This is a genomic window from Priestia abyssalis (assembly GCF_002019595.1).
In the GTDB taxonomy this organism is placed as follows: domain Bacteria; phylum Bacillota; class Bacilli; order Bacillales; family Bacillaceae_H; genus Bacillus_BA; species Bacillus_BA abyssalis.
Genome location: NZ_KV917369.1, coordinates 4,880,326 through 5,649,380, shown reverse-complemented (window position 1 = coordinate 5,649,380; position 769,055 = coordinate 4,880,326). Strand labels below are relative to the sequence as shown.

The window sequence follows — 769,055 nt, the reverse complement described above, 5'->3', positions numbered from 1 at the left end:
AGGCACGCCGCCAGCGTTCGTCCTGAGCCAGGATCAAACTCTCCGAAGAAATGTTTGACTTGCTCATAATAAAATAGAATTAACGTTGACGTTTTTTTGTTTTGTTCAGTTTTCAAAGTTCACCGTTGCTGCGAAGCAACTTTTATATAATATCATGTTTTCTCTTTCGAAGTCAATTACTTTTTCGAAAGTAATTTCAACTTCGTTTGTTTCTTAAACAATAAAGATTAATATACCAGAATAAAAAATATTAATCAATTATATTAAAGGAAATTTAAATATTAAATTTTTTGCTTCATAATCTTATTCACTTTAACAATTTTCCCATAAAGAGAGGCGGCCTATTCTTAAGAATAGGCCGCCTCTCTTTATTATTTTATAACAACTTTTAGCGATGACGCATTTGCGGAAACAACAGCACATCACGAATAGAAGGAGCGTTAGTCAATAACATGACTAGACGATCAATTCCAATTCCTAATCCACCGGTTGGAGGCATTCCATATTCCAGCGCTTCGATAAAGTCATTATCCATTTCATGCGCCTCATCGTTTCCTTGCTCTTTTTCTTTCAATTGAGCCTCAAAACGCTCCCTTTGGTCGATTGGATCGTTTAATTCGGTAAACGCATTTGCATGCTCACGACCTACAATAAATAATTCGAAGCGATCAGTAAATCTTGAATCTTCATCGTTTTTCTTTGCCAATGGAGAAATTTCAACCGGGTGACCGTAAATAAATGTTGGCTGAATAAGTTTATCTTCTACTTTTTGTTCGAAAAATTCGTTTAAGATATGACCGAATTGCATATGTTCAGCTACTTCTACACCATGCTCTTTTGCCAATGCACGCGCCTCTTCATCAGTCATTTCTTTCCAAAAATCTACCCCTGTATATTGCTTAACAGCCTCAACCATATGAAGTCTTGTCCATTGTGGCGTTAAATCTACTTCATGTTCACCATATTGTACCTTTGTTGTACCTAGTACTTCTTGAGCAATATGGGCGATTAAATTTTCCGTCAAGCTCATAATATCGTTATAATCAGCGTAAGCTTCATATAGTTCAATCATCGTGAATTCGGGATTATGTCTTGTAGAAACCCCCTCATTACGGAATACACGGCCAATTTCATATACTTTTTCAAGACCTCCAACGATTAAACGCTTTAAGTGCAATTCAATTGCAATACGCATATATAAAGTCATATCTAAGGCATTATGATGCGTAATGAATGGTCTTGCTGATGCTCCCCCAGCAATAGAATGCATCATTGGAGTTTCCACTTCCAAATAACCGTGGCTATCTAGATAACGGCGCATTGATTGAATAATTAGACTCCGTGTAATAAATGTACTTTTGCTCTCTGGATTTGTAATTAAATCTAAGTAACGTTGGCGATAGCGCTGTTCAACATCTTTTAATCCATGGAATTTATCAGGCAGCGGACGTAACGCTTTCGTCAACAATGTGAATTCACTCACTTTAATCGAGAGCTCACCCACTTTTGTTTTGAAAAGAGTTCCTTTTACACCTACAATATCTCCAATATCAGCAGTGTTAAATATGTCATACGCTTCTTCACCCACTGAATCTTGGCGCACATAAAGCTGGATTTGGCCCGTCAAATCTTGGATATGAGCAAATCCCGCTTTCCCTTTACCACGCTTTGTCATAATGCGACCCGCTAATGTTACCTCGATTTTCTTCTCTTCTAACTCTTCTTTAGAAAGGCCATCATATGATGCAAAAAGTTCTTGAGATGTGTGAGTGCGTTCGAAACGCTTACCGAATGGGTCCATTCCTTGCTCTCTGAGTTTTTGCATCTTTTCTCTGCGGACAAGCAGTTGGTCATTTAATTCTTCGTGACTCATGTGATCATCTCCATGCCTTATTTTTATCCCGCTCTAATAGGTAACTTTTACTCTTTATGAGCAAGAGGACGTCACCTATCAGAACTCTATTGGTCAACTAACCTCAAACAAAAGAGAAATTCGAATAAGGAAAGTTTCACTTTATACAAACAGAAAAAAAGCCAGTATTTAACTGGCAGCGAGTAATATTCATTATGGGTATTATAGGTTAGCAAATTCTAGATGTCAAATGACTTGAGCATCACTTTGCTGCTTTAACTCTACTTCTTCAACGTAATTCCTCAACAAAGTTGTTAATTCATCTCTTGTTGAACATTCATTTACACCATTACGGACTTTCGCATTTCCACGAACCCCTTTTAAATACCATGCAGCATGCTTTCTCATTTCCCGTACTGCTACATTTTCACCCTTTAAATCAATCAAACGATCAAGGTGTAATAAGCACACATCAATTTTTTCTCTCACTGACGGTTCACCCATTAATTCACCCGTCTCCAAATATTTAACTGTACGGTAAATCATCCATGGATTGCCAAGTGCTGCACGACCGATCATAACACCATCTACACCCGTTTCCTCTAACATGCGTTTTGCATCTTGGGGTGTTTGAACATCTCCATTCCCGATAACCGGAATCGAAACGGCTTCTTTCACCTGCTTAATAATATTCCAATCTGCATGTCCTTCATACATTTGTACACGCGTTCTTCCGTGAACAGCTACAGCTTTTCCACCCGCACGTTCAACCGCTCGTGCATTCTCGATCGCATAAATGTGTTCTTCATCCCAACCAATTCGCATTTTGACAGTGACCGGTTTATCTACTGCATCTACAACAGCTGCTACCATTTCATAAATTTTATTAGGATCCAACAACCATTTAGCACCTGCATCGCATTTGGTTATTTTCGGTACTGGACACCCCATATTAATGTCAATGATATCGGCAGTGGTGTTTTTATCCACAAACTTAGCTGCTTCTACAAGTGTTTCTTTTTCCCCACCAAAGATTTGCAAACTTAATGGCTTTTCACGCTCATCGATATATAACATGCCCATCGTTTTAGCGTTATTATATAAAATCGCTTTGTCACTAACCATTTCTGCACAAACTAGACCCGCTCCAAATTCCTTAACCGTTAAACGAAAGGCTGCATTACAAACTCCAGCCATCGGGGCAAGGACAACGGGGTTCTTCATCGTAATATCTCCAATTTTAAGCAAAACCTTTTAACCTCCTTTTATTACTCTTCTATATCTTGCGGTGTTAATTCTTGAACACTAATATCTAACGCATTAGCAATATTCTCAACAAATTCTTCAGAAGGGAACCGGTTGCCGCGTTCGACCTCTCCCAATACAGAAACAGAAACTCCTAAATCTTTTGCAAATCCCTCCTGGGTATACCCCTTTAATTTGCGAAAAGCGCGTATACGTCTTCCCCATTTTTCTGCTTCCATACCCTTACCCCTTCTTTATCTTGTAATGAATCTATAATAGACGAAATAGAATGAGCTTGATTAGGAATTTGGACATCATGGTCCACTTCAAACAATGGAATCATAACAAAAGCTCTCTCAGTCATTCTAGGGTGCGGAATCTCAAGTTGCTCTGTTTCAATATTTTCTTGGTTAAACAATAAAATGTCAAGGTCTAAAGTTCGAGGCCCCCAACGAATATCCCTTTTTCTCCCATGCTCTCTCTCGATTTCTTGCAAACGTGTTAATAAAGATACAGGTGACAAAGATGTGCAGATTTTTACTACCATATTCAAAAACGCACTCTGCTCTTCATATCCAATAGGATCTGTTTCATAAATAGATGACATATTGATTAGTTCTACAGATTCATGATTATTTAGCTGCATAACAGCTTCTTTCAAATATTGGAAACGATCTCCTAAGTTTGAACCTAAAGAGATAAAAGCTATATTTTCCATTTAACGACTCCTTGTAATTTCCACAGCAACTGATTCATAATAGCCAGGGATAGGGGGGTCAGGTTTGTATAACTTTACAGTACAAGACTCTACAACTGAAAAGGCATCTAAAATTTTCGAAGCGATGTTTTCCGCCACAGCTTCAATCAATTTGAACGGTTCTCCTTCTGCAATTTCCCTGCAAATTTTATAAATTTCCGCGTAATTGACTGTGTAGTTCAAATCATCTGTAACTCCAGCCTTGTGCAAATCCAGCTCTACTGTGACATCAGCATTAAAGCGTTGTCCAAGTTTATTTTCCTCTGCATATACACCGTGATAGCCATAAAATCTCATACCGTTCACATAGATTTTATCGATGAGGGCCCTCCCCCTTCCCGACCAAGACATCCATCATTTTAGCCGTTCTTGAAATGTGCAGCACGTCATGCACTCTTGTTATATGAATCCCTTTAGTAATACCTAAACAAACAGTCGCGGCTGTTCCTTCTGCTCTTTCATGCGGTGGTAAATCCAGCACATGTCCAATCATTCCCTTTCGAGAAGTACCTAAGAGAACCGGATATCCTAATATGGTAAACTTATCTAAGTTTTTCATGACTTCTATATTTTGATCAAAATCTTTGGCAAACCCTATTCCTGGATCTAAAATAATTTGTTCATCTTTAACTCCTGCACTCTTCACTATCTTAATGCTTTCATATAAGTCAGAAAGCATATCTGGAATCAGACTTTGGTAATTTCGATTCTCTCGATTATGCATAATAATAATCGGAACTTGATAGAAGGCCGCTACTTCTGCCATTTTAGGGTCTGCCTTTGCCCCCCATATGTCATTAATAATATGGGCCCCTGCTTCAATTGCCTGTTTCGCCACTTCTGCTTTATACGTATCAATGGAGATGGGGACCTTCACGTATTTTGCCACTTCTCTCACAACAGGAATGGCACGGTGTAACTCTTCTTCTACTGATACCGGTACAAATCCAGGACGTGTTGATTCTCCTCCGATATCAATAATATGCGCTCCTTCTTCAACCATTTGTCGGGCATGCTTTACCGCAGTATCCAAATGATTATATTTACCGCCATCAGAAAAAGAGTCTGGTGTTGCATTTAAGATACCCATAATCAAGGTCTTGGAGGAATAATCCAGTTTATAATCGCCGCAACGAATAACTGAAGATTTCATTAATGTATTAACTGTCATATCCATTGTTCCCTTCTTTTATAAGTCACGTTTGCTCCATAAGGACTGGCAAACCTGATTATAAATAGTTTGAAGCCGGTGTACCAAAGTATGTTTCCCCTTCGGATAAAAATGATTTCCAATCCTTACAATCGGGGTGATTTCCTGAACAGAATTTGTTACAAAGATTTCATCACTTTTAAGCAACTCTTGAATCGTAAAAAAACCTTCTTTTACGGTTATATTGAGCTTCTCCAAAAGCGAGAATACAAACTGGCGGGTTATCCCATCTAAAATACCTGTTTCTAAGGAAGGCGTATAGACTATTCCATCTTTTACAAAAAATAAATTAGAAACAATTCCCTCCGCTATATAACCTTCTTTCGTTAAAAAAATGCCTTCTTTAGCAGGAGCACTTCCCATTTCCTTTTTTGCCAAGATATTATTCAAATAGTGATGGGACTTGAGGCGTCGATTACCCTCTGGTGAATTTCTCGTTGTCTTCAGGACAACCCCTTCTTTTTCTTGCGTTCCATTCAAAGGAAGCGGCTTTATATACATAATGACCGTCGGTTCCGTATACGGTGCTATTTGAAGACCCACATCTCCCGCTCCAGCCGAAACATTGAGCCGAACATACGCGTCTTGCAGTCCATTGACTTTCAAAAGCTGTTCCAGGATAGAAAGAGTATCTTCCCTTTTGCATTGATAATCTATATCCAGCTCCTCTAATCCGTTATTTAAACGAGCCAAATGGTCATCCAATAAAAATGGATGACCATTATACGTACGGAATGTTTCAAATAAACCCAATCCATACATATACCCGTGATCAAAGGGAGAGATAGCAGCCTCCTCACGCCTTATAATATTCCCGTTCAAATATATATACATGATTCATCCCTTCTTGTAAGCAGAGATAAAGTTTTGAAGCATTTCTTTCCCGAAAGAGGTCATGATCGATTCGGGATGGAACTGAACCCCTTCAATCGGTAACGTTTTATGGCGAATAGCCATAATTTCACCCTCTTCCGTCCACGCTGACACTTCAAAACAATCCGGAAGTGTTTTTTTTTCAACAATTAGAGAATGATAGCGCGTAGCAGTAAAAGGATTCTCCAATTGCTTAAAAATAGTTTTTCCATCATGATGAATCTCCGATGTTTTTCCGTGCATTAAACGTTCGGCACGTATAACCTTTCCACCGAATGCCTGGCCGATTGATTGATGCCCTAGACACACACCGAAAATTGGCATTTGTCCCGCAAAATGTGTAATGGCTTCTAAACTAATTCCCGCTTCATTCGGACTGCAAGGCCCCGGTGAAATCATTAAAAATTCAGGGTTTAATTCTTCAATCTCCTTCAAAGTAATTTGGTCGTTCCGTTTAACAACTAACTCTTCTCCCAATTCCCCTAAGTATTGCACTAAATTAAATGTAAATGAATCATAATTATCAATCATTAAAATCATCTCTTCTCACCCTCACTCAGCTCTTTTTCACTCTTCTCTTTTGCCTTCCATAAGGCGGTTGCTTTCTTTAAAGACTCTTTATATTCTTGGATAGGATTGGAATCAATAACAATACCCGCTCCTGCTTGTACATGAGCTTTTCCTTCCTTTGCTACCAATGTTCGGATGACAATGTTCAATTCCATATCTTCATTAAATCCAATCCATCCAATCGAACCCGTATACAAACCTCGTCTGACAGGTTCTAACTCTTCAATGATTTCCATCGTTCGAACCTTTGGAGCACCCGTAATGGTTCCACCAGGGAAGACTGCATCAATGATATCTACGTAATCCTTGGATGATTGCAGCTTGCCCTTTACATTAGAAACAATATGCATAACGTGCGAGTATTTTTCGATCACCATAAACTCGTCTACATATACTGTCCCGTATTCACACACTCGTCCTAAATCATTTCTTTCCAAATCGACAAGCATTACGTGCTCTGCACGCTCTTTTTCGTTATGAATTAACTCATCAGCTAACTGTTGATCCTCTTCATCTGTTCTTCCGCGCGAGCGCGTCCCTGCAATCGGCCTCGTACTTACCTCATCTCCCCTTTTTTTGATCAACAGTTCAGGTGAACTGCTGACAATTTGAAATTCTGGGGTTTGCATATATCCCATATAAGGAGAAGGATTAATTTCACGCAATTTTTCATAAATATGAATAGGAGGTGTACCTAGAGACTGAGACTGGCGAACAGATAAATTCACCTGAAAAACATCTCCTTGCCCGATATAAGCCTGAATTTTCTCTACTGCCTCTATAAACGCTCCTTCAGACATAGAAAATTCTAGCGAAGGTTCATAAGGCACTGATAATACCGTTTGTTCTTGTTTAGCACATGCGATCCACTGAGATTTGTATAAATCTAGTCGCTCTAGAGCAACTTTTTCACGGCTCAGCTCATCATTCACAATCACCCATAACTCTTCTTTATGATGATCATAAACGAACACATCATCAAACACTAAAAAATAAAGATTCGGCATGTCCAAATCATCTTTACCAATGGATGGAAGGTGTTCAACATGGCGGATATAATCATAACTGATAAAACCGATGGCCCCTCCTTGAAAATCCGGTAAGTGGGGATTAGAATGTGCTTTGTACTGACTCATCCATGTTCTCATAAGATGAAGAGGATTTCCCTCAAGCTCATATGCCTCAAACTCATTCGTTACCTTCAAACGATTGTAGCGGCCTTCTAAAACAGCAAAAGGTTTTAACCCTATTATGCTGTATCTTCCGCCTCTCCCACTTTCAAGCAATATATGGCGCGGCTGCTCCTTTGACAAATGTTTATAGATGAAAAACCATTCTTCTTTAGGAATGACTATTTTCTCTCCCCAAGATCTACGCTGTTGCATGTATTCACTCTCCTAAAAGCCAATCATCTATTCTCCATTTTACATGATTCACACGATAAGTTCATATATCGTTTACTAAAAATATATAAATTGAAACTCCAATCATTGAGGGACTTTTTTCTCCGCTAAATCAGGAGAGATGCAAACCTTACAGAAATTAACTCAAGGTGCAGCTGACTTAGTTCATGTTGAGTTTTTCATTTTTAGTATGGTTAACAGCTTGACTAGTTATATTATGTTCTTTCAAAAGGATCTCTACTGCAAATCAGAGAAGATAAGCTACTCTTTAATTAAATAAAGCGCCAGGAAGGTCCTTGTTAATCGGACTATCCGTGACGCTTCATTGTAATAGAAATCCTAAAATAATGTACTTTCCATTATTCCAGGAAGCCTGTTCTATTCTTCAAATTGATACAAAGGTGTGCTCAAATAACGTTCCCCATTGCTCGGAAGAACAGCCAACACTTTTTTCCCTTTACCCAGTTCTTTTGCTACCTTAAGAGCTGCAGCAATGGCAGCCCCTGAAGAAATACCACCAAGCACTCCTTCTTCTCTTGCTGCTTTGCGGGCATATTCAAACGCTTCTTCATTTTTGATTTTAACGATTCCTTCATACACTTCTGTATTTAAAATAGACGGGACAAACCCTGCACCAATTCCTTGAATTTTATGAGGACCAGGCTTCCCTCCGCTCAGTACCGGTGAATCCGTTGGCTCTACAGCATAAATTTTAATGGACGGATACGCTTTGCGCAGTACTTCTCCAGCACCTGTAATCGTCCCTCCAGTCCCGACACCTGCAATAAAGGCATCTAACTGCTCACCCATTTGTTCCACAATTTCTTTTCCGGTAGTACGGCGATGAACCTCTGGATTTGCTTCATTTTTAAATTGTTGCGGCATGAAATATCCATGCTCTTTCGCTAGTTCTTCCGCTTTACGGATTGCTCCGCCCATTCCTTCACTGCCTGGAGTCAATATAAGCTCTGCTCCATATGCGCGAAGTAAGTTACGACGCTCCATACTCATCGTATCCGGCATTACTAGAATGGCTTTATAGCCTTTTGCTGCCGCTACCATCGCTAAGCCAATTCCAGTATTTCCACTTGTAGGTTCCACAAGCGTATCTCCTGATTTTAAAGAACCATTTTCTTCTGCAGCTTCAATCATCGCTAAAGCAATACGGTCTTTCACACTGCTTCCAGGATTCATAAATTCAAGCTTCAAATATACATCTGCCATATCTTCTTCCACTAGCTTATTTAACTTTACAACAGGCGTTTGACCAATTAGGTCCGCCACCGAGTTTGCTACACGTGTCATATAATCACTCCTAATCCCGACTAAGTTTATTGGATTTAATAACAATTTAACAGGCATTTTCCAAATTGTCAATCTTTTTACCTATAAAAAAATAATAAGGGTTTTATTTTGCACCCTTATTATTTTTCCATCTTATTTCGCATTTTCCTGCATTTGTTCTAGTTCTTCTTTAGAAAATACATATTTTTCATTACAGAAATGGCATTGAGCCTCTGCTTTTCCATCTTCCTCGATCATCGCCTGGATTTCTTCTTTTCCTAAGCTGACAATAGCATTTCCAATACGCTCTTTTGAACATTGACAACGGAATTCTACCGGCATTTTTTCAAGGATTTTTAGATTCTCCTCGCCAAGTAATTGCGTTAAAATTTCTTCCGGCGAAAGACCTTGTTGAATTAGTCGGGAAATAGGAGGAATCTTTCCTAAACGCTCTTCAATCATCGTAATCTTATCTTCTTCGATTCCTGGCATTAACTGAATAATAAAACCGCCCGCTGCCAAAATAGAGTTATCTGGATTTACAAGTACTCCAACTCCTACGGACGAAGGAGTCTGTTCAGAAGAAACAAAATAATAAGTCAAGTCTTCGCCAAGCTCACCCGAAACAATCGGCACTTGTCCTGTAAAGTTTTCTCTCAGTCCCAAATCCTTTACAACACTCAAACTTCCTGTCGTTCCTACCGCTTTTCTTACATCTAGTTTCCCTTGTTCATTTAAATCAAAGTGAGTCTGAGGGTTTGTAACATAACCCCTTACTTGTCCTTTGGCATTGCTATCTACAAGAATGAGTCCGATAGGTCCGCCTCCCTCTACTTTGATTGTCAATTTACTGTCTCCTTTTAGCATCGCCCCCATCATTACACCCGCTGTCATTGTTCTTCCAAGAGCAGCTGAAGCTGTCGGCCATGTATAATGACGTTTTTGTGCCTCACTTACCGTTTCAGTTGTTGTTGATGCGTACGCACGCACTTGACCGTCAAAAGCCAGTGCTTTTACAAGATAGTCACTCATTGAATGCACACCTTTCTCAGGTTCTTTAAGAATAATAAAGGAGTAATTCAATTGTCCTTTAGCTACCCTTTTACACCTGTTCTACGTTCTTTGTATAAATTAGCTGCAGGCCTTTTAATGTTAAAAACGGATCTACCACATCAATAATGTCCGATTCTTTTGCGACCAATGTAGCCAAACCTCCTGTGGCAATCACTTTCGGTTCAACTTTAGATTGAGCTTTCATCCGTGAAACAATTCCTTCGACTTGTCCTACATAACCATAAACAATCCCCGCTTGCATAGCAGCAACCGTATTTTTCCCTACAATATCATTCGGCCTTGCAATCTCAATCCTTGGTAATTTTGCCGCGCGTGAATATAAGGCTTCTGTGGAAATAGTGATACCCGGCGCAATGGCCCCACCCATATACTGTTTATCTTCATCAACATAACAATAAGTAGTTGCTGTACCGAAATCGACAATGATCAAAGGACTCCCATATAAATGGATACCTGCAACAGCGTTTACAATACGGTCGGCTCCTACTTCGCGCGGATTTTCATATTTAATATTTAGACCTGTTTTTATTCCAGGTCCTACAATCAAAGGTTTTAAATGAAAATATTTTTGGCACATCCGTTCTAACGAAAACATAATTGGCGGCACAACAGAGGAAATAATAATACCACTTATGTCTTGAAAAGATAAACCAACATGCTCAAACAAAGCTTTGACAACCATACCATATTCATCTTCTGTTTTATTACGACTCGTTTCCATACGCCAGTGATACTTTAATTCTTCCCCTTCGTATACACCTAAAACTGTATTTGTATTCCCCACATCTAATACAAAAATCAATCTAATCACCACTTTATCTATATTCAGTATTTATACTGCCACCATCATATCATAACTACTAAAAGCGCGCCCATACCTTACAATAATTTCCCAACATTTAATCCATTGTACAAAAAATCGCCCTCTATCTCACAAAATAAGAGAGATAAAGAGCGATTTTTAATTATTTAAATAGGAAAGCTAACAGCTTGAATAAAAACCATATCAATTCTTTAATTCATCGCTATTATCAGACTCATCCTTTTTCGACTGAATGTTAACTTTAACATCTTCTGGTGAGTCTCCCGCTTCTAGTTCTGTAGTTCTTTCAGGAAGTTTCCCCTGCTCCACTAAATGCTTAATCTGCGCTGCATCTAAAGTTTCTACTTTTAAAAGCGTTTGAGCAATCAATTCAAGCTTATCACGATTTTCAGTCAGAATTTGTCTAGCGCGCTCATAACAATCTTTAATGAAACGCTGCATTTCCATATCAATTTCATGAGCGATAGCATCACTATAGTTTTGCTCGTTGTGAAGGTCTCGTCCTAAGAACACTTGGCCTTGTGATTGACCAAACTGCATTGGCCCCAACTTATCACTCATTCCATATTCTGTTATCATACGACGAGCAATGCTTGTCGCACGTTGGAAATCGTTGTGAGCTCCAGTACTTACTTCTCCAAAGACAATCTCTTCAGCAACACGGCCTCCGAGCAAGCCCGTAATTTTGTCCAGAAGCTCAGGTTTTGTCATGAAATAACGATCTTCTTTCGGTAACATGACAGCATATCCACCCGCTTGGCCGCGCGGGACAATGGTTACTTTATGTACCATATCCGCTTCATCCAAAACGACACCGATGATTGTATGCCCTGCTTCATGATAAGCAACAATATTTCGTTCTTTTTGGGAGATTACACGACTTTTCTTTGCAGGCCCTGCAATGACACGATCAGTTGCTTCATCGATATCTGTCATATCAATTTTCTTTTTATCCTGTCTCGCAGCTACTAATGCAGCTTCGTTTAACAGGTTTTCCAAATCGGCTCCCGAAAAGCCCGGAGTACGCATGGCAATAGCTTTTAAATCAACAGAGTTATCTAAAGGCTTATTACGAGCATGTACTTTCAATACCGCTTCACGTCCGTTTACATCTGGACGATCCACTGTGATTTGACGGTCAAATCGACCTGGACGCAATAACGCTGGATCCAGAATATCCGGACGGTTCGTAGCGGCTACGATAATAATCCCTTCGTTTGCACCAAATCCATCCATTTCAACAAGCAATTGGTTAAGCGTTTGTTCACGTTCATCGTGACCGCCGCCTAATCCTGCACCACGTTGACGTCCAACAGCATCAATCTCATCAATGAAAATGATACAAGGTGCATTTTTCTTCGCATTTTCAAACAAATCACGAACACGTGAAGCACCGACACCGACAAACATTTCTACGAAGTCAGAACCACTGATAGAGAAAAACGGTACACCAGCTTCACCTGCTACAGCTCTTGCCAATAGGGTTTTACCAGTTCCAGGAGGTCCTACAAGCAAAACCCCTTTTGGAATACGGGCACCTAATTCAGCAAACTTACGAGGGTCTTTTAAAAACTCTACCACTTCGACTAATTCTTGCTTTTCTTCATCAGCACCAGCCACGTCTTTAAATTTCACTTTCTTTTTCTCTTCGGTATAGAGCTTCGCTTTGCTTTTTCCGAAGTTCATCACTCGACTGCCGCCGCCTTGCGCTTGATTCAGCAAGAAGAAGAATAAAATAAAGATAATGACAAACGGAATGATGGATGTAAAGAATGTCACCCACCCGCTTGTTTCTTCAGCAGGCATGATGTTAATTTCAGAACTTTGTGCTGCAGCATCAATACGATCTAACGCTTGATCACCATTTGTGATATACGTTAAAAATTGCTTATCTTTATCATAGGTTTTAAGCTTACCACGTACTTCAAAGACTCCCCGCTCCGGCTTCATGGAGAGGGACTCTACATCACCTTTTTCAAGATGACTAATGAATGTATCGTAACTCATCGGCTCAGTTTGTTGGTTTGAACCACTGAAAAAGCTAACTACACCAATGATTACTAAGAAAATAAGCAAGTAAAATATGGTATTACGGAAGATGCGATTCATCCCTTACCTCCTCCCATAGTAAACAAACTATCTTAAATAGTATCATAGAGAATTTATCCTATACAACAAATTTGGCTGAGGCTATAACAATAACCCGCTTTTAGTTGCTGTACACTTCCGGTTTTAACACGCCAATATAAGGCAAATTACGGTATTTCTCTTGGTAATCTAATCCATATCCCACTACAAATGCATCTGGGACATTAAAGCCGACATAATCTGCTTCAATTTTCGCTTTTCGACCAGTTGGTTTGTCTAAAAGAGTGACGATTTTGATTGAATTTGCTTTACGGTGTTTGAATAATTCGACTAAGTAGCTAAGTGTTAACCCGCTGTCAATGATATCCTCCATAATCAGCAAATCTCTTCCCTCTACAGAAGTATTTAAATCCTTGATGATTTTTACTTCTCCAGAAGATACAGTCGAATGACCATAACTTGATACATCCATAAAATCCATTTCCAAATATGTATCAATGCGCTTTACTAAATCTGACATAAAAGGCATCGCACCTTTTAAAACACCGATAACTAAAGGGAATTTATCATTGTATTCCTCTGTTAACAGTTTGCCCAGATCCTTCACTTTCTCTTGTATTTCTTCTTCAGTAATCAAAATTTCTTGAATATCTTGATTCATTTGCCTACTTGCCTCCTAGAAGTTCTTCACTACTTATAGTATAAAATAACATACTTTCCACCATGTATGGGTTCCGATTCATAAGCTGATTTTTTTAATCCGGGTAACCACAAAATACGACCGGAACCATCTTCGATGATAGGCCAAGTATCTCGTTTGGCTAAAGGTATTTTTTCATCAATAAAAATATCCTTTACCTTTTTCGTTCCCTTCATCCCCTTAACTGTTATTTTATCGCCGTTTTTTCTTGTACGAACGAATAAAGGCAGGGTCAGCTTACAGGCATCTAACACCAAACTATCATTTCCTCCTGTTTCTACAGAAAGTTGGTTATGTATTTCACATACGATTTTACGCCCATCCGGCAGACTCACACATCCAGGGATCTTCAGTGGATATGTATAAGGTGAAGATTCCTGCCATCGGAATGTAAACAAGCAATCATTATATGAACGAACAACTTTTAAGCCACCAGGGAAGTGAAGTGCACCGGATGGTTGTTCCCTTTCAAGAAAGGTCAAAAGATTGTCAACATGAACCGAGGAAAGAGATGGAGGAATTTCCTTATAAAGATAGTTTAATATTAGTTGAATCCCTCTTCTTTGTAAAGGTTTACGCACTTGAAGAAATTCTTCTCTTCTAAGGATGATTTCTTCTTTTTTCCTTTCCATTACTTTATTCATTGCTTGGACCGTTAATTCCTCCAAGTATTGTGCATCTTCTAACAATTTTTCACTATAAGATTGAAATTGTTTATGGGTTTGTGCATTCTCTTCCTTTAAAAAAGATAAAACATGACGTCGAAATCTGTTTCTGGTATAGACTTCTTTCTCATTACTTTGATCCAATCTTGGCTTCAAGTCATGGTATTGGCAGTAAGCAAGAATTTGTTCTTTATCTACAGATAAGAACGGGCGAATGATAAACCCTCCGCCAAAGGGACGTTTTGCTCGAATACCTGCATACCCCATCATCGTACTGCCCCGTACAAGCCTCATTAAAATCGTTTCAATTTGATCGTCTCCATGGTGGGCAAGGGCCAGATAGGACGCCCCGACCTTTTCCATCACGTCTGCAAAAAATTGATAGCGGCACTCTCGGGCAGCAACCTGAGCTCCTATTCCCTTTTCCTTTTGATACAAGGAAACATTTATTTGAGCAGCCTCACATGCAATCCCCCGTTTCTGGCAGAAGTCTACTACATACTTCATATCTTCCTCCGATTCGCCTCCCCTAAACATATGATCGAGGTGAGCTGCAACAATGGAGATACCTTTTTCCTCTTTCATAGTCCATAAAAGATGCAAAAGGGCTAAAGAATCAGGACCGCCCGAAACTCCTACCAACACCCTTTTTCCAGGTTCCAGCAATGAATGCCTTTTAATAAATTCTTCAACTTGTTGTTCCATAAAACAAAATCAGCCCTTACCAAAAATAAATGATAGGTTAAATGTATCATTAATTTTGTATATACGAAAAAAACAGGAAAAAGTTTCACATTTTCTCCATAAGTTTTCACCATGTTTGAATGAGAACATACATGGCATATGCTACCATCAAGGATAGGAATAATAAAACGGTCTCTAGTAAGTGGTATTTCTTTTTCTTTCGTTTTGCTGTTCGGCTCTGGACTTTCTTTTTACTTTTTGACGTTTTCAATGTTACGTCATTTTCTTGCACAGGTTCTCCGCTCAGCTGTTTCAACAAATCCGTTCTCATTTGGGCAGCGTGTTCATATTTACCCGTAAGAGCTTTAATTAAGCAATGACGATACGGACGCAGCATAGAACTTTCCTCAATTAATTGTTTTAATTGGAGAAGGCTATTCTCTTGTCTTGCAAACCGTTTTGGGTAAGCGGCATTTATCATAATCATGGCGGCAGCAAATAGGTCATAGGAAGGTTCCGCCTTTCTCGTCCCAAGACTCCAATGCCCCCGATCATAAAAGTCGGTAAATTCTTTAACAGATCTTCCAACTAAAGTCGTTCCTCCTACATCTAACCACCTTACCTTAACAGGAGCCATCGTTACAATGATGTTTTCCGGCTTTAAATCACCAAACACCCATCCAGCTTCATGAAGATGTTGAAGATCATTTAATAACTGTACAATCAAAATACCCGTCCATTCAGACCCTCGCTTTTGGATAAAATCTAAAAAAGGCTCACCCTTTAAATATTCCATCACGTAAAAAGAAAGGGGGCCGCTGTTTAATTTACTGTCCCAATCATCCACATCTAGCAAAGAAGGCCCAAGGACTTTTCCATGGACCTTAGAAAAATGTCTAAGTACATTCACTTCTGACGTAACGGACATATTATTAAAACTAATTTTCAGAGCAACTAATTCTCTTGAAGATTCAGCCAAATATACGACACCTGTAGCACCCGTGCCTAATTTTTTTACAAGACGGTAAACTGATTGATGCCATTTCCCTTTAATCAACGTACCGGAAGGCAGATTACATACCTGATTCTTCAATCGATCGTTCATCACGGCTCAACAAACTCCTTAACGAGCGTTTTTGCTTAAAGTAATGCAAAGCTTCCCGTATAGCCGGGCCAGTAGGGGTAATGCCGCCTGCCGTTAATTTTGGAAAGATAGTTGACATAGATTCCAGTTTCGGGGTCCAATCCAGAAGTTTTTCTACCTCTTTCTTTTTCCCTGGAAATAAAAAAATAGAGAACATGTTATCTCCCATTCTTGCATTTAAACTTAGTGATAAATCCAATAAAGCCTCCTTAACTGTAGGAAGTTTATTTTTCATACTGGCACTCATATCTACTAAAACCAATACTTCTAAGTCTACTGTTTCACTTAATTCATCCACAACTTCCATGACTTCTCCTCTTTTTTCAGGAGGCAAATCTTCCATTTGTACACGCGACCCCAGTATTTGTTGAAGCTCTTTATTGACTACCCCTTGTAAAGTTTGAGTCATCGCCTGTCTTGTCACCATTTGGACGGTCTGTGAAAGTTCTTGCGCATAAACAATTTGGTTAACGCCTCCACCTGACATGGCAATTCCTTCAATCTCTTTCATACTCTGCTCGTCAATAACATTTTCCTCGATGACACCAATGACGTTGACCGTTATCCCTTGTTCTCTCGCCAAAGCAGCCATAGCAATGGGATCTTCTCCAGTGTTCGAGCCACCATCCGTAATGACTAGCATTTGCTTGATGGTTCCTTTTTTCACTCTAGTCCCCTCCTAGTGTAGCATTATTACCATCTTTGACGCTCCATCTAGAAAATATACCTTTTAGAAGGGGACATTTCTTCTCTATAAGTGTGTGTTCAAAAAGGAGGACAAAAAGGACCGAGAAGTTCAAGGAAGCGCCGCTTTGAGCAACGGAGCGTATGCTCTTAATACGTGAGTAGCGAAAAAGCAAGCTGACGCGGAAATTCGACGGTCATTTTTCCCGGACTTTTTGAACAACCTCTATAAAGCTTTCTTCTTGTAGCTGAAAGCAGGGATAGATGACCATTTCGGGATATTATGCTCTACCTTCGCCACGACTACCGTCATATCGTCTTCAATCATGCCAGAGCGCGTTCGAATTACTTCTTCCATCACTAAATCTGCAATTTCCTGGGGATCGGATGTCTGAAGTTCTGATATTTTTCTTTTCATCCACATATCATAATTCTCCACATGCTTCGGACCTTCAAATACCCCATCCGTCATCATAATAAGCAGGTCCCCTGCCTTTAGTTGTTCACTGACTACATCCACTTCAAAATCTTCAATAATTCCCATCGGCAAATTATTCGCCTGTATTCTAATCACTTGGTTCCCTCTTTTTACAAAGCTTGGGGTTGATCCAATTTTCAAAAATTTAGAATGAGCGTCTTGCAAGTCGATAATCGCCAAATCTAAGGTAGAAAATACTTCATCGTTTGTCCGCAGAGATAAGATGGAGTTGACCGATTTAATGGCAATGGTTTCTTCGATTCCTGTTTGTAAAATCTGCTTAAGCAGCTGCAGCGTTTCATGACTTTCATAATGTGCTCTTTCTCCATTCCCCATGCCATCACTAATGGCTACAGCGTACTTCCCGGAGTTCAATTCAAGAGTAGCGTAACTGTCGCCTGATACGAATCCCCCGCCTTTGGCTGCATGGGCAACTCCCGTTTCAATGACGTACGCTTTGGTAGAACCAAATGAAACATGACAATAACCTTGAGGATAAGATGCACATTCTTCATGCTTGACCATAATCGTTTCGCCCAGGATATCGGAAAGCATCGGAGCAATTAGTTTTTCACATTCCCCTCTTCCATTGCAAAATGGCGTCCACATATCTATATCAACGTTTCCTTGTTCTAAACTATATATTTCGATTTGATTGATTTCGATACCAAAGTTCTTTAAAACTTCTAGAATCTGCTCTTCTTGAATATAGAGGTTCTCACGTTCGCGTTTGATTTCTTGAGCAAAATTTTGCATGACTTGCGAAACTCCAGACAGCTGTTCCGCTACAATTCTCCTACTTTCTCTAATCTGCTGTTTTAGCTTTTGGTTAGCTTGGAAAAACGTGTATTCTTGTTCGATTACTTCAATAACCTTTTTCGCTTTTACACAATGCTTGTCCATATCACGCAGCAGTTTCGTATTCTGCTGTATTGTACCTTGTTCCATTTCATGCATAATTCCCGTCATATACTCATATGTTTTATCAAATTGATAGGCCCAGCACTGTTCTTTTTTAAAACAGAGCTGACAAGTTCTTTCTGTCACGTTGCTCAGGAAAAAGTCTACATCCCGTGCCTCATTTTTTGTTTCTTCATACAATCCATTTTGGGAAAAACTTTTAGACAACGCATCAAATACATCAGAGAATTGTTCAACTCTATTGGCGGTCACATCTCGGATCTTACGTAAGTACTGTTGCTGTTCTATTGTGTTTTCATTTGTCCCCGGTATCAGTTTTCCTATCTTTTGAATCCAGCTTCCAGGAGTTAAAAGGAATAAAAGAACAGCCGCGACTGATTCATATAAGTTCGCCGATAAAATCTGGTTATTTTCTCCGTATAATCCAATAAGTGATGTTCCGATAAGAAGGCCTACAGAAGTACCCAGTCGTCTGCCATCTTTCAATAAACCTCCTAACAAACCGGAAAAAGCCAGCAAGCTCATCTCATATAAGCTTGCTACATTAGCAAGACTTAAGATTAATCCCGTTACAACCCCCACTGTCGAACCAACGGTAGCTCCTGCCACAAAAGCAAATAACAAAACTAAATAACGCGATAAAACATGTTCAAAAGACAATCCGTAAAATTGCCATCCGATTGTCCCTGTTAAGACAGAAGACAAAAGAATGATTAAACAAATAACTTCTTCTGTTTTTAAAGATTGGCGGCTTTTTTTAGTAGATAAAAGGGGAACGCTCTGGAGAAAAATCATGGTGAGGATGAAGCTCAGTCCTGCTTCTACAGAGACGAACAAGGCATCATAGCCAGTTAATTGTTTCATCCATAAGTAGAAGATACTAAGCTTAGTAAACAACATCGTGAAGAAAATAGTAAAAGGAAGTTTTTTATACACATCCATTTCAATCATACCACTCAACCGATTGAATATCAGAAATACGACGATAGAAGCTAGTACAAATCCCCCGTTTTGAAGGGAAATCGAAAAGGCGCCCGCCAAAACCGATAATACTACCGCTCCCGTTTTTTCTTTTTTCATCAAATAGACGGTTGCGATGAAAGGAAGAGCAAAAGGCATGATTTTTGCTAAGATGAGGGCTCGTCCTAACAAAAAACCTACGGCAAGTAATAATAATCCCCATTCAAACAGGACTTTTTCCATTTTAATATTCAATTGATTCCAAAACTTTGAAAACTCCATTTTCGTTCTATTAAACACTACTTCCGTTACTGGTTCTGCATAGTTTCTCTCTGTCTTTTGCATGTCCTCACCACCCGAATAAAGATACTTATTTGTAATTATATAGAAAATAATTTTCATTTTTTGTCAAAAGACGAATGATTATTAAAGAATTGTTCGACTATTTTCTGTTCTTCCTGCAAAAACCATACAAAATGTGAGGTTATCAGTGTATAATGACGTTTGAACAATGAAATATGTCGTAAAAATTGAGGATCTTTTTTCTTTTATTCACATAGGCAAGTTCATTTTGATCATTTTCAACAAAAAACGTATTGACTTTTCAAACAAAAAAAGATATGATATTAATTGTCTCTTAGAGATAAAAACATGGCGGTGTAGCTCAGCTGGCTAGAGCGTACGGTTCATACCCGTGAGGTCGGGGGTTCGATCCCCTCCGCCGCTACTTTTATATACGGCCCGTTGGTCAAGCGGTTAAGACACCGCCCTTTCACGGCGGTAACACGGGTTCGAATCCCGTACGGGTCATAAAAAGAAGGCACTGCTTTTAGCAGTGCCTTCTTTTTATGGTGATATGAACCTTAAAGAGTTTACCATCCGAATAAATGTCTTATTTGTATGAATCTTTCAGTTTATGTTTTCCTTCAACAAGAGGATTTTCAGCTCGCCCAACATACGCTTTTTCCCCCATAATAAAAACACCCTTAAGTTAATTAAGGGTGTTTTCATCGGACTCGTCATTATTTATCTAAAATAAGCAACAAGTTAGCCTCGTTTTGCTCCGCGTCCACCTCGTTTAGACTCAGTGTGACGCTTCAGGGAAGATAAGCGATCTTCGCTGTCTTTTAAGAAGCGTGCCATTTTTTGTTCGAAATTTTCTTTTCCGCCACGATCACGATCATGGTTTCGGTTACGATCATTTCGACTGCGGTTTGGATTCGGACGGTATCCTTCACGTCCTTGATATGCCGGACGACCTTCACGATTTTGGTATCCTTCACGGCTTTGTTGAGGTTGTTGTTCTTTTGCCTTTTTAATCGAAAGGCCAATCTTGCCATCTTTCTCTACGTTAATGACCTTAACCTCTACTTGGTCACCTACTTTTAGATGATCATTAATGTCTTTTACATAGTTATCCGCAACTTCACTAATGTGAACTAAACCTGTTGATCCTTCCGACAGTTCTACAAACGCTCCGAAATTAGTAATGCCTGTTACCTTTCCCTGTAACTTGCTGCCTACTTCAATTGACATAAAAAAAATGCTCCTCCTTAAAAAATATAAAAAAAACAATTTATTGTAATTATACCTAAAGCAAATTTACACTGTCAATTAGATGAAGACCCCTCTTGCACATTGAAGATAATTTCACCTTCTTCTGATAGGAAATAATCTCTTCTGGCAATTTTTTTAATGTATTCCTCATCATTCAGTTTCACAACTTCTTCCTCTAAATCTTTTTCTTTTTGCTTAAGCTGCGACAATTGCTCGGTTAATTGCGCTTTTTCCTTTTTCTTATCCGATATAGCTGAAGCTTGAGAGATCAGAGTAGAAACCATCATGATCGAAACCAACGCAACCAAAATGCCAAACACCGTCAATCGTCTAATGAGTCCTATACGTTTCCGGTTTGAATTTTCCTGCATGTTTTGCTGCTGGGAAACATATTCTGTATTCAGCTGTGTTACGTTCTTTTTCCGTATGGCACTCATGACTACTCATCCTCCTTCTTCTTAAAATAATCAATCCACGATTTTATCCTCTGTTTCGTATTCTTGATTTTTTTATAAAATCCTTCTATATGCTTGAAAGAAGCATGCAAAAAAGACTTTACATTTTTAGGCACCATTCGCCATAGAAGTTGTCCAATCCACCGAGTGGGGATCCATATGATTTTCCAGCTGATTTTTAGCACAGCTAAACAGCTTTTCCAAAAGAATAACAGCGTCATGATTAACAAGTGAAAAAGAAACAGAGCTGGTTTCACAACCAACACTTGAATCAGCCTAACCACAAGGCGATATGTCTGAATAACCATATGAACCGTCATCTTCAATAATCGCATATAAAGGTGTTTAAATAAACTTTGATAAGCAGCAAAACCACATAAAATAGCTAAAAAAGCATATAAGCGTAATTCTCCCTCATTCACATAGAATAAGACGTAAAAAAACAATAAGGCCTGAACAACCCAAAATAGCAGATCATTTATAAAAACAATCCAAACAGCCCGTTTTGACCGGTTTAAAAAAAATTGATACGTATCAAGGGCAGCACCTAAATAACTGCCCATCGCAATCATAGAAAGAATGGTATAAAATTGAGTCGTTAACGTCATCGGAATAACTTGCTAAAAAATCCTTTAGCTTTCTCCGATTGATTTTCATCTAAATAAAGGATATCAAAAACTTTTCCCTTTATCGACACAATCCCTTTATCAACATCCAAATTTTTCATTTGGAGATTTTGTCCTCTAATCGATAAAAAACCCATGACGGTCTCTAGCAAGAACTCTTCGTTGTCAAAACTTTCTACTTGTTTAACCCCTGTAATATCGAGAAGCCTTCTGCCCTTCATGATAACATCATGATTTGGAGTCTGATCTTTGCCGGTATTGTTCACATCATAATATTGATTCATCTTCATCCCCCATCTCCGTAAATGAGAACTCCGACACTCCCCATTCTTCAGCGTCTCTCGTTCTCACATTCTTTTGTTTAAACATATGAGGATGAAAAATATTTTAGAACAAGCCCTGTCACCTGATCATACTCTTATTCGCTTGGTATCTTTTCTTCTTTTAATATGGTATATAAGTTGCCTGCTTCCTCTTTTTTAGCCGTTTGCTGCAATGCTTCCACACGAATCGTTACGACCTTCGTACCAAATCGGACGGTCAATTCGTCTCCTTCTTTTACATTTGTACTCGCCTTGGCTACCGTTCCATTAATGCTGATACGCCCTTGATCGGCTACTTCTTTCGCTAAAGTGCGTCTTTTGATTAAGCGCGAAACCTTCAAAAATTTATCTAATCTCATCATATTCCAGCACTCTCCCTCTGCTATCATTCGCTTTTTTTTGCTTCATTCCAAAATTGATCCAATTCTTCAAGGGTAAATGATGAAAAAGGACGGTTCAATTCCTTTACCCGTTTTTCAATATACTGAAAACGTCTCGAAAATTTATGATTCGTCCCTGCCAAAGCTACTTCCGGATCAATTTTATAAAACCTTGCTATGTTCACTAATGCAAATAAAATATCTCCAAATTCCTTGCGCATCGCCTCTGTTTTATCATGAGCACTTTTTACTTCCGCTTGAAATTCTTTAATTTCTTCATCAACCTTTTCCCACATTGGTTCTACCGCATCCCAGTCGAATCCCACTTTGGCAGCAGCTTTTTGATACTGATAGGCTTTCATCAGACTAGTAGCCTGTTTATTCACGCTTTCCATCAAGGAATTCTCTTGTTTTCCCTTTTCTGCTTTTTTGATTTCATTCCAATTGGCTACAACTTGTTCAGCATCCTCCGCTTTCACGTCTCCAAATACATGGGGATGGCGACGAACCATTTTTTCAGAAAGGGTACGAATCACGTCAGAAATGGTAAACATGCCTTCATCTTCACCGATTTGAGCATGAAGCATAATTTGAAGCAAAACATCTCCAAGTTCTTCCATCATATGATCATCATCTTGTTCATCAATCGCTTCAATCAGTTCGTAGGCTTCCTCAATTAAATAAGGTTTTAACGATTCATGGGTTTGTTTCCGATCCCACGGACATCCATTCGGTCCTCTTAAAGTCGCGATGATTTCACGGAGCATCTCAAACTGGTGATAAAGCGTTTCAGGTTGTTTCACCGGCGGTACATAAACAGTCGTTAAATTACTGAGGGTCACTTGATGATCCAACTCATACAATTTCACTTTTTTAATTTCCTCTCCGCTGTTTCCTGCCGCCGTCACAATGTAAACCTCATAATCATCAGGCAGTTCTTCCATCAAAGTCAGTTTTACGTCTGACGCCGTGAATTGATCATATACTTGAGCAATCAGCACGTGGTTGGTTAACTGTAATTCTTCTCTCTTCAACACTGTCCCGTCTAATAGCTGGAATCCTTCGATTGGATCAATATGTAGAGCGGCAAAAATAGGATCTAAAAAGCTTTGTCCACCTTTTACTGTTACATCAATTCCTCTCGCATTGCCTTTTTCCAATAACAGTTGAACAGCACGTTCTGCAACGAGAGGATGACCTGGAACGGCGTAAACGATGGAACCTTTTATATCCGCAGCCTTAAGCAGTTCTTCCACAATTTCCTCATATACTTTTTCAAATGTATCCCATTTTTCATACACCGAGTCGAAAGAAAGAAATGAAATGTTCTCTTTCATTAAATCTTCGATAACCGGATGCTCTTTTGTTCTTAAAAATAGATGCTGGGCGTTTTTCAGTTCTTTCCACATCCCAATGGTTAGTTGTTCTATATCACCGGCACCCAGTCCGATAATTTTGATTTCTTTTTTCATACTTCTATCCTCCATTCAAGGCTCAATCCATTTAGACAGTTTATCCCCATAAGGAATATTTAACACCTCTTGACGCGTAAACAAGCCATTACGTAAAACAAGCCGTATATATATAATTCCTCCAACCACTACACCGCTTAAAGCCTCCCACACTGTTTGAAGGCTCCGCTCAGAAGAAGGAGGGCTCATCCAATGCAGCGCTTGTGTATATACGAACAACAATAACACCATAGCTATTCCTGCTTTAAGAGTCACTTGAAGCGTTTTTCTTTGAATAACAGGCAAACGCCCCTCTCTGTAAAGGTAGAGGCTGTTTATTCCTGAAACAAAAGCAAAACTGGTGACAGAGGAAACCGCTGCCCCAGTCGTCCCCCAAAAAGGAATCAACCATATATTTAATCCCCATTTAACCATCATTCCTATTACCATAGTTAGAGCAGAGATTTTTGCATGCCCCATACCTTGTAAAATGGCAGCTGTAGTGGCAGCAATCGTTGTAAAGAGAATCGTCATGCAAAAAATCTTAAGCATATCTGTTCCAGCTGCATCTCCATACAGCAAGATATTAACAGAGTGCATAAGCCCGTTTAACCCTAACACAGCTCCCGTTCCTATAACGAAAGATAAGCGAATAGATAATTCCGTTTTCTCTCTTAAGACACATTCATCTTTTTTTAAAACAGCGGAAGAAATGACAGGAACGAGTGAAAGGGAAAATGCTGTACCTACCACCGTACCTAATTGAATAAGAGGCAATCCACGGTCATAAACGCCTTTAACGATTTTGGCAGTCTCTTTATCTAATCCTCCCTCTACAAGCTGGCTATATAATGTAAAGGAGTCAATAAACTGAATGAATAAAATTCCCATCCCACTGACGCAAGCCAGCGTTCCTTGAATGAAAAGAGTCGATATAATTTTTTTGTATCATCTCTTTCTCTTTTTACCGGCTTTTGACACCAAAACTTTCCTCCACTCTTGAAGAAAAATAAAAGCAAGATAGCAAGAGCTGCAAAGCCACCTGTAATAGAACCAAAAACAGCCCCCGTTCCTGCCTCATATATTCCATAACCGCTTTTTAATAACAGGTAAGAAAAAATAAGGATGGTCGCTACTCTAACTATCTGCTCCGTCACTTGTGAAACAGCAGTAGGAACCATATTATTTAAACCTTGGTAATATCCCCTGAAGGCAGCAATAAAAGGAGTAAGCAAAAAGGCAAACGATACCACTCTAATAAGATCCGCAAGCTTCGGGTCTCCCATCAAGGCAGCCATTCGTTCGGCGCCTATGTACTGAAGCAAAAATAGCAGCAAATTAAACAGGGACAATGTCAAAAAAGATACTTTTACAATATGATCCACAGCATCCTTTTTTCCACGACTCACCTCTTCTGCTACTAATTTAGAAATAATGACTGGAAATCCGTAAGTGCTGAATAACACGGCTAATCCGTAGAAAGGGTAGATTTGTTGATAAATATAAAATCCTATATCTCCAGCAATGTAATGATAAGGGATACGGTACCCAGCGCTTAATATTTTAGATATTAAAGCTGCCAAAGTTAAAACCACAGCCCCGTTCCATACATGTTGAAGCGGTCGCTTCACTAGATGTCCATCTATTTTCTTCACCTTTTCTTACTCGTCCCTCCTATTTTTGAAAAAGAACAACAGTAATTATATCATGAGTTTCTAGCGGGAAATGGAAAGTAAACAAAAAATAATAAGGGTGTCTAAGAGCAATCATGCTTTTTAGACACCCCTACAGTCGTATTCAATTATTATCTGTGTGATGATTTAGGCTTTATACATACGCACAGAAATCAAGCCGTGCAAGAAAGAAATAGTATGAGATAAATACCCGAAGCTCGTCCCGCTGACTGTCGTTTCTATTGCTCCATTTGACGCGATAGAAACCCTGCCGCCGTTTCGACTGCCTTATGTTCAATTTCACTAAGTGCTTTATCTTTTGAGAAAATGACAACTGCACCGATAGGGTCACCACTTGCTATAATTGGACCTATTGTATACGACGTGACGTCTTCTTCATGCCCTTCTACAAGCTCAATCTGCTTTTGGTCAGACACTAATACAGAGTTTCGACTTTCCATCACTTCTTCTACTAATTCACTAACATTTTTATTTAAATATTCTTTTTTGGATCCTCCCGCTACAGCAATGAAGGCATCCCGATCACAAATGAGTACCGGATGGCCAAGACTGTCATACAAAGCCTCTCCATATTCTTTTGCAAAATCGCTTAATTCACTGATGGGGGAATATTTCTTTAAAATAACTTCTCCATCGCGATCTACAAATATTTCTAATGGATCTCCCTCTCGAATACGTAATGTTCTTCTAATTTCTTTCGGTATGACTACCCGACCTAAATCATCAATACGACGAACTATACCTGTTGCTTTCATCCATGGAAGCCTCACTTTCATATGATGATTAAAAATGAATTGGTGATAATGTTCATCATGTCCTTTGTTTGAAGATATCACCAGTGTTGAAATTAGTATCCTTCACAAATGAACTTCTATACACCAACCGTATCTTTTTTTTGTTAAAAAGTCCCCACTATAACCATTAACGACTTCTTTCAAAACCAAACCTTAAATTTCTACAAAGGGAGATAAAAGGAATATCGTTGTGTTGTATAATTTGTACCCTTGTCCTCTTTTATTCAAACTCTTTTATGAAAAAAATGGAAATTGAATAAAAATAAATTTTCATCCGAGGTTTTAAACAGAAATTGGGCTACCCTTGAATGCAAGATAAATAAAAGGAGGATAGCTTAAAGGGAATTAAACATACCCTTATAGGCTATCCTTCCGAAGGAAAACGTCACGAAAATCCAGCTACCTAAAGATTCAGTCGCGGGTCTTTTCAGAAAAATCATATTGTATTCTATACGAGGTTTATGAAACTGTCTCTTTTGATGCCCTTAACTCTTAACACTTTCACGTTGAACATTAGGCAAATCTTTAATCATTTGATAAGCAATGTCCAGCCACTTTTCTTGGGCAAGACCCTTTGTATTGATGACCATTTTGACTTTTTTACCTTCCATACCCAAACTGATCATCCGTCCAAATTCATTACCCGCCTTAAAAAGCTTCGCTCCATCAATCGTGTCACTTGCTTCTTCCGATAATAAAATGGTGACATTTTGTTTTGCTTGCATAATGGATTCCACTAGATACAACTTCGCGTATACTTTCATTTCAGCAATTTTAAACAAATAAGCCACTTCTTCCGGATAGTCTCCAAATCGATCAATCATTTCTTCCTGAAGCTCTTGTACATCTTCTAATGTTTCAATCGCTCGGAAACGTTTATACATCTCAATTTTCAAACGTCCATCTGCGATATATTGATCTGGAATATACGCGTCAATGTCAACATTGACTTCTACCTCAAATACCTCTTTTTTCTCTTCTCCATCTACTTTTCTTGCTTCGATGGCTTCTTTAAGCATTTGTGAGTATAAATCAAACCCTACAGAATCAATAAACCCATGCTGTTGAGCCCCAAGAAGGTTTCCTGCCCCTCGGATCGATAAATCCCTCATGGCAATTTTAAAACCAGACCCCAACTCCGTGAACTCTTTAATTGCTTGAAGTCTTTTTTCTGCCACTTCCGTTAATACCTTATCTTTTCGATACGTAAAATAAGCATAAGCAACACGACTGGAACGGCCTACGCGCCCCCGTAATTGATAAAGTTGAGATAACCCCATCTTATCTGCATCATGCACAATCAGTGTATTAACATTCGGAATATCAACGCCTGTTTCAATGATGGTTGTACTAACCAATACATCATATTCCCCTTCTAAAAAGCTTAAAATAACCGCTTCTAGTTCATTTTCATTCATTTTTCCGTGTGCAAATGCCACCCGGGCATCTGGAACAAGCATCGAAATTTCCTCTGCTTTTCTTTCAATATCCTCTACGCGGTTATATAAGAAGTATACTTGCCCATCACGCGCTAATTCCCGTTCAATTGCTTCTCTCACCAATCCAGGGTTATATTCGGCCACATACGTTTGAACAGGAAAACGGTTTTCAGGCGGAGTTTCGATAACAGATAAGTCTCTTACTCCCAGCATAGACATATGCAAGGTACGCGGAATAGGAGTGGCCGTTAACGTCAGCACATCTACATTCGTTTTCATCTGTTTGATTTTTTCTTTATGCGTTACACCAAAACGCTGTTCTTCATCAATAATCAATAGACCTAAGTCTTTATAAGTAACATCCTTTGAAAGAAGACGATGGGTTCCCACTACAATATCCACCGTTCCATTTTTCAGGCCTTTTGTTGTCTCCTGCAACTGCTTTCTCGTACGAAAACGACTGAGCAATCCAATATTAACCGGATAATCTTGAAAGCGCTCCCTAATCGTTTCGTAATGCTGTTGGGCTAAAATAGTTGTAGGTACTAAAAAGGCTACTTGCTTTCCATCGCTAATTGCCTTAAAAGCAGCACGTATTGCCACTTCCGTTTTTCCATATCCTACATCCCCGCAAAGCAATCGATCCATCGGTCGTTCCTGTTCCATATCACGTTTAATTTCTTGAATAGAACGCAACTGATCATCCGTTTCCTGATAAGGGAAAGATGTTTCAAACGATCGCTGCATATCTCCATCCGGCGAGAAGGCATAACCTTTACTTGCCTCACGCTCTGCATATAGTTTGATGAGATCATCCGCAATGTCTTGTACCGAAGATTCTACTTTCTTTTTAACCTTTTTCCATTCATTTCCTCCAAGCTTATAAAGCTTTGGCTCTTTCCCCTCGGACCCGACATATTTTTGTACTTGATCAATTTGTTCCACCGGGACATACAGTTTGTCGCTGCCCTCATATTTAATATGGATATAATCTTTGTGTATACCATTAATTTCAAGTGTTTCAATTCCTAAATATCTTCCGATTCCATGATTAATGTGAACTACATGATCTCCGATGTTTAACTCGGAGTAACTTTTAATTCGTTCAGCATTTGATAATTTTTGTCGTCTCTGCGTTTTTTTCGCACGCTTTTTAAATAACTCTTCTTCCGTTAATACAGCTAATTTTTGCATCGGGAGCTCAAAGCCAGCTTGCAAGTCCCCTTGCATGATTTGAACCTTCCCTTGAACGATGTTGCTATCGTTCGAGAGTATGGACGCGCTAATCTCATAATCCGCCAGCACGCGTTCGAGTTTTTCTACACGTTCTTGATTTGCTCCCAGTAAAACAACTGCCATATTGCTTTTTAGCCAACGATCAACTTCACTTTTTAGCAAATTCATTTGTCCATAAAACTGCTGCATCGATTTACAGGATATATTGATAATATTCTGCGGATTCGCAAACGGAATATGCTTTAAAAATAAGGATAAATATATTCTTCTTTTCGTCATTTTTCCAATTAAATGGCTTAACCTTTGAGATAACGCCACACCGTGAATAATTTCTCCCGCAGCAAGTAAATCTGTAATCCAATCTGCTTCTTCTTTATCTAATTGGTCTGACATCTCATGAATACGTGTCGTTTCATCAAACATAACCACCGTATGATCTGGAACATAATCTAGTAAACTTGTAGGTTTTTCGTAGAATAAAGATACGTATTTAAACACATGTTCCGGAACCGACCCTTGCTTTAATTGCTCTAGTTCTTGTCCGACCTGCTCCAAGATTTTTTCCTTTACGGTTGAATCTTTCACTTTCTTGATCGTAGCAGCCAACCCTTTTTCTAGTGAAGAAATTCCTCTTTGTAAATCACCATCCGTAAAAACCATTTCCACTGCAGGGCCAATCGTTATTTCATTCATTTTTTTCTGCGAACGTTGATCTTCTATTGTAAATGTCCGAATAGAATCAATCTCTGTATCAAATAGTTCGATACGTACCGGCAGTTCCTCTGTCAACGGATAAATATCGATAATCCCCCCCCTGATACTGAATTCACCAGGAGATGACACCATTCCTACACGCTCGTATCCTAGGGTAACTAGTTTAACCAACTGTTCCTCAAGCTCAATTTCTTCCCCCGTTTTGAAGACAAGCTGACTCTTTTGCCATAAAGCTTTCGGTGGAAGCAATTTTCTCAAACCTGAAATCGGAGTAACGATTATCCCTTTTGATTGACCGCTCCAATAATTTAAGACTTCCATACGCTGAGCTCGAAGCTCCGGACTTGCCGTTGCGATCTCTGAAGCGATCAAATCGTTGGAAGAATACAAGAAAATAGGCTCTTCCGGCAATAAATTAATTAAATCCTCATAGAATTTTTGTGCTTGATATAAATTATGTGTCACAATCAATAAAGGATGCTGCTTTTTTTCATACAAAGATGCTGCCAAAATGGAACGGGAAGATCCTGATAAGCCGGCAATCATTTGCTCGCTTAACCCTTCTTCTAAACTTCCGACAACAGCTTGAATATCTTCTGTTTCATAAAAATATTTTTTAATCCCTAACAAAGGATTCCCTCCTCCCGTGAAACAATTTATATAAATAGAAAAATGCTTTGGAGATGACTCCCAAAGCTTTAATTACTGTATAAATGTTTCAAACTGATGATAATCTGGATTTCGATCCAGCGCCTCTTGACAATCCTCACAAATGGTTTTGACTGACATATCGCCATTTGAATGATATTGAATAAACTCTTTTCTTTCTTGTGTAGTTAAATGGTCGAAACCAAGTTCTTTACTGTTAAATGATGTATAGTCGATATCTCCCACTTTACAGCCGCAATGTCTGCAAAAATAACGAATAGACATAAACATCCTCCCAAGGGTTTTAATGCTATTATGAACACTCAGGAGGCTTTTTATTCAATACTTACCCGTTATAAACATTCATCACTTCTAAAAAAGGGCGTTTTATCCATTCATTGCTGGCGGCCACTGATTTATGTATAGCCTCTTTTAATAATACCATTTCTTCGTTTGAAAATCTTCCAAGGACATAATCCACTACCTTCATGCCATTTTGAGGGCGACTGATTCCTACTCTAATTCGATTGAATTCTTGCGTCCCAAGATGCTGATTCAATGATTTTATCCCGTTATGTCCACCTGCACTTCCTTTTGTCCGAAGTCGAATTTTACCTTGGGGCAAATCTAAATCGTCATAAATGACCAATAAATTCTCTACATCAATATTATAATAATCCATTAGCGGCCGAACAGACTCACCCGATAAATTCATATATGTTAATGGCTTTAATAAGATGACCTTTTCTCCGTTTACGATTCCTTGACCGTATAAACCATTAAATTTCGTTTTATCTAACCGAATATTCAAATGTTCAGCTAATTCATCAATAATCATAAACCCAATATTATGTCGTGTTTGCTCGTAGGCTTTCCCTGGGTTTCCTAATCCAACTATAAGTTTCAACTAAATAGGCTCCTTTCAAAAATAGTCGTCATATCTCTATTATAATCAATTCAAATGAAAAGACGTAACCTTTTATGGTCACGTCTTTTCATTTACTCTTCACTCTTCTTGATTTTCTGCTATTTCTGCTTCCTCTGATTCATTTACTTCATCCTGCTGCTCACCGCTGCCAATCTCTTCTTCTTGCTTAGGAGGAAGAATGGAAGCAACGGTTTCAGTCGGCTCATGGTTCACTTCGTATTTGCCGTTATGGCTGATATCTCCCACTGTGATCGTATCTCCTATTTGCAAGTTAGAGACATCCGCTTCAATTGTGGATGGGATATCCTGCGGCAGCGCTCGAATCGATAATTGATGAATAGCTTGCTGCATGACGCCGCCTTCTTTAACCCCAGGGGCTTCACCCGTCAAGACAACCGTCACATCTGCATCCAATTCTTTGGACATATCGACCACTTGGAAGTCTGCATGTCTCACTTCATTTTTAAGCGGATCTGTTTGAATGTCATGAAGCATGACCGAAAATGTTTCGTTCTGAACAGTTAAAGTCAAAACCCCATTACGGCCTGCTTCTCTCATCGCCTTAGTAAAATCTGCACTATTAATATAGATTGGTTTGGCTTGTACTGTTTTTCCATATACAATAGCTGGGAAGTTCCCTTCATTTCTTAACTTGGTGGTAGTTGAATGTTTTAAATCTTTACGTTCGTTTGCTGCTAATACTGTACTCAATGTACTTCACCTTCCATGTCTAGTCTAATTAATGGTCTAATATAAACGTTCCCCAATTCCATTAGCCTTAAACATGAATTTAAGAAACCGAGAAGGCATCGTCTAATTGACGATGCCTTCTCAGTTTCAATAATCAATCGAATAACGTACTTACAGATAAATCTTCGTGGACACGAATAATAGCTTCTCCAATTAACGGAGCTACCGATAATTGAATCAACTTCTCAATTTTCTTTTCTTCCGGTAAACTGATTGAATTGGTCACCACAAGCTCTTTAATTTTAGAGTTTTGAATACGTTCGATAGCCGGTCCAGATAAAACCGGATGTGTACAACAAGCATATACATCTGTTGCACCATTTTCCACAAGTGCATTGGCTGCAAGGGTAATTGTCCCGGCTGTATCAATCATATCATCAATCAAGATGGCTGTTTTACCCTCGATATTACCAACAATGTTCATTACTTCAGCTACGTTCGGACGCGGACGACGCTTATCAATGATTGCAATCGGAGCTTTTAGACGCTCTGCTAACTTTCTTGCTCGTGTTACTCCGCCATGGTCTGGTGATACTACAACGATATCTTCAAGATTTTTGCTCTTGAAGTACTCTCCTAAAATTGGAACACCTACTAAATGATCAATTGGAATATCAAAGAAACCTTGAATTTGAGGTGCATGCAAATCCAGTGTAATTACACGATTCGCTCCGGCTGTTTCAAGTAAGTTGGCTACTAATTTAGCTGTAATCGGCTCACGGGCACGAGCTTTACGGTCTTGACGCGCGTAGCCATAATAAGGCATAACAATACTGATCGTTTTAGCGGAAGCGCGTTTTAACGCATCAATCATAATCAAGAGTTCCATGATGTGCTCATTTACTGGTGCACTAGTGGACTGAATAACGAATACATCACAGCCGCGAATACTTTCTTCAATATTGATTTGGATCTCGCCATCGCTGAAGCGTGTAACAGAACATTGTCCCAATTGAACACCAATAACTTTTGCAATCTCTTCAGCTAATCCTGCATTTGAATTCAAAGAAAATACTTTTAAATTTTCGTCGCCATATTGTTTTGACATTGTAGTATAAGACCCTCCATTAGGATTTTTTATGAACATCCATTTTTTCCGCGTAATCTTCTTTATTCACCTGACGCGCACGTGCAATCGATAATGCTTTTCCAGGTACATCTTGTGTAATAGTTGAACCAGCCGCTACATAAGCTTCTTGTCCTACCGTTACTGGCGCAATTAGATTAGAATTACAACCGATAAAAGCTCCATCTTCAATTTTTGTTAGAAACTTATTTTTCCCATCATAGTTAACAGTTATGGATCCACAGCCCAAATTGACATTTTCACCAACTTCAGCATCTCCAATATAACTTAAATGGGAAGCTTTACTCCCTTTACCAAATACCGTCTTTTTAATTTCAACGAAATTACCGATACGCACTTCATCCGCAATAGAAGATTGTGGACGTATATGAGCAAAAGGACCAATTGTCACTTCGTTGCCAATTTCACTATTATGAATAACAGAATGGCGAAGAATACTCTCGTTTCCAATACAGGAATCTTTAATTTCTGTATTCGGTCCAATCTCACAGCTTTCTCCAATCACACTGGCTCCTTGAATGATAGTTCCAGGATGTAGAATCGTATCTCGACCAATTTGGGCATCCGCAGAAATGTACGTGTTAGATGGATCAATAATTGTGACGCCATTTAGCATATGCTTTTTGTTAATGCGCTTTTTCATAATTTCTTCAGCCTGAGATAGCGCATAACGGTCATTAACACCTAATGTTTCTTCAAAGTGGGGAGTTTGATAGGCTGTGACTACCTCTCCTGCCTGCTGTAAAATTTCGATAACATCAGGCAAATAGTATTCCCCTTGAACATTTTCATTAGATACCTTAGATAGAGAGTCGAACAATGCTTTATTGTCAAAACAATAAGTTCCCGTATTAATTTCTTTAACGGCTCTCTCTGTTTCTGATGCATCTTTATGTTCTACGATCTTCTCCACTAATCCGCTTTCGTTTCGGATAATTCGACCATAACCTGTTGGATCCTCTGCATAGGCTGTCAAAATGGTTGCTTTGGAATTTGTATTTTCATGATATTGAAGTAAAGCATCAATTGTTTCAGTGGTAATTAAAGGTGTATCTCCACATACAACAATTGTTGTTCCTTCTTCATCAACCAATAAATCCTTTGCTTGCATCACAGCATGAGCTGTTCCAAGTTGTTCGGCTTGCAGCGCAAACAAACTTTTTTCACCGATATGTGATTGAACTTTTTCAGCACCATGACCAACAACTGTAATCATTTTCGTTAAATCCAGTACAGACAATTGATCAATTACATGCTGAACCATTGGCTTACCGCAGACAGGGTGTAACACTTTATATAAAGCGGACTTCATACGAGTTCCTTGTCCAGCTGCCAATATGACTGCATATCTATTTGTCATAGCCGGCCTCCAATTTTACCTTTTTATCCATTAAGAATATATCCTAAATAGGCCGTCATTTCAAGGAATGATAGAAAAGTACATATTTTTGTCAGGAGTTTCATTAAAAAGTGAGGAAGATTTAAGGATAGTGAGGGCAAAATGAAGATAAAATAAGAGCCTATTGCTGACAATAGGCTCTAAAATATTTTATGAAGCACCCGCTTCTTCAAATTCCACTTCTAATTCACCTAAACGGTGATATTCAGCTAAGACAGCATCTTGAATTTTTCCGCGAGTGTTAGAGTTAATCGGATGAGCAATATCGCGGAATTCACCGTCTGGCGTACGTTTGCTAGGCATCGCAACAAATAAACCGTTATTGCCATCAATTACACGAATATCATGAACAACAAATTCATTATCTAGCGTAATAGATGCAATTGCTCTCATACGTCCATCGGTGTTTACGCGGCGTAATCTTACGTCAGTTACTTCCATTTATGTTCACCACCTTTTCCTATATCAAAGCTTTAATAACTAATTCCACAATTTTTGTTATTTTCCTTCAATTCCAAAAAATTTTTTTGTTTTATTTTTAAAATTTTAATCAAAAAAGAGGTGGATTGACATACTCAACATGCCATTCCACCTCTTTAACGATTATTTTACTAAAGCAACTACTTCAATTTCTACAAGGACATCTTTCGGAAGTCTTGCCACTTCTACACATGAACGTGCCGGCTTGTGCTCTCCAAAATAAATGCCATACACTTCATTCAATTGAGCAAAATCATTCATATCCTTAATAAACACCGTTGCTTTTACCACAGTAGATAAAGATGCACCGGCTGCTTCCAGCACTGCCTTCAAGTTTTCAAATACTTGTTCTGTTTGTTCTTGAATACCACCTTCTACCAATGTTCCATCCGCTCTTAATGGAATTTGACCAGAGCTGTAAAACATATTGTTTACAACGATTCCTTGAGAGTATGGACCAATAGCTTGTGGTGCTGCCTTTGTTTGAACTTGTTTCATTTTTATACCCCCTGCTTAGACAATTTTATTTATTTTTTACCACACCATTATAGATGTGTAAAATAATTTCCTTCTTTAATACCAATTTGTTTTTCCCTTACATTAACATCTGTTAATTTTACAAGAGAAATGTATTCATCTACAAGACGCTCTTCAATATCTTCTGATTCTACCAATACACCGATTCCCGCTACAGTGGCTTGAAACTCCTCCAACAGACTAATCATTCCATTGACCGTTCCGCCCGCTTTCATGAAATCATCAATAATCAAGACATTAGAACCTGTTTCAAGGCTCCTTTTAGCCAATAGCATCGTTTGGATTCGTTTAGAAGACCCCGAGACATAGTTAATACTAACCGTAGAACCTTCTGTCACTTTACTGTCTTTACGAACAATTACAACTGGTACATCTAGAAACTGGGCCACCGCATAGGCCAACGGGATCCCCTTTGTGGCTACCGTCATGACCACATCGATCTTACGGTTAGCATACACAGAAGCAAACAAACGACCGATTTTATTTACAACCCTCGGATTACCTAGAATATCTGTTAAATATAAATAACCGCCTGGTAACAGACGCTCAGGACTTTCCATCATCTCGCACAGTTCATTCACAAACTCTTTTGCTTCTTCCTTTGAAGCCTTCGGAATAAATTTCACGCCTCCTGCGGCCCCTGGCAAAGTTAAAAGAGTTCCTACACCTTGCTGCTCAAATGTTTGTTTAATAATCCCCATATCCTCACTAATGGAGGATTTAGCGGATTTATATTTATCAGCAAAATAGGTTAAGGGAATGAGACGTTGGGGGTTTTGAAGAAAATAGTGAGTCATATCAATTAATCGTCCACTTCGCCGAAACTTCATAATTACCTCCTAAAACCGAATGTTATATTGTAAATATAACACTAATATACGGTTTTAATCAACATTTACTCGTTCCCCTAATAATCTTACTGCATATACTTTGTCACAAAATCCCCGTAAACCATTGTAAATTCTTTGCATACGTGAATCATATTGAACTAATCCAAATACAGTTGGCCCACTTCCACTCATCAAAACAGCATCCGCTCCAAATCGTTTCATTTGCTCTTTTATGAGAGCTACTTCTGGATGCGTATTTAATGTGACAGTTTCTAACACGTTACCGACAGCGCTGCACATTTTTCCATAATTTTGCTCGCTAATAGCTTGAACCATAGATTCTACATCAGGATGTTTAACGTTTGATAAATTCAAATTTTTGTATACCTCTGCAGTTGACACACCTATCTCCGGCTTCGCTAAAATGACCCAGCAGTTAGGAGGCGTATCAATATGCTCGATAATTTCTCCTCTTCCTGTGGCTATTGCCGTTCCCCCATAAACACAAAAAGAAACATCTGATCCGATTTCCGCTCCTAATAACGCCAACTCATCCAGTGAAAGATTTAGATCCCATAATTTATTCAATCCTCTTAATGTTGCCGCTGCATCACTGCTACCTCCTGCAAGCCCTGCTGCAACCGGAATATTCTTGACAATAGAAATCGTTACTCCCTTATTGATCTGAAAACGTTCTTTCAGCAACTGCGCTGCTTGATACGCCAAGTTGCGGTGATCATCTGGCACATAACGATCATGAGAATGAATCATGATTTTTTGATCGTACCTTTCTGTTAATTCAACCCGATCGGCCAAATCTATCGTCGTCATCACCATTTTCACTTCATGGTAACCATCTGAACGTTTATGTAATACATCTAACGAGAGATTTATCTTAGCCGGAGCTTTCACCATTAATTTCATCAACTTGTCACCTACTCTACCTACTAAAGTTTAATGCTATTCTATAATAAAATATACAATATGATTTATGTTATTTCGACATTTGTCTGTATATAAAGTAAAACTTTTGTCGTAACGGAAACTTCCATCGGTGGGAGTTTTCCTTCATCCCCCACCGATGGTTAGTTGACTTATCAGGCTTTTACGGGCAGTTATCTCCCACTTAAACTTCCGTGATTAACCTAAGTTTTGAATTTGGGATCTTATTGCCCGTTAATGAGGGATAAAACTCAAGAGGCCGAAGCGCTTGCGCTTCGGCTGTCGCAGTTTCATTTTATCTTTCTTGTTCAGATAAAGCATGAATTCTAAAGCTGTTTGGAGGAATTGACTAGGTTTTTCTGAGCTATTTCAATGGCTCGCTTTACCATATTCCCTGCATCTTTGGAATGGATGGCGCCCCATCCCTCCTTCTGTACTATATCATAAAAGCCTAATTCTTTCGCCAGTTCTTCCTTTAAGCGGTATGACATAACACCTTTACGTCTTCCCACTTGCATGCAGCTCCTTTCACGAAACTGCGACAGGTATAGTATGTATAAATAAAAAATAATCTATGTTTCAATCGCAACAAAAAAGCAGCAAACAAATGTCTACTGCCCGCCCATCGCTAAATTCCCTGAAGTCTCATCAAAAAATGTTAACTGTACTGTTTCTGTTAAAACATCTGCATAACTATAAGAAACACGCTCTAATGCGTTCTCTTCATCTAGTTCTACGACAAATACAGAAGGATATGTCTCTGTTAATACCCCGAAACGCTCAATCGTCTTTCTGCGACCTCCGTTTGCCTTTAATTTAAGCCTTCTGCCTAAATTAGAGTCAAGCGACTGCTTAATATCCGATAATGTTTTAGCCATATTCGCCACCTCACTGATTAAAGTATAGCACGTATTTTAATATAAGTCAAAAATTTAAATTATATCAACGTACAACGATTAGTGTCAATATAAAGTTATCAACAAAAATCTACATTTGTTATTATCTTCTTTTTTTTCAAAAAATATGTGCACTTTTACAAATTCTTCTTATCTCTTCCTCTACAGTTAAAATATAAATTCCACACACAAAAAAAGAGTTTCGTTTCCTGCCGGAAGCAAAACTCTCTGTTTTGATTTTCTATGTGAATACTTTTTTATTCATCTTCGTGTGGATGATAAGGCATCCCTGTGCGAAGCAGTCCCCTTGTTTGAATTCCTCCAAGCCCTTTATCCCCTGTTAAAGTATTCTTTAGAACATCCCACACATTAACATCCTCTGTAAAAGGAGTAAAACTGATTCTTGCTACAATATAAACGGGATCAAGCGCATGTATATTAACCCGGGAAGGAGAACTTGCAAAATTGGCTCCTGCGTATATGAGGGATTCAAAGTGAGATTGACATGCTCCTGCAAAAATGACAAGTTGGTCTCGATGAGGAACTTTTTTTCTCGCTTCATGAACCGTTTGAACAAAGTGACGGGAATGCCGATAAGCCGTTAAGTCATTTTTTTTTCCCTTCGACTTAGAATAAGCATCATGACCCGTAATGACCAATAAATCCGGTCTTACTTCATCCATGAGTTCACCTATGCGATGAGGCATGTCTTTTTCTAAGCAATGTGCTCCATGAACGGGTATTCCAATCTTTTCATATAACATCAAACATTTTTTCAAATAATTTGGATCTCCATCAAGGTGGAGAACCTTCCCTGGTATTTGAAAAAAACGATGAGAGTGACTATATCCATTAGTAGCGGTATATTCATTTTTCTGTCTGACTAGTCGATAATCTTGTTGAATTAAAGATAAAGATTGTTCTAACAGTCTTTGCTCTCTTTTTAAACGTTCCTCACATTCAAGTCTGCTTACTATTTCTAAATCAGAAAAGGGGGCATCTGCGACTAATCGGACATCCTCGCCGTACAGTGTAGCATAGAATTCCCCCTTTTCATCTTTTGCCACTGAAATAACCCGAAACAATAAATCCCGTTTATAAGATGGTCGAGTGACAATATCACCAATCTGAATACTCATTCTTTTTCACTCCGCCCTGCCTACTTAAGTCTCTTCTAATAACCTATGTAGAAGCGGGAAAAAGGTGATTATCCCTCTTTAAGCACCTTTTTCATCTAATTTCGTATAAAGCATCGCTTAATACCGCGAATTCCTCAATGGATAATGTCTCCCCTCTCCGTTTCGGGTCCACTCCCACTTCGTAAAGTGTTTGTTCAATAGCCTGTTTTTTCTCTTTACCGAACGATAAATTGCTCGTTAAATTATTTAAAATCGTTTTTCTGCGCTGAGCAAAGCTCGCTCTTACAATAGAAAAGAAAAAGCTTTCGTCTTTGACTTTTACTACAGGCTCTGGCCGTTTGATGAGACGAAGAACGGCAGAATCAACATTTGGCTGGGGATTAAAAACAGTTTTAGGTACCACCATAACGGTCTCTGCTTCTGTATAATATTGAATAGCAATGGATAGCGAGCCATAATCCTTCGTACCCGGTTTAGCAGCGATGCGGTCTGCCACTTCCTTTTGCAGCATAACAACAATGCCTCGCACCGGAATTTTTTCTTCCAATAGTTTCATCAGAATTGGCGTCGTCACATAATAAGGCAAGTTGGCTACAACCATTAAATCCTCGACGTCCTCAAATTCAGAGGCCATCATATTATGTACATCTGCTTTCAAAATGTCTTGATGAATTACTTTTACATTCGGGTAAGGAGAAAGCGTATCTTTTAAAATCGGCAGCAGGCGTTGGTCAATTTCAAATGCTACAACCTTCTTAGCTCTTTTAGCTAATTGTTCAGTTAAAGCCCCTATCCCAGGGCCAATCTCGATAGCACCGGTTTGTTCTGTCACTTCAGCATAATCTACAATACGATGCAAAATATTTGTATCAATCAAGAAATTTTGTCCTAAACTTTTTTTAAAGGTAAATCCGTACTTATCCAATATTTCCTTCGTTCTCTTCGGCGTTGCAATATCTTTTAACAAGTTTACATGCCCTCCTCTTGAATGTTTTGTAGCGCCTCTATAAATGTTTCCTTCGAAATCTGAAACATTTGCAAGCGCTTATGAAGCTGTTTGCCATTTGTATAACCAATTTTTAATATTCTACCCAACTTTTCCCTACGTTCACTGGCCCCTGATCCACCGATGAGCCCAGCATCAATGAGATCTTGCTTAGTAATTTCGCCTTCTCCTTCTATCCACTCCTGTTTCACATGCTCCAGGGCAGCTCTAATGGATTCAGAAGAAGCATGCTCAACCCCAATTTTCTTTCCATTTTTCGCCCTGGCTTCTTCCTTAGGTAAAAAAGCGTGTTTACAACCAGGAACTCTTTCGGCAATCGTTTTACGGATTTTCTCTCCAGGATAATCCGGATCGGTGAAAATGATGACTCCCCTTATTTCTTGAGCTAACTTAACTTTTTCAATCGTTTCCTCGTTGACCGCTGAACCATTTGTTTCAATTGTATCAGCATTAACTGCCCTCTGAATGGCCGTTGTATCATCGCGTCCCTCAACTACAATAATCTCTTTAATTTTCATTTTTTCCTCCAAAAGATGAAACTTTCTTGTCTTTGTTACGTCTAATTAATAACAAGACAGAAATCCTTTATATTTTAACCTAAAAAAGGCAGAGGATAAAATCTCCTCTGCACATCATTAATTTAATACTTTTATTTTAACGGTGCGGCGTCCCCATCTATACGCTTGGGATTTATCAGCAAAGAATACATCAATCTTGTTTCCCTTGATTGCTCCCCCTGTATCACCAGCAATCGCATAGCCGTATCCTTCAACATAAACCTTACTTCCTAGAGGAATGACATTTGGATCTACTGCGATAACTTTCGCATTTGGGTTTGCACGTAAGTTAATGCCTGTTTTCGTTTTACCAGAACAACCATTACAAAAAGCGGTATAAGCGGTAGATCGGACATAAAACTCTTTCGCCCCCTGATGGTCATCACGAGATACCTGGACCGCTGCTGTTTGGGCAACAGGCTTTACTAATTTGGAACCTACAGCCACTACACGATCTTTACTCTGTTTTAATTGTTCTGTTTTCACTAATTTTCGAGAAATTTCTTTACCGTTCTCCACGGTAACTTCGTAATGTTTGGCGATACGCCCTTCAATTCCTTCAGATACCACTTTTTCATTACCCTTTTCTAAAGAAGGGTCATTCTTTGTAACCACTGCATAGCCAACTGGTTCTTCCACTACATCGGTGACTTTTTCCACTCTTACAACACTTACGACGGCATTAGGTGTGACTAGGCTAGATAAACTAGGGTCTACACGGTCTAAATCATCTAGTTTTATTTCTTGTTGCTTTAAAAAGTCAGCGACCGTAGTCGAAGTGGACCACACTTTCTGTTCATTTCCACCTTGATTCAGCTTTACCGGAAAAGCCTTACTTACTTGAACCGTTAAATTCTCTTTAATCGATGTATCTAAATCAGGTTGTACTTGGTCATGCTTTGATATGTTAATCTTTTCGTTTGCAAGGACTTCTTTGATAGTATCTGCTGTTGTCCAAATGTTTTTCTTTTGGTTATCGACTACCAATTCAATGGGTTTCGCCGGCTCCCAAATAACATTCATATTACTGTTTACACTCGCTGATAGCGTATGGGATAAATAGTCCTCATCTCGGACTTTTATGTCTTGCTCTTTCAGCAATTCCCCTACCGTATCTGCGTGCGTCCTCAGCTTTTCTTTTTTTCCATCAATCGTGAGAGAAACTGATGCTTGTGTCGCTGTATACACAGTAAACGATAAAACTGCCGATACGACGACGAAACTTGTAAGCATAATACTCAGTTTTTTCTTACTCCTGATAGAATTGGAAAACAGCTTTTTCACGTTTTGTAACACGATGAAAAACTCCTCCTTCTCTCGCAGAGATTATATAGAGTACTTATCAACTTGTCAACCCTCCCACTTGGGTAATGGATATAGTCTATTATGTCTAAACTTTCACAAAAAGGGAAGGGAGACTTGTCGACAAGTTTATACTATGAGCAAAAGGAGTCTTGTAGAACTTTTTTATTCTACTGGGTTTATGGACAAAATTACCTGAAAAATCATTCGATTTTTATCGATTAATGCCGAATAATTTCTTAGCATTTTCTGTTGTTTTTTTGGCTAACTCTTCATAATCCACTTGTTTTAGTTCAGCAATTTGTTCTGCTACATATGAAACATAACTAGGCTCATTTCGTTTTCCTCGGTAAGGATGAGGGGTCAAGTATGGACAATCTGTCTCAATCAGTAATTTATCGATTGGAATTGCCGCTGCCACTTCCTTTGGCTTTTTCGCGTTTTTAAAGGTGACAGGTCCTCCAAATGAGATATACATATTCATATCCATGCATTGTTTCGCTACTTCCAAACTACCAGTGAAACAATGCATGACTCCGCCTACTTCTTCTACTTTTTCTTCCTTAAGAATACGAACTACATCCTCGGTAGCATCGCGATTGTGGATGATAATTGGCAGATTCACTTTTCGGGCTAAGCGAATTTGTTGGCGAAATACCTCCTGTTGAATCTCTTTTGGTGATTTATCCCAGTAATAATCAAGTCCCATTTCTCCAAGCGCAACAACTTTAGAATGGGAAGAAAGTTCTTCAAGCCACTCTAAATCTTCTGCCGTCATGTCAATTGCATCTACTGGATGCCAGCCGACACTGGCATAAATGAAATCATACTTTTCTGTAATCTCCATTGCTTTTTGAATTGTTCCCCGATCAAATCCGACCACTACCATATACTCTATTCCCGCTTCTCGAGCGCGCCCAATTACTTCTTCTAAATCATCCTTATACTGGTCCGCATTCAGATGAACATGAGTATCAAATAACATATTTGCCTCCTTATTTTATCCATATACAAATATAGTTTCTTAAAATAACAAGAAGAAGATGATTTCCTGTTTTAATCCATACAAGAAATCAATCTTCTTTCTCCTTAACAATCAATAATACTATTTTAAAATATATTTATTTGATTTTTGTTCCATTAGACAATGATTGATCGACACTTGCCACAAATAAACCATTTTCATCTTCCCCTGCCAAAATCATCCCTTGAGACAACTCGCCTCGAAGTTTAACAGGCTTTAAATTGGTCACACAAATGACCTTGCGTCCCACTAACTCTTCCGGCTTATAGAATTTGGCGATACCAGAGATGACCTGGCGCTTTTCATAACCTAAATCCAGTTGAAGCTTCAATAATTTATCCGCCTTTTTGACAGACTCTGCTTCTGTTACTTGTGCTACTCGCAATTCTACTTTCATGAAGTCATCAATTGTAATTTCTTCTACTTCCGGCACTTCTAATACTTCCTTCTTTTCCTCAGTTGCTGGAGCCGCAGGTCCTTGCATTTGCTGTTTAATGTATTCAATTTCTTCAGCTAAGTCTAGACGCGGAAATAATGGCTGGCCTTTGCACACTTTCGTTCCTTCAGGAATTGCTCCGAACTCAGACATGCTTTCCCATGTTTGAAATTCCTCATTTTTAATTCCGAGTTGTTCAAAAATTCCTTCTGGCGTACGAGTTAAAAACGGCTTCAATAAAATAGCTGTATGACGGAGAGACTCCGCAAGATGAGTCATCACAGAGGCAAGCTCACCTCTTTTATCTTCCTCTTTCGCCAAAGCCCAAGGTTGTGTTTCATCGATATATTTATTAGTACGACTCACCAATTGCCATAAAGCCGTTAATGCTACTGAAAACTCCATCCGCTCCATTGCTTCTTCGAACTTTTTCACAGTCTCGTGCTGCATTTGAACAAGCTGATCATCAAAAGGTGTCACAGATCCTTTATAGACAGGAATCATACCATCAAAGTATTTATCAATCATTGCCACTGTACGATTTAATAAATTTCCTAAGTCATTGGCCAAGTCAAAGTTAATACGCTCCACAAATCCTTCTGGTGTAAATACTCCATCCGCTCCAAAAGGTACCTCGCGTAATAAGTAATAACGAAGGGCATCAAGACCATAACGATCAATTAATACAACGGGATCCACAACGTTACCTTTTGATTTCGACATTTTGCCGTCCTTCATCAGCAACCATCCGTGGGCAAACACTTTTTTCGGTAATGGAAGATCAAGAGCCATTAACATGATTGGCCAATAAATGGTATGAAAACGAACAATTTCTTTCCCTACCAAATGAACATCGGCCGGCCAATATTTTTGATAGTTTGAATCATTGTCTGTCCCATAACCTAGTGCTGTAATATAGTTAGATAAAGCATCAATCCATACATAAACAACATGTTTAGGATTACCAGGCACCTTAATTCCCCAATCAAATGTTGTACGGGATACGGCCAGGTCTTCCAAACCTGGTTTAATGAAATTATTAATCATTTCGTTTTTACGAGACTCAGGTTGAATAAACTCTACATTTTCTTCATAAAATTGTAAAAGTCGATCTGCATATTTACTCATTTTAAAGAAATAGGACTCTTCTCTTACTTTTTCAACGGGACGTCCACAATCTGGACAATTGCCTTCTATTAATTGACGGTCTGTATAAAAGGATTCACACGGTGTACAATACCAGCCTTCATACTCATCTAAATAAATATCTCCTTGCTCTAATAGACGAGCAAAGATTTTTTCGACCACTTCTTTATGGCGTCCCTCTGTCGTGCGAATAAAGTCATTATATGAAATATCAAGCTTCTTCCATAAATCTTTAATCCCAGCTACAATATCATCTACATATTGCTGCGGAGTTACACCTTTTTCTTCTGCTTTTCTCTGGATTTTTTGTCCATGCTCATCAGTACCCGTTAAGTAGTAAACATCATATCCTCTTAAGCGTTTATATCTGGCCATTGAATCGCCAGCTACAGTTGTATACGCATGACCGATATGTAATTTATCACTAGGATAATAAATAGGTGTGGTAATATAATACGTTTTCTTTTCTCCTGCCATTTCAGCTACCTCCAACATAATTGCATGACCGATAAAAACAGTCTGAATATAAAGATGACACTATGTGTTCTTTCCTATCATATATTACTATTTTACATGATAAATTCAAAAAATTCCTTTCTTATTCCCTATAAACCATTATTATCATCTTCAGCCAAATTCATAAAAAAATATACAACCTTCTTTTCAATCTTTTTCTTTGTGTCGAATTGTCTTTCGTTCATGTCGAAAATTCGACATTACTCTCAATTCTTTCTTTAACTAAATATTATTCTACCAATACTTTTTATGCGTTTTTTGGAAAGATAATACCTGTAAAAAAATGACTAACGGTCAATAAATGTTGATTTATAAGGCTTTTTATTTATTTTTTATTATCTACAGATTTTTACATATAAACTTATTGACTGCTTTTGGAAACACTGGTATGATGAAATCACAGATGAATTTGTCGAATAATGACGAAAAAATGATATAGAGAACGAAAAGAATGAGAGGAGATTACGACATTATGAAATCTACAGGTATCGTTCGTAAAGTTGATGAATTAGGACGCGTGGTAATTCCAATTGAATTACGCCGTACATTGGGGATCGCAGAGAAAGATGCATTAGAAATTTATGTTGATGAAGAGCGTATTATTTTAAAGAAATATAAACCAAACATGACTTGCCAAATTACAGGTGAAGTATCAGATGATAACCTTCAACTTGCTGATGGTAAATTAATCGTTAGCCGTGAGGGAGCAGAAAAAATCTTAGAAGAACTTCAAAAGAGCTTACAACTTTCCAAATAAATTTCACTTTAATTGAATTCTTATGATTAAAGGAAAAGACCCTTTACTTAATGTAGAGGGTCTTTTTTATTGGTGGCTATATTCCACAGTAATGTTCGCTTTCTACTTTTCATCTTTTTAATTCATTCAGGATAAAGAGTCATTCATACATTTTTATGATATTCATTATAAATGTCCCGCTTAGATACATTTCGATCCTTTGCCGCTTGCTTGATTGAGTCTTTATTATTCATTCCTTTTTCTTCTATATAAAAGTTAACATGCTCAATAACGTTAAGCTGCTCCCACCAGATATATTCCTGCTCTTCCTCATCTTCACCTTCATTCCCTTGGACGATGAGACAAAATTCTCCACGGATTTCCTCCTTATTTGCCCATTCCAGCATTTCCTCTAAATTACCTCTTATAAATTCCTCGTACCTTTTTGTTAGCTCCCTTGTTACAGCAATAGGACGGTTTCCAAGCGCTTCAAGCATTAATTGCAGGGTTTCCTTTAAACGATGGGGCGCTTCATAAAAAATAAGAGTTGCTTTTATTTTCTTTAGTTGTGCCAACTGCTCTTTTTTCTGTTTTTTATGTCTTGGCAAAAAACCATAGAACATGAAATTGGAAGTCGGCAATCCAGAAGCGATCAAGGAAGTTAAAGCAGCATTTGCTCCTGGCAGCGGAACAACATGATGCTGATTTTGAGATGCTAAAACAACCAATTCGTATCCTGGATCAGAGATGGTCGGCATTCCTGCATCACTGACGAGAGCAATAATTTTTCCTGCTTCTAAATCACTTAAAATCTGCTTCCCTTTACTCTCTTTATTATGTTCATGGTAACTCACAATAGAAGTGTCAATTTCAAAATGGTTACATAGTTTTTTTGTCTGCCTTGTATCTTCAGCTGCTATATAATCTGCTTCTTTCAATAAACGAATAGCACGGAATGTCATATCTTCCAGGTTCCCAATAGGAGTCGGAACCAAATATAACATACCGCCTTTTCGCTGCTCATTGTAGCTTTTCTGTTGCCACATGATCTCAGATTCTCTCCTTTTTCAAAAATGCCTCTTTTTCAGGCCTTTTCAGTTTTTTGAATTGCGCCTCCGCTTTCATCGCTTCACTTTTAGAAGAAAACTCCTCATAAAAGATTAATGTCACCGGTTTTCTAGAATTAGTATATTTGGCGCCCTTTCCACTATTATGCTTATCCACACGATGTTGAAGGTCAGTGGTGTAACCAGCGTAAAAACTCCCATCATTACATTGCAAAACATAGAAATAATGGGTCTTACTGTTCACCATATAGAATCGTCCTTAACTCTTTTGTATACTCATTATTTTCATTATATACAATGAGCGGCGGCAAAATCTTTAAGTTCGGCTGGCCATTTTTTATCCCTTCCACTAAAATCGTATTGGATTCCTTGCCAGGCTTCGGATAGACAAACTGTAATCGCTTTGGCTCGATTTTATATTGACGCATCAAAGAAAGGATATCCATTAACCGTCCTGGACGATGGACAAGGGCTATCTTTCCTCCTGCTCTTGTCAATTGACTGCTAACGCGAATGACATCCTCCAGCGTACAATGAATTTCATGGCGCGCGATAGCTAAATGCTCATTCAAGTTAATTTCATCTTTATTAGGAGTTTTAAAATAAGGGGGGTTACAAGTTACAACATCAAATTTTCCATATCCCAGTTTTGTCGGCATATCTTTCAGGTCGCCATGTATCAGATTAATACGATTCTCTAATTGATTGTACTCTACGCTTCTGACAGCCATATCATATAATCTTTCTTGTATTTCCACACCTGTAATCTTTCCCTTTGTACGTCTTGATAAAAATAAAGGAATCACTCCATTACCTGTACAGAGATCAATCACATTTCCTTTTTGAATAGGCATATAAGCAAATCGGGCAAGTAATACCGCATCTAAAGAAAAAGCAAACACAGAAGGACTTTGAATAATACGTAATTGTTCTTCAGCCAATAAATAATCTAACCGCTCATCTTCACGTAAATGTACCATTTCTCTTTTCCTCTCTTAGTTGAAATATAAATCCCATAAAAATAGCCTCTCCAAAAGGAAAGGCTATCTTTATATCCACTACTTTTTATTTAAAAATGATAAACAAAATAAGCAATCTCCATCTTTTCGGACACTTCCATAATGAATATTACAAATATGGAACCCTTCTTGATAAAGACGGGCAAGGTTATCATATCCCTCACCGATATCGACCTTTTGCTCTTTTTCCTGTTTGCTCACTTTATGTTTGTGGTCTTTTCGTTTCATTTCCAAAGTCGTCTGGTCAAGGCGGCGACGCAGATGGTCATTTTCAAGCTTTAAATGATGATTTTCTTCAATTAATTGGGCTAAATGTTCCTTTAGGTTCCCAAGTTGATGATATAAATGGCTTATTTGTTCTTCCATATTTGTGACCGAATCAAAAATTTCTTTCTTATCCACCTTTACCCACCTCGTTACTCTGTAGCTTGAAATGAAACAGCCCCTTCTTTTACAATTTCATCTAATGTAAATTCTAGAATTTGCTGACGGTCTAACAATTCTACCTGCAAAATTCGCTCAAGAATATTTAAGCCGACTACTTTTCCCTTACCATTCGGTGTTTGAATTGTTTCTCCTAAATCAGGCAGTTGTTCTTTCGCCGTTTCATATTCATCATTTTCATATTTTAAGCAGCACATCAGCCTTCCACATAGTCCTGAAATTTTTGTTGGGTTTAAAGATAGATTTTGATCCTTTGCCATTTTAATGGACACAGGCTCAAAATCCCCTAAAAATGTCGAACAGCAAAGCATACGACCACAAGGACCAATACCGCCTAATAATTTTGCCTCATCACGAACTCCAATTTGGCGCAGTTCGATTCTCGTGCGAAAAATAGATGCCAAATCTTTCACGAGTTCTCTGAAATCAATTCGGCCGTCAGCCGTAAAGTAAAAAATTACTTTATTGCGATCAAATGTATATTCGACATCTACTAATTTCATATCAAGATTATGCTCATGAACTTTCTGAACACAAACATCATAAGCTTCCTTTGCTGCCTGTCTATTTTCTTCTACTATCAGCCTATCTTTTGCATCTGCAGTGCGAATGACTTTCTTCAAAGGAAGTACAACATCATGCTCACTTACTTGTTTTTTATTAATCACGACCTTGCCGAACTCGACTCCCCGAATGGTTTCTACAATAACAAATTCCCCATCTGGAATAATAAGCTCACCAGGGTCAAAATAATATATTTTCCCCGCCTTTTTAAAGCGGACTCCTACTACATCATACAAGCGTTTATCCCTCCTGCAAATCCAACACCAGCTGCTCCATCAACAATTGTAAATTCATATTGGAGTTTAGCTTATTTTTCGCCTTCAGAATGGCTTCTAAATCATGAATCGTCCTCTTTTGAGTAATTTGAAGGGCTTGCTGTTTTAACTGTTCGAATCTATCGGTAAACACAACCGTATTTTCTTGATCCAACTGAATTGATAATAAATCTCTGTAAATCATAAGCAACATGTTCAACCCCAGCTCGGCTTGTTCCTTTTCAGAAAAATGCTCCATCCATTTCTCATGAATAAATAGCAAACCTTGCTGCGGTCTTGTCGCCAGCATTTCATTTAATTGTATCACTAACTTACGTGCAAGTCCAAACCATTCATCCTCATATAGCTGAAGAGCTTCTTCAAAGTTATTGGTTAGCTTCGCTAACAGAACAGCAAAAGCTTGAGGAACTTGCTGTTCCATTAATTTATCCCGAAGATCTTCCGGTGTTAGAGCACGAAATGCAATAACTTGGCACCTTGATGTAATAGTATTTAACAGTTTATGAACCTGTTCTGTTAGTAAAAAGGCATATGTGTCGCTGCTTGGTTCTTCTAGGAATTTCAATAAGCTATTTGCCGCATTTACTGTCATTTTATCGACATGTTCAATAATATAAAGCTTTCGGTTAGATTCTACTCCCGTTTTCATGAACTCCGATTGCAGGTGTTGAATTTGCTCTTTTTTAATGGATAATCCATCAGGTGTAATTTGATGAACATCGGGATGATTAGCAGAGTCAATACGCCGGCAATTACTACATTGGTTGCAAGGTTTATATTGTTGTAACTGCAAACAAAAAAGGCTTTTAGCAAATAAAAGAGCAGCATCTTTTTTTCCCGTTCCTTTTCCACCTTCAAATATATAAGCGTGGGCTACTCGTTCTTTTACTAAACCGTTCTTTAACATTTTCATGACATTGGGTTGTATTTGTTCAAGCTGTTCCCACGTTTTATTCATATTCTAATCACCTTTTAGTCCTCTATTAAAATTGGTAAAAGTCATCTACCGGCAAAACAAATACCGTAGCTCCTCCCACCTCTACCTCGACTGGATAGGGAATATACGAGTCTGCATTCCCTCCGAGCGGTGAAACAGGCGATATGAGCTGCTTACGATGGTGACAGTGAATTTTAATGATTCCAAGAGCATCATCTACACGCCCATCGTCTGTCCCAATCATAATCGTTGTATTACCTGATTTCAAGAAACCTCCACTGCTCGCTAATTTAGTAGCACGGAAATTCTTTTCGACTAAAGCATTCAGTAACTTGGTGCTATCTGAGTCTTGAATCACCGCTATGATTAATTTCATCAGTAGCTCACCTCATCGTCTTAAGTATGATTTCCTCGTTTTAATGATCCGTATCTCCATCAATTGAGGGTTCATTTTATTCTTTATTATAACAACTTACATAGGAGCTTTAATAGTGTGCAGCCTATGAATGTTCTGTAGATAGATAGCTTTTCATTTTTTGATAAATTTCTTGGTGTACTTCATCTACTGGTTTGTTTGCATCAATTAAACAGATACGTTCCGGAAACCTCTCTAATAGGGTCAAATATCCTTCTCTTACTTGATAATGGAACTCAAGCTTTTCCAAATCAAGTCGATTGATTTCCCGTTCTTGGTTTTGATTGATTCTCCTCAGTCCAATTTCCGGATCAATATCTAGGTAAAAGGTTAAATGAGGCATCAATCCATTGATTGCAAACTCATTAATTTGATAAACTTCATTCATACCTAACCCTCTGGCAAAGCCTTGATATGCCATTGAACTGTCAACAAAACGATCACACACTACAACTTTTCCTTCTTTTAGAGCAGGAATCACTTTTTCTGCTAAATGCTGCCTTCTCGCTGCAGCATAAAGCAATGCTTCCGTTCTAGGATCCATCTCCGTATTCTCAGGGTTCAAAATAATCTTTCGAATGTCCTCCGCGATTTTAATTCCACCTGGTTCTCTTGTTAATAAAGTAGAATATCCTATATCCTTTAATGACTGGTTTAACATTTGAATAACGGTTGTTTTTCCAGCACCCTCGGGTCCCTCAAATGTAATAAATTTACCTGGCACGTCTTATTTCTCCTTTTATGTCAAAATACTTCCAATTGTTGATTAGATAATGCTTGTCCTCCTTGAATTTTGGCACCTAATTCTTGTAAGTGTGAAATATAATCAAGATGACGTTTCGTAATTAATTCCCCCTCCAGTAAAATAGGGATTCCTGGAGGATAAGGGATAACAGGTGAAGCTGCTACCTTCCCAATTGCTTCTTCAAAAGGAACTGTTCTTTTCTTTAATAAATGCATCTCCTCATAACTTATAGCTAATGTGGTGTTTTGAAAAGGAAAAGGACAAATTTGATTTATATCAAAACTAGTTTCCGTATTAATGATTTCCACTAAGGCCTTTTTTATTTTTTGAAGGGATTGTTCAAAGGGAAACTGTTCGCTAAGAGGCAAAACCAGCAGCACATGAAACGGATCGGCTAGCTCACTATAAATCTGTTGAGATTCTAATTGTTTTTGTAAGTTATATCCAGTTTTGATACAGGAATGAACGGGTTCAATCATTACCTTCAGGGGATCTTCTTTTACATAAGACTCCATAGGAGATACAACCTTTATACCTTCTATTCCATTTAACCGCTTTTTAAATTGTGTTAAGCTCTGAACTAAAGAGCGAACTTGTATTTTTTCTGACTTTAATTGAGCTAAATAAAATCGAGCTAAATCAAGCGAGGCCATAAGAGGGTAAGAGGGACTACTTGATTGCAAAGCTCGCAAATAAAACTCTAACCTGTCCACATTAATAAAGGTCCCTTGAACATGTAAGTATGACCCCATGGTCATAGCCGGTAAAGTTTTATGAGCTGATTGAATAACTAAATCGGCTCCAGTCTGAACCGCGGATTTAGGGAAAGGATCTCCTAAGATAAAATGTGCACCATGGGCTTCATCTACAATAACAGGTATTTGATGATCATGGGCAACATCAATAATTCCTTTTAATTCCCTTGTGATTCCATAATAGTTAGGGTTTGTTAAAATGACAGCTTTTGCATATGGATACTGCTTAATAGCTTTTATAACATCCTCCTGATTAACTCCTGTACAAACATTTACATTTCCATCATACTCCGGAGCTATAAATATAGGACGAGCATTGGCCATCTTTAAAGCATTTAAAACGGATTTATGACAATCTCTCTGAACAATTACTATATCATCCTGTGAAACAACAGATAAAATGGAAGCTAAATTTCCTACTGTAGATCCATTCACTAAAAAGTATGTCTTATTCACACCGTAAAGATTAGCGGCTAAATATTGAGATTCAGCAATAACACCTTCAGGATCATGCAAATCGTCTAATCCTCTCAACTCTGTGACATCGATGTTTAAGATAGCGGAAAATAAGGAACCCAATTTTTCAGGAAATACTCTGCCATTTTTATGGCCAGGTACATGAAAAGAAATTGGCTTTCTTAAATAATGTGCCTGCAATTTAGTAAATAAAGGGGTTTGGGATTGATCCATTATAATCGCTCCTTCCCTATAAAAATTCAATAATATTTATTATAGCAATAAAAAGGGTGCCGTCTTAAAAATTTTCATAAAAATAAAAAGCCTCTTTATGAGGCCTTTTATTTTATGAATTAGCTTTGTTAAAGCCTAATGTCGGTATATGACTCATTTGAATGGAATGAAAAGAAAAATGAATTTCCTTCATCCTTTCTTTTCATTCCATTCACTTTCAGCTTTTGCTGAACGCATGCAAAATGATTATTTTGTACGCATGAGTCAAAAATAACGAAAATAAATATCATTGTTTTAATAAAGCCTGTGAATCAAAAGGATAATTTTTTTAGCTTTTGAATGAAATACAAATATAAATCAGTATGAACTTGCAAATTGACCATTTCCTTTTCACAATGTGCACAAATAAAATGATGGTGAATTTGTACCCCGTTTTCTTTTAATTCATCGCATATCATACATGCATCATTTGAATAATTTGAATAAGTAAATGGATATTGGTTCATATGTCCACCTCCATTACTCATTTATTCTCTATAAGGCCATCATTCATACTAAAAAAGATTAATAATATATCATACGCGGTAACATGATGTCTTGTTAATAAAAATAAAAAAAAGACTAGCCAAATGACTAATCTTTTTTAAGTGCCTGGCAACGTCCTACTCTCACAGGGGGAAACCCCCAACTACCATCGGCGCTGAAGAGCTTAACTTCCGTGTTCGGCATGGGAACGGGTGTGACCTCTTCGCCATCATCACCAGACAATATGAAGGTTATTCCTTCAAAACTAGATAACAAGCTGCTGAGGAAAGCACGTTGTGCTTTCTAAATGTGGTTAAGTCCTCGATCGATTAGTATCAGTCAACTCCACATGTCGCCATGCTTCCATCTCTGACCTATCAACCTGATCATCTTTCAGGGATCTTACTAGCTTGACGCTATGGGAAATCTCATCTTGAGGGGGGCTTCATGCTTAGATGCTTTCAGCACTTATCCCGTCCGCACATAGCTACCCAGCGATGCCTTTGGCAAGACAACTGGTACACCAGCGGTGCGTCCATCCCGGTCCTCTCGTACTAAGGACAGCTCCTCTCAAATTTCCTGCGCCCGCGACGGATAGGGACCGAACTGTCTCACGACGTTCTGAACCCAGCTCGCGTACCGCTTTAATGGGCGAACAGCCCAACCCTTGGGACCGACTACAGCCCCAGGATGCGATGAGCCGACATCGAGGTGCCAAACCTCCCCGTCGATGTGGACTCTTGGGGGAGATAAGCCTGTTATCCCCGGGGTAGCTTTTATCCGTTGAGCGATGGCCCTTCCATGCGGAACCACCGGATCACTAAGCCCGACTTTCGTCCCTGCTCGACTTGTAGGTCTCGCAGTCAAGCTCCCTTGTGCCTTTACACTCTACGAATGATTTCCAACCATTCTGAGGGAACCTTTGGGCGCCTCCGTTACATTTTAGGAGGCGACCGCCCCAGTCAAACTGCCCACCTGACACTGTCTCCCACCCCGATGAGGGGTGCGGGTTAGAATTTCAATACAGCCAGGGTAGTATCCCACCGACGCCTCCACCGAAGCTAGCGCTCCGGCTTCCAAGGCTCCTACCTATCCTGTACAAGCTGTACCAAAATTCAATATCAGGCTACAGTAAAGCTCCACGGGGTCTTTCCGTCCTGTCGCGGGTAACCTGCATCTTCACAGGTACTATAATTTCACCGAGTCTCTCGTTGAGACAGTGCCCAGATCGTTACACCTTTCGTGCGGGTCGGAACTTACCCGACAAGGAATTTCGCTACCTTAGGACCGTTATAGTTACGGCCGCCGTTTACTGGGGCTTCGGTTCAAAGCTTCGCTTGCGCTAACCTCTCCCCTTAACCTTCCAGCACCGGGCAGGTGTCAGCCCCTATACTTCGCCTTACGGCTTCGCAGAGACCTGTGTTTTTGCTAAACAGTCGCCTGGGCCTATTCACTGCGGCTCTCTCGGGCTTGCACCCTATCAGAGCACCCCTTCTCCCGAAGTTACGGGGTCATTTTGCCGAGTTCCTTAACGAGAGTTCTCTCGAACACCTTAGGATTCTCTCCTCGCCTACCTGTGTCGGTTTGCGGTACGGGTACCTCCCACCTCGCTAGAGGCTTTTCTTGGCAGCGTGAAATCAGGAACTTCGGTACTCTATTTCCCTCGCCATCACAGCTCAGCCTTACGGTGAACGGATTTGCCTATTCACCAGCCTTACTGCTTGGACGCGCATATCCAACAGCGCGCTTACCCTATCCTTCTGCGTCCCCCCATTGCTCAAACGGTGGGGAGGTAGTACAGGAATATCAACCTGTTATCCATCGCCTACGCCTTTCGGCCTCGGCTTAGGTCCCGACTAACCCTGAGCGGACGAGCCTTCCTCAGGAAACCTTAGGCATACGGTGGACAAGATTCTCACTTGTCTTTCGCTACTCATACCGGCATTCTCACTTCTAAGCGCTCCACCAGTCCTTACGGTCTAGCTTCACCGCCCTTAGAACGCTCTCCTACCACTGACATCGCAGATGTCAATCCACAGCTTCGGTGATACGTTTAGCCCCGGTACATTTTCGGCGCAGAGTCACTCGACCAGTGAGCTATTACGCACTCTTTAAATGGTGGCTGCTTCTAAGCCAACATCCTGGTTGTCTAAGCAACTCCACATCCTTTTCCACTTAACGTATACTTTGGGACCTTAGCTGGTGGTCTGGGCTGTTTCCCTCTTGACTACGGATCTTATCACTCGCAGTCTGACTCCCAAGAATAAGTCATCGGCATTCGGAGTTTGACTGAATTCGGTAACCCGTTGGGGGCCCCTAGTCCAATCAGTGCTCTACCTCCGAGACTCTTATCTTGAGGCTAGCCCTAAAGCTATTTCGGAGAGAACCAGCTATCTCCAAGTTCGATTGGAATTTCTCCGCTACCCACACCTCATCCCCGCACTTTTCAACGTGCGTGGGTTCGGGCCTCCATCCAGTGTTACCTGGACTTCACCCTGGACATGGGTAGATCACCTGGTTTCGGGTCTACGACCACATACTCATTCGCCCTATTCAGACTCGCTTTCGCTGCGGCTCCGTCTCTTCAACTTAACCTTGCATGGGATCGTAACTCGCCGGTTCATTCTACAAAAGGCACGCCATCACCCGTTAACGGGCTCTGACTACTTGTAGGCACACGGTTTCAGGTTCTCTTTCACTCCCCTTCCGGGGTGCTTTTCACCTTTCCCTCACGGTACTGGTTCACTATCGGTCACTAGGGAGTATTTAGCCTTGGGAGATGGTCCTCCCAGCTTCCGACGGGATTTCACGTGTCCCGCCGTACTCAGGATCCACTCAAGAGGGAACGAAGTTTCAACTACAGGGTTGTTACCTTCTTTGACGGGCCTTTCCAGACCTCTTCGTCTACTCCGTTCCTTTGTAACTCCGTATAGAGTGTCCTACAACCCCAAGAGGCAAGCCTCTTGGTTTGGGCTAATTCCGTTTCGCTCGCCGCTACTCAGGAAATCGCAATTGCTTTCTCTTCCTCCGGGTACTTAGATGTTTCAGTTCCCCGGGTCTGCCATCAATATCCTATGTATTCAGATAAAGATACTGTTCCATTACGAACAGTGGGTTTCCCCATTCGGAAATCTCCGGATCAAAGCTCACTTACAGCTCCCCGAAGCATATCGGTGTTAGTCCCGTCCTTCATCGGCTCCTAGTGCCAAGGCATCCACCGTGCGCCCTTTCTAACTTAACCTTGCGGTAAAAGATTAGCGTCGAATTTCTTCGTTGGCTTCGTTTCTGCGCTGCTCACGTATATAAATACGCTGTGCTGCTCGAAACTTCGCCGCCTCGAACTTCTCGCTTCTCTTTTCCCTTTGTTCATTGACAAAGGATTTATGTTTAGAAAAGTTTTCACTTTCCTCAGCTATTACTGTTATCTAGTTTTCAAAGAACAACCATGTACCTTCAGGTACACTTATCAACTTGAAGGATGAACCTTCAAAACTGAACAAAACGTTTCGTCAACGACTCTTGTAAAAATCCTTAGAAAGGAGGTGATCCAGCCGCACCTTCCGATACGGCTACCTTGTTACGACTTCACCCCAATCATCTACCCCACCTTAGGCGGCTGGCTCCTTACGGTTACCTCACCGACTTCGGGTGTTGCAAACTCTCGTGGTGTGACGGGCGGTGTGTACAAGGCCCGGGAACGTATTCACCGCGGCATGCTGATCCGCGATTACTAGCGATTCCGGCTTCATGCAGGCGAGTTGCAGCCTGCAATCCGAACTGAGAACGGTTTTATGAGATTAGCTCCACCTCGCGGTCTTGCGACTCTTTGTACCGTCCATTGTAGCACGTGTGTAGCCCAGGTCATAAGGGGCATGATGATTTGACGTCATCCCCACCTTCCTCCGGTTTGTCACCGGCAGTCACCTTAGAGTGCCCAACTAAATGCTGGCAACTAAGATCAAGGGTTGCGCTCGTTGCGGGACTTAACCCAACATCTCACGACACGAGCTGACGACAACCATGCACCACCTGTCACTCTGTCCCCCGAAGGGGAACGCTCTATCTCTAGAGTTGTCAGAGGATGTCAAGACCTGGTAAGGTTCTTCGCGTTGCTTCGAATTAAACCACATGCTCCACCGCTTGTGCGGGCCCCCGTCAATTCCTTTGAGTTTCAGCCTTGCGGCCGTACTCCCCAGGCGGAGTGCTTAATGCGTTAGCTGCAGCACTAAGGGGCGGAAACCCCCTAACACTTAGCACTCATCGTTTACGGCGTGGACTACCAGGGTATCTAATCCTGTTTGCTCCCCACGCTTTCGCGCCTCAGCGTCAGTTACAGACCAGAAAGCCGCCTTCGCCACTGGTGTTCCTCCACATCTCTACGCATTTCACCGCTACACGTGGAATTCCGCTTTCCTCTTCTGCACTCAAGTTCCCCAGTTTCCAATGACCCTCCACGGTTGAGCCGTGGGCTTTCACATCAGACTTAAGGAACCGCCTGCGCGCGCTTTACGCCCAATAATTCCGGACAACGCTTGCCACCTACGTATTACCGCGGCTGCTGGCACGTAGTTAGCCGTGGCTTTCTGGTTAGGTACCGTCAAGGTACCAGCAGTTACTCTGGTACTTGTTCTTCCCTAACAACAGAGCTTTACGACCCGAAGGCCTTCATCGCTCACGCGGCGTTGCTCCGTCAGACTTTCGTCCATTGCGGAAGATTCCCTACTGCTGCCTCCCGTAGGAGTCTGGGCCGTGTCTCAGTCCCAGTGTGGCCGATCACCCTCTCAGGTCGGCTACGCATCGTTGCCTTGGTGAGCCGTTACCTCACCAACTAGCTAATGCGCCGCGGGCCCATCTGTAAGTGATAGCCGAAGCCATCTTTCAACCAAGGACCATGTGGTCCTCGGTGTTATCCGGTATTAGCTCCGGTTTCCCGAAGTTATCCCAGTCTTACAGGCAGGTTGCCCACGTGTTACTCACCCGTCCGCCGCTGACTTCAGGGAGCAAGCTCCCATCTGTCCGCTCGACTTGCATGTATTAGGCACGCCGCCAGCGTTCGTCCTGAGCCAGGATCAAACTCTCCGAAGAAATGTTTGACTTGCTCATAATAAAATAGAATTAACGTTGACGTTTTTTTGTTTTGTTCAGTTTTCAAAGAACCTTTTCATCTTAAAGCGACTTTTAAAGTTTACCAACAAACAATCAGCTTGTCAATGTTTTTTTGTTTTTGTCACTGTCATCTCAGCGACGAATATAAATATATCACGAAAGAAAAATAAGGTCAACATGTTTTTTGATCTTTTTCACAAAAGAGTTTATAAATTACCTCCTCCATCATTATTGCTATATTCCCTTTATAAATAAACCCTCCTTTTGTTTACAAAGCAACAAAAATAAACCGCCTTAAAAACTCAGCGGTTTATTTACCAAAGATCTTCTATGAACATCCTTTTATAAAATCATAAAATCAATAATAACTAACGCCGCTATACCAAACACTCCTAGAAATCCCGAAATTCCAGCTGTCAAGATATTAATAGGTACATGAATATCCATTTGTCCGCCAAATGCATTAACGAAAAATAAAAGAAGGGCTCCTATTGCTAATTTAATCATTCCTTGTCCTATAAAACGTAGTACATTTCCTCCCCCTGCCAAAAGCAAGAAGACTATTAAGCCACTTATTAACAAAATTATAAAAATAGGCTCCACTTTTTCTCTCCCACCCTTTTTATTTAGCTAATACAAGTTTATGCTTCCCTTTTTTGAAAAGAACTAAAAAAGGAGGACGAACCACGCCCTCCTTGTCAAAAAAGTCGTTAATCAACGACCTTTTGACCCAGCTTCCTCTCTTTACATTTTACCAATTGAAATATTTCTTTTTTTAGCTTCCCTTAATAAATATAGATACTTCACTCGAGCCACTTTTACACTTAATAACACCTCATCAGAAGGATCTACACTCTTTTCAATAAGATCTGTTTGTTTTAACCAGTCACTTTTAACATTAACAAAGGTAGTTAGTAATTTTTCATCAAACTCTTTCTTTAATTGCCCTTTTCTTCTGAAAAACATCATTCTTTACCTCATCTTTTTACAACTTTCTCCGTCCCTCTATCGCTTTAGAAAGAGTGACTTCATCTGCATACTCCAGATCTCCTCCTACCGGGAGACCATGGGCAATCCTTGTAATATTGATTCCAGTAGGTTTCAGCAATCGAGAAATATACATAGCAGTAGCCTCTCCCTCTATATTCGGGTTGGTGGCTAATATGACTTCTTGAACCGTATCATCCTGCAGTCTTTTTAATAGATCTGGTATTTTGATATCTTCAGGTCCAACCCCATCCATTGGAGAAATAGCTCCATGCAATACATGGTACAATCCATTATATTCTTTCATTTTTTCCATAGCGATGACATCTTTCGGATCTTGCAGTACACAAATTACACTTCGGTCTCTACGTGGATCTTCACAGATATAACACGGATCTTGATCTGTAATGTGTCCACAAACTGAACAATACATCAGATTCCGCTTAGCATTGACAAGAGCCTTCGCAAAATCAAGTACTGTATCTTCTTTCATAGTTAATACAAAAAAAGCCAGACGAACGGCCGTTTTCGGGCCGATTCCTGGCAACTTCATAAAACTCTCAATCAATTTCGAAATCGGTTCTGGATAACGCATTTTTGCTTCCTCCTATTAGAGGCCTGGAATATTTAGTCCTTGAGTAAACTTGCCCATTGTAGAATTCGTGATTTCATCCATTTTCTTCAAAGCGTCGTTCGTTGCTGCCAATACAAGATCTTGAAGCATTTCAATATCTTCCGGATCAACTACTTCTTCTTTGATTTTCACTTCTAATACTTCTTTATTTCCATTGACAAGAACGGTAACCATACCACCGCCAGCTGTACCTTCAGCTGTTTTTTGCACCAATTCTTCTTGAGCCTTTTGCATATCCTTTTGCATTTTCTGCATTTGTTTCATCATCTTTTGCATATTTCCCATTCCACGCATCATTGTTTTTTCCTCCTTGACATTTTACTCTTTTATCTCGATGAGCTCTGCACCAAATAGTTTTTTTGCCTCCGCGATAAGAGGCTCTTCCTCTTGCTGCTCATTTTCATCGCCGCGTTGTCCTCGAAGAAACTCTTCTCTTACCTGTTCCCATTCACTATCGGGGATAGCTGTCATTTCGAGTTTCTTACCAATTAAAGTATATAAAATATTTTCTAAGTTATCACGTACATTATTATTATTTTCTGCTGCCATCTTACAATGAATTTCGTATTTGAATTTCAACACAAAATCATTTTCTGAAGAAGCGACAGGTTCACTATTTAATAAAAGAGCTGCATGAGAAGCTTTATTTTGTTGTTTTAATGTCTCCAAAAGCTCGGGCCAAGCCTTTTTTAGTACCTCTAAATTTTTTCGAGTAGCACTTTTTAATACTTCATGTATTTTACCAGTTGGCACTTTATAAGAACTTCTTGTTTGCCTTGAGGCTTTTCGATCTGTTGGAGCCGCCTCTCCTCCGCCATTGCGCTCAACTGCCAACCCGCTCTCCTTTATCCTTTGGAGCTGCATTTCCAAATCAGCAATTTTTTGTATAAGAGGGGCAAGATCACCTGTCTGTTGAGTTTTTTGATTCTCACAAAGCTTAACTAAAGCTACCTCCAGCAAAACCCTTGGGTGGTTTGTCCACTTCATTTCTTGTTGAGCATGATTTAGTTTTCGAATCACTTCATGAATAAATTCACTCGAAACACTTTCACTCAACTGTTGAAAGTTCTCATTAATAACAGCCCTTTCTAATAACTCAGGGCTTTTACCCCCGGATTGATAAAGAAGTAAATCGCGGTAATAAAAAATTAAATCCTCTACAAATTTTAACGGCTCCTTACCATTTCGGATGAGCTGGTCCACAGCATTCAGAGCTTTTACAACCTCTTGATCATAAATAGCCTTTGCTGCTTGAAACAAAAACTCTTGAGATACCGCTCCTGTAATGGATAAAACATCCTCTAGTGTAACTATTTCTTCACTATAGGAAATAGCCTGGTCCAATAAACTTAAAGCATCCCTCATTCCGCCCTCTGCAGCCTTAGCGACAGCATACAAGGCATCTTCTTCCGTTTCTACTTCTTGAGAGGAAAGAATATTTTTCATTCGAATGACCATATCATCCGGAGAAATTCGTTTAAAGTCAAAACGCTGACATCTAGAGATAATGGTCAAAGGAATTTTGTGAGGCTCAGTTGTCGCCAAAATAAAAATAACATGCGCAGGCGGTTCTTCTAATGTTTTTAGCAATGCATTAAAAGCTCCAATTGAGAGCATATGAACTTCATCAATGATATACACTTTATACTTTACCGCACTCGGCGCGTACTTCACTTTATCTCTTATATCCCTAATCTCATCTACACCATTGTTAGAAGCTGCGTCAATTTCAATCACATCAGATATCGATCCATCTGTAATCCCGCGGCAGGCGGGACACTCGTTACACGGCTCGGCTGTAGGGGCCTTTTCACAATTTACCGCTTTAGACAAAATTTTAGCAGCTGTTGTTTTCCCTGTACCCCTCGGACCCGAGAAAAGATAAGCATGAGAAAATTTTTCTTGAAGTAAAGCATTTTGCAGTGTTTTAATAATATGAATTTGACCTACTACATCCTCAAACTTTTGAGGCCGATAAACACGGTACAAGGCCTGATAAGCCATCCTACTCCCTCCTCACTCTTCCATCGGCTAACAACATTCCTATTATAGCTTAAACAACGAGGGTTTTCCAAAAAAGGAAGATAAGAACACCAAATGATATTTAAACAAAAAAACCTGCTCCTTCAAGCAGGTTTAATGTAAATATATGTATAAATAACTGCCGTGCACCTTCCTTCGATTAGCAACCCTAGGCGTTACTCAAGCAGTTAGCTCGGTCCAGGCTGCCCTGCGGCACATGAGAGCTTCTGCTTACTGCTGCTTCCTTCCGGACCTGACAGGGTTCACAGATTCCCATTGCGCAGGACCCAGACGTCAACACCACTTACTTGAGTCAGACCCTAAAGTATACTAACCTCTGGAAGGGATTCGGCCTCGCTAGAGCGGATTGCGAGTACAGGGCACCGCTACCTCCCCGCTTAGCACGGCAAAATTGAAACCAAATTTATTAAGCATCTTATTCGATGCATTTTCAAGTATACGTGTTTTTATCTTAAAATGCAACGTCTATTAATTGTTAATTATTTCAGAGGATCTTGAATTACTTTTCTCTTCTTTTTTTCTAACCTTATTTTCCTGAAGAAGTTTGTTAAAAGCTGTCCGCATTCCTCTTCCAGCACTCCTCCTACCACTTCGGCCTGATGATTAAATTTTTCTTCCTCTAATAGATTCATGAGAGTGCCAGCACATCCGCCTTTAGGATCATACGCCCCAAAGACTACCCGTTTAACTCTTGATAATACAATAGCTCCTGCACACATAGGACAGGGCTCTAAGGTAACATATAAAGTCGCATTTTCCAAACGCCACGTTCCCACCTTACGGCAAGCCTCATCAATGGCAAGAAGTTCAGCATGAGCAATAGACCTTTGTTCTGTTTCTCTTAAATTGTGCCCTTTTGCTATAATTTCCCCGTCCTGTACGATAACTGCTCCGATTGGTACTTCCATTATTGTCTCTGCTTTTTTTGCTTCTTCTATTGCTTTCTTCATGTAGTAACGATCTTCTTCATTCATTTTTTTCAGTCCTATCTATTTAAGTATTCCCTGGAAATATTCTTATCTTATCTTACACAACATATAAAAAAGGAGAGAATGTATATGAAAGGAAATAAACCCGCTTTAATCATAATTGATATCATCAATGATTTTCAATTTCAACATGGAGAAGAATTGAGCAAACAAACCGCCAATATTGCCAAGAAGATCCATCGACTTAAACGTTACATGCATCAAAATAACCACCCAGTCATTTATGTAAATGATCATTACCAATTATGGCAGGCTGACCTGAAGAAAATCTTAGAGAAATGTATCAACCCTTTAAGTCAGCCCATTCTGTCCCTATTGCAACCTGAAGATGATGATTACTTTTTAATTAAACCTAAACACTCTATTTTTTACGGAACAGCTTTGAATATGCTGCTGGACGAATTACAAGTAGATACCCTTATCTTAACAGGAATTGCAGGAAACATTTGTGTACTCTTCTCTGCTAACGATGCTTACATGCGAGAGTACAACCTCATTGTTCCTTCAGATTGTATTGCCTCTAATATTCCAGAAGATAATGATTTTGCTTTAAAGATGATGAAAAATGTCCTACAAGCTAACACAGTTGAACATACACATCATATAAGGAAAGTTACCGTAAATGAAAATTCTCTTTTCTCTCCTACTGACAGTTGATTGAGTTACCAGACTTTTTCAGATAGTGATTATCCACCCGAAACTCTGGAATTACATTACGTTTTTAAAATAGGAGCTTGATTGCCTTAATATTAGGATAAATTCATTCATGACACTTCCCTTCTCTTCATAAACATGATAAAGATGATTGAGTTTTATGAGGAGGGAATTAAACTTCATGCAAATACATGTGGTAAGGGCTGGACAAAGTATATATGGAATCGCTCAGACATATGGGACTACGCCGCAAGCCATTTCACAGGCAAATGAATTGCCAAACCCTAACCGACTCGTAATCGGTCAGGCACTCGTCATTCCTATTCAAGGCTCCTACTATTGGGTGGAACCCGGAGATACCTTATGGGAAATCGGCCGAAAGTTTAATGTCAGTTATCAAAAGCTGGCAACCGTCAACAATATTTCCGTAACCCAAAGGTTAACGACAGGAATGAGAATTTATATCCCGCCAAGACCTAAAAGAAACGCGGAATTTTACGGATATGTAGAAGCAAGCGGAAGAATTATTACTCCTTCCGTTGAAAACTTAATTCGAGCAAACGCTAAATATTTAACTTATCTCGGTGCTGCTAACTTTGAAGTAAGGCGAGATGGCTCATTGAAAGAACCTAACCTTAATAATCTGGGGCAAATAGCTGCTCAGAATAATGTCAGTTATTCTATGGTCGTAACCAATATTGAAAATGGAGCATTCAGTGATGAGTTAGGAAGAATTATTCTTAATGAGTCAGCCATTGAAACGAAATTGTTAAATAATATCATTGCTACTGCCAAAAAACATAACTTCACCGAAATTGCCTTTGATTTTGAATATTTGCGTCCTGCAGACCGCGAAGCCTACCTTAATTTTCTTAGAAGAGCAAAAGCCAAGCTCAAACAGGAAGGATATATTATGTCTGTTGCTTTGGCTCCTAAGAAGAGCAGGGATCAAAAAGGAAAATGGTATGAAGCTCATGATTACAAAAGTATTGGGGAAATTGCTGATTTTGTTGTGATCATGACCTATGAATGGGGATACAGCGGTGGTCCCCCTATGGCCGTTTCTCCCATTGGTCCTGTTCGCGAGGTATTGCAATACGCTATCACAGAAATTCCTTCTAATAAGATTATGATGGGGCAGAATCTATACGGTTATGATTGGACTCTACCGTTTGTGCCAGGAGGGCAGTACGCTAAAGCATTAAGCCCTCAACGTGCAATTGAAATTGCCTATCAATATAATGTACCAATTGAATACGATTTGAAGGCTCAAGCTCCTCATTTCAATTATCGTGATGAAAATGGTAAACAACATGAAGTATGGTTTGAAGATGCCCGTTCTATTCAAGCTAAATTTAATTTATTGAAAGAATTAAATCTAAGAGGGATGGCTTACTGGAAGCTTGGACTCCCTTTCCCACAAAATTGGCTTTTAATTGTAGATAACTTCAACGTCATCAAAAAGAGATAACCCCTTAGGAAAGGGTTATCTCTTTTCTATTTTTAACCATATATACATATTTCTTTTTTCTAGAATCTTTCCCTCTTCTTCTCTTTAATATGTTAAAATAACTTCTGTCTGTTTTGGGACGTGAAATGTGTTAACAAAGGAGGAACAAGAAGTGAGAGAAACACCCTTTATTGCAGTAGAAGGGCCGATCGGTGTTGGAAAAACCTCTCTATCTAAAGCGATTTCTTCACATTTTCAATTTAATTTATTAAAAGAGATTGTTGACGAAAATCCGTTCTTAGGTAAATTTTATAAAGATATTGCTGAATGGAGCTTCCAGACTGAAATGTTTTTCTTATGTAATCGTTTCAAACAACTGGAAGATATTCAACGTTTGCATTTAAGCCAAAAACAGCCCGTAATTGCTGATTATCATATTATGAAAAATATGATTTTTGCCGAACGTACATTAAAAAGCGATCAATACGAAAAATATGTGAAAATCTATCATATTTTAACAGAAAATATGCCCGCTCCCAATGTCGTGATTTATTTGAACGCAAGCCTAGAGACCCTTTTAAAACGAATTCAGCTGCGCGGTAGAGAAATTGAAAAAAATATGGATCCGTCTTATCTACTTCAATTAAAAGATGATTATGAGATAGCCATGGATCGTTTTGAAAAACTGCATCCACATGTAAACGTATTACGTTTTAATGGTGATGAACTTGACTTCGTCCAAAATCCTAGTCACATGGATTTTATCTTAAATAAAGTGTATGATACCCTCGAAAAAAGGAGTTAATAGTAATGGACTTACGCAAAAAATATAACATTCCAAGCGATGCCGTTCTGACAATCGCAGGAACAGTCGGTGTTGGAAAATCAACTATGACCACTGCATTGGCACAAGCTCTTGGATTTAGAACTTCCTTTGAAAAGGTAGATACGAATCCATATTTGGATCAATTTTATGCAGACTTTAAACGCTGGAGTTTCCACTTGCAAGTTTATTTTTTAGCGGAACGCTTTAAAGAACAGAAAAAAATATTTGAATACGGAGGCGGCTTTGTACAAGACCGCTCTATTTATGAGGATACCGGCATTTTTGCAAAAATGCATTTTGAAAAAGGAACAATGTCTAAAGTTGATTACGAGACCTATACAGGCCTATTTCAGGCTATGGTAATGACTCCTTATTTTCCTCACCCTGACTTGTTAATTTACTTAGAAGGAAGTTTCGAAGATATCATAGACCGAGTTCGAGAGCGTGGAAGACCAATGGAACAACAAACTCCTATTGAATACTGGCAAGAAATGCATGAACGATATGAAAGCTGGATTAACAACTTCAACGCCTGCCCGGTATTACGCTTAAACATCAATGAGTATGATATTGTTCAAAATCAATCTTCTATTGAACCTATTGTAGAAAAAGTCTCTCGTTTTTTACATCACAGTGAAAAATTAAAAAGAAGAATGTAAACAAAAAAACCTTCTCGAAAGAAGGTTTTTTTGTTTACATATTACATAAATGAAAAATCGCTGCTTTTCAGCAGCGACTTCCCAATCTCCAATTTTATCTGCGCTAGGTTAATTAATGTCATTATTATGGCGGAGGAAGAGGGATTCGAACCCCCGCGGGCTGTTACACCCCTGTCGGTTTTCAAGACCGATCCCTTCAGCCGGACTTGGGTATTCCTCCGTATCGACGAGTATAAATATATCAAAGAAAAAAAGATATGTCAATTCTTCTTTTAAAAATTTCAGGCTATGTTAAAGTCAGCATCATCTTTTAAATTTAAAATGATGATGCTGACCCATCAGTCTATTTTAGGACGCCAAAATTAACTTTTAATTCATTTGATTACTTCTTTATTCCCCATATATGGACGAAGAACTTCCGGAATCAATATAGATCCATCTTCCTGCTGATAATTCTCTAAAATAGCAGCTACTGTTCTTCCAATAGCTAAACCTGACCCATTTAATGTGTGAACATGCTCTGGTTTTGCGTTCGCCTCTCTTCTAAAGCGAATATTAGCACGACGAGCTTGGAAGCCTTCAAAATTTGAACAAGAAGAAATCTCACGATATGTCTCATAACTTGGAATCCAAACTTCAATATCATACTTTTTAGCTGCTGTAAATCCTAAATCACCTGTGCACATGCTCATAACTCGATAAGGCAACCCTAAAAGCTGCAACACTTTTTCAGCATGACTCGTTAACTTTTCCAACTCATCGTAAGAATCTTCTGGTTTAACAAAACGAACTAACTCTACTTTGTTAAACTGATGTTGGCGGATAAGCCCCCTTGTATCACGTCCTGCTGATCCGGCCTCTGAGCGGAAACAAGCGCTATAAGCCGCATAAGCAATCGGAAGTTGATTTCCATTTAGAATTTCATCGCGGTATAGGTTAGTAACAGGCACTTCTGCTGTCGGAATTAAAAAATAATCCTCTGATTCGATTCGAAATGCATCTTCTTCAAACTTTGGAAGCTGTCCAGTACCTGTCATACTTGTACGATTTACCATGTAAGGAGGTAATACTTCCTCATATCCATGTTCATCAATATGAAGGTCCAACATAAAGTTAATTAGCGCACGCTCTAGTCTAGCACCTGCTCCTTTATAAAATACAAAGCGGCTCCCTGTTACTTTTCCGGCACGCTCAAAGTCTAAAATATCAAGTTCAGTTGCAATATCCCAATGTGGCTTTGGTTCAAACTCAAACTTACGGGCTTCTCCCCATTGACGAACTTCTACATTGTCATCTTCTGTCTCCCCAACAGGGACACTCTCATGAGGAATGTTGGGAATAGAAAGAAGCAAGCGTTCCAAATTCTCTTCTACGGTGCGAAGCTCTTCATCCAATGATTTAATGCGATCTCCTACCTCTCTCATCTCAGTGATAAGATGATCTGCGTCCTTTTTTTCTCTTTTCAGCATAGCCACTTGTTGGGACACTTCATTGCGTTTACTTTTTAACTCTTCTGTTTGTACGAGTAGTTCTCTTCTCTTTTGATCGAGATCTTCAAACTGATCTAAATCACTTAAATCTTCCCCTCGGAATTTCATTTTCTCTTTCACTTCATTAAAATTGGCTCTCAAAAATTTTAAATCAAGCATAATAAGCCTCCTTAAAATATGTTATGTATTGGGACAAATAAAAAAACCCTCATCCCTATAAAGATAGGGACGAGAGTTTACCCGCGTTGCCACCCTAATTGAAAACAATCTACGATTATTTTCCAACTCAAATAGATAACGGTTTTATACCGAAATTGCTTACTAAACTGCTATAGCTGTTATTCAGCAATTCACTCAAGGATGGATTCACAAGCTCTTACCATCGATTTTCACCGGCCATCGACTCTCTAAAGGAAAGAAATCTTGTTACTGCTTCCTCTCATCATTTTTACTTATATTTTAATAATACATAATTTACTATAAGTCTTTACAACATGCAATGGCTTTATTCTTTGGATTCTTTCACCATGTTCACAAAGTATTGAGCTAGGCGATGATCCTCTGTTAATTCCGGATGGAATGAGCAGCCCAAAAATTGACCTTGTCTTGCTGCCACAATACGTCCATTATGCTCTGATAGAACCTCTACTTCATCTCCTACACTCACGATGTGAGGTGCACGGATAAATACGCCGATAAAGTCTTCTGCTACTCCTTGAATGCTAAGTTTCGCTTCAAAACTTTCCCGTTGGCGCCCGAATGAATTACGCTCCACCTTGATATCCATAACTCCAATATGAGGCTCTTCATATCCCGCAATTTCCTTCGACAATAGGATTAATCCTGCGCAAGTTCCAAATAGAGGCTTTCCGCTCTGTGCAAATTCACGCAAAGGCTCCATAAACCCATATTTATCAATAAGGCGACGCATAGTAGTGCTCTCTCCACCTGGAAGAACCAGCCCGTCCACTTCTTCAAGCTGTTCCACCTTTTTAATAACAAGAGCCTCTGCTCCAGAAGCCTCTACAGCTCTAATATGTTCACGAACAGCACCTTGAAGACCAAGTACTCCAACCTTTACCATAAGTAAATTCCTTTCAATTACCAACCGCGCTCTTGCATGCGGTTTTCTGGAAGTAATGTTGAAATTTCGATTCCTTTCATTGCTGCTCCAAGATCTTTAGAAAGGCTTGCAATTAACTGATAGTCTTCATAGTGAGTAGTTGCTTCTACAATAGCACGGGCAAATTTAGCCGGGTTGTCTGATTTGAAGATACCAGAACCTACAAATACACCATCAGCACCTAATTGCATCATTAAAGCTGCATCTGCAGGTGTCGCTACTCCGCCTGCAGCGAAATTCACAACCGGCAAACGTCCTTCACGTTTAATTTGAAGTAAAATTTCATATGGAGCACCTAACAATTTTGCTTCTGTCATAATTTCATCTTCGCTCATATGTACTAATTTACGCACCTGAGCATTGACTTTGCGCATATGACGTACTGCTTCTACGATGTTACCTGTTCCAGGCTCACCTTTTGTACGAAGCATTGATGCTCCTTCTCCAATCCGGCGAGCAGCTTCTCCTAAGTCACGGCATCCGCAAACAAACGGAACAGTAAATGCACTTTTATTAAGATGGTACTCTTCATCTGCAGGTGTTAATACTTCACTTTCATCGATATAATCAACGCCAAGCGCCTCTAATACACGCGCTTCTACGATATGACCAATACGTGCTTTTGCCATTACTGGAATGGAGACTGCACCCATTACTTCTTCTACAATTGTAGGATCCGCCATTCGTGCAACTCCGCCAGCTGCACGGATATCTGCCGGAACACGCTCTAGGGCCATAACGGCTACTGCTCCTGCTTCCTCTGCAATTTTTGCTTGTTCAGCATTGACAACGTCCATAATAACGCCGCCTTTTTGCATTTCTGCCATTCCACGTTTAACACGATCAGTACCTGTATTCATCTTGTACTCCCCCCATTGATGTGTATTACACAAAATGAAACCCTTACTCTATTGGGTTTTCATTTTCTTATTTTACCCTATTTTCTGAATAAATCCTATAAAAAATAATACCTCTTTATTGAACTCTCTTTTAATATTATCCATATTGTATAGTTTTACACTGACATTGATTTTTTTATCATTTATCAAGCTTTCTAATCTCTAGTTCCATCAGCTTATTTCACTTCAAAAAAAGCTCTCTATTGAATAGAGAGCTTAAAACCAGCCTTTTACAGTTTTAGCGGCACTTGTCCAAATATCACCGAAAAAACCACCTACACTACGTATCGATAAAATAAACCAGTTTGCCTTTTCAATCTCTTCTTTTGTTACAAGATTGACTGTAGCGGCTTTTGCCCCTTCTTTCGTCAAAAAGCCCAGCTGATCGTCCCCTTTATATTTAACGCCAACGGTACCGACTTGCTGACCTTCCTTAACGGGAGCTGTAAGCTTGCCATCTTCATTTAATGATTTTTTAGTTAGCTCTACATAAGGGCTGTATTTCTTTTGTTCTCCACGTTTCATTAGTACTTCTAAAGGTTTTTCTGTATAAACCTTTACTTCCTTTTCTTTCCCTTTCACAACTGGGACTGTAGATTGATCTTTAAATGTGTGATGAGCTGGGAGAACCTCTTCCATTCTATAATTACTAAAAGCATAGTCTAGTAACTTTCTTGTTTCTTCGAAGCGTGCTTTAAATGATTTAACACCATTTGATTTTGCATTCATAACCACAGTGATGTAACGAACACCATCTCTCTCAGCCGTTCCCGTAAAGCAATACCCTGCAAAATCTGTATGGCCTGTTTTTAAACCATCTACTCCTTCATAGCCGAATACGAGGCCTGGCAGCATCCAGTTCCAATTGTCCATTTGAATTTCATGCTCTGTTCCTTCTCTAAATACCTTTTTAGGTATTTTGGCTTCTTCCAGTACTTCAGGATAGTCATTAATTAAATGGTAGGCTAATCGAGCGGTTGCTCGTGCTGACAATACGTTCTCATCATTAGCACCTGTTCCGCTAGGATGCATTCCTTTCAACAACGTATTCGTCAAACCAGTAGAGTTAACAAACTTATAGTCCTCCAGCCCTAACTCTTCTGCTTTTTTATTCATCATTTTGACAAAATTACTTTCAGAACCCGCTAAAATTTCAGAAATAGCAATAGTCGCTCCATTTGCTGAATAAATAGCCATTGCTTCATAAAGTTCTTTTACATTGTATGTTCCATCCTTTAATAGCGGAACGTTTGATAAGCTTCGATCTTGGGAAATTTTATATACATAATCACTAACTGTATATTCCTGATCCCAGCTAACTCTTTTCTCATCGATTGCTTCTAGCAACAAATACTCTGTCATCATTTTTGTCATACTAGCAATACCTAAAACCGTATCAGCATTTTTCTCAAAAATGATTTTCCCTGTTTTTGCCTCTACCAACATAGCTGCATCCGATTCAATGTTTAAAAAGTTTTCTTCAGCCTCTACCTGTGGTATATGCGTGAACAAACTCACAAATAAAACAGCCGACAGGACACTGAAGATCAAAAGTTTACGTAACTGATTCTTCACTACTAAACCCTCCATATTTAGACTCACATAGATGCTATTTTACCATATCGACATCTAAAAAAATAGATGAAGAAGTACCGTTACTTTATGTGGCGATATAGATACAATAAATAAAAAAACATCCCTTAAACCTATTTTAAACAGCTTAAGGGATGTTTTTAATGTAAATAATTAGCTCATTGAATAGTTAGGAGCTTCTTTTGTAATTTGGATATCGTGAGGATGGCTTTCCCGTAAACCTGCACCAGTCATTCGAATAAATTGAGCTTTCTCACGAAGTTCTTCAAGATTGCCTGTACCGCAATAACCCATTCCTGACTTAAGTCCGCCAATCAATTGATAGAGGGTGTCTGCTAATGGACCTTTATAAGGTACGCGCCCTTCAATTCCTTCCGGAACGAATTTCTTGCTATCCTCTTGGAAGTAACGGTCTTTACTTCCTTGCTCCATCGCACTGACAGATCCCATTCCACGGTATACTTTAAATCGTCTACCTTGGAAGATTTCCGTCTCTCCCGGGCTTTCCGTGGTTCCTGCAAGCAAGCTCCCTAACATAACAACATGGCCTCCTGCAGCTAATGCTTTTACGATGTCGCCTGAATATTTAATACCGCCATCTGCAATAATTGGCACACCATGTTTTCTTGCTTCCGTTGCACAATCATAAATGGCAGTAATTTGAGGAACACCGACTCCAGCTACAACCCGAGTTGTACAAATAGAACCAGGCCCGATACCTACTTTAACAATATTAGCACCGGCTTCAATTAAAGCCTTTGTACCTTCCGCTGTTGCGACATTTCCCGCAATAATGTTTAACTCAGGATATTGTTCACGTATACTGCGAACTGCATCTAATACACCTTGAGAATGGCCATGGGCTGTATCGATGACAATCACATCTACCCCGGCGTTTACCAGCTTTTCCGTTCTAATCATTGTATCTTTTGTTACACCTACAGCAGCTCCTACCAAAAGGCGTCCTTGCTTATCTTTTGCTGAATTAGGAAACTCAATAACCTTTTCAATGTCTTTAATCGTAATGAGACCTTTTAACACGCCTTGGTTGTCGACTAAAGGCAGTTTTTCAATTTTGTGTTTCTGAAGGATTTTTTCAGCTTCATCTAATGTCGTTCCAACAGGTGCTGTAACGAGATTTTCTTTTGTCATCACATCTGAGATAAGGATTGAATAATCTTGAACGAAACGCAAATCGCGATTGGTTAAAATACCAACTAACTTTTGTTCTGTCTCATTGTTTACAATTGGTACACCTGAAATACGGTATTTTCCCATTAAATGTTCTGCATCAAAAACCTGATGTTCGGGGGTCAAAAAGAAAGGATCTGTAATAACACCGCTTTCTGAACGTTTTACTTTATCTACTTGTTCTGCCTGCTGCTCGATAGACATATTTTTGTGAATGATACCTAGCCCACCTTGTCTAGCCATCGAAATAGCCATATCTGCTTCGGTTACAGTATCCATACCTGCACTAATTAACGGTACATTTAATTTTAAAGTCTCAGTTAAAGTAACACTTAAATTAACATCCTTTGGTAATACTTCTGATTTAGCAGGGATTAATAATACATCATCAAACGTTAAACCTTCTTTTGTAAATTTAGTTTCCCACATCATATAATCCTCCTCTAGGCGACAAAATATTATTAGTAGATTAACAATTGAGGTATCCATATGTCAATAACCATAAATAATTTCGATAATTCTAAAAATTAAAGAGGTGTTTACAATTGTTTAATATCCCTAATATAAAGGATTCTTTTTCTATTTTTTATTCCGCTCCTTATTCACAAAAATATCTATATTCCTGTTATGAATCCCATGGTTTAAAAGAGGCAGAGAAAAAAAGTTATGAAAACTGCTACCCATTTATATATTATTTGGAACATAGCCAAAATTATTATAATGTTGCACATCATGCTCCTTTAGCCATTAAGCCCATGCTTTTATTTTACGGAATGACCCAGTTGTTAAAAGCGTGCTTATTAACGGTTGATTTTGATTATCCTCACAGTACCTCTGTCCTGGCTCACGGAGTATCAACACGTAAAAGAAAAAAACAAAGCTATGATTTTTTAGATGATGAAGTTAAAATCCAAAAGTATGGTCTATTCTCGCATATTAGCCGTGTTATGTTTCATGTGGAACAAATTGAGGGGAGCAAATACTCTATGTTCCACTTGTTAAGTCTTATTCCAGAACTATCCTCTTTATTTGAAGAATGTAAAAAGCATCATACATGTGTACAAATAAGCACAAAAAAAGAGAATATATTTCAATTTCCGATTTCCATTTTAGAACACTATCATGTAAATACAGAACGATTTTGTACATACTTACTGGAAAAAACAAAACTGCCTTTTCAATATAAGCAGACAGAAAACAAGCACTTAATTTTTCAACTGGATGAAAGAATTAATCTTAATTACTGTTCCCCTTTAATGTTCAACTTTTACGATAAAGAGTTTTTTTTTCCACTACAAAGAGAAAAAAGCGACTACTTTCCCGAAATACTCAGTCATTATCTTCTTTTATATAATTTAAGCATGATTTCCCGCTATGAAACAGAATGGTGGTATGAGTTACTTCACACTTATTCTTCTAACGATTTCTCATTCATCTCTAAATTTTTATCTGTTTCCTCAGAAAAAATCCCCTTTCTTCTTTACGATTTTCTACAATACAAAAAAAGCTAGTCAAATGACTAGCTTTTTTTATATTAAATGCCTGGCAACGTCCTACTCTCACAGGGGGAAACCCCCAACTACCATCGGCGCTGAAGAGCTTAACTTCCGTGTTCGGCATGGGAACGGGTGTGACCTCTTCGCCATCATCACCAGACTATATGAAGGTTATTCCTTCAAAACTAGATAACGAGCTGCTGAGTATTGCTTTACTTTTCTTCATTGTCCAGCTACGGTTCCTAATCTTTCGGCCGTTTCACTTCTGCCCATGAAACCAAAAAGCGGTTTCCCGTTCAGAAGCTCCAACGTCTCTCAAGATTGAACAGTCGCCTTCGCTTTTCTTTAGGTTAAGTCCTCGATCGATTAGTATCAGTCAACTCCACATGTCGCCACGCTTCCATCTCTGACCTATCAACCTGATCATCTTTCAGGGATCTTACTAGCTTGACGCTATGGGAAATCTCATCTTGAGGGGGGCTTCATGCTTAGATGCTTTCAGCACTTATCCCGTCCGCACATAGCTACCCAGCGATGCCTTTGGCAAGACAACTGGTACACCAGCGGTGCGTCCATCCCGGTCCTCTCGTACTAAGGACAGCTCCTCTCAAATTTCCTGCGCCCGCGACGGATAGGGACCGAACTGTCTCACGACGTTCTGAACCCAGCTCGCGTACCGCTTTAATGGGCGAACAGCCCAACCCTTGGGACCGACTACAGCCCCAGGATGCGATGAGCCGACATCGAGGTGCCAAACCTCCCCGTCGATGTGGACTCTTGGGGGAGATAAGCCTGTTATCCCCGGGGTAGCTTTTATCCGTTGAGCGATGGCCCTTCCATGCGGAACCACCGGATCACTAAGCCCGACTTTCGTCCCTGCTCGACTTGTAGGTCTCGCAGTCAAGCTCCCTTGTGCCTTTACACTCTACGAATGATTTCCAACCATTCTGAGGGAACCTTTGGGCGCCTCCGTTACATTTTAGGAGGCGACCGCCCCAGTCAAACTGCCCACCTGACACTGTCTCCCACCCCGATGAGGGGTGCGGGTTAGAATTTCAATACAGCCAGGGTAGTATCCCACCGACGCCTCCACCGAAGCTAGCGCTCCGGCTTCCAAGGCTCCTACCTATCCTGTACAAGCTGTACCAAAATTCAATATCAGGCTACAGTAAAGCTCCACGGGGTCTTTCCGTCCTGTCGCGGGTAACCTGCATCTTCACAGGTACTATAATTTCACCGAGTCTCTCGTTGAGACAGTGCCCAGATCGTTACACCTTTCGTGCGGGTCGGAACTTACCCGACAAGGAATTTCGCTACCTTAGGACCGTTATAGTTACGGCCGCCGTTTACTGGGGCTTCGGTTCAAAGCTTCGCTTGCGCTAACCTCTCCCCTTAACCTTCCAGCACCGGGCAGGTGTCAGCCCCTATACTTCGCCTTACGGCTTCGCAGAGACCTGTGTTTTTGCTAAACAGTCGCCTGGGCCTATTCACTGCGGCTCTCTCGGGCTTGCACCCTATCAGAGCACCCCTTCTCCCGAAGTTACGGGGTCATTTTGCCGAGTTCCTTAACGAGAGTTCTCTCGAACACCTTAGGATTCTCTCCTCGCCTACCTGTGTCGGTTTGCGGTACGGGTACCTCCCACCTCGCTAGAGGCTTTTCTTGGCAGCGTGAAATCAGGAACTTCGGTACTCTATTTCCCTCGCCATCACAGCTCAGCCTTACGGTGAACGGATTTGCCTATTCACCAGCCTTACTGCTTGGACGCGCATATCCAACAGCGCGCTTACCCTATCCTTCTGCGTCCCCCCATTGCTCAAACGGTGGGGAGGTAGTACAGGAATATCAACCTGTTATCCATCGCCTACGCCTTTCGGCCTCGGCTTAGGTCCCGACTAACCCTGAGCGGACGAGCCTTCCTCAGGAAACCTTAGGCATACGGTGGACAAGATTCTCACTTGTCTTTCGCTACTCATACCGGCATTCTCACTTCTAAGCGCTCCACCAGTCCTTACGGTCTAGCTTCACCGCCCTTAGAACGCTCTCCTACCACTGACATCGCAGATGTCAATCCACAGCTTCGGTGATACGTTTAGCCCCGGTACATTTTCGGCGCAGAGTCACTCGACCAGTGAGCTATTACGCACTCTTTAAATGGTGGCTGCTTCTAAGCCAACATCCTGGTTGTCTAAGCAACTCCACATCCTTTTCCACTTAACGTATACTTTGGGACCTTAGCTGGTGGTCTGGGCTGTTTCCCTCTTGACTACGGATCTTATCACTCGCAGTCTGACTCCCAAGAATAAGTCATCGGCATTCGGAGTTTGACTGAATTCGGTAACCCGTTGGGGGCCCCTAGTCCAATCAGTGCTCTACCTCCGAGACTCTTATCTTGAGGCTAGCCCTAAAGCTATTTCGGAGAGAACCAGCTATCTCCAAGTTCGATTGGAATTTCTCCGCTACCCACACCTCATCCCCGCACTTTTCAACGTGCGTGGGTTCGGGCCTCCATCCAGTGTTACCTGGACTTCACCCTGGACATGGGTAGATCACCTGGTTTCGGGTCTACGACCACATACTCATTCGCCCTATTCAGACTCGCTTTCGCTGCGGCTCCGTCTCTTCAACTTAACCTTGCATGGGATCGTAACTCGCCGGTTCATTCTACAAAAGGCACGCCATCACCCGTTAACGGGCTCTGACTACTTGTAGGCACACGGTTTCAGGTTCTCTTTCACTCCCCTTCCGGGGTGCTTTTCACCTTTCCCTCACGGTACTGGTTCACTATCGGTCACTAGGGAGTATTTAGCCTTGGGAGATGGTCCTCCCAGCTTCCGACGGGATTTCACGTGTCCCGCCGTACTCAGGATCCACTCAAGAGGGAACGAAGTTTCAACTACAGGGTTGTTACCTTCTTTGACGGGCCTTTCCAGACCTCTTCGTCTACTCCGTTCCTTTGTAACTCCGTATAGAGTGTCCTACAACCCCAAGAGGCAAGCCTCTTGGTTTGGGCTAATTCCGTTTCGCTCGCCGCTACTCAGGAAATCGCAATTGCTTTCTCTTCCTCCGGGTACTTAGATGTTTCAGTTCCCCGGGTCTGCCATCAATATCCTATGTATTCAGATAAAGATACTGTTCCATTACGAACAGTGGGTTTCCCCATTCGGAAATCTCCGGATCAAAGCTCACTTACAGCTCCCCGAAGCATATCGGTGTTAGTCCCGTCCTTCATCGGCTCCTAGTGCCAAGGCATCCACCGTGCGCCCTTTCTAACTTAACCTTGCGGTAAAAGATTAGCGTCGAATTTCTTCGTTGGCTTCGTTTCTGCGCTGCTCACGTATATAAATACGCTGTGCTGCTCGAAACTTCGCCGCCTCGAACTTCTCGCTTCTCTTTTCCCTTTGTTCATTGACAAAGGATTTATGTTTAGAAAAGTTTTCACTTTCCTCAGCTATTACTGTTATCTAGTTTTCAAGGAACAAACATAGCAAGAGATAAAAAATATCTTATGCAAGATAAGATAAGTTATTCATCTCTATTTTGAGAGAATGAACTCTCAAAACTGAACAAAACGTTTCGTCAACGACTCTTGTAAAAATCCTTAGAAAGGAGGTGATCCAGCCGCACCTTCCGATACGGCTACCTTGTTACGACTTCACCCCAATCATCTACCCCACCTTAGGCGGCTGGCTCCTTACGGTTACCTCACCGACTTCGGGTGTTGCAAACTCTCGTGGTGTGACGGGCGGTGTGTACAAGGCCCGGGAACGTATTCACCGCGGCATGCTGATCCGCGATTACTAGCGATTCCGGCTTCATGCAGGCGAGTTGCAGCCTGCAATCCGAACTGAGAACGGTTTTATGAGATTAGCTCCACCTCGCGGTCTTGCGACTCTTTGTACCGTCCATTGTAGCACGTGTGTAGCCCAGGTCATAAGGGGCATGATGATTTGACGTCATCCCCACCTTCCTCCGGTTTGTCACCGGCAGTCACCTTAGAGTGCCCAACTAAATGCTGGCAACTAAGATCAAGGGTTGCGCTCGTTGCGGGACTTAACCCAACATCTCACGACACGAGCTGACGACAACCATGCACCACCTGTCACTCTGTCCCCCGAAGGGGAACGCTCTATCTCTAGAGTTGTCAGAGGATGTCAAGACCTGGTAAGGTTCTTCGCGTTGCTTCGAATTAAACCACATGCTCCACCGCTTGTGCGGGCCCCCGTCAATTCCTTTGAGTTTCAGCCTTGCGGCCGTACTCCCCAGGCGGAGTGCTTAATGCGTTAGCTGCAGCACTAAGGGGCGGAAACCCCCTAACACTTAGCACTCATCGTTTACGGCGTGGACTACCAGGGTATCTAATCCTGTTTGCTCCCCACGCTTTCGCGCCTCAGCGTCAGTTACAGACCAGAAAGCCGCCTTCGCCACTGGTGTTCCTCCACATCTCTACGCATTTCACCGCTACACGTGGAATTCCGCTTTCCTCTTCTGCACTCAAGTTCCCCAGTTTCCAATGACCCTCCACGGTTGAGCCGTGGGCTTTCACATCAGACTTAAGGAACCGCCTGCGCGCGCTTTACGCCCAATAATTCCGGACAACGCTTGCCACCTACGTATTACCGCGGCTGCTGGCACGTAGTTAGCCGTGGCTTTCTGGTTAGGTACCGTCAAGGTACCAGCAGTTACTCTGGTACTTGTTCTTCCCTAACAACAGAGCTTTACGACCCGAAGGCCTTCATCGCTCACGCGGCGTTGCTCCGTCAGACTTTCGTCCATTGCGGAAGATTCCCTACTGCTGCCTCCCGTAGGAGTCTGGGCCGTGTCTCAGTCCCAGTGTGGCCGATCACCCTCTCAGGTCGGCTACGCATCGTTGCCTTGGTGAGCCGTTACCTCACCAACTAGCTAATGCGCCGCGGGCCCATCTGTAAGTGATAGCCGAAGCCATCTTTCAACCAAGGACCATGTGGTCCTCGGTGTTATCCGGTATTAGCTCCGGTTTCCCGAAGTTATCCCAGTCTTACAGGCAGGTTGCCCACGTGTTACTCACCCGTCCGCCGCTGACTTCAGGGAGCAAGCTCCCATCTGTCCGCTCGACTTGCATGTATTAGGCACGCCGCCAGCGTTCGTCCTGAGCCAGGATCAAACTCTCCGAAGAAATGTTTGACTTGCTCATAATAAAATAGAATTAACGTTGACGTTTTTTGTTTTGTTCAGTTTTCAAAGAACTTTTTATCTCAAAGCGACCCTTTAATATTAACACCATTCATCTTGTATGTCAACATTTTTTATCCCCCGTTATAGGAGATTAAAAGTTTCGCTGCTGACTTTTAATATAATATCAGTGCTATTAAGAAAATGCAACATCTTTTTTAAGAATATATAAAAACCATGCCTCTGCATGGTTTTTATATCACCTCATCAATATGCAAATCTACGTGTTGCAATAAATTAATAAATTCGTGATCCTCATCCATTCTAATTAACGGTCTTATTGGGTTTTGCGGATTAATAAAAACAATTTCACCTTTCTTGTTATTAGTCAACCTTACCTTCGTTCCAATTGAAAAGTTACTAATAGATCGAACCAAGGTATCTATGTATTGTATATCAAACTTCCCAAAGCTGTCCTGCATCATTTCTTCTAATACCTTAAAAGGGGATTGTTTTTTTCTATATATCCGCTCTGAAGTCATAGCATGATAAACATCCGCCACAGCGAGAATTTGACTAAAAGGGTGAATTTTAGTTTGATCGATCTTAAATGGGTATCCGCTTCCATCTAAACGTTCATGGTGTTGTAAAATGGCTAACTTACTTTCGTGGTTTAATGTGGAAATGTTTTTAGTCATCTCATAACTATAGACGGGATGTTTTTTTATCACTTCATATTCATCAGGAAGCAGCGCTCCCTTCTTTAAAATAATGCTCGGATTAATTTTACACATGCCGCAATCAATTAAAAAACCGGCTATAGATAGCTGGATACACTCTCCTTTTGACAGCCCAATTTGTCTGCCTATCAAATTAGCAATTAAACTCACTGCCACCGGGTGCTGATACATATATTCTTCCTTTGTGCTAAAGTGATGAAGCAAAAAAATTTGATGTTCATTTCCATCAATATGCTCTAATAAAGGAGGCAGCAATTCTCTAATTTTACTAATTTGAATAGCAGATCCTCTTTTCCAACTGAGATACATTTCCTTATATTCTTTAATTATTTCTAAGTAACGGGAAATAAAAGACAATTTTCCACTCTCATCTAGATAATGTTTTCCAGATGTACCCAGGCTTTGCTCGACATGCACATCATGTTTTTCTACCTTAACATCCTTTATCAAATAGGCTTGTAAAACCCGAATTAGTTCGTTAGTTAACAAGTTATTTTTACGGATAATTACTTGATCTTGGTTTACAATGACATCCTCTAACAGTCTATATCCCTCTTGCAGCTTATTCACTGGCACGTTCAATGCTAGTCCCCCAAAAGTGAAATTTATCGAATTGATTCTCTTCTTTATTTTACCAAATCACTTTAGGGAACGCTAATTCATTTTTATTTTCATAGCAATCAAAATCATAAAAAAAGAAGAGGGCTTAGCCCTCTTCTTTTTTTATGATTTTTTATTCTTCTGTTACACTCTCTGTTTCTTCTAATTCTTCTTGGTCCCCATCTTCTATTTCTTCTGGCTGCACCTTTGCTACAGTAGAGACATACTCACTCTCGTCCAATCTAATCACTTTAACACCTTGTGTATTGCGTCCCATCTGTGAAATATCTTGTGAAGATATTCTAATTAGTACTCCATTAACGGTAATGACCATAATATCATCATCAGAGGTAACAGATTTCAAAGCAACGACTGTGCCATTTTTCTCTGTGATGTTGCATGTCTTTAACCCTTTTCCTCCACGAGATTGAAGACGATATTCAGAAGTTGGGGTTCGTTTTCCATATCCATTTTTCGTCACAATTAAAATATCTTCTTGTTCTTCTGAAATTTCCATTCCAACGACTTCGTCGTCTTCATCCAATGTAATACCTTTAACTCCCGTTGCTGTTCGTCCCATCGCACGAACGTCCTCTTCAGCAAATCTTATCAGCATACCTTGCTTCGTTCCGATAATAACATCCTTCGTTCCGTCAGTCATTCGGACGGATATCAGCTCATCATCCTCTTTTAAACCAACGGCAATTAACCCGCTCGTACGGATATTTTCAAAGGAAGACAACGTTGTTCTCTTGGAAATCCCTTTTTTGGTAGTAAAGAAAAGGTAGGAATCTTCATTGAACACTTCTACAGGAATGATTGCATTTACCCATTCTCCCTTTTCAACTTCCAGTAAATTAACAATTGGCAATCCTTTAGCTGTTCGATTGTATTCTGGAATTTCATACCCTTTTGTACGGTACACCTTCCCTTTATTTGTAAAGAATAAAATAGTATCATGAGTCGAGGTTGTTAATAGCTGTTCAACAAAATCATCTTCATTCGTATTCATTCCCTGTATACCTCTGCCACCGCGTTTTTGGCTGCGATAAGTTGATACAGGAAGACGCTTAATATAGCCATTATGGGTTAAGGTAATGACAATATTTTGGCGAGGAATTAAATCTTCATCCTCTATGGTTTCTATTCCGCCCATGACAATTTCAGTTTTTCTCTCATCATTAAACTTATCTTTAATCTCTCGGAGCTCTTCCCGAATGATTTCAAGAACTTTTTCCTCATCAGCTAAAATCGCTTTTAACTCTGCGATTAATTTTACTAGTGATTGATATTCATCTTCTATCTTTTCGCGCTCTAAACCTGTCAAACGTTGCAATCGCATATCAAGGATAGCCTGCGCTTGTTTCTCAGATAAAGAAAATTGGGTCATTAATCCTTCTTTCGCTATCTCTGTGGTTTGGGATTTCCGAATGAGCGCAATGACTTCATCCAAGTGATCTAAAGCAATACGCAACCCTTCTAAGATATGGGCTCTCGCTTCTGCCTTTCTAAGTTCAAATTCTGTCCGTCGGCGAATGACTACAATTTGGTGGTCTAAATAGTGCTTTAAACATTGTTTTAGGTTTAATACTTTTGGTTGTCCCTCTACAAGAGCGAGCATGTTAATGCCAAAGCTTGTTTGAAGAGCTGTTTGTTTATACAAGTTATTTAATAAGACATTAGCATTGGCATCACGTCGAACCTCAATTACAATTCGCATTCCATTACGATCCGATTCATCCCGCAAATCGGTAATACCTTCAATCTTCTTATCACGCGCGAGCTCTGCGATTTTTTCAATCAATCTCGCCTTATTCACTTGATATGGAAGCTCATTTACAATGATAACTTGTTTTCCATTGCTTTTCTCTTCAATTTCTACCTTCGCTCGTAAAGTAATCGAGCCTCTTCCTGTTTCATAAGCCCTACGAATTCCGCTTCTTCCAAGAATCTGCCCTGCTGTTGGAAAGTCTGGACCTGGGATATACTCCATTAATTCACCAATAGTGATGTCTGGATTCTCGCTGATTGCCAGCACCCCATCAATCACTTCTCCTAACTGGTGAGGAGGTATATTGGTTGCCATTCCTACGGCAATCCCGGAAGAACCGTTTACAAGTAAATTAGGGAATCTGGCTGGCAGTACAACAGGCTCTTTTTCTGATCCATCATAGTTATCTTGATAATCAATGGTGTCCTTATTGATATCCCGTAAGATTTCCATCGATATTTTTGACATTCTTGCTTCTGTATAACGCATAGCCGCCGCCGCATCTCCATCGACAGAACCAAAATTTCCATGGCCGTCCACCAACATGTAGCGATAGCTAAAATCTTGAGCCATCCTCACCATCGTATCGTATACAGCCGAGTCACCGTGTGGGTGATACTTACCGATTACTTCTCCAACGATACGGGCTGATTTTTTATATGCTTTATCTGCTGTCATGCCAAGATCATTCATGGCATATAAAATACGTCTGTGTACCGGTTTTAGTCCATCCCTTACATCTGGCAGGGCACGGGATACAATAACACTCATAGCGTAATCCAAAAATGATGATTTCATTTCCTGACTAATATTAATCTCTTTAACTTGGGAATTCTTCTTTTCTTCCATATGGGAGAACCTCCTTTACGAAGTTCATTTTAGAATAGGTTTAATAAACTTATATACGTAAAGACAGGATAGAAGCTTCTATCCTGCATTTATTTTTAAATATCTAGGTTTTTTACATACTTAGCATTCTCTTCGATGAAATTTCTTCTTGGTTCTACTTTATCACCCATCAGAATTTCGAATGTTTCATCTGCTTCAATGGCATCTTGTAAATTTACTTGAAGTAAAGTTCGTGTTTCGGGATCCATCGTTGTTTCCCATAACTGTTCTGGATTCATTTCCCCTAAACCTTTATACCTTTGAATACCTGGCTTTTGATTCTCGGAGAAAGTACTCAAAATACTCTCTAACTGCCGGTCATTATAAGCATACTCTACTTTTTTGCCTTGAGAAATTTTATACAGAGGGGGCTGGGCGATATAAATATAGCCGTGCTCAATAATTTCTCTCATATAACGGTAGAAGAACGTCAATAATAAGGTGCGAATATGGGCTCCATCTACATCCGCATCTGTCATAATGACTACTTTATGATAACGGGCTTTTCCGATGTCAAAGTCTTCGCCAATCCCTGTACCAAGTGCTGTAATAATAGTTCGAATCTCATTATTAGATAAAATTTTATCTAAACGAGCTTTTTCTACGTTGATAATTTTCCCGCGAAGAGGGAGAATGGCTTGGAAATGACGGTCACGTCCTTGTTTAGCTGACCCTCCGGCAGAGTCACCCTCTACTACGTACAATTCACTGATAGATGGATCTTTTGAAGAGCAGTCAGCTAATTTTCCAGGTAAATTCGAAATTTCCAATGCACTTTTGCGACGAGTCAGTTCTCTTGCTTTTTTGGCGGCAAGTCGCGCTCGCGCTGCCATAGTTCCTTTATCAATGATTTTTTTAGCGACAGCAGGATTTTCTAACAAGAATTTTTCAAATTGTTCAGCAAAGACAGAATCCGTAATCGTGCGGGCCTCGCTATTACCGAGTTTCGTTTTCGTCTGCCCTTCAAACTGAGGATCTGGATGTTTGATAGAAATGATAGCTGTTAATCCTTCACGTACATCTTCACCCGTCAAGTTAGCATCACTCTCTTTAAACACATTGTGCTTGCGCGCATAATCATTGATCACACGCGTTAAAGCTGTCTTGAAGCCTGCTTCGTGGGTTCCGCCTTCATACGTATGGATATTATTAGCAAAAGAGTAAATATTACTTGTATAGCTGTCGTTATATTGGAGAGCAATTTCCACTGAGATATGGTCCTTTTCTCCCTCCATGTAAATCGGCTCTTCGTGAACGACCTCTTTAGAGCGATTTAAATGCTCGACATAAGACTTAATTCCGCCCTCATAATAGTATTCATTTCGCTTATCCTCTACTCGCTTATCTTCAATGGTAATTTTAATCCCCTTATTCAAGAAAGCAAGCTCACGCAAACGATTTGCAAGAGTATCATACTCATACTCTAATGTTTCCGTAAAAATTTCACCATCAGGCTTAAAATGGGTTTTTGTCCCCGTTTGATCCGTTTCACCGATTACTTTTAAATCTCCAGCCGGCACACCGCGTTCGAATTTCTGGTAATGAACATGCCCCTCACGCTTAACATATACTTCTAAATAAGTAGACAACGCATTAACAACTGAAGCGCCGACACCATGCAATCCTCCAGATACCTTATAACCGCCGCCGCCAAATTTCCCACCTGCGTGAAGGACTGTCATGATAACTTCCACCGCTGGTCTGCCCATTTTTTCATGGATGCCAACGGGAATTCCACGCCCATTATCCATTACGGTAATACTATTATCTTCTTCAACTATTACATTGATTTCATCGCAATAGCCTGCCAATGCTTCGTCGATACTATTATCAACGATTTCCCAAACAAGATGATGCAATCCTTTTGCGCTAGTAGATCCAATATACATACCAGGACGCTTACGAACTGCCTCTAAGCCCTCCAGCACCTGAATTTGATCAGCTTCATATGATGGGTTTTGGATTTCCTTTTGATCCATTGCCAACTGTATCACCTACACTTTTTATTAAAAACCACTTACAGTAGTTATTATTTCATAAATGTATATAATCTCTTCTTGAGCGTTTGCGACGCAAAAGGAGAATAGTAAATAGTATGGGGTGTGACCACAACTGATTTTATATTTTCCATATCTACACCCTTCGATAAGGAGAGTGAGGTCTGATTATCCGTAGAAGATAAAAAAACATGTTTATCTAGAATGGCTACAATATCTTTCCCTTGAATAACGAGGTCTTCACCGATATATATAAGCAACATCCCACCTCATTTAAGCTTTTTAATCTCTCCTGAAACCACCTTATACGTGGCCGCTTGCTTTAATGTATCATGATTGATTCCATCAATACTAGTTGTTGTGACAAATGTTTGGACTTTCCCTTGAATGGTATTTAACAAATGGGATTGACGGTAATCATCCAACTCGGATAATACATCGTCTAGCAATAAGATGGGATATTCTCCGATCTCTGAATGAATAAGTTCAATTTCAGCTAGCTTTAACGACAACGCTGTTGTACGTTGCTGCCCTTGCGACCCAAATGTCTGTACATCTTTATCATTCACATAAAATACTAGATCATCTCGATGGGGACCTGCAAGGGTTACTCCTCTATCGATTTCTCTACTCTTAATCTTATCAAACTTTTCTTGATATGCTTCTATCATTTTCGACAACTCTTCATTTTCTGATACATCAATTGAGTTTTTATACTCAATTTTGAGGGTTTCAATTCCTCGGCTGATTCCTTGATGGATTGGTTCCGCCCATTTTTGAAGAAGTTGGAGAAATTCAAATCTCTTTTTCAAAATTTTAGCTGCAGCTTCACTTAATTGCATAGTCAGTACATCAAGCAAGGCTTGATCTGATTGCTTTCTTAGCTGCAGCTGTTTTAAATATTGGTTGCGTTGATGCAAAATCTTTTGGTAGCGTGTTAAGTCATGCATATAGACAGGGGAAACTTGACCAATCTCCATATCGATGAAACGTCTTCTTACCTGCGGACTCCCCTTCACTAGATTCAAATCTTCGGGAGCAAACATAACGGTATTCATAGCTCCTACATACTGACTCAACTTTTGTTGCTCTATATAGTTGTGCTTAGCCTTCTTCCCTTTTTTTGAAATGACTAACTCTAATGTAAATGGACCGCTTTTCCGCTCCAGACCCCCTGTAATCTTTGCATATTCTTCATCCCACTTAATCAGCTCTTTGTCATTGGATGTGCGGTGGGACTTTGCCATAGAAAGCACAAAAATGGATTCCATAACATTTGTTTTTCCTTGAGCATTTTCTCCTAAGATTACGTTCACCTTATTTTCAAAAGTAAGTTCTGTTTTTTCGTAATTACGATAGTTAACTAATGCAAGATTTTTTATATACAAACCATCACCAACTTTAGCCTACCACAATAAATGAACCTATGTTCGGAATAGATATCTCATCGTTCGGCTTCAACTTTCGGCCGCGGCGGTTATCCTGCTCCCCGTTCACGTAAACTTCATATTCGCTTAAGAACCATTTGGCCATCCCGCCTGTTTGAATGACATCAGCCAGTTTTAGAAATTGACCTAACGTAATCGTTTCGGTAGAAATCTGGATTTGTTTTGTCATGTTCTTCTCTCACTTTCAAATCGTGTATCTTATTACATTTTACTAAATAAAACGATGAAAGAAAAGAAAGCTACTAGAACCTTTGCTAGCAGCTTTCTTTAAATCCTTTAATAAGTACGTACAGGCAGGATGAGCTGAAGCATAGAATCATCTTCTGCCGCTCGGATTACAAATGGTCTCATAGCCCCTGTAAAATTGATATGGATTTCCGAACCTTCTAACGCCTTTAATGCATCTAACATGTATTTCGCACTAAAAGAAATTTTCAATTCCTCTCCCTCGATTGATGTACTTTGAACTTCTTCAATAACTTTCCCAATTTCAGGAGAATTAGAAGAGATTTCAATAACACCTTCCGGTAAGGTAGTAAGTTTCACTACGTTATTTCGACCTTCTCTCGCTAATAAGGACGCTCGGTCAATAGACTGTAAAAACTCCTTAACATTCAAGGCGACGATTGTTTTGCTCTCAGTTGGAATCAAACGAGATGTATCAGGGTAATTCCCGTCAAGTAAGCGTGAAAAGAATAAGAGATGCTTTGTTTTAAAGAGAACTTGATTCTCTGTAATAACAATATCGACCAAATCATTGGAATCATCCAAAATTTTGCTGAACTCGCCTAGACTCTTCCCTGGAATGACCACATTATATTGAGCATCATTTTCCGAATTGATAGTAGCCTTCCTTAAGGCAAGACGATGACTATCCGTGGCAATACACGTCAGCTGCTTTCCATCTACCCTCCAGTTTACACCTGTCAATATAGGACGTGTTTCTGAGGTGGACACTGCAAATACAGTTTGTCGAATCATGTTTTTTAATAAATCCGCAGGAATCTTAAAAATATTTTCTTCTTCAATTTGAGGCAAGTGTGGATATTCTTCTGCATCCAGACCGTTTAAATTAAACTCGGCTTTGCCTGAACGAATAACTGTGGAAAAGTGACTTTCAACCTCTATTTGCACAGTATCTTTTGGCAATTTTTTAACGATTTCACTGAAAAAACGGGCTGGAAGCACTATGCTTCCGCTTTTTTCTAATTCAACAATCTCTTTTCCATCATCTTCTCGAGGAATGAAAGATTCAATTGAAATATCAGAATCACTTCCTGTTAATGTGACTCCTTCTTCTGAAGCAACTATTTTTATTCCCGTTAAAATTGGAATAGTTGTTCTTGACGATACAGCTTTCATTACATCTTGAACACTTTGAACTAAATAATCTTTTTGGATAATAAACTTCATAAAAGTTCCTCCCTAACTTAAGAGTTGAAATGAGAGATACTATTTTTTTATAGTAAAAGGTAGTATTAGTAGTAATAATGCTTGTGGAAATGTGGATAACTTGTTTTATCGCTTGAAAACACAGTCTATCCGCCTGTGGACAGACTGTGTATAAAATATTTTTCTTATTCACATTATCCCGAAAGAGTTGTAATTACTGAAGAGAGTCTGTAATCTCCTTAATTTGTCTTTGCAATTGACTATCTGTTTGAATGAGCTTTGATATTTTTTCATGCGCATGAATAACGGTCGTATGATCTCTTCCTCCAAATTCTTCTCCAATCTTAGGAAGAGAGCAATCAGTGAGTTCACGAGATAAGTACATAGCAATTTGACGCGGGAAAGCCACTGATTTTGTTCTTTTTTTTGCTTTAAAATCTTCCAATTTTACACTATAGTGTTGCCCTACAATTCGTTGAATCTCTTGAATCGTAATGACTTTTGGCTTGGAGCTTGGAATGATATCTTTTAATGCCTCAGCAGCAAGATCTGCATTGATATCTTTATTAATAAGTGAAGAATACGCTACTACACGAATAAGGGCGCCCTCTAATTCTCGAATATTGGAATCAATTTGGTTTGCGATATAAAGCATGACTTCATTCGGAATGACTAATCCATCAGCCTTAGCCTTTTTCCTCAAAATAGCGATACGAGTTTCTAAATCGGGAGGAGTAATATCGGTAATTAAGCCCCATTCAAATCGAGAACGGAGACGATCTTCCAAAGTAGGAATCTCTTTTGGCGGCCGGTCACTGGAAATCACAATCTGTTTGCTCTCTTCATGAAGCGTATTAAATGTATGGAAAAATTCTTCTTGTGTCTGTTCTTTTCCCGCCAAAAACTGAATATCATCAATTAGGAGAACATCAACGTTTCGATATTTATTCCTAAATTCGACAGCTTTATTGTCACGAATGGAATTGATAAATTCATTTGTGAATTTTTCTGAAGATAAATAAACAACTTTTGCTGAAGGATTATGATCAAGTACATAATGACCGATAGCATGCATTAAATGTGTTTTCCCTAATCCCACTCCCCCATATATAAATAAAGGGTTATATGCTTTTGCAGGAGCTTCGGCAACAGCTAAAGAAGCGGCATGGGCAAAACGGTTTCCAGACCCGATGACAAACGTATCAAATGTATATTTTGGATTGAGCATACTTTGAGGGAGTTCGTTTGCCTCTTCTTTTTTAATCTTTTTTCTAGGAGTTTGGATTTCGAACTCTTCTTCTGCTTGATTTTGGGGAATAATGAACTTCACAGCTAACTCTTCACCGGTCAGATCATACAGGGTTTCCGATATTAAGTTGGAATATCTAGACTCCAGCCAGTCCCGCGCAAAGTCATTTGGAGCCGTAATAATGAGCATGTCGCCCTGGAGAGAGTGGGCTTTTGTAGATTTAAGCCATGTTTCAAAGCTAGGTTTGCTCAGCTTTTTTTCAATTTCCCCTAAGGCTTTATTCCATAAATCTGAAATGTTCTCCAATGCATTCCCTCCTTACATCTCTATATTTATTACAATTTGTACAACTTTTGTACAACGCTGAATTATCGATGAATAATATTCTGAAAATCTGATATTGTTTAGATGTGAATAAATATATATTATAGAAGAAAGATGACTATTCGACAGTATCCACAATTTAAAGAATCTTATTTATAAACAGCATGAATATAATGTCCACATTTTATCCACAGTTTGTGGATAAAATTGTGATGTGGAAAAGTTGTTAAGAGTGAAAACAAAAATATAATATCAAAGAAAACCAATAGTTGCAATGAATTTTAAAAACTTATCCACAAGCACTACAAGTTGTGGAGAAAAGTTTTCCACAACACCATATAATGTGTACCACTTGTCGATAAAGGTTGTGGATTGTAAAAAATGTCGAAAAAACTTATCCACAAATGCGGTTTTTAAAGCATATATTGCAAAAAAACTACTGGGATAAATCCTTGTAGAAGATATGCTGAAGGAAAAAGAAAACAAAAACTTTAGAAAAATGATTTGAAAAAAGATAGAAATTCTGATATTCTGTAACATGGGTTGAATAGTTTTTTGACCTTTTTTTGTTGTTGGAGATTGACATATAGAGGCATTTTTCATTATAATTTTCAAGACTGTCTTTTTCAGATATTCCTCGGGGAGGTGTTTATAGATGAAACGCACTTATCAACCAAATAAACGTAAGCGCAGCAAAGTACACGGTTTCCGTAGCCGTATGAGCACTGCAAATGGACGTAAAGTTTTAGCACGTCGTCGTCGTAAAGGAAGAAAAGTATTATCAGCGTAGGCCACTGAAACGTCAGTGGTCTTTTTTTTCAACTTTATAGGTAATTCTAAAAGGAGAGTATCACCTTTTTGGATGAGTGCTGATGTCTCGGATCTAGTGCCTGGCCTATTGTAGAACAGATGAGTCCTCATAAGTTAGAAATGGGGGCCTCTGTTTTCTTCCGAAGTTGACTAGGGCGCTTTTACTTTCCTATTCACCTCCTAATTACATAGCTTAGATACTTAAAAGCTGAAAAAGAACAGGAGATGTTAAAAATGAAGAAAGAATATCGTATTAAGAAAAATAAAGAATTTCAAGCAGTATTCAAAAATGGACAATCCTTTGCGAATCGTCAATTTGTTGTTTATGTGATGGACCAGCCAGAACAAGTACATTTTCGGGTAGGGTTGTCTGTGGGTAAAAAAATTGGGAATGCGGTCACTAGAAATCGAATAAAACGCCTTATTCGTCAGGTGATTTTTGAATTTTCTCCAGAATTAATTCAGAATAAAGACTACGTTATCATTGCAAGAATGCCGGTAGCCGATATGGCATACGAAGAAGTGAAAAAGAGCCTGGCACACGTTTTACGAAAGGCCAAGGTTCTAAAAAAACAACATGTTCAATTAAAAGGAGAAACTAAACATAATTAGCTTTTTATTGTTTTTAGATTGAATCCTTATATAATGTATTTAAAAATGAAGTTATCTTAAATCTTAGAGGGAAAGAGGAGAGTTCATATGAAAAAGAGGCTGTTATTTGGCTTGTTACTTGTACTTTTAGTCTCATTCATGGCTGGTTGTACACAGGTTAATGAACCCATTACTCCTGAGAGTAAAGGATTTTGGAATGAATACGTAGTATATCCGCTTTCTATGGTGATTATTTATTTTGCGGAGTTGTTTGGCAATAGTTATGGTTTATCCATTGTGATTGTTACTATTATTGTTCGTTTAATTTTATTGCCATTGATGATTAAGCAGACAAAAAGCTCAAAAGCAATGCAAGCGCTTCAACCTGAAATGCAAAAGCTAAAAGAAAAGTACAGTTCAAAGGATGCAAAAACTCAACAGAAATTACAGCAAGAAACCATGCAACTCTTTCAACAACATGGGGTCAATCCACTTGCTGGATGTTTACCGTTAATTGTTCAAATGCCTATTTTAATTGGGTTTTTCCATGCTATTACCCGTACGGAAGAAATTGCAAGCCATAACTTCCTTTGGTTTGACCTGGGGGAAGCGGATCCATTTTTCATTCTTCCGCTTGTTGCAGGTGCCACTACATTCATTCAACAAAAAATGATGATGGCTGGAACCGAAAATCAAAATCCGCAAATGGCAATGATGCTATGGTTAATGCCAATTATGATTATTATTTTTGCCATCAATTTCCCTGCTGCGCTGTCATTGTATTGGGTAGTAGGAAATATTTTTATGATTGTTCAAACTTATTTTATCAAGGGACCTGAATTAAAAGCAGTGGTCCGCGAATCGGGTGGAACGAAAAAGTGAATAAAGTAACCGCTGAAGGTCAAAATGTAGAGGAAGCTGTCAAAAATGGATTAAGTATATTGGATATTTCCCGAGATGAAGCGATGATTCGTGTGGTAGATGAAGGGAAAAGAGGATTTCTTGGATTATGGAAGTCACGTCCTGCTGTCGTGGAAATCCAAAAAGTAATCAATCCGATTGAAGAGGCTGCTCATTTTCTTAAGGCAGTTGCAAGTGAAATGGGTATACATGTTCACATTGAGATTTCACAAAAAGGAAAGCAATATGAATTCCATTTAAGCGGAGAAAACATAGGTGTTCTTATTGGAAAAAGAGGACAAACACTTAATGCTCTAGAATTATTAACCCAACTAGCAGCTAATCGTTATGCTAACGAATATTTAACTATTACTTTAGATCCTGAGGGATATAAAGAACGCAGAAGAGAAACATTAGAGAATTTAGCGAAAAAATTAGCTGCACAAGTATCTAAAACATCCGAAAAAGTGGTTCTTGAACCCATGCCGGCCCATGAACGAAAAATTATTCACCAAACGTTAAAAAATCATCCTTTAATTAGAACTTCCTCTATTGGGGAAGGCGCAAAACGAAAAGTAGTCCTTGAACCTATTATACGTTAAAAAGCTTCGGGCATGCCTGAAGCTTTTTTTATTTGTTTTTTTATAAGGCTTTTTTCTATAAGATTGTTGCTTTTGCTTTTGGGGTGTAGAAGAGAAGAATATAATTGTTATTCACATGTTGATAAGTTACAATAATGATTGCTGTTTTAAGATAAGGGTGTGAATAAGTGTCGTTTATTACATCAAGGGCCTGTTTCTTCTGTTTAAATATGAAGTGTGATATGCTAAGAAGTTAGGAATAGCATATATTTTTTGTTTTCATTTCCGTAAAAATGTAAACGATAATAAATAAGGAAAAATAGAGGAACTGTTATCGTTTGAATAAATATTGTCACGTTACTGAAAAGGGGTGAAGAAGAGATGTTAGATTTTGATACAATTGCGGCCATTTCGACTCCAATGGGTGAGGGAGCTATCGCCATAGTGCGTTTAAGTGGTGAAGAAGCTATATCTATTGCTAACCGTATTTTTAAAAGTCCCTCCGGAAAGAGTCTGTTAGAGGTTCCATCCCATACGATTCATTATGGCCATATTGTAGATCCACAATCGAATCAAAAAATTGAAGAAGTGATGCTTGCGCTTATGAAGGGGCCTAAAACTTTCACGCGTGAAGATGTGGTCGAAATCAACTGCCATGGCGGATTGGTATCCGTCAATCGTGTTTTACAATTAGTATTAACAAATGGGGCGCGTTTAGCTGATCCTGGAGAGTTTACAAAGCGGGCTTTTTTAAATGGAAGAATCGATTTGTCTCAAGCGGAAGCTGTAATGGACTTAATTCGCGCCAAAACAGATAAGGCGATGAATGTTGCCCTTAATCAGATGGAAGGGCGTCTATCGAATTTAATCCGCAAGCTTAGACAAGAGATTTTGGAAACATTGGCGCACGTGGAAGTGAATATTGACTATCCTGAATATGATGACGTTGAAGAAATGACTCATACTATGCTGGTGGAAAAGGCAACAAAAGTAAAGAGTGAAATCGAAAAGCTGTTACGAACATCTCAACAGGGGAAAATTTTACGCGAAGGCCTAGCGACAGTGATTGTAGGTCGTCCTAATGTCGGTAAATCTTCTCTTTTGAATAGTCTCGTTCATGATACAAAAGCCATTGTCACAGATATACCAGGGACAACGCGCGATGTGATTGAGGAGTACGTAAACGTAAGAGGGGTACCATTGAGACTAGTCGATACAGCAGGTATTAGGGAGACGGAAGACATTGTCGAGCGTATCGGGGTCGAACGTTCTCGTCAATATTTAAAGCAAGCCGATTTAATTTTACTTGTTTTAAATTATCACGATATCTTAACAAAAGAAGACGAACAACTTTTTGAAGCAGTACAAGGGATGGATTTTATTGTCATTGTCAATAAAACAGATCTTTCCCCTAAAATTGATATGGATAGAGTGAAGGAATTAGCAGGAAATCATCCAATCGTGACCACCTCGTTATTAGAAGAAAGAGGTATTGATGAACTTGAAGAGGCCATTGCTTCTTTATTTTTTGAGGGATCTGTTGAAGCGCATGATTTAACGTATGTTTCTAATACTCGTCATATTGCGCTGCTTACTCAGGCTAAAAAGACCATTGAAGAAGCGTTGGCGGGAGTGGAGAACGGTGTGCCAATCGATATTGTACAAATTGATTTAACAAGAACGTGGGAGCTGTTAGGTGAAGTGATTGGAGAAGCGGTTCATGAGAGCTTAATTGACCAGCTATTTTCACAGTTCTGTTTAGGTAAATAAAAAGGAGGTATATACATGAATTATCAATATGATGGAGGTAATTACGATGTCATTATCATCGGTGCCGGCCATGCGGGCTGTGAGGCTGCACTTGCTTCTGCCAGAATGGGAGCGAAGACATTAGTATTGACCATTAATTTGGATATGGTAGCATTCATGCCCTGCAATCCTTCCGTGGGTGGGCCTGCTAAAGGGATTGTAGTACGGGAAATCGATGCCCTTGGCGGAGAAATGGGAAAAAATATTGATAAAACCCATATTCAAATGAGAATGTTAAATACGGGAAAAGGTCCGGCAGTTCGTGCGTTACGTGCTCAAGCGGATAAATTTTTATATCAGCACGAGATGAAAAAAACATTAGAGCATGAACCAAATTTAACATTAATGCAAGGAATGGTAGAACATCTTGTAGTAGAAGATGGTGTGTGTAAAGGCGTAATCACACAAACAGGTGCGAAATATACAGCTAAAGCGGTTGTTATTACGACAGGAACATTTCTTAGAGGAGAAATCATTTTAGGACAACTAAAGTACTCCAGCGGGCCAAACAATCAGCAGCCATCTATTAAGCTGTCCGAACACTTGCAAGAACTTGGATTTGAACTAGCGCGGTTCAAGACAGGTACACCTCCTCGTGTCAACAGCCATACCATTGATTATAGCAAGGCAGAAATTCAACCAGGGGACGAAATACCTCGTGCGTTTTCATATGAAACCACAAAATATATTACTGATCAGCTTCCTTGCTGGTTAACTTATACAAGTGAAAAAACCCATCAAATCATTGATGAGAATTTGCATCTTTCACCTATGTATTCAGGGATGATTAAAGGGACGGGGCCGCGTTATTGCCCATCTATTGAAGATAAAGTGGTGCGTTTTAATGATAAACCGCGTCATCAGATTTTTCTTGAGCCAGAAGGGCGAAATACGGAGGAAGTTTATGTACAAGGTCTTTCTACCAGCTTACCGGAACATGTACAGCGCCAAATTCTTTCCACTATTCCTGGACTTGAAAATGTGCAAATGATGCGTGCGGGATACGCAATTGAGTATGATGCTATTGTTCCGACTCAACTATGGCCAACATTAGAAACAAAAGTAGTGAAAAATCTTTATACAGCTGGCCAGATTAATGGGACATCCGGGTATGAAGAGGCAGCTGGCCAAGGATTAATGGCTGGAATTAATGCTGCTTGTAATGCATTAGGGAAAGAAGAAGTCATTTTGGGACGTTCGGATGCCTATATTGGAGTTCTGATTGATGACCTAGTGACGAAAGGGACAAATGAGCCATATCGTCTATTAACTTCTAGAGCGGAATACCGATTATTATTACGTCATGATAATGCTGATTTACGCTTGACAGATATTGGCCATCATCTTGGGTTGATTTCTGAAGAACGTTACGGTCGATTTTTAGCTAAGAAAGAACAAATTGAGCAAGAGAAAGAGCGGTTGCAATCCACTATCATTAAACCAACTGCTGAAGTGCAGCAATTGATTCGGGAGGCAGGCGGAAGCGAGCTAAAAGATGGTATTCGCGGTATTGATTTATTGAAACGCCCTGAAATGACATATGAACATATACGCCAAATGATTCCGGCCGACGAAGATATCTCTGAAGATGTAGCAGAGCAAGTAGAAATTCAAGTAAAATATGAAGGATACATCCAAAAATCACTTCAGCAAGTAGAACGTTTAAAGAAGCTTGAAGATAAAAAGATCCCAGAAGATATTGATTATGAAGCTATAAACGGTTTGGCAACAGAAGCGAAACAAAAGCTAAAGCAAGTAAGACCGTTGACTGTAGCTCAAGCATCACGTATTTCAGGTGTAAATCCGGCCGATGTTTCTATCCTGTTGGTATATATTGAACAAGGACGTATTGCTAAAATTTCTGGATAACCTAATGGGAAGTAATGAAATAATGAAAGGAATTTCTAATGAATAAAGAACAATTTAAGCAACTCCTTCAAGCGAAAGGAATTGAACTTTCGAATGAACAGCTGGAACAATTTGATTTGTACTATGAGACGTTAGTAGAATGGAACGAGAAGATGAATCTGACAGCTATTACGGATTATGAAGAAGTATTAGAAAAACACTTTTTTGATTCAGTGTCTCTTGCTTTTTCGTTTGACCTTGCGGAAGTCGGGCATATATGTGATGTAGGAGCGGGAGCAGGATTTCCAAGTATTCCTTTAAAGATTTGTTTTCCTCACTTGCAAATAAGTATTGTAGATTCATTACAAAAACGGATTACTTTCTTATCTCATTTGGTAGAAAAACTGCAGTTGCAGAATGTTCATTTATACCATGACCGTGCAGAAACATTCGGGAAAAACCCGGCTCATCGTGAAAGCTTTGATTTAGTTACAGCAAGAGCTGTCGCAAGAATTTCCGTATTAAATGAGTTTTGTTTACCTCTTGTAAAGGAAAAAGGAATGTTCATTGCCATGAAAGGTGCTACTGCTTTAGAAGAGCTGGAAAAAGGAAAAAAATCGATGAAGTTATTAGGCGGAGAACTTCAATGGGTCGAGCAATTTTATTTGCCGTTCGAAAAAAGTGAACGACATATCGTCGGGATAAAAAAAGTGCAAAAAACGCCTAAAAAATACCCGAGAAAACCAGGAACTCCTCTTAAAATGCCAATTGAATAAGATAAGGGAAACCAGGGGAGCATTTAAGCTCAAAAGACGATATCAGAGCCTGAGGGAGCCGGAACATTATAATCTTAATCTAAAAGGCTGACTCGTGCGTCCTATGGTCCAAAACTTCTGCATAGACCACTATACTATTTTAAAATGCAGAAGCAACAGAATAAAGGCAAGGATTCATAAACGAAGAAATCCCCGGTTTATCTTTTTTACCTAACAAAAGGAGCATACATCAATGTTTCATATGAAACATTGGTGTACTCTTTCCATTTTCTTTGGACAAAAAGCAGGAAATGGAGTGTAAATATCGAAATATTAAGTGGGATTTTCCTGAAGGTGGTGTAGGACTATGAAATCTGCTTTCTCACGCTTTTTTAATTTGAAGGAAAAAAATGAAGTAGAACAAGAATTAGAGTTATTGGAAGAAGAAACAGCCATTAATAAAGAAGAAATCAAACAAATACCCGTTTTAACTATTATACCTAATCGATACCAGCCGCGTACTGTATTCAATGAGCATAAAATTGAGGAATTAGCACTTACCATTCGGACACATGGAATTATCCAACCGATTGTAGTAAGAGAGATAGAAGACGGCTTATATGAATTAATTGCCGGGGAAAGAAGATGGCGGGCCGTTCAAACCTTAGGATGGGAGACTATTCCTGCAATAGTTAAACAGCTTGATGACACTGAAACTGCGTCTGTTGCACTGATTGAAAATCTTCAGCGTGAAGAGTTGACAGCCATTGAAGAAGCACTGGCCTATGCTAAACTCATTGAACTACATAATTTGACCCAAGAGGCATTAGCCCAGCGGCTCGGAAAAGGACAATCAACGGTGGCAAATAAGCTCCGTTTATTAAAGTTGCCAAATCTAATTCAAGAAGCGATCAAACAAAAGACAATCACCGAACGGCATGCCCGTGCTTTAATTCCTTTAAAGAGTGAAGAAAAGCAGCTGGCCGTTTTGAAGGAGATTCTTGAAAAACAATTTAATGTAAAACAAACAGAAGAAAGAGTAGTAAAATTGCTCGAAGAACAAGTGGTGAAACCGAAGGCAAAAAGAAAATCACTTAGTAAAGATATGAGAATAGCCCTTAATACAATTCGTCAATCTTTATCTATGGTAACAGATAGCGGCATTTCCATCGATTCAACGGAAGAAGAGTTTGAAGAATATTATCAAATTACGATTAAAGTTCCTAAAAAACCATAGAGTAAGGCTTCATCCTCATCTGAACATAGGATGAGGTTTTTTATCATATAATAAGAATTCTGAAAATTAATGGTAGAATAGAGATAAATAGATTTTCATGTAAAATGAGGGTAGGTGGCACCGTGGGTCAAATCATTGCGATCGCCAACCAAAAGGGTGGAGTTGGGAAAACTACCACGGCGGTTAATTTAGGGGCATGTTTAGCGTATCATGGGAAAAAAGTGTTATTAGTAGATGCAGATCCACAAGGGAATGCAACAAGTGGTGTAGGAATCTCCAAATCTGATGTAGATTTTTGTATTTACAACGTTATTGTAGAAGACACTAATACCAAAGAAGTCATTTATCCTACCTCTGTGGAGGGGTTGGGGATTATTCCTGCCACCATTCAATTGGCAGGAGCAGAAATCGAACTTGTGTCCACAATGTCTAGAGAAGTGCGTTTAAAAAGGGCTTTAGAGGCAGTTAGAGAACAGTTTGATTATATCGTCATTGATTGTCCTCCTTCTTTAGGACTTTTAACCATTAATGCTTTAACCGCCTCGGATTCTGTTTTGATCCCTGTGCAATGTGAGTACTACGCTTTAGAAGGGCTTAGCCAGCTTTTAAATACAATCCGTCTTGTACAAAAGCATTTAAATTCTAACTTGCGTATTGAAGGGGTACTATTGACCATGTTAGATGCAAGAACAAATTTAGGCATTCAAGTGACGCAGGAAGTTAAAAAGTATTTTCAGGACCGGGTATATCAAACAATTATCCCGAGAAACGTTCGCTTAAGTGAAGCGCCTAGCCATGGAGAACCTGTTATTTTATATGATCCAAAATCTCGCGGAGCTGAAGTATATACGGAACTTGCAAAGGAAGTGATGTATAGTGGCGAAAGGGTTAGGGAAGGGAATTAATGCTCTATTTGCAGGATTAGAACTCCAAACAGAAGAATCTGTCCAAGAAATCAATATTCATGAATTGAGGCCTAATCCATATCAACCTCGTAAAGTTTTTAAGAAAGAAGCCATTGAAGAATTAAAGGATTCCATCCTCCAGCATGGGATTTTGCAGCCAATTGTCGTCAGGAAAAGCATTAAGGGGTATGAAATTGTCGTAGGAGAAAGGAGATTTCGAGCTGCGAAAGAAGCAGAATTGAATGCAGTTCCTGTTATCGTAAGAGATTTATCAGAAAAGCAGATGATGGAACTGGCTCTCCTTGAAAATCTTCAGCGTGAAGATTTAACTCCCATTGAGGAGGCGCTGGCTTATCAAATGCTTATGAAGCAGTTAAATGTCACCCAGGATCAGTTAGCCTCCCGTCTAGGGAAAAGTCGACCTCACATTGCTAATCACTTACGGCTGCTTAATCTGCCGGAAAACGTCCAAGATTTGATTTCGCACGGTGAATTATCGATGGGACATGGAAGAGCCTTATTGAGTTTGAAAAATAAGGAAAATATTATACATCTTGCAAACAAAGCTTTAAAAGAAGGATGGAATGTTCGACAATTGGAGCAACAGATTGCCCAGTTAAATGAAAATGTTTCACGTGAAACAAAGAGTAAACCTCAAAAAGATGTATTCATTAAAGAAACGGAAGCAGTTTTACGTGAAAGTTTAGGTACTTCCGTTACTATTAAACAAAATAAATCAAAAGGAAAAATTGAAATTGAGTTCTTTTCGAAAGATGATTTAGAGCGTTTGATTGAAATTTTCCAAGGAATACAGGCTAAAGACCAATAAGAAAGAAAATCTCTTTACGATATGTGAAGAGATTTTTTTATGCTTTATATTTTCCTAAGCGCTGAAGAAAAGAGGTGTTTTTTTCTTGTGATGGAAACTGATAACTGGCTTTTACAATACTGTCGGCAATAAGGTCAGCTAGTTTCATGACTAAATATAGACGAGTATTTTGAAGGACGAAAAATTCCATAAATCCGCTGACATTTACAATTCCAGTCATATGAATATCTCCAACAGGGGGTAAGTCCTTGTTGACCCCGGCTCCAGGTTTCACTGGACCTATACCGATTGAAACGGTTCCGATATTTTTCATTTTTCCCAAGCAAGCATCAATCCCAATGATAAAAGGATTTTTATGAAATCGTTGAATTTGTTTAAGGGTGTCGTTTAAGTTCATCGCGTGAATAGGTTCCTCTAATGTCCCATATACATGAAAGGAAGAAAGATTTTGGGCGGTCAGCTTTGTCCCTACTAAAGGACCTAAGGAATCACCAGTCGAACGGTCTGTACCGATACAAACAACTACTACTGGCCTATGGGAAGTAGACGGTAAAAGGGATGATAAATGACGGCTTAACTGATAAGAAGCTTGTTCATCTTCATGAGAGACCCTCATGCCTTGCTTTTGATTGTCTAAAAGAGAAGGTTTTAGATTCATAGAGTTCACCTCTTTTACATAGTAGTAACAGTATACGAAGATGCGTTGTTTTCTATACGTAGTTGCTAAAAAAAGATTGGGGGTACGAAGATGTGGGGTTCTGGATTAAAATGGATGTTTTTGATTATGGGGACGATGATTGGAGCAGGTTATGCTTCAGGAAGAGAGTTATGGCAATTTTTTGGGGAAGAAAGTGGACTGGCCATTCTACTATTCACTATCATTTTTTCCATCTCTTGTTATGTTGTCATGCTTATTAGTTATGAACAGAAAAGTGAACATTTCCAACCTGTGTTAAAGGTACTTGTAGGGAAAAGGTGGTCTATTGTCTATGATCTTTTAATTTTATTTTATTTATTTACGACAACGGTTGTGATGATTGCAGGCGGGGGAGCTACATTGCAGACATTTCAAATTCCTTTTAGTATGGGAATTAGCTTGTTTTCCGCTTTAGTCGCTTTAATTTTTATAAAAGGGATAAAAGGGATGATTCAAGTTAATTCCATCGTCATTCCTGTGTTAATTATAGGCCTCATTGCTGTTTTACTTATGTTTATGCTGAAAAATGGGAATCCATGGGCTTTAACTTGGACATCTCAGGCGAACTGGCCGGCGGGTTTTACCTTTACGGCGTTAAATATTTTACCTCTCGTGGCAGTCATGGCAGCGATTGGACGTGATATTAAAAGTAAAAAGGAAATTGTGGTTGCCAGTGTAGGAAGCGGTTTATTGCTAGGAGCCATTTCTTTTATTTATAATGAATCATTGATGCAGGTAGCCAATGAGCTCCCTTTATATGAAATTCCTCTCTTTGCCATCTTGAAATATTTCCCTTATATAATGCTTGTTATTATGACAATTTTGCTGTTGATTGCTATTTACACAACAGCAGTTTCCGGAGTTTTGGGAATTGTTACAAGAATTAGCAATCAAAATCGCATTCCAATTTGGTTAACTTCTTGTTTTATTTTAATACTTATGATTCCTTTTACATATATTGGTTTTGCTAACTTGATTTCTATTTTATACCCCATTTATGGGTTGCTGAATCTTTATTTATTGACGGCCATTCTTCTTTATCCTTTTATGAACCGCTACAAATGAAACGAAAAACTTGTTAAAATGGAAAAACAAGTTTTCATTAATCACGGTAAAGGAAGGTATGTGTGGTGTGGTCTTTATCAAAAGTATGGGAATCGATGGTAAGGTACTTGTCTAATGAAGAGCTATGGACTCAAATTGGAGAGGGAATTGTCAAAAGTATATTGATTTTAATATTGGCTGCTTTTTTTATCAAAATTGGTAAAGTCGCTTTGAACAAAGTATTTGAAGTAAGACAAAAAAGTCCGCTCAGAATTTCTGAAAGACGTGAAGCGACACTAATGAAATTATTGCAAAACATTTTGACATATGTCGTGTATTTTGTTGCCTTTATGATGATTTTAGAAGCCATGACTATTGATGTGAAAGCTTTGCTTGCAGGAGCGGGAATTGTAGGCCTTGCGGTAGGGTTTGGCGCCCAAAATTTAGTTCGGGATATTATTACTGGATTTTTCATCATTTTTGAAGATCAATTCTCGGTAGGTGATTATGTCCGGGTTGGCACATTTGAAGGAACGGTCGAAGAAATTGGACTTCGTACGACTAAAATAAAAAGCTGGACAGGCGAATTGAACATCTTGCCAAATGGCAGTATTGTAGAAGTAACGAATTTTTCCATTTACAATAGCATGGCTTTTGTGGATGTAAGTATTGCTTATGAAGAGAATATTGCAGAAGCAGAGAAAATTATTGCAGAACTATTGCAGGAATTGCCGGACAGATATGAGGATATGGTAAAGGCCCCTGAATTGCTGGGGGTACAAAATGTGGTAGGAACTGAAGTGGTTATGCGTATTGTTTGTGAAGTAAAGCCAATGAGGCATTGGCATATTGCAAGAATGATTCGAAAAGAGGTCAAGGAAAAGTTGGATCAACATGGAATTGAGATTCCATTTCCTCGTATGGTAATGTATAACCGAAACGAAGGGCCGCCTAAAAAAGAAAATCAATCATCACTTTAAATATATAAAGAAGTAGAGGGAGGAGAAGAACAATGATAGAAAAAGAATTTGGTTTATTGGACGTTGTAGAAATGAAAAAAGCACATCCGTGTGGAGTGAATCGTTGGAAAATTATTCGTATGGGAATGGATGTACGGATTAAATGTGAAGGGTGTGACCATAGTGTAATGCTGCCAAGGAGAGAATTTGCTAGAAAAATGAAAAAAGTGTTAGTGAAGCATGAGGAATAAACTCATGCTTTTTTTTACGCCTTGTTTTATACTGAAAATCAATTAGATTAAAAGTGGAGAGAAGGAGAGAGGGAGAAGATTGACACAACAATTTACATCCGCATGCTCATTAAATTGTTGGGACAGCTGCGGGTTTAAAGTCACTGTAGAAAATGGCAAAGTAACAAAGGTAGAAGGGGACTCCCTTCACCCTATTACACAAGGGAAAATATGCGGCAGAGGGCGTATGCTTGAGAACAAAACAAATTCAAAAGATCGTCTTCTTTATCCTTTGAAGAAAATAAACGGCAAATTTGTTCAAATTACATGGGGACAAGCATTAGAAGAAATTTCTCAAAAATTAAGAGAAATAAAGGCTCAATACGGGACTACAGCTGTTTTGCACAGTCATGATTATGCAAATAACGGTCTCCTGAAAAACCTCGATCAACGTTTTTTTAACTGTTTTGGGGGAGTAACAGAATTGATAGGGAGTATTTGTTGGGGAGCGGGAATTGAGGCGCAAACATGGGATTTTGGGCAGTCTTACAGCCACTCGCCGGAAGATATTTATAACAGCAAACACATTGTTGTATGGGGAAGAAATGTCACTAGAACGAATATGCATTTGTTCCAGCATTTACAGGAAGCTAAAAGAAGGGGAGCGACTCTTACGGTCATCGATCCCATCTTTAACGCTACAGCTAAAATTGCCGACCATTATGTATCGGTTAAACCTGGAATGGATGGTTTATTAGCTTTAGGAGTAATGAAGGAACTCATCGAACTTGGATTAGAGGATCGGCACTTTATTGAACATTATACGCATGGATACGAAACGCTGCGCCAGTTGATTGAGCAGACAGGATGGGAAGAGATCATAGAAGCCGCTGAAGTTGAAAGGGCAGTCTTTAGTACATTAGCCAGTATGTATGCGGACGGTCCAACGACTACCTATCTTGGATTGGGCATGCAGCGCTATCAAAATGGAGGGAATACGATTCGTTTGATTGATGCGTTAGTTGCTGTTAGCGGAAATGTTGGTATTCCGGGCGGAGGGGTGAACTTTGGAAACCTTCAGGTAGGACGAAGTTTTAATACGGCGGCTTTGACATTGCCGGAACAAAAAAAACAACATCGTACCTTTTCCATGATGAAGCAAGCGGAAGAAATCTTACAGGCGGTAAATCCGGAAATAAAAATGATTATGGTGACATGCGGAAACCCGCTCACTCAAGTTCCAGATACGAATGTAGTGAAAAAAGCGTTTGAATCAGTTGAGACAGTGGTGGTCATTGATCATTTTATGACAGATACGGCGGAAGCTGCTGATTATGTATTACCTACGACAACAGTCTTTGAAGAAACCGATATTTATTATTCCTCCATGTATCATGGCTATATGAATTATGGTAAAGCACTTGTGACACCTCCTGGAGAAGCGAAATCGGATTTGTGGATTTGGACAGAACTGGCTAAACGCTTAGGTTTCGGTCATTATTTTGACTACTCTGTTGACCAATTCCTTCGCATGGGGCTGGGGGAGTTGGAGCGAAATGGATATACGCTGGAACGATTGAAGAAAGAAGGACATCTGTTGTTGCCGATTGAAGAGGTTCCGTGGAAAAATAAAGTGTTTTTGACACCGACAGGGAAGTATGAGTTTACTTCTTTAACTGCCGCAGACAAGGGGCTGGACGGGAAACTGAAGAAATTATTTCCCAAGGAATCACCTGTTAGTAACCCAAATTTGGCTAAGGATCATCCGTATACATTATTATCGATTCATCCGATGAGGTCAAACCACTCTCAGCATTATCCTTTAATTAATAATATGCAAACTATAAAAGTGGAAATATCTCAGGACATAGCTCATGAACAAGAATTAAACGAAGATGATCAGGTTCGCGTTTTTAATAAGCGGGGGGAAATAAAGGGAATAGTGAAGATCATGAAGCAAGCACACCCGAAAACGATCAACATTGATGAAGGGCAGTGGGGGAAATTTGGCGGAAGCATCAATATGTTGACACCAAGCGGGGAATCCGATAATCAATTAGGCAGTATTTTATATGATTGTTTAGTAAGTATCGAAAAAATCAGCCATTGATAAATCAATGCTTGTCTTGGATTACAACTTGTTTTTTTAGGTATGACTCACTATAATTGTGAAAGACTAATTTGTTTTCGGTTCAAGAAAACTTGACTACCATCAAGCTTTTAAGAGTATGGGATTGTCTAGTTGTATATACGTTAATCAAGAGCATACTTTTCTTGGTTAACTCAAAAAGAGGAGTGGGATAAAGATGGCATTAACAGCAGGTATTGTTGGTCTTCCGAATGTTGGGAAATCAACTTTATTTAATGCAATTACACAAGCGGGGGCAGAATCAGCGAACTATCCTTTCTGTACCATTGATCCAAACGTCGGGATTGTTGAAGTGCCGGATCATCGTTTACAAAAGTTAACGGAATTAGTAAAACCTAAAAAAACGGTTCCTACTGCATTTGAGTTTACTGACATTGCCGGTATCGTAAAAGGGGCGAGTAAAGGAGAAGGATTGGGAAATAAATTTTTATCCCATATTCGCCAAGTAGATGCCATTTGCCATGTTGTACGTTGCTTTGCAGATGACAACATTACCCATGTAGCAGGGAAAGTAGATCCGATTTCTGATATTGAAACAATCAATTTAGAGCTGATTTTAGCCGACATGGAAAGTGTGGACAAACGTTTAGACCGTGTGGCGAAGCTAGCAAAACAAAAAGATAAAGATGCTGTGTATGAACATGAGATATTAACAAAATTAAAAGAGGCATTTGAGCAGGAGAAACCTGCGCGCGCCGTTGAATTTACAGAAGAGCAAATGCGTATTGTAAAAGGCCTCCACTTATTGACGATCAAACCTGTTCTATATGTAGCGAACGTAGGAGAAGACGAAGTAGCTGACTCTTCCGAAAATCCATACGTCAAACAAGTAAGAGAGTTTGCAGCCGGAGAAAATGCAGAGGTTATCGTGATTTGTGCCAAAATCGAGTCAGAGATTGCAGAACTTGAAGGAGAAGAAAAGGACATGTTCCTTCAAGAGTTAGGCATCGAAGAATCAGGATTAGATCAATTAATTCGTGCAGCTTACCATTTATTAGGATTGGCTACGTATTTCACGGCAGGTGAGCAAGAGGTACGCGCTTGGACATTCCGTAAAGGAATGAAAGCTCCTCAGTGTGCGGGAGTCATTCATACCGATTTTGAACGCGGATTTATTAGAGCCGAAACGGTTGCCTACGAAGATTTATTGGCAGCAGGGACAATGGGAGCAGCGCGTGAAGCTGGAAAAGTGCGTCTAGAAGGAAAAGAGTACGTGGTGCAGGATGGAGATGTTATGCACTTTAGATTTAATGTATAAGATTGTGCCGGCTCTACTAACGATACAATATTAAAAGAAGCATCGTTTTTGCATTATTTGGTCGTGACCAGGTAAAGGCATGAGCGATGCTTCCTTCTTGATTGCATACTACGTATCGAATGGACTCTCTATAGTGAGACCTATTTAAAGAGTAAATGCATGATTCGTGTTGATTATCTGAAATTCATATGCTATAATCTACTATTGTGAGTAATAAATTTATTGCTCCTTGCCCTTTTAAGGGCCGTTTAGACCAAAAGGAGGTGACAGTGATGAGAAAGTACGAAATTATGTATATCATCCGTCCAAACATTGAAGATGAGGCTAAAAAAGCTTTAGTTGAGCGTTTCAGCGGTATTTTAACTGAAAATGGTGCAGAAATCGAAAACGTAAAAGAGTGGGGCAAACGCCGCTTAGCTTACGAAATCAACGACTTCCGTGACGGTTACTACATGATCGTTAATGCAAAGGCTGAAACGGCGGCGGTTCAAGAATTTGATCGTCTTGCAAAAATCAGCGAAGACATTATCCGTCATATCGTTGTAAAAGAAGAAGTAAAATAATTGTTCATTTAGATAAATTTTTTAAATCCTTAAGGAGTGGTTCTGATGATGAATCGCGTAATTCTCGTGGGACGTCTAACGAAAGATCCAGAATTGCGTTACACCCCAAATGGAGTAGCGGTAGCAACTTTCACGTTAGCAGTTAATCGTGCATTTACAAATCAGCAAGGTGAACGTGAAGCAGATTTTATTAACTGCGTCGTATGGCGTCGTCCTGCTGAAAATGTCGCTAACTTTTTGAAAAAAGGAAGTTTGGCTGGAGTGGACGGTCGTATTCAGACAAGAAATTATGAAGGTCAAGACGGCAGACGTGTATATGTAACGGAAGTGTTAGCAGAAAGTGTGCAATTCCTAGAGCCAAAAGGAAGCGGCGGCGGAGACTTCGGAGGTCAAGGCGGCTTTGCTGGTGGTTCTGGACAAGGGTTCCCATTTGGTCAAGGTCAAGATCAGAACCGTAATCCGAAAAGTTCGGGGTACACAAGAGTTGATGATGATCCATTTGCCAATAGCGGTGAAACAATCGATATCTCAGATGATGATTTACCATTCTAATTTATAGAAGAAATCGAATCTAGCTTTTGTGTTACCATTCATAAAAGAACGGAAGGAGGTCATTTGAATGGCTGGAGGACGTAAAGGCGGACGTAACAGACGTCGCAAAGTTTGCTTTTTTACAGCAAACGGCATCACTAACATCGATTACAAAGAAGTGGATATGCTTAAAAAGTTCATTTCAGAGCGTGGTAAAATCTTACCTCGTCGTGTAACTGGTACAAGCGCTAAATACCAACGTAAATTAACGATTGCTATTAAGCGCGCACGCCAAATGGCATTATTACCATACGTTTCAGGTGAATAATAAATAAGATGAAAAGAGACAGTAAGAACACATTCTTACTGTCTCTTTTTCTTAACACAAAGCTTTGACCATGCATTGCATGGTTATTAAGGAGAAAAATTGACGGATAGGCTCTTTTGATTTATAACGTTTGCGTACGCTGTATCAAATAGATAAAATAAGTAATAGTTCAATTGAAGCATGAGGTGAAATTGTGAAAAACACTCGTTACTTAACGGAGGGAGCCGTATTACTGGCGTTGTTTGCTGTTATGCTGCTAGTTTCTCTATACATACCATTGATAGGGGGCCTGTTTTCTTTATTATTGGGTGTTCCTTTTTTAATTTTTACAGCAAGGCATGGCTGGAAAAATTCCATACTCTTTTTTGCAGGATCACTTGTTTTAACAGGCTTATTTGGGGCTATTTTGCTGCTTCCGGTTACATTTGCATTCGGTTTAGGGGGAGCAGTAATTGGGGAGCTGTATAAAAGGGAAAAAAGCCGCTACTCCATTTTATTAGGGGGAACGGTCATTTTTAGTGTGAATTTAGTTTTAATGTTTGTCATTACCAATGTTTTTGCTAATATAAATATGCTAAATGAACTTCAAGTGGCTTTTGAGGAATCTATGAGTAGTACTGAAGAAATGCTTAGGTCATTAGGGCAAGCTCCAAGTGAACAACAGATGCAATTATTAAAGGAATCTTTTCAGACCTTACAGTATTTACTGCCGTCTTTTCTTGTTATTTTAGGCTTTATTTTGGCATTTGTTACACAATGGTCAGCGGCGCCGATATTAAGGAAGCTTGGGTATGCAATTGAAAAGTTCCCTCCTTTGAGAAGTTTTAAGTTGCCTAAAAGCGTCCTTTGGTATTATTTATTAGTTTTGGTATTGTCATTTTTAGAAATAGAAAAGGGTTCTTTTTTCTATATTAGTGTGTTGAATATAGCAACCATCTTACAATTGCTGATGGTAGTTCAAGGTTATGCCTTTCTCTTTTATTATTTCCATAAAAAATCAGTTGGAAAATTGGTTCCCATTATAATTGTCATCATAACCTTAGCGCTTCCATTTTTCCTTCAATTTATTCGGATCTTAGGTATAATTGACTTAGGATTTGATTTGAGAAATCAAAGAAACAAGAAATAATGAAATTTGGAAATTAAAGATTGGGAGCTGAAATGGATGCCTATCTTTGATAAAAAGAACATCATTCGCTTTCCCTTTTACTTGCTATATAGCCTTGCCTTAATTTTGTTGGGCATTATTACTTATCATCAATGGCTGATAGGGGCAATCGGGTTTGTATGTTTATTGGTAGCACTAGTGATTTTTATTAGAATGGAACGGATATTGTTTAATGAATTTGAATCTTATGTATCCATGCTTTCTCACCGATTAAAAAAAGTTGGTGAAGAGGCATTGATGGAAATGCCGATTGGAATTATGTTGTTTAACGACGATTATCAAATCGAATGGACTAATCCTTTTCTCGCTTCATGTTTCAATGAAGATACATTAGTTGGAAGATCTTTGTATGATGTGGCAGAAAGTATGATTCCGTTGATTAAACAAGAAGTTGAAACGGAGATTGTGACGTTAAACGAGCGAAAATACAAAGTGGTGATCAAGCGTGATGAACGTTTGTTGTACTTCTTTGATGTAACGGAACAAACAGAAATTGAAAAGCTGTATGAAGAAGAAAGAACGGTATTAGGCATTATCTTTTTAGATAACTATGATGAAGTAACGCAAGCAATGGATGATCAGATAAAAAGCAACTTGAATAGTCAGGTGACGTCACTTATTAACCAGTGGGCTCATGAAACAGGGATTTTTATTAAAAGGACTTCCTCTGATCGATTTTTAGTCGTTTTAAATGAACAAATTCTTATGGGTCTTGAAAAAAATAAATTTTCGATTTTAGATGATGTCAGGGAAAAAACGACGAAACAAAATGCCCCGCTCACATTAAGTATTGGAATTGGAGTGGGAGCCCCTGCATTACCGGAATTAGGAGCACTGGCCCAATCCAGTTTGGATCTGGCTTTAGGCCGCGGAGGAGATCAAGTGGCCATTAAACAACCAAACGGGAAAGTAAAGTTTTACGGAGGTAAAACCAATCCAATGGAGAAAAGAACACGTGTACGTGCGCGTGTTATCTCCCATGCTTTAAAAGAATTGGTGACGGAAAGCGAAAAAGTGATTATAATGGGTCACAAATACCCTGATATGGATGCGGTAGGTTCGGCTATTGGAATTTTAAAGGTAGCACAGGTGAACCAAAAAGAAGGCTTCATCGTCCTTGATCCCAATCAGATTGACTCAGGTGTTCAAAGACTTTTAGAGGAAACAAAAAAACAGCCGGAACTTTGGTCGCGTTTTATTACGCCGGAAGAAGCATTAAATATTGCAACAGAGGATACATTGCTGGTTATTGTCGATACACATAAGCCTTCTCTCGTAATTGAAGAGAAGCTTTTGAATAAAATGGAGCATGTAGTTGTTATCGACCATCATCGACGGGGGGAAGAGTTCATTAACGATCCGCTTCTTGTCTATATGGAACCATATGCTTCTTCTACGGCAGAGCTGGTGACGGAGCTGTTGGAATATCAGCCAAAACGATTTAAAATCAATATGCTGGAGTCTACAGCTCTGCTGGCAGGTATTATTGTTGATACAAAAAGCTTTACTTTGCGGACAGGCTCACGAACATTTGACGCCGCCTCTTTTTTAAGATCTCATGGAGCCGATACTGTACTTGTGCAGAAGTTTTTAAAGGAAGATATGGACCAATATATAAAACGAGCACATTTAATAAAGAATGCCGAAATCTATAAAGCGGGGATTGCCATTTCAAAAGGGGCAGAGGAAGAAACTTTTGATCAAGTATTAATTGCCCAGGCGGCAGATACGCTCCTTTCTATTAATGGAGTAGTCGCTTCCTTTGTTATCTCTAGGAGAAAAGACCAACTAGTAGGCATCAGTGCCAGGTCCCTAGGCGGTATTAACGTTCAAGTAATTATGGAAGGTCTGCAAGGAGGCGGGCATTTAACGAATGCAGCAACACAGTTGCAAAACATTACGCTCCAAGAAGCAGAAGAAAAATTAAAACAAGTAATTGATGAGTATTTAGAGGGAGGAAAAAAAGAATGAAGGTTATTTTCTTACAAGATGTAAAAGGAAGAGGAAAAAAAGGCGAAGTCAAAAATGTAGCAGATGGCTACGCACAGAATTTTCTAATCAAGCAAGGGCTGGCAATTGAAGCGACAAATGGGAATATGAAAGCATTAGAAGGACAAAAGAATAAAGAAAAGAAAGAAGCAGCAGAAGAACTGGCCAAATCCAAAGAATTAAAAGAAGTATTAGAAAAACTAACCGTTGAATTGAAGGCAAAGTCAGGAGAAGGCGGACGCTTATTCGGCTCAATTACAAGTAAACAAATTGCTGAAGCATTGCAGAAAGCCCATAATATCAAGGTGGATAAACGAAAAATTGAAATGGACGATGCGATCCGTGCCCTTGGGTATACGAATGTACCGGTGAAACTGCATCCGGAAGTAACGGCTACTTTAAAAGTACATGTTTCAGAGCAATAAAGGAAATTACCATCAAGGTGGGGCTTATTGCCCGTTCATGAGGGATAAACTCAATGGAAAGAAAAGGGGCGATTGAATATGAGTGATCTTTTTGCAGACCGTCTTCCGCCCCAAAACATTGAGGCGGAACAAGCGGTTTTAGGAGCCATTTTTTTAGAGCCATCCTCTTTGACTTTGGCCTCAGAATTATTGATCCCAGAAGATTTTTACCGCGCTGCCCATCAGAAAATTTTTAACTGTATGCTAAACCTTTCTGACCGGGGGGAACCAATCGATTTGGTGACGGTAACAGCAGACTTAGCCGATCAGAAGATATTAGAGGAAGTCGGCGGTGTTTCGTATTTAAGTGATTTAGCTAACTCAGTGCCAACGGCTGCTAACGTAGAGTATTATGCTAAAATCGTCGAGGAAAAATCGATTTTACGCCGTTTAATTCGTACGGCTACTCATATAGCTTCTGAAGGGTATGCAAGAGAAGAAGATGTAGAAGGGCTGTTAAATGAAGCGGAAAAGAATATTTTAGAAGTTGCCCAGCGTAAAAATACAGGGGCCTTCCAAAATATTAAGGACGTGTTGGTTCAAACGTATGACAATATTGAACTTCTCCATAACCGTAAAGGGGACATTACGGGAATTCCCACGGGATTTGCTGAGCTTGATCGTATGACAGCTGGGTTCCAACGAAATGATCTAATTATCGTAGCTGCCCGTCCATCTGTTGGTAAAACGGCCTTTGCGTTGAATATTGCGCAGAACGTGGCAACAAAAACAGATGAGAATGTCGCTATTTTTAGTTTGGAGATGGGAGCGGATCAACTTGTTATGAGGATGTTATGTGCAGAGGGAAATATTAATGCACAAAACTTGAGAACAGGCTCTTTAACTCCTGAGGATTGGGGGAAACTCACGATGGCAATGGGATCCCTTTCTAATTCTGGCATTTTTATTGATGATACTCCGGGAATAAGGGTCAGTGAGATAAGGGCTAAATGTCGTCGTCTAAAGCAAGAAAGTGGATTAGGGATGATTTTAATTGACTATCTCCAGCTGATTCAGGGAAGCGGCCGAAACGGCGGTGAAAACCGCCAACAGGAAGTTTCAGAAATCTCCCGTTCCTTAAAGGCGTTAGCTCGTGAGCTGAAAGTCCCTGTTATTGCACTTTCCCAGCTTTCCCGCGGTGTAGAGCAGAGACAAGATAAGCGGCCGATGATGTCAGATATCCGTGAGTCTGGTAGTATTGAACAGGATGCGGATATCGTAGCGTTCTTATATCGGGACGATTATTATGATCGCGAAACGGAAAATAAAAATATTATCGAAATCATTATTGCCAAACAGCGTAATGGTCCTGTAGGTACCGTTCAATTAGCCTTTGTAAAAGAATATAACAAGTTTGTTAATCTTGAACGACGTTTTGATGACTCCGGTATTCCTCCAGGTGCTTAACAAAAAACATCTCTTTTTTAGGAGGTGTTTTTTTATTGCTGAGCGCTGATTAAAAATGTATTTTTAACGAACATATAAATAGATAAATAGATTAATTGTTCGGATTTTGATTGACTTTATCATGTTGAATTGATACACTTATTTACGGTAAATAGTTATAGAAAAGTTGTGTTTATTAAGCGGAGGTGCTCAAATATGTCATCTGTTGTTGTTGTGGGAACACAATGGGGAGATGAAGGAAAAGGTAAAATCACCGATTTCCTTTCAGAAAATGCAGAAGTAATTGCACGCTATCAAGGCGGTAATAATGCAGGTCATACAATTAAATTCAATGGTGAAACATATAAATTACACTTAATTCCGTCTGGTATTTTTTATAAAGATAAAATTTGCGTAATCGGAAACGGGATGGTTGTAGATCCGAAAGCGCTTGTAAAAGAATTAAAAGGATTGCATGAACGCGGAGTCACAACAGATAACTTACGTATCAGCAATCGTGCACATGTCATTTTGCCATATCATTTAAAATTAGATGAAGTTGAAGAAGCGCGAAAAGGCGATAACAAAATTGGTACAACAAAAAAGGGAATTGGCCCTGCTTATATGGATAAGGCGGCACGTGTTGGAATTCGTATGGCCGATTTATTAGACCGTGAAGTATTTGAAGAGAAATTAGCACGTAATTTAGAAGAAAAAAATCGTCTATTTGAGAAAATGTACGAAGTAGAAGGATTTAAAGTAGAAGACATTTTAGATGAATACTATGAGTACGGTCAACAAATTGCCCAATATGTTTGCGATACATCTGTTGTACTAAATGATGCGTTAGATGCAAATCAGCGTGTTCTATTTGAAGGTGCACAAGGTGTTATGCTGGATATTGACCAAGGAACATATCCGTTTGTTACATCATCTAATCCAGTAGCCGGCGGTGTTACTATCGGAACGGGCGTGGGACCTAATAAAATTAAGCATGTAGTAGGTGTTTCCAAAGCTTATACATCTCGTGTTGGAGATGGACCATTCCCAACAGAATTACATGATGAAATCGGTCATCAAATTCGTGAAGTTGGACGTGAATACGGTACAACAACTGGACGTCCTCGCCGTGTAGGCTGGTTTGACAGCGTAGTAGTCCGTCACGCGCGTCGTGTAAGTGGATTAACTGACTTATGCTTGAATTCCATTGATGTTTTAACAGGAATTGAAACATTGAAAATTTGTGTAGGTTACCGTTACAATGGTGAATTCATTGATGAGTACCCGGCAAGCCTAAAAATCTTATCGCAGTGTGAGCCTGTATACGAAGAGCTTCCTGGTTGGACAGAGGATATCACGGGTGTTAAAACATTGGATGAGCTTCCTGAGAACGCACGTCGTTATGTAGAGCGTGTATCTGAATTGACAGGTATTCCTCTCTGCACATTCTCTGTAGGTCCAGATCGTAATCAAACAAATGTAATTCGCAGCTTATATAATTAATAAGCAAAGGAAAATAAGCAGAAAGCATCATTTAATACATTTCTGTGTCATTTTCCTGGAGAAGGGCCGTTATAGAAATTCTGGCAATATGAAGCATTTCTTTAGCGGTTCTTTTTCCATTCTTTTATGATAAAATGAATGTTGTTTTTATAAGGATTTAAATAAAAGGGAGAGAGTTGGAATTTATAATTGGCCCTCTTTCACTTTTTTATTTTTCTCTAAAAAAAGTATTGCAAATAAATAATAACGGTGGTATTATTAAAAACGTCGCTAAGACAACATGAGCCATTAGCTCAGTCGGTAGAGCATCTGACTTTTAATCAGAGGGTCGAAGGTTCGAGTCCTTCATGGCTCACTTTTATTCACTATAATGATTATGGCCCGTTGGTCAAGCGGTTAAGACACCGCCCTTTCACGGCGGTAACACGGGTTCGAATCCCGTACGGGTCATCTTTGTTTAAGTTGAATAAAAGTATTGAATAGTTTTGGTCCCGTGGTGTAGCGGTTAACATGCCTGCCTGTCACGCAGGAGATCGCGGGTTCGATTCCCGTCGGGACCGCCATTTAAAGGAAAAGCGAAGGCTACTGTTCAATCTTGAGAGGCGTTGGAGCTTCTGGCCGGGAAACCGTTCTTTGGTTTCATACACAGAAGTGAAACGACCGAAAGATTAGGAGCCGTAGCTAGACAAGAAATACTAAACTTATTATGGCTCGGTAGCTCAGTTGGTAGAGCAAAGGACTGAAAATCCTTGTGTCGGCGGTTCGATTCCGTCCCGAGCCATCCCAAAAAGCATGATATGATTATCATGCTTTTTTCTTTTTTGTTAGACTTTTTGCAGAAGTCTTATTATAGTTAAGGAAAACCTCTAGCTGCAGCTAGAGGTTTTCATATAGGTCTTTTTCTCTTAATTTAACAGGAATGAGAGGATTGTATGACGTTTAATAGAGGATTAAGTATAATAAGAAAGTGCATTTGAAAAAATGATAGATAATTACAAAATAAAATGAATGAAATGTTTTTAACTGAAAAAGAAGGAGAACGATGGTTATGGATAAACGTATTTTAGTTGTGGACGATGAAAAGCCTATTGCAGATATTTTAAAATTCAATTTGCAAAAAGAAGGGTATGACGTGTATTGTGCTTATGACGGAATGGAGGCTTTAGAAAAGGTAGAAGAGGTTCAGCCGGAACTCATTTTACTTGATATTATGCTTCCTCAAAAAGATGGAATGGAAGTATGTCGAGAAGTACGCAAAAAATATGATATGCCTATTATTATGCTGACTGCCAAGGATTCAGAAATTGATAAGGTGCTCGGGTTGGAACTTGGGGCTGATGACTATGTGACGAAGCCTTTTAGTACACGTGAGTTATTAGCACGTGTAAAAGCCAATTTAAGACGACATCAGCAAGCTCCAGCGGCGGCAGAGGAAAGCGAGACGAATGAGATTCAAATTAGTTCCCTTGTTATTCATCCGGATGCTTACATCGTTTCTAAACGCGGAGAAACCATTGAGCTGACCCATCGGGAGTTTGAATTACTTCATTATTTAGCCAAACATATCGGTCAAGTGATGACACGTGAACACTTGCTTCAAACGGTTTGGGGTTATGATTATTTTGGGGATGTGCGTACAGTCGATGTGACGGTGCGACGACTTCGTGAAAAAATTGAAGATAATCCGAGCCATCCTACTTGGATTGTTACAAGAAGAGGAGTAGGCTATTACTTGCGTAATCCTGAGCAGGAGTAAGATATATGAAAAAGGTACGGTTTTATCAATCTATTCAACTGAAATTCGTTCTTATTTATGTTTTACTGATTGCCATTGCTATTCAAATTATTGGGGCTTATTTTGTGAATCAATTAGAAAGGCAGCTTGTTACTAACTTTTCCGATTCTATTGAAGAAAGGGTAAATTTACTTGCTTATAATTTGGAGCAAGAAACAAAGAAAAAGAGAGATGAAACATCTCCCAGTCTAGAGGAAGATGTTCAAGTGGTCTTACAGGATTTCGTATCAAAAGATATTAATGAGGTACGCTTTATTGACCAAAACAGGAGAATTGTCGGTACATCGGATCCTTATCCTCAAAGAGTAGTAGGAAAGAAAACGTCTGACTTTGCTGTAAAGCGAGCCTTATTGGTTGGAACAACATCGGAGAAAATCGTGATTGACCCCAAAAATGGTCATCGTATTCGCGTCTTGACTGTACCCGTCCGTTCGTCCCAGAATGAGATTATCGGGGCTGTCTACATCATGGCGACAATGGAACATGTCTATAATCAAATGAAAGGAATCAATAATATTTTCGCTAGAGGTACGATGATTGCGTTAGCGATTACAGCGATTCTGGGAGTACTTCTTGCTCAAACTATTACAAGACCAATGTCGGATATGAGAAGACAGGCGCTCGAGATGACAAAAGGAAATTTCTCCCGAAAAGCCAAAATATATGGTTATGATGAAATTGGTCAACTGGCTTTAACCTTTAATAATTTAACAAGAAAATTGCAGGAGGCGCAAGCAACAACAGAAGGAGAAAGACGGAAGTTAAGCTCTGTTCTTGCCCATATGACAGATGGAGTAATTGCGACAGACCGTAAAGGACGAATTATCCTCATCAACGATCCGGCGGCCAATATGTTGAATGTTTCACGTGAAACGGTTTTATCAGAACCTATCATTGAATTATTAGGTTTGGAAGAGGAGTATACCTTTGAAGATTTGCTGGAAAAAGATTCACTGATTCTTGATTTTAGTATCAATCAAAAGCCGTTCATCTTAAGAGCGACTATTTCTACGATTCAAAAAGAAACAGGGCTCATAAATGGAATTATCACCGTTTTGCATGATATTACAGAGCAGGAAAAAATTGATCAAGAGAGAAGAGAATTCGTCGCCAATGTTTCCCATGAGCTTAGAACTCCTCTGACAACGATGAGAAGCTATCTGGAGGCTTTAGCTGATGGGGCTTGGCAAGATGAAGAGATTGCTCCCAGGTTTTTAAATGTTACCCAAACAGAAACGGAACGGATGATCCGCCTTGTAAACGATTTACTGCAGCTATCTAAATTAGACAGTCACGACTACCGTTTTTCAAAAGATGTAGTGAATTTTACAGAGTTTTACCAACATATCATAGATAGATTTGAGATGGCTAAAGAGCAAAAAATCACATTTGTAAGAAAGCTGCCGAAACAGCCTATTTATGTATATATTGATCCAGATAAAATTACTCAAGTGCTGGATAATATCATCTCGAATGCCATTAAATATTCTCCTGAGGGAGGTACGATCACCTTCTCTCTTGAACAGCATGAAGAAGAGATTGTGGTGAGCGTAAAGGATGAGGGAGTCGGTATTCCTAAAGACAATGTGAAGAAAATTTTTGACCGTTTTTACAGAGTGGATAAGGCTCGTTCACGTAATTTAGGAGGAACAGGGCTGGGTCTTGCTATTGCAAAGGAAATGGTGGGAGCTCACGAAGGAAGGATATGGGCTAAAAGTAAAGAAGGGGTTGGAACAACCATCTATTTTACTCTTCCGATTGAAAGAGAAAATGAGGATGAATGGGCATGAAAAAGTATGAATTATTTAAAACCATTTTGTTGTTTTTACTTGTAATTATCAGTGCTGTGCTGACGTGGAACTTATGGACTTATCAACCTGCTTACGATGAAATTGAAAATACCGAATACATTCAGCAAGATATTATGATAAGCTCCAACAAAAGGGAATTAAAAGATCATCTGCGTCCCACTACATTTTTGTATCATAAAGAAGATGGACATTATGGTTCTACAAAAGAAGAGCATATTACAAAATGGATGACAGAAATGAAGAAATGGGGTTTTCATGATTTCCGCAATATCTCAGACTCTGTTTCAAGAAATGAATTTTTATCGTTCGTCCATGAAAAAGACTCGCTCGAAATCATTTATCCAGATATAATTCCTATTCAAACATTTCAGCTCATGTTTCAAGTAAATGAAAAATCATTGCCGTCTATTTATTTTGACCATATTGTGTTGAAATTGAAAGAAGGGCATGAGGAAGGCATTCATGCTTATTTTGTTGATTACGATCGCCGAAAAATATATGAAGCATCTGTAGAAAATGGAATGGAAGAAGATTTAGAGCGCGTCAATAAACGGTTTGAAGGTGAATACAGTCCATATATTTCCTATAATATCAATGATGTCAGAGCTATTTTCTTGCCAAAAGGGCCTATGGAAGTCAATCGTATTCAATACTATACGAATAAGATTGAAACGGAGAAATTTCGAGACGCTTTATTTAGTGACCCGAGTTATGTCAAAAAAGAGTCATTAGCTTATAGTGATTCATATACAGATGGTTCTCGTTTTTTGGAGGTTGATTCAATCATTAACGTAATGGTATATGTGAATCCAGTTAACATTCAAAATGATAATATGGAAAGCGATCAACTGCTCAAGCGGAGTTTCAGTTTTGTCAATGATCACGGGGGATGGACGGATACGTATCGCTTTGCAAGTTGGGATCGGACCAAACAAGAAGTAGTATACCGATTATATGAAGATAATTATCCTGTCTTTAACTCTCAAGGTATGACAGAGGTATATCAACTTTGGGGAAGCACAGAAATTCTTCGATACTCTCGACCAATTTACCGATTTATTAAGCTTCCGCTTGATAGTTATCCAGTGAAGTTAACGTCAGGGGAGGAAATCATCGAAAAAATCAAGAGCCAGCCAAAGTTCGATCCTCTATTATTAAAAGACATCGTAGTAGGATATAAATTAATCCGGGAAGATCCTACATCAAAAGTAGTGTCTCTTGAGCCATCCTGGTTTTATCTTTATAATCAGACATGGCAAGAGGTGGAAGAGCGAGGGAATATAGATGGATTGGAGTAAAACCAAAACGATATTCATTATTACCTTCTTGATTCTTGATTTATTTTTAGCTTATCAGTTCCTTGAAAAGCGTGATGAAGGCCAATTGGATATGATTGCAGAGATTAGTATTGAAGAACAATTGGCAGAGGAGAAAATCACTTACATCAGTCTTCCGAAAACACCTTTGAAAGAGTCTTACTTTAATGCTAAAAGCAAAGTGTTTTCAGATGAAGAAATGAAAAAAGTAAAAAAGCAAAATGTCACGAGGTTAAATGAGTATGTGTTGCAAGGAACATTTAATGAACCGGTATCGTTACCGGATTCAAATGTTTCCTTTCGTTTAAATCAGTTTATAAAGGAAAATATCCTTTATGGCGATTCGTATGAATTATGGGATATAGATAAAGAAAATAAAACGATTACTTTTTATCAACACTATAAAGGAAAAATCATCTACGACAATGCCAGCGGCAGTGCCATGTTGGTCATCCATTTGAATGACCAAGATGAAATGGTTTCATATGAACAGTCTCTGCTTTCAAATGTTGAAAAAATGGATGATAGTCAGGAAATTCTGCCGCCCATTAAAGCCATCGAAAACTTGTTTCAAAAAAATGAGCTGACCTCGGGAAGCAAAGTCACAAAAGTGGAGTTAGGTTATTATACATTTGCCCCTTTATCGAGTTCACAAGTATTGACTCCTACATGGCATATCGTAGTGGATGAAAAAATAGATTACTTCGTGAATGCCTTTGAAGGGCAGATCATTAAAAAAGGGAATTCATGAACATTGGAGTGAAAGAGTATGGACATGCATTTTAGCGTACTTGCAAGCGGAAGTACAGGAAATGCGATTTTTGTGAGTAACGGAGAGCAATCCCTTTTGGTTGATGCCGGATTGAGCGGGAAACAAATGGAAGCTCTTTTTCAGCAGGTAGATCGTGAGATAAAACAGCTTTCAGGAATCTTGGTAACGCATGAACACAGCGATCATATTAAAGGATTAGGAGTTTTGGCAAGGAAGTACAAACTTCCCATTTATGCAAATGAAAAAACGTGGAAAGCCATGGAAGGATTAGTGGGTAATATCGCTTCAGATCAACGTTTCATTTTTAATGTAGGAGAAGTAAAATCCTTTGGAAGCCTGCAGGTGGAGTCTTTTGGGGTTTCACATGACGCGGCAGAGCCCATGTTTTTTGTGTTCCATCAAGGACACAAAAAATTCACGGTCATTACAGACACAGGGTATGTGAGTGACCGAATGAAGGGTATCATTAAGAATAGTGATGCTTTTGTTTTTGAAAGTAATCATGACGTGGATATGTTGAGAATGGGACGCTATCCATGGAGTGTTAAACGTCGAATTTTAAGTGACGTCGGCCATGTTTCGAACGAGGATGCAGCATTGGCGATGGCAGAGGTAATTGGCGATCAAACAAAGCGCATTTATTTAGCCCATTTAAGTCAAGATAATAATATGAAAGAAATTGCGAGAATGTCGGTTACTCAAGTTCTACAATCAAAAGGGTATGAAGTAGGAAATCAAGTTCATCTATATGATACAGACCCTAAAAAGCCGACGGAATTGGTCTCTCTCTAGGTGAGCGTTAAGAAGTTTGGAGATGGGCTGAAAAAGGGCATTCTATATCATAAAGGATTGATAGAAAATCAACCCTCGATATATCGCTGATCGCGAAAGGGAAGGTGAACAGAGTGGGATATTACGATGAAGAGTATGAAAGACGTGAAAGAAAACCAAAGAAAAGCCGTGGGAGTTGGTTTTTTTCTGCATTAGCTGGAGCAGTTATAGGGGCTCTCATTATTTTATTCTCTATTCCAACTTTATCTAGAATGAACATTCTCCCATACCAGACAACCATCACCGAGCAAGAAAGCCAACCAGATTTAGGGGGGAACATTCAACAAACGGTCGCAGTGGATGTGACCACGGATGTGACAAAGGCAGTCGATAAAGTTTCAGAAGCAGTCGTAGGAGTAGTCAATATCCAACAGTCCGACTTTTGGAATGAGGAAAAAGCAGACGCCGGTACAGGTTCAGGAGTCATCTATAAGAAGACCGGTAATCGTGCGTTTGTTGTGACGAACCACCATGTAATTAATGGGGCTAATCAAATTGAAGTAAGTATGACCGATGGCTCTCGTGTACCTGCTCGTGTTCTCGGAAGCGACGCATTAACGGATTTGGCAGTTCTGGAGATTGCAAGCGAACATGTATCAAAAGTGGCGGAGTTCGGTGATTCTGATGCTGTCAAACCGGGGGAGCCTGTTATTGCCATTGGAAATCCTCTAGGGCTGCAGTTTTCTGGATCAGTAACACAGGGGATTATTTCAGGAACGAACCGTGTCGTTCCTCAGGACTTAAATGGAGATGGAACGGCTGATTGGCAGTCGGAAGTTATTCAAACTGATGCTGCAATTAACCCGGGAAATAGTGGCGGAGCCCTTGTGAATATTGCGGGCAAGCTAATTGGGATCAATTCCATGAAAATTGCTCAGGAAGCAGTCGAAGGAATTGGGTTAGCGATACCTATTAATATTGCAAGACCTATCATTGATGATTTAGAGAAGTTTGGAGAAGTACAGCGTCCTTATATGGGAGTGAGCTTACAATCCATTAGCGAAATTTCAGGTTACCATCTTCGTGAAACACTGAAATTACCTAAAGATATTGTAGAAGGTGTTGCAGTGCTGGGAGTAGAACCATTATCTCCTGCAGCTCAAGCTGGTCTGAAAGAATTTGATGTAATTGTAGCATTGGATGGACAAAAAGTTCGAGATGTCATTGATTTGCGTAAGCATTTATATACAGAGAAAAATGTAGGGGAGACAATGGAAGTTACATTCTATCGTCAAGGAACGAAAAAAACGGTGAACCTCAAATTAACAGAAGAGACATTTTAGTAAAGGAACAAGGGGGGAGAAATGGCTCCCCTTTTTTCTTGTGTGTATAATATGTGGATAACTATTGGAGGAAAAGATGAAAATTTTTTGTTGTAAAGAACACGTAGAATTAGCCTTAGATATTATTGTCGATGAAACAGAAATGGTACCGTTGCTGAATGAAATTACAGAAACGGAAGAGTCGATTAATTGTGGATATTGTCAAAAAGAGGCGATATATGTAGTAGGGAACTAATATTCTCATACAATATGTGGATTAATGTTGTGGATATGTGGATAAAATCTGTGGAAAACATGTTTGTAAGGCGGGGGTGGATTGTGAATATCTCAATTGTCACAATTGGAAAACTAAAAGAAAAGTATTTAAAGCAAGGAATTGATGAATATTTAAAAAGGTTATCCACATATACAAAAGTGGATATCATTGAGTTGCCAGATGAAAAAGCACCTGAGAATTTGAGTGAATTGGAAATGGAACAAGTGAAGTTAAAAGAAGGTGAACGTATTTTAGCAAAGATATCAGAAGACACTCATGTCATTGCCCTTGCCATTGAAGGGAAAATGAAATCTTCAGAGGAATTGGCTAAAGACATTGATCAATTGGCTACTTACGGAAAAAGCAAGATAGCATTTGTCATTGGAGGATCGCTTGGATTAAGCAAAGAGGTTATGAAACGGGCTAATGGCACGTTATCCTTTTCGAAAATGACCTTTCCCCATCAACTGATGCGCCTCATTTTGCTGGAGCAAGTGTATCGGGCTTTTCGGATTAATCGAAATGAACCGTATCATAAGTAACGGGATTTCTTAAAATGGTGAAAAACCTTGAATAATATAAAAAGAAGTTGTAGCAAAGAATAACATAAAGACATGGAAAACATCGTCTTCTTTAAAAAAAAAGTGATAAACCCCTTGAGATTATATCCTTCTCAAGGGGTTTTCTCGTCTTTAAAGGGGTATTTAAACTACTTGCCTAAAAAGAATTCTTCAAGAGCTTTCAATTGATCTTCTAATGTAAATAAGTCGCTAAAGGAAGCTGATTTTGCATGCGTTTTAAAGTCTTCCACCCATTCTTTTGCTTCTTTTTCTTTGTTTAAGAGCTTTCTTAGTTCTACATGCTATGTTAAATAATCCAGTTTATCCTATATATATGTTACAGTAGGAGCAATTTGTTTTAATTTATCAATATTTTTAATATTTGATAAGCCAATGATTAAATCTGGCTCTAATTCAATAATTTTTTCTAAATTTTCATCTGATACGTCTTCAACATCTTTTAATTCCTTTTCAAAACGAGGGTTCATTTTAGACCACACATCTATCTCCACAATATTTACATCTAGAGCCTCCATTTATCATAGCCGAATAAAAAAAGTAATGATGCACATGGATACATAAAGAAATGGAATAGTGCCCCTAGTCTTTGAATACATGGTTTTGTCCAGTCGTGTATAAAGTGAGTATACAAAAAGAGGGATTGTTGTTAGAATTTATATATTTCTAATTAAGTCTAAAGAGGGATAAAGGAAAGGATATAAATCATTTGTATACTTAGATGTATACATGTAAACATAATGAGTACAATCGTGTGCAGAAAAGTAAACATGTATACAATTGCGTATACAAGCCGTATTTAGAGGGTGTGTACAATTTTGTATACAAGATTACAAATAAATCTAAAAGTTTACATTTTGGTAAAAGATAGAAAAGTAGGATTGACCAATCCTTAAAACTTCGTTAATCTATTATCTGAATTATATAAATTATCAGCGAAAATTACTTATTAACAAAGGGGATGGTTTTTTTGACAAACGCTCGTATTGCAGCAATTGATGTAGGAAATGATTCATTAAAGGGTATTTTCGGGAAAATGGAAGCGGAAATTAATATTCCGAATGTGATTGCTAGAGATGTTGAAGATCGCCCGATTATTGGAATAGAAGAATTAGACAATCAAAATCCTGTTGATGGTATCCATATTCGTGTTCACTCCCCTACTTTAAAAGACAATAATTCTATTTATCGTGTCGGTCATTTAGCAACAAAAAGCAGTCATTCAACAGAATTAGACCCTGGGAGCAGTAAATCTGAAGAAGATCAAACTCTTATTATGCTGTTTGCAGCTCTAGCGTTAGATGCAGCTCGAGAAGAAAACAAACAGATTTTTAAACGTTCCAATAATGTAATTGAGGCTACTTATACATTAGGAACGGGGCTTCCTCTTAGGGAAGTAAAGGAAGGAAAAGATGTTGGCTATCGTTCTCGGTTATTGAGTTCTGTTCACCAAGTGGAGTTTTTAGTTACACCTAAATACCAAGGCTTGAAAGTAAATATTAAATTTGAAGAAGTTAAGGTTTATCCGGAAGGATTTGCTGCGTTTATCAACCTTGTGATGGATAATCATTTGAACATTATTAACAAAGACCTTATTGATAAGAGAATTCTTATTCAAGATATTGGAGGGTTATCAACGGATATAGCCGTCATTAAAAATCGTAAGGTGGATGATGACAAGGCACAGGGCTTTAATTTAGGGGTATCGGAGTCTCTTGAAGCCATTCGAGAAGAAATTCGTTCAAAACATGGGGTAGAGCTGGATAGTCGACGTGATGTTGTGGAAATTATTACAAAAAAGAATGATCGAAATCATATCATGGTAAAAGGGAGCCGTACAAGCGTCCATGATATTGTAGATCGGATTCTCCTCGAGTTAGCGAAAAAACAATATCGCCATTTGCGGAATATTTGGCAAAAAAATTCCCAAACGGAGATTTGTTATTTCATCGGCGGCGGATCTATCATTTTAAAAGACTATCTTAAAACATTAAATAATAACTTGGATGGATATAACATCGATTTCTTTGAAGACGAAAAAGAAAGCATTTGGATGATGGCGAATGCTTATTATAAATTGATTGCTGATTTTTCGAGAAGAAATCAAAAAGAGAAGCAAAGTGAAGAACAAAAAATGGCTAAAACCAAATAGGGTGATTTCATGAAGGAAACGGAAATGAAGAGAGGGCAGCCCATTACGTTTCGTATCCCCTCAGATACACCTGATCATATTTTAAAGCATCTGCAACGACTAAAAGAAGTCGAAAGAAGAAATTTTTCGAGTAAAATTGCCGAGTTCGTGCTGAGCGGGGTAAATAGTTCTCTATCAAAGCAAAGAGAAACAATCACCATTCCTCTTCCAAAGGGGTTAAACAAAGCACAACGGGATTGGTTGAAGCATGAACACTCTGAGGCGCTATTGGGCAGTATTATGTATCAACTATTAGCGGATCCGATCCGTACAGCCTCCATCTTTGCATCATTAAATAGTAATGCATTAGAAATTGAGGATGCTTTATATCTTCAAGAAGAGACAGCTGCTGGAGAGGATTTGGAGATCGAATGGGATTCAGTCAATGCCCAGCTGCAAACAAGCAATAGGCAGGCAAATACGGAAGCATATTCAACAAGTGTCGACGAGGATGATGATTTGGATAACTTTGATTGGGAAATGGCAAAAGAAAGCCGACTCTTCGATACTGAAGAAGGGAAAATAGAGGAGGAAGAAGAGGATATGGACGATCTCCTTGGAGACTTTCTTGCTCAAATGAATAAATAAATTAATTCTATCATTCCTGAAAAGATATCATACGTTGTTAAAGGTTTAAGAAAAGTAAAGCAAACCGAGTAGTTAATAAGGTTTCATATGGGCTCAACACTACAAAAAAGCTAACTCTATTGCTTAGGGTTAGCTTTTTTGTAAGATTTAAACGGCTGCAGGATGATGTATTTTTACATATCTTCTTTTTGTTCAATCAGCTTAATGATTTCCACAATTACATTAGTTGCTTTTATCATATTTTGGACCGAGATGTATTCAAACTTACCATGGAAGTTTTCACCGCCTGTAAATATATTGGGTGTAGGAAGACCCATGTAAGATAACTGCGAACCGTCAGTGCCGCCGCGAATCGGTTTGACAAGCGGTTCAATGCCTAAATTTTTCATTGCCTCGTAAGCAATATCAACAATCTCCTTTTTAGGTTCAATTTTTTCTCTCATGTTGTAATATTGGTCGTTTATTTCTAGTGTAATGTTTTCTTTGCCATATTGTTTTTTCATTTCCTCGACCAGTTCCTCTATTGTTGCTTTTCTTACATGAAACTTTTCTTTGTCAAAGTCCCGGATAATGTATTGCAGAATAGTTTTCTCCACATCACCATTAATAGAAATGAGGTGATAGAAGCCTTCATATCCTTCTGTATATTCAGGTGCTTCTTCTGAAGGCAGTCTTCTGTTGAATTCCATTGCAATCTTTGCGGAATTGATCATTTTTCCTTTAGCGGTTCCCGGGTGAACGTTAGTTCCTTTAATTGTAATTTTTGCAGCGGCGGCATTAAAACTTTCATACTGCAGTTCCCCGAGTGGTCCTCCATCTATTGTATAAGCAAAATCTGCATTAAATGCAGCTACATCAAATTTATGAGGACCTCTCCCAATTTCTTCATCCGGAGTAAAGGCTACTCTTATTTTCCCGTGTTTGATTTCCGGATGCTGAATTAAATAAGCCATCGCCGTCATGATTTCAGTAATGCCCGCCTTATTATCAGCACCAAGGAGTGTCGTACCGTCTGTGGTGATTAACGTGTGCCCCCTGTAATTAGCCAGTTCCGGGAAATCTTCTGGAGACAAAATGACATGTAATGCATCGTTTAAAGTAATATCCTGTCCATCATAGTTTTCGATGATTTTTGGGTTGACATTAGCACCTGTAAAATCAGTAGCTGTATCAATATGTGCTAAAAAGCCCACTGTAGGAACTTGTTTTTCTGTATTGGCTGGAAGTGTAGCCATTACGTAACCATTTTGATTCATTGTCACTTCTTTCATGCCGATAGACTTTAATTCATCCACTAACATTTTACCGAGTGTCAGCTGCCCTTGAGTAGATGGACACGTCTCACTGCTTTCATCAGACTGTGTATCCACTTTTACATAGGATGTAAACCTTTCCATGATTTCTTTCTTCAATGTATGCCATCTCCTATCAATCATTATTTATATTCTTAGTATAATGTTTACCATTTGTAGTTGCCAGATGGAAGGATGATTCCTTAAGAGGTAGTTTAGATAGTCATGGTTTTCTTAATAAACTTGAGAAATTATAAGGGGATAATTAATTAACTAATATAAAAAAGACCTAAATCAAGATTTAGGTCTTTTTTATATTGGTAACATGACTGTTACATTTTAAAAGAGCTTTTTAATGACACAATCAAGTTAAAGACGATTTGGTTTTCAGTTGTGTGTTTTGGGTCAACATTAAAGTAGCCATGTCTGAAAAATTGGAACTTATCGTGCGCTTTCACTTCTTTCATATTTGGTTCAATGTAGCCGTTTAACACTTCTAAGGAATTAGGGTTTACACGGTCAAGGAACGTTTTTCCTTTTTCAGCTGCTTCGTCCGATTCAGCCTCTTCGTCTAAGATAAGCGGTTCATATAAACGAAATTCTGCCGGAATGGCTTGAGTAGCCTCCACCCAGTGAAGCGTTCCTTTTACTTTACGGCCTGTGAAACCTGTACCGCTTTTTGTTTCAGGGTCATAAGTGCAATGAACTTCCACAACATTTCCGTTTTCATCTTTGATGACCTCTTCGCATTTAATGAAGTAGGCATGTTTAAGACGAACTTCATTTCCAGGGAATAAACGGAAATATTTTTTAGGCGGGTTTTCCATGAAATCTTCCTGCTCTATATAAATCTCTCTTGAGAACGGAATTTGTCTTGTTCCCATTTCTGGATTTTCCGGATTGATTTCAGCTTCCAGCATTTCGATCTGGCCTTCCGGGTAGTTTGTGATGACCACTTTTAGCGGGCGTATGATCCCCATTGTACGAGGGGCTTTCATTTTTAAATCTTCTCGTACAAAGTGATCAAGCATTTGGGAATCAACGGTGCTGTAAACCTTCGATACTCCTAACTCGCGGCAGAATGCGCGAATGGCCTCAGGTGTATACCCTTTTCTTCTTAATCCGGAAATAGTCGGCATGCGAGGGTCATCCCAGCCATCCACATAGCCTTCATCGACTAATTGTTTGAGTTTTCGTTTACTCATAACGGTGTTTGTTAAGTTTAAACGGTTAAATTCAATTTGCTGAGGCTTGGTTTCCATTTCACATTCTTCCACGACCCAGTTGTATAAAGGACGTTGATCCTCAAACTCAAGCGTACAAATAGAATGCGTCACACCTTCAAGTGCATCCTCGATAGGGTGTGCGAAGCTGTACATCGGATAAATGCACCACTTATCCCCTGTATTATGATGAATTGCATGGGCAATACGATAAATGACCGGATCACGCAAATTGATATTCGGAGAGCTCATATCAATTTTGGCCCTTAACACCTTTTCCCCATTGCCGAATTCGCCTTTGCGCATACGTTCAAACAAATCAAGATTTTCCTCAACTGAACGGTTGCGGTAAGGACTTTCTTTTCCCGGTTCTGTTAACGTCCCACGATATTCACGAATCTCGTCCGCTGAAAGATTATCCACGTAGGCTTTTCCTTTTTTAATAAGTAATATGGCTTTTTTATACATTTCTTCAAAATAATTAGAAGCAAAAAATAGGCCTTCCCATTCATAACCAAGCCATTTTACATCTTCTTTAATAGCTTCAACGAATTCAGTATCTTCCTTCAATGGATTCGTATCGTCAAAGCGTAAATTCGTTTTTCCGTTAAATTCATCTGCTAAGTCGAAGTTCAGGACAATCGATTTGGCGTGTCCAATATGTAAATAGCCATTTGGCTCCGGTGGAAAGCGGGTAATGACATGGTCGCGTTTACCGGTTTCCAGATCTTCTTTTATAATATTTCTAATAAAATTTGACGAGTTATGTTCCACAGTTTTCAACCTTCCTCATATACTGGAGTTCTTGTTTGGTTAGCTTAATTTACCTTTATATATAACATATATAGAAGGATTTTTCCATTAAGCATTATGTCCGTTAGCGAATATTGTAACACAAGAAACAGCAGAATTTTAGTTGGAGAGGATGACTCAAAAGATATAAAAAGCACACTTTTTGAGTCATCCTCTTGAAAGAGCCCGTCATGGAAATCCAGTAAAATGAAGGATTCAGTGACGGGTCTTTTTAGCAAAAAAATAATTTTTATGGACCGTTTAGGACTTATTAGGCAGTTTCATTTTTGTGAAGGGATTGAAAGATTTCTGCCCAGCGGAGTGTTGGTTAAATACGTTTCGATATTTTGCTTATTCAGCAGCTTGCCAAAATCCTCTGGGATATCAGGATCAGGGTATTCAATGACCCGATGTGCGACAAGGCGCCCTATATGAGGATAGAAATGGTTTGTATCAAAATAATTACTTAAGTCGGTTGTAATACTATTAATATCATTGAAGTGATAGACATTGTCAAATACATCTACGCTTTCTCGAAGCCATCGCTCATATCCCGCTCGAACGACGGGACTGTCTAGCTCTGTTTTAAACCTTACAGCCGTAATAGGTGTCGTTAAAGCGATAATCGTAGAATTCGGATTTTGTGCCACTACCTTTTCAAGCGCTTGTTTATAAGTTTCGTCATATTCATAATTTATATTTTCATATCTTGATAAAACATCATATATTCTTGTTTTGGTTTTTTCCAATTCACGTTTTTCCGCATCTACTACGTTGTCGCGGTTATAGCTGCGATCTGGATATTGTTCCCCGGAGGAGGAATGACGGATGTTTTCAATGGAAACCTTTAATGTATCTAATGACAACAGGTTTTTAGACCGGTAAAAAGGTTCATTGACCTGTTCGATGTAACGATCGATAGGAGCGGGCCGCCCTTCCAAATGTAAGTTCGTATCAAAAAAATCAAGGCCAATGACAATGGTTTTGAAAGGTTTGCCGTTTGTCTGTTCCGCATATTCAATCATGTTCGGAAACTCTTTAATGGAGCCTAAGGCTACTGCATAGTTAAAGGCATCATGGCCAATAAAGTCATATTGGTTTACATACGTCATTCGGCTGCTTCCAAGAATTAATGTATCATATGTTTCATCTTGAAAGGTCAGCCGGTTTGTCTTTTGCTGACGCTCATTAAACGGTTTTTGAATTTGATTGATATTTAGCTTATGATCGTAAAACCATAAAGGGTCGACGAGATAGTTAATCAGCCACACACTGCCTAACAGGGCAAAGAGGCTTAGTCCAAAAGTTGTTATCCATTTTTTGTATTTTTGATCATCCATAAAATCCACCTAAAAATTAAAATAAATAAACTCGCTTACTCTGGATAAGTTTATTATGGCGTAACTAAACAAAAAAGCTGCAAACAAAGCCGTTCTCACATCATAATTTATACGCTCTTTTAACTGTATGGAATTTTTAAAGAAGAGGACTACGATGAATCCCAATACAATGCCTATGACTGCTGTTCGATCAATCATCAATCCATACTGTTGAACCATAGGAATGTTGAAACGTTCCATGACGTTTGAAAACGATACAGGAAAGAGGTTAATGGAAAGAGAGATTCCATTTAAGCCTGCCATGCCTTTTAGAACCTTAACCGCATCATCAATGGATTCTGCCCGAAAGAATACCCAAGCAGCATTGACAAAGTTAAACGTAATGAGCCATGCTATGCATTTATTTAATGTAACCCCTGTTTTCTTCCAAAGGCGATAAACGATTGAAGCCACTCCGTGCATCATGCCCCATACAATAAATGTCCAACCCGCTCCGTGCCAAAAGCCGCTAATGAAAAAGACAAGGAAGATGTGAATGAGCGTCCGAATTTCCCCTTTTCGATTTCCTCCAAGAGGAATGTAAATATATTTCGTTAAAAATTCACTCAATGTAATATGCCATCTTCTCCAAAAATCTTGAATGTTAAGAGCCTTATAGGGAGAGTCAAAATTCTTTGGAAGTCGAATATTAAATAAAAGGGCAAGACCAATGGCCATATCACTATAACCACTAAAATCAAAATATAGCTGAAATGTATAGCTGAGGGATACTGCCCAGGCCTCAATGAAGGTAAGAGAGGCCGCTTGGTCAAATCCTTGACTCGCAAGTAAAGAAAAATGGTCTGCAATGCCTACCTTCTTAAATAACCCGACGGAAAAAACAAAAAAACCGGCGGCTAAATTTGAATAGCGTATTTTCTGATTCTCCCTTTGAGAAAATTGAGGAATCAGCGATTTATGATGTACAATCGGCCCGGCAATCAGCTGCGGGAAAAAAGTGACGAATAATATATAATCAAAAAAACTGGTCTCTTTTGTTTCCCCTCGATACGTGTCCACTAAATAAGCAATTTGTTGAAAGGTAAAGAAGCTGATTCCCAGCGGTAAAGCGAGCTGCCATAATGCATATTGAGTGTGGAACAGTGTATTTACATTTTCAATAAAGAAATTCGCATATTTGAAATAAAACAGCAAGCTTACATTAAAGATAATACCCGTTAGGAGAACGAAACGACGGGATATTTTTTGCTTGGTTAGCAATTGGCCTGCCATATAATTAACGAAGACAGAAACTAAAATCAAAGGCAAATATCGAATATTCCACCAGGCATAAAAGAATAAAGAGCCGGTAATGAGGAATAACTTTGCTATAGTGTTTAACCCACATTTTAACAATAGAAAATATAAAATGAAAACCAGCGGTAAAAAAAAGAATATAAATTCGAATGAATTAAATAACAAGCGAGCAACTCCTCTTTTGAGATCTTTCCCTCTGTTAAGTGGGATTAGAAGTTTAAAGATATGAGCATGATGCTCTGAAATACTTTCGAAAATGAAAGACAATAAAAATATTATAGGAAAAGGTATGCTCAAAAGTAAATGAAATCCTTTAAGCTTTCATCGATGAGTGATGGGTAACAGAGTCATCACCTTCCTCATTTCCTCTCATATTCGTCCGATAAAATTTTATTAAAATAATAAAAGTCCACTTCTTAATTTATAGATAAAATCATAATATTATTTTTATATATAATTTAAAAAGGTGATGATTCGATTAAAAGAACATTGATAAGGACTAGTAAATATAACTAGCAATTAGTACCAAGTAATAAAAAATTGATTGACAAGTATGAAAATAAATTGGTAGGATGGAGTCTGTAGGTATTATTCAAAAATCAACGGAAAAGAATCCGTTTCCAATTTAGATGAAGAGGGCGAAGGAAAGAATTATCAACCCTGAATTTTGTATCCTACGTATGCATAAAAATTGACATTCAATCCCTTGTCTTAAGTAGCGGATAATGATTCCCTTTATGTGATAGAAATTGGCACGTCATCTTCTTCTGGTTTGACGGACATAAATTGAAGTATCACACCATGCTATGTCAGACGAAGGGCCTAAAATGAAAGGGGTCTAAAGATGAAGGAGCTTCATACGTTTGGTTGGTATGCAGCACGCATATCTCCACATTTACCAAAAGAGGCATTCCAGCCTGTTCCCTCCCGTCTTTTTGGCGGGCTTGCTTATTTAATTGTCATTATTTCAGGCTTTCTCACCATTGGTTTATTAGATTTAAACCCATGGATTTGTTTGCTAATTTCTTTCGTGTTAGGAGCAAGCTTTGCCGGAATGGGGTTATTAGGACATGAAATTTTGCACGGCACAGTCGTTAGAAAATCATGGCTGAGAGATCTTTGCGGAGCAATCGCTTTCTTCCCATTAACTACAGGCCCTAAGCTTTGGAGAAAATGGCACAATATGACGCACCATATTCATACGCAAAACGACGAAAAAGATCCTGATTCGTGGCCTACTTTGGAGAGGATGCTTCAAAGCCGCTTTCTTCGTTGGGTATACCGACTGCCTCTTTTCCTTCGTTCTTTTGCGGAATTTAGCTTTTTAACGATTGAATTTACGTTGCATTCTACAAGAATGTTTGTACACTTTATTAAACAATTTAAGCCGGAAGCAAAGCCTTCTGTTTGGCTGCAGTTGCTTTTACCTTGGGCTACATGGATTAGCTTATTATTTGTGATGGGGCCTGGAAAATGGTTTTTCGCTTTCCTATTGCCGCTGCTAATTGGAAACTTTATCGTTATGGCCTATATCTCAACGAACCATCGTTTAAATCCGCTTGTACCAGTCAATGATCCGTTGGCAAACAGCTTGTCTGTCACGGTACCGAAGTGGGTAGATGTGCTTCACTTTAATTTTTCTTACCATACGGAACATCACTTATTTCCTGGTATAAGCTCTAAGTATTATCCCTTAGTGAAGGAGCAAATTAAAAGGATGTGGCCTGAGCGTTACCATGAGATGCCGATGGGACAAGCTTTAAAAGCACTTTGGAAAACACCGAGAATTTACTATAAGGAAAAAGATTTGATCGATCCTCATGCAGGACATGTTTATGGCACATTAGGCCATGGTTTTAATCCAAGCGATATTCGCTATCGTAAAATTAAACTACAAAAAGACGCACCGATTTCCCCTAGATTTGTTTCAAAACAAACATCACGCTAGAAGATAATCTGTGATCGGCTTTGAAAGAGCAATCAAATGGAAAACCACTTTCACCAATGGAAGTGGTTTTTGTTTGTCTTTATACTAAGAAAACATTCTGCCAACGTATCCGCATTATCTCGAAGGGTAAATAGCGCATTTTCATGAGAAGATAAGGAGACCATAGATAAAAGGTGTTAGAATAAGGGTAGTGACTAATTAAATGGGATATTCAAAATAAGAATTAAGATTATATAAGAAGGAGATCAGAAGTGAATAAACATGCTAATAATCCGAGTGACCATTCATCAGTCTCCCAAGATAATATCATTTTGGAGCATTATGGACTGAATGAATTGAACTTTGAATCCATTAAAAGCTATCGTCAGCGATTTTTATCCATCAAGCCGTCCCACCCTTGGAATGGACTTGAGACAAAAGACTTTCTTTATAAAATCGGTGCTTGGGGAAAACAGCGAAATGCCAGCACAGAAGGATTGACTCTTGCTGGTTTGTTAATGTTTAGCGAAGAGAGAATCATTACAGAAGTTTTATCACAATACTTTTTAGAATATCGAGAGAATTTAACTGATATAATAATCGGGGATTGGTCAAAACGTTTTACATCACAGGATGGAACATGGTCCGGGAACCTTTATGATTTTTATTTTAAAGTAATGGAGGAATTGACTGCTGGTCTTACAGAAGATGAGCAATCTGGACATTTTGAGGGAAATGACAAAGATCTTATTCATTCTGCTTTACATGAAGTACTGATCAATGCAATCGTTCACGCTGATTATTATGGTGAGGGCGGTATTGTCATTGAAAAGGAAAAAAATTTTTTTCAATTTTCTAATCCAGGTTTATTGCGGATAACACGCGAGCAGGCTTTACAAGGCGGCGTCACTCAGCTGCTCAATCCTACTCTCTTTAAAATGTTTATCCTCATTGGGCTATGTAAGCGAGCAGGAACGGGTTTAAAAAGCGCTGATTTAGCTTGGCACCATTTTGATGGAGAAGGATTGGATCTCATACAAAATACCCAGTCGAAACGGACCGTTATTACATTTAATATATTCACTAAATCGATGGGGAATAAATTGCAATTCTCGGTAAATCAAAGAGAAGAAAAAATAGAAAAAGTTACGGGAAATAATTCGACAAAGCCTAAAGAAAAGGAAAATGAAAGCTTCTACAATAAAAACAACAACTCCTTGAATAATTTTTTCTACTCCTATAATAAAGAAAAAAACTACGGTAATAACGTTGAAAACTCATTGAATAACGAATTTAACTCCTTAAATAAAATACCTTACTCCTCTAATAGTTACGCTAGCTCCTCTAATAAGGAATTTAACTCCGTTAATAACAGTGGTGACTTCCTTACTAACGAAAAAGGTTTATCTATTGAGGATGAGTTAATAAGTGAGCAAAAGAAGGTAGAAATCGACACGGAAGAGTATGATGGAGAAATAGATTTTAATGAGACAATGGCAGAAGAGAAGCCGAATGAGGCAATTGAAAGTCAACTATGGAAAATTTCGGAGATTGCTAGAAAGAAAAAACGTCTAAGTCCGGTTAAGATGGAGGAAATCATTATCAATCTCGTCGAAAAAAGGCCATTAATGTTAAAAGAGCTAGCTTCTTTATTAGAAAGAACACCCGATGGATTGCGGAACAACTACCTGGCGAAATTATTAAGCAAGGGACGCATACAATTAAAATATCCTAAACAACCTAATCATCCTCGACAGGCGTATATGGGACTGAATAAGAAACATTGAGTGTCGAATAAGGGAAAAAACAATAGACCAACTGCAAAACAAACAATGGATCATTCGTCAAAAGTCATTGATATATGTCGATGGCTTTTTGATAAATCACGCAAGGAAGTAAACAAAGTCTTTATGTATTTGTCATCCCGGTGGAGGCTGAGTTAGATTTAAAAAAAGCTGCCAGGGCAGCAGGCGAAAAGAAAATAGAGATGATACCCGTGAAAGATATTCAGAAGTGGACAGGATACATTAGGGGAGGGTGTTCTCCTGTTGGAATGAAAAAGCTGTATCCGACTTTTATCGACCACAGCGCTTCCTCGCTGGAGACGATGGTTGTGAGCGGAGGGAAAATTGGTATTCAAGTGGAATTAAGTGTTGAGGATTTAAAAGAAGTCACATCAGCCGCTATGTGCGAGGTCATAAAGTAAACCTTCCGTTATTGGAAGGTATAATCCGTTAGAGCGGGGCAAAAATGAAATCTTTGGCTAAAAGACTGCTGAGGGCTTCTATGGATAGGGCCTCAGCTGTAACGAACTAATGAAATGAGAAAATACATGTTACAATAGAAGTAGAGAAAACATTGGAGGTATCTCCTCCAATCATTAGGAATTTAGTCATTTTGAAAGGATTGTTTGGATGAGTAAAACATTAGTGTTAGCGGAAAAACCCTCTGTAGGCCGTGATTTAGCGCGTGTGTTAAATTGTTCGAAAAAAGGAAACGGTTATTTAGAAGGCAGTCAATACATCGTGACATGGGCGCTGGGGCATCTTGTGACACTGGCAGATCCGGAGGCTTACGATGATAAATATAAATCATGGAATTTGGAAGACTTGCCGATGCTTCCTTCCCACTTAAAATTAGTCGTCATTAAAAAAACCGGCAAGCAGTTTCAAGCGGTAAAAGCTCAAATGAATAGAAAAGATGTAAAAGAAATTGTCATTGCAACGGATGCGGGACGTGAAGGAGAGCTTGTTGCACGGTGGATCATCGAAAAATCCCATATCCAAAAACCGATTAAGCGTCTATGGATTTCATCCGTGACGGACAAAGCGATTAAAGAAGGATTTCGCCGCTTAAAGGACGGAAAAGAATACGAAAATCTATATGCTTCAGCGGTAGCTCGTGCCGAAGCGGATTGGGTAGTAGGGATTAACGCTACCCGTGCTTTGACCGCTAAATATAATGCGCAGCTTTCGTGCGGACGAGTGCAAACGCCGACACTGGCAATGATTGCAAAAAGGGAAGAAGAAATTAAGCAATTTGAGCCAAAAACTTTTTATGGGATTCAAGCCGTAACAGATCAGTTGAAACTGACATGGCAAGATGAAAAGACAAAAGACATCAAAACATTCTCTAAAGAAAAAAGCAATGAGATTCTCGCTTCTCTTCGAGGAAAAAAAGCAGAAATCATAGAAATAGAAAAGTCCTATAAAAAGAGCTATGCTCCGCAGCTCTATGATTTAACAGAACTTCAGCGAGAAGCGCATAAGAAGTTTAGTTATTCTGCAAAGGAAACTCTCTCCATTTTGCAAAAGCTTTATGAGCACCATAAAGTAGTGACGTATCCAAGAACCGACTCACGCTATTTATCGACAGATATGGTAGAGACGTTAAAGGAAAGAATAGAAGCTTGCAGCATGAAACCTTACAATCAGTTTGCATTTAAATTGCTGAAACAGCCCATTAAAGCCAGCAAATCTTTTGTTGATGACAATAAGGTATCCGATCACCATGCCATTATTCCGACAGAGCAATCCGTTCTGCTTAGCTCTTTAAGTGATAAAGAACGAAAAATCTATGATTTAGTCGTCAAACGTTTTTTAGCTGTACTATATCCGCCGTTTGAATATGAGCAAACAACCATTAAAGCTAAAATTGGTACTCAATCTTTTACGGCAAAAGGAAAAGTGGTGCTTTCCCAAGGTTGGAAAGAAGTATACGAAAATCGTTATGAAGATGAACAGGCGAAGGATGACATAGGAGACCAAACATTACCAGCAGTAAAAAAAGGGGATGTATTGGCTGTTGTTTCTCTTCATCAAACAAAGGGAGAGACCAAGCCGCCTGAACGTTTTAACGAAGGAACATTGCTTTCGGCCATGGAAAATCCGGTGAAATATATGGAAAATGAAAGCAAGGAGTTACGAAAAACAATTGGAGAAACAGGCGGCCTTGGAACGGTTGCGACAAGAGCCGACATTATCGAAAAATTATTCAATAGCTTTTTAATTGAAAAAAAAGGGAAGGATTTAGTCATTACGTCTAAAGGAAAGCAACTTTTGGATTTAGTGCCTGAAGAGCTGAAATCTCCCGATCTTACCGCACAATGGGAACAAAAGCTTGGAGCTATTGCAAAAGGCAAAATGAAAAAACAGATGTTCATTAAAGAAATGAAAGACTATGCGAACACGGCTGTGCATCAAATTAAAAACAGTGAAAAGAAATTTAAGCATGATAATTTAACAGGAAGCAGATGTCCGGATTGCGGCAAACTTATGCTTGAAGTGAATGGGAAAAAGGGCAAAATGCTCGTTTGTCAGGACCGTGATTGCGGCCACCGTAAAAATATTGCAAAACAAACGAATGCAAGATGCCCGAATTGCCATAAACGACTCGAACTCCGCGGTGAGGGAGAAGGGCAAATATTCGCGTGCGGCTGCGGCCATCGTGAAAAGCTCTCGACATTCAATGAAAGAAAGAAAAAAGAGCAAAAAGGTAAAGTGTCCCGAAAAGATATTAATAAATATTTAAAGACTCAGGACAAAGAAGAACCGTTAAACAATCCGTTTGCAGAAGCATTAGCAAAGCTTAAATTAAAATAAAGTGTCATGAAAGGGAAGGCCTTAAAGGGTCTTCCTTTTTAATTTGGGCTTTCACCCATCGGCCGTCCCCATCATATGTTAGTCTATGTGACTATGCATTTTGACTTTCATGGAAAAGGGGCGGTTGAGATGAATGGAAAGATCCTCAATTATTATGCTGGAGGCAACACGGCGCGGGGGTTTTACAGCTTATACGAATCAAATCTTGCGGGGATGGATCGGCTATTTATTTTAAAAGGCGGACCGGGTACAGGTAAGTCTTCTTTAATGAAGCACATTGGAGCCGAATGGAACCGTAAAGGATATGATGTTCAGTATTTACACTGCTCGTCTGACAATAATTCAATTGACGGAGTCATTATTGAACAGTTGAAAGTAGCCATTGTAGATGGTACAGCTCCTCATGTAATTGAGCCAAAGTGTCCCGGAGCGGTAGAGGACTATGTGAATTTAGGTACTGCTTGGGACTCTGCACAGCTTGCTGCACAAAAAGACACAATCATGCAATATACAGAACGGATCAGTGCGGCTTTCCAGAAGGCTTATGACTGTTTTGCTCAAGCCTTGCACATCCATGATGATTGGGAAAAAATTTACATTAAAAATATGGATTTTTCAAAAGCGAATGCTTTAACGGAACAACTTCTTCATCAACTTTTCCAAGGTCAAACATTAGATAAAAAAGCGGATGTTCGTCACCGTTTCCTCGGGGCCGCTACACCGAAAGGGGCAGTGGATTTTGTTCCTAATTTAACGGAAGATGTTACAAAACGCTATTTCATTAAAGGACGTCCGGGCTCAGGGAAATCCACCATGTTGAAAAAGATTGCAGCCCGCGCAGAACAAAATGGTTTTGATGTAGAAATCTATCATTGCGGATTTGATCCAAACAGTTTGGATATGGTAATCGTAAGAGAATTGGGCTTCGCTATTTTCGATAGCACGGCACCGCATGAGTACTTTCCAGAAAGGGAATCTGATGAAATCATCGATATGTATGAGGCCATCGTGACTCCAGGGACAGATGAAAAGTATGCTGAACAGCTAGCGGATGTCTCCGGTAAATACTCCTCTAAAATGAAGGAAGCAATTTCTTATTTAGCTGGGGTAAAGTCGCTGCGTGATGAATTGGAAGCCATCTATATTGAGGCAATGAATTTCGAGATGGTGAATAAAATTCGAGAAGATATTCAACATCAAATTGAGCAAATAGCTGAAGGTCAAAAGTAAATGGAGAAAGGCTGGATCAGAAGGATAAATTTTATCTTTCTGGTCCAGCCTCTTTATCATTGCTTTACATGAATTTCTACTCCAAAGTGATCAGAAATAACCAATTTGTTTGCCCCATTAAAAATCACATTTGAAGATAAAATAGAAATAGGTTGATTCGTTAAGATCAAATCAATTCGTAAATCTTGCTTATTTTGATCCCATCCGGCAATCTTTCCTCTTACGGTTATACCACTGTCAGCTTTTTCTGCCAGGTGATACGTATCATATAAACCTTGCTTTAAGATATAATCATATCCCTCTCCTCGAATCAGCGCGTTATTATTGAAATCCCCCATCCAAAAAGTGAGTGTTTCTTGTTTCGTTTGCTGAAGAAGAGAATCCAGCTGCTGCTGAAACGGTTCTTCTTCATCTTCCCACCATCCGAGATGGCAAGAATAAAAGGAAACGAGCTTACCGTTATATTCTATTTGAGCACCCACTATTTTTCGAGTTTTCCAATAGTTTGTATCTTCATTTTTAGAAATGAAGAAGGATTTATCTCTGGTAATGGGATGCTTCGTTAAAATGGCTAGTCCTTCTTCGTAGATATCATAACCGATATGAGCAAAATCCCAGATGATCTCATAATCCGTCACTCCGAGCTTTTGTAGTTCTCCCAGTAAAACAAGAGCAAAGTTGTCTTCTTTTAATTGCCCGGATACGACAGGAGAAGCAATAGATTGACTCACTTCTTGCAGAGCGATGACATCATAAGATTTTTCTTGAATGGTTTCAGCTAAATGTTTGATTTTGTTCAGTTGATTCTCTTCTTGCCAAGAATGGCAATTCAACGTTAAAAGCTTCATAGCTTATGCTCCCAGGCGGTCTTGAATATTAGATTTTAATACATCTGCTTTTGGCCCATAAATCGCTTGTACCCCTTTATCTTTTACGATTAATCCAAGCGCACCGTGTTGCTTCCATTGCTGTTCTGCAGCAACGGCATTGGCATCTTTTACTGTAACACGAAGGCGAGTCATACAAGCATCCACGTCTTCGATGTTCTCTTGTCCGCCTAATAAGCCAATAATTGTTGTAGCAAGAGAATGGTCGTTTGTTGCTGTACTGCCCTGTACCGCTGAAACTGCTTCTTCTTCGATATAATTACCTGCACGGCCTGGTGTAGGGAAGTTGAATTTCTTGATCATGAAATTTGCTACGGCAAAGTTCAATCCAAAGAATACAAGACAAGCTACTACAAAGTTTACGAGATCTAACCAAAGACCGGCTTTTACAATCATTGGAGTACGAGTTAATAACTCAATGATTCCAAATGAGTGAACGCGAATATCGATAATATCAACGATAGCGAAGGCCAAACCCGTCATGATTGCATAAGCGACATAAAGGATTGGAGCAGCAAACATGAACATAAATTCGATTGGCTCTGTAACTCCTGTTAAGAATACGGCTAACGCTGCAGAGAAGAACATAGATTTATATTTTGAACGCTTATCTTTGTCAACGTTACGGTACATGGCAAATGCAATACCAAGTAGAGATGCACAAGAAAGGATCATTTGTCCTACTTTAAAGCGTGCAGGAGTCACATCATTCAATAATTGGTTATAGCTTGCAGTATCGCCAGCCGCAAGGAAATTATTTAAGTCTGCAATCCAAGCAAGCCATAATGGATCTTGTCCTGCTACTGCTTGTCCAGCACTTGAACCTGTTAAAATGGTATATGTTCCGCCAAGTTCTGTATAGTTCATTGGAACAGTAAGCATATGGTGTAATCCAAAAGGCAATAGTAAACGTTCTAATGCACCAAAGATAAATGGAGCAATGATTGGAGCTGTATCACGAGATGATGCAATCCAACGTCCAAAGTCGTTTAACATTCCTTGAACAAAAGGCCAAACGAATGATAATACGATAGCGGTTACAACAGAACCTGCGATAACCACAAATGGTACGAATCGTTTACCGTTAAAAAATGAAAGAGACTGTGGCAATTTATCATAATTATAATATTTATTGAATAGATTCGCTCCTAAGAAACCGGAGATAATCCCTACGAATACCCCCATGTTCAAGGCAGGGGCACCAAGAATTGATGTAAAGTAATCTTTTACTACTAGTTCACTGCCGATTAAAGATGTTACAGTAGCTTCAGGATCTGCCAACATGGCACCGTTTACACCGAAAATAGATCCTGTAATGCGGTTAATCAATACAAATGCGATTAAAGCTGCGAAGGCACCTCCAGCCCGTTCTTTTGCCCAAGATCCTCCAATAGCAACAGCAAATAACACATGTAAATTCGTAATAATTCCCCAACCGATGTCTTCCATGACTCGTGCAATCGTTTGCAAAAATGATATATCTCCTGTAGACATACCTATTAATTTACCTAGGGAAATCATAATCCCAGCTGCAGGCATTACTGCCACGACAACCAATAAAGCCTTACCAAACTTTTGCCAGAAGTCAAATGAAGCAAACTTCATCTTTTTCATCCGTAATTCCTCCTCCTTGTGTATCCGTTTTCTTTATAGTGAAAAATAAAAGGTGTAAAATTATGATGATTACTATTCTATGTACTCATCTTTTTAGTGAAAGTTTAGCGCAATCGCTTGCACGTACTTTATTTTAATCAAAACCTTTTCATATTGCAATAAAAAAGCAAGAAAGAATCACTTTTTCTAGAGTAAAGTTTAAGGAACACAAAAAGCCCCTAAAAATGAACGTATCATAACCGCCTGATTGGTATATAGCGGTATCGTTCATATTTAGGGGGGGCAATCACTTCAGTAAATTTTTGATTACGTTATGAGTTAAATTCGGTACGATCTCTAATGAATAAGTCATTTCCATGCGCTCAAATTTTTTATGGGCATCTAAGCCGTAAGGGCCGATATTAATGACGGGTACATTGATATCGCGAATATCTTGATAATCTACATAATGCTTCGTTCCCCATCCCGGATTATTATCGGAAACCGCTTGGATGGATTCCTCATCATCGCTTAAGGCAACAAAACTCATATCTGAAATATAAGGGAAGAAATTCCTTGATATAATGGGTTGCTGGTAAGTTGGTTGGATATCAGCTATCGCTTGATCTAATGCTTCCATTAAGTTTCTTTCTTTTTCCGTCTCTCCCGTCATCTCGATTCTTGGGGAATAAAGAGACGAGTAAAAAAGGATGATGGCCGGACTCTTATCTTTCACCCATCTCCAGGCTTCTTCTACTACTCTTGCAGCAAACATACGAGTGTCCAGTAATACATCTAAAAGCAGTTTTTCTTTAAAATTGTCCATATGTTCTTCATACACATATCCATGTTCACTGAGAAGCTGCTGATGCATTTCCTCATAAGTCATGACACGAGAACGCCATGGAATAGGCTGGTAAGGCTCGCTACTTAATTCACTGTACGTTTTATATCGTTCCGTAAATAAAGAAAGAGTTTTATCAAAAGCGATTTCAGCCTGTTTTTTTAACTTTTCTAATACTTCTTTAGGCGTCCATGAGTAAATGAAAAAGTTATAGTAAACATAGGCAGATAACGCGGTCTGTACAGTGTAAGAAGGTTTTAAATCGGTTTGCTTTAAGGAAACTGGCGGAACTGTCACTTCTCCATAGGCCTCGTTGCATAATTCAGGATTATAGCTGATTTGGTTGGTAAGTTCAGCTGCAATCAGATTTGGGTCTAATCCTTCAAAACAAGAGCCAACATGGGTTTCTGCCCCTGTAATAAAGAAAGAAGGCAGCAGCTTTCCGACGGTTCCCTTATAGATATAGCGGTTTTGATCACCCTCAAAACGAGGAGAAACAAAGTCGGCATTAATGGCTGCGATATAATCAAAGCCATGTTCTTCTTTCCAGTTCTTTAATACTTTAAGGGCCGAGAGAATACCGTGTGAACCATCTTCTTCATCACATTCAGCAACAAGTACAAGGTTCCCTTCTAACTCTTCCGGATGTTCCGAATAATATTTTAAAAGATAAAGATGGCTGGCAACGCCGCTCTTCATATCAAGTACCCCGCGGCCAAACAACCAATCCCCTGATTGTAAATGTTCTTGAATATTCGGCGGAAGGACCTCGTGTTTCAAAGCTTCCATTAGGTCATCGGGGTTGCATGCCTGTGTCTGTAACTGATTGAAATCATCGATTCCTACCGTATCCATATGACCCATTAAAATGATGGTTTTGTGGCTTTCTTTTTTGGTTCCCTTTACAAAGGCCAGTACATTATAACGCTCGCGTTCATCATTAACCGTCTGAACTTTCGTTACATGTGAAGGATTTTCGGCAAAATAGGGAAAGGAAGAAATAAGGGTAAGCAACGCTTGGGCGATGACTTTTTCCCCATCCGTATTGACAATACTCTCTATGTTTACAAGCTGTTTTGTAAAGGATAAAACATCTTCTCGACAATTTAACATCATAAATCTCCTTTACTATATTAAGAAATTATAATCTGTCATTCATTAAATCTTACAATTACATACAATATTTTTAGGTTTACTAAACATTCTATTTAAAACAACAATTTCCTTTAAATAATCAGTTTTATAAAAAAATAAAGGAAACTTCCATCAGTGGAGGTCTTACTGTCTGTTAATGCGAGGAAAAGTTCCTTTTACTGATTTGGAATCATGAACATACAAGGAAAAGGTTATAAACTTAGTGACAAATTTAACGATTTGTTGAATGAACAGATCCAAACCCTAAAACTTTCTTCTGTTCTGTCTGCTCGCTATAATGAGAGAGTGTGAAAAAATGTATCTTGATATCACCAAAACTGTGTTTGTAAAGGGTGGAAATCATTGAATCAAACGAGCGTATCTTTTATTACAGGAAGCGGGACAGGACTGGGTAAGCGGACAGCTATAGAGCTGGCAGACAAAGGATCCAATCTTATTTTGAACTATGTAAACAGCGAGGAAAAAACGAGGGAATTAGCCCTTTCATTAGAAAAAACATATGGCATTAAAACATTGGTTCTCAAAGGGGATATTTCCCGATTTGAAGACTGTCAATCAATGGTTTCACAAGCCATAGAGTATTTTGGACAAATCGATATTTTAGTGAACAATGCAGGCCCGTATGTATTTGAACGAAAAAGAATGATTGATTACGAAATTGAAGAATGGAATTATATGATTAATGGCAATTTAAACAGCGTATTTTACCTATGTAAATTGATTATTCCCTTCATGAGGAAACAAGGGTGGGGCAGAATTGTAAATATTGGTTTTGATCGAGCGGAAACAGCCCCTGGCTGGAAATATCGTTCAGCATTTGCAGCTGCTAAAGCAGGCCTGGTATCCTTGACGAAAACATTGGCACTGGAGGAGGCTAAAAATAAAATTACGGTCAACATGGTATGTCCAGGAGATATCATCGGTGAGTGGAAGGAAGCAGGTATTGAACAGGCAAAAGCGCAAATGGATGAAGCAACACCTGTTCAACGTGCCGGTACCGGTCAAGATATTGCCAGAACCATCTGCTTTTTATGTGAGGAACAATCAGATTTCATTACAGGGGCAGTTATTTCTGTAACAGGCGGAAAAGATGTACTCGCTAAAGTAAAGGAATGAAATAACTGAAAAGCTAAGCTGCACGAATGAACAAAAAACTTTTAAAATCAGCATCTTACTTGAAGAGAATCTAGAAAAAGATAAATGCAGTAGGATAATGGCGGGGAAAGTCATTGAATGCCTTTATCCGCATCCGATACTGTTTTTGCTGGAATTAATGGAGAGCCTTATGAATTATATTAGAAATAGAAAGTTAAAAGCTATTATTAGCCTATCTGTCATGATGCTGCTAATCTTAATAGCTATAAATGTCATTGCAGAAGAAGAAAAAGACCGGATTTTCCAAAAGGGGTATTTAACGAAGAATAGGAAGCAGGGAAAAGCGAGAGGGCAAAGTTTATCTATTGTACAAGAAATGGTTAGAAAATATAGAGGAGAAATTAATCTGGATTCTTCAGAAGAAAAAACGTCATTTAAAATAAGGATTCCGATTTATGAGCAAACCTAAACGTCACAACGAATCAAAAAAGGCACTTTGAACAGTGTCTTTTTTGATGTTTGAATTTTACAGAATCATGCTGTGAGTTAGAATATTTTGTTCCCAAAGATGAAAGCCCTATTTCTTTTGCCTACATTCAATTTATGTTTAATCGATAGAAAAAGCGGTTATTTCATTAGTAGTAAAGAAAAAAAGAAAGAAAATTCCAAGGAGTGAGGAGAGGTTATGATGGAAAAACAACACGTAGTAGAGAAAGACGGACAAGTAAAAACAAATCAAGTAGAAGGCGCCATTCACCGTATGGGTGACGAAAAAATTGAAGAAATTACAGCCAACTTTGATTCGTTTAAAAGCTATTTGAGCGAAAAAGTAGAACTGGGTAAAAAATTGGGGTTAGGCGAAGAGCAGCTCGCTAAAACAGCAGAAAAGGTAGCTGGTTATTTGGCTGCCAATGTAGAACCGAAAAATAGAGAAGAGAAGCTGCTTCAAGAGTTATGGAAATCAGGGAATAAGGAGCAGCAGCATATGCTTGCTCATATGCTTGTAAGGCTAGTAGAGGAAAAATAAGTTTTAATGTAAACACAATGATGAAAATAAAAAAGAAAGCGCCGTTTCTCTTATTGGGTAAATGAAAATCCAAAAGAGAAGCGGTGTTTTTTATTGTATGAGTTCTAATACGCCAAAAGCGCCAACCATGAGAATAAATAGTAAAGGTGTTATAATGGAAAAATAAGATAAAATGATGTTTAATTTTTTGGAAATAAGAACACATAGAGAGTAAAAATTTAAGAGAAGTTATCGAGATATAGCGACAGAAAGTAGAAAGAGGGTGTACTGGATGATTAAATGTATTGCAAGTGATATGGATGGAACGTTAGTAAATACCCGCCATACGATAAGTGAAGAGAATGCAGATGCTATTCGTGCAGCACAGTCAAAGGGTGTAGAGGTGGTCGTTGCAACAGGGCGTTCCTATGAAGAGGCACATTTTGTATTAGAGGAGGCCGGCATTAGTTGTCCGATTATTTGCGTGAATGGAGCGGAAGTTCGCTCTGCTGAAGGAGAAAAGCTTTATTCTATCCCTCTGGACAGTCATGAAGCAAAAAACATTGCTTCATTGCTGAAGAGCTTGGATGTTTATTTCGAAGTGTATACCAACCGGGGTACATATTCAGAGGACTATGAAAAAGCGTTGTCTGTCATTTTAGACATTTTTATGAGCGCCAATGAAAAGCAGGATTACGAAAAAGCGTTAGAGGGAGCAAAAGAGCGCTTTGAAAAGGGCAGAGTCCATTTGATTGAAAGTTATGCCTCTTTATTTGAGGATGAAGAGATTGAAATATATAAGCTGTTGGCTTTTTCTTTTGATGGCACAAGGCTTGCTGAAGCAGAAGAGAAATTACAAGAGAACGGGCAAATAGCAGTGAGTTCTTCAGGTTTTGAAAACTTGGAAATAACCCATATCGACGCTCAAAAAGGCATTGCTTTATCTAATTTTGTTGAAAAAAAGGAAATTCCTCTCTCGGAAACCATGGCTGTCGGTGATAGCTATAATGATATTTCCATGTTTAAAGTAGTAGGAAGAGCAGTTGCGATGGGAAATGCACCAGAGGACATTCAACAAATGTGCCATATGGTTACCGCTACAAATCATGAAAATCAAAATGGTGTAGCAAAGGCTATTATGAAAGCGCTAAGTGAAAATGGTTGACCCCCTTCGATGGAAGAGGGGGTTTTTCTCTTTGTAGAATGAAGTGAAAATCGTTCATAAACTGTCAAAAGATTTACACTTCATAATCTTCTCATGGTAACATTGGGGAATATTGTAGAAAGAGGATTAGCAAGCCTTAAGGCAAATCAACTGAATTAAGGAGCTCCATCTCAAAAGAGCATCAGGACAATCCAGCGAAAACAAGGATTTTCCTGATGCCTTTTTATTGGCTTATTTGATCTAAGTTTTTAGTTGTTGACAGCTTCTTCAGTTTTGCCTTCTGCATAGTTGCGATAAGCTCCGTGATTTGTAGGACCCACATATTGATTTAATGGAAAAGAATGACGTATAGCTTCTGTAATGAAGGCTTTTGCTGTTAAAATGGCTTCTTTGACAGGCTGGCCTTTTGCTAATTCAGCAGCAATAGCTGCAGAATAAGTGCATCCTGCTCCGTGAGTATAGGTTGTTTCGATACGATCAGACTCTAAAATATCAAACGTTTTTCCATCATAAAGGACGTCTACGGCTTTTTCGTGCTGTAATTTGCCGCCGCCTTTAATAAGGACATACTTGGCGCCTAGTTCGTGAATTTTCACTGCCGCTTCCTGCATTTGTTCAATGGTACGAATAGTTCCAATCCCACTTAATTGCCCGGCTTCAAACAAGTTCGGTGTTACCACTATCGCTCTTGGAACAAGGACATCCCTCAGGCTTTCTGCTGTTTCCGGGTGCAGTACCTCATCTTCACCTTTGCAAACCATAACCGGATCGACTACGACGTTTTGAATTTTATGTTTGTCAATGGTTTCAGCGGCCAATTCAATGATTTCAACAGAACCGAGCATCCCTGTTTTAAGGGCCTGTACTCCTATACCTTCAATAATGGTTTTTAATTGAGCACGCAATGTTTCGACATCGATAGGAAAAACACTGTGCGACCATCCGTTAGATGGATCCATTGCCACAATGGTCGTAAGAGCAGTCATCCCGTAAACTCCACGCTCTTGGAATGTCTTTAAATCAGCTTGAATACCAGCACCCCCGCTGCTATCAGAACCAGCGATTGTAAGAGCTTTATACATTGTCATAAAAAAGATCCTCCTTAGTTGATATTTGATTTTTAGTCATAATGCTTCGAGTGTATTTTATCCCGCTCTACAGGGGCATAAAACCTCAATTTTTATAAATAGACATCGACTTTGATTATAATGGTAGCTTCTTCTTCTTGGGTTGTAAATGAATTTCATCGGTTTTCTGCTCGTGGATGAATACATTTTGTCGAGACTAAAAAAATCACACGATTATTTTAATTTTATATTCCTAGATAATGATAACCCTCTTAAAAAATATATGAAAAAAATAAACTTTATTATAAATCAAGATAATCCATTCAAATTATTTTATATTTATTCTTTAATATGTTTTGTTATTCAAATACTATATTGACATATCATATAGAGATATTTATATTTATAAATAAACATTCAATTTTCGTTTAATTCAGAAAAGGTGTGGGGAGATGAAAGTAACAGTCAGACCCGCTCAATATGTTTGAGAGTCTAATGTGTTAAAAGAAGCGGGAGATTAGATCGGGAAGTTTGGAAAAAATCCATTTTAATCAGATGGAAGAAGAGCTTAGAAATTATTGAAGAAATATTCCATCAAAGTTTAGATAAATGCGGTCTATCATTGGAATGTTCACTTTGGTACGGAGGGGAAGCGTCCCAAACGAACATTATTATCAAGAAATCGGATTGTCGAAATGGGAATAAAAGAATTAACGTCAAGCCAATGGGAGGATTTCAGAAAAGTGGCTGTGACGATTGAAGATGTGGCGAATATGCCATTTGAGGTTACCTCAAATGGTGATAGAAGCTGTGCAGCGGGCAGATGAAATTGGGAAGCCCTATTAAAAATATCCATGAAATGAGGAATAAACGATGAATATTGAAACGGTAGTTCGGAAGGTCTATCCTAATTTAACTCCTTATGTATGTCAGATGGCTGACTATCCTGTTGAAGAATTAAAAAAAATACTGCAAAAAGAGAACGTATATAAGCTTTCCTTTAATGAAAATCCATTTGGTCCTTCTTCCAAGGCCATTCAAGCAATGGAACAAGCGATAAGAGCATCCAATTTATATCCGAGTTCCAGGGGAGAAGAGCTTCAAGAAGTGATCGCAAGCAAGGAAGGTGTACAACGCGAGCAAGTCTTGTTGTCAAACGGAGCGGATGACATGATTAATTTGGCTGCTCAAACATTTTTGGAACCTGAAGATGAGGTCATCATGCCGACTGTTACATTTGTTCAATATGAAGCAGCCGCTCATTTAATGGGGGCTGTTCCTGTCAAAGTCCCTATGTCAGGACAGCTGGACACAGATTTAGAGGGAATCCTTCAATCTGTTACCGAAAAAACAAAAATGATATGCCTTTGTAATCCCAATAATCCAACAGGAGCCATTATTTCGGACGAACAAATGGGAGCCTTCTTAAAACGTGTACCAAAAAATATCATCGTCATTATTGACGAGGCGTATTATGAATACGCCAATGACCCAGAGTTTTCGACAGCCGTCAAATATATTTCCGATTACGAAAATATTCTCATCGTGCGTACATTCTCTAAGATTTATTCCCTTGCGTCCGCCCGTATTGGATATGGAATAGGCAGTGTGGTATTAACAGAAGCCATTCACCATGTGCGTCCGCCATTTAATGTTAATGGAATTGCACAAGCAGGAGCGCTCGCAAGTTTGAATGATTTGGAGCATGTCCAGGCATCAAAACAGCTGAATGAAGAAGGGAAACAGCTTCTTTATGGAGCATTCGAGCAATTAGGCTTTGAGTACATTCGATCAAATGGTAACTTCGTTTATGTAGATACTAACATGAATGGAGAGCATCTCTTCCAAGAATTGGCTCAAAAAGGAATTATTGTCCGGGTTCTGAAAGGGTATGGGCTGCCGACATCTTTACGCGTATCAATTGGGAAAGAAGAAGAAACGAAAGCGTTTATTGATGCGTTACATGAAGTTCTATGAAGAGGATGAAAGCTTTTCTTTTGAATGGCGGTTGAGGAAATCCGCTCTTTTTAGGGATTGTGTGTAGTTAGCATTGTCTAAAGCGGAAGTGGGAAAATAAAGAACCTTCAGGAGAATTCGATGAAATGAATCGATTCTTTGAAGGTTCTTTTTTAGTTGAAGAATTTTACCCTTTAGCGACGTACCGTAAGATTTTGACGGAGAAGGTTTTCCTGTAGTATGTGTTCAAAAAGGAGGACAAAAAGGACCGAGAAGTTCAAGGAAGCGCCGTCTCGAGCAACGGAGCGTATGCTGTTAATACGTGAGTAGCGGAGAGACAAGCTGACGTCGAAATTCGACGGTCATTTTTCCCGGACTTTTTGAACATCCTCTTTTAGAGAGTAATGTACTCTTTATCATATACAGCTAGTAGGTGTGGATTTTCTTTAATATAAATACGAGGCACACGTTTTCCGATTAAACAAACTACCTCGTAATTGATGGTTCCCATGAGCGAGGCGATGTCATCGACTGATTGGAAAGACTGTTGACTTTGGCCAAACAGTGTTACTTCGTCTCCGATGCTGCTACCCTTAATATGAGACACATCAATCATCATTTGATCCATGCAAACTCGTCCTGCCACAGGAGCTGTTTGACCCCGGGTTAATACCTTTCCGCGATTGGAGAGAAGGCGGGAAACCCCGTCTGCATAACCGATAGGCAAGGTCGCAATGAGGCTGTCAGAAGGAGGGGTAAAGGTGCATCCATAGCTGATCGGCTGACCGGCAGGAACCGTTTTTAAAGCCGCAATTTTCGTTTTTAGGCTCATTGCCTGTCGAAGCTTTATGGAATGCCCTTTTAAGGAAGCGGCAGGATACAAACCATATAAGGCGATTCCGACGCGGACCATGTCTAGATGCATATCGGGAAAATTCATCGTTGCTGCGCTGTTGCAGCAATGTTTGATTGGAATATGAATGTTTTCCTCTTCGATCGATTGAACCATTTCCATGAAGCGTGTAAATTGTTCACGGGTATAAGATGGATCTTCACTGTCTGCGTTCGCAAAATGGGTAAAAATTCCTTCCAAATATACGAAAGGGGAGTTAACGGTTTTTTGGGACAATCTCAATGCCTCTTCTTTTGAGGTGACCCCAATTCGTGACATCCCGCTGTCAATTTTTAGATGAATGGGGACTGTTTGTTTAAGTTGTCCTGCTTGATAGATGACTTCATTGAGTACATCGTCACAAAAAACCGTTAGTGCGACATTTTCTGTAATCGCTTTCTTTACGGAGTGAACAGGAGTATAGCCTAAAACGAGGATAGGTTGGGAAATTCCTGCGTTTCTTAACTCTAAGGCTTCATCTAAAAGGGCAACTGCCAAATAATCTGCTCCTGACTGAACGGCTGTTTGGGCGATTTCGATGGCCCCATGTCCGTATCCATCAGCTTTAACGACAGCCATTAATTTTGTCGGCTGCTCGATATAATATCTAAATTGTTGAACGTTGTGTTGAACAGCCTCTAATGAAATTTCGGCCCATGTATCCCGATAACTATAGTGCTTCATGATTCCATCCCTCCGAATATCTGTATAAAAAACCCCTCAAGAGCAACTTCTTGAGGGGAGGCATATTGTGGTCGAATAAGTTAATGATTAGTTAGCTGCTAATTCTTTTTCAAGAGCTTTTTCAACAGTTACATAATTGTAACCAAGGTCTTTTGCTACTGCTTCGTACGTAATTTCGCCGTTTGCTACGTTTACGCCAAGCTTTAATGCATCGTTTTCAGCGATTGCTTTGAATGCGCCTTTGTTTGCAATTTGCAATGCGTAAGGAACCGTTACATTCGTTAAAGCAAGTGTAGACGTTCTTGGAACCGCACCAGGCATGTTTGCAACTGAGTAGTGAACAACACCGTGTTTTTCGAATGTTGGGTTGTCGTGAGTTGTTACATGGTCGCATGTTTCAACTACGCCGCCTTGGTCGATGGCAACGTCTACGATAACTGAACCAGGTTTCATCGTTTTAACCATTTCTTCCGTTACAAGCTTAGGAGCTTTTGCACCCGGAATTAATACTGCACCGATTAAAAGATCTGCTTCTTTTACAGCTTCTGCGATATTGAATGGGTTAGACATTAACGTTTTGATTTGGTTGCCGAAAATATCATCTAATTGACGTAAACGATCAGCGCTTAAGTCGATGATTGTTACATCCGCACCTAGACCAATTGCCATTTTCGCAGCGTTTGTTCCTACGATACCGCCACCAATAATGGTTACTTTACCACGGTTTACGCCAGGAACGCCTGCAAGAAGGATACCTTGGCCGCCGTTTGTTTTTTGTAAGAATTGTGCACCAATTTGTGCAGCCATACGACCAGCTACTTCACTCATTGGTGTAAGAAGTGGAAGAGTGCGATTTACTGCTACCGTTTCATATGCGATAGCGATAACGCCTGAATCTTTAAGAGCTTGAGCTAAAGAAGGCTCAGCAGCTAAGTGTAAATATGTGAATAGAATTAAACCAGGACGGAAGTACTTATACTCGCTTTCAAGAGGCTCTTTAACTTTCATGATCATGTCAGCTTGAGCCCATACATCTGCAGCGCTTTCAATAACTTCTGCACCAGCAGCAATGTAATCTTCATTAGTGAAACCGCTTCCAATACCAGCGTCTTTTTCTACTAAAACTTTATGTCCAGCGTTTAAGAATGATACTACCCCAGCAGGAGTAAGAGCAACGCGATTTTCATTATTTTTAATTTCTCCAGGTACACCGATAATCATCATATCGTGATTTCCTCCCTTAGCAACTTGCGTTTTGTTTCTTTGTGACTTCAGTATAAAATGTTTTTTGTATTTTTTCTTTGTTGATAAAGGAGAAAGATTTCACGGTTTTTTGTTGTTTTTCACAAAAAGTTCACAATCACTTGAACTTCTCAATTTTAAGATCGAGATAAAGAGTCATCTTTTGGTTTGGGTCTTTCAAATTAATCTCGCCGATCTCGCTAATACGTTTCAACCTATAATTTAGCGTATTGGTATGAACGTTTAACGCTCTGGCTGCTTCATTAACATTATTATCCTTGTTCAAAAATACTTCTAATGTTTCAATCAGATCGCTATTATGCTTCTGGTCATACTCCTGGAGTTTCATCAAGGCATGGTTTTCATATCCTTCCTTTGTTCGTTTCTCTAAAAGAACATCAATGAATTGATACACGCCTAAATTTTGATAACTATGAATTTCATTTACCTCGGAAGGAAATTTTTCTTTCATCGATAAGACGGTCAACGCTTCACGGTATGCTTTTTCGATTTTTTGGTAATCGCTGTAGACGCCGCTGAAAGAAGGTTTAATCGCCTCTACTCCAAATCTCTCTTCCATTTTATGAACGAATGCTTCCACAAATTGCGTCAACTCTCTTAGCGGCTGCTCGACCTTATCGAGTGAAATCAATAAGATAAGTTGATGATGGTCGACTGTATGAAGCATGATTTTTAATCGTTGGTTGGTTGTTAAAAGATAAGAAATTTGTTTTTCTTCTTCTGTTGTTATATCCTCTTGGAACTGAAAAGCTGCAACTGCAAATAAAGACGGCGGTTGTATTTGCAGTAAATGGAAGTTATCCTTAATTTCTTCATTGGAATGAATATGCCCTGTTAGCAGCTTCCAAAAGAACTCTTGAAACCGTTCTTCCTTTTTATGTTTACGATTTTGCAACTGTAATAGTTTGTTCTTAGCTGTTTCAGCTGCTTTCATTAAGAGAGACAAGTCTTGTTCATTTAGTGATTTATCAATTTCCAGAGCCCAAATGAAACCTAATATTTCTTCCTTTTTCCATATAGAAACTGCTACACGATCCCCTAGTCCTATATCATCCATACTTTTCACACGGATGGGTTCACGACTACTTAAAAGAGAGGGGATGACCCCTTCTTTCCAAAGATTATTAATAACTTTTTCAGGCACTCGGCGTCCAATAATCGTCGCAATCCTTGCAGAATCCGTTCTTTCATCATGCGTGCTATATGCCAGCAACCGGTGGTTTGCATCTTCAATGGTAATAGGGCAATGTAATACTTCGCTCACGACATCCGCAAACTCTTCGAGACTGTCAAAATTAGCTTTAAAAGGATCATTTTTCATACTAAATATCCTTCGCTCCTTCTTATTCTAATATATTTGATTTGTTTTAATTTTTCTGTTATTCTTATACACGTTGCGAATTGATCATTTGTATAAATCAACAAAATTATACCTTAATTTTTTATGATTTACACAATAAAAATTTGTTCACAAAAATGTTAGAATTATGTCACAGAAGGTTTTAAATTCTTAACTTCAGCTTACTAAATGTAAGCGTTATCAGGAGTTAAAGGGGAGAAAAAATATGGGAATCTTAGATATCATGGGTAAGATTAATGGAGTTTTATGGGGAACTCCTAGTTTGATTCTTTTATTTGGGACAGGCTTATTTTTAACAATCATGTTAAGAGGTTTACAGTTCCGTCGATTAGGTTATGCGTTCAAGCTAGGCTTTTCTAGAGAGAAAGAAGACGATGCAAAAGCAGAAGGCGATGTAAGTAATTTTAAGGCATTAATGACAGCGCTTGCTGCAACTATTGGTAATGGTAATATTGCAGGGGTAGCGACAGCCATTACAATTGGTGGACCAGGTGCAATCTTCTGGATGTGGGTTGTAGGACTACTGGGAATGGCCACTAAGTATGCAGAAGCATTATTGGCCATGAAATATCGAGTGAAAAATGCAAATGGTGAATATTCAGGCGGTCCGATGTATTATGTAGAACGAGGGTTAGGTAAGAAATGGAAATGGTTAGCGGTTGCATTCGCTTTATTCGGTGCATTCGCAGCTTTAGGTATTGGTAACAGTGTTCAGTCCAATACGATTGCAAGTGTTATGGATCAAAGTTTTGGTATCAGCGGTTTAACAACAGGAATTGTATTAGCTGTTTTAACATTTTTAATTATCTTTGGCGGTATTCAACGTATTAGTACAGTAGCCGGATTTTTCGTTCCGATGATGGCATTCTTATATATTGGTGGAGCAATCTTAATTATTATTTTAAATGCTGACCAAATTATTCCTTCTTTTAAACTAATTTTCCAATATGCTTTTTCGCCTATCGCAGCAACAGGCGGATTTGCAGGGATTGTGGTAACAGAAGCCATTCGCAGCGGGGTTTCTCGTGGAATCTTCTCAAACGAAGCTGGTTTAGGTACAGCGGCATTAATCGCGGGTAACGCACGTGCAGACCATCCTGTTAAACAAGCATTAGTGGCAATGACAGGGACGTTTATCGTAACGATTATCGTTTGTACAATGACAGGCCTTGTATTGATGATGACAGGGTTCTGGGATCCGACAGGCGGCGTTCTTTCTGGTGTGCCGCATGATGCTGGACTAGAAGGCGGTGCTTTAACATCTGCAGCTTTCGCATCTGTATTAGGTAAAGCTGGTGAGTACATTGTAGCATTTTCTGTTATCTTCTTCGGATTCTCTACCATTGTAGGCTGGTACGTATATGGCGAGAAATGCTTTGAGTATCTTGTAGGTACAAAAGGAATTATGGCATACCGTGCAGTCTACGTATTCGCTACAGGATTGGGAGCAGTAGCAAACTTAGCGGTTGTATGGGCGTTTGCAGATATGGCCAATGCATTAATGATGATTCCAAACTTAGTGGCTCTTATTCTTCTTTATAAAGTAATTGTAAGCGAAACGAACGATTACTTTGAGAACCATTATAAAGCAGCAGAAAAAAGCATGAAAAAAGCAAGCTAATAAAAAGGAGGCTCGAATTCGAGCCTCCTTTTTATTATGCACAGTTCCTTCGATTATGCTGCCTTTGTTGCAACAACGACTACGCGGCCGCGGTCTAGTTCCATCTCATATTGTTCAGCTTCAGCTTCAGATAAGCCTACTGACTGCATTTTAGAGCGAAGTTCGTCTCCTCGTGAACGGAAGACATTGGATAGTTTATCAAAGAAGCCCTGCTCGCTTATTCCAACATCGTTCGTATCCGTTGCTTCCGTTAGGTGTTCAGAACGATCTTTGCCGTGTGCAAATAAGTAAATATCATCCTTTGTAAACCCTTGACGCATAAATTGTTCAATTGTCTCTTTTGCTTGTACACCATTTTCCACTACTTTTACATTTAACATTTTACATAACCTCCTGAATATTTATTGTCTTGTTCGTTTGTGTTATAACACGAGAATCAAGTAGAATTGCAGCTGCAAATGATTATCTTGGTTAATATATAGCCTGTCTTGCAGAAGACGAAACCTTTTTTTGAAAAATTAATTGAGTTAAACCTATCCATTTAACTTTAGATAGTAAGCGCTATCTATATAATTATGTGCTTTAAGGCAGATAACATCTAACTTGAAAAGGTCTCAGTCAATATGGTATTTTCAAACAAGGTGGATTTGTATTATGATAAAGCTTCCGTCAGGGTATCTTGATAATAAGATAAATGGTGAAGCTAATTAGGTTCTTAAAGGCGTTTATTCTTCTATGGTAAAGCAGCATTTGTACGGCCTTGATAGAGCGGAATTAAAACGAAGAAGGGAAGAGGTTAGCATGTCAAAACAGCAAATTGGTGTTATCGGTTTAGCCGTTATGGGTAAAAACCTTGCATTGAATATTGAAAGCAGAGGATACTCCGTTTCGGTATATAACCGTTCTGCTGATAAAACGGAAGAGTTTTTGAAAAATGAAGCAGAAGGAAAAAACTTTAAAGGTACATACAGTATTGAAGAGTTTGTAAATTCACTTGAAGTACCGCGCAAAATTTTATTAATGGTAAAAGCAGGCGGTCCGACAGATGCTACAATCGAGGCATTAAAGCCGCATCTCGAAAAAGGTGATATCATCATTGACGGCGGTAATACATTCTTCCAAGATACAATCAGACGCAACAAAGAGCTGGAAGAAGCAGGGCTTCATTTTATCGGTACAGGTGTTTCAGGTGGAGAAGAGGGTGCACTAAAGGGTCCTTCCATCATGCCTGGGGGACAAAAAGAGGCCTATGAACTCGTAGAGCCAATTTTAAAGGCTATTTCCGCTAAAGTGAACGAAGAGCCTTGCTGCACATACATTGGCCCTAACGGTGCCGGCCATTACGTTAAAATGGTACATAACGGTATTGAGTATGGTGACATGCAATTAATTTCCGAAGCTTATTTCATTATGAAACATGTAATTGGCTTAAGTGCCGAAGAACTTCATGAAGTGTTTGCAGAGTGGAACAAAGGTGAATTGGACAGTTATTTAATTGAGATTACAGCTGATATTTTCACAAAAGTGGATGAAGAAACAGGAAAACCGCTTGTAGATGTCATTTTAGATACAGCGGGACAGAAGGGGACAGGTAAATGGACAAGCCAAAGTGCTCTGGATTTAGGTGTTCCTCTTCCAATCATCACAGAATCTGTATTCGCCCGTTTTATTTCAGCGATGAAAGAAGAACGTGTTAAAGCAAGTAAAATGCTGGCAGGCCCTGAAGTAAAGGCCTTTGAAGGAAATAAAGAAGAATTGATTGAAGCTGTAAGAAAAGCTTTATATATGAGTAAAATTTGTTCATATGCTCAAGGATTTGCTCAAATGCGCGCTGCATCAGAAGAATATGATTGGAACCTTAACTACGGTGAGATCGCTATGATTTTCCGTGGGGGCTGCATCATTCGTGCACAATTCCTTCAAAAAATTAAAGAGGCATATGATCGCGAAGCAGGCTTAGCAAACTTATTATTAGATCCATATTTTAAAGATATTGTAGAAAACTATCAATCAGCACTTCGCCAAGTATTGTCCATAGCTATTGAACGAGGTATTCCAGTACCGTCTTTCTCCAGCGCTTTAGCGTATTATGACAGCTATCGTACAGAGACACTGCCGGCTAATCTTCTACAGGCTCAGCGTGACTACTTTGGAGCTCATACGTATCAACGTGTAGATAAAGAAGGTACCTTCCATACGGAATGGTTTACAAAATAAATGAAAAAGAAGGATTCCTTGAATAGGGATCCTTCTTTTCTTGCGTTTTAAGCAAAATATTCGTTTAAACAGTCATGTGGCAGTCCTCTGCAGCGTTAAACGCAGAGATGAGGAGAATTGGCTTTACCTTATTGATTAGAGCCCATGTTAGAGTTTGTTCCAATAGCCCACCAATGCAGACCGTCTTTTGCCAATAAAGCATCAGACTCTTTTGGTCCCATTGATCCGGATTCATAGTTAGGGAAATTTTCTGATTTTTTGTTTGTCCATGCTTTTGAAATCGTATCGACAAACTTCCATGATAAGGCTACTTCATCCCAATGGGTAAAGTTTGTTGCATCACCGCGCATGCAGTCATATAAAAGACGTTCATATGCTTCTGGCGTATTCATTTTATCGCCGCAGTTATTGCAGTAATCTAATTTAATTGGAGTGGATGTTGTACCCCCGTCTCCTTTTTGGGCATTCAGATGAAGAGTAATGCCTTCTTCCGGTTGAATATGAATCACCAGCAAATTCGGATGGATGGTTTTATCTTTCTCGACATATAGATTCATTGGTAAATCTTTAAACTGAATGACAATTTCGGTTGATTTTTCAGTCATGCGTTTACCGGTACGAATATAAAATGGAACGCCTGCCCATCTAAAGTTATCAATCATTAATTTACCTGATACAAATGTTTCAGTATTAGACTGAGGATCTACGGAACTTTCCTCTCGATAACCGGCCACTTCCTGCTCATCTACGACTCCACGACCGTATTGTCCGCGTACAAAATAGTCCTCTACTTGATCCTCACTCATCGTGCGTAAAGCGCGGAGAACCTTTACTTTTTCGCTTCTAATCTCTTCTGTTGTTAATTTAATTGGCGGCTCCATTGCAAGAAGGGCGACCATTTGAAGCATATGGTTTTGAACCATGTCACGCAGGGCACCTGATGATTCGTAATAGCGGCCGCGATCTTCTACACCAAGTGTTTCGCTTGATGTAATTTGAATATTAGAGATGTATTGATTGTTCCAGAGAGATTCAAATATCGGATTGGCAAAACGAATCACTTCGATGTTTTGAACCATCTCTTTTCCGAGATAATGGTCAATACGATAAATTTGGTCTTCAGTAAATACGTGGCGAATTTGATCATTTAAAGCTTTAGCAGATTCAAAATCATGCCCAAATGGCTTTTCAATCACTAGTCTGCTCCATCCTTCTGTGGACGTTAAGCCTTCTGATTTCAAATTGGCGCCGATTGTACCAAAAAATTCTGGAGCCATCGCTAAGTAGAAAATGCGATTACCCTCTGTATGATATTTTTCATCAAGATTGCCGAGCAAGCTTTTAAGCTCCTGGTAAGAAGCGATATTGGTGACATCAAATGGATGATAATAAAAATGGGAGGCAAAAGTCTCCGCACTGACAGCGCCCTCTTTTAAGTTACTGATGGAGTTTTTTACATTTTCACGAAAATCTTCATTGGATAAGGGTCTTCTGGCAACCCCTACTACTGCAAAGTCTTCGGATAGTTTACCGCTTCGATATAACCTAAAGATAGAAGGGAACAGCTTACGTTTTGCCAGGTCGCCTGTTGCACCGAAAATAACGATAATGGATTTTGGATTGTTCGTTGTCATCACTTCAAAGAACCTCACTTTATTCTAAATGCGTTCAATCTTATTATGTATCCTATTCAGTTATAAAATTGTATCTGTTTTGGCGAGTTAAAGCAAATATTTAGTCATTTTTTTATCTTTATCCATTCAAATAGAAGGACGTATTGAGCATTTGTGTGATACCGTTTTCATTTCTTAGAAAAATATGCTGGAATAATAAAATGATCATTTCTATCATTGGGGGATTTTAACTTATATCTACAAGGGTCTGATAAAGTTAAGCTTTAAAGCAGACATTTTTGCCCGTTAATTCAAGTTGAAAAGAGATTATAGGAGAAAATCATCAAGAAAAACTTCTATAAAGGAAATTGCCATCATTGGAGGTCTTACTCCTATGAAAATAAACGGTTCTATTCATTTTCATTATGATAGGAAGTTTTACATTATGATTGGCAACCCGTTCATGCGGGATAAAATAGGTGCTTTGAATGTTTCACATGAAACATTCAAAGCACCTATTTCCATTAATTCAATCGATAATGTAAAAGTGTCCCAAATGGTTCAACCGTATTTAAGTCCGGATAATAAGAATCAAAATAAACAAAAATCGGACAATAATCTAAAGAGGGGTGACATGCAAAAAATGCCGCATCCCCGTCACGAATAGCTTGTAAGGCAAAGGGAAGCTCTTTTTTAAAGATATGGTAGCGCAATTTGGCCATTTGGTAATCATCGGATCCACCAACATAACAGTACACATGAAAAACATCGCGGCATTGATGAAACTTAAACTCGGCTAGTACTTCATCCCGCATAGGTCCTATTTTGTCATAAGCATATTCTAAAGCAATTGTTAAAAATAAATCGGCAGTCATATCTAAATGAGTAAGGGTGTATTTTCTTCCTATTACAGGTTGGGTTGGGGTTACGCCAATACGATATTCTATTTGCAGCTTGTCGGGATTTAACGTTTTCATCTCCATCCCTCCTTATGCAATATCCACTCTCTACATCTTATACGGAAAGGAAAGAGAACATGAGTTGAAATTTACTGCAGTATGCTTGAATGCGGAAAAATTCCTCCCTTGGGGGTGGTCCTGCTTATCCATAGAGGATAAAGGAAATCAGTTGATTCAAGATAATAAAATAAGGTAGGCTAATGGTAAAGAAAATGTCTTTGGGAAGGTGGTATATAGGTGGCTATTTTAAAAAATGATTGGGCTTCTTTATTAGAAGACCAATTTCAGCAACCTTACTATATAGAACTAAAGAAATTTTTGGTGGAGGAATATAATACGAAGACTATTTTTCCTGACAAACACGATATATTTAATGCTTTACATTTAACCAGTTATCATGACACAAAAGTAGTGATATTAGGACAAGATCCTTATCATGGACCCCGGCAAGCGCACGGTTTAAGTTTTTCGGTAAAGCCGGGCATTAAAGTGCCTCCATCCCTTGCTAATATCTATAAAGAACTCTCAACAGATATAGGATGCTTCATACCTAATAATGGTTATTTAGTGAAATGGGCAGAGCAGGGGGTTCTTTTGTTGAATACGGTTTTAACCGTCAGGAAAGGCGAGGCTAATTCCCATAAAGGAAAAGGGTGGGAAATATTAACAGATCGAGTGATTGAACTGCTTGCTGACCGTGAGGAACCGATGGTGTTTTTGCTATGGGGAAAGCATGCTCAAGAAAAGAAGAAGCTGATTCGCGCTCATCACCATTACATCCTGGAAAGTCCGCATCCCAGTCCTTTTTCAGCTAATCGGGGATTCTTTGGCAGTCGTCCTTTTTCAAAGACGAATCAATTTTTAACAGACCATGGCCAAGTCCCTATCGATTGGCAAATTGAAAACTTATAACTCTATTCAGCTTCTGTTAAAATAAGAAGGGCTGAATATACATGGGCAAAGGGCAGGGGGAAACGGAGAAACAGCACTCATTTGAGTATCGCATTTGTCGTATGCATTAGGGATTGTCACGGCTATTATTATAGAAGGAAAGGTTTCAGAAATAGAAAAAGGAGGGGGATTATGAATATCTCCATGATGCAGCTTTTAAGTAAGATGAACGAGGAAGTACATGAAGCCATACAGGAAGCTTCAACTCAAAAGGAGCGCTGTGTGCGTGATCGGCTTGCAGCCATTAAAGCACTTTGTGAATTAGCGATGGATCAGCAGGAAAACTCTCGGGTCGTTTCTCCGGCGCCTGCCGCTTTTGTTGAAAGTAAACCGATAACAGTATCTGCTCAAGTTTCCGGTAACATGACAAAAGCGACATTGATATCCGATGGAGCGAATGGCGACAGCCTGTTTGACTTTTAAATTTATAAAAATGATGGTTCATGCACCATTTTAGAAAAGAGGAGAAAATCATGAAAATCTTTTTGATATTAGGAGCTGTTAACGCGATGTTGGCGGTGGCTTTGGGGGCATTTGGGGCACATGGATTGGAAGGAAGAATTTCAGATAAATATTTAGAGGTATGGAAAACTGGAGTGACATATCAAATGTTCCATGCAACAGGCTTGTTTGTTGTTGCTTTTTTAGCCAGCCGTTTTCCTCAGTCTTCTCTTATTAACGCTTCGGGATGGGCTATGTTTATAGGAATTATTTTATTTTCTGGAAGTTTATATGTTTTAAGTACATCCGGCATTAAAGTGTTAGGTGCTATTACACCGTTTGGGGGAGTTGCCTTTATCATTGGATGGATTTTATTGGTGATTGCCGCAGCTAAATTACTGTAAATAAAAAAGGAGTGCAAATCGCACTCCTTTTATCGTGGAGAATAACTGCTTAACGGCTGCTGACCCATGCCGTTGAATGGGTATGTGTATTCAATCTCTTCATCGAATGTGACGTAATCAAGGTAAACCATAAGTAAAATATAACGTTTTCCGGTTTGAGGGTCGCTTAAAACGATATGATCCCGGCCTGCAGCTTCTATAACTCCTTTAAAGACTTTTTGATTATTCCCTTCGAACGTCATGTAGACGGTAGCGACTTTTCCCTTATTTAAGCGTAAAATATTTTCAATATAAGATTCTTCAAGCGGCAGCATACCTCCGGGAGCTTGAGGTGCCCCTGTTCCAATTGGCGGAAATTGTTGAGGTGCTTGAAAAGCCCCTTGTACTTGGGAGGGTTGTTGATAAGCTGGATAACCGTATCCTCCGTAGGGCATTTGCATATACGGATTTTGACTTGGTGTTTTTGGTTTTTTCATACGTATATCCTCCTTTAAACGGTAACTGCTTTCAGCACGTTATTTGTAAACATCAGGATAATTTAATTGAGTAGAGGTATAAAAACCGGATAAGGAATTGTAACTATGCTTTCACCTCTCCTACTCACTAGTGATACATATGACGAATAAAATTAAAGTATGCTTTCTTTTTCAATTCGGTGACAGAGCAATAAATTATTTTTAGAGAAGAGGTTCGTTGAAAAGGAAAGATGAGGGATGTATAGAGGGACTGGTTCAGCAATGTGCCCGATTTTATAACGGGACAAAAAAAGAACATTCCAGAGCAAAAGCTCATTGGAATGTTCCAGTAAGGGTATTATACATGTAAAAATTGGGTGATACGATCTTCGCTTAAAATATTTCCAACGAAGAATGTGCCGAACTCGCCGTAACGGGCACTTACTTCATCAAAGCGCATTTCGTACACGAGCTTTTTGAACTGCAGTACATCTTCTGCGAAAAGGGTAACACCCCATTCATAGTCATCAAAACCTACCGAACCAGTAATGATTTGCTTTACTTTACCGGCATATTGGCGTCCGATCATCCCGTGGCTGCGCATTAAGCTGCGGCGTTCTTCCATTGGCAGCATGTACCAGTTGTCATTGCCTTGGCGGCGTTTATCCATTGGATAAAAGCAAATGTGCTTTGCTTTTGGGAGAATAGGATAAAGACGAGCTCGAATTTCTGGGTTTTCGTAAGGGTCTTCTCCAGCGGGCAAGTAGTTGCTCAGCTCCACAACGGAAACGTAAGAGTATGTAGGAACAGTATATTCGGCAAGCTTTGTTTTATTGAACTCTGTTTCAAGTTCATTCAACTCTTCCATCGTTGGACGAACGAACATCATCATAAAGTCTGCTTTCTGTCCGACAATCGTATAAAGAGCCTGGCTGCCTTGTTTTTCATTTTCTGTCTTCTTCCATTTTTCCATTAAACCTAAAAATTCATGAATAGCGGCTTGACGCTCGTCACTTGATAAGCGCTTCCATGAAACCCAGTCCATGGCGCGAAAATCGTGAAGGCTGTACCAACCGTCTAATGTTTGAGCTGCTTGTGACATATGTTTCAACTCCTATTATGACTTGATTGTAAAAAACCTAATTTTACTATAACATAGTTTATCCGTTTGGCATGAACGAAAAACACCTGAAATTTGACTAAATAAAAAACAATGAATCATATTAAGATTAAGAGGAAAGCAAAATGGAAATAAAATATCGAAACTTTCCCAATAAAAGAACTTTTTAGCGGAGACAAATTCTTTATGTGCTTTTCTTTGATTTTAAGAAGAAGTGGAGTATGCTAATAAAAGAAAATTTTTATACATAATTGAGGAGGATCTACAGTGAGCGATTTATTTGCGGCATTAAAAAATAAAGTAGCTGGTAAAGATATTAAGATTGTCTTTCCAGAAGGATTAGATGAACGTATTTTAGGAGCGGTCGGCCGCTTGGCTAAGGAGAACTTGCTTACTCCTATCGTAGTTGGGAACAAAGAGGCGGTAGCCCAAAAAGCAGAACAATTGAATGTTTCACTTGAAAACGTGATTGTTCATGATCCGTCCCAATACGAAGAATTTGATGCAATGGTGGCATCATTCGTTGAGCGACGTAAAGGGAAAGTATCAGAAGAAGATGCACGCAAAGTGCTTTTAGATGAAAACTATTTCGGTACGATGCTGGTACATATGGGGAAAGCAGAAGGATTAGTGAGCGGTGCAGCCCATTCAACAGCAGATACGGTTCGCCCGGCTTTACAAATCATCAAAACAAAAGAAGGCGTTAAAAAGACATCAGGTGTCTTCATCATGGTGCGCGGCGATGAAAAGTATGTGTTTGCAGATTGCGCGATTAACATCGCTCCAGACAGCCAGGATTTAGCGGAAATTGCGATTGAAAGTGCACGTACAGCGGATATGTTCGATATTCAACCTCGTGTTGCGATGCTTAGCTTCTCTACAAAAGGGTCAGCGAAGTCTCCAGAAACAGAAAAGGTTTCAAATGCTGTAGCAATTGCTAAAGAAATGGCACCAAATTTAACGTTAGACGGTGAATTCCAGTTCGACGCGGCATTTGTACCATCTGTAGCAGAGAAAAAAGCTCCGGGCTCTGTTATTAAAGGGGACGCTAACGTATTTGTCTTCCCAAGTTTAGAAGCAGGTAATATCGGTTACAAAATTGCACAGCGTTTAGGCAATTTTGAAGCGGTTGGTCCAATCCTTCAAGGATTAAATAAACCGGTTAATGATCTATCCCGCGGTTGTAACGAGGAAGATGTATATAAACTCGCGTTAATTACAGCAGCTCAAACTCTGTAAGCAAGAAAAGCGGAGGCGACTGTTCAGCTCGCAATGGAAATAGGGGTGGACCGATAAGGCGCTTTTAGCCTTATGAGGACCATCATCTTTTCCAAAGCAAGCTAGGAGCCGCAGCTGGACAAGAAAAGCGGAACAAAAAAGCTCTTCTCCCTTTAAAAAGGAGGAAGAGCTTTTTTATTTCGGCTATGCATACGTTCCAGATGATAGTCAAACAGCTGCATTTCATGACTGGACAAAGGTATGGCAGAAAGCTGAGCTCCTGTTTCCTTTAATGTTTTAAGTAAAGGAATCATGAGTGAAGAAACAGTAATATCCGTTTGTAACAGTTCGGATAAAGAAGCCATCGTATCCGGTACTATCACTGGATAGACAAATTTTGTTTCTTCATTTTTCAAACCTGCGCTATAAAATTGGCGAATCACATTCGCTCGTTGAGAGCCGCTCCCTGAAGCACATAAATAAATTTGAACGGCAATTCCACCTCGGATTCTTCTTTGCGAAATACCGGCAAATTTTCGATTATTAATGCTTAAATCATAACTTCCCGGACAATAAGAACCCACAATTTCTTTAGCCTCAATCGTCTTATTGTAAGGCGCCAGTATTCGCTGAATGAGTTTATACATGGCGTCATATCCACGATTAATATCGATGCCTTTTTCTGCATCAGGGAGAATGAGAGAGACGTTTAGGACTCCTTCATCCAAGACAACGGCAAGGCCTCCCGAATTTCGAACAATCACCCGGTATCCTTGCTCTTTTAAATAATCGATGCCATCTTGTAAATAAGGCAGCCGCGTATCTTGGATGCCAAGAACCACTGTATTATGATGAACCCATGCACGCATGGTGGAGTCTGATTCACCCGAACCGACCGATGTACAAAGCGTATCGTCAATCGCAAAAGACTGCATGGCATCAAAAGCAGGTCCCAAGCTTGTCTGATCGATAATTCTCCATTTTGCTTGTGCTAATAAAGATGAACCGTTTTCTTTCATATAAAATCTCCTTCAATTGAATGCTTAAACTTGTATGGACATGCTCTTTAAAGGACACACATGCTTGACGGGAAAGGGGGGCATCTGTTTATCCTGTATTAACGGGCCGTAAGACCCCCATTGATGGAAGTTTCCTTTATATACTTTCCGTATGAAACGGTATAATTATAGCACAATAGATCAAACGGGACATGGCTATTCAGCCATGTCCCGTTTGATCTATTCAGCCAATTTTTCCAAATTTCCGTTACGATCCATTTTAAATTTGGTGGATGGACGTTCCTCATCTTCGAGGAGCACGAATTTTCTTGCTCTATTCATGATTTTCATAAGTGTTTCGTAATCTTCTTGAATAGTAGTAGAATTTTGCTCCAATTGGGCAACGCGTTTTTCCAATTCAGCATTTTTAACCTTTAACTCATGATTTTCTTTTAATAAATTACTATTTTCATCTTGTAAAAGACTGATGTCATGTGTTTGGGAACCCATTGATTGTAAAAACACAATCACCTGGTCAAGAGATAAAGGGGCATGGACATTCGCAGTTGTTGCCTGGGCAGGGAAATTAGAGACAGTTGGTTCTGTCATTTCATTGCTGAATTCTTCTAAAACTGGAACAGGAGGAGTATAAAGCAACCGCTTCTTTGCATTCTGACTTTGACCAAGTGCACGCATTCTTTGTTTGCGTTGCTTTTTGGCTAATTGAAGGGCTTTCTCATAGGTGTGTCTGACAACGGCATTCCAGCGGAAGCCGCAGGCAGCGGAAGTGCGATTGAGCTTATCTCCAACTTCTTCAAATGCATTTAATTGGGTACTTCCTTCACGCACATGGCGCAAAACCGTTTCGGCTAACAATAAATCATTTTCTTCTGTCCAAGCGTCTTGTCTTTCTTTCATATTCATAGTTCACTCCTGAAATATATAGTTTTAAAAATCGAATTACTATCATGATGGACAAAAGAGACGAAGTTTATACCAAAATCTTAAAAGTATGATAGAGTTCGATATATAGATCGATCTAGAAAATTGGGTATGACCAAAGGGCGGTCATACCCAATTTTCTAGACCTAAGCGGCTGACAAGCTCCCTTGCGGGTTCTTGTCAGCCGCTTATACGAGGATCTTTGTGAGTGGATTCAGGATGGAAGAACAGAAAGGCCTAAATAGAAGAAAGTGCAATAGAAAAGGTTAAAAACGTAAGTTGGACTTATATATAATCTAACTTGCATTAGAGAATAATAAGAGGTAAAATACCCCTTAGGCCAAAGTGATAGTGTAATGAACTTTGAAAGGATTGTATCAACATGGCAAATGAATTTAGAATATGTGATGATTGTCAGGCGACAAATGTTAAAACCTTAGTCCCTCGACTTCAAAAAATAGATGAGTGTGCAGATATCAAAATTGGTTGTCAGTCTTACTGTGGACCTGGTCGCAAAAAATCTTTTGCCTTTGTCAATAACCGTCCGGTTTCCGCCCCAACAGAAGACGAACTGATTGGAAAAATTGAAAAGAAGCTTAACAAATAAAAAAATCGCCTTTGTTTCCACGAAAAGGTGATTTTTTCGTTCTTGGCTCGGAAAGCTAGGAAATCCAAGCGCCTATGTCGAATATAGGGAGATAGAACAAAATGAGACAGTGAGGTATGTACATGACCGATCCTACCAGTAAATTAAGCGAAGAAAAAGTATTTAAAGATCCTGTTCATCGTTATGTTCATGTTCGTGATAGGCTCATTTGGGATTTAATTGGAACGGCAGAATTTCAACGATTGAGGCGTATTCGTCAGCTGGGTACGACTTACTTAACGTTTCATGGTGCTGAACATAGCCGGTTCAATCATTCATTAGGGGTTTATGAGATTATTCGCCGCATTATTGACGATGTGTTTTATGATCGAGAGCACTGGAATAATGATGAGCGTCTTTTATGTCTATGTGCTGCACTGTTGCACGACTTAGGGCATGGGCCATTTTCCCATTCATTCGAAAAAGTTTTTCATCTCGATCATGAAAACTTCACTCAGGAAATCATTCTCGGTCCTACGGAAGTTAATGCTGTTTTGCGGCAGATGGGAGACGATTTCCCGAAGAAAGTGGCGGAAGTGATTGGAAAGACGTATGAAAATAAACTTGTTGTTAGTCTTATTTCTAGTCAGATCGATGCTGACCGGATGGATTATTTGCAGCGGGATGCCTATTATACGGGTGTGAGTTATGGTCACTTTGATATGGAACGGATTTTACGGGTTATGAGACCAAAAGAAGATCAGGTTGTCATTAAACATAGCGGTATGCATGCAGTAGAGGATTACATCATGAGCCGATATCAAATGTACTGGCAAGTGTACTTCCATCCGGTGACAAGAAGTGCGGAAGTCATCTTAACGAAAATCTTGCATCGGGCAAAACGGCTTCACCAGGAATATTACACCTTTAAACAACAGCCTGTACATTTCTACTCTCTGTTTGAAGACGAACTGACATTGCAAGACTATTTACGGTTGGATGAGTCGGTTATTCTGTATTATTTTCAGGCTTGGCAAGATGAAGAGGATTCTATTCTAGCAGATTTATGCCGTCGTTTTCTTAACCGCCGTTTATTTCAATATATTGAATTCAACCCGAATTCCCAAATGAAGATGTGGATGGAATTAAACCATTTGTTCAAAAAAGCGGGCATCGACCCGGATTACTACTTGGTGGTGGACTCTTCCAGTGACTTGCCTTATGATTTCTATCGTCCGGGCGAGGAAGAGGAAAGACTTCCGATTCATCTTCTCATGCCTAATGGTGAAATTAGAGAACTCTCAAGGGAATCGGAAATCGTCGAAGCCATTTCCGGAAAAAAGAGAACCGACCATAAGCTGTATTTTCCTCAGGATTTAATTGAAAGGCTCTCTCCCAAACGGAAGGTAAGGGAGCAAATTATGGAATTGTTGAATATCGGGGAAAAGTAAATGGTTTAATGAGCGGCGTTTACTTTATTAGTATTAGGAGTTGAAGGGGCCTTGTTAAAGGATCATGCTAAAATTGTTCATGTGTTTGCGACGGCGGGGGAAGTTATAGGAAGAAAAAAACTGCAAAAAATGATTTTTATCGCTAAGAAGCTGAATTTTCCTTTTTATGAACGGTATAATTTCCATTTTTATGGTCCGTATTCTGAAGAATTAACTCTAAGGGTTGAAGAGTTGTGCAATTTGGGATTTTTGAATGAAGTAAAAGAGAAAAAGGGCGGTTATAGCCAGTATCGCTACATGCTGACAACGGAAGGAAAAGAATTTCTCAGCCATTACGAATTAGATTTTCCTGCCCTCCAAGACTGCATGGAGGATATGAATGAGAAAAGTTCGAGATTTTTGGAACTGGTGTCAACCGTTCTTTATTTTGAAAATCTTGAAAAACGGGAAGTAAAGGAGAAAATATTTACGCTAAAAAGTAAGCAACGTTACATGGAAGAAGAAGTGGAAGAAGCTTATAAATACATTGAACAACTAAGAAGCAAGCTGCAATAAAGGCCCTTCCCGTTAATAAGGGAAGAGCTTTTGTTTTATCCTGATTTGAACAGGCATTATATCTTTCCTTAAGGTAAAATGAGGATGGTTTTATGCTTCGTCGCTTAAGCGTTTTCTACCAATTGCATAATGATTTTTAGACATCTCTTCAATGAATACGACAATTTTTTCTTTTGGCGCGCCTAGACGGCATGCTTACTTGCACTTTTCTTATTGTCCAGCTCCAGTGCCTAGCTTAGCACGGGAAAAGATGATTGTCCTCATAAGGCAAAAAGCGCCTTATGGGAAGATCCCTTATTTCCTTGGGTCCATAGGATGTGGGTCATGCCTTAGTTGGCCTTCCTTGACCAAGGCGCTTGCGCTTTTCTTGGTAGCCTTAGTATACTTGTGGTAAATTTGAAACCAAAATAGAGGAGATAGAGTGTGGAAAATTTTCTGGCATTTCCAATTGAACAAATTCCTTTTGTCGTCATTAGCTTAGTGATTGCTTTTACGATTCATGAATTTGCTCATGCCTATGTGGCGTATAAGTTTGGGGATCCAACAGCCAAAAATCAGGGCCGGCTTACACTTTCGCCGCTTGCCCATTTAGATCCCTTCGGTACATTATTGCTCATTATTGCTGGATTTGGGTGGGCGAGGCCCGTTCCGGTCAATCGGTACTTTTTTAAAAACCCGCGTTTGGCGGGCATCCTTGTTTCCGTTGCAGGTCCTTTAAGCAACTTTGCTCTCAGCTTTATCGGCGCAGTGATTTGGTATCTCTTAATGCGTTTTAATATGCAGGGGATTGGCGGGGGCTTTTTGTTCGAATTTTTTAATATGTTCATCACGCTGAACCTTTTATTATTTTTATTTAATCTCCTGCCATTTCCACCGTTGGATGGCTATCGAATTATCGAAGATTTAGCACCGCCGAACATTCGAGCCAAAATGACGGAGTATGAATCTTGGGGCATCTTCATCTTTTTGGTGATGGTCATCACTCCTTTAGACCGCTACATTATTCATCCCATTTTTAATACAGGTATCCCTTTCTTTATGGGGATTATTGACGCCGTTTTATCGGTACTTATTTTGTAATTGGACAAATAGGAGGCAAAATCAATGGAGGAACAAAAAAAGAAAAAAATTGGATTTAATATTATTAAAAATGATTCTACGGATGGACACGGTGGATTCGGTGTAGGAGCACTTAGCTTAAATAACATTTCTCCTGTTTTCGTGGATCCTGAAGAAGGCGAGGCTTTCGTTGACATTGGAGCCATGCATGCCCGTAGTGTGGTGGAGAAGGGAATCAAATTTCTGCCTAATAAAGAAGAGGTACCAAACGGAAAGCTCTATTGGCTGGTATGGGTGACGATTGACCGTAAAGAAGCGGGTTCCTATTATGCTGGAGTGACGGCTTGTGAGATGACGGTGGACCGCGAGATTAGACGCGGCTACAAATCATTGCCTGAACATGTAAATAAAATGGATAAATCGTTGAAGCGCCACATCATGGTAGATTTTATGGACGATAAATCGAAACAAGTGTTGCGTGATTTCTTAAAAAATCACAATGAAGAAATGTGGAATCTTTCAGAAGAGAAGCTGAAGCAGGGTTTATCCAGTTCTAATGGATAGTAAAGCATCCATGAATGGGAGCTTCCTTTGTTAAAATGATAAATGTGACGATATTTTGTCTAAAATGTGACATTTTTGAGACAGACTTGAGGTTTTGTAAGAAAATTATTAAACTTAAAGATAATATGGATGCTTTATAAAACTAGGACATAGAAAAGTCCGGGAAATTTCCCGGACTTTTCTATTGGAGCCATTTAAATAATTTATCATACCAGGACGGCTCTTTCTGTTCTTCAACAACTTCTTTCTTCTTCTGTTCTTCGTGAAATAGATGGTCTACACAATATTCGGTGGGTTCTGTTCCCTTTTTATAATAGGTAAGTTTCGAAACAGGGCAATTGGGTGTGGCTAATTTCCCGTTTTGAGGGTCGACATATACACCGGTTACGCCTTTTGGAGGCTTAAAAGTAGACGGAGGTTCTCCCTTTAATGCTTCTTTCATAAAAAGTGCCCATATTTTTTTGGCATAGCCTCTTTCCTCGACGATATCCATTGTTTTGTCCCTGTCATAACCTGTCCAGACACCTGCTGTAAGCTCAGGTGAATAGCCGATCATCCAGCTGTCGGTACTCGTTGTTCCAGATTTTCCAGCATACGTTCTGGAAAGGTATTTGGCAATAGGCGTACCTGTGACGGTCGTATAGCCATTGAGTCTGGAATCGAACATGCCTGTCATAAGGTGAGTGGTCAAAAAAGAAGTTTCTTTATCCAAAACTCTTGTTCGTTCCGAAGAAGCCTCATAAATGATTTTTCCATCGTATGTTTCCACTTTTTTAATAAAAGAAGGCTTCACTTCCCATCCTCCGTTGGCTAATATACCGTAACCATTCGTCATCTCGATTAACTTAACAGGAGATGTCCCTAAAGCGAGGGATGGCACTTTCTTCAATGGATTGCTAATGCCCACCTTTTGAGAGGTCTCAATTAGTTTACCCTGCCCGAGAAACAAGTGGGTTTTAACGGCGTAGACATTATCCGAAAGAGCAATGGCTTGCTGCAAGGTAATAGAATCATTGGCATAGTAATGATTAAAATTGCTTGGCGTATAAGTCGAGACGCCGTCGCCTAAAGTGAAGGTTGTATGCTCGCTGCGCATCGGTGTAGATGCCGTAAAGCCATTTTCAAGAGCCGCGTAATATAAAAATGGTTTTATCGTTGAACCCGGCTGGCGAAAGGCTTGTGTAGCCCGGTTAAATGGACTTTTTTCATAGTCACGCCCGCCAATTAGTGCTTGGACGAACCCGTTCTTTTGATTAATCGCGACAAAGGCTGCTTGCAGCTCCGTTTTAGGGTTAATTACATCTTGAATCGTTTGTTCTGCAATTTTTTGAAGCTTAGGATTGAGAGATGTATAAACCCGCAAACCCGATGTTTTGATTTGCTCTTCCGTCAAATTCAGCTCTTTTTTTAACTCTGCTTTCGCTGCATCAAAAAAGTAAGAAACTTCTTTATCTTTTTCTTTTGTGACGCGCTTTTGGAAAGACAGCGGTGCGGCATAAGCCTTTTCTGCTTCTTTTTGTGTGATCATTCCATCTGTTTTCATAGAGGTTAAAAGGACACTTTGCCGTTCTTTTGCCGCTTCTATATTGGAGTGAGGAGAATAACGATTCGGCCACTTGGGGATTCCAGCTAACAAGGAAGCTTCGCTTAAGGTTAGCTCGCTTGCATGTTTACCGAAGTAGTACCTGGACGCCGCTTCTATTCCATAAGTGCCGTGTCCGTAGTAAATCGTATTCAAATAGCCTTCCAGTATTTTTTCTTTATCATAATTCATTTCGAGCCGAATGGTGTACCAGGCTTCATGCAGTTTCCGTGTCCACGTCTTTTCATGCTCTAAAAATAAATTTCGGGCATACTGCTGCGTAATGGTACTTGCTCCTTGCACTTTAGCCATAGCTTTTAAATCTGCAATGGCTGCCCCTATGATTCGTTTTCCATCAAATCCATGATGTTCATAAAAACGCTTATCTTCAATGGACAATGTTGCTTGAATTAAAACAGGGGATATATTCTCAAGCGAAACCCAGTATCGTTTTTCACCATGGTGCATTTCGTCGATGACGGTTCCATCGTTCGCATAAAAAACAGCAGATTGAGGTACAGCTAAAGGAGGAGGACCTTGCAGTTTTGCATACGTTAAAATACCGATGGTTACTAAAAGAAGAAAGATTGATAGAAATAGACCGATGATTAAAGCTGCGCGAATATACTTTCTTGCTTTCCGTAACTTCTCTGTTAATATAACTTCCAAATAAATCATCTCCTTCCCTCTAATTACCAGTATTAAAGGGAAAGGAAGATTTTAAACGTACTTTAATATAAATCTAACTTGAATTTTTAACATTACAATCGTTTTTTGTCTTATTTACGCCTCCCTGTTCTTCCATCTTGAATAAGCTAATAAAGATCCTCGTATAAGGTCCGGCGAGAACCCGCAAGGGAACTTGCCGGACCTTATACGTAAATCATTTGACAAGGTGTTTTTTACCCTTGTCAAATGATTTATGTTTACATTTTTGCTAGATTACTCTATACTTTTCGTGTTTGTATTAATTGTGTTAGGGTAATCTATGCATGAGTCTCATAAATAATTAAGATAAAGAAAGGAAGAAACGCACATGGAACTATGGTTCACAGAAAAACAAACTGAAAATTTTGGTATTACAGCAAAAATCAAGCGTACTTTACATACAGAGCAAACAGAATTTCAAAAATTGGATATGGTAGAAACAGAAGAGTTTGGCAACATGCTGATTTTGGACGGTATGGTTATGACCACTCAAAAAGATGAGTGGGTATATCATGAAATGGTTGCTCATGTTCCGCTCTTTACGCATCCGAACCCTGAAAATGTATTGGTCGTAGGCGGCGGCGACGGCGGCGTTATCCGTGAAGTATTAAAGCATCCAAGCGTTAAAAAGGCGACACTTGTTGAAATTGATGGAAAAGTAATCGAGTATTCTAAAAAATACTTGCCTGAAATCGCCGGCAAATTAGAAGATGCACGTGTAGAAGTGAAAGTGGGCGACGGCTTCATGCATATCGCCGAAAGCGAAAATGAGTATGATGTCATCATGGTTGACTCTACTGAGCCTGTAGGGCCGGCTGTCAACTTATTTACGAAAGGATTCTATGCGGGTATTTCTAAAGCATTAAAAGAAGACGGAATTTTCGTTGCACAAACGGACAACCCTTGGTTCACTCCAGAATTAATTACAAATGTGCAAAGAGATGTAAAGGAAATTTTCCCGATTACGCGTCTTTACATTGCGAACATCCCAACATATCCAAGCGGCATGTGGACGTTTACAATCGGTTCGAAAAAATATGATCCGCTTGAAGTAAGCGAAGAACGTTTCCATGATATCGATACAAAATACTATACAAAAGAGCTTCACAAAGCGGCATTTGCTTTGCCGAAATTCGTAGCTGATTTAGTGAAATAAGGAGGAAACGAGCATGCGTTTTGACGAGGCTTATTCAGGTAACGTCTTTATTAAAAGCCATTCTAATTTTGAGGAAAGCAAAGCGGTCCTTTATGGAATGCCAATGGACTGGACGGTCAGCTATCGACCAGGCTCTCGTTTCGGCCCGACTCGTATTCGCGAAGTATCAATCGGCTTAGAGGAATACAGCCCTTATTTAGACCGTGAGCTGGAAGATGTGAAGTATTTTGATGCTGGTGATATTCCGCTTCCGTTTGGAAATCCGCAAAAAAGTTTAGATATGATTGAAGATTTTGTTGGTCAGTTATTAGAGGCTGGCAAGTTTCCTTTAGGAATGGGCGGCGAACATTTAGTATCATGGCCTGTTTTTAAAGCGATGTACAAAAAATATCCGGATTTGGCCATCATTCATATGGATGCCCATACCGATTTGCGTGAACATTACGAAGGCGAGCCATTATCCCATTCAACACCAATCCGTAAGGCGGCTGATTTAATCGGTCCGCAAAATGTATTTTCATTCGGTATTCGTTCTGGTATGAAGGAAGAATTCCAATGGGCAAAAGAAGTGGGGATGCACATCTCCAAATTTGAAGTGTTAGAACCATTGAAAGAAGTGCTGCCGAAATTAGCAGGACGCCCTGTGTATGTGACGATTGACATTGATGTATTGGATCCTGCCCATGCACCGGGTACAGGCACAGTCGATGCAGGCGGGATCACATCGAAGGAGCTTCTTGCATCCATTCATGCCATTGCCAACTCTGATGTCAATGTGGTGGGCGGAGATTTAGTAGAAGTGGCTCCTATTTATGATAATTCTGAACAAACAGCCAACACGGCAAGTAAACTAATCCGCGAAATGATTTTAGGCTGGGTTAAATAAAGAAAACCTTCACTTATGGGTATTCATTCCATTTTGTGTTGATGGTTTATTAATCTTATCAGGCTTTTACAAGCAGTTATTCATTACTTAAACTTTCTCGGTCTCTCTATGTTTTAAAGTAAGGTTTTACTGCTTGTTAAGGTAAGAAAATCGCTTTCTTCCTTCATCAGGACTGATGAAGGAAGTCCGATAAAACAAGGGGGGCTCCTAAAAGCCCCCCTTGTTTTATCGGATAAGAATCATTATACTATTGAAGTTAAAGAGATGATAAAATGGTGAGGAAGTGTCAATTTCGTGAGTATAACTTCATCAACGGGGAAACCCATTCATGTCAAGGTTGTAACAGATATCCGCGACGGACATCGGAAAGAAACGAACTCTTTTGAAGCAAAGGGCATGTACTATGAAAAAGAGAATGCGGTGTATGTTACGTATAAGGAACAGCAAGAGATGGGGGATATTCAGACCATTGTGAAGATTGGGACAGAGGAAGTTATGGTGACAAGATCGGGAGCTGTCAAAATGAAGCAGCAGTTCCGCAAAAAAGAACGAACTTTCACTAACTACACAAGCCCGTACGGACCTTTACATATGGAGACGTTTACCCATAACTTTGAATATAAACAATCACGAACAAAAGGAACTCTCTTCGTTACATATGATTTACACTTACAAGGTGAACAAGCAGGCAAATATGCCTTAACGATTAGTTTTAAGGAGGAACTCATATCATGAACATCGTCGAACAAGTGAAGGAGCGTTTAAAAGAAGAAGTCAAACAAGCCGTGCTAAAAGCGGGTTTAGCAGGAGAAGAACAAATTCCTGCTGTGCTATTGGAATTGCCAAAGGATAAAGCACACGGTGATTATTCTACAAACATGGCCATGCAGCTGGCACGTGTGGCAAAAAAAGCCCCGCGTATGATTGCGGAAGAACTGGTAGCCAATTTCGATAAAACGAAAGCCTCTATTGAGAAAGTAGAAATTGCAGGGCCAGGCTTCATTAACTTTTATATGAATAATTCTTATTTAACAGATTTAATTCCAACTGTTTTAAAAGCCGGAGAGGCTTACGGTGAGACGAACGTTGGCCAAGGTCAAAAGGTTCAAGTAGAGTTTGTATCAGCGAATCCGACAGGAGATTTGCACTTGGGGCATGCCCGTGGTGCAGCGGTAGGGGACTCCTTATGTAATGTTTTAGCCAAAGCAGGGTATGATGTATCACGTGAATATTATATTAATGATGCAGGAAATCAGATTAATAACTTGGCTTTATCTGTTGAAGCCCGCTATATGCAGGCACTTGGAAAAGATACAGAAATGCCGGCAGACGGATATCATGGAGAAGACATCATCCAAATTGGGAAAAAGCTGGCTGAAGAGCATGGCGATAAATATGTTCAAATGGATGAGAACGAACGCCTGGCTCTTTTCCGTGATTACGGCTTGAAATACGAGTTGGCAAAGCTTCAACGCGATTTAGAAGAGTTTCGCGTTAAATTCGACGTATGGTATTCAGAAACGTCTCTTTACCAAAATGGAAAAATTGAAGAAGCGTTGGCTGCTTTAAAAGAAAATGGGCACATTTACGAAGAAGAAGGCGCGACATGGTTCCGCTCAACGACATTCGGCGATGATAAAGACCGGGTGCTCATTAAGCAAGATGGTTCTTTCACTTATTTGACACCGGATATTGCTTATCACCAAGATAAAATTAAACGCGGTTTTGATAAACTGATCAATATTTGGGGTGCAGACCATCACGGCTATATTCCGCGTATGAAAGCGGCCATTCAGGCTCTTGGCTATGAGCGTGATACATTAGAGGTAGAAATCATCCAGATGGTTCAACTTTACCAAAACGGTGAAAAAATGAAAATGAGCAAGCGTACAGGTAAAGCTGTTACGATGCGTGATCTTATTGAAGAAGTAGGGTTGGATGCAACTCGTTATTTCTTTGCAATGCGAAGCGGCGACACGCATTTGGATTTTGATTTGGATTTAGCTGTATCTCAATCAAATGAAAACCCAGTTTATTATGCACAATACGCGCATGCACGTATTTGCAGCATTTTACGTCAAGGAGACGAAATGGGTATCGCGATCGATGGAAATTTTGCATTAGAGCATATTCAAGCTGAAAAAGAGTTTGACTTACTGAAAAAAGTGGGAGAATTCTCTGAAGCAGTAGCGGAAGCAGCTCAAAAACGGATTCCACACCGCATTACAAACTATGTGTATGATTTAGCTTCTACATTCCATAGTTTCTATAATGCTGAAAAGGTATTGGACAGCGACAACATGGAAAAAACAAAGGCACGGATTGCATTGGTGAAGACCGTGCAAGTAACACTGCAAAATGCTTTACGTTTAATCGGCGTTTCAGCACCAGAAAAGATGTAATAATGAAAAGGACATGGGCCAACGCCCATGTCCTTTTCATTACGCCTAAGCGAAGGGAAGCTCCCCTGCGGGTTTCTTCCCTATCGCTTATAAGAGAACCTTTGTGAGGTTATTCAGGGGAAGAGAACAGAAAAGCCATAAATAGTATAAAGAAAGGTGATATTAAAGGGAGAATGAGGATTGATAACAAAATTTTCAAAAACGATAGGCCAATATATCTTTAATAGATAGAGCCCGGCATTAAAATCCTTCTTTTTAGAAGAACTTTTATGCCGGATTCTTTATTTCCAGACAATCGTTGCACCGCCGGTCCTTTTGACTCCCCGGATTTTGGAGATATCTTCTACCAGCTGCAGCGCGGCTTTGTCTTTTTGTTTAGCTTCAATCATGACATCAAAATCCTCGTTCAATTCCCGCGCCATCTTTAAAAACGGAAGAACGAAATCTAAGCTGACATAATCGGCATGGCTCCTGAACTCTTTTTCAGATTTAGGGGAGGAGAGATGGATTTTTGGCTTTAACTGGATGGAATCCCATGTACGGAAAATTTGAGGGAGCAGTTCCTCCAATCTTGTATCGCTCACATTGGCCTCGTGATGATGATAATCGAAAACGAGGGGAATGGACTCTTTTTTACAAATGGCAAGTGTCTCTGCCGTTGTATATGTTTTATCATCATTTTCTAACGTCATACGCTGTTTAATGAGGGGAGGGAGACTCAATAAATTGTGATGAAAGCGTTCGACGGCTTTCTCCTTGTTTCCATAAGCTCCCCCAACGTGGATATTGATGAGGGAGCTATCGGCTATTCCCATAACTTCAAGCACCCTGTAATGGTACTCCATATCGGTTACCGCATTTTCTGTAATATGGCCTTTGTCGCTTGTGAATAAAGTAAATTGATTTGGATGAAAGCTCACTCGCATACCGGATTGTTTCACCAGATCCCCGATCTGCCGGAGTTCCTCTTGGAAAAAAGAGACAAAGTCCCATTTTGCTTCCGGATGGGTTGCAAGAGGAACAATGGAAGAAGAAAATCGATAAAGCGGGATTTGTTGGGCAATGTTATAATGCACAGCTCTAAGTGTATTGATCAGGTTTTGTTTTGTGACGTCCACTAGCTTTTCCATCCGTTCAGCTTCATCCATCGCTTTCCAGCGTGTGTAAGTCAATGTTTTGGCAGGCGAACATTCCCAAAGAGAAAGAGCGTGTGAGACGTAACCGAATCGAATCTTCATACGAATGCCTCCTTATAAAAATTGATCGATAAGTTTTGCCACTCCCTGTTTACTGTAATCAAGCAATGTTCTGCCTAAAAGATCCTCTAACAAAAGTTCTTCTGCTTGTTCAATGTCCCTCCAGAAGTTTTTCCGTAGTTCTTGAATAAAGGCCGGATCATAAATATAACAATTGATTTCTTCATTCAAAAATAAGCTTCTTTTATCAAAGTTAGCCGTTCCGACATCACCAATCTTCTCGTCGATAATAATCGTTTTAGGATGATAAAAGCCATAATAGTAACGGAAAATGCGCGCCCCTGCTTGAAGGAGGGGAGGGAAGTAGGAAAAGGCGGCCTCTTTCACAAGAAGATGGTCTGCTTTCATGGGCACTAAAATAATGACATTGACTCCTTTAGAGAGTGCCTGTAAAAGTGCGTTCATAATCGTCTTGCTCGGAATAAAATAAGGCGTCCCAATCCAAATCTCTTTTTCGGCTTGCCGGATCAGTAATAAAAACTGTTTTTCCAATTGACGTCCTTCTGTTGCTATGAAGCGAAAAGATGCCGTTTTTTCACCAGTAGGAAAAGGGCCCTTAATCTTATTTTCTACATGATCTTTTGTCGCTTCTCTCCAATCCACTAGAAACTGCTGCTGCAAGTCAATGAGACCTTCTCCTTTTATTTTGAGATGGTAATCCTTCCAATTGCCAAGGTTAGGATCTAGCCCCAGATATTCTTGTCCGATATTAAAGCCGCCAAGATAACCCGTTTTCCCATCGATAATCGCAATTTTCCGATGGTTTCTTCGGTTTAACGTAAAAAATAAAAAAGGCAGTTTTGGTTTATTGCAATAGGCGAATTGAACTCCGCTCTGCTTTAACTGCTTAATCATTTTGCGGGGTAATTGAAAGCTTCCGATCAAGTCCAATAATAAACGAACAGTGACACCTTCCTTTGCTTTTTGGCTTAATATCTCTAAAAACTCTTCACTTATTTGATCATGTTTCACGATGTAAAATAAAATGTGAATTTCCTTTGTCGCCTGTTTTATTTCATTAAAGAGATCCTTATATAAAGTGTTTCCATTCGAAAATAAAGTCAGTTGCCCTTGGCGTAAAGGGTAAATGCGCTCTTTCAAATGCTTTTGATGCAGATGTTTGCCCACCGTATAATCAGTGAAAAACCAAAGGATGAGAGCGAAAAGAAACAAAAGAAAAACGGCAACGGACACAAAAACCCCTCCTGTTCGTTATTCATTTTAGTTTCACCTAGTTGTGAAGATATTATTTTGGGATTTTACTCCGTATGATAGGTGTCACAATTAACATCAATGGAGGCAGAAAAATCCCTCTTATGAGAGGTTCCTTATTATAGCAGAAAAACATTGACTGAACGCTCATTCATAATTTAAAATATAAATAAATCATAAAATTTTTAAAATTTAAATTATTAGTTAATAAGGGATTTTTTATTGGCGGAAAGAGATGAAGGGAGAGAAAAGGATTGATGGAGAATTTGCTCTGGATAAACGCTGTTTTGTTTATTATTGTAACCGCTTACGCTATTTCGTTGTTTGTCTATCTGATTCGGACGCGTATGGCTTACATCAAACTCGGGAAAAAAGTCGAGTTTGATCGTAAATTTAAAGAGAGGTTCGATAAGGTATGGGTGAATGTATTCGGACAGAAGAAATTGTTGAAGGACAAAAAGAGCGGAATTATCCATGTCATGTTTTTTTACGGTTTTATTCTTGTTCAACTGGGTGCCATTGATTTTATTATAAAGGGACTTGCACCAGGCTACCACTTACCATTAGGGCCGCTTTACCCCGCTTTTACCTTTTTCCAGGAAATCGTCACACTTCTTATTTTAGTTGCCGTTGTTTGGGCTTTTCATCGCCGCTATATCGAAAAGCTTGTCCGCTTAAAAAGGGGCTTTAAATCAGGTCTTGTTTTACTTTTTATCGGCGGATTGATGCTATCCGTTTTATTCGGAAACGGAATGTCCATGATTTGGCACCACCACGATCTTTCATCTTCCGAGCCGGTTGCTTCTTCAATTGCTTTTCTTTTCGGCAGTTTGAACGAAGCTGTTGCCATTGCCTTTTTCTATATCGCATGGTGGATTCATTTGTTGTTCCTGCTAGCTTTCCTTGTCTATGTACCGCAATCGAAACATGCCCATTTAATCGCAGGACCGGCTAACGTCTTTTTCAATCGTCTCTCGAATCCGGGGAAACTGGAAAAAATCGATTTTGAAGATGAGACGCAAGAGACGTTTGGTGTCGGGAAGATTGAGGACTTTACCCAACACCAGCTCATCGATCTATATGCCTGTGTGGAATGCGGACGATGTACGAATATGTGTCCGGCCACAGGTACGGGTAAAATTCTTTCTCCAATGGACCTCATCTTGAAGCTCCGCGATCATTTAACAGATAAGGGAGCGGCCATTACTTCAAGAGCTCCGTGGGTGCCGGCTCCGGCTTTTGCCAATACGAGAGGAAATCAGCTGGCCATGATGGCGGCAGGAAAAGGTGCAACAGAGTCAGCTGCAGCGGCAGCCTACAACCCATCGTTAATCGGAGAGGTTATTACCGAGGAAGAGATTTGGGCATGTACGACATGCCGCAACTGTGAAGACCAATGTCCGGTCATGAACGAGCATGTAGATAAAATTATTGATTTGCGTCGTTATCTTGTCTTGACGGAAGGGAAAATGGATGCGGAAGCCCAACGCGCCATGACGAACATTGAGCGTCAAGGAAACCCGTGGGGATTAAATCGGAAGGAACGCGAAAGCTGGCGGGAAGCACGTGAAGACGTATCCGTTCCAACAGTCAAAGAACTCAGTAAACAGGGAAAAGAATTTGAATACTTATTCTGGGTCGGCTCTATGGGTTCCTATGATAACCGCAGCCAAAAAATTGCCCTGTCATTCGCCAAGTTATTAAATGAAGCGGGAGTGGAATTTGCGATTTTAGGAAACAAGGAGAAAAACTCCGGGGATACGCCGCGCCGTTTAGGGAATGAGTTCCTGTTCCAGGAGCTGGCGGCCAAAAACATTGAAGAGTTTGAGAAAAACGGGGTAACGAAAATTGTCACGATCGATCCCCATGCTTATAACATTTTCAAAAATGAATATCCTGATTTTGGCCTAACAGCGGAAGTGTACCACCATACCGAGCTGTTGGCGAAGCTTGTGAAAGAAGGGAAACTCAAGCCGGCCTATGAAGTAGACGAGACGATCACCTTCCATGATTCCTGCTATCTGGGCCGCTATAACGAAGTATATGACCCGCCGCGCGACATTTTAACCTCCATTTCAGGAGTCAAGCTTGTCGAGATGGAACGAAACCGTGAAACGGGGATGTGCTGCGGGGCAGGGGGCGGCTTGATGTGGATGGAAGAAACAACAGGAAACCGCATTAACGTAGCGAGGACAGAGCAGGCATTAACCGTCAATCCAACTGTCATTAGTTCGGGATGTCCATATTGCTTAACGATGTTAAGTGACGGCACGAAGGCGAAAGAAGTGGACGAAACAGTTCACACGTATGATGTAGCGGAACTATTGGAAAAAGCGGTTTTTGGTCCGCAGAAAAAGGAACAAGTGGTGGATTTAAGTTAACGGTATTTCACTGAATGAAGGATGGCTCAAAAAGCATACTTTTTGGGTCATCCCCCCTGGAAGGTCCTGTCATGAAAACCCAGTAACACCAAGGGATTATGTGACGGGGCCTTTCAATAAAAAATCAGTTTTGGTAATTGATTAGAGAATTATGGAACAACCACATATTAAATGACCGAGCGACTGCTCGTTCGACAGGGGAGGAAACTATTAATGGGAAAAACAGTCATTTTAAGCGGAGTTCGAACACCATTTGGAAAACTGGGAGGAGCTCTCAGCTCTTTATCAGCCAGCCAGCTTGGAGGTATAGCCATCAAGGAAGCGATTCAAAGGGCGAATGTTCAGCCTGATGATATCAATCAAGTCATTTTAGGCAATGTTCTGCAAGGCGGCCAGGGACAAATTCCATCACGTCAGGCTGCCCATTATGCCGGTTTACCATGGAGCATCAAAACAGAAACGATTAACAAAGTATGTGCGTCAGGTTTGCGAAGCGTGACAATGGCAGACCAAATCATTCGTGCGGGTGATGAAGAGGTCATTGCAGCTGGAGGAATGGAGTCGATGAGTAATGCACCGTATCTTCTTCCGAAAGCGCGTTGGGGACTGAAAATGGGAGACGGGCTTGCGAAGGATTCAATGATTCATGATGGCCTCACCTGCAGCTTTACCGGCGTGCAAATGGGATTATATGGAAGTAAGGCTGCAAGCGAAATGAATATTTCCAGGGAAGAGCAGGATACCTGGGCTTATAGGAGCCACCTGCGTGCCATTGACGCTTTCGAAAAACAAAAATGGCTGGAGGAAATGGTACCGGTAGAAGTACCTCAGCGTAAAGGAGAGCCGCTAATTATTTCCCAGGATGAAGCACCAAGAAAAGATACATCGATCGAGAAACTGGCGTCTTTAAAGCCGGTCTTTGATCAAACCGGAACGATTACGGCGGGCAATGCTCCGGGAGTGAACGATGGAGCAGCGGCACTTGTGTTAATGAGTGAGGAACGGGCAAAGAAAGAGGGACGCAAGCCGTTAGCCACTATTTTAGGGCATGCTTCCATTGCCCTTGAACCAAAAGACTTCCCCAAAACACCGGGCCTCGTCATTAATGAACTGCTGGAAAAAACAGGGAAAACAGTAGAAGAAATTGATTTATTCGAGATCAATGAAGCTTTTGCGGCAGTTGCGCTGATTAGCAGCAAGGTTGCATATATTGATAAAGAAAAAATAAATGTCAACGGGGGAGCGGTAGCTCTTGGCCATCCAATTGGAGCGAGCGGTGCGCGCATCATTGTGACACTGATTCACGAGCTCAAACGTCGTGGGGGAGGAATCGGGATAGCCTCTATTTGCAGCGGCGGCGGCCAAGGGGATGCCATTATGGTGGAAGTACATTAAAACAAAGGGGGGTAAAGGATGGAAGTTCAACGTATTATGGTCATCGGTGCAGGTCAAATGGGTTCTGGTATCGCACAAGTGTGTGCGATGGCCGGATATGATGTAGCATTGCATGATTTAAAAGAAGAATTCGTGAGCCGGGGAATAGGCGTCATTCAGAAAAATTTACATCGCCAAGTGACAAAGGGAAAAATGACGGAAGAAGAAGTACGGAAAACATTAAATCGAATTAAACCATCTGTTGATTTGCAGCATGCAAGGGCGGCTGACCTCGTGATTGAAGCTGCAATGGAAAATATGGATGTAAAGAAGAAAATTTTTGTTCAACTGGATGAAATTACTCCCGCGCAGACGATTCTTGCTACGAATACTTCATCTTTGCCAATTACAGAAATCGCAGCAGAAACTAACCGTCCGGAAAAAGTCATTGGGATGCATTTCATGAATCCGGTTCCAGTCATGAGGCTTGTTGAAATCATCCGGGGGTTAGCTACAGCCGATGAAGTGTATCAAACGATTCATCATATCACAGAAAAGTTAAATAAAGTGCCCGTTGAAGTGAATGATTTTCCGGGGTTTGTATCCAACCGAATTTTAATGCCGATGATTAATGAAGCCGTTTACACTCTTTATGAAGGAGTGGCAACAAAGGAAGCAATCGATGAAGTGATGAAGCTTGGAATGAATCACCCGATGGGCCCCCTTACGCTTGCGGATTTCATCGGACTGGATACGTGCCTTTATATTATGGAGACGCTCCATGAAGGGCTGGGAGATGACAAGTATCGTCCGTGTCCGCTTCTGCGCAAGTATGTTAAAGCAGGCTGGCTTGGAAAGAAAACGGGCCGCGGCTTTTACGAATACCAATAAGGGGGCTTCACCATGACCATTTCCTTTACACAAGAACAGCAAATGCTTCAAAAGATGGTGCGGGAATTTGCCAAAAAGGAAATTTCTCCTTTTGTGGAACGGATGGAAAAAGGAGAGTTTCCACGTGATATTTTAAGAAAAATGGGAGAGCTGGGCTTGATGGGAATCCCTATTTCTGAAGAATACGGCGGATCGGGTTTAGACTTTATTTCTTATATTATAGCCATTCATGAAATTTCAAAGGTAAGCGCCACCGTAGGGGTCATTTTATCTGTTCATACGTCGGTCGGGACTAATCCGATTTTATATTTCGGGACGGAGGAACAAAAACGCGAATACATTCCAAAGCTTGCATCAGGGCGTTATTTAGGTGCTTTTTGTTTAACGGAGCCGAATGCCGGGTCGGATGCAGCGAGCTTAAAAACAAGAGCGGAACGTAAAGGAAATCATTATATGCTGAACGGTTCAAAGGTATTCATTACAAACGGAGGGGAAGCTGATACGTACATTGTCTTTGCCTCAACGAATCTGATGGAAGGACGAAAAGGGATTTCGGCTTTCATTGTGGAAAAAGGAACCCCCGGTTTCATAATTGGTAAAGATGAACATAAAATGGGGCTTTATGGATCACGGACAACTCAAATAAGTTTAGAAGACTGCCTGGTTCCGGCCGAAAACCTTCTTGGATCTGAAGGGGAAGGATTCAATATTGCGATGGCTAATTTGTCTGCCGGTCGCATCGGCATTGCAGCCCAGTCGCTTGGCATTGCGGAAGCAGCCTTAGAAGAGGCGGTTTCTTATGCCAAAACGAGAATTCAATTCGGTAAACCCATTGCGGCCCAGCAAGGTATCGCCTTCAAACTGGCTGATATGGCTACTAATGTGGAGGCAGCTAAGCTATTAACCTATCAAGCAGCCTATTTGCGTTCCCGAAACAGTTCTTGCAGCAAAGAAGCATCCATGGCAAAGCTGTTTGCTTCGAGCACAGCCATGAATGTGGCGACCGAGGCGATTCAAGTGCTGGGTGGTTACGGTTATACAAAAGATTACGCCGCAGAGCGTTATTTCCGGGATGCAAAAGTATGTGAGATATACGAAGGAACAAGTGAGATTCAACGAATTGTCATTAGTAAGCACCTGTGAACTACACACCACTTAACACTCTGGCAGGTTGTTTGAAGTGGGAGAATTCTTTTTGAAAACCTAGTTAAAAAGGGGATGGAGAACATGTATTTCAAATTATCCGAAGAGCATGAAATGATCCGAACAATGGTGCGGGACTTTGCCGAAAATGAAGTGGCTCCCACAGCCGCTGAACGTGATGAAGAAGAACGATTCGACCGTGTGATTTTTGATAAAATGGCAACTCTCGGTTTGACAGGAATCCCCTGGCCTGAAGAATGCGGCGGAACAGGCAGCGATTACTTGGCTTACTGTATCGCGGTAGAAGAGTTATCAAGAGTGTGTGCTTCAACGGGTGTGACCTTATCTGCCCATACATCGTTAGCCGGCTGGCCAATTTATAAATTTGGCACAGAAGAACAAAAACAAAAATATTTAAAACCAATGGCAGAAGGAAAAAGCATTGGAGCTTACGGTTTAACAGAACCGGGTTCCGGGTCAGATGCAGGGGGAATGCGGACAACAGCCAAAAAAGACGGCGGTGATTATATTTTAAACGGTTCGAAAATCTTTATCACCAATGGAGGAATTGCCGATTATTATATTGTTTTTGCTTTAACGGATCCTGATCAAAAACAAAGAGGAACAAGTGCCTTTATTATCGAAAAAGATATGAAAGGCTTTTCGGTGGGGAAAAAAGAGAGCAAGTTAGGTATTCGGTCATCTCCTACCACAGAAATCATCTTTGAAGATTGTCGTGTACCGAAGGAAAATTTACTGGGGAATGAAGGAGAAGGCTTTAAGATTGCCATGATGACATTGGATGGAGGACGCAATGGCATCGCGGCTCAAGCGGTTGGCATCGCTCAAGGCGCGCTGGATGCGGCAGCTGCCTATGCAAAGGAACGCCATCAATTCGGCAAACCGTTAACAGCCCAGCAAGGAATTGCATTTAAGCTGGCCGATATGGCCACAAGCATTGAAGCGGCACGCCTTTTAACTTATCAAGCAGCATGGCTGGAATCACAAGGATTACCGTATGGAAAAGAATCCGCTATGTCCAAGTTGTTTGCAGGGGATACTGCCATGAAGGTTACAACGGAGGCTGTCCAAATTTTTGGGGGATACGGATATACGAAGGACTATCCTGTTGAGCGTTTCATGCGTGATGCGAAAATTACCCAAATATATGAAGGAACTCAAGAAATTCAACGTTTAGTTATTTCGAGATATGTAACGAAATAAGTGATAGGGTGAGGGAAATGACAAGAAAGCACCAAGTACCTGCTTCTGTCAAGGATGAAAGGCTGATTGAAAAGCGCCGGGATCAGATGGTAAAGGGTGCCGTCAGTCTTTTTAAGAAGAAGGGGTTTCATAGGACAACAACACGGGAAATAGCCAAAGCATCCGGCTTTAGCATTGGAACATTATATGAATATATTCAAACAAAAGAAGATGTACTCTATCTCGTTTGCGATAGCATTTATGATCAAGTAAGCAATCGATTGGATGAAATTATTCAACAAGAACCCCCGACCATTGAAAGTCTCAAATGGACCATTCGGAATTTTTTCAAAGTAGTCGATGAACTGCAAGATGAGATTTTAGTTATGTATCAAGAGGTTAAATCATTGCCGAAAGATGCGCTGTCTTACGTATTGAACAAAGAGCTGGAGCTTGTGTCCATCTTTGAAAGAGTCATTGAAGGGTGTGTGAAGAACGGACAATTTCACTTAACTCCTGAAGAAGTACATTTACTGTCCCATCATATTTTTGTGCAAGGACAAATGTGGGCATTCCGTCGCTGGGCATTGCATCGTTGTTATTCATTGGAAGCATATACTGACATGCAAATAAAATTTCTGCTATATAATTTAGCGAGCGAAAATAAGTAAACCAGGGAGGATACAAATGGAACGTTATTCGTTAAAAAACCATGTTCGATTTGTCACGGCCTCAAGTTTATTTGATGGACATGATGCCTCTATTAATATTATGCGTCGTATTTTACAGGCAAGCGGAGCGGAAGTGATCCATTTGGGTCACAATCGTTCTGTTGAAGAGATTGTAAGCGCTGCCATGCAGGAGGATGTACAAGGGATTGCCATCTCTTCTTATCAAGGCGGACATATTGATTATTTTAAGTATATGTATGATTTGTTGAATGAAAGAGGGGCTTCCCATATTCGCATATACGGTGGAGGCGGGGGCGTCATTATTCCTAAAGAAATTGAAGAACTTCATGAATATGGAATTGCCCGTATTTTCTCTCCTGAAGATGGGCGGAAGCTTGGACTCCAAGGAATGATCAACGTCATGTTGCAAGAGTGCGATTTTGTAACAACCGGGGAAATGGAGGATAAAGGGAACTTATTCAATTCCTCCAATCATCAATTGATCGCCAAACTAATCAGTCTTGTTGAAAATGGCACCTGCGGAAGTCGGGAGCATGCGGTAACATTGGAAGAAATAAAAGGAAAGGCAGCATCATCGACATTGATAACGCCAATTCTGGGAATCACAGGAACGGGTGGAGCCGGAAAAAGTTCGTTGACGGATGAATTGCTGCGCCGATTCTTGAATGAAATTCCTCAGCTTTCTATCGCGGTTTTATCGATTGATCCGACGAAGCAAAAGACCGGAGGGGCGTTGTTAGGGGACCGAATCCGGATGAATGCTGTGTCCTCGCCGAGAGTGTATATGCGCAGTTTGGCGACCCGGAAATCGGGATCCGAGTTATCATCAGCTATTAAAGATGCCATTGCCATTGTTAAAGCAGCCGGGTTTGATCTAATCATTGTAGAAACAAGTGGAATTGGCCAGGCGGATGCTCAAATTAAGGATATTTGTGATGTGGCTATTTATGTCATGACGAGCGAGTTTGGTGCACCGTCTCAGCTCGAGAAAATTGAGATGATGGATTATGCGGATTTCGTCGTCATAAATAAATTTGAGAAAAAAGGGTCAGAAGATGCCAAACGTCAAGTTGAACGACAGTATCAACGAAACCATATGCTGTTTGATCAAGACTTGGAAACAATGCCGGTTTACGGAACAATCGCAAGCCAGTTTAATGATCCGGGAACCAATACCTTTTTTGTGAAGTTAATAGAATTCATAAGGCAGAAGCTGAAGATCAATTGGGAGACCCATTTACAAGTGATAGAAAAAGTCGTTCCACAGCATGTGATTATTCCTCCTGAGCGGGAAACGTATTTAAAGGAAATTGCCGATACTGTGCGTGCGTATCATCGCCAAGCGGAAGAACAGGTGGAAATTGCCCGCCGCTTTTATCAAGTGGAAGGAGCGCTTCATGCCCTTCAGCAGATTCAGAGTGAGGAAACAACTCTTTTAGCGTTGGAACAAGCTGCGGAAAATTTTCAGAAGCAATTGAGCAGTCAGTCGGCCCGGCATTTACACACATGGCCTCAAATGAAGAAAATGTATAAAGATGATCAGCTTGTTACCAATATCAGAGGAAAAGAAATCACGACGAAGTTAAAAACGGTAACTTTATCGGGACTTTCTATTCCTAAAATCACGCTGCCGTCTTTTCGGGATTATGGTGAAATTCTTCGTTGGATTTATAAGGAAAATGTGCCTGGATCTTTTCCTTATACAGCTGGAGTATTTCCATTTAAACGCGAAGGGGAAGATCCGAAGCGGCAGTTTGCAGGAGAGGGGACACCCGAGAGAACGAATCGAAGGTTTCACTACTTATGTAAAGAAGATGAAGCAAAGCGTCTCAGCACAGCGTTTGATTCCGTCACCTTATATGGAGAGGATCCCGATTATCGACCTGATATTTTCGGGAAAATTGGAGAGAGCGGTGTCAGTGTATGTACTCTCGATGATATGAAAAAACTTTACGCAGGTTTTGATTTATGTCACCCTTCCACATCGGTTTCCATGACCATAAACGGGCCCGCTCCTATTATTTTAGCGATGTTCATGAACACGGCCATCGGCCAGCAGGTTGAAAAAGAAATGCAGCGGCTGGGACGAGGACTGACAGGGGAGGAATATGAAAAAGTCAAAGCAGCGACGTTAAGAACCGTAAGAGGAACGGTGCAAGCGGATATTTTAAAAGAAGACCAAGGACAAAACACTTGCATCTTTTCGACGGAGTTTGCGTTAAAAATGATGGGAGATATTCAACAGTATTTCATCGAAAATGATATACGAAATTACTATTCCGTCTCTATCTCGGGTTATCATATTGCTGAAGCGGGGGCGAATCCCATTTCACAGCTTGCCTTTACGCTGGCAAATGGGTTTACGTATGTGGAGTACTATTTAAGCAGAGGAATGAAAATTGATGATTTTGCCCCTAACTTATCATTCTTTTTCAGCAATGGCTTAGACGCTGAATATACCGTGATTGGGCGTGTGGCAAGGCGGATATGGGCGATTGTTATGAAAGAAAAGTATGGAGCAAATGAACGGAGCCAAAAATTGAAGTATCATGTGCAAACATCCGGAAGATCCCTTCATGCCCAGGAAGTGGATTTCAATGACATTCGTACGACATTACAAGCATTGATGGCACTACATGACAATTGTAATTCTCTTCACACAAATGCTTATGACGAGGCCATCACCACACCAACGGAAGAATCGGTTCGCCGTGCGATGGCCATTCAAATGATTATCACAAAGGAACATGGTTTAACGAAAAACGAAAATCCGCTTCAAGGCTCTTTTATTGTTGAGGAACTAACGGATTTGGTAGAAGAGGCGGTGTTACAGGAATTTGAACGTCTCAGCCAGCGAGGCGGTGTGCTTGGGGCGATGGAGATGCAGTATCAGCGGGGGAAAATCCAGGATGAGTCCATGTTATATGAGATGAAAAAGCATATGGGTGAGCTACCGATTATTGGGGTCAACACATACTTGAATCCTAATTCTCCATCTGAAGAGACGGTTAATGAAATGCAGCTGGCACGAGCTTCAAGGGAAGAAAAGGAATATCAAATTCAGCAGCTTCAGCTTTTTCAGAAGAATCATGAGAAGGAAGCAGAGGTTGCTCTAAAAAGGTTGAAGGAGACGGCCCGGAACAATGGCAACATTTTTGCTGAATTAATGGAGACTGTCAAATCGGCGAGTCTGGGGCAAATCACAAAGGCTTTATATGAAGTTGGGGGACAGTATCGGAGAAATATGTAAAAAAGCAGGAGATCAAACGGTATAAAGAACATGCCGTTTAATCTCCTGGTTGAAAAGAGGCGTCGTGAAATCTACTTACATCAAGGCGAAGCGAATGGGCCTTTTTTATTTTTTTCTTAGAGTTTGAAAGAGTTTTTTTAGAAAGATTTTTTTTAGAAAGATTTCATCCACTACTAGCATAAATGCATTGAATTTGTTTATAATGAATGGTATGTATTTAAGGGCTTGTCAAATAGTGGATTTGTATGGGAGAACCAAGATGCCCATACAAGGATTTTAATCCTATATTCCACAGGAGATGTCAAGCTTGCTTGGTGTGTTTCTTTTTTGCATCAGGCTTATTTTGTTCTTATTTATTGATTGTATTTATAGATAACATGTATACATAGAAAGGGTGTGCTGAATTTGAGTCTTGCACAATACTCAAAAGAGCAATTACAAGAGATGTCTATGCTTGAGCTGGCTTATCTGGTTCTGTCTGGTAAATCAGAGCGCTCTGCAGTTCCATTTAAAGCAATATTAGATGAAATTATCGCTATTCTAGACTTATCTGAAGAAGAAGTGCGAGTGAAAGTAGCACAGTTTTATACAGATTTAAATATCGATGGCCGTTTTATTTCTGTTGGAGAGAATCAATGGGGATTGAGAAGCTGGTATCCGTACGATCAAATCGATGAAGAAGTGGTTCCAGTAGCAAAACCGAAGAAGAAGAAGAAGGCGAAGAAAGTCGTAGACGAAGACTTAGAAGACTTCGACGATCTGGAAGATGAAGATTTAGAATATGAAGATCTAGATAGTTTAGAAGAAGATGATAACGACGATGTTGATGAAGAGTTAGAAGACGAAGACTTCGACAATTTAGACGAAGATGAGTTTGACGATGACGTCATTGATGATGATGATTACGATTTAGATGACGAAGAAATTGAAGATGATGATGATTATGATGATAAGGATGAGGAAGACGACCTATAAAGATGTTGTTCAAATTTGAACTCATATTGCAATGAAGCTTGACTTTTTTTGTTGAAATATGTAGAATCTTTTTTGGGCTCTTTAAATAAGAACGTGATTTGTATTTAATAGAAATTATAATATTTGCTCCCATACCTGTTTTTTGGTTTGGGGGCAATTTTTATTTTAGTCCTCTTAAATAGGTTCGTTCATTTTGTGGAAGATTAACGTTATATCCATACCATTTTGCAAGATATCGTTTGAATGAAAAGAATGCATGTATTCTTACATAGATGATTATGTGCTCTGGGATGTTCAATAATAGCAGAAAAGTTTACGAAGCAAGATGTATGAATGACAAGAGTGTAAGTAAAAATTTTAAATAGTACAGTTATCACTTGGAGGGGAAAAAATGACAAAGTATATTTTCGTTACCGGGGGCGTTGTATCGTCTTTAGGAAAAGGAATTACAGCTGCTTCACTTGGAAGATTATTAAAAAACCGTGGGTTAAATGTAACTATTCAAAAATTTGACCCATATATTAATGTTGACCCAGGGACAATGAGCCCATATCAGCATGGTGAAGTATTCGTAACAGATGATGGTGCGGAAACAGACTTAGACTTAGGTCACTATGAGCGCTTTATCGATATTAATTTAAATAAATATAGTAACGTAACAACAGGTAAAGTTTATTCAACTGTTTTAAGAAAAGAACGCCGCGGTGATTATTTAGGTGGTACAGTGCAGGTTATCCCGCACATCACAAATGAAATCAAAGAACGCGTTTTCCGTGCAGGGAAAGAAACAAACGCGGATGTAGTGATCACAGAAATTGGTGGAACAGTAGGGGACATCGAATCTTTACCGTTCTTGGAAGCTATCCGTCAAATCAAAAGCGACATCGGCCGTGACAATGTGATGTATATTCATTGTACGCTTGTTCCTTATATTAAGGCAGCGGGCGAAATGAAAACAAAGCCAACTCAGCACAGTGTAAAAGAATTACGCAGCTTAGGTATCCAGCCAAATGTCATCGTCGTGCGTACAGAGATGCCGATTTCAGATGATATGAAAGAGAAGCTTGCATTATTCTGCGATATTGATTCAAAAGCAGTTATTGAATGTCGTGATGCAGAAACATTATATGAAATTCCGCTTGCTCTGCAAGAGCAAAAGCTGGATCAAATTACGTGCGATCATTTAAAATTAAGCACAAAAGAGCCGGACATGACAGAGTGGAAGGCGCTTGTAGAGAAGGTAAAAGGTCTTTCTCATACAGTGAAGATTGCCCTTGTCGGTAAATATGTTGAACTGCAAGATGCTTATATTTCTGTTGTGGAGTCTCTTCGTCATGCAGGTTATGCTTTTGATGCAGATGTAAATGTAAAATGGATTAATTCCGAACATGTAACAGCAGAAAACGTAAAAGAGCTGTTATCTGATGCAGATGGTATTCTTGTTCCAGGCGGATTTGGCGATCGCGGGGTGGAAGGTAAAATTGTTGCGACACAATTTGCCCGTGAAAATAAGGTTCCATTCTTCGGTATTTGTTTAGGGATGCAGTTAGCGTCTGTAGAGTTTGCACGCAATGTACTAGGCTTAACAGATGCTCATTCTGCTGAGCTCAACCCTGCAACGACAAACCCGATCATCGATCTATTGCCTGAACAAAAAGATGTGGAAGACTTAGGCGGTACGCTTCGTTTAGGCTTATATCCTTGTAAGCTTTCTGAAGATACATTAGCATACGAAGCTTATCAAGATGAGGTCGTATATGAGCGTCATCGCCATCGTTATGAGTTCAATAACGAGTATCGCCAAGCGATGGAAAAAGAAGGCTTCGTGTTCTCAGGTACAAGTCCTGATGGCAGACTTGTGGAAATCATTGAGTTGAAAGATCATCCGTGGTTCCTGGCATCTCAATTCCATCCGGAATTCAGATCTCGTCCGACAAGACCACAGCCGTTGTTCAGAGAGTTCGTCGGAGCTTCTTTTGAACTTGCCCAACAGAAATAAGGGATATAAAGGAAACTTCCATCAGTGGGGAGTCTTACTGCCTGTTAATGGAGGATAAATAGGGGCTATGCTATAAGTTAAGTTCTAAAAGAATACAAAAATGATTGTTTACTGAAGGACCCGTCACGAAATCTTTGGTTTTAATGGATTTCGATGACGGGTCCTTTCAGGAGGATGAATCAAAAGGAATACTTTTTATTCCTTTTGATTCATCCGCTTTATTCATATTCTGTTATAATTTCTTTAATCGTTAAATGAAGACCATAATAAGCATAAAGAGCGGTCATGATACCCGGGAATCCATAACGATTTCCTTCATCATCGGGGATAAGCGGTTTGAGAAGCTTTGTATCGATATGGGCATCAACGAAATCCTCCAATGATGGCAGGGTAGTTTCTTTTTCAATTGGAGAAATACCTACTGTCAAAACTCCCTGTTCTTGCAAACGCTGCGCCAGATCCAAGATATGCGGGTCCGTTGAGGTACGGGAAACAAGTAAGACACGATCGGCAGAAGTCAAATGTCCAATATCTTCAAATGCCATTAATTTAGTGCTCGGTAAAGGTTCCTGGCTTTTAGTAGCTTCCAGTCCAACAGCCTGCATTTCATCTTTTCCGTAAATATAAATATTCCCATCTCCGATAATGGCCTGGGCTAATACTCTAGCCCCGTCTTCTATATGAAACTCTTCTTTTTCCTGAATTTGTTTAAAATAGCCGGTTAGCTGTGTTGTAAAAATTTTTAACATGTCGTTCACCTTTCTCTTATCATCATATCGATATTCCTGGTAGTCATTATAGCGAAAAGAAATCGAAGAGTAAAAAAGAAGGGAATTGTATGGAGAAAGTCGAAATTTATGAGTAACATAGGGAGTATAAGAATAATGAAGGTGGGATTATATTGAAAGAGAAAATTTTAATTGTAGACGATCAATTTGGCATTCGCATTTTGTTAACGGAAGTGCTGCAAAAAGAAGGATACCAAACCTTTCAAGCTGCAAATGGATATCAGGCGATCGAAATTGCACAAAAAAATGCACCTGACCTTGTGTTGCTTGATATGAAAATTCCCGGAATGGATGGCATTGAAATTTTGAAAAGATTGAAGCAGCACGATCAAAGCATTAAGGTCATTATCATGACAGCATATGGTGAGTTGGATATGATTCAAGAAGCGAAGGATTTAGGGGCGCTTACGCATTTTGCTAAACCATTTGATATTGATGAGATTCGCCAGGCTGTTCGACAATATTTACCAGTAGGGTTAAATTGATTTTTCTTTACATAAATAGTATAAAGATTATTAACCATGCCAATCCCTTGGTTTTACTGGATTTTTAAGGCATGGTTTTTCCTTTGGGGGTTCATTTATGCTTACAAAATCCCCTCTTTTTTTTGATTAAATGACTAAATATGTTGCTGATTGTCGTTTAAGTTGGTATCCTAAGTACTGTATTAAACTATTCGATAAGCGAATATTTCAAATGAACGTATGAAACATTTGAAATTGTACATAATATCCCAATGAAACTTCTCGGATAGTACTGACAATGGTTTATGTTAAGGAGGATTTTGGTATGCCTTTAGTTTCAATGACAGAAATGTTGAACAAAGCGTTGGAAGGTAAGTATGCGGTTGGTCAATTTAACATGAACAACCTGGAGTGGACGCAAGCGATTTTAGCGGCTGCTGAAGAGGAAAAATCCCCAGTTATCCTCGGTGTATCAGAAGGTGCTGCTCGCCATATGAGCGGTTTCAACACAGTTGTAAGCATCGTTAAAGGTTTAATGCAAGACATGAACATTACGGTTCCTGTAGCAATCCATTTAGACCACGGTTCAAGCTTTGAAAAATGTAAAGAGGCAATCGACGCTGGATTTACATCTGTAATGATCGATGCTTCTCACCACCCATTTGAAGAAAATATCGAGACTACAAAAAAAGTAGTAGAATATGCTCATTCAAAAGGTGTATCAGTAGAAGCGGAGCTAGGTGTAGTAGGCGGACAAGAAGATGATGTAGTAGCAGACGGCGTTATCTATGCTGATCCAGCAGAGTGTGAAGAACTTGTAAAAGCTACAGGCATCGACTGCTTGGCGCCAGCTTTAGGTTCAGTACACGGCCCTTACAAAGGCGAGCCAAACCTAGGTTTCAAAGAAATGGGAGAAGTTCGTGACCGTACGGGTGTACCATTAGTATTGCACGGTGGTACTGGTATCCCGACAAAAGATATTGAAAAAGCCATCTCTTTAGGTACTTCTAAAATTAACGTTAACACAGAAAACCAAATCGCATTTACAAAAGCAGTACGTGAAATTTTAAACAGCGATCAAGAAGTTTATGATCCACGTAAATTTATCGGCCCTGGCCGCGAAGCAATCAAGCAAACGGTTGCCGGTAAAATGCGCGAGTTCGGTTCTTCAAACAAAGCTTAATCATTATTGCTTCAAGCATGGAACCGCCTTTTTTAGGGCGGTTTCCTTTTAGAAATAACTTTCTTTATCAATTTGATACTTTACTGAGCGGGAGGGGAAGGTCATGAAATTTTTCATTGACACTGCTAACATTGACGAAATTAAGGAAGCGCATTCACTAGGTTTATTGGCAGGTGTAACAACAAATCCAAGCCTGGTGGCTAAGGAAAACATTTCATTTGAAGATCGTCTTAAAGAAATTACGGCTATTGTTCCGGGATCTGTAAGTGCAGAGGTAATCGCACTGGATGCGGAAGGTATGATCCAAGAAGGAAAAGAACTAGCTAAAATCGCCCCAAATATTACCATCAAAGTACCGATGACTCCGGATGGCTTAAAGGCTGTTAAAGAGTTTTCAGAGTCGGGAATTAAAACAAACGTAACCTTAGTATTCTCTGCTAACCAAGCCCTTTTGGCTGCAAGAGCAGGAGCTACGTACGTTTCCCCATTCTTAGGACGCTTAGATGATCTAGGGCATAACGGATTAGATCTTATCGCTCAAATTGCTGATATCTTTGCGATCCATGATATTGATACAGAAATTATTGCAGCTTCTATCCGTCATCCTATGCATGTTACAGAAGCAGCCCTAAAAGGCGCACATATCGCAACCATTCCATATAAGGTATTAATGCAATTATTCAAACATCCTTTAACAGACAGCGGAATCGAACAATTCCTGAAGGATTGGAACAACCGACTTTCTTAAAGTAAAGAGCGTGTTCAAAAAGGAGGACAAAAAGAGCCGAGAAGTTCAAGGAACGATAGACTCGAGGACCGGAGCGTATAGCGTGAATACGTAAGGACTGGAGAGGCAGAGTGACGAAGAAATTCGACGGGGATTTTTCCCGGACTTTTTGAACATCCTCTTAAAAAATATTCATATTTCCCTTTGGCATTCACAACATAACTAATCGTGAATGCCCCTTTTTCTGTAAAAATGATAATTTTATACATGAAAAAATCTTTTTCGTGTAAACTATTAGGTAATATGATAATAACCTTGATTTCGGCAAATAACTTGGTAAATATTACCTAAAGGTAGGAGTGAAGTGGCATTATCTTCACTGGAAGGGAGCCTAAAGTGGAAAAGTTAAAGATACAAGGTGGATCTACATTAAATGGTACGGTAAGAATTAGCGGAGCTAAAAACAGTGCAGTTGCACTTATTCCTGCGACCATTTTAGCGGAGTCTCCAGTCACGATTGAGGGATTGCCTGATATTTCTGACGTACAGATTTTAAGTGATTTGCTCGAAGAAATCGGCGGAAAAGTAACTTATGAAAATAATGAGCTAACGGTTAATCCGGCAGATATGGTTTCGATGCCTCTTCCTAATGGAAAAGTAAAAAAATTACGTGCTTCCTATTATTTGATGGGAGCCATGCTCGGACGCTTCAAAAAGGCTGTCATCGGCCTTCCAGGAGGATGCCACTTAGGTCCTCGCCCAATTGACCAGCATATTAAGGGATTTGAGGCTCTCGGAGTTCAAGTGACGAATGAACAAGGAGCCATCTATCTGCGTGCAGATGAACTGAAAGGTGCCCGTATTTATCTGGACGTCGTAAGCGTAGGAGCGACGATTAATATTATGCTGGCTGCGGTAAGAGCCAAAGGGCGAACCATTATTGAAAATGCTGCGAAGGAACCGGAAATTATTGACGTGGCTACATTGCTCACCAATATGGGAGCACGTATTAAAGGAGCAGGAACAGACGTTATTCGTATTGATGGAGTGGACGAACTTAAAGGGTGCCGCCATTCTATCATTCCGGATCGAATTGAAGCCGGCACTTACATGATTATGGCCGCTGCGATGGGCAAGGAAGTCATGATTGATAACGTGATTCCCCTTCATTTAGAATCATTGATTGCCAAAATGAGAGAAATGGGGGTTCGAGTAGAGGCCAACCCAGAACAAATCTTGGTGGTAGGCGGACAAAGCTTAAAGGCTGTTGATATTAAGACACTTGTTTATCCAGGATTTCCAACCGACCTGCAACAGCCTTTTACCTCTTTATTGACGAAAGTGACTGGTACAAGTGTGGTAACGGATACGATTTATAGTGCCCGTTTTAAGCATATTGATGAGTTAAGGAGAATGAATGCCGTCATTAAAGTGGAAGGGCGTTCTGCTATTATTAACGGTCCTTCCCAACTACAAGGAGCGAAGGTCAAGGCATCCGATTTGCGAGCGGGGGCAGCTTTGGTTACAGCTGGGCTCATGGCAAGAGGAATCACCGAAGTGACGGGATTAGAGCATATTGACAGAGGTTATAGTCATTTGGTAGACAAGCTCTCAGGCTTAGGAGCCGTCATCTGGCGGGAAAGAATGACAGAGCAAGAAATTGAGCAATTTCAAAATTCCTAAAGGAAACTTGCCTGCACAGAGTTCCTAATGCGCGGTAATGCAGGACCAATAAATTAAATTGGCAACGGGGGAGACGAATATGGAAAGAAGTTTATCGATGGAACTTGTACGTGTAACAGAAGCAGCGGCTTTAGCGTCTGCTAGATGGATGGGACGCGGAAAGAAAGACGAAGCTGATGAAGCAGCTACTTCTGCTATGCGTGATGTGTTTGATACCATTCCGATGAAGGGCACGGTTGTCATTGGAGAAGGAGAAATGGACGAGGCTCCAATGCTTTATATCGGAGAGAAACTTGGAACGGGATATGGTCCGCGAGTTGATGTGGCTGTTGATCCTTTGGAGGGGACGAACATTGTTGCTTCAGGCGGCTGGAACGGTTTAGCGGTACTGGCAGTAGCTGACCATGGAAACTTACTTCATGCACCTGATATGTATATGGACAAAATCGCAGTCGGTCCGGAAGCTGTGGGCCAAATTGACATTAACGCACCGATTATTGAAAACTTAAGAGCAGTCGCAAAAGCAAAAAATAAAGATATTGAAGATGTTGTTGCAACGGTATTAAATCGTTCACGACACGAACATATCATTAAAGAGCTGAGAGAAGCCGGTGCTCGCATTAAGCTGATCAATGACGGGGATGTAGCAGGAGCTATTAATACGGCTTTCGACCATACTGGTGTGGATATTTTATTCGGTTCTGGCGGAGCGCCTGAAGGAGTTATTGCAGCTGTTGCTCTTAAATGTCTCGGTGGAGAGCTGCAAGGTAAATTATTACCTCAAAGCGAGGAAGAATTAGCGCGATGCCAAGCGATGGGCATTCAGGATATTAACCGTGTACTTCGGATGGAAGACTTGGTAAAAGGGGATGACGCTATTTTTGCAGCGACAGGGGTAACAGATGGAGAGTTGCTTAAAGGCGTTCAATTTAAAGGACTTATCGGTACGACCCAATCTTTAGTTATGCGTGCCAAATCTGGGACGGTGCGTTTCATTGACGGCAGACATAGTCTGAAAAAGAAACCAAATCTCGTTATCAAAAACTAAAACAATGAGCACCCATCGGGTGCTCATTGTTTTCGAAATTTCGAGGAGCGTGTCGTCTCTGAAAAAGAAATGGTGAAAGGTATGCTTGTACGAACGATGTCCTTTTTTGAAGGAGGAGGGGTCGTAAAAATAGGTTGATTAAAAAGAGATAAAAAGGGTAGAATAGAAAGGAAACTTCCATCCGTGAGGAGACCTCTATCTCGACGGATGGTTAGTTGATTTATCGAGCTTTCACGGGCAGTAATCCTCTTCTTGAACCAGGGAAGGGGGTTCTTACTGCCCGTTCATGCGGGATGTATTACTGCATCTATTTAGTATTAAGGATCCTTTACTCGCTGAAGGTTTCACTGCCTGTTAGAGCGGGATAAATTAAATCTACTGAAATCTACTTCAAGATTGCCTTCCTTATCTTCACCATTTATTCCATCCGTATCTTTTCTCATATTTACAAAACATTTTAATATGGGGGAAAACAGGAAATTATTTGATTAAAGTGTGGTGTTTGAATGAATTTAACATTGTCTAATTTAGAGAATATGAAATTAAAAGAGCTCTATGAACATGCTCGTGAGTATAAAATTTCCTACTACAGCAAGTTAACGAAAAAAGAACTTATTTTTGCTATTTTGAAGGCCCAAGCTGAACAAGATGGTCTCTTGTTTATGGAAGGCGTACTAGAAATCATTCAGTCAGAAGGTTTTGGTTTTCTGCGCCCTATCAACTATTCGCCTAGTTCAGAAGACATCTATATATCAGCCTCTCAAATTCGACGATTCGATTTAAGAAACGGAGATAAAGTCTCGGGTAAAGTTCGTCCTCCGAAAGAAAACGAGCGCTACTATGGTTTGCTGCATGTAGAAGCAGTAAATGGGGATAATCCAGAGTCGGCGAAGGAACGTGTACATTTCCCGGCTTTAACGCCTATTTATCCAAATCGTCAAATGGTACTGGAGACAGAGCCGCGAAACTTCTCGACGCGAATCATAGATTTGATTGCACCAATTGGTTTTGGTCAAAGGGGATTAATTGTGGCGCCTCCGAAAGCCGGAAAAACAATGCTTTTAAAGGAAATTGCCAACAGCGTTACAACGAATCATCCGGAAGCAGAACTGATCGTCTTGTTAATTGATGAACGACCAGAGGAGGTAACGGACATTGAGCGCTCCGTTGCCGGAGACGTAGTCAGCTCGACGTTCGATGAAGTGCCAGAGAATCATATCAAAGTAGCCGAACTTGTGTTAGAGCGCGCGATGCGTCTTGTAGAGCATAAAAAAGACGTAATCATTCTAATGGATAGTATTACACGCCTTGCCCGTGCTTATAACTTAGTCATTCCTCCAAGTGGACGTACGCTATCAGGCGGGATTGACCCGGCTGCCTTCCATCGTCCAAAACGTTTCTTTGGAGCGGCTCGTAACATTGAAGAAGGCGGCAGCTTGACTATTTTGGCCACAGCTTTAATCGACACTGGATCCAGAATGGATGATGTTATTTACGAAGAGTTCAAGGGAACTGGTAATATGGAGCTCCATTTAGATCGTTCATTGGCTGAAAAACGTATTTTCCCTGCTATCGATATTCGTCGCTCCGGTACAAGAAAAGAAGAGTTGCTCATTCCAAAAGAGCACCTTGATCATCTATGGGCGATTCGTAAAACGTTGTCGGATTCCCCTGATTTTGCAGAGAGATTTTTAAGACGTTTAAGAAACTCTAAAAGTAATATGGAATTCTTCAAAATATTGGAAGATGAGAGAAAAACCGTAACGAGCACAAAAAGGTAAATCATGTTACAATGATAAAGGACACTTTCATCCATAAGGGTGTTTATTTATTCGTACTTTTACGGTTAGTTTTTTTGCGCAGGTTTCCTTTGTTAAGTTAGATCTTGACGCGGAAATCTCATTAGCCGTTAATACGAAACAAATTTGAAATTGTAAAAACAGGTAGTTGCAAAACTGCTTGACCCTTGTTATAATTTCTTCATGTGTGTTTAGTATGCGATGTCGAAATAAGCATATTAAATGTCGATGTTTCGTCTATCGTATTGGTTTATATAACTCTGTTTCAGAATGATTCAGGGCGGAAGGAGATGAAAAGCATGAAAACAGGAATTCATCCAAACTACAAAAAAGTTATGGTGAAATGCGCTTGTGGAAATGAATTTGAAACTGGCTCTGTTAAAGAAGAGATTCGCATTGAGGTTTGCTCTGAATGCCATCCATTCTACACTGGCCGTCAAAAATTCGCTTCTGCGGATGGTCGCGTTGATCGCTTCAATAAAAAATACGGTCTTAAGTAATCAATATGATGTTATCAAACAGGCAAGTGACTCTCAGTTCTTGCCTGTTTTTTACGTGAATAGCACTTCCCGTACGGGTTAACATATAGTGAATAATTAAAATACATAGATGATAATTGGATGGATAATATATCATCTAGGTACACAGAAGTAGAAGAGCGGTTCACTTCATTGTAATGACACGGAAGGGAGAGATCCGCGCCATGTATGTAATGAAGCAAAGCGGTTGGATTGAAGTGATTTGCGGCAGTATGTTTTCCGGGAAATCAGAAGAACTGATTCGCCGGGTTCGTCGTACACAATTTGCCAAACAGCAGGTTCAAGTATTTAAGCCTGCTATTGATAATCGTTATAGTGAAGAAGCGGTCGTATCACATAATGGTTCGTCAGTAATTGCGATGCCTACCCGTAATTCTGCACAGATTTTAAAAGAGGTAATGGAAGAAACGGACGTTGTAGCAATCGATGAAGTTCAGTTCTTTGATGAAGGGATTTTAGAAGTTGTTCAAACACTTGCCGATAGAGGGTATCGCGTAATTGTTGCCGGACTTGACCAAGATTTCAGAGGAGAGCCATTTGGACAGGTACCTGCGTTAATGGCGATTGCAGAATCGGTAACAAAACTGCAAGCGGTTTGTGCAGCTTGTGGTTCACCTGCAAGCCGTACCCAGCGTTTAATTGATGGACAGCCTGCTTCTTATGATGATCCCATCATTCTAGTAGGGGCTTCTGAATCGTATGAGCCAAGGTGCCGACATTGTCATGCAGTTCCCCGTAAAGTCTATCAATAAGAAAAGCATAAGCGCCTTGGTTAAAGAAGGCCGACTAAGACCGCCACGTCCTGTGGGCCCAAGGAAATAGGGATTGACCCATAAGGCGCTTTTTGCCTTATGAGGGCAATCATCTTTTCCCGTGCTAAGCTAGGCGCTGGAGCTAGACACAATATCATCCAAAAAAGATGCCTGCATGGTGAATGACCATGCAGGCATCTTTTTTTCCTTAAGTTTACTTTATTTGATTTTGTATAACCGGGAAATCTAAGTCATAGGAGGTGTCATTGTGAAAAAAAACGTTTTATTGCTATGTATGATTTTTATGAGTGCTTGTGCTGGTTATAACAGTACCCAGGATGCTCGGGTAGAAGATGAGAATGGCAAAAAATTATTAACATCTTATCGAGATGATAATAAATTGGAAAAAGAGTTAATCCGCTATGAAGAGTTTACCGACCAAAATCCTAATTTTCCTAATACGACTCCAGTAAGATCGAAGGTATCAAATGATTATGAAAAGATGAAAGAAGTAGTTGAAGTTGAAACCCCTTATCGGATAGGGGATTTGAAGGTAAATGGACGTGACGCCTGGGTGACTGTTCACACAGGAGAGGAAATGAGTGCGTCTGAAAAGGAAAAGGTGCAAAACATTGTCGCTCGAGAGCTGTTTGAAGGCCTTCCTCGTTTTCATTTCCATGTAAAAGCTGTCAAATGACAAGGTTTTTCGTATAAGCGGTCGGCAAAAGCCTGAAAGGGAGGTTGTCGGCCGCTTCTGTTTAAAGAATATGGTAAAAATTTTTTAGCTCTATTCTATTCTTTATACCGATTTGATTTTGACGGGGGGTGTCACCTATACTATAATTAGAATGTTATGGATAAAAAATGAGGTGAATGATGTGTTTGATCGTTTACAAGCGGTAGAAGATCGCTACGAAAAGTTAAATGAATTTCTTAGCGACCCTGAAATTGTAAATAACCCCTCTAAGTTAAGAGAGTATTCGAAAGAACAAGCGGATATCCAGGAAACGGTAGAAGCTTATAGAGAATATAAAGACATAAAAGAGCAGCTAACCGATGCGAAAGCCATGCTGGACGATAAGTTAGATGCTGATATGCGGGAGATGGTAAAAGAGGAAATCTCCGAGTTAGAAGATCAAGTGGAGGAATTGGAAGCCCGTCTAAAAGTGCTGTTATTACCAAAAGACCCGAATGATGATAAAAATGTTATCATGGAAATTCGCGGCGCAGCAGGCGGGGACGAAGCAGCCCTTTTTGCTGGAGATTTATATCGCATGTATTCCCGTTATGCGGAAGCGCAAGGATGGAAAACGGAAGTCATGGAAGCGACTACCACAGGGGTTGGCGGTTATAAAGAGATTATATTTATGATTAACGGGAAGGGTGCTTATTCAAAACTGAAGTTCGAAAACGGTGCTCATCGTGTACAGCGTGTACCTGAGACTGAATCAGGGGGACGCATCCACACTTCAACGGCTACGGTAGCTTGTTTACCGGAAGCGGAAGAGGTTGAGGTGGAAATTCATGAAAAAGATATCCGTGTTGATACGTTTGCATCTAGTGGCCCTGGCGGACAAAGTGTTAACACGACGATGTCGGCTGTTCGTTTAACCCACCTTCCTACTGGAACCGTCGTATCATGTCAAGATGAGAAGTCGCAGATTAAAAATAAGGAAAAAGCGATGAAAGTATTGCGTGCTCGCGTGTATGATAAATTCCAGCGGGAAGCACAAGCGGAGTATGATCAAAACCGTAAGCAGGCGGTAGGTACAGGAGATCGATCTGAGCGTATCCGTACTTACAATTTCCCACAAAACCGCGTCACAGACCACCGCATTGGTCTAACGATTCAAAAGCTCGATCAAATTCTGGAAGGTAAGCTTAATGAAGTGATTGAAGCGCTGATCATGGAAGACCAAGCGCTGAAAATGGAGCAAGCAGACTAATGGCTGTCGTGTTTGACAAAGTGTATGAAGCCCTAAAATGGGCTTCTTCTTTTTTAAAAGAAGCGAATCGGGATGAAAATGCGGGTGAACTGTTGTTGCGTCATCATTTAAAGATGAGCCGTTCTATGTTGTTTAGCTCTATGCAGGAACAGCTGAATGAAGAAGTGAAACGAAAGTTTATAGAAGATATACATGCTCATGTCTCTGGTATTCCTGTCCAATATATTATGGGGTACGAGGAATTTTACGGGCGTGCATTTCGGGTAAATGAAGAGGTATTGATTCCTCGCCCTGAAACGGAAGAATTGGTAGAAGGGGTCATTCAAAGGGCCCAAAGTCACTTTGGCGAAGAGACGTTTGAGTTAGTGGATGTTGGGACAGGGAGTGGAGCGATAGCGGTAACCCTTGCTCTTGAATTGTCCAATGCAATCGTCACGGCTATTGATATTGCCCAACCTTCTTTAGATATAGCATCAACCAATGCCCAAGCCCTTCATGCAGATGTAACGTTTGTTCATGGAGATTTACTTCAGCCCCTTATTCAACAAGGGAAAAAAGCTGCCGTTGTAGTATCCAATCCGCCTTATATTCCAGACGGGGATATTGACATTCTTTCTCCAGTTGTAAAAGAACATGAGCCGATGAGGGCTTTGTTTGGAGGCGAGGACGGATTGGATTTTTATCGTCGTTTTATGGAGGAGCTTCCGCTTGTTATGGAAGAGAAGGGGTTCATTGCCTTTGAAGTGGGAATGGGGCAAGCGCATATCGTCGCTTCCATGCTGGAGGAGGCATTTCCTCAAGCGGAAGTAGAAGTCGTTTATGACATCAATGGCAAAGATCGAATGGTCTTTGCTCAACTTGCATAAATGATGGGGCATGAATAAAAAGCATCATGCCCCATCATTTATGTAGTAGATAGTTGGTGAAATACGTAAAAGTCGGTTGCTAACTATCTATAAATCTAATTTTTTCATCTGTGAAATAAACCTTATCTCCCAGTAATTGGTTTTAAAGGATTAAATGCTAAGGTTCATGCCTGTAAATTTATTCAACCATTTTTTGTGGTTGAATAAATTTAATAGTTTAAGATAATTGCCATCTGTCCATACTGTTTTACTGAGGGGACGGTGGAAAATATGATGAAAAAATACGTAATCATTTATTTTATTCTTTTGTTAATAGGGGCTCATGGCCATCTTTTATATAATCAATCGTTTGCAAAGGCGAACGAACCGGTTGTGATTCCAGATGAAGCGATTCGCCTGCGTATTTTGGCAAATAGCGATTCGGATGAAGATCAAGCGTTAAAAAGAGAAATTCGTGATCGCGTAAATGAAGAAATTAACCAATGGGTAGCTGATTTGACATCTGTTGAGGCCGCTCGCGAATTAATCAAAAGCCGCTTGCCGATCATTCAGGGAATAGCGGAAGAGGTAGTCAAAGAAAAGCAAGCAGGGCAAGAAGTCCAAGTGGATTTTGGTACGGTTCGTTTTCCTACTAAACTTTATGGTCAGTTTTTATATCCTGCAGGAGAGTATGAAGCCATTCTTATTACGCTCGGGAAAGGTGAAGGAGCGAACTGGTGGTGTGTATTATTCCCTCCGCTCTGTTTCTTGGATTTTTCAAACGGAGAAGCGGTAAAAGAAGAGGGGCCGAAGAAAGAGGAGCCAAAAGAAGAAACGTCAAATGAAGAAAAACAACAAGTAGAAGTAAAGTTTTTCCTCGTAGAATTCCTTTCAAAATTATTTTAAGCTTTACATTCCGCTTAATAAATGGATATATTTCCATCCCGTTGAAAGGTATTCACAATCGGTCAGTCAGCCAACTTGAATCCGCTCTCGAAGGTTTGTCTAAGCGGCTGGCGCCAACCCCGTAAAGGGGGAGCAGCCGCTTAGGTCTAGGAAGTTCGATATGGCCGTTCTTTGGTCATGTCGAACTTCCTAAATCGATCTATATAGTTCTATTTTTTGTCACTGTTCATAGAGTAGATACTAGAAAAGGTATATGGGGTGATAAAAAGTGGAGAAAATAGTTCGGCTGGCTTCTAAGTGTGATTTAGATTCAGTTCTTTCTTTTTGGGCAAAGGTAGATATTTATGTAGACGACATTGAGAGCTGCATTGATAATTTTGTTCTCATGGAAGATGATAAACAACAATTATTAGCGACGGTTGGGTTTCAGTCTATTCAAGAAAATGGCTTATTAAGATCTTTAGTCATTGCGCCCTCTTTAACAGAGCGGGATATCTTCGTGCTTTTTCAGGCAGTTATGGCCTTGGCTAAAGAAAAGGGAATGCAGCGTTTGTATTTAGTGACGAATAAAGCAGTATCCATTCCATTTTTTAAGCTGTTAAACTTTCGAGAAATTGAATATAATGAGCTCCCTGCAGCAATGAGAGAACTTAATCTGATGATAGTCGGTGAACAAGAAACGTCTATTTGTGTGATGGAACATACTTTTATAGAATCAAACTAATATCCACACAGTTATCAACATAAAGTTAAGTTTTATCCACATTTTGTGGATAAAACTTAACTTTTTCCACAAAATCCCGTAATCTTATAAACAAAACAATATCTGTTATAATAAAGTAAACTTTCATTCATCAAAATTTTCTCATTGCGTGATGAAGGTTAGCGGAACTTATTGTACACGTCAAAACACTAGTTGTGAAACGGTATATACCGTGAAACAAAGGATTTTCTGCCTGTTGAGAAAGGGAATACATATAGGGAAATCATTGACTAAAATATAGGAGTTGGAACAGTTGCGAACAAAAATGTGGATTGTGGATAAAAATGAACAGGAAAATCATGCTTATCCACAATTAGAAGAAGCTGCAAAGTTATTAAAGGAAGGTGAAACAATAGCCTTTCCTACAGAAACAGTATATGGGTTAGGAGCGGATGCCACCTCTGACCGGGCTGTGGATAAAATTTTCGTTGCAAAAGGAAGACCGAGTGATAATCCGCTTATTATTCACATTGGAAGCAAAGAAGCGGTAGAAAAGATTGCAAAAGAAATTCCGTCTTCAGCCCAAGCGTTAATAGACCGTTTTTGGCCAGGCCCGTTAACGTTAGTGTTGAAGAAGAGGCCCGGCATTTCGGAAAAAGTGACTGCAGGTTTAGAGACAGTAGCCGTTCGAATGCCTTCGCATCCTATTGCATTAGAGTTATTAAAAAAAGTAGATTTACCAATTGCTGCTCCAAGTGCTAATTTATCTGGAAAACCAAGTCCGACATTGGCCAAGCATGTATGGGCAGACCTTGACGGCAGAATAAGCGGCATTGTGGATGGAGGACCGACCGGTGTAGGAGTAGAGTCCACGGTTCTTGATTGCACAGAAGATACTCCTCTTATTTTGAGGCCGGGAGGAGTGACAAAGGAGCAGATTGAGGCTGTGGTAGGAAAAGTCCGTGTAGATAAAGCGCTGTTGATAAGTGGACAGGCACCAAAGTCCCCGGGAATGAAATATACTCATTATGCACCAAATGCTCCTCTTTATATCGTTCAGGGCTCTCGTGATTTTTTACAGAAAAAAGCGGATGAATGGAGAGGGCAAGGTAAACGGGTAGGGATCTTAACGACAACGGAAAATGAATCTTTTTATCAAGCGGACGTTGTATTGGGATGCGGCTCCCGTGATGATTTATCCACAGTAGCCACACATCTTTATGAAGTACTTCGCTCTTTTAACGAACATGATTTGGATATTATTTTAAGTGAAAGTTTTCCTGAAGAGGGAGTGGGACAAGCGGTAATGAATCGATTGATGAAAGCTGCCGGCCATCAAATCATTTTAGAATGATAAAAATCTGGGACGTGGGCATTTTTTGCCCATGTCCCATTCTTTATTCTAAAACTTTTCGTACATGCATATGGTGAATTAGGCACGTCCGAGGAGGGGGAGTATGGATATATCCACGATGATAGGGGAACTCATGACATTAACAATCATGGCATTGGCGCTGGGGATGGATGCCTTTTCGGTCGGATTAGGAATGGGACTGATTCGTTTGCGTATGCGCCAAATCTTCTATATAGGAGTGACAATTGGTCTTTTTCATATATGGATGCCTCTTTTAGGAATGATAATTGGAAAGTTATTATCGGATAAACTGGGTACCGTTGCTTCCTATGCCGGAGGTGTTTTGCTCGTTGTACTTGGAATACAAATGATGGTTTCTTCGTTTCGGCATGAGGAGGAAAGTCTTATTAAGCCAGCAGGGGTAGGCCTGTTGATATTTGCATTAAGTGTCAGCTTAGATAGTTTTTCGGTTGGTCTTAGTTTAGGTATTTTTGGTGCTAGAACAGCGGTAACCATTGCGATTTTCGGATTTATGAGTATGGTATTGACGTGGTTGGGGCTTATATTGGGCAGAAGAGTACAGGGGTGGTTGGGGAAGTACAGCGAAGCGCTTGGCGGGAGTATTTTATTAGCTTTCGGCATTAAGTTGTTATTGCCTCTTTAAGGAGAGCTTCATTCAACAATGATGTTGACTTTCAACACTTTGAATCCATTTGTAAAAAATGGCCCTTTGGGTCGAATGGATTAAACATCATCAGTATTCCTTAAAAAGAATGAAGAATAAGTGCGTTACCTTGAAAGGGCTGTCATGTGAAGTGAGAGGCCTTTTTTATTTTTCAAGCAGGAGTTTTTAGCTGTCAGGTAGAATTAAATAAAGTTATGGATAAAAAGAATAGGACACCCTGACTTTTTGTGAATGCATCGATACAATAAGTATGATTAGATAGAAGAAACTCTCAGCAGCGGGGGCTTACTGCCCGTTAATGCGGGATAAATCGTTCATTCAGATTGTATAGTTCCTTTTTAAAGGGAAATAAATGATTTTCATCAATTTGCTTATTGAGGAAGAACTATAATAGAAACTGCAAAAGAAAATGGAGGTAATCGTTATGGAACGTATTTTATTTGTTTGTACAGGCAATACATGTAGAAGTCCTATGGCTGAAGCATTGCTAAAGGCCAAACGGCTTAAGGGGATAGAGGTGAAATCCGCAGGGGTCTACGCCTTCCCTGGGAGTGACGCTTCGGGGCATGCGAAAGCAGCATTAAAGGAGATGGGAATCGAGCATTCACATGCTGCTTCTTTGTTAGACCAAGATCTAGTTGATTGGGCCACCCGTATCTTGACCATGACGAACAGTCATAAACAATTGATCATAGGGAATATTCCCAGTGCTGCCCATAAAACGAGCACGCTAAAAGAATTTGTAATGCAATCTGACAGTGATGTATCAGATCCCTTTGGAAGTTCTCTTGACGTCTATCGAAAAACATTAAATGAATTGAGTGAATTGGTCGATAAATTAGTTGAGAGATTAACATAAGAATAGCGGAGGCTTAACTATGAGGGAGAAAACGCGTTATCGATTTGGATTGCGGTTAAAACTGGTGGTGTTTATTTCGGTTTTAGCAATTATTACGTATTCGACCAGTGCTTTTTTTATTTATGTTTTATATCCTTTTGTATCTGGAATGGTGGATGAATCTATATTTACCATCATGACCCTTTCTTTAGGGATTTTTTGGTCAGGTTTTTTGGCCTATCTGGCAGCAGGGTTCCTGATTAAACCATTGCAAAGGCTGGAAATAGTGGCGAAAAAAGCTGCAGATGGGATTGTGAATGAAAATGTAGAAATATCCAAATCAGACGATGAAATTCGTTCTTTAGGAATTGCATTTAATCAAATGCTTCAAAGTTTAAGAGAAATGGTTAGAAATATTGAGCAAAACTTTGAGCAGACTAATGAAAAAGTTTTAACCATTTCTACCTATTCAAATGAAGCTTCTTTACAAGCGGGCAATATAGCGAGAACGATCGATGAAATTTCGAAGGGGGCAGAGAGTTCCGCCGTCTCCATTCAAGAAACATCAGAGTCGGTCGAGCAAGTGATTTTAATGGCCGAAGAAGTTCAAGATAAAGCGGATTTATCTAAACGCTTGTCGGAAGAAATGGTTGCTTCTCTAACAAAAAGCCGGGGAGCCACCAATGTGTTAATTGATGGTATGCGGAATTTAGTGAGCAATAACGAACGGTCTTTAGAAGCGGTCAAGCGCTTAGAGGGACATGCAAACCAAGTGGAAAATATCATCCGTTTAGTAGGGGACATTGCCGGCCAAACGAATTTGCTCGCTTTGAATGCTTCGATTGAGGCTGCAAGAGCGGGAGAACATGGAAAAGGGTTTGCGGTGGTAGCGAATGAAGTACGCAAATTAGCGGATGAAAGCGCGAAAGCTGTTCAAGGTATTACGGAATTAATCCAGAACATCCAAAAAGAAGTTCAAAACGTGGTTGGTCAAATTACACATCAAGTTGAGGTAGCAAAAGAAGAAGCACTTAAAGGGGACCAAACGACAACGGAACTCGGTGAAATGACACAATCCGTTCATCAGGTAGTGGAAACGGTGGAACAAATTGTTGTATTGGTAAAAAGGCAAATGGATAGTATCCGTCATACGGCCATTCAATCGCAAGAAGTGGCGGCAATTGCAGAGGAAACATCGGCAGGAGCAGAAGAGGTCAATTCTTCTATCCATGAGCAATCTGCCATGATTGAGGATGTAAATGAAATGGCTAAGCAGTTATCGGAACAGGCGGAGAAGTTAAAATTAACGATTCAGCGTTTTACGTTATAATGAATGAGAGATATAGTGAAAATAAAGAGAGGGGCTTACTGCCCGTAATGAGGGATAAAAAGGAGGATATAACAATGAAAGTAGCAATTGCTTCTGATCATGGCGGAGTGAACATTCGAAAAGAAATCGTGGCTTTAATGGAAGAGATGGGTGTTGAATATGAAGATTTAGGGTGTGAATGCACGACATCTGTCGATTATCCCGACTATGCTATTCCGGTAGCTGAAAAAGTAGTGAGTGGAGAAGTGGACCGCGGCATCCTAATTTGTGGAACAGGAATTGGAATGAGTATTGCAGCAAATAAGGTAAAAGGTGTGCGTTGCGCTCTTGTGCACGATATGTTCAGTGCCCAAGCAACACGTGAGCATAATGACAGCAACATTTTAGCGATGGGTGAGCGCGTGATCGGGCCTGGATTGGCAAGGGAAATTGCGAAGATTTGGCTTACAACAGAATTTCAGGGAGGACGACACGAGAATCGCGTAAATAAAATTAAAGAATACGAGGGATAACATCCAATACCTTTATACGGCTTTTTGAAAGGAGAGTATGAAAGATGGATGCTATGTTGGTCAATTGGAAACAAGAGCTTCAGGCAGTGCTGGAACAATTCTCTCAACAAGTGACATTGACAGAAAATCAGGTATTCGTTATTGGCTGCAGTACGAGTGAAGTAATGGGAGAGAAGATTGGAACAGCCGGTACCTCAGAAGTCGCCCAAATGATTTTTGAGACGTTCAAGGAGTTTCAGCTTGAATGCGGTGTGCAATTAGCCTTTCAATGTTGCGAGCATCTTAACCGTGCCCTTGTCGTTGAGAAGCAAACCGCTGTGAGAAATAACTGGGAAATGGTCTCCGTTATTCCTGTTCCAAAAGCAGGGGGGTCTATGGCGGCTTACGCGTATGAACAGATGGACCAGCCGGTGATGGTGGAATTTATAAAAGCTGATGCTGGTATCGATATTGGGGATACTTTTATCGGTATGCATTTAAAGCATGTAGCAGTGCCTATTAGATGTTCCGTTAAGCAGGTGGGGAGCGCGCATGTTACATTAGCGACGACAAGGCCGAAGCTCATTGGCGGAGCGAGGGCTGTATATGAACGGACAGATAAAAATAACACATGTTCATAGAGTGAGTTGTTTTTGGTAATTTTAAATAGTAGCGAACTGGATCGTTAGGTTCCATTTATTATATTAAAAAAATGAACGATAAATATTAATTTTAGTTTTAATGTTCGTGTTTATCTTGCGTTTTTTGATTTTTTTTATGGAAAAATGAGAATATAACTTCTAAAATCCTTAACATCCATGATACAATAGAGTCGAATTTAATAAAAACCAAGAAAAAGTGTACGTGAGGAGGATTTTTTAAGATGGAGAAATTAGCACAACAAGATCCGCAGCTTTTTCAAGCTATTCAAGAAGAGTTAACGAGACAGCGTTCGAAAATCGAATTGATCGCTTCAGAAAACTTTGTGAGTGAAGCGGTGATGGAAGCGCAAGGTTCCGTTTTAACAAACAAATATGCTGAAGGTTATCCTGGTAAACGTTATTATGGTGGCTGCGAACATGTGGACGTAGCAGAAGATTTAGCGCGTGATCGTGCCAAACAATTATTCGGTGCAGAACATGTAAACGTTCAGCCTCACTCTGGTGCGCAAGCAAACATGGCTGTTTACTTTACAATCTTAAATGCAGGGGATACTGTTCTAGGTATGAACTTGTCTCATGGCGGACACTTAACACACGGAAGCCCGGTTAACTTCAGTGGTGTTCAATATAACTTTGTGGAATATGGAGTAGATCAAGATACACAAGTTATCAACTATGATGATGTATTAGAGAAAGCTAGAATGCACAAGCCAAAGCTGATTGTAGCTGGAGCAAGTGCATATCCTCGTGTAATTGACTTTAAACGTTTCCGTGAGATTGCCGATGAGGTAGGTGCCTACCTTATGGTGGACATGGCTCATATTGCCGGTCTTGTTGCGGCAGGGCTTCATCCGAATCCAGTACCATATGCTCACTTTGTAACAACAACGACTCACAAAACGTTGCGTGGACCTCGCGGCGGTATGATTTTATGTAAAGAAGAGTTCGGAAAACAAATCGATAAATCGATCTTCCCTGGTATTCAAGGCGGTCCGCTTATGCATGTCATTGCGGCAAAAGCAGTAGCGTTTGGTGAAGCGTTAAAAGATGAATTCAAAACGTACGCTCAAAATATTATTGATAACGCAAATCGTTTAGCGGAATCATTGAAAAAAGAAGGGTTTACGCTTGTTTCCGACGGAACAGACAATCATTTAGTGTTGATTGATGTACGTTCCATGAACTTAACGGGTAAAGTAGCAGAGCATGCCCTTGATGAAATTGGGATTACAGTCAATAAAAATACCATCCCTTATGATCCTGAGAGCCCGTTTGTAACGAGCGGTATCCGTATCGGTACAGCGGCTGTAACAAGCAGAGGTTTTGGGTTAGAAGATATGGACGAGATTGCTGCTATTATGGCCTTAACATTAAAGAACGTAGACAATGAAGAAAAATTGGCAGAAGCTCGTGAACGAGTAGCAAACTTAACGAAAAAATTCGAATTATATCCTACTCGTCAAGGATAATCATGAGAGAAGCACCCCGTGAAGGGTGCTTCTTTATTTTGGGAAGGTAAGAAAGTATAATTTTCCACTAGTATTGGTGTCTAGCTCCAGCGCCTAGCTCAGCACGGGAAAAGATGATTGCCCTCATAAGGCAAAAAGCGTATACGGGGTCAATCCCTATTTCCTTGGACCCACAGGATGTGGGTCATGCCGACGTTGCCGCAGGACGCGGCGGTCTTAGTCGGCCTTCCTCATCAAGGCGCCTGCGCTTTTCTCATGGAGAATTTCTAACAATTGTTGAGAATTAATCAAACGACCTTGAATGCGCTTTGCTTTTTCTGTAAAATAGACACAATGCAAAAATTCCCTCAAATAAAACCAAACTGTTATTAAGTACCATTCTCATGAGAATGGTACTTCAATGTGTAACGGAAGAAAAAGGAGAGATAGACATGGGTAAAGTATACGTATTCGACCACCCGCTAATCCAACATAAATTAACGTACATACGTGATATTAATACTGGAACAAAGGAATTTCGCGAGCTAGTAGATGAAGTAGCCAGCTTAATGGCATTTGAAATTACACGCGATTTACCGCTTGAAGAAGTAGAAATCGAGACGCCTGTTTGCAAGACGCCGTCTAAAGTGTTGTCAGGTAAAAAATTAGGAATCGTTCCGATCTTGCGTGCGGGATTAGGCATGGTGGACGGTATTTTAAAGCTTATTCCTGCTGCAAAAGTAGGTCATGTCGGTTTATATCGTGATCCGAAAACATTAATGCCGGTTGAATATTACGCGAAGCTGCCAAGCGACATCGAAGAGCGTGATTTTATTGTCGTTGACCCGATGCTGGCAACAGGGGGATCTGCGGTAGAGGCTATCAACTCTCTTAAAAAACGCGGTGCCAAAAACATTAAATTCATGTGTTTGATCGCTGCTCCTGAAGGGGTAGAAGCTATTAAAGAGGCACATTCGGATGTTGATATTTATATTGCTGCGTTAGATGAAAAATTAAACGACCATGGTTACATTGTTCCTGGATTAGGTGATGCCGGGGATCGTCTATTCGGTACAAAATAATCGGCGTAAAGGTGATAAAAATGAACCAACCAATTAAAGTAATGACCATTTTCGGCACACGGCCTGAAGCCATTAAAATGGCTCCGCTTGTGTTGGAATTAAAAAAACGTCCGGAAGAATTTGAAGCAATTGTGACGGTAACAGCCCAGCACCGTCAAATGCTGGATCAAGTCATGGCGATTTTTGATGTGAACCCGGACTATGATCTGAATATCATGAAGGACCGTCAAACATTGATGGATGTAACGACAAGAGGGCTTCAAGGACTGGATGCTGTCATGAAAGAAGTAAAGCCTGACATTGTCCTTGTACATGGTGATACAACGACGACATTTATTGCCAGCTTAGCGGCTCTTTACAATCAAATTGTCGTCGGGCACGTAGAGGCCGGGTTACGTACATGGAATAAATACTCTCCTTACCCGGAAGAAATGAATCGTCAGTTGACGGGAGTCGTGGCGGACTTGCATTTTGCTCCAACCGAAAAATCGGCTCATAATCTATTGCAAGAAAATAAACCGGAAGAAGCCATTTTCATTACAGGGAACACGGCTATTGATGCACTTAGCACAACCGTTCGGGATGAGTATACTCATCCCGTTTTGGAAAAGGTGGGAGGGGACCGCTTAATTTTATTAACGGCCCATCGTCGTGAAAACCTAGGGGAACCGATGAGAAACATGTTCCGTGCTGTGAAGAGAATAGTAGAAGAGCATGATGATGTTCAAGTGGTTTACCCTGTTCACTTAAATCCGGTGGTGCGTGAACTGGCCGATGAAGTGTTAGGCGAAGATCCGCGCATCCATTTGATTGAACCATTGGATGTGATCGATTTCCATAACTTTGCCTCGAGGTCTTATCTCATTTTGACGGATTCCGGCGGTGTACAAGAAGAGGCTCCATCACTTGGAGTACCTGTCCTTGTACTGCGTGATACAACAGAACGTCCAGAGGGAATTGAAGCCGGAACGTTAAAGCTGGCAGGAACAGAAGAAGAAAACATCTATCAGCTGGCTAAACAATTATTAACAGATCAAGAAGCTTATGAATATATGGCTAAAGCATCCAACCCTTATGGAGATGGGTTGGCTTCAAAGCGTATTGCTGATGCCATCAGCTTTTACTTTAAACGGACAGAACGACGTCCTGATATATTTAATCCATTATCTTAGTATTTCTCCTGCCTCTCACATGAAAAGCGTCTGTTTGTGACACGCTTATATAGTGAGGGGTGTTTTTTTATGTTAAAAGCATTGATTCTATTATTGTCGTTACCTTTTTTCGGAGTCGAGGTCAACGCATATACGATGCCGAATCGGCCGCCTATCAATTCTTATTTGGAACATAAAGTGACAACAAAGATTTTTATGGCAAAAGAAAAGATGACGGAAGAAAGAGTTCGTGAGCTTAAAACCAAGTTCCCGGGTTTGAATGTTCGTACCGTTTATCATCAAGTTTTCGATGGATTTGCCGCAACAGGCACCTATGCCCTGTTAGATAAAGTTCAGCATGAAACGTGGGTGGCCGATTCTCATCCGCTTGCTTATTATCGGGTATCCGCTGATGAAAGCATCCCATTCATCGGTGGGGAGAGCGTGAGAGGGGAGCTGGATAAAGAAGGGTTTCGGTTAACCGGACGGGGAATCAAAATTGGGATAATTGATACGGGAATCGATTATCATCATCCGGATTTGCGCGGCAATTACCGGGGAGGCTTTGACACGATTGAGATGGATGCAGATCCAATGGAGACGCTTCCGAAAGAAGGGCAGCCGACTTCCCACGGTACCCATGTGGCAGGAGTCATAGCAGGAAACGGAAAAATGAGGGGAGTGGCTCCGGAAGCCGACCTTTATATTTATAGAGCACTGGGAGCAGGTGGATTTGGAACGTCTGAACAAGTGCTTCTCGCCATTGAAAAAGCGGTGGAAGATCAAGTGGATATTTTGAATCTATCCCTGGGAAATGATGTAAATGGGCCCGATTGGCCTACAAGTTTAGCATTGGACAAGGCTGTGGAAAAAGGAATCGTAGCTGTCACATCCAGCGGGAACTCAGGACCGGAACTATGGTCAGTCGGCTCTCCCGGTACTTCATCCAAAGCCATTTCAGTAGGAGCATCCACTCCTCCGTCTGCCATTCCATATTTAAAAATTGGCTCGCTGCGCGGGGAATATGAAATCAATCCGTTTATCGGTACGAAGGAATGGAAGCTGAAAAGAGACTATGAATTGATGGATGGGGGAGTCGGGGAAAAGAACGAGCTGAAGGATGTAAGAGGGAAAGTGGTACTCGTTCGCCGAGGAGGCATTTCTTTTATGGAAAAGGCTAAAAATGCGGAAAAGGCCGGGGCTGTGGGATTGATTATAGCCAACAATGCACCTGGCAGCTTTACCGGGTTGCTGCGACAAGACGCCGGGATACCGGTTGCTTCTATGGATAAGGAAACAGCCGATCAGGCGGAAAAGGAACTAAAGAAGGGGAGAACGTTTCTTTCATTTTTATATAAAAAGAAACAAGATGTATTAGCACCTTTTAGCTCCCGCGGCCCTGTCACAGAAACATGGGAAATTAAACCGGATATTTTGGCGCCGGGAATGAATATTATGAGTACGACCCCGAGCGGTTATGAAGAGATGCATGGAACGAGCATGGCTGCCCCCCATGTAGCGGGAGCTTGCGCTTTAATTTTGCAGGCACACCCTGATTGGTCTCCGGAACAAGTAAAGGCAGCTTTAATGAACAACGCCAAAGTACTGGGAGAAGAAAAGGGGAGGGCCTATGCTCCTTATGAACAGGGGAGCGGACGTCTGCAAATCATGGAGGCAGTCAACGCCCACACACTTATTTACCCAAGTTCCTTATCATTTGGGGTATATGATCCAAAAAAACTTTTCGAAAGAAAAACGTTATCCATTACCATTGAAAATGTATCTTCTAAACCTCAGTCGTATCATTTTCAGGCTCCCCGTATAAAGGGAGAATGGAGCTACCCTTTGTCTTTCACTCTTAATCCAAATGAAAAAAGGAAAGTAAACATTGGCTTAATGATTAGAGGAGCGAAGAATGGTATTTATGACGGGTGTTTCGCCATACAGGCATCGGGAAAAAGGATTTCACTGCCTTACATGTTTATGGAAGGGGAACCGGATTATCCTCGAATGATGGGATTTCAATTTGGAAGAGGGGAGAAGGAAGGGGAGTACTGGTATCAAATCTTTTTGCCAGGAGGGGCCGATGAAATGGGGATTGCTCTTTATGATCCTGTTACACTGAGGTTTGTTGAATATCTTGATGCGAAAAAGAGTGTAAGGCGGGGATTGACGAAGCAAGTGGTGAAAGCGAGATTGGCCTCAGGAGTGTATAAGGCTCTAGTCTTTGTGAAAAAAGGACAAAAAGAAGATGTATTGGAAACAACCATCACTTTGGAATGAACAATTCGACAAAAAAGGCTAAAAAAAGTATCTTACTATACTTTTCACTATTTGCACAATGCAATTGTGTACATTTCTTGACAAATTGTGAAGTTTTCCACGTAACGCATTGACATTACCTAGAGCCTATTGTATGCTAACAGGGGATATAAATGGTAAGGTTTTCAACCTAGAAAAACAAGCCAAAAATATCGTATTTTTTCGACAAAATAGACCCTTTTTAGATAGGAACGACTTTCTGTTCATCGCATATAAATGTATATGGACTTTTTTTAAAGTCAATCATATTCCTTGATAACGGAGGGGATCCTCATGAGTCGAAAACCGCGCCATCCATTTCGTGCTATGGCGTTAATGTCCATCATTCTTTCACAACTAGCAGGTTCCATGTTAATCGGGTTATTTTTTGGAAAATGGCTTGACGGACAAGTCGGAACCGAACCACTTTTTTTAGTTCTTGGTCTTCTAATGGGACTTGGGACGGGCGTTTATGCCATGCTTCGTTCAGTCCGCCAATTTTTCTCGGGAGAATAAACTTCTATGCAAGATTTGCAGCAAATGTTTCCGCGTCTTCGATCATACATATTTTTTATTCTTGCCCTGTTTGTATTAGGATGGGGATTTACAGAGTACCAATCTGTGTTTTTAGGTCTGGCCTTAGGTACTGTTTTCAGCCTATATAATTTGTGGACTCTAGTCCGAAGAGAAAGACAATTTGGACAAGCCATCGAACAAGGAAGAAAAGTAAAGTCGGTCGGAACTTTTACAAGGTTTGCTACAGCGGCATTAGGGGTTATCATCGCTTTGCGATATCCGGAAGAGGTTCATCTAGTTGCTTTCATTATGGGATTAATGACATTTTACCTTGTCATTATAATAGATTTTATAATCCAAAGCATCCGTTATAGATGGGAAGAGAGGTGAAAACAGTTGGGTCACGGAGCGCCAATTGTGGAGTTTTTAGGTCTTACATTTAACCTTGCGAACATGTTGATGATTACAGTAGCGTCATTAATTGTGTTCCTAATAGCAGTATTTGCTACTCGTCGGCTTGCATTGAAACCTACCGGCATGCAAAACTTCATGGAATGGGTTTTGGATTTCGTTAAAGGTCTTATCAATAGTACAATGGATTGGAAGACGGGAGGCCGCTTCTTAACATTGGGAGTAGCACTATTAATGTACATTTTCGTTTCAAACATGCTAGGCTTACCGTTTTCGGTAATAGTAAATCATGAGTTATGGTGGAAGTCACCAACTGCTGATCCAGCCATCACGTTAACGCTTGCTGCGATGGTAGTAGTGTTAACGCATTATTATGGTATTAAGATGAAAGGTGCAGCAGAATATGGTCGAGAGTTTTTCAGACCGATGCCTTTCTTATTTCCGCTTAAGATTATTGAAGAATTTGCCAACACATTAACGCTTGGTCTTCGTCTTTTCGGGAATATCTATGCAGGTGAAATTTTATTAGGATTATTGGCTGGTCTTGCAACCAGCGGAGTATTTGGTGCAATAGGAGCCATTATTCCAATGCTTGCATGGCAAGGATTTAGTATCTTCGTCGGTGCAATTCAAGCATTTATCTTTACCATGTTAACGATGGTGTATATGGCACACAAAGTGAGTCATGACCATTAATTATAAATGTTGTTCAAATCATACCCGTTTTTGAACAGTTATTAAACTAAATTATTTATAAAATCTTAGGATTATTTTAAGGAGGACTTTTACAATGGGTTTATTAGCAGCTGCAATTGCAATTGGTTTAGCGGCACTTGGTGCTGGTATTGGTAACGGATTGATCGTTTCTCGTACAGTTGAGGGGATTGCTCGTCAACCGGAAGCTAAGGCAACTTTAACAACTACTATGTTCATCGGGGTAGCATTAGTTGAGGCGATTCCTATCATCGCTGTAGTTATCGCGTTCATGGTTCAAGGTCGTTAATAGGGAATTAAACAACATTCAAAAGTGGCGAAGATCATTCGATAAGAACCTTCGCCATTCCTTTATGTCTATAATGGAAGAAATTCATAAATTTTTACTATTTTGAAGTATCAGGGATCCTCTGAAGGGAGTGAAGATGGCTGTGTCTTTAAACATGTTAGTATTAGGAGCAACTGCACACGGGGCTTCTGAAGGCGGTTTTACCTTCAATGCCGGAGATATGTTATTCCAATTAGTAATGTTCCTCATTCTCTTAGCGTTACTTCGCAAATTTGCTTTCGGTCCGTTAATGGGCATCATGAAACAGCGTGAAGACCATATCGCTAGTGAGATTGCTGCCGCAGAAAAGAGCAATGAAGAATCTAAAAAGCTGGCAGAAGAACAACGTCAGTTATTAAAGCAATCTCGCCAAGAATCACAAACAATGATTGAGAATGCGAAAAAAGCAGCAGAAGAAAAGAAAGAAGAAATCATCGCGACAGCACGTGCAGAGGCTGACCGCTTGAAAGAAGCTGCAAAGCAAGAAATCGAACGCGAAAAAGAGCAAGCTGTTGCCGCTTTACGCGAGCAAGTATCATCTTTATCTGTTCTTATTGCTTCTAAAGTAATTGAAAAAGAATTATCTGAGAAAGACCAAGAAAACCTCATTAAAGAGTATATTCAAGAGGTAGGAGAAGCGCGATGAGCAAACATTTAGTATCAAAGCGCTATGCATTGGCTCTTTTTCAATTAGCTCAAGAACAGAACATGGTAAACGAGTTTGAAGAGCAACTGCGTGTTGTTCAAGAAGTAGTACAAGAAAATCGTGATCTATTGGTTGTGTTAAAACATCCAAAAGTATCATTCGAACAAAAACAAACGTTATTAAAAGAAGCGTTTTCTGCTATGCTTCCGCAAATCCAATCTACTTTATCCATGCTGTTAGATCGTCATCGCATTGATATTATTGTAGATATGGTAGCTGAGTTTGTAGAATTAGCAAATGAAGCAAAAGGGACAGCAGAAGCGAAAGTATACTCTGTTCGACCTTTGACAGAAGATGAAGGACAAGTGTTGTCCCAAACTTTTGCACAAAAAGTCGGAAGACAGTCATTGAAAATCCAAAATATCGTAGATAAAAGCCTAATCGGGGGCGTCAAGCTTCGTATTGGCAATCGCATTTATGATGGTAGCGTAAGCGGTAAATTAGAACGCATTCAACGCGAACTTCTTGCGAACAGATCGTAGATAGGGGTGAAATTGATGAGCATCAAAGCTGAAGAAATTAGTGCACTGATAAAGAAGCAAATCGAAAATTATCAGTCTGAAATTAAAGTGAGCGATGTTGGTACAGTTATCCAAATTGGTGACGGTGTCGCACGTGTACACGGCCTTGATAATATTATGGCCGGAGAGCTTGTAGAATTCTCTAACGGTGTCATGGGTATGGCACAAAACCTTGAAGAAAACAACGTTGGTATCATCATTTTAGGTCCTTACACAGGTATCCGTGAAGGTGACGAAGTCCGTCGTACGGGACGTATCATGGAAGTACCGGTAGGAGACGCATTAATCGGCCGTGTTGTTAACTCTCTTGGTCAGCCAGTTGATGGCTTAGGTCCAATTGAAACAACAAAAACTCGCCCGATTGAAAGTGGAGCACCGGGTGTAATGGATCGTAAATCTGTACATGAGCCATTACAAACAGGTATTAAAGCGATTGACGCATTAGTGCCAATCGGACGAGGACAACGTGAGTTAATCATCGGTGACCGTCAAACAGGTAAAACATCTGTGGCGATTGATACAATCTTAAACCAAAAAGGCAATGGTATGGTTTGTATTTACGTTGCCATTGGCCAAAAAGAATCAACTGTACGTAACGTAGTTGAAACATTGCGCAAGCATGGTGCATTAGAGTACACAATCGTTGTAACAGCTTCTGCATCACAACCGGCTCCAATGTTATTCTTGGCTCCTTATGCTGGGGTAACAATGGGTGAAGAATTCATGTACAACGGCAAACACGTATTAGTTGTATATGATGATTTATCTAAACAAGCGACAGCTTATCGTGAGCTTTCACTACTATTACGCCGTCCTCCAGGTCGTGAAGCATATCCTGGTGACGTATTCTACTTGCATTCTCGTCTTTTAGAGCGTGCAGCGAAATTATCAGACGCAAAAGGCGCAGGTTCAATCACTGCTCTTCCATTCATTGAAACGCAAGCGGGTGACGTTTCTGCGTACATCCCAACAAACGTAATCTCCATTACAGATGGACAGATCTTCTTGCAATCTGACTTATTCTTCTCAGGTGTACGCCCTGCGATCAACGCTGGTTTATCAGTATCTCGCGTTGGGGGTTCTGCTCAAATTAAAGCAATGAAAAAGGTAGCAGGTACACTTCGTCTTGACTTGGCTTCTTACCGTGAACTAGAAGCATTCGCTCAGTTCGGGTCAGACCTTGATAAAGCAACACAAGCGAAATTAAACCGTGGTGCTCGTACAGTAGAAGTATTGAAGCAAGGTTTAAACAAACCGCTTGCTGTTGAAAAACAAGTAGCAATTCTTTACGCATTAACTCGCGGATTCTTAGATAGCATTCCGGTAGAAGATATTAACCGCTTTGAAGAAGAGTTCTTAGCATGGTTAGAACAAAACCGCAAAGAAGTATTAGATCATATCCGCACGACTGGCGATCTTCCTGCTGAGGGAGACCTAAACAGTGCAATTGAAGATTTCAAAAAAGTATTTATTGTTTCTGAATAATAAATGACCGGCAGCGGCAACTCTAATGCTGCCTCTGCCCTCATTGACTGTAAAGCGGCTCGATTTTGTCTAATAAAGCGAGGTGAGAACCTTTGGCATCATTACGTGATATAAAAACTCGTATTACTTCCACAAAGAAAACAAGCCAAATTACAAAAGCGATGGAAATGGTATCAGCAGCGAAATTAAACCGTGCTGAGAACAATGCGAAGTCATTTGTGCCATACATGGAGAAAATCCAGGACGTGGTAGCAAGCATTGCCTTAGGCAGCAAAGATGCTTCACATCCAATGCTTTTATCCCGTCCTGTAAAGAAAACGGGATATCTTGTAATTACGTCTGACCGTGGGTTGGCAGGTGCTTTTAACAGTAACGTGCTTCGTACGGTTTACAATGCGATTCAAGAACGCCATCGTTCACAGGACGAGTATGCGATTATTGCTGTTGGAAGAATGGGACGTGACTTCTTTAAAAGACGCGGCATTCCGGTCATGTTGGAAATTACAGCTTTAGCTGACCAGCCTTCATTTGCCGATATTAAAGACATTGCTTCTAAGGCGGTTAATATGTTTGCTGATGGTACATTCGATGAATTATATATGTTCTATAACCATTTCGTAAGTGCTATTCAACAAGATGTAACGGAGAAAAAGCTCTTGCCTCTAACAGACATTGCTTCTTCAAATAAGCTAATGTCATATGAGTTTGAGCCATCACAAGAAGAAATTTTAGAAGTTCTTCTACCTCAATATGCAGAAAGTCTCATTTATGGAGCACTGCTTGATTCGAAAGCAAGTGAGCATGCTGCGCGTATGACAGCGATGAAAAATGCGACAGACAACGCGAAGGAGCTTATTCGCTCGCTTACACTTTCATACAACCGTGCCCGTCAGGCTGCGATTACACAAGAGATTACAGAAATCGTTGCTGGAGCTTCAGCACTTGAATAATACAATGAACGTAAAAAGATAAATGTTTGGTTACTAGCAAGTTAGGAGGGAAAACGATGAAAGGACGCGTTACTCAGATTATGGGTCCTGTTGTAGACGTAAAGTTTGACAGCGGACATCTTCCGGCTATTTATAACGCTCTTACAATTAAGCATGCAGCACGCAGCGAAAACGAAGTCGATGTTGACTTAACTTTAGAAGTTGCCCTTCACTTAGGCGATGATTCAGTTCGTACAATCGCAATGGCTTCTACAGATGGCCTTGTTCGCGGATTAGAAGTGACAGATACAGGTGCTCCAATTTCTGTACCTGTAGGTGACGTAACGTTAGGGCGTGTATTCAACGTACTTGGAGATACAATCGACTTAGATGCTGAAATCGCTGCAGAGGCTCGTCGTGATTCAATTCACCGACAAGCACCAAAGTTTGATCAGCTTTCTACTCAAGTAGAAATTCTTGAAACAGGTATTAAAGTAGTAGACTTACTTGCTCCATATATTAAAGGTGGAAAAATCGGTCTATTCGGTGGTGCCGGTGTAGGTAAAACGGTATTAATCCAGGAGCTTATCAACAACATCGCTCAAGAGCACGGCGGTATCTCGGTATTCGCTGGTGTAGGTGAGCGTACTCGTGAAGGAAATGACCTTTACCACGAGATGAGCGATTCTGGGGTTATCAAGAAAACAGCGATGGTATTCGGACAAATGAACGAGCCGCCTGGTGCGCGTATGCGTGTTGCTTTAACAGGTTTAACAATGGCGGAATACTTCCGTGACGAGCAAGGTCAGGACGTATTATTCTTCATGGATAACATTTTCCGCTTCACACAAGCTGGTTCTGAGGTATCGGCATTACTTGGCCGTATGCCATCTGCCGTAGGTTACCAGCCGACATTAGCAACGGAAATGGGTCAATTACAAGAGCGTATCACATCAACAAACGTTGGTTCTGTAACATCGATTCAAGCGATTTACGTACCAGCCGATGACTATACGGATCCAGCTCCGGCAACAACGTTCGCTCACTTAGATGCGACAACAAACCTTGAGCGTAAATTAACTGAGATGGGTATTTACCCTGCGGTAGACCCTCTTGCATCAACGTCTCGCGCATTATCGCCTGAAATCGTTGGTGAAGAGCATTATAAAGTAGCACGTAGTGTACAGCAAACGTTACAACGCTACAGAGAGCTTCAAGATATCATCGCGATTCTTGGTATGGATGAGCTTTCTGAAGAAGACAAGCTTGTCGTACACCGCGCTCGTCGTGTTCAGTTCTTCTTATCTCAAAACTTCCACGTAGCGGAGCAGTTTACAGGTCAACCTGGTTCGTACGTACCGGTTAAAGAAACAGTAGCTGGTTTCAAGGATATCCTTGCAGGTAAGTATGACCACCTTCCTGAAGATGCATTCCGTCTAGTAGGAAGAATTGAAGAAGTAATTGAAAATGCAAAGAAAATGGGAGTAGAAGCTTAAGATAAGGGACATAGGAGGGTAATAAATGAAGACAATCAATGTCAGTGTAGTGACTCCTGATGGCCCAGTCTATGAAGCCGATGTGGAAATGGTAAGTACAAAAGCTCAAAGTGGTGAGCTTGGGATTTTACCAGGACATATCCCATTAGTGGCTCCACTTCAAATCGGAGCTGTTCGCTTGAAAAAAGGAAGCAGCACTGAGCTTGTAGCTGTTAGCGGCGGCTTTCTTGAAGTAAGACCGGATAAAGTGACGATTTTAGCACAGGCTGCTGAAAAAGCAGAAGAAATCGATGTTGAACGTGCGAAAGAAGCCAGACAGCGTGCCGAACAACGTTTACAAGGCAAGCAGGATGACGTCGATTTTAAGCGTGCTGAACTTTCACTCAAGCGTGCCATCAACCGTATTGAGGTAGGTCAACGTCAATTTTAATCAAAAAGCATCGTACATCTGTACGGTGCTTTTTTAGTTTTATCATTTAAATAAAAAGTAACGGGCAGTCCTACTTCTATAACTCGATTAGAGTAAATGAAGATTTCCTTTATTTCCCGAGAATTTATGAATCAAAAAATGTTTTTCTACTATCACTTCAGGGTATTAAAAACTATCAAGTAAGTACATTGATTGTTAAGGAGTGATTTTCATGTTATGGACCATCATTGGAGTATTATTATTAGCATGGTTACTAGGGTTGCTATTTGATTTTACAGGCGGATTTATTCATATTCTATTAGTGATTGCAGCCATTATTCTAGTTGTTAAACTAATTAAGCGAGCTTGATGGGCGTGAAGCCAATTTTAGTATGAGTCTTTCTATATCACTTGTTTTTGTAAGAAAACAGGAGATGTAGGAAGGCTTATTATTTTTTAGTCGGGAAATCATTCTTTTATTGAAATTATTTACATATTATACAAACATAAACAGATACATTGTCGACACTCCATATCCGATTTGTTATAATATTAGCAACACATTTCTAAATTTTTAGATAATTGTAGAGGAGGCGTGTTTATGAGCATCCTGAATACATATTTAAACAGCTATATGATTATCTTCATCTTTCTGCTCTTAGGTATACTGTTGCCTGTTGTTGCTTTAACGGCAGGTAGGCTTCTTAGACCGCATGCACCAAGTACTGCCAAACAAACAACATATGAAAGTGGGATTGAACCGTTTCATGAAGCAAGGGTCCAATTTAACGTGAGATATTACATATTTGCGTTAATGTTCGTCATCTTTGATGTGGAAACGGTTTTTTTGTATCCATGGGCAGTCGCTTATGATTCGCTCGGTTTGTTTGCACTGATTGAAATGCTCATCTTTGTTTTTATGCTGTTGGTTGGACTAACTTACGCTTGGAAAAAGAAGGTGCTGAAATGGAATTAAATTTAGAGCATATTTCAAAAGAAGAATTAGAAGAGATGAGACGAAATGTATTTTTAACGACTTTAGAGCAATTAAAGGCGTGGGCTAGAAGCAATTCCTTATGGCCGCTGACTTTTGGACTGGCATGCTGCGCCATTGAAATGATGGGGGTTGGGTCTTCCCATTATGACTTAGACCGCTTTGGTTCATTCTTCCGCACTTCCCCTCGTCAATCGGACGTCATGATTGTCTCTGGAACCGTTACCAAAAAAATGGCACCTATTGTTAAAAGACTGTACGATCAAATGCCTGAGCCTAAATGGGTGATTGCTATGGGATCATGTGCAACGGCAGGCGGTCCCTATGTGAAATCTTATGCGGTAGTTAAAGGTGTTGACCAAATTGTACCGGTAGATGTTTATATCCCTGGATGTCCTCCTAACCCGGCCGCCTTAATATATGGCATCAATAAATTAAAAGAAAAAATACGTTATGAAGCGAAAACCGGAAAGCGGGTGATTTAATCAATGAGCGGGGATAAATCACTGGAACAGCAAAAAAAAGAAGCTGCTGAAAAGGCGAAGCTGGAAGCGAAAAAAAAGATGGAGGAGCTAAAGAGACAGAAAGAAAAAGCAGGCTCAGAAAGTGAAGAAACAGTCGAATTGGCCAAGAAAAAAGCGGCAGCAGCGGCGAAAGCGAAGGCCCAAGCCCTGTTGAAGCAAAAAGAAAAGGAAGCGTCACAAGAAGAAACAGGCAGTGAAGAAGCATCTGATTTGGCCAAGAAAAAAGCAGCTGCAGCGGCAAAAGCGAAGGCCCAAGCCCTGTTGAAGCAAAAAGAAAAGGAAGCGGCGCAAGAAGAAACAGGCAGTGAAGAAGCATCTGATTTAGCCAAGAAAAAAGCGGCAGCAGCGGCAAAAGCAAAGGCCCAAGCCCTGTTGAAGCAAAAAGAAAAGGAAGCGGCGCAAGAAGAAACAGGCAGTGAAGAAGCATCTGATTTGGCCAAGAAAAAAGCGGCAGCGGCGGCAAAAGCAAAGGCCCAAGCTTTAGCTAAACAGAAGGCCGCTCAATCCATTGAAAAAACTGAAGATGAACTGGCAAAAGAAAAAGCGAAGGCCGTCGCCGCTGCAAAAGCGAAGGCAGCAGCTGCCGCAAAGGCAAAAGCAGCCAGTTTAGCAACTCCTGAAGAACCTCAACAAGAACTATTACCTTCTCTTAATCAACCACTTCTAGATAAGTACGTAAAAGTTATCCAAGAACATTTAGGCGAAGAGAGCTTAGAAGAATGCTATATCAATCGTCTTTCCAAGGATGTGCCTACTCTTGTAGCCAAGCCCCATACATATTTTAAGGTGGCGGAGTTTCTTAAATATAATGAGCAGTTAGGCTTTGATTATTTATCTGAACTTCATGGAACTGATTTTCAAACGCATTTTGAAATATATGTACATCTATACTCCTATAAAAATCGCCAATCCGTTGCTTTAAAAACAAAAATTGACCGGGAAAAGGGAACGATGGCTTCTATTGCACCGTTATGGGCAGGGGCAGATTGGCCTGAACGTGAAACATACGATTTGCTTGGGATTATCTTTGAAGGTCATCCGAACCTTAAGCGTATCATGCTTCCAGATGACTGGGTCGGGTATCCTTTGCGAAAAGATTACGAGCCTTACGACGTGGAGGTATAACAGATGATTCGTACAGAAGAAATGCTTTTAAATGTTGGTCCACAGCACCCGAGCACCCATGGCGTATTTCGTCTTGTCATCAAGATAGATGGAGAAATTATAAAAGAAGCAACACCCGTCATTGGTTATCTCCATCGCGGTACGGAGAAGCTGGCTGAAGACCTCCAATATACACAAATCATCCCTTATACGGACCGGATGGACTACTTATCAGCGATGACTAATAACTATGTCATTTGTCATGCGGTGGAAACGATGATGGGAATTGAGATTCCAGAGCGGGCAGAGTATTTGCGGGTTTTGGCGATGGAACTGGGACGCATTGCAAGCCACCTTGTATGGTGGGGAACGTATTTATTGGATATAGGGGCAGTCAGCCCTTTTTTATACGCGTTTCGTGAACGTGAGATGATTATTAACCTGCTGACCGAGTTATCCGGGGCCCGTTTAACTTTCAACTACATGAGGGTTGGAGGAGTCAAATGGGATGCTCCTGAGGGATGGATCGAAAAGGTGCGTGAATTTGTACCCTATATGAGAGAGCAATTAAAAGGGTATCACAGCCTTGTGACAGGTAATGAGATTTTTCTACATCGTGTTAAAGGAGTTGGTACCTATACAAAGGAGGAGGCCATTCATTACTCGTTAAGCGGAGCTAATTTACGATGTACAGGGGTCCAGTGGGATCTTCGAAAAGATGAACCTTATTCCATTTATGACCGCTTTGATTTCAATGTTCCCGTTCGCCATGAAGGTGATGCCTTTGCCAGGTATGAGTGTCGGATGGAGGAAATTGAAGAGTCCTTAAAAATTGTCGAGCAGGCGGCAGCGCAGTTTCCGGAAAGCGGTGATACGATGGCTAAGGTCCCTAAAATCATTAAGCCGCCTAAAGGTGAGGCTTTTGTTCGTATCGAGTCGCCGAGAGGAGAGATCGGCTGTTATATTGCGAGCGATGGAAAAAAAGAGCCTTACCGTCTGAAATTTAGACGCCCGTCCTTTTATAATCTTCAAATTTTGCCGAGGCTGCTAAAAGGAGAAAATATGGCGAACTTGATTACGATCTTGGGAGCCATTGACATTGTGCTCGGGGAGGTTGATGGTTAATGATTGAAAGCTTGCTTCAATCGTCGCCAGGGTGGAGGAATTTTCTTATTTTCTTTGGGCTTGCCGCTTCTTTGCTGATGTCGGTATTGGGTTTCGTTACATATGGCATTTTAGCTGAGCGGAAAGTCATGGGGTTCATGCAAGGGCGTATCGGCCCCAATCAGGTTGGGGGAAAATGGGGGCTGCTGCAAACGGTGGCTGACGTATTAAAGCTTTTGCTTAAAGAAGATACAATTCCGAAGCTGGCCGATCGTCCGCTGTTTATTCTCGCCCCGGTAATTGCTTTTGCACCAGCCTTTATGGTGTTGGCTGTTATTCCATTTACGGAACATGTGCAGTTTGCGGATATTGGAGTCGGATTGCTTTATTATATCGCCATCTCTGGTTTATCAACCGTCGGTGTTGTAACGGGATCTTGGGCTTCCAATAACAAGTATGCGCTGCTTGGAGGCATGCGGGCCGCTGCTCAGATGATCTCATATGAAATCCCGCTTGTCATGTCGGTTCTCGGTGTTATTTTATTAACGGGGAGTTTGAACTTGAATGAGATTGTGGCAGCACAGGAAAAGGTATGGTTCATTTTCGTGCAGCCTATTGCGTTTCTTGTGTTTTTAATTGCGTCTGTAGCGGAGCTTAACCGAACACCCTTTGACTTGCCGGAAGCCGAGTCAGAACTTGTAGCGGGGTTTCATGTTGAGTATTCGGGATTTCGATGGGCATTTTTCATGTTGTCCGAGTATGTTTACTTCTTCGCAATGGCAGCTCTTACGACTGTTTTGTTTTTAGGGGGATGGCATCCTGTCGCATTTTTAGATTTTATCCCGGGCGCCATTTGGTTTGCTTTAAAGTTCAGTGTCATTGTCTTTTTGCTTATTTGGTTTCGGATTACATTTCCGCGTTTACGTGCAGACCAGCTGATGGAATTTGGTTGGAAGGTGTTATTGCCGATTGCGTTGGCTAATATTTTCATCACAGCTGTCGTCAAAGAGCTATTCTTTTAAAAGGGGTGGGGAGATTGTTTGGCTTAGCGAAGGGATTAGCTTATACGTTAAAAAATTTAACGAAAAAAAAAGTGACATATGATTATCCGAACGAGCCTATTCCGCTGCCAGATCGTTTTAGAGGCATTCAAAAGTTTTACCCGGAAAAATGTATTGTATGCAATCAATGTGCCAATATTTGTCCAACCGACTGCATTCAACTGACAGGGAAAAAACACCCTGATCCGACAAAAAAAGGGAAAATCATTGATACGTACGATATTAATTTTGAAATTTGCATTTTATGCGACTTATGTACGGAAGTTTGCCCGACTGAAGCGATTGTCATGACAAATAACTTTGAGCTCGCGGAATACAGCCGCGATGCGTTATTTAAAAACCTGGAGTGGCTGGATGAAAATGACCAAAATGTGAGAAAGGAGAACAAGGCATGATGTGGTCAGGAGAATTTTTCGCCTTTATCAGTCTCGCATTAGTAGCCATCATTGGAGCGATGTTGATGATTCAACTAACGAAAGTCGTTCATATGGTGGTGGCCCTGGTCTTTACATTCGTCAGTATTGCCGGGTTATTTGTATTGTTGTCCGCTGAATTTGTCGCTGCCGTACAAGTCTTGATTTACTCCGGGGCTATCACCATCATTATGTTATTTGGCATCATGCTTACGAGGCACGATGATGAAGAAGCGGACCAGGTCAGCTGGAGGCGAAAAGCTTTTATTCTAGTTGGACTCTTTAGTTTTGGATTGGTTATGTTTTTAGGTATTCAAGATCTATCGTTTGGAGAACAGGCAACGGCGCTTCATGAAGAAAATACAAAGCAAATTGGTGTGGAATTATATTCAAAATACATTATTCCATTTGAATTGACATCGGTTGTCTTGCTTGTTGCGTTAATTGGCGCCATTATTTTGGCGAAAAAGGAAGAGAAGGAGGGGGAGGAAAGATGAGCACTATCCCACTGTCTGCCTATCTTGTTCTAGCCGTCATTTTATTTTGCATCGGTCTTTACGGGGCGCTTACAAAGCGAAACACGGTCATTGTTCTTATTTCCATCGAGCTGATGCTCAATGCAGTTAATTTGAATTTGGTTGCTTTTAGCAAATATGGCGCCAATCCCAATATTACAGGACAAATTTTTTCATTGTTTACGATCACCATCGCAGCGGCTGAAGCGGCTGTGGGTTTGGCCATCTTAATGGCACTTTATCGTCGTAAAAAGACGATTAATATTGATGAAATGGATTCAATGAAGCGCTAATTAAGAAAAGCGCAAGCGCCTTGTTCACCCCCGAAAAGCACAAGACGAGTCTCACGGAAAGGTGTTCTTTACTTTTCTGGGAGGATTGTTCGAAAGGTGGAGGCGACTGTTTAGGGACGACAAGCATAAGACGGTTCCTGGAAGAAGGGGGTTCTTTCCTTCTGCAAGGAATTGGCTTATGACCTCGAGTCCCTAGGAGCCGCAACTAGCCACACTTGTGACCTCGAGGGGGTAGGCGCTGGAGCTAGACAATATTCCAGCTGCAAAAAAGTGATAATTTCTTATCTTAAAAAAACGATACTTTTGAAGACGAAAAGTATCGGAGAAAAGGGGATTGGGAATACGATGATGGAGAACGCTTGGCTTATACCGGTTTTTCCGCTTATCTCGTTTTTGTTCCTTCTTCTCATCGGTCAGCGTCTGAAGGAAAATAGTGCTTACATCGGGATATTTTTTACACTTGTTTCCTTCGTTTTCTCTGTTGCAGTATTAATGGATCGATTACAGGGGCCGACTTATAAGGCAGAAGGTACGTGGTTACAGATAGGAGACACCTCCATCACTATGGGGATTGAAGTCAATGCATTGAACGCATTGATGTTAGTTATTGTCTCTCTTGTTAGTTTCTTGGTACATGTTTATTCCAAAGGATATATGTATAAAGATGAACGGTTCTCCGTCTTCTATGCGTATCTTGGCTTATTTACGTTTGCGATGCTGGGACTGGTCCTTTCTCCTAATTTGCTTCAGTTATATGTGTTTTGGGAGCTTGTCGGGGTTGGATCGTTTCTATTGATTGGCTTTTATTTTTACAACGTGGAAGCGCGCGCAGCCGCCAAAAAGGCTTTCATCATGACACGTATTGGGGATGTAGGTCTTTTCATCGGTATGATTCTATTATTCTGGCAAACTGGCAGTTTTGAATATGAAGTGATTTTTACGGCTGTTCAAAACGGTGAGCTTTCTGTCACGATGATTACACTCACAAGTTTATTAATCTTTATCGGAGCTATTGGAAAATCAGGCCAGCTTCCGCTTCACACATGGCTGCCGGATGCGATGGAAGGCCCAACGCCCGTGTCGGCCTTAATTCATGCAGCAACGATGGTAGCGGCAGGGGTCTATTTAGTAGCGACGATGTTCCCGCTGTTCTCGGCAAGTGAAACAGCTATGACCGTCGTGGCGACGATTGGAGCTATTACAGCTATTTTTGCCGCTTCCATCGGCCTTGTCCAAAGGGATATTAAACGGATTTTGGCTTATTCAACCGTCAGCCAGCTCGGGTATATGATGCTGGCGCTGGGATCGGCTGGATATGTAGCTGGTGTATTCCATTTAATGACCCATGCTTTTTTTAAGGCATTATTGTTTCTGGCCGCCGGAAGTGTGATACATGCAGTACATACTCAAAACATCGAAGAAATGGGCGGTTTATGGAAGAAAACTCGTTTGACCGGAATCCTCTTCCTGATAGGTACCCTGGCAATCAGTGGTGTCCCGTTATTTTCAGGGTTCTTTAGTAAAGAGGAAATATTGATTTCCGCTTGGATGCACGGGAATTATATCCTATTTATCCTTGCTGTCATCGCAGCTTTATTTACGGCCTTTTACATGTTTCGCTTATTCTTCATGGTGTTTGGCGGTGACTTCAGGGGAACGGAAAAGTCGATCCATGAATCATCAGCCGTTATGACATTCCCGATGACCGTATTAGCTGTGTTGGCCGTATGTTCCGGTTATGTTCAAACACCGTGGTTTGGGTCCTTTCTCGGGGATTGGCTGACAGAAAATCGGCCGGAACTGGGACATGGTCATATAGAAGGACCATTATGGATTATGGTGCTGACGACCGTTGTTTCTTTCTTCGGCATTTTTATCGCGTATAAGATGTATAGCCAAAAATCCTGGTCAAGAGATTGGTTGAGTGGTGCTTTGCCGATGACCTATACGTTTTTATACCGTAAATATTATATGGACGAAATTTATCAAGGAACGATCGTGAATGTCGTAAAGGTTATAAGCCTTTTCTGTAAATACGTGGAGGAATTTTTGGTTAAAGGGTTGGTTGCTTTAGTTGTTTCAATCATTCAATCCATTAGAAAAATGGGGTCCTCGCTTCATAATGGTCAAATCCAACGTTATGGAACGGTCGCTTTTCTTGGATTAGCTGTACTAATTCTCATACTTGCGGTGTCAGGGGGGTATTTAGGTTGAACCATTCCTACTTTTTATCATGGCTTGTTTTCTCCCCGCTTCTAGGAATCATGGCCTTGTGTTTTATTCCAAGGACAAAGGAGTCTTTGATTAAATGGGTCGGTTTTTTAGCAACCCTTGTTCCACTCTCCCTAGCGGCGTGGTTATATAGCCAAATTCAGTCGGGAAGAGCCTATGAAGAATTTATGCAAGTGCATGATTGGTTTCAATTCGGCTATTTCCCGATGCTTGAAGGGGTATTTGCCGTGCGTTACGAATTGGGGGTCAGCGGACTATCGCTGGCAATGATTTTGTTGACAGCAGTTCTGTCGAGTCTTGCTGCGATTGCATCGATTTACATCAAGCATGAATGGAAGGGATATTTCATGCTCTTTCTATTGCTGGAAGTCGGAATGCTTGGTGTATTTGCAGCAGAAAACCTCATCTTATTTTTTATCTTTTTTGAAATCACGCTCATTCCAATGTTCTTCCTTATTGGCAAGTGGGGGTATTTTGATAGAGAAAAAGCAGCGTACATGTTCCTTTTATATAACGGTCTTGGATCTGCCGTGTTATTAATCGTCATTGTGACGTTGCTTGCGAGAACGGGAACATCTAATATTACGATGTTGACGGAGATCTTGACTAAAGGAACAGAGGTGCAGACGATTGCCCCTTTATCTGAACAAGTACGATTTGGACTGCTGTTGGCGCTGCTTGTAGCGTTTGGGATTAAGCTTCCCATTTTTCCGCTCCATACATGGATGCTCAAGGTGCATGTTCAGGCCCCGCCTTCTATTGTCATGCTTCACTCGGGTGTTCTGCTCAAAATCGGGGCATTTGGTTTCATTCGATTCGGTCTCGGACTATTTCCTCAGGAATTCCGAGAGATTGCTAATCTTGTTGTCATACTAGGTATCATCAACTTGTTGTATGGAGCTTTTTTAGCCTTCATACAGACCGATTTTAAAAAGGTATTGGCCTATTCGAGCGTCTCTCATATGGGCATTGTGCTGATAGGTTTGGGTTCTTTAAATGAAGCTGGTATGCAAGGAGCTATTTTTCAGGTGGTATCGCATGGCTTTATTTCAGCGTTATTGTTTTTTCTGGTAGGTGTTTTTTATGAACGGTTCCCTACATCGATCATCTCACGTCTTGGCGGTCTTGCAAAAGCGATGCCGGCAGCTTCAGGGTGTTTGTTAGCTGGTGCAATGGCTTCTCTTGGTTTGCCTGGTATGTCCGGCTTTATTAGTGAATTTATGGCCTTTTTAGGGCTGTTTAAAGTAATGCCCGTCCTCGGAGCGGTTGGAACTCTCGGTATTATTATGACAGCCGTCTATCTGTTAAGAGCAGTTTTAAATATGACCTTCGGAAAAAGTAATCAATCATATGAAGGAGTGACAGATCTAAAGGGAATTGAATTGCTGCCGGTGGCCATTTTGCTCGGATTTATCATTTTAATTGGGGTCTATCCAACGGTCTTAACGGAATTGGTTCAAACATCTATTCAATCCATTGATTTAGGAATCGGGGGGTGAACAGAGCGTGGATATCGGAACATTATTAAGCTATGAATGGAAAATGATGACACCAGAATTCATTATTTTAGGTATGGCCACTCTGTTGTCCCTTTTGGATCTCTTTGCTGGGAAAAGGCTTCAGCACAAAATGCTCGGTTATATGGGGATAGCGGGAATCCTTTCAGCAGTTTTGGTGCTGATCGCCTTATTGGGAGCTCCGTCAGCTCACATTTTAAATGATACATTCCGCTTGGATGCTTTTGCTAAAATGTTTAAGCTTTTGCTGTTAACAGGGGCTGCACTTATTATGTTTTTGGCGATTGAATATAGGCCGAAAAAGGAGCTTTCATACAGAGGCGAATTTTACTATTTATTTTTAACGGCTCTGCTCGGGGCGATGATGATGACATCAAGTGGTGACTTGATTACATTATTTATTGGCTTAGAGCTGCTCTCACTTTCATCTTATATTTTGGCGGGGATTCAAAAAGACAATCAAAAATCAAATGAATCCGCAATGAAGTATGTCATCAATGGCGGAATTTCCACTGCATTCATTCTGTTTGGTATGAGCTACGTTTACGGCTTAACGGGCTCAACGCGTTTGTTGGAAATCGCCGCCCGTTTGAGCCAAATGGCGAATGCCCAGTATGAGTTTCTGTTAGCCGTTGCGTTTTTCATGATATTTGTCGGGCTTTCTTTTAAACTGGCATCGGCCCCTTTCCATATGTGGGCTCCCGATGTGTACGAAGGGGCGCCTGTACCTGTCACAGCTTTCTTGAGTGTCGTTTCGAAGACCGCAGGATTTGTGATTTTATTCCGGATTTTTATTACCGTGTTTGCCAATGTACCTGCAAATGGAGGAGAAACCTCTCTATTGTTTGCCTTGCAGGATTATGTGGCCGTATTAGCTGCAGTGACGATGATTATGGGAAATGTCCTTGCGTTGAAGCAGCAAAATATCAAACGTTTATTTGCTTACTCGAGCATTGCGCATGCAGGTTACATACTTGTTGCATTTACGGCACTGTCTCCTTTTGTTCTAGATGCCATGTGGTTTTATTTAACGGCCTATTTGCTGATGAACATAGGGGTGTTCATCGTCATTCAGCTTGTGACAACCCATAGCCAATCTGAAGAGATCGGCAGCTTCACGGGTTTATATCACCGCTCACCCGTTTTGGCCATTGTCATGGGAGTTTTCCTATTATCTTTGGCTGGTATCCCCGGAACAGCCGGCTTTATCGGTAAAATCAATATCTTTATGGGAGCTCTCATTACAGAGCCTGCTCATTACGTATTAGCAGGAATCATGATCGCCGCAACGATTGTTTCATATTATTACTACTTCGGCCTTTTTGTTCAAATGTTCTTTCGTCCTGCCAGTGAAATAAGCGGTATCGGCCTTTCACGTGTCTTAATAATCCCTCTTATTGTTTGTGTTACCGGAACGATTTTACTGGGGATTTTCCCGAATATCGCTTATGAATTTTTCTTTCAGCATTTAGGAACATTAGAGGACTTTTTCTCCTAAACTCTTCATGAGGATTCATATATAATATGTATGGATGTGTTCTATTAACAAGGTGTTTTGCTGTATAAAAGGAAGTGGGTTCATATGTCAGTTGGTGTAGGGCAGCAGGCGATTATGACGCTTTGCTCCCATTTGTTTTTTATTACGGTTACGTGGTGGGCTTTACAAGGGTTTCAGCTGGAAAAGCTGATGAAACCCAAAAAGGTCGTTCAGGGTCGGCTTTTCATGATTTTGTTGACGGTTGCTATCGGTTCGGCCGTTAGTAATTTTTTCCTTGATTATTTATTTTGGTCCCAGCGGATTCCGTCTCTTTTTTACTGATTTATAGCTGACGCGAGCCTTTACAAGGTTCGCGGCAGCCATAAATAAGGGAACATGGATCATGTCCATGTTCCCTTATTTAATATGTCATATTATGACGGGTTTTTTTATGTATGCCTCCCTTATTTACGGAAAAAATGATGAATAAGGAGAGGAAGTGGCGGAATGAATAAACAAATTAGTGTCTTTTTATCTATTCTCTTTATAACTTTCTTCATTTATCATGGGAGTTATGCAAACACGGAGACAAAAGAAGAACCAGCGCTGGTGCAAATTATGAAGGTATTGGAGAATCAGCCTTTAGAAATAAATGAATGGTCTTTGTATGCTCGTGAGCCCCTTACACCCATAAAAAATCAAAAAGAGTTCGATGTAAAATTTTTAGAGCTAAAAGAGACATTTCAAGGTTTCAAATGGGAAATGAAAAGGGAAAGTGAAACATGGAGAGCGGTCGGAACACTTAAATCTCAAGGCATTTCCATGGAGGAAACAATTCAATTGGTTTGGACCCCTAAAAAAGAAAGTACTTATACGTATCTTTTATATAGTGCCAAAGGGGACCAATGGGAAAGCAACCAGGAGTACACAGATATGTATGACAAGCGTTATCATAAACTTTTCACATCTAATCCCACAATTTTCTCTTGTGTGAAGGGACAGTTCAATGATAAGATTGAAAGTGTTTTGTCATTAAAAGTCAGACAACTTTCAAATGAATTTCGGGCTGAACCGAGGGAGTCTCTAGTGGAGGAGTCATTTGTCTCTATGTCAGCATATACTGAAATGTGGGAAGAAGCTCTTCCAACCGAACAACATAGAATGAATCTGCAAATAGGAATGAGAAAGATGGGAATGGGCGGTGAGACGACCTTTGTCGTTGGCACACCTATTATCACGTCTGAATATTAATATAGAGAAAATGGACGCGGAGGGGAATACCTTGGAAAAAATCATCGTCCGCGGCGGAAAAAGGCTGAACGGTACTGTTAAAGTAGAAGGTGCAAAAAACGCTGTTTTGCCTATTATCGCTGCAACCTTATTAGCTAGTGAAGGAAAAGTGGTTCTAAATGATGTACCTGCTCTCTCCGATGTATTTACGATTGGCGAGGTACTACGTTACCTTAACGCGGAGGTCAGTTTTGAGGAAAATCGTGTTATTGTAGATGCATCTCGAGAGTTAAAAACAGATGCACCTTTTGAATATGTTCGAAAAATGCGCGCATCTGTACTCGTTATGGGTTCATTGCTAGCCCGCACAGGGAAGGCTCGTGTAGCGCTGCCTGGAGGTTGTGCTATTGGATCACGACCAATCGATCAGCATTTAAAAGGCTTTGAAGCAATGGGTGTAAAAGTAAAGGTAGGAAACGGCTTTATTGATGCAGAAGTAGATGGAAAGCTTCGCGGAGCGAAAATCTATCTCGATTTCCCGAGTGTGGGAGCAACTGAAAACATCATGATGGCTGCAACGCTTGCAGAAGGCACAACCATTATTGAAAATGTTGCAAAAGAGCCGGAAATCGTGGATTTAGCGAACTTCCTGAATGCCATGGGTGCAAAAGTACGCGGAGCTGGTACAGGTACGATTCGTATAGAAGGTGTTTCTAAATTATACGGTGCTATCCATCATATTATTCCTGATCGTATTGAAGCGGGAACATTCATGGTAGCGGCTGCCATTACAGGCGGTAACGTATTGGTTAAAGGTGCAGTGGCAGAACACTTAAGTTCACTTGTTGCCAAAATGGAAGAGATGGGTGTCACGATTATTGAAGAGGAAGAAGGATTACGCGTAATTGGACCTGAATCTTTAAAGGCAGTAGACATTAAAACAATGCCGCATCCTGGTTTTCCAACAGATATGCAATCTCAGATGATGTCGTTATTGCTGGCAGCAAAAGGCACGAGTATGATTACAGAAACAGTCTTTGAAAATCGTTTTATGCATGTCGAAGAATTTCGCCGTATGAACGCGGATATTAAGATTGAGGGACGTTCTGTCATTATTAATGGTCCAAGTAAGCTTCAAGGGGCGGAAGTAGCGGCAACGGATTTACGTGCAGCTGCCGCATTGACTTTAGCAGGACTTGTCGCCGATGGTTATACTCGCGTAACCGAATTAAAGCATTTAGACCGCGGATATGTTAATTTCCACCAAAAACTGGCCGCGCTAGGCGCTGACATCGAGCGCGTGAACGATGGAGCAGGACAAGTGGAAGACATTCAACAAGTGTCGGACCTGAACGTTTAAAACCAAAAGGAGCCAAATCGGCTCCTTTTTTATTTGGCTTTTTTAAAAGGGCATTTTCATAAAGGAAACTTCCATCAGTGGGGGGCTTACTGCTCGTTAATACGGGATAAATATTTTTTAGAAAAGAGTCTTTCAAAAAAATGGTTAATGTTTTTTCGTTTTCAACGGAATGGGACGCTCCACTTCCCATATATTTTGTTCTATTTACATAAAGTCCTATTTCGTCAGGTTTATAAGAGGGGAAACCCTCTTATAAACCTGATGTCATAAAAGGTTGTCCACCTCCATATGTATGAAATATGGGGATGTTCCTCAAATCAGGTAGATGGAGGATCAATGGTTGATGAAACATGTAAAGCCAATCGTCGTGCTAGTGTCATTATTATTTGTCATTATTTTATTAATTCCAACATTATTAGTTATTCCGTTTGCAGATAAGACGAGCGGGCAATTAGTTGAGGACCTTCAAAAGCGGGAAGGTAAGGCATTGAATACTAGAGGGCCGTCAGTGGAAGTGGCTGTTTACCGGGCGAAAACAAAGCAAATTGAGAAGGTGCAGCTGGAAGACTATGTGGTGGGAGTGGTGGCAGCAGAAATGCCTGCTGAGTTTGAAATAGAAGCATTAAAAGCCCAGAGTTTGGCAGCTCGTACTTATATCGTCAAACAACTATTAAGTGATAGCAGCCTTTCAGTTCCTAACGGTGCCGATGTAACAGATACGGTCCAGCATCAAGTGTATCATAACAAAGAAGAGCTAAAGAAATTATGGGGAAGAGACTATGAATGGAAAATGGAAAAGGTAGAGAAAGCTGTTGCCCAAACAAGCGGAAGAATTTTAACCTATGAGAATACACCGATTGATGCTGTATTTTTTTCGACAAGTAATGGTTACACAGAGGATTCAGAAGCTTATTGGGCTAATTCTACACCGTATTTAAAAAGTGTAGCGAGTCCCTGGGATAAAGAATCACCTAAATATATGGATCAAACCGTTTTGAGTGTAAGTGAGTTTGAGAAAAAGCTAGGTGTTCAACTATCGGGAGGCGAGACGTTGGGCAAAATTATCGAACGAACACCAGGCCAGCGTATCAAGCTGATTTCAATCAATGGAAAAGAACTGACTGGCAAAGAAATAAGAGAAAAGCTTCAATTGCGTTCTACCGATTTTAATTGGACGAGAAAAGGAGATCAAATTGTGATCACCACAAAAGGATATGGACACGGTATCGGAATGAGCCAATATGGAGCCAATGGAATGGCATCGGAAGGAAAGAACTATCAAGATATCGTCACGTATTACTATCAAGGCGCGGATGTCTCATCATATGAATCTTTCTTGTCTAAGCTCACGGCTAAACAATAGCGGTTATTTCTTTGATTTCATCTAGGTTTCTATTTGTTTTTTGCAAGATGATCCATCCGTCGAACGAGTCAAACATCACCACGATGCAATGGTTTAAAGTAGAAACTTTAACTCGTTTTTATATTAGCTCATCATAAATCATGGAAGAGGGATGAATTTTCATCCCTCTTCCATGATTTATGAATAGAAATTATCCTTTTGTCGAAAAATAATCCAAAAAATTTTTTTCTTGGTGTATATATTATACCAGTTCTGTTCAAAATGATTGCTGAGGTGATAAACATGAGAGAGGAAGAAAAGAAACGTATTTCTCAACCAACAGCAATCCAAAAAATCTTCAGAAAGCGTTGGGTATTTCCTGCTATTTATTTAGTTTGTGCAGCACTTATTTTAACAGCGGTTCTCTGGTTCCAATCTAACGACAAAAACAACCCAGATGGAACAGACCAATTCTCAGAAGGTACAGCCTACAATGGGGAAGAGCCAGCTGTGGAAGTCAGTAAGCAATTAGAAAATCTAGAAATGCCGGTAGTAGATCCTGAGTCAGTTGTTGTGCAAACAAAGTATTATGATGACAAAGCGACAAAGGAAGAACAAGAAGCTGCATTAGTTTTCTATAATAATACGTACCATCCGAATACAGGAATTGATTTGGTAATGAAAGACGGCCAATCATTTGATGTAGTAGCTGCGGCAAGCGGTACGGTTACGAAAGCTGAAAAAGATCCGATTCTTGGTTATGTAGTAGAAATTGACCATCAAGATGGGCTTGTGACGCACTATCAATCATTAGCAGATGTAGGAGTGGAATCCGGCGATACGGTGAAACAAGGTGACGTGATTGCTAAAGCAGGACAAAGCTTGTTCAATCAAGAAGCGAAGACACATGTTCATTTTGAAGTTCGCCAAGACGGCGTTCCTGTTAATCCAAACCAATTCATTGGGAAGCCGCTTACAGCTGTAAAAGAAGAAGCGGTAAACAACTCAAATGAGTCTGCTTCTGAATCTGCTGCAAATGAAGAAGAACAAAAAGAAGAAAATGCTTCTGAAGAAGCTGAGCAATCATCAGAGGAAAGCAAAGAAAAACCAGCTGAAGATAACAGTCAAGACACAGAGCAAGATAAAAAGCAAGAAGAGCCAAGCAGCTCTTCTGACGCTTCAGACTTAGATACAAACGCATAAAATGTGGATCTTGATAAATGGGCGTGAATGAAAGCATTCATGCCCATTTATTTATTTATGAAGAATGATGACTTTCACGATCTTTGATTCATTTGTCCGAAAAGTGTTTATAAAGTCTAAAAATGAATGAACCCATCATTGGCATTTCATCCCACTATTCAAGAAAAACGCATTGATTCGACAAACTCCTAGAGAACAAGACAAATTTCTCGGGAAATAGTCTTGGATGTATGTAGTGTAGGGAAATGGGGATAAAAGCAAAATATAGTCAAATAACAGGGTACTTACATGAAAAAAAGATTATTTTTTTAAAAAATCTGATAAATTCCTTGTCCCCCTTGAGTTTTGTAGCATATATCTTTACCCAAGCTAATAAAATGTTACAAACCTAACAAAGAGAGTGTTCGAGGTGAGGGATCGTCGAAGGGTTCCAACTATGAAAATACATCTGGAATTCCTTCATTTTATACAAAGCGAATCTCATTTCACGCTTCTCACATCCAAACTAGGGAGGGCGAGTGGTGTGCACGATTACATCAAAGAGAGAACTATCAAGATTGGAAAGTATATTGTAGAAACAAAGAAAACGGTTCGTGTCATTGCGAAAGAATTTGGTGTCTCGAAAAGTACTGTTCATAAAGACTTAACGGAAAGACTCCCAGAAATTAATCCTGAACTAGCAAACGAAGTAAAAGAAATTCTTGATTATCATAAATCCATCAGACATCTTCGCGGGGGTGAAGCGACAAAACTAAAATATAAAAAGGAGGAGCTGGAGGAAGAGGCTGTCAAGTAAATAACATGACTACAAAACGAGTACTTCCTAAGCGGACAAAGGATTCTAGGAGGCAAGTAATATACCTGGAACCTCTTGTCCGTTTTTAGTGCTGTAAACATACATAAAGAATATATGTAAAATGATATTCATGAATGCACATTAATATGGAAATATATCTACATTAAAGGTTAATTTATGATAAAATATTTAATTAGGTAAAAATGACGGCGGCTATCCTCCTTCAAGAGTGGAGGATGAACCGCTCTTTAGACGGGACAAGGACTCGTTGGATGGAAGGAGGATAAAAATGTTAGCAAAAGATATTGGGATTGACTTGGGTACAGCTAACGTATTAATTCATGTAAAAGGAAAAGGAATCGTATTAAACGAGCCTTCAGTAGTGGCTATTGATAAAAATACAGGTAAAGTATTAGCGGTGGGTGAAGAGGCAAGGCGTATGGTCGGGCGTACTCCTGGGCATATTGTCGCTATTCGTCCTTTAAAGGACGGCGTCATCGCTGACTTCGATGTTACAGAAGCCATGCTAAAGCATTTTATTAATAAATTGAATGTTAAAGGTTTTTTATCAAAGCCCCGCATTTTAATTTGCTGTCCAACTAATATTACGTCTGTGGAGCAAAAAGCGATTCGCGAAGCGGCGGAAAAAAGCGGAGGCAAGAAAGTTTACTTGGAAGAAGAGCCGAAAGTGGCCGCGATTGGGGCAGGGATGGACATTTTTCAGCCGAGTGGAAACATGGTAGTCGATATTGGCGGGGGAACGACAGACGTCGCTGTTCTTTCGATGGGCGATATCGTGACAGCATCCTCGATTAAAACGGCTGGAGATAAATTTGATCATGAGATTCTTAATTACGTAAAACGTGAATATAAACTCTTAATTGGTGAGCGCACAGCTGAAGATGTGAAAGTAAAAATCGGAACGGTATTCCCTGGATCAAGAGAAGAAGAAATTGACATTCGAGGAAGGGACATGGTCAGCGGGTTACCGCGTACTATTACGGTACGTTCCCATGAGGTGGAAGGGGCTCTTCGTGAATCTGTAGCTTCGATTGTACAAGCATCTAAAAGCGTGTTGGAGCGTACTCCTCCAGAACTTTCAGCCGACATCATTGACCGAGGCGTCATTTTAACCGGCGGAGGCGCTTTACTGCATGGCATTGATCAATTGTTAGCCGAAGAATTAAAGGTACCTGTCTTCATCGCAGAAAACCCGATGGATTGTGTAGCGATCGGAACAGGAATTATGTTGGATAATATGGATAAATTACCACGCCGTCAGCTTATTTAAAATTTTCTGCAGATGACGATATAAAGTGTGTGTTCAAAAAGGAAGACGAAAAAGACCGGGAAGTTCAAAGAAGCGCCGCGTCCTGTGGCGAACGTCGGTTCAGTACTTCTTGTAGAAGTAAATTCAACGGTCATTTTTCCCGGACTGTTTGAACATCCTTATAAAGTTTATTTCTCTGCAAAGGGTGAAGATAAATGTTCAAGGGTTTTTATACAGCGACAACCGGAATGCTTTCTCAGCAGCGAAAAACGGATATGCTGACAAATAATATGGCTAATGCCAACACACCAGGATTCAAGGCAGATCAGGCTTCTTTAAGAGCCTTTCCGGAAATGCTCCTTCAACAGCAGCAAAGCAGCGGAGTACCTGTGGTAGAGCGTCCAGGATGGACAGATAAGCGGTATATAGGGAGCCTCAATACGGGTGTGTACATACAAGAGACCACACCTTCTTTTGTACAAGGTGCTTTAAAAGATACTGGCAGAAAGACGGATATAGCCATCATTGATAATGTGGCGCCTGTCGATGATAATGGAAATAAAGGAACATTTTTCTTTACTGTAAGGGATGCAAATAATGAGTCTCGTTATACAAGAAATGGAAATTTCACCGTTGATGGATCAGGTTTCTTAACGACAAATGAAGGCCTATATGTCATGGATGCTAATAACGAGCCGATTCAATTACAGGGAACAGACTTTCAAATCAGTCCTCAAGGATTGATAACAGAAAACGGACGGGTGGTAGCACAGCTGAATGTTGCGATGACTGTCAATGCCGGGCTGATGATGAAAGAAGGGAGCGGCTTGTACCGGACAGAGGACGATAACCCGCTTCCATCCGCTCTTGGGAATCCGGATGGAAGTTTCAATCTGCAGCAAGGGATGCTGGAGCGTTCGAATGTTGATGCTACACAAACCATGACTGAGTTGTTAAGCGCTTATCGCGCATTTGAAGCCAACCAAAAAATTATCCAGGCCTATGACCGGAGCATGGAAAAAGCGGCTAACGAAATAGGACGCTTACGTTAATGATCGTTTAAATGTGAAAGCAGGGGGAACGTACATTGAATCGCTCTATGATTAATGCGTCAAATACCATGACACAGTTACAGCAGCAGCTTGATTTAATCAGCCATAATATGTCCAATGTGAATACAACTGGATATAAGCGCCAAGAAGCGAATTTCAGTGAGCTGCTTTATCAGCAATTTAATAACCAGTCTAATAAACAAGAGGAAATAGGCAGAAACACTCCATTGGGTATTCGTCAAGGATCAGGGGCGAAACTGGCTAATACGAGCATTCAGATGGCTTCTGGGGCCTTAAAGCAAACAGGCAGAGTGCTTGATGTTGCCCTGTCGGAAGATAATCATTTCTTTAAAGTATTAGTGAATGAAAATGGACAACAAGCTGTACGCTATACGAGAGATGGGTCCTTCCAATTGACACGAACGAATAATACTGACGAATGGATGTTGGCAGACTCAAATGGAAACGCAGTCGCCGATTCCAATAATGTCCCAATCGTCGTGCGAGGCCCCGTAAAGGAAGTTCGAATTGACGCCAATGGAAACTTTACAGCCGTTCCACAAAACGAGGCTCTTGCAGAGCAGACATTTCAATTGGGGGTTGTCGAAGTGAACAGACCTCACTTGCTGCAAGGGAAAGGCAATAATTTGTTTGGGTTTCCGAATTTGAAGGCCTTAAATTTGGCAGTGCAAGATGTGGTGGAAGAAGTCGAAGGAGCAGATCGAGCTGGATTAAATATTCGTCAAGGTGCCTTGGAGGAATCTAATGTAGACATGGCGTCTGAAATGACGGAATTAATGATTGCGCAAAAATCTTATCAATTTAATTCCAAATCAATTTCAGTTGCAGATCAAATGATGGGTCTTGTAAATGGTCTGCGTTCTTAATCTTAAGGAAGGGGAATGATAAATTATGTTGGATATTCAAGAAATTAAAGAAATTATTCCGCATCGCTATCCTTTTTTATTAGTTGACCGTATTTTAGAAGTAGAAGAAGGTAAATCAGCTGTCGGAATCAAAAATGTATCAGCCAATGAGGAATTTTTCAATGGACATTTTCCTGACTACCCTGTTATGCCGGGTGTATTGATTGTAGAAGCCCTTGCTCAGGTTGGGGCAGTCGCGATGCTGAAAAAAGAAGAGAATCGAGGCCGTCTTGCATTCTTTACAGGAATCGATAACTGCCGCTTTAAAAGACAAGTCAAACCTGGTGACCAACTGCGATTAGAAGTTGAAATGGTACGAGTTCGCGGTTCTATCGGAAAAGGAAAGGCCGTGGCCACTGTAGACGGAGAAATAGCGTGTGAAGCGGAAATCATGTTTGCACTTGGAGAGAAAAAAGCCGAATAGAATATATTTCAAAATAAAGAAGCTGTTTAAAAAAACAGCTTCTTTATTTTGAAATGGTGCATAATTTCCCTTTTGTCGGAAAAGATAAGCAAAGACCGAACTATAGGATACAGGTCATGTATAAAATTAGAAAGGGGAATGACCATGAATAAAAAATGGTTTCTCGCACTAACAGGTACAGTTTTATCCGCTATGATGCTCACCGGCTGTAACGGAGACCAGGAGCCCCCTCCAGAAGAAGAGCCAAACGTGGAGCAAGCACCTCAGGATGAAGATATGAATGGAACAAATGGAAACGTTGATAACAACGGTGATATCAACGACAATGATGGCGGTGTAACACCTGAAAATGATATGGCGCCTGGTGTTGATCAAAATGATACGATAAATAAAGACGATGAAAACGATATGCAGCCAGACCCTGAAGATGCAGTAGAAGACGCACAAGATATTAATGATGCAGACAACAAAGACGAGTAATGCAAAAGGTCGGTTCCGTCACTGAGGAACCGGCTTTTTAGGTTAGGTAATTAAATGCCGCCAATTCCCGAATCTTTCCACTAAAGATGACAGTCACTTTAAAGTCTGATAAAATTATAAATTAGTCAGATCATAGTTTGGGGGTACTTTTCATCGATGTTTAAAAACTTGCCACAAGGTACAAAAATCAGTATTACGCGATCCATTCAAAAAGCATTTGAACAATACATGAGCGACATTGAGTGGGACGAAGATAAATATAATATTGAAGAGTTTATCCGCACTTGGAGAAGATATATAGAAGATCATGCATCATGGTTTGAACGGTTGAGTATGGAAGAGAAAGCGAATCCGCTATTTCATCAGGAGTTAGCTGATAAGATTAATCAGACGATCGAGAAAATTTTAAGTGAAGAACCAACGAGCGAACAAATGAATCAACTAAATGCCCTGTTAGAAGAAAAGGGAAAACAAGACATCACGTATTCGAGCAAGGCAGAAGCGAAATATTGGCTTGAAAAATTGGCAAACAAATAAAAAAACGCAGGTTCCCCTGTGTTTTTTTATTTGTTTGCGTATCGCCCTCTTTTCCTCCTCATCGGGCTATGTCTTTCACATTCATTCAGAAGGGGCAGTTACATCGGACTGTCTGATTTCAGAAGATAGAAAAAGAACGACAGAAAACAGTGCTAGATAGCCGATTTAATTATATAGTTCTCTATTATGAATTTTTTGTAAATAAATTGTAAATTAGAGGATTGTGAATTGGAAAATCAACAAAAAAAATTTGGATAAAATGAATGAAAATAACTTAAAATGCATTAATATTAAAAAGTTATTTTAGTTAAATATAGAAAAATATGTTGGATTTTAAGTGGGAAATGAATAATTGCTGCTGTTGAAAAATGATGTAATTTGTTTAATTATGTAATGGCTATTAGGTGTAAATAAGTCCAAATGTTATATTTATAAAAAGGATAATTTTTACAAAAATAGTATTGAAATTTAGGGGAAATGTATTATGATAAAAGAGAACCAACGAAAAAGGAGGACTAAAGTCGATGAAATACTATTTAAAAAGACCTATTCTTCGGGATGCTGAAGAGCGAGAGAAACGTTATAATTATGATCACCTTATTCTAGGAAAACAAATTCAAATTAGTGTGTTCGATCCTCTTCAACAATATCAGACATTTAATAAAAAAATAGAAAGGCCTTGAGAAAGCAGCCTCTCCCATTCAATGAGATATAACGATTGTTCTGTTGGACAAGCCCATGCATTGGAGTTATCATTTGAAGGCTGAACGTGTTTTGCGTTTTTCATGTAACCGGTGGGTGAATTCTTGCAGCAAAGTATGCCCGCTTAAGCCTTGTTCAATTAAATTTTTTAAAATCATTTCAGGTGAAAGAATTCTTCTTCCTGTCAACATTCCCTCTAACAGCACGCTGAATTGACGTTCCATTGTCGTGATGTTAATGATGTTAGCAGTAAAGTTTGCCGGATCATTGCTTGTTTTGGAAATGGTTGCGTGCAGCTTCAATGGCTCATTTTGTTTAAAAATCTCTTCGAAATAGGGAAGAGATGCATTAGGAAGTAATGCTTCGATTATCCAACGGTTTTCCTCAGTTTCTTTGTTAATGATTAACCCGTCTATGAGCTCCAAAGAGTGATAATCCTCATTCGTAGAGTTCGACAGTTTGATTTCCAGTGCAACAAGTTTGAAGGTTTTCATCTAATCCCCCCATTTATCTCGAAATTTATCGTTCCTCATCTATTATAACACAATAATGGTAAATGATTGAAATACGCTCCATAAATAAACATTCCTTTTCATGTAAGGAGATGACGAGTAATGCTGAATCAAGTGATTTTAGTTGGCAGGTTGACAAAAAATCCAGACTTGCGTTATACAGCAGACGGTGTTCCTTATTGCTTTGTCACGATGGCTGTTTCCCGAGACTTCCGAAGTCAAAATGGTGAAGTGCAATCGGATTTCATTACGGTGACGCTATGGAGAAAGAATGCAGAAAGTACCGCACAACGTTGTCAAAAAGGGACAATGGTAGCAGTTAAAGGCAGAATTCAGACAAGAAGCTATGAAAAAGAACAAAATCAAAAAATCTATGTAACAGAAGTAGCAGTTGAACAGATTAAATTTTTAAGTCATTTGATTTCTGTCAATGTATAAATAGCTCTTTTCTAACGGGAAATAGAATCCTCCCAAAGCAGCGGTTCGGATATTATAAGATACCGTATATGTATCATACCTGAAATGAAGGGAGGTGAATCAATCAAAACTAGCGACTTTCTTTGTTTCCCCTGTTGACCTTTACATCTTGTAAAAGTCCCTTCATCATGAAGAGAAGGAAGATGACCTTTTCTTTTTCAAGTACTCTTTTAGAAAGAAAATCAATCTCCGCACAATCCCCCCATATCATTGTCCGGTTGGCATAAGCCGATCGGGCTATTTTTTTTGTCCGGAGTGAAATTGGATGAGGGAAAGCTGATTGGGTTATTTGGAGAATAAAAAAGGACGCGGGCAAACGAAAAGCTCCGCATCCTTGTCCCGTATCCACGGGCGGTTCCACTTCATGAGTAAAGGTTTACTTGGTTATTGAAGTCGTTTAGCGCCTAAATAACGGTCTTTCCAATAGCTGCTATCCATGCTCGAGATGGTCACGCCCGTTGAGCTTCCCGCGTGGATAAATTGTCGATCTCCCACGTAGATTCCCATGTGAGAAGGCCCGGATGAATAGGTGGTGAAAAAGACAAAATCCCCAACTGCCGGTTCGCTGACGGCAGTCGAACGGCTCCAGTAGTCAGCTGTACTCAAACGTTTGCTTGGTGTTTGCTTGTTAAGTACATAATAAATAAATCCGCTGCAGTCAAATCCAGATGGCGTAGTGCCTCCCCATTTATAAGGAGTTCCCATGACTGCTTTTGCATCAAACAGAAGCTGAGTAGTGTTGATGGACATTTTTTCTGAAGGCGGATCTGAAACGATGTTGGGTTCTTTTTCTTCTTTGTTTATAGAAGTAGAAGAGGTACCTTTAATTTTTAATGTTTGATTTACATAAATCGTATCTGAGCGCAATAAGTTCAAATTTTTTAGTTCGGTAGTTGTCATATTGAATTCCTGAGCGATCTTCCAGACGGTGTCGCCCGATTGAACCGTATATGTATCGCTGCCGGCTTCATTGTCAATGGAAGTGGGATTGTTTACAGAAGAAACATCGGGTTGTTTTTGAACAGGGCTTTCCTGCGTCGTGTTTTGTTCGGCCGCTTGTCCTGTCAGCTTCAAGGTTTGTCCTACATAAATTTTATCAGAGCGCAATAAATTCAATGATTTAATCTCTGTTACCGCCATATTGAACTTCTGGGATACCTTCCATAATGTATCCCCACTTTGAACGGTATATGTGTGCGCTTGTGGCTGGGTGTCAGAAATCGTCGGTTTGGAAAGAGATTGGACAGAAGATGTTTCTTTAAAATTCTGAATTTTTAGTTTCTGACCTTTGTAAATCGTGTCACTCTTTAAATTATTGGCTTTCTTAAGCTCCGCTACAGTGGTTTTATATGTTTTGGAAAGGGACCATAACGAATCTCCAGATTTTACCTCAATCGAGTCTGCATGGGCAGGAGTTTGGAATAAGGCCACTCCGCCGATAGCCGCAAAAGTAGATACGGAAAGAATTTTCCTTTTCATGAGAATCCTCCAGTAAAAGGTTTATTGTATGTGAAAACTAGTAATCTAGCATTATATATAAAGAAAATAATGGCATATACTATATAATATGATAGGGATTGGGAAAAAAGTAAAGGGTAAATCGATCGATTTAGAAAATTCAACATAGCCAAAGAACGGCCATGTTGAATTTTCTAGACCAAAGCGGCTGTCCCCCCCCCTTGCGGGGGTGGCGCCATCCGCCTAGGTGAACCTTTGAAGGCGAATTCACGTGGCCTAACTAACCGCTTGTGAATGTTCCTCAATCGAATGAGTTTATATAAACTTATATATCCGTTACTTTTTTAGCTTCTCTTTTAATAATCGGTAAAGCTCTTCCCACTTTTCATCCTTTTTTATTGGCTGTTCATTCTTTCTCTCTATCTGTTTATTCTCTTTCTTCATGCATTTCTCCTTGTTTATTCACTCGAATTATTTGGTTTTTATTAAACAATGATGCTGATTTTCGGTACTTTTGACTGAGTAAAAGAATGATTTTAGACATTACCAATAAAGGAAGAAACATTCATGTTTCTTCCTTTATTGGTAGGAAAACAACTCTTCCAGCTCTCTGTCCGTTAATTCTGTAATCCACTGTTCGCTTTGAATGATTTGTTCATTTAAGGCGGATTTTCTTTCGATAATTTGATCGATTTTCTCCTCAATGGTTCCGAGGGTGACGAGTTTATGCACATGGACAAAACGGGTTTGCCCATATCTGTAGGCCCGGTCTGTTGCCTGATTCTCCACCGCCGGGTTCCACCATCTATCAAAATGGATGACGTGGTTGGCTGCTGTTAAATTCAATCCTGTTCCGCCTGCGTGAAGGGAAAGGATGAAGATATGTGCCTTCTGCTCTTGAAAAGCTGAGATCAGGTCATCCCTTGTCTGTTTGTTCAATCCCCCATGTAAGAAAAGAACATCCTCGCCGAGCGTTTGTTCCAGCAGCCCTTTCATCATTTGTCCCATCTCAATATATTGAGTGAAAATTAAGCAGCTTTCGTTTTGCGTGCGAACATTTTCTACGAGCTCCAGCAGTTTTTCCATCTTTAATGAGCGCTCCAGCGTCCGTGTAGGCCGGTTTTCTTTTAAATAAAGAGAAGGATGGTCGCAAAGCTGTTTGAGCTTCGTTAACAGCTTCAGGATGCGCCCTTTGCGTTCAAATCCTGTCAGTTTTTGCAGTTCGGCAAATGTATCTTTCACCAGCTGTTCATATAAAGAAGCCTGTTCCACCGTAAGGCTTACATACTCTTTTTGCTCTTGTTTTGGCGGAAGATTGAGCGCCACTTCCTGATCTTGTTTAGTGCGTCTAAGCATAAATGGACGAACAAGCTTTTGCAGCTTCTCGATTTTCCCTGTATCTTGCTGCTTCTCAATCGGTGCCACAAATCTTGTTTTAAAGCGGTTTAGGCTTCCTAAATATCCCGGATTGATGAAATCGAATAAAGACCAAAGTTCCGTTAAACGATTTTCCATTGGTGTTCCAGTCAAGGCGATGTGTTGGCTGGCTTTCAATTTGCGAGCCGCCCTCGATTGCTTCGTTTGAGCATTCTTGATGTTTTGAGCCTCGTCCAAAACGGCCGCTCCCCACATGGGCATGGAGAGGTCTTCGATATCCATGGATAAAATGTTATAAGACGTAAGTACAATATCCGCTTTCTCGATTTCCGTTAGAAATTCCTCGCCGCTCTGCCTCTTTGGCCCGTAATGGGTATAGACATGGAGGTGAGGGGCGAATTTTTCGATTTCCTTTTGCCAGTTCCCAAGAACAGAGGTTGGGCAAACGATCAGAAATGCATTCGGATTCTCCTGTTTATGTACATAAGACATATAGGCAAGGAGCTGCACGGTTTTGCCAAGTCCCATGTCGTCGGCCAAGCATCCACCTAAGCCCAGTTCGCGTAAAAAGAGGAGCCAATCTACACCTTGCTGTTGATAAGGACGCAATTCCCCGGCAAAAGAACGAGGGATTTTCCTTTTAGGCAGGGATGTGTAATCAGTCAGCTGCTTGATCAGGGCGGTGAAGGTCTCATTTATTTCAATTTTAATAGAAGAAAACGGCCGCTTCGTTTCTTTTTCTTCCAGAAGGAGAACGTTTTTTTCCTCCTGGGCGAGCTCTTGTTCAAGCAAATCAAAAAAGCGGAGACCTGCTTTTTGTGCTTTCGTCATAAGACGCTGAACATGTTTGACAAAAAGGGGGTCCAATTGAATCCATTGTCCATCAATTTGAATGAGCCTCCGCTTTTCCTCGACAAGCCTGCTGAATTGCTCCTCCGAAAGGTCGACACCACCCGTTGAAATCTTCCAATTGAAATCCATTAAAGATTGCAATCCGACGATACCAGAACGCTCGTAAGATTTGGAATCATTTAGAGCCGCCTTCAGAGAAAGCTGGGTTTCTTTCACTGCTTGCCACCATGAAGGGAGCTGAATATGGAACCCCGTCTCCAGCAGCGTCAAGCTCCAGTCTGTGAGAAACTTCCAGACTTCTTCTTCCGATAGACTCGATTTCAGCCCCGTTCTCCGATCAAATAACGGAGGGACAAGTGTTTGGATCATATGAAACTGCCGGTCGATAAAAGACTCATATTCTTTCCATTCGTCGGGGAAAGCGTCTGGAAAAGAAAGAAGTTCATAGGTTCGTTCATCTCGCAATAATACGTCCAAATGCCAAAAATCGCCGTCTCCTTCTGGTTCTTGCAGGCGGAGCAGGAATGAAAACGGGGTGTTTCGCTCGTTCAACCCAATTTTTTCAAGCCAATCTTGTTCGTCGAAAACGTGCGGCGGCTTGCCAGACGGTTTTAAGAGCGGGTACGAAGCCATGAGCTGTTCCCAAACTTTTTTCGTTTCTTCATCTGTTTCAATGGTCTCGTTAACGGCCCCCGAGAGCCAGCGCAGTTCGAGAGGGGTAAGGCGTTCAGCAGACCAGGACATTTCACCTTCCTGCCAAGCGGAAAAATCAGGTTCGAATCTGCCTTCCTGGATGATATCGTAAATTTTCTTTGCACTCTCTTTATAAAGGAGGGCTTCCGTACTCATGTGATAGCCTAAGATATGGTCATCCGTTGAGTGGCAGAAAAAGGAGAGGGCCCATGATGGAGTGAGCATTACACCGTCTTGTCCATCTTTTTTTATGGCTGAAAGAAATGTGCCATAAAAGGAAGGTTCATGCCAAAGAAAGACAGATTGCTTCCACATGTCTGCACTGATCGCATCCTTCTTGTGATTGGTGAAATAGAGAAAGAAGGAGCCCTCTTCCGTTATGTGTGCATGTAAAGTCATTGAAAATAAATCAATCATGAACCAATTTTCCTTTCTTTAACGCTTCTTGGAGCGCGCGCAATCGTTTTGTCGATTGCACCAGCTGTTGCATATAGGTCGTAAAGCCTTGCTCGTCTTGGAGCTTTTTATATAATCTCTTCAACTCTTTTAGATGCTGTACCGCTTCTTCATAGCTCGAACGGGTTTTCTTTTCAATCAGCTGTTGAACGGATTGATGATAGATGGGCAAAAGCCATTTCGGGTTTTCTGTTTCAATATCTTTTAAGATGCTGCGGTCATATTCCAAAATATCGTAACGAAAAGCTGCTTGAAGCTCAAGCCATGCTCGAAGCTGTCTTTTTTCATATAAATATTGGCTGTATTCCACAAAGCTGTATGGAAGGAGCTGGCGCAGCGCCTCCGTATAAATCGTTTGATCGCGGCGTAGGTCGCTGTAGCCTTCAAATAGAGAAAGCAGCATGGAAACGATGGCCCGGCTTCCCTGATAGGAAGGGAGGGTCCGAAGATAAGCCTTCATTCGTTTGTTCATATAGGTTACCCAGATGCGGGCTTGCTGCTCATTTTTATGGGAGATGTGATCTTTCGCCCATTTAAAGGTATAAGGGAAAATGGCCTGATCGGATTGGTTAACGACAGCGACCGCTTGATCATCGCGCTTTTCCAATACAAGCAAATGGGAGAGAGCTACATCGCATTCTAGCTGGAATCCATTAATCTCTTGAAGGGCAAGCTTTTCTTCCTTCAGCCACTTAGGCCGTTTCAGCAGATGAGACCAAATGGTTCGATATAATTCAATCCGTTCATATTGAAGTGGAGAAGAGTAGAAAAGAAGCGTACGGATCTGGTCCATCGTTTCATATAAAAGATCATCGGCCGAAAAAGGCAGCGATGTTTGGCTGATTGTATAAATTCGTTGTTCGATATCATAGAGGAGCTGCGATAAAGGTGTACGTACAAAGGTGTTAAAGGTTTGTTTAGATAAAGGAGTCTTGTTCAGTCCATCACATATTTTCCTGAACGCCGCCAACCCTGCATGAATGATAAATAGTTCTCTATAAGGAGAAGGGGAAGGCGCTTCTTTCGTTAACCCTTTAAAAAAATCTTCATAAAGTTCGGGGTACAAGGATGTGTTCCGAGTGAGTTTTGTCTTTGCAAACTGCTCATAACGCTGTTCAAAGAACGGCATCCACTCTTGGACAGAATAAGAGAATTTTTCCGATTTTGGAGCAGCGCTCTTCTGTACACGGAAAGCATCTAAAGAAGAGGTAATCTGGCTGGACAGCGACTGCTCCTTCCACTTATCCAGCAAATTCCCTACAAGTCCCTTTGTTGCATAGGCATAAAAAAAGCCCGCGAGACGGTGAGCACAAAAAGATGGATGCTGGCAGCCGCATTCACTGCCGGACAAATCGTTCAAATTCAACAGCACCATTTGTTCCTGTTCATCGTAAACGACAACTCCTATGTAATGTTCCAATTCTTTTAAGTTATAAACGTATCCTTGTCTATATAAAGTTAATCCTTTTTTGACGAGTTTCCTTACGTCTTCATCTTGGTAATCCAAAAGGCGGATTAAATCCTCTCCCGCTTGGAGAATGGCTTCTTTCATGTTTAACGCCTCCGATTTTTCATATCGTTCGGTTTGCATATATTCCATTATAAAGGATTGAAATGGCATTCAACAAAAGGTTTTGGTATGATAGGTTCGTACGTGCGCACCGAAAGGTTTTTCTTTCGGTGCGCACGTACGAACCTTAACAAGTTTTTTACATTCCGGTCGCATACATGTGGGAATTTCTTCAATATAATATACCATAAAGAGAAGCTTCATTCTGCAGGGGATTTTACCCCCTGCAGAATGTTAGTTAAACTTATCAGACTTCTTATATTAGAAAGCAGGATAAAGAGAAGTGAAAGTTGAGTAGGGGGAGTCAGGAGATGACCATACGCAAAGTCATTATTCCGGCTGCGGGGCTGGGGACCCGTTTTTTGCCGGCGACAAAAGCGCAGCCAAAAGAAATGCTTCCAATTGTAGATAAACCGACTATTCAATATATCGTGGAGGAAGCGGTCGCCTCCGGCATCGAAGATATTATCATTATTAGCGGCCGCGGCAAGCGGGCCATCGAGGACCATTTCGATAAATCATATGAACTGGAAGAAACGCTGGCGAAGAAAGGGAAACAGGAACGTCTTAAGGAGATTCAAGCCATTTCCAACCTCGCCAATATCCATTACATTCGTCAGAAAGAGCCAAAGGGATTGGGCGACGCCATCAATTGCGCGCGGACGTTTATCGGGGATGAGCCGTTTGCCGTCATGCTGGGAGACGATATTGTCCAATCGAACACTCCATGCTTGCGTCAATTGATCAATGTATATGAAAAACAACGCTGTTCCGTTATTGGCGTTCAGAAAGTAGCGGATGAAGAGGTATCCAAGTATGGAATTGTCGCTCCAAAAGGTGAGTCATTAGATCAAGGTGTATTCCAAATTCAGTCGCTTGTGGAAAAGCCAGAGCTTCATGATGCGCCCTCTAATTATGCGATCATGGGTCGCTATATATTAACTCCGGAAATCTTTGGGGTTTTAGAAGGGCTGCCCCCGGGAGCGGGAGGAGAGATCCAGCTGACAGATGCCATCAGGCAGTTAAGCGCATCTCAATCCATCATGGCTTATTATTTCGAGGGTACTCGATATGATGTAGGAGATAAGTTCGGATTTATTAAGGCGACGATTGACTTTGCGTTAAGGCGTGAGGATCTGCGCGAAGATCTACTGAACTATTTCCAAAATATAAAATCCACATAAGCGGTCGGCAAGCTCCCTTGCGGGTTCTTGCCGACCGCTTATACGAGAACCTTTGTGAGTTGATTTAAGGTGTAAGAACAGAGAGGCGCAAATAAGACAAAAACAATTGTAAAGTTAAAAATTTAAATGGATTCATATAGAGTCACATAAAGGAAACTTCCATCGGTGGAAGTACAAAACAGGCAAGTGATGTACCGGTTCTTGCCTGGCGCTTATAGAAGGCTTTTAAGGCGGGGCACATTTAAGAGGAGAAAATTTATGAAAAGAGGCAGTTTGGAGGGAACAATGTGAGAATTTCAATCGCAGGAACGGGTTATGTAGGGCTTGTGACAGGGGTATGCCTTTCGGATATCGGTTATCATGTTACATGCTTTGACATCGATGAACAAAAAGTGCAACGAATGAGAGACGGAATGTCGCCCATCTATGAGCCGGGTCTTGATGAATTAATGAAGAAAAATATCGAAGCCGGACGCCTGCATTTCACATCTTTTGCAGAAGAGGCTTATCAAAACAAGGACGTTATTTATATAGCGGTAGGAACACCCGAAAAACCAGATGGGTCTGCGAACCTGGAATATGTGGAGGCGGTGGCAAAAGCGATTGCCGAACACATTAATCAAGACGCGACGGTCGTTACGAAAAGCACAGTGCCTGTCGGGACAAATGACCATATCAAGAAGCTGATCGAACAGCACAAAAATAAAGACGTAAAAGTCGATATCGTCTCCAACCCGGAGTTTCTGCGCGAAGGCTCCGCCATCCATGATACGTTTAACGGAGACCGGATTGTCTTAGGTGTGGAGGATGAACAAACGGGAGAGAAAATGAGAAAGCTTTATGAGCCGTTTGGACTTCCGATTGTCATCACAAACATTCGAAGCGCGGAAATGATCAAGTACGCAGCTAATGCCTTTTTGGCGACCAAAATCAGCTTCATTAATGAAATTGCTAACATTTGCGAGCGTGTAGGAGCCGATATTTCTGATGTGGCAAACGGAATCGGCATGGACAAGCGCATTGGGAGAGAATTTCTACATGCGGGCATCGGTTACGGGGGTTCTTGCTTCCCGAAAGATACGAAAGCGCTGGCCCAGCTCGCCGACCAAATTGACTACCGTTTTAACCTTCTTGAATCAGTCATTGAAGTCAACAATCAGCAGCGGGTAGTCCTATTTGAAAAAGCGGAACGAATGATGGGTCCTCTCAATGGGAAGAAAGCCGCGATTTTGGGCCTGGCTTTTAAACCCAATACGGACGATATCCGTGAAGCGGCATCTCTATTGCTAATTGATAAGCTGTTAGAAGCGGGAGTATCGGTTCAGGCCTATGATCCGATTGCCTCTGCCCATGTGAAGGCTCAATATGGAGACCGTATCCAGTATGCTGACTCACCGGAGGAAGCGTTAAAAGCGGCAGATTTGGCGTTTATCGTAACCGAATGGGAACAGATTAAATCCCTCCCATTATCGGCATATGTCGAACGAATGAAAACCCCTGTCATTTTTGACGGCCGTAACTGCTATGCCTTGGAAGATGTGCGGAAATACCCAATTACCTATGTGTCCATTGGCCGCGAATCAGTTATAGTAAATCCACAAAAATAAGTTGAACATGGGCCCTCTTTGCCCATGTTCAACTTATTTAATGAAATTTTTATACTCTAACTAGGAACAATATCCTTAAAGAGGTTGTTCAAAAAGTCCGGGAAAAATGACCGTCGAAATTGCTTGTACAGGATGTACTGATCCGACGTTCGCCACAGGACGTGGCGGTTCTTAGTCGGGCGGCGTCAGCTTGTCTCTTCGCTACTCACGTATTAATAGCATATCCTCGAAAAAGAAGAATACTTTTTCTTCGTGCGAGGATAATGCTTTCGTAGCGGCCAGCTTGCGCTCCGTTCCTTGGAAAAGAAAATCACTTTTCCTGCGTGCGATGAAGAATCGTGAGAAGCTTTCCTTTATGTTCGAGACGGCGCTTCCTTGAACTTCTCGGTCCTTTTTGAACACACACTTAAAGTCATTGTTATAAGTCATTGTTATATTAGTCAATTGATACTTTTTTATTTATATTGAAGCGAGTTCATAAACAGTTATCTAGATATCCCGAATTTTTTGACCATGTCGAAGTTTCTAGATGGACGGAGACTTTAAGGAAATTCTTTTCATGTTTTAAGATAAATGCTATCATGATTTTGTGTTTTTCGATATAATATCATTTAGGTTTTAAATTCTTAGGCATGTCATACAAAGGAGATTTTTTGAAATGACAAAGAAATTATGCGTAGTTGGCTTAGGCTATATAGGGTTACCAACAGCGGTAATGTTCGCGAATCATGGCTTACGTGTCCATGGTGTGGACGTAAATGAAAAAGCAGTAGAGCTGATCCAAAATAAGCAGCTTCATATAGAAGAAAATGGTTTACAGGAACGATTAACCTCAGCGGTCGACAGCGGAAACTTTACCGCTTCGACAACACCTGAAGAAGCGGATGTTTTCATCATTGCTGTACCGTCTCCAATCAATGCTGATAAAACGGCGAACTTAAACTATGTGCGCGAAGCGACGAAATCCATCGTGCCCTATGTGAAAAAAGGAAATCTTATCATTTTGGAATCCACTGTTCCTCCGCGTACGGTAGAAGACGTTATGATGCCTGTTTTAAAAGAAACGGGTCTGCAATTCGGTACGGAATTATTCATTTCTCATTCACCAGAGCGTGTTATTCCAGGACGCGTGTTTGAAGAGCTAGTGAATAATGACCGCATTGTCGGCGGCATTAACGAAGAATCAAGCCGTCTGACGGTGGAGCTTTATAAGACGTTCGTTGAAGGCAGCATTCATGTAACGGATGCGACAACAGCGGAAATGGTTAAGGTTATTGAAAATACGTATCGCGATGTCAACATTGCCTTTGCCAATGAACTTGCGAAGATTTGTGAAAAAATCGGTGTCAATGCATGGGAAGCCATTAAGCTTGCGAACTACCACCCGCGTGTAAATATTCATTTACCGGGGCCGGGAGTAGGCGGTCACTGCATCGCAGTTGATCCTTGGTTCCTAGTGGAATTGCAGCCGGAATTGGCAAAAATCATTTCTTTAGCACGTCAAACGAATGATGCGATGCCAGAATATACGGCTTTAAAAGTGAAAAACATTTTCGAGCAAAAAGGAATTCAGCATGGACGTGTAGCGGTATTGGGGTTAGCGTTCAAAGGAAACATCGATGATATGCGCGAAAGTCCATCTACAGAAGTCATTCACCATTTAGAACAGCTTGGCATGGACTACACGGCGTATGATCCGCATATTAAAGAAAACAAGTTGGAGCGTCAAACGCAGCATCTTGAGGAAGCGGTCGCGCATGCCGATGCCATCCTCATTTTAACGGATCATAATGAATTCAAGTCTCTTCAGCCTGAATTGGTGGAAGGGCCAATGCGAACAAAGATCATCGTGGATACGAAAAACTGCATTGACCGCAATAATTGGGAAGAAAGCGGATTTGATGTGTTCTTATTAGGTGACTCGAAATACTCTGCATTTTAATTAAACACATCCAGATAACTCATTGGACACGGGTGAAAACCGTCTATATCCAATGAGTTAGCCTGTTTTTCGACCCGCGCGGCATGCAGGCGGAAATGTTCTGGTGGAGCGCGGAGTTTTTACTGTATTTCGGATTTATTTTAATATCTTATGACGGCAACTAATAGAACCCGTTATGATAACTCTTTTGAATAGGTGATTAAATGAAAGAAAACATCTTAGGGATAGATGTTTGCGGTGAAACGTATGAACAGCTGACAGCTCATTTGTTAGCGGACATTGAGGAAAAGCGAAACGCTTTTATCGTTGCCATTAACCCTGAAAAAATCATGAAAGCCCAGCAAGATGAGAGCCTGCGTCAATTATTGAACTCCGCAACCTATCAAATTCCTGATGGGATAGGAGTCATTATCGCGTCCATTCTTAAAGGCGGGAACATTCGCCAGCGTGTGACGGGGATCGATATGATGCTTCAGCTTTGTAAAGAAGCGGCCATCCATCAAAAAAAGATTTTTCTTTATGGTGCCAAGCCAGGCATTGTTGATGAAGCGAAGGTAAAGCTGGAGGAAATGTTCCCTGGCATCCAAATCAAGGGTACGCTCCATGGCTATGAAAAGGATGAAAAAGTCATCGCAGATACCATCAATGCTTCAGAAGCCGAAATCATCTTCGTCGCATTGGGAAGCCCGGCGCAGGAAAACTGGATCATCGAACATAAAGAGAAGCTTGCTCCTTATGTATATCAGGGAGTGGGAGGATCTTTTGATGTTATATCCGGCCGTTTAAACCGTGCGCCGGCTTTCTTTCAAAAGTTTGGACTAGAATGGTTTTACCGATTGTTGAAAGAACCGTGGCGCTGGAAAAGACAGTTGATTTTACCGAAATTCTTGATGAAAGTCATTAAAGGGTAGAAGGTTTTCGTATGTCAAAGTTACGATTAGCCAGTATTTTGTTAATTATTTCAACCTTTGTGCTGAAATTTTCGAGTATGCTGCGGGATCTTGTCATCGCCAACTATTTCGGTTCGTCCCATGAAGCGGATGCCTATTTAGCGGCCATGATCATTCCGAATACGCTCATCTTATTTATGCTGACAGGGATGAAGGAAGCTTTTTTGCCGAGTTATTATAAATATAATGCGCTCGGTCAAGGATTTTCCCATTTAACGAATATCGTCAAGGGAACGTTCTGGATTTCTCTTGCCGTCACGATTGTAGGGATGATTCTTTCTCCTTTTGTTATTCCGGTTGTCTATCCGAAGCCGGAGGCAATGGATGTGGCTGTGTGGACGGCTGTCATTTATTTCGCTTCCGTTTTCCTTGTAGGAATCAATGCGGTATATGAAGGGTATTTTGATGCGCAGAGAAAGTTTTCCTTTTCGACGTTTTCCCAGACGAGTGTCGTGCTTGCGACCATTGGGGGCACCATTTTATTTCATGATCGTCTAGGCATCTATTCGGCGGCTCTCGGTTATTTTGTGGGAACAATTATTTCGCTGTTCATTAAATTGATTTACTTGAAACCGGGCCAATTCATGAATTGGAAGCAGCCGATGGACAAGCGGGAGGTATCCTCCTTTTATCTGATTTTCTTGCCGGTTGGATTGACGATTGCGGTAGGACAAGTGAACTTGCTTATTAACACCATCTTTTCTTCTCGCTTGGAGGAGGGGGTCGTAGCCAACTTGAACTATGCATTCCGTCTCGTCAATATTCCACAGGCCATTTTTGGCGTTACGATTGCCACAATCATTTTTCCGCTTTTAGCACAGGCAAAAATAGAGCAAAAAATGGACTTGTTCAAGCAAGGGATCGAAAAAGGCCTTTCCTTTATGTTCCTGTTTGTGGCGCCTACCGTGACAGGAATGGTGCTTCTGATGGAAGAGGTTGTCCAAATCTTCTATCAACGCGGGAAATTCGATGCGACTTCCACGGCTTTGACAAGTGAATATGCGGTATACTATGTGGGATCTGTCGTGTTTTATAGTATACAGGCCGTCATTGCCAAAGGGTTTTATACACTCGAAAAAGGTCATTATATGCTTCGTATCGGGGTCATTTCCATTGTATGTAACGTCATTTTCAATGCGCTGCTCGTAAAGACAATGGGGGCACCGGGACTTGCGCTGTCTTTCTCGTTAGTGGGATTTGTGTACTCGGTCATTACGTTCAGTACGCTGTATAAAATCTCTGGAGGCTTCGATTTACGCTATGTGGCAAAAGAATATATAAAAGTATTTATCGCAACAGCTGTGATGATAGCTGTTTTATTATTTGTTGAACGGTTCATCGCATCGTGGAATGTATACGTATATGTTGCAGCCATGGCGATGATTGGAGGAGCGGTCTATTTTATCGCGTTGTTCCTCACACGTTCTCAATCTATGAAAGAACTCATTAATATTAAACAATTTAAACGCAAAGCAAGTGAAGGGGGGTAAGTGTTACTAACGATTTTAGTAACAACACCTTTATGTTAAAAAACAATCGTCTTATTCAAACGATTAATAAATATGATGTATTCTCTCCCTACATTTTCTTTCCATCAATCATGATGATTTACTTTTTCTTCAGCTTATTCGACTTCGGTCGTGTGGAGCTGTTTGATGCAAAGAAAAATATCGTGCCGGTCATCCTTGTTGGATTGGCTGCCTATTATGCAGCAGTTTTTATCGTCACGAAGCTTGGCTGGACATTTCCGACATTCGGCTTAGGCTTCCTAAAGGGAAAAACAATCTGGTTTTTATATTTGCTCGGACTGGTGGGTCTTGTCAGCTATTTGATCATGTTGTTTACAGGTCAAATCGGAATTGCCGATGAATCCGTTCGACGCAACTTGGATCCGAAGCTTAATTTCTTAAGTACGTTCTTATGGTTTGCGGTCATTTTTATCATCAGTTACCGCATTATTAAAGAAGGACAATTCAAGAAAACGTATGTTGTCTTATTGTTATTGATTTTTGGGGCATTCATGCTGATGGGATACCGTACGGCGATTGCTATCATGTTCTTTACATCGATGCTGATTTTCCACTACATGGTGCGCCGTATTAGTACGTCATGGCTCATTTTGTTCATGACCGTTATCTTTGTTTCCTTCTCGTTGTTCGGTTTGTTCCGTGTTCTGACAGAAGATACATCTAAGCCATTCAATGATCGTACAGGTCCGCAAGTGGAACTTACGGAGGAAAAAGAAGATCGTATCCTTCAATTGAGACGTGAAGTGAATAAAACGCCGAAAGCCATCCGTGCGTTGACGGAAACGATGGTAACAGGGCGTATTGTGGTAAGTAAAATTATGGAGTATACAGAAGATTACGGTTATTTGAAAGGCGAGCTTCATAAAGGCATTTTCTCGACCGTTCTGCCGGGTGAGCAAGTATCGCCGCGTATGATGATTACCGATGCGGTAAACTCTTATGCAATCAAAGACGGAAACTACATTACACGTCCGGGACGTACAACGACTCCGACGATTTTAGGGCAGCTGTTCATTGAGGGCGGCTATATCGCAGTCATCCTTGGTTTGGCTTTTTACGGAGCTGTCTTGACGATGCTGTATAACCGAATGATGAAAACGGGTACGAAGTCTTATCAAACGATTGCTTACGGCTTCGTCATGACGATTTTCATGATTTCGATCCATACCGGTTTATTGGATCTCGTGTTCTTGATCATGATCGTATATGCGATTGTTTCGACAAGTATCGAGCAAGATCGAAAATTGCAAAATCCATAAATTATTTAGCGGAAAAATCAAAAAAACAAATTGTCCTCCATGCATTTAGATGGTAAAATGGATACAGAGAGAAATATTTCCTTCTTTTGAAATAATAACCTCGGTTGGTAGCCCAATGAGAAAAACGCCTAAAGGTTTAGGCGTTTTTCTCATTTTTCTTTTTCATGGAGCAGAAAATTCCCCTCCATGAAAAAGAAAATGCAGTTTCTAAAGGAAACTTCCATCAGCAAGGGCTTTTCTTTATCTCCGTCAAATATTTCTAAGGCCGTCGCATTTTGAAACGGGGGTCTTACTGCCTATCGTTAATACGAGACAAAAGAAACCGCTGAGCGATGCTCAGCAGTTTCTTTTATTGTCCAGCTGCGGCTCCTAGCTCAGCACGGGAAATGATGCTTGCCCTCATAAGGCAAAAAGCGTATACGGGGTCAATCCCTATTTCCTTGGGCCCACAGGATGTGGGTCATGCCGACGTTGCCGCAGGACGCGGCGTTCTTAGTCGGCCTTCTCTGAACAGTCGCCTTCGCTTTTCTTACTGTTTCGGATATACCTTCCACGTACTTAAGTCCATCGTTTCTTTTTGAACGAGTTCTTTCGGGAAGATGAACGTCCACGGTTTGGTTGTATAGGCTTTGACTCTGAATTCGTCTAGACGGAAACCGCCGGTTGCGATGACTTCGCCGCTCGCATCTTCAACGATGAGCGGAATTTGCTGGAATGTCACGTCTTTTTCGCTTCCGTTGCGAATCAGGACTGATACATGCAAGTTTTGATTGTCGTCATGGCGAATTTGCAGCCCCATGAAGTTCACTTCGCCTTCTCCGGGCGGTGTTAATTGTTTCTCCACTAAATCTTTGAGCTTTTCTTTTTCTTCTTCCGGAAGTGCTTGCTCCCAGCTTTCTTCCAGGTCCAGCTGGTGGGCCGGTTTCAATTGGAAGGCAAGTGTCCAGCCGCTTTCCGGAAGCTCGTCCACTTTGACGGTGGATGGTTCAAAAACAAAGTTCCACGGACGGCTGGAAGCAGCAGGAAGCTCTCCTAACTCGGATAAATCAAAGTGTTTTTTCGCTAATAATTCTTTTTCCGGTCCTAATAAAACAAGGGCCATTTCTTCGAGCTTGATTGGACGATTTAAGCTGGTGCGTACAAGCGCATTGACGGTTACAACGCCTGTCATTTCATTGCGCTGCAGCTCTAATCCCGATAAAGAAAGCTGGTTGGGCTTTAGAGGCTCGCAATCGTTATTGAGGAACTGGTAGACGTAGCGATCCTCTTCTTTAATATCCCAATCCGGATGAAAGGAAAGCTTCGGCCGAACGAGTTCTTCGCTTGATGCGTTCTCATCTTTAGCGGTTACATCCTTTGATTCAATCGTACTGTCCAATCCTTGTTTTTGCGGGTTTTTACTTTTGCGTTTGAAAAATGATAACATGTGAAACCTCCGTTAACACACGATAGGGGAGGGAAACAACTGAAGGTTTCCGTCACCCTGCTCGTCCTGTATTTTCTTACATCCCTTGAGCCGTTTTCAGCAATTCGGACACTTGTACAGCGACCTCTTTCTCGAGGCTGTGATACATGTTCGTAAACAGCTCCAATCCTTCGCGCTGGTATTGGCGCATCGGATCTTCCTGACTGTAGCTGCGCAGACCGATTCCTTCCTTTAAACGTTCCATCGCTTCCAAATGTTTGATCCACTCGCGGTCGACTGTATTTAAAAGCAATGACTTCAATGTGTATTGGAAGCGGCTGTCTTCTTTATACGGTTCCAACTGTTCCGTGTACTGTTTAATGGCCGGCAAAATGACTTGCTCGACTTCCTCCCGTTCGTGAACCGGATGGTCAAACGTAATAGGGAAACCGTGGAGAACTTCTTTCATTTCATTTGATAAAATCTTCAAATCCCATTCTTCCGGCAGAAGTTCTTCGTCACAAACCGCATTCATGACCGCTTGCGCATAAGAAGTAATCATCGGCTCGACGAGTGACAGGCTGTCTTCTGTCAGAAGCACTTTGTCACGAAGCTTGTAGATGACTCCACGCTGCTCGTTGATGACATTGTCCAGTTTCAAGTTATACTCGCGCATTGCGTAGTTGCTTCCTTCACAAATGCGTTGGACACGATCGACGAACTCACCGATCTTTTTATTGAGAACAAGGCCATCTTCGTTTGTTTTCAGCTGCGGCTGCAACTTTTCAAGTTCTTCCCGTGCGAAGCGGCGGAACATATCATCTTCAAGGGAAATGAAGAACTGAGATCGTCCCGGATCTCCCTGGCGGCCGGAGCGTCCTTTCAGCTGGTTATCGATACGTCTCGATTCATGGCGTTCCGTTCCCAATACGAACAGTCCCCCTAATTCTTCCACGCCTTCACCAAGCTTGATATCGGTACCGCGTCCTGCCATATTCGTCGCGATTGTTACATGACCTTTCTGGCCGGCGCCGGAAATAAGCTCGATTTCTTGATCGACACTTTTGGCGTTTAAAATTTGATAAGGCACACCGGCTTCGCGTAAATAGTTCGCTGCTTCTTCCGATTGAAGGATGGAAGTTGTCCCGATTAAAATCGGCTGTCCCGTTTCATGGATACGTTTTGCTTCTGCTGCTACTGCTCGATATTTGGCTTCGGTGGTCGCGAACACAAGGTCTGTTTCATCCTGACGCTGAATCGGACGGTTCGTCGGGATTTGCACAACGTCCATTGCATACAGCTCTTGAAATTCTTTTTCCTCTGTTTTTGCCGTTCCCGTCATTCCAGACAAGACCGGATAGAGACGGAAGTAGTTTTGGATCGTAATGGAAGCCTGTGTTTTGTTTTCTTCCGTAACGGTGACGCCTTCCTTCGCTTCAAGCGCCTGATGGAGACCATTGCTTAATGTGCGGCCTTCCATCGTACGACCCGTAAACATATCGACAAGCAAAATCTTATCGTCTTTGACGATGTAATCCACATCGCGTTTAAACATCACAGAAGCACGCAATGCTTGAATCATGTAATGGTAAAGCGTTTGATGTTCCAACTCATATAAGTTGTCGATGCCAAATCCTTGTTCAATTTTCTCGATGCCTTCATCCGTAAAGCTCGTCGCTTTCGTTTCTTCATCAAAATGATAATGGATATCGGGTTCAAACGTTTTCACGATTTTCGCGCATAAATGGTGCAAGTTAAAGCTTGATGCCGTTTTACCGGCAATGATGAGCGGTGTTTTCGCTTCGTCAATCAAGACGCTGTCGACTTCATCGATAATGGCATAATGATATGGACGCTGCACGCGCTGGCTCACATCATACACCATGTGGTCGCGGAGGTGGTCAAATCCGAATTCATTCCCCACACCGTATGTAATGTCTGCTTGATACGCGGTTTTCTTTTGGTCAGGCTGCATCATCGGTACGTTCAAGCCGACTGTCAATCCTAGAAATTCATGGATTTTCCCGATCAAGTTACGGTCGCGGCGCGCCAGGTAATCATTCACGGTAATGACATGAACGCCTTTCCCTTCGAGGGCACGCAAATAACTCGGCAAGGAGGCGACGAGCGTTTTTCCTTCCCCAGTCGGCATTTCCGCGATATTTCCTTCCGTTAACACAAGTCCGCCGATTAACTGCACATCGAAGTGGCGCATGTTGACGACGCGTTTTGCTGCTTCTCTTACTGTCGCGAATGCTTCGACCTGAAGATCAAAAATCGTTTTGCCATCCGCTAACTGCTGCTTAAATTCCACGGTTTTATGCTGAAGCTCCTCATCCGTCAATTTCTCGAACTCAGGCTCAAGACGGTTAATCTCTTCTACCAGCTTGTAATACTTCTTAATTCGGCGCTCTTGATTATCGCCAATCACTTTCTTGATGTAAGATAACATCCTATTCTCCTAGCCTTTCCTATATAAGTACTATATTAATTCTCTACTATTACCTATTGTTTTGTGTACCAGTGGCAATAAGCGAAAAAGATCTTCGCTTTTATATATCCTATTTAATAGCTTGAAACATCTTTATTTCGTTGAGAAGGATTCATAATCGGTGATCCGGACAACTTGAATTTGCCCCCAAAGGTTTAGAAAGCTGACATGACTGTTCTTGGGTCATGTCGAATCTTCTAAATCGATCATCTACACATAGAATAGTATAGCACTCTTCTTTTTTACTTTCACGGACTAATGGTAAACATTTTCTATTATTCCATATCCAAATTAAGGAAGTGTATTGTTGATATAAAAGAATAGGGTCGTTTGGAGGAAGAAAGAGAGGAAGTAGAAAAAAAGTCATTATTTTATGGTTTTTTTTATAAAAATATGAAACTTTTTCCTATTTTAGTTCGTTTATATAATATGTGGTAAATTTTACATAACGAAAGGGGTACACCCATGGGGAAATGGAAGAAACAAGCCTTTGCATTTGGACTAGCTTCATCCTTATTAGTGCCGAGCGTCGCTTCGGCATCGGTCAACGGTGAAGTGTCAGGAAAAGAGAAACCGGAATATAATTTGCTGGAAAGATTGAATATCTCTTCAAAGGAAAGAAGCAAGCTGTTTTATGAGCAAAAACAAAAAGACATGCAGCAGTACAGTGACAACACGCTTGTCGTGAAATATAACAAAAAGATTTCAAGCGCTGACCATCGTAAAGTCGGTGGACAAGTTATCCGTTCCTATCCGGAGTTCGGATATGAAGTGATTCGCTTGCAAAAAGGGAGAAAAATGGAGGATGCGCTGAAAGCGTATCGCCATATCAGCGGTGTCGCGTCTGTATCACCAAGCGTTGAGCTGCAGCTTTTTGGCAATCAAGGGGATCCAAAAGAAAAAGATATGTATCATCTTTCGTCATTGGAAATTGATAAGGCTATCGCGATGGCAGGGAAAAATGACGTAACAGTTGCAGTCATCGATGAGGGAGTAGATCCGAACCATCCTGAATTTAAAGGTCGTATTTCATCGCCGGTAAGTATTGCTGATCCAGCTAATCCAGCGCCTCCGGGACCACATGGTACACATGTCGCCGGTATTATTGGCGCGGCGGAGAATAACGGTGTTGGAGGCCATGGAATCAATCCGAAAGCGAAAATCATGTCCATCAGTGTGTTCGATCAATTCAGCGGTGACTATGTATTAGCTGATGCCATTCTTTATGCAGTAGAGCATGGTGCGGACGTTATCAATATGAGCTTGGGCGCGTATGTTGAAATGCCGCTTGTAGAAGAAGCCGTTAAGAAAGCCGTTGATAAAGGAGTCGTCGTTGTTGCGGCTGCAGGAAACTCGGCGGACATGACCTATCAATATCCGGCTGCTTATGACGGGGTTATCACGGTCGGATCGACAAATGCTGAGAAGAAGAAGTCCTGGTATTCGACTTACGGTCCAGTCATTGATGTCGCCGCACCTGGAGAAGATGTGTACAGCTCTCTTTATGCACCTGTCAAAGGCTCGACTTTTGGTAAAATGAGCGGAACGTCCATGTCATCACCAGTCGTGGCGGGAATCGCATCATTAATTAAATCAAAATATCCGAACCTGAATTCATATCAAGTAGAAGCAATCCTGGAGAAGACGGCTACCGACCTGGGAGATAAGGGCTTTGACTTAGATTACGGGCATGGATTAGTTAATCCGGTTGCTGCGTTAAACTTTGATCCTAAAAATCTACCAACCTATAAAGATCAAACAGACAGCGAAATCCTCGCGGCAGCCGAAGCCGTGACCATTTCAGAAGAAGGAACGACACGTACGGGAAGCATCACAAAACCGCGCCAAACCGATTGGATAAAAGTGAGCGTTGAAGAAGGGGAATATATCCAATCGATTTTAAGCGGAGCGAAAAATTATGATCAACAATTAAAGGTCAAGTTTTACTCCGAGAGCGGACAAGCGGAAAAGACCATTGAAGTCAAGCAAGGACGCCAAAATGAGCTGGAAGCTTATTTATTCAAGGCACCGGCTAACGGGACGCTTGTCATTGGCGTGACCGATGAAAACGAAAATTACAGCGAGAGCGGCGAATCTATGTATGAATTAAAACTGATGAAAGCGAACGAAGCTTCCGATGAGCTAGGCACGAAAGAAGAGCCAATCCAAATTGAAAAACTGCCATTCAACAGCAATGATCTAGAAGGCGCGCCATTGACATTATTAAATGACGAAGAAGCCGATAAGGATTACTACAAGTTCAAATTTGACGAGCCGACAAACGTCAGCTTCACGTTATCCTCTGTACCTGGACTAGATACGGAATTGAAGATTTACCCGGCTGACATGTTGAGCCAGGAGCCGCCAGCCGATTTACCGGATTGGGAAAAAGAATTCTGGCCGTACCCTGAAGTATGGGGCAACAACAATGGATTCAGCAAAGGAGAAGCTGTGTCATTTGAAGCGATGCCGGAAATGGAATATGTATTGGAGGTTTCAGCAGGTGCTACTGCTTACAACGATTTCATGATTTTCTTCGGGCCGATGATAGAACAAAGTGTAGAAGAGGAAAAGAAACAGGTAGTCGGATCTCTTCTTCCTTATGAGTTAAAGGCAGAAACGAAAGAGCTGCCTGAAGATGAAGACGGTTACCCTCAAGAAGAAGCAATGCCGGAAGAGTTGGAAGAGATGATGGAAGAAGAACAAGCGCAACAGGAATCACGGGCTGAAATGCTTAAAAACCGTACCTACAAAACGAGTCCGTATGATTTCTCGCTGCTTGGCGGCGGTATGTGGTTCGACATGAGCAAGGAAGAGTTCCAAAAAATTAAGGAAGCAGCAAGACCGTTTACGCTTGGGGAAGGACAAACAGGCTATTTCCAAACACCTATGGATCAGGACTGGTATCAATTTGAGGTAGGGGAATCAGCTATTTACGAGTTGGCGATGAACCAAACGGATACATTGCGTCCGGATATGACGCTGTTTGCGTATGATAACAAAGAAGATAATATTTATCCTGTCTACAGCTCATGGATGTCTTATAACCCGCTGACGGGAGAAGGGCAAACAGAAGCGAAAATGACGCTTTATTTGGAAAAAGGCCAGAAGTATTATTTAAATACGGCTAATATGAATGGTATGTCATTCGATGAATACAAATTGGGCGGAAAGAAAGTGAAGAACGCGCCAGTTGATTCAAATGAAAACAATGACACCATGATTCGTGCCAAAGCGTTATCTGCAGGAAGCAAAGTAAAAGGCAACTTCATCAAACCTGGTGATATTGACATGTTTTATTATAAACACCGTTCCAATGAGATGTTATTCGGCTTCCATTTAAATCCGCTTAAAACAACCGAGGAACAAAAAGCCGGATTGCCAATGGAACTCACTTTGCCGCTTGATCCGATTGTATCGGTCGTAGAAGATACAAACGGAAACATGAAAATGGATAACAACGAAATGAGCAATTTCGTTATCTTTGACCATGGATGGGACAGCGAGCCGGAAGCAGGATCGTTTAAAGCGAAAAAAGATGTGGGCTACTTTATGATTGTGGAAAACTGGCTTGGTTCAAGTGTCAGTGAATATGAGTTGGCATTGAATGCACTTAATACGAAAGATGAGGATGCAGCTTCTAAAGTCACAAATAACGTGCCATCCAAACCGCTTGCATTGAAAGCAGTTAATGCGAAAAAATGGGAGGCCAAAGCGTTATTGAACCCTGGTGTACCGTTCGGGGATAAAGATTTCTACCAATTCAATACGGCAGCGGCGGGACAATATACCTTCACGCTTCAAACGCCAGAAGAATTGGATGGTGTTATCACGATCTATGACGCGAAAGGAAAAGAAGTAGCGAAATTGGATCAATATTACATCGGTGATGCTGAAATCGGTGCAGTACAGCTGGCAAAAGGCAACTATTTCATCGAAGTGAAAGACGCCAACGTTCGCTCCAGTAATAACCCTTACACGTTGACAGTTGAAACTAAATAATAAAAAAAGGAAGGCCCGTTTTTGAAAAGCGGGCCTTTTTCATGTCTCTTAATCTTTCAAACTTGTGATATGATGGAAGAAAGAGGAGGTTCAGAATGAAGAAGTTATTTGCATCGTTGGGAATGGCTTGTGCCTTTTTATTTGTGGCTTATCCGTCATCGGGATCGGCCCATGTTATAGATGAGACGAAAGTAAAAAGTGCCCAATTTGATTATGAAGATTATTATGAGCTTGTCGCGATTTACGAGAGTCCGACAGGGTTGACGGTAAAAAGCTACAGCCCGAAATGGAACACGGTCAATCAGTTAAAGGAAGTAGAAAAGGAACTGTTAAGAAATAAGCACGGTGAGGAAATCGATCTTCTGGGGCAAGTGGTCATCTTTCCGGATTTCCCAGCCGGCAAGTCCGTGCTCGGTCAATATTTTGCCGAATATGAACATTCCAAAAAGGATGTCGATCTTCTATCAGACCGGACGATCCATTTATATGGAGGGAATCAATTTTCGACGGTTGATTCCATCGCTTTAACATTGTCACATGAATACGGCCATCATTTTACGTTTTATCATTTATTTGAAGATGAATCACTGTTGCCCGAGAATTGGCTCGATTCCGACTACGCACAGGCAAGGAATCTATCCGACTATCCCGAAGCCAATACAGGGGACGGAGACTATGAATGGATGATGTCCGAAATTTTGGCCGAAGATTATGTGCAGCTGTTTGGATCGGAAAATGCATTGAAAAACCATATGCAGTTTAATGCACAGCTTCATACGGCATTTGAAGACGAAGATTTGCAAACATATTGGATGGAGCGGTTATCTTCCGATGAATATCAAAAACAGCAGCCGCTTGGCCTTTATTTAACGGACGAAAAGAAGCGGGCAAGTGTCTATGATTTACAGTTTTATTATCCGAATTTATATAACGAAACGACGTATGTAATCGGTCAGGACTTAAGAGGTCAATATCTTCCTGTTTTAATAGACCAATTGAATGGACAATCACCTTTAGCGAAATGGTATGAAGCGAGTAAGGTAGATTATCAGGCTAAATCCTTATTTAATAGCTATTCAATGCCTGAAGTAGCATTCCAGGCGGTCCAACATACAACAGAAGGCTTTAACAGAGGCTCCAAGAAGCTTCGCATTTCCTATGGGAACATTGAAGAAGCCGTCAGCAGTTATGAGGATATTTACAAACAGGAACAGTTATCAATGGAAGAAACGAAAGAACTTTTACGGGAAACGGGGGTTCAATATGACATTCCGCCTGAAATTCTGAAGGCAATGGCGTATGTCCATACCGGCATGAAGCAGTTTGATGAAAACGGTGAGCCGATTGTCTCAGAGGATGACAGCATTGGCATTATGAAAGTGAAGCTGTCGGAAGAAGAAATGAAAGAGCGGGGCATTGATAAAGAAAGATTGAAATTTGACACTCGTTATAACATCGAAACGGGTGCAGCTTTATTGAAAGAAAAGTGGAATGAGAGCGGAAAAAGCATTCCAAAAGTTAATGATCAAAATACGAACATCCTCGAGCATTGGTATTTTGCCCTTATGGCTTATGACGGATTGAGAAAAGAAAACGATCCGAATGCAGCAGAGAAGGGGACAACTTATCAGGAGCGGGTATTTGAAGCGATTCGCCAATTTAGCCGTGTACCGCTACAGTCGGTACGAAACGTTAACGTCGTATATGATGAAGAAGGAACGATGAGCTTTGAAGTGCTTCAGTACAATTGGCCTGAATTGAATACGAAAACAAAGCAGTTACATGAAGCGGGAGACCATATATATGGAAGAAATCAATCCGACTTTTTTCTATTATATAATAGTGTGCACGGCACGGTCGGAAAACAGCTTCTTCCTTATACTCCGCTGGAAATAACAGCGGGGCCGTTTGAAAAGGGAAATGCCGAAGACCAGTATGTCATGTACAAAGTGAAAGGAAACGGTTTTGAAGGTTATGTAACTTCTTTTGATATTCAAACTGGGAACATCACGGTATTTTCAGATGTGGGTGCTGACAATGAAACCGCAGCTGCCATTGGTTATTTACAGCTTAAAGGCGTAATTTCCGGTTACCCGGACGGCTTGTTTCATCCGAATCAGCCATTGCTAAGGCAGCACGCGGCAAAAATGCTTGTGAAAGAATTGGGGCTGACGCTGCCGGCAGGATATCAAGTAAAAGCGGGAGACATTCATCCTGGTGATTTATATTATGAAGAAATGGCGACCTTGGAGGCTTATGGGTTAATGGGGCAAGGAGGCTCCTTCCATCCGAAAACGCCGCTCACAAGATCCCAAATGGCCTCTATCTTAGTAAGAGCCTATGATCAATGGTATAAAGAAACAGAAAAAGCCATTCTGTTCAGCGATGTTCCGACTTCCCATTGGAATTACGATGACATCAATCGCTTAGCCAATAATAACATTACCGTTGTCAAAGATGCATTTAGGCCGGCACAAAACGTAACAAGATCGCAATTTGCGTTATTTTTAAAACGCTCGGCTGATTTGAAAGAGAGCGAATGAAACATAAAAAGAACCGTTGTGAAACTCCTAAAAATTTCATAACGGTTCTCTTTTTTATGAGGGGATTGAAATTGTAATTATTCGTCTTCAAGACAGCTTTGACCTTGTTTTTAAACTAAAATGAATCGTCAATTAATCCTTGGTTTTACTGAATTTCTCATGACGGTTCATTTTCAGGAGGAAGCCCCAAGCCTGTTCTTTAGGCTTGGGGCTTCCTCTTTTTTATTTCTCTAGTCCGCGATATAAGAACGCAGCAAATTGTGAACGATTCACATCATTTTCTGGTTTGAATGTTTGGTCCGCATAACCTGTTGTGATGCCGGAAGCGGATAATTTCTCGATGTATGTATGTGCCCAATGCTCTGATTCCACGTCTGTGAAGTCTGTTGCACCGGCAGAAGAATTTAATTCAAACGCACGAACTAATACAGCTGATAATTGAGCGCGTGTTAACACGTCTTCCGGACGGAAGTTTCCGTCTTGACCGCCTTGCATGACACCTGCGCTGCGCACGGCGTTGATGGCACCGTTAGCCCAGTGACTTGCAGGTACATCTTTAAAGCTTTGGGTGCGATTTGACATATTCAGCTTTAATGCTTTTGCCAATAAAGCCGCAACTTCCGCACGTGTAATTTCTTCATGTGGTTTGAAGTAGTCGCCTTCATAACCTAATGCGATTTTATCTTGAGCAAGCTTTTTAATTTCATCATGTGCCCAGAAGGAAGTGGCGATGTCACGGAATTGGCCTTCATCTAATTGAGAAGCGACAATTCGCTTGGCGCCTATGTATTTTGGTCCCCAATAATAAGGGTCGTTTAAATTGGTGATTGTAATCCCTTTAGAAGAAGAGGCATGGATGAATTGCCCGTTTCCTATGTAAATGCCTGCATGCGATGCCGGTTTGCCTGTCGTGTTGAAGAAAACAAGATCGCCTACATGCAAGTCGCTTTTAGATACGCTTGTTCCTTTTTTATACATTTCTGCTGCTGTACGAGGAAGGGAAACGCCCACTTCATTAAATACTTGGCGGATATAGCCGGAGCAGTCAAAGCCGCTTGCTGTCGTTCCTCCATATTTATAAGGAACACCGATGTATTTCTTTGCCGCTGGGACTATTTTCTCTAAATTCACTAAATCTTCGTTCGATTGTGCGGATGCTTGTCCATTTGCCGAAAAAATAATGCAAAAACTTGAAACTATTCCAAATATCGTTCGTTTAATCATATGTACACCTCAAACCCAAAATTAATATATTACTCGTTCTATGTCGATTTCATGTCGTTTTTATGTCGTTTCTTACTGAAATAAGTCTAACATAAAAGTCAGAATAGTTATTTTACAGTTATGTAACAAAATAGTGTCATAGGAAAATAAACCCCTTCATATATTAATCCTGTTGGTTATGGGGGAGGAAGCCTGATATCATGCGCATTATTTACTAAAAATCTACAAAGTTATGTAAAAAATGTTGAAATATGCAGTAAATAATGTAAAATAAAAGGTAAGGTTTTCTAGTTGATGTTTCATCTGGAAGAATTGTAGGAAATAGGATGGACACAAAACGTTCATATATTCATCATTTTCCCAGTTTTTAAAAATATTGACATTAAACCTGTGACTATCTATACTATTATTTGTAATTGTTAGTGGACTGTTGTTAAGAGAAACAGAGATACATAGATAAAAAGACTCTTAATTTCAGTTTGAAATACTTTTTTAACTTACCAAGGGAGGAAATAACTCAATGGCTTACCAACCAAAGTCTTATCGTAAATTCGTAGCTGGTACTGTAACAGCAGCTGTAGTAGCAAGCGCTGTAGCACCAGTAGCAAGTGCAGCAACACCATCTTTCTCTGATGTTCCTGCAGGTCACCAATTTGAAGAAGCAATCAACGCTTTAGCAGCACAAGGAACTTTCATCGGTAAAGATGGCAAGTTCGACATGTACGGTGAATTAACTCGCCGTCAAGCAGCAGTAGTATTCGCTCGTCTAATCGAGGGCGAAGGTAAAATGGAACAAGTATTCTCTGACGTTCCTACAACTGATGCTGAATTAACAAAAGCGGCTTACGAAGTAAACGCTGCTGGTGTTATGACAGGTGCTAACGGGAAATTAAACCCTTACGCAAAATTAACTCGTCAACAAATGGCGAAAATCATTGTTGAACACTTTGACTTAAAACATGTTGAAGGTTCTACAGTTGAAATCAAAGACTTAGACAAAGCTCATGAGAGCCAACGTGAATATATCCAAATCTTAGCTGAAAACGGCATCACTGTAGTTGCTGACGGCAACTTCCGCCCAACTGAAACAGTAAAACGTGGTCAGTTCGCAGCGTTTGTTTACCGTGCGCAACAAGCGGTTATTGGTGAGTTAGCGATTGAGAGTGTAAGTGCGCTTACTGAAGATGGTCGTTATTTAGAAGTTAAATTCAATAAATCTATCTCAGAATTAGATAAATCTCAAATTCAAATTAAAAATACAAAAACACTTGAGCGTGTTGGGATTGAAGCAGTTGAATTAGGCCATGATGGAAAAACTGCAACAATTACATTGTTTGAAAAAGATACTACTAGCGGTGCAAAAGATGAAATCGCACGCTTAACAGACTATACAGTTACTGTAAATGCCGGTAGTGAAGTAGCTGAATTTACATTCCAACGTCCAGGATTTGCTGAAGGTCGTATTACTGATGTTGATGTTGAAGACCGCAAATTCGTTGTAGGTGGAGTAACAATAAACGTTCCTAAAGAAACAGAATTTGATTTCCAAGCATCTCTAGGTGCTGACACTCGTGTATGGTACGATAAGGACAGAGACTTACAAAAAGTTACTTTCGACGATAAAGAAGTTGTAACTGGTTCATTAGAAGTAACTAAAACTCGTACAGGTAGCGAGAATGGTAAAATCGAAATTGATGGTAAAGAGTACAAATTAGCTGATACTCTATCTTTCTATAACAATGATTCTTCTACAACTATCGGTGTTGATGGTGCTGAATATGACTATGCTAAAGTATTCTTTAACGATAATGGAGAAGTAGAATTTATCGTTTCCTATGATTGGGATAACTTCTTCGTAGTGGAAAAAATGGACGGAGAAGTAGCTATTGCAGCTGATGACGATGAGCTTGATTTAGAAGATTACATCTTATTCAAAGATGGAAAAACAATCAAAGCTAGCGATCTTAAAAAAGGCGATGTAGTTTACTACGATAGCAGCTCTAATGGTGGAGATGGAGTAGCTGAAGTATATAACAATTCAGTTTCTGGTGAAATTGAAACAGTTTACTTTGATAAAATTAAAATTGATGGTAAGAATTATGATTTCCTTGCTAATGAGTTTGGAACTGCAAAATATCTAGATGGCGATGAATTCAAAACTCTTGATGCTGATAAAGCAGAAGAATTCCAAGCTGGTGGAAAAGTAACTGCTTACTTAGATAGATACGGTAATGTTGTTTATCTTGAAGGTACTGAAGGAGACGTTGATAAAGATACTTTATCAGCATATAATGTCGAGAACATCCTTGCATATTTAGATAACAATCTTGCAGATCGCGGAACTTTAGAATTAGAGTTGAAAAATGAAAAAGGTGCAAGTGTACTTAAATCATTCCGTGTAAGCACTTTAGATAAAATCACAGTTACTAATAACACTGTATCACCTAAAGTAAACCTGGAATACGAGGTAGATGAAAACTATCCTGGTACTACTACAGAAATTGAAGAGTTTAGATTAGTAGCAAATGGCGGCGGTTTTGATTTAATTGCTGTAGATAGCACTTTTACAAAAATTGGTGCAACAATTAAAACTTTAACATCTACAAATACAAATGATTTAATCATTGATTATACAGTAAATTCTTCTGATCAAGTTAAAGAATTAGAATTCTTTACTCCAGCAGCATTAACTACGAAGTTAGAGCTTGATGATAGCTATGTAACAACAACTGGTGGTACAAAATATCGTTTGCAATCTGATACAGTAGTTTATAATGCTTCTGAAGGTTTTACAGATAAAGATAACGATGGCGTTATAGATTCTGGTGAGTTTGATCCAGATGCAGATGATATCACTATCACTACTTGGGGCGAGCTTTCAAAAGCAGGCTTTGATATTTTAGCTGCCGATGTATATGCTGATAAAGATGGTAATGTTGATTACTTAGTTATCAAGCAAGACGATGCTAGTGATAAAACTGATTTCAACGCAGTTATTACAAGCATATTGAAAAATGCAGATGGCAAAGTAGTGGAAATTAAAGCTTTAGTTGAAGGACAAGAAAAGACTTATAAAGTAGATAAACTTTCTCGTTCTATCAGCAAAGGTGATTCAGTAGTTCTAGCAGTTAATGATAGCTCTGAATTAGTTGAAGATATTAAAGTTGCTCCAGCTGAGCTTGTTACTGGTAAAGTAACTGCAGTTGATCCAAGTGAAAAAACAGTTACTGTTGGTGGAACAATCTACAAGTTAGTTTCTGGTGGAGATGTTTATGATGGTACTGATACAAGTGATATCACTGAAGAACAACTTCGAGACATTAAAGTTGGCTATAATGTAGATATTCTTTTAGAAGAAGCAGGTACTACCTTTGCAGAAGTTATTACAATTAAGAGCAATGATAATACAGCTCCAACAATTACAAATGCTGTATACAGCGGTAGCAAAATCACATTAACTTTATCTGAAGCAATTGATGATTCTGCATCTGATTTCACTGCTGGTAAATACACTTTAGCAGGTTCTGCTGTAGCAGCTCAAACAGTTGCTAGCGTTGCTACTGGAGCAACTGCTGATGACAATGTAATTGAGTTAACATTAAGTGCTCCTTTAGCTGCTTCAGGTAACGTTACTGTAACGGTTGCTGCTAATACACTTGTAGACTTATCTGCAAATGTTGCAGGTTCTCTTTCTGCAACTGATGCAGATGTTGCAAACTAATTAGGCAAGTGCACAGTTAGGATAGGTGCCACTGTCACCACCCAAAGATTGTCGAAAAGTCTCATGGAGAGAGAAATCTCTGTGGGACTTTTCTTTTTATATTTTCAGAGGAATGATCGACTAGAACTTGCTACAATGGAATGGGATAGGTGTTACCACCCGAAGATTGTCGAATGGTTTTGGCAATAAAAAAGGAGAGTCGATTGCTTAAGTGGCAATGGGCTCTCCTTTTGGTTATGGATCGATTTTCTAATGAGAAAGTACTAGGATAATAGAAGCAATTACATAAAGCAGGGTGGGCGGTTGACCACTTCCCGATGAGAAGGGAGGTGGTATTGATGACGACATATGAAGCATTAAGCTTAGTAGCTCAATTCAGTCTTGTACTGATAGGAGTATTAACATTAGTCGTAACTATGGTCGTCTATGCCCGCACAAGCGGTAGCGCGCATTGTAGTAATTAGCGTATCGTTTATTGATAAGAGCCATGACCTTCGAGATATGTTCTTCCTGTGAGCGCAGCTGCAAATGATAATGATTGGTCATGAAACAATATGAAGCCAGTTCGAAAGGGATTTTTTCATGTATTTGCGACAGGTTGTGAAGAAAGACATGAAAATCTCGCTGGCCTTGAAATAAGGGATCTCGTCTATTTCCCCTGCTTACAATATGATAAAACGCATCAGGTACCCAAGTTCTTTTTACTCTACCCATTATGCCACTTCGCTTTTCCTTTTCTTTTTTTCACGGTGTTCGTTCTTCTTAAAGACATTGCTTCCCAAATGGCTTTATTTGAAATAGCTTCTTCTCCTTGCAAATCTGAAATCGTTCGGGCAAGCCGGACGATTTTCGTTTGGACGCGATTGCTCCAATGTTGTTTGCTTGATACTTGCTGAAGCATTTTTCGTTGCTCGGAGGTAAGCGGATGTAAATCCAACAGCTGTTCATATGGTACATATCCGTTACAGACTTCTTGTCCGTAACGTGTGTATTGTCGTTCCCTGGCCTTCATAATTCGGTCTCTCATAACAGTAGATGTTTCAGCAGATGAATTCGCCTCTTTATCTAAGTTAACCGGCTGCAGTTGCAGTAAAATGTCCATTCGATCATAAATGGGACCGGATACCCGATTTTGATACGCTTGAATTTGTTTATCGGTACATGTGCAATAGTGGGTTCTTGAATGTAAGTGGCCGCATGGACAAGGATTCATGGCTCCAATTAAAATGAAGCGGGCTGGATAGGTGACGGTTGAATGAGTACGGCTGATGGTAATGTTTCCGGATTGAAGAGGCTGCCGCAGCATATCCAGCGTTTTCTTCGTAAATTCAGCCATTTCATCTAAAAAGAGTACACCGCGGTGAGCGAGTGACACTTCACCTGGTTTCGGATAAGAGCCTCCGCCGACAATAGAAACGGAAGAAGCAGAGTGGTGAGGCTGACGAAACGGGGGAAAACGAAAAGCGGGAGGGGATGTATGAGCCAATTGATATAAGCTCATCATTTCTAATTGAGCCTCTGTTGTCAAAACGGGAAGAATAGAAGGAAACGTTTCTGCCAGCAAGCTCTTTCCACAGCCAGGAGGGTCTGTCATTAACACATGATGAGCCCCTGCAGCTGCGATTTCTAATGCGCGTTTTGCTTGCTGATGACCGTGAATGTTTTGAAAATCATTGGGATGGGTGAAGGGCTATGTGAACCTGAAGTGAAATCCAAAGTAGTTTGTTTTTCACCTTTTATTTCCGGTGGTGACAGTCACTATGTAGAAAAGCGAGCAAAGTGATATTTTTTCATCACTTGCTCGCTTTTTATTTCGCGGTGTTTCAATTCGTTTGCAGATTGTTTTTTACTGACTTTCTTCCTGATGATACGCAATCAATACAATCTTCTCATTGGTTCCTTGGTTCAACTGTTGTTCCAAATCACGAATTTTGTCCAATTGGTCAGTATGTAAATTCGCAATCGGATAATGATCGTTCTGTTCCATGGAAAAGCCCCTTTCAGAAATCGATTTGTCATTCTCACTAAGTTTTGACTAAGCGTTTCTATTTTATTCGGGAGCGGGATTTCGATAAACTTCGGGTGGTGAAAGTGGCACCCATAAATTTTTTAATAAAAAAACTAAGTATGATAATGAAAGTAAAATAAGTCACTAGATAACCTATATAATTTGTATCTTTAATGCCATCAAATATTTTATATTTAGCTAAGAAAGCCCATTCGAGCAAATAGAGTTCATAGGATATACTACCTAGAAATAACAGTATATGACTAGAGATTTTATAAAATGAAATAAAGGATAAGAAGCTTATAATTCCAATGCCACATGCTAAATTGGACAACGCATAACAAAGTTCAGCGTAAAAACCGGCTTGGTTCAACTGATTTAAAAAAAAGAAAAATAACAGAAAACTTAAAATGGTAATTGAAGCAACAGATACCATTAATTTATTAATTTTTATATCAATAATTTTGGAATAAAGAATTCCAAATAATACTCCTAAAGGAAACTCAAATATATAGAGATAAGCTCCAGAACCATATGCGAATATATTCAATTTTATATCCAGGATTCCAAGGAGGCTGGCAAAACTAAAAAGTATAGCCAGTCTAACAATTGTGTTCATGCTAAATTTAAAAACTAAATAAAACATTAGATACCATAATATAATGTAAGTTATGTACCACATGCTTGCATCAATAGTTGCTTTAAAGTCTAATCCACTTAATCCTAGGATAATAGTAATGAATGAATAGTGTTTATTCAATATAAAGGTATCTAAAATTAACCAAACGGAAGTAACAATAAAATAAGGTAAGATAACTTTACTAAGACGTTTTGCCAAAAAATTGTTTAAACCATTTTTTAAATAAGATTGAGTCAAACCAAAACCAGACAAGAGTAAGAATATGGCTACTCCCCAAGCCCCAGAACGAGGGATAATATGTAGATGTCCAAGGATAACCAGTAATATAGCTATCCCTTTACTTTGTTCTGTTACTTTTGCATCTATAATTCCCCTTTTTTTTATATCAATTCCTACCATATCTTTCTTCTCCTTGTTGCAAATTATACCTGAGTAGTATCCGTTTTTTTATCTTTACTATCATAAGATATAAATACATTCAGTCATTGTTCATTTTTATATACCTAGTAGACACCTTTCCGAGAGTAATCGTATCAGTATATTCAGGTGTGATAATGTTTTACCTCAATATTGCTTTTTACACTGAAGCTTAAGACACTATATTGTTAACGTTGATAAGTTATTGATATGTTTTTTCTTACAGCTAAGATACAATTTTTCTTTTAAGCTGTACCAATTTTTGTGCTATAACTACTGCTCCGTAGGATCCGATTATACACATTACAGGAAAAATAAAGGAGCCATAACGAGTTAAAGGTAAGAAAACATTCGAAATAGCAAGATAACTTACTAAAATGATAAATAAGCAGAACAAGGGCTTATGCTTGCGGAATATGAGACCTGTAATAAAACTACTGAATACAACAAAGAAATGGTTAAGATAGATATACCATTTTGCAGGGGTGATTAAGAATTTATAATAGTTTCCAATGGGCTCAGGTTGTTGGAACATCCAAATCGTTTTACCAAGTGTAAACCATGAGAACCAAAGTGCAAACTGATAGCGAAAACCGTCGATGATTCGAATGATGGCATATTCTCGCTGTTCAATTCCTATTTCTCTCCATTTAGCTGCTAATGTTTCTTCTGGAATCAGATAGTATGGATTGGTGCCAAGTAACATTGGATTCCCTGAATGAGATGAGAAAATGTACGGTGCTCCGAGAACAATTAAGTTGCGAATGGACCATGGAAAAATAATAAAAAGAGGGCCGATCCACCAGATTAACCCTACCTTCATAGCATTCTTAAAGCCTGTTTGATAAATGACAATAGCCCATGCAAACAGCAGCATTGGTGCCGGAGTAGGGCGGAACATAATGGCTATGGATGCCGTAAAACCGAATAATACATGCAGCTTTGTTGATTTTGTTTGAATCGCTGCTATAAAGATATAAATAGAAAACATAAACATAAAAATAGAGGGTGTTTCGGTCAGCATGGAACGGAAATAGTGAAGTGGCGCCAAATATGTTCCATATAAAAGAGCACTTAAGATGCTGATAGTTTCCATTTCGAATAATCGTTTTGGAATGGCATATACGAGCCAAACTGTTGTTATGCTGAGTACCATATTAAAAAGACGAACCAGTACCATGTAATCAATGGAAATAACATCAGCTAATAAGATGATACCTGTTAAATAAAGTGGATGTGCTGGCGTAACATATGCGTTCGATTCCTCGGAGTTATAAGCGTAAATGCCTTCCTCAATTAAACGATGAGCCATTTCGTCATATTTCTGTGCATCCCGGCTCCCGTGAAGGTTAAAATATCCTGGATGTTCGACGAGGAAAAGTATGTGCAGCAAAAAAGATAAAAGCAGTACGAGTATAATAGGTAAATGTTTTTTCATAAATAAGGGCGTGTCTTTCCTTTGCATAGAAATGCCCTCTCCCTCCTTTTTTATCCAATGGCATCTAGACCCTCACTTTAAAAGAGGGTCTAGATGCCATAAGAGCCTGATAGGCTCAATTAACAGTCGGCTGAAGATGAAGAAATCCCCACCGAATGTTAGCTTTATTTTTATTTAGCGATTAAATAGACACCAAAAATAATAACGGTAATGCCAACCCATTGTTGGGTGGAAATGGTTTCTTTGAAAATGAAATAAGCGGCGACAGCCCCAAATACATAGCTAATACTTTGAAGCGGGTAAGCAATACTCAGCGGAAGTTTGGATAAAATCATAAGCCAAAGACCCGTTGCAAGTACATATAGAAAAGCTCCCCCAATAAAAAAAGGAGAGATGATCAATGATAAGATCGATTGTATCGTCCACTCTTGAATGGAAGAAACTGCAATCTTCCATAAGATTTGACCGGTAACCAGCATGCAGACATTTAGTAAAACAAGCCCATAAATCAAGATTCTTTACTTCCTTTGTCTTCATATTTTTGTTTTAGTAATGCATATTCCTGTGTTAATGAAACGAGCTGATGGTTAAGCTTGGAGACTCTTCTTGTTAAATCAAAGACTATGAAAAGCAAAAACAACAGACCGAATAAAAAGAGAAGAGAAGGCGCGTAATAGACACCGAGCCAGCCTGCCAGCTTATTAATGATTACTTCATTTACACTTAAAATACCAAGGCATACACAAGTGATAATCCAAAGAATGGAATACTTTGTTTCTAAAACGCCTCTTCTGACCGATTCGATTACGAAAATAAAAATGCTCACTACAATCAAAAAAGAAAGCCATATAATGTTCATATTTTCACTCCCTTATAATGCGCTGAATGACAATAGATAGCGTAACCTTTGTCATATAGTAGATTGACTTCAATGGAGTAATGGAAGAGCGTCCGCCTTGGCGGGCTTTCATATGCACAGTAATTTCTTTGACTTTAAAGCTTCTTCTTGTTAAGTGAATTAATACTTCCGGTTCAGGATAATCTTTTGGATAGTTAAAGGCAAACAGGGAAATGATTTTTTTATCGATTGAGCGATAGCCTGATGTAGGATCAGTGAATATGCGACCCGTAAGAAGACGAAGCAATAAAGTAAAATAATAAATGCCGATACGCCGGGACATAGTACTCTTGTAATCTGTTTTTTCCAAAAAACGGGATCCGATGACCATGTTTGCTTCCCTTGAAAGAATAGGCTCGATTAGAGCGTCAATCGACTCGGCATTATGCTGACCGTCTGCGTCAAATTGAATGGCAATGTCATATCCGTGCTGATAGGCGTAACGATAGCCTGTTTGGACTGCTCCGCCAATGCCCAGATTGTATGGAAGATTTACTAGTTTAATGTTCTGAAAAGGTTCAACGATTGAGGATGTCCGATCTTTTGAACCGTCATTTATGACACATATATCAATAAAAGGCCTTTCTTGTTTGATCATGAGTAAATCTTGCAATGTGCCAGCGATTGATTCTTCCTCATTGTAAGCTGGCACAATAATTAATGTTTTATTCATTTATGAATTCCCTGCCTCTGATGCAGATTTTCTCTATCAGTCTTATTATATATTATAATGTCTGTCGCCTATAAGAAAAATATGTGAAAAACGCTGACAACGTATATTGATTAGTGTCCTGTATAACCAAGACTCTTTTTGATTTTTTCTTTATAACTTGTAAAAAGGCATATGTGAAATAGGAAACGATAAAAATAAAAGGTGGGTAGAGCAGGTTCCATATAAAATTTTTTGATAAAAATTCCGTGTGTGAAAAAATCATAAATTTACCAACTAAATCTAAAAATAATGGGTGAATAATATATACTCCTACTGCCGTTTTACCTATTTTTTCAAATATAGATCCTCTTCCTAGATTGTTTTTAGTTAAGATAACTGATAATAAGAACGCAATTAATGGTATGGTAGATATGTAGTAGTTACCTAACGGCCTTTCAAACACTTTGATAAGTATAAACCCCTCAAAAAGTTGTAGTAATGCGAAAATACAAGATAAAGCTAAATATAATTTAGGGCGTTTGTTTACTTTTATGTGATTAAAACAGTAGCCTAATGTAGTATAGAATAGCCCAAAAAATAGAGCATCCCTTGTTTGGATATGCAAAGTAAAAAGAAAAGAGTAAGACTGTCCAAAAAGTCCTATCAAATTGAATATTAGACTAATTATTAGTAATATCTTTACTTTGTTTATTTTAATAAAAATGAACAAGATGATAATGGACCATATTAGAGCTAGTAAATACCATAAATGGAAAGATGAACTGCTATCTATACCATAATAGAGTTTTCTTAAAGTGATTGTTGTATGTAAGTATTCAATAATTACATGTTTGATATTCAGTCCTTGTTTATATGATTGAAAAACTTTCAAGGATATATTGTAAAGTAAATAAAAGATAAGCCACACGATATATAGTTTCCATAGTTTCGTCAAATATCTTTTAAAATAGGATATTTGATTTCGACTACTTATTAATTTTTGTCCAAATAAATAGCCGGATACGGCAAAAAAGTAGGGGACAGCAAATCTGGCAAATATGTTAATCATAGAGCTAATGATATCGCCATTAAACAGCTCTGTATGAACGTTACGAAAGGGACCTGTATGTATGCAAACTACAAAAAATAATGCGAAGAACTTAAAAAAATCAATAGAATGATTTCTTTCCATCATAGATACTCCTTAATTTTTAAAACTATTTATTCAATATGAAATGTATAAATGATTCAGCGATATTGACATCCTAATACATATTATTTAAATTTTTACAGAAGGTCAATAATGCCCGAGATGTTACGCTGAGAAATAGTAGAATACTTCTTTATTTATGGTCAAAAAGAAAGCGGCTGCCTCATAAGTTGTAAGCAGGCTGCAAAAATGATTTTTTATTGAAAGGACCCGTCATTGAATCCTTGATTTTACTGGATTCTCATGACGGGTCCTTTTAGGAGGATGGCTCAAAAGGTATGTTTGAGCCATCCTCCTCCTTTTAAACATATATGGTTTTACTGATCCGGTTTAGCTCTTATCATCATCGCACAAAGCTGTGCCCTTGTCACCGGATCGTTTGGTCGGAATCGATCTGCTTTTGAAATGATTCCTAAATCCGTAAGCTGCTGAATTTCTTTATAAGCATGATGGGAGACAGGGACATCTTGAAAGGGATGAACCGTGCCGGCTGCATCATTCAGACGTAAGGACCGTGCCAGCATTAATGCCATTTGTGCCCGTGTCAATGTCCCGTTCGGCCGAAACTGTTGATCGTATCCTTTCACAATTCCTTGTTCATAAGCGGATGAAACGGCAAGGAATCCCGGCAGAGCGCTTGGAACATCTTCAAAGGGAGCTTTCATGGAAGATGGGTCGTCCCACTTAAAGAAACGGTCCAGCATCATCGTCGTATGTCGGCGCGATACGGACTCATTTGGCCGAAATGTGCCGTCTCCGTACCCATTAATGATGTCCATAGTGGCTGCTTGTCCAATCTCGTCATGGGCCCAGAAAGAAGCGGGAACGTCCTGAAAGGGGGTTGTTTCGGCTGTTTCTTCTTGAGTACGAATCTCTTGCCTGGACGTGACGTTTTGATTCGCACCGGTCGTGAAAAGCTTGATCGTTGCCGTTCCCTGAACAAAAGGGAGAGAAACATCCATCAGCGAATCCGTCACGTGCTGCACGCTCTGAAGGCTGTCACCGATAAACAGCCATGCTTGCTGTCCGATTAGATCCTTGGAAAAACCGACTAGATGGGATGAAGGTTCAAGCAGCGGTTGTCCGTTTTTTAATGTGAGCCATTCGATGGCCGCCGGTTGTTTGGCTGCCAGTTTCCGTGCCTCCTCCACTTGAAGCATCCCATATCCCGTATACAAATCTTCTCCTTGTTTTCCGATATCAAGGGAAGATCGAACGAGGGCATGCCGAAGGGAGACGGCATCCAGCTCCGGGTTTTCCGTTTTTAACAAGGCGGCCGCCCCGCTGACATATGGTGCCGCAAGAGAAGTGCCGCGCATCGTTTTATAGCTGTTTTCTTTGAAGGTACTGATGATATTGGCTCCTGGTGCACTCAAGTCCACTTCCCAGCCGTAATTGGCGACGGGGATTGGAGCGTGTTCGGCCGTGGTGCCGGTGACCGTCAGCACTCCCGGGTAAGAGGCCGGGTAGAGGGTGCTTGTGTCCGTCTGGTCATTGCCGGCTGCCGCTACGATGAGAATACCGCGGTTGACCGCTTCCATCACGGCCTTTCGAAGCATGATTGTTTCTCCTTTACCGGAAAGGCTCATGTTAATGATGTCCGCTTCTTGATCGATGGCATCATAAATAGCCTGGCTGATATCGAAATCATCGCCGTTTCCTGCTTGGTCCAACACTTTTAACGGGATGATATCGACAGGTGCATTTCCGATGACTCCGGTCATGCCTTTTCTGTTATTGCCGCAGGCAGCCATTATACCTGTCACGAAGGTTCCGTGCCCGAAGCGGTCTTCCCCGTACGGAAGCGACTCCACGTAATCGCGTCCGAGGCTTTTTAAGACGTTCCCGCAAAAATCTTCATGGGGGGAGATACCGGAATCGATGACCGCAACCCTTGCTGCATTCGTACCGTATAATTTTTGGATGGATGGCTGCTTCTTCCAGTCTTCTGTTCCTTCAATACGGACATGCAGAGTGCGAAATATTTGCTTTTTGGGCAATAAAACGTCTAATATTAAAAGTGGGCCTTCATTTTGTGCAAGCAGGTTTCCATGCTCATCCAAAATTTTTATTGTCCAAGGGCCTTCAAAATCGTCCAAAGTGACCGATATTCTAGATAGCGGTTCGTTTTTGGTGTGAATCACCCAATCTCCGGCAGGAAGCGGCTGCTCGTTGTAGGAGAACGTTTGCCCATCTTTTTCGTGACCAATGGTCAACCCTTTCAGTAAATTGCGGGGTTGTTGCTTGTACTGCTCGAGAGCGGGCAATGCTTGAATATTGTCTAATCCCCATTGCTGCAAAAGCATGGGATCATCATAAGAGAGAAGAGAGCTCGTTCGTTTCTGTTTATTTGGCTCAATATATTGAACGGCAGGAGACGAGGTAAGGCGGTTCACTTCTTGCGGTGTTGCCGCTATTTTCAACTGATGGTTCTCCTGTTCCAATATCGTGACTGAAGATGACTGAACAGTCAGTATGGATTCATCGTTTTGTAAGTGAAGGATCCATTCTTGCTCATCGGCCTTTGTTATACCAGGCAGAGAGAAAAGTGAAAATAAGAGTATGCACAAAAGGGGATACGCTTTTAACATGATGAGTCTCCTTTAAAAAAGAGTTTCTGAATATCTACTATTATAGTAACTTATGGAACATACATCAAAAACGCTTATTTACATAGGTTAAACCCCTGTTGGAAATATATAGATATAGAACCGATAAAAAGATAAAAAAAAGAGCCTGTTCACGAAGAACAGGCCAACAAATATGGTTTACCAACCAAAATCTTATCTCTATCATTATATGCAAGAAAAAGCATAAATATCACCAAGAATCATATACCAAATTAGTTATTATATGGGTAATATTCAATTATATGTAAGATATTTGTGACAAATTTATTAACAAAATCATCAAAAAGATAAAAGTTGGCAGAAAAATAAATCTTTGGAACCCTTTTTCGCCAAAACGCTATTCAGAAAAAATTTCCTGTTGAAATGGTATCCCTTTTCATATTACAGTAAAGCTACCAACCGAGGTTTTTTCTATAAAAAAAGACCTCGCAGCAAGTTATATTTCGATATCGCTTGCTTTTTGAAGCTGTCGGCCTTGGCCGGCGGCTTTTTTTACTTTTGTTGTCAATCAGTTCCTAAAAGGAAATAAAAAGAGGAAACCTTATGGGGCATGGCCCTTGATGGTTTCCTCCGTCGCTTATTGAATCTTCTCGCTGCTTAGTTGTTTGCTTTCCAACAAATCTTTTACTTTTGGACCGTCTTCGGTCAAGGTGACGGCGTAGCGGCTGTTGAAGCTTTTTCGTTTTGCTGAGCCGTCCTTATAGTAAATATCGAATTGTTCATACGTTTCAATGACATAGAGGTCATCTGATTGCTGTTGAATGTCTTTAATATCAAATGCCTTTAATTGTTCTGTAATGCCTTTTTTCTTTAAGTATTTTACATACTCTTTTGCTTGCTTTTCGTATTTGCTTCCCTTAATGAATGAATCCTCTACCAACGAGAAGTCATGTTGATTAACCGCATCCATCGAGGTGGACACATGGTGCTTCAAAAAGTCACCGACACGAACATCGTCATCTTCTCCGTTTTCTTCCATCTTGGATGTTTCATCCTCTCCAATCGGTAAGTAGAGGTCTGTCTCATCTTCCACCTTTACCTTTTTGCTTCGTTTCACGCCGTCTTTAAATGTTTTTTCCGCGTGTACGACAACAGAACCATCCGTGCTGACAGGACCGAATCCGTTGTTCATATCGCCGATTTCAAGACCGGTATCTTTTCCATTGACAAATAAATGGGCGCTTTTGTAATTGGAGGACGGATAAATATATTCACCCTCTAGCTCCAAATAGACTTGTGCCTTATTATGAATGGATTTTGTCACATCCACTTTTTGCTTCTTCTCAAGAGCGCTGTTGGCTTTATTCGGAACCGCTTTGAAGGTGTAAATGCCCGGAAACAGCGGTTGTGTGATCACGGTATCATCTGCCGATTTGGTCGTACCGATTTTTTTGCTTCCCAAATAAAGATCCACATTTTCATAGTTTGTTGACAAATAAGCTTTGTATGTTTCGATTTTTAAAGTATAGCCGTCAAAAAACAACCAACTTCGGCCGTCTTGCTTCAATGAAATAAACGGCTTCACGGCCTGGTTAACATAGGATGGGCCATCCTCATAGGAATCACGCAAGCTTTTTATTGTTTTTTCATATATAGCTTGGTCACGAGTTAAATAAGAGACGAACGCTTTGGCATCTTCTTCCGTGGCCTTCAGCTCATCTTGGCCGTCGTTCATGACATCCGCAATGTATCCGTAATCTTTATTTTGAACTGCCTCTTCAAGCTTTTGGATGAGGCGCTCCGGCTTCGACAGCTGCGAACCAAATATATAAATGATCAGAAGAATGAGGGCAATTAGGGCCGCAACCGAATATAACGGCGGTTTTGGTGCGGGCTGTTTTTGCTTGATCCGCTTTTTTTCCAGGCGAGAAGAAGGTGCATCGTTTGGATCATGCGCCCTTGATGTTTCCGCAAACAAATAAGAACTCCGCGTTTTCGGTAAACGTCTATCTTCTAAATGGTATTGCATAGTCTCTTTCCTTTCTTTTTCCCGCTCTAACGGGCGCAGTATAGTCCCAGGTGGTTCAGGGTCTACTTTTGCTATCACACATTAATCTAGCAAATTGACCTATCATTGTAAATGGAGAACATCATACTCTCATAAATTCCCTATTATTATATAAACCGATGTAGAAAATTCAACACCATCAAAGAACGGCCATGCCTAATTTTCTAAACCTAAGTGGCTTATGTGTCAAACAATTTATGTATATTAATATATTTCGCTTTTCGAAAAACTATGATATGATTTTGATATAAAAATACATAATTTTCAAATAATAGAAAAGAGAGGAAGTAGGGGGATGAAGAAAAAGGTTCATATACTTTTAATCGCGCTCGTACTCATGCTGTCTGTTTTACTGCCGAATAGTGCGGCTCTTGCAGCAGCTAAAGAAGAAAAGAAACAAACCAGTATGAGCGTCAGCCAATCGCTTCTTTCCATGACGGAAGCAAGAGACGTAACGATAGAAGTGGATTTAGGCTACAAAGCGGATTTATCAAAAATAGAGTGGTCATTTGGCGGGAAGCCGTTGAATGCATGGAAGAAATGGAATAAAGATAAGGGAGACTTTACGGGGGGACCTTATATTACGTTTAAAGAAAGTCCTCAATATGTAAAAGGAACGACTCGAATTAGGACAGTTCTTCATTTTGATTTGTTGTTCGATACGAATGATTTATCGCCGCGAAGCATTCGCGTTAAATATCCACAGTTTATCAACCATTATGAATTAGCGGTGAAAGATCCAAAAAAAGGGGAGAAGGCAGCCGTTTCCTTGAAGCTCAATGTCTATGACAGCTATCGTAAATACGAGGAAATCAAGCCGGAAATCGATCAGATTTTCAATGAGAAAAAACAGGATCGTTACACCGAATATAAATCAATCGGTCAGACGGTAGAAGGAAGAGATATGCATTTTGTCGTGCTGGCAAAGGATAAAGCGGCAGTCAACACGTACTTGAATGAAACGCTTCCGCAGGCATTGGAAAACCCGGCACAATTGCAAAAAGACATTCAGTCAGGCAAGCTGGAAAACTATCAAGTACCGATTTGGTTCAATAATATCCATCCGGATGAAGCACCAGGTGTGGATGCTATGCTGGACCTATTGCATCAATTTACGAAAGAAGATGTCATTTCTTATGAAACAACAGATGATAAAGGAAATCCACAAACAGTCACACTGGATGTGAACGATGCATTGGATCACTTTATCTTCATCTTTAACCTTGCCCATAATGCGGATGGCCGTGTGAACAACACGAGACATAATGCAAACGGCTTTGACTTGAATCGTGACAACGGCTATCAAACGCAAAAAGAATCGGTCATCGTCACACAGGAAATCGCGAAATGGACACCACTATCATTCTTGGATCTGCACGGGTTCGTGAAAGGATTTTTGATTGAGCCGTGTACACCTCCTCATAATCCGAACTTCGAATATGATTTATTGATGGATGGTATGCTCGATAATGCCCATGCGATGGGAAGAGCGGGTATTGCCAATACCGCTTATGAAAAATATGAAATTCCTGCATTGGATTACGAAAACGGCTGGGATGATGCAACGACGGCTTATACGGCAATGTATGCGATGTTCCATGGTGCGATGGGACATACAGTCGAAATTCCAGATTTAAATGAAGAGTCCAATAAAGCGTTAATTTATGCCAATTTCGGGGCAGTGAAGTATGCGCTTGATCATAAGCAAGAGCTGTACATGAACCAATTGGAAATTTTTAAACGCGGTGTAAATGGCGAAGATAATAAAGAGGTTGATCAATGGCTTGTCAATCAAGATGGAAAAGTAATTGGACGAGACCGTGATCAAAATCGAAATTTCTTCCCGGACTATTATGTGCTGCCGGTTTCTGAATCACTCCAAAAAAATGATTTAGAAGTTTATAATATGGTAGAATACTTGATTCGTAATGGTATGAAAGTAGAACAAACGACAGAAGAAGTGACGATAAAAGGGGTCAAATATCCAAAAGGCTCGTTCATTGTACCGATGCATCAAGCGAAACGCGGGCTGGCCAATGCCGTTTTAGCAGATGGTGAAGATGTATCCGATTGGGAAGCGATGTATGATTCTGTTATTACGAATTTCCCTGATTTGCGCGGCTTTGACCGTTATGGCATTTACCAGAAAAATGCTTTTAAAAACAAAACAACTGCAGTAAGTAAAGTAGACAAGCTGGCTTTGGCTATTGATAAAAAGGTCGAAAAATATGTGGTTGGCAATACGAACAATGATGCCGTTAAGCTTGTGAATGAATTGCTTGGACAAGGAAGAGATGTGCAGTATGTAACGGAAGCAAGCGGAGATTACCGTGCAGGTGACTTTGTGGTGTTATCGAAAGATTTACAATCTTTCGCTTCTAAATATATGGTAGAGATCACTCCTGCCAAAGGTGAGCTTACAACGAAAAAACTAGAAAAGAAATCAATCTATGCGGCAGGAAGCGCAGCATCCAAATTTATTCTGAACGAACTGGGCTTTACGCTTGGGGCAGAAGCAGACAGTTCCCTCATCTTTGATGATCAAGGAAAAGCGAAGGTTCAAACAGGGAAAACCTATATTTTCTCTGGAGGCGGAGCGCTGAAATATGTAAAAGATCAAAATATTGTTCCAGGTCTTGAATATGGAAATACGGATTTCTATCATGAGGGCATTCTTAAAATGAACGTCACTCCAAATCATATATATACATCTGGTTATGAAAATGAAGAATGGATTTATACGGCTTCCGGTACATGGATTAAAACGCTGCCGGCTGGAGCGCAAGAGTTGTTGCAGGTAAGCAGTGCGGCTGATTTTTACAAAGCAGGCTGGTGGCCGGGCAAAGAGCAAGTGAAAGGACAAATCATGGCCTTCTCGTGGCAGCAGGATGATTATAACATGGTAGCTTATGCCAATGATCTTACATTCCGTGCGCACACAAAGCAAAGCTATCGACTCTTGTCGAATGCGATTTTTGCTAATTCAGTTAAGTAAATTCATTTAAATAAAGCGACGGGCAGTATCTCTTTCGGGATACTGCTCGTCGCTTTATTGTAGAAAAAGGTCGTACGAAATTTCCTATTAAGACGTTTATAACGGATTTAACGTGTAAAAATAGTATGATAGAGGTCTGTTTTCATAGGAACAGATTCCTTATAATAGTGTTGAAGATAACTAGAACGGAGGATGAGACAAAATGAGACGAGTAGTCATCCTTTTCTTAATGATGGCGGTTTTTTTGAATTTTACAAGCAATCATTCATATGGTGTTAGTTCCGGTGTCTCTGCTTACCACGATTATAATGAGAAGGCTTATTGGGCCCAGCCTGTAACATGGGCGGTTGAAAATGGAATCGTGATGGGGTATCCGAAAGAGCAGCTATTAAAACCATACCAGGCGTTAACAGAAGCACAGTATTTGACCATGCTCCTCCGTTATCTTGCACCAAAGGAATTGGAATTGGCTTCAAAGGACGCTCAACATTGGGCCTCAAAGCAATATGAAATGGCCGCAAACTATCATCTTCCAGTAAAAGGAATTAAATCATCCCATACTGCCATCCGGCGGGGAGATACGGCTTTGCTTCTTGCACAAGCTGTAACAGGAAAAAATATGACGGAAAAGCAAGCAGTTCAATGGATGTATGATCAGCAGCTTTCGACAGGCTATCCTTCGAGCCAGGGGACTTATCTTAAAACGTATGAATCTTTCCATCCAGATGCGCTCCTTACTCGAGCTCAAGGAATGACCCTTTTGCACCGTTTTCATACAAGTGACCTTCCAAAAACCTTAAAAGTGGTTGAACAATCCCTCTTTCAGCAAACGAGAGATTTGTCCGTCAAAGGGATTGCAATAGGGGATGGGCAGTCCCAAGTAGAAGCATACTACGGAGAGCCCCAACGAAAAGGAATCAATGAGTACGGCCTTGTGTGGAATACGTATCATCAAAACTACAAACAGTTCTTCATGACAGGCTACGCAAACGGCAAAGTAGTTTCCTTATACACAAACCAGGATGTGGCCAATATTGGAAAAGAGATTAAGATTGGTTCCGCGAAAACAGCCGTCCGTCACGCATGGGGAACTCCTCTTAAAACAATTCAAAAAGGCGGGACGAACTACGCGATTGAAGATGAAGAATATGATACGTATTTGATTCGGAACGTGTATGTCACTTTCTTCTATGATTTGCATAACAGTGAGAAAGTAACCGCTGTTCAGTTGATGGAAAAAAGTGCGGAAGAAAGAAAGCAAGGCTTTTACGGGAAAGGAAGCGATTCTCTTCGCAAAGGCTTTGAATGGCAATTGTTTGATTTGGTCAATGCGACAAGAGTGAAAAACGGGTTGTCGATTTTAAAATGGCATGATCCTATTTCGAATACAGCTCGAAAGCATAGCGCAGACATGGCTAAGAATAACTATTTTAACCATCAAAATCTGCAGGGGCTTTCTCCTTTCCAGCGAATGGATCGGGACGGCATTTCCTATTCAATGGCCGGAGAGAACATTGCGATGGGGCAATTCAGCAGTATCTTTGCCCATGAAGCGTTAATGAATTCATTAGGCCATCGTAAAAATGTGCTGCAGCCGAAATGGACGTATTTAGGAGTAGGGGTTGCATTTAATGGAAATTCCATTCCATACTATGCCCAAAACTTTTTTACCCCATAGAAAGAATGAAAAATGCGCGATTGCTCTGCAGTCGCGCATTTTTTTACATTTTATTAGGTATATAAGTCCGATAAATAGGGTTTCGTCTATGTCAAAAGGAGCTTTAAATTTCCATATTTTTTTATTATATCATATGTTTACCAATCGTTACAATAATAACCGCTTTTTTTCTTGATAATACCATGTTAGTATTTTAATAGAAAGTTGCTCAGGTATTTCCCAATATGGGAAAAGTGGCATCTTTCGACAATAATCGACATAATCACCATAATCAATTACTTAACTACTTAAATTATGAATGAACAATACTTAGGGGGCTTTTCAACATGTCTAAAAACTATCGTAAATTCGTAGCTGGCACTGTAACAGCAGCTGTAGTAGCAAGCGCAATCGCACCAGCAGCAAGTGCAGCATCTTTCTCTGATGTTCCAGCTGATCATCAATTCGCGGAAGCAATTAACGATTTAGCAGAAAAAGGAATTTTTGTCGGAAAAGATGGAAAGTTCGATATCAACGGTGAATTAACTCGCCGTCAAGCTGCAGTTGTATTCGCTCGTTTAATCGAAGGCGAAGGCAAATTAGAGCAAGTATTCTCTGACGTTTCTTTATCTGACGAAGAATTAACAAAAGCAGCTTACGAAGTAAACGAAGCTGGTGTTATGACTGGTGCAAACGGTAAATTAAACCCTTATTCAAAATTAACTCGTCAACAAATGGCAAAAATCATTGTTGAGCACTTCGACTTAGAGCATGTTGAAGGTTCTGACGTTGAAATCAAAGACCTAGAAAAAGCTCATGAAAGCCAACGTGAATACATCCAAATCTTAGCTGAAAACGGTGTAACTCAAGTTGCTGACGGAAACTTCCGCCCAACTGAAACAGTAAAACGCGGCCAATTCGCTGCATTCGTTTACCGTGCGATGAACTTAATCAAAGAAGTGACTCCTGCAGTTGAAAGCGTAGAAGCAATCAACGGTAAGCAAGTTGAAGTTAAATTCGCTACTGCGGTAAGTGTAAACACAATCATGGACGAAAACGGCAAATTAAAAGATTCAGTTGCTATCGATACAGTAGCTGACGCAAAAGGCGTTGATTTATCAAAAGCAAAAGCTGAATTGAGCGAAGATGGCAAGTCATTAGTAATCACTGCTGCTGGAGATGAAATCTTCAAAGGTAAATATGCTGTAACAATCACTGGCGTTAAAGACGTTGACGGAAATGAAGTAGAAGCATTTGCTGGATTCTTCGTAGCTGAAGACACAACTCGCCCTACAGTTGCAGATGTTGAATATGTTGATGTAAACACAGCGAAAATCATGTTCTCTGAGCCAGTTAAAACGGTTGGTGAAGTAACGGTGAACAATGCTGATGCTAAAGTAGCAGCACACACAGCTGGTGAAAACTTCATCACTGTTGATTTAACAGCTGTTAAAGAGAAATCTGAAGTAGAAGTAACAATCGTTGGTGCAAAAGACTTTGCTGGCAACTACATTTCTCCAAACCCAGTGAAAGTAACTGTTGAAAAGCAAGAAGCAGATAAAGTAGCTCCTGAAGTAAAATCAGTACAAGTTTTATCTGATACAAAAGCAAAAGTAACATTCTCTGAAGCAGTAAAAGCTCCAACAGTAAAAATCAACGGCAATGCTGCAACAAAAGTAGAAGCTGACGAAGATGGTGTAACTTACACTGTAACACATGACTTTGCAGATGGCGTTAACAAAATTGAGATCACAGGTATCGAAGATAAAGCTGGTAACAAAGCAGAAGACTTCACAAAGCAAGTAATCGTTGCAGTAGATACTGAAGCTCCTGAGCTTGTAAGCCAAAAAGTAGAGAAAGTAGACGGCAAAGAAGTTCTTGTTCTTACTTATGACGAAGAAGTAACTGTAAGTGGACAAGAAGTAACATTCGAAGGTAAACATGTTGCTGACTATGTAACATCTACTAAAACATTCAAAGCTACTCCAGTTTTAGACAAAGATAATGCAAAAGTTGTAAAAGTTGCTTTAGCAGACGCTGTTAAAGGAAACTGGACAGTTACATTAGCAGAAGGTTTCGTAACTGATACAGCTCAATCAAAGAATAAGAGCGAAGCAGAAGAAATTACATTCGTACGCGGTATGGACGATGAGCAAGTTGACCCTCAAGAAGTGGCAGCTACTATCGTTGACAACGGTAAAAATGCAATCACAGTAACGTTCAATGGTAAAGTAAACGGCGCTTCTGCAGTTGACACTGACAACTATGCAATTGAAGGTGTAGAAGTAGAAAAAGCGGTTTTAACTAAAAACGACGACAACGGTGCAGCTGTTGAATTAACACTTGAAGAAGGTTCTGTTAAGGCTTCAGGAAACTATGAATTAACAGTATCTGGTGTTAAAGCAGCAGACGGTACTGCAGTGAAAGAAGTAAAAGATAATGTAGCTCTTGTTGAGAACGTATTGCCAGCTCTTCAAAAAGCTGAGTTAGTAAACGGTAAAGACATCGTCTTAACATTCAGCGAAAACATGGCTGCGGATTCTATCGCAGAAGGTACTCCAGTAGCTGACTTTGCTGTATTCGTTGACGGTAAAGCATATGAAGGCACTGTAGCAGAAGCAGTTGGTGCAAACGCTAAAGAAGTAAAGCTAACTTTAGGAACTGCTTTAACTAGCCAACAATTAGCGAAAGCTATCACAATCAAACCAGCAGAGAAATTCGAAGTAACAGATGCTGCTGGCAACAAACATGCTTCTTTCGAAGTGGTTGAAGTAACAAAAGCAATCAACTAATAAGGTACCTGTCACCACTCGAAATAACGCGACATATGTCGAAAGAGAGCTATCACATTCGTGATAGCTCTCTTTTTGTTGATTGGTTTTATAAAAAATATTGCAAAACAGGTTTCGCTCTCTTTTAAACTGGTTAAATATCCCTTGGAAGTAACAGTCTATTAACTTACCATATACTAAGGGGGATTTTTTTGAATGTCTACTAATTATCGCAAATTCTTGGCTGGGTCTGTATCTGCTGTTATGGCAACTGGGGTGATGGTTCCCGTTGCGCATGCGGCCACGTTTCCGGATGTCGAAAAGGGAACTTCTCACGCGGAGGCGATTGATGTATTAACGGATAAAGGGATTATTAAAGGTTATCCGAACGGCACTTTTGGTCCCAATGACCCTATTACCCGCGGTCAGACAGCGAAAATGATTGCACGTACCATTGAAGGTGAAGGGAAAGTGGAAGCGGTATTTACGGATGTAGCTGCAAACTTTCAGGATCAAGAACTGGTCAAGGCTGCCTACGAGGTATTCACCGCAAAAGCGATGACGGGTTCAAACGGCAACTTAATGCCTTACATTCATATTACACGTGAACAAATGGCCAAAGTGTTAGTAGAAGCATTTGATTTAATCCGCATCGCCGGAAAGGAAAGCCAGGTAAAGGATTTAGATCAAGCGCAGGATCAGTTCCGCTCTTACATTGAGATTCTTTCGGAAAATGGCGTGACCAATGTCGAGGTGTTCCGTCCAAAAGAGAAGGTAACGAGGGCGCAATTTGCCTCTTTCGTTTATCGTGCCCTAGCAGCACAGCGCGGTGATATTATGAAAGTGGCTTCATTGGGAGATATTCGAGTGAAAGAAGATCAGGAGGCCGACCTTCCGAAAACAGTGGAAGTTACATATGCCAATGGTGAAAAAGGGGAAGTAGAGGTTCAATGGAGCAAGCTGGACACTTCTAAGACAGGAGAATTTACAGTAGAAGGCACCATTAAAGGAACAGATAAAAAAGCATCTGTGAAAGTAATCGTCGAAGCGTTAATCCCAATGGTGACAAAGGTGGAAGCGGTCAACTTAAAAACCGTTGAACTCCATTTCAATAAAAAAATAAATGAGGATACATTAACAGCAAGTAATATTACGATAGATGGCGAAGCGGTTGAGTCGGTGGAGCTCCAAGATGATGGAATAACGGTAGTGGCGGCAACAAAATCTCTACTTATGAATAATAAGACTTATCGCTTCGTTGTAGACGGAATAGAGACAATGGGCGGAGAAGACTTCATGACGTTCGATGAAGTAATAAAAATGAATGATGATACGGCACCAGCTGTTTCTTCATTAAACTACATCAAGGCTGCCGGTAAAGTAACAATTCGTTTCACAGAGCCGCTTTCAACAATTGGAACATTAACATTAAAGGATGAAGGTGGCGTCACAAAAACCATTACCGCCCCGTTTACGGCAGGAAATGATGTTGTCGAAATTGATACCTCATCTCTGGAAAATGGACGCTATGCACTTACGATGGTTGGTGCGAAGGATTTGGCTAATAACTATTTTACCAATAATAAAGTGGAAGCCAATTTGACGATCGGTTCAGACGATCAAACAGCACCTGAAGTCCAAAAAGTCACTCTTTTAAGCAAGAATCTCGTCGAGGTCACATTCAGCGAGCCCCTTTATGAAGCGGGTACCATTTCGGTCAACGGTGACAATGCCTTCTCTTTAATGAAAGACAGCAAACTCGATACAAAAGGTGACTATAAGATAGATGCGACAGGGAAGGTTTATACAATTCACATCGGTTCCTTGAATAATGATGCTTTTAACAAGTTGACATTCACCGGTCAAAAGGATTATGCGGGCAACGAGATTAAAACGGTGACCGAGACGGTTTCTTATTTGGATCAAACGGCTGCGAGTATCGTAGAAACAAGAACAAAAGGCAATCTTGTATACGTGACCTTTAATGAAAAAGTCATCCTTTCTTCAGGTGCAACGGCTAGACTTGTAGCGCCGAACGGGGTCGTGCAGACGGTAAAAGCTGAAGATATTACAGTAAACCCTTATGATAGCGAACGAATTGTAGTGGATCTTAGTGAGCACATTTCTGAAGTGGTTGAAGGTGCATACCGTTTGGAGTTTGCTGAAGGCGGAGTGAAAGATTTAAATAATAATAGTGAAGCATATAAAGTCTATTTCACGTTAACGGCGGATGCGGATACGGTAAGACCGGAACTTTCCGATTCAAACGGCGAAGCAGCGGGGAACGTGACGTATGATGCCGCAAACGGGACAGTGAAAGTTCAATATAGCGAAAAAATGGGTGCAAGCGCCATTGATGTGAACAACTATACAGTCGATGGCATGAAAGTGTTTGAAGACGCCTACTTCAATGGAGGCATGCAAGAAGTTATTCTTAAACTGAAGGACGGACAGTTCAAGGAAAACGCAAATCGCGTCTTGAAGATTCAAAACGTAAAGGATGCGGCCGGCAATCTGTTAAAAGGGAACGTTTATCAAGAAACGATTCAGTTTATAGATAATACGAAACCTTCCTTATTAAGTGCCGTTTTAGCATCTGACGGCTCGAAAATCGTGTTGACATTCAACGAGGCGCTTACGGATGCGACAATCGGAGGAAGCGAGAGTACCCCTTCTGCTGATTTCGAAGTATTCATCGATAACACGTCCAAAGCGTATCAAAACGAGGCAGCGGTAGCCAATTCGGGGAACACAAAATACGAAATTGCATTCAATGAACCGCTCACGGCAACGGAAGCAGCCAAAGTTATGACGATTAAACCAGCGGCAAACATGAATATCACCGATCAAGCGGGTAACGTGTTAAGCAGCTTTGCCAATCTTCAAGTTACTAAATAAAATTCACGTAAAAATGGTCATGGGCTAATGTTTGCCCATGACCATTTTTGTAGATTAAGACTACTGAACATCGATTTCGACTCTGTTGCCCTGTTTAATTTCTTTACCTTTAAACGTCTTCCATCCTGGATGGACGATGAGCATATATTCTCCATGCGGTTTTAATGGCTCTTTCGGATGAATGGCTACTTGTCGAAGATTTGTTTGGGTGAAGTCGACAGGGACGGATTGACCGCCGAGTTCAACCAATTCAATTTTTTGACGGAGTAAAGAATGGCCGTTTACCGCTTCAGGGAACGTGATCGTAAAGTCTTTGGCTGATTCGACATCTTTTAAGTCGGGCCACTCTTTATACGTTTTGTACTTTGCTTCCAGCCATGCTTCATGGGCATCTTCCAACGGAGTTTCCGTGATAATGTGGGGAACAATTCCCGTTTGCTGGATCACTTCTCCTTTGGGTGTATAAAAACGATAAGTGGTCAGCTTTAAGACATCTCCGTTTTTCAATTCAAATAATGTTTGCATTAAGCCCTTTCCGAAGGTCTTTTCTCCATATAAGACAGCGTTATCTGTTGCTTTTAACGTCCCGGCTACAATCTCGGAGGAGCTGGCGCTGTTTCCGTTTGTGAGAAGGGCGATAGGACTGGTAAATTTCCGTTTTTGCGGGATTGCCGGATAAGCTTCTTTTCCCGCTCTGCTTTCAACGATTAAAGCTGTACGGATCGATGGAAACATTCCGAGCATTTCAAGAGCGGAATCGACATAGCCGCCCGGGTTATCGCGTAAATCGACAATCCAATGTTCAACATCGGGCATGTCCGCAAGTGCTTTTTGTAAAGAGGGTACCGTTTCTTCATTGAAACTAGCAATGTATATATAACCGGCATTTCCTGCTAAACGTTCTGTGATGATCGTTGGAAAAACAATTTCTTCTCTTGTTACACGAAATGATATTGTTTCCTCACTGCGCTGAATAACAAGCGATACGCTCGTGCCCGCTTCTCCTTGAAGCAGTTCGGCAGCCTGTTCAAGAGTCGACCCAAACAGCATTTGGCCATTAACCGAAATAATGATATCTCCTTCCTGTAATCCGGCGCGATCGGCAGGGGAGCCGGGGTATACAGTTGGAATCATGAGCTTTTGCTCCTGCTGCTCAAGGCCGATGCCGATTCCGACATAACTTTGATTGATGGCATTCATGAATTGCTGGTACTCTTCTGCTGTAAAGTGCGTGGAGTACGGGTCGAGCTTCGATAAAACCTCATCTACGGTCGGCAGATGAAGAACGGAATCATCCACTTTATCTACATAATAATTTTTGACATAATTTCGAACTTCTTCAATTGGTTCTGCTCCGTAAGCACTAGATGTAAAGCAAGAAAGAGCCATAGTGATGGCAGCCAAGTGCACCGTGAGCTTGCGTGTAAGCTTCATCCTTTTTTCCCTATCCCTTCCTATGAATCTTATTGTATTATACAATAGTGAGAGAAAAATAGTCACTAGTTTCCATAATGTGGGATAATCTTACAAATTCCACTGACTATTTTCAGAGAAAAATAGCGAGGAGTGTTGGGGAGAATGGATTGGAAAAAACCGTTGCTTGCGCTGGTACTTGGCTTCCAGGTTGTTGCGAGCGGCATGCCTGCTGCGACTGTACAAGCCATTGAAGTATCAAGCGGGACGGTCAGTGAACGTACTCAAGTGACGCCGGGAGTGGCATACAAGGACATTCGACACGGTGGTTCGACACCGCAGGCGGTCCGGGTACTGGAAATGAATTTAGCAGATCCTTATACAAAAGTAGAGGTTGGAGTACCGGACCCGCTATCGAAGCGAGCAACCGTTACGTCCCAGGCGAAAGCCGATACAAGAGCGGGACATTCGGTTGTTGGAGCTGTGAATGCAGGGTTCTTTCATTTTGATACCGGCCTTCCGGCTTATTTACTGGCCGTGAACAATACCATCATGAATTTAGGGGTTATTTCAAGCGGTTTTGATGAATATATGAGCGTGCCGACTGCATTTGGAGTGGGGGCTGACGGAAAGCCTTTGATTGATCAGTTTGCCTATCAATCTTCCGTCACGTATTCAGGCGGCCAGCTTTCAGTTTCTTCTATTAATAAAGCGCGCGGTACAAATGAAGTGATTCTATATACACCGCAATTCAGTTATTCGAGTACAAGAACAAACTCGTATGGAATGGAAATTGTCGTTACGAAAGCTTCCAAGCGTGTGGATCAAGGCTTGCAATTTGGAGAGGTTGTAACAGGGACGGTTCAAGCGGTGACTCCATACGGTGCGGGGAACTCCGTCATTCCGCAAGACGGTTTTGTTCTATCAGTTCAAGGAGGAACGTTAGCGGCTGCCTTAAAGGATATGAAGCCGGGTGATCCGATTCAGTTGACGGTTGACATCGAGCCGAAATGGAAAAATGCCGAATACATATTGGCGAGCGGTCCGATGCTTGTCAAAGACGGGAAGGTCTCGATGACAATTGATCCGAACAGCTCGCGTGCGAAAGAGCGTAATCCGCGTACGGCTGTGGCCGTCAGCAAAGACCGCAGCAAAGTCTTCTTTGTGACAGCGGACGGACGTCAGAGCAGTTACGCAAAAGGGATGACATTGACAGAGTTTGCACAGTATTTAGTGAGCCTTGGCGCTGACCGGGCATTAAACTTGGACGGGGGCGGTTCCACGGCGATGGCAGTCCGTAAGCCGGGAAATATTTATGCGACATTAGCCAATTCCCCGTCACAGACGGCAGAAAGGGCCGTATCAACGACTCTTCAAGCTGTCAGCACGGCTCCTATTGGTGAAGCAGTCACGTTGAATGCAGGATTGACCGCGCCATCTATCGCCACAGGAGGTACGACCACTGTTAGCATTAAATCGGCATTGGATCGTTATAACAATGTCATAAACGTCGACGCTTCCAAAGCATCTTTATCAATAGAAGGTGATCTTGCTGGTACGTTTAATGGCATGACCTTTACAGCAACAAAAGGGGGAAGCGGTTCGATCGTCGTGAAATACGGACAAGCCGTTGTGAAACTGCCGCTGACCGTAAATGATACAATCAAGCAAATTGTGATTCAACCAAACTCTCTTCCAATCGGGGAAGGAAGCACAGCACAGATGGCTGTCAAAGGAGTGGACGGAAATGGAAATGCAGTGACGCTTAATCCTGCAGTCCTAAAATGGTCCGTTTCCGGAAATGTGGGAACCATCTTACCGAGCGGTTTATTTACAGCGGGAAGCGTAAAAGGAAAAGGTACCATCTCGGCTTCCTTTAATTCGGTATCCGCTTCTATTCCGGTAACGGTGGGAAGTGATCCTCTTACTGTGAGCAGCATGGACGATGTGAACCAATGGAATAGTTCGACTGCCCGTGCAAATGCATCGCTTGCAGCAAGTGATGTCGTCAATGAAGGAAAGGGAGCAGTAAAGCTTCAATATGACTTTGCGCCGGCAAAGGGCGAAATTGCGGCGGCCTATGTCAACGCAAAACAGCCGCTTGCCATATCGGGTAAACCGTTAAGCTTAGGTATGTGGGTACATGGAGACGGAAAGAGCCACTGGCTCAGAGGGAAGATCGTCGACGGAAACGGTACGGAGCATACGATCAACTTTACAGAAGAAGGCGGTTTGAATTGGACGGGCTGGAAACATGTCCAAGCTCCTATTCCTGCCAATGCGGTAATGCCGCTGCAGCTGAAACAAGTTTACGTGGCGGAAGCATCTGCTGAAAAACAGGGAACGGGCGCAATTACGTTTGATGGATTGCAAGCAGTCTACAGCAGCGAAACGTCTTTTGCCAAACCGTTGTTTACGGATGTAAAAAATGATCACTGGGCATATAATGAAATCCAATATTGGACAGAACTCAACGTCATTACAGGATACGGCGACGGTTCCTTTAAGCCGGACCAACCGCTAAAACGGGCCCATGCTGCCATCTTATTGGCTAAAGCGATGAAGTTGGATACATCCAACCCTGTCGATCCGGGCTTTTCCGATGTACCGGCAGATCACATCTATTACAAGGAAATTGCCACGATTGCCAAGATGGGAATTGTAACAGGTAAGCCGGATGGGCGCTTCGATCCGAACGGGATATTAACGAGAGCTCAGATGGCTGCCATTTTGACTCGGGCATACGGTCTGGAGGGAAATATGTCTCAAAACTTCGCTGATGTGCCGAATAGTTATTGGGCTTACAAGGAAATTTCTGCGCTAGCAGCCAATGGCATTACAACAGGGTATAAGGAAGATAACACCTTCCGACCACAAAACCCGGTGACACGTGCACAGTTCAGCGCGTTCCTCTACCGGATTCTCCAATAAATAACACAGAAAGGATGAGCAAAGAGTGCCCATCCTTTCTGTGTTATGAGAACCTATGTAAGCTTTATCCAAGCTAAAAGGATGGATAAGTTCCCATATTCATAATTTAAGATTTTTTTATTTAGTTAATGTATAAGAATACTGAAAGAGGGCATACTAAAGCTAACAAGGTTATATCCCCCCTTTCTCAAGGCCCTGCGCAATCGTGCAGGGTCTTTTTTCTTTTTTATTTTAAACCGGATACGATTTTCTTGAATTCATCCATCGTTGTGTAAGGATAAACGCCGAAACGCTGGATTTCGTAGAGTGATTCGTTCGGTTCCGCGTAGCCTTCTTTTGTGGAAAAAGCAGCTGTGTAACCAGCTTGTTTTAACAGCGAAATGGTTTGAGGCGTGTACTGACCGAAAGGATAGCAAAAATAAGATGTTTGAAGGATGTCACGGCTTGTCGTGAAATCAGCCATCAACTCTGTTGGAGATTTTAATAAAACTTGTGATGTCATTCCTTCTAAATTATGCAATCCGTTTGTATGGCTGCCAAATTCAAACACATCTTTCATGCTTTCCATTTCCTGTGTACTTAAGAATTGTAAGCGGGCCGGGTCGAAAGCGGCGGGCAGCGGCTGAATGCGATTTGTAATAATAAAAGCAGCGGCACGCATATTGTATTGTTTTAAAATCGGATACGCATATAAATAATTGGTTTTATGACCATCATCAAATGTAATCAGAACCGATTTTTTAGGAAGACGAAGCTCACCTTTCATAAACAAGGCTAATTCATCTGCCATAATCGTTGTATAGCCTTCATCCGCCAAGTATTTCATCTGCTGATCAAAGTTTTCTAGATTTAAAATCACGTTATTGTTCGGGAACTGGTTCTCAGCTTGTCTTAACAGATGATGATACATGAGAACAGGAACGGCTGTTGCATAAGGTGACTCCTCCTTAGGGGGAGTGATGTCTGATTTTGCTACAAAACCTTTGACACCGGCAATGTCAATGCCGTAAAAATCACCTTGTTCAAACAAAACGGGGTACGTCATTCCTTTCAATAAAGAAGCGACCACCTTTCCTTCGGTTGAAGGAGAAACGAATACTGATGTATCTTTTATCGCTTTAATCGATGCGTCGGTAGGCTCGTAACTAATATTGATAGACTGGATGTTTTTATTTTCAGCCTTTTTTATCCGGATCTTAGGTACATAAACATCTTTTTGTTCTACCTTTAGCTTGTACCAGTTTTGGCTGGCTGATCCTTGAAGGTCATAAGCCTGCTGGGAGTTTAAAATCATATAAGGAACCAGCTTGCCGTCAACCTTTTCATAAATCATGACATGATTGTATTTCATTTCAACCCAGTTTTTCTTTGGTTCGTTTTGTGCATATGCATCGATTGTCCATACGTGGCAAAAAACAGTGAGTAACAGTAAACATATTACGAGTTTTTTCAACATAATCATCCATTTCTCTTAAACTTTTGGTTCCTCTGTCCGATAAAAAGGACAGACTAACTATTGGTTAACTGGTTTAAATACCCAAAATATTATACTTTAAAACTACTATATTTACAATAAATTACATTATTGGAATGGCATATCTTTGGGACTAATAACCTGTTCTAAAAAATCAGTACTAATATTTTATGGAAACATAGTAATATATTTGTTAACCTAGGAATATGTTGTAAATTGAAAGGAGCCGTCAAATTATGTTGAAAAAAATCCTATCCTGCACTGCTGTAGGGTTTTTTGTCGCGATGTCACCGTTTTCTGGGGCTGCACCTCAACCGGTCATGGAGGTTAGCGCAGCAGCAAGTTTTTCTGATGTTCCGTCCACTCATTGGGCAAGCAAGGAAATTTATTATTTAAACTCAAAATCTATCATTCAAGGATATGGCAGCTATTTTGCGCCTAACAACTCACTCACGCGTGCTCAGGCGGCAAAGATGCTTATCATTGCGTTGGGAGAAAAAGAAGCAAGTGTTTCTTCAGCAAGCTTTACGGATGTTCCAAAAAGCCACTGGGCTTCCGGCTGGATTGAAAGAGCGTATCAGCTTGGAATTTTCACTGGAAAAGGCGATGGGAAATTCGGTCCGGAGGACAATTTAACGCGTCAACAAATGACCAAAATTCTTGTTAATGCGTTTGATGTGCCAATTCCGGCCGATCGGAATGAACCGTTTATTGACGTATATATTAATCACGAAATGCGTCCTTATATTAGTGCACTTTATAACGAAGGAATTATTACGAAAAATGATGGTTACTTTAAACCATTTAACTTGGCGGACCGTGCCATGTTTTCCGCTTCTTTGGCGCGCACCATCAACCCGGATTTCCGTGTGAAATCAACGGATGATGATGTGTCCGGTGTGGAGACGGAAAAGCCTCCGGTGTCCATTGATACGTCGACGGTAGCGGTATCATTGACTTCCGGCTTAAATGTTCGTTCGGGTCCATCTACAAGCAATGGGGTAATTGGAACACTTTCAAAGGGGAAAACGGTTCCCGTTTTATCTGTAAGCGGCAACTGGGTAAAAGTCCAATATGGAAATCAAACCGGTTATGTCAGCAAACTTTATTTGAAACTGAAGAATACGGAAGGAAATCCTGTCGCTCAGCGGGTGATTGTCCTTGACGCCGGACATGGCGGAAAAGATCCTGGAGCGGTCGGTTCCGGTATTACAGAAAAACAAATTGTAATCGAAGTGGCAAAGCGTGTGGAAACGAAGTTAAAAGCAGCGGGTGCGACGGTCATCATGACTCGTTCTGGTGATACATATCCAACGCTTGGGGACCGTGTCGATTTGGCCAAAGAGAAATATGCAGATATGTTTGTAAGTATCCATGCCAATTCTGCAAGCCCAAGCGCAAACGGTGCGGAAACATTTTATGACACTTCACAAAACTTAAATGGCGAAGAGAGCAAAAAACTCGCTTCTGAAATTCAAAAGCAAATTGTAGCACTAGCCGATATGAACGATCGAGGCATAAAAGACAATGACTTCTATGTTCTGCGTAATAACGATATGCCAAGCGTTCTTGTTGAGTTAGGATTTATTACAAACTCAGGTGACTTAGCCAAATTAAAGTCAGAGGAATATTATGACTTGTTTGCGGAAGCCATCTATCGCGGGATTGTCGAGTACTATAAAAAATAAAAAGAGGTTGAAGGAGGGTGTCCCAAAAGGTAGCGCACAGCGCTAACCTTTTGGGACACCCCTGTTTTTTTATGTAAAAAAACAAAAAGAATCGCCTGTTTTTGATATACTGTAGTCACCACAACAAACAACACATCAAAGGAGCGATTCTTATGTTTCAACAGTATAACACAAACCAACTCATTCTTCCATTAGATATTGAAGTATTGATTCCCCCACATCACGCCTGCCGAGTGGTCGACCATGCGATTGAACAAATGGACATGAACCTGTTCTTGTCGCAATATCCTGGAGGCGGCCGTCCTCCTTTTCACCCCAAACTGATGGTAAAAATCATCGTTTATGCCTACATTAAGGGAATCTATTCCTCCCGAAAAATAGCGGAACAGTTAGAAGAAAACATCTATTTTATGTGGTTAGCTGGCCATCAAAAGCCCAATTTCCGCACCATCAACCGTTTCCGTTCCGAGCGTATGAAAGACATTATCTATGAAACCTTCTTCTCGATTGTGGATTTACTTCATCAGGAAGGAATGGTGAAGCTGGAAGATTACTTTGTGGACGGAACCAAAATTGAAGCCAACGCAAACCGATATACGTTCACATGGAAAAAAGCCACAGAACGGTATGATCAACAACTGAATGAGAAATTCCGGCAGCTGGTGGCGCACATTGAAGAGACGACCGAAGAAGACGAGCAGGCCGAACCACTCTCCACGCCGGAACAGGAGACACCGATTACGTCTGAAAGGATTGCAGAAACGATTGAAAAGCTGGAGAATCGACTTCAACAGAAACCGAAGGACCGCACACTCAAGAAAGTAAAACGCCAGCTTGAACAAGACCTTCTTCCCCGGAAACAGAAGTACGAAGAACAAACGCGAATCCTCGGTGAACGGAACAGCTATTCGAAGACGGACCACGATGCGACCTTCATGCGTATGAAGGAGGATCCTATGAAAAACGGACAACTGAAGCCTGGCTACAATGTACAGATCGGAACGGAAGAGCAGTTCATCACCGGATTCAGCCTTCACCAAAAAGCTGGAGATACGACTTGCCTCATTCCTCATTTGAACGTATTGAAAAAGTACCATCGTCCAAAACCGAAAGCCTTGACGGCCGACTCAGGATACGGAAGTGAAGAAAACTACGCGTATTGCGAAACCGAACACATCAAGGCGTATGTCAAATACACCACATTGGATAAGGAACAAACGAAAGCATGGAAAGAACAAGTCAGCCGTTTAGAAAATATGACATATGATGAAGAATTGGACGAGTGGATTTGTGCGAACGACAAACGTTTGATGTTTCAATATGAAAGTCGACAGAAAACAGACAATGGCTATGAAACCATCAAACGAACGTACCTTTGTACCGAGTGTCCAGGTTGCCCTTTTCAATCAGCTTGTGCCAAGGATAAGGAAACGAAAAGCATTCAAGTGTCCATGAACAATCAAAGGCAGCGAAAAGAGGTGCGCGAACGGCTTTCATCGGAAGAAGGCTCCCAGAAGTATCGGAAGCGAAAAATCGAAGTGGAACCTGTCTTTGGACAAATCAAACACAATCAGGGATTCAAGCGATTCTCATTAAGAGGCCTTTCCAAAAATACGGTGGAATGGGGTCTTATTTGCGTTGCCCATAATCTCAAAAAATGGGCCACACAAATAAAAATAAAGCAAAAAATGGCCGGATAAAGAGAAGGAAATCCCTTCAAATGAACGGATTTATCCAATTATAACCAAATCATTACACCAAAAAGAAAAGCTGGGTCAAAAAAGTCGTTAATCAACGACCTTTTGACCCAGCTTCCTTCAACCTCCTGAAAATGAATCGTCATCAGAAATCCAGTAAAGGCGAGAATTAGAAGCAGACGGTTCATTTCAATTAAAAAATAGGGACACCTTCCAATAAGCTGTTTTCTTATCGTCCATATTTCGTATACGCAGAGGGGATAAGGGGTCGCGCTGTTGTCGGCAGATAAAAACTGGTATAATGACGTAAAACAAAGGTTTAATCCTTCTCTTAAGAGTAGTATAATAAAAAAGTTGTTACTGAACGGGTTTGTCGATCATGTCGAATGATGCCATTCGACATGATCGACAAACCCGGTTTAAAAGATAAGAAAGCATCACTCTTTCGATGAGTGAGTGTCTAGCTCCAGGCGCTGCCGGCTCTCGGGTTTAGCTGATAGACAGGCGCTTGCGCTTTTCTTACAAAAATTTAAATGAATTAGGTGTATGTCTGATGCGTGTAGGCATAATCGGAAACTATGGGCATGACAATAATGGGGATGAAGCCATTTTGTCAGGCATTTTGACACAATTAATAGAACATCTTGCCGTCAAAAAAGAGAATATTATTGTATTCAGCAACCATCCAGAAAACACAACGAACCGATACGGGTTGAAATCGGTCCGTTTGCTGCATAAAAAGGGAAACTTTTTGCTTTCCGTTTTACATACCGTCAAAGAAAGTTATGCCATTATGAAGCAGCTTGATTTATTGATTATCGGCGGCGGCGGTTTGCTGATGGATATGTACAAACGTGATGCACCGCTTTACAGCACATTAGGCCAACTCGGGCATTACGCAGGCTGCAAGGTGACGATTTACGGAGTGGGAGCCGGTCCTATTACGACAAAGCCCGGTACATTCTTCATTAAACAGCTTGTGAATAAAGCGGATTCTATTTCGGTTCGGGATGAGCATTCCAAACAGCTTTTGCATTCGATCGGCATTCAAAAAGAGGTCAAGGTCATTGGAGACCCTGCTTTTTTTGTTCCTTCAAAAGAGAGAGGGCCGGCAGGGTCAAACGTGCAGAAGGTGGCCGTGACAGCCGTTCCTTATTTCAGCCGTCAATACTGGCCGTCTGCGGATGACCGAAAATACGGGGCTTATATTAGAGGGATGGCTCAAAACCTCGATCGCCTTGTAGAAGAGAAGGGTGTGGAAGTGACGTTTTTCTCTACGAAATACCCGCAAGACATCGAAGTGACAAAGGATATCTTTCAGCAGATGAAACAGCAGCATGCTGCTGTGATTGTAGAAGAAAACTTATATCCGGAACGCATTGTCGATATTTGCCGGGAGCATGATCTGGTGATTGGAACGAGGCTTCATTCTTTAATATTGGCAGTCGTTGCAGAGACACCGATTATTGGGATTGGTTATCACCAGAAAGTCCAAGATTTTATGGGAACGATCGGAAGAACGGAAAACTTTACAGCTATCGACTCCCTTGAGACGAACGGCCATCAGTTTTTATCCCTTGTGGAGCGGATGGAGACGGATTGGGCGGGGACCTTAAAAGAATTCGAAACGATTTCAGAAGCCTTTAAACAAGAAGCGGCAAAAGGAATTGAGCAATTAACGAAATTAATGTAAGCATGGTGAATGATACATGAAGAAAAAGAAAATACTTGTGCTCAGCAACATGTATCCCGGACAACAAGCCAAGACATTTGGGATTTTTGTCAAAAATCAGGTAGAAGCACTGCGCAAGGAAGGGCTTGACGTCGATGTGCTGGCTGTTACCAACCCGAAGATGGGAAAAGCCAATGTATTGAAAAAATACGGAATGTGGCTGCTTCATACGTTAGGGAACTTGCTGACGAAAGGGAAGGCATATGATGTCGTTCATGCCCATTATGTGTTTCCGACTGGTATGCTGGCATTATTATATAAAAAGCTTTGGAACAAACGGATGATTGTCACGGCGCATGGAGGCGACATCGACCGCATGGCCAAGAAGTCTCCAAAGATCCGAAAATGGACGGAAAGCATTTTGCGGGAGGCGGACCATGTCATTGCGGTCGGCCATGAGCTTCATCGTACGATTCATGAAGAATTTCATGTGCCTCACGAAAAGCTGTCCATCATTAATATGGGTGTGAACCGTGATGTATTCAAGCCGATTGGACGGGAAGCTGCCAGACAGCAGCTGCAGCTTCCTCCAGATGAAAAAATCCTTTTATTTGTCGGGAATTTAATTCGTCAAAAAGGCTTAGTGGAATTAATTGCGGCTTATGCTAAAGTGAAACGAGAAGAACAAAACGCATCCCTGTATTTAATCGGTGCCGTCAAAGATGTCGGCTTTCGCCGGGAACTGGACAGGCTGATTAAAGAGCATGATCTAAAAGACGTTCATATTTTGGACGCGATGAATCAAAAGGAGATTGCGGTATGGATGGGGGCGGCCAATATATTTGTACTGCCATCGCATATTGAAGGGTTTGGCCTTGTGGCACTTGAAGCGATGAGCTGTCATACCCCTGTTGTCGGCACAAAGGTAGGCGGACTTCGCTATTTGCTGGCGGACGGTGCCGGAGTGCTTGTGGAGCCTCATGATGATGAATCTTTATATAAGGGAATAGCAGATGTATTAAAAGATGGACCATTTGTGGAACAATTGTTAGAAGAAGGCGAAAACCGAGCGCGAGAGAATGATCAACGATATTTAATTCAAAAAGTGTTAGAGGTTTATTCTCCTCCTGGAGGGTAGAGAGAAATGCTAAAGAAAAAAAATAAACGGAAAAAAGTCATGTTCATTGCTTCTCTTGGAGGGCATTTGACGCAGCTGCTGCAGCTGAAACCTCTTTTTTCCACATATGACTACCATATTGTGACAGAGCGATCTGTCATTACAGAAGAGCTGAAAAAAGAATACGAATTGTCATTTTTAATGTATGGAGCGAGAAATTATTTATTCCGCTATCTGTTCAAGTTTACTTACAACTGCTTTAAGTCGTTGTATTTATTTTTAAAAGAAAGACCAGATGTGATCGTCACAACGGGTGCGCATACAGCCGTACCGATGTGTTACATTGCAAAACTCTTCGGCAAAAAGGTCATCTTTATCGAAAGTTTTGCCAAGACGACGACTCCGACGCTTTCGGGACGGCTCATTTATCCGATTGCCGATTTATTTATCGTGCAGTGGGAATCCATGAAAGTGCACTATCCAAAAGCTGTATATGGAGGTTCAATCTATTGATCTTAGTTGTGTTAGGAACGCATGAGCTGCCGTTTACAAGGCTGTTAAAGGCTGTGGAACAGCAAATCGAAAAAGGGAATATTAGAGAAGAAGTGATTGTACAAACCGGTCACACGTCCTATAAGTCCTCTAAGATGAAGCTTGTTAAGTTTACAAGCTATGAAGAAATGGACCAGCTGTACAATCAAGCTTCTTATATTGTGACGCATGGCGGGACGGGCTCCATTACATCAGGACTCAAGAAAAACAAGAAAATGATTGCGGCGCCTAGACTGGTTAAATATGGTGAGCACAATGATGACCACCAGCTGGAAATTGTGAATCAGTTTGAAGCGACGGGTCATTTAATTGCCTGGCACGATGAGCAGGATTTAGGCGCGGCCATCGAGAAAATTTACTCTTTTCAACCTGCTTCTTTTCAAAGCGGACGAAAAGACATTCTTTCCCTTATTGAAAACTTCATTGAAGAAAATGTGTAAGTTGCGAGGGGAGAAGGAAGGGATAAAGGATGCCCAAGAAATCACTTCTGAAAATCATTGGTGTTGTCACGATCGTCAACATCATTTCTCGTTTATTTGGTTTTTTGCGTGAAGCCGTCATCGGTTATCACTTTGGAACATCCGCTTTGGCGGATTCGGTCATTTTGGCCTATACGATTCCGACATTTGTTTATTTGGTGGCAGGCGGTGCCGTTACAACCGCGTTCATCAGCATTTACAAAAAAGTCGGTTCCATCAGGGAACAAGAGCAGTTTAAAGAGCTCATTTTTACGTATACAACCATGAGTATGGCCCTGTTGTCACTCTTCTTTATTCTGTTTTCCCGTGAAGTGACGGATGTCTTGTTCAGCGGGTTAACGGAAGGAGAAAGTGAGAAAACTGCGATGCTTTTGGCTATCATGGCGCCTTCGACCCTGTTTCTAGTCATGTCGATGTGGTTTTCCGGTTTATTAAATATACAGGATCGTTTCTTTGGCCCAGCATTTTCGACGCTAGTTAATAATGCTGGTTTTGTTTTGCTTGCGGTTCTTCTATATCCCTTTATGGGAGCACAAGCATATGGATGGGGGGCCTTGCTTGGTTCTATTAGCATGATCGTGCTTCTTGTAAGGGATTTAAGGCGCGACCGTTTGCTTTCTTTCCGTTTTCGATGGGCGATGGAAAACGGGGAATATGCGAAGCGGATGATGAAAGTTGGAATTCCGATCTTGCTGGGCGGTGCGACGCTGCAGTTTTATTTTCTGCTTCACCGTGTATTTGCTTCCCAATTGGAAGATGGGGCAGTGGCAGCCCTGAATTACGCCTCAAAGCTTGTCCAGCTTCCGCAAGTCATCTTAATGACGGCTGTCACGACGGTCATCTATCCGACGCTGGCTGCAAAAGCGGCCAATCGCCAGTTTGCAGAGATTTCCGTTATGTATGATAAAGGCTTGCGTCTATTGCTGATGGCGATTATTCCAGTTTCCATCTTCATTTTTTTCTATGCGCGTGATTTGGTGGAATTGGTATTCGAATATGGATCTTTTACAGCAGAATCAACGGTTGTTACGGCAAGACTGCTGCAGTTATTTGTAATCGGGATGTTTGCCCATGCTGCTAATGTGTACGTGACTCGTTTCTTTTATGCGATGGAAAAATCGTTGTACCCGGTTGTGAGCGGTGTCCTGGCGGTATTCGGTGTGAATGTGGTTCTGATTGCGTTATGGATTGAAAAGGGTGGAGCCGATGCTATTGCTCTTGCTACAACGATCAGTGCCTATTTTCAACTTTTTTTCCTATTACTGGCTAGTCGTTTCGTGTTAAAATTAGCAAGGAAGAATACACCGTATTTGACGAAATATGGGTTGTTTTTTGTTTTATTGGCGATAGCATCCTACGGTATAAGCAAAGTAATTCATATACATATTGCCCTGTTGAATGCAGCGGCGGGATTTGTGTTTTTTATGCTGTTGGTGCTGGTTATCGGGAAGATATGCCGGATAGCCGAAATCGAGCAGATCATCAAAAAGTTGAAAAAATCACCGTAGCAGTTTAGGAGAGGAAATGTGATGAAGATAAATAGATGGCTTTTATGGGGTTCTTGCTGTTCGCTGCTGGCTTTGTCAGCCTGCAGTGAGGAAGCGGCGAATCAGGAAGCGAAAGCGGCGGAAAGCCTGGAAGTGGCAAGTGTCGATTGGGCAGAAGCCGAAGTGAAAAAAGTGGAGACGAAGACAGATGATCTCACAGCTAAAGCGGATGCACTAAAGAAAGAAGTGGATATGCTCTTAGCGAAAGAGCAGGAACAGTCGGTTTTTATCGATGTTCCAAATGGACCTGCAGGCCACTGGGCTTATTCCCATATTATGAGTTTGTATGAAAAGGACATCATTCGCGGATACCCGGAGGAGAAAAAGTTTTATCCGGAAAGAACGATTACAAGGTATCAAGCGGCAAGCATGCTCATCAAAGCATTTAATTTACCGTTGTCCAACACGCCTTCTGTGTTTAAAGACGTTCCCGATACTCATCCGAACGTACGTGAAATCATGACGGTATATGAAGCGGGATTCTTTAAAGGGAGCAACGGTTTTTTCAAGCCGCTTGAATCGATGCAGCGAAAGCATATGGCTCTCGTGTTGCAGCGGGCCTTTGAATTGAAGGAAAAAGACACGGAAATCAATGATTATAAAGATGTACCGCCGCAGATGGAAGCGTATGAAGCCATTAAAATCATTTCGCAGTATGGTATTGCGACAGGGAATGACGGCTATTTTAAGCCGGAAGACCCGACAAAGCGCTCCCAGTTCTCAGCGTTTGTCGACCGAGCGCTGCAAATCAAATAAGAAGCAAAAAAGTGATGGGCCTGATGGCCCATCACTTTTTTAATACAATTTTTTAACTTCAATGCCCGTATAGTAATGCTTTAAGATGGCATCATATGAATGACCGGCTTCAGCCATGCCCCGTGCGCCCCATTGGCTTAAACCTGTGCGGTGGCCATAGCCGTCCCCTTTAAAGGAGAAATTCGTCGGATAAGTCGGTAATAGGCTGCTGCCTTCTTTTGTACGAACTTGAATGTTTATGTCTTCAATGTACTCGGTTGTTCCATCGGCTTTTTGGATTTTGTAGCCGATTAAATGACCTGTTTTCTCGGTTGCTCCGCTTCCGTTCATGATAGAAGAGGATGAATTGGAAGAAACGGAAAATTTACTGCTTTTTAGCCCTCCAAACAAGCTGCGATATGCATCTGGATATTTAGCTGATGTTCCCAATAACTCCTTGGTTGACGTTTGCTTCGATGACTTGTCATAAATGGTAGCTGTCACCTGCTTGGCATTGCCGCCCTCTGTACGGGTCGCGACCTGCAGCCCTAAAAGCATTTGAGTGCTTGGCAGCTGCAGTTTTTGGGCAATGGTACTCGTTGGAACGGATTTCTCCCATCCGTAATGAGTGTTACCCGGATGGCGGTCAAAGTTATCTTGGACAGAATGGATGTAAGGAACGGCGTTACCCCATACGTCTTCTGCATGTTCGGTTTTCCCGCCAGAGCTGGAATAAAAATATGTTTTAACGGGTTTTCCGTTATAGGTTACATAGACACCGGCTGTGTCCATGACAGCTTTGTTCGAGTTTGCATGTTCTTTTGTCTTTCCTAGATACACTTGGTGAATGGTGGTCATTTCCAATACGTTGCTTTTTTCAAGATCAGTATACGCGTATCCTCTTGCTGCAACAGCCTGAGCTTTCACCGCTTCTGTATGCCATGAAGCAGGCATTTCACTAGGAACGACACCCTTCAAATAGTTTTCCATATCAAGCACATTCAGGACGAGAGGGCGGTCTTTCCCTGGTTTAACGGTAAACGAACCGCGAAATGTCATCGTTCCGTCCGTTGAACCGGACGCTGTTTCCATCCCTGTCAATTTGAATGCATTTTGGTCACTGACCGTTGTTTCATATACTGCGAATCCCGCCGGAGAAGTGAAAACCTCTGTTCCGGACGTCAATGTAATTTGGCCGTTTTGCTGTTGAAAGGAAAGGGCGGTTTGTCCGTTTAACGGAATGATTGCATTTCCATTCAAATCCATTACCGAGTAGGTGCCTGTAAGAGTGGCAGAAAATGCAGGCTTTTGCAACAAACGTACTTTCACTTCCGTCTTATACGAGAAAGGCAAGCCGCTGCTTGCCGCAAAAGAAGCAGATGGGAATAGGATCATACATGTGAGCATCAATAGAAAAGGCATCCATTTTTTCATGGGATCACCTATTTATTTTCCAGCTCTTGTTTGAGCTTTTCTACTTGGGATTCAAGATCTTTTACTTTCGTTTCTAAACTATCTACTTTCTTTTGCAATGGGTTGATTTTGCTCATGACCCATTCAACGCTCGCCAAAACAGACTCTCCGTTCGCCGAGGTTTTAGTTGCTGCCAATCCGGTTATACATAACGTGGAAGCACAAACAATTATGGCTATTTTTCGTTTCAAACGTAACATGAGAACCTCCTGAATTCGATCTAAATCATGTTATTAAGCTATCTATCTAGCATTATAGCAAAATCAGGAGGAATTTTGACTAATATTTGAAGAAAAGAAGGAAAATTGTAGATAAAGAAGAAAATGTATAGATTGATTTAGAAAGTTTGACATGGCCAAAGAACGGCCATGTCAAACTTTCTAGACCTAAGCGGATGCCACCCCCCTTGCGGGGGTGGCGCCATCCGCATAGGTGAATCTTTGAGGGGCGATTCAAGTTGCCTGGATGGCTGATTGAGAACCTTCGGATAGAATAAAAACGTGTCGAGCTATTAAGTAGAGTATATAGATAATAACTGAAAGGAGAGATAGGTTGAGTATAAATTTCTATTTAAGTCATAGATTCATTGTGTTATAATCCAAGTTGTGAGTCGACTAGAATTGACAAGATTTCCAACTCTTTTGAAAATTCAAACAAATATACGGCTGCTGTAGAAAGAAAATGATTCATTTGCGGCAATAGGTTGAATCAAGCTGCCGAACCGTATATTTCGAATCGTGCGATAAAGATGTAAGTTGTATCCATTGTAAAAGACACGTATGTGTAAGCAATCGTTTTGGTTAAGATAAACTTAAGGAGGGTCTATATGTTATATTTGACCTTGTTTATTTGTTTTATTACATCTATTTTAGTCACTCCTTTGGTCAAAAAATTGGCCTTTAAAATAGGTGCTACAGATAAACCAAATCAACGTAAAGTTCACCAGCGCATTATGCCGCGTCTCGGGGGTTTGGCGATTTTCATTAGCTTTCTTGTTGGGTATTTTATTATGCAGCCAACAAGTATGTATGCTTTTCCGCTTTTAATCGGAAGTTTCATCATTATCATTACGGGTGTTTTCGATGATATGATGGAGCTATCGCCGAAAATAAAGCTTGCAGGGCAGCTTCTCGCTGCAGGGATTGTCGTCGTGTATGGCGGTGTTCAAATTTCATTCATTAACTTGCCGTTTGGCGGGACATTAGAATTTGGATTCTTTAGCATTCCATTAACGATTCTTTGGATTGTTGGGATTACGAACGCGATTAACTTGATTGACGGTTTGGACGGCTTGGCAGCCGGGGTATCTTCCATTGTGTTAATTACCATTTCAGGAATGGCGATTATGATGGGGAACGCTTTTGTTACAACAATGGGATTCATTATGCTGGGAAGCATACTTGGTTTTCTGTTTTATAACTTCCATCCGGCGAAAATTTTCATGGGAGATACGGGAGCGTTATTTTTAGGATATATCATTTCCGTCTTATCTCTTTTAGGATTTAAGAACGTTACTGTTATTTCTTTTATTGTTCCGGTTATCATTTTAGGTGTTCCGATTTCAGATACATTCTTTGCGATTATTCGCCGAATTGTTCAAAATAAGCCTTTATCGGCTCCTGATAAGTCGCACTTGCATCACTGCTTGCTGCGCTTGGGATACAGCCATCGCCAAACGGTATTGATCATTTATGCGATGAGCGCCATTTTTGGACTAGCGGCGGTCATTTTCTCGAAAGTACAAGGAATGTGGGCATCTCTTCTTGTATTGGGCATCTTGCTTGTAGCCATTGAAATCATCGTCGAAAAAATTGGCTTAGTCGATAAAAACTACCGACCGATATTAAATTTTGTGAGCGGCGTTCGATACAGCCGCGTAAAACAGTAAAGTAAGAAAAGCGTAAGTGCCTGTTTAGCCCTGACGAGTGCTGGAAGCTTTCTATAGCAAAGGTGCTTTTCACCTTTAAAATGAACGCTGAAGGGACTCGAGGGTTTGGGTACTGAAGCTGGACATGATTAAAAGTATAAATTCTGATATCTCATTAAATTAAAGCGGCATAGAGAATCCGGTCACACTAGGGATTTTCTGTGCCGCTTTATTTGATTAAAAAGTGTATTATTTTGTTAGGAGAGCGATAATAAGGATGATTAAGTCCGTCTTCAGACTGATTCTTGTTATCGCAAAATTCAAATAATAATTGAATCCATCAAAACAGCAAAAGATAAACAAACGTATAACGCTATCGAACGATCTATAGATGAACGACATGATTCCCAAACATCTCAATTATGTGAACGCCTACTAGGAAAAAGACTATACTTTAGACATAGGGTAATCATGGGGTGTGTCTCACAAATTAAAATTAGAGTATGACCCAAAATTCGTCCAAGTCAGCACTATTAATCTTTTGATAACATAAAAAGTCTACTTCTAATCGAATTAAAAGCAGACTAATTTTTATGTCTATTATACTTTAAAATTCTCAGAGCTTAGCAAGCAGTCTAGTATTAACAGAAGTTAATACTAAGAAAGAAATCTTACAGATATATCCTCCTGCATTTCTGTAAGATTTCTTTTTATACACTTTGAGTATGTATTATCTGTTAATTTTTAATTTATTGAAAGATCGTCTGAGTCTACTGCAGTAAGGTATTTTGTACGAGCTGAATCCGAATACAATTGTACTTCTACAAAGTTTCCTTCTGATGTATTTATTTTACTTATATCAAAAGATTTTGTAGGTGATTGTGAAGAGAAACTGCCAGTAAAAGTTTGCGAGGAAGCATAGTCTCCTCCTCCAGTACGCATACTCATTTTATAGTAAAAAGTTCTATTACACTTACCATTCGTTTTTGCATAAGCATCAACTGTGCTAGCCCCTGAACCATATGATGTAGCATCGGTCCATACTTGGACTTGGCAACCTGTTCCTGAGCTTGGTACACTTGTCCAAGAGCCTGTCGCAGCCTCTGCTGTTCCGATTGATGTTGCTATTACTAAACCGGAAATAAGTGATGATGTAATTGCTAGTTTCTTTGCTTTTTTAAACATTTCTACTAATTCTCCCTACTTGATGTATTTTCTATAACAATTACATTTTAAAGAAAAAAATGTTATTTTCAACCATATATTTATTTTTATAGTAAAAATGGTTATTTTATACTATTTTATGAATAGGATTTTTATTTTAGTAATCAATAAAAATTACGTTTGATTGATAGTATATAATAAAGTATGTTATAAGGTATGGGGTTAAAATAAACGCATGGGTTAAACAATACTATATAAATGCTATGTAGTTTTCTCTTACTCAGTTTTTTTATCTAAGAAATAACTCGCTCTCCTAAAACTAAAAACATCGTTCTCCCTTAAAAAGGGAGAACGATGTTTTTAGTTTTTTTCCACGTTCTTTTTAGTTGTAGATTCACTTTCCTCCATTTTTGCTTCCAGTTCCTCTAAAGGTGTACTGCCTGGCATCTTAAGGTGTGATTTTAAAAGTTCACTCACTTCTTCAATAGATTCCTCATGCAATTTGTAATAGTAGGCACTCCCTGGCTGATAATCTTCGCCTTTTAATGAGAGTGTATCGATTTTAACATTCGAGCCATGGGTTGCATAGTCATAAAACGACAGCATCTCGCCGAACTTCATGTTCGTTTTCATGTTATCGCCAACGGCTTCAATAATGTCGCCGTATTTTGTGATGGATCCCATGGAAGCTGCTTCTTTTACAATGGCTTGAATCAGCTGCTGCTGGCGTTTCCCACGTTCGATATCGCTGTCATATTTTCGCGTTCTGGCGATGGCCAGTGCTTCTTCACCATTTAATGTTTGAACGCCTTCTTTAAGGACGATTGCGTTACGGCGATCTTGAGAGTCTTTTTCTTTTAAATCATAAGGAACATCAAACTTAATTCCGCCAAGTGAGTCAACAACCTCTATGAAGGCATTGAAGTTTACTTTTACATAATAATCAACAGGTACATCAAGCAGATTTTCAACTGTTTCAATGGTACATAATGTGCCGCCTTCTACATGAGCGGCGTTGATTCGTGTCTTTTTATTACCGCAAGCAAGCTCTACATAAGAATCACGGGGAATGCTAACCAGTTTTACTGATTTATCTTTTTCATTGAGCGTTGCTAAGATGAGAGCATCTGTACGAGTAACGCCTCCCTTATATCCGGAATAATTCTTTTTGCGCATTTCGCTTTCATCAATTCCAATAAATAAGACCGAAATATTGTCTTTTTTCGGATCAATTTTCTCGTTCCTCATAGGGGACGTATCGCGGTTTCCGACTTCTTCAAACGAGTCGGTGACAACTGATTTCGCTTTTGCGAATAAATACGAACCGTAGGCAGTGGCGCTAAGACCAATAATTAAAACCGGTAAAATGAATAAGAAAAACAGTCGTCGTCTTCTTTTTCGCTTATTTACCTTCTTTTGATAACGTCTATAATCAGACATATGGTTTCTCCTTTTTAAGAAAGAATGAAATCATCTTTTTGAACAGCCTCTTTTAATAGTATGTGTGCAAGAGATGCACATCAACACCTGCTCATCTGTGTATAAATTTCCTAATTAGTCAAATGAAAACATTCAACAAAGTACGCCAAATTTCATTGTACATGTTTTTTGACTATTCGTAAACTGTCACTTTGCTGCTTATGCTTGAAGGATAGGGTTGTGCAAATGAGGCTGTGTTTCGAACGCAAGCTTATATTGTCTAGCTGCGGCTCCTAGCCTTTCGGTCGTTTCACTTCTGCCCATGAAACCAAAGAACGGTTTCCCGGTCAGGAGCTCCAACGCCTCTCAAGGCTGAACAGTCGCCTCCTCATTTCTTATATATCTTCCTCTAAATAGGTGACATCGCCTTTTCGGATGTCACATTGGCCGTTTGTGAGCTCGATCATCCAGCTGGTGAAGGCTTCCGTTTGGCTTTCTTCCACGAATGTTTCCACTTCGACTTTATCAAGGTAGTGAATTTCTTTCAGGCTGTATACAGATGAACGCAATTCATTCTCCAGTTTTCCTAGCCATGTATAATCGACCGTTGTATGCATGACTTGCATGAGTGTACGCTTTACTACACCGACTGCATCAAGCCCTTCAGAGACCGATTTTCCATATGCTCGTACAAGACCGCCTGCTCCCAATTTGATCCCGCCAAAGTAACGGGTCACGACAACGACCGTGTCTTTCAGTCCACGCTTTTTCAATACTTCAAGCATAGGTACGCCGGCTGTTCCACTCGGTTCGCCGTCATCATTTGCTTTTTGGAATTGATCGCGTTCCCCGACTAAATAGGCAGAACAATTGTGGGTGGCATTCCAATGCTGTTTTTTGATGTCCTGAATAAACTCCTGGGCTTCTTGTTCCGTCGTTACCCGTTTGACATGACAGATGAATCGGGACTTTTGAATGACGATTTCATGCTCGCCCTGTCCCTTTGCGGTATAATATTGAGGTAACAAAAATATCAGACCTCCTGATTACTCATAATAAAATAAAATGTAATGTAAATGTAACGTGGGTGTAACGTCCTGGTGCTATCCCTTTGATACTATATGCTTAGTAGCGAATATGTCGTTTTTTCAATGAATTTGTAACCTTTCTTCATTATAAAGCGTCCTATTTTATGCGGCAAATAATTCTTTTTAGGTGATTAAAAAAAATATTACTAAAATTATGCTATTGTCCCCCATAAAAAAAGAAGGGGAACGAATTATATAGAGAGAAGGTATATTCAAAACTGCATATGCTGCAACAGGAAGTTTGCCTATTAGAGGTGAAACAATGTCCAAAAATAAATTAACAAGCAAAGTTTTAGATGAAATTTTAGATAAAATCATTTTTACGGTCGATGACAGTAAGGGCGAGATTTACCGCATTGCAGAAGATGCAAGAAAAGAATACGGACAATTGAAACAAGAGCTTGAGCAGCTGAAAAGACAGGTAATCGAAACGATTACAGAGGGAGAGCGGATTGAAATGCATGCCCGCCTCGCTCGGCAGCGCCTGTCTGAAGTCAGCCGGCATTTTAAGATTTATACAGAGCCTGAAGTGAAAGACGCCTATGAAAAGGCACATGGATTGCAAACGAAGCTGATGATGAACCGCCAAACGGAAGCACAGCTTAGAAGCCGCAGAGATGAGGTTGAACGTCGTTTAGTGGCCCTGAATGAGACCATGGTTCGTGCCGATCATTTAGTGGGGCAAATCTCTGTCGTATTAAATTATTTGACGAGCGATTTAAGGCAGGTCGGTGAAATCGTAGAAGATGCCATCCAGAAAGAATATTTCGGATTTCGGATTATTGAGGCGCAAGAAGAAGAGCGTAAGCGGTTATCACGCGAAATCCATGATGGTCCGGCTCAAATGCTCGCGAATGTGATGATGCGTTCAGAGCTGATTGAGCGCATTTATCGTGAACGTAGTCCAGAAGAAGCATTGCAAGAGATACGGGATTTGCGAAAAATGGTTCGTTCGGCTCTATATGAAGTTCGTCGCATCATATATGATTTAAGACCGATGGCACTTGATGATTTAGGCCTAGTTCCAACACTTCGGAAGTATTTAGATACAATCGAGGAATATAACAATGGATACCCAAAGATTACGTTTATTTCCATTGGACAGGAAAAGAGAATTCCATCAAAATTAGAAGTGGCCCTCTTTCGTTTAGTACAAGAGGCGGTAGCGAATGCCTTAAAGCATGCGGATGCCTCTGACATCCAGGTGAAAATGGAAATGAAGGATCAGCATGTAATGGTCACTGTTCGCGATAATGGAAAAGGTTTTGATCAATCAGAGAAAAAAGAAAATTCTTTTGGCTTAATGGGTATGAAAGAGCGGGTTGATTTATTGGAAGGTGAGTTGAACATCACTTCTAAAATAGGCAGTGGGACACTTGTTATGGTTAAAGTCCCAATGCCCGCTTCGGCAAAGTAAATAGATAAAGATCAATTTTATACGGTTGGGGAGGAGTTAAAGATGAAAACGAAAATCGTCATCATTGATGATCATCAATTATTCCGTGAAGGTGTAAAGCGTATTTTAGACTTTGAACGCGATTTTGAAGTGGTAGCAGAAGGCGATGATGGACAAGAAGCGTTGCAGCTTGTTGAACAATATGCACCGGATGTGGTCATCATGGACATCAACATGCCATCTGTCAATGGTATAGAAGCAACAAAACAATTAGTCGAGGCCAATGATGAGACGAAAGTCATCATCTTATCGATTCATGATGATGAAACATATGTGACACATGCCCTACAAACAGGTGCGCGCGGCTATTTGCTTAAGGAAATGGATGCAGACGCATTAGTACAAGCTGTTAAAGTAGTCGCAGAAGGCGGTTCTTATTTGCATCCGAAAGTCACACATAGTTTGGTGAAAGAATATCGCCGCTTGGCGTCTCAGGGACAAGCCTCTACATACTCGATGCAAGAAGTGGAAATCCGCCGTCCGCTGCATTTATTGACGCGCCGTGAGTGTGAAGTACTGCAACTTTTGGCTGATGGTAAAAGCAACCGCGGAATTGGAGAAGCTTTATACATTAGTGAAAAAACAGTTAAAAACCATGTGAGTAACATTTTACAAAAAATGAACGTGAATGACCGTACCCAAGCAGTGGTCGTAGCCATTAAAAACGGTTGGGTAGAGGTTCGCTAACATCTGAAACCATACAAAAATAGGACATGGGCAAAAACACGCTCATGTCCTATTTTTTGTGCATAAGCGGTTGCCAAGATTCCTTGCGGGTCCTTGGCAACCGCTTATGGAAGAACCTGTTTAAGATATAAGAACAGAAAGACCTAAATAGGATAAAACTCAGTCATAAAGGTTAGCCAATTAACTAATACTTTTTAAATCCCGGAAAACGTTGCTGTTTCCTGGGATTTTGTTTTTTTACAAAAATAATTGATTGTACCTTGCACAAAATTTCTAATGACATTAGGCATTTAGTTATATAAAAAAATTAGCGGAATTTGCCGATAAAAAGAACAAATCATGAACGGATTTCGGAGCGTGAAAACCATGCAAATTCAAAATCGGCTGTGGGCGAGGGGAAAAGAAATAATACCGGAATCTCCTAATTTTCAGCAGGGAGATGTAGTGAAGGGCAAGATTATAGAAAAACTAAGTAATCAAGAAGCGATGGTCCAAGTAGGTGATCAAAACATTAAAATGAAATTTTATTCACCAATTGGTGCTAAAAAGGAAGTAATGGTACAGGTTCAAAAGATGGAAGGAGAAACGGCAGAAGTTAAAGAGTGGAATGCTGTTTTGCCCAAGGCGCCGTTATCATTAAAGGTGGAATCAATTATAGATATACTTGGAGGTTTAGAAGGGGAAAAGAAACTAAAAGAATATATCAGCCGGCAGTTAGAGAAGGGGGAGATGAGTGAAGAGCATATAAAACCTATTGTTGATTTTTGGAAAGAAACAAATGGAACATTTGAAAATAAACAAAAAACAATAGAAAGGGTTCTTCAGAAAAAATTGCCTATACAAGCGGGGGTATTACAAGTGGTTCATGAAGCGCTGCACGGAAAATGGGCTTTGACCATGGGTGATTCCATTCAGTCTTTTTCAACGGAGGATGTGCAAGAAACCACATTAGAAATACAAACTCTAGTTAAGTTGGCTTATGAGGGGTTAACCTCAAATGTTTCCGTAAGAGAAGAACAAGAAGAGCTTGAGAAACTATTAGAAGGAACTATTGAATCTCAAGATAAACCAGGGAGCATGATAGAAACAAGCGACCAAATGATGTATATGACTCCTATAGAGTCGTCCTCGAAAAATGTAATTGTAACGGCTGTTACGACGAAGATGAAACACCTTGCAAAAGAGTTTCAAACTTATCAAAAGGAAGCAAATCAAATTCTTCAATTGCTGGAAAAAAGTATGCAATCAAACAGACAGCAGGCAGTGGAGCCTTTATTGGAGACCACCATTCATAAGTTGGATAAAGTGATTTTGAAAAGCGACTTTTTATTGTATGCCGATATGAAAACGGAAAAATCCATGCTGCAAGCAAGTACTCTATTGAATGAAGCCAAACACCTCTTTGTAAAGGGCGAACTGCAGTCTTCCTTGAAAGTCGTTCAGCAAGTAAAAGAGATCATCCAACAACTTGAATATAAACCTTCTGAAGTGAAAGTGGTCCACTATGTGAAAGATGAAGCGCTGTCTGCTGTGAAAGAGTCCGCCTTGCAGCAAACGATGCAAAGAACGGAGCGGTTTATATCACCACAAGAGATGACAGGTAGGAAAGCATTTGAATTGATTCGGCAACTGGGGTTGAATCGGGAACATGAATTAATGGATTCTCTTGTTTTTAAAAGCAAAGAGACACCGAGCGGGCAGGATGTAAAGAGTGCGTTATTAGCTTTACAGGAGGGACAAGGAAAGGAAAAGCTTCCGTCAGCTTTAACGAATATGCTGCAGCAAGTAACAGGACAGCAATTATTAAATAAGCATGAAGGAACGAATCAAGTGCAAAATGCTTTTTTTCGCCTTCCTCTTCAAATTGGTAAAGAAGTAAATGATGTAAAAGTATTTATTACATCTAAAAATAAATTTGACAAGATGGATTGGGAAAACTGCAGCCTTTATTTCTTATTAGAAACAAAAACAGCCGGCGATTTAGGTATTTCTCTGAAGTCTGTTAATCGTCAGCTTAGCATCACATTTAAAAATGATAATGAGAAATTTTTAGAAGAAGCAAAGCCGTTAACAGAGAAGCTTTCCAAGGCGATTCGTGACATTGGTTTTCAGATTACATCGGTGCACTATGACAAGCTGCTTGAGAAACGGGGAGAAGAAGGAAACCAAGTGTTCAAAAGTCCAAAGTCTACTTTTAAATGGGAAGGTTTTGATTATTCGGTATGAGCCATTATTCACCTTATCAAGGAAAGCTAAAATCTTATCATCCATATGGAGACAGCAAGGTTCAGTCTTTAAGTCAAACGTCTGGACAGCTTGTATCGAAATTGAAGAAGAAAGCAGAGGAGCAATCCTTCCCAATCGAGCAGGATGAATCAATGCTTGAAATGCTGACAAGTATGGATTTAGGAGAAAATATTCCTCCACAGTTATATGCAGTTATTGCTGAAATGCTTATGTTTATCCAAGAGATTGAAAATAAAGACACGGTTCGCCGGAAAGGGGACAGATGATATGGAAGTCCAGCGCGTGGCAAAAACGGTCAATCATAAAGTGGACAGGAAAGAGAAAGAAGTGGAAGATTCAATAAGTTTTACCCATGTTTTATCGAAAAAAAAGTATGAAGTGAGTGATGAACGATACGCTCAAATGCTGAAGGATATCGAAGAACAAGGAGAGAAGCTGGCCAAATATCAGTCGATTGATTCCCTAAGAACGTATAAAAAGCTAGTGAAAAAGTTCATCGATACAGCTGTGCAGAATGGACTGGAATTAAAAGAACAACGGGGTTTCAGCATGCGAGGAGGATCGGCTCTTCATAAATTAGTGAAGGAAGTGGATGAAAAACTCGTCCATTTGACAAATGAAGTGCTATCCAAAGAAAAAGAAGGGTTGCGGATCTTAAGCATGGTCGGAGAAATCCAGGGCCTTCTTGTAAATATCTATACATAACAAATAGGCGGCATATGGATACCGCCTATTTGTTTTTATGAAAACAGCCAAATATTAAGAATCTGTTAAGGTATTTTTAATGGCGGCAGGTTGTAATGCAGGCAACATCGAAATAGTGTAAAATAGGGTGAAAAATCTCTTTGAACCTCTACTAAAAGGATGGATTTTGCTAATGAAAACAGCAATTGTTACAGATAGTACGGCTTATATACCGAAAGAGCTGCGAGATGAGCTCAATATACATATGATCCCGTTAAGTGTTATCTTCGGGCAGGAAACATACCGTGAAGAAATTGATATGACCAATGCACAATTTTATGAAAAAGTGCGCGAGCAGCTGCCGACCACATCTCAGCCTCCAATCGGCGAGTTTGTCAATTTGTTTGAAACATTGGCAAAAGATTACGATGCAGCGGTTGTTGTAACGTTATCGAGCGGCATCAGCGGTACATATCAAGGGGCTGTTTCTGCAGGTCAAATGGTTGAAGGAATTGATGTGTATACATTCGATTCAGAAATCAGCGCCATGATTCAAGGGTTCTACGTTCTTGAAGCGGCTAAAATGGCAAAGCAGGACAAAACGCCGCAGGAAATTTTGACTCGTCTCAATGAAATGAAACAATCGATGAAAGCGTACATTATGGTCGATGATTTATCCCACTTGCAGCGGGGCGGCCGCTTAAATGCTGCGCAAGCTTTCGTTGGAAGCCTTCTTCAAGTGAAGCCGATCGTTCACTTCGTTGATGGAAAAATTGTTCCATTTGAAAAAATTCGCACACGTAAAAAGGCGTTAAAGCGTATTTTCGATCTTTTAGGTGAAGTGGCAAGTGAGGGAGCTCCAATGAAAGCTTCTGTCATTCATGCCAATCACCCGGAAGAAGGAGAAGAAATTAAGGCAGAACTGGAACGAGCTTATCCGAATGTAGAATTCAGCTTATCTTATTTCGGTCCTGTCATCGGTACACATCTTGGCGAAGGTGCAATCGGGATCGGCTGGTACAAAAAATAAATGAAGAGATGAAAGGGAAGGTGTACAAAGCATGCCTTCCCTTTCGTCTCCTGAAAAAGAACCGTCATGGAAATCCAGAAAGATTAGGATTTTTCGACGGTTCTTTTTAGTGTAAAAAAAATTTTTTAGCCAATATATAGATTCTCACTATTTATATTTTTTCTGTTTCTGCATCCTGAATAAGCTTATGCGTATATAATGTGACATAAGTGTTTTTACTCATGTCACATTATTTATGTAGATTTATCCTGCATTAGCGGGCAGTAAGACCCCCACTAATGGAAGTTTCCTTTATACACTGGCCGGAACTGATAGATAATTTAAAATTTTTTCAAGAAGTTCATCGGCCGTATCAGCGATAATATTTTCCCCGTTAATTAAGGCGTAAGGCTGGATTAAGCATTGACCGCAGTAATTGAGGCAGCGATCATCGATTACTTCTACGTTTGGAAGATTTCCTAACCGATCTTTTACTTCGTCTAATTCTCCTTCAAAGTTACAAGGGCAAAATTTAGCGATTATCTCCATATTGGTATCTCCTTTACATTCATAGTTAGAAATATGTTTGGGCTGATTTTACAGTCAATTTGAAATGTTGTGCAAGAGTACGGGTAAACGCAAGCACGCTTTAACGCAGTGATAACAAGCATTTATACAGAGGAAACGCGTCGATGTAAGCGCTTGCTATGAATAAAATAACGTTTTAATATTAAAAATGTTTAGAATAGTTATTTCGTTTTGAGGCGAATAACATCATTCATTTATTTAAAAAACAGTGAAAAAACGGGAGGGTATTTCAATGTCTGAAAAACAAGTAGAAGTTAAAAAACAAAAAAGGGAAGAAATTTTTCCAGTTCAAAATATTCATCATGTAGAGTTATATGTCGGTAATGCCAAACAAGCTGCTTATTATTATTCAAAGGCATTCGGTTTTAAAGTGAAAGCTTATCGCGGATTAGAAACGGGCTGCCGCGATCGTGTTTCTTACGTTTTGGAACAAGGAGCGATTCGCCTTGTTGTGACGGGGGCTCTTGAGGACAGCACAGATGTTGCTGCGTTCGTGAAGCTGCATGGTGAAGGGGCGAAGGATATTGCCTTAAAGGTGGCCGATGTAGAAAAAGCATATAAAGGAGCAGTTGAACGAGGCGGCATCGCGATTCGTGAACCATGGACGGAAAGCGATGGCAGCGGATCTGTTAAAAAAGCCGTTATCGGTACTTATGGAGACACAATCCATACGCTGATCGAAGTAGTAGACTACAAAGGGGCTTTCCTTCCAGGATATGAGCCGGCTGCTTTAGAAGTTGCTCATGAATCGACGGGTCTTGTTGGAATCGACCATATTGTAGGAAACGTAGAAAGCATGGATGAATGGACATCTTATTATGAAAATGTATTTGGCTTCAATGTGCTGAAACACTTTGATGACGAGGACATCTCGACTGAATATTCCGCTCTTATGTCTAAAGTGATGATGAATGGAACAGGGCGTATTAAGTTCCCAATCAACGAGCCTGCGGAAGGAAAGCGCAAATCACAAATTCAAGAATATTTAGACTTCTATAAAGGTGCCGGCGTGCAGCATTTAGCCCTTTTAACAAATGATATCGTCGCAACGGTAAGTGCTCTGAGAGCCAACGGTGTAGAATTCCTGAATACACCATCCACCTACTATGAAGATCTGACGAATCGCGTAGGAAAAATCGATGAGGATCTGAAAAAGCTTCAAGATCTTAACATTCTTGTTGACCGCGATGATGAAGGCTACTTATTGCAAATTTTCACAAAGCCGATCGTAGACCGTCCGACATTGTTCATCGAAATTATTCAACGTAAAGGTGCACTGGGCTTTGGTGATGGGAACTTTAAAGCGTTATTTGAATCCATTGAACGTGAACAAGCGCGCCGCGGAAACATTTAAAACGTATACATGCTTTAACCAAGGAGAGAGGGAAAAGCCATGAAAGCAATACCGAAAACGAGTGTACACGCTTTTTTATCTAACTTAATTGATTATGCAGGGCTGTTCCCGCCTGCGAGTCTGCCGCTGGAGCCGGCGATTCGTAACTATGCTGCTTACCGGGCCGACAAGGATGCATGGATGCTCGGACGTTTCATCATTCCGGCGGTACAGTTGGAGGAACTTGCTCCATATGTATCCATGTTTTCAAGTGAGCAGCCTCTGATTATCTCAGTTTTAGGGGGCCGGAGCGATAATGCGGAAGCTTGTCAAAACGGGCTGCGGATGGATTTGGAGAAAGTCGTATCTTTCTGTCGTGACTATGGGGATGCTGTGGGGGCGGAAGTGTTTGAACTGCCGCTTCCTCCAGTTCAGTCTGACGGCGATTTGTTAGAGGTTATTGCGAGGGAGACAGCCGAGCACGGTTTACACACTTTTTGTGAGGTAACTGTACCTTTAAATGAAGACTGGGAGCACCATATGTTCGGAGCTCTCGACGCTATTGCGACGCATAATGCAAGGGGCGGGCCAAAGCTTGGTGTTAAGCTGCGCACAGGCGGAGTGACGGCTGACGCATTTCCGACAGTGGAGCAGGTGGCCGCCGTACTTGTTGGCTGCCGTGACCGCGGCATTACATTAAAGTTTACTGCCGGGCTGCACCATCCTATTCGGATGCACCGTAGGGAAATTGATGCACGTATGCATGGTTTTCTCAATGTTTTTTCCGCGGGGATGCTGGCACATACTCATCACCTGAATGTGTTGGAGGCAGTAGAAATTCTCGCTGATGAGGAGCCTTCCAGCTTTTTTTTCACTGCTGAAGGGTTAGCATGGCGCAATTTAACAATCCCTGCTTCTAAAATTGTGCAGCTGCGCGAAAAAGTTTTATGTTCCTATGGTAGCTGCAGTTTTGATGAACCGCGTGATGACTTACAGACATTAGGGATTTATCCCGGCTCTAACGGGCAGTAAAACCCTATAACATAGAGGAGGACTTCAGATGATTCGTTCGTTTATAGAAGTGGGATCTGAATCCCACTTTCCTATTCAAAACTTGCCTTATGGCGTATTCCGCCCTCGAAGCGGGGGCGCGCCCCGCATTGGCGTTGCCATTGGTGATTACATATTGGACCTTGCATTGCTGGACGATGCCGGGCATTTTAACATGACTGGCGCGGCTGGGACGGGAGTTTTTAACCAGCCTTCTCTGAATGCATTCATGGCTCTTGGAAAAAAGGTATGGCAAGAGGTACGGGCACAAATCCAGCGCTTGCTGAGTGAAGATGAACCGACATTAAGAGATAACGCTTCTCTTCGTAACGCTGCACTGCTGGAACAACAGGATGCAGAGATGTTTTTGCCTGCTCAAATCGGTGACTATACGGACTTCTATGCCTCAAAGGAGCATGCAACGAATGTGGGCATTATGTTTCGCGGAAAAGAAAACGCACTTATGCCAAACTGGACTCATTTACCAGTCGGATATCACGGCCGGGCCAGTTCGGTCGTTCTCAGCGGCACTGACGTAAGACGACCGCAAGGACAGATGAAGCCCCCAAATGCCGAGGCACCTTTATTTGGACCATGCCGCCAACTCGACTTTGAGCTGGAGCTGGGCTGGTTTATTGGCCCGGGCAATAAGCTGGGTCAACAAATTCCGGTCGAGAATGCCGAGGAGCACATCTTCGGACTTGTATTAGTCAACGACTGGAGTGCCCGCGATATCCAGGCATGGGAATACCAGCCGCTTGGACCGTTTCTAGGCAAAAACTTCGCTACCTCCATTTCTCCATGGGTTATCCCGCTTGAGGCACTGGAGCCGTTCCGTGCAGCTGGTCCGAAGCAAGACCCTGAGCCGCTTCCTTATTTGCAGACAGCTGGAGAGCGTGCCTTTGATATCCACTTAGAAGTATACCTGCAAGGAGAAGAGATGAATAAGCGGCATTGTATTGCAACCAGCAACTTCCGCTATCTCTACTGGAGCATGGCTCAGCAGATTGCACATCATACGGTGGGTGGCTGTAATTTACGTCCGGGCGACCTGCTTGCCTCGGGAACGATTAGCGGGCCGGAGAAAGAGACACGGGGCAGCTTATTAGAGCTGACATGGCGCGGGACCGAACCGATTAGTCTGAACGATGGAGAACAGCGTGTGTGGTTAGAGGACGGAGATGAGTTGACGATTACCGGCTGGTGCCAGGGTGACGGCTATCGAATCGGATTCGGGGAAGTGACAGGCCGCGTGCTGCCGGCACTTGGATAAGACCAAAATGCGGCTCGTAGCCAGCTTGCGGGTATGAGACGGGTAGCATAAAGAAGCCTTCTGGTTTCTGTCGAAAGACTGTCCATATTCCGTAACGAAATTATATAAAACAGGGTGGGGAAATTATGGAAACACTCCAACATAACATCACTGCAAGAAAAGAACTCGAAGGCCTTGGTGTTTATAAACCGGGAAAGCCGATTGAAGAAGTACAGCGAGAGCTTGGGCTTAATCGTATTATCAAACTTGCTTCGAATGAAAATCCATTAGGTTATTCCCTTGTGGCAAAAGATGCCATAATGAGTGAGATGGAAAAGCTTGCATTTTACCCGGAAGGAACAGCGCCTGTATTGGCGGAAAAATTGGCTGAACAACTAGAGGTCAGCCCAGAGCAAATCATTATAGGGAACGGTTCAGACGAACTTCTTCGTTTGCTGACACGCAGTTACATTCGCTCTGGAGATGAAGCGATCATGGCCGATGTGACATTCCCTCGTTACGAAACGAATGTAAAAATCGAAGGGGGCAATCCGATTATGGTGCCGCTTCTCGATGGAGTGCATGATCTTGAAGGTATGCTCGCTGCCATTACCGATCAAACACGCATGATTTTTGTGTGCAATCCGAACAATCCGACGGGAACGATTGTTGGCAAGATGGAGCTGAAATCGTTTATCAACCAGGTGCCTGACCATATTTTGCTTGTAATCGATGAGGCCTATTTTGAATATGTGACAGAGGACGATTATTTGAACACAGTGCCGCTTGTCCAGTCTCATCCGAATTTGATCGTGCTGCGCACCTTCTCAAAAATTTACGGCCTGGCTGCTCTTCGTATCGGGTATGGCGTCATGCATCCGGACTTTGTAAAGGAACTCATGAAAGTAAAGGAGCCGTTCAATACGAACCGGATGGCGCAAGCTGCTGCCGCTGCTTCTTTAGAGGATTCCAACTTTATTGAAAAATGCAAACGGGAAAATGATGAAGGCCGACAATACATTTCGACGGAAATCGAGAAGATGGGACTCAGCTGCTTCCCGTCACAAGGGAATTTTGTGATGGTGAAACTAAATCAATCGGGAGACGCTGTGTTTCAGGCGCTTCTTCATAAAGGAATCATTGTTCGATCGGGAAGCGTACTCGGTCTTCCGGAAACAATCCGTGTATCGGTCGGAACAAAAGAAGAAAACGAAGCGTTCATTCAAGCATTTCGTGAAGTAGTGGAATAAAGTAAAACCTCTATTAGTGGGAGATCCCCCGCTGATGGTCAGGTAAACGAATGAGGTTCTTATGGACGGTTATCTCCCGTTTGAAGAAACGGGGGCTGCCGTCTGTAAGAGCGGGATAAGAAGGGGGAAACATTTATGCCGCATTATGTAAAAATGGGGAACATTCCGGCTAAACGCCATACGCAATTCCGTAAAGAAGATGGGGGCTTATATTACGAACAGCTCATGGGAACGAAAGGGTTTTCCAGCATTCAATCGCTCATTTATCACATCAATCCGCCAACAAGGGTGAAAGAAGCGAAAAAAATTAAAGAGATTCGCTATCAGTTTGAGGAAAAGGATGCCCTTAAACATCGTCATTTCCGTACATGGAACACGGAAGCGGGGGGAGATTTCCTCGAAGCGAGAAAAATTTTCATGGGCAACGATGATTTGGCAATTGGGGTTGCCCGTCCAACGCAGCAGATGTCGTATTTTTACCGAAACGGGGAAGGCGATGAAATGCTGTACGTGCATGAAGGGAAAGGGAAAATTGAAAGCATCTTTGGTGAGCTTTCCTTCTTTCCAGGTGATTATTTAGTCATTCCGATCGGTACGACATATCGTGTGGTGTTAGAGACGGAAGAAGCACGTTTTCTGATTGTAGAATCGAACTCAGCGATTATGCCGCCAAAGCGCTACCGCAATGAGCACGGTCAGCTTCTTGAGCATTCACCGTATTGTGAGCGAGATTTCCGAACGCCGGAAAAATTGGAACCGAAAGATGAAAAAGGGGAATTTGAAGTTCGTGTGCGCGCACAAGGGATGTTGACTTCTTATTTGTTCGATTTTCATCCGCTTGATGCTGTTGGCTGGGATGGCTATTTATTCCCATATGCGTTCAGTATCCATGATTTCGAGCCGATTACCGGCCGGATTCATCAGCCGCCTCCAGTCCATCAAACGTTTGAAGCACATAACTATGTTGTTTGTTCGTTTGTACCGCGCTTGTATGATTATCATCCAGAAGCGATTCCGGCTCCTTATGTGCACAGTAATGTTGAGAGTGATGAAGTTCTTTACTATGCGGATGGTGATTTTATGAGCCGCCGCGGAATTGAAGAAGGATCGATCACGCTTCATCCAAGCGGACTGCCGCACGGTCCTCACCCGGGGAAAATGGAAGAAAGCATCGGGAAAAAAGAGACGCGAGAGCTGGCTGTTATGATTGATACGTTCCGCCCGCTTTATATCGTGAAGCAGGCACATCAGTATGAGGATCCTTCCTATATGTACAGCTGGTATGATGAAAAGTAAAGAGGAGCATGCCGCCATGAAAATTGAACCCGGTACATTGCCTTGGAGTGAAGCGTATAAATTGATGACGGGCGCGATTCAGCCGCGCCCGATCGCTTTTGTTTCGACAATCAACGAAGAGGGCCAAGCAAACCTTGCGCCGTTCAGCTTTTTTACTGCTATTTGCGCGGACCCGATGATGATTTGTTTTTCCCCAATGAGAAAGGGAACGGACGGCGGCAAGAAAGATACACTGAGCAATATTGAAAAGACGCGTGAATTTGTCGTGAATATTGTTGGCGAAAAGATTGTCAACCAAATGAATGAATGTGCAATTGAATTCAGTCCGGAAGTGGATGAATTTGAAGAGACCGGCTTAACAAAAGCGGTGAGTGAAATCGTAAAGCCGCCCCGTGTGGAAGAAAGCGATGTGCAGCTTGAATGTGTCCTTCATGATATATTGCACTTTGGCGATAAGCCGGGTGCGGGAAGCCTTATCATTGGACAGGTCGTGAACATCCATGTGAAAGATGAATTATATCATAACGGGAAGATTGATACAGAAAAGCTTCAGCCAATCGGACGGTTAGCAGGGCCACTGTACACAAGAGCAACTGCTGATACGTTTACTTTAAAAAGAAAAACGCAAACCATGAAATAATCATTCCATTTTGAGGGGAGCACGTGCATGGATTTATTTCGTAAAAAATCAATTTCTCATATGCTGGCCAATGGGCAAAAAACAGACCAGTCATTAAATAAAGTGCTTGGTGCCAAGGATTTAACCATGTTAGGTATTGGCTGTATTATTGGTACGGGAATTTTCGTTTTGACAGGAGTGGCTGCTGCAGAACATGCGGGACCGGCCCTCGTTCTTTCCTTTATCCTTTCCGGGCTTGCCTGTGTATTCGCAGCGCTTTGCTATTCGGAATTCGCTTCTTCGATCCCAGTTTCTGGCAGCGCTTACACGTACAGTTATGTGACCTTTGGTGAAATGATGGCCTGGATTCTTGGCTGGGCATTGCTGCTTGAATACGGGTTGGCGGCTTCGGCGGTCGCCAGCGGCTGGTCCGGCTATTTTCAAGGATTGCTCAGCGGTTTTGGGATAACATTGCCGAAAGCTATTACAAGTGCCTACGACCCGGCGAACGGAACCTTTATCGACGTGCCGGCCATTACCGCTGTCTTGCTCATTACCTTCTTGCTTTCCCGCGGGCTGCGTGAGTCCACACGAGTCAATAATATCATGGTGATCATTAAAATTGCGGTTGTATTGTTATTTATTGTCGTTGGAGTTTGGTATGTTAAGCCAGGCAACTGGACACCGTTTATGCCGTTTGGCTTCTCTGGGATTACGGCTGGTGCCGCTTCTGTCTTTTTCGCCTATCTTGGTTTTGACTCAGTAGCGTCTGCAGCAGAGGAAGTAAAAAATCCGCAGCGAAACATGCCCATTGGAATTATTTCATCACTTGCGATTTGTACGGCCTTATATATTGTGGTTTCCTTAATTTTGACAGGTATCGTACCATTTACGGAATTAAATGTAAAAAATCCGGTGGCCTTTGCGTTAAGCTATATTCATCACGATTGGGTGGCAGGCTTTATTTCGGTCGGTGCTCTGACTGGAATTACAACGGTTCTGCTTGTGCTTTTGTATGCCCAAACTCGCTTATTTTTTGCGATGAGCCGGGATGGACTGCTGCCTAAGGCCATGTCCAAAGTCAATACGGTAAAGAAAACGCCGATCATCAATACGTGGATTACCGGTATTTTAGTCGCTGTATTCGGAGGGCTCATTCCATTACATAAGCTGGCCGAACTCGTGAACATTGGAACGCTTTTTGCGTACATTGTTGTTTCAATCGGCGTCCTTGTTTTACGGAAAACGCAGCCTAATTTACCGCGTGCTTTTAAAGTGCCGCTTGTACCGTTAGTCCCAATTTTGGCGGTCTTGTTTTGCGGCTACCTCGTCATCAACCTCCCGGTGTCAACATGGATTGGGTTTGGTGTTTGGTTAGCCATTGGACTAGCTGTCTATTTTATATATGGTTATAAAAACAGTGAGCTCGGAAAGGGAAGTAACAACTTAGATGATGAGGAAGATATAGATAAAAGGGAAATCCTCTAGAGCATAAAGAAAGGAGCATGGATCAAGAACATCCATGTTCCTTTCTTTATGTGGAGTCCTATCCCCATTGTTTTGATAGTTCTACTCTCTCCTTCTTTGAATAACCAGCAATGTATGTATATAAGGAAAATTGGAAAAGATAGAAATAGAGATTGATTGATAAGAAGAGGAGAGAGAAACATGCAGGCACTAGTCTTAAAGCGGTATTATCTTAATGAAATCGAGAGGATTCGTATGGAAAATGTAATAGTAGATTGGATCCCGGGTACGAACCGATTGGTAGTGGAATTAGAAGATCGCGAGTTAGAAGAATTGTACAAGGAATGTGTAAAAGAACAATCCATGCTATAAAGCATTGAACATGGGTAAAGAGCACCCATGTTCAATGCTTTACGCATAAGCGGCTGTCAATCCCCCTTGCGGGTTTCTTGTTAGCCGCTTATGCGAGACATTTTGTGAGCTTACTCAGGATGTCAGAACGGGCGTAAATAATGAAAGTTAACATGATTTGAATAGGTTAATCTCCATAAAAAATCCTTCCTTGCTATCGAAGAAGCAAAATGATTGTCTCTATTTATTTTTATCTGTTATGCTAAATGTGGTAAAAACCTACAAGGAGTGATGAAATGCGGTTTGCAGTTATGGATCAGCGGCTTGTACCGGAGTCTTTTGCAACATCTGGTATAGATCTTCACCCGGTTTCCTCTATTGACGATTGGTCCACCCCAATACTTAACCCCTCTTTCTCTTATTCTTCTGATTTACAGCTTCTCTTGGACGGAAAAGAACTTCTTCTTGAGGATAGTCCCGTCTCTTTATCTCTTATTCACGAACACTATGAAAATGGCTATGTATCGTATGAAAAAGGAATCGAAAAAAAGAAGCAGTATTGCTGCCGGCGGTGCGGAAACGAGCAGCAAAATCGGTTTGCCTCTTTTCATTGTACCCGCTGTCATCAAATGTGCACGTATTGCCGTGCGTGCATTGTGATGGGAAGAGTGAGCGAATGCTCGCCGCTTCTTCATTGGAATGGCCCTTCTTCTCCTTTTCTACCCCCTCATCATATCCTCCACTGGAATGGAACCCTTTCACCTGCTCAACAGCAAGCAGCAGACGCAGTCGTTCAAGCGATTCAACGTGAACGGGAGCTTTTAGTGTGGGCCGTTTGCGGAGTCGGGAAGACGGAAGTGCTGTTTCCGGGCATTGAGTCTGCTCTCGCTTCCCGAAAAACGGTCTGCATCGCGACACCGAGGACCGATGTGGTGTTAGAGCTAAAGCCGCGTCTCCAGCAGGCATTTGCCGATATTGAGGTCATCGCATTATATGGCGGCAGTGAAGACCGGGGAAAACAGGCGCCGCTGACTATCGCCACGACCCATCAGCTGCTTCGTTATTATAAAGCGTTTGATGTCATCATTATTGATGAAGTAGACGCCTTTCCTTACTCCGTTGAACCAATGTTGCAATATGCCGTTCAAAAAGCGAAACGGGACGATGCAGCGGTCATTTATTTAACCGCGACTCCAAACCGAATATGGCAGAAGGAAGTAAAAACGGGAAAGAGAGACGCGGTGACGATTCCAGCTCGCTATCATCGTCATCCGCTGCCTGTCCCGCGTTTTGAGTGGTGCGGCAATTGGCGAAAGAGTTTGAAGCGGAAGAAGCTGCCGGTAAATGTCCACCGGTGGATCGCCAAACATCTTCAGGAAGGAAAGCAAGCGTTCCTGTTCATTCCTCGCATTGAGTTAATCGAAGAGGTGGTCAATCTTTTGAAAAAGCTCGATCACCGAATAGAGGGGGTGCATGCGGAGGATCCGGATCGGAAAGAGAAGGTGATGAGATTCCGGCAAGGGGAGACGCCGCTCTTGGTGACGACAACGATTTTGGAGCGGGGAGTGACCGTCCCCAATATTGATGTGGCCGTCATAGGAGCAGAAGATGGCATTTTTACAGAAAGCGCCCTCGTGCAAATTTCCGGACGGGTTGGACGGAGCGCACAGTTTCCAACCGGTGATCTCGTCCTTTTTCATTTTGGGAAAACGAGAAACATGCTGCTGGCGAAGAAGCAAATCGAGCAAATGAATATAGAAGCAAGACAAAAAGGAATGATTGACGGATGAGTGAGCATTGCTTGATTTGCGACCAAGTATTAAATGAGAGTTTAACATGGACGACCTTGCTTTTTCCACAAGAGAAATCACCATTATGTGAAAAGTGCGAAGAAAAATTCCAATGGATACAAGGAGATATATGTGAGGTTTGCGGACGGGAAATGGAAGGGGTGGAAGAACAATACCGTCAAGGAGAACGGTGCCTTGATTGCGTTAAATGGGAAGAGAATTCGGACTGGGGGAGAATTTTTCGGCAAAATCGCTCCCTTTACGTTTATAACGATTGGATGAAAGAAGTGATTGCGTTATACAAGTTCCGCGGCGACTATCAATTGGCAGACATTTTTCGAAGGAAATGGCAAAAGGCATATCGAATATATTATCCACAATATGAAGTAATCGTGCCCATTCCGCTTAGTGAGGAACGTTTATATGAAAGAGGGTTCAATCAATCTGCTGTTCTCGCCGGGCTGCTGCAAAAGCCGGTACAGGATCTAATGGCCCGTCATCACCATGAAAAGCAATCGAAAAAGACGAAAAAAGAGCGATTGAAAAAAGAGCAAGTGTTTTTCTTAAAAGAGGACGCCGATTTACATGGGAAAAAGGTGTTGCTAATCGACGATATTTACACGACGGGAACGACACTGCACCATGCGGCTAAGGTTTTGAAAGAAGCGGGAGCGGAAGTAGTGTCTTCTTTGACACTTGCAAGGGGATAGAAGAAAATCACCCATTGATCTAAAAAAATTCACAAATTGGGCGATATAATAATACAGATGAATGAAGCGAAAAGGAGTTAAAAAAATGGATCAATTAGCCAATTGTCCGGAATGTGACGGACTTTATATAAGGAATGCCTTTCGTGATACTTGTGCAGCCTGTTATAAGAAAGAAGAGGAGTTATTGAATACCATTTACCAGTTTATTCGAAAGCGCCAAAATCGGATGGCGACAGTAGAGCAAGTGACCATTGCGACAGGCGTGTCGGAAAAACAAATTCAAAAATTCATCCAGCAAGGACGTTTGCGGGTCAGGGAGTTTCCGAATCTTGGTTATTCTTGCAGCGGCTGCGGAGCCCTTATTCAAGCGGGAAGCATGTGTGAAAATTGTCTTCGCGGCTTCGAACATGAGCTTCATGCCATCAAAGAAATGGAAGAACGGAGCAAGCAGGCTAATCAAGAAGGAAATTCTACTTATCGCGCCAAGAAGAGTATGTCTTAAAGGCATTGTTCAAAGTAAGGCTTTACTGAAGGGATATAACCCGCATCGAAAGTCCGGTATGATGAAAACCCATCATTTCGGACTTTTAGTCTATTTAAAGGGAAGAGAAAAAGGCATTAAAATAGGTGAATACGGGTAGGAAACGCTGGAAAATAAAGAGAAACTTATAGAAAAGAACTTTTTTTGGACATAAAATAACAACCATCAACGAATCGTATATATGACCTAGTGGGAGTTTAAAATATGAGATTAGTCACATCTTTTCCCCTGATGATAAACATTTTTCTTTTTTAGTCGATAATGATAGTAGGGAAAAGAAGCGGTAAAACCATTCAGAAAGGAGAAACCCATGAAAATTAACCAATTTGGAATGCCGGGAATGAATCCGTATAAGAAACAGATGGAAAAACAACAGCAACTGGAGAATGTAAACAAAAAGCAGGATAAAGTGGAAATTTCTTCTGCAGCAAAAGAAATGCAGCAAGCCAATCAGATTTCCAAAGAGCGCCAAATGAAAATCGATGCTCTCAAACAGCAAATTCAAAACGGCACGTATCAAGTAGACAAAGAAGCCACAGCAAAAGGCATTATTGACTTTTACTCTAAAAAATAATCAAAATGTGTGTTTGAAAAAAGAGGATAAAAGAGACCGGGAAGTTTAAGGGAGCACAACTTGAAGGAACGAAAAGGCAAGCTGATGCAGACATTCGACGGTCATTTTTTCCTGAAACTTTTTGAACAACCTCTAAAAGGAATGAATGAAGGTGCAGGCTCAAAAGCTAATAGACATTTTAAATAAGCAGTTGATCGCCAATAAAAGCTTATTGGCAGTGGCAGAGCAAAAGACAGAAGTGATTAAGCAGAATGATATTTCCGAGCTGAATGAAATCTTAAAATCCGAACAGAAGCACATCGCGCTCATCAACCAATTAGAAAGCCAGAGGAGAGCGGAGACGGTCCAGTTGTTAAGCGGTCAGCTTATGAGCGGACAAGAAGAGCCGGTGTTATCTGACGTGATGGCCGTTGTCAGCGGGTCAGTGCAAGAACAATTAAAAAGCTTGCAAAGAGAGCTTGTCACCTGCATTCAGCACTTGAAAGAGCGAAATGACCTCAACCAACAAATCCTCTATCAATCGATGCAGCTTGTCAATCTAACTCTAGATTTGATTCAGCCAAGACCGCAAACATTCAATTATGAACGTCCTCAGAAACAAACAAATGGAGCGAAAATCCGCTCCGTCTTCAATTCAAAGATTTAATCAAAGAACGTGTTTAAAAAGGAGGAAACAGCATCATGATCTCATCATTCTACGGTCTTGAAGTCGCGAAGCGGGCTATGGCAGCCCAGCAGGCGGGTCTTTATACAACGAGCAACAATATTGCTAATGCCAATACACAAGGGTACACAAGACAGCGTGTGAATTTAACTCAATCCTTATCTTATCCTGGAGTCGGAAGAAACCAGCCTAATCTTCCGGGACAGCTTGGATCAGGAGTGCAGGCCGGATCGATTCAGCGTGTTCGTGAAGAGTTTCTGGATGTTCAATACCGCAGTCAAAATAATACTCTCGGCTATTGGACATCTAAATCAGATGCTCTTGCGCAAATGGAAACGATTATGAACGAACCGAGCGATAGCGGCTTATCGGCGGCGATGGATCAGTTTTGGAAGTCGCTTCAAGATTTAAGTGCGAACCCGGAAGACGAGGGAGTGCGTGCGGTTGTGCGGGAGCGGGGAGAGGCCGTTGCGGAAACGTTTCGATATCTTCATGATGCTTTATCAAGTGCACAAACGAGTTTAGAAGACCAAAGGGATGCAGTGGTGAAGGACATCAATTCACTTGGAGAGCAGATTGCCGAGCTCAACAAGCAAATTGCGGAAATTGAACGCCAGGGACAATTGCCGAATGCTTTATATGATGAACGCGATCAATTAATCGATCAGCTGTCACAGTTTGTGGATATAAAAGTGGAAGCAGTCTCATCAGGAAGAACGGATCTCCCGACAGCAGCAGGCATTTACAATATTTCGATTGTAGACAGCGAGGGGAATGAATACTCTTTTGTAAACGGAAAAGACCACGCGGAAGTTTCTCTTCAGCCGAGAAGAGATGAAGACGGTGATGGAATCGGAGAAATTCCACCGGCATTGAAGATAGGGAGTCAGGAAATTTCATTAGAAAATCCTGCAAACGGCAATTTGCCATCCGGGAAGCTGCGTGGATTGATTGAAGCAGCGGGGAGTGAAGGGAAAGGCCTGTATCCGGAAATGATCAGCAGCCTGAATGAATTGGCCCGCTCATTTGCGGCTTCCTTTAATGATGTTCATACAGCCGGCTATGCTCTAGACAGCGATACGACCGGTATTTCCTTCTTTGAAGGAACAGACGCCGCTTCGATTAAAGTGTCGGGTATGATGGATGACTTAGCGAATATCGCGGCTTCAACGAAACCAAATGAGTCCGGAAACGGTGACAATGCAAAACAGTTAGCAAGCATTTTTCAAACGGTAAAGTCAAACTATCAAGGAATCATTGGAAAGCTCGGTACGGACGGCCAGCAGGCAGAACGCTTCAAAAACAATGCGGACATGCTGCTGCAATCAGCGGATGGAAGGCGCCAGTCGGTCAACTCCGTATCGCTTGATGAAGAAATGACGAACATGATCCAGTTCCAGCACGCGTACAACGCAGCGGCACGAATGATTACAGTGACAGACGAAATGCTCGATAAAATCATTAACGGTATGGGAATGGTCGGAAGGTAGGTGAATGAATGATGCGTATCACACAAGGAATGCTTTCAAACAATATGCTTCGCAACTTAAACCAAAGCTATTCAAAGCTGATTGATTATCAAAATCAAGTCTCAACAGGCAAGAAAATCACTCGTCCGTCCGACAACCCGACTGTTGCGGTACAAGCGATGGGATACAGAACGAACTTAACGGAAATCGAGCAGTTTAAAACGAATTTTTCAAAAGCGTACAGCTCCATCGATAATGCTGACACGGCACTCGATGATGCGACACAGGCATTGCAGCGCATTCGTGAATTGACCGTTCAGGCGAGTAACGATACGAACAATACAGAAAACCGTCAGGCGATTGAAAATGAGATTAACGAGTTAAAAGAGCATCTGATGGATATTGCCAATACGAAGGTTGGAGATCACTATATCTTCAACGGCGGCAATACAAAAACCGCTCCAGTGGCCGTTGTGGATGGAAAAACGGTCAATACCGGTACAGAAGGCGAACCAATTACAATTGAGCTCGCAAAAGGATTAAGCATGCCTGTCAGCATAAAGGGAAGCGAAGTGTTTAGCAACGACTTCTTCCAAAACATTGAAGAGCTGCAGGAGAAATTGAAAGCCGGCGTTTCAGGAGAAGAACTCAATACATACCTTGCCAAAATTGACGCTAACTCCGATGCGGTTTCAACAGCCCGCTCTGAATTAGGGGCGAAATATAATCGCATTGAAGTAATGGAAGCAAGAACCGATGAACAGGAAATCACCTTCAAACGCCTGCTATCTGACACGGAAGATGTAGAATTTGAAAAAGCGCTTATTGACTTACAAACACAAACATCTGTCCATCAAGCGGCGCTCGCGGTTGGCTCGAAGGTTATCCAGCCTACGTTGATGGACTTCCTAAGATGAATAAGGCAAAAGCTATCTATTGTTTAGATAGCTTTTTTCATAACTAATTTGATGGGGATGCAAAGTATACCTATCAAATTAGTCAAGACGTCTCTTGAGCTTTATGATATGGAACAATGAGATGAATTAAATAGACATAAACTAAGAAAAGTATAAAGAATGTAACAATATAGGTAGAGAAGAAATTTGAACAATAAGAGGTTGTGAGGAAATGAAAATTGAAACGAAATATCATGGACAAGTTGAGATTAATCAAGAAGATATTGTGACATTTGAGCAAGGGATTCCGGGGTTTGAGGAAGAACAGCAATTCATTATCTTATCACTGGATGAAGAAGGAACGTTCCAGATTTTACAGTCTATAAAAACTCCTAGGCTGGGATTTGTCATCACCAATCCATTTCCCTTTTTTAAAGAGTATGATTTTGTCATTGAGGAAAACTATATCGAACAGCTGGAGCTTGAATCGGCTGAACAAGCTGCAACTTATGTTATTTTAACAGTGGCCGAGAACTTCAATGAATCAACGGCTAATCTACAGGCACCTGTCATTATCAACTCGAAAAACAAAAAAGGAAAGCAAATCATTTTAACCGGCACAAGCTATCATACAAAACATCATCTATTTCAACAAACAGCTAAATAAGGAGGGAGGAAGGCATGCTCGTTCTTACAAGAAAACTAAAAGAATCAATTAAAATCGGCGATGATATCGAAATTACCGTATTATCCGTAAGCGGCGATCAAGTGAAAATCGGAATCAACGCTCCAAAATCAGTGGAGATTCATCGGATGGAGATTTATAACGAAATACAGAAGGCAAATGAAACGGCGTCGGATACGGTGAATAACCTGCTTGAAAAGCTGAAGAGCTGGAATACGAAGGGCTAAAAACTGCTTACCACGGCAGTTTTATTTTTTATAAAAAAACTTTCTCTTTCCTCTATAAACAAACTAAAACCACGGTCGATATAAAGAGTGTAACAATCATCTACATAAAAGGCGGCCGATTTTTAATAGGTGATTGAAAGAAATCCACAAGGACGTGGAGAGGAAATTCAAGGAGGAAAAGGAAATGATTATTAACCATAATATTTCGGCAATGAACACATACCGCCAGCTATCGACTAATACTAGTAACATGGCAAAATCGATGGAGAAATTATCTTCAGGTCTTCGCATCAATAAGGCTTCTGATGATGCTGCAGGTCTAGCAATCTCAGAAAAAATGCGTGCCCAGATTCGTGGTTTAGATCAAGCACAGCGCAATGCTCAAGATGGTATTTCCATGATCCAAACTGCAGAAGGTGCGATGGATACCCAGCACACTATCTTACAGCGTATGCGTGAGCTATCTGTTCAAGCAAGTAACAGTACGTCAACTGCGGAAGATAAAGCAAACATCCAGGAAGAAATGAATCAATTGATTGATGAAGTGGATCGTATTGCTAATTCAACTGAGTTTAACAACACTAAAATATTAAACGGTGATGTTTCTCAAACAGCTAAATCTGCATCTTTTTCGAATAGCACGACTAGCGCAGGAGTTTTAAATGTTTCTGCAGGTGCTACAGCTACAGCAGGTACAACAACAATTAACCTTGGTGCTGGTACCGTAGCTGCTGATACGGCAGCTGTATGGAAAGCCTCTATTGGTTTAGACGCAGACGCATCGGGTACTGCTGCTACAGGAAATACTTTAATGACTGATTTACATGATGCCGCAGGAAGCACTAGTCTTGGATTTAAAGTGGGGGATGAAATCACAATTTCCGGTGTAGTAGGCGGAGAAGTTAAGAATGCTACCTTTGTTGTTAAAGAAGATAGTAAGCTGGCTGACTTTATGTCTACAATCCAAAATACTTTAGGTGCTTCAAGTGTTGCAATGGGAGCTACTACTGTAACGGCAAATTCTGAAGGTCTTGATAATCTTGGTGCAACTTATACAGGAGCTGCTACCGATTTAGTTATTACAGGTCAAAAAGGTGCAGCTAATGATATTACTTCCTTAAGTATTACGGCTAAAACAAGTGATGGAATCGAAAAAACCGTTTTCAATCAAGCGATGAATGGTGGAGCAAATGGTGGGCTCGATCAACTTGGAGTAGCTGCTAATGCAGGTGACTATGTTGGACATGTAGATGTTGGAGATGGTGGAAATGCAAGTGCTGGGGATAGCACGGTCGCTGTTAGAGCTAATTCCATTATTCAAGCTTCTAATTTAAATATTGAGTTTAATTCAACAGGATTGACAGCTAGTGGTGTAGCGACAGTAACAGTAGGTTCTCAGGATAAATCAGCTCAGATTCAAATTGGTGCAAACGAAGGACAGGATTTAAAGGTTTCTATTAATGCAACAACAGCAGAAGCATTAGGATTAAGAAAAGATGGTGTAAATCTATCTGTAATGACGTCTCAATCTGCCCAAGAATCTATTACATCAATTAACGATGCAATTAATACTGTATCATCACAACGCGCAAAACTTGGTGCTTTACAAAACCGTCTAGAATATACAACTAATAGCCTTGCTTCAACATCTGAAAACATGACAGCAGCTGAATCTCGTATCCGTGACGTAGATATGGCTAAAGAAGTAATGCAAAACAGCAAGAATAATATTCTTGCTCAAGCAGCTCAATCTATGCTTGCACAAGCAAACCAACAGCCTCAGCAAGTATTACAGCTTCTTCGTTAATTTTTTTAGATTATACAAGAGGTCTTAGAATTTTCTAAGGCCTCTTTATTAGATAATAATAGTACAACTTTTGTTCTATTAAAGTATTAACGTCGGTAAATTTTGATTATTATTGAGCTTGGTGATTTATATAAATCAGACTTAATTCTTCGACACGTTTAATATTCTATCTTTCTTGTCTATACTGCTCCTAAAAGAACAAATGAAGGAGCGGATTAAGATGAGAAAGGGACTTACAATTACAAATACCCATGGCTGGACGGTTGAACAACTTCAAATACATGAAAAAACCATTAAAAAAGCTTCTATGGCAAAGCGAGTGGCGGTCATTCGGCTCATTATGCAAGGGTATTATGCCATTCAAGTGGCCAAACTCTTAAACATCCATCGAGAAACGATTTCGAGCTACGTTCAGAAGTTTAATGATGGCGGAATGGACGCTTTATTACATCGTGATTATTCACCAGGTAAGCCTCCGTTTTTATCATCGGAAGAAGAACAGGAACTGCGCCGGATGCTTGAACACAGTACACCAGCTGAAGAAGGATACGGCTTCGAATCACGCTGGGATACTCGCATTTTAAAACATGTCATCGAAGATAAGTTCGCGATTACGATGTCCCGCAGTGGCATCGGCGATATGCTGAAGCGATGGGGATTTAGCTATACGCGTCCCACCTATACTCTGAAGCGTGCCAATCGCCAGAAACAGGAAGCCTTTCAACGAGAACTGAACATGGTGAAAAAAACATCTCAGACGATGTAATTCTGTTATACGAAGATGAGAGCCACATCCGGGATTATCAAACCTTACGTGCCACGTGGAGCGTCAAAGGAAAACAAAGACAAATCCCCACGCATGGTCATCATGCGACGGTGAGTTTATTTGGCTGCGTCAACATTCGAAACGGCGAATTTCTTTGTATGGAAACGAACCAGTGTAACGCTCAATCGTTTTACGCGTTTCTTCGCTATATATTGGCGCAATATGAGGATCGACACGTGGTCATGATTCTTGATAATGCCCGTATTCACCATGCGAAAATCTTAGAAGCCTTCTTGAAAGAAAATGAACATCGACTGACTCTTCTTTTTCTTCCTCCCTATTCTCCGCACCTAAATGCAGTGGAGCGTATTTGGGGATGGTTGAAAGAGAGCGTCATCGTCAATCGGTTCCATGCCACTCAGAAAGATATCCGAAAATCCGTGTCATCGTTTTTAGAGCACCTAGACCAGTTTCCTGAAAAAGTGCTTCAACGGATCGGATCGTTAGCTATGTCGGAATATTAATCGTGATTTATATAGGTTAAAAGAAATGTTTCTTGTATAAATCTACTAACAAAATTTACTGAAATAGAGCGGTAAGATAAAAGAAAAAAGGTGAACCAGTGAAAAAAGGCAAACTATGGGAAACTGTAGGACGCAAAGCTATGGGCCTGTACCGATTATTGGAATGGATGGCAGCCGGTTACCACAGGATATGCTAGAATCCTTTTAGCATATGTGGATTTCCTCACTGGGAAAGGAGGAAACCATGAGTAAAAATAGATATGGTCAATTAGCATGTTTCTTATCAATTCTAATGGTATTTCAGTTAATTTTTCCGGTTATAAATGTTTTTGCAGAGGAAAGTATTTCGGCACCCACAAATCTAACAGTTAACAAATATAATTTTAACGACGTTAACTTGAAATGGGATGCTATATACGGAGCTAGCAAGTATCGTATCTACAAATTAGACGGTGATCAAAAAGAATTGCTTGCTGAAACAAGTGATAGCTACTGGTATAACCCGAGAATGAAAGAGGGAACATATACGTTTGCAGTAACTGCGGTAAAGGGGACAAATGAATCAGCATTGGCATCTTCTGTGAAAGTTGAAATAGTTTATCCGGAAATTCAAGCGCCTTCGGGTTTGACCTCAACTATTCGTAACGGCAATGATTTAACATTAAGTTGGCAGGCAGCAGAATATGCAACAAGTTACAATATATATATAGTGAATAACAATGAGAAAAAGCTAATTAGTACAACAACAAATACAAGTCAGTACTTTCCAAGGGTAGCCGAAGGAAACTACGTGTATGAAGTTTCAACAGTTAGTAGTCGTTTTGGCGAATCAACAAATACGAACCAAGTTACAGTTTCAATTATTTACCCTAAAATCCAAGCACCTCCTGGTTTAACATCCACTATCCGTAATGGTAATGATTTAACATTAAGTTGGCAGGCATTAGAATATGCGACAAGCTACAATGTATACCAAATAATTGGAAATGAGAGAAAACTAATTGCCACAACGACAAACTTAAGTCAATACTTCCCAAGAGTAGCTGAAGGAAATTATGTTTATGAAGTGTCAACAGTTAGTAATCGTTTTGGTGAATCAACAAGTACCAGCCAAATCACAGTCTCAATTGTTTATCCAGAAATTCAAGCCCCTACCGGCTTAAAGTCAACTATTCGCAATGGCAATGATTTAACATTAAGTTGGCAGGTAGCAGAATATGCAACGAGTTATAATGTATATCAGGTGAGTGGCAATGAGAAAAAACTTGTTGGTACAACAACAGAAACAAGTCAGTATTTTCCAAGATTAGCCGAAGGAAACTACATATATGAAATCTCAACAGTTAGTAATCGTTTTGGCGAATCAACAAATTCAAGCCAAATTACAGTTTCAATCATTCACCCCAAAATCCAAGCCCCTACCGGCTTAAAGTCAACTATCCGTAATGGTAATGATTTAACATTAAGTTGGCAGGCAGCAGAATATGCAACGAGTTACAATGTATATCAAGTAAGTGGCAATGAGAAGAAACTGATTAATACAACAAAGGAAACAAGTCAGTACTTTCCAAAACTGGCCGAAGGGGATTACGTGTATGAAGTTTCGACTGTCAGTAATCGTTTTGGTGAATCAAGTGATAAAACACAAACGGTAGTATCCATTATATACCCAGAGGTTCAGATACCTGTCGTTCAGTTACAACTAAATAATCGTAATAATGTTGCTCTTAGTTGGAATGAGGTTGATTATGCAAACTCATACAATATTTATAAAATTCTAAACGGAGAATTTGTGTTTTTAAATACCGTTAACACAAACTCTTATTATGTAGTTAACTTAACAGACGGGGTACATGAATTTGTGGTTGCAGCTGTAAGTAACCGTTTCGGAGAATCCCCTTATTCCAAGAAGGTGATTACGGACGTTAAACCGGAACTGGAAGCCCCATCTTCGGCTGTTCCTTCAGTTGAAGGTGATGATTTGACTCTAACTTGGAGTACCGTTTCTGGCGCAGAGTCTTATAATGTCTACGAGGTGGTAGATGGAGAGCTGGTTTTAGTGGGAAATGTAACTGGAACAAGCAGTATCATCAAAGATCTTGAAGCCGGTGATCATGAGTTCCGCATCGTTCCTGTATCAGATTCAGGAGTAGAAGGAGCAGAATATACTACGGTTACGGTGGAGGCAGAAAAATTTACCTCTCCATTAGAGGCTCCAGTCGTCAAAGAACCTGTCGTTGAAGGAGATGATGTGACAGTAAGCTGGGAACCAGTGACGAATGCAGAATCTTATAATGTTTATAAAGTTGTCAACGGTGAATTAGTGTTAGTGGAAAACACAAGGGAAACAAGCATTACCGTTGAAAATCTGGAAGCTGGTGATTATGAGTTTCGCGTAGTTCCTGTTACTTCGTCAGGCGAAGAAGGTGAAAAGTACGGTACGGTAAATGTCGAGGCTGAACAGTTTGATATAGAGCCCCCTGTAACTACATCTAATCTCTCTACTGAATGGCATAAAGGAGAAGTAACAGCAGAATTAACAGCCACAGATAACCTAAGCGGTGTAGCTCAAACGTTCTATTCTGTAAACGGTTCAGAGTTCGCAGAAGGAACGACGTTTATGGTTAAGGAAAAAGGCATCAATAAGGTAAGTTTCTATAGTGTAGACAAAGCAGGGAATGTGGAAGAAGCAAAAACGGTCGAAGTGAAAATAGATAACACAGTACCAGAGACAGTATCGAATGTTTCTGATAAGTGGTATCAAGGAGAAGTGGCTGTAGAATTAAGGGCCATAGATGACCTAAGTGGTGTGGCTCAAACGCTCTATTCTGTAAATGGTTCGCAGTTCGCAGAAGGGACAACATTTACGGTTAAGAAAGAAGGCATCAATAAGGTAAGTTTCTACAGTGTAGACAAAGCAGGAAATGTGGAAGAAGCAAAAACAGTCGAAGTGAAAATCGATAATACCACTCCAGAAACGGTATCGAATGTTTCTGACAAGTGGTATCAAGGAGAAGTAACGGTAGAATTAACGGCTACAGATAACCTAAGCGGTGTAGCGCAAACCTTCTATTCTGTCAACGGCTCAGAGTTTGTGGAAGTAACAGCGTTTACGGTTAAGGAAGAAGGCATTAATAAGGTAAGTTTCTACAGCATAGATTATGCAGGAAATGTAGAAGAAGCAAAAACAGTTGAAGTGAAAGTAGATGTCAATGGTCCAGAGACAGCATCGAATGTTTCTGATAAGTGGTATCAAGGAGAAGTGAATGTGGAATTAACGACCACAGATGATTTAAGCGGTGTGGCAAAAACCTTCTATTCTGTAAACAGTTCGGAGTTTGTAGAAGGAACGGTGTTTACAGTTAAGGAAGAAGGCATCAATAAAGTGAGCTTCTACAGCGTAGATAACGCAGGGAATGTAGAAGAAGCAAAAACAGTCGAAGTGAAAATCGATAAAACGGCTCCGGCTATTTCATGGGATTTGGTGGATGAATATGAGTTGGACTCAAAGTTAATCGTTTCTTATGATGCTAAAGATGATTTATCCAGAATTGTGGTTGAAACGCTGACAATCAATGGTGAAGAAGTTGCTAAAGGGGCGGCATTTTCTCTTGATCAGCCGGGGCATTATGATGTGAAATTAGTTGTAACGGATGAAGCGGGGTGGACAACCACTCTAGAAAAGACCGTTACCGTTTATATTCCTGGTAACTTGGAGATTTTACCTAAGGTTATCAAAGACAACAAAGGTGTCTTCACTGTTAAAGTTAATTTGCCTAAAGGATTTGATACTAGCTTTGATCTTTCAAGTGTAACTTTAAATGGTGTTTCTGCTATTTCAAAGAGCAACGGATCCGAGCAAATGGCTAAAAAAGGGCAGTTCAAATTTAACCGTGAGGATTTTGACTGGAAGCCGGGAGAAGTGAAAGTAGAATTTCGCGGAATGGTGAATGGCCAGCTTGTTGTTGGTTATACAACTGTTATCGTAAAGTAGGGTATATAGTAAGAAATCTTAATGGCTGCTGGCATGATTGTCGGCAGTCATTTTTTATCTATGTATGTTCTCTATCTGATATTTATTTTCCTAGTTATATTTCAGCCGTTCGTCCTATAAAATTCAACGTATTTTTGCCGATAACAAAAATAAACGAGTGGTCAGTGCAGGAGGACGATTTATGATTGAACGCCTTTCTTCCTCGACATCGGCTTTTTATAACTTAGAAACTACGAAAATCCAACAGCAAGAAAACAAAGGGGCCGAGGAGAGAAGCCTTGAGCAAAAAGATTTAAATAAAAAACAATTAGAAGAAATAGTGAAAAGTTTGAATGATTTCGTCCAGCCGACACATATATCTATTCAATTTGAGCTTCATGAAGAATCGGAACAATATTATGTAGAAGTGATTGATGAAAATACGAAAGAAATCATTCGAGAGATTCCATCGAAAAAGATGCTGGATATATATACGGCTATGACTGAATTTTTAGGAGTTATGTTCGATCAAAAAATATAAGGACGGTGAAGTAATATGCGTATCGGCGGTTTAGCAAGCGGTATGGATACGAATCAAATTATTTCTGATCTAATGAAGGCAGAGAGAATACCCTTGGATAAACTTATTCAAAAAAAGCAATTGCTTGAGTGGCAGCGAGACGATTACCGAAACATGAACAAAGCTTTAGCTGAGTTGGATACCGTTATTTTCGACGGAGTCTTCAAGCAATCTGCCTTTCTAAAAAAGACGTTAACGAGTTCGGATAATTCCAAGGTAACGGCGACAGCTTTAAATGCTTCTGCTAACACAACATCAACGGTTGAGGTTATAGATTTGGCAAAGTCTGCAACATGGAAAACGACAGGGGCTGTTGCATTTGCACCACCCGCATCAGGCTCATTGTCGTTTGTTGTGAAGGATCCTGACGGAACGGCGGAGCGAACCGTCAACATTTCTTTAGCACCAACCGATACGGTAGATGATTTTGTGGCTAAGATTAATGGTTCCAATCTTGGGGTTACGGCAATGAATCAAAAGATTTATGATGAGGTATCAAAGGAATATAAAGATACAATTGTATTTTCGAACAACAAAACGGGTGCAGGTGGATATATAAACATCACCGATTCAGGAACGAAGACGTTTATGACAAACCTTGGTTTTCAATTTAACGGTGATACGTTAACAACCGATCCACTGAATCGGGGTACAGATGCTGTTGTGAAAATCAATGGCTATCAAATGCAACAAAAATCAAATAACTTCACGTTGAATGGGATTAATTACACGTTAAAAAATAAAACAAATACCGGTGAAGCCATCTCTATCTCAACATCAACAGATGTAGATGGAATATTTGATATGATTAAAAAGTTTGTTGATAAATATAATGAAGTCATCAGTAAAATTAATGGTGAGTTAAAAGAAGAGCGTTACCGGGATTTTGCCCCTTTGACAGATGAACAGAAGGAGGCAATGGAAGAGAAGGAAATTGACTTATGGGAGGAAAAAGCGAAAAGCGGTATGCTGCGCAATGACTCCATTCTTTCCGGTGGTTTGAGTCAAATGCGTTCCGATTTATATGCTGGTTTAAAAGATGGAACCGCCATTACGGCAGGCTTCTCCCAACTGGCGGAAATCGGGATCACCACTAGCTCTAACTATTTGGACAGAGGGAAATTGGTGATTGATGAAACGAAGCTGCGGGAGAAAATTCAAGAGAATCCGACCGCCGTTTATGAGTTGTTTAATCATAATGGAACTACTTCTGAATCTAAAGGCATTGCACGCCGTCTTCGTGATACCATAAAAAATACAATTGGAAAAGTAGAAGAGCGAGCCGGAAACTCATCATGGACAAATCAACAGTTTTCTTTAGGAAGAAATTTAAGTGATATCGCTAAGAGCATGGATCGCTATGAAGACCGTCTCACCAAAATAGAGGATCGTTATTGGAGACAATTTACTGCAATGGAGAAAGCTGTTCAGCAAGCCAATACACAGAGCTCATATCTTATGCAGCAATTCAGCGGTGGAGTGTAAAAAGAGGAGTGAAATATAGTGGTAACAAATAACCCTTACCAAGCATATCAGCAAAATGTAGTCAATACAGCCTCGCCCGGCGAGTTAACTTTAATGTTATATAACGGTTGTTTAAAGTTTATGAAATTGGCCCGTGCAGCTATTGAGCAAAATAACATAGAGGTTAAGAATGAAAATTTATTAAGAGCTCAAAACATCATCCGGGAGTTGATGGTAACTTTAAACATGGATGTTGAAGTCTCTAAAAACATGATGATCATGTATGATTACATTAATCGCCGTCTCGTAGAAGTAAACATCAAAAATGATTTAACAATTTTAGATGAAGTAGAAGGCTATGTAACAGAATTCCGTGACACATGGAAGCAAGTTATCCAGCTAACTCGTCAAAAAGCGCATCAGCAGGGCGGGCAGGCATAGTGAGCGCTGTTCAACAAGTTTATGGAATCACTAAGGAGTTATACGAGTTAGCTCTTAGTTCTCCTTCCAGTGAAGAACGTGATTTTTATATTGAAAAGATTGAAGAGTTGCTTGAAAAGCGTCAGAAGCTTCTCCCGCAGGTTCAGCCTCCTTTTTCGCCTGAGGAACAAAAATTAGGACGAGAAATTGTCCAAATGAATCAAGTGATTGATGAGCAGTTGAAAGGGCAAAAAGAAGAAATTTCTATTGATATCCGTAAACTGAAACAAAAACAGCAAAAAACAAATAAGTATACTAATCCTTATGAAAACCTTTCGTTCGATGGGACTTTCTATGATAAACGGAAATAAGTAATCTCCGTTATTTAGTAGCGGATTTTAATATGAAAGCAACCTGTTCTGTTGTGTTATTTGAATTTTTCAATAAGGCTAGAAGTGTACGCGTATAGAAGCGAAAGATACGATCCATCAGTTACAGGAGTTAAATTGCTTTAATGATAAAAAGGAGCTCATCCATCGGGGCGATCTCCTTTTTGTTATCGAAAAGAAAACCCTAGGCTAGGCCTAGGATTCTAAAAAGCTTACAGCATGGTATTAAAAAAACTCCCCTGTGGTGCTAAAATATTTTTGGTTCGCCAACCAAAATATCAGCATACGGAGGAGTTTTTATGTCTAAAAAAGACACTAATAGTTTAGCACATACAACTTGGAATTGTAAGTATCATATCGTATTTGCACCGAAGTATAGAAGACAAGTGATTTATGGGAAAATTAAAAAAGACATTGGAGAAATACTACGTACCTTGTGCGAAAGAAAAGGTGTGGAGATTATCGAAGCAACAGCGTGTAAAGACCACGTACATATATATGTTGGTAAGTATTCCGCCTAAGATCAGTGTCTCTTCATTTGTAGGATACTTAAAAGGAAAAAGCAGTTTAATGATCTTTGATCGTCACGCAAATTTAAAATATAGATACGGGAACCGAAAATTTTGGTGTACAGGATATTATGTGGATACCGTTGGAAGAAATAAGAAGGTCATAGAAGAATATATACGCAATCAAATACAAGATGATATAGTCGCAGAACAATTAAGTATGATGGAATACATCGATCCATTTACAGGTGAAGAGGTAAAGAAAAAGAAACGAAAGTAAGGAGGAGGCCTTTGAGGTCTGGCCAGTAGAAGTAGTACAACTGGCGAACCATTCAGTAGCCCTTTAGGGTTTGGTCAGTAACAAAGGCTTCCAGCCGTAGAGCAAACCACCCGTTATCACGGGTGGTTTTGACTATAAATGGCTTAATTCTGTTATGTAGTTTTCATTCCCGTTGATAATAAAGCACAAATGGATCAATTGACTTGTACGCAGACCTGTGATGTGCTGGCACTTCTGCAGCCCAATCAATTGCTCTTCTTTTAAACGAATTTGATAACTCTTTAGTTTATCCTTTTCTAATGAGAGGGAGGGAAATAGTTTTTGAAATAATTGGTGATAGGAAGTATTATTCGATACGAAGCTATAAAGGTTAGGCAAGGCCTCTAGAGCGTTGTATATATCATTGGTTGGCTTATCCAGCTCAATGAAGCTAGGTAAATAAACGGTTGTTCTTTTGTATGAAGGAAAAGCTGCTTCTTGGATTGGAATGTTTATTTTACGATTCATACTTTGATGGATAAAAGGTTTGACGATGCTTAAGAAGTAATAAATTTGTGGTTGGTCATAGAGGACGAGACGATTTTGTTTGTCTACTAAAAAGGTTAAATGAAATTTTTGCTCTAGTAGATGTTGTAAATAGAAGTTTTCTTTTTCGGTAAATGAATCAGTAGATAAAATGACTTTTCTCAGTTTTCCGTTTTCGATCTTCAAATGTCCGTCATCTTGGTACCACCAGGCTAGGCATAGGGGGTTTAAATAATCCTTTATCATGGTGAGAGGAAGTGTCTTTTTACCTTTGGGATACCATATGTCTTTCAGTAAAGAGGATTTCTCACATACGTATGACTGAACATAAAATTTTTCTGTATATCCCCGTTTAACTCGATCATCAGGCGATTTTTGATATTTAGGTTCAGCCAGAGGTAACTGTGATTTCAACTGTTCATAGCAATGGAAGCACCAGCCTTTATCATAAATAGTATGAGAAAAACGGAAGCGGGGTTTTCGACTCTTTTCAATGGAAACACTTCCGTCACCAAGTAGTTTACCTGTTAGCATGCTTAATGCTGTGTGAGGCAGTAATGTTCTTATCCTTTTAATAGATTCTATCATGCTCTATCACTCCTCATTTAACAAATAGGAACATTTGTTCTTTATCTATTATAACTTTCTTTCGCCTTATCAGTAAAGAGGGGAAGACATAGCTTATAGCTTTTTCAATTGAAAATCCTCTTCTTTCTAATTCACTGACCCCCACTAAAAAAGAAAACCTTGAAAGGCATGCAGCCAATCAAGGTTGATATAAAATTTACTTTATATTTTATGGATATTAACGTTATTATCTGATAGTTCGTTAATGGAGATTAATGAAGTATTTGAGTTGTTTTTCAATTAATCTTTGGTTGATTTAGGAATGCATCTAAGAATCTCTTATCATCTTCATCCTTTGGTATAAGTCCAAGGTACTTATGTTCCCAAATAATCTGTCTTTCATTGTCATTTGCTTGAGATAAGTCCTCATAGTTATATTCGATCTTAAAATCTCCTGAATGATCAAAAATAAGTGTTAAGCTGGTCCATGGCTCATGTCCGTTGTTTTTGAATTCATGCCATAATTCTTGCAAATCATTTAACAATTGCCGCCATAATCTTTTATATTCAGCTCTTTCTATATTAAATAACTCCGGAATATCATGGCTATAAACTGGGCTTCCCTTTGTTGGGCAATAGAAGAAGAATGACTTTCTAACATCGTCGGCTATTTCACCGTATAAGTAGACTTTCAACCACTCTTCGGGTATTGTATCGACTATCGTTTGTGCTATTTTTTCATATAGAACTCCCAAGTTTTCTTCAATCATGTTAGTTACCTCCAGGCTTATTTAAAAATTCAACAAACTGCCATCTGCCATTGCCGATTTTGTACTCTATATCAAAACTTACCGGCCGTTGAGAATTTCCTTCGTATACCGGGTTTACCTTAACCTCTACTGTTCTTTGATCATCTAAAGCCTTAGACCAGGTGTTTTCTAACTTTTTCCACTCTCCTTTATTTAGATTACCATTCATAGGTACGAGATTATCAAGACCTCCCGAACCTTTAAAAATGCTTGCTATTAAATGACCACCCTCATCATCTGGTAATCGATCTTCTCTGCCAGCTACCTTCTGAGCATGGTTGTTTCTCTTCCCCTCTCCTTTACTAAGTGTCCCTTCGCCACGTATAATACGTCCTTTATCGTCCGTTTTATAACTATACCCTTCGCTGCTTGTATATCGTATATTTGGCTTTAGTACCTTTCTGCGCCCATCTCTTGTATAGTGGTCTCCGTACTTTACTTCCTGTACATTATTAATTTTATGTCTTTCTTCTTTTTTCTCTTCTTTCTTGCCGTCTTCTTCCTTCCGCCCAATACTCTGCTTCTTCGTATCCTTAATCTTTTCCGCTTTCCTCGCGGCATTGGCTCCGTCCGCTATTTTGTCGACGACTTTCAGCGGCTTGAAGACGGTAGTGGCGATGTTGTAGCCGCGGCCCATGCCGGATAGCTTTTCACCGGTGACCGGGTCGACTCCTGTGATCGTTCCTTCCGCATCCGCGATCAGGAAATCCCAAACTTCGCCAGTGACGGCGTTACTGTGGGCGGCGTCTTTGACTGAGTTATATTGATCACCGATCCAGTCACCGGCTTTTTTGTACCACGGCTTATCTTCTTGGTTTGCTTCCTTGATGGTTCCGCCGTTGTTGCTGGCAGGGGGTGTTTGTTTCTCTGCTATTTCGCTTTTGCCGTCACCGCTTGTTTGAGCTGCATTGATTCCTTTCATGAAGCTCAAATGGAAGAACTGATTCATCATGAGCTCTTGTGGAGATAACGGTGCAAAGAGTGAAAAGGCGTTGTTATCCCCGCTTATCGTCCGGTTGAAAATCGAGAAGATTTCCATTCCTTTTGGTGCAAACAGTGAGCCCGTCATGAGCAAGCTCGGCAGTACAGCGCCAAATGGACCGTTGTAAGTGGAGGCCAGCGTGTCAAATGGTAATTCTCTTAGTTTCAATTGTTGCCACTGCAAGTAGTTTCCGTCAAGAGGGGAGAGAGACCCATCAAATGGGGAAAAATCATCCTGGCCGTTTTGCCATTGCTTGATGTACTGTTCATATAGGGCCGGGTCTGTTTTTTTTCACTTCATCCAGCCATTCATTTATGTATTGCTCGTACAGCTCCGGATGGTTTTCTTTTAGGTAATCAAGCCATTGCTGTTCGGCAGAAGGGGGTGGTTGGTCTTTCCACTCCTTGCCGTGCCATTCTTTGATGGAATCTTCCCACGACCCGACAGACCCTCCCCATGGCTGAACGGCCGCCGACGCCAACATTTGCGCAGGAACTGTCAGGATGAATAAGGTAAATACGAGGGTCAAAATAATTAACTTTTGATATCTCAATGAGCTTCACCTCCTCATGTCTTAGATGATTAGCCGACGCCAAAAATAAATAGAAAGAAGAAAATGAAAATCAGTATAAAAATGAGAAGGGTACTGACTATAATCGTTCCGAGGGCCTTTTTCCATGAATAGTCATGGACGATCGATACACCCTTGACTAAAATGACGAGAAACCAGCCCATCAATACAAGGTCGATCAACCCGAAAAGAATCATCATGATGCCATAGAAAGCAGACGGATAAATCGGACTGCTTTGAAAAAATCCGTCTTGAAATAAAAATAGCTGAATGACCTGCAAGATCATCCCCCATGCGATCGGGATATGGGCATATCCATATGCCACACGCATTTCACGCCATTCTCCACTTCCCCTGAACCACTTTCCGACCAGCGTGTACAAGTAGCTGGAAACGGTCCATTGAAGCAATCCGAAAACCGGACCGGCTGTAAAGATAATAATTAAAATGGATGAGTACGCGACACGATCTCCCACATTGCGAGAAACCGCAAAATCAATCAGATTGGAGAGTCCGGCTAACCAGGCGATCAAAATAAGGAATGATGTAGGATGCTGTCCTAATGCTCCTTTCATCGTTTCGCTCGGATGTCTCCAAATGCTAAAAATTGCTTTGTTATTCAGTGTTGTGTTCATCGAAACTTCCATTTCATATAAGCTCCTTCGATAGTTTGGTAATGTTTTACATGTTAAAAGTAACAGTTTTTACGAAAAGCGACAAAATGGAAAAATGAACAGAGGGTAATCAAAATAGGACAAAATCACTGTCGATAAGCGTTGCTTTTGAAGGAGGAGAGGGAAAACAGAAGATTAAAATGGAATGAAACGAAGCGCTCTTTTGCAAATGCGTAACTTTATTCCTAAAAAATTAAAAAATGGCCTAATAATATTTCCTTATTTTAGGTTTTTTTATTATAAATGAAAACCGGCATACATTAATTATTACCTGTAATTGGCAGGGATTTTTTCTGTTCATAGGGAATATTTATATAATCCCGGATCAAGTTTTTTCTTTTCGTTCACCAGGACATACTAGCAAAGGTGCCGCGATAAAAAGTGGTGTCTTTCATTTCCTGAGAGCCAGGAAGTGTACCGGACTGACTTACATAGTTCATAATCTTTTCGTATTTTCTGAAAGTTTAAGAAGGAAAAATGTCGGGTATTGTAGAAATAAGTATTCATATCCATTTGGATAAGAAGGAGGAGTTCAAGTTATGATGTATAACATTCGTGGCGAAAACATTGAGGTAACTCCAGCAATTAGAGAGCATGTTGAGAAAAAGTTAAGCAAATTGGAGCGTTATTTTGACCAAGAAATTAATGCTGATGTACATGTGAATCTAAAAGTATACAACAACAAACAAAAAATAGAGGTAACCATTCCGATGACGCATTTAGTTCTTCGCGCAGAGGAAGTTCATGATGATTTATATGCGGCGGCTGATCTTGTAGTTGACAAATTGGAACGCCAAATCCGCAAACATAAAACGAAAGTCAATCGCAAGATTCGTGAAAGAGAACCGGCGAAGTACGTATTTGCCAATAACGTCGAAAGCAATGTGGCGGTTCAAGACGAGGAAGAAGATTTAGAGTTAGTTCGTAATAAGCGCTTCGACTTAAAGCCGATGGACAGTGAAGAAGCGATTTTACAAATGAACATGTTGGGTCATAACTTCTTCGTTTTCACAAACGCTGAAACGAATGCAACGAACGTGGTGTATCGCCGTAAAGACGGCCGCTATGGGTTAATTGAGCCAAACTAAACCATTTATATTAAATATAGCTTACAAAAGCCTGGCTTTCCTGATGATGGGGAGCCAGGCTTTTTATATGATTTAGGACAACACTTCCACAATCGTCGTCCTCACCTCTGTCCGCAAATCAATTTCATAAGGACTCTCGATCGTTTCCCCATAAGGGTTTTTAATGACCCGGACGATCGGGTAGAGCGGGGTGTCAGAAAATGTTTCGGCGACGACTGCGGTTTCTCCTGAGTTGAGCACAACAACGGAAGCGATGGGATAAATCGGGACATGTTTGAAGAAAAGCTGGACGAGTTCATGGTCAAACAATGTATTTCCCGAGCCGGCCAAGTATTCAGCTGCTTCTTGCGGTGAGTAACGTTTGCGGTAGCTCCGGGTAGAGGTTAAGGCGGCGTAGGTGTCTGCGAGCCCGACGATCTGGGCGTACTCATGAATGTCGTCTTTTTTGAGCTGGCGGGGATACCCGCTCCCGTCGTACCGTTCATGATGCTGGAGAGCGCAGTGGGCCGAAAGGAGGGAGATGTCCCGCTGCCGGCGAAGTATTTCAAAACCTTTGACAGTGTGTTCTTGTATAAGAGCCAGTTCCGTTTCGGTCAGCTTTCCTCGTTTGTTCCACAGACTTGCGGGGATTTGGCTCATGCCGATATCAAACAGGAGAGCGCCAACTCCTAAATCAAGGAGCTTGTCTGCGCTGTATCCTTTTGCCATTCCAATGATCCCGGCGATGGTCGCGACATTGATGGCGTGATGAAACAGATGCCCTTCTGGTAAAACCAAATCAGATAAAGGAATAAGCAAGTGTTCTTGTGTCATCAGGTTGTCCACGATTTCTTGAGCTGCTTGCTGGTATTGAATTCCTGAACAAGGAAGCATCGCTATTCCGGTCACTGACCTTTTGTCCAGCAGCTTCGTTATCGTGTCATGAATCATGCTTACAGCCTTTTTTCTGACGGCTGGCTGCAGGGAGCAATAGGGTTGAATATCGTGTGTGTACTTGTCATCAATATATACATAGTCAATTCGTTTCATCCACAGCAAGGAAAGGTAAGAGCTTGTCAGTTTTGTCCCCTTATGAAGCAATCGCTGTCCTTTTATTCCATATATATCTGAACCGAGTACATCACCGCTCTGAACTTGGGAGATGTGCATTCTTCTCATAACATCCATTCCCGCCTTTACATTTTCATCATGATTTTTTTCTATTCATCACGTTGTGTTCCATTACTTCATGAATATGCCCCTTTTTTATAACTATGTGTAGGAGTTGAATGATCAAAAGGCGAAGTGTATTCTTAATGACCCGGTACAGCAGGAGACATCAGTTGTCATCGGTCATGAAGCAGTGTTACAATTTAATTGAGAATGATTTATAATAGATGGATAAACATGATGAAACATATGTATATAGTCACGTTAACGATAGGAAGAAAGAGGGGCTTATCCGTAAGTCCTAATTAAAAGATAAACATTGGTTTTATTGAAAAGCACCGTCACGAAATCCCTGATTTTGCTGGATTTCCAAGGAGGGGCCTTTCATGAGGATAACGGAAAAGGGTTGCTGTTCATCCCTTTTCCGTTATCCTCGTCCATTAAAAATAGAGGAGCGTTTTAAGATGCTTGGAATGTTTAAAAAGGTTTTTGACGGCAATCAGCGCCAAGTGACTCGTTTAGAGAAATTGGCGGACCAAATTGATGCGCTTGGTCCTGAAATGGAAAAGCTGAGTGATGATCAGTTCCGCGAGAAGACGGCGGAGTTTCAGCAGCGTTATCAAAACGGGGAAAAACTCGATGATATGCTGGTGGAAGCATTCGCGGTCGTTCGCGAAGCGGCGAAACGCGTGCTCGGCATGTATCCATATAAGGTGCAGCTCATGGGGGGGATTTCCCTTCATGAAGGCAATATTTCCGAGATGAAAACTGGGGAAGGGAAAACGCTGACGGCGACGATGCCTGTTTATTTAAATGCGATTACGGGCAAGGGTGTCCATGTTGTGACGGTCAACGAATACTTGGCGAGCCGTGACGCGGCAGAGATGGGCCGCCTTTATGAGTTTTTAGGATTAACGGTCGGTTTAAACTTAAACAGCTTATCCCGTGAAGAAAAACAGGCAGCATATAATGCCGACATCACATATGGTACGAATAATGAGCTTGGCTTCGATTATTTGCGCGACAACATGGTGCTGTATAAAGAGCAAATGGTGCAGCGCCCGCTTCATTACGCGGTCATCGATGAGGTTGACTCCATTTTAATCGATGAAGCCCGTACACCGCTCATTATTTCCGGTACGGCCCAAAAATCGACGGCGCTTTACATTCAAGCAAATGCGTTCGTTCGTACAATGAAAAAAGAAGATGATTATACGTACGATGAAAAAACGAAGGGTGTTCAGCTGACAGAAGAAGGGATGTCCAAAGCTGAGCGAGCCTTCGGGATTGAAAACTTGTACGACATCTCCCATGTGACGCTTCTGCACCATATTAACCAGGCGTTAAAGGCGCATGTGACGATGCAGCGCGATGTGGACTATGTGGTAGAAGAAGAAAAAGTCGTCATCGTTGACCAATTCACCGGCCGTTTAATGAAGGGCCGCCGCTTCAGCGAAGGTCTTCACCAGGCTATCGAGGCGAAGGAGGGAGTGGAAATCCAGAACGAAAGCATGACGCTTGCGACGATTACGTTCCAGAACTACTTCCGTATGTACGAAAAGCTGTCCGGTATGACGGGTACAGCGAAAACGGAAGAAGAGGAGTTCCGCAACATTTACAATATGCATGTTGTCGTGATTCCGACAAACCGCGAAATTGCGCGTGATGATCGCGCGGATTTAATTTATAAATCGATGGAAGGCAAGTTCCGAGCGGTTGTGGAAGACATTACGGAACGCCATAAAAAAGGACAACCCGTTCTTGTCGGTACCGTAGCGATCGAAACGAGTGAATTGTTGTCTTCGTTACTAAAGCGTAAAGGGGTTCCACACCACGTCTTGAATGCGAAGCAGCATGCGAGCGAGGCTCAAATTATCGAAAACGCCGGCCAAAAAGGTGCAGTTACGATTGCGACAAACATGGCCGGACGCGGTACGGATATTAAACTTGGAGAAGGCGTCAGAGAAGTGGGCGGCTTGGCCGTTATCGGGACGGAGCGACATGAATCACGCCGTATCGATAATCAGCTGCGCGGTCGTGCCGGGCGTCAAGGAGATCCGGGGGTATCCCAGTTCTACTTGTCCATGGAAGATGAATTGATGCGCCGTTTCGGTTCTGACAATATGATGGCGATGATGGACCGCCTCGGTATGGACGATTCCCAGCCGATTCAAAGTAAAATCGTCACAAAAGCGGTGGAGTCTGCCCAAAAACGCGTAGAGGGCAACAACTTCGATGCCCGTAAACAATTGCTTCAATATGATGATGTCCTTCGCCAGCAGCGCGAGGTTATTTATAAGCAGCGTTTTGAAGTGCTTGATTCTGAAAACCTTCGTGAGATCGTCGAGAAAATGATCGAATCGACCATTCAGCGTGTCGTGGAAGTAAACACGCCGCGTGAAGAGTTAGAGGAAGAATGGAACTTAAAAGCGATTGTGGACTTTGCGAACGGCAGCTTGCTTGAAGAAGGGGCGCTCGCAGAAGGCGACCTTCGCGGCAAAGAGCCGGAAGAAATCACGGAGTTTATTTTCGCGAAAGTGAAAGCGGCTTACGATGAAAAAGAAGAAAACATGGGCGCAGAGCGTATGCGTGAATTCGAAAAAGTTATCGTTCTGCGTGCGGTCGATTCGAAATGGATGGATCATATCGATGCGATGGATCAGCTTCGCCAGGGAATTCACCTTCGTGCGTACGGCCAAATCGATCCGCTTCGCGAGTACCAAATGGAAGGCTTTGCGATGTTTGAAAACATGATCGCGTCCATTGAAGAAGAAGTGGCGACGTATATCATGAAGGCGCAAATCCAAAACAACCTGCAGCGTCAAGAAGTGGCGCAAGGACAAGCGGCTGTTCATCCGAAAGAGGGCGACGCACCGGTCAAGAAAAAGCCGAAGGTGAACGCCATCGAAGTAGGCCGTAATGATGACTGCATCTGCGGCAGCGGCAAGAAGTACAAGAACTGCTGCGGAAAGTAACGGAAAAGGCAGATGCCTTTTTCGTTACTTTCCAAAAGGGATTTTCGCCATAACTTGAGGAGCCCCGAAAGTGAAGAGATAAAATCCCTTTTGGAAGAAGATAAAAAACAAAGAAAACCGCCTTTTCGGGTCATGTGAAGGAAAAACACATGATGTTGGCGAAAAGGCGGTTTGTTGTGAGCGATTTTTTCAGCTATTATTAAGTAAATAATTATAAGAGGTGTAGTATACATGGATTTAGTAGTAATTAAGCAGGAACTTGAAAAAACAGCTAAGCGATTAGCGGACTTCAGGGGGTCTCTTTGACCTCGATGTGAAGCAAGCCCGCATTGATGAATTAGATGAAATGATGGCAGACCCTTCCTTTTGGGATGATCAGCAAGCGGCACAAACCGTTATTAATGAAGCAAATGCGTTGAAAGAGGCTGTGAATGAATTTAACAGCTTAAACGACACATACGAAGATTTGCAAGTATCTTATGAGCTTGTGAAAGAGGAATTTGATGAAGAGTTGGCAGACGAGTTGGCGACAGAAATCAAAGAATTAACGTCTGGCTTAAACAAATTTGAGCTTCAATTATTGTTAAGCGATCCTTACGATAAAAACAACGCGATTTTGGAGCTTCACCCAGGTGCAGGTGGTACGGAATCACAGGACTGGGGCTCTATGCTTCTTCGTATGTATACGAGATGGGCAGAGAAGAAAGGATTTAAAGTCGAAACACTTGATTACTTGCCGGGGGATGAAGCGGGTATTAAAAGTGTCACGCTTTTAATCAAAGGTCATAATGCGTACGGTTATTTGAAAGCGGAAAAAGGGGTTCACCGTTTAGTCCGCATTTCCCCGTTCGATTCATCAGGGCGCCGCCATACGTCATTCGTTTCATGCGAAGTGATGCCGGAATTCGATGAAGACATCGAAGTAGAGGTACGTACGGAAGATTTGAAAATCGATACGTACCGTGCGAGCGGAGCGGGCGGTCAGCATATTAACACGACCGATTCGGCTGTCCGTATTACTCATACACCGACAAACACGGTCGTTACGTGCCAATCGGAACGTTCGCAAATCAAGAACCGTGAACAAGCGATGAAGATGTTAAAAGCGAAATTATACCAGCTTGAACTTGACAAACAACAGGCAGAATTGGCGGAAATTCGCGGAGAGCAAAAGGAAATCGGCTGGGGAAGCCAAATCCGCTCTTACGTTTTCCATCCATATTCAATGGTAAAAGACCACCGTACAAATGCAGAGGTCGGAAACGTTCAAGGTGTCATGGACGGAGAATTGGATCCGTTTATCGATGCATACTTGCGTTCTCGTATCAGCTAATCATAATAAGAATGAAAAAGAAAGCCAAAATAAGGGTAGTGTGCCCTTGTTTTGGCTGATGAAGCCCGTGCATGGATGACATGCATGGGCTTCATCACTTTTTTACAAAGGATGTTCAAAAAGTCCGGGAAAAATGACCGTCGAATTTCGGCGTCAGCTTGCTTTTCCGTTACTCACGTATTAACATCACATCCTCGAAAAAGAAGAACACTTTTTCTTCGTGGGAGGATTATGCTTTCGTAGTGACCAGCTTGCGCTCCGTTACTCAAAGCGGCGCTTCCTTGAACTTCTCGGTTCTTTTTGTCCTCCTTTTTGAACACACATTTATAGTGCTTCTTTTGGATAAAGAGGTAAAGGAATAGAGTACATATCGCAACGGAGGATTTTTATGAAACATAAAGATGGACAAATTCAGTTAACGAATGCAGAAAAGTTGGTGGAACTCTTTTATATTCTTTTAGGTTCTGCAATCGTGGCTCTGGCGTTTAATTTCTTTTTGCTTCCCAATCGCGTCGCCTCTGGCGGGGTGAGCGGAATCAGTACGATATTTGATGCACTGTTCGGTTGGGAGCCCGCCTATGTGCAGTGGGCCTTTAACATTCCGCTTTTTATTGCGGGGGTGCTGCTGCTTGGAAAACAGTTTGGCTTAAAAACATTGGTTGGGACGGTATTTTTGCCGTTTATCGTGTTTTTATCGAATGACATGGAACCAGCGACGAACGATCCACTGCTGGGGGCGCTGTTCGGGGGAATCGGCGTCGGTTTGGGATTAGGTCTCGTGTTCCGCGGGAAAGCTTCCACGGGAGGCACCGATTTAGCGGCTCAAATCATTCACAAATATACCGGACTGTCATTGGGATTATGTGTAGCGGTTATCGACGGCTTCATTGTGTTGACTGCCGCGATTGTGTTTGATTTGGAAAGAGGGTTATATGCTCTCATTGCACTCTATGTTACAAGCAAAACCATCGACCTTGTGCAAATCGGTGTGAGGCGTTCGAAAAACGTGCTGATCATCTCCAAGAAAGAGGAAGACATTCGTGAATTAATCCTGAAAGACATTGACCGGGGCGTTACCAAACTGCCTGCTGTCGGAGGCTATACAGAAACCGAGCGTCCCGTTTTAATGGTCGTTGTCGATCAATCGCAATTCACAAAATTGAAACAAATCGTGAAAAGCATTGATCCAACTGCATTTGTGATTGTGATGGATGCAACCGATGTACTAGGTGAGGGTTTTAAACAGACGTAAGTAGGTTATAATAAAGTGAACCTTTGCTCAGTGGATAAACTTTCCATATTTTTGGGGTTAGATGAAGAAATTCCTACTTTTATTGTAGACTTTGAACGTACCTGCAACATGGGAAGGGATGGATTCGAGCGGGGGAAGTGCATTTATTGATAATTTTTTTTTAGGGGGAACAGAACGTGAAAAAGAAATGGATGGCATTGTTAATGGGGACATCACTTGCTCTTGCAGCCTGTGGCGGCGGTGATTCTGCGGAAGAAGCGCCAAAAGAAGAAAATGCACCTGCTGGTGAAACGGCGAGTGCCGATGACGCAGAAAAAATGTTCCAGCAAAGCTGTGCGGCCTGTCATGGCCAAGACCTTAGCGGCGGAGCAGGGCCAAGTCTTCAACAAGTGGGCGGCAAATATTCAAAAGAGGATATTGAGAATATCATCATAAACGGCCAAGGCGGCATGCCTAAAGGTGTGTTGGAGGGCGAAGACGCATCAAAAGTGGCAGAATGGCTGGCTGCTAAGAAATAAACGTTTTTTCAAAAGAACCCTTCTCGAAATGAACCATTTCGGGAAGGGTTCTTTTATTATGGCCAGTGTTCAAAGTAGGTTAAAAGTCATGGTTTTAGACAAAAAAAGACATGTAGAAATAGTTTTTACAGGAATATATTTCCTACTAATGTCACAATTGAAATGAAAATGTAATATTTTTAAGGCTTATCTTGACAATGTTTAATGTTATAATGGTATGGCGTGAAAAAACGTGTCGTGAATTTTGTAGATATTTTAAGGATTCTGTCGAAACTTCTGAGTGATTACATACATTCACTAAAAATGTTTGTTCAAAAAATCGAGGTACCGCTTGAAACAGCGTTTCATAAAGCTGACGCCGGTTATCTTTTAAACTTTTTGAACATCCTTTAAAATCGAGTTAATTAGGTGATAAAGATGATTGAAATGAAGGACGTTTATAAAACGTATCCGAATGGCGTTAAGGCCATTAACGGCATCAATGTCAAAATAAATCCAGGTGAGTTTGTGTACGTTGTCGGCCCGAGCGGAGCAGGAAAATCGACATTTATTAAAATGATGTACCGTGAAGAACAGCCGACTTCAGGACAAATCATCGTTAATGGGGTAAATCTTGAAAAATTAAAAAATAGTAAAGTACCAATCTTCCGCCGTAACTTGGGAGTCGTATTCCAGGACTTCAAATTGCTGCCGAAGCTGACTGTGTATGAAAATGTCGCGTTCGCACTTGAAGTGATTGAAGAGCACCCGGACAAAATTCGAACCCGGGTAATGGAAGTGCTGGATCTTGTGAAATTGAAGCACAAAGTCCGTTCTCTGCCGGATGAACTTTCAGGCGGTGAACAGCAGCGGATTTCCATCGCTCGTTCCATTGTGAACAATCCGAAAGTCGTGATTGCGGATGAACCGACCGGGAATCTGGATCCGGAAACATCTTGGGAGATCATGGACATTTTCAAGGAGATTAATAAGCGCGGAACAACGGTTGTGATGGCAACCCATAACCGTGAAATCGTCAATACGATTCGCAAGCGTGTGATTGCGATCGAAAACGGTAGAATTGCGCGCGATGAAGTAAGAGGTGATTACGGTTATGAAGGGTAGAACATTCATCCGCCACCTTCGGGAAGGTGTCAAGAGTTTAGGGCGCAACAGTTGGATGACATTTGCGTCCGTCAGTGCCGTAACGATTACGCTGATGCTTGTCGGCGTGTTTTTGATTTTGATGTTGAACTTGAACAACTTTGCTTCTTCCGTTGAAGGAGATGTGGAAATTCGCGTTCATATCGATCTGGCTGCGAAAGATGCAGATAAACAAGCGTTGAAAGCGAAAATTGAAGCCTTGCCGAAAGTGGCGAACGTCCAATATTCTTCCAGGGATGAAGAGCTGAAGAGTTTGATTAAAAGTCTTGGAGAAGAAGGACAAGCCTTCAAATTATTTGAACAGCAAAATCCGTTGAATGACGTGTATATCGTGAAAACGAAAAAGCCAGAGGACATTATCGGTGTGGCTAAGCAAATCGAGAAATATCCGTATGCCGCGAAAGTGAAGTACGGGGAAAAACAGGTGCAGAAGTTATTCAAGGTCATCAACGTTTCCCGTAATATCGGCCTTGCTTTAATTATTGGACTTATCTTTACAGCAATGTTCTTAATCTCTAATACCATTAAAATTACAATCGTGGCACGACGTTCGGAAATTGAGATTATGAGATTGGTAGGGGCGACGAACGCTTTTATTCGCTGGCCGTTCTTTTTGGAAGGACTTTTCTTAGGCGTGCTTGGATCAATCATTCCGATTATCGTTCTGATCGGTTCTTATAACTATTTATTTGCGAATGTGAAGCCGAAGTTGGACGATTCCTTCTTCATGTTGCTGCCGACATTCCCGCTGACCATTCAAGTGTCGCTCTTGTTGGTTGTTATTGGGGCTTGTATCGGCATGTGGGGAAGCTTCATTTCAGTTCGTAAGTTTTTACAAAAATAACAAAGCAAAGCGTACCGCCTTTTGCTTGCAGCAAAAGGCGGATATACATATGAGTTCGCATGAATGTGTACGAAAGAAAGCGGAAAAAAGTTAGGGGGAAAGGAAACGATGAAGCGCAAAGTCTTATCCGTTTCAACAGCCGTAATGATTGGCATAAGCAGCTTATGGCCGGTCGCTACTCAAGTTTCAGCTAATTCAACACTTCAAAATAAAATCAATCAAGTAAAAGAAAAGCGTTCAACGATTTCTAATGGTGTGGAAGAGAATCGTAAAGAGATTGAGAGATTGCAAGCAGAACAAAAAAAGATCGAGCAAGAACTCGAGCGTCTTGATACCGCAGTAGCGGATACGAATGAAAAAATCCGTGTGAAAGAAACGGAAATCAAGGAAACAAACGAAGCCATCGAAAAATTAAAGCAAGAAATTCAAATCGTGACAGAGCGTATTAACAAACGAAATGAATTATTAAAAGCTCGTGCCCGTGCACTGCAAGAAAGCGGCGGAACAGTAGACTATTTAGAAGTAATTCTTGATTCCCAAAGCTTCGGTGATTTCGTCAGCCGTGTAAGTGCGGTGAGCACGATCGTTCAAGCCGATAAAGATATTTTAAAGCAGCATGAAGAAGATAAACGCTTGAAGCAGGAAAAAGAAGATGAATTGCAAACCCAACTAGCTTCTTTGGAATCAAAGCTAAAAGAGCTGGAAGGCTTGAAAAAAGAGCTTCAGCAGCAAGTAGAGAAAAAGAACGCGTTAATGGCGCAGCTTGAGAAAGAAGAAGAGCATAAAGAGCATGAAATCCATCAGCTTGAAAACGAAGATAAACTGCTGGCCAATCAAGAATCAGCGATTAAAGCAATGATGGCAGAAGAGGCACGCAAGGCAGAGGAAGCAAGGAAACGCGCAGCAGAAGCGGCGAAGCAACCTTCGGGATCTTCATCGTCTAACGTTTCTTCCGCACCGTCAGCAAGCTCGATGCCGGCCGTAACAGGCGGCATGTTCATGAAACCGGCGAACGGTCCAATTACGTCTGGATATGGCGGCCGTTGGGGCAAACTACACGCGGGTGTCGATATCGGTAAGCGCGGCGGCGATGTGCCGATCGTAGCGGCAGCCAGTGGAAAGGTTATCCGTTCTTACTATTCTTCAAGTTACGGAAACGTTGTATTCATTACACATGTAATTAACGGACAAGTGTATACAACCGTGTACGCACATATGGAAAACCGTGCTGTATCTGAAGGTCAAACAGTAGAAAAAGGACAGTTCTTAGGATACATGGGTAACACGGGCCGTTCAAAAGGTGCCCACTTGCACTTTGAGATTCATAAAGGTGCTTGGAATCAAAGCAAGTCCAATTCAGTAGACCCAAGACCATACATCGGCGGTTAAGAAACGGGCAGTTTGAATTAGTTCGCATAAAATGTACAAGTTATCATATAGTGGTAAAAAGGCATCACACCTTTTGGGTGATGCCTTTTTTATAGAAGTTGTTCAAAAAGTCTGGGAAAAATGACCATCGAAATTACTTGCACAGGAAGTGCTGATCCGACGTTGGTGATTGACGTGGCGGTTCTTAGTCGGGCTTCCTAAGCTTGCTTTTCCGTTACTCACGTATTAACACCATATCCTCGAAAAAGAAAAACACTTTTTCTTCGTGCGAGGAAAATGCTTTCGTAGCGACCAGCTTGCGCTCCGTTACTCAAAGCGGCGCTTCCTCGAACTTCTCGGTCCTTTTTGTCCTCCTTTTTGAACGTGCTTACAGGTAAAAGTTTTACATAGTTTATCCCATTTTGTTTATAATAGGAAGAGAAATGCGGGCTGAGGAGGTAGCGCAATTGAACCGGAAATTAGTAGCCATATTGATGTTTGTCTCGTTAATGGCAGGTGCTGTCGGAACGTATTTTGGTTTACAGCTTTTCCAGCAAAATCTTGCGGTGAGTGATCATGTCTCACTGCCGGTGAAGGGTGAAGCGGACAGTGCCTCTGTAGATGAACATTTCGAGAAAATTAGACAAGCCTATGAATTGATTTCGACCCAGTACTATAAAGATATCGATAAAGACAAAGTGTTAGATGGTGCGATTCAAGGAATGGTCGAAACATTAAAAGACCCGTACTCTGTGTACATGGACAAAGACACGTCTAAACAGTTCACGGAATCCCTCGATTCATCGTTTGAAGGAATCGGAGCTGAAGTGAGCATGGTTGAAGGAAAAGTCACCATTGTGGCGCCTTTTAAAGATTCACCGGCTGAAAAGGCAGGACTGAAGCCAAACGACCAAATTATCCGCATCGACGGTAAAAGTATTGAAGGATTGGATTTATATCAAGCCGTATTAAAGATTCGCGGCAAAAAAGGCTCGACGGTGAAACTGGATATAGAGCGTCCTGGTGTGAAAGAGCCGTTGAAAGTTAGTGTGAAACGCGATGAAATTCCAATCGAAACGGTTTATTCATCCGTCAAGAAATCAAATGGTAAGCAAATCGGTTATATGGAAATCACATCGTTCTCGGAATCAACGGCACAAGAATTCAACGACCAGCTTAAATCCCTTGAGAAAAAAGGAATTGACGGTCTTATCCTTGATGTTCGCGGAAATCCGGGCGGCTATTTGCAAAGTGTAGAAAACATTTTAAAAGAGATTGTCACGGAAGAAAAACCGTATGTTCAAATTGAAGAACGTAATGGAGAGAAGCAGCGGGTATTCTCTTCTTTGAAAGAGAAGAAAGATTATCCGATTGTAGGGCTGATCGACCGGGGCAGCGCGTCTGCTTCTGAAATTTTGGCCGGTGCGTTAAAAGAAGCGGGCGGCTATGAACTGGTCGGCGAAAAGTCGTTCGGGAAAGGAACTGTCCAGCAAGCCGTTCCGATGGAAGACGGAAGCAACATTAAACTAACGTTCTATAAATGGCTGACGCCGGACGGCAATTGGATTCATGAAAAAGGCGTGAAGCCGACGGTCGAAGTAAAACAGCCGGACTATTACTATGCAAACCCAATCCAAGTGGAAGAAACGCTTGTGTATGACATGAATAACAATCAAATCAAAAATGCACAAGAGATGTTAAAAGGACTAGGATTTGAGCCTGGCCGTACAGATGGCTACTTCGATAAGCAGACCGAAACGGCTGTTAAAGCGTTCCAGCAAGCCAATAAAGCGGAAGTGACGGGAGCCATTGATGAAAAAACGGCTTCGCTTATTCAAACGAAACTTCTTGAACAAATTCAATCTGAGAAGAATGACCGCCAGCTTCAAACGGCGATTAAACTGTTGAGTCAAAAGTAAAATAAAATATAAGAGGATGTCTCGAAAGTGTCGTTTTACACTTTTGAGGCATCTTCTTTTTTGTTAAAATAATAGTATGTTTTTGGAAAACATTTAAAGATTTAGATAGAAAAAAGAGAAATACAGGGCGGTGAGTGGAGATGGAGCTTATAACAGAAGGACTGCACGGAATCGGACGCTTTTTTATGCATCCGTTAACGTACTTCTTTATCATGGTGGCTTGTTTTGTGGGACATGCACGGGTGAAACGGGAGCGGACCTATTTTCATACTCGTGTATTCGATTTTGTATTAGAGTTACAATACTTGTTTTTTCCGGGTGTGGTGATAGGGGTCATCGCTTCTCTTGTGACGGTTTTCGCTGGCGTTTATATGCCGATAGGGGTCATTGTGCTGCTTTCGTTGATTACCGTACTGTTAAGCGGTCCTTGGACGTTTCGATGGTTGTCGCCTGCATACGTCATTGGGTTTACGATGGTAATCGCTTTCTTTATTCCGGAAAGGGCGGAAGCGAATGGGCTGCTTCAAAAATGGCTTGTGGATATACAAGAAACACCTTTAATCTCAATGGCTATTTTGCTTGCGCTGCTTCTTTTGGCAGAAGGGTACTTAATTTGGAAATTCGGAGGAAAAGGAACGTCGCCAGCTATTTTAAAAAGTAAGCGAGGGTTTTCAATTGGTGCCCATTTCTCGCAAAAATTGTGGGGAGTTCCTGTCATGGTGCTTATTCCCGGAGAGGGTATGGCCAAGCTGTTGTCATGGTGGCCGACGTTTTCTTTGCAAGATCAAACGTTCAGTCTGCTTCTTGTGCCGTTTGGCATTGGTTTTTTCCAAAAGGTACAAGGGATGCTGCCGGCAGATTCCATCGCCAATACCGGTAAACGTGTGCTGGGGCTTGGTGTAGTGGTGGCCGTGCTGACACCAATTGCTTTTTTCTATCCGCTTGCGTCAGTCTTTATTGCCAGTCTGGCTATTTTGATGCGGGAGTTCATTAGTACCGGTCAAAGATTATCTGATGAAAATGCACCTTTCTTTTTCTCAAAAAGAGAGAAAGGACTTGTTATCCTGGGCTTCATTCCTAAATCGCCGGCCGAGAAAATGGACTTGAAAGTAGGAGAAGTGATTCTAAAGGTCAATGGTGCATCGATTTCCGATGTAAATGAATTTTACCGTGCCTTACAGCTGAACCGGGCGTACTGTAAACTGGAAGTGAATGATGTGAACGGGGAAGTGCGCTTCGTTCAGCGCGCCTTATACGACGGCGAACATCATGAACTCGGTGTGCTTTTTGTACAAAGCCATCAAGACCGTGAGCCTGAAGCGGTATAGATATGTGATTTTTTATAATTAACAGAATGAAAGTCAAAAAAAAGGGAAGAGAAACTTTTGGTTTTTCTTCTCCTTTTTATGTTGTGGTATTAAACAAACAAGTGTTGATAACAAAGACGGTTAAATGAACTAAAGGTGTTTAAGATTATTATATGGTTCCATTAAAGGGCCATATTCTTAAATAGTACTTATATTTGGATATTTATGTAAGGTTAGAATTTATGAATATTTTCACTTAAACTAAACCAGCTAATAGTTTGTCAACATTTTTCAATAAAAACTTAAATTATTTCATGCTATACTAAAAATACGCACACCAAATAACCTTCCACTACCTTAATTTTGGAAGGTTTTGTTTTATTTAGTTAGATATAGTCATTAAGCTATATCTTGGAAAATTGTTCTGTTTTTTAATAAGGCAAAAATCCAATGTAAGAGCTTGTTTACACAAGCAATGACAGCGACCTTAAAGGGCTTTCCTTCTTCGCGTTTCTTATCATAAAACTCCCGCATTCTTTTGTTTCTAGGGAGTATTTCATCTGTGGTTTTCTTCTTACGACAATCACGAATGGCACAACGAACTGCCATATATAAGGCATGGCGAAGTCTACTTGATCCTCTTTTAGTAATACGGTTTTGGGTAGCTCTAAATTTACCAGATTCAAATACACTAGGATCAACACCAGCGAAAGCGACAAGCTTTTTAGGGTGGTTAAATCGATCTATCTCACCGATTTCAGAAATAATCGTGGCAGCGATTTTTTCTCCAATGCCGGGGATGGATTTGATAATATTATATTCTTCAATTTCTTTAGCGAGAGCGTCTATCTCTGACTCTAATCTTGATAGATGCTCTTTGTATTGAAGAATAATGTTAATGTACATACCTAAGCTTAATATATGACTCTGGTAGACTGTTTTTTCAAAAGGATTACGAGCTGCCGCCTCTTTTAGTTTTAGAGCTTTTTCATTTGCCCATCTGATTGAGCGACTTTGACATAATTCTTTGATCTTATTCGAGATTGTTTCATCACTAGCCTTTAATATGTCTTCAGATGACGGAAACTCTTGTAATGTTAAGAGTGATACCACAGAATACAAATCACCGAAAACTCCTCGATATTCAGGAAATACCTGATCAAGTACAGCCTGAAATTGAAGCTTAGTCTGAATCATAACGCCTGTAATATTTTCGTGTTGTCTCGTAAGATTACGAAGGTTTAATAACTGAATCCCTCGCTTTTTGTATGGCTCTAATTCCTCTTTATAATACAATTCACAGAGTAGGTATGCATCGACTGCATCTGTCTTTACTTTTCTTAGACTTGAACTCTTTGCCTTATACGAAATTAAAGGATTAATAATAATTAATAAATACCCACGTTCATCTAGATATTGGACAACTGGTGTCTGATAGTGTCCAGTTGCTTCTAGAATCACAGGAGGCTTCTGACCTGTTTCTTTCTGCACATCATCTAAGAACTCTACAAGTAAACCAAGCCCATCAAGAGTATGAGATACTTTAAAGCTCTTACGAAAAGGTTTGCCTTTATCTACAAAAGCTTGAACTTGACTTTCTCCCTTTGAAATATCCAGACCAACGACTGGATTCATCCTCCATCATCTCCTAATCTCTTATTTGCCGGTACCCCTAATTCCTTCTTGCAGTGTCACAGCTTCGCTTGTTATACGAGATCTAGGTCCCAACCAGCCTCAATCATGTTTCTACAAGTAGGGGGCAAACTGTTTAGCTGACGGGATCTAGGTCCCACGGGCAGTTACGTTTTACCCCGGCTACCGTTATAATAAGACCATATAAAAAATGGTCAACCAGAAATATTTTCTTATCTGGCTGACCTTATAATACGAACTGGCAGTTTGGTTGAGTAAGGGCTCAGATGGTTTTTTCTAATTGCTGTTTCTTGTTTATTTGGTATGAGTGCATCTGTAGAAGAGTTTGATCTATTAATTGAAACAGTGGAAGAAAACAATCCTAAAGAAACTAAACGAATAGAAGAAATGTTTGGCGGTACCCCTAAGTGAAAGTTAATGGATAACATTGTGATATGTAGCAAATGTGTTAGGAATTATTGGTTAGTTATAATTCTTTACTAGTCGTTCTAAAAAGGGTATTATTTAATCATGGTTTGAAATTCATGTGTTTATTTTAGAACGTTCATTCTATAATAGATTATGACGTTTGTTTTTGTTAGTATTGGTTCATGGATTTTTTTAAGGAGAAATAAAATGGCTAGAAGTAAAGAGTTTGACGAAAAAGCAGTATTAAGAAAAGCAATGGAGCTTTTCTGGGAACAGGGTTATGAAAAAACATCCATGCAAGATTTGGTGGATCATATGGGGATACACCGCAGGAGTATATATGACACATTTGGTGACAAGCGTTCATTGTTTTTAGCTTCCCTTAATCACTATGAAGAGCTCATCGTCAATGAGATGGAAAGCATAATTAGCAGCACTTCATCCATTAAACAGGCGATACGTGATGTTTTTATTTTCATACTGAATTCCATTGAACAATACCCAAAAGGTTGTCTATCAGTAAATGCAGCCATTGAATTATCTTTGTTGGACAAAGAAATTGGACGCATAGTTACAAAAATGTTTAACCGTACTGAAGATATGTTTAATGACCTTATAAAACGGGGCCAAACTAGTGGAGAGCTATCAAAAGAAATCGATTCTGATAACACATCTCGTTTCTTACACAACAATTTGGTAGGTATAAGAGTACTAATAAAAACTAATTACAATAAAAAAGAATTAGAAGGCATCATCACTCTAGCACTTTCAGTGTTGGACTAGCTTTCTTTTTTTACCTTTTTTAGAACGTTCATTCTAAAATTAATATGAAACAAACCATCATAATGCATACTTATAAAATCGTTTTTTAATTTCTAAGGAGGAACACAAAAATGACAAACTTTAAAATACCAACAGAATCAGAATTTATTGAAGCAGATGGAACTCGTTACGCATATAGAAAATTTGGTACACAAGATGGTATACCAGTAGTATTTCTTGTTCACTTTAGAGGAACGATGGAAAACTGGGATCCAAACATGCTTGAACCTATTGCAAATACACGCCCAGTAATCTTATTTGACAATAAAGGGGTTGGTGAGACCGATGGACTAACGCCTACTACAATTGCTGATATGGCAAAAGATACAGCAACATTTATAAAAGCTCTTGGATTAGAACAAGTTGACATTCTTGGTTTTTCCATTGGTGGCATGGTTGCACAAGAGCTAGCTTTACAAGAAGGAGATTTAGTAAGAAAAATTATTATGGCAGGTACTTCGCCTGAATCTGGTATTAATCCAAATCCAGAGATTTTTGAAAGAATGAATCGTCACGGCGGAACGGAAGAAGATGGAATAAATGATTTTATGTTCTTTTTCTACGAACAAACCGAAACAAGTAAATCTGCAGGAAGGGCTTCACTACAAAGAATTTTTAATCAGAAAAAAGTAAACAGTTCAGAACAAGTAAAAGAGGCACAATTACAAGCCATTGCAAAATGGGCTAAACAAAAATCTAATCATGATTATGAATGGTTACAAAACATCAAACACCCTGTACTTGTTACTAATGGTGTTAATGATGTGATGGTACCGACTAAAAACAGTTATATCTTAACAGAGAAATTACCCAAAGCACAGCTGATTATATATCCTGATTCTGGCCACGGGCATCTGTTTCAATTTCCAGAACTATTTGCAGAACACGTAAATTCATTTCTTGATTCTAATTCTTATTAAAAAGGAGTATTCATATGAGCAGATTATTTGAAAAAGTTCGTATCGGAAACATTGACTTAAAAAATCGTATAGGTATGGCTCCGATGACTAGAAGTAGAGCTTTACCAGATGGTACGCCGAGCGATTTAGCAGCAGAGTACTATGGTCAGCGTGCTTCAGTCGGTTTAATTATAAGCGAAGGAACCCAACCTTCAGATGATGGGCAAGGTTACACTAATACACCTGGTATTTATACAGAAAATCATATTAAAGGGTGGAAAAAAGTAACTTCTAAAGTTCATAGTGAAGGCGGTCATATTTTTGTTCAGCTTATGCATGTGGGACGTGTATCACACCCTGATAACACACCCCACCATTGCCAAGCAGTTGCACCGTCAGCTATTGCACCTGGTGTAGAAATTTTCACGGCAGAAGGAATGAAAGAAATTCCAACACCAAGAGAATTGAGTGAGCTTGAGATAAAAGATGTTATCAATGAGTTTCGTTTAGCAGCACGTTCAGCAATTGAAGCTGGTGCAGACGGAGTTGAAATTCACGGAGCGAATGGTTATCTGATCCAACAATTCCTTAGTGAAAACTCCAATCATCGTCAAGATGCATACGGTGGTACGATTGAGGGTCGTTCTCGATTCGCTATTGAAGTAGCTAAAGCAGTTGTTGATGAAATAGGAGCAGAAAGAACAGGCATCCGTTTTTCTCCTCAAGGAACACTGCAAGGCATTGATGAGGGGGAAAATAGCCTTGAGATGTATCGCTATTTAATAAGTGAATTAAATAAGCTTAACCTTGCATATCTGCATTTAATGCACTTTGGAAACGAGCAATTCCTAAAAGATGTGCGTCAACTTTGGGATCAATCACTTCTTGTTAATCGTCCAGGTCGTCCTCTAGATCAACTTTCGTCTGATGTAGATAATAATCTTGCAGATGTTGTCACAGTAGGCACTTGGGTACTAGCTAATCCAGACTTTGTAGAACGGATTCAATCAGGTGCTCCCCTAAACGAACCTGATAAAAATACGCTCTATGCAGGAGGAAAAGACGGTTATACAGATTATCCTTTCTTAAAATAATTTAATTAATATGAATATCCCATCTAGGGATATTCATAATCTTTTTTCTTAGGTTCGTTATGAAAAGATGCATGTGCGTTAAATAAAAATGTGGAGGATTGTAATGAAAGCTTTAGCAATTGAAAACTACGGTAAAAAACCAAATTTTTTAGACTTCCCTATGCCCAAAATGAATAATGACGAGGTCTTAGTTGAGATATATGCGGCAAGTATAAATCCTCTTGATACAAAAATTCGAAAAGGTGAATTAAAATTATTATTGAAATACAAGATGCCGTTAATTTTAGGAAACGATTTTTCTGGAAAAATTGTTGAAGTAGGTACTAGTGTCACGAAGTTTAAAGTCGGTGATGAGGTATATGGTCGACCTAGAGCAAATAAAATGGGAACTTTTACTGAATATCTCTCTGTTAACCAAGAAGATATTGCATTAAAACCTAAAAATTTAAGTTTTGAAGAAGCCGCCTCCATCCCTCTAGTCGGATTGACATCCTACCAAGCTTTACATGATATTCTGCGAATTGAAAAAGGACATAAAATATTAATACATGCAGGATCAGGGGGAGTAGGAACATTTGCTATCCAACTTGCAAAACATATGGGTGCTTTTGTCGCAACTACAGCTAGTGATGGTAGTGATTTAGTAAAATCTCTTGGCGCTGACGAAGTTATTAATTACAAGACAGAAAAGTTCGAACATTCGATTCGTGACTACGACGCAGTTTTTGATACCATTGGGGGGGCGACGTTAGAGAGATCATTTGTAACATTAAAAAAAGGAGGAAAGATTGTTTCTATATCTGGAATCCCGAATGGTCGCTTTGCTAAAGAAAACGGATTTAGCTCATTAAAAAAAACCTTATTTTCAATTGCAAGTTATAAATTTACGAAGCTAGAAAAAAAACATAATGTCCAATACACGTTTCTTTTTATGAAGCATAGTGGAGAGCAGTTGAAAATTTTAACAGAAATGTTAGAGTCAGAAGTGATTAAGCCTACACTTGATAAAGTTTTTATTTTCGAAGATGCCAAAAAAGCATTGGAGTATGCAGAGGCGGGAAGAGCAAAAGGAAAAATAGTACTTAAATTAAAATAATTAGTCTTATCTAACAAACCTTTCCTTAGGTAGAAAGTGTTTGTTTTTTTAACTTATCGAGGTTGCTTATAGAACGGGTAGCGTTAGTTTTAAGAAGGCATAATCTGTTCTAATAACGATTTTGTAGTTCTGATATTCAACAATCGGGCGCTATTATGGAATAAAACTTAGATTTTTAAACGACTTTATTATTGTTTTAGTTCGGTAAAGCATTTTTTATTAAAAATTAAACAACTTTATTTTACCCCCTTCCTAAAATCAGGACGGGGGTATGGGTGTTTGAGGTTTTAAAATTAAATAACTTTATTGTCATTCTACATTAGTTTCTTTCTCAATAAACAGAGGCTTGAGTGGAAGAAGATTTTTTCCGCTAAATTATGAAATAAACGATGTTGAATGCCAATGTGCAAAAGCCTAGTTCGGGAAAATATGAAAAATTTTGAGGCGAAAACATTGATTTAATAATTTTTCAGAATGAAAGTCAAAAAAAGGGAAGAGAAACTTTTGGTTTTTCTTCTCCTTTTTATGTTGTGGTATTAAACAAACAAGTGTTGATAACAAAGACGGTTAAATGAACTAAAGGTGTTTAAGATTATTATATGGTTCCATTAAAGGGAGCTGGTTATTTATGTTAAAATGTTGCGAGTGAAATCAGGTTCTTAACGATTTTATCAAGTATCGAGCAAAATAATTCAGGGACGAAGAGAGGGCAGCACTGACATGGAAAACGTATCAAATGTAGTTAAATTGGAATCAATAAAATCCTTCCAATCGACAATCAGTAAAACCGAAAAAGCCTTAGCTCAGATGACTCAGAAAGGCGCAAATACTACCTTATTAAAGAAACGACTCAAAGTTCTTTACATCGGCTTAGCCATGCTAGAAAACGTTTGGAATCAAAGACCCCATCATTACAACCAGGAAGATTTATCAAAAGCTCGTAATGTTCTTACTGGTTTATTCCCATCCATTGAGAACACTTACGCTAAGTCAAAGGCAGGTAGTCCTCAAAGAACGCTTTTAGAAAGAAGAATTAAAGCGCTGGAACTAGCTGGAGCTTGAGTTGAATAACAGGAGGTGCTGCATTATATCCCTTTCTTCTTCACAAACCAGTTACATAGAAGTTTCAGTGGACTTCCGCAATCGGGCGGGATTCTGAGCAACACAGGTAGAAAGTGATCAAACTTTTTTATAAAAACTGAACACCCAATCAAAAAGAAAGAATCCATTTTGATCAGTTTTTTTCAAAATGGATTCCTTTTGTTTACCATAGAATGCGGATTTGTAAAAAGTTTTTAATCAAACTTTATTCCAAAGCTACATGGGTATTACAGTTAGTTACAATAAAAACTCAGGAAATCGGGAGATTTCCTGAGTTTTCTTAATATACGACTACAGGGTCGTATGTATTGAGGTTCTCATACACTTTTTTCATCATACTAGGCTGGATGTTAACGCAGCCGCCTGATCCTGTGTTAACATAGGCATTACTTGCCCAGTTCGTCCTCCAGCTGGCATCATGGAAGCCTTGTCCGCTGTTCGTAAATGGAGCCCAATAATCGACTTTAACGGAATATTCGCCGCTGCCTACTCTACTGCCATTGAGTGTGGACGGTGAGCGTTTGTAGAGGATATACCATACACCTGGTGATGTATCTTCTCCGGTGCTATGTTTGCCGGTCACGACATTCGTTGAGACGACTAATTTTCCCTGTCTGTAAATCCAAATACGCTGCTCTGCAAGGGACACTTCAGCATACGTATCGCCAATGCCGTTGTTCATGGTCGTTTCGTAACCGTAGCCTTCATTTTTCCAGCCATGTCCGTAAATATTAGAAGCGGAAATCGATTTCTCTCCTTTTTCAAGAGCCGCCTGAATCTGTGATGTTTCCTTTTCCACATCTAATGCCCAGCCATATCCTTGGCCTTTTACCGAAATGACAGCACCTGAATGAGTCTTAAATTTGAAATATTTGTTTAATGTGGATTGAGAACGATTAATGTCAGAAATTCTATTTTTAATATCGCCTGGGTCAATCGTAATCTTCATATTTTTTGACACAGTGGCATTTTTAATTAATTCACTGGCTTTTAACGTATAAACTTTATCCTGCACCTTATAATCAACGGTTCGTTGAAGGAGTTCCTGCAGCTTTTTCTCTTCATTTTTTATAATCGGACTGTCTTCTTTGATTGGTTGTATGAATACAGGACTTAGGTGAATTTCACTAGTATATTCATGCTTTTCGTAGTTCTTTAATAGACTGGCGACATCATACTGTTTCCCATCAATGCTTTTTGAGACGATAATCTTACCATCTTCCAGAATAGCTGCCGCATCTTTGGGTGCCTTTAAACTCTTATTCAGGTCTACGAGCCTTTCTTCTATTTGTTTTTTCATCACCTGGCTTCGATATGAATCCTGATTGATTGGCATTAAGGAATAATTTTTTGCCTTTGAAGAGGGGAAAAACGTCCGCTGGCTTCTTAATAGTTTTTTGACACCTGACAGATCTTTATTCGTAAATTCCATTGTCGTATCTTTTCCATCTAAAATTTGTTGTTGTCCGACATAGACTACGTTTCTTAACTCGGAGGTTTTTAATTTTTTAAGTGCCTCTTCAGCAGTCAATCCATTGACTTTTATACCATTAATCTTGATATTTGCATTGAAATAGCTTGCCTGATAATAGCTGATTGCCGCAAGTAGGAGTGCAATAATAATGAGAATACCTGCCGTAACAAATTTCCATTTCATAAACCATTTCAATTTATTTTCCCGCTGTTTATCCTTCCTGCTCACTGATTCATTTAATAAACTTTCCAAAAAAATTCCTCCCACAACGGTGATCCAGCTACCAACGTCCACTGTCGTTAAACTTTAGTGTTGTATCTGAAGATTACAACAATGTTACATTAATATTAATAATACCTATTATTCTACTAAATGTTGTGGTCGAGCCTTGTCACTATTTGTATGTGTATGATTTTATATTACAAATTTTTCTACATGAAATTACAATTATATTACATTATCGACTGTATTATTGTCATTAGGCCATTTGGAATATAAACTAGTAATATTGATGGAATTTACAGGTAATAAGAGGAGATTTTGTAATGATGAAAAAATTAATGAAATGTACGGTATCGGCTGCCATCCTCGCCACTATGATTCAGGCAACAACTACTTTTGCAAGTCCAATAGACTCACCAGTAACACAAAGCCAATTAGATACTACAAAAGGCCAAATCGATGACTTTGAAATAAAGATTCAACAATTAGATGACCGGATCATCGTAGCAATGGAGAAAAGTCAAAAACTAAGTGATGATATTAAAAGACAACATGAAAAAATTGTAGAAACAGAAGCTCAAATTGAAAAAGCCAAACAGGCATTGGATACTCACCAGGAGGTCTATGCTGAACGACTCAGAAGCATTCAGTTGGAGGGAAATTCGTCAATTGCAACTTACGCAGAATTATTGCTGTCATCTGATAATATTTCTGAGTTTTTAACTCGATTTACTGCGATTTCGCAAATTATAGAAAGTGACAGAGACTTACTAAATGGCTTAAATGAAAAAGAACGAGTGTTAAAAGAAGTAGAGAAGAAGTTACAAAATGAGTACAACCAATTAAAAAAGAGCCAAAATGAATTAGCGGTTGAACAAAAAAAGATTGAAGCAGATAAAAAAGAAGTTGAAAAAGAATTAGCAAAAGCGAAAAATACATTAAAAAAACAACAGGACCAACTGGCTCAACAGGAGGCGCAACGACGAGCCCAGCAGGAGGCACAACGACGAGCACAACAGGCACAATTGGCCCAACAGCGTGCCCAACAAGCTGAACAAGAGACTCGACAGCAATCTTTAGTAACCAAAGCTTCAAAATCAACACCATCGGTCCAAGCAGCGACTATCACTAACTCTGGAGAGGCAAATAAGGTCATTGCCACAGCAAAACAATATTTGGGGGTTCCTTACGTTTGGGGTGGGACAACACCAAGCGGATTCGATTGCTCAGGTTTTACTCAATATGTGTTTCGTTCAGTTGGCATAAATCTTCCAAGAGTGTCACGTGACCAGCAAAATGTTGGTACAAGAATTTCTCTGAATGAGGTACAGCCGGGAGATTTAGTATTCAGAGGGAACCCTGCCTATCATGTCGGCATATATATTGGCGGCGGGCAATATATTCATGCCCCGCAAACGGGTGATGTCGTGAAGATTTCTGCTTATAATCCATCTAAATTTACTACTGCTACTAGAGTATTGTATTAAGGTGCCAACTTTTCGAAGTGTAAACTTTCAATGTGCTGTTATAAGTTGAAAATCAAACCATATTAACATATTATAACTGTTTTACAACAGAACCATAAAATTGGTACATAATTGATAAGGAAATAAATATTAGAGGATTATTAGAATTCTATCTCAATTATAGGATTTTATCGGATTAACGGGGATGGACCGTATCATAAATAGAATCAAGTTTAATGAAGTACAATAGAAAAACCGTCACTCATAATGACGGTTTTTAATTTTTAATAAAATCTTACTATACTTTAGAATTTAAATAATAATATTAGTGTTAGCATTAGCATAAAATCGAATAGTAAGGGAGAATAAAATTGAAGATTTTGTTATACATTTTTGTTTTGCTCAATATTTTAGGGTTGCTCTATTGGATTGGTACAATGTTAAAAGCCGTATTTAATTAATAATACGATTTAAGAATTATTAAAAAATCTTTCTTTATCCGATGGAATCGAGGCAGTTATTTTTCTTTCATTTTCATAGATGGCTAACAGAGTATCTAAATTAAAATACTTATCGAGACTGTAGTAATATATATTTGACCTAAAAATAATTAATGAAAATGCACTTGTATAAAGAATAAGGCTTATTAAATTCATATTTCCAGAGAGGATAAAGTTAATATGCATAAAGAGACAAGCAAGGATAGAAGGCATGGTAAATAAACCTGCTATAAGGAACATGCCAATAATAATTTGGATAATTGGGATAACATAGTTTAAAACCATCACATGTTCTAAAGCCATATTCTCTATGAAAGCTTTATAAAAGGGCGGAACATTGGGGCTTTGTAATGAATTTATTAGATAATCCTTTAAAAATACACCAGGTTTTTTAAACCATAACTTTTCAGTGATTTTGGTTACCCCAGCTAACAACCAACCTACTCCAAAAAGAACACGCATTAAAACCATAAGAGATGGAATCAATTTTACATTTTTTATTAATCTCATTTAATTACACCTTCTTTCTTATTTTTCCTAAAGGCATTTATTTTTCCTTAAGGAAACTTTTTAGTTAAAAAAATTTACTAAAAAGTTATTTAGGTATTTTCCCTAATGAATCATATGCCTTATCAATTAAAATGTTTCCTTCATGCAGAAAAGTTTACCACGAGAAAAAATCATTGTAAACATATTTTCTATCTATGTTTACAATGATTTATTTTTTCGTAAATAAGAGTCTCTAAAATATAAATGATAAACATAAGTATTCTGGCAAAAAGTAAGACCCTTGATTTAAGTAAATTAAGGATCTTACCTAATAAATATAAATCAACTAATTATGGGACTTTTCTAGGGCTAGTTTTATACCAAAACCTATTAGTATAGTGCCTGTGATTCCTTCAATAATATTTTGTGTTTTAGGTTTTTTCATAAAAGAGCTAATCTTATTAATTAAAAAGACATATAGTAAAAACCATATAGCAGTTAATACAGTATAAGTGATGCCCATTATAAGAAATGGTATAAAGGTATTGCTTGCAGAGTCCACGAATTGAGGCAAAAAGGTTAAGAAAAAGACAGCAACTTTGGGATTAAGGATATTGGTAAGGAACCCTTGTTTGAAACAGGATGTGTTTTCAAACTTTTTTTGTGTGTTCATCTCAACGCTTGCTGTTTCTTCTTTTCTTCTTAAAGACCATAATGTTTTAGCACCGAGATAAATTAAGTAAACAGCACCAATATATTTGAAGATAGAAAATAATAACGCTGATTTAACAATGATTGCTGAAAGTCCTAATACAGCAGCAGAAGTATGGATAAGAAGGGAGCAACAAATACCAAAAGCTGTTTTAAGACCGCCACTTTTCCCAACGGTGAGAGTATTTTTTGTAGCAATCGCAGTATCTGGACCTGGTAAAATAATTAGAAAAATACACATAGCGACAAACAGATAAAAGTTTTCCATTTTATCATCACCTTTCTGATTATTATAAGTCTTCTGGAGAATTATATGATTCCTGTATTATATATAAATCGTGTTATAAATTGAACATAAATTTTATTTCTTGTTTCACTAATGGCTACTTAACGATCTTCCAGAAAAGAGTGCCATTCTTGAGGAATGGGCTCTCATTTTCCATTTTAGTGCCAGATTGTTGAATAAAAAAGTTGATTAAATGCGCTAAAATTGGAAAGATATTGTGAATAAATGTATTTAAACTGCCATGAAAGAGCGTAATATTCTTTCATCTTCTATGGTGCAGCGTTGTCCTTACACTGCATGGATGGCTAACGGGGCGGGATCGTTCAATAACTATAATATTAATGGAAGATAAGTTCCGATAAATTCCGTATCAAAAATATCGAGTTAGTAATAAATTTTAACGATAATATGTATTTGTAAGGAGGGAAATGAATGTTACAAGAATTCAATAATTTAATGGATTACATTGAAACACATTTAACGGAAGAAATCTCTGGAAAAGATATATCAAAAATTGTAGGACTATCTGATTATCATTTTAAAAGAATGTTTTCGTATATGGCTGGAATGTCATTAAATGAGTACATCAAAAATAGGAGATTATCAGTTGCGAATGTTGAATTAATAAACGGAGCAAAAGTGACAGATATTGCTTATAAATATGGTTATCAATCAATAGAAGGATTTTCAAGAGCCTTTCGTGAATGGAGTGGTTTTTTACCCTCAGAAGTAACTAAAAACAAAATTCAAAAATCATTTCCCAAATTTTCATTCTTTATAGATATTAGAGGAGGAATATCCATGGAATTCAAAATCGAAAATAAAGAAAAGTTTAATATAGTAGGTGTATCAAAAAGAGTACCAATTCAATTCGAAGGTGTAAATAATGCTATCTTAGAACTAGCCCAGTCAATTACCGAGCAACAAAGAAATGAAATGCATCAATTAGCTGATTTATATCCTCATCAAGTCTTAAATGTATCTTATGATTTTGATGATGGCTTCTTGGAGGAAAAAGGATATTTAACTCATATGATTGGTTTTGCAACTACAAAAGAAAATCAATTCAATGATTTGGAGCAAATTTCTATTGAAGAAAGTTTATGGGCTATTTTCCCTAATCAAGGACCATTTCCTGCTACGCTTCAAGAAACTACCGCAAAAATTTATTCTGAATGGTTGCCTTCTTCAGATTATGAAGTTGCAGATATACCTGGAATTTCTTTTACAAAGCACAATGGTACATCGGAAAATGTATATAGCGAAATTTGGATGCCAGTAAAGAAAAAAATTAGCGATAAACTTGGATGATTACTATTATTTTTACAGAAGTGTTATTCTGTTAAATCTTCATTTACCTTCATAACGATCTTCAACAATCGGGCGTGTTTATTTAGGAATGCATCTTTTTCATGTATCAGGCTATTTAGTTGAGTAATGGGTTGAAAAAAACACACTTTTTTATAATTTTCTTCTTACTAAACAAGTGTCATTAATACCAATGCTTGTGATGCCGTTCATGTGATAGACGGGTTAGCAGTACCACTATTAGAGCTTATTATTCTAAAAAAGGATGACGCCATCCAAAATACATCGGATAGCGTCTTGATATTTCAAATAGTCCTATTAAGGGTTCGTCGACCAAAGTCCAGCATGTTTTAATACGACACGAGGATGAAGTTTAAGCTGTGCAACCATTAAATCTGCTAAATCTTCTGCCTGCATCACTTTTTCTGGATTGCCGTCTGTTAAGTTTAGCTCAACAGCCATATCTGTTGCAACCGTACTTGGCGTTAACGTTGTAACGCGAATATTTTTCTTACGCACTTCAAGCATTAATGACTCACTTAGTCCGATAACTGCAGCTTTTGAAGCCGAGTATGCACTTGTAATGGGTGCACCTTTTTGACCAGCTGTTGATGAAATATTAATGATATCGCCTGTGTTGCGCTCTATCATTTCCGGTAATACCGCACGTGTTGTATAGTACACACCTTTTACGTTGACATCGATAATATTGGTCCATTCTTCAGGCGTTAAGTCCATGAAGTTACCGAATTTTGAAATGCCGGCATTGTTTACTAAAATATCGATTGCGCCAAGCTCGTCACGAATTGATTCAACGGCTGTGGTAATAGAGTTTAAATCCGCTACATTTGCCGCAGCGATTGCTACCTTCACATCATGCTGTTTAAGTTCCTCTGCTACTTGTTGTAAATTTTCAAGCGTACGTCCAATAAGACCTACGTGAATACCTTCTTGCGCAAAAGCTACTGCTGTTGCACGTCCTATTCCACGCCCTGCTCCTGTAATGAGTGCCACTTTTCCTGCGATTGTTTGCATGTTTTTCGCTCCCTTAGATGAGATAGTTTTACTTTAGGCGAAATAAAGTGTACTAAACTAAAACATTTTAGATAATTAAGTAAGGTGAGTTTAATAAAATTATTCGATATAATTAATAACGCTGTTTTACTCATAAATGTTTGCCGCCTAAAATAGATAAAGATTTGTCTTTAAGACTAACTTCATTCTACTTACGGTTTTCTACATTGTGAAGAATGCACTTTTTTGTACGGAGGTTACCAAAAGGTTACTTATTATATGAAAGGGAGTTAGCTCTATGTCGGATAAATTAAGAGAAGAGACAAAAGGAAGAATATTAAATCATGATTATCATTGTGAAAAAGAACTTACCTTATCGATTATTAGTGGGAAATGGAAAGTTGTTATTTTGTGGCATTTAGGTGTAGAAGGCCCACATCGCTTCAGCGACCTTCAAAGACTTTTCCCGAAAATATCCCATAAGATATTAACAAACCAATTACGTGAACTGATGGAAGATGGAATTGTTCATAGAGAAGTGTTTCCAGAAATTCCTCCGAAAGTCGAATATTCAATGACTGAACTAGGGATGACGTTATTACCAATCGTTGAGATGATGTATGAATGGGGAAAAAAGAGAATCGATCAAATTAAACAAGAAAACAACTATGTTGAATAAGAAAAATAACGAGATCATTTCCAATGAACTAAATTGCCTGTGCTGTTAGCAAAAGTTATATTGAATATAAAAATGGAGGTAACTATGAAATACGAAATATTATTTCTGAAGAGGCTGGATTTCAGAAGCTAGAAAAGGGTATTTTCGATTATGCGTTTTCTAAGCTACAGATTAAAGATAAAACTAAAGTGCTGATCGTGGGCGATTCTTTGACCTCTGATATTCAAGGAGGGATAAATTACGGGATTGACACCTGCTGGTTCAATCCGCATCTTAAGGAAAACAATATAGGAATTAAGCCGACGTATGAGATCCGTGAGTTGACGGATCTCATAAAGATTACAGGGATGATGGATAGTTGAGAGATTTTGATCGAACCGTTCAAGAGATTGCATAGCTGCTTCAGTATTTCTATTCCCTTGTTGAACTCGGGCTATAGTTTGATAAGCACGAGCTCCCTTCAATAGCCTAAATAATATTAATTCTCTTCTATAATTGGGCGCTATCCTTGAGGAATGGACGCTCATTTTACATTTTAGGGCCATTTAATTAAATAAGAAGAGGACAATCGAGAAGAAAATCTTAGCGGTCATATGTGATAAACTTAAGAAAACGAGGGAGGATGTATCATGACCAAACATAAGATCTATACAATGAGTGTCGCAAGTGTCTATCCCCATTATGTTACGAAGGCGGAGAAAAAGGGGCGTACGAAAACAGAAGTCGATGAAATCACCCGTTGGTTGACAGGGTATAGCCAGGAAGAGTTAGAAGGGCAACTGGAAAAACAAACAGACTTTGAGACCTTCTTTGCGGAAGCTCCCCAACTGAATCCTTCACGGACTTTGATCAAAGGTGTGGTCTGCGGTGTCCGAGTGGAAGACATTGAAGAACCAACTATGCAGGAAATTCGCTATTTGGATAAGCTGATCGATGAGTTAGCAAAGGGAAAAGCGATGGAGAAGATTTTGCGGAAATAATAATTAAAATTCCGATTATCTGAAAATAGCTATCTTAAATTATAGGGCGTTTTAATGGAGCAATGAAAAAAGTCTAATTTCTCAATTTAATGCGTGTTACCCCAACCCTAAACACCAAAAAGGAGCCAAAAGGCTCCCCATAATCTTAAATCCCTAATATCAAGTATGCAATGTTTTTAATTTAGCACTGTCCCTTTCTGATTTAATCGGTTTTACAAAAAACACCACTGCTAAAGATCCGAATATTGCCAAAGATGCTGCCAGGAAGAAGGCGGTATTGAAAGTACCGGTGCTTTCAATAAAATAACCTGTAACCGTTGGTGCAATAATTCCGGATATATTTGAAATTAGATGAATGAACCCGCCGGCTGTACCTACATTATTACTCGGAACAGTATCTTGAATAATGGCCCAGTAAATCATAGCCGTTAGGTAAAGGAAAAAGACTGCGATGGCCATCAATGCTACAGCTGCTGCTGCCGTTTCAACCAAGACGACCAAACCTACACATACTGCAGCTCCAAACAATCCGATCGCAAGAATAATTTTGCGGGAAAACATTAGTTTCTTAGTTTTTTTGTAAATATAATCTGATAGGAATCCACCAGATAATAATCCGATCGCTCCTACCAGCCAAGGAATAATCGTGACAATGCTCATGTCTTTGACACTTAGATTTTTGGCATCGGTTAGATAACTAGGAAACCAAGTTAGGAAAAAGAAATTGTTATAATTGTAAGCAAAAAAGGCAACAGCTGTAAATATAATCGTCGGATGTTTAATGGTTTTCCATAGACTTACTTTTTCTGTTTGTAATGAACCAGCAATAACGCCCTGATCTTGTTGAATCTCCTTTAACTCCGCTTTTGAAACCTTTGGATGCTGCTCAGGATGATCTTTGGTTAATTTCATCCAAATAAAAGCTAACAGTAACCCTAAAATTAATAAAACAACAAAAGCTGTTCTCCATCCATATTGAATTGAAACTAGACCTACAAGCGGTGCAGCGATTGCACCTCCGATCGGCATTCCTGCAGTATAGATTCCGATTGCAGTGGCCCTCTCCTTTGCCGGGAACCAGTTGTTAACCATTTTATTGGAGGTGGTGGCAACAGGACCCTCAGCGAAACCAAAGAATAATCGAGAGATATATAACGATGTGAAATTAAAGGTTACAGCTGTAGCGCCAATAAAAAGCGACCAGAGCCCTAAAGATCCGCCAAATACTTTTCTTGGTCCAAACCGGTCAGCTAAATATCCGCCAATGAAATTGAACGTGGCATAACCGATAAAGAAACTACTGAATAATAACCCCATTTGGCTAGGAGTTAAATGGAATTCTTTTGAGATAAAGGGAGCCGCTACGGAGAAGGCCACCCGGTCCATATAGTTAAAAGCCCCTGCAAGAAACAGTAAAAAGACGATAAACCACCGATATTTCTTGAACATTTTTCTTCCTCCTAGTATCAATGACACAAATTAATTAAAGCGTTTACAAATCATACTACCACACTTGTATGGTAGTTCACTCAGCAGAATCCCTCGAAACTAACAACAGAACACATTTTACCTTTGAACATGAAACGAAGCGGAGTTGAAAAGATTTTCTACCTCTTCTACAGTGGAAATCATCATATCTCCAGGTATGGTATGCTTTAAAGCGGCCGCCGCAGCCGCAAATTCTACTTTATAACTATTTTCCTTATTTGATAAATAGCCGTATAAGAATCCTGCCGTATACGCATCGCCCGTCCCCACTCGATCAATAATGTCAATCGCATATTCCCGCGATTGATAAATTTCTTTTCCATCATAAATGATACCCTGGTAATGATTTCTAGAAGCGGACTTAACATCCCTGATCGACGATACGATGTATTCAAATGGATACTTCTCGTAAATCTTTGAATATAAATCCTCATAATAATGGATAATATCGGTTTCTTCTAAACTTTTTTCAGGTTTCATCTCTAGAATATTGGTAAAATCAAGATGACCTGCAAAAACAATGTCAACATACTTTAATATTTGTTCAAACTTTTCCTTTGCCTGAACTAACGGCCATAGCTTGCTCCGATAATTAAAATCAAAGCTCACTTTTAATCCTCTTTCTTTCGCAGCTTTAATGAACGTTTTGGCGAGTTGAAAGCTTTCTTCACTTATGCCTAATGTAATGCCGGACAAATGGAATAAATCTTGATCTTTAAATATGACATCAACGTCAAAATCATTAATGGTTGCTTCCGCTATGGAAGAGCCTTTTCGATCATACACTACTTTGCTTGGCCTTACTGAATAACCATTTTCTAAAAAATAAATTCCGATTCGATTGCCACCCCTACTAATATGAGAAGCATTAACACCATACTCTTTCAGCTTGTTAATCGCTGCATCTCCAAGATCATGTTCAGGGAGCTTTGTGACGAAAGATGTGCTGATTCCATATTGACTTAAAGAAGCAGCTACATTAGCTTCACTTCCGCCATAGTTTACCTCAAATAGCGGTGTTTTGATGATTTTGCTATGTCCTGGAGGGGATAATCGAAGCAGGATTTCACCAAACGTTATTACCTTTTTCATTTAATTTTACCTCTTTCCAACATGGAGTTTCAGCCGAGCTTCTTTCACTTTCAGTAATAATTGCTTTGATTTAGCCGTAATTTCCTCGGGTGACCCTTTGGTAAGCTCGCCGCCAACACCTACAGCGATGGCACCATTTTGAATCCACTCTTTTACATTATCCAGACTAACGCCTCCCGTAGGCATAATATTGGCCTGTGGCAAGGGACCTTTAATATCTTTTATAAAGGCAGGTCCGAATACTCTTCCTGGAAATAGTTTAATAATATCACATCCTGCTTCTAATGCTTGAACCATTTCCTTAATTGTCATACAACCAGCCATATATGGAACCTGATATCTGTTACATAGTTTGGCTGTTTCTAAATCAAACCCAGGAGATACAATAAAGTCAGCTCCAGCTAATAGGGCTATTCTAGCTGTCTCGGAATCTAGTACTGTACCAGCGCCAACAATCAGATCGGTTCCTGGAATTTCCTCCTTTAATGCCTTGATCACATCCGTAGCACCTGGAATGGTATAGGTGACTTCGATTACTGTTATCCCGCCTTTAATGCAAGCAAGAGATGTTTCCTTTGTCTGGGCAATACTGTCACCTCTTACGACAGACACAACACCAAGGTCAACGATTCTCCTAAGAATGTCTATTTTTTTCACGTTCGCTCACTCCCTGACTTGAGGTTAAAATATTATACTCCTGAATACGCCATAAATCCGCCGTCTACAGGAATTGTAATACCAGTAACAAAGCCTGACATGTTTTCATCAGCTAACCAAATTAAAGTTCCTAAAAGGTCCTCCGGCTTACCAAATCGTCTCATTGGAGTGTGAGAAAGAATTTTTTCCGATCTCTCCGTTAATGATCCATCTTCATTGGTTAATAGCCTTTTATTTTGTTCTGTTAAGAAAAAGCCAGGTGCAATGGCATTAATTCGAATTCCTACTTCAGCCATGTAAACAGCCATCCATTGAGTGAAATTATCAATGCCTGCTTTGGCTGCGCTATATGCAGGAACTTTTGTCATCGGACATGGCGCACTCATCGATGACATATTGATTACAATGGCGCCTTTTCTATTGACCATCTTCTTTGTAAATACTTGTGTTGGTATAAGAGTTCCAATAATGTTTAAATTAAAGACAAATCCAAACCCTTCAGGATTTAAGTCAAAAAAGGACGTAATTTTCTTATTCATCAGGTCCTCCGGCTTTAACGTTTCATTTGTCGTTGTGCCATCGGGATGGTTGCCGCCTGCACCATTGATTAAAATATCACAAACACCAAACTGTTCAGTGACCATTTCCTCTGCTTTCTTTACATCTTCCACATCTAACACATTGCAGGCAACAGCAATAGCTAGACCGCCGGTTTGTCTTATCTCTTCTGCTACTTTTTCTCCTTTCTCTGTATTCCTATTTAAAATAGCTACTTTTACCCCTTGTCTTCCAAGTTCTTTCGCCATTTGACTGCAAAGAACTCCGCTTCCGCCTGTTATAACAGCAACTTTACCCTTTAAGTTTTCATTAATTCCTAGCATGACACTACCTCCTGTTCCTTTCTTACTAGGGAATCCCAGATGCCCCATAAATACATAATGCCAAGAGCCCTGTCATAAAGCCCATATCCAGGCCTGCATTCCTCACCCCAAATATGTCTTCCATGGTCTGGCCTTACATAACCGGTGAAACCATTCTCATGATAGGCCCTCACGATATCGTAAATATCGACTGAACCATCACTTGTTCGGTGGGAGGTCTCAATAAAATCGCCATTTTCATAGATTTTCACATTACGAATATGGGCAAATGGGATTCGATCGGCAAACTCTCTTACCATTTCTGCTACATCATTTTCAGGATTGGCACCTAGAGAACCGCTGCATAAAGTGACACCGTTGTATGGATGATCCACAAGGCTTAACAATCTTTTAATGTTCTCTTTATTAGTGATAATTCTTGGTAACCCAAATACAGACCAAGGCGGATCATCCGGGTGAATCGCCATTTTAATATCATGCCTTTCAGCGACAGGAATAATTTGTTCTAAAAAATAGTGAAGGTTATGCCATAAATCTTCCTCTGTTACATTTTGATAGGCTTCAAAAAGCTTGGATAGATGTTCTAGTCTTTCTGGTTCCCAACCCGGCATTGTAAAATCCGGATTTTTAGATATTTTATCCACTAACTCTGTTGGATTCATCTTTTCAACCTTTTCTTTTTCATAGAAAAGGGCAGTGGAACCATCTTCTAGTTTTTTATGTAAATCGGTTCTAATCCAATCAAATACCGGCATGAAGTTATAACAAATCACTTTAACTCCCACCTTCGCCAGCTTCTCAATCGTTTTTTTATAATTTTCAATATACTGGTCTCTAGTCGGAAGCCCCAGTTTGATATCTTCATGAATATTGACACTTTCAACGACTTCGATATGAAATCCATATTCGTCTGCTTGTTTTTTTACTTCAAAGATTTTTTCCATTGGCCATTCTTGACCAGTTGGAATATCATGAAGTGCCCAAACAATTCCCTCCACACCAGGGATATGCTTAATCTGATCAAGGGACACACTATCATTACCGTTGCCATACCATCTAAACACCATTTTCATCTATAAATCCCTCCAAAACTGTAATTCATAAACCACTAGACTCGTTCATTTCATAACAACACCTCTCCAGCATCACTTTTTCAAATACGAAAGACAGCGGTTACAAAACTGTATAAAATTGAAGATCATAAAAATCATACAATCCTCAATTTTATCTTTTTTGGTTTGTTACTTAAAGTAAGCAGGGTACTCTTTTCTAAGTTTTTCTTTATCAAAAATAACCATGGTTAAGTGTTCCTTCATCATATTAACAGCAGCTTCCTCCATGTTATTTTTAATGAATTTTACAAGAAGTAAATGCTGTTGATAGATGTTATCCCAATTTAAATTGGTGGCTAAGCGTAACATCCGTAATCGTTTAAAATGGGTGTTCATACTTTGAATCGAATTCCAAATATTATTTTTATTACACCCTTCAAAGATGGTTTGATGAAATTCTTCATCTAGTTTAAAAAGCTTTTCATAATCTTTTTCCTTGATGGCCTTTTCTTGCCTCATTAAATTCATTTCTAACGAAAATAGCTTTTCCTCCGGAAAGGATTGACAAGCTAACTGAATAACCGCAACCTCTAAATGCTCCCTCATAAATCGTGCTTCCTCCACCAGATTTAAATCAATTAACGAAACGCACGTACCCTTTTGAGGATAAATGTCTAATAATCCATCTTGTGAAAGTTGAATGAAGGCTTCTCTAACTGGTGTCCGACTAACTTTAAATTTCTCCGAGATTTCTTTTTCAGAAATTTTATCGCCTGGTACAAGACGGAACTTTAATATTTCTTCCATAAGAAGGGAATAAATCTGTTCCCTGGTTGTACCCGCTTTCATTTTTGCATCTATATTATTCAAGTAGCCTCTCTCCTTATTACCATACTACCATACTAGTATGTCATTGATTGTAACATATCTATCTTCATTTGAGAAGTTGATTTTCAAAAATTCAAATTATTCATTTTTCATCCTGTATGAAAAAAGGGTCTAGTGCAAACATCAAAATATTCACAAAAAATATAAGGTTAATTCCGAACTTTTAAGTCTTCTATATCATAAATATTTGGCATAAAGTTTTTTAATCTGCATCTAGTTTGCATCACACTGACTTTCGGCAATCAGTAATCTCTAGATTTTATAGAATATAAGGATGTTTTAACGTGACATAGCTGTAAAGGTAGCAACTAACGACTTCAAATCAAAAAGCAACAAGGAGGTCTCTTTGCTTCCTTGTTGCTTTTTGATTGACTACTTATTTTACAGCTTCTTTTAGCTCTTTACCTGGTTTGAAAGCAGGAGCTTTAGTAGCAGGGATTTGCATTTCCTCACCTGTTTGTGGGTTACGGCCTGTTCGGGCTGCACGTTCACGTACTTCAAACGTTCCAAACCCGATCAACTGGATTTTCTCTTCCTTCGCAAGCGTATTAGAGATGGTTTCAAATAACGCATCCACAGCTTTTGCAGCATCCTTTTTGCTTAACTCAGTTCTCTCAGCTACAGCATTCACTAATTCTGTCTTATTCATATTCAAGCACCTCGTCCTTTTATTTTTGATAGTATGTAGAATGATAGAATAACACATCCATTAGAAGTTTTTCCAATTTGACAGATTGATATACATCTATTCTAAAAGAAATAGGGCCCTCATTCGAAATGATAGGAAGTGGTAACTCTACATATGAAACATCTATATTTTTTAAATGAAGTAAAGTTTTTTGAGCGAAAAGTCCAACTTATCATAAGTTAATATAAAACAAAGTACGTTCTCTAAACATAGGCATATGATGTTTTTAAAAACCTATGGAGGGAGAGTCTAACATGTATTATGTTCCTAAAATGTATTCATATCCTTATTACGCCAATGTGGGCACATCAATGTATTATCCAGACTATATGTCAAGAACTCATAAGGGAAATGATCAACAAATATGTGAAGCTATACTTGGAGGAATAAAAAGAGGGGCTTCAGCCATTGAGCTTTATAGACAGTTAGCAAATGCAGCGCCAAATCAAAAGCATAAGAATGCCATTCTTCATGCTTTAGAAGGAAAAAAAGCTCATTTGATGCAATTTACTAATCTTTATATCAATCTTACTGGAACTCAGCCTGTGTACCAAATCGATCAAGTTCCTTTTCATAGTTATCGAGATGGTTTACAAAAGGCTTATGAAGCAGAAGTAGAGGGTTATGAAGAATGTCAAAAGAGTTATTTACTTATTCAACATCCGCAAGTTCGACATGTATTTTTGTGGGCGTTAACGGGTGAACAAGAGAATGCTGCACGATTTGGTTTTTTAAATGAGGAAGTTTCAAATCGATTAACAGATTATGGACCTGAACCGTTTGTAGTTGATATTGAGGAGGTTACGAAGCAAAACAATACTTTCCGTACCGCTTTATGGACAGGAGACCATTTGCAATTGACCGTGATGAGCATCAATGTTGGAGAAGACATCGGTTTAGAAATTCATCCGACACTTGATCAATTTATACGCATTGAACAAGGTGAAGGGGTTGTTCAAATGGGTGACAGCAAAGACCGGTTAGATTTTGAAAAGAAAGTCTATGATGACTATGCGATCATAATACCTGCCGGGAAATGGCATAACTTAACCAATACGGGTGATAAGCCGCTTAAACTTTACTCCATCTACGCGCCGCCTCAGCATCCATATGGAACCATTCATGAAACGAAGGCCATTGCAATGGCTGCTGAAGATGACCATGACCACTAATTGATTGAATTAAAAAGAAGTTACTTTGCTGTTGGAAGTAAAGATAAACAGGGTAGGTCTGTAGAAGAAAGTGAAAATAAATTGTTTAAAAAAGGTCACTGCTATTAGTGCCTTTTTTTATTTCCATAATTCTTAGTTACGTCAATGAAAAAGTGGAAGAAAAATTTATGTAAATGATGGAAAATAATGAAGTTTCGATTGTTAAACTCGTACTCCATTATACAATTGAGGTATAATAGTATCCGATAAATGATGCCGCATCTTTCATTAACATCGGTTGTCAGTCTAAAAAGTTCGGCATAGCCGTTCTTTGGTAATGTCGATTTTGAAAAAAGTGTTGAAGAAACAGCTTATTTCAGATTTAATAATTTTGTATAGATTCAAAGTAGAAAGAGAGTGTTCATTATGGGCCGTAAGTGGAATAACATTAAAGAAAAAAAAGCGTCAAAAGATGCAAATACAAGTCGTATTTATTCAAAGTTCGCTCTTGAGATTTATGTAGCGGCAAAGCAGGGTGAACCAGATCCGGAATCGAACCAGGCGTTAAAATTCGTACTTGAGCGTGCAAAAACATACAATGTACCACGGATGATTATCGATCGTGCAATTGATAAAGCAAAAGGTGGCTCAGATGAGAATTATGATGAGCTTCGTTATGAAGGCTTTGGACCAAATGGATCTATGCTGATTGTAGATGCATTGACAAATAACGTGAACCGTACTGCATCAAATGTGCGTGCGGCATTCGGGAAAAATGGCGGAAACATGGGAGTGAGCGGTTCTGTTTCCTATATGTTTGATGCAACGGCTGTCATCGGCCTTGAAGGGAAAACGGCCGATGAAGTGCTTGAAATATTAATGGAAGCAGATATCGATGTTCGGGACATTTTAGAAGAAGATGAGGCGACGATCGTTTATGCTGAACCTGACCAGTTCCATGCTGTGCAAGGGGCCTTCAAGAATGCTGGAATTACTGAGTTTACAGTTGCCGAACTAACAATGCTTGCACAAAATGACATCACTCTTCCAGAAGATGCACAAGCACAATTTGAAAAGTTGATTGATGCATTAGAGGATTTAGAAGACGTTCAACGTGTGTACCACAATGTGGATTTAGGTGAATAACAAAAAAAGCAGACCTTGTTTTATAACAAACAAGGTCTGCTTTTTTAATGGGAGCAAACAGGGGGATTCCTTTTATTCTTCAGGAGGTCTCTTGTCGTGAATATCCTGTTCCTCTGCAAATTCCGTTCCATATGCGAGTCTGCGGTTAAAGTGGATTTGCGGTCTTTCCTTTGTTTGACTCGCAGCAAGATAGTTGAGTAAATAAAGATGTATAAAAACTTCTGCTCCTGTAATGAGGATGGCTGATATAATGCTCCCCCAAGCGATTTGCAAATAATTGTCGAGAAGGATACTGCCAAAAACCCATACGCTCATATAGGTTAATAGAAAATCAACGATGGATGCCGGTACATTACCGAAATTCGGCAGGATGATTCGATCTCCCAGCATATAAGAAGCGAGAGTAACAAACACGCTAAACGACAAAATGTCTGTAATGGTCGCATCAAAAAATAAATCCAACGCAATCGTGAACGCAATGACGGATGATATAAATTTTAAAAGTAGTACGGTTGTATTTTTCATAATTTTAACCTCCCTTTTCCACTTAGTTTGAATCAAAAAAGGGAAATTCATACATGAAATACATCCGTTACGTTCTGTTGCAGTCCAATAATTTTCGATTGGTCATCGCGATTATAAAAAAAATGGAAAAATGATGGAAGAGGGGGGCCTATCACTAATATCCGAGAAGGTGAAAAGAAAAACAAAAGGGGGATTCAGCATTGAAAAGTGTAGTTATAGTAGAAAAAACACCGTAATCAGCCGTTACGGTGTTTTTCTTTATTATGGGTGTACTGATTATTCTGCTGCTTCCGTTGAATCTTTTTGGCCTTTAACCGGGACCTTAACTCCAAGCTCCGCTAACTGGGCGTTCATGTCATCCATGATGGCTTGAGCTTTTTCTTTTGTGGCGTCATCAAGGTTGGCAAACATATCTTCGCGAGGTCCTTTATCTCCTTTAGCCGGAAGTTCGACACCAAGGTCGGCTAATTGAGCTTGAGCTTCTTCACGAGTTAAAGAGCCGTCTTTAACTTTTTCCATGATAGCTTGAGCTTTTTCTTTTGTGGCATCATCAAGGTTGGCAAACATATCCTCACGAGATCCTTTGTTGCCTTTAGCCGGAAGTTCGACGCCAAGGTCAGCTAATTGAGTTTGAGCTTCTTCACGAGTTAAAGAGCCGTCTTTAACTTTTTCCATGATGGCTTGAGCTTTTTCTTTTGTGGCATCATCAAGATTGGCGAATATATCAGCGCGAGATCCTTTATCCCCTTTAGCTGGAAGTTCAATGCCAAGATCGGCTAATTGAGTTTGCGCCTCTTCGTGAGTTAAAGATCCATCTTTGACTTTCTCCATGATAGCTTGAGCTTTTTCTTTTGCAGCGTCATCAAGATTGGCAAATAGATCGCCGCGGGATCCTTTATCGCCTTTCGTTGGAAACTCGACACCAAGGTCGGCTAATTGGGCTTTCGCCTGATCCATGATGGCTTGAACCTTTTGTTTGGTCGCATCATCCAGGCTCTGTTCCCATCTTCCTTTAACCGGTTGCTCCGATGTGGCTGCAGAATTCGTAGTGTCAGTTGCGGCGAAAGCGGGAAGGCCGGCTCCTCCGATAATTCCGATTGATAAAGCACCTGTCATCACATAACCAAATAATTTCTTTTTGTTCATCATTTTTAATTCCTCCTGAATGGTTTGTTTATCGTGTTGTTTCATTCGTTGATGCTGTCTACATTTGCTACTTTAAACGCGGATGGTGAAAAAACGGTGAAAAAATATAAATCCACATAAATAATGGGACATAGATAAAGAACACCCATGTCACATTATTTATGCATAAGCCGCTGGCAATCTCTCTTACGGGTTATTGCCAGCAGCTTATATAAGAACCTTTGTGAGACGTTTCCAGACGAAAAAGCATAGACGAAAACAAAAATTAAAACAAGAAGAGTATGATATGATAAAGAAAACTTCTATATTATTGGCTAATTCAGAAGGATAGCGTTCAAAAAATAGATAATTTCGTGAGTGGATTCAATGGCCGTATCAAATATGGAAGCGGTTGGTCCGGACTTTCCCACGAATTTATGCACGATGCTATTTTATTTGAGGGCACAAGAGGTAAAAGGGGAGAGACGGATGGTTATTAAAATTATTTCAGGAATGATCCTTCCATTCCTGTTGGTTCTCTTTTTTACGAGAGTGACTTACAGCGTTGCAGTGGGGACGCTGCTGACGATTGTGTTATTGATTCTTTCTATCTATAAAGGGTACGCAGATTACCCTGTGGTCATTGCGGTTGATATCACGTCTGTGGTCATCGGGGTCATTTATGCCCGTAAAATGATGGACCATCTTCGCAGGAAAGCATAATACGGGTAAAGGACACTCATCTGGGGTGCAGAACTAGATGGGTGTTTTTTATTTTTTAGGGGAATATTAGTTCGTATTTTTGGAGTTTTACTATTTATTTGTGCTACAATAAGATTACATTTTTTGTGCGATTGGAGGCTATTTTGTGAAGGACCAATTTGAATTAGTGTCTGCTTACTCCCCGCAAGGAGATCAGCCAAAGGCAATTTCAGCGCTTGTTGAAGGAATCCAGCAGGGGAAAAAACATCAAGTGCTTCTTGGAGCGACAGGAACGGGCAAAACGTTTACCGTTTCCAACCTGATTAATGAGGTGAACAAGCCGACACTTGTCATTGCCCATAATAAAACGTTAGCGGGACAGCTGTACAGCGAGTTCAAGGAGTTTTTCCCGAATAACGCGGTAGAATACTTCGTGAGTTATTATGACTACTATCAGCCTGAAGCCTATGTGCCGCAAACGGATACGTTCATTGAAAAAGATGCGAGCATCAATGACGAAATCGATAAGCTTCGCCACTCGGCGACATCGGCTTTGTTTGAACGGAAAGACGTCATCGTTATCGCCAGTGTTTCTTGCATCTACGGCTTAGGATCACCAGAAGAATATAAAGAAATGGTCGTGTCTCTCCGAGTCGGCATGGAGAAGGAACGGAACCAGCTGCTGCGCGAGCTTGTCGATGTGCAATATGAACGAAACGACATTGATTTTAAGCGCGGTACGTTTCGCGTGCGCGGAGATGTCGTGGAAATCTTTCCCGCGTCCCGTGATGAGCATTGCATTCGCGTCGAATTTTTCGGAGATGAAATTGACCGTATTCGTGAAGTAGATGCGCTGACAGGAGAAATTCTGGCTGAGCGCGAGCATGTCGCGATTTTCCCGGCTTCCCACTTCGTTACCCGTGAAGAAAAAATGCGCATTGCCATCGAGAACATTGAAAAAGAGCTGGAAGAACGCCTTCATGTCATGCGTGAAAACGGCAAATTACTGGAAGCACAGCGTTTAGAGCAGCGGACACGTTATGACTTGGAAATGATGCGTGAGATGGGATTTTGTTCGGGGATCGAAAACTATTCCCGTCATTTAACGCTTCGTCCACCTGGCTCTACCCCATATACATTATTGGATTTCTTTCCCGAGGACTTTTTAATTGTGGTCGATGAATCACACGTTACGGTTCCGCAAATTCGGGGAATGTATAATGGTGACCAGGCGCGAAAGCAAGTGTTGGTAGATCACGGTTTCCGGCTTCCTTCAGCCCTCGATAACCGCCCGTTGAAGTTTGAAGAATTTGAAAAACATATTAACCAAATCGTCTATGTCTCCGCGACACCGGGGCCTTATGAATTGGAAAAGGCGCCAAAAGTGATTGAACAGATCATTCGTCCGACCGGCCTGCTTGATCCGAAAATTGATGTTCGCCCGATTGAAGGACAAATTGATGACCTTTTAGGGGAAATTCAAGAGCGGATCAAGCAGGACGAACGCGTGCTTATCACAACGTTGACGAAGAAGATGTCGGAAGACTTAACGGATTATTTAAAAGAGCTTGGCATTAAAGTGAACTACTTGCATTCGGAAGTGAAGACGCTTGAGCGGATTGAAACGATTCGGGAACTGCGTCTCGGAAAATATGACGTATTGGTCGGCATTAACTTATTAAGGGAAGGGCTTGATATTCCTGAAGTGTCGCTTGTCGCGATTTTAGATGCGGATAAAGAAGGATTTTTACGTTCGGAACGTTCTCTCATTCAGACGATTGGACGCGCGGCACGGAACGCCAACGGCCATGTCATTATGTATGCCGACCGGATCACCAAATCGATGGAAATTGCCATCGATGAGACAAAACGCCGCCGTGAAAAGCAGGAAGCTTATAATACTGAACATGGCATTACACCGCAGACAATCAAAAAAGCGGTTCATGGCTCGATCCGCGCAACAATGGCAGCGGAAGAGGCTGAAACGTACGAAGCGATGCCGAAAACCGACAAAATGACGAAAAAAGAACGCGAAAATATGATAGCGAAGCTCGAAATCGAAATGAAAGAAGCGGCAAAAGCCTTGAATTTCGAGCGTGCAGCCGAACTTCGCGATTTACTGATAGAGCTGAAAGCGGAAGGATGATGAAAAAAGATGGTTATGGAACACATCGTCGTAAAAGGAGCGAGAGCTCATAATTTAAAAAATATCGATGTCACGATTCCGCGCGATCAACTAGTGGTGGTGACGGGATTATCCGGTTCCGGTAAATCTTCGCTTGCCTTTGATACGATTTATGCAGAAGGGCAGCGCCGCTATGTGGAATCGCTGTCCGCGTATGCCCGCCAGTTTTTAGGGCAAATGGATAAGCCGGATGTCGATGCAATTGAGGGATTGTCTCCGGCTATCTCAATCGATCAAAAAACGACAAGCCGCAACCCGCGTTCGACGGTAGGGACGGTAACGGAAATTTATGATTATTTACGGCTATTGTTCGCTCGTGTCGGACGCCCGACTTGTCCGACCCATGACATTGAAATTACCTCCCAAACGATTGAACAAATGGTCGACCGCATTATGGAATATCCGGAGCGTACGAAGCTTCAAGTGCTGGCTCCGGTTGTTTCGGGGAGAAAAGGCAGTCATGTAAAAGTATTGGAAGATATCAAAAAGCAAGGGTATGTCCGTGCGCGCATTGATGGCGATATTTTGGATTTATCAGAAGAAATTGAGTTGGAGAAAAACAAAAAGCATTCCGTCGAAGTGGTGATCGACCGTATTGTGGTGAAAGAAGGAATATCAGCACGTCTTGCTGATTCGCTGGAAACGGCTTTAAAACTTGGGGAAGGAAGAGTCATTATTGATGTCGTCGGCGAAGAAGAGCTGTTGTTCAGCGAGCATCATGCCTGCCCGCATTGCGGCTTTTCCATCGGGGAGCTGGAACCCCGTATGTTCTCTTTCAACAGCCCGTTCGGCGCTTGTCCGAGCTGTGATGGATTAGGGTCAAAGCTGGAAGTGGACGTGGATCTCGTGCTTCCTAATCATGATTTAACTTTAAAACAGCATGCGATTGCACCGTGGGAACCGACAAGTTCACAATATTATCCGCAGCTGCTGGAATCTGTTTGTCAGCATTATGGCATCGATATGGATGTGCCGGTAAAGGATCTTCCGAAGCATCTATTGGATAAGGTGTTATACGGAAGCGGCGACGATGAGATTTATTTCCGTTATGAAAATGATTTTGGCCAGGTTCGCGAAAGTTACATCCAATTTGAAGGGGTTATTTTAAACATCGAACGCCGTTACCGCGAAACAAGCTCGGATTACATCCGGGAACAGATGGAAAAATATATGGCTCAGCAGCCTTGTCCGACATGCAAAGGGAACCGTTTGAAGAAAGAAAGTTTGGCAGTATTGATAGATCGCCGTCATATTGGAGACGTCACCAAGCTTTCCGTTCAAGATGCGTATGACTTTTTTACAACGCTTCAATTGACTGAGAAAGAAATGAAGATTGCCAATATGATTTTGCGCGAACTTCAAGAAAGGCTCGGATTCTTAAATAATGTCGGTCTTGATTATTTAACGTTAAGCCGTTCCGCCGGGACCTTATCGGGCGGTGAGGCACAGCGCATCCGGTTGGCGACACAAATCGGCTCCCGTTTAACGGGGGTACTGTATATTTTGGATGAACCTTCGATAGGACTGCATCAGCGGGACAACGATCGCTTGATTCAAACGATGCAAAGCATGCGCGATATCGGAAACACGCTCATTGTCGTCGAACATGATGAAGATACGATGATGGCAGCCGACTATTTAATCGATATCGGACCTGGGGCAGGTGTTCACGGCGGCCAAGTAGTGGCAAGCGGAACGCCGGGAGAAGTGATGAATGACCCGAATTCGTTGACGGGCCAATATCTTGCGGGTAAAAAATTTATTCCGCTGCCGCAGGAACGGAGGAAGCCGGACAAAGGCCGAATGATTGAAATCATCGGAGCAAAGGAAAATAATTTGAAAAACGTCAAAGTGAAATTTCCGCTCGGCACGTTCATTGCGGTGACCGGTGTATCGGGTTCCGGGAAAAGTACGCTGATCAATGAAGTGCTTCATAAGGTGTTAGCGCAAAAGCTGTACAAAGCAAAAACGAAGCCGGGTGAGCATAAAGAAATAAAAGGGCTTGAAAATCTCGATAAGGTTATTGATATTGATCAATCTCCGATTGGGCGTACCCCGAGATCGAATCCGGCTACATATACGGGTGTATTTGATGACATCCGTGACGTATTCGCCCAAACGAATGAAGCAAAAGTGCGCGGCTATAAAAAAGGGCGCTTTAGCTTTAACGTGAAGGGCGGCCGCTGTGAAGCATGCCGCGGAGATGGAATCATCAAAATCGAAATGCACTTCTTGCCGGATGTGTATGTACCATGTGAAGTGTGCCATGGAAAGCGATACAACCGCGAGACGCTGGAAGTTACGTATAAAGGGAAAAATATCTCGGATGTTTTGGAGATGACGGTAGAAGATGGACTGCACTTCTTTGAAAACATCCCGAAAATTAAACGTAAGCTGCAGACCATTTTGGACGTAGGGCTTGGATACATTAAGCTCGGCCAGCCGGCGACAACGTTATCGGGAGGAGAAGCACAGCGTGTGAAGCTGGCCTCCGAACTCCATCGCCGTTCGACTGGACGTACCCTCTATATTTTGGACGAGCCGACGACAGGATTGCATATCGATGACATTTCTCGCCTATTGAAAGTCTTACAGCGCCTTGTGGAGAACGGAGATACGGTATTGGTCATCGAACATAATCTCGATGTCATTAAAGCGGCTGACTATCTAGTCGACCTTGGCCCGGAAGGAGGAGCCGGCGGCGGACAAATCGTTGCAACTGGTACTCCTGAAGAAGTCGCGCAAGTGGAGGCCTCTTATACCGGCCGCTACTTAAAACCGATTTTGGAACGTGACCGCCAACGCATGAAAGAGAAGATAAAAAAAGCGGAAGTAGTCATAAACTAAAGCTTAAGAGACTGAGCAGGGAAATAGATTTTTTGCTTAGTCTTTTTTGTTGCCTTATATGCTTTTATTGTCATTTAATCTTAAAGCCTGCCTCTCTTTCTATCTTGAATCACCTCGAAGGATTTCCGTACAAGCGGATGGCAAAAGATTTTGCCATCCGCTTGTATCTAACTGATTGGACATGGATTTTTTATCCAGATCCAATCAGTTAGATAACATATGAAACCATTTGCTGGAATAAACGTATAACAGATTGAAGGAGTTGACGAAAATGGAAGTGAGAAAAATCATTTCTTCCTTATGTTATTTTAGTGTATTTTTTGCGCCGTTTTTATTTCCGATTGTGGTTTATTTTGTAGCCGATGAGCATGAAATGAAAAAACATGCGAAAGCATCTTTTATTTCACATCTAATCCCTGCTTTAACGTTTTTCTTGTTTTTTGCCGTGTTTATTCCTGGCATGCCTGTATCGGGAGATCTCGTTTTCGGATGGGCTTTAATGATGATGATTCTATTTGGATTGTTAAGCTTCATCATTATGGTATGGAATGTCGTGAAAGGCATCAAAGTGTTAATGTCTTAAAAAGGGTCGATATGGTTCAAGTGATGAAGATAGATGAGAGAAAATCATAGATTTCAATGGGGAGGCATAACAGATGGCTGAAAAGCGAAAGCAAATTTTAAAGATGGTGGAAGAAGGAAGGTTGTCTGCAGCGGAAGCTTTAACCTTGCTCGAGGCGTTGGACCAGGAGGAGAAGAAAGCGAACGTCAAAGCGGAAGAGATGGTTCAGGAACTTTCGACCATCGTTTCCGGCAGTAAAAAGAGCTCAGGCTATCAGCAATCGACCGCTCAAAACTCATTTAAAGATAAATTTTTATCCTTTATTGATCAAACAGTCAAAAAGGTAAAAGATTTGGACTTGGATTTTAACTTTGGCCCGTCTTATGAAGTAAGGCATATTTTTCAACATTCAGCCACCGTCATCCGGCAAGTTGATGTGGATGTGACGAACGGAAGTGTAGAGCTGCTTCCGTGGGAAAACCAGGATGTACGGGTAGAGTGTGAGGCCATTGTGTATAAAGTGGAAAGTCAAGATGAGGCACGGCAATCTTTCTTGCAGGATGCGGTGTTCGGAATTGAAAATGGACAGCTGCGATTTGCGGTTCAAAAAAAGCATTTAAAAGTTAAAACGACGATGTATGTACCAGCGGCCTTGTATGAGTGTGTGAAAGTCAGAATGTTTAACGGCCCTATTGCAGCAGAAGGACTTCAGGTTCGAGAGTTAAAGACGAAAACAGCGAATGGAGCCATTAAGCTAAAAAATATCGGCGCCGAGGAAGTGGAACTGGAGACCACACACGGCCATATTTCTCTTGATGGTTCTCGTGTAAGAAAGTGCGAGGCTGAAACAATCAATGGATTGATACGAGTGGATGGTGTATTTGAAACTGTCGATATTCAGACGTTTAACGGAAGCATCAAATGCTATTTGAAGGATGACAGTACACAAAAGATGTTTTTGAAGACGACAACGGGAAGCATAGATGTGTACGTACCGAATACATTAGCTGTCGATGGAGATTTAAAATCGAATCTCGGGAACTTTACATGCCTGCTTCGCAATCTGGAGATAGTAGAAGAAAAAAACGAAACGGTACAAAAAGCACTTCGTTTTCGAGCTAATAAGGTGCAGGCTCAAACATGCAAACTATTTGCTGAGTCTAAAACAAGTTCCATAACCATTAAAGAGTAAGAGCAAAGGAGTGAGGAAGATGAAAAAACTGCATCGTTCCCGTACGAAACGGAAGCTGGCCGGTGTCATCGGAGGTCTGGCCGACTATACGGGCTGGGACGCCACATTGCTTCGTATCTTATTCGTGATAGGTGTGGTACTGGGATACGGCTCGCTTGCCCTTGTTTACTTGATTTGGGTTTTTGTTGTACCGAATGAAGAGGGGTCTTAGTAAAGATGCTGCATTGGTTCATCAGTATTTTGGTAAACGCGCTCGTTTTAATAGTGGTGGCCGGATACATTGATGCTTTCTATCTAGAATCCGTTAGTGCGGCCATTCTTGCGAGTATTCTGTTATCTGTCCTGAATGTCATCGTAAAGCCTGTGTTGATTTTACTGACACTGCCCGTTACGGTGTTGACGCTTGGCCTGTTTTTATTCGTGATTAATGCCATTACGTTAATGATGGCCCAGTCCATCATGGGAGATTCGTTTGTCATTGAAGGGTTCGGAACAGCGATGATTGCGGCTATCATCATTTCCTTGCTGAATATTCTTATTCAAAAATTCATTATTGAACGATTACAGAAGCGCGAATGAAACTTGAAGTCTTATCCGTTGTTCTGATGGAGAATGACAAATGATTTATTCATTAGAATTTGTTTCGAAGGACTTAATATATACATTTCACTTAATAATTCGATATGTCTTCACTCTATCCAGAGACACTTACAATTCTTGATTCAGACAACTTGAATCCGCTTAGGTCTAGAAAATTCGGTATGGCCATTCTTTGGTCATATTGAATTTTCTAGATCGATGTATATAGACGCCATATTTTTCTAATGTGATAAATAATGCTAAAATAAAGATGCTGTTTCTGCAGCATCTTTATTTTGTATGGTAAGAAGCAAGTGTTCAAATAGAAGATAGAAGGAGGAAATATTGTGGCCAACGTTCGAACGAAGGACATTATTGAAAAGTTCAATTTAGAGTTGATCAGCGGTGAAGAAGGGATAAACCGGCCGATTACGATCAGTGATATTTCACGGCCGGGAATCGAAATAGCGGGGTATTTTACATATTATCCAGCCGAGCGTGTACAGCTATTAGGGAAAACGGAATTATCTTTTTTCCAGCGGCTCGATTCTGAAGATAAGAAAATCCGGATGGAGCAGCTTTGTACAGATATTACGCCGGCCATTATTGTATCACGCGAGATGGAAGTGCCTCCTGAACTGATCGAGGCTTCGGAACGAGAGTCTGTGCCGGTATTGCGCTCGCATATGAAAACGACTCGTTTATCCAGTCATTTGACGAATTATTTAGAAAGCAGACTGGCCCCGACAACAGCTGTACATGGTGTATTGGTTGATGTGTATGGTATTGGAGTGCTCATTACAGGGAAAAGCGGTGTGGGGAAAAGTGAAACCGCTCTGGAATTGGTGAAACGCGGCCATCGCCTCGTGGCAGATGATTGTGTAGAAATTCGCCAGGAAGACCAAGATACGCTTGTCGGAAATGCACCCGGCCTGATTGAGCACTTGCTTGAAATTCGGGGACTGGGCATTATCAACGTCATGACCTTGTTCGGTGCGGGAGCCGTTCGCAGTTACAAACGTATTTCCCTTATTATCAATCTGGAGCTTTGGGACCAAAATAAGCAATATGACCGCCTGGGTTTAGAGGAAGAAAAAATGAAAATCATCGACACCGAAGTGACGAAGCTGACGGTTCCGGTTCGTCCTGGCCGAAACTTGGCTGTCATCATTGAAGTGGCTTCGATGAACTTCCGATTAAAACGAATGGGCATTAATGCGGCCGAGCAGTTTTCAAACCGTTTAACCGATGTGATTGAAGATGTCGACCATCACGACGAGATTTAAGGAGAGGAAGTGAAACCGTGCTGGGGAACATTCAACCGCTTGACCGTGTATTCTTACAGATAGGGCCCGTTTCAATTTATTGGTATGGAGTCATTATCGGTACAGGGGTGCTGCTTGCTTTGTATATTGCGACAAGGGAAGCAGAGCGCCGCGGTCTGTCAAAGGAATTATTTGTAGATCTTGTATTGTTTGCGGTACCGATTGCCATTATCTGTGCCCGGATTTATTATGTTGTATTCAAATGGGATTATTATTCGCAGCACCTCAATGAAATTCCGCAAATTTGGCAAGGGGGAATTGCCATTCACGGGGGATTGTTGGGGGCGGTCGCGACAGGTCTTGTGTTTGCGAAAGTGAAGGGTGTTTCATTTTGGAAGCTTGCCGATATCGCGGCACCGAGCATAATTCTCGGGCAGGCGATCGGACGATGGGGAAACTTCATGAATCAAGAAGCACATGGCGGTCCTGTGACAAGAGAGTTTTTGGAAGGCCTGCATTTGCCCGATTTTATCATCAATCAAATGTATATTAATGGTACGTACTATCATCCGACTTTTTTATACGAATCTCTATGGAACTTAGCTGGATTTGCCTTGCTGATCGCTTTAAGGCGGGTAAACTTGCGCCGCGGAGAGATGTTCTTGGCATATATGATTTGGTACTCAATTGGGCGCTTCTTTGTTGAAGGGATGAGAACGGATAGCCTGATGCTGACGGAAATGCTGCGCATTGCGCAAGTGATTTCACTGTTCTTTATTGTGTTGGCGGTTGTCTTACTGGTTGTCCGCCGTGTGAAGGGCTGGAGCAAGGAACGGTATTTAGAGTAGAGAAGGGAGGAGAGGCAGTTGGTTGGTTCAATTAAAAGGGGATGGTTTATTGGGTTGCAGACGACATGGACACTCGGTAAAATCATCTTTCCGATTACGCTGCTCGTTTCCATTCTGCAATACACATCGGTGATTCACTGGTTTGCGGCACTCATTGAACCGCTCATGAAGTTTATCGGACTATCGGGAGATGCGGCCATTCCGCTCGTGCTGGGAAACTGCCTGAATTTATATGCAGCCATTGGAGGTATACTATCACTTGATTTGACGGTGAAAGAAGTGTTCATTCTGGCGGTGATGCTTTCATTTTCTCATAATCTATTCATTGAAACGGGTGTAGCGCTGAAAGTGGGCGTCAAACTCTGGGTCATTCTCGCCGTTCGTATCGGACTGGCGGTCGTCTCTGCCTTTTTTATTAACCTGTTATGGCAAGGAGGAAGCGAAATGGCTCAATATGGCTTTGTTTCTTCCAAGACAGAAGAAGTCCATGGCTGGTTGGCTATTTTTCTTCAAGGAATGGAAAAAGCGGGGATGGGCATTCTTCAGATGGCTCTCATTGTCATCCCAGTGATGATTGGAATGCAAATTTTAAAAGACTTGAACTGGCTCGCCAAGTTCTCAAACTGGATGGCACCTGTGACAAGAGCGCTTGGCATGAAAGAAAATACCTCGATGACACTGGCGACGGGATTGGTCATCGGGCTCGCGTACGGAGCGGGAGTGATGATTCAGGCCGTGAAAGAAGATGGGGTGTCCAAGAAGGATGCGACATTAGCCTTCATCTTTTTGGTTGCCTGTCATGCAGTGGTAGAAGACACGCTCATTTTCATACCATTAGGAATCAACGTGCTGCCGCTTTTGCTCATTCGATTGTGTGTAGCGGTCCTGTTGACCATTATCGTTGCAGTCATCTGGAAACGAACTGAAATTGTAAAAAGAAAGGAAACAGCATATGAACATTAACACCATTCTTTTTGATTTAGACGGAACGCTCATCGATACAAATGAATTGATTATTTCTTCCTTCTTACATACATTGAATACATTTTATCCCGGCCGATATCAGCGTGAAGATGTTCTCCCGTTTATGGGGCCGACGTTACATGAAACCTTTTCCGGAATCGACCAAGAGCGCGCCCAGGAATTAATTGATACGTACCGGGAATACAACATTTCAAACCACGATTTATTGGTGAAGGAGTTTGAAGGGGTGTTTGAAACGGTCCAGTGGCTGAAGCAGGAAGGATACAAGCTTGGAATCGTCACGACCAAAATGAGCAATGTGGTCATGATGGGATTGAAACTGACCAAATTGGACCAGTTCTTTGATGTGATTGTGGCCATTGACCATGTCACAAACCCGAAACCTCATCCAGAGCCAATTGAAAAGGCGCTTCAACAATTGGATGCGAAGCCGGAAGAAGCATTGATGGTCGGGGATAATCATCATGATATTGTAGGCGGGAAAAATGCCGGAACGAAGACGGCAGGGGTTGCGTGGAGCGCAAAAGGGCGCGAGCACCTCGCTAAATACGAACCGGATTTCATGCTGGAAAAGATGAGTGATTTAAGGGACATTCTTGGAGGAAGCCGAGTGTGAGAAGAACGACACGCTATCCTGTAGAAGGAGCCAATTCGCTTTGGCATGTCTACAAGACCGTTCCTTTTTGGAAGGTCGTCAAGAACTTTGCGGTCATTCAACTGGCGCGCTACACTCCCTTTCTTTCATTAAAAAACTGGATGTACCGCACTTTTCTTCATATGAACGTAGGACCGGAAACATCTTTTGCGCTGATGGTGATGCTCGATGTCATGTTTCCCGAGAAAATTCAAGTTGGGCGCAACACGGTCATTGGTTACAATACGACGATTTTGGCTCACGAATACTTGATCAAAGAATACCGGCTCGGTAAGGTTATCATCGGCGATGAAGTGATGATTGGAGCGAATACCACGATTTTGCCGGGAATCACGATTGGGGATGGAGCCATCGTATCAGCGGGCACACTCGTCCATAAAGATGTGCCGGCCGGATCCTTTGTCGGCGGAAATCCGATGCGGGTCATTTACACGAAAGAGCAGATGGACGAAAAGGCGGCTCAAGAAATGCTGTCCCACCGTCTGTGATCAAAATATTCTACGAACCTTCCATGAACATTTGGTTTATAAACAAATGTTCATGGAAGGTTTTTTTATATAATTTTAGTTTATGATTACAATAATAACTTTTGTTTTTCTGATATATTGATTATCTTCTGTGTCTATATGTTAAATAGTCGGAATAAACGTTATTATATAAATGTTTTAAAAATTCACTAAAGATAAAATTTTCAATTGTGTGCAGATAAATAGCTTTGAATTGGATAGCTTTTCATCCTTATCCAAATTATTTGTGAGGAATTTTTAATTATTCTGTAGATTTAAAAAAGGAGAGTTGTTATAATTCATCTTATTGTATTTGAAAGGGCGGGTCATCATGAAGCGTTTTAGCCAAAAAGAATTGATTTTCATTAGTTTTATGTTGTTTTCGATGTTTTTCGGTGCAGGGAATTTAATTTTTCCAGCCTTTTTAGGCCGCTCTGCCGGTGAAGATATTTGGTTGGCTTTGAGCGGATTTATCATCTCGGCTGTTGGGCTGCCGATATTAGGCGTAATGGCCGTTGCCAAAATCGGTAATTTTTCTACGTTAACGAATCGAGTTCATCCACTGTTTGCATTGATTTTTCCATTTCTTATTTATATATCGATTGGACCTGGGTTAGCCATACCGCGTGCAGGTACAATCGCTTATGAGATGGGCATGAAGCCGTTCGTGCCGCAAATTACAGCGGAACAGCCTTTCATGCTGCTTTTGTATACGATTGTTTTCTTTAGTATTGTACTATGGTTCAGTTTGTCTCCATCCAAGCTTGTCGACCGGTTCGGGAAGCTGTTGACACCGATTCTTTTATGTATGATTGTCATCATTTTTGTAAAAAGCCTTTTGACTCCGATGGGGTCGTTTGGAGAGACAGCGGAAGCTTATCAAGACAGTCCGTTATTGAAGGGATTTTTGGATGGGTATTTAACAATGGATGCATTAGCCTCACTTGTATTCGGGATTGTGGTAGCTAATACCATTCGTTCCAAAGGGGTGGAAGATCCAAAGAGAATTTCGAAATATATGATGATTGCCGGTTTGGGGGCAGGAACGTTACTTGCTGTTATTTACAGTATACTTGGTTATCTTGGGGCCTCTAGTGCAGTCCTTGGCCAAGCCGATAATGGAGCGCAAGTATTAACGGCTGTTATGAGTCAATTGTTCGGCCAGGGCGGAACGGTGATGTTAGGGGCGCTGTTCACGCTTGCTTGTTTATGCGTATCGATTGGTCTTGTTATCTCATGCAGCCAATATTTTTCAGGAATCTTACCGTTCTTATCCTATAAAAAGTGGGCGGTTATACTTGCGGTATTAAGTGCCTTTGTAGCGAATATGGGGTTAACACAAATTTTGGCGGTTTCTGTGCCGATTCTTGGAGCGATTTATCCAATGGCGGTTGTTCTTATTATACTTGGTTTGTTTGACCATTATATGAAAAAAGTGCAAATCGTTTATTTTACAACGATTTTGCTGACAGGTTTGTATAGTTTAGCGGAGACGATTAATGTAACCTTTTTATCCGGTTCTCTAGACATGATTTTAGGGAAATTCCCGCTTTATGCTGAAGGGGTGGGCTGGCTCGTTCCAGCACTTCTTGGAGCAGCAGCGGGTATGCTGTACAGCAAGATGAAGAAGAATAAAACACCAGCAGGTCAAGAAAAAGCAGCATAGAAAAACTGTTTAAGAGGATGACCGAAAAGGGCAAAACACGGCCCTTTTCGGTCATCTTATTGAAAGGCCCCGTCATGAAAATCCTGTAAAATCAAGGGATTATGTGACGGGGCCTTTCAATAAGAACCAGTTTTTGTGATTTATTAGAGGCTTATGGGAAAGTCTCTTTTTTTCATACAAAAGAGGTAAAAAGGTAAAATATAGTGAATACGTAATGATAGGAATTGCGTGTTAATGGTTGACGGCTTTTGGGAACGGGTGTAAACTACAAATAACTTTATTTTATTATCTTGTTAATACATTAGCGAACTAAAGTATTTAAAAAGGACGTGTCTTGGTGGCAAAATTATTTATGTTCGAAAAACCATTAGGTATGCGTGATACCTTACCTGTTTTATTTGAGAGAAAAAAACAAGCCCGTGAAAAGCTGGCAGCAGAGATTGGCGAGTGGGGCTATCAATATATGGCTACTCCTACCCTTGAATATTATGAAACAGTGGGGAACACATCAGCGATTTTGGATCAACAATTATTTAAATTATTAGATAAAGAAGGGCACACGCTAGTATTGCGTCCTGATATGACAAGTCCGATTGCACGTGTAGCGGCTTCCAAGCTGTTGAATCGCATTCCTCTTCGCTTGGCCTATGAAGCGAATGTCTTTCGTGCACAGCAAAATGAAGGCGGGCGTCCGGCGGAGTTTGAACAGGTGGGCGTTGAGTTAATCGGAGACGGAACGATCAGCGGCGATGCCGAAGTGATCGCTTTAATGATTCACGCGTTAAAACGTGCCGGATTATCTTCTTTTAAAGTGGCAATCGGCCATATCGGATATTTGAATTCGTTATTTTTAGAAATTGTCGGGAATGAAGAAAGAGCGGATATGCTTCGCCGTTTCCTTTATGAGAAGGATTATGTGGGTTACCGCAATCATGTAAATAAATTGGGGCTATCATCCATCGACAAGCAGCGTCTTTTACAATTATTGAGTCTGCGAGGAAATGAGACGAAAATCGTGGAAGCCATCGATTTAGTGGAAAACGAAGCGGGCAGGGAAGCGGCTCGTGAATTGCAGCAGTTATGGACAATTCTTGAGTCATACGGTGTTACGAATGAAATTAAAGTAGACTTCAACTTAGTAAGCCATATGAGTTATTACACGGGTATTCTGTTTGAAGTATTCGCGGAAAATGTCGGGTTTCATATTGGTAATGGCGGACGCTACGACCAATTACTTGAAAAATTCGAAAACTCTACACCGGCCACAGGATTCGGTATTCAATTGGACCGCTTAATTGAGGCTCTGAACGGAAAGGGTTATGATCCTCAGGCTGCTTCTTGTATTTTATTCAGTCAAGAGCGATTGCAAGAAGCACTGCAGTTAGCGAAACAAAAAAGAAGTGCAGGAGAACGGGTCGTTCTTCAAGATGTAGCGGGTGTGCAAAATATTGATAGTTTTACAAGCACTTTTGCGGATGTTTTCTATTTAATAGGGAAGGCAAAAAAGGAGGGAGAAGAATGAGTCAAGTAACCATTGCGATGCCGAAAGGCCGTATTTTTGAAGAAGCGGCAGATTTATTGCGAAAAGCTGGATTTCAGCTTCCTCCAGAGTTTGATGATTCACGCAAGCTTATTATTGATGTGCCGGAAGAACACATGCGTTTTATCTTAGCGAAGCCGATGGATGTGACGACATATGTTGAGCATGGGGTGGCGGATCTTGGGATTGCGGGAAAAGATGTATTATTGGAAGAAGAGCGCGATGTGTATGAACTATTGGATTTAAACATTAGTAAATGCCATTTGGCAGTAGCGGGGCTTCCTGAAACGGTTCCTTCTGATGTAGCGCCTAAAATTGCCACCAAGTATCCGACGATTGCTTCTGCTTATTTCCGCGAACAGGGAGAACAAGTGGAAATTATCAAACTAAATGGGTCGATTGAGCTTGCACCGATGATTGGGTTGGCTGAACGAATCGTGGACATTGTGTCAACGGGCCGGACATTAAAAGAAAATGGCTTGATGGAACTGGAACGTATTACGGACATTACATCTCGTTTAATCGTCAATCCCGTGAGCTATCGTTTAAAGGATGAGCGCATCGATGAGATTGTTCAACGTTTAACAACGGTTGTCGAACAAGCATAAAGAGGGGTGAGCGTATGAACATTCAACGCATTACAAAAGAAGTGAGTCTAAAGCGTACGATTGATCAAGGGACGGAAGAGCAGCGTCAGGCCGTTCTATCCATTATCGACTCTGTAAGGAAGCACGGAGATGCCGCATTACAGAGCTACACGGAAACATTTGATGGCGTGTCGTTATCTTCTTTCCTTGTTAGTGAAAAGGAAAAAAAGGCAGCTTATGAACAAGTCAGTGACGATATGATTGACATCATTCGGGAGGCAGCTGCCAATATTCGTGACTATCATGAGCGAATGGTCCAGCAGTCATGGATGATAACAAAAGAGGATGGGACCATTCTTGGTCAAAAAGTAACTCCGTTGGATGCGGTCGGGGTGTACGTACCTGGCGGAACTGCCGCTTATCCCTCTTCGGTGCTGATGAATGTCGTTCCGGCCCAAGTGGCGGGAGTCAAACGTATTGTCATGGTAACACCGCCGCAAAAAGACGGCTCGCTTCCTGCGGGCGTTTTAGTGGCTGCCAATGAACTTGGCGTACAAGAGATTTACAAGGTCGGCGGAGCTCAGGCGATAGCAGCGCTGGCTTATGGAACGAAGACCATTAAAAGTGTGGACAAAATTGTAGGACCAGGGAATATTTATGTCGCTCTTGCCAAGCGTGAAGTGTTTGGTCTGGTAGACATCGACTCTATTGCAGGTCCGAGTGAAATCGTCGTCTTAGCAGATGAAAGCGCTCGTGCAGCCGAGGTAGCCGCAGATTTATTATCACAGGCAGAGCATGACATGAGAGCATCGAGTGTACTTGTGACGACATCGATGGCTTTGGCAGAAGAAGTGGCGGCAGAAGTGAAAAAGCAGCTTGAAACGCTGCCGCGAAAAGAGATTGCTGGGGCATCCATAGATGATCATGGAGCCATTTATGTAGCTGAAACGATGGAACAGGCCGTTCAAGCCGTGAATGATCTTGCACCCGAGCACTTGGAAGTCATGACGGAACAGCCGATGAATCTGTTAGGTTCTATCCGCCATGCGGGAGCCATTTTCCTAGGGCGATATAGTTCAGAACCCGTTGGCGATTATTTTGCGGGGCCAAACCATGTACTCCCGACAAACGGGACGGCGAAATTCTCCAGTGCGTTGTCGGTCGATGCGTTTGTGAAGAAATCGAGCATTATTTCATACAGCGAGCAGGCGCTAGAGCAGAACTACCCCAAAATTGCTGCTTTTGCGAGATTGGAAGGACTAGAAGCGCATGCCCGCGCGGTAGAATCGCGATTTAAATAAAGGAAACTTCCATCGGTAGAGGTCTCACTGCCTATTAATGAGGGATAAACAATAAACTAACATCATGTTCTGTAGAGCGGAAGGGGTTTAATTGACATGCGAGAAGCAAGTGTACAGCGTAAAACGAAAGAAACGGATATCGAACTGTCCATTAATCTGGATGGAGAGGGAGTATCCGCATTAGAGACAGGTGTTCCATTTTTCGATCATATGCTTGATGCCTTTACAAAAAATTCCTTATTCAATGTGAATGTAAACGCCAAAGGCGATATTGAAATTGATGATCACCATACGGTTGAAGACATTGGCATTTGCTTAGGACAAGCCTTAAAGGAAGCACTTGGCGATAAAAAAGGCATTAAGCGCTACGGAAATTCATTTGTTCCAATGGATGATGCTCTTGCACAAGTGGTAGTGGATTTGAGCAACCGTCCTCATTTTGAGATGAGAGGCGACATTCCGGGAAGCAGAGTCGGCACCTTTGATACGGAGCTTGTTCATGAGTTTTTATGGAAGCTTGCGTTAGAATCCCGCATGAATTTGCACGTAATCATCCACTATGGACGCAATAGCCACCATATTATTGAAGCGGTATTTAAAGCGCTTGGACGTGCGCTGGATGAAGCGACAATGGTGGATCCAAGAATTAAGGGAGTTCCATCAACGAAAGGGATGTTATAAATGATCGGCATTATTGATTATGGAATGGGAAATTTATACAGCGTCAGCAAGGCATTGGAACGGCTGAATCATGATTATTTCATTTCTGATCAGCCTGCTGAATTAGCGAAGGCAACAGCTTATATTTTGCCGGGGGTCGGATCATTCAAGGATGCTATGGAGCAATTGAACCAAACGGATTTAACGACATTCATTCAAAATGTCGTGGCGGAAGAAAAGCCGCTGCTCGGCATTTGTCTGGGCATGCAGCTGTTGTTTGAAGAAAGCGAAGAAAACGGATTGACGAAAGGGCTTGGCTTTTTAGAAGGGCGCATCGTTAAATTTCCGGGTGTGACACCGAGCGGAGAGCGCTATAAAGTTCCGCATATGGGGTGGAATTCCTTGACTTTTCAACAGTCTTCACCGTTATTGGAGGGAATTGACGAAGGTCATGTATACTTTGTCCATTCTTACTATGCATTACCAAACGACCAATCTGTTGTGCTGGCAACGAGTGATTATGACGTGGAAGTGCCGGCGGTCGTCGGAAAAGGAAACGTATTTGGAGCTCAGTTCCATCCGGAAAAAAGCAGTGATTTAGGGATGAGCATCCTGGAAAACTATGCGAACTTTGTAGAGAAAAGAGGACGTTAACATGAGTGTATTTACCATTTATCCGGCAATTGATATGCGCGGCGGCAAGTGTGTTCGTTTGCTGCAGGGAGACTATAATCAAGAAACTGTATACGGCGATTCTCCGGTTGATATGGCCGGAGAATTCGCGAAGTCAGGCGCTTCGTGGATACATATGGTCGATTTAGATGGAGCGAAACAAGGGGTGCGCGTGAACGATCAATTTGTTGTAGATGTGAAGAAAAAGTTAGGTGTCCAAGTTCAAATTGGCGGCGGCATTCGTCGGGAAGAAGATGTCGCTTACTATTTAGAACAAGGAATTGATCGCGTCATTTTAGGAAGTGCGGCCATTTCCCATCCCGAATTCGTCAAAAAGATGCTTCGTGAATATGGAGCGCGAATTGCCATCGGAATCGATGCCCGTGACGGATATGTAGCAACAGAGGGCTGGCTTGAGACGTCAAATGTGAAAGCGACAGAGCTTGGAAAGCAATTGGCTGATGCCGGGGCTGAAACGTTCATTTTTACGGACATTGCGACAGACGGCATGCTGTCAGGTCCAAATGTAGAAGCCATCGTGGAAATGGCGAAGGCAACGTCTAAGCAAGTCATCGCTTCTGGAGGCGTCAGCTCCATTGCCGATTTGCTTGCATTAAAGGAATATGCAGCGGATGGAGTGGCTGGAGCTATTGTCGGAAAAGCTTTATATACGAATCAATTCACGTTGGCTGATGCGTTAAAAGAGGTGGCTTCTTCATGATTACAAAGCGAATCATCCCTTGTTTGGATGTGAAAGACGGCCGTGTGGTGAAAGGAATTCAATTTTTGGAGCTTCGTGATGCGGGGGATCCGGTGGAGCTGGCGAAGGTTTATGATCAAGAAGGGGCTGATGAGCTCGTTTTTCTTGATATTTCTGCTTCTCATGAAGGGCGTAAAACGATGGTGCACGTGGTGGAACAAGTAGCAGCACAGCTTGCTATTCCGTTTACAGTTGGGGGCGGCATTAATTCGCTTGAAGATATGAAGCGGATTTTACGGGCCGGAGCTGATAAAGTATCGCTGAACACGGCAGCACTCGTACGCCCGGAGCTGATTACAGAAGGGGCCGACTTTTTCGGTTCTCAGTGCATCGTTGTTGCGATTGACGCGAAGTATGATGAGCAGCTTGGTTCATGGCGTGTTTATACACATGGAGGCCGCAACGCGACCGAATGGGAAGTGGTAGCGTGGGCAAAAGAGGCTGTGAAACGCGGCGCGGGTGAAATTTTATTGACGAGCATGGATCGGGACGGCGAAAAGAGCGGTTTTAACATTGCCCTTACAAAAGCGGTCAGTGAAGCTGTATCGGTACCTGTCATCGCTTCCGGCGGGGCAGGGAATGCCGAGCACTTTGTCGAAGGATTTACGGAAGGAAAAGCAGATGCGGCTTTGGCTGCTTCTATTTTTCATTATAAAGAAACATCTGTAAAAGAGATTAAAGCATATCTCAAACAACAGGGGGTGGACGTCAGATGATCGAAATTAATCAAATTAAGTTCGATGAACAGGGGTTGGTTCCTGCCATCGTCCAAGATGCTGTAAGCAAAGAGGTGCTGACTCTTGCCTATATGAACAGCGAGTCGTTGACAAAATCAATTGAGACGAAGGAAACATGGTTTTACAGCCGTTCTCGTCAAGAGCTATGGCATAAAGGAGCGACATCGGGGAACACCCAGACGATCGTGGCCATGATATACGATTGCGATTCGGATGCCATTCTTGTCCAAGTAAAGCCTGCTGGTCCTGCTTGCCATACAGGCGCTTACAGCTGCTTTAATGAAAGTATTATCGCTCAAGAAAGCGGCACGAAGAAACATGACCGCTTTGCCATCATTAATGAGTTAGAGCAAGTGATTGCCCAGCGTGAAGCGGAAATGCCGGAAGGCGCCTATACGACTTACTTATTTGAAAAGGGAGTCGATAAAATCTTAAAGAAAGTCGGGGAAGAAGCATCTGAAGTTATCATTGCAGCAAAAAATCGCGATGCGGAAGAGTTAAAATGGGAAACGGCAGACCTTCTGTACCACCTTCTCGTTCTCCTTCGCGAACAAAAGCTGCCATTAGATCATGTTCTCGAAGTATTGGAACAGCGTCACAGCAAAAAAAATGAAGAGTAATTAAAGAGGATGAATCAAAAGGGAAAAAAAGGCCTTTTTCAATCATCATCCTGAAAGTACCTTTCATAAAAATCCAGCAAAATGAAGGGGTTTCGTGATGGGCCTTTCACTTACAATCAGTTCTTGTGACTTATAAGAGATGTTTGGGTCAGCTTTTCTTGAAAGTCTTCGTCTTGGCAAAAGCGGTCGACAGGAACCTGTCGACCGCATATACATAAATAATGGAGCAAGGGTGTTTTTTGCCCTTGCTCCATTATTTATGTATATGGAGACTTGGTAAATATGATATACTACGAACGGTGAACATATAGAAAGTCGGAGGAATCAATGGGAAAACACTCAAATATGAAGGAAAGTATTGCACAAATTGTACCGTTTATTCAGACGGGGGAGTATTATTTTAAAAAAGGCCTGCAAGCGTATCGACGCCGGGACGTGTTTAAGGCAAAGAAATATTTACAGCGTGCCCATCATTTAGAGCCGTATAATACGAATACGATATGCCAATTGGCGACCATTATGACGGAATTAGGGGAATATCAGCAATCCAACCAGCTTTTAACTTCGATTATCCAGGATTTAGATCCTCGTATGAATGAATGCTTCTATTTTATTGCCAACAATTATGCTCATCTCGGCTTGTTTCAAGAGGCACAAAAATATGCCAACCTTTATTTAGAGGCAGACTCCGATGGTCCATTTGCGGATGAAACGGAAGAGTTGCTGGATTTATTGTCCATTGAAGTAGAAGACGGTGAGCTCGATTTAGATAAATATGAAGATGATCTCATCATGAAACAAGAAAAGGCAAAGCATTTATTGGAACAGGCAAAATTCGAGGAAGCCATCGTTGTATTAGAAGGAATTATTCGAGAGTATCCGGAGTTTTGGTCGGCCTATAATAATTTGGCGCTAGCACACTTTTATTTGAATCGTGTAGACGGGGCAATGGAAATCTTAGATGACGTGTTAACCAAAAACCCAGGTAACCTCCATGCTTTATGTAATCAATTAATTTTCTATTACTATTGTCAAGACAATAAACGAGTAGAAGTGCTTTTGAAGCAGTTATCAACGGTGTACCCTTTGTTAGTTGAACATCGATATAAATTAGGTACAACATTCGCATTAGTGAAGCAATATGACCTTGCCTACAAATGGCTTCGTCACTTATATAGACTAGGGTTTCAAGGGGGAGGGGCCTTTTCTTACTGGTTGTCTCATGCGGCTTATCACACAGGGCATGAAGATTTTTCCCGCTTAATATGGAAACGGGTGTTAGAAGAAGTACCAGAAAAAGAAGGAGACGAACCCTGGAGTGAAAAAGAGGTCGTGGACCAGGTTCAAGACCTAAGACATATTATTAAGCAAAAGATTTCCAGTGGTGAGGAAGAAGCCCAATGTTGCGGAATCTTTTTAACACATGCGCTTGGGCAGCAAGGACAGGTCGATGTACTGCGCCAGTTGGGGCCTGTATTTGCAGAGGAAAACGCTGTGAAAACATTTTATCAATATGTTTTGGCAGCGGCGTTAAGCAATGGAGAGTCATACGAGATTCATTATGGTTACGATATTGCTTCCATCCTTTTTAAGTCTGTAGACATCCAAGAGGCTCCGAGTTTACTGGACTATTGGTTCAAACTTTATGGGGAGGCAGACCATAAAGGATTTGACATGAGAAACGGCGAGGCGTGGGCTGCCGCTGTTTTATATATGTGGACAAAGCAAGTGAAGAAGGAAAAAATTTCACAGGCAGAAATGGCCGCCGTGTACTCGCTTTCCACCTCTACCATTTCAAAATATGTCAAAAGGGTGAATATGCTTCTTCAATGAGCAAAAAAATAGACGTTAGAAGTTACAGTATATAGGATAGTAGTAAGGAACTAAATGATTGCTTAAAAGAGGATGTTCAAAAAGTCCGGGAAAAATGACCGTCGATTTACTTGTACAGGAAGTACTGATCCGACGTTCGCCACAGGACGTGGCGGCTCTTAGTCGGGCTTCATAAGCTTGTCTCTCCGCTACTCACGTATTAACAGCATACGTTCCGTTGCTCGAGACGGCGCTTCCTTGAACTTCTCGGTCCTTTTTGTCCTCCTTTTTGAACACATATTTAAAGGAGTGTGGAATTCCATGTCAGAAGAAAAAATTTATGATGTCATTATTATTGGAGCGGGCCCTGCAGGTATGACTGCGGCTGTCTATACATCACGCGCAAATTTATCGACATTAATGATTGAACGTGGAGTGCCTGGAGGCCAAATGGCTAATACAGAAGAAGTGGAAAATTATCCTGGTTATGATCATATCTTAGGTCCAGACTTATCTAATAAAATGTTTGAACATGCGAAAAAATTCGGTGCCGAGTATGCATATGGGGATATTAAGGAAGTGGTAGAAGAAGGCGACTACAAAATTGTACGCGCGGGAAGCAAGGAGTACAAAGCTTATTCTGTTATTATTTCAACGGGTGCCGAGTATAAGAAGATTGGTGTACCAGGCGAAAAAGAATTGGGTGGACGCGGAGTTTCTTACTGTGCAGTTTGTGACGGAGCATTCTTTAAAGGGAAAGAGCTTGTTGTTGTCGGCGGCGGCGATTCAGCGGTTGAAGAAGGGGTGTACTTAACACGTTTTGCTTCAAAAGTAACGATTGTACACCGACGTGACGAACTTCGTGCTCAAAAAATTCTGCAGCAACGTGCATTCGATAATGAAAAAGTGGATTTCATCTGGAACCATACGGTAAAAGAAATCAACGAAAAAGACGGGAAAGTAGGAAGCGTAACGCTTGTTCATACAGAAACAGGAGAAGAGCAAGAATTCAAAGCCGATGGTGTCTTCATCTATGTTGGAATGCTTCCGTTATCTAAGCCGTTTATTCAACTTGGAATTACAAACGAAAATGGATACATTGAAACAAACGAACGCATGGAGACAAAAGTGGAAGGTATTTTCGCTGCAGGTGATGTACGTGAAAAATCTCTTCGCCAAATCGTAACGGCAACAGGTGATGGGAGTATTGCCGCCCAGAGTGCCCAGCACTATGTAGAAGAACTGAAAGAAAAGTTCAAAGCAGCCCAAAAGTAATCTGAAATAAACTTTTTAAACGTAATTATGTTTTAACCCTATTGTAACACTGCTGAAACATTCATGAGGTACTATGTAATTAGTAATTGACCCCCTTTTATAAAATATATTTTTGTAAAGCACAGGCAGCTTGCCTGTGCTTCTTTTTTTCTCCCGCATTAACGAGCGGTATGACCCCCACTGATAGAATTTTCCTTTATCTATATATGATGTGGAAAAAAGTGCATATATTACATAAAAGAGCGATGCTCAAGGTGAGTTCATTGTGAGAGACATTTGATTCATAGTATAATGGGGGAAATGATAGTGTTTACAAGAGGTGGAAAATATGCAAAGGGTCACAAACTGTGTACTAATGAAAGATAATAAAATATTGTTGCTGCAAAAACCTCGTCGTAATTGGTGGGTGGCCCCCGGCGGAAAGATGGAACAAGGGGAGTCTGTTAAAGATTCTGTCGTCCGTGAATATCGCGAGGAAACAGGCATATATTTAAAAAATCCTACCGTTAAAGGCATCTTTACATTTACGATGAAGGAAAACGATCAAGTGGTGTCCGAGTGGATGATGTTTACTTTTTTTGCTACAGATTTTGATGGAACAAATGTGTTAGAATCAGAAGAAGGCAAATTGGCTTGGCACGAATTAAAAGACATTAATGATCTTGAGATGGCGCCTGGCGATTATCATATTATTGATTATGTAGCGAAAGGGACAGGGGTCATCTACGGGAATTTTACGTATACAACAGATTTTAAACTGTTATCATATCGAATCGATCCGTGTTGATAAGAAGGATGCTTAGTTAAGGGGGCAAAAGAGGATGAGTACCGGTTCTGTAAGTGATGTTCAATTAGTTATCATTACGGGGATGTCAGGTGCGGGGAAAACCGTAGCGATTCAAAGTTTCGAAGATTTAGGATTCTTCTGTGTCGATAATCTTCCCCCTACGCTGATTCCAAAGTTTTTGGAGCTGATGAAGGAATCAGGAAACAAAATGAACAAGGTAGCGCTTGTAATGGATTTACGGGGCCGCGAGTTTTTTGAAAGCTTGTTTGAAGCGCTTGATAATCTGGCTGAAACGAATTGGATTACGCCTCAAATTTTATTTTTGGACGCCAAAGACTCCGTGCTCGTCACAAGATATAAAGAGACAAGGCGTTCCCACCCTCTTGCTCAGACGGGTCTTCCTCTTGAAGGAATTCAAATGGAGAGGGAATTGCTCGAAGAGTTAAAGGGAAGAGCACAAATCATTTATGACACATCTGACCTAAAACCGCGTGAATTGCGCGAAAAGATTATCAGTCAGTTTTCAACCCATACTTCACAAGTGTTTACAGTCAATGTGATGTCATTCGGCTTCAAATATGGCCTCCCTATCGATGCCGATTTAGTTTTCGATGTCCGTTTTCTGCCCAACCCTCATTATATTGAGCATATGAGGCCGAAAACTGGTTTAGAAGAAGAAGTATCAACATATGTATTAAAATGGAATGAAACGCAAAAGTTCATTGAGAAGGTAATGGATTTGCTTACCTTTATGTTGCCCCAGTACAAACGTGAAGGGAAAAGCCAGCTTGTCATCGCCATCGGATGTACAGGAGGCCAGCATCGTTCTGTGACACTGGCAGAATACATTGGTCATCATTTTCAGGAAGAATATAAAACACATATTACGCATCGGGATATTGAGAGGAGAAAGGACCACGTTCGATGAAGGATGAACGAACACGAAAGGTTGTCGTCATTGGAGGCGGAACCGGCTTACCTGTTTTGTTGCGAGGGCTGAAATATCTTCCAATTGATATTACCGCCATTGTGACAGTAGCAGACGATGGAGGAAGCTCGGGGCGTTTACGGAACGAATTAGCTATGCCTGCTCCTGGAGATATTCGTAATGTACTGGCAGCATTATCAGATGTAGAGCCTTTGGTAGAAGATTTATTTCAACATCGTTTTGCCTCTGGAAATGAATTGACGGGTCACTCGTTGGGAAATTTGATTTTAGCGGCTATGACTTCAATAACGGGTGACTTCGTCCATGCGATTCAAGAAATGAGCAAAGTCTTAAATGTGCGTGGCAAGGTACTGCCTGCCGCCAATCGAAGCGTCGTTTTACATGCAGAGATGGAAGACGGCACGATCGTTTCTGGTGAATCGCATATTCCGCTGTCCGGTAAACCGATTAAACGGGTGTTTTTGTCTCCGAATGATATCGAGCCTTTATCAGAGACTATCCGTGCTATTCGAAATGCTGATATGGTCGTTATTGGACCGGGGAGTTTATATACGAGTATTTTACCGAACTTATTAGTACCTAAAATCGGCGAAGAGGTATGTAAAGCAAAGGCTAAAAAAGTATACGTTTGCAACGTGATGACACAGGCCGGGGAAACTATGAACTACTCTGCCAGTGATCACATTAAAGCCCTGTACGATCATATGCCTTGTCCATTTATCGATTTCATCATTGTAAATGATGCTGAAATTCCGGAAGAAATTCAAAAAAAATATGAAGCGGAACAGGCACAACCGGTTTTATACGATGCTAAAGGCTTAAAAGAGTTGGGGGTGACGGTTATCCATGATCACATTGTTGATTATAATGATGGGGTCATCCGTCATGACACGAAGAAAGTATCTTCCTTAATTTTTTCATTACTTAATTCTAATGTTTAACGAATGTATATGGAAATAATCGTTGGAAAAACCCTTTTCAAACGATTTAACACCAAGAATAAAGCATGATGTCAAATGGGCTGTCGATGCCTTGTGATGATAGATGCGATACAATACAATTTGCATAGAATGGAGGTGGAGAATTGTCATTTGCATCCGAAACCAAAAAAGAATTAACAAATCTAGAGGTCAAAAGCTGCTGTTCAAAAGCAGAGCTCTCTGCCTTAATTCGTATGAATGGATCACTGTCGTTTTCTAATCGGAAGCTGACGCTGGACATTCAAACAGAAAATGCAGCTATCGCCAGACGCATTTATACGTTAATCAAAAAAAGTTATGATGCCTCGGTTGAATTACTGGTTCGAAAAAAAATGCGCCTGAAAAAAAATAATGTGTATATCGTTCGACTTATCGACCAAGCACGGGTGATTTTAGAGGATTTAAAGATACTCAATGAAGACTTTTCTTTTATCCGTGATATTTCCAGTGAGTTAATCAAAAAGAAATGTTGTAAACGCTCTTACTTGAGAGGGGCATTTTTGGCGGGAGGTTCCATTAATAATCCCGAAACATCTTCTTATCATGTCGAAATTTTTTCTTTGTATAAGGAACACAATGAGGCGTTATGTGAATTAATGAATATGTTTCATTTGAACGGCAAAACACTGGAACGTAAAAAGGGGTTTATTACGTATTTAAAGGAAGCTGAAAAAATCACAGAGTTTTTAAGTGTTATTGGAGCCCATAATGCACTTCTCCGCTTTGAAGATGTGCGTATTGTCCGTGATATGAGGAATTCTGTAAACCGCCTTGTCAACTGTGAAACAGCCAACTTAAATAAAACGATAGGGGCTGCTATACGTCAGGTGGAGAACATTCGTCTTATTGAGGAAGTAGTAGGGCTGGATACGCTGCCTGAAAAGCTGAGAGAAATTGCACGACTTCGTGTGGACTATCAAGACGTTACATTAAAAGAGCTTGGCGAAATGGTGTCTGGAGGGAAAATCAGTAAATCGGGAATTAATCATCGTTTGCGTAAAATCGATGAAATCGCTGATAAGATCCGGACCGGCCAAAATGTTCGATAAGTCAATCAAAAGGGATTAATAGAGGAGGAAGAAAATCATGGTAGAAAAAAAGGTGGAAGTGTTATTAAAAACGGGCCTTCAGGCTCGTCCGGCAGCATTATTTGTTCAGGAAGCAAACCGTTTTGCATCAGATGTGTTCTTGGAAAAGGACGGAAAGAAAGTAAACGCTAAAAGTATCATGGGACTCATGAGTTTGGCGGTTAACTCCGGCGCTGGTGTGACGATTATTGCTGACGGATCTGATGAAGAAGAGGCAATTGAGGCTCTTACTCGATACGTTCAACAAGAAGGGTAAAAAAGAACGGCTCCATTGTAATGGAGCCGTTCTTTTTTATTATTTTGTAGAAGGATCATTTGCTAAGACTTTATCAATTAAGCCGTATTCAAGGGCGCGTTCTGCAGTCATGAAGTTATCGCGTTCTGTATCGCGCTCTAAAACTTCAAGAGGCTGGCCTGTACGCTCTGCTAAAATGCGGTTTAATTTATCGCGTAAGAATAAAATGCGTTTTGCCGCGATTTCAATTTCTGTTGCTTGACCTTGAGCTCCGCCAAGTGGTTGGTGAATCATGACTTCACTATTTGGAAGCGCAAATCGTTTTCCTTTTTCACCTGCAGCTAAAAGGAAAGCACCCATGGAAGCTGCCATACCAATGCAAATAGTTGATACTTGAGGCTTAATAAATTGCATTGTATCATAGATGGCCATACCTGCTGTGATAGAGCCTCCTGGACTGTTGATGTATAAAGAAATATCTTTTTCAGGATCTTCAGCCGCTAAGAATAATAACTGAGAAACGATAGAGTTTGCTACGTTATCATCGATGGCACTACCTAAAATGATAATACGGTCTTTTAATAGGCGGGAATAAATATCGTAAGCACGTTCCCCGCGATTCGTTTGTTCAATAACTGTAGGAATTAAATTCATCTAAATTCCTCCTTTGAATGAATGTTTTGTATATGTACTTTTTATAATACAACTAAGGTCAATGAAGGTCAAACAAAAGAACTTTCTATGATCAATATTCCACTCACAAGTCCGATATTCCTTGTGATATCCACAAAATATGTAAAATGTTAGGGCGAATAAGTACATATTTACATCTTTCCCGCTCGTTTACAATTTAAACCTTAATAAGGTACTTGAAAAAAGGCTGTCTATCGAATATACTATATCATAGCTTATAAATTTTGCCCTCGTAGTGTAGTGGATAGCACAAGAGATTCCGGTTCTCTTAGGGTGGGTTCGAATCCTGCCGAGGGCGTACCAAAAAAGGTTGTCGTATATACGGCAGCCTTTTTTTATTTGGTTCTTTTTTTAGAGGATCGTTAGTTGTTTTTAGTGAAATCTTCTTTATGGAGCTCATTAATGATGAGAGATTAATAAAATTATTTGAAACGTTCTCCTCTCTTTATCCGACTAATAGAATAACGGATGAATAAGGAATCAAGTATTTTGGCACGGTTGCTTTATTTACCAATTTAGTTTAAAACAGTTATGTAGGGAATTTACAAAGGAGGAAGAAACATGAAGGCAATTTACAGAATGTTTGTAGTCAGTGCGAGCTTAGCACTGTTATTATCCGCTTGTGGTACAACAGAAGAAACTGCAGAAAAAACAAACGGTGCTGCCGAACAAGTAGAAAAAGAGCAGCCGCAAACAGAAGAAAAAGCCGCTGAGACGAGCGCAGATGAGCAAGAAGAGCTAAAAGAACAAAAAGAACAAGTTGAACAAGACAAACCAGAAACACAAGAAACAGGAGAAGTAACTGGGGACGAAGAAAAGTCCGGCACGGATGAAAAAGTGAGATTGCCGGAACAAAATTTAACATATGAAGAAAATGGCCAAGCTGTTGAGAAAACGGGCTTTTTGAATACGAGCGATAATCAAAACTATAGTATGTATGTCTTGGATGGCTATATATTAGAAGAAGAAGAACCAGGTAAAGATGTGGTTATGCTTTCAAATGATCAGAAGTCATTTATGCGTATTGAAATGGTTCCGGCCGACATGGATTTAACAACCGTAGAAGACATTGTAAAGACAACAGCTGAAGCAATTAGTCCAGAAGCAGAGAAGTACGAAGAGTTTAAAAAAGAAGGTATGCTGAAAGATGCTGTGTGGTATAAAGCCGTGACAGACGAAGATATGGTTAACTTGATTTTAATTAAAGGTGAAACGCCAGTGAAATTATCGATTTACACACCGAAAGATCAAGAAAACATTGCAGCTTTCTTGGCAATGGCTGAGACGATTGAAGTAAAGTAATGAATAAATAATGGGATATGAGCGAAAATGCTTATATCCCATTATTTATTCAAAGCAAAGAAATCATGTTTTTTCCATCGCTTGACCGTTCCGCTCTCTATGGATTTATAGTAAAATGTGAGAAAGGGAGGGTCGAGAGGATGAAGGTCGGCTTATTTCAACAACAGTCATTAAAAGTCATGATGACGAAAGAGCTGTCACAGGCCATTTCGTTATTACAGTATTCCGCTATAGAAATCTCATCATTTTTACAAGAGCAAGCGCTGCAAAATCCTTTAATTGATTTTCAAGAGCGCAGTATACTTTCTCAAAGAAAGGCTCCTCGATCTAACAATGTATCATCACGTAATGAATTAAATCCAATTGATGTGATAGCTGCAAAAAAAGAGACGCTTTATCAACATCTATTAGAACAATTGAGCTTTTTAACAATCCCGTCTTCTCAAAAGGCAATCATCAAGTATATGATTAACAGCTTAGATGAAAAAGGGTATCTGAAAGAGGACATACAGAGCGTTGAAAGCGCTTTAAATGCAGAGACAGAAGAGGTTGAGCAAGCATTGAATATTCTGCAGAAAATGGAGCCTATCGGGGTAGGGGCGAGAAGCTTGCAAGAATGTTTGTTAATCCAGTTGCAGCGAAAAGGCGCATGTACACCTGAAATGGAATTGATTTTAACGGATTTTTTCGAAGAATTTGCTTATAAGAAATGGGATAAATTAGCGAAGAGACTTAGTGTTTCTATTCGAGAAATCCAGGAGATATATGATGAGATTGTATTGTTAAATCCGCGTCCGGGACTTGAATTTGGAAGTGAGCAGGAAAAATTTATTGTTCCAGATTACGTGGTCCAGAAAGAACAAGGACAAATGGTCCTAAAAGGAAATGATGCAGTCAACATTCAAGTGAAAATGAATTCGGATTATAAGAATGCGCTAAATGATCGGAAAAATCAGGAACTGTTTACGTATTTACAAGAAAAACATCGAGAATTTCAATGGATTTTAAAAGGGCTGAATAACCGTAAACGTACGCTGGATCAAGTCATGCAAGCTATTTTTGACTATCAATCGTCCTTTTTCGAAAAGGGTCCTGCTCATTTAAAGCCGTTAACGATGAAAGAGCTGGCTGATCGGGTTGAAGTTCATGAATCTACTGTGAGCAGGGCGATTAAAAATAAATATGTACAAACTCCGTTCGGAATGTTCGAAATGAAATCTTTCTTTACAAACAGCATTCAATCTCAAGATAAACAAGAACTATCTTCTTCATATGTAAAAACGTTAATTAAACAATTGGTCGATCAAGAAGATAAAAGAAAACCGTTATCTGATCAGCAGCTTGCCAAAAAATTGGAGGAAGAGCATGAGGTGGCTGTCTCCAGGAGAACGGTAGCCAAATATCGGGAAGAACTGCAAATCTTCTCTTCGTCCAAACGAAAAAGATACGAGTAAAAGTGTATGTTCAAACAAGGAAGTGGCAGCAATGAATGTAATCATGTACACCAAAACAGGATGTCCATTATGTGAAAAGGCAAAACAAGTATTAGTGGAACTGCAAGGTGAATATCCATTTCAATTGCAGGAAGTAGATATTTATGAAGATGATGCTCTTTTGGAAAAGTATCAGTTAATGATTCCAGTAGTTGAGATTGATGGAGAAGAAGTAGCATTTGGACAAATTAGAAAAGTCGAAATAAGAAAGCGTTTACTTTTGAAATAACGAAATTTATGAGTTGAATAAAGATTTTCACCCTGTTAAAATGAAACATGTAACAGGGTGAATTTTTTTTACTCAATGTGGGACATAATATGTCTATACGGGACGGAAAGTGTCCAGCACTCTACACCTTAAGGGGAATGAATTATGCATTCGCTTATACAAGCACAACAAAAATTATTGCCCGACCTCCTGTCTGTTATGCAAAAGAGATACCAGATTCTACAGTATATACGTTTGATGCAGCCCATTGGAAGAAGAAACCTGGCAGTTAGCCTGGGACTTACAGAGAGGGTGCTTCGGAGTGAGGTCACATTTTTAAAAGACCAAAATTTACTGGATGTGTATCCAAGCGGTATGACTCTTACTGATGAGGGAGAGGTACTTCTTTCACAGCTGGAAGAGGTAATGAAAGAAGTTTCGGGTCAAAGATTATTGGAAACAACATTAAAAGAGGCGTTTTCTCTGTCAGAAGCAATAGTTGTTTCTGGTGACAGCGATGAATCACCTTGGGTAAAAAAAGAATTGGGGAGAGCAAGTGCCTCATGTATAAAACGGCGCCTTGTTGGTAAAAAAAATATCGTTGCTGTTACAGGTGGAACGACTTTGGCTGCTACAGCAGACATGATGACGCCTGATGCGAGAGATTTGGATGTCCTATTTGTTCCAGCGCGAGGCGGCCTTGGAGAAAATGTTCAAAATCAAGCAAATACGATTTGCGCTAAAATGGCAGAAAAGTCATCAAGCAATTATCGCTTATTGCATGTTCCTGACCAGCTCAGTGATGAAGCTTACCGTTCCATTATCGGTGAACCTTCTATTAAAGAAATGCTTCATCTTATTAAATCGTCAAGTATGGTTGTTCATGGAATAGGAGACGCTATGACAATGGCAGAACGCAGGAGAACACCTAAAGAGGATTTAGATAAAATCGAAGCAGGGCAGGCGGTCGGCGAAGCATTTGGATATTACTTTAATCAATACGGCGAAGTCGTGCATAAAGTAAAAACAATAGGCATACAGCTCGATGATTTAAAGAACAATAAATGTGTAATTGCTGTAGCCGGCGGTTCATCAAAGGCAAAAGCTATCAAAGCATTTTTGCAGCAGGCGCGCGATTCCGTCTTGATTACGGATGAAGGCGCAGCGAAAGAGTTAGTAAGGGATTTAACTTAGTCCCTACATATAAATTAAAAATTATCCATCACAACCATTTAAGGAGGAAATTCTCATGGCAGTTAAAATTGGTATTAACGGTTTTGGTCGTATCGGCCGTAACGTATTCCGCGCAGCTTTAAAAAATCCTAACGTTGAAGTGGTGGCTGTTAACGACTTAACAGATGCTAACATGTTAGCTCACCTTTTAAAATATGATACAGTTCACGGTAAATTAGATGCTGAAGTTTCTGTTGACGGAAACAACTTAATCGTTGATGGTCATACGATTCAAGTATCAGCTGAGCGTGACCCTGCAAAATTAGCATGGGCAGATCGCGGTGTAGAAGTAGTAGTAGAATCTACTGGTTTCTTCACAAAACGTTCTGATGCAGCGAAACACTTAGAAGCAGGTGCAAAAAAGGTTATCATCTCTGCACCGGCTACTGATGAAGACATCACAATCGTAATGGGTGTTAACCATGACAAATACGATGCAGCAAGCCACGATGTTATCTCTAACGCATCTTGTACAACAAACTGCTTAGCGCCATTCGCGAAAGTGTTAAACGACAAGTTCGGTATTAAACACGGTATGATGACAACTGTTCACTCTTACACAAACGACCAACAAATCTTAGACTTACCACATAAAGACTACCGTCGTGCTCGTGCAGCAGCTGAAAACATCATCCCAACTTCAACTGGTGCTGCAAAAGCGGTATCTCTTGTATTACCTGAATTAAAAGGTAAATTAAACGGCGGTGCTATGCGCGTTCCAACTCCAAACGTATCTTTAGTAGACTTAGTTGCTGAGCTTAACCAAGAAGTAACAGTTGAAGAAGTAAACGCAGCATTAAAAGAAGCTGCTGAAGGTGAATTAAAAGGAATTTTAGCTTACAGCGAAGAGCCATTAGTATCTGGTGATTACAACGGTAACCCATCTTCTTCTACAATTGACGCATTATCTACAATGGTAATGGAAGGGACAATGGTTAAAGTAATTTCTTGGTACGACAACGAGAGCGGATACTCTAACCGTGTAGTAGACCTAGTAGATTACATCGCTTCTAAAGGTCTTTAAGAAAAATACGTCTTTATTGGATATACTCACCAGTAAAGACATGATAAAATGACCAAGGGGGAAAGGGGATTTAGCCCTCTTTCCCCTCATTTCTTCATACTTCTTTAAATAGGAGCACCAACCTTTATTTACGGAAGTCTGAGTTCTCAAAAAAGGAGGCCTTTTTAAGATGAACAAAAAGACATTAAAAGACATCGAAGTAAAAGGTAAAAAAGTTTTTTGCCGCGTAGATTTTAACGTTCCAATGAAAGATGGCCAAGTAACAGACGAAACACGTATTCGTGCTGCGCTTCCAACGATTCAATACTTAATGGAGCAAGGGGCAAAAGTTATTTTAGCGAGCCACCTTGGCCGTCCAAAAGGTGAAGTAGTGGAAGAACTACGTCTAACTGCTGTAGCAAAGCGCCTAGAAGAGCTACTTGGCAAAACGGTCATCAAAACAGACGACGCTTACGGTGATGCCGTTAAAGCAGAAATCGAAAAAATGGCAGAAGGTGACGTATTAGTTCTTGAAAACGTACGTTTCTATGCTGGAGAAGAGAAAAACGATGCTGAATTAGCTAAAGCGTTTGCTGAACTAGCAGATGTTTACGTGAACGATGCATTCGGTGCAGCTCACCGTGCACATTCTTCTACAGAAGGAATCGCTCACCACTTACCAGCAGTAGCAGGTTTCTTAATGGAAAAAGAACTTGATGTGCTTGGAAAAGCATTATCTAACCCAGAGCGCCCATTCACGGCAATCATTGGGGGAGCAAAAGTAAAAGACAAAATTGGTGTTATCGATAATTTACTTGATAAAGTCGACAACTTAATTATCGGCGGCGGTCTTGCTTATACATTCATTAAGGCACAAGGCCATGATGTAGGTAAATCATTGTTAGAAGAAGACAAAATTGACTTAGCTAAATCCTTCATGGAAAAAGCGAAAGAAAAAGGCGTTAATTTCTACATGCCTGTTGATGTAGTAGTAGCAGACGATTTCTCTAACGATGCAAACACGCAGATTGTTGCAATTGATTCGATCCCTAGCGATTGGGAAGGTTTGGATGCTGGTCCGAAATCTCGTGAAATTTATGCAGATGTTATTAAAAATTCCAAGCTTGTTATTTGGAATGGACCAATGGGTGTGTTTGAATTGGATGCATTCGCAAACGGAACAAAAGCGGTAGCAGAAGCTTTAGCGGAAGCAACTGATACATATTCCGTAATTGGCGGCGGTGACTCGGCGGCAGCTGTTGAGAAATTTGGTCTTGCTGATAAAATGAGCCACATTTCAACTGGCGGCGGTGCTTCATTAGAATTCATGGAAGGTAAAGAGCTTCCAGGCGTAGTAGCATTAAACGATAAATAAGAAGAGTGGAGGCGACTGTTTAGCCTTGAGAGGCGTTGGAACTTCTGCCATTGAAACCGTTCTTTGGTTTCAATGGCAGAAGTGAAACGACCGAAAGGTTAGGAGCCGCAGCTGGACAATAAGAAAAGCGGAGAAAGCCCGTTTAAACCGATAGGATGTTGCAGCTTCTGAGAAGGAGTCGCTTTTTGACTCCGCAGGAAGAAGTAAAACAGCCGTACGGTTTGGCTTTCGCAGCTGGACAATAAAGGAACGAAGACGATAAGGAACAAAGGCTCAGCACCGATTAAGTAAATGATAGGAGACGAGGAGCGCAACCCTTGTCTTGAGTCATGGTTTTTACTCATGCCTTTGGCAGCACCTCCTTGAAGTCAGAAACTGTTCCGTTTAAAACCGACCATAACCTAAAAGAAGGACGGTGTTACAAATGCGTAAACCAATTATCGCAGGTAACTGGAAAATGCACAAAGTTCTTTCTGAAGCGACAAGCTTTGTGGAAGAGGTAAAAGGGTTAGTGCCTTCATCTGAAGAAGTAGATTCAGTGGTATGTGCACCAGCGTTATTTTTAGATCGTTTAGTAGAAGCAACAAAAGGCTCTGAACTGAAAGTCGGTGCCCAAAATATGCATTTCCAGCCAAGCGGCGCTTTCACAGGTGAAATCAGCCCCGTTGCTCTTAATGACCTTGGCGTACACTATGTCATTCTAGGTCATTCAGAGCGTCGTGAAATGTTTGCTGAGACAGACGAAACAGTTAACAAAAAGACCATTTCTGCATTTAAACATGGGTTAATTCCGATTGTTTGCTGCGGTGAAACAAATGAAGAGCGTGAGCAAGATCAAACAAAAGCAGTTGTTGAAGGTCAAGTGAAAAAAGCGTTAGAAGGTTTAGACGATACTAAAGCGAAACAAGTCGTTATCGCTTATGAGCCAATTTGGGCAATCGGAACAGGAAAATCTTCTACTGCTGAAGATGCAAACGAAGTTTGTGCTTACATCCGCAGCGTCATCGCTGAACAATTTTCTCAGGAAGTGGCAGATGCAGTACGTATTCAGTACGGCGGAAGCGTAAAACCTGAGAATATTAAAGAGTATATGTCACAACCTGATATCGACGGTGCATTAGTCGGTGGTGCAAGCTTAGAGCCTCAGGCGTTCTTACAGCTTTTGGAGGCAGGGAAATAATGAGCAAAAAACCAGTTGCATTAATCATCTTAGACGGTTTTGCATGCCGCCAAGAAACAAAAGGCAACGCTGTTGCACAATCTAAAAAGCCGAACTTTGACCGTTTTTGGAATGAATATCCCCATGCACAGTTAACAGCTTCTGGTGAAGCAGTTGGACTGCCTGAAGGCCAAATGGGCAATTCTGAAGTTGGCCACTTGAACATTGGGGCAGGGCGCACCGTTTATCAAAGCTTGACTCGCGTGAACGTAGCCATCCGTGAGGGAGAGTTTGAACAAAACGAGACATTTTTAGGCGCGATGAACCATGTGAAACAGAATGGTACAAATCTTCATGTTTTCGGTTTGCTTTCTGATGGAGGAGTACACAGCCATATTGAACACCTATATGCACTTCTTCGTCTTGCAGGACAAGAAGGCGTGAAGAATGTTTACATTCATGGTTTCTTAGACGGACGTGACGTTGGTCCGCAGACAGCAAAACAATACATCGATGCATTAAATGAAAAAATCGAAGAATACGGTATTGGGGAGATCGCGACTCTATCAGGCCGCTATTACTCGATGGACCGCGACAAGCGCTGGGAGCGTGTAGAAAAATCTTACCGCGCAATGGTGTACGGTGAAGGTCCAACTTATCATGATGCTTATGAGTGTATTGAAGACTCTTATAATAATGGCATCTTCGATGAATTTGTTTTGCCATCTGTTATGGTAAAAGAGAATAGTGAACCGGTAGCGACGATTCAAGAGAATGACGCGGTCATTTTCTATAACTTCCGTCCAGACCGTGCGATCCAAATCTCCAATACGTTTACAAACGATGATTTCCGCTCGTTTGATCGCGGGCCGAAACATCCGAAAAATTTATATTTTGTATGTTTAACGCACTTTAGTGAAACAGTAGACGGGTACGTAGCATTCAAGCCAACGAATTTGGACAACACGCTTGGTGAAGTTCTCTCTCAAAACGGCTTGACACAGCTCCGTATTGCGGAAACGGAAAAATATCCTCACGTAACGTTCTTTATGAGCGGGGGGCGTGAAGCGGAATTCCCTGGTGAAACTCGTATTTTAATCGATTCGCCAAAAGTAGCTACGTATGATTTAAAACCGGAAATGTCAGCATACGAAGTAACGGACGCGTTGCTTGGTGAAATTGAAGCGGACAAGCATGATGCAATCATTTTGAATTTTGCTAATCCGGATATGGTTGGTCACTCAGGAATGCTTGAGCCAACCATTAAAGCGATTGAAACGGTAGATGAGTGCCTTGGTAAAGTCGTGGATGCGATTTTAGCAAAAGGCGGTACAGCTATCATCACAGCAGACCATGGTAATGCGGATGAAGTTGTAACACTTGAGGGCAATCCAATGACTGCCCACACGACAAATCCAGTGCCTGTCATTGTGACGAAACAAGGTGTTGAATTGCGTGAAGACGGCATTTTAGGAGATTTAGCCCCGACAGTGCTGAAGCTGTTGAATGTACAAAAGCCTAAAGAAATGACTGGTCAAACATTAATCAAATAAACAACCCATAAAGGAGAATGAAAAAATGCCAACAATTATTGACATTTATGCTCGTGAAGTATTAGATTCTCGCGGTAATCCAACAGTTGAAGTTGAAGTATATACTGAATCAGGCGCTTTCGGACGCGCTTTAGTACCAAGCGGCGCTTCTACAGGTGAATACGAAGCAGTAGAATTACGCGATGGCGACAAATCCCGCTACCTTGGTAAAGGGGTATTAAAAGCAGTAGATAACGTAAACGAAGTAATCGCTCCTGAGCTTGTAGGCATGGACGTTACAGACCAAATCGGTATCGACCGTCTTATGATTGAATTAGATGGAACAGAAAACAAAGGTAAATTAGGTGCTAACGCTATCCTTGGCGTATCTATGGCGGTTGCACACGCTGCAGCTGACTACGTTGGTCTTCCATTATACCGCTACCTTGGCGGATTCAATGCGAAACAATTACCAACTCCAATGATGAACATCATCAATGGCGGTTCTCATGCGGACAACAACGTTGATTTCCAAGAATTCATGATCTTGCCTGTAGGTGCTCCTTCATTCAAAGAAGCAATTCGTATGGGTGCAGAAGTATTCCACGCTTTAAAATCTGTATTAAGCAGCAAAGGCTTGAACACAGCTGTAGGTGACGAAGGTGGTTTCGCTCCTAACTTAGGTTCAAACCGTGAAGCATTAGAAGTAATCATGGAAGCAATTAAGAAAGCTGGTTATGAGCCAGGAAAAGACATTATGTTAGGTATGGACGTAGCGTCTTCTGAGTTCTATAACAAAGAAACTGGCAAGTACGATTTAGCAGGTGAAGGCCGCACTGGTTTAACTTCTGCTGAAATGGTAGACTTCTACGAGCAATTAGTAAACGAGTTCCCAATCGTTTCAATCGAAGATGGTTTAGATGAAAACGACTGGGATGGTCACAAATTATTAACTGAGCGTATCGGTACGAAAGTTCAGTTAGTAGGGGACGACTTATTCGTAACAAACACGAAAAAGCTTGCTGAAGGTATCGAAAAAGGTGTAGGTAACTCAATCCTAATCAAAGTAAACCAAATCGGTACATTAACTGAAACATTCGAAGCAATCGAAATGGCGAAGCGCGCAGGTTACACAGCAGTAGTTTCTCACCGTTCCGGTGAAACAGAAGATGCAACAATCGCTGATATCGCTGTTGCGACAAATGCTGGCCAAATCAAAACTGGTTCTATGAGCCGTACAGACCGTATCGCAAAATACAACCAATTACTTCGCATCGAAGACGAGTTAGGTGCATTGGCTGTATACGACGGCATGAAATCTTTCTACAACTTAAAGAAATAATTGGTTTTTAGCTAGAAGTGCGGTTGAACTTAGTCGTACAACGCAGATTCGCACAGCTTGAGTGATGCGATACAAAAACATGAGTTTAATCGTACAATAGTTATGACTTTAAACCTCCTATTTATGTGTGATAATTCCACATCTATAGGAGGTTTTTTATATGCTCATAAAGGATTTGTTAAAGGAATTTACTTTTGATTTGCAAATTAAGAACTACTCCAAGTGGACAATTGAAACCTATAACTACAACGTAATGCAGTTGATTAGCTATTTAAGTGAACAACATGAGGTTTCTGACATTGAAGACGTTTCTTCTCTGCACATTAAAAAGTTTGTTCAGTATCAACTAGAGATAAGGGAACAAGCCAAGCTACATTAACACGATGATTAAATCGCTTTGAGCCTTTTATGTGTATCTGGTGGCAGAAGAATATGTGACAATGAACGTTCTAGCGAAAGTGAAGTTACTCAAAGAAGATAAGACCGTTATCAAGGCATTCACAGATAAAGAAGTGGCCAAGATGATTGAAGCAGACGACTTTAAAACGTATTTAAATGCCCACAATAAAGTTATGATTGCTATGTTCGCTGATACGGGTATTAGAATGACTGAGTTAATCAACCTTCAATCAAGTTGGATTCATGATACAAGTATGAACATATTTGGAAAGGGTTCTAAATGGAGGTACATTCCTGTTAGTTTCATGTTAAAAAAGTACATGATACGTTACGAGCGGATTAAAGAAGCTTATTTCAAAAAGAAGAAATTGGAGCATGACAATTACTTTCTGTCTCGGAGCGGTAAGCCATTAACAGGTGTCCAAATTGAGAACATTGTAAGAGATGCAGGTATCAAAGCCAATGTTAGAGAAGAAATCCGCTGTTTACCGCATATGTTAAGGCATTATGCAATTCAATCCACTCTGAGAAATGGGCTTAATTTATAAAGCTGTTCAAAGATAGCGGGACATGAAAGTATTCAAGTTACTAAGCGTTATTTGCAGGGGATTGAGACAGAGAACATTCTAGAAATGGCATCTAAGACAAGTCCTCTAATGAATCTGTAAATGCTTGCGGTTGCAACTCCATTACACCGCTCCTTGTTTTCCTTGTCTTACACATGGAGCGGGTAGTTAATATATAATATCCTATGGGCCAATGATTGTAATAAAGGGAGAAAGCTATGATATATGCAGGTAATTTTAAAACAGGTGACATATTAGATGATTATGCTGACTTCAGAGTTGTAGAGTGTGTATTCTGCAAGTGTCAATATATTCACGACTTTGAGCATTGTGCCTTGTTTTATGACCCGAATGATTTGGAACAAGAGTTTTCAACGTTATTTGGCGAGGATGAGGTTAAGCACTATCCTTTACCTTGTCGTAAGTGTAAGCGGGAGGATTGGGATTTCATAGACATTGATTATGATGAAAGAGAAAATGTTTTAAAAGGTGAATGGAGATGGGCTGTGTAGTTTGTTTTCTTATTCGACTAACGAGCAGGTTGAAGAAGGAAAAGGAATAATGAAAAGGAAGATAAGAAGTTGAAGGACTAAGTAGGAGGGAGAAAGTGATATGGTTAATATTGATGACCGAACGGTATATACAAATAACCGTATAGATTTTTGGGCTTGTGATTGTATAAAAGAACCAGAATATATGTATAGTGTTGACGGAGAATATGGAACAACTTTATCTGACTTCTGGAAAAACTATAACCGTTTCCCTCTAAAGGTTATCCATAACTTTGTAAGAGAGGTGGATGATTTAGACGATGATGACAAAAGGCTTAGGTACAGAATTGACGAGGTTCATTCGATGGATGAACTGGATAGTATACTAGACGATGTTGGATGGAAATTAACCCTAGATGATTTCTTTATAACTAATTCATCAAAGGAAATAAGATTTAAGATACAGGATAGAGATGAGTTGAAGGGTAAAGTTTCGATACAGTATCCTATATTTGAGTTAGGTCCAAGTGACACTCTAATAGAAGTGATTTTACACGGGTATTCTTTTTTAGTTGCTACAAATGATGCTAATTTATCCACGAAAGAACAAGTCAAAAAAATTGTTCTACTTTAAAAGCTATTCATGACTTTCCTTGTTCCACTAACGTATGACCTGAGCTAGGGAATGGGGGATTGCTCGGATAGCCCTTTTTCTTGCTCAACAAACAGGACAGTTTAATTCAAGAAGGTAACTAAGAATCATTCAATCCCTTCGGTTTGATATAATAAGCGAAAAACTTATAGTGGGTGGGAGGATATGAATACTCTTATTTTGTTTTATAAAATACATCAAGGTGATGTTGAGCCTATTGATTATACTAACTGGGCTTTGGAGATGTTGGAAAATGATTGCTCATCATTTTCTCTGAATATCCTCTCTTCCCTGAGAAAGCCACTTAATATTTTTGAGGTCGAAGATTATTTTAGAAGGGCTTTAAGAGAGTTAGATTTGCAAGAACCATCATACGAAGAATCTGCTGTATATTACATTCAGCATTTATCAAAAAAGATACTAGAAGATGAAAGTAATGCTATAGATACAGCTTATGAGATATATGGTGTGTATCGTGACCTTGATTATCCCGAAGAGTTATCGGAATGGTACTATATTAGCGAAATGATAGATGATTTTCGATATGGAGATAATCAGTCAAAATTAAGTAAAGTTGCCTTAATTATGACTATTGTCAAAGAAGCTAAGAATCAATTAAGAAAGAACCGTAAGTAATCGTTCCTCTTTCACGGCCATGTAAGAAGGATATCTTAGAAAAGAGTGATAAAATGTGGGCCAATACTTTAATAGGAGTGTGCTAATTGGGTCGTGAACGTGAATCAATCCTGACTATTGATGTAAGGAATGTCCAAACTGTAAATGAGTTGTGCAGCCGTGGAGATTGACGTCGCGTTTTTAGGATGCCGCCAATGAACGTCGAAAAATGGCTTTCTCCGCTTTCCTATTGTACGGCTTACTGTTTTGTGATAAATTAAACTTAATGTAGTGTGCGTAGTGGGAGGTGCAGATATATGCATACATTTTTAGTCACGTTATTAGTGATCGTCTGTATCGGGCTAGTTGTTGTGGTATTATTGCAATCGGGTAAAAGTGCGGGTCTTTCCGGTGCCATTTCTGGTGGAGCGGAGCAATTATTCGGGAAGCAAAAAGCGCGAGGAATCGATGCGGTGCTACATCGAATGACCATTGTTTTATCGATTTTATTCTTTGTACTCACAATTGCAGTTTCTTATTTTCAATTATAAGGGCGAGCTGTCAAAGCTGGCCTTTTTTTGTGCCATGAAAAGGGGAGGGGGCTTCGGTTTTTCTTTAATGACCAGTTCTGCAAGAGATATTTTGCAGTAATTCTACTTCTTCCTGCAGAGCCAAAGCGGAATGGTGCAGCTCCAAAACATGGAATGCTATAATGAGTATGAAGTAGAGATTAATCAAACGTTTGTTTAACTTTCAGTACTGAAAAATAAGAAGCCATAAACAGTATACTAAAGAGAAGATGTGTACATACATAAACAGTGATTTAAATAAATGTTTATTTAAATGTTTGTTATGCAAGGTGTATCAAGGGATAGAGGGTTTTAATCAAACGTTTGTTTAGCGAGATAATATTAAAGAAAAGGGGTTAAAACATATGAAAATCGTACAGCCAAAACCTTTTACGTTTGAAGGAGGAGAACGTGCCGTTTTATTACTGCATGGATTCACCGGCAATTCAGCAGATGTAAGAATGCTCGGGCGTTTCTTGGAGACGAAGGGATATACATGCCATGCACCGATTTATAAAGGTCATGGAGTCCCTCCTGAGGAGCTCGTTCATACGGGTCCGGAAGACTGGTGGCAGGATGTTATGAATGCTTATCAATTTTTACGCGACGGCGGCCATGAAAAGATTGCAGTGGCAGGTTTATCGCTTGGAGGCGTATTTTCATTGAAATTAGGTTACACTGTACCTATAAAGGGTATTGTACCGATGTGCGCGCCAATGTATATCAAAAGCGAAGAAGTCATGTATCAAGGAATATTAGAGTATGCAAGAGAATATAAAAAGCGAGAAGGAAAAACAGCCGAACAAATTGAAGAAGAAATGATTACGTTCCAAGAAACACCAATGAAAACGTTAAAAGCTCTTCAAAACTTGATTTCAGATGTTCGCCATTCTATCGATATGATTTATGCGCCTACCTTTGTGGTACAGGCTCGTCATGACCATATGATTAATACGGATAGCGCCAATATTATTTACAATGAAGTAGAATCAACGAATAAACAGATCAAATGGTATGAAGATTCAGGACATGTTATCACTCTTGATAAAGAGCGTGATCAGCTTCATGAGGATGTTTATGAATTTTTAGAGACATTAGATTGGTAAATTAAAAAACTATAAGGAGGGCTATTATGGAACAGGAGATTCAACAGCATATCGATCGGCTGCTGTCGTTTATGAAAGAAGAAAGCTATAAGCCTTTAACTGTTCAGGAACTGGAGCAGGCATTTGGCATCTCGGATTCTTCCTCTTTTAAAGAGTTTGTCAAAGCGCTTGTTGTCATGGAGGATCAGGGGCTTGTTATCCGCACCAGAAGCAATCGATACGGGCTGCCTGAAAAAATGAATTTAGTCCGCGGAAAGCTAACGGGACATGCCAAGGGATTTGCGTTTGTCGTGCCGGATGATTCAACGATGGATGATATTTTTATCCCGCCGACTGAAACAAATAATGCGATGCATGGAGATATTGTCCTTGCCCGTGTATCCGAGCAATCTTCCGGAACCCGCCGAGAAGGAACCATCGTCAAAATTATCGAGCGCGGAGTTCAGGAAATCGTGGGGACGTATTCGGAGAGTAAAAGTTTCGGCTTTGTGATCCCTGATGATAAAAAATTTGCAAGCGATATTTTCATTCCTAAAAATGCTTCTAAGGGAGCGGTGGATGGACATAAGGTCATTGTTCATTTGACGAGCTATCCTGAGGGCCGCATGAGTGCAGAGGGAGAAGTTGTTCAAATTCTGGGCCATAAAAACGACCCGGGAGTAGACATTTTGTCCGTCATACATAAGCATGGCCTTCCAACGGCTTTTCCCGATGACGTGTTGCAGCAAGCCAATGAAACACCTGACACGATTAGTGAAGAAGAGGTGCAAAACCGCCGTGATTTACGCGACCAGGTCATTGTGACGATTGATGGTGCAGACGCAAAAGACCTTGATGATGCCGTAATGGTTCAAAAATTGGAAAATGGAAATTATAAACTGGGTGTGCACATTGCTGATGTGAGCCATTATGTAAAGGAAGGAAGCCCAATCGACGTCGAGGCTCAAGACCGGGGAACGAGTGTTTACTTGGTTGACCGTGTTATTCCGATGATTCCGCATCGTCTTTCCAATGGAATCTGTTCCTTAAACCCGAAAGTGGATCGGTTGACCCTTTCTTGTGAAATGGAAGTAAATGCTGAAGGCCAAGTAGTATCACATGAAATCTTCCAAAGTGTTATCCGGACAACGGAACGAATGACGTATACAGACGTAAATAAAATCTTAACGGATAAAGATGAAGAGCTTCTCCAACGTTATGAACCGCTTATCCCTATGTTTGAGCTGATGGGAGAATTAGCGAGCATCTTGCGCGATAAGCGAATGGACCGCGGTGCCATCGATTTCGATTTTAAAGAAGCGAAGGTACTCGTCGGGGAAGATGGCAAGCCTTACGATGTTATTTTACGCGAGCGTTCGGTTGCAGAACGTCTAATTGAAGAATTCATGTTACTGGCAAATGAAACGGTGGCTGAACATTTCCATTGGATGAATATCCCGTTCATGTACCGTGTCCATGAAGATCCAAAGCCGGAGAAACTGGAGAGGTTCTTAGAGTTTGTCACAAACTTTGGGTATACAGTTAAAGGAACGGGCAATGACATTCATCCGAGAGCCTTACAAGAAATTTTAGAGGCTGTCCAGGGAAATCCGGAAGAAATGGTCATTTCGACTGTGATGCTGCGTTCGATGAAGCAGGCCCGTTACGACAAGGAAAGTCTGGGGCATTTCGGATTATCCACAGAGTTCTATACTCATTTCACATCGCCGATTCGCCGATATCCGGATTTAATTGTTCATCGCTTAATTCGCACGTATCTGGTGGAACAAAAGGTGGATGAAGCGACGAGAGAAAAGTGGAATCAAGTTTTAGGAGATATTGCTGAGCATTCTTCCAATATGGAACGAAGAGCGGTAGAGGCAGAGCGTGAAACGGATGAAATGAAAAAAGCAGAGTTCATGGCCGATAAAATCGGTGAAGAATTTGATGGGATCATCAGCTCCGTTACCAATTTCGGAATTTTCGTCGAGCTTCAAAACACCATTGAGGGCCTCGTTCATGTCAGCGATTTAACGGATGATTATTATCGTTATGATGAACGCCATTATGCAATGATCGGGGAGAGAACCGGCAATATCCTTCGTATTGGAGACGAGATTACGGTACAAGTTGTGGATGTAAATAAGGACGAACGTTCCATTGACTTCGTTGTCGTCGGTATGAAAGGGACAAAGCGCAGGGAGCGAAAAGACCGTCCAACTGTTATTAAAGGCAGTAAAGAGGGACGTGGAGAGAAAAAAGATAGAAAACCATCTTCACGTGAAGGCCAAGGAGCAGGAAAGAAGCCGAAGAAGAAATCCAAGTCTAAGAAGTTTTTTGAAAATGCTCCAAAGGCTAAGCGCAAAAAGAAGCGAAAATAAAGCTCTATGTTTTTCAAATGTCTTGTCCGGCAGGACAAGACATTTGGTTTCTGGCTTCATTATTTGATAAAATATAGAGTGACGTTATGAAGGGGGAAGTTGTATGCCAAAAGGTGAAGGGAAAGTGGTAGCACAAAATAAAAAAGCCTACCATGATTATTTTATTGAAGAAACATATGAAACAGGTATGGTTCTTCAAGGGACGGAAATTAAATCGATTCGTAATGGACGGGCTAACTTAAAAGATTCTTACGCACGTGTCCACAATGGAGAAGTGTTTTTATATAATATGCACGTAAGTCCTTATGAGCAGGGAAACCGCTATAATCATGAACCGCTGCGTACAAGAAAGTTGCTCATGCACAGACGTGAAATCAACAAGCTAATCGGATATACAAAAGAAGAGGGTTATGCGCTTGTTCCGTTGAAGGTTTATTTGAAAAACGGGTTTGCCAAGGTTTTATTAGGGCTTGGTAAGGGTAAAAAGAAATATGATAAACGTGAAGATTTGAAGAAAAAAGAAGCAAAACGCGAAATTGAGCGTGCCTTCCGTGACCGTCAAAAAATATAGCATTTACAGAAACTTACAATTGCATAATTTGATGATTATGATATAATAAGATTGTCGTTAGCCAGTACGACAATGATTGAAACAGTTAACTTCAGCGGAAGACTACTAATATTCCAGCTTCCCTTTCTATAATGGGGACGTTACGGATTCGACAGGGGTAGTTCGAGCTTAGGTTGCGAGTCGAGGGGATCGGCCTCGTTAAAACGTCAAAGCCAATAACTGGCAAACAACAAACAACTTTAGCTGCTGCTTAATTAGCTCAGCTGTTCGCCCCTCCATCGCCCATGTGGTAGGGTAGCGGACTCAAACTTAGTGGGCTACGCCGGAGTTCGCCGTCTGAGGACGAAGGAAGAGAATAACCAGACTAGCTGCTTGGAAGCCTGTCGGTAGGCTGAAGGGTATGCGAAGCGCTAATATATCGACTACACTCGTAGAAGCTTAAGTGCCGATGCTTTTGGACGTGGGTTCGACTCCCACCGTCTCCACCAATACATATTTGGTGGTTTAATACGATTATGACACGGACTTGCCGATTTAGGTAAGTCCGTTTTTATTTGATTTGTTGTAAAGTAAATAACCAATATTTTTAAAAACAGTTAAAAGTCCAGAATGCGGAATGAGTAAGTTTTACTCATTCCGCATTTTTTATTTTTTTGGGTTCCTCTAAATTTAGGCTCTGAGAAGAGGGAATATTTTTGGCTTTAGCTCCCAATCATGCATATTTAATATGTTTATAATGCTTTTTTGCATTTCATCAATGTATAATTGCATTAAAAAATCCCCTTTCTTTTTCTGATTATAATGAGGAATATCTCGTATTTCTGATGCATTTCTGCATTAATCCCCATTATTTTTTCGGAATTTTCTTTATTATAAAAGGTTTTTTGAGATTGGCATGAATCTTGCATTGTAAAAAGGGAGAAGGAGGGGGCAAAAAAGAGAGGGATGCACGTGCGAAAATATATCATAAAAATGATGGAGCATACACCATTTGGCTTGCTGCTGGTCGATGGTCAAGGCAAAATAATGGCAAAAAACAATAAAGCGGAGATACTGTTGCGCATGGATGAATCTGTTTCAAGTCTTACGCAACTATCCAGCTTCATTCAAGAAAATGTCATGAAATGCATAGAAAGTGTGAGTCATCAATTTCGCTTGAATTCGCTCCGTTTTTTTGTAGAGCACTTTCAAGAAGAAAGCAATCGGTATATCCTGTTATCCATTTTAGAAGATGATGGCCATATGGAACTGGAAGCCATTGTGAATGGCTCGTTTGACGAAATTTTTGTTACAGATGGAGAAGGCGTCATTACAAGGTTGAGTGAGCGCTGCAAAGATTTATACGGTGTGCCTGCCGAGCAGCTGATTGGAAAAAAAGCCATGGATTTGGCTGAAGAAGGTATTTTTACACCATCATTGACACCCAAAATTATAAGGGAAAAGAAAACGGTCTCATCTATTCAAATGACGAAAACAGGAAAAAAGCTCTACGTAACTGGAAAACCAATCTTTGATACAAGTGGTGAAATTTATAGAATCATCTTTAACTCGCGGGAATTTTCCGAGATCGAAGCCCTTGAGAATAGATTACAGGAAACGGAGCATTTACTTAATCAATATCGAACAGAGCTTAACCATCTAAAACAGCTGGTATCTGATCAAAAGCAGGTTATTTATGAGTCGAGTGAGATGAAACAAATCTATCAGCTGGCGTCAAAAGTTGCCCAAGTGGATTCAACAGTCCTCATTGTGGGAGAGACAGGAGCAGGAAAAGGCGTAATGGCAAGGTATATGCATCAAGAAAGCCAGCGTTCCAAATATCCTTTCATTCAAATTAACTGTGGTGCCATTCCGGAAAATTTGATTGAATCTGAGCTATTCGGTTATGAAAATGGGGCATTTACCGGAGCGAAAAAAAACGGGAAAAAGGGCGTTTTTGAACTTGCTGAAAACGGCACGCTCTTTCTTGATGAAATTGGTGAATTACCGCTAAATGTCCAAGTGAAGCTTTTGCAGTTTTTGCAAGACCGCACATTTCGCCGTGTAGGAGGAAATGAACTCGTTCAAGTGAACACAAGAGTGATTGCTGCAACCAATAAAGATTTGCTGCAGTCCATAAAAGAAAAGAGATTTCGAGAAGATTTATACTACAGGCTTAATGTAGTACCCCTTACTATTCCGCCTCTAAGGCAAAGAAAAGAAGATATTCCAGCATTAATCAAATCGTTTGCTGAACAATTCAATGCAAAGTATGAAATGACCAAACAGTTTAGTGAAGACGTCATTGCACATTTAACCAATTATGATTGGCCGGGTAATGTGCGGGAGCTGGAAAACCTGATTGAACGCCTTATTATTACATGTGATGAAAATCTAATTATAAAAAGCCATTTGCCAGATTATTTATTGGGAATTGAATCGCCTTTTTCCGGAGGAATCATTGTAAAGGGTATGGTTCCGCTAAAAGAGGCAACGGAAGAAGTGGAAAGGCAGTTAGTGACAATGGTGTATCAAACGTATGGCAATACGTATCGATGCGCAGAGGTGCTGCAAGTCAATCAATCAACAGCCGTAAGAAAAATTAATAAATATATTCAACATAAAAAGCGGAGGGATTAAGATGATGCAATGTAATAAAAAAGCAATTCCAGGGCCTAAATCAGCTGAGCTGCATAAAAAGCGCTTAGAGGAAGTGCCAAGAGGCCCGTACAATATTACGGAAGTATATATAGAGTCAGCCAAAGGGGCTGTGTTACAAGACGTGGATGGTAACGAATATATCGATTTTGCCGGTGGAATTGGCATGCAAAATGTCGGGCATAACCACCCAAAAGTCGTAAAGGCTGTAAAAGATCAAGTGGATAAAGCGATTCATACATGTTTTCATGTTGCTCCTTATGAAAGTTATATTGAATTGGCAGCGCGCTTAAATGAATTAACGCCAGGTGAGTTCAAAAAGAAAACGATGTTTGCAAATAGCGGGGCTGAAGCAGTGGAGAATGCGGTGAAAATCATCCGAAAACACACGGGGCGTCCAGGGGTTATTTCATTTGACCGCGGGTACCATGGAAGAACATTGCTGACCATGTCGTTAACAAGTAAGGTGAGGCCTTATAAACATGGATTCGGACCATTTGCTTCATCTGTTTATCGGCTTCCGTATCCTTATTATTACCGCGCTGAGGATGGAATGAGCGAAGCGCAGGTGGACGATATAATTTTACAGGAGTTTCAGCGTTTCTTTATCGGAGAAGTAGATGCCGGGGAAATTGGTGCCGTTATCTTAGAGCCTGTTCAAGGGGAAGGCGGATTTATTGTTCCTTCCAAAAACTTTGTGCAAGGAGTTAAATCCATTTGTGAAGACAATGGTATTTTATTCATTGCGGATGAAATCCAAACAGGGTTTGGGCGTACTGGAAAGTTATTTGCGATGGAAAACTTTGATGTCGCTCCAGACTTAACAACATTATCCAAATCTTTGGCTGCCGGAATGCCGTTAAGTGCCATTACAGGCCGGGCTGAAGTGATGGATGCATCAGAGGCAGGACAATTAGGAGGAACATTCAGTGGAAGCCCTGTTTCATGTGCTGCCGGTTTAGCTGTTTTGGATGTGTTGGAAGAAGAAAAGCTCGTGGAAAGAGGACGTTTGATTGGTAAGCGCATTCATGACAAGATGAATGAACTAAAAGAAAAGTTTGATCTTATTGGTGACGTTCGCGGCATAGGAGCCATGTGGGCTGTTGAGCTTGTAAAAGATAGACAAACGAAGGAACCGGCAAAAGAAGAGGCCGCACAAATCGTGAAAACTTGCTGGCAAAATGGGCTATTTGCACTTAGTGCTGGTACATATGGCAACGTGCTTCGCTTTTTACCTCCGCTAGTGATTGAAAACAGCGAGTTGGAAGAAGGACTAACGATTTTAGAGAAGGCTATTGAACAGGTAGCTTTAAATAGAGTGCCAGTATAAAAGAATGACCGTAGAAATATAGGGGTGTTGGGATAAGCAGGGCAGAGGATGGGAGAAGATAAAGGGGGAAGAGGATGCAAAATCATAATGGCAAACTTAATCGGGTATTATCGCAGTTTGATATTTTAGCATTATCGTTTGGTGCTATGATTGGATGGGGATGGGTCGTCTTAACGGGGACATGGATTCAATCGGCAGGTACAGCAGGAGCACTGATTGCTTTTGTGATTGGCGGTATTATGGTAACGATGGTTGGCCTCACATATGCAGAGTTAACATCTGCTATGCCAAAAATAGGGGGAGAACATGTTTTTACCCATCGTGCTCTTGGGTCTAAATGGTCATTTGTTGCTTCATGGTCAATTGCTTTAGGTTATATTTCCGTTGTGGCTTTTGAAGCGGTAGCCCTCCCGACGGTCGTAGAATATTTATTTGTAGATTACAAAGTAGGATATTTATGGAATATTGCAGGATGGGATGTTTATTTATCGTGGGCATTATTAGGGAGTGCAGGCGCCGTTGTCATAACGGCCGTTAACTATGTGGGAGTTAAGCCTGCCGCCACTTTTCAATTTATCGCAACAGTAATGATAGCACTTGTGGGTCTGGCATTAATTTTTGGAGGAAGTGTTACCGCTCCGCCTGAAGACCAGCTCCCCGCATTCATCGGCGGGATTGGAGGAGTCATGGCTGTATTGATTATGACGCCATTTATGTTTGTGGGGTTTGATGTGATTCCACAAGCTGCTGAAGAGATTAATTTGCCGTATAAGAAGATAGGAAGTGTTTTAATTCTTTCGGTTGTATTGGCCATTATTTGGTATGTTGGCATGGTTTTCGGTGTCGGCCGCAGCCTTGGTGAATCACAGCTGGCAAACACATCGCTTGCAACAGCTGATGCGATGGGAGCAATTTTTAATAGTTCATTTGCATCTAAGATTCTAATTATTGCGGGAATTTGCGGGATTTTAACGAGCTGGAACTCCTTTCTTATTGGCGGAAGCCGGATATTATATGCAATGGCAGAATCAAAAATGCTGCCTGGGTGGCTTGGAAAGCTTCATCCTAAATATAAAACGCCTGCCAATGCCATATTATTTATTGGATTTTTATCAGCCATCACCCCATTTTTCGGTCGGAAAATGCTCGTTTGGCTGGTTGACGCCGGCGGGCTGAGTATCGTTATTTCCTATTTACTTGTAGCGATTTCGTTTATTGTACTAAGAAAACGTGAACCAAATATGGCGCGCCCATTTCGGGCTGGCAAAAGCCATATTGTTGGTGTAATAGCCGTCGTACTTAGCCTGGGTATGGCAGTTTTGTATTTGCCGGGTATGCCAGCTGCTTTGATATGGCCATATGAATGGCTCATTATTGGGGGCTGGTGGTTAATCGGTATATATTATTTAAGTAAAACACCCCGCCAGGACTTCCATGAATTCCATGAAATTCAAAATAAGCAATACGATGAAGAACGTAAAGAAATGATTTGAATAATAGGGGGGAGAGCGAATAATGAGTGTGAAAACGTTGGAGATGAATATGCTGAACTATATTGATGGTGTTTGGACAGCGTCTCAAACAGGTGAAGTAATAAACAGTATGAACCCTGCAAATCAAAGTGAAATAGTCGGAACCATTCAACGATCAAGTATGGAAGACTTGAATGCAGCCATTGAAGCAGCCAAAAAGGCACTGTCAAAATGGAAGAAGGTATCGCCCGTTAAGAGAGGAGAGTTTCTTCATAAAGCCGCGGATCTTTTTGAAGAAAAAGCTGATGAAATTGCTGAACTAGCTACAAAGGAAATGGGAAAGGCAGTGAAAGAAACAAAAGGTGAGGTACTGCGCGGAGCTGCCATTCTTCGGTATTATGCCCAGGAAGGGATGCGCCAGATGGGAGAAGTACTTCCGTCAGTCAATCCAGACAATATGCTGTATACAAAAAGAGTGCCTGTCGGTGTTGTCGGTGTCATTGCGCCGTGGAATTTCCCAATTGCCATTCCGATATGGAAAATAGCTCCGGCCCTTATATATGGAAATACTATCATATTCAAACCGGCTGCTGAAACGGGTTTAACAGGAGCTAAGATTGCAGAAGTGTTTGAACAAGCAGGGCTGCCAGCGGGTGTATTGAATTTAGTCAATGGAAAAGGATCTGTAATCGGCCAAGGGCTGGTTGATCATAAAGATGTAAACGCCATTACATTTACAGGGTCGAACGAGGTAGGAAAGCAGGTTGCTTCAGGAGCAGTGGTGCGGGGCGCCAAATATCAACTTGAAATGGGTGGGAAAAATCCGGTGATTGTACTTGAAGATGCAGCCCTTGATCATGCCGTTGAACTTACTGTTATGGGAGCAATGAAACAAACAGGCCAAAGATGTACAGCAACGAGCCGTGCGTATGTTCATCGCTTGATTTATGATGAATTCAAAGAAAAGGTGCTTAAGAAGGTACAATCTTTAAAAATAGGAAATGGCTTAAAAGAAGGAACGGATATGGGGCCGCTTGCTTCAAAAGCCCAGATGGATACTGTATTAAAGTACATTGAAAAGGGCAAGGAGGAAGGTGCTGTACTCCTCACCGGCGGAAATATACCGGCGGGGAAGGCATTTACCAGCGGCTTCTATGTTGAGCCAACCGTTTTTGAAAATGTGACAAGGGATATGGTTATTGCTCGCGAAGAAATTTTTGGACCGGTTTTATGTTTAATAAAGGTAGATAGTTTTGAAGAGGCGATTGAACAGGCGAATGATACGATTTATGGTTTAAGTGCGTCATTATTTACGAGCGATTTATCAAAAGCATTAACATTTGTCAATGAGATTGACGCAGGCCTTATTCAGATAAATGGGGAAACAGGTGGAGCAGAACCGCAGGCTCCATTCGGAGGCATGAAAGCGTCCAGCTCAAACTCAAGAGAACAGGGGCAAGCTGCGAAAGAGTTTTTTACGTCTATCAAAACAGTAACCATGACACCTGTATGTAAGTAAGTTTGTAAATGTAAACTCGATTGTTAGTGGGCGTATTCTCGGTATGCTGAAAAAAGCGGGCTCAATAAGGAGAAAGAGGGGACAGGCAATGCCCGCTTATGAAAGGGCTGGCTGTTCTATCCAATGAGTCGAACATCCGCAATGATGCTTTAACAAAGCCAAAATAAAAAAGGAGCGGCCCTTAAGACATTCACAGTGTCTTAAGGGCCGCTTCTTTACATGTCTTGATAAAAAATAGCATGCTATTGCATTCGAACGGTTCCTTGCATAGAATGCTCTTTTACATATCGATTATGCGGATGTTCTTTACATTCCCCGCTGCATGATCTTAGATGCTCATGCTCACACTCTTCGCATAACAACAGGTGTTTGTTGCAATCGGGATTGCCGCATTTGACATAGCGTTCTTCCGGTTTGGCGCAATAGTAGCATTTCCCCACAACCGTTGCTTTTTCCGTGCGATTGACCGGTACTGAAATGCGTTCGTCAAATACGTAGCATTTCCCATCCCATAGTTGTCCTTTTACTTCTTCATCGTATCCGTATGTGATGATTCCGCCGTGCAGCTGTGATACATCTTGGAATCCTTCTTTGACCAGAAAACCTGAAAACTTTTCGCAGCGAATGCCGCCTGTACAGTAAGTTAAAATCTTTTTGTCTTTATAATCGCTCAGGTTATTTTGAATCCACTCAGGCAGCTCCCGGAACGTTTCGATATCAGGGCGTATCGCATTTCTAAAATGGCCCAGATCGTATTCATACGTATTGCGTGCGTCGAGGATGATCACATCATCTTCTTGCATGGCTTCAAAAAACTCTTTCGGAGAAAGATGTTTCCCTGTAATGCGATTAGGGTCAATATCATCTTTTAAACTAAGGTTGACAATTTCAGGCTTTACTTTTACCTTCATTTTTTTAAATGCATGTTCTTCAGCTTGTTCAATCTTGAATACCATGTCTGAAAAACGGGGATCTTCATGCATTGCTTTCATATAGGCTTCCGTTTGTACTTTCGTGCCGGAAACGGTGCCGTTCAACCCTTCATTTGCCACAAGGATTCGTCCTTTTAAACCTAACTCCTCGCATAAAGCCAGGTGCTCTTCTTTAAAAACAGCAGGATCATCTATGTGTACATATTTATAGTAAAGTAAAACTTGATATTCCATTTTCTTCACACCTATTCTTAGAACTTTTTCCTCTCTATCATAACAAAAAATAGTGAAATGGGAAGGATTGTTGCAATAAACTGCCTCGTTGCTAAGAATTACTATTTTGAACATCGTGTTTCATTTTCTGTAAACAAGCGAGGAACGGGTTTTATGCTTTACCGTCCGATTTTTGAGCGCCATCCATAAATGTACAATAGCATGCAAAGTGAAAAAACTATTTTAATAAAGTTTAATGGGGGTGCGTAGGATCTCTTGAATAAACTAAATATATAGAAAATATTGAAAATCATGAAATTTTTAAATTAGAAATTTATTACTGTGAAAAAATATAATGATTGTGATAACATAATAATTACGGGTAAAAAATAAATGCTTTTAAATATAAAGGGTTAAAGAAGGGGATGTATAGATGAAAAGGATTGGACTTGCCTGGCAAATTCTAATTGGTTTAGTGGCAGGTATTACTGTCGGTGCTCTATTTTACGGAGATCCAAGGGTGGCGGAGTTTTTACAGCCAATTGGTGATATCTTTATCCGTTTAATTAAAATGATTGTCATACCGATTGTCGTTGCCAGCTTAATTGTTGGTGTAGCCGGTGTAGGCGATATGAAAAAGCTTGGTAAGCTTGGCGGTAAAACCATTTTATATTTTGAAATTATTACGACCGTTGCCATTGTTGTAGGATTATTGGCGGCTAATATTTTTCAGCCGGGAAGCGGCATCGATATGTCGTCTTTAGATAAGACGGATATCGGAAGCTATGTAGAAACAACTGAGGAAACGAAAAGCCACGGCTTTGCCGACACTTTTGTGAATATCGTTCCGCCTAATATCATTGCGGCGATGGTAGAAGGGAACATGCTGGCGATTATTTTCTTCTCTGTTTTATTTGGACTGGGAGTAGCAGCCATTGGAGAAAAAGGAAAGCCTGTCCTGAAGTTCTTTGAAGGTACGGCAGAGGCGATGTTCTATGTGACAAACCAGGTCATGAAATTTGCGCCGTTCGGGGTATTTGCTCTTATCGGGGTGACCGTCTCCAAATTTGGCGTACAGTCGCTTATTCCATTAAGTAAGTTAATGATTCTGGTGTATGCGACGATGGCGTTCTTTGTATTATTCGTTTTAGGCCTTGTTGCAAGATGGGCTGGTATTAATATTATCCACTTTATTAAGTTATTGAAAGACGAATTGATTCTTGCTTATTCAACGGCAAGCTCTGAAACAGTTTTGCCTCGTATCATGACGAAGATGGAAAAGTTGGGATGTCCGAAAGGGATTGCTTCTTTCGTTATTCCGACAGGTTATTCCTTCAACTTGGATGGATCGACTTTGTACCAGGCATTGGCAGCGGTCTTTATCGCCCAAATGTATGGTATTGATTTATCAATCGCTGATCAAATCTCGTTAGTTCTTGTATTGATGGTAACGTCTAAAGGGATTGCAGGGGTTCCGGGAGTATCGTTTGTTGTATTGTTAGCGACACTTGGTACGGTTGGAATTCCGGTAGAAGGATTGGCATTTATCGCAGGTATCGATCGTCTGCTCGATATGGCGAGAACGGCCGTAAACGTAGTAGGAAACTCGTTGGCAGCTGTTGTCATTTCGAAATGGGAAGGTCAGTTTAACGAAGCGGATAAAGAAGCTTATATGAATGAAGTATTAAATAAAGTATCCTAAAAAAACTTGCCCCTCTTTTAGAGGGGCAAGTTTTTTTAGGGTGCCAAGAAATGTAGCTGATTCTTTGACAATTGATAATATAGAGTATGGCAGGCAATTCCACAAAATATAATGGCTAGTATTCATATTAGGTATTGTTTAATTAAAAAGTCTGAAAAAATGACGGTCGAATTTCTGTATCAGCTCTGTTCTGTTGTTTGCAAATTATCATACGTTCCGTTGTGTAAAGTAGTGTTTTCTTGAACTTCTTGGTTTTTTACACAAATATAAATATTTTCAGTGAAAAACCCCACGGATTTTCTGTGAAATCCGTGGGGTTTTTTCCTTCTTATTTAATCATAATTTTTTCAAGTTCATCTAACATTTGATTAGCTGCAATAACGCCGCCGGCAGTATTCCAAACTGCGTCGCTAACCTCATGGGCATTTCCATTCTTAACAGCATTCAAATTTTTCCAAAGAGGATCGCTCGTCCATTCTTTTGCTGTATTCAAAGCTTCTTGATCACCTTCTGGAGCATATGTGAAGTAGAAAAGAATATCTCCATCCATTTTAGGAATCACTTCTTTTCCTACCTCTACAGCGAGGTTGCCAAGCTTATTATCAGCAGTGAAAAGCTCTTTTTGTTGTTCAGCACGTTTAAATCCTAGCTGATCAAAAATAACTCCAGAAAAGGAATCCGTATAATAAATACGAGAAGTTCCAGCCATGAAACGAACAACAGACACTTCTTGATTAACTTTATCACCTAGTTTTTGTTTTACATCTTCTACATGAGCATCAAACTGGCTTAATACTTCGTTTCCTTTTTCTTCACGGTTTAAAGCTTTTGCATATAACTTAAAGTTTTCTTTCCAGTCACCTCTTAGTGTGTCTGAAAAAACAGTCGGAGCAATTGCACTTAATTTATCGTACACAGCTTCTTGACGTAATTTGTTTCCGATAATTAAATCAGGCTTTAACGCTGCAATTTTTTCTAACGTGACTTCATGTTCAACCCCTACAACTTCGACGCCTTCCATGTCACTTTCAATATGGTCATACCATGGATTACCCAGCCAAGATTGTACGGCACCAACAGGTTTTACTCCCATTGCTAAAAGTGCTTCTGTTCCTTCATTGGTTAAAACGACAACGCGTTCTGGTGTTCCTTCAATTTCTGTTGTTCCCATTGCGTGTTCAACCGTATAAGGTTTACTTTCACTTGTTTTGGGTTCGCTTGCTGCTTTGTCTTCTTCAGTAGCTTGCTTTTCCGTATTGCCGCAGCCAGCAAGTGCAAAAAGTGCAACAAGCATCAAAGCTGCCAGCAACGAAGAGAAGCGGTTTTGCTTCAAGTATGTAAGCATGTAATATCCCTCCGCTTTTGAAAATGATTTTCATTTACAACTAGATAGTATTCGAAATTTGAAAGCGTGTCAACAGAAAAGTGAAAATGATTCTCAAAGTCATTGACAGTCTTTTTTCCATCTCCTAAACTTAAAGTAGAAATAGGAATGTTAGAGGAGAAGAAATAGATGCTGCTAAGAAATACTGGAGGAAAAGTGCTGGGACTTGTACTGGGTTTATTAGTGCTGTGTATATTTATTATTTTAAGTATTGTACTGGGCTATACGGATACGAGCTTTCAAACAGCGATCCAAGCCTTTCAACAGTTTGATGGATCAAACGAACATATCATTATACAGGATGTTCGCCTTCCGAGAGCGCTAATCGGAATGGCTGTAGGAAGCAGCCTTGCGATAGCTGGAGCGTTACTACAAGCTTTAACGAAAAACCCGCTTGCTTCTCCAGATATTCTTGGACTGAATGCAGGCGCCAGTTTTTTCATTGTTACAGCTCTCATGCTTTTTTCAGTTAGCTCGTTACAGGGGTTTACATGGCTTGCCTTTGCGGGAGCAGCTGTTGCCTCATTTATTGTTTATTTTTTAGGCTCGTTTGGACGAGAAGGATTGACGCCTATGAAATTAACACTTGCCGGTGCGGCGATAGCCGCTCTTTTTTCATCTTTAACTCAAGGGCTTTTAGTTATGGATGAAGCGGCCCTTGAACAAGTGCTATTTTGGATGGCAGGGTCTGTACAAGGGCGAAAGCTGGAAATTTTGTCTTCGGTCTTGCCTTACCTTCTAATCGGTACTGTAATGGCATTTTTAATATCCAATAAAATTAATATTTTAACGATGGGGGAAGATGTAGCAAAAGGATTGGGCCAACGTACGGGAACGATAAAATTAATAATTGGAACTGCAGTCATTTTACTTGCAGGAGGGTCTGTAGCAGTGGCCGGCCCGATTGGGTTTCTTGGAATTGTCGTTCCGCATGTTGTTCGATGGCTTGTTGGAAATGATTATCGTTGGATTCTCCCATACTGTGGAGTCGCTGGAGGAATCTTGCTTTTATTGGCGGACATTGGCGCTCGTTACGTGATTATGCCGCAAGAAGTGCCTGTTGGAGTAATGACGGCTATTATAGGTACACCGTTCTTTATCTATATTGCACGTAAAGGAGGCCAAGCATCATGAGGAAATATACTTCTTTCAGGGCCGCCAAAGGGACTATTTCGTTTTTGCTTGATCGAAAAGCGATGTTGATAAATGGCACTTTCCTGCTATGTCTTCTGCTTGTTTTTCTTATTAGTGCGGGAATGGGCGAACAATTTATTCAACCATGGGATGTACTGAACATATTATTTGGACATGGTTCTGACTTTGAACAGCTAATTGTTCATTCTTTTCGAATGCCGCGCATTCTTATAGCTATCTTAGTAGGAATGAGCCTGGCAGTGGCTGGAACCATTTTACAAGCAATTGTCCGAAATCCGTTAGCTTCCCCGGATATTATTGGAATTACAGGAGGAGCATCAGTAGCGGTCGTACTATTTTTGGCAATATTTAGTGATAAAAATAACTCTTTAACCGTAAGCATTCATTGGATGCCGTTAAGTGCTTTTATTGGTGCTACTATCGTAGGGCTGCTTCTCTATATGCTTGCATGGAAGAATGGGGTATCTCCGATTCGTCTCGTGCTGATTGGAATTGGTCTATGGGCTTTAACAAAGGCATTAACGGACTTGTTTATGATTTTAGGTCCTATCTATCGTGCCAGTCAGGCAAATATTTGGATTACAGGTTCTGTATACGGGGCAAGTTGGGAGAACGTTCAGATTTTATCACCTATTACCATTACTTTGTTTGTGATAACAATTGTGATGATAAGAAATGTTAATATTCAAGAACTTGGGGAAGAGATTGCGATAGGAGTGGGAACGAGTATACAAAAACAGCGTTTCGGTTTATTACTTCTCAGTACAGCTTTCATCGGAAGTGCCGTAGCTTTTGCTGGGGGAATCGGCTTTGTCGGGTTAATGGCTCCTCATATTGCAAGAAAGCTCGTTGGCTCTTCATTCGGTGCTTTGCTGCCCTTATCAGCATTTATTGGAGCCATATTGGTGTTAACAGCCGATGCCATCGGCCGGACATTATTCCTGCCTATTGAAGTACCGGCGGGAGTGTTTACGGCTGCTATCGGTGCACCTTATTTTATTTATCTTTTATATAAGCAGCGAAACGCTTAAAAAAGGAGCGATCACTAAATGCATGCATTAGAAACAAAGTCACTGACATTGTCCTACGGAGATACAGTTATTATAGATGAATTGAATTTAACAGTTCCAAAAGGGGAAATTACTGTTTTTATCGGGAGCAATGGCTGCGGCAAATCTACGCTGCTGCGTTCGTTGGCACGTCTATTAAAACCGCATTCAGGATCTATCTTGATTGAGGGGGAGATGGTGTCTAAGCTTCCCACAAAGGAGATTGCCAAACAATTGGCCATTTTGCCTCAAGGACCTGTTGCCCCAGAAGGGTTGACCGTTTTGCAGTTAGTGAAACAAGGGCGCTATCCTTATCAAAAATGGTACCGCCAATGGTCTGAAGAAGATGAGCGGATTGTAAAACATGCACTTCAAGCAACAGGAATGGAACAGCTGGCTGACCGTTTGGTGGACTCTTTATCGGGAGGTCAAAGGCAGCGAGCTTGGATTGCCATGACATTGGCACAGGATACGGATATTATTTTATTGGATGAGCCAACCACTTATTTGGATATGACTCATCAAATTGAAATTCTGGATTTGTTATTTGAATTAAATGAAAAAGAGCAGCGTACGATTGTAATGGTCCTCCACGATTTGAACTTGGCATGTCGTTACGCCCATCATTTAGTAGCCATTAAAGATAAAACTGTTTATGCGCAGGGAAAACCTGAACAAGTCATCAGCCGAGAACTTGTGAAGGATGTGTTTAATATGAATTGTGAAGTAACCGTTGATCCAATCTTTGGAACACCTTTATGTATTCCTCACGGGCGAGGAAGATATGTTGGACGTAAGGCGGGGAAAAATCATGAAGCAATTTAGTGAGGCGGAATTAAAGCTTTTGAAAGAGAATTATCGTCTTACCATTGCTTCAAATCCGTCACCGCTATCCATTAAAGTTATTGATCTGACGGATGAAGTCCAGTTGAGTGATTTCTTACTAAAAGTGCGAGAGAAGATAGAAGCTGCCAATCTTATGGTGGCTGCTTCTATCTTTGTTAAAAGATACAGTTTTGCCGTTTTATCAGCTCTTTACTCAATGAGCGTTTGGAATAAGCGCCCTAATTTTTCTCTGGAAAATGTTTCAGTGGAAACATCCGATGAGGAGGATGCGCGTTGGCTTCCTTCTTTTAAGCTCCATGATCTATCCGTAGAAGAGGTATCTGATGGCGGTCGGTTAATGTGGCGTGACAGTATCCTTCAGCACATTTTCAGCGATCATGTGAATGTGTTGTTCACCCATATTATCAAGGTTTGTAAACTGACGAAGTTGATTATGTGGGAAAATCTTTATGTGTATATTTGCTGGATGTATGAAAAGCTATTAAATGATGCCTCGCTTTCCCATATCCATCATCAAATCCAGGAAGATTTTCAATATATTCTAAAAGCCGCACCAGGTCATTTGTTCGGCTCCTATCATCGGAATCCATTCTTGAGATATGATAAAGCGAATTCTAAGAATAAGGCAGAAGATCAGGATATTCGGGTCCGTCAAACATGCTGTTTTGCTTATTTAACGGCCATGAAGGGACAGCATTGTAAAATATGTCCTGTAAGCTGCAGGCGACGTCAGACAGGGGAGCAGTAAGAAAGGGGACATTGTACAATGGAAGAGAAGTTTCAAGCCCAAGTAGACGGATTAGTAGAAAAATATACAGAATTATTATTAGGAGAAACCTCAGAAGATCTAGTCGAAAAGGTCAAGGTTTGGGCCTTGTATACCCATATTGCCAAATCAATGCCGGGGCTTGCCAAGCATTGGAATGAAACATATCCGGAAGCAAAGGTGGAGATGATGAAAGTAATTGGGGACATTAAAACATTAAATGAACAGCATCGCGCTCGGAAATCAGAAAAATGAAGACAATTGAAAGATTCATTTATTTGCACTGGAAAACAGTTAAATAAAGAGGTGTTCCAAAACTACCCTGTTTCGTGGATTTGGAACACCTCTTTTTGTTTTGCGGAGGCCATATCTCTCAGATTAAACAGTCGCCTCCGCTTTTCTTATTGTCTAGCTGCGGCTCCTAATCTTTCAGCCGTTTCACTTTTGCCCATGAAACCAAAAAGCGGTTTCCCGATCAGAAGTTCCAACGTCTCTCAAGATTAAACAATTGCCTTCGCTTTTCTTAATAATTAGTGAACGGGAAACTGGGATTTGTAACCTGAAAATTGTTGATAGGATTGCTGTAATTTTTGCTGCTCTGCCGCTTCGATGCCATACCAGCCCTTTTTGAACATTAAGTTATAAAGCTCACGTTGGGTATTCTGCGTTTCGGTGAAAATGGCCAAGATGTCTTGGTAAAGGGCGTCATGGCTACATTCGTTGAGCGCTGTACAATAGGAAGCCGTCATATATTTTTCGGTGGCCAACATTTCATTGGTAAAATCACGGTCATTCATTTCTGGTGTTTTGGGAACTTGCGTTTCAGGGTTTTGAATTTTATTTTGGTTCATGGTTTTCACTCCTTATTGAAGCATTTGAGATTGCTGGGTGTTTTGTAAGTGTTGAAGAATTTTGTCATAATGACGTTGGTGCATTTGGCAGCATTGTTCAATCGCTTTGGATACCTCTTGGTCCTGACATTGTGCGGCAAAGGAATGAGCTTTTTTAATAGCTAGTAAATTCCAAGAAAGCATGTCTGTCAAGTATAAAGAATCCTTTGTAGAAATCACTTGCGGCGGCTGCGGCATCATGGCAGTTTGCTGGTTTTGTTGATTTTGCGGTTGCATTTGCATCTTAATCTACCTCCTATAGAAAACAGTTTCGTACAGTTTCGTTCTAATGGGCCTTAAACCCTTATGGGTGAAGTTCCTTTCATAGTGTGGCATGTCTGGTTTATTCCTATGCAAGGAGAAAGATAAGGAAGGCACAAAGACTTTTCATTCATTATTCAAATGAATAAAGGGGTGTCAAATATTGTCCTGGAACATATAATGTGGTATCTCGTTGTGTCCGTTTTATTACCGTTGATATAAATACATACCTACTTGATGAAGGACAGGGGGAACGATCATGGAGAAAATCATGAGGAACTTTTTCTTGTTTTTATCTAAAAATAGAATGCTTACAAAAGCAGTGAAGAAATACGGACGTCACTTTGGCTCAGCCCGTTTTGTAGCAGGGGAAACAATAGAAGAAGCCATCCAAGTCATTCGGGAGTTGAATGAGGGAGGCTTAACGGTAACAATCGATTATCTGGGAGAATTTGTGGATAACGAAAAGGAAGCGAATGAGATGGTTAATCAATCACTGGAAGCGATTAAAAGGATTGAAGAGGAGAAGTTGAATGCACAGCTTTCTCTTAAATTGACTTCAATGGGGCTTGATATTTCAGAGGAAGTTGTATTGAAGAATATGCGGAAGATTTTACATGCCGCCAAGAACAGTGGAATCTTCGTAACAATCGATATGGAGGATTATTCACGCTGCCAGAAGACGATAGAAGTTTACAAAACGCTAAAATCAAGTTATGACAATGTGGGAACGGTTATCCAGGCTTATTTGTATCGAGCAGAGAAGGATATTTCAGACTTGAATGAATATCGGCCGAATCTACGTCTTGTAAAGGGCGCCTATAAAGAATCTTCTGCCGCAGCTTTTCCTGAAAAGAAAAAAGTGGACGAAAATTTTAAAAAGATCATTAAGCAGCACTTATTAAATGGGAATTACACCGCCGTAGCCACACATGATGATAAAATTATTGACTATACAAAGCAGCTTGTAGAAAGATATGGTATTTCTCATGACCGCTTTGAGTTTCAAATGTTATATGGCATCCGGCCGGAGAGACAGGAGGAACTTGCCAGGGAAGGATATACAATGAGAGTATATGTCCCATACGGAACAGATTGGTATGGTTATTTCATGCGTCGATTAGCGGAGCGTCCGGCCAATGTGACCTTTGTCATAAAAGGAGTCTTTAAAAAATAGCTTATTCTGCAACGGGTGACCCAAAAGGGATGATCGTCCCCTTTTGGGTTGCCCTTATTTTTTCTATTGGTCCTGCATGTTAGATTTTGTATATTGTTGATTTTGCGAAGTACGTTTGCCTCCCCCGTCCCTTTCGATCGTTGGTCCCGCATCTCCTTTAACGCTGGCTGCGCTAACTCCCGCTTTGGAAGGGTGTTTCTTTACCTTTGCCATTGTTTTCACCTCCGATTATTAGGTTACCCGTAGTTGGAGAAATCATTTATTCTAAGATTTCAGCAATGATTTCAAGTGCATGAGGAACCTTACGGATAGCAGTAAAGGAGTTGCCTTGTTATTTCTGAAGGTTAATTGTCCACCGGTTAATTCAGTTGAATGAAAATTACTTTTTCATAGCTACTGATTTTTTAGTTTTTATATTGCGAAAATTCAAAAAATGTTCTATATTTAAATTAGAAAACAAGTAAAGTTCTCTTTTTTTTGAATAAAAAATGAATGAGTATTCATTCAAGAAATAAAGGGGGATACAGGTTATGAGCCTGAGGATTCAGAAGGCAGCTGTCATTGGTTCTGGAGTGATGGGATCAGGAATTGCGGCACATTTAGCTAATATAGGAATTCCAACTATTTTGCTGGATATTGTACCGAGTCAGCTAACGAAAGAGGAAGAAGCACAAGGGTTGACATTACAAGATATGTCCGTACGCAATCGTTTTAGTACCAGTGCATTAAAAAAGTTATTGAAACAAAAACCCGCTCCGCTCACTTCAAAGAGCAACCTTGCTTTGATTCAAGCGGGGAACTTGGAAGACGATTTAGAAAAATTATCAGATTGTGAATGGATCATTGAAGTAGTCGTTGAGAATTTGGCCATCAAAAAGCAGTTGTTCAGTAAAATTGATGCAGTGAGAAAACAAGGAAGCATCATTAGTTCCAACACTTCCGGTATTTCGGTTCATGCGATGGCTGAAGGCAGATCCGACGATTTCAAAGAGCATTTTTTAGGTACACACTTTTTTAACCCTCCTCGTTATTTAAAACTTCTTGAGATTATTCCAACAAAAGATACAAAGCCGGAAATCGTTCAATTCATGCAAACGTTTGGGGAAGATGTACTTGGCAAAGGAGTTGTTTTAGCAAAAGATACGCCTAATTTTATTGCCAATCGCATCGGAACATACGGGCTGCTAGTAACGGTCCAGGAAATGCTAAAAGGCGGCTACAGCGCAGGTGAAGTGGATTCCGTTACAGGACCATTAATCGGGCGGCCGAAAAGTGCGACGTTCCGTACGTTGGATGTCGTGGGTCTCGATACCTTTATACATGTCGCAAACAATGTGTATGAAAAGGTAGAAGGTGCTGAAAAGGCTGTATTTGACGTTCCTTCGTTCATGAAGGATATGCTGCAGAAAGGGTGGATTGGGAGCAAATCGGGGCAAGGCTTTTTCTTAAAGCAAGGGAAGGAGATTTTAGAACTGAATCCCCAAACGCTGGAGTATGAAGTGCGAAAAAAGTTAAAAACCGCTTCTACCGAAATGAGCAAACAAGCCAAAGGATTAGAGAATAAATTGAAAGCGCTTCTATATTCGGATGACCGTGCAGGGAAGCTGCTTTGGAATATCATAAGTCCCGTTCTTCTTTATTCAGCGCAGTTAAAAGATGAGATTGCGGATTCCATCATAGCCATAGACCGTGCCATGAAGTGGGGATTCGGGTGGGAACTCGGGCCATTTGAAACATGGGATGCCATTGGTGTGCGCCGCTCCGTTCAAAAAATGGAGGAAAATGGAGCTGAGGTGCCTTCATGGGTAAAAAACATGCTGGAAGAAGGGTTTGAGTCATTCTATCAAAAACAAGAAGGTCATACGTATTTTTATGATGGAGATAATTATCGCTTACTGGCTGAAAACAAAAAAGTGATCCATCTAAAAGCTTTAAAAGAACAAAACAGAGTCATCAAGAAAAACAGCGGGGCAAGCCTAATCGATTTAGGTGATGATGTTGCTGGTTTGGAGTTCACTTCCCCGAATAATGCGATTGGTTTGGACATCATTCAAATGATCAACTTTGCCCTTGAAGAGGTCGGGGAAAATTATAAAGGGCTTGTCATTGGCAATCAAGCTAAAAACTTCTGTGTAGGTGCCAACCTTGCCTTGATTTTAATGGAGGCACAGGATGATAACTACTTTGAAATCGAACTCGTCGTTCGTCAATTTCAACAGGCGATGATGAATATTAAATACAGCTCCAAACCGGTAGTTTCCGCCCCATTTGGCATGACACTTGGAGGCGGGACTGAAATCTGTCTGCCGACAAGCAGTATTCAAGCATCCAGTGAAACATATATGGGACTGGTCGAAGTCGGTGTCGGGCTCATTCCAGGGGGCGGCGGAAATAAGGAGCTTTATATAAAACATCTAAACAATATGGCGGGCGGCGTAGATTTTGATCTGCAAAAGGTGGCAAACAAAGTGTTTGAAACGATTGCGATGGCGAAGGTGTCAACATCAGCGGCGGAAGCGTACGATTTGAATTTCCTTGATAAAAAGGATGCTGTCAGCGTGAATGGCGATCATCTTCTCCATGATGCCAAGCAGCAGGTCATCCATTTATATGAACAAGGCTATCAGCCGCCGATCCGCCAAAAGGTCCCGATAACAGGTGAAACAGGGTATGCGACGTTGCTTCTTGGTGCCCAGGGATTAAAACATTCAGGTTATATTTCTGAACATGATTATAAAATTGCCCAAAAATTGGCTTATGTCATTGCAGGAGGAAAAGTTCCGTACGGAACAAAAGTAGATGAACAATATTTATTGGATCTAGAGAGGGAAGCATTTTTAAGCCTTGTTGGCGAAGCGAAATCGCAGAAGCGCATGCAGCATATGTTGATAAAAGGAAAACCATTGCGTAACTAAGGGGGATAAATCATGAGGGAAGCGGTCATTGTAGCCGGTGCGAGAACACCGGTCGGAAAAGCGAAAAAAGGGACACTTGCTAATGTTCGGCCTGATGATCTCGGTGCGTTAGCTGTAAAAGAAACATTAAAAAGAGCTGGAAACTATGAAGGGCCGATTGATGACTTAATCTTTGGATGCGCAATTCCGGAAGCTGAACAAGGATTGAATATGGCACGGAATATCGGGGCGTTGGCAGGACTGCCATATACCGTTCCGGCGGTTACCATCAATCGTTATTGTTCTTCAGGTTTGCAGAGTATTGCGTTCGGGGCAGAGCGCATCATGCTCGGGCACTCCCAAGTTGTGCTGGCAGGTGGTGCCGAATCGATGAGCTTAGTTCCGATGGTCGGGCATGTTGTCCGCCCAAATATAAAACTGGTTGAGCATGCCCCTGAATATTATATGTCAATGGGGCATACGGCAGAGCAAGTGGCCGTGAAATATGGAATCTCGCGCGAAGAGCAGGATGCTTTTGCCGTTCGCAGCCATCAGCGTGCTGCCAAAGCCCTTCAGGAAGGGAAGTTCAAGGATGAAATTGTGCCTGTGGAGGTAACCGTTCGCCAAGTAGATCAACATCATAAGTTAAAGGAGAAAACCATTCTTTTCACAGAAGATGAAGGAGTCCGTCCGGATACTTCTTTAGAAGGGTTAAGCAAATTACGCCCCGCTTTTTCGGCTGTTGGTTCGGTGACCGCGGGAAATGCCTCTCAAACAAGCGACGGCGGTGCTGCCGTGCTGATTATGGAACGTGAAAAAGCAGAAGCGGAAGGATTAAAACCGCTCGCTAAATTCCGTTCATTTGCGGTTGGAGGCGTGCCTCCGGAAGTCATGGGAGTAGGCCCGGTCGTCGCGATTCCAAAAGCATTGAAACTGGCGGGATTGGAAGTATCCGATATCGGATTGTTTGAGTTGAATGAAGCGTTCGCCTCCCAGGCCATTCAAGTCATTCGAGAACTCGGACTTAGTGAAGAAAAAGTAAACGTAAACGGCGGAGCCATAGCGCTGGGCCACCCGCTTGGATGTACAGGAGCAAAACTGACGTTAAGCCTCATCTATGAAATGAAGCGCCGAAACGAACAATTTGGCATTGTGACGATGTGTATCGGCGGAGGAATGGGAGCTGCCGGCGTGTTTGAATTACTTTAATTTTTCAACTAAAAGTGTGTGTTCAAAAAGGAGGAGAAGAAAAATGGCTAATCAAACAAATAAAATCGTTAAAGGTGGAAGTTTCCTGATTGAAGAGGTCTTGCCTTCGCAAGTTTATACACCGGAAGATTATACGGATGAGCATAAAATGATTGCTAAAACAACGGAAGATTATATAGAAAATGAAGTGCTGCCTCAAGTTGAGCATTTAGAAAATCACGAGTTTGACCGCTCTGTTAAATTATTAAAACAGGCAGGAGACTTAGGGTTACTCGGGGCTGATGTACCGGAAGAATATGGCGGGCTAGGGTTGGATAAAGTGAGCTCTGCGTTGATTGCCGAGAAAATGTCACGGGCAGGGGGCTTTTCCATCTCTCATGGAGCACATGTCGGAATTGGCTCTCTTCCAATCGTATTGTTCGGGACGGAAGAACAAAAACAGAAGTACTTACCTGTATTGGCAACAGGAGAGAAGTTAGCGGCATATGCTCTAACAGAGCCTGGGTCAGGTTCCGATGCACTTGGAGCGAAAACGACAGCCCGCTTAAATGCGGAGGGAAGCCATTATGTGCTGAACGGAGAGAAGCAATGGATCACAAATGCAGGCTTCGCCGATGTATTTATCGTGTATGCGAAAATTGATGGGGAGCACTTTTCGGCCTTTATTGTTGAACGTGAGTTTCCTGGTGTATCCACAGGAGCGGAAGAAAAGAAAATGGGAATTAAAAGTTCCTCCACTAGAACATTAATTTTACAAGATGCTCTTGTACCCAAAGAGAATCTTCTTGGCGAACTGGGTAAAGGCCATGTGATCGCCTTTAATATCTTGAACATTGGACGTTATAAGCTGGGAGTGGGAGGCGTCGGTGCAGGAAAACGCGCTCTTGAGTTGACAGTTCAATATGCCAACCAGCGCCAGCAATTCAAGACACCGATTTCCCAATTTTCTTTAACGCAGGAGAAACTGGGAACAATGGGAGCTAAGTTGTATGCGACGGAAAGCTCGGTTTATCGTACAGTCGGGTTATTTGAAGATCGTATGGGGCGTTTATCGGATGAAGAAGTAAAAGATGGAAAACAAGTGGCTGCATCCATTGCGGAGTATGCAATTGAATGTTCGTTGAATAAAGTATTTGCGACTGAAACACTAGACTATCTTGTGGATGAAGGGGTACAAATCCACGGCGGGTATGGGTTTATGGCTGAATATGAAATTGAACGCATGTACCGTGATTCCCGCATCAACCGCATTTTCGAAGGGACGAATGAAATCAACCGGTTACTGGTACCTGGCACATATTTGCGCAAGGCCATGAAAGGAGAGCTTCCTTTATTGCAAAAAGCGCAGGCGTTACAAGAAGAATTAATGATGCTTATGCCGGAAGAAGTGGGAGAAGGCGTATTAGATCAAGAGAACTATTTGGTGAAGAACGCAAAGAAAATTGCGTTATTGATGATGGGTCTTGCCGCTCAAAAATACGGGAAAGCATTGGAAAAGGAACAAGAGGTTCTTGTGAATATCGCAGATGTCATCAGCAACGTATATGCGATGGAATCAGCCTTATTACGTACAGAAAAAGCGATCGAGAAAAAGGGTGCGGAGAAAAACGAGTTGAAAGTACTTTATACACAAGTATTTTGCCAAGAAGCATTCAATGAAATTGAAGCGCATGCAAAAGAGACATTGGTCGCCGTGGAACAAGGGGATACACTTCGTATGATGCTGTCAGCTCTTCGCAAATTTACAAGGCATACACCAATCAATGTTGTCGCCAAGAAGCGTGAAATCGCTAAAGTACTTATCGATGCTGAACGTTATGTAGTATAAAAGAAAAATAAGTATTTTGATCATGCATTTTTGTCCAAAACGGGAATCCCTTGGAGGGGATTCCCGTTTTGGATGAAAAGGAAAATAGGATGTGTTAAAATACGAAAAAAGTCTAAAATATATAGGTAGGTGTTATAAATGGCGATCAAGTTTTATACATATCCAAAGTGCGGTACATGCCGCAAAGCTAAAAAATGGCTGGATGATCATGGTGTTTCTTATGAAGAAATTCATATCGTTGAAAATCCGCCTTCAAAGGATGAAATCCAATCTTATTATGAGAAAAGCGGGTTAGAGATGAAAAAGTTCTTTAACACAAGCGGTATGAAATATCGTGAACTTGGTATAAAAGATAAGGTGAAAACGGCAACCGAGCAAGAGCTTCTCGATTTGTTGGCATCAGACGGGATGCTGTTAAAACGTCCGTTTGTTACGGATGGTAATCAAGTGACAGTTGGATTTAAAGAAGAACAATATAAGGAAGCATGGACATAATTTTCAGTACATACAAACTTTTATTTTTTCAAATAGAAAAAGTTATTAAATTACGTTACACTAAATAGTAGCGTTTTTGTAAAATGTTTCTACTCTTGAGCAAGTATTAAACTTTAGACGATTGTTGGAGGGATTAGGATGAATGCACCAAAAGAATTACGTTATTCTGAAGAGCATGAGTGGGTAAAAACAGAAGGAAATTTAGTGCGTGTGGGAATCACGGACTTCGCTCAATCAGAGCTTGGAGATATCGTGTTTGTTGAGCTGCCGGAAGTTGGCGCGACTGTACAAGCAGACGAGCCTTTCGGAAGCGTTGAATCTGTTAAGACTGTTTCTGAATTATACGCTCCAATTAGCGGTAAAGTAGTAGAAGTCAATGAAGATTTAAATGACAATCCGGAATTCGTGAACGAATCACCGTATGAAAAAGCATGGATGATCGTGATTGAGCCTTCTGATGCAAGCGAAGCAGACAAGCTGATGAGCGCGGAAGAATATGAAAACATGGTAAACGAAGGATAACACTCCAGTAAAAAATGATTTACGGTCAGAGTTTTTCTGATGTGGACGGGCACCCTATGACTAAAGGAACTTTAGGAAAGGGTGTCTGTTTTTATGTTTGAGAAGAAAAAGCTGGATGTAACAGATCGCGTAACCGCTAAATTTCATCATGAAGGCATGGACTTGTATGTTGAAAAGCAGCCCATTGGACGTGCAGTGATTGAAGAAACCGGCTATAAGTATGAGTTGGAACCAGGTTTTGAACACGAAAAATACAAATTTTATCAATATGTGGATGTCCCTTCCAAAGTAGATGAGAAGTATACAGACTGCGATTCGGATGAGGGATGGTGCTGATATATGTATCGATTTAAAAAATTCGCCATGACCAAAGAACGGCCATGGCGAATTTTCTAATCTTTGAGGGCAAATTCAAATTGTCTGGATGGCCAGTTGGGATACTTCTTGATTGAATGAAGATGTGTCGAATTATTCAGTAGGATATATAGTAAAAAGGCGGTGGTGATTTCCACTGCCTTTTCTTAAAGATTTTACTAAAAGATTTTAAAAAACAGGGGAACAGATAAAAAGTAACGAATATTGTATAATGTAGAGGTATTGTTACTTCTCATATACAACTGATGAATAATAGGTGATGTTTATGTCGGTAGAAGAGAATGGAAAAGTAATTATTGTAGAAGGCAGGTCCGATAAAAAAAGAATTGAGAGTATCATTAAGGAGCCGATTGAGATTATTTGTACAAACGGAACGATCAGTGTAGCTCGATTAGACGAAATTATTGATACCATCGATCAAAAAGAAGTCTACATTTTAGTAGACTCAGACGAAGCCGGGAACAAACTTCGAAAACAATTCAAACGGGAATTACCCGAAGCCGAACATCTTTACATCGATAAAATGTACAGGGAAGTTGCTGCTGCACCTAAAAATCATATTGCGACCGTCTTGTTAAGTGCCAATATAGACGTCAATACCGAATATTTAATACAGAATTAAAGGAATTGAATACAATGATCGAATGGAACGAAGAACAGCTAACTAAACAACTAAAAGAAAAGGACCAGGTGGTTGTTTTCTTTTATACGCCATTGTGTGGGACATGCCAGGTAGCCAAGAAAATGCTGACCGTAGCTGAAGCGATGCTGCCTGGCACTGAAATAGGAATGTGTAATTTGAATTTCATGCCTCATCAAGCCAAACAATATGAAATTGAAAGTGTACCTTGTTTGATTATGATAGAGAGGAATGAAGTGAGACAAAAAATGTATGCTTTTCATTCGATAGAATATATATTAAGCGAATTAAAGCCATTTTGTCTGACGTAAAGAATAGACTTGACCAGTCTGTCAGCAGTTGAGAAAAGGTGTTTCAAAACCATGGAGGATTTACTGGTTTTGGAACACTTTTTGTCTTTGAAATAACAATGAATTTCTTAGGGAATTCCTTTAATTATTGATAACACGTTTGCAACTCCGTATTTGTGCCGCCTGATTGAACATGGAGCAGATATTGTCATTCATTCTGCCGCAAAATGGCTTCTTGGAAACAGGAAGACATTGGGCGGCAACATAGTCGATGGCGGGAAGTTTGATTGGAACTCTCCTAAATTCCTTGAATTTACGACACCGGATCCAAGTTATCATAATCTCGTTTACGCTGAAGCGTTAGGACCGCTTGCCCATATCGTGAAAGCAAAGGTTCAGCTGCTGCGCTACATCGGAGCATTCATGAGCCCGTTCAATGCTTTCCAGTAGAAACACTTCATATACGCATGAAAGAACATGTCGCCAATGTAAGAAAAGTCATCGACTATCTACAGCAGTATCCTGCGGTAGATTGGGTTCTTTATCCGGAATTAAGCGATCACCCTCAGCATGAAGAGGCTACTTGTTTAAATTCAGCCATTATTTAAGGTGTAAATAGCAGGTTCTTCCTCAAAAGATAGATTGTTCTCCTTGCTTTTGGAATACCCTGTCACGCTTAAACATGATAGGGCGTTCTTTTATGAAAACAGTTGAATATGAAATGATCAAACATTCGGTCTTTGTTAACTATTACAAATAGCATGAAAAATACAACTAATTCATTGACACTTTTATTATTTGCATGCTACAATCACTCTCGTACCTTTTAGACAATAAACGACAAAATTAAATAGATAACGGATAAGTACTCTTATCAAGAGAGGTGGAGGGACATGGCCCTGTGAAGCCCGGCAACCGTCAGCATCAGCTGAAATGGTGCCAATTCCTACAAAGCGGCAATTTGCTTTGAGAGATGAGAGAAAGGAACGAAATATTCAGCCTTTCTGCTCATGTGTAGAAAGGCTTTTTAGTTGTCGATCAATGTTTAGGGAAAGATACAAAAAGAATAAGCGTTAAGAAAAGAAGGTGAGAGAGTTTGATTACATTAAAGGATGTCAAAAAAATCTATCGTGCCAAGCATGGTGAGATTACAGCCGTTAATAATGTTAATTTGGAAATTAAATCCGGAGAAATATTCGGAATTATTGGATACAGTGGAGCAGGAAAAAGCTCATTAATTCGATTGCTGAACGGACTTGAAGTTCCTACTGAAGGAACGGTTGAAGTAGCAGGAAACGATATTGGGCGAATTAAGGGTGAAAAGCTGCGGAAAGCGCGTCAGGAAATCAGCATGATCTTCCAGCATTTCAACTTACTTTGGTCTCGTACTGTGAGGGAAAACATTGCGTTTCCACTTGAAATTACAGGAGTAGCAAAAAACGAGCGCATGAAGCGAGTAGATGAGCTAATCAAGTTGGTCGGACTGGAAGGAAGAGAAGATGCGTATCCGTCTCAGTTGAGCGGAGGACAGAAACAAAGGGTCGGTATTGCGAGAGCGTTGGCTAGTAATCCTAAGGTACTTCTTTGTGACGAAGCGACATCTGCTTTGGACCCGCAAACAACCGATGCCATTTTGGATTTATTGGTAGATATTAATGAAAAGCTCGGTTTAACGATTGTTCTGATCACACATGAGATGCATGTGATCCGTAAAATCTGTCATCGTGTTGCCGTGATGGAAAACGGCCAAATCGTAGAGCAAGGAGAGGTTCTTGAGGTTTTCCGAAATCCAACACAATCGATCACGAAAAGGTTTGTAAAACAAGTAACAGAACCGGAACAAACGAGAGAGACGATTGAGCATCTTGTTGACCAATACCCGAACGGCAAGATTATCCAACTGACGTTTGTAGGGGAGTCGGCAGAACAGCCGCTCATTACGAATTTAATTCGAAATTTCGACTTAAATATTAATATTTTACAAGGAAAGATTTCGCAAACCCAAAAAGGATCTTACGGAACACTGTTTGTACAATTGCTCGGGGAAAATGATGTGATTGACCAAGCAATTGCATATGTGAGGAAAAACTTAGTAGAAGTGGAGGTGATCGAAAGTGAATAGTGAATGGTTTGAACTGCTTAAATGGGACAAACTAATGGCTGCTACTCAAGAGACCATCTATATGACCCTGCTTTCGGTTGCCGCTACATTCGTTTTAGGTTTAGTGCTTGGATTATTGTTATTTCTAACAGGGAAAGGGAACATGTGGGAAAACCGCGCGGTAAATACGATTATCGGAACATTTGTAAACGTATTTCGCTCAATCCCTTTTATTATCTTAATTGTTTTGTTAATACCTTTTACCAAGTTGCTGGTAGGCACCATTTTAGGAGCGAATGCCGCTTTGCCTGCTTTGATTATTGGGGCTGCGCCATTCTATGCCCGGATGGTGGAAATTGCACTTCGGGAAATCGATAAAGGTGTTATTGAAGCCTCGCATTCAATGGGGGCATCGAATTTGCAAATTATTTTTAAAGTCTTAATCCCGGAATCTTTGCCGGCTTTAATATCAGGCATTACCGTTACTGCCATTGCATTAGTCAGTTATACGGCGATGGCTGGTGTAATTGGAGCGGGGGGATTAGGTAATTTCGCTTATTTAGAAGGATTTCAAGGTGGTAACCCGTTTTTAACCTTTGTAGCGACTGTAGCCATTTTAATTATTGTGTTTATCATCCAATTTATTGGAGATTATTTTACTAAAAAAATTGATAAAAGATGATTAGGAGGAAAGGATTATGAAAAAATTACTTGGTTTCCTGATTGCTGCCGTTTTACTGGTTGCGTTAGCAGCTTGCGGCGGAGGGGAAAAGGAAGAGGAAAGCACAACAGAAGATGGCAATAAAAAATTAGTAGTAGGGGCTTCCGCTATTCCGCATGCTGAAGTGTTAGAAGAAGCGAAACCTTTACTTGCTGAAAAAGGAATTGATCTTGAGGTTCAAGTTTTCCAAGACTATGTTTTACCGAATGTTACTTTAAAAGAAAAAGAGCTTGATGCAAACTATTTCCAAACTCCAGGATATTTAGAGTTAGAAATGAAAGAAAAAGGTTATGATTTTGTCAGTGTAGGTGAAGTTCATAAAGAGCCAATCGGTATTTATTCAAAAAAATACAAAGATTTAAAAGACCTTCCTGAAGGTGCCAAAATCATTATGAGCAACTCATTCAGTGACCATGGCCGTATTTTGCCGATCTTTGAAAAGGCTGGTTTAATTAAACTTAAAGAAGGCGTTGGTCAAAACGCACGAGTAGAAGATATTGTTGAAAATCCGAAAAACTTAGATTTCTCTACATTAATTGAAGCGAAGCTTTTAGCAACTTCTTTTGAAAACGGTGAAGGAGATGCTGTAGTAATCAATACAAACTATGCAATTGAAGGTAAAGTAAATATTAAAGAAGACGGTATCGCATTTGAAGGAAGCGATGTTGTTCCTTCAAATTTAATCGTTGTTCGTAAAGGCGACGAGGGCCGTGAAGAAATCAAAGCATTAACGGAAGTTCTTCAATCAAAAGAAATCCAAGACTTCATCAATGAGAAATACCAAGGTGCTGTTATCCCAGCAGCTCAATAATAAGTAGAGCAAGGTCCTCATATGGAGGCCCTTGTTTTTTAAAAGATTAAGAAAGCATAATTTTCAATTGATGGAATACATTCGGTAATTTTAAGCATACTAACGTTGACCAAATTATGAGATGGGGGTTGACGCTAGTATGCAACATGAAGGACGCACTTCGACTGAGACTGCTTTGCTTAATTATAAAACAGGAATTGGACAATTCACTCAAAAGCTTCCGGAAGTAGCCCGTGCTTTTAATGCGTTTACGGAGGCTTGTTTTGAAGAAGGCTCTTTATCTAAAAAAGATAAACAGCTTATTGCCCTTGGGATTAGTTTAGTTGCACAAGATGAGTATTGTATGATTTATCATACAAAAGGCTGTTTAGATCAGGGCGCGTCTGAGCAAGAGGTTTTAGAAGCTTGCGGCGTTGCAGCAGCTTTTGGAGGAGGAGCAGCAATGAGTCAAGCTGTTACTCTCGTACAAGAGTGCATTCAAGAATTAAACCAACAAACTCATTAACAAATAGTTATTGATTTTTAGAAGGGTGATTGAGAACGGGGCAGATACTTCAATCCGTTTTCAATCACCCTTCTTACATATATTTAAGAAGCTGGCAAAAGCTAAGAAGTGAGAACCATTTTCACTACCTAGATAGTGTTAAAAGGTTGCGATAACTTTTCAATTGTTATAAGATTGTAATGAGAATAAAATGAGAATGGATTAAAAAATGATGTAAGAGGTACAATCCGATATATACGTCATATTACTGGAGGTTTTATCATGGCTGGTTCAACTTTAACAATTAAAGATCTTCATGTTTCAATCGATGGGAAAGAGATCTTAAAAGGTGTCAATTTAGAAATTAAGGGTGGAGAGATCCATGCAATCATGGGTCCGAATGGTACAGGTAAATCAACTTTATCTTCTGCTATCATGGGTCATCCTAAATATGAAATCACACAGGGTAGCATCACGCTTGATGGTCAAGATGTGTTAGAAATGGAAGTAGACGAGCGCGCTCGTGCAGGTCTTTTCCTTGCGATGCAATATCCAAGTGAGATCAGTGGTGTAACAAATGCAGATTTCTTACGCTCTGCCGTGAATGCACGCCGCGAAGAGGGTGATGAAATTTCATTAATGAAATTTATCCGCCAATTAGATAAAAACATGGAATTTTTAGAAATGGATCCTGACATGGCACAACGCTACTTAAACGAAGGATTCTCAGGCGGGGAGAAGAAGCGTAACGAAATTCTTCAATTAATGATGATTCAACCAAAAATCGCTATTTTAGACGAAATTGATTCTGGATTAGATATCGATGCATTGAAAGTTGTATCAAAAGGCGTTAATGAAATGCGCGGCGAAGACTTCGGCTGTCTAATCATTACACACTATCAGCGTCTATTAAACTACATTACCCCTGATCATGTTCACGTTATGATGCAAGGCCGCGTTGTGAAATCAGGAGGCTCTGAGTTGGCGCAGCGTTTAGAAGCGGAAGGGTATGACTGGATCAAAAAAGAGTTAGGTATTGAAGACGAAACTGTAGGTCAAGAAGCGTAAGCGTTAGGAGGATTAACATGACTATCGAGACGAAATTACCATTCGATCAAGAGTATGTCAGCAGCTACTCGAAGGAAGCGGGAGAACCAAGCTGGCTTCTTGACCTTCGCTTAGACGCTCTTGTAAAAGCGGAGGAGCTTCCTTTACCGAAGCCGGATAAAACAAATATTTCTAAATGGGATTTTACTGCTTTTGAAAATCATACGGCAAAAACGGCGGCTGTTCAATCGATTGAAGAACTGCCTGAAAAAGTAAAAGCCTTGATTGATAAAGAAGAAGTGAAAAATTTATATGTTCAGCGTGACCAAACGGCAGCATATGTCGTACTTGCCGATGATTTAAAAGAGCAAGGCGTTATCTTTACGGATATCCAAACGGCAGCAAAAGAGCATGGAGACCTTTTGCAAAAGTATTTCATGAAAGACGGCGTAAAAGTAGATGAACATCGTTTAAGTGCTCTTCATGCAGCATACATGAACGGCGGCGTATTTGTATACGTGCCGAAAAATGTGGAAGTAAAAGAGCCGCTTCAAGCGATCTTCACTCACGAAAGCAGTGAGGCGCCGCTATTCAACCATGTCATCGTTGTAGCAGATGACAACAGCTCTGTCACATACGTAGAAAACTATGTATCAACAACAGAGAAAGGCATCGTTAACATCGTGACGGAAGTGTTTGCCAATACAAATGCCCAAGTTACATTCGGCGCTGTGGACTATTTAGGGAAAGACACAACGACATATGTCAACCGCCGTGGTATTGCAGGTCGTGACGCGCGTATCGAATGGGCGCTTGGTTTGATGAATGAAGGAAACACGGTGTCTGAAAACATCACGTATTTAATGGGTGATGGGTCCTATGGAGATACTAAGACCGTTACAGTGGGACGCGGAGAGCAATCTCAAAACTTTACAACAAGTGTTGTCCATTACGGAAAACATTCTGAAGGATATATCTTAAAACGCGGTGTTATGAAAGAAAGTGCGAGTGCCATTTTCAATGGTATCGGTAAAATTGAACATGGTGCTTCCAAGTCAAACGCAGAGCAAGAATCTCGTGTATTGATGTTGAGCGAAAAAGCACGTGGAGACGCAAACCCTATCCTATTAATTGACGAAGATGATGTTACGGCAGGCCATGCAGCTTCTGTAGGCCGTGTGGATCCTATTCAGCTGTATTATTTAATGAGCCGCGGTATTCCAAAAACAGAAGCGGAGCGACTAGTTATTCACGGTTTCTTGGCACCTGTTGTGAATGAATTACCGATTGAAACCGTTAAAAAGCAGTTAGTAGATGTCATTGAAAGGAAAGTGCGATAATGAATATCCAGGATATTCGTGAGCAATTTCCCATTTTGCATCAACATGTGAACGATCATCCTTTAGTGTATTTGGATAGTGCTGCGACTTCTCAAAAACCTATTTCTGTTATTGAAGCGTTAAATAAGTATTACCGCGAGTATAACTCTAATGTCCACCGAGGTGTTCACACTCTTGGTACGAAGGCAACTGACGGATATGAAGGTGCTCGTGAAAAAGTCCGTAAATTTATTAATGCAAAATCTACGGAAGAAGTGATTTTCACTCGTGGAGCGACCACTTCCTTAAATGCAGTAGCATCCAGCTATGCGCGTGCTAATTTGAAGGCTGGTGACGAAATTGTCATCACATACATGGAACATCATGCCAATATCATTCCATGGCAGCAAGTTGCAAAAGCTACAGGGGCAACTTTGAAGTACATTCCTTTAACAGCTGACGGCCAACTGGATTTGGAAGACGTCAAGAAGACGATTACGGCAAATACAAAGATTGTATCTGTCATGCAAGTATCCAATGTTCTTGGTACCATTAACCCAATTAAAGAAATTGCTAAAATCGCTCATAAAAATGGGGCAATCATGGCAGTGGACGGAGCGCAAAGCACTCCTCATATGAAGGTTGATGTACAGGATCTGGACTGTGACTTCTTTGCGTTTTCCGGTCATAAAATGTGTGGCCCGACAGGCATTGGGGTATTATATGGTAAGAAGAACCTGCTGGAAAACATGGAGCCTTTTGAATTTGGCGGCGAAATGATCGATTTCGTTAATTTACAAGACTCCACGTGGAAAGAGCTTCCTTGGAAGCTTGAGGCCGGTACGCCGATTATCGCAGGAGCAATTGGCTTAGGGGCCGCGATTGACTTTTTGGACCAAATCGGGATGGAGAACGTTGAAGCGCATGAACATAAAATCGCTCAGTATGCATTAGAGCGCATGTCTCAAATTGAGGGCATTACCATTTATGGTCCGAAAGAGCGCGCTGGCGTCGTCACATTTAATATCGACGACGTTCATCCGCACGATGTAGCGACAGTTTTAGACGCTGAAGGCATTGCGGTTCGTGCTGGACACCATTGTGCTCAGCCGTTAATGAGATATTTGGATGTAACAGCTACTGCCCGTGCAAGCTTCTATCTGTATAACACGGAGGAAGAGGCCGACAAGCTTGTTTCAGCATTAATTAAAACAAAGGAGTATTTTACAAATGTCTTTTAATAACAACCTTGATCAACTGTATCGTCAGGTTATTATGGATCACTATAAAAATCCGCGCAATCGCGGTGTTCTTTCAGAAGACACGGTTACGATCAATATGAACAATCCAACGTGCGGCGATCGTATCCAGCTTTCTTTAAAAGTGGAAGACGGTAAAGTGGCAGATGCAAAGTTTGAAGGTGAAGGTTGTTCGATTTCATTATCTTCCGCATCCATGATGACGCAAGCGATTAAAGGACAAACGATTGAAGACGCGTTGAAACTTTCATCTATCTTTTCGAATATGATGCAAGGGAAGGACTATGATGACAGCCTTGATTTAGGTGACATCGAAGCACTTCAAGGCGTTGCTAAGTTCCCGGCTCGCATCAAGTGTGCTACGTTAGCGTGGAAAGCGATGGAAAAAGGTATAGGAAATCAATCAGAGACGGAGTAAAATCCCAATCCTATCAAGTAGGGGGTAGTAAAATATGGCAAAGAAAATGCCTGAAATCGGCGATTACAAATATGGTTTTGCCGATAAAGACGTGTCTATTTTCCGCTCAAAACGCGGATTGACAAAGGAAATTGTAGAAGAAATTTCAAAAATGAAAAGTGAGCCGCAATGGATGCTGGATTTCCGCTTGAAATCACTGGATCTTTTCTACAGCATGCCGATGCCGCAATGGGGCGGAGACTTGAACAGCCTGAATTTCGATGAAATTACGTATTATGTAAAGCCATCGGAAAAATCAGAGCGTTCTTGGGATGAAGTTCCGGATGAAATTAAAGCAACATTTGACAAATTAGGGATTCCTGAGGCGGAACAAAAGTATTTGGCTGGGGTTTCCGCTCAATATGAGTCTGAGGTTGTGTATCACAACATGCAGGAAGACCTTGTAGAAAAAGGAATTGTATTCAAAGATACTGACTCTGCTTTAAGAGAAAATGAAGACATTTTCCGTGAGCACTGGGCGAAAGTTATTCCTCCGACAGATAATAAATTCGCTGCATTAAACTCGGCTGTTTGGTCTGGAGGATCGTTCATCTATGTTCCAAAAGGGGTAAAAGTGGAAACGCCATTACAAGCCTATTTCCGCATTAACTCTGAGAACATGGGGCAATTCGAGCGTACATTAATTATTGTGGATGAAGGTGCACATGTTCACTACGTAGAGGGCTGTACAGCGCCTGTTTATACGACGAACTCTCTTCATAGTGCGGTGGTAGAAATCATCATTAAAAAGGATGCTTACTGTCGTTATACAACCATTCAAAACTGGGCAAACAACGTTTATAATCTTGTAACCAAACGTGCCGTTTGTGAGGCGAACGCGACAATGGAATGGATTGACGGCAACATCGGTTCTAAATTGACGATGAAATACCCTGCGGTCATTTTAAAAGGTGAAGGTGCACGCGGAATGACACTATCCATTGCCATTGCCGGTAAAGGGCAGCATCAGGATGCTGGTGCGAAAATGATTCATTTAGCTCCGAATACTTCGTCGACAATCGTGTCTAAATCGATTTCTAAACATGGCGGTAAAGTAACGTACCGCGGAATTGTTCACTTTGGCCGCAAAGCGGATGGCGCTCGTGCAAACATTGAGTGTGATACGCTTATCATGGATAATCAGTCGACGTCTGATACGATTCCATACAATGAAATCTTGAATGATAACATTTCGCTTGAGCACGAAGCGAAAGTATCAAAAGTATCAGAAGAGCAGTTGTTCTATTTAATGAGCCGCGGTATCTCTGAGCAAGAAGCAACAGAAATGATCGTTATGGGCTTCATTGAGCCGTTCACAAAAGAACTTCCAATGGAGTATGCGGTTGAAATGAACCGCTTGATCAAGTTCGAGATGGAAGGTTCCATCGGATAAAAAAATCGTCCCCTTCCTTTTTAGGAAGGGGACGATTTTTTTTATCTCGCATTAACGGGAGTAGGATGCCTATTGATAGAAATTTTCTTTATTGTTCCATAATGTGGTTAATCTAAGAGGGAAATAACTCGGCATGATATGCTATCATTGATTGAGGAGGTAGGATATGATTTATATCGGTGTAACAGGCTGGGGAGATCATGATTCTTTATATAAGACGGGTGTGTCTGCCCGGGATAAATTGTCGGTGTATGCAGGGCATTTTCCCATTGTGGAAGTAGACTCTTCTTTTTATGCCATTCAGCCCCAATCGAATGCTGAGAAATGGGTGAGTGAGACACCTGACTCGTTTCGCTTTGTGGTAAAAGCGTATCAGGGAATGACAGGCCATCAGCGGGAGGAAATACCGTTTAAAGATAAAGGAGAAATGTTTGAAGCGTTCCGCCAGTCGTTAACCCCTTACATAAAGGCGGGAAAACTGGGAATGGTGTTGTTTCAGACCCCGCCTTGGTTTGACTGCCGCCGGGAGAATGTTGATTACTTACGATACAGCCGTGAGCAGCTGGCTGACTTCCCGGTTGCACTCGAATTCCGGAACCGAACTTGGTTTGATCCTGCTTTTTATGATAAAACGCTATCGTTTATGGAAAAAGAAAATTGGATTCATGGGATTTGCGATGAACCGCAAGCAGGGGAAGGGTCGATTCCAATCGTCTTGCAAGCTGCAAATAAAGAAAAAACATTAATTCGATTTCATGGTCGAAATGTACACGGGTGGAACAAACCGGCAGGTGGGAATTGGAGAGAGGTTCGTTTTCTATATCGTTATAATGACCAAGAGCTGGAAGAATGGAAAGAAAGGCTGCAAATTTTAAAACAGCAAACGAAAGATATTTATATTTTATTTAACAATAATTCTGGCGGAGATGCTGCCGATAATGCCAAGCAATTAATTGATTTACTCAATATCCGTTACGAGGGATTGGCGCCTAAACAGTTAGGATTATTTGAGGATATTTAAAAAGATAGGGTGAGAGAAATGGCCATTGGTTTTTCTTTTTTAATTTTGCTATGCTTTTTCGTTGGATTACTGTTGTTGCTTGCAGGTTTTAAACGTAAAAGCAAAATTCTGCTGGGTGTGTCCTTATTTGTGTTTCTGCTCGGTATTTTTTTAACGTACATCATTTTCAGCTCAATGTCGTATAGGTAAGGCAATGATACAGTCATTTATTTTATTATTGATTGGTTTGGTTGGCGGAACGGTTGGTAGTTTAGTAGGGCTTGGAGGAGGAATTATCATTGTTCCGGCTTTGTTGTTTTTTGGGACCTATACCAGGTGGTTATCGGGGATTACACCACAAACGGCTGTTGGTACATCGTTGCTTGTCATTATTTTTATCGGCCTGGCGTCCACGTTAACGTATATGAAACATAAAACGGTTGATTATAGGAGTGCTTGGATTTTCTTTCTCGGAAGCGGCCCGGGGGGAATTGCAGGAGCCATTGCCAATAAATCTTTGAACATGCACTCTTTTTCCATTTATTTTGGTTCATTTATCATTTTGACCTCTTTTATTTTGATGTTTAAGGATAAAATCAAACCGAAAAAAATGAAACGACCATTTCCCATCATGCGCATATATCAAGATCCTGATGGGAATATGCATACATACGGCTTTCATCCTGTTACAGCTTGGGTACTTTCATTTATTGTAGGATTGTTTTCTGGTTTGTTTGGTATAGGGGGAGGATCTCTTATGGTACCTGCTATGATATTGCTGTTTGCCTTTCCTCCCCATGTTGCCGTGGCTACGTCTATGTTTATGATTTTTCTTTCCTCGCTTTTAAGTTCAATCACCCATGTTAGTATGGGGAATATGGATTGGGGAATGGCTTTGTTTTTAGTACCGGGAGCGTGGATAGGCGGTCGATTGGGAGCTTTTATCAATACAAGATTAAACAGTAAAACGGTCGTAAATGTACTGCGAGTGATTCTTTTAGTAGTCGGTTTTAGGCTTATTTATCAAGGGTTATTTTAACAGGCTCCCTCACTTTTTTTCCTATTGCTTCATAAGTTGATTAAAGGAGAGGGGTGAGAGAATGGTTACATTGGAGCCAGTTATGATTGACAATCATACTTTCACAGCGGTGACGGTATTATTGCCTAAAACGACGCTGTTGACGGTTTCTTCAGATAAAGGATATATCATGTGCGGGGCGCTTGATGTAGATTTGTTGAACGCCAAATTAAAAGATAGAGAAATTATTGCAGGGAGAGCAGTCGGTGTAAGAACTATTGAGCAATTATTGGAAGCGCCATTAGAGTCTGTCACACTGCATGCTGAAACGTTGGGAATTACTCCTGGAATGAAAGGGAAGGACGCTTTGCTAAAAATGCTTTAAAAAATGGACGGGAGCGTGTTCCCGTCCATTTAAGGAGATACTGGTTTCATGTAAACAGCATTTCTGCTGAAAATCCGCAATGATTGAAAATTTACTTTTATGTTACAATGGAAAAGATATGAAAAAAAGCAGAGATGATAATGAAAAAGTAGTAGGGAGAGCGTATGAGATTAGTTTCAGTAAATTCGTTGCAGGCTGGTGTATGTTTAGCAAAACCTGTTTATAATGAGCAGGGCTCTACTTTAATTAGTAGGGGAATTCCATTGACGGCACGTATGATTGAAAGGTTGGATTCCCTTGGAATTTCTTATGTCTACATAGAGGACGGGCGTATTGAGCATATTGGCATATATGATTCTATCTCGGAGAAATTGCGAAGAGAGGCGATTTCCTTTATCAAATCCTCATTCAACCGGATTGTTAATGAAAGCAAACAGCAGCAATCTTTCCTTCTTGAAAAATCCATGAAGGAGGTTGTGAGTTTAGTTCGGAATTTTATCGGAGAGCTGAAACACAATGAAAATGTCCTTAACTTGCTTACCGATATTTATATATATGATGACTATGTGTATTCTCATTCGATAAATGTCACCATGTATGCTTTGGCTCTTGGAATGGAGTTGAAGCTGTCTGATAATGACTTAGAAACTATTGGTATAGGAGCTCTTTTACATGATGTGGGAAAAGTATCAGTTCCACTCGATATTTTAGACAAGCCGGGAAAATTGACGGCAGAGGAATTTGAAGAAGTTAAAAAGCATCCTGAATACGGCTACGAACTGTTACGCAAAGTGCCAACTCTTTCCTTATTGGTAGCGCACTGTGCTTATCAGCACCATGAGCGGCTGGATGGTTCAGGTTATCCTCGAGGTTTAAAAGGAAATCAAATTCATCTTTTTGGAAAAATATTAGCGATTGCTGATGTGTATGATGCGGTCACTTCCCATCGTGTTTACCGAAAAGCGATGCTTCCTCATGAGGGGCTGGAAATTTTATATGCGGGAGCGGGGACGCTGTTTGACAAGCAAATGGTAGAGAGTTTTCGAAGAGCGGTTGCCGTATACCCCGTTGGCTTGGGTGTAGTGCTGAGTGATGGACGAAAAGGTGTTGTCAGCCGCCAGAATCAAGAGATGAGTGATCGTCCGCATGTCATGATTTTAGAGCACTCAAACGGTGAAAAGCTTAAAACGTCATATGAAATCGATTTAATGAAAGAATTGCATATCGTGATTACGGAATGTGATACTGCCGTCATATAAATAATTGAACGGTCACGTTTTTTGTTCCTGTTAAACTATTTATAATAGAAAAAAAGCGTACCCTTCTTATTTAAGCATATATATAGCTTGTAAGGAGGGATTTTTTTGCGCCGGATTCGGATTAAACGTCCCAGAAAAGGTCCGCTGCCTTTTCGATATGTCTTTTTGCTGACCTTCGTGTTTTTTATGTTATCGACCGCTGCAGGCATTTGGATGATCAATAGAGGAATCGAGCCGACTTTAATGAGCTATGCTGAGACACAAACAAAGCGGATTGCCAGTCTTGTCATTAGTAAAGCCATTAATAAAAAAGTTGCTGAAGAGTTGGATGCAAATGAACTTATTAAAATTGAAACAGACGATAAAGGGGAGATTGCGACAATTGACATTAATACAGCTATTGTTAATCGGGTATTGGCACAAACGACTCACTTAGTCCAAGCGAATCTAAAGGAAGCAGAGAAAGGAAACTTAGCGATGCTCGAAATTCCTACTGATATCGAGATTGAAACGGATGAAAAATTGCGGCAACAAGGAATCGTGTACCAAATTCCGTTGGGGCAAGCAACGAATAACGCTTTATTAGGAAACTTAGGTCCTCTTATTCCCGTTAAATTCAATGCCATCGGCGATGTTCGTTCAGATGCGAAAGAAGTGATTGAGCCATTTGGCATCAATAATGCTTTAATTAAAGTTTTCATTGAAGTGGAAGTAAATGTTCAAGTTATTATTCCATTTGCTACTCGTGTAGCGACCGTTAAAACGAATATTCCAGTAGCGATGCGTGTCATCCAAGGAAAAGTACCGGATTTTTACAATAGCGGCGGAGATTCATCTCCATCCATCGAGATTCCTGCCAATTAAAGGAACATTCATAAAAAACACTTGCCAGAGTAGGGCCTAGTACTTATAATGGATAAAGTGAAATTGAATACATCACCTTATCAGATCGATGAGGTAGAGGATGCGAAAAATAAGAGTACGTTATGTAAGGATGACAACGGAGATCATAACGAAAAGGATTTTTCGCCGAAGTAGAAGGAGTGTGTCAAAACTGCTTTTACTGGGGTTATCCTGAACAAGGATAACACTGTCATTATGAACACAACGTTTGTATTCATAATGGAGGGCTACTGATCGTGATGGAGGATAACATACATTACAAAAGAGTAATGAATAGGTTATTTTCTATCATTACTCTTTTTTTATTTGTCTCGCAGCGTGACGTAACATCCCTCCCTTATGAAGACAAGAACATCAAGATTTATAGGGGGTCACGTTTTATATGGAAGGAACGGTTTATTCTTTATTGCCGCCGGTACTGGCCATTTTAATGGTTGTTTTAACACGAAAAGTCTTACTCTCGCTCGGGGTTGGAATTGCAGCGGCAGCACTTGTATTAACGAAGTTCTCTGTTACAGAGGCTTTGCAAAAAGTATGGGGCAGTTTCTCGGCTATTTTTTATGCTGATGGAGAAATAAATAAATACAATTTATATATTTTACTGTTTTTAATCATTTTAGGTGTTATTACGGCGTTTATCTCCATTTCCGGCGGAAGCCGTGCGTTTGGGGAATGGGCGTTGAAGCGAGTGAAAACACGCGTTGGTGCCCATCTTATTACGGCATTGTTAGGAATTATTATTTTTATTGATGATTATTTTAATGCATTGGCAGTAGGTCAAGTGAGCCGCCCTTTAACGGATCGTCAGCGTATTTCAAGAGCGAAGCTCGCTTATATCATTGATTCAACTTCTGCTCCTGTGTGTGTAATTGCACCGTTTTCAAGTTGGGGTGCATATATCATTACAGTGATCGGCTCTATTTTAGCGGCACATGAAATTAGTAATTATTCAGCCATTTCGGCATTTGTTCAAATGATTCCAATGAATTTTTATGTGTTTGCAGCACTTATTATGGTATTTGCAGTCGGAGTTTATAACATCAACTTAGGCAGTATGAAAGTGCATGAAGACCGCGCGATAGCAACAGGCGAAGTCATTGATTCTTCTAAAGGAGATGTAGCAGGCGAGCTTTCTCAGGATCTTCCTGAGAGTGAAAAGGGACGTGTCATCGATTTAGTCCTCCCGATTTTAGCTCTGATTGTTGGAACGATTTCAGCGATGATGTGGACAGGCTACAAAGCGATCGGCGGGAAAGACGTAAATATTTTCAAGTTATTTGAAAATACGGATGTCCCAACTTCTCTTGTGTACGGCGGAACATTGGGATTGCTTGTTACGTTCATTTTATTTTTTGTTCAAGTTTCCAAGTCTCAAAAAGTGACGATGGGTGCATTGCCTAAAGGGATTGCAGAAGGGGCTAAATCCATGTTGCCGGCTATTTATATTTTGTTCATGGCATGGATGATCGTAGACTTAATTAGTCAGCTGAAAACAGGCGAGTATTTGGCAGGCATTGTTGAAAGTGCCAATATCAATGTATCATTCTTACCGTTTATTTTATTTGTTATTGCTGGATTGATGGCTTTCTCAACGGGAACATCATGGGGAACATTCGGCATTATGCTCCCAATCGCGGGGGACATTGCCGCTTCCACGGATGTTGCGTTGCTGTTGCCATCCCTTGCTGCTGTATTGGCGGGTTCTGTATTCGGCGATCACTGCTCTCCAATTTCTGATACGACTATCCTGTCTTCGACGGGAGCGGGGTGCCACCATATCGATCACGTTATGACCCAATTGCCATACGCTTTAATATCGGCTTTATTGGCCGGTATCGGTTATTTGATTCTTGGTTTTACAGGAAGCTCGACAATCGGTCTTCTTGTCGTTGTTGTTTTACTAGTATTGTTTATTATGTTTATGCGTAATCGCGTTACAACTTCAGTTGAATAACGTGTTACTTAAGACAAGACGGTGCATAGATATGCACCGATTTGTTTCGCTTTAAATGTCAGAATATACTGTAATTCAAAAAAATAAATTTTTTCAAAATATTGTTTTGACAGATGGTATAAGACTAGCTATACTGTCTATAGAATATTTAAAAATCAGAAAAATTAAAAAATTACAACATTTGTAAAAGGGGGATTTAAAATGGAAAATCGTCCGCAATGGGGAACACGTGCTGGTTTTATCTTAGCAGCTGCGGGTTCTGCGATCGGTTTAGGGAATATTTGGCGTTTTCCTGCAACAGCTTATGAGAATGGAGGAGGAGCCTTCTTTTTGCCTTACTTGTTTGCTCTGCTAACAGCAGGTATCCCATTATTGATTATGGAATTTACACTTGGGCATAAATATCGTGGTTCGGCCCCTTTAACATATGCGAGATTGAATCGTAAAACAGAGTGGCTTGGCTGGTGGCAAGTGGGAATTTCCTTTGTTATTGCCGTTTATTATGCCGTTATCGTCGCTTGGGCTATGTCTTACACAGTATTTTCGTTCAATTTAAGCTGGGGGAAAGATACTGAGGGATTTTTGTTTGGTGATTATTTAAAATTAGTTGAAACACCAGGGCAAACAGGAAGTCTTGTTCCACATATTCTTATTCCATTGATCATCGTTTGGGTTGTTGCTTTAGGCGTATTATTAAAAGGCGTTAAGAAAGGTATTGAGGTTGCTAATAAAATTTTCTTGCCGACATTAATTGTCTTATTCCTTATCATTGTTTTAAGAGCTGTTACATTAGATGGTGCCGTAGAAGGTTTAAATGCCTTCTTTAAACCGAATTGGGATGTTATTATGGATGGAAAAGTATGGGTTGCTGCTTATGGGCAAATTTTCTTTAGTCTATCCATTGCTTTTGCCATCATGGTGACATATTCCAGTTATCTTCCTAAAAAATCCGATATTACAAACAATGCTTTCATTACTGGATTCGGTAACTCCGCATTCGAGCTGTTAGCAGGTATTGGAGTATTCAGTGTGTTAGGATTTATGGCTCATCAGCAAGGTGTAGGTGTTGATGAAGTTGTATCAGGCGGGGTTGGGTTAGCATTTGTGGTCTTCCCGCAAATTATTAACGAGTTCCCGGCTTTTAATGAGTTCTTTGGCTTTTTATTCTTTGCTTCTTTAGTTTTAGCAGGCTTAACATCGTTAATTTCTATCATAGAAACATTTGTTGCGGGAGTTCAAGACAAATTTGGTGTATCCCGTACAAAATCTGTTGCAGTAGGCGGCGGCTTAGCTGCCGTGATCTCTCTATTGTTTGCGACTCAAGGCGGTTTATTCTTCTTGGATGTTATTGATTACTTCATCAATAACTTTGGGGTAGCTTTAGCAGGGCTTATCGAAGTAGTGGTAGTAGCATGGGTACTAAAAGAGCTTAAAAACCTGCAAGCACATGCGAACTCTGTTTCTGACATCCTGTTAGGCGGCTGGTGGAAAATTTGTTTATCCGTTATCACACCACTCGTATTAGGCTATATGATGTTTGATAACATAAAAACAAACTTAACTGAAAATTACGGAGGATACGCAACATCGTTTGTTGTCCCATTCGGTTGGCTCATAGCAGCAGGTGTTATTGTTCTTGGATTTGTGTTCTCCACATTGAAGTGGAAAAATGAAGCAGTTACCTCAACTTCGCATGATAAGGGGGTTTCAAGCTAATGGAAACAAGTTCATTAATGATGATGATAGTAGGTATGGTCATTATTTGGGGCGGCTTAGGAGCCAGCATCGCTCACGCAGTAAAAAAAGCGAGAGAAAGTAGATAAAGGAAACTTCCATCAGCGAGGGATCTTCATCCACCACTGATGGTTAGTTAGGCCGCAAAATTGTTTTTACTGAAAGGACCCGTCACTGAATTCTTAGTTTTACTGGATTCTCATGGCGGGTCTTTTCAGGAGGGTGGCTCAAACGGTATGAAAAGATACCGTTTGAGCCACCCTCTTTATTTTTTCTTTCTTAGCTGCAATCTTTCTGTTCGCTCCCACATTTTTAACTGTGGATATGGATCAAATGACCATTCTGTTACACCGTTATCTTTATACATCCCGTAGTGCAAGTGTGGAGGGAATTTACCAGATGTACCGGGAGGTCCGTATCCGGAGCTTCCCACACCGCCTATAAGCATGCCGGGTTCTACAATTTGTCCTACTTTTAAATCTTTTGCAAACCCGCTTAAATGAGCGAAATAATGATAAACGTTATTCAAGTCGCGAATGCCGATTCGCCAACCGCCATATCGGTTCCACCCTTTTAATTCAATAATTCCATAGCAAGTAGAACGAACAGGTACCCCATAATCAGCAAATATGTCTGTCCCTTCATGAATGCGGCGTCCTCCCCATCCTCTTGCATCTCCCCATGTGTTTTTATAACTGTAATTGGAGCGGAGAGGAACAGGAAATACTTTATCATGAAGGTTTAAACGATTATACTTCTCGAATAATTTAGCATTGCCAACAATGATATCAACAGCTTTGGCGCGTCTGTAATAATTCCACAGAGCCATTTTAATGTGCTCATGACTTGTTCCGAATGATTGAAGATAGGAGGCGACTGACATAATGATGTCTTCATCATTATGAACGGAAGCTTTGCCATCTCCGTCTCCATCTTTGCCATATCCGCCGAACAGAAGAATGGTAGCTGCATTGGTATCTTCCGGTTGTGGATTTAAAGGGCCTGCCCACTTGCCTTGTTCAAAATAAATAGATAAGGAACCTTGTTCTCTTGGGATATCTCTTCTTCCCCGTCGGGCACTGCGCTCATACTGATCCATCCCTGCAAAGTAAAACCAGGGAATTTGGGTGAACGCTTCTGCCTTTTTATACAACTCCATCCGCCGGGCATTGATTGCTTCTTCATCTTGCACATTTGTCGTGGCGTAACCTATCTGACAGTTAGAAAAAGTGAAGATGAAAAGGAGAAACCATCGTAAAGCTTTCAATTCTAATCCTCCTTCCAACTGCTCCATAAGAATAGTTTGCGGGATAAAAGCTAATTCATAAATATAAATTATTACCAATGATGGGCATGTATCTTTTCAGATACATGCCCATCATTGGTAAAAGTGGACCGTGCCGCTTATTAAGTGAAGAAACGGAATATAGAGTAAACGGTCCACTTTTACAAAACAAATAAAAAGGGAAAACCAACATTTAAGTTATTTCCAATATTTTAAAGGGAAGAGATGAGGTAAATAGTGGACAGAGAACTTGTCGAAAGCGCTTTTTAATGTTAAAGTGACATATAGTTATGCTTTAATGAAAAGTCGTATACACTTACATATACATTGAAAATTGGAACGATCATGGATGGAGTGAATGTAGATGGCCACAAAAGAAGAACATGTTCGCAAACCGGAATGGTTGAAAATCAAATTAAATACGAATGAAAATTATACAGGCTTAAAGAAGATGATGAGGGAAAAGAATCTTCACACTGTTTGTGAGGAAGCACGTTGCCCTAATATTCATGAATGCTGGGCGGTTCGCCGTACAGCTACATTTATGATTCTCGGGGACGTTTGTACACGTGCCTGTCGTTTTTGTGCCGTAAAAACCGGCTTGCCTTCTGAATTAGACTGGAAAGAACCAGAAAGGGTAGCTGATTCTGTTCAGTTGATGAACTTGAAGCATGCCGTTATTACAGCTGTTGCCCGTGATGATTTAAAAGATGGGGGAGCAGAGGTGTTTGCAGAAACAGTTCGTGCCGTTCGCCGCAAAAACCCGTTTACGTCGATTGAGGTTCTTCCTTCTGATATGGGTGGAATTGAAGAGAACTTAAAAATGTTAATGGATGCTCGTCCTGACATTTTAAACCACAATATTGAAACGGTCCGCCGCTTAACGCCTAGAGTTCGCGCGCGTGCCAAATATGAGCGTTCATTAGAGTTTCTTCGTCGTGCAAAAGAGATGCAGCCGGATATTCCAACTAAGTCAAGTTTAATGGTTGGTTTAGGTGAGACAAAAGAAGAAATCATTGAAACGATGGATGATTTACGTGCCAATAATGTTGATATCATGACGATTGGTCAATACTTACAGCCAACGAAAAAGCATTTAAAAGTAGTGAAGTATTACACCCCGCAAGAATTTGAAGAGCTAAGAGAGATTGGATTGAGCAAAGGATTCAGCCATGTTGAAGCAGGCCCGCTTGTCCGCTCATCTTACCATGCTGACGAGCAAGTTAACGCTGCTACAAAGCAAATGCGTGACAAAGAGAATGCGTAAAAAACGTCCCGGCTAATTCAAGCCGGGGCGTTTTTTTATGTTTAACTCCAGTTCCGTCGGTTGAACCGTTAAACTCAAGGAGCGGTTTCGCTGTCGGACTTCTGGCGTACAGAGTGCACTAGTGCTGACATTGCCGTGTTTACATGGAATCCTATGCTTTCTTTCTTAGTCTTTTAATTGATGTTCCATGGAAGGGCGGTCTTTAATATCGCCATCCATTGGATCGTTCAATTCATTTTTCATTTCACCGTTCGCATCTTCTCCGTCGCTCATTTTGCGGCCTTGTGGAGATTTCAGCATTTCACGGACTGTATTTTCAATGGATCGTTCCATATTGGGAGTAGTAGAACCAACCATACTAAAGTTTTCAATATCCTGCATAATGCGGGGATTGTCTGTCACATATACATGATAATATCTTGGGACGACAGACATAGCTGTGCGTTTTACTTGGTCTGCTGCCTCCATGCGGTCGTCCTCAGTTGTTTTGTAGCCGATGAGTACTTCTTCATCAGTTACTAATGTTGCAACATCGTTAATGTTTGGAAGGGCCACAGCCAGGCGGCTAATGGTATCTGCTGCTTTCTCGCGATCAAATGCTGCAATTTTTTGGTACATGTTTACATCATTTCCTGTTGGATTTTTTTGATGTCTTACAAATCCATAACGGGAAGTGCCGCGGTTATCAGTCATATTTTCTTCGTTATAAATTTCATTTCGATCTGATACATTAATGGTATTGCCGCTTTCTTCATACAATGCTTCTTCATTCTCTGTCATACCTGCTTGGCATCCAGTGATCGTAAAGAGAGAAGCAATAAGAACGTAGCCAAATGTCTTGTTCAATAGTAACACCCCCTACTTGTTAGGGTGCTGCATTTACTCGGATTTTTTCGTGTTAATTGATGGTTTAGTGTCTATAATTATGGTATTGTTAACAGGAAGGAGGGTGGAATATTTTATGATTTGCATCAATAATATCTGCTATGAAGTCGTAAAAGAAGTTCGGGACGGCTTTAATGAAGAAGTCTTCAGGGCAAGATACAGTGATATCTTAACAAGATACGACTATATTGTCGGCGATTGGGGCTACAACCAGCTTCGGCTTCGAGGTTTTTTTGACGACCAAAATCAAAAATCGACATATGATACAAAAATCAGTACATTAAATGACTACATACAGGAATACTGTAATTTCGGCTGTGCTTATTTTGTAGTTAAAAAAGTGCATAAATAAAAAGGTCAAGAAGAAAGACGCTTTGTCCTTCGCTTGACCTTTTTATTTAAACAATTTCGTATAAAAACTCCCGCAGTTCCTGCGCATCTTCTTCATTGAGCTTGTAGACATCTTCTAAATAGCCCGGTTCATCTAAGTCATCCTGACCAATAATCGCAAAGCGTCCGCCTTGAATATCAAGCACAAGATGTTTTCCGTAATAACGGTCGGATTGTACAATTGCTAAATCAAATCGTTGATTCTCTCCCATAAAGCTGATAAACCTTGTCTTGGTTTCAACTGTATCATCGTATAAAAAAAAGCGTTCATTCATTTATTTAATCCTCCTATCATTATTTCTTTGTGTTTTATGAATCCACTTTCATTTTTCTAATCTTACTATTGTTCTTTATTCTGTGTTTACGCTTTTCCGTTCTTCCATCGTGAATAAACTTACAAAGGTTTATGTGGATTCATATATAATCATAACAAGAAACACCTGTCCCTACACCATGAATTTTATTAATCATATGTTGATATATGTTAAAATAAGCATATGTCAAAGAAAGGGGAATTACTATGTATTTTGTCGACCGCAATAAAATTGAACAAACGTTACAATTTTTGGAGCAGCAATGTACATTATTTAAGCAACAAGAAAAATGGGAGGCATTGTTTGAAAAAAAAGTTCTTGAACGTATTGGCCATCTTGTCATTGAATGTATATTAGATGTGGGAAATGCCATGATCGATGGATTTATTATGCGGGATCCTGGAAGCTATGATGATATTATTGATATCTTAATGGACGAGCGTGTTATACCAGAAGAAGAAGGAGAAGAACTGAAGCAGGTTATCCGTTTACGGAAATCGCTTGTACAAGATTACATAAATGTAGACCATACAGAAGCAGCGGCAACTCTTAATCGTCATATGGGTGCAATTGAGCAATTTCCGCTTCGTGTCCGCCGATACCTGGAAAATGAACTTGGGCCTGTCTCTGCTTTTAAAAATTAATCTTGTACATAGTAAAACTAAGTAACTGTAGGAGGATTTTTATGAAAAAGTACAAAGGCTATTTAATTGATTTGGATGGAACGATGTATAAGGGAACAGAGCTCATTCAAGAAGCCCGCGATTTTGTGATGGTATTAAAAGAAAACAATATTCCTTATTTATTCGTGACGAACAATTCTACTCGTACACCTGGGCAAGTTGCCGAGAAATTGAAGCAGTTCGGCATTCCGGCAGAAGAAGAACAAGTATTTACAACAAGCCAAGCGACGGCCAACTATCTTCATGAACGCAAACCAAACGGCTCTGCATACGTGATTGGAGAAGAGGGGATCCATCAGGCGATGCAAGAGAAGGGATTTGCATTTAAAGAGGAAAATCCCGACTTTGTAGTCGTTGGCCTTGACCGCGGTATAAATTATGAGAAATTGGCAACAGCTTGCTTAGCCGTAAGAAACGGGGCGATGTTTGTTTCGACAAATGGAGATATTGCACTTCCTACAGAGCGTGGACTGCTTCCAGGGAATGGCTCCCTCACGTCTGTTGTTGCGGTATCTACACAAACAAAGCCCTTATTTATCGGCAAACCAGAAAGCATTATTATGGAACAAGCACTGCAAGTGTTGGGGGTATCGAAGGAAGAGACATTAATGGTAGGAGACAACTATGATACGGATATTATGGCAGGGATGAATGCCGGTTTGGATACATTACTTGTCCATACAGGAGTCACAACAAAAGAGCTCCTGGTAGGATATGAAACGAAACCTACTTATACAGTGGATTCTCTCGAGGAATGGATTCAGCAAATCTAATGGGAAATAAGGCTAAAAGGCCGATTGATCAGAAGTAAACATGCTGGTCAGTCGGCTTTTTATTTTTCGGTTATGGCTCTTATCTTTCGGTTGTTTCACCTCTGATATAGAAATCAAAAAGGATTTTCCTTATCAGAATTTCCGAAGTACAGAAAGTGCAAATGCAGCGGTGGAGCTTGATGTTGCGTTCTTAGCTGTAACCGGGCTGCTCCGCTTTTCTTTCTATTCCGTATGAGCTGCGCGATGAGCGAGACGACTGGAAGCGGCCGCAGCAATTGCTCCGACAATATCATCTAAAAAGGTGTGGCATTTTCCTGAAGCCTCTTTATCATTTAATAATCCGAGGATACCGGGCTTTTGTTTGTCAATGTATCCATAATTTGTGAATCCGATGGAGCCATATACATTTACGATAGAAAGAGCCAAAATCTCATCAATTCCATATAAGCCTTCGTCTGTAGCTAAAATGGTTTGAAGAGGCTCTTCTAGCTTTCCTTGTTCGGCCAATATATCTAATTGAATGCCTGTTAAAATGGCATTTTGAACTTCACGTTTTGCCATCACCCGTTCTACATTGAAAATGCATTCGTCCATGGCTAAATTTTTATGATATTTTGATTGCAAGTAATAAACCAATTCCGCTATATCATTGACGGTAACCCCGCGGTCATGCATCCATTGCCTTGCTTTCGTTTCAAGCTCCGTAATCACATGCTTTTTTTCCAATTCAGCTCACCTAATTTCTTAATAGTTTATGTTGTTAGTATGGCATTTTGTTATGAAACCATGTTTGGAGTTTGTAATGTTACTCTATTCGGACATGCTATAACTTTATGACAAATATCTTTCATCCCTTTCATATAATTTTGTAAAGTAAAAATTCAATCAATGAAATTGATATGGTTGCCGGGAGTGGACTAAAAAGTGAGGAGAGGGTTTGAAAGAATGATAAAAACTATTTATGACCATTATGGGATAAAGCCTCCGCAGTTAACGGATATAGGCAAATATAAAGGTTTTCAGTATCGTAATATTTTATATATTGTCGTCGACTTGGGACATTTAGACGAAGAGGAAATATATGAGTTTCATCAAATGAGCCAATTTTTGATTTCGCAAGGAGAAAGGCAAGTGGCATCGTTTATGATCAATAAAAATGGAGGACTCATAACAGAAACCGATGGCAAGAAGTACGGTATTTGCCGTGTCCCATATCCGATTGAAACATCAGCGCTTGCATATGGACGAGAACTGGCTTCTTTTCACCAAAAAGGGAAATTGCTGCCGTACCCGATGGAAAAAAGCAATCGAATTGGGCAATGGAAAGGGTTATGGGAAAAAAGGCTTGAGCAGCTAGAGAAGTTTTGGGGGATGAAGGTACAGGAACACCCTAACAACGAAACGGATAAACGGTTTATTGAATCCTTTCCATATTATTTGGGGATGACAGAAAACGCCATTCAATATTTGACTGATACGGAAATTGATGATTTGCCCCGTACATTCGATACAGCGACTATTTGTCATCACCGTTTCACTCTTTCCACATGGAAGAGAGATTCTTTTTTTAAGATGCCTACTGATTGGGTATTTGACCATCCAAGCCGCGATTTGGCGGAATATGTTCGCCATTTGTACTTTAAGTCCGGCATATTTTCAGAGAAATCATTGTTTGATTTTTTGAGTGAATACGAAAAAATTGCTCCACTTTCATCCTTTGCTTGGAGATTATTATATGCAAGGCTTCTGTTTCCCGTTCATTATTTTGAATCGGTTGAAGGATACTATAGCTCACGAAGCGAAGCGGAAAAACAAGCTTATGAGAACGACATAGAGAAAATCATCCATGGATGTATACAGTACGAACAATTTTTGGGGCATTTTTACAATAAAATGGGCATATCAACTAAAAGGCATCACATCCCTGAAATCGAATGGCTTCAATGATAAAGGAAACTTCCATCGGTGGGGGCTTACTCCCATGAAAATAAACTGTTGTGTTTATTTTCATTATGATTAGTGAAGCTTTGCATCATGATTGGCTGCCCGTTAATGAGGGATAAAAAGCATTTTCGTCGAAAGTAAGTATGATAAAATAACAACGTATGACACGATACTTTTCGACAACGAGGTGATAGGGAATGGAAAAACCGTATGTATTTATTACACGTAAACTGCCGGAGCAGCTAATAGAACCTTTGAAAGAAATAGCTCATGTAGAGATGTGGGATCATGAAGAGGAACCTGTGCCTCATGAGTTGCTTGTAGAAAAAGCAAAAAAAGCGACAGCATTATTGACCATGCTATCTGATAAAGTGGATGAGAGTATCATGGGTAAAGCGGCCCATTTAAAGGTCATCGCCAACTTAGCGGTAGGATACGATAATATTCGTATAGAAGAAGCAACAAGGAGAGGTATCTCAGTTTGCAATACACCGGATGTGTTGTCAGATACGACCGCGGACTTAACGTTTGGCCTGCTTATGGCCGCAGCACGACGCCTAACAGAGGCAGCGGAATATGTGAAAAATGGCGAGTGGAAAGGCTGGAGCCCGTATTTATTAGCCGGACGCGATATTCATCACAAAACGATTGGTATTGTAGGAATGGGGAATATCGGACGTGCAGTAGCCAAACGTGCTACAGGGTTTGAAATGGAGATATTGTATCATAATCGAAGCCGCCATTTGGAGGCTGAAAAGGAACTTGGAGCCGTATACTGTTCATTTGATGAGTTGATTACGAAGGCGGATTATATTGTATGTTTAACTCCTCTCACCAATGAAACGAAGCATTTGTTTGACGAAGCTGCATTCAAAAAAATGAAACAGTCCGCCATTTTCGTCAATGCTTCAAGGGGGGCTGTCGTTGATGAAGAAGCGCTCATTCAAGCCTTAAAAGAAGGACAAATCGCGGGCGCTGGGCTGGATGTGTTTACAAGGGAACCGATTGATCCGCAGCATCCTCTTTTATCACTGGCCAATGTTGTAGCCCTTCCTCATATTGGAAGCGCTAGTATTGAGACACGGACAGAAATGATTGAATTATGTGTAGATAATATTTTACGTTCCCTTAAGCAGCAGAAACCTAAAACGATTATCAATAAAGAAGTATTACCGCAATATTGCTGAAGTAAAAAGGTGATGGACACTTTCGTTCATCGCCTTTTTTTCTTAAAACCAATGTGAAAGCCCAAAAAAACATGTTATTATTATTAAATAAAAAATTTTAAAAATATTTTTATTTATTGGTATTATCATATATAAAGCGTTTTCATACGAAGATTTAGGTGAAGTAAGGATTGTAAAATTTATGTTTTATATCTATAATGTCTTTTATAGATAAACAAATGTTCTTCACAAGAATACAAACGGGGTGGAAATGATGGTCAAAAGTATTTCAGTTGGTTTATTAGGGCTTGGAACAGTCGGCAGCGGAGTAGTAAAAATCATTGAAAATCATCAGGATAAACTCATGCATCAAATTGGCTGTCCAGTTGAAGTGAAAAAAGTATTGGTAAAAAGTTTCGATAAAAAACGTGATGTCGAAATTGATTCATATAAATTAACGACGAGTGTCGAAGACGTTCTTCTTGATCCGGAAATTGATGTGATTATTGAGGTCATGGGCGGTGTTGAGAAAACCCGTAATTATATCTTAACGGCACTGCGAAATAAAAAGCATGTTGTAACGGCGAATAAGGATTTAATGGCACTTTATGGCTCAGAATTGCTGACCGTAGCGGCTGAAAATGAGTGTGACTTATTTTATGAAGCAAGTGTTGCCGGAGGGATTCCAATTCTTCGCAGCTTAGTGGAAGGGTTGGCATCAGACCGTGTAACGAAAATGATGGGAATCGTAAATGGAACAACGAACTTCATTTTAACGAAAATGAGTAAAGATGGCCGGGCTTATGAGGACGTACTCGCAGAAGCCCAAGCGCTTGGATATGCAGAATCTGATCCTACATCCGATGTAGAAGGATTGGATGCAGCACGTAAAATGACCATTTTAGCGACTCTTGGTTTCTCCATGAAAATTGATTTGGACGATGTACGTGTAAAAGGGATTACGGAAATTACGGAAGAAGATTTACAATACAGCAAGCAATTGGGCTATACAATGAAGCTGATCGGTTATGCTCATCGTACGGGTGATCATGTAGAAGTAAGCGTTCAGCCGACATTGTTGGCGGACTCACATCCTCTTGCTTCTGTTAATGATGAATACAATGCGGTGTATGTATACGGCGAAGCAGTTGGAGAAACGATGTTCTACGGACCTGGAGCGGGAAGTTTGCCAACTGCCACAGCCGTTGTATCCGATCTTGTGGGCGTCATGAAAAACATGCGTCTCGGCGTAAATGGCCGAAGTGCCGTTGCTCCGCAATATCCAAAACAACTTAAAGAATCTGACCAAATGTTCTCTAAATATTTCTTACGCATTCATGTTAAAGACCAAGTGGGAGCTTTTGCGGCTCTTACAACGTTATTCTCAGAAAGAGGCGTAAGTTTTGAAAAGATTATTCAATTACCGGTAAAAGACAGTGAATTGGCAGAAATTGTAATTGTTACACATCAAGCATCTTTAAAGGATTACGAGGAAGTCGTACAGCAATTGAATGATTCAGCAATCGTTCAAAGTGTAAAAAGCAGCTATCGCGTTGAAGGAGATGGAGCATTATGATGTGGCGCGGCTTATTGCAACAATATAGAGAGTATTTGCCAATAACAGAAAAAACACCAATGCTGACATTGAATGAAGGAAATACGCCGCTTCTCCATTTACCGCATCTTTCAGAAGAACTAGGCATTGATTTACACGTGAAAATCGATGGGGTAAACCCGACAGGTTCGTTTAAAGACCGCGGGATGGTTATGGCCGTGGCAAAGGCAAAAGAAGATGGTAGCAAGACAGTTATTTGCGCTTCTACAGGTAATACATCTGCGGCAGCGGCAGCATACGCGGCAAGAGCAGGAATGCGCTGTATCGTCGTCATTCCGAACGGCAAGATTGCTATGGGGAAATTAGCTCAAGCAGTTATGTATGGAGCAGAAATTGTCGCGATTGAAGGCAACTTTGATCATGCTTTATCCATGGTGCGCAAGCTAAGCGAAACAGCTCCGATTTCTCTTGTCAACTCAGTCAATCCATATCGCATTGAAGGGCAAAAGACTGCGGCCTTTGAAATTTGCGACCAGCTTGGAAAAGCACCGGACGTTCTTGCTATTCCGGTTGGCAACGCAGGAAACATTACGGCTTACTGGAAAGGTTTTAAAGAATACCATGAACGCCATCAAACAGGACTTCCGCATATGCATGGTTTTGAAGCGGAAGGTGCAGCCGCCATTGTTCGTAATGAAGTAATCGAAAATCCCGAAACGATTGCGACAGCTATTCGAATCGGCAATCCTGCAAGCTGGCAATATGCCGTCAATGCAGCATCGGAATCAAATGGGAAAATTGATGAAGTGACAGATGAGGAAATTGTGGCAGCTTATCGTCTCATTGCTAAGCGTGAAGGTGTATTTGCTGAGCCTGGATCTGCAGCATCCATTGCGGGTGTCATCAAACATGTAAATGCAGGGTTAATCGCAAAAGGTTCAACTGTTGTAGCTGTATTGACTGGAAATGGATTGAAAGATCCGAGCACAGCCATCGATGTAAACAATGTGAAGCCGGTCGTATTACCAAATGATGAAGAGAAAGTATTCGAGCATATTCAAGGTGTGGTGGCTTCATGCTAAAAAATGAGCGATTTATTATAACGGTTCCTGCTAGCTCAGCGAATTTGGGACCTGGTTTTGATTCGATTGGTGTTGCACTGTCCAAATACTTATCCTTAAAAGTCGAGCTTTCAAACGAATGGGAGTTTATTCCGAAAACAAAAGATGTAGAAGATATTCCGACCGATAAAGAAAATTTAATGTATCAAGTTGCTGCGCAAGTAGCGGACAAGTATCACGTATCTCTTCCTCCTGTAAAAGTGGAGGTTGAAAGCGATATTCCCCTTACACGCGGTCTTGGAAGCAGTGCTTCTGCCATTGTAGCGGGAATCGAGCTTGCTAACGTGTTAGGTGATTTGCAGCTTACATTAGATGAAAAAATGGAGATTGCCAGCTTAATCGAAGGACATCCGGATAATGTCGGTCCTTCCCTTTATGGAGGATTAGTCATTGGAAGTCATTACAACGAAACGACCCATCTTGTTCATCTTACTGATTTAGACTTAGATGTAGTGGCCGTTATTCCACGTTATGAGCTGAAAACGACGGAAGCGAGAAGCGTGTTGCCGGAACACCTGTCTTACAAAGAGGCCGTTGCAGCTGCAGCGATAGGGAATGTACTGGTAGGTGCGTTAGTGAGTCGAAATTGGCCGCTCGTTGGAGAGATGATGGAAAAAGATCTGTTTCATGAACCATACCGTGCAGCTCTTGTTCCTGAGTTGGAAATTGTCCGCCGTGAAGCGAAGAAAAAAGGAGCAATTGGAGTCGCGTTAAGCGGCGCCGGCCCTACTGTTCTTTGTTTAGCGAAAAAAGGGGAAGGCCAAAAGGTAGGGGAATACTTGCAAACTGTTCTTTCTGACTGTGATATAAGCGTATTAAATATCGATTCGGCAGGAGTTCGGGTAACAAAGGAAGTAAAAACGAGTTCATGCTCATAAAGTAAATAAAAAAAAGAAAGGCGGGGCTAGAATAGCCCTGCCTTTCTTTTTTTTATTAAAATACTTGTTCTACTTCAACAACGCCTGGTACTTCTTCTAAAAGAGCTCGCTCAATACCAGCCTTTAATGTGATAGTTGAACTTGGGCAGCTTCCGCAAGCACCTAGTAAACGTAATTTTACGATACCATCTTCAATATCCACTAGCTCGCAGTCTCCGCCGTCACGTAGTAAGAACGGGCGAAGTTTATCTAATACTTCTTGAACTTGTTCTTTCATATCCATTTCTGACATACTAATCGACTCCCTTCCTTATGATTATTATAAACGGTCTGGCGGAAAAAATCTATTCAAGTGCAATCGGTAATGTTAACCTGTATGTAAAGGGTATGACAGGGGAGAATACCCCCTGTCATACCCTTTACATACAAGCGGTTGACAAAGAGCCCTCGGCTTTTTGTCAACCGTTTACACTAAGACCTGTATGAGTTAATTCATGGTATGAAAACTTATAGGTGTAAGGTGAATAAGAAAATAACAGGCAATAATCTTTTACAAAAAACTTAAAGTGAAGACAAGTTTAGAGGGGGAAATAATATGGTGAAGGAAAAGGTGGAAGTGTGTGTGTATGGGGCGGAAGTGATTTGCGCGAGTTGTGTCAATTTGCCTTCTTCCAAAGAGACGTATGATTGGCTGGAGGCTGCCATTTCGAGAAAATTTCCGGATCAGCCGTTTGATTTAGCGTATATAGACATTCATAATCCACCTGAAGATTTAGAGAAAAAACAGTTCGCCCAGCAAGTGATTGATGAAGATCTCTTCTACCCTGTTGTTGTCATTAAAGGGGAAATTGTGGGAGAAGGAAATCCGAAGCTAAAACGTATTTATGAAGAGCTTCAGAAATATGGGTATGAACCGAAAGAAACCCTTTAGAGCCAAAGCTCTAAAGGGTTTCTTTGTAAAAGATAAGAAAGTGTAGCCTTTTTAACCGCTATGGTGCTTGTACATCCAAAGAATTCCGGACTTTAACAGGCGCGCCACTCGTCCAGTAATTGGGCGTTCGGCTAATAGACCAAAGCCATGTTTTTTGCCTAGAGACCCAAGAACGCCTTTTAACTTAATAGAAGGAAGCTCTTCCGGCAATTCCTCGCCATTCCATCTTTTTAAAAGGATTTGGACGATTTGCTCAGCCTGCCCCTCTGCTAATTGCGCGCTTGGTGCATGAGGCAGGCTTGCACAGTCTCCTACGACATAGACATGCTCATCTGTCGGTAGATTATGATGTGGAGTTAAAACGACCCTTCCTTGTGAATCTTTTTCTACTTCTAATTCACGCACGACTTTAATTGGCTGAATGCCGGCAGTCCATACGATGACATCGCTGTGAATGCATTCGTCATGATTGTACAGAGCGTTTTCTTCCACTTTTGTGATATTAGCGTTATTGATAATCTCGACTCCGTGTGAAGTGAACCATTCCTGTACGTAATTACTTAATCTTTCAGGGAAAGCAGATAAAATATGTTTTCCGCGATCGAATAGTTTAATCGTCAAGTCTGGACGGCTTTCACGTAATTCACTGGCAAGTTCCACACCGCTCAATCCAGCTCCCACGATTGAAACAACTGCATGGGCAGGCAAGTTGTTGAGCATTTGATACGTTTGTCTCGATGCATCGATTGATTGAATGCTATATGTGTGTTCTTCTGCACCTGGAACGTTGTGATACTTATCCTCACAGCCTAAACCAATCACCAAATCATCATATGATACATGATCTTCATTTTGTAGATGGACAAGTTTGTTCTCCAAATCGATTTTTGTCACTAATCCGTATTTAATGTTTAAACGGGAGTGTTCTGGAAACGTAACACGAACATGCTGATCAGCGATGGTTCCTGCTGCTAATGCGTAAAATTCCGTTTTTAAACTGTGATAAGGGGCTTTGTCAATGAGTGTAATTTGAACATCTTCTGGTAGTTGAGTCGGGAGAAGTCTTTGTAGTATACGCATGCCGCCATAACCGCCACCAAGAATAACAAGGTTCTTCATGGAAATTTCTCCTTTGCCTTCTATGCATTTATCTATGTGTATATTTGATAACATATTTAATTGAAATAATACGTTGTGATAGCACGTTTAATCCCTATTGCATCTAAAAGTATAACGAAATTAGACAAAAATAACAACATGTTTTCGGGCAATTTTCAACACAATTTGCTCAGTTGATTAAATTGACGTTTATTGTAAAACAAGGTACGATTAAAAATTAGTAGCGAGGTGAAAAAAATGATAAAACCCATTGTGGAATTTTGTATCAGCAATTTAGCAAGCGGTTCCCAAAAGGCGTTGGAACAATTAGAAAAAGATCCTAACTTAGATATCATCGAATATGGCTGTTTGGGATATTGCGGGAAATGTGCACACATGTTATTTGCGCTCGTAAATGGTGAAGTCGTAAAAGCCGAAACACCTGAGCAATTAGTTGAACATATATATGAACACTTGGAAGAGAATCCAATGTTTTAAATAAAGTCAGTCATTCCACAGCCGTGCCTAGGCATGGCTGTGGAATGACTGACAAATAAATCGTCCTGGAAACTCCCGAATCTCCAAGATTTTGCAGGGCGGTTTATTTTATCTGCTTAGATTACATAGCTGTTTTCTGTTGTTCTCTGATTTCACACCAGCGTTCACTGGCCATTTCAACGATTTTTTGGTCTCCGCTCTGGGCATGCTTTTGAATTATTTTTGAAAAATAGAGAGCCGCTTGTTTTTCATCGCCGATTCTTTTGCTTAATTCTCCGATGATGTACAAAATTCGTACTGTCCCCATCTGTGTACCACGGAAGTCATCTGTACTATATGATTCTATATATTCCTGTCTTGCATAGGCCAAAAAGCGATGTTCTTTTTCCATTTGTTCTTTTATACGATAAAGCCAAGCGAGGCGAAGAAGTAAGCCTGCTATTGTAATATGTTTTTCTTTTTTCAGGGAGGCACGGTAAATGGCCAATTTATGACTATTAATAGTTTGTTCAATGCCTCTTTTTTCCCCGTAATTTTGCATGTTCCATTGGCTGCACACTTTTTCCTTAATATAATCGAGGGATTTTGGTGCAAAATATGGGGAAAAGTCCTCCGTTGCCGAAAAACCACAATGAGGACAAACGTTCACATGGTAAAGGGTTGGGTTTAGGTCTTCATTTTCATAATGGGTAAAAAAATCTCCGCATTTCTTCATAGAATGATTATTTTTAGAAGAAAAGACTCAAATAAAAAAACTCAAATAAAAAAACCCCTCGATTAAAATAATCAAGGAGTTTAAAACGGGGGATATTTTCATTGTGTACTTCTTTAGATATCTTTATACTATAAAACAATAAAAAACTTTCTGCAGCGGAGGAGTAAAAATGAAAAGCTTCCAATTTACGAAAATGCATGCACTAGGAAACAATTATATTTATGTCAATATGTTTGAAGAAAAACTGGAAGAGGATGAACTGTCAGCCCTTGCAGTTAAGGTGTCGAATATTCACACGGGAATTGGGGCTGATGGGATGATTTTAATTTGTCCTTCTGATTTGGCTTCTGTAAAGATGCGTGTTTTTAATAATGATGGTTCTGAAGCGAAAAACTGTGGAAATGGACTGCGTTGTGTCGCTAAATATGCTTACGAACATAAACTAGTACAAACAGAAGTATTTCAAATTGAAACGTTGTCTGGATTAGTAGAAGCACAGGTGAAAGAGGAAAATGGTGTAGTTCAAAGTGTCACAATAGACATGGGGCAGCCGCGTTTAGCGAGTCATAGTATTCCAATGCAAGGAGAAGCCATGGACCAAGTAGTGGCAGAGAAAACTTCTTTTAATGGGCAAGAGTATGAGATGACAGCTGTTTCAATGGGAAATCCACATGTTATTTTTTACGTGCCTAATATTAATGAAGCCCCTGTTACAACATTAGGTCCAATCGTGGAAAAGCACGAGATGTTCCCAGAAGGAATAAACGTTGAATTTGTAGAAGCTGTTAGTGAAAACGAACTCCATTTTCGTGTATGGGAAAGAGGGTCTGGCGTTACCATGGCGTGCGGAACAGGGGCCTGTGCAGCAGTGGTGGCATCGGTATTAAACGGTCATACGAAAAAAGGTGTTCCGACGACCGTACATTTAGCAGGCGGAGATCTTGTTATTACATGGAAAGAAGAGGGGACGGTATTAATGACAGGGCCGGCTGAGACAATTTGTACAGGAACCTACTACTATTAATTAGGATTTTTTCTGGGAATGATTGTTTTTACAATTAAGACAAGTGAAAAGCTCGTCATGTTTGGGAAGTCAGCTTTAGCTTTATCCTGCGGCAGATTGTTTGTTGGAGGCACTTATAAAGAGTATAATAGTAATGAGAAGGAGGTCGAATATAAATGAGTCAAGATATCCTAACGATTACTGAAGCGGCAAGCTTTCAAATAAAAGATATGATGAAAGAGCATGGTGAACAAGAGGCTTATTTGCGTGTAGCTATTCAAGGAGGGGGGTGCAGCGGCCTTTCTTACGGCATGGGGTTTGACCATGAAGTACAAGAAGGAGATGTTCAATTGGAACAACATGGGATTAAAGTGTTGGTCGATAAAGAAAGCGCTCCTGCTTTAAAAGGAACAAAAATCGATTATAAGCAGTCTATGCTTGGTGGAGGCTTTACCATCGATAATCCGAATGCGATCGCTTCCTGTGGCTGCGGCTCTTCTTTCCGTACGGCTACGAATACAGGTACCCCAGAAGAGTGTTAGAAGAGAATAATTGAAAGGACCCGCCCTAGAAATCCGGTAAAATAAAAGGATTCAGGAGCGGGTCCTTTCAATAAAACACATGTTATTTTATTTAGAAATCATCGGGAAATTCTTTTCGATTTATAGAGCGGTTGTTTTCTAGTACTTGGAATATAGCTTTTTCATGGATGACGATGGACTGTTTCTGACAGCTTTCTCTGTGAGGAATATAATAATTGAAAGAATTTTACATAAATGTTACAATTTCTCTACGAAAACGGTTACACAAGAGGCGGTGGGGGTATGTCTGTTACAATTAAAGATGTGGCGAGGAAAGCAAATGTTTCGGTTGCGACTGTTTCCAGAGTAGTAAACAATTTACCGGGCTATTCTGAAGAAACGAAAAAGCGTGTTATGAATACAATTAAACAAATGGGCTACCAGCCAAATGCCATTGCAAGAGGTTTAATAAGTAAGCGGACGAAAACGATTGGTGTATTGCTTCCGGCTGTATCAGACTTATTTGCATCCGCCATCTTAAACGGTATGGAAGATAGGGCTCATGAGCTTGATTACAGTGTAATTGTTTGTAAAACGGATAAGAATGGTACACGAACAATGAAATATTTACAAATGCTGCGTGAAAAGCAAGTAGATGGAATTCTATTTGTTAGTGATCAGATGACGGATGCCTATTACAATACGATTAAAGGCATGGAGCTTCCTGTGGTGCTTGTTTCCACTCAGTCCCCTTATCCGTTGCCGTATGTAAAGGTCAACGACTATAAGGCTTCTTATGATGCTGTGTCATATTTGATTCAACATGGTCATACCCATATTGGAATGATTGCAGGAACGAAAGGAGATCCGTTGGCTACCATTCCACGTGTACAAGCGTTTAAACAAGCTTTACAAGATCACCAACTATATATCGATGATTGTTCAATTATATATGGGGATTTCAGATTTAGAAGTGGAATAGAAGGAATGGAAAAATTACTTTCCCAATACACTCATGCGCTCACGGCCGTGTTTTGTGCTAGTGATGAAATGGCAGCCGGAGCATTATCCTTTTTACATAAACGAAACATGAAAGTACCTCACGATATTTCAGTCATTGGATACGATAATACTGCAACAGCAGAAAAAACAGTACCACCGTTAACGACAGTTGGTCAGCCGCTTTATGAAATGGGAAGAGTAGCTGTTGAAATCTTATTGGGGCATCAAGCTGAAAAGGAAATCGTTATGCCTCATTCCATTATTGAAAGAGAAACAGTGAGCCCTATTTAAATGAAGGGAAGCTGTTTTATTTTTGAACTGAATATGAAGTTCTAATGAAAATGACGAGTGTTCACTGCACTCGTCATTTTCATTAGAACATAGCGTTATTACAGCTGCTGAATCCTTACCCAATCCGGCTGCAAACAGTTGGAGTGCTCTTAAATAAGTATAAAGGGTGCCTTTCCCTTCAGCCATTTTTATAAGGGAAAGAGTTGATTTCCGAAAGCTGTGAGGAACAAATGTCATGAATATTCGTTCTTTGATTTAAAATAGGTGCGAAAACGATTCCAATAGTTGGCGATGCTAGAAATAAATGAATTTTGTCTTGAAAAAATTTGCGAAAAGGCATATGATGTTTGATAGGCATATTGTTAAGATTTTATGACAATTATATAACAATTTCTTGTCCTTTTTCGACTAATTACGTGAAATGATTCACAAACTCTCTGTGAGACTTTAGAGCAAGGTGACGGATAGGAACAAAATGAGATGCTTACAATAAGAAAAAAACAACGGTTCTTTCGTCAAATTAAAGATAATAATAAAACATTTTATAGAAAAGGTGGATGACATTGCAATGAGAAAGCCTAAAATTGTAATCCTTGGTGCTGGTTATGGTGGTCTTATGACAACTGTTAATCTTCAAAAAAAGCTGGGAGTCAGCGAAGCAGAAATTGTACTTGTAAACAAAAATGACTACCATTATGAAACAACTTGGCTGCATGAAGTATCTGCAGGTACACTGCATCATGACCGTTCCCGCTTTAAAATTGCTGACGTAATTGATAAGAGTAAAGTGAATTTCATTCAAGATACAGTAGTTGACATTAAGCCGGAAGAAAAGCGCGTTATCCTTGAAAATGGTGAAATTGACTTTGATTATTTAGTTGTGGCTCTTGGCTATGAGTCAGAAACGTTCGGTATTAAAGGATTAAAAGAATATGCTTTTTCCCTTGCTAACATCAATGCAGCACGTCAAATCCGTGAGCACATCGACTATATTTTTGCTACGTACAACAACGAACCGGTAAAACGTGATGAATTATTAACAATCGTGGTAGGTGGAGCTGGTTTCACAGGTATTGAATTAGTCGGTGAGCTCGCTAATCGCGTTCCGCAATTATGTAAAGAATTTGATATTCCGCGTGAAAAAGTACGTATCATTTGTGTAGAAGCAGCTCCAATGGCATTACCTGGTTTCGATCCGGAATTAGTGGAGTACGCTGTCACACAATTAGAGCGTAAAGGCGTAGAGTTCAAAATTGGTACAGCGATTAAAGAATGTACAGAAGACGGCATCATCGTTGCTAAGGATGATCAAGTGGAAGAAATCAAAGCTGGTACGGTTATTTGGGCGGCTGGTGTACGCGGAAGTCATCTGATCGAGAAAGCTGGTTTTGAAAACATGCGCGGCCGTGTAAAAGTAGATCCTCATTTGCGTGCCCCTGGTTATGACAATATTTTCATCGTTGGGGATTGTTCATTGATCATCAATGAAGAAATCAATCGTCCATATCCGCCAACAGCACAAGTTGCAATGCAAGAAGGTGTGACATGTGCCAAAAATTTAGCTGTATTAGTTCGCGGACAAGGCGAAATGGAAACTTTCAAACCTGATTTGAAAGGTACAGTATGTTCATTAGGGCATGATGATGCGATTGGTATCGTATTCGACCGAAAATTATTCGGCTCAAGTGCTTCATTCATGAAAAAGGTAGTAGACAACCGTGCATTGTTCTTACAAGGCGGAGCGGGTCTTGTAATGAAAAAAGGTAAATTCAACTTCTTCTAAAATAAAAAAACGGCAGGCTAAAAGCCTGCTGTTTTTATTTTATCCAATTCATGTGTTTTTTACCAACAAAATCAGTGTATAGTATGGTTTAATGAAAGAATAAAAGGGGAGAAATCAAATGGTTAAAAAGAGGGGAAAAGTCTGGCTTGCGGTCAGCGGACTTGTGTTGACAGAAGATGGACGGTATCTTGTTGTAAAAAAGCATTATGGCGGTTTAAAAGGGAAATGGTCGTTTCCTGCAGGGTTTGTGGAAGAAGGAGAAACGCTTGACGAAGCAGTAATCCGGGAAGTGATGGAGGAAACAGGAGTTCAAGCAGAAGTTGTAGGCATGATTGGAGTTCGATCAGGGGTCATTCAAAACGAAATTAGTGACAATATGATCATTTTCCTTATGAGAGCCAAGCACACGGATATTATCGTACAAGAGAAGGAACTGGAAAAGGCTGCTTTTTTAACAAAGGACCAACTGTGTTTTGACGAAAATACCTCTTTATTGGTAAAGTACTTTATTGAGCAGCCATACCAACTATTGAATATGTATGAGCATTTGAACCCGGGAAACCAATTTGGATACACGGCGTATAAATTATTTGTATGAATATGAAAGAAAATTAAAGAAAAACATACATGTATACGTTTACATTATTAAAAAAGGGGCTATAGAGCTCCTTTTCATTTAAATAAATATTTGATATATTATCTGAAAATTCAATTAAATTAAAAGGGGATCGAAAAAATGAATGAATGCTTATTATGTGATGGTCATGGATATGTAACGGTACTAATGGGTGGAACCGAAACTTGCTTACACTGTCAAGGGACAGGTACAAAAGAAGCGGAGGAAGTAAAGGCCGTCTATTCACGTGAATAAAGGGAGCTGCCATCAGGATATTACTGTCTTAATGAGGAATAAACTTATTTCAATAACGGGGTACGGATAAAAAACATCCGTTCCCCGTTATTTATATGGATTCATATACACCTTTTTAGTACACTAAAAAAGGATGTGTACAGGAGGTGAGGAAACATGGAAATGAGTATTCCGGTTTTATTAATATCCATTTTGCTATTTTTTGTTTTATTCTTTGGAATCGGTTTCTTATTAAATATGTTATTAAGAATGTCATGGATCATGGCGGTTTTATATCCCATCGTTTTCATTTTAATTATTGATGATATAAGATTTATTGAATACATTCAACAGCCTGGACCTTCCTTTTCTCATTTAGGGGGGAAAATCTCTTCCCTGGCTGCGGCTGATATTGCGATTTTAACAGCAGGTTTCACAGGGGCGATTGTCTCTGGCATTGTGATCCGCTGGCTGCGTGCAAAAGGATATAGAATGTTTTAAAACAGACTGGATGGAAAGGGGGCAAAAGCCTCCCTTTCCATCTAGTCTGCTGAAAGGACCCGTCACCAAAATCCAGTAAAATTATGGATTGGTTGACGGGTCCTTTCAGTAAAATAATTACTATGATCCTCTATGGTGACCTTGTGAATCAGCCATTTTTTCTGCCTGCATGGCTGTTTTAAATTGGGATAAAGTAACAAAAAATATCGGTAGAATTGTTGTGTAAAAATGTGGCATTTCCTCATTCGCGAATAATTTCTTTTCTGTTTGGAAAGGAATAGAATCGTGAGAGGAGTTGTCATATTCGTAATGATGAAGAAAATAATAAAAAGGTTAAGTATGACATTATTGTTTATAGGTGCTTTAATCACAACAGGCGAATCGATTTCTGGCGTAGAAGCGAAGACGATTGCGAATTGGGTTTATGAGCGTACACCTTGGTCCGGCTCTAATGAATCTTTTTTTACATACTCATATAAAGACAACGATTATAAAGCCAATTCATTGTCTTATAGAAAATTATTCCATGAAAGCCAAACATTCACACAAATATCGAGTGAACAAACTGTTATGAATCCCCAAAGTCCGTCATTGGAAACAGCGATTGACTGGTCAAAGTATCCGGTTCACAATGTGTTAGCCACTGGTTATACGGCAGGGTATGAATCGACAGGAAAAAAACCTGGACACCCTTCTTATGGAATAACATATTCCGGGGTAAAGGTAAAACGTGATTTATACTCGACCATCGCAGCTGATTTGAATGTCTTTCCGATTGGAACGATTCTATTTATTCCGGGCTACGGCTACGGAGTGGTAGCCGATAAAGGCGGTGCTATTAAAGGGAATCGCTTGGATTTATATTATGAAACGGTAAATGACGTGTATGAGTCTTGGGGAAAGAGAACGCTGGACGTATATATAGTAAAACGTGGGAGCGGAAAGCTAACGGAAGAAGAGCTGACTCTGTTAAACGAAAACAAATCAATGCAAGTATTCCGTCAACAATACATTGGAACAAAATCTTCCTAAAGTAAGTATTGCCTCATTGGGCTACGCCCTTCACATTCCCTGAGGTGGGAGTCTTCAGTCGGGAAATATGATTACCGAGGTAGAAGAGATGAAAATCAGTCCAGGACAGTATGTTTTGGACTGATTTTCCTGAAGGGAGATAACATGATTATTTTAGATTCTCTTTATGAATATTTCCTTAATTATCATCAATAAGGTGTCTACAAAAGAAAGAAATAAATAAAACAAGAAATAGCAATGCCTGTAATGGCTCCGAAAAAAACTTCAATGGGCTGATGTCCTAGTAACTCCTTCAATTTCTCTTGTTTCTCCTGTTCAGCTTGATCCGGCCACATTTTCGCTTCCGTAATAAAATGATTAAAATCTTCTACCAATTTGTTCAGTACAATAGCCTGTTCACCAGCGTGCCGGCGCACCCCTGTGGCATCAAACATGACAATGACGGCAAAAATTGTGGAGATGGCAAAATAGGGAGAGCCAAATCCTTCAGTTAGACCGATTGCTGTAGTTAAGGATGTAACGGCTGCAGAATGAGAACTTGGCATTCCTCCTGTACTAAAAACAAGCCCCCAATGAACTTTTCTTGTTGCGATGAATTCAATCGGAACTTTTACAACTTGGGCAAAAACGATAGCTGCAAAAGCGCTCCAAAGCGGAAAGTTTGTGAATAAATCCATAAATTACGCTCCTTTATTAACAGGTTATTCCAGCTTTTGATATCATATATTATAGGTGATGTTCAAAAAATCCGGGAAAAATGACCGTCGAATTTACTTGTACAGGACGTACTGATCCGACGTTCGCCACAGGACGTGGCGGTTCTTAGTCGGACGGCGTCAGCTTTCGCTCCGTTCCTTGGAAAAGAAAATCACTTTTCCTGCGTGCGATGAAGAATTGTAAGAAGCTTTCCCTTGTGCTCAAAGCGGCGCTTCCTTGAACTTCTCGTTCCTTTTTGTCCTCCTTTTTGAGCATATATTTATATAAACCTTTCCCTGAAAGAAGTGGACATAATCTCTAAATAGGGGGGAGAAGCGATGGCTTGCTATCCTTTAGAGTACTATGAATTTTTTATTAAGTTCAATGAGGGAGATTATTATACCTGCCACGATTTGTTAGAAGATATGTGGATGACGGAAAAAGATAATCTATTTTTGAAAGGCTTGTTGCAATTAACCGTTGCCCTATACCATTATGGATATGGAAATATAAAAGGGGCAAGGGCGATGATGGGTGCAGCGTGTCAATATTTACAGTCTTATCGGCCTTTTCATTGGGGGCTGGATCTTGAACCGATTTTCTTGTTTATGGAAAAGTGTTTAGGTGTTTTTCCAAAAAATATGGATTCCGTCCCGTTTGAGTTGATTGATACTTTGCCGGTATTGCCTAATCTTATTTTATATCTAGAAGAGTAACAGAAAGGGGTTTCTTTATGTTTACAGTTAAAAACAACGTCGATTTACAACAGAAAACAGAAATTTTAGTCGTTGGGATTTTTAATCAAAATCAGCAGACGCAAGGATTGATGGCAGAAATTGATGAAGCGTTGGGGCACGAATTGCTGACATTCATTAAAGAGGGCGACATTGCGGTTAAAGCAAAACAAGTTTCGAAGCTTCACACGTTTGGGAAGCTTGGGGCAAAGCGTCTTTTTTTTGTCGGCCTCGGCAAAAAAGAAAAGCTGACGGAGCAAGATTTAAAAGAATCCTTTGGTTTATTATTTAAAGCGGTACAACAGGCAAAGCTACAAGAGGTTTCGATTGCCCTTGAGACATTTTTGACAGACAATCTTGATACATATGATGCAGCACATGCTTTAAGCGAAGCGTGGCCGCTCGCTACCTATAAATTTGAGGATTATAAGAAAAAATCAAATGAGCCGGAAAAACAACTCGAGCATGTGATTGTATACGCAGATGGAGATGAAAAAGAGCTGCAGGCGGCTTTAACTGTCGGATATACGTACGGAAAAGCAACGAATTCTGCCCGCACGCTTGTCAATTTGCCCGGCAATATGCTTACAGCAACAGACTTGGCGAACTACGCTGCAGAGCTCGCGGAAAGGTACCATTTCGAACTGGAAATACTCGAAAAAGAAGATATGGAGAAGCTCGGAATGGGAGCGCTTCTTGCTGTAAACAAAGGATCTGTTGAGCCTCCGAAAATGATTGTACTGAAACACCAAGGAAAAGAACAATGGGACGATGTAATTGGTCTGGTGGGAAAAGGAATTACCTTTGATACAGGAGGCTATTCCCTTAAACCGAAAGACGGCATTGTTGGTATGAAAACAGATATGGCTGGCGCAGCATCCGTATTAGGCGCGATGGAAATCATCGGCGAATTGAAACCTGAACAAAATGTGGTGGCGGTCATTCCTTCTACAGATAATATGATTAACGGGGAAGCTTTAAAACCCGATGATGTCATTACATCCATGAGCGGAAAAACGATTGAAGTGTTAAATACGGATGCGGAAGGAAGATTGGCACTTGCTGATGCTGTTACGTATGCGAAACACCATGGGGCCAACTATTTAGTCGATGTGGCGACACTGACAGGAGGCGTGATTATTGCTCTTGGAATGCATACGACAGGGGCTATGACAAACAATGAAGAGTGGTTTGAACAAGTACGGGAAGCAAGCATGGAAGAAGGAGAGCCGATGTGGCAATTACCGATTTTTGAAAAGGATAAGGAACGTGTTCGGGGAAGTAAAGTTGCCGATTTAAATAATTCACCCGGACGTGAAGGGCACGCCATTATGGGGGGGGCTTTTATCGGTGAATTTGCAGAAGACACCCCATGGGTACATTTAGACATTGCGGGAACCTCAGAGGCGAAAGCAAATCATGCTTTAGGGCCTGAAGGGGCAACCGGGGTGATGGTTCGTACGCTGGCGACTCTTGTAGAACGATTTGAAGCAAAGTAATGATAAGGTGGAAGGCCTGTTATGTATTTAATGTGCATAGCAGGCCTTTTTCCATCGATATCGAAACGTAGTCTATCGGTGTTATATGTCTCTCTGATAAAATGAGAATTTAATTATAACAAAATATAATATTCAGAAAATTTATTGATGTATATCTTTTAGTGTCAATTTCTTATAAGTCATTCAACAACCGACAGATAGCAAAGAAACGGTGATTATAGAAGTTTCCTTTATAAAATCCTCCAGATAACCATTGACAAAATTATTATACATAATATAATAAATTTATTATTTTTAATTCTCTAATGTTTTACCATACTAAAGAAAAAGTTGGGGGTCTCATACATGAATGCAGTCATTCTTGCCGTTCTCGCCATGCTTGTGTTGAGCTTGCTGCGTGTAAATGTCGTATTCTCTTTGATTATTGGCTCCATGGTCGGAGGACTAACCGGCGGCCTTGGTTTAAATAATACAGTTGAAGTCTTTACGGGAGGATTGGGGAACAGCGCTTCCGTCGCGTTGAGCTATGCGCTCCTTGGCGGTTTTGCTGTAGCGATTTCTAAAACGGGATTACCAGAAGCCGTCGTTCAATTTGCTTTGAATATAGTAGGGCGCAAAGGTGATTCCAAGCGTAAAGCTCTATCAAAAGTCTTAATCGTGTTTATTATATTATTAATGTCTTGCTTCTCACAAAACTTAATTCCGATTCACATTGCTTTTATTCCAATTTTAATTCCATCTCTGTTGAAGGTGTTTAATGAGTTACAGTTGGATCGCCGCTTGATTGCAACGGTCATTACATTTGGTCTCATTACACCATATGTTTTCCTACCAACAGGATTTGGAGCTATTTACCATGATATCGTGTTTACAAATATGAAAGAAGCGGGAATGGCGATTGATAAAGCTGATATTCCGACAGCTATGGCTATTCCAGTGTTGGGAATGGTATTTGGTTTATTACTTGCCGTTTTCATCTCTTATCGTAAGCCGAGAGTTTATAAGGACATTGAAGTTAATCAAGATGGTGTTCAAAAGGGCTATACAACAAAAGGCATTGTAGTTGCATTGGCAGCGATTATCGCTTCTTTAGTCATTCAGCTTCAGCTTGATTCCATGATTTTTGGAGCTTTGGCTGGAATTATCGTTGTGTATTTCAGCGGCAGTATTAAATGGAATGAAGCGGATAGTATGCTGACAGATGGAATGAGAATGATGGCATTCATCGGTTTTGTTATGCTGTCTGCATCTGGCTTTGCCAGCGTTCTTCAAGAAACCGGGCATATTGATACACTCGTAAAAAACTCAGCTGATTTAATCGGAAATAGTAAAGCGATCGGTGCCTTAGCCATGCTGGTTATCGGATTGTTGGTAACAATGGGTATTGGTTCATCCTTCTCGACGATTCCAATCATTGCGGCGATCTTTGTTCCTTTATGTATGGAACTTGGCTTTAGTCCTCTTGCTACCATTGCTATCATTGGTACGGCAGGAGCACTGGGAGATGCCGGTTCGCCGGCTTCTGATAGTACATTAGGGCCGACATCAGGTTTGAACATTGACGGACAGCACAACCATATTTGGGAAACGTGTGTGCCAACTTTTATTCATTACAACATTCCATTAATCATTTTCGGATGGATTGCCGCGTTAGTTTTATAAGTTCAAAAAATCCCTCAAAAGGACTTACTCGCCTTTTGGGGGATTTTTTTGTAAGACAATCTATTTCATTACGGATACAATAATATAAAGTCATGTATAAGGAAGTGGGAAAATGTTTTTTGGAAAAGTAAAACCAGCCTCTTCTAAAGACAGCCGGGTTCCGCCTAATCAAAATGTCACAACTAAATTTCCGGTCCTGCATCATGGAAATATTCCTTCCTATTCAGATTTGAACCAATGGGATTTAACGGTTTTTGGCCTGGTGGAATGTCCTCGAGTATTCACGTATGAACAGCTAATGAAGCTTCCTCAAGCAGAGGTTTCTACTGATATTCATTGTGTAACAGGTTGGTCAAGATTGGATAATAAGTGGACAGGAATATCTTTGTCAGAGCTTTTAGAGCATATAAAAATAAAGCAGGGAGCTCGTTATGTTGTTTTTCATGCAGAGGAAGGGTGGACATCTAATATTCCGCTTGAGGATTTTTTGAAAGAAACGACTTTATTGGCTCATTCACATAATGGAGAAACGTTAACACCTGAGCATGGGTTTCCATTTCGAGTAGTAGTACCTCATTTGTATTTTTGGAAAAGCGCCAAGTGGTTGAGGAAAATTGAGTTTACGGCGGATGATCAACCAGGGTTTTGGGAAAAGAATGGCTATCATAATTACGGAGATCCCTGGAAGGAACAACGCTTTTCCTGGGATTGACTTGCAAACCATTCATAACCGCTTTGGTGATAATAGGAAATGGCAGAGGAAGGTTTGTTTGTCCGAACATCTCTTTGAGACAACACATATACTGGAGGAAAGGACAATGTGAAAGGTTCTAACAATTCCATTGCTCTTTTTTATTAAGTGTGATATTGTTTACGGAAATACCTAAAATGAGGTGACTGGAAATGAGAAGTGTAACTTTAGCGGATATTTTTATTCACCCAATCGCTCAAAAATATTTGAAACGATCCGGCATTGCGCATGCTGTTTCTGTCGCTTATCACGCCTATCGTCTTGCCATTCAATTCAATGTGAGCCCCGATTTGGCTGCAAAGGCTGCGTTACTGCATGACATTGGACACTACGAATGGTACACAGACGGGCAGTGGGATTATAAAAAATATAAAGAAAATGATATTCACGCCATTAAAGGGGCGGAAAGAGCTCATAAATTACTGATTCGTCTCGGTGAAGAACCACAAAATGCGAAAGAAATCGCATTGGCTATCTTACTGCATACCGATTCCTATTTACCGGAAGGGACATTAAAACAGCGCCCGCTGCAAAAGGTTGTACGTCTTGCTGATGAAGCGGATGAGGAGCCTGGCGGGAAGCATCATTACCGTGAAATGAGCGATTCTCTGGCGTTAAAAAAGATAAAAGAACTTGATGAAAAAATTGATCAATGGCTTCAATATAAACCATTTGAGCAGTTTGGTTCATAAAACAGCAATGATGACAACATCATTGCTGTTTTATTTTTCGGGAGGAAGTCTTGCAGACTTCCTCCCGAAAAATAAAAAGCAGCATATCGCTGAAAGAAAGTTATGCAGAAAATAAGGAGAATTATGTAGAACATACGGATAAAAGTGGTAGAATATGGATTATAAAGAGAAGGAGCTGATACATATGAATGTAAAAAGTACATTGATTGAAGCATTGGGAATTGAAATTACACATTTGAGTCAGGAAAAAGTGACGGCAACGATGCCTGTAGATGAGCGGACGAGACAGCCATTTGGCTTGCTTCACGGCGGCGCATCCGTTGCTTTGGCAGAAACGGTAGCCAGTATCGGGGCTTACGAATGTTTGGATAAAGAAACGGAAACCTGTGCGGGTCTAGAAATTAACGCCAACCATGTTCGTGCTAAACGGGATGGAATTGTGACGGCAACAGCGACTCCTATTCATAAGGGAAAAACGACGATGATATGGGAGATAAAGATTACGGACGAGGAAGAGAAGCTTATTTGTATTTCCCGCTGTACAATGGCAATCCTGCAAAGAAAATAAACAGCGTTTTTAAAAGAGCCAAGATTACAAAGAGGATAAATGGAATGAAAAATAAATACATCATGAGTTACGTTTCGTTATTAACCATAACATTCTATAATAGTATGTTAAAGAGCCTGCCGATATAGAACAGGGAGCGTGGATGTTTTCATCTACGCTCCCTGTTCTATACATAAGGCGATCACAAGCAATCTTCAACTATTTTACCCCGCATCAATGGGCTGCTGCCGTGCTTGCTCATACTCTCTTTCGCCTATTTTCTTTGCTTCAAGCATTTTTTTGAGAATGAATTGCTGCCGTTTAGTCGTTTTAGGTGAAGAAGCCAATGGATCGTACAAGCTCGGGTTATTGGGAATAGAGGCTAAAAAGGCCATTTCTCCCAATGTCAGCTCATGGACTTTCTTTTTGAAGAGATTGAATGCTGTTCCATTCAATGGTGAACAAAAAAGAACGACAACGAATATGGGTAATTGAATACATAATAGGAGAAACCCGGCAAACGTTCTCAAATGATTCACTCTTTCTATAGTTCATATGTCACAAATGTCATTTTAGCAAAGGCAAAGGCGAATCGCTACGGGAAATTTCGGTTTATTTAAGGGCTGAATGAAGTTTCACTTTCTCGTAAAAAAATAATAATTTGGGGTAATTGCCTCAATCAATTAGACAGGCTGATGAATAAAGTAGAAATGAAACGCCTTGAAAATTCAGAATTTTTTAAAGGAATGTAAAAAATAGGCGTATAATCAAATGTTACATGATATAATGAAGTAATAATCATGTACGGATAATGCTTTAGGGGTGAAGAGTAGATGAATTATGACCATCAGTATTTGTTTATCGATTTTGAATTTACAATGCCTGAGGGCAAAGGGAATCCAAAAGGCTTTTTCCCTGAAATTATTGAAGTTGGTATTGTCTCCGTCGTCAATCAAGAAATTCGCGATACTTTCTCTTCTTATGTCAAACCCGCTGCTTTCCCTATATTGACAGAACGTTGTAAGTCCTTTCTTAATATTCAACAAAATCAGGTAGATAATGGCATAAGTTTAGAAGAGCTCATCCATCGATTGGAAGATTATGAACGTCTTGCTGCAAGTACCATCATTACATGGGGAAACATGGACATGAAGGTGTTAAAGCATAATTGCCAAAAAAGCGGACTGCCGTTCCCTTTTAAGGGAAAACAAATCGATCTTTCAATGGAATACAAACGTTTCTTTGGAGATCAAAATCAAACGGGGCTTTGGAAGGCAGTACAGGAATATGGAAAAGAAGGGACAGGCAAACATCATTGTGCACTTGATGATGCCATGACAACATACAACATTTTTAAACTCGTAGAAAATGACAAACGATATTTAGCGCAGCCGGAGCCTACCACGATTGGTGACCGGGTTGATTTCTCTAAATTGCTTAATAAATTTGCATTGTAAAAGCCAAATCAACAATAAGAGTGATTTGGCTTTTCTATTTTAGTTTCGCCTCATCATCGGGTAATATCCATTTCCCCTGTTAGGAACGTCCTCTAAAATACTCTTGTTTCAACGAATTCAATCTTTCTTTACTCATGGAAGCATAGCTTGATTGTTCGCTGTCCAGCTGTTCCATTAATTGGTCGAGTGCAAGAGCTAAAGAAGAATAATAGTCTGGAATTTCTCCTACATATGGTTTGACCATGTTTTTCGGTATGTTTGTTTGTTCATGAAAAGCGAGGGCACGGCGTTCGTGGAAGAATGGAACTTCTGCTTGCTTTGGATTATGCAAGTCTCCTTGCTGTGGATGTTTCAAAACTGCTTTTACTTTTACAAGATAATGAGAAGAGCGGTCTTGTGTAATTTCACCGATATATTTTCCAGTTTTATAAATGCCGGTCACAATATCGCCAATTTTTAATTCGTTTTCGTTCATCATTCATGATCCTCCTTGATAGATGGGTGTAAAAATATTATAAAGGATATAGGACAAGCTGATTATAGGTGAGGTGTTAAATTTGTTATTATTTTTTACTCTTCAGTTATTTCTCTATTTTCCGGAAGATAAATCCGAATATATCCCGGCCGCCTTTACGATGCTGCTTTTTGGAGTGGCCGCTGTAGTGACGATGAAGTTTATTATAAGGATATCCAAAAAAGAAGCACAGGCAGCTAAACAGCTGGAAGAAAAATTGAAAGACTCCAATCGGGAATAAGCGTCTGTTCAATCCAATAAAGTGAATGTTTATGTACCAACTATTAGTTAAATCAACCAGATTTTTACGGGTTGTGAAAGGGGCTAAAAAGGTTTAAACTTCTGCCTCACTGGAAAAGATGTTGAAGACACTAAGACACTTTTTATTGGAGGAGCTTATGAAAAAAGCAGCTAGTATTTTCTTTCTTACTTTTTTCTTTCTAGCTGGTTGTATGGAACAGCAAATAACAAAAAAAGATGTAGAGTTGTTTAATACTGCAGGTGATTCCCTTGGAACCGTAACAATGAGTGAAAAGGCGGATGGTGTTGAATTGGAGCTTGCTCTGGAAGGGCTTCCTCCCGGTGAACATGCTATCCATATCCATGAAAAGGGAAGTTGTGATGCACCCGAGTTTAAATCGGCCGGCAACCACTTTAATCCTGAGGGAAAAGAACACGGGTTACTTCATCCAGAGGGTGCCCATGCAGGAGATCTCCCTAATTTGATTGTAAAAGAAGACGGGAAATTTAGTGGAACATTCATGGCACCGGGAGTCACGATGAAGGAAGGGAAAAATTCCTTACTTCAGAGCCAGGGCACATCTCTTGTTGTTCATAAAGGAAAAGATGATGGGATGACCCAGCCTGCCGGCAATGCAGGGGAACGCATCGCATGCGGAGTGATTTCGGAAAATAAAGAAAAGAAAAAAGAAGCGGAAGAAACAGGAGCCAAAGAGGGAAAAAATGAGTCTGGCAAGGAAAAAGAGTAGCGAAAAGAGGATAGGGCAAAAATCAACTTTGTTGGCTATTCTCCTAAAAGGAACGTCATTCAAATGTAGAATTTGAATGACGTTTTTTAGGTAAAACATATTCTTATATATCTAAAAAGGATTGGTAAAGGCGTTCCAAACCGTCTTCTAATAGCTCTCTTGGGCATCCGATGTTTAGGCGGACAAATCCGCTGCCGTATTGTCCATATTTAGTTCCTGGTTCGAGTGCAATTTTCCCTTGTTCGATTAGGAGAGTACGAATCTTGGCATCAGATAATCCAAGACCTCTGCAATCGATCCAAATCAAATAAGTTCCTTCAGGCTCCATGACTTTCAGTTTAGGAAGTCGTTCACGGATAAAGCGGCAAGCATACTGAATATTATCCTGTAAATAGGTAAGCAAGTGTTCAAGCCATTCTTCTCCGTCTCGATAAGCTGCTTCCAAGCCGACGATACCCAATGCATTTAAAGAGAAGAAACCTTGTTTTTGCTGCATACGAGTAAACGCTTCTCGCATTTCTTTATGTTCAATAATTGCTGCCGACGCCTGCAAACCGGCTAAGTTAAAGGTTTTGCTCGGCGACACAAACGTAATAACCTTGCTGCTGTCATGATGGCAAAGTGAAGAGATTGGAATGTGCTTGTGAGGCTTATAGACAAGGTCGGCATGGATTTCGTCCGAGAGCAAAATGACATCGTATTTTCGGCAAAGGTTATATACATTCTCCAACTCATCTCTCTTCCATACTCTCCCACCTGGATTGTGCGGGCTGCATAAGATCATCATCTTGACATTTTGTTTCAGCTTTTGTTCTAAGTCTTCAAAATCCATCATATAGCGGTCGCTTTGAAGCACTAACGGATTTTCAATAAGTGTACGTTCGTTTTGTTTTATCATATTGAAAAAAGGGGCATACACAGGTGTTTGAATTAAAATGGCATCTTGCGGTTCAGTTAAAGCCTGGATAGCCATACTGATGGCGAATACGATGCCTGGGTTATAAACAAGCCACTCCGGCTCAATCTGCCAACCATGTCGCTTTTTCAGCCAGTTTACAAGCGTTTCATTTGTTTCGGTTGTTGTCATTGCATAACCAAAAATTCCATGATCGATTGCTTTTTGTAATGCCTCTCGTACAGGTGCAGGAGCTTGGAAATCCATATCGGCTACCCACATGGGCAGTAAATCATCAGAGCCGAAGAAGGTTTGAACCCCATCCCATTTTACAGAATGAGTCTGTTTTCGATTCGTGATATAATCAAAAGGCTGTTGCATTATATTTTATCCTCCTATGTAACAAAATGAAAATATTTCTATATAACGTATTATTCGATTGAATGGAGATGAATCCTTTTAAGGAAAATGAGAGGTGATTTTTGTGGATAGTATGCAAAATACGAACATCCAGTTGATGGAAAATTTATTAACATGGGATCCGCTTGGTTATGGAACAGACGCTTATGAAACAGAAGTAATAGATGTGCTTGAAGCGGTTCATCGGTATGACGAGAAAAAACAGCTGGCACGCCGCATTCAAAGCATTTATGAGTTTTCATTCGAGGAAATCATTCCTTTATCGCTTTGTGAGAAGAAGGCAAGCGAGCTTTTACTTATTAAGAACACCGGTACATGTGAAATATAACTCTGACAGGTAAGAGTGGATGTCCTATAAGGCTCTAATAAATCATAAAAGCTGGTTTTTATTGGAAGGCCCCTTCAAATAATCCTTTGGTTTTACTGGATTTTCATGAAGGGGCCTTTCAGGAGGATGGGTCAAAAGGGTTTCTTTTCCCTCTTAGTATAAAAATTGCAGCATGTGATTTTGAATAGCTTCCGGTTTTTCCTCAGGAACGAGATGCCCTGTTCGCTGAAAGGAAATAAGGGTAGAATTCTGGATATCCGTTTGTAATCGTTTTCCAATTTTTAAAGGGACAACCTGGTCTTCCTCTCCCCAAATCAACAGGCTTGGAGTTTCAATAGAACGTAAATCGTTTGAGGATAAATCTCCTTCCCGATCGCGAATCATCCGGGTTAAGGCCATGAAAATACGGTCGTCACCAAACGGTTTTGTATATCCTTCAATCATCTCTTCATCAATCATGTTTAAATCATATACCACGTTTTGTAAATTTCCGCTGACTCCTTTACGGCCAATCCATGTTTTCACCCAAAGATAAAAGTAAGGAATATAAGAGGAGAAAATTAAGCTGTAGTGGGCGCGGCTTAAATAGCCTGAGCTGCACAGCAAAATGATTTTTTCCACTAAATCCGGCTTCAATTTGGCGACATTTAGAGAAATTTGTCCCCCCATTGAATGTCCCACAAGTGTCACTTTAGATAATCCGAGTTTTTCAATGAGAGCGATGATGATATTGGCCAAGTTTTTATAAGAGTAAACAAATGTCAGTGATTTCTCGCTTTGCCCGAAAGGGGGTAAATCCAGTGCGATAATGGAGAAGTCCTCTGCTAATAGCGGAATGAGCCGACGAAAACTAAAGCTGGAAGATAGAAATCCATGAACCAAAACTAGGGTTGGTTTCTTAGGTGAATATCCGTGCAGCTCGTAATAAACGGAGACGCCGTTTATTGATTCAAAATGTGATGAAAAAGGAGGATGGTTCGTCATACTTTTCACTCCAACTATATTTTATGGACAGGAGGATGTTTCAAAAGATAGGTGTCTCGTCTTTTGGAGCCATCCCCTTCGTTAATTTTTTTATAGTTTCCCCGTAATGGTTCTATTTAAGCGTTATTTCATTTTCCAATTTTTATTTCTGTTTTTCGTTGACGGAAAATTCCGTTTTTGATATTGTTATTTGTTATAATGATGGTTGAATTGATTTAGGAAATGGGAGGATTCATGATGTTTTTACAAGAAAAAGAATTGGAAATCCTTGAAATACTGGAAAGAAATAGTCGTATTGCGGTGGATGTCATTGCCAAAATGGTGGATTTGTCGCTTGAAGAAACAACGGCTATCATTAATAAGCTTGAACAAGAAAAAGTCATTGTACAATATGGAACAGCTATAAATTGGAAGAAAGTGGACGGTCATGAAAACGTGACAGCGATGATTGATGTAAAGGTCACACCAAAACGCGGTGTAGGGTTTGATGAAATCGCTGAACGCATTTATCGCTTCACTGAGGTCAAATCGGTTTATTTAATGTCCGGAGCATATGATTTATCCGTCATTGTAGAAGGAAGATCTATGTCGGAAATTGCCTACTTTGTATCTCAAAAGCTATCTACGCTTGATTCTGTTTTATCGACGACCACTCACTTTATTTTAAAGAAATACAAGCATGACGGAACGATTTATGAGCAAGGCGAAGATGATCGAAGAATTGTGGTGTCCCCGTAATGAAATCATATCTATCTAAACAAGTGGAACAGTTGAAACCCTCAGGTATACGTCGCTTTTTTGACTTGGCAGCGGGTATGGAAGGCGTCATTTCGCTTGGAGTGGGGGAGCCGGACTTTGTCACTCCCTGGTCTATATGTGAAGCCTCCATCTCATCATTGGAACGGGGATATACGGCTTACACGGCAAATGCAGGTTTGGTTGAACTCAGACAAGAAATTGCCTCATATTTGCATTTGCAGTTTCATATTACATACGATGCGCTATCGGAAGTAATTGTGACTGTTGGAGGAAGCCAGGCGCTGGACATCGCGATGCGTGCTATTTTAGATCCGGGTGATGAAGTGATTATTCCGGAACCGACTTTTGTTTCGTATGCTCCGCTTGTTTCGTTGGCGGGAGGCCATCCTGTAGGGGTTGAGACAACAATCGATACCGAGTTTAAGCTGGAAGCGGAACAACTTGAAAAGGCAATCGGCCCGAAAACGAAGGCGCTTCTCCTTTGTTCACCGAATAATCCGACAGGGAGCTTATTGACGAAAGAAGAATTAGAGAAGATTGCCCAGATTGTCAGAAAACATGATTTGCTGGTCATCTCGGATGAAATCTATGCAGAGTTAACATACGATGGGGAACATTCCTCTATCGCCTCTTTGGATGGAATGAGAGAGCGAACGATTTTAGTCTCCGGCTTTTCAAAAGGGTTTGCCATGACAGGGTGGCGGCTAGGATACATTTGCGCTCCGAAAACATTGGCTCAAGCTATGCTTAAAATTCATCAATATGCGATGATGTGTGCTCCCACTATGGCTCAGTATGGGGCGATCGAAGCGTTGAAAAATGGGCGTGAGGATGTAGAGCATATGCGAAGAAGCTATCGCAGACGCCGAAATTATATGGTTAAATCGTTAAATGAAATTGGCTTGGACTGTCATTTGCCTGGAGGAGCTTTTTATGTGTTTCCTTCGGTGGTAAGAACAGGAATGACGTCCGAAGAGTTTGCGGAGAAACTTCTGATAGAAGAGCGGGTTGCTGTTGTACCGGGAAGTGTATTTGGCAGCGGCGGTGAAGGGCACGTTCGTTGTTCATATGCGTCTTCAATGGAAGTATTGCAAGAGGCAATTGGAAGAATGCAGAGATTTGTCAATCGTCACGCGTGAGGCGGAGCATAACGGGCCATGACCAGTTAAGGCTGGTCATGGCCCGTTCCGTTATGTACATGATAAAATAGTCTAGTGACTTTTCTTTTGCCTATGGATAAGGAAAAAAGGATGAACATAAAAAATTGGCAGAACCTTTTAAGAGGTTTTGCCAATATGAAAAAAGGGGGGGAATACTATAGAAAGCCTTATGTTTGTAGTATAGCCATCTAAGGGAATCTTTAAACAAGCAATTTAGTTAATTTATTCTGCAACCTCATATTTTTGTTCAAATACTGTTCTTACGAGCTGCAAATATTGAGGTTCATTTAAATCCTTCATTTTTCTTAAAATGAATTTTGCCTTTTCTATTCCAATCTCGTGAATTAATTCTACTAGTTCCTCATCTATTTCTGCATGGACAATTCCTTCCTCTTGTACCCCTGTTAACTCCGTAATAGGAACATCCAATACAGTGGAGATTTTTAATAAAGTTTGACGGTCTGGATTTTTTTCTCCATTCTCGAATTTAGTGATAGTAGAAACGCCTAATCGCGCTTTGAGAGCGAGTTCGGTTTGTGTCATCTTTTTAAGTTCGCGATACATTTTAATATTTTGTCCTATACGTTCCATAAGTGAAGCCCCCTCAAATATTGTTCTACTTCCATCTTATCATGATTAAAGCATAAGGTATTGGAATTTTCTGAACAAAAAGTGACACTTTATTAATCTATTTTTTTAGAAGCTTTTTTGAAAAAACTGCAGCAAAAAGCCCTTTTTTTTACGAAATGTAATATAATGTTAAATTGTGGTTTTTATTAATGCGGCAAATCTTCCGTGTAACAAAGATCAAAAAAGAGACGTTTAATGAATGGAACGGGGGAGGGGAAAAAGTTGAATGAAGAAGAGTTAATAGCAAAAGCAAAAGATGGAAATGATCATGCTTTTCAGCAACTCATTCAATTGCATTACACTACAGTGGAAAAGTTCGCCTATCAGCTTGGGAATAGGCGGGATGAAATAGAAGACATCACACAAGAAGTGTTCATCCGTGTGTATCGCTTTTTGGATCAGTTTACACAAGCTAAGTTTACCACTTGGCTATATAAGATTACCTTAAATGTCACGAGGGATATGGCTAGAAAAAGAAGCCAAAACTTAAAAAAGGTATTTAAATTTCAGCAGCAGCCCGATGAAGACCATCCTCAAGTGGAAACCCATTTGCTTCAAAGTGAAGAAGACCGGATGCTTCATATATGTCTTCAAACATTGAATGAAAAGTACCGTACACCCATTATTCTTTTTTATTTTCATGACAAGAAGTACGAGGAAATTGCAGAAATCATGTCAATCAGTCTATCAACCGTCAAAACAAGAATTCTTCGAGGAAAAACGATGCTGAGGAAAGCGGTTGAAGAATTTGAGGCGAAAGAGGGTGGAAAATATGGATGACAAAATATTTGAACAACGTTTAAAGCAACTAAAGGATTCCTATGAACGAATTCCCCCGGTTAGCTCACCGCAGACTATAATGGAACATATCCAAAAACATGAAAAGAAAAAAGAGCGGAAAACATGGTTCCATTTACCATATGTGGCGAGTTTCATTGGAGTCCTTCTTCTTGGTGCGATTTTTGGCATGCCATTCCTTCAACAGCTCTCATTAAATGGTGAATCAAATCTATCTGCACGTTCCCAACAAAAAAATGATGAGGTGGAATTAAAGGCTGACGATGGCAAAACCGTGAATCAGCTTGCTGAATCAAAGGTCATGGAGGCCCCTTCCTATCAGTTGAGCGATGAAAAGTACAATGAAGCTGTACGGGATTTATCGATGATTTATGATCAACTTGCGGCAAATCTGAGAAATAAGCTGGTCACAGAGGAAATCGATCATTACTCCTTTGTGAAAGAAGCACAAAAGAAACTGAATGGATTTAAGACAAACGTCAAAAATGAATCTAAAAGTGAAGAGCAGTTTATACAGCTTTGGGATGAGCACCGGACATTTATTATTCAAAAGATGGAGACCCCTGATATTGAATATGCAGAACTGCAACAAGATGCAAAAGCAGAAGATGGTCAAATGCAAGATTATACTGAATCCAGTCTGCAGTCTTTAATTAATAAACAAAATGAGCTGTTGCCCGCTTACCAGGAAAGGTGGCGCAATGTTCAATCAGAGATTACGTCAATTAATGATATGAATGCATTTCTAAAACAATTAAATGATGTGCAATCCTCCTCTTCTAAAGGCATTCAAGAATTTAAGCTGTTCGCTGTAGGCAGCGGGTATGAATTTTATGACGAAGGAGAAGGAATGGTGGGATTGCGTATTGACTTCAAAAGAATGCAAAAAATCTTTAACCCTTATATCGGACCGGCATTCCGCCAACGGCTGAAAATGCTTTCTGAAAAGAAAATAGCAGTTGACGGTACCTTGAATGTCACATTCGAACAGTTAGGGGATTATATTGTAGAGCTTGAAAAAACAATCTTGGCAGATCCATCCTCTCCAGGTGCAAATATGTTATATGAACAATACAAACAAGCTCTTGGTTACTATCTGCTTGGAATTGATAATAAGTCTATATTCGATTCCAGAGGCACATTAAAAAAAGAGGTGAAGCAAAATTATCGAATGTTTTTAAAAGCGCACGGAGATACAAAATCGTACAACGCTGTCAAAAAACATTACGAAATGTTGGAACGCTTCGACTTTAAAAATGTGGATGAAGTGACAAAAGCCAAAATTGATTATCCAGTTTTATTGACTGGGGATACAGCAGCAAATGAAAGCGCAAAAATTGAAGAAGCACTATACCCGCTTCCCGAGGAACTTCAAATGATTTAGCGAAAACCAAAACTCCTTCATATTTTCACTCAAGGTTGTACATGATAAATAAAGAATAATACATTTTTGATTAAAATCACATTTTGTGGTATACTTTTTACTTGCATATACTTTGGGCGAAATTAAACATGATATAGGAGTGTTCTCATGAGTGAAAAAATCGAAGTAGGAAATGTTTTAAAAGGAAAAGTAACTGGAATTCAACCATACGGCGCATTTGTAGAAATCGCTGAAAATACTCAAGGCCTTGTTCATATTTCTGAAATCCAACATGGATTTGTAAAAGATATTAACGAACATTTAAAAGTGGGCGATGAAGTAAACGTGAAAGTTCTTTCTGTTGATGAGGCATCTGGCAAAATCGGTTTATCTATCCGTGCAACAGAAGAAGCACCTGCACAAGAAGAAGTTGCTGCAAAGCCAAAAGCTCCAAAGAAGCGTCAAGCAACTGTACAAACGCAAACAACTGAAGCACCTCAAGGTTTCAATACATTAAAAGAGAAGCTTCAAGAGTGGATTGATCAGTCTGATCGTAAAGATTTAATTAACAAGTAATTGTGGAAAAGCGTCCAGTTGGGCGCTTTTTATTTTTGCGGTTAGAGTAATTTTTCGTTCAATAAAAAGAAAAGGTCCTTATAAAGGAGCCTTTTCTTTTTGTATTTAGTATTAGCGTGTTGCTCGTGCTTCAGAACGCTCTACTTCTTCAGATGGTTTAAATAGTAAGCCTAAGTTGATTAAACCGGCAATTCCTACTAATCCATAGATAATGCGTGCAAGAGCCGAATCTTGTCCGCCAAAGATTGCAGCCACTAGATCAAACTGGAAAAAACCAATGAGTCCCCAGTTAATGGCACCAATAATTGTAAGAACGAGTGCAATGCGTTGAATCGCGCTCATAAGGTAACCTCCTTAACATGTGATTCCTTATTAGGTTGTTTTTTTTACAAAAAAATATGCATGGTACAAATGCGAATGGAAATAACTTTTCAAGAGGCACTTTTCTTTACAGCTGGAAAAGCGTTTATCATAATAAGGCGTGAAAGGGAGGTTACAAACATGAATTCATTTACATTTTATAACCCAACTAAGCTGATTTTCGGAAAAGGAGAATTACAGCAGTTAGAGCAAGAACTCATTCATTATGGCAAAAAGGTGCTTCTCGTATATGGAGGAGGCAGCATTAAACGAAATGGTCTTTATGATCAAGTGATAAATATTTTGGGGAAAACAGGAGCCCAAGTTTTTGAACTGCCGGGAGTAGAGCCAAATCCTCGTCTTTCTACTGTACATAAGGGTGTAGAGATCTGTAAAAATGAAAACATAGATTTTTTATTAGCAGTCGGAGGAGGCAGTGTGATTGATTGCACGAAGGCCGTGGCAGCAGGAGCCAAATACGACGGAGATGTATGGGATATCGTCACAAAAAAAGCAGAGGCAACAGATGCTCTTCCATTTGGAACGGTTCTTACTCTTGCGGCAACTGGGTCTGAAATGAATGCCGGTTCGGTTATTACAAATTGGGAAACGAAAGAGAAATATGGCTGGGGAAGTCCATACACATTCCCTAAGTTTTCGATTTTAGATCCTGTGAACACATTCACGGTGCCGAAAGATCAAACGACTTACGGCATTGTGGACATGATGAGCCATGTGTTTGAACAATATTTCCACCAAGTTTCCAATACGCCGCTTCAGGATCGTTTATGTGAATCTGTATTGCAAACCGTGATGGAAGCGGGATCTAAGCTTGTCAATGACCTTGAGAATTATGAGCTTCGCGAAACCATCCTTTATTCGGGTACCATTGCGTTGAATGGTATGCTTCAAATGGGTTATCAAGGGGATTGGGCTACCCATAACATTGAACATGCTGTATCGGCGGTCTATGACATCCCTCACGGCGGCGGTCTTGCTATTTTATTCCCGAACTGGATGAAGCATACTCTTCATGAAAACGTAGGCCGCTATAAACAATTGGCTGTTCGAGTATTCAGTGTGAAGCCTGAAGGAAAAACGGATGAGGCTATCGCGCTTGAAGGGATTGAGAAGCTGCGCGAGTTTTGGTCCAGTATTGGTGCGCCTTCTCGCTTGGCTGATTATGAAATCGGGGATGAAAACCTTGAACTCATGACTGACAAAGCAATGGCATACGGGGAATTTGGACGTTTTAAAGTATTGGATAAAGAAGATGTGCTTACGATCTTAAAAGCTTCTCTCTAGAGAGTGTGTTCGCTTGAATATGGTTATTTTCAGGGGATTCATTCGTTTTGAAAAGCATCACGCTGAAGAACAGCAGCTTATCAACACTACACTCTAACATAGTCTTGGAAAAAACAAAAAATGCCTCAGCTATGCTGAGGCATTTTTTGTTTTGTTTCAACCGTTTGAACTGAACTTGCTTCTTTTTTCATTTTTAAATCATCCTGCACCGTTTTTTCCCATAACGGAACATTGGTATAATAGGCAGCACGGCTGATCAGATGTCCGGCGACGGGAGAAGTTATGAAAACAAATACAATCCCCAATACTAAACGGGCGCTGATGTACCCCTTCTCTGCCCAGAAGAACAGCAGTGCTCCTGTTAAGATGAACATAATACCGAGTGTAGCACTCTTAGAGGCCGCGTGGCTGCGTGTATACGTATCAGGAAGGCGAATGATGCCAATCGTTGTAATCAAGCTGAGAAGAGCGCCTAGGATGATGAGAATGGCAGCGCCATATTTAACGATTTCGGTCATTTTCAATAATCTCTCCTTTCTCTAAGAACTTGGAAAAAGCAATGGTCCCGATAAAGGAAATAATACCGAATAGTAAAATGACTTCAAAATAAGCATCTGTGCGAAAAATCACACACACAATCCCTGTCATTCCAATTAAATTGACTCCAATTGCATCAAGAGCCATTACACGGTCAGGTGTAGAAGGTCCCTTGACCGCGCGATAAATTAAGCCGATGGTGGCAATCGAGATAATGACGAGAGCGGTATTCAGTAGTCCTTCGATCATAATCGGCTCACCTCCATAATGGCTTTTTCGAATGTATTTTTAATGTCATCGATCGTCTCGTCCACGTCATTGATGTTCATCGCGTGAATATAGAGAAGAGCGTTATCATCTGAAATGTCGACGACGAGCGTACCTGGAGTGAGCGTAATCAAGTTTGCTAAAACAGTGATCTCCCACTCCCTCTTGACTGTGATGGGAAGGGCGAAAATGCATGGCTGTATATCCAGCTTAGGCTTCAAAACATCTTGAATGACCGCAATATTGGATTTGAAAAGCTCCCGCAGAAAAATGAACAGCAATTTCACGACTGCATAGACTCGCCCAAGATAAAAACGTTCTGAGAAAAAACGTCTTAAGATAAAGAGAATCAGAATTCCAAGAATGTAACCAATTACAAAGGTAATACCAGCCCGCGAGTTATTGAGAAACATCCAGACAAATGCGATAACGAAATTGAGTAATATTTGAAAAGACATATGCATCTACTCCTTTAACACCGAATGGATATAGATCGAAGGGTCAGCTAATGTCTTTGCCGCATCCGCTACATATGGGTAAATCCATTCAGCCCCTACACCCATAAAAATTGAAAGAACTAAAAGCAGGGCAGAAGGATAAAGTAATCCTTTTGTGCTGCCTTTCTCCTGTTCGGCCGATAGTTTCGGTTCTCTCCAAAAACAATTCATGAAGATTTTCATCACCGAATAAAGTACGGCTAAACTTGAAATAAGCAAGATTGCTACGAATGTATAATTTTCCGTTTCCAAACCGCTTCGAAGCAACAGCAGTTTTCCGATAAATCCGCTTAATGGCGGAATCCCCGCAAGAGCTATTGTTGCAACGAAAAACATCCAGCCGAGTAAAGGATGGCGTTTGATGAGTCCGCCCATTTGTTTCATATCGGATGTGCCTGTAACCACGATGACGGCACCTGCCAGCAAGAATAAGGTTCCTTTAATGACCATATCATGAAGTAAGTAATAAATGGATCCTGTCAGACCTTCCGGTGTGGCAATCGTTACTCCATAAAGGATAACGCCGACTGCGATGACGATGTTATAAATCAAAATCTGTTTAATATCCGAATAAGCAATGGCGCCAATGCATCCAATGACAATGGTTAACAGGGCCATGTATCCAATGAGTGTATGAGTAAATGGTTGATCATGATAAAACAAAAGAGTAAACGTACGGAAGATCGAATAAACTCCGACTTTCGTCAAAAGGGCGCCAAATAGTGCCGTAACAGCAGAAGGCGGGGCTTGATAGGAACTAGGAAGCCAAAAATAAAGCGGGAAGATTGCTCCTTTTAGCCCGAATACTACAAGGAAAAGAATGGCGATAACCGTTAAAATCCCTGGTTGTCCCACCTCTTTGATTTTGACGGATAAATCAGCCATATTAAGCGTGCCGGTAACAGAATATAAATAACCGACAGCGATAACAAAAAGAGCTGATGAAATAACATTGACAAGAATATATTTGATGGATTCCCTCAATTGGATTTTTGTTCCGCCCAACACAATTAATACATAAGAAGACATGAGCATCACTTCAAAGAAGACGAATAGGTTGAAAATGTCTCCTGTTAAAAATGCACCGATGACCCCTGTGATCAGGAATTGCACGAAGGCGTAAAAAGAAAAATTTTCACGTCCGCTGCCGATAGAACGAAAAGCAAACAACACACAGCAGAAACTAACAATGTTTGCTGTGAGGACAAGCATTGAAGCTAATAAATCCGCTACGAGCACAATTCCAAAAGGAGCGGGCCAATTTCCGAGTTCATGGGTTTGGATTCCATGTTCATAAACGTTTTGCACAAGCATGAATGATAAACCGATATTGATGATGAATGATAATACACTTACGATTCTTTGAAAACGTACATGGTCTTTCAGGAACATTAAAATGATTCCAGTAATCAAAGGAATAATAAGTGGTAAAATGACAAGATTATTCATGATTTTCATTACCCCTTAACTTATCCATATCGTCTGTTCCAAGCTCCTGGTAGGCGCGGTAAGCTAATACGAGTAAAAAAGACGTAACGCCAAAGCTGATAACAATCGCGGTTAGAATAAGAGCTTGCGGAAGGGCATCTGTATAGACGGGCGCTTTTTCCCCTAAAAGTGGAACAGCTCCACGCTTTAATCCTCCCATTGTAAGTAATAGTAAATGGGCACCGTGACTTAAAAGCCCTGTCCCGATAATAATGCGAAGCAAACTTCGAGATAACATAAGGTACGTTGCTGCCATAAATAGAATGCCGGCAGCAATAGACATTAATATTTCCATTATTCGCTCTCTCCAATCGTTTGAATAATGGTCATCGTTACTCCCACAACAACAAGGTAAACTCCCAGGTCAAAAAGGCTCGCCGTTGCCAACGATACCTCTCCTAATCCAGGCAGGTGGGGGTGACCGAATGTATGTGTTAAAAATGGAACATCAAAAACAAATGAACCGAGCCCTGTCGCTACGGCGATAAACAATCCAGTTGCAATAATCATTTTGTAATCAAAAGGAATGACGTTTTTAATTGTCTTAACATCAAACGCAAGCAGCATCAAAACAAGCGCGGAGGAGGCCATTAATCCTCCAACGAAGCCTCCGCCCGGTGTATAATGCCCTGTCCAAAATAAGTAGATGGAAAAGATCAGGATAATAAAGGCAACGACCTTTGTAACAGTTTGTAATATCAAATCATTTACCTTCATTCTTCACTTTCCTTTCTCGTTAAACGTAGTTTAATCATTGCATAAATTCCGAAGGCTGCGATTCCCAGCACGGTAATTTCAAATAATGTATCGAAGCCGCGGAAGTCTACTAAAATGACGTTTACAATGTTTTTACCGCCTGCTTCTGTGTAACTGTTTTCAACAAAATATTGAGTGATTGAATCAAATAATTTTGTACTGTGAGAAGAGAGGGCAACAAGAGTTACGGTTACTCCCACTCCCAGCGAAATAAGAAAATTATTCATTCTAAATTTGAATTTTTTCGGCAGGCGCTGCATCTCCGGCAAGTGATAAAAGCAAAGGAGAAACAAAGCGGTCGAAATGGTTTCAATAACTAACTGCGTCAGCGCCAGGTCAGGGGCGCGGAATAAGATGAAAAACAAAGCGACAGAATAACCGACCATTCCCAATGCGATGATGGCGGTCAAGCGTGATTTGGATAGTACGGTCATGAAAGCAGCGATAATCATTGCAATGATTAAAATAGCTTCATAGACACCAACGGGAGCAAGGTTGTCGAACTTCATGCTGAATGCATCTTTGACGAATAATGTCCCTAACACAATTGCAATCAAGAATGCAAAGATATATACAAGATAATCCCGAAGAAAGCCTGTCATCCATAAACGCATAAATGAGTAGGAGCCTTTATCAATCGCAGACAAGCCTCTATCATAAAAATGATTGAGCGCGAGCTTCTGTGGGAACAGGCTATACAGCTTGGACCATTTGGCTACGGTTATGAACAGAAGCACGCCTAATGCGATGACACCCATTGTCATGAAAAGTTCCGGTGTCCATCCATGCCAGAAGGAAATGTGAACATAAAACTTTTCCCCTGTATCCAATAAAGCCGGCATAATTGAAGCCATAGCGGGTTCAATGATACTGTGGGCCAATAAATTTGGGAACAATCCGAAAAGGATCACTAAAGAAGCAAGGATAATTGGCGGCACAAGCATGCCAATCGGTGCTTCATGCGGTTTTTTCGCCAACTTTTCCGGTTGGTACTTTCCTGTGAATGTTTTAAAGACAATAACCATGCTGTAGACAAACGTAAATACACTCGCAATCCAAGCGAGGACAGGGAATAAAACGCCCCATGTTTCCATGTTGTAAATATCCATTTTCGTTACATGAACCATTCCTGTAAAGAACATTTCTTTACTTAAAAATCCGTTGAACGGCGGCAACCCGGCCATTGCAAAACATCCGATAATAGCGATGGTGAACGTGATTGGCATGAAGCTCATGAGTCCGCCAAGTTTTCGGATATCCCGGGTTCCCGTTTCGTGATCGACAATTCCCACCACCATGAACAGGCTTCCTTTAAAGGTTGCATGGTTAATCAAGTGGAAAACAGCAGCAGTAATAGCCACAACATAAATATTGTCTCCGAGAAACTCGTAATGAAGAGCAGCGCTTCCCACTCCAATCAAAGACATAATCAGTCCAAGCTGACTAATAGTGGAGAAGGCGAGAATTCCTTTTAAGTCTGTTTGTTTCACGGCAGAAAATGATCCCCAGAACAACGTCGTAATCCCGACAGCTGATACTGTCACAAACCAAACGGATGTATCCGCGAAAATGGGGCTGAGACGCGCCAATAAATAAATTCCGGCTTTAACCATCGTAGCAGAATGCAAGTAGGCACTAACAGGCGTTGGTGCTTCCATCGCATCAGGCAGCCAAATGTGGAATGGAAATTGTGCTGATTTCGTAAATGCACCGAGTAACACAAGGATAAGGGCGGGAATGAACAACTCATGGGATGCGATTGTCCCTACATTTTGAACCATTTCCCGAATGCTGAAAGTTCCGCTCATGATGTATAAAAGAATGAAGCCCCCGAGCATTGCCAATCCTCCGAATACTGTAATAAGCATGGATTTTTGAGCCCCGTAACGGGATTTTTCCCGTTGATACCAATATCCAATTAAAAGAAATGAAGATAAGCTTGTGAGTTCCCAGAACGTATAAAGAACGATGACGTTATCTGAGAGTACGACTCCGAGCATTGCTCCCATGAACAGAAGCAAATACACGTAAAACGAATTTAATGCTTCTTTTGTCTTGGACAAATAGTAAATGGAATAAAGAATAACCAATGAGCCGATACCGGTAATCAGTAAACTAAAAAGTAGACTGAGTCCATCCACATACAAGCGAACGTCGATTCCCAAGCTTGGAATCCATTTGAAAGATTGTTCGTATGTATTTCCATGAGAAACGGTACTAATAAACTGTGTAAAATAAGCAAAAAGCAATACTGGCAAAGGCAAGACAAACCAGCCTGTATGGACCTTTCGGATATATTTATAAAAGAAAGGCACAAAAATTGCTAAAAGAAAAGGTGAAAACGTAACAATATGCAACAATGACAAAATATCCTCCTCCTTACTTCTAAAGGTGAAACGATGCTTCCTGCTTAAAATGGAGACGACCGCCCATCTCTTCTTATCACTCACTAGTATCAGTCATTATTCTAACGGATATGAGTCGGGATTAACATTCATTGAACACAAAGCCCAATCATTCTTACGAAAGAAAGTGAAAAAGGTTTCATTTTCTTGTATAAAACAACTGGAAAATATTCATCCTAATGAACAGGATGGTGATCATATGTTTATGAAACATATAATAGTAAGCGTCAGCATTTTCGCTGTCATGTTCATTAGTGCATATATGCTCAACCACACGACAAAAAGGTCTTTCTATGAAGAAATGTTTATCCGTCCTGTCAACTACGAACAGATGACGAGCATTATCACGAGAACAGAATCCGTTTTTCAGTCGAGGGAATACGTAAGAATTGGAGTCATCATGTCTCCCGTTTCCGAAATTCAGGAAGAAACCGATGAATTATAGAGGAGAGGTTGATTCGAAAGGAGAAAAATCACCCCTTTCGAATCAACTTCCGCAAAATGGGCCATCAAGAGAAACCAGTAGTATCAAGGTTTTAGATTGATGGCCCATTTTGCGTAAAAAGAAACATCATCATTTTTTCGACCTTATGGGACAGCCTCTCTTATTTTGATTTAAGCGTGTTAAGTGATGTTAAGGATCTTTATCATCTTACCGGTTTAAACAGGAACCAATCGTTTATCCATGTTCTATCTTACATAATCCGACAAGATTTTTAAACTTTAATATGTATTCGTTTACAAAAAAACGGTCTATCTTGCATTCTTTTTGCTGTTTAGTTAAAGTGTAAGAAAGCAATACAATCTTAATATGGAGGAACGAATTATGACGCATGTTCGCTTTGATTATTCAAAAGCACTCACTTTCTTTGGTGAACACGAACTTACATACTTACGTGATGCTGTGAAAGTAGCTCACCACTCTATCCATGAAAAAACGGGTGCCGGAAATGACTTTTTAGGGTGGGTTGATCTTCCTGTAGATTACGATAAAGAAGAGTTTGCCCGCATTGAAAAAGCAGCAGAAAAAATCAAATCTGATTCTGATGTATTACTTGTTATCGGAATTGGAGGCTCTTATCTAGGAGCTCGTGCTGCTATTGAAATGCTTCAGCATTCTTTTTATAATGCCCTGCCAAAAGAAAAGCGCAAGACGCCGCAAGTGCTGTTTGTAGGTAACAACATCAGTTCTACATATATGAAAGATTTGATGGATTTATTGGAAGGGAAGGATTTTTCCATCAACGTTATTTCTAAATCCGGTACGACGACAGAGCCGGCTATTGCCTTCCGTATTTTCCGTAAGCTTCTTGAAGAGAAGTATGGAAAACAGGAAGCGAGCAAACGGATTTACGCAACAACAGATAAAGCGCGCGGCGCGTTGAAAACGTTAGCGACAGAAGAAGGATATGAGTCGTTTGTTATTCCTGATGATGTAGGAGGCCGTTATTCTGTATTGACAGCGGTTGGGTTGCTTCCTATCGCTGTAAGTGGTGCAAACATTGACGATATGATGAAAGGTGCTGCTCAAGCGCGTGAAGATTTCAGCGCGTCTGAGTTGGAAGAGAACGCAGCGTACCAATATGCAGCTGTGCGCAACGTGCTTTATAACAAAGGAAAAACCATTGAAATGCTTATTAACTATGAACCAGGATTACAATACTTTGCTGAGTGGTGGAAACAGTTGTTTGGGGAAAGTGAAGGAAAAGACCAAAAAGGTATTTTCCCTTCATCGGCAAACTTTTCAACAGATCTTCATTCTTTAGGCCAATATGTTCAAGAAGGACGCCGTGACTTATTTGAAACGGTCTTAAAAGTAGAAACTCCTCGTCATGAGTTAACAATTGAAGAGGAAGCAAGCGACTTGGATGGTTTGAATTATTTAGCAGGAAAAACAGTGGACTTCGTTAATACAAAAGCATTTGAAGGAACGATGCTGGCACATACAGACGGGGCTGTTCCCAACTTAGTTGTGACACTGCCTAAATTAGATGAGTATACATTCGGCTATGTTGCTTATTTCTTTGAAAAAGCTTGTGCAATGAGCGGTTATTTACTTGGAGTTAATCCATTCGATCAGCCAGGCGTTGAGGCGTACAAAGTAAATATGTTCGCGTTGCTTGGCAAGCCTGGATTTGAAGAGAAGAAAGCGGAATTAGAAAAACGTTTAAATAATTAACATTTGTGAAAAAGGTGGTTCAAAGCATTAAAAATGATGCATTGAGCCGCCTTTTTATTGTTTAGTTAACACTTAACCCCTTAATCATAAGAAAAACTTCATCTATGGATGCGTACTATCCGTTACTAGCGGATAAAAAAGGGGGGAAGGGAGAATCTAATCAAAAAGGGGGTGTGTGAAATGATTGAGATTTCTTCAAAACTACAAGGGGAGTCGTTTAAATTATTTCATCTAGAACAACAGTTGAAACCTTTAGGTTATGTCATCGGAGGAAATTGGGATTATGATCATGGTTCTTTCGACTATAAAATTGACGATGAGGTCGGGTATCAATTTTTAAGACTTCCGTTTCAATCAGTTGACGGCCAGCTAGATTCTCCTGGAGCCACCGTAAAATTAGGGACACCTTTTTTACTTTCGCATAAATATCAAATTGGTTTGGATGATCATGTACATGTAGGAAATGCCCAAGCTTCTTTTAACCAGTTTTCTGAACCGCAAGATCCAGATGCAGAATTTCCAGAAAAGTATATTTCGTTAGGGAAGGCCCTTGTAAAAGAGCTGGAGGAAGTGTTGCTAAAAGATTGAGTATTTCATCGAATTTTTCATATAAGCGGGCGGCATGAGCGTGTATAAAAGCATGACAGCCGCCTATAGGAATTCAGCTAGGATGCTTTATACAGGACCATAGTCTGTACAAACTTTTGGCTAAAAGAGCTGTTTGTACATGGTTTCCCCTGTTAAATGGTTCGTACAAATGACCTCATCTGCTCCTGCATGCCGTGCATTCTCTTTTTGTTCAGATGTTAAAATTTCCGCGATGGTATGAATAGAGGGAGAAACGCCTCTAATTGCGACCAATGTCAAGATTGTTTGCATATCCGCATATTCTTCATTTTTAAATTGATCAGCCGTGATAAGAATTTTAGAAGCTTCTGTCATGTTGGCTCTGTGTAGAGTAGAAGCATGGCTAGGGTTCCCTTTAATAAAATAGAGGTTGGGAGAAATCAGCGGCTTTTCTGTTAAGCTGTCATCAATCAATACAATATCTTCGTTCATATCTTCACGGGCGTAATGAGAAAGGATGGTCCGAACTCTTTCGTTCCAGCCAATAATGATAGTATGACCTTTCCGGGAATAGGATGAACTTCCGTCCCAATAGGCGTTTTCCTTCGAAACTGCGATAGTGGATAAGGTAACAAAATATGTAGTAAAGAAGCCTGTTCCCAGCAAAATTAATAGAATTCCAAGGAGTCTTCCCCATAAGGTTTCAGGGGCATAATCGCCATACCCAACTGTAGACACGGTTACAATGGCCCACCAAATGCCTTCAAAAAAGGTGGAAAATTGTTTTGGTTCAAGTAAGTGAATGATAAATCCGAAAATAACAATGAATAAAAGCATTAAGAGCGCTAAACGGAATAAAATGGAGCGCTTAAAAAAGCCGAATAAAAAATGGCCACCGATCATAAAAAATACCTCCAACGCAAACTTGTACTATTATTGCCAAGTTGGGTTGAAGGTATAAGTGGAATACGAACATTACAGGCTCGGTTGGAAAAATTCAATCCATTCTCCATCAGGACCGTAGAAAAATAAATACTGTGCCCCATTGGGTAAGGTTGTAAACTGTTCATCAACAAAGGTTACATCTAATTGCTTTAAACGATCTCGTTCTTCTTTCAAGTCAGAAACGGTAAACGCCACGTGATGAACTTTTCCCTCCGCCGGTAAATCACTGTTATATCCTTGAATAAGCTCAATGATGATTTCTCCGTTGAGTCCTAAAAAGGCTAATGTGAGTTCAGGGTTTGTGTGGGGGAAGCGGTCGATTAACTGCAGACCAACGATATCCTGATAAAAATGAATGGATTTTTCTATGTCTTTCACTTGAATTCCTACATGCTCTAATTTTTGAATCGCCATAAGCTTTCTCCTCCTATACGAAAATTTAGTGTTGATACTTAGTCTGGCTTTATCCCAATAAGCACTTCTAACGGATCAGCCACTATAAAGACATCTTTAATAGATTAAAAAACTGAAAATATCGAAAATGATAAGTAGAATTGTATGCCCGCTCATCATTTCTGTCAAATGAAAAACGGATGAGGGAGTGAATCCCTCATCCGTTTTTTATTTTGCTTGTTTTTTTGCTGGAGAGTAATCCCAGCTTTCGATATTCTTTAAGCCTTCAATACTATCTGCATAAAAAACAGGATCTTTACCGGCTTTCTTCTGGGTTATATAGTCATTTAATGCACCAAAAGAGATTTTTCCTAAAAGAACGATAGCGATAAGGTTTACAATCGCCATTAATCCCATTGTCAGGTCAGCCATGTCCCAAACGATACCGAAGCTTGCCACTGATCCGAAGTAGACCATGACTACAACTGCTGTACGATATAAGAACATAACCAGTTTATTGTCTTTAATAAATTCAATGTTCGTCTCACCATAATAATAGTTTCCAATAATGGAACTGAATGCAAACAAAAATACAGCAATGGCGACAAATGTGTTTGCCCAAGAACCGATGTGTCCTGCTAAAGCAGTTTGTGTCAATTCAATTCCCTCTGCACCGGAAGTGTATGTGCCGGATAGAAGAACGATAAACGCAGTCGCACTGCAAATAAGTAGTGTATCAACGAACACACCGAGTGATTGAATAAGTCCTTGTTTTACCGGGTGACTTACAGTTGCTGTCGCGGCAGCGTTCGGAGCGCTACCCATCCCGGCCTCATTTGAGAACAAACCGCGTTTAATCCCCATCATCATAGCAGCGCCAATGCCGCCGCCTGCTGCTTGTTCAAGGCCGAATGCACTTTTGAAAATCAAAGCAAATACAGCAGGAATCTCTGTCAGGTTTGTAATCATAACAAACAAGGCGATGATTAAATAAAGAGTTGCCATGACAGGAACGATAATTTGCGATACTGTCGCAATACTTTTTACACCGCGGAAAATGATAATTCCTGTAGCTGCTGCCAGAATAATTCCCATCACTTGAATATTTGTACCAAACGCAGTTTTCATTGCAGCTGCAATGGTATTAGATTGTACCGAGTTGAAGACCAATCCAAAGCAGAAAGTAATCAACACGGCAAATATAATTCCCAACCATCGGGCGTTAAGTGCTTTTTCCATGTAGTAAGCGGGTCCCCCGCGGAATCCGTCTTTATCTTTGACTTTGTAAATTTGAGCTAATGTACTTTCTACAAATGCGGTTGCAGAACCTAGCAATGCAATCAACCACATCCAAAAAACAGCACCAGGTCCCCCTACAGCGACAGCGGTTGCAACTCCTGCAAGATTACCGGTTCCAACGCGTGAGGCCGTACTGATACAGAAGGCCTGAAAGGATGTAATTCCTTTATTTTTATCTGTTCCGCTGGCAGCTGCCCCTTCCCCGAGTAAACGTACCATTTCTCCAAATAGACGAAATTGAACGAACTTTGTGCGGAATGTAAAATATAAGCCTAAAGCAATAAGAAGGGCAATTAGGACTTTTGACCACAATAAGTCGTTGATCAATCCTACCAATGTTTGTAATAATGACATGCACTTATTCACCTCTTTAGTAGTAGTAAATGTTTAAAATAGGGATACTAAAAGCATTGTGTTTCTTGAAATAGATGAATATTGAGAAAATAAACATGATAAAAGAATGAATGTAAGGAAACCTCACATTCATCCTTTTGTATTATACTTATATCAGAAAAATATAGCAATACATCTTAGTAGATATTTTTATTGGGAAAATAAGGTTTATCCACATTTTAAAATTATTATAGAAAATAGTAATTGCCTTTTAAAAGAGCTGATTATTGGTAGAATGGATAGGATATAAAGTGCCTTCCATGGCAAAAGAAATACGGCCCGTTTCTTCTGAAACCACCAATACAAGAGCGTCGGATTGTTGAGACATGCCAATTGCTGCTCGATGCCGAGTGCCGACTTTCTTTTGAACAGTGACGGAAGATGCCAGGGGCAGTACATTTGCCGCGGATATAATTTCATTTCCTTTAATCAAAACGGCTCCGTCATGCAAGGGGGTACCAGGATAAAAAATAGACTCAAGAAGAGTGCTTGTTAATGAAGCTCCAATGGAAACCCCTTTCTGAATTAAATTTTCTACAGGCTGATTGCGTTCGATGACGATTAGGGCGCCATGCCTCCGTTCGGATAAATGGTGCACTGCCAGAGAGAGAGTAGCGTAATTTTGGGTAAAAGGAGATAAATATTGCTGCAAATAATAGGAGGCAGCTACCGATTGAATCTCATTGAACTGCTTTTGTAAAGCTTCAAAGTCACATAAAATGCAATACTGGTCATGGTCAAGGCTTTGTATTAACTTATCCGTTTCCAGCAAAATATTTGTCAGGTTCTGCTTTATTTGATCTTTTATCGAAGAATTTAAAGGAAAAGCATATAAATCCATTGTACTAAGCCTCCCATATTTTAGGCAATCGAGAAAAACGTTATCTAACGCGTTTAAGCAGGGTGGAATGTTTACCTCACTCTAGGAGGCTTTATTTGTAATGTTTGCGAAATAATCGGGTTTATGCATGAGTGGAAAAAAGGATCTCAGAGCAAAGGCGTTGGCTTTTTAAGGCTAGTTGCCTATGGTATAATAAAATCAGCTATATATAATAGGGAATGTGATTATTTTCACAAAGAAGGAGGCGTTTGAAAGTGCATCGATCAACTAAACAAGAAAAAATTTTAGTCGTGATGTGTTTCATTGTAGCTTTTATAATGCTTTTATCATTTATGAGAAATCTTTTCAGTTAATTCCCCATAAATAATAAGGGAAAATATATGTATTCCCTATCACATTTCTTCTTCATTTGCATAGAATATTTTGAAATATCAGTTGACAATTTGTGCGGATATGTTAGAATTTGAAAAAACGAACTTATCAAGAGAGGTGGAGGGGACTGGCCCTGTGAAACCCGGCAACCTGCGACAATTCATGTAAGGTGCTAATTCCAGCAAAATGCAAACCATTTTGAGGGATAAGGTAAAATAAATCACCTCAAAAGTCTTTCTAATAATGGAAGACCTTTTTTATTGATTTAAAACCACCTTTTTTTATCGGAATAGATAGCTTTAAGGAGATAGGAGTGATTAAGTTGTCGGAAACGTTAACCTTTGAAACATGGAATGGGGAAATTCCGGATTTTGCGATTGATGATGAGACAAAAGGAGCTTTAAGCGCTTTAAAGTGGGCTTATAACCATTATGGAGATTCTCTTGTCTATGCCTGTAGTTTTGGGATTGAAGGGATTGTATTAATTGACTTAATTTCACAGGTGAAAGAGGATGCAACGATTGTCTTTTTAGATACAGGCGTTCATTTCAAAGAAACGTATGAAGTAATTGATGCGATTAAGGAAAAGTTCCCGAAATTAAAGGTTGAGATGAAAAAGCCTGATCTTACGTTGGCTCAGCAAGAAGAACAGTATGGTCCGGAATTATGGAAAAGTGATGCGAATCGGTGCTGTTATTTACGGAAAATTCTTCCTTTAGAACAGGCGTTAAGCGGAGCGCAAGCCTGGATTTCGGGGTTGAGAAGAGAGCAGTCGGAATCAAGAAGCAAGACACAGTTTATCAATCAAGATTCCCGCTTTAAAAAAGTGAAAGTATGCCCGCTTATCCATTGGACTTGGAAGGATGTTTGGCGTTATGTTCATAAAAAGCAGTTGCCTTATAACAAGCTCCATGATCAAGGGTATCCAAGCATTGGCTGTGAGCCTTGTACTAAGCCTGCTTATGATTTAAACGATTTACGTTCTGGAAGATGGACCGGGCAGCAAAAGGTAGAATGCGGACTGCATGAGTCTTAAATTAATGGGTAATCTAGAAAAAACCAACTTTTAATCCTACTAAAATGATAAGTTTACTAAATGTACAGAGGAGGAAATAAAATGAGCTACAGTGCACCACACGGAGGAAAGTTAATTAATCTTTTTGATTCAGAATTCGATTATTCAGGGATCCAACAGGAGATTGAACTTGATGCAATTGCATTGAGCGACCTTGAATTGATTGGTATTGGAGCGTATAGCCCCCTTGCTGGGTTTTTAGGTGAAGAAGATTATCTTTCGGTTGTTGAAAAAATGCGTCTTGCAGACGGTACGGTATGGAGCATTCCGATTACTTTACCGGTGAGTGAAGAAAAGGCGAATGAACTGAAAGTTGATGAGTGGGTAAAGCTTGTAAAAGATGGAGTAGTCTACGGAGCGCTGAAACTGAAAGAGCTATATACTCCTGACAAGAAACAGGAAGCGGAACAAGTTTATCGAACAAGTGAACTTGAACATCCAGGAGTCAAAAAATTATTTGAACGCCCGAATGTTTACGCTGCGGGTGAAATTAAACTCATTCGTAGAACAGACAAAGGCAAATTTGCTTCTTATCATTTAGATCCAGCAGAAACACGCCAAAAATTTGCTGAACTTGGCTGGAATACAATCGTTGGTTTCCAAACTCGTAACCCGGTTCACCGAGCTCATGAATATATCCAAAAATCTGCCTTAGAAATTGTCGATGGGCTATTTTTAAACCCACTTGTCGGCGAAACAAAGTCTGATGATATCCCGGCAGACATCCGTATGGAAAGCTATGAAGTGCTGTTAGAAAACTATTACCCTCAAGATCGTGTGTTTTTAGCCGTTTTCCCTGCAGCGATGCGATATGCAGGCCCGCGAGAAGCGATCTTCCATGCGATGATTCGTAAAAACTTCGGATGCACGCATTTCATTGTAGGTCGTGATCATGCAGGAGTCGGGAATTATTATGGCACGTATGATGCACAGAAAATCTTTAGCAATTTCACAAGTGAAGAGCTTGGAATTACACTTCTGTTCTTTGAACATAGCTTTTATTGCGTGAAATGTGAAGGGATGGCATCTACAAAAACGTGCCCTCATGGCAAAGAAGACCATGTTATTTTATCTGGAACGAAAGTAAGGGAGTTATTGCGAAACGGAGAGCTGCCGCCAAGCACTTTCAGCCGTAAAGAAGTGGTAGAGGTTTTAATTAAAGGCTTGCAAAAACAGACGGTCAATTCTTAAGGGGGGGAAGAATCATGGCAAAAGCAACAAATATTACATGGCATGAATCTGTCATTACAAAAAAGAGCGAAGAGAACAAAATGGCCATCAAAGCTTCATTCTTTGGTTTACTGGCTTATCAGGATCCGGAAAATCAACCGTTGCAAACGCCGTAGCGAAAGCGTTATTTGACCATAAAATTAGAAACTATGTCTTGGACGGGGATAACATTCGCTTCGGTCTTAACAAGAATTTAGGTTTTTCGGAGGAAGATCGAAAAGAAAACATTCGACGCATTGGTGAGGTTGCTAAGTTATTTGTTGACAGTGGTCAAGTGGTTCTTACAGCCTTCATTTCTCCTTTCCAAGAAGATCGGAACCAAGTCCGCCAAATAGTGGAAGAAAATGAATTTATTGAAGTATACGTAAAATGTCCATTGGATGAGTGTGAAAAGAGAGATCCGAAGGGGCTTTATCAAAAAGCACGAAAAGGAGAAATCAAACAATTTACGGGCATTGATTCTCCATATGAAGAACCGGTTAATCCAGAATTAGTAATTGAGACAAACAAAGTTTCGATTGAAGAATGTGTAGAGCAAGTAGTGGTATATCTAAAAGGAAAAGGCCTGATCTAAAGGGGATGTGAGTTCGGCATTGACATTGCGGGGAACTGCCGATGTCAATGCCGGAAAAAAGAAGTTCCCCCAATGTACAGGCTTTGTTTTATATTGAGAAAGAAAACGCATCAGATGGAAAATGAGAGGGGGGAATTGGAATGGGAAAGGTATATTTAGTCGGTGCAGGTCCTGGAGACCCGGATTTGATTACAGTTAAGGGATTAAAGTGCATTCAAGAAGCGGATGTTATTTTATATGACAGATTAATCAATGATGAGCTATTGCAATATGCCAAGAAAGAGGCAGATTTAATTTATTGCGGAAAACTTCCCGACTACCACACGCTAAAGCAAGAGACTATCAATAGCTTTCTGGTTAGATTTGCTAAAAAGGGGAAAGTGGTCACAAGGCTAAAAGGGGGAGATCCTTTCGTTTTTGGACGAGGGGGAGAAGAAGCGGAGGTATTGGCTAACAACGATATCCCATTTGAAGTCGTTCCGGGGATTACATCGGGCATCGCAGCCCCGGCTTATGCCGGCATTCCTGTTACCCATAGAGAGCATGGTGCAAGTGTTGCTATTGTCACGGGTCACCGTAAAGGAAATGAAGAGGATGATATTCGATGGGACCATTTAGCGAAGGGTGTTGATACGCTCGCTATCTATATGGGAGTGGCTAATCTTCCGTATATTTGTGAGAGGCTGATGGAACATGGAAAAAGTGGCGAAACCCCTGTTGCACTCATTCATTGGGGGACGTATAAAGAGCAGCGCACAATAACTGGTACATTGAATACAATTGTTGATATAGTAAGAAAAGAAAACATAGAGAATCCAAGTATGATCATTGTAGGAGAAGTGGTCAAGCTGCGCGAGAAACTTCGTTGGTTTGAGAAGGTTAAACAGGGTGAATCTTATCAAGACCTTGTAAAAGAAGCCTTTTAAGAGAGGGCGATTAATATGGAAGCTGTATTATATATTTGTCATGGAAGCCGTATGAAAAAAGCTTGTGAGCAAGCCTTTGCATTTGTGGAAACATGTATGGACAAGGTTTCAATTCCAATCCAGGAAGTTTCCTTTCTGGAATTGGCGGAGCCTTCTATCGAGCAAGGTTTCCGTCAATGCGTGGAGCGCGGGGCAACGAAAATATATGCGGTTCCGGTGCTGTTATTGACGGCCGTCCATGCTAAAGAAGACATCCCCGAAATCCTATCAACGTTAAGTATGCACTACCCCGATGTAGAGATTGTGTATGGTCGTCCTTTTGGGGTGCATGAGAGTATAACAGAAATTTTATATGAAAGAATCATGGGAACGAATGTTTCTATCGATGGAGATTGCCTTGTTTTGCTTGTTGGTCGGGGCAGCAGTGACCCTGATGTCAAAAGAGACTTGGAAGGACTGGCTGGTTTATTAGAGAAAAGGTATGGATTGAAGCATGTAGACGTTTGCTTTTTAACGGCAGCGGACCCTATTTTCGAAGATGTATTAGAGGAAGTTCGTTATTCTAATTATTCCAAAGTGTTCATCGTGCCTTATTTGTTATTTACCGGCCTTTTAATGAAGAGAATTGAAAAGGCTGTTTGCGATGTGAACAAGCTCAGCAATCAACAGTTCATTCTTACGCATTACTTAGAGTATCATCCGCATTTAAAGGATGTTCTGGTTGAAAGAGTCGAAGAATTGAGTCATTTACCACTGGAAGAGAGGAATTTCTGAACATGTATCCTGTTATGTTGAACTTGACTTCTCAAAAAGTACTGGTGGTCGGAGGAGGGGAAATTGCCACTCGCAAACTTTCCTCTTTAATTGATACTGGTGCCTCTATACTGGTGATTTCTTTAGGATTTACTGATCGAATTATGAGGTGGGCCGAAGAAGGGAAGGTGGAATTAAAGGAAAAACCAATAGAAAAGGAAGATATAGCTGGTTTTTTCTTTATCATCGCCGCCACTCATTCACCTGATATCAATCATCGTGTCGCTCAATGGGCATCGCCGCAACAATTAATCAATGTTGTGGATAAAAAGGAAAAAGGAAATGTAGTCATACCGTCCCATATAAAAAGAGGGGACTTATCCATTACTATATCCACAAATGGAGCGAGTCCAGTTTTAACAAAGGCTATTAAAAGGGAATTAAGTGAAAAGTATGATGAGTCGTTTGGAGAATTTGTGTCCTTTTTGAAAGAGTGCCGAGAGATTATTAATAGCAGCTCTTTGGAAAAGAAAGTTAAGCTTCAACTTTTAAGAGAGTGTGTTCATTCTTCATATCTTGAACAACCAGAATTGCGCCGAGTGTTTTTTAAAAAGGTAGAACAGTTAAAGGGTTAATATGAAAATTTCACAAAATGATGCGGCTAAAAAGCCTTGATCTGTTGAGGAGTTCCACAAAAGATCAAGGCTTTTTGATTTGTGTTCAGCGCCGTAACGTTGATAAAGGATGAATGTCGCTTATCACCTAAAACGCGTGAAAAAACCATTTTTACATGATACGAGGTATTACAGGCTTTCAATTTCTATGCTGAGAACCCCGTCGATTTTACGGACTTCATAGTAAACATCAGTAGTAAGCTTTTTTTGGGGCACCATTATTTTCAGTTGAATAAATTGTTCGTTTGTTTCCAAGTCTTTAATACGAATGTGCGTTAGTTTAATTTTGTTTTTCTTTATGTCGTTCATGATGTCCGTAATATTGTGCCGGTCCGATACTTTTAACTGAAGGAGAATTTCTTTTTGGCGCAGCTGTTTTGGTCCTAAGAACCTTAAAATAAACGGCAGCAGTTCGACGCTGATGATAAGCAATACGACCCCTGTGATAGCTTCTAAAAAAAAACCTGCTCCTACTGCAATTCCAATACCGGCTGCTCCCCAAATCATAGCGGCTGTTGTTAATCCGGAAATGCTGTCATTTCCACGTCGTAAAATGACTCCTGCTCCTAAAAAGCCGATTCCAGATACAATTTGGGCGGCTAGCCGCAGTGGGTCCATCGTGATGTGCTCCGTTTTTTCGAATACGTAGGCCGATTCAATGGAAACAATGGTCAGTAAACAACTGACGATAGAAATGACCAATGATGTTTTAAGGCCGACGGGTTTTCGTTTTAATTCTCTTTCTAAGCCAATGACTAGCCCTAAAATTGCTGAAATTCCCAGTTTTATAAATATTTGATGTTCCACTGTCGTCACCTATCTTTATGTCGATGATGCCTCCTGTCAGTTGTAATATGAATGTGACAAGGGATGGACTTATTCTCACCATTATATGAAAAAAAGAGGAAAATATGTAGGGTGGAGATGTAAAATGTATGAAAAGCATAGATTTCCGTTACTAACGGGCGATAAGATCCCCGCTTCAAAACTTGGTGTAATGGCGGAAGTTTAAGTGGTGGATAACCTGCCCGTAAAAGCCCGAATAAAAGAATACAGACATCGCCGCGTCCTGCGGCAACGTCTGTGTAATCCGCATCGTGCGGGTTGAAGGAAAACCCCATCGATAGAAGTTTACTTTATACTTTATTCAGATAGTTAGCTTTAATCCATTCGATGGCTTGTTCTTTTAACTTGTATTTTTGTATTTTTCCGGAAGCGGTCATTGGAAAGCTGTCCACAAACATGATATATTCGGGGATTTTATAATGGGAAAGCTGCCCTTCGCAAAATGCTCTTATATCTCCTTGAGAAAGGGTCCTGCCTTCTTTTAGTTTAATGCAAGCCATTACTTTCTCGCCGTACTTTTCATCAGGAGTACCGATTACTTGTACATCAAGGATATCGGGGTGATGATATAAAAATTCTTCAATCTCCCGTGGGTATACGTTTTCTCCTCCGCGAATAATCATATCCTTTAAGCGTCCGGTAATCTTTATATATCCCTCTTCATCCATTGTGGCTAAATCTCCTGTATGAAGCCACCCTTCGGAATCGACAGCATCTTTTGTTGCATCCGGCATATTGTAATAGCCTTTCATTACGAGGTAGCCGCGTGTACATAACTCTCCTTGTGCTCCTTTTGGTACTTCCACTCCTAAAACGGGATTAATGATTTTTACTTCTGTATGCGGATGTGGCTTGCCTACCGTTTCTACCCGGCGTTGGATTGGATCTGTTGTAGTCGTCTGAGTGATAACGGGAGAAGATTCTGTTTGACCGTATGCAATTGTGATTTCGCTCATGTTCATTTCATTTATGACCCGCTTCATCACTTCTGTGGGACAAGGTGATCCGGCCATAATGCCGGTTCTTAAGCTCGATAAATCATAATCTTTAAAATTAGGATGGTTTAACTCGGCAATAAACATCGTTGGTACTCCATGTAAACCTGTACACTTCTCTTTTTCGACAGTTTGCAATACCAGCTCAGGATGAAACTCGATGATCGGTACCATGACAGCTCCGACAGATACACAAGCAAGAACTCCGAGTACACAACCGAAACAGTGGAAAAAAGGTACTGGGATACATAGTCGATCTTCATTTGTTAATTTCATGGCTTGTGCAATTAAATACCCGTTATTGACGATATTATAGTGGGTAAGCATAACTCCTTTTGGAAAACCTGTCGTACCGGATGTATATTGCATATTAATGACATCATCAGGCTGTAATGATTCCTCACGTTCGGCAAGTCCCTCATCGGTCACGGCATTGCCGAACATGAGGAATTCCTGCCATTTAGTAATATGGCTAGGAATATCTTCTTCACCGATGTAAATTAAATTTTTGAGCATTGGAAGAATAGATTCTTGTTGGTGGTTGGAAGTGTTTTGCGGGAATGTATGATGTGTAAGTTGTTGGATGATTGAAAGATAGGATGTCCCTTTAAAGCCATCAATAAAGAATAGGGTAGTAGAGTCGGATTGCTTTAATAAATATTGTAGCTCGTTAGTCTGGTAGCTCGTATTGACGGTAACAAGTACAGCGCCGATTCTTGCGGAAGCGAATTGTAATAAAAGCCACTCGGGCACATTCGTTGCCCAGACGGCAATATGTTCTCCCTTTTTTACTCCTAAGCCGATTAGAGCCTTGGCGACCCTCGTTGTCTCATCGTAGAATTGCTTATATGTATACCTTATTTTTTCTTTTGAGTAGACAACAGCTTCTTGATCGCCATATAGATCAATCGATTGTTTTAAAAGACGGCCAATCGTTTCTTGTTTAAGCTGAACCATATAGAGCCTCCCTATTAATATCAATTTTGGTTGCGTTTACAAACATAGTAACAAAAATATTTGTAATATTACAAAAATAAATCTTCGACAATTTTTTTAGAAGAAACGGATAAATAGAGGGAGAAAAGAAGGGTTAACAGGGAAACTCCACAAATGGAAGTTTCCCTTATATTAGATGATGGAAGTGGGAAGCGAATAAGGCAAAGATAAAACCTAACATTGCCATAAAGAGAAAGGGAAAGCCGTTTACCCTCCCATTTTGATTAGCAATTTTTATTCCTTCCCAATAAGCAGAGTAAATAAAGAAGACAGCCATACATAACGATATGAACATTGCGAGCCTTATCATCTCTATCACGATGTAAACCTCCCTGTTATCTTTAATACAAGTGATAATAGAATCTATGTTTTTGGGGAATAAGATATGATAGAAATTTACTTGGTAAATCTACGGAACAAAAGGGGCGCAAATATGTTTATTTGTGCCCCTTTTGTTCCGTATAATTTAGCAATTAAGGACAAGTCTTTTTGTAGAGCGAATAACTAAGCAGGTAATGATAGCGCTTATTAATGAAGCCTGGAAGTATATAAGTCTTATTGTAGATAACGGAATGTAGTAGGGATAGGGGGCATATTCAGCAAAGAAAATGACTACGGATGTGTGGTATAAGTAACGTAATAAACTCCCTGTGAATGCTCCTCATGTTACATATAACAAGACTGCACGTTCTTGCTTAATTGTTTGTAGCTTTTATATATAGAAGAAGCAGAAACAATTCTTGCCACCCCTACCAATGTAAATGCGATTATATAATCAATGAAGTCCTGGGATAGTAAAGAGAACAACAACTTAAAAAATATATAGAACGACCTACGATATTCAGTATGACCAAAACAGCCAGATAGAATCATCTAGATCTTATGAAGCTTCAAGAGGGTGGCTGATTAGAAACGAATACTATTGTGGAATTGAGAGTGTTTTCTACATAGGGAATTCGATAATGTTTATTTAAGAAAGCTTACATAAAAGTAAGCTGATAATTTAGCTCTTCTTTCTTTTTGAAAAAAACTATTGCATTATAGAAATGGTCATGATATATTTATATTCGTCGCCCGATAAGAGTACACGAAAGAACGGGAATGACAAAAAAGACGAAAAATGTTATTGACAAAAAAATAACATTTTGATAAGATTAAAAAGTCGCTTACGAGCGATAATGAACTTTGAAAACTGAACAAAACAAAAAAACGTCAACGTTAATTCTATTTTATTATGAGCAAGTCAAACATTTCTTCGGAGAGTTTGATCCTGGCTCAGGACGAACGCTGGCGGCGTGCCTAATACATGCAAGTCGAGCGGACAGATGGGAGCTTGCTCCCTGAAGTCAGCGGCGGACGGGTGAGTAACACGTGGGCAACCTGCCTGTAAGACTGGGATAACTTCGGGAAACCGGAGCTAATACCGGATAACACCGAGGACCACATGGTCCTTGGTTGAAAGATGGCTTCGGCTATCACTTACAGATGGGCCCGCGGCGCATTAGCTAGTTGGTGAGGTAACGGCTCACCAAGGCAACGATGCGTAGCCGACCTGAGAGGGTGATCGGCCACACTGGGACTGAGACACGGCCCAGACTCCTACGGGAGGCAGCAGTAGGGAATCTTCCGCAATGGACGAAAGTCTGACGGAGCAACGCCGCGTGAGCGATGAAGGCCTTCGGGTCGTAAAGCTCTGTTGTTAGGGAAGAACAAGTACCAGAGTAACTGCTGGTACCTTGACGGTACCTAACCAGAAAGCCACGGCTAACTACGTGCCAGCAGCCGCGGTAATACGTAGGTGGCAAGCGTTGTCCGGAATTATTGGGCGTAAAGCGCGCGCAGGCGGTTCCTTAAGTCTGATGTGAAAGCCCACGGCTCAACCGTGGAGGGTCATTGGAAACTGGGGAACTTGAGTGCAGAAGAGGAAAGCGGAATTCCACGTGTAGCGGTGAAATGCGTAGAGATGTGGAGGAACACCAGTGGCGAAGGCGGCTTTCTGGTCTGTAACTGACGCTGAGGCGCGAAAGCGTGGGGAGCAAACAGGATTAGATACCCTGGTAGTCCACGCCGTAAACGATGAGTGCTAAGTGTTAGGGGGTTTCCGCCCCTTAGTGCTGCAGCTAACGCATTAAGCACTCCGCCTGGGGAGTACGGCCGCAAGGCTGAAACTCAAAGGAATTGACGGGGGCCCGCACAAGCGGTGGAGCATGTGGTTTAATTCGAAGCAACGCGAAGAACCTTACCAGGTCTTGACATCCTCTGACAACTCTAGAGATAGAGCGTTCCCCTTCGGGGGACAGAGTGACAGGTGGTGCATGGTTGTCGTCAGCTCGTGTCGTGAGATGTTGGGTTAAGTCCCGCAACGAGCGCAACCCTTGATCTTAGTTGCCAGCATTTAGTTGGGCACTCTAAGGTGACTGCCGGTGACAAACCGGAGGAAGGTGGGGATGACGTCAAATCATCATGCCCCTTATGACCTGGGCTACACACGTGCTACAATGGACGGTACAAAGAGTCGCAAGACCGCGAGGTGGAGCTAATCTCATAAAACCGTTCTCAGTTCGGATTGCAGGCTGCAACTCGCCTGCATGAAGCCGGAATCGCTAGTAATCGCGGATCAGCATGCCGCGGTGAATACGTTCCCGGGCCTTGTACACACCGCCCGTCACACCACGAGAGTTTGCAACACCCGAAGTCGGTGAGGTAACCGTAAGGAGCCAGCCGCCTAAGGTGGGGTAGATGATTGGGGTGAAGTCGTAACAAGGTAGCCGTATCGGAAGGTGCGGCTGGATCACCTCCTTTCTAAGGATTTTTACAAGAGTCGTTGACGAAACGTTTTGTTCAGTTTTGAAGGTTCATCCTTCAAGTTGATAAGTGTACCTGAAGGTACATGGTTGTTCTTTGAAAACTAGATAACAGTAATAGCTGAGGAAAGTGAAAACTTTTCTAAACATAAATCCTTTGTCAATGAACAAAGGGAAAAGAGAAGCGAGAAGTTCGAGGCGGCGAAGTTTCGAGCAGCACAGCGTATTTATATACGTGAGCAGCGCAGAAACGAAGCCAACGAAGAAATTCGACGCTAATCTTTTACCGCAAGGTTAAGTTAGAAAGGGCGCACGGTGGATGCCTTGGCACTAGGAGCCGATGAAGGACGGGACTAACACCGATATGCTTCGGGGAGCTGTAAGTGAGCTTTGATCCGGAGATTTCCGAATGGGGAAACCCACTGTTCGTAATGGAACAGTATCTTTATCTGAATACATAGGATATTGATGGCAGACCCGGGGAACTGAAACATCTAAGTACCCGGAGGAAGAGAAAGCAATTGCGATTTCCTGAGTAGCGGCGAGCGAAACGGAATTAGCCCAAACCAAGAGGCTTGCCTCTTGGGGTTGTAGGACACTCTATACGGAGTTACAAAGGAACGGAGTAGACGAAGAGGTCTGGAAAGGCCCGTCGAAGAAGGTAACAACCCTGTAGTTGAAACTTCGTTCCCTCTTGAGTGGATCCTGAGTACAGCGGGACACGTGAAATCCCGTTGGAAGCTGGGAGGACCATCTCCCAAGGCTAAATACTCCCTAGTGACCGATAGTGAACCAGTACCGTGAGGGAAAGGTGAAAAGCACCCCGGAAGGGGAGTGAAAGAGAACCTGAAACCGTGTGCCTACAAGTAGTCAGAGCCCGTTAACGGGTGATGGCGTGCCTTTTGTAGAATGAACCGGCGAGTTACGATCCCATGCAAGGTTAAGTTGAAGAGACGGAGTCGCAGCGAAAGCGAGTCTGAATAGGGCGAATGAGTATGTGGTCGTAGACCCGAAACCAGGTGATCTACCCATGTCCAGGGTGAAGTCCAGGTAACACTGGATGGAGGCCCGAACCCACGCACGTTGAAAAGTGCGGGGATGAGGTGTGGGTAGCGGAGAAATTCCAATCGAACTTGGAGATAGCTGGTTCTCTCCGAAATAGCTTTAGGGCTAGCCTCAAGATAAGAGTCTCGGAGGTAGAGCACTGATTGGACTAGGGGCCCCCAACGGGTTACCGAATTCAGTCAAACTCCGAATGCCGATGACTTATTCTTGGGAGTCAGACTGCGAGTGATAAGATCCGTAGTCAAGAGGGAAACAGCCCAGACCACCAGCTAAGGTCCCAAAGTATACGTTAAGTGGAAAAGGATGTGGAGTTGCTTAGACAACCAGGATGTTGGCTTAGAAGCAGCCACCATTTAAAGAGTGCGTAATAGCTCACTGGTCGAGTGACTCTGCGCCGAAAATGTACCGGGGCTAAACGTATCACCGAAGCTGTGGATTGACATCTGCGATGTCAGTGGTAGGAGAGCGTTCTAAGGGCGGTGAAGCTAGACCGTAAGGACTGGTGGAGCGCTTAGAAGTGAGAATGCCGGTATGAGTAGCGAAAGACAAGTGAGAATCTTGTCCACCGTATGCCTAAGGTTTCCTGAGGAAGGCTCGTCCGCTCAGGGTTAGTCGGGACCTAAGCCGAGGCCGAAAGGCGTAGGCGATGGATAACAGGTTGATATTCCTGTACTACCTCCCCACCGTTTGAGCAATGGGGGGACGCAGAAGGATAGGGTAAGCGCGCTGTTGGATATGCGCGTCCAAGCAGTAAGGCTGGTGAATAGGCAAATCCGTTCACCGTAAGGCTGAGCTGTGATGGCGAGGGAAATAGAGTACCGAAGTTCCTGATTTCACGCTGCCAAGAAAAGCCTCTAGCGAGGTGGGAGGTACCCGTACCGCAAACCGACACAGGTAGGCGAGGAGAGAATCCTAAGGTGTTCGAGAGAACTCTCGTTAAGGAACTCGGCAAAATGACCCCGTAACTTCGGGAGAAGGGGTGCTCTGATAGGGTGCAAGCCCGAGAGAGCCGCAGTGAATAGGCCCAGGCGACTGTTTAGCAAAAACACAGGTCTCTGCGAAGCCGTAAGGCGAAGTATAGGGGCTGACACCTGCCCGGTGCTGGAAGGTTAAGGGGAGAGGTTAGCGCAAGCGAAGCTTTGAACCGAAGCCCCAGTAAACGGCGGCCGTAACTATAACGGTCCTAAGGTAGCGAAATTCCTTGTCGGGTAAGTTCCGACCCGCACGAAAGGTGTAACGATCTGGGCACTGTCTCAACGAGAGACTCGGTGAAATTATAGTACCTGTGAAGATGCAGGTTACCCGCGACAGGACGGAAAGACCCCGTGGAGCTTTACTGTAGCCTGATATTGAATTTTGGTACAGCTTGTACAGGATAGGTAGGAGCCTTGGAAGCCGGAGCGCTAGCTTCGGTGGAGGCGTCGGTGGGATACTACCCTGGCTGTATTGAAATTCTAACCCGCACCCCTCATCGGGGTGGGAGACAGTGTCAGGTGGGCAGTTTGACTGGGGCGGTCGCCTCCTAAAATGTAACGGAGGCGCCCAAAGGTTCCCTCAGAATGGTTGGAAATCATTCGTAGAGTGTAAAGGCACAAGGGAGCTTGACTGCGAGACCTACAAGTCGAGCAGGGACGAAAGTCGGGCTTAGTGATCCGGTGGTTCCGCATGGAAGGGCCATCGCTCAACGGATAAAAGCTACCCCGGGGATAACAGGCTTATCTCCCCCAAGAGTCCACATCGACGGGGAGGTTTGGCACCTCGATGTCGGCTCATCGCATCCTGGGGCTGTAGTCGGTCCCAAGGGTTGGGCTGTTCGCCCATTAAAGCGGTACGCGAGCTGGGTTCAGAACGTCGTGAGACAGTTCGGTCCCTATCCGTCGCGGGCGCAGGAAATTTGAGAGGAGCTGTCCTTAGTACGAGAGGACCGGGATGGACGCACCGCTGGTGTACCAGTTGTCTTGCCAAAGGCATCGCTGGGTAGCTATGTGCGGACGGGATAAGTGCTGAAAGCATCTAAGCATGAAGCCCCCCTCAAGATGAGATTTCCCATAGCGTCAAGCTAGTAAGATCCCTGAAAGATGATCAGGTTGATAGGTCAGAGATGGAAGCATGGCGACATGTGGAGTTGACTGATACTAATCGATCGAGGACTTAACCTAAAGAAAAGCGGAACAAGCTCGTTCATGCTCATAAGGAATTGTAACCGCCGACGAGAAGTCGATCTTTGACTTCGTGGGGAGATGGTAGAATTACCGTAAAGCATAGCTTGTGTAGCTAGCCACGAATACTCAGCAGCTTGTTATCTAGTTTTGAAGGAATAACTTTTAAAAAAGTTGACATCTTCATTTCGATATTATAAAATGTTATATGTCTGGTGGCGATAGCGAAGAGGTCACACCCGTTCCCATGCCGAACACGGAAGTTAAGCTCTTCAGCGCCGATGGTAGTTGGGGGTTTCCCCCTGTGAGAGTAGGACGTTGCCAGGCTAAACAAAAATATACCATTTTTGTTGGAGGATTAGCTCAGCTGGGAGAGCACCTGCCTTACAAGCAGGGGGTCGGCGGTTCGATCCCGTCATCCTCCACCATTCATTTGCCGGTGTAGCTCAATTGGTAGAGCAACTGACTTGTAATCAGTAGGTTGGGGGTTCAAGTCCTCTCGCCGGCACCATTTGTACGAGCCATTAGCTCAGTCGGTAGAGCATCTGACTTTTAATCAGAGGGTCGAAGGTTCGAGTCCTTCATGGCTCACCAGTTTAATATGCGGGTGTGGCGGAATTGGCAGACGCACCAGACTTAGGATCTGGCGCCGCAAGGCGTGGGGGTTCAAGTCCCTTCACCCGCACTTTTAAATATTGCGGAAGTAGTTCAGTGGTAGAACACCACCTTGCCAAGGTGGGGGTCGCGGGTTCGAATCCCGTCTTCCGCTCCAGTACAGAAAAGTGTAGGCGACTGTTCAGCCTTGAGAGGCGTTGGAGCTTCGGATATAGAAACCGCTTTTTGGTTTTAATAGCAGAAGTGAAACGACCGAAAGGTTAGGAGCCGAAACTAGACATTGTAAGTGCCGGGGTGGCGGAACTGGCAGACGCACAGGACTTAAAATCCTGCGGTAGGTGACTACCGTACCGGTTCGATTCCGGTCCTCGGCACCAATCAAGAAAAGCGGAGAAAGCCCGCTTAAACCGATAGGATGTTGGAATTTCTGAGAAGGAGTCGCTTTTTGACTCCGCAGGAAGAAGTAAAACAGCCGTACAGTTTGGCTTTCGCATCTGGACAATTAATGAATATGCGCCCGTAGCTCAATTGGATAGAGCGTCTGACTACGGATCAGAAGGTTATGGGTTCGACTCCTGTCGGGCGCGCCATATTATAAAAAGCGAAGGCAACTTTTCAATTTTGAGAGGCGTTGGAGCTTCTGAACAGAAAACCGCTCTTTGGTTTCATGGAAAGAAGTGAAACGATCGAAAGATTAGGAGCCATAGCTAGATCATAACGGGGAGTAGCTCAGCTTGGTAGAGCACTTGGTTTGGGACCAAGGGGTCGCAGGTTCGAATCCTGTCTTCCCGACCATGTAAATTTATAATGGGGCCTTAGCTCAGCTGGGAGAGCGCCTGCCTTGCACGCAGGAGGTCAGCGGTTCGATCCCGCTAGGCTCCACCATTCTTACGAAAAGTAAGTATAAGAGCTAATAATCAAATATTAGACAATATATGGCGGCGTAGCTCAGCTGGCTAGAGCGTACGGTTCATACCCGTGAGGTCGTGGGTTCGATTCCCTCCGCCGCTACTTTATATATCTCAAAAATGAGAGGACCTTTAGCTCAGCTGGTTAGAGCAGACGGCTCATAACCGTCCGGTCGTAGGTTCGAGTCCTACAAGGTCCACCATTAAAAGTGAAATACGGAGGAATACCCAAGTCCGGCTGAAGGGATCGGTCTTGAAAACCGACAGGGGTGTAACAGCCCGCGGGGGTTCGAATCCCTCTTCCTCCGCCATATTTATTTTATTTCTATTGTCGCGGGGTGGAGCAGTCTGGTAGCTCGTCGGGCTCATAACCCGAAGGTCGCAGGTTCAAATCCTGTCCCCGCAACCAATAAGGTGGTCCCGTGGTGTAGTGGTTAACATGCCTGCCTGTCACGCAGGAGATCGCGGGTTCGAGTCCCGTCGGGACCGCCATTTATAAAAAGGCTCGGTAGCTCAGTTGGTAGAGCAAAGGACTGAAAATCCTTGTGTCGGCGGTTCGATTCCGTCCCGAGCCACCATTTTTACAGGTCACATTCAATGGCGGTTGTGGCGAAGTGGTTAACGCACCAGATTGTGGCTCTGGCACTCGTGGGTTCGATTCCCATCAATCGCCCATTTAAATTTTATATTCATTCATGCGGGTGTAGTTTAATGGTAAAACCTCAGCCTTCCAAGCTGATGTCGTGGGTTCGATTCCCATCACCCGCTCCATAAAGGGCCTATAGCTCAGCTGGTTAGAGCGCACGCCTGATAAGCGTGAGGTCGATGGTTCGAGTCCATTTAGGCCCACCATTTTCCACAGTAGCTCAGTGGTAGAGCAATCGGCTGTTAACCGATCGGTCGTAGGTTCGAGTCCTACCTGTGGAGCCAATATAGAGAAGTACCCAAGTGGCTCAAGGGGCTCCCCTGCTAAGGGAGTAGGTCGCTAACGCGGCGCGAGGGTTCGAATCCCTTCTTCTCTGCCAGAAATTTTGGCCCGTTGGTCAAGCGGTTAAGACACCGCCCTTTCACGGCGGTAACACGGGTTCGAATCCCGTACGGGTCATTCTAAAAGCAGTAAGCTTACGCATACTGCTTTTTTGTTATGTTATTTTAATATTGTAATAAAAAAGACACCTTGGAATTGTATAAGGTGTCTTTTTTATTTTTCCATTGTGAATAAAATAAAATAGAGCTCTTACCTGTGAAGCCATCGAATGAAGAGTGTGTGCCAACTCCTTTTTTTGTTGCTTTTCATCTAAAAAACGACATTTTTCTTTTATATATTGTTTATTTTGTCGGAAAAATGGGAATTTTTTTTGAAGGTAAAAGATGAAACAAATGGAATAGTGTAAAGGATAAACCTATTTATAGGTTGAAAGGGAGGCAAAAATGATATCAACAATTCAACCTACAGAGTATGAGCTGCATTTGTTTCATGAAGGAAGTTTGTTTAAAGCTTATGAGCTTTTTGGTGCTCACATTATGACAAATGAACAAGGGATAAAAGGAACACGTTTTTGTCTATGGGCCCCCAATGCTCTTGAAGTTAGAGTAGTGGGAGACTTTAATAACTGGAATGGTACAGCCCATTCAATGAATAGAATGAATGAACAAGGCATTTGGGTCTTATTCATTCCTTCAATAGAAGAGGGAACTATTTACAAGTACGAACTTTATACAGCACAAGGAGAGCGACTGCTCAAGGCTGATCCATATGCATTTTACAGTGAACACCGCCCTAATACAGCGTCAGTAGTTCATAAGCTAGGACATTACATATGGAATGACAAAGCTTGGAAGCGTAAAAAGAAACTGACCAATTTATATGAAAAACCCTTATTTATCTATGAATTACATGCTGGTTCCTGGAAAAAACATGAGGACGGAGCTTTTTATGATTATATGGAATTAGCAGATGAGTTAATTCCTTATGTAATAGAGCACGGCTTTACTCATATTGAGCTGATGCCGTTGGTGGAGCATCCATTTGATCTATCATGGGGTTATCAAGGAACGGGCTATTATTCACCTACAAGCAGATATGGAAAGCCAGAAGAATTAAAACAATTTATTGATTTATGCCATCAACATAATATCGGGGTCATTTTGGACTGGGTGCCTGGTCATTTTTGCAAAGATGAACATGGCTTATATAAGTTTGATGGAACGTTTTTATATGAATACGAAAATGAATTAGATCGAGAGAATTACGTATGGGGAACTGCTAATTTCGACTTATCTAAACCAGAGGTTCACAGCTTTCTTATCTCTAATGCTCTTTATTGGTTAGAATATTTCCAGATTGATGGCTTTCGTGTAGATGCAGTGGCCAATCTCCTTTACTGGCCAAACTCACATGAAATGAGAGTAAACGATTACGCCGTACAATTTTTAAGAAAATTGAATGAAGTACTCTTTTCCTATGATTCAAATATTTTAATGATTGCAGAAGATTCTACAGATTGGCCTTTAGTAACGGCTCCTGTATTTATGGGAGGGCTGGGCTTTAATTATAAGTGGAATATGGGCTGGATGAATGACGTTTTAACTTATATGAAGGCAGAGCCTGAAGAGAGAAAGCATTTCCATGAGAAGATTACATTTTCCCTTTTATATGCGTTTAATGAGAATTTCATTTTGCCTTTTTCCCATGACGAAGTGGTTCACGGGAAAAAATCGTTATTGAATAGGATGCCTGGAGACTATTGGCGTAAATTTGCGCAACTTCGATTGCTCTATGGTTTTTTAATCGCTCATCCTGGTAAGAAACTCCTATTTATGGGAGGAGAATTCGGTCAGTTTGACGAGTGGAAAGATACCGAGCAGCTTGATTGGATGTTGTTTGATTTTGAGATGCATCGAAAGCTTAACCTTTATATGAAAGAGCTATTAGCCATTTACCGAAGAAGTAAGCCTTTATTTGAACTCGACCATGATCCTCAAGGGTTTGAATGGATTGATGTGAATAATCATGAACAACGGATTTTCTCGTTTATCCGCAAAGGCAAAATTGAACAAGATCTTTATATCATCGTATGCAATTTTTCTGAGGAAGCTTATGAAAACTATAAAGTCGGAGTACCGCTTCTTACATCCTATATTGAAATTATAAACAGCGATGATCAAGTCTTTGGAGGTTCGGGTGTTGCCAATAAAAAAGCATTAAAGGTTGTCGAAGAAGAGTATCATGGGAAGCCGTATCATATTGAAATGAATATCCCGCCATTTGGAATTAGTATATTACGTGCTAGAAAATCAAGAGGGGAGAAAAAACAAGATGGGCAAAAAAAAATGCGTAGCAATGTTACTGGCAGGAGGAAAAGGAAGCAGACTTAGTTCATTGACTCAAAATCTAGCAAAACCGGCTGTTCCATTTGGGGGTAAATATCGCATTATCGATTTTACCTTGAGCAATTGTACAAATTCAGGAATTGAAACAGTAGGTGTATTAACCCAATATCAACCGTTGGTGCTTCATTCTTATATAGGTATTGGGAGTGCCTGGGACCTGGACCGTCGAGATGGGGGGGTAACAGTTTTACCTCCATATTCGGAGTCTTCGGGAGTAAAGTGGTATAAAGGAACAGCAAGCGCTATTTATGAAAACATGAACTACTTAAAGCAGCATGAACCGGAATACGTACTGGTTTTATCTGGAGATCATATTTATAAAATGGATTATAGTGAAATGCTTGATTATCACATTGAGAAAAACGCGGACGCGACAATCTCGGTTATTGAGGTCCCTTGGGATGAAGCGAGTCGGTTCGGCATTTTAAATACAAATGAGCAGTTAGAAGTACTTGAATTTGATGAAAAACCGGCTCATCCTAAAAATAATTTAGCTTCCATGGGGATTTACATTTTTAAGTGGTCTTTATTAAAAGAATATTTGGAAATGGATGCCCGTAATCCGGATTCAAGCCATGACTTTGGGAAAGATGTCATCCCTTTATTACTCGAAGAAAAGAAGAGACTGTTTGCTTATCCATTCCAGGGTTATTGGAAAGATGTAGGGACAGTCAAGAGTCTATGGGAAGCCAATATGGACTTGCTCTCGGAAAAATCCATATTAAATTTATTTGAGCAATCATGGCGCATTTATTCCGTTAATCCTCATCAGCCGCCTCAATATGTTTCCCCTGCTGCCGAAGTAGTGGAATCTCTCATTAATGAAGGTTGCATCGTTGAAGGAAATGTCGATCATTGCGTTTTATTTCAAGGTGTACAGATTGGAGAAAATTCGTTAGTCAGACGCTCAGTCATTATGCCGGATGCAAAAATAGGGGCAAATGTTTACATTGAGAATGCTATTGTAGCTGGTAATATTCATGTACCTGATGGAACAATTATTCAATCAAGTTCTGACAGCGAAGAAGTAATTTTAGTGACGGAAGAATTAATTCAAACATTAGAAAATAAGATAGCCAAATAGAGGGGGAAGGCTTTGATGAACAAACAAATGCTTGGAATTATAGATGCATCACCATATACGAATAATTTAAAGCCTTTGACGAAATTTAGAACGTTTGCCGCCGTTCCATTTGGGGGCAGATATCGTTTGGTAGATTTCATGTTATCCAATTTAGTTCAATCGGGAATTCACAGTGTGGCCCTTTTTCCAAGAAATAATTACCGTTCTTTATTAGATCATCTTGGCTCGGGAAAAGAATGGGATTTGGATCGCAAAAGGGATGGTTTGTTTGTATTTCCTCCAAAGTCAGATGAACTAGACAGCCAACCATCTATCGTAGCACAGCTTCGCTATCATATTGACTACTTCTTAAGAAGCACACAAAAATATGCAGTGATCGCGAATAGTTCTACTATTTGCAACCTTAATTTTCAAGATGTGTTGAACCACCATATCCGTTCAAATGCTCAAATTACTGAAGTATATCATGAAGGAAAGTCATTGCAAATTTATGTACTGGAAACAGCTTTATTAATTGATTTAATTTATCAAGGAAGCTTCCCGGTGACTACGATTAGTGAATTTGTTCAATATCATTCATCTAAATATCATTTGTCTCGTTATGAGCATGTAGGATATACGGCCGTTATATCAGATGTAGCTTCCTATTTTAGCAGAAGTATGGAAATTCTAGATCCTCAAATATGGAAACAAGTATTTGTAAAAGATAGACCCATTTTTACAAAGGTGAAAGATGAGCCGCCGACACGCTATATGAAAACGGCTGTTGTAAAAAATTCGATGATTGCGAATGGGTGCGTCATTGAAGGGCATGTTGAAAACAGTATTATTTTCCGCGGGGTTAAAATTGAAAAAGGTGCAGTGGTAAAAAACAGTATCGTTATGCAAAAAAGCATCGTAAAAGAAAATAGTTTATTAAATTATGTAATTTTAGACAAAGATGTAAAGGTAGAAAGAAATACAGAGCTGACAGGCAGTCCAGAGCATACGCATGTGATTGAAAAAGGCACTGTGCAAGGAGCGTTGATGAATTCGTGAAAGTATTATTTGTCGTCTCTGAGTGTGTACCATTTGTGAAAACGGGGGGCTTAGCAGACGTAGCAGGGGCTTTACCAAAAGAATTAACTGCACTGGGTACGAAAGTATGTGTGGTAATGCCCAAATATAGTCATATTTCAGAAAAATATAAGGACCGAATGATATTAAAGAAAGTTTTCTATGTACAAGTTGGATGGAGACGTCAGTACTGCGGTGTTGAAATCTTGGAGCAAGATGGGGTTCAATACGTATTCTTGGATAACGAATATTATTTTAAAAGAGATTCGCTATATGGTCATTATGATGATGCAGAAAGATTCTCCTTCTTTTGTCGTGCCGTCATTGAAAGTATTCCTTATTTGGAGTTTCAGCCTGATATTATCCATTGCCATGATTGGCATACGGGAATGATCCCCTTTTTGCTAAGAGCAGAGTATGATATTTATGCTTCTGTTCAAACAGTTTTTACCATTCATAATTTGCAATTCCAAGGTATTTTCCCGCGAAACATTCTTTATGATTTGCTTAATTTAAGCGATTTTTATTTTACTTCCAACCAATTGGAATTCTATGGTGATGTGAATTTTATGAAAGCAGCGCTTGTCTCAGCTGATAAAATTACAACCGTAAGCCCCACTTATCGGAATGAAATTCAAATGCCTTATTATGGCGAGAAATTGGATGGATTGCTAAGAAAGCGTTCTGAAGATTTAGTGGGGATTGTAAATGGAATTGATGACGAGCTCTATTGCCCTTCCTCTGACACTTCGATTCCCTATGGCTATTCTATTAAATCGCTTGATCAAAAGAAGAAAAATAAACTGGCACTTCAAAAGCAGTTTAATCTTCCACAAGATGAGAATGTTCCTATGATAGCAATGGTTACACGTCTTACGGAACAGAAGGGTTTAGAACTGGTGGAGCATGTCTTTCATCAAATAGCAGGTGAAAACATACAATTTGTTGTATTAGGCAGCGGCGACCATAAATTTGAAGCATTCTTTACGGAGATGAGTCAAGTATACAGCGATAGGGTAAGGACAATAATTGGATTTGATGAAGAGCTTGCCCATTCTATCTATGCCAGCGCTGATTTATTTTTAATGCCGTCTAAATTTGAACCGTGCGGATTAGGACAGCTGATTGCTTTAAAATACGGAGCGATTCCAATTGTTCGTGAAACAGGAGGGCTGAATGATACAGTTCAGTCATACGATGAACATAATGGACAAGGAAACGGCTTCACATTTGCAAATTTCAATGCCCATGATATGCTTCATACCATTCAACGAGCACTTGCATTTTATCAAAATCAAGAAGTGTGGGAGAAGCTGATGAAAGAAGCGATGAGCCGAGACTACAGCTGGACCCAATCTGCTTTTAAGTATAATCAGCTTTATGCAAGCCTGATGGCCAAGTAAAAGGAGTGAAAGCGACATGTTTTCTAACAAACAATGCTTTCAACAGGCATTTTTAAAGAAGCTTGAGATGACATATGGCAAAAGTTTTAGGGAATCCACGATTTATGATCAATATCATACGTTAGGGAATATGGTGCGGGAATATATTAGTTCCAATTGGATTGCTACCAATGAAAAACAGCGATCTTCTCATATAAAGCAAGTGTATTATTTATCCATTGAATTTCTATTGGGAAAATTGCTGGGGCAAAATTTAACGAATCTCGGTATTCGAGAGGTAGTAAGGGAAGGGCTTCAAGAACTTGGAATCGACTTGGAAGATATGGAAGGAATTGAGGCGGATGCGGGCCTTGGAAACGGCGGGCTTGGACGTCTTGCAGCTTGTTTCTTGGATTCTCTCGCATCTTCTAATCTGCCCGGTCATGGGTGTGGAATTCGTTATAAACATGGATTGTTCGATCAAAAAATCGTCGATGGATTTCAAGTCGAACTTCCTGAACAGTGGCTTCGTCACGGTAACGCTTGGGAAGTACGGAAGGTGGATGAAGCGGTCGAAATCAGCTTTTGGGGCGAAGTAGAAACACTGTATGATAAAGGGCGTTTAACCTTCCGTCATATTCATTCCGAAACCATTATGGCTGTCCCATACGACATTCCGGTTATCGGGTATCAAACCCCCGTTGTGAACACATTGAGGTTATGGAATGCAGAACCTTCTCGATTCCCAGTGCATAAAGATGTCATGGAGTATAAGCGAGACACCGAATCAGTATCGGAATTTTTATATCCTGATGATACTCATGAAGATGGGAAGGTTTTAAGACTGAAGCAGCAATATTTCCTTGTATCGGCAAGCTTGCAGAGTATTGTTTTGTCTCATCGCAAAACGTATGGAACACTCAAAAACTTTCATGAGAAAGTGGCTATCCATATTAATGATACTCATCCTGTCCTCGCCATTCCAGAATTGATGAGGATTTTAATGGATGAAGAACATATGGGATGGGATGAAGCGTGGACCATTACGACAAATACCATTTCCTATACGAATCACACCACGTTGTCGGAAGCGCTGGAGAAGTGGTCTGTTCACTTGTTTCAACCTTTATTGCCCCGTATTTATATGATTGTGCAAGAAATCAATGAGAGATTTTGTAAACAGTTGTGGGAGAGCTATCCTGGTGATTGGAGAAAAATTGAGCAAATGGCGATTATTGCCCATGATATGGTGAAAATGGCCCATTTGGCTCTCGTTGGAAGTTATCGAGTAAATGGTGTAGCGAAGCTTCATACGGAAATATTGAAAAACAGAGAGATGAAAGATTTTTATGAAGTGTATCCTGAAAAATTTAATAATAAAACAAATGGGATTACGCATCGGCGCTGGCTGTTGAAAGCAAACCCCCAGTTGTCCTCTGCCATTACAGATGCGATTGGCTCTTCCTGGGTACACCATCCTTCAGACTTGGAGAAGCTGATGCCATACGCTTTTGACAGCGGCTTCAAAGAAACGATAAAGAGAGTAAGGCAGGAAAGAAAGACAATCCTTGCGGAGATTATTCAGTGCCAAACAGGTATAATAATTGACGACACCTCTATTTTTGATGTTCAAGTAAAGCGGCTGCATGCTTATAAACGGCAGTTATTGAATGTGTTGCATATCATGTATTTATATAATCGATTAAAGGAAGAAAAATCTTTTGAAATTTACCCGCGCACTTTTATTTTTGGTGCAAAAGCTTCACCGGGCTATTATTATGCGAAAAAAATCATTAAATTAATTAATTCCCTTGCGGATAAAGTCAATAACGATCCACAAACATCACCTTTTTTAAAGGTAGTTTTCCTTGAAAATTATCGGGTGTCGTTAGCGGAGTACGTATTTCCGGCGGCTGATGTAAGTGAGCAAATTTCCACAGCAAGCAAAGAAGCATCAGGGACAGGGAACATGAAATTTATGATGAATGGTGCTTTAACCATTGGAACATTGGACGGGGCAAACGTTGAGATATTTGAAAGAGTTGGATCCGATAATATGTTCATATTCGGTTTGACAGCAGAAGAAGTGCTTCATTATGAACAGAATGGAGGATATCGTTCCAACGATTATTATCATTATGATAAGCGTATTCAGCAAGTGCTTGAGCAATTATTGAATGGATTTTTCCCAAATTCTTTTGATCTTTTTGAATCGATTTATGATTCTTTATTAATGCAAAATGACCAGTATTATGTATTAAGGGATTTTGGTTCTTACACCTTAGCTCAGGAAAAAGTAAACACGGCTTATCAATCACAAGAGACTTGGCTTGAAAAAAGCATTATAAACACTGCACAATCCGGCTATTTTTCAAGTGATCGAACAATTCGGGAATATGCAGATGAAATTTGGGGAATTCGATCTTTAGAACAAGGCACTTTTGTATAAAGCCATTATATGCATCCACATAAATAAACAGACATGGGGCGAACACCCATGTCTATTTATTTGCTGAGACTGTAGTGTTGGTTTTAGACTAGCCAAACGAAAAGCTAATTTAGAATTCGGCAGCAAAACGATGGGAACTTAAGAAATCAATATACGTTTGAATGCTGTGATTACCTTCTATCGAATGCTGATAGGAATAAAACATGATACCTTCAGGAACATGTCGATAGCTAAAGTGTGTTTTATGAAGAGGAGAATAAATTTTTCGCAGGGGAACGAACGGCACGAGATCAACGGAATTGACATATCTGATACTATAGGGAAGGTATTGTTTATATTGGTATACAAAATCTGGATTTCCTACACGAGGGCTGCCGAAATTCACCATGGCTATCGTTCGACCATCAAGGTTAACAGCCGCATCGAGAGCATGTAGTGTTGCAAGGGCTCCTCCAAGACTGTGGCCTGTAATGAAAATGGGTTTTGAAGGAGAGAGATTTTTTAAAATATCCACCAACTCATCCCGGCATGATTTATAAACATCGAGGAAGCCGGAGTGGACATTTCCTGCATTTTTGACGTATGGATAAGGGACCTGACCATATCGCAAATCGCTGATCCAATCGGTATCAGTGTGGGTTCCCCGGAATGATACGACAATAGCGAGCGGAGATTCAATAATAAAGCCAAACCATTCTTCTACATGAAAAGAACGGGCTTTGAAAGAATGAACAAGCTGAAACGATTCCGGCACCATAAAGAAACCATTCTGCTCAGACTGTTCATATGCTAATTGAGAGCATTGGGCTAAAAAAAGAGCCGTTTCGTCAGGAATAAGTAATTGCCGTACCATTTTTTCACCTTCTTTTCACAGTTCGCAACATAGCTTATGAAAAAATAGGTGAAATGGTGCTCGTTCAGCATTCAAATAACCTTACCAACATTGGACTTTAAAACCACTATAAAAATGCCGGGAAATATTTCGCTTCCCGGCATCTTTTAAAAGATAAGAAAGTATAATTTTTTCGATGAGTACTGGTGTCTAGCTCCAGCGCCTAGCTCAGTACGGGAAAAGATGATTGCCCTCATAAGGCAAAAAGCGTATACGGGGTCAATCCCTATTTCCTTAGGCCCACAGGATGTAGGTCATGCCGACGTTGGCGATTGACGTGGCGTTCTTAGTCGGCCTTCTTTGACCAAGGCGCTTGCGCTTTTCTTAATCATCACCGTTCAATAAATCTCCGAGTGCACCAAGCATGCTGCCTTCTCCTGTAGACTTTCCGCCTGGAGCGTTGGCGAAAATACGATCAGCGAGGCGGCTAAACGGAAGTGATTGAACCCAAACAGTTCCTGGACCTCTTAATGTAGCATAAAAAAGACCTTCTCCGCCAAATAAAGCGGTTTTGATCTTCCCGACATATTCAATGTTGTAATCGATATCTTTTGTCATAGCAACAAGGCAGCCAGTATCAATACGCAGCATTTCACCAGGGCGGAGCTCTCGCTTATAAATGGTGCCTCCTGCATGTAAAAAAGCAAGGCCGTCCCCTTCTAGTTTTTGCATGATGAATCCCTCACCGCCAAAGAAACCCGTTCCTAATCGGCGTTGAAAATCGATGCCGACAGATACTCCTTTAGCCGCACATAAAAAAGCATCTTTTTGGCAGATGACTTTTCCATTAAGCTCACTTAAATCCATAGGAATAATTTTTCCGGGATAAGGAGATGCGAAGGATACGCGGCGCTTGCCCGCACCTTGGTTTGTAAATACCGTCATAAACAAGCTTTCGCCCGTTAAGACACGTTTTCCGGCCCCCATTAGTTTTCCAAAAAGGCCTTTAGGTCCTGACTGGGCGCCATCGCCGAAGATAGTTTCCATTTCTATGCCTTCTTCCATCATCATCATCCCGCCCGCTTCGGCAATTACGCTTTCATGGGGGTCTAGTTCGATTTCAACAAACTGCATATCATCACCATGCAGAAAATAATCAATTTCATGAGAGTTCATTCTGTTCACCTCAATAAAGAATTTTATTTGGTTATTCGTTAAAGGTTCGTGAATTCCTGTTAAAAGTTGTGTAAAAGAAATTATTCTATAAGTCTTAAATAAATTAAAAAATATTGTTTTCTGCTGAAAGGCCCCATCATCAAACCCTAATTTTAACGGATTTTGTGATGGGGCCTTTCAGGTGGATGACCGAAAAGGGTGGTTTTTTGGCCCTTTTTGGTCATCCACATTGAATCATTCTTCCTCTACATAAGGATCTTTTTCGAATGGATGCAAATCTCCAAACACAGCCATAACGCCTTCTTCATCTAATGCGTCTTCATACATTTCATGTTTTTTTGTCGGATAGATGGGCAACGGATTTCCGTACAAATCCGTTGCCGCAAAGTTTTCATAATCCTCTACGTATCCGAGCCGTTCATCGGCTTCAATGTATGTTTCACTATATTTTTCCGTATCTTCAATGAAATCTGATGGTGATTCTGATGTTCCATATCTTGCTACATCCTGCCATGAATCTTCTGAATCATAAGGCGTCGCGTGCTTTTCATCATATTCATACTGACCGAATGGATGATTTAGAACCGTTTCTTCAATCGGGCGATCTTCTGATATGTTTTGTTCTGGTGAGTGTTCTTTACAAAACATGGTTGTCGGTATAGCTTCAAGTCTTTCGAATGCGATATCTTTTCCGCATGTTTGACATTTGCCGTAGGAACTGTTCTTTATAGCTTGCAATGCATGTTTCACTTCTTTTAATTCTTGCTTTGCATGTTCATTTAACGCCAAGTCCTTTTCTCTTTCATATAGTTCAGTGGCTGTGTCTGCAGGATGATTATCATAACTTGATAATTCTCCAACTGAATCATGCTGATCGCTTCGTTCCATACCAAAGTGATCATTTTGTTTTAATTGATGTTCGATTTCTCTTTGACGATCTTCAAGATGGTTTTGCAGTGTGCGAAGTTGAGATGCCGATAGCATGTAAAACCCCCCTTTAACAAAATAAGTTTGTCTTTGAGTATTATTTGCCAAAAGAGATAAAAAAACATTAGAAAAACTTGGCGCTGTCAGTGAATTTGTTTTCTAGCACTTTTCTTTCCATCTTTATTCAAAGGTATCTAAAATACATGTTTTATGAAACTTTGGTACATAAAAGAAAAGTGAATGAACCCTCTTTTTTAGTAAGCTTATAAGGAAAAAGAGGCTGACTTTGGAAGCATGAAGAATATGCTTTCAAAGTCAGCCCCTCAAACATAAAGAGCGTCTCTTTATTAGAGATCGTTTAGTACAAGTATGTGTTACATAAAATAACCAATAAATAAGCCGATTGATAACAAAAAGCCATAAATCGTGTTGGTTTGGGCCGTTGCTTTCATAGCCGGCATCATCTGCATCGGAAGTGTTTTGCCAATAAATCCTTTCACGGCTTTCACGGCTTTTGGAACACTGATGATCACAATTAGAATCCATGGGCTTGATAAATTAAAAAGCACGAGTCCAATCGCCCACACATAGGCAACTGTAAACATAGAACCTAAGAGGACGATAGCTCCTTTTTTTCCAAGTAAAATCGCCAATGTTTTACGGCCGAATTCTTTGTCGCCATCAAAATCACGGATATTATTGGCCAGTAAAATGGCGCCAACAAGAATAGCAGTAGGAATAGAGACTAGAACGCTTTGTGTCGTAATGTTGCCTACTTGAATAAAGAAGGAAATTAAAATAATGATGACACCCATGAACAGTCCCGCAACAATTTCTCCAAATGGGGTATAGGCAATTGGAAAAGGACCGCCTGTATAAAAATAGCCTGCAGCCATACAAATGAGGCCTATAAGCGCAAGCCACCAGCTGCTGTTCATACAAATATAGGCACCTAATAAAAGGGAGAGTCCGTATAAACCGAAAGCAGCCGTTAACACAGTTTTAGGTTTTATGCCGTCTCTTACGATGGCTCCCCCAATTCCAACGGATTGCTCATTGTCCAACCCTCGTTTGAAATCGTAATACTCATTAAACATATTCGTAGCTGCTTGAATGAGAAGACATGCCAACAGCATGACGCCAAACATCGGCATGTCGATAGCTGTATGTGTCATGGCAAGTGCTGTTCCGATAAACACAGGAGCAAAAGCAGCTGTTAAGGTGTGCGGACGTGTAAGCTGCCACCATACTTGCCGTTTCGATTTATTAGGTGCAGGGGTTAACCCTTGATGATTCGTTTGCAATTTAGCTTGCATGGATGACTCTCCTTTCAAGATATATCTAAAGCGGCCTGTATTAGTAACAAATACAAGGGAAAAAACCCGTAGAAAAGAACAAATTATAAAGGAAACTTCCATCGGTAAGGGATCTTTTCATTCCACATGAACTTTTACGATTACGCAAGCTCTAAAAAGGGATGTTACCGCCCGCTAATAGGTAATGAATATAAAAAGCAATACATTGTTAAGTGTAGAAAAAGGTCCATACACTGTCAACGGTTTTCAATAAGAAATTTGTCTTGTAAATTCCAAAGGATAAAGAATAAGGAAGAAGGCGGCAGGGCTATTGCTAGATTTTTTCTAACCTACGCTTTATAATAAATAAGTTAAAGATTAGTTTTGAAATAAAGTGGGGGGACTTATTGTGATTGCAATAACAGAACATCCATTACAAGCTCTGCAAGATGCTTATGAAAAGGCCAAAATAGATGGTAGACCGCGATTAGTTAGCTTTGTTAAGCAAATAAATCCATATAATCCCCTGGCGCTTTTTTATAATGGAAGAAAGATATTTTATGGAGAGCGCTTCATTTGGATGGATGCAGCGCGATGCCAAACGTTGATTGGATTTAATCATTTGTCTGTCATGACAACGGAGCAAGATAAGGGCCGTTATCGCTCCATTGAAGAGCAATGGAAGAGTTTTATGGAACAGTCCATTCAGAAGTTGAATGATTTTCCAATGGGAACAGGCCCGCTTTTATTCGGAGGATTTTCGTTTGATCCGAAAAAAGAACAAACGGCATTATGGAAAGAGTTCCCGAGCGGTAAATTTATTGTACCGCAATTTTTATATACGGAAATAGAAAGTAAAGCATACTTTACGATAAATGTGTTGATTACACAAAATGATCGTACTGCAGAAATTTTAGATTGGCTTGGTCGAGTTGAGCAAACATTATTTGCGGAAACAAGTATTTCACTAAAAGCAGCCGAAAGCGATATCATCCACAAAGCCGAAGTAGATCCGATTAGATGGAAAGAGGCGGTAGGTAAAGCGACACGCCGCATAAAAAAAGGAGATATTGAGAAAGTGGTATTAGCGCGCGAACTAAGAGCCTCGTTTGATCAGAATGTGTCGAATGAATATGTTCTTCAGCGCTTGATGGATGAACAGCCGACCAGCTATATCTTTGCGTTTGAAAGCGGTGATGATTGTTTTATTGGAGCTTCACCCGAGCAGTTGGTTAAACGAGAAAATACGGAAGTATTTTCAACCTGCTTGGCAGGTTCTATTCCGAGGGGGAAAACAAAGCAAGAAGATGAGCGATTGGGACAAGAATTATTGCATGATCAAAAGAATCTAATTGAGCATGAAGTGGTCGTTCATATGATTAAAGAAGCTATGAAGGAATCGTGTGAAGCCATTGTTGCTCCTTCATTTCCTGCTTTATATAAAACAAGACATATCCAACATTTGTATACACCCGTAAAAGGAACAATTAAAAGGGGAATGAGCTTATTTTCATTTTTAGAAAAATTGCATCCTACTCCAGCTTTAGGCGGATATCCGCAAATGAAGGCCAAGCAGGTCATTCGGGAGCTGGAAATGATGGATCGAGGTTGGTACGGAGCGCCTTTAGGGTGGATTGATGGCCAAGGAAATGGCGAGTTCATTGTGGGCATCCGCTCTGCCCTTTTGCGAAAGAAGGAAGCTTCTTTATTTGCGGGCTGCGGGATTGTCGCAGAATCCGACCCTGAAAGTGAATATAAAGAAACGAACATTAAATTTAATCCGATGTTATCTGCATTAGGAGGTGCAATTCATGATACCCAATAAAGCCCTTACATCTTATGTATCTGCTTTTGTCGATGAATTGGTCAACGCCGATGTAACAGATGTGGTGGTTAGTCCAGGCTCACGTTCCACGCCGATTGCCATGTTGATGGCAGAACATCCTGGCATTCATGTTTATTTAAATATTGATGAACGTTCTGCCGGTTTTTTTGCATTGGGAATTGCAAAGGCAAAGCGAAAGCCGGTTGCGCTTGTTTGCACATCGGGAACGGCTGCCGCCAATTATTATCCGGCAGTAGTAGAGGCTTTTCAATCTCGTGTGCCGTTGATTGTGATTACGGCAGATCGTCCTCATGAGCTGCGGGATGTGGGAGCACCGCAGGCCATTAATCAACTTCATTTATTCGGCCAGTATGCCAAATGGTTTGCAGAACTTGCACTCCCGGAGAATACTGAAAGCATGCTCCGCTATATTCGCACGACAGCAGCGCGAGCAGTGGGGACTTCACTAACGGCACCGGCAGGGCCTGTGCATCTTAATTTTCCTTTAAGAGAACCGTTAGTCCCTAGCTTATCCCATCCTGATTTATGGGCAGCAGGGAGAGAGGAGAAACGAAAGCAGGTAAAGGTGCATAATGGAGCTCTAGTATGTCCCCCTGCTGTTTTAGAAGAAGCAGTCATGAAAGTGAAACAATATGAACGAGGAATCATTGTGTGCGGGGATCATGAAGATGCGGCATTTACAGACGCGGTAGTGAAGTTGGCTGAAAAGCTGAACTATCCTATTTTAGCAGACCCCCTCTCGCAGCTGCGAAGCGGGAAGCATGAGAAAAAACATATCGTAAATGCGTATGACACGTTTTTAAGAAATGAATCCTTATTAGAAGATTTAAAGCCGGAAGTAGTGATTCGTTTTGGAGCGATGCCAGTCTCTAAGTCATTGCTTCTTTTCCTGAAAAAGTATGAGCCGGAAGAGATGATGGTGATAGATGGAGGAGGAGGCTGGCGAGAGCCGACTTTAATTGCTGCAGATATGATTCAATGTGAAGAAACATACTTTTGCCGAGAGCTTGGCCAGTTAGTAGGTGAACTTTCCCGAACTTCGACAAAGTGGTTGGATAAGTGGCTCTTTATAAATGAAAAAACGACAGAACTGCTTCAGAAATCGATGGAGGAAGACACTCTTTTGGAAGGAAAAGTTGTGACAGAGCTTGCTGGCCTCCTTCCTGATTCTTCAACATTGTTTGTAGGAAATTCAATGCCGATTCGAGATGTGGATACTTTCTTTTCTTTGAATGAAAAGTCCATTAAAATCATGGCGAATCGGGGGGCTAATGGCATTGATGGAGTGGTCTCAAGTGCTTTAGGTGTAAGTGTGATTGAACGTCCAACTGTTCTTCTTATTGGCGATTTATCTTTTTATCATGATTTAAACGGATTGCTTGCGGCTAAAATGAACGAATTGAACTTAACGGTGATTCTTGTTAATAATGATGGAGGAGGAATTTTCTCATTCTTGCCTCAGTCGAAAGAAGAGAAACATTTTGAATTTCTATTCGGGACTCCGACCGGAATTGAGTTTGATAAAGCTGTGCAGATGTACGGGGGAGATTTTAAATCTATTAAAACATGGGAAGAATTTAGACAAGCTGTGACACAATCTCTGACGGAAAAAGGACTGAAGGTGATTGAAATAAAGACAAACCGGGGAGAAAATGTCATGGTTCATCGAGAAATGTGGAAATCTGTTTCCCAGGAAATGAACGAATGGATTAAAATGGTGAATGGTGTATGAAATATGAAATAAATGGCGTTTCATACGAGGTGAATAGAATAGGGAAGGGAGTTCCTCTCTTATTGTTGCACGGGTTCACAGGTTCAAAAGAAGCATGGACCCCTTTTTATGAGGAGTGGCAGAAAACAAATCAGCTTGTCTCGTTAGATCTTATCGGCCATGGAGAAACTTCTTCCCCTCATGAAATCACGAAATACAAGATGGAATCAGCGGTAGAGGATTTATGCACCTTGCTAGATGAACTTCGTATTGACCGAGTGAACCTTCTAGGATATTCCATGGGAGGACGTTTGGCTCTTTCATTTGCGGTTATGTTTCCAGAGCGAGTGGGAAAGTTAATATTAGAGAGCGCTTCGCCAGGCTTAAAAACAGAGCAAGAACGAAGCTTGCGCAAACAACAAGATGAAGCTTTGGCGGAACAAATTTTAGATAGAGGCATATCCTGGTTCGTCCACAAATGGGAAAATATTGAATTATTTAAAAGCCAAAAATCCCTGCCTGTCCATATACAAGAAAAGATACGAGAGCAAAGAATGAAGAATAATCCCATGGGGTTGGCCAATAGTTTGCGCGGTATGGGGACAGGTATCCAGCCGTCTTGGTGGGAACAGATTTCTTCCTTGTCAATGCCAGCTCTTTTTATTACAGGAGAGTGGGATGAGAAGTTTGTCCGGATTGCTGAAGATATGAAAAAATTGATGCCCCACGCTGTTCATGAAAGAATTTTAGGTGCGGGACATGCAATCCATGTGGAACAACGAGAGATTTTTGGTAAAATAGTAAGTGGTTTCTTAAATGAATAAAGAAACTTATAGCAGCAGAAGTATTTTTTAGAAGGATACATAAAAGGAGGAGTAGTTATGGCAGTAGAATGGGTAGCAGAACGCCAGTATGAAGATATTTTATATGAAACATATAATGGTATTGCCAAAATCACCATTAACCGTCCGCAAGTGCATAATGCATTTCGTCCGAAAACAGTGATGGAGTTAATCGACGCTTTCGCTTATGCTCGTGACGACTCTGCAATTGGAGTCATCGTTTTAACAGGAGCTGGAGAAAAAGCTTTCTGTTCAGGCGGAGACCAAAGTGTGCGGGGGCACGGCGGCTATGTAGGGGAAGATGAGATTCCTCGCTTAAATGTATTAGATTTACAACGCTTAATTCGTGTCATTCCAAAGCCAGTTGTTGCAATGGTGGCGGGTTATGCAATTGGTGGAGGTCATGTGCTTCACCTTGTATGTGATTTAACGATTGCAGCTGATAACGCTGTCTTTGGACAAACGGGCCCTAAAGTAGGAAGCTTTGATGCAGGTTATGGTTCAGGTTACTTGGCGCGCGTTGTTGGTCACAAAAAGGCACGCGAAATCTGGTACTTGTGCCGTCAATACAGTGCCCAAGAAGCATTGGATATGGGCTTAGTCAATACGGTCGTTCCATTAGAACAATTAGAAGCGGAAACGATTCAATGGTGTGAAGAAATGCTAGAGAAAAGCCCGACAGCTCTTCGCTTCTTAAAAGCTGCATTCAATGCTGATTCTGACGGATTAGCCGGCTTGCAGCAATTGGCGGGAGATGCGACACTTCTTTACTACACGACAGATGAAGCGAAAGAAGGCCGCGATGCGTTCAAAGAAAAACGCAAACCGGATTTCGGACAGTTCCCTCGTTTTCCTTGATGAAAAAACAGCTTGATGATTCATTCATCAAGCTGTTTTTTTCAGGAAAAGCATAGCTTTTTAAAATTCGTGCAAGGAGTGAGAAAGATGGATGATCAAATCATTCCGAATTGGCTTATGCAGCGTGTTCATTTGACTCCTGAACGGGTGGCTGTTTCCTCTTCGGCAGGTGAGATAACATTCCGGCAGCTTCATGAACAAGCTCTTTCTTTGGCTGAAAAGTGTGTGTCACTTGGCATGAAAAGGGGAGAAACGATCGCTATTTTGGCTTCCAATAGCCTTGAAATGGTGACGTTTATACATGCTATGAAGTATATCGGGGTAAAGACATTACTGTTAAATACACGCCTGACTTCGCGTGAAATTCAGTTCCAGCTTGAAGATGCGAATGTCAAAACCTTGCTGGCAAGCGAAGACTTTTTGCAAACCGCTCAGGACGTTCAAAAGCATGCTGACACACTCGCTTATTCGTTTAAAGAAGTGATGGAAGCATCTAAACAAACGTTTGATTGGATAAAAGAATTTAAGATGAATGATGTCGATACCATTATGTATACATCCGGGACAACAGGCCATCCAAAGGGGGTCATGCAAACATACGGCAATCATTGGTGGAGTGCGATGGGGTCGGCATTAAACCTGGGATTGCAGGAGAAGGACTCTTGGCTTTGTGCTGTTCCGCTCTTCCATATTAGCGGGCTTTCCATTTTGATGAGGAGCGTCATTTACGGGATGAGAGTTGTGCTGCACGAAAAATTCGATCCTGCGCTTGCCAATCGTGCCATTAGAGAAGATGGAGTGACGATTGCTTCTGTTGTAACCGCCATGCTATCGAGAATGCTTGATCAAGCGGGAGAGGAGCCCTATCCACCCCAATTTCGCTGTATGCTGCTTGGAGGGGGGCCGGCTCCTCTGCCTGTTTTGCAATCATGCGCCGCACTAAATATACCGGTTTATCAAACATATGGAATGACCGAAACGTCTTCTCAAATCGTTACATTACCTTCTGAGTATAGTCTGGCTAAACTAGGATCGGCCGGCAAACCGCTGTTTCCGTGTGAAGTACGAATTCAAACGGAACACGGGAAAAACGCTGAACCTAATCAGCCTGGTGAGATTGTGGTAAAAGGGCCTAATGTCACGAACGGTTATTGGAATCGGCCTGATGCCACTGATCAAGCTCTTCAAAATGGCTGGTTTCATACGGGGGATATCGGCTATTTAGATCAAGATGGATTTTTATATGTGCTCGACCGGCGATCTGATCTCATTATATCGGGGGGCGAAAATGTGTATCCTGCTGAAATCGAAGCAGCACTGCTGTCGCATCCCCATATCGTGGATGCCGGTGTGACCGGAATGGAGAATCCGAAATGGGGACAAGTTCCGTGCGCGTTTCTCGTGAAACAGCAAGGAGCCTCTTTAACGGAAGAAGAGGTTAGGCAGCATTGCGGCAAGGTACTTGCTAAATATAAAGTACCAAGAGCCATCTATTTTGTTGATGAGCTGCCGCGTAATGCATCCAATAAGCTTGTACGCCGCCAGCTGCCTTTGCTTCTTAAAACAAACGGAGGACATGGAAATGAAGATTAAATCGGTGACATTGCATTTTATTGCAATGGATTTGTTGACACCGTTTGTGACAAGCTATGGCACAGTGAAAAAGAGGGAAATGATCTTAATGGAAGCGGAAAATACAGATGGAGTCGTCGGATGGGGTGAGGTAGTGGCATTTTCCACTCCATGGTATACGGAAGAGACGATTCAAACGTGCTTTCATATGTTAAATCAGTTTCTGATTCCGGCTTTGTTTAAACAGGCTATCGAGCATCCTGGAGACATTCGGGCGATTTTCGCTCCCATTAAACGAAATCATATGGCGAAGGCCGCAATTGATTGTGCCGTTTGGGACATGTTTTCCAAAAAAGAGGGAAAATCTCTTGCGACTTTGATTGGAGGAACAAGGGAGCGGATTGAAGCCGGGGTTGTCATTGGCATCGACCAAATCCCGAATATGCTGGCCCATATCGAGCGTCATTTAAAAGAAGGGTATAAGCGTTTTAAAGTTAAAATTAAACCAGGTTATGATTATGAGCTTATCCGTCAAATTCGAAAAGAGTATCCTTCCATTCCGCTTATGGCTGATGCCAATTCGGCTTATACATTAAAAGACATTGAGCATTTAAAATGTTTGGATGAATTCCGGTTGATGATGATTGAGCAGCCTCTTGGTTCAGATGACATCGTCGACCATGCAACATTACAGAGAGAGTGTGACACTCCTATTTGTCTTGATGAAAGTATCGTGTCATATGATGATGCTCGGAAAGCGATTGAGCTCGGAAGCTGTCAAATCATCAACATAAAAATTGGAAGAGTCGGGGGCCTGACGGAAGCGAAGCGAATCCATGATTTATGTTTAGATCAAGAAGTAGATTTATGGGTCGGCGGCATGCTCGAATCGGGTGTGTCCCGTGCCCATAACATTGCGCTTGCCTCTCTTCCGGGTTTTACGATTCCTGGTGATATTTCTGCCTCAGCCCGCTATTGGGAGAGGGATGTGATCATTCCTGAGGTGATGGTGGAAGACGGATATATCCACGTTCCGTCAGGATGTGGAATTGGTTTTGACATAGATCGAGACTTTTTACGAGATATTACATATGAAACAAGAACCTATGTCAATCCACATCTTGGTTGACGGGTTAGTGGTTATCAAATTTCTTTGAGGGAGAGCATAAAACGATGGAATGATGTCGTTTTATGCTCTCCCTCTTGTCGAAAAACAGAATTTAATTTAAAGTAGGGAAAGTGGAAAAAATAGTTGTCATATGAAAAAATTAGCTTTATAATGAACAGGACAACAAGATATAGTTATTTTATTTTTATTTAAATACAATATATTGTGTTACTCGGTGAAATAGGTGTTGTGAAAGCAACCGAAAAGGGAATCTGGTGAAAATCCAGTACTGTACCCGCAACTGTAATTGCTGATGAAATAAGGAAATCCACTGTGAAGCTGCTTCATGGGAAGGCCTTAAAGTAGGATGATGCATAAGTCAGGAGACCTGCCTATTTTACGTCGTACTATCTTCTTCGGGAGGTGAGAGGATAGAATGCGAGTGCAAAAGGTGTCGTGTACCCCTTTTTGCTATTCCATTCTATTCGCTCATCGAAATCCGATGGGCGTTTTTTATTGAAAAAGGAGGGAATGTTTTGGAAAACACGTATGTACCATATGCCAGCAATCACATAAACATCTATTTAGAGGGGTTAAAGGAATCTTTTCCGGAATTGGACTTTACTTCTTATCAGGAAAAGGTTAGACAAGCTGCTTTGCATCGACAGGATATGACGGAAGAACAAGTAAACAATTTGCTAGTGTTATCGGCTCTGGAAAGAATCTCGATGGAAGAGCCGCGATGGACATATGCAGCGGCGAAAGTGTACTTGGATCAGCTTTATAAAAAGGCTGCGGCTAATAGAGGCTACGATGCCGGTAAAAAGTATGGTTCGCTGTACAATTTGCTTCAAGCTTTAACAGATATGGGGATTTACAGCGAGAATCTTTTACAGGCGTATTCGAAAGAAGAGATTAATGAATTAGAACAAATCATTGTTCCGGAGCGGGACCATTTATTTACATACATCGGGTTATTAACATTAGCGGACCGCTACTTGGCGAAGTCCCACAGTGGAGACGTATATGAGCTGCCGCAAGAGCGCTTCTTGATCATTGCCATGACATTGATGATGAAAGAGTCAAAAGAAAAACGAATCGAGCTCATTAAAGAATCATATTGGGCTCTGTCGAATCTATACATGACCGTTGCCACACCGACGCTGTCAAATGCCGGGAAAAGCTATGGACAGCTGTCGAGCTGTTTTATTGACACAATTGATGATAGTTTGAGAGGAATATATGACAGCAACACGGATATCGCGACTGTTAGTAAAAATGGTGGGGGAATCGGTGCATACCTAGGCAAGGTACGAAGCCGTGGAAGTGATATAAAAGGGTTTAAAGGAGTTTCAAGCGGCGTTAAGGAATAGCGCCTGCAGGCAGTGATGTTTGTATAAAAAGGCGGTCAACTGCTGGAAAGACCGAGTATATCAAGGTAGGATAATACGCAGTAATGACGTATTGACCCCTAAAAATCCGAGATTGCGGTTAATCAGCAGCCAAGCTTCCCGAGATGATTTGGGAAGAAGGTTCAACGACTAGGTGGTTATAAGAGTAATTTTATAATCCGAGCCGCCTATCCATTTACATAATGGATAATGATATAGTCTGAACTCTATGGCGACATAGAGAGGTAGGCAGAAATGACCTATCCCTTCATTTTTATGATGAAGAGTAACAATTTTGAATTCCATGGATGAAGCAGCTTAACAATACTGCGGTTAGTGTAGATCAGTTAGGTCAAAGACAGGGTGAACAAATGCCCCTATAGTGGGTGACCATTATAGCAAACTCCGAATATGCTGGAACGCCGTCAAACAGCCTTTCACTAGCAGGCTTTACGGGAAACTGTTAAGTCATCTGAAAATGTGAAGGACATGGTGGTAATCAGCAGGGCCGATTTCTAAGTCATTTTATGATATGAAATCCCCTCAACGACTGACGAGGAGCATCTCACTGAGATGATGATACAGTCTAGTCCCCTAATAAATATCGGGAAACCGAGGGTAGTAACGGCCATTAGTGTTTACTTGGATGTCTGGCATCGCGATATCCACAGTTTTTTATCTGTAAAGTTGAATAACGGAGATGAGAGACAGCGAACTCATGATTTATTCACAGGCGTGTGCATCCCAGACTTGTTTATGGAAAAAGTGGAGGCCCGTGAAGAGTGGTATATATTTGATCCTCATACGATTCGTAAAGTGATGGGGTTCAGTTTGGAAGATTATTATGATGAAGAAGACGGCAATGGCAGCTTCCGTACTAAATATGTGGAATGCGTCCATGCAGTCGAGCAAGGGAAGTTCGGAGAAAGAGGGCTGCTGTGGGATGTAGTGCCAGCTATCGAAATTTTTAAAGGCATTATGAAAAGTCAGCTTGAAACGGGAACACCGTATATGTTTTATCGTGATACGGTGAATCGGGTTAATCCAAACAAGCATGCTGGCATGATTTATGGCTCTAATTTGTGTTCGGAGATAGCTCAAAATATGAGTGCGACAGTAGTAACTGAAGAGATAACAGAAGACGGAAAAATCGTTATTACAAAAGAGCCTGGTGACTTCGTAGTTTGCAATTTATCCTCAATTAATTTGGCTAAGGCTGTAACAGAAGACGTGTTAGAAAGGCTAATCCCTATTCAATTCCGCATGTTGGACAATGTTATTGATTTAAATACAATACCTGTACTTCAAGCCAAATTAACAAATGAAAAATATAGATCAGTGGGTGGAGGTACGTTCGGATGGCATCACTTATTAGCTTTAAAGAAAATTAATTGGGAATCGAAAGAGGCTATTCAATATTGTGACGAGTTATATGAACAAATTGCCTATTTAAGCATACAAGCCAGTATGGAATTGGCAAAGGAGAAAGGTGCATATCCTTTATTTAAAGGCTCTGATTGGGAGACGGGTGCTTATTTTGAGAAAAGAGGCTATGAGTCTGAAAAGTGGAAAGAGCTGCAGATGTCATTGAAGCAAAATGGAATTCGCAACGGTTATTTAATGGCAGTCGCGCCGAACTCATCTACATCGATTATTGCCGGTTCAACCGCGAGTATCGACCCGATTTTCCGCAAAGCTTATTCGGAGGAAAAGAAAAACTATAAAATTCCGGTGACCGCTCCGGATTTGAATGCCGAAACGAATTGGTACTATAAATCCACTTATCATATCGATCAAAAGTGGAGTATTTTACAGAATGCGAAGCGCCAGCTTCATATTGACCAATCCATCTCTTTTAACTTATATGTACGGAATGATATTAAAGCGAAGGAACTATTGGATTTGCATATGATGGCTTGGAAAAACAAGTTGAAAACGACGTATTATGTTCGTTCGACATCAAGCGAAATTATCGAGGAATGTGAAAGCTGCCATAGTTAAAGGAGAGAGAAACGATGACGACGTTAATAAAACGCACATTAATGGATGAGCATGCCCCAAATCGTGCCACAAGTATCATTAATGGCCGGAGTTCCAATATTTTAAACTGGGATGATGTTCGCTATTCGTGGGCTTATCCGAAATATAAGCGGATGCTGTCAAATTTTTGGACTCCGTTTGAAATTAATATGGGCCAAGACATTAAGCAGTTCCAGCTGTTAACAGCACAAGAACAGGAAAGTTTCTTAAAGATTATCGGCTTGTTGGCATTATTGGACAGCATTCAGTCTGATTATGCTAAAAAAGCAGCGGATTATATTACCGACTCATCCGTTAATGCGTTAATGATCATGCTGGCACAGCAAGAGATTATTCATAATCACTCATATTCGTACGTGTTGTCGAGTCTCGTCTCGAAAACGAAACAAGATGAGGTATTCGAATATTGGCGCACAGAGGAAAAATTGCGAGAGAGAAATGAATTTGTAACGAATGGCTATAAACAGTTTGCCGAAGAACCGACGGTAGAAAACTTCTTAAAATCGATTGTATTTGATATGATTCTAGAGGGACTGTTTTTCTACAGCGGGTTTGCATTCTTTTATAATTTGGCACGGAATCAAAAAATGCTCGCCAGTTCAACGATGATCAATTACATTAATCGCGACGAACAAATTCACGTCGGTTTGTTTGAGAAAATCTTTAAAGAAGTATTGAATGAATATCCTCAATATAATACGACAGAATTAGAGGCATTTGTAATCGAAACATTCCAAGAAGCAGCACACCTGGAAATTGAATGGGCAAAGGAAGTTATTGGTGAAAAGTTTGACGGAATAACGATGCCTGAACTGACGCAATATATTCAATATATGGCTAATAAACGCTGCAATCAGCTCGGATTTGGTCGAATGGCTTTTCCGCAAGCGCCTATTCACAATCCGATGCGCTGGATTATCGCTTATCAGGAAGTAGACCTGGGGAAAACAGACTTTTTTGAACAAAAGTCAAGGCAGTACACAAAAGCATCAGACGTAAACGGGTTTGATGATTTATAAGGAAGGATGAACAGTGTGCATCAAGAAAAACCGATGAGTGAATCAAAAGTGGTTCAAACAAGATTGGTGCTTCCTCCTGATACGAATCATTTGGGTTCGATTTTTGGGGGAAAAGTGTTAGCTTACATTGATGAAGTGGCAGCTATATCCGCGATGAAGCATTCTCGGTCTACTGTCGTAACGGCTTCCATTGACTCCGTTAATTTTTTGTCACCTGTTAAGGTAGGGGATATTTTAACGCTGGAATCGTTTGTGACGGGTACGGGAAAAACGTCGATGGAAGTATATGTACATGTTTACCGCGAGAATTTGAAAACTGGCGAGCAAACATTAACGACTACGTCTTTTGTGACAATGGTCGCTCTTGATGAGGCGGGAAATGCTCAGTCCATACCAAAGGTTATTCCTGAGACAGAGGAAGAAAAGGAACTTTATGCTTCCTCAAAAGCACGACGTGAAAAGAGAATCAAGTAATGAAAAAAGGAGACTGTTGTGGTCTCCTTTTTTCATTCATCCATTTCCATTAATCCAAGCTCAACGGCACGATGGGCAATGATATCATCAATTTCACTCGGCAGGTCATCTAATGATCCAAACTCGTATTGCCATAGATTTGTGAAAGAGTCGACACAAATGGGAAACGTCAACTGATCGGATTTTTTTACTTCGCTTTTAAATGAATCAATTAAGCTGTCGCGGTTCATGCATTCACCAACTCCCTATGTTTTCATGAAGAAAGTGTCCTTAGCACTTTTACAGTGCGGGGGACACCTTATGCGCAAAGCTATAGTGTTGTCAAAACACTTGCTTTCTTAGTCTTACCCATTTACATCGGTTTATCCTGGCAAATATAAGGGAAAAGTCCTGTTAGGCAATAGAGCTCTTTCATAACTAATAAAGCTATATAAATGATAATGAGAATTTTTATCAATTAAATGTTGACAAAGATAATCATTCTCAATTATTCTTTAAGTAGAGAAATAACCAATGAACTCAAACAACTTTGACATAAATAATAAAAAGAAATGATGAGGAGGAAGACCATGTCTTCAATAATGGTAGTGGGCGGAGATCGTTTAAAGCATATTACGAATCGTTTAGAGAATGAAGGATTTAAAGATATCATCCATCTGGATGGAAGGAAATCGAGCATGGTAAAAAGGGATATTCCGGAGCATACAGAGTTTATTTTGGTCATTACTGATTTTATCAACCATAATATGGCGAAAGTAATCAAAGAGAAAGCTAAAAAGCAAGAGAAGCCTATTTATTTTGTTAAGCATTCATGGAGTGCTATTCAAAAGATCATTAGAAAAGAAGCATAAAAGAGTTTTTATTTTTTTGTTATATATTGAGAATGATTATCGTTATAGGTTGTGATAAAAATGTTAGAGTCCGTAAAAGTCAACGTGAAAACCATCTCGAATGAGCATTTGGAGCAATTTATGCATTCACCCGATATTTTTCTTCAAGAGTGTCTATTACATAAAAATAGGAACCGTCACATCACTTGGGAAAGGGCAGTTAAAGCAGCTGTAAAGCAGATTTTAAAAGAGTATTTTCAATTGCCTGTACAAGAGAGAACGGCTTTATCCACCCTTAAGCTGCTCGAGCGTCAGTGGCACTGTATCAATGTACGCTTATTTCAATCAAAAATGCATTATTATACGGTACTGGCTAAAGTAACAGATTACTTGCTTCAAGAGCTGGGAGCCTGTTCTCACATTATGCCGCCGCTCTTTTTATATGAAAAATACAGAGTCGCAGTAGCTGAACTAGGGATTGATTTATCAGTAGAGATTGATGTAGGAGAGTGGACAGCTAATTCTTATAAAATCAAAAAAATCATGCTGGATGATAGCGAAGAGGTGAGAAACGCGTTCGTTCATCTAATGGTCGTGTTCGGTCGTCATGCGTTTAATCAATTGCCCGATTCGATTGAGTTTTACTGCCTCATGACGGGAACAAAGTATGAGGTTTGTATAAAAGAAGCGCAATACGAAGAATCCCTGCATTTTTTAGGGCTCATTAAAAGCACCTTGGAGCAATCAATGATGCTTAATCATAAAAGGGTAGTTTAAGTGGATGCAAAAGAGAGGAGAAAAAGGATGAAAACGCTAATGGTGTATGCGAGTATGTCTGGTAATACAGAAATGATAGCGGATTTAATCGAGGAGATTTTACAGAATGAGGGAGTGCATGTGGACCGCAAAGAAGCCCTTGATGTAGCGGCTGATGACATACTTTCTTACGATTATATTTTGCTTGGAGCGTATACATGGGGAGATGGGGAACTTCCAGATGATTTTCTAGACATCTATGAGGGGATGGATGAATTGGATTTAAGCGGGAAAAAAGCAGCTGTATTCGGATCGGGAGATCGGGCATATGAGCATTTTTGCGGCGCGGTTGATTTATTGGAACATCGAATTGCGGAAAGAGGAGGAGAGCTGGTCTTAGAAGGGTTAAAAATCGAGCATGCTCCTTATGGGGAAGACATTGAACAGTGCCGGCAATTCGCCAAGGAATTTGCTGAAAAGATTGGAGAAAAAGTTATGTAATGAATAAAGGCATCTGACTAAAGGGAGTTTTCTTTAGCTAGATGCCTTTGCTGCTTTAAATTGAAAAGCCCTCAATCGCACGCTTCATATTTTGTTCTTTAAATAATTTCGATCCTTCATAAACAGTTTCCAAAAATAAACGAACCCAGGGAACAGGATGACAAATCCTACAATGTAAGAGATAAACAAAGCTCGGAAGGTAGCAGGATGAGTAAAACCCGATTCGATCGTTACATTTGGAAATACCACAAAGGGAAGATGGGATTTTCCATAAGCATAGCTTGCCAAAAAGTATTGTACGAGAGTAGAAATAACCGCCAATCGCGGCATCCCCACTGCTCTGGATGTCCGAATGAAGAGGGCGCCTCCGGTCACAATAAACATAAGAGCCGAAGCAATCAGCCATCCTTTCATTTCCATCATATTGTCATAAAGCCATGTTGACTCCCCGCGCATGGTGACCATGATAAGGAAAGCCATAAGCAAGGCAATCGGTCCGAGAATGATTGCGTCCCGGCGGTATACGTTATATGCTTCAAATTCATCCGACACTTTTGAGTAATCGGCTAAAAGAAGCGAAGACAAAAATAAGGTGGAGCTAATGGCAAACCCGATAAACGCATACACATTCGGGCTTGTAAATAAAGTCACTAAATTGAGCTTTTCAGTGCCTTCAATAGTATCGATATAATTTCCATGAGTGATTGGAAGAACGCAAATCAAAAAGGCTGGAATCAAAATACCGGAAATTCCTGAAATATAGGTCAGTGCTTTCTCATAATCCTTAGCAATATGAGAGAAAACAAGAAAAGCACTTCGAATGGAAAGAAGCAGCAAAATAATGCTTCCTGGAATAAGCAGGACCGTTCCTAATGTAAACGTAGCGCCTGGGAAAAAAGTGAACAGTGCCACGACAATCGCCACAATAAATACATTTGTCACTTCCCATGTAGGGGAGAGGTAACGGTTAGCAATCGTTGTCGCATTCGTTTTTTCCCGATTGATATAGATCATGGACCAAAAGCCCGCTCCGAAATCCATCGTTGCCATCACGGCATAAATGAAAATAAATCCCCATAATACAGAAATGGCCAATAATGCTTCAGTCATCATCTCAGCGTGACATCTCCTTACGATTCAGTTCGCATCTCCAGGTCTTTCGAGACAGGGTGACGCTTAAAGTAATATTTTAGAACGAGCACAACGGCTACTCCTAAAATAATGTAAACGAGCAAAAAGAAGGTAAACAATAAACCTAATTCAGACGAAGTCGTAACGGCTTCAGATGTTTTCATGATTCGGTAAATAACCCATGGCTGCCTTCCCGTACAAGCGAAAATCCAGCCGAACTCAATAGCGAGAATGGAAAGCGGACCCGAGGCAACATAGAGCCACATAAGCCATTTTGGAAAGTTATTCCGTTTTAAAATTTTATACCAGAATAGTCCAAATATCGCTAAAAAAATGAGAGCAGATCCGATTAAAACCATCCCATTGAACAACGTATGGACAAATAAGGGCGGCCAATATTCTTTTGGAAAATCATCGAGCCCGACAACGACTGTATCGAAGCTGTTTCCCGCCAAGAAGCTGAGAGCCCACGGGATCTCGATTCCGAATTTTACTTCTTTTGTTTCAAGGTCCGTATAACCGCCGATGGCAAGCGGAGCATGGTCTTGCGTTTCAAACAACCCTTCTGCCGCAGCCAGCTTTTCAGGCTGATATTCATGCAGCATCTGGGCCGATTCATGACCGTTGAGAGCCGTTAAAAATGAAAAAACAAGCCCGGCGGTCAAAGTGAGCACCAGTGCTTTCTTATAAAAGTTGTACACATTTTTTTCTGCTTTCGAACGAAGCATTTTGTATGCAGAAATAGAAGCGAGAACAAAAGCACCTGTCATAAAGGCAGAAACGACCACATGTCCTGCGGATACAAGGAAGCTTGGGTTAAAAAACGCGGCCCATGGATCTACATCTACAATTTCTCCGTTTTCAATCCGAAAACCGGCAGGAGTTCCTTCAAATGCATGAACATTTGTAATCAGGATGGCTGAAGCTGCTCCGCCGATGGCAACCATTGTCACACTGACAATTCTCATAAGAGGAGAAATGCGATCAGCCGCATAAATGTAAATAGACATAAACAAGGCTTCAATGAAAAAAGCGTAAATTTCAATCTGGAAGGCAAGGGCCATTACTTTACCGATCACTTCCATAAAACCTGGCCAAAGAAGGTTGAGCTGCACTCCGGCAATCGTCCCCGTAGGAATGGCGACCCCGAGCAATACTGCAAAACCCTTCGTCCAACGTTTAGCCATGATCGCATAATCTTTGTCTTTTGTTTTGTGGTAAAGCAATTCAGCAAATAACACCATAAGCGGAATGCCTACTCCAAGGGTGGCAAAGATGATGTGAAATGCCATGGTCATGCCGAACATTGAACGTGCAAGGACTAAATGATCCATTGATACGCAACCTTTCCAATAGAGTACTGTTGTTCCTTATTGTCCACCTTTTACCAGAGAATATGCATTGAAGCCATGAAGCGTATTTCTTCAAAATAATAATCATTACGCTTTGTTGAAGTGCGATCATGAGAGTGTTCCATGAATAAATACAAGATGAAATAAAAAAAACAGCTTGCCTGCGCAAGCTGTTTTTTTACTGTAAAGCTGTTTTTAGTGTTTCAAGGTTTTTCTTCATGATTGAGAAATAATCTTCTTTATTCTTTATATCTTCTTCTGTTACCGCTTCAAGGTTGTGTAAAGTTAAGGAGTCTGCTCCAATTTCCTTTTTCACAAGCTCGGCGATTTTAGGCGTTGCGTTTTGTTCAAAGATAACATATTTGATACCATGTTCTTTTGCGGTTGATACGAGATTTTGCAATTCTTTTTGTGATGGCTCGCTTGTCGGCGATAATCCGGATACGCTTAACTGTTCAATACCGTAGCGACCTTCCCAATAACCGTAAGCGGCATGTGCCACTAAAATCTCTTTTTTAGGTGCTGATTCAATTACTTGGGTGAATTCTTTATCTAATGTTTCAAGATCGCTTTTTAATGTTTCAAAATTCTTCTCAAAATCCTCTTTTGCCTCTGGTTTAAGTTCTGTTAATTCTGTTTTAATATTTTCAGCTAATTCGATAGCCAAAATTGGATCTAACCAGATATGTGGATCGACATCTCCGTGGTCATGCTCGTCATGAGTTTCCTCAGCAGCATGCTCGTCATGGCTTTCTTCGGCGGCATGCTCGTCATGCGCTTCTTCTGTTCCATGCTCATCATGGTGAGCCAGTTCGATACCGTGGGCTGCTTCAACAAGCTTTACATCTTCACTTTTTAATGTATCTTTAGCCGCTTCTACAAATCCCTCTACTCCTGCTCCTGAATAAATAAAGGCATCAGCTTTAGCCAGGGTTACCATTGTTTTTGGAGTAGGTTCAAATGTATGGGCATCAACGCCTGGAGGCAAAATACTTTCTACTTTTACATGCTCTCCGCCGATTTTAGCCGCAAAATCTTGCAATGGGTAAATAGTTGTATATATTTGTAAGGCATCATCTTTCACTTCACTATCAGCATTTCCGCTTGTGTTCTCACTGCCGCAAGCAGCAAGAAAAGAAGTAAAGGCCAATGATAGTGCCATTAAACCTGCTTTAAGTTTCATTTTTTTCTCCTCTCGAACTTCGTTTTATCTATCTGATCCAGATGTAATTATATCGTAATTATTACGATTTGAAAATAAAAAAATCAAGAAGAAACGGTAAAAGCAGGAAGAGGATCATGGAATAATGACCAATCCAGCTTCATTTCTTCATTTGTCAGCAAGCATTGATCAAGAGAAGTTTCCACTTCATTCCGATTCATATCAACCCCGATGAACACAAGTTCGTTCATACGGTCGCCAAATGACTCATCCCATTTCTCTAACAGCTCGGGTTCTGCTTTTAATGTTTGCTCTCGCTCTTCTTCTGGATATGCTGCAATCCATTCACCGGCTCCTTGAATCATAATAGATGTTCCAGCTTGAGAAAGAAGGCCTGTCATGTTGTTTCGGGAAGCCAACCAGAAAAATCCTTTTGCGCGTACAATATCGACCGGCCAATGCTCTAACCAGCTCATAAACCGTTCTGGATGAAAAGGGCGACGACGGCGGTAGACGAAAGAAGAAATGCCATATTCCTCCGTTTCAGGCGTATGTTCTTCATTTAACTCTTTAATCCAACCCGCTCCTTGGCTGGCTTTATCAAAATCAAACAGATTTGTATTTAAAATTTCATGAAGGGAAACTTCACTATGTTCCGTCTTGATGACGTTCGCTTCCGGATTAAGTTTCTTTAACAAGTTTTCAAGTTCTATAACGTCTTCCTCGGCTAATAAATCTACTTTATTTAATAAAATGACATTGGCAAACTCAATTTGATCGATCAATAAATCCACAATCTCGCGAGTATCGTGTTCATCTGTTCCTTGTTTACGGTCGAGCAAGCTTTCGCCAGAAGCAAAGTCATTCCAAAAACGGTTGCCGTCCACGACCGTTATCATCGTATCCAATCGGCACTTTTTCGTTAAGTCAATTCCTGATTCTTCATCCAAGTAAGTAAAAGTTTGGGCAACAGGAATCGGCTCGCTAATACCAGATGACTCAATGACAATGTAGTCAATATTGCCTTCATCCACGAGACGCTCGACTTCTTCCATCAAATCTTCTCTTAATGTACAGCAAATGCAGCCATTTTGTATTTCAACCAACTTTTCTTCCGTTCGTGAAAAGCCGCCTCGATTCACTAAATCCGCATCAATATTAATCTCGCTCATATCATTCACAATAACGGCAATTTTTAGGCCTTCACGGTTATGTAAAATGTGATTGAGCAAAGTCGTCTTTCCGGCACCTAAATAGCCGCTTAATACTGTAACTGGTATTTTATTCATGGTCTTCTCCTTTGTAAATAAGAATAATTACGATTTAACTTTTAGTATCATACAAAAAAAATTGTGAAAAGGACAAGTAATTTATATAATTATATAAATATTCATAAGTTTTATAAGAAGGGATTGTGTCATATGTCTATAATGCAAGAGATTTTAGATTTTAATGAAAAATTCGTGAGCAATAAAGATTTTGAAAAGTATCAAACAACTAAGTTTCCGGATAAAAGACTTGTCATTTTATCATGTATGGACACAAGGCTTGTAGAATTATTGCCTCATTCCATGAATTTACGAAATGGAGATGTGAAAATCATTAAAAATGCCGGTGCGATCGTTGCCCACCCATTTGGCAGTATCGTACGAAGCATATTGGTAGCCGTATATGAGCTGAATGCAGATGAAGTATGTGTAATCGGTCATTACGACTGTGGCATGGGGAAAATTGAGGCGGATAAAATCCTTTATAAGATAAAGTCAGAAGGCGTTAGCGAAGACACGCTCTCTACCATCAAATATTCAGGAATTGACTTGAAAAACTGGCTAAGAGGCTTCAATAGTGTAGAAGAAAGCGTGAAACACAGCGTGGAGACTCTTCAAAATCATCCGCTTTTCCCTAAGCGTGTTCCGGTCCATGGATTAATTATTAATCCGGAAAACGGAAAGCTGGACCTCGTTGTGGACGGGTATAAGAAAGAAAAGGAATAATGCTCTTTACGGATAGGGTCATGGTATTAAGTTCTTTTTTAGGGTGTTAACTTTTTTGATCAAAGGAAAGTGAAGGATGACCTTTTCACGCGTAAGCGTGAAAAGGCGGTTAAAGCTAGCTAGTTTATAAAAACATCTTTATATAGAAATTTCAATTTTGATGTTTTTTTCAGGGACGGGATCAACTCCTCCCGGATGAAATGGATGACACTTTAAAAGACGTTTAATCGTCAGCCAACTGCCTTTAAAGGGACCAAATCGTTTGACGGCCTCCAGTCCATAATGGGAACATGTTGGATAAAAACGGCAAGTAGGGGGCTTTAAGGGAGAAATAAATTTTTGATAAATACGAATCAAGCCTATCAAGAACTTGGATAAAAACATGGAACAACATTCCTTCGTCTATTTTGTAAATCAACTATAAAAGATTAGTGAAGATTATTCAAACAAAAGGAAAAAATCTAATTCGTACAAAGTTGATGAAAAAAATAGGAATTAAGTGTATGATAAAAACAAGAAAATAAGAAGGAGTGGATAGTATGCCATCAGTTGAAAGTTTTGAACTAGATCACACGGCAGTAAAAGCCCCTTATGTAAGGCATTGCGGCGTTCACAAGGTTGGGAGCGACGGTTTGGTTAATAAATTTGATATTCGTTTTTGCCAGCCAAACAAACAGGCGATGAAACCGGATGTTATTCATACCCTTGAGCACTTGCTAGCCTTCAATATTCGGAAGCATGTTGAAAAATATGATCATTTCGATATTATCGATGTGTCTCCAATGGGATGTCAAACAGGTTATTATTTAGTGGTAAGCGGTGAACCGACGGTGCGTGAAATTATCGATTTATTGGACGATACATTAAAAGATGCGGTGGAAATTACCGAAATTCCAGCTGCAAACGAAACGCAATGCGGTCAAGCGAAGCTTCATGATTTAGAAGGAGCAAAGCGCTTAATGCGTTTCTGGTTAGAGCAAGATAAAGAAGATTTAGAAAAAGTATTCGGGTAAGAAAAAAGGACGGCTCAGCCGTCCTTTTTTCTTACCCGAATGATGAAGGAACCCCCATCATTTGAAATGGCTGTTACTTGAATTCTCTAATTTACTCTTTGTCAGGACGGTCATCCTTGTCAGTGGAATGAAGATGAGGATTGTCTTCCAATGAATCTACGGAATGTTTATAATCGTAAGCTTTGGATGTCGTTAGGACACTTAATAACAAAATGACAATGACAATAACGATACAAATAATCAAGATGGTATACATAACGATCCTCCTTTATTGGTTATATTCTATCATGCGAACAAAAAAGAAGTAGTTTTAAAAGTGAAAAAAGGGGTATTAATAAAGTGAAAGGAGTGAGGATATATGTCGAAAAAATTAACGGACATTGTCAATCAGCAAATTGCCAACTGGAGCGTACTTTACACAAAATTACATAACTATCATTGGTATGTGAAAGGAGAACAGTTTTTTACGCTTCACGAAAAATTTGAAGAGTTCTACAATGAAGCAGCACTCTACATCGATGATTTGGCAGAACGACTTCTTGCTCTTGATGGAAAGCCGGTAGCGACGATGAAAGAATGCCTGGAAATGGCTTCAGTCAAAGAGGCAACAGGAGAAGAAACAGCTAAGGATATGGTAGCCGTTTTAGTAGAGGACTTTACGATGTTAACTGGTGAGTTAAAAGAAGGAATGGATGCGGCTGAGCAAACAGGCGATGAAACAACGGGCGATATGCTGCTTGCTATTCACAAAGAGCTGGAAAAACACATATGGATGTTAAAATCATTCTTAGGAAAATAAAGAACAGCCTGCTACAGCAGGCTGTTCTTTATTTTATGTTCTGTTAAAAGCTTACCATTATCGGAAAAATAACATCGTTCTTAAAGAGAGTTAGTTTACAGATCTTTTGATAAATGTTCCGTTAATTGTTTATTAACATATAAGTGAACCATTTGAACGACTTCTTCTCGATTCATATTTTCAATGAGCTGAAGCAAATCTGTTTCACTCATGTTGTGTAAATAAGAAAAAGCAAAAGCGTCGATATCTTCATCGTCACGTAATAACTTTCCATGAAACTGATGAGAAAGAGCACCAATCCAGTCCATATGAATCTCCTTTCTATGAAAAAGGGCGGATAAGATCATTTAAACCATACAAACAAATTGTACAATGTGTTCATATGATGTACTAAGGTCATCAAGAATATGACACTTTATTCGAAAGAGAGGCTCTCTCGTGAATAAGTATCTAGTCTTTGTTAGTTTAGCCGGTATCGGTTCTTTTACTCTTTTTCTTTTTGGTGGATGGGATTACTTGCTGATGGTATTAATGGCGCTTGTTGTCATTGATTATATAACAGGCGTTTTAGCTGCTTTTGTCCAAAAACGTTTAGCCAGCCAAATCGGCTTTAAAGGAATTGCCCAAAAGATCTTTATTTTTACCCTAGTAGCCACTGCCAATTTTATTGATACACTTTTGTGGGACCAGTCCTTAATACGGGATGCAACTATTTTGTTTTATATTGTAAATGAAATCATATCAATTATAGAAAACGCTGGAATTGTGGGATTGCCTGTTCCCGAGTTTCTTCTCAAAGCCATTGCTTTATTAAAAGATCGGATAAAGTGAAGCTTCATTCAGTAAAAAATCTCCACTGAATGTTAGACGACCTTATCCCCCGTTCTTAAGGACAGGGATTCACTACCTAAACTAAGGAAGCTTACTGTCCATTCAAGCCGGATAAAGTAAAGAAGAAAGCTCCCGTGATGTATAAATTTCTAGTTGAGAGGGATAAGAAAGGTAAAATACCTTGAGTGTAGGGAGCTGGTTTTATGGATAATGGAAAAAAAACGTATTATATAACGGTTGGATCGGGTGAAATCTCACAACTCCAGTCTGTCTCTGAATGGAATTTTAAAATTGAAGCTACAGATGATGAAATTACCCAGCTAAGAGAATATTTCGATCAAGGATATTCCAGTGATTGGCAAAGTTTTTGGCGTGCGCATGTGCCCTATGTACAATATCATTATGATCGTCAAAACGATGGTTATGATGAAACAATGGTAAAAATTTATGATATGCTTTATAAGCTTGGAGATGATGAAACGAAGACTCATATCACGGAAATGGGGATTTTGCAAGGTCCGAAAGAATAGGATGTTTTGCTATGTAGAAGTTATTTGAACAGCTTTAATTTGTGTTCAGTTCATTTTCGCTTTATGGGAATCGTTCTTTATGATCTAGTAAATGATGGGGGGATTTGGCTTTTTAAGATTTGCTTTTAACGGAAAGGGCTTTAAAATAAGTATAGAAATAAAAAATGGAACTTCATTCAGTGAAGGAACAATGCACAGAATGTTTGGCGGTTAGGTGTTGTCCCTTCCATCGTGAATGGTAGTTACGCTTATAGAGTTCTTGCGAATCGGTATTCTTCATTACAGAAGCGGGAATTTGCCGTGTGTTAGAGCTGGATAAAAAAATGGGAGTTTGAAGACGATATGTATACTTTTAAAGACGCATACAACAATCAAGTGTTTCTATCTCTTGATAGTGAGCCGTTCTCCAAAACTCCTCGTCACGTTTGGGTCGTTTGTCGATATAAACAACAGTGGTTATTAACAAATCATTCAACGAGAGGGTGGGAGTTTCCAGGAGGAAAGGTAGAAGCTGGGGAAACAACACAAGAAGCGGCTGCTCGGGAAGTTTTAGAAGAAACGGGCGGTATCGTTCAAGATTTGACGTATATTGGACAATATAAAGTAGCGAGCAGAGATAAGACCATCATCAAAAATATTTATTTTGCACGTGTTAAAGAACTTGTTAAAAGAAGCACATATTTAGAGACGAAAGGTCCGGTCTTATTAAACGTATTACCCCGTGATATCAGAAAAAATAATTCTTTCAGTTTTATCATGAAAGATAATGTATTGCAGTATGTATTAAAGTATATCATGGCGCATAAGATGGTTGATTAATGTAAGGAAAGCGGAGGGCCTATTTGGCTTTTAAAGGGTAACACATGGAGGGAATTCCCGCTTTGTGTTACCCTTTCTTACTAGTCTTTAATAAGCTTTTTTTCAACGTATGCAACGAGCTGATACATAATGGTAGCAAATACGGCGATGAGAATGAGGCTTAAAAGGACAAGAGTAAAATTGAATACTTGGAATCCATAGATAATCATATAGCCCAATCCCTTGCCTGAGACGAGAAACTCGCCTACAATGACGCCTACCCATGATAAACCGACATTTACCTTGAAGGTTGAAATGATGGCAGGAAAGGATGCTGGAAGGACAGCTTCCTTAAAACATTGGTTTCTTGTTGCTCCGAACGTTTGCAGCAGCTTTAGATAGTTAGGATCCACTTCTTTAAAAGACGTATACACAACGATGGTCGTAATAATAACGGAGATAATCGCTCCCATTGTTAAGATGGAGAAAAATCCCGGACCAATGGCGACGATTAAGATAGGCCCCAATGCTACTTTAGGCATGGCGTTCAAAATAACAAGATAGGGATCCAATACCTTAGCGAGACGAGGGGACCACCACAGCAATGCTGCAAGGGCAATTCCCGCAACCGTCCCTAATAAAAAGCCCAAAAGTGTTTCGAACAACGTTATCCCTACATGTTCAAGAAGGGAACCATCTGCTGCTTTCTGTAAAAAAAGATTGCCAATTTTAGATGGTGAACTGAAGATGAGGGGATCGATCCACTGTTTAGTAGAGGCAACTTCCCAGCTAATAAAAAAGCAGAGAAAAAGAAAAAGCTGCCATAAGAAAGTAATTCTTTTTTCTTTCTTTATTCGGTCTAAATATTGTTTGTGAAGGAGGTTAATGGACTGCTTTGGTTTCAAGTTCATCAAGCTCCTTCCATATTCGCTGAAACAAAGAGTGATAGGAGGAATGCTGTCTAACATCTAAAGGGGAAAGAGATCTTAGTTCTTGTGGAACCATAAAGGTTTTGGCGATTCTTCCAGGCCTAGCTGAAAAAAGAAAAATACGATCACTCATGGCAATAGCTTCTCCAATATCGTGAGTGACCAATAAAGCCGTTTTACCAAAAGATCTTAATGTACGGGAAACAAGTTCCTCCAGTTTCAGCTTTGTTTGAAAGTCCAGTGCAGAAAATGGTTCATCCAGCAGCAAAATATGAGGGTCGATTGCCAGTGTACGGACAAGGGAAGCACGCTGGCGCATACCGCCTGAAAGTTGACGGGGATAATGAGAGTCTACCCCCTTCAAACCAATATATTCCAATAGGTGTAATGCTTGTTCTTCCTTTTCTTCTGTCCATTCATCCATCATTTTCAACCCGATTGTAATGTTTTCTTTAATGGTCTTCCAGGGAAACAAGTAGTCTTGTTGAAACATATAGCCAATTCTTGGTTTGGTTAGATGAATGTTTTTTCCGCCTAATGTGACGGTGCCTTTTGTTGGTGGAATGAGTCCTGCGATTATGGAGAGCAAGGTTGTTTTTCCGCATCCGCTCGGTCCAAGAAATGAAACAAATTCTCCCTCTTCAATCGTTAAACTAATATCCTCTAAGGCAGTAGTAGCGGATTTTTTCGTAAAATACGTATGATTCACTCGATGAATCCGCAATGTTGCCATCTCTGTCTCCTCCTCACTCACTCATGATTTTTTCTGAAATGGCGGTGTTGACCAGTGTTTCATGGGATACTTCTTTTGGAAGTTCTCCGGCTTCGTCCATGATGTTTTGTAAATTTTCCCATTCGTTTTCATCCAACACAGGATTTACTGCAAATGATTCTTGAGATTTATAACGTTCAATAACCGTTTCGATAATATCAATCGGTGTATCTTTAAATTCATCTTGGATGGATTGGGCAATTTCCTCAGCACTGTGAGAATCCACCCATTGCTGAGCTTTATAGATGGCGCGAGTAAATTTTTCTGCAGCCTCCGGATTCTCTTTTAAGAAGCTTTTTTTGGACATGAATGTTGTATAAGGTACATGACCTGATTCTTCTCCGAACGAAGCAACGATATGGCCTTTCCCTTCTTTTTCGAAAATGCTGGCGGTTGGCTCGAATAGTTGAACATAATCTCCCGTACCTGATGCAAAGGCATTAGCAATGTTGGCAAAATCGACGTTTTGGATTAACGTTAAATCTTGCTGTGGATTAATTCCGTGTTTTTTCAGGACAAATTCTCCTACCATTTGAGGCATGCCGCCTTTACGTTGACCGAGGAAGGTCGTTCCTTTCAATTGATCCCATGTGAAATTGTCGACTTCATTTCGTGAAACTAAAAAAGTGCCGTCTGTTTGTGTTAATTGGGCGAAGTTAATGACCGGATCATTGGCACCTTGAGCATAAACGTAAATGGACGTTTCAGAACCGACTAAAGCGACGTCAATTCCATCTGACAATAAAGCGGTCATGGTTTTATCTCCGCCCCAAGTGGTTTTCAAATCCACTTTCAATCCTTCTTCTTCAAAAAAGCCTTCTGAAATAGCTACGTATTGTGGCGCATAAAACAGTGAGTGTGTTACTTCTCCGACACGAATCGTTTGTACGGCTTCTTTTTTTCCGCATGCAACAAGGGGAAAAAGAAGACCGAAAACCATCAGTGCTGTCAGCAGCCATTTTCCTTTTCTTTTCATGCAATATACCTCCTATGTGTTAGTTGCCTATGAGTAAAGTATGAAAAGAGGCGAATTTGTGTGAATACCTATAAAGGAAACTTCCATCAGTGGGGGCTGTCGGTCTAGATTAAAAAATATTAGGACGGAAGAAACCGGAAACTGGTTGTTTGAAAAGAGAGCAACAGCGGATAATAAAATAGAAATGCAGCTAGTGATAATGCCGTAATATGTAAGGGAGATTAATTATGCAAAGTGAATTGATTATAAAAAAGCAGCGCTTTCCTTCACCAAACCCCAATATTGAATTACATATCGTTACATATATGTGTAATGGATTAAAAATTAAAGGCTTGTTAGCGGAGCCGAAGCAGCCCGGTTGCTATGATGGCTTTTTATATTTGCGGGGGGGAATTAAAAATGTAGGAATGGTTCGGGTAGGGCGAATTGTTCAATTTGCGTCCGAAGGTTTCGTGGTGATGGCTCCTTTCTATAGAGGGAATCAAGGGGGAGACGGAAACGAGGATTTTGCAGGTGAAGACAGATATGATGCACTTGCCGCTCTTGACCTATTGTCTGCTCACCCGAAAGTGAACAAGAATCGAATTCATGTTTTTGGATTTTCACGCGGCGGGGTCATGGCTCTTTTTACGTCCATTCTGACTTCTGATATTCGTTCTCTCGTTTTATGGGGAGGAGTGACAGATATGGTGCTGACATATGAAGAACGAAGGGATTTACGCCGGATGATGAAGAGGGTAATTGGGGGGACGCCGCAAAAATACCCCGACCGTTATAAATGGCGAACTCCTTTATACGAATTAGAAGAGGTAAGAGTACCTGTTCTTCTGATTCATGGAAAAAGAGATCAAAATGTATCAGTAGATCACGCTTATAAACTGGAGAAACGATTAAAAGAATTAGAAAAAGACGTAACGGCATGGTATTTTGATGGATTTACCCACTATTTCCCGCCTGCTCAAAATCGCGAGACGGTGAAAAGGTTGACTGAATGGATGAAAAGCCGTTAATCGATATATTCCATTTCTTCAAAATGAAAAAGTAAGGAGACCGTCATAAGGCAAAGCGTTATAATAGATGATAAAGGAAACTTCCATCGGTGGGGGTTTACTGCCCGTTAATGAGGGATAAATATATGTAAGGAAGGAAGTAGACAGAATGGGTATGCCTCTTGAATTGAATACGATGATTGTGACAAAAGGGAAAGAAAAACGTGTAGAAGAGAATGTATTTAAGTTGGAAAAAGATGGGTATCGTCTTTATCCATTGGATATCCCCCTTGAAGTCCGCAAAACGAAAAAGGGCGAGCGCACAGGTACAGCGCTCATTCGAAAAATAGAGCTTTCTAGTGAAAAAACCGTTCTTGAGTACGAGTTAATCTCATTAAATTCAACTAATTAAATAAAGGGTGAGAGTAAACGGAAAGGGTCCCTTCCCGTTTACTCTCACCCATGAAATGAAGCGTTATGGGTTTTCCATAACGCTTCATTTGATTTGAAAATAGTTAAGATAATATTATATACATTTCTTGAATCAAGCGGTCATCGTAAGGATGGAGGTGTCCTTTATACTAAAGGTCCGCCTAACTTGACGATATCCTCTGAAACATTCGAGAATTTTTTGAAATTGTCATTAAACTTTTGAGCAAGCTCTTTTGCTTTTTGTTCAAAATCATCTTGGTTGGCCCACGTTTTAGATGGCTGCAACACTTCATCTGGTACTCCTGGAACGTGCGCAGGAATAGCTAATCCAAAGATTGGATCTTGGATCGTTTCGATATTTGTCAAGTCTCCCTCAAGAGCCGCTTGAACCATTGCTCTTGTGTACGCTAATTTCATGCGTTGGCCAACGCCGTATTCTCCGCCAGTCCATCCTGTGTTCACAAGGTACACGTTTACATTGTGCTCGTCAATTTTCTTTCCAAGCATCTCTGCATATGTCGTAGCAGGAAGCGGAAGGAATGGAGAGCCGAAGCATGTAGAGAAAGTAGCCTGTGGAGAAGTCACTCCACGCTCAGTACCAGCCAGTTTGCTCGTATAGCCGCTTAAGAAATGGTACATAGCCTGTTCTTTTGACAATTTACTGATTGGAGGAAGAACACCAAATGCATCAGCTGTCAAAAAGACAATAGTTGTAGGGTGACCTGCCACACTAGGATCTACGATATTGTCAATCGCTTGTAACGGATATGCCGCACGCGTATTTTCTGTTAGCGAATTATCATCGTAATCAGGAAGGCGGCTGTCATGATCAAGGACAACGTTTTCCAGCACCGCTCCAAAACGGATGGCATTATAAATTTGCGGCTCTTTCTCTTTTGATAAATTAATACATTTTGCATAGCATCCGCCCTCGATGTTAAACACACCAGAGTTTGACCAGCCATGCTCATCATCTCCAATTAAACGTCGATTCGGATCAGCTGACAGCGTTGTTTTTCCTGTGCCGGAAAGACCAAAAAATAGAGCCACGTCTCCTTCTTGCCCAACGTTAGCAGAGCAATGCATCGGTAAGATGTCGTTTTCAGGAAGTAGGTAATTCATAACAGAGAAGATAGATTTTTTCATCTCTCCAGCGTATTCCGTACCGCCGATTAAAACGACTTTACGCTCAAAAGAGATAATGATAAATGTTTCCGAATTGGTTCCATCCACTGCCGGGTCTGCTTTAAAATTAGGAGCAGAAATGACTGTAAACTCTGCTTCATGGGCAGCAAGTTCTTCTTCTGCAGGACGAATGAATAATTGATGAGCAAATAAGTTATGCCATGCGTATTCATTGATAACTCGAATTGGTAAACGATATTTTGAGTCTGCTCCTGCATAACCGTTGAATAAGAATACTTCTCCTTGTTCTTTTAAGTAAGATAATACTTTTTTATAGAGTGCATCGAATTTTTCAGGAGAAAAAGGCTTATTGACTTTTCCCCAATCCACTTTTCCTTTAGTAGATGTTTCTTCCACAATAAACTTATCTTCCGGAGAACGCCCGGTATATTTCCCTGTTTCCGCACGAACAGCACCGGAAGCAGTCAATTGACCTTCACCGCGGGACAATACTTTTTCAACCAGTTGAGGTACGGATAAATTATGATGAATTGTCGGTAACTGAAGAAGTTCGTTTAATTCATTTGAAACATCCACTATGCTCATATTTAATACCATCCTTTTTATTTAAAGTTTATTTATTTAAGTATTCGATTAGTAATCTCATAAAATAGTATAACACATTTATAAATATAGTCTATACTATTTGGAGATAAATGTTCATATATAATGTAGAAATGGACAACATATATCGATCTAGAGCCAGGGAAATGGTTGTTCTTTAACCATTTCCCTGGCTCTAGACCTAAGCGGATGCTGGGGGTTGGCAGCATCCGCTTAGGTGAACCTTTGAGGGAAAATTCAGGATGTTTAAATAGGTTTAATGCTAAGAACATAAGTGTATTTTTACATAATAGGTTTAACTTAATTTCTTAATTATATAAATGATGTAACTAAATCTTTGCCAAACTTTTTATGAAGAATTAGTTGACATGTTTCGACGTTTTACGGTATGATATGTCCTTGAACGGATACTCTCTTATCCCGAGCTGGTGGAGGGACAGGCCCTATGAAACCCAGCAACCATCGCCATACATAGCAATAATCAGCGGCGATAAGGTGCTAACCTGATGCAAGGCTCTTGCCCTTGATCGATAAGAGTGAAAGGCGCTAGTGAACGTACAAACCTTTCCTCATGATAAGGAAAGGTTTTTTATATTTTTATTTCGATAAAATCGATTAGTTTTATGAATAATAAGGGAATGAGTACCGTATCTTGTTTGTTTTTAATTAAAAGGAGGAATACTGATGTCAACAAAACGTCGTTTATTTACATCTGAGTCAGTAACAGAAGGCCATCCGGATAAAATTTGTGACCAAATCTCTGACTCAATCCTTGATGCGATTTTAGCGAAAGATGCTAACGCACGTGTTGCTTGTGAAACATCTGTTACAACAGGTTTAGTATTAGTGAGTGGCGAGATTACAACTTCTACATATGTAGACATTCCGAAAATTGTTCGCGAAACGGTTCGTGAAATCGGGTACACTCGTGCAAAATACGGCTTTGATGCTGAAACTTGTGCAGTGTTAACATCAATTGATGAGCAATCAGCTGATATTGCAATGGGTGTAGACCAAGCGTTAGAGGCTCGTGAAGGTCAGATGACAGACGAAGAAATCGAGGCAATCGGAGCGGGTGACCAAGGTTTAATGTTTGGTTATGCTTGTAACGAAACAAAAGAACTTATGCCTCTTCCAATTTCATTAGCACATAAACTTGCACGCCGTTTAACAGAAGTGCGCAAAGAAGAGATTTTGCCATACCTTCGCCCGGACGGAAAAACACAAGTAACAGTAGAATATGATGAAAACGGTCAACCGGTTCGTATCGATACAATCGTTATTTCAACTCAGCATCATCCTGAAATTACATTAGAGCAAATCCAACGCAATCTTAAAGAGCATGTCATTAATCCAGTTGTTCCAGCGGAATTAATCGATGCCGATACAAAGTACTTCATCAACCCAACAGGACGTTTCGTAATCGGAGGTCCTCAAGGTGATGCTGGTTTAACAGGCCGTAAAATCATCGTAGATACTTATGGTGGTTATGCACGTCACGGAGGCGGTGCATTCTCTGGTAAGGATCCTACAAAAGTAGACCGCTCTGCTGCTTATGCTGCACGCTATGTTGCGAAAAACATCGTAGCAGCCGGCTTAGCCGATAAGTGTGAAGTGCAATTAGCGTACGCAATCGGTGTGGCTAAACCAGTTTCTATTTCTGTTGATACATTCGGTACCGGTAAAGTATCTGAAGATGTATTAGTGGACTTAGTGAGTAAAAACTTTGACTTACGTCCAGCAGGAATCATCAATATGCTTGACTTACGTCGTCCGATTTATAAGCAAACAGCTGCTTATGGTCACTTCGGCCGTAATGATCTTGATGTTCCATGGGAGCGTACAGATAAAGCAGAAGCATTAAAAACACAAGCTAATATGTAAATCCACATAAATAAATGGAGATGGGCGCTATTTGCCCATCTCCATTTATTTATGCATAAGGGGTTGGAAAGCTCCCTTGCGGGTTCCTCCCAACCCCTTATATGAGAACCTTTGCACGCTTATTCAAGGTGGAAAAACAAAAAGACGGACGGAGAGAGTAAGTAACGATAAAAAATGTTAAACAGCTAACTTGGATTCATATAGGACAAAAATCCAGTCCCTTCAGATTGGATTTTTTTGTTTTATATAGCCAGGAACATTAAGCCAATTGAATGGAATCCGTTTGTTGGCCGAGTGCTGCTTCATATTGAGACAGTAAGCCGTCAAAAATGGTTTCCCATGTTTGGGTTAAAGCATATTGTCTGGCCTGATGACCAAGTTGTATGCGTTTATGCAGGTTTTCTAAACAAAAGGTGATATAGTGTACAAATTGTGAAACGGAGTCAGGATCACATAAATAACCTGTTCTATCATGTTGGATGATATGTTTGACACCACCTGCATTTGCTGCTATAGCGGGAGTACCGGATGCTAAAGATTCTAACACGACATTTCCGAATGTTTCAGTTGCAGATGGGAAAACAAATAAATCAGAAGCTGCATATACGTTCGCAAGTTGTTCTTTGTTCAGAAAACCCGTAAAAGTCATATGTTTAAGTGACTTTTTCTGTAATTCTTCTTTCAAAGGCCCGTCTCCGACAATAATCCAATGTGTTTGATGTTTAATATGGGCTGGCAGGGATTGTGCAATTTTCATCAATAAATCCAGATTTTTCTCGGGAGCAAGCCGACCCGCATATGTCAAAATATATGGGCGTTTAATATTGTATTTGATTCGAACATCAAAGCGGTCATAATAGGGTTGAAATAAAGCGGCGTCGACGCCTCTCGACCAAATAGAAACGTTTGTAAATCCTTGTCGCTGCAGTTGCTCTTTTGTTGATGGAGAAGGAACGAAAATGCATCTTAATGATTGATGGAACCAATTCATATATTTCCAAAGTAAGGAGGATAGAATTTCTAGGTCGTAGTATTTTAAATATTGATCGAAGTCTGTGTGGTAAGAACCTACGATAGGAATGTTCATTTTTTTTGCATAATGCAAACCGCAAAGCCCCATGTTAAAGGGGGTTGCCACATGAATAATATCAGGCTGAAAAGCTTGAAGGCTCGCTTTGATTTTCAGCATATTGGGCAAGGCCAAGCGGCATTCCGGATACAAGAAAAAAGGCAGGCTGGCAAAACGGTGAATATTAGCAGAGAATAAATCATCATTTGTGCCTTCTGGAGCAAATACACGAAAAGGTATATTTTTCGTTTTCAAATGATCCGTAAATCGTTTCAACGTATTAGCGACACCGTTTACATCAGGTGTGAAAGTGTCTGTGAATAAAGCGATTTTCATTGTATCCCCCCTGTGTTTTCAAGTTTACTTTCCGGGTATTCAAAGAAAAATAAATGATAAAACTCCTGCAGAGGTTCCGAGCATCATGCCGGCCAATACATCGGTAGGATAATGAAGTCCCAGATAAACCCTTGAAATGCCTACACTGCATGCAAGCGGAAACAGCCAAAAGGCGCCTGCAGGATAATAGCACATGAAAGGGATGAGGACTGAAAAGGCAGCTGTTGTATGCCCAGAGGGAAAAGAGTGATCTTGAAGTGGATTATCTAATACTTTCGTTCCCACCAGCTTCATATAAGGACGTTTGCGAGGATACAATTTTTTGACCAAAGCCACGGGTATGTGGCTGATGGCTAGAGCAGCCCCGCTTGCCAAAGCAGTAGCTTGGAGGGGATTTGGTGTAAATAGCATCAGCAGCACAAAAGAAATCGTAAAACTTGCACTGCCAAAGTGAGTGATGATTCGAAAATAAACGTTTAGCCATTTGCGGTCGAAGTGTTGATTAATCATTTTAAACACTTGACACTCAAAATCATAGAGATGGCGAACAATTTTTGGCATAAGTCGTGTAAGCTCCTTTTAGACTGTCTTTAACATTCATTTTAAAGAGCAATTGTGGAGGCAGTAATAAATTTATGTAAAAAAAACAACAAGAATATTTACAAAGAGGATGACCCAAAGGGCGAAAATCAGCCCTTTGGGTCATCCTCGGGAAAGGCCCCATCATAACAATCCAGTAAAATCAAGGATTTTGTGACGGGGCCTTTCATCTAAAAAAATCAGTTTTTCCATGGATTCAAAATGTACTATTTAGGCGTGTCAGTCATCTGACTCAGCCTTTTTGCAGGGACTTGTAATACTGTCCTTTTTCGACATAGCTTCGGCGTATACGGGCCATTTCTTGGCGGTCTGCTTCAGTCAATTCTCTTACGACTTTAGCGGGACGCCCTACAGCAAGGGTATGGGGCGGAATTTTTTTTCCTGGAGGGACGAGGCTTCCAGCACCGATAAATGCCCCTTCCCCAACCTCGGCCCCGTCCAATATGATGGATCCCATGCCTATTAGAGCGTTTTTTCTTATAATAGAGCTGTGGAGAATAACTTGATGCCCAACTGATACGTCATCTTCAATGATTAGCGGGCGGTTTGGGCTTTGATGAAGCGTGGATTGATCTTGAATGTTGACACGGTCTCCAATGATGGTAGGAGCGATATCTCCTCTAATAACCGTGTTAAACCAAATGCTGCTTTCTTCTCCGATTTCAACATCTCCGCTGATGGTTACGTAGTCTGCAATAAAAGCCGTCGCGGCAATGTTTGGTTTTTTTCCTTCATACTCATAAATCATTTTTCTTTCATCCTCTCATGTAAGTTGAAAAACAAGCGTAAATATTCTAATGTAAGTGTACAAACTTTTTTCTAAGTCGTAAATATGGAAATGGAAAGGAAGATCGGTATATGTGGAAATGGGAAGCTGAATACCCGAGAGGAGTCATGGTGATGGTTCATGGGGCGGCTGAGCATCATGGGCGGTATCGGTGGCTTATCGAAATGTGGCGTTCTATCGGGCTGCACGTCATTATGGGCGATCTTCCCGGGCAAGGATTAACCACAAGAAGACGCGGGCATATTGCTTCGTTTGATGAATATATTGAAGCGGTTGAGACATGGGTGAAGGAAGCGCAGAAATATGATCTTCCGATTTTTTTATTGGGGCACAGTATGGGAGGCCTCTCTGTCATTCGAACGCTGCAGGAAAAAAACCTGCCGATTTGGGGCGTCATTCTTTCCTCTCCGGCACTCGGGTTAACAGAATACCCCCCAGCTTATATGGACATTTTATCCAAGGGACTCAATAAAGTGTTTCCAGGCATGTTATTTGATTCGCATTTGGCGGCGGACAAAGTGACGCGCAATAAAGAGATGCGGGAGCAGGATGAAAATGACTCTTTATACGTCACGAAAGTCTCTGTACGGTGGTATCGGGAATTTATGCATGCCATGAATTTGGCTTTTAAAAATATAGAAAAGCTGCCTGATATTCCATTATTAGTGATGCAGGCAGGCGATGACAAAGTAGTGGAGAAACAGCATGTCAGACAATGGTTTGATGAATTGGAGCTTAGTGAAAAGATTTATAAAGAATGGCCTGAACTTTATCATGAAATTTTTAATGAGCCAGAAAAGGAAGAAGTGTTTCTTTACGCAAAAAGTTTTGTTGAGCTGCATTTATAAAGTGAAACGTCCATCAATAGGAAGGTAAATGTTAAGGTAGAAAGAAATGGGGTAAATTAGAAGAAAGGTGGTGAAAAGATGAAAATTCCTTCGCACCCGCTGTCATTGATGAAAATGATTTATCGAGATGTGCTTCCGGCTGTACATGAAGAATTAAATCGCTGGCGAGCATATGCGGAATCCATTCCCAATGAAGAGCTGCGTAAACAAGCATTAGCCAGTATTGAGACTAAAACGTTTCACTGTGAAGGCGGTGCCATTCTATCGATTCTTGCGAAAGAAAAAAGGCAGGCTTGCGTTCGTTTTATCGTGGCGTATCAAACCATCAGCGATTACTTAGATAATTTATGCGACCGAAGTACATCATTGGATGCGGAAGACTTTGCCGCTCTGCATGAATCAATGCTGCATGCACTGCAGCCCCGTGCTCCTTTGCAGGATTATTATCGTTTTCGGGAGGACCGAAACGATGGAGGATACTTGCATGAGTTAGTCAATACGTGTCAAGAGGTACTGGGAGAGCTCGTCCATTATCCTTATATTGCGGATTATTTATTGGAGCTGGCGGATTATTATTGTGATTTGCAAGTACATAAGCATGTAACAAAGGAAGAACGGGTTCCAAGGCTTGAGAAATGGTTTGCTTCCCATAAGCAGGGATTGCCGGAGATGGAATGGTATGAGTTTTCAGCATGTTCAGGCTCCACACTTGGGATATTTTGTTTAGTTGCTTATGCTTTCCAGGAAGGGTTTACGAGAGCGGAAGCAGAAAAAATCAGGAAAGGCTATTTTCCTTATATTCAGGGGCTGCATATTTTATTGGATTATTTTATTGATCAAGAAGAGGATAGAGAAGGTGGAGATCTGAATTTCTGTTTTTATTATCCTCATGATGAAGTGATGGTGGGAAGGTTTTATCATTTTGTAAAGGAAGCAGATCGACATATTCAAGGGCTGCCGAATGAGCGGTTCCATCGTTTTATTAATCGAGGACTTTTAGGGATTTATTTATCAGATGAAAAAGTCGCTAAACAAGAAAACGTAAGACAGGTGGCCAAAAAGCTCATAAAAGCAGGCGGGTCATTAAGCTACTTTTTTTATATGAACGGAAGGCTTTATCGGAAATTAAGCAAGGTGAAATAATCGGCCATGGGTAAGAAAAAGCCCATCGCCAATTATTTCACCTGTTTTTATGCCCGCTTTTCAATGGCTATAATAAAGGGAGGGTTATTTTGCTGATTCATGAATTTGTATTGTAAAACGTGAACCTTTTGTTGATCAAGTCCCGTGACATATTGCAATAACTGATCACGTTCTAAGGCTCCTTCGGGATGGCCATGATAAATCACAAGTACAATAATTCCTTCTGGAGCCATTACGTTAATCATCTGATTAATTGCTTCAATAGTGGAGTCAGCTTTTGTGACGATATTTTTATCTCCTCCAGGTAAATATCCCAAGTTAAAGATGGCAGCGGTAACTTGCTGTGAGGGGGTTGGAGGGAGCACTTCACGTAAGTGACTGTGGCTTTTATGGAACAAGGTTACACGATCATCTAATTGTTTTTCCTTCAATTTTTGTCTTGTATTTTCTAACGCTTGTTGTTGAATATCGAACCCATACACATGCCCCGTTTCGCCGACAAGTTCCGCTAGCAATACGGTATCATGTCCATTTCCGATCGTCGCATCGACGGCGATGTCACCTTCATTCACTGCTTTTTGCAAAAGGGTTCGAGCGAAAGGCAAAATACGTTCTAGTTTCATACGAATTGTACTTCCTTTTTCTTGTAATATTTTCCTTGATAGCTGTTTCGTTTTTTCATTTCTGCATCAATTGCGTTTAATACATCCCATTTTTTTACGCTCCACATCGGCCCGATCATCAAATCAATCGGTCCGTCGCCTGTAATACGATGAACGACCATCTCAGGAGGCAAAATCTCTAATTGATCACAGATAAGGTTTACGTAGTCTTCGAAAGAGAGAAACTCAAGCAGGCCCTTTTCATATTGTTTGACCATTGGCGTCCCTTTTAATAAATGAAGAAGATGCAGTTTGATTCCTTGTACATCCAATTCCGAAATGGCACGGGCTGTTTCCATCATCATTTCAGGTGTTTCCAGCGGCAAACCGTTGATCAGATGAGAACATACACGAATTCCGTGCTTTCTTAATTTGGCGACTCCCTCTACATAACATTCATAATCATGGGCACGATTAATGAGGAGAGCTGTGCGTTCATGGACGGTTTGGAGGCCAAGTTCCACCCAAAGATAAGTTCGTTCATTCAATTCCGCTAAATATTCCACGACATCATCAGGAAGGCAATCTGGACGCGTAGCGATTGAAAGGCCTACCACTCCTTCTAAATTCATGACCGATTCGTATTTTACCCGAAGTACTTCTACAGGGGCATGAGTGTTCGTGAATGCTTGAAAATAAGCAAGATACTTTCCATCTTTCCATTTTTTATGCATTTTATCTTTAATATCGGTAAATTGTGTCACAAGGTCATCCGCCCGATTGCCTGCAAAGTCCCCGGAACCTGCTGCACTGCAAAATGTACATCCGCCGTGAGCGACGGTCCCGTCACGGTTAGGGCAATCAAATCCTCCGTCGAGCGCAACCTTAAATACTTTATGTCCAAATGTTTTGCGTAAATGATAATTCCATGTATGGTAACGTTTATCGTCTGTTGCATATGGAAATGGGTTCAACTGATTCACGTCAGTAACCTCCTTTAATACTCAAGGTATGTGGAATGTATTCTGAATAAATGAGATACATCAAACAATTGTATCAAAAATCATAAATGCTTCCAAATAGAAAAAGAGTGAAAAAACTGGGTGGGAATGTTTCGGGAGGGTTGAGGCAAACTACAAAGGAAACTTCCATTAGTAAGGAAACATTGCGCATCAATCATTTGGAGGGAAAAATATGACAACTCGTCAATCTGTTGATAAACTTTTACAACAATGCGAAGATTCAATTCGATTTGCAAAAGATCAACTAGCGGAAGGTCAAAAGCAGGAGCACTATAATGAAAGTGAATATGTAAAAGCACAACAAGGATTAGAGAATGCTTATAAGGAACTTGAAGAGTTTTCTCATAGTGCCAATGCCCAGCAACGAGATCAGTTATACCGCATGCGTTTGCAAGTTCAAAATTTGCAAAATGAAATGATTTTGGAAGATCGTTAAAAGGGGAGAGAAAACGAATGAAAAAGCGTTCCAAGCAAAATAACCCTGAGCAAAAAACGAAAAATGGCATTAATAATAATGATATCGAGTTGGGAAGAGACGTCGATCCAGTAAAAGAATTAAAGAAGAACAATAGTCATAAGGCACAACCAATCCGCTCCAAACAACGTCCCGACCGCTAAAAAGCAGCCAACAGGCTGCTTTCTTTCATGTTTTAGTCTTAGCGACATCTCTTTTAATGCCATTTTATCGGTCTTTATTTTTTGAAAAAATAAAGTTTTTCCTTTGTATTGCCAAATGGAGAGGAAGGTCATACAATTTATTTTGGAACTCGAAATTTACGATTTTCAAAATATGGGTGTGTATCAACACCATGTGTGGGGATTCATCCGAAAAATATAAAGGAGGTGCCTGCTTTATGCCTCGTTCATTATGGCTCTTAGTAATGGGGATGCTTATCAACGTAACGGGAGCTTCTTTTTTATGGCCTTTAAATACGATTTACATTCATGATCACTTAGGTAAATCGTTATCGATGGCGGGTATTGTATTAATGCTCAATGCTGGCGCAAGCGTGATCGGAAATTTGCTCGGCGGAGTGCTATTTGATAAGATTGGCGGCTATAAATCCATTTTATTGGGAATTCTTATTACTTTATCTGCCTTAATCACCCTCGTCTTCTTTCAGGAGTGGCCTCTGTACATATTCTTGCTTGTCGTCATTGGTCTGGGATCAGGTATTGTTTTTCCTGCCATGTATGCAATGGGAGGAACAGTATGGCCCGAAGGTGGAAGAAAAGCGTTTAATGCCCTGTATGTTGCTCAAAATGCAGGAGTGGCTCTCGGTTCAGCTCTCGGCGGTCTTGTAGCCTCTTATTCCTTTTCGTATATTTTTATTGCCAATGCTGTTATGTATGTGGTTTTTTTCTTGATTGCGGTTTTTTCTTATCATAAAATGTCTGCTGAAAAAGCCAAACAAGTCAGTGTGCTCGACGAAATGTCTCTTGTACAAAACAAGGCTAAATTTCAAGCTTTGCTAACGCTTTGCGGCGGTTATTTATTATGCTGGGTAGCATACTCTCAATGGGCTTCAACGATTTCCGTCTACACTCAGGAACTCCATATCTCGTTAAAACAATATAGCTTCCTTTGGACCATCAATGGATTGATTATTGTACTAGGGCAGCCAATGATCAATGCTTTCATTAAAGTGGCAGCCAAAACGTTAAAAGTACAAATCCTTTTAGGGATCACCATCTTCATAGCTTCATTTGCCATTATATCGGTTGCGCAGCAGTTCTCGCATTTTCTTGCGGCGATGATTGTTCTTACAATTGGAGAGATGTTTGTTTGGCCGGCAGTTCCAACAATTGCCAGTGTGCTGGCGCCGAAAGGGAGAGAAGGGTTTTATCAAGGAGTGGTAAACAGTACGGCAACAGGAGGGAGAATGATAGGGCCTCTAATTGGCGGGATTTTAGCCGATTACTATAACATGAATATATTATTTTATGTACTGATCGGCTTTTTAGTCATTTCCATGTTTACAACAATCGCTTACAATCGGAAATTGAATAAAGCAAAGCATTTGGACATGGCTGCTGGAGCCGTGTCTTAATGAAGAACTGTTTTCGTCAACTTCCTCATGTTCTGGGTCTTTAGAAAAGAACAGAAAGAAAAATAGCCATCCCTTCGAAAGGGTGGCTATTTTTCTTTATATGTTTTTTTAGTCTTATTAACAGGAGGTAAATTCCTTACCTGAGTGAAATTTTATTATATATTTGCACGCAACAAAAAATGAAAAAATAAGAATTTACTGACTATTACTAAAATAATATAATGATAGGCAGGGAAGACAACCATGGGAGGAAATACTACTTTTATTTTTATGAAAGCGTTTTCCTTGTTGGGTAAGAAAAAGGGGGAGAAAAGATGTTAAGCATGATCGGATTGATTGGGGGACTTGCTTTACTCATCTTTTTAACGATGAGGGGAATGAACTTATTAGTTGCAGGACCTCTATGCGCTTTACTGGTGGCTGTTTTGGGAGGGATGCCGCTTTTTCCGCAGCTTGTGGGAGAAGGGGAAGCGAATTTTGTCGGAAACTATATGACTGGTTTTTCAAGCTTTGTAACGGCGTGGTATTTAATGTTCTTGCTGGGAGCTATTTTTGGAAAGGTTATGGAGGACAGCGGTGCTGCTGACTCGGTATCAAAATGGGTTGTCGATAAGCTTGGGATGAAACGGGCTGTATTGGCCGTTGTATTAGCTTGTGCCGTTTTAACATATGGCGGTGTCAGCTTGTTCGTTGTAGCGTTTTCTGTATATCCGATGGCAGTCAGTTTGTTTAAACAAGCCGATTTACCAAGAAGGTTCATTCCGGCTGCACTTGCATTCGGGTCTGTTACGTTTACGATGACATCTGCAGGATCACCTGAGATTCAAAACTGGATTCCAATTGAGTATTTAGGAACAACACCTTATGCAGGTTGGGAAGTCAGTTTGATTGTAGCAATCGTAATGGCGGTATTCGGTTATTGGTGGTTAAAACGCATGGTGGCAAAAGCGGTTGCGAGGGGAGAACGTTTTACAGCTCGTCAGAACGATCCAGCCGCGGTTGATGACAGTCAGCTTCCAAATCCAATTTTGAGCTTAATTCCTTTGTTGGTTGTATTAGTCGTCTCTTTTGTCTTCCATGATTCATTAAAGCAATCCGCACTCATTATTGCCTTGTTGGGCGGGGTTCTTGCGACGACTTTAATTAATTGGAAGTATTTCAGAAATTATTGGAATGCCGTCTCGGAAGGAACATTAGGTGCGTTGGTCGCGATAGGTAACACAGCTGCTGTGGTTGGATTTGGCGGGGTGGCGAAAGGAGTTCCGGCCTTCCAAGTCGCGGTGGATGCGATGACAAGCATTCCGGGAAGTCCATTAATTGGCGGAGCTATCGCTGTCAGTGCCATTGCCGGACTTACGGGTTCCGCATCAGGCGGGCAAGCCATTGCTTTACCGCTTCTGGCTCCTCACTATATGGATATGGGCGTTAATCCAGAAGCGTTGCACCGTGTCGTTTCCATTTCATCGGGATGCTTAGACTCTCTTCCGCATAATGGATATGTTGTAACAACCATCCGCGGAATATGCGGAGAGTCACATCAAGATGCTTACGGTGCAGTAGGGGCCATGACGGTCATTGTTCCATTAATAGGTGTCATTTTGGCCATTGTATTATTCTCGTTTGGTCTAGGTCTTTAATGGTATAGAAGTCGATTTATTAAGAAGAAACTTTTACCCCTGACCGTCTGGCTTTCTGATGCCGAGCTGTCAGGGTTTTGTATTATAGATCCTCAAAAAGCTTATATTCCACATAAATTTTTCTCCACGACTTGAAGTTTTTTATCATATTATTTAGAATGAAAGTGAACAATCAATGATTTAATAACCTTGAAAAGGATTAGTAATGAACGAAACGAGCGAAGAGAGTTGACGGTTGGTGCGAGTCAACAAACGAGCGTTCATGAACTCACCTTGGAGTTGCAAATGTGAAATAAAGTAATGTTTGCCGTATTGCCTGCGTTAAGGGGTTTAAGCGAGTGCATATGTTAAGCACTAATGTGGGTGGTACCGCGGGAAGATGAAAGAATCCTCTCGTCCCTTTTTGGGACGGGAGGTTTTTTATTTGGGTCAAACTGTCTAGAATGAGAGTATATGACTTTATAGGCTTAAAAAGTGAAAATGAAGTGAGGAGGACAATTCATGGCTTTTATTCATCAAGAGATTGAGAAAAAATGGCAATTGTATTGGGAGAATAATAAAACGTTTAAAACGACAGAAGATGAAGGTAAACGCAAGTTTTATGCGTTAGATATGTTTCCTTATCCATCAGGTGCAGGTCTTCATGTAGGACATCCGGAAGGCTATACAGCAACGGATATTTTATCCCGTATGAAACGTATGCAAGGATACAATGTACTTCATCCGATGGGATGGGATGCATTCGGGCTGCCTGCTGAGCAATATGCGCTTGATACAGGAAATGATCCTGCAGAATTCACAGAAAAAAACATCAATACGTTCCGCAATCAAATTAAGGCATTGGGCTTCTCTTACGATTGGGATCGTGAAGTGAACACAACAGACCCGAATTACTACAAGTGGACACAATGGATTTTCTTAAAATTATATGAAAAAGGCTTAGCTTACGTCGATGAAGTAGCAGTGAACTGGTGCCCGGCACTTGGCACAGTATTGGCGAACGAAGAAGTAATTGACGGAAAGAGCGAGCGCGGCGGTCATCCGGTTGAACGCCGTCCGATGAAGCAATGGGTATTAAAAATCACGGCGTACGCTGATCGCTTATTGGAAGATTTGGAAGAACTGGATTGGCCTGAGAGCTTAAAGGAGATGCAACGTAACTGGATTGGACGTTCCGAAGGGGCCGAGGTACATTTCAAGGTAGATGGAACAGACGAAACATATACAGTATTCACGACGCGTCCTGATACGTTATTCGGCGCGACATACTCTGTATTGGCACCTGAGCATGCACTTGTTGGGAAAATTACAACGGGGGAACAAAAAGCGGCTGTTGAAGCTTACTTAGATCAAGTGAAAACGAAGAGCGATTTAGAGCGTACAGATTTGGCGAAGGATAAAACAGGTGTGTTCACAGGCGCTTATGCTGTCAATCCGGTGAACGGCGAGAAAATGCCGATTTGGATTGCGGATTATGTGCTTGCAAGCTATGGTACAGGCGCAATTATGGCGGTGCCGGCGCACGATGAGCGCGACTACGAATTCGCGAAGAAATTCGAATTGCCAATTAAGGAAGTTGTGGCGGGCGGTGACGTTTCCAAGGAAGCTTACACAGGAGACGGCGGGCATGTAAACTCCGAATTCTTGAACGGCTTAAACAAAGAAGAAGCAATCACAAAAATGATTGAATGGCTGGAAGAAAACAAAGCGGGCGAGAAAAAGGTAACGTACCGTCTTCGCGACTGGTTGTTCAGCCGTCAGCGTTATTGGGGCGAGCCGATTCCAGTTATTCATTGGGAAGACGGTACAATGACCGCAGTGCCTGAGGAAGAGCTTCCGTTAGTGCTTCCGCAAACAGATGATATCCGTCCTTCGGGTACAGGAGAATCACCGCTTGCAAACGTTGAAGAATGGGTAAATGTAGTTGATCCGGTAACCGGCAAAAAAGGCCGCCGCGAAACGAATACAATGCCGCAATGGGGCGGAAGCTGCTGGTACTATTTACGTTACATTGATCCGCACAACAGTGAACAGCTTGCAGACCCTGAAAAATTGAAGCAATGGTTACCGGTTGATATTTATATCGGTGGAGCGGAGCATGCAGTGCTTCACTTATTGTATGCCCGTTTCTGGCATAAGTTTTTGTACGACATTGGTGTTGTACCGACTAAGGAGCCATTCCAAAAATTATTCAACCAAGGCATGATTCTTGGTGAAAATAATGAAAAAATGAGTAAATCAAAAGGAAATGTCGTTAATCCGGATGACATCGTAGAAAGCCACGGCGCGGATACGCTTCGTTTGTACGAAATGTTCATGGGGCCTCTTGAAGCATCAATTGCATGGTCAACGAAAGGATTGGATGGTTCCCGTCGCTTCTTAGATCGCGTTTGGCGTTTGTTTGTCAATGAAGACGGTACACTGAGTGACAAGATCCAAGAGAGCAGTGATACTTCATTGGAACGCGTGTATCATCAAACCGTTAAAAAAGTGACAGAAGATTATGAGGGACTTCGTTTCAATACAGGTATCTCTCAATTAATGGTCTTTATCAATGATGCATATAAAGCCGAAGTATTGCCGAAACCATTTGTTGAAGGGTTCGTAAAGATTTTGTCACCAATTTGTCCTCACATTGCAGAAGAACTTTGGGCAAAACTGGGCCATAGTGAAACGATTTCATATGAAGCATGGCCTGCGTATGATGAAGCGAAACTTGTAGAAGATAAGGTTGAAATCGTTGTGCAAGTGAATGGGAAAGTTCGTACGAAATTAAATATTTCACCGAAAGCTTCCAAAGAACAAATGGAAGAGATTGCAATGGCTGATGAAAGTGTTCAGCAGCAAATTGAAGGGAAAACAATCCGTAAAGTGATTGCCGTTCCCGGCAAGTTAGTAAACATTGTAGCAAACTAACTATATAGATCGATTTAGAAGATTCAACATGACCAAAGAACGGTCATATTGAATCTTCTAGCCTTTGAGGGCACATTCAAGTTGTCTGAATGACCGATTGCGAATATCTCTCGGTGAAATAAAGGTGTGTTGATTTATTAATGGGAATGTATATAATAATTAAAAAGCTTGCTGGTCCTAATAATGGATAGCAGGCTTTTTCATTGCTATAATGAGAAAAGATGAAGTGAAAGGGTGAGATAGATGAGTGAGGTTCAAATAATTACGACAGAGGAATTGAAGAAGAAGTTAGAAGCAGGGGAAGATGTGCTGTTAGTGGATGTTCGCGAAGATGAGGAAGTAGCTGCCGGTAAAATTCCAGCAGCAAAACATATAAAAATGAACGATATTCCACAGAGTTTGGATCAATTTGAAAAAGAAAAGGAATATATCTTTATTTGTCGTTCTGGTTATCGAAGCGAACGGGTTTGTGAATACCTGCAGGATCAAGGATATAAAGTACGCAATATGGTGGGCGGAATGCTGGAATGGTCTGGAGACGTCGAATAAGGCGGCTTTAAAAGCAGGACTCGCAAACGTTCATTTTGATTTTAGTAGATCTTCATGGCAGGCCCTGTCAGGAGGATGAGTCAAAAGGGTTACTTTTTACCCTTTTGGCTCATCCTCTTTGTTTTAAAACTTATTTTTCTTTATAAACGGTATTCATAAGTTAGAGGATTTATCGTAAATATGAAGAAAGGAGGAATGGGAATGCTTCATATTATGAACGTAACAGAACGAGTAAGCGCAAAGCTAAAAGATGGATATATGGAGCTCTATTTTCACAAGGAACTGATTGGTACGATTATTTTCTCTGAAGAGGGAAAACGGTATGATTTACAGGAAGGCTATGTATATGAGGAAGGTCAGATTCTGAAAGTCATTGATGCATCATCAATTATTCCAGGACCGTATGTGGAAGGGTGCGATTTAGGGTGGTGTTAAGATGCTGCAAGTGAAAATGTTTGATGAGGAGCATGAAGAAGATTTGGAACGAAAATTGAATCACTTTTTGAAAACGTTATCAGAAACCCAATTCGTGAATATTAACTATCAAGTTGCGCTTCATACCGATATAGATGGAGAACAAATTTACTGTTTTTCCGCGATGGTTATTTATCGAGCCTAGAGAATCACTAGGCTCGATTTTTATCCCACCTTAACGGGCAGTAAAACTCCCACTTCAAGATTCGAGCGAAGCAAAGAAGATAACTGGGAGATAACTGCTCGTAAAGATCCGATAAGTCTCGCTAACCATCGGTGGGAGATGGAGAAAACCCCAACTGATGGCAGTCTCACTTTATATTTAGGTATGCCTTTATTTTTCTATGATGGGCTAAGGGCATATCTCCCTGCGTTTGTGCCGGCCAATCTTCCGGTCACAAGAGCGGACGTAATGTTATAGCCGCCAGTGTAGCCATGAATATCTAAAATTTCTCCGCAAAAATATAGGCCTGGCATTAGTTTAGATGCCATTTCTTTTGGGTGGATTTCCTTGACGGAAACACCGCCTCCTGTTACGAAGGCTTTTTCCAGTGAAAGAGTACCGTTCACTTTAATAGGGAATTGCTTGCATAACTTTACAAACTGTCTAATTTTTTCATGAGGTATTTGGCCTGCCGCTGCTTGTCCATCAATATCGGCTTGCTCGAGTAAAAACAACAAATATCGTTCGGGAAGCAATCCCTTGCATATGTTTTTAATAGCCTTTTTTGGTTCCTCTTTCAGCATCTTAATCATGCTTTGAAATAACTGTTCACCGTTTTGGTCAGGAATGGCGTCAAGACTCATCGTCACGGTGTTGGATTTTTGCTTTTTTAATTCTTTTACAACATATTGGCTGCACCGCAAAACGGCTGGACCCGATAAACCAAAGTGAGTGAAAATCATGTCCATTCGATGGGTAATGACGGGTTTATCCTTTTTATTCAACACACTAAGCGCTACGTCTCGTAATGAGAGTCCCTGCAGCGTTTTACTTTGGATAAATGGTTCACCTGACGTGACAGGAACTTCTGTAGGATACAGCTCTGTAATCGTATGTCCCGCTTCTTCTGCCCAGGCATAGCCATCCCCTGTTGATCCTGTATGGGGAACAGATTTTCCACCCACGGCCAAAATTACACTTTTCGTTTCAAAGTAACGCCCGTCCTTTAAATGAACCCCTTTTACTTCTCCATGTTCATACTCCACTTTTTCAACGGGAGTATTCGTTTTGACTTCTACTTTTAATCGCTGTAATTCTCCAATTAAAGCATCAACAACCGATTGGGCTTTATCCGTAACCGGAAACATCCGGCCATGGTCTTCCTCTTTCAATCGAATTCCAAGATTTTCAAAGAATGAAATGATATCTTCGTTATTGAAAACCGAGAAGGCGCTATATAAAAAACGCCCATTACCGGGAATGTGTTTCACAATTTCGTCAACCGGCAGCCGGTTCGTCACATTACAGCGGCCGCCTCCTGAGATGGCCAGCTTTCTGCCAAGTTTATTTCCTTTATCTAAGAGCAATACTTTTGCTCCAGTTTCTCCTGCTGCAATGGAGGCCATGAGCCCTGAAGGCCCTCCTCCGATTACGATTACATCATACTTCATTATGTCACCAGCCTATTCTTTTAGAAAACTTTATTTCTTTACCTGACAAAAACCGAAAGTTTCGTTACAATTATTCGGTATGCAGTATGTTTGCTTGCTTATTTTTTGCTATATCACTATTATCATTATGTAAGTTGCGATATTGGAGGCACATTCATGTCTGATTCTAAACTTTTACGAGGAACGTTTGTCCTCACCTTAGGAACCTATATTTCACGTATTTTAGGAATGATCTACTTATTTCCGTTTGAAGCATTGGTCGGGGCCGTCGGAGGGGCATTATTTGCTTACGGATATGGACAATATACCATTTATCTGAGCCTTGCCACAATGGGTGTACCGATGGCAGTTTCTAAATTTGTCTCGAAGTATAATGCAATGGGCGATTATTATACAAGCAGAAGGCTGTTTCGAGCCGGGATGAAACTAATGTTGGCAACAGGTTTTTTATCCTTTGGCGTTCTTTATTTTATGGCGCCAATCCTTGCAAAAGGAGTTCTTGGGTCTAGTGATCTTCAAAATTCTGTTCAAGATGTAACCATGGTTATTCGAATGGTGAGTATAGCCCTTATCATTGTACCAATGATGAGTATTATACGCGGTTTTTTTCAAGGGCATCAATCAATGGGTCCTACTGCTGTTTCACAAGTGGTTGAACAGCTTTTTCGTATTGTTTTCTTATTAACGGCAAGTTATATCATTATTAAGGGAATGAACGGTGAGGTTGCTACAGCTGTAGGTTATGCTAATTTTGCTGCATTCGTTGGGGCATTGGGAGGCCTTATCGTTCTACTTTGGTATTGGAAAAAGCGAAAGCCCCACTTGGATAAGCTTTTGGAAAACAGTGTGGAACCTGCTGACCTTACAACAGGGCAGATGTTTAAAGAACTGTTCACATACGCAGGTCCATTTGTATTCGTCGGTCTGGCGATTCCTTTGTTTCAATATGTAGACCAATATACATTTAATAAAGCGATGATTGCCGCAGGAGAGAAAGAGAAGACGGAGTATATGTTTGGAATCATCCAAACATGGGTGCCAAAGCTTGTCATGATTCCGCTCTCCATTGCGACAGCGTTCGGTTTGACCCTTGTCCCGACCATTACAAAATCATATACAGACGGTAACCATGATTTGTTAAAGCGCCAAATCGATCAGACGTACCAAACAATCGTGTTTTTAGTCCTTCCCGCAGTCGTCGGATTAATGGTCCTTTCTTATCCGATTTACGGCTTCTTGTATGATGTTAAAGATGCGGATGCAGGCGGCTTTATCCTGCGTATGTACGCACCGCTTGCTTTATGGTTTTCCTTTTTTACAGTAAATGCAGCCATCTTGCAAGGAATTAATAAACAGAAATATGCCGTTATTAGTCTAGTTTTGGGGTTAGTCGTGAAAATTGTATTTAATATGCCGTTTATCTTCCTGTTCAATGAAATTGGTTCGATTGTGGCGACAGCCTTAGGCTATACGGTTTCTATTGCATATACCTTCTACATGATTCAAAAACATGCGGACTATCATTTCGGGTTGCTGATGAAGCGTACGTTACTGATGCTTATTTTTGCCATTTTAATGGCGTTGAGTGTCGGTTCTGTCCAATACAGTTTATCCTTGTTTATGACATATGAAGACGGTCGTGCCGCTTCAGGTATGATTACAATGTTTGGCGTAATAATAGGGGGAGGCGTTTATTTGTATGCATCCTACCGTTCCGGCCTATTGGAGAAAGTAATGGGAAAACGATTGGAGAATATGATTCGTCGTAAGTTGTTAAGACAGAAAGGCGCATAAAAAAAGAAAGAGGAGGCTTCCTCTTTCTTTTTTATCATCCCAGCCCTAATCTGCGCTCAATGCGGTTGACTCGATTATCAAGCCGATCGACTTGTCGTTGCAGTCGGTCGATTTGTCGCTGCTGGCGGTCCACAGTTCTTTCAAGCCGGTCTAAACGCTGACCTACTTGACCGAACCCGCTTCCTGGAATCGGAAAGAAAAGTTGGCCTTGAGCTTGTTGGCGCCCGTCATCCCATTGATTGTAGGTTTGTTGAGGGATATCATACATTTGGTCATATGCGTTCTGAGGGATATTATACACGGAACCATAAAAATTAGGATACATATAAAGTCACTCCTTTTAAGTTTTTACATCATATTGTATGAGGAGTAGGTAAATGTGGAATGGAGCAAATGCCTATTTCTCTTTTATGAAAAAAGAGTGCTGCGGAGATAATCAAAGGGGTGCCGTGGTACAATATGATGTAACATTTACATAGGTAGAGGTGTAGGAATGAGAATTGATAAATTACTGGCCAATGTCGGCTATGGAAGCAGAAAAGAAGTAAAGGGCTTGTTGAAGTCCGGGGCGGTCAAAGTAGATGAGACAGTCGTGAAAGATCCGAAAATACACGTAAATCCAGCAGAGCAGGAAGTAACGGTACATGGAGAACTTGTGTCTTACAGAGAATTTGTTTATTTAATGATGAATAAGCCTCAAGGTGTTATTTCAGCTACCGAAGACTCTTACCAAAAAACGGTGGTAGATTTATTGGAGCTGGAGGATGCCGTTTATGAGCCTTTTCCGGTAGGGAGATTGGATAAGGATACGGAAGGGTTTTTATTGTTAACCAATGACGGACAGCTTTCACATAGGCTACTGTCCCCGAAAAAACATGTCCCGAAAACATATTTTGCCCATATCAATTCTCCTGTTACTGAGGAGGATGCGGAAGCTTTTCGGCAAGGGGTGGAGTTGGATGACGGTTATAGGACAAAGCCAGCAGAGTTAACTATTTTATCAAGTGGACATATATCAGAGATTGAACTGACTATTGTGGAAGGGAAATTTCATCAAGTGAAGCGGATGTTTGAGGCAGTCGGAAAAAAAGTAACATATTTGAAAAGGATCTCTATGGGGCCGTTGGATTTAGATGAAAGTCTTGAACTTGGAGAATATAGAGAGTTAACAGATGAAGAAATTGAGGCATTGCAATCATATACACCGGGCGATAAGTAGCCAGAAAAAAGGAACCTTTTACAATGAAAGGTTCTTTTCTACATTGTTTCATTAATGATACGGTTGTGCCGTAACGAAATGTTTATCTTTATATCATTTTTACTTCATTGCCATTTTATTATGACGACATCTTAACCTTTTTGCTTGTAGTTGCCCATCTGCCACGGCTTGGGCTGTGTACCAGGTCGTTATATGCTAACACATTGAGATCTCGTTGAATGGTTCTTGGTGTAATACCAAATTCGTCTACCAGTTCCTGTGTAGTCACGGTTCCGTTTTTTCGGATGAACATGTAGACTGCTTTGATACGAGTCAGCATTCGGTTAGTTGAAGGTTTCAAACAACCACTTCCTTATCGTTTTTTCGCATGGCAAAGCTTACTACCCACTCTCAGATGTCAAGCACTATTTAAGTAAAAATTTCTACAATTATATTGTACACAAAAACAACTGGAAATTAAAAGACAAATGCACAAATTAACACAATATTTACAAAAAACTGAGATGATTATGTAATTTTTTTATAAAACACCCCTTTATAAGTAATTTTTCGTTATATTTTATTAAAAAAACTGAAAATTTAGACTAATAAAAACCTGATTAATTTGGCTATATTCGTTTTTTTTTGGCTATTTTGCACGAATAAATCGAAAATTAACATTAGGCTTTAACACAGCCTTATGTAAAAAGTGTGATAAAGTGAGAAAGTACATAACAAAAAGGAGTAGTTGATTGGTGCAAAACATTAATTGGATGAAAGAAGTAGAAAAACGAAAAGAGCAAATAATCAAAGATACACAGCAGTTTTTGCGAATTAAAAGTGTGTTGGACGATTCGACCAAAACTGCAGAAATGCCGTTTGGAGAAGGAATTCATCAAGCGTTAACTCACTTGCTGCAACTAGGAGAAAAAGATGGCTTTATTACAAAAAATGTAGATGGCTATGCAGGACACATTGAAATGGGAAGCGGGCAAGAGCTAATCGGCATCCTTTGTCATGTTGATGTCGTTCCGGAAGGGGATGGATGGTCATCTGACCCGTATGGAGCGGAAATTAGAGAAGGAAATATTTATGCTCGAGGGGCAATCGATGATAAAGGACCGACAATGGCTGCTTATTATGCGATGAAATTGGTCAAAGAGCTGAATTTGCCTTTGAACAAACGTGTCCGCATTATTTTAGGAACGGATGAAGAGAGCAGTTGGCAATGCGTAGATCATTATTTCAAACATGAAGAAATGCCGATAATGGGGTTCGCTCCGGATGCAGACTTTCCAATTATCTATGCAGAAAAAGGGATTTCCGATTTTGATTTAATTCAAAAGAGCGATTTATCGTCAGAAGGAAAGCTTGTATTACATACGCTGCAATCAGGAAGAAGATATAATATGGTTCCCGATTTTGCCGAGGCTGTTTTAACAAGTGATGATACGTCTATTGAGATTTCTGCCCTTTTTGATACTTTTCTTCAGGAAAAGGAACTAAAAGGCCATGCGATAACGGGAGAAGGGAAAGTAACTTTACAGCTTGAAGGTGTATCGGCTCATGGAAGCGTGCCTGAAAAAGGGAAAAATGCAGGATTAATTTTAGCGGAGTTTTTGCATACATTGCCTCTGGATGAAAAGGCCGGGCAGTTTATCGGATATGTTCAACAATATTTTGTAGATGATACAACTGGTAAAAAGCTCAACGTAAACGATCAGGACGATATTACAGGAGATCTGACCATGAATGTCGGTATTCTTCAATATGATAAAGAAAAGGGAGGAAAAGTGGGTGTTAATACGCGTTATCCGGTGACAGCGGATATTGAAACAACCATTGAAAAAATTCGTGAAATGAGTGCTCCTTATCAGATGACAGTGGGGGACTTCTCGAATTCCAAGCCGCATCATGTTGATCAAGAACATGAGTTAATTAAAGTGTTGCAAAAAGTATATACAGAGCAAACCGGAGAAGAGGCGACACTGCTTTCTATAGGAGGAGGTACTTATGCTCGTGCCCTAAAAGCCGGTGTAGCTTTTGGACCGCTTTTTCCAGGAAGAGAAGAATTGGCTCATCAAAAGGATGAATATATCATCATTGAGGATATGTTAAAAGCGACCGCTATTTATGCACAAGCTATTTATGAACTAGCGAAATAGCTTTACTGTGCTTATGACCTTTCAGGGGGATGGCTCAAATGGGTTTGCTTTTTCTATTTAGGCCATCCTCTTGATTGAAAGTATAAAAATAAAGCAGGTGAATGGATTGACAAAGGACCCACATTATTTCATTGGTTTAAGCATTCCTAAAGACATTCAAGATTTTTTATTTTCTTGGAGAAAACGGTCAGAAGAAGTTCTTCCCTTTAAAACATGGATCGGGAATGGGGATTATCATATCACACTTTCGTTTTTGGGCAGCACTTCTCAACAGCAAAAAGATGCACTGATAGAAGATCTTATGAAAACCGCTGACACTCATTCGGGGTTTGATTTACAGCTCTCTTTTCTTCAAGGTTTTGGAAAGCCTGAAAGTCCGAGAGTATTATGGCTAGGGGTTGAGGACAGTTCTCCCTTGGCAGATTTGCAAGCAGATATCGCATCGGGATGTCAACATCTAGGTTTTCGTTTAGATCAGCGGTCTTATCGTTCGCATATTACGATTGCAAAGCAATGGAGGGGAGAGGCGGTTTTTCCTTCTGAAATATACGGAAATAACAGCATCGTCCCTAAGGATCGGCTCTTCTTTCATGTCAGTCATTTTCACTTGTTTCAAATTCATTTGGACCGTAAGCCGCGGTATGAACCAATTCATACATTTGAGTTGTTGAGAAGGAGCGGGATGTGAAGAAGGCAGGCTCATCCCCCTATTTCCTTTTCTGTTCCAGGCGGCACTTTTGGTATTGTTATTTTTTTATCAATGTTTAATATTGATTATAAGAAACGCATAGATGAATGCTGTAATTATAATTAGGAGATTGATGATTTATGGCACAATTAATTAAACTGCAAGACTACGTTTCTCGTTATGAAAAAGATATTTATCATTATCCAGCTCAATATATTCGCTTAAAGAAGAAGAACTGGCAAAGTGTTAAAACGGCATTTGAAAGCGGCCATCTTCTTCGAGATTTCGGATTGACTGAGCCCTCTGTTATTGAAGAACCGGAACAGCCGAGTAAAAAGCCGGTTATCCAGTTATTAAGAGGTTTATTGAAACGTGGAAAGCAATCTGTTGAACCAATGGAAGAAGGGCATTTAGATGAATTCATTCCCCCTTCAGAGGAAGAATCATTTTTAAATACATTTACCACAGAGCCAAAAACGATCGATGATTTAAAAGTGCTGTTTTTAGATAATTTGTTTGATTTTCAGTTAAAGTGGGCTAGCTCTACTTTGTGGGAACAGTCTCGTCCAAATCGACATTTTTACTATGATGATGCCTTGAAATATTTTTTGCAGCGATTTCCAGATACATACCTTGTTCTTTATAAACCGATTTTTCTTGTGAAAAAAGCTCCAGTGGAAACCGACATTATTTTAATCAGTCCTACGGAAACATGGTGCATTTCCCTTCTTGAAGGAAAGGAAGATAGTGTATTCCAATATTCGAAGGAGCGCTTTTGGAATGAGTTGATCGGAAAAACACAAAGAAAAATATTAAATCCATTGATTGGACTAAATAGAATGGAACAAATTGTACGTAAACTTTATGAAATGAATAGCGTTGACTTTCCCATCCATAAAGTGATTTTAAATCGTAATGGATTTATTGATTGTCCCAGTGTACCCTATGGTATCCAAATGATTGATAAGCGTAATTATTCACAATGGTTTGCACAGCTGCGTCAATTGTCTTCCCCTTTAAAACACGTTCAATTAAAAGCCGCACAGGCCTTGCTTGCAAACAGCCAAACTGCTTTCCTTCAGGTAACAGAAGAAGAATTAGACAAAGAGGATGACTCAAAAAGGTAAAAATTAACCCTTTCAATTCAGCCTCCTGAAAGGCCCTGTCACGAAAATCAAGTAAAATTAAGGGGTTGAATATGACAGGGCCTTTTGAAAAAAACATCCATTTTTTGTTAATTGAAGATTTATTCCTCATTAACGGGCAGTAAGACCCCACTTCAAAACTTTGAGTGATTGGAGAAGTTTAAGTGGGGGATGAAGGAAAACCCCCACCGATGGAAGTTTCCTTTATCGGTCCTCCTTGAAAGCTTACGAAGGATTGCTTTTCAATCAGGCGGACAACTTGCCCATCGTTTAGTTACTCATATAAATAAGTGATAGGAAAATAATAATAATGGCCATTAAAATCCCTGCTGATAAACGTTCTCTTTATTAGTGTATCCCCAATTCTTTCTGATGGTAGTAGTTTTTTTGTACTCGTATATGTCTACTATTTCGGCTTACCATAAAACAGTGCTTTCGTTTTACACCCTGTTAAATCCTATTTTCTGTCCATAATAGCTTGACCGGTTCGGCTAGTGCACATTTCTTTATGTGAGGAGGAGGAGTGAATGACAAAGAGTTCACGTCTATTTGAAGCTTACTTAGATCGGGTTGATCTCATTGTGATTTTAGTTCCGAAAACATATGCCGGCGGACACATCCGGTCATTTTATCTAACGGGAAATGATCGGAAAGAACCGCTTACTTTTAACAAAAAAAGCGATTTGTCTAATTATATTAAATATGAGTGTCCCCTTAGTTTTTATGTTCAGATTGGGCAAGAGTATCAGGTGACGGATGAGTGGGGTGCGCAAACCGACTTGCAAATGGGGGCCGTCATTCGAACCGATGAGTTCGATTCGATGTTTCATTATACGGGTAATGACCTGGGAGTGACCTATGCACCGCAAAAAAGTACATTCAAAGTCTGGGCACCGACGGCTACAAAAACGAGAGTTAAGATAATCAATCCAGAAACGGGAAGAGAAAGAGAAGTGGGGATGAATCGGGAGCCGCAAGGCGTTTGGAGCTGTTCGGTCATGGAAAATATAGAAGGCTGCTATTATGCTTTTACGGTTTATGTGAACGGGGTATGGCGTGAAGCGAATGACCCTTATGCAAAAGCGATGACAGCAAACAGTCAGTACAGTGTAGTAGTAGATTTAAGAAAAACCGATGTCAATGTAACAGCACGTCCGCCGATGCAATATGAAACAGATGCAATTATCTATGAAATGCACATAAGAGACTTTTCTATTCATCCTCATAGCGGAATTAAGCAAAAGGGGAAGTACATGGGGCTGACTGAAGAGAGAACCCGGGGGAGTAAGGGCCAAGTAACCGGGATGGATTATTTAAAGGACCTTGGGATTACCCATGTAGAACTTCTTCCTGTCAATGACTTTGGCGGAGTAGATGAACTTCAGCCTGAAAAAAGTTATAACTGGGGGTATAATCCTCTTTATTTTCAAGTGCCTGAAGGAAGCTATGCATCTAATCCCCATAATCCGTATACACGGATAAAAGAGCTGAAACAAGTGGTTAATACCTTTCATCAAAACGGACTTCGAGTTATTTTAGATGTTGTGTTTAATCATGTATTCGTCAGAGAGGAGTCGTCATTTGAACAATTGGTTCCTGGTTACTTTTTTCGTCATGACCAACATGGTATGCCGTCTAACGGTACAGGTGTCGGCAATGATTTTGCGTCAGAAAGAGCTATGGCGAGAAAGTTCATTGTTGATTCAGTTCTGTTCTGGTTAAAGGAATACAATGTAGATGGTTTCAGGTTTGATTTAATGGGAATTTTAGATGTTGAGACGATGAAGGAAATTCGGATGAAGCTTGATGCCATCGATCCTTCGATTATGATATTTGGAGAAGGATGGGATTTGAATACCCCCCTGTCCCATGAACGAAAAGCAACTATTCAAAATGCGGTTTTAATGCCAAGAGTTGCTCATTTTAACGACAGGTTTCGCGATTGTATAAAAGGAAGCACTTTTAACTTATATGACCGAGGTTTTGCGCTGGGGCATACTCATCGGAAGGGAGATGTTAAACAGTCCATCGCTGGCAGCATTGCATTGGTTAAAGGTGAAAAAGGACTATTTTGCCATCCTAATCAAACCATCAATTATGTGGAATCCCATGATAATCATACTTTGTGGGATAAACTTCGTAAATGTAATGATTTTGAAGACGAAGTGATCTTAAGAAAGAGACAGAGGCTTGCGACAACGATGGTGCTATTATCACAAGGCATTCCGTTTATTCATAGCGGACAGGAATTTTGCCGGACAAAGCAAGGAGTGGAAAACAGTTATCAATCCCCCGATCATATTAATCAGCTGGACTGGAACCGACAATATGCTTTCAGGAAGGATGTAGAATATATAAAAGGGATTATTTCCATTAGAAAGCATCACGGGGCTTTTCGGTTTACAAATGCCCCATCTATTCGCAGGCACTTCTCTTTTTTAGAGACAAGTGATCACTTAGTTGTTTATCAATTATTGAATGTCAAAGAATATGGTCCATGGTCTGCCATTATGGTCGCGTTTAATCAGGATACTTTTGCCCAATCTTTTTCCTTGGAAAGAAAGGGAATATGGTATATCGCTGCCGATGACCGGTATGCAGGTACGACACCATGCGGCACCATCAAGAAAACGGATATAACTGTTTCTCCTGTCAGTACTCTTGTTTTATTTCAACCATAAGAATATTAACGCTTGTACTTGACTAGAAAACGGACTTAGAGCTAAAATTTATTAAAGGATAGCTGTTGATAAAAAGGTTCAATAGCTGTCTTTTTTGTTTCTATTATAAATCCACATAAAAAAATCATTGTGAGTCTATGTAAGATGGAGCATAAAAAGACCTAAAATGGTTGAAAATCAATAGCAAATGAATCATGTGAAATAGTGAGTGAATAAACAACCAGCTTTGTTCTTGAACAGCTGATTTTGGTATTAAAGAATAAGAAATGTTAAAATCCGCTAGAGCGGAATAAACTTTGAGACGAAATGTGTGTGTTGAAATTGAAGGTGAATTGGTTGGAACATATATTAGGAAGCGAGTGGGAAATTACTCCTGCTGGCGGCGCAACAGGAGAGGCCTATTTTGCCAAGTTTGAGGATCGAAGGCTGTTTTTAAAACGAAACTCTTCTCCTTTTTTAGCCGTTTTGTCAGCTGAGGGAATTGTGCCCAAACTTGTTTGGACAAAAAGAATGGAAAATGGAGATGTGATCACTGCCCAACATTGGCTGATGGGGCGAGAGCTGAAATCGGGTGATATGGCATCGACAAAGGTGGCTTCTTTATTAAGCAAAATCCATCATTCAAAAGAATTGCTGGATATGCTCAAACGCCTTGGGAAAGTGCCGTTGCTTCCAGAAGATTTGCTGCAGCAAATACAAGTAAATACTGCACAGGCCTTAAAAGAAAATCCGATTGTCCAAAAAGGTTTTGACTATTTGGAGAACGAGCTTTCTAACATTCAAACAGAACGATATGTCGTTTGTCATTGTGACGTCAATCATAATAATTGGCTATTGAGTGAAGATGACCAGCTTTATTTGATTGATTGGGACGGGGCTATGATTGCTGATCCTGCCATTGACTTAGGGTTATTGTTGTATTCGTATATATCGCCGGAGCATTGGGATAGTTGGCTTGAGATATATGGAGAGAATTTGTCAGAGGACTTGGAGAAGAGGATGAAATGGTATGTCATCGTGCAAACGATTTTATCTCTACAATTTCATACAAACAAAAAAGAAGAAGCGGAGGTGAAGTATTGGCAAAATTATTTAAAGGACTTGCTTTAAATAAAGGAGCCCATACTTCTTTTTCCGCTTTATGAAAGACTGTCCAGTTCGCTTACCCATTGGGATAGGTTTTGCTGGTTAGTTTGGATATGTTGATCTAAGTGCTGTGTATTTTTAGCGTTTTGACTGTAATCATAAATATTGTACAGTGTGTTTTTTATTTGTTCGTTTGTTGTTTCATTCCCAAGCATTGATTTAATCAGTCTTTCAATTTGTTCACATTCCGATACAGTTCCACAACAATCACTTTGATGATTTGATAAAATATCCTTTAAAATTGACATTTGATCATTATAGTCTAAAGGCATTCACGTCACATCCTTTGCAAATAGATGCTATTAGTTTTATCACGAACGATACAATTATTCATTCGTGAAGGTGAATCCTAAAGGTACCCTTTAGGATTCACCTTCACGATATCTTTTTGGTAATAATATAAAATGAGGTGTCATCATGAGATTAAGAAATAAACCATGGGCAAGCGAGAAGATTGGGCAATATCCTCACTATGTCGTTCCTAACCCTGAAGAGTGTAAGGGGAAATGGAATGAAGTGTTTCAAAATGAAAATCCTTTGCATATTGAAGTGGGAACGGGAAAAGGCCAGTTTTTATTAGGGATGGCCAAACAAAATCCACATATTAACTATATTGGGATTGAAGTGTATGAAAGTGTCATTGTAAGTGCGTTGGATCGTTTGATTGAAGCAGAGTTACCCAACTTTAAGCTGCTAAATGTGAATGCCGAGGAATTAGAAAAATATTTTACAAAAAATGACGTAGAGCGTGTTTATTTGAATTTTTCCGATCCATGGCCTAAAAAACGCCACGCGAAGCGCCGTTTAACGTATAAAAGCTTTTTACAGTCGTATGAAAATATTCTTGTAGATGAAGGAGAAATTCATTTTAAAACAGACAACCAAGGGTTATTTGAGTTTTCACTAATGAGTTTTTCCGAGTATGGTTTATTGTTGAAGTTTTTAAGTTTAGATTTGCACAAGAGCGATTTTGAAGGGAATATTATGACGGAGTATGAAGAGAAGTTCTCTCAAAAAGGTCAGCGTATTTACCGCTGTGAAGTAAAATATCGAGAATCTTTGTAAGTTTATTCAAGGTGGAAGAGATTAAAAAACGCAGCCCATAAAACTCATTAGTTTTATGGGCTGCGTTTTTTAAATAGAGCTTGGGAAAGGATGATAATTCCAATATTTTGAATATTGTAGTTCACGGATGATACAATGAGAGAGAAATGAAACTGGGGGTGGGAAGATGGAAACATTAACGGTTGGTCGTTTGAAGGTGACATGGTTAAACGGGGGGAACAACCATCTGGACGGGGGAGCAATGTTTGGAGTGGTGCCCAAAGCGCTTTGGTCTAAGAGATATCCGGCAAATGAGGATAATCGAATTGAATTGAGGGCAGATCCTCTTTTAATTCAAGCAGAGGGAAGAAACATTTTAGTAGAAACGGGAATGGGAAAGGGGCGTTTATCTGAGAAACAGCTGCGCAATTTCGGAGTGACAGAGGAATCGTCCGTACAAATATGCCTGAACCAGTTAGGGATATCTGTAGAAGACATTGATACAATCTTGATGACACATTTGCATTTTGATCATGTGCTGGGATTGACCAGTTCAAAAGGAGAAGAATTATTCCCGACATTTCCGAATGCCCAAATCATTGTATCAAAAATCGAATGGGATGAAATGAGAGAGCCCAATATCCGTTCAAGAAATACATATTGGAAAGAAAATTGGCAAGCTATTGCACACCAAGTCATTTCGTTTTCTGCTCAATATGATGTAACTGAAGAAATTAAAATGATTCATACAGGCGGACACAGTAATGGGCATGCTATCATTGTCCTTGAAAGTGGAGAAGAAATGTTGCTGCATCTTGCTGATATTTTACCGACACATGCTCATCAAAACCCGCTTTGGGTCATGGCATACGATGATTACCCCATGACATCTATCGAACAAAAGCAAAAATGGATTCAATATGGTGTTGATCACAATGCATGGTTCAGCTTTTACCATGATGCCTATTACCGGGCATTAAAGTGGGATGCAAAAGGTGAAATTGCGGAAAAGATTGAACGCAGACGTTAAGATCTTTTATCCTATCTATGTATTTCTGTTCTTCATCTGGAATCAGCCTACAAAGGTTCTCGTATAAGCAGTTGACAAGCACCAGAAAGGGTGCCTGTCAACCGCTTACACCTAAATCATTCGACATCGGTGCTTTTCTCCGATGTCGAATGATTTAGGTGTATTATAGTTTGTTTAACTCCAAAATAGCTCCGCTTTTTTGATCGATGAAAAATTCAAAGTGCTCTTGCTCATTGTTAACAGTACGAATTATGCCGCCATTAAATCCTTCAAAAACCATCCCATGTTTCTGGAGAATTTTTGTGGTGGTATGGATCCATGAACCGTCAATCGTGCCGTTTTGTTTAAAAGCTTGCTTTACAATGTCCAATGCTTCGTTTGAGGACAAAGAAGATCGATTTTGTTTGATTGCATATGCTGCCGTAAATCCAATTGCAAAACCAGCCAACAGATTTATCCATTTCATTGATCAGCTTCCCTTTCTATATATATTTAAAAATGTACGATCAAATCCTATGAAAAGTATACAAAATTGGGCTTCCTTTGTTAAGGGGAGTTAAAGAAAGCAAGACAGAAAGTGGAACGGATTGCATGTTTTTTGTAAAATTAATATGAGTCATGATGTAAAAAAGTACATATCAAATTTTTTTGCACGTCGTACAATCAAATAATGTTAAATGGTAAAGAAATAAAGACTTATGTTCCGGTTTATAAAAAATAAGCAAAGGAGAATGGCGATGAATCAAGAAACGATGAACATGTTCCAAACCTTAACAGAACTTCCGGGTGCTCCGGGAAATGAACATGCTGTTCGTGCATTTATGCGAAGCGAGTTATCCAAGTATGCCGATGAGGTAGTACAAGATGGGCTTGGCAGTATTTTTGGTATTAAAAAGGGCGATATAAAAGGGCCGACTGTTATGGTTGCGGGTCATATGGATGAAGTCGGATTCATGGTAACATCTGTGACAGAACAGGGACTTATTCGCTTTCAGACACTTGGAGGCTGGTGGAGCCAAGTGTTGCTCGCTCAACGAGTACAAATTATTACGAATAACGGTCCAATTATAGGAGTCATTGCTTCCATTCCTCCTCATTTATTAGAAGAAGCCCAACGCAATAAGCCGATGCAAATTAAAAACATGTTGATCGATGTAGGGGCGGACGACAAAGAAGATGTAAAGCGAATGGGAATTAAGCCCGGACAGCAAATTGTTCCCATTTGTCCATTTACTCCAATGTCCAATGAAAAGAAGATTTTGGCTAAAGCATGGGATAACCGATACGGCTGCGGCCTTGCGATTGAGTTGTTAAAGGAAGTGAAAGATGAGCCAGTGCCAAATGTCCTTTATTCTGGTGCGACGGTGCAGGAAGAAGTGGGATTGAGAGGGGCACAATCAGCAGCCAATATGATTCAGCCTGATCTTTTTTACGCTCTTGATGCGAGTCCTGCTAATGATATGTCAGGCGACAAGCATGCATTCGGTCAACTTGGGAAAGGAGCGTTGCTGCGCATTTTCGACCGTACAATGGTGACGCACCGAGGAATGCGCGAATTTGTATTGGACATCGCAGAAACTCATAATATTCCGTATCAATATTTCGTGTCTCAAGGCGGGACAGATGCAGGACGCGTACATGTGTCCAATAAAGGAGTGCCATCAGCTGTTATTGGAATTTGCTCCCGTTATATTCATACTCATGCGTCCATGATTCATGTAGAGGATTATGCAGCAGCCAAAGAGCTGGTAGTCCGGCTTGTTAAAGCATCAGACAAAACCACGGTAGAAACGATTAAAAGTCAGTCATAGGAAAGGCGGACGGGAGAACGAAGGATGATTCTTATAGCAGTCGGAACATTGAATCCTGCGAAAATAAAAGCAGTAGAAGAAGCTTTATTGAGCATAGATGCACAAATAACAGCTGTAAAGGCCTCTTCAGGTGTATCCGAGCAGCCTTTTTCGGATGAGGAGACCATTCAAGGGGCTATTAACCGCGCGAAAAATACTTTGGCCGAAACGGGCGCGGATATGGCTATTGGATTAGAGGGAGGCGTCGTCGAAACAAAGTACGGTATGTTTTTATGTAACTGGGGAGCGTTAGCTTTGCCTGCGGATAAGACGATTTTAGCAGGTGGGGCGAGAATTTTGCTCCCCGAAGAAATTGCCCGTCCATTAAGAGAAGGAATCAAGCTTGGGCCCATCATGGAGGAGTATACAGGACAAAAGGATGTGCGTAAAAAAGGAGGCGCTATCGGGGTATTTACAAACGGATATGTCAATCGTTCGGACATGTTTACGCATATCACTAAAATGTTAATTGGACAATATATGCAGCAAGCGAGTGAAAAAAGATAAGCAATACGGTAGAGTATGATGCTTGCATTGAAAGAAAGTATATGATTTGATAAAGGAAACTTCCATGAGCGAGTTTTTACCAACCGTTAACGTGGGATAAATATCATGGCTGGCCCTTTAATGTTTATTGGATTAACCGTTACTGGATTGAAGGAGAGAAAAATCATGCAAAAAATTGAATCTGTTGAACAATATAAAGAGATTATTCAATCTGGCAAACATATTATGATGTTTTCGGCAGATTGGTGTCCTGATTGTCGTTTTATTGATCCGGTTCTTCCTGAGATTATTGAAAACCATCAGGATTATCAGTTTTATTATGTAGACCGCGATAAATTTATTGACTTATGTGTGGAATTAAACATTTTTGGTATTCCGAGTTTTGTCGCTTATAGAAATGGTGAAGAAACAGGCCGCTATGTCAATAAAGAACGCAAAACAAAAGAGCAGATTGAAGAATTTATTAAAAATCTTCCAGCCTGATCTATTGGGGGAATAATTGTTGAAAATGACGAGCCAAAAAATGAGGAAGCTTCTGGAAGACCGCCTTGCGAATGCACAATGGAGTTTCTCGTATGATCGAAAACAAGACACATTAAGAATTGAACATAAAGAAACGAAAAAAGGCACGACCGTCTCCCTTCCTGGACTCATTGCAAAGTGGGAACAAAATAAAGAAGCGGCTCTCGATGAAATGATTTATTATATAAGGGAAGCTTTGCAGGTCATGCATGAAGAGCAGGAATTACAAGGGAAGCAAAAGCATATTTACCCCGTGATTCGTTCTACGTCTTTTCCGATGAAAACAGAGGAAGGCGTTGAACTTGTATGTGATGAACATACGGCTGAAACGAGGGTTTATTATGCACTAGACCTTGGCAAGACATATCGTTTAATCGATGAAGCGATGTTGAAAAAAGAGAACTGGACGAAAGCGCAAATCAGGGAGGTTTCTATCTTTAATTTACGCTCGTTACATATTCCTATGAAGGAAGACGCAGTGGCAGGCAATACTTTTTATTTTGTCAATACAAATGACGGATATGACGCAAGCCGTATTTTAAATGATGCTTTTTTAAAGCAGTTTTCTGAAAAGCTAAAAGGAACGATGGCGATAGCTGTTCCTCATCAGGATGTCCTCATTCTTGCGGATATTCAAAACGAGGTTGGCTATGACATACTGGCACAAATGACAATGAGCTTTTTTACGAATGGACGCATACCAATTACGGCTCTTTCATTTTTGTATGAAGACGGGGAATTGGAGCCTATCTTCATATTGGGCAAAAATCGCAGAATGTAAGAAGGAAGGATTTGCATATGAACATTTTTTACAACAAAGAAGGAATTGGAGATACGTTAATTATTACATTAAAAGATATTGAGCCGGAAAAACGCACATTTGAAAAAAAGGGAGACATTGCTCGTATCTTTGATGAGGATAAAAATGAAACGGCAGGATACAATGTGTTTGATGCATCCAAATATGTACCAATAACAGGAAACGGTCCGGTAGATATAACGGAAGAGCTAATCCAAAAATTGAATGAAGCATTAGCTCAAAATGGTTTTGAGCAAAGTATAGAGGCAGACTTATCACCGAAATTTGTCGTGGGTTATGTCAATGAAAAGGAAAAACATCCGAATGCAGATAAGCTAAGCATTTGTAAGGTAAACGTGGGGAACGAAGTCTTGCAAATCGTTTGCGGGGCCCCTAACGTTGATGCAGGACAAAAAGTAGTAGTGGCAAAAGTGGGAGCGGTTATGCCAAGCGGCCTTGTCATTAAAGATGCCGAGCTTCGAGGTGTAGCTTCTTCTGGAATGATTTGTTCGGCAAAAGAGCTTGACCTGCCGGATGCTCCGCAAGAAAAAGGGATTTTAGTTTTATCTGACGAATACGAAGTAGGCCAGCCTTTTGTTCAGAAATAAAGGAAAAAACTTGAATTTAAAAGGGCTTCTTTTACAGGGACATTTCAACCTTTACAAATCGGCAAAAGTCATTAACAAATAGCTATTATTTTGATAAAATAACAAACCACCAGCATTAGCTGGTGGTTTTATGGTTTTATGGTTTTACTTTCCATATATCGTGCTAAAATATACGTATATGAATACAGTTTTGAACTTTTCCTTTTATTGAGGATGTTAACATCCAAAAACTTAAACGCAGGATCAAGTTGACGTTAAAAGCTTAAGATAGAATGATAAAAACATATGCAATAAAGAAATGAGTGATTAAGATTGGGTTGGTTTCGTAAGGTAATGGACTATGTTCTTGGTTATGAAGTGGAAGAAATTGTTGAAAAAGACGGAAGAAAGATATCAAAGAAAAAAATCATTGACAGACCGGAGAAAGAATTGGAGAAAGAATTAAAGAAGAAAAAGCAGAGCCCTTCAGTGCAGCAATCTTCTTTTCATGAAGCGAAAGAGAGGAGAGAAGTCGAAGCGCGAGTTTCTTATCAGTATCCCCAAGGTAAATTTCGATTTCCCCTTATTTCCGATGAGGAATTGATGGAAGAGCGCCGTCCGAGAAGAACAGAGAGACCGGCATACATAGAGCAAGACGAACCGCCAAGAGTGGCGTTACGACATGAATATGTAAAAGAAGAGAAGCAAAATCACTATCGCCATCGAAGCGTGCAAGAAGAAAAACAGATTCCTTCCTTGCAGCGGAGTATACAAGGAGAAAGACATGCTTCTTCTTCACCAAGGGACATTCGCGAACAAAAGCAGGCTTATTATCCGCCAAAAATTTCACAGAAAAGTGAAAGAGAGGAACATACAAGAACGCGCCCGTTCCGTCCTACCGAAGTACCTTCTCCTGTTTACGGATTTAGACAACGTACTGCTTTTAATTCTGAAGAGCGGTATAACGAGCCGATCGAGTTTGAGCTGCCTTCTTCATCCAATTTATTTAATGGCTTCCAAAACGGTTCGCAAATGTCATCATTTAGTCGAGAGGCCGCAGCTACCAAAGAAGCTGCGGATAAATATGAGAAAATCATGTCTCCACTGAGGCCAAAATCACCTTCTATGCAACCCGCGTATGAAGAGCGTTTTGCAGAGGTTGAATTAATAAGTAATAAAGAGCAGCCCAATAAGAGAGAAAAATATATAGAACCGGAGCAATGGGTGAAATCGGACAAGTCGGCTAACACCACTCCGATTATGGGAGAGAGAAGTGAAACAGAGTTTATCCCTGTAACAGAAGAAGCGCCGCAAGTGGAAGCGAGTGCGGCGGCAGAGGGGAAACGAGAGTCCTTCATCCCTGTAACAGAAGAAGCGCCGCAAGTGGAAGCGAGTGAGGCGGCAGAGGAGAAACGAGAGTCCTTCATCCCTGTAACAGAAGAAGCGCCGCGGGTGGAAACGAGTGCGGTGGCAGAGGAGAAACGAGAGTCCTTCATCCCTGTAACAGAAGAAGCGCCGCGGGTGGAAACGAGTGAGGCGGCAGAGGAGAAACGAGAGTCCTTCATCCCTGTAACAGAAGAAGCGCCGCAAGTGGAAGCGAGTGCGGCGGCGGCAGAGGAGAAACGAGAGTCCTTCATCCCTGTAACAGAAGAAGCGCCGCAAGTGGAAGCGAGTGAGGCGGCAGCAGAGGAGAAACGAGAGTCCTTCATCCCTGTAACAGAAGAAGCGCCGCGAGTGGAAACGAGTGAGGCGGCAGCAGAGGAGAAACGAGAGTCTTTCATCCCTGTAACAGAAGAAGCGCCGCGGGTGGGAACGGAACGACAAACAGAAGCAAAACCGTTTATTAAGCCCCTAGAACAACAAAATTCCGGTGAAATCATGGCATCTTCTGAAAGAAGGGAAGACGAACTCTCTCAGTCTCCATCATTAACGCATTCTGCCGCCTCTTCACAGGTGGGACAACAAGAACGTCCGCGCCGTTCCACTGTTCCATTCAACGTCATGATGTTAAAAAAGGATCGTCAGCGATTGGCAGAAAAGACATTATCGCAGCGATCTTCACAAGACGTAGTGAACACTGCTGTCAACAAAGACGTTTTAAAAGGCGGAGTCGGGGGGAGAGACGTCCAATCTGCTACCTCTTTTTCAAATCAAGATCGCGCAGAGACGGTAAAAGAAGCGGTTCCTTTACAACAATCAGTTCCATCATCGCCTCTTTTAGTAGAGCGAAAAGAGGGAGTTTATGAGTTTCCGTCTATGAACCTCTTAAATGTTCCCAAGCAAGAAAAAGAAGACGACTTCCAATGGTTGGAAGAACAGAGAGATTTGCTCGATATGACATTAAAAAACTTCAACGTACGAGCTAAGGTAGTCAATGTAACGCAAGGGCCTACGGTTACAAGATTTGAAGTTCATCCGGAGCCTGGGGTGAAAGTTAATAAAATCACGAATTTAACCGATGATATTAAATTAAGTTTGGCGGCAAGAGACATCCGGATTGAAGCGCCGATTCCCGGGAAAAATACAATTGGTATTGAAGTGCCGAACCGTGAGAGTAAGGCAGTACTTCTTCAGGAAATCTTGAACACGCCTGCTTTTCAAGAACATTCATCCCCGTTGGCTGTCGCTCTGGGGTTGGATATTTCAGGCACACCGATTGTAACGGACTTGAAGAAAATGCCGCATGGATTAATAGCGGGAGCGACAGGGTCAGGGAAAAGTGTATGTATTAATACGATTATTGTAAGCTTGCTATATAAAGCGTCCCCGCATCAAGTAAAGCTCATGCTTATCGATCCCAAAATGGTGGAGCTGGCTCCATATAACGGTATCCCCCATCTTGTCAGTCCGGTCATTACAGACGCCAAAGCTGCAACAGCTGCTTTGAAATGGGCAGTAGAAGAGATGGAACGCCGTTATGAGTTGTTTGCTCATACGGGAGTCAGAGACATTACAAAGTACAATGAAAAGGTGGTGCAGCATCAAGAAAAGAGCGGAGAGCTTCCTTATTTGGTTATTATCATTGATGAATTAGCCGATTTGATGATGGTATCACCTGGCGAGGTTGAAGAAGCAATTTGTCGTATTGCCCAAAAGGCGAGAGCGTGCGGCATTCACTTATTGCTTGCGACACAGCGCCCATCGGTTGACGTCATTACTGGTTTAATTAAAGCGAATGTTCCGACGCGCGTCGCGTTTTCTGTTTCTTCCCAAGTCGACTCACGAACAATTATTGATACGGCTGGGGCAGAGAAATTATTAGGCCGAGGAGATATGCTGCTTCTTGAAAACGGTTCGTCAAAGAGTGTTCGTGTTCAAGGGAATTTCGTTTCTGATGAAGAAATTGATGCGGTGGTAGGCCATGTAAAGGGGCAAATGAAGCCGAATTATTTATTTGAACAAAACGATTTAATCCAGCGGCAGCAACAGTTTTCTTCCGAAGAAGATGAATTATTTTATGAAGCATGTGAGTTCGTGTTAAGTCAAGGCGGCGCTTCGACTTCCAGCGTGCAGCGCCATTTCCGAATTGGATATAATCGCGCGGCGAGATTGATTGATATGATGGAAGGACAAGGGATTATTTCAGAAGCGAGAGGAAGTAAGCCAAGAGACGTGTTAATTACGGAAGACGAATTGATAGAACTGCAAAATGTCGGCTCGTCGTTCTGATGTCCTTCAGTTGGTTCGTCATTTCCTGAACTGTAAGAGCAAAGTTAATTAATAGTGACAGCTGTGTAAAAGCTGCAACGAAAATGAAGATTATTTTTCGTTGCGGCTTTTTTTAGAATAGTTTTCAAAGAAATTTATGACCTCTTATATAGACGTCCGTTCTTTAGGGAAAAGGGGGGAGGGAAGGTCTTCCCTCCTCCTTTCTCCTAAAAAGAGGTTTGTCATCCATCTTAAAATGATTTACTATATGTAAAGATAATGTAAAAAATTTTAGTCTCGTAAATAAGGGGTTTCAGCAATGAAAGAAATTGAACTCAAGTTACAAGGTAAAATAAAGCGTTTGACGAATCGCACTTTTAAATTTGATGAGCGGGTAAAAGATGGTTGGTTTTCAGCCGTTTATTTTTTAAAGACGAGAGAAATTGTAAAAGATTTTATGTCGGATAATATGGTCACTATGCAGTTTTTTCAAAAGGAGCATGCAGTTCTTTGCGGTACGGATGAAGTTATAGCTCTTATTAAAACATTTGCTGACGAGCCGGAGAAGCTGGAAATCCATTCTCTAAAAGACGGAGATAAGATAAAACCGTTTGAAACGGTATTGACGATTAAAGGGCCTTATCAAAGCTTTGGCTATTTGGAAGGCGTTATTGACGGAATTTTGGCAAGAAGAACATCTGTAGCCACAAATGTTTACAATGTGGTCAAAGCCGCAGGAAAGAAACCGGTGATTTTTATGGGAGATCGTGATGATCATTTTACCCAACAGGCCGGCGACGGGTATGCTGCCTATATTGGCGGTTCGACAGGACAGGCCACTCATGCGATGAATGAGTGGTGGGGAAAAGCAGGCATGGGAACGATGCCTCATGCACTTATTCAATTATTTAACGGAGATATTGTTGCGGCAACAAGGGCTTATCATGCAAAATTTCCAGACGATGAGTTAATGGTACTGGTCGATTATAACAATGATGTCATTACAGATGCTCTAAAGGTAGCACATGAATTCGGTGATAAATTAAAAGCCGTTCGTATTGATACATCGCGCACGATGATCGACCAATATTTTGTAAGAAATCCTGAAGTACTTGGAACATTCGATCCTCGCGGTGTAAATACTCAGCTGGTTTTTGCCTTAAGAGAAGCGTTGGATCAAGAAGGGTTTGAACATGTGAAGATTGTCGTTACCGGCGGTTTTAACGAGAAACGCATTCAAGAATTCGAAGCTGAACATGCACCTGTCGATATTTATGGGGTGGGCAGCAGTTTGTTGAAAATTCATATCGGTTTTACAGGAGATAATGTATTGCTGAATGGAGAACATCAGGCGAAAGCGGGCAGAAAATACCGTCCGAACTCCCGCCTGGAAAAAGTAGAAATTTAACATAACTAAACAAAGGACAATGAATCAATTGAGGGATTTGCATAACTTCCATTGCCCTTTTGTATGGATACATGGGACGAACTTTTTTCAAGCTGATGCAATAAGGAAAGACCGGGTAGGAGAAGCTATATCATAAAGGAAACTTCATTCAGTGATGAATGTTACTGCCGGTGAATAAGAGATGAAAGCATATGGCTGACTTTAAATTCCATGGTGTAATCGTTTAAAGAGTGATATAATGAAAAAATGTTATGCTCAGACATTATCTAAAAAAGCAACTTACATAAGAGTGGGTTTGTAAGAAATGAGCAATTCTAGATAACCGTCATATACTGTCTTACAGATAGACGAATGTTGGAGGTTCTTTATATGACAGTTTACCATTTTGTTGGGATTAAGGGGACGGGAATGAGCTCCCTTGCGCAAATCCTGCATGATATGAACTACCATGTCCAAGGTTCAGACATTGAGAAAACGATTTTTACTCAAAAATCGTTAGAAGAACGTGGAATTCGCATTTTACCTTTTGATAAAGAAAATATTCAGCAAGGGATGACCGTAATTGCTGGAAATGCTTTTCCAGATACGCATGAAGAAATTCAGGCAGCATTGGAACAGGATGTTCCGGTTATTCGGTATCATCGCTTCCTTGGACAATTTATGGAACGCTTTACAAGTATCGCCGTAACTGGAGCGCATGGGAAAACGTCCACAACGGGCATGCTTTCACATGTGATACAGGGAGCAAAGCCGACTTCTTATTTGATTGGAGACGGCACAGGAAAAGGTGTAGAAGACAGTAAATATTTCGTGTTTGAAGCATGTGAATATCGCCGTCACTTTTTATCCTACACACCTGATTATGCGATCATGACGAATGTTGATTTCGATCATCCGGATTATTTCGCTAATATCGATGATGTATTTAGTGCGTTTCAAGAAATGGCTCTTCAAGTAAAGAAAGGAATCATTGCTTGCGGAGATGATGAGCACTTACAAAAGATCCAGGCGAAAGTGCCGGTTCTTTACTACGGCTTTAATGAAGAGAACGATTTTCAAGCAAGAAATATCGTGAAAAGCACAACAGGTACGACATTTGATGTATTTGTACGCAATACATTTTTCGCATCTTTCGAAATTCCTGGATACGGCGACCATAACATTTTAAATGCGCTATCCGTCATTGCTTTATGCCATTATGAAGAAATTGATGTCCATGTTATTCAAGCGCGTTTGAAAACGTATCAAGGTGTTAAACGACGCTTTAGTGAAAAGACCGTAGGAGATCAAGTCTTAATTGACGATTATGCGCACCATCCTACCGAAATCAAAGCAACGATTTCTGCAGCGAGACAAAAATATCCTGAACGTGAAATTGTGGCGATTTTTCAACCGCATACGTTTACGAGAACACAAACCTTTTTGGAAGATTTCGCGGAAAGTTTACGTGAATCAGACAAAGTTTACTTGTGTGACATTTTCGGATCAGCACGTGAAAACCACGGTAAATTATCCATTGATGATTTAATCGGAAAAATTGATGGTTCACAGTTAATCACGGAAGAAACCACTGAAGTATTAAAAGATCATAAAGGTGCCGTTTTAGTATTCATGGGTGCGGGCGATATTCAGAAGTTTGAAGAATTGTATCAAAGTACGCTTGCTTAAAGAAGAGTGGGGGCGACTGTTCAATCTTGAGAGACATTGGAGCTTCTGACTGAGAAACCGCTTTTTGGTTTCGTAGGCAGGAGTGAAATGGCCGAGAGATTAGGAGCCGCAGCTGGACAATAAGAAGAGCGGGGCGACTGCTTCATTTTGAGGAGCATCTCCTAATTTTTATACGTTCTTACCATTGAAAAAATGCTCCTCCCATAAACGGGAGGAGCATTTTTTCTAATAAGATAGCCTGTTTAGTCAGCATTGCTGATTAAAGGTTTATTTCAAATTTTCAGGATTGAGGGCTTCGAGCTCTGGGATGATAAAACGTCCATCCTTGCGAATGAGTATATCATCAAAATAAATTTCCCCGCCTCCATACTCAGGACGCTGAATCATTACCATGTCCCAATGGATATTAGAATGATTTCCGTTATAAGCATCTTCGTAACATTCGCCTGGGGTGAAATGGAAGCTGCCATCGATTTTTTCATCAAATAAAATATCTTGCATCGGATGCTGGATAAAAGGGTTTACACCAATGGCGAATTCTCCAATGTAGCGGGCCCCTTCATCCGTATCGAAAATCTTATTGATTCGTTCTGTGTCATTAGCGGTTGCTTCTATAATCTTTCCATTTTTAAAGGTTAAACGTACGTTTTCAAATGTAAAACCATGATAAGGTGAAGCGGTATTATATGTAATCGTCCCGTTAACCGAATTCTTTACTGGTGCCGTGTACACTTCCCCGTCCGGGATATTCATTTGTCCAGAGCATTTCACGGCAGGAATGTCCTTGATGGAGAATGTTAAATCTGTATCTTTTCCCGTTAAGCGAACTTTGTCCGTTTTGTTCATTAATTCAACCAATGCATTCATCGCTTTGTCCATTTTACCGTAATCCAAGTTGCATACATCGAAGTAGAAGTCTTCAAACGCTTCTGTGCTCATTTTTGCTAATTGTGCCATTGAATTGCTTGGATAACGAAGAACGACCCATTTCGTTTTAGGAACACGGATTTCACGATGAACTTTTTTCCCTATGGTATTGCCGTGAATTTTCATTTTGGTATCTGGTACGTCAGAATGCTCAAATATGTTGTCGCCTGAACGAAGGCCGATATAGGCGTCCATTTGACTCATGACATTTGCTTCGAAGTCTGCCATCATGTTGAACTGTTCTTCTTGTGCCCCCATCAACAAAGCACGGTCGACTGAATGATCTTTTAATAAGACGAATGGATAGCCGCCGGCTGCATATGCCTCTTTGACAAGGGCGTTTACGAGTTCACGTTGTAAGCCGAAATTTTCAATCAGAACCTTTTCGCCCTTTTGCAGCCGAATCGAATAGTTAATCAGATTTTTTGCCAATTTTTCAATGCGGGAATCTTTCATGTTTTTACCTCCTAATTATTAATTATGAGCAAGCTTTGCCCCTTTATTGTAACCCATTCTTTCTTTTTTGTATTAAGTAAGGGAAACGAGCCTTGAGAATTCAGGAAATTAAATGGCATGGTCTCAGTGAGCCTCTCGGATGCCATACGATTTCCTTTAGCAGGACAGGAATTCTATATGGGTATTGTGTTTACACTTGACTGTTGGAAATTTCCATACCAAAATGAAAGAAAAAAGGATTTTCGTTATAGCTTGCCGAAAAGAAGTTAATAACATTACTAGGAGCAATTCGGCACAATAGCAACATGTGTTTCATTTTAAAGGAAAACGGGTATCTTTTTGTAACGACAATCAGGAGGTTTCAGTATGATTATCATTCTTTACATAAGTGCAGCAGTTATCGCAATTGCTTTTTTCTATCTCGTTATTTCTATTTCTAATACACTTCGCTCTGTTCAGCGCACATTAAATTCTGTGGCGGGAACACTTGAAGGTGTTGAAAAACAAATGATAGGCATCACAACAGAAACGACAGCATTATTGCATAAAACAAATTTACTGGCTGATGATATTCAAAAAAAAGCAGAATCGTTGAATACGGTAGTAGATTCTGTCAAAGTTGTTGGTCATTCTATTCAAGGGTTAAACAACTCCATTCAAACTGTTTCCAAAACGGTTTCCGACCAAGTGGAGTCCAATAAAGAAACAGTTGCCCAAGTTGTTCAATGGAGCAATGTCGCTCTGGATATTTGGGACCGTATTAAGGTAAGGAAGCAACAAAACGTCAAAGAAAAGGAGTCGATTCAATCAAAAGAACGAACGAATCGTTCCAGGATGTACGTTTAACAATAAGGAAAGAGGGGATTGTTCATGAATAAAGAGGGATTAAGCAGTAAAGACTTTTTATTAGGAACGGTAATTGGCGGCTTAGTGGGAGCGGCTACCGCTTTATTATTAGCACCCAAATCGGGAAGAGAACTGCGCTCAGATATTAATGACCAAGCGACATATGTTCGTTTGAAAACGGAACAAATGAAGCAATCGGCATTGGAGAAGGGGCAAGATTTGGCTGTGACCGCAAAAGATAAAACAGTCCAGCTCTCTGATACTATTTCGCTGCATTCTACGCAACTGGTAAACAAAATGAAAAAAACAGGCGAAGAAGCGGGGGAAGAAATACCAGAAGCGAGCTTGCAAGTGCTGGAGGACGAAGTCGAAAATCAACCATCTTCTTCTGATAAAGAAGATATACAACAAAAGTTGGATGAAGCAAAAAAAGCTTTTGATGAAGTAGAATATAACATGAAGCCGTAAGTGCTGTTCTTGGGCCTCGTATCCATTAGTAGATATGAGGCCTTTGAATTTGTGGGAAGAAGGATAAAGATGATATGATAGCTACAATATTATTTATTCGCAAGGAGCGATCCAGATGGAAAAAATCATGACGGTTGAACAATTTGACAAAATACTGCAAGAGAAAAATCATTTTCTATTTTTAAAGCATAGTATTACGTGTCCAATCAGTAAAGCAGGATATGACGAATTTGCTAAGTTTGCCGGCGAGCATCCAGACATCGATTCGTATTTTTTACACGTTCAAGAAGCAAGAGCTCTTTCCAATTACATTGCAGAGAGGTTTGATATCAAACATGAATCGCCGCAAGCTTTTATTATAAAAAATCAAGAAGTAGTATGGAATGCATCCCATTGGAACATTACATCAAAAGCGATGAATGAGCATAGTTAAATTTAGGGTTATATTAAAATTTTTGTTTTGATTTTAAGTGTTTTTGAGAACGAATAGCGGCCATATTTAAAGAGAATTAGTGGCAAAAAAGTTTAACCATCTGAAATGGATTACGTTAAAGCGTGACAATCAGATGGAAGTCGGGTATAATATGTCCTAATCGTTGTATGGAACGAATATATCCATACTATTCGTGGGTCGTAGATAAAGGAAACTTCCATCAGTGGGGGGCTTACTGACCATTAATGCGGGACAAAAAATATTTTCTCATTGAGAACTTATGTAGGAAAGTCTTCTGCAAAGATGTAGAGGACTTTTCTCGTTGGTGTCCAGGTGCACGAGCCAGCTCCTACGGCAATTTCGCTTCTTCCTGCAGAACCAAAAAGCGGCTCTTTCTCAGAAGCTCTAATTCCCTATGATGCTAAGCGGGCTCGTTCTGCTTTTCTCGGAGATTTGAATTATGTAAAATGCTTGTAAAGTAATTGCGGTCTGTATAGAGAGTATCGTATAGTAATAACATGACATCAGATATTTTATACATAATTACAATAGGCAATTTAAGGACAAACTAATATAAAAATGTGTTGGATATAAGGAGTGTTGTTTTGTGAATGTAACAATATATGATGTGGCAAGAGAAGCAAATGTGTCGATGGCGACGGTTTCTCGCGTGGTTAATGGCAATCCGAATGTGAAGCCTTCCACAAGAAAAAAAGTATTGGAAACGATTGAACGTTTAGGTTATCGTCCAAATGCAGTAGCACGCGGTTTGGCAAGCAAAAAGACGACAACCGTAGGAGTTATCATACCAGATATTTCCAGTATTTTCCACGCAGAACTTGCTCGCGGAATTGAAGATATTGCGACGATGTATAAATACAATATTATTTTAAGTAACTCCGATCAAAATAAAGATAAAGAACTTCACTTATTAAATACGATGCTTGGAAAACAAGTGGATGGTATCGTGTTCATGAGCGGGAACGTAACTGAAGAGCATGTAGAGGAATTGAAAAAATCCCCTGTTCCTATTGTATTAGCGGCATCCATCGAATCTTCAGGACAGATTCCCTCTGTCAATATTGACTATGGACAAGCAGCGTATGATGCAGTGCAGCATTTAATTGAAAAGGGACATCGTAATATCGGTTTTGTAACAGGACCGATGGAAGAGCCTATCAATCAGGAAAAACATATGCATGGATATCGAAAAGCGTTGGCTGAGGCGGATATTGAGTATAATGAAGAGTATGTAGTGATCGGAGATTACACATATGATTCAGGAATTGAAGCGATTGACAAGCTTCTTGAGGAAAGCGAGAAACCGACTGCGGTGTTTGTTGGAACAGATGAAATGGCGCTTGGTGTAATTCATGGCGCTCAAGATAAAGGATATCATGTCCCGAATGATATCGAAATTATCGGTTTTGATAATACAAAATTGGCGACAATGGTCCGCCCGCAATTATCCACCGTCGTTCAGCCGATGTATGATATTGGAGCAGTGGCTATGCGTTTATTAACTAAGTATATGAATAAAGAAGAAGTGGATAGCCATATTGTTCAGCTGCCGCATCGAATTGAATTTAGAAACTCAACCAAATAAATCGACATCAATATAAATGGACATGGGCAAAGAACGCCCATGTCCATTTATATTGATGCCTAAACGGCTGGTAAACTCCCTTGCGGGTTCTTGCCAGCCGCTTAGCGAGAACCTTTGTGGACTTATTTGGGTTAGAAGAACAGAAAGCCGTAAACGGGATAAAGAACAAATTGAACTGGTCTAAAATAAAGAGTGGATTTAGAATACATGGTCTCATGTCTTTCCAATCCACTTTAGCCTACAACCTTTTTTTAATCTGCTGACTTAATGGATACAATAGTTTTTGAACGGTTTGTGCATTTTTTTCTGTAATTTCAGGTTTACGGGGAATTGGCTCATATAAATTATCACCATCGTCCCAATGAGTACTGAGGGGAACAGGAGATAATGTTTTCCATTTTTCAAGCCAGGTGGAAGGAAGCGGTCCCTGTATGTCTTGCTGGCCCGTCATTTCCAACCATATAAAAGCCCATGCTCTTGGTACAACTCTCCATATGTCGTACCCTCCTCCCCCTACAGCGATCCAACGTCCGTTACAGTATTGATGAGCCAACTCGTGAGCAATTTTAGGAATATGACGGTAAATTTTTGTCGTTGCATAAAGGTGAGTGAGTGGATCATAGTAATGAGAATCGGCTCCATTTTGAGTTAAGATAACATCTGGTCGGAAAAACTCAGTGACCGCTCTTAAGGAAGTGGTATAAGCATCAATCCATGATTCATCTTCTGTAAAGGCATCTAAAGGAACATTAAAGGAGTAACCATATCCTTTGCCATGTCCTCTTTCATTGATGTTACCTGTTCCAGGGAATAAATAACGACCGGTTTCGTGAATAGAGAAAGTACAAACTTGGTCATCGTCGTAAAATGTCCACTGTACCCCATCCCCATGATGGGCGTCTGTATCTACATACAGTACTCTCGCTCCATATTTCTTTTGAATATATTTAATGGCGACCGAGCTGTCATTGTATATGCAAAAACCTGAAGCTTTTCCCCGAAATCCATGATGCAGCCCTCCTCCTAAACTCAAGGCATGCCGGGCTTTTCCGTTCATAACATAATCGACCGCTGTCAAGGTTCCTCCGACGAGGCAACTGCTTGCTTCATGCATATTGGGAAAGATGGGAGTATCCTCGGTACCCAGTCCGTAGTCATTGGCAGTATCGAGTGGAAGTTTCCCTTCGCTTGCTAACTTTACCGCTTGAATATAGTTTGGATCATGAACGAGTTCGAGTTCTTCTTGCAGCGCCATACGAGGAGGCGCAATGGATTGATCGGATAGTGCGTGTGCTTCACGCAGTAGTTCGTATGTCAATTTAACCCGTAATTGATTGAAAGGATGATTATTACTAAATTTATAGTTTAGAAATGAATCCGAGTAAATGAAAACGGCTTCTTTTGTCATGTGGTAATCCCCGGAAGATTTGGCCAAAGGACTGTATAGCCGTGTTGTTGTAATTTAGTAATAATGGTTGTCGGGTTTAAGGTTTGAATACGAAAAACGATAATCTTATGCTCTTCATCTTTATCAGGATAGACGAGTACGCTTAAAATATTGACTTTTGACTTTTGGAAAACAGATGTCACTTCGCTTAAAACGCCAGCTTTATTTTCTACTTTAACTTCAATTTGGGAACCTGGCTGATGCACGCCTGTCAGCTGAATTAGCGTATGGAGGATATCCTTTTCAGTAACGATTCCAACAATGTTACTACCTTGTGTAATCGGAAGGCAGCCAATACGGTGTTCATAAAAAATCGCAGCTATTTCTTCAACGAAATCAAGTGGATGGGCAGTGATTACATTGGATTTCATAATTTGTTTCAGCGGCTTTTCCAGGTCCTCCAAGTGGGAATTGCGGTGAAAAATAGACGGGCTTGCATCGCGAACGTCTCTGTCAGAGATGATACCTACAAGTTGTAATTCGTCATTAACAATTGGAATATGACGAATATTGAAGCGGTGCAACACTTCCATTGCTTTAGCAATGGGGTCATTTTGATTTAATGTGATAACGTCTGTTGTCATCATTTCTTCCACAATCATCTTAAACGACTCCCTTATTCGTAAAATGATAATATAACGAGGCCGAATCAATTAGAGGTTGTTCAAAAAGTCCGGGAAAAATGACCGTCGAATTTCGGCGTCAGCTTGTCTCTCCGCTACTCACGTATTAACAGCATACGCTCCGTTGCTCGAGACGGCGCTTCCTTGAACTTCTCGGTCCTTTTTGTCCTCCTTTTTGAACACACACTATCAATACATAAAGCGATTTTGAAAACGAAGCTGATCAAACTGCTGAATGGAATCTGTGTCTACCCTTTTCCCAATTCGCACCATTAAACAATTAGCAGGGTGCGAACATATTTCGGGGTCATCAGTAGCAAACCATATAAGCCCGCCTGCATGCATCATTTTCTCCATGATTTTGCGGTATTCCCAAACATTCAATCCCGTTCCTTTTAAATCCCAGTGCCAATAATATTCAGTCGTAATGATAATGTAGTCTTCCATGGCATCATCCATCATGGACACTTCCAATAAGTTTTTTCCTATGGAAAAACTCCGGAAAGGAGGGGCTACTTCTATGGCACCTAATTCGATTAAGTTATCCATATTTCCTTCTGACCATCGTTCTAGAGGGTCAGGATGGAGGTAGGTCGTATAACCTATAATCATGTCATCATGACGGGCGATAATAATACGTCCTTCCGGCAAAGCGGCTATTTCCATTAAAGCTTTTTTTTGCTGAGGGGGAGGACGAAATGCCACAAGTTGTTCATGAAATTCTAATTCTTCTATTCTATTTGAAGAGACGGGTCCTTCAATGATAATGGTCCCTATGGAGGTTTTCATCTCTTTTGCATGATAAGTTTTTATGTGATTCAATTCATTCACCATCCCGGTTAGTCAAACATCATCTCAATTTGTATTATACATAAAATGACGGAAAATAAATTGTTTTCAAAAAAATAATATCCCATAAAGGAAATTTGTGTGAAGAAGAGAATAATTTTATCTAAAGGTAAATTAATAGAAAAGTGTTTTAAAAGAATATTTTTAAAATTGTGAAAAAATACATTTTATATTATAATATATTTTGTAAAAAATATACATAAGCAAGGGGGAGTTTGGGATGAAACTGGAAGCGCTTGCTGTAACAAAAGGGGAATACAACTTAGAGGATTACACAAAGACATATCAATCATTTAATTGGGAAGAAGTTGAAAGCCAGTTTTCATGGTCTGAAACTGGAAAGGTTAATTTAGCTTATGAGGCCATTGACCGGCATGCGGAGTCCTACCGGAAGAATAAAGTAGCACTCTATTATCGAGATGCCAACCGGGATGAAAAGTACACGTATAGGGAAATGAAAGAGCTTTCCAACAAAGCAGCCAATGTTTTAAAACAAGCAGATGTAGAAAAAGGAGATCGGGTATTTATCTTTATGCCTCGTTCACCGGAGTTGTATTTTACGGTATTGGGTGCGATTAAATTAGGTGCCATCGTCGGTCCTCTATTTGAGGCCTTTATGGAAGGCGCGGTAAAAGACCGTCTTGAAGATAGTGCGGCTAAAGTGCTTGTCACGACGCCGGAATTGCTTCAACGCGTTCCTGTAGATGAATTGCCGGCTTTGCAGCACATTTTATTAGTCGGTGATAATATTGTAGAAGAAGGATTATACCTTGATTTTAAAAAGCGCTTATATGAAGCGGGAAAAGATTTACAAATTGAATGGGTTGATCGTGAAGATGGGCTCATTCTCCACTATACATCTGGCTCAACGGGAAAACCAAAAGGAGTTCTCCATGTTCATAATGCCATGATTCAGCATTATCAAACGGCTAAATGGGTTCTTGATTTAAAAGATGACGATATTTACTGGTGTACAGCAGATCCAGGTTGGGTAACAGGTACGGCTTATGGTATCTTTGGCCCTTGGTTAGTTGGTGCATCGAATGTGATTGTCGGTGGACGCTTCAGCCCTGAAGCTTGGTATCAAGCTTTGGAAGACTATGGAGTAAGCGTATGGTACAGTGCACCGACAGCATTCCGCATGTTAATGGGTGCGGGTGATGAAGTGGTGAAAAAATATGATTTAAGTGCTCTTCGTCACGTGTTGAGCGTAGGTGAGCCATTGAACCCTGAAGTGGTACGCTGGGGTATGAAAGTCTTCAACAAGCGTATTCATGATACATGGTGGATGACGGAAACCGGCGGGCAATTAATTTGTAATTACCCTTGTATGGAAATTAAGCCTGGTTCCATGGGGAAACCGATTCCGGGTGTACAAGCTGCCATTGTAGATGATCAGGGCAATGAGCTGCCTCCTTACCGTATGGGCAACCTTGCGATTAAAAAAGGATGGCCGTCCATGATGCGTACAATCTGGAACAATGAAGAGAAATATCAATCTTATTTCTTGCCTGGTGACTGGTATGTGTCAGGGGATTCGGCCTATATGGATGAAGAAGGCTATTTCTGGTTCCAGGGCCGCATTGATGATGTGATTATGACGGCTGGTGAGCGTGTAGGACCATTTGAAGTAGAAAGCAAGCTTGTTGAGCATCCAGCCGTAGCAGAAGCGGGTGTTATTGGCAAGCCGGATCCTGTCCGCGGTGAAATCATTAAAGCGTTCGTTGCGCTTCGTGATGGTTATTCTCCGTCTGATGAGTTAATTGAAGAAATTCGTCAGTTTGTAAAAAAAGGTTTAGCGGCACATGCAGCACCAAGAGAAATTGAATTCCGCGATAAGTTGCCAAAAACGCGAAGTGGAAAAATTATGCGCCGTGTATTAAAAGCGTGGGAGCTTAACTTGCCGACAGGCGATCTGTCAACAATGGAAGACTAAAAATTTAATTCGAGCGGATATGGCCAGCTGGAATTAAATTTAAGAAATCACCGTTTCTCAAAATGAGTGGAAAACCGCTAATTTGGGAGGATCGGTGATTTCTTTGTGGGATAAAGAGTTTTTATAAAGAATTACCTATTGAGTTATGGATGAGGTCTCCATACTAATACTTGAATTTGAATAAAAAATGTTTCATAATATACACTGTATGGATTATTTTTCATAGGCCATAATGAATAGTAAATAATATAAGAGCGTTGATCGGAACAAGTAGTCGTTATTTCCCTGTTTTTAGAGAGCTGGTGGATGGTGTAAACCAGTACATAAATAATTGATGAATTACATCCGAGAGCATCTTTTGTGAACGATTGGCACAGCTGACTCAGTAGCAAAAGACGGTTTGACCGTTATGTCTTTTTGAGCGGGAGTTTCTAATGAAACTCCAACTAGGGTGGTACCGCGATACTCATCGTCCCTTGTTTTAGGGGCGATTTTTTTATTTTACTGAAAAAGGAGTGGGTCTCATGGATATTTTAAAAGACTTGCAATTTAGAGGACTAATCAATCAGCAAACAGATGAAGAGGGATTAAGAGAACTGTTAGGGAAGGAAAGCGTTAAGTTATATTGTGGATTTGATCCAACAGCCGATAGCTTGCATATAGGCCATATGCTTCCTGTTCTAATTTTGCGCCGCTTTCAACAAGCAGGCCATCAGCCAATCGCTCTTGTTGGCGGGGGGACAGGACTAATCGGTGATCCGAGCGGGAAGAAAGCGGAGCGCACGTTAAATGAGAAAGAAACAGTTGCGTTCTTTAGCCAGCGCATTAAAGATCAGCTTTCTCGTTTCTTGGATTTTGATCGTGAAGGAAACCCTGCAACAATTGCAAACAATTATGACTGGATCGGTTCATTGGATGTCATTACATTTTTACGTGATATTGGAAAGAACTTTGGCATTAACTATATGCTGGCAAAAGACTCTGTCCAGTCTCGTATTGAAACCGGCATTTCTTTTACTGAATTTAGCTACATGATTTTACAATCGTACGACTTCTTGAAATTATATCAAAATTATGGCTGTAAGCTTCAAATAGGTGGAAGTGACCAATGGGGGAATATTACAGCCGGAATGGAATTAATACGTAAAACAGAAGAAGATGCGAAAGCATTTGGATTAACTGTACCGCTTGTTACAAAAGCTGATGGAACGAAATTCGGTAAAACGGAAGGCGGCGCGATCTGGCTTGATCCGGAAAAAACATCACCATACGAGTTTTATCAGTTCTGGATTAATACGGATGACCGTGATGTGGTGAAATACTTAAAATACTTTACTTTCTTGTCTCATGAAGAAATCATCGAATTGGAGAATCAAACAACGGAAGCACCAGAGAAACGCGCGGCGCAAAAGGCATTGGCTGCTGAAATGACAAAGCTTGTGCATGGAGAAGACTCTTTAAATCAAGCAATCAAAATTTCTGAAGCGCTTTTCAGCGGAAGTATTGCTGAATTGACAGCAGAAGAAATCAAGCAAGGATTTAAAGATGTTCCTTCCTACGAGCATACAGGAGAAGAAATTGGATTAATTGATCTTCTTGTAAACAGCAAAATTTCGCCATCAAAGCGCCAGGCCCGTGAGGATATTTCAAGTGGAGCGATTTATATCAATGGGGAACGCGTTCAAGAATTAGATAAAATCCTTGGAGCAGAAGACCGCATTGAAGGGCAATTCACAGTTATTCGACGCGGCAAGAAAAAATACTATTTAATCAAATACTAAAGAACATGCTTTCACGGCGTAGGCCGCGAAAGCATGTTCTTAAAAAGGACCTTTCATATTAATTTGTTTTATCACGAATTTGGGTGGAAAGGTCCTTTTCTATATTTTAGTTCTTTGTTATCAACTGTTTCCGTCATATGAAAAACATTCTAGCTTACAGAAAAACTTCGTCCGTAATAAAAAAGAATCCCTGCTCCAAAGAGCAGGGATTCTTTTTTATTAACGAGAGTAGAACTCTACGATTAATGCTTCGTTGATCTCAGCAGCTAATTCAGAACGTTCAGGTAAACGAGTGAATGTAGCTTCTAATTTCTCAGCATCAAATGTTAAATAGTCAGGTACGAAGTTGTTTACTTCAATTGCCTCTTTGATAGAAGTGATGTTGCGAGATTTTTCGCGAACAGAAATCACTTGACCTGGTTTTACGCGGTAAGATGCGATATCTACGCGTTTACCATCAACTAGAATATGACCGTGGTTTACTAATTGGCGAGCTCCACGACGAGTGCGAGCAAGACCCATACGGTATACTAAGTTATCAAGGCGAGCTTCTAAAAGAATCATGAAGTTTTCACCGTGCTTACCAGACATTTTACCAGCAGCAGCAAAAATTGTACGGAATTGACGCTCATTCACACCATACATATGGCGTAATTTTTGCTTCTCTTGTAATTGTAAACCGTACTCAGATAATTTTTTGCGTTGACCAGGACCGTGTGGACCTGGAGCGTAAGGGCGTTTTTCTAATTCCTTACCTGTACCACTTAATGAAATGCCAAGACGACGAGATAATTTCCAACTTGGACCAGTATAACGAGCCATGATGACTCCTCCTTATGTTTTTATTTCGCATGAAACAAAAACAGACACATTCTTACGGTATGCTCATTTTATTTTCATGTATCCTCGCTCTAGCAGCAGAGAGTTACACGATACACCTCTCATTGAGAGGAATAAAATGATTACATAAAGAAGATTGTATAAGCTGCATATTTCACACAAAGAACATTATATGATTTATCAATAGGTATGTCAAGATGAGTTCTATAGTTGCAGAATTTTGTTGGAATATGATTTTAATAATTTTTTAATGGGAAAATAGCGGATTATTCATATATAATAGTAATATTAGACAAGTAAGTACGGTTATTATATATCGCGGGTGATTATATGATTAGTGCAGAAAAACATCAGTTACAACAGATTAAAACTGAATTTTTCAACCTTTTAACAAGTAATGATACAGATTTTCCTTCAAAAAAAATTGTTTACGAAATGGTTCACGCCATTTACGGTATTTGTGATGTAAAGGAAACGGCGTTTATCCTGAAAGACTCCAATCGTGAACAGGCAAAAATAATAGCTTCTTGTTGCGCAGAAGAGGAGATGCCGACAGAGCCTTCCCATATTTTAAGTCTCGTCGCTCTCTTTGAAGAAATCATGTTTTCTATACATAAAAACGTACAGCAGTATGAGGATAGTTTCTTAATCCCTTTGATTATTCATAGGAAGACGAAGGGATATTTATATATAAAGACAAATAAAGCAGACGTAAGAACAGCGGATTTCTTTTCGCTTTTAGGCGATGAATGTGTACGTTTGTTAAACTTCGTTTACAACTATGAACAAACGTTCATCCAAGAAAAAAGGTATGAACAGTTGTATCGCGTTACGACTAAATTTCATTCATCCATGGATATGAACGATGTGCTCGTGGAAGTTATTCAGACATTGAAAGAAGTATATCCTACATTTGACTATTACTTATTGTTGTCACACGATTATGGAAGTCATGAACATTTACCGATCAAGTACCTTCAATACGACGGAGATAATGTTAGCATGAAAGCGATGGAATCATATGTGACAGGTACAGTTCAAACAGAAAAGAAGTCGGATGAACGCCGGTTTGTTTTATATGCGCCTTTGAATGGAAAACAAGGAATATATGGTATTTTACAGGTGATTGCCCCTGATACGGCAGTGCTTCCAGAAGAGGAGGTTAAGTTTATTTCGCTATTAGCCAACACGGCAGGCAGCGCCTTGGAAAATGCTCAATTGTATCATCAATCAAGAAAGTTGATTGAAGACTTAAAGCTCATTAATGAAACATCACACCGCTTGAATTCCAGTTTACGTTTAGCAGATACAATCAGTTTTATGTCCAAACAAATCTGTAAATCTTTTAGAGCCCGTGAAGTCGGATTTGTTCTGTTTACCGATGAAATGAACTTTAAGACATTTACCGGCAGCACTGCATTCTTTTTTACTGCCGCAGTGCAAAAGTATATAGCGTTTGTTTATGAGAAAATGGTGAAAGAAAAAGATTCACTCTTTATTAACGAGGCTTCCGCGTACTTGGATGAAGCACTTTCTCAATTTCGGTCTATCATGGCAGTTCCGATGATGCAAGGTGGAGAAGTCAAAGGGGCAACCATTGTCCTCCATGAAGAACCGTACTTTTTTTCTTTTGATAATTTTAAGTTGCTGCAATCACTCATTCATCACTCTACACTAGCATTTACAAATTCCATGCTGCGCGAAGAATTGGAGAAGCTTGTTGTCACTGATTATTTAACGAAGTTATATTCACGCAATTATTTGGATGAACAAATTCGAGAATCGATGGATAAAGATGGGTTTGGTACATTTCTTTTAATTGATATTGATAATTTTAAAAAGGTCAATGATACATATGGCCATCAAGTGGGTGACCAAATCATTATCCAGATTGCCCATATCATCAAAAAACATATTCGCGAGAACGACATTGGGGCAAGATGGGGAGGAGAAGAGCTGGCCGTTTATTTACCTTCAGTTCCATTGAAAATCGGTGTCCAAATTGCAAAGCGGCTAGTTCAAAAAGTCGAAGATTATACAAATCCAAAAACGACTATTTCATGTGGTGTATCTTTTTGGACAAGGGATGTCGATGACTCTGTCCAAAGATTATTCAATCGGGCGGATGAGGCTTTGTATAAAGCGAAACATTCCGGGAAAAATCAGGTTGTCGTCCAAGATGAAAACGTATTTGAATCCACATAAAGGAAACTTCCATCGGTAGGGGGCCTTCATCCCCCGCCGATAGTTAGTTAGGCCCGCACGATGCGGGTCACACAGACGTTGTCGCAGGACGCGGCGGCGTCTGTGTTCCTTTATTCGGGCTTTTACGGGCAGTTATCCTTCGTGATTACATCAAGTTTTGAAGTAGGGACCTTACTGCCCGTTACTAATGAGGGATAAAAAATGGACATGGGCTAAAGGATGCCCATGTCCATTTTTTATATTTATATACGAAACCTTCATAAGCGGCAGTCGTACTTACTGTTCGTTAGAGAGCGGGTAAAAAAGTTGCTAGTGTCTCCACAAATTTTTCCAGACACTTCTGGTCTACTTCATCAAAACGATCTTTAATAGGGCTATCAATATCCAATACACCTAGAAGCTGCCCGTCTTTTATCATTGGAACGACAATTTCCGATTGAGATGCTGCGTCACATGCAATATGACCAGGGAATTGATGAACATCTGCTACCCGTTCTGTTTGTCGGTTTTGGGCAGCTGTTCCGCATACACCCTTACCGTAAGGAATCCGCACACAAGCGGGGAGTCCTTGGAAGGGACCAAGTACAAGACCGCTCTCTTCTGCTGTGTAAAATCCTACCCAGTTAACATCTGTTAAAAATTGATTTAATAGAGCTGAGGCATTAGCTAAGTTGGCTGTTGGATTGGGCTCTCCTTCAAGCAATGCTTGCAACTGCTTGATCACAAGCTCGTAATCTTTTTCTTTTGAACCGCTATATCTTTCGACATGAAACATGTGAAATTCCTCCGTTTATACATAGATATGTGTTGAGTTTAGCAAAAATGCGTCACTTCTCTTCCAATTTTGTCGACAAGATCTAAAAGGGAAGAAAAGGATAAAGAAGAATAAAAAAGAATTTGTATAATAAGTGGACTCATTAATGACTTATTTTGTCACAATCAGTATGTTTTTTCAATTTTTCTGTCTTCGATAAGTTGTGAAAATTCGACTTCATGCCGCGCCAAACAGGAAGTATCTATCTGTAATAATCCGATAAGTTCAAACTTCATGGAAAGGTGTGTCTAAAATGGTTGTCAAATCAAAAACAAAAGAAAAAGTAATGGATGCTGCTGTATCATTATTTAATACAAAAGGTTTTGACGGAACTTCCGTAAGGGAAATCGCTAAAAAAGCAAATGTAAATGTTGCGAACATATCCTACTATTTTGAAAGTAAGGAAGGATTATTAGAACATCTTGTCACGACCTTTTTTGAAGGATACATTCAAGTACTTGAACAAACCGTTGGAACTTTAGAACATCAATCAGCGAAGCAATGCTTAATGAATGTCATTCAATCTGTGATGGACTACCAGCATGAGCATCGCCATATTGCGCGAGTAGTGTATCGCCAGGTGTCGGTGGATACGATGTTTATTCGAGAAGTAATGACGACATATTTGGCTAAAGAAAAGTATATCTTAACCGCACTGCTGGAAAAGGGAGTCAAACAAAAAGAATTCAGGCGCTTAAATAGTCCGTATATTATTATGCAGCTAAAAGGAATGTTAACGATGCCTTACTTGCATTCTCAATATCTTGCTGAAGTCTTGTATGTCCTGCCGCATGAACCTTATTTTATCAAACAATATATAAAAGAGATGGAGAGGTGGGTGCATCAGGCTGTATGTAATGACCGTGGCCGGATGTACGTTACCCTTTAAAGATTGTTGGAAACCCCTGTCCTAAATCCTTCGCGCAATGGGCATCGGACCCATAAATGAGAGGGATTTTTTTCTTTTTTGCCTCTTCCACGACCCACTGCGGCGGATAAGTTTCCTGGCAGAGCGGTTTAAATAATCCAGCAGCATTGTAATCAAGCTGCAAGTTCAGATCACTTATCCGTTCTAAAATATGTATCATAGGAGCCTTGAAATCTTCCGAACACGGGAAGCGTCGCTGAAATTTATGTACTAAGGTGATGTGCCCTATTCTTTTCGGTTTGTATTTTCCAAGGTCAGATTCAATGGAAGACAAAACAGTATCGAAATAAGCTTCGTACACATTCCCGACGGAACTGAAACACTCAATCATTTGGCCAAATACATCATCGCTATAATCGAGACAATAATAAGTGAGGTCTTTTTTTAAAAAGTGTACCGATAAGATGCTATCATCAAGGTGGGGACCGTATTCATCCAAAAACTTCCTCGTTTCTTCTTCAAATCCTTCGATGTAGTCCACTTCTAAACCAACCTGAATGTTAAGATCTTTTCTAAATCTCTCTTTTACGCCACGAATTTCTAAGAGGTAACGTTCCATCTCTTGTAATGTAATTGCGCTGTCCTTAAAGGGAGTTGGGTCAGTAAAGCCCCTAGGGAGCGGGGCGTGTTCCGTAAATGAAATTTGTTCAAAACCTAATTGAATCGCTTGTTCGACATATTGATCCAGGGAGTCTTTGGATCCATGGGGACAAAATGGCGTATGAATATGTCCATCGATTTTCATCTATTATATCCTCCTAAAAATATTGGATTCGGTGTGTTATGCCAATTTTATAAAAAATATGCGGGGAAAGGCTAATATTTTATACAAAAAAATGAAAAAATTTCTCAAAAATCTTGTTGAACATGGTATCATAAAAACATTGACGAAAAAAATTTTAACAGGCTTATTGAAGGCCGCTTTTACATAAAGGTGTATGTTCAAAAAGGAAGATAAAAAGGACCGACGTCATTTTTCCTGGATTTTTTGAACATCCTCTAAAAAGACAGTTTTATGGGACGGGGAGTGTAAGGGGGCTTACTATGGAACTCACAATCGCGCTTATCATACTAGTAGTTGGATTGATTATTTATGGATTTTATTCCAGAAAGCAAATATACAAAGAAGTCGACCGCTTAGAAGCCATTAAGATGGAATTAATGCACATGCCTGTCGCAGAGGAAATTTCTAAAGTGAAAGAGTTAAATATGACAGGGGAAACGGAAGAGTTATTTGAGCGTTGGAGAGGGCAGTGGGATGATATTGTGACGGCAGACTTGCCTAAAATCGATGAGTTGCTGTTTGAAACGGAAGAAGCTGCTGATAAATATCGTTTTAAAAAAGCGAAGCAGTCATTGGTACATATCCAAGAATCGTTGACGGATATTAAAGGAAATATTCAAACGATTTTAGATGAACTTCAAAACTTGATAGGCAGTGAGCAAAGTAATCGTCATGACAGCGAAGCGCTCGAGCAATTTTACCGTGATGTTAAAAAGAAAGTGCTTGCCCATCGATACACGTATGGGAAAGCAGAGGAGAATCTGGACCGGGCTTTATCTGAAATTAAAGAACGATTCAGTGTCTTTGAAGAAGAGACAGAAAACGGAAATTATCTTCAAGCTCGAGATATCGTGTTGAGCATTCAACAAGATTTAACAACGATTAATGAATATCTTGAGGAAATTCCCAAGATGTTGACCGAGTCCCAAACAACGCTGCCAGCGCAATTGGAAGAATTGGCTGAAGGTTATGAAGAAATGTGCAGCCAGGGCTATGTACTAGATCATTTACAGGTGAAAGAATCGTTGGATAGCGTCTCTGCTGATTTAAAGTGGATAGTAGAACAAGTAGAAGATTTAAATATTGAAGAAGCGAAGATTCGATTAGCCGAAGTGAACCAGACCATCGATCATTTGTATGATTCATTAGAAAAAGAAGTATATGCTTACCATGAAATCAATCAAGGGGCAGGGAATATTTCTTCTCTCCTCAAACAGCTGCAAGACAAGAATAAGGAACTGAAGGAAGAAACGCTTTTTGTCCAACAAAGCTATCAATTGAATGAACAAGACTTGGACGCTTATCATAAAACAGATCGAGAATTAAAACGCTTGTCCAATTTGTATTATAGCGTGGCCAATAAAATTGCAGAGCAAAATCTTGCCTATACCGTTATCCAAGAAGAGTTAAATGAAGTATCCCTTCACCTTCAGCACGTTCAAGATCAACAGGAAGCCTATATTGAAGTATTGCAAACGCTGCGCAAAGATGAGTTGGCAGCAAAAGAGCAAATTCAAGAATTGCGCAAACAGTTGATAGAGGCAAAGCGCCTCATTCAAAAGGGGAATTTACCCGGTGTTCCGATTGAGTATAAAGAGCGTGTAGAAGAAGCGAAACGTTCGCTTCAAGAAGTGATGGCGAGGCTACAAGAAAAACCGTTAAATATAGCTCGTGTTAATGAACTGCTTGAGCTGGCGGTTGAGACTGTCCAATTGACCTTCACGGAAACGGAAGACATGCTCCAAGAAGCTTTTTTAGTGGAACGAGTCATTCAATACGGAAATCGTTACCGCAGCAGCTATCCATTTGTAGCACAATCCCTTAAAGAAGCTGAAGAGTCTTTTAGAAAGTATAACTATCATGCAGCCCTCCAGCAGGCTGCCAGTGCAATTGAGCAAGTGGAGCCTGGAGCCGTTGAACGTCTTCATTCGTTAATGACAAAAGACTAGCCATAAAAAAAAGACCTCCGATCTTTAGATCGGAGGTCTTTTTTTATGAAGCTTGTTTTATGGATTTGTTTTCTTTATTGGAAGGTCCGCTTTTTACTTTGCTTATTACATATCCTGCGATTGCGGCAATTCCAGCCGGCAGGATCCATCCTGCCCCATCGTTATAAAACGGCAAATAAGTCTGAAACGGACGATCAATCCACGCAATGGTAATGCCGAAAGCTTTTAAAGAATCCATTAAGCTTACAACAGAGCTAACGATTAATGGCAATATATACACTTCACGGCTAAAATCTCGAAACGATAAAACGACTAAAATGATGGCCAGTGGATAAATAAAGACCAAAATTGGAATGGAGATGCTGATTAATTGTGTCAATCCAATGTTGGCAATGACGGCACTGAAAACGGTCAAGAATATGACAATCGTTTTATAGGACAGGCCTGGAATCATTTTAGCAAAAAATTCACCGCAAGCTGTAGTCAGACCAACGGAGGTTGTTAAGCAAGCGAATGTAATGGCAAGACCGAGTATGACGGTTCCAAATGAACCGAAAAGATGGGTAGCTACAGAGGTTAAAATAGCTCCTCCGTTCTCTTTTATCCCGATTGCCTCTGGACTAGATGCTCCAATATAAGAAAGGGCTACATAAACGATTACAAGTCCGGCAGCGGCAATTAACCCTGCTTTCACACAAATAGAAGCAAGTGCCTTGCTGTCTGTTATCCCTTTTTCCTTAATGCTCGTGATAACGACAATTCCAAAAACAAGGGCGGCAATCGTATCCATCGTTAAATAGCCGTCAATGAATCCTTTAATAAAAGGAGACTGCATGTACCGTTCTTGAGGAGCTTGAAGGTCTCCCATAGGTGTAACCAAGCTTTTAATAACTAGGAGGGTTAACACTCCTAGAAGAAGCGGAGTTAAGATTTTTCCGACACGATCGACCATTTTGGATGGGTTTAAAGCCAGCCATAATGTAATACCGAAGAAAACAATCGTATATGCCGTGAGTGAAAAAAAGTTTTCTTTTAATCCTTCAGATAAAAAAGGCGTCACTCCAATTTCAAAGGCTACGGTACCGGTTCTTGGAATACCGAAAAAAGGACCGATAGCTAAATAAAGTATAATTGTAAAAAATATTCCGAAAATAGGGTGCACACGTTTAGCGATTTCTGTAAAATCGCCATTTGTTCTTGAAACGGCGATAACTGCTAATAAGGGCAAACCTACGCCGGTTATTAAAAAGCCAAAAGTGGCGATCCAAACATTCGTTCCTGCTGTCTGTCCTAAAGCAGGGGGGAAAATCATGTTACCTGCTCCAAAAAATAAGGCAAACAACATTAACCCGATTGCGAGAGTTTCTTTTTTTGATAATGTTTTATCCATATTTCCTCCTACATGATGATGAAGATTAAATCCATCATACATACTATCACAGATTAAAAAAAAATTGTCGATTTTTAAAATAGTCATAATAGTATGAAAAGTGATATTTTCAAATTACATCACGTTTTAAAAATGGCTTCAAATATGATAACATAAGTTGATATTTGACAAGCTGTGTGCACTAAGGAGGTTTAGCTGATGATATACTTGGATAATAGTGCAACGACGCCGCCTTATCAAGAAGTCATTGAATCTTTTTCAAAAGTATCTTCCCGGTATTATGGTAACCCCTCTTCGCTCCATCAATTTGGAATGGAAGCAGAAAATTTATTAACTCGAGCCCGCCGTCAAGTGGCAGATTTATTGGGGGTACAACCGAAGGAAATTGTCTTTACTTCAGGGGGAACTGAAGGGAATAATCTTGCTATTAAAGGAGCAGCTTTTCAGTATCAAACGAGAGGAAAGCATATTATTACAACATCTATCGAGCACGATGCTGTACATGAACCATTCAAACAATTGAAGCAATTTGGATTTGAAGTGACATATGTTCCTTCTGATCGAAATGGTTTTGTACGTGCCAAGGATATTGAGTCGGCTATGAGAGAAGATACGATTTTAATTTCTGTCATCCATGTTAATAATGAGATAGGGTCCATTCAACCTATTGAAGAAATTGGCAGCATGTTAAAGAAATATCCAAAGGTCTTATTTCATGTCGATCATGTGCAGGGAGTCGGAAAAGTTCCACTAAATATAAAAGACGCAAATATCCATTTATGCACGATCTCCGGTCATAAATTTCATGGATTAAAAGGAACCGGTGCGCTCTATATAAGGGAAGGGTTAATTCTTTCGCCGCTTTTAAGCGGAGGGGATCAGGAATTCCAGCTTCGCTCCGGTACACAAAATGTGGCGGGGGCCGTTTCATTGGCCAAAGCATTAAGAATGACGATGGATCAGTATGAAGTCAACATTCATCGTGTTTCAGGCATGAAGGGAAAGCTAATGGAGGAATTGGCAAAAGGTGAGGGGATTAAGGTAAACACGCCTGCCAGCCAATCCGCTCCTCATATCGTTAATATAACAGTTAAGGGAGTAAAGGCAGAAGTGCTTCTTCATAGCCTTGAAGAGAAAGGGATTTTCGTTTCTACAACATCTGCTTGTTCTTCCAAAAAGAAACAGCCGAGCAAAACATTGCTGGCGATGGGGCGAAGTGAAGAGGAAGCGAATGAGGCCATTCGCCTCAGTTTATCTTATCTGAATATAAACGACGATGTAGACTATATCGTACAATCCATTTTTGCAGCAGTAGAACAATTGAAAAAAGTAATGAGGGATTCTAAATGATTTATGATTATATTTTAATTCGATACGGCGAAATTTCAACAAAAGGACAAAACCGTAAGAAATTTGTTGATCGGCTAAAGCGAAATATTAGTGATGTGTTAGCGCGTTACTCTAATATTTTCATCGAACAGACTCGTGATCGTATGTATATTCGATTGAACGGAGAACAGCATGAACCCATCATGAATGAACTTCAAAAGGTATTTGGAATTCAAAGCTTTAGCTTAGCTGTAAAGGTCAAAAATGATGTAGAAGAGATAAAAAAAGTCGCTCTAGAAGTAATGAAAGAGTATGATCAAGAATCGACGACGTTCAAAGTCACCGCAAGAAGAGCGTATAAACAGTTTCCGCTCGATACAAATGAACTCAATTATGCAGTTGGAAGCCATATTTTAAAAAATACGAATCATTTTACAGTGGATGTACGCAACCCTGATATTAACTTGCGGGTAGAAGTCAGGGAGGATGCGACGTATATTACGAGCTTAAATGTCCCTGGAGCGGGAGGATTGCCTGTTGGAACAAGCGGAAAAGCCATGCTTATGCTTTCTGGTGGAATCGACAGTCCAGTAGCGGGGTATTTGGCAATGAAACGAGGACTGGAAGTTGAAGCCGTTCACTTTTATAGTCCGCCGTTTACGAGCGAGCGTTCAAAACAGAAAGTAATTGATTTAGCTCAAAAACTAACCAATTATAGTGGAAAAGTGAAATTGCATATTGTCCCATTTACAACGATTCAGCAAGCCATTCAAAAACAAGTGCCCGAAAACTATACGATGACCTCAACAAGAAGAATGATGTTAAAAATCACGGATCGTTTGCGTCATCGTCATCAAGGGCTGGCCATTGCGACAGGGGAAAGCTTGGGGCAAGTCGCCAGCCAAACATTAGAGAGTATGTTTGCGATTAATAACGTAACATCTACACCTATTCTCCGGCCTCTTATTACGATGGATAAAACAGAAATCATTGAGATTGCCAAAGAGATTGACACGCATGACATCTCCATCCAACCATATGAGGATTGCTGTACTATTTTCACCCCGGCAGCGCCTAAAACAAGGCCGAAGCTCGAGAAAGTAGAGCGTTATGAACAATTCATTGATTTTGACTCGCTGATTGAAGAAGCGGTGCAAGGAACAGAGACAATGGAATTGAAAGCAGGGGAAATAGAAACGGTTCAAGTAGAGGAAGATTTATTCTGATAAATTTCTAAAAATTACCAAACTTTTTTTGTATGAAGCCATGTGTTTTTACACATTATATACTCACAAGGAGGTGAAAACACATGGCAAACAACAATCGCAGCAGCAATCAATTAGTAGCACCTGGTGCACAACAAGCTATCGACCAAATGAAATACGAAATCGCATCTGAATTTGGTGTAAATCTTGGTGCAGACACAACAGCTCGTGCAAACGGTTCAGTTGGTGGTGAAATCACTAAACGTTTAGTGCAAATGGCTGAGCAACAACTTGGAGGCGGAAGCTTCTAATTAACCAAACAATAGAATATACAATGGCTACAAAGGGTGGGGTTCTTCCCCACTCTTTTATATTATCCTTTTTTGGGAATATCATACTCTAATATCCATTTTAAGGAAAGTTTGGTCCTGAAAAGAAAATCGGACATGGCTTCAGAAGAAGCCATGTCCGATTTTCTTTTAATGCGCTTTAAGGATTAGCAGTTTTCCATTAATTATAAGAATGTACGTTGTACACGGCGCCAGAATGAGTTGTCCTTTAATTTTACCGTTTTGATTTGACGGTCACTTAAACGAATGGACAGTTCTTCTACATGACGAACGCCGGATGCTTCATTATCCATACCGATTGTTGGATAATGGTTATCATCATTAATTAATTTTAATGTTAAGGTATGAGCGTTGCTTAAAATGAAAGAAGAACCTAACGTACGGTATGTATTATTATTTAAAGAAGCAATTTCGCTTACTTGCATGCATGGTAATAATGGGTCTACTACTGCACCGCTGACGGATTTATTATAGGCTGTACTTCCGGTTGGAGTTGAGATGATCATCCCGTCTCCGCGAAATGTTTCAAAGTGTAAATCATTAATATAAACGTCCATCTCAAAAGTTTTAATCAGCGTCGAACGTATAGAGCACTCATTTAAGCAATAAAATGAATGTGAATTGTTAACCGTTACATCAATGACTGGAAATCGTCTTACTTCTATACTTTCGGTTGTCATAGCCTCCAGCATTTTTGCCGTGTCATCGATATGGAAATCACAATAAAAGCTTGGATCACTGGAAGTTGAAATTCCTGCATATAAACAATCATCACGGAAGCCAGATTGGCGTACAGCTTGAAGGAAGGTGCCGTCTCCACCAACAGCGACGATAATATTTGCTTCCTGCATAGTATTAACTAACTTGAAATCATGTTCTGCTGCGAGTTTGTGAAGAGGTTGAATTTTTTCCAGAAGCTCTTCGCTTTTCTTGTAAAATAAATAAACATTACGACGATTAGGCATGTTGTCTCCCCCTTGTGTGTGCGATGTATCGAGATGTGAAACATTTCTTGGAAATAGAAAAGTTTGCTAAAATAATTATATCATTCTTTTGGACATAGTTAAAAGAATTATTTAATAATTTAGAAGATTGTATCAGGAGGTCTGGGATGAATAAGAAAAGATGGATTGCACTAATGATTGCCGTTGGTTTATTTTTCATTTCTAATTTGGTGAATGTTGCTTCTAACGCTATTTTTTCAGATGTAGGGGAGGAGGGAGTGCCCGGCTTTTTTCAAGGAATGAATGAAGGTTTTAGTGAAACGATTATAGAAGAAGGGGATCCGAATAAAAAAGTGTTAATTCTTGATGTAGAGGGAGTCATTCAAGATACGGGAGACGTTTCCTCTCCTTTTATGAACCAGGGTGGATATCATCATGATAACTTTTTGGCCATGCTTGACCAAGCCCAAAAGGACAACAGCGTCAAAGCTTTGGTGTTGAAAGTAAATTCGCCTGGAGGGGGAGTAGTGGAAAGTGCGGAAATACATAAAAAGTTAATGGAATTCAAGAAGAAAACGAAAAAGCCTCTTTATATATCCATGGGGACGATGGCTGCTTCAGGAGGTTATTATATTTCAACGGCAGCAGATAAAATTTATGCCATACCTGATACACTGACAGGCTCTTTAGGGGTTATTATGCAAGGCATCAACTACAGCGGGTTGGCAGAAAAATACGGGGTGAAATTTGAAACAATCAAAAGCGGCCCGTACAAAGACATAATGTCTCCCTCCAGAGAGATGACGGAGGAAGAACGAAAGATTATGCAAACACTCGTTAATAATGCTTACAGTGGATTTGTTAATGTGATTAAAGACGGGCGAAACTTGTCGGAGGAAAGAGTTCGTGGAATTGCCGATGGACGCATCTATGATGGAAGACAAGCGAAAGAATTGGGCTTGGTGGATGAACTTGGGTATCTAGAAGACACCATAGCAGACGTAAAAAAAACAGCTTCGCTGAAAAATGCTCAAGTAGTTGAATACGATCAAATGTTTAGTTTAAGCTCCATTCTTTCTGCTAAATCTCAGCAACTGCTTTCAGATGATGTGGAGTTAACTAGTTTGATGAAGATGTTATCGAAACCAAATTCTCCGAGGCTGATGTACTTATATGCAGAGTAGAGGTGAGAGAATGAACGGACATGAACCATATATAGAAGAGACGGAAGTTCAAACAAGTATAGAAGAAAAGACTCCAAGAGAGAAAGTTTACGTATGGTATGCAGGCTTTTGGATGAGGTTATGGGCCTACCTTCTTGACTTAGTTGTCGTAATGAGTATACAAAAGCTATTGATTGCGCCTTTTTTTAGAGCGGCAGGGTTAACATCTGATACGGGATGGTTGTCACCCGTTAATTGGGCAATGGCAGCTGTTTTTTACCTGTACTTTATTCTCATGACGAAGCAATTTAGCCAGACCATCGGAAAAATGATCATGGGCCTGAAAGTCATTAGTTTGACGGATGACTGCTTAACATGGTCAGCGGTCATCTTTAGGGAATTGATAGGGAGATATATTTCGAAAACGGCCCTCTTCCTCGGATATGCAGTAGTGGCTTTTACAAGCAAAAAAAGAGGATTTCATGATTACTTTGCAGAAACCTCCGTTATTCATGAAAAACAGCCTGCTTACTTAATAGAAAAAAACAGTGCAGGATGAATGATTCTGTTGGATTTGATGAGGGCGGTCTTAAAAGACAAAAGTTTGGGACCGCCTTTTTTAGAATCAGCTCCTTTCTGGAATATTGTTCCTTTATCTTTTCTATTTCCAAGAAGCTAGTTTGATTACCTGAAAGAATGGAAATAATGGAAGGTTGAGAAGGAGTGAAGATTTGTGCTATGGGTTTGGCTATTGCTATCGGCATTCTGTGTACTCATTTTTATTATTTTCATTAGTAAACTGCGGATTCAAGTGAATGTGAATCGTGTGCGCGGTAATGATTTCTATCAAATTAAATGTTCCTTATGGTTCGGTTTGATTCGGTATACATATAAGATTCCTGTCATAAAGGTGGATGAAGATTCCCCCACCGTTGTGGTGGATGAGGAAATGAAAGCAGGCAACCCTTCGCAGGAAAAAGGGGGACAGGATCAATGGAAAGATTATTCTATTCAGGATGCCGCCCGTTTAATTGAAGACATGAAGGAATTTTTGGAGCATGTGGTAGGTTTCCATAAAATTGTGAAGCGTTTTTTAAGTCATGTGTCCATAGAGAGAATTCGCTGGAATACGGTAATTGGGAGCGGAGACGCTATGTATACAGGGGTGACTGTGGGAATGATTTGGTCTCTTAAAGGCTCTTTAATCGGAATCGTCAGTCAATATATGAGATTGAAAGACCATCCGATTATAGAAGTTTTGCCTTCTTTTCAATATCATACCTTGGAAACAAGGTTTCAATGTATGATTTCATTTCGAATCGGGCATGCTATTTTAACGAGTTTACGGATTCTCAAACATTGGAAAAAGTTCCGCCATAAACGTACGGAACGTTTAGGGAATGTTCAATCCGAGAAGGTCCATTCGGTAAAAATGTGAGGAGGCTACAAGTATGTCAGAACATCCTATTAAAAGTTTAATGTCAACAGCAATGGAAAACTTAAAGGAAATGATTGACGTTAACACCATTATTGGTGATCCCGTTGAAACACCAGATGGAAGTGTCATTTTAACTGTTTCGAAGGTAGGTTTTGGGTTTGCTGCAGGCGGAAGCGAATTTTCGGTAGACGGGCAAAAGCAGTCCGGTCAAGGGGGACAATCTCAGGGGCAGGGACAAGAGACTAAACTGCCGTTTGGCGGCGGAAGCGGGGGCGGTGTCTCCATTACCCCTATTGCTTTTTTAATTGTGAGTCCTACAGGCATTAAAATGCTCCATTTAAATGAAGGGACCCATTTGGTAGAGAAGATTTTAGACAATGCTCCGCAAGCGATGGAAAAAATCCAACAGATGTTTAAGAAAAATGAGAATAATAATCAAAATGGATATTATGCTCAAAATCAACAACAGCAAAATCCTCAAGGGCCGTCCATGGGAATGTAAACTGCATGAATTTAAAACATCCGCTCCTGTATTCGAAAGATGTCGTGGGGGCGGTTTTTAATGGAAAAGGTAAAGAAGATTAAAGATAGAAAAGTTGAAATAATTGCATTCTTTCAGCATTGAGGATAAGATGAACAGTGTACATATTTTTTTAGATAAAGGGAGGATATTTTCATGGCTGTAACATTTAAAGGAAATGCAGTAACGTTAATGGGGAGTCAAGTAAAGGCGGGAGATAAGGCACCTAACTTTACAGTGTTGGCAAACGATTTATCTGAAGTGACACTTGACGATACAAAAGGTTCTGTTCGTTTAATCAGTGTGGTTCCTTCTATTGATACAGGCGTATGTGATGCTCAGACACGCCGTTTTAACGAGGAAGCTGCAAAGCTTGATAACGTGAAAGTTTTAACAGTAAGTGTAGACTTACCATTTGCACAAAAACGCTGGTGCGGCGCTCATGGCATTGAAAATGTTCAAACTCTTTCTGATCACCGCGATTTATCTTTCGGTGAAGCGTACGGTGTTGCCATTAAGGAATTACGTTTATTAGCACGTTCTGTATTCGTTATCAATTCAAATGATGAAGTAACGTATGCAGAGTATGTGAGCGAAGTAACGGATCATCCAAACTATGAAGCAGCTATCGAAGCGGCAAAAGCAGCTAACTAAATATTCCTTGATACAGAAAAAGACGGTAAACAAAAAAGTTTACCGTCTTTTTCTGTATCTCTTAAAACATGGTGGTTTTTACATTAGACTTTTTTGAAAGGTTGTTGCTTTTGAAAGCAAGAGTGAAGGGCGGTTATTTTTGAATTACAGAATGAGTTTATGATAAAATGGGTTGTTCTAATCATAAAACCACTATTCGATTACATAAAGAAAACCTTTAATACCCGCTTGAGCGGGAGAAAAGCCTGAATAGTTAGGAGGAAATCATATGAGTGATTTAGTAAAAATGGAAGAATTATTTGGAGTGATTGATCAAACAGCCATTATTCTTCGAAAAGAGTTACAGTGTTCGTATTTAGAAGCGGTGTCAGAAACGGGAGAAAATTTATTTCACGGGACCATTTTGCAAGAAGAACTGGATGAAGTGACGAAAAAACGCTTAGAAAAAGAATACAGCAAAGTCCAGCTTGGGAAGTATGCGAAGGAGACGATTCGTAAAGCTTATCAATTGGCGGTCTTAAAAGGAATGAAAGAAGCAACCCAGCCTAATCACCAAATGACTCCTGACGCGGTCGGCCTTTTTATGAGCTACTTAATCAGCAAACTGATGTCGGAAGAAAAAGATTATACATTGCTGGACCCCGCAGTGGGGACAGGGAATTTGTTAATGACCGTCTTAAATTATGAGGGATCAAAAGCGAAACAGGCGTATGGCATCGATGTGGATGACTTACTCATTAAACTGGCGTACGTGAACGCTAATTTACAGGAGCAGCCTGTTCAGTTATTTAATCAGGACAGCTTGCAGCCGTTGTTCATCGATCTGGTCGATTTAGTCGTAGGTGATTTACCTGTCGGATATTATCCAAATGACGTGGGAGCGGCCGTTTACAAGGTGAGAGCGGAAGAAGGACATTCTTATGCCCATCACCTTTTTATTGAACAAAGCTTGAATTACACCAAGCCGGGCGGTTATGTCGTGCTGCTCATTCCCAATAATTTGTTTGAAACAGAACAAGCGAAACAACTCCACACTTATTTGAAAGAAGAGGCCATCATTCAAGGGTTGATTCAGCTGCCTTTATCTTTATTCAAGCAAGAAAGCATGGCGAAAAGCATTTTCATCCTTCAGAAAAAAGGAGAAGATGTCACTCCGCCGAAAGAAGCGTTGCTTGTGAATATGCCAAAGTTCAGCAATAAAGAAGCGATGAATCGAATTATGACAGAAATCGACAAATGGTTTCGAGCAAAGCGCGGTTGATAGACGTTTCTGAATAGTACGAATTTACGATAGACCTGTTAAAAATAGCGGATAACTCTTGAAATAAACAGCTCGCAGTGATTAAATGAATTAGGGATAGAGATCGTGTCGAATTGCATAGAATATTGTAGAGATGAAAATCAACATGTACGTACAAAAAGGAGCTGTTTTTAGTTATGTCAAAAATTATGGCCATTAATGCCGGCAGTTCATCATTGAAGTTTCAATTGTTTGAAATGCCAAGTGAAAATGTTTTAACAAAGGGTCTCGTTGAACGGATCGGTCTTAATGATGCTGTTTTCACTATTACAGTAAATGGAGAAAAGCAAACAGAAGTAACAGAAATTCCTGACCACTCTGTTGCTGTCAAAATTTTAGTTGAGAAATTGCTTTCTACAGGGATCATCAAGTCTTATGATGAAATTACTGGTATCGGTCACCGTGTGGTTCACGGAGGAGAACGCTTTAACGATTCTGTATTGCTGACAGAAGAAACGATAACAGAAATTGAAGCTTTATCAGATTTAGCGCCTCTTCATAATCCAGCTAACGTAGTCGGGATTAAATCATTCCAGGAAATTTTACCGAATGTACCGGCAGTGGCGGTATTCGATACAGCTTTCCATCAAACGATGCCTGAACAGTCTTATTTATATAGCCTGCCTTACGAGTACTACGAAAAATATGGCATTCGTAAATATGGTTTCCATGGGACTTCTCATAAATATGTATCAGAGCGTGCGGCAGAATTGCTTGGCCGTCCAGTCGAGCAGCTTCGCCTCATTTCTTGTCACTTAGGAAATGGAGCAAGTATCGCGGCCATTGAAGGCGGTAAATCAATCGATACATCTATGGGCTTCACACCGCTTGCTGGGGTAGCGATGGGAACGCGTTCTGGTAACATTGACCCGGCGTTAATTCCTTATATTATGGAAAAAACGGGTAAAACTGCAGAAGAAGTTATCAGTGTATTAAACAAAGAGAGCGGTATGTTAGGTATTTCAGGTTTCTCAAGCGACCTTCGCGATATTGAACAAAGTTCAGAAGAAGGAAACGAGCGTGCAGAGCTTGCCCTTCAAGTGTTTGCAAGCCGTATTCATAAATATATCGGTTCTTATGCGGCGCGTATGTCTGGTGTAGATGCGATCATCTTTACAGCAGGTATCGGGGAAAACAGTTCAGAAATTCGTTCGCGTGTACTTCGCGGTTTAGAATTCATGGGTGTATACTGGGACCCGGCTTTAAATAATGTTCGTGGTGAAGAAGCGTTTCTAAGCTATCCTCACTCACCGGTAAAAGTATTTATCATTCCGACAAACGAAGAAGTCATGATTGCACGTGATGTTGTGCGTTTAGCTAATATTTAATGTAAGAAAAGCGCAAGCGCCTTGGTCAGCTCGTGAAGGAAAGAGGGATTGACCCATAAGGCGCTTTTTGCCTTATGAGGGCAATCATCTTTTCCACAGCGAGCTAGACACCAGTACTGGTCGAAAAATACTTTCTTACTCTTAAGTAAAAGAGGATGACTCAAAAGATATAAAAAACATACCTTTTGAGTCATCCTACTGAAAGGACCCGTCATGAAAATCCAGTAAACTAAAGGATTTCGTGACGGGTCCTTTCAGTAAAAAATAACTTTCGCGGCCTGTTTATGAATTATGGGACAGCTGCTTTTTTATGTAGAAGGAAGTATATTTGATATAATAATGGATAACATTGTTTGGCAGAAAGGGTGATTAGCCTTGTTAACGAAGCGGGATGAACTGGTTTTACGGGAAATAGAAGAGTGGACAGAGGGGCTGCAAATGTACACACCCCACGAGCTTCAGCTTACATACTCACAATGGCTTGAACAGACGATTTCCGTTATTCCAGAAGACATTCGTCTTAACTATATTAACAAATTAGATGAATGGTTATTTCATGTTAGTTCATGGCTTCAAGATTCGAACATACAGCAGAAATCCAAAAAGCAAATCTTGACCTCAGCCCGTGCATTTTATGGAGACGTTGACCAGATTGAAGACCTGAAGCATTTAACGATTGATCAATTGAACTATTTAGCGGAACAAAAATTGGCGAAGCAAAGACTATATGGGTTTATTCAAGGGGGATTGACAGGGACGGGCTCTTCCCTTTTTATGAGTGTGGATATGCCTGTTTTGGTGCTGCTGAATTTAAGGACGGTTCAATTAGCAGCTATGAGTTACGGCTATGAAATTAATTCCCCGTTTGAGCTTATGTTGTCTTTAAAGGTTTTTCATGCCGCCAGTCTTCCGAAACAGTGGCAAAGTCAAGGCTGGGATTATTTAATGAACGAATTGGCTACACATGAGCATTCTTTCTTTTATGAAGGAAATGAAAAAGTGTTGGATGAAACATGGTTTGAAAAAAACATTAATCAATTGCTGAAAACAACCCTGCTTATTCTTATGAAGAAAAGCGTGTCAAAACGAAATCCGCTCTTGAGTATGTTTTTGGGGGGCGTGATGAACTACCAATTTACCCGTCAAACAGCAGATTATGCAAAACGTTTTTATCAATATCGTTATTTACGTGAAAAAGGCAGGGATTTTGATGAATCATAACCAACATATTTTGCATGCGCCAAACTCTTTACGATGTGCGGTGGTTACAGTAAGTGATACACGTACAGAAGAAACGGATAAAAGCGGGCAACGAATTATGTCTCTTCTGCAAGAGCAAAATCATGAGGTGCGTTTCTATAAAATCGTTACAGATGATGAAATCAGTATACGAGAAGCCGTGATAGAAGCGGCAGCACAGCCGGATATCGATGCAGTTATCACAAACGGTGGAACAGGGATAGCAAGCCGTGACGTAACGATTGAAACGGTAAAACCCTTGCTGGAAAAGGAGATAGTCGGCTTTGGAGAACTTTTTCGAATGTTGAGTTATACAGAGGATATTGGTTCTCGAGCTATGTTGAGCCGTGCTGTTGCGGGTGTAAGAGAGAAAAAAGTCATTTTTTCATTACCGGGTTCAACCGGAGCGGTTACATTAGGGATGAACAAGCTCATCTTGCCTGAACTGCGCCATGTTATTAGTGAGATACGTAAATAAGCAGCTGTTTCATGAGTATAAGTTAAAACATAAAGGAAACTTCCATCAGTGGGGATCTTACTGCCCGTTAATGCAGGATGGAAATTATTTTTTCCTGAAAGGCCCCGTAACAGATTCTGTTACGGGGCCTTTCAGGAGGATGCCTATAAAGGGGATTTTTCCCCTTTGTAGGCATCCTCTTTGTATTAGTTATGCATTTTAGCTGTCACATCTTGATTCGTCCGGTACCAAATCCATAAATCATTAATAACGGAAGCCAGCTCTGCAATTTCGCTGTTTAATTGACATGACTTTTTAAAATTCATTTCTTCTTCTAAACAAGCTTGTTTTTGGTTGATGGTTCTTTCTAAATGGAATATACGATCAGGAATTTCTCCGCGAATTTTTTCCCAGTATAATAAAATTTCTTGCTGGGTATGCTTATCATATTGTTCCCATTCATCGCTAAGTGCCGGGATTTGAATTCCAAGCCGTTCGTTGTAAGCAAAATAAGACTCCATTTTTCCTTCCCCCTGCCTTCATATATATCTATTTTACAAAAAAGTGTGAAAACATGCTATCAACCTCGAATTTTTCAGACTATTTATTTATATTTATACAAAAATATGAATATGTATTGCAAGTCGGATAGGATTATGTTACATTATTATTAACTTAGATGAATAAAAATTAAACGATTAGTTGATATATATAGGAGGAACTAGTAATGAACAAAGAAAAAGTTGTATTGGCTTATTCCGGTGGATTAGATACATCCGTTGCAATTAAATGGTTACAGCAACAAGGATATGATGTCGTAGCAGTAGGATTAGACGTGGGCGAAGGTAAGGACGTTGAGTTTGTAAAGGAAAAAGCGCTTCAAGTTGGTGCTGTAGAATCTTACTCTATCGATGCGAGAAAAGAATTTGCTGAGGATTACGTACTTCCGGTATTACAAAGTCATGGATTATATGAAGGAAAATATCCGCTTGTATCGGCTTTATCCCGTCCTTTAATTTCAAAAAAGCTTGTAGAAATTGCTGAGCAAGTTGGCGCGGTTGCAGTTGCACACGGATGTACAGGAAAAGGGAACGACCAAGTTCGTTTTGAAGTTTCCATTATGGCGTTAAATCCGGACTTAAAAGTATTAGCTCCTGTCCGTGAGTGGAGCTGGTCACGTGAAGAAGAGATTGAGTATGCAAAAGAACACAATATTCCGATTCCAATTAATTTGGACAATCCATACTCTATCGATGCAAACCTTTGGGGAAGAGCATGCGAGTGCGGTGTATTAGAAGATCCATGGGCAGCTCCGCCAGAGGGTGCTTACGATATGACAACACCAATTGAAGCAACTCCAGATCAAGCTGACATTGTGGAAATTGAGTTTAATCAAGGTGTTCCAGTTGCATTGAATGGAAAAGCATATGAACTGCATGAGTTAATTTTAGAATTGAACACATTAGCTGGTAAGCATGGCGTGGGTCGTATTGATCATGTAGAAAATCGCCTTGTTGGTATCAAATCTCGTGAAGTATACGAATGCCCGGCGGCTCTTACGTTAATTAAAGCGCATAAAGAGCTTGAAGACTTAACATTAACGAAAGATGTAGCGCATTTTAAGCCGATTATTTCTAACAAATTAACGGAGCTGATCTACAACGGTCTATGGTTCTCTCCATTGCATAAGGCATTGCTTGCATTTATGGAAGATACACAAAAGAATGTAACAGGCACAGTACGCGTGAAGTTATTCAAAGGCCATGCAATCGTTGAAGGGAGAAAGTCTCCGTACTCTTTATATGATGAGAAGCTTGCAACATATACAAAAGAAGATGAATTCAACCACCAAGCAGCAGTGGGCTTCATCGAATTATTCGGCTTACCAACGAAAGTTTACAGCCAGTTGCATAATGAGAAGAAGGTGGAAGCGTGAAAAAGTTATGGGGAGGACGTTTTACAAAACGTCCTGAACAATGGGTAGATGAATTCGGGGCTTCAATTGCATTCGACCAGCAATTGGTCCAAGAAGACATTCAAGGAAGCTTAGCGCATGTCAAAATGTTAGCAAAATGCGGCATTTTACCAAATGAAGATGCGGAGGCCATTCAAAATGGTCTCCTCTCTTTACTTGAAAAGGCCGAAAAGGATGAATTAGCATTTTCTGCCCAATACGAAGACATTCATCTTAATATTGAGAAGCATTTAATTGATGAAATTGGTCCTGTAGGAGGAAAACTGCATACGGGAAGAAGCAGGAACGATCAGGTGGCAACGGATATGCATTTATATTTAAAAAAGCATGTCTTGAACATCGTTTCGCTTATTGAGAGCTTACAAAAAGAATTAGTTGAAAAAGCCGAGAAGCATGTGGAGACATTGATTCCAGGTTATACGCATTTACAGCGTGCCCAACCCGTTTCATTTGCTCATCATCTATTGGCTTACTTTTGGATGCTGCAACGTGATGTAGAGCGTTTCAAAGAATCCTTGAAGCGTATCGATATGTCTCCTTTGGGGGCAGGAGCGCTTGCAGGCACTACATTCCCGATTGACCGTGAATATAGTGCACAGTTGCTTGGATTTTCAAGTATTTACGAAAATAGCATGGATGCGGTAAGCGACCGTGACTTCATCCTTGAATTTTTAAGCAACAGTTCAATGCTGATGATGCATTTATCGCGCTTTTGCGAAGAGCTTATTTTATGGTCGAGCCAAGAGTTTCAATTTGTAGAAATTGATGATACGTATGCGACAGGCAGCAGCATCATGCCGCAAAAGAAAAACCCTGACATGGCAGAACTCATTCGCGGGAAAACGGGACGCGTGTACGGAAATTTATTTGGCTTGTTAACAATCATGAAAGGCTTGCCTCTTGCTTATAATAAAGATCTGCAAGAAGACAAGGAGGGCATGTTTGATACAGTCACGACAGTTGAAGGATGCTTGACAATCTTTGCTGGTATGATTTCTACGATGGCAGTGAATGAGGAAAAGATGGAGCAAACGACAAAACAAGATTTTTCAAATGCGACAGAACTGGCAGACTACTTGGCAGCGAAAGGCATGCCATTCCGCGAAGCGCATGAAGTAGTGGGTAAGCTCGTCTTAATATGCATTCAAAAAGGAATTTATTTGATGGATTTACCGTTAGAGGAGTATGAACAAGCATCATCTTTATTCGAATCGGATATTTACGATGTATTAAACCCGCGTACAGCGGTTAATCGCCGTAACAGTCAAGGTGGAACAGGATTTTCACAAGTAAAGGCTGCTATTCAGAAAGCGAAAGCACTTCTCTCGGACTATGCAGTAAATCAACAGTCATAACATCGATGAAAATGGAGTGTAAATAAATAGTTCAAAAGGCCGCGAATCAAAAGTCGTGGCCTTTTTTTGGAAGCAAAAACTATTTGGAGAGCTCCGTTTGGGCAGGTTAAAGAGCTTGTTCTTGTTGATTACGAGTATAACATTAATAAATATACAGAGAATAAAGGAGTGTTGGATAAGTTGTGACAAAGGAGAGCTGATGTTATGAACGATAAAAAGCAGCCGCAGCATGTATATGAGTACGATGAAACTGGACTTCAACAAACGCAGCAATTGCTGAATGATGCTTATGTAAGCGGGAGTGTAGGAGGAGGCTTTACGGCGCCGACCTATGAAAGTATCGCAGGGGAAGCGGAGTAAAAGAAAAGAGAGGTGCCAAAAAAGTTGAGAAACGAGAAAAGCACCTCTTTTTCTTTAGGTGTTTGCAGTGTCTTTCTTTCAATCTGTACATACAATGAAATACAATAAGATGCAAAGGAGACGTCCGTGTATGCGAATAGGGATACCGAAGGAAATCAAAAATAATGAAAACCGTGTGGCTATGACTCCTGCAGGAGCGATGACGCTCATTAGCAGGGGACATGAAGTATATATTGAAACAGGAGCGGGCAGCGGTTCTGGATTTGAGGATGACCATTATGTTCAGGCGGGGGCACAAATTGTGGCGAGTGCCAAAGAAGCATGGTCGATGGATATGGTGATGAAAGTGAAAGAACCCCTTCCTTCTGAATATGATTTTTTCCGGGACGGACTAATTTTGTTTACATATCTACATTTAGCGCCAGAACCGGAATTAACAAAAGCTCTTATAGAACGCAAGGTCATCGGTATCGCTTATGAAACGGTACAGTTGCCAAATCGATCACTCCCGCTTTTGACTCCTATGAGTGAAGTGGCGGGCAGGATGGCTGCACAAATCGGAGCGCAGTTTTTAGAGAAAACAAAGGGTGGAAAAGGGATATTGCTCGGAGGAGTGCCAGGTGTCCAGAAGGGGAGGATTACCATTATCGGCGGTGGTGTGGCAGGAACAAATGCAGCTAAAATTGCAATCGGTTTAGGGGCGGATGTTACCATCATTGACTTAAATGTCGATCGTCTTCGCCAGCTTGACGATATTTTTGGAAATGATATTAAGACACTGATATCTAATCCTTATAATATAGCCCATTCTGTTAAAGAGTCTGACCTAGTGATAGGGGCGGTTCTAATCCCAGGTGCAAAAGCGCCGAAGCTTGTAACGGAACAAATAATTCAAACGATGGAGCCGGGCTCTGTTGTTGTAGACATTGCAATTGACCAAGGCGGGATTTTTGAAACAACGGACCGCATTACGACCCATGATGAGCCAACCTATGAAAAATACGGAGTATTGCATTACGCTGTTGCAAATATGCCCGGGGCAGTGCCGAGAACGTCGACCATGGCTTTAACGAACGTGACGGTTCCGTATGCCGTTCAAATTGCGGATAAAGGATATAAGCAAGCATGTTTAGAAAATGACGCTTTACTTAAAGGTGTGAACACTCTCAATGGATTTGTGACGTATGGAGCGGTGGCGGATGCACATCAACTCATGTATTCCGACGCTAAAACATTGCTGGAACAACTGTAAAAACGACGATGACCCAAAAGGGCAAAAATCAGCCTTTTTGGGTCATCTTCATGAAAGGTCCCATCTTTAAAAATCAGGGATAAAACAGGGTCTTTCATTAAATGTAAGCTTTGCGGTTTATCATAGAATTATAGTTCAGCTCCGTTTTTTACATGATTAAACGTTCACTTATTTGGGTATGGGTAATGAAAAAGCCTTTTTTAAATTTTGGGACATTAGAAGAAGGAATGGAAATTGTAAGAGGATTTTGTTCCTGTTTCTTGAAATAGAAAAGGGAGAAAACAGTAAGGAGAGATGGATATGCGTATTTCTTATCACGGACATTCAGTCGTTAAAATTGAGACAACGGAGAAAACTTTATTGATTGACCCGTTTATTAATGGGAATGCAGAATGCGATTTAAAGGCCGACGAAGTGAAGGCAGATGTCATTTTATTAACACATGGGCATAACGATCATGTAGGCGATACTGTTGAAATTGCCAAACGCAATGATTCACTTGTCATCGCTCCGTTTGAATTGGCAACCTTTTTAGGATGGAAAGGGGTTAATACTCATCCAATGCATATCGGCGGCGCCCATAGATTCGATTTTGGAACCGTCAAGTTAACGCAGGCGTTTCATGGTTCCAGTTATACAGATGAAGAGACGAAACAAATTACATATACCGGGATGCCGGCAGGACTGCTCATTACCATCGATGGAAAAACCATTTATCATGCAGGGGATACGGCGCTTTTTTCTGACATGAAGTTATTGGAACGCTATAATATTGATGTGGCTTTTTTACCGATTGGCGATAATTTTACAATGGGCCCTGAAGATGCTTCTATTGCGGCCGAGTGGATTTCGGCTAAAACAGTTGTTCCTATTCACTACAATACATTTCCTGTGATTAAACAGGATGCCGAATCGTTTGTAAAAGGATTAACGAAATGCGAAGGAAAAGTCATGAAAATAGGCGAGTTTATCGAGCTGTAAGCAACAGTATTTCTTGATCATTTAAAGTAGAAAGTATAGTCTATTTCTGGAATTTATTTCTAATAAAGTGGGGAATCGTCAATTTTGCTTTTTGTCTGAAAGGAACCGTCAGTTAAAAGCTGGGCTTTAATCAATTTTTGATGACGGTTCCTTTTCAGGAGGGTGAATAAGAAGCGTGATATCACGCTTCTTATTCATCCTCCTTTTTTTGATTCTTATATAGGAGGGACGAGCATAAAATAAGTTATAAAAGCAATGGTCATGAACCTCTGATTATGAGAGCGGAAGCAAAGGGAAAAGAAGGAGAGGGTGGAAAATGAGGAATCAAACAATGTTATCGCTGTTATTGTGCGGATTGATGCTGTATTATGCAATCCCGCGTCTTGCAGTAGATGTGAATAGTGCGCAAGGTTTTTTTTCGTTATCGTGGCTGTTTTTAGCCCTGCTTGTTACAGGAGGGAATTTATCGAGTCTCCTCTATAATTCGAAAAAATTTGCCCAGCAGCGTCAAATCGCGAAATATCCGTCTCGACAAGGAGAAAGGAAACGAATGACAGAGCGCGGGTAAGCTGCATTGAATCACAACAAATTCACCCTTATAATAGAAGTTAACAGAAACTCTTTACGTCTATACCTTTTACCAGTACAATGTCATAATGAATTAACTAGTTATTAAGTGGAATGTAGATTAAAAAATTAAGCAGTATGATTTTCGAATAGAATGAAAATGTTTTTTAAAAGGGTGAAGCAGCTTGGCTACTAAGCATGAACAAATTTTACAGCATATTGATTCCTTGCCGATTGGTGAGAAAATATCCGTTCGTCAGATTGCAAAAGATTTAAATGTAAGTGAAGGGACCGCTTACCGTGCCATTAAAGATGCGGAAAATAAAGGGTATGTATCAACAATTGAACGCGTTGGTACGATTCGAATAGAACGAAAGAAAAAAGAGAACATTGAAAAGCTGACGTTTGCCGAAGTTGTCAACATTGTAGATGGCCAAGTGCTTGGGGGAAGAGAAGGGTTGCATAAAACCCTCAATAAATTTGTCATCGGGGCAATGAAGCTCGAAGCGATGATGAGATATACGGGCGCCGGGAACTTATTGATTGTCGGAAATCGTACAAAAGCCCATGAACTGGCTTTGGAAGCTGGAGCGGCCGTTCTTATAACAGGAGGATTTGATACGGATGAAGATGTGAAGCAGCTGGCTGATGAACTTAAGCTTCCCATTATCTCTACAAGTTATGACACATTCACTGTGGCGACGATGATTAACCGTGCGATTTACGACCAGTTAATCAAAAAAGAAATTGTCCTTGTGGAAGATATTTTAACAGCAGTAAATGATACGGTCATCTTAAAACTTGATGATACTATTGAGAATTGGTATGAATACAATGAACAAACCCGGCACAGCCGTTTTCCGGTTGTCGATCAGCATTTAAAGGTACAGGGGATGATAACCTCTAAAGATATTATTGGATATGATAAACAAACACCTATTGAAAAAGTGATGACGAGAAATCCGATGATTGTTCATGGAAAGACGTCTGTTGCTTCAGCTGCCCATATGATGGTGTGGGAAGGGATTGAAGTGCTGCCCGTTGTGGATGATTACCATCGCTTAGAAGGAATCATCAGCAGACAGGACGTATTAAAAGCCTTGCAGATGATTCAGCGCCAGCCGCAAGTTGGAGAAACAATCGACGATATCGTGACCAATCAATTTGTCGATGTGACGGAAACAAAAGGCGATCAATTTTATCGCTGTGAAGTGACTCCACAAATGACCAATTATATGGGGACCATCTCATACGGGGTGTTTACGACCATTGTGACAGAAGCGGCCAACCGTGTGCTTCGGACTCATAAAAAAGGCGATTTAGTCATTGAAAATGTCACCATTTATTTTATTAAACCCGTTCAAATTGAAAGTATGATTGAAATCCGTCCGAAGGTGCTGGAGTTAGGACGGAAATTTGCCAAAGTGGACGTTGAAGTGTACAACGAAGGAGTTGTCGTGGGTAAGGCGCTTATGATGGCACAAATTTTAGACCGGACGTAACAAAGAGAGAACCTTTACACAGCAGTTGTGAAAGGTTCTCTCTTTGTTAGAGCAGCTCAATTTCCGGAGGATGAGCAGACTTCGCTTATTCGTTTGCCTCTTTGACGACTAATGGATAATAGTATTTATAGGCGCGAACCCCTGCCCATATGCTGCCTGCTCCCATAGCTACAAACAGGAGACCGATCACGAGGGAAAGAGTAGATTGATAAATGAAGTATTGGTTGATTCCAAATAAAAGCACAAATGCGCCAAGGGCAATGCTGGATTTAGCAGAAATCCATTGCTTCTCCATTGGTTGCTTCGTCCGAAAATACTTTATTTTAAAATAAAGATAAAAAGATATTGAAAAGATAATGAAAATGACAAAGATAGGCATTGCATTTCCCCCATTAACAAGAATTGTTCTCTTTTCATTTTAACGTCACAGCCATACAATTTCTACTGTTGAATAGATCTTCTTTCAAAACACTTTGATTTTGTGATTTAATATAGATAAAAAGGGAGAATACATATGAAAGAAAAAATATTAGAACTGATTCGCGAGTTTAATACGATTATTATTCATCGTCATGTACGTCCGGATCCTGACGCATACGGTTCGCAATGTGGTTTGGCAGAAATCTTAAAAGCATCATTTCCGGAAAAAAAGATTTATACAGCTGGAGTGGAAGAACCCTCTCTGAGTTTTCTATATCGTCTTGACGAGATTGAAGATGAAGCCTATGGTGAAGCCCTTGTCATCGTTTGTGATACAGCTAATGAGGAGCGGGTTTGCGATCAGCGTTATGCGAGAGGAAAGATAGTCGTCAAAATTGATCATCACCCTAATGAAGATCCATATGGAGATGTATTGTGGGTAGATACGAACGCCAGCTCTGCTAGTGAAATGATTTATGAGTTTTATTTGTTCGGTAAAGATAAGGGGCTGAAAATGTCATCGGAAGCTGCCCGCTTGATTTATGCGGGAATAGTAGGGGATACAGGGCGTTTTTTATTCCCAAGTACAAAACCGCGAACGTTTCAATATGCTAGTGAATTGGTACAGTATGGTTTTGAATTTAAAGAGTTGTATGATCAGCTCTACAGTACAAAAGTGAATGTAGCTAAGCTGCAGGGGTATGTATTGCAAAACTTTACGCTTCAGTCGTCGGGTGTTGCTCATATGACGTTAACGAAAGACATCTTGGAGCGGTTTGAGGCTACTCCTTCCGAGGCATCTCAATTAGTTGGGGTTCTTGGAAGCGTTGAAGGTATTCGAGCATGGGTATTTTTCATTGAGGAAGATGAGTTGATCCGCGTTCGTTTGCGTTCAAAAGGTCCTGTCATTAATACGATTGCCCAAAAGTATAAAGGAGGAGGACATCCGATGGCAGCGGGGGCTTCTATCTATTCATGGGATGAAGTTCAGGCGGTGTTAGCGGATTTGGAAGAGGTTTGCGCACCTTCCAATCAATAGGAACTCATGCTGATGAAGCTGCAAAATTTACGTAAATAATGGGATATGAGCGGAAATGTCATTAAGCATTTCCGTAAGTCTTTGTTAAATGATAAGCGCTGATGTTACTGAAAGACCTCGTCATGGAATCCTTTGATTTTACTGGATTTTCATGACGGGGTCTTTTTAGAGTTAAAGGTTCTGCTTAATATCTTTTATTTTTAGTTGAACAGAAAGGGTCGTATGGAAGAAAATCTCGTGTATCTCGACATAGTAGGTCGTTTTATCAATGGTATATGCTTTATTTTCAATGGCTTTTTTGAGAGAATGGCGGGACTTGTACACGTCTTCTATATTTTTGGAAAGAACGTGCTCAATTTCTTCTTTGGCGCTTTCTTGGATGAGGAAAGCCGTATAGGAATTAATCTTATATTTGCCTTCGTTCATAATTTTCACCTTTAAGTCTTGGATGACTAAATTCTCTTCTTTCTCCTCATTAAGCTCTTCGATTTCATTTTGCCAAATGCTCATTTTATCTTTTAAATCTTGAATCTCTTTTTTTTGCTGATGGATGGTAATGATTTGTCTTTCTTGTGAGATGCCAAAAAGCATCAAGAAAACAAACCAGCTGACTACAGCTCCCAAAATCATCCCAGCCAGGAATCGCTGCCAGTTTCTATTCTTGTAAAGAGGAGGAATCCTCATGAGCCAATATGCTCCTGTGTCAGCCATTTTATGATCATGGCTCCTGTCTGAGCTCCTCCCATGGCGGCTAATATATAAAGCATTTGCTTAAACACATCTTTTGTTGCGCCTTGAAAGACCCCGCGCTCCAAGCTGAAAAATGTATCAAATGTGCCTCCGATGGCAGCGACAAGTGCCCATATTTTTAGATTGTTAGCCAACGTCATCATGTGGGACAAAGGCGGCTTTCCCGTCAAAAAGGCTCCAAACGCACCGACCATTGTTCCTCCGAGTAAAACACCAAGAGCAATAAAATAACTTAAAATAAATAGAGACATAAATGTTTCTCTCATAAACAGCCCTCCTCCTCAATCCATATATATGGACAGACTTTATAAGTTATGTGATTTGTCTATCGTTATGACAAAAATTATAATGAAGGAAGGATGTTCAAAAAAGATATTCGTATTAAGGGTGGGGAACGTGGTGCCTTTTGTTCATTTACAAGTACAGAGCGGTTACAGCTTGTTAAGCAGTGCTATTAAAATAAATGACTTAGTTCACAAAGCAAAAAAATTAAATTATCCATCCCTTGCGTTAACAGATGAGAATGTGATGTATGGGGCGGTTTCTTTTTACCAGGCGTGCAAGCGGGAAGGAATTAAGCCAATCATTGGATTAAGCGTCTCTATACTTGAAGAGGATGAGTCCGATGGGGCAGCCTTTCCATTCGTGCTGCTTGCTGAAAATAATACAGGTTATCACAATTTGTTGAAGCTGAGCAGCCTTGTCAAAACGAAGGCAGAAAAAGGATTGAAAAAGAAGTGGCTGTCTCATTACAGCGAAGGGGTCATTGTCTTAACTCCAGGAAAAAGAGGAATGATTGAGACTTATGTGGAGGCGGGCCGCATTGAAGAAGCAGAAAGTGTAACCCGTTTTTTGCAGCGTATATTTGGCCAAGAAAATGTCTATTTTTCGATTCAGCGTCATGGTGATATAGAACAAGAGTTAAATGCAAAAATGCTTCCGTTGGCTAAAAAGTGGGGGATTCCAATTGTCGCTGCCAACGACGTTCGTTATTTAGAGAAAGAGCAATCCTCCGCTTACGAGTGTTTGCTTGCAATTAAGGAAGGGACAAAGTTAGAAGATGGAAAGGAAGCCGCTGAGACGAAAGAATATTATTTAAAATCCTCTGAAGAGATGGCAGAATTATTTTCCGATTTACCGGAGGCTCTTAACCAAACGCTTTCCATTAGCGAGCGGTGCACTATCGATTTGCCTCTCGGAGGTATCCATTTGCCCAAGTATCCGACACCTGAAGGGATGGAAGCTGATAGGTATTTGGAAAAATTGTGTGAAGAAGGGCTGCAAGAGAAGCTTCAGGAACAGCATGACCCAGCCAAGTATAGAGAGAGACTGTATTATGAATTATCTGTTATCCGCCAAATGAAGTTCAGTGACTACTTTTTAATCGTATGGGATTTTATGAATTATGCCCATCGCCAAGGAATTGTTACAGGACCTGGCCGGGGTTCAGCAGCGGGTTCACTTGTAGCCTATGTCCTGAACATCACAACGATTGATCCTATTAAATATGACCTCTTATTTGAGCGGTTTTTAAACCCGGATCGGATTTCCATGCCGGATATTGATATCGACTTTCCCGATCACCGAAGAGATGAGGTCATTCGCTATGTGGCGAAGAAATATGGAGAGCTGCATGTGGCTCAAATTATTACGTTTGGAACGCTTGCGGCAAAAGCGGCTGTTCGTGACGTTGGGAGAGTGCTCGATGTGCCCGCAGACGAAGTGGAAACCATTTCAAAGCTTGTTCCCAATAAAATCGGTATTACTTTAAGGCAGGCATATGAACAGTCAGAGGCATTGCGTACTTATCTTGGCCAATCGCCAAAACGTCAGCGATTATTTGAAACGGCGAAAGAAATTGAAGGGTTGCCAAGGCATACCTCTACACATGCAGCGGGTGTGGTTATTAGTGAAAGGGCATTAACGGATTTTATTGCCATCCAAGAGGGGCACGAAGGGGTTTATTTGACACAGTTTGATATGGATGGATTGGAAGCAATAGGGTTACTGAAAATGGATTTTCTTGGCTTGCGGAATTTAACTATTTTAGATAAGACTATCCAGCGCGTTCAACAGGAAAATGGAAGGCGAATCGATCTGAACCATTTGCCGATGAAGGATGAACTCACATATTCCTTATTAGCGAAAGGAGATACAACCGGTATTTTTCAATTGGAGTCAGAGGGGATGAGGAAGGTACTTCAAAGGCTCCAGCCAACTGAACTAGAAGATATCGTGGCAGTAAATGCTTTGTACCGTCCGGGACCGATGGAGAATATTCCGACGTACATTGAACGTAAGCATGGAAAAGCACCCATTCATTATTTACACCCGGATTTAGAAGATATTTTACATAAAACGTACGGCGTTATCGTTTATCAAGAGCAAATTATGAAAATTGCCTCTAAGATGGCTGGATTTACCCTTGGTGAAGCAGATTTGCTTCGAAGAGCGGTAAGCAAAAAGAAAAAAGAAATACTGGATGAACAGAGAAGCGGCTTTGTAAAAGGGTGCATGCAAAACGGATACGAGGAGAATGTGGCCCAGGCCCTTTATGATCTGATTGTCCGTTTTGCTGACTATGGCTTTAACCGGAGCCATGCAGTGGCATATAGTATGATTGCTTATCAGCTTGCTTACCTAAAAGCCAATTATCCTATCCATTTTTTCGCTGCCATTTTAACGAGTGCTATTGGAAATGAAGGGAAGCTAACGCAATATATTCATGAGGCAAGAACTAAAAATATCGTTTTGTTCCCCCCCTCCATTAATGAGAGTAAGTATGATTTTACTGTGCAGCAAGAGGGAATCCGGTTTAGTTTGGCTTCCATTAAGCATGTGGGAGCGGCGGTTTTGAAAGAAATCTTTCAGGCGAGAAGGCAGAGGCGTTTTACTGATTTGTTTGATTTTTGTATGCGTGTCTCCATGAAAGTCGTGAACCGCCGTACACTTGAATCACTGATTGTGTCAGGCTGTTTTGACGAATTCGGCGAAGACCGTGCGACACTGCTGGCGAGCATCAATGTTGCTTTGGAGCATATAGAATTTCTGGGGTTTGATGATCAATCGAATCTCTTTTTAGACGAAGGGCTTTCATTGAAGCCAAAGTATACAGAAACAAGTCCCATGTCCCTGGAAGAGAAACTGAAAAGGGAAAAGGAAGCGCTTGGTTTGTATTTATCCAGTCATCCGGCTATGCCTTTTCGCTCTAGCTTTTCTTTATATGGCGCACAGCGGATATATGATGTATTAAACGAACAGCCGCTAGCCCAAATCACAGTTGGGGCATATTTGTCTTCTGAAAAGGTAATACGTACGAAGAACGGAGAGCAAATGGCGTTTTTTACCCTGGGTGATGAAACGGGGGAGATGAGAGCTGTCGCATTTCCTCGTATCTACAAGCAGCATGCAGAGATGCTTGTACAAGGAGCGGTCCTCCTTTTACAAGGGAAAACCGAAAGCCGCGATGGTCAACTACAGTTTATCATTCAAGGTGTTAAAAAAGTGCAAAGTTCACAGGAAATACAGGACGGGGAAGCGAATGTATTGTATTTAAAGATTGAGGAAAAACATAAGCATCAAGGGCAGTTGCAACGTATTCAGCATATTTTAACTTCCTATAAAGGGAGCGTCCCAGTCATCATTTATTATGAAGATGAAAAGAAGATGGTCAAGCTGCCAGAAGCGTATTACGTTCAACCAGTTTCAGAGTCTTTACAGAAATTAGAGGGTGTATTGGGTGAAGGAAATGTCGTCTTAAAAAAATTATAACCTTTACATTTTTCGTTTATTTGTTATATTGTAAAAGAGCCAAAAGTGGTCTGACCACTTTCAGGGGTACTTTCATTTAATCATAGGACTATGTTTTTTTCATAAAAGAGGGAGAGGGTATATATGTCGTTGCGTGAAGAAGCGTTGCATATGCATCGAGTTCATCAGGGGAAATTAGAATCTAAATCTAAAATTCCGGTTCGAAATGCACAAGATTTGAGTTTAGCTTATTCACCAGGAGTGGCAGAGCCTTGTAAAGCTATTTATGATGATGTAAACAAGGTATATGAGTATACAATGAAAGGAAACATGGTCGCCGTTGTATCAGATGGAACAGCTGTTTTAGGGTTAGGGAATATCGGTCCGGAAGCAGCCTTGCCGGTAATGGAAGGAAAAGCGGTTTTATTTAAAAGTTTCGCTGGCGTTGATGCATTTCCAATTTGTTTAAATACGACAGATGTGGATAAAATTGTAGAGACTGTAAAAATGTTGGAGCCGACGTTCGGCGGCGTAAACCTTGAAGACATTGCAGCTCCCAATTGCTTTATCATTGAAGAACGCCTTAAAAAGGAAACCAATATCCCTGTCTTCCACGATGATCAGCACGGAACTGCTATTGTAACGGTAGCGGGCTTGCTTAATGCATTAAAGATCGTTGGAAAGGCTATGTCGGAAATTAAAGTGGTTGCCAACGGAGCAGGAGCTGCCGGAATTGCTATCATTAAATTGTTATATCGCTATGGTGTTCGCAATATTATTATGTGCGATTCAAAGGGTGCTATTTATGAGGATCGTCCTTACGGTATGAACATTGTGAAAGCGGAAGTCGCTTCCTATACAAACCGTGATAAGCTGGAGGGTTCTTTAGCAGATGTTATTAAAGAGGCAGATGTATTCATCGGTGTATCTGTCGAAGGTGCGTTAACGAAAGAAATGATTGAAACGATGAATGAAAATCCTATTATTTTTGCGATGGCCAACCCGGTTCCGGAAATTATGCCTGAAGGAGCGAAAGCGGCCGGCGCCAAAGTAATTGGAACGGGCCGTTCTGATTTTCCTAACCAGGTCAATAACGTGTTAGCCTTCCCTGGTATTTTCCGGGGGGCATTGGATGTTCGCGCTACCCATATTAATGAAAAAATGAAAATGGCTGCGGTAGAAGCAATTGCAGGTTTAATTGATGAAAAAGAACTTCACGCTGACTATGTTATTCCGGCACCGTTTGATTCGCGGATTGCTCCAGCAGTAGCAGCGGCAGTTGCAAAGGCTGCAATGGAAACAGGAGTAGCCCGCATTCGAGTGAATCCGGAAGATGTTGCAGAAAAAACGCGCCGCTTAGCCATTATTGAATGAAGTGAGTGAGGAAATCATTGACTGGCGAGAAATCAAAGGTATATGTAGAAATTTTAAATCAAATCCGCAAGATGATGGAAATTGACAGGCTTAAAACGGGAGATAAAATTCCTTCTGAGAGGGAGTTGTCCGAGCGGTTAAATGTAGGCCGCTCCTCTGTAAGAGAAGCTTTAAGGGCAATCGAGCTGCTGGGCATTATTGAAACAAGACGAGGAGAAGGAACATTCATAAAAGAAATTGGCGAGCACCAGCTTATCGAGCTGCTGGCTACTTTTCTCCTTCAAGATAGTAAGGCCAAAAAAGATTTAATCGAAACAAAATTTTGGATTGAACAAATTGTTTTAAAAATTGCCTTTTATAGATTGACAGATTTACAACTTCAGCAGTTACAAACGAGGATGACAACAGAATCGGATTATAATGAATATATAGTAAAAGAGTTATTCCAATATATTGACAACCGTTTATTGCTGCGAATTTGGAGAGTGGTGGACGGTTATTTTAAAACGTTTGAACATAAATATCCAATAAATGGAGAAGGAATGATAAAGAAGTTGTTTAAAGCAATTGTGGATCGAAATGAGCAGGTTGCTTTAACTATACACCGAGAGTACTACGAGGCATTGATTAAGACGGAAAATGTCGAATAGGCAACTTGTCTTTAGGAGTACCCGATAGGTTCTGAAAAGTAAGGGTTTCTTAGCTGTCCAAGCACAGAAGCTTTAGAAAAGGGGAGGTTACAGCTTGTTAAGAGATTTGTTTGCTAAAAAGAAAAAGTATGCATCTGTTCCGTCAGAGCACCCAAAACAAGATGTACCAGAAGGCATTATGACCAAATGCCAAAACTGTAAAAAAATCATGTATACGAAAGAGTTAGCGAAAAACTTGAGAGTATGTCTAAATTGCCAGCATCATCATCCCATGACAGCTCACGAGAGAATTGAAAGTCTTATTGATCCTGGCACGTTCATAGAGTATGATGAAAAGCTTGTATCCCAAAACCCTCTGCAATTTCCTGATTATGAAGAGAAGTTAGAGAAAGACCGGGAGAAGACGGATTTAAATGAAGCAATCGTGACAGGAGAAGCTCTCGTGCAGGACATGAAGGTTGTACTGGCCATCATGGATGCCCGTTTTCGAATGGGGAGCATGGGGTCTGTTGTCGGAGAGAAGATTGCGAGGGCAGTAGAAAAAGCAATGGAACTTCAAGTTCCGTTTATTATTTTTACAGCATCCGGCGGCGCGAGAATGCAAGAAGGAGTTTTGAGCCTTATGCAAATGGCCAAAACGAGTGCGGCTTTAAAACGGTTCAGTGACCAAGGCGGGCTCATTATTTCAGTTATGACACACCCGACGACAGGAGGGGTATCGGCAAGTTTTGCCTCACTTGGAGATTATAATTTTGCCGAGCCTGGAGCTTTAATTGGATTTGCCGGCCGAAGAATTATTGAGCAAACGATTCGTGAAGAGTTGCCGGAAGATTTCCAGACGGCTGAATTTTTATTAAAGCATGGCCAATTAGATGATGTCATTCATCGTCATCAGTTAAAAGAAAAACTGATTAATATTCTTGATATCCATGTAAATGGAGGTGAACTAGAGTGGTAGGAGAATTAGAATTTGAGCGTCCCGTAGTGGAGTTAAAGAATAAAATCAACGAATTAAAAGAGTTTGCTAAAAACACGGATGTGGATTTGACCAGTGAAATTGAAAAATTGGAATCTCGTTTAGAGCGCGTTGAAAAGGATATTTATGAGAATTTGAAGCCGTGGGACCGCGTACAAATTGCCCGTCATCCAGAGCGTCCCACAACACTGGATTACATCTCTCATTTATTCACAGACTTTTTTGAGTGCCATGGTGATCGTTATTACGGTGATGACGAGGCCATTGTCGGCGGTATCGCCAAATACCGCGGATTATCAGTAACAGTCATTGGACATCAACGCGGTAAAGATACGAAAGAAAACATCAAACGTAATTTTGGGATGCCGCACCCAGAAGGATATCGAAAAGCACTTAGGCTCATGAAGCAAGCAGAGAAATTCTCAAGACCTATTATTTGCTTTATTGATACAAAAGGAGCATACCCAGGAAAAGCAGCAGAAGAACGCGGACAAAGTGAAGCCATTGCTAAAAATCTATTTGAGATGGCTGGTTTAGGTGTTCCTGTTATTTGTATTGTCATCGGTGAAGGAGGAAGCGGCGGCGCATTGGCTCTTGGCGTAGGAAACCATCTTCATATGCTGGAAAATTCCACTTACTCCGTTATTTCTCCTGAAGGCGCAGCGGCCCTCCTATGGAAGGATGCTGGGCTTGCCAAACAAGCGGCTGAAACGATGAAAATTACAGCGCCTGATTTAAAAGCAATGGATATCGTAGACGAAGTCGTCCCGGAAGTAAAAGGCGGGGCACATCGTGATGTACGCAGACAAGCAGAGCTGATTGACGAAATCTTAAAACAATCTTTGCTGGAATTGAAAAAAATGACAGCGGAAGAGCTAGTTGAACATCGTTATTTAAAATACAAAAAAATCGGACAATTTTCGTTTGAAAACGATACCATAGGGATAAAATAAGGAAGCGTGCATCCTGATAAAATACGGGATGCGCGTTTTTCTGTTTCAGTAATTATCCTTCTCTATTGTGTTCAAAGATTCTTCATGGTATTTTATAGACAGTTAAAGCGCAATGAGGTGAAAAGAGACATGAAAAGAATTGGTGTTTTGACAAGTGGCGGAGATTCACCCGGAATGAATGCCGCTATTCGTGCAGTTGTTCGTAAAGCAATTTATCATGATCTGGAAGTTTATGGAGTTTATAATGGGTATTCCGGTTTAATTGCAGGGAATATTCAGAAGCTTGAAGTAGGTGACGTAGGTGATATTATTCACCGCGGCGGTACGAAGCTTTATTCAGCTCGATGCCCAGAGTTTAGAACGCTTGAAGGACAACAAAAAGGGATTGAGCAATTAAAAAAACATGGGATTGAAGGACTAGTTGTCATTGGAGGCGACGGTTCTTATATGGGAGCCAAAAAGCTAACAGAACATGGCTTTCCGTGCGTAGGTGTTCCTGGTACTATTGATAACGATATTCCAGGTACGGACTTTACCATTGGATTTGACACAGCTTTAAATACAGTTATTGATGCTATTGATAAAATTCGTGATACGGCTACGTCTCATGATCGTACATATGTCATTGAAGTAATGGGCAGACATGCCGGCGATATCGCCTTATGGGCGGGCTTGGCTGGCGGAGCTGAGACGATTTTAGTTCCAGAAGCGGACTATGACATGGAAGATATTATTGCTCGCTTAAAACGCGGAACGGACCGTGGTAAGAAACATAGTATTATCGTGGTAGCGGAAGGTGTAGGAAGCGGGGTAGAGTTTGGTAAGAGGATTGAAGAGCAGACCGGGTTGGAAACACGTGTAAGTGTACTTGGCCATATCCAACGCGGAGGTTCACCAACGGCAGCTGATCGTGTACTTGCGAGCCGCTTAGGGGCAAGAGCAGTAGAATTATTGCTAGATGGAAAAGGCGGTCGTTGTGTGGGCATTCAGAATAATGAACTCGTTGATCATGACATTCTTGAAATTTTAGAACATAAACATGACATTGATCATTCAATGTACAAGCTTTCTCAGGAATTATCAATTTAACGCAAATGGAATAAGTTCGAGGAGGATATAAGGGAATGCGTAAAACAAAAATCGTTTGTACAATCGGTCCTGCGAGTGAGACTGTCGAAAAGTTAGTTGAACTGATGAACGCAGGATTAAACGTGTGCCGTCTTAACTTTTCACATGGGGATTTTGAAGAGCATGGCAACCGTATCCGCAACATCCGTGAAGCGGCTAAGAAAGCAAATAAAACTGTTGCAATCTTATTAGATACAAAAGGACCGGAAATCCGTACTAATAACATGGAAAACGGAGCGGTTGAACTAGTAGAAGGTTCTGAAGTAATCGTTTCTATGGAGGAAGTAACCGGAACGGCTCAAAAATTCTCTATTACTTATCCAGGCTTAATTGATGATGTAGAAGCTGGTTCTAAAATTTTGCTTGATGACGGTTTAATTGGTTTGGAAGTCCTTCGTGTCAATAAAGAAACAAAAGAAATTACAACAAAAGTGTTGAATCCTGGAACTTTAAAGAATAAAAAAGGTGTAAATGTTCCTGGCGTGAGTGTAAACTTGCCTGGTATGACAGAAAAGGATGCGCAGGATATCGTATTCGGTATCGAGCAGGGCGTTGATTTCATCGCGGCATCGTTCGTAAGACGTGCATCTGATGTATTGGAAATTCGCCAGTTATTAGAAGAGCATAATGCAGGCCATATCCATATCATCCCTAAAATCGAAAACCAAGAAGGTGTCGACAACATCGATGAGATTTTAGAAGTGTCAGATGGATTAATGGTGGCTCGCGGTGACTTAGGGGTGGAAATTCCAGCTGAAGAAGTGCCGCTTGTACAAAAATCATTGATTAAAAAATGTAATGCTCTTGGGAAGCCCGTTATTACGGCAACTCAAATGCTGGATTCTATGCAGCGCAACCCTCGTCCAACACGCGCGGAGGCAAGTGACGTAGCCAATGCGATTTTTGACGGCACAGATGCCATCATGTTATCTGGTGAAACAGCTGCAGGATCTTACCCTGTGGAAGCAGTAAAAACGATGCACTCTATCGCTTCTCGTGCGGAGCAAGCGTTGGATTATCGTGAAATTTTATCAAAACGCAATAAGCAAATCGGTTGTACGGTGACGGATGCAATTGGACAATCGGTTGCTCATACTGCGTTAAACCTAGGTGTAGCAGCTATTCTTGCACCGACTGAGAGCGGTTATACAGCAAAAATGATTTCAAAATATCGTCCGAAGGCGCCAATCATCGCAGTAGCTGCAAACGAAGCTGCTTCTCGCCGCTTATCCCTTGTTTGGGGTGTCCATTCTGTCAGCGGCCAAAATGCTTCTTCAATCGATGAAATGCTGGATAACTCTGTTCAATCAGCCCTTTCAACCGGCATTATCTCACATGGTGATGTTGTGGTGATTACAGCGGGTGTTCCAGTGGGAGAAGCTGGTTCGACTAACTTAATGAAAATTCATGTTGTTGGCGATGTATTGGCTAAAGGGCAAGGCATCGGCCGTAAGTCGGCATTCGGTAAAGTGGTAGTTGCTAAAAGTGCAGCAGAAGCGACACAGAAAGTGACAGACGGAACGATTCTTGTAACGAACGCTACAGACCGTGATATGATGGGAGCTCTTGAAAAGGTAGCAGCTATCATTACAGAAGAAGGCGGCTTGACGAGCCACGCTGCAGTGGTTGGCCTAAGCTTAGGTGTGCCTGTCATCGTAGGCGTTGAAAACGCAACAACCCTCCTTACAGATGGTCAAGAAATTACAGTTGACGCGACGCAAGGCATGATTTATGAAGGGCATGCAAGCGTTCTGTAGTATCTAAATTCTATTCTTAAAATAGCTTTCCATTTTAAGATGTAGCCTTATTTGTCCATTAAGGCGGAATAAAACAAAACGCCCGAAGATTTATGAACCATAAATCTTCGGGCGTTTTTGTACATTAACTTCAGGTTCTTGAGTATGATTATTTATGACAGGCCTTGTTTAGTGAGGGTGTTGAGAGTTGCTATTTTTGATTTCGCTTGTAAGGAATATTCATTTTGCAAGGATCAGAATTAAAAATTAACACTTAACTGGAATACAGCCTTATACTTAATGAATAATTCGTTTATTTTATGAAAAGGAGATTTGCTCATGCGCGTTCTTATTCCTTTATTAATAATTGTACCGGCGATGGAAATGTGGTTATTAATATTATCTGGTAAAACCGTAGGCCCATTCCCAACTTTTTTGCTTGTTATTTTGACAGGGATTCTGGGCGCCTATTTGGCTAAAAAACAAGGCATTGCTGTTTTAATGCAAGCAAGGGAGCAATTATCATACGGAGAGCTTCCAGGTGAAGCGATCCTGGATGGAATTTGCATTCTGTTTGGAGGAGCGGTTTTATTAACTCCCGGGTTCATTACAGATGCATTAGGATTCTTTTTGTTGTTTCCGCCGACAAGAAAGCTGGTAAAACCAGTATTGGCAAAATGGCTTCAGCGCTTCTTCCGGAATGGGCGATTCATGACAATCAAAAGGTGGTAAAAAAGAAACAGAGGAATGACCCAAAAGGCAAAAAACAGCCCTTTTGGGTCATCTTCGTGAAAATCCCCACTGATGGAAGTTTCTTTTACGAAGTTGTTCAAAAAGTCCAGGAAAAATGACTGTCGAAATTACTTGTACAGGACGTACTGATCCGACGTTGGCGCGATTGACGTGGCGGCTCTTAGTCCGGCTTCATAAGCTTGTCTCTCCGCTACTCCCGTATTAACAGCATATCCTCGAAAAAGAAAAGCACTTTTTCTTCGTGCGAGGAGATTGCTTTTGCAGCAACCAGCTTGCGCTCCGTTCCTTGGAAAAGAAGAACCCTTTTCCTGCGTGCGATGAAGAATTGTAAGAAGCTTTCCTTTGTGCTCGTGACGGCGCTTCCTTGAACTTCTCGGTCTTTTTTGAACACACTGTATGATACAAATGATTTTTAATCCGTTTTTTTACCAATGATAAAATCAAAAAGGTCCCTGAATACATGTGCACTATGCAATGTTTTTAATAGAACAAGTGTGACGGGTCCTGCAATTAAGCCCAGTAGTCCAAAAAGTTTAAATCCGACAAATAAAGAAACGAGAGTAGCGAGCGGATCAAGTCCAATACTGGAGGAAAGAATCTTTGGTTCCATTACTTGACGTTGAACAACAACAACGGAATAAAGGACAGATAAGCCAACAGCAAATGATGTCTCTCCACTAAAAAAGGCGTAGATAATCCATGGAATAAAAATTAGTCCGGTCCCCAAGTAAGGGAGAATGTCAACTAACCCGATAATTACTGCGATTGTAATTGCATATTCTACACGTAAAATCAGAAGTCCTATTAAAACAATGACTGTTGTAATGGAAATTAACGTTAATTGAGCTTGCAGAAATCCGAATAGGGCTTTGCGCAAATCTGAAAAGACGGTTTGACCGCTTTTGCGGGCTTTGAGAGGAAGAAAACGTTGGAATGCAGCCCCCAATCGATACCAATCTTTACTGATGAAAAAAGTGGCCAGTAATGAAAAAATGATGACAGTTGCGGCATCAGGCAGCCAACCAATCAAAACAGGAAAGCTTTGAAGAAGATTTTTAATAAACGTTCCTACCGTTTCAGTGATTTTTGTACCAATACTTTGTATATTTGTTAAAATAGTTTCTTGTTGACTGGCTCCTAAATCGTCGAAAAAGGAATGGATATCATTGTAGATGGGAATAAGTTGACTTGCGATAAAATTTTCGATGAAGATAGCTAAGTCTTCAAGGTGATGCGGGACGGTTTTAGCTAAATATTCGGTACCTGATATAATCTCGACGACGAGCAAGGTGACAAATCCCGCCAGTAATCCCAGCATGAAAAGAAGCGAAATTATGACCGCTAGAGATCTTGGTAATCGTGCTCCTTTTTCAAGTAGATTGACAACAGGGTTCATGATGAAAGCGATTAGGAGAGCAATGATGAAAGGGTATGTAAGCGCAGATACATAATAGAGGGCATAGGCTCCTAAAATAACGGAAGAGATGACTAGGAAAAGACGTGCAAACCGATATAAATATAGCTTGTTCAAAAAAATCCCCCCAGTAAAAACGTTAACTTTATTTTACTCTTTTTTCCTTATTTATGAAAATAATATGGAAATAAATTCATTTTTAAGTTGGAAGGATGAGCAGCATGATTTCACAACCATTTTTGTTTTTACTTGTCTTACTTGCCATCGGAATGGTGGCAAAGAATCAATCGCTAATTGTAGCAGCCGCATTCCTCATAGTGTTAAAGATTATTGGGTTGGATGGTAAGGTGTTCCCCTATTTACAATCCAAAGGAATCAACCTTGGTGTTACCATCATTACTATCGCTGTTCTCGTTCCTATTGCAACCGGAGAAATTGGATTTAAACAGTTGGGGGAGGCTTTGAAATCTTCATATGCTTGGATTGCGCTTGGGTCGGGGATTGCAGTTGCTCTCGTTGCTAAATATGGACTGGAGCTTTTAGCCGAAGATCCTCATATTACAGCTGCCCTTGTTTTTGGAACTATTTTGGCTGTTTCTTTGTTTAAAGGAGTAGCGGTTGGCCCGTTAATAGGTGCTGGAATTGCTTATTTATTCATGAAAATGGTTAATCTGTTTTCATGAAATTTTACTATAATAATAATGTTTCCAAAAAATAATTTGTTCTTTTGATTCACAAAAGTCTGATAATTGTTTATAATATTACTTGAAGCAACATCCGCTTACATATCCTTTCAGCGATTAGTATCATTTTTATAAAATGTTTGAAGATACATTTATGCAAGCTGATGTACTTTTCAGAAAAACGGAAATGTAAGCATTTTCTTTTTGGTGCACCGTTCTCATAAACCATATTTTGTTTGGATGTGCTTTTTTCGACAGTTTACTCTCGCGCTGAGCATACGCTCAACTTCAATTTTTTTTCGTTTGTCTAATGTTTAGACAAATGGGTTATGGGGAATTTTTTCAGTAAAGGAGAGAGGAATATGACAGTTACTCGTGGTCTAGAAGGGGTTGTAGCTACTACATCTTCTGTTAGCTCTATTATTGATGATACACTAACATATCGTGGATACAACATTGACGATTTAGCTCAATATGCCACTTTCGAGGAAGTAGTTTATTTATTGTGGCATGGGAAACTGCCAAATCAACAAGAATTAACGGCTTTCACGAAAGAGTTGGCAGAAAACGCCAGCTTACCAGAAGAAGTTATCAATCATTTCAAAACATATCCGATTAAGCAAGTCCATCCAATGGCCGCTATAAGAACGGCAGTGTCATTATTGGGATTGTACGATGAAGAAGCAGATGTAATGGACGAAGAAGCAAATTATCGCAAGGCTGTACGCCTTCAAGCGAAGCTGCCAGTCCTGGTTACCGCTTTTTCACGCATTCGTAAAGGGTTAGATCCAATCACCCCAAAAGCAGATTACAGCATTGCTCAAAACTTTTTATATACCTTAACAGGCGAAGAACCAAGTGAAGTTGCGGTTGAAGCATTTAATAAGGCGCTTGTGCTGCATGCTGACCATGAATTGAATGCATCGACTTTCACTGCACGCGTTTGCGTAGCTACTTTATCTGATATTTATTCAGGAGTTACAGCAGCCATCGGAGCACTAAAAGGCCCTCTTCATGGCGGAGCGAACGAAGCTGTAATGAAAATGCTCTCAGAAGTAGGCGAAGTAGAAAATGCCGAAGCCTATGTGCGCAATAAATTGAACAATAAAGAAAAAATTATGGGATTTGGGCACCGGGTATATAGACAGGGAGATCCACGGGCGAAGCATTTAAAGAAAATGTCCGAAAAGCTGACTCAGTTAACGGGTGAAACCAAATGGTACGAAATGTCTGTAAAAATTGAAGACGTCGTAACATCTGAAAAAGCTCTGCCGCCAAATGTAGATTTTTACTCTGCATCTGTTTATCACTGTCTAGGGATTGACCATGACTTATTTACACCGATTTTTGCGGTAAGCCGTGTGTCAGGATGGATTGCGCATATACTCGAACAGTATTCCAATAATCGTTTAATCCGCCCTCGTGCCGATTATACGGGCCCAGACAAACAAGCTTACGTGCCAATGGAGCAACGTATCTAAATACAAAATTTGAGTGTCCAATGGACTTAGGTATTATTGGACACTCTCCACCAATCTACTTGATTTAGACAAGCTATTAGGAGGTAATTTTCGTGGTTCAAGGAGAAAAAATTACAGTAACAAATGGTGTGTTAAACGTACCAAATTATCCAATCATTCCTTTCATCGAGGGAGACGGCACAGGTCCAGATATTTGGGCATCAGCTTCACGTGTATTAGAAGCGGCTGTTGAAAAAGCATATAATGGCGAGAAGAAAATTGTTTGGAAAGAAGTGTTAGCCGGAGAAAAGGCATTCAACCAAACGGGCGAATGGCTGCCTTCAGAGACATTAGATGTCATTCGTGAATACATAATCGGGATTAAAGGCCCGCTTACAACTCCTGTTGGCGGCGGTATTCGTTCATTGAACGTTGCATTGCGCCAAGAGTTAGATTTATTCGTATGTCTTCGTCCTGTTCGCTACTTTGAAGGTGTACCTTCACCAGTTAAGCGACCTGAGGATACAGATATGGTCATCTTCCGTGAAAATACGGAAGATATTTATGCGGGTATCGAGTATGCAAAAGGAACAGAAGCGGTAGAAAAGGTCATCAACTTCTTGCAGCAGGAAATGGGTGTTAATAAAATCCGTTTCCCTGAAACATCCGGTATCGGAATCAAGCCTATTTCAGAAGAAGGAACGAAACGTCTTGTTCGCGCGACGATTAATTATGCCATTAGCGAAGGCAGAAAATCCGTAACACTTGTGCACAAAGGAAACATCATGAAGTTTACAGAAGGTGCCTTCAAAAACTGGGGCTATGAAGTAGCGGAACAAGAGTTTGGCGATAAAGTATTTACATGGGCTGAATACGATCGTATCGTAGAAGCTGAAGGGAAAGAAGCGGCTAACAAAGCGCAGGCGGAAGCGGAAGCAGCAGGCAAAATTATCGTAAAAGATTCGATTGCAGACATCTTCTTACAACAAATTTTAACTCGTCCTCGCGAATTTGATGTAGTGGCTACCATGAACTTAAACGGTGACTACATCTCTGATGCATTGGCTGCGCAAGTTGGCGGTATCGGTATCGCTCCAGGAGCCAACATCAACTATGAAACGGGACATGCGATTTTTGAAGCGACTCATGGAACTGCACCAAAATATGCAGGTCTTGATAAAGTAAACCCATCTTCGGTTATCCTTTCTGGTGTATTAATGCTTGAACACCTTGGCTGGCATGAAGCGGCTAAACTAGTCACTTCTTCAATGGAGAAAACCATTGCTTCTAAAGTTGTTACTTATGACTTTGCCCGTCTAATGGATGGAGCGACAGAAGTAAAATGCTCTGAATTTGGTGATGAATTAATTAAGAATATGGGCTAAAATAGAATGTGGAGGCATCCTTCAAATGAAGGATGCCTGTCAATGCAGTTCACATGAAAAGTTAAGAGAGTAAGCGGTCATACATAACTTTCTTAAGACAATGGGAGGTCTTTTTCATGACAATGAAACGTAAAAAAATCTCAGTAATCGGTGCAGGCTTTACAGGAGCAACTACTGCGTTTTTGCTAGCGCAAAAAGAGTTAGGGGATGTTGTAATCGTTGATATTCCACAGCTCGAAAATCCGACAAAAGGGAAAGCGTTGGACATGCTTGAAGCAAGTCCGGTTCAAGGGTTTGATGCGAATATCATCGGTACTTCTAATTATGAAGATACGGCTGATTCTGACATTGTCATTATTACTGCAGGTATCGCACGTAAACCTGGTATGAGCCGTGATGACCTTGTTGCAACAAATGCAAAAATCATGAAATCTATCACGAAGGAAATTGTTAAATATTCACCAGAGACGACAATCATCGTTTTAACAAATCCAGTAGATGCCATGACATATACAGTATTTAAAGAGGCAGGGTTACCGAAAAATCGCGTTATTGGTCAATCAGGGGTTCTAGATACAGCACGCTTCCGCACATTCATTGCACAAGAGTTAAATCTGTCAGTTAAAGATATTACCGGCTTCGTTTTAGGTGGTCACGGTGATGACATGGTTCCTCTTGTACGCTACTCTTATGCCGGCGGTATTCCGCTTGAAACATTACTTCCTAAAGATCGCTTAGACGCTATCGTAGAACGTACTCGTAAAGGCGGCGGAGAAATTGTAAACCTATTAGGAAACGGCAGTGCATACTATGCTCCTGCAGCATCTCTAGTAGAAATGGCAGAAGCCATTTTGAAAGATCAACGCCGTGTGTTGCCAGCTATTGCTTTCTTAGAAGGCGAGTACAACTATGACGGTATTTATTTAGGTGTTCCAACGATCCTGGGAGCAAATGGGATTGAGAAAGTTATCGAGTTAGAATTAACAGAAGAAGAAAAGGCAGCATTAGATAAATCTGTAGAATCGGTTAAAAACGTAATGAACGTATTAGCGTAATAATAAAGAAAGAGAAAAAATTCGGGGCTTGCCCCGAATTTTTTCTTTATTATAGAGTGCAGAAATTATCACTCAGTTGAATGTTCCTCTTGTTTCATTATACGCTGCCTCGTTGTACACTTTAATAAATCATTGTATGATGGTATAAAGGAAATTACCGTTCAGCAGGAGAGGGAGTCTTGCTGTCAGGTCATGCGGGGTAAATGGATAAAAATAAGGTTTTAATTCGTACACATGGAGGCGTTTATGGGTAAGAAAGTATTAGTTGTAGATGATGAACAATCAATTGCAACGTTGTTGCAATATAACTTACAGCAGGCTGGTTTTCAGGTAATGACTGCAAAAGATGGTGAGGAAGGCTATTATATGGCTGTTGAACAGCGACCGAACTTGATCGTATTGGATTTAATGCTTCCCAAAATGGATGGAATTGAAGTTTGTAAAAGGCTCCGACAGCAGAAAGTCATGACGCCGATTTTAATGCTTACAGCTAAAGACGATGAATTTGATAAAGTTTTGGGTCTGGAACTTGGAGCCGATGATTATATGACAAAGCCATTTAGCCCTCGTGAAGTTGTAGCAAGGGTCAAAGCCATTTTGCGCCGTACGCAATTAAGTGCCCCAACAGAGGCTGTTGAAGAAGAAGGGGAGCGAATTATTATTGGTGATTTGGAAATTTTGTCTGAGCAGTATGAAGCATATTTTCTAGGAGAAAGGTTAGATTTGACTCCAAAAGAATTTGAATTGATGCTCTATCTCGCAAAGCATAAAGGGCGCGTTTTGACCCGCGATCAATTATTGAGTGCGGTGTGGAATTATGATTTTGCAGGGGATACTCGTATTGTGGATGTACATATTAGCCACCTGCGTGAAAAAATCGAAAAAAATTCACGAAAACCTTTATACATCAAAACCATTAGAGGACTTGGCTATAAGCTAGAGGAGCCGAAGCCGGATGAATAAGTTTCGATCCCGATTGCTTTTTGCCCTTTTGACCTTAATTATTATTGTATTAATCGGGTTGGGATTGCTTTTAGGGCAACTCTTTAAAGGGTTTTACTTGCAAAATTTTCATCAGCGGATGGAGAAGGAAGCAAGAGTGGTTGAACTTCTTATCCAAGAAGAGGGGCTGACGAGTCCATTTTTACAAAGCAAGCTTGATTTGGTTAGCTCAACTCTAGATGTGAGAACAACTATTATTAAGAAAAACGGTAAAGTGTTGCTGGATGCTAATAAAATCGGAAAAAAAGTTGAAGATGGCAGCCTGTCGATTATCGAAGAAGTCGTTCGAGGAAAGTTAAAAGACAAAGATGGCTTTTATCAAGTGGAAGAACAGCATAATCTTTATTATTATGGTGTGCCGTTAATAGACAATGATAAGCATATTGGCTTGATTGTATTAAGTACATCTGTCGATTCGTTCAACAAAGTCAATCAGCAAATTTGGGGATTGTTAATCGGGAGTCTTGGAATGGCCTTAATTGTAATTCTGCTTCTAGGTGTGCGAATCATGACACAATATACAAAGCCGATTGAGTCAGCGACACAGGTAGCGATGGAACTGGCAAAAGGAAATTATAAGGCGAGGACATATGAAGACTACGTTGATGAAACGGGGATGCTTAGCCAAGCCATTAATATGCTCGCCCGTAACCTTCAAGACTTGGTCAGTACACAAGAGATGCAGCAAGACCGGCTTCGAACGTTAATTGAAAATATGGGTAGCGGCTTAATTTTAATTGATAGCAGAGGGTATATTAACCTCGTCAATAAGGCTTACAAAGAGCAGTTTGAAATTGAACCGTCTGATTATTTATATCATTTGTATTATGAAGCGTTTCAGCATAAAGAAGTGATTGCTCTTGTAGAAGAAGTATTCATGACAGAAGTGAAGTCACGCAAGCAACTCGTTTTGCCGATAAAAATTGAGAGAAAGCACTTTGATGTATATGGTGCACCTATTATTGGACTAAATGATGAATGGAAAGGCATTGTCCTGGTTTTTCATGATATTTCAGAACTAAAAAAACTTGAGCAAATGAGAAAAGACTTTGTCGCGAATGTTTCCCATGAACTGAAAACCCCTATTACTTCTATTAAAGGGTTCGCTGAGACACTGCTAGAAGGAGCAGGAGAAGATGGGCAGCTTCGGGAGCAGTTTTTAAATATCATTTTGAATGAAAGCCACCGCATGCAAGGATTAATTCAAGACTTGCTTGACTTATCCAAGATTGAGCAACAAGGATTTACCCTTACGATTCAGTCTATTCAACTTCAGGAGACCTTTGAGGAAATCTTTCTCATGCTTTCAGGAAAGGCTGCGGATAAAGAGATTGATTTGCAGCTTCAGCTGCCGGAAGAACCTCTATATATTGAGGCTGATCCGCTGCGCTTAAAACAAATTTTCATCAATCTGATCAGCAATGGCATTACATATACCCCTGCTGGAGGATCGATTCGAATTTCGACAAAAGAAGAGAGCGATCGAGTCAAAATTAGTGTCGAGGATACGGGGATTGGCATTAGCAAGGAGGAAATTCCAAGAATCTTTGAGCGTTTTTACCGTGTTGACAGGGCGAGGAGCCGTAATTCGGGAGGAACGGGGCTTGGTCTTGCGATTGTTAAACATTTAGTGGAGGCTCATCGCGGAAAGATTGAAGTGGCGAGTCAAGTGGGGAAAGGGACCATTTTTACAGTCACATTTTTTAAACGATCCTCTGTTTCGTAAAGAAAAAAGGATAAATCTTCACAAAACTTTACGTGAACTTTACAGTTTATTTAATTTATCTTAATAAAACGTTGATAAACTTATCTTTGGAAACCCCTTCATCCAAAGGAGCCAATGTGGAAAGGCGGAAACAGTATGACTGTTTCCGCCTCTTCTTTTTTTTGCGATAATTTACGGGAACAACAGATTATTTTAAAGGGATTTTCTTGAAATTTCTGTATAAAGTTGTTTGGATTTCGAAACTTTTGATCAGATAGCCCGTATAAATTATTGTAATGAGAGGAGAGGTGCTGCAGATGACAAGTGCACGACAAATCAGTAAATATGTTGGAATTGGGATCGGTGTACTTTTATTAGGAATTGCCGCTTTTACTACTTGGTATACCGTGGATGAATCCGAACAGGCGGTTATCGCAACATTCGGTGCTGTAGATGAAGGTGTAGCAGAACCGGGACTTCATTTTAAGTTGCCATGGCCTATTCAAAAAGTAGAAAAACTATCGAAAGAGACATTTAGTTTACAGTTTGGATACGATGAAAAAGACGGTGAAATTAAAGAGGTTCCAAAAGATACGAAAATGATAACCGGTGACGAAAATATCGTGCTGGCCGATATGGTTGTCCAGTGGAAAATTACAAGCCCGGAAAAGTACTTATATAATGTAGAAGACCCGCAAAGGATCTTATATAACGCAACAAGTGCATCATTGAGAAGCATTATCGGAAGCTCGAAAATTGATGATGCTTTAACGTCAGGAAAAGCTGAAATAGAAGCCCAAGTAAGAGACTTGCTCTCGACTTTAGTGGAACGTTATGATGTGGGAATCTCAATATTGAGTGTAAAGCTTCAAGATGTGGAACTTCCTAATGAAGAAGTAAGGAAAGCTTTTACAAATGTAACGGACGCGCGCGAGATGATGAATACGAAAATCAATGAAGCAAATAAATACCGAAACAAGCGAACGAAAGAAGCAGAAGGGGAAAAAGATGCCATTATTTCCAATGCTGAAGGGGATAAAGCGGCCCGTATCGAAACTGCACGCGGAGATGTGGCGGTTTTTGACTCGGTATACAATGAATATAAAAATGCACCGGATATTACGAAGCAGCGTCTTATTTTAGAGACAATCGACCGAGTTCTTCCTGATGCAGAAATTTACATCATGAAAGATGATGGAAATACGATGAAATATTTACCTATTCAGCCGATGGAAAAGAAAAAGGATACACAGGTTATTCCACCTGCTAAAGAGGAAGGAGGAGGACAGAATGAGTAACGGGAATATTGTGGATATGAACGAAAAAAAAGGGCGTTCTATGGATTGGAAAAAGTACACAAAAGGCGGGTTTATCATTTTTTTGATTATTATTGTTCTTGGCTTTTTGCTAAGCAACGTGTTTATCGTCAAAGAAAATGAATATAAAGTGATTCGTCAATTCGGTGAAGTGGTTCGTATTGATTCGAAGCCGGGCTTAAGCTTTAAAATTCCATTCATTCAATCCGTCACCTCTCTTCCGAAATATCAAATGATCTATGACGTGCAGGAGGCAGAAATCAACACAAAAGATAAAAAGCGGATGCTGGTAGATAACTATGCTGTATGGAAAATCGAAAATCCTAAGAAATTGATTGCCACTGCCCGCTCGGTTGTAAATGCCGAAGCGAAGATGGGGGAATTTGTTTTCTCTGTTGTTCGTTCTGAGTTAGGACAATTGAATTATGACGAAATCATTAATGACGAAAAAGCTCAGCGGGGCAGCTTGAACGATCGTGTGACAGAACAAGTTAACAAATTGGTGGAGAAAGGAAATTACGGAATTAAAGTAGTGGATGTCCGGATGAAACGTACCGATTTGCCTCCTGAAAATGAACAATCCGTTTATACACGCATGATTTCAGAGCGGGAAACAAAAGCTCAAGAATATTTATCAATGGGTGACGCGCAAAAAAACCGCATTATCGCGAAAACGGATAAGGAAGTAAAGGAGATGCTGGCAAAAGCTAATGCTGACGCGGAAGTCATACGCGGACAAGGTGAAACGGAAGCCGGCCGCATTTACAATAAATCTTATTCGAAAGATCCAAAATTTTACGAGCTTTACCGTACATTGAATTCCTACGTGAAAACGATTGATGATGAAACGGTTATTGTCCTGCCTGCAGATTCTCCGTATGCTCGAACCTTAATGGGTTATACCAATTAATATATGAATCCACATAAATAGTTTGGCGTATAAGCGGCTGACAAGTTCTTTTGCGGGCTCTTGTCAGCCGCTTATACGAGAACCTTTGTAAGCTTATTCAAGATGGAAGAACAGAAAGGCCTACATAGAAGAAAGTCCGATAGAAAAGGTTAAAAAATTAATTTGGATTTATAATAAGTAACTTAATACATTGGTCTTTCTTAATAAACCGAGGTGCCCTGTCAGGGCACCTCGGTTTATTAAGTGGTCCATTATTTTTCCTTCTGTGGCGTATTCTGCTAGAATAGAGCCATAGAGTGAGTCTTTAAGCGAATTAATCTGTGTTCTTAACGAGATAAAGTGAACCTTCAATCGGTGGGAGAATTACCGCTCAATGGAGTGGGATGAAGATTTTCACACGTGGAGGTTAAGTAACAAAATGGAGGATGGCGCATGTCAAAGAAGTTAGTATTAGTAGATGGAAATAGTATTGCCTATCGAGCGTTCTTTGCTCTTCCTTTACTAAATAATGATAAAGGAGTTCATACGAACGCTGTTTATGGCTTTACAATGATGTTAATGCGTATTTTAGAAGAGGAAAAACCGACGCATATGCTTGTTGCATTTGACGCGGGTAAAACAACATTCAGACATGAAACGTTTAAAGAATATAAAGGCGGAAGGCAAAAAACGCCTCCCGAGCTGTCGGAACAGTTTCCGTTTATCCGCGAGCTGCTTGATGCTTATCAAGTTCAGCGTTATGAGCTTGTTAACTATGAGGCTGATGATATTATTGGAACATTATCAGCACAGGCAGAAAAAGAAGGCTTTGAAGTGAAGGTCATTTCAGGTGATAAAGATTTGCTTCAGCTCGTTTCAAAAAATACAACGGTAGATATTACAAGAAAAGGCATTACGGACGTAGATTCGTATACACCTGAAGCCATTGCTGAAAAATATGGTATTACCCCTGAGCAAATCATTGATATGAAGGGGCTCATGGGGGACAGTTCCGATAATATTCCCGGGGTGCCGGGAGTTGGGGAGAAAACGGCACTGAAGTTATTGAAAGAGTACAGTACCGTTGAAAATCTTCTAACATCCATTGAAAATGTGAGCGGGAAAAAACTAAAAGAGAAATTAGAGGAATACCGTGAACAAGCGTTAATGAGTAAAGAGCTCGCTACCATCTTCCGTGATGCTCCGGTAGAGGTAGGGATAAATAATCTTACATATGAAGGATATAATGAAGAAAAAATTATTTCTTTGTTCAAAGAGCTTGGTTTTAATTCCTTATTGGATAAAATGGGGGCGCCTGAGGCTGGAATGAAAGAAGATCTTGAGGACATTCAATTTGAAAGGGTAACGGCCATTGATGAAACCATCCTGCAAGATGAAGCAGCCCTCATTGTCGAAATGATCGATGAAAACTATCATCGTGCAGAGATTGTAGGCTTTGGTATTGCACATGCCGAAGGGCAATATTTTATCCCTGCTGAGTTAGCAGTACAATCCTCTGCTTTTAAAACATGGCTTTGTGATGAAAGCAAGAGAAAATATGTGTTTGATGGAAAACAAGCGATTGTAGCCCTTAAATGGAGAGGAATAGAACTAAAAGGCATCGATTTTGATTTGTTGATTGCGTCTTATATTCTCAATCCTGCCGACTCGACTGAAGATATGGCGACTATTGCCAGAGCAAAAGGGTATGCACAACTGCAATCAGATGAGGCGATTTATGGTAAAGGCGCAAAACGGCATGTGCCGGAAGAAGGCATATTGGCAGAGCATATTGCGAGGAAAGCCGCTGCGCTATGTCAGCTTCGTGAACAGATGCTGAAAGAACTTGAAGAAAATGAGCAGTACAAGCTCTTTATAGATTTGGAGATGCCGCTTTCTTTCATCTTGGCAGAAATGGAATATCAAGGAGTGAAGATTGATTCGGGCCGTTTAAACAGCATGGGGTTAGAACTAGGAGAGAGGCTGAGGGAGTTCGAGCGAAATATTTATGAATTGGCGGGAACTGAATTCAATATTAACTCGCCTAAGCAGCTCGGTGTTGTATTGTTTGAGAAATTGAATTTGCCGGCCGTTAAAAAGACGAAAACCGGTTATTCCACTTCAGCTGATGTATTAGAGCAACTGGCGGATGCCCATGATATTATTCCTCAAATTTTGCATTACCGCCAGCTTGGAAAGCTACAGTCCACCTATATTGAGGGGTTAAAGAAAGTTATTCATGAAAAAACGGATAAAGTGCATACGCGTTTCAATCAAACGTTAACCCAAACCGGCCGTTTAAGTTCAACGGATCCTAACCTGCAAAATATTCCGATTCGCCTTGAAGAAGGGAAAAAAATTAGACAAGCGTTTATTCCTTCGCAAGAAGGGTGGGTTATTTTCGCGGCAGATTATTCTCAAATTGAATTGCGTGTACTAGCTCATATTGCCAATGATGAAAAGTTGATTGACGCTTTCAATCATGATATGGATATTCATACAAAAACGGCGATGGATGTATTTCATGTGAAAGCCGAGGAAGTGACGGCTAACATGAGGCGACAGGCAAAGGCCGTCAACTTTGGAATTGTTTACGGCATTAGTGACTACGGGTTATCGCAAAGCTTAGGCATTACACGAAAAGAGGCCGGAAAATTCATTGACCGCTACCTTGAAAGTTTTCCAGGCGTAAAAGAGTACATGGAAGAGAGTGTACGGGATGCAAAAGCGAAAGGATATGTGACAACATTATTGCATCGCCGCCGCTATATTCCAGAGATTACGAGCCGGAACTTTAACTTGCGCAGCTTCGCTGAACGGACAGCCATGAATACACCGATTCAAGGAAGCGCCGCAGATATAATCAAACTGGCCATGATTCATATGGCAGCGCGTCTTCAAGAAGAAAAGCTGCAAACGAAGTTATTGCTGCAAGTTCATGATGAATTAATTTTTGAAGCACCTGCTGATGAAATTGAAAAGCTAAAAGAGCTTGTACCTGAAGTAATGGAACAAGCCATTGAATTGAAAGTGCCGTTGAAGGTAGATTATTCATATGGCCCAACATGGTTTGACGCAAAGTAAGTAAAGGAAGTGAATGAAGATGCCTGAACTCCCGGAAGTTGAGACCGTAAGGCGAACGCTTATCGAATTGGTCATCGGAAAAACGATTGAGCATGTAAAAATATTATGGCCCAATATCATTAAACGTCCAGTGGAAGTCCAGCAGTTTCAGGATGCTCTTGTTGGACAAACTATTCGTGATGTCGGCAGGCGCGGAAAATTTTTGAAAATCTTTTTGGATGACTATGTACTTGTTTCCCATTTAAGAATGGAAGGAAAATATGGGCTGCACCAGAATGAAGAACCCTATGATAAACATACACATGTTTTCTTTCGGTTTACGGATGGAACGGAGCTGCGTTATCGAGATGTCCGTAAGTTCGGGACGATGCATTTATTTAAAAAAGGAGAAGAGGAATTGTCTCTCCCCTTATCGCATCTTGGGCCTGAACCATTTTCACAGGAATTTACGCCAGAGATGCTATATAGGCAGCTGCAAAAAACGAACCGAAAAATTAAAGCTGTTTTATTGGACCAAAAAGCGGTAGTGGGCCTTGGGAACATTTATGTCGATGAAGCCTTATTCCGTGCAGGCATCCATCCGGAGCGTTTAGCCAATCAATTGAGAGAAGAAGAAGTAACAAATCTTCATCGCGAAATCGTGGATACGTTAACAGAAGCGGTTGAAAAAGGCGGCAGTACCATTCGGACCTATGTCAATACACAAGGACAAATCGGCATGTTTCAGCTTCAGTTGTTTGTATACGGGAAAAAAGGGGAGCCGTGCGGGCGATGCGGTACCGCAATCGAAAAAACGGTGGTTAGCGGAAGGGGAACCCACATTTGTCCTAAGTGTCAACGCCGGGATGGCTGATAGCAAGGTAAATCGCAGGAAAAAATAATAGGATAAACAATGGATAGGCTCTTTCCATATACTAAACGTAGAAAATCGAATGGAAGGAGCCTAACGATGATTGTTACGCTTTCCTTGTTTTTATTGGCGTTTGCCGTTAGCTTGGATAGTTTTAGTGTAGGGCTGACATATGGCCTTCGCAATATGTTTATTCCATTGAAATCCATTGTGATTATTTCTCTTTGTTCTGCAGCATCCCTAATATGTTCGATGATGCTAGGAAAAGGCATTGCCCGTTTCTTTTCTCCTGAATTCACAGAAAAGCTCGGTGGGTTCATTTTGGTGTTTCTGGGAGCGTGGGTGTTATATCAATTCTTCCGTTCCGATGAAGCGGTATCTGCTCAAAAGGAAGAAAAAATGTTATGGAAACTGGAAATTAAATCATTTGGCGTTGTTATTCATATTTTGAAAAAACCGACCGCTGCGGATTTTGACCAGTCTGGTTCAATCACGGGCATCGAAGCATTGATGCTCGGCTTGGCTTTGTCTTTAGATGCTTTTGGAGCAGGGATTGGAGCAGCGCTTCTTGGTTATTCACCGCTCTATTTAGCCGTAATAGTGGTTCTGATGAGTTCTTCTTTTTTATTAATGGGAATCCGGTGCGGGAAGGCTCTCTCACGCTTAAAATGGATGAAAGCATTCTCTTTCATCCCCGGTGTGGTACTCATTATGATAGGAATTTGGAGATTGTAGCACTAAAAGAAGAAAGGGGAAACAAATATGGCTCTTATTATAGGCTTAACAGGAGGAATTGCAAGCGGAAAAAGTACGGTCTCTGGCATGCTGAAGGAGCTTGCGATTCCTGTTATTGATGCCGATGTTATTGCCAAAGAAGTCGTACAAAAAGATCGGCCGGCCTATAGAGATATCGTACGTACATTTGGAACAGACATTTTAGCGGAAGATTTACAACTGGATCGTCCGAAACTCGGAGCCATTGTGTTTCAAGATGAGGAAAAGAGACAATTATTGAATCAAATCGTCCATCCTGCAGTTCGAAAAGCAATGTTGGCACAAAAGGAGTTTTTTTTACAAGAAGGATATGAAACGGTCGTACTGGATATCCCGCTTTTGTTTGAAAGTAAATTAACATCCTTGGTAGATAAGGTACTCCTTGTGTTTGTCGACGATTCCATTCAATTAGAAAGATTAATGGCCAGAAACAATTTTACAAAAGAAGAAGCAGAGGCGAGAATTCGATCACAAATGCCCCTTCAGGAAAAAGTGCCTCTTGCAGATGAGGTTATCAGTAACAACGGTACCATTGAAGAAACGAAAGGGCAGCTATTAGATGTGCTTTCGAAATGGAATGTCGTTGTGGAGGATTCGTGCTGAATGAAGCATTACGTTATACATGTATAGTGTCGAGAAAATCCGCATGATTGCTTAACCTGAGGCTGTATAAAAATAATACATTTAAAAAAATGGGGGAAACGGTATGTTTTTTATGCCGTTTCCTCCATCTTTTTATTGTTCAGAATATTTTTATTTTAGAAATTAGACATTTTAATCAACCGTTTTCATTTTAAATGTGTTATACTTTATTTGTGATAAACGACGAATAAGTATAACATATATAGAGAGGGGATTAGCCATGAAAGCAAAGGTTGCTATTAATGGTTTCGGAAGAATAGGAAGAATGGTGTTTCGTAATATCATCAATGAAGAAAATGTTGAGGTTGTAGCCATTAATGCAAGCTACCCGGCTGAGACACTGGCTCATTTAGTAAAATATGATTCCGTACACGGTAAATTTGATGGAGAAGTTATCCCAGTGGATGGCGCTCTAATTGTAAACGGTAAAACGGTTCGCCTTTTAAACTCACGTGATCCTTTAAATTTACCGTGGAAAGACTTAAATATTGATCTTGTCATTGAAGCGACAGGTAAATTCAATTCACGAGACAAGGCGAAGCTTCACTTAGAAGCTGGGGCAAAGAAAGTAGTATTAACCGCTCCTGGAAAAGATGAAGATGTAACCATTGTCATGGGGGTCAATGAACAAAAATTTGATATCGATAATCATTTCATTATCTCCAATGCTTCTTGTACAACAAACTGTTTGGCACCGGTTGTAAAGGTGTTAGACGATGCGTTTGGAATTGAAAATGGTTTAATGACAACGGTTCATGCTTATACAAATGATCAAAACAATATCGACAATCCTCATAAAGATTTACGACGTGCCCGCTCTTGCGCTCAGTCTATCATTCCGACTACAACTGGAGCAGCGAAAGCTTTATCATTAGTATTACCTCATTTGAAGGGGAAATTGCATGGTATGGCATTGCGTGTACCAACACCAAACGTATCGCTGGTGGATTTAGTGGTAGATGTTAAAAAGGATGTAACGGTAGACGAGATCAATGAAGTATTTGCTAAAGCGGCTAACGGCCCATTAAAGGGGATAGTGGATTTCACGGTCGAACCGCTTGTTTCCATCGATTTTAATACAAATTCTCATTCTGCCATTGTAGACGGTCTTTCAACAATGGTTATGGATGGACGTAAAGTAAAGGTACTTGCTTGGTATGATAACGAGTGGGGCTACTCAACAAGAGTGGTGGATTTGGTGAAATATATTGCAGTCAAAATGGCCCAGCCCTCTGTAGTGAAGATTGGCTAAATCACCCATTGTTGTATAATAAATAATGAAAAAATGCGCCTAAGCCATTATGAGGTTAGGCGCATTTTATTTTGGTGTTTATCCTGATTTTTTTGGGTTACAGTAATAGATAAATGCAAACACACCCTTTAACATTTTAGAATAATTTGTAAAGGAATTCATGAAAAAATTGAAAATCACGTGTTGCAAAATTAGATTAAACAAAGTATACTATTTTTCGTGAACTTCTTAAGCCGCTTCGGCAATGTGGCTACTTAAAGGGTTAGGACCTCTCTGGACTAACTTTCCCCCGTGGTAGTTGGCATTCCATATAGCAAAGGATTTCATGGACAGTCGATCAAAATTTGTTAAAGGGGGAAGTATTATTATGGAAACAATGGGTCGTCACGTGATCTCGGAATTATGGGGTTGCGATTTTGATAAGTTAAATGATATTGAGTATATTGAAAAAACATTCGTAGATGCTGCATTAAAAACAGGTGCTGAGGTTCGTGAAGTAGCATTTCACAAATTCGCTCCGCAAGGTGTAAGTGGTGTCGTCATTATTTCTGAATCACACTTAACTATCCACAGCTTTCCTGAGCATGGTTATGCGAGCATCGATGTATATACATGTGGAGAATTAGATCCTACAATTGCTGCTGACTATATTGCAGAAGCACTAGGAGCTCAAACACGCGAAACAATTGAAGTGCCGCGCGGAATGGGTCCTGTCCAAGTGAAACAAGCACAAGTTAAAGCTCTTTAATGGATGAAATGTTAAAAGCGGATGAGAGGTGTATTTTATGCACCTCTTTTTTTATTATATATAAGCGGTTGACAAGGGCACTTGTCAACCGCTTATAAGGATGTAAGAATGAATTGAAATGGAGTAAACTCCCATAGGTAATACTGAAATTTAAGCAATATTTATAAAGGAGCTGAAGTAATGGGTTTGCTGCAATCTATAAAACAAGTATTCTCTAATCATTGTGAAACATCGGACGAGCATCAGGATTTGCAATTGAGAACACATTACTATAAAACAACGACTGCCCACACTTTTACTGAAGTAAAGAAATTGATTGAAGGGCTGGACGATTTTGAGCTGTTGTCGGCAACTGAAGAATACGGGGAATTGAGCGTAAATGTCAAAAAAGGAAAAAAGGCTTTTATGGTGATAAGCATCGTATCGGTTAGACCGTTTGAGACGGCTGTCGATTTCTCTGTTACGACAGAAACGACCCTCCTCCCGATGGACTTCGGCTACAGTAAGGCGTTGGTCAAAAAAATGTATGAACTTCTTGACAAACAGATGGTGTTGTCCAAAAGATGATGGTCCATAAAGAAGTAATCGTCAGATTTGCGTAGGATAGTCTTGTATTCGTACGTCATTTTCTATAAGATGAAAATAAAAGAAATTATTGGAGCTGAGAGAATGAAGTGCCCTTCTTGTCATTTTAATGGAACAAGAGTATTAGACTCTCGTCCTATTGAAGAAGGACGGTCTATTCGAAGAAGACGCGAATGCGAACAATGCCATTATCGATTTACAACGTTTGAGAAAGTGGAGGAAACTCCTCTTATCGTCGTTAAAAAGGATGGAGCAAGAGAAGAATTTAGCAAAGATAAATTATTGCGCGGATTGATCAAGGCGTGTGAAAAGCGTCCTGTTACTTTAAAGCAGCTTGAAGATACGATCTTTGATATTGAAAAAGAGCTGCGCAGCCAGGGAGCAGCTGAAGTTCAATCAGAATCAGTAGGTGAAATGGTAATGGAGCGTTTGGCAAAGATTGATGAAGTAGCCTATGTACGTTTTGCTTCTGTTTACCGACAATTTAAAGATATCAATGTATTTATTGATGAGTTAAAAGAATTAATAAAAAAAGAACGCGCGTAAAAAGAGCTCATAAGGATTCCTTAAAGCTCTTTTTTTAGCTTTATGGATTGTAAAGAAAGGTTCGAATAATATGACAGAACAGCATTGGAAAGAATTAATTCCTGTAGACCGGTATATAGTCCGCTCAAACGGCATTCTTCAAGATTATGACCGTAAAATATTAACGATGCTTTATCAGCCGTTGATTGGTTCTTTATGCTTTAGTTTATATATGACCCTTTGGAGTGAATTGGAACAAGATCGTTTATGGGGAAGAGAAGCCACTCACCATTCGTTAATGGCGATGATGCAAACAAATTTAAAAAGTATTTATGAAGAACGTATGAAATTGGAGGGAATTGGATTATTAAAAACGTATGTGAGGCAAGAGGGTGACAGCCGCTTATTTGTGTATGAGCTCATTCCTCCGTTGACCCCCGAACAGTTTTTTAATGATGGTGTATTAAATATTTATCTCTATAATCGGCTGGGAAAAACGATTTTTCAAAAAGTAAAAACGTATTTCTCGGATCGCTCATTGGAACATGGTGAATTCCAGTCTATTACCCGTTCTTTTAATGAGGTATTTTACTCTCTTCATACGAGTCAAATGATTAGCAATACCGGAGAAGAGGCGAAGCAAGATCTTGAGATAGATCCTTACCTCCAATATATGTCCAATTCTTCTAAAGCGCAAATCGATATTGAGGATGATACCTTTAATTTTGAATTGTTCTATGCAGGGCTTAGTGAATCTCTTGTACCAAAAAAATCCATTACAACGAAGGTAAAAAATGCGATAAAAAAACTGGCCTTCTTATATGGCATTGACCCTCTGCAAATGAAAAACGTAGTCCTTCAGTCATTGGATGAGAATGATCAAATCGACATTGAATTGCTGAGGAAAGCTTCCCGTGATTTTTATCAATTTGAACAGGGAGACCAGCTTCCTCATCTTGTGGAACGGGTTCAGCCACCGACTTTGCGGACGATGAAAGAGAAAGAGCCAGAGACGCAAGAGGAGCAGCTGATTCGTCAGTTAGAATTGATTTCTCCAAAACAGCTGTTGGTAGAATTATCAGGGGGAGCAGAGCCGGCCAAAGCAGACTTGCAAATTATAGAAGATGTATTATTTCAGCAAAAATTAATGCCAGGTGTCGCTAATGTCTTGATTTATTATGTCATGTTACGGTCGGATATGAAGCTTTCGAAAGCGTACGTCGAAAAAATCGCAAGCCACTGGGCAAGAAAAAATATCCAGACGGTCAAAGAAGCGATGGATTTGGCAAAGCGTGAGCATAAACAGTACCAAAAATGGACGGAATCAAAGCAAACAAAACGCTCAAGCACTAAAAAATCTGTACGAAAGGAAAAGGTGCCAGATTGGCTTCAAAATCAAAAGGAAGAAAAGAAAGAGCCGGTAAAAGAAGAAATACCTGCCGTTTTAGATTTTGAAGAAGAAAAACGCAAGTTGGAAGAAGAGCTCAAACAATATCGTCAGCCCAAACAGCCATAAAATGAAACTGCAACAAGGAAAGTGTTATTTCCTGGACCACCGATTATAAATGTCACTAAATGGAATGAAGAAATGTCCAATGATTTAGTAGAATTTATCCCGCATCGTGCGGGCCTAACTAACCATCAGTGGGTGATGAAGGAAAACTCACACTGATGGAAGTTTCCTTTAGATTAATGAACCAGAAAGTGGTGAGAGAAAAGTGCAGCGAATAAATAATGCTTTACAAGACTTAGTTAAAAAAGAAGATTTTCAGCAAAGGTTTCAATCATTGAAAAAACAAGTGATGAAAGATTCTGATATCAGAGCTTTTATCAAGGAACATCAAGAAACGATAGATGAACAAATGCTTGATCGAAGTTTAATTAAATTGTATGAGTACACGACACAAAGCCGGCGCTGTGAACGTTGTGAATCACTTGGAAAATGTATCAACATGCTTCAAGGATATCAACCCCGTTTAGTTATTCAGGGAAAGGTTATTGATTTGCAGTACGAGCGATGTCCAAGTAAGGTTCGCGAAGATGAGCGAAAAGAGCAGGAAGCCTTCATTCAAAGTCTATACGTACCCAAAGATATTCTGCGAGCTTCTCTGGCTGATATTGAAATCGAACAAGGGCGGATTGAAGCCATCAAATTAGCCCACGAATTTGTAAGAAATTATGATCCTGACAAGAAAATGAAGGGGCTTTATTTATATGGTCCATTCGGTGTCGGAAAAACATATTTGTTAGGAGCGATTGCCAATCAGTTAGCGGAGCAAAAAGTACGATCCCTTATCGTTTATTTACCGGAATTTTTAAGGGAGTTAAAAGGTTCCTTTCAAGATCAGACATTTAATGAAAAGATTGAATTTGTCAAGAAAGCACCTGTGTTGATGCTGGATGATATCGGAGCGGAGTCAGTTACAAGTTGGATGAGAGACGATGTACTTGGAGCCATTCTGCAATTTCGTATGCTGGAAAATTTACCGACTTTTTTCACCTCCAATTTAAACTTAAGTGAAATGGAACATCATTTGACTTATACACAGAGGGGAGAGGAAGAAAAAGTCAAAGCGGCACGAATTATGGAACGAATTAAAGCTCTTTCTATTCCTGTGGAAGCGGCGGGACGAAATAAAAGAGAGTAAAAAATGAGCAAGTAGCCTATACTTGCTCATTTTTTGCGGAAACCCCCATATACATATTAATAATAAGCGTGTCCTAAAGGGGGGATATGATTGATCAAGGTATTTTTTCGATGTGAAAAAGACGCACGAATAATTTATGAATGGTTATGTGCGCGTCAAAGCGCTTTATTATATTTGGATCAATGCTTTCAGTTAATCGAACCGAAATTATTGACGATTGACCCGTCCTCGAATCAGGAAGTCGTGATAGAGAAATTAGTCATTCCCGTATTGAAAGATTATGTATTGATGTACAAGGAACAAGAAATCATGATGAGTATCCTGCAAGAAATGTTTTTTTATACAGATGAAGAAGAACGGCTGCAGATTATGGCGATGATTCATTCTGTTATGGATGGAGAGCGGGAAGGTATTCCAAAGAAAGGCTTTTTTCAATCAAAAGAGGAACTGATCACAGACTCTTTACAACGCTTCATTATTGGAAATGTGACCTTTACATTTGAGTCTTTTATGCAATTTCGATTGAAAGATTATGTCAAGCGCCTTATGTATTATGTGGAATTGGGCATCGATGAGTATAAGTTGGAACAAGATTATCAAGACTTATTGGAGCAGCTCCGTCATGTGGCTGCCACCCAAGCCCCTAAAGCAAATTGTATTCATGTTGTGCATGATGAGCAGTTTTATTTTTATGATGAGCAGCTTTTAGAAATTAAGGAAGAACAGAGAAAACATTACAGGGAAGAATTGGTTTCGTATCATCAAACACTGTACATAGACGAGCATGTGATTCAACCGCTTTTAGCGATGGCTCCTTCCCATATTTATATTTATACGGACAGTCCGTCCCATTCCATCTTTTTTACGATTCAAAACATTTTTCAAGAAAACGTGACAATTCGTCCGAAGCGAAACTTTAACTTAGTATATGAAAACAAGTATGGACTAGAGGTTGATTTCTAGAAATAAAGAACTTATAATGAACACATATTCTTATATGATACAAAGTTATGATGAGGACATGAGTGTATTTTTACGGTTTACAGAGAGGGAGGCCACGGCTGCAAGCTTCCTAACACGAAAAATAAACTTACCGCCTCTAAACTTCAGTAGTGAACGAATAATGTATTCCAGTAATTACTGACGGTATTGCCGTTATCAATTCTTGAGCTGTTTCGCCGCTGATCATTCGCCGAAGCAGGAACAAGGGTGGAACCACGATATAGTGAAATATACTCGTCCCTTCTTTTAGGGACGGGTTTTTTTATTTGTTCAACAAACGAGGGATATAGCGGGATTCGTCCTCTTTCACTCGTTTTAAGAGCGTAATTCCCATTTTTTATTGAATTTTTTATAACAAAAGGAGTGTAACAACATGTCTGATATGATTAAAATTTCATTTCCAGATGGTGCTGTAAAGGAGTTTCCGAAAGGTTCGACAACAGAAGACATTGCCGGTTCGATCAGCCCGGGATTAAAGAAAAAATCCATCGCTGGAAAATGGAACGGTGAACTTGTCGATTTACGTACACCGCTTCAAGAAGACGGAGCGATTGAGATTGTCACACAAGATACAAAAGATGCACTGGAAATCATGCGCCATAGTACAGCTCATCTAATGGCTCAAGCGATTAAACGTTTATATAAAGATGTGAAGTTGGGGATTGGTCCTGTTATTGAAAATGGTTTCTATTATGACATTGATATGGAAGAGTCAATTACTCCAGAAGATCTGGCCAACATTGAAAAAGAAATGAAAAAGATTGTAAACGAAAACTTGGAAATCGTTCGTAAAGAAGTGTCTCGTGAAGATGCAATAAAGCTTTACGAAGAGCTTGGCGATAACCTGAAGCTTGAGCTGATTGAAGTGATTCCTGCTGGTGAAACGTTGTCAATTTATGAACAAGGCGAATTTTTCGATCTTTGCCGCGGGGTTCACGTTCCGTCAACAGGCAAAATCAAAGAATTCAAGTTGTTAAGCATTGCCGGTGCGTACTGGCGCGGTGACAGCAAAAACAAAATGCTTCAGCGCATTTACGGTACAGCTTTCTTCAAAAAAGAAGATTTAGCGGAGCATCTTCGTTTATTAGAAGAGGCAAAAGAGCGCGATCACCGCAAACTTGGAAAAGAGTTGAACTTATTTACCAACTCTCAAAAAGTGGGACAAGGCCTTCCATTATGGCTTCCGAAAGGTGCCGCGATTCGCCGCGTCATTGAACGTTACATTGTGGATAAAGAAGAACGTCTAGGTTATCAGCATGTATATACACCGGTATTGGGAAGTGTCGAACTTTATAAAACTTCCGGTCACTGGGGGCATTATCAGGAAGGCATGTTCCCGGCGATGGAAATGGACAATGAACAGCTTGTTCTTCGCCCAATGAACTGTCCTCACCATATGATGGTTTACAAAAATGAAATTCACAGCTATCGCCAATTGCCGATTCGTATTGCTGAGCTTGGTACAATGCACCGTTATGAAATGTCAGGTGCATTATCGGGGCTTCAGCGTGTACGCGGGATGACATTGAACGACGCTCATATTTTTGTGCGTCCGGATCAAATCAAGGATGAGTTTAAGCGTGTCGTTAACTTAGTGTTGGAGGTCTATAAAGATTTTGGCTTAAATGATTATACTTTCCGCTTATCTTACCGTGACCCTCAAGACACAGAAAAGTATTATGATGATGATGCAATGTGGGCAAAGGCACAAGGCATGCTGAAGGAAGCGATGGATGAACTTGGTTTAGACTATTATGAAGCAGAGGGCGAAGCTGCATTCTATGGTCCGAAGCTCGATGTTCAAGTTCGTACAGCACTTGGCAAGGATGAAACATTATCAACAGTACAGCTGGATTTCTTGCAGCCAGAGCGTTTCGATTTGACTTATGTGGGAGAAGACGGCAAGCAGCATCGTCCGGTTGTTATCCACCGAGGTGTTGTATCGACGATGGAACGCTTTGTTGCGTTTTTAATCGAAGAATATAAAGGGGCGTTCCCGACTTGGTTAGCGCCGGTTCAAGTACAGGTGATCCCTGTATCCCCTGGGGTACACTTGGAATATGCGAAACAAGTCCAAGAAAAACTACAGCTTGAAGGCTTCCGTGTAGAATTAGACGAGCGTGACGAAAAAATCGGCTACAAAATCCGTGAAGCGCAAATGCAAAAAATACCTTACATGCTTGTAGTGGGCGATAAAGAGGTGGAAGAAGGCGCGGTAAACGTGCGTAAATATGGTGAGCAAAAGTCAGAGACAATTGACTTTGAACAATTTATTTCTTTGTTAAAACAAGAGGTAGCAAGATAAAAAAGGCTCTTTTCTCAAAGATTGTTGCTGTTACTTTTAGACCGTGTCACGGTCCAAAAGTAACAATGTTTACGAAAACAATCTAAAAGAAAAAAAGTTATTGCGCTGATACAATAATTCTGTTAGAATTATTTTTGTTGCGATTAGAGTAGCTTTCTTAATTGACATAGCTGGATAAGCATGTTACAATTCTGAAAGGTAATTGAATACTTGTTTGTGTAAAAGCAGAAGCACCCGCTTCTCACCTGATTGACGCATGCAGCAGTTGGCAGGTATGAATTTGACTATTTACTTATTTGTAAATATAAAGTGTGGGTGCAGTATGTGCCCACACTTTTTTTGTGGGCTGGCGTGCGGCTGCTCAAACCATGTATTCGACGATAAAACCTTGGAGGTGGCTACTTATTAGCAAGGATATGATGGTGAACGAGGGCATTCGTGCCCGCGAAGTTCGTTTAATCGACCAAAACGGGGAACAATTAGGAATTAAAACGAAGCAAGAAGCATTAGAAATTGCTGTGCGAGTAAATCAGGATCTTGTGATGGTTGCTCCAAATGCGAAACCGCCGGTATGCCGAATTATGGATTACGGTAAATTCCGCTTCGAGCAACAGAAGAAAGATAAGGAAGCTCGTAAAAATCAAAAGATTATCAGCTTAAAAGAAGTTCGTTTAAGTCCGACAATCGACCAGCATGACTTTGATACGAAACTTCGCAATGCGCGTAAGTTCCTTGAAAAAGGCGATAAAGTGAAAGCGAGCATTCGCTTTAAGGGTCGTGCAATTACGCATAAGGAAATCGGTCAGCGAGTACTTGACCGTTTCTCAGAAGCTTGTGCGGATGTAGGATCAATAGAGGCTGCTCCTAAAATGGACGGACGCAGCATGTTCTTAGTTTTAGCACCAAAAAATGAAAAGCAATAAGACGAGGAGGAACACATCATGCCAAAAATGAAAACTCACCGCGGCGCTGCAAAGCGTTTCAAGAAAACTGGATCTGGTAAGCTTAAACGTTCTCATGCTTACACAAGCCACTTATTTGCTAACAAATCAACAAAGCAAAAGCGTAAACTTCGCAAAGGTGCTGTAGTAAGCACAGGCGATTACAAACGCATCCGTTTCTTATTAGTTAACATGAAATAATTTCGGTTTAAGATAGACAATACAGGAGGGAAACAACTATGCCACGTGTAAAAGGCGGTACAGTAACACGCAAACGTCGTAAAAAAGTTTTAAAATTAGCAAAAGGTTATTTCGGTTCTAAACATACATTATACAAAGTTGCTAACCAGCAAGTAATGAAATCTTTAATGTATGCTTACCGTGACCGTCGCCAGAAAAAACGCGACTTCCGTAAATTATGGATCACTCGTATCAACGCTGCTGCTCGTATGAACGGTCTTTCTTACAGCCGTTTAATGCACGGTTTAAAAGTAGCTGGTATCGAAGTTAACCGTAAAATGTTAGCTGAGCTAGCTGTTAGCGATGAAAAAGCATTCGCTGAATTAGCAACAGTTGCAAAAAGCAACTTGAAATAATTCAAAAGCCTCCTTCTTTCAAAGAAGGAGGCTTTTCCTCGTTATATGGACAATTCCCCTAAAGGAGCATACAGGATGAAGGATTTTTGGCTAGTTTATTATCTATGTGTCAACATAGCGGGAATCACACTGATGGTTGTCGATAAAAACAGGGCGAAAAATCGCCAGTGGCGAATTAAAGAGTCCACTATCTGGCTTTGTTCATTAGCTGGAGGTGCCGTTGGGTCAGCTTTAGGAATGCACATGTTTCGCCATAAAACAAAGCATTTGCAATTCAAAGTGGGTCTTCCGCTCATTGCCATTATTCATATTTTTCTTTTATTTATCTTGTTATAAGAAATTAGTTTCAAGTGAAAAAGCAATAAAGGTATATTGTATTCCGAAGTCTTCAACAACGAATCGTCAACGGATTATGGATTTTCACTAATTCTTGATCACGATTCAGCTGAGAAGAGCCAAGCCATATATTTTTATGGCTTGGCTCTTCTCATTGAAGGAACTCTTTGATGGGACTTTTCCACTCCAGCTTGGCGTAAGGATATAAAAATTGCACTTCTTGTTCAATTCTTGAAAAATCAACGCGTGAGAGTCCTTCCAACTTTTCTGTATCACGGATAGAGATAATAATTGAAATGACCTCAAATGAGTCAGGAGTAGTTCCTAAATATTTTTCTCCTTCAAATAATACCCCTTTATATGTGAGCAAAAAGTTTTTGCGAACATTTCCCTTTTCATCCAGGAGGCGAAATTCTTTTTTCTCATGTGCATGTTCAAGTTTTCGCATGGGATCGGTAAAGTAACGAACCGCTTTATAAATAAGATAGAAAAAAGCGGCGATAATGAGCAGACGCAATAGCACAACAATCATTCTTGTCCCTCCTTATTCCATATTTCTCTACTTTACGTAGAAATTCTCAAAAGGTTTCAAGTTTCCTCCGATTTGCTATAATTTTATTACATAACTCATTTGGTGTGTATAAAAAACATACACATCAAATGAGTTACGCATAAGCGGCTGGCAAGCTCCCTTCGGGCTCTTGCCAGCCGCTTATACGAAGACCTTTTTCGTTTATTCAAGATGGGAAACCCCAAAAGCTTAAAAAAGGGCCCAGACCAAATTAATGTTAGGACTTATCATTATTGAAAGAAGGAGCAAATAGGATGAATTTTGAACAGTTATTCGAGATGCAGAGACAGCTCGATCAGCATATTGAGGAGAAGCATGGGCTGCAGCAAGAGAGATTAGTGGAACGAAAAATTTTAGCTTTATTAGTAGAGGTGGGGGAGCTTGCAAATGAAACACGCTGCTTTAAGTTTTGGAGCGTGAAGCCGCCGGCAGCGAATGAAACCATTTTAGAAGAATATGTAGATGGTATCCACTTCCTATTATCTCTTGGCCTTGAGTTGAAAATCGAGGAACACATCAACATTCCGACAGCAAAAATGAATCACACATTAACAGAACAATTTTTAAAAGTATATGAGTGCGTCTCGCATTTTCAAACAAATATGTCACAAGATACATACATTAACATGTTTTCGCAATACTTAATATTAGGTGAATTGCTCGGGTTTTCCACAGAAGATGTGAAGCGAGCGTATGTTGCGAAAAACGAAGTAAACTTTCAAAGGCAAGAGCAAGGCTACTAATTCGTTTTTTAAGTGATAGTTCTGTATAATATTAGTAATGTGTGTTCAATAAGGAGGTTTATGTATATTATGGAGAAATTGGATGAAACATTGACAATGCTCAAGGATTTGACAGATGCCAAAGGGATTCCGGGAAATGAACGTGAACCGCGCGACGTGATGAAAAAGTATATTGAACCTTATGCGGATGAAGTGACAACAGATGGGTTAGGAAGCTTAATCGCTAAAAAAACAGGGAAAGAAAATGGCCCCAAAATCATGGTCGCCGGTCACTTGGATGAAGTGGGCTTTATGATTACCCAAATTGATGATAAAGGATTCCTTCGTTTTCAGACAGTTGGCGGCTGGTGGTCTCAAGTGATGCTTGCCCAGCGTGTGACGGTTGTGACGAAAAAGGGAGATGTGACAGGAGTTATTGGTTCCAAACCGCCTCATATTTTATCGCCGGAAGCACGTAAAAAGCCGGTTGAAATAAAAGATATGTTCATCGATATTGGAGCATCCAGCAAAGAGGAAGCGATGGAGTGGGGTATCCGACCGGGCGATCAAGTTGTCCCTTATTTTGAATTCACTGTATTAAATAATGAAAAAATGTTGTTGGCGAAAGCGTGGGACAACCGCATAGGTTGTGCTATTGCTATCGATGTTTTAAAGCAATTAAAAGGTACAGATCACCCGAATATTGTCTACGGTGTCGGGACTGTTCAAGAAGAAGTGGGACTGCGCGGCGCGAAAACGTCAGCGAACTTTATTCAGCCTGACATTGCGTTTGGTGTAGATGTTGGGATTGCGGGAGACACACCTGGCGTATCCGAGAAAGAAGCGATGGGGAAAATGGGCAAAGGCCCGCAAATCATTTTATATGATGCTTCCATGGTTTCTCATAAGGGCTTACGTGATTTTGTGACGGATACAGCTGATGAATTGAATATTCCATATCAATTCGATTCCATGGCAGGCGGCGGTACAGACTCAGGTGCTATCCACGTTTCAGCAAACGGAGTACCTGCCTTGTCCATTACTATTGCTACGCGATACATTCACTCCCATGCAGCGATGCTTCACCGGGATGATTATGAAAATGCGGTGAAGCTCATTGTGGAAGTGATTAAACGATTAGATGAAGAGACAGTAAAAAACATTACTTTCAATTAATATAAATCCGCTTATGAGCGAACTTTTGAGGGCTTATTTAAGATGTAAGAACGGAGAGCTCAAAGCAGGTATAATTACAAGTGTTGTAATAAAAAGAGACGGTTGGGGAGCCAACCGTCTTTTCTGATTTTCTTATTGGAGTCCTTTTTCAAGAGTTGTCAGCATTTCGTTTTTGTCTTGCTCGTTTGAATTTTTCCAGATGACTTCAAATAAAACGCCTAAGCCTGGAAGCATTTTTTCTTCGCCGCTTTGGATAGCATCCATAATAGTTGCTTCAAGTTCTTGCTGTGAATTTCCGGAAACGTTTGATATAATGGCATTTCGTAAATTTAAACTCATTTTCATCACCTCAAATTTAGTGTGAAATTACACTGTTATTGTGAGTCTTATTCTGATTTTCTATGTAAGAAGAATTACGATATAATATAAACAGCTGACAAGCTTGCATACGCAAGCTTGTCAGCTGTTTATAAGAAAACGTTTAAGAGTTGTATACAACATGGATAGAAGCAAAGCAATAATACATATTGGAATATTAAATTGAATGGATATAAAAAGGAGAACGAGCAAGTGAAACGAATCGATTCAGTTAAAAATCCACAAGTGAAAGTGTGGAAAAAACTGCATACAAAAAAAGAACGAGATAAAAACGGTTTATTTTTAGTGGAAGGCTATCATTTAGTCGAAGAGGCGCTGCGAACAAAACAAGCGGTAAAAGAACTCATTGTATCAGAAGAAGTGAGTATTCCTTCCGGATGGAATGTAGATGATGTCTCCATCACTGTAGTTGCCAATGATATTATGAAGGCCATTTCAGATACAGAAACCCCTCAAGGAATGGCTGCGGTTTGCTATCAGCAAAAGAACGATGAGATTCCCGAAGGGCTGAACAAAATTCTGTTAATTGACTCTGTTCAAGATCCTGGGAATTTGGGTGCGATGCTCCGAACGGCGGATGCCGCTGGAGTGGAATTGGTAGTAGTCGGAGCAGGAAGTGTCGATTTATACAATAGCAAGGTGATTCGTTCGACTCAAGGGGCCATTTTTCATTTGCCGATTATTAAAGGGCAGCTGGAAGAGATTATTCCCATTCTTAAAAATCGAGGCATTTCCATTTATGGCACGTCCTTAAAGGATGCAAAACCTTATATGGATGTTCAGCCAAGCCATTCCTTTGCTCTTCTCGTAGGGAATGAAGGAAGCGGAGTGGCCGATTCGTTATTGAAACAGACGGATGAAAATTTGTATATTCCCATTTACGGGAAGAGTGAGTCGCTCAATGTAGCAGTCGCAGCAGGTATTTTGCTGTATTATTTACGCGGCAGGTAGTTGCAACATCAATTCATTTTCCATATAATAAAGAAAATGAATTACATATGAAAAAGCAAAGACGGAGAACAGTAGCTTATTACGCGCCATTTAGGGAGAAAATGCCGTGACTGAAAGCATTTTTATGGTAGACATAAGTGAATTCGCCTCCTGAGCTGACACTTGGACCATCAACCAGATGTAAAGGTGTTCCGGTTTATACCGTTATGTAGCTTAAGTTGTACGGCATATGTTTGTTTTGCCGTAAATAAGGGTGGTACCGCGATCAAACCTCGTCCCTTTCCGGGAGGAGGTTTTTTGTATTTTCATGAAAAGCTGGATCATATAAAGGAGGAAGATTGAGCATGAAAGAACGTTTGAAAGAGCTGCAGCAAGAAGCGATTGCAAAGATTGAAGCGGCAACTGATTTAAAAGCGCTAAACGATGTGCGTGTTGCTTATCTTGGAAAAAAGGGACCTATCACAGAGGTTTTGCGTGGAATGGGGAAATTATCGGCTGAGGAGCGTCCTGTCATGGGAGCATTGGCAAATGACGTTCGTGAAGCAATTGCTTCAAGTCTGGAAGCAAAGCAAAAAGGGCTGGAGCAAGCGGAAGTCGAGCAAAGATTAGCATCTGAGACTATTGATGTGACGCTGCCTGGTCGTCCTGTCAAAGTTGGAAATCACCATCCGTTAACAGCGGTGGTAGAAGAAATTGAAGACTTATTTTTAGGGATGGGCTATTCGATTGCAGAAGGTCCTGAAGTAGAGAAAGACTATTACAACTTTGAAGCATTAAACTTGCCAAAAGGTCACCCTGCACGCGATATGCAAGATTCCTTCTATATTACAGAGGAGATTTTACTTCGCACCCATACATCTCCGGTACAAGCTCGCACGATGGAGAAAAATGAAGGAAAAGGACCAATTAAAATCATCTGCCCTGGTAAAGTGTATCGCCGCGATAATGATGATGCGACGCATTCCCATCAGTTCACACAAATTGAGGGTCTTGTCATCGATGAAAACATTCGCATGAGCGATTTAAAAGGTACACTTGAAGTGTTTGCTAAAAAAATGTTTGGTGAAGAACGTGAAATCCGTCTTCGTCCTAGCTTCTTCCCGTTTACAGAGCCGTCTGTCGAGGTAGACGTATCTTGCCATAAGTGCAGCGGCAAAGGTTGTAACGTATGTAAGAAAACAGGCTGGATTGAAATTTTAGGTGCCGGGATGGTTCATCCGAACGTGCTTGAAATGGCCGGTTATGATTCGAAAAAATACCAAGGATTCGCTTTCGGTATGGGGCCGGAGCGCATTGCGATGTTAAAGTACGGCGTAGATGATATTCGTCATTTCTATACAAATGATGTACGTTTCTTACAACAATTTAAGCGAGCATAAAGGAGGGGATACACATGTTTGTATCATATCGTTGGTTACAAGAGTATGTGGATTTAACAGGAATTTCAGCAGAAGAGTTAGCTGAAAAGATTACCAGAAGCGGAATTGAAGTAGAAGGTGTAGAAGATTTAGGAGAAGGAATCAGCGGTGTTGTCATCGGCCATGTTGTCGAACGCGAGCAGCACCCGAATGCAGATAAATTGAATAAATGCTTAGTGGATCTTGGGGAAGGTGAGCCTGTTCAAATTATTTGCGGAGCGTCGAATGTTGCTCAAGGTCAAAAAGTGGCAGTAGCCAAAGTTGGAGCCGTTTTACCCGGCAACTTCAAAATTAAAAAAGCAAAACTTCGCGGCGAAGAGTCAAACGGCATGATTTGTTCCCTTCAAGAGCTTGGAGTCGAAGGGAAACTTGTGGCGAAAGAATATCAAGAAGGAATTTTCGTCTTTCCAAACGATGCACAGCCAGGAGCAGATGCGCTGGAATTGTTGAATTTAAATGATAAGGTATTGGAGTTAGGATTGACACCAAACCGCTCTGACGCTTTAAGCATGTTAGGGGTTGCCCATGAAGTGGCGGCTATTTTAGGACGTGAGGTCAAATATCCGGAAGTGGTCTTAGAAACAAATAATGAGAAAGCGTCTGATTATATTTCTGTAAAAGTCGATGCGAAAGAAGACAACCCGTTATATGTGGCGCGTGTGGTGAAGAACGTCCAAATCGCTCCTTCACCGCTTTGGATGCAAACGCGTTTAATGGCAGCTGGTATCCGCCCGCATAACAACGTCGTGGATATTACAAACTACATCTTGTTAGAATACGGCCAGCCGCTTCACGCATTTGACTACGATCGTCTCGGTTCAAAAGAGATTCTAGTAAGACGTGCTCAAAATGGTGAGAAAATCGTGACGCTTGATGATGCAGAACGCACATTAATAGAAGAGCATCTTGTCATCACAAATGGAACTGAACCAATCGCCTTGGCTGGGGTTATGGGCGGAGCCAATTCTGAAGTACAAAACGATACGACAACGGTTTTAATCGAATCAGCTTATTTCAAAGGGTTAACAGTTCGTACAGCATCAAAGGATCACGGATTACGCAGTGAGGCAAGCGCTCGCTTCGAAAAAGGAATTGATCCAAATCGTACTCGTTTAGCTGCAGACCGTGCGGCTTCATTAATGGCTTTATATGCCGGCGGTGAGGTTGTAGACGGAACAGTGGAAGCCGATACGATGACAATCGAACCTGCTGTTATCTCCATCTCATTAAAACGTATTAACGGTGTTCTCGGTACCGAGTTAACAGGAGAACAAGTAAAAGATATTTTCGTGCGCCTTCAATTTGATGTGAAAGAAGAAGAGGGAAGTTTTGTCGTAACGGTTCCGACAAGACGCGGAGACATTACGATTGAGGAAGACTTAGTGGAAGAAGTAGCTCGTTTATATGGCTATGATAATTTGCCAACAACGCTTCCGATTTCTGAAGCGACGCCGGGCCGTTTAACCCCTTACCAAGAAAAACGCCGTAAAGTTCGCCGCTTCTTGGAAGGTGCTGGTCTTTTACAAGCGATTACGTACTCATTGACAAGTGAAGAAAAATCGGCTCAATTTGCACTTGAACAAAGCGAAGCTATTCGTTTGGCGATGCCGATGAGTGAGGAACGCAGTACGCTTCGTTTAAGCCTCGTGCCGCACCTTTTAGAAGCGGTAAAACATAACAATGCACGCCAAATCGATTCGGTTGCTCTTTACGAAATTGGTTCTGTATTCCTGGCAAAGGCTCAGGGGGAGCTTCCTCAAGAAAAAGAACGCTTGTCTGGTGCGGTAACGGGATTATGGCATATGCACGGATGGCAAGGTGAGAAGAAAGCTGTTGACTTCTACGTTGTAAAAGGCATCGTAGAAGGTGTATTCAATTTATTGGGTGTAACCGATCAGATTGAATACAAGCTTGCAAATAAAGAAGGTATGCACCCTGGCCGTACGGCTGAAGTATTATTGAATGGTTCAAGCGTAGGGTTTGTCGGCCAGCTTCATCCGGCTGTACAAAAAGATATGGATTTGCGTGAAACATATGTGTTTGAATTGGATTTACAAATATTATTGACAACAGACGTTCAAGAAGTACAATATGAGCCAATTCCACGTTTCCCATCCATTTCCCGAGATATCGCTCTTGTGGTGGAGACGGCTGTGTCTGCCGGTGATATCCAGCGTGTGATCGAAGAAGCAGGCGGCAAGCTGCTGAAGGATGTCACGGTATTTGACTTGTACGAAGGAGAAAAGATGGAGCCGGGCAAAAAATCGGTTGCTTTCTCTCTTCGCTATTTCGATCCGGAACGTACATTAACGGATGAAGATGTCACAAAAGCGCATGAGCGTGTACTGGAAGCAGTAGAGGAAGCCTTTGGCGCATCCTTACGTTCATAATCTAAATCCACATAAATAGCTGGAAAGCTCCCTTATGGGTTCTTCCCGGCTGTTTATACGAGAACTTTTATGAGTGGATTCAAGGTGAAAAAACACAAAAGCTAAAATAGAATAAAAATGAATATTGAACGTTAGAAAATTAAAGTAGATTTATACAAAAGACTAGATGTTGAATTTGTAATGTTGTATCTAGATACTAAAAACATCCATGAGCCGTTCGGCTCATGGATGTTTATTTTTTTGCCATTTTCATCGCCTTTTGTGTATTGGCAAAGTGAAATTTGGTGAACGAAGGAAGGGCTTGTTCTCCTTGTTGTTTGATGAGGCGGGCTGCAGCGATATCGACTGGGGCCCCTGCTCCTTTAGGTAAGGTAAATCCCGCTTGTTCGCTGAGCTTATCCATCGCTTTCAAAAAGGCATAGCGGGCGATCATGGAGGCGGCCGCAACCGCAATATGAATGCTCTCACCTTTTGTGCTGAAATAAACGTTCTCTTTTACAATTTCTTTTTGGGAAGCAATATGCTCGTAGTAAACTGTCCGTTCTGCAAATTGGTCGATAAGGATGCCTTCAGGTTTGATCGGTTCCATTTTTTTAAGTACGTTTCCGATTGCCTGATTGTGAAGAAGAGCCTTCATCTTTCCTTGTGACATTCCTTTTTGCTGCCATTCATTATATTTGTCGTTATGTAAAATGAGCAGGCTGTATGGAAGGATGGTAATGAGCTGTTTGGCAATTTCGGTAATCTTGTCATCTGTTAAGCTTTTGGAATCGCGCACACCCAATTCTTGAAGCAGGGGAATTTGCTGTTTATCAACATAGGCGGCCACAACGGTCATCGGACCGAAGTAATCTCCTGTGCCCACCTCATCTGAACCGATAAAGGAACGCCTTGCAATATCCGAAGGCAATGTACTGGCGGGTTTACGGGAAGGGATGGGAGAGGAAGGCTTTAGGTTGACGGTTCCCCATTTGGCGGCTTCAGCTTCAGCTCCTTGTCCCTGAAACAGTACTTTTCCGGAACGATAAGCCGTAATTGTACAGCTTCCTGTTTTGGCGACAAAAAGCCCTCCTTGCGGCACTTTCTCCGTTAGCTTTGAGCGGTAATGTTCTCTCATGCTCTCTAATTGTCCACTATTCATTTTTAAAACTGTATTCGACATAAATGAACTCCTTCTAAACTATTCTCTATATGGATTCTTATCTAATTCCAGCCCGTTTTATAAATTGGGCCGTCTGTTTCTTATTCTATATGAATCCGAGTTAACTTTCTAACATGGGTATTGTTTTTGGCAGGTGCTATTTGATTGTTTTTACATTTTAAATATGCTATTAAGGGATATAAATAACAGAACATGGATATCTTTTTATCCATGTTCTGTTATTTAACAGGACATGTCTTTCCATGTAATATCGCTTCATGGTATGATAAGGATTAGGATTTGGTGGAACGGAGGACTTTTTGTGTCAGAACAACCTAAAACACGTACGACAGTTGATATTTTCGGACAACAATATACAATCGTCGGAACGGAAAGCACAAGTCACATTCGTCTTGTGGCTTCCATTGTTGACGATAAAATGCGTGAAATAAGTGCAAAAAATCCACATTTAGATATAAATAAGCTGGCCGTTTTGACGGCTGTAAATGTAGTACATGATTTTCTTAAACTAAAAGATGATTATGAAAAAATAGAGAGACAATTTCGAAATCCAAAGGACTGACAGCTATGCTAAACATTATTTTGATCGGTTTGTTCATTTTAGGTTTCTTAGCTGGAATTAAGCGCGGGCTTATTCGTCAACTTGTTCATTTAATCAGTTTTATTGCGGCTTTTCTCGTTGCTTATTCCTTCAGCGACCAGCTCGCTCCAAGACTCAAGCTGATTATTCCGTTTCCGGAAATCCAAATGCAGGGAATAACGTCTTTCCTATTTGAACAAGCATACATAGAAGAAGCATTTTACCGTATGATTGCATTTGCCTTTTTATTCTTTGGGACAAAACTGTTATTAGGAATGGTTGGTTCAATTCTTCATTCGTTGGCACAGCTGCCTGTGCTTAAGCAATTAAATAGATGGGGCGGCGGTATTTTAGGCTTTGCTGAAGTATATCTTGTTTCATTCGTTCTTCTTTATATTGGTGCGATTATTCCCGTCAACGAAATTCAAGAACCTATTCAGCAATCCTTTATGGCAATGTTCATCGTGAACGATACTCCGATTTTATCTTCTGCCATCCAGGATTTATGGAGGCACTATTATACAACCCTTTAAAATGAAAATTAAAGGTCATGAAGTGAACCGTCCTGTGAGATCCAGTGTAGTCAAGGGTTTCGGAGACGGTTTATTTTATTGATGATGGAGTTTTTGAGTTAGTGCATAATAAATTACATGATATCTTACAATGATATACCATAGAGGCGGTGTGACGAAAGTGAATAAAAAAGAAATTATCAAACTGTTAGAAACGATTGCGGTTTATATGGAGCTCAAAGGGGATAACCCGTTTAAAATTTCGGCTTTTCGTAAAGCTGCTGCAGCCATCGAGAGTGATGAACGAAGCTTGTCGGACATTGAGGACTTCACTCAAATGTCTGGAATAGGCAAGGGAACGGCTGCAGTCATTGAAGAGTACATACAGACAGGAAAGTCCTCTGTTTTAGAAGACCTGCAAAAAGAAGTGCCGGCAGGGTTAATTCCACTGCTGAAATTGCCAGGCCTTGGCGGTAAAAAGATTGCAAAGCTGTACAAAGAGCTTCAAGTGGAAGACATTGAATCATTAAAGGAAGCTTGTTTGCATCATAAAGTGCAGGAATTAAGCGGTTTCGGCAAAAAAACGGAAGAGAAAATCCTTGCTTCCATTGAGGAATTCGGAAAACGCCCCGACCGTCTTCCTTTAGCATTCATGCTGCCCATTGCAGAGGAAATTGAAGAGGCACTTGCGCATATGGACGGGATTATAAAGTTTTCAAGGGCGGGAAGCTTACGGCGAATGAGAGAAACGATTAAAGACCTTGACTTCATTATTGCAACTGAAGATAACGGACAAGTGCGTGAACAATTAACGGCGCTGCCGAAGGTGAAAGAAATCATTGCGAACGGTGATACGAAAGTATCGGTTGTTTTAGGTTATGAATATGATGTTTCCATTGATTTCCGCTTAGTGAAGGAACAAGAATTTGCAACGACTTTGCACCATTTTACCGGTTCAAAAGATCATAATGTACGCATGCGCCAGCTGGCAAAAGAGCGCGGTGAAAAAATAAGCGAGTACGGAGTTGAGAAGGTTGAAACGGGAGAAGTCATTACATTCGAGAATGAAGAAGCTTTTTATCAGCATTTCGGGTTAAGTTTCATCCCCCCGGAATTACGGGAAGATGGTACAGAAGTCGAGGCATTCATGAAGTCCCATCCTGTTATTACCTTAACTGATATAAAAGGTGATCTTCACATGCACTCAACATGGAGTGACGGCGCTTATTCTATTGAAGAAATGGCGGAAGCATGCCGGAAAAAGGGCTACCGCTATATGGCAATTACGGATCATTCTCAATATTTGAAGGTAGCGAACGGACTGACGGCTGAGCGCTTACGCAAACAGCGGGAAGAAATTGATCGCTTAAATGAGAAGTATAATGACTTTACGATTTTAGCCGGGGTAGAGATGGATATTTTACCCGATGCTTCACTTGATTATGATGATGAATTGTTAAGCGAAATGGATCTTGTCATTGCATCGATCCATTCGAGCTTTTCTCAGCCGCGTGAAGTGATTATGCAGCGCCTGAAAACTGCTCTGGAAAATGCCCATGTAGATTTTATCGCCCATCCGACCGGGAGATTGATTGGCCGGAGAGAAGGCTATGATGTAGATATGGACATGTTGATTGAGTTAGCTAAACAGACGAACACAGCGTTAGAACTGAATGCTAATCCACATCGCCTTGACTTGGCAGCCGAGCATTTAAGAAAAGCACAAGAAGCGGGAGTAAAGCTAGTCATCAATACAGACGCGCATAATATGCAGATGCTTGAGCATATGGAGATTGGTGTTTCCACAGCAGTAAAAGGCTGGGTTCGACCTGAACAAGTCATTAATACGTACGAATTGGAAGACCTGGTAACATTCTTAAAACGCAACGATTTGAATGTGGGGAAATAAGGATGTAAAACAATTGATGCAGGTTTATTAAGGGAGGAAGAAATGTTGCAGCAGCGCATTTTTAAAGTATTAGAATTCGATAAAGTCAAAGAACAGCTTCTTACCCATGTTGCTTCCTCGTTAGGCCGCGAGAAAGTGATGCAGCTGATGCCGTCAACCGACTACGAAGAAGTGGTCAAAAGGCAGAATGCAACTGACGAAGCAGTGACGGTTTTAAGAATAAAAGGCAATGTCCCGCTTGGAGGGATTTATGATATTCGTCCTTACGTAAAGAGAGCTTCCATAGGCAGTACGCTCGGGACGACGGAATTGCTGGATGTGTCCAGTACGATTTATGGCACAAGGCAGATGAAAAAATTTATTGAGGAGCTTATGGAAGAAGAGTTCAGTTTGCCTATTTTGCAGGAGAGCGCTGAACAATTGACTCCGCTGCCTCAAGTAGAGCAGTCCATTAAAAATAGCATCGATGAAAACGGAGTCATGCTGGACGGAGCAAGCGATAAGTTAAGAAGTATTCGTCAGCGCCTTCGGACAACGGAATCGAGGATTCGTGAAAAATTGGAAAGCTTGATTCGGTCATCTTCCGCTCAAAAAATGCTTTCTGATGCCATCGTGACCATTCGTAATGAACGGTTTGTAATTCCAGTGAAACAAGAGTATCGAAATGCTTACGGCGGTATTGTGCATGATCAATCATCATCGGGTGCCACGCTGTTTATTGAACCGCAGGCAATCGTTACATTGAATAATGAACTGCAGGAAGCGAAAGTTCAAGAAAAGCAGGAAATTGAACGCATTTTAATTGAGCTTACTAAGGAAGTGGCAGAAGTTGCTTCCGAGCTTCAGCACAATGTGACGGTTTTAGGGGAGCTGGATTTTACATTTACAAAGGGAAAATACAGCCATAAACTGAAAGCCTCAAAGCCAAAAATGAATGAACACGGCTATATTAAATTGTTTAAAGCCAAGCATCCACTCATTCCAAAAGAAGATGTAGTCGCCAACGATATTGAGTTGGGCGGGGAGTATTCCACGATTGTTATCACAGGACCGAATACAGGAGGAAAAACCGTTACCCTCAAAACAATCGGGCTATTTACATTGATGGCACAATCCGGTTTGCAAATTCCGGCTCTTGACGGTTCAGAAATGACGGTATTCAATCATGTGTTCGCGGATATCGGTGATGAGCAGTCAATTGAGCAGAGCTTAAGTACCTTCTCTTCCCATATGGTCAATATTGTGGAGATTTTAAAGGATGTTGACTATAAGAGTCTTGTGTTGTTTGATGAGCTGGGAGCAGGTACAGATCCTCAGGAAGGGGCGGCACTTGCCATTTCCATTTTGGATGAAGTGCACCAAAGAGGGGCACGTGTTATTGCCACTACTCATTATCCTGAATTAAAAGCATACGGCTATAATCGTGAAGGTGTTATTAACGCGAGTGTAGAATTTGATATTGAAACACTGAGTCCGACGTATAAATTATTGATTGGTGTGCCGGGCCGAAGCAATGCGTTTGAAATCTCCAAGAGGCTAGGATTGGCAAATCGTGTGATCGAACGGGCAAAAGGTTTTATCGATACGGAGACCAATACAGTAGAAAACATGATTGCTTCTCTTGAAGAAAGCAGACGTCAAGCGGAAGATGAACTACAAGAAGCGGAAAATTTGAGGAAAGCGGCAGAGAAGCTGCATAAGGAATTGCAAAATCAAATCCTTGAGTTTAACGAGCAGCGCGACCGTTTGTATGAAAAAGCGGAACAAAAAGCAGCAGAGACCGTTGATGCGGCAAAAGAAGAAGCGGAAGAAGTCATTCGACAGCTACGAAAAATGAGCCGAAATCAACATGCCTTAGTGAAGGAACATGAACTGATTGAAGCAAAAAAACGATTGGAAGGGGCGGTTCCTGCTCTTGAAAAGAGCGGGAAGAAACCAGCTGATCAAAAGAAGGCCCAAACATTTACTCCGGGAGATGAAGTAAAAATCATCAGCTTCGGTCAAAAAGGGACGCTTATTGAAAAAGTGAGCAGCAATGAATGGCAAGTACAAATGGGCATTATGAAAATGAAAGTAAAAGAAAACAACATGGAATACATTGGATCTCCGAAGCCGGTAGAAACGAAGCCGCTTGCTACGATTAAAGGAAAAGATTATCATGTGAGTCTCGAACTTGACTTGCGCGGAGAGCGTTATGAAGATGCGTTAATGCGGGTTGAAAAATACATTGATGATGCGCTTTTAGCTGGTTATCCACGCGTTTCAATCATTCATGGGAAAGGAACGGGAGCGCTTCGACAAGGGGTACAGGAATATTTGAAAAATCACCGTTCCGTCAAGAATATTCGATTTGGCGAAGCCACAGAGGGAGGAACCGGTGTAACGGTTGTCGAGTTTAAAGGATAGGAGAGAGAGCTGGAATGAAAGCCTTTTGGGAGAACCCTTATGTGGAAACTGCTGCTTATTACAGTGTTGTTGTTCTTTGTATGGTTGTCTTTCTGGTGATTTTTGAAATTGTAACGAAATATAAAAATTGGGAAGAAATTCAAAAAGGGAATGTAGCAGTGGCTATGGCTACCGGAGGAAAGATTTTTGGTCTTGGGAATATTTTCCGTCATTCCATTGAACAGCACGACTCATTATTTGAAATGATCGGATGGGGACTGTTTGGATTTGTCCTCTTGTTGATTAGTTATTTTATCTTTGAATTTTTAACACCGAAATTCAGGATTGATGATGAGATTGAAAAGGATAATCGGGCGGTTGGTTTTATTGCTTTAGTGATTTCAGTCGGGATGTCATATGTCATAGGGGCAGGAATCGGATAATGTGTGTTTCTAAAAGGGGTACAAAGGAGAGAACATGGAGACTTTAGCAAAAGTATTACTAACACTGTGCGGAGGGTTTCTCATTATAGGGATTATTTACATGCTGTTTTTAACATAAAGGATAAATAAAAAGGTACGTTTTTATTTATCCTCTTTTATGGAACAGTCACTATGCTGAGGCTTTTGTAATCATGGAAGCAAGAAGATAAAAATGTATGTTATGTCTAAAAAATTGAGATGAGCGTTTTCGCTCATCTCAATTTTTTTTAGGAGGTATTTACATAGGGCATTGCCACTTTCGCTTGGCCTATACTATAATTCAATTATAGATTTCTAAAAATTTAGACTATTTGGAGGTGAGTTGATGACAGACGAAACAGCAAAACCATGGTTAAATCTATATCCGGAGGAAATCCCTCCCCATGTTCAATTGGAGGATAAAAGTTTAGTTGACTTGTTTCAAGAAGCTGTTCAACTTTATCAAGACAAAACAGCCGTTCATTTTTTAGGGAAAAAATTATCGTTTAAGGAGTTATACGAGCAAGCAATGGCACTGGCCGCGTATTTGCAACAACTTGGGCTTTCGAAAGGGGAAAAAGTCGCTATCATGCTTCCGAACTCTCCTCAAGCCGTCGTATCTTTCTATGGGGCATTGCTTGCAGGGGGCATAGTTGTACAAACCAATCCTCTTTACACAGAGAGGGAGTTAACGTTCCAGCTCAATGATTCAAATGCGAAGTATATCATATCATTGGATCTTTTATATCCCAAAATCTCTAAAGTGAAAGCGTCAACAAATTTGAAGCATGTCATTGTGAGCAAAATTCAAGATTATTTGCCCTTCCCTAAAAATTGGCTATATCCGTTTGTTCAAAAAAAGCAAAATGGTTTAATCGTAAAAGTGGAACATCGCGGTACTAATCATTTGCTTTCGGAAATTGTGAAAAGTGGTTGTGGGTCCTATACACCTATCTTGATTAATCCAGAAGAAGATTTGGCTTTATTGCAATACACGGGAGGAACGACAGGTTTTCCAAAAGGGGTGATGCTTACTCATATGAATTTGGCGGCCAATGCTACTATGTGTTCCCATTGGTTGTATAAATGTAAAAAAGGGGAAGAAAAGATTTTAGGCGTACTGCCTTTCTTTCATGTGTACGGTTTAACGACTGTACTTATTTTGTCTGTTCTGCAAGGATATGAAATGATTTTGCTGCCGAAATTTGATGTGGAAACGGTGCTGAAAACGATTCATAAGCAAAAGCCTACGTTATTTCCAGGAGCACCTACTATTTATATTGCCTTATTGAACCATCCCCGCCTAAAAAAATATGACTTATCATCTATTGATTCCTGTATTAGCGGATCCGCTCCCCTTCCCGTGGAGGTACAAGAGAAATTTGAAGAGGTGACAGGCGGAAAGCTTGTAGAGGGATACGGGCTTACTGAAAGCTCTCCTGTGACTCATGCGAACTTTTTATGGACAGAGCGGGTATCTGGGAGTATTGGAGTGCCTTGGCCTGATACGGATGCGATGATCTTTTCATTACAAACGGGAGAACAAGCACCTTTCAATGAAATCGGGGAAATTGCGGTTCGTGGGCCGCAAGTGATGAAAGGTTATTGGAACAGGCCGGAAGAAACCGAGGCTGTACTAAAAGATGGCTGGTTTTTAACAGGGGATTTAGGTTATATGGATGAGAGAGGATATTTCTATATTGTTGACCGCAAAAAAGATATGATTATTGCTAGTGGATTTAACATCTATCCGAGAGAAGTGGAAGAAGTGTTATATGAGCATGAGAAAATACAAGAAGCAGTTGTAGCGGGCGTACCAGATCCGTATCGCGGAGAGACGGTGAAAGCATACATTGTCTTAAAAGAAGGAGCGGTATGTACAGAAGAAGAGATTGATACCTTTGCCCGCCAACATTTAGCCGCCTACAAAGTACCGCGAATCTATGAGTTTAGAAATGAACTTCCAAAAACGGCCGTAGGAAAAATTTTAAGAAGGGCCCTTGTAGAAGAGGAAAAAGAAAAGCAGAAAAAAGCGACTTAGAGATACCTTTATTTTACCATTTCTTTTTTCTATGAAAATGACCATTGACAGAAATGGTAAGATTTTTTATTATAAAAATATGAATGACTATTCATTCATATTTTATCAGAGGAATTAGTTATCATTCTCTTAAGATGTTCAAGCTCTCATGTTACGATGGACAAGGGACAAAGCACCAAGAAGAGTGAATCAAGCAGAAGGAGATAAGAGATTGAAAAAGAATCGACCTAAATATAAACAAATTATTGATGCAGCAGTTATTGTTATTGCTGAACACGGTTATCACAATGCCCAAGTATCTAAGATTGCTAAACAAGCCGGTGTAGCGGACGGTACGATTTATTTATATTTTAAAAGTAAGGAAGATATCCTTGTTTCTTTATTTCAGGAAAAAATGGGACAATTCATCGAAAAAATCGAGGAGGAAATTGCAGGAAAAACAAGTGCCGGCGAGAAGTTATACATGTTAATTGAAAAACACTTCATGCTTTTCGCGGAGGATTATGAGCTTGCAGCTGTGACACAATTGGAATTGAGACAGTCCAATAAGGAACTTCGTTTAAAAATCAACGAAGTGCTAAAAGGGTATTTGCACGTAGTAGACAGCATTTTACAAACGGGTATTGAAACAAGAGAATTTCATTCTAACCTCGATATTCGTTTAGCAAGGCAAATGATTTTCGGTACGATTGATGAGATGGTTACGACTTGGGTTATGAATGAGCATAAATATGATCTCGTTTCATTGGCACCGAAAGTCCATCAGCTTCTTTTAACTGGATGTAACGGCTCTCAACCTTAAGGTAGAGGGCTGTTTAACCCAAAATACATAAGGAGTGGAGAATATGTTTTTTTTACAAGTGAAAACAGTTGATTATGTAAGCGTAGTCACAATCGTTCGTCCGCCGGCTAATGCACTATCTCAAGAGCTGTTGCAAGAGCTCTCCAACTTATTGGAAAGTTTGGAAAACAATCGAGACTCAAGAGTTATTGTTCTTCGTGGGGAAGGCCGTTTTTTCTGTGCTGGAGCTGATATTAAAGAGTTTACAGCATTATCTAACGAAGACGACTATCGTCAATTGGCAAAAAAAGGGCAAGATGTACTTCAATACATCGAGTCATATCCAAAGCCGATTATTGCAGCGATTCATGGTGCTGCTCTGGGAGGCGGTTTAGAGCTGGCGATGAGTTGTCACATGCGTTTCGTAAGCGAAACAGCCAAACTCGGTTTGCCTGAGCTGCAATTAGGCATCATTCCTGGATTTGCCGGCACACAGCGCTTGCCCCGCTATGTGGGAGTGGGGAGGGCCTGCGAAATGATGCTGACAAGTGAACCGATTACAGGGAAAGAAGCCGTCCAGGCAGGGTTAGCCAATGCTGCTTATCCAGAAGAAGAATTGATTGATCGTGTAATGGAAATAGCCTCAAAAATTTCGAAGAAAAGTCCGATTACGGTTTCAGCTGTACTACAATTACTCAAATATGCCAATTCAGATTCTTTTTATAAAGGTATAGAGAAGGAAGCCGAATTGTTTGGAAACGTATTTTCCTCAAACGATGCTAAAGAAGGCGTAGCAGCCTTCATCGAAAAGCGTCCACCGCATTTCAAAGGTGAGTAATCTTTTTTTTGAGTATATTTTTCTTAAAATTCATAATAAAAACAACGTTCAATTTATTGGAGGGGACCATATGAACATCTACGTATTAATGAAACGCACATTTGATACTGAAGAGAAAATTACATTAAATAACGGGCAGATTGCAGAAGATGGGGCTGAATTTATTATTAACCCATATGATGAATATGCGGTTGAAGAAGCGATTCAAGTAAGGGATGCAAATGGCGGAGAAATCACCGTTGTTACAGTAGGCGGTGAGGAGTCCGAAAAGGAATTGCGTACAGCTCTCGCCATGGGATGCGATAAAGCTGTGTTAATCAATACAGAAGATGATTTAGATTACGGTGATCAATATACGACCGCCAAAATATTAGCGGAGTTTTTAAAGGAGAAAGAAGTGGATTTGATTTTAGCTGGAAATGTCGCGATTGACGGAGGCTCAGGACAAGTAGGCCCGCGTGTTGCCGAGCTGTTGAATATCCCTTATGTCACAACCATCACAAAGCTTGAGATTAATGGGAAAAGCGTCAAAGTTGTCCGTGATGTAGAGGGAGACTCAGAAGTAATTGAAACATCGCTTCCGCTTCTTGTAACGGCACAGCAAGGGTTAAATGAACCGCGCTATCCTTCTTTACCGGGTATCATGAAAGCGAAGAAAAAGCCATTGGAAGAGTTAGAGCTTGATGATCTGGATTTAGAAGAAGATGATGTGGAAGCAAAAACGAAAACAATCGAAATTTATCTTCCGCCGAAAAAAGAAGCAGGAAAAGTGTTAACGGGAGATCTCGCTGATCAAGTGAAAGAATTGGTACAGCTTTTACATTCTGAAGCAAAAGTTGTTTAACTAACATAAACGGGGGGATAAATCATGGCACGCAAAGTATTAGTATTAGCAGAGGTACGCGAATCAGCATTACGTAACGTTTCATTTGAAGCAATCGCTGCGGGAAAAACAGTAGCAGAAGGCGGAGAAGTAGTCAGTGTTTTAGTGGGAGACGCTGTAAAGGAACTAGCGAGCGACTTGATTGCTTACGGCGCCGACCGTGTCGTAACTGTCGAAGATCATAAGTTGGCGAACTATACGCCAGATGGTTATGCCCAAGCATTTTTAGCGGTTGTGGATGCAGAAAAGCCGGAAGGGATTGTTATGGGGCATACGGCACTCGGAAAAGATCTGTCTCCAAAACTTGCAGCAAAATTGGACAGCGGTTTGATTTCCGATGTGACAGCAGTAGAATCAACAGGCGGAAATTTAGTGTTTACGCGCCCAATTTACTCCGGAAAAGCATTTGAAAAGAAAATCGTCACAGACGGCCTCATTTTTGTCACTGTTCGTCCAAATAATATTTCACCGCTTGAAAAGGATTCCGCCCGCAGCGGCGGCGTCACAGCTGTCCAAGCTGATATTAAAGATTTACGCACCGTTGTGAGCGATATTGTCCGTAAAGCATCGCAAGGAGTGGATTTATCAGAGGCGAAAGTGGTGATAGCTGGAGGACGCGGTGTAAAGAGCGAGGACGGCTTTAAGCCGTTGCAAGAACTTGCAGATGTTCTTGGGGGTGCCGTCGGTGCATCCCGCGGTGCTTGCGATGCGGAGTATTGCGATTATTCACTGCAAATTGGCCAAACGGGTAAAGTTGTGACGCCGGATCTGTATATTGCGTGCGGTATTTCGGGTGCCATTCAGCATTTGGCTGGTATGTCGAATTCGAAAGTGATTGTCGCCATCAACAAAGACCCAGAAGCCAACATTTTCAAAGTGGCTGACTATGGTATCGTTGGTGATTTATTTGAAGTCGTTCCGATGCTGACAGAAGAATTCAGAAAGTTAAAAGTGCACTCTTCTTAATAAAAAATGTATAGGATATTTTTTCTATACGAATCAAAAATGCGTGCTAAAAAGCTCGTATTTCATAGAAAAAAAGTTTAAGAATGACGAAGAGCGGGTAAAGTATAAAAACCCGCTTTTTGTATGAAAACATTATTTCATGGGGACAATTAGAAGCGAGTCAAATAAATAGCGTTGAACAATATAAGATGATATACTGTGGTTAGTTTTCGATATTGGAAATGTTAGGAGGAATTACAATGGCGATTGTAAATGCAACAGATCAAACTTTTAATAATGAAACTACAGAAGGTTTAGTGCTTGTAGATTTTTGGGCTCCATGGTGCGGACCTTGTAAAATGATCGCTCCTGTATTAGAAGAATTAGATTCAGAAATGGGCGACAAAGTGAAAATCGTAAAAGTAGATGTGGATGAAAATCAAGAAACAGCTGCTAAATTCGGCGTAATGAGCATCCCAACTTTACTTGTATTCAAAAATGGCGAAGTAGTAGATAAAGTAGTAGGTTTCCAACCAAAAGAAGCACTTGCTGAGCGTTTATCTCAACACGCGTAAAAAAATGATGGAGCTGCCTGAAAAGGCAGCTCCATCATTTTTTTTCTTTGGACTTTTTAGAGAACGGTGTCGGTTTTAATCAGGCCTATGGTTTAAATGAGGCGTAATAGTGAAAAATTAACATTGACAATGAGAATCGTTCTCCCTATAATAGAAAACGTGAATGAAAATCATTATCAATATAAGAGGGCGGGAGAGCTACATATGAAAAAGAAAGCATCAATGACTGTAGTTGCTAGCATGTTACTTGCAGGAGGAGTATTAGCCGGCTGTAATAATGCTGCTGAAGAAACGGCTAAAGAAGAACCAAAACAAGAAGAAACAGCATCTGAAAAAACAGATCAAGCGGCTGAAACAAAGGAAGTAGCTATCGAAGAGACAGCCGTGGGTAAACAAGTAAAAGCATATCAAGATATGAAGGCTGAAGCTGAAAAAGCAAAAGAAGGCCAGGAAGTTGATTGGGAACTAGTATCTCAACTATATACAGACAATCTTCAGGCGGCTGTAAACGAAGTAAACGGCGAATTTGATCAAGCCATCCAAGCAGCAGTTGAAGCAGGGAAAAATAAAGAGCTTGACGCAAACATTGCACGTCAGCTAATGGATAAAACAACACAAGCATATTTCTATCAAAAACAAAAAGCATTACATAAAGATGTAGAAGCAGCATTGGAAGCAAAAGACGCTGAAAAAGCAAAAGCAGCTTTTGCTGAGCTTAAGTACCTTGCAGCACAAGTCATCATCCCAACGGCAGAAAAACGCGATGGGCTGTATGAATTGAAGGGGGAAGCAAGTCTTGTTGAAAACATCAACGCTGGTTTAGCGGCCCAAGAAGAAGCATTAAATGCAGGTAACGCAGATGATTATAGCGTTTCTAAACAAGTAACGGATAAATCAATCTATCGCAGCTACTATTTAGCGGCTAACTCTTATGCGAAGAAAGTGGAAGATGCAGCAAAAGAAGGAAAAGATGAATTAGAGCTTCAAAATATGCAAGCTGAAGGCTGGGGTTTCTTGCAAGCTATTAAAGAATCTTTAGCTGGTGGAGATGAAGCTGCGGCAAAACGTTTAGATGAAATCTTTACTTTAACGACGACAAAAGCTGCTGATGTTAAAGCAGACGAAGTAAACAGCTTATTTACAAAAGCACTTGTTGGAAAAATTGCAGGATACCACGGGAAAGTGCCTGAAGCTCTTGAGAAAAATGAGTTAACAGAAGCGAAAGTAGAAGCTATGGAAGCAAATATGTTCTTAAAAGCACTTGAAATTACAGGAAGCGAGAAAATCGGCGAAGAGCAATTTCAAGCAGCTTTAGCTAAAGGCGAAGAATGGTATAAGGCAGTAGCTGAAAACAAAAAAGAAGAAGCGGCCGCTCTTAGCAAAGAAGTGTTGGCTGTTGTTGACCAATTAGCAAAATAATATTGATTTAACAAAAAGCCGCCAAGATGCGGCTTTTTTCCTGTTAGATTGATTTGGAAATTGCATAAACGATGATGAAAAGATACCATAGAAATTATGGTTCGATTTTTAATGCAGCAAAGAGGTGTCGTTTGTGAAGATGTTAATTACAGGAGGAGCAGGATTCATCGGCTGTCATTTGAGCAGGCGCTTTATTGAAAAGGGGCATGAGGTGACAGTAGTGGATATGCTTCACCCTTATTATTCGATTGAACGAAAACGAAAACAGCTTCAGTTTGTAGAAGAAGCTGGGGCATTTTCGTTCTTTTCCTTCAGTTTACTGGATGAATCCAAAATAAGGCAGCTATTTGAGGAAACGAAACCGGAATGTGTCATTCATCTTGCAGCGATTCCCGGTGTTATGCCTTCTTTGGAACAGCCTTTGGAATACGTCGATTATGATGTAAAAGCTACCATTAATGTACTGAAATGTGCGGGAGAGACAGGAGTTAAGCGTGTGGTGTTTGCTTCTTCTTCCTCGGTATACGGGAACGCGCACGCTGGCCCGGTAAAAGAAGAAATGGCAACAGGACAGGTTATTTCGCCATATGCCGCTGCTAAATATAGTGCAGAATCTTTTTGTCACGCCTATCAGCATTTATATGGATTCCAATTAACCATCTTGCGGTTTTTCACTGTTTATGGGCCCTGGGGAAGACCCGATATGGCCATGGCAAAATTTATTCAAGCAGCTATGAAAGAGGAGCCGATTTTGCTTTACGGCCAAAAGACAACACGAGATTATACGTACATTGAAGACATTATTGACGGAATAGAAGCTTCTGTCTTCCATGAGCATGAATCTGAAACGTTTAATTTAGGATCTTCCCATCCCGTGGCTATTGAGCGGTTCGTCGAAATATTATCTTCGTCCTTTCCGTATCTAAAATCAGTTCAAAAGGAAAAACGAGCAGGTGATGTGGTTCATACATGGGCGGATGTTTCCAAAGCGAGTCAGCTATTGGGGTATAAGCCAAAAGTGACGATTGAAGAAGGCATTGAACGAACCATTGATTGGTTTAAAACATATGAAGCCGATTAAAAAATTTTTTTTCGTCATTGGTGTATTGCTCGTGCTTTTATTCGGCTATGTATCCCTTCAAACATTTGATTGGAAAAAGCTGCAGGTTTCGTTTTCTGCTTTGTGGATTCACCCGTTATGGCTTCTGATTATGATTTCTTTCTATACGGGAGCTTTTTTGCTGAGAGCCGTGGCCTGGAGGATGTATATGAATGGAAAGATTACGCTTTCAAGCGCTCTGGCGGCTCTCTTTTATAGCCTTGCATTGAACCATTTGCTTCCGATAAAAGCAGGTGACATGGTTCGGATCGGGGTCATTCATCACAAAAATAAAAGCATCACAATGGAGGAAGCCGTTCATTCAGTCGTTATCATGAGGATATTGGATATGCTTTGCCTGCTCGGTATATCTGCTTTTGGAGTCTATATGGCGGCAGGTTACGTCAGGTTTGAGCCGCAAGCTCCGCTTTTATGGACTGGTGTAGTTTTGTTTGTTGTTTTTTTTCTGCTTATTTTGAAGAAATACAATTATATTTGGAAGAAACAACTGACATTACTGAAAGAGAGCGTGTTCACGAAACGCTTTCCATTGTTACTGCTGTTGATCTTTTTTAGCTGGGCTTGTGAAGGCGCGGTTGTATATAGTACTGTCCATGCAATTGGACATTCCTTATCTGCTATCGAAAGCATGTGGGTCAACAGCATGACCGTGGGAGGACAAATATTCCAGATTACGCCAGGAGGCATCGGGACATATGAGACGGTGATGAGTGGGGCGTTGGTCCTGCTTTCTCTTCCTTTAGAGGATAGTTACACGATTGCTTTGACGAGTCATGCTTATAAATTTATCTACTCTTATGCCGCAGGGATACTTGTGCTGCTATGCATGCCAGTGACTATGAAGCAAATGCGAATGTGGATAAGAAAGAAAGGAGAGGAACAATTATGAAACAAGCATCAAGTTTTGAAAAAGTGGCGGCAAGGTGTTGGAACTTGCTGAATGAAGGAAAACCGTTCACTCCTATTTTTGTCACGGGAACGATGCTGCTTTTTTATTTCGGGCAGTTGGGAAGCGGCTCATTTCTACAGGCATTTGCCTTTAGTTTTTTGCTCGTCTTACCCCTTTTGGCGATGTACTTCATCTATGATTTTCCTTTGTTTCTAAGAAACTACTTATGGATTCCTTTTATTGTTTATTTGATTATGTGGAAAGAGACGCCTATCTCCTTATGGCTTTTCTCGCTGGGACTTTATTTCTTTTTTACCGTATTCTTTTGGGGGACATTATACTATCACCTTCGTATCGGAACATCATGGTTAAATTTCACTCGCTTTTGGAAGCTTGTATTAAAAAATAGTGATTCCACAAGCGGGAATGCCCAAGAACAATTGCCGAAGTTTTTATTGATTCTATCGATTTGGGCTTATTACCTCCACCAATTTAACGATGAGCGCGTACAATTAGCCGGCAGTGAGGGAATGAAGCTTATTGGTTTCTATTTATTTGTTTTGCTTTTCTCATTTATTCTTCACCGCTATTTATTTGATTGGAAACCGAAAGTAATTGCGACATATACAAATAATGTCGAGCCGGAAAAAGCTTTAAGTGATAAAGTGGTAGTGCTGGTTGTTGATGGAATGCGAAAGGAACGTTTTGAAGAAGCAAACACACCATTTTTAGATGGGCTACGCCGTAATGGAACGGATTTTTCGCAAATGGAGACAGTATATCCAGCCCGCACGGTCGTATGCTTTTCTTCTATGTTTACAGGCACATATCCATTTGAACACGGTATTAAATCGAATATGGTCTGGAAATTGGGAATTAAAGTGGAAAGTATTTTTGATTCTTTAAGAAAAGTGAATAAAAAAGGAAGATTGCTAGGGATTGCCCATTTGGTAGATTCAATGGGAGATGACGTAGAGACGGTTACGGCAGTTATGCATAATGATGTCGCAGACCGAAACATCATTGAACGAGCGAAAAACATTATGAGTGAACAAGATCCAGATTTGTTGGTTGTACAGCTAATCAGCACAGACCAAACGGGACATAGCCGTGGTGTGCTGTACGATGAATATATTCAAAAAATAGAGGAAGCAGATGCGCTCTTGAAAGAATATGTAGAATGGCTGGAACAAGAAGGAAAAATGAAGAATACCACGTTAATTGTTTGTGCAGACCATGGCCAAGCTGACGGAATCGGGGGACATGGGCATTTAGATGAAGGAGAACGCTATGTACCATTCTTTATGCATGGGCCAAATATTAAAAAAGGTCATGTCGTGAATGAAAAACAAAGTTTAGTATCAGTTGCCCCGACGATCTCTTATTTAATGGGTGCCCCTTATCCAAGCCACAGCCGCGGTCCTGTTTTGACAGAAGCGATTAGAAAGGAAGAATAGCATTGAGAAAGCAGCAAGTCATTGTATTTTTACCCGCCTATAATGAAGAAGAGGCTATTGGTGCGGTTATTTCACGTATTCCAAGAGATTTTCATCCTCAAGTAGATGTAAAGGTGCTTGTCATTGATGATGGGTCAACGGATGCTACAGTTGAAGTCTCCAAAAAAGCGGGGGCAGATTTTATTGTCTCCAATCAGGGCAATCATGGGCTGGGAGCAGCAGTGAGACTTGGACTTTCAGAATGTGTGAAACATGGGGCAGACATTGGTGTTATGCTTGATGCGGATAACGAATATCCAGCTGAGCAAATTCCAGATTTACTGGCACCTATTTTTCAAGGACAGGCAGATTACACGATGGGATCGCGTTTTTTAGGAACGATTAATGGAATGAAAGTTCATCGCCGTCTAGGAAACTATTGTTTTACGTTGTTGCAATGTATGTTACTCAAAACGTGGATTCATGACGGCCAATCTGGCATGAGGGCCTTTACGAAGCAAGCGATGCGAAGTGCAGAAATTATCCATGACTATAATTATGCCCAGGTCCTAACTTTGAACCTTATGCGAAAAGGATTTCGGATGAAAGAAGTGCCGATTCGTTATCAAGTACGAAAAACCGGTCAGTCATTTATTAAATTCCGTGCATATATGACATCTGTTCTACCCGCGATTGTAAAAGAGGTGAGAAGGCCCGTTCATAAGGAAAAGGTTATAAAAGATGCGCATTTGCTAATGCAAGATTGATATAATTTTAATGTTTAATAGCTCTACAGGTGGGTGTAAGAAAAGGGTAGACTCGCCCTTTCTTCATCCCTTTTCTTTTTTCTGAATATTTATTGACAATAATATTGATAATTATTATCATTATCAATGTGGAGGTAAGTAAAATGAAAAAAATGTTACTTTTGTGTTTAGTTATGATATTTATTATTAATAGCCATATAATTCAAGTGTCGGCTTATTCATATGGAGATCCCAGTGAAGAAACGGTAGCAGAAGCCTATAAGGAAATGGCTGCGAAGTTAAATGAAAGTCCGCCAAATTTTGCTGGGGCAAAGGCTGTATTTGAAACAGTGCAGGAAGAACTTGATATGCATATGGGAACAGAACCATCGGAAACGATTTTAAAGGATATAGAAAATGAAGACGGTGAAGCAGTCATTCAAGATATGCAAAAGGTTCTTGTCTTGAATATCGCGAGACGATTGGAAAGCATTGAAAAGAAGTTTGAAGAATATTCTACAAGCAAGCTGCTGCTTGCAAAAGCATTTGCTACATACGAAGCGCTATCTCCAGTTGTTCAAGACAATAACGTAGATAGTGAAATAAGAGCAGAATTCGATAAAGCTCTAGAGTCTATTGGAAACCCGGGACTATTTGGAGTAGGACAAAAAGAAGCGAATATTGACGCTTTTAAAGAAAGTAAAGAAAACATTCTAGGTTCACTGCAAAAACAATTTAAGCTGCCAAGCTTAGAAGTAGGTCATTTCACAGAGGGAGAATCTGTTGAGAGCACAGGGAAAAAGGAATGGACAGATCTTTCCGATTTTAAAAATTGGATTCCCATTATCATCATTGTGATTGTTATTGCGGCAATTGTTGGATACTCGATTGCTAAAAAGCGAAAATAGCAAGTTTTGTCCTGAAAGGAGAATAAAAGGTGGAAATTCAAGCCCTGTTGATTACATTTCGTGAAGTGTTGGAAGCCCTGTTAATTGTAGGAATTATTACGACGTATTTAAAACGTACGAATAACAAAAAATACACTAAATACGTATGGTTCGGTGCAGGTCTTGCTGTTTTAGCGAGCATTGGTGTAGCGATGTTATTCCAGATCGTTTTTACCGGATTTGCGGCAATGGGAAGTGAAATGTATTTGAAAATCTCCATTATTTTCATTTCCGCTATTTTGCTGACGCAAATGATTTTTTGGATGGCTGAGCATAGCCGCGATTTAAAGGGAAATATGGAAGGAAAAATGAATAAGTTTATATCGACCGGTAACATTATCGGAATGATTATCCACTCTTTTTTAGTCGTTTTACGTGAAGGTGTGGAAACTGTATTTTTCTTTGCAGCCATTACAGGCGGAAATATCGGCGCTGCCATGCAGGGATGGGGAGCGATTACAGGTGCTATTATTGCGGTGATCGTGAGCTATTTCTTCTTTAAAGGCACAATGCGTGTTCCGCTTAAAACGTTTTTCAAAGTGACGGGCGCATTTATTCTTTTAATTGCAGCAGGCCTTCTTGTTCAAGGAGTTTCAATGCTTCAAGATTTGAATATAATCGGCAGTGTTATTCCGCATTTATATGATTTGACTTGGTTTTTACCAGAACATCCAATCGATTATGCGCATTATGTTCGAGACTATGGAACAGCACCGTTATTATCAGGGGATATAGGAATCTTTCTGAAAGCTTTGTTTGGGTATTCATCAATGCCTTCAATAGAAGAAGTGATTGTTTACATCGGTTACTTTGTCGTCATCTATTTGCTTGTGAATGCACAAAATGAAAAAAAGCAATACGTAAAGACAGACTCTGCACAAAACGAAGATCATAGCACACAGGTGCTTGAATCATCTACTAAAAATATTATTTAACTGAGAGGCTAATGAAAGAGAAAAAGAAAAATCTTTTGAACTAGTCTTATCATACACTCGACCGTCATGTTAAACCCTGTTAAATGGGGGGTTAGATGACGGTCGATTTCATTTAAGGGCGCAAAAAGAATTTTGTCTATATAGGAGATGAGGGACATGCTGAAGGCAAACGAGCGTGTTTCATGGCGTTTATCCGCCATTTTTAGTATGTTATCGCTTTGTATTATTTATTATTTTCAATGGTGTTATGCGAGTCCATATGCAGCTTCATGGGATCAAGTGGACTTTGCATTGGCGCTTGGTCGCTATGATTTATTGGCGATGCAGCCCCACTTCCCGGGCTATCCATATTTTATTCTTGGCGGAATAGTTGTGCATCAGTTTATAAACAATCCTGCCCAAGCATTAGCGGTTTTTAATAGCATAATGATGCTGTCTGCAGTTATTCCTATTTATCTATTGGCTAAAAGATACCAAGGCCCCAGCGCTGCATGGGTGACAACTGTTTTAATTCAGTCAGCCAGTTATATGGTGCTAACGGTTACACAGCCAATGTCAGAGGGTTCAGCAATGGCGGCAGTATGGTGGTATTTCTGGTCTCTTTATTTGGCGAAGGATCATCGCAAATGGATTATTCAAATTATTCCTTTATGTTTGTTTAGCGTTGTGCTTGGTATTCGTTTATCCTATGCACCGTTGGGCATTGGAATTTTGCTTTTATGGTGGCATGAATGGAAGCTGTTGAGAAGCTGGAAACGAATAGTCATTCTTTGTTCTCTAGCTGCGTTTTTTCAATTTATATGGCTATTCGCGCTGGTGGCGGCAGAGGGAGGAGCGGCAAGTTTTCTTAAGTTAGCGTTTTCCTTTACAAACGGGCATTTTCAGGAGTGGGGGGGAACAGCGGCTACGGAAGAGCATTCATATTTTCAAAGAATGCTGACATTAATTTTCTTCAATATTATATGGACCGCTATTTGCAATCAATCGGTTCTTATTTTATGTTTTTATGTCATTATTCTTTTCGTTCTTTGCATAAAAGGTCCTTCCCTTAAATTAGATGGCTGGCTGGCAATCATGGGGATGGTTTATATTATATGGGCGCTTTTAGGTCAAAATATTGACAAGCCGCGTCATATCATCCCGGCTGCATCGATTATTATGTTCTATTTATGGACCCATTTTTTAGGGGGGAAGCTTAACGTACAAAAGCTGCTAGTTGTACTTGCTGTTTTGATATTGCAAATGACAATGGTCATAATGGAAATGAAGAAGCAATCTGATTCTTTGCCGGCGACTTATCAGTTAGCATATGACTTGGAGGATAAGCGAGAAGAGTTTATAGTATATACGTGGGAAGAAACAAGGGTCCTGCATTATTTACAAGCAGACTTTCCTCATAAAGCAATTTATCACTTTCATGCTTTTTTGCAGGATAAAGAAAATTATGACAATGATATCATTTACCTTACTGACCATGTTGTAAAAGGCTTTGAAAAGCAGGGAATTGATGTGAAGGAGAAAGTGAAAAAAGTAAGTGTATATAAATCAAGTAAATTAATAGACCCTGTATATGGTGAAATTACGCTATATGAATGGGTGAAATGAATTCAGAAAACTGGAGTGATTTCCATGAATAATCACTTGAAGGAAAAACTAGCTATTTTACCAGATCACCCCGGCTGCTATTTAATGAAAGACCGGCATGGTACGGTTATTTATGTCGGGAAGGCAAAAGTATTGAAAAACAGGGTTCGATCTTATTTCACTGGCAGCCATGATGGAAAAACATTGCGTCTTGTCAATGAGATTGTAGACTTTGAATATATCGTTACTTCTTCAAATATTGAAGCCCTTATTTTGGAAATGAATTTAATCAAAAAGCATGATCCTAAATATAACGTGATGTTAAAAGACGATAAAAGCTATCCGTTCATCAAAATTACGGGGGAAAAGCATCCGCGTCTCATTATTACAAGAAAAGTCAAAAAAGATAACGGAAAATACTTCGGTCCATATCCGAACGCCCAAGCGGCAAACGAAACGAAAAAATTGCTGGACCGCATCTATCCGCTTAGAAAATGTTCGACCATGCCAGATCGTGCTTGCTTATATTATCATATCGGACAATGTATGGCTCCGTGTGAAAAAGAGGTTTCAATGGAGCAAAACAAAGAGATTATTGATGATATCGCCCGTTTTTTAAATGGAGGTTACAAGCAGGTAAAAGAAGAGCTTACAGCTAAAATGATGCAAGCTTCAGAAGAGTTGGATTTTGAACGGGCAAAAGAATATCGTGATCAAATTGCCCATATTGAGGCAACGATCGAGAAGCAGAAAATGATGCTCGGTGACTTTATGGACCGGGATGTATTCGGTTATTCCTATGATAAAGGCTGGATGTGCGTTCAAGTCTTTTTTATCCGCCAAGGGAAGTTGATTGAACGGGACGTCTCCATGTTTCCGTTCTACAATGATCCGGCAGAAGATTTTTTAACGTTCATCGGCCAGTTCTACAGCCAAAATAACCATTTTAAGCCGAAGGAAATTTTATTGACGCATGATATTGATGCGGGCCTTGTTCAACAATTGCTGGAAGTCAATGTTCATCATCCAAAGAAAGGGAAGAAAAAAGAGTTAGTTGAATTGGCGTGCAAAAACGCTAAAATCGCGCTTCAGGAAAAGTTTTTCTTGATTGAACGGGACGAAGAAAGAACGATTAAAGCGGTGGAGCATTTGGGCAAACAATTGGGGATTGCCACGCCTCACCGAATTGAAGCGTTCGATAACTCGAATATTCAAGGGACCGATCCAGTGTCGGCAATGATTGTGTTCATTGATGGAAAGCCTGCTAAAAAGGAATATCGTAAATATAAGATTAAAACGGTAGAAGGGCCGGATGATTATGATTCGATGCGAGAAGTGGTTCGCAGAAGATACAGCAGGGTATTAAAAGAGAACTTACCTCTTCCTGATTTAATCATTATCGATGGAGGTAAAGGCCATTTGGCAGCTGTTGAAGAGGTATTAGAACATGAACTCGGTGTGTTTATCCCAACAGCTGGTCTTGTAAAAGATGATAAGCACCGAACGTCCAATCTCTTGATGGGCCAGCCGCCTGAAATCATTTCATTGGAGCGCAACAGCCAAGAGTTTTATTTGTTACAGAGAATTCAAGATGAAGTCCACCGTTTTGCGATTACGTTTCATCGTCAAGTCCGCTCCAAATCTGCGTTCCAATCTGTTTTGGATGACATTCCGGGAGTAGGAGAAAAGCGTAAAAAAGCCTTGTTAAAACATTTTGGATCGATTAAGCGCCTTAAAGAAGCGACAGTGGAAGAAATTCAAGAAGTGAATATTCCGAAAAGTGTGGCGGAGCTTATTTTTGAGAAATTAAAGAATTAGCATTGTCAAAAACAAAAAAATCTGTTATTATGTAAATAATTTCATATTGTTTTAACACTTCATTACGTTGAAGTGAAGGTAGAGGTGCGAAGTTTAAAAGTAAATCATGGGAGGAGATTGAGCTCCTGCGAACATGATTGAAAGGAAAATTCGCCGAAGTGAAGGTTGCCTCATTGCAGCTTTTGCTGGTTCTGTATTGAATAAATACAGGGCTGTCAAGGTATCGAAACCTTGGAGAGCTATCTCACATTGCGGAATTTCATTTAATATTGGTTCATACTAAGCAATGGGATAGTTTTCTATCTCATTGCTTTTTTGTTTTTTTACTCCAATATACAGTATAAGAAAATGATTCTGTCTTAAAATTTGGCTATAACCAATTTTTTTTACCTTGAGAAAATCTATCGATTACAAAGCTTATATGGAAAATGAATAGAAAAGGATGGTCCAATATGGGATTAATTGTCCAAAAGTTCGGCGGAACATCAGTCGGCTCAATTGAACGTATTCAACATGCAGCAACTCGTGTCATTGCAGAGGTACAACAGGGAAATCAAGTCGTTGTCGTGGTTTCCGCAATGGGAAAAACAACGGATGAACTTGTTTCTCTTGCAAGCCAGATATCATCTAACCCAAGCAAAAGGGAAATGGACATGCTCTTGACGACAGGAGAGCAAATTACCATTTCATTATTGTGCATGGCTTTACAGGAAAAAGGATATGAGGCCATTTCTTTAACGGGCTGGCAAGCGGGAATTGAGACGGAAACGGTGCATGGCAATGCCAGAATCACCAATATCGAAACAGAGCGTATTCAAAAATTACTAAACAAAGATCTTATCGTTGTCGTAGCAGGATTCCAGGGGATGACGGAAGAGAAGGAGATTGCAACTCTTGGAAGAGGAGGATCTGATACAACGGCTGTTGCTCTGGCTGCGGCTTTACAAGCAGATAAGTGTGATATATATACAGATGTACCGGGAGTATTTACGACAGATCCCCGCTATGTGAAATCGGCAAGAAAGCTAAAAGCCATTTCTTATGATGAAATGTTGGAATTAGCTAATTTAGGTGCAGGAGTACTGCATCCGAGAGCGGTTGAATTTGCAAAAAACCATCATGTTCCGCTTGAAGTGCGTTCAAGCATGGAGTTAGAAAAAGGCACGATTGTTGAGGAGGAAGCATCCATGGAGCAGAACTTAATTGTAAGAGGTATCGCGTTTGAAGATAATGTATCACGTGTTACAGTAGTCGGAATGGGAGATCGTTTACATACGTTGTCTACGATTTTTTCCACACTGGCAAAACATCATATCAATGTAGATATCATTATTCAAAGTGCCTTATCGACAGGGGAACCATCTATCTCGTTTTCTGTTAAAACAGAGGATGTGCAAAATGCGATCGATGTTCTTTCTCGATATGCCGAGAAGCTTGGATATGAACGAATTGAACATGAAAAGGGATTGGCGAAAGTTTCTATTGTTGGATCTGGAATGATTTCTAACCCTGGTGTAGCAGCAGACATGTTTGAAGTGCTGGCGAACGAACAAATTGAAGTGAAGATGGTAAGTACATCTGAGATTAAAATTTCAACAGTCATTAAACAAGCTGAAATGGTACGGGCAGTTGAAACACTTCATCAAGCTTTTCAACTGGATGCAGAAGTGGTAGGCGCGAAATCATAAGGTAGCTTGTCAAACGAAGTCCAACTATTTTAAGGGAGTGGAGATATGATTAATTTTGGGAAAGTGTCAACTGCTATGATTACACCTTTTGATCAAGAAGGGAACATTGATTTTTCACAAACGACAAAGCTTGTGAACCATTTAATTGAAAACGGAACGGATTCATTGGTGGTTGCTGGAACAACTGGTGAATCTCCAACTTTATCATCAGAAGAAAAGTTGGCTTTATTTCGTCATGTTGTAGAGGTTGTAGATGGGAGAATACCTGTTGTTGCCGGTACAGGAAGCAATAATACATATGCTTCCATCGATTTGACAAAAGAAGCGGAAAAAACGGGTGTGGACGCTGTCATGCTTGTGGCACCATACTATAATAAACCGAACCAAGAAGGGCTTTATCAACATTTTAAAGTGATTGCGGAAAGCACAACTTTACCTGTTATGCTTTATAATGTTCCGGGGCGTGCTGTGGCCAAAATTGCTCCTGAGACCATCATCAAGCTATCTAAGCTTCCGAATGTCGTGGCGGTGAAAGATGCAGGCGGGGATCTGGATGCGATGACTGAAATTATTGCTAACACGGACGATGATTTTGCCCTGTACAGTGGCGATGATGCCCTGACTTTGCCTGTGTTGGCGATTGGCGGAAATGGAATTATATCTGTAGCAGCTCATATCATTGGAAATGAAATGCAAGAGATGATTAAAGCTTTTGAAGATGGTGAACGGAAAAAAGCCGCGAAAGCGCATCAAAAGCTGCTGCCGGTCATGAATGCTTTATTTGCGGCGCCAAGCCCTACTCCGGTCAAAGCAGCTTTACAATTAAAAGGATTAGATACGGGATTTGTCCGTCTGCCGCTTGTTCCGCTATCTCAACAAGAACATCAAGCATTAACAGAAGTTCTTCCATCTATTTAAAATGAGGAAAACGGGCTTTCTTCAATAGTGAATAAAATGATCCCCCGTTTGACTGAACGGGGGATCATTTTATTCAATGATATCATTTTATTCAATGATATCTTTTTTATCCCATTTTACGGTAACAAGGACTTTGTTTTGTTTGCCTTTTAGTTCTAAATAAGATTCGGCTATACAATTCTTTTGAAGTTGAATTTGTTCTGCAATAAAACCGGCTTCCAAATGGAAAGAGGCATTCGGGGCATCTTTCAATCTTTTTTCCACAACGTCACCCGATAAAGCAAACTCTAGTTTACGCCGTTTTTCCTCTGTCACGGTGAGAATTCCCCAGCCTGCTTTTAAGAAGAAGGACAGAAGATCTTCTTGTTGTGGTAAAGGATACTTTCTGGCTAAAACCTTGCCCGACCAATATAAAATTTGATCCGATTCGTTACCGAGCAAATCCGGCAGTAAGACGTCTCGAATTAAACTGTAACCGAAATAAGGAAATTGTTGTTCATCTACGGTTTCTTCCTGTTGTATCGATAAGTTAGTCAATTTCTTCCCCTCTTTCTATAGCTTATATTATATATGAAGGTGATAGTTGTCTCACCCTTTTTTTTGGGCGAATTATGAAGTTTCTAGGTAACAAAAAATGACAAAAAAATCTCTTTTGAATAATGGAGATAGAATGGTTCCATATGTTTATGTTTTATTTCTCTAATTGGATTTTTGCTGATTAGTGGCTGTAAACCGTATAATTATTAGAAGATTATCTATTGTTTGTATTTTACTGAACAATTGCTTCTAGCTTCCTTGACGGGTATAGTGGATGGGAGTACAATGAATTTGTCACATTTATTCGATAAAAAAATGCAAAGGGTTACATTTTTTTTGTCGACCTATTAATCTGTTAGGATGTATGGGGAGTCTTGCAATTTTTTAAAATTCGTTCATTTATCAAAGGGGGTTTAATGTATGGCAGCAAACAAGGAGTTTTTCAATCGCAGACTGCATTCATTGTTAGGTGTCATTCCGGTAGGGATTTTCCTGATCCAGCACTTAGTGGTGAACCATTTTGCGACAAGAGGACCTGAGGCGTTTAATAATGCTTCCCATTTCATGGAGAGCTTGCCTTTTCGCTACGCATTAGAGACATTCATTATTTTCTTACCGATTTTATTTCATGCTATTTACGGACTGTATATTGCCTTCACGGCGAAGAATAACGTGAGCAATTATGGCTATTTCCGAAACTGGATGTTCCTGCTTCAGCGTGTTTCAGGGGTAGTCACTCTGATTTTTATCGCCTGGCACGTATGGGAAACGAGAATTCAAGTATTCTTCGGAGCAGAAGTCAACTATGAAATGATGGCGAATATCGTCGATAATCCTGCCATGTTAGCGTTCTATCTTGTCGGAATTTTATCCACCGTCTTCCATTTTGCGAATGGTTTATGGACGTTCGGCGTAAGCTGGGGACTGACAGTCACTCCTCGTTCTCAACGCATTTCAACGTATGTGACATTAGGAATCTTCGTAGCATTGGCGTTCGTCGGTGTTCGTGCTATTTTGGCGTTTGCATAATCTGATAGTTGTAAAGGAGCGGGGTTACGATGAGTAAAGGGAGAATTATCGTCGTTGGCGGCGGTTTAGCAGGCCTGATGGCCACGATTAAAATTGCAGAGGCAGGAAAGCAAGCGGATTTATTTTCACTTGTTCCGGTAAAACGATCTCACTCGGTCTGTGCGCAAGGCGGTATTAACGGTGCGGTCAATACAAAAGGGGAAGGAGATTCTCCTTGGGAACACTTTGATGATACGGTGTACGGCGGTGACTTCTTGGCAAACCAGCCTCCGGTCAAAGCGATGTGTGAAGCAGCGCCTGGCATTATTCACTTATTAGACCGGATGGGGGTTATGTTTAACCGTACGCCGGAAGGATTGCTTGATTTCCGCCGCTTTGGTGGAACACAGCATCACCGTACCGCATTCGCCGGAGCAACAACTGGACAACAGTTGCTTTATGCGTTGGATGAACAAGTTCGCCGTCATGAAGTAGCGGGGCTTGTAACGAAGTATGAAGGATGGGAATTTTTAGGGGTTATTTTAGATGACGACGGTACCTGTCGCGGAATCATGGCCCAAAACCTGCAAACGATGGAAATCCAATCGTTCCCGGCAGATGCGGTTATCATGGCTACCGGAGGACCTGGTATCATTTTCGGTAAGTCTACTAACTCTGTCATCAATACGGGTTCAGCTGCATCGATCGTGTATCAGCAAGGGGTTTATTATGCGAACGGTGAGTTCATTCAAATTCACCCGACAGCGATCCCTGGAGATGACAAGCTTCGCTTAATGAGTGAATCGGCTCGTGGAGAAGGCGGCCGCGTTTGGACGTATAAAGATGGAAAACCTTGGTATTTCTTAGAAGAAAAATATCCAGCATACGGAAACTTAGTACCGCGTGATATTGCGACACGTGAGATTTTCGACGTTTGTGTCGCTCAAAAACTAGGTATCAACGGTGAAAACATGGTTTACCTGGATCTTTCCCATAAAGATCCGAAGGAGCTTGACATCAAGCTTGGCGGAATCATTGAAATCTATGAAAAATTCATGGGTGATGATCCGCGCAAAGTTCCAATGAAAATCTTCCCTGCGGTCCACTATTCAATGGGCGGTCTATGGGTAGATTATGATCAAATGACAAACATTCCGGGGCTTTTCGCTGCCGGTGAATGTGATTACTCGCAGCACGGAGCGAACCGTTT

At 40.6% G+C, this 769,055-nt stretch carries 696 protein-coding genes, 29 tRNA genes, 9 rRNA genes, 2 other RNA genes, 10 pseudogenes, 7 riboswitches and 5 other annotated features; of the genes and pseudogenes, 515 read left to right on the top strand and 231 right to left on the bottom strand.

From position 1 onward, the window contains the following. Positions 1 to 388 precede the first annotated feature (388 nt). From lysS to spoIIE, 18 genes are all read right to left on the bottom strand, one after another. Positions 389 to 1,873, bottom strand: a complete 1,485-nt coding sequence (gene lysS, locus BK575_RS27055) for a lysine--tRNA ligase (protein WP_078414584.1) — start codon at positions 1,871 to 1,873, stop codon at positions 389 to 391. Positions 1,874 to 2,098: 225 nt separating this feature from the next. After that, a complete protein-coding gene (gene dusB, locus BK575_RS27050) occupies positions 2,099 to 3,100 on the bottom strand; it encodes a tRNA dihydrouridine synthase DusB (RefSeq protein WP_078414583.1) in 1,002 nt (333 codons plus the stop codon). 20 nt (positions 3,101 to 3,120) lie between these two features. Then, positions 3,121 to 3,336 carry a helix-turn-helix domain-containing protein gene (locus BK575_RS27045; protein WP_078414582.1) on the bottom strand — a complete coding sequence of 72 codons (216 nt, stop codon included), beginning with the start codon at positions 3,334 to 3,336 and terminating at the stop codon, positions 3,121 to 3,123. Further along, positions 3,288 to 3,815, bottom strand: a complete 528-nt coding sequence (folK, locus tag BK575_RS27040; protein WP_078414581.1) for a 2-amino-4-hydroxy-6-hydroxymethyldihydropteridine diphosphokinase — start codon at positions 3,813 to 3,815, stop codon at positions 3,288 to 3,290. The genes BK575_RS27045 and folK overlap by 49 nt, the downstream gene beginning before the upstream one ends. Further along, entirely contained in the window at positions 3,816 to 4,175 is a 360-nt protein-coding gene (gene folB, locus BK575_RS27035; RefSeq protein ID WP_078414980.1) for a dihydroneopterin aldolase, read from the bottom strand. It lies immediately after the preceding gene. After that, positions 4,168 to 5,025 (bottom strand): dihydropteroate synthase, encoded by an 858-nt coding sequence (gene folP / locus BK575_RS27030; RefSeq protein ID WP_139368186.1) that lies wholly within the window; start codon positions 5,023 to 5,025, stop codon positions 4,168 to 4,170. Before folP ends, folB begins: the two co-directional genes overlap by 8 nt. Before the next feature lie 18 nt (positions 5,026 to 5,043). Continuing rightward, entirely contained in the window at positions 5,044 to 5,898 is an 855-nt protein-coding gene (gene pabC, locus BK575_RS27025) for an aminodeoxychorismate lyase (RefSeq protein ID WP_078414580.1), read from the bottom strand. Between the two features lie 3 nt (positions 5,899 to 5,901). Further along, positions 5,902 to 6,477, bottom strand: a complete 576-nt coding sequence (gene pabA, locus BK575_RS27020) for an aminodeoxychorismate/anthranilate synthase component II (RefSeq protein ID WP_078414579.1) — start codon at positions 6,475 to 6,477, stop codon at positions 5,902 to 5,904. Continuing rightward, positions 6,474 to 7,892, bottom strand: a complete 1,419-nt coding sequence (locus tag BK575_RS27015) for an anthranilate synthase component I family protein (RefSeq protein ID WP_078414578.1) — start codon at positions 7,890 to 7,892, stop codon at positions 6,474 to 6,476. The genes pabA and BK575_RS27015 overlap by 4 nt, the downstream gene beginning before the upstream one ends. Before the next feature lie 396 nt (positions 7,893 to 8,288). Then, complete coding sequence (gene cysK, locus BK575_RS27010; protein ID WP_078414577.1) at positions 8,289 to 9,215, bottom strand: cysteine synthase A; 927 nt, start codon at positions 9,213 to 9,215, stop codon at positions 8,289 to 8,291. 132 nt (positions 9,216 to 9,347) lie between these two features. Further along, complete coding sequence (gene hslO / locus BK575_RS27005; RefSeq protein ID WP_078414576.1) at positions 9,348 to 10,226, bottom strand: Hsp33 family molecular chaperone HslO; 879 nt, start codon at positions 10,224 to 10,226, stop codon at positions 9,348 to 9,350. Positions 10,227 to 10,296: 70 nt separating this feature from the next. Continuing rightward, positions 10,297 to 11,070, bottom strand: a complete 774-nt coding sequence (locus BK575_RS27000) for a type III pantothenate kinase (RefSeq protein WP_078414575.1) — start codon at positions 11,068 to 11,070, stop codon at positions 10,297 to 10,299. Between the two features lie 204 nt (positions 11,071 to 11,274). Continuing rightward, positions 11,275 to 13,200: an ATP-dependent zinc metalloprotease FtsH gene (ftsH, locus tag BK575_RS26995; RefSeq protein ID WP_078414574.1), complete on the bottom strand. Its 1,926-nt coding sequence runs from the start codon at positions 13,198 to 13,200 to the stop codon at positions 11,275 to 11,277. Positions 13,201 to 13,300: 100 nt separating this feature from the next. Next, the gene (hpt, locus tag BK575_RS26990) at positions 13,301 to 13,840 is read right to left on the bottom strand and encodes a hypoxanthine phosphoribosyltransferase (RefSeq protein WP_028397383.1); all 540 of its coding nucleotides are present in this window, start codon (positions 13,838 to 13,840) and stop codon (positions 13,301 to 13,303) included. Positions 13,841 to 13,869: 29 nt separating this feature from the next. Then, entirely contained in the window at positions 13,870 to 15,249 is a 1,380-nt protein-coding gene (gene tilS / locus BK575_RS26985) for a tRNA lysidine(34) synthetase TilS (protein WP_078414573.1), read from the bottom strand. A 106-nt stretch (positions 15,250 to 15,355) separates the two neighbouring features. Further along, a complete protein-coding gene (locus tag BK575_RS26980) occupies positions 15,356 to 16,333 on the bottom strand; it encodes a protein kinase domain-containing protein (protein WP_078414572.1) in 978 nt (325 codons plus the stop codon). Further along, positions 16,302 to 17,039 (bottom strand): vWA domain-containing protein, encoded by a 738-nt coding sequence (locus tag BK575_RS26975; protein WP_078414571.1) that lies wholly within the window; start codon positions 17,037 to 17,039, stop codon positions 16,302 to 16,304. The genes BK575_RS26980 and BK575_RS26975 overlap by 32 nt, the downstream gene beginning before the upstream one ends. Positions 17,040 to 17,282: 243 nt before the next feature. Then, positions 17,283 to 19,760, bottom strand: a complete 2,478-nt coding sequence (gene spoIIE / locus BK575_RS26970) for a stage II sporulation protein E (RefSeq protein ID WP_078414570.1) — start codon at positions 19,758 to 19,760, stop codon at positions 17,283 to 17,285. Positions 19,761 to 20,068: 308 nt separating this feature from the next. Here spoIIE and BK575_RS26965 point away from each other — a divergent pair. Both BK575_RS26965 and BK575_RS26960 read left to right on the top strand, forming a co-directional pair. Next, positions 20,069 to 20,142, top strand: a tRNA-Met gene (locus tag BK575_RS26965). An 11-nt stretch (positions 20,143 to 20,153) separates the two neighbouring features. Continuing rightward, positions 20,154 to 20,225, top strand: a tRNA-Glu gene (locus tag BK575_RS26960). A gap of 237 nt (positions 20,226 to 20,462) precedes the next feature. Here the strand turns inward: BK575_RS26960 and BK575_RS26955 are convergent. The 27 genes from BK575_RS26955 to metG all read right to left on the bottom strand — a co-directional run bounded on the left by BK575_RS26955 (position 20,463) and on the right by metG (position 45,668). Continuing rightward, on the bottom strand, positions 20,463 to 20,951 hold the full coding sequence (locus BK575_RS26955) for a S1 domain-containing RNA-binding protein (protein WP_078414569.1): 489 nt from the start codon (positions 20,949 to 20,951) through the stop codon (positions 20,463 to 20,465). A gap of 74 nt (positions 20,952 to 21,025) precedes the next feature. Further along, positions 21,026 to 21,409: an FtsB family cell division protein gene (locus BK575_RS26950; RefSeq protein WP_078414568.1), complete on the bottom strand. Its 384-nt coding sequence runs from the start codon at positions 21,407 to 21,409 to the stop codon at positions 21,026 to 21,028. A gap of 2 nt (positions 21,410 to 21,411) precedes the next feature. Continuing rightward, positions 21,412 to 22,035, bottom strand: a complete 624-nt coding sequence (yabQ, locus tag BK575_RS26945; RefSeq protein ID WP_078414567.1) for a spore cortex biosynthesis protein YabQ — start codon at positions 22,033 to 22,035, stop codon at positions 21,412 to 21,414. Next, positions 22,032 to 22,337, bottom strand: coding sequence for a sporulation protein YabP (gene yabP / locus BK575_RS26940; protein WP_078414566.1), 306 nt, complete (start codon positions 22,335 to 22,337; stop codon positions 22,032 to 22,034). The genes yabQ and yabP overlap by 4 nt, the downstream gene beginning before the upstream one ends. Before the next feature lie 134 nt (positions 22,338 to 22,471). Next, entirely contained in the window at positions 22,472 to 22,735 is a 264-nt protein-coding gene (locus BK575_RS26935) for an RNA-binding S4 domain-containing protein (protein WP_078414979.1), read from the bottom strand. A gap of 26 nt (positions 22,736 to 22,761) precedes the next feature. Next, on the bottom strand, positions 22,762 to 24,228 hold the full coding sequence (gene yabN / locus BK575_RS26930; RefSeq protein WP_078414565.1) for a bifunctional methyltransferase/pyrophosphohydrolase YabN: 1,467 nt from the start codon (positions 24,226 to 24,228) through the stop codon (positions 22,762 to 22,764). Between the two features lie 15 nt (positions 24,229 to 24,243). Next, positions 24,244 to 25,098: an MATE family efflux transporter gene (locus BK575_RS29245; protein ID WP_235867449.1), complete on the bottom strand. Its 855-nt coding sequence runs from the start codon at positions 25,096 to 25,098 to the stop codon at positions 24,244 to 24,246. Further along, positions 25,041 to 25,862, bottom strand: a complete 822-nt coding sequence (locus tag BK575_RS29240) for an oligosaccharide flippase family protein (RefSeq protein ID WP_235867448.1) — start codon at positions 25,860 to 25,862, stop codon at positions 25,041 to 25,043. The genes BK575_RS29245 and BK575_RS29240 overlap by 58 nt, the downstream gene beginning before the upstream one ends. A 257-nt stretch (positions 25,863 to 26,119) precedes the next feature. Further along, positions 26,120 to 26,656, bottom strand: a complete 537-nt coding sequence (spoVT, locus tag BK575_RS26920; protein WP_078414564.1) for a stage V sporulation protein T — start codon at positions 26,654 to 26,656, stop codon at positions 26,120 to 26,122. 524 nt (positions 26,657 to 27,180) lie between these two features. Then, positions 27,181 to 30,714: a transcription-repair coupling factor gene (gene mfd / locus BK575_RS26915; protein ID WP_078414563.1), complete on the bottom strand. Its 3,534-nt coding sequence runs from the start codon at positions 30,712 to 30,714 to the stop codon at positions 27,181 to 27,183. 72 nt (positions 30,715 to 30,786) lie between these two features. After that, entirely contained in the window at positions 30,787 to 31,017 is a 231-nt protein-coding gene (locus tag BK575_RS26910; protein ID WP_078414562.1) for an anti-sigma-F factor Fin family protein, read from the bottom strand. A gap of 61 nt (positions 31,018 to 31,078) precedes the next feature. Continuing rightward, positions 31,079 to 31,639, bottom strand: coding sequence for an aminoacyl-tRNA hydrolase (gene pth / locus BK575_RS26905; protein WP_078414561.1), 561 nt, complete (start codon positions 31,637 to 31,639; stop codon positions 31,079 to 31,081). A gap of 99 nt (positions 31,640 to 31,738) precedes the next feature. After that, a complete protein-coding gene (locus tag BK575_RS26900; RefSeq protein ID WP_078414560.1) occupies positions 31,739 to 32,371 on the bottom strand; it encodes a 50S ribosomal protein L25/general stress protein Ctc in 633 nt (210 codons plus the stop codon). A 133-nt stretch (positions 32,372 to 32,504) separates the two neighbouring features. Then, positions 32,505 to 33,458, bottom strand: coding sequence for a ribose-phosphate diphosphokinase (locus BK575_RS26895; protein WP_078414559.1), 954 nt, complete (start codon positions 33,456 to 33,458; stop codon positions 32,505 to 32,507). Positions 33,459 to 33,477: 19 nt separating this feature from the next. Beyond that, entirely contained in the window at positions 33,478 to 34,857 is a 1,380-nt protein-coding gene (gene glmU, locus BK575_RS26890; RefSeq protein WP_078414558.1) for a bifunctional UDP-N-acetylglucosamine diphosphorylase/glucosamine-1-phosphate N-acetyltransferase GlmU, read from the bottom strand. A 189-nt stretch (positions 34,858 to 35,046) separates the two neighbouring features. Next, positions 35,047 to 35,337, bottom strand: coding sequence for a septation regulator SpoVG (gene spoVG / locus BK575_RS26885; protein ID WP_028397363.1), 291 nt, complete (start codon positions 35,335 to 35,337; stop codon positions 35,047 to 35,049). Between the two features lie 162 nt (positions 35,338 to 35,499). Next, positions 35,500 to 35,874, bottom strand: coding sequence for a RidA family protein (locus BK575_RS26880; RefSeq protein WP_078414557.1), 375 nt, complete (start codon positions 35,872 to 35,874; stop codon positions 35,500 to 35,502). Between the two features lie 47 nt (positions 35,875 to 35,921). Continuing rightward, positions 35,922 to 36,743: a pur operon repressor gene (gene purR, locus BK575_RS26875; protein ID WP_078414556.1), complete on the bottom strand. Its 822-nt coding sequence runs from the start codon at positions 36,741 to 36,743 to the stop codon at positions 35,922 to 35,924. A 54-nt stretch (positions 36,744 to 36,797) separates the two neighbouring features. Then, on the bottom strand, positions 36,798 to 37,667 hold the full coding sequence (gene ispE / locus BK575_RS26870) for a 4-(cytidine 5'-diphospho)-2-C-methyl-D-erythritol kinase (RefSeq protein WP_078414555.1): 870 nt from the start codon (positions 37,665 to 37,667) through the stop codon (positions 36,798 to 36,800). A 344-nt stretch (positions 37,668 to 38,011) separates the two neighbouring features. Beyond that, positions 38,012 to 38,197 carry a small, acid-soluble spore protein, alpha/beta type gene (locus tag BK575_RS26865; protein WP_078414978.1) on the bottom strand — a complete coding sequence of 62 codons (186 nt, stop codon included), beginning with the start codon at positions 38,195 to 38,197 and terminating at the stop codon, positions 38,012 to 38,014. 99 nt (positions 38,198 to 38,296) lie between these two features. Continuing rightward, complete coding sequence (gene veg, locus BK575_RS26860) at positions 38,297 to 38,563, bottom strand: biofilm formation stimulator Veg (RefSeq protein WP_028397358.1); 267 nt, start codon at positions 38,561 to 38,563, stop codon at positions 38,297 to 38,299. A 275-nt stretch (positions 38,564 to 38,838) separates the two neighbouring features. Next, a complete protein-coding gene (gene yabG, locus BK575_RS26855) occupies positions 38,839 to 39,720 on the bottom strand; it encodes a sporulation peptidase YabG (protein WP_078414554.1) in 882 nt (293 codons plus the stop codon). A 91-nt stretch (positions 39,721 to 39,811) separates the two neighbouring features. Further along, positions 39,812 to 40,687 carry a 16S rRNA (adenine(1518)-N(6)/adenine(1519)-N(6))-dimethyltransferase RsmA gene (gene rsmA, locus BK575_RS26850; protein ID WP_078414553.1) on the bottom strand — a complete coding sequence of 292 codons (876 nt, stop codon included), beginning with the start codon at positions 40,685 to 40,687 and terminating at the stop codon, positions 39,812 to 39,814. A gap of 2 nt (positions 40,688 to 40,689) precedes the next feature. After that, positions 40,690 to 41,244, bottom strand: a complete 555-nt coding sequence (gene rnmV / locus BK575_RS26845; protein ID WP_078414552.1) for a ribonuclease M5 — start codon at positions 41,242 to 41,244, stop codon at positions 40,690 to 40,692. 117 nt (positions 41,245 to 41,361) lie between these two features. Beyond that, positions 41,362 to 42,579 (bottom strand): G5 and 3D domain-containing protein, encoded by a 1,218-nt coding sequence (locus BK575_RS26840; protein WP_078414551.1) that lies wholly within the window; start codon positions 42,577 to 42,579, stop codon positions 41,362 to 41,364. Between the two features lie 220 nt (positions 42,580 to 42,799). Continuing rightward, on the bottom strand, positions 42,800 to 43,570 hold the full coding sequence (locus BK575_RS26835; protein WP_078414550.1) for a TatD family hydrolase: 771 nt from the start codon (positions 43,568 to 43,570) through the stop codon (positions 42,800 to 42,802). A 136-nt stretch (positions 43,571 to 43,706) separates the two neighbouring features. Further along, positions 43,707 to 45,668, bottom strand: coding sequence for a methionine--tRNA ligase (gene metG / locus BK575_RS26830; protein WP_078414549.1), 1,962 nt, complete (start codon positions 45,666 to 45,668; stop codon positions 43,707 to 43,709). Positions 45,669 to 46,179: 511 nt separating this feature from the next. Here metG and BK575_RS26825 point away from each other — a divergent pair. Further along, positions 46,180 to 46,464 (top strand): AbrB/MazE/SpoVT family DNA-binding domain-containing protein, encoded by a 285-nt coding sequence (locus BK575_RS26825; protein ID WP_028397351.1) that lies wholly within the window; start codon positions 46,180 to 46,182, stop codon positions 46,462 to 46,464. 143 nt (positions 46,465 to 46,607) lie between these two features. Here BK575_RS26825 and rsmI read toward each other — a convergent pair whose 3' ends face one another. The 20 genes from rsmI to tadA all read right to left on the bottom strand — a co-directional run bounded on the left by rsmI (position 46,608) and on the right by tadA (position 63,623). Next, positions 46,608 to 47,489 (bottom strand): 16S rRNA (cytidine(1402)-2'-O)-methyltransferase, encoded by an 882-nt coding sequence (gene rsmI, locus BK575_RS26820; RefSeq protein WP_078414548.1) that lies wholly within the window; start codon positions 47,487 to 47,489, stop codon positions 46,608 to 46,610. Positions 47,490 to 47,493: 4 nt separating this feature from the next. Further along, complete coding sequence (locus tag BK575_RS26815; protein WP_078414547.1) at positions 47,494 to 47,757, bottom strand: GIY-YIG nuclease family protein; 264 nt, start codon at positions 47,755 to 47,757, stop codon at positions 47,494 to 47,496. Then, positions 47,744 to 48,490 (bottom strand): tRNA1(Val) (adenine(37)-N6)-methyltransferase, encoded by a 747-nt coding sequence (locus BK575_RS26810; RefSeq protein ID WP_078414546.1) that lies wholly within the window; start codon positions 48,488 to 48,490, stop codon positions 47,744 to 47,746. Before BK575_RS26810 ends, BK575_RS26815 begins: the two co-directional genes overlap by 14 nt. Before the next feature lie 78 nt (positions 48,491 to 48,568). Then, positions 48,569 to 48,931, bottom strand: coding sequence for a DNA replication initiation control protein YabA (gene yabA / locus BK575_RS26805; RefSeq protein WP_028397347.1), 363 nt, complete (start codon positions 48,929 to 48,931; stop codon positions 48,569 to 48,571). A 14-nt stretch (positions 48,932 to 48,945) separates the two neighbouring features. Continuing rightward, positions 48,946 to 49,773 (bottom strand): PSP1 domain-containing protein, encoded by an 828-nt coding sequence (locus tag BK575_RS26800; protein WP_078414545.1) that lies wholly within the window; start codon positions 49,771 to 49,773, stop codon positions 48,946 to 48,948. A gap of 4 nt (positions 49,774 to 49,777) precedes the next feature. After that, on the bottom strand, positions 49,778 to 50,770 hold the full coding sequence (gene holB, locus BK575_RS26795) for a DNA polymerase III subunit delta' (protein ID WP_078414544.1): 993 nt from the start codon (positions 50,768 to 50,770) through the stop codon (positions 49,778 to 49,780). Positions 50,771 to 50,795: 25 nt separating this feature from the next. Next, positions 50,796 to 51,125 carry a cyclic-di-AMP receptor gene (locus BK575_RS26790; RefSeq protein ID WP_078414543.1) on the bottom strand — a complete coding sequence of 110 codons (330 nt, stop codon included), beginning with the start codon at positions 51,123 to 51,125 and terminating at the stop codon, positions 50,796 to 50,798. A 124-nt stretch (positions 51,126 to 51,249) separates the two neighbouring features. After that, the gene (tmk, locus tag BK575_RS26785) at positions 51,250 to 51,888 is read right to left on the bottom strand and encodes a dTMP kinase (RefSeq protein ID WP_078414542.1); all 639 of its coding nucleotides are present in this window, start codon (positions 51,886 to 51,888) and stop codon (positions 51,250 to 51,252) included. A gap of 20 nt (positions 51,889 to 51,908) precedes the next feature. Continuing rightward, positions 51,909 to 53,354, bottom strand: coding sequence for an aminotransferase class I/II-fold pyridoxal phosphate-dependent enzyme (locus BK575_RS26780; protein ID WP_078414541.1), 1,446 nt, complete (start codon positions 53,352 to 53,354; stop codon positions 51,909 to 51,911). A gap of 311 nt (positions 53,355 to 53,665) precedes the next feature. Beyond that, the gene (locus tag BK575_RS26775) at positions 53,666 to 53,860 is read right to left on the bottom strand and encodes a sigma factor G inhibitor Gin (protein WP_169907992.1); all 195 of its coding nucleotides are present in this window, start codon (positions 53,858 to 53,860) and stop codon (positions 53,666 to 53,668) included. A 143-nt stretch (positions 53,861 to 54,003) separates the two neighbouring features. Next, positions 54,004 to 54,119: ribosomal RNA gene (rrf, locus tag BK575_RS26770) — 5S ribosomal RNA — on the bottom strand. Positions 54,120 to 54,188: 69 nt separating this feature from the next. Continuing rightward, positions 54,189 to 57,120 (bottom strand): 23S ribosomal RNA (locus BK575_RS26765). 294 nt (positions 57,121 to 57,414) lie between these two features. Beyond that, positions 57,415 to 58,964, bottom strand: a 16S ribosomal RNA gene (locus tag BK575_RS26760). Between the two features lie 363 nt (positions 58,965 to 59,327). Beyond that, positions 59,328 to 59,588, bottom strand: coding sequence for a pro-sigmaK processing inhibitor BofA family protein (locus BK575_RS26755; RefSeq protein WP_078414539.1), 261 nt, complete (start codon positions 59,586 to 59,588; stop codon positions 59,328 to 59,330). 141 nt (positions 59,589 to 59,729) lie between these two features. Continuing rightward, positions 59,730 to 59,951 (bottom strand): YaaL family protein, encoded by a 222-nt coding sequence (locus BK575_RS26750; RefSeq protein ID WP_078414977.1) that lies wholly within the window; start codon positions 59,949 to 59,951, stop codon positions 59,730 to 59,732. 19 nt (positions 59,952 to 59,970) lie between these two features. Next, a complete protein-coding gene (gene recR / locus BK575_RS26745) occupies positions 59,971 to 60,567 on the bottom strand; it encodes a recombination mediator RecR (protein WP_028397459.1) in 597 nt (198 codons plus the stop codon). Between the two features lie 15 nt (positions 60,568 to 60,582). After that, positions 60,583 to 60,903 carry a YbaB/EbfC family nucleoid-associated protein gene (locus tag BK575_RS26740; RefSeq protein WP_028397458.1) on the bottom strand — a complete coding sequence of 107 codons (321 nt, stop codon included), beginning with the start codon at positions 60,901 to 60,903 and terminating at the stop codon, positions 60,583 to 60,585. 21 nt (positions 60,904 to 60,924) lie between these two features. Beyond that, on the bottom strand, positions 60,925 to 62,610 hold the full coding sequence (gene dnaX, locus BK575_RS26735) for a DNA polymerase III subunit gamma/tau (protein ID WP_078414538.1): 1,686 nt from the start codon (positions 62,608 to 62,610) through the stop codon (positions 60,925 to 60,927). Positions 62,611 to 62,770: 160 nt separating this feature from the next. Continuing rightward, positions 62,771 to 63,035, bottom strand: an RNA gene (gene ffs, locus BK575_RS26730) — signal recognition particle sRNA large type. A 93-nt stretch (positions 63,036 to 63,128) separates the two neighbouring features. Further along, entirely contained in the window at positions 63,129 to 63,623 is a 495-nt protein-coding gene (gene tadA, locus BK575_RS26725) for a tRNA adenosine(34) deaminase TadA (protein ID WP_078414537.1), read from the bottom strand. 84 nt (positions 63,624 to 63,707) lie between these two features. On the opposite strand from tadA, the gene BK575_RS26720 reads away from it, so the two are divergent. The 4 genes from BK575_RS26720 to BK575_RS26705 all read left to right on the top strand — a co-directional run bounded on the left by BK575_RS26720 (position 63,708) and on the right by BK575_RS26705 (position 67,227). After that, a complete protein-coding gene (locus tag BK575_RS26720) occupies positions 63,708 to 64,295 on the top strand; it encodes a cysteine hydrolase family protein (protein WP_078414536.1) in 588 nt (195 codons plus the stop codon). A gap of 178 nt (positions 64,296 to 64,473) precedes the next feature. Continuing rightward, positions 64,474 to 65,763, top strand: a complete 1,290-nt coding sequence (locus BK575_RS26715) for a glycoside hydrolase family 18 protein (protein WP_078414535.1) — start codon at positions 64,474 to 64,476, stop codon at positions 65,761 to 65,763. 151 nt (positions 65,764 to 65,914) lie between these two features. Continuing rightward, positions 65,915 to 66,547: a deoxynucleoside kinase gene (locus BK575_RS26710; RefSeq protein ID WP_078414534.1), complete on the top strand. Its 633-nt coding sequence runs from the start codon at positions 65,915 to 65,917 to the stop codon at positions 66,545 to 66,547. A 5-nt stretch (positions 66,548 to 66,552) separates the two neighbouring features. Then, on the top strand, positions 66,553 to 67,227 hold the full coding sequence (locus BK575_RS26705) for a deoxynucleoside kinase (RefSeq protein ID WP_078414533.1): 675 nt from the start codon (positions 66,553 to 66,555) through the stop codon (positions 67,225 to 67,227). 127 nt (positions 67,228 to 67,354) lie between these two features. On the opposite strand, the gene BK575_RS26700 is transcribed toward BK575_RS26705, so the two are convergent. From BK575_RS26700 to guaB, 6 genes are all read right to left on the bottom strand, one after another. Next, positions 67,355 to 67,447 (bottom strand) — tRNA-Ser (locus BK575_RS26700). 154 nt (positions 67,448 to 67,601) lie between these two features. Then, positions 67,602 to 68,876, bottom strand: a complete 1,275-nt coding sequence (gene serS, locus BK575_RS26695) for a serine--tRNA ligase (RefSeq protein WP_078414532.1) — start codon at positions 68,874 to 68,876, stop codon at positions 67,602 to 67,604. A 62-nt stretch (positions 68,877 to 68,938) separates the two neighbouring features. Further along, positions 68,939 to 69,169: a binding site (T-box leader), on the bottom strand. Between the two features lie 53 nt (positions 69,170 to 69,222). Then, a complete protein-coding gene (gene pdxT / locus BK575_RS26690; protein ID WP_078414531.1) occupies positions 69,223 to 69,801 on the bottom strand; it encodes a pyridoxal 5'-phosphate synthase glutaminase subunit PdxT in 579 nt (192 codons plus the stop codon). A 17-nt stretch (positions 69,802 to 69,818) separates the two neighbouring features. Next, positions 69,819 to 70,700 carry a pyridoxal 5'-phosphate synthase lyase subunit PdxS gene (gene pdxS / locus BK575_RS26685; RefSeq protein WP_028397449.1) on the bottom strand — a complete coding sequence of 294 codons (882 nt, stop codon included), beginning with the start codon at positions 70,698 to 70,700 and terminating at the stop codon, positions 69,819 to 69,821. A 255-nt stretch (positions 70,701 to 70,955) separates the two neighbouring features. Then, complete coding sequence (locus tag BK575_RS26680) at positions 70,956 to 72,329, bottom strand: serine hydrolase (RefSeq protein ID WP_078414530.1); 1,374 nt, start codon at positions 72,327 to 72,329, stop codon at positions 70,956 to 70,958. Between the two features lie 156 nt (positions 72,330 to 72,485). Then, entirely contained in the window at positions 72,486 to 73,952 is a 1,467-nt protein-coding gene (guaB, locus tag BK575_RS26675; RefSeq protein ID WP_078414529.1) for an IMP dehydrogenase, read from the bottom strand. A 116-nt stretch (positions 73,953 to 74,068) separates the two neighbouring features. On the opposite strand from guaB, the gene BK575_RS26670 reads away from it, so the two are divergent. After that, positions 74,069 to 75,034 (top strand): YaaC family protein, encoded by a 966-nt coding sequence (locus BK575_RS26670; protein WP_078414528.1) that lies wholly within the window; start codon positions 74,069 to 74,071, stop codon positions 75,032 to 75,034. A gap of 29 nt (positions 75,035 to 75,063) precedes the next feature. Here the strand turns inward: BK575_RS26670 and rrf (BK575_RS26665) are convergent. The 11 genes from rrf (BK575_RS26665) to dnaA form a co-directional block, all read right to left on the bottom strand. Next, a 5S ribosomal RNA gene (gene rrf, locus BK575_RS26665) occupies positions 75,064 to 75,179 on the bottom strand. 186 nt (positions 75,180 to 75,365) lie between these two features. Beyond that, positions 75,366 to 78,297, bottom strand: a 23S ribosomal RNA gene (locus BK575_RS26660). A 325-nt stretch (positions 78,298 to 78,622) separates the two neighbouring features. Then, positions 78,623 to 80,172, bottom strand: a 16S ribosomal RNA gene (locus tag BK575_RS26655). A 250-nt stretch (positions 80,173 to 80,422) separates the two neighbouring features. Beyond that, positions 80,423 to 81,484: an HD-GYP domain-containing protein gene (locus BK575_RS26650; RefSeq protein ID WP_235867521.1), complete on the bottom strand. Its 1,062-nt coding sequence runs from the start codon at positions 81,482 to 81,484 to the stop codon at positions 80,423 to 80,425. A gap of 157 nt (positions 81,485 to 81,641) precedes the next feature. Beyond that, a complete protein-coding gene (gene gyrA / locus BK575_RS26645; protein ID WP_078414526.1) occupies positions 81,642 to 84,128 on the bottom strand; it encodes a DNA gyrase subunit A in 2,487 nt (828 codons plus the stop codon). A gap of 95 nt (positions 84,129 to 84,223) precedes the next feature. Then, the gene (gene gyrB, locus BK575_RS26640; protein WP_078414525.1) at positions 84,224 to 86,146 is read right to left on the bottom strand and encodes a DNA topoisomerase (ATP-hydrolyzing) subunit B; all 1,923 of its coding nucleotides are present in this window, start codon (positions 86,144 to 86,146) and stop codon (positions 84,224 to 84,226) included. Between the two features lie 50 nt (positions 86,147 to 86,196). Next, on the bottom strand, positions 86,197 to 86,427 hold the full coding sequence (gene remB, locus BK575_RS29650; RefSeq protein WP_235867446.1) for an extracellular matrix regulator RemB: 231 nt from the start codon (positions 86,425 to 86,427) through the stop codon (positions 86,197 to 86,199). Positions 86,428 to 86,433: 6 nt separating this feature from the next. Beyond that, positions 86,434 to 87,552: a DNA replication/repair protein RecF gene (recF, locus tag BK575_RS26630; protein WP_078414524.1), complete on the bottom strand. Its 1,119-nt coding sequence runs from the start codon at positions 87,550 to 87,552 to the stop codon at positions 86,434 to 86,436. Between the two features lie 13 nt (positions 87,553 to 87,565). Further along, the gene (yaaA, locus tag BK575_RS26625; RefSeq protein WP_078414523.1) at positions 87,566 to 87,781 is read right to left on the bottom strand and encodes a S4 domain-containing protein YaaA; all 216 of its coding nucleotides are present in this window, start codon (positions 87,779 to 87,781) and stop codon (positions 87,566 to 87,568) included. 107 nt (positions 87,782 to 87,888) lie between these two features. Further along, positions 87,889 to 89,025 carry a DNA polymerase III subunit beta gene (gene dnaN, locus BK575_RS26620; RefSeq protein ID WP_078414522.1) on the bottom strand — a complete coding sequence of 379 codons (1,137 nt, stop codon included), beginning with the start codon at positions 89,023 to 89,025 and terminating at the stop codon, positions 87,889 to 87,891. 193 nt (positions 89,026 to 89,218) lie between these two features. Then, on the bottom strand, positions 89,219 to 90,559 hold the full coding sequence (dnaA, locus tag BK575_RS26615; protein WP_078414521.1) for a chromosomal replication initiator protein DnaA: 1,341 nt from the start codon (positions 90,557 to 90,559) through the stop codon (positions 89,219 to 89,221). A gap of 673 nt (positions 90,560 to 91,232) precedes the next feature. Between dnaA and rpmH the strand changes: the two genes are divergently transcribed. The 10 genes from rpmH to BK575_RS26560 all read left to right on the top strand — a co-directional run bounded on the left by rpmH (position 91,233) and on the right by BK575_RS26560 (position 100,842). Next, positions 91,233 to 91,367, top strand: a complete 135-nt coding sequence (rpmH, locus tag BK575_RS26605; protein WP_028395838.1) for a 50S ribosomal protein L34 — start codon at positions 91,233 to 91,235, stop codon at positions 91,365 to 91,367. A 254-nt stretch (positions 91,368 to 91,621) separates the two neighbouring features. Continuing rightward, positions 91,622 to 91,999 carry a ribonuclease P protein component gene (gene rnpA / locus BK575_RS26600; RefSeq protein ID WP_078414519.1) on the top strand — a complete coding sequence of 126 codons (378 nt, stop codon included), beginning with the start codon at positions 91,622 to 91,624 and terminating at the stop codon, positions 91,997 to 91,999. A gap of 87 nt (positions 92,000 to 92,086) precedes the next feature. Further along, the gene (spoIIIJ, locus tag BK575_RS26595; protein WP_078414518.1) at positions 92,087 to 92,860 is read left to right on the top strand and encodes a YidC family membrane integrase SpoIIIJ; all 774 of its coding nucleotides are present in this window, start codon (positions 92,087 to 92,089) and stop codon (positions 92,858 to 92,860) included. After that, positions 92,857 to 93,480, top strand: coding sequence for an RNA-binding cell elongation regulator Jag/EloR (gene jag / locus BK575_RS26590; RefSeq protein ID WP_078414517.1), 624 nt, complete (start codon positions 92,857 to 92,859; stop codon positions 93,478 to 93,480). Before spoIIIJ ends, jag begins: the two co-directional genes overlap by 4 nt. Before the next feature lie 360 nt (positions 93,481 to 93,840). Continuing rightward, complete coding sequence (gene mnmE, locus BK575_RS26585) at positions 93,841 to 95,229, top strand: tRNA uridine-5-carboxymethylaminomethyl(34) synthesis GTPase MnmE (protein WP_078414516.1); 1,389 nt, start codon at positions 93,841 to 93,843, stop codon at positions 95,227 to 95,229. Positions 95,230 to 95,244: 15 nt separating this feature from the next. Beyond that, a complete protein-coding gene (gene mnmG / locus BK575_RS26580) occupies positions 95,245 to 97,137 on the top strand; it encodes a tRNA uridine-5-carboxymethylaminomethyl(34) synthesis enzyme MnmG (RefSeq protein WP_078414515.1) in 1,893 nt (630 codons plus the stop codon). Between the two features lie 38 nt (positions 97,138 to 97,175). Further along, positions 97,176 to 97,892 carry a 16S rRNA (guanine(527)-N(7))-methyltransferase RsmG gene (gene rsmG / locus BK575_RS26575; protein WP_078414514.1) on the top strand — a complete coding sequence of 239 codons (717 nt, stop codon included), beginning with the start codon at positions 97,176 to 97,178 and terminating at the stop codon, positions 97,890 to 97,892. 346 nt (positions 97,893 to 98,238) lie between these two features. Then, a complete protein-coding gene (noc, locus tag BK575_RS26570; protein WP_078414513.1) occupies positions 98,239 to 99,108 on the top strand; it encodes a nucleoid occlusion protein in 870 nt (289 codons plus the stop codon). Between the two features lie 122 nt (positions 99,109 to 99,230). Beyond that, complete coding sequence (locus tag BK575_RS26565) at positions 99,231 to 100,013, top strand: ParA family protein (RefSeq protein ID WP_078414512.1); 783 nt, start codon at positions 99,231 to 99,233, stop codon at positions 100,011 to 100,013. Continuing rightward, complete coding sequence (locus tag BK575_RS26560) at positions 99,985 to 100,842, top strand: ParB/RepB/Spo0J family partition protein (protein WP_078414511.1); 858 nt, start codon at positions 99,985 to 99,987, stop codon at positions 100,840 to 100,842. Before BK575_RS26565 ends, BK575_RS26560 begins: the two co-directional genes overlap by 29 nt. A gap of 37 nt (positions 100,843 to 100,879) precedes the next feature. Here the strand turns inward: BK575_RS26560 and yyaC are convergent, their stop codons facing one another. After that, positions 100,880 to 101,500, bottom strand: coding sequence for a spore protease YyaC (gene yyaC, locus BK575_RS26555; protein ID WP_078414510.1), 621 nt, complete (start codon positions 101,498 to 101,500; stop codon positions 100,880 to 100,882). A 90-nt stretch (positions 101,501 to 101,590) separates the two neighbouring features. Between yyaC and BK575_RS26550 the strand changes: the two genes are divergently transcribed. The 25 genes from BK575_RS26550 (at position 101,591) to rlmH (ending at position 123,717) form a co-directional block, all read left to right on the top strand. Next, positions 101,591 to 102,604 (top strand): YkvI family membrane protein, encoded by a 1,014-nt coding sequence (locus BK575_RS26550; protein WP_078414509.1) that lies wholly within the window; start codon positions 101,591 to 101,593, stop codon positions 102,602 to 102,604. A 65-nt stretch (positions 102,605 to 102,669) separates the two neighbouring features. After that, on the top strand, positions 102,670 to 103,563 hold the full coding sequence (locus BK575_RS26545; RefSeq protein ID WP_078414975.1) for a mechanosensitive ion channel family protein: 894 nt from the start codon (positions 102,670 to 102,672) through the stop codon (positions 103,561 to 103,563). A 32-nt stretch (positions 103,564 to 103,595) separates the two neighbouring features. Continuing rightward, entirely contained in the window at positions 103,596 to 103,793 is a 198-nt protein-coding gene (locus tag BK575_RS26540; RefSeq protein WP_078414508.1) for a DUF951 domain-containing protein, read from the top strand. Between the two features lie 79 nt (positions 103,794 to 103,872). Beyond that, entirely contained in the window at positions 103,873 to 105,882 is a 2,010-nt protein-coding gene (locus BK575_RS26535) for a molybdopterin-dependent oxidoreductase (RefSeq protein WP_078414507.1), read from the top strand. A 196-nt stretch (positions 105,883 to 106,078) separates the two neighbouring features. Beyond that, a complete protein-coding gene (gene ychF / locus BK575_RS26530) occupies positions 106,079 to 107,179 on the top strand; it encodes a redox-regulated ATPase YchF (RefSeq protein WP_078414506.1) in 1,101 nt (366 codons plus the stop codon). A gap of 272 nt (positions 107,180 to 107,451) precedes the next feature. After that, positions 107,452 to 107,742 carry a 30S ribosomal protein S6 gene (gene rpsF / locus BK575_RS26525; protein WP_078414505.1) on the top strand — a complete coding sequence of 97 codons (291 nt, stop codon included), beginning with the start codon at positions 107,452 to 107,454 and terminating at the stop codon, positions 107,740 to 107,742. 45 nt (positions 107,743 to 107,787) lie between these two features. Continuing rightward, the gene (gene ssb / locus BK575_RS26520) at positions 107,788 to 108,294 is read left to right on the top strand and encodes a single-stranded DNA-binding protein (protein WP_078414504.1); all 507 of its coding nucleotides are present in this window, start codon (positions 107,788 to 107,790) and stop codon (positions 108,292 to 108,294) included. A 67-nt stretch (positions 108,295 to 108,361) separates the two neighbouring features. Continuing rightward, on the top strand, positions 108,362 to 108,601 hold the full coding sequence (gene rpsR, locus BK575_RS26515) for a 30S ribosomal protein S18 (RefSeq protein WP_078414503.1): 240 nt from the start codon (positions 108,362 to 108,364) through the stop codon (positions 108,599 to 108,601). 193 nt (positions 108,602 to 108,794) lie between these two features. Further along, positions 108,795 to 109,730 (top strand): YybS family protein, encoded by a 936-nt coding sequence (locus BK575_RS26510; protein ID WP_078414502.1) that lies wholly within the window; start codon positions 108,795 to 108,797, stop codon positions 109,728 to 109,730. 36 nt (positions 109,731 to 109,766) lie between these two features. Beyond that, positions 109,767 to 111,740: a DHH family phosphoesterase gene (locus BK575_RS26505; RefSeq protein ID WP_078414501.1), complete on the top strand. Its 1,974-nt coding sequence runs from the start codon at positions 109,767 to 109,769 to the stop codon at positions 111,738 to 111,740. Beyond that, positions 111,737 to 112,183 (top strand): 50S ribosomal protein L9, encoded by a 447-nt coding sequence (gene rplI / locus BK575_RS26500; protein WP_078414500.1) that lies wholly within the window; start codon positions 111,737 to 111,739, stop codon positions 112,181 to 112,183. The genes BK575_RS26505 and rplI overlap by 4 nt, the downstream gene beginning before the upstream one ends. A 78-nt stretch (positions 112,184 to 112,261) precedes the next feature. After that, positions 112,262 to 113,629 (top strand): replicative DNA helicase, encoded by a 1,368-nt coding sequence (dnaB, locus tag BK575_RS26495; protein WP_078414499.1) that lies wholly within the window; start codon positions 112,262 to 112,264, stop codon positions 113,627 to 113,629. Between the two features lie 195 nt (positions 113,630 to 113,824). After that, on the top strand, positions 113,825 to 115,111 hold the full coding sequence (locus BK575_RS26490) for an adenylosuccinate synthase (RefSeq protein WP_078414498.1): 1,287 nt from the start codon (positions 113,825 to 113,827) through the stop codon (positions 115,109 to 115,111). 282 nt (positions 115,112 to 115,393) lie between these two features. Further along, a tRNA-Lys gene (locus tag BK575_RS26485) sits at positions 115,394 to 115,466 on the top strand. 23 nt (positions 115,467 to 115,489) lie between these two features. Next, positions 115,490 to 115,561: transfer RNA gene (locus tag BK575_RS26480), tRNA-Glu, on the top strand. Between the two features lie 37 nt (positions 115,562 to 115,598). Continuing rightward, positions 115,599 to 115,674: transfer RNA gene (locus BK575_RS26475), tRNA-Asp, on the top strand. Between the two features lie 145 nt (positions 115,675 to 115,819). Then, positions 115,820 to 115,892, top strand: a tRNA-Phe gene (locus tag BK575_RS26470). Positions 115,893 to 116,159: 267 nt separating this feature from the next. Further along, entirely contained in the window at positions 116,160 to 116,867 is a 708-nt protein-coding gene (gene yycF / locus BK575_RS26465) for a response regulator YycF (protein ID WP_078414497.1), read from the top strand. Positions 116,868 to 116,872: 5 nt separating this feature from the next. Continuing rightward, positions 116,873 to 118,696 carry a cell wall metabolism sensor histidine kinase WalK gene (gene walK / locus BK575_RS26460; RefSeq protein ID WP_078414496.1) on the top strand — a complete coding sequence of 608 codons (1,824 nt, stop codon included), beginning with the start codon at positions 116,873 to 116,875 and terminating at the stop codon, positions 118,694 to 118,696. Next, a complete protein-coding gene (locus BK575_RS26455; RefSeq protein WP_169907990.1) occupies positions 118,693 to 120,015 on the top strand; it encodes a YycH family regulatory protein in 1,323 nt (440 codons plus the stop codon). Before walK ends, BK575_RS26455 begins: the two co-directional genes overlap by 4 nt. Continuing rightward, positions 120,002 to 120,784, top strand: coding sequence for a two-component system regulatory protein YycI (locus tag BK575_RS26450; RefSeq protein WP_078414494.1), 783 nt, complete (start codon positions 120,002 to 120,004; stop codon positions 120,782 to 120,784). Before BK575_RS26455 ends, BK575_RS26450 begins: the two co-directional genes overlap by 14 nt. An 18-nt stretch (positions 120,785 to 120,802) precedes the next feature. After that, entirely contained in the window at positions 120,803 to 121,597 is a 795-nt protein-coding gene (locus tag BK575_RS26445; RefSeq protein ID WP_078414493.1) for an MBL fold metallo-hydrolase, read from the top strand. Positions 121,598 to 121,710: 113 nt separating this feature from the next. Continuing rightward, positions 121,711 to 122,919, top strand: a complete 1,209-nt coding sequence (locus tag BK575_RS26440; RefSeq protein WP_078414492.1) for a S1C family serine protease — start codon at positions 121,711 to 121,713, stop codon at positions 122,917 to 122,919. A gap of 76 nt (positions 122,920 to 122,995) precedes the next feature. Further along, positions 122,996 to 123,154 carry a CxxH/CxxC protein gene (locus tag BK575_RS26435; RefSeq protein ID WP_078414491.1) on the top strand — a complete coding sequence of 53 codons (159 nt, stop codon included), beginning with the start codon at positions 122,996 to 122,998 and terminating at the stop codon, positions 123,152 to 123,154. Positions 123,155 to 123,237: 83 nt separating this feature from the next. Next, positions 123,238 to 123,717, top strand: coding sequence for a 23S rRNA (pseudouridine(1915)-N(3))-methyltransferase RlmH (gene rlmH, locus BK575_RS26430; protein WP_078414490.1), 480 nt, complete (start codon positions 123,238 to 123,240; stop codon positions 123,715 to 123,717). A 236-nt stretch (positions 123,718 to 123,953) separates the two neighbouring features. On the opposite strand, the pseudogene BK575_RS26425 reads toward rlmH, so the two are convergent. Continuing rightward, positions 123,954 to 124,265 (bottom strand): annotated as a pseudogene (locus BK575_RS26425) (ABC transporter substrate-binding protein); the annotation flags it as partial. Positions 124,266 to 124,723: 458 nt separating this feature from the next. On the opposite strand from BK575_RS26425, the gene BK575_RS26420 reads away from it, so the two are divergent. Both BK575_RS26420 and BK575_RS26415 read left to right on the top strand, forming a co-directional pair. Next, positions 124,724 to 125,905: a ParM/StbA family protein gene (locus BK575_RS26420; protein WP_078414489.1), complete on the top strand. Its 1,182-nt coding sequence runs from the start codon at positions 124,724 to 124,726 to the stop codon at positions 125,903 to 125,905. A gap of 9 nt (positions 125,906 to 125,914) precedes the next feature. Then, positions 125,915 to 126,532, top strand: coding sequence for a hypothetical protein (locus BK575_RS26415; RefSeq protein WP_078414488.1), 618 nt, complete (start codon positions 125,915 to 125,917; stop codon positions 126,530 to 126,532). 173 nt (positions 126,533 to 126,705) lie between these two features. Here BK575_RS26415 and pepT read toward each other — a convergent pair whose 3' ends face one another. The 4 genes from pepT to BK575_RS26395 form a co-directional block, all read right to left on the bottom strand. Next, on the bottom strand, positions 126,706 to 127,944 hold the full coding sequence (gene pepT / locus BK575_RS26410) for a peptidase T (RefSeq protein ID WP_078414487.1): 1,239 nt from the start codon (positions 127,942 to 127,944) through the stop codon (positions 126,706 to 126,708). Positions 127,945 to 128,156: 212 nt separating this feature from the next. Next, entirely contained in the window at positions 128,157 to 129,821 is a 1,665-nt protein-coding gene (locus tag BK575_RS26405) for a glutamine--tRNA ligase/YqeY domain fusion protein (protein ID WP_078414486.1), read from the bottom strand. Between the two features lie 299 nt (positions 129,822 to 130,120). Continuing rightward, positions 130,121 to 131,179 (bottom strand): hypothetical protein, encoded by a 1,059-nt coding sequence (locus tag BK575_RS26400; RefSeq protein WP_078414485.1) that lies wholly within the window; start codon positions 131,177 to 131,179, stop codon positions 130,121 to 130,123. Between the two features lie 9 nt (positions 131,180 to 131,188). After that, positions 131,189 to 132,640 (bottom strand): MBOAT family O-acyltransferase, encoded by a 1,452-nt coding sequence (locus tag BK575_RS26395; protein ID WP_078414484.1) that lies wholly within the window; start codon positions 132,638 to 132,640, stop codon positions 131,189 to 131,191. A 679-nt stretch (positions 132,641 to 133,319) separates the two neighbouring features. On the opposite strand from BK575_RS26395, the gene BK575_RS26390 reads away from it, so the two are divergent. The 5 genes and pseudogenes from BK575_RS26390 (at position 133,320) to BK575_RS26370 (ending at position 140,233) form a co-directional block, all read left to right on the top strand. Next, positions 133,320 to 134,423, top strand: a complete 1,104-nt coding sequence (locus BK575_RS26390; RefSeq protein ID WP_078414483.1) for a Delta(10) desaturase DesB — start codon at positions 133,320 to 133,322, stop codon at positions 134,421 to 134,423. A gap of 251 nt (positions 134,424 to 134,674) precedes the next feature. After that, the gene (locus BK575_RS26385) at positions 134,675 to 136,189 is read left to right on the top strand and encodes a hypothetical protein (protein ID WP_078414482.1); all 1,515 of its coding nucleotides are present in this window, start codon (positions 134,675 to 134,677) and stop codon (positions 136,187 to 136,189) included. Between the two features lie 95 nt (positions 136,190 to 136,284). Further along, a pseudogene (locus BK575_RS26380) lies at positions 136,285 to 136,608 on the top strand (aminoacyl-tRNA deacylase); the annotation flags it as partial. Positions 136,609 to 136,816: 208 nt separating this feature from the next. After that, entirely contained in the window at positions 136,817 to 139,003 is a 2,187-nt protein-coding gene (locus BK575_RS26375) for a DNA topoisomerase III (protein WP_078414480.1), read from the top strand. Positions 139,004 to 139,132: 129 nt separating this feature from the next. Beyond that, the gene (locus tag BK575_RS26370) at positions 139,133 to 140,233 is read left to right on the top strand and encodes a PRK06851 family protein (protein WP_078414479.1); all 1,101 of its coding nucleotides are present in this window, start codon (positions 139,133 to 139,135) and stop codon (positions 140,231 to 140,233) included. A gap of 56 nt (positions 140,234 to 140,289) precedes the next feature. Here BK575_RS26370 and BK575_RS26365 read toward each other — a convergent pair whose 3' ends face one another. From BK575_RS26365 to BK575_RS26355, 3 genes are all read right to left on the bottom strand, one after another. Continuing rightward, positions 140,290 to 141,081 carry an endonuclease/exonuclease/phosphatase family protein gene (locus BK575_RS26365; protein ID WP_078414478.1) on the bottom strand — a complete coding sequence of 264 codons (792 nt, stop codon included), beginning with the start codon at positions 141,079 to 141,081 and terminating at the stop codon, positions 140,290 to 140,292. 3 nt (positions 141,082 to 141,084) lie between these two features. Further along, entirely contained in the window at positions 141,085 to 142,725 is a 1,641-nt protein-coding gene (locus tag BK575_RS26360) for a PTS transporter subunit IIBC (RefSeq protein WP_078414974.1), read from the bottom strand. A 295-nt stretch (positions 142,726 to 143,020) separates the two neighbouring features. After that, positions 143,021 to 144,670: a M20/M25/M40 family metallo-hydrolase gene (locus BK575_RS26355; RefSeq protein ID WP_078414477.1), complete on the bottom strand. Its 1,650-nt coding sequence runs from the start codon at positions 144,668 to 144,670 to the stop codon at positions 143,021 to 143,023. A 384-nt stretch (positions 144,671 to 145,054) separates the two neighbouring features. On the opposite strand from BK575_RS26355, the gene BK575_RS26350 reads away from it, so the two are divergent. The 4 genes from BK575_RS26350 to BK575_RS26335 all read left to right on the top strand — a co-directional run bounded on the left by BK575_RS26350 (position 145,055) and on the right by BK575_RS26335 (position 147,978). Continuing rightward, on the top strand, positions 145,055 to 145,828 hold the full coding sequence (locus BK575_RS26350) for an SDR family oxidoreductase (RefSeq protein ID WP_078414476.1): 774 nt from the start codon (positions 145,055 to 145,057) through the stop codon (positions 145,826 to 145,828). Between the two features lie 169 nt (positions 145,829 to 145,997). After that, a complete protein-coding gene (locus BK575_RS26345) occupies positions 145,998 to 146,276 on the top strand; it encodes an ATP-binding protein (RefSeq protein WP_139368110.1) in 279 nt (92 codons plus the stop codon). A gap of 216 nt (positions 146,277 to 146,492) precedes the next feature. Next, on the top strand, positions 146,493 to 146,834 hold the full coding sequence (locus tag BK575_RS26340) for a DUF3243 domain-containing protein (protein WP_078414474.1): 342 nt from the start codon (positions 146,493 to 146,495) through the stop codon (positions 146,832 to 146,834). Between the two features lie 271 nt (positions 146,835 to 147,105). Continuing rightward, positions 147,106 to 147,978, top strand: coding sequence for a Cof-type HAD-IIB family hydrolase (locus BK575_RS26335; RefSeq protein WP_078414473.1), 873 nt, complete (start codon positions 147,106 to 147,108; stop codon positions 147,976 to 147,978). 248 nt (positions 147,979 to 148,226) lie between these two features. Here BK575_RS26335 and pdxK read toward each other — a convergent pair whose 3' ends face one another. Then, the gene (gene pdxK / locus BK575_RS26330) at positions 148,227 to 149,066 is read right to left on the bottom strand and encodes a pyridoxine/pyridoxal/pyridoxamine kinase (protein WP_078414472.1); all 840 of its coding nucleotides are present in this window, start codon (positions 149,064 to 149,066) and stop codon (positions 148,227 to 148,229) included. A gap of 674 nt (positions 149,067 to 149,740) precedes the next feature. Between pdxK and BK575_RS29450 the strand changes: the two genes are divergently transcribed. Further along, positions 149,741 to 149,872, top strand: coding sequence for a hypothetical protein (locus BK575_RS29450; protein ID WP_268877750.1), 132 nt, complete (start codon positions 149,741 to 149,743; stop codon positions 149,870 to 149,872). 46 nt (positions 149,873 to 149,918) lie between these two features. After that, positions 149,919 to 151,022, top strand: coding sequence for a histidinol-phosphate transaminase (gene hisC / locus BK575_RS26325; protein WP_078414471.1), 1,104 nt, complete (start codon positions 149,919 to 149,921; stop codon positions 151,020 to 151,022). A 373-nt stretch (positions 151,023 to 151,395) separates the two neighbouring features. On the opposite strand, the gene alr is transcribed toward hisC (BK575_RS26325), so the two are convergent. The 3 genes from alr to BK575_RS26310 all read right to left on the bottom strand — a co-directional run bounded on the left by alr (position 151,396) and on the right by BK575_RS26310 (position 155,161). Further along, a complete protein-coding gene (gene alr / locus BK575_RS26320) occupies positions 151,396 to 152,577 on the bottom strand; it encodes an alanine racemase (RefSeq protein ID WP_078414470.1) in 1,182 nt (393 codons plus the stop codon). 87 nt (positions 152,578 to 152,664) lie between these two features. Next, a complete protein-coding gene (ald, locus tag BK575_RS26315; RefSeq protein ID WP_078414973.1) occupies positions 152,665 to 153,798 on the bottom strand; it encodes an alanine dehydrogenase in 1,134 nt (377 codons plus the stop codon). Positions 153,799 to 153,937: 139 nt separating this feature from the next. Next, positions 153,938 to 155,161 carry a PucR family transcriptional regulator gene (locus BK575_RS26310; RefSeq protein ID WP_078414469.1) on the bottom strand — a complete coding sequence of 408 codons (1,224 nt, stop codon included), beginning with the start codon at positions 155,159 to 155,161 and terminating at the stop codon, positions 153,938 to 153,940. Positions 155,162 to 155,405: 244 nt separating this feature from the next. On the opposite strand from BK575_RS26310, the gene BK575_RS26305 reads away from it, so the two are divergent. Continuing rightward, positions 155,406 to 156,821 carry an alanine/glycine:cation symporter family protein gene (locus BK575_RS26305; RefSeq protein ID WP_204524886.1) on the top strand — a complete coding sequence of 472 codons (1,416 nt, stop codon included), beginning with the start codon at positions 155,406 to 155,408 and terminating at the stop codon, positions 156,819 to 156,821. A 53-nt stretch (positions 156,822 to 156,874) separates the two neighbouring features. Here BK575_RS26305 and BK575_RS26300 read toward each other — a convergent pair whose 3' ends face one another. Further along, positions 156,875 to 157,201: a YflT domain-containing protein gene (locus BK575_RS26300; RefSeq protein ID WP_078414468.1), complete on the bottom strand. Its 327-nt coding sequence runs from the start codon at positions 157,199 to 157,201 to the stop codon at positions 156,875 to 156,877. Positions 157,202 to 157,622: 421 nt separating this feature from the next. Between BK575_RS26300 and gndA the strand changes: the two genes are divergently transcribed. Next, entirely contained in the window at positions 157,623 to 159,038 is a 1,416-nt protein-coding gene (gndA, locus tag BK575_RS26295; RefSeq protein WP_078414467.1) for an NADP-dependent phosphogluconate dehydrogenase, read from the top strand. A gap of 128 nt (positions 159,039 to 159,166) precedes the next feature. On the opposite strand, the gene zwf is transcribed toward gndA, so the two are convergent. Together zwf and BK575_RS26285 are read right to left on the bottom strand one after the other, a co-directional pair. Then, positions 159,167 to 160,672 (bottom strand): glucose-6-phosphate dehydrogenase, encoded by a 1,506-nt coding sequence (zwf, locus tag BK575_RS26290; protein WP_078414971.1) that lies wholly within the window; start codon positions 160,670 to 160,672, stop codon positions 159,167 to 159,169. Positions 160,673 to 161,175: 503 nt separating this feature from the next. Beyond that, a complete protein-coding gene (locus BK575_RS26285) occupies positions 161,176 to 161,628 on the bottom strand; it encodes a staygreen family protein (protein ID WP_078414466.1) in 453 nt (150 codons plus the stop codon). Positions 161,629 to 161,847: 219 nt separating this feature from the next. Here BK575_RS26285 and BK575_RS26280 point away from each other — a divergent pair, with 219 nt between their 5' ends. From BK575_RS26280 to BK575_RS26270, 3 genes are all read left to right on the top strand, one after another. After that, positions 161,848 to 162,522, top strand: coding sequence for a uracil-DNA glycosylase (locus BK575_RS26280; protein ID WP_078414465.1), 675 nt, complete (start codon positions 161,848 to 161,850; stop codon positions 162,520 to 162,522). Positions 162,523 to 162,693: 171 nt separating this feature from the next. Then, a complete protein-coding gene (locus tag BK575_RS26275) occupies positions 162,694 to 162,984 on the top strand; it encodes a YwdI family protein (RefSeq protein WP_078414464.1) in 291 nt (96 codons plus the stop codon). Between the two features lie 50 nt (positions 162,985 to 163,034). Next, positions 163,035 to 163,406, top strand: a complete 372-nt coding sequence (locus tag BK575_RS26270; RefSeq protein WP_078414463.1) for a DUF423 domain-containing protein — start codon at positions 163,035 to 163,037, stop codon at positions 163,404 to 163,406. 29 nt (positions 163,407 to 163,435) lie between these two features. Here BK575_RS26270 and gerQ read toward each other — a convergent pair whose 3' ends face one another. Both gerQ and hemQ read right to left on the bottom strand, forming a co-directional pair. Then, on the bottom strand, positions 163,436 to 163,882 hold the full coding sequence (gerQ, locus tag BK575_RS26265; RefSeq protein WP_078414462.1) for a spore coat protein GerQ: 447 nt from the start codon (positions 163,880 to 163,882) through the stop codon (positions 163,436 to 163,438). A 337-nt stretch (positions 163,883 to 164,219) separates the two neighbouring features. Further along, positions 164,220 to 164,963, bottom strand: coding sequence for a hydrogen peroxide-dependent heme synthase (gene hemQ / locus BK575_RS26260; RefSeq protein WP_078414461.1), 744 nt, complete (start codon positions 164,961 to 164,963; stop codon positions 164,220 to 164,222). Between the two features lie 285 nt (positions 164,964 to 165,248). Here hemQ and pta point away from each other — a divergent pair, with 285 nt between their 5' ends. Further along, positions 165,249 to 166,220, top strand: coding sequence for a phosphate acetyltransferase (pta, locus tag BK575_RS26255; RefSeq protein WP_078414460.1), 972 nt, complete (start codon positions 165,249 to 165,251; stop codon positions 166,218 to 166,220). A 152-nt stretch (positions 166,221 to 166,372) separates the two neighbouring features. On the opposite strand, the gene BK575_RS26250 is transcribed toward pta, so the two are convergent. Together BK575_RS26250 and BK575_RS26245 are read right to left on the bottom strand one after the other, a co-directional pair. Next, a complete protein-coding gene (locus BK575_RS26250) occupies positions 166,373 to 167,218 on the bottom strand; it encodes an octanoyl-[GcvH]:protein N-octanoyltransferase (RefSeq protein WP_078414459.1) in 846 nt (281 codons plus the stop codon). Between the two features lie 219 nt (positions 167,219 to 167,437). Continuing rightward, positions 167,438 to 168,115 carry an RsfA family transcriptional regulator gene (locus tag BK575_RS26245; protein ID WP_078414970.1) on the bottom strand — a complete coding sequence of 226 codons (678 nt, stop codon included), beginning with the start codon at positions 168,113 to 168,115 and terminating at the stop codon, positions 167,438 to 167,440. 406 nt (positions 168,116 to 168,521) lie between these two features. Between BK575_RS26245 and BK575_RS26240 the strand changes: the two genes are divergently transcribed. The 3 genes from BK575_RS26240 (at position 168,522) to BK575_RS26230 (ending at position 170,731) form a co-directional block, all read left to right on the top strand. Then, a complete protein-coding gene (locus BK575_RS26240) occupies positions 168,522 to 168,746 on the top strand; it encodes a YuzB family protein (protein ID WP_078414458.1) in 225 nt (74 codons plus the stop codon). A gap of 122 nt (positions 168,747 to 168,868) precedes the next feature. After that, positions 168,869 to 170,176 carry an HD domain-containing protein gene (locus tag BK575_RS26235; protein ID WP_078414457.1) on the top strand — a complete coding sequence of 436 codons (1,308 nt, stop codon included), beginning with the start codon at positions 168,869 to 168,871 and terminating at the stop codon, positions 170,174 to 170,176. Between the two features lie 51 nt (positions 170,177 to 170,227). Beyond that, a complete protein-coding gene (locus tag BK575_RS26230) occupies positions 170,228 to 170,731 on the top strand; it encodes a YwgA family protein (RefSeq protein WP_078414456.1) in 504 nt (167 codons plus the stop codon). 90 nt (positions 170,732 to 170,821) lie between these two features. Here the strand turns inward: BK575_RS26230 and BK575_RS26225 are convergent. Beyond that, positions 170,822 to 170,914 (bottom strand): annotated as a pseudogene (locus BK575_RS26225) (tautomerase family protein); the annotation flags it as partial. A 240-nt stretch (positions 170,915 to 171,154) separates the two neighbouring features. On the opposite strand from BK575_RS26225, the gene BK575_RS26220 reads away from it, so the two are divergent. Further along, positions 171,155 to 171,811: a site-2 protease family protein gene (locus BK575_RS26220; protein ID WP_078414455.1), complete on the top strand. Its 657-nt coding sequence runs from the start codon at positions 171,155 to 171,157 to the stop codon at positions 171,809 to 171,811. Between the two features lie 24 nt (positions 171,812 to 171,835). Then, positions 171,836 to 172,354 carry a YwhD family protein gene (locus BK575_RS26215; RefSeq protein WP_078414454.1) on the top strand — a complete coding sequence of 173 codons (519 nt, stop codon included), beginning with the start codon at positions 171,836 to 171,838 and terminating at the stop codon, positions 172,352 to 172,354. Positions 172,355 to 172,535: 181 nt separating this feature from the next. Here BK575_RS26215 and BK575_RS26210 read toward each other — a convergent pair whose 3' ends face one another. Next, positions 172,536 to 174,605, bottom strand: a complete 2,070-nt coding sequence (locus BK575_RS26210) for a transglycosylase domain-containing protein (RefSeq protein ID WP_078414453.1) — start codon at positions 174,603 to 174,605, stop codon at positions 172,536 to 172,538. Positions 174,606 to 174,972: 367 nt separating this feature from the next. Here BK575_RS26210 and speE point away from each other — a divergent pair, with 367 nt between their 5' ends. The 4 genes from speE to argS all read left to right on the top strand — a co-directional run bounded on the left by speE (position 174,973) and on the right by argS (position 179,088). Further along, the gene (gene speE, locus BK575_RS26205; RefSeq protein ID WP_078414452.1) at positions 174,973 to 175,800 is read left to right on the top strand and encodes a spermidine synthase; all 828 of its coding nucleotides are present in this window, start codon (positions 174,973 to 174,975) and stop codon (positions 175,798 to 175,800) included. Positions 175,801 to 175,813: 13 nt separating this feature from the next. Next, entirely contained in the window at positions 175,814 to 176,686 is an 873-nt protein-coding gene (gene speB / locus BK575_RS26200; RefSeq protein ID WP_078414451.1) for an agmatinase, read from the top strand. 294 nt (positions 176,687 to 176,980) lie between these two features. Further along, positions 176,981 to 177,421 carry a YwiB family protein gene (locus BK575_RS26195; RefSeq protein WP_235867445.1) on the top strand — a complete coding sequence of 147 codons (441 nt, stop codon included), beginning with the start codon at positions 176,981 to 176,983 and terminating at the stop codon, positions 177,419 to 177,421. After that, positions 177,418 to 179,088, top strand: coding sequence for an arginine--tRNA ligase (gene argS / locus BK575_RS26190; RefSeq protein ID WP_078414450.1), 1,671 nt, complete (start codon positions 177,418 to 177,420; stop codon positions 179,086 to 179,088). The genes BK575_RS26195 and argS overlap by 4 nt, the downstream gene beginning before the upstream one ends. A 281-nt stretch (positions 179,089 to 179,369) precedes the next feature. On the opposite strand, the gene uvsE is transcribed toward argS, so the two are convergent. Together uvsE and cls are read right to left on the bottom strand one after the other, a co-directional pair. Further along, a complete protein-coding gene (uvsE, locus tag BK575_RS26185; protein WP_078414449.1) occupies positions 179,370 to 180,326 on the bottom strand; it encodes a UV DNA damage repair endonuclease UvsE in 957 nt (318 codons plus the stop codon). Between the two features lie 12 nt (positions 180,327 to 180,338). Beyond that, positions 180,339 to 181,538 carry a cardiolipin synthase gene (gene cls, locus BK575_RS26180; RefSeq protein ID WP_078414448.1) on the bottom strand — a complete coding sequence of 400 codons (1,200 nt, stop codon included), beginning with the start codon at positions 181,536 to 181,538 and terminating at the stop codon, positions 180,339 to 180,341. A 275-nt stretch (positions 181,539 to 181,813) separates the two neighbouring features. Here cls and BK575_RS26175 point away from each other — a divergent pair, with 275 nt between their 5' ends. From BK575_RS26175 to BK575_RS26135, 9 genes are all read left to right on the top strand, one after another. Continuing rightward, positions 181,814 to 183,937 (top strand): (Fe-S)-binding protein, encoded by a 2,124-nt coding sequence (locus BK575_RS26175; protein ID WP_078414447.1) that lies wholly within the window; start codon positions 181,814 to 181,816, stop codon positions 183,935 to 183,937. Positions 183,938 to 184,150: 213 nt separating this feature from the next. Next, a complete protein-coding gene (locus BK575_RS26170; RefSeq protein WP_078414446.1) occupies positions 184,151 to 185,332 on the top strand; it encodes an acetyl-CoA C-acetyltransferase in 1,182 nt (393 codons plus the stop codon). Between the two features lie 18 nt (positions 185,333 to 185,350). Further along, a complete protein-coding gene (locus BK575_RS26165; RefSeq protein WP_078414445.1) occupies positions 185,351 to 186,202 on the top strand; it encodes a 3-hydroxybutyryl-CoA dehydrogenase in 852 nt (283 codons plus the stop codon). A 12-nt stretch (positions 186,203 to 186,214) separates the two neighbouring features. Continuing rightward, on the top strand, positions 186,215 to 187,345 hold the full coding sequence (locus tag BK575_RS26160) for an acyl-CoA dehydrogenase (protein WP_078414444.1): 1,131 nt from the start codon (positions 186,215 to 186,217) through the stop codon (positions 187,343 to 187,345). A gap of 84 nt (positions 187,346 to 187,429) precedes the next feature. Continuing rightward, positions 187,430 to 188,569 carry an acyl-CoA dehydrogenase gene (locus BK575_RS26155; RefSeq protein WP_078414443.1) on the top strand — a complete coding sequence of 380 codons (1,140 nt, stop codon included), beginning with the start codon at positions 187,430 to 187,432 and terminating at the stop codon, positions 188,567 to 188,569. Between the two features lie 17 nt (positions 188,570 to 188,586). Beyond that, positions 188,587 to 189,219: a TetR/AcrR family transcriptional regulator gene (locus tag BK575_RS26150; RefSeq protein WP_078414442.1), complete on the top strand. Its 633-nt coding sequence runs from the start codon at positions 188,587 to 188,589 to the stop codon at positions 189,217 to 189,219. 16 nt (positions 189,220 to 189,235) lie between these two features. After that, a complete protein-coding gene (icmF, locus tag BK575_RS26145) occupies positions 189,236 to 192,490 on the top strand; it encodes a fused isobutyryl-CoA mutase/GTPase IcmF (protein ID WP_078414441.1) in 3,255 nt (1,084 codons plus the stop codon). 405 nt (positions 192,491 to 192,895) lie between these two features. Then, entirely contained in the window at positions 192,896 to 193,465 is a 570-nt protein-coding gene (gene rpoE / locus BK575_RS26140; RefSeq protein WP_078414440.1) for a DNA-directed RNA polymerase subunit delta, read from the top strand. A gap of 391 nt (positions 193,466 to 193,856) precedes the next feature. Continuing rightward, entirely contained in the window at positions 193,857 to 195,464 is a 1,608-nt protein-coding gene (locus BK575_RS26135) for a CTP synthase (RefSeq protein WP_078414439.1), read from the top strand. A 218-nt stretch (positions 195,465 to 195,682) separates the two neighbouring features. Here the strand turns inward: BK575_RS26135 and BK575_RS26130 are convergent, their stop codons facing one another. Then, entirely contained in the window at positions 195,683 to 196,213 is a 531-nt protein-coding gene (locus tag BK575_RS26130; RefSeq protein ID WP_078414438.1) for a DUF2529 domain-containing protein, read from the bottom strand. A 149-nt stretch (positions 196,214 to 196,362) separates the two neighbouring features. Between BK575_RS26130 and BK575_RS26125 the strand changes: the two genes are divergently transcribed. From BK575_RS26125 to BK575_RS28835, 58 genes are all read left to right on the top strand, one after another. After that, positions 196,363 to 196,737 (top strand): response regulator, encoded by a 375-nt coding sequence (locus tag BK575_RS26125; protein WP_169908042.1) that lies wholly within the window; start codon positions 196,363 to 196,365, stop codon positions 196,735 to 196,737. A gap of 304 nt (positions 196,738 to 197,041) precedes the next feature. Next, the gene (locus tag BK575_RS26120) at positions 197,042 to 197,899 is read left to right on the top strand and encodes a class II fructose-bisphosphate aldolase (protein ID WP_078414436.1); all 858 of its coding nucleotides are present in this window, start codon (positions 197,042 to 197,044) and stop codon (positions 197,897 to 197,899) included. 103 nt (positions 197,900 to 198,002) lie between these two features. Further along, positions 198,003 to 198,647 (top strand): fructose-6-phosphate aldolase, encoded by a 645-nt coding sequence (fsa, locus tag BK575_RS26115; protein ID WP_078414435.1) that lies wholly within the window; start codon positions 198,003 to 198,005, stop codon positions 198,645 to 198,647. A 375-nt stretch (positions 198,648 to 199,022) separates the two neighbouring features. Then, positions 199,023 to 200,309, top strand: a complete 1,287-nt coding sequence (locus BK575_RS26105; protein ID WP_078414433.1) for a UDP-N-acetylglucosamine 1-carboxyvinyltransferase — start codon at positions 199,023 to 199,025, stop codon at positions 200,307 to 200,309. Positions 200,310 to 200,388: 79 nt separating this feature from the next. Then, positions 200,389 to 201,357 carry a class II fructose-bisphosphatase gene (gene glpX / locus BK575_RS26100; protein ID WP_078414432.1) on the top strand — a complete coding sequence of 323 codons (969 nt, stop codon included), beginning with the start codon at positions 200,389 to 200,391 and terminating at the stop codon, positions 201,355 to 201,357. Between the two features lie 506 nt (positions 201,358 to 201,863). Beyond that, a complete protein-coding gene (gene rho, locus BK575_RS26095; protein WP_078414431.1) occupies positions 201,864 to 203,138 on the top strand; it encodes a transcription termination factor Rho in 1,275 nt (424 codons plus the stop codon). A 317-nt stretch (positions 203,139 to 203,455) separates the two neighbouring features. Next, the gene (rpmE, locus tag BK575_RS26090) at positions 203,456 to 203,656 is read left to right on the top strand and encodes a 50S ribosomal protein L31 (protein ID WP_028395942.1); all 201 of its coding nucleotides are present in this window, start codon (positions 203,456 to 203,458) and stop codon (positions 203,654 to 203,656) included. Positions 203,657 to 203,859: 203 nt separating this feature from the next. Next, positions 203,860 to 204,447 (top strand): thymidine kinase, encoded by a 588-nt coding sequence (locus BK575_RS26085; RefSeq protein ID WP_078414430.1) that lies wholly within the window; start codon positions 203,860 to 203,862, stop codon positions 204,445 to 204,447. A gap of 268 nt (positions 204,448 to 204,715) precedes the next feature. Beyond that, on the top strand, positions 204,716 to 205,144 hold the full coding sequence (locus BK575_RS26080) for a hypothetical protein (protein WP_078414429.1): 429 nt from the start codon (positions 204,716 to 204,718) through the stop codon (positions 205,142 to 205,144). Positions 205,145 to 205,325: 181 nt separating this feature from the next. Further along, positions 205,326 to 206,393 (top strand): peptide chain release factor 1, encoded by a 1,068-nt coding sequence (prfA, locus tag BK575_RS26075; protein WP_078414968.1) that lies wholly within the window; start codon positions 205,326 to 205,328, stop codon positions 206,391 to 206,393. Further along, the gene (gene prmC, locus BK575_RS26070) at positions 206,393 to 207,259 is read left to right on the top strand and encodes a peptide chain release factor N(5)-glutamine methyltransferase (RefSeq protein WP_078414428.1); all 867 of its coding nucleotides are present in this window, start codon (positions 206,393 to 206,395) and stop codon (positions 207,257 to 207,259) included. Before prfA ends, prmC begins: the two co-directional genes overlap by 1 nt. A gap of 273 nt (positions 207,260 to 207,532) precedes the next feature. Then, positions 207,533 to 208,144, top strand: coding sequence for a stage II sporulation protein R (gene spoIIR, locus BK575_RS26065; RefSeq protein WP_078414967.1), 612 nt, complete (start codon positions 207,533 to 207,535; stop codon positions 208,142 to 208,144). 268 nt (positions 208,145 to 208,412) lie between these two features. After that, positions 208,413 to 208,868, top strand: coding sequence for a GNAT family N-acetyltransferase (locus tag BK575_RS26060; protein ID WP_078414427.1), 456 nt, complete (start codon positions 208,413 to 208,415; stop codon positions 208,866 to 208,868). Positions 208,869 to 209,160: 292 nt separating this feature from the next. Beyond that, positions 209,161 to 210,201: an L-threonylcarbamoyladenylate synthase gene (locus BK575_RS26055; RefSeq protein ID WP_078414426.1), complete on the top strand. Its 1,041-nt coding sequence runs from the start codon at positions 209,161 to 209,163 to the stop codon at positions 210,199 to 210,201. A 109-nt stretch (positions 210,202 to 210,310) separates the two neighbouring features. Then, complete coding sequence (locus BK575_RS26050; protein WP_204524922.1) at positions 210,311 to 210,865, top strand: manganese efflux pump MntP; 555 nt, start codon at positions 210,311 to 210,313, stop codon at positions 210,863 to 210,865. Positions 210,866 to 211,310: 445 nt separating this feature from the next. Beyond that, entirely contained in the window at positions 211,311 to 211,745 is a 435-nt protein-coding gene (locus tag BK575_RS26045) for a low molecular weight protein arginine phosphatase (protein WP_139368109.1), read from the top strand. 19 nt (positions 211,746 to 211,764) lie between these two features. Continuing rightward, entirely contained in the window at positions 211,765 to 213,054 is a 1,290-nt protein-coding gene (locus tag BK575_RS26040; RefSeq protein ID WP_078414423.1) for a methyl-accepting chemotaxis protein, read from the top strand. A gap of 74 nt (positions 213,055 to 213,128) precedes the next feature. Continuing rightward, the gene (gene rpiB / locus BK575_RS26035; protein ID WP_078414422.1) at positions 213,129 to 213,566 is read left to right on the top strand and encodes a ribose 5-phosphate isomerase B; all 438 of its coding nucleotides are present in this window, start codon (positions 213,129 to 213,131) and stop codon (positions 213,564 to 213,566) included. A gap of 44 nt (positions 213,567 to 213,610) precedes the next feature. Further along, entirely contained in the window at positions 213,611 to 214,186 is a 576-nt protein-coding gene (locus BK575_RS26030; RefSeq protein WP_078414421.1) for a TIGR01440 family protein, read from the top strand. 242 nt (positions 214,187 to 214,428) lie between these two features. Next, positions 214,429 to 215,676: a serine hydroxymethyltransferase gene (gene glyA / locus BK575_RS26025; RefSeq protein WP_078414420.1), complete on the top strand. Its 1,248-nt coding sequence runs from the start codon at positions 214,429 to 214,431 to the stop codon at positions 215,674 to 215,676. A 431-nt stretch (positions 215,677 to 216,107) separates the two neighbouring features. After that, entirely contained in the window at positions 216,108 to 216,737 is a 630-nt protein-coding gene (gene upp / locus BK575_RS26020; RefSeq protein ID WP_078414419.1) for a uracil phosphoribosyltransferase, read from the top strand. Between the two features lie 20 nt (positions 216,738 to 216,757). Beyond that, complete coding sequence (gene wecB / locus BK575_RS26015; RefSeq protein ID WP_078414418.1) at positions 216,758 to 217,909, top strand: non-hydrolyzing UDP-N-acetylglucosamine 2-epimerase; 1,152 nt, start codon at positions 216,758 to 216,760, stop codon at positions 217,907 to 217,909. 69 nt (positions 217,910 to 217,978) lie between these two features. Next, positions 217,979 to 220,171 (top strand): S8 family serine peptidase, encoded by a 2,193-nt coding sequence (locus BK575_RS26010; RefSeq protein ID WP_078414417.1) that lies wholly within the window; start codon positions 217,979 to 217,981, stop codon positions 220,169 to 220,171. Positions 220,172 to 220,483: 312 nt separating this feature from the next. Next, positions 220,484 to 220,705: an AtpZ/AtpI family protein gene (locus BK575_RS26005; protein ID WP_078414416.1), complete on the top strand. Its 222-nt coding sequence runs from the start codon at positions 220,484 to 220,486 to the stop codon at positions 220,703 to 220,705. A gap of 6 nt (positions 220,706 to 220,711) precedes the next feature. Further along, the gene (locus BK575_RS26000) at positions 220,712 to 221,095 is read left to right on the top strand and encodes an ATP synthase subunit I (protein WP_078414415.1); all 384 of its coding nucleotides are present in this window, start codon (positions 220,712 to 220,714) and stop codon (positions 221,093 to 221,095) included. A 6-nt stretch (positions 221,096 to 221,101) separates the two neighbouring features. Continuing rightward, entirely contained in the window at positions 221,102 to 221,812 is a 711-nt protein-coding gene (gene atpB / locus BK575_RS25995; RefSeq protein WP_078414414.1) for a F0F1 ATP synthase subunit A, read from the top strand. Between the two features lie 94 nt (positions 221,813 to 221,906). After that, complete coding sequence (gene atpE, locus BK575_RS25990) at positions 221,907 to 222,119, top strand: F0F1 ATP synthase subunit C (protein WP_078414413.1); 213 nt, start codon at positions 221,907 to 221,909, stop codon at positions 222,117 to 222,119. A 136-nt stretch (positions 222,120 to 222,255) separates the two neighbouring features. Beyond that, complete coding sequence (atpF, locus tag BK575_RS25985; protein WP_078414412.1) at positions 222,256 to 222,804, top strand: F0F1 ATP synthase subunit B; 549 nt, start codon at positions 222,256 to 222,258, stop codon at positions 222,802 to 222,804. Beyond that, positions 222,801 to 223,346, top strand: a complete 546-nt coding sequence (locus BK575_RS25980) for a F0F1 ATP synthase subunit delta (RefSeq protein WP_078414411.1) — start codon at positions 222,801 to 222,803, stop codon at positions 223,344 to 223,346. Before atpF ends, BK575_RS25980 begins: the two co-directional genes overlap by 4 nt. Positions 223,347 to 223,361: 15 nt before the next feature. Continuing rightward, on the top strand, positions 223,362 to 224,870 hold the full coding sequence (gene atpA, locus BK575_RS25975) for a F0F1 ATP synthase subunit alpha (RefSeq protein WP_078414410.1): 1,509 nt from the start codon (positions 223,362 to 223,364) through the stop codon (positions 224,868 to 224,870). Between the two features lie 92 nt (positions 224,871 to 224,962). After that, a complete protein-coding gene (locus BK575_RS25970) occupies positions 224,963 to 225,820 on the top strand; it encodes a F0F1 ATP synthase subunit gamma (RefSeq protein WP_078414409.1) in 858 nt (285 codons plus the stop codon). Positions 225,821 to 225,876: 56 nt separating this feature from the next. After that, positions 225,877 to 227,295: a F0F1 ATP synthase subunit beta gene (gene atpD / locus BK575_RS25965; protein WP_078414408.1), complete on the top strand. Its 1,419-nt coding sequence runs from the start codon at positions 225,877 to 225,879 to the stop codon at positions 227,293 to 227,295. A 25-nt stretch (positions 227,296 to 227,320) separates the two neighbouring features. Then, positions 227,321 to 227,725, top strand: a complete 405-nt coding sequence (locus BK575_RS25960) for a F0F1 ATP synthase subunit epsilon (RefSeq protein ID WP_078414407.1) — start codon at positions 227,321 to 227,323, stop codon at positions 227,723 to 227,725. A 211-nt stretch (positions 227,726 to 227,936) separates the two neighbouring features. Next, on the top strand, positions 227,937 to 228,074 hold the full coding sequence (locus tag BK575_RS28225; RefSeq protein ID WP_139368108.1) for a lmo0937 family membrane protein: 138 nt from the start codon (positions 227,937 to 227,939) through the stop codon (positions 228,072 to 228,074). Between the two features lie 231 nt (positions 228,075 to 228,305). After that, complete coding sequence (locus BK575_RS25955; protein ID WP_078414406.1) at positions 228,306 to 228,680, top strand: NADH-quinone oxidoreductase subunit A; 375 nt, start codon at positions 228,306 to 228,308, stop codon at positions 228,678 to 228,680. Then, positions 228,671 to 229,183, top strand: a complete 513-nt coding sequence (locus BK575_RS25950; protein WP_078414405.1) for a NuoB/complex I 20 kDa subunit family protein — start codon at positions 228,671 to 228,673, stop codon at positions 229,181 to 229,183. Before BK575_RS25955 ends, BK575_RS25950 begins: the two co-directional genes overlap by 10 nt. Before the next feature lie 3 nt (positions 229,184 to 229,186). Continuing rightward, on the top strand, positions 229,187 to 230,347 hold the full coding sequence (locus BK575_RS25945; protein WP_078414404.1) for an NADH-quinone oxidoreductase subunit C: 1,161 nt from the start codon (positions 229,187 to 229,189) through the stop codon (positions 230,345 to 230,347). 3 nt (positions 230,348 to 230,350) lie between these two features. After that, positions 230,351 to 231,451 (top strand): NADH-quinone oxidoreductase subunit D, encoded by a 1,101-nt coding sequence (locus BK575_RS25940; protein WP_078414403.1) that lies wholly within the window; start codon positions 230,351 to 230,353, stop codon positions 231,449 to 231,451. Then, entirely contained in the window at positions 231,451 to 232,452 is a 1,002-nt protein-coding gene (gene nuoH, locus BK575_RS25935; RefSeq protein ID WP_078414402.1) for an NADH-quinone oxidoreductase subunit NuoH, read from the top strand. Before BK575_RS25940 ends, nuoH begins: the two co-directional genes overlap by 1 nt. A 14-nt stretch (positions 232,453 to 232,466) precedes the next feature. Continuing rightward, positions 232,467 to 232,886, top strand: coding sequence for an NADH-quinone oxidoreductase subunit NuoI (nuoI, locus tag BK575_RS25930; protein ID WP_078414401.1), 420 nt, complete (start codon positions 232,467 to 232,469; stop codon positions 232,884 to 232,886). Next, positions 232,883 to 233,401, top strand: a complete 519-nt coding sequence (locus BK575_RS25925) for an NADH-quinone oxidoreductase subunit J (protein ID WP_078414400.1) — start codon at positions 232,883 to 232,885, stop codon at positions 233,399 to 233,401. Before nuoI ends, BK575_RS25925 begins: the two co-directional genes overlap by 4 nt. Then, on the top strand, positions 233,398 to 233,712 hold the full coding sequence (gene nuoK, locus BK575_RS25920; protein ID WP_078414399.1) for an NADH-quinone oxidoreductase subunit NuoK: 315 nt from the start codon (positions 233,398 to 233,400) through the stop codon (positions 233,710 to 233,712). The genes BK575_RS25925 and nuoK overlap by 4 nt, the downstream gene beginning before the upstream one ends. 345 nt (positions 233,713 to 234,057) lie before the next feature. Beyond that, entirely contained in the window at positions 234,058 to 235,926 is a 1,869-nt protein-coding gene (gene nuoL, locus BK575_RS25915; RefSeq protein ID WP_078414398.1) for an NADH-quinone oxidoreductase subunit L, read from the top strand. Continuing rightward, a complete protein-coding gene (locus BK575_RS25910; protein WP_078414397.1) occupies positions 235,923 to 237,443 on the top strand; it encodes an NADH-quinone oxidoreductase subunit M in 1,521 nt (506 codons plus the stop codon). Before nuoL ends, BK575_RS25910 begins: the two co-directional genes overlap by 4 nt. 7 nt (positions 237,444 to 237,450) lie before the next feature. Beyond that, positions 237,451 to 238,959: an NADH-quinone oxidoreductase subunit NuoN gene (gene nuoN / locus BK575_RS25905; RefSeq protein ID WP_078414396.1), complete on the top strand. Its 1,509-nt coding sequence runs from the start codon at positions 237,451 to 237,453 to the stop codon at positions 238,957 to 238,959. 84 nt (positions 238,960 to 239,043) lie between these two features. Further along, a complete protein-coding gene (locus BK575_RS25900) occupies positions 239,044 to 239,280 on the top strand; it encodes a DUF1146 family protein (protein WP_078414395.1) in 237 nt (78 codons plus the stop codon). Between the two features lie 165 nt (positions 239,281 to 239,445). Continuing rightward, the gene (locus BK575_RS25895; RefSeq protein ID WP_078414394.1) at positions 239,446 to 240,189 is read left to right on the top strand and encodes a YwmB family TATA-box binding protein; all 744 of its coding nucleotides are present in this window, start codon (positions 239,446 to 239,448) and stop codon (positions 240,187 to 240,189) included. A 31-nt stretch (positions 240,190 to 240,220) separates the two neighbouring features. Further along, positions 240,221 to 241,528, top strand: coding sequence for a UDP-N-acetylglucosamine 1-carboxyvinyltransferase (gene murA, locus BK575_RS25890; protein ID WP_078414393.1), 1,308 nt, complete (start codon positions 240,221 to 240,223; stop codon positions 241,526 to 241,528). Between the two features lie 343 nt (positions 241,529 to 241,871). Beyond that, entirely contained in the window at positions 241,872 to 242,891 is a 1,020-nt protein-coding gene (gene spoIID / locus BK575_RS25885) for a stage II sporulation protein D (protein WP_078414392.1), read from the top strand. Positions 242,892 to 243,173: 282 nt separating this feature from the next. Further along, positions 243,174 to 244,073: a M23 family metallopeptidase gene (locus BK575_RS25880; RefSeq protein WP_078414391.1), complete on the top strand. Its 900-nt coding sequence runs from the start codon at positions 243,174 to 243,176 to the stop codon at positions 244,071 to 244,073. A 523-nt stretch (positions 244,074 to 244,596) separates the two neighbouring features. Next, positions 244,597 to 244,869: a sporulation transcriptional regulator SpoIIID gene (gene spoIIID, locus BK575_RS25875; protein ID WP_028395986.1), complete on the top strand. Its 273-nt coding sequence runs from the start codon at positions 244,597 to 244,599 to the stop codon at positions 244,867 to 244,869. A 289-nt stretch (positions 244,870 to 245,158) separates the two neighbouring features. Continuing rightward, the gene (mreB, locus tag BK575_RS25870) at positions 245,159 to 246,160 is read left to right on the top strand and encodes a rod shape-determining protein (protein WP_078414390.1); all 1,002 of its coding nucleotides are present in this window, start codon (positions 245,159 to 245,161) and stop codon (positions 246,158 to 246,160) included. Between the two features lie 194 nt (positions 246,161 to 246,354). Next, positions 246,355 to 247,191, top strand: coding sequence for a flagellar hook-basal body protein (locus tag BK575_RS25865; RefSeq protein ID WP_078414389.1), 837 nt, complete (start codon positions 246,355 to 246,357; stop codon positions 247,189 to 247,191). A gap of 35 nt (positions 247,192 to 247,226) precedes the next feature. Then, positions 247,227 to 248,078, top strand: coding sequence for a flagellar hook-basal body protein (locus BK575_RS25860; protein WP_078414388.1), 852 nt, complete (start codon positions 247,227 to 247,229; stop codon positions 248,076 to 248,078). A gap of 25 nt (positions 248,079 to 248,103) precedes the next feature. Continuing rightward, positions 248,104 to 248,541 carry a 3-hydroxyacyl-ACP dehydratase FabZ gene (gene fabZ / locus BK575_RS25855; protein WP_078414387.1) on the top strand — a complete coding sequence of 146 codons (438 nt, stop codon included), beginning with the start codon at positions 248,104 to 248,106 and terminating at the stop codon, positions 248,539 to 248,541. Positions 248,542 to 248,685: 144 nt separating this feature from the next. Continuing rightward, positions 248,686 to 249,021 (top strand): hypothetical protein, encoded by a 336-nt coding sequence (locus BK575_RS25850; protein WP_078414386.1) that lies wholly within the window; start codon positions 248,686 to 248,688, stop codon positions 249,019 to 249,021. Between the two features lie 156 nt (positions 249,022 to 249,177). Further along, on the top strand, positions 249,178 to 249,558 hold the full coding sequence (locus BK575_RS25845; protein ID WP_078414385.1) for a hypothetical protein: 381 nt from the start codon (positions 249,178 to 249,180) through the stop codon (positions 249,556 to 249,558). Between the two features lie 524 nt (positions 249,559 to 250,082). Continuing rightward, a complete protein-coding gene (locus BK575_RS28835; RefSeq protein ID WP_169907987.1) occupies positions 250,083 to 250,241 on the top strand; it encodes a hypothetical protein in 159 nt (52 codons plus the stop codon). Positions 250,242 to 250,310: 69 nt separating this feature from the next. Here BK575_RS28835 and BK575_RS25840 read toward each other — a convergent pair whose 3' ends face one another. Next, complete coding sequence (locus tag BK575_RS25840; protein WP_078414384.1) at positions 250,311 to 250,754, bottom strand: YwpF family protein; 444 nt, start codon at positions 250,752 to 250,754, stop codon at positions 250,311 to 250,313. A 120-nt stretch (positions 250,755 to 250,874) separates the two neighbouring features. On the opposite strand from BK575_RS25840, the gene BK575_RS25835 reads away from it, so the two are divergent. Beyond that, entirely contained in the window at positions 250,875 to 251,210 is a 336-nt protein-coding gene (locus BK575_RS25835; protein ID WP_078414383.1) for a single-stranded DNA-binding protein, read from the top strand. Positions 251,211 to 251,633: 423 nt separating this feature from the next. On the opposite strand, the gene BK575_RS25825 is transcribed toward BK575_RS25835, so the two are convergent. From BK575_RS25825 to BK575_RS25815, 3 genes are all read right to left on the bottom strand, one after another. Further along, a complete protein-coding gene (locus BK575_RS25825) occupies positions 251,634 to 252,728 on the bottom strand; it encodes a C40 family peptidase (protein ID WP_078414381.1) in 1,095 nt (364 codons plus the stop codon). A gap of 558 nt (positions 252,729 to 253,286) precedes the next feature. Beyond that, positions 253,287 to 256,046, bottom strand: coding sequence for a DEAD/DEAH box helicase (locus BK575_RS25820; protein WP_078414380.1), 2,760 nt, complete (start codon positions 256,044 to 256,046; stop codon positions 253,287 to 253,289). Further along, complete coding sequence (locus BK575_RS25815; RefSeq protein ID WP_078414379.1) at positions 256,039 to 257,637, bottom strand: hypothetical protein; 1,599 nt, start codon at positions 257,635 to 257,637, stop codon at positions 256,039 to 256,041. The genes BK575_RS25820 and BK575_RS25815 overlap by 8 nt, the downstream gene beginning before the upstream one ends. A gap of 329 nt (positions 257,638 to 257,966) precedes the next feature. Here BK575_RS25815 and galU point away from each other — a divergent pair, with 329 nt between their 5' ends. The 6 genes from galU to BK575_RS25785 all read left to right on the top strand — a co-directional run bounded on the left by galU (position 257,967) and on the right by BK575_RS25785 (position 266,126). Next, positions 257,967 to 258,839 (top strand): UTP--glucose-1-phosphate uridylyltransferase GalU, encoded by an 873-nt coding sequence (gene galU / locus BK575_RS25810; RefSeq protein ID WP_078414378.1) that lies wholly within the window; start codon positions 257,967 to 257,969, stop codon positions 258,837 to 258,839. Positions 258,840 to 259,126: 287 nt separating this feature from the next. Beyond that, positions 259,127 to 260,446, top strand: coding sequence for a UDP-glucose dehydrogenase family protein (locus BK575_RS25805; protein ID WP_078414377.1), 1,320 nt, complete (start codon positions 259,127 to 259,129; stop codon positions 260,444 to 260,446). Between the two features lie 658 nt (positions 260,447 to 261,104). After that, positions 261,105 to 262,388 carry a nucleotide sugar dehydrogenase gene (locus BK575_RS25800; protein WP_078414376.1) on the top strand — a complete coding sequence of 428 codons (1,284 nt, stop codon included), beginning with the start codon at positions 261,105 to 261,107 and terminating at the stop codon, positions 262,386 to 262,388. 203 nt (positions 262,389 to 262,591) lie between these two features. After that, complete coding sequence (locus BK575_RS25795) at positions 262,592 to 263,299, top strand: WecB/TagA/CpsF family glycosyltransferase (RefSeq protein WP_078414375.1); 708 nt, start codon at positions 262,592 to 262,594, stop codon at positions 263,297 to 263,299. Positions 263,300 to 263,310: 11 nt separating this feature from the next. Next, positions 263,311 to 264,828: a murein biosynthesis integral membrane protein MurJ gene (gene murJ / locus BK575_RS25790; protein WP_078414374.1), complete on the top strand. Its 1,518-nt coding sequence runs from the start codon at positions 263,311 to 263,313 to the stop codon at positions 264,826 to 264,828. Between the two features lie 32 nt (positions 264,829 to 264,860). Then, positions 264,861 to 266,126, top strand: coding sequence for a hypothetical protein (locus tag BK575_RS25785; protein ID WP_078414373.1), 1,266 nt, complete (start codon positions 264,861 to 264,863; stop codon positions 266,124 to 266,126). A gap of 529 nt (positions 266,127 to 266,655) precedes the next feature. On the opposite strand, the gene BK575_RS25780 is transcribed toward BK575_RS25785, so the two are convergent. Further along, positions 266,656 to 267,552 carry an accessory Sec system S-layer assembly protein gene (locus BK575_RS25780; RefSeq protein ID WP_078414372.1) on the bottom strand — a complete coding sequence of 299 codons (897 nt, stop codon included), beginning with the start codon at positions 267,550 to 267,552 and terminating at the stop codon, positions 266,656 to 266,658. A gap of 76 nt (positions 267,553 to 267,628) precedes the next feature. Further along, positions 267,629 to 269,983, bottom strand: coding sequence for an accessory Sec system translocase SecA2 (secA2, locus tag BK575_RS25775; protein WP_078414371.1), 2,355 nt, complete (start codon positions 269,981 to 269,983; stop codon positions 267,629 to 267,631). 504 nt (positions 269,984 to 270,487) lie between these two features. Between secA2 and BK575_RS25770 the strand changes: the two genes are divergently transcribed. Both BK575_RS25770 and BK575_RS25765 read left to right on the top strand, forming a co-directional pair. Then, positions 270,488 to 274,024: a S8 family peptidase gene (locus BK575_RS25770; protein ID WP_078414370.1), complete on the top strand. Its 3,537-nt coding sequence runs from the start codon at positions 270,488 to 270,490 to the stop codon at positions 274,022 to 274,024. 95 nt (positions 274,025 to 274,119) lie between these two features. Then, a complete protein-coding gene (locus BK575_RS25765) occupies positions 274,120 to 276,567 on the top strand; it encodes an S-layer homology domain-containing protein (RefSeq protein WP_078414369.1) in 2,448 nt (815 codons plus the stop codon). A 222-nt stretch (positions 276,568 to 276,789) separates the two neighbouring features. On the opposite strand, the gene BK575_RS25760 is transcribed toward BK575_RS25765, so the two are convergent. Continuing rightward, positions 276,790 to 277,791 (bottom strand): C40 family peptidase, encoded by a 1,002-nt coding sequence (locus BK575_RS25760; protein WP_078414368.1) that lies wholly within the window; start codon positions 277,789 to 277,791, stop codon positions 276,790 to 276,792. A 520-nt stretch (positions 277,792 to 278,311) separates the two neighbouring features. Between BK575_RS25760 and BK575_RS25755 the strand changes: the two genes are divergently transcribed. Together BK575_RS25755 and BK575_RS29235 are read left to right on the top strand one after the other, a co-directional pair. Then, the gene (locus BK575_RS25755; RefSeq protein ID WP_078414367.1) at positions 278,312 to 281,512 is read left to right on the top strand and encodes an S-layer homology domain-containing protein; all 3,201 of its coding nucleotides are present in this window, start codon (positions 278,312 to 278,314) and stop codon (positions 281,510 to 281,512) included. Between the two features lie 317 nt (positions 281,513 to 281,829). Continuing rightward, the gene (locus BK575_RS29235; protein WP_328589536.1) at positions 281,830 to 281,976 is read left to right on the top strand and encodes a putative holin-like toxin; all 147 of its coding nucleotides are present in this window, start codon (positions 281,830 to 281,832) and stop codon (positions 281,974 to 281,976) included. Here the strand turns inward: BK575_RS29235 and BK575_RS25750 are convergent. From BK575_RS25750 to BK575_RS25705, 11 genes and pseudogenes are all read right to left on the bottom strand, one after another. Next, positions 281,939 to 282,226, bottom strand: a pseudogene (locus tag BK575_RS25750) (transposase); the annotation flags it as partial. The gene BK575_RS29235 and the pseudogene BK575_RS25750 sit on opposite strands and share 38 nt — an antisense overlap. Next, positions 282,219 to 283,202: pseudogene (locus tag BK575_RS25745) on the bottom strand (YifB family Mg chelatase-like AAA ATPase); the annotation flags it as partial. The pseudogenes BK575_RS25750 and BK575_RS25745, both read right to left, overlap by 8 nt. A 156-nt stretch (positions 283,203 to 283,358) precedes the next feature. Then, entirely contained in the window at positions 283,359 to 283,499 is a 141-nt protein-coding gene (locus BK575_RS28830; RefSeq protein WP_169907985.1) for a hypothetical protein, read from the bottom strand. 58 nt (positions 283,500 to 283,557) lie between these two features. Next, positions 283,558 to 284,559 carry an acyltransferase family protein gene (locus tag BK575_RS25740; protein WP_078414365.1) on the bottom strand — a complete coding sequence of 334 codons (1,002 nt, stop codon included), beginning with the start codon at positions 284,557 to 284,559 and terminating at the stop codon, positions 283,558 to 283,560. Between the two features lie 244 nt (positions 284,560 to 284,803). After that, the gene (locus BK575_RS25735) at positions 284,804 to 286,042 is read right to left on the bottom strand and encodes an ArnT family glycosyltransferase (protein WP_078414364.1); all 1,239 of its coding nucleotides are present in this window, start codon (positions 286,040 to 286,042) and stop codon (positions 284,804 to 284,806) included. Between the two features lie 143 nt (positions 286,043 to 286,185). Further along, positions 286,186 to 286,527, bottom strand: coding sequence for an EamA family transporter (locus tag BK575_RS25730; RefSeq protein ID WP_204524885.1), 342 nt, complete (start codon positions 286,525 to 286,527; stop codon positions 286,186 to 286,188). Then, a complete protein-coding gene (locus BK575_RS25725; protein WP_078414363.1) occupies positions 286,524 to 286,874 on the bottom strand; it encodes a DUF2304 domain-containing protein in 351 nt (116 codons plus the stop codon). Before BK575_RS25725 ends, BK575_RS25730 begins: the two co-directional genes overlap by 4 nt. Positions 286,875 to 286,878: 4 nt before the next feature. Next, positions 286,879 to 287,586: a glycosyltransferase family 2 protein gene (locus tag BK575_RS25720; RefSeq protein ID WP_078414362.1), complete on the bottom strand. Its 708-nt coding sequence runs from the start codon at positions 287,584 to 287,586 to the stop codon at positions 286,879 to 286,881. Between the two features lie 52 nt (positions 287,587 to 287,638). Next, positions 287,639 to 288,757 carry an acyltransferase gene (locus BK575_RS29645; RefSeq protein ID WP_407984390.1) on the bottom strand — a complete coding sequence of 373 codons (1,119 nt, stop codon included), beginning with the start codon at positions 288,755 to 288,757 and terminating at the stop codon, positions 287,639 to 287,641. Positions 288,758 to 289,092: 335 nt separating this feature from the next. After that, positions 289,093 to 291,366 carry a S8 family peptidase gene (locus BK575_RS25710; RefSeq protein ID WP_078414360.1) on the bottom strand — a complete coding sequence of 758 codons (2,274 nt, stop codon included), beginning with the start codon at positions 291,364 to 291,366 and terminating at the stop codon, positions 289,093 to 289,095. A gap of 616 nt (positions 291,367 to 291,982) precedes the next feature. Continuing rightward, positions 291,983 to 293,374 carry a zinc ribbon domain-containing protein gene (locus BK575_RS25705; protein ID WP_078414359.1) on the bottom strand — a complete coding sequence of 464 codons (1,392 nt, stop codon included), beginning with the start codon at positions 293,372 to 293,374 and terminating at the stop codon, positions 291,983 to 291,985. A gap of 334 nt (positions 293,375 to 293,708) precedes the next feature. Between BK575_RS25705 and BK575_RS25700 the strand changes: the two genes are divergently transcribed. The 4 genes from BK575_RS25700 (at position 293,709) to BK575_RS25685 (ending at position 303,734) form a co-directional block, all read left to right on the top strand. Then, positions 293,709 to 296,408: a M14 family metallopeptidase gene (locus BK575_RS25700; RefSeq protein WP_078414358.1), complete on the top strand. Its 2,700-nt coding sequence runs from the start codon at positions 293,709 to 293,711 to the stop codon at positions 296,406 to 296,408. Between the two features lie 202 nt (positions 296,409 to 296,610). Then, positions 296,611 to 298,086: a CAP-associated domain-containing protein gene (locus BK575_RS25695; protein ID WP_078414357.1), complete on the top strand. Its 1,476-nt coding sequence runs from the start codon at positions 296,611 to 296,613 to the stop codon at positions 298,084 to 298,086. Positions 298,087 to 298,412: 326 nt separating this feature from the next. Beyond that, positions 298,413 to 300,857, top strand: a complete 2,445-nt coding sequence (locus BK575_RS25690) for an S-layer homology domain-containing protein (protein WP_078414356.1) — start codon at positions 298,413 to 298,415, stop codon at positions 300,855 to 300,857. Positions 300,858 to 301,052: 195 nt separating this feature from the next. Next, complete coding sequence (locus BK575_RS25685; protein ID WP_078414355.1) at positions 301,053 to 303,734, top strand: S-layer homology domain-containing protein; 2,682 nt, start codon at positions 301,053 to 301,055, stop codon at positions 303,732 to 303,734. Positions 303,735 to 303,794: 60 nt separating this feature from the next. Here BK575_RS25685 and BK575_RS25680 read toward each other — a convergent pair whose 3' ends face one another. Beyond that, positions 303,795 to 305,168 carry a S41 family peptidase gene (locus BK575_RS25680; protein WP_078414354.1) on the bottom strand — a complete coding sequence of 458 codons (1,374 nt, stop codon included), beginning with the start codon at positions 305,166 to 305,168 and terminating at the stop codon, positions 303,795 to 303,797. A 144-nt stretch (positions 305,169 to 305,312) separates the two neighbouring features. Here BK575_RS25680 and BK575_RS25675 point away from each other — a divergent pair, with 144 nt between their 5' ends. Beyond that, positions 305,313 to 308,078 carry an S-layer homology domain-containing protein gene (locus tag BK575_RS25675; protein WP_078414353.1) on the top strand — a complete coding sequence of 922 codons (2,766 nt, stop codon included), beginning with the start codon at positions 305,313 to 305,315 and terminating at the stop codon, positions 308,076 to 308,078. A 226-nt stretch (positions 308,079 to 308,304) separates the two neighbouring features. On the opposite strand, the gene BK575_RS25670 is transcribed toward BK575_RS25675, so the two are convergent. Then, the gene (locus BK575_RS25670) at positions 308,305 to 309,540 is read right to left on the bottom strand and encodes a polysaccharide deacetylase family protein (protein WP_078414352.1); all 1,236 of its coding nucleotides are present in this window, start codon (positions 309,538 to 309,540) and stop codon (positions 308,305 to 308,307) included. Positions 309,541 to 309,788: 248 nt separating this feature from the next. Here BK575_RS25670 and BK575_RS25665 point away from each other — a divergent pair, with 248 nt between their 5' ends. The 8 genes from BK575_RS25665 (at position 309,789) to BK575_RS25630 (ending at position 319,060) form a co-directional block, all read left to right on the top strand. Beyond that, the gene (locus BK575_RS25665) at positions 309,789 to 311,240 is read left to right on the top strand and encodes an N-acetylmuramoyl-L-alanine amidase (RefSeq protein ID WP_078414351.1); all 1,452 of its coding nucleotides are present in this window, start codon (positions 309,789 to 309,791) and stop codon (positions 311,238 to 311,240) included. Positions 311,241 to 311,392: 152 nt separating this feature from the next. Further along, positions 311,393 to 312,940, top strand: coding sequence for an IS1182 family transposase (locus tag BK575_RS25660; RefSeq protein WP_078414350.1), 1,548 nt, complete (start codon positions 311,393 to 311,395; stop codon positions 312,938 to 312,940). Positions 312,941 to 313,490: 550 nt separating this feature from the next. Then, a complete protein-coding gene (locus BK575_RS25655; RefSeq protein ID WP_078414349.1) occupies positions 313,491 to 314,630 on the top strand; it encodes a polysaccharide pyruvyl transferase family protein in 1,140 nt (379 codons plus the stop codon). A 16-nt stretch (positions 314,631 to 314,646) separates the two neighbouring features. Beyond that, the gene (locus BK575_RS25650) at positions 314,647 to 315,747 is read left to right on the top strand and encodes a glycosyltransferase (protein WP_235867444.1); all 1,101 of its coding nucleotides are present in this window, start codon (positions 314,647 to 314,649) and stop codon (positions 315,745 to 315,747) included. Between the two features lie 6 nt (positions 315,748 to 315,753). Beyond that, positions 315,754 to 316,239, top strand: a complete 486-nt coding sequence (gene pssD / locus BK575_RS25645) for a PssD/Cps14F family polysaccharide biosynthesis glycosyltransferase (protein ID WP_078414348.1) — start codon at positions 315,754 to 315,756, stop codon at positions 316,237 to 316,239. After that, positions 316,236 to 316,718, top strand: a complete 483-nt coding sequence (gene pssE / locus BK575_RS25640; RefSeq protein WP_078414347.1) for a PssE/Cps14G family polysaccharide biosynthesis glycosyltransferase — start codon at positions 316,236 to 316,238, stop codon at positions 316,716 to 316,718. Before pssD ends, pssE begins: the two co-directional genes overlap by 4 nt. A gap of 29 nt (positions 316,719 to 316,747) precedes the next feature. Continuing rightward, positions 316,748 to 318,265: a murein biosynthesis integral membrane protein MurJ gene (gene murJ / locus BK575_RS25635; protein WP_078414346.1), complete on the top strand. Its 1,518-nt coding sequence runs from the start codon at positions 316,748 to 316,750 to the stop codon at positions 318,263 to 318,265. Between the two features lie 21 nt (positions 318,266 to 318,286). Next, a complete protein-coding gene (locus BK575_RS25630; RefSeq protein WP_078414345.1) occupies positions 318,287 to 319,060 on the top strand; it encodes an S-layer homology domain-containing protein in 774 nt (257 codons plus the stop codon). A 39-nt stretch (positions 319,061 to 319,099) separates the two neighbouring features. Here the strand turns inward: BK575_RS25630 and BK575_RS25625 are convergent, their stop codons facing one another. Next, a complete protein-coding gene (locus BK575_RS25625; RefSeq protein ID WP_078414344.1) occupies positions 319,100 to 320,473 on the bottom strand; it encodes a SpoIID/LytB domain-containing protein in 1,374 nt (457 codons plus the stop codon). An 8-nt stretch (positions 320,474 to 320,481) separates the two neighbouring features. After that, the gene (locus BK575_RS25620; protein ID WP_078414343.1) at positions 320,482 to 320,712 is read right to left on the bottom strand and encodes a hypothetical protein; all 231 of its coding nucleotides are present in this window, start codon (positions 320,710 to 320,712) and stop codon (positions 320,482 to 320,484) included. 626 nt (positions 320,713 to 321,338) lie between these two features. Here BK575_RS25620 and BK575_RS25615 point away from each other — a divergent pair. Then, positions 321,339 to 322,400: a glycosyltransferase family 4 protein gene (locus BK575_RS25615; RefSeq protein ID WP_078414342.1), complete on the top strand. Its 1,062-nt coding sequence runs from the start codon at positions 321,339 to 321,341 to the stop codon at positions 322,398 to 322,400. Positions 322,401 to 323,123: 723 nt separating this feature from the next. On the opposite strand, the gene BK575_RS25610 is transcribed toward BK575_RS25615, so the two are convergent. The 3 genes from BK575_RS25610 to BK575_RS25600 all read right to left on the bottom strand — a co-directional run bounded on the left by BK575_RS25610 (position 323,124) and on the right by BK575_RS25600 (position 325,990). After that, on the bottom strand, positions 323,124 to 323,564 hold the full coding sequence (locus BK575_RS25610; protein ID WP_078414341.1) for a hypothetical protein: 441 nt from the start codon (positions 323,562 to 323,564) through the stop codon (positions 323,124 to 323,126). A 339-nt stretch (positions 323,565 to 323,903) separates the two neighbouring features. Continuing rightward, complete coding sequence (locus BK575_RS25605; protein WP_078414340.1) at positions 323,904 to 324,983, bottom strand: LCP family protein; 1,080 nt, start codon at positions 324,981 to 324,983, stop codon at positions 323,904 to 323,906. A gap of 374 nt (positions 324,984 to 325,357) precedes the next feature. Further along, a complete protein-coding gene (locus tag BK575_RS25600) occupies positions 325,358 to 325,990 on the bottom strand; it encodes a YigZ family protein (RefSeq protein ID WP_078414339.1) in 633 nt (210 codons plus the stop codon). Between the two features lie 322 nt (positions 325,991 to 326,312). Between BK575_RS25600 and BK575_RS25595 the strand changes: the two genes are divergently transcribed. The 6 genes from BK575_RS25595 (at position 326,313) to BK575_RS25570 (ending at position 332,154) form a co-directional block, all read left to right on the top strand. Continuing rightward, on the top strand, positions 326,313 to 327,467 hold the full coding sequence (locus BK575_RS25595; protein ID WP_078414338.1) for a sensor histidine kinase: 1,155 nt from the start codon (positions 326,313 to 326,315) through the stop codon (positions 327,465 to 327,467). 42 nt (positions 327,468 to 327,509) lie between these two features. Further along, on the top strand, positions 327,510 to 328,193 hold the full coding sequence (locus tag BK575_RS25590; protein ID WP_078414337.1) for a response regulator: 684 nt from the start codon (positions 327,510 to 327,512) through the stop codon (positions 328,191 to 328,193). Positions 328,194 to 328,532: 339 nt separating this feature from the next. Continuing rightward, positions 328,533 to 330,419, top strand: a complete 1,887-nt coding sequence (locus tag BK575_RS25585; protein WP_078414336.1) for a hypothetical protein — start codon at positions 328,533 to 328,535, stop codon at positions 330,417 to 330,419. Beyond that, positions 330,416 to 330,706, top strand: a complete 291-nt coding sequence (locus BK575_RS25580; RefSeq protein WP_078414335.1) for an EscU/YscU/HrcU family type III secretion system export apparatus switch protein — start codon at positions 330,416 to 330,418, stop codon at positions 330,704 to 330,706. The genes BK575_RS25585 and BK575_RS25580 overlap by 4 nt, the downstream gene beginning before the upstream one ends. A 1-nt stretch (position 330,707) precedes the next feature. Beyond that, a complete protein-coding gene (locus tag BK575_RS25575) occupies positions 330,708 to 331,145 on the top strand; it encodes a YaaR family protein (RefSeq protein WP_078414334.1) in 438 nt (145 codons plus the stop codon). 172 nt (positions 331,146 to 331,317) lie between these two features. Continuing rightward, positions 331,318 to 332,154, top strand: coding sequence for a DegV family protein (locus tag BK575_RS25570; protein ID WP_078414333.1), 837 nt, complete (start codon positions 331,318 to 331,320; stop codon positions 332,152 to 332,154). Positions 332,155 to 332,445: 291 nt separating this feature from the next. On the opposite strand, the gene BK575_RS25565 is transcribed toward BK575_RS25570, so the two are convergent. After that, on the bottom strand, positions 332,446 to 332,682 hold the full coding sequence (locus tag BK575_RS25565; RefSeq protein WP_078414332.1) for a YuzB family protein: 237 nt from the start codon (positions 332,680 to 332,682) through the stop codon (positions 332,446 to 332,448). A gap of 271 nt (positions 332,683 to 332,953) precedes the next feature. Between BK575_RS25565 and hppD the strand changes: the two genes are divergently transcribed. The 26 genes and pseudogenes from hppD to tnpA all read left to right on the top strand — a co-directional run bounded on the left by hppD (position 332,954) and on the right by tnpA (position 359,607). Then, a complete protein-coding gene (gene hppD / locus BK575_RS25560) occupies positions 332,954 to 334,075 on the top strand; it encodes a 4-hydroxyphenylpyruvate dioxygenase (RefSeq protein ID WP_078414331.1) in 1,122 nt (373 codons plus the stop codon). A gap of 39 nt (positions 334,076 to 334,114) precedes the next feature. After that, positions 334,115 to 335,086, top strand: a complete 972-nt coding sequence (locus tag BK575_RS25555; protein WP_078414330.1) for a hypothetical protein — start codon at positions 334,115 to 334,117, stop codon at positions 335,084 to 335,086. 28 nt (positions 335,087 to 335,114) lie between these two features. Beyond that, positions 335,115 to 336,377 carry a fumarylacetoacetase gene (fahA, locus tag BK575_RS25550; protein WP_078414329.1) on the top strand — a complete coding sequence of 421 codons (1,263 nt, stop codon included), beginning with the start codon at positions 335,115 to 335,117 and terminating at the stop codon, positions 336,375 to 336,377. A gap of 125 nt (positions 336,378 to 336,502) precedes the next feature. Next, a complete protein-coding gene (gene hisC / locus BK575_RS25545) occupies positions 336,503 to 337,606 on the top strand; it encodes a histidinol-phosphate transaminase (protein ID WP_078414328.1) in 1,104 nt (367 codons plus the stop codon). A 135-nt stretch (positions 337,607 to 337,741) separates the two neighbouring features. Then, complete coding sequence (locus BK575_RS25540; protein ID WP_078414327.1) at positions 337,742 to 338,902, top strand: homogentisate 1,2-dioxygenase; 1,161 nt, start codon at positions 337,742 to 337,744, stop codon at positions 338,900 to 338,902. Positions 338,903 to 338,918: 16 nt separating this feature from the next. Then, entirely contained in the window at positions 338,919 to 339,542 is a 624-nt protein-coding gene (locus BK575_RS25535) for a flavin reductase family protein (RefSeq protein ID WP_078414964.1), read from the top strand. A gap of 27 nt (positions 339,543 to 339,569) precedes the next feature. After that, positions 339,570 to 341,009 carry an amino acid permease gene (locus BK575_RS25530; protein WP_078414326.1) on the top strand — a complete coding sequence of 480 codons (1,440 nt, stop codon included), beginning with the start codon at positions 339,570 to 339,572 and terminating at the stop codon, positions 341,007 to 341,009. A 180-nt stretch (positions 341,010 to 341,189) separates the two neighbouring features. Continuing rightward, positions 341,190 to 341,360 carry a hypothetical protein gene (locus tag BK575_RS28825; protein ID WP_169907983.1) on the top strand — a complete coding sequence of 57 codons (171 nt, stop codon included), beginning with the start codon at positions 341,190 to 341,192 and terminating at the stop codon, positions 341,358 to 341,360. 275 nt (positions 341,361 to 341,635) lie between these two features. Next, positions 341,636 to 343,129, top strand: a complete 1,494-nt coding sequence (locus BK575_RS25525; RefSeq protein WP_078414325.1) for an ATP-dependent helicase ComFA — start codon at positions 341,636 to 341,638, stop codon at positions 343,127 to 343,129. Beyond that, positions 343,126 to 343,839 (top strand): ComF family protein, encoded by a 714-nt coding sequence (locus BK575_RS25520; protein WP_078414324.1) that lies wholly within the window; start codon positions 343,126 to 343,128, stop codon positions 343,837 to 343,839. Before BK575_RS25525 ends, BK575_RS25520 begins: the two co-directional genes overlap by 4 nt. Positions 343,840 to 343,924: 85 nt before the next feature. Continuing rightward, complete coding sequence (locus BK575_RS25515; protein WP_078414323.1) at positions 343,925 to 344,341, top strand: TIGR03826 family flagellar region protein; 417 nt, start codon at positions 343,925 to 343,927, stop codon at positions 344,339 to 344,341. Positions 344,342 to 344,690: 349 nt separating this feature from the next. Then, positions 344,691 to 344,954 carry a flagellar biosynthesis anti-sigma factor FlgM gene (gene flgM / locus BK575_RS25510; RefSeq protein ID WP_078414322.1) on the top strand — a complete coding sequence of 88 codons (264 nt, stop codon included), beginning with the start codon at positions 344,691 to 344,693 and terminating at the stop codon, positions 344,952 to 344,954. A 151-nt stretch (positions 344,955 to 345,105) separates the two neighbouring features. Next, entirely contained in the window at positions 345,106 to 345,600 is a 495-nt protein-coding gene (locus BK575_RS25505) for a flagellar protein FlgN (protein WP_169907981.1), read from the top strand. 35 nt (positions 345,601 to 345,635) lie between these two features. Further along, complete coding sequence (flgK, locus tag BK575_RS25500) at positions 345,636 to 347,108, top strand: flagellar hook-associated protein FlgK (protein ID WP_078414320.1); 1,473 nt, start codon at positions 345,636 to 345,638, stop codon at positions 347,106 to 347,108. A gap of 8 nt (positions 347,109 to 347,116) precedes the next feature. After that, positions 347,117 to 348,004 carry a flagellar hook-associated protein FlgL gene (flgL, locus tag BK575_RS25495; RefSeq protein WP_235867443.1) on the top strand — a complete coding sequence of 296 codons (888 nt, stop codon included), beginning with the start codon at positions 347,117 to 347,119 and terminating at the stop codon, positions 348,002 to 348,004. 211 nt (positions 348,005 to 348,215) lie between these two features. Further along, positions 348,216 to 348,650 (top strand): flagellar assembly protein FliW, encoded by a 435-nt coding sequence (fliW, locus tag BK575_RS25490; protein ID WP_078414318.1) that lies wholly within the window; start codon positions 348,216 to 348,218, stop codon positions 348,648 to 348,650. A gap of 14 nt (positions 348,651 to 348,664) precedes the next feature. Continuing rightward, positions 348,665 to 348,895, top strand: a complete 231-nt coding sequence (csrA, locus tag BK575_RS25485; RefSeq protein ID WP_078414317.1) for a carbon storage regulator CsrA — start codon at positions 348,665 to 348,667, stop codon at positions 348,893 to 348,895. Between the two features lie 184 nt (positions 348,896 to 349,079). After that, complete coding sequence (locus BK575_RS29530; protein WP_078414316.1) at positions 349,080 to 350,702, top strand: flagellin N-terminal helical domain-containing protein; 1,623 nt, start codon at positions 349,080 to 349,082, stop codon at positions 350,700 to 350,702. 220 nt (positions 350,703 to 350,922) lie between these two features. Beyond that, positions 350,923 to 351,468, top strand: a complete 546-nt coding sequence (locus BK575_RS29225) for a helix-turn-helix domain-containing protein (RefSeq protein WP_078414315.1) — start codon at positions 350,923 to 350,925, stop codon at positions 351,466 to 351,468. Further along, positions 351,453 to 351,992 carry an IS630 family transposase gene (locus tag BK575_RS29220; RefSeq protein ID WP_328589562.1) on the top strand — a complete coding sequence of 180 codons (540 nt, stop codon included), beginning with the start codon at positions 351,453 to 351,455 and terminating at the stop codon, positions 351,990 to 351,992. The genes BK575_RS29225 and BK575_RS29220 overlap by 16 nt, the downstream gene beginning before the upstream one ends. 97 nt (positions 351,993 to 352,089) lie before the next feature. Then, a riboswitch (cyclic di-GMP riboswitch) is annotated at positions 352,090 to 352,178 on the top strand. 211 nt (positions 352,179 to 352,389) lie between these two features. Beyond that, the gene (locus tag BK575_RS25465; protein ID WP_139368107.1) at positions 352,390 to 355,986 is read left to right on the top strand and encodes an OmpL47-type beta-barrel domain-containing protein; all 3,597 of its coding nucleotides are present in this window, start codon (positions 352,390 to 352,392) and stop codon (positions 355,984 to 355,986) included. A gap of 181 nt (positions 355,987 to 356,167) precedes the next feature. Beyond that, a complete protein-coding gene (gene flaG / locus BK575_RS25460) occupies positions 356,168 to 356,506 on the top strand; it encodes a flagellar protein FlaG (RefSeq protein ID WP_078414313.1) in 339 nt (112 codons plus the stop codon). 15 nt (positions 356,507 to 356,521) lie between these two features. Then, on the top strand, positions 356,522 to 358,030 hold the full coding sequence (locus BK575_RS25455) for a flagellar hook-associated protein 2 (RefSeq protein ID WP_078414312.1): 1,509 nt from the start codon (positions 356,522 to 356,524) through the stop codon (positions 358,028 to 358,030). An 18-nt stretch (positions 358,031 to 358,048) separates the two neighbouring features. Then, a complete protein-coding gene (gene fliS, locus BK575_RS25450; RefSeq protein ID WP_078414311.1) occupies positions 358,049 to 358,450 on the top strand; it encodes a flagellar export chaperone FliS in 402 nt (133 codons plus the stop codon). Then, positions 358,450 to 358,800: a hypothetical protein gene (locus tag BK575_RS25445; protein WP_078414310.1), complete on the top strand. Its 351-nt coding sequence runs from the start codon at positions 358,450 to 358,452 to the stop codon at positions 358,798 to 358,800. Before fliS ends, BK575_RS25445 begins: the two co-directional genes overlap by 1 nt. Positions 358,801 to 359,117: 317 nt before the next feature. Next, positions 359,118 to 359,607 (top strand): annotated as a pseudogene (tnpA, locus tag BK575_RS25440) (IS200/IS605 family transposase). A gap of 132 nt (positions 359,608 to 359,739) precedes the next feature. On the opposite strand, the gene BK575_RS25435 reads toward tnpA, so the two are convergent. From BK575_RS25435 to BK575_RS25415, 5 genes are all read right to left on the bottom strand, one after another. Further along, positions 359,740 to 360,720: a hypothetical protein gene (locus tag BK575_RS25435; protein WP_078414309.1), complete on the bottom strand. Its 981-nt coding sequence runs from the start codon at positions 360,718 to 360,720 to the stop codon at positions 359,740 to 359,742. 275 nt (positions 360,721 to 360,995) lie between these two features. Next, positions 360,996 to 361,469, bottom strand: coding sequence for an antitoxin YezG family protein (locus BK575_RS25430; RefSeq protein WP_078414308.1), 474 nt, complete (start codon positions 361,467 to 361,469; stop codon positions 360,996 to 360,998). 1 nt (position 361,470) lies between these two features. Then, on the bottom strand, positions 361,471 to 362,673 hold the full coding sequence (locus BK575_RS29210; RefSeq protein WP_139368106.1) for a DNA/RNA non-specific endonuclease: 1,203 nt from the start codon (positions 362,671 to 362,673) through the stop codon (positions 361,471 to 361,473). Positions 362,674 to 362,755: 82 nt separating this feature from the next. Further along, entirely contained in the window at positions 362,756 to 363,043 is a 288-nt protein-coding gene (locus tag BK575_RS25420; RefSeq protein WP_078414307.1) for a hypothetical protein, read from the bottom strand. 29 nt (positions 363,044 to 363,072) lie between these two features. After that, positions 363,073 to 363,708 carry a Yip1 family protein gene (locus BK575_RS25415; protein WP_078414306.1) on the bottom strand — a complete coding sequence of 212 codons (636 nt, stop codon included), beginning with the start codon at positions 363,706 to 363,708 and terminating at the stop codon, positions 363,073 to 363,075. 566 nt (positions 363,709 to 364,274) lie between these two features. Here BK575_RS25415 and hpf point away from each other — a divergent pair. Next, entirely contained in the window at positions 364,275 to 364,823 is a 549-nt protein-coding gene (hpf, locus tag BK575_RS25410) for a ribosome hibernation-promoting factor, HPF/YfiA family (protein WP_028396073.1), read from the top strand. A 72-nt stretch (positions 364,824 to 364,895) separates the two neighbouring features. Here the strand turns inward: hpf and BK575_RS25405 are convergent, their stop codons facing one another. Beyond that, the gene (locus tag BK575_RS25405; RefSeq protein WP_078414305.1) at positions 364,896 to 365,981 is read right to left on the bottom strand and encodes an HD-GYP domain-containing protein; all 1,086 of its coding nucleotides are present in this window, start codon (positions 365,979 to 365,981) and stop codon (positions 364,896 to 364,898) included. Between the two features lie 455 nt (positions 365,982 to 366,436). Here BK575_RS25405 and secA point away from each other — a divergent pair, with 455 nt between their 5' ends. From secA to BK575_RS25360, 9 genes are all read left to right on the top strand, one after another. Beyond that, a complete protein-coding gene (gene secA / locus BK575_RS25400; RefSeq protein WP_078414304.1) occupies positions 366,437 to 368,947 on the top strand; it encodes a preprotein translocase subunit SecA in 2,511 nt (836 codons plus the stop codon). A 231-nt stretch (positions 368,948 to 369,178) separates the two neighbouring features. Then, a protein-coding gene (gene prfB, locus BK575_RS25395) for a peptide chain release factor 2 (protein WP_139368105.1) occupies positions 369,179 to 370,280 on the top strand; the annotation gives its coding sequence in 2 pieces (ribosomal slippage) (positions 369,179 to 369,250 and positions 369,252 to 370,280; 1,101 coding nt in all). 388 nt (positions 370,281 to 370,668) lie between these two features. Further along, positions 370,669 to 371,532, top strand: a complete 864-nt coding sequence (locus BK575_RS25390; protein WP_078414303.1) for a YitT family protein — start codon at positions 370,669 to 370,671, stop codon at positions 371,530 to 371,532. A gap of 176 nt (positions 371,533 to 371,708) precedes the next feature. Next, positions 371,709 to 372,050 carry a cytochrome c551 gene (gene cccB, locus BK575_RS25385; protein ID WP_078414302.1) on the top strand — a complete coding sequence of 114 codons (342 nt, stop codon included), beginning with the start codon at positions 371,709 to 371,711 and terminating at the stop codon, positions 372,048 to 372,050. Between the two features lie 417 nt (positions 372,051 to 372,467). Continuing rightward, positions 372,468 to 373,154, top strand: a complete 687-nt coding sequence (ftsE, locus tag BK575_RS25380; protein ID WP_078414301.1) for a cell division ATP-binding protein FtsE — start codon at positions 372,468 to 372,470, stop codon at positions 373,152 to 373,154. Further along, positions 373,144 to 374,037, top strand: a complete 894-nt coding sequence (gene ftsX / locus BK575_RS25375) for a permease-like cell division protein FtsX (RefSeq protein ID WP_078414300.1) — start codon at positions 373,144 to 373,146, stop codon at positions 374,035 to 374,037. The genes ftsE and ftsX overlap by 11 nt, the downstream gene beginning before the upstream one ends. Positions 374,038 to 374,145: 108 nt before the next feature. Next, entirely contained in the window at positions 374,146 to 375,426 is a 1,281-nt protein-coding gene (locus BK575_RS25370; protein WP_078414961.1) for a murein hydrolase activator EnvC family protein, read from the top strand. A gap of 446 nt (positions 375,427 to 375,872) precedes the next feature. Continuing rightward, the gene (locus BK575_RS25365; RefSeq protein ID WP_078414299.1) at positions 375,873 to 377,324 is read left to right on the top strand and encodes a S41 family peptidase; all 1,452 of its coding nucleotides are present in this window, start codon (positions 375,873 to 375,875) and stop codon (positions 377,322 to 377,324) included. Between the two features lie 140 nt (positions 377,325 to 377,464). Continuing rightward, a complete protein-coding gene (locus BK575_RS25360; protein ID WP_078414298.1) occupies positions 377,465 to 378,652 on the top strand; it encodes a PDZ domain-containing protein in 1,188 nt (395 codons plus the stop codon). 378 nt (positions 378,653 to 379,030) lie between these two features. Here the strand turns inward: BK575_RS25360 and BK575_RS25355 are convergent, their stop codons facing one another. Continuing rightward, complete coding sequence (locus tag BK575_RS25355; protein ID WP_078410279.1) at positions 379,031 to 380,266, bottom strand: IS110 family RNA-guided transposase; 1,236 nt, start codon at positions 380,264 to 380,266, stop codon at positions 379,031 to 379,033. Positions 380,267 to 380,899: 633 nt separating this feature from the next. Here BK575_RS25355 and BK575_RS25350 point away from each other — a divergent pair. The 5 genes from BK575_RS25350 (at position 380,900) to BK575_RS25330 (ending at position 385,665) form a co-directional block, all read left to right on the top strand. Beyond that, positions 380,900 to 381,475: a TetR/AcrR family transcriptional regulator gene (locus tag BK575_RS25350; RefSeq protein WP_078414297.1), complete on the top strand. Its 576-nt coding sequence runs from the start codon at positions 380,900 to 380,902 to the stop codon at positions 381,473 to 381,475. A 110-nt stretch (positions 381,476 to 381,585) separates the two neighbouring features. Continuing rightward, positions 381,586 to 382,434: an alpha/beta fold hydrolase gene (locus BK575_RS25345; protein ID WP_078414296.1), complete on the top strand. Its 849-nt coding sequence runs from the start codon at positions 381,586 to 381,588 to the stop codon at positions 382,432 to 382,434. A gap of 14 nt (positions 382,435 to 382,448) precedes the next feature. Next, positions 382,449 to 383,507: an alkene reductase gene (locus tag BK575_RS25340; RefSeq protein WP_078414295.1), complete on the top strand. Its 1,059-nt coding sequence runs from the start codon at positions 382,449 to 382,451 to the stop codon at positions 383,505 to 383,507. Positions 383,508 to 383,610: 103 nt separating this feature from the next. Beyond that, positions 383,611 to 384,603: an NADP-dependent oxidoreductase gene (locus tag BK575_RS25335; RefSeq protein WP_078414294.1), complete on the top strand. Its 993-nt coding sequence runs from the start codon at positions 383,611 to 383,613 to the stop codon at positions 384,601 to 384,603. A 720-nt stretch (positions 384,604 to 385,323) separates the two neighbouring features. Next, on the top strand, positions 385,324 to 385,665 hold the full coding sequence (locus tag BK575_RS25330; protein WP_078414293.1) for a hypothetical protein: 342 nt from the start codon (positions 385,324 to 385,326) through the stop codon (positions 385,663 to 385,665). 319 nt (positions 385,666 to 385,984) lie between these two features. On the opposite strand, the gene BK575_RS25325 is transcribed toward BK575_RS25330, so the two are convergent. Beyond that, a complete protein-coding gene (locus BK575_RS25325; RefSeq protein WP_235867520.1) occupies positions 385,985 to 387,436 on the bottom strand; it encodes a L,D-transpeptidase family protein in 1,452 nt (483 codons plus the stop codon). A gap of 287 nt (positions 387,437 to 387,723) precedes the next feature. On the opposite strand from BK575_RS25325, the gene BK575_RS25320 reads away from it, so the two are divergent. Beyond that, positions 387,724 to 388,887, top strand: coding sequence for a C40 family peptidase (locus BK575_RS25320; RefSeq protein ID WP_078414292.1), 1,164 nt, complete (start codon positions 387,724 to 387,726; stop codon positions 388,885 to 388,887). A gap of 449 nt (positions 388,888 to 389,336) precedes the next feature. Here BK575_RS25320 and BK575_RS25315 read toward each other — a convergent pair whose 3' ends face one another. Both BK575_RS25315 and BK575_RS25310 read right to left on the bottom strand, forming a co-directional pair. Further along, entirely contained in the window at positions 389,337 to 389,876 is a 540-nt protein-coding gene (locus BK575_RS25315) for a DoxX family membrane protein (protein WP_078414291.1), read from the bottom strand. 325 nt (positions 389,877 to 390,201) lie between these two features. Next, positions 390,202 to 390,834 carry a LysE family translocator gene (locus tag BK575_RS25310; RefSeq protein ID WP_078414290.1) on the bottom strand — a complete coding sequence of 211 codons (633 nt, stop codon included), beginning with the start codon at positions 390,832 to 390,834 and terminating at the stop codon, positions 390,202 to 390,204. Between the two features lie 450 nt (positions 390,835 to 391,284). Here BK575_RS25310 and BK575_RS25305 point away from each other — a divergent pair, with 450 nt between their 5' ends. Then, positions 391,285 to 392,163 carry an AraC family transcriptional regulator gene (locus tag BK575_RS25305; protein ID WP_078414289.1) on the top strand — a complete coding sequence of 293 codons (879 nt, stop codon included), beginning with the start codon at positions 391,285 to 391,287 and terminating at the stop codon, positions 392,161 to 392,163. Between the two features lie 315 nt (positions 392,164 to 392,478). Here BK575_RS25305 and BK575_RS25300 read toward each other — a convergent pair whose 3' ends face one another. Further along, on the bottom strand, positions 392,479 to 393,195 hold the full coding sequence (locus tag BK575_RS25300) for a 3-ketoacyl-ACP reductase (RefSeq protein WP_078414288.1): 717 nt from the start codon (positions 393,193 to 393,195) through the stop codon (positions 392,479 to 392,481). 277 nt (positions 393,196 to 393,472) lie between these two features. On the opposite strand from BK575_RS25300, the gene BK575_RS25295 reads away from it, so the two are divergent. The 3 genes from BK575_RS25295 to BK575_RS25285 all read left to right on the top strand — a co-directional run bounded on the left by BK575_RS25295 (position 393,473) and on the right by BK575_RS25285 (position 394,833). Beyond that, a complete protein-coding gene (locus BK575_RS25295; RefSeq protein WP_078414287.1) occupies positions 393,473 to 393,853 on the top strand; it encodes a winged helix-turn-helix transcriptional regulator in 381 nt (126 codons plus the stop codon). 59 nt (positions 393,854 to 393,912) lie between these two features. Continuing rightward, positions 393,913 to 394,215 carry an HAD-IA family hydrolase gene (locus BK575_RS25290; RefSeq protein ID WP_268877768.1) on the top strand — a complete coding sequence of 101 codons (303 nt, stop codon included), beginning with the start codon at positions 393,913 to 393,915 and terminating at the stop codon, positions 394,213 to 394,215. A gap of 267 nt (positions 394,216 to 394,482) precedes the next feature. Then, positions 394,483 to 394,833: a DUF2200 domain-containing protein gene (locus BK575_RS25285; protein WP_078414286.1), complete on the top strand. Its 351-nt coding sequence runs from the start codon at positions 394,483 to 394,485 to the stop codon at positions 394,831 to 394,833. A gap of 159 nt (positions 394,834 to 394,992) precedes the next feature. On the opposite strand, the gene BK575_RS25280 is transcribed toward BK575_RS25285, so the two are convergent. The 7 genes from BK575_RS25280 to BK575_RS25250 all read right to left on the bottom strand — a co-directional run bounded on the left by BK575_RS25280 (position 394,993) and on the right by BK575_RS25250 (position 401,540). Continuing rightward, the gene (locus tag BK575_RS25280) at positions 394,993 to 396,282 is read right to left on the bottom strand and encodes an MFS transporter (RefSeq protein ID WP_078414285.1); all 1,290 of its coding nucleotides are present in this window, start codon (positions 396,280 to 396,282) and stop codon (positions 394,993 to 394,995) included. A 117-nt stretch (positions 396,283 to 396,399) separates the two neighbouring features. After that, positions 396,400 to 397,413 carry a sugar kinase gene (locus BK575_RS25275; RefSeq protein WP_078414284.1) on the bottom strand — a complete coding sequence of 338 codons (1,014 nt, stop codon included), beginning with the start codon at positions 397,411 to 397,413 and terminating at the stop codon, positions 396,400 to 396,402. A 6-nt stretch (positions 397,414 to 397,419) separates the two neighbouring features. After that, entirely contained in the window at positions 397,420 to 398,070 is a 651-nt protein-coding gene (locus BK575_RS25270) for a bifunctional 2-keto-4-hydroxyglutarate aldolase/2-keto-3-deoxy-6-phosphogluconate aldolase (RefSeq protein WP_078414283.1), read from the bottom strand. A gap of 32 nt (positions 398,071 to 398,102) precedes the next feature. Next, entirely contained in the window at positions 398,103 to 398,951 is an 849-nt protein-coding gene (locus BK575_RS25265) for an SDR family oxidoreductase (RefSeq protein ID WP_078414282.1), read from the bottom strand. Beyond that, entirely contained in the window at positions 398,945 to 400,024 is a 1,080-nt protein-coding gene (gene uxuA, locus BK575_RS25260) for a mannonate dehydratase (protein WP_078414281.1), read from the bottom strand. Before uxuA ends, BK575_RS25265 begins: the two co-directional genes overlap by 7 nt. Before the next feature lie 168 nt (positions 400,025 to 400,192). Continuing rightward, positions 400,193 to 400,852 carry a GntR family transcriptional regulator gene (locus BK575_RS25255; protein WP_078414959.1) on the bottom strand — a complete coding sequence of 220 codons (660 nt, stop codon included), beginning with the start codon at positions 400,850 to 400,852 and terminating at the stop codon, positions 400,193 to 400,195. 415 nt (positions 400,853 to 401,267) lie between these two features. Next, positions 401,268 to 401,540, bottom strand: coding sequence for an HU family DNA-binding protein (locus BK575_RS25250; RefSeq protein ID WP_078414280.1), 273 nt, complete (start codon positions 401,538 to 401,540; stop codon positions 401,268 to 401,270). 293 nt (positions 401,541 to 401,833) lie between these two features. Between BK575_RS25250 and BK575_RS25245 the strand changes: the two genes are divergently transcribed. Further along, on the top strand, positions 401,834 to 402,751 hold the full coding sequence (locus tag BK575_RS25245; RefSeq protein ID WP_078414279.1) for a cupin domain-containing protein: 918 nt from the start codon (positions 401,834 to 401,836) through the stop codon (positions 402,749 to 402,751). Between the two features lie 405 nt (positions 402,752 to 403,156). After that, a complete protein-coding gene (locus BK575_RS25240) occupies positions 403,157 to 403,876 on the top strand; it encodes a YebC/PmpR family DNA-binding transcriptional regulator (RefSeq protein ID WP_078414278.1) in 720 nt (239 codons plus the stop codon). Positions 403,877 to 403,948: 72 nt separating this feature from the next. Here the strand turns inward: BK575_RS25240 and BK575_RS25235 are convergent, their stop codons facing one another. Further along, positions 403,949 to 404,401 (bottom strand): YndM family protein, encoded by a 453-nt coding sequence (locus tag BK575_RS25235; protein WP_078414277.1) that lies wholly within the window; start codon positions 404,399 to 404,401, stop codon positions 403,949 to 403,951. Between the two features lie 276 nt (positions 404,402 to 404,677). Continuing rightward, a complete protein-coding gene (locus tag BK575_RS25230) occupies positions 404,678 to 405,547 on the bottom strand; it encodes a hypothetical protein (RefSeq protein WP_078414958.1) in 870 nt (289 codons plus the stop codon). Positions 405,548 to 406,015: 468 nt separating this feature from the next. On the opposite strand from BK575_RS25230, the gene BK575_RS25225 reads away from it, so the two are divergent. From BK575_RS25225 to BK575_RS25090, 28 genes are all read left to right on the top strand, one after another. Beyond that, positions 406,016 to 406,249, top strand: coding sequence for a DUF2198 family protein (locus BK575_RS25225; protein WP_078414957.1), 234 nt, complete (start codon positions 406,016 to 406,018; stop codon positions 406,247 to 406,249). Positions 406,250 to 406,394: 145 nt separating this feature from the next. Further along, positions 406,395 to 408,374: an excinuclease ABC subunit UvrB gene (uvrB, locus tag BK575_RS25220; RefSeq protein WP_078414276.1), complete on the top strand. Its 1,980-nt coding sequence runs from the start codon at positions 406,395 to 406,397 to the stop codon at positions 408,372 to 408,374. Between the two features lie 9 nt (positions 408,375 to 408,383). Further along, positions 408,384 to 411,260 (top strand): excinuclease ABC subunit UvrA, encoded by a 2,877-nt coding sequence (gene uvrA, locus BK575_RS25215; protein WP_078414275.1) that lies wholly within the window; start codon positions 408,384 to 408,386, stop codon positions 411,258 to 411,260. Between the two features lie 271 nt (positions 411,261 to 411,531). After that, positions 411,532 to 411,843, top strand: a complete 312-nt coding sequence (locus tag BK575_RS25210; protein WP_078414274.1) for a magnetosome magnetite crystal formation protein family — start codon at positions 411,532 to 411,534, stop codon at positions 411,841 to 411,843. A 73-nt stretch (positions 411,844 to 411,916) separates the two neighbouring features. After that, a complete protein-coding gene (locus BK575_RS25205) occupies positions 411,917 to 413,014 on the top strand; it encodes a DUF4097 family beta strand repeat-containing protein (protein WP_078414273.1) in 1,098 nt (365 codons plus the stop codon). Between the two features lie 19 nt (positions 413,015 to 413,033). Continuing rightward, positions 413,034 to 413,225, top strand: coding sequence for a PspC domain-containing protein (locus BK575_RS25200; protein ID WP_078414272.1), 192 nt, complete (start codon positions 413,034 to 413,036; stop codon positions 413,223 to 413,225). A gap of 5 nt (positions 413,226 to 413,230) precedes the next feature. Continuing rightward, the gene (locus tag BK575_RS25195; protein ID WP_078414271.1) at positions 413,231 to 413,593 is read left to right on the top strand and encodes a phage holin family protein; all 363 of its coding nucleotides are present in this window, start codon (positions 413,231 to 413,233) and stop codon (positions 413,591 to 413,593) included. Between the two features lie 347 nt (positions 413,594 to 413,940). Further along, on the top strand, positions 413,941 to 414,879 hold the full coding sequence (hprK, locus tag BK575_RS25190) for an HPr(Ser) kinase/phosphatase (protein ID WP_078414270.1): 939 nt from the start codon (positions 413,941 to 413,943) through the stop codon (positions 414,877 to 414,879). A gap of 17 nt (positions 414,880 to 414,896) precedes the next feature. After that, a complete protein-coding gene (gene lgt / locus BK575_RS25185; protein WP_078414269.1) occupies positions 414,897 to 415,706 on the top strand; it encodes a prolipoprotein diacylglyceryl transferase in 810 nt (269 codons plus the stop codon). Positions 415,707 to 415,724: 18 nt separating this feature from the next. Then, positions 415,725 to 416,669: a nucleoside recognition domain-containing protein gene (locus BK575_RS25180; protein ID WP_078414268.1), complete on the top strand. Its 945-nt coding sequence runs from the start codon at positions 415,725 to 415,727 to the stop codon at positions 416,667 to 416,669. Then, the gene (ppaX, locus tag BK575_RS25175; protein WP_078414267.1) at positions 416,659 to 417,306 is read left to right on the top strand and encodes a pyrophosphatase PpaX; all 648 of its coding nucleotides are present in this window, start codon (positions 416,659 to 416,661) and stop codon (positions 417,304 to 417,306) included. The genes BK575_RS25180 and ppaX overlap by 11 nt, the downstream gene beginning before the upstream one ends. Then, the gene (locus BK575_RS25170; protein WP_078414266.1) at positions 417,303 to 417,833 is read left to right on the top strand and encodes an acyltransferase; all 531 of its coding nucleotides are present in this window, start codon (positions 417,303 to 417,305) and stop codon (positions 417,831 to 417,833) included. The genes ppaX and BK575_RS25170 overlap by 4 nt, the downstream gene beginning before the upstream one ends. A gap of 349 nt (positions 417,834 to 418,182) precedes the next feature. Beyond that, on the top strand, positions 418,183 to 419,517 hold the full coding sequence (brnQ, locus tag BK575_RS25165) for a branched-chain amino acid transport system II carrier protein (RefSeq protein ID WP_078414956.1): 1,335 nt from the start codon (positions 418,183 to 418,185) through the stop codon (positions 419,515 to 419,517). Positions 419,518 to 419,854: 337 nt separating this feature from the next. Continuing rightward, positions 419,855 to 421,039, top strand: a complete 1,185-nt coding sequence (locus tag BK575_RS25160; RefSeq protein WP_078414265.1) for an ATP phosphoribosyltransferase regulatory subunit — start codon at positions 419,855 to 419,857, stop codon at positions 421,037 to 421,039. Further along, positions 421,036 to 421,665: an ATP phosphoribosyltransferase gene (gene hisG, locus BK575_RS25155; protein WP_078414264.1), complete on the top strand. Its 630-nt coding sequence runs from the start codon at positions 421,036 to 421,038 to the stop codon at positions 421,663 to 421,665. Before BK575_RS25160 ends, hisG begins: the two co-directional genes overlap by 4 nt. A 14-nt stretch (positions 421,666 to 421,679) precedes the next feature. Next, complete coding sequence (gene hisD / locus BK575_RS25150) at positions 421,680 to 422,945, top strand: histidinol dehydrogenase (RefSeq protein WP_078414263.1); 1,266 nt, start codon at positions 421,680 to 421,682, stop codon at positions 422,943 to 422,945. A gap of 96 nt (positions 422,946 to 423,041) precedes the next feature. After that, on the top strand, positions 423,042 to 423,626 hold the full coding sequence (gene hisB, locus BK575_RS25145; RefSeq protein WP_078414262.1) for an imidazoleglycerol-phosphate dehydratase HisB: 585 nt from the start codon (positions 423,042 to 423,044) through the stop codon (positions 423,624 to 423,626). Next, positions 423,627 to 424,259 (top strand): imidazole glycerol phosphate synthase subunit HisH, encoded by a 633-nt coding sequence (hisH, locus tag BK575_RS25140; protein WP_078414261.1) that lies wholly within the window; start codon positions 423,627 to 423,629, stop codon positions 424,257 to 424,259. A 1-nt stretch (position 424,260) separates the two neighbouring features. Further along, positions 424,261 to 424,998, top strand: coding sequence for a 1-(5-phosphoribosyl)-5-[(5-phosphoribosylamino)methylideneamino]imidazole-4-carboxamide isomerase (hisA, locus tag BK575_RS25135; protein WP_078414260.1), 738 nt, complete (start codon positions 424,261 to 424,263; stop codon positions 424,996 to 424,998). Further along, positions 424,995 to 425,753: an imidazole glycerol phosphate synthase subunit HisF gene (hisF, locus tag BK575_RS25130; protein ID WP_078414259.1), complete on the top strand. Its 759-nt coding sequence runs from the start codon at positions 424,995 to 424,997 to the stop codon at positions 425,751 to 425,753. The genes hisA and hisF overlap by 4 nt, the downstream gene beginning before the upstream one ends. Next, positions 425,750 to 426,394 carry a bifunctional phosphoribosyl-AMP cyclohydrolase/phosphoribosyl-ATP diphosphatase HisIE gene (gene hisIE, locus BK575_RS25125; RefSeq protein ID WP_078414258.1) on the top strand — a complete coding sequence of 215 codons (645 nt, stop codon included), beginning with the start codon at positions 425,750 to 425,752 and terminating at the stop codon, positions 426,392 to 426,394. Before hisF ends, hisIE begins: the two co-directional genes overlap by 4 nt. A 327-nt stretch (positions 426,395 to 426,721) precedes the next feature. Then, positions 426,722 to 428,227: a tetratricopeptide repeat protein gene (locus BK575_RS25120; protein ID WP_078414257.1), complete on the top strand. Its 1,506-nt coding sequence runs from the start codon at positions 426,722 to 426,724 to the stop codon at positions 428,225 to 428,227. Positions 428,228 to 428,515: 288 nt separating this feature from the next. Beyond that, positions 428,516 to 429,481, top strand: a complete 966-nt coding sequence (gene trxB / locus BK575_RS25115) for a thioredoxin-disulfide reductase (RefSeq protein WP_268877767.1) — start codon at positions 428,516 to 428,518, stop codon at positions 429,479 to 429,481. 328 nt (positions 429,482 to 429,809) lie between these two features. Further along, complete coding sequence (locus BK575_RS25110) at positions 429,810 to 430,268, top strand: 8-oxo-dGTP diphosphatase (RefSeq protein ID WP_078414255.1); 459 nt, start codon at positions 429,810 to 429,812, stop codon at positions 430,266 to 430,268. Between the two features lie 34 nt (positions 430,269 to 430,302). Further along, positions 430,303 to 431,196: an RNase adapter RapZ gene (gene rapZ, locus BK575_RS25105; protein ID WP_078414254.1), complete on the top strand. Its 894-nt coding sequence runs from the start codon at positions 430,303 to 430,305 to the stop codon at positions 431,194 to 431,196. Next, the gene (locus tag BK575_RS25100; protein ID WP_078414253.1) at positions 431,193 to 432,158 is read left to right on the top strand and encodes a gluconeogenesis factor YvcK family protein; all 966 of its coding nucleotides are present in this window, start codon (positions 431,193 to 431,195) and stop codon (positions 432,156 to 432,158) included. Before rapZ ends, BK575_RS25100 begins: the two co-directional genes overlap by 4 nt. 143 nt (positions 432,159 to 432,301) lie before the next feature. Beyond that, complete coding sequence (whiA, locus tag BK575_RS25095; protein ID WP_078414252.1) at positions 432,302 to 433,246, top strand: DNA-binding protein WhiA; 945 nt, start codon at positions 432,302 to 432,304, stop codon at positions 433,244 to 433,246. A gap of 37 nt (positions 433,247 to 433,283) precedes the next feature. Continuing rightward, entirely contained in the window at positions 433,284 to 433,541 is a 258-nt protein-coding gene (locus tag BK575_RS25090; protein WP_078414251.1) for an HPr family phosphocarrier protein, read from the top strand. A gap of 39 nt (positions 433,542 to 433,580) precedes the next feature. Here the strand turns inward: BK575_RS25090 and clpP are convergent, their stop codons facing one another. Beyond that, entirely contained in the window at positions 433,581 to 434,174 is a 594-nt protein-coding gene (clpP, locus tag BK575_RS25085) for an ATP-dependent Clp endopeptidase proteolytic subunit ClpP (protein WP_078414250.1), read from the bottom strand. A 265-nt stretch (positions 434,175 to 434,439) separates the two neighbouring features. On the opposite strand from clpP, the gene BK575_RS25080 reads away from it, so the two are divergent. The 7 genes from BK575_RS25080 (at position 434,440) to BK575_RS25050 (ending at position 440,827) form a co-directional block, all read left to right on the top strand. Then, positions 434,440 to 434,511: transfer RNA gene (locus BK575_RS25080), tRNA-Arg, on the top strand. 263 nt (positions 434,512 to 434,774) lie between these two features. Beyond that, positions 434,775 to 435,515 carry a hypothetical protein gene (locus tag BK575_RS25075; protein ID WP_078414249.1) on the top strand — a complete coding sequence of 247 codons (741 nt, stop codon included), beginning with the start codon at positions 434,775 to 434,777 and terminating at the stop codon, positions 435,513 to 435,515. 140 nt (positions 435,516 to 435,655) lie between these two features. After that, positions 435,656 to 436,969, top strand: coding sequence for an RNA polymerase factor sigma-54 (gene rpoN / locus BK575_RS25070; protein WP_078414248.1), 1,314 nt, complete (start codon positions 435,656 to 435,658; stop codon positions 436,967 to 436,969). A gap of 31 nt (positions 436,970 to 437,000) precedes the next feature. Then, positions 437,001 to 437,237, top strand: coding sequence for a glutaredoxin family protein (locus BK575_RS25065; protein ID WP_078414247.1), 237 nt, complete (start codon positions 437,001 to 437,003; stop codon positions 437,235 to 437,237). A gap of 144 nt (positions 437,238 to 437,381) precedes the next feature. Then, entirely contained in the window at positions 437,382 to 438,410 is a 1,029-nt protein-coding gene (locus BK575_RS25060; protein ID WP_078414246.1) for a sugar-binding transcriptional regulator, read from the top strand. A 55-nt stretch (positions 438,411 to 438,465) separates the two neighbouring features. Continuing rightward, positions 438,466 to 439,473, top strand: a complete 1,008-nt coding sequence (gap, locus tag BK575_RS25055) for a type I glyceraldehyde-3-phosphate dehydrogenase (protein ID WP_078414245.1) — start codon at positions 438,466 to 438,468, stop codon at positions 439,471 to 439,473. A 169-nt stretch (positions 439,474 to 439,642) separates the two neighbouring features. After that, positions 439,643 to 440,827 carry a phosphoglycerate kinase gene (locus BK575_RS25050; protein ID WP_078414244.1) on the top strand — a complete coding sequence of 395 codons (1,185 nt, stop codon included), beginning with the start codon at positions 439,643 to 439,645 and terminating at the stop codon, positions 440,825 to 440,827. Between the two features lie 98 nt (positions 440,828 to 440,925). On the opposite strand, the gene BK575_RS25045 is transcribed toward BK575_RS25050, so the two are convergent. Continuing rightward, positions 440,926 to 441,171: a hypothetical protein gene (locus BK575_RS25045; protein WP_078414243.1), complete on the bottom strand. Its 246-nt coding sequence runs from the start codon at positions 441,169 to 441,171 to the stop codon at positions 440,926 to 440,928. 80 nt (positions 441,172 to 441,251) lie between these two features. Here BK575_RS25045 and tpiA point away from each other — a divergent pair, with 80 nt between their 5' ends. From tpiA to gucD, 17 genes are all read left to right on the top strand, one after another. Then, positions 441,252 to 442,007, top strand: a complete 756-nt coding sequence (gene tpiA, locus BK575_RS25040) for a triose-phosphate isomerase (RefSeq protein ID WP_078414242.1) — start codon at positions 441,252 to 441,254, stop codon at positions 442,005 to 442,007. Beyond that, positions 442,007 to 443,539 (top strand): 2,3-bisphosphoglycerate-independent phosphoglycerate mutase, encoded by a 1,533-nt coding sequence (gene gpmI, locus BK575_RS25035; protein WP_078414241.1) that lies wholly within the window; start codon positions 442,007 to 442,009, stop codon positions 443,537 to 443,539. The genes tpiA and gpmI overlap by 1 nt, the downstream gene beginning before the upstream one ends. 25 nt (positions 443,540 to 443,564) lie before the next feature. Beyond that, positions 443,565 to 444,860: a phosphopyruvate hydratase gene (gene eno / locus BK575_RS25030; protein ID WP_078414240.1), complete on the top strand. Its 1,296-nt coding sequence runs from the start codon at positions 443,565 to 443,567 to the stop codon at positions 444,858 to 444,860. A 160-nt stretch (positions 444,861 to 445,020) separates the two neighbouring features. Further along, positions 445,021 to 445,239, top strand: a complete 219-nt coding sequence (locus BK575_RS29205; RefSeq protein ID WP_235867440.1) for a site-specific integrase — start codon at positions 445,021 to 445,023, stop codon at positions 445,237 to 445,239. A gap of 61 nt (positions 445,240 to 445,300) precedes the next feature. Beyond that, the gene (locus BK575_RS29200; RefSeq protein WP_235867519.1) at positions 445,301 to 445,807 is read left to right on the top strand and encodes a tyrosine-type recombinase/integrase; all 507 of its coding nucleotides are present in this window, start codon (positions 445,301 to 445,303) and stop codon (positions 445,805 to 445,807) included. A gap of 236 nt (positions 445,808 to 446,043) precedes the next feature. Next, entirely contained in the window at positions 446,044 to 446,337 is a 294-nt protein-coding gene (locus tag BK575_RS25020; RefSeq protein ID WP_078414239.1) for a hypothetical protein, read from the top strand. Between the two features lie 100 nt (positions 446,338 to 446,437). Continuing rightward, a complete protein-coding gene (locus BK575_RS25015) occupies positions 446,438 to 446,950 on the top strand; it encodes a hypothetical protein (protein WP_078414238.1) in 513 nt (170 codons plus the stop codon). A gap of 183 nt (positions 446,951 to 447,133) precedes the next feature. Further along, positions 447,134 to 447,604 (top strand): hypothetical protein, encoded by a 471-nt coding sequence (locus BK575_RS25010; RefSeq protein ID WP_078414237.1) that lies wholly within the window; start codon positions 447,134 to 447,136, stop codon positions 447,602 to 447,604. Positions 447,605 to 447,900: 296 nt separating this feature from the next. After that, a complete protein-coding gene (secG, locus tag BK575_RS25005) occupies positions 447,901 to 448,134 on the top strand; it encodes a preprotein translocase subunit SecG (protein ID WP_078414236.1) in 234 nt (77 codons plus the stop codon). A 383-nt stretch (positions 448,135 to 448,517) separates the two neighbouring features. Beyond that, complete coding sequence (locus BK575_RS25000) at positions 448,518 to 449,258, top strand: alpha/beta hydrolase (protein ID WP_078414235.1); 741 nt, start codon at positions 448,518 to 448,520, stop codon at positions 449,256 to 449,258. Positions 449,259 to 449,284: 26 nt separating this feature from the next. Further along, positions 449,285 to 451,618, top strand: coding sequence for a ribonuclease R (gene rnr / locus BK575_RS24995; RefSeq protein ID WP_078414234.1), 2,334 nt, complete (start codon positions 449,285 to 449,287; stop codon positions 451,616 to 451,618). A 103-nt stretch (positions 451,619 to 451,721) separates the two neighbouring features. Continuing rightward, positions 451,722 to 452,189 carry an SsrA-binding protein SmpB gene (smpB, locus tag BK575_RS24990; RefSeq protein WP_078414233.1) on the top strand — a complete coding sequence of 156 codons (468 nt, stop codon included), beginning with the start codon at positions 451,722 to 451,724 and terminating at the stop codon, positions 452,187 to 452,189. A 133-nt stretch (positions 452,190 to 452,322) separates the two neighbouring features. Next, positions 452,323 to 452,677: a transfer-messenger RNA gene (gene ssrA, locus BK575_RS24985) on the top strand. Between the two features lie 463 nt (positions 452,678 to 453,140). Then, a complete protein-coding gene (locus BK575_RS24980; RefSeq protein ID WP_204524884.1) occupies positions 453,141 to 454,808 on the top strand; it encodes a sigma-54 interaction domain-containing protein in 1,668 nt (555 codons plus the stop codon). A 4-nt stretch (positions 454,809 to 454,812) separates the two neighbouring features. Then, a complete protein-coding gene (gabT, locus tag BK575_RS24975) occupies positions 454,813 to 456,156 on the top strand; it encodes a 4-aminobutyrate--2-oxoglutarate transaminase (protein ID WP_078414954.1) in 1,344 nt (447 codons plus the stop codon). A 74-nt stretch (positions 456,157 to 456,230) separates the two neighbouring features. Continuing rightward, the gene (locus BK575_RS24970; protein ID WP_078414232.1) at positions 456,231 to 457,649 is read left to right on the top strand and encodes an APC family permease; all 1,419 of its coding nucleotides are present in this window, start codon (positions 456,231 to 456,233) and stop codon (positions 457,647 to 457,649) included. Between the two features lie 22 nt (positions 457,650 to 457,671). Further along, positions 457,672 to 459,147 carry an alpha-ketoglutaric semialdehyde dehydrogenase GucD gene (gene gucD / locus BK575_RS24965; RefSeq protein WP_078414231.1) on the top strand — a complete coding sequence of 492 codons (1,476 nt, stop codon included), beginning with the start codon at positions 457,672 to 457,674 and terminating at the stop codon, positions 459,145 to 459,147. Positions 459,148 to 459,389: 242 nt separating this feature from the next. Here gucD and trhO read toward each other — a convergent pair whose 3' ends face one another. Further along, positions 459,390 to 460,313 (bottom strand): oxygen-dependent tRNA uridine(34) hydroxylase TrhO, encoded by a 924-nt coding sequence (gene trhO / locus BK575_RS24960; RefSeq protein WP_078414230.1) that lies wholly within the window; start codon positions 460,311 to 460,313, stop codon positions 459,390 to 459,392. A gap of 412 nt (positions 460,314 to 460,725) precedes the next feature. On the opposite strand from trhO, the gene BK575_RS24955 reads away from it, so the two are divergent. After that, a complete protein-coding gene (locus BK575_RS24955; RefSeq protein ID WP_078414229.1) occupies positions 460,726 to 461,994 on the top strand; it encodes a cation:dicarboxylate symporter family transporter in 1,269 nt (422 codons plus the stop codon). Positions 461,995 to 462,322: 328 nt separating this feature from the next. On the opposite strand, the gene BK575_RS24950 is transcribed toward BK575_RS24955, so the two are convergent. Beyond that, on the bottom strand, positions 462,323 to 463,339 hold the full coding sequence (locus BK575_RS24950) for an ABC transporter substrate-binding protein (protein ID WP_078414228.1): 1,017 nt from the start codon (positions 463,337 to 463,339) through the stop codon (positions 462,323 to 462,325). Between the two features lie 168 nt (positions 463,340 to 463,507). Here BK575_RS24950 and BK575_RS24945 point away from each other — a divergent pair, with 168 nt between their 5' ends. The 5 genes from BK575_RS24945 to BK575_RS24930 are packed head-to-tail and all read left to right on the top strand — an operon-like array spanning position 463,508 to position 467,449. After that, entirely contained in the window at positions 463,508 to 464,512 is a 1,005-nt protein-coding gene (locus BK575_RS24945; RefSeq protein WP_078414227.1) for a FecCD family ABC transporter permease, read from the top strand. Next, positions 464,509 to 465,564, top strand: a complete 1,056-nt coding sequence (locus tag BK575_RS28215; protein ID WP_139368104.1) for a FecCD family ABC transporter permease — start codon at positions 464,509 to 464,511, stop codon at positions 465,562 to 465,564. Before BK575_RS24945 ends, BK575_RS28215 begins: the two co-directional genes overlap by 4 nt. A gap of 18 nt (positions 465,565 to 465,582) precedes the next feature. Continuing rightward, positions 465,583 to 466,407: an ABC transporter ATP-binding protein gene (locus tag BK575_RS28210; RefSeq protein WP_139368103.1), complete on the top strand. Its 825-nt coding sequence runs from the start codon at positions 465,583 to 465,585 to the stop codon at positions 466,405 to 466,407. Beyond that, entirely contained in the window at positions 466,394 to 467,176 is a 783-nt protein-coding gene (locus BK575_RS24935; protein WP_078414226.1) for an IucA/IucC family C-terminal-domain containing protein, read from the top strand. Before BK575_RS28210 ends, BK575_RS24935 begins: the two co-directional genes overlap by 14 nt. Before the next feature lie 18 nt (positions 467,177 to 467,194). After that, positions 467,195 to 467,449: a YusU family protein gene (locus BK575_RS24930; RefSeq protein ID WP_078414225.1), complete on the top strand. Its 255-nt coding sequence runs from the start codon at positions 467,195 to 467,197 to the stop codon at positions 467,447 to 467,449. Between the two features lie 275 nt (positions 467,450 to 467,724). On the opposite strand, the gene BK575_RS24925 is transcribed toward BK575_RS24930, so the two are convergent. Continuing rightward, positions 467,725 to 468,045: a spore coat protein gene (locus tag BK575_RS24925; RefSeq protein ID WP_078414224.1), complete on the bottom strand. Its 321-nt coding sequence runs from the start codon at positions 468,043 to 468,045 to the stop codon at positions 467,725 to 467,727. Between the two features lie 12 nt (positions 468,046 to 468,057). Beyond that, positions 468,058 to 468,321, bottom strand: a complete 264-nt coding sequence (locus tag BK575_RS24920) for a hypothetical protein (RefSeq protein WP_028396148.1) — start codon at positions 468,319 to 468,321, stop codon at positions 468,058 to 468,060. A gap of 283 nt (positions 468,322 to 468,604) precedes the next feature. Between BK575_RS24920 and BK575_RS24915 the strand changes: the two genes are divergently transcribed. Further along, positions 468,605 to 469,522 carry a proline dehydrogenase family protein gene (locus BK575_RS24915; RefSeq protein ID WP_078414222.1) on the top strand — a complete coding sequence of 306 codons (918 nt, stop codon included), beginning with the start codon at positions 468,605 to 468,607 and terminating at the stop codon, positions 469,520 to 469,522. Positions 469,523 to 469,585: 63 nt separating this feature from the next. Here the strand turns inward: BK575_RS24915 and BK575_RS24910 are convergent, their stop codons facing one another. Then, positions 469,586 to 469,735: a YuzL family protein gene (locus tag BK575_RS24910; protein WP_078414221.1), complete on the bottom strand. Its 150-nt coding sequence runs from the start codon at positions 469,733 to 469,735 to the stop codon at positions 469,586 to 469,588. A gap of 317 nt (positions 469,736 to 470,052) precedes the next feature. Between BK575_RS24910 and BK575_RS24905 the strand changes: the two genes are divergently transcribed. From BK575_RS24905 to BK575_RS28205, 26 genes and pseudogenes are all read left to right on the top strand, one after another. After that, positions 470,053 to 472,437: a 3-hydroxyacyl-CoA dehydrogenase/enoyl-CoA hydratase family protein gene (locus BK575_RS24905; RefSeq protein WP_078414220.1), complete on the top strand. Its 2,385-nt coding sequence runs from the start codon at positions 470,053 to 470,055 to the stop codon at positions 472,435 to 472,437. A 12-nt stretch (positions 472,438 to 472,449) separates the two neighbouring features. Further along, the gene (locus tag BK575_RS24900) at positions 472,450 to 473,625 is read left to right on the top strand and encodes an acetyl-CoA C-acetyltransferase (RefSeq protein ID WP_078414219.1); all 1,176 of its coding nucleotides are present in this window, start codon (positions 472,450 to 472,452) and stop codon (positions 473,623 to 473,625) included. 43 nt (positions 473,626 to 473,668) lie between these two features. Then, positions 473,669 to 475,453, top strand: coding sequence for an acyl-CoA dehydrogenase family protein (locus BK575_RS24895; protein WP_078414218.1), 1,785 nt, complete (start codon positions 473,669 to 473,671; stop codon positions 475,451 to 475,453). A gap of 138 nt (positions 475,454 to 475,591) precedes the next feature. Then, positions 475,592 to 475,948 carry an arsenate reductase family protein gene (locus BK575_RS24890; RefSeq protein WP_078414217.1) on the top strand — a complete coding sequence of 119 codons (357 nt, stop codon included), beginning with the start codon at positions 475,592 to 475,594 and terminating at the stop codon, positions 475,946 to 475,948. Between the two features lie 138 nt (positions 475,949 to 476,086). Beyond that, on the top strand, positions 476,087 to 476,470 hold the full coding sequence (gene gcvH / locus BK575_RS24885; protein ID WP_078414216.1) for a glycine cleavage system protein GcvH: 384 nt from the start codon (positions 476,087 to 476,089) through the stop codon (positions 476,468 to 476,470). Between the two features lie 93 nt (positions 476,471 to 476,563). Next, positions 476,564 to 476,806, top strand: a complete 243-nt coding sequence (locus BK575_RS24880; RefSeq protein WP_078414215.1) for a YusG family protein — start codon at positions 476,564 to 476,566, stop codon at positions 476,804 to 476,806. 304 nt (positions 476,807 to 477,110) lie between these two features. Beyond that, positions 477,111 to 477,467: a toprim domain-containing protein gene (locus tag BK575_RS24875; RefSeq protein WP_028396156.1), complete on the top strand. Its 357-nt coding sequence runs from the start codon at positions 477,111 to 477,113 to the stop codon at positions 477,465 to 477,467. Positions 477,468 to 477,481: 14 nt separating this feature from the next. Beyond that, positions 477,482 to 477,796, top strand: a complete 315-nt coding sequence (locus BK575_RS24870) for a thioredoxin family protein (protein WP_078414214.1) — start codon at positions 477,482 to 477,484, stop codon at positions 477,794 to 477,796. Positions 477,797 to 477,907: 111 nt separating this feature from the next. Then, positions 477,908 to 478,356 (top strand): annotated as a pseudogene (locus BK575_RS29445) (PLP-dependent transferase); the annotation flags it as partial. Between the two features lie 287 nt (positions 478,357 to 478,643). Continuing rightward, positions 478,644 to 478,755: riboswitch (SAM riboswitch) on the top strand. Between the two features lie 116 nt (positions 478,756 to 478,871). Then, positions 478,872 to 479,897, top strand: a complete 1,026-nt coding sequence (locus BK575_RS24860) for a methionine ABC transporter ATP-binding protein (RefSeq protein ID WP_078414213.1) — start codon at positions 478,872 to 478,874, stop codon at positions 479,895 to 479,897. Between the two features lie 34 nt (positions 479,898 to 479,931). After that, positions 479,932 to 480,558, top strand: a complete 627-nt coding sequence (locus BK575_RS24855; protein ID WP_078414953.1) for a methionine ABC transporter permease — start codon at positions 479,932 to 479,934, stop codon at positions 480,556 to 480,558. A gap of 16 nt (positions 480,559 to 480,574) precedes the next feature. Further along, positions 480,575 to 481,408: a MetQ/NlpA family ABC transporter substrate-binding protein gene (locus tag BK575_RS24850; protein ID WP_078414212.1), complete on the top strand. Its 834-nt coding sequence runs from the start codon at positions 480,575 to 480,577 to the stop codon at positions 481,406 to 481,408. Positions 481,409 to 481,547: 139 nt separating this feature from the next. Next, complete coding sequence (locus tag BK575_RS24845; RefSeq protein WP_078414211.1) at positions 481,548 to 481,913, top strand: carboxymuconolactone decarboxylase family protein; 366 nt, start codon at positions 481,548 to 481,550, stop codon at positions 481,911 to 481,913. Positions 481,914 to 482,174: 261 nt separating this feature from the next. Continuing rightward, positions 482,175 to 482,960 (top strand): Fe-S cluster assembly ATPase SufC, encoded by a 786-nt coding sequence (gene sufC, locus BK575_RS24840; RefSeq protein WP_078414210.1) that lies wholly within the window; start codon positions 482,175 to 482,177, stop codon positions 482,958 to 482,960. A gap of 17 nt (positions 482,961 to 482,977) precedes the next feature. Next, positions 482,978 to 484,279, top strand: a complete 1,302-nt coding sequence (gene sufD / locus BK575_RS24835) for a Fe-S cluster assembly protein SufD (protein WP_078414209.1) — start codon at positions 482,978 to 482,980, stop codon at positions 484,277 to 484,279. Continuing rightward, positions 484,279 to 485,499 (top strand): cysteine desulfurase, encoded by a 1,221-nt coding sequence (locus BK575_RS24830; RefSeq protein WP_078414208.1) that lies wholly within the window; start codon positions 484,279 to 484,281, stop codon positions 485,497 to 485,499. The genes sufD and BK575_RS24830 overlap by 1 nt, the downstream gene beginning before the upstream one ends. Then, positions 485,489 to 485,935, top strand: a complete 447-nt coding sequence (sufU, locus tag BK575_RS24825) for a Fe-S cluster assembly sulfur transfer protein SufU (protein ID WP_078414207.1) — start codon at positions 485,489 to 485,491, stop codon at positions 485,933 to 485,935. Before BK575_RS24830 ends, sufU begins: the two co-directional genes overlap by 11 nt. A gap of 34 nt (positions 485,936 to 485,969) precedes the next feature. Then, positions 485,970 to 487,367 carry a Fe-S cluster assembly protein SufB gene (gene sufB / locus BK575_RS24820; RefSeq protein WP_078414206.1) on the top strand — a complete coding sequence of 466 codons (1,398 nt, stop codon included), beginning with the start codon at positions 485,970 to 485,972 and terminating at the stop codon, positions 487,365 to 487,367. A 166-nt stretch (positions 487,368 to 487,533) separates the two neighbouring features. Continuing rightward, positions 487,534 to 488,388 (top strand): DUF72 domain-containing protein, encoded by an 855-nt coding sequence (locus tag BK575_RS24815; RefSeq protein ID WP_078414205.1) that lies wholly within the window; start codon positions 487,534 to 487,536, stop codon positions 488,386 to 488,388. A gap of 196 nt (positions 488,389 to 488,584) precedes the next feature. After that, positions 488,585 to 489,406, top strand: coding sequence for a sulfite exporter TauE/SafE family protein (locus tag BK575_RS24810; RefSeq protein ID WP_139368180.1), 822 nt, complete (start codon positions 488,585 to 488,587; stop codon positions 489,404 to 489,406). Positions 489,407 to 489,467: 61 nt separating this feature from the next. Continuing rightward, the gene (locus BK575_RS24805; RefSeq protein WP_078414203.1) at positions 489,468 to 489,770 is read left to right on the top strand and encodes a YunC family protein; all 303 of its coding nucleotides are present in this window, start codon (positions 489,468 to 489,470) and stop codon (positions 489,768 to 489,770) included. A 164-nt stretch (positions 489,771 to 489,934) separates the two neighbouring features. Next, positions 489,935 to 491,029, top strand: a complete 1,095-nt coding sequence (locus tag BK575_RS24800; protein WP_078414202.1) for an HD-GYP domain-containing protein — start codon at positions 489,935 to 489,937, stop codon at positions 491,027 to 491,029. Positions 491,030 to 491,134: 105 nt separating this feature from the next. Further along, positions 491,135 to 491,893: a sporulation protein YunB gene (gene yunB, locus BK575_RS24795; protein WP_078414201.1), complete on the top strand. Its 759-nt coding sequence runs from the start codon at positions 491,135 to 491,137 to the stop codon at positions 491,891 to 491,893. A gap of 86 nt (positions 491,894 to 491,979) precedes the next feature. Continuing rightward, positions 491,980 to 492,170: riboswitch (Lysine riboswitch) on the top strand. A 144-nt stretch (positions 492,171 to 492,314) separates the two neighbouring features. Further along, on the top strand, positions 492,315 to 493,886 hold the full coding sequence (locus BK575_RS24790; protein ID WP_078414200.1) for a Na+/H+ antiporter NhaC family protein: 1,572 nt from the start codon (positions 492,315 to 492,317) through the stop codon (positions 493,884 to 493,886). Between the two features lie 201 nt (positions 493,887 to 494,087). After that, the gene (locus tag BK575_RS24785; protein ID WP_078414199.1) at positions 494,088 to 495,602 is read left to right on the top strand and encodes a sodium-dependent transporter; all 1,515 of its coding nucleotides are present in this window, start codon (positions 494,088 to 494,090) and stop codon (positions 495,600 to 495,602) included. Beyond that, complete coding sequence (locus BK575_RS28205) at positions 495,602 to 495,709, top strand: methionine/alanine import family NSS transporter small subunit (protein ID WP_139368101.1); 108 nt, start codon at positions 495,602 to 495,604, stop codon at positions 495,707 to 495,709. The genes BK575_RS24785 and BK575_RS28205 overlap by 1 nt, the downstream gene beginning before the upstream one ends. Before the next feature lie 176 nt (positions 495,710 to 495,885). Here BK575_RS28205 and BK575_RS24780 read toward each other — a convergent pair whose 3' ends face one another. Further along, positions 495,886 to 496,914, bottom strand: coding sequence for a M23 family metallopeptidase (locus tag BK575_RS24780; RefSeq protein ID WP_078414952.1), 1,029 nt, complete (start codon positions 496,912 to 496,914; stop codon positions 495,886 to 495,888). Between the two features lie 355 nt (positions 496,915 to 497,269). On the opposite strand from BK575_RS24780, the gene lipA reads away from it, so the two are divergent. Further along, positions 497,270 to 498,172 carry a lipoyl synthase gene (lipA, locus tag BK575_RS24775; protein ID WP_078414198.1) on the top strand — a complete coding sequence of 301 codons (903 nt, stop codon included), beginning with the start codon at positions 497,270 to 497,272 and terminating at the stop codon, positions 498,170 to 498,172. Between the two features lie 165 nt (positions 498,173 to 498,337). Here lipA and BK575_RS24770 read toward each other — a convergent pair whose 3' ends face one another. Beyond that, positions 498,338 to 499,018 carry a YhcN/YlaJ family sporulation lipoprotein gene (locus BK575_RS24770; protein ID WP_078414197.1) on the bottom strand — a complete coding sequence of 227 codons (681 nt, stop codon included), beginning with the start codon at positions 499,016 to 499,018 and terminating at the stop codon, positions 498,338 to 498,340. 115 nt (positions 499,019 to 499,133) lie between these two features. On the opposite strand from BK575_RS24770, the gene BK575_RS24765 reads away from it, so the two are divergent. After that, the gene (locus BK575_RS24765; RefSeq protein WP_078414196.1) at positions 499,134 to 499,409 is read left to right on the top strand and encodes a YutD family protein; all 276 of its coding nucleotides are present in this window, start codon (positions 499,134 to 499,136) and stop codon (positions 499,407 to 499,409) included. 46 nt (positions 499,410 to 499,455) lie between these two features. Here BK575_RS24765 and BK575_RS24760 read toward each other — a convergent pair whose 3' ends face one another. Then, the gene (locus BK575_RS24760) at positions 499,456 to 499,722 is read right to left on the bottom strand and encodes a DUF3055 domain-containing protein (protein ID WP_078414195.1); all 267 of its coding nucleotides are present in this window, start codon (positions 499,720 to 499,722) and stop codon (positions 499,456 to 499,458) included. A 245-nt stretch (positions 499,723 to 499,967) separates the two neighbouring features. Here BK575_RS24760 and BK575_RS24755 point away from each other — a divergent pair, with 245 nt between their 5' ends. Next, complete coding sequence (locus BK575_RS24755; protein ID WP_078414194.1) at positions 499,968 to 500,405, top strand: DUF86 domain-containing protein; 438 nt, start codon at positions 499,968 to 499,970, stop codon at positions 500,403 to 500,405. Positions 500,406 to 500,446: 41 nt separating this feature from the next. Next, positions 500,447 to 501,217 (top strand): TIGR01457 family HAD-type hydrolase, encoded by a 771-nt coding sequence (locus BK575_RS24750; protein ID WP_078414193.1) that lies wholly within the window; start codon positions 500,447 to 500,449, stop codon positions 501,215 to 501,217. Positions 501,218 to 501,439: 222 nt separating this feature from the next. Here the strand turns inward: BK575_RS24750 and BK575_RS24740 are convergent, their stop codons facing one another. Continuing rightward, a complete protein-coding gene (locus BK575_RS24740) occupies positions 501,440 to 501,892 on the bottom strand; it encodes a phosphatidylglycerophosphatase A family protein (protein WP_078414951.1) in 453 nt (150 codons plus the stop codon). A 270-nt stretch (positions 501,893 to 502,162) separates the two neighbouring features. Here BK575_RS24740 and yutH point away from each other — a divergent pair, with 270 nt between their 5' ends. The 5 genes from yutH (at position 502,163) to thrB (ending at position 507,881) form a co-directional block, all read left to right on the top strand. Beyond that, positions 502,163 to 503,164 carry a spore coat putative kinase YutH gene (gene yutH, locus BK575_RS24735; RefSeq protein WP_078414191.1) on the top strand — a complete coding sequence of 334 codons (1,002 nt, stop codon included), beginning with the start codon at positions 502,163 to 502,165 and terminating at the stop codon, positions 503,162 to 503,164. A 194-nt stretch (positions 503,165 to 503,358) separates the two neighbouring features. Then, complete coding sequence (locus BK575_RS24730) at positions 503,359 to 504,348, top strand: 2-hydroxyacid dehydrogenase (protein WP_078414190.1); 990 nt, start codon at positions 503,359 to 503,361, stop codon at positions 504,346 to 504,348. Positions 504,349 to 504,601: 253 nt separating this feature from the next. Beyond that, on the top strand, positions 504,602 to 505,903 hold the full coding sequence (locus tag BK575_RS24725; protein ID WP_078414189.1) for a homoserine dehydrogenase: 1,302 nt from the start codon (positions 504,602 to 504,604) through the stop codon (positions 505,901 to 505,903). Next, complete coding sequence (gene thrC, locus BK575_RS24720) at positions 505,903 to 506,964, top strand: threonine synthase (RefSeq protein ID WP_139368178.1); 1,062 nt, start codon at positions 505,903 to 505,905, stop codon at positions 506,962 to 506,964. The genes BK575_RS24725 and thrC overlap by 1 nt, the downstream gene beginning before the upstream one ends. Then, positions 506,958 to 507,881 (top strand): homoserine kinase, encoded by a 924-nt coding sequence (gene thrB, locus BK575_RS24715; RefSeq protein ID WP_078414187.1) that lies wholly within the window; start codon positions 506,958 to 506,960, stop codon positions 507,879 to 507,881. Before thrC ends, thrB begins: the two co-directional genes overlap by 7 nt. 55 nt (positions 507,882 to 507,936) lie before the next feature. On the opposite strand, the pseudogene BK575_RS24710 reads toward thrB, so the two are convergent. Further along, positions 507,937 to 508,229 (bottom strand): annotated as a pseudogene (locus tag BK575_RS24710) (NifU family protein). Positions 508,230 to 508,476: 247 nt separating this feature from the next. Between BK575_RS24710 and BK575_RS24705 the strand changes: the two are divergent. Beyond that, complete coding sequence (locus tag BK575_RS24705) at positions 508,477 to 508,812, top strand: YuzD family protein (protein WP_078414186.1); 336 nt, start codon at positions 508,477 to 508,479, stop codon at positions 508,810 to 508,812. Between the two features lie 51 nt (positions 508,813 to 508,863). On the opposite strand, the gene BK575_RS24700 is transcribed toward BK575_RS24705, so the two are convergent. Beyond that, complete coding sequence (locus BK575_RS24700) at positions 508,864 to 509,931, bottom strand: NAD(P)/FAD-dependent oxidoreductase (RefSeq protein WP_078414185.1); 1,068 nt, start codon at positions 509,929 to 509,931, stop codon at positions 508,864 to 508,866. Between the two features lie 237 nt (positions 509,932 to 510,168). Here BK575_RS24700 and BK575_RS24695 point away from each other — a divergent pair, with 237 nt between their 5' ends. Continuing rightward, the gene (locus BK575_RS24695) at positions 510,169 to 510,408 is read left to right on the top strand and encodes a YuzB family protein (protein ID WP_078414184.1); all 240 of its coding nucleotides are present in this window, start codon (positions 510,169 to 510,171) and stop codon (positions 510,406 to 510,408) included. Positions 510,409 to 510,529: 121 nt separating this feature from the next. On the opposite strand, the gene BK575_RS24690 is transcribed toward BK575_RS24695, so the two are convergent. Then, entirely contained in the window at positions 510,530 to 511,123 is a 594-nt protein-coding gene (locus tag BK575_RS24690) for a DUF2225 domain-containing protein (RefSeq protein WP_078414183.1), read from the bottom strand. 169 nt (positions 511,124 to 511,292) lie between these two features. On the opposite strand from BK575_RS24690, the gene dapF reads away from it, so the two are divergent. From dapF to BK575_RS24655, 9 genes are all read left to right on the top strand, one after another. Then, positions 511,293 to 512,147: a diaminopimelate epimerase gene (dapF, locus tag BK575_RS24685; RefSeq protein WP_078414182.1), complete on the top strand. Its 855-nt coding sequence runs from the start codon at positions 511,293 to 511,295 to the stop codon at positions 512,145 to 512,147. Between the two features lie 18 nt (positions 512,148 to 512,165). Next, the gene (locus tag BK575_RS28805; protein WP_169907978.1) at positions 512,166 to 512,306 is read left to right on the top strand and encodes a hypothetical protein; all 141 of its coding nucleotides are present in this window, start codon (positions 512,166 to 512,168) and stop codon (positions 512,304 to 512,306) included. Further along, positions 512,303 to 512,668, top strand: coding sequence for a HesB/IscA family protein (locus BK575_RS24680; protein ID WP_078414181.1), 366 nt, complete (start codon positions 512,303 to 512,305; stop codon positions 512,666 to 512,668). The genes BK575_RS28805 and BK575_RS24680 overlap by 4 nt, the downstream gene beginning before the upstream one ends. A gap of 282 nt (positions 512,669 to 512,950) precedes the next feature. Then, positions 512,951 to 513,940 carry a LacI family DNA-binding transcriptional regulator gene (locus BK575_RS24675; RefSeq protein ID WP_078414180.1) on the top strand — a complete coding sequence of 330 codons (990 nt, stop codon included), beginning with the start codon at positions 512,951 to 512,953 and terminating at the stop codon, positions 513,938 to 513,940. A gap of 568 nt (positions 513,941 to 514,508) precedes the next feature. Further along, positions 514,509 to 515,723, top strand: a complete 1,215-nt coding sequence (locus BK575_RS24670) for an NAD(P)/FAD-dependent oxidoreductase (RefSeq protein WP_078414179.1) — start codon at positions 514,509 to 514,511, stop codon at positions 515,721 to 515,723. Between the two features lie 118 nt (positions 515,724 to 515,841). Beyond that, positions 515,842 to 516,321: an NUDIX domain-containing protein gene (locus BK575_RS24665; RefSeq protein ID WP_078414178.1), complete on the top strand. Its 480-nt coding sequence runs from the start codon at positions 515,842 to 515,844 to the stop codon at positions 516,319 to 516,321. Between the two features lie 138 nt (positions 516,322 to 516,459). Further along, complete coding sequence (locus tag BK575_RS28800; protein ID WP_169907976.1) at positions 516,460 to 516,594, top strand: YuiA family protein; 135 nt, start codon at positions 516,460 to 516,462, stop codon at positions 516,592 to 516,594. A gap of 156 nt (positions 516,595 to 516,750) precedes the next feature. Next, positions 516,751 to 517,074 (top strand): YuiB family protein, encoded by a 324-nt coding sequence (locus BK575_RS24660; protein ID WP_078414177.1) that lies wholly within the window; start codon positions 516,751 to 516,753, stop codon positions 517,072 to 517,074. A gap of 309 nt (positions 517,075 to 517,383) precedes the next feature. Next, a complete protein-coding gene (locus tag BK575_RS24655; protein WP_169907974.1) occupies positions 517,384 to 518,106 on the top strand; it encodes a 3D domain-containing protein in 723 nt (240 codons plus the stop codon). Between the two features lie 200 nt (positions 518,107 to 518,306). On the opposite strand, the gene BK575_RS24650 is transcribed toward BK575_RS24655, so the two are convergent. Then, a complete protein-coding gene (locus BK575_RS24650) occupies positions 518,307 to 518,783 on the bottom strand; it encodes a divergent PAP2 family protein (protein WP_078414176.1) in 477 nt (158 codons plus the stop codon). 357 nt (positions 518,784 to 519,140) lie between these two features. On the opposite strand from BK575_RS24650, the gene BK575_RS24645 reads away from it, so the two are divergent. From BK575_RS24645 to BK575_RS24620, 6 genes are all read left to right on the top strand, one after another. After that, positions 519,141 to 519,518 carry a DUF309 domain-containing protein gene (locus BK575_RS24645; protein ID WP_078414175.1) on the top strand — a complete coding sequence of 126 codons (378 nt, stop codon included), beginning with the start codon at positions 519,141 to 519,143 and terminating at the stop codon, positions 519,516 to 519,518. Between the two features lie 17 nt (positions 519,519 to 519,535). Then, entirely contained in the window at positions 519,536 to 521,035 is a 1,500-nt protein-coding gene (locus BK575_RS24640; protein ID WP_078414174.1) for a leucyl aminopeptidase, read from the top strand. 345 nt (positions 521,036 to 521,380) lie between these two features. Next, positions 521,381 to 522,697 carry a Na+/H+ antiporter family protein gene (locus BK575_RS24635; protein WP_078414173.1) on the top strand — a complete coding sequence of 439 codons (1,317 nt, stop codon included), beginning with the start codon at positions 521,381 to 521,383 and terminating at the stop codon, positions 522,695 to 522,697. Positions 522,698 to 522,809: 112 nt separating this feature from the next. Then, complete coding sequence (locus BK575_RS24630; RefSeq protein ID WP_078414172.1) at positions 522,810 to 523,409, top strand: sulfite oxidase-like oxidoreductase; 600 nt, start codon at positions 522,810 to 522,812, stop codon at positions 523,407 to 523,409. A 191-nt stretch (positions 523,410 to 523,600) separates the two neighbouring features. After that, positions 523,601 to 524,140, top strand: coding sequence for an HD domain-containing protein (locus tag BK575_RS24625; protein ID WP_078414171.1), 540 nt, complete (start codon positions 523,601 to 523,603; stop codon positions 524,138 to 524,140). Positions 524,141 to 524,324: 184 nt separating this feature from the next. Beyond that, entirely contained in the window at positions 524,325 to 524,708 is a 384-nt protein-coding gene (locus BK575_RS24620) for a hotdog fold thioesterase (protein ID WP_078414949.1), read from the top strand. 203 nt (positions 524,709 to 524,911) lie between these two features. On the opposite strand, the gene BK575_RS24615 is transcribed toward BK575_RS24620, so the two are convergent. Continuing rightward, positions 524,912 to 525,217 carry a transglycosylase domain-containing protein gene (locus BK575_RS24615; protein WP_169907972.1) on the bottom strand — a complete coding sequence of 102 codons (306 nt, stop codon included), beginning with the start codon at positions 525,215 to 525,217 and terminating at the stop codon, positions 524,912 to 524,914. Between the two features lie 303 nt (positions 525,218 to 525,520). Between BK575_RS24615 and kapD the strand changes: the two genes are divergently transcribed. Beyond that, the gene (gene kapD, locus BK575_RS24610) at positions 525,521 to 526,144 is read left to right on the top strand and encodes a 3'-5' exonuclease KapD (protein WP_078414169.1); all 624 of its coding nucleotides are present in this window, start codon (positions 525,521 to 525,523) and stop codon (positions 526,142 to 526,144) included. 79 nt (positions 526,145 to 526,223) lie between these two features. On the opposite strand, the gene BK575_RS24605 is transcribed toward kapD, so the two are convergent. Beyond that, complete coding sequence (locus tag BK575_RS24605) at positions 526,224 to 526,619, bottom strand: kinase-associated lipoprotein KapB (protein WP_078414948.1); 396 nt, start codon at positions 526,617 to 526,619, stop codon at positions 526,224 to 526,226. A gap of 82 nt (positions 526,620 to 526,701) precedes the next feature. Here BK575_RS24605 and BK575_RS24600 point away from each other — a divergent pair, with 82 nt between their 5' ends. Together BK575_RS24600 and BK575_RS24595 are read left to right on the top strand one after the other, a co-directional pair. Further along, positions 526,702 to 526,899, top strand: a complete 198-nt coding sequence (locus tag BK575_RS24600; protein ID WP_078414168.1) for a hypothetical protein — start codon at positions 526,702 to 526,704, stop codon at positions 526,897 to 526,899. Positions 526,900 to 527,056: 157 nt separating this feature from the next. Next, the gene (locus tag BK575_RS24595) at positions 527,057 to 527,647 is read left to right on the top strand and encodes a superoxide dismutase family protein (protein WP_078414167.1); all 591 of its coding nucleotides are present in this window, start codon (positions 527,057 to 527,059) and stop codon (positions 527,645 to 527,647) included. A 103-nt stretch (positions 527,648 to 527,750) separates the two neighbouring features. Here the strand turns inward: BK575_RS24595 and BK575_RS24590 are convergent, their stop codons facing one another. Beyond that, a complete protein-coding gene (locus BK575_RS24590) occupies positions 527,751 to 528,923 on the bottom strand; it encodes a MalY/PatB family protein (RefSeq protein ID WP_078414166.1) in 1,173 nt (390 codons plus the stop codon). Between the two features lie 112 nt (positions 528,924 to 529,035). On the opposite strand from BK575_RS24590, the gene BK575_RS24585 reads away from it, so the two are divergent. Beyond that, entirely contained in the window at positions 529,036 to 529,290 is a 255-nt protein-coding gene (locus tag BK575_RS24585; protein WP_078414947.1) for a DUF1871 family protein, read from the top strand. 153 nt (positions 529,291 to 529,443) lie between these two features. On the opposite strand, the gene BK575_RS24580 is transcribed toward BK575_RS24585, so the two are convergent. Then, positions 529,444 to 530,274 (bottom strand): alpha/beta fold hydrolase, encoded by an 831-nt coding sequence (locus BK575_RS24580; RefSeq protein ID WP_078414165.1) that lies wholly within the window; start codon positions 530,272 to 530,274, stop codon positions 529,444 to 529,446. Positions 530,275 to 530,511: 237 nt separating this feature from the next. Here BK575_RS24580 and BK575_RS24575 point away from each other — a divergent pair, with 237 nt between their 5' ends. After that, positions 530,512 to 531,012, top strand: a complete 501-nt coding sequence (locus BK575_RS24575) for an Lrp/AsnC family transcriptional regulator (RefSeq protein ID WP_078414164.1) — start codon at positions 530,512 to 530,514, stop codon at positions 531,010 to 531,012. Beyond that, positions 531,012 to 532,172, top strand: coding sequence for an aminotransferase (locus tag BK575_RS24570; RefSeq protein WP_078414163.1), 1,161 nt, complete (start codon positions 531,012 to 531,014; stop codon positions 532,170 to 532,172). The genes BK575_RS24575 and BK575_RS24570 overlap by 1 nt, the downstream gene beginning before the upstream one ends. 243 nt (positions 532,173 to 532,415) lie before the next feature. Here BK575_RS24570 and BK575_RS24565 read toward each other — a convergent pair whose 3' ends face one another. Next, positions 532,416 to 532,784 (bottom strand): helix-turn-helix domain-containing protein, encoded by a 369-nt coding sequence (locus tag BK575_RS24565; protein WP_078414162.1) that lies wholly within the window; start codon positions 532,782 to 532,784, stop codon positions 532,416 to 532,418. Positions 532,785 to 533,045: 261 nt separating this feature from the next. On the opposite strand from BK575_RS24565, the gene BK575_RS24560 reads away from it, so the two are divergent. From BK575_RS24560 to yugI, 3 genes are all read left to right on the top strand, one after another. Further along, positions 533,046 to 533,603: an RNA polymerase sigma factor gene (locus tag BK575_RS24560; protein WP_078414946.1), complete on the top strand. Its 558-nt coding sequence runs from the start codon at positions 533,046 to 533,048 to the stop codon at positions 533,601 to 533,603. Continuing rightward, positions 533,596 to 535,005 (top strand): hypothetical protein, encoded by a 1,410-nt coding sequence (locus tag BK575_RS24555; RefSeq protein ID WP_078414161.1) that lies wholly within the window; start codon positions 533,596 to 533,598, stop codon positions 535,003 to 535,005. Before BK575_RS24560 ends, BK575_RS24555 begins: the two co-directional genes overlap by 8 nt. 147 nt (positions 535,006 to 535,152) lie before the next feature. Next, positions 535,153 to 535,560: a S1 domain-containing post-transcriptional regulator GSP13 gene (yugI, locus tag BK575_RS24550; protein WP_078414160.1), complete on the top strand. Its 408-nt coding sequence runs from the start codon at positions 535,153 to 535,155 to the stop codon at positions 535,558 to 535,560. 111 nt (positions 535,561 to 535,671) lie between these two features. On the opposite strand, the gene BK575_RS24545 is transcribed toward yugI, so the two are convergent. After that, positions 535,672 to 535,902 (bottom strand): DUF378 domain-containing protein, encoded by a 231-nt coding sequence (locus BK575_RS24545; RefSeq protein ID WP_078414159.1) that lies wholly within the window; start codon positions 535,900 to 535,902, stop codon positions 535,672 to 535,674. Between the two features lie 159 nt (positions 535,903 to 536,061). Between BK575_RS24545 and BK575_RS24540 the strand changes: the two genes are divergently transcribed. Then, positions 536,062 to 537,225, top strand: coding sequence for an iron-containing alcohol dehydrogenase (locus BK575_RS24540; RefSeq protein WP_078414158.1), 1,164 nt, complete (start codon positions 536,062 to 536,064; stop codon positions 537,223 to 537,225). Between the two features lie 125 nt (positions 537,226 to 537,350). Here the strand turns inward: BK575_RS24540 and mnhG are convergent, their stop codons facing one another. From mnhG to BK575_RS24505, 7 genes are read right to left on the bottom strand one after another with little or no spacing between them, the layout of a single operon-like run. After that, on the bottom strand, positions 537,351 to 537,743 hold the full coding sequence (gene mnhG / locus BK575_RS24535; protein ID WP_078414157.1) for a monovalent cation/H(+) antiporter subunit G: 393 nt from the start codon (positions 537,741 to 537,743) through the stop codon (positions 537,351 to 537,353). After that, positions 537,727 to 538,011 (bottom strand): Na(+)/H(+) antiporter subunit F1, encoded by a 285-nt coding sequence (locus BK575_RS24530; protein WP_078414156.1) that lies wholly within the window; start codon positions 538,009 to 538,011, stop codon positions 537,727 to 537,729. Before BK575_RS24530 ends, mnhG begins: the two co-directional genes overlap by 17 nt. Continuing rightward, entirely contained in the window at positions 538,008 to 538,487 is a 480-nt protein-coding gene (locus tag BK575_RS24525) for a Na+/H+ antiporter subunit E (RefSeq protein ID WP_078414155.1), read from the bottom strand. Before BK575_RS24525 ends, BK575_RS24530 begins: the two co-directional genes overlap by 4 nt. Before the next feature lie 6 nt (positions 538,488 to 538,493). After that, entirely contained in the window at positions 538,494 to 539,975 is a 1,482-nt protein-coding gene (locus tag BK575_RS24520; protein ID WP_078414154.1) for a Na+/H+ antiporter subunit D, read from the bottom strand. After that, the gene (locus BK575_RS24515) at positions 539,968 to 540,309 is read right to left on the bottom strand and encodes a Na(+)/H(+) antiporter subunit C (RefSeq protein WP_078414153.1); all 342 of its coding nucleotides are present in this window, start codon (positions 540,307 to 540,309) and stop codon (positions 539,968 to 539,970) included. The genes BK575_RS24520 and BK575_RS24515 overlap by 8 nt, the downstream gene beginning before the upstream one ends. Next, positions 540,309 to 540,731, bottom strand: coding sequence for a Na(+)/H(+) antiporter subunit B (locus BK575_RS24510; protein WP_078414152.1), 423 nt, complete (start codon positions 540,729 to 540,731; stop codon positions 540,309 to 540,311). Before BK575_RS24510 ends, BK575_RS24515 begins: the two co-directional genes overlap by 1 nt. After that, the gene (locus BK575_RS24505) at positions 540,728 to 543,136 is read right to left on the bottom strand and encodes a Na+/H+ antiporter subunit A (protein WP_078414151.1); all 2,409 of its coding nucleotides are present in this window, start codon (positions 543,134 to 543,136) and stop codon (positions 540,728 to 540,730) included. Before BK575_RS24505 ends, BK575_RS24510 begins: the two co-directional genes overlap by 4 nt. A 238-nt stretch (positions 543,137 to 543,374) precedes the next feature. On the opposite strand from BK575_RS24505, the gene BK575_RS24500 reads away from it, so the two are divergent. The 3 genes from BK575_RS24500 to BK575_RS24490 all read left to right on the top strand — a co-directional run bounded on the left by BK575_RS24500 (position 543,375) and on the right by BK575_RS24490 (position 545,942). Further along, entirely contained in the window at positions 543,375 to 543,620 is a 246-nt protein-coding gene (locus BK575_RS24500; RefSeq protein WP_078414150.1) for a hypothetical protein, read from the top strand. Between the two features lie 381 nt (positions 543,621 to 544,001). Further along, on the top strand, positions 544,002 to 545,354 hold the full coding sequence (locus BK575_RS24495; protein ID WP_078414149.1) for a glucose-6-phosphate isomerase: 1,353 nt from the start codon (positions 544,002 to 544,004) through the stop codon (positions 545,352 to 545,354). 180 nt (positions 545,355 to 545,534) lie between these two features. Beyond that, the gene (locus BK575_RS24490) at positions 545,535 to 545,942 is read left to right on the top strand and encodes a YugN-like family protein (protein WP_078414148.1); all 408 of its coding nucleotides are present in this window, start codon (positions 545,535 to 545,537) and stop codon (positions 545,940 to 545,942) included. 120 nt (positions 545,943 to 546,062) lie between these two features. On the opposite strand, the gene BK575_RS24485 is transcribed toward BK575_RS24490, so the two are convergent. The 4 genes from BK575_RS24485 to cdaS form a co-directional block, all read right to left on the bottom strand. Further along, entirely contained in the window at positions 546,063 to 546,824 is a 762-nt protein-coding gene (locus tag BK575_RS24485; RefSeq protein WP_078414147.1) for an ion channel, read from the bottom strand. A 72-nt stretch (positions 546,825 to 546,896) separates the two neighbouring features. After that, the gene (locus BK575_RS24480; RefSeq protein WP_078414146.1) at positions 546,897 to 547,280 is read right to left on the bottom strand and encodes a VOC family protein; all 384 of its coding nucleotides are present in this window, start codon (positions 547,278 to 547,280) and stop codon (positions 546,897 to 546,899) included. Positions 547,281 to 547,487: 207 nt separating this feature from the next. Beyond that, positions 547,488 to 548,912 (bottom strand): alanine/glycine:cation symporter family protein, encoded by a 1,425-nt coding sequence (locus BK575_RS24475; protein WP_078414145.1) that lies wholly within the window; start codon positions 548,910 to 548,912, stop codon positions 547,488 to 547,490. A gap of 250 nt (positions 548,913 to 549,162) precedes the next feature. Further along, on the bottom strand, positions 549,163 to 549,792 hold the full coding sequence (gene cdaS / locus BK575_RS24470; RefSeq protein ID WP_078414144.1) for a sporulation-specific diadenylate cyclase CdaS: 630 nt from the start codon (positions 549,790 to 549,792) through the stop codon (positions 549,163 to 549,165). Between the two features lie 474 nt (positions 549,793 to 550,266). After that, positions 550,267 to 550,376: riboswitch (SAM riboswitch) on the top strand. Positions 550,377 to 550,486: 110 nt separating this feature from the next. On the opposite strand from cdaS, the gene BK575_RS24465 reads away from it, so the two are divergent. The 6 genes and pseudogenes from BK575_RS24465 (at position 550,487) to BK575_RS24440 (ending at position 555,357) form a co-directional block, all read left to right on the top strand. Continuing rightward, the gene (locus BK575_RS24465; RefSeq protein WP_078414945.1) at positions 550,487 to 551,200 is read left to right on the top strand and encodes a phosphoadenylyl-sulfate reductase; all 714 of its coding nucleotides are present in this window, start codon (positions 550,487 to 550,489) and stop codon (positions 551,198 to 551,200) included. An 81-nt stretch (positions 551,201 to 551,281) separates the two neighbouring features. Then, positions 551,282 to 552,430 (top strand): sulfate adenylyltransferase, encoded by a 1,149-nt coding sequence (sat, locus tag BK575_RS24460; protein WP_078414143.1) that lies wholly within the window; start codon positions 551,282 to 551,284, stop codon positions 552,428 to 552,430. Between the two features lie 14 nt (positions 552,431 to 552,444). After that, positions 552,445 to 553,043: pseudogene (cysC, locus tag BK575_RS24455) on the top strand (adenylyl-sulfate kinase). Between the two features lie 140 nt (positions 553,044 to 553,183). Then, a complete protein-coding gene (gene cobA, locus BK575_RS24450; RefSeq protein WP_078414142.1) occupies positions 553,184 to 553,969 on the top strand; it encodes a uroporphyrinogen-III C-methyltransferase in 786 nt (261 codons plus the stop codon). A gap of 15 nt (positions 553,970 to 553,984) precedes the next feature. Next, positions 553,985 to 554,743 carry a sirohydrochlorin chelatase gene (locus BK575_RS24445; RefSeq protein ID WP_078414141.1) on the top strand — a complete coding sequence of 253 codons (759 nt, stop codon included), beginning with the start codon at positions 553,985 to 553,987 and terminating at the stop codon, positions 554,741 to 554,743. A gap of 2 nt (positions 554,744 to 554,745) precedes the next feature. Continuing rightward, on the top strand, positions 554,746 to 555,357 hold the full coding sequence (locus BK575_RS24440; protein ID WP_078414140.1) for a precorrin-2 dehydrogenase/sirohydrochlorin ferrochelatase family protein: 612 nt from the start codon (positions 554,746 to 554,748) through the stop codon (positions 555,355 to 555,357). A gap of 168 nt (positions 555,358 to 555,525) precedes the next feature. Here the strand turns inward: BK575_RS24440 and BK575_RS24435 are convergent, their stop codons facing one another. Then, positions 555,526 to 556,203 carry an MgtC/SapB family protein gene (locus BK575_RS24435; protein ID WP_204524883.1) on the bottom strand — a complete coding sequence of 226 codons (678 nt, stop codon included), beginning with the start codon at positions 556,201 to 556,203 and terminating at the stop codon, positions 555,526 to 555,528. A 329-nt stretch (positions 556,204 to 556,532) separates the two neighbouring features. Beyond that, a complete protein-coding gene (locus tag BK575_RS24430; protein ID WP_078414138.1) occupies positions 556,533 to 558,194 on the bottom strand; it encodes an AMP-binding protein in 1,662 nt (553 codons plus the stop codon). A gap of 1,291 nt (positions 558,195 to 559,485) precedes the next feature. Between BK575_RS24430 and BK575_RS24420 the strand changes: the two genes are divergently transcribed. From BK575_RS24420 to BK575_RS24280, 29 genes are all read left to right on the top strand, one after another. After that, a 16S ribosomal RNA gene (locus BK575_RS24420) occupies positions 559,486 to 561,035 on the top strand. 294 nt (positions 561,036 to 561,329) lie between these two features. Continuing rightward, positions 561,330 to 564,261, top strand: a 23S ribosomal RNA gene (locus BK575_RS24415). Positions 564,262 to 564,472: 211 nt separating this feature from the next. Then, positions 564,473 to 564,588: ribosomal RNA gene (gene rrf, locus BK575_RS24410) — 5S ribosomal RNA — on the top strand. A 25-nt stretch (positions 564,589 to 564,613) separates the two neighbouring features. After that, positions 564,614 to 564,689, top strand: a tRNA-Val gene (locus tag BK575_RS24405). A 7-nt stretch (positions 564,690 to 564,696) separates the two neighbouring features. Then, positions 564,697 to 564,772, top strand: a tRNA-Thr gene (locus BK575_RS24400). Between the two features lie 7 nt (positions 564,773 to 564,779). Beyond that, positions 564,780 to 564,855 (top strand) — tRNA-Lys (locus BK575_RS24395). Positions 564,856 to 564,864: 9 nt separating this feature from the next. After that, positions 564,865 to 564,946 (top strand) — tRNA-Leu (locus BK575_RS24390). Positions 564,947 to 564,958: 12 nt separating this feature from the next. After that, positions 564,959 to 565,033, top strand: a tRNA-Gly gene (locus tag BK575_RS24385). 131 nt (positions 565,034 to 565,164) lie between these two features. Then, positions 565,165 to 565,253 (top strand) — tRNA-Leu (locus tag BK575_RS24380). Between the two features lie 136 nt (positions 565,254 to 565,389). After that, positions 565,390 to 565,466: transfer RNA gene (locus BK575_RS24375), tRNA-Arg, on the top strand. Positions 565,467 to 565,594: 128 nt separating this feature from the next. Further along, positions 565,595 to 565,671, top strand: a tRNA-Pro gene (locus BK575_RS24370). Positions 565,672 to 565,685: 14 nt separating this feature from the next. Further along, positions 565,686 to 565,761: transfer RNA gene (locus BK575_RS24365), tRNA-Ala, on the top strand. Between the two features lie 52 nt (positions 565,762 to 565,813). Then, positions 565,814 to 565,887 (top strand) — tRNA-Met (locus BK575_RS24360). A 23-nt stretch (positions 565,888 to 565,910) separates the two neighbouring features. Then, positions 565,911 to 565,987: transfer RNA gene (locus BK575_RS24355), tRNA-Ile, on the top strand. Between the two features lie 15 nt (positions 565,988 to 566,002). After that, positions 566,003 to 566,095, top strand: a tRNA-Ser gene (locus tag BK575_RS24350). A gap of 21 nt (positions 566,096 to 566,116) precedes the next feature. Beyond that, positions 566,117 to 566,193, top strand: a tRNA-Met gene (locus BK575_RS24345). A 7-nt stretch (positions 566,194 to 566,200) separates the two neighbouring features. Beyond that, positions 566,201 to 566,276, top strand: a tRNA-Asp gene (locus BK575_RS24340). Between the two features lie 10 nt (positions 566,277 to 566,286). Beyond that, positions 566,287 to 566,362 (top strand) — tRNA-Phe (locus BK575_RS24335). A gap of 22 nt (positions 566,363 to 566,384) precedes the next feature. Continuing rightward, positions 566,385 to 566,457, top strand: a tRNA-His gene (locus BK575_RS24330). A gap of 24 nt (positions 566,458 to 566,481) precedes the next feature. Next, positions 566,482 to 566,555 (top strand) — tRNA-Gly (locus BK575_RS24325). A 4-nt stretch (positions 566,556 to 566,559) separates the two neighbouring features. Continuing rightward, a tRNA-Ile gene (locus tag BK575_RS24320) sits at positions 566,560 to 566,636 on the top strand. A gap of 3 nt (positions 566,637 to 566,639) precedes the next feature. Beyond that, positions 566,640 to 566,714: transfer RNA gene (locus tag BK575_RS24315), tRNA-Asn, on the top strand. A gap of 4 nt (positions 566,715 to 566,718) precedes the next feature. After that, positions 566,719 to 566,809 (top strand) — tRNA-Ser (locus BK575_RS24310). Positions 566,810 to 566,817: 8 nt separating this feature from the next. After that, positions 566,818 to 566,889: transfer RNA gene (locus BK575_RS24305), tRNA-Glu, on the top strand. Between the two features lie 326 nt (positions 566,890 to 567,215). After that, entirely contained in the window at positions 567,216 to 569,162 is a 1,947-nt protein-coding gene (gene glgB, locus BK575_RS24300) for a 1,4-alpha-glucan branching enzyme (protein ID WP_078414136.1), read from the top strand. Next, positions 569,104 to 570,261: a glucose-1-phosphate adenylyltransferase gene (locus BK575_RS24295; protein WP_078414135.1), complete on the top strand. Its 1,158-nt coding sequence runs from the start codon at positions 569,104 to 569,106 to the stop codon at positions 570,259 to 570,261. The genes glgB and BK575_RS24295 overlap by 59 nt, the downstream gene beginning before the upstream one ends. 15 nt (positions 570,262 to 570,276) lie before the next feature. Beyond that, positions 570,277 to 571,299, top strand: coding sequence for a GlgC family sugar phosphate nucleotidyltransferase (locus BK575_RS24290; RefSeq protein WP_078414134.1), 1,023 nt, complete (start codon positions 570,277 to 570,279; stop codon positions 571,297 to 571,299). Further along, the gene (gene glgA / locus BK575_RS24285) at positions 571,296 to 572,720 is read left to right on the top strand and encodes a glycogen synthase GlgA (protein ID WP_078414133.1); all 1,425 of its coding nucleotides are present in this window, start codon (positions 571,296 to 571,298) and stop codon (positions 572,718 to 572,720) included. Before BK575_RS24290 ends, glgA begins: the two co-directional genes overlap by 4 nt. Positions 572,721 to 572,736: 16 nt before the next feature. After that, on the top strand, positions 572,737 to 575,148 hold the full coding sequence (locus tag BK575_RS24280; RefSeq protein WP_078414132.1) for a glycogen/starch/alpha-glucan phosphorylase: 2,412 nt from the start codon (positions 572,737 to 572,739) through the stop codon (positions 575,146 to 575,148). Positions 575,149 to 575,257: 109 nt separating this feature from the next. Here BK575_RS24280 and BK575_RS24275 read toward each other — a convergent pair whose 3' ends face one another. The 4 genes from BK575_RS24275 to BK575_RS24260 all read right to left on the bottom strand — a co-directional run bounded on the left by BK575_RS24275 (position 575,258) and on the right by BK575_RS24260 (position 579,399). Next, on the bottom strand, positions 575,258 to 576,001 hold the full coding sequence (locus BK575_RS24275; RefSeq protein WP_078414131.1) for a lipase family protein: 744 nt from the start codon (positions 575,999 to 576,001) through the stop codon (positions 575,258 to 575,260). A 363-nt stretch (positions 576,002 to 576,364) separates the two neighbouring features. Further along, a complete protein-coding gene (locus BK575_RS24270) occupies positions 576,365 to 577,156 on the bottom strand; it encodes a TIGR00266 family protein (protein ID WP_078414130.1) in 792 nt (263 codons plus the stop codon). Positions 577,157 to 577,390: 234 nt separating this feature from the next. Then, entirely contained in the window at positions 577,391 to 578,140 is a 750-nt protein-coding gene (locus tag BK575_RS24265; RefSeq protein WP_078414129.1) for a TraR/DksA C4-type zinc finger protein, read from the bottom strand. Between the two features lie 317 nt (positions 578,141 to 578,457). Further along, on the bottom strand, positions 578,458 to 579,399 hold the full coding sequence (locus tag BK575_RS24260; RefSeq protein ID WP_078414128.1) for a 1,4-dihydroxy-2-naphthoate polyprenyltransferase: 942 nt from the start codon (positions 579,397 to 579,399) through the stop codon (positions 578,458 to 578,460). Between the two features lie 388 nt (positions 579,400 to 579,787). Here BK575_RS24260 and BK575_RS24255 point away from each other — a divergent pair, with 388 nt between their 5' ends. The 10 genes and pseudogenes from BK575_RS24255 to BK575_RS24210 all read left to right on the top strand — a co-directional run bounded on the left by BK575_RS24255 (position 579,788) and on the right by BK575_RS24210 (position 592,239). Then, complete coding sequence (locus BK575_RS24255) at positions 579,788 to 581,203, top strand: isochorismate synthase (protein ID WP_078414127.1); 1,416 nt, start codon at positions 579,788 to 579,790, stop codon at positions 581,201 to 581,203. Further along, a complete protein-coding gene (menD, locus tag BK575_RS24250; RefSeq protein WP_078414126.1) occupies positions 581,190 to 582,956 on the top strand; it encodes a 2-succinyl-5-enolpyruvyl-6-hydroxy-3-cyclohexene-1-carboxylic-acid synthase in 1,767 nt (588 codons plus the stop codon). The genes BK575_RS24255 and menD overlap by 14 nt, the downstream gene beginning before the upstream one ends. Further along, a complete protein-coding gene (gene menH, locus BK575_RS24245; protein ID WP_078414125.1) occupies positions 582,953 to 583,759 on the top strand; it encodes a 2-succinyl-6-hydroxy-2,4-cyclohexadiene-1-carboxylate synthase in 807 nt (268 codons plus the stop codon). The genes menD and menH overlap by 4 nt, the downstream gene beginning before the upstream one ends. 57 nt (positions 583,760 to 583,816) lie before the next feature. Continuing rightward, on the top strand, positions 583,817 to 584,635 hold the full coding sequence (gene menB, locus BK575_RS24240) for a 1,4-dihydroxy-2-naphthoyl-CoA synthase (RefSeq protein WP_078414124.1): 819 nt from the start codon (positions 583,817 to 583,819) through the stop codon (positions 584,633 to 584,635). Positions 584,636 to 584,722: 87 nt separating this feature from the next. Then, positions 584,723 to 586,228, top strand: a complete 1,506-nt coding sequence (locus tag BK575_RS24235) for an o-succinylbenzoate--CoA ligase (RefSeq protein WP_078414123.1) — start codon at positions 584,723 to 584,725, stop codon at positions 586,226 to 586,228. Further along, the gene (menC, locus tag BK575_RS24230; protein ID WP_078414122.1) at positions 586,218 to 587,336 is read left to right on the top strand and encodes an o-succinylbenzoate synthase; all 1,119 of its coding nucleotides are present in this window, start codon (positions 586,218 to 586,220) and stop codon (positions 587,334 to 587,336) included. The genes BK575_RS24235 and menC overlap by 11 nt, the downstream gene beginning before the upstream one ends. A 204-nt stretch (positions 587,337 to 587,540) precedes the next feature. After that, a riboswitch (cobalamin riboswitch) is annotated at positions 587,541 to 587,725 on the top strand. 126 nt (positions 587,726 to 587,851) lie between these two features. Beyond that, positions 587,852 to 588,688 carry a ribonucleotide reductase N-terminal alpha domain-containing protein gene (locus tag BK575_RS24225; protein WP_078414121.1) on the top strand — a complete coding sequence of 279 codons (837 nt, stop codon included), beginning with the start codon at positions 587,852 to 587,854 and terminating at the stop codon, positions 588,686 to 588,688. A gap of 645 nt (positions 588,689 to 589,333) precedes the next feature. Further along, positions 589,334 to 590,707 (top strand): annotated as a pseudogene (locus tag BK575_RS24220) (ribonucleoside-diphosphate reductase subunit alpha); the annotation flags it as partial. 14 nt (positions 590,708 to 590,721) lie between these two features. Then, complete coding sequence (locus BK575_RS24215) at positions 590,722 to 591,765, top strand: ribonucleotide-diphosphate reductase subunit beta (RefSeq protein WP_078414119.1); 1,044 nt, start codon at positions 590,722 to 590,724, stop codon at positions 591,763 to 591,765. A gap of 33 nt (positions 591,766 to 591,798) precedes the next feature. Beyond that, positions 591,799 to 592,239, top strand: coding sequence for an acyl-CoA thioesterase (locus tag BK575_RS24210; protein ID WP_235867516.1), 441 nt, complete (start codon positions 591,799 to 591,801; stop codon positions 592,237 to 592,239). 32 nt (positions 592,240 to 592,271) lie between these two features. Here BK575_RS24210 and BK575_RS24205 read toward each other — a convergent pair whose 3' ends face one another. Next, on the bottom strand, positions 592,272 to 592,469 hold the full coding sequence (locus BK575_RS24205; protein ID WP_078414117.1) for a hypothetical protein: 198 nt from the start codon (positions 592,467 to 592,469) through the stop codon (positions 592,272 to 592,274). Positions 592,470 to 592,808: 339 nt separating this feature from the next. Here BK575_RS24205 and BK575_RS24200 point away from each other — a divergent pair, with 339 nt between their 5' ends. Genes BK575_RS24200 through BK575_RS24190 form a run of 3 tightly spaced genes read left to right on the top strand, consistent with a single transcriptional unit; the run spans position 592,809 to position 594,326 of the window. Continuing rightward, a complete protein-coding gene (locus BK575_RS24200) occupies positions 592,809 to 593,090 on the top strand; it encodes a DUF2325 domain-containing protein (protein WP_028395265.1) in 282 nt (93 codons plus the stop codon). Between the two features lie 60 nt (positions 593,091 to 593,150). Next, positions 593,151 to 593,846 carry a hypothetical protein gene (locus BK575_RS24195; RefSeq protein ID WP_078414116.1) on the top strand — a complete coding sequence of 232 codons (696 nt, stop codon included), beginning with the start codon at positions 593,151 to 593,153 and terminating at the stop codon, positions 593,844 to 593,846. 27 nt (positions 593,847 to 593,873) lie between these two features. Further along, on the top strand, positions 593,874 to 594,326 hold the full coding sequence (locus BK575_RS24190; protein ID WP_235867438.1) for a flavodoxin: 453 nt from the start codon (positions 593,874 to 593,876) through the stop codon (positions 594,324 to 594,326). Positions 594,327 to 594,410: 84 nt separating this feature from the next. Here BK575_RS24190 and BK575_RS24185 read toward each other — a convergent pair whose 3' ends face one another. From BK575_RS24185 to BK575_RS24170, 4 genes are all read right to left on the bottom strand, one after another. Beyond that, positions 594,411 to 595,436, bottom strand: coding sequence for a cytochrome d ubiquinol oxidase subunit II (locus tag BK575_RS24185; RefSeq protein ID WP_078414943.1), 1,026 nt, complete (start codon positions 595,434 to 595,436; stop codon positions 594,411 to 594,413). Positions 595,437 to 595,456: 20 nt separating this feature from the next. After that, complete coding sequence (locus tag BK575_RS24180) at positions 595,457 to 596,791, bottom strand: cytochrome ubiquinol oxidase subunit I (RefSeq protein WP_078414115.1); 1,335 nt, start codon at positions 596,789 to 596,791, stop codon at positions 595,457 to 595,459. A 196-nt stretch (positions 596,792 to 596,987) separates the two neighbouring features. Beyond that, entirely contained in the window at positions 596,988 to 597,992 is a 1,005-nt protein-coding gene (locus BK575_RS24175) for a metal ABC transporter solute-binding protein, Zn/Mn family (protein ID WP_078414114.1), read from the bottom strand. Between the two features lie 83 nt (positions 597,993 to 598,075). Continuing rightward, the gene (locus BK575_RS24170; protein WP_078414113.1) at positions 598,076 to 599,260 is read right to left on the bottom strand and encodes a GTP-binding protein; all 1,185 of its coding nucleotides are present in this window, start codon (positions 599,258 to 599,260) and stop codon (positions 598,076 to 598,078) included. 132 nt (positions 599,261 to 599,392) lie between these two features. Between BK575_RS24170 and BK575_RS24165 the strand changes: the two genes are divergently transcribed. Further along, positions 599,393 to 599,965: a beta-class carbonic anhydrase gene (locus BK575_RS24165; RefSeq protein WP_078414112.1), complete on the top strand. Its 573-nt coding sequence runs from the start codon at positions 599,393 to 599,395 to the stop codon at positions 599,963 to 599,965. A gap of 138 nt (positions 599,966 to 600,103) precedes the next feature. Here BK575_RS24165 and yidD read toward each other — a convergent pair whose 3' ends face one another. Continuing rightward, positions 600,104 to 600,349, bottom strand: a complete 246-nt coding sequence (yidD, locus tag BK575_RS24160; protein WP_078414111.1) for a membrane protein insertion efficiency factor YidD — start codon at positions 600,347 to 600,349, stop codon at positions 600,104 to 600,106. Positions 600,350 to 600,504: 155 nt separating this feature from the next. Between yidD and BK575_RS24155 the strand changes: the two genes are divergently transcribed. Beyond that, on the top strand, positions 600,505 to 600,978 hold the full coding sequence (locus BK575_RS24155; RefSeq protein WP_028395257.1) for an S-ribosylhomocysteine lyase: 474 nt from the start codon (positions 600,505 to 600,507) through the stop codon (positions 600,976 to 600,978). Positions 600,979 to 601,069: 91 nt separating this feature from the next. Here BK575_RS24155 and ytzI read toward each other — a convergent pair whose 3' ends face one another. Beyond that, a complete protein-coding gene (gene ytzI / locus BK575_RS24150; RefSeq protein ID WP_078414110.1) occupies positions 601,070 to 601,234 on the bottom strand; it encodes a YtzI protein in 165 nt (54 codons plus the stop codon). 102 nt (positions 601,235 to 601,336) lie between these two features. On the opposite strand from ytzI, the gene BK575_RS24145 reads away from it, so the two are divergent. After that, positions 601,337 to 601,777 carry a Dps family protein gene (locus BK575_RS24145; RefSeq protein WP_078414109.1) on the top strand — a complete coding sequence of 147 codons (441 nt, stop codon included), beginning with the start codon at positions 601,337 to 601,339 and terminating at the stop codon, positions 601,775 to 601,777. Positions 601,778 to 601,872: 95 nt separating this feature from the next. On the opposite strand, the gene BK575_RS24140 is transcribed toward BK575_RS24145, so the two are convergent. Then, on the bottom strand, positions 601,873 to 602,085 hold the full coding sequence (locus tag BK575_RS24140) for a DUF6154 family protein (RefSeq protein ID WP_078414108.1): 213 nt from the start codon (positions 602,083 to 602,085) through the stop codon (positions 601,873 to 601,875). 130 nt (positions 602,086 to 602,215) lie between these two features. On the opposite strand from BK575_RS24140, the gene BK575_RS24135 reads away from it, so the two are divergent. The 3 genes from BK575_RS24135 (at position 602,216) to ytkD (ending at position 603,957) form a co-directional block, all read left to right on the top strand. Then, a complete protein-coding gene (locus BK575_RS24135) occupies positions 602,216 to 602,608 on the top strand; it encodes a phage holin family protein (RefSeq protein WP_139368100.1) in 393 nt (130 codons plus the stop codon). Between the two features lie 203 nt (positions 602,609 to 602,811). Beyond that, a complete protein-coding gene (locus tag BK575_RS24130) occupies positions 602,812 to 603,138 on the top strand; it encodes a hydrolase (protein ID WP_078414106.1) in 327 nt (108 codons plus the stop codon). 342 nt (positions 603,139 to 603,480) lie between these two features. Next, entirely contained in the window at positions 603,481 to 603,957 is a 477-nt protein-coding gene (ytkD, locus tag BK575_RS24125) for an RNA deprotection pyrophosphohydrolase (protein WP_078414105.1), read from the top strand. Positions 603,958 to 604,037: 80 nt separating this feature from the next. On the opposite strand, the gene BK575_RS24120 is transcribed toward ytkD, so the two are convergent. The 3 genes from BK575_RS24120 to BK575_RS24110 are packed head-to-tail and all read right to left on the bottom strand — an operon-like array spanning position 604,038 to position 606,613. Continuing rightward, the gene (locus BK575_RS24120; RefSeq protein WP_078414104.1) at positions 604,038 to 604,847 is read right to left on the bottom strand and encodes an ABC transporter permease; all 810 of its coding nucleotides are present in this window, start codon (positions 604,845 to 604,847) and stop codon (positions 604,038 to 604,040) included. Further along, positions 604,819 to 605,598: an ABC transporter ATP-binding protein gene (locus BK575_RS24115; protein WP_078414103.1), complete on the bottom strand. Its 780-nt coding sequence runs from the start codon at positions 605,596 to 605,598 to the stop codon at positions 604,819 to 604,821. Before BK575_RS24115 ends, BK575_RS24120 begins: the two co-directional genes overlap by 29 nt. A 13-nt stretch (positions 605,599 to 605,611) precedes the next feature. Then, positions 605,612 to 606,613, bottom strand: coding sequence for an ABC transporter substrate-binding protein (locus BK575_RS24110; protein ID WP_078414102.1), 1,002 nt, complete (start codon positions 606,611 to 606,613; stop codon positions 605,612 to 605,614). A 227-nt stretch (positions 606,614 to 606,840) separates the two neighbouring features. On the opposite strand from BK575_RS24110, the gene BK575_RS24105 reads away from it, so the two are divergent. Next, positions 606,841 to 607,623, top strand: a complete 783-nt coding sequence (locus tag BK575_RS24105; RefSeq protein WP_078414101.1) for an alpha/beta hydrolase family protein — start codon at positions 606,841 to 606,843, stop codon at positions 607,621 to 607,623. 148 nt (positions 607,624 to 607,771) lie between these two features. After that, positions 607,772 to 608,014 (top strand): DUF2584 domain-containing protein, encoded by a 243-nt coding sequence (locus BK575_RS24100; protein WP_078414100.1) that lies wholly within the window; start codon positions 607,772 to 607,774, stop codon positions 608,012 to 608,014. A gap of 164 nt (positions 608,015 to 608,178) precedes the next feature. Here BK575_RS24100 and pckA read toward each other — a convergent pair whose 3' ends face one another. Then, the gene (gene pckA, locus BK575_RS24095; protein ID WP_078414099.1) at positions 608,179 to 609,765 is read right to left on the bottom strand and encodes a phosphoenolpyruvate carboxykinase (ATP); all 1,587 of its coding nucleotides are present in this window, start codon (positions 609,763 to 609,765) and stop codon (positions 608,179 to 608,181) included. A gap of 430 nt (positions 609,766 to 610,195) precedes the next feature. Further along, a riboswitch (SAM riboswitch) is annotated at positions 610,196 to 610,320 on the top strand. 147 nt (positions 610,321 to 610,467) lie between these two features. Between pckA and metK the strand changes: the two genes are divergently transcribed. Beyond that, the gene (gene metK, locus BK575_RS24090; protein ID WP_078414098.1) at positions 610,468 to 611,667 is read left to right on the top strand and encodes a methionine adenosyltransferase; all 1,200 of its coding nucleotides are present in this window, start codon (positions 610,468 to 610,470) and stop codon (positions 611,665 to 611,667) included. A gap of 259 nt (positions 611,668 to 611,926) precedes the next feature. On the opposite strand, the gene BK575_RS24085 is transcribed toward metK, so the two are convergent. The 3 genes from BK575_RS24085 to BK575_RS24075 all read right to left on the bottom strand — a co-directional run bounded on the left by BK575_RS24085 (position 611,927) and on the right by BK575_RS24075 (position 614,420). Then, positions 611,927 to 613,072 carry a glycosyltransferase family 4 protein gene (locus BK575_RS24085; protein ID WP_078414097.1) on the bottom strand — a complete coding sequence of 382 codons (1,146 nt, stop codon included), beginning with the start codon at positions 613,070 to 613,072 and terminating at the stop codon, positions 611,927 to 611,929. A gap of 39 nt (positions 613,073 to 613,111) precedes the next feature. Beyond that, positions 613,112 to 613,633 (bottom strand): phosphatase PAP2 family protein, encoded by a 522-nt coding sequence (locus tag BK575_RS24080; RefSeq protein WP_078414096.1) that lies wholly within the window; start codon positions 613,631 to 613,633, stop codon positions 613,112 to 613,114. 271 nt (positions 613,634 to 613,904) lie between these two features. Next, positions 613,905 to 614,420 carry a gamma carbonic anhydrase gene (locus tag BK575_RS24075; protein WP_078414095.1) on the bottom strand — a complete coding sequence of 172 codons (516 nt, stop codon included), beginning with the start codon at positions 614,418 to 614,420 and terminating at the stop codon, positions 613,905 to 613,907. A gap of 110 nt (positions 614,421 to 614,530) precedes the next feature. Here BK575_RS24075 and BK575_RS24070 point away from each other — a divergent pair, with 110 nt between their 5' ends. After that, the gene (locus BK575_RS24070; protein WP_078414094.1) at positions 614,531 to 615,307 is read left to right on the top strand and encodes an alpha/beta hydrolase; all 777 of its coding nucleotides are present in this window, start codon (positions 614,531 to 614,533) and stop codon (positions 615,305 to 615,307) included. A gap of 78 nt (positions 615,308 to 615,385) precedes the next feature. Then, positions 615,386 to 616,450: a tetraprenyl-beta-curcumene synthase family protein gene (locus BK575_RS24065; RefSeq protein WP_078414093.1), complete on the top strand. Its 1,065-nt coding sequence runs from the start codon at positions 615,386 to 615,388 to the stop codon at positions 616,448 to 616,450. 47 nt (positions 616,451 to 616,497) lie between these two features. On the opposite strand, the gene BK575_RS24060 is transcribed toward BK575_RS24065, so the two are convergent. Then, complete coding sequence (locus BK575_RS24060; protein WP_078414092.1) at positions 616,498 to 617,073, bottom strand: tRNA 5-(aminomethyl)-2-thiouridylate-methyltransferase MnmM; 576 nt, start codon at positions 617,071 to 617,073, stop codon at positions 616,498 to 616,500. Then, complete coding sequence (locus BK575_RS24055; RefSeq protein WP_078414091.1) at positions 617,070 to 618,035, bottom strand: tRNA modification radical SAM protein MnmL/YtqA; 966 nt, start codon at positions 618,033 to 618,035, stop codon at positions 617,070 to 617,072. Before BK575_RS24055 ends, BK575_RS24060 begins: the two co-directional genes overlap by 4 nt. Before the next feature lie 211 nt (positions 618,036 to 618,246). On the opposite strand from BK575_RS24055, the gene BK575_RS24050 reads away from it, so the two are divergent. From BK575_RS24050 to BK575_RS24015, 8 genes are all read left to right on the top strand, one after another. Next, on the top strand, positions 618,247 to 618,510 hold the full coding sequence (locus tag BK575_RS24050; RefSeq protein WP_078414090.1) for a YtzC family protein: 264 nt from the start codon (positions 618,247 to 618,249) through the stop codon (positions 618,508 to 618,510). A 17-nt stretch (positions 618,511 to 618,527) separates the two neighbouring features. Next, positions 618,528 to 618,692, top strand: a complete 165-nt coding sequence (locus BK575_RS24045; protein ID WP_078414089.1) for a glycogen biosynthesis protein GlgD — start codon at positions 618,528 to 618,530, stop codon at positions 618,690 to 618,692. A gap of 236 nt (positions 618,693 to 618,928) precedes the next feature. After that, positions 618,929 to 620,125 (top strand): MDR family MFS transporter, encoded by a 1,197-nt coding sequence (locus tag BK575_RS24040; RefSeq protein WP_078414088.1) that lies wholly within the window; start codon positions 618,929 to 618,931, stop codon positions 620,123 to 620,125. Between the two features lie 314 nt (positions 620,126 to 620,439). Beyond that, a complete protein-coding gene (locus BK575_RS24035) occupies positions 620,440 to 621,762 on the top strand; it encodes a GntP family permease (RefSeq protein WP_078414087.1) in 1,323 nt (440 codons plus the stop codon). 180 nt (positions 621,763 to 621,942) lie between these two features. Continuing rightward, positions 621,943 to 622,166, top strand: a binding site (T-box leader). Positions 622,167 to 622,263: 97 nt separating this feature from the next. Continuing rightward, positions 622,264 to 624,678, top strand: coding sequence for a leucine--tRNA ligase (gene leuS / locus BK575_RS24030; RefSeq protein WP_078414086.1), 2,415 nt, complete (start codon positions 622,264 to 622,266; stop codon positions 624,676 to 624,678). 243 nt (positions 624,679 to 624,921) lie between these two features. Further along, the gene (locus BK575_RS24025) at positions 624,922 to 625,227 is read left to right on the top strand and encodes a rhodanese-like domain-containing protein (protein WP_078414085.1); all 306 of its coding nucleotides are present in this window, start codon (positions 624,922 to 624,924) and stop codon (positions 625,225 to 625,227) included. A 201-nt stretch (positions 625,228 to 625,428) separates the two neighbouring features. Next, the gene (locus BK575_RS24020) at positions 625,429 to 625,662 is read left to right on the top strand and encodes a DUF2553 family protein (protein ID WP_169907970.1); all 234 of its coding nucleotides are present in this window, start codon (positions 625,429 to 625,431) and stop codon (positions 625,660 to 625,662) included. Position 625,663: 1 nt separating this feature from the next. Then, entirely contained in the window at positions 625,664 to 625,846 is a 183-nt protein-coding gene (locus BK575_RS24015) for a sporulation protein Cse60 (protein WP_078414083.1), read from the top strand. Positions 625,847 to 626,043: 197 nt separating this feature from the next. Here BK575_RS24015 and BK575_RS24010 read toward each other — a convergent pair whose 3' ends face one another. Next, positions 626,044 to 627,315, bottom strand: coding sequence for a BaiN/RdsA family NAD(P)/FAD-dependent oxidoreductase (locus tag BK575_RS24010; RefSeq protein WP_078414082.1), 1,272 nt, complete (start codon positions 627,313 to 627,315; stop codon positions 626,044 to 626,046). Positions 627,316 to 627,471: 156 nt separating this feature from the next. On the opposite strand from BK575_RS24010, the gene BK575_RS24005 reads away from it, so the two are divergent. Then, positions 627,472 to 629,109: a putative polysaccharide biosynthesis protein gene (locus BK575_RS24005; protein ID WP_078414081.1), complete on the top strand. Its 1,638-nt coding sequence runs from the start codon at positions 627,472 to 627,474 to the stop codon at positions 629,107 to 629,109. 34 nt (positions 629,110 to 629,143) lie between these two features. Here BK575_RS24005 and BK575_RS24000 read toward each other — a convergent pair whose 3' ends face one another. Then, positions 629,144 to 629,434 carry a SlyX family protein gene (locus BK575_RS24000; RefSeq protein WP_235867437.1) on the bottom strand — a complete coding sequence of 97 codons (291 nt, stop codon included), beginning with the start codon at positions 629,432 to 629,434 and terminating at the stop codon, positions 629,144 to 629,146. A gap of 168 nt (positions 629,435 to 629,602) precedes the next feature. On the opposite strand from BK575_RS24000, the gene BK575_RS23995 reads away from it, so the two are divergent. After that, positions 629,603 to 630,328, top strand: a complete 726-nt coding sequence (locus tag BK575_RS23995; RefSeq protein WP_078414080.1) for a pseudouridine synthase — start codon at positions 629,603 to 629,605, stop codon at positions 630,326 to 630,328. A gap of 118 nt (positions 630,329 to 630,446) precedes the next feature. Here BK575_RS23995 and BK575_RS23990 read toward each other — a convergent pair whose 3' ends face one another. Then, positions 630,447 to 630,668, bottom strand: a complete 222-nt coding sequence (locus BK575_RS23990) for a DeoR family transcriptional regulator (RefSeq protein WP_028395225.1) — start codon at positions 630,666 to 630,668, stop codon at positions 630,447 to 630,449. A gap of 394 nt (positions 630,669 to 631,062) precedes the next feature. Here BK575_RS23990 and pepV point away from each other — a divergent pair, with 394 nt between their 5' ends. The 5 genes from pepV to BK575_RS23965 all read left to right on the top strand — a co-directional run bounded on the left by pepV (position 631,063) and on the right by BK575_RS23965 (position 638,096). Further along, the gene (pepV, locus tag BK575_RS23985) at positions 631,063 to 632,472 is read left to right on the top strand and encodes a dipeptidase PepV (protein ID WP_139368099.1); all 1,410 of its coding nucleotides are present in this window, start codon (positions 631,063 to 631,065) and stop codon (positions 632,470 to 632,472) included. A gap of 106 nt (positions 632,473 to 632,578) precedes the next feature. Continuing rightward, positions 632,579 to 633,160: an RNA 2',3'-cyclic phosphodiesterase gene (gene thpR, locus BK575_RS23980; RefSeq protein ID WP_169907968.1), complete on the top strand. Its 582-nt coding sequence runs from the start codon at positions 632,579 to 632,581 to the stop codon at positions 633,158 to 633,160. Between the two features lie 140 nt (positions 633,161 to 633,300). Beyond that, positions 633,301 to 634,287 carry a nuclease-related domain-containing protein gene (locus BK575_RS23975; protein ID WP_078414078.1) on the top strand — a complete coding sequence of 329 codons (987 nt, stop codon included), beginning with the start codon at positions 633,301 to 633,303 and terminating at the stop codon, positions 634,285 to 634,287. Between the two features lie 545 nt (positions 634,288 to 634,832). After that, a complete protein-coding gene (gene pulA, locus BK575_RS23970; protein WP_078414077.1) occupies positions 634,833 to 636,986 on the top strand; it encodes a type I pullulanase in 2,154 nt (717 codons plus the stop codon). A gap of 336 nt (positions 636,987 to 637,322) precedes the next feature. Then, positions 637,323 to 638,096 carry a phosphotransferase family protein gene (locus tag BK575_RS23965; protein WP_078414076.1) on the top strand — a complete coding sequence of 258 codons (774 nt, stop codon included), beginning with the start codon at positions 637,323 to 637,325 and terminating at the stop codon, positions 638,094 to 638,096. Positions 638,097 to 638,125: 29 nt separating this feature from the next. On the opposite strand, the gene BK575_RS23960 is transcribed toward BK575_RS23965, so the two are convergent. Then, on the bottom strand, positions 638,126 to 638,404 hold the full coding sequence (locus tag BK575_RS23960; RefSeq protein WP_078414075.1) for a YtzH-like family protein: 279 nt from the start codon (positions 638,402 to 638,404) through the stop codon (positions 638,126 to 638,128). Positions 638,405 to 638,549: 145 nt separating this feature from the next. Here BK575_RS23960 and trmB point away from each other — a divergent pair, with 145 nt between their 5' ends. Together trmB and BK575_RS23950 are read left to right on the top strand one after the other, a co-directional pair. Continuing rightward, positions 638,550 to 639,197: a tRNA (guanosine(46)-N7)-methyltransferase TrmB gene (trmB, locus tag BK575_RS23955; RefSeq protein ID WP_078414074.1), complete on the top strand. Its 648-nt coding sequence runs from the start codon at positions 638,550 to 638,552 to the stop codon at positions 639,195 to 639,197. A 166-nt stretch (positions 639,198 to 639,363) separates the two neighbouring features. Continuing rightward, positions 639,364 to 640,206 (top strand): YtnP family quorum-quenching lactonase, encoded by an 843-nt coding sequence (locus tag BK575_RS23950; RefSeq protein WP_078414073.1) that lies wholly within the window; start codon positions 639,364 to 639,366, stop codon positions 640,204 to 640,206. Between the two features lie 163 nt (positions 640,207 to 640,369). Here BK575_RS23950 and BK575_RS23945 read toward each other — a convergent pair whose 3' ends face one another. Beyond that, complete coding sequence (locus tag BK575_RS23945) at positions 640,370 to 640,672, bottom strand: PepSY domain-containing protein (protein WP_078414072.1); 303 nt, start codon at positions 640,670 to 640,672, stop codon at positions 640,370 to 640,372. 271 nt (positions 640,673 to 640,943) lie between these two features. On the opposite strand from BK575_RS23945, the gene BK575_RS23940 reads away from it, so the two are divergent. The 8 genes from BK575_RS23940 to murC all read left to right on the top strand — a co-directional run bounded on the left by BK575_RS23940 (position 640,944) and on the right by murC (position 651,195). Next, positions 640,944 to 642,017, top strand: a complete 1,074-nt coding sequence (locus tag BK575_RS23940) for a M42 family metallopeptidase (protein ID WP_078414071.1) — start codon at positions 640,944 to 640,946, stop codon at positions 642,015 to 642,017. A gap of 24 nt (positions 642,018 to 642,041) precedes the next feature. Then, positions 642,042 to 642,563 (top strand): DUF84 family protein, encoded by a 522-nt coding sequence (locus BK575_RS23935; RefSeq protein ID WP_078414070.1) that lies wholly within the window; start codon positions 642,042 to 642,044, stop codon positions 642,561 to 642,563. A 165-nt stretch (positions 642,564 to 642,728) separates the two neighbouring features. Beyond that, entirely contained in the window at positions 642,729 to 643,046 is a 318-nt protein-coding gene (locus tag BK575_RS23930) for a thioredoxin family protein (protein WP_078414069.1), read from the top strand. A gap of 25 nt (positions 643,047 to 643,071) precedes the next feature. Beyond that, positions 643,072 to 643,866: a DUF1444 domain-containing protein gene (locus tag BK575_RS23925; protein ID WP_078414940.1), complete on the top strand. Its 795-nt coding sequence runs from the start codon at positions 643,072 to 643,074 to the stop codon at positions 643,864 to 643,866. A gap of 17 nt (positions 643,867 to 643,883) precedes the next feature. After that, positions 643,884 to 644,492 (top strand): YtpR family tRNA-binding protein, encoded by a 609-nt coding sequence (gene ytpR, locus BK575_RS23920; protein ID WP_078414068.1) that lies wholly within the window; start codon positions 643,884 to 643,886, stop codon positions 644,490 to 644,492. 312 nt (positions 644,493 to 644,804) lie between these two features. Continuing rightward, positions 644,805 to 648,140 carry a DNA translocase FtsK gene (locus BK575_RS23915; protein ID WP_078414067.1) on the top strand — a complete coding sequence of 1,112 codons (3,336 nt, stop codon included), beginning with the start codon at positions 644,805 to 644,807 and terminating at the stop codon, positions 648,138 to 648,140. Positions 648,141 to 648,438: 298 nt separating this feature from the next. Next, positions 648,439 to 649,527, top strand: coding sequence for a nicotinate phosphoribosyltransferase (locus tag BK575_RS23910; protein ID WP_078414066.1), 1,089 nt, complete (start codon positions 648,439 to 648,441; stop codon positions 649,525 to 649,527). Between the two features lie 369 nt (positions 649,528 to 649,896). Beyond that, positions 649,897 to 651,195, top strand: coding sequence for a UDP-N-acetylmuramate--L-alanine ligase (murC, locus tag BK575_RS23905; protein WP_078414065.1), 1,299 nt, complete (start codon positions 649,897 to 649,899; stop codon positions 651,193 to 651,195). A 267-nt stretch (positions 651,196 to 651,462) separates the two neighbouring features. Here murC and BK575_RS23900 read toward each other — a convergent pair whose 3' ends face one another. Further along, positions 651,463 to 652,578, bottom strand: a complete 1,116-nt coding sequence (locus BK575_RS23900) for an aminopeptidase (RefSeq protein WP_078414064.1) — start codon at positions 652,576 to 652,578, stop codon at positions 651,463 to 651,465. A 366-nt stretch (positions 652,579 to 652,944) separates the two neighbouring features. Here BK575_RS23900 and BK575_RS23895 point away from each other — a divergent pair, with 366 nt between their 5' ends. From BK575_RS23895 to ccpA, 4 genes are all read left to right on the top strand, one after another. Further along, positions 652,945 to 653,424, top strand: coding sequence for a DUF948 domain-containing protein (locus BK575_RS23895; RefSeq protein WP_078414063.1), 480 nt, complete (start codon positions 652,945 to 652,947; stop codon positions 653,422 to 653,424). Between the two features lie 24 nt (positions 653,425 to 653,448). Continuing rightward, entirely contained in the window at positions 653,449 to 653,892 is a 444-nt protein-coding gene (locus BK575_RS23890; RefSeq protein ID WP_078414062.1) for a YtxH domain-containing protein, read from the top strand. A gap of 115 nt (positions 653,893 to 654,007) precedes the next feature. Next, positions 654,008 to 654,325 (top strand): bacillithiol system redox-active protein YtxJ, encoded by a 318-nt coding sequence (gene ytxJ, locus BK575_RS23885; RefSeq protein WP_078414061.1) that lies wholly within the window; start codon positions 654,008 to 654,010, stop codon positions 654,323 to 654,325. A gap of 607 nt (positions 654,326 to 654,932) precedes the next feature. Next, entirely contained in the window at positions 654,933 to 655,931 is a 999-nt protein-coding gene (gene ccpA / locus BK575_RS23880; protein WP_078414060.1) for a catabolite control protein A, read from the top strand. Between the two features lie 238 nt (positions 655,932 to 656,169). Here the strand turns inward: ccpA and BK575_RS23875 are convergent, their stop codons facing one another. The 3 genes from BK575_RS23875 to BK575_RS23865 all read right to left on the bottom strand — a co-directional run bounded on the left by BK575_RS23875 (position 656,170) and on the right by BK575_RS23865 (position 658,823). Next, positions 656,170 to 657,339 (bottom strand): acetoin utilization protein AcuC, encoded by a 1,170-nt coding sequence (locus BK575_RS23875; RefSeq protein ID WP_078414059.1) that lies wholly within the window; start codon positions 657,337 to 657,339, stop codon positions 656,170 to 656,172. Further along, positions 657,336 to 657,980: an acetoin utilization AcuB family protein gene (locus tag BK575_RS23870; RefSeq protein WP_078414058.1), complete on the bottom strand. Its 645-nt coding sequence runs from the start codon at positions 657,978 to 657,980 to the stop codon at positions 657,336 to 657,338. The genes BK575_RS23875 and BK575_RS23870 overlap by 4 nt, the downstream gene beginning before the upstream one ends. A 210-nt stretch (positions 657,981 to 658,190) precedes the next feature. After that, positions 658,191 to 658,823: a GNAT family N-acetyltransferase gene (locus tag BK575_RS23865; protein ID WP_078414057.1), complete on the bottom strand. Its 633-nt coding sequence runs from the start codon at positions 658,821 to 658,823 to the stop codon at positions 658,191 to 658,193. Between the two features lie 247 nt (positions 658,824 to 659,070). On the opposite strand from BK575_RS23865, the gene acsA reads away from it, so the two are divergent. Together acsA and tyrS are read left to right on the top strand one after the other, a co-directional pair. After that, positions 659,071 to 660,786 (top strand): acetate--CoA ligase, encoded by a 1,716-nt coding sequence (acsA, locus tag BK575_RS23860; protein WP_078414056.1) that lies wholly within the window; start codon positions 659,071 to 659,073, stop codon positions 660,784 to 660,786. Positions 660,787 to 661,034: 248 nt separating this feature from the next. Beyond that, positions 661,035 to 661,266: a binding site (T-box leader), on the top strand. Positions 661,267 to 661,310: 44 nt separating this feature from the next. Next, entirely contained in the window at positions 661,311 to 662,567 is a 1,257-nt protein-coding gene (tyrS, locus tag BK575_RS23855; protein ID WP_078414055.1) for a tyrosine--tRNA ligase, read from the top strand. Positions 662,568 to 662,786: 219 nt separating this feature from the next. Here tyrS and rpsD read toward each other — a convergent pair whose 3' ends face one another. After that, positions 662,787 to 663,389 carry a 30S ribosomal protein S4 gene (gene rpsD, locus BK575_RS23850; RefSeq protein ID WP_078414054.1) on the bottom strand — a complete coding sequence of 201 codons (603 nt, stop codon included), beginning with the start codon at positions 663,387 to 663,389 and terminating at the stop codon, positions 662,787 to 662,789. A gap of 348 nt (positions 663,390 to 663,737) precedes the next feature. Between rpsD and BK575_RS23845 the strand changes: the two genes are divergently transcribed. Next, positions 663,738 to 665,612: a sensor domain-containing diguanylate cyclase gene (locus tag BK575_RS23845; RefSeq protein WP_078414053.1), complete on the top strand. Its 1,875-nt coding sequence runs from the start codon at positions 663,738 to 663,740 to the stop codon at positions 665,610 to 665,612. 286 nt (positions 665,613 to 665,898) lie between these two features. Here BK575_RS23845 and BK575_RS23840 read toward each other — a convergent pair whose 3' ends face one another. Then, positions 665,899 to 666,387 (bottom strand): GAF domain-containing protein, encoded by a 489-nt coding sequence (locus BK575_RS23840; RefSeq protein ID WP_078414052.1) that lies wholly within the window; start codon positions 666,385 to 666,387, stop codon positions 665,899 to 665,901. 292 nt (positions 666,388 to 666,679) lie between these two features. Between BK575_RS23840 and refZ the strand changes: the two genes are divergently transcribed. Further along, positions 666,680 to 667,315: a forespore capture DNA-binding protein RefZ gene (gene refZ, locus BK575_RS23835; protein ID WP_078414051.1), complete on the top strand. Its 636-nt coding sequence runs from the start codon at positions 666,680 to 666,682 to the stop codon at positions 667,313 to 667,315. Here the strand turns inward: refZ and hisJ are convergent. After that, the gene (gene hisJ, locus BK575_RS23830) at positions 667,305 to 668,099 is read right to left on the bottom strand and encodes a histidinol-phosphatase HisJ (RefSeq protein ID WP_078414050.1); all 795 of its coding nucleotides are present in this window, start codon (positions 668,097 to 668,099) and stop codon (positions 667,305 to 667,307) included. The genes refZ and hisJ overlap by 11 nt on opposite strands. Positions 668,100 to 668,398: 299 nt before the next feature. Here hisJ and ezrA point away from each other — a divergent pair, with 299 nt between their 5' ends. Further along, complete coding sequence (gene ezrA, locus BK575_RS23825) at positions 668,399 to 670,087, top strand: septation ring formation regulator EzrA (protein WP_078414049.1); 1,689 nt, start codon at positions 668,399 to 668,401, stop codon at positions 670,085 to 670,087. A gap of 43 nt (positions 670,088 to 670,130) precedes the next feature. Here the strand turns inward: ezrA and brnQ (BK575_RS23820) are convergent, their stop codons facing one another. Then, entirely contained in the window at positions 670,131 to 671,477 is a 1,347-nt protein-coding gene (brnQ, locus tag BK575_RS23820; protein WP_078414048.1) for a branched-chain amino acid transport system II carrier protein, read from the bottom strand. Between the two features lie 198 nt (positions 671,478 to 671,675). Between brnQ (BK575_RS23820) and BK575_RS23815 the strand changes: the two genes are divergently transcribed. From BK575_RS23815 to BK575_RS23805, 3 genes are all read left to right on the top strand, one after another. Further along, positions 671,676 to 672,827, top strand: a complete 1,152-nt coding sequence (locus BK575_RS23815; protein WP_078414047.1) for a cysteine desulfurase family protein — start codon at positions 671,676 to 671,678, stop codon at positions 672,825 to 672,827. Beyond that, positions 672,824 to 674,032, top strand: a complete 1,209-nt coding sequence (gene thiI / locus BK575_RS23810; protein WP_078414046.1) for a tRNA uracil 4-sulfurtransferase ThiI — start codon at positions 672,824 to 672,826, stop codon at positions 674,030 to 674,032. The genes BK575_RS23815 and thiI overlap by 4 nt, the downstream gene beginning before the upstream one ends. Before the next feature lie 83 nt (positions 674,033 to 674,115). Continuing rightward, positions 674,116 to 674,322 carry an alpha/beta-type small acid-soluble spore protein gene (locus BK575_RS23805; protein WP_078414045.1) on the top strand — a complete coding sequence of 69 codons (207 nt, stop codon included), beginning with the start codon at positions 674,116 to 674,118 and terminating at the stop codon, positions 674,320 to 674,322. Positions 674,323 to 674,525: 203 nt separating this feature from the next. Here BK575_RS23805 and BK575_RS23800 read toward each other — a convergent pair whose 3' ends face one another. Next, entirely contained in the window at positions 674,526 to 675,326 is an 801-nt protein-coding gene (locus BK575_RS23800; protein WP_078414044.1) for an NAD kinase, read from the bottom strand. A gap of 146 nt (positions 675,327 to 675,472) precedes the next feature. On the opposite strand from BK575_RS23800, the gene sppA reads away from it, so the two are divergent. The 9 genes from sppA (at position 675,473) to BK575_RS23755 (ending at position 683,425) form a co-directional block, all read left to right on the top strand. Further along, complete coding sequence (sppA, locus tag BK575_RS23795; protein ID WP_078414043.1) at positions 675,473 to 676,489, top strand: signal peptide peptidase SppA; 1,017 nt, start codon at positions 675,473 to 675,475, stop codon at positions 676,487 to 676,489. Positions 676,490 to 676,499: 10 nt separating this feature from the next. Next, positions 676,500 to 677,027, top strand: coding sequence for an RDD family protein (locus tag BK575_RS23790; protein WP_078414042.1), 528 nt, complete (start codon positions 676,500 to 676,502; stop codon positions 677,025 to 677,027). A 174-nt stretch (positions 677,028 to 677,201) separates the two neighbouring features. Next, the gene (locus BK575_RS23785) at positions 677,202 to 677,906 is read left to right on the top strand and encodes a DUF2953 domain-containing protein (protein WP_078414041.1); all 705 of its coding nucleotides are present in this window, start codon (positions 677,202 to 677,204) and stop codon (positions 677,904 to 677,906) included. A 13-nt stretch (positions 677,907 to 677,919) separates the two neighbouring features. Next, the gene (gene ytfJ / locus BK575_RS23780; RefSeq protein WP_078414040.1) at positions 677,920 to 678,408 is read left to right on the top strand and encodes a GerW family sporulation protein; all 489 of its coding nucleotides are present in this window, start codon (positions 677,920 to 677,922) and stop codon (positions 678,406 to 678,408) included. Between the two features lie 174 nt (positions 678,409 to 678,582). Beyond that, positions 678,583 to 679,080: a thiol peroxidase gene (gene tpx, locus BK575_RS23775; protein WP_078414039.1), complete on the top strand. Its 498-nt coding sequence runs from the start codon at positions 678,583 to 678,585 to the stop codon at positions 679,078 to 679,080. 268 nt (positions 679,081 to 679,348) lie between these two features. Further along, positions 679,349 to 680,341, top strand: coding sequence for a class I SAM-dependent methyltransferase (locus BK575_RS23770; protein WP_078414038.1), 993 nt, complete (start codon positions 679,349 to 679,351; stop codon positions 680,339 to 680,341). A gap of 176 nt (positions 680,342 to 680,517) precedes the next feature. Next, positions 680,518 to 681,708 (top strand): acetate kinase, encoded by a 1,191-nt coding sequence (locus BK575_RS23765; RefSeq protein ID WP_078414037.1) that lies wholly within the window; start codon positions 680,518 to 680,520, stop codon positions 681,706 to 681,708. Positions 681,709 to 682,083: 375 nt separating this feature from the next. Further along, positions 682,084 to 682,929, top strand: a complete 846-nt coding sequence (locus BK575_RS23760) for an EcsC family protein (RefSeq protein ID WP_078414036.1) — start codon at positions 682,084 to 682,086, stop codon at positions 682,927 to 682,929. Continuing rightward, the gene (locus tag BK575_RS23755) at positions 682,919 to 683,425 is read left to right on the top strand and encodes a MogA/MoaB family molybdenum cofactor biosynthesis protein (RefSeq protein ID WP_078414035.1); all 507 of its coding nucleotides are present in this window, start codon (positions 682,919 to 682,921) and stop codon (positions 683,423 to 683,425) included. The genes BK575_RS23760 and BK575_RS23755 overlap by 11 nt, the downstream gene beginning before the upstream one ends. Before the next feature lie 185 nt (positions 683,426 to 683,610). Here BK575_RS23755 and BK575_RS23750 read toward each other — a convergent pair whose 3' ends face one another. Next, on the bottom strand, positions 683,611 to 683,925 hold the full coding sequence (locus BK575_RS23750) for a hypothetical protein (protein WP_078414034.1): 315 nt from the start codon (positions 683,923 to 683,925) through the stop codon (positions 683,611 to 683,613). 206 nt (positions 683,926 to 684,131) lie between these two features. Here BK575_RS23750 and BK575_RS23745 point away from each other — a divergent pair, with 206 nt between their 5' ends. From BK575_RS23745 to BK575_RS23720, 7 genes are all read left to right on the top strand, one after another. Beyond that, positions 684,132 to 685,340: an argininosuccinate synthase gene (locus BK575_RS23745; RefSeq protein WP_078414033.1), complete on the top strand. Its 1,209-nt coding sequence runs from the start codon at positions 684,132 to 684,134 to the stop codon at positions 685,338 to 685,340. Further along, complete coding sequence (gene argH, locus BK575_RS23740; protein WP_078414032.1) at positions 685,337 to 686,734, top strand: argininosuccinate lyase; 1,398 nt, start codon at positions 685,337 to 685,339, stop codon at positions 686,732 to 686,734. Before BK575_RS23745 ends, argH begins: the two co-directional genes overlap by 4 nt. Positions 686,735 to 686,938: 204 nt before the next feature. Next, positions 686,939 to 687,094, top strand: coding sequence for a hypothetical protein (locus tag BK575_RS28795; protein WP_169907966.1), 156 nt, complete (start codon positions 686,939 to 686,941; stop codon positions 687,092 to 687,094). 130 nt (positions 687,095 to 687,224) lie between these two features. After that, positions 687,225 to 688,346: an alanine dehydrogenase gene (ald, locus tag BK575_RS23735; RefSeq protein WP_078414031.1), complete on the top strand. Its 1,122-nt coding sequence runs from the start codon at positions 687,225 to 687,227 to the stop codon at positions 688,344 to 688,346. A gap of 300 nt (positions 688,347 to 688,646) precedes the next feature. After that, on the top strand, positions 688,647 to 689,327 hold the full coding sequence (locus tag BK575_RS23730; protein WP_078414030.1) for a metal-dependent hydrolase: 681 nt from the start codon (positions 688,647 to 688,649) through the stop codon (positions 689,325 to 689,327). 316 nt (positions 689,328 to 689,643) lie between these two features. Continuing rightward, positions 689,644 to 689,895, top strand: a complete 252-nt coding sequence (locus BK575_RS23725; RefSeq protein ID WP_078414029.1) for a hypothetical protein — start codon at positions 689,644 to 689,646, stop codon at positions 689,893 to 689,895. Between the two features lie 184 nt (positions 689,896 to 690,079). Next, entirely contained in the window at positions 690,080 to 691,396 is a 1,317-nt protein-coding gene (locus BK575_RS23720; protein WP_078414028.1) for a CBS domain-containing protein, read from the top strand. An 85-nt stretch (positions 691,397 to 691,481) separates the two neighbouring features. Here BK575_RS23720 and BK575_RS23715 read toward each other — a convergent pair whose 3' ends face one another. Further along, on the bottom strand, positions 691,482 to 691,775 hold the full coding sequence (locus tag BK575_RS23715; protein ID WP_078414027.1) for a YtpI family protein: 294 nt from the start codon (positions 691,773 to 691,775) through the stop codon (positions 691,482 to 691,484). A 135-nt stretch (positions 691,776 to 691,910) separates the two neighbouring features. Here BK575_RS23715 and BK575_RS23710 point away from each other — a divergent pair, with 135 nt between their 5' ends. Beyond that, complete coding sequence (locus tag BK575_RS23710) at positions 691,911 to 692,855, top strand: DHH family phosphoesterase (protein WP_078414026.1); 945 nt, start codon at positions 691,911 to 691,913, stop codon at positions 692,853 to 692,855. A gap of 171 nt (positions 692,856 to 693,026) precedes the next feature. Here the strand turns inward: BK575_RS23710 and ytrI are convergent, their stop codons facing one another. Together ytrI and BK575_RS23700 are read right to left on the bottom strand one after the other, a co-directional pair. Further along, entirely contained in the window at positions 693,027 to 693,566 is a 540-nt protein-coding gene (ytrI, locus tag BK575_RS23705) for a sporulation membrane protein YtrI (RefSeq protein WP_139368098.1), read from the bottom strand. Beyond that, on the bottom strand, positions 693,536 to 693,871 hold the full coding sequence (locus tag BK575_RS23700; protein WP_078414024.1) for a sporulation membrane protein YtrH: 336 nt from the start codon (positions 693,869 to 693,871) through the stop codon (positions 693,536 to 693,538). The genes ytrI and BK575_RS23700 overlap by 31 nt, the downstream gene beginning before the upstream one ends. Before the next feature lie 133 nt (positions 693,872 to 694,004). Here BK575_RS23700 and dnaE point away from each other — a divergent pair, with 133 nt between their 5' ends. The 8 genes from dnaE (at position 694,005) to BK575_RS23660 (ending at position 704,904) form a co-directional block, all read left to right on the top strand. Then, positions 694,005 to 697,376: a DNA polymerase III subunit alpha gene (gene dnaE / locus BK575_RS23695; RefSeq protein WP_078414023.1), complete on the top strand. Its 3,372-nt coding sequence runs from the start codon at positions 694,005 to 694,007 to the stop codon at positions 697,374 to 697,376. A gap of 123 nt (positions 697,377 to 697,499) precedes the next feature. Continuing rightward, positions 697,500 to 698,729, top strand: coding sequence for an NADP-dependent malic enzyme (locus BK575_RS23690; RefSeq protein WP_078414022.1), 1,230 nt, complete (start codon positions 697,500 to 697,502; stop codon positions 698,727 to 698,729). A 17-nt stretch (positions 698,730 to 698,746) separates the two neighbouring features. Next, entirely contained in the window at positions 698,747 to 699,379 is a 633-nt protein-coding gene (locus tag BK575_RS23685) for a FadR/GntR family transcriptional regulator (RefSeq protein WP_235867436.1), read from the top strand. Positions 699,380 to 699,473: 94 nt separating this feature from the next. Then, the gene (gene accD, locus BK575_RS23680) at positions 699,474 to 700,337 is read left to right on the top strand and encodes an acetyl-CoA carboxylase, carboxyltransferase subunit beta (RefSeq protein WP_078414021.1); all 864 of its coding nucleotides are present in this window, start codon (positions 699,474 to 699,476) and stop codon (positions 700,335 to 700,337) included. After that, positions 700,331 to 701,308, top strand: coding sequence for an acetyl-CoA carboxylase carboxyl transferase subunit alpha (accA, locus tag BK575_RS23675; protein WP_078414020.1), 978 nt, complete (start codon positions 700,331 to 700,333; stop codon positions 701,306 to 701,308). The genes accD and accA overlap by 7 nt, the downstream gene beginning before the upstream one ends. A 129-nt stretch (positions 701,309 to 701,437) precedes the next feature. Beyond that, complete coding sequence (gene pfkA, locus BK575_RS23670; protein WP_078414019.1) at positions 701,438 to 702,397, top strand: 6-phosphofructokinase; 960 nt, start codon at positions 701,438 to 701,440, stop codon at positions 702,395 to 702,397. Positions 702,398 to 702,432: 35 nt separating this feature from the next. Further along, the gene (gene pyk / locus BK575_RS23665) at positions 702,433 to 704,193 is read left to right on the top strand and encodes a pyruvate kinase (protein WP_078414018.1); all 1,761 of its coding nucleotides are present in this window, start codon (positions 702,433 to 702,435) and stop codon (positions 704,191 to 704,193) included. A 318-nt stretch (positions 704,194 to 704,511) separates the two neighbouring features. Next, positions 704,512 to 704,904 carry an FxsA family protein gene (locus BK575_RS23660; protein WP_078414017.1) on the top strand — a complete coding sequence of 131 codons (393 nt, stop codon included), beginning with the start codon at positions 704,512 to 704,514 and terminating at the stop codon, positions 704,902 to 704,904. A 433-nt stretch (positions 704,905 to 705,337) separates the two neighbouring features. On the opposite strand, the gene ytvI is transcribed toward BK575_RS23660, so the two are convergent. Further along, the gene (ytvI, locus tag BK575_RS23650; RefSeq protein ID WP_078414015.1) at positions 705,338 to 706,456 is read right to left on the bottom strand and encodes a sporulation integral membrane protein YtvI; all 1,119 of its coding nucleotides are present in this window, start codon (positions 706,454 to 706,456) and stop codon (positions 705,338 to 705,340) included. A gap of 104 nt (positions 706,457 to 706,560) precedes the next feature. Here ytvI and BK575_RS23645 point away from each other — a divergent pair, with 104 nt between their 5' ends. The 24 genes from BK575_RS23645 (at position 706,561) to BK575_RS23530 (ending at position 732,122) form a co-directional block, all read left to right on the top strand. Further along, positions 706,561 to 707,022 carry a DUF441 domain-containing protein gene (locus BK575_RS23645; protein WP_078414014.1) on the top strand — a complete coding sequence of 154 codons (462 nt, stop codon included), beginning with the start codon at positions 706,561 to 706,563 and terminating at the stop codon, positions 707,020 to 707,022. A 362-nt stretch (positions 707,023 to 707,384) separates the two neighbouring features. After that, positions 707,385 to 708,503, top strand: coding sequence for a citrate synthase (citZ, locus tag BK575_RS23640; RefSeq protein WP_078414013.1), 1,119 nt, complete (start codon positions 707,385 to 707,387; stop codon positions 708,501 to 708,503). A gap of 92 nt (positions 708,504 to 708,595) precedes the next feature. Beyond that, positions 708,596 to 709,867 carry an NADP-dependent isocitrate dehydrogenase gene (icd, locus tag BK575_RS23635; RefSeq protein ID WP_078414012.1) on the top strand — a complete coding sequence of 424 codons (1,272 nt, stop codon included), beginning with the start codon at positions 708,596 to 708,598 and terminating at the stop codon, positions 709,865 to 709,867. Positions 709,868 to 709,983: 116 nt separating this feature from the next. Further along, positions 709,984 to 710,922 (top strand): malate dehydrogenase, encoded by a 939-nt coding sequence (mdh, locus tag BK575_RS23630; RefSeq protein WP_078414011.1) that lies wholly within the window; start codon positions 709,984 to 709,986, stop codon positions 710,920 to 710,922. A gap of 246 nt (positions 710,923 to 711,168) precedes the next feature. After that, entirely contained in the window at positions 711,169 to 711,885 is a 717-nt protein-coding gene (locus BK575_RS23625) for a response regulator transcription factor (protein ID WP_078414010.1), read from the top strand. Further along, complete coding sequence (gene pnpS, locus BK575_RS23620; protein WP_078414009.1) at positions 711,878 to 713,650, top strand: two-component system histidine kinase PnpS; 1,773 nt, start codon at positions 711,878 to 711,880, stop codon at positions 713,648 to 713,650. The genes BK575_RS23625 and pnpS overlap by 8 nt, the downstream gene beginning before the upstream one ends. 296 nt (positions 713,651 to 713,946) lie before the next feature. Next, positions 713,947 to 714,927, top strand: coding sequence for an FtsH protease activity modulator HflK (gene hflK, locus BK575_RS23615; RefSeq protein WP_078414008.1), 981 nt, complete (start codon positions 713,947 to 713,949; stop codon positions 714,925 to 714,927). Continuing rightward, positions 714,920 to 715,855, top strand: a complete 936-nt coding sequence (hflC, locus tag BK575_RS23610) for a protease modulator HflC (RefSeq protein ID WP_078414007.1) — start codon at positions 714,920 to 714,922, stop codon at positions 715,853 to 715,855. The genes hflK and hflC overlap by 8 nt, the downstream gene beginning before the upstream one ends. A gap of 432 nt (positions 715,856 to 716,287) precedes the next feature. After that, on the top strand, positions 716,288 to 718,918 hold the full coding sequence (polA, locus tag BK575_RS23605; RefSeq protein ID WP_078414006.1) for a DNA polymerase I: 2,631 nt from the start codon (positions 716,288 to 716,290) through the stop codon (positions 718,916 to 718,918). Positions 718,919 to 718,937: 19 nt separating this feature from the next. Next, positions 718,938 to 719,771 carry a DNA-formamidopyrimidine glycosylase gene (mutM, locus tag BK575_RS23600; protein ID WP_078414005.1) on the top strand — a complete coding sequence of 278 codons (834 nt, stop codon included), beginning with the start codon at positions 718,938 to 718,940 and terminating at the stop codon, positions 719,769 to 719,771. Positions 719,772 to 719,867: 96 nt separating this feature from the next. Then, positions 719,868 to 720,503, top strand: a complete 636-nt coding sequence (gene ytaF, locus BK575_RS23595; protein WP_078414004.1) for a sporulation membrane protein YtaF — start codon at positions 719,868 to 719,870, stop codon at positions 720,501 to 720,503. 27 nt (positions 720,504 to 720,530) lie between these two features. Continuing rightward, entirely contained in the window at positions 720,531 to 721,145 is a 615-nt protein-coding gene (gene coaE, locus BK575_RS23590) for a dephospho-CoA kinase (protein WP_078414003.1), read from the top strand. A gap of 259 nt (positions 721,146 to 721,404) precedes the next feature. Beyond that, on the top strand, positions 721,405 to 722,436 hold the full coding sequence (locus BK575_RS23585) for a glyceraldehyde-3-phosphate dehydrogenase (protein ID WP_078414002.1): 1,032 nt from the start codon (positions 721,405 to 721,407) through the stop codon (positions 722,434 to 722,436). 367 nt (positions 722,437 to 722,803) lie between these two features. Next, positions 722,804 to 723,184 carry an adenosylmethionine decarboxylase gene (speD, locus tag BK575_RS23580; protein WP_078414001.1) on the top strand — a complete coding sequence of 127 codons (381 nt, stop codon included), beginning with the start codon at positions 722,804 to 722,806 and terminating at the stop codon, positions 723,182 to 723,184. A 180-nt stretch (positions 723,185 to 723,364) separates the two neighbouring features. Then, a complete protein-coding gene (locus tag BK575_RS23575) occupies positions 723,365 to 723,751 on the top strand; it encodes a cytosolic protein (protein WP_078414000.1) in 387 nt (128 codons plus the stop codon). 102 nt (positions 723,752 to 723,853) lie between these two features. Then, complete coding sequence (gene nrdR / locus BK575_RS23570; RefSeq protein ID WP_028395141.1) at positions 723,854 to 724,315, top strand: transcriptional regulator NrdR; 462 nt, start codon at positions 723,854 to 723,856, stop codon at positions 724,313 to 724,315. A gap of 70 nt (positions 724,316 to 724,385) precedes the next feature. After that, the gene (locus tag BK575_RS23565; protein WP_078413999.1) at positions 724,386 to 725,810 is read left to right on the top strand and encodes a replication initiation and membrane attachment family protein; all 1,425 of its coding nucleotides are present in this window, start codon (positions 724,386 to 724,388) and stop codon (positions 725,808 to 725,810) included. A gap of 202 nt (positions 725,811 to 726,012) precedes the next feature. Next, on the top strand, positions 726,013 to 726,942 hold the full coding sequence (gene dnaI, locus BK575_RS23560) for a primosomal protein DnaI (RefSeq protein ID WP_078413998.1): 930 nt from the start codon (positions 726,013 to 726,015) through the stop codon (positions 726,940 to 726,942). 90 nt (positions 726,943 to 727,032) lie between these two features. Next, entirely contained in the window at positions 727,033 to 727,905 is an 873-nt protein-coding gene (gene ytxC / locus BK575_RS23555; RefSeq protein WP_078413997.1) for a putative sporulation protein YtxC, read from the top strand. Positions 727,906 to 728,317: 412 nt separating this feature from the next. After that, positions 728,318 to 730,249: a threonine--tRNA ligase gene (gene thrS / locus BK575_RS23550; protein WP_078413996.1), complete on the top strand. Its 1,932-nt coding sequence runs from the start codon at positions 728,318 to 728,320 to the stop codon at positions 730,247 to 730,249. 216 nt (positions 730,250 to 730,465) lie between these two features. Then, positions 730,466 to 730,595 (top strand) — a sequence feature (ribosomal protein L20 leader region). Positions 730,596 to 730,617: 22 nt separating this feature from the next. Continuing rightward, the gene (gene infC, locus BK575_RS23545) at positions 730,618 to 731,172 is read left to right on the top strand and encodes a translation initiation factor IF-3 (protein WP_078414938.1); all 555 of its coding nucleotides are present in this window, start codon (positions 730,618 to 730,620) and stop codon (positions 731,170 to 731,172) included. A gap of 18 nt (positions 731,173 to 731,190) precedes the next feature. After that, on the top strand, positions 731,191 to 731,391 hold the full coding sequence (gene rpmI, locus BK575_RS23540; protein ID WP_028395136.1) for a 50S ribosomal protein L35: 201 nt from the start codon (positions 731,191 to 731,193) through the stop codon (positions 731,389 to 731,391). Between the two features lie 38 nt (positions 731,392 to 731,429). Beyond that, the gene (gene rplT / locus BK575_RS23535) at positions 731,430 to 731,786 is read left to right on the top strand and encodes a 50S ribosomal protein L20 (protein WP_078413995.1); all 357 of its coding nucleotides are present in this window, start codon (positions 731,430 to 731,432) and stop codon (positions 731,784 to 731,786) included. 75 nt (positions 731,787 to 731,861) lie between these two features. After that, on the top strand, positions 731,862 to 732,122 hold the full coding sequence (locus BK575_RS23530) for a DUF1294 domain-containing protein (RefSeq protein WP_078414937.1): 261 nt from the start codon (positions 731,862 to 731,864) through the stop codon (positions 732,120 to 732,122). A gap of 151 nt (positions 732,123 to 732,273) precedes the next feature. Here the strand turns inward: BK575_RS23530 and BK575_RS23525 are convergent, their stop codons facing one another. Then, the gene (locus BK575_RS23525) at positions 732,274 to 732,654 is read right to left on the bottom strand and encodes a sigma-w pathway protein ysdB (RefSeq protein WP_078413994.1); all 381 of its coding nucleotides are present in this window, start codon (positions 732,652 to 732,654) and stop codon (positions 732,274 to 732,276) included. Between the two features lie 293 nt (positions 732,655 to 732,947). Here BK575_RS23525 and BK575_RS23520 point away from each other — a divergent pair, with 293 nt between their 5' ends. Together BK575_RS23520 and BK575_RS23515 are read left to right on the top strand one after the other, a co-directional pair. After that, positions 732,948 to 733,436, top strand: coding sequence for a dUTP diphosphatase (locus BK575_RS23520; protein ID WP_078413993.1), 489 nt, complete (start codon positions 732,948 to 732,950; stop codon positions 733,434 to 733,436). Between the two features lie 69 nt (positions 733,437 to 733,505). Then, entirely contained in the window at positions 733,506 to 734,591 is a 1,086-nt protein-coding gene (locus BK575_RS23515; RefSeq protein ID WP_078413992.1) for a M42 family metallopeptidase, read from the top strand. Positions 734,592 to 734,723: 132 nt separating this feature from the next. Here the strand turns inward: BK575_RS23515 and sspI are convergent, their stop codons facing one another. Further along, on the bottom strand, positions 734,724 to 734,930 hold the full coding sequence (sspI, locus tag BK575_RS23510; RefSeq protein ID WP_078413991.1) for a small acid-soluble spore protein SspI: 207 nt from the start codon (positions 734,928 to 734,930) through the stop codon (positions 734,724 to 734,726). 231 nt (positions 734,931 to 735,161) lie between these two features. Here sspI and BK575_RS23505 point away from each other — a divergent pair, with 231 nt between their 5' ends. The 3 genes from BK575_RS23505 (at position 735,162) to pheT (ending at position 739,728) form a co-directional block, all read left to right on the top strand. Continuing rightward, entirely contained in the window at positions 735,162 to 735,920 is a 759-nt protein-coding gene (locus tag BK575_RS23505) for a TrmH family RNA methyltransferase (RefSeq protein WP_078413990.1), read from the top strand. 49 nt (positions 735,921 to 735,969) lie between these two features. Further along, positions 735,970 to 736,203: a binding site (T-box leader), on the top strand. Between the two features lie 61 nt (positions 736,204 to 736,264). After that, a complete protein-coding gene (gene pheS, locus BK575_RS23500) occupies positions 736,265 to 737,299 on the top strand; it encodes a phenylalanine--tRNA ligase subunit alpha (RefSeq protein WP_078413989.1) in 1,035 nt (344 codons plus the stop codon). 14 nt (positions 737,300 to 737,313) lie between these two features. Then, entirely contained in the window at positions 737,314 to 739,728 is a 2,415-nt protein-coding gene (gene pheT / locus BK575_RS23495; protein ID WP_078413988.1) for a phenylalanine--tRNA ligase subunit beta, read from the top strand. A gap of 232 nt (positions 739,729 to 739,960) precedes the next feature. Here the strand turns inward: pheT and rnhC are convergent, their stop codons facing one another. Further along, a complete protein-coding gene (gene rnhC, locus BK575_RS23490) occupies positions 739,961 to 740,890 on the bottom strand; it encodes a ribonuclease HIII (protein WP_078413987.1) in 930 nt (309 codons plus the stop codon). A gap of 301 nt (positions 740,891 to 741,191) precedes the next feature. On the opposite strand from rnhC, the gene zapA reads away from it, so the two are divergent. The 22 genes from zapA (at position 741,192) to dapA (ending at position 766,300) form a co-directional block, all read left to right on the top strand. After that, a complete protein-coding gene (gene zapA, locus BK575_RS23485; RefSeq protein ID WP_078413986.1) occupies positions 741,192 to 741,452 on the top strand; it encodes a cell division protein ZapA in 261 nt (86 codons plus the stop codon). 5 nt (positions 741,453 to 741,457) lie between these two features. Further along, positions 741,458 to 742,003, top strand: a complete 546-nt coding sequence (locus tag BK575_RS23480) for a CvpA family protein (protein ID WP_078413985.1) — start codon at positions 741,458 to 741,460, stop codon at positions 742,001 to 742,003. A gap of 130 nt (positions 742,004 to 742,133) precedes the next feature. Next, on the top strand, positions 742,134 to 743,891 hold the full coding sequence (gene polX, locus BK575_RS23475; protein WP_078413984.1) for a DNA polymerase/3'-5' exonuclease PolX: 1,758 nt from the start codon (positions 742,134 to 742,136) through the stop codon (positions 743,889 to 743,891). A gap of 45 nt (positions 743,892 to 743,936) precedes the next feature. Further along, a complete protein-coding gene (locus tag BK575_RS23470; protein WP_078414936.1) occupies positions 743,937 to 746,297 on the top strand; it encodes an endonuclease MutS2 in 2,361 nt (786 codons plus the stop codon). Between the two features lie 14 nt (positions 746,298 to 746,311). Further along, positions 746,312 to 746,719 carry a DUF350 domain-containing protein gene (locus BK575_RS23465; protein WP_078413983.1) on the top strand — a complete coding sequence of 136 codons (408 nt, stop codon included), beginning with the start codon at positions 746,312 to 746,314 and terminating at the stop codon, positions 746,717 to 746,719. Positions 746,720 to 747,083: 364 nt separating this feature from the next. Continuing rightward, positions 747,084 to 748,778, top strand: coding sequence for an AMP-binding protein (locus tag BK575_RS23460; RefSeq protein WP_078413982.1), 1,695 nt, complete (start codon positions 747,084 to 747,086; stop codon positions 748,776 to 748,778). 211 nt (positions 748,779 to 748,989) lie between these two features. Then, entirely contained in the window at positions 748,990 to 749,580 is a 591-nt protein-coding gene (locus tag BK575_RS23455; protein WP_078413981.1) for a TetR/AcrR family transcriptional regulator, read from the top strand. A gap of 43 nt (positions 749,581 to 749,623) precedes the next feature. Further along, positions 749,624 to 750,397: an enoyl-CoA hydratase gene (locus tag BK575_RS23450; protein WP_078413980.1), complete on the top strand. Its 774-nt coding sequence runs from the start codon at positions 749,624 to 749,626 to the stop codon at positions 750,395 to 750,397. Positions 750,398 to 750,467: 70 nt separating this feature from the next. Next, positions 750,468 to 751,241 (top strand): electron transfer flavoprotein subunit beta/FixA family protein, encoded by a 774-nt coding sequence (locus tag BK575_RS23445; RefSeq protein WP_078413979.1) that lies wholly within the window; start codon positions 750,468 to 750,470, stop codon positions 751,239 to 751,241. A gap of 24 nt (positions 751,242 to 751,265) precedes the next feature. Beyond that, positions 751,266 to 752,246 carry an electron transfer flavoprotein subunit alpha/FixB family protein gene (locus BK575_RS23440; protein ID WP_078413978.1) on the top strand — a complete coding sequence of 327 codons (981 nt, stop codon included), beginning with the start codon at positions 751,266 to 751,268 and terminating at the stop codon, positions 752,244 to 752,246. 239 nt (positions 752,247 to 752,485) lie between these two features. Next, positions 752,486 to 752,800 (top strand): thioredoxin, encoded by a 315-nt coding sequence (gene trxA / locus BK575_RS23435; RefSeq protein ID WP_078413977.1) that lies wholly within the window; start codon positions 752,486 to 752,488, stop codon positions 752,798 to 752,800. A gap of 204 nt (positions 752,801 to 753,004) precedes the next feature. Further along, entirely contained in the window at positions 753,005 to 754,219 is a 1,215-nt protein-coding gene (locus BK575_RS23430) for a hypothetical protein (RefSeq protein WP_078413976.1), read from the top strand. Between the two features lie 133 nt (positions 754,220 to 754,352). After that, positions 754,353 to 755,300 (top strand): GDP-mannose 4,6-dehydratase, encoded by a 948-nt coding sequence (locus BK575_RS23425; protein ID WP_078413975.1) that lies wholly within the window; start codon positions 754,353 to 754,355, stop codon positions 755,298 to 755,300. Continuing rightward, positions 755,257 to 756,228, top strand: coding sequence for a lysylphosphatidylglycerol synthase transmembrane domain-containing protein (locus tag BK575_RS23420; RefSeq protein ID WP_169907964.1), 972 nt, complete (start codon positions 755,257 to 755,259; stop codon positions 756,226 to 756,228). The genes BK575_RS23425 and BK575_RS23420 overlap by 44 nt, the downstream gene beginning before the upstream one ends. Next, positions 756,225 to 757,685, top strand: coding sequence for an alkaline phosphatase family protein (locus tag BK575_RS23415; RefSeq protein WP_078413973.1), 1,461 nt, complete (start codon positions 756,225 to 756,227; stop codon positions 757,683 to 757,685). Before BK575_RS23420 ends, BK575_RS23415 begins: the two co-directional genes overlap by 4 nt. A gap of 2 nt (positions 757,686 to 757,687) precedes the next feature. Then, on the top strand, positions 757,688 to 758,431 hold the full coding sequence (locus BK575_RS23410; RefSeq protein WP_078413972.1) for a glycosyltransferase family 2 protein: 744 nt from the start codon (positions 757,688 to 757,690) through the stop codon (positions 758,429 to 758,431). A 143-nt stretch (positions 758,432 to 758,574) separates the two neighbouring features. Beyond that, positions 758,575 to 759,318 carry a hypothetical protein gene (locus BK575_RS23405; RefSeq protein ID WP_078413971.1) on the top strand — a complete coding sequence of 248 codons (744 nt, stop codon included), beginning with the start codon at positions 758,575 to 758,577 and terminating at the stop codon, positions 759,316 to 759,318. A 29-nt stretch (positions 759,319 to 759,347) separates the two neighbouring features. Further along, positions 759,348 to 760,292 carry an FTR1 family iron permease gene (locus tag BK575_RS23400; protein WP_078413970.1) on the top strand — a complete coding sequence of 315 codons (945 nt, stop codon included), beginning with the start codon at positions 759,348 to 759,350 and terminating at the stop codon, positions 760,290 to 760,292. A gap of 156 nt (positions 760,293 to 760,448) precedes the next feature. Beyond that, positions 760,449 to 761,897 (top strand): glycosyltransferase family protein, encoded by a 1,449-nt coding sequence (locus BK575_RS23395; protein WP_139368096.1) that lies wholly within the window; start codon positions 760,449 to 760,451, stop codon positions 761,895 to 761,897. A gap of 24 nt (positions 761,898 to 761,921) precedes the next feature. Next, the gene (gene uvrC / locus BK575_RS23390; RefSeq protein WP_078413968.1) at positions 761,922 to 763,694 is read left to right on the top strand and encodes an excinuclease ABC subunit UvrC; all 1,773 of its coding nucleotides are present in this window, start codon (positions 761,922 to 761,924) and stop codon (positions 763,692 to 763,694) included. Between the two features lie 71 nt (positions 763,695 to 763,765). Continuing rightward, positions 763,766 to 763,944, top strand: a riboswitch (Lysine riboswitch). 202 nt (positions 763,945 to 764,146) lie between these two features. After that, a complete protein-coding gene (locus BK575_RS23385) occupies positions 764,147 to 765,382 on the top strand; it encodes an aspartate kinase (RefSeq protein ID WP_078413967.1) in 1,236 nt (411 codons plus the stop codon). A 45-nt stretch (positions 765,383 to 765,427) separates the two neighbouring features. After that, positions 765,428 to 766,300 carry a 4-hydroxy-tetrahydrodipicolinate synthase gene (gene dapA / locus BK575_RS23380; RefSeq protein ID WP_078413966.1) on the top strand — a complete coding sequence of 291 codons (873 nt, stop codon included), beginning with the start codon at positions 765,428 to 765,430 and terminating at the stop codon, positions 766,298 to 766,300. A gap of 87 nt (positions 766,301 to 766,387) precedes the next feature. Here dapA and BK575_RS23375 read toward each other — a convergent pair whose 3' ends face one another. Then, on the bottom strand, positions 766,388 to 766,822 hold the full coding sequence (locus BK575_RS23375; protein WP_078414935.1) for a YslB family protein: 435 nt from the start codon (positions 766,820 to 766,822) through the stop codon (positions 766,388 to 766,390). 435 nt (positions 766,823 to 767,257) lie between these two features. Here BK575_RS23375 and BK575_RS23370 point away from each other — a divergent pair, with 435 nt between their 5' ends. Then, complete coding sequence (locus BK575_RS23370; protein WP_078413965.1) at positions 767,258 to 767,866, top strand: succinate dehydrogenase cytochrome b558 subunit; 609 nt, start codon at positions 767,258 to 767,260, stop codon at positions 767,864 to 767,866. A 29-nt stretch (positions 767,867 to 767,895) separates the two neighbouring features. After that, positions 767,896 to 769,055 (top strand): succinate dehydrogenase (quinone) flavoprotein subunit (sdhA, locus tag BK575_RS23365; RefSeq protein WP_139368176.1); only part of this gene is annotated, 1,160 nt, incomplete at its 3' end.

Coding starts and splice junctions, on each gene's coding strand:
- glpX (WP_078414432.1), top strand. CDS start 200,389: ATGGAAAGAAGTTTATCGATGGAACTTGTACGTGTAACAGAAGCAGCG.
- BK575_RS25315 (WP_078414291.1), bottom strand. CDS start 389,876: ATGAGATTAATAAAAAATGTAAAATTGATTCCATCTCTTATGGTTTTA.
- atpE (WP_078414413.1), top strand. CDS start 221,907: ATGGGTTTATTAGCAGCTGCAATTGCAATTGGTTTAGCGGCACTTGGT.
- BK575_RS25195 (WP_078414271.1), top strand. CDS start 413,231: ATGCTGCATTGGTTCATCAGTATTTTGGTAAACGCGCTCGTTTTAATA.
- BK575_RS23805 (WP_078414045.1), top strand. CDS start 674,116: ATGGCAAACAACAATCGCAGCAGCAATCAATTAGTAGCACCTGGTGCA.
- BK575_RS23790 (WP_078414042.1), top strand. CDS start 676,500: ATGAACGGACATGAACCATATATAGAAGAGACGGAAGTTCAAACAAGT.
- BK575_RS26980 (WP_078414572.1), bottom strand. CDS start 16,333: ATGAACGATCGATTGAAGAATCAGGTATGTAATCTGCCTTCCGGTACG.
- BK575_RS25305 (WP_078414289.1), top strand. CDS start 391,285: ATGTTACAAGAATTCAATAATTTAATGGATTACATTGAAACACATTTA.
- ftsE (WP_078414301.1), top strand. CDS start 372,468: ATGATTGAAATGAAGGACGTTTATAAAACGTATCCGAATGGCGTTAAG.
- BK575_RS25655 (WP_078414349.1), top strand. CDS start 313,491: ATGCGTGTAGGCATAATCGGAAACTATGGGCATGACAATAATGGGGAT.
- cdaS (WP_078414144.1), bottom strand. CDS start 549,792: ATGGATTTATATGCTTTTCCTTTAAATTCTTCGATAAAAGATCAAATA.
- BK575_RS25335 (WP_078414294.1), top strand. CDS start 383,611: ATGAAAGCTTTAGCAATTGAAAACTACGGTAAAAAACCAAATTTTTTA.
- upp (WP_078414419.1), top strand. CDS start 216,108: ATGGGTAAAGTATACGTATTCGACCACCCGCTAATCCAACATAAATTA.
- BK575_RS25940 (WP_078414403.1), top strand. CDS start 230,351: ATGATTCGTACAGAAGAAATGCTTTTAAATGTTGGTCCACAGCACCCG.
- BK575_RS29450 (WP_268877750.1), top strand. CDS start 149,741: ATGGGAATAAAAGAATTAACGTCAAGCCAATGGGAGGATTTCAGAAAA.
- holB (WP_078414544.1), bottom strand. CDS start 50,770: ATGAATAAAACGTGGGAACAGCTTGAACAAATACAACCCAATGTCATG.
- BK575_RS24655 (WP_169907974.1), top strand. CDS start 517,384: ATGATGAAGAAAATAATAAAAAGGTTAAGTATGACATTATTGTTTATA.
- BK575_RS24065 (WP_078414093.1), top strand. CDS start 615,386: ATGAAAATTCCTTCGCACCCGCTGTCATTGATGAAAATGATTTATCGA.
- BK575_RS24895 (WP_078414218.1), top strand. CDS start 473,669: ATGGCTAATCAAACAAATAAAATCGTTAAAGGTGGAAGTTTCCTGATT.
- sppA (WP_078414043.1), top strand. CDS start 675,473: ATGAATAAGAAAAGATGGATTGCACTAATGATTGCCGTTGGTTTATTT.
- BK575_RS25680 (WP_078414354.1), bottom strand. CDS start 305,168: ATGAAGCTTACACGCAAGCTCACGGTGCACTTGGCTGCCATCACTATG.
- rpmE (WP_028395942.1), top strand. CDS start 203,456: ATGAAAACAGGAATTCATCCAAACTACAAAAAAGTTATGGTGAAATGC.
- pabC (WP_078414580.1), bottom strand. CDS start 5,898: ATGTATATATATTTGAACGGGAATATTATAAGGCGTGAGGAGGCTGCT.
- uvsE (WP_078414449.1), bottom strand. CDS start 180,326: ATGAAGATTCGATTCGGTTACGTCTCACACGCTCTTTCTCTTTGGGAA.
- flgL (WP_235867443.1), top strand. CDS start 347,117: ATGATGCGTATCACACAAGGAATGCTTTCAAACAATATGCTTCGCAAC.
- BK575_RS25615 (WP_078414342.1), top strand. CDS start 321,339: ATGTTATATTTGACCTTGTTTATTTGTTTTATTACATCTATTTTAGTC.
- menB (WP_078414124.1), top strand. CDS start 583,817: ATGGCAGTAGAATGGGTAGCAGAACGCCAGTATGAAGATATTTTATAT.
- murC (WP_078414065.1), top strand. CDS start 649,897: ATGACAGTTTACCATTTTGTTGGGATTAAGGGGACGGGAATGAGCTCC.
- BK575_RS24215 (WP_078414119.1), top strand. CDS start 590,722: ATGACGACGTTAATAAAACGCACATTAATGGATGAGCATGCCCCAAAT.
- BK575_RS26455 (WP_169907990.1), top strand. CDS start 118,693: ATGAAAAAGTATGAATTATTTAAAACCATTTTGTTGTTTTTACTTGTA.
- BK575_RS24005 (WP_078414081.1), top strand. CDS start 627,472: ATGTCTGATTCTAAACTTTTACGAGGAACGTTTGTCCTCACCTTAGGA.
- BK575_RS23525 (WP_078413994.1), bottom strand. CDS start 732,654: ATGATTGTTGTGCTATTGCGTCTGCTCATTATCGCCGCTTTTTTCTAT.
- BK575_RS25570 (WP_078414333.1), top strand. CDS start 331,318: ATGAAAACAGCAATTGTTACAGATAGTACGGCTTATATACCGAAAGAG.
- mnmE (WP_078414516.1), top strand. CDS start 93,841: ATGTTAGATTTTGATACAATTGCGGCCATTTCGACTCCAATGGGTGAG.
- guaB (WP_078414529.1), bottom strand. CDS start 73,952: ATGTGGGAAACTAAATTTACAAAAGAAGGTTTAACGTTTGATGATGTA.
- hisH (WP_078414261.1), top strand. CDS start 423,627: ATGATCGGCATTATTGATTATGGAATGGGAAATTTATACAGCGTCAGC.
- BK575_RS28800 (WP_169907976.1), top strand. CDS start 516,460: ATGAATGAATGCTTATTATGTGATGGTCATGGATATGTAACGGTACTA.
- menC (WP_078414122.1), top strand. CDS start 586,218: ATGAAGATTAAATCGGTGACATTGCATTTTATTGCAATGGATTTGTTG.
- gcvH (WP_078414216.1), top strand. CDS start 476,087: ATGAATGCACCAAAAGAATTACGTTATTCTGAAGAGCATGAGTGGGTA.
- rnr (WP_078414234.1), top strand. CDS start 449,285: ATGGAACAGGAGATTCAACAGCATATCGATCGGCTGCTGTCGTTTATG.
- BK575_RS28795 (WP_169907966.1), top strand. CDS start 686,939: ATGAACGATAAAAAGCAGCCGCAGCATGTATATGAGTACGATGAAACT.
- rnpA (WP_078414519.1), top strand. CDS start 91,622: ATGAAGAAAGAATATCGTATTAAGAAAAATAAAGAATTTCAAGCAGTA.
- BK575_RS24440 (WP_078414140.1), top strand. CDS start 554,746: ATGTATCCTGTTATGTTGAACTTGACTTCTCAAAAAGTACTGGTGGTC.
- BK575_RS25455 (WP_078414312.1), top strand. CDS start 356,522: ATGCGTATCGGCGGTTTAGCAAGCGGTATGGATACGAATCAAATTATT.
- BK575_RS23910 (WP_078414066.1), top strand. CDS start 648,439: ATGAAAGAAATTGAACTCAAGTTACAAGGTAAAATAAAGCGTTTGACG.
- lysS (WP_078414584.1), bottom strand. CDS start 1,873: ATGAGTCACGAAGAATTAAATGACCAACTGCTTGTCCGCAGAGAAAAG.
- BK575_RS25100 (WP_078414253.1), top strand. CDS start 431,193: ATGAAGGATGAACGAACACGAAAGGTTGTCGTCATTGGAGGCGGAACC.
- BK575_RS25695 (WP_078414357.1), top strand. CDS start 296,611: ATGAGACGAGTAGTCATCCTTTTCTTAATGATGGCGGTTTTTTTGAAT.
- BK575_RS25090 (WP_078414251.1), top strand. CDS start 433,284: ATGGTAGAAAAAAAGGTGGAAGTGTTATTAAAAACGGGCCTTCAGGCT.
- kapD (WP_078414169.1), top strand. CDS start 525,521: ATGAATTATGACCATCAGTATTTGTTTATCGATTTTGAATTTACAATG.
- BK575_RS24430 (WP_078414138.1), bottom strand. CDS start 558,194: ATGGTTCAGCTTAAACAAGAAACGATTGGCCGTCTTTTAAAACAATCG.
- BK575_RS25960 (WP_078414407.1), top strand. CDS start 227,321: ATGAAGACAATCAATGTCAGTGTAGTGACTCCTGATGGCCCAGTCTAT.
- BK575_RS24525 (WP_078414155.1), bottom strand. CDS start 538,487: ATGTCTTTTCAAATATTACTCAATTTCGTTATCGCATTTGTCTGGATG.
- BK575_RS26935 (WP_078414979.1), bottom strand. CDS start 22,735: ATGAGATTAGATAAATTTTTGAAGGTTTCGCGCTTAATCAAAAGACGC.
- BK575_RS24015 (WP_078414083.1), top strand. CDS start 625,664: ATGCTGCAAGTGAAAATGTTTGATGAGGAGCATGAAGAAGATTTGGAA.
- BK575_RS25255 (WP_078414959.1), bottom strand. CDS start 400,852: ATGAAAGCGGGTACAACCAGGGAACAGATTTATTCCCTTCTTATGGAA.
- BK575_RS25670 (WP_078414352.1), bottom strand. CDS start 309,540: ATGATTATGTTGAAAAAACTCGTAATATGTTTACTGTTACTCACTGTT.
- BK575_RS25660 (WP_078414350.1), top strand. CDS start 311,393: ATGTTTCAACAGTATAACACAAACCAACTCATTCTTCCATTAGATATT.
- BK575_RS26415 (WP_078414488.1), top strand. CDS start 125,915: ATGAAGGAAACGGAAATGAAGAGAGGGCAGCCCATTACGTTTCGTATC.
- BK575_RS24955 (WP_078414229.1), top strand. CDS start 460,726: ATGAAAAGGATTGGACTTGCCTGGCAAATTCTAATTGGTTTAGTGGCA.
- BK575_RS24530 (WP_078414156.1), bottom strand. CDS start 538,011: ATGATCGAAGGACTACTGAATACCGCTCTCGTCATTATCTCGATTGCC.
- BK575_RS25590 (WP_078414337.1), top strand. CDS start 327,510: ATGAAAACGAAAATCGTCATCATTGATGATCATCAATTATTCCGTGAA.
- ftsH (WP_078414574.1), bottom strand. CDS start 13,200: ATGAATCGCATCTTCCGTAATACCATATTTTACTTGCTTATTTTCTTA.
- BK575_RS23405 (WP_078413971.1), top strand. CDS start 758,575: ATGAAAAAAATGTTACTTTTGTGTTTAGTTATGATATTTATTATTAAT.
- BK575_RS24050 (WP_078414090.1), top strand. CDS start 618,247: ATGACAACTCGTCAATCTGTTGATAAACTTTTACAACAATGCGAAGAT.
- hisC (WP_078414328.1), top strand. CDS start 336,503: ATGGAAACACTCCAACATAACATCACTGCAAGAAAAGAACTCGAAGGC.
- BK575_RS25295 (WP_078414287.1), top strand. CDS start 393,473: ATGTCGGATAAATTAAGAGAAGAGACAAAAGGAAGAATATTAAATCAT.
- BK575_RS28805 (WP_169907978.1), top strand. CDS start 512,166: ATGATTGTTTTTACAATTAAGACAAGTGAAAAGCTCGTCATGTTTGGG.
- yugI (WP_078414160.1), top strand. CDS start 535,153: ATGAGTGAAAAAATCGAAGTAGGAAATGTTTTAAAAGGAAAAGTAACT.
- BK575_RS25665 (WP_078414351.1), top strand. CDS start 309,789: ATGTTGAAAAAAATCCTATCCTGCACTGCTGTAGGGTTTTTTGTCGCG.
- nuoK (WP_078414399.1), top strand. CDS start 233,398: ATGAGCACTATCCCACTGTCTGCCTATCTTGTTCTAGCCGTCATTTTA.
- BK575_RS25895 (WP_078414394.1), top strand. CDS start 239,446: ATGAATAAACAAATTAGTGTCTTTTTATCTATTCTCTTTATAACTTTC.
- eno (WP_078414240.1), top strand. CDS start 443,565: ATGCCAACAATTATTGACATTTATGCTCGTGAAGTATTAGATTCTCGC.
- BK575_RS26245 (WP_078414970.1), bottom strand. CDS start 168,115: ATGAAAGAAAGACAAGACGCTTGGACAGAAGAAAATGATTTATTGTTA.
- BK575_RS24265 (WP_078414129.1), bottom strand. CDS start 578,140: ATGCTATCGGCATCTCAACTTCGCACACTGCAAAACCATCTTGAAGAT.
- BK575_RS26175 (WP_078414447.1), top strand. CDS start 181,814: ATGGAGAATTTGCTCTGGATAAACGCTGTTTTGTTTATTATTGTAACC.
- purR (WP_078414556.1), bottom strand. CDS start 36,743: ATGAAGTTTCGGCGAAGTGGACGATTAATTGATATGACTCACTATTTT.
- BK575_RS26895 (WP_078414559.1), bottom strand. CDS start 33,458: ATGTCAAAACAATATGGCGACGAAAATTTAAAAGTATTTTCTTTGAAT.
- BK575_RS26540 (WP_078414508.1), top strand. CDS start 103,596: ATGATAGAAAAAGAATTTGGTTTATTGGACGTTGTAGAAATGAAAAAA.
- zwf (WP_078414971.1), bottom strand. CDS start 160,672: ATGACAACGAACAATCCAAAATCCATTATCGTTATTTTCGGTGCAACA.
- BK575_RS26215 (WP_078414454.1), top strand. CDS start 171,836: ATGGAGGAACAAAAAAAGAAAAAAATTGGATTTAATATTATTAAAAAT.
- rapZ (WP_078414254.1), top strand. CDS start 430,303: ATGAGTACCGGTTCTGTAAGTGATGTTCAATTAGTTATCATTACGGGG.
- BK575_RS24650 (WP_078414176.1), bottom strand. CDS start 518,783: ATGGATTTATTCACAAACTTTCCGCTTTGGAGCGCTTTTGCAGCTATC.
- rpoN (WP_078414248.1), top strand. CDS start 435,656: ATGAAGGTCGGCTTATTTCAACAACAGTCATTAAAAGTCATGATGACG.
- BK575_RS29235 (WP_328589536.1), top strand. CDS start 281,830: ATGAGAAGGGAGGTGGTATTGATGACGACATATGAAGCATTAAGCTTA.
- BK575_RS23395 (WP_139368096.1), top strand. CDS start 760,449: ATGCTGAAGGCAAACGAGCGTGTTTCATGGCGTTTATCCGCCATTTTT.
- BK575_RS24805 (WP_078414203.1), top strand. CDS start 489,468: ATGGTTACATTGGAGCCAGTTATGATTGACAATCATACTTTCACAGCG.
- BK575_RS24565 (WP_078414162.1), bottom strand. CDS start 532,784: ATGGAACGTATAGGACAAAATATTAAAATGTATCGCGAACTTAAAAAG.
- BK575_RS24130 (WP_078414106.1), top strand. CDS start 602,812: ATGGATAATGGAAAAAAAACGTATTATATAACGGTTGGATCGGGTGAA.
- BK575_RS23645 (WP_078414014.1), top strand. CDS start 706,561: ATGATTTCACAACCATTTTTGTTTTTACTTGTCTTACTTGCCATCGGA.
- yidD (WP_078414111.1), bottom strand. CDS start 600,349: ATGTTTTTATCCAAGTTCTTGATAGGCTTGATTCGTATTTATCAAAAA.
- BK575_RS25565 (WP_078414332.1), bottom strand. CDS start 332,682: ATGGAGATAATCGCTAAATTTTGCCCTTGTAACTTTGAAGGAGAATTA.
- BK575_RS27045 (WP_078414582.1), bottom strand. CDS start 3,336: ATGGAAGCAGAAAAATGGGGAAGACGTATACGCGCTTTTCGCAAATTA.
- BK575_RS25685 (WP_078414355.1), top strand. CDS start 301,053: ATGTCTACTAATTATCGCAAATTCTTGGCTGGGTCTGTATCTGCTGTT.
- BK575_RS25530 (WP_078414326.1), top strand. CDS start 339,570: ATGGATTTATTTCGTAAAAAATCAATTTCTCATATGCTGGCCAATGGG.
- BK575_RS24925 (WP_078414224.1), bottom strand. CDS start 468,045: ATGAACCAAAATAAAATTCAAAACCCTGAAACGCAAGTTCCCAAAACA.
- pheS (WP_078413989.1), top strand. CDS start 736,265: ATGAAAGAACGTTTGAAAGAGCTGCAGCAAGAAGCGATTGCAAAGATT.
- BK575_RS27015 (WP_078414578.1), bottom strand. CDS start 7,892: ATGCAACAGCGTAGATCTTGGGGAGAGAAAATAGTCATTCCTAAAGAA.
- BK575_RS23900 (WP_078414064.1), bottom strand. CDS start 652,578: ATGAAAGATTCCCGCATTGAAAAATTGGCAAAAAATCTGATTAACTAT.
- BK575_RS24665 (WP_078414178.1), top strand. CDS start 515,842: ATGGTTAAAAAGAGGGGAAAAGTCTGGCTTGCGGTCAGCGGACTTGTG.
- BK575_RS24680 (WP_078414181.1), top strand. CDS start 512,303: ATGAGTCAAGATATCCTAACGATTACTGAAGCGGCAAGCTTTCAAATA.
- BK575_RS24200 (WP_028395265.1), top strand. CDS start 592,809: ATGTCTTCAATAATGGTAGTGGGCGGAGATCGTTTAAAGCATATTACG.
- BK575_RS26815 (WP_078414547.1), bottom strand. CDS start 47,757: ATGGTGAACAGTAAGACCCATTATTTCTATGTTTTGCAATGTAATGAT.
- ssb (WP_078414504.1), top strand. CDS start 107,788: ATGATGAATCGCGTAATTCTCGTGGGACGTCTAACGAAAGATCCAGAA.
- BK575_RS24155 (WP_028395257.1), top strand. CDS start 600,505: ATGCCATCAGTTGAAAGTTTTGAACTAGATCACACGGCAGTAAAAGCC.
- BK575_RS26270 (WP_078414463.1), top strand. CDS start 163,035: ATGAAAATCTTTTTGATATTAGGAGCTGTTAACGCGATGTTGGCGGTG.
- tadA (WP_078414537.1), bottom strand. CDS start 63,623: ATGAATGAAGAAGATCGTTACTACATGAAGAAAGCAATAGAAGAAGCA.
- BK575_RS26135 (WP_078414439.1), top strand. CDS start 193,857: ATGACAAAGTATATTTTCGTTACCGGGGGCGTTGTATCGTCTTTAGGA.
- recR (WP_028397459.1), bottom strand. CDS start 60,567: ATGCGTTATCCAGAACCGATTTCGAAATTGATTGAGAGTTTTATGAAG.
- BK575_RS26005 (WP_078414416.1), top strand. CDS start 220,484: ATGAGTCGAAAACCGCGCCATCCATTTCGTGCTATGGCGTTAATGTCC.
- pdxK (WP_078414472.1), bottom strand. CDS start 149,066: ATGACAATGTATAAAGCTCTTACAATCGCTGGTTCTGATAGCAGCGGG.
- tilS (WP_078414573.1), bottom strand. CDS start 15,249: ATGGAACAACAAGTTGAAGAATTTATTAAAAGGCATTCATTGCTGGAA.
- remB (WP_235867446.1), bottom strand. CDS start 86,427: ATGTTGCTTATATATATCGGTGAAGACCTCGTTATTCAAGGGAAAGAT.
- BK575_RS24880 (WP_078414215.1), top strand. CDS start 476,564: ATGTTTGAGAAGAAAAAGCTGGATGTAACAGATCGCGTAACCGCTAAA.
- BK575_RS25280 (WP_078414285.1), bottom strand. CDS start 396,282: ATGTTCAAGAAATATCGGTGGTTTATCGTCTTTTTACTGTTTCTTGCA.
- BK575_RS24915 (WP_078414222.1), top strand. CDS start 468,605: ATGGAGAAAATCATGAGGAACTTTTTCTTGTTTTTATCTAAAAATAGA.
- BK575_RS26390 (WP_078414483.1), top strand. CDS start 133,320: ATGAAGGAGCTTCATACGTTTGGTTGGTATGCAGCACGCATATCTCCA.
- BK575_RS26715 (WP_078414535.1), top strand. CDS start 64,474: ATGCAAATACATGTGGTAAGGGCTGGACAAAGTATATATGGAATCGCT.
- BK575_RS26165 (WP_078414445.1), top strand. CDS start 185,351: ATGGAAGTTCAACGTATTATGGTCATCGGTGCAGGTCAAATGGGTTCT.
- BK575_RS25540 (WP_078414327.1), top strand. CDS start 337,742: ATGCCGCATTATGTAAAAATGGGGAACATTCCGGCTAAACGCCATACG.
- BK575_RS24100 (WP_078414100.1), top strand. CDS start 607,772: ATGGGTATGCCTCTTGAATTGAATACGATGATTGTGACAAAAGGGAAA.
- BK575_RS24950 (WP_078414228.1), bottom strand. CDS start 463,339: ATGCTTACATACTTGAAGCAAAACCGCTTCTCTTCGTTGCTGGCAGCT.
- BK575_RS26705 (WP_078414533.1), top strand. CDS start 66,553: ATGGACTTACGCAAAAAATATAACATTCCAAGCGATGCCGTTCTGACA.
- hemQ (WP_078414461.1), bottom strand. CDS start 164,963: ATGTCACAAGCAGCTCAAACATTAGACGGTTGGTACAGCCTTCACGAT.
- thiI (WP_078414046.1), top strand. CDS start 672,824: ATGATTTATGATTATATTTTAATTCGATACGGCGAAATTTCAACAAAA.
- ytxJ (WP_078414061.1), top strand. CDS start 654,008: ATGGAAAAAATCATGACGGTTGAACAATTTGACAAAATACTGCAAGAG.
- ezrA (WP_078414049.1), top strand. CDS start 668,399: ATGGAACTCACAATCGCGCTTATCATACTAGTAGTTGGATTGATTATT.
- glmU (WP_078414558.1), bottom strand. CDS start 34,857: ATGACAAATAGATATGCAGTCATATTGGCAGCTGGACAAGGAACTCGT.
- glgB (WP_078414136.1), top strand. CDS start 567,216: ATGATATCAACAATTCAACCTACAGAGTATGAGCTGCATTTGTTTCAT.
- mutM (WP_078414005.1), top strand. CDS start 718,938: ATGCCTGAACTCCCGGAAGTTGAGACCGTAAGGCGAACGCTTATCGAA.
- rho (WP_078414431.1), top strand. CDS start 201,864: ATGAATTTAACATTGTCTAATTTAGAGAATATGAAATTAAAAGAGCTC.
- nuoL (WP_078414398.1), top strand. CDS start 234,058: ATGATGGAGAACGCTTGGCTTATACCGGTTTTTCCGCTTATCTCGTTT.
- wecB (WP_078414418.1), top strand. CDS start 216,758: ATGAACCAACCAATTAAAGTAATGACCATTTTCGGCACACGGCCTGAA.
- hisB (WP_078414262.1), top strand. CDS start 423,042: ATGCGAGAAGCAAGTGTACAGCGTAAAACGAAAGAAACGGATATCGAA.
- alr (WP_078414470.1), bottom strand. CDS start 152,577: ATGAAGCACTATAGTTATCGGGATACATGGGCCGAAATTTCATTAGAG.
- BK575_RS24205 (WP_078414117.1), bottom strand. CDS start 592,469: ATGAACCGCGACAGCTTAATTGATTCATTTAAAAGCGAAGTAAAAAAA.
- BK575_RS23870 (WP_078414058.1), bottom strand. CDS start 657,980: ATGATTGTGGAAGAAATGATGACAACAGACGTTATCACATTAAATCAA.
- BK575_RS25345 (WP_078414296.1), top strand. CDS start 381,586: ATGACAAACTTTAAAATACCAACAGAATCAGAATTTATTGAAGCAGAT.
- dnaX (WP_078414538.1), bottom strand. CDS start 62,610: ATGGCTTATCAGGCCTTGTACCGTGTTTATCGGCCTCAAAAGTTTGAG.
- BK575_RS25840 (WP_078414384.1), bottom strand. CDS start 250,754: ATGAAAACCTTCAAACTTGTTGCACTGGAAATCAAACTGTCGAACTCT.
- spoVG (WP_028397363.1), bottom strand. CDS start 35,337: ATGGAAGTAACTGACGTAAGATTACGCCGCGTAAACACCGATGGACGT.
- dnaB (WP_078414499.1), top strand. CDS start 112,262: ATGAGTGATCTTTTTGCAGACCGTCTTCCGCCCCAAAACATTGAGGCG.
- refZ (WP_078414051.1), top strand. CDS start 666,680: ATGGTTGTCAAATCAAAAACAAAAGAAAAAGTAATGGATGCTGCTGTA.
- flaG (WP_078414313.1), top strand. CDS start 356,168: ATGATTGAACGCCTTTCTTCCTCGACATCGGCTTTTTATAACTTAGAA.
- BK575_RS25835 (WP_078414383.1), top strand. CDS start 250,875: ATGCTGAATCAAGTGATTTTAGTTGGCAGGTTGACAAAAAATCCAGAC.
- BK575_RS26375 (WP_078414480.1), top strand. CDS start 136,817: ATGAGTAAAACATTAGTGTTAGCGGAAAAACCCTCTGTAGGCCGTGAT.
- BK575_RS24850 (WP_078414212.1), top strand. CDS start 480,575: ATGAAAAAATTACTTGGTTTCCTGATTGCTGCCGTTTTACTGGTTGCG.
- polA (WP_078414006.1), top strand. CDS start 716,288: ATGTCAAAGAAGTTAGTATTAGTAGATGGAAATAGTATTGCCTATCGA.
- fliW (WP_078414318.1), top strand. CDS start 348,216: ATGAAAATTGAAACGAAATATCATGGACAAGTTGAGATTAATCAAGAA.
- BK575_RS25200 (WP_078414272.1), top strand. CDS start 413,034: ATGAAAAAACTGCATCGTTCCCGTACGAAACGGAAGCTGGCCGGTGTC.
- BK575_RS26155 (WP_078414443.1), top strand. CDS start 187,430: ATGTATTTCAAATTATCCGAAGAGCATGAAATGATCCGAACAATGGTG.
- BK575_RS25700 (WP_078414358.1), top strand. CDS start 293,709: ATGAAGAAAAAGGTTCATATACTTTTAATCGCGCTCGTACTCATGCTG.
- BK575_RS25740 (WP_078414365.1), bottom strand. CDS start 284,559: ATGGTAGGAATTGATATAAAAAAAAGGGGAATTATAGATGCAAAAGTA.
- BK575_RS24870 (WP_078414214.1), top strand. CDS start 477,482: ATGATCGAATGGAACGAAGAACAGCTAACTAAACAACTAAAAGAAAAG.
- pyk (WP_078414018.1), top strand. CDS start 702,433: ATGCGTAAAACAAAAATCGTTTGTACAATCGGTCCTGCGAGTGAGACT.
- veg (WP_028397358.1), bottom strand. CDS start 38,563: ATGGCTAAAACATTATCGGATATTAAGCAGTCGCTTGACTCTAATTTA.
- metG (WP_078414549.1), bottom strand. CDS start 45,668: ATGGCAGGAGAAAAGAAAACGTATTATATTACCACACCTATTTATTAT.
- BK575_RS24275 (WP_078414131.1), bottom strand. CDS start 576,001: ATGGTACGGCAATTACTTATTCCTGACGAAACGGCTCTTTTTTTAGCC.
- uvrC (WP_078413968.1), top strand. CDS start 761,922: ATGAATAATCACTTGAAGGAAAAACTAGCTATTTTACCAGATCACCCC.
- BK575_RS23730 (WP_078414030.1), top strand. CDS start 688,647: ATGCGTATTTCTTATCACGGACATTCAGTCGTTAAAATTGAGACAACG.
- BK575_RS23710 (WP_078414026.1), top strand. CDS start 691,911: ATGAAAGAAAAAATATTAGAACTGATTCGCGAGTTTAATACGATTATT.
- BK575_RS25435 (WP_078414309.1), bottom strand. CDS start 360,720: ATGATAGAATCTATTAAAAGGATAAGAACATTACTGCCTCACACAGCA.
- BK575_RS26045 (WP_139368109.1), top strand. CDS start 211,311: ATGGAACGTATTTTATTTGTTTGTACAGGCAATACATGTAGAAGTCCT.
- BK575_RS23530 (WP_078414937.1), top strand. CDS start 731,862: ATGAAGGATTTTTGGCTAGTTTATTATCTATGTGTCAACATAGCGGGA.
- uxuA (WP_078414281.1), bottom strand. CDS start 400,024: ATGAAAATGGTGTTTAGATGGTATGGCAACGGTAATGATAGTGTGTCC.
- BK575_RS23750 (WP_078414034.1), bottom strand. CDS start 683,925: ATGGAGTCTTATTTTGCTTACAACGAACGGCTTGGAATTCAAATCCCG.
- BK575_RS26240 (WP_078414458.1), top strand. CDS start 168,522: ATGGCAAATGAATTTAGAATATGTGATGATTGTCAGGCGACAAATGTT.
- BK575_RS25300 (WP_078414288.1), bottom strand. CDS start 393,195: ATGCAAACAATCGCAGGAAAAGTGGCACTCATTACAGGAGCAGGGCGT.
- secG (WP_078414236.1), top strand. CDS start 447,901: ATGCATACATTTTTAGTCACGTTATTAGTGATCGTCTGTATCGGGCTA.
- cysK (WP_078414577.1), bottom strand. CDS start 9,215: ATGACACGTGTAGCAAACTCGGTGGCGGACCTAATTGGTCAAACGCCT.
- BK575_RS24595 (WP_078414167.1), top strand. CDS start 527,057: ATGAAAAAAGCAGCTAGTATTTTCTTTCTTACTTTTTTCTTTCTAGCT.
- BK575_RS24570 (WP_078414163.1), top strand. CDS start 531,012: ATGAAATCATATCTATCTAAACAAGTGGAACAGTTGAAACCCTCAGGT.
- BK575_RS23575 (WP_078414000.1), top strand. CDS start 723,365: ATGGGTTTGCTGCAATCTATAAAACAAGTATTCTCTAATCATTGTGAA.
- noc (WP_078414513.1), top strand. CDS start 98,239: ATGAAATCTGCTTTCTCACGCTTTTTTAATTTGAAGGAAAAAAATGAA.
- BK575_RS24620 (WP_078414949.1), top strand. CDS start 524,325: ATGAATGTAAAAAGTACATTGATTGAAGCATTGGGAATTGAAATTACA.
- BK575_RS24630 (WP_078414172.1), top strand. CDS start 522,810: ATGTTTTTTGGAAAAGTAAAACCAGCCTCTTCTAAAGACAGCCGGGTT.
- pdxT (WP_078414531.1), bottom strand. CDS start 69,801: ATGGTAAAGGTTGGAGTACTTGGTCTTCAAGGTGCTGTTCGTGAACAT.
- BK575_RS25735 (WP_078414364.1), bottom strand. CDS start 286,042: ATGCAAAGGAAAGACACGCCCTTATTTATGAAAAAACATTTACCTATT.
- BK575_RS24705 (WP_078414186.1), top strand. CDS start 508,477: ATGGTGAAGGAAAAGGTGGAAGTGTGTGTGTATGGGGCGGAAGTGATT.
- sat (WP_078414143.1), top strand. CDS start 551,282: ATGAGCTACAGTGCACCACACGGAGGAAAGTTAATTAATCTTTTTGAT.
- BK575_RS25710 (WP_078414360.1), bottom strand. CDS start 291,366: ATGTTAAAAGCGTATCCCCTTTTGTGCATACTCTTATTTTCACTTTTC.
- BK575_RS24580 (WP_078414165.1), bottom strand. CDS start 530,274: ATGACGAACCATCCTCCTTTTTCATCACATTTTGAATCAATAAACGGC.
- BK575_RS23895 (WP_078414063.1), top strand. CDS start 652,945: ATGATTATCATTCTTTACATAAGTGCAGCAGTTATCGCAATTGCTTTT.
- BK575_RS25350 (WP_078414297.1), top strand. CDS start 380,900: ATGGCTAGAAGTAAAGAGTTTGACGAAAAAGCAGTATTAAGAAAAGCA.
- BK575_RS24930 (WP_078414225.1), top strand. CDS start 467,195: ATGGAAGAGAAGTTTCAAGCCCAAGTAGACGGATTAGTAGAAAAATAT.
- BK575_RS24645 (WP_078414175.1), top strand. CDS start 519,141: ATGGCTTGCTATCCTTTAGAGTACTATGAATTTTTTATTAAGTTCAAT.
- BK575_RS29225 (WP_078414315.1), top strand. CDS start 350,923: ATGAGAAAGGGACTTACAATTACAAATACCCATGGCTGGACGGTTGAA.
- BK575_RS23585 (WP_078414002.1), top strand. CDS start 721,405: ATGAAAGCAAAGGTTGCTATTAATGGTTTCGGAAGAATAGGAAGAATG.
- BK575_RS24075 (WP_078414095.1), bottom strand. CDS start 614,420: ATGATTTATGAGTATGAAGGAAAAAAACCAAACATTGCCGCGACGGCT.
- BK575_RS25205 (WP_078414273.1), top strand. CDS start 411,917: ATGGCTGAAAAGCGAAAGCAAATTTTAAAGATGGTGGAAGAAGGAAGG.
- BK575_RS24000 (WP_235867437.1), bottom strand. CDS start 629,434: ATGTATCCTAATTTTTATGGTTCCGTGTATAATATCCCTCAGAACGCA.
- BK575_RS24785 (WP_078414199.1), top strand. CDS start 494,088: ATGGAAAATCGTCCGCAATGGGGAACACGTGCTGGTTTTATCTTAGCA.
- BK575_RS24445 (WP_078414141.1), top strand. CDS start 553,985: ATGGAAGCTGTATTATATATTTGTCATGGAAGCCGTATGAAAAAAGCT.
- tpx (WP_078414039.1), top strand. CDS start 678,583: ATGGCTGTAACATTTAAAGGAAATGCAGTAACGTTAATGGGGAGTCAA.
- BK575_RS28225 (WP_139368108.1), top strand. CDS start 227,937: ATGTTATGGACCATCATTGGAGTATTATTATTAGCATGGTTACTAGGG.
- gndA (WP_078414467.1), top strand. CDS start 157,623: ATGTCAAAACAGCAAATTGGTGTTATCGGTTTAGCCGTTATGGGTAAA.
- BK575_RS26825 (WP_028397351.1), top strand. CDS start 46,180: ATGAAATCTACAGGTATCGTTCGTAAAGTTGATGAATTAGGACGCGTG.
- secA2 (WP_078414371.1), bottom strand. CDS start 269,983: ATGTTATCTTACATCAAGAAAGTGATTGGCGATAATCAAGAGCGCCGA.
- BK575_RS25845 (WP_078414385.1), top strand. CDS start 249,178: ATGTTTAAAAACTTGCCACAAGGTACAAAAATCAGTATTACGCGATCC.
- BK575_RS23890 (WP_078414062.1), top strand. CDS start 653,449: ATGAATAAAGAGGGATTAAGCAGTAAAGACTTTTTATTAGGAACGGTA.
- BK575_RS24010 (WP_078414082.1), bottom strand. CDS start 627,315: ATGAAGTATGATGTAATCGTAATCGGAGGAGGGCCTTCAGGGCTCATG.
- folK (WP_078414581.1), bottom strand. CDS start 3,815: ATGGAAAATATAGCTTTTATCTCTTTAGGTTCAAACTTAGGAGATCGT.
- BK575_RS26955 (WP_078414569.1), bottom strand. CDS start 20,951: ATGTCAATTGAAGTAGGCAGCAAGTTACAGGGAAAGGTAACAGGCATT.
- BK575_RS25075 (WP_078414249.1), top strand. CDS start 434,775: ATGAAGGCAATTTACAGAATGTTTGTAGTCAGTGCGAGCTTAGCACTG.
- BK575_RS25520 (WP_078414324.1), top strand. CDS start 343,126: ATGAGTGAGCATTGCTTGATTTGCGACCAAGTATTAAATGAGAGTTTA.
- BK575_RS26740 (WP_028397458.1), bottom strand. CDS start 60,903: ATGATGCGTGGAATGGGAAATATGCAAAAGATGATGAAACAAATGCAG.
- BK575_RS25330 (WP_078414293.1), top strand. CDS start 385,324: ATGGAAAACGTATCAAATGTAGTTAAATTGGAATCAATAAAATCCTTC.
- secA (WP_078414304.1), top strand. CDS start 366,437: ATGCTTGGAATGTTTAAAAAGGTTTTTGACGGCAATCAGCGCCAAGTG.
- leuS (WP_078414086.1), top strand. CDS start 622,264: ATGGCTTTTATTCATCAAGAGATTGAGAAAAAATGGCAATTGTATTGG.
- ytzI (WP_078414110.1), bottom strand. CDS start 601,234: ATGTATACCATCTTGATTATTTGTATCGTTATTGTCATTGTCATTTTG.
- BK575_RS24510 (WP_078414152.1), bottom strand. CDS start 540,731: ATGAAGGTAAATGATTTGATATTACAAACTGTTACAAAGGTCGTTGCC.
- BK575_RS28210 (WP_139368103.1), top strand. CDS start 465,583: ATGCATGCATTAGAAACAAAGTCACTGACATTGTCCTACGGAGATACA.
- clpP (WP_078414250.1), bottom strand. CDS start 434,174: ATGAATTTAATTCCTACAGTTATTGAACAAACGAATCGCGGGGAACGT.
- pnpS (WP_078414009.1), top strand. CDS start 711,878: ATGAATAAGTTTCGATCCCGATTGCTTTTTGCCCTTTTGACCTTAATT.
- BK575_RS23520 (WP_078413993.1), top strand. CDS start 732,948: ATGAATTTTGAACAGTTATTCGAGATGCAGAGACAGCTCGATCAGCAT.
- BK575_RS25515 (WP_078414323.1), top strand. CDS start 343,925: ATGGATCAATTAGCCAATTGTCCGGAATGTGACGGACTTTATATAAGG.
- BK575_RS25020 (WP_078414239.1), top strand. CDS start 446,044: ATGATATATGCAGGTAATTTTAAAACAGGTGACATATTAGATGATTAT.
- BK575_RS23450 (WP_078413980.1), top strand. CDS start 749,624: ATGTTTTTTTTACAAGTGAAAACAGTTGATTATGTAAGCGTAGTCACA.
- BK575_RS26775 (WP_169907992.1), bottom strand. CDS start 53,860: ATGAACCAATATCCATTTACTTATTCAAATTATTCAAATGATGCATGT.
- BK575_RS25755 (WP_078414367.1), top strand. CDS start 278,312: ATGGCTTACCAACCAAAGTCTTATCGTAAATTCGTAGCTGGTACTGTA.
- BK575_RS24170 (WP_078414113.1), bottom strand. CDS start 599,260: ATGAATAAAATACCAGTTACAGTATTAAGCGGCTATTTAGGTGCCGGA.
- hisC (WP_078414471.1), top strand. CDS start 149,919: ATGAATATTGAAACGGTAGTTCGGAAGGTCTATCCTAATTTAACTCCT.
- speB (WP_078414451.1), top strand. CDS start 175,814: ATGCGTTTTGACGAGGCTTATTCAGGTAACGTCTTTATTAAAAGCCAT.
- fahA (WP_078414329.1), top strand. CDS start 335,115: ATGATTCGTTCGTTTATAGAAGTGGGATCTGAATCCCACTTTCCTATT.
- BK575_RS24675 (WP_078414180.1), top strand. CDS start 512,951: ATGTCTGTTACAATTAAAGATGTGGCGAGGAAAGCAAATGTTTCGGTT.
- BK575_RS29245 (WP_235867449.1), bottom strand. CDS start 25,098: ATGGGAATTTTATTCATTCAGTTTATTGACTCCTTTACATTATATAGC.
- BK575_RS23460 (WP_078413982.1), top strand. CDS start 747,084: ATGACAGACGAAACAGCAAAACCATGGTTAAATCTATATCCGGAGGAA.
- BK575_RS26400 (WP_078414485.1), bottom strand. CDS start 131,179: ATGGATGATCAAAAATACAAAAAATGGATAACAACTTTTGGACTAAGC.
- hisD (WP_078414263.1), top strand. CDS start 421,680: ATGAACATTCAACGCATTACAAAAGAAGTGAGTCTAAAGCGTACGATT.
- BK575_RS29200 (WP_235867519.1), top strand. CDS start 445,301: ATGAACGTTCTAGCGAAAGTGAAGTTACTCAAAGAAGATAAGACCGTT.
- BK575_RS23700 (WP_078414024.1), bottom strand. CDS start 693,871: ATGAGAGAAACATTTATGTCTCTATTTATTTTAAGTTATTTTATTGCT.
- hisA (WP_078414260.1), top strand. CDS start 424,261: ATGAGTGTATTTACCATTTATCCGGCAATTGATATGCGCGGCGGCAAG.
- sufB (WP_078414206.1), top strand. CDS start 485,970: ATGGCAAAGAAAATGCCTGAAATCGGCGATTACAAATATGGTTTTGCC.
- rnmV (WP_078414552.1), bottom strand. CDS start 41,244: ATGAAAATTAAAGAGATTATTGTAGTTGAGGGACGCGATGATACAACG.
- hisG (WP_078414264.1), top strand. CDS start 421,036: ATGAGTCAAGTAACCATTGCGATGCCGAAAGGCCGTATTTTTGAAGAA.
- argS (WP_078414450.1), top strand. CDS start 177,418: ATGAACATCGTCGAACAAGTGAAGGAGCGTTTAAAAGAAGAAGTCAAA.
- BK575_RS25060 (WP_078414246.1), top strand. CDS start 437,382: ATGCATTCGCTTATACAAGCACAACAAAAATTATTGCCCGACCTCCTG.
- sspI (WP_078413991.1), bottom strand. CDS start 734,930: ATGAGTTTAAATTTACGAAATGCCATTATATCAAACGTTTCCGGAAAT.
- BK575_RS23925 (WP_078414940.1), top strand. CDS start 643,072: ATGACGAGCCAAAAAATGAGGAAGCTTCTGGAAGACCGCCTTGCGAAT.
- fabZ (WP_078414387.1), top strand. CDS start 248,104: ATGTTGGATATTCAAGAAATTAAAGAAATTATTCCGCATCGCTATCCT.
- BK575_RS26030 (WP_078414421.1), top strand. CDS start 213,611: ATGGATGCTATGTTGGTCAATTGGAAACAAGAGCTTCAGGCAGTGCTG.
- BK575_RS26120 (WP_078414436.1), top strand. CDS start 197,042: ATGCCTTTAGTTTCAATGACAGAAATGTTGAACAAAGCGTTGGAAGGT.
- BK575_RS26170 (WP_078414446.1), top strand. CDS start 184,151: ATGGGAAAAACAGTCATTTTAAGCGGAGTTCGAACACCATTTGGAAAA.
- BK575_RS24585 (WP_078414947.1), top strand. CDS start 529,036: ATGCAAAATACGAACATCCAGTTGATGGAAAATTTATTAACATGGGAT.
- BK575_RS29645 (WP_407984390.1), bottom strand. CDS start 288,757: ATGGAAAGAAATCATTCTATTGATTTTTTTAAGTTCTTCGCATTATTT.
- BK575_RS25815 (WP_078414379.1), bottom strand. CDS start 257,637: ATGAAAGAAGCCATTCTCCAAGCGGGAGAGGATTTAATCCGCCTTTTG.
- gerQ (WP_078414462.1), bottom strand. CDS start 163,882: ATGAAAAAACCAAAAACACCAAGTCAAAATCCGTATATGCAAATGCCC.
- BK575_RS26550 (WP_078414509.1), top strand. CDS start 101,591: ATGTGGGGTTCTGGATTAAAATGGATGTTTTTGATTATGGGGACGATG.
- BK575_RS24740 (WP_078414951.1), bottom strand. CDS start 501,892: ATGCATGACCGCGGGGTTACCGTCAATGATATAGCGGAATTGGTTTAT.
- BK575_RS25010 (WP_078414237.1), top strand. CDS start 447,134: ATGAATACTCTTATTTTGTTTTATAAAATACATCAAGGTGATGTTGAG.
- BK575_RS24210 (WP_235867516.1), top strand. CDS start 591,799: ATGAGTGAATCAAAAGTGGTTCAAACAAGATTGGTGCTTCCTCCTGAT.
- BK575_RS25265 (WP_078414282.1), bottom strand. CDS start 398,951: ATGCTAGGAATTAATGAAAACTTAAAGGGTAAAGTTGCTGTTATAACA.
- dapA (WP_078413966.1), top strand. CDS start 765,428: ATGATTAATTTTGGGAAAGTGTCAACTGCTATGATTACACCTTTTGAT.
- BK575_RS25050 (WP_078414244.1), top strand. CDS start 439,643: ATGAACAAAAAGACATTAAAAGACATCGAAGTAAAAGGTAAAAAAGTT.
- gucD (WP_078414231.1), top strand. CDS start 457,672: ATGAGTGTGAAAACGTTGGAGATGAATATGCTGAACTATATTGATGGT.
- BK575_RS26835 (WP_078414550.1), bottom strand. CDS start 43,570: ATGTTATTTGATACTCATGTTCATCTGAATGCGGACCAGTATAAGGAT.
- BK575_RS25415 (WP_078414306.1), bottom strand. CDS start 363,708: ATGGAAGTTTCGATGAACACAACACTGAATAACAAAGCAATTTTTAGC.
- BK575_RS26435 (WP_078414491.1), top strand. CDS start 122,996: ATGAAAATTTTTTGTTGTAAAGAACACGTAGAATTAGCCTTAGATATT.
- BK575_RS24815 (WP_078414205.1), top strand. CDS start 487,534: ATGATTTATATCGGTGTAACAGGCTGGGGAGATCATGATTCTTTATAT.
- BK575_RS26345 (WP_139368110.1), top strand. CDS start 145,998: ATGAATTATATTAGAAATAGAAAGTTAAAAGCTATTATTAGCCTATCT.
- BK575_RS26505 (WP_078414501.1), top strand. CDS start 109,767: ATGCCTATCTTTGATAAAAAGAACATCATTCGCTTTCCCTTTTACTTG.
- BK575_RS23465 (WP_078413983.1), top strand. CDS start 746,312: ATGAAAGCCTTTTGGGAGAACCCTTATGTGGAAACTGCTGCTTATTAC.
- BK575_RS24670 (WP_078414179.1), top strand. CDS start 514,509: ATGAGAAAGCCTAAAATTGTAATCCTTGGTGCTGGTTATGGTGGTCTT.
- mdh (WP_078414011.1), top strand. CDS start 709,984: ATGACAATGAAACGTAAAAAAATCTCAGTAATCGGTGCAGGCTTTACA.
- BK575_RS24935 (WP_078414226.1), top strand. CDS start 466,394: ATGAAGCAATTTAGTGAGGCGGAATTAAAGCTTTTGAAAGAGAATTAT.
- BK575_RS25880 (WP_078414391.1), top strand. CDS start 243,174: ATGAGAGAGGAAGAAAAGAAACGTATTTCTCAACCAACAGCAATCCAA.
- BK575_RS24105 (WP_078414101.1), top strand. CDS start 606,841: ATGCAAAGTGAATTGATTATAAAAAAGCAGCGCTTTCCTTCACCAAAC.
- BK575_RS24730 (WP_078414190.1), top strand. CDS start 503,359: ATGGAAAAACCGTATGTATTTATTACACGTAAACTGCCGGAGCAGCTA.
- pheT (WP_078413988.1), top strand. CDS start 737,314: ATGTTTGTATCATATCGTTGGTTACAAGAGTATGTGGATTTAACAGGA.
- BK575_RS26810 (WP_078414546.1), bottom strand. CDS start 48,490: ATGGTACATTTACGTGAAGATGAGCGGTTAGATTATTTATTGGCTGAA.
- ytfJ (WP_078414040.1), top strand. CDS start 677,920: ATGTCAGAACATCCTATTAAAAGTTTAATGTCAACAGCAATGGAAAAC.
- ychF (WP_078414506.1), top strand. CDS start 106,079: ATGGCATTAACAGCAGGTATTGTTGGTCTTCCGAATGTTGGGAAATCA.
- BK575_RS25610 (WP_078414341.1), bottom strand. CDS start 323,564: ATGTTTAAAAAAGCAAAGAAACTAGCAATTACATCATCACTTATTTCC.
- BK575_RS25760 (WP_078414368.1), bottom strand. CDS start 277,791: ATGATTAAACGAACGATATTTGGAATAGTTTCAAGTTTTTGCATTATT.
- dapF (WP_078414182.1), top strand. CDS start 511,293: ATGAAAAGCTTCCAATTTACGAAAATGCATGCACTAGGAAACAATTAT.
- atpA (WP_078414410.1), top strand. CDS start 223,362: ATGAGCATCAAAGCTGAAGAAATTAGTGCACTGATAAAGAAGCAAATC.
- BK575_RS24480 (WP_078414146.1), bottom strand. CDS start 547,280: ATGGCGATTCAAAAATTAGAGCATGTAGGAATTCAAGTGAAAGACATA.
- pabA (WP_078414579.1), bottom strand. CDS start 6,477: ATGATTTTAATGATTGATAATTATGATTCATTTACATTTAATTTAGTG.
- BK575_RS26335 (WP_078414473.1), top strand. CDS start 147,106: ATGATTAAATGTATTGCAAGTGATATGGATGGAACGTTAGTAAATACC.
- BK575_RS24750 (WP_078414193.1), top strand. CDS start 500,447: ATGAAAAAGTACAAAGGCTATTTAATTGATTTGGATGGAACGATGTAT.
- speD (WP_078414001.1), top strand. CDS start 722,804: ATGGAAACAATGGGTCGTCACGTGATCTCGGAATTATGGGGTTGCGAT.
- atpF (WP_078414412.1), top strand. CDS start 222,256: ATGGCTGTGTCTTTAAACATGTTAGTATTAGGAGCAACTGCACACGGG.
- BK575_RS28830 (WP_169907985.1), bottom strand. CDS start 283,499: ATGGAACAGAACGATCATTATCCGATTGCGAATTTACATACTGACCAA.
- trxA (WP_078413977.1), top strand. CDS start 752,486: ATGGCGATTGTAAATGCAACAGATCAAACTTTTAATAATGAAACTACA.
- BK575_RS26300 (WP_078414468.1), bottom strand. CDS start 157,201: ATGTTAAATGTAAAAGTAGTGGAAAATGGTGTACAAGCAAAAGAGACA.
- BK575_RS25360 (WP_078414298.1), top strand. CDS start 377,465: ATGGAGCTTATAACAGAAGGACTGCACGGAATCGGACGCTTTTTTATG.
- BK575_RS23385 (WP_078413967.1), top strand. CDS start 764,147: ATGGGATTAATTGTCCAAAAGTTCGGCGGAACATCAGTCGGCTCAATT.
- citZ (WP_078414013.1), top strand. CDS start 707,385: ATGACAGTTACTCGTGGTCTAGAAGGGGTTGTAGCTACTACATCTTCT.
- BK575_RS28215 (WP_139368104.1), top strand. CDS start 464,509: ATGAGGAAATATACTTCTTTCAGGGCCGCCAAAGGGACTATTTCGTTT.
- nuoH (WP_078414402.1), top strand. CDS start 231,451: ATGATTGAAAGCTTGCTTCAATCGTCGCCAGGGTGGAGGAATTTTCTT.
- BK575_RS24690 (WP_078414183.1), bottom strand. CDS start 511,123: ATGAAGAAATGCGGAGATTTTTTTACCCATTATGAAAATGAAGACCTA.
- BK575_RS24180 (WP_078414115.1), bottom strand. CDS start 596,791: ATGGATCATTTAGTCCTTGCACGTTCAATGTTCGGCATGACCATGGCA.
- hisIE (WP_078414258.1), top strand. CDS start 425,750: ATGATCGAAATTAATCAAATTAAGTTCGATGAACAGGGGTTGGTTCCT.
- BK575_RS25720 (WP_078414362.1), bottom strand. CDS start 287,586: ATGAATAAAACATTAATTATTGTGCCAGCTTACAATGAGGAAGAATCA.
- rpsR (WP_078414503.1), top strand. CDS start 108,362: ATGGCTGGAGGACGTAAAGGCGGACGTAACAGACGTCGCAAAGTTTGC.
- BK575_RS24790 (WP_078414200.1), top strand. CDS start 492,315: ATGGAAGGAACGGTTTATTCTTTATTGCCGCCGGTACTGGCCATTTTA.
- BK575_RS25580 (WP_078414335.1), top strand. CDS start 330,416: ATGAGCCATTATTCACCTTATCAAGGAAAGCTAAAATCTTATCATCCA.
- BK575_RS26490 (WP_078414498.1), top strand. CDS start 113,825: ATGTCATCTGTTGTTGTTGTGGGAACACAATGGGGAGATGAAGGAAAA.
- BK575_RS24920 (WP_028396148.1), bottom strand. CDS start 468,321: ATGCAACCGCAAAATCAACAAAACCAGCAAACTGCCATGATGCCGCAG.
- BK575_RS24495 (WP_078414149.1), top strand. CDS start 544,002: ATGACGCATGTTCGCTTTGATTATTCAAAAGCACTCACTTTCTTTGGT.
- BK575_RS25275 (WP_078414284.1), bottom strand. CDS start 397,413: ATGAAAAAGGTAATAACGTTTGGTGAAATCCTGCTTCGATTATCCCCT.
- BK575_RS25245 (WP_078414279.1), top strand. CDS start 401,834: ATGTATTATGTTCCTAAAATGTATTCATATCCTTATTACGCCAATGTG.
- nrdR (WP_028395141.1), top strand. CDS start 723,854: ATGAAGTGCCCTTCTTGTCATTTTAATGGAACAAGAGTATTAGACTCT.
- BK575_RS24695 (WP_078414184.1), top strand. CDS start 510,169: ATGATAAAACCCATTGTGGAATTTTGTATCAGCAATTTAGCAAGCGGT.
- BK575_RS26235 (WP_078414457.1), top strand. CDS start 168,869: ATGACCGATCCTACCAGTAAATTAAGCGAAGAAAAAGTATTTAAAGAT.
- BK575_RS26160 (WP_078414444.1), top strand. CDS start 186,215: ATGACCATTTCCTTTACACAAGAACAGCAAATGCTTCAAAAGATGGTG.
- ispE (WP_078414555.1), bottom strand. CDS start 37,667: ATGAAATTAATGGTGAAAGCTCCGGCTAAGATAAATCTCTCGTTAGAT.
- serS (WP_078414532.1), bottom strand. CDS start 68,876: ATGCTTGATTTAAAATTTTTGAGAGCCAATTTTAATGAAGTGAAAGAG.
- BK575_RS24780 (WP_078414952.1), bottom strand. CDS start 496,914: ATGGAGCAGTTGGAAGGAGGATTAGAATTGAAAGCTTTACGATGGTTT.
- BK575_RS24635 (WP_078414173.1), top strand. CDS start 521,381: ATGAATGCAGTCATTCTTGCCGTTCTCGCCATGCTTGTGTTGAGCTTG.
- BK575_RS25605 (WP_078414340.1), bottom strand. CDS start 324,983: ATGTCTGATTATAGACGTTATCAAAAGAAGGTAAATAAGCGAAAAAGA.
- BK575_RS25015 (WP_078414238.1), top strand. CDS start 446,438: ATGGTTAATATTGATGACCGAACGGTATATACAAATAACCGTATAGAT.
- speE (WP_078414452.1), top strand. CDS start 174,973: ATGGAACTATGGTTCACAGAAAAACAAACTGAAAATTTTGGTATTACA.
- ald (WP_078414973.1), bottom strand. CDS start 153,798: ATGATTATCGGTGTACCTGGAGAAATTAAAAATAATGAAAATCGCGTT.
- BK575_RS24700 (WP_078414185.1), bottom strand. CDS start 509,931: ATGAAGAACCTTGTTATTCTTGGTGGCGGTTATGGCGGCATGCGTATA.
- gpmI (WP_078414241.1), top strand. CDS start 442,007: ATGAGCAAAAAACCAGTTGCATTAATCATCTTAGACGGTTTTGCATGC.
- BK575_RS25865 (WP_078414389.1), top strand. CDS start 246,355: ATGTTCAAGGGTTTTTATACAGCGACAACCGGAATGCTTTCTCAGCAG.
- sufU (WP_078414207.1), top strand. CDS start 485,489: ATGTCTTTTAATAACAACCTTGATCAACTGTATCGTCAGGTTATTATG.
- thrS (WP_078413996.1), top strand. CDS start 728,318: ATGTCTGATATGATTAAAATTTCATTTCCAGATGGTGCTGTAAAGGAG.
- BK575_RS25000 (WP_078414235.1), top strand. CDS start 448,518: ATGAAAATCGTACAGCCAAAACCTTTTACGTTTGAAGGAGGAGAACGT.
- BK575_RS24765 (WP_078414196.1), top strand. CDS start 499,134: ATGATTTGCATCAATAATATCTGCTATGAAGTCGTAAAAGAAGTTCGG.
- ytaF (WP_078414004.1), top strand. CDS start 719,868: ATGATTGTTACGCTTTCCTTGTTTTTATTGGCGTTTGCCGTTAGCTTG.
- BK575_RS24280 (WP_078414132.1), top strand. CDS start 572,737: ATGTTTTCTAACAAACAATGCTTTCAACAGGCATTTTTAAAGAAGCTT.
- csrA (WP_078414317.1), top strand. CDS start 348,665: ATGCTCGTTCTTACAAGAAAACTAAAAGAATCAATTAAAATCGGCGAT.
- BK575_RS23975 (WP_078414078.1), top strand. CDS start 633,301: ATGGCACAATTAATTAAACTGCAAGACTACGTTTCTCGTTATGAAAAA.
- tpiA (WP_078414242.1), top strand. CDS start 441,252: ATGCGTAAACCAATTATCGCAGGTAACTGGAAAATGCACAAAGTTCTT.
- BK575_RS24185 (WP_078414943.1), bottom strand. CDS start 595,436: ATGACTGAAGCATTATTGGCCATTTCTGTATTATGGGGATTTATTTTC.
- gap (WP_078414245.1), top strand. CDS start 438,466: ATGGCAGTTAAAATTGGTATTAACGGTTTTGGTCGTATCGGCCGTAAC.
- BK575_RS28205 (WP_139368101.1), top strand. CDS start 495,602: ATGGAAACAAGTTCATTAATGATGATGATAGTAGGTATGGTCATTATT.
- BK575_RS24845 (WP_078414211.1), top strand. CDS start 481,548: ATGCAACATGAAGGACGCACTTCGACTGAGACTGCTTTGCTTAATTAT.
- BK575_RS26720 (WP_078414536.1), top strand. CDS start 63,708: ATGAAAGGAAATAAACCCGCTTTAATCATAATTGATATCATCAATGAT.
- BK575_RS24890 (WP_078414217.1), top strand. CDS start 475,592: ATGGCGATCAAGTTTTATACATATCCAAAGTGCGGTACATGCCGCAAA.
- rplI (WP_078414500.1), top strand. CDS start 111,737: ATGAAGGTTATTTTCTTACAAGATGTAAAAGGAAGAGGAAAAAAAGGC.
- BK575_RS24575 (WP_078414164.1), top strand. CDS start 530,512: ATGTTTTTACAAGAAAAAGAATTGGAAATCCTTGAAATACTGGAAAGA.
- mnmG (WP_078414515.1), top strand. CDS start 95,245: ATGAATTATCAATATGATGGAGGTAATTACGATGTCATTATCATCGGT.
- trmB (WP_078414074.1), top strand. CDS start 638,550: ATGAGATTAAGAAATAAACCATGGGCAAGCGAGAAGATTGGGCAATAT.
- tyrS (WP_078414055.1), top strand. CDS start 661,311: ATGGATATTTTAAAAGACTTGCAATTTAGAGGACTAATCAATCAGCAA.
- metK (WP_078414098.1), top strand. CDS start 610,468: ATGTCAACAAAACGTCGTTTATTTACATCTGAGTCAGTAACAGAAGGC.
- BK575_RS25555 (WP_078414330.1), top strand. CDS start 334,115: ATGAAAGCAATACCGAAAACGAGTGTACACGCTTTTTTATCTAACTTA.
- BK575_RS25225 (WP_078414957.1), top strand. CDS start 406,016: ATGGTTATTAAAATTATTTCAGGAATGATCCTTCCATTCCTGTTGGTT.
- hisF (WP_078414259.1), top strand. CDS start 424,995: ATGATTACAAAGCGAATCATCCCTTGTTTGGATGTGAAAGACGGCCGT.
- BK575_RS23995 (WP_078414080.1), top strand. CDS start 629,603: ATGAGAATTGATAAATTACTGGCCAATGTCGGCTATGGAAGCAGAAAA.
- BK575_RS25780 (WP_078414372.1), bottom strand. CDS start 267,552: ATGTTATCATTTTTCAAACGCAAAAGTAAAAACCCGCAAAAACAAGGA.
- gyrA (WP_078414526.1), bottom strand. CDS start 84,128: ATGGAAGAAAAGAAGAATTCCCAAGTTAAAGAGATTAATATTAGTCAG.
- BK575_RS25390 (WP_078414303.1), top strand. CDS start 370,669: ATGAAACATAAAGATGGACAAATTCAGTTAACGAATGCAGAAAAGTTG.
- BK575_RS24120 (WP_078414104.1), bottom strand. CDS start 604,847: ATGAACTTGAAACCAAAGCAGTCCATTAACCTCCTTCACAAACAATAT.
- BK575_RS24040 (WP_078414088.1), top strand. CDS start 618,929: ATGCCTCGTTCATTATGGCTCTTAGTAATGGGGATGCTTATCAACGTA.
- hpt (WP_028397383.1), bottom strand. CDS start 13,840: ATGAATCAAGATATTCAAGAAATTTTGATTACTGAAGAAGAAATACAA.
- BK575_RS24590 (WP_078414166.1), bottom strand. CDS start 528,923: ATGCAACAGCCTTTTGATTATATCACGAATCGAAAACAGACTCATTCT.
- flgK (WP_078414320.1), top strand. CDS start 345,636: ATGATCTCATCATTCTACGGTCTTGAAGTCGCGAAGCGGGCTATGGCA.
- BK575_RS24020 (WP_169907970.1), top strand. CDS start 625,429: ATGCTTCATATTATGAACGTAACAGAACGAGTAAGCGCAAAGCTAAAA.
- BK575_RS25110 (WP_078414255.1), top strand. CDS start 429,810: ATGCAAAGGGTCACAAACTGTGTACTAATGAAAGATAATAAAATATTG.
- BK575_RS25630 (WP_078414345.1), top strand. CDS start 318,287: ATGAAGATAAATAGATGGCTTTTATGGGGTTCTTGCTGTTCGCTGCTG.
- BK575_RS24045 (WP_078414089.1), top strand. CDS start 618,528: ATGAAAAAGCGTTCCAAGCAAAATAACCCTGAGCAAAAAACGAAAAAT.
- BK575_RS25210 (WP_078414274.1), top strand. CDS start 411,532: ATGGAAGTGAGAAAAATCATTTCTTCCTTATGTTATTTTAGTGTATTT.
- BK575_RS24490 (WP_078414148.1), top strand. CDS start 545,535: ATGATTGAGATTTCTTCAAAACTACAAGGGGAGTCGTTTAAATTATTT.
- BK575_RS23565 (WP_078413999.1), top strand. CDS start 724,386: ATGACAGAACAGCATTGGAAAGAATTAATTCCTGTAGACCGGTATATA.
- pckA (WP_078414099.1), bottom strand. CDS start 609,765: ATGAGCATAGTGGATGTTTCAAATGAATTAAACGAACTTCTTCAGTTA.
- BK575_RS26450 (WP_078414494.1), top strand. CDS start 120,002: ATGGATTGGAGTAAAACCAAAACGATATTCATTATTACCTTCTTGATT.
- BK575_RS25725 (WP_078414363.1), bottom strand. CDS start 286,874: ATGAACATTATATGGCTTTCTTTTTTGATTGTAGTGAGCATTTTTATT.
- BK575_RS23765 (WP_078414037.1), top strand. CDS start 680,518: ATGTCAAAAATTATGGCCATTAATGCCGGCAGTTCATCATTGAAGTTT.
- pdxS (WP_028397449.1), bottom strand. CDS start 70,700: ATGAATACAGGTACTGATCGTGTTAAACGTGGAATGGCAGAAATGCAA.
- BK575_RS25340 (WP_078414295.1), top strand. CDS start 382,449: ATGAGCAGATTATTTGAAAAAGTTCGTATCGGAAACATTGACTTAAAA.
- BK575_RS25625 (WP_078414344.1), bottom strand. CDS start 320,473: ATGAAAAAATGGATGCCTTTTCTATTGATGCTCACATGTATGATCCTA.
- uvrA (WP_078414275.1), top strand. CDS start 408,384: ATGGTTATGGAACACATCGTCGTAAAAGGAGCGAGAGCTCATAATTTA.
- BK575_RS26360 (WP_078414974.1), bottom strand. CDS start 142,725: ATGAAGTTTGCTTCATTTGACTTCTGGCAAAAGTTTGGTAAGGCTTTA.
- rpsD (WP_078414054.1), bottom strand. CDS start 663,389: ATGGCTCGTTATACTGGTCCAAGTTGGAAATTATCTCGTCGTCTTGGC.
- BK575_RS25980 (WP_078414411.1), top strand. CDS start 222,801: ATGAGCAAACATTTAGTATCAAAGCGCTATGCATTGGCTCTTTTTCAA.
- BK575_RS25430 (WP_078414308.1), bottom strand. CDS start 361,469: ATGATTGAAGAAAACTTGGGAGTTCTATATGAAAAAATAGCACAAACG.
- BK575_RS25925 (WP_078414400.1), top strand. CDS start 232,883: ATGATGTGGTCAGGAGAATTTTTCGCCTTTATCAGTCTCGCATTAGTA.
- menH (WP_078414125.1), top strand. CDS start 582,953: ATGAAATATGAAATAAATGGCGTTTCATACGAGGTGAATAGAATAGGG.
- spoIIE (WP_078414570.1), bottom strand. CDS start 19,760: ATGCAAAAGACAGAGAGAAACTATGCAGAACCAGTAACGGAAGTAGTG.
- BK575_RS25405 (WP_078414305.1), bottom strand. CDS start 365,981: ATGAGAAGAATGCACATCTCCCAAGTTCAGAGCGGTGATGTACTCGGT.
- BK575_RS23945 (WP_078414072.1), bottom strand. CDS start 640,672: ATGAAATGGATAAATCTGTTGGCTGGTTTTGCAATTGGATTTACGGCA.
- hppD (WP_078414331.1), top strand. CDS start 332,954: ATGTCTGAAAAACAAGTAGAAGTTAAAAAACAAAAAAGGGAAGAAATT.
- murJ (WP_078414374.1), top strand. CDS start 263,311: ATGTCAAAGTTACGATTAGCCAGTATTTTGTTAATTATTTCAACCTTT.
- BK575_RS24545 (WP_078414159.1), bottom strand. CDS start 535,902: ATGAGCGCGATTCAACGCATTGCACTCGTTCTTACAATTATTGGTGCC.
- BK575_RS25825 (WP_078414381.1), bottom strand. CDS start 252,728: ATGAAAAGGAAAATTCTTTCCGTATCTACTTTTGCGGCTATCGGCGGA.
- BK575_RS26365 (WP_078414478.1), bottom strand. CDS start 141,081: ATGAAGCTTTTAACGTTGAATTGCCATTCTTGGCAAGAAGAGAATCAA.
- BK575_RS24295 (WP_078414135.1), top strand. CDS start 569,104: ATGGGCAAAAAAAAATGCGTAGCAATGTTACTGGCAGGAGGAAAAGGA.
- spoVT (WP_078414564.1), bottom strand. CDS start 26,656: ATGAAAGCAACAGGTATAGTTCGTCGTATTGATGATTTAGGTCGGGTA.
- BK575_RS24640 (WP_078414174.1), top strand. CDS start 519,536: ATGTTTACAGTTAAAAACAACGTCGATTTACAACAGAAAACAGAAATT.
- BK575_RS24755 (WP_078414194.1), top strand. CDS start 499,968: ATGTATTTTGTCGACCGCAATAAAATTGAACAAACGTTACAATTTTTG.
- yycF (WP_078414497.1), top strand. CDS start 116,160: ATGGATAAACGTATTTTAGTTGTGGACGATGAAAAGCCTATTGCAGAT.
- BK575_RS26780 (WP_078414541.1), bottom strand. CDS start 53,354: ATGGATCAATCCCAAACCCCTTTATTTACTAAATTGCAGGCACATTAT.
- BK575_RS29530 (WP_078414316.1), top strand. CDS start 349,080: ATGATTATTAACCATAATATTTCGGCAATGAACACATACCGCCAGCTA.
- BK575_RS25650 (WP_235867444.1), top strand. CDS start 314,647: ATGAAGAAAAAGAAAATACTTGTGCTCAGCAACATGTATCCCGGACAA.
- fsa (WP_078414435.1), top strand. CDS start 198,003: ATGAAATTTTTCATTGACACTGCTAACATTGACGAAATTAAGGAAGCG.
- thrC (WP_139368178.1), top strand. CDS start 505,903: ATGTGGCGCGGCTTATTGCAACAATATAGAGAGTATTTGCCAATAACA.
- rsmG (WP_078414514.1), top strand. CDS start 97,176: ATGAATAAAGAACAATTTAAGCAACTCCTTCAAGCGAAAGGAATTGAA.
- BK575_RS25595 (WP_078414338.1), top strand. CDS start 326,313: ATGTCCAAAAATAAATTAACAAGCAAAGTTTTAGATGAAATTTTAGAT.
- BK575_RS29205 (WP_235867440.1), top strand. CDS start 445,021: ATGCTCATAAAGGATTTGTTAAAGGAATTTACTTTTGATTTGCAAATT.
- ytkD (WP_078414105.1), top strand. CDS start 603,481: ATGTATACTTTTAAAGACGCATACAACAATCAAGTGTTTCTATCTCTT.
- icmF (WP_078414441.1), top strand. CDS start 189,236: ATGGAACGTTATTCGTTAAAAAACCATGTTCGATTTGTCACGGCCTCA.
- BK575_RS23960 (WP_078414075.1), bottom strand. CDS start 638,404: ATGCCTTTAGACTATAATGATCAAATGTCAATTTTAAAGGATATTTTA.
- BK575_RS25370 (WP_078414961.1), top strand. CDS start 374,146: ATGAAGCGCAAAGTCTTATCCGTTTCAACAGCCGTAATGATTGGCATA.
- smpB (WP_078414233.1), top strand. CDS start 451,722: ATGCCAAAAGGTGAAGGGAAAGTGGTAGCACAAAATAAAAAAGCCTAC.
- BK575_RS25955 (WP_078414406.1), top strand. CDS start 228,306: ATGAGCATCCTGAATACATATTTAAACAGCTATATGATTATCTTCATC.
- BK575_RS24905 (WP_078414220.1), top strand. CDS start 470,053: ATGAGCCTGAGGATTCAGAAGGCAGCTGTCATTGGTTCTGGAGTGATG.
- trhO (WP_078414230.1), bottom strand. CDS start 460,313: ATGGAATATCAAGTTTTACTTTACTATAAATATGTACACATAGATGAT.
- ytrI (WP_139368098.1), bottom strand. CDS start 693,566: ATGGCTGACACAGGAGCATATTGGCTCATGAGGATTCCTCCTCTTTAC.
- BK575_RS26085 (WP_078414430.1), top strand. CDS start 203,860: ATGTATGTAATGAAGCAAAGCGGTTGGATTGAAGTGATTTGCGGCAGT.
- murJ (WP_078414346.1), top strand. CDS start 316,748: ATGCCCAAGAAATCACTTCTGAAAATCATTGGTGTTGTCACGATCGTC.
- BK575_RS25525 (WP_078414325.1), top strand. CDS start 341,636: ATGCGGTTTGCAGTTATGGATCAGCGGCTTGTACCGGAGTCTTTTGCA.
- BK575_RS23815 (WP_078414047.1), top strand. CDS start 671,676: ATGATATACTTGGATAATAGTGCAACGACGCCGCCTTATCAAGAAGTC.
- BK575_RS25765 (WP_078414369.1), top strand. CDS start 274,120: ATGAAGAAGTTATTTGCATCGTTGGGAATGGCTTGTGCCTTTTTATTT.
- BK575_RS23370 (WP_078413965.1), top strand. CDS start 767,258: ATGGCAGCAAACAAGGAGTTTTTCAATCGCAGACTGCATTCATTGTTA.
- coaE (WP_078414003.1), top strand. CDS start 720,531: ATGGCTCTTATTATAGGCTTAACAGGAGGAATTGCAAGCGGAAAAAGT.
- BK575_RS24485 (WP_078414147.1), bottom strand. CDS start 546,824: ATGATCGGTGGCCATTTTTTATTCGGCTTTTTTAAGCGCTCCATTTTA.
- rpmH (WP_028395838.1), top strand. CDS start 91,233: ATGAAACGCACTTATCAACCAAATAAACGTAAGCGCAGCAAAGTACAC.
- BK575_RS26880 (WP_078414557.1), bottom strand. CDS start 35,874: ATGAAACAAGTTCAAACAAAGGCAGCACCACAAGCTATTGGTCCATAC.
- brnQ (WP_078414956.1), top strand. CDS start 418,183: ATGAAGCGTTTTAGCCAAAAAGAATTGATTTTCATTAGTTTTATGTTG.
- BK575_RS24900 (WP_078414219.1), top strand. CDS start 472,450: ATGAGGGAAGCGGTCATTGTAGCCGGTGCGAGAACACCGGTCGGAAAA.
- yabP (WP_078414566.1), bottom strand. CDS start 22,337: ATGAATCAATATTATGATGTGAACAATACCGGCAAAGATCAGACTCCA.
- BK575_RS24025 (WP_078414085.1), top strand. CDS start 624,922: ATGAGTGAGGTTCAAATAATTACGACAGAGGAATTGAAGAAGAAGTTA.
- BK575_RS24605 (WP_078414948.1), bottom strand. CDS start 526,619: ATGAACGAAAACGAATTAAAAATTGGCGATATTGTGACCGGCATTTAT.
- BK575_RS24760 (WP_078414195.1), bottom strand. CDS start 499,722: ATGAATGAACGCTTTTTTTTATACGATGATACAGTTGAAACCAAGACA.
- BK575_RS24475 (WP_078414145.1), bottom strand. CDS start 548,912: ATGTCATTATTACAAACATTGGTAGGATTGATCAACGACTTATTGTGG.
- hslO (WP_078414576.1), bottom strand. CDS start 10,226: ATGAGTGACTATCTTGTAAAAGCACTGGCTTTTGACGGTCAAGTGCGT.
- BK575_RS25585 (WP_078414336.1), top strand. CDS start 328,533: ATGAACGGATTTCGGAGCGTGAAAACCATGCAAATTCAAAATCGGCTG.
- spoIID (WP_078414392.1), top strand. CDS start 241,872: ATGAAACATGTAAAGCCAATCGTCGTGCTAGTGTCATTATTATTTGTC.
- spoIIR (WP_078414967.1), top strand. CDS start 207,533: ATGAAAAAATACGTAATCATTTATTTTATTCTTTTGTTAATAGGGGCT.
- flgM (WP_078414322.1), top strand. CDS start 344,691: ATGAAAATTAACCAATTTGGAATGCCGGGAATGAATCCGTATAAGAAA.
- BK575_RS26355 (WP_078414477.1), bottom strand. CDS start 144,670: ATGTTAAATTGTCGAGAAGATGTTTTATCCTTTACAAAACAGCTTGTA.
- rpsF (WP_078414505.1), top strand. CDS start 107,452: ATGAGAAAGTACGAAATTATGTATATCATCCGTCCAAACATTGAAGAT.
- BK575_RS25230 (WP_078414958.1), bottom strand. CDS start 405,547: ATGAACAAAAAGAAATTATTTGGTTATGTGATGACAGGTGCTTTATCA.
- menD (WP_078414126.1), top strand. CDS start 581,190: ATGATACCCAATAAAGCCCTTACATCTTATGTATCTGCTTTTGTCGAT.
- brnQ (WP_078414048.1), bottom strand. CDS start 671,477: ATGGATAAAACATTATCAAAAAAAGAAACTCTCGCAATCGGGTTAATG.
- BK575_RS26010 (WP_078414417.1), top strand. CDS start 217,979: ATGTTAAAAGCATTGATTCTATTATTGTCGTTACCTTTTTTCGGAGTC.
- BK575_RS26680 (WP_078414530.1), bottom strand. CDS start 72,329: ATGGAGGGTTTAGTAGTGAAGAATCAGTTACGTAAACTTTTGATCTTC.
- BK575_RS26130 (WP_078414438.1), bottom strand. CDS start 196,213: ATGTTAAAAATTTTTACAACACAGCTAACCGGCTATTTTAAACAAATT.
- BK575_RS24855 (WP_078414953.1), top strand. CDS start 479,932: ATGGCTGCTACTCAAGAGACCATCTATATGACCCTGCTTTCGGTTGCC.
- BK575_RS23660 (WP_078414017.1), top strand. CDS start 704,512: ATGCGCGTTCTTATTCCTTTATTAATAATTGTACCGGCGATGGAAATG.
- BK575_RS24970 (WP_078414232.1), top strand. CDS start 456,231: ATGCAAAATCATAATGGCAAACTTAATCGGGTATTATCGCAGTTTGAT.
- BK575_RS25620 (WP_078414343.1), bottom strand. CDS start 320,712: ATGTTACGTTTGAAACGAAAAATAGCCATAATTGTTTGTGCTTCCACG.
- BK575_RS23950 (WP_078414073.1), top strand. CDS start 639,364: ATGGAAACATTAACGGTTGGTCGTTTGAAGGTGACATGGTTAAACGGG.
- BK575_RS26150 (WP_078414442.1), top strand. CDS start 188,587: ATGACAAGAAAGCACCAAGTACCTGCTTCTGTCAAGGATGAAAGGCTG.
- hflK (WP_078414008.1), top strand. CDS start 713,947: ATGACAAGTGCACGACAAATCAGTAAATATGTTGGAATTGGGATCGGT.
- BK575_RS25675 (WP_078414353.1), top strand. CDS start 305,313: ATGGATTGGAAAAAACCGTTGCTTGCGCTGGTACTTGGCTTCCAGGTT.
- BK575_RS24660 (WP_078414177.1), top strand. CDS start 516,751: ATGGAAATGAGTATTCCGGTTTTATTAATATCCATTTTGCTATTTTTT.
- BK575_RS26370 (WP_078414479.1), top strand. CDS start 139,133: ATGAATGGAAAGATCCTCAATTATTATGCTGGAGGCAACACGGCGCGG.
- BK575_RS24725 (WP_078414189.1), top strand. CDS start 504,602: ATGGTCAAAAGTATTTCAGTTGGTTTATTAGGGCTTGGAACAGTCGGC.
- BK575_RS24830 (WP_078414208.1), top strand. CDS start 484,279: ATGAATATCCAGGATATTCGTGAGCAATTTCCCATTTTGCATCAACAT.
- gyrB (WP_078414525.1), bottom strand. CDS start 86,146: ATGGATCAAAAGGAAATCCAAAACCCATCATATGAAGCTGATCAAATT.
- BK575_RS24500 (WP_078414150.1), top strand. CDS start 543,375: ATGTTTATGAAACATATAATAGTAAGCGTCAGCATTTTCGCTGTCATG.
- yabQ (WP_078414567.1), bottom strand. CDS start 22,035: ATGACGTTAACGACTCAATTTTATACCATTCTTTCTATGATTGCGATG.
- pssD (WP_078414348.1), top strand. CDS start 315,754: ATGCTAAAGAAAAAAAATAAACGGAAAAAAGTCATGTTCATTGCTTCT.
- BK575_RS24190 (WP_235867438.1), top strand. CDS start 593,874: ATGAAAACGCTAATGGTGTATGCGAGTATGTCTGGTAATACAGAAATG.
- BK575_RS23625 (WP_078414010.1), top strand. CDS start 711,169: ATGGGTAAGAAAGTATTAGTTGTAGATGATGAACAATCAATTGCAACG.
- BK575_RS25310 (WP_078414290.1), bottom strand. CDS start 390,834: ATGGAAAACTTTTATCTGTTTGTCGCTATGTGTATTTTTCTAATTATT.
- BK575_RS24165 (WP_078414112.1), top strand. CDS start 599,393: ATGTCTATAATGCAAGAGATTTTAGATTTTAATGAAAAATTCGTGAGC.
- BK575_RS25575 (WP_078414334.1), top strand. CDS start 330,708: ATGGAAGTCCAGCGCGTGGCAAAAACGGTCAATCATAAAGTGGACAGG.
- BK575_RS25120 (WP_078414257.1), top strand. CDS start 426,722: ATGGGAAAACACTCAAATATGAAGGAAAGTATTGCACAAATTGTACCG.
- mreB (WP_078414390.1), top strand. CDS start 245,159: ATGTTAGCAAAAGATATTGGGATTGACTTGGGTACAGCTAACGTATTA.
- BK575_RS25240 (WP_078414278.1), top strand. CDS start 403,157: ATGGGCCGTAAGTGGAATAACATTAAAGAAAAAAAAGCGTCAAAAGAT.
- BK575_RS28835 (WP_169907987.1), top strand. CDS start 250,083: ATGAAATACTATTTAAAAAGACCTATTCTTCGGGATGCTGAAGAGCGA.
- rnhC (WP_078413987.1), bottom strand. CDS start 740,890: ATGTCGAATACAGTTTTAAAAATGAATAGTGGACAATTAGAGAGCATG.
- BK575_RS25850 (WP_078414386.1), top strand. CDS start 248,686: ATGAATAAAAAATGGTTTCTCGCACTAACAGGTACAGTTTTATCCGCT.
- hpf (WP_028396073.1), top strand. CDS start 364,275: ATGATGTATAACATTCGTGGCGAAAACATTGAGGTAACTCCAGCAATT.
- infC (WP_078414938.1), top strand. CDS start 730,618: ATGTATTCGACGATAAAACCTTGGAGGTGGCTACTTATTAGCAAGGAT.
- BK575_RS24110 (WP_078414102.1), bottom strand. CDS start 606,613: ATGAAAAGAAAAGGAAAATGGCTGCTGACAGCACTGATGGTTTTCGGT.
- BK575_RS23940 (WP_078414071.1), top strand. CDS start 640,944: ATGAATCAAGAAACGATGAACATGTTCCAAACCTTAACAGAACTTCCG.
- BK575_RS25285 (WP_078414286.1), top strand. CDS start 394,483: ATGACCAAACATAAGATCTATACAATGAGTGTCGCAAGTGTCTATCCC.
- BK575_RS25820 (WP_078414380.1), bottom strand. CDS start 256,046: ATGATTGATTTATTTTCAATGACTTTACATGCACACATAACGGAAGAG.
- yabN (WP_078414565.1), bottom strand. CDS start 24,228: ATGAAAAAAGAAATCAAAATTATCGGACTGGGTGCCGGTGATATAGAA.
- pulA (WP_078414077.1), top strand. CDS start 634,833: ATGACAAAGAGTTCACGTCTATTTGAAGCTTACTTAGATCGGGTTGAT.
- BK575_RS24115 (WP_078414103.1), bottom strand. CDS start 605,598: ATGGCAACATTGCGGATTCATCGAGTGAATCATACGTATTTTACGAAA.
- mnhG (WP_078414157.1), bottom strand. CDS start 537,743: ATGACCGAAATCGTTAAATATGGCGCTGCCATTCTCATCATCCTAGGC.
- gabT (WP_078414954.1), top strand. CDS start 454,813: ATGCAATGTAATAAAAAAGCAATTCCAGGGCCTAAATCAGCTGAGCTG.
- glyA (WP_078414420.1), top strand. CDS start 214,429: ATGGAGAAATTAGCACAACAAGATCCGCAGCTTTTTCAAGCTATTCAA.
- BK575_RS25705 (WP_078414359.1), bottom strand. CDS start 293,374: ATGCAATACCATTTAGAAGATAGACGTTTACCGAAAACGCGGAGTTCT.
- BK575_RS26285 (WP_078414466.1), bottom strand. CDS start 161,628: ATGAAAACGTTAAATCCCGACAAGCTGCAAATAGAATATCGTATTGGC.
- BK575_RS25535 (WP_078414964.1), top strand. CDS start 338,919: ATGAAAATTGAACCCGGTACATTGCCTTGGAGTGAAGCGTATAAATTG.
- BK575_RS23430 (WP_078413976.1), top strand. CDS start 753,005: ATGAAAAAGAAAGCATCAATGACTGTAGTTGCTAGCATGTTACTTGCA.
- BK575_RS24175 (WP_078414114.1), bottom strand. CDS start 597,992: ATGAAACTTAAAGCAGGTTTAATGGCACTATCATTGGCCTTTACTTCT.
- BK575_RS26310 (WP_078414469.1), bottom strand. CDS start 155,161: ATGAAAAATGATCCTTTTAAAGCTAATTTTGACAGTCTCGAAGAGTTT.
- BK575_RS24625 (WP_078414171.1), top strand. CDS start 523,601: ATGAGAAGTGTAACTTTAGCGGATATTTTTATTCACCCAATCGCTCAA.
- BK575_RS25900 (WP_078414395.1), top strand. CDS start 239,044: ATGTCAGTTGGTGTAGGGCAGCAGGCGATTATGACGCTTTGCTCCCAT.
- ppaX (WP_078414267.1), top strand. CDS start 416,659: ATGAACATTAACACCATTCTTTTTGATTTAGACGGAACGCTCATCGAT.
- BK575_RS24270 (WP_078414130.1), bottom strand. CDS start 577,156: ATGAACTCTCATGAAATTGATTATTTTCTGCATGGTGATGATATGCAG.
- BK575_RS26790 (WP_078414543.1), bottom strand. CDS start 51,125: ATGAAATTAATCATAGCGGTGATTCAAGACTCAGATAGCACCAAGTTA.
- BK575_RS23770 (WP_078414038.1), top strand. CDS start 679,349: ATGAGTGATTTAGTAAAAATGGAAGAATTATTTGGAGTGATTGATCAA.
- BK575_RS24290 (WP_078414134.1), top strand. CDS start 570,277: ATGAACAAACAAATGCTTGGAATTATAGATGCATCACCATATACGAAT.
- BK575_RS25770 (WP_078414370.1), top strand. CDS start 270,488: ATGGGGAAATGGAAGAAACAAGCCTTTGCATTTGGACTAGCTTCATCC.
- hflC (WP_078414007.1), top strand. CDS start 714,920: ATGAGTAACGGGAATATTGTGGATATGAACGAAAAAAAAGGGCGTTCT.
- BK575_RS24235 (WP_078414123.1), top strand. CDS start 584,723: ATGGATGATCAAATCATTCCGAATTGGCTTATGCAGCGTGTTCATTTG.
- BK575_RS28825 (WP_169907983.1), top strand. CDS start 341,190: ATGCAGGCACTAGTCTTAAAGCGGTATTATCTTAATGAAATCGAGAGG.
- hisJ (WP_078414050.1), bottom strand. CDS start 668,099: ATGAAAATCGATGGACATATTCATACGCCATTTTGTCCCCATGGATCC.
- BK575_RS23480 (WP_078413985.1), top strand. CDS start 741,458: ATGCTAAACATTATTTTGATCGGTTTGTTCATTTTAGGTTTCTTAGCT.
- BK575_RS23515 (WP_078413992.1), top strand. CDS start 733,506: ATGGAGAAATTGGATGAAACATTGACAATGCTCAAGGATTTGACAGAT.
- BK575_RS24540 (WP_078414158.1), top strand. CDS start 536,062: ATGAATTCATTTACATTTTATAACCCAACTAAGCTGATTTTCGGAAAA.
- BK575_RS26750 (WP_078414977.1), bottom strand. CDS start 59,951: ATGTTTTTCAGAAGAAAAGGGCAATTAAAGAAAGAGTTTGATGAAAAA.
- BK575_RS26000 (WP_078414415.1), top strand. CDS start 220,712: ATGCAAGATTTGCAGCAAATGTTTCCGCGTCTTCGATCATACATATTT.
- BK575_RS25235 (WP_078414277.1), bottom strand. CDS start 404,401: ATGAAAAATACAACCGTACTACTTTTAAAATTTATATCATCCGTCATT.
- ytpR (WP_078414068.1), top strand. CDS start 643,884: ATGAACATTTTTTACAACAAAGAAGGAATTGGAGATACGTTAATTATT.
- BK575_RS24555 (WP_078414161.1), top strand. CDS start 533,596: ATGGATGACAAAATATTTGAACAACGTTTAAAGCAACTAAAGGATTCC.
- BK575_RS25355 (WP_078410279.1), bottom strand. CDS start 380,266: ATGAATCCAGTCGTTGGTCTGGATATTTCAAAGGGAGAAAGTCAAGTT.
- BK575_RS23755 (WP_078414035.1), top strand. CDS start 682,919: ATGAATCATAACCAACATATTTTGCATGCGCCAAACTCTTTACGATGT.
- BK575_RS25065 (WP_078414247.1), top strand. CDS start 437,001: ATGAATGTAATCATGTACACCAAAACAGGATGTCCATTATGTGAAAAG.
- rpmI (WP_028395136.1), top strand. CDS start 731,191: ATGCCAAAAATGAAAACTCACCGCGGCGCTGCAAAGCGTTTCAAGAAA.
- BK575_RS23845 (WP_078414053.1), top strand. CDS start 663,738: ATGATTAGTGCAGAAAAACATCAGTTACAACAGATTAAAACTGAATTT.
- BK575_RS24875 (WP_028396156.1), top strand. CDS start 477,111: ATGTCGGTAGAAGAGAATGGAAAAGTAATTATTGTAGAAGGCAGGTCC.
- BK575_RS26445 (WP_078414493.1), top strand. CDS start 120,803: ATGGACATGCATTTTAGCGTACTTGCAAGCGGAAGTACAGGAAATGCG.
- BK575_RS23930 (WP_078414069.1), top strand. CDS start 642,729: ATGCAAAAAATTGAATCTGTTGAACAATATAAAGAGATTATTCAATCT.
- BK575_RS24945 (WP_078414227.1), top strand. CDS start 463,508: ATGCTGCTAAGAAATACTGGAGGAAAAGTGCTGGGACTTGTACTGGGT.
- yyaC (WP_078414510.1), bottom strand. CDS start 101,500: ATGAATCTAAAACCTTCTCTTTTAGACAATCAAAAGCAAGGCATGAGG.
- BK575_RS24035 (WP_078414087.1), top strand. CDS start 620,440: ATGTTAAGCATGATCGGATTGATTGGGGGACTTGCTTTACTCATCTTT.
- BK575_RS24140 (WP_078414108.1), bottom strand. CDS start 602,085: ATGGACTGGATTGGTGCTCTTTCTCATCAGTTTCATGGAAAGTTATTA.
- ftsX (WP_078414300.1), top strand. CDS start 373,144: ATGAAGGGTAGAACATTCATCCGCCACCTTCGGGAAGGTGTCAAGAGT.
- BK575_RS23445 (WP_078413979.1), top strand. CDS start 750,468: ATGAACATCTACGTATTAATGAAACGCACATTTGATACTGAAGAGAAA.
- BK575_RS25800 (WP_078414376.1), top strand. CDS start 261,105: ATGACAAAGAAATTATGCGTAGTTGGCTTAGGCTATATAGGGTTACCA.
- BK575_RS25690 (WP_078414356.1), top strand. CDS start 298,413: ATGTCTAAAAACTATCGTAAATTCGTAGCTGGCACTGTAACAGCAGCT.
- BK575_RS23440 (WP_078413978.1), top strand. CDS start 751,266: ATGGCACGCAAAGTATTAGTATTAGCAGAGGTACGCGAATCAGCATTA.
- folP (WP_139368186.1), bottom strand. CDS start 5,025: ATGACAGTTAATACATTAATGAAATCTTCAGTTATTCGTTGCGGCGAT.
- BK575_RS23935 (WP_078414070.1), top strand. CDS start 642,042: ATGATTCTTATAGCAGTCGGAACATTGAATCCTGCGAAAATAAAAGCA.
- BK575_RS23875 (WP_078414059.1), bottom strand. CDS start 657,339: ATGACAAAAGAAGCCGTTTTCATTTACTCGGATTCATTTCTAAACTAT.
- BK575_RS26340 (WP_078414474.1), top strand. CDS start 146,493: ATGATGGAAAAACAACACGTAGTAGAGAAAGACGGACAAGTAAAAACA.
- BK575_RS25045 (WP_078414243.1), bottom strand. CDS start 441,171: ATGAGTAAAAACCATGACTCAAGACAAGGGTTGCGCTCCTCGTCTCCT.
- BK575_RS25785 (WP_078414373.1), top strand. CDS start 264,861: ATGTTAAAAAACAATCGTCTTATTCAAACGATTAATAAATATGATGTA.
- BK575_RS25945 (WP_078414404.1), top strand. CDS start 229,187: ATGAGCGGGGATAAATCACTGGAACAGCAAAAAAAAGAAGCTGCTGAA.
- BK575_RS24800 (WP_078414202.1), top strand. CDS start 489,935: ATGAGATTAGTTTCAGTAAATTCGTTGCAGGCTGGTGTATGTTTAGCA.
- yaaA (WP_078414523.1), bottom strand. CDS start 87,781: ATGACAAAACAAATCCAGATTTCTACCGAAACGATTACGTTAGGTCAA.
- BK575_RS23840 (WP_078414052.1), bottom strand. CDS start 666,387: ATGTTTCATGTCGAAAGATATAGCGGTTCAAAAGAAAAAGATTACGAG.
- lipA (WP_078414198.1), top strand. CDS start 497,270: ATGGCCACAAAAGAAGAACATGTTCGCAAACCGGAATGGTTGAAAATC.
- BK575_RS23725 (WP_078414029.1), top strand. CDS start 689,644: ATGAGGAATCAAACAATGTTATCGCTGTTATTGTGCGGATTGATGCTG.
- acsA (WP_078414056.1), top strand. CDS start 659,071: ATGAAACTGGAAGCGCTTGCTGTAACAAAAGGGGAATACAACTTAGAG.
- atpD (WP_078414408.1), top strand. CDS start 225,877: ATGAAAGGACGCGTTACTCAGATTATGGGTCCTGTTGTAGACGTAAAG.
- BK575_RS24080 (WP_078414096.1), bottom strand. CDS start 613,633: ATGCCAAAAATTGTTCGCCATCTCTATGATTTTGAGTGTCAAGTGTTT.
- rpiB (WP_078414422.1), top strand. CDS start 213,129: ATGAAAGTAGCAATTGCTTCTGATCATGGCGGAGTGAACATTCGAAAA.
- pfkA (WP_078414019.1), top strand. CDS start 701,438: ATGAAAAGAATTGGTGTTTTGACAAGTGGCGGAGATTCACCCGGAATG.
- BK575_RS23415 (WP_078413973.1), top strand. CDS start 756,225: ATGAAACAAGCATCAAGTTTTGAAAAAGTGGCGGCAAGGTGTTGGAAC.
- polX (WP_078413984.1), top strand. CDS start 742,134: ATGATATACCATAGAGGCGGTGTGACGAAAGTGAATAAAAAAGAAATT.
- BK575_RS24520 (WP_078414154.1), bottom strand. CDS start 539,975: ATGAATAATCTTGTCATTTTACCACTTATTATTCCTTTGATTACTGGA.
- BK575_RS26305 (WP_204524886.1), top strand. CDS start 155,406: ATGGGAATCTTAGATATCATGGGTAAGATTAATGGAGTTTTATGGGGA.
- spoIIIJ (WP_078414518.1), top strand. CDS start 92,087: ATGAAAAAGAGGCTGTTATTTGGCTTGTTACTTGTACTTTTAGTCTCA.
- BK575_RS24195 (WP_078414116.1), top strand. CDS start 593,151: ATGTTAGAGTCCGTAAAAGTCAACGTGAAAACCATCTCGAATGAGCAT.
- galU (WP_078414378.1), top strand. CDS start 257,967: ATGACCATACGCAAAGTCATTATTCCGGCTGCGGGGCTGGGGACCCGT.
- BK575_RS24070 (WP_078414094.1), top strand. CDS start 614,531: ATGTGGAAATGGGAAGCTGAATACCCGAGAGGAGTCATGGTGATGGTT.
- walK (WP_078414496.1), top strand. CDS start 116,873: ATGAAAAAGGTACGGTTTTATCAATCTATTCAACTGAAATTCGTTCTT.
- yutH (WP_078414191.1), top strand. CDS start 502,163: ATGATAAAAACTATTTATGACCATTATGGGATAAAGCCTCCGCAGTTA.
- BK575_RS23745 (WP_078414033.1), top strand. CDS start 684,132: ATGAACAAAGAAAAAGTTGTATTGGCTTATTCCGGTGGATTAGATACA.
- BK575_RS24060 (WP_078414092.1), bottom strand. CDS start 617,073: ATGAAACTAGAACGTATTTTGCCTTTCGCTCGAACCCTTTTGCAAAAA.
- rplT (WP_078413995.1), top strand. CDS start 731,430: ATGCCACGTGTAAAAGGCGGTACAGTAACACGCAAACGTCGTAAAAAA.
- BK575_RS24085 (WP_078414097.1), bottom strand. CDS start 613,072: ATGAAAATCGCTTTATTCACAGACACTTTCACACCTGATGTAAACGGT.
- ald (WP_078414031.1), top strand. CDS start 687,225: ATGCGAATAGGGATACCGAAGGAAATCAAAAATAATGAAAACCGTGTG.
- prmC (WP_078414428.1), top strand. CDS start 206,393: ATGGCTGTCGTGTTTGACAAAGTGTATGAAGCCCTAAAATGGGCTTCT.
- BK575_RS26950 (WP_078414568.1), bottom strand. CDS start 21,409: ATGAGTGCCATACGGAAAAAGAACGTAACACAGCTGAATACAGAATAT.
- sufC (WP_078414210.1), top strand. CDS start 482,175: ATGGCTGGTTCAACTTTAACAATTAAAGATCTTCATGTTTCAATCGAT.
- yabG (WP_078414554.1), bottom strand. CDS start 39,720: ATGAGTATTCAGATTGGTGATATTGTCACTCGACCATCTTATAAACGG.
- BK575_RS25950 (WP_078414405.1), top strand. CDS start 228,671: ATGGAATTAAATTTAGAGCATATTTCAAAAGAAGAATTAGAAGAGATG.
- sufD (WP_078414209.1), top strand. CDS start 482,978: ATGACTATCGAGACGAAATTACCATTCGATCAAGAGTATGTCAGCAGC.
- BK575_RS26040 (WP_078414423.1), top strand. CDS start 211,765: ATGAGGGAGAAAACGCGTTATCGATTTGGATTGCGGTTAAAACTGGTG.
- BK575_RS25795 (WP_078414375.1), top strand. CDS start 262,592: ATGAAAGAAAACATCTTAGGGATAGATGTTTGCGGTGAAACGTATGAA.
- thrB (WP_078414187.1), top strand. CDS start 506,958: ATGCTAAAAAATGAGCGATTTATTATAACGGTTCCTGCTAGCTCAGCG.
- BK575_RS24145 (WP_078414109.1), top strand. CDS start 601,337: ATGTCGAAAAAATTAACGGACATTGTCAATCAGCAAATTGCCAACTGG.
- BK575_RS24910 (WP_078414221.1), bottom strand. CDS start 469,735: ATGGCAAAGGTAAAGAAACACCCTTCCAAAGCGGGAGTTAGCGCAGCC.
- BK575_RS24515 (WP_078414153.1), bottom strand. CDS start 540,309: ATGGAAATATTAATGTCTATTGCTGCCGGCATTCTATTTATGGCAGCA.
- BK575_RS24260 (WP_078414128.1), bottom strand. CDS start 579,399: ATGCAAGCTAAATTGCAAACGAATCATCAAGGGTTAACCCCTGCACCT.
- BK575_RS23800 (WP_078414044.1), bottom strand. CDS start 675,326: ATGCCTAATCGTCGTAATGTTTATTTATTTTACAAGAAAAGCGAAGAG.
- BK575_RS26275 (WP_078414464.1), top strand. CDS start 162,694: ATGAATATCTCCATGATGCAGCTTTTAAGTAAGATGAACGAGGAAGTA.
- dnaN (WP_078414522.1), bottom strand. CDS start 89,025: ATGAAGTTTATTATCCAAAAAGATTATTTAGTTCAAAGTGTTCAAGAT.
- rsmI (WP_078414548.1), bottom strand. CDS start 47,489: ATGTGGCAACAGAAAAGCTACAATGAGCAGCGAAAAGGCGGTATGTTA.
- cobA (WP_078414142.1), top strand. CDS start 553,184: ATGGGAAAGGTATATTTAGTCGGTGCAGGTCCTGGAGACCCGGATTTG.
- BK575_RS23715 (WP_078414027.1), bottom strand. CDS start 691,775: ATGCCTATCTTTGTCATTTTCATTATCTTTTCAATATCTTTTTATCTT.
- BK575_RS25320 (WP_078414292.1), top strand. CDS start 387,724: ATGATGAAAAAATTAATGAAATGTACGGTATCGGCTGCCATCCTCGCC.
- BK575_RS26250 (WP_078414459.1), bottom strand. CDS start 167,218: ATGAAAGAAAACGGTTCATCTTTATTAGCACAAGCAAAATGGAGAATT.
- BK575_RS25250 (WP_078414280.1), bottom strand. CDS start 401,540: ATGAATAAGACAGAATTAGTGAATGCTGTAGCTGAGAGAACTGAGTTA.
- BK575_RS26910 (WP_078414562.1), bottom strand. CDS start 31,017: ATGTCTATTCGTTATTTTTGCAGACATTGCGGCTGTAAAGTGGGAGAT.
- BK575_RS23690 (WP_078414022.1), top strand. CDS start 697,500: ATGTCGTTGCGTGAAGAAGCGTTGCATATGCATCGAGTTCATCAGGGG.